Annotated in this window: 827 protein-coding genes, 16 tRNA genes, 2 other RNA genes, 20 pseudogenes and 4 riboswitches (2 of these 869 only partly in view); of the genes and pseudogenes, 332 read left to right on the forward strand and 533 right to left on the reverse strand. The window is 64.6% G+C overall.

Features of this window, described 5'->3' with window-relative positions:
* On the forward strand, window positions 1-1,053 hold the 3' portion of the coding sequence (locus ACQCS0_RS10845; protein WP_354155046.1) for an LCP family protein. Its footprint begins 522 nt before the window's first position; 1,053 of the gene's 1,575 nt are visible here — the last part of the coding sequence; its start codon lies beyond the left edge, outside the window; the stop codon is at window positions 1,051-1,053.
* A gap of 70 nt (window positions 1,054-1,123) precedes the next feature.
* Here ACQCS0_RS10845 and ACQCS0_RS10850 read toward each other — a convergent pair whose 3' ends face one another.
* Complete coding sequence (locus tag ACQCS0_RS10850; RefSeq protein ID WP_354223248.1) at window positions 1,124-3,076, reverse strand: M13-type metalloendopeptidase; 1,953 nt, start codon at window positions 3,074-3,076, stop codon at window positions 1,124-1,126.
* A 255-nt stretch (window positions 3,077-3,331) separates the two neighbouring features.
* Between ACQCS0_RS10850 and leuA the strand changes: the two genes are divergently transcribed.
* The 3 genes from leuA to ACQCS0_RS10865 all read left to right on the forward strand — a co-directional run bounded on the left by leuA (window position 3,332) and on the right by ACQCS0_RS10865 (window position 6,741).
* On the forward strand, window positions 3,332-5,071 hold the full coding sequence (gene leuA, locus ACQCS0_RS10855; protein WP_354155048.1) for a 2-isopropylmalate synthase: 1,740 nt from the start codon (window positions 3,332-3,334) through the stop codon (window positions 5,069-5,071).
* An 84-nt stretch (window positions 5,072-5,155) separates the two neighbouring features.
* Window positions 5,156-5,908, forward strand: a complete 753-nt coding sequence (recO, locus tag ACQCS0_RS10860; RefSeq protein ID WP_282330714.1) for a DNA repair protein RecO — start codon at window positions 5,156-5,158, stop codon at window positions 5,906-5,908.
* Window positions 5,909-5,910: 2 nt separating this feature from the next.
* A complete protein-coding gene (locus tag ACQCS0_RS10865) occupies window positions 5,911-6,741 on the forward strand; it encodes an isoprenyl transferase (RefSeq protein ID WP_354155049.1) in 831 nt (276 codons plus the stop codon).
* Here ACQCS0_RS10865 and ACQCS0_RS10870 read toward each other — a convergent pair.
* A complete protein-coding gene (locus ACQCS0_RS10870; RefSeq protein ID WP_354155050.1) occupies window positions 6,696-7,706 on the reverse strand; it encodes an alpha/beta hydrolase in 1,011 nt (336 codons plus the stop codon). The two genes, ACQCS0_RS10865 and ACQCS0_RS10870, sit on opposite strands and share 46 nt — an antisense overlap.
* A 75-nt stretch (window positions 7,707-7,781) precedes the next feature.
* Between ACQCS0_RS10870 and ACQCS0_RS10875 the strand changes: the two genes are divergently transcribed.
* Window positions 7,782-8,855: a quinone-dependent dihydroorotate dehydrogenase gene (locus ACQCS0_RS10875; protein ID WP_354155051.1), complete on the forward strand. Its 1,074-nt coding sequence runs from the start codon at window positions 7,782-7,784 to the stop codon at window positions 8,853-8,855.
* 86 nt (window positions 8,856-8,941) lie between these two features.
* On the opposite strand, the gene ACQCS0_RS10880 is transcribed toward ACQCS0_RS10875, so the two are convergent.
* Entirely contained in the window at window positions 8,942-9,544 is a 603-nt protein-coding gene (locus tag ACQCS0_RS10880) for a DUF3043 domain-containing protein (protein WP_354155052.1), read from the reverse strand.
* Between the two features lie 54 nt (window positions 9,545-9,598).
* Between ACQCS0_RS10880 and ACQCS0_RS10885 the strand changes: the two genes are divergently transcribed.
* Complete coding sequence (locus ACQCS0_RS10885) at window positions 9,599-11,044, forward strand: dipeptidase (RefSeq protein ID WP_426939770.1); 1,446 nt, start codon at window positions 9,599-9,601, stop codon at window positions 11,042-11,044.
* 89 nt (window positions 11,045-11,133) lie between these two features.
* On the opposite strand, the gene ACQCS0_RS10890 is transcribed toward ACQCS0_RS10885, so the two are convergent.
* Entirely contained in the window at window positions 11,134-12,369 is a 1,236-nt protein-coding gene (locus ACQCS0_RS10890; protein ID WP_354156531.1) for a transposase family protein, read from the reverse strand.
* Between the two features lie 229 nt (window positions 12,370-12,598).
* Here ACQCS0_RS10890 and ACQCS0_RS10895 point away from each other — a divergent pair, with 229 nt between their 5' ends.
* From ACQCS0_RS10895 to ACQCS0_RS10910, 4 genes are all read left to right on the forward strand, one after another.
* Window positions 12,599-12,988 (forward strand): HesB/IscA family protein, encoded by a 390-nt coding sequence (locus ACQCS0_RS10895; RefSeq protein ID WP_056340087.1) that lies wholly within the window; start codon window positions 12,599-12,601, stop codon window positions 12,986-12,988.
* A 187-nt stretch (window positions 12,989-13,175) separates the two neighbouring features.
* The gene (coxB, locus tag ACQCS0_RS10900) at window positions 13,176-14,048 is read left to right on the forward strand and encodes an aa3-type cytochrome oxidase subunit II (RefSeq protein WP_354156438.1); all 873 of its coding nucleotides are present in this window, start codon (window positions 13,176-13,178) and stop codon (window positions 14,046-14,048) included.
* Between the two features lie 10 nt (window positions 14,049-14,058).
* A complete protein-coding gene (gene ctaD, locus ACQCS0_RS10905) occupies window positions 14,059-15,786 on the forward strand; it encodes an aa3-type cytochrome oxidase subunit I (RefSeq protein WP_354156439.1) in 1,728 nt (575 codons plus the stop codon).
* Window positions 15,783-16,184, forward strand: a complete 402-nt coding sequence (locus tag ACQCS0_RS10910) for a cytochrome c oxidase subunit 4 (RefSeq protein ID WP_354156440.1) — start codon at window positions 15,783-15,785, stop codon at window positions 16,182-16,184. The genes ctaD and ACQCS0_RS10910 overlap by 4 nt, the downstream gene beginning before the upstream one ends.
* A gap of 130 nt (window positions 16,185-16,314) precedes the next feature.
* Here ACQCS0_RS10910 and ACQCS0_RS10915 read toward each other — a convergent pair whose 3' ends face one another.
* A complete protein-coding gene (locus ACQCS0_RS10915) occupies window positions 16,315-16,620 on the reverse strand; it encodes an HPr family phosphocarrier protein (protein ID WP_354156441.1) in 306 nt (101 codons plus the stop codon).
* Between the two features lie 173 nt (window positions 16,621-16,793).
* Between ACQCS0_RS10915 and ACQCS0_RS10920 the strand changes: the two genes are divergently transcribed.
* Window positions 16,794-17,582 (forward strand): GntR family transcriptional regulator, encoded by a 789-nt coding sequence (locus ACQCS0_RS10920; protein WP_282331368.1) that lies wholly within the window; start codon window positions 16,794-16,796, stop codon window positions 17,580-17,582.
* 93 nt (window positions 17,583-17,675) lie between these two features.
* Here the strand turns inward: ACQCS0_RS10920 and ACQCS0_RS10925 are convergent, their stop codons facing one another.
* The 4 genes from ACQCS0_RS10925 to ACQCS0_RS10940 all read right to left on the reverse strand — a co-directional run bounded on the left by ACQCS0_RS10925 (window position 17,676) and on the right by ACQCS0_RS10940 (window position 22,050).
* A complete protein-coding gene (locus tag ACQCS0_RS10925; protein WP_354156442.1) occupies window positions 17,676-19,352 on the reverse strand; it encodes a cytochrome bc1 complex cytochrome b subunit in 1,677 nt (558 codons plus the stop codon).
* Window positions 19,330-20,400: a cytochrome bc1 complex Rieske iron-sulfur subunit gene (locus tag ACQCS0_RS10930; RefSeq protein ID WP_282331366.1), complete on the reverse strand. Its 1,071-nt coding sequence runs from the start codon at window positions 20,398-20,400 to the stop codon at window positions 19,330-19,332. The genes ACQCS0_RS10925 and ACQCS0_RS10930 overlap by 23 nt, the downstream gene beginning before the upstream one ends.
* Window positions 20,401-20,499: 99 nt before the next feature.
* Window positions 20,500-21,288 carry a cytochrome bc1 complex diheme cytochrome c subunit gene (locus ACQCS0_RS10935; RefSeq protein ID WP_354156443.1) on the reverse strand — a complete coding sequence of 263 codons (789 nt, stop codon included), beginning with the start codon at window positions 21,286-21,288 and terminating at the stop codon, window positions 20,500-20,502.
* Window positions 21,289-21,375: 87 nt separating this feature from the next.
* Complete coding sequence (locus ACQCS0_RS10940) at window positions 21,376-22,050, reverse strand: cytochrome c oxidase subunit 3 (protein WP_426939771.1); 675 nt, start codon at window positions 22,048-22,050, stop codon at window positions 21,376-21,378.
* Between the two features lie 111 nt (window positions 22,051-22,161).
* Between ACQCS0_RS10940 and trpD the strand changes: the two genes are divergently transcribed.
* On the forward strand, window positions 22,162-23,220 hold the full coding sequence (gene trpD / locus ACQCS0_RS10945; RefSeq protein WP_354156445.1) for an anthranilate phosphoribosyltransferase: 1,059 nt from the start codon (window positions 22,162-22,164) through the stop codon (window positions 23,218-23,220).
* A gap of 64 nt (window positions 23,221-23,284) precedes the next feature.
* Here the strand turns inward: trpD and ACQCS0_RS10950 are convergent, their stop codons facing one another.
* Together ACQCS0_RS10950 and ACQCS0_RS10955 are read right to left on the reverse strand one after the other, a co-directional pair.
* On the reverse strand, window positions 23,285-23,566 hold the full coding sequence (locus ACQCS0_RS10950; RefSeq protein ID WP_056340053.1) for an Lrp/AsnC family transcriptional regulator: 282 nt from the start codon (window positions 23,564-23,566) through the stop codon (window positions 23,285-23,287).
* A 120-nt stretch (window positions 23,567-23,686) separates the two neighbouring features.
* Window positions 23,687-24,082 carry a DUF3054 domain-containing protein gene (locus tag ACQCS0_RS10955; protein ID WP_354156446.1) on the reverse strand — a complete coding sequence of 132 codons (396 nt, stop codon included), beginning with the start codon at window positions 24,080-24,082 and terminating at the stop codon, window positions 23,687-23,689.
* On the opposite strand from ACQCS0_RS10955, the gene ACQCS0_RS10960 reads away from it, so the two are divergent.
* The 4 genes from ACQCS0_RS10960 (at window position 24,081) to ACQCS0_RS10975 (ending at window position 27,954) form a co-directional block, all read left to right on the forward strand.
* Window positions 24,081-24,221, forward strand: a complete 141-nt coding sequence (locus ACQCS0_RS10960) for a hypothetical protein (RefSeq protein ID WP_354223251.1) — start codon at window positions 24,081-24,083, stop codon at window positions 24,219-24,221. The genes ACQCS0_RS10955 and ACQCS0_RS10960 overlap by 2 nt on opposite strands.
* A 711-nt stretch (window positions 24,222-24,932) precedes the next feature.
* Window positions 24,933-26,114 (forward strand): type III polyketide synthase, encoded by a 1,182-nt coding sequence (locus tag ACQCS0_RS10965; protein ID WP_354156447.1) that lies wholly within the window; start codon window positions 24,933-24,935, stop codon window positions 26,112-26,114.
* Between the two features lie 12 nt (window positions 26,115-26,126).
* A complete protein-coding gene (locus tag ACQCS0_RS10970; protein WP_354223253.1) occupies window positions 26,127-26,819 on the forward strand; it encodes a class I SAM-dependent methyltransferase in 693 nt (230 codons plus the stop codon).
* Complete coding sequence (locus ACQCS0_RS10975) at window positions 26,812-27,954, forward strand: NAD(P)/FAD-dependent oxidoreductase (protein WP_354156449.1); 1,143 nt, start codon at window positions 26,812-26,814, stop codon at window positions 27,952-27,954. The genes ACQCS0_RS10970 and ACQCS0_RS10975 overlap by 8 nt, the downstream gene beginning before the upstream one ends.
* Before the next feature lie 39 nt (window positions 27,955-27,993).
* On the opposite strand, the gene ACQCS0_RS10980 is transcribed toward ACQCS0_RS10975, so the two are convergent.
* Complete coding sequence (locus tag ACQCS0_RS10980; protein ID WP_354156450.1) at window positions 27,994-28,413, reverse strand: nuclear transport factor 2 family protein; 420 nt, start codon at window positions 28,411-28,413, stop codon at window positions 27,994-27,996.
* 59 nt (window positions 28,414-28,472) lie between these two features.
* Between ACQCS0_RS10980 and ACQCS0_RS10985 the strand changes: the two genes are divergently transcribed.
* Window positions 28,473-29,138 carry a peptide deformylase gene (locus ACQCS0_RS10985; RefSeq protein ID WP_354156451.1) on the forward strand — a complete coding sequence of 222 codons (666 nt, stop codon included), beginning with the start codon at window positions 28,473-28,475 and terminating at the stop codon, window positions 29,136-29,138.
* Between the two features lie 20 nt (window positions 29,139-29,158).
* Here ACQCS0_RS10985 and ACQCS0_RS10990 read toward each other — a convergent pair whose 3' ends face one another.
* The gene (locus ACQCS0_RS10990; protein ID WP_354156452.1) at window positions 29,159-31,156 is read right to left on the reverse strand and encodes a S9 family peptidase; all 1,998 of its coding nucleotides are present in this window, start codon (window positions 31,154-31,156) and stop codon (window positions 29,159-29,161) included.
* A gap of 100 nt (window positions 31,157-31,256) precedes the next feature.
* Between ACQCS0_RS10990 and ACQCS0_RS10995 the strand changes: the two genes are divergently transcribed.
* The 4 genes from ACQCS0_RS10995 to ACQCS0_RS11010 all read left to right on the forward strand — a co-directional run bounded on the left by ACQCS0_RS10995 (window position 31,257) and on the right by ACQCS0_RS11010 (window position 34,290).
* A complete protein-coding gene (locus ACQCS0_RS10995) occupies window positions 31,257-32,144 on the forward strand; it encodes a putative RNA methyltransferase (RefSeq protein WP_354156453.1) in 888 nt (295 codons plus the stop codon).
* Window positions 32,145-32,246: 102 nt separating this feature from the next.
* Window positions 32,247-32,711, forward strand: coding sequence for an NfeD family protein (locus ACQCS0_RS11000; protein ID WP_354156454.1), 465 nt, complete (start codon window positions 32,247-32,249; stop codon window positions 32,709-32,711).
* 32 nt (window positions 32,712-32,743) lie between these two features.
* Window positions 32,744-33,694 carry an SPFH domain-containing protein gene (locus ACQCS0_RS11005; RefSeq protein WP_354156455.1) on the forward strand — a complete coding sequence of 317 codons (951 nt, stop codon included), beginning with the start codon at window positions 32,744-32,746 and terminating at the stop codon, window positions 33,692-33,694.
* A gap of 248 nt (window positions 33,695-33,942) precedes the next feature.
* Window positions 33,943-34,290: an RNA polymerase-binding protein RbpA gene (locus ACQCS0_RS11010; RefSeq protein ID WP_185260564.1), complete on the forward strand. Its 348-nt coding sequence runs from the start codon at window positions 33,943-33,945 to the stop codon at window positions 34,288-34,290.
* Window positions 34,291-34,432: 142 nt separating this feature from the next.
* Here the strand turns inward: ACQCS0_RS11010 and ACQCS0_RS11015 are convergent, their stop codons facing one another.
* The 18 genes from ACQCS0_RS11015 to ACQCS0_RS11100 all read right to left on the reverse strand — a co-directional run bounded on the left by ACQCS0_RS11015 (window position 34,433) and on the right by ACQCS0_RS11100 (window position 54,909).
* Entirely contained in the window at window positions 34,433-35,176 is a 744-nt protein-coding gene (locus tag ACQCS0_RS11015; RefSeq protein WP_354155706.1) for a polyprenol monophosphomannose synthase, read from the reverse strand.
* Window positions 35,177-35,293: 117 nt separating this feature from the next.
* Entirely contained in the window at window positions 35,294-36,949 is a 1,656-nt protein-coding gene (locus tag ACQCS0_RS11020; RefSeq protein WP_354155707.1) for an amidohydrolase family protein, read from the reverse strand.
* 62 nt (window positions 36,950-37,011) lie between these two features.
* Complete coding sequence (locus ACQCS0_RS11025) at window positions 37,012-39,921, reverse strand: DEAD/DEAH box helicase (RefSeq protein ID WP_354155708.1); 2,910 nt, start codon at window positions 39,919-39,921, stop codon at window positions 37,012-37,014.
* Between the two features lie 24 nt (window positions 39,922-39,945).
* Window positions 39,946-40,740, reverse strand: coding sequence for a twin-arginine translocase subunit TatC (gene tatC, locus ACQCS0_RS11030; RefSeq protein ID WP_354155709.1), 795 nt, complete (start codon window positions 40,738-40,740; stop codon window positions 39,946-39,948).
* A 48-nt stretch (window positions 40,741-40,788) separates the two neighbouring features.
* Window positions 40,789-41,064 carry a Sec-independent protein translocase subunit TatA gene (tatA, locus tag ACQCS0_RS11035; RefSeq protein WP_193342811.1) on the reverse strand — a complete coding sequence of 92 codons (276 nt, stop codon included), beginning with the start codon at window positions 41,062-41,064 and terminating at the stop codon, window positions 40,789-40,791.
* A gap of 32 nt (window positions 41,065-41,096) precedes the next feature.
* Window positions 41,097-41,450, reverse strand: coding sequence for a hypothetical protein (locus ACQCS0_RS11040; protein WP_354155710.1), 354 nt, complete (start codon window positions 41,448-41,450; stop codon window positions 41,097-41,099).
* 10 nt (window positions 41,451-41,460) lie between these two features.
* Complete coding sequence (locus ACQCS0_RS11045; protein WP_354155711.1) at window positions 41,461-43,446, reverse strand: WYL domain-containing protein; 1,986 nt, start codon at window positions 43,444-43,446, stop codon at window positions 41,461-41,463.
* Window positions 43,447-43,551: 105 nt separating this feature from the next.
* Window positions 43,552-43,947: an FKBP-type peptidyl-prolyl cis-trans isomerase gene (locus tag ACQCS0_RS11050; RefSeq protein WP_193342814.1), complete on the reverse strand. Its 396-nt coding sequence runs from the start codon at window positions 43,945-43,947 to the stop codon at window positions 43,552-43,554.
* Between the two features lie 41 nt (window positions 43,948-43,988).
* The gene (locus ACQCS0_RS11055; RefSeq protein ID WP_354155712.1) at window positions 43,989-44,930 is read right to left on the reverse strand and encodes an FKBP-type peptidyl-prolyl cis-trans isomerase; all 942 of its coding nucleotides are present in this window, start codon (window positions 44,928-44,930) and stop codon (window positions 43,989-43,991) included.
* A 110-nt stretch (window positions 44,931-45,040) separates the two neighbouring features.
* A complete protein-coding gene (pafA, locus tag ACQCS0_RS11060; protein ID WP_354155713.1) occupies window positions 45,041-46,405 on the reverse strand; it encodes a Pup--protein ligase in 1,365 nt (454 codons plus the stop codon).
* Window position 46,406: 1 nt separating this feature from the next.
* The gene (gene prcA, locus ACQCS0_RS11065; protein ID WP_354155714.1) at window positions 46,407-47,138 is read right to left on the reverse strand and encodes a proteasome subunit alpha; all 732 of its coding nucleotides are present in this window, start codon (window positions 47,136-47,138) and stop codon (window positions 46,407-46,409) included.
* Between the two features lies 1 nt (window position 47,139).
* Window positions 47,140-47,958, reverse strand: coding sequence for a proteasome subunit beta (prcB, locus tag ACQCS0_RS11070; RefSeq protein ID WP_354155715.1), 819 nt, complete (start codon window positions 47,956-47,958; stop codon window positions 47,140-47,142).
* 82 nt (window positions 47,959-48,040) lie between these two features.
* On the reverse strand, window positions 48,041-48,244 hold the full coding sequence (locus ACQCS0_RS11075) for a ubiquitin-like protein Pup (protein ID WP_354155716.1): 204 nt from the start codon (window positions 48,242-48,244) through the stop codon (window positions 48,041-48,043).
* An 85-nt stretch (window positions 48,245-48,329) separates the two neighbouring features.
* Complete coding sequence (dop, locus tag ACQCS0_RS11080; RefSeq protein ID WP_354155765.1) at window positions 48,330-49,949, reverse strand: depupylase/deamidase Dop; 1,620 nt, start codon at window positions 49,947-49,949, stop codon at window positions 48,330-48,332.
* A gap of 50 nt (window positions 49,950-49,999) precedes the next feature.
* The gene (arc, locus tag ACQCS0_RS11085) at window positions 50,000-51,751 is read right to left on the reverse strand and encodes a proteasome ATPase (protein WP_282331341.1); all 1,752 of its coding nucleotides are present in this window, start codon (window positions 51,749-51,751) and stop codon (window positions 50,000-50,002) included.
* 83 nt (window positions 51,752-51,834) lie between these two features.
* Window positions 51,835-52,896 (reverse strand): tRNA (adenine-N1)-methyltransferase, encoded by a 1,062-nt coding sequence (locus tag ACQCS0_RS11090; protein ID WP_160670965.1) that lies wholly within the window; start codon window positions 52,894-52,896, stop codon window positions 51,835-51,837.
* 112 nt (window positions 52,897-53,008) lie between these two features.
* Window positions 53,009-54,175 (reverse strand): site-2 protease family protein, encoded by a 1,167-nt coding sequence (locus tag ACQCS0_RS11095; protein ID WP_354155717.1) that lies wholly within the window; start codon window positions 54,173-54,175, stop codon window positions 53,009-53,011.
* Window positions 54,172-54,909: an HAD family hydrolase gene (locus ACQCS0_RS11100; RefSeq protein ID WP_354155718.1), complete on the reverse strand. Its 738-nt coding sequence runs from the start codon at window positions 54,907-54,909 to the stop codon at window positions 54,172-54,174. The genes ACQCS0_RS11095 and ACQCS0_RS11100 overlap by 4 nt, the downstream gene beginning before the upstream one ends.
* Before the next feature lie 150 nt (window positions 54,910-55,059).
* Here ACQCS0_RS11100 and ACQCS0_RS11105 point away from each other — a divergent pair, with 150 nt between their 5' ends.
* The gene (locus ACQCS0_RS11105; RefSeq protein ID WP_185260548.1) at window positions 55,060-55,965 is read left to right on the forward strand and encodes a PAC2 family protein; all 906 of its coding nucleotides are present in this window, start codon (window positions 55,060-55,062) and stop codon (window positions 55,963-55,965) included.
* On the opposite strand, the gene mshC is transcribed toward ACQCS0_RS11105, so the two are convergent.
* Entirely contained in the window at window positions 55,962-57,239 is a 1,278-nt protein-coding gene (gene mshC, locus ACQCS0_RS11110) for a cysteine--1-D-myo-inosityl 2-amino-2-deoxy-alpha-D-glucopyranoside ligase (protein ID WP_354155719.1), read from the reverse strand. The two genes, ACQCS0_RS11105 and mshC, sit on opposite strands and share 4 nt — an antisense overlap.
* Before the next feature lie 15 nt (window positions 57,240-57,254).
* A complete protein-coding gene (locus ACQCS0_RS11115) occupies window positions 57,255-58,088 on the reverse strand; it encodes an undecaprenyl-diphosphate phosphatase (RefSeq protein ID WP_354155720.1) in 834 nt (277 codons plus the stop codon).
* A 50-nt stretch (window positions 58,089-58,138) separates the two neighbouring features.
* Between ACQCS0_RS11115 and ACQCS0_RS11120 the strand changes: the two genes are divergently transcribed.
* Window positions 58,139-59,074 carry an aldo/keto reductase gene (locus ACQCS0_RS11120; protein WP_354155721.1) on the forward strand — a complete coding sequence of 312 codons (936 nt, stop codon included), beginning with the start codon at window positions 58,139-58,141 and terminating at the stop codon, window positions 59,072-59,074.
* Window positions 59,075-59,130: 56 nt separating this feature from the next.
* On the opposite strand, the gene ACQCS0_RS11125 is transcribed toward ACQCS0_RS11120, so the two are convergent.
* Window positions 59,131-59,388: a hypothetical protein gene (locus ACQCS0_RS11125; RefSeq protein ID WP_354155722.1), complete on the reverse strand. Its 258-nt coding sequence runs from the start codon at window positions 59,386-59,388 to the stop codon at window positions 59,131-59,133.
* Between the two features lie 39 nt (window positions 59,389-59,427).
* On the opposite strand from ACQCS0_RS11125, the gene ACQCS0_RS11130 reads away from it, so the two are divergent.
* Window positions 59,428-59,661, forward strand: a complete 234-nt coding sequence (locus tag ACQCS0_RS11130; protein ID WP_056339951.1) for a DUF5703 family protein — start codon at window positions 59,428-59,430, stop codon at window positions 59,659-59,661.
* A 3-nt stretch (window positions 59,662-59,664) separates the two neighbouring features.
* Here the strand turns inward: ACQCS0_RS11130 and ACQCS0_RS11135 are convergent, their stop codons facing one another.
* Both ACQCS0_RS11135 and ACQCS0_RS11140 read right to left on the reverse strand, forming a co-directional pair.
* Window positions 59,665-60,846 carry an acyl-CoA dehydrogenase family protein gene (locus tag ACQCS0_RS11135; protein ID WP_354155723.1) on the reverse strand — a complete coding sequence of 394 codons (1,182 nt, stop codon included), beginning with the start codon at window positions 60,844-60,846 and terminating at the stop codon, window positions 59,665-59,667.
* 12 nt (window positions 60,847-60,858) lie between these two features.
* Window positions 60,859-62,163 carry a M20/M25/M40 family metallo-hydrolase gene (locus ACQCS0_RS11140; protein ID WP_354155724.1) on the reverse strand — a complete coding sequence of 435 codons (1,305 nt, stop codon included), beginning with the start codon at window positions 62,161-62,163 and terminating at the stop codon, window positions 60,859-60,861.
* Between the two features lie 172 nt (window positions 62,164-62,335).
* On the opposite strand from ACQCS0_RS11140, the gene ACQCS0_RS11145 reads away from it, so the two are divergent.
* Window positions 62,336-62,418, forward strand: a tRNA-Leu gene (locus ACQCS0_RS11145).
* Window positions 62,419-62,768: 350 nt separating this feature from the next.
* Window positions 62,769-63,071 (forward strand): DUF4193 domain-containing protein, encoded by a 303-nt coding sequence (locus ACQCS0_RS11150; protein WP_056339942.1) that lies wholly within the window; start codon window positions 62,769-62,771, stop codon window positions 63,069-63,071.
* 111 nt (window positions 63,072-63,182) lie between these two features.
* Here ACQCS0_RS11150 and ACQCS0_RS11155 read toward each other — a convergent pair whose 3' ends face one another.
* Window positions 63,183-63,647: a GatB/YqeY domain-containing protein gene (locus tag ACQCS0_RS11155; protein ID WP_354155725.1), complete on the reverse strand. Its 465-nt coding sequence runs from the start codon at window positions 63,645-63,647 to the stop codon at window positions 63,183-63,185.
* A 123-nt stretch (window positions 63,648-63,770) separates the two neighbouring features.
* Between ACQCS0_RS11155 and ACQCS0_RS11160 the strand changes: the two genes are divergently transcribed.
* The 3 genes from ACQCS0_RS11160 to ACQCS0_RS11170 all read left to right on the forward strand — a co-directional run bounded on the left by ACQCS0_RS11160 (window position 63,771) and on the right by ACQCS0_RS11170 (window position 67,069).
* Entirely contained in the window at window positions 63,771-64,508 is a 738-nt protein-coding gene (locus tag ACQCS0_RS11160; protein ID WP_354155726.1) for a M50 family metallopeptidase, read from the forward strand.
* A 10-nt stretch (window positions 64,509-64,518) separates the two neighbouring features.
* The gene (locus tag ACQCS0_RS11165) at window positions 64,519-65,649 is read left to right on the forward strand and encodes a glutathione S-transferase family protein (protein WP_426939772.1); all 1,131 of its coding nucleotides are present in this window, start codon (window positions 64,519-64,521) and stop codon (window positions 65,647-65,649) included.
* Window positions 65,650-65,956: 307 nt separating this feature from the next.
* Entirely contained in the window at window positions 65,957-67,069 is a 1,113-nt protein-coding gene (locus ACQCS0_RS11170; RefSeq protein ID WP_354155727.1) for an FUSC family protein, read from the forward strand.
* Here the strand turns inward: ACQCS0_RS11170 and ACQCS0_RS11175 are convergent.
* The 3 genes from ACQCS0_RS11175 to ACQCS0_RS11185 are packed head-to-tail and all read right to left on the reverse strand — an operon-like array spanning window position 67,066 to window position 70,706.
* Complete coding sequence (locus tag ACQCS0_RS11175; protein ID WP_354155728.1) at window positions 67,066-67,992, reverse strand: MaoC/PaaZ C-terminal domain-containing protein; 927 nt, start codon at window positions 67,990-67,992, stop codon at window positions 67,066-67,068. The genes ACQCS0_RS11170 and ACQCS0_RS11175 overlap by 4 nt on opposite strands.
* Window positions 67,989-69,329, reverse strand: a complete 1,341-nt coding sequence (locus tag ACQCS0_RS11180) for a 3-oxoacyl-ACP reductase (protein ID WP_354155729.1) — start codon at window positions 69,327-69,329, stop codon at window positions 67,989-67,991. The genes ACQCS0_RS11175 and ACQCS0_RS11180 overlap by 4 nt, the downstream gene beginning before the upstream one ends.
* Window positions 69,330-69,338: 9 nt before the next feature.
* Complete coding sequence (locus tag ACQCS0_RS11185) at window positions 69,339-70,706, reverse strand: acetyl-CoA C-acetyltransferase (RefSeq protein ID WP_354155730.1); 1,368 nt, start codon at window positions 70,704-70,706, stop codon at window positions 69,339-69,341.
* Between the two features lie 61 nt (window positions 70,707-70,767).
* Between ACQCS0_RS11185 and ACQCS0_RS11190 the strand changes: the two genes are divergently transcribed.
* Window positions 70,768-71,460 (forward strand): TetR/AcrR family transcriptional regulator, encoded by a 693-nt coding sequence (locus ACQCS0_RS11190; protein WP_426938394.1) that lies wholly within the window; start codon window positions 70,768-70,770, stop codon window positions 71,458-71,460.
* A 53-nt stretch (window positions 71,461-71,513) separates the two neighbouring features.
* Window positions 71,514-73,661, forward strand: coding sequence for an acyl-CoA dehydrogenase (locus ACQCS0_RS11195; protein WP_354155732.1), 2,148 nt, complete (start codon window positions 71,514-71,516; stop codon window positions 73,659-73,661).
* Window positions 73,662-73,762: 101 nt separating this feature from the next.
* On the opposite strand, the gene glgA is transcribed toward ACQCS0_RS11195, so the two are convergent.
* Complete coding sequence (gene glgA / locus ACQCS0_RS11200; RefSeq protein WP_354155733.1) at window positions 73,763-74,971, reverse strand: glycogen synthase; 1,209 nt, start codon at window positions 74,969-74,971, stop codon at window positions 73,763-73,765.
* A gap of 101 nt (window positions 74,972-75,072) precedes the next feature.
* Between glgA and glgC the strand changes: the two genes are divergently transcribed.
* The 3 genes from glgC (at window position 75,073) to ACQCS0_RS11215 (ending at window position 78,573) form a co-directional block, all read left to right on the forward strand.
* On the forward strand, window positions 75,073-76,482 hold the full coding sequence (gene glgC, locus ACQCS0_RS11205) for a glucose-1-phosphate adenylyltransferase (RefSeq protein ID WP_354155734.1): 1,410 nt from the start codon (window positions 75,073-75,075) through the stop codon (window positions 76,480-76,482).
* An 82-nt stretch (window positions 76,483-76,564) separates the two neighbouring features.
* Window positions 76,565-78,016 (forward strand): SDR family NAD(P)-dependent oxidoreductase, encoded by a 1,452-nt coding sequence (locus ACQCS0_RS11210; RefSeq protein WP_426939773.1) that lies wholly within the window; start codon window positions 76,565-76,567, stop codon window positions 78,014-78,016.
* Between the two features lie 44 nt (window positions 78,017-78,060).
* Complete coding sequence (locus ACQCS0_RS11215) at window positions 78,061-78,573, forward strand: pyridoxamine 5'-phosphate oxidase family protein (protein ID WP_354155736.1); 513 nt, start codon at window positions 78,061-78,063, stop codon at window positions 78,571-78,573.
* A gap of 50 nt (window positions 78,574-78,623) precedes the next feature.
* Here ACQCS0_RS11215 and ACQCS0_RS11220 read toward each other — a convergent pair whose 3' ends face one another.
* The 3 genes from ACQCS0_RS11220 to ACQCS0_RS11230 form a co-directional block, all read right to left on the reverse strand.
* A complete protein-coding gene (locus tag ACQCS0_RS11220; protein WP_426939774.1) occupies window positions 78,624-79,475 on the reverse strand; it encodes a transglutaminase family protein in 852 nt (283 codons plus the stop codon).
* Window positions 79,472-80,398 (reverse strand): alpha-E domain-containing protein, encoded by a 927-nt coding sequence (locus tag ACQCS0_RS11225; protein ID WP_056339904.1) that lies wholly within the window; start codon window positions 80,396-80,398, stop codon window positions 79,472-79,474. Before ACQCS0_RS11225 ends, ACQCS0_RS11220 begins: the two co-directional genes overlap by 4 nt.
* Before the next feature lie 75 nt (window positions 80,399-80,473).
* Window positions 80,474-82,030: a circularly permuted type 2 ATP-grasp protein gene (locus tag ACQCS0_RS11230; RefSeq protein WP_354155738.1), complete on the reverse strand. Its 1,557-nt coding sequence runs from the start codon at window positions 82,028-82,030 to the stop codon at window positions 80,474-80,476.
* A 113-nt stretch (window positions 82,031-82,143) separates the two neighbouring features.
* Here ACQCS0_RS11230 and ACQCS0_RS11235 point away from each other — a divergent pair, with 113 nt between their 5' ends.
* A complete protein-coding gene (locus tag ACQCS0_RS11235) occupies window positions 82,144-83,217 on the forward strand; it encodes a YeiH family protein (RefSeq protein WP_426939775.1) in 1,074 nt (357 codons plus the stop codon).
* A gap of 52 nt (window positions 83,218-83,269) precedes the next feature.
* Window positions 83,270-85,885, forward strand: a complete 2,616-nt coding sequence (gene pepN / locus ACQCS0_RS11240) for an aminopeptidase N (RefSeq protein ID WP_354155739.1) — start codon at window positions 83,270-83,272, stop codon at window positions 85,883-85,885.
* 17 nt (window positions 85,886-85,902) lie between these two features.
* Here pepN (ACQCS0_RS11240) and ACQCS0_RS11245 read toward each other — a convergent pair whose 3' ends face one another.
* The 3 genes and pseudogenes from ACQCS0_RS11245 to ACQCS0_RS11255 all read right to left on the reverse strand — a co-directional run.
* Complete coding sequence (locus tag ACQCS0_RS11245; RefSeq protein WP_426939776.1) at window positions 85,903-87,009, reverse strand: lipoate--protein ligase family protein; 1,107 nt, start codon at window positions 87,007-87,009, stop codon at window positions 85,903-85,905.
* A gap of 114 nt (window positions 87,010-87,123) precedes the next feature.
* Window positions 87,124-87,381: a type B 50S ribosomal protein L31 gene (locus ACQCS0_RS11250; protein WP_111909496.1), complete on the reverse strand. Its 258-nt coding sequence runs from the start codon at window positions 87,379-87,381 to the stop codon at window positions 87,124-87,126.
* Between the two features lie 137 nt (window positions 87,382-87,518).
* Window positions 87,519-87,950, reverse strand: a pseudogene (locus ACQCS0_RS11255) (TrmH family RNA methyltransferase); the annotation flags it as partial.
* 494 nt (window positions 87,951-88,444) lie between these two features.
* Between ACQCS0_RS11255 and ACQCS0_RS11260 the strand changes: the two are divergent.
* From ACQCS0_RS11260 to ACQCS0_RS11270, 3 genes and pseudogenes are all read left to right on the forward strand, one after another.
* Entirely contained in the window at window positions 88,445-89,029 is a 585-nt protein-coding gene (locus ACQCS0_RS11260) for an SGNH/GDSL hydrolase family protein (RefSeq protein WP_354155742.1), read from the forward strand.
* A 489-nt stretch (window positions 89,030-89,518) separates the two neighbouring features.
* Window positions 89,519-89,989, forward strand: a complete 471-nt coding sequence (locus ACQCS0_RS11265; RefSeq protein ID WP_354155743.1) for a hypothetical protein — start codon at window positions 89,519-89,521, stop codon at window positions 89,987-89,989.
* Between the two features lie 45 nt (window positions 89,990-90,034).
* Window positions 90,035-90,250: pseudogene (locus ACQCS0_RS11270) on the forward strand (triose-phosphate isomerase); the annotation flags it as partial.
* A 74-nt stretch (window positions 90,251-90,324) separates the two neighbouring features.
* On the opposite strand, the gene ACQCS0_RS11275 reads toward ACQCS0_RS11270, so the two are convergent.
* The 4 genes from ACQCS0_RS11275 to ACQCS0_RS11290 all read right to left on the reverse strand — a co-directional run bounded on the left by ACQCS0_RS11275 (window position 90,325) and on the right by ACQCS0_RS11290 (window position 96,076).
* Complete coding sequence (locus ACQCS0_RS11275; protein WP_354155744.1) at window positions 90,325-92,715, reverse strand: DUF2156 domain-containing protein; 2,391 nt, start codon at window positions 92,713-92,715, stop codon at window positions 90,325-90,327.
* An 870-nt stretch (window positions 92,716-93,585) separates the two neighbouring features.
* The gene (locus ACQCS0_RS11280) at window positions 93,586-94,479 is read right to left on the reverse strand and encodes an RNA methyltransferase (protein ID WP_354155745.1); all 894 of its coding nucleotides are present in this window, start codon (window positions 94,477-94,479) and stop codon (window positions 93,586-93,588) included.
* 7 nt (window positions 94,480-94,486) lie between these two features.
* The gene (locus ACQCS0_RS11285) at window positions 94,487-95,272 is read right to left on the reverse strand and encodes a sulfite exporter TauE/SafE family protein (RefSeq protein ID WP_104061457.1); all 786 of its coding nucleotides are present in this window, start codon (window positions 95,270-95,272) and stop codon (window positions 94,487-94,489) included.
* 18 nt (window positions 95,273-95,290) lie between these two features.
* Window positions 95,291-96,076 carry an ABC transporter ATP-binding protein gene (locus tag ACQCS0_RS11290; protein WP_354155746.1) on the reverse strand — a complete coding sequence of 262 codons (786 nt, stop codon included), beginning with the start codon at window positions 96,074-96,076 and terminating at the stop codon, window positions 95,291-95,293.
* A gap of 159 nt (window positions 96,077-96,235) precedes the next feature.
* On the opposite strand from ACQCS0_RS11290, the gene serB reads away from it, so the two are divergent.
* Entirely contained in the window at window positions 96,236-97,129 is an 894-nt protein-coding gene (gene serB, locus ACQCS0_RS11295; protein WP_354155747.1) for a phosphoserine phosphatase SerB, read from the forward strand.
* A gap of 89 nt (window positions 97,130-97,218) precedes the next feature.
* On the opposite strand, the gene ACQCS0_RS11300 is transcribed toward serB, so the two are convergent.
* A complete protein-coding gene (locus ACQCS0_RS11300; protein WP_354155748.1) occupies window positions 97,219-97,971 on the reverse strand; it encodes an SDR family oxidoreductase in 753 nt (250 codons plus the stop codon).
* Window positions 97,972-98,085: 114 nt separating this feature from the next.
* Complete coding sequence (fabG, locus tag ACQCS0_RS11305; protein WP_354155749.1) at window positions 98,086-98,811, reverse strand: 3-oxoacyl-ACP reductase FabG; 726 nt, start codon at window positions 98,809-98,811, stop codon at window positions 98,086-98,088.
* A 144-nt stretch (window positions 98,812-98,955) separates the two neighbouring features.
* Between fabG and ACQCS0_RS11310 the strand changes: the two genes are divergently transcribed.
* The 3 genes from ACQCS0_RS11310 to ACQCS0_RS11320 are packed head-to-tail and all read left to right on the forward strand — an operon-like array spanning window position 98,956 to window position 100,556.
* Window positions 98,956-99,390, forward strand: a complete 435-nt coding sequence (locus ACQCS0_RS11310; RefSeq protein ID WP_354155750.1) for a DUF3099 domain-containing protein — start codon at window positions 98,956-98,958, stop codon at window positions 99,388-99,390.
* Window positions 99,387-99,662, forward strand: a complete 276-nt coding sequence (locus ACQCS0_RS11315; protein WP_354155751.1) for a hypothetical protein — start codon at window positions 99,387-99,389, stop codon at window positions 99,660-99,662. Before ACQCS0_RS11310 ends, ACQCS0_RS11315 begins: the two co-directional genes overlap by 4 nt.
* Window positions 99,663-100,556 (forward strand): SURF1 family cytochrome oxidase biogenesis protein, encoded by an 894-nt coding sequence (locus ACQCS0_RS11320; RefSeq protein ID WP_354155752.1) that lies wholly within the window; start codon window positions 99,663-99,665, stop codon window positions 100,554-100,556.
* An 81-nt stretch (window positions 100,557-100,637) separates the two neighbouring features.
* On the opposite strand, the gene ACQCS0_RS11325 is transcribed toward ACQCS0_RS11320, so the two are convergent.
* Entirely contained in the window at window positions 100,638-102,236 is a 1,599-nt protein-coding gene (locus ACQCS0_RS11325) for an ABC-F family ATP-binding cassette domain-containing protein (protein ID WP_193342849.1), read from the reverse strand.
* Between the two features lie 282 nt (window positions 102,237-102,518).
* Between ACQCS0_RS11325 and ACQCS0_RS11330 the strand changes: the two genes are divergently transcribed.
* Genes ACQCS0_RS11330 through ACQCS0_RS11340 form a run of 3 tightly spaced genes read left to right on the forward strand, consistent with a single transcriptional unit; the run spans window position 102,519 to window position 104,492 of the window.
* Window positions 102,519-103,148 carry a biotin transporter BioY gene (locus tag ACQCS0_RS11330; RefSeq protein WP_354155753.1) on the forward strand — a complete coding sequence of 210 codons (630 nt, stop codon included), beginning with the start codon at window positions 102,519-102,521 and terminating at the stop codon, window positions 103,146-103,148.
* Window positions 103,149-103,155: 7 nt separating this feature from the next.
* Window positions 103,156-103,872 (forward strand): ABC transporter ATP-binding protein, encoded by a 717-nt coding sequence (locus ACQCS0_RS11335; protein WP_354155754.1) that lies wholly within the window; start codon window positions 103,156-103,158, stop codon window positions 103,870-103,872.
* On the forward strand, window positions 103,869-104,492 hold the full coding sequence (locus ACQCS0_RS11340) for an energy-coupling factor transporter transmembrane component T family protein (protein WP_193342852.1): 624 nt from the start codon (window positions 103,869-103,871) through the stop codon (window positions 104,490-104,492). Before ACQCS0_RS11335 ends, ACQCS0_RS11340 begins: the two co-directional genes overlap by 4 nt.
* A 27-nt stretch (window positions 104,493-104,519) precedes the next feature.
* Here ACQCS0_RS11340 and ACQCS0_RS11345 read toward each other — a convergent pair whose 3' ends face one another.
* Window positions 104,520-105,746: a thiolase family protein gene (locus ACQCS0_RS11345; protein WP_426938396.1), complete on the reverse strand. Its 1,227-nt coding sequence runs from the start codon at window positions 105,744-105,746 to the stop codon at window positions 104,520-104,522.
* A complete protein-coding gene (locus ACQCS0_RS11350) occupies window positions 105,736-107,142 on the reverse strand; it encodes a class I adenylate-forming enzyme family protein (protein WP_426938397.1) in 1,407 nt (468 codons plus the stop codon). The genes ACQCS0_RS11345 and ACQCS0_RS11350 overlap by 11 nt, the downstream gene beginning before the upstream one ends.
* A gap of 61 nt (window positions 107,143-107,203) precedes the next feature.
* On the opposite strand from ACQCS0_RS11350, the gene ypfJ reads away from it, so the two are divergent.
* Complete coding sequence (gene ypfJ, locus ACQCS0_RS11355) at window positions 107,204-108,085, forward strand: KPN_02809 family neutral zinc metallopeptidase (protein ID WP_354155768.1); 882 nt, start codon at window positions 107,204-107,206, stop codon at window positions 108,083-108,085.
* A gap of 97 nt (window positions 108,086-108,182) precedes the next feature.
* Here the strand turns inward: ypfJ and ACQCS0_RS11360 are convergent, their stop codons facing one another.
* The 6 genes from ACQCS0_RS11360 to ACQCS0_RS11385 form a co-directional block, all read right to left on the reverse strand.
* Window positions 108,183-108,515 (reverse strand): metal-sulfur cluster assembly factor, encoded by a 333-nt coding sequence (locus ACQCS0_RS11360; protein ID WP_185260509.1) that lies wholly within the window; start codon window positions 108,513-108,515, stop codon window positions 108,183-108,185.
* Window positions 108,516-108,527: 12 nt separating this feature from the next.
* Complete coding sequence (sufC, locus tag ACQCS0_RS11365; protein WP_282331502.1) at window positions 108,528-109,313, reverse strand: Fe-S cluster assembly ATPase SufC; 786 nt, start codon at window positions 109,311-109,313, stop codon at window positions 108,528-108,530.
* A 114-nt stretch (window positions 109,314-109,427) separates the two neighbouring features.
* Complete coding sequence (locus ACQCS0_RS11370; protein ID WP_354155757.1) at window positions 109,428-109,787, reverse strand: non-heme iron oxygenase ferredoxin subunit; 360 nt, start codon at window positions 109,785-109,787, stop codon at window positions 109,428-109,430.
* 16 nt (window positions 109,788-109,803) lie between these two features.
* Window positions 109,804-111,090 carry a Fe-S cluster assembly protein SufD gene (gene sufD / locus ACQCS0_RS11375; protein ID WP_354155758.1) on the reverse strand — a complete coding sequence of 429 codons (1,287 nt, stop codon included), beginning with the start codon at window positions 111,088-111,090 and terminating at the stop codon, window positions 109,804-109,806.
* 2 nt (window positions 111,091-111,092) lie between these two features.
* Window positions 111,093-112,556 (reverse strand): Fe-S cluster assembly protein SufB, encoded by a 1,464-nt coding sequence (gene sufB / locus ACQCS0_RS11380; RefSeq protein ID WP_185260505.1) that lies wholly within the window; start codon window positions 112,554-112,556, stop codon window positions 111,093-111,095.
* Entirely contained in the window at window positions 112,556-113,398 is an 843-nt protein-coding gene (locus ACQCS0_RS11385) for a MarR family transcriptional regulator (RefSeq protein ID WP_354155759.1), read from the reverse strand. Before ACQCS0_RS11385 ends, sufB begins: the two co-directional genes overlap by 1 nt.
* A gap of 106 nt (window positions 113,399-113,504) precedes the next feature.
* On the opposite strand from ACQCS0_RS11385, the gene ACQCS0_RS11390 reads away from it, so the two are divergent.
* The 3 genes from ACQCS0_RS11390 to ACQCS0_RS11400 are packed head-to-tail and all read left to right on the forward strand — an operon-like array spanning window position 113,505 to window position 116,192.
* Entirely contained in the window at window positions 113,505-114,473 is a 969-nt protein-coding gene (locus tag ACQCS0_RS11390) for an ABC transporter ATP-binding protein (RefSeq protein WP_354155760.1), read from the forward strand.
* Complete coding sequence (locus ACQCS0_RS11395) at window positions 114,470-115,240, forward strand: ABC transporter permease (RefSeq protein WP_354155761.1); 771 nt, start codon at window positions 114,470-114,472, stop codon at window positions 115,238-115,240. The genes ACQCS0_RS11390 and ACQCS0_RS11395 overlap by 4 nt, the downstream gene beginning before the upstream one ends.
* A gap of 7 nt (window positions 115,241-115,247) precedes the next feature.
* Complete coding sequence (locus tag ACQCS0_RS11400) at window positions 115,248-116,192, forward strand: COX15/CtaA family protein (RefSeq protein WP_354155762.1); 945 nt, start codon at window positions 115,248-115,250, stop codon at window positions 116,190-116,192.
* Window positions 116,193-116,298: 106 nt separating this feature from the next.
* Here the strand turns inward: ACQCS0_RS11400 and ACQCS0_RS11405 are convergent, their stop codons facing one another.
* Window positions 116,299-117,261 (reverse strand): heme o synthase, encoded by a 963-nt coding sequence (locus tag ACQCS0_RS11405; RefSeq protein WP_282331509.1) that lies wholly within the window; start codon window positions 117,259-117,261, stop codon window positions 116,299-116,301.
* Between the two features lie 512 nt (window positions 117,262-117,773).
* Between ACQCS0_RS11405 and tkt the strand changes: the two genes are divergently transcribed.
* Genes tkt through pgl form a run of 6 tightly spaced genes read left to right on the forward strand, consistent with a single transcriptional unit; the run spans window position 117,774 to window position 126,005 of the window.
* Complete coding sequence (gene tkt / locus ACQCS0_RS11410; protein WP_354155769.1) at window positions 117,774-119,891, forward strand: transketolase; 2,118 nt, start codon at window positions 117,774-117,776, stop codon at window positions 119,889-119,891.
* A gap of 24 nt (window positions 119,892-119,915) precedes the next feature.
* On the forward strand, window positions 119,916-121,031 hold the full coding sequence (gene tal, locus ACQCS0_RS11415) for a transaldolase (protein WP_354155763.1): 1,116 nt from the start codon (window positions 119,916-119,918) through the stop codon (window positions 121,029-121,031).
* A gap of 6 nt (window positions 121,032-121,037) precedes the next feature.
* On the forward strand, window positions 121,038-122,672 hold the full coding sequence (locus ACQCS0_RS11420; RefSeq protein ID WP_426939777.1) for a glucose-6-phosphate isomerase: 1,635 nt from the start codon (window positions 121,038-121,040) through the stop codon (window positions 122,670-122,672).
* Window positions 122,673-122,687: 15 nt separating this feature from the next.
* Window positions 122,688-124,259, forward strand: a complete 1,572-nt coding sequence (gene zwf, locus ACQCS0_RS11425) for a glucose-6-phosphate dehydrogenase (protein ID WP_426939778.1) — start codon at window positions 122,688-122,690, stop codon at window positions 124,257-124,259.
* Window positions 124,256-125,197 (forward strand): glucose-6-phosphate dehydrogenase assembly protein OpcA, encoded by a 942-nt coding sequence (locus ACQCS0_RS11430; RefSeq protein ID WP_426938401.1) that lies wholly within the window; start codon window positions 124,256-124,258, stop codon window positions 125,195-125,197. Before zwf ends, ACQCS0_RS11430 begins: the two co-directional genes overlap by 4 nt.
* 37 nt (window positions 125,198-125,234) lie before the next feature.
* On the forward strand, window positions 125,235-126,005 hold the full coding sequence (pgl, locus tag ACQCS0_RS11435; protein WP_426939555.1) for a 6-phosphogluconolactonase: 771 nt from the start codon (window positions 125,235-125,237) through the stop codon (window positions 126,003-126,005).
* On the opposite strand, the gene ACQCS0_RS11440 is transcribed toward pgl, so the two are convergent.
* The 17 genes from ACQCS0_RS11440 to ACQCS0_RS11520 all read right to left on the reverse strand — a co-directional run bounded on the left by ACQCS0_RS11440 (window position 125,958) and on the right by ACQCS0_RS11520 (window position 145,254).
* On the reverse strand, window positions 125,958-126,353 hold the full coding sequence (locus ACQCS0_RS11440) for an RNA polymerase-binding protein RbpA (RefSeq protein WP_354155837.1): 396 nt from the start codon (window positions 126,351-126,353) through the stop codon (window positions 125,958-125,960). The genes pgl and ACQCS0_RS11440 overlap by 48 nt on opposite strands.
* 123 nt (window positions 126,354-126,476) lie before the next feature.
* Window positions 126,477-126,734 carry a preprotein translocase subunit SecG gene (gene secG, locus ACQCS0_RS11445; RefSeq protein ID WP_282330728.1) on the reverse strand — a complete coding sequence of 86 codons (258 nt, stop codon included), beginning with the start codon at window positions 126,732-126,734 and terminating at the stop codon, window positions 126,477-126,479.
* 51 nt (window positions 126,735-126,785) lie between these two features.
* Window positions 126,786-127,601, reverse strand: a complete 816-nt coding sequence (gene tpiA, locus ACQCS0_RS11450) for a triose-phosphate isomerase (protein ID WP_354155838.1) — start codon at window positions 127,599-127,601, stop codon at window positions 126,786-126,788.
* Window positions 127,602-127,688: 87 nt separating this feature from the next.
* Window positions 127,689-128,915 carry a phosphoglycerate kinase gene (locus ACQCS0_RS11455; protein ID WP_354155839.1) on the reverse strand — a complete coding sequence of 409 codons (1,227 nt, stop codon included), beginning with the start codon at window positions 128,913-128,915 and terminating at the stop codon, window positions 127,689-127,691.
* A gap of 10 nt (window positions 128,916-128,925) precedes the next feature.
* Complete coding sequence (gap, locus tag ACQCS0_RS11460) at window positions 128,926-129,936, reverse strand: type I glyceraldehyde-3-phosphate dehydrogenase (RefSeq protein ID WP_354155840.1); 1,011 nt, start codon at window positions 129,934-129,936, stop codon at window positions 128,926-128,928.
* A gap of 264 nt (window positions 129,937-130,200) precedes the next feature.
* Window positions 130,201-130,827, reverse strand: a complete 627-nt coding sequence (locus tag ACQCS0_RS11465; RefSeq protein ID WP_185263578.1) for a superoxide dismutase — start codon at window positions 130,825-130,827, stop codon at window positions 130,201-130,203.
* A gap of 111 nt (window positions 130,828-130,938) precedes the next feature.
* Window positions 130,939-131,919, reverse strand: a complete 981-nt coding sequence (whiA, locus tag ACQCS0_RS11470; protein WP_354155841.1) for a DNA-binding protein WhiA — start codon at window positions 131,917-131,919, stop codon at window positions 130,939-130,941.
* A gap of 9 nt (window positions 131,920-131,928) precedes the next feature.
* Complete coding sequence (locus ACQCS0_RS11475) at window positions 131,929-132,948, reverse strand: uridine diphosphate-N-acetylglucosamine-binding protein YvcK (protein ID WP_354155842.1); 1,020 nt, start codon at window positions 132,946-132,948, stop codon at window positions 131,929-131,931.
* Window positions 132,948-133,871, reverse strand: coding sequence for an RNase adapter RapZ (gene rapZ, locus ACQCS0_RS11480; protein ID WP_354155843.1), 924 nt, complete (start codon window positions 133,869-133,871; stop codon window positions 132,948-132,950). The genes ACQCS0_RS11475 and rapZ overlap by 1 nt, the downstream gene beginning before the upstream one ends.
* 72 nt (window positions 133,872-133,943) lie before the next feature.
* Window positions 133,944-135,950, reverse strand: coding sequence for an excinuclease ABC subunit UvrC (uvrC, locus tag ACQCS0_RS11485; RefSeq protein ID WP_354155844.1), 2,007 nt, complete (start codon window positions 135,948-135,950; stop codon window positions 133,944-133,946).
* A 12-nt stretch (window positions 135,951-135,962) separates the two neighbouring features.
* The gene (locus tag ACQCS0_RS11490) at window positions 135,963-136,631 is read right to left on the reverse strand and encodes a lysophospholipid acyltransferase family protein (protein WP_282330735.1); all 669 of its coding nucleotides are present in this window, start codon (window positions 136,629-136,631) and stop codon (window positions 135,963-135,965) included.
* On the reverse strand, window positions 136,618-137,331 hold the full coding sequence (locus ACQCS0_RS11495; RefSeq protein ID WP_354155845.1) for an HAD hydrolase-like protein: 714 nt from the start codon (window positions 137,329-137,331) through the stop codon (window positions 136,618-136,620). Before ACQCS0_RS11495 ends, ACQCS0_RS11490 begins: the two co-directional genes overlap by 14 nt.
* Window positions 137,332-137,409: 78 nt before the next feature.
* Window positions 137,410-140,337 (reverse strand): excinuclease ABC subunit UvrA, encoded by a 2,928-nt coding sequence (gene uvrA / locus ACQCS0_RS11500; RefSeq protein ID WP_354155846.1) that lies wholly within the window; start codon window positions 140,335-140,337, stop codon window positions 137,410-137,412.
* A gap of 47 nt (window positions 140,338-140,384) precedes the next feature.
* Window positions 140,385-140,765: a GntR family transcriptional regulator gene (locus tag ACQCS0_RS11505; protein ID WP_354155847.1), complete on the reverse strand. Its 381-nt coding sequence runs from the start codon at window positions 140,763-140,765 to the stop codon at window positions 140,385-140,387.
* Window positions 140,762-142,576: an ABC transporter ATP-binding protein gene (locus tag ACQCS0_RS11510; protein ID WP_354155848.1), complete on the reverse strand. Its 1,815-nt coding sequence runs from the start codon at window positions 142,574-142,576 to the stop codon at window positions 140,762-140,764. Before ACQCS0_RS11510 ends, ACQCS0_RS11505 begins: the two co-directional genes overlap by 4 nt.
* Window positions 142,573-144,318: an ABC transporter ATP-binding protein gene (locus ACQCS0_RS11515; RefSeq protein ID WP_354224018.1), complete on the reverse strand. Its 1,746-nt coding sequence runs from the start codon at window positions 144,316-144,318 to the stop codon at window positions 142,573-142,575. Before ACQCS0_RS11515 ends, ACQCS0_RS11510 begins: the two co-directional genes overlap by 4 nt.
* Window positions 144,319-144,468: 150 nt before the next feature.
* Complete coding sequence (locus tag ACQCS0_RS11520; RefSeq protein ID WP_426939779.1) at window positions 144,469-145,254, reverse strand: trans-aconitate 2-methyltransferase; 786 nt, start codon at window positions 145,252-145,254, stop codon at window positions 144,469-144,471.
* Between the two features lie 97 nt (window positions 145,255-145,351).
* Between ACQCS0_RS11520 and ACQCS0_RS11525 the strand changes: the two genes are divergently transcribed.
* The 4 genes from ACQCS0_RS11525 to ACQCS0_RS11540 are packed head-to-tail and all read left to right on the forward strand — an operon-like array spanning window position 145,352 to window position 151,209.
* A complete protein-coding gene (locus tag ACQCS0_RS11525) occupies window positions 145,352-147,898 on the forward strand; it encodes a DEAD/DEAH box helicase (RefSeq protein ID WP_426938404.1) in 2,547 nt (848 codons plus the stop codon).
* A gap of 11 nt (window positions 147,899-147,909) precedes the next feature.
* Window positions 147,910-149,280 (forward strand): CoA transferase, encoded by a 1,371-nt coding sequence (locus ACQCS0_RS11530; protein ID WP_354155852.1) that lies wholly within the window; start codon window positions 147,910-147,912, stop codon window positions 149,278-149,280.
* A 44-nt stretch (window positions 149,281-149,324) separates the two neighbouring features.
* Window positions 149,325-149,825: a GNAT family N-acetyltransferase gene (locus tag ACQCS0_RS11535; protein WP_354155854.1), complete on the forward strand. Its 501-nt coding sequence runs from the start codon at window positions 149,325-149,327 to the stop codon at window positions 149,823-149,825.
* A gap of 22 nt (window positions 149,826-149,847) precedes the next feature.
* Window positions 149,848-151,209 (forward strand): alpha/beta fold hydrolase, encoded by a 1,362-nt coding sequence (locus ACQCS0_RS11540; RefSeq protein ID WP_426939556.1) that lies wholly within the window; start codon window positions 149,848-149,850, stop codon window positions 151,207-151,209.
* On the opposite strand, the gene ACQCS0_RS11545 is transcribed toward ACQCS0_RS11540, so the two are convergent.
* The 4 genes from ACQCS0_RS11545 to coaE all read right to left on the reverse strand — a co-directional run bounded on the left by ACQCS0_RS11545 (window position 151,183) and on the right by coaE (window position 157,370).
* Window positions 151,183-152,598: an MFS transporter gene (locus ACQCS0_RS11545; RefSeq protein ID WP_354155855.1), complete on the reverse strand. Its 1,416-nt coding sequence runs from the start codon at window positions 152,596-152,598 to the stop codon at window positions 151,183-151,185. The genes ACQCS0_RS11540 and ACQCS0_RS11545 overlap by 27 nt on opposite strands.
* Before the next feature lie 122 nt (window positions 152,599-152,720).
* Complete coding sequence (locus ACQCS0_RS11550; protein WP_354155856.1) at window positions 152,721-153,749, reverse strand: TerC family protein; 1,029 nt, start codon at window positions 153,747-153,749, stop codon at window positions 152,721-152,723.
* A 227-nt stretch (window positions 153,750-153,976) separates the two neighbouring features.
* A complete protein-coding gene (uvrB, locus tag ACQCS0_RS11555) occupies window positions 153,977-156,076 on the reverse strand; it encodes an excinuclease ABC subunit UvrB (protein WP_354155857.1) in 2,100 nt (699 codons plus the stop codon).
* 79 nt (window positions 156,077-156,155) lie between these two features.
* Window positions 156,156-157,370 (reverse strand): dephospho-CoA kinase, encoded by a 1,215-nt coding sequence (coaE, locus tag ACQCS0_RS11560; protein WP_354155858.1) that lies wholly within the window; start codon window positions 157,368-157,370, stop codon window positions 156,156-156,158.
* Window positions 157,371-157,459: 89 nt separating this feature from the next.
* Here coaE and ACQCS0_RS11565 point away from each other — a divergent pair, with 89 nt between their 5' ends.
* Together ACQCS0_RS11565 and ACQCS0_RS11570 are read left to right on the forward strand one after the other, a co-directional pair.
* The gene (locus ACQCS0_RS11565) at window positions 157,460-158,149 is read left to right on the forward strand and encodes a YigZ family protein (RefSeq protein ID WP_354155859.1); all 690 of its coding nucleotides are present in this window, start codon (window positions 157,460-157,462) and stop codon (window positions 158,147-158,149) included.
* Window positions 158,133-158,657, forward strand: a complete 525-nt coding sequence (locus ACQCS0_RS11570; protein ID WP_354155860.1) for a GNAT family N-acetyltransferase — start codon at window positions 158,133-158,135, stop codon at window positions 158,655-158,657. The genes ACQCS0_RS11565 and ACQCS0_RS11570 overlap by 17 nt, the downstream gene beginning before the upstream one ends.
* 151 nt (window positions 158,658-158,808) lie before the next feature.
* On the opposite strand, the gene rpsA is transcribed toward ACQCS0_RS11570, so the two are convergent.
* The 4 genes from rpsA to polA all read right to left on the reverse strand — a co-directional run bounded on the left by rpsA (window position 158,809) and on the right by polA (window position 165,465).
* Window positions 158,809-160,287, reverse strand: a complete 1,479-nt coding sequence (rpsA, locus tag ACQCS0_RS11575; protein ID WP_185263559.1) for a 30S ribosomal protein S1 — start codon at window positions 160,285-160,287, stop codon at window positions 158,809-158,811.
* A 181-nt stretch (window positions 160,288-160,468) separates the two neighbouring features.
* Window positions 160,469-161,413 (reverse strand): polysaccharide deacetylase family protein, encoded by a 945-nt coding sequence (locus ACQCS0_RS11580; RefSeq protein ID WP_426938405.1) that lies wholly within the window; start codon window positions 161,411-161,413, stop codon window positions 160,469-160,471.
* A gap of 28 nt (window positions 161,414-161,441) precedes the next feature.
* Entirely contained in the window at window positions 161,442-162,731 is a 1,290-nt protein-coding gene (locus tag ACQCS0_RS11585; protein ID WP_354155897.1) for a GNAT family N-acetyltransferase, read from the reverse strand.
* A 91-nt stretch (window positions 162,732-162,822) separates the two neighbouring features.
* Window positions 162,823-165,465, reverse strand: coding sequence for a DNA polymerase I (gene polA, locus ACQCS0_RS11590; protein WP_426940223.1), 2,643 nt, complete (start codon window positions 165,463-165,465; stop codon window positions 162,823-162,825).
* Between the two features lie 193 nt (window positions 165,466-165,658).
* Here polA and ACQCS0_RS11595 point away from each other — a divergent pair, with 193 nt between their 5' ends.
* Complete coding sequence (locus tag ACQCS0_RS11595; protein WP_354155863.1) at window positions 165,659-166,132, forward strand: hotdog fold thioesterase; 474 nt, start codon at window positions 165,659-165,661, stop codon at window positions 166,130-166,132.
* A gap of 21 nt (window positions 166,133-166,153) precedes the next feature.
* Here the strand turns inward: ACQCS0_RS11595 and ACQCS0_RS11600 are convergent, their stop codons facing one another.
* The 6 genes from ACQCS0_RS11600 to ACQCS0_RS11625 form a co-directional block, all read right to left on the reverse strand.
* Window positions 166,154-166,711 (reverse strand): dihydrofolate reductase family protein, encoded by a 558-nt coding sequence (locus ACQCS0_RS11600; RefSeq protein ID WP_354155864.1) that lies wholly within the window; start codon window positions 166,709-166,711, stop codon window positions 166,154-166,156.
* A gap of 39 nt (window positions 166,712-166,750) precedes the next feature.
* The gene (locus ACQCS0_RS11605; RefSeq protein WP_354155865.1) at window positions 166,751-166,972 is read right to left on the reverse strand and encodes a hypothetical protein; all 222 of its coding nucleotides are present in this window, start codon (window positions 166,970-166,972) and stop codon (window positions 166,751-166,753) included.
* Window positions 166,969-168,267 carry an inorganic phosphate transporter gene (locus tag ACQCS0_RS11610; RefSeq protein ID WP_354155866.1) on the reverse strand — a complete coding sequence of 433 codons (1,299 nt, stop codon included), beginning with the start codon at window positions 168,265-168,267 and terminating at the stop codon, window positions 166,969-166,971. Before ACQCS0_RS11610 ends, ACQCS0_RS11605 begins: the two co-directional genes overlap by 4 nt.
* Window positions 168,268-168,420: 153 nt before the next feature.
* Window positions 168,421-168,930, reverse strand: a complete 510-nt coding sequence (locus tag ACQCS0_RS11615) for an HAD domain-containing protein (protein ID WP_354155867.1) — start codon at window positions 168,928-168,930, stop codon at window positions 168,421-168,423.
* A gap of 136 nt (window positions 168,931-169,066) precedes the next feature.
* Window positions 169,067-169,498, reverse strand: coding sequence for a VOC family protein (locus tag ACQCS0_RS11620; RefSeq protein WP_354155868.1), 432 nt, complete (start codon window positions 169,496-169,498; stop codon window positions 169,067-169,069).
* A 361-nt stretch (window positions 169,499-169,859) separates the two neighbouring features.
* Window positions 169,860-170,615 (reverse strand): ZIP family zinc transporter, encoded by a 756-nt coding sequence (locus ACQCS0_RS11625; RefSeq protein WP_354155869.1) that lies wholly within the window; start codon window positions 170,613-170,615, stop codon window positions 169,860-169,862.
* Window positions 170,616-170,757: 142 nt separating this feature from the next.
* Between ACQCS0_RS11625 and ACQCS0_RS11630 the strand changes: the two genes are divergently transcribed.
* Window positions 170,758-171,378, forward strand: a complete 621-nt coding sequence (locus ACQCS0_RS11630) for an L-threonylcarbamoyladenylate synthase (RefSeq protein ID WP_354155870.1) — start codon at window positions 170,758-170,760, stop codon at window positions 171,376-171,378.
* Window positions 171,379-171,395: 17 nt separating this feature from the next.
* Here ACQCS0_RS11630 and ligD read toward each other — a convergent pair whose 3' ends face one another.
* A complete protein-coding gene (ligD, locus tag ACQCS0_RS11635) occupies window positions 171,396-172,418 on the reverse strand; it encodes a non-homologous end-joining DNA ligase (protein WP_354155871.1) in 1,023 nt (340 codons plus the stop codon).
* Window positions 172,419-172,495: 77 nt separating this feature from the next.
* On the opposite strand from ligD, the gene ACQCS0_RS11640 reads away from it, so the two are divergent.
* Complete coding sequence (locus ACQCS0_RS11640) at window positions 172,496-173,173, forward strand: alpha/beta family hydrolase (RefSeq protein ID WP_354155872.1); 678 nt, start codon at window positions 172,496-172,498, stop codon at window positions 173,171-173,173.
* Here the strand turns inward: ACQCS0_RS11640 and ACQCS0_RS11645 are convergent.
* Complete coding sequence (locus ACQCS0_RS11645; protein ID WP_354155873.1) at window positions 173,154-176,096, reverse strand: AAA family ATPase; 2,943 nt, start codon at window positions 176,094-176,096, stop codon at window positions 173,154-173,156. The genes ACQCS0_RS11640 and ACQCS0_RS11645 overlap by 20 nt on opposite strands.
* A 141-nt stretch (window positions 176,097-176,237) precedes the next feature.
* Here ACQCS0_RS11645 and ACQCS0_RS11650 point away from each other — a divergent pair, with 141 nt between their 5' ends.
* Window positions 176,238-176,465 carry a hypothetical protein gene (locus tag ACQCS0_RS11650; RefSeq protein ID WP_354155874.1) on the forward strand — a complete coding sequence of 76 codons (228 nt, stop codon included), beginning with the start codon at window positions 176,238-176,240 and terminating at the stop codon, window positions 176,463-176,465.
* A gap of 24 nt (window positions 176,466-176,489) precedes the next feature.
* Here the strand turns inward: ACQCS0_RS11650 and ACQCS0_RS11655 are convergent, their stop codons facing one another.
* Together ACQCS0_RS11655 and ACQCS0_RS11660 are read right to left on the reverse strand one after the other, a co-directional pair.
* A complete protein-coding gene (locus ACQCS0_RS11655; protein ID WP_354155875.1) occupies window positions 176,490-176,642 on the reverse strand; it encodes a hypothetical protein in 153 nt (50 codons plus the stop codon).
* A 151-nt stretch (window positions 176,643-176,793) separates the two neighbouring features.
* Window positions 176,794-179,619, reverse strand: coding sequence for an ATP-dependent RNA helicase (locus ACQCS0_RS11660; protein WP_426939780.1), 2,826 nt, complete (start codon window positions 179,617-179,619; stop codon window positions 176,794-176,796).
* Window positions 179,620-179,715: 96 nt separating this feature from the next.
* On the opposite strand from ACQCS0_RS11660, the gene ACQCS0_RS11665 reads away from it, so the two are divergent.
* On the forward strand, window positions 179,716-179,976 hold the full coding sequence (locus ACQCS0_RS11665) for a hypothetical protein (protein WP_193342937.1): 261 nt from the start codon (window positions 179,716-179,718) through the stop codon (window positions 179,974-179,976).
* Window positions 179,977-180,018: 42 nt separating this feature from the next.
* Here ACQCS0_RS11665 and ggt read toward each other — a convergent pair whose 3' ends face one another.
* The 3 genes from ggt to ACQCS0_RS11680 all read right to left on the reverse strand — a co-directional run bounded on the left by ggt (window position 180,019) and on the right by ACQCS0_RS11680 (window position 185,430).
* Entirely contained in the window at window positions 180,019-181,866 is a 1,848-nt protein-coding gene (gene ggt, locus ACQCS0_RS11670; protein ID WP_354155876.1) for a gamma-glutamyltransferase, read from the reverse strand.
* 134 nt (window positions 181,867-182,000) lie between these two features.
* Complete coding sequence (locus ACQCS0_RS11675; RefSeq protein WP_354155899.1) at window positions 182,001-183,257, reverse strand: MFS transporter; 1,257 nt, start codon at window positions 183,255-183,257, stop codon at window positions 182,001-182,003.
* 10 nt (window positions 183,258-183,267) lie between these two features.
* A complete protein-coding gene (locus tag ACQCS0_RS11680) occupies window positions 183,268-185,430 on the reverse strand; it encodes an elongation factor G-like protein EF-G2 (RefSeq protein WP_354155877.1) in 2,163 nt (720 codons plus the stop codon).
* Window positions 185,431-185,591: 161 nt separating this feature from the next.
* Between ACQCS0_RS11680 and ACQCS0_RS11685 the strand changes: the two genes are divergently transcribed.
* A complete protein-coding gene (locus ACQCS0_RS11685; RefSeq protein WP_354155878.1) occupies window positions 185,592-186,173 on the forward strand; it encodes a hypothetical protein in 582 nt (193 codons plus the stop codon).
* Between the two features lie 158 nt (window positions 186,174-186,331).
* Complete coding sequence (locus tag ACQCS0_RS11690; protein ID WP_354155879.1) at window positions 186,332-187,837, forward strand: DUF222 domain-containing protein; 1,506 nt, start codon at window positions 186,332-186,334, stop codon at window positions 187,835-187,837.
* Between the two features lie 22 nt (window positions 187,838-187,859).
* Here the strand turns inward: ACQCS0_RS11690 and ACQCS0_RS11695 are convergent, their stop codons facing one another.
* Complete coding sequence (locus tag ACQCS0_RS11695) at window positions 187,860-188,795, reverse strand: 5'-3' exonuclease (RefSeq protein ID WP_354155880.1); 936 nt, start codon at window positions 188,793-188,795, stop codon at window positions 187,860-187,862.
* Between the two features lie 244 nt (window positions 188,796-189,039).
* On the opposite strand from ACQCS0_RS11695, the gene ACQCS0_RS11700 reads away from it, so the two are divergent.
* From ACQCS0_RS11700 to ACQCS0_RS11715, 4 genes are all read left to right on the forward strand, one after another.
* On the forward strand, window positions 189,040-189,624 hold the full coding sequence (locus tag ACQCS0_RS11700) for a histidine phosphatase family protein (protein WP_354155881.1): 585 nt from the start codon (window positions 189,040-189,042) through the stop codon (window positions 189,622-189,624).
* A 446-nt stretch (window positions 189,625-190,070) separates the two neighbouring features.
* The gene (locus tag ACQCS0_RS11705) at window positions 190,071-190,808 is read left to right on the forward strand and encodes a triose-phosphate isomerase (RefSeq protein WP_354155882.1); all 738 of its coding nucleotides are present in this window, start codon (window positions 190,071-190,073) and stop codon (window positions 190,806-190,808) included.
* Window positions 190,738-191,196 carry a sugar phosphate isomerase/epimerase family protein gene (locus tag ACQCS0_RS11710; RefSeq protein ID WP_426938409.1) on the forward strand — a complete coding sequence of 153 codons (459 nt, stop codon included), beginning with the start codon at window positions 190,738-190,740 and terminating at the stop codon, window positions 191,194-191,196. The genes ACQCS0_RS11705 and ACQCS0_RS11710 overlap by 71 nt, the downstream gene beginning before the upstream one ends.
* Before the next feature lie 15 nt (window positions 191,197-191,211).
* Complete coding sequence (locus tag ACQCS0_RS11715; RefSeq protein WP_354155900.1) at window positions 191,212-191,868, forward strand: phosphogluconate dehydrogenase C-terminal domain-containing protein; 657 nt, start codon at window positions 191,212-191,214, stop codon at window positions 191,866-191,868.
* 167 nt (window positions 191,869-192,035) lie between these two features.
* Here ACQCS0_RS11715 and ACQCS0_RS11720 read toward each other — a convergent pair whose 3' ends face one another.
* Entirely contained in the window at window positions 192,036-192,629 is a 594-nt protein-coding gene (locus ACQCS0_RS11720) for an adenylate kinase (RefSeq protein WP_426938410.1), read from the reverse strand.
* A gap of 423 nt (window positions 192,630-193,052) precedes the next feature.
* Here ACQCS0_RS11720 and bioB point away from each other — a divergent pair, with 423 nt between their 5' ends.
* On the forward strand, window positions 193,053-194,078 hold the full coding sequence (bioB, locus tag ACQCS0_RS11725) for a biotin synthase BioB (protein ID WP_354155884.1): 1,026 nt from the start codon (window positions 193,053-193,055) through the stop codon (window positions 194,076-194,078).
* A gap of 274 nt (window positions 194,079-194,352) precedes the next feature.
* Here the strand turns inward: bioB and nagB (ACQCS0_RS11730) are convergent, their stop codons facing one another.
* The 3 genes from nagB (ACQCS0_RS11730) to ACQCS0_RS11740 are packed head-to-tail and all read right to left on the reverse strand — an operon-like array spanning window position 194,353 to window position 197,681.
* The gene (gene nagB, locus ACQCS0_RS11730) at window positions 194,353-195,162 is read right to left on the reverse strand and encodes a glucosamine-6-phosphate deaminase (protein WP_354155885.1); all 810 of its coding nucleotides are present in this window, start codon (window positions 195,160-195,162) and stop codon (window positions 194,353-194,355) included.
* A complete protein-coding gene (locus ACQCS0_RS11735) occupies window positions 195,143-196,438 on the reverse strand; it encodes an amidohydrolase family protein (RefSeq protein ID WP_354155886.1) in 1,296 nt (431 codons plus the stop codon). The genes nagB (ACQCS0_RS11730) and ACQCS0_RS11735 overlap by 20 nt, the downstream gene beginning before the upstream one ends.
* Window positions 196,428-197,681 carry a PTS transporter subunit EIIC gene (locus ACQCS0_RS11740; protein WP_354155887.1) on the reverse strand — a complete coding sequence of 418 codons (1,254 nt, stop codon included), beginning with the start codon at window positions 197,679-197,681 and terminating at the stop codon, window positions 196,428-196,430. The genes ACQCS0_RS11735 and ACQCS0_RS11740 overlap by 11 nt, the downstream gene beginning before the upstream one ends.
* A 186-nt stretch (window positions 197,682-197,867) precedes the next feature.
* Here ACQCS0_RS11740 and ACQCS0_RS11745 point away from each other — a divergent pair, with 186 nt between their 5' ends.
* The 3 genes from ACQCS0_RS11745 to ACQCS0_RS11755 are packed head-to-tail and all read left to right on the forward strand — an operon-like array spanning window position 197,868 to window position 199,335.
* A complete protein-coding gene (locus ACQCS0_RS11745; protein ID WP_354155888.1) occupies window positions 197,868-198,098 on the forward strand; it encodes a PTS glucose/sucrose transporter subunit IIB in 231 nt (76 codons plus the stop codon).
* Entirely contained in the window at window positions 198,095-198,610 is a 516-nt protein-coding gene (locus ACQCS0_RS11750; protein WP_426938411.1) for a PTS sugar transporter subunit IIA, read from the forward strand. Before ACQCS0_RS11745 ends, ACQCS0_RS11750 begins: the two co-directional genes overlap by 4 nt.
* Window positions 198,611-198,615: 5 nt before the next feature.
* Window positions 198,616-199,335 carry a GntR family transcriptional regulator gene (locus ACQCS0_RS11755; protein ID WP_354155890.1) on the forward strand — a complete coding sequence of 240 codons (720 nt, stop codon included), beginning with the start codon at window positions 198,616-198,618 and terminating at the stop codon, window positions 199,333-199,335.
* Window positions 199,336-199,425: 90 nt separating this feature from the next.
* Here the strand turns inward: ACQCS0_RS11755 and ACQCS0_RS11760 are convergent, their stop codons facing one another.
* From ACQCS0_RS11760 to ACQCS0_RS11780, 5 genes and pseudogenes are all read right to left on the reverse strand, one after another.
* Window positions 199,426-200,481, reverse strand: coding sequence for a DNA polymerase IV (locus tag ACQCS0_RS11760; protein WP_354155902.1), 1,056 nt, complete (start codon window positions 200,479-200,481; stop codon window positions 199,426-199,428).
* A gap of 116 nt (window positions 200,482-200,597) precedes the next feature.
* Window positions 200,598-200,753, reverse strand: a pseudogene (locus tag ACQCS0_RS11765) (phage tail protein); the annotation flags it as partial.
* A 124-nt stretch (window positions 200,754-200,877) separates the two neighbouring features.
* Complete coding sequence (locus ACQCS0_RS11770; protein ID WP_354155891.1) at window positions 200,878-201,213, reverse strand: hypothetical protein; 336 nt, start codon at window positions 201,211-201,213, stop codon at window positions 200,878-200,880.
* A gap of 51 nt (window positions 201,214-201,264) precedes the next feature.
* Complete coding sequence (locus tag ACQCS0_RS11775) at window positions 201,265-202,245, reverse strand: TIGR03086 family metal-binding protein (RefSeq protein ID WP_354155892.1); 981 nt, start codon at window positions 202,243-202,245, stop codon at window positions 201,265-201,267.
* 31 nt (window positions 202,246-202,276) lie between these two features.
* Complete coding sequence (locus tag ACQCS0_RS11780) at window positions 202,277-202,612, reverse strand: metalloregulator ArsR/SmtB family transcription factor (protein ID WP_354155893.1); 336 nt, start codon at window positions 202,610-202,612, stop codon at window positions 202,277-202,279.
* A gap of 193 nt (window positions 202,613-202,805) precedes the next feature.
* On the opposite strand from ACQCS0_RS11780, the gene ACQCS0_RS11785 reads away from it, so the two are divergent.
* Window positions 202,806-203,735: an MTAP family purine nucleoside phosphorylase gene (locus ACQCS0_RS11785; RefSeq protein WP_426938412.1), complete on the forward strand. Its 930-nt coding sequence runs from the start codon at window positions 202,806-202,808 to the stop codon at window positions 203,733-203,735.
* Window positions 203,732-204,799: an NAD-dependent epimerase/dehydratase family protein gene (locus ACQCS0_RS11790; RefSeq protein ID WP_426938413.1), complete on the forward strand. Its 1,068-nt coding sequence runs from the start codon at window positions 203,732-203,734 to the stop codon at window positions 204,797-204,799. Before ACQCS0_RS11785 ends, ACQCS0_RS11790 begins: the two co-directional genes overlap by 4 nt.
* On the opposite strand, the gene ACQCS0_RS11795 is transcribed toward ACQCS0_RS11790, so the two are convergent.
* Window positions 204,796-205,935, reverse strand: coding sequence for a HAMP domain-containing sensor histidine kinase (locus ACQCS0_RS11795; RefSeq protein ID WP_354154793.1), 1,140 nt, complete (start codon window positions 205,933-205,935; stop codon window positions 204,796-204,798). The two genes, ACQCS0_RS11790 and ACQCS0_RS11795, sit on opposite strands and share 4 nt — an antisense overlap.
* Complete coding sequence (locus ACQCS0_RS11800; protein WP_354154794.1) at window positions 205,928-206,668, reverse strand: response regulator transcription factor; 741 nt, start codon at window positions 206,666-206,668, stop codon at window positions 205,928-205,930. Before ACQCS0_RS11800 ends, ACQCS0_RS11795 begins: the two co-directional genes overlap by 8 nt.
* A gap of 122 nt (window positions 206,669-206,790) precedes the next feature.
* Between ACQCS0_RS11800 and ACQCS0_RS11805 the strand changes: the two genes are divergently transcribed.
* Genes ACQCS0_RS11805 through ACQCS0_RS11820 form a run of 4 tightly spaced genes read left to right on the forward strand, consistent with a single transcriptional unit; the run spans window position 206,791 to window position 209,039 of the window.
* The gene (locus tag ACQCS0_RS11805; RefSeq protein WP_426939781.1) at window positions 206,791-207,042 is read left to right on the forward strand and encodes a hypothetical protein; all 252 of its coding nucleotides are present in this window, start codon (window positions 206,791-206,793) and stop codon (window positions 207,040-207,042) included.
* Window positions 206,993-207,610, forward strand: a complete 618-nt coding sequence (locus tag ACQCS0_RS11810) for a glycosyltransferase (RefSeq protein ID WP_426939782.1) — start codon at window positions 206,993-206,995, stop codon at window positions 207,608-207,610. Before ACQCS0_RS11805 ends, ACQCS0_RS11810 begins: the two co-directional genes overlap by 50 nt.
* The gene (locus ACQCS0_RS11815) at window positions 207,607-208,305 is read left to right on the forward strand and encodes a TIGR04282 family arsenosugar biosynthesis glycosyltransferase (protein WP_426938414.1); all 699 of its coding nucleotides are present in this window, start codon (window positions 207,607-207,609) and stop codon (window positions 208,303-208,305) included. Before ACQCS0_RS11810 ends, ACQCS0_RS11815 begins: the two co-directional genes overlap by 4 nt.
* Window positions 208,302-209,039, forward strand: coding sequence for a class I SAM-dependent methyltransferase (locus ACQCS0_RS11820; protein ID WP_354154797.1), 738 nt, complete (start codon window positions 208,302-208,304; stop codon window positions 209,037-209,039). Before ACQCS0_RS11815 ends, ACQCS0_RS11820 begins: the two co-directional genes overlap by 4 nt.
* On the opposite strand, the gene ACQCS0_RS11825 is transcribed toward ACQCS0_RS11820, so the two are convergent.
* Both ACQCS0_RS11825 and ACQCS0_RS11830 read right to left on the reverse strand, forming a co-directional pair.
* The gene (locus ACQCS0_RS11825) at window positions 209,000-209,512 is read right to left on the reverse strand and encodes a hypothetical protein (RefSeq protein WP_354224821.1); all 513 of its coding nucleotides are present in this window, start codon (window positions 209,510-209,512) and stop codon (window positions 209,000-209,002) included. The two genes, ACQCS0_RS11820 and ACQCS0_RS11825, sit on opposite strands and share 40 nt — an antisense overlap.
* Window positions 209,512-210,729 (reverse strand): molybdopterin-dependent oxidoreductase, encoded by a 1,218-nt coding sequence (locus ACQCS0_RS11830; protein WP_354154799.1) that lies wholly within the window; start codon window positions 210,727-210,729, stop codon window positions 209,512-209,514. The genes ACQCS0_RS11825 and ACQCS0_RS11830 overlap by 1 nt, the downstream gene beginning before the upstream one ends.
* Window positions 210,730-210,841: 112 nt before the next feature.
* On the opposite strand from ACQCS0_RS11830, the gene ACQCS0_RS11835 reads away from it, so the two are divergent.
* Both ACQCS0_RS11835 and ACQCS0_RS11840 read left to right on the forward strand, forming a co-directional pair.
* Window positions 210,842-211,564: a hypothetical protein gene (locus tag ACQCS0_RS11835; RefSeq protein WP_426938415.1), complete on the forward strand. Its 723-nt coding sequence runs from the start codon at window positions 210,842-210,844 to the stop codon at window positions 211,562-211,564.
* A gap of 6 nt (window positions 211,565-211,570) precedes the next feature.
* The gene (locus ACQCS0_RS11840) at window positions 211,571-211,813 is read left to right on the forward strand and encodes a hypothetical protein (protein WP_426938416.1); all 243 of its coding nucleotides are present in this window, start codon (window positions 211,571-211,573) and stop codon (window positions 211,811-211,813) included.
* Between the two features lie 109 nt (window positions 211,814-211,922).
* On the opposite strand, the gene ACQCS0_RS11845 is transcribed toward ACQCS0_RS11840, so the two are convergent.
* From ACQCS0_RS11845 to ACQCS0_RS11855, 3 genes are read right to left on the reverse strand one after another with little or no spacing between them, the layout of a single operon-like run.
* Window positions 211,923-212,576 carry a hypothetical protein gene (locus ACQCS0_RS11845; RefSeq protein WP_354154802.1) on the reverse strand — a complete coding sequence of 218 codons (654 nt, stop codon included), beginning with the start codon at window positions 212,574-212,576 and terminating at the stop codon, window positions 211,923-211,925.
* Between the two features lie 44 nt (window positions 212,577-212,620).
* Window positions 212,621-213,307 (reverse strand): sortase domain-containing protein, encoded by a 687-nt coding sequence (locus ACQCS0_RS11850; RefSeq protein WP_426938417.1) that lies wholly within the window; start codon window positions 213,305-213,307, stop codon window positions 212,621-212,623.
* Window positions 213,308-213,331: 24 nt separating this feature from the next.
* Complete coding sequence (locus ACQCS0_RS11855; RefSeq protein ID WP_354155277.1) at window positions 213,332-214,102, reverse strand: CHRD domain-containing protein; 771 nt, start codon at window positions 214,100-214,102, stop codon at window positions 213,332-213,334.
* 100 nt (window positions 214,103-214,202) lie between these two features.
* On the opposite strand from ACQCS0_RS11855, the pseudogene ACQCS0_RS11860 reads away from it, so the two are divergent.
* The 3 genes and pseudogenes from ACQCS0_RS11860 to ACQCS0_RS11870 all read left to right on the forward strand — a co-directional run.
* Window positions 214,203-214,539 (forward strand): annotated as a pseudogene (locus tag ACQCS0_RS11860) (Na+/H+ antiporter NhaA); the annotation flags it as partial.
* Window positions 214,540-215,085: 546 nt separating this feature from the next.
* Complete coding sequence (locus ACQCS0_RS11865; protein WP_354154805.1) at window positions 215,086-216,456, forward strand: DUF2254 domain-containing protein; 1,371 nt, start codon at window positions 215,086-215,088, stop codon at window positions 216,454-216,456.
* An 815-nt stretch (window positions 216,457-217,271) separates the two neighbouring features.
* Window positions 217,272-217,373 (forward strand): annotated as a pseudogene (locus tag ACQCS0_RS11870) (four-helix bundle copper-binding protein); the annotation flags it as partial.
* A 610-nt stretch (window positions 217,374-217,983) separates the two neighbouring features.
* Here the strand turns inward: ACQCS0_RS11870 and ACQCS0_RS11875 are convergent.
* The gene (locus ACQCS0_RS11875) at window positions 217,984-218,145 is read right to left on the reverse strand and encodes a hypothetical protein (protein ID WP_354154806.1); all 162 of its coding nucleotides are present in this window, start codon (window positions 218,143-218,145) and stop codon (window positions 217,984-217,986) included.
* 154 nt (window positions 218,146-218,299) lie between these two features.
* Here ACQCS0_RS11875 and ACQCS0_RS11880 point away from each other — a divergent pair, with 154 nt between their 5' ends.
* A complete protein-coding gene (locus tag ACQCS0_RS11880) occupies window positions 218,300-218,983 on the forward strand; it encodes a response regulator transcription factor (protein WP_354154807.1) in 684 nt (227 codons plus the stop codon).
* Window positions 218,984-219,064: 81 nt separating this feature from the next.
* Here ACQCS0_RS11880 and ACQCS0_RS11885 read toward each other — a convergent pair whose 3' ends face one another.
* On the reverse strand, window positions 219,065-219,355 hold the full coding sequence (locus ACQCS0_RS11885) for a hypothetical protein (RefSeq protein WP_354154808.1): 291 nt from the start codon (window positions 219,353-219,355) through the stop codon (window positions 219,065-219,067).
* Between the two features lie 138 nt (window positions 219,356-219,493).
* Window positions 219,494-220,951 carry an ATP-binding protein gene (locus ACQCS0_RS11890; protein WP_354154809.1) on the reverse strand — a complete coding sequence of 486 codons (1,458 nt, stop codon included), beginning with the start codon at window positions 220,949-220,951 and terminating at the stop codon, window positions 219,494-219,496.
* 177 nt (window positions 220,952-221,128) lie between these two features.
* Here ACQCS0_RS11890 and ACQCS0_RS11895 point away from each other — a divergent pair, with 177 nt between their 5' ends.
* From ACQCS0_RS11895 to ACQCS0_RS11925, 7 genes are all read left to right on the forward strand, one after another.
* The gene (locus ACQCS0_RS11895) at window positions 221,129-221,506 is read left to right on the forward strand and encodes a hypothetical protein (protein WP_426938418.1); all 378 of its coding nucleotides are present in this window, start codon (window positions 221,129-221,131) and stop codon (window positions 221,504-221,506) included.
* Window positions 221,507-222,343: 837 nt separating this feature from the next.
* A complete protein-coding gene (locus ACQCS0_RS11900; RefSeq protein WP_426938419.1) occupies window positions 222,344-222,859 on the forward strand; it encodes an alpha/beta hydrolase-fold protein in 516 nt (171 codons plus the stop codon).
* Between the two features lie 68 nt (window positions 222,860-222,927).
* On the forward strand, window positions 222,928-223,665 hold the full coding sequence (locus ACQCS0_RS11905) for an ABC transporter ATP-binding protein (RefSeq protein WP_426938420.1): 738 nt from the start codon (window positions 222,928-222,930) through the stop codon (window positions 223,663-223,665).
* Window positions 223,662-224,564, forward strand: a complete 903-nt coding sequence (locus tag ACQCS0_RS11910) for an ABC transporter permease (protein ID WP_426938421.1) — start codon at window positions 223,662-223,664, stop codon at window positions 224,562-224,564. The genes ACQCS0_RS11905 and ACQCS0_RS11910 overlap by 4 nt, the downstream gene beginning before the upstream one ends.
* Window positions 224,557-225,525, forward strand: coding sequence for an ABC transporter permease subunit (locus ACQCS0_RS11915; protein ID WP_354154814.1), 969 nt, complete (start codon window positions 224,557-224,559; stop codon window positions 225,523-225,525). The genes ACQCS0_RS11910 and ACQCS0_RS11915 overlap by 8 nt, the downstream gene beginning before the upstream one ends.
* Window positions 225,526-225,529: 4 nt before the next feature.
* Window positions 225,530-226,108, forward strand: coding sequence for a hypothetical protein (locus tag ACQCS0_RS11920; protein ID WP_354154815.1), 579 nt, complete (start codon window positions 225,530-225,532; stop codon window positions 226,106-226,108).
* A 184-nt stretch (window positions 226,109-226,292) separates the two neighbouring features.
* A complete protein-coding gene (locus ACQCS0_RS11925) occupies window positions 226,293-226,757 on the forward strand; it encodes a DedA family protein (RefSeq protein ID WP_354154816.1) in 465 nt (154 codons plus the stop codon).
* Between the two features lie 74 nt (window positions 226,758-226,831).
* Here ACQCS0_RS11925 and ACQCS0_RS11930 read toward each other — a convergent pair whose 3' ends face one another.
* Window positions 226,832-227,107 (reverse strand): hypothetical protein, encoded by a 276-nt coding sequence (locus tag ACQCS0_RS11930; protein WP_426938422.1) that lies wholly within the window; start codon window positions 227,105-227,107, stop codon window positions 226,832-226,834.
* A gap of 299 nt (window positions 227,108-227,406) precedes the next feature.
* Window positions 227,407-227,790 carry a MerR family transcriptional regulator gene (locus ACQCS0_RS11935; protein WP_354154818.1) on the reverse strand — a complete coding sequence of 128 codons (384 nt, stop codon included), beginning with the start codon at window positions 227,788-227,790 and terminating at the stop codon, window positions 227,407-227,409.
* 180 nt (window positions 227,791-227,970) lie between these two features.
* Between ACQCS0_RS11935 and ACQCS0_RS11940 the strand changes: the two genes are divergently transcribed.
* Entirely contained in the window at window positions 227,971-229,491 is a 1,521-nt protein-coding gene (locus ACQCS0_RS11940; RefSeq protein WP_354154819.1) for a SulP family inorganic anion transporter, read from the forward strand.
* Between the two features lie 79 nt (window positions 229,492-229,570).
* Here ACQCS0_RS11940 and nhaA read toward each other — a convergent pair whose 3' ends face one another.
* Complete coding sequence (gene nhaA, locus ACQCS0_RS11945; protein ID WP_354154820.1) at window positions 229,571-230,914, reverse strand: Na+/H+ antiporter NhaA; 1,344 nt, start codon at window positions 230,912-230,914, stop codon at window positions 229,571-229,573.
* Between the two features lie 279 nt (window positions 230,915-231,193).
* Here nhaA and ACQCS0_RS11950 point away from each other — a divergent pair, with 279 nt between their 5' ends.
* Complete coding sequence (locus tag ACQCS0_RS11950) at window positions 231,194-232,405, forward strand: IS4 family transposase (RefSeq protein ID WP_354154935.1); 1,212 nt, start codon at window positions 231,194-231,196, stop codon at window positions 232,403-232,405.
* 115 nt (window positions 232,406-232,520) lie between these two features.
* On the opposite strand, the gene ACQCS0_RS11955 is transcribed toward ACQCS0_RS11950, so the two are convergent.
* Together ACQCS0_RS11955 and ACQCS0_RS11960 are read right to left on the reverse strand one after the other, a co-directional pair.
* Entirely contained in the window at window positions 232,521-232,748 is a 228-nt protein-coding gene (locus ACQCS0_RS11955) for a hypothetical protein (RefSeq protein ID WP_354154821.1), read from the reverse strand.
* A 109-nt stretch (window positions 232,749-232,857) separates the two neighbouring features.
* Window positions 232,858-234,186 carry an MFS transporter gene (locus tag ACQCS0_RS11960; protein ID WP_354154822.1) on the reverse strand — a complete coding sequence of 443 codons (1,329 nt, stop codon included), beginning with the start codon at window positions 234,184-234,186 and terminating at the stop codon, window positions 232,858-232,860.
* A gap of 368 nt (window positions 234,187-234,554) precedes the next feature.
* On the opposite strand from ACQCS0_RS11960, the gene ACQCS0_RS11965 reads away from it, so the two are divergent.
* Entirely contained in the window at window positions 234,555-235,454 is a 900-nt protein-coding gene (locus ACQCS0_RS11965; protein ID WP_354154823.1) for a LysR family transcriptional regulator, read from the forward strand.
* Window positions 235,455-235,672: 218 nt separating this feature from the next.
* Window positions 235,673-235,789 (forward strand): annotated as a pseudogene (locus tag ACQCS0_RS11970) (ABC transporter permease); the annotation flags it as partial.
* Between the two features lie 426 nt (window positions 235,790-236,215).
* On the opposite strand, the pseudogene ACQCS0_RS11975 reads toward ACQCS0_RS11970, so the two are convergent.
* From ACQCS0_RS11975 to ACQCS0_RS12020, 10 genes and pseudogenes are all read right to left on the reverse strand, one after another.
* A pseudogene (locus tag ACQCS0_RS11975) lies at window positions 236,216-236,426 on the reverse strand (hypothetical protein); the annotation flags it as partial.
* A gap of 155 nt (window positions 236,427-236,581) precedes the next feature.
* Window positions 236,582-237,016 (reverse strand): DUF302 domain-containing protein, encoded by a 435-nt coding sequence (locus ACQCS0_RS11980; protein ID WP_354154824.1) that lies wholly within the window; start codon window positions 237,014-237,016, stop codon window positions 236,582-236,584.
* Window positions 237,017-237,124: 108 nt separating this feature from the next.
* Window positions 237,125-237,382, reverse strand: a complete 258-nt coding sequence (locus ACQCS0_RS11985) for a metal-sensitive transcriptional regulator (protein ID WP_144662938.1) — start codon at window positions 237,380-237,382, stop codon at window positions 237,125-237,127.
* Between the two features lie 446 nt (window positions 237,383-237,828).
* Entirely contained in the window at window positions 237,829-238,548 is a 720-nt protein-coding gene (locus ACQCS0_RS11990) for an ATP-binding cassette domain-containing protein (RefSeq protein WP_354223945.1), read from the reverse strand.
* A 481-nt stretch (window positions 238,549-239,029) separates the two neighbouring features.
* Window positions 239,030-240,460 (reverse strand): hypothetical protein, encoded by a 1,431-nt coding sequence (locus ACQCS0_RS11995; protein WP_354154827.1) that lies wholly within the window; start codon window positions 240,458-240,460, stop codon window positions 239,030-239,032.
* Window positions 240,461-240,532: 72 nt separating this feature from the next.
* Entirely contained in the window at window positions 240,533-241,081 is a 549-nt protein-coding gene (locus tag ACQCS0_RS12000; RefSeq protein ID WP_354154828.1) for a carboxymuconolactone decarboxylase family protein, read from the reverse strand.
* An 80-nt stretch (window positions 241,082-241,161) separates the two neighbouring features.
* The gene (locus tag ACQCS0_RS12005) at window positions 241,162-241,461 is read right to left on the reverse strand and encodes a DUF427 domain-containing protein (RefSeq protein WP_354154829.1); all 300 of its coding nucleotides are present in this window, start codon (window positions 241,459-241,461) and stop codon (window positions 241,162-241,164) included.
* Window positions 241,458-242,246, reverse strand: a complete 789-nt coding sequence (locus ACQCS0_RS12010; protein WP_354154830.1) for a Crp/Fnr family transcriptional regulator — start codon at window positions 242,244-242,246, stop codon at window positions 241,458-241,460. The genes ACQCS0_RS12005 and ACQCS0_RS12010 overlap by 4 nt, the downstream gene beginning before the upstream one ends.
* Window positions 242,243-242,695: a hypothetical protein gene (locus ACQCS0_RS12015; protein WP_354154831.1), complete on the reverse strand. Its 453-nt coding sequence runs from the start codon at window positions 242,693-242,695 to the stop codon at window positions 242,243-242,245. Before ACQCS0_RS12015 ends, ACQCS0_RS12010 begins: the two co-directional genes overlap by 4 nt.
* 154 nt (window positions 242,696-242,849) lie before the next feature.
* Window positions 242,850-243,578 (reverse strand): class I SAM-dependent methyltransferase, encoded by a 729-nt coding sequence (locus ACQCS0_RS12020; protein WP_354154832.1) that lies wholly within the window; start codon window positions 243,576-243,578, stop codon window positions 242,850-242,852.
* 26 nt (window positions 243,579-243,604) lie between these two features.
* Between ACQCS0_RS12020 and ACQCS0_RS12025 the strand changes: the two genes are divergently transcribed.
* Complete coding sequence (locus ACQCS0_RS12025; RefSeq protein WP_354154833.1) at window positions 243,605-245,044, forward strand: NAD(P)/FAD-dependent oxidoreductase; 1,440 nt, start codon at window positions 243,605-243,607, stop codon at window positions 245,042-245,044.
* Here ACQCS0_RS12025 and ACQCS0_RS12030 read toward each other — a convergent pair.
* The 4 genes from ACQCS0_RS12030 to ACQCS0_RS12045 all read right to left on the reverse strand — a co-directional run bounded on the left by ACQCS0_RS12030 (window position 244,929) and on the right by ACQCS0_RS12045 (window position 248,740).
* Complete coding sequence (locus ACQCS0_RS12030; RefSeq protein WP_354223954.1) at window positions 244,929-245,642, reverse strand: CDP-alcohol phosphatidyltransferase family protein; 714 nt, start codon at window positions 245,640-245,642, stop codon at window positions 244,929-244,931. The genes ACQCS0_RS12025 and ACQCS0_RS12030 overlap by 116 nt on opposite strands.
* Window positions 245,635-246,270, reverse strand: coding sequence for a TVP38/TMEM64 family protein (locus ACQCS0_RS12035; protein ID WP_354154835.1), 636 nt, complete (start codon window positions 246,268-246,270; stop codon window positions 245,635-245,637). Before ACQCS0_RS12035 ends, ACQCS0_RS12030 begins: the two co-directional genes overlap by 8 nt.
* Window positions 246,271-246,302: 32 nt before the next feature.
* The gene (locus ACQCS0_RS12040; RefSeq protein WP_354154836.1) at window positions 246,303-248,150 is read right to left on the reverse strand and encodes a glycoside hydrolase family 15 protein; all 1,848 of its coding nucleotides are present in this window, start codon (window positions 248,148-248,150) and stop codon (window positions 246,303-246,305) included.
* 287 nt (window positions 248,151-248,437) lie between these two features.
* Window positions 248,438-248,740: a DUF427 domain-containing protein gene (locus ACQCS0_RS12045; protein ID WP_354154837.1), complete on the reverse strand. Its 303-nt coding sequence runs from the start codon at window positions 248,738-248,740 to the stop codon at window positions 248,438-248,440.
* A 550-nt stretch (window positions 248,741-249,290) separates the two neighbouring features.
* On the opposite strand from ACQCS0_RS12045, the gene ACQCS0_RS12050 reads away from it, so the two are divergent.
* Window positions 249,291-250,823 carry a BCCT family transporter gene (locus ACQCS0_RS12050; RefSeq protein WP_426939558.1) on the forward strand — a complete coding sequence of 511 codons (1,533 nt, stop codon included), beginning with the start codon at window positions 249,291-249,293 and terminating at the stop codon, window positions 250,821-250,823.
* A 100-nt stretch (window positions 250,824-250,923) separates the two neighbouring features.
* Here ACQCS0_RS12050 and ACQCS0_RS12055 read toward each other — a convergent pair whose 3' ends face one another.
* Window positions 250,924-251,799 carry a LysR family transcriptional regulator gene (locus ACQCS0_RS12055; RefSeq protein WP_354154838.1) on the reverse strand — a complete coding sequence of 292 codons (876 nt, stop codon included), beginning with the start codon at window positions 251,797-251,799 and terminating at the stop codon, window positions 250,924-250,926.
* 129 nt (window positions 251,800-251,928) lie between these two features.
* Here ACQCS0_RS12055 and ACQCS0_RS12060 point away from each other — a divergent pair, with 129 nt between their 5' ends.
* From ACQCS0_RS12060 to ACQCS0_RS12085, 6 genes are all read left to right on the forward strand, one after another.
* On the forward strand, window positions 251,929-253,404 hold the full coding sequence (locus ACQCS0_RS12060; protein WP_354154839.1) for an aldehyde dehydrogenase family protein: 1,476 nt from the start codon (window positions 251,929-251,931) through the stop codon (window positions 253,402-253,404).
* The gene (locus ACQCS0_RS12065; protein ID WP_354223956.1) at window positions 253,401-255,143 is read left to right on the forward strand and encodes a hypothetical protein; all 1,743 of its coding nucleotides are present in this window, start codon (window positions 253,401-253,403) and stop codon (window positions 255,141-255,143) included. The genes ACQCS0_RS12060 and ACQCS0_RS12065 overlap by 4 nt, the downstream gene beginning before the upstream one ends.
* On the forward strand, window positions 255,136-256,212 hold the full coding sequence (locus ACQCS0_RS12070; protein WP_354154841.1) for a membrane dipeptidase: 1,077 nt from the start codon (window positions 255,136-255,138) through the stop codon (window positions 256,210-256,212). Before ACQCS0_RS12065 ends, ACQCS0_RS12070 begins: the two co-directional genes overlap by 8 nt.
* The gene (locus tag ACQCS0_RS12075) at window positions 256,212-256,952 is read left to right on the forward strand and encodes a hypothetical protein (protein WP_354154842.1); all 741 of its coding nucleotides are present in this window, start codon (window positions 256,212-256,214) and stop codon (window positions 256,950-256,952) included. The genes ACQCS0_RS12070 and ACQCS0_RS12075 overlap by 1 nt, the downstream gene beginning before the upstream one ends.
* A complete protein-coding gene (locus ACQCS0_RS12080) occupies window positions 256,949-257,326 on the forward strand; it encodes a RidA family protein (protein ID WP_354154843.1) in 378 nt (125 codons plus the stop codon). The genes ACQCS0_RS12075 and ACQCS0_RS12080 overlap by 4 nt, the downstream gene beginning before the upstream one ends.
* 529 nt (window positions 257,327-257,855) lie before the next feature.
* Window positions 257,856-259,490 carry a KAP family P-loop NTPase fold protein gene (locus ACQCS0_RS12085; RefSeq protein ID WP_426938423.1) on the forward strand — a complete coding sequence of 545 codons (1,635 nt, stop codon included), beginning with the start codon at window positions 257,856-257,858 and terminating at the stop codon, window positions 259,488-259,490.
* A gap of 45 nt (window positions 259,491-259,535) precedes the next feature.
* On the opposite strand, the gene ACQCS0_RS12090 is transcribed toward ACQCS0_RS12085, so the two are convergent.
* Together ACQCS0_RS12090 and ACQCS0_RS12095 are read right to left on the reverse strand one after the other, a co-directional pair.
* Window positions 259,536-261,125 (reverse strand): hypothetical protein, encoded by a 1,590-nt coding sequence (locus ACQCS0_RS12090; protein ID WP_354154845.1) that lies wholly within the window; start codon window positions 261,123-261,125, stop codon window positions 259,536-259,538.
* 603 nt (window positions 261,126-261,728) lie between these two features.
* Window positions 261,729-262,610 (reverse strand): AfsR/SARP family transcriptional regulator, encoded by an 882-nt coding sequence (locus ACQCS0_RS12095; RefSeq protein ID WP_426938425.1) that lies wholly within the window; start codon window positions 262,608-262,610, stop codon window positions 261,729-261,731.
* Between the two features lie 389 nt (window positions 262,611-262,999).
* Here ACQCS0_RS12095 and ACQCS0_RS12100 point away from each other — a divergent pair, with 389 nt between their 5' ends.
* The 3 genes from ACQCS0_RS12100 to ACQCS0_RS12110 all read left to right on the forward strand — a co-directional run bounded on the left by ACQCS0_RS12100 (window position 263,000) and on the right by ACQCS0_RS12110 (window position 265,722).
* Window positions 263,000-264,109, forward strand: a complete 1,110-nt coding sequence (locus tag ACQCS0_RS12100; RefSeq protein ID WP_426938426.1) for a zinc metalloprotease — start codon at window positions 263,000-263,002, stop codon at window positions 264,107-264,109.
* A 36-nt stretch (window positions 264,110-264,145) separates the two neighbouring features.
* Window positions 264,146-264,487: a hypothetical protein gene (locus tag ACQCS0_RS12105; protein ID WP_426938427.1), complete on the forward strand. Its 342-nt coding sequence runs from the start codon at window positions 264,146-264,148 to the stop codon at window positions 264,485-264,487.
* Between the two features lie 131 nt (window positions 264,488-264,618).
* Window positions 264,619-265,722: a hypothetical protein gene (locus tag ACQCS0_RS12110; RefSeq protein WP_426939783.1), complete on the forward strand. Its 1,104-nt coding sequence runs from the start codon at window positions 264,619-264,621 to the stop codon at window positions 265,720-265,722.
* Between the two features lie 6 nt (window positions 265,723-265,728).
* Here ACQCS0_RS12110 and ACQCS0_RS12115 read toward each other — a convergent pair whose 3' ends face one another.
* The 8 genes from ACQCS0_RS12115 to hisD all read right to left on the reverse strand — a co-directional run bounded on the left by ACQCS0_RS12115 (window position 265,729) and on the right by hisD (window position 277,488).
* Window positions 265,729-267,714, reverse strand: coding sequence for a DNA/RNA non-specific endonuclease (locus tag ACQCS0_RS12115; protein WP_426938429.1), 1,986 nt, complete (start codon window positions 267,712-267,714; stop codon window positions 265,729-265,731).
* Window positions 267,711-270,815 (reverse strand): AAA family ATPase, encoded by a 3,105-nt coding sequence (locus ACQCS0_RS12120; protein WP_426938430.1) that lies wholly within the window; start codon window positions 270,813-270,815, stop codon window positions 267,711-267,713. Before ACQCS0_RS12120 ends, ACQCS0_RS12115 begins: the two co-directional genes overlap by 4 nt.
* Window positions 270,812-272,569 carry a trypsin-like serine peptidase gene (locus tag ACQCS0_RS12125; RefSeq protein WP_426938431.1) on the reverse strand — a complete coding sequence of 586 codons (1,758 nt, stop codon included), beginning with the start codon at window positions 272,567-272,569 and terminating at the stop codon, window positions 270,812-270,814. Before ACQCS0_RS12125 ends, ACQCS0_RS12120 begins: the two co-directional genes overlap by 4 nt.
* Window positions 272,476-273,216 (reverse strand): hypothetical protein, encoded by a 741-nt coding sequence (locus tag ACQCS0_RS12130; RefSeq protein ID WP_426938432.1) that lies wholly within the window; start codon window positions 273,214-273,216, stop codon window positions 272,476-272,478. The genes ACQCS0_RS12125 and ACQCS0_RS12130 overlap by 94 nt, the downstream gene beginning before the upstream one ends.
* 545 nt (window positions 273,217-273,761) lie before the next feature.
* On the reverse strand, window positions 273,762-274,598 hold the full coding sequence (locus tag ACQCS0_RS12135) for an amino acid ABC transporter ATP-binding protein (protein WP_426938433.1): 837 nt from the start codon (window positions 274,596-274,598) through the stop codon (window positions 273,762-273,764).
* Window positions 274,591-275,244, reverse strand: coding sequence for an amino acid ABC transporter permease (locus ACQCS0_RS12140; protein ID WP_426938434.1), 654 nt, complete (start codon window positions 275,242-275,244; stop codon window positions 274,591-274,593). Before ACQCS0_RS12140 ends, ACQCS0_RS12135 begins: the two co-directional genes overlap by 8 nt.
* A gap of 86 nt (window positions 275,245-275,330) precedes the next feature.
* Window positions 275,331-276,140: an ABC transporter substrate-binding protein gene (locus tag ACQCS0_RS12145; RefSeq protein ID WP_426938435.1), complete on the reverse strand. Its 810-nt coding sequence runs from the start codon at window positions 276,138-276,140 to the stop codon at window positions 275,331-275,333.
* Between the two features lie 28 nt (window positions 276,141-276,168).
* A complete protein-coding gene (gene hisD / locus ACQCS0_RS12150) occupies window positions 276,169-277,488 on the reverse strand; it encodes a histidinol dehydrogenase (RefSeq protein WP_426938436.1) in 1,320 nt (439 codons plus the stop codon).
* Between the two features lie 170 nt (window positions 277,489-277,658).
* On the opposite strand from hisD, the gene ACQCS0_RS12155 reads away from it, so the two are divergent.
* Together ACQCS0_RS12155 and ACQCS0_RS12160 are read left to right on the forward strand one after the other, a co-directional pair.
* Window positions 277,659-278,591, forward strand: coding sequence for a LysR family transcriptional regulator (locus tag ACQCS0_RS12155; protein WP_426938437.1), 933 nt, complete (start codon window positions 277,659-277,661; stop codon window positions 278,589-278,591).
* A gap of 154 nt (window positions 278,592-278,745) precedes the next feature.
* Complete coding sequence (locus tag ACQCS0_RS12160) at window positions 278,746-279,174, forward strand: ester cyclase (protein WP_426938438.1); 429 nt, start codon at window positions 278,746-278,748, stop codon at window positions 279,172-279,174.
* Between the two features lie 541 nt (window positions 279,175-279,715).
* Here the strand turns inward: ACQCS0_RS12160 and ACQCS0_RS12165 are convergent.
* Complete coding sequence (locus tag ACQCS0_RS12165) at window positions 279,716-279,841, reverse strand: hypothetical protein (protein WP_426938439.1); 126 nt, start codon at window positions 279,839-279,841, stop codon at window positions 279,716-279,718.
* A gap of 101 nt (window positions 279,842-279,942) precedes the next feature.
* Between ACQCS0_RS12165 and ACQCS0_RS12170 the strand changes: the two genes are divergently transcribed.
* Complete coding sequence (locus ACQCS0_RS12170; protein ID WP_426939559.1) at window positions 279,943-280,863, forward strand: aldo/keto reductase; 921 nt, start codon at window positions 279,943-279,945, stop codon at window positions 280,861-280,863.
* On the opposite strand, the gene ACQCS0_RS12175 is transcribed toward ACQCS0_RS12170, so the two are convergent.
* Window positions 280,848-281,897, reverse strand: a complete 1,050-nt coding sequence (locus ACQCS0_RS12175) for a LacI family DNA-binding transcriptional regulator (RefSeq protein WP_426938440.1) — start codon at window positions 281,895-281,897, stop codon at window positions 280,848-280,850. The genes ACQCS0_RS12170 and ACQCS0_RS12175 overlap by 16 nt on opposite strands.
* A gap of 293 nt (window positions 281,898-282,190) precedes the next feature.
* Here ACQCS0_RS12175 and ACQCS0_RS12180 point away from each other — a divergent pair, with 293 nt between their 5' ends.
* From ACQCS0_RS12180 to ACQCS0_RS12190, 3 genes are read left to right on the forward strand one after another with little or no spacing between them, the layout of a single operon-like run.
* Entirely contained in the window at window positions 282,191-283,510 is a 1,320-nt protein-coding gene (locus tag ACQCS0_RS12180) for an extracellular solute-binding protein (protein WP_426938441.1), read from the forward strand.
* Window positions 283,511-283,514: 4 nt separating this feature from the next.
* Window positions 283,515-284,417, forward strand: coding sequence for a carbohydrate ABC transporter permease (locus ACQCS0_RS12185; protein WP_426938442.1), 903 nt, complete (start codon window positions 283,515-283,517; stop codon window positions 284,415-284,417).
* Window positions 284,417-285,226, forward strand: coding sequence for a carbohydrate ABC transporter permease (locus ACQCS0_RS12190; protein WP_426938443.1), 810 nt, complete (start codon window positions 284,417-284,419; stop codon window positions 285,224-285,226). The genes ACQCS0_RS12185 and ACQCS0_RS12190 overlap by 1 nt, the downstream gene beginning before the upstream one ends.
* Here the strand turns inward: ACQCS0_RS12190 and ACQCS0_RS12195 are convergent.
* On the reverse strand, window positions 285,178-286,467 hold the full coding sequence (locus ACQCS0_RS12195) for an ISL3 family transposase (protein ID WP_426938444.1): 1,290 nt from the start codon (window positions 286,465-286,467) through the stop codon (window positions 285,178-285,180). The two genes, ACQCS0_RS12190 and ACQCS0_RS12195, sit on opposite strands and share 49 nt — an antisense overlap.
* A 109-nt stretch (window positions 286,468-286,576) precedes the next feature.
* Here ACQCS0_RS12195 and ACQCS0_RS12200 point away from each other — a divergent pair.
* The 5 genes and pseudogenes from ACQCS0_RS12200 to ACQCS0_RS12220 form a co-directional block, all read left to right on the forward strand.
* Window positions 286,577-286,768 (forward strand): annotated as a pseudogene (locus ACQCS0_RS12200) (carbohydrate ABC transporter permease); the annotation flags it as partial.
* 29 nt (window positions 286,769-286,797) lie between these two features.
* On the forward strand, window positions 286,798-287,976 hold the full coding sequence (locus ACQCS0_RS12205) for a Gfo/Idh/MocA family protein (protein WP_426938445.1): 1,179 nt from the start codon (window positions 286,798-286,800) through the stop codon (window positions 287,974-287,976).
* Window positions 287,977-288,029: 53 nt separating this feature from the next.
* The gene (locus ACQCS0_RS12210) at window positions 288,030-289,034 is read left to right on the forward strand and encodes a sugar phosphate isomerase/epimerase family protein (protein WP_426938446.1); all 1,005 of its coding nucleotides are present in this window, start codon (window positions 288,030-288,032) and stop codon (window positions 289,032-289,034) included.
* Window positions 289,035-289,083: 49 nt separating this feature from the next.
* Complete coding sequence (locus tag ACQCS0_RS12215; RefSeq protein ID WP_426938447.1) at window positions 289,084-289,782, forward strand: ThuA domain-containing protein; 699 nt, start codon at window positions 289,084-289,086, stop codon at window positions 289,780-289,782.
* A complete protein-coding gene (locus ACQCS0_RS12220; protein ID WP_426938448.1) occupies window positions 289,767-290,900 on the forward strand; it encodes a Gfo/Idh/MocA family protein in 1,134 nt (377 codons plus the stop codon). Before ACQCS0_RS12215 ends, ACQCS0_RS12220 begins: the two co-directional genes overlap by 16 nt.
* Before the next feature lie 497 nt (window positions 290,901-291,397).
* On the opposite strand, the gene ACQCS0_RS12225 is transcribed toward ACQCS0_RS12220, so the two are convergent.
* Genes ACQCS0_RS12225 through xylA form a run of 3 tightly spaced genes read right to left on the reverse strand, consistent with a single transcriptional unit; the run spans window position 291,398 to window position 295,164 of the window.
* Window positions 291,398-292,480: a Gfo/Idh/MocA family protein gene (locus ACQCS0_RS12225; RefSeq protein ID WP_426938449.1), complete on the reverse strand. Its 1,083-nt coding sequence runs from the start codon at window positions 292,478-292,480 to the stop codon at window positions 291,398-291,400.
* Window positions 292,464-293,969: a xylulokinase gene (xylB, locus tag ACQCS0_RS12230; RefSeq protein WP_426938450.1), complete on the reverse strand. Its 1,506-nt coding sequence runs from the start codon at window positions 293,967-293,969 to the stop codon at window positions 292,464-292,466. The genes ACQCS0_RS12225 and xylB overlap by 17 nt, the downstream gene beginning before the upstream one ends.
* A 4-nt stretch (window positions 293,970-293,973) precedes the next feature.
* Window positions 293,974-295,164: a xylose isomerase gene (gene xylA, locus ACQCS0_RS12235; RefSeq protein WP_426938451.1), complete on the reverse strand. Its 1,191-nt coding sequence runs from the start codon at window positions 295,162-295,164 to the stop codon at window positions 293,974-293,976.
* 246 nt (window positions 295,165-295,410) lie between these two features.
* Between xylA and ACQCS0_RS12240 the strand changes: the two genes are divergently transcribed.
* Genes ACQCS0_RS12240 through ACQCS0_RS12250 form a run of 3 tightly spaced genes read left to right on the forward strand, consistent with a single transcriptional unit; the run spans window position 295,411 to window position 298,865 of the window.
* The gene (locus tag ACQCS0_RS12240) at window positions 295,411-296,688 is read left to right on the forward strand and encodes an FAD-binding protein (protein ID WP_426938452.1); all 1,278 of its coding nucleotides are present in this window, start codon (window positions 295,411-295,413) and stop codon (window positions 296,686-296,688) included.
* Between the two features lie 10 nt (window positions 296,689-296,698).
* The gene (locus tag ACQCS0_RS12245) at window positions 296,699-297,922 is read left to right on the forward strand and encodes an ROK family transcriptional regulator (RefSeq protein WP_426938453.1); all 1,224 of its coding nucleotides are present in this window, start codon (window positions 296,699-296,701) and stop codon (window positions 297,920-297,922) included.
* Window position 297,923: 1 nt separating this feature from the next.
* On the forward strand, window positions 297,924-298,865 hold the full coding sequence (locus ACQCS0_RS12250) for an aldose 1-epimerase family protein (protein WP_426938454.1): 942 nt from the start codon (window positions 297,924-297,926) through the stop codon (window positions 298,863-298,865).
* Between the two features lie 48 nt (window positions 298,866-298,913).
* Here ACQCS0_RS12250 and ACQCS0_RS12255 read toward each other — a convergent pair whose 3' ends face one another.
* Window positions 298,914-299,678 (reverse strand): alpha/beta fold hydrolase, encoded by a 765-nt coding sequence (locus ACQCS0_RS12255; protein WP_426938455.1) that lies wholly within the window; start codon window positions 299,676-299,678, stop codon window positions 298,914-298,916.
* Between the two features lie 411 nt (window positions 299,679-300,089).
* Between ACQCS0_RS12255 and ACQCS0_RS12260 the strand changes: the two genes are divergently transcribed.
* The gene (locus tag ACQCS0_RS12260) at window positions 300,090-301,478 is read left to right on the forward strand and encodes a phosphomannomutase/phosphoglucomutase (RefSeq protein ID WP_426938456.1); all 1,389 of its coding nucleotides are present in this window, start codon (window positions 300,090-300,092) and stop codon (window positions 301,476-301,478) included.
* Here the strand turns inward: ACQCS0_RS12260 and ACQCS0_RS12265 are convergent.
* The 3 genes from ACQCS0_RS12265 to ACQCS0_RS12275 all read right to left on the reverse strand — a co-directional run bounded on the left by ACQCS0_RS12265 (window position 301,475) and on the right by ACQCS0_RS12275 (window position 304,390).
* Complete coding sequence (locus ACQCS0_RS12265) at window positions 301,475-302,395, reverse strand: 2-hydroxyacid dehydrogenase (RefSeq protein ID WP_426938457.1); 921 nt, start codon at window positions 302,393-302,395, stop codon at window positions 301,475-301,477. The genes ACQCS0_RS12260 and ACQCS0_RS12265 overlap by 4 nt on opposite strands.
* On the reverse strand, window positions 302,392-303,174 hold the full coding sequence (locus ACQCS0_RS12270) for a DeoR/GlpR family DNA-binding transcription regulator (RefSeq protein WP_354154856.1): 783 nt from the start codon (window positions 303,172-303,174) through the stop codon (window positions 302,392-302,394). Before ACQCS0_RS12270 ends, ACQCS0_RS12265 begins: the two co-directional genes overlap by 4 nt.
* Before the next feature lie 73 nt (window positions 303,175-303,247).
* Window positions 303,248-304,390: a Gfo/Idh/MocA family protein gene (locus tag ACQCS0_RS12275; RefSeq protein WP_426938458.1), complete on the reverse strand. Its 1,143-nt coding sequence runs from the start codon at window positions 304,388-304,390 to the stop codon at window positions 303,248-303,250.
* Between the two features lie 135 nt (window positions 304,391-304,525).
* Here ACQCS0_RS12275 and ACQCS0_RS12280 point away from each other — a divergent pair, with 135 nt between their 5' ends.
* The 10 genes and pseudogenes from ACQCS0_RS12280 to ACQCS0_RS12325 all read left to right on the forward strand — a co-directional run.
* Window positions 304,526-305,443: a PfkB family carbohydrate kinase gene (locus tag ACQCS0_RS12280; protein WP_354154858.1), complete on the forward strand. Its 918-nt coding sequence runs from the start codon at window positions 304,526-304,528 to the stop codon at window positions 305,441-305,443.
* A 12-nt stretch (window positions 305,444-305,455) separates the two neighbouring features.
* Window positions 305,456-306,340, forward strand: coding sequence for an aldolase (locus tag ACQCS0_RS12285; RefSeq protein WP_354154859.1), 885 nt, complete (start codon window positions 305,456-305,458; stop codon window positions 306,338-306,340).
* A gap of 89 nt (window positions 306,341-306,429) precedes the next feature.
* Complete coding sequence (locus ACQCS0_RS12290; protein WP_426938459.1) at window positions 306,430-307,716, forward strand: ABC transporter substrate-binding protein; 1,287 nt, start codon at window positions 306,430-306,432, stop codon at window positions 307,714-307,716.
* Complete coding sequence (locus tag ACQCS0_RS12295; RefSeq protein ID WP_426939784.1) at window positions 307,713-308,675, forward strand: carbohydrate ABC transporter permease; 963 nt, start codon at window positions 307,713-307,715, stop codon at window positions 308,673-308,675. Before ACQCS0_RS12290 ends, ACQCS0_RS12295 begins: the two co-directional genes overlap by 4 nt.
* A gap of 4 nt (window positions 308,676-308,679) precedes the next feature.
* Window positions 308,680-309,495 carry a carbohydrate ABC transporter permease gene (locus tag ACQCS0_RS12300; RefSeq protein WP_354154862.1) on the forward strand — a complete coding sequence of 272 codons (816 nt, stop codon included), beginning with the start codon at window positions 308,680-308,682 and terminating at the stop codon, window positions 309,493-309,495.
* Between the two features lie 102 nt (window positions 309,496-309,597).
* Entirely contained in the window at window positions 309,598-311,037 is a 1,440-nt protein-coding gene (locus ACQCS0_RS12305; RefSeq protein ID WP_426938461.1) for an NAD-dependent succinate-semialdehyde dehydrogenase, read from the forward strand.
* A complete protein-coding gene (locus ACQCS0_RS12310) occupies window positions 311,038-311,781 on the forward strand; it encodes a sulfite exporter TauE/SafE family protein (protein ID WP_426938462.1) in 744 nt (247 codons plus the stop codon).
* 54 nt (window positions 311,782-311,835) lie between these two features.
* A complete protein-coding gene (locus ACQCS0_RS12315; protein WP_354154865.1) occupies window positions 311,836-312,021 on the forward strand; it encodes a hypothetical protein in 186 nt (61 codons plus the stop codon).
* 46 nt (window positions 312,022-312,067) lie between these two features.
* The gene (locus tag ACQCS0_RS12320; protein WP_426938463.1) at window positions 312,068-313,318 is read left to right on the forward strand and encodes an AGE family epimerase/isomerase; all 1,251 of its coding nucleotides are present in this window, start codon (window positions 312,068-312,070) and stop codon (window positions 313,316-313,318) included.
* Between the two features lie 153 nt (window positions 313,319-313,471).
* A pseudogene (locus ACQCS0_RS12325) lies at window positions 313,472-313,592 on the forward strand (transposase); the annotation flags it as partial.
* Here ACQCS0_RS12325 and ACQCS0_RS12330 read toward each other — a convergent pair.
* On the reverse strand, window positions 313,576-313,722 hold the full coding sequence (locus ACQCS0_RS12330) for a hypothetical protein (protein WP_354154942.1): 147 nt from the start codon (window positions 313,720-313,722) through the stop codon (window positions 313,576-313,578). The pseudogene ACQCS0_RS12325 and the gene ACQCS0_RS12330 sit on opposite strands and share 17 nt — an antisense overlap.
* A gap of 53 nt (window positions 313,723-313,775) precedes the next feature.
* Between ACQCS0_RS12330 and ACQCS0_RS12335 the strand changes: the two genes are divergently transcribed.
* The gene (locus tag ACQCS0_RS12335) at window positions 313,776-314,228 is read left to right on the forward strand and encodes a hypothetical protein (protein ID WP_354223972.1); all 453 of its coding nucleotides are present in this window, start codon (window positions 313,776-313,778) and stop codon (window positions 314,226-314,228) included.
* Between the two features lie 491 nt (window positions 314,229-314,719).
* Here ACQCS0_RS12335 and ACQCS0_RS12340 read toward each other — a convergent pair whose 3' ends face one another.
* Entirely contained in the window at window positions 314,720-316,705 is a 1,986-nt protein-coding gene (locus ACQCS0_RS12340) for an FAD-binding monooxygenase (protein ID WP_426938464.1), read from the reverse strand.
* A 218-nt stretch (window positions 316,706-316,923) separates the two neighbouring features.
* Between ACQCS0_RS12340 and ACQCS0_RS12345 the strand changes: the two genes are divergently transcribed.
* The 10 genes from ACQCS0_RS12345 (at window position 316,924) to ACQCS0_RS12390 (ending at window position 326,603) form a co-directional block, all read left to right on the forward strand.
* A complete protein-coding gene (locus ACQCS0_RS12345; protein WP_426938465.1) occupies window positions 316,924-318,411 on the forward strand; it encodes a fumarylacetoacetate hydrolase family protein in 1,488 nt (495 codons plus the stop codon).
* Window positions 318,404-319,102 carry a GntR family transcriptional regulator gene (locus tag ACQCS0_RS12350; protein WP_426938466.1) on the forward strand — a complete coding sequence of 233 codons (699 nt, stop codon included), beginning with the start codon at window positions 318,404-318,406 and terminating at the stop codon, window positions 319,100-319,102. The genes ACQCS0_RS12345 and ACQCS0_RS12350 overlap by 8 nt, the downstream gene beginning before the upstream one ends.
* 61 nt (window positions 319,103-319,163) lie before the next feature.
* Window positions 319,164-320,708 carry a 5-carboxymethyl-2-hydroxymuconate semialdehyde dehydrogenase gene (gene hpaE / locus ACQCS0_RS12355; RefSeq protein WP_354154871.1) on the forward strand — a complete coding sequence of 515 codons (1,545 nt, stop codon included), beginning with the start codon at window positions 319,164-319,166 and terminating at the stop codon, window positions 320,706-320,708.
* A 39-nt stretch (window positions 320,709-320,747) separates the two neighbouring features.
* Entirely contained in the window at window positions 320,748-321,827 is a 1,080-nt protein-coding gene (hpaD, locus tag ACQCS0_RS12360) for a 3,4-dihydroxyphenylacetate 2,3-dioxygenase (RefSeq protein WP_426938467.1), read from the forward strand.
* 2 nt (window positions 321,828-321,829) lie between these two features.
* On the forward strand, window positions 321,830-322,615 hold the full coding sequence (gene hpaH, locus ACQCS0_RS12365; protein ID WP_354154873.1) for a 2-oxo-hept-4-ene-1,7-dioate hydratase: 786 nt from the start codon (window positions 321,830-321,832) through the stop codon (window positions 322,613-322,615).
* A complete protein-coding gene (locus ACQCS0_RS12370; protein WP_426938468.1) occupies window positions 322,600-323,403 on the forward strand; it encodes an HpcH/HpaI aldolase family protein in 804 nt (267 codons plus the stop codon). Before hpaH ends, ACQCS0_RS12370 begins: the two co-directional genes overlap by 16 nt.
* Before the next feature lie 21 nt (window positions 323,404-323,424).
* Window positions 323,425-324,930 carry an NAD-dependent succinate-semialdehyde dehydrogenase gene (locus tag ACQCS0_RS12375; protein WP_426938469.1) on the forward strand — a complete coding sequence of 502 codons (1,506 nt, stop codon included), beginning with the start codon at window positions 323,425-323,427 and terminating at the stop codon, window positions 324,928-324,930.
* A gap of 174 nt (window positions 324,931-325,104) precedes the next feature.
* Complete coding sequence (locus ACQCS0_RS12380; RefSeq protein WP_426938470.1) at window positions 325,105-325,503, forward strand: FAD-dependent monooxygenase; 399 nt, start codon at window positions 325,105-325,107, stop codon at window positions 325,501-325,503.
* A gap of 404 nt (window positions 325,504-325,907) precedes the next feature.
* On the forward strand, window positions 325,908-326,402 hold the full coding sequence (locus ACQCS0_RS12385) for a hypothetical protein (RefSeq protein ID WP_426938471.1): 495 nt from the start codon (window positions 325,908-325,910) through the stop codon (window positions 326,400-326,402).
* Window positions 326,403-326,420: 18 nt separating this feature from the next.
* Window positions 326,421-326,603: a hypothetical protein gene (locus ACQCS0_RS12390; RefSeq protein WP_426938472.1), complete on the forward strand. Its 183-nt coding sequence runs from the start codon at window positions 326,421-326,423 to the stop codon at window positions 326,601-326,603.
* 55 nt (window positions 326,604-326,658) lie between these two features.
* On the opposite strand, the gene ACQCS0_RS12395 is transcribed toward ACQCS0_RS12390, so the two are convergent.
* Complete coding sequence (locus ACQCS0_RS12395) at window positions 326,659-327,477, reverse strand: CPBP family intramembrane glutamic endopeptidase (protein WP_426938473.1); 819 nt, start codon at window positions 327,475-327,477, stop codon at window positions 326,659-326,661.
* A gap of 146 nt (window positions 327,478-327,623) precedes the next feature.
* Here ACQCS0_RS12395 and ACQCS0_RS12400 point away from each other — a divergent pair.
* From ACQCS0_RS12400 to ACQCS0_RS12410, 3 genes and pseudogenes are all read left to right on the forward strand, one after another.
* Window positions 327,624-327,950 (forward strand): annotated as a pseudogene (locus tag ACQCS0_RS12400) (DUF4383 domain-containing protein); the annotation flags it as partial.
* Between the two features lie 150 nt (window positions 327,951-328,100).
* Window positions 328,101-329,630: an FAD-dependent oxidoreductase gene (locus ACQCS0_RS12405; protein WP_426938474.1), complete on the forward strand. Its 1,530-nt coding sequence runs from the start codon at window positions 328,101-328,103 to the stop codon at window positions 329,628-329,630.
* A 155-nt stretch (window positions 329,631-329,785) separates the two neighbouring features.
* A complete protein-coding gene (locus tag ACQCS0_RS12410) occupies window positions 329,786-330,373 on the forward strand; it encodes an NADPH-dependent FMN reductase (RefSeq protein WP_426938475.1) in 588 nt (195 codons plus the stop codon).
* Window positions 330,374-330,377: 4 nt separating this feature from the next.
* On the opposite strand, the gene ACQCS0_RS12415 is transcribed toward ACQCS0_RS12410, so the two are convergent.
* The 4 genes from ACQCS0_RS12415 to ACQCS0_RS12430 form a co-directional block, all read right to left on the reverse strand.
* A complete protein-coding gene (locus tag ACQCS0_RS12415; RefSeq protein WP_426938476.1) occupies window positions 330,378-330,824 on the reverse strand; it encodes a CDP-alcohol phosphatidyltransferase family protein in 447 nt (148 codons plus the stop codon).
* Between the two features lie 69 nt (window positions 330,825-330,893).
* Complete coding sequence (locus tag ACQCS0_RS12420) at window positions 330,894-331,298, reverse strand: VOC family protein (protein ID WP_426938477.1); 405 nt, start codon at window positions 331,296-331,298, stop codon at window positions 330,894-330,896.
* Window positions 331,299-331,310: 12 nt separating this feature from the next.
* Window positions 331,311-331,508 (reverse strand): hypothetical protein, encoded by a 198-nt coding sequence (locus tag ACQCS0_RS12425; protein ID WP_426938478.1) that lies wholly within the window; start codon window positions 331,506-331,508, stop codon window positions 331,311-331,313.
* Between the two features lie 21 nt (window positions 331,509-331,529).
* Complete coding sequence (locus tag ACQCS0_RS12430) at window positions 331,530-331,949, reverse strand: hypothetical protein (protein ID WP_354223992.1); 420 nt, start codon at window positions 331,947-331,949, stop codon at window positions 331,530-331,532.
* A gap of 448 nt (window positions 331,950-332,397) precedes the next feature.
* On the opposite strand from ACQCS0_RS12430, the gene ACQCS0_RS12435 reads away from it, so the two are divergent.
* Genes ACQCS0_RS12435 through ACQCS0_RS12445 form a run of 3 tightly spaced genes read left to right on the forward strand, consistent with a single transcriptional unit; the run spans window position 332,398 to window position 334,436 of the window.
* A complete protein-coding gene (locus tag ACQCS0_RS12435; protein WP_354154885.1) occupies window positions 332,398-333,090 on the forward strand; it encodes an MSMEG_4193 family putative phosphomutase in 693 nt (230 codons plus the stop codon).
* A gap of 24 nt (window positions 333,091-333,114) precedes the next feature.
* On the forward strand, window positions 333,115-333,669 hold the full coding sequence (locus tag ACQCS0_RS12440; protein ID WP_426938479.1) for a DUF3090 domain-containing protein: 555 nt from the start codon (window positions 333,115-333,117) through the stop codon (window positions 333,667-333,669).
* Window positions 333,669-334,436 (forward strand): SCO1664 family protein, encoded by a 768-nt coding sequence (locus tag ACQCS0_RS12445; protein WP_426938480.1) that lies wholly within the window; start codon window positions 333,669-333,671, stop codon window positions 334,434-334,436. Before ACQCS0_RS12440 ends, ACQCS0_RS12445 begins: the two co-directional genes overlap by 1 nt.
* 110 nt (window positions 334,437-334,546) lie before the next feature.
* On the opposite strand, the gene ACQCS0_RS12450 is transcribed toward ACQCS0_RS12445, so the two are convergent.
* From ACQCS0_RS12450 to ACQCS0_RS12480, 7 genes and pseudogenes are all read right to left on the reverse strand, one after another.
* On the reverse strand, window positions 334,547-335,335 hold the full coding sequence (locus tag ACQCS0_RS12450) for an EcsC family protein (RefSeq protein WP_426938481.1): 789 nt from the start codon (window positions 335,333-335,335) through the stop codon (window positions 334,547-334,549).
* Window positions 335,336-335,535: pseudogene (locus ACQCS0_RS12455) on the reverse strand (IS110 family transposase); the annotation flags it as partial.
* 168 nt (window positions 335,536-335,703) lie between these two features.
* Window positions 335,704-335,892: a hypothetical protein gene (locus tag ACQCS0_RS12460; RefSeq protein ID WP_426938482.1), complete on the reverse strand. Its 189-nt coding sequence runs from the start codon at window positions 335,890-335,892 to the stop codon at window positions 335,704-335,706.
* A gap of 187 nt (window positions 335,893-336,079) precedes the next feature.
* Complete coding sequence (locus tag ACQCS0_RS12465; RefSeq protein WP_426938483.1) at window positions 336,080-336,358, reverse strand: tyrosine-type recombinase/integrase; 279 nt, start codon at window positions 336,356-336,358, stop codon at window positions 336,080-336,082.
* 102 nt (window positions 336,359-336,460) lie between these two features.
* Entirely contained in the window at window positions 336,461-337,939 is a 1,479-nt protein-coding gene (locus ACQCS0_RS12470) for a sialidase family protein (protein ID WP_426938484.1), read from the reverse strand.
* An 873-nt stretch (window positions 337,940-338,812) separates the two neighbouring features.
* Window positions 338,813-339,175, reverse strand: a complete 363-nt coding sequence (locus ACQCS0_RS12475) for a tetratricopeptide repeat protein (RefSeq protein ID WP_426938485.1) — start codon at window positions 339,173-339,175, stop codon at window positions 338,813-338,815.
* A gap of 182 nt (window positions 339,176-339,357) precedes the next feature.
* Window positions 339,358-339,537, reverse strand: coding sequence for a hypothetical protein (locus ACQCS0_RS12480; RefSeq protein ID WP_426938486.1), 180 nt, complete (start codon window positions 339,535-339,537; stop codon window positions 339,358-339,360).
* A gap of 424 nt (window positions 339,538-339,961) precedes the next feature.
* Between ACQCS0_RS12480 and ACQCS0_RS12485 the strand changes: the two genes are divergently transcribed.
* On the forward strand, window positions 339,962-340,414 hold the full coding sequence (locus ACQCS0_RS12485) for a hypothetical protein (protein ID WP_354162411.1): 453 nt from the start codon (window positions 339,962-339,964) through the stop codon (window positions 340,412-340,414).
* A gap of 300 nt (window positions 340,415-340,714) precedes the next feature.
* Here the strand turns inward: ACQCS0_RS12485 and ACQCS0_RS12490 are convergent.
* The 6 genes and pseudogenes from ACQCS0_RS12490 to ACQCS0_RS12515 form a co-directional block, all read right to left on the reverse strand.
* Window positions 340,715-341,310 (reverse strand): annotated as a pseudogene (locus ACQCS0_RS12490) (amidase family protein); the annotation flags it as partial.
* Between the two features lie 11 nt (window positions 341,311-341,321).
* A pseudogene (locus ACQCS0_RS12495) lies at window positions 341,322-341,648 on the reverse strand (amidase family protein); the annotation flags it as partial.
* A 218-nt stretch (window positions 341,649-341,866) separates the two neighbouring features.
* A pseudogene (locus ACQCS0_RS12500) lies at window positions 341,867-342,507 on the reverse strand (transposase); the annotation flags it as partial.
* A 32-nt stretch (window positions 342,508-342,539) separates the two neighbouring features.
* Window positions 342,540-344,780 carry a putative transposase gene (locus tag ACQCS0_RS12505; protein WP_426938487.1) on the reverse strand — a complete coding sequence of 747 codons (2,241 nt, stop codon included), beginning with the start codon at window positions 344,778-344,780 and terminating at the stop codon, window positions 342,540-342,542.
* Between the two features lie 150 nt (window positions 344,781-344,930).
* Window positions 344,931-345,171: pseudogene (locus ACQCS0_RS12510) on the reverse strand (IS1380 family transposase); the annotation flags it as partial.
* Between the two features lie 300 nt (window positions 345,172-345,471).
* On the reverse strand, window positions 345,472-346,197 hold the full coding sequence (locus ACQCS0_RS12515; protein ID WP_354184104.1) for an endonuclease/exonuclease/phosphatase family protein: 726 nt from the start codon (window positions 346,195-346,197) through the stop codon (window positions 345,472-345,474).
* A gap of 125 nt (window positions 346,198-346,322) precedes the next feature.
* Between ACQCS0_RS12515 and ACQCS0_RS12520 the strand changes: the two genes are divergently transcribed.
* A complete protein-coding gene (locus ACQCS0_RS12520; protein ID WP_426938488.1) occupies window positions 346,323-347,348 on the forward strand; it encodes a restriction endonuclease in 1,026 nt (341 codons plus the stop codon).
* Window positions 347,349-347,406: 58 nt separating this feature from the next.
* Here the strand turns inward: ACQCS0_RS12520 and ACQCS0_RS12525 are convergent, their stop codons facing one another.
* The 6 genes from ACQCS0_RS12525 to ACQCS0_RS12550 form a co-directional block, all read right to left on the reverse strand.
* A complete protein-coding gene (locus ACQCS0_RS12525) occupies window positions 347,407-348,189 on the reverse strand; it encodes a hypothetical protein (RefSeq protein ID WP_426938489.1) in 783 nt (260 codons plus the stop codon).
* 36 nt (window positions 348,190-348,225) lie between these two features.
* Entirely contained in the window at window positions 348,226-348,948 is a 723-nt protein-coding gene (locus ACQCS0_RS12530; RefSeq protein ID WP_354184482.1) for a hypothetical protein, read from the reverse strand.
* Window positions 348,949-349,114: 166 nt separating this feature from the next.
* The gene (locus ACQCS0_RS12535; protein WP_354184483.1) at window positions 349,115-349,507 is read right to left on the reverse strand and encodes a DUF898 family protein; all 393 of its coding nucleotides are present in this window, start codon (window positions 349,505-349,507) and stop codon (window positions 349,115-349,117) included.
* A 91-nt stretch (window positions 349,508-349,598) separates the two neighbouring features.
* Window positions 349,599-349,841, reverse strand: a complete 243-nt coding sequence (locus tag ACQCS0_RS12540; RefSeq protein ID WP_426938490.1) for a hypothetical protein — start codon at window positions 349,839-349,841, stop codon at window positions 349,599-349,601.
* 12 nt (window positions 349,842-349,853) lie between these two features.
* Window positions 349,854-350,255, reverse strand: a complete 402-nt coding sequence (locus ACQCS0_RS12545; RefSeq protein WP_354184448.1) for a hypothetical protein — start codon at window positions 350,253-350,255, stop codon at window positions 349,854-349,856.
* A gap of 47 nt (window positions 350,256-350,302) precedes the next feature.
* Entirely contained in the window at window positions 350,303-350,965 is a 663-nt protein-coding gene (locus tag ACQCS0_RS12550; RefSeq protein ID WP_354184449.1) for a hypothetical protein, read from the reverse strand.
* A 240-nt stretch (window positions 350,966-351,205) separates the two neighbouring features.
* On the opposite strand from ACQCS0_RS12550, the gene ACQCS0_RS12555 reads away from it, so the two are divergent.
* The 5 genes from ACQCS0_RS12555 (at window position 351,206) to ACQCS0_RS12575 (ending at window position 361,130) form a co-directional block, all read left to right on the forward strand.
* Entirely contained in the window at window positions 351,206-353,269 is a 2,064-nt protein-coding gene (locus tag ACQCS0_RS12555) for a hypothetical protein (RefSeq protein ID WP_426938491.1), read from the forward strand.
* Window positions 353,269-354,897: a type I restriction-modification system subunit M gene (locus ACQCS0_RS12560; protein ID WP_426938492.1), complete on the forward strand. Its 1,629-nt coding sequence runs from the start codon at window positions 353,269-353,271 to the stop codon at window positions 354,895-354,897. The genes ACQCS0_RS12555 and ACQCS0_RS12560 overlap by 1 nt, the downstream gene beginning before the upstream one ends.
* Window positions 354,894-356,084, forward strand: coding sequence for a restriction endonuclease subunit S (locus ACQCS0_RS12565; RefSeq protein ID WP_354184451.1), 1,191 nt, complete (start codon window positions 354,894-354,896; stop codon window positions 356,082-356,084). The genes ACQCS0_RS12560 and ACQCS0_RS12565 overlap by 4 nt, the downstream gene beginning before the upstream one ends.
* 88 nt (window positions 356,085-356,172) lie before the next feature.
* A complete protein-coding gene (locus ACQCS0_RS12570; RefSeq protein WP_426938493.1) occupies window positions 356,173-359,367 on the forward strand; it encodes a type I restriction endonuclease subunit R in 3,195 nt (1,064 codons plus the stop codon).
* Between the two features lie 89 nt (window positions 359,368-359,456).
* Window positions 359,457-361,130, forward strand: coding sequence for an AIPR family protein (locus tag ACQCS0_RS12575; protein WP_426939785.1), 1,674 nt, complete (start codon window positions 359,457-359,459; stop codon window positions 361,128-361,130).
* A 190-nt stretch (window positions 361,131-361,320) separates the two neighbouring features.
* On the opposite strand, the gene nrdF is transcribed toward ACQCS0_RS12575, so the two are convergent.
* From nrdF to nrdH, 4 genes are all read right to left on the reverse strand, one after another.
* Window positions 361,321-362,295 (reverse strand): class 1b ribonucleoside-diphosphate reductase subunit beta, encoded by a 975-nt coding sequence (nrdF, locus tag ACQCS0_RS12580; RefSeq protein WP_024368367.1) that lies wholly within the window; start codon window positions 362,293-362,295, stop codon window positions 361,321-361,323.
* Window positions 362,296-362,386: 91 nt separating this feature from the next.
* Window positions 362,387-364,507: a class 1b ribonucleoside-diphosphate reductase subunit alpha gene (nrdE, locus tag ACQCS0_RS12585; protein ID WP_354223568.1), complete on the reverse strand. Its 2,121-nt coding sequence runs from the start codon at window positions 364,505-364,507 to the stop codon at window positions 362,387-362,389.
* A gap of 65 nt (window positions 364,508-364,572) precedes the next feature.
* A complete protein-coding gene (nrdI, locus tag ACQCS0_RS12590) occupies window positions 364,573-365,046 on the reverse strand; it encodes a class Ib ribonucleoside-diphosphate reductase assembly flavoprotein NrdI (RefSeq protein ID WP_354154904.1) in 474 nt (157 codons plus the stop codon).
* 57 nt (window positions 365,047-365,103) lie between these two features.
* Window positions 365,104-365,349 (reverse strand): glutaredoxin-like protein NrdH, encoded by a 246-nt coding sequence (nrdH, locus tag ACQCS0_RS12595; protein WP_009356333.1) that lies wholly within the window; start codon window positions 365,347-365,349, stop codon window positions 365,104-365,106.
* Window positions 365,350-365,753: 404 nt separating this feature from the next.
* On the opposite strand from nrdH, the gene ACQCS0_RS12600 reads away from it, so the two are divergent.
* On the forward strand, window positions 365,754-366,275 hold the full coding sequence (locus ACQCS0_RS12600; protein ID WP_354223555.1) for a TspO/MBR family protein: 522 nt from the start codon (window positions 365,754-365,756) through the stop codon (window positions 366,273-366,275).
* A 9-nt stretch (window positions 366,276-366,284) separates the two neighbouring features.
* Here the strand turns inward: ACQCS0_RS12600 and ACQCS0_RS12605 are convergent, their stop codons facing one another.
* On the reverse strand, window positions 366,285-368,081 hold the full coding sequence (locus ACQCS0_RS12605; protein WP_426939560.1) for a long-chain-fatty-acid--CoA ligase: 1,797 nt from the start codon (window positions 368,079-368,081) through the stop codon (window positions 366,285-366,287).
* Between the two features lie 135 nt (window positions 368,082-368,216).
* Here ACQCS0_RS12605 and ACQCS0_RS12610 point away from each other — a divergent pair, with 135 nt between their 5' ends.
* The gene (locus tag ACQCS0_RS12610; RefSeq protein ID WP_426938497.1) at window positions 368,217-369,701 is read left to right on the forward strand and encodes a DUF222 domain-containing protein; all 1,485 of its coding nucleotides are present in this window, start codon (window positions 368,217-368,219) and stop codon (window positions 369,699-369,701) included.
* 25 nt (window positions 369,702-369,726) lie between these two features.
* On the opposite strand, the gene ACQCS0_RS12615 is transcribed toward ACQCS0_RS12610, so the two are convergent.
* From ACQCS0_RS12615 to ACQCS0_RS12625, 3 genes are read right to left on the reverse strand one after another with little or no spacing between them, the layout of a single operon-like run.
* A complete protein-coding gene (locus ACQCS0_RS12615) occupies window positions 369,727-371,100 on the reverse strand; it encodes a class I SAM-dependent methyltransferase (RefSeq protein ID WP_426938498.1) in 1,374 nt (457 codons plus the stop codon).
* Window positions 371,097-371,828: a DUF1365 domain-containing protein gene (locus ACQCS0_RS12620; protein ID WP_426938499.1), complete on the reverse strand. Its 732-nt coding sequence runs from the start codon at window positions 371,826-371,828 to the stop codon at window positions 371,097-371,099. The genes ACQCS0_RS12615 and ACQCS0_RS12620 overlap by 4 nt, the downstream gene beginning before the upstream one ends.
* On the reverse strand, window positions 371,825-373,201 hold the full coding sequence (locus tag ACQCS0_RS12625) for an FAD-dependent oxidoreductase (protein ID WP_354154910.1): 1,377 nt from the start codon (window positions 373,199-373,201) through the stop codon (window positions 371,825-371,827). The genes ACQCS0_RS12620 and ACQCS0_RS12625 overlap by 4 nt, the downstream gene beginning before the upstream one ends.
* Before the next feature lie 187 nt (window positions 373,202-373,388).
* On the opposite strand from ACQCS0_RS12625, the gene ACQCS0_RS12630 reads away from it, so the two are divergent.
* On the forward strand, window positions 373,389-374,306 hold the full coding sequence (locus tag ACQCS0_RS12630) for a LysR family transcriptional regulator (RefSeq protein ID WP_426938500.1): 918 nt from the start codon (window positions 373,389-373,391) through the stop codon (window positions 374,304-374,306).
* Window positions 374,307-374,351: 45 nt separating this feature from the next.
* A complete protein-coding gene (locus tag ACQCS0_RS12635) occupies window positions 374,352-374,858 on the forward strand; it encodes a DUF2004 domain-containing protein (RefSeq protein WP_282330821.1) in 507 nt (168 codons plus the stop codon).
* 130 nt (window positions 374,859-374,988) lie between these two features.
* On the opposite strand, the gene metE is transcribed toward ACQCS0_RS12635, so the two are convergent.
* The 4 genes and pseudogenes from metE to ACQCS0_RS12655 form a co-directional block, all read right to left on the reverse strand.
* A complete protein-coding gene (gene metE / locus ACQCS0_RS12640) occupies window positions 374,989-377,322 on the reverse strand; it encodes a 5-methyltetrahydropteroyltriglutamate--homocysteine S-methyltransferase (protein WP_354223545.1) in 2,334 nt (777 codons plus the stop codon).
* Window positions 377,323-377,378: 56 nt separating this feature from the next.
* A complete protein-coding gene (locus ACQCS0_RS12645; RefSeq protein ID WP_354154913.1) occupies window positions 377,379-378,344 on the reverse strand; it encodes a methylenetetrahydrofolate reductase in 966 nt (321 codons plus the stop codon).
* A 405-nt stretch (window positions 378,345-378,749) separates the two neighbouring features.
* Window positions 378,750-379,199: a hypothetical protein gene (locus tag ACQCS0_RS12650; RefSeq protein WP_354223543.1), complete on the reverse strand. Its 450-nt coding sequence runs from the start codon at window positions 379,197-379,199 to the stop codon at window positions 378,750-378,752.
* A gap of 289 nt (window positions 379,200-379,488) precedes the next feature.
* A pseudogene (locus ACQCS0_RS12655) lies at window positions 379,489-380,165 on the reverse strand (AAA family ATPase); the annotation flags it as partial.
* 155 nt (window positions 380,166-380,320) lie between these two features.
* Between ACQCS0_RS12655 and ACQCS0_RS12660 the strand changes: the two are divergent.
* On the forward strand, window positions 380,321-380,518 hold the full coding sequence (locus ACQCS0_RS12660; RefSeq protein WP_111909039.1) for a hypothetical protein: 198 nt from the start codon (window positions 380,321-380,323) through the stop codon (window positions 380,516-380,518).
* A gap of 9 nt (window positions 380,519-380,527) precedes the next feature.
* On the opposite strand, the gene ACQCS0_RS12665 is transcribed toward ACQCS0_RS12660, so the two are convergent.
* The 7 genes from ACQCS0_RS12665 to ACQCS0_RS12695 form a co-directional block, all read right to left on the reverse strand.
* A complete protein-coding gene (locus ACQCS0_RS12665; protein ID WP_354223540.1) occupies window positions 380,528-381,412 on the reverse strand; it encodes a carbohydrate ABC transporter permease in 885 nt (294 codons plus the stop codon).
* Window positions 381,409-382,326, reverse strand: a complete 918-nt coding sequence (locus ACQCS0_RS12670; protein ID WP_354223538.1) for a sugar ABC transporter permease — start codon at window positions 382,324-382,326, stop codon at window positions 381,409-381,411. Before ACQCS0_RS12670 ends, ACQCS0_RS12665 begins: the two co-directional genes overlap by 4 nt.
* Window positions 382,327-382,329: 3 nt before the next feature.
* Window positions 382,330-383,679: an extracellular solute-binding protein gene (locus tag ACQCS0_RS12675; protein ID WP_354223536.1), complete on the reverse strand. Its 1,350-nt coding sequence runs from the start codon at window positions 383,677-383,679 to the stop codon at window positions 382,330-382,332.
* Between the two features lie 119 nt (window positions 383,680-383,798).
* Complete coding sequence (locus tag ACQCS0_RS12680; RefSeq protein WP_354154916.1) at window positions 383,799-385,001, reverse strand: ROK family transcriptional regulator; 1,203 nt, start codon at window positions 384,999-385,001, stop codon at window positions 383,799-383,801.
* 178 nt (window positions 385,002-385,179) lie between these two features.
* A complete protein-coding gene (locus tag ACQCS0_RS12685; protein WP_426938501.1) occupies window positions 385,180-386,340 on the reverse strand; it encodes a class I SAM-dependent methyltransferase in 1,161 nt (386 codons plus the stop codon).
* 17 nt (window positions 386,341-386,357) lie between these two features.
* Window positions 386,358-386,630 (reverse strand): hypothetical protein, encoded by a 273-nt coding sequence (locus ACQCS0_RS12690; protein WP_426939786.1) that lies wholly within the window; start codon window positions 386,628-386,630, stop codon window positions 386,358-386,360.
* Between the two features lie 113 nt (window positions 386,631-386,743).
* A complete protein-coding gene (locus tag ACQCS0_RS12695; RefSeq protein WP_354154918.1) occupies window positions 386,744-387,097 on the reverse strand; it encodes a zinc ribbon domain-containing protein YjdM in 354 nt (117 codons plus the stop codon).
* An 84-nt stretch (window positions 387,098-387,181) separates the two neighbouring features.
* On the opposite strand from ACQCS0_RS12695, the gene ACQCS0_RS12700 reads away from it, so the two are divergent.
* Window positions 387,182-388,498: a cyclopropane-fatty-acyl-phospholipid synthase family protein gene (locus ACQCS0_RS12700; RefSeq protein ID WP_354154919.1), complete on the forward strand. Its 1,317-nt coding sequence runs from the start codon at window positions 387,182-387,184 to the stop codon at window positions 388,496-388,498.
* 99 nt (window positions 388,499-388,597) lie between these two features.
* On the opposite strand, the gene ACQCS0_RS12705 is transcribed toward ACQCS0_RS12700, so the two are convergent.
* The 13 genes from ACQCS0_RS12705 to ACQCS0_RS12765 form a co-directional block, all read right to left on the reverse strand.
* Window positions 388,598-388,673 (reverse strand) — tRNA-Ala (locus tag ACQCS0_RS12705).
* Between the two features lie 144 nt (window positions 388,674-388,817).
* A tRNA-Ala gene (locus tag ACQCS0_RS12710) sits at window positions 388,818-388,890 on the reverse strand.
* Window positions 388,891-388,990: 100 nt separating this feature from the next.
* Window positions 388,991-389,392, reverse strand: a complete 402-nt coding sequence (rsfS, locus tag ACQCS0_RS12715; RefSeq protein WP_185260756.1) for a ribosome silencing factor — start codon at window positions 389,390-389,392, stop codon at window positions 388,991-388,993.
* Window positions 389,393-389,440: 48 nt separating this feature from the next.
* Window positions 389,441-390,763: a hypothetical protein gene (locus ACQCS0_RS12720; protein ID WP_426938503.1), complete on the reverse strand. Its 1,323-nt coding sequence runs from the start codon at window positions 390,761-390,763 to the stop codon at window positions 389,441-389,443.
* A gap of 7 nt (window positions 390,764-390,770) precedes the next feature.
* On the reverse strand, window positions 390,771-391,400 hold the full coding sequence (gene nadD / locus ACQCS0_RS12725; protein WP_354154941.1) for a nicotinate-nucleotide adenylyltransferase: 630 nt from the start codon (window positions 391,398-391,400) through the stop codon (window positions 390,771-390,773).
* 40 nt (window positions 391,401-391,440) lie between these two features.
* A complete protein-coding gene (locus ACQCS0_RS12730; protein WP_354154921.1) occupies window positions 391,441-391,671 on the reverse strand; it encodes a hypothetical protein in 231 nt (76 codons plus the stop codon).
* Between the two features lie 75 nt (window positions 391,672-391,746).
* Window positions 391,747-393,099 (reverse strand): glutamate-5-semialdehyde dehydrogenase, encoded by a 1,353-nt coding sequence (locus ACQCS0_RS12735; RefSeq protein ID WP_354154922.1) that lies wholly within the window; start codon window positions 393,097-393,099, stop codon window positions 391,747-391,749.
* 26 nt (window positions 393,100-393,125) lie between these two features.
* Window positions 393,126-394,274 (reverse strand): glutamate 5-kinase, encoded by a 1,149-nt coding sequence (gene proB / locus ACQCS0_RS12740; RefSeq protein ID WP_354154923.1) that lies wholly within the window; start codon window positions 394,272-394,274, stop codon window positions 393,126-393,128.
* A gap of 10 nt (window positions 394,275-394,284) precedes the next feature.
* A complete protein-coding gene (obgE, locus tag ACQCS0_RS12745; RefSeq protein ID WP_426938504.1) occupies window positions 394,285-395,874 on the reverse strand; it encodes a GTPase ObgE in 1,590 nt (529 codons plus the stop codon).
* 115 nt (window positions 395,875-395,989) lie between these two features.
* Window positions 395,990-396,253, reverse strand: a complete 264-nt coding sequence (gene rpmA, locus ACQCS0_RS12750; RefSeq protein WP_056340543.1) for a 50S ribosomal protein L27 — start codon at window positions 396,251-396,253, stop codon at window positions 395,990-395,992.
* 61 nt (window positions 396,254-396,314) lie between these two features.
* Window positions 396,315-396,623 carry a 50S ribosomal protein L21 gene (gene rplU, locus ACQCS0_RS12755; RefSeq protein ID WP_018773353.1) on the reverse strand — a complete coding sequence of 103 codons (309 nt, stop codon included), beginning with the start codon at window positions 396,621-396,623 and terminating at the stop codon, window positions 396,315-396,317.
* A 272-nt stretch (window positions 396,624-396,895) separates the two neighbouring features.
* Entirely contained in the window at window positions 396,896-398,494 is a 1,599-nt protein-coding gene (gene thiD / locus ACQCS0_RS12760) for a bifunctional hydroxymethylpyrimidine kinase/phosphomethylpyrimidine kinase (RefSeq protein ID WP_426938505.1), read from the reverse strand.
* Window positions 398,477-398,574: riboswitch (TPP riboswitch) on the reverse strand. Its footprint overlaps the gene before it by 18 nt.
* A 101-nt stretch (window positions 398,575-398,675) precedes the next feature.
* Window positions 398,676-402,023 (reverse strand): Rne/Rng family ribonuclease, encoded by a 3,348-nt coding sequence (locus ACQCS0_RS12765; RefSeq protein ID WP_426938506.1) that lies wholly within the window; start codon window positions 402,021-402,023, stop codon window positions 398,676-398,678.
* 468 nt (window positions 402,024-402,491) lie between these two features.
* On the opposite strand from ACQCS0_RS12765, the gene ACQCS0_RS12770 reads away from it, so the two are divergent.
* The gene (locus ACQCS0_RS12770; protein WP_426938507.1) at window positions 402,492-403,166 is read left to right on the forward strand and encodes a vitamin K epoxide reductase family protein; all 675 of its coding nucleotides are present in this window, start codon (window positions 402,492-402,494) and stop codon (window positions 403,164-403,166) included.
* A gap of 137 nt (window positions 403,167-403,303) precedes the next feature.
* Here ACQCS0_RS12770 and ndk read toward each other — a convergent pair whose 3' ends face one another.
* Genes ndk through ileS form a run of 4 tightly spaced genes read right to left on the reverse strand, consistent with a single transcriptional unit; the run spans window position 403,304 to window position 408,912 of the window.
* Window positions 403,304-403,723 carry a nucleoside-diphosphate kinase gene (gene ndk / locus ACQCS0_RS12775; protein WP_426938508.1) on the reverse strand — a complete coding sequence of 140 codons (420 nt, stop codon included), beginning with the start codon at window positions 403,721-403,723 and terminating at the stop codon, window positions 403,304-403,306.
* A 39-nt stretch (window positions 403,724-403,762) separates the two neighbouring features.
* Window positions 403,763-404,209, reverse strand: coding sequence for a DUF4233 domain-containing protein (locus ACQCS0_RS12780; RefSeq protein WP_354154928.1), 447 nt, complete (start codon window positions 404,207-404,209; stop codon window positions 403,763-403,765).
* 2 nt (window positions 404,210-404,211) lie between these two features.
* On the reverse strand, window positions 404,212-405,570 hold the full coding sequence (locus ACQCS0_RS12785) for a folylpolyglutamate synthase/dihydrofolate synthase family protein (RefSeq protein ID WP_354154929.1): 1,359 nt from the start codon (window positions 405,568-405,570) through the stop codon (window positions 404,212-404,214).
* A 3-nt stretch (window positions 405,571-405,573) separates the two neighbouring features.
* Window positions 405,574-408,912: an isoleucine--tRNA ligase gene (gene ileS, locus ACQCS0_RS12790; RefSeq protein WP_426938509.1), complete on the reverse strand. Its 3,339-nt coding sequence runs from the start codon at window positions 408,910-408,912 to the stop codon at window positions 405,574-405,576.
* A gap of 385 nt (window positions 408,913-409,297) precedes the next feature.
* On the opposite strand from ileS, the gene ACQCS0_RS12795 reads away from it, so the two are divergent.
* A complete protein-coding gene (locus tag ACQCS0_RS12795; RefSeq protein WP_354154931.1) occupies window positions 409,298-410,311 on the forward strand; it encodes an endonuclease/exonuclease/phosphatase family protein in 1,014 nt (337 codons plus the stop codon).
* 28 nt (window positions 410,312-410,339) lie between these two features.
* Here the strand turns inward: ACQCS0_RS12795 and ACQCS0_RS12800 are convergent, their stop codons facing one another.
* Both ACQCS0_RS12800 and ACQCS0_RS12805 read right to left on the reverse strand, forming a co-directional pair.
* Window positions 410,340-411,098 (reverse strand): SDR family oxidoreductase, encoded by a 759-nt coding sequence (locus ACQCS0_RS12800; protein ID WP_354154932.1) that lies wholly within the window; start codon window positions 411,096-411,098, stop codon window positions 410,340-410,342.
* A gap of 9 nt (window positions 411,099-411,107) precedes the next feature.
* On the reverse strand, window positions 411,108-411,488 hold the full coding sequence (locus ACQCS0_RS12805) for a DUF488 family protein (protein WP_354154933.1): 381 nt from the start codon (window positions 411,486-411,488) through the stop codon (window positions 411,108-411,110).
* 62 nt (window positions 411,489-411,550) lie between these two features.
* Between ACQCS0_RS12805 and valS the strand changes: the two genes are divergently transcribed.
* Window positions 411,551-414,169, forward strand: coding sequence for a valine--tRNA ligase (valS, locus tag ACQCS0_RS12810; protein ID WP_354154934.1), 2,619 nt, complete (start codon window positions 411,551-411,553; stop codon window positions 414,167-414,169).
* Window positions 414,170-414,540: 371 nt separating this feature from the next.
* Here the strand turns inward: valS and ACQCS0_RS12815 are convergent, their stop codons facing one another.
* The 6 genes from ACQCS0_RS12815 to ACQCS0_RS12840 form a co-directional block, all read right to left on the reverse strand.
* The gene (locus ACQCS0_RS12815) at window positions 414,541-415,155 is read right to left on the reverse strand and encodes a disulfide bond formation protein DsbA (protein ID WP_354153764.1); all 615 of its coding nucleotides are present in this window, start codon (window positions 415,153-415,155) and stop codon (window positions 414,541-414,543) included.
* Window positions 415,156-415,224: 69 nt separating this feature from the next.
* On the reverse strand, window positions 415,225-416,505 hold the full coding sequence (gene clpX, locus ACQCS0_RS12820; RefSeq protein ID WP_185260773.1) for an ATP-dependent Clp protease ATP-binding subunit ClpX: 1,281 nt from the start codon (window positions 416,503-416,505) through the stop codon (window positions 415,225-415,227).
* A 179-nt stretch (window positions 416,506-416,684) separates the two neighbouring features.
* On the reverse strand, window positions 416,685-417,344 hold the full coding sequence (locus ACQCS0_RS12825; protein ID WP_141140836.1) for an ATP-dependent Clp protease proteolytic subunit: 660 nt from the start codon (window positions 417,342-417,344) through the stop codon (window positions 416,685-416,687).
* 36 nt (window positions 417,345-417,380) lie between these two features.
* Window positions 417,381-418,004, reverse strand: a complete 624-nt coding sequence (locus ACQCS0_RS12830; RefSeq protein ID WP_282330890.1) for an ATP-dependent Clp protease proteolytic subunit — start codon at window positions 418,002-418,004, stop codon at window positions 417,381-417,383.
* A 224-nt stretch (window positions 418,005-418,228) separates the two neighbouring features.
* Window positions 418,229-419,620 carry a trigger factor gene (tig, locus tag ACQCS0_RS12835; RefSeq protein ID WP_426938510.1) on the reverse strand — a complete coding sequence of 464 codons (1,392 nt, stop codon included), beginning with the start codon at window positions 419,618-419,620 and terminating at the stop codon, window positions 418,229-418,231.
* An 85-nt stretch (window positions 419,621-419,705) separates the two neighbouring features.
* A tRNA-Pro gene (locus ACQCS0_RS12840) sits at window positions 419,706-419,780 on the reverse strand.
* A 148-nt stretch (window positions 419,781-419,928) separates the two neighbouring features.
* Here ACQCS0_RS12840 and ACQCS0_RS12845 point away from each other — a divergent pair.
* Window positions 419,929-420,002 (forward strand) — tRNA-Gly (locus tag ACQCS0_RS12845).
* Between the two features lie 73 nt (window positions 420,003-420,075).
* Here the strand turns inward: ACQCS0_RS12845 and ACQCS0_RS12850 are convergent.
* The 3 genes from ACQCS0_RS12850 to ACQCS0_RS12860 form a co-directional block, all read right to left on the reverse strand.
* Entirely contained in the window at window positions 420,076-421,011 is a 936-nt protein-coding gene (locus ACQCS0_RS12850; RefSeq protein ID WP_426938511.1) for an Fpg/Nei family DNA glycosylase, read from the reverse strand.
* On the reverse strand, window positions 421,011-421,505 hold the full coding sequence (locus tag ACQCS0_RS12855; RefSeq protein ID WP_426938512.1) for a ribose-5-phosphate isomerase: 495 nt from the start codon (window positions 421,503-421,505) through the stop codon (window positions 421,011-421,013). The genes ACQCS0_RS12850 and ACQCS0_RS12855 overlap by 1 nt, the downstream gene beginning before the upstream one ends.
* Before the next feature lie 78 nt (window positions 421,506-421,583).
* Window positions 421,584-422,600, reverse strand: a complete 1,017-nt coding sequence (locus tag ACQCS0_RS12860) for a hypothetical protein (protein WP_354153760.1) — start codon at window positions 422,598-422,600, stop codon at window positions 421,584-421,586.
* A 110-nt stretch (window positions 422,601-422,710) separates the two neighbouring features.
* On the opposite strand from ACQCS0_RS12860, the gene pepN (ACQCS0_RS12865) reads away from it, so the two are divergent.
* The 4 genes from pepN (ACQCS0_RS12865) (at window position 422,711) to ACQCS0_RS12880 (ending at window position 427,204) form a co-directional block, all read left to right on the forward strand.
* Window positions 422,711-425,278 carry an aminopeptidase N gene (pepN, locus tag ACQCS0_RS12865; protein WP_354153759.1) on the forward strand — a complete coding sequence of 856 codons (2,568 nt, stop codon included), beginning with the start codon at window positions 422,711-422,713 and terminating at the stop codon, window positions 425,276-425,278.
* Between the two features lie 9 nt (window positions 425,279-425,287).
* Window positions 425,288-425,761: an OsmC family protein gene (locus tag ACQCS0_RS12870; RefSeq protein ID WP_282330858.1), complete on the forward strand. Its 474-nt coding sequence runs from the start codon at window positions 425,288-425,290 to the stop codon at window positions 425,759-425,761.
* A gap of 293 nt (window positions 425,762-426,054) precedes the next feature.
* Window positions 426,055-426,747, forward strand: coding sequence for a mechanosensitive ion channel domain-containing protein (locus tag ACQCS0_RS12875; RefSeq protein WP_354153758.1), 693 nt, complete (start codon window positions 426,055-426,057; stop codon window positions 426,745-426,747).
* Window positions 426,748-426,751: 4 nt separating this feature from the next.
* On the forward strand, window positions 426,752-427,204 hold the full coding sequence (locus ACQCS0_RS12880) for a globin (protein ID WP_354223512.1): 453 nt from the start codon (window positions 426,752-426,754) through the stop codon (window positions 427,202-427,204).
* A gap of 60 nt (window positions 427,205-427,264) precedes the next feature.
* On the opposite strand, the gene ACQCS0_RS12885 is transcribed toward ACQCS0_RS12880, so the two are convergent.
* A complete protein-coding gene (locus tag ACQCS0_RS12885; protein WP_354153756.1) occupies window positions 427,265-427,921 on the reverse strand; it encodes a hypothetical protein in 657 nt (218 codons plus the stop codon).
* A gap of 63 nt (window positions 427,922-427,984) precedes the next feature.
* On the opposite strand from ACQCS0_RS12885, the gene ACQCS0_RS12890 reads away from it, so the two are divergent.
* Entirely contained in the window at window positions 427,985-428,965 is a 981-nt protein-coding gene (locus tag ACQCS0_RS12890) for an acyl-CoA thioesterase II (protein WP_354153755.1), read from the forward strand.
* Between the two features lie 124 nt (window positions 428,966-429,089).
* Here ACQCS0_RS12890 and ettA read toward each other — a convergent pair whose 3' ends face one another.
* From ettA to ACQCS0_RS12905, 3 genes are all read right to left on the reverse strand, one after another.
* Window positions 429,090-430,772: an energy-dependent translational throttle protein EttA gene (ettA, locus tag ACQCS0_RS12895; RefSeq protein ID WP_354153754.1), complete on the reverse strand. Its 1,683-nt coding sequence runs from the start codon at window positions 430,770-430,772 to the stop codon at window positions 429,090-429,092.
* 46 nt (window positions 430,773-430,818) lie between these two features.
* Window positions 430,819-431,388 (reverse strand): DUF6993 domain-containing protein, encoded by a 570-nt coding sequence (locus ACQCS0_RS12900; protein ID WP_354223510.1) that lies wholly within the window; start codon window positions 431,386-431,388, stop codon window positions 430,819-430,821.
* Between the two features lie 108 nt (window positions 431,389-431,496).
* Window positions 431,497-432,078, reverse strand: coding sequence for a single-stranded DNA-binding protein (locus ACQCS0_RS12905; RefSeq protein WP_354153752.1), 582 nt, complete (start codon window positions 432,076-432,078; stop codon window positions 431,497-431,499).
* Window positions 432,079-432,292: 214 nt separating this feature from the next.
* On the opposite strand from ACQCS0_RS12905, the gene ACQCS0_RS12910 reads away from it, so the two are divergent.
* Window positions 432,293-432,365: transfer RNA gene (locus tag ACQCS0_RS12910), tRNA-Arg, on the forward strand.
* A gap of 111 nt (window positions 432,366-432,476) precedes the next feature.
* On the opposite strand, the gene ACQCS0_RS12915 is transcribed toward ACQCS0_RS12910, so the two are convergent.
* Window positions 432,477-433,259 carry a sugar phosphate isomerase/epimerase family protein gene (locus ACQCS0_RS12915; RefSeq protein ID WP_354153751.1) on the reverse strand — a complete coding sequence of 261 codons (783 nt, stop codon included), beginning with the start codon at window positions 433,257-433,259 and terminating at the stop codon, window positions 432,477-432,479.
* Between the two features lie 35 nt (window positions 433,260-433,294).
* Window positions 433,295-433,761: pseudogene (locus tag ACQCS0_RS12920) on the reverse strand (Gfo/Idh/MocA family protein); the annotation flags it as partial.
* Between the two features lie 167 nt (window positions 433,762-433,928).
* Between ACQCS0_RS12920 and ACQCS0_RS12925 the strand changes: the two are divergent.
* Window positions 433,929-435,014, forward strand: a complete 1,086-nt coding sequence (locus tag ACQCS0_RS12925; RefSeq protein ID WP_354153750.1) for a LacI family DNA-binding transcriptional regulator — start codon at window positions 433,929-433,931, stop codon at window positions 435,012-435,014.
* Between the two features lie 619 nt (window positions 435,015-435,633).
* Here ACQCS0_RS12925 and map read toward each other — a convergent pair.
* Entirely contained in the window at window positions 435,634-436,401 is a 768-nt protein-coding gene (gene map / locus ACQCS0_RS12930) for a type I methionyl aminopeptidase (protein WP_354153749.1), read from the reverse strand.
* A 127-nt stretch (window positions 436,402-436,528) separates the two neighbouring features.
* Here map and ACQCS0_RS12935 point away from each other — a divergent pair, with 127 nt between their 5' ends.
* On the forward strand, window positions 436,529-437,104 hold the full coding sequence (locus tag ACQCS0_RS12935) for a DNA alkylation repair protein (protein ID WP_354153748.1): 576 nt from the start codon (window positions 436,529-436,531) through the stop codon (window positions 437,102-437,104).
* Between the two features lie 15 nt (window positions 437,105-437,119).
* Here ACQCS0_RS12935 and mptB read toward each other — a convergent pair whose 3' ends face one another.
* The gene (gene mptB, locus ACQCS0_RS12940) at window positions 437,120-438,676 is read right to left on the reverse strand and encodes a polyprenol phosphomannose-dependent alpha 1,6 mannosyltransferase MptB (protein ID WP_426938513.1); all 1,557 of its coding nucleotides are present in this window, start codon (window positions 438,674-438,676) and stop codon (window positions 437,120-437,122) included.
* Between the two features lie 162 nt (window positions 438,677-438,838).
* Here mptB and orn point away from each other — a divergent pair, with 162 nt between their 5' ends.
* The 3 genes from orn (at window position 438,839) to def (ending at window position 440,356) form a co-directional block, all read left to right on the forward strand.
* Window positions 438,839-439,468: an oligoribonuclease gene (gene orn / locus ACQCS0_RS12945; RefSeq protein ID WP_354153746.1), complete on the forward strand. Its 630-nt coding sequence runs from the start codon at window positions 438,839-438,841 to the stop codon at window positions 439,466-439,468.
* 127 nt (window positions 439,469-439,595) lie between these two features.
* Window positions 439,596-439,668, forward strand: a tRNA-His gene (locus tag ACQCS0_RS12950).
* Window positions 439,669-439,783: 115 nt separating this feature from the next.
* A complete protein-coding gene (def, locus tag ACQCS0_RS12955) occupies window positions 439,784-440,356 on the forward strand; it encodes a peptide deformylase (protein ID WP_426938514.1) in 573 nt (190 codons plus the stop codon).
* 9 nt (window positions 440,357-440,365) lie between these two features.
* On the opposite strand, the gene ACQCS0_RS12960 is transcribed toward def, so the two are convergent.
* The 4 genes from ACQCS0_RS12960 to rnpB all read right to left on the reverse strand — a co-directional run bounded on the left by ACQCS0_RS12960 (window position 440,366) and on the right by rnpB (window position 443,704).
* Entirely contained in the window at window positions 440,366-441,163 is a 798-nt protein-coding gene (locus tag ACQCS0_RS12960; protein ID WP_354153744.1) for an HNH endonuclease family protein, read from the reverse strand.
* A 125-nt stretch (window positions 441,164-441,288) separates the two neighbouring features.
* Window positions 441,289-441,492: a hypothetical protein gene (locus tag ACQCS0_RS12965; protein WP_185260797.1), complete on the reverse strand. Its 204-nt coding sequence runs from the start codon at window positions 441,490-441,492 to the stop codon at window positions 441,289-441,291.
* A gap of 78 nt (window positions 441,493-441,570) precedes the next feature.
* Window positions 441,571-443,049, reverse strand: coding sequence for a glyceraldehyde-3-phosphate dehydrogenase (locus ACQCS0_RS12970; protein WP_354153743.1), 1,479 nt, complete (start codon window positions 443,047-443,049; stop codon window positions 441,571-441,573).
* A 268-nt stretch (window positions 443,050-443,317) separates the two neighbouring features.
* An RNA gene (gene rnpB, locus ACQCS0_RS12975) (RNase P RNA component class A) lies at window positions 443,318-443,704 on the reverse strand.
* A 57-nt stretch (window positions 443,705-443,761) separates the two neighbouring features.
* Between rnpB and ACQCS0_RS12980 the strand changes: the two genes are divergently transcribed.
* Window positions 443,762-444,568 (forward strand): YaaA family protein, encoded by an 807-nt coding sequence (locus tag ACQCS0_RS12980; RefSeq protein ID WP_426938515.1) that lies wholly within the window; start codon window positions 443,762-443,764, stop codon window positions 444,566-444,568.
* Window positions 444,569-444,586: 18 nt separating this feature from the next.
* Here the strand turns inward: ACQCS0_RS12980 and ACQCS0_RS12985 are convergent, their stop codons facing one another.
* Together ACQCS0_RS12985 and ACQCS0_RS12990 are read right to left on the reverse strand one after the other, a co-directional pair.
* Window positions 444,587-445,342: a DUF7581 domain-containing protein gene (locus tag ACQCS0_RS12985; protein ID WP_354153741.1), complete on the reverse strand. Its 756-nt coding sequence runs from the start codon at window positions 445,340-445,342 to the stop codon at window positions 444,587-444,589.
* Between the two features lie 176 nt (window positions 445,343-445,518).
* Window positions 445,519-446,442 carry a Nif3-like dinuclear metal center hexameric protein gene (locus ACQCS0_RS12990; RefSeq protein ID WP_354153740.1) on the reverse strand — a complete coding sequence of 308 codons (924 nt, stop codon included), beginning with the start codon at window positions 446,440-446,442 and terminating at the stop codon, window positions 445,519-445,521.
* A gap of 99 nt (window positions 446,443-446,541) precedes the next feature.
* On the opposite strand from ACQCS0_RS12990, the gene msrA reads away from it, so the two are divergent.
* The 3 genes from msrA (at window position 446,542) to epsC (ending at window position 448,691) form a co-directional block, all read left to right on the forward strand.
* Complete coding sequence (gene msrA / locus ACQCS0_RS12995; protein ID WP_426938516.1) at window positions 446,542-447,066, forward strand: peptide-methionine (S)-S-oxide reductase MsrA; 525 nt, start codon at window positions 446,542-446,544, stop codon at window positions 447,064-447,066.
* A gap of 65 nt (window positions 447,067-447,131) precedes the next feature.
* Window positions 447,132-448,067: a cysteine synthase A gene (gene cysK, locus ACQCS0_RS13000; protein ID WP_282330879.1), complete on the forward strand. Its 936-nt coding sequence runs from the start codon at window positions 447,132-447,134 to the stop codon at window positions 448,065-448,067.
* Window positions 448,068-448,106: 39 nt separating this feature from the next.
* Window positions 448,107-448,691 carry a serine O-acetyltransferase EpsC gene (gene epsC / locus ACQCS0_RS13005; RefSeq protein WP_354223506.1) on the forward strand — a complete coding sequence of 195 codons (585 nt, stop codon included), beginning with the start codon at window positions 448,107-448,109 and terminating at the stop codon, window positions 448,689-448,691.
* Between the two features lie 15 nt (window positions 448,692-448,706).
* Here the strand turns inward: epsC and ACQCS0_RS13010 are convergent, their stop codons facing one another.
* Window positions 448,707-449,540, reverse strand: coding sequence for an oxidoreductase (locus tag ACQCS0_RS13010; RefSeq protein ID WP_354153737.1), 834 nt, complete (start codon window positions 449,538-449,540; stop codon window positions 448,707-448,709).
* A gap of 121 nt (window positions 449,541-449,661) precedes the next feature.
* Window positions 449,662-451,098 (reverse strand): NADP-dependent phosphogluconate dehydrogenase, encoded by a 1,437-nt coding sequence (gene gndA, locus ACQCS0_RS13015; RefSeq protein WP_354153736.1) that lies wholly within the window; start codon window positions 451,096-451,098, stop codon window positions 449,662-449,664.
* Between the two features lie 172 nt (window positions 451,099-451,270).
* Here gndA and ACQCS0_RS13020 point away from each other — a divergent pair, with 172 nt between their 5' ends.
* The gene (locus ACQCS0_RS13020; RefSeq protein ID WP_056340687.1) at window positions 451,271-451,999 is read left to right on the forward strand and encodes a FadR/GntR family transcriptional regulator; all 729 of its coding nucleotides are present in this window, start codon (window positions 451,271-451,273) and stop codon (window positions 451,997-451,999) included.
* 42 nt (window positions 452,000-452,041) lie between these two features.
* Here the strand turns inward: ACQCS0_RS13020 and ACQCS0_RS13025 are convergent, their stop codons facing one another.
* The 3 genes and pseudogenes from ACQCS0_RS13025 to ACQCS0_RS13035 form a co-directional block, all read right to left on the reverse strand.
* On the reverse strand, window positions 452,042-453,130 hold the full coding sequence (locus tag ACQCS0_RS13025; RefSeq protein ID WP_354153734.1) for an L-idonate 5-dehydrogenase: 1,089 nt from the start codon (window positions 453,128-453,130) through the stop codon (window positions 452,042-452,044).
* On the reverse strand, window positions 453,130-453,900 hold the full coding sequence (locus tag ACQCS0_RS13030) for an SDR family oxidoreductase (RefSeq protein ID WP_354153792.1): 771 nt from the start codon (window positions 453,898-453,900) through the stop codon (window positions 453,130-453,132). The genes ACQCS0_RS13025 and ACQCS0_RS13030 overlap by 1 nt, the downstream gene beginning before the upstream one ends.
* Before the next feature lie 54 nt (window positions 453,901-453,954).
* Window positions 453,955-454,839 (reverse strand): annotated as a pseudogene (locus tag ACQCS0_RS13035) (NAD(P)-dependent oxidoreductase); the annotation flags it as partial.
* Window positions 454,840-454,913: 74 nt separating this feature from the next.
* Between ACQCS0_RS13035 and ACQCS0_RS13040 the strand changes: the two are divergent.
* Window positions 454,914-455,978 carry a D-2-hydroxyacid dehydrogenase gene (locus ACQCS0_RS13040; RefSeq protein ID WP_354153733.1) on the forward strand — a complete coding sequence of 355 codons (1,065 nt, stop codon included), beginning with the start codon at window positions 454,914-454,916 and terminating at the stop codon, window positions 455,976-455,978.
* 237 nt (window positions 455,979-456,215) lie between these two features.
* Here ACQCS0_RS13040 and ACQCS0_RS13045 read toward each other — a convergent pair whose 3' ends face one another.
* From ACQCS0_RS13045 to ACQCS0_RS13075, 7 genes are all read right to left on the reverse strand, one after another.
* Window positions 456,216-457,565, reverse strand: a complete 1,350-nt coding sequence (locus ACQCS0_RS13045) for an MFS transporter (protein ID WP_354153732.1) — start codon at window positions 457,563-457,565, stop codon at window positions 456,216-456,218.
* 181 nt (window positions 457,566-457,746) lie between these two features.
* A complete protein-coding gene (locus ACQCS0_RS13050) occupies window positions 457,747-458,544 on the reverse strand; it encodes an IclR family transcriptional regulator (protein WP_354153731.1) in 798 nt (265 codons plus the stop codon).
* Window positions 458,545-458,809: 265 nt separating this feature from the next.
* Window positions 458,810-459,100 (reverse strand): hypothetical protein, encoded by a 291-nt coding sequence (locus tag ACQCS0_RS13055; RefSeq protein ID WP_185260812.1) that lies wholly within the window; start codon window positions 459,098-459,100, stop codon window positions 458,810-458,812.
* Between the two features lie 129 nt (window positions 459,101-459,229).
* Window positions 459,230-459,305 (reverse strand) — tRNA-Val (locus tag ACQCS0_RS13060).
* Window positions 459,306-459,399: 94 nt separating this feature from the next.
* Window positions 459,400-460,326: an NAD-dependent protein deacetylase gene (locus tag ACQCS0_RS13065; RefSeq protein WP_354153730.1), complete on the reverse strand. Its 927-nt coding sequence runs from the start codon at window positions 460,324-460,326 to the stop codon at window positions 459,400-459,402.
* A 6-nt stretch (window positions 460,327-460,332) separates the two neighbouring features.
* Window positions 460,333-460,827, reverse strand: a complete 495-nt coding sequence (locus tag ACQCS0_RS13070; protein ID WP_354153729.1) for a peroxiredoxin — start codon at window positions 460,825-460,827, stop codon at window positions 460,333-460,335.
* Complete coding sequence (locus tag ACQCS0_RS13075) at window positions 460,824-461,243, reverse strand: DUF3052 domain-containing protein (RefSeq protein WP_282330887.1); 420 nt, start codon at window positions 461,241-461,243, stop codon at window positions 460,824-460,826. The genes ACQCS0_RS13070 and ACQCS0_RS13075 overlap by 4 nt, the downstream gene beginning before the upstream one ends.
* A gap of 398 nt (window positions 461,244-461,641) precedes the next feature.
* On the opposite strand from ACQCS0_RS13075, the gene aceE reads away from it, so the two are divergent.
* The 6 genes from aceE to ACQCS0_RS13105 all read left to right on the forward strand — a co-directional run bounded on the left by aceE (window position 461,642) and on the right by ACQCS0_RS13105 (window position 469,620).
* Entirely contained in the window at window positions 461,642-464,410 is a 2,769-nt protein-coding gene (aceE, locus tag ACQCS0_RS13080; protein ID WP_354223502.1) for a pyruvate dehydrogenase (acetyl-transferring), homodimeric type, read from the forward strand.
* Between the two features lie 174 nt (window positions 464,411-464,584).
* Complete coding sequence (locus tag ACQCS0_RS13085) at window positions 464,585-465,829, forward strand: helix-turn-helix domain-containing protein (protein ID WP_354153727.1); 1,245 nt, start codon at window positions 464,585-464,587, stop codon at window positions 465,827-465,829.
* A gap of 88 nt (window positions 465,830-465,917) precedes the next feature.
* On the forward strand, window positions 465,918-466,847 hold the full coding sequence (locus ACQCS0_RS13090) for an ACP S-malonyltransferase (protein WP_354153726.1): 930 nt from the start codon (window positions 465,918-465,920) through the stop codon (window positions 466,845-466,847).
* Window positions 466,844-467,905, forward strand: coding sequence for a beta-ketoacyl-ACP synthase III (locus tag ACQCS0_RS13095; protein WP_354153725.1), 1,062 nt, complete (start codon window positions 466,844-466,846; stop codon window positions 467,903-467,905). Before ACQCS0_RS13090 ends, ACQCS0_RS13095 begins: the two co-directional genes overlap by 4 nt.
* Window positions 467,906-467,986: 81 nt before the next feature.
* Window positions 467,987-468,232 (forward strand): acyl carrier protein, encoded by a 246-nt coding sequence (locus ACQCS0_RS13100; protein ID WP_354153724.1) that lies wholly within the window; start codon window positions 467,987-467,989, stop codon window positions 468,230-468,232.
* Window positions 468,233-468,384: 152 nt separating this feature from the next.
* The gene (locus ACQCS0_RS13105) at window positions 468,385-469,620 is read left to right on the forward strand and encodes a beta-ketoacyl-[acyl-carrier-protein] synthase II (protein WP_354153723.1); all 1,236 of its coding nucleotides are present in this window, start codon (window positions 468,385-468,387) and stop codon (window positions 469,618-469,620) included.
* 153 nt (window positions 469,621-469,773) lie between these two features.
* Here ACQCS0_RS13105 and ACQCS0_RS13110 read toward each other — a convergent pair whose 3' ends face one another.
* From ACQCS0_RS13110 to ACQCS0_RS13185, 16 genes are all read right to left on the reverse strand, one after another.
* Entirely contained in the window at window positions 469,774-470,277 is a 504-nt protein-coding gene (locus ACQCS0_RS13110) for a DUF3145 domain-containing protein (protein ID WP_354153722.1), read from the reverse strand.
* A gap of 275 nt (window positions 470,278-470,552) precedes the next feature.
* A complete protein-coding gene (locus ACQCS0_RS13115) occupies window positions 470,553-471,479 on the reverse strand; it encodes a tyrosine recombinase XerC (protein ID WP_354153721.1) in 927 nt (308 codons plus the stop codon).
* A gap of 51 nt (window positions 471,480-471,530) precedes the next feature.
* The gene (dprA, locus tag ACQCS0_RS13120) at window positions 471,531-472,715 is read right to left on the reverse strand and encodes a DNA-processing protein DprA (RefSeq protein WP_354153720.1); all 1,185 of its coding nucleotides are present in this window, start codon (window positions 472,713-472,715) and stop codon (window positions 471,531-471,533) included.
* A gap of 14 nt (window positions 472,716-472,729) precedes the next feature.
* Window positions 472,730-474,274 carry a YifB family Mg chelatase-like AAA ATPase gene (locus ACQCS0_RS13125; protein WP_354153719.1) on the reverse strand — a complete coding sequence of 515 codons (1,545 nt, stop codon included), beginning with the start codon at window positions 474,272-474,274 and terminating at the stop codon, window positions 472,730-472,732.
* Window positions 474,275-474,631, reverse strand: coding sequence for a YraN family protein (locus ACQCS0_RS13130; protein ID WP_185260822.1), 357 nt, complete (start codon window positions 474,629-474,631; stop codon window positions 474,275-474,277).
* Window positions 474,632-474,754: 123 nt separating this feature from the next.
* On the reverse strand, window positions 474,755-475,081 hold the full coding sequence (locus ACQCS0_RS13135) for a DUF2469 domain-containing protein (RefSeq protein WP_111909356.1): 327 nt from the start codon (window positions 475,079-475,081) through the stop codon (window positions 474,755-474,757).
* A gap of 93 nt (window positions 475,082-475,174) precedes the next feature.
* A complete protein-coding gene (locus tag ACQCS0_RS13140) occupies window positions 475,175-475,909 on the reverse strand; it encodes a ribonuclease HII (RefSeq protein ID WP_426939561.1) in 735 nt (244 codons plus the stop codon).
* Between the two features lie 23 nt (window positions 475,910-475,932).
* Entirely contained in the window at window positions 475,933-476,829 is an 897-nt protein-coding gene (gene lepB, locus ACQCS0_RS13145; protein ID WP_354153718.1) for a signal peptidase I, read from the reverse strand.
* On the reverse strand, window positions 476,830-477,507 hold the full coding sequence (gene lepB, locus ACQCS0_RS13150) for a signal peptidase I (protein WP_354153717.1): 678 nt from the start codon (window positions 477,505-477,507) through the stop codon (window positions 476,830-476,832).
* 84 nt (window positions 477,508-477,591) lie between these two features.
* Window positions 477,592-477,951 (reverse strand): 50S ribosomal protein L19, encoded by a 360-nt coding sequence (gene rplS / locus ACQCS0_RS13155; RefSeq protein WP_056349088.1) that lies wholly within the window; start codon window positions 477,949-477,951, stop codon window positions 477,592-477,594.
* Between the two features lie 243 nt (window positions 477,952-478,194).
* Complete coding sequence (trmD, locus tag ACQCS0_RS13160; protein WP_354153716.1) at window positions 478,195-479,052, reverse strand: tRNA (guanosine(37)-N1)-methyltransferase TrmD; 858 nt, start codon at window positions 479,050-479,052, stop codon at window positions 478,195-478,197.
* Window positions 479,053-479,598: a ribosome maturation factor RimM gene (gene rimM / locus ACQCS0_RS13165; RefSeq protein ID WP_354153715.1), complete on the reverse strand. Its 546-nt coding sequence runs from the start codon at window positions 479,596-479,598 to the stop codon at window positions 479,053-479,055.
* A gap of 111 nt (window positions 479,599-479,709) precedes the next feature.
* Window positions 479,710-479,952, reverse strand: coding sequence for an RNA-binding protein (locus ACQCS0_RS13170; RefSeq protein WP_160671756.1), 243 nt, complete (start codon window positions 479,950-479,952; stop codon window positions 479,710-479,712).
* Window position 479,953: 1 nt separating this feature from the next.
* A complete protein-coding gene (rpsP, locus tag ACQCS0_RS13175) occupies window positions 479,954-480,370 on the reverse strand; it encodes a 30S ribosomal protein S16 (RefSeq protein ID WP_111909386.1) in 417 nt (138 codons plus the stop codon).
* Between the two features lie 212 nt (window positions 480,371-480,582).
* Window positions 480,583-481,020, reverse strand: a complete 438-nt coding sequence (locus tag ACQCS0_RS13180; RefSeq protein ID WP_354153714.1) for a hypothetical protein — start codon at window positions 481,018-481,020, stop codon at window positions 480,583-480,585.
* Between the two features lie 113 nt (window positions 481,021-481,133).
* Entirely contained in the window at window positions 481,134-482,009 is an 876-nt protein-coding gene (locus ACQCS0_RS13185) for a VOC family protein (RefSeq protein ID WP_354153713.1), read from the reverse strand.
* 154 nt (window positions 482,010-482,163) lie between these two features.
* A riboswitch (TPP riboswitch) is annotated at window positions 482,164-482,271 on the forward strand.
* On the opposite strand from ACQCS0_RS13185, the gene thiC reads away from it, so the two are divergent.
* A complete protein-coding gene (gene thiC / locus ACQCS0_RS13190; RefSeq protein ID WP_354153712.1) occupies window positions 482,266-484,083 on the forward strand; it encodes a phosphomethylpyrimidine synthase ThiC in 1,818 nt (605 codons plus the stop codon). It overlaps the preceding riboswitch by 6 nt.
* Before the next feature lie 4 nt (window positions 484,084-484,087).
* Here the strand turns inward: thiC and ACQCS0_RS13195 are convergent, their stop codons facing one another.
* Entirely contained in the window at window positions 484,088-484,822 is a 735-nt protein-coding gene (locus ACQCS0_RS13195; protein ID WP_354153711.1) for an alpha/beta hydrolase, read from the reverse strand.
* A 103-nt stretch (window positions 484,823-484,925) separates the two neighbouring features.
* Window positions 484,926-486,506 carry a signal recognition particle protein gene (gene ffh / locus ACQCS0_RS13200; protein ID WP_354153710.1) on the reverse strand — a complete coding sequence of 527 codons (1,581 nt, stop codon included), beginning with the start codon at window positions 486,504-486,506 and terminating at the stop codon, window positions 484,926-484,928.
* 88 nt (window positions 486,507-486,594) lie between these two features.
* Between ffh and ACQCS0_RS13205 the strand changes: the two genes are divergently transcribed.
* Window positions 486,595-487,998: a glucose-6-phosphate dehydrogenase gene (locus tag ACQCS0_RS13205; protein WP_354153709.1), complete on the forward strand. Its 1,404-nt coding sequence runs from the start codon at window positions 486,595-486,597 to the stop codon at window positions 487,996-487,998.
* An 81-nt stretch (window positions 487,999-488,079) separates the two neighbouring features.
* On the opposite strand, the gene ACQCS0_RS13210 is transcribed toward ACQCS0_RS13205, so the two are convergent.
* Together ACQCS0_RS13210 and ACQCS0_RS13215 are read right to left on the reverse strand one after the other, a co-directional pair.
* Window positions 488,080-488,418 (reverse strand): P-II family nitrogen regulator, encoded by a 339-nt coding sequence (locus ACQCS0_RS13210; RefSeq protein ID WP_354153708.1) that lies wholly within the window; start codon window positions 488,416-488,418, stop codon window positions 488,080-488,082.
* Window positions 488,415-489,764, reverse strand: a complete 1,350-nt coding sequence (locus tag ACQCS0_RS13215; protein ID WP_354153707.1) for an ammonium transporter — start codon at window positions 489,762-489,764, stop codon at window positions 488,415-488,417. Before ACQCS0_RS13215 ends, ACQCS0_RS13210 begins: the two co-directional genes overlap by 4 nt.
* Before the next feature lie 226 nt (window positions 489,765-489,990).
* Here ACQCS0_RS13215 and ACQCS0_RS13220 point away from each other — a divergent pair, with 226 nt between their 5' ends.
* Window positions 489,991-491,232 carry an MFS transporter gene (locus ACQCS0_RS13220; RefSeq protein ID WP_354153706.1) on the forward strand — a complete coding sequence of 414 codons (1,242 nt, stop codon included), beginning with the start codon at window positions 489,991-489,993 and terminating at the stop codon, window positions 491,230-491,232.
* An 81-nt stretch (window positions 491,233-491,313) separates the two neighbouring features.
* On the opposite strand, the gene ftsY is transcribed toward ACQCS0_RS13220, so the two are convergent.
* The 7 genes from ftsY to coaD form a co-directional block, all read right to left on the reverse strand.
* Entirely contained in the window at window positions 491,314-492,516 is a 1,203-nt protein-coding gene (ftsY, locus tag ACQCS0_RS13225; protein ID WP_426938521.1) for a signal recognition particle-docking protein FtsY, read from the reverse strand.
* A gap of 54 nt (window positions 492,517-492,570) precedes the next feature.
* Entirely contained in the window at window positions 492,571-496,161 is a 3,591-nt protein-coding gene (gene smc, locus ACQCS0_RS13230; protein WP_426938522.1) for a chromosome segregation protein SMC, read from the reverse strand.
* A 140-nt stretch (window positions 496,162-496,301) separates the two neighbouring features.
* Window positions 496,302-497,249, reverse strand: coding sequence for a bifunctional DNA-formamidopyrimidine glycosylase/DNA-(apurinic or apyrimidinic site) lyase (gene mutM / locus ACQCS0_RS13235; protein ID WP_354153703.1), 948 nt, complete (start codon window positions 497,247-497,249; stop codon window positions 496,302-496,304).
* Window positions 497,250-497,257: 8 nt separating this feature from the next.
* On the reverse strand, window positions 497,258-497,998 hold the full coding sequence (gene rnc, locus ACQCS0_RS13240) for a ribonuclease III (protein WP_426939562.1): 741 nt from the start codon (window positions 497,996-497,998) through the stop codon (window positions 497,258-497,260).
* Between the two features lie 21 nt (window positions 497,999-498,019).
* Window positions 498,020-498,223 carry a 50S ribosomal protein L32 gene (rpmF, locus tag ACQCS0_RS13245; protein WP_009356569.1) on the reverse strand — a complete coding sequence of 68 codons (204 nt, stop codon included), beginning with the start codon at window positions 498,221-498,223 and terminating at the stop codon, window positions 498,020-498,022.
* A gap of 36 nt (window positions 498,224-498,259) precedes the next feature.
* Window positions 498,260-498,784, reverse strand: coding sequence for a YceD family protein (locus ACQCS0_RS13250; RefSeq protein ID WP_185260838.1), 525 nt, complete (start codon window positions 498,782-498,784; stop codon window positions 498,260-498,262).
* A 124-nt stretch (window positions 498,785-498,908) separates the two neighbouring features.
* Window positions 498,909-499,409 carry a pantetheine-phosphate adenylyltransferase gene (coaD, locus tag ACQCS0_RS13255; RefSeq protein ID WP_185260839.1) on the reverse strand — a complete coding sequence of 167 codons (501 nt, stop codon included), beginning with the start codon at window positions 499,407-499,409 and terminating at the stop codon, window positions 498,909-498,911.
* 43 nt (window positions 499,410-499,452) lie between these two features.
* On the opposite strand from coaD, the gene ACQCS0_RS13260 reads away from it, so the two are divergent.
* Together ACQCS0_RS13260 and ACQCS0_RS13265 are read left to right on the forward strand one after the other, a co-directional pair.
* On the forward strand, window positions 499,453-500,682 hold the full coding sequence (locus ACQCS0_RS13260) for an aminotransferase class I/II-fold pyridoxal phosphate-dependent enzyme (RefSeq protein WP_426938523.1): 1,230 nt from the start codon (window positions 499,453-499,455) through the stop codon (window positions 500,680-500,682).
* Window positions 500,682-501,470 (forward strand): spermidine synthase, encoded by a 789-nt coding sequence (locus tag ACQCS0_RS13265; protein ID WP_426938524.1) that lies wholly within the window; start codon window positions 500,682-500,684, stop codon window positions 501,468-501,470. Before ACQCS0_RS13260 ends, ACQCS0_RS13265 begins: the two co-directional genes overlap by 1 nt.
* A gap of 3 nt (window positions 501,471-501,473) precedes the next feature.
* Here the strand turns inward: ACQCS0_RS13265 and rsmD are convergent, their stop codons facing one another.
* Genes rsmD through thiL form a run of 4 tightly spaced genes read right to left on the reverse strand, consistent with a single transcriptional unit; the run spans window position 501,474 to window position 506,410 of the window.
* Window positions 501,474-502,055, reverse strand: coding sequence for a 16S rRNA (guanine(966)-N(2))-methyltransferase RsmD (gene rsmD / locus ACQCS0_RS13270; protein WP_426938525.1), 582 nt, complete (start codon window positions 502,053-502,055; stop codon window positions 501,474-501,476).
* 9 nt (window positions 502,056-502,064) lie between these two features.
* The gene (locus tag ACQCS0_RS13275; RefSeq protein ID WP_354153697.1) at window positions 502,065-504,347 is read right to left on the reverse strand and encodes an ATP-dependent DNA helicase RecG; all 2,283 of its coding nucleotides are present in this window, start codon (window positions 504,345-504,347) and stop codon (window positions 502,065-502,067) included.
* Window positions 504,337-505,347 carry a DAK2 domain-containing protein gene (locus ACQCS0_RS13280; RefSeq protein ID WP_354153696.1) on the reverse strand — a complete coding sequence of 337 codons (1,011 nt, stop codon included), beginning with the start codon at window positions 505,345-505,347 and terminating at the stop codon, window positions 504,337-504,339. Before ACQCS0_RS13280 ends, ACQCS0_RS13275 begins: the two co-directional genes overlap by 11 nt.
* Window positions 505,348-505,369: 22 nt before the next feature.
* Window positions 505,370-506,410, reverse strand: a complete 1,041-nt coding sequence (gene thiL, locus ACQCS0_RS13285; protein ID WP_354153695.1) for a thiamine-phosphate kinase — start codon at window positions 506,408-506,410, stop codon at window positions 505,370-505,372.
* 122 nt (window positions 506,411-506,532) lie between these two features.
* On the opposite strand from thiL, the gene ACQCS0_RS13290 reads away from it, so the two are divergent.
* Window positions 506,533-507,036, forward strand: coding sequence for a DUF3515 domain-containing protein (locus ACQCS0_RS13290; RefSeq protein WP_354153694.1), 504 nt, complete (start codon window positions 506,533-506,535; stop codon window positions 507,034-507,036).
* A 73-nt stretch (window positions 507,037-507,109) separates the two neighbouring features.
* Here the strand turns inward: ACQCS0_RS13290 and ACQCS0_RS13295 are convergent, their stop codons facing one another.
* From ACQCS0_RS13295 to leuC, 6 genes are all read right to left on the reverse strand, one after another.
* Window positions 507,110-508,258, reverse strand: coding sequence for a D-alanine--D-alanine ligase family protein (locus ACQCS0_RS13295; RefSeq protein ID WP_354153693.1), 1,149 nt, complete (start codon window positions 508,256-508,258; stop codon window positions 507,110-507,112).
* 2 nt (window positions 508,259-508,260) lie between these two features.
* Window positions 508,261-509,310: an NAD(P)H-dependent glycerol-3-phosphate dehydrogenase gene (locus tag ACQCS0_RS13300; protein WP_354153692.1), complete on the reverse strand. Its 1,050-nt coding sequence runs from the start codon at window positions 509,308-509,310 to the stop codon at window positions 508,261-508,263.
* On the reverse strand, window positions 509,310-510,077 hold the full coding sequence (locus tag ACQCS0_RS13305; protein ID WP_354153691.1) for a lysophospholipid acyltransferase family protein: 768 nt from the start codon (window positions 510,075-510,077) through the stop codon (window positions 509,310-509,312). The genes ACQCS0_RS13300 and ACQCS0_RS13305 overlap by 1 nt, the downstream gene beginning before the upstream one ends.
* Window positions 510,078-510,087: 10 nt before the next feature.
* A complete protein-coding gene (gene murA, locus ACQCS0_RS13310; protein ID WP_354153690.1) occupies window positions 510,088-511,413 on the reverse strand; it encodes a UDP-N-acetylglucosamine 1-carboxyvinyltransferase in 1,326 nt (441 codons plus the stop codon).
* A gap of 215 nt (window positions 511,414-511,628) precedes the next feature.
* Window positions 511,629-512,231: a 3-isopropylmalate dehydratase small subunit gene (gene leuD, locus ACQCS0_RS13315; protein ID WP_354153689.1), complete on the reverse strand. Its 603-nt coding sequence runs from the start codon at window positions 512,229-512,231 to the stop codon at window positions 511,629-511,631.
* A gap of 9 nt (window positions 512,232-512,240) precedes the next feature.
* Window positions 512,241-513,695: a 3-isopropylmalate dehydratase large subunit gene (gene leuC / locus ACQCS0_RS13320; RefSeq protein WP_282329022.1), complete on the reverse strand. Its 1,455-nt coding sequence runs from the start codon at window positions 513,693-513,695 to the stop codon at window positions 512,241-512,243.
* Window positions 513,696-513,808: 113 nt separating this feature from the next.
* On the opposite strand from leuC, the gene ACQCS0_RS13325 reads away from it, so the two are divergent.
* Window positions 513,809-514,528: an IclR family transcriptional regulator gene (locus ACQCS0_RS13325; RefSeq protein ID WP_185260852.1), complete on the forward strand. Its 720-nt coding sequence runs from the start codon at window positions 513,809-513,811 to the stop codon at window positions 514,526-514,528.
* Between the two features lie 67 nt (window positions 514,529-514,595).
* The gene (locus ACQCS0_RS13330; RefSeq protein WP_354153688.1) at window positions 514,596-515,135 is read left to right on the forward strand and encodes a DUF1697 domain-containing protein; all 540 of its coding nucleotides are present in this window, start codon (window positions 514,596-514,598) and stop codon (window positions 515,133-515,135) included.
* A gap of 5 nt (window positions 515,136-515,140) precedes the next feature.
* On the opposite strand, the gene ACQCS0_RS13335 is transcribed toward ACQCS0_RS13330, so the two are convergent.
* The 13 genes from ACQCS0_RS13335 to ACQCS0_RS13395 form a co-directional block, all read right to left on the reverse strand.
* The gene (locus ACQCS0_RS13335; RefSeq protein WP_354153687.1) at window positions 515,141-516,757 is read right to left on the reverse strand and encodes a GTPase; all 1,617 of its coding nucleotides are present in this window, start codon (window positions 516,755-516,757) and stop codon (window positions 515,141-515,143) included.
* The gene (locus ACQCS0_RS13340; RefSeq protein ID WP_426938526.1) at window positions 516,754-518,523 is read right to left on the reverse strand and encodes a dynamin family protein; all 1,770 of its coding nucleotides are present in this window, start codon (window positions 518,521-518,523) and stop codon (window positions 516,754-516,756) included. Before ACQCS0_RS13340 ends, ACQCS0_RS13335 begins: the two co-directional genes overlap by 4 nt.
* Before the next feature lie 160 nt (window positions 518,524-518,683).
* Window positions 518,684-518,759: transfer RNA gene (locus tag ACQCS0_RS13345), tRNA-Glu, on the reverse strand.
* A gap of 143 nt (window positions 518,760-518,902) precedes the next feature.
* Window positions 518,903-518,974, reverse strand: a tRNA-Gln gene (locus ACQCS0_RS13350).
* Between the two features lie 446 nt (window positions 518,975-519,420).
* The gene (locus ACQCS0_RS13355; RefSeq protein WP_354153685.1) at window positions 519,421-520,158 is read right to left on the reverse strand and encodes an HAD family hydrolase; all 738 of its coding nucleotides are present in this window, start codon (window positions 520,156-520,158) and stop codon (window positions 519,421-519,423) included.
* The gene (gene gltX, locus ACQCS0_RS13360) at window positions 520,158-521,672 is read right to left on the reverse strand and encodes a glutamate--tRNA ligase (RefSeq protein WP_354153684.1); all 1,515 of its coding nucleotides are present in this window, start codon (window positions 521,670-521,672) and stop codon (window positions 520,158-520,160) included. The genes ACQCS0_RS13355 and gltX overlap by 1 nt, the downstream gene beginning before the upstream one ends.
* 20 nt (window positions 521,673-521,692) lie before the next feature.
* A complete protein-coding gene (locus ACQCS0_RS13365) occupies window positions 521,693-522,469 on the reverse strand; it encodes a fumarylacetoacetate hydrolase family protein (RefSeq protein WP_058932084.1) in 777 nt (258 codons plus the stop codon).
* A 56-nt stretch (window positions 522,470-522,525) separates the two neighbouring features.
* Entirely contained in the window at window positions 522,526-523,323 is a 798-nt protein-coding gene (locus ACQCS0_RS13370; protein ID WP_354223087.1) for an MBL fold metallo-hydrolase, read from the reverse strand.
* A gap of 178 nt (window positions 523,324-523,501) precedes the next feature.
* Window positions 523,502-524,614, reverse strand: a complete 1,113-nt coding sequence (locus ACQCS0_RS13375) for a branched-chain amino acid aminotransferase (RefSeq protein WP_354153682.1) — start codon at window positions 524,612-524,614, stop codon at window positions 523,502-523,504.
* A 112-nt stretch (window positions 524,615-524,726) separates the two neighbouring features.
* The gene (locus ACQCS0_RS13380; RefSeq protein ID WP_354153681.1) at window positions 524,727-525,779 is read right to left on the reverse strand and encodes a 3-isopropylmalate dehydrogenase; all 1,053 of its coding nucleotides are present in this window, start codon (window positions 525,777-525,779) and stop codon (window positions 524,727-524,729) included.
* Between the two features lie 177 nt (window positions 525,780-525,956).
* Entirely contained in the window at window positions 525,957-527,516 is a 1,560-nt protein-coding gene (metG, locus tag ACQCS0_RS13385) for a methionine--tRNA ligase (protein WP_354223091.1), read from the reverse strand.
* Window positions 527,517-527,550: 34 nt separating this feature from the next.
* Window positions 527,551-528,306, reverse strand: a complete 756-nt coding sequence (locus ACQCS0_RS13390; protein ID WP_282329009.1) for an ABC transporter ATP-binding protein — start codon at window positions 528,304-528,306, stop codon at window positions 527,551-527,553.
* Complete coding sequence (locus ACQCS0_RS13395; protein ID WP_354153679.1) at window positions 528,303-531,098, reverse strand: FtsX-like permease family protein; 2,796 nt, start codon at window positions 531,096-531,098, stop codon at window positions 528,303-528,305. Before ACQCS0_RS13395 ends, ACQCS0_RS13390 begins: the two co-directional genes overlap by 4 nt.
* Here ACQCS0_RS13395 and ACQCS0_RS13400 point away from each other — a divergent pair.
* Window positions 531,028-531,234 carry a hypothetical protein gene (locus tag ACQCS0_RS13400; protein WP_354153794.1) on the forward strand — a complete coding sequence of 69 codons (207 nt, stop codon included), beginning with the start codon at window positions 531,028-531,030 and terminating at the stop codon, window positions 531,232-531,234. The two genes, ACQCS0_RS13395 and ACQCS0_RS13400, sit on opposite strands and share 71 nt — an antisense overlap.
* A 67-nt stretch (window positions 531,235-531,301) precedes the next feature.
* Here the strand turns inward: ACQCS0_RS13400 and serA are convergent, their stop codons facing one another.
* The 5 genes from serA to ilvD all read right to left on the reverse strand — a co-directional run bounded on the left by serA (window position 531,302) and on the right by ilvD (window position 538,670).
* A complete protein-coding gene (gene serA / locus ACQCS0_RS13405; protein WP_426938528.1) occupies window positions 531,302-532,891 on the reverse strand; it encodes a phosphoglycerate dehydrogenase in 1,590 nt (529 codons plus the stop codon).
* Between the two features lie 126 nt (window positions 532,892-533,017).
* On the reverse strand, window positions 533,018-534,043 hold the full coding sequence (ilvC, locus tag ACQCS0_RS13410; protein WP_354153677.1) for a ketol-acid reductoisomerase: 1,026 nt from the start codon (window positions 534,041-534,043) through the stop codon (window positions 533,018-533,020).
* A 98-nt stretch (window positions 534,044-534,141) separates the two neighbouring features.
* Entirely contained in the window at window positions 534,142-534,654 is a 513-nt protein-coding gene (ilvN, locus tag ACQCS0_RS13415; RefSeq protein ID WP_354153676.1) for an acetolactate synthase small subunit, read from the reverse strand.
* 2 nt (window positions 534,655-534,656) lie between these two features.
* Window positions 534,657-536,564 (reverse strand): acetolactate synthase large subunit, encoded by a 1,908-nt coding sequence (locus tag ACQCS0_RS13420; RefSeq protein ID WP_354153675.1) that lies wholly within the window; start codon window positions 536,562-536,564, stop codon window positions 534,657-534,659.
* Window positions 536,565-536,948: 384 nt separating this feature from the next.
* Window positions 536,949-538,670, reverse strand: a complete 1,722-nt coding sequence (gene ilvD / locus ACQCS0_RS13425) for a dihydroxy-acid dehydratase (protein ID WP_354153674.1) — start codon at window positions 538,668-538,670, stop codon at window positions 536,949-536,951.
* A gap of 208 nt (window positions 538,671-538,878) precedes the next feature.
* On the opposite strand from ilvD, the gene ACQCS0_RS13430 reads away from it, so the two are divergent.
* The 3 genes from ACQCS0_RS13430 to ACQCS0_RS13440 all read left to right on the forward strand — a co-directional run bounded on the left by ACQCS0_RS13430 (window position 538,879) and on the right by ACQCS0_RS13440 (window position 541,186).
* Entirely contained in the window at window positions 538,879-539,853 is a 975-nt protein-coding gene (locus tag ACQCS0_RS13430; protein WP_354153673.1) for a hypothetical protein, read from the forward strand.
* On the forward strand, window positions 539,807-540,994 hold the full coding sequence (locus ACQCS0_RS13435; RefSeq protein ID WP_426938529.1) for a PQQ-dependent sugar dehydrogenase: 1,188 nt from the start codon (window positions 539,807-539,809) through the stop codon (window positions 540,992-540,994). Before ACQCS0_RS13430 ends, ACQCS0_RS13435 begins: the two co-directional genes overlap by 47 nt.
* A 116-nt stretch (window positions 540,995-541,110) precedes the next feature.
* A tRNA-Lys gene (locus ACQCS0_RS13440) sits at window positions 541,111-541,186 on the forward strand.
* A 167-nt stretch (window positions 541,187-541,353) separates the two neighbouring features.
* Here ACQCS0_RS13440 and ACQCS0_RS13445 read toward each other — a convergent pair.
* Window positions 541,354-541,809 carry a MarR family transcriptional regulator gene (locus tag ACQCS0_RS13445; RefSeq protein WP_354153790.1) on the reverse strand — a complete coding sequence of 152 codons (456 nt, stop codon included), beginning with the start codon at window positions 541,807-541,809 and terminating at the stop codon, window positions 541,354-541,356.
* Between the two features lie 95 nt (window positions 541,810-541,904).
* On the opposite strand from ACQCS0_RS13445, the gene bcp reads away from it, so the two are divergent.
* From bcp to ACQCS0_RS13485, 8 genes are all read left to right on the forward strand, one after another.
* Window positions 541,905-542,378, forward strand: a complete 474-nt coding sequence (bcp, locus tag ACQCS0_RS13450; RefSeq protein WP_354153671.1) for a thioredoxin-dependent thiol peroxidase — start codon at window positions 541,905-541,907, stop codon at window positions 542,376-542,378.
* A 157-nt stretch (window positions 542,379-542,535) separates the two neighbouring features.
* Window positions 542,536-542,617, forward strand: a tRNA-Leu gene (locus tag ACQCS0_RS13455).
* Between the two features lie 270 nt (window positions 542,618-542,887).
* Window positions 542,888-543,559, forward strand: coding sequence for a fasciclin domain-containing protein (locus ACQCS0_RS13460; RefSeq protein ID WP_354153670.1), 672 nt, complete (start codon window positions 542,888-542,890; stop codon window positions 543,557-543,559).
* A gap of 193 nt (window positions 543,560-543,752) precedes the next feature.
* On the forward strand, window positions 543,753-545,375 hold the full coding sequence (locus ACQCS0_RS13465; protein WP_426939563.1) for an ABC transporter substrate-binding protein: 1,623 nt from the start codon (window positions 543,753-543,755) through the stop codon (window positions 545,373-545,375).
* A gap of 79 nt (window positions 545,376-545,454) precedes the next feature.
* Window positions 545,455-546,957, forward strand: coding sequence for a malate:quinone oxidoreductase (locus tag ACQCS0_RS13470; RefSeq protein WP_354153669.1), 1,503 nt, complete (start codon window positions 545,455-545,457; stop codon window positions 546,955-546,957).
* A gap of 80 nt (window positions 546,958-547,037) precedes the next feature.
* The gene (locus tag ACQCS0_RS13475; RefSeq protein ID WP_426938530.1) at window positions 547,038-550,271 is read left to right on the forward strand and encodes an efflux RND transporter permease subunit; all 3,234 of its coding nucleotides are present in this window, start codon (window positions 547,038-547,040) and stop codon (window positions 550,269-550,271) included.
* Window positions 550,272-550,384: 113 nt separating this feature from the next.
* Complete coding sequence (locus tag ACQCS0_RS13480) at window positions 550,385-551,494, forward strand: LLM class flavin-dependent oxidoreductase (RefSeq protein ID WP_426938531.1); 1,110 nt, start codon at window positions 550,385-550,387, stop codon at window positions 551,492-551,494.
* On the forward strand, window positions 551,494-551,979 hold the full coding sequence (locus ACQCS0_RS13485; protein ID WP_426939564.1) for a MarR family winged helix-turn-helix transcriptional regulator: 486 nt from the start codon (window positions 551,494-551,496) through the stop codon (window positions 551,977-551,979). The genes ACQCS0_RS13480 and ACQCS0_RS13485 overlap by 1 nt, the downstream gene beginning before the upstream one ends.
* 57 nt (window positions 551,980-552,036) lie before the next feature.
* Here the strand turns inward: ACQCS0_RS13485 and ACQCS0_RS13490 are convergent, their stop codons facing one another.
* Together ACQCS0_RS13490 and ACQCS0_RS13495 are read right to left on the reverse strand one after the other, a co-directional pair.
* Complete coding sequence (locus ACQCS0_RS13490) at window positions 552,037-552,843, reverse strand: transglutaminase-like domain-containing protein (RefSeq protein WP_426938532.1); 807 nt, start codon at window positions 552,841-552,843, stop codon at window positions 552,037-552,039.
* Window positions 552,844-552,911: 68 nt separating this feature from the next.
* Window positions 552,912-553,727 (reverse strand): hypothetical protein, encoded by an 816-nt coding sequence (locus tag ACQCS0_RS13495; protein ID WP_426938533.1) that lies wholly within the window; start codon window positions 553,725-553,727, stop codon window positions 552,912-552,914.
* 94 nt (window positions 553,728-553,821) lie between these two features.
* Between ACQCS0_RS13495 and ACQCS0_RS13500 the strand changes: the two genes are divergently transcribed.
* The 3 genes from ACQCS0_RS13500 to ACQCS0_RS13510 all read left to right on the forward strand — a co-directional run bounded on the left by ACQCS0_RS13500 (window position 553,822) and on the right by ACQCS0_RS13510 (window position 555,912).
* A complete protein-coding gene (locus tag ACQCS0_RS13500) occupies window positions 553,822-554,484 on the forward strand; it encodes a DUF1684 domain-containing protein (protein ID WP_426938534.1) in 663 nt (220 codons plus the stop codon).
* Between the two features lie 70 nt (window positions 554,485-554,554).
* Window positions 554,555-555,403, forward strand: coding sequence for a fumarylacetoacetate hydrolase family protein (locus ACQCS0_RS13505; protein ID WP_426938535.1), 849 nt, complete (start codon window positions 554,555-554,557; stop codon window positions 555,401-555,403).
* A 17-nt stretch (window positions 555,404-555,420) separates the two neighbouring features.
* Window positions 555,421-555,912 carry a GtrA family protein gene (locus ACQCS0_RS13510; RefSeq protein ID WP_426938536.1) on the forward strand — a complete coding sequence of 164 codons (492 nt, stop codon included), beginning with the start codon at window positions 555,421-555,423 and terminating at the stop codon, window positions 555,910-555,912.
* Here the strand turns inward: ACQCS0_RS13510 and ACQCS0_RS13515 are convergent.
* Genes ACQCS0_RS13515 through ACQCS0_RS13535 form a run of 5 tightly spaced genes read right to left on the reverse strand, consistent with a single transcriptional unit; the run spans window position 555,909 to window position 561,824 of the window.
* Window positions 555,909-557,063: a cysteine desulfurase family protein gene (locus ACQCS0_RS13515; protein ID WP_354223125.1), complete on the reverse strand. Its 1,155-nt coding sequence runs from the start codon at window positions 557,061-557,063 to the stop codon at window positions 555,909-555,911. The genes ACQCS0_RS13510 and ACQCS0_RS13515 overlap by 4 nt on opposite strands.
* A 7-nt stretch (window positions 557,064-557,070) precedes the next feature.
* Window positions 557,071-557,943: a carboxylating nicotinate-nucleotide diphosphorylase gene (nadC, locus tag ACQCS0_RS13520; RefSeq protein ID WP_426938537.1), complete on the reverse strand. Its 873-nt coding sequence runs from the start codon at window positions 557,941-557,943 to the stop codon at window positions 557,071-557,073.
* Window positions 557,936-559,741: an L-aspartate oxidase gene (locus ACQCS0_RS13525; RefSeq protein WP_426938538.1), complete on the reverse strand. Its 1,806-nt coding sequence runs from the start codon at window positions 559,739-559,741 to the stop codon at window positions 557,936-557,938. The genes nadC and ACQCS0_RS13525 overlap by 8 nt, the downstream gene beginning before the upstream one ends.
* 53 nt (window positions 559,742-559,794) lie before the next feature.
* Window positions 559,795-561,117 carry a quinolinate synthase NadA gene (gene nadA / locus ACQCS0_RS13530; protein ID WP_354153658.1) on the reverse strand — a complete coding sequence of 441 codons (1,323 nt, stop codon included), beginning with the start codon at window positions 561,115-561,117 and terminating at the stop codon, window positions 559,795-559,797.
* Window positions 561,114-561,824, reverse strand: coding sequence for an NrtR DNA-binding winged helix domain-containing protein (locus ACQCS0_RS13535; RefSeq protein ID WP_354153787.1), 711 nt, complete (start codon window positions 561,822-561,824; stop codon window positions 561,114-561,116). Before ACQCS0_RS13535 ends, nadA begins: the two co-directional genes overlap by 4 nt.
* A 477-nt stretch (window positions 561,825-562,301) precedes the next feature.
* Here ACQCS0_RS13535 and ACQCS0_RS13540 point away from each other — a divergent pair, with 477 nt between their 5' ends.
* From ACQCS0_RS13540 to ACQCS0_RS13560, 5 genes are all read left to right on the forward strand, one after another.
* On the forward strand, window positions 562,302-563,681 hold the full coding sequence (locus ACQCS0_RS13540; protein ID WP_426938539.1) for an amino acid permease: 1,380 nt from the start codon (window positions 562,302-562,304) through the stop codon (window positions 563,679-563,681).
* Window positions 563,682-563,714: 33 nt separating this feature from the next.
* Entirely contained in the window at window positions 563,715-564,008 is a 294-nt protein-coding gene (locus ACQCS0_RS13545) for a biotin/lipoyl-containing protein (protein WP_354223133.1), read from the forward strand.
* 14 nt (window positions 564,009-564,022) lie between these two features.
* The gene (locus ACQCS0_RS13550; protein ID WP_354153655.1) at window positions 564,023-564,850 is read left to right on the forward strand and encodes an alpha/beta fold hydrolase; all 828 of its coding nucleotides are present in this window, start codon (window positions 564,023-564,025) and stop codon (window positions 564,848-564,850) included.
* Window positions 564,851-564,933: 83 nt separating this feature from the next.
* On the forward strand, window positions 564,934-565,257 hold the full coding sequence (locus ACQCS0_RS13555; protein WP_354153654.1) for a hypothetical protein: 324 nt from the start codon (window positions 564,934-564,936) through the stop codon (window positions 565,255-565,257).
* A gap of 91 nt (window positions 565,258-565,348) precedes the next feature.
* Window positions 565,349-565,996, forward strand: coding sequence for a phosphoribosyltransferase family protein (locus tag ACQCS0_RS13560; protein WP_354153653.1), 648 nt, complete (start codon window positions 565,349-565,351; stop codon window positions 565,994-565,996).
* Window positions 565,997-566,116: 120 nt separating this feature from the next.
* Here the strand turns inward: ACQCS0_RS13560 and ACQCS0_RS13565 are convergent, their stop codons facing one another.
* Window positions 566,117-567,451, reverse strand: coding sequence for an MFS transporter (locus tag ACQCS0_RS13565; RefSeq protein ID WP_354153652.1), 1,335 nt, complete (start codon window positions 567,449-567,451; stop codon window positions 566,117-566,119).
* A gap of 281 nt (window positions 567,452-567,732) precedes the next feature.
* Between ACQCS0_RS13565 and ACQCS0_RS13570 the strand changes: the two genes are divergently transcribed.
* Entirely contained in the window at window positions 567,733-568,458 is a 726-nt protein-coding gene (locus ACQCS0_RS13570; protein WP_354153651.1) for a helix-turn-helix domain-containing protein, read from the forward strand.
* A gap of 43 nt (window positions 568,459-568,501) precedes the next feature.
* Here ACQCS0_RS13570 and ACQCS0_RS13575 read toward each other — a convergent pair whose 3' ends face one another.
* From ACQCS0_RS13575 to ACQCS0_RS13590, 4 genes are all read right to left on the reverse strand, one after another.
* A complete protein-coding gene (locus ACQCS0_RS13575; protein WP_354223135.1) occupies window positions 568,502-569,821 on the reverse strand; it encodes an MFS transporter in 1,320 nt (439 codons plus the stop codon).
* Window positions 569,822-569,948: 127 nt separating this feature from the next.
* Window positions 569,949-573,026 (reverse strand): AAA family ATPase, encoded by a 3,078-nt coding sequence (locus ACQCS0_RS13580; RefSeq protein WP_426938540.1) that lies wholly within the window; start codon window positions 573,024-573,026, stop codon window positions 569,949-569,951.
* A complete protein-coding gene (locus ACQCS0_RS13585) occupies window positions 573,023-574,204 on the reverse strand; it encodes an exonuclease SbcCD subunit D (RefSeq protein ID WP_354153648.1) in 1,182 nt (393 codons plus the stop codon). Before ACQCS0_RS13585 ends, ACQCS0_RS13580 begins: the two co-directional genes overlap by 4 nt.
* 71 nt (window positions 574,205-574,275) lie before the next feature.
* Window positions 574,276-575,283: an aquaporin gene (locus ACQCS0_RS13590; protein WP_354153647.1), complete on the reverse strand. Its 1,008-nt coding sequence runs from the start codon at window positions 575,281-575,283 to the stop codon at window positions 574,276-574,278.
* A gap of 143 nt (window positions 575,284-575,426) precedes the next feature.
* Here ACQCS0_RS13590 and ACQCS0_RS13595 point away from each other — a divergent pair, with 143 nt between their 5' ends.
* The gene (locus tag ACQCS0_RS13595) at window positions 575,427-576,509 is read left to right on the forward strand and encodes an ADP-ribosylglycohydrolase family protein (RefSeq protein ID WP_354153646.1); all 1,083 of its coding nucleotides are present in this window, start codon (window positions 575,427-575,429) and stop codon (window positions 576,507-576,509) included.
* On the opposite strand, the gene ACQCS0_RS13600 is transcribed toward ACQCS0_RS13595, so the two are convergent.
* Together ACQCS0_RS13600 and ACQCS0_RS13605 are read right to left on the reverse strand one after the other, a co-directional pair.
* Window positions 576,496-577,014: a DUF4395 domain-containing protein gene (locus ACQCS0_RS13600; RefSeq protein ID WP_354153645.1), complete on the reverse strand. Its 519-nt coding sequence runs from the start codon at window positions 577,012-577,014 to the stop codon at window positions 576,496-576,498. The genes ACQCS0_RS13595 and ACQCS0_RS13600 overlap by 14 nt on opposite strands.
* 66 nt (window positions 577,015-577,080) lie before the next feature.
* Window positions 577,081-578,073, reverse strand: a complete 993-nt coding sequence (locus ACQCS0_RS13605; protein ID WP_354153644.1) for an exonuclease domain-containing protein — start codon at window positions 578,071-578,073, stop codon at window positions 577,081-577,083.
* Window positions 578,074-578,251: 178 nt separating this feature from the next.
* Here ACQCS0_RS13605 and ACQCS0_RS13610 point away from each other — a divergent pair, with 178 nt between their 5' ends.
* On the forward strand, window positions 578,252-579,025 hold the full coding sequence (locus ACQCS0_RS13610; protein WP_354153786.1) for a VTT domain-containing protein: 774 nt from the start codon (window positions 578,252-578,254) through the stop codon (window positions 579,023-579,025).
* A 101-nt stretch (window positions 579,026-579,126) separates the two neighbouring features.
* Here the strand turns inward: ACQCS0_RS13610 and rdgB are convergent, their stop codons facing one another.
* The 6 genes from rdgB to clpS all read right to left on the reverse strand — a co-directional run bounded on the left by rdgB (window position 579,127) and on the right by clpS (window position 583,523).
* Window positions 579,127-579,783 carry an RdgB/HAM1 family non-canonical purine NTP pyrophosphatase gene (gene rdgB / locus ACQCS0_RS13615; protein WP_354153643.1) on the reverse strand — a complete coding sequence of 219 codons (657 nt, stop codon included), beginning with the start codon at window positions 579,781-579,783 and terminating at the stop codon, window positions 579,127-579,129.
* 11 nt (window positions 579,784-579,794) lie between these two features.
* The gene (gene rph, locus ACQCS0_RS13620; RefSeq protein WP_056349350.1) at window positions 579,795-580,553 is read right to left on the reverse strand and encodes a ribonuclease PH; all 759 of its coding nucleotides are present in this window, start codon (window positions 580,551-580,553) and stop codon (window positions 579,795-579,797) included.
* Window positions 580,554-580,640: 87 nt separating this feature from the next.
* Window positions 580,641-581,438, reverse strand: a complete 798-nt coding sequence (locus ACQCS0_RS13625; protein WP_282328972.1) for an MBL fold metallo-hydrolase — start codon at window positions 581,436-581,438, stop codon at window positions 580,641-580,643.
* Window positions 581,435-582,502 (reverse strand): glutamate racemase, encoded by a 1,068-nt coding sequence (gene murI, locus ACQCS0_RS13630; protein WP_354153642.1) that lies wholly within the window; start codon window positions 582,500-582,502, stop codon window positions 581,435-581,437. Before murI ends, ACQCS0_RS13625 begins: the two co-directional genes overlap by 4 nt.
* A gap of 69 nt (window positions 582,503-582,571) precedes the next feature.
* A complete protein-coding gene (locus tag ACQCS0_RS13635; protein WP_426938541.1) occupies window positions 582,572-583,138 on the reverse strand; it encodes a DUF2017 domain-containing protein in 567 nt (188 codons plus the stop codon).
* Window positions 583,131-583,523, reverse strand: coding sequence for an ATP-dependent Clp protease adapter ClpS (gene clpS, locus ACQCS0_RS13640; RefSeq protein WP_354153640.1), 393 nt, complete (start codon window positions 583,521-583,523; stop codon window positions 583,131-583,133). The genes ACQCS0_RS13635 and clpS overlap by 8 nt, the downstream gene beginning before the upstream one ends.
* A gap of 111 nt (window positions 583,524-583,634) precedes the next feature.
* On the opposite strand from clpS, the gene ACQCS0_RS13645 reads away from it, so the two are divergent.
* Both ACQCS0_RS13645 and ACQCS0_RS13650 read left to right on the forward strand, forming a co-directional pair.
* The gene (locus ACQCS0_RS13645; protein ID WP_354153639.1) at window positions 583,635-584,963 is read left to right on the forward strand and encodes a nicotinate phosphoribosyltransferase; all 1,329 of its coding nucleotides are present in this window, start codon (window positions 583,635-583,637) and stop codon (window positions 584,961-584,963) included.
* A complete protein-coding gene (locus ACQCS0_RS13650; protein WP_193342345.1) occupies window positions 584,963-585,595 on the forward strand; it encodes an isochorismatase family protein in 633 nt (210 codons plus the stop codon). The genes ACQCS0_RS13645 and ACQCS0_RS13650 overlap by 1 nt, the downstream gene beginning before the upstream one ends.
* Before the next feature lie 86 nt (window positions 585,596-585,681).
* On the opposite strand, the gene ACQCS0_RS13655 is transcribed toward ACQCS0_RS13650, so the two are convergent.
* The 8 genes from ACQCS0_RS13655 to ACQCS0_RS13690 form a co-directional block, all read right to left on the reverse strand.
* On the reverse strand, window positions 585,682-587,466 hold the full coding sequence (locus ACQCS0_RS13655) for a DEAD/DEAH box helicase (RefSeq protein WP_354153638.1): 1,785 nt from the start codon (window positions 587,464-587,466) through the stop codon (window positions 585,682-585,684).
* Entirely contained in the window at window positions 587,466-587,807 is a 342-nt protein-coding gene (locus ACQCS0_RS13660) for a DUF3039 domain-containing protein (protein WP_354153637.1), read from the reverse strand. The genes ACQCS0_RS13655 and ACQCS0_RS13660 overlap by 1 nt, the downstream gene beginning before the upstream one ends.
* Before the next feature lie 122 nt (window positions 587,808-587,929).
* On the reverse strand, window positions 587,930-588,712 hold the full coding sequence (gene nagB / locus ACQCS0_RS13665; RefSeq protein ID WP_354153636.1) for a glucosamine-6-phosphate deaminase: 783 nt from the start codon (window positions 588,710-588,712) through the stop codon (window positions 587,930-587,932).
* Between the two features lie 31 nt (window positions 588,713-588,743).
* Window positions 588,744-590,315, reverse strand: a complete 1,572-nt coding sequence (locus ACQCS0_RS13670) for a transporter (protein ID WP_354153635.1) — start codon at window positions 590,313-590,315, stop codon at window positions 588,744-588,746.
* Window positions 590,297-591,103 carry an ABC transporter ATP-binding protein gene (locus tag ACQCS0_RS13675; protein WP_354153634.1) on the reverse strand — a complete coding sequence of 269 codons (807 nt, stop codon included), beginning with the start codon at window positions 591,101-591,103 and terminating at the stop codon, window positions 590,297-590,299. Before ACQCS0_RS13675 ends, ACQCS0_RS13670 begins: the two co-directional genes overlap by 19 nt.
* Before the next feature lie 72 nt (window positions 591,104-591,175).
* Complete coding sequence (locus tag ACQCS0_RS13680; protein ID WP_354153633.1) at window positions 591,176-592,273, reverse strand: NADH:flavin oxidoreductase/NADH oxidase; 1,098 nt, start codon at window positions 592,271-592,273, stop codon at window positions 591,176-591,178.
* Complete coding sequence (locus tag ACQCS0_RS13685; RefSeq protein WP_354153632.1) at window positions 592,273-593,280, reverse strand: tetratricopeptide repeat protein; 1,008 nt, start codon at window positions 593,278-593,280, stop codon at window positions 592,273-592,275. The genes ACQCS0_RS13680 and ACQCS0_RS13685 overlap by 1 nt, the downstream gene beginning before the upstream one ends.
* A 65-nt stretch (window positions 593,281-593,345) precedes the next feature.
* A complete protein-coding gene (locus ACQCS0_RS13690) occupies window positions 593,346-595,046 on the reverse strand; it encodes a hypothetical protein (protein WP_354153631.1) in 1,701 nt (566 codons plus the stop codon).
* A gap of 216 nt (window positions 595,047-595,262) precedes the next feature.
* Here ACQCS0_RS13690 and ACQCS0_RS13695 point away from each other — a divergent pair, with 216 nt between their 5' ends.
* Window positions 595,263-596,582, forward strand: coding sequence for an AI-2E family transporter (locus ACQCS0_RS13695; RefSeq protein ID WP_354153630.1), 1,320 nt, complete (start codon window positions 595,263-595,265; stop codon window positions 596,580-596,582).
* 24 nt (window positions 596,583-596,606) lie between these two features.
* Here ACQCS0_RS13695 and ACQCS0_RS13700 read toward each other — a convergent pair whose 3' ends face one another.
* Both ACQCS0_RS13700 and ACQCS0_RS13705 read right to left on the reverse strand, forming a co-directional pair.
* Window positions 596,607-597,407 (reverse strand): alpha/beta fold hydrolase, encoded by an 801-nt coding sequence (locus tag ACQCS0_RS13700; protein WP_354153629.1) that lies wholly within the window; start codon window positions 597,405-597,407, stop codon window positions 596,607-596,609.
* A 95-nt stretch (window positions 597,408-597,502) separates the two neighbouring features.
* Window positions 597,503-597,859, reverse strand: a complete 357-nt coding sequence (locus tag ACQCS0_RS13705; protein WP_354153628.1) for an ATP/GTP-binding protein — start codon at window positions 597,857-597,859, stop codon at window positions 597,503-597,505.
* A gap of 37 nt (window positions 597,860-597,896) precedes the next feature.
* On the opposite strand from ACQCS0_RS13705, the gene nucS reads away from it, so the two are divergent.
* Both nucS and ACQCS0_RS13715 read left to right on the forward strand, forming a co-directional pair.
* Complete coding sequence (gene nucS / locus ACQCS0_RS13710; protein WP_282328956.1) at window positions 597,897-598,592, forward strand: endonuclease NucS; 696 nt, start codon at window positions 597,897-597,899, stop codon at window positions 598,590-598,592.
* 315 nt (window positions 598,593-598,907) lie between these two features.
* Entirely contained in the window at window positions 598,908-599,111 is a 204-nt protein-coding gene (locus ACQCS0_RS13715; RefSeq protein WP_011692441.1) for a cold-shock protein, read from the forward strand.
* Window positions 599,112-599,256: 145 nt separating this feature from the next.
* Here ACQCS0_RS13715 and ACQCS0_RS13720 read toward each other — a convergent pair whose 3' ends face one another.
* The 14 genes from ACQCS0_RS13720 to ACQCS0_RS13785 form a co-directional block, all read right to left on the reverse strand.
* Window positions 599,257-601,806 carry a DUF2156 domain-containing protein gene (locus ACQCS0_RS13720; RefSeq protein ID WP_354153627.1) on the reverse strand — a complete coding sequence of 850 codons (2,550 nt, stop codon included), beginning with the start codon at window positions 601,804-601,806 and terminating at the stop codon, window positions 599,257-599,259.
* Window positions 601,803-603,110: an alpha/beta hydrolase-fold protein gene (locus ACQCS0_RS13725; protein WP_354153626.1), complete on the reverse strand. Its 1,308-nt coding sequence runs from the start codon at window positions 603,108-603,110 to the stop codon at window positions 601,803-601,805. Before ACQCS0_RS13725 ends, ACQCS0_RS13720 begins: the two co-directional genes overlap by 4 nt.
* A gap of 4 nt (window positions 603,111-603,114) precedes the next feature.
* A complete protein-coding gene (locus ACQCS0_RS13730) occupies window positions 603,115-603,546 on the reverse strand; it encodes a DUF2550 domain-containing protein (protein ID WP_185260918.1) in 432 nt (143 codons plus the stop codon).
* 10 nt (window positions 603,547-603,556) lie between these two features.
* Complete coding sequence (locus tag ACQCS0_RS13735) at window positions 603,557-603,841, reverse strand: F0F1 ATP synthase subunit epsilon (protein ID WP_056349400.1); 285 nt, start codon at window positions 603,839-603,841, stop codon at window positions 603,557-603,559.
* Between the two features lies 1 nt (window position 603,842).
* Window positions 603,843-605,297 (reverse strand): F0F1 ATP synthase subunit beta, encoded by a 1,455-nt coding sequence (atpD, locus tag ACQCS0_RS13740; protein WP_185260919.1) that lies wholly within the window; start codon window positions 605,295-605,297, stop codon window positions 603,843-603,845.
* Between the two features lie 75 nt (window positions 605,298-605,372).
* Window positions 605,373-606,266: a F0F1 ATP synthase subunit gamma gene (locus ACQCS0_RS13745; protein ID WP_282328949.1), complete on the reverse strand. Its 894-nt coding sequence runs from the start codon at window positions 606,264-606,266 to the stop codon at window positions 605,373-605,375.
* Window positions 606,267-606,341: 75 nt separating this feature from the next.
* Window positions 606,342-607,979, reverse strand: coding sequence for a F0F1 ATP synthase subunit alpha (atpA, locus tag ACQCS0_RS13750; protein ID WP_354153625.1), 1,638 nt, complete (start codon window positions 607,977-607,979; stop codon window positions 606,342-606,344).
* Window positions 607,980-608,062: 83 nt separating this feature from the next.
* Window positions 608,063-608,890, reverse strand: coding sequence for a F0F1 ATP synthase subunit delta (locus tag ACQCS0_RS13755; protein WP_354153624.1), 828 nt, complete (start codon window positions 608,888-608,890; stop codon window positions 608,063-608,065).
* A complete protein-coding gene (locus ACQCS0_RS13760; RefSeq protein WP_354153623.1) occupies window positions 608,890-609,447 on the reverse strand; it encodes a F0F1 ATP synthase subunit B in 558 nt (185 codons plus the stop codon). Before ACQCS0_RS13760 ends, ACQCS0_RS13755 begins: the two co-directional genes overlap by 1 nt.
* A 53-nt stretch (window positions 609,448-609,500) precedes the next feature.
* A complete protein-coding gene (gene atpE / locus ACQCS0_RS13765; protein WP_003804776.1) occupies window positions 609,501-609,719 on the reverse strand; it encodes an ATP synthase F0 subunit C in 219 nt (72 codons plus the stop codon).
* An 80-nt stretch (window positions 609,720-609,799) separates the two neighbouring features.
* Window positions 609,800-610,600 carry a F0F1 ATP synthase subunit A gene (atpB, locus tag ACQCS0_RS13770; RefSeq protein ID WP_354153622.1) on the reverse strand — a complete coding sequence of 267 codons (801 nt, stop codon included), beginning with the start codon at window positions 610,598-610,600 and terminating at the stop codon, window positions 609,800-609,802.
* An 81-nt stretch (window positions 610,601-610,681) separates the two neighbouring features.
* Entirely contained in the window at window positions 610,682-610,957 is a 276-nt protein-coding gene (locus tag ACQCS0_RS13775) for a hypothetical protein (protein ID WP_282329072.1), read from the reverse strand.
* A gap of 55 nt (window positions 610,958-611,012) precedes the next feature.
* A complete protein-coding gene (locus tag ACQCS0_RS13780) occupies window positions 611,013-611,495 on the reverse strand; it encodes a hypothetical protein (protein ID WP_354153621.1) in 483 nt (160 codons plus the stop codon).
* Window positions 611,496-611,588: 93 nt separating this feature from the next.
* On the reverse strand, window positions 611,589-612,701 hold the full coding sequence (locus ACQCS0_RS13785; protein WP_354153620.1) for an MraY family glycosyltransferase: 1,113 nt from the start codon (window positions 612,699-612,701) through the stop codon (window positions 611,589-611,591).
* Window positions 612,702-612,994: 293 nt separating this feature from the next.
* On the opposite strand from ACQCS0_RS13785, the gene ACQCS0_RS13790 reads away from it, so the two are divergent.
* Window positions 612,995-613,891: a glycosyltransferase gene (locus ACQCS0_RS13790; protein WP_354153619.1), complete on the forward strand. Its 897-nt coding sequence runs from the start codon at window positions 612,995-612,997 to the stop codon at window positions 613,889-613,891.
* Here ACQCS0_RS13790 and ACQCS0_RS13795 read toward each other — a convergent pair.
* From ACQCS0_RS13795 to argS, 10 genes are all read right to left on the reverse strand, one after another.
* Window positions 613,888-614,646: a WecB/TagA/CpsF family glycosyltransferase gene (locus tag ACQCS0_RS13795; protein ID WP_354153618.1), complete on the reverse strand. Its 759-nt coding sequence runs from the start codon at window positions 614,644-614,646 to the stop codon at window positions 613,888-613,890. The two genes, ACQCS0_RS13790 and ACQCS0_RS13795, sit on opposite strands and share 4 nt — an antisense overlap.
* A complete protein-coding gene (locus tag ACQCS0_RS13800; RefSeq protein WP_354153617.1) occupies window positions 614,643-615,446 on the reverse strand; it encodes an L-threonylcarbamoyladenylate synthase in 804 nt (267 codons plus the stop codon). Before ACQCS0_RS13800 ends, ACQCS0_RS13795 begins: the two co-directional genes overlap by 4 nt.
* A 15-nt stretch (window positions 615,447-615,461) precedes the next feature.
* On the reverse strand, window positions 615,462-616,331 hold the full coding sequence (gene prmC / locus ACQCS0_RS13805) for a peptide chain release factor N(5)-glutamine methyltransferase (RefSeq protein ID WP_354153616.1): 870 nt from the start codon (window positions 616,329-616,331) through the stop codon (window positions 615,462-615,464).
* Between the two features lie 12 nt (window positions 616,332-616,343).
* A complete protein-coding gene (gene prfA, locus ACQCS0_RS13810; RefSeq protein ID WP_354153615.1) occupies window positions 616,344-617,417 on the reverse strand; it encodes a peptide chain release factor 1 in 1,074 nt (357 codons plus the stop codon).
* 107 nt (window positions 617,418-617,524) lie between these two features.
* Window positions 617,525-619,741, reverse strand: a complete 2,217-nt coding sequence (gene rho, locus ACQCS0_RS13815) for a transcription termination factor Rho (protein ID WP_354153614.1) — start codon at window positions 619,739-619,741, stop codon at window positions 617,525-617,527.
* 298 nt (window positions 619,742-620,039) lie between these two features.
* A complete protein-coding gene (gene thrB / locus ACQCS0_RS13820) occupies window positions 620,040-621,014 on the reverse strand; it encodes a homoserine kinase (protein ID WP_354153613.1) in 975 nt (324 codons plus the stop codon).
* Window positions 621,015-621,016: 2 nt separating this feature from the next.
* Window positions 621,017-622,123, reverse strand: coding sequence for a threonine synthase (gene thrC / locus ACQCS0_RS13825; protein ID WP_056349448.1), 1,107 nt, complete (start codon window positions 622,121-622,123; stop codon window positions 621,017-621,019).
* A complete protein-coding gene (locus ACQCS0_RS13830) occupies window positions 622,124-623,440 on the reverse strand; it encodes a homoserine dehydrogenase (RefSeq protein ID WP_354153612.1) in 1,317 nt (438 codons plus the stop codon).
* Window positions 623,433-624,938: a diaminopimelate decarboxylase gene (gene lysA, locus ACQCS0_RS13835; protein WP_354153611.1), complete on the reverse strand. Its 1,506-nt coding sequence runs from the start codon at window positions 624,936-624,938 to the stop codon at window positions 623,433-623,435. The genes ACQCS0_RS13830 and lysA overlap by 8 nt, the downstream gene beginning before the upstream one ends.
* Window positions 624,939-624,943: 5 nt before the next feature.
* Window positions 624,944-626,593, reverse strand: a complete 1,650-nt coding sequence (gene argS / locus ACQCS0_RS13840; RefSeq protein ID WP_354153610.1) for an arginine--tRNA ligase — start codon at window positions 626,591-626,593, stop codon at window positions 624,944-624,946.
* A 171-nt stretch (window positions 626,594-626,764) separates the two neighbouring features.
* On the opposite strand from argS, the gene ACQCS0_RS13845 reads away from it, so the two are divergent.
* From ACQCS0_RS13845 to ACQCS0_RS13860, 4 genes are all read left to right on the forward strand, one after another.
* Window positions 626,765-627,229, forward strand: a complete 465-nt coding sequence (locus tag ACQCS0_RS13845; RefSeq protein ID WP_354153609.1) for an FMN-binding protein — start codon at window positions 626,765-626,767, stop codon at window positions 627,227-627,229.
* Window positions 627,230-627,232: 3 nt separating this feature from the next.
* A complete protein-coding gene (locus tag ACQCS0_RS13850; RefSeq protein WP_354153608.1) occupies window positions 627,233-628,099 on the forward strand; it encodes an FAD:protein FMN transferase in 867 nt (288 codons plus the stop codon).
* Entirely contained in the window at window positions 628,096-629,655 is a 1,560-nt protein-coding gene (locus ACQCS0_RS13855) for an oxidoreductase (RefSeq protein WP_354223176.1), read from the forward strand. The genes ACQCS0_RS13850 and ACQCS0_RS13855 overlap by 4 nt, the downstream gene beginning before the upstream one ends.
* Before the next feature lie 78 nt (window positions 629,656-629,733).
* Window positions 629,734-629,806: transfer RNA gene (locus ACQCS0_RS13860), tRNA-Arg, on the forward strand.
* Between the two features lie 223 nt (window positions 629,807-630,029).
* Here ACQCS0_RS13860 and ACQCS0_RS13865 read toward each other — a convergent pair.
* Window positions 630,030-631,499, reverse strand: coding sequence for a DUF222 domain-containing protein (locus tag ACQCS0_RS13865; RefSeq protein WP_426939787.1), 1,470 nt, complete (start codon window positions 631,497-631,499; stop codon window positions 630,030-630,032).
* A gap of 275 nt (window positions 631,500-631,774) precedes the next feature.
* Between ACQCS0_RS13865 and ACQCS0_RS13870 the strand changes: the two genes are divergently transcribed.
* Both ACQCS0_RS13870 and ACQCS0_RS13875 read left to right on the forward strand, forming a co-directional pair.
* Window positions 631,775-632,833, forward strand: coding sequence for a M4 family metallopeptidase (locus ACQCS0_RS13870; protein WP_426939788.1), 1,059 nt, complete (start codon window positions 631,775-631,777; stop codon window positions 632,831-632,833).
* Window positions 632,834-632,893: 60 nt separating this feature from the next.
* Window positions 632,894-633,235, forward strand: a complete 342-nt coding sequence (locus ACQCS0_RS13875; protein WP_354153604.1) for a protealysin inhibitor emfourin — start codon at window positions 632,894-632,896, stop codon at window positions 633,233-633,235.
* A gap of 31 nt (window positions 633,236-633,266) precedes the next feature.
* On the opposite strand, the pseudogene ACQCS0_RS13880 reads toward ACQCS0_RS13875, so the two are convergent.
* Window positions 633,267-634,233 (reverse strand): annotated as a pseudogene (locus tag ACQCS0_RS13880) (GlxA family transcriptional regulator).
* 277 nt (window positions 634,234-634,510) lie between these two features.
* Between ACQCS0_RS13880 and hrpA the strand changes: the two are divergent.
* The gene (hrpA, locus tag ACQCS0_RS13885; protein ID WP_426939789.1) at window positions 634,511-638,461 is read left to right on the forward strand and encodes an ATP-dependent RNA helicase HrpA; all 3,951 of its coding nucleotides are present in this window, start codon (window positions 634,511-634,513) and stop codon (window positions 638,459-638,461) included.
* Between the two features lie 19 nt (window positions 638,462-638,480).
* Here the strand turns inward: hrpA and ACQCS0_RS13890 are convergent, their stop codons facing one another.
* The 5 genes from ACQCS0_RS13890 to ACQCS0_RS13910 all read right to left on the reverse strand — a co-directional run bounded on the left by ACQCS0_RS13890 (window position 638,481) and on the right by ACQCS0_RS13910 (window position 641,694).
* Complete coding sequence (locus ACQCS0_RS13890) at window positions 638,481-638,909, reverse strand: HIT family protein (RefSeq protein WP_354153602.1); 429 nt, start codon at window positions 638,907-638,909, stop codon at window positions 638,481-638,483.
* Complete coding sequence (locus tag ACQCS0_RS13895; RefSeq protein ID WP_354153601.1) at window positions 638,906-640,075, reverse strand: NAD(P)-dependent alcohol dehydrogenase; 1,170 nt, start codon at window positions 640,073-640,075, stop codon at window positions 638,906-638,908. The genes ACQCS0_RS13890 and ACQCS0_RS13895 overlap by 4 nt, the downstream gene beginning before the upstream one ends.
* Before the next feature lie 93 nt (window positions 640,076-640,168).
* On the reverse strand, window positions 640,169-640,306 hold the full coding sequence (locus ACQCS0_RS13900; RefSeq protein WP_354153600.1) for a hypothetical protein: 138 nt from the start codon (window positions 640,304-640,306) through the stop codon (window positions 640,169-640,171).
* The gene (locus ACQCS0_RS13905) at window positions 640,306-640,533 is read right to left on the reverse strand and encodes an ATP-binding cassette domain-containing protein (protein WP_426940224.1); all 228 of its coding nucleotides are present in this window, start codon (window positions 640,531-640,533) and stop codon (window positions 640,306-640,308) included. Before ACQCS0_RS13905 ends, ACQCS0_RS13900 begins: the two co-directional genes overlap by 1 nt.
* A gap of 273 nt (window positions 640,534-640,806) precedes the next feature.
* Window positions 640,807-641,694, reverse strand: a complete 888-nt coding sequence (locus ACQCS0_RS13910; protein ID WP_354153599.1) for a sulfurtransferase — start codon at window positions 641,692-641,694, stop codon at window positions 640,807-640,809.
* Between the two features lie 94 nt (window positions 641,695-641,788).
* Between ACQCS0_RS13910 and ACQCS0_RS13915 the strand changes: the two genes are divergently transcribed.
* The gene (locus tag ACQCS0_RS13915; protein ID WP_354153598.1) at window positions 641,789-642,868 is read left to right on the forward strand and encodes a PLP-dependent cysteine synthase family protein; all 1,080 of its coding nucleotides are present in this window, start codon (window positions 641,789-641,791) and stop codon (window positions 642,866-642,868) included.
* Between the two features lie 7 nt (window positions 642,869-642,875).
* On the opposite strand, the gene ACQCS0_RS13920 is transcribed toward ACQCS0_RS13915, so the two are convergent.
* Window positions 642,876-643,532, reverse strand: a complete 657-nt coding sequence (locus tag ACQCS0_RS13920) for an MBL fold metallo-hydrolase (RefSeq protein WP_354153597.1) — start codon at window positions 643,530-643,532, stop codon at window positions 642,876-642,878.
* A gap of 110 nt (window positions 643,533-643,642) precedes the next feature.
* On the opposite strand from ACQCS0_RS13920, the gene ACQCS0_RS13925 reads away from it, so the two are divergent.
* On the forward strand, window positions 643,643-644,125 hold the full coding sequence (locus tag ACQCS0_RS13925; protein WP_354153596.1) for a Fur family transcriptional regulator: 483 nt from the start codon (window positions 643,643-643,645) through the stop codon (window positions 644,123-644,125).
* Between the two features lie 36 nt (window positions 644,126-644,161).
* Here the strand turns inward: ACQCS0_RS13925 and ACQCS0_RS13930 are convergent, their stop codons facing one another.
* From ACQCS0_RS13930 to ACQCS0_RS13950, 5 genes are all read right to left on the reverse strand, one after another.
* Window positions 644,162-645,037: a metal ABC transporter permease gene (locus tag ACQCS0_RS13930; RefSeq protein WP_354153595.1), complete on the reverse strand. Its 876-nt coding sequence runs from the start codon at window positions 645,035-645,037 to the stop codon at window positions 644,162-644,164.
* Window positions 645,037-645,852 (reverse strand): metal ABC transporter ATP-binding protein, encoded by an 816-nt coding sequence (locus tag ACQCS0_RS13935; protein WP_354153594.1) that lies wholly within the window; start codon window positions 645,850-645,852, stop codon window positions 645,037-645,039. The genes ACQCS0_RS13930 and ACQCS0_RS13935 overlap by 1 nt, the downstream gene beginning before the upstream one ends.
* On the reverse strand, window positions 645,849-646,859 hold the full coding sequence (locus ACQCS0_RS13940; protein ID WP_354153593.1) for a metal ABC transporter solute-binding protein, Zn/Mn family: 1,011 nt from the start codon (window positions 646,857-646,859) through the stop codon (window positions 645,849-645,851). Before ACQCS0_RS13940 ends, ACQCS0_RS13935 begins: the two co-directional genes overlap by 4 nt.
* A 115-nt stretch (window positions 646,860-646,974) precedes the next feature.
* Entirely contained in the window at window positions 646,975-648,045 is a 1,071-nt protein-coding gene (locus ACQCS0_RS13945; RefSeq protein ID WP_354153592.1) for a hemolysin family protein, read from the reverse strand.
* Window positions 648,042-649,376, reverse strand: coding sequence for a hemolysin family protein (locus ACQCS0_RS13950; RefSeq protein ID WP_354153591.1), 1,335 nt, complete (start codon window positions 649,374-649,376; stop codon window positions 648,042-648,044). Before ACQCS0_RS13950 ends, ACQCS0_RS13945 begins: the two co-directional genes overlap by 4 nt.
* A gap of 500 nt (window positions 649,377-649,876) precedes the next feature.
* Between ACQCS0_RS13950 and ACQCS0_RS13955 the strand changes: the two genes are divergently transcribed.
* The 5 genes from ACQCS0_RS13955 to ACQCS0_RS13975 all read left to right on the forward strand — a co-directional run bounded on the left by ACQCS0_RS13955 (window position 649,877) and on the right by ACQCS0_RS13975 (window position 656,169).
* Window positions 649,877-653,677 carry a multifunctional oxoglutarate decarboxylase/oxoglutarate dehydrogenase thiamine pyrophosphate-binding subunit/dihydrolipoyllysine-residue succinyltransferase subunit gene (locus tag ACQCS0_RS13955; RefSeq protein WP_354153590.1) on the forward strand — a complete coding sequence of 1,267 codons (3,801 nt, stop codon included), beginning with the start codon at window positions 649,877-649,879 and terminating at the stop codon, window positions 653,675-653,677.
* Window positions 653,678-653,798: 121 nt separating this feature from the next.
* Window positions 653,799-654,398: a GDSL-type esterase/lipase family protein gene (locus ACQCS0_RS13960; protein ID WP_354153589.1), complete on the forward strand. Its 600-nt coding sequence runs from the start codon at window positions 653,799-653,801 to the stop codon at window positions 654,396-654,398.
* A gap of 98 nt (window positions 654,399-654,496) precedes the next feature.
* The gene (locus ACQCS0_RS13965) at window positions 654,497-655,339 is read left to right on the forward strand and encodes a DUF4097 family beta strand repeat-containing protein (RefSeq protein ID WP_354153588.1); all 843 of its coding nucleotides are present in this window, start codon (window positions 654,497-654,499) and stop codon (window positions 655,337-655,339) included.
* A complete protein-coding gene (locus ACQCS0_RS13970) occupies window positions 655,339-655,950 on the forward strand; it encodes a PadR family transcriptional regulator (protein WP_354153587.1) in 612 nt (203 codons plus the stop codon). Before ACQCS0_RS13965 ends, ACQCS0_RS13970 begins: the two co-directional genes overlap by 1 nt.
* Window positions 655,951-656,094: 144 nt before the next feature.
* Window positions 656,095-656,169, forward strand: a complete 75-nt coding sequence (locus ACQCS0_RS13975; RefSeq protein WP_104061284.1) for a 50S ribosomal protein bL37 — start codon at window positions 656,095-656,097, stop codon at window positions 656,167-656,169.
* A gap of 116 nt (window positions 656,170-656,285) precedes the next feature.
* Here ACQCS0_RS13975 and rsrA read toward each other — a convergent pair whose 3' ends face one another.
* On the reverse strand, window positions 656,286-656,546 hold the full coding sequence (gene rsrA, locus ACQCS0_RS13980) for a mycothiol system anti-sigma-R factor (RefSeq protein WP_185260958.1): 261 nt from the start codon (window positions 656,544-656,546) through the stop codon (window positions 656,286-656,288).
* On the reverse strand, window positions 656,543-657,367 hold the full coding sequence (locus tag ACQCS0_RS13985; RefSeq protein WP_354153586.1) for a sigma-70 family RNA polymerase sigma factor: 825 nt from the start codon (window positions 657,365-657,367) through the stop codon (window positions 656,543-656,545). The genes rsrA and ACQCS0_RS13985 overlap by 4 nt, the downstream gene beginning before the upstream one ends.
* Before the next feature lie 316 nt (window positions 657,368-657,683).
* On the opposite strand from ACQCS0_RS13985, the gene ACQCS0_RS13990 reads away from it, so the two are divergent.
* The 11 genes from ACQCS0_RS13990 (at window position 657,684) to ACQCS0_RS14040 (ending at window position 666,379) form a co-directional block, all read left to right on the forward strand.
* Window positions 657,684-658,220, forward strand: coding sequence for a DoxX family protein (locus ACQCS0_RS13990; protein ID WP_354153585.1), 537 nt, complete (start codon window positions 657,684-657,686; stop codon window positions 658,218-658,220).
* 6 nt (window positions 658,221-658,226) lie between these two features.
* Window positions 658,227-659,627, forward strand: coding sequence for a 3-phosphoshikimate 1-carboxyvinyltransferase (gene aroA, locus ACQCS0_RS13995; RefSeq protein WP_354223792.1), 1,401 nt, complete (start codon window positions 658,227-658,229; stop codon window positions 659,625-659,627).
* Window positions 659,611-660,726 (forward strand): ribosome small subunit-dependent GTPase A, encoded by a 1,116-nt coding sequence (locus ACQCS0_RS14000; RefSeq protein WP_354153583.1) that lies wholly within the window; start codon window positions 659,611-659,613, stop codon window positions 660,724-660,726. Before aroA ends, ACQCS0_RS14000 begins: the two co-directional genes overlap by 17 nt.
* Before the next feature lie 54 nt (window positions 660,727-660,780).
* A complete protein-coding gene (gene hisN, locus ACQCS0_RS14005; protein WP_185260962.1) occupies window positions 660,781-661,593 on the forward strand; it encodes a histidinol-phosphatase in 813 nt (270 codons plus the stop codon).
* Window positions 661,594-661,749: 156 nt separating this feature from the next.
* Window positions 661,750-661,863: riboswitch (SAM riboswitch) on the forward strand.
* A 35-nt stretch (window positions 661,864-661,898) separates the two neighbouring features.
* Window positions 661,899-663,323, forward strand: a complete 1,425-nt coding sequence (locus ACQCS0_RS14010; RefSeq protein ID WP_354223790.1) for an aminotransferase class V-fold PLP-dependent enzyme — start codon at window positions 661,899-661,901, stop codon at window positions 663,321-663,323.
* Window positions 663,324-663,430: 107 nt separating this feature from the next.
* Window positions 663,431-664,189 carry a class I SAM-dependent methyltransferase gene (locus tag ACQCS0_RS14015; RefSeq protein WP_354223788.1) on the forward strand — a complete coding sequence of 253 codons (759 nt, stop codon included), beginning with the start codon at window positions 663,431-663,433 and terminating at the stop codon, window positions 664,187-664,189.
* A 31-nt stretch (window positions 664,190-664,220) separates the two neighbouring features.
* Window positions 664,221-664,934 carry a metal-dependent transcriptional regulator gene (locus ACQCS0_RS14020; RefSeq protein WP_354153580.1) on the forward strand — a complete coding sequence of 238 codons (714 nt, stop codon included), beginning with the start codon at window positions 664,221-664,223 and terminating at the stop codon, window positions 664,932-664,934.
* Window positions 664,935-665,354 (forward strand): CrcB family protein, encoded by a 420-nt coding sequence (locus ACQCS0_RS14025; protein ID WP_354223786.1) that lies wholly within the window; start codon window positions 664,935-664,937, stop codon window positions 665,352-665,354.
* The gene (locus tag ACQCS0_RS14030; protein ID WP_354223784.1) at window positions 665,351-665,749 is read left to right on the forward strand and encodes a CrcB family protein; all 399 of its coding nucleotides are present in this window, start codon (window positions 665,351-665,353) and stop codon (window positions 665,747-665,749) included. The genes ACQCS0_RS14025 and ACQCS0_RS14030 overlap by 4 nt, the downstream gene beginning before the upstream one ends.
* A gap of 42 nt (window positions 665,750-665,791) precedes the next feature.
* A complete protein-coding gene (locus ACQCS0_RS14035) occupies window positions 665,792-666,160 on the forward strand; it encodes a hypothetical protein (protein WP_354153577.1) in 369 nt (122 codons plus the stop codon).
* An 81-nt stretch (window positions 666,161-666,241) separates the two neighbouring features.
* Window positions 666,242-666,379, forward strand: coding sequence for a hypothetical protein (locus ACQCS0_RS14040; RefSeq protein WP_185260969.1), 138 nt, complete (start codon window positions 666,242-666,244; stop codon window positions 666,377-666,379).
* 3 nt (window positions 666,380-666,382) lie between these two features.
* On the opposite strand, the gene ACQCS0_RS14045 is transcribed toward ACQCS0_RS14040, so the two are convergent.
* From ACQCS0_RS14045 to ACQCS0_RS14110, 14 genes are all read right to left on the reverse strand, one after another.
* Window positions 666,383-667,363: a trypsin-like peptidase domain-containing protein gene (locus ACQCS0_RS14045; RefSeq protein ID WP_354153576.1), complete on the reverse strand. Its 981-nt coding sequence runs from the start codon at window positions 667,361-667,363 to the stop codon at window positions 666,383-666,385.
* A 204-nt stretch (window positions 667,364-667,567) separates the two neighbouring features.
* Window positions 667,568-667,936: a transfer-messenger RNA gene (gene ssrA / locus ACQCS0_RS14050) on the reverse strand.
* Window positions 667,937-668,023: 87 nt separating this feature from the next.
* Window positions 668,024-668,494 (reverse strand): SsrA-binding protein SmpB, encoded by a 471-nt coding sequence (gene smpB, locus ACQCS0_RS14055; RefSeq protein WP_160672161.1) that lies wholly within the window; start codon window positions 668,492-668,494, stop codon window positions 668,024-668,026.
* A gap of 87 nt (window positions 668,495-668,581) precedes the next feature.
* Window positions 668,582-670,009 (reverse strand): peptidoglycan DD-metalloendopeptidase family protein, encoded by a 1,428-nt coding sequence (locus ACQCS0_RS14060; RefSeq protein WP_354223782.1) that lies wholly within the window; start codon window positions 670,007-670,009, stop codon window positions 668,582-668,584.
* Window positions 670,010-670,036: 27 nt separating this feature from the next.
* A complete protein-coding gene (gene ftsX, locus ACQCS0_RS14065; protein WP_354153574.1) occupies window positions 670,037-670,951 on the reverse strand; it encodes a permease-like cell division protein FtsX in 915 nt (304 codons plus the stop codon).
* Window positions 670,948-671,742, reverse strand: coding sequence for a cell division ATP-binding protein FtsE (gene ftsE / locus ACQCS0_RS14070; RefSeq protein WP_354161265.1), 795 nt, complete (start codon window positions 671,740-671,742; stop codon window positions 670,948-670,950). Before ftsE ends, ftsX begins: the two co-directional genes overlap by 4 nt.
* Window positions 671,743-671,919: 177 nt before the next feature.
* Complete coding sequence (gene prfB / locus ACQCS0_RS14075; RefSeq protein WP_160672173.1) at window positions 671,920-673,035, reverse strand: peptide chain release factor 2; 1,116 nt, start codon at window positions 673,033-673,035, stop codon at window positions 671,920-671,922.
* A 62-nt stretch (window positions 673,036-673,097) separates the two neighbouring features.
* Window positions 673,098-673,568, reverse strand: a complete 471-nt coding sequence (locus ACQCS0_RS14080) for a pilus assembly protein TadG-related protein (protein WP_354161262.1) — start codon at window positions 673,566-673,568, stop codon at window positions 673,098-673,100.
* An 8-nt stretch (window positions 673,569-673,576) separates the two neighbouring features.
* Window positions 673,577-673,969 (reverse strand): hypothetical protein, encoded by a 393-nt coding sequence (locus ACQCS0_RS14085; protein ID WP_354166887.1) that lies wholly within the window; start codon window positions 673,967-673,969, stop codon window positions 673,577-673,579.
* Window positions 673,970-674,042: 73 nt separating this feature from the next.
* Window positions 674,043-674,486: a TadE/TadG family type IV pilus assembly protein gene (locus ACQCS0_RS14090; RefSeq protein ID WP_426939790.1), complete on the reverse strand. Its 444-nt coding sequence runs from the start codon at window positions 674,484-674,486 to the stop codon at window positions 674,043-674,045.
* A gap of 3 nt (window positions 674,487-674,489) precedes the next feature.
* The gene (locus ACQCS0_RS14095; protein WP_426939791.1) at window positions 674,490-674,747 is read right to left on the reverse strand and encodes a hypothetical protein; all 258 of its coding nucleotides are present in this window, start codon (window positions 674,745-674,747) and stop codon (window positions 674,490-674,492) included.
* 91 nt (window positions 674,748-674,838) lie between these two features.
* Window positions 674,839-675,780 carry a type II secretion system F family protein gene (locus ACQCS0_RS14100; protein ID WP_354223776.1) on the reverse strand — a complete coding sequence of 314 codons (942 nt, stop codon included), beginning with the start codon at window positions 675,778-675,780 and terminating at the stop codon, window positions 674,839-674,841.
* Window positions 675,777-676,631, reverse strand: a complete 855-nt coding sequence (locus ACQCS0_RS14105; protein ID WP_426939792.1) for a type II secretion system F family protein — start codon at window positions 676,629-676,631, stop codon at window positions 675,777-675,779. The genes ACQCS0_RS14100 and ACQCS0_RS14105 overlap by 4 nt, the downstream gene beginning before the upstream one ends.
* The gene (locus ACQCS0_RS14110) at window positions 676,631-677,854 is read right to left on the reverse strand and encodes a CpaF family protein (RefSeq protein ID WP_056343673.1); all 1,224 of its coding nucleotides are present in this window, start codon (window positions 677,852-677,854) and stop codon (window positions 676,631-676,633) included. The genes ACQCS0_RS14105 and ACQCS0_RS14110 overlap by 1 nt, the downstream gene beginning before the upstream one ends.
* Before the next feature lie 565 nt (window positions 677,855-678,419).
* Between ACQCS0_RS14110 and ACQCS0_RS14115 the strand changes: the two genes are divergently transcribed.
* The 5 genes from ACQCS0_RS14115 to ACQCS0_RS14135 all read left to right on the forward strand — a co-directional run bounded on the left by ACQCS0_RS14115 (window position 678,420) and on the right by ACQCS0_RS14135 (window position 686,151).
* Window positions 678,420-681,470 carry a GH25 family lysozyme gene (locus ACQCS0_RS14115; RefSeq protein ID WP_426939793.1) on the forward strand — a complete coding sequence of 1,017 codons (3,051 nt, stop codon included), beginning with the start codon at window positions 678,420-678,422 and terminating at the stop codon, window positions 681,468-681,470.
* Between the two features lie 103 nt (window positions 681,471-681,573).
* On the forward strand, window positions 681,574-682,710 hold the full coding sequence (locus ACQCS0_RS14120) for a glycosyltransferase family 4 protein (protein WP_426938593.1): 1,137 nt from the start codon (window positions 681,574-681,576) through the stop codon (window positions 682,708-682,710).
* Between the two features lie 77 nt (window positions 682,711-682,787).
* Entirely contained in the window at window positions 682,788-683,771 is a 984-nt protein-coding gene (locus ACQCS0_RS14125) for a GDP-mannose 4,6-dehydratase (protein WP_426938594.1), read from the forward strand.
* The gene (locus ACQCS0_RS14130) at window positions 683,768-684,790 is read left to right on the forward strand and encodes a GDP-mannose 4,6-dehydratase (RefSeq protein ID WP_426938595.1); all 1,023 of its coding nucleotides are present in this window, start codon (window positions 683,768-683,770) and stop codon (window positions 684,788-684,790) included. The genes ACQCS0_RS14125 and ACQCS0_RS14130 overlap by 4 nt, the downstream gene beginning before the upstream one ends.
* A gap of 581 nt (window positions 684,791-685,371) precedes the next feature.
* Window positions 685,372-686,151, forward strand: a complete 780-nt coding sequence (locus tag ACQCS0_RS14135; protein WP_426938596.1) for a hypothetical protein — start codon at window positions 685,372-685,374, stop codon at window positions 686,149-686,151.
* Window positions 686,152-686,175: 24 nt separating this feature from the next.
* Here ACQCS0_RS14135 and ACQCS0_RS14140 read toward each other — a convergent pair whose 3' ends face one another.
* Both ACQCS0_RS14140 and ACQCS0_RS14145 read right to left on the reverse strand, forming a co-directional pair.
* Window positions 686,176-687,405, reverse strand: coding sequence for a glycosyltransferase family 4 protein (locus ACQCS0_RS14140; protein WP_426939794.1), 1,230 nt, complete (start codon window positions 687,403-687,405; stop codon window positions 686,176-686,178).
* Window positions 687,405-688,430, reverse strand: coding sequence for a polysaccharide biosynthesis protein (locus tag ACQCS0_RS14145; protein ID WP_426938597.1), 1,026 nt, complete (start codon window positions 688,428-688,430; stop codon window positions 687,405-687,407). The genes ACQCS0_RS14140 and ACQCS0_RS14145 overlap by 1 nt, the downstream gene beginning before the upstream one ends.
* Before the next feature lie 152 nt (window positions 688,431-688,582).
* Between ACQCS0_RS14145 and ACQCS0_RS14150 the strand changes: the two genes are divergently transcribed.
* The 4 genes from ACQCS0_RS14150 (at window position 688,583) to ACQCS0_RS14165 (ending at window position 693,487) form a co-directional block, all read left to right on the forward strand.
* On the forward strand, window positions 688,583-689,323 hold the full coding sequence (locus tag ACQCS0_RS14150) for a glycosyltransferase family 2 protein (RefSeq protein ID WP_426939795.1): 741 nt from the start codon (window positions 688,583-688,585) through the stop codon (window positions 689,321-689,323).
* Complete coding sequence (locus ACQCS0_RS14155) at window positions 689,323-689,757, forward strand: DUF2304 domain-containing protein (protein WP_426938598.1); 435 nt, start codon at window positions 689,323-689,325, stop codon at window positions 689,755-689,757. Before ACQCS0_RS14150 ends, ACQCS0_RS14155 begins: the two co-directional genes overlap by 1 nt.
* A 150-nt stretch (window positions 689,758-689,907) precedes the next feature.
* The gene (locus ACQCS0_RS14160) at window positions 689,908-691,929 is read left to right on the forward strand and encodes a hypothetical protein (protein WP_426938599.1); all 2,022 of its coding nucleotides are present in this window, start codon (window positions 689,908-689,910) and stop codon (window positions 691,927-691,929) included.
* A gap of 268 nt (window positions 691,930-692,197) precedes the next feature.
* A complete protein-coding gene (locus ACQCS0_RS14165) occupies window positions 692,198-693,487 on the forward strand; it encodes an ISL3 family transposase (protein ID WP_426938444.1) in 1,290 nt (429 codons plus the stop codon).
* 168 nt (window positions 693,488-693,655) lie between these two features.
* Here ACQCS0_RS14165 and wecB read toward each other — a convergent pair whose 3' ends face one another.
* The 7 genes from wecB to glf form a co-directional block, all read right to left on the reverse strand.
* Window positions 693,656-694,807, reverse strand: a complete 1,152-nt coding sequence (gene wecB, locus ACQCS0_RS14170) for a non-hydrolyzing UDP-N-acetylglucosamine 2-epimerase (RefSeq protein ID WP_426939796.1) — start codon at window positions 694,805-694,807, stop codon at window positions 693,656-693,658.
* Window positions 694,804-695,895: an NAD-dependent epimerase/dehydratase family protein gene (locus ACQCS0_RS14175; RefSeq protein WP_426938601.1), complete on the reverse strand. Its 1,092-nt coding sequence runs from the start codon at window positions 695,893-695,895 to the stop codon at window positions 694,804-694,806. The genes wecB and ACQCS0_RS14175 overlap by 4 nt, the downstream gene beginning before the upstream one ends.
* A gap of 31 nt (window positions 695,896-695,926) precedes the next feature.
* Window positions 695,927-697,870: a DUF6541 family protein gene (locus ACQCS0_RS14180; RefSeq protein ID WP_426940225.1), complete on the reverse strand. Its 1,944-nt coding sequence runs from the start codon at window positions 697,868-697,870 to the stop codon at window positions 695,927-695,929.
* A gap of 221 nt (window positions 697,871-698,091) precedes the next feature.
* Entirely contained in the window at window positions 698,092-698,817 is a 726-nt protein-coding gene (locus tag ACQCS0_RS14185; RefSeq protein ID WP_426938602.1) for an ABC transporter ATP-binding protein, read from the reverse strand.
* Window positions 698,818-699,699, reverse strand: coding sequence for an ABC transporter permease (locus ACQCS0_RS14190; RefSeq protein WP_426938603.1), 882 nt, complete (start codon window positions 699,697-699,699; stop codon window positions 698,818-698,820).
* Window positions 699,696-701,711, reverse strand: coding sequence for a glycosyltransferase (locus ACQCS0_RS14195; RefSeq protein ID WP_426939797.1), 2,016 nt, complete (start codon window positions 701,709-701,711; stop codon window positions 699,696-699,698). Before ACQCS0_RS14195 ends, ACQCS0_RS14190 begins: the two co-directional genes overlap by 4 nt.
* Window positions 701,708-702,895 carry a UDP-galactopyranose mutase gene (gene glf / locus ACQCS0_RS14200; protein WP_426940226.1) on the reverse strand — a complete coding sequence of 396 codons (1,188 nt, stop codon included), beginning with the start codon at window positions 702,893-702,895 and terminating at the stop codon, window positions 701,708-701,710. The genes ACQCS0_RS14195 and glf overlap by 4 nt, the downstream gene beginning before the upstream one ends.
* A 247-nt stretch (window positions 702,896-703,142) precedes the next feature.
* Here glf and ACQCS0_RS14205 point away from each other — a divergent pair, with 247 nt between their 5' ends.
* Window positions 703,143-707,159 (forward strand): FtsK/SpoIIIE domain-containing protein, encoded by a 4,017-nt coding sequence (locus ACQCS0_RS14205; RefSeq protein ID WP_426939798.1) that lies wholly within the window; start codon window positions 703,143-703,145, stop codon window positions 707,157-707,159.
* Window positions 707,160-707,201: 42 nt separating this feature from the next.
* On the opposite strand, the gene ACQCS0_RS14210 is transcribed toward ACQCS0_RS14205, so the two are convergent.
* Window positions 707,202-707,624 (reverse strand): hypothetical protein, encoded by a 423-nt coding sequence (locus ACQCS0_RS14210; protein ID WP_426939799.1) that lies wholly within the window; start codon window positions 707,622-707,624, stop codon window positions 707,202-707,204.
* 246 nt (window positions 707,625-707,870) lie between these two features.
* Here ACQCS0_RS14210 and ACQCS0_RS14215 point away from each other — a divergent pair, with 246 nt between their 5' ends.
* Window positions 707,871-708,119, forward strand: coding sequence for a WhiB family transcriptional regulator (locus tag ACQCS0_RS14215; RefSeq protein ID WP_003804966.1), 249 nt, complete (start codon window positions 707,871-707,873; stop codon window positions 708,117-708,119).
* Between the two features lie 132 nt (window positions 708,120-708,251).
* On the opposite strand, the gene ACQCS0_RS14220 is transcribed toward ACQCS0_RS14215, so the two are convergent.
* The 4 genes from ACQCS0_RS14220 to ACQCS0_RS14235 are packed head-to-tail and all read right to left on the reverse strand — an operon-like array spanning window position 708,252 to window position 716,609.
* Entirely contained in the window at window positions 708,252-709,721 is a 1,470-nt protein-coding gene (locus ACQCS0_RS14220) for a histidine kinase N-terminal domain-containing protein (RefSeq protein WP_354153519.1), read from the reverse strand.
* Between the two features lie 28 nt (window positions 709,722-709,749).
* Complete coding sequence (locus tag ACQCS0_RS14225) at window positions 709,750-714,603, reverse strand: NAD-glutamate dehydrogenase (RefSeq protein WP_426939800.1); 4,854 nt, start codon at window positions 714,601-714,603, stop codon at window positions 709,750-709,752.
* A gap of 57 nt (window positions 714,604-714,660) precedes the next feature.
* On the reverse strand, window positions 714,661-715,968 hold the full coding sequence (locus ACQCS0_RS14230) for a chromosome partitioning protein (protein ID WP_354153517.1): 1,308 nt from the start codon (window positions 715,966-715,968) through the stop codon (window positions 714,661-714,663).
* Window positions 715,965-716,609, reverse strand: a complete 645-nt coding sequence (locus ACQCS0_RS14235) for an SAF domain-containing protein (protein ID WP_354153516.1) — start codon at window positions 716,607-716,609, stop codon at window positions 715,965-715,967. Before ACQCS0_RS14235 ends, ACQCS0_RS14230 begins: the two co-directional genes overlap by 4 nt.
* 152 nt (window positions 716,610-716,761) lie before the next feature.
* Between ACQCS0_RS14235 and ACQCS0_RS14240 the strand changes: the two genes are divergently transcribed.
* The gene (locus ACQCS0_RS14240) at window positions 716,762-716,977 is read left to right on the forward strand and encodes a helix-turn-helix domain-containing protein (protein ID WP_354153515.1); all 216 of its coding nucleotides are present in this window, start codon (window positions 716,762-716,764) and stop codon (window positions 716,975-716,977) included.
* 11 nt (window positions 716,978-716,988) lie between these two features.
* Here ACQCS0_RS14240 and ACQCS0_RS14245 read toward each other — a convergent pair whose 3' ends face one another.
* The gene (locus tag ACQCS0_RS14245; RefSeq protein WP_354153514.1) at window positions 716,989-717,561 is read right to left on the reverse strand and encodes a hypothetical protein; all 573 of its coding nucleotides are present in this window, start codon (window positions 717,559-717,561) and stop codon (window positions 716,989-716,991) included.
* Window positions 717,562-717,710: 149 nt separating this feature from the next.
* Between ACQCS0_RS14245 and ACQCS0_RS14250 the strand changes: the two genes are divergently transcribed.
* Both ACQCS0_RS14250 and ACQCS0_RS14255 read left to right on the forward strand, forming a co-directional pair.
* Window positions 717,711-718,544 carry a hypothetical protein gene (locus ACQCS0_RS14250; protein ID WP_354153513.1) on the forward strand — a complete coding sequence of 278 codons (834 nt, stop codon included), beginning with the start codon at window positions 717,711-717,713 and terminating at the stop codon, window positions 718,542-718,544.
* Window positions 718,545-718,587: 43 nt separating this feature from the next.
* Complete coding sequence (locus ACQCS0_RS14255) at window positions 718,588-719,055, forward strand: Rv3235 family protein (RefSeq protein WP_354153512.1); 468 nt, start codon at window positions 718,588-718,590, stop codon at window positions 719,053-719,055.
* Window positions 719,056-719,184: 129 nt separating this feature from the next.
* On the opposite strand, the gene secA is transcribed toward ACQCS0_RS14255, so the two are convergent.
* The 7 genes from secA to mtrA form a co-directional block, all read right to left on the reverse strand.
* A complete protein-coding gene (gene secA / locus ACQCS0_RS14260) occupies window positions 719,185-721,923 on the reverse strand; it encodes a preprotein translocase subunit SecA (protein ID WP_354153511.1) in 2,739 nt (912 codons plus the stop codon).
* A gap of 47 nt (window positions 721,924-721,970) precedes the next feature.
* A complete protein-coding gene (locus ACQCS0_RS14265; RefSeq protein WP_354153510.1) occupies window positions 721,971-723,236 on the reverse strand; it encodes a DNA glycosylase AlkZ-like family protein in 1,266 nt (421 codons plus the stop codon).
* Window positions 723,237-723,268: 32 nt separating this feature from the next.
* Entirely contained in the window at window positions 723,269-723,994 is a 726-nt protein-coding gene (gene hpf, locus ACQCS0_RS14270) for a ribosome hibernation-promoting factor, HPF/YfiA family (RefSeq protein WP_354153509.1), read from the reverse strand.
* A gap of 145 nt (window positions 723,995-724,139) precedes the next feature.
* On the reverse strand, window positions 724,140-724,994 hold the full coding sequence (locus tag ACQCS0_RS14275) for a ComF family protein (RefSeq protein WP_426939801.1): 855 nt from the start codon (window positions 724,992-724,994) through the stop codon (window positions 724,140-724,142).
* A 216-nt stretch (window positions 724,995-725,210) separates the two neighbouring features.
* Window positions 725,211-726,905: an LpqB family beta-propeller domain-containing protein gene (locus ACQCS0_RS14280; RefSeq protein WP_354153507.1), complete on the reverse strand. Its 1,695-nt coding sequence runs from the start codon at window positions 726,903-726,905 to the stop codon at window positions 725,211-725,213.
* A 20-nt stretch (window positions 726,906-726,925) separates the two neighbouring features.
* Window positions 726,926-728,611: an MtrAB system histidine kinase MtrB gene (gene mtrB, locus ACQCS0_RS14285; RefSeq protein ID WP_426940227.1), complete on the reverse strand. Its 1,686-nt coding sequence runs from the start codon at window positions 728,609-728,611 to the stop codon at window positions 726,926-726,928.
* A gap of 121 nt (window positions 728,612-728,732) precedes the next feature.
* Window positions 728,733-729,407 carry an MtrAB system response regulator MtrA gene (gene mtrA, locus ACQCS0_RS14290; protein WP_282328859.1) on the reverse strand — a complete coding sequence of 225 codons (675 nt, stop codon included), beginning with the start codon at window positions 729,405-729,407 and terminating at the stop codon, window positions 728,733-728,735.
* A gap of 358 nt (window positions 729,408-729,765) precedes the next feature.
* Here mtrA and ACQCS0_RS14295 point away from each other — a divergent pair, with 358 nt between their 5' ends.
* From ACQCS0_RS14295 to ACQCS0_RS14320, 6 genes are read left to right on the forward strand one after another with little or no spacing between them, the layout of a single operon-like run.
* Window positions 729,766-730,848: a hypothetical protein gene (locus ACQCS0_RS14295; protein WP_354153506.1), complete on the forward strand. Its 1,083-nt coding sequence runs from the start codon at window positions 729,766-729,768 to the stop codon at window positions 730,846-730,848.
* Entirely contained in the window at window positions 730,838-731,494 is a 657-nt protein-coding gene (locus tag ACQCS0_RS14300) for a DUF4129 domain-containing protein (protein ID WP_354153505.1), read from the forward strand. The genes ACQCS0_RS14295 and ACQCS0_RS14300 overlap by 11 nt, the downstream gene beginning before the upstream one ends.
* A 14-nt stretch (window positions 731,495-731,508) precedes the next feature.
* Complete coding sequence (locus ACQCS0_RS14305; RefSeq protein WP_354153504.1) at window positions 731,509-732,744, forward strand: DUF4350 domain-containing protein; 1,236 nt, start codon at window positions 731,509-731,511, stop codon at window positions 732,742-732,744.
* Window positions 732,741-733,742, forward strand: coding sequence for a MoxR family ATPase (locus ACQCS0_RS14310; protein ID WP_354153503.1), 1,002 nt, complete (start codon window positions 732,741-732,743; stop codon window positions 733,740-733,742). The genes ACQCS0_RS14305 and ACQCS0_RS14310 overlap by 4 nt, the downstream gene beginning before the upstream one ends.
* 11 nt (window positions 733,743-733,753) lie before the next feature.
* Window positions 733,754-735,046 carry a DUF58 domain-containing protein gene (locus ACQCS0_RS14315; RefSeq protein ID WP_354153502.1) on the forward strand — a complete coding sequence of 431 codons (1,293 nt, stop codon included), beginning with the start codon at window positions 733,754-733,756 and terminating at the stop codon, window positions 735,044-735,046.
* Between the two features lie 41 nt (window positions 735,047-735,087).
* Complete coding sequence (locus ACQCS0_RS14320; RefSeq protein WP_354153501.1) at window positions 735,088-735,801, forward strand: DUF4166 domain-containing protein; 714 nt, start codon at window positions 735,088-735,090, stop codon at window positions 735,799-735,801.
* Window positions 735,802-735,837: 36 nt separating this feature from the next.
* Here ACQCS0_RS14320 and ACQCS0_RS14325 read toward each other — a convergent pair whose 3' ends face one another.
* From ACQCS0_RS14325 to mnmA, 7 genes are all read right to left on the reverse strand, one after another.
* Window positions 735,838-736,848, reverse strand: coding sequence for a hypothetical protein (locus ACQCS0_RS14325; protein ID WP_354153500.1), 1,011 nt, complete (start codon window positions 736,846-736,848; stop codon window positions 735,838-735,840).
* The gene (locus ACQCS0_RS14330; protein ID WP_056343785.1) at window positions 736,839-737,225 is read right to left on the reverse strand and encodes a chorismate mutase; all 387 of its coding nucleotides are present in this window, start codon (window positions 737,223-737,225) and stop codon (window positions 736,839-736,841) included. The genes ACQCS0_RS14325 and ACQCS0_RS14330 overlap by 10 nt, the downstream gene beginning before the upstream one ends.
* Before the next feature lie 135 nt (window positions 737,226-737,360).
* A complete protein-coding gene (locus tag ACQCS0_RS14335; RefSeq protein ID WP_426939802.1) occupies window positions 737,361-739,076 on the reverse strand; it encodes an ABC transporter ATP-binding protein in 1,716 nt (571 codons plus the stop codon).
* Window positions 739,073-740,086 carry an ABC transporter permease gene (locus ACQCS0_RS14340; RefSeq protein WP_354153498.1) on the reverse strand — a complete coding sequence of 338 codons (1,014 nt, stop codon included), beginning with the start codon at window positions 740,084-740,086 and terminating at the stop codon, window positions 739,073-739,075. Before ACQCS0_RS14340 ends, ACQCS0_RS14335 begins: the two co-directional genes overlap by 4 nt.
* The gene (locus ACQCS0_RS14345) at window positions 740,086-741,168 is read right to left on the reverse strand and encodes an ABC transporter permease (protein WP_354153497.1); all 1,083 of its coding nucleotides are present in this window, start codon (window positions 741,166-741,168) and stop codon (window positions 740,086-740,088) included. Before ACQCS0_RS14345 ends, ACQCS0_RS14340 begins: the two co-directional genes overlap by 1 nt.
* Window positions 741,169-741,281: 113 nt before the next feature.
* The gene (locus ACQCS0_RS14350; protein ID WP_354153496.1) at window positions 741,282-742,919 is read right to left on the reverse strand and encodes an ABC transporter substrate-binding protein; all 1,638 of its coding nucleotides are present in this window, start codon (window positions 742,917-742,919) and stop codon (window positions 741,282-741,284) included.
* 174 nt (window positions 742,920-743,093) lie between these two features.
* Window positions 743,094-744,218 (reverse strand): tRNA 2-thiouridine(34) synthase MnmA, encoded by a 1,125-nt coding sequence (gene mnmA, locus ACQCS0_RS14355; protein ID WP_354153495.1) that lies wholly within the window; start codon window positions 744,216-744,218, stop codon window positions 743,094-743,096.
* Between the two features lie 206 nt (window positions 744,219-744,424).
* Here mnmA and ACQCS0_RS14360 point away from each other — a divergent pair, with 206 nt between their 5' ends.
* Entirely contained in the window at window positions 744,425-745,696 is a 1,272-nt protein-coding gene (locus tag ACQCS0_RS14360) for an FAD-dependent oxidoreductase (RefSeq protein WP_354153494.1), read from the forward strand.
* Here the strand turns inward: ACQCS0_RS14360 and ACQCS0_RS14365 are convergent.
* Window positions 745,672-746,904, reverse strand: a complete 1,233-nt coding sequence (locus tag ACQCS0_RS14365; protein ID WP_354153493.1) for a cysteine desulfurase family protein — start codon at window positions 746,902-746,904, stop codon at window positions 745,672-745,674. The two genes, ACQCS0_RS14360 and ACQCS0_RS14365, sit on opposite strands and share 25 nt — an antisense overlap.
* Before the next feature lie 55 nt (window positions 746,905-746,959).
* Window positions 746,960-747,595: a helix-turn-helix transcriptional regulator gene (locus tag ACQCS0_RS14370; RefSeq protein WP_426939803.1), complete on the reverse strand. Its 636-nt coding sequence runs from the start codon at window positions 747,593-747,595 to the stop codon at window positions 746,960-746,962.
* Between the two features lie 117 nt (window positions 747,596-747,712).
* Between ACQCS0_RS14370 and ACQCS0_RS14375 the strand changes: the two genes are divergently transcribed.
* On the forward strand, window positions 747,713-748,141 hold the full coding sequence (locus ACQCS0_RS14375; RefSeq protein ID WP_354153491.1) for a hypothetical protein: 429 nt from the start codon (window positions 747,713-747,715) through the stop codon (window positions 748,139-748,141).
* 9 nt (window positions 748,142-748,150) lie between these two features.
* Here the strand turns inward: ACQCS0_RS14375 and ACQCS0_RS14380 are convergent, their stop codons facing one another.
* The gene (locus tag ACQCS0_RS14380; protein ID WP_354153490.1) at window positions 748,151-748,771 is read right to left on the reverse strand and encodes a hypothetical protein; all 621 of its coding nucleotides are present in this window, start codon (window positions 748,769-748,771) and stop codon (window positions 748,151-748,153) included.
* A gap of 214 nt (window positions 748,772-748,985) precedes the next feature.
* On the opposite strand from ACQCS0_RS14380, the gene ACQCS0_RS14385 reads away from it, so the two are divergent.
* From ACQCS0_RS14385 to ACQCS0_RS14400, 4 genes are all read left to right on the forward strand, one after another.
* Entirely contained in the window at window positions 748,986-749,945 is a 960-nt protein-coding gene (locus tag ACQCS0_RS14385) for a J domain-containing protein (protein WP_354153489.1), read from the forward strand.
* A 15-nt stretch (window positions 749,946-749,960) separates the two neighbouring features.
* Window positions 749,961-750,428: a tRNA (cytidine(34)-2'-O)-methyltransferase gene (locus tag ACQCS0_RS14390; protein WP_354153488.1), complete on the forward strand. Its 468-nt coding sequence runs from the start codon at window positions 749,961-749,963 to the stop codon at window positions 750,426-750,428.
* Window positions 750,429-750,620: 192 nt separating this feature from the next.
* Window positions 750,621-751,229, forward strand: a complete 609-nt coding sequence (gene sigK / locus ACQCS0_RS14395) for an ECF RNA polymerase sigma factor SigK (RefSeq protein WP_354153487.1) — start codon at window positions 750,621-750,623, stop codon at window positions 751,227-751,229.
* Window position 751,230: 1 nt separating this feature from the next.
* A complete protein-coding gene (locus tag ACQCS0_RS14400) occupies window positions 751,231-752,109 on the forward strand; it encodes an anti-sigma factor (protein WP_354153486.1) in 879 nt (292 codons plus the stop codon).
* A gap of 115 nt (window positions 752,110-752,224) precedes the next feature.
* Here ACQCS0_RS14400 and ACQCS0_RS14405 read toward each other — a convergent pair whose 3' ends face one another.
* The 4 genes from ACQCS0_RS14405 to ACQCS0_RS14420 all read right to left on the reverse strand — a co-directional run bounded on the left by ACQCS0_RS14405 (window position 752,225) and on the right by ACQCS0_RS14420 (window position 756,591).
* Complete coding sequence (locus ACQCS0_RS14405; protein ID WP_354153485.1) at window positions 752,225-753,004, reverse strand: PIG-L deacetylase family protein; 780 nt, start codon at window positions 753,002-753,004, stop codon at window positions 752,225-752,227.
* A gap of 2 nt (window positions 753,005-753,006) precedes the next feature.
* On the reverse strand, window positions 753,007-753,960 hold the full coding sequence (locus tag ACQCS0_RS14410; protein WP_354153484.1) for an electron transfer flavoprotein subunit alpha/FixB family protein: 954 nt from the start codon (window positions 753,958-753,960) through the stop codon (window positions 753,007-753,009).
* 14 nt (window positions 753,961-753,974) lie between these two features.
* Window positions 753,975-754,775 (reverse strand): electron transfer flavoprotein subunit beta/FixA family protein, encoded by an 801-nt coding sequence (locus tag ACQCS0_RS14415; protein ID WP_354153781.1) that lies wholly within the window; start codon window positions 754,773-754,775, stop codon window positions 753,975-753,977.
* 268 nt (window positions 754,776-755,043) lie between these two features.
* Complete coding sequence (locus tag ACQCS0_RS14420; RefSeq protein WP_354153483.1) at window positions 755,044-756,591, reverse strand: trypsin-like peptidase domain-containing protein; 1,548 nt, start codon at window positions 756,589-756,591, stop codon at window positions 755,044-755,046.
* Between the two features lie 286 nt (window positions 756,592-756,877).
* Here ACQCS0_RS14420 and ACQCS0_RS14425 point away from each other — a divergent pair, with 286 nt between their 5' ends.
* The 3 genes from ACQCS0_RS14425 (at window position 756,878) to ACQCS0_RS14435 (ending at window position 761,439) form a co-directional block, all read left to right on the forward strand.
* On the forward strand, window positions 756,878-758,923 hold the full coding sequence (locus ACQCS0_RS14425; RefSeq protein ID WP_354153482.1) for a TPM domain-containing protein: 2,046 nt from the start codon (window positions 756,878-756,880) through the stop codon (window positions 758,921-758,923).
* 110 nt (window positions 758,924-759,033) lie between these two features.
* A complete protein-coding gene (locus ACQCS0_RS14430; RefSeq protein ID WP_354153481.1) occupies window positions 759,034-759,819 on the forward strand; it encodes a PspA/IM30 family protein in 786 nt (261 codons plus the stop codon).
* A 144-nt stretch (window positions 759,820-759,963) separates the two neighbouring features.
* On the forward strand, window positions 759,964-761,439 hold the full coding sequence (locus ACQCS0_RS14435; protein ID WP_354153480.1) for a deoxyribodipyrimidine photo-lyase: 1,476 nt from the start codon (window positions 759,964-759,966) through the stop codon (window positions 761,437-761,439).
* On the opposite strand, the gene ACQCS0_RS14440 is transcribed toward ACQCS0_RS14435, so the two are convergent.
* The 5 genes from ACQCS0_RS14440 to ACQCS0_RS14460 all read right to left on the reverse strand — a co-directional run bounded on the left by ACQCS0_RS14440 (window position 761,429) and on the right by ACQCS0_RS14460 (window position 767,209).
* Complete coding sequence (locus ACQCS0_RS14440; RefSeq protein ID WP_354153479.1) at window positions 761,429-762,361, reverse strand: hypothetical protein; 933 nt, start codon at window positions 762,359-762,361, stop codon at window positions 761,429-761,431. The genes ACQCS0_RS14435 and ACQCS0_RS14440 overlap by 11 nt on opposite strands.
* Window positions 762,362-762,491: 130 nt before the next feature.
* Window positions 762,492-762,568: transfer RNA gene (locus ACQCS0_RS14445), tRNA-Met, on the reverse strand.
* A gap of 148 nt (window positions 762,569-762,716) precedes the next feature.
* A tRNA-Met gene (locus tag ACQCS0_RS14450) sits at window positions 762,717-762,790 on the reverse strand.
* A gap of 80 nt (window positions 762,791-762,870) precedes the next feature.
* Window positions 762,871-765,879 carry a UPF0182 family protein gene (locus ACQCS0_RS14455; protein ID WP_354153478.1) on the reverse strand — a complete coding sequence of 1,003 codons (3,009 nt, stop codon included), beginning with the start codon at window positions 765,877-765,879 and terminating at the stop codon, window positions 762,871-762,873.
* Between the two features lie 136 nt (window positions 765,880-766,015).
* The gene (locus ACQCS0_RS14460) at window positions 766,016-767,209 is read right to left on the reverse strand and encodes a S16 family serine protease (protein WP_354153477.1); all 1,194 of its coding nucleotides are present in this window, start codon (window positions 767,207-767,209) and stop codon (window positions 766,016-766,018) included.
* 131 nt (window positions 767,210-767,340) lie between these two features.
* Here ACQCS0_RS14460 and ACQCS0_RS14465 point away from each other — a divergent pair, with 131 nt between their 5' ends.
* Entirely contained in the window at window positions 767,341-768,759 is a 1,419-nt protein-coding gene (locus ACQCS0_RS14465; protein WP_354153476.1) for a zinc-dependent metalloprotease, read from the forward strand.
* Window positions 768,760-768,867: 108 nt separating this feature from the next.
* Here the strand turns inward: ACQCS0_RS14465 and ACQCS0_RS14470 are convergent, their stop codons facing one another.
* The 3 genes from ACQCS0_RS14470 to nudC form a co-directional block, all read right to left on the reverse strand.
* A complete protein-coding gene (locus ACQCS0_RS14470; protein ID WP_354153475.1) occupies window positions 768,868-769,482 on the reverse strand; it encodes a M48 family metallopeptidase in 615 nt (204 codons plus the stop codon).
* Window positions 769,479-771,614 carry an ATP-dependent DNA helicase UvrD2 gene (locus ACQCS0_RS14475; protein ID WP_354153474.1) on the reverse strand — a complete coding sequence of 712 codons (2,136 nt, stop codon included), beginning with the start codon at window positions 771,612-771,614 and terminating at the stop codon, window positions 769,479-769,481. The genes ACQCS0_RS14470 and ACQCS0_RS14475 overlap by 4 nt, the downstream gene beginning before the upstream one ends.
* Window positions 771,615-771,685: 71 nt before the next feature.
* Complete coding sequence (gene nudC / locus ACQCS0_RS14480) at window positions 771,686-772,708, reverse strand: NAD(+) diphosphatase (protein WP_354153473.1); 1,023 nt, start codon at window positions 772,706-772,708, stop codon at window positions 771,686-771,688.
* 169 nt (window positions 772,709-772,877) lie between these two features.
* On the opposite strand from nudC, the gene ACQCS0_RS14485 reads away from it, so the two are divergent.
* Window positions 772,878-774,140 (forward strand): macrolide 2'-phosphotransferase, encoded by a 1,263-nt coding sequence (locus tag ACQCS0_RS14485; RefSeq protein ID WP_426939804.1) that lies wholly within the window; start codon window positions 772,878-772,880, stop codon window positions 774,138-774,140.
* Window positions 774,141-774,178: 38 nt separating this feature from the next.
* On the opposite strand, the gene ACQCS0_RS14490 is transcribed toward ACQCS0_RS14485, so the two are convergent.
* From ACQCS0_RS14490 to ACQCS0_RS14500, 3 genes are all read right to left on the reverse strand, one after another.
* Window positions 774,179-777,706: an ATP-dependent DNA helicase gene (locus ACQCS0_RS14490; protein ID WP_354153471.1), complete on the reverse strand. Its 3,528-nt coding sequence runs from the start codon at window positions 777,704-777,706 to the stop codon at window positions 774,179-774,181.
* Window positions 777,703-781,047, reverse strand: a complete 3,345-nt coding sequence (locus ACQCS0_RS14495; protein WP_354153780.1) for an ATP-dependent DNA helicase — start codon at window positions 781,045-781,047, stop codon at window positions 777,703-777,705. The genes ACQCS0_RS14490 and ACQCS0_RS14495 overlap by 4 nt, the downstream gene beginning before the upstream one ends.
* Window positions 781,048-781,136: 89 nt before the next feature.
* On the reverse strand, window positions 781,137-781,553 hold the full coding sequence (locus ACQCS0_RS14500; RefSeq protein ID WP_354153470.1) for an MGMT family protein: 417 nt from the start codon (window positions 781,551-781,553) through the stop codon (window positions 781,137-781,139).
* Between the two features lie 63 nt (window positions 781,554-781,616).
* Here ACQCS0_RS14500 and ACQCS0_RS14505 point away from each other — a divergent pair, with 63 nt between their 5' ends.
* The 4 genes from ACQCS0_RS14505 to ACQCS0_RS14520 all read left to right on the forward strand — a co-directional run bounded on the left by ACQCS0_RS14505 (window position 781,617) and on the right by ACQCS0_RS14520 (window position 785,111).
* A complete protein-coding gene (locus ACQCS0_RS14505) occupies window positions 781,617-782,324 on the forward strand; it encodes a 3'-5' exonuclease (protein ID WP_354153469.1) in 708 nt (235 codons plus the stop codon).
* Between the two features lie 305 nt (window positions 782,325-782,629).
* Window positions 782,630-783,580 (forward strand): ABC transporter substrate-binding protein, encoded by a 951-nt coding sequence (locus ACQCS0_RS14510; RefSeq protein WP_354153468.1) that lies wholly within the window; start codon window positions 782,630-782,632, stop codon window positions 783,578-783,580.
* A gap of 32 nt (window positions 783,581-783,612) precedes the next feature.
* The gene (locus ACQCS0_RS14515) at window positions 783,613-784,377 is read left to right on the forward strand and encodes an amino acid ABC transporter permease (protein WP_354153467.1); all 765 of its coding nucleotides are present in this window, start codon (window positions 783,613-783,615) and stop codon (window positions 784,375-784,377) included.
* Entirely contained in the window at window positions 784,374-785,111 is a 738-nt protein-coding gene (locus tag ACQCS0_RS14520; protein WP_354153466.1) for an amino acid ABC transporter ATP-binding protein, read from the forward strand. Before ACQCS0_RS14515 ends, ACQCS0_RS14520 begins: the two co-directional genes overlap by 4 nt.
* Before the next feature lie 128 nt (window positions 785,112-785,239).
* Here ACQCS0_RS14520 and hemL read toward each other — a convergent pair whose 3' ends face one another.
* From hemL to hemE, 10 genes are all read right to left on the reverse strand, one after another.
* Window positions 785,240-786,559 carry a glutamate-1-semialdehyde 2,1-aminomutase gene (hemL, locus tag ACQCS0_RS14525; RefSeq protein ID WP_354153465.1) on the reverse strand — a complete coding sequence of 440 codons (1,320 nt, stop codon included), beginning with the start codon at window positions 786,557-786,559 and terminating at the stop codon, window positions 785,240-785,242.
* Window positions 786,560-786,653: 94 nt separating this feature from the next.
* Window positions 786,654-787,772 (reverse strand): LLM class flavin-dependent oxidoreductase, encoded by a 1,119-nt coding sequence (locus ACQCS0_RS14530; protein WP_354153464.1) that lies wholly within the window; start codon window positions 787,770-787,772, stop codon window positions 786,654-786,656.
* Between the two features lie 43 nt (window positions 787,773-787,815).
* Window positions 787,816-788,796, reverse strand: a complete 981-nt coding sequence (gene hemB, locus ACQCS0_RS14535; protein WP_354153463.1) for a porphobilinogen synthase — start codon at window positions 788,794-788,796, stop codon at window positions 787,816-787,818.
* Window positions 788,793-789,668 (reverse strand): uroporphyrinogen-III synthase, encoded by an 876-nt coding sequence (locus tag ACQCS0_RS14540; RefSeq protein ID WP_354153462.1) that lies wholly within the window; start codon window positions 789,666-789,668, stop codon window positions 788,793-788,795. The genes hemB and ACQCS0_RS14540 overlap by 4 nt, the downstream gene beginning before the upstream one ends.
* Window positions 789,655-790,638 carry a hydroxymethylbilane synthase gene (hemC, locus tag ACQCS0_RS14545; protein WP_354153461.1) on the reverse strand — a complete coding sequence of 328 codons (984 nt, stop codon included), beginning with the start codon at window positions 790,636-790,638 and terminating at the stop codon, window positions 789,655-789,657. Before hemC ends, ACQCS0_RS14540 begins: the two co-directional genes overlap by 14 nt.
* On the reverse strand, window positions 790,635-791,900 hold the full coding sequence (locus tag ACQCS0_RS14550) for a ferrochelatase (protein ID WP_282328813.1): 1,266 nt from the start codon (window positions 791,898-791,900) through the stop codon (window positions 790,635-790,637). Before ACQCS0_RS14550 ends, hemC begins: the two co-directional genes overlap by 4 nt.
* Window positions 791,897-792,598 carry a hydrogen peroxide-dependent heme synthase gene (gene hemQ, locus ACQCS0_RS14555; protein WP_354153460.1) on the reverse strand — a complete coding sequence of 234 codons (702 nt, stop codon included), beginning with the start codon at window positions 792,596-792,598 and terminating at the stop codon, window positions 791,897-791,899. Before hemQ ends, ACQCS0_RS14550 begins: the two co-directional genes overlap by 4 nt.
* A gap of 120 nt (window positions 792,599-792,718) precedes the next feature.
* Window positions 792,719-793,531, reverse strand: coding sequence for a hypothetical protein (locus ACQCS0_RS14560; protein ID WP_354153459.1), 813 nt, complete (start codon window positions 793,529-793,531; stop codon window positions 792,719-792,721).
* 101 nt (window positions 793,532-793,632) lie between these two features.
* Window positions 793,633-795,060, reverse strand: coding sequence for an FAD-dependent oxidoreductase (locus ACQCS0_RS14565; RefSeq protein WP_354153458.1), 1,428 nt, complete (start codon window positions 795,058-795,060; stop codon window positions 793,633-793,635).
* Window positions 795,061-795,064: 4 nt separating this feature from the next.
* Window positions 795,065-796,183 carry a uroporphyrinogen decarboxylase gene (hemE, locus tag ACQCS0_RS14570; RefSeq protein WP_354153457.1) on the reverse strand — a complete coding sequence of 373 codons (1,119 nt, stop codon included), beginning with the start codon at window positions 796,181-796,183 and terminating at the stop codon, window positions 795,065-795,067.
* A gap of 157 nt (window positions 796,184-796,340) precedes the next feature.
* Between hemE and ACQCS0_RS14575 the strand changes: the two genes are divergently transcribed.
* On the forward strand, window positions 796,341-797,654 hold the full coding sequence (locus ACQCS0_RS14575) for a glutamyl-tRNA reductase (RefSeq protein WP_354153456.1): 1,314 nt from the start codon (window positions 796,341-796,343) through the stop codon (window positions 797,652-797,654).
* Window positions 797,655-797,729: 75 nt separating this feature from the next.
* Here ACQCS0_RS14575 and moeB read toward each other — a convergent pair whose 3' ends face one another.
* Window positions 797,730-798,929 carry a molybdopterin-synthase adenylyltransferase MoeB gene (moeB, locus tag ACQCS0_RS14580; protein WP_354153455.1) on the reverse strand — a complete coding sequence of 400 codons (1,200 nt, stop codon included), beginning with the start codon at window positions 798,927-798,929 and terminating at the stop codon, window positions 797,730-797,732.
* Between the two features lie 84 nt (window positions 798,930-799,013).
* On the opposite strand from moeB, the gene ACQCS0_RS14585 reads away from it, so the two are divergent.
* The 3 genes from ACQCS0_RS14585 to ACQCS0_RS14595 are packed head-to-tail and all read left to right on the forward strand — an operon-like array spanning window position 799,014 to window position 800,327.
* Window positions 799,014-799,694, forward strand: a complete 681-nt coding sequence (locus ACQCS0_RS14585; RefSeq protein WP_282328806.1) for a TetR/AcrR family transcriptional regulator — start codon at window positions 799,014-799,016, stop codon at window positions 799,692-799,694.
* A 51-nt stretch (window positions 799,695-799,745) separates the two neighbouring features.
* Window positions 799,746-799,970: a DUF3107 domain-containing protein gene (locus ACQCS0_RS14590; protein ID WP_160672408.1), complete on the forward strand. Its 225-nt coding sequence runs from the start codon at window positions 799,746-799,748 to the stop codon at window positions 799,968-799,970.
* A 54-nt stretch (window positions 799,971-800,024) separates the two neighbouring features.
* Window positions 800,025-800,327 (forward strand): hypothetical protein, encoded by a 303-nt coding sequence (locus ACQCS0_RS14595; protein WP_354153454.1) that lies wholly within the window; start codon window positions 800,025-800,027, stop codon window positions 800,325-800,327.
* A 54-nt stretch (window positions 800,328-800,381) separates the two neighbouring features.
* Here the strand turns inward: ACQCS0_RS14595 and ACQCS0_RS14600 are convergent, their stop codons facing one another.
* The 4 genes from ACQCS0_RS14600 to thiO form a co-directional block, all read right to left on the reverse strand.
* Window positions 800,382-800,708 (reverse strand): 4a-hydroxytetrahydrobiopterin dehydratase, encoded by a 327-nt coding sequence (locus ACQCS0_RS14600; RefSeq protein ID WP_354153453.1) that lies wholly within the window; start codon window positions 800,706-800,708, stop codon window positions 800,382-800,384.
* 72 nt (window positions 800,709-800,780) lie between these two features.
* Window positions 800,781-801,596: a thiazole synthase gene (locus ACQCS0_RS14605; RefSeq protein ID WP_354153452.1), complete on the reverse strand. Its 816-nt coding sequence runs from the start codon at window positions 801,594-801,596 to the stop codon at window positions 800,781-800,783.
* A 4-nt stretch (window positions 801,597-801,600) separates the two neighbouring features.
* Window positions 801,601-801,837, reverse strand: a complete 237-nt coding sequence (gene thiS / locus ACQCS0_RS14610; RefSeq protein WP_354153451.1) for a sulfur carrier protein ThiS — start codon at window positions 801,835-801,837, stop codon at window positions 801,601-801,603.
* Window positions 801,834-803,189: a glycine oxidase ThiO gene (gene thiO / locus ACQCS0_RS14615; RefSeq protein WP_354153450.1), complete on the reverse strand. Its 1,356-nt coding sequence runs from the start codon at window positions 803,187-803,189 to the stop codon at window positions 801,834-801,836. Before thiO ends, thiS begins: the two co-directional genes overlap by 4 nt.
* Window positions 803,182-803,301: riboswitch (TPP riboswitch) on the reverse strand. Its footprint overlaps the gene before it by 8 nt.
* Window positions 803,302-803,328: 27 nt before the next feature.
* Between thiO and thiE the strand changes: the two genes are divergently transcribed.
* The 4 genes from thiE (at window position 803,329) to ACQCS0_RS14635 (ending at window position 808,561) form a co-directional block, all read left to right on the forward strand.
* Complete coding sequence (gene thiE, locus ACQCS0_RS14620; protein ID WP_354153449.1) at window positions 803,329-804,105, forward strand: thiamine phosphate synthase; 777 nt, start codon at window positions 803,329-803,331, stop codon at window positions 804,103-804,105.
* A gap of 64 nt (window positions 804,106-804,169) precedes the next feature.
* Entirely contained in the window at window positions 804,170-805,690 is a 1,521-nt protein-coding gene (locus ACQCS0_RS14625; RefSeq protein WP_354153448.1) for an RNB domain-containing ribonuclease, read from the forward strand.
* A gap of 292 nt (window positions 805,691-805,982) precedes the next feature.
* The gene (locus ACQCS0_RS14630; protein ID WP_354153447.1) at window positions 805,983-807,680 is read left to right on the forward strand and encodes a DEAD/DEAH box helicase; all 1,698 of its coding nucleotides are present in this window, start codon (window positions 805,983-805,985) and stop codon (window positions 807,678-807,680) included.
* Between the two features lie 8 nt (window positions 807,681-807,688).
* On the forward strand, window positions 807,689-808,561 hold the full coding sequence (locus ACQCS0_RS14635; RefSeq protein WP_354153446.1) for a DNA methyltransferase: 873 nt from the start codon (window positions 807,689-807,691) through the stop codon (window positions 808,559-808,561).
* A gap of 12 nt (window positions 808,562-808,573) precedes the next feature.
* On the opposite strand, the gene ACQCS0_RS14640 is transcribed toward ACQCS0_RS14635, so the two are convergent.
* From ACQCS0_RS14640 to ACQCS0_RS14665, 6 genes and pseudogenes are all read right to left on the reverse strand, one after another.
* Window positions 808,574-809,140, reverse strand: a complete 567-nt coding sequence (locus ACQCS0_RS14640; RefSeq protein WP_426940236.1) for a hypothetical protein — start codon at window positions 809,138-809,140, stop codon at window positions 808,574-808,576.
* Window positions 809,141-809,279: 139 nt separating this feature from the next.
* Window positions 809,280-809,405, reverse strand: a pseudogene (locus ACQCS0_RS14645) (IS4 family transposase); the annotation flags it as partial.
* A 118-nt stretch (window positions 809,406-809,523) separates the two neighbouring features.
* Window positions 809,524-810,360, reverse strand: coding sequence for an ABC transporter substrate-binding protein (locus ACQCS0_RS14650; protein WP_354153445.1), 837 nt, complete (start codon window positions 810,358-810,360; stop codon window positions 809,524-809,526).
* A gap of 70 nt (window positions 810,361-810,430) precedes the next feature.
* Window positions 810,431-811,087 carry an amino acid ABC transporter permease gene (locus tag ACQCS0_RS14655; RefSeq protein ID WP_282328796.1) on the reverse strand — a complete coding sequence of 219 codons (657 nt, stop codon included), beginning with the start codon at window positions 811,085-811,087 and terminating at the stop codon, window positions 810,431-810,433.
* Complete coding sequence (locus ACQCS0_RS14660) at window positions 811,084-811,728, reverse strand: amino acid ABC transporter permease (RefSeq protein WP_354153444.1); 645 nt, start codon at window positions 811,726-811,728, stop codon at window positions 811,084-811,086. Before ACQCS0_RS14660 ends, ACQCS0_RS14655 begins: the two co-directional genes overlap by 4 nt.
* Window positions 811,728-812,519, reverse strand: a complete 792-nt coding sequence (locus ACQCS0_RS14665; protein ID WP_354153443.1) for an amino acid ABC transporter ATP-binding protein — start codon at window positions 812,517-812,519, stop codon at window positions 811,728-811,730. Before ACQCS0_RS14665 ends, ACQCS0_RS14660 begins: the two co-directional genes overlap by 1 nt.
* 562 nt (window positions 812,520-813,081) lie before the next feature.
* Here ACQCS0_RS14665 and ACQCS0_RS14670 point away from each other — a divergent pair.
* A complete protein-coding gene (locus ACQCS0_RS14670; protein WP_426939805.1) occupies window positions 813,082-813,600 on the forward strand; it encodes a hypothetical protein in 519 nt (172 codons plus the stop codon).
* 40 nt (window positions 813,601-813,640) lie between these two features.
* On the opposite strand, the gene ACQCS0_RS14675 is transcribed toward ACQCS0_RS14670, so the two are convergent.
* Window positions 813,641-814,495, reverse strand: coding sequence for a PHP domain-containing protein (locus tag ACQCS0_RS14675; protein ID WP_354153442.1), 855 nt, complete (start codon window positions 814,493-814,495; stop codon window positions 813,641-813,643).
* 71 nt (window positions 814,496-814,566) lie between these two features.
* Between ACQCS0_RS14675 and ACQCS0_RS14680 the strand changes: the two genes are divergently transcribed.
* Both ACQCS0_RS14680 and ACQCS0_RS14685 read left to right on the forward strand, forming a co-directional pair.
* A complete protein-coding gene (locus ACQCS0_RS14680; protein WP_354153441.1) occupies window positions 814,567-816,165 on the forward strand; it encodes an aminopeptidase P family protein in 1,599 nt (532 codons plus the stop codon).
* A gap of 184 nt (window positions 816,166-816,349) precedes the next feature.
* Window positions 816,350-816,703 carry a hypothetical protein gene (locus ACQCS0_RS14685; protein ID WP_354153440.1) on the forward strand — a complete coding sequence of 118 codons (354 nt, stop codon included), beginning with the start codon at window positions 816,350-816,352 and terminating at the stop codon, window positions 816,701-816,703.
* A gap of 108 nt (window positions 816,704-816,811) precedes the next feature.
* On the opposite strand, the gene ACQCS0_RS14690 is transcribed toward ACQCS0_RS14685, so the two are convergent.
* Window positions 816,812-817,807 (reverse strand): general stress protein, encoded by a 996-nt coding sequence (locus tag ACQCS0_RS14690; RefSeq protein WP_354153439.1) that lies wholly within the window; start codon window positions 817,805-817,807, stop codon window positions 816,812-816,814.
* Between the two features lie 77 nt (window positions 817,808-817,884).
* Between ACQCS0_RS14690 and ACQCS0_RS14695 the strand changes: the two genes are divergently transcribed.
* Genes ACQCS0_RS14695 through ACQCS0_RS14705 form a run of 3 tightly spaced genes read left to right on the forward strand, consistent with a single transcriptional unit; the run spans window position 817,885 to window position 821,055 of the window.
* Entirely contained in the window at window positions 817,885-819,168 is a 1,284-nt protein-coding gene (locus ACQCS0_RS14695; protein ID WP_185261097.1) for a magnesium transporter MgtE N-terminal domain-containing protein, read from the forward strand.
* A complete protein-coding gene (locus tag ACQCS0_RS14700) occupies window positions 819,161-819,916 on the forward strand; it encodes a DUF1003 domain-containing protein (RefSeq protein WP_354153438.1) in 756 nt (251 codons plus the stop codon). The genes ACQCS0_RS14695 and ACQCS0_RS14700 overlap by 8 nt, the downstream gene beginning before the upstream one ends.
* Window positions 819,917-819,927: 11 nt before the next feature.
* A complete protein-coding gene (locus tag ACQCS0_RS14705) occupies window positions 819,928-821,055 on the forward strand; it encodes an Mrp/NBP35 family ATP-binding protein (RefSeq protein ID WP_354153437.1) in 1,128 nt (375 codons plus the stop codon).
* 25 nt (window positions 821,056-821,080) lie between these two features.
* Here the strand turns inward: ACQCS0_RS14705 and ACQCS0_RS14710 are convergent, their stop codons facing one another.
* From ACQCS0_RS14710 to sigE, 3 genes are all read right to left on the reverse strand, one after another.
* On the reverse strand, window positions 821,081-821,491 hold the full coding sequence (locus ACQCS0_RS14710) for a Sec-independent protein translocase TatB (protein WP_354153436.1): 411 nt from the start codon (window positions 821,489-821,491) through the stop codon (window positions 821,081-821,083).
* 69 nt (window positions 821,492-821,560) lie between these two features.
* A complete protein-coding gene (locus tag ACQCS0_RS14715) occupies window positions 821,561-822,442 on the reverse strand; it encodes an anti-sigma factor (RefSeq protein ID WP_354153435.1) in 882 nt (293 codons plus the stop codon).
* Between the two features lie 8 nt (window positions 822,443-822,450).
* Window positions 822,451-823,068 carry an RNA polymerase sigma factor SigE gene (gene sigE, locus ACQCS0_RS14720; protein WP_354153434.1) on the reverse strand — a complete coding sequence of 206 codons (618 nt, stop codon included), beginning with the start codon at window positions 823,066-823,068 and terminating at the stop codon, window positions 822,451-822,453.
* Between the two features lie 227 nt (window positions 823,069-823,295).
* On the opposite strand from sigE, the gene ACQCS0_RS14725 reads away from it, so the two are divergent.
* Window positions 823,296-823,928: an O-methyltransferase gene (locus ACQCS0_RS14725; protein WP_056343985.1), complete on the forward strand. Its 633-nt coding sequence runs from the start codon at window positions 823,296-823,298 to the stop codon at window positions 823,926-823,928.
* 84 nt (window positions 823,929-824,012) lie between these two features.
* Here the strand turns inward: ACQCS0_RS14725 and ACQCS0_RS14730 are convergent, their stop codons facing one another.
* The 4 genes from ACQCS0_RS14730 to ACQCS0_RS14745 all read right to left on the reverse strand — a co-directional run bounded on the left by ACQCS0_RS14730 (window position 824,013) and on the right by ACQCS0_RS14745 (window position 826,864).
* On the reverse strand, window positions 824,013-824,180 hold the full coding sequence (locus ACQCS0_RS14730; protein ID WP_354153433.1) for a DUF3117 domain-containing protein: 168 nt from the start codon (window positions 824,178-824,180) through the stop codon (window positions 824,013-824,015).
* A 235-nt stretch (window positions 824,181-824,415) separates the two neighbouring features.
* The gene (locus ACQCS0_RS14735) at window positions 824,416-825,597 is read right to left on the reverse strand and encodes a hypothetical protein (protein WP_354153779.1); all 1,182 of its coding nucleotides are present in this window, start codon (window positions 825,595-825,597) and stop codon (window positions 824,416-824,418) included.
* 62 nt (window positions 825,598-825,659) lie between these two features.
* The gene (locus ACQCS0_RS14740; protein WP_354153432.1) at window positions 825,660-826,058 is read right to left on the reverse strand and encodes a DivIVA domain-containing protein; all 399 of its coding nucleotides are present in this window, start codon (window positions 826,056-826,058) and stop codon (window positions 825,660-825,662) included.
* A gap of 23 nt (window positions 826,059-826,081) precedes the next feature.
* The gene (locus ACQCS0_RS14745; protein ID WP_354153431.1) at window positions 826,082-826,864 is read right to left on the reverse strand and encodes a TIGR00730 family Rossman fold protein; all 783 of its coding nucleotides are present in this window, start codon (window positions 826,862-826,864) and stop codon (window positions 826,082-826,084) included.
* Window positions 826,865-826,980: 116 nt separating this feature from the next.
* Here ACQCS0_RS14745 and ACQCS0_RS14750 point away from each other — a divergent pair, with 116 nt between their 5' ends.
* The 4 genes from ACQCS0_RS14750 (at window position 826,981) to ACQCS0_RS14765 (ending at window position 830,290) form a co-directional block, all read left to right on the forward strand.
* Window positions 826,981-827,736: an amino acid ABC transporter ATP-binding protein gene (locus ACQCS0_RS14750; protein ID WP_354153430.1), complete on the forward strand. Its 756-nt coding sequence runs from the start codon at window positions 826,981-826,983 to the stop codon at window positions 827,734-827,736.
* 73 nt (window positions 827,737-827,809) lie between these two features.
* Window positions 827,810-828,694, forward strand: a complete 885-nt coding sequence (locus ACQCS0_RS14755; RefSeq protein WP_354153429.1) for a glutamate ABC transporter substrate-binding protein — start codon at window positions 827,810-827,812, stop codon at window positions 828,692-828,694.
* A 91-nt stretch (window positions 828,695-828,785) separates the two neighbouring features.
* A complete protein-coding gene (locus tag ACQCS0_RS14760; protein WP_160672472.1) occupies window positions 828,786-829,436 on the forward strand; it encodes an amino acid ABC transporter permease in 651 nt (216 codons plus the stop codon).
* Window positions 829,433-830,290: an amino acid ABC transporter permease gene (locus ACQCS0_RS14765; protein WP_354153428.1), complete on the forward strand. Its 858-nt coding sequence runs from the start codon at window positions 829,433-829,435 to the stop codon at window positions 830,288-830,290. The genes ACQCS0_RS14760 and ACQCS0_RS14765 overlap by 4 nt, the downstream gene beginning before the upstream one ends.
* 97 nt (window positions 830,291-830,387) lie before the next feature.
* On the opposite strand, the gene dapE is transcribed toward ACQCS0_RS14765, so the two are convergent.
* Entirely contained in the window at window positions 830,388-831,524 is a 1,137-nt protein-coding gene (gene dapE / locus ACQCS0_RS14770) for a succinyl-diaminopimelate desuccinylase (RefSeq protein WP_354153427.1), read from the reverse strand.
* Window positions 831,525-831,572: 48 nt separating this feature from the next.
* Between dapE and dapD the strand changes: the two genes are divergently transcribed.
* Together dapD and ACQCS0_RS14780 are read left to right on the forward strand one after the other, a co-directional pair.
* On the forward strand, window positions 831,573-832,613 hold the full coding sequence (gene dapD, locus ACQCS0_RS14775; RefSeq protein WP_354153426.1) for a 2,3,4,5-tetrahydropyridine-2,6-dicarboxylate N-succinyltransferase: 1,041 nt from the start codon (window positions 831,573-831,575) through the stop codon (window positions 832,611-832,613).
* Window positions 832,614-832,620: 7 nt separating this feature from the next.
* Window positions 832,621-833,478, forward strand: a complete 858-nt coding sequence (locus ACQCS0_RS14780; RefSeq protein ID WP_426939806.1) for a hypothetical protein — start codon at window positions 832,621-832,623, stop codon at window positions 833,476-833,478.
* 39 nt (window positions 833,479-833,517) lie between these two features.
* Here ACQCS0_RS14780 and ACQCS0_RS14785 read toward each other — a convergent pair whose 3' ends face one another.
* Complete coding sequence (locus ACQCS0_RS14785) at window positions 833,518-834,129, reverse strand: hypothetical protein (protein WP_282328775.1); 612 nt, start codon at window positions 834,127-834,129, stop codon at window positions 833,518-833,520.
* Between the two features lie 94 nt (window positions 834,130-834,223).
* Window positions 834,224-834,835: a TetR family transcriptional regulator C-terminal domain-containing protein gene (locus ACQCS0_RS14790; RefSeq protein WP_354153424.1), complete on the reverse strand. Its 612-nt coding sequence runs from the start codon at window positions 834,833-834,835 to the stop codon at window positions 834,224-834,226.
* Between the two features lie 64 nt (window positions 834,836-834,899).
* Here ACQCS0_RS14790 and galE point away from each other — a divergent pair, with 64 nt between their 5' ends.
* Window positions 834,900-835,913: a UDP-glucose 4-epimerase GalE gene (gene galE, locus ACQCS0_RS14795; RefSeq protein ID WP_354153423.1), complete on the forward strand. Its 1,014-nt coding sequence runs from the start codon at window positions 834,900-834,902 to the stop codon at window positions 835,911-835,913.
* An 83-nt stretch (window positions 835,914-835,996) separates the two neighbouring features.
* On the opposite strand, the gene ACQCS0_RS14800 is transcribed toward galE, so the two are convergent.
* The 3 genes from ACQCS0_RS14800 to fdxA form a co-directional block, all read right to left on the reverse strand.
* On the reverse strand, window positions 835,997-837,280 hold the full coding sequence (locus ACQCS0_RS14800) for a citrate synthase (RefSeq protein ID WP_354153422.1): 1,284 nt from the start codon (window positions 837,278-837,280) through the stop codon (window positions 835,997-835,999).
* Window positions 837,281-837,509: 229 nt separating this feature from the next.
* Window positions 837,510-838,658, reverse strand: coding sequence for a succinyldiaminopimelate transaminase (gene dapC, locus ACQCS0_RS14805; RefSeq protein WP_354153421.1), 1,149 nt, complete (start codon window positions 838,656-838,658; stop codon window positions 837,510-837,512).
* 13 nt (window positions 838,659-838,671) lie between these two features.
* Window positions 838,672-838,998, reverse strand: coding sequence for a ferredoxin (gene fdxA / locus ACQCS0_RS14810; protein ID WP_056344030.1), 327 nt, complete (start codon window positions 838,996-838,998; stop codon window positions 838,672-838,674).
* A 134-nt stretch (window positions 838,999-839,132) separates the two neighbouring features.
* On the opposite strand from fdxA, the gene ACQCS0_RS14815 reads away from it, so the two are divergent.
* Complete coding sequence (locus tag ACQCS0_RS14815; protein WP_354153420.1) at window positions 839,133-839,378, forward strand: hypothetical protein; 246 nt, start codon at window positions 839,133-839,135, stop codon at window positions 839,376-839,378.
* 86 nt (window positions 839,379-839,464) lie between these two features.
* On the opposite strand, the gene typA is transcribed toward ACQCS0_RS14815, so the two are convergent.
* On the reverse strand, window positions 839,465-841,393 hold the full coding sequence (typA, locus tag ACQCS0_RS14820; protein WP_354153419.1) for a translational GTPase TypA: 1,929 nt from the start codon (window positions 841,391-841,393) through the stop codon (window positions 839,465-839,467).
* A gap of 268 nt (window positions 841,394-841,661) precedes the next feature.
* On the opposite strand from typA, the gene ACQCS0_RS14825 reads away from it, so the two are divergent.
* A complete protein-coding gene (locus ACQCS0_RS14825) occupies window positions 841,662-842,516 on the forward strand; it encodes an SGNH/GDSL hydrolase family protein (RefSeq protein ID WP_354153418.1) in 855 nt (284 codons plus the stop codon).
* Window positions 842,517-842,592: 76 nt separating this feature from the next.
* Here the strand turns inward: ACQCS0_RS14825 and ACQCS0_RS14830 are convergent, their stop codons facing one another.
* The 5 genes from ACQCS0_RS14830 to ACQCS0_RS14850 form a co-directional block, all read right to left on the reverse strand.
* Window positions 842,593-844,326: an ABC transporter ATP-binding protein gene (locus ACQCS0_RS14830; RefSeq protein ID WP_354153417.1), complete on the reverse strand. Its 1,734-nt coding sequence runs from the start codon at window positions 844,324-844,326 to the stop codon at window positions 842,593-842,595.
* On the reverse strand, window positions 844,323-845,267 hold the full coding sequence (locus ACQCS0_RS14835) for an ABC transporter permease (protein WP_354153416.1): 945 nt from the start codon (window positions 845,265-845,267) through the stop codon (window positions 844,323-844,325). The genes ACQCS0_RS14830 and ACQCS0_RS14835 overlap by 4 nt, the downstream gene beginning before the upstream one ends.
* Entirely contained in the window at window positions 845,257-846,186 is a 930-nt protein-coding gene (locus ACQCS0_RS14840) for an ABC transporter permease (RefSeq protein WP_354153415.1), read from the reverse strand. The genes ACQCS0_RS14835 and ACQCS0_RS14840 overlap by 11 nt, the downstream gene beginning before the upstream one ends.
* A 125-nt stretch (window positions 846,187-846,311) precedes the next feature.
* Entirely contained in the window at window positions 846,312-847,997 is a 1,686-nt protein-coding gene (locus ACQCS0_RS14845; protein WP_354153414.1) for an ABC transporter substrate-binding protein, read from the reverse strand.
* A 278-nt stretch (window positions 847,998-848,275) separates the two neighbouring features.
* Window positions 848,276-850,039, reverse strand: coding sequence for an ABC transporter family substrate-binding protein (locus ACQCS0_RS14850; RefSeq protein WP_354153413.1), 1,764 nt, complete (start codon window positions 850,037-850,039; stop codon window positions 848,276-848,278).
* 100 nt (window positions 850,040-850,139) lie between these two features.
* Here ACQCS0_RS14850 and ACQCS0_RS14855 point away from each other — a divergent pair, with 100 nt between their 5' ends.
* Window positions 850,140-851,180, forward strand: coding sequence for an LLM class flavin-dependent oxidoreductase (locus tag ACQCS0_RS14855; protein ID WP_354153412.1), 1,041 nt, complete (start codon window positions 850,140-850,142; stop codon window positions 851,178-851,180).
* Window positions 851,181-851,222: 42 nt separating this feature from the next.
* Here the strand turns inward: ACQCS0_RS14855 and ACQCS0_RS14860 are convergent, their stop codons facing one another.
* From ACQCS0_RS14860 to ychF, 4 genes are all read right to left on the reverse strand, one after another.
* Entirely contained in the window at window positions 851,223-851,741 is a 519-nt protein-coding gene (locus ACQCS0_RS14860) for a DUF1877 family protein (RefSeq protein ID WP_354153411.1), read from the reverse strand.
* A 288-nt stretch (window positions 851,742-852,029) separates the two neighbouring features.
* Window positions 852,030-852,368, reverse strand: coding sequence for a HepT-like ribonuclease domain-containing protein (locus ACQCS0_RS14865; RefSeq protein WP_354153410.1), 339 nt, complete (start codon window positions 852,366-852,368; stop codon window positions 852,030-852,032).
* Window positions 852,365-852,826: a helix-turn-helix domain-containing protein gene (locus tag ACQCS0_RS14870; protein ID WP_354153409.1), complete on the reverse strand. Its 462-nt coding sequence runs from the start codon at window positions 852,824-852,826 to the stop codon at window positions 852,365-852,367. The genes ACQCS0_RS14865 and ACQCS0_RS14870 overlap by 4 nt, the downstream gene beginning before the upstream one ends.
* Before the next feature lie 236 nt (window positions 852,827-853,062).
* Window positions 853,063-854,148 (reverse strand): redox-regulated ATPase YchF, encoded by a 1,086-nt coding sequence (gene ychF, locus ACQCS0_RS14875; protein ID WP_111908549.1) that lies wholly within the window; start codon window positions 854,146-854,148, stop codon window positions 853,063-853,065.
* 130 nt (window positions 854,149-854,278) lie between these two features.
* On the opposite strand from ychF, the gene ACQCS0_RS14880 reads away from it, so the two are divergent.
* A complete protein-coding gene (locus ACQCS0_RS14880) occupies window positions 854,279-855,487 on the forward strand; it encodes a DNA recombination protein RmuC (protein WP_354153408.1) in 1,209 nt (402 codons plus the stop codon).
* Window positions 855,488-855,503: 16 nt separating this feature from the next.
* On the opposite strand, the gene ACQCS0_RS14885 is transcribed toward ACQCS0_RS14880, so the two are convergent.
* Window positions 855,504-856,583, reverse strand: coding sequence for a 4-hydroxy-3-methylbut-2-enyl diphosphate reductase (locus tag ACQCS0_RS14885; RefSeq protein ID WP_354153407.1), 1,080 nt, complete (start codon window positions 856,581-856,583; stop codon window positions 855,504-855,506).
* A gap of 9 nt (window positions 856,584-856,592) precedes the next feature.
* Window positions 856,593-857,444: a hypothetical protein gene (locus ACQCS0_RS14890; protein WP_354153406.1), complete on the reverse strand. Its 852-nt coding sequence runs from the start codon at window positions 857,442-857,444 to the stop codon at window positions 856,593-856,595.
* 221 nt (window positions 857,445-857,665) lie between these two features.
* On the opposite strand from ACQCS0_RS14890, the gene xseA reads away from it, so the two are divergent.
* Together xseA and ACQCS0_RS14900 are read left to right on the forward strand one after the other, a co-directional pair.
* Window positions 857,666-858,991, forward strand: coding sequence for an exodeoxyribonuclease VII large subunit (gene xseA / locus ACQCS0_RS14895; RefSeq protein WP_354153405.1), 1,326 nt, complete (start codon window positions 857,666-857,668; stop codon window positions 858,989-858,991).
* Window positions 858,972-859,190, forward strand: a complete 219-nt coding sequence (locus ACQCS0_RS14900; RefSeq protein WP_354153404.1) for an exodeoxyribonuclease VII small subunit — start codon at window positions 858,972-858,974, stop codon at window positions 859,188-859,190. Before xseA ends, ACQCS0_RS14900 begins: the two co-directional genes overlap by 20 nt.
* A 58-nt stretch (window positions 859,191-859,248) precedes the next feature.
* Here ACQCS0_RS14900 and ACQCS0_RS14905 read toward each other — a convergent pair whose 3' ends face one another.
* From ACQCS0_RS14905 to ACQCS0_RS14930, 6 genes are all read right to left on the reverse strand, one after another.
* On the reverse strand, window positions 859,249-860,103 hold the full coding sequence (locus ACQCS0_RS14905) for a polyphosphate kinase 2 family protein (RefSeq protein ID WP_354153403.1): 855 nt from the start codon (window positions 860,101-860,103) through the stop codon (window positions 859,249-859,251).
* Between the two features lie 49 nt (window positions 860,104-860,152).
* Window positions 860,153-861,373 (reverse strand): pyridoxal phosphate-dependent aminotransferase, encoded by a 1,221-nt coding sequence (locus ACQCS0_RS14910; RefSeq protein ID WP_354153402.1) that lies wholly within the window; start codon window positions 861,371-861,373, stop codon window positions 860,153-860,155.
* A gap of 136 nt (window positions 861,374-861,509) precedes the next feature.
* Window positions 861,510-862,463 (reverse strand): ABC transporter substrate-binding protein, encoded by a 954-nt coding sequence (locus ACQCS0_RS14915; RefSeq protein ID WP_354153401.1) that lies wholly within the window; start codon window positions 862,461-862,463, stop codon window positions 861,510-861,512.
* A complete protein-coding gene (locus tag ACQCS0_RS14920) occupies window positions 862,460-863,206 on the reverse strand; it encodes an ABC transporter permease (RefSeq protein ID WP_354153400.1) in 747 nt (248 codons plus the stop codon). The genes ACQCS0_RS14915 and ACQCS0_RS14920 overlap by 4 nt, the downstream gene beginning before the upstream one ends.
* Complete coding sequence (locus tag ACQCS0_RS14925; RefSeq protein WP_354153399.1) at window positions 863,203-863,913, reverse strand: ABC transporter permease; 711 nt, start codon at window positions 863,911-863,913, stop codon at window positions 863,203-863,205. The genes ACQCS0_RS14920 and ACQCS0_RS14925 overlap by 4 nt, the downstream gene beginning before the upstream one ends.
* Window positions 863,913-865,013, reverse strand: a complete 1,101-nt coding sequence (locus tag ACQCS0_RS14930) for an ATP-binding cassette domain-containing protein (protein WP_354153398.1) — start codon at window positions 865,011-865,013, stop codon at window positions 863,913-863,915. The genes ACQCS0_RS14925 and ACQCS0_RS14930 overlap by 1 nt, the downstream gene beginning before the upstream one ends.
* Window positions 865,014-865,243: 230 nt before the next feature.
* On the opposite strand from ACQCS0_RS14930, the gene ACQCS0_RS14935 reads away from it, so the two are divergent.
* Complete coding sequence (locus tag ACQCS0_RS14935) at window positions 865,244-866,272, forward strand: pirin family protein (RefSeq protein ID WP_354153397.1); 1,029 nt, start codon at window positions 865,244-865,246, stop codon at window positions 866,270-866,272.
* Here ACQCS0_RS14935 and ACQCS0_RS14940 read toward each other — a convergent pair.
* The gene (locus tag ACQCS0_RS14940) at window positions 866,258-867,199 is read right to left on the reverse strand and encodes a BadF/BadG/BcrA/BcrD ATPase family protein (protein ID WP_354153778.1); all 942 of its coding nucleotides are present in this window, start codon (window positions 867,197-867,199) and stop codon (window positions 866,258-866,260) included. The two genes, ACQCS0_RS14935 and ACQCS0_RS14940, sit on opposite strands and share 15 nt — an antisense overlap.
* A 121-nt stretch (window positions 867,200-867,320) precedes the next feature.
* Window positions 867,321-868,307: a LysR substrate-binding domain-containing protein gene (locus ACQCS0_RS14945; RefSeq protein ID WP_354153396.1), complete on the reverse strand. Its 987-nt coding sequence runs from the start codon at window positions 868,305-868,307 to the stop codon at window positions 867,321-867,323.
* Between the two features lie 92 nt (window positions 868,308-868,399).
* Here ACQCS0_RS14945 and ACQCS0_RS14950 point away from each other — a divergent pair, with 92 nt between their 5' ends.
* Window positions 868,400-869,701 (forward strand): MFS transporter, encoded by a 1,302-nt coding sequence (locus ACQCS0_RS14950; RefSeq protein WP_354153395.1) that lies wholly within the window; start codon window positions 868,400-868,402, stop codon window positions 869,699-869,701.
* Window positions 869,702-869,806: 105 nt separating this feature from the next.
* Complete coding sequence (locus tag ACQCS0_RS14955; RefSeq protein ID WP_056344094.1) at window positions 869,807-870,310, forward strand: Lrp/AsnC family transcriptional regulator; 504 nt, start codon at window positions 869,807-869,809, stop codon at window positions 870,308-870,310.
* Here the strand turns inward: ACQCS0_RS14955 and ACQCS0_RS14960 are convergent.
* Entirely contained in the window at window positions 870,307-871,548 is a 1,242-nt protein-coding gene (locus tag ACQCS0_RS14960; protein ID WP_354153394.1) for an MFS transporter, read from the reverse strand. The two genes, ACQCS0_RS14955 and ACQCS0_RS14960, sit on opposite strands and share 4 nt — an antisense overlap.
* Before the next feature lie 168 nt (window positions 871,549-871,716).
* Between ACQCS0_RS14960 and ACQCS0_RS14965 the strand changes: the two genes are divergently transcribed.
* The 3 genes from ACQCS0_RS14965 to corA are packed head-to-tail and all read left to right on the forward strand — an operon-like array spanning window position 871,717 to window position 873,595.
* Entirely contained in the window at window positions 871,717-872,214 is a 498-nt protein-coding gene (locus ACQCS0_RS14965; protein ID WP_282328744.1) for an Lrp/AsnC family transcriptional regulator, read from the forward strand.
* A 48-nt stretch (window positions 872,215-872,262) separates the two neighbouring features.
* Entirely contained in the window at window positions 872,263-872,598 is a 336-nt protein-coding gene (locus ACQCS0_RS14970; protein WP_354153393.1) for a DUF1761 domain-containing protein, read from the forward strand.
* Between the two features lies 1 nt (window position 872,599).
* Window positions 872,600-873,595: a magnesium/cobalt transporter CorA gene (gene corA / locus ACQCS0_RS14975; RefSeq protein ID WP_354153392.1), complete on the forward strand. Its 996-nt coding sequence runs from the start codon at window positions 872,600-872,602 to the stop codon at window positions 873,593-873,595.
* A gap of 35 nt (window positions 873,596-873,630) precedes the next feature.
* Here corA and ACQCS0_RS14980 read toward each other — a convergent pair whose 3' ends face one another.
* Genes ACQCS0_RS14980 through ACQCS0_RS14990 form a run of 3 tightly spaced genes read right to left on the reverse strand, consistent with a single transcriptional unit; the run spans window position 873,631 to window position 877,536 of the window.
* The gene (locus ACQCS0_RS14980; protein ID WP_354153391.1) at window positions 873,631-875,226 is read right to left on the reverse strand and encodes an ABC-F family ATP-binding cassette domain-containing protein; all 1,596 of its coding nucleotides are present in this window, start codon (window positions 875,224-875,226) and stop codon (window positions 873,631-873,633) included.
* A gap of 55 nt (window positions 875,227-875,281) precedes the next feature.
* Window positions 875,282-876,988, reverse strand: coding sequence for an AarF/UbiB family protein (locus ACQCS0_RS14985; protein WP_354153390.1), 1,707 nt, complete (start codon window positions 876,986-876,988; stop codon window positions 875,282-875,284).
* A 5-nt stretch (window positions 876,989-876,993) separates the two neighbouring features.
* A complete protein-coding gene (locus ACQCS0_RS14990; protein WP_354153777.1) occupies window positions 876,994-877,536 on the reverse strand; it encodes a PadR family transcriptional regulator in 543 nt (180 codons plus the stop codon).
* A gap of 651 nt (window positions 877,537-878,187) precedes the next feature.
* Here ACQCS0_RS14990 and ACQCS0_RS14995 point away from each other — a divergent pair.
* Window positions 878,188-878,955: an integrase catalytic domain-containing protein gene (locus tag ACQCS0_RS14995; RefSeq protein WP_426940211.1), complete on the forward strand. Its 768-nt coding sequence runs from the start codon at window positions 878,188-878,190 to the stop codon at window positions 878,953-878,955.
* Between the two features lie 29 nt (window positions 878,956-878,984).
* Here ACQCS0_RS14995 and ACQCS0_RS15000 read toward each other — a convergent pair whose 3' ends face one another.
* The 5 genes from ACQCS0_RS15000 to galU all read right to left on the reverse strand — a co-directional run bounded on the left by ACQCS0_RS15000 (window position 878,985) and on the right by galU (window position 882,425).
* Window positions 878,985-879,449 carry an MBL fold metallo-hydrolase gene (locus tag ACQCS0_RS15000; RefSeq protein WP_354153389.1) on the reverse strand — a complete coding sequence of 155 codons (465 nt, stop codon included), beginning with the start codon at window positions 879,447-879,449 and terminating at the stop codon, window positions 878,985-878,987.
* 197 nt (window positions 879,450-879,646) lie between these two features.
* A tRNA-Ala gene (locus ACQCS0_RS15005) sits at window positions 879,647-879,719 on the reverse strand.
* A gap of 126 nt (window positions 879,720-879,845) precedes the next feature.
* Window positions 879,846-880,748 carry a hypothetical protein gene (locus ACQCS0_RS15010; RefSeq protein ID WP_354153776.1) on the reverse strand — a complete coding sequence of 301 codons (903 nt, stop codon included), beginning with the start codon at window positions 880,746-880,748 and terminating at the stop codon, window positions 879,846-879,848.
* A gap of 148 nt (window positions 880,749-880,896) precedes the next feature.
* A complete protein-coding gene (locus ACQCS0_RS15015; protein WP_354153388.1) occupies window positions 880,897-881,514 on the reverse strand; it encodes a GNAT family protein in 618 nt (205 codons plus the stop codon).
* A 5-nt stretch (window positions 881,515-881,519) separates the two neighbouring features.
* Window positions 881,520-882,425 carry a UTP--glucose-1-phosphate uridylyltransferase GalU gene (galU, locus tag ACQCS0_RS15020; protein WP_354153387.1) on the reverse strand — a complete coding sequence of 302 codons (906 nt, stop codon included), beginning with the start codon at window positions 882,423-882,425 and terminating at the stop codon, window positions 881,520-881,522.
* A 108-nt stretch (window positions 882,426-882,533) separates the two neighbouring features.
* Here galU and ACQCS0_RS15025 point away from each other — a divergent pair, with 108 nt between their 5' ends.
* The 3 genes from ACQCS0_RS15025 (at window position 882,534) to cpaB (ending at window position 884,375) form a co-directional block, all read left to right on the forward strand.
* A complete protein-coding gene (locus tag ACQCS0_RS15025; RefSeq protein WP_354153386.1) occupies window positions 882,534-883,154 on the forward strand; it encodes a 5-formyltetrahydrofolate cyclo-ligase in 621 nt (206 codons plus the stop codon).
* A 117-nt stretch (window positions 883,155-883,271) separates the two neighbouring features.
* Window positions 883,272-883,529, forward strand: a complete 258-nt coding sequence (locus ACQCS0_RS15030) for an FmdB family zinc ribbon protein (protein ID WP_354153385.1) — start codon at window positions 883,272-883,274, stop codon at window positions 883,527-883,529.
* Between the two features lie 99 nt (window positions 883,530-883,628).
* Window positions 883,629-884,375, forward strand: coding sequence for a Flp pilus assembly protein CpaB (gene cpaB, locus ACQCS0_RS15035; protein WP_354153384.1), 747 nt, complete (start codon window positions 883,629-883,631; stop codon window positions 884,373-884,375).
* 19 nt (window positions 884,376-884,394) lie between these two features.
* On the opposite strand, the gene ACQCS0_RS15040 is transcribed toward cpaB, so the two are convergent.
* From ACQCS0_RS15040 to ACQCS0_RS15090, 11 genes are all read right to left on the reverse strand, one after another.
* Complete coding sequence (locus tag ACQCS0_RS15040) at window positions 884,395-888,501, reverse strand: AAA family ATPase (RefSeq protein WP_354153383.1); 4,107 nt, start codon at window positions 888,499-888,501, stop codon at window positions 884,395-884,397.
* 129 nt (window positions 888,502-888,630) lie between these two features.
* Window positions 888,631-890,220 carry a glutamine-hydrolyzing GMP synthase gene (gene guaA, locus ACQCS0_RS15045; protein WP_354153382.1) on the reverse strand — a complete coding sequence of 530 codons (1,590 nt, stop codon included), beginning with the start codon at window positions 890,218-890,220 and terminating at the stop codon, window positions 888,631-888,633.
* A 100-nt stretch (window positions 890,221-890,320) separates the two neighbouring features.
* Entirely contained in the window at window positions 890,321-890,821 is a 501-nt protein-coding gene (locus ACQCS0_RS15050) for a DUF3817 domain-containing protein (RefSeq protein WP_354153381.1), read from the reverse strand.
* Window positions 890,818-891,669 carry an SURF1 family protein gene (locus tag ACQCS0_RS15055; protein WP_354153380.1) on the reverse strand — a complete coding sequence of 284 codons (852 nt, stop codon included), beginning with the start codon at window positions 891,667-891,669 and terminating at the stop codon, window positions 890,818-890,820. Before ACQCS0_RS15055 ends, ACQCS0_RS15050 begins: the two co-directional genes overlap by 4 nt.
* A gap of 50 nt (window positions 891,670-891,719) precedes the next feature.
* Window positions 891,720-892,208, reverse strand: a complete 489-nt coding sequence (locus tag ACQCS0_RS15060; protein ID WP_354153379.1) for a PTS sugar transporter subunit IIA — start codon at window positions 892,206-892,208, stop codon at window positions 891,720-891,722.
* Window positions 892,209-892,253: 45 nt separating this feature from the next.
* Window positions 892,254-893,993 (reverse strand): glycerol-3-phosphate dehydrogenase/oxidase, encoded by a 1,740-nt coding sequence (locus ACQCS0_RS15065; RefSeq protein WP_282329404.1) that lies wholly within the window; start codon window positions 893,991-893,993, stop codon window positions 892,254-892,256.
* A gap of 137 nt (window positions 893,994-894,130) precedes the next feature.
* The gene (locus ACQCS0_RS15070; protein ID WP_354153378.1) at window positions 894,131-895,267 is read right to left on the reverse strand and encodes a GuaB3 family IMP dehydrogenase-related protein; all 1,137 of its coding nucleotides are present in this window, start codon (window positions 895,265-895,267) and stop codon (window positions 894,131-894,133) included.
* Window positions 895,264-897,126 carry an ABC transporter ATP-binding protein gene (locus tag ACQCS0_RS15075; RefSeq protein ID WP_354153377.1) on the reverse strand — a complete coding sequence of 621 codons (1,863 nt, stop codon included), beginning with the start codon at window positions 897,124-897,126 and terminating at the stop codon, window positions 895,264-895,266. The genes ACQCS0_RS15070 and ACQCS0_RS15075 overlap by 4 nt, the downstream gene beginning before the upstream one ends.
* A 157-nt stretch (window positions 897,127-897,283) precedes the next feature.
* Entirely contained in the window at window positions 897,284-898,795 is a 1,512-nt protein-coding gene (guaB, locus tag ACQCS0_RS15080) for an IMP dehydrogenase (RefSeq protein ID WP_354153376.1), read from the reverse strand.
* 212 nt (window positions 898,796-899,007) lie between these two features.
* A complete protein-coding gene (locus ACQCS0_RS15085) occupies window positions 899,008-901,089 on the reverse strand; it encodes an acyltransferase family protein (RefSeq protein ID WP_426938666.1) in 2,082 nt (693 codons plus the stop codon).
* A 139-nt stretch (window positions 901,090-901,228) separates the two neighbouring features.
* Entirely contained in the window at window positions 901,229-902,752 is a 1,524-nt protein-coding gene (locus ACQCS0_RS15090) for an ATP-dependent DNA ligase (RefSeq protein WP_354153375.1), read from the reverse strand.
* Window positions 902,753-902,815: 63 nt separating this feature from the next.
* Between ACQCS0_RS15090 and ACQCS0_RS15095 the strand changes: the two genes are divergently transcribed.
* The gene (locus ACQCS0_RS15095) at window positions 902,816-903,418 is read left to right on the forward strand and encodes a dihydrofolate reductase family protein (protein WP_354153374.1); all 603 of its coding nucleotides are present in this window, start codon (window positions 902,816-902,818) and stop codon (window positions 903,416-903,418) included.
* Between the two features lie 186 nt (window positions 903,419-903,604).
* On the opposite strand, the gene groL is transcribed toward ACQCS0_RS15095, so the two are convergent.
* The 3 genes from groL to ACQCS0_RS15110 all read right to left on the reverse strand — a co-directional run bounded on the left by groL (window position 903,605) and on the right by ACQCS0_RS15110 (window position 906,181).
* Entirely contained in the window at window positions 903,605-905,215 is a 1,611-nt protein-coding gene (gene groL / locus ACQCS0_RS15100; protein WP_248759662.1) for a chaperonin GroEL, read from the reverse strand.
* A gap of 77 nt (window positions 905,216-905,292) precedes the next feature.
* Window positions 905,293-905,586, reverse strand: a complete 294-nt coding sequence (gene groES, locus ACQCS0_RS15105) for a co-chaperone GroES (protein ID WP_056344177.1) — start codon at window positions 905,584-905,586, stop codon at window positions 905,293-905,295.
* 211 nt (window positions 905,587-905,797) lie between these two features.
* Entirely contained in the window at window positions 905,798-906,181 is a 384-nt protein-coding gene (locus tag ACQCS0_RS15110) for a hypothetical protein (RefSeq protein WP_426938667.1), read from the reverse strand.
* A 54-nt stretch (window positions 906,182-906,235) separates the two neighbouring features.
* Between ACQCS0_RS15110 and ACQCS0_RS15115 the strand changes: the two genes are divergently transcribed.
* Window positions 906,236-907,465, forward strand: a complete 1,230-nt coding sequence (locus ACQCS0_RS15115; RefSeq protein WP_354222993.1) for a class I SAM-dependent methyltransferase — start codon at window positions 906,236-906,238, stop codon at window positions 907,463-907,465.
* A gap of 27 nt (window positions 907,466-907,492) precedes the next feature.
* On the opposite strand, the gene ACQCS0_RS15120 is transcribed toward ACQCS0_RS15115, so the two are convergent.
* Both ACQCS0_RS15120 and ACQCS0_RS15125 read right to left on the reverse strand, forming a co-directional pair.
* Window positions 907,493-908,311, reverse strand: a complete 819-nt coding sequence (locus tag ACQCS0_RS15120; RefSeq protein ID WP_426939807.1) for a shikimate 5-dehydrogenase — start codon at window positions 908,309-908,311, stop codon at window positions 907,493-907,495.
* A 38-nt stretch (window positions 908,312-908,349) separates the two neighbouring features.
* Complete coding sequence (locus ACQCS0_RS15125) at window positions 908,350-909,801, reverse strand: glycoside hydrolase family 3 N-terminal domain-containing protein (protein WP_426940228.1); 1,452 nt, start codon at window positions 909,799-909,801, stop codon at window positions 908,350-908,352.
* Between the two features lie 341 nt (window positions 909,802-910,142).
* On the opposite strand from ACQCS0_RS15125, the gene ACQCS0_RS15130 reads away from it, so the two are divergent.
* Complete coding sequence (locus tag ACQCS0_RS15130) at window positions 910,143-911,294, forward strand: glutamate--cysteine ligase (RefSeq protein ID WP_354153369.1); 1,152 nt, start codon at window positions 910,143-910,145, stop codon at window positions 911,292-911,294.
* Between the two features lie 103 nt (window positions 911,295-911,397).
* Here the strand turns inward: ACQCS0_RS15130 and tsaD are convergent, their stop codons facing one another.
* Genes tsaD through ACQCS0_RS15160 form a run of 6 tightly spaced genes read right to left on the reverse strand, consistent with a single transcriptional unit; the run spans window position 911,398 to window position 916,763 of the window.
* Complete coding sequence (gene tsaD / locus ACQCS0_RS15135) at window positions 911,398-912,546, reverse strand: tRNA (adenosine(37)-N6)-threonylcarbamoyltransferase complex transferase subunit TsaD (RefSeq protein WP_354153368.1); 1,149 nt, start codon at window positions 912,544-912,546, stop codon at window positions 911,398-911,400.
* On the reverse strand, window positions 912,543-913,091 hold the full coding sequence (rimI, locus tag ACQCS0_RS15140; protein ID WP_354153774.1) for a ribosomal protein S18-alanine N-acetyltransferase: 549 nt from the start codon (window positions 913,089-913,091) through the stop codon (window positions 912,543-912,545). Before rimI ends, tsaD begins: the two co-directional genes overlap by 4 nt.
* Before the next feature lie 2 nt (window positions 913,092-913,093).
* The gene (tsaB, locus tag ACQCS0_RS15145) at window positions 913,094-913,765 is read right to left on the reverse strand and encodes a tRNA (adenosine(37)-N6)-threonylcarbamoyltransferase complex dimerization subunit type 1 TsaB (protein ID WP_354153367.1); all 672 of its coding nucleotides are present in this window, start codon (window positions 913,763-913,765) and stop codon (window positions 913,094-913,096) included.
* A complete protein-coding gene (gene tsaE / locus ACQCS0_RS15150) occupies window positions 913,765-914,382 on the reverse strand; it encodes a tRNA (adenosine(37)-N6)-threonylcarbamoyltransferase complex ATPase subunit type 1 TsaE (RefSeq protein ID WP_354153773.1) in 618 nt (205 codons plus the stop codon). Before tsaE ends, tsaB begins: the two co-directional genes overlap by 1 nt.
* A 2-nt stretch (window positions 914,383-914,384) precedes the next feature.
* The gene (gene alr / locus ACQCS0_RS15155) at window positions 914,385-915,623 is read right to left on the reverse strand and encodes an alanine racemase (RefSeq protein ID WP_354153366.1); all 1,239 of its coding nucleotides are present in this window, start codon (window positions 915,621-915,623) and stop codon (window positions 914,385-914,387) included.
* A 48-nt stretch (window positions 915,624-915,671) separates the two neighbouring features.
* The gene (locus tag ACQCS0_RS15160; protein WP_354153365.1) at window positions 915,672-916,763 is read right to left on the reverse strand and encodes a carbohydrate kinase family protein; all 1,092 of its coding nucleotides are present in this window, start codon (window positions 916,761-916,763) and stop codon (window positions 915,672-915,674) included.
* A gap of 70 nt (window positions 916,764-916,833) precedes the next feature.
* Here ACQCS0_RS15160 and ACQCS0_RS15165 point away from each other — a divergent pair, with 70 nt between their 5' ends.
* Window positions 916,834-917,519: the beginning of a 6-phospho-beta-glucosidase gene (locus tag ACQCS0_RS15165; protein WP_354153364.1), read on the forward strand. Its footprint extends 757 nt past the window's final position; 686 of the gene's 1,443 nt are visible here — the first part of the coding sequence; the start codon lies at window positions 916,834-916,836; its stop codon lies beyond the right edge, outside the window.

Raw genomic sequence — 917,519 nt, forward strand, 5'->3', positions numbered from 1 at the left:
GAGGCCATGAATGAAGCAGGAATCGGCTGCGCCGTAGACACGGTCAACAAACTGACTGGCCTGGAGATCGATCACTTCATGATGGCGGACTTTACCGCAGTGAAGGAACTTTCCAACACGGTGGGCGGCGTTGACGTGTGCATCAGTGACGCCGTCTACGATCCGGACTCCCGGCTGCGCCTGCCGAAGGGCACGTCCTCGGTCAAGGGCGAAATGGCCCTTGCCTTCCTGCGGACCAGGCACGCCTTCGCCGACGGCGGCGATCTCGGCCGGATCAGGGCACAGCAGGGATTCCTGTCCTCCCTTACGCGCAAGATCAAGGACGACGGCACACTGTCCGACCCGTCTAAAATGCTGAACATTGCCGATGTTGTGACGAAGAACCTCACCGTGGATGAGGGGCTGGCCTCCGTGCCGTCGCTCGTGAGTATTGGTAGCCGGCTGAAGGACATCGACATCAGCAAGGTGGCGTTTGTGGCCGTGCCCAACACGCCGGCAACCACGGACATCAACCGCCTGCAGATTGCGGAGCCCGCAGGGTCACAGCTGTTTGCAGCGCTCCGCGAGGACGTGGACCTCACGGATCCAACAGCTCCCACCACTCCTACCCCGGCGCCGACAGAAACGACAGCCCCGCCCACAGAAACAGCCCCGGCTGTGCCGCCTTATGACAAGGCGCTGCAGCCAGTCACCGTGGCCAACGGCAGCGGCATCCCGGGACGCGCCCAGGAAATCGTGCAGGCCTTGATCACCGGCGGTTTCACCCAATCCGGGCCACTGCAAGCCGCACCTGTCGCGCAGAGCGTTGTCTACTACGGTCCTGAATTCGCCGACGTCGCAGCCGATGTGGCTGCGCTGCTCGGGATCCCGGCCGTCCAGGTCCAGCCGGCACCCCGCGTCGCCGGAGTCCAGGTCTACCTTGGAACTGACTTCACCGCCGGGGCAACCTACAGCGCCGGTGCGGGCACCGCCCTGCCAGAGGACATCGTCAACCAGACGGCCGGCGATACAGTGTGCCAGCAGGCCAACCCGGTGCTGATCGTCCAGGACTGACGGCAAAACCCAGCAGACACCGGGAGGCGGGGCCTGGATGCCCCGCCTCCCGGTGTCTCTGCCGGGAAGATTACCAGATGCTGACGCGGGCTTCCTGGGGCATCCACATGCCGTCCTGCTCGGTCACGCCAAAGGCCTCGTGGAAGGCGTCGAGGTTCCTGGCGATGGCGTTGGTTCTGAACTCGTTGGGGGAGTGGGGATCCGTAGCGAGCCTCCTGATGGCCTCTTCAGACCGGATCACCTGCCGCCAGCCGGCCGCCCAGGACGCGAAGAACCGCTGCTGCCCCGTCAGCCCGTCCAGCACCTCGGGTTCCCTGCCATCGAGGCTGAGGAGATAAGCCTTGTAGGCGATGGTCAGGCCACCGAGGTCGCCGATGTTTTCCCCGAGGGTTAGCTTGCCGTTGACGTTGTGCCCTGGCGCGGCATACGGCGACAACGCGTCGAACTGTGCCACCAGCTTCGCCGTGAGCTCCTCAAAGGCCGTCCTGTCCTCCTCGGTCCACCAGTTCCGCAGCGCGCCGCCGCCGTCGAACTGCGACCCCTGGTCATCAAAACCGTGGCCGATCTCGTGGCCGATCACCGCTCCGATGCCGCCGTAGTTGACGGCGTCATCGGCGTCGGCCGTGAAGAACGGTGGCTGCAGGATGGCGGCTGGGAAGACAATCTCGTTGAGCATCGGGTGGTAGTACGCATTCACCGTCTGCGGTGTCATAAGCCACTTGTTGAGGTCCACCGGTTTGCCCACCTCATCCAGGTGGCGGTTGACGTCGGCGTTGTGGGCCCGCTCGACGTTGCCCAGCAGGTCCACCGTGTCGATGTCCACAGCGGAGTAATCGATCCACTGGTCGGGGTAGCCGATCTTGGCGCGGAAAGCCTCCAGCTTCCGCAGCGCCTCAGCCTTGGTATCCGCACCCATCCACCCAAGGCCGGTGATGGACTGCCGGTAAGCCTCGATCAGGTTGGCCACCAAGGTCTGCATGCGGGCCTTGTGGGTTTCAGGGAAGTGCTTCGAGACGTAAATCTGCCCAACGGCCTCACCGAGTGCGGCCTCCACGACGGCGACGGCCCGCTTCCAGCGGTCCTTGTTTCGGGGCGTGCCGCTGATGGTTGTTCCGTAGAAGGCAAAGTTGGCGTCCACGAACTCAGACGACAGGTACGGCGCAGCACTGTTGACGACGCGCAAGGCCAGCCACTCCTGCCACACGGAGAGCGGTTCGGAGTCCAGCAGACCCGCGGCCCCGCTGAAGAAATCCGGGGTGCTCACGACGATCTCACCGCGTTTGTCGGCGTCGATCCCGGCAGCTTCGAACCAGGTGTTAAGCAGCGGGAACAGCGTGGCTGCTTCCTCCGCGGACTTGAGGTTGTAGGTCTTCTGCGGGTCCCGCAGGGTGACGTTGTCCCAGTGGTGGGAGGCCAGGCTGGTTTCGAGGGCAACGACGCGTGCGGCCGCAGGTTCCGGATCCGCCACTCCGGCCAGGGTGAACATGGTCCTGACATGCTCGCCGTAGGCCTTGACCATGGGGGTGAACTTCTCTTCCCGGTAGTAGGACTCGTCCGGCAGTCCCAGGCCGCCCTGGCCGGTGTAGAGCAGGATGCGGTCCGGGTTGCCAGCGTCCGGAGCCGGGTAGATGTAGAAGAGCCCGGAAACGTCTGACCGGAACAGGCGCCCGGCCAAGGCCATAAGGTCGGCAACCGTGGTGGTGGCGAACACGTCGGCAAGGCGACCGCGGATGGGCTCCATACCCTTGGCCTCCACGGTGGCTTCGTCCATAAAGCTGTTGTAGAGCTCGCCGACCTTCCGCTCTATCCCGCTGGCGGCCTCACCTTTGGCGGCTGCTTCCTCGATGATGTCCCGGACCGCGATTTCCGCTCCGTCACGCAGTGCGGTGAATGTTCCCTCGAGTGGCCGGTCATCCGGAATTTCCGTGGCCTTGAGCCAGGACCCGTTCACGTGCTGGTACAGGTCGTCCTGCGGCCTGACGGTGTGGTCAATGTTGGACAGATCGATCCCCGAGATGGGCACAAAAGCTCCTTCGTGTGACGTGCCGCGGCCGGCGCTGGCACCGGCGCGGCGTCTGCATTGTGGACGATAAGGACGGTGGCGCCCTCTCATCTTACGCACGCGTGCTACCCTCAAATGGTGCGCGCAGAACTGCTCCTTCTTAGCTGCCGCGGCGAGGCCTCAGACGCGATCTAGCGCAAGGCCCATCCTCGTCGCGGAGTTTGTGTTGCCCGGCCACCCTTTCAGATTTGAACCACAGAAAAGGCCCCGATAGTAATGCGAAACGCACAGAAGCCCTCCGGAATGCCCGTCCACCGCTACACGCCGTTCCAGGATCTGATCACCGTTGAACTGCCTGACCGCACGTGGCCGGACAAGGTCATCACCAAGGCCCCGCGCTGGTGCGCCGTGGACCTGCGTGACGGTAACCAGGCGCTGATCGACCCTATGAGCCCAGCCCGCAAGATGAAGATGTTCGATCTGCTGGTCCGCATGGGCTACAAGGAAATTGAAGTCGGCTTCCCGTCTGCTTCGCAGACCGATTTCGACTTTGTCCGTCAGCTCATCGTCGGAAACCACATCCCGGACGACGTCACCATCCAGGTCCTCACCCAGGCACGCGAGCACCTGATCGAACGGACCTATGAGTCCTTGGTCGGCGCTAAGCAGGCGATCGTCCACCTGTACAACTCAACGTCCGTCCTGCAGCGCCGCGTGGTGTTTAACCAGGATCAGGACGGCATTCTGGACATCGCGCTCCAGGGCGCCCGTCTGTGCAAGAAGTACGAGGAAACCCTGGTGGACACGCACATCACCTATGAATACTCGCCGGAGTCGTTCACCGGAACCGAACTGGACTATGCCGTCCGGGTCTGCAATGCCATCGCCGACGTCTTCGAAGCATCCGCCGACAGCCAGGTCATCATCAACCTGCCCGCCACGGTGGAAATGGCCACTCCGAACGTTTACGCCGATTCCATTGAGTGGATGAGCCGGAACCTGCACCCGCGCGAAGGCATCATCCTGTCCCTGCACCCGCACAACGACCGGGGCACCGGCGTGGCCGCCGCCGAGCTGGGGTACCTGGCTGGCGCGGACCGGATCGAGGGCTGCCTGTTCGGCAACGGCGAGCGGACCGGCAACGTGGACCTCGTCACCCTGGGCCTGAACATGTTCGTGCAGGGTATCGATCCCATGATCGATTTCTCCGACATCGACGAGATCCGGCGCACGGTGGAGTACTGCAACCAGCTCCCCGTCGCCGAGCGTTCCCCCTACGGCGGCGACCTCGTGTTTACCGCGTTCTCAGGCTCGCACCAGGACGCCATCAAGAAGGGCTTCGAGGCGCTGGAGAAGGACGCTGCCGCCGCCGGCACGGACGTCGCGGACTTCACCTGGCAAGTTCCGTACCTGCCCGTTGACCCCAAGGACCTGGGCCGCAGTTACGAGGCCGTCATCCGGGTCAACTCGCAGTCCGGCAAGGGTGGCGTGGCCTACCTGCTCAAGAACGAACACAGCCTGGACCTGCCCCGCCGTGCCCAGATGGAATTTTCCGGCGTCATCCAGAAGAAGACCGATACCGTGGGCGGCGAAGTCAGCGGCGCCCAGTTGTGGCAACATTTCCAGGACGAGTACCTGCCCTCCAGCGAAACGGACGGCCAGTGGGGCCGTTACTCGCTCGGTTCCGTCAGCACCGAAACCGATGACGACGGCGGGATGACACTGCACGCCTCGCTCACCGTTGATGGTGTCCAGGCCCGACGGACGGGCACCGGAAACGGGCCCATCGCCGCGCTGTTGAGCATCCTGCGCGAGGACGGCGTGGATGTCCGGGTGCTGGACTACAGCGAGCATGCCCTTTCGGAAGGCGGCAGCGCCATGGCCGCAGCCTACGTCGAGTGCGCCGTTGGGGAGCGGGTCCTGTGGGGTGTCGGAATCGATGCCAACACCAGCATGTCCTCGCTCAAGGCCGTCATTTCCGCGGTCAACCGGGCCATCCGGGATTCCCGCGCCTGATTCGGAATGCGTTGCGCGCCGGGAATCACGGCGCGCAACGCACCGGCATCGCCGGCTTTCCGGAACTCAGTGCGAAGATTAACCGTGGTCCAACAATCCTTTGCTGCCCGGTCTTACCGGGATGACGCCGTGGTACTTCGTACCCACAAGCTGGGCGAAGCCGACCGCATCATCACCCTGCTGACCAAGCACCACGGCCAGATCCGCGCCGTCGCCAAGGGAGTACGGCGGACCAGCAGCAAGTTTGGGGCGCGGCTGGAGCCCTTTATGGTTGCAGACCTGCAGCTCGTCTCCGGAAAGACACTGGACATCGTCACCCAGGCGGTTGCCAAGGGCGGCTACGGCAGCAACATCGCCGCAGACTATGGCCGTTACACCGTGGCCGCTGCCATGACTGAAACTGCGGAGAAACTGACGGATGTAGACGGCGAAGCCGGCACCGCCCAGTACAACTTGCTGGTGGGTGCGCTGGCATCGCTGAGCCGGGCCGAACATGCGCCCGGACTGATTCTCGATTCCTATCTCCTGCGCGCTCTCGCCACCGGCGGCTGGGCGCCGAGTTTCACCAACTGTGCCCGCTGCGGCCGGCCCGGCCCCCATACGGCGTTTTCAGCTCCCCTCGGCGGCATGGTCTGTGCCGACTGCAGGCCACCGGGTTCGCCTGCGCCGGCGGCGGAGACCGTCGTACTGCTGGGCGCCTTGCTGACGGGGGACTGGACGACGGCGGACGGTTCGCAGGTGCCGCACCGCCGGGAGGCTGCGGGGCTGGTGGCCGTATACCTGCAATGGCACCTTGAACGTGTCCTGAAATCCCTCAAACATGTGGAGCGTGGCTGACAGTGGCCTTGGGAAAGAAGATGAGTCCTTCGCGGCAACGGACCACCCCTGTGGTGGCACCGTATCCGCACCCTTCAGGCGCGGTTGCCCCGGCGATTCCCGCCGAATTCGTCCCCCGCCATGTCGCTATTGTGATGGACGGAAACGGCCGTTGGGCCAACCAGCGGGGCCTGCCGCGGATCGAGGGTCACAAGGCGGGCGAGCCTGCCCTCCTGGATGTCGTGGCGGGCGCCATCGAATTGGGCATCGAGTTCGTGAGCGTCTATGCATTCTCCACCGAAAACTGGCGCCGCTCACCAGAGGAGGTCCGCTTCCTGATGGGTTTTAACAAGGACGTGCTACGAAGGCAGCGAAACCAGCTGGACGAGTGGGGTGTCCGCGTGCGGTGGTCCGGCCGGCGTCCCAGGCTGTGGGGCTCGGTGATCCGCGAACTTGAAGAGGCCGAGGAATTTACCGCGGGCAACAGCACCTGCACGTTGACCATGTGTGTTAATTACGGCGGCCGGGCGGAAATCACTGACGCAGTTTCGGCAATTGCCGCCGAGGTTGCCGCAGGCCGTATCAAGCCCGGTGCCATCACCGAGAAAACCATCCAGAAGTACCTGGACGAGCCGGACCTGCCGGACGTGGACCTGTTCCTGCGGAGCTCGGGGGAGCAGCGGCTCTCCAACTTCCTGCTGTGGCAGTCGGCGTATGCGGAGTTCGTCTTTATGGACACGCTGTGGCCCGATGTCGACAGGCGGACCCTGTGGGACGCCGTCGAAATCTACGCCCAGCGGGACCGGCGCTACGGCGGCGCTGTCGACGCCGCGCCGGGTTCGGCAGTACCGTAACCCCGGAGCCAGCGGGCGAGCCGCGCATAGGCGTCGGCCCGCACTTTGGCAGGGGAGAGGAAGACGTCGTGGAGCGCGCCGTCGATCCGTTCCACCGTGACGCTGCACCCCAGTGTCAGGGCGCGGAGGGCGATGATGTTGACGTCCAGTACCGCGTCGGTGCGCCGCATTTCCTCGGACCAGAACGGCCCGGTGGCGCTGCCCCGGGAAAGCAGCACCAGGATGGGTATGTCGATGTTCAGGCCACGGGCCACCTTGGTGTGACCGGCCAGGATGGCGCTGAGCCAGCCCGCGCGGAGCGGAAACGCCATGGGCGGCCGGAACCTGTCGTCAAGCGGCCACTCGCCGTCGGCTGAACTGCTGATGGTCCGCCAATAAAACCCCCGCTCCGGCAGCCGCAGGACAGCCTCCGGCCGGAACCGCGCCACGGGTCCCACCATCGTGGACGCTGCACGGCGGACCAGCGAGCTGCCGTGCATCTCCAGCCAGGGACTGTTCAACACCAGCTGGGCGGCTGCTCCGGGGTGGTTGCTGACCCAGAGGGCGGCCACCAGGCCGCCGGTGGAGTGGCCCATCAGCGTGAGGGAGGCCTGTGGTTCCTGTCCCGGCGTGTGCGTGTCGGCCCGGATGATGGCGAGGGCCGCTTCGATCTCGGCGTCATAGTCCGCCAGGTTCGCCACGTAGCCGCCCGGCGTTTCCGGGCGCAGGCTGCGGCCGTGGTTGTGCATGTCCAGGGCGTAGAACTCGTAGCCCCGGCCCGTCCAGAACCGGGCGAGGTCCACATTGAAGAAGTAGTCGCTCCAACCATGGAGGAACAGCACGGTCCGTCGCCGGCCGGTGGCCGCCGGTTCGTTCGCCGGACGGAAGCGCACCAGCGTGGCGGTGCGCTGGACGCCGTCGTCGCCCCCGGCCTCGAAGGTGCAGGCTTCGAAGCCAGCACCGAGGATATCTGGCTGCCACCTCATGGCTTTATGCTAGCCGGGGTCGCGTGTATGGCGTCCCGGTTTGGTCTGGACCGTCCGAGACGGAAAACTAGAGCCATGCGCGTATATCCGACATTCTTCAGGCTGGCCTTTTCGTGGATGGACGCGGAACGCGCCCACAAGATCGGATTCAAGGGAATCAAGCTTGCCCATGCTTCCGGCGCAGGACGCCTGCTGCACCGGTTCACGGCGCCCGCGGCCTCACTGCAGACTTCTGCCTTCGGGCTGACCTTCCCGTCCCCGTTCGGCCTCGCAGCCGGGTTCGACAAGGAGGGGTTCGGCATCGAGGCCCTCACCGAACTTGGCTTTGGCCATGTCGAAGTAGGAACCATCACCGGGCAGGCGCAGCCGGGCAACGAGAAGCCGCGCCTTTTCAGGCTGATCGAGGACCGGGCTGTCATTAACCGGATGGGGTTCAACAACGATGGCGCGGCCGCCGTCGAACCGCGCCTCAAAGCGGCACGCGCGGCGCTGCAGCGCCGGCATCCCACAGTGCGCCCCGTGATCGGGGTGAACATTGGCAAGAGCAAGGTGGTGGAACTCGACGACGCCGTGGCCGATTACCTGATCAGTGCAAGGAGCCTGGCGCCGGCCGCGGACTATCTGGTAGTCAATGTCAGCTCACCCAACACGCCCGGGCTGCGCCTCCTGCAGGATGTCCAGACCCTCCGTCCGCTGCTGACCGCAGTGGGGCACGAGGCGGACAAGGCAGCTGGCCGGCATGTCCCGCTGCTGGTGAAGATCGCACCGGATCTCAGTGATGAGGACATCGACGACGTCGCCAAGCTGGCCCTGGACCTTAAGCTGGACGGCATTATTGCCACGAATACGACGATCGGGCGTGAGGGGCTGTCGTCGCCGGCTGCGAAAGTGGAGGAATGTGGTGCCGGGGGCCTGTCCGGGGCACCGCTGAAGCAGCGTTCCTTGGAAGTCCTTCGCCGCCTCAGGGAGGCCACTGGGAGTGCGATCACGCTGGTGGCGGTCGGCGGCGTCGAGACGGCCAAAGACGTCCAGGACCGCCTGGATGCCGGGGCCACGCTGGTCCAGGGCTACACGGCATTCCTGTACGAGGGGCCCTTCTGGGCGTCCCGGATCAACCGCGGCCTGGCGAAAGCCCGACGCAACAGTTAATTAGGCAACAAAACCCCGGCAGTCTGACTGCCGGGGTTTTCGTTGTCTAAGGGAGGAGTGCTGCCGGGTCTGGCCCGGCCTGCACATCAGGACGGGTATTGCCCGCGCTTCACCAGCGGTTTGGGCAGGCGCAGTTTGCGGAACTGCAGGGATCGCATGGAGCCGTACCAGACGGTGCCACGCTCAACCTCGCCGAACTTCCCGGTCAGCTTCTTGCGGAGCTGCCGGGACAGGATGAACACATCCACAAAGACGGCCAGGAACATCACCCAGAAACCGCCCAGGACATAAACCATCTGCTCGCTCGAAGCCGGCACGATCAGGGAAATGATGACAAATACCAAGGCGCCGAACATCAGGTATTCGCCCAGGCTGAAGCGCGCATCCACGTAGTCGCGGGCATAACGCTTTTGCGGTCCCTTGTCGCGCAAGGGCAGGAATTTCTCATCACCCGTATCGAGCGCCCGGCGCATTTTGGTCCGCTGGTCCTGGATGGCCTGGCGCTCAACGGCCTTGGACGCCTTGCGGTCCTCCGGCACCAGGGGCCGTTTGCGGGCGGCCTCCTGGGCTTTGCGTTTGGGCGTGGGCGCACCCTTGCCTAACGCGGCATCCTGCCGGGCTGCCGCTTCGGCGGCCTGCTGGTCTATTGATTGCTGCGCCGTTGGCGCTTCCTTTTTACGTCCGAACACGTGAACAGAATACCTTGCGGCCCAAGGAGATTCGGCGCGGGTATCGTGTTCGCCATGACTCCCACTCCAGCAGCCAACCCGTCAGCCGCCAACATCCCCGGCTCGGGTCACCCTGCGCCGGCCATCGACGCGGACGGACTCAGGCTGTCCGTCGCAGCTTCGTTCGACTCCACCCTCGACCGGCTCAAGGAACTTGTGGCCATTCCCGGCATCGCCTGGCCGAGTTTTGATCCGGCCCCCTTGGAAGCCAGCGCGCATGCCGTTGCGGAACTGTTACGCACTGCCGGCGTGGAGGATGTCCAGGTCCTGCGCAGTAATAAGGACGACGGCGGCCCCGGCGGCCCTGCCGTCGTCGCACGTTGCCAGGCGGCGGCAGGGAAGCCGACTATCCTGCTGTACGCCCACCACGATGTCCAGCCGCCCGGAGATCCGGCGCTGTGGGAAACAGAGCCTTTTGCCGCCGTCGAACGGAACGGCAGGTTGTACGGACGCGGCGCTGCTGACGACAAGGCCGGGATCATGGCCCATGTGGCCGCCTATGCCGCAGCGACCGAGGTGCTGGGCGCGGAATTCGGGCTTGGCGTGACGTTTTTCTTCGAAGGGGAGGAGGAGGCTGGTTCTCCCACCTTCCGTTCGTTCCTGGAAACGCACCGGGAACTACTGAAGGCCGATGTGATCGTGGTGGCCGACTCCAGCAACTGGAAGGTGGGCATTCCCGCCCTTACCACCAGCCTGCGTGGCCTTGTGGACGGAACCATTGAAGTTCAGGTGCTGGAGCATGCTGTCCACTCGGGCATGTTCGGCGGCCCCGTGCTGGACGCGCCAACCCTGCTGTCCCGATTGATTGCCACGCTGCACGACGCAGACGGCAATGTGGCCATCGAAGGCCTGGTATCAAATGACAACGTCGGCGTAGAGCTCACCGAAGCGGAGTACCGTGCCGATTCCTCCGTTCTCGACGGCGTCCGGCTCGCCGGCACGGGCAGCATCGCCGCCCGGCTGTGGACCAAGCCCGCGCTGTCCATCACCGGCTTCGATGCTCCCGCCGTGGACGTGGCCTCAAATACGCTCCTGCCAAGGGCGCGTGCCAAGTTCAGCCTGCGCCTGGCGCCCGGCCAGGCTCCGGCGGCAGCGATGGAAGCCGTTCAGCGCCACGTCCAGACCAATGCACCCTTTGGGGCAAAGGTGGTGTTCACTCCCGGGGAAAGCGGAAAATCGTTCCTCGCGGATACATCTTCAACGGCGGCGAAGTTCGCCATGTGGGCGCTGGGGGAGGCCTGGTGTGTTCCGGCCGTGGAGACTGGAATCGGCGGGTCAATTCCGTTCATCGCGGACCTGATGGATGTTTATCCGGACGTCCAGATCCTCGTGACCGGTGTTGAGGATCCAGATTCCCGTGCCCACAGTGCCAACGAGTCCCTTCACATTGGTGATTTCAAGAATGCTGTGGTTGCCGAGGCGCTGCTGCTTGCCCGGCTGAACACAGAAGGCCTGGCCTGATCCCGGGCCCCGCTGATGCCGGGATTAGTTCACCATTGGGAACAATCAGCGGTCCGGCCTGGTTACGTCAGGAGTCGAAACGACTCATGTCAAGATGCACGCGAAAGTGTCTTGCTTGCCTCATCTAATTGTGCTCGCGTGGATGATGCTTCCAGTGCCCGTGTTTTCGCTGCGGCGAGTGCGATCAGCTGGGTCTGGATCTTGGTGATGCCGCGGGTGAGGTCGGCCGGGTTGGTGATCTCCATCAGCTCGGCGAGTTCCGCGGCTTTAGCTCCGGTCAGGATCCCGGAATCGATCACGCGTTGGTACGGGGTACGCGGTTTGTCATAGATGCGGGCCTTCTTCCCGTGCTTATTGGAGCGCCAGCCGACCGCTTTCGTGGTGGCGGTGAAGAGGTTCAGCCGTACCCGCACGAGGGCGTAGAGGGCGTTGAGCAGCTTCAGCTCCGCGGCGGTATCGTAGCGGTAGTGGAAGGCGTGCCGGCGGACCACGTCGCCGTTTTTCTGCTCGACGTGGGCGTTGTCGTTGGACTTGTACGGCCGGGACCGGGTGAAGTAGATGTCCTTGTCATCGACCCATTTGATCAGGGCGTAGTTGATGAACTCTCCTCCGTTATCGGTATCCAACCCGACCATGGGGAACGGCAGCCGTGCCACGACCTCATCCATTGCCTCCAGCACCCATTTGTGCGCGCCGTTGCGGACCGCGACGTTCTCGGTCCAGCCGGTGAACACGTCCGTGGCGGTGAGGGTCCTGGCGAATTCCCCGGCCAGGGTGGGGCCGCAGTGGACGACCATGTCGGCTTCGATGAAACCGGGAGCCTGTTCGTGTTCATCCCCGGCCTTGCGGACCGTGATTGAGTTGCGCAGCAGGGGCCCGGCCTTGGTCGCGGACAGGCCTTTAGGCCTGCCGGCGTCCTTGGTCGGTTTGAGCAGCCGGTCGATGGTGGCACCGGAGACCTTCAGCAGCTGCGCCCTCACCTCAGGGGTCAGCCTGTCCTTGTCCAGTTCCCCGAAGGCCTCAAGCTTGGGCAGCCACAGGTCCATGGTGGCGGCCAGGTACTTACCCGACGGCATCCCCGCGAACCGCCACACCTCGATCAGGACCTTGAGGGTGCCGTAGCCGTAAGTACGTCCCCGCGGCTTCCGCACAACAGCCTTCGCAGGACCCTTACGCTTACGGGCCGTGGACAGCGCCCGACGGGCATTGGCCCTTGACCAGCCGGTGACGGCCACCAGCTCATCGAGCACCGCCCCCTTGGCCTTCTTGGCTCCTTTCGCATAATCGCGTGCGTACTGCTTCGTGATTTCCCTACGCGTACCCATCGACAGGCCCATCCCTCATCGTCACCGCCGTGCCCGTGGCGGCCCGTGATTTACGCGAGCGTTTCTCAAATGAGGCACGCACCCCATCTCGCGAGCACTATTGATGAGTCTGGTCGGGAGTTAGAGCTACAGGGCTGACCGAAGTAGCATGTAGCTATAGCCCGTACCGTATCCGTAGGGGCAGGCACCGCTGACGCGGGGCCGCCAGGACCGTCCTAAGGTAGGCCAAATGAGCACTGCAACCAACGAGAACATCACCGAGACCACCAGCGCTGCCAGCGATGAACTGGCCGCACACGAGGTCAAACTGACCGACGTCGCAGCAGGCAAGGTGCGCAGCCTCCTGGAGCAGGAAGGCCGGACCGATCTCCGCCTCCGCGTTGCCGTCCAGCCCGGCGGCTGCTCCGGCCTAATTTACCAGCTGTACTTCGACGAGCGCCTCCTCGATGGAGATGCCGTCCGCGACTATGACGGCGTCGAAGTTGTGGTGGACAAGATGAGCGTGCCGTACCTCAGCGGAGCCAGCATCGACTTCGAGGACACAATCTCCAAGCAGGGCTTCACCATCGACAACCCCAATGCCGGTGGCTCCTGCGCCTGTGGTGATTCGTTCCACTGACCCGGTTATTTCGCCCGATGCCGGCGCCTACATTCCGTCCGCCAAAAACGGTACGGAGGCACGGCGCCGACATGTGGGCGAAACGCCCGGCAGAGCGGTAAGCTCTACACCGAGTAGTAAAACTTTTAGTGTGCCCGGCCGGCCCCTTGGGTGGCCGGGCAACAGCAACAAGTAGGAAGGGCCGTCTGTGAGTTCGCAGAACCGAACCGGCAGCCGACGCAAAACGATCACTACGATCTCAGGCTTGGCAGTTGCCGGCGCGTTGGTTTTGACTGGATGTTCGCCAGAGGTAGAGAAGGGGTGGCTGCCCACCGAGCGTGGCACCACCAATCACACTGACCGGATCATGGACCTCTGGGTCAACTCATGGATTGCAGCCCTTGTTGTGGGCATCATCACGTGGGGCTTGATCGTTTGGTGCCTTGTCGCCTACCGCCGCCGCAAGGGCACCACGGGTTTCCCGCGGCAGACCAGCTTTAATCTCCCGCTGGAGGTCTTTTACCTGACCATCCCGCTGTTCATGGTCCTGGTGTTCTTCTACTTCACCGACCGCGACCAGCAGGCCATCGATGACCGCTCCAAGCCCGCCGACGTCGTTGTTGACGTCCGCGGCAAGCAGTGGGCTTGGGACTTCAACTACAAGTCCGGCGATGTCGTCACCGAGGATGTCCACGAGGCAGGTGTCCAAGCACACCTGACCGGTAACACCATCAATAAGGAAGCGCTGCCGACGCTCTACCTGCCGGTTGGAAAGTCTGTGGACCTCGAACTGAACTCCCGCGATGTCATCCACTCTTTCTGGGTTCCCGCCTTCCTCCAGAAGCGCGACATGATACCCGGCAAGACCAACTACATCAGGTTCACACCCACCAAAGAGGGAACTTACGACGGCAAGTGCGCCGAGCTCTGCGGTGAGTACCACTCCGAAATGCTGTTCCGCGTCAAGGTTGTCTCCGAAACCGAATTCCAGGCTCACATGGACAAGCTCAAGGCAGACGGCAACACCGGACTCCTCGGCGAAGAGTATGACCGCAACCCGAACCTGAACGAAATTAAGTAAGGGGAGCGACGTGGCTACTTATACCCAGACCGCACCTGCCGGAACCCTAGAGGCTCCCGTAGTTCCTAAGTCCAAGGGACGCATCGTCGTCAACTGGATCACCTCCACCGACCACAAGACCATCGGGTACATGTACCTGATCGCCTCATTTGTGTTCTTCTGCCTCGGTGGCGTCATGGCTCTGCTCATCCGGGCTGAACTGTTCGAACCCGGCATGCAGATCCTGCAGACCAAGGAGCAGTACAACCAGCTGTTCACGATGCACGGCACCGTCATGCTGCTGATGTTCGCCACCCCGCTTTTCGCCGGCTTCACCAACGTCATCATGCCGCTGCAGATCGGTGCCCCCGATGTCGCGTTCCCACGACTGAACGCCCTGGCCTTCTGGTTCTTCCTCTTCGGCTCCACCATCGCGGTGTCCGGCTTTATCACCCCCCAGGGTGCGGCGTCGTTCGGCTGGTTCGCTTACGCGCCGCTGTCCAACACTACGTTCAGCCCGGGCATCGGAGGTGACCTCTGGGTCTTCGGCCTGGCGCTGTCCGGATTCGGAACCATCCTGGGTGCGGTCAACTTCATCACCACCATCATCTGTATGCGCGCTCCGGGCATGACCATGTGGCGGATGCCCATCTTCACCTGGAACGCCCTGGTGACGTCCATCCTCGTGCTGATGGCCTTCCCGCCGCTGGCTGCCGCACTGTTCGCACTCGGCGCCGACCGCCGCTTCGGTGCACACATCTTCGATCCGGAAAACGGCGGCGCGGTGCTGTGGCAGCACCTGTTCTGGTTCTTCGGACACCCGGAGGTGTACATCATCGCGCTGCCGTTCTTCGGCATTGTGTCCGAGATCTTCCCGGTCTTCAGCCGCAAGCCGATCTTCGGGTACAAGGGCCTGGTCTACGCGACCATCGCCATTGCAGCCCTGTCCGTGACCGTGTGGGCGCACCACATGTACGTGACCGGCTCGGTGCTGCTGCCGTTCTTCGCTTTCATGACCATGCTGATTGCGGTCCCCACCGGCGTGAAGTTCTTCAACTGGATCGGCACCATGTGGCGGGGGTCCATTACATTCGAGACCCCCATGCTGTGGAGCATCGGCTTCCTCATCACCTTCCTTTTCGGCGGCCTGACCGGCATCATCCTGGCGTCCCCGCCGCTGGACTTCCACGTCTCTGACTCCTACTTTGTGGTGGCGCACTTCCACTACGTGGTCTTCGGCACAGTGGTGTTCGCGATGTTCGCAGGCTTCTACTTCTGGTGGCCAAAATTCACCGGCAAGATGCTCAACGAGCGCCTCGGAAAGATCCACTTCTGGATGCTGTTCCTTGGCTTTCACGGCACGTTCCTGATCCAGCACTGGCTGGGGGTCATGGGCATGCCCCGCCGCTACGCCGACTATCTGGTGGAGGACAATTTCGCCTGGATGAACCAGTTCTCCACCATCGGCTCCTTCCTGCTCGGCGCCTCAATGATTCCGTTCTTCTGGAACGTTTACATCACGTCGCGCAGCTCCGAACGCGTTGAGGTTGATGACCCGTGGGGCTTCGGCGCCTCGCTTGAGTGGGCTACCTCCTGCCCGCCGCCGCGGCACAACTTCACCTCGCTGCCCAGGATCCGTTCAGAGCGTCCCGCCCTGGACCTGCACCACCCCGAGCTCTCGCAGGTACATACCGTTGACTCGCCTGCAGCTGCAGCAGCGGTGCTCGGTAACGCCGACCAGAAGGACACCGCCAAGTGAAAATCGAATCATGGATATTTGGAGCCGGAGTCTTCTTCTTCGTACCGGTTTCGCTGGTCTACGGTTTCCTGACCAACTGGCATGAGTGGGTCGGAACCCTCGGAATCCTCCTGGTTGGCGGCCTCTCCGGGATGATCGGCGGCTACCTTGGCTTCACCGGCAAGCGCATCGGCATGCGTCCTGAGGACCGCAACGATGCCGAGGTCCACGAGGGCGCCGGCGAGCAGGGGCACTTCAGCCCCTGGAGTTGGTGGCCGCTGGTTCTGGGCCTCGCCTGCGCCGGTGGATTCCTGGGCCTCGCGGTGGGCTTCTGGATTTTGTTCGTTGCAGCCGGCCTCGCAGTCGTAGCCCTCGTGGGTTGGGTCTTCGAGTACAGCCGCGGGGACCACGCCCATTAGCAGGCGCTGAGCTTCAGCAAAGTTTTCGCACATTACGACGTCGGGCCCCACCGGAAGGTGGGGCCCGACGTCGTTCTTGTCCGTTCGATGTTGTGAGCGGAGCCGCGGCCCAAATGCCCCGCGGGAGGGCCTAGCTGGCCCCCTGTGACGCCAAGAGCTCAGCCAGCATACGGAGAGCCGCTTCTGCGTCACGGTGAGTGACAGAGCCACTGAGGGCACTCTCGGGAACTGAAAGTTCTACCTCGCAGCCGAACGGGAAATCGGCAGTCATCACTTCCAACAGGGATCGGGCGTCGACACCCTGGATACCGGCCTTGCGGATACTGACAGTAAATCCCGTTTCGGTCACTGCCTTAACGAATATTGCGGCGGGACGGGCATGCAAGCCGACTGACGCTGACACAACGGCCTTATGCACTGGCAAAGGGTCTCCCATTTCCTGACGGCCCCCAAACCGTCATCGCTGAATTTCCTGTCCAATATATCCCGCAGGATGGCCGCGCGACCAAACCGGTGAAGTCGGATGCTTCGGCGCTGGAAGTGGTCTAGTCCAGCGGTGTTGCGTGCCTTAAGCTTGGATAGTGAAAACTGAAGCAAGGGCTTTCCTTCGTGGCTGATGCCCGCGGTGTTGCCGGTGAGATAGACCGCGGCAGCGGGATTGCCATCTACATCCAACTCAGAGAGATCCTCCGGGCCTACATCAGCGATTCCTGTCCGTCCGGCTCCGCTCTGCCCTCGGAACGTGACCTTGCACTGCGCTTTGGCCTGGCGCGGATGACCGTCCGGCAGGCCATCGATGCCCTTGTCGGTGAGGAAGTCCTCGAGCGTGTTGTGGGCCTTGGCACGTTCGTACGCAAGCCCAAACTCGACCTTCAGGTAAAACTCACTTCGTACAGCGAGGAGATGCAACGCCGCGGCATGATCCCGGCCGCTAAAGTCCTGAGCTTTGAACAGATCGGCGCCAGTGCCTTCCTGGCCCGTGAACTGCAGGTCGAGGAGGGCACGCCACTGGTCCGTTTCCGTCGGCTGCTGCTGGCGGACGGAGAACCCATGAGCGTGGACGAGAACTTCATCCCGGCGCAGCGGGTTCCGGGGCTCCTCGACGGCGAGCCGCCAACTTCGCTCTACAACGTGCTGAGTGAGCAGTTCGGCCTCGTGATGGAATGGGGGGAGGACATGATCGAGGCGACGGCTGCTTCGCCTTCGACGGCACGGCTGCTCAATGTCGACGTCGGCGCCCCCTTGCTGAAAATCCAGAGGCACGCTTTTGTTGCCCGGGCGATGGTTGATTATTCGGTTTCGTATTACCGTGCCGACCGCTACAAGCTATGGGTACCACTTCAACGGCCAGGTGCGAGGCCTGCCCGCAACCAATCTCTGGGCTACCGAAACCACTAGCAACGGGCTGGCCGCAGCCAACAGCGGCGGCCGCCAGTAACGGGAAAGGCCCGGTCCAAATGGATCGGGCCTTTCCCGTTACTGCTATGAGTGTTAGTGGCTGAGGCTCTTCTTGGTTTCCTCGCCGGCCTCTACCGCAGGGGCGTGGTGGCCGTGGGCGGCCTCCAGCTCTACAGGCGTGGCCGGTGCAACACGGTCCTCGAAGAACCACCTGGACAGGAAAGCACGCTGTTTTTCCTTGCGCGTCACAATGCCGTGGTCGTTCGGGACCGCGGGCAGCGGCGAGGGTGATTCGAAGCCAACGAGCTTGTAGCGCTTGTACTCATCCAGCGGCGCATGCACCTCGATGAATTCGCCGTGCGGAAGGCGGACAATACGTCCTGTTTCCCGGCCGTGGAGCGCGATCTCGCGGTCCTTGCGCTGGAGTGCGAGGGCTACCCGCTTAGCAACGACAAACGCGATGACCGGGCCGACGAAGAACAAGGTGCGGAGCCAGTACGTCACATCGTTCAGGGACACATGGAAGTGTGTTGCGATGAGGTCCGAACCAGCGGCTGCCCACATCACGCAGTACCAGACAAAGCCGGCCACCCCGATGGCGGTGCGGGTGGGAGCGTTCCGCGGACGGTCCAGGACATGGTGTTCGCGGGTGTCCTTGGTGATCCAGCTTTCGATCCACGGGTACATAAACATCACCGTGAACAGAATGCCGGCGGGCACCAGGGCGGGCAGTAGAACATTCAGCGTCAGGGTGTATCCGAAGATGACGTACTCGAAGTGGAAGTCGCCGATGACACCAGGCATAAGCCTCAGCGCGCCGTCAACAAACCCGATGTACCAGTCAGGCTGCGTACCGGCCGATACAGGGGAGGGGTCGTAGGGGCCGTAGTTCCAGATCGGGTTGATGGTGAAGAAGGCGGCCATCAGGGCAATGACACCGAACACGATGAAGAAGAAGCCGCCCGCCTTGGCTGCGTACACGGGACCGAGCGGGTAGCCAACAACGTTGCCGTCGTTGCGGCCCGGGCCGGGGTACTGGGTGTGCTTGTGGACAACCACCATAAAGAGGTGCAGAACGATCATCAAGAGGATCAGCGCAGGGACGAGCAGGATGTGCAGCATGTAGAGGCGGCCGATCACAGCCGTTCCCGGGAATTCCCCGCCGAAGAGGAAGAAGGAAATGTAGGTTCCAACGACGGGGATGGCCTTGATAACACCGTCGATGATCCTCAGTCCGTTGCCGGAGAGCAGGTCATCGGGGAGGGAGTAGCCGGTGAAGCCGGCTGCCATGGCGAGGATCAGCAGCACGCTGCCGACAACCCAGTTCATTTCACGTGGTTTGCGGAAAGCCCCAGTGAAGAAAACTCGCAGCATGTGCACGCCGATCGACGCGACAAAAAGCAGCGCGGCCCAGTGGTGGACCTGGCGCATAAACAGGCCCCCACGAACGTCGAAGGAAATATCCAGTGAGGAACTGTACGCCACGGACATCTCGACATTTTTCAGCGGCAGGTATGAACCGTCGTAGCGGGTCTCCGCCATGGACGGATCAAAGAAGAAGGTGAGGAAGGTGCCCGAAAGCAACAGGATGACGAAGGAATAGAGGGCGACTTCACCGAACATGAATGACCAGTGATCGGGGAACACCTTGCGTCCAAATTCACGCAGCATTCCTGATCCGCCCACGCGCGCGTCAACAAAGTCAGTGATGCGTCCGGCTTTAGTCTTGGCGACGAAGGCGGGGGCTTCAGCTCTTGATGCTCCGCTCATGCTCATCACGCTCCCAGTAACTCGGTCCTACAGGTTCATTGAAGTCGCTGGTTGCGACCAGGTAGCCCTCGGCATCCACTGCAATAGGCAGCTGCGGGAGGGGCCGGCTGGCCGGGCCAAAGATCACTTTGCACTCGTTCGTAAGGTCAAAGGTGGACTGGTGGCACGGGCACAGCAGGTGGTGCGTCTGCTGCTCGTACAGAGCAACGGGGCAACCGACGTGGGTGCAGATCTTGGAATAGGCAACGATTCCGTTGTAGCTCCAGTCTTCGCGGCCCTCGGAGGGGTTCAGCGAAGCGGGGTCAAGGCGCATCAGCAGGACTACTGCCTTGGCTTTTTCGTTCAGTTTGCCTTCGTGCAGTTCGTTAAGGCCCTCGGGAATCACGTGGAAGGCTGAACCGATGGTTACGTCAGAGGCCTTGATAGGCGTGCCGTCGGGATCGCGGGTGAGGCGCTTGAGCTTGCCCTCCTGCGGTGCCCACATCGTGTGGGACAGCGCACGGTCTGGGCGGGGGCCGAGGTCACCGAAAACCGCAATTGCGGGGAGCGGTGCCAGGGCCATAGCTCCGAGCAGCGTGTTGCGGATGAGGGGGCGGCGCTTGATGCCGGTCTCCTCCACGATGTCATCCACGATCCGGACGGCCGCCAGGCGGTCTTCTTCGGTGCGGATGGGATGGCGCTCCTCGGAGACTTCATGGTCCGGCATCAGGGCTTTGGCCCAGTGCACAATACCGGTGCCGATGCCGAGCATCGCAAACGCGGTGCCGACGCCCAACAGGGCGTTCTGCAGCCGGATGGTGGCGATGCTTGTGCCCTCGCCCAAGTCGATGGCGAAGTACGCCACCAGGAAGATCAGGGTGCCGACAACTGACGCGCCGAAGAGTACGGCGACCTGCCGTTCTGCACGCTTTGCGGCCTTCGGGTCCGTGTCGGCCAGGCGCAAACGGTGCGGGGGAATTCCAGGATCCTGGAACTTCTCCACCTCATTCTGACCAGCCGTAGCTACGGTGCCCGAGTGGTTCGGACTGCCGTCACTATGGTTGCCCATAATTCGCCTCATCCTTCTCTCGTCCCGGCGTCTGCCGGGTTAGTTTTCAATTTCAAACTGCTGACTGGGCAGCAGAAGTTCTTAATTTTCCCGTTTCGCCTAAGACGTCCGGGAAGTAAGCCAGATGGTGAACGCGATGATGACACCCAGGCCTGCAATCCAGACAAAGAGTCCTTCAGCCACCGGGCCCAGGGCGCCGAGGTCAGCGCCCCCGGGAGAGCCGTTGGCTTCGATCTGCTTCAGGAACGTGACAATGTCGCGCTTGCCCTCGGGGGTGACGTTTGCGTTATTGAAGACGGGCATGTTCTGCGGTCCGGTGACCATCGCTTCGTAGATGTGTTTGCCGGACACATCGGCAAGGGCGGGAGCGAACTTGCCGCGGGTAAGTGCACCGCCGGCGGCCGCCGCATTGTGGCACATCGCGCAGTTCACACGGAAGAGCTCGCCACCCTTGGCGGCGTCACCCTGCTCATCAAGCAGGTGCTCTTCAGGAATTGCCGGGCCGGCTCCCAGGGAAGCTACGTAGGCTGAAAGCTGGTGGGTCTGGTCATCGTTGAACTGGGCCGGCTTTTTGTAAGCCTGCGGACCGTTCATCTGCATGGGCATCCGGCCGGTACCGACCTGGAAGTCAACCGCCGCAGCACCGACACCCACCAGTGACGGGCCATCCTGGCTGCCGCTCGCGCCCATGCCGTGGCAGGTGGCGCAGTTCGCGGCGAAAAGCTTTTCGCCCTCGGCAGTGTCATTGGCGCTGAAGCTGGTGCTGGATGCCTTGGCCTGGTTGACGGTAGTGGCAACGGCGTACAGCCCACCAGTGATGAGCAGTCCCATCAGTAGCAGCGCGATTACTGCGAGTGGGTGACGCCGCTTTTGCGAGAGAGCCTTCACGTGGTGGTTCCTTTATTCGATCGTGCGCCGGCTCCGTGAGCCGCTTCTTGAAATTCTGCCTCTTGTAGAAAAGGAATCAAAGCTTGACTACTTCAGTACGTAGATGACCAGGAAGAGGCCGATCCAGACAACATCCACAAAATGCCAATAGTAGGACGTGACGATCGCGGAGGTTGCTTCGAAGTGGCCGAACTTCTTTGCTGCGAACGAGCGTCCGATGATGAAGAGGAAGGCTATGAGGCCGCCGATGACGTGCAGGCCGTGGAAGCCGGTGGTCATGTAGAACGCTGAACCGTACGCGTTGGATGAGAGCGAAACGTGTTCTGAAACAAGCATCGCGTATTCAGTTGCCTGGCCGGCGACGAAGAACGCACCCATGATGAAGGTCAGCGTGAACCATTCGTTCATACCCCAGCGGGAGAACTGGAACGGACCGCCTGACTTGCGGGGCTGCAGCCGTTCGGCGGCGAAGACGCCCATCTGGCAAGTAAAGGAACTGGCCACGAGGACGATCGTGTTGACGAGCGCAAAGGGGAAGTTGAGCTTTGCTGTCTCTTCCGCCCACATCTGTCCGCTCGTGGAGCGCAGCGTGAAGTACATGGCGAAGAGACCGGCGAAGAACATCAACTCACTGGACAGCCAGACTACGGTTCCGACAGAAACCATATTGGGGCGGTTCAGCGTGGGGTGCGCCGGGGTACTGGGGGCATGGGTCGCAGATGTCACATAGACATTATGTCCATAAAAGTCCGTAGTTCCCAACGCAAACCGCCTTTTCAATGGACTTTTTCTACAAAGACGCGAAATCACTGCGAAAAGTTCCAGGCGGCCTTCACATTGGTCAGGTCCTAGGTGGCTCGATAGCATCAGATGGTGACTTCTCAGGCAACCGCGCCGGCGGACAGCAACACTTGGCCACGGCTCATATCGGCTCTCATCAACGGTGCTGACCTTACAGCGGGCAATACCGCTTGGGCGATGGACAGAATCATGTCAGGGGAGGCGACCCCTTCGCAGATTGCCGGATTCCTGGTTGCCCTCAGTGCCAAGGGTGAAACCGTGGACGAAATCTCGGGCCTGGTGGACGCAATGCTGCGCCATGCAACACCCATCGACATCCCCGGCGAGAAGCTGGACATCGTTGGTACCGGCGGTGACCAGCTGAACACCGTCAACATTTCCACCATGTCCGCCCTCGTCGCTGCTGGCGCTGGAGCGAAAGTGGTTAAGCACGGCAACCGTGCAGCGTCTTCGTCCTCCGGATCGGCCGATGTACTCGAAGCACTGGGGGTCAGGCTCGACCTCCCGGTGGCTCAGGTGGCCCGCAACGCGGGTGAGGCTGGAATCACTTTCTGTTTCGCCCAGGTGTTCCACCCGTCTTTCCGTCACACAGCCGTGCCCCGCCGGGAGCTCGCCATCCCGACCGCTTTTAATTTCCTGGGACCGCTGACCAACCCTGCGCGGGTGCAGGCGTCAGCCGTGGGCGTGGCGAATGCCCGGATGGCTCCGCTGGTTGCGGGCGTCCTGGCGAAGCGTGGTAGCCGCGGCCTGGTTTTCCGTGGCAATGACGGGCTGGACGAGCTGACGACAACGGGTCCCTCCACCGTTTGGGAAATCCGTGCGGGCGCGGTCGCCGAACTGAATTTTGAACCGGCCGAGCTGGGCATCCGTCCCGCAACTGTGGCGGAACTCCGTGGCGGGGACGCTCAGGCGAACGCCGCCGTCGTACGAGATGTCCTTGCCGGCAAATCCGGTGCAGCACGTGATGCTGTGCTGCTCAACGCAGCCGCTGGACTGGTGGCTTTCGATGAATCGTCCGAGGGCCCGTTTCTGGAGCGTATGCGTTCGGCGCTTGCCCGGGCCGCGGAATCGATTGATACCGGCGCTGCGGCCGCGGTCCTCGATAGGTGGGTTGCACTGACGCAGCCTTGACCCGTTTACAAAAGGCGCGGGCCGGCTGTGATGGGCGGGTCCGCTTCATTTTGGGGAAGTGCTCCTACTGTTCGAAGCCGAGCGCGAATGCTGCGTCGAGATCGTGCTGGGAGTAGGCACGGAACGCAATGTGCGTGGTGGTGTGAACCACCGCGGGTACTTTTGAGAGCTTGTCGGCAATGACGTCAGCCAGATCCTCGTGCCGGGCGACGCGGGCAACGGCGATAAGGTCCCATTCGCCGGTGACGGAATAGACCTCGCTGATGCCTGGGATCGCGGAAATTTCCTCGGCGGTTTCCGGGATGCGGGCGGCGTCGGTCTTGATCAGAACGAATGCGGTGATCACTGTTCAATCCTTCCGGATCTGTTGGCCGTAGCTGTGCCCGGCAAGACTCTATGGTGATGCCAGCCTATTACATGGGCGGTGTCCATCAGGTGCGGCCCGGACGCAGGGCCGGCAGCGGTGTCACGACTTTCGAAGCCTGCGCGCCAGTGCAAGAAGCGCCCGGTAACCCACAAGGAGAAGCCCCAGGCTCAAGAGCGCAACAACCACGAAGGCCAGTACTACGCTTTGTCCCGTCAGCGCCCTCAGGATCATGCCGCCGGCTACGGCGCCAAGCCAAACCATGACGCCGGTTGCCATGGACAGCGGACGCCGCCAGGCCCGGCCCGCAAACCAGGCGATGGCGGCTCCAGCCAGGAACGGCCATGCCGTGAGGAAAACTCCTGTGACGATGTCGCCGCGCTGGTGGGCATCCCTGCCGATCGCCGCGAAAACCAAAATCAGGAAGGCATCCGCCAGGGCGGCGGCAATAATGGCCTGCCGGGGAGCTCGAATGGACAGTTTGGTCTCGGAATTCATGGCTTCGAGCCTAACCCAGCGAGGGGGGGGCAGCCCGGTCCTGATGCTTGGCGTGCGGCTCTTGCTGGAGCGCGGCGCGCCGTCGTCGGTCCTCTATCTGGCGGTGGAGGACGTCCGGGCGATCATCAGCATCCTTTAGGGCAGGGGAGTGGGGGTAATTGCGCTGCTTGATGTGTCTTTCACCATGGCGACGCTGCCCTGGGTCCGGCAGGAACCGATGAATAGATGGCCTTCATCCGCGACTCGGAAGGGAACACAGTGGGTCTGGTCAGCCGGCATCCTCCGGCCGTTGTGCGGGGGAGCGCCCCGGGCTAGGCGCTAGCCGGACGGGAGTAACATGCAAAAGATTTCCACGTGCCTGTGGTTCGCAAAAGATTTCCACGTGCCTGTGGTTCGAAAAAACAGGCCGATGAGGCTGCCGGGTTCTATGTGTCCCGCTTCGGCGATTCCAGGATTCTGGACGTCTCGCGGTTCGACGACGGAGGCCATAAGGCCAGGCGCTGTTCTGCCCGGCGTACCTATACGCTAATCCCTGTAACGGCGTAAACTTCGGCGCTCAAGCTCTCGAAACCTGGGACCGCGCATCACCGGGTCCTAATCTGCAAATTCTGCAATCGGATCACATATAGTTGACATAATGTAGATTATCGGCGCTTAGAGTACCGGAGCAGACGTAGCGGTGTGAACGTGACGAATACAGCGTTTTCGCAGGTCAATCAAACTTTGTTGGATTTCCATAAGTCAGCGCCGGAGCCCATTTTAATGTCCGAAACACCGTGCGGCGGCACAAAAGCCGGTCCCTGAATGCACAGCCATTGTCTAATCCCGCGTGCTCGCCAAGAATGAACCAATGACGGTCTACCTGCGTTCACTTGAAACTGCTGTTCCGCCGACTGTGCTGGTCCAGGCCGAAGCCCGTGAAGTTTTCGCGGCCCAGCCGGGCCTGACCAGGTTGGGTTCGCGGCTGGTGAACACTTGTTTTGATTCAGCCGCCATCGACACCCGCCATACCGCGGTCGATGAAATGACCATGGCTTTCCGCGCGGACGATCCGCAGTTCTTTGATCCCGCCACGGGCCTGCTCCTGAACCCCACCACCAAGGTGCGCAACGAGATCTTCGCCCGGGAGGTCACTAAACTCTTCATCGAGTCCGCCCGAGCTGCCGTGGACGCATGCCCGGACTTGTCCTTACTTGACATAACCCACGTCGTTACCGTTTCCTGCACAGGGTTCTTCAACCCCGGCCCTGACTATAAGATCGTCCGCGCGTTGGGGCTGGACCCGGCTGTCCAGCGTTATCACCTCGGATTCATGGGCTGCTACGCAGCTTTTCCGGCGCTGCGGGCCGCCAAGTCCTTCTGCGAAGCAGATCCGCAGGCCGTTGTCCTGGTGGTCTGTGCCGAGCTGTGCTCCCTGCACGTCCGGACGTCCAACGATCCTGACACCATCATGGGTTCGGCGCTTTTCGCCGACGGGGCGGCGGCAGCCATCATTACGTCCCGGAATAATCCGGATGCTCCTGCGCTGATGCAACTGGACCACTTCGAAACCGTCCTCACGCCTGTGGGCGAAGAATCCATGGCATGGAACATCGGTGACCATGGCTTTGAGATGGTGCTGGGCAACTACGTACCCCACATCATCGACGACCACATCATCGGCGCGCTTACACCGCTGCTGACCCGGGATCCCTCGCTGTGTGGACTCCCCTACCGGGACATCCGCCATTGGGCCATCCATCCCGGCGGCCGGAGCATCCTGGACAAAGTCCAGACGCGCCTCGACCTCACGGACCAGCAACTCGTTCCGGCACGGGATACGCTGCGGGACTACGGCAACATGAGCAGCGCCACCGTGCTGTTTGTCCTCCGGCACATCCTGGAACAGCCACAAGTGGAGGGTGAGGAACGCATCTGCTCCATGGCATTCGGCCCCGGACTCACGGTGGAGACCGGGCTCTTCACGAAACTCCGCCAGGCAGCTACCGGGAAGCGGGCGGTGCAGCCAGAGGCGGCCTCGTCGCTGGTCTGACCGTTGTCCCCGATGCGGCAAAGGGCTGCGGACGCAGTGGAAATGATGGACCTGCCGGACTGTGATCCCACCAAACTGGAGCTCACGTACCGGCAATTCGAACTGGTGAACCGGCTCTTCTCCGGCTGGCGGCAGCTGTACTGCAACGAGCTTCGCCCTCTGCTCTCCCACGACTCTGAAACCACGCTCCTCGACATAGGATGCGGCGGTGGGGACCTGGCACGCCAGCTCGCCCTCTGGTCTGCCCGGGACAAACTGCTGCTCGACGTCACCGGCATTGACCCGGACGCCAGGGCATACAGCTACTCGTCACGCCGCCCCCACCACGTCTCAGTCCGGTTCCGCCAGGCGGACAGTGCCCACCTGGTCCGCGAAGGCCGCCGGTTCGACGTCGTCATCTCGAACCACGTCATCCACCACCTCCAACCAGCGGACCTGGCTCAGCTCCTGGCAGATTCGCAAGCCCTGGCGCGCCGGATTTCCGTGCACAACGACCTCCGCCGGAGCATTGCAGCCTACGCACTTTTCTCCCTGGCGGCCCTCCCGTTCCGCGGCTCGTTCATCCGTAAGGATGGCCTGACGTCAATCAGGCGCAGCTACACCCCGGCAGAACTCATCGCCGCCGCTCCCCCGGGCTGGCACGTGGAGCGCCGCTCCCCTTTCCATCAGGTCCTCCTGCACGATCCGGACCATCCCGATGGCTGACGTGGTGATCGTCGGCGGCGGACCCGTGGGTCTGTATCTCGCCGCCCTGCTGCTTCAGGAAGGCGTCGCGGTGAGGGTCCTTGAACAGCGGCTTCACCGGGAATCCCACTCCCGGGCCATCGGCATCCATCCCCCCGCCCTCGCGGCACTGGACAGGGCAGCGGTGGCCAGCGCCATGGTTGATGCCGGCGTGCAGATCCGCGGCGGTATTGCGGTCAGCGGGGGAAAAACCGTGGGGTCAATGTCCTTCGCATCCGTTTCGGAGCGCTTCCCGTTTGTCCTGTCCCTCCCCCAGGTCACAACGGAATACCTGCTGGAGCGGCGGGTAGACGAATTGGACAGCACCGCCTTGGTCAGGGGTGCCAGGGTGACGGAAATAGCGGACGACGGCGGGCTGGTAACCGTGCACGCTGAGGCCACCAAAGCGGGCGGTGCCGACGTCCGGATCACCTCTCGCCTTGTGGTCGCCGCCGACGGCTCACGGTCCCGGATGCGCGGTCTGCTGGGCATCCGGGCCACGTCCCGAAGTTATCCCGACCACTACGTGATGGGTGACTACGCAGATTCCGGCGCAAATCTGCACGAAGCCGTCCTGTATCTCGAAGGCGAAGGGATAGTGGAATCTTTTCCCCTGCCGGGCGGTCTGCGTCGCTGGGTGGTCAGGATTCACCGGCCCGCCGCGGTCCCGGACGCGGTCGAACTGGTACGGGTGATCCACCGGCGCACGGGGATCCGGCCGGACCCGGCCACCAACATCATGCTCAGCAGCTTCAGCCCCCGGTCCACGGTGGCGCGCCGATCAGTCGCGGGCCGGGCGGTCTTGGTTGGTGATGCGGCCCATGAAATAAGCCCCATCGGCGGCCAAGGCATGAACCTGGGCTGGCTGGACGCGGCGGAACTCGCGCCGATCATCTGTGCTTCCCTGGCGGGGAAACCGGTGGGTCCGCGCCTGCATGCCTATTCCACCCGGCGTCGGAAGGCCGCCTCGGTGGCGCGATGGCAGTCCGAAGTGAATATGACGCTGGGGCGTCCGCTGGCGCCGCCGTTCCTGGCGTTGAGGAACGGCGCAGTCAGCGCGGTGTCCGGGATCCCGCCGGTCAACAGGCTGGTGGCCCGTCGGTTCACCATGCAGTGAGCCCGCACCGGACGAGGCCGCCAGGCAGTGCCCGCCGGTTCAGGAGTGCACAAAATAGCAGTCGTAACTGTCCTGGCTGATGATCAGGCCGTCCCGGACTTCAAAGACCGACGACGTTCGGGCGCGAATGGTCTCGCCGGCATCCCAGTACCGCAGGTCCATCAGCGTCCTCGCCGACCAGTCGGCCTCCACCACCACGCGACCGCCTTCGCAGGTGGTGCGGCGGCTTTCGAACTTCTGGTCCGCCACTACTTCGCCGCTTTGGTCGAGGCCGGCCATCGCCTGGTCCCGCGTCCGCGTGGAGCCTTCAGCCGCAAGCAGATGCGGCGCCTCGACCAGTACGAAGTCCGCGGCGAGGAAAGGCCCGATGGCCCCGCCGTCGCCGCCGGCTTCCAGGGCCCGGATAAATTCCAGGACAACGTCCAGTGCGTTGGTTTGGGGCGCAATCGGTTCAGCCATGGCATCGACATTAGCCGACTCCGCCGACGCCGTGCCGAGTCCGCCGCTAGGCTTTCCGCATGACAGCCGTATCACCGTCCACTTCATTCACTCCTGCGCACCTGAGGGAACGGGTGCAGGAAATCCTGGCCGCGGGATCGCTGCCGCCCATCGTCCAGGCCGGAAATCCCGTACTCCGCCAGCGGGCTGCGGCCTTCGACGGCCAGATCAGCGCCGGCGAGTTGGACCAGTTGATAGTCCTCATGCGCGAAGTGATGCACGATGCCCCTGGCGTGGGGCTGGCCGCCCCGCAACTCGGAATCCCGCTGCAGCTGGCAGTCCTTGAGGACCAGTACGACGTCGACCCGGAGACCGCTGTACTGCGGCACCGTAGCCCGTTGGAGTTCCTCACCATCATCAACCCGCGCTTTACGGCTGTAGGAACGGAAACATCCGCGTTCTTCGAGGGGTGCCTCTCACTGAGCGGCCTGCAGGCAGTGGTGGTCAGGCCTGAACGGGTGTTGCTTCGATTCGACAGCCCCGCCGGCTTGGCGTCGGAACGGGAATTTGAGGGGTGGCAGGCGCGGATTGTGCAGCACGAAACCGATCACCTTCATGGCACCTTGTACGTTGACCGGGCCGAGTTGAGGTCCTTGAGTTCCAACGCCGAGTACGCCGCCAACTGGGCCGAGCCGGGGATCGGAAAGGCCCGTGCCGCCTTGGGATTCCTGCCCGGGAATCCCTGACACATCCACGCGTCACCGCGTCATTCCGGCGGTACGGCTGCCGGATTCGCGTCGGTCGGGAGGAACCGGGCCCACCATCGCAGGATGTGCTCGAATCGCTGCCGCCGGTGCAGTGGCCTGCCTGACCGGGATAGTTCATGATCCTCACCCGGGAATACGAGCAGCTGGGCTTCAACACCGTGCCACTTCAGTGCCGTGAAATATCTCTGGCCCTGCTCCAGCGGACACCTCAGATCGTTTTCGCTGTGGATAACCAGCGTAGGAGTTTGCACTTTGCCTACGTGTTCGATCGGGCTTTGGGCGGCGACCTCCACAGCCGAATTGCCGAGATACTCGCTGCCGAAGTACCAGCCAATGTCGGCGGAGCCCTCGAAGCTGACCGGGTCCAGGAATCCGCGCTCCACGATGGCACCCTTGAACCTGTGGTGGTGCGCTATGGTCCAGGCGGTCAGGTATCCGCCGTACGAGCCGCCCATGATGCCTAGCCGGCCGGCGTCCAGCGCCGGAAATCTGGCCAGGGTGCCGTCCAGGAACGCGAGGACATCCTCCATGTCATCGGTGCCAAAGCGGCCCTTGATGGCCAGTCCGTGTTCCCGGCCATAGCCTGCAGAGCCGCGTGGGTTGCACATCAGTACGGCGTACCCGGCAGCCGCGTAGACCTGGGCTTCGTCGAACAGGGCGACAGTGAACTGGGCGAAGGGCCCGCCATGGATGTTCAACAGAACCGGGTACGGACCCTTGCCTGCAGGCCTGACCAGCCAGCCATGGACGGGATACCCCTCGGACGCTTCGACGGTTACTTCCTGCGGAACCACAATGTCCGCCTGCGTCCTCAGAATGGCCGAAAAGTCTGTCAGCAGCCGCAACTGCGCGTCGTCGAGCACTGCAACGTCCCCATGGGTGGACGGATCGCTGAACACCACGAGCAGCGAACCACCTGCCCAGGCAGCCCCCGTCACCACCTTGTCACCGTGCACCAGCAGGGCATGCCCGCCCGTCGCCCCCAGCTCGAGGAGCTCAACAGTGCCCTGCGCAACGTTCAGTACCAGCGCCCGGTCCGGGCCGCGGAGCTCAATCCGGGCACCCGGGGCTGCCACGTCCATCAGATCAGGGTCGGTCAACGCAACCGGCACGCCGCCGTCGGCTGCGACACAGTACAAAACGGCGTTACGTGCCACAAAATCCCGGCCCGTGCTCCCCAGGTCCCGGGCAATATAGAACAGCCATTTGCCGTCCCGCGACTGCCGGACCTCCGTGACGCTTTGAGGTGCAGCTGCTCCCTGATCCACCGGTACGGGGTTGCCGCCGTTGACCGGCACCCTATAGATCAGGGTGGCCAAGTCGTCATCGTTCTCCGGCGGTGCTGCCACAAAGTAGACGGCCGATCCGTCTGCACTGAAAACCCCGGAGCCGGTGTCCGTGGCGAGCGATGTCAGCTGACGGGTTGCTGGTAGGTGCGGAGCGGCCGGGGTTGTTTGCGGCTCACCGCCAAGTTCCGGGACGTCCACGATGAACAGCTGCTGCGGCTTGTCGCGTGTGTAGCCAACCCCGTTCAGCCTGTACTGGTAGGAGGAGATCAATCGTGGTTCCTCCGCCTCCGCGGTGATGGCCTCGCTGCTGCCGTACCGTCCGGCGTCGGGTTCGCGGGAGCTGAAAACTATCCGGTGCGAGTCTGGAGACCACGCGAAGGACTCCACTCCGAGCAGCCTGCAGGTTACGACCTGGGGTTCGCCGCCGCCGGCCTCCACCACAACGAGCTGCGCTTTCGACGACGGTCCGCCTGTCCGGAGGAAGGCAAGGACCAGCCCGTCAGGAGAGAAGGCAGGGGCGGTATCCCGAAAGCCCCTGGTAATTCGCCGCGGCAGCTGTTCCTGGTTCAGCGGGATGTTCCACAGCTGGCCCACGTAGGAATCAGTGTTGAAATCCGGTCTGGTTACCGACACAACAGCACGGCTGCCGTCCGGGTGGACGGCTGGCGCGGAGACCGAATTGAGCAGCGGGAGGTGTTCTGGCTTCACCCACGTGAGCCTAACGTGCGGCTTTCCTCCAGGCGAACACCCGGCCGGAACGCTGCCGCGGTCGCCGCCGGGGCCCGCTCCCCACCCTAAGATGGTCCGTATGCCATCAAGCCCTCGCCCTCCGCTGCGCTGCCCGTTGTGCGGCGCCGCACTGAATGCCCAGGGCGGCGCAGCTGACGCTGCCCGCAAGGCCCTGGTCTGCGGGTCCGGGCACAGTTTCGATGCGGCGAAGCAGGGCTACTACAACCTGCTGGTGGGCAAGGGGACAGTCTTCGAATCCGATACCGCCGAGATGGTGGCTGCCCGCTACGCCTTCCTCGACGGCGGGCACTACCGTCCTCTGGCAGACGCCGTCGCGGCCGCCGTTGTGTCCGGGCTAACCCCTGGCGAAGCCTACACAGTCCTCGATTCGGGCACGGGGACCGGCCACTACCTCAGGGTGGTGCTGGATGCGGTGCAGCGGACTACGAACAGTTGCACCGCCGTCGCGCTCGACATCTCCAAGTTCGCGCTCCGGCGCGCCGCGCGCCTCAACCCCGAGGCCATCAGCCTCGCCTGCGATGTGTGGCAACCTCTTCCGGTGGCCGACGCCGCCGTCGACGCCATTACGGTGATCTTCGCTCCCCGCAATGCCGCCGAATTCGCCAGAGTCCTCCGCCCCGGCGGGAGACTGGTGGTGGTGACGCCGCGCGCCGGACACCTGGCTGCCATCGCCGTCCAGGCAGGGATGCTGTCCATCGAGGACGACAAGGACACACGGCTGTCAGAATCCCTCTCGCCGCACTTCGTCGCCGAGTCCACCCGGGACCTGGATATCCAGATGATGCTTACGCCCAGCGAGCTGGCTGACCTGGCCTTTATGGGTCCGGCCGGGCACCACCTGGACCGCATGGCCATTGCCGCCAAAATCGGCAGCGGCCACGTGTCCCCACAGGTGGAGGCACGATTCCGGCTCACCGTCTTCGGCCTGGTACCGTCTGCACAGTAACGACTTGAGCACGTTCAAGCGCCGCCCCGGATGCAACCTGCCGTCCTGCTTTCCGGCAGACTAGGATAAATAGACAGGTACCGGAAGGTCAAGGGGCACGGAATGTTTGAATGGCTCGGCGAAAACTGGTGGGCACTGTGGCTCACAGCCTTCCTCGCGTTCGCAGTGATCGAAATGATCACCCTTGACCTGTTCTTCATCATGCTCGGCGGCGGAACACTTGCCGCGCTCGTCGCGGATTTCGCCGGCGCTGACCTGTGGCTGCAGATCGTGGTGTTCTGCGTCGTCTCGCTGCTGATGATCGCCTTCATCCGCCCGGTCGCGCTCAGCCATCTGAAAAAAGGACCCGCGGACCAGCGCACCAACATAGACCGCCTCATTGGCGAGCAGGCCCTGGTGATGGAAGCAGTCAGCTCCACCGGCGGCCTCGTCAAGATCGGGGGCGATGTCTGGAGTGCCAGGTCCTCCGGCGGCGTCCTGCCTGCCGGCCAGAAAGCAGTGGTCTCGGCCATCGACGGCGCCACGGCAGTTGTCGCCGCACCGCCGGAGCAGTCCGCACAGTCATAAATACAGCCTAACAATTGGGGAATGGGAGACGTATGGATAATGCAGGAGGAGCCGCCTTGGCCATTGTGCTGGTGGTCCTGATCGTGTTCGTGATCATTGTTTTGGTCCGCTCAGTGCGGATCATCCCGCAGGCGAGGGCCGGTGTCGTTGAACGGCTCGGTAAATACCAGCGGACCCTCAACCCGGGACTCACCATCCTGATCCCGTTTGTGGACCGGCTCTTGCCGCTCCTGGACCTGAGGGAGCAGGTGGTGTCCTTTCCGCCTCAGCCGGTCATCACCGAAGACAACCTAGTGGTTTCCATCGACACCGTGGTGTATTTTCAGGTCACTGACCCGCGCGCTGCCACGTATGAAATTGCCAACTACATCCAGGCCGTGGAGCAGCTGACCACTACCACCCTGCGTAACGTTGTGGGCGGCCTGAACCTGGAAGAGGCGCTCACATCCCGCGACCAGATCAACGGCCAACTGCGCGGTGTATTGGACGAGGCAACCGGCCGCTGGGGCATCCGCGTCTCGCGCGTGGAGCTCAAGGCCATTGACCCGCCCCACTCCATCCAGGACTCGATGGAGAAGCAGATGCGGGCCGAGCGAGACCGCCGCGCTGCGATCCTCACCGCCGAAGGCACCAAGCAGTCTGCCATCCTGACGGCTGAAGGCCAGCGGCAAGCATCGATCCTCGCGGCAGAGGGCGACGCCAAGGCAGCCATCCTTCGTGCAGACGGTGAGGCGCAGGCCATCCAGAAGGTCTTCGATGCCATCCACAAGGGCAACCCCGACCAGAAGCTGTTGGCTTACCAGTACCTCCAGACGCTTCCGAAGATCGCAGAGGGCTCATCGAACAAGCTCTGGATCATTCCCAGCGAAATTGGTGAGGCACTCAAGGGCATCGGCCAGGCACTGGGGGGCACCAATCCGGACCCGAGCGCCGGCGTCAGCGGGCTGTTCGACGAGGAACCCGCCAAACAGCCTGGGTCCTGACCGGGATCTGCCTCAGACGGGCCGGGAGGGGATCCGCGATTCGTCGCGGGTCCCCTCCCGTTTTGCGGCTTGGCCTCACGCCGGTATAATTGAGTATTTGTCCGGTCGGACCAGATCCGCTGGAACAAGAATGCTTCGCAATGCGTTGAATCATATGATGCAGCACAGTGCACACAGTAGTCCGGGGCGGTTATGCCGGTCCGGCTTGCGTGGAGTCCTGCTCCGCGAACCGACCAGAGGGAGAAAACATGAGCGATCGCAGCCTGCGGGGTATGCGTCTTGGCGCGCAGAGCATGGAGACCGAGTCCGGCGTTGAGCCGGCTCCGCGCCAGCGTGTCGAATACCGGTGCGAGGACGGCGAGCAGGTCTTCGTGACGTTCTCTTCAGAGGCTGAAATTCCTCCTGTGTGGGTTTCCAAGACCGGCAAGGACGCGCTCCTCGTTGACGGAGAGCGTCCGGACACCAGCAACGAAAAGGCTGTCCGAACCCACTGGGATATGCTCCTGGAGCGCCGTTCCCTTCCGGAACTGGAGCAGATCCTCGAGGACCGGCTGACCATCCTGCGCGAACGCCGTGGGGAACGGCGCACGGCCTGACCCCAAGCGGCGGTCAAGGCCCTCGGCAGAGGCCAAGCGTCATGGCCTGACGCGAGCTGAATGATTGAGAAAGGGCCGGCCCGGCAACGTGATCACGTTGCCGGGCCGGCCCTTATCTTTTTGTCCTAGCCGCTGCTGCAGGTCAGCCCTGTGCCGGATCTTTCTTGCCTGTGAGCTTGTTCCAGCGCGCCTGCAGGCCCCACCGGGTGACGTTGACCATGGCCTCAACAACAATGTTGCCGCTCATCTTTGACGCTCCGAGCTCGCGCTCCACGAACGTAATAGGGCGCTCCTCGATTCGGAGGCCCAGCTTGGCTACACGCCACGCCAAGTCAACCTGGAAGCCGTAGCCCACTGAATCGACCAGGTCAAGATTCAATTTTTCCAGCGTGGTCCGCCGGAACGCGCGGTAGCCGCCGGTGACGTCCTTGATCTTCAGGCCCAGCATCAGCCGGGCGTAGGTGCTGCCAACGCGTGAAATCGCCTGCCGGTACAGCGGCCAGTTGACCACGCTGCCACCGGGAACCCAGCGGGATCCCATGGCAAGGTCCGCGCCCTGTTCAACGGCTTCCAGCAGCTGGGGAAGCTGTTCGGGCTGGTGTGAGCCGTCCGCATCCATTTCCACCAGCACGTCATAGCCGGCCTCGAGCCCCCATTTGAACCCGGCAATGTATGCGGCTCCCAGCCCTGCCTTGCCTTTGCGGTGCAGGACGTGGACTTGCGTATCCTCGCCGGCAAAGCCGTCAGCAAGCTGCCCGGTGCCGTCCGGGCTGTTGTCATCCACCACCAGAACGTCGGAAGCCGGAACGGCTGCACGCAGGCGTTGCAGGGTCTTGGGCAGCGATTCCAGCTCGTTGTAAGTAGGAATGATGGTGAGGACGCGCACAAAGGGCCTTCCTGGACGGGAGCGGTCGGAGCGGCTGAACTGCGGCGTAATAGCTGGCGGTCAGGCGCAACTATCTATTATAGGGCGCTTTGTTGGGGCGCTGGCCGTTGTCTGCGGTCAGGACCGCAGTGCGGCACTGGAATACAGCTCAATGCCGTCCCTCACCGTCTGCAGGCACACCGGGTCCGCGCCGGTGTCCATTGCCGGGAGAAGCGGCGTTCGGGCCCGCGGATCCGTGCTCCAGGACTGGACCCGGCCGTCCGCCACCTGGACCATGAGCTCCTCAACTTCCCAGACGGCGAAACTTGCTGGTGCGCCGGGAACCAGTTGCCCGGCCATGGGATTGTGGTACTTAGCTGCCCGCCACCCCGCGCGGGTGTGGCCCAGGAATGCTGCCCGGGCAGAGATCCGTTCAGCGTGGTTGTGGTGGTCCAGGCAGGCGCGGACGCTGGACCACGGGCGGAGCGGTGTCACGGGGCTGTCGCTGCCGAAGCTGATCGGGACTCCGGCAGCGTAGAACGAGGCAAACGGGTTCATGGACCGGCTTCGGCTCCCCAGACGCTGCGCATACATTCCGCCGGCGCTCCCCCAGGCAGCGTCGAAGCCTGGCTGGGCGCTGACGGTGACGGCGTAGCGGCCCAGTTGCTGAACTGCGTCGGCGTCTGCCAGTTCCACGTGCTCGAAACGGTGGCCGGCTGCACGGATCCGCTGCTCCCCTACTTCGGCAGCAGCGATTTCCAGAGCCTCCAGCGCGGCATCAAGTCCAGCGTCGCCGATGACGTGGAAGCCGCCCTGAATGCCCAGCAGCGAACAGGCCGCCAGGTGGGCGCCGGCCTGCTCCGCCGAGACGTACAGGTTGCCCCGCTCCTCCGCCGCGTCGCTGTAGCCGGACCTCAGGGCCGCTGTCCTGGAGCCGATGGAACCGTCAATGTTCAGGTCGCCTGCCAGGCCGCGCACGGATACCCCCAGGTCATCCAGCAGCGCCCTGGCCTGCTCCTCCGAGGTGGCCAGTTCGCCCCAATACGGCAGGATCTCCGGCATGGCCTCGCCGGAGGCTGTGTTCCATGTGGCGGCCAGGCGCAGATCAGAAACTCCGCCGATATGTGGCGCGGCCATCTCCGCCAGTGCCACGTAACCGTTCTCGGCCGCTTCGGTCAGGGCGCGCCGCTGGTAGGCCAGCAGGCTGGCCTCCGGGAGCCGCCGTGCTTCCTGGCGGGCGGCCGTATGGGCGGCCCGTTTCACCTGTGAACCTGTGGTGTAGCCGTCGAGACCGCCAAGCCCGGCGGCGGCAGCCAGCGAGGATGAAACTAACGCCGAATGCGCATCCACCCTGGCCAGGAACACCGGCCTGCCGCCCGCCGCCTGCTCAAGTTCCTCGGCCGCCGGCAGGGCAGGGTCCTCCCACGTGGATTCATCCCAACCGTGACCCAGCAGGGGGCCGTCGCCTTTGGCTGTGGTCACTGCATCGAGCAATTGCCGGGCCGAGCGGATCCCGCTCAGCTGGAGGGAACCCAGTGCGATGCCGGTTTCGGTGAGGTGGACGTGGGAGTCAACAAACCCCGGCGCGACGAGGGCTCCATGGAGGTCGATGATTTCCATGGAGCTGTCGGCAATGGAGGAGGCCGCCTGCTCTGAGCCGACCCAGGCAACGGTGTCGCCATCAACCAGCATGGCAGTGGCGAAGGGGTCCGCTGCCGTGTAGACCGAGCCGTTGCGGTAGAGGACCACCTTCCGCTCGTGCGGTGCGGGCGTGGTGGAACGTTCAGTGGTCATGCGGGCGAAGCTCCTGGGGCTAGTGGGAAGAATTTGGGGTGCCAGTAGATCAGGCGGGTTCATCAAAGTACGGAAGAGTAGGCCACGACGCCGCGGCGGATGAGCGAAATTGCTTCTGCACAAAGCCTGGACACGCGCGGATCCAGGCCGGGAATCTTGGCGAGCTGGTCGAGAAGATCGATGACCTGTTTGACCCAGCGGACAAAGTCGCCCGCCGCCAGGTCTGTGCCGTTCAGTACGTCCTGGAGGTGCCGACCCTTGGCCCATTTGTACATGGGCCAGACCAGACCCAGCTCGGGTTCAGCGGTCAGCGGCAGCTTATTTGCCTCTTCCACGTCCTCCAGGGCCGACCATTCCCGGATCACCACATCCACGGACGATTCAAGCGAGACGCTGGGCATCCGCGGGCGGAGGCCCCTGTCCTCCCGTTTGGCCTGGTAGACCAGGACGCTGGCCAGGGCTGCTACTTCGACGGCGTCGAGGTCGTTGAGTGCGCCCAGCCGCAGTGCTTGCGAAATCAGCAGGTCTTTCTCGCCATAGATCCGGCGGAGCCGCTGGCCGTCCGGGCTGATGGCCAGGCGAGCGTCAGCTCCTGCTTCCAGGTAGCCGTAGGCGGAAAGGACGTCGCAGACACGATCGAATGTTTTGGCAATGGTGTTGGTCCGGCCCTGGATCTGCCGGACCAAGGCATCCGTCTCCCGGCGCAGCTTCCACCACCGCTCGGACCAGCGTGCGTGGTCTTCACGCTCGCTGCAGCCGTGGCAGGGGTGGGCGCGGAGTGCCCTGCGAAGTTCCGTGATGCGTTTTTCCTGATGTGGTAATACGGATCCCAGGCCAAAGTCGGTGCTGCGGCCGGGTGCCGGCGGGCGGTTCTCGCGCAGCGCATTCCGGGCCGACGATGCGAGGTCACGCCGCGACTTGGGGACCTTCGCGTTGAACGACTTCGGGATCCGGATCCGCGTCAACGGCGCGATGGGGCCTTCAAGGTCCTCCGTGCCGATTCGCCTGAGCTGGTTGTCGAGCGTGAGGATGGCGGGCCGTGGTTCCCTGCCGCTGTGGTCCGAGCTCAGCACAATCGCGGGCCCGGGAGCCCGCCCGCCCGGGACATCCACCACGTCGCCGGGCATCAGCCGCGCCAGCGAGTCTTCATTCAGGGACTTGTGGGCGCGGGACTTGCTGCGCGAGGTGACATTTTCGGCGTCGGACAGTTCACGGCGCAACCGGGCATACTCGGTGAAGTCCCCGAGGTGGCAGGTCATGGACTTCGCGTATCCGGCGAGGGACTCTTCGCGGCTGCGCACCTGCTTGGCAAGTCCGACAACGGACCGGTCCGCCTGGAACTGCGCGAACGAGGACTCAAGGATTTCCCGCGCACGGGCGCGGCCAAACTGTGCCAACAGGTTGATGCTCATGTTGTACGTCGGCCGGAAGCTTGAGTTCAGCGGATAGGTACGCCTTGAGGCGAGGCCGGCAACGGCGGCCGGGTCCGTGCCCGGCTGCCAGAGGACTACCGCGTGGCCTTCGACATCGATGCCGCGGCGGCCCGCGCGGCCGGTCAGCTGCGTGTACTCCCCCGCGGTGATGTCCACGTGAGCTTCACCATTGAACTTGTCGAGTTTTTCCAGGACCACGGAGCGGGCAGGCATGTTGACGCCCAGTGCCAGCGTTTCGGTGGCAAACACAGCCTTGACCAGGCCCTCAACGAAAAGCTTCTCGACCACTTCCTTGAAGGTGGGAAGCATACCGGCATGATGGGCCGCGAAACCCCGGAGGAGGCCGTCCCGCCACGTCCAGAAGCCGAGGACGTCCAGGTCATCGGACGGGATGTCCTGCCCGGCCTCGTCAACGCGCATGGCGATGATCTGCTGCTCTTTCTCCGTGGTCAGCCAGAGTCCGGAAGAGACACACTGGGCAACAGCGGCATCGCAGCCTGCCCGCGAGAAGATGAACGTGATGGCTGGCAGGAGGTCCTGCCGGTCCAGGCTCGCGATGACCTGGGGCCGGCTGGCCTTCCGGACAGTGCCGGGCTGGGCGCCTTGCCGGGGGCGCTCCTCTGTCCGTTGCCGGTGCTGCCGGCGCTGGCTCCGGCCGCCGTGGCCGAAGCGTCCGGTGAAACTTTGCTGGCACTCGCTGCGGGCCATCCTGAGCAGGTCAGGATTGACCTCGAACCGCTGGCCGTCGGCGTCTTTGGTGGCTGCGGTGAGCTGTTCCTGGACCGGTATCGGAGCTCCGGTCTCAGCGTCCGCGGGCGGGGCGATCTCGTCGAAGGTGGTTTCGCCGGCGAACAGGTCCACGATGTCGCGGCCCACCATGACGTGCTGCCAGAGGGGAACCGGCCGGTGCTCGGAAACGATGATGTCGGTGTCGCCGCGCACCGTATCCAGCCACGCGCCGAATTCTTCTGCGTTGGACACTGTGGCGCTGAGGGAAGCTACCTGGACTTCACTGGGGAGGTGGATGATGACTTCCTCCCATACGGCACCACGGAAGCGGTCCGCGAGGTAGTGGACTTCGTCCATCACCACAAAGCCGAGGTCATCCAGGGTTTCGGAGTCTGCGTAGAGCATGTTCCGTAGGACTTCCGTGGTCATGACCACAACGGGGGCGTCGCCATTGATGCTCGTGTCCCCGGTCAGGAGGCCGACGTTTTCCGCACCGTACTTTTCGGAAAGCTCCGTGAACTTCTGATTGCTTAGTGCCTTGATCGGCGTTGTGTAGAAAGCCTTAAGGTTTCGTTCCAAAGCCAGGTAGATGGCAAATTCGCCCACGATGGTCTTGCCGGCACCGGTGGGGGCAGCCACCAGCACTCCCTTGCCCTCCTGCAGGGAGCGGCAGGCGAGGCGCTGGAATTCGTCAAGTTCAAAATCGAGGGTGCGGACAAACCCGCCGAGGTAGGTGCCCGCTTCGGCCGTGCGTTCCGCGCTGGCCCGGTAGCTTTCAGAGGGCGAGAGTGGCCCGGAGATAGAGGACATGCCTCAAGCCTAGTGCGCCGGGCGCTACAGGTTCTTCAGTTCGTTGCCGGGCGTAGCGATGTCGGCTGTCGCGTCCGTCTCAGCTGCCTGTTTCGCCTCGCGCTTGTCACGGCGCTTGTCGTTGAAGATGCACAGCCCGATCGCCGCGAAAAAGAGGATCAACAGCGGCGCAGCAAGTAGGAACATGGACAGCGCGTCCGTGCCGGGTGCGGCCAGTGCAGCAAGGACAAAAACCAGGAAGACGATAATCCGCCAGGCTTTGAGGATAGTCCTGCCCCTGACCACGCCAGCCATGTTGATGCCGACGAGGATCACGGGGACCAGGAAAGAGATCCCGAGGATGAGCAACATCTGCGTGGCAAACGTCAGGTAGTCGGTGGCCGAGATGTTGTTGGCACCGGTCGCGGGTGTGAACTGCAGCAGCGCCCTGACCACGGTGGGGAACACGAGCCAGGCGACAAACACACCAGCCAGGAACAGGGGCACAGCGGCCGCCATAAAGCCGAGCGTGTAACCGCGTTCCTTCTTGGTCAGACCCGGCGTGATAAAAGCCCACACCTGATAGATCCAGATAGGACTGGAAATAACCAGCCCTATCTGGATGGCAATCTGGATCTTGAACGCGAAAGGATCTGCGATGGTCGCAAAGTTCAGGACCGCGGTCCGCCCCGTATCCCGGGCAATTGAAACCAGCGGGTCCGACAGGCTGGCGACAACAGGGTCGTAAAGGAACCAGCCACCCACGCCGGCGAGCAGCACGGCAATTGCCGATTTGATCAGCCGGTTCTTGAGCTCCTTGAGGTGGTCCCAAAGAGCCATCCGCCCCTCAGGGTTGGACTTACGGCCCCGCGTCACTGCCACTTCGGGTTAAGCGCGGGTCGACGGCGGAACGTCAGTGCCGTCGGTCGGCTCACCGGGCTTCGCCGGCGGGTGGTTGATGATTTTTCCTTCCACCGGGCCGGAAGCCGTGTCGGTGGTATCGGTTTTGCCGTCGTTCTTCATTTCCTTGACCTCGGACTTGATGATCCGCATTGACTGGCCAAGGCTGCGCGCCATGGCAGGGAGTTTGGGCGCGGCGAAAAGCAGCAGCGCAACGACGATGATAATGACAATTGGCCACGGGCCATCAAAGAGTCTTCCCACGGGAAATCCTTTCCTCTTACAACATCCTACGTCTAACTGAGATTGAGATCGCGAAGTGACTGGGGCTGGCCCCGGTCTCGCCTCCGCTGGATCCGCCTCTGGCGGCGGTCCTCCCGGCGGGATGACTTGGACGCGTCGTAATCATGACGCATCTGCGCCGGTGAGGCAAAAACAGCGGCACCCGGCTGAAACGATTCTGTCGGCCGTAAGCCGTCATCTGCCTTGGTCGCTGCCGGTGCAAGATGTGACACTTTGGTTCCGGCGGCACCCAGATCCTTCATGACCAACATGAACTGGCGGTAGAGCCGGATGCCCAGAAGGACATAAAAGAGCAGGGAGAGCGCAATCAGCGCAATCCAGATCAGGATCCAGGACCACCAAGGCATGCTGACGAGTCTAGCCGCCGTACCGGTCCAGGGCCGCCTCGATCCACTCCAGCGACGCCGCCCCAAGCTCGGAAGGTTCAAGAATCCTGACGGCCCCGCCGTGCTGAGCCACGAACATGGGCAGCCAGGCCGTGCTGCCGAACCGTATCTCGGCAACAAGGCCGCCGCCGGGAAGAGCTGCCACACGTTCGGCGTAATAGTCGTCCGCCAGGCCGGCGCCCTGCCTGGTGAGCTGAACGAGGACCGTGGTGTCGTCGTCATTGGGGGTGAACAGCTTGGCCGGGAAGCTTTCCCCGGCTCGGACCTGAGTGGATGCGGAACGTCCGTTCGGGTGGACCGCCTGGACCCTGTCCAGCCTGAAGTTCCGCAGCCCCTGGGCCGCATGGCAGTAAGCCTCGAAGTACCAGGTGTCATCCAGGGAATACAGGCGGAGCGGATCCACGTCACGTTCTGAAACCTGGTCGCGCTGGGCGGAAAAGTACACGAGCCGCAGCTGCGACCGCTCCTGGATGGCCCCACGGACAACGTCAAGGAGGGCCGAATCAGCGGGCCCAACTTCCGGACCGGCAAGCGAACCTGCCCGGAGCCCTTCTTCGCCGGCCGCTGCCATCAGCTTAAGGGTCACGGACTCCAGTGCGCCGCCCTCGGCAAGTTCGGGAAGCCCGTTGAGCGTCTCAAGCCCGGTCAGCAGCGCACAGGCCTCGTCCACAGTAAACCGGACCGGTCTCTTGAGATCCAGGTCCTGGGTGATGTAAACGTGGCCCTCTTCCCAATGGATGTCCAGGAGGTCGTCCGGGTATCCCTCTGGAAGTCCGGAGCAGATGAGGATCCGCAGGTCGCTTTCCAGCTCCCCGGGCGTAACATCAAAGCGGGCCGCGACATCCTTGATGTGGAGGCCTTGGTTGTGGACCAGGAACGGAACCAGCTGCAGCATGCGTTTGAGCTGGTCCTCAGAGGTTCGTTTGCGGACGGCGCGGCCCCGCGGTGCATGGGCAAACAGATAGACGGGGCCGGGAGCGGCACAGAAGGCGGCCGCGTTGCGCAGCCGGTGCCGCACAGCAGTCACGAGCTCGTCGGGAGCATGTGCCACAGCGTCGGGGCCGTAGGAGGCAAGCTCCTCAGCCAGTACCTCAACGTCCCTGAAATTGACCTCCAGACGTTCGTAGCCGGCGTCGAGCGTTCCCGAACTCCCGGCGGGAACCGGTGTGGTGCGCCGTCGCAGGCCGCGGTGGCGGCCCTCCCGGACATCCACGACGGCGGTCCGGAGCGGCAGTTCCGGAAGCCGGTCCAGTTCTGCGCGGACATTGAAGTTCGGCGGCGCCGAGTAAGATTCCTTCTCCAACACCGTGACGGGGCCCGTGAACCGGGAAAGCCTGAAGTGGCGCGGCGCCTGGCGTGAGCGATCGTAGCCGGTCAGATACCACTGGCCAAAGCGGCTGCCGAGGCCCCACGGCTCCACCACCCGTTGCTCTTCCTTACCGGTGGAACCTGCCAGGTAAGGGAAGCTGACGGGGTGCTGGGCGTGCATGGCCGCCACCACGTCATCAAAAGCCTGGCCCGCCGGCCGGATCCGCGGCTGCACGCCGACGGGAAGTTCAACGTCGGACAACGTGCCGGAGGCCTGGAGCTTGCGCAGGGCGTTGGCGGCGGCGGTTCCCAGGGCGGCACGCTCCCACAGCTGGGACGCCAGCAGGAGGACGGTCCACTCCCCCGGGCTGAGCTGCACATCTGGCAGCCGGTTCGATTCCTTGCCGATGCGGTAGCGGGTGGTGGCCGGGTCATCTTCGCTCCAGCCGTGGTCCGTCACGGTTTCCACATCGAAGCCGAACTGACGGAGGTCATTCTTGTCCCGCTCAAACATCCTGCCGAAGGCCACGTCGTTGCCGGACGTGTCGTGGTAGACCTTAGCCCGCAACTCTGCACGGCGCAGGCCGTATTTTGTGTTCAGGAGGGCGATCAGAAGATTCAGCAGGCGTTCAGTACGGGAGACGGACACGCTGGCTACGATACTAAACTCCTTCGTGGAAAGCAGAAAGCGCGGCAACAACAGGAAAACAGAACCCTGATTGTTACCGCGCTTTCCGGCCCTGCAAGGCTTCGGTCAGCGGACGCCCACGAGGTCCACTACGAAGATCAGCGCTTCGTTGGGGCCAATGGCTCCGCCAGCGCCGCGGGAGCCGTATGCCAGTTCGGACGGAATCTCCAGGCGACGGCGGCCGCCCACCTTCATGCCCAGCAAGCCCTGGTCCCAGCCCTGGATGACCTGGCCCACGCCCACGCGGAAGTCCAGCGGGGCGCCGCGGCCCCAGGAAGCGTCAAATTCTTCGCCGGTGGACCAGGCCACACCGACGTAGTGAGTGGAAACGGTGTCGCCCTTTTTGGCCTCGGCACCGTCACCGTCGATGAGGTCGGTAATGACCAGTTCGGTGGGGACATCGCCTTGCGGGAAGTCAATTTCCGGCTTCTGGCGGTCGAAATCGCGCTGACCAAATGACATGGTTGCTCCTTTGATTATTAGGATGGGTGATGTGTTGATGTTTACTTGACGCCGAGGATGTCCACAACGAAGACAAGGTCGCCCTTGGCTTCGCCCTGGCCGGCATCACCGTATGCGAGGTCCTTGGGGACCACCAGGAGAACCCGGGAGCCCACCGTCTTTCCGGCCAGTCCCTGGGTCCAGCCCGGAATCACGCCGGTCAACGGGAAACTGGCAGGTTCGCCGCGGTCAAAGCTTGAATCAAATTTAGTGCCGCCAACGAGGTTGACGCCAACGTAGTTGACGGTCAGTGTGTCCGTTTCCTTAACCACAGCGCCGGCGCCCCTGATCAGGTCCTGGGACACGAGTGCAGCAGGCGCAGCGATTCCGTCAACGGAGATCTCCGGGACGCCCTGGTCGTTGTCCTTTACGGTGGGCAGGCCGGCCGGCGGGCTGACAGTCTCGCCTTCGGGCTTTGCGAGCGGCGGAACAGACGGCGCGACATCTTTGGTGGAGAGCACCTTGATCAGGAGAAGCTGCGTTGGCTGGGCGGCGGCGGCTTCTGCGGTTGCGGCCGGTCCGGGAATGGCCAAGGCAAGGCTCGAACCGACCTTGGAGCCAACAAACGCGCTGTAGATGACCGGGCTTCCGGTCTTCAGTTCCTCGTTTAGCTCCAGCGGTTCGGGCTCGCCGGGGAAAGTGTCCTCCAGCGTGGATCCGTCAGCACCGCTGACCGCGAGGATGGAGATGTTTGCGATCTGGTTCTCTTTGACCCGGTCGCCGTCGCCTTCGGTGACCACTTTGATGGTGGGTTCGGTGACCTCGAGGGGCTTGGAGAACTCGACACCGGGAGCTTTCTTGTCCCCGTTGTCCGTCAGTTTCAGGGAGTCGAACTTGGCAGTGTCACCGGCAGACTGGCTGGTGGGTTCCGGTGCTGCGGGTGAACCGCCACAAGCGGTAAGCAGCAGCATGCCGGGGATCAGGATTGCTAGGAGTCGGCGCACGTAAGAGAACTTTCGTCGGGGCAGGGTGGACGCGGTGCCGGGATCAGGCGCTCGGCACCGCTTCAAGGCCAAGGAACGGCCCTATCAAGGATAGCCCGTGAACCTGAACGTCAGCCCATAGAGCCCAGAAGCGCATCCACCCGCTCATCGACGCTCCGGAAGGGATCCTTGCACAGGATGGTCTGGTGTGCGCGGTCGTTCAGTTTCAGGTGCACCCAGTCAACCGTGTAATCCCTGCCCAGTTCCTGGGCGCGCCGGACGAAATCGCCCCGCAGCTTGGCCCGGGTGGATTGAGGTGGAACGTCCACCGCGTCTTTGATCAAAGTATCGTCCACGACCCGGCTAACTGCGCCCCTGGACTGCAGGATGTAGTACAGCCCACGACCCCGGGAAATGTCATGGTACGTAAGATCCAGCTGGGCGATCCTGGGTGCATCGAGCCCCAGGCCGTGCCGCTGCCGGTAGTTGTCCATCAGTTTTTTCTTGATGGCCCAGTCGATTTCCGTGTCAATGGTGCTGGTGTCACCACTTTCGATCGCGTTCAAGGTCCGTTGCCAAAGATCGAGGATGAACGGAACGTGCGGATTGTGGGCGCCGTGTTCCTGGACAAAGGCCGTGACCTTGGTGAGGTATTCCTGTTGGATCTCCAGCGCTGTGAGCTGGCGGCCGTTGGCCAGGCGGACCAGTGCCCTTCCACTGAGGTCGTGGGAAATCTCTCGGATGCTGCGGATGGGGTTTTCCATCCTCATGTCGCGCATGATCACCCCCGCCTCGATCATGCGCAGGATGAGGTCCACGGTTCCGACCTTGAGCAAGGCTGTGGTTTCGGACATGTTGGAGTCGCCCACAATGACATGGAGCCGGCGGAAGAACTCGGCGTCGGCGTGCGGTTCGTCTCGGGTGTTGATGATGGGCCGTGAACGGGTGGTGGCCGAGGATACGCCTTCCCAGATGTGGTCTGCCCGTTGGGAAAACGCATACGTGGCCCCGTGCGGAGTCTTCAGGATCTTTCCTGCCCCGGCGATCAGCTGGCGGGTCACCAGGAAGGGGATCAAGATTTCCGCGAGACGGGAGAATTCGCCGCGACGCGGGATCAGGTAATTTTCATGGCTGCCGTAGGAGTTGCCGGCCGAATCGGTGTTGTTCTTGAACAGGTAGACCGTACCGTTGAAACCTTCCGCGGCCAGCCTTGCCTGTGCCTCGTCAACGAGGTCGTCCAGGATCAGCTCTCCAGCGCGGTCGTGCGCGATGAGCTGTGCGAGGTCGTCGCATTCGGCCGTGGCGTACTCAGGGTGTGAGCCGACGTCGAGGTACAGCCGGGAACCGTTGGTCAGGAACACGTTGGATGACCGTCCCCAGCTGACCACCTTGCGGAACAGGTACCGGGCCACCTCTTCCGGGGCCAACGGCCTCGAATCGGGGCTCGAATACGAGATTCCGAACTCGGTCTCGATACCGAAGATCCTCTTGTCCATCTCAGTCCTCCTCTGCAAGCAGCGCCGTGATATCAGCATCGTTGAGCCGCCGGAAGGCCCTGCGGAAGCCCCGGGAGGTCTCCGACTGCCTGTCCAGGACGGCAACTTCCACGGCCTTGGCAGGAAGGATTCCTGCCGGTTCGCCCTGATCAGCAGCCTGGTCGGCGCTGCTGGACAGGCCGCCGGTAGCCAGGCGGACAGCACCGGCGAACCTCAGGGATGGTCGCCAGCCCTCGGCGATGACCGCAGAGACACGCTCCGCCTGGCCGCCCATGACGATGAAGCCGTGCTCGTCAGCGATGGACCCGTCGAATGTGAGCCGGTAGAGGTGGTCCAGTTCCGGTGTGGCGCCAACTTCGGCGACCGCGAGTTCCACTTCAAAGGGTTTCTGTTCGGCGGTGAAAACGGCGCCGAGGCTTTGCGCATAGACGCTGGCGAGGCCCCGCGCTGTGACATCCTCGCGGTCGTAGGAGTAACCACGGACATCCGCGTAGCGCACCCCGGCCTGGCGCAGGCTTTCGAATTCGTTGTACTTGCCAACGGCGGCAAAGGCGATTTTGTCGTAAATCTCGCCGATTTTGTGAAGTGAGGGTGAAGGGTTTTCGGCGACCAGGGCGATGCCGTCCCGGCAGCTGATGACCACCACGGACCTGCCGCGGGCGATGCCCTTCCGTGCGAAGTCCGCACGGTCCTTCATCAGTTGTTCAGGCGAGACATAAAACTGCTGCGTCATCTCAGGCCTCCCGCCGCTCGGCGGACCGGGCTTCGATAATCCTGCCCGCCACTGCGGCGAGCTCGGATTCGGGGATACGCCGTGCGCCATCCCTGTTCACGGTGTACACCACCGGCCATAATTGGCGAACCGGATCCGGCCCGCCTGTGGCGGAGTCGTCGTCGGCCGCGTCGTAAAGGGATTCGACCGCCACGAAAACTGCCTCGGCTTCTGCCAGGTTGGGCCGCCAGAGCTTCTTCAGCGCACCGCGGGCAAACACGGAACCGGAGCCGACAGTGTGATGCTCGCGTTCCTCGTACCGACCGCCGGTTACGTCGTAGGAGAAGAGCCGACCCACGCCGGCAGTCGTGTCGAAGCCGGCGAACAGCGGCACCACGGCGAGTCCCTGCAGGGCCATCGGCAGGTTCCCTCGGATCATGGCACCGAGCCGGTTGGCTTTACCGTCGAGGCTTAGCAGTGTCCCCTCGATCTTTTCGTAGTGCTCCAGCTCCACCTGGAAGAGCCTCGTGAGGTCAATGGCGATGCCGGCTGTGCCGGCGATCCCCAGTACCGAATACCTGTCGGCCGGGAAAACCTTTTCGATGTGCCGGCTGGCTATGACGTTGCCCATGGTGGCCCGCCGGTCACCTGCCATCAGGACGCCGCCGCCGTAACTCATCGCCACGATCGTGGTGGCATGGGGCACCTGCAATGGAGCTGCCCCCGCTGCAACAGGCATGACCCGGTTGTAGGGAAGCAGGTCCGGCCGGTCGCGTTGCAGATGCTCGGTGAATGAGGATGTCGCGTTGCCGGCTACCTGGTTGGCGGTTGTTTCCTGCACTGATGCACTCCTTGTACGTGGTCCCTCAACGTCGGTACAGATTCCGGCCGGACGCGGCTTCCGCCACACACCCGGTTCCGGGTTACTGGCCGCCCTTTTGGACGAAGGCGCGTACGAATTCCTCGGCGTTGGACTCCAGCACGCCGTCGATCTCATCAAGGAGGTCGTCTACGCCCTGCGTGGCAGCCGACGCCTGGGCTTCCGGGGCCGCCGGAGGCGCCTCGGGGATCTCGTCCTCGACCCGGCTGTCGTGTGATTGTGGCTTCTGCTGCTCCTGGCCTGCCATGATGATCTCTCCTCCAAAAATCCTCGGATCCGGGTGGATCTGCTGATACGCCCATATTGCCACGCTGTCCGCCAGACGGCGCAGTTTACGCCGCAGGCGGAGCGGTGTTTTGCCCTAAAAGTTCGGCGAGGAAGGGACCTGCCGTCCGGTGGCGCGCAAACAGCCCACCCGTGAGGTCCTTCGTACCGCGAAGGGGTTCCCGGGTTGGCACGCGTTGGAGCCGGCCGTAGCCCGGCACATCGAAGATGACCGAGTCCCAGCTGGCCCCCACCACGTCTTTGCCGAAGCTACTGATGCACCGTCCGCGGAAGAAAGCCCGCGTGTCCGACGGCGGTTCGGTCATCGCCGCGGCGATGGCCCCGTCGTCGACGATCCGCTGCATGCGGTTCCTGGCCAGGAACCGGTAGTACAGTCCCTTCTCCGGCCTGATGTCTGCCCACTGGAGGTCCACAAGGCCGAGCCTCGCGTCGCCCCAGGCAAGGTTGTCGCGGTTCCGGTACCCGTCCAGGAGGGACAGTTTGGCCAGCCATTCCACGGATGTGGCCGCCGCGTTCCTGTCGGAATCGAGCTGGGTCAGTGTGGCAGCCCAGCGTTCCAGCACCTCATGCGTATGGCCGTCCCCGTCCACGGCATCGGAAACACCGGTGTCCTGAGCCAGTTTCGCCGCCGCCTCGTGGTATATCCACTGCATGTCGAGGGCCGTCACGCGGCGCCCGTCCAACAGCCTGAGTTTTGCTGTCAGCGACGTATCGTGGCTGATAGCCTGCAGGGCCGCGACGGGCTCGTGGACCTCCACCTTGGGCGCCAATCCGGCCTCTATCAGGCTAAGAACCATGGCCGTGGTGCCGAACTTGAGGTAGTTCGAGGATTGGCTGAGGTTGGCGTCGCCGATGATCACATGAAGGCGCCGGTATTTGTCGGCGGTGGCGTGCGGCTCATCCCGGGTGTTGATGATGGGACGCCGGATAGTTGTTTCCAGGCCGACTTCGGCCTCGAAGAAATCCGCCCGCTGGCTGATCTGGTATCCGGGCGTGGAGCTGTCCTGCCCCAGACTCACCCGCCCCGCGCCGCACATGATCTGGCGTGTGACGAAGAACGGTGTCAGCCCCCGCACAATGTCCCCGAAGGGCACCGAGCGCGGCATGAGGTAGTTCTCGTGGGAGCCGTAGGAGACGGACTTGTTGTCCGTGTTGTTTTTGTACAGGTTGATTGGGGGCAGTTCCGGATCCGCGGCCAGACGACGGACGGCTGCCAGCGCTACGAGGTCCCCGGCCGCATCCCAGATCACAGCATCGCGCGGGTTGGTCACCTCGGCACTGGAATACTCCGGATGCGCATGATCCACGTAAAGCCGGGCTCCGTTGCCAAGGACCATGTTCATTAGGAGACTGCCGGACTCGTCGTCGCCGTCCAGTTCCAATTCCTCACGGCCGTAGGCAAGCGCTACCGCTTCCGCGTTGAGGACCGGCGGCTGGTCGGTCAGCTGGCTGGGGTGGGCCGAGGCCCGTTCCAGGGTCCAACCGCGGGCGTCGTGGAGGGGCTCCTCGTCCGTGTAATCCCATCGGGTCTCTGCCCCTCCGGCCGCCCTCTGCCGCGTCACCTGCGCATAAGCCTGAACAACACGGGCGGACATCATGGTGGCGTTTGCTCCTGGCGCCGACGGTGCGTGGATGCCGTATTCCGTTTCCGCCCCCATGACGCGCATGGCCCCACCGGCCGGGAGCCCTCCCCCGCCGGCGCGTTCCGCGGAAGCCGTCACAGGTACTGTCCCGTGTTCGGCATCGTTTCAATGGACTTGCCGGGTTCCTGGCCGGCCTTACCCTGCACGATGGTGCGGATGTAGGTGATCCGCTCGCCCTTCTTGCCTGAGATCCTTGCCCAGTCGTCCGGGTTCGTGGTGTTGGGCATGTCCTCGTGCTCGCGGAACTCGTCCACCACGGCACGCAGCAGGTGCTCGATCCGAAGACCCTTCTGGTGCAAGGTCAGGAGATCCTTGATGGCGTACTTCTTGGCCCGGTCCACGACGTTCTGAACAACGGCACCTGAATTGAAGTCCTTGAAGTAGAGCATTTCGGTATCGCCGTTGGCGTAGGTGACTTCCAGGTACTCGTTGGATTTCTCTGTGGAGTACATGGCTTCAACCGTGCGCTGGACCATAGCGTCCACCGTCGCCTGGACGTCGCCACTGTGTTCGGCGAGGTCGGACTCGTGGAACGGCAGGTCCGTGGTGATGTACTTGTTGAAGATGTCCGCCGCGGCCTCTGCATCGGGGCGCTGGATCTTCACTTTCACGTCCAACCGGCCGGGACGGAGGATGGCGGGGTCGATCATGTCCTCGCGGTTGGATGCACCGATCACTATGACGTTGTCCAGCCGCTCCACGCCGTCGATTTCACTCAACAGCTGCGGGACGATGGTGGTCTCGACGTCAGAGGAGATCCCGGTTCCGCGCGTACGGAACAGCGAATCCATTTCATCAAAGAAAACCACCACTGGACTGCCGTCAGAGGCCTTCTCACGGGCCCGCGCGAAGATCAGCCGGATGTGGCGCTCCGTCTCGCCCACGTACTTGTCCAAAAGCTCCGGACCCTTGATGTTGAGGAAATAGCTTTTCAGGTCCACATTGCCGGACCGCTCCGCCGCACGGGCGGCAAGCGAGTTGGCTACAGCCTTCGCGATCAGGGTCTTGCCGCACCCTGGCGGGCCGTACAACAGAATGCCCTTCGGGGCTTTCAGCCCATGCTCCCGGTAAAGGTCAGGGTGCAGGAACGGCAGTTCCACGGCATCCCGGATCTGCTCGATCTGCGGACCAAGGCCACCGATGTCCTCGTAGGTGATGTCGGGGACTTCTTCGAGGACCAGGTTTTCCACTTCGGAGCGGGGGACTTTTTCGAGTGCGTAGCCAGTACGGGAATCGATGGACAGCGCGTCCCCCACCCTGAGCTTTTCGGTGAGTAGGGCTCCGGAGAGCCTGATGACGCGTTCCTCGTCCGCCCGCCCCACCACCAGCGCGCGGTCCGTTCCGAGCATTTCCTTCAGTGTGGTGAGTTCACCGGCGCGTTCGTAGCCGAGGCCGGCAACAATAAGCAGTGCCTCGTTGAGCAGGACTTCCTGGCCCACCGCCAGCTGGTTGATGTTGACCAGGGGGCTGATGCCCACCCGCATTTTCCGGCCGGCGTTGAAAATATCCACCGATTCCTCGGTGGCAGCCTGGCCGCTGCTGCCCGGTGACGGCAGCCGTCTGGGATTGAGCTGGAGGACTGTACCGAAGCTGTACGGGGGCTGGCCCTCCTGGTCCAGGGCATTTTTCAGCCGCAGAATCTCGGTTTTGGCCGCTTCGAGCATGCTGACCAGCTTGGCGTTGTTCTGCGTGGCGGCCGCCAGCTGCCGGTCAATGTGCCTGAGTTTGTCGCGGAGGACATTGGCCTGCCGTTCCGCAGCCGACAGTTCGTTGGCGGCCGACTGCTCCGCCGGTGTACGTCCGGAGTCCTGATTTGGCGTCTCCATTGTGCATCAGCCCCTTCCTGCTCGTCTTCTTAAGACCTTAGCCCCAAGTTGGCGGGTACTGCTGGAGACTCCCGAAATGTGGACTAGTTCGTGATCTCCGGTTCGTCCTTGACGTTGGTGCCGGCGATGGCATCCCTCGCGGCGCGGCGGAGCTTCTTGTCAGAGACCAGGCGTTCGCCGACGGCACCGGGTGTCCAGGCGTTGACGTCTTCTTCGTTGAACCCGGTCTTCGAGGGGCGGCGCTTGACGGAGATCCCGGTGACGCCGTCGGCAAGCCTGCGGGTGACCAGCAGGAAGCCGGTGTGAGCCACCATGCGGTGGTCCGGACGGACGGCCAGACCCTCAAGGTGCCAGCCGCGGACCATGGATTCCCAGGCGTCGGGTTCGGTGAAGCGGCCGTCAGCCCTGATGGCCTCGGCGGTCCGGGACAGCTGGGTGACCGTGGCCACGTAATTGATCCAGACGCCGCCGGGTGCGAGGACGGTGGCAACGGCGTCGAGGCATTCCCAGGGTGCCAGCATGTCCAGAACTACCCGGTCCACGGACCCCGGCGCCTCGGTGCGGACTACTTCCTCCTGGAAGTCACCGAGGGAAATCTTCCACGCCGGGTGCGGGCCGCCAAAGATGGTTTCCACGTTCCCCCGGGCAATGTCCGCAAATTCCTCACGACGTTCGAAGGAGTGCAGGTAGCCGTTGTCGCCAACGGCCCGGAGCAGCGAGATGGACAGCGCGCCCGAGCCAACGCCGGCTTCAACAACCCTTGCGCCGGGGAAAATATCGGCCATGGTGACGATCTGGCCGGCGTCCTTCGGGTAGACCACTGCGGCGCCACGCGGCATGGAGAGGACAAAATCCGAGAGGAGCGGGCGCAGCGTCTGGTACTGCTGGCCGACGTTGTTAACAACCACCGAGCCGTCAGCTTTTCCGATGATCTCGTCGTGGTTCAGGAAGCCGCGGTGCGTGTGGAAGGCGCCGCCGCTTTCAAGGGAGATGGTGTTCATGCGGCCGCGCTCGTCGGTCAACTGGACCCGTTCCCCTTCACGGAACGGTCCGCGGCGCCGGGCAGCTCCCACCGGCTGGGTGCCATTGGCGGCAACACCGGTGGTGGATGGTGCTGCGGCTTCGGCGACAGATTCGCTGCTCATGGATTTTCCTCGCTCCTGTAAAACTGTGGGGCACGCATCAAAATAGGTCCGCCCGGTTCGGCGCAGGCCTCCGGGCGTCCACGCGGCGGCAATGCACGGCCGGCACGTAACTCTACCGGCTCTGACCCTGCGGATGCCTATTTGACCGGTCAGCCTTGCCGGTGATGGCGGCCACCACCATGTTCTGCGCCAAGAGGCCGGTGACCGCTCCATGATGATCCACCACTGCATATTCGTGACCCTCAAGCTGGGAAAGGTACTGGATCAGCTCCTGCCCCTGGGACGACTCCGGTACGTAGGCCCCTGCAGCGAGGGCATAGGACACTGCCGTGGCAGGCGTAGAGCCGGCCGCTCCGTCAGGAACCGCGGCGAGGGCACCGGCGTCCACAACACCCTGCGGGCGTCCGTCCGGCCCGCAGACCACCACGGCCCGTGAGCCGTCCGGTGACAGCCTGCGGATGTCCGCCACCATGGCGGTGGCTGGAATTCCGACGGCGGGAGCCGCCAGGGCAGCGGCGCTGACCAGGTGCATCCTTCCGCGCAGTGTGCCCTGCTGGATTGACGCGCTTGCACCCATCCAGAGGAAACCGCCGACGAGGATGGTGATCATCAGGAGGCTGAAATCAGGTGTCTCACCGGCCAGCAGCGGCCGGGCAATGAGCCAGAAGCCCAGCGCCACCACGATGACGCGTCCGGCCCAGCCGGCAGCGACGGTGCCTTTGGCCTGGCTTCCGGTTGCTTTCCACACGGCCGATTCCACGATCCTGCCGCCGTCCAGCGGGAGTCCGGGCAGGACATTGAAGATGCCGATGACGAAGTTGGCCCACATAAAGATGTTCGTGAGGATCTCGGCCACGGTGCCCATGCTGGTGGTGGAGATTACCACCCAGGCACCGCCAGCGAGGACCAGGTTGGCCGCCGGGCCTGCCAGGGCCACGATGACCGAGCGTGCCGGCGTTGCCGTGAAATTCTCGAACTGGGTGTGGCCGCCCCAGAGGTTCAACACGATCTTCTGCGTGGGCCAGCCGTAGATCTTGGCCGTGAGGGCGTGCGCCAGTTCGTGGACCAGGACGGAGATCAGGAGCAGTAGGGCGTAGGCAAATGCCATGTAGTACGCGGAGACGCCCAGTGCCGGATTCTGCTCCAGCAGCAGGGGCCCGTAGACAATGACGGTGAAGGCGGCAATCACAAACCACGAGTACGCCAGAATGACCGGGATTCCGGCGATCCGGCCGAGCGGGATTCCTTCCCGGCGGGCGGGGGCCGGCGCAGTACTCATGACGGACTCCCGGGTACAAGTGCGGCCGGTCCTGCCGCCGTGGCGGCCAGGCTGCCCGCCGCAATAGCCTCCAGCTCAGCAACGGTGCGGCCGGCCAGGGATTCCCAGATGGTGTGCCTCGGATCTTCAGGGATCGGGACAATGTGTGGAATGGCCACAGTGGCGACGCCGGATGCAACAGCGGAAGCCACTCCGGGTGCTGAATCCTCGAGTGCGACGCAGTGATCCACGGTCAGGTCCGGGTCCGCCTCCTGTAGCAGCTCCACTGCCTTCAGGTATGCTTCCGGATGCGGCTTTCCCTGGGTGACGGTGTCCCCGGTGACCAGGAATTCGAAGTAGGGCTTGGGCAGGCTTTCCACAATTTCGCGGGCCAACGGCTCCTCTGACATGGTCACCAGCGCACACCGCACGCCGGCGCGGTGCAGGTGATCCAGCAGTTCCCTGGCCCCGGGACGCCAGGGAACCACGCGCTGAACGCTCCTGATGACCTCTGCGGTCAGCGTGTCGATAATCTCCCGGCGCTCCAGCCGGACGCCGGCCGCCTGCAGGATTCCGGCTGAAAACGTCAGTGACTGTCCCACGAGCTGCATGGCCTGCTCATGCGACCAGGTGCCGCCGTGGGCTTCCACAAGGGCGTGCTCGGCAGCAATCCAGTAGCGCTCCGTGTCCACAATGGTGCCGTCCATATCCCAAAGAACGGCTCGGAGCGGGGAAACGGGGGGTACGGGTCGCATGATGCCAGTCTAAGGGGCTCACCTGAACGCCAGCCGGTGGATACGCCCTCGGCGAATATTGGCATTTCCGTCAGGCGCACGCGCGCGCTGGCGCACTTTCTGGCCCTTCATTCGATGCATCCGGCTGGTTCTTGGACGTAGGGTGATGGGATGAATAGCTTCGACGGAGACACCACGGAACCGGGTGCCGCACCTGAACCGGAGCAGTTCCTGCTGCCAGTGGCGGACGGGGAGCGCATTACTGTGATGCTGGCCGCATTTGAAGGCTGGAACGATGCAGGGGAAGCCGCGAGTGACTCGTTGCGCTACCTGAACCGGGTCTGGGGCGGCAAGAAGATCGCGTCCATTGACGCGGACGAATACTACGATTTTCAGTTCACCCGTCCCACGGTCCGCCGGAACGCCTCGGGGGAACGCAAGATCAAGTGGCCGTCGACGCGAATCTACAAAGCCAGTGCGCCGGATTCGAATGTGGACGTCATTTTCGTGCAGGGCATCGAGCCGTCCTACAAGTGGCGCGCGTACACGGCCGAGCTGCTGGTCCACGCAGAGGCACTGAAGGTGGACTACGTGGTCTTGGTGGGCGCCCTTCTGGCAGACGTTCCGCACAGCAGGCCGATTCCTGTCAGCACATCCTCGGACGATGCCGTGTTGCGGGAGCGCCTCAACCTTGAAGCGTCCCAGTATGAGGGTCCCGTCGGCATCGTCGGAGTGCTGTCCGAAGTGTCGCTGCTGGCCGGCCTTCCCACCGTTTCCCTGTGGGCAGCCGTCCCACATTACGTGGCACAGGCCCCGTCACCCAAGGCGCAGCTGGCTCTCCTGCACCGCGTCGAGGAGCTGATCCAGGTCCCGCTGGACACCCACGAACTGGCCGAGGAGGCCGCTGCGTGGGAACGTGGCGTCGATGAGCTGGCTACTGAGGACCCGGAGATCGCCGCCTACGTGCGGCAGCTTGAAGAGGCAAAAGATACTGCCGATCTTCCCGAGGCGAGCGGGGAATCCATCGCGCGCGAGTTTGAGCGCTACCTCAAACGGCGTGGACGGGACAAGCCCTAAAGTACGACCCCGAGCAGGGAGTCAAGCGCGTCACTGACCAGCGCCTGATCATGCTGGTTGCCCGCTGCCGAGGCGGAGTCCGCCGCGACGGCCCAGCGGTCGATAGCTTCCAGGGCGGCCGGTGCGTTCAGGTCGGCGGCAAGGGCGGACCGCATCTCGGTGATCAGACCGGACGCCGATCCTTCCGGCGCGGTGGCAAGTGCGCGGCGCCAAGCAGCCAGCCGGTCCTTCGCTGCCTTAAAGCCGTCCGCGGTCCAGGACCAGTCTGAACGGTAATGGTGGGCCAGGATGGCCAACCGGATGGCGGCCGGATCTTCTCCTGCGGCCCGAAGTTTGGAGACCAGGACCAGGTTGCCCTTGGATTTGCTCATCTTCTCGCCGTCCAGGCCCACCATGCCCGCGTGGGCATAGTGCTGGGCCAGCGGCACTTCGGCGAGGGAATATGCGTGACCGGCACCCATCTCGTGATGGGGGAAGATGAGGTCCGAACCGCCGCCCTGGACAGTGAATGGAGCCGGCAGGTAGCGCTGGGCGATGACGGTGCACTCGATGTGCCAGCCAGGCCTGCCCTGGCCCAGCTCGCCGCCGGGCCAGCTGGGCTCGCCGTCGCGGGCAACGCGCCAGAGCAGGGGGTCCAGCGCCTGCCGCTTGCCAGCCCTGCCTGGGTCGCCGCCGCGTTCGGCGAACAGTTCAAGCATTTCGGCTTCGCCAAGGTGGGAGATCGAGCCCAGGGTCCAGGCGTCGAGGGCGACCGTCTGCTTGCCGGCAGCTTCTACGTCGTAGTAGACGTCGCCGTCGGGCTCCCCGGCGGTTCCGGGCACACGGTAGGCCAGCCCAAGGCGAACCAGCCGTTCGATGGCCGGAACAATCATTTCAACGGACTCAACGGCACCCACGTAGTGGTCCGGCGAGAGGACGTTCAGGGCCTCCATGTCGGTCTGGAAAAGTTCAATCTGGCTCGCGGCCAGGTCCCGCCAGTCCACACCGGTGGCAGTCGCGCGCTCCAGCAGGGGGTCGTCGACGTCGGTGACGTTCTGGACGTAGGAAACCTGCTGGCCGGCGTCACGCCAGGCCCTGTTCAGCAGGTCAAAGGCCACGTAGCTGGCCGCATGGCCCATGTGGGTTGCGTCATAGGGAGTGATCCCGCAGACGTACATGGATTGCTCTCCCGTGGCCCGGAGTGTGACTTCACTCCCCTTTGCCGTGTCGAACAGCCGGATGGCAGGCATGGCGCCGGGCAGCGCAGGGACAGGGCGGGAGGTCCAGGATTTCACAGCCTAAGCCTACGGCTAGGCACTGATGACATTGAAACCGAGCAAAAGATACAGGGCCAGGCCCAGGAAAATCCGGTACCAGACGAAGAGCCGGTAGCTGCGGGTGGAAATAAATTTGAGGAACCAGCCGATGATCACGTAACCCACCACCAGGGCGATGACGGTGGCCAGCGCCGTCTCTGGCAGGCCATACGGGCCGGTGATGCCGTCCTTGGAGACCACTTTGTACAGCTGGTAAAGGCCGCTGCCGAACACCGCCGGGATCGCCAGGAGGAACGAATACCGTGCGGCGGCTTCACGTGTGTAACCCATCAGGAGACCTGCGGTGATGGTACCGCCGGATCGCGACACTCCGGGAATAAGCGCCAGCGCCTGGGCGAAGCCGTACATGATGCCGTGCTTGTAGGTGAGCATGGTGAGCTCGAGGTCCTGCTTTCCGATGGCGTCGGCCACGGCCAGGAAGAGCCCAAAGACGATCAGCATGGTGGCTACCAGCCACAGGCTCCTCAGTACCGACTCAATCTGGTCCTGGAACAGCAGACCAAGCACGATGATGGGGAGGCTGCCCAAAATCACCAGCCAGCCCATGCGGGCGTCCGGGTCCTGGCGTGAGACTTTTCCGGTCAGAGATGCCGTCCACGCCCTGACGATCCGCACGATGTCACGCCAGAAATAGATCACCACCGCCGTTTCAGTACCCAGTTGGGTGATAGCGGTAAACGCGGCCCCGGGATCGGATGCGTTGGGCAGGAACTGTCCCACAATCCGCAGGTGCGCGCTCGATGAAATCGGTAGAAATTCGGTCAGTCCCTGCACTAGGCCCAGCAGGGCCGCCTCAAACCAGTTCACGCTAAGACCCTACGTCATTGACCCCGTTGATTCCCCGTAAGCTTGCAGCTATGCAGCAGCGTTACGTCGGCAACAGTGGATTGCGAGTCTCCGCCCTTTCCCTCGGCACCATGTCCTGGTCCGGCGATACCGACGAACAGGACGCCTCGGAGATATTGCGGACATTTATCGATGGTGGCGGAAAACTCATAGATACAGCGGCGTCATATGCCGATGGCCGTGCAGAGGCGATGATCGGATCCCTCCTCGGCGACGTTGTCTCCCGCACCGAAGTCTGCATTTCAACTAAAGCGGGGATGTCGACGTCGGACGGCCGTCGCACGGTGGACACATCGCGCAATGCGATGCTCTCCGGCCTGGACGCAAGCTTGGCGAGGCTCGGGACTGACTACGTGGATATTTGGTTTGCCCAGGCATGGGACGGCAACGTCCCGCTGGAGGAGACCCTGTCCGCGCTTGAATTCGCGCTCCGGAGCGGACGTGCCCGCTACGCGGGAATCTCGAACTTCAACGGGTGGCAAAGCGCCAAGGCAGCGGCGGTGGCCGGGTTTCCGCTCGTAGCCGCGCAGGCTGAATATTCACTCCTGCAGCGAAAGGCGGAAGCGGAACTGATTCCCGCCGTCGAAGATGCCGGCCTGGGGCTGATGGCCTGGGCGCCGCTGGGACGCGGCGTCCTGACTGGCAAGTACCGCGGCGCCATCCCCGGCGATTCCCGGGCGGCCAGGACAGACTCAGCACCCTACGTGGAGACGTATCTGGAGGCGCAGCCGTCCAGCGTGGTGGAAGCCGTAGCCATGGCGGCCAAGGGCTTGGGCCGGACGCCGTTGGATGTTTCGCTGAGCTGGGTGTTGTCCCAACATGGTGTGGCAACAGCCATCATCGGGCCCCGGACTCCCGTGCAGGCGAAAGAAATCGTGGCCGCGCAACTGACCCGGCTGCCGCCCGAAATCGCCCGCGCCCTTGAGGACGTTTCCCTGCCAAGCTGACACGCCGTTCAGGGCCCCAGTGTTGGGGTGTTGCCCGCCCTGGCGGCGTGGTGTTCTTAGTCCTGGACGATTTCCAGGTCTTCGTCATCGTCGATGCCGGCTTCATCGTCCTCATCTTCGAAGACCTGAAGGGGTGTAACTTCGCTGTAAGCCTCGTAAAGTGCGTCTTCATAGACTTCGAACGCATCCGCGACCGCAAAAAAAGCCGCTTCAACCGAGGGATCGCCATCGCCACGCCGGTTGGATGCTGCTATAAGGTGTTCTTCCAAGGCGGTTGTCAAGGACTGAAGCGCGACACGCGGATCGATGCTCATGACTTCACGTTAGCCGGAAAAGGACGAAAATGGAGAGCAATGAAGGAACATTTTCTCACCAGCTCGGTCCAGCGGGAACGGGACATTCTGAGGCAGTACGAGTACCTCGTGCTGACAGTCAGCCCTGACGATTCACTGCCTGACGCCAGGCGCCGGCTCGTGGAGCATTCCGAGTACGGCAAGTGGGAGCTGGAACGCAGCAAGCTGTATCTGGGCGGTGGCAGGCGCTTCTGGCTGCGCCGCCGGGTGATGCAGGTTCAGCGGACCGTGTAGGGACTAACAGGCCAGCGGCCTGTTCAACTCTTCCAACGGACCCAGCCACGCGGTCGCCACGGTGTTGTGCGCCGACTCATCGTCTGATGGGTGGAACATCCCGGCCAGCACGTCCCGGTACAGGCGCTCAAGCTCCGACCCACGAAAGTAACTGGAGCCGCCACTTACCCTGATGGCCAGGTCCACGACGCGGCGGGCCGTTTCAGTTGCATTGACCTTCAGCCCCACAAGTCTGGGAAACCATTGCGGCCCGTGCTCAACGAGGGCATCCACATCGCGGGTGACGGTCAGCAGTTGGGGGTAGAGGATATCCATGGCCATGGCTGCCTGCGCGATTTTCCAGCGGATATCCGGATTCTGCGCATAGCTGCGGCCAGCATTCTTGAACGACGTCCGGCGCTTAACAGCCTCAACACCCACGTTCAGCGCACGTTCGCCGATTCCGGTGTAGACGGCGGCCAGCAATGACTCGAAGCAGGCGAAAATGGCGAAAATCAGCGGATCGTTATTGGGTCCCACGGGGAGTTTGCGGAAGATCCTCTCCGGCTGGACCTCGACGCCGTCCAGGACTGTGGTGTTTGACTGGCTGGCCCGCATGCCCAGGGTGTTCCAGTCGTCCAAGATGGAGTAGCCCTCGGCCGCCCGAGTGATGAATCCGTGCACCATTTCGCCTTCGCCTCCCCTGGCGAGTGTGTCCTTGCCGAAGATTCCCAGCCGGGTCCAGGCGGGCGAAAGACTCGTGAAGATCTTGGTACCCGTGAAGCTGTAGGCTCCGCCCGGCAGAGGAACGGCTGCCGTTTTTGAATCAAAGAGGACTGAGTCGTTGCCTGCTTCGGAATTGCCGAAGGCGAAGATCTCGCCGTGGGCGGCCTCCTGCAGGACGAAGCCAAGGGAATGGTCCCCCCTTGCGGCCAGGATGTGGGCGACGCCGGTCCAGACCAGATGCATGTTGATGGCCAAAGCGGTGGCTGGGGCAGCCGTAGCCAGCCGCCGCTGGCACTGTGCTGCCGCCTCCAGCCCAAGCCCCAGGCCGCCGTCGGACTCTGGCACAAAGAGCTTGAGGTAGCCGGCGGCGGTCAGCTCTTCGAGGTCTTCAAAGAAGAAGGTGTTGTCCCGGTCGTAGCCCGCAGCACGGTCGCGGATGGCCTCGAGCAAGGGCTCCGGGAGGACTTCCTCGGGAGTCATGTCAGGGCCGGCTCAGTAGTTGGTGAGGAGCGTGTTGAGCACACGGGCGCCGAACTTCAGCGAATCCACCGGGACCCGCTCGTCCACGCCGTGGAACATTCCGGTGAAATCGAGATCGTCGGGCAGCTGAAGCGGAGCGAAGCCGTAGCCGGTGATACCTAGCCGGCTCAATGATTTGTTGTCTGTGCCGCCTGAGAGTGTGTAGGGAAGCACTTTTGCCCCAGGATCCTCGGTGTTGAGGGCATCAATCATGGAATCCACCAGGTTACCGGCGAACGGCACCTCGAGTGAGACGTCGCTGTGTACGTAGCTCACGTCTACACCGGAACCGGCAAGCTCCCGCACGATCTCCAGGACGTGGTCTTGCTGACCCGGGAGCGTCCGGCAGTCCACCAGGGCCTCAGCCGATTCCGGGATGACGTTGTGCTTGTAGCCGCCCTTGAGCAGCGTGGGGTTGGTGGTGTTCTGCAGGGTTGCACCCACAAAGCGGGCCACCGTTCCGAGCTGGTCCAGCAGGCGGTCCGGATTGTCGGGATCGAACTCCACCCCTGTGAGTTCGGTCACGCCGTCCAGGAACTGCCGTGTGGTGGGCGTCAGCTCTATGGGCCACTTGTACTCACCGATCCGGGTAACCGCAGCAGCCAGCCTGGTGACAGCGTTGTCAGTGTTGATCTGGGAGCCGTGGCCTGCCCGGCCGTGCGCCACCAGGCGGAGCCATGAGATGCCCTTCTCGGCCGTCTGCAGGAGGTACGTGCGCTGCCCGCCGATGGTTGCCGAGAAGCCGCCTACCTCCGAGATGGCTTCGGTGGCGCCTTCGAAGAGCTCGGGCCGCTTGTCGACCGCGTAGCGGGCACCGTACTCACCGCCGGCTTCCTCGTCAGCGAAGAAGGCAAAAATTATGTCGCGCTTGGGCTTGCGCCCGGATCTGGCCAAATCCCGCATCACAGCAAGGATCATGGCGTCCATGTCCTTCATGTCCACGGCGCCGCGGCCCCAGATGAGTCCATCCTTGAGTTCTGCACCAAAGGGATCAACTGACCACTGCTCACGCAGGGCGGGAACCACATCAAGGTGCCCGTGAACTACCAGCGCACTGGCGGACGGATCTTCACCGGCCATCCGGGTGACAACATTTGCCCGTCCCGGCGCCGACTCGAAGATCTCAGCGGCGAGGCCCACTTCCTCGATCAGCCCGGCTGTGTACTCGGCGGCCACCCGCTCCCCCGGCCCCGAACCGTCACCGTAGTTCGATGTATCGATCCGGATGAGCTCCTGGCAGATCCGGACAACTTCATCCTCGGCACGGATGTCAGACATAGAAACTCCTAGGGCAGTGGGAAGGCTGCAAACAACCTGCGTTCTCGTGTGCCTTCAGCCTACCCATCAGCCCCGATTCCATGTTTCCGGAAAGTTCGTGTTAGAGTTTTTCTCGCTGCTTCGGAGAAAAGCGAAACGCTGAAAGGCGTGAACGTTGTCCGAATTACCACCTGCGCGGGTGGCGGAATGGCAGACGCGCTAGCTTGAGGTGCTAGTCCTCGAAAGGGGGTGGGGGTTCAAGTCCCCCTCCGCGCACAATGGAAAACCCCTGGAATCTAATGATTCCAGGGGTTTTTTTCTGTTTCGGTCCAGGGCCTGGGCTGGGGCCGTGAAGCCGTCCCCGCCGGCTGGCCCCCTTGAAGTAGCCCTTCACCACGGGCCGGTCGGCTGAAGGGCGATCCTTGCCTGGCCTTGGACGTGGCTACTGGTTTTTTCTATCCGGCGCACCAGGGTGCCCAACGTCACCCGACACCGATCCCAGCTGGTGTCCGCAGGGAAATATACGCTCTGCAGAGAAATTTTCTTGCCAGGCTATTGGGGAATACCCGCCGGATGCTGTAGGTTGCATACGCGACAGACGAACCAAAGAAAAGAGATACACCTAAGTGGCAACCGATTACGACGAACTTCGCTCCGACGTCAAGGAGTCGCAGGACAACTCACTCGAGGCACTGCAGTCCGCCAATGCACCGGACGCCCGCAGTGTCGTCCTCGAGCTCGATGAGGCCGACGGGCTGGATGGCGCCGGCGTTCCCGGGGGCGAGTTCGTTGCTGAGGAATTGGTCGTGCAGGTTATCCCGCAGGCCGAGGACGAATTCACGTGCTACTCCTGCTTCCTGGTACGGCACCGATCCCAGATTGCGCGGCAGAAAGACGGACACAGCTACTGCACTGACTGCGAAGGCTGAGTCAAAAACACCGGATACTATTCCGTGGCGGCAGAGTTCCCGCAGCAGGAAGTTGAGGCACGCCCACGTTCAGTAGGCGTGCCTTTCCCGTTGCCAGGACGGTCTGATGGCTCAGGTGAGACGGCTGCGTACGATCTCGCTGACGACCTTGCCAGCGTAGCGCCCGGCGACTTTGGCTGTGACGGGCTTCATCACGGCCCCCAACTGACGCATCCCGGGCTCCACGCCTTCATTCCGCAGCGCATCGATGGTCGCATCAATAATGGCCTCGACTTCCGCCGCCGTCAGGGGCTGGGGGAGGTAGGCCTCAATAACTTCCGCCTCGGCGATCTCAGCCGCCGCGCGCTCGGATTCGCCGGCGTCTATGTAGATCCTCGCTGTGTCACGTCGTTTTGCAGCCTCTTTCTGTAACAACGAGGTCACCTGGGCGTCGTCCAGGATAATAGGCGCCTTCCCCGACTTCTCCCGTGTTTCGATCTCGCCCAGGATGTTGCGCACGGTTGTCAGTGCGGTTTTGTTGCGCTCCTTCATATGCACCACAACATCGGCGTGCAGGCGTTCCTTCAAAGTGGTCACGGCATTCCTCGATTCGTTGAGCGCCCCAAGCGACAGGGCAGGAGGACGGCGGTGAACAATCCCTCTAGTACCGTAGAGTGCTATGGCTGACAATCACTACTCCCCGCCCGGCGGGGAACGACTTTGATTCCTGATCAAGTGTCGCAGCGGATCATTGAAGCCTTCAGCCGTGCCGCCATCCCCCAGGTCACGGTGGCCGAACTGGCTGTGGTGTTGGCTCTGGCAACGGCACTCTCCATCCCCCGGGCCACCTGGAAGTATTTTGGACTCCTGGCCACCGCTACGCATGAATTGGGCCATGCATTCGCCGCCGTCATGAGCGGCCAACGACTGGGCGGTATCCGGCTCCGCCTGGACCACTCAGGCACAACTACCAGTTACAGCCGCGGCCGGGCCGCGGCCGTCTGGTCGGGATTCTGGGGGTATCCAGTTCCTGCCCTGACCGGCGCCGCCCTGGTCATCTCCGGTTTCGCCGGCTGGGGTTCGGCGGCACTGGCCACAGGAACCCTGATCCTCCTGGTCTCGCTCGTGTTCATCCGAAACGTCGCGGGGCTGCTGATTACGGGCCTCGCCGTCGCAGGAGGCGGGCTGCTGGTTACCGTTGTGCCGAGCCACTTCACCGGCCACATTGCAATCGTTCTTGGCATGGCGTTGCTGGTGGCCGCCGTTCGGGACCTGGCAAAGCTGACCAATGTGCACCTGCGACGCCGTGACAGGCTGGCCAGTTCCGATGCGTATCTGCTGTACCGGGCAACGTCGATCCCATCCGGCGTCTGGATCGCGCTGTTTGTAGCCGTAATTGCAGGGTCGTGGATGGTCGCCTGGCAGCCTATTTCGGTAATCCTGAGCACTGGTAGCTAAGCTGGTCCGCATGAACCAGGAATCGTCGAGAGCGCAACCAGCTGTGATCGCAGCTGTGGCCGACGGCACGGACTCCGGCGCCAGCCACAGCACGCGGGGCGCTTATGTGACCGGCGGTGCGGAGTTCAACCGGGACACGAACTACATCGAGGACCGGATCACCCGCGACGGCCACCCCGGCCTCAACGGCGAGCCGGGGTGGCCTGTCGAAGCCGGGCGGTACCGGCTGATTGCGGCGAGGGCATGCCCCTGGGCGCACCGGACCGTGATTGTGCGGAGGCTCCTCGGGTTGGAGGATGCCCTCTCCCTCGGCCAGCCCGGCCCTACCCACGATGCACGGTCTTGGACCTTTGACCTCGATCCGGGTGGGGTGGACCCGGTCCTAGGCATCGCCCGCATCCAGAGCGCCTATTTTCGGCGCTTTCCGGACTATCCTCGCGGCATTACGGTGCCGGCCATCGTGGATGTTGCCAGTGGCGCGGTGGTCACCAACAACTTCCCCCAGATCACTCTGGACTTCGCCACCGAATGGACCCGCTTCCACAGGGTCGGCGCGCCGGACCTTTACCCCGAACACCTCCGCGCTGAAATTGACGCCGTCAACAAGCGCGTCTTCACCGAGGTTAACAACGGCGTCTACCGCTGCGGGTTTGCAGGCTCGCAGGAGGCCTACGACTCGGCCCATTCCCGGCTGTGGACTGCGCTGGACTGGCTCGAAGAACACCTCACCGGACAGCGGTACCTCGTGGGCGATACCATCACCGAGGCCGACGTGCGGCTCTTCACCACCTTGGCCAGGTTCGATGCCGTGTACCACGGGCATTTTAAGTGCAACCGGCAAAAGTTGACTGAACTACCGGCCCTCTGGGGCTACGCGCGGGACCTCTTCCAGACTCCCGGCTTCGGCGACACAATCGACTTCGTCCAGATCAAGCAGCACTATTACGTCGTCCACGAGGACATCAACCCCACCGGGATCGTACCGCAAGGCCCCGATCTGTCCTGCTGGCTGGGGCCACACGCCAGGCAAGCGCTGGGAGGCCGCCCATTCGGCGACGGCACCCCACCGGGGCCAGTGCGTCCCGGCGAAGAGGTCACTCCCGGCCACGGAGCAGACCAGCATCAGGAAGGCGCATACTAGCCCGTTCGGCTGGCCCGGGAGAGTCCGGCTAGGCGTCCCGGCAACTACTTCGGCTACCACGCCCTCACCATCGCCACCATGATGGAGGACCTCTGCCGGCGGGTTGTCCTCTACGACGTCCATCCCCTGCAGGGGCATGCGCGCTGCGCTGGGGTTCGCCGATCCCGCCTATGGTGTTGGCTTTGGCTACATCCCACTGCGGGCAGAGGACTGACGCACGCAGGGCAAAGCGCATCAGCTGGCTGCGGAGTTCCGGCGGCCGGCGTCGGGATTGTCGGAGCAAACGTCTGCACCTAATGTGGGTCGGATGGGTGACACTCAAGCGCAACACCGGCCCGCCGCTGGATCCCGCCTCCTAAAGAGTTCGCTGGCCGGGCTCTCGTCCGCATTCACGCTACAGCGGCTGCAGTTGGCCGCGAAGGCAGCTCTTGCCGCCGGCCTAGCTTTTGCCATTGCTCCCTTGATGCCAGGATCCGCTGCCGAGTATCCGTATTACGCGCCGCTTGGGGCGCTGGTGTCGATGTACCACAACGTGGCCGGATCATTCCGACAGGGACTCCAGGCGCTGGTGGGCCTTGCTCTCGGTATTGGGCTCGCATTTGCTCTGGTCATTGTTGGTGATCCGTCACCGCTGACTGTAGCGGTGGTTATGGGAATCGGCGTGCTCCTCGGCGGCCTCCCCCGGATTGGCTCCGGAAGCGATTGGATTCCGACGGCGGCGCTGCTGGTTCTACTCGTGGGCGGAAGCAACCGGGACGACTTTTCCTTTGGCTACCTCATCCAGATGGGTGTCGGCGTTGCGGTGGGCATCGCCGTAAACTTCCTGGTCTTTCCTCCTCTGCACTTCAACGCGGCGGCCGCCAGCCTGGGCAAGCTCAGGCTGGCCCTCGGGCGGCAACTGACTGACATGGGAGCGGCTCTGACTGAAAAGTGGCCTCCCGAGCATGAAGCCTGGTCCCGCCGGTCGACAGAGCTGGCCGAGGCAGCCAGTACGGTCCGGCACCTGGTCCAGGAGGCTGACGCGAGCCGCCGCGCCAATCCGCGCCGCCGGTTCCATCCACGCGATGTGGATCTCGACTATCGCAACCTTCGTGATCTGGAGCGCGCTACGTTCCATATCCAGGACATGACAGAAGTCCTGTCTGATGTCATCTGGAGGGACGACGCACCGTACACAGTGCCATTCCAGGACAGTTCATCGCTGGCAGCGGCCATGACTGCCACCGGTGAACTCCTGGCCTCGTTCGACGGCGGGGATGAAGCAGACCAGCGACGGCTCTTCGCTGCCGCGAAGTCAGCAGTGGAGGCCGGCATGGCAACGGTTGCGGAGCGGGCCCAGGAGGATTCGGCCGTGACAGCGTCCGAGTCCATCCTCCTGAGCCTGCACCGTATCCTCAGGGCTGTGCGGCCGGCGTCCTAGAGCGGAGCCACGGAGCCGCTGAAGTGGCGGCGGCCGGAGCGGGGGTTCCACGCCACAAATTCGGCCCGCTGCCAGCCTTCGCCAGGCGTCTGCGCCGTGGTGATATCCAGGGCGTTGATATCCAAGGCAACGCGGGCCGGCAGGAACACTGGAGCCTCGAACGTGACATCCCACGTGAACGTTTCGCCCTTGGCCGGCCCGACATCCGCGAGGGCCCTTGAGGCAAGGTACATCCCGTGCGCGATGGAGCGGCGCATGCCCAGGGCCTTGGCAGACAGAACGCTCAGGTGGATCGGGTTGAAGTCACCGGAAACGGCGGCATACGCTCTTCCCGTGTCCACCCCCAAATGCCAAATCGCGGTGGGGTCCGGAGGCGTGAAATCGGCCTGGCGGTTGTGGGGCGTCGGCTTGTCGATGCCGGGGAGGAACACACCCTTGGCCAGGTAGGAGGAGCGCCCGGTCCACTTGATGTCCGGCGTATCCGCGCCACGGATCTCAGACACAACGTCAAGTTGCGTTCCGGCCCGGTGGCCCCGGAGGTTCTCAACCCTGGCCTGGATGTCCAGGGATTCCGTGAAGAGCACCGGCGACCTCTGCTCCACATGGTTGCTGAGATGGACCATGCCCAGGAGCGGCAGCGGGAAATCGTCGCGGTTCATCACACTCATGGCCAGCGGAAATGCCAGTGCGTGGAGGTAGCCGGCCGGGAGGGTGTCCCTGGCAGACAGCCCGATGAGGTGCTGGTACGCGGTGAGGTTGCCGACGTCGGCCCTTACCCCGCGCACTTCGTGGCTAGTGGCAGGAAGGTTTGATCCGTTGTGCGTGCCCAAGACGCGCCGCCGCGCCGCCTGCGCGGCGGCATTGACGTACAGCTTGGACAGGGAAGGCATCTCCCCGAGGATGACCGGCCCGACTATGCTCATGCCCCCACCAGGTTCTGTCCGCAGACGCGCAGCACGTCGCCGTTAATGCCCCCCGCGGCGTCGCTCGCCAGGAAGGCAACGGCCTCCGCGACGTCGGACGGTTGGCCACCTTGCTGCAGCGAGTTGAGCCGCCGTCCCACTTCGCGGACGGCAAACGGGATCCCTGCTGTCATGTCTGTTTCGATGAATCCGGGTGCCACCGCGTTAATGGACCCGCCGTTCGCCGCCAGAAGGGACGCAGAAGCGCGCACCATACCCATCACGCCGCCCTTGGACGCCGCGTAGTTGGTCTGGCCGCGGTTGCCCGCGATGCCGCTGGTGGATGCCACCGAGACAATCCGTGGTGAATTACGGAAGTGTTCAGAAGCAAGGAGCGCTTCGTTGATCCTGAGCTGGGCGGCGATGTTGATGTTCAGTACGGAGGTCCAGCGGCCGTGGTCCATATTGGCGAGCAGCTTGTCCCGGGTAATTCCTGCGTTGTGGATGACGATGTCCAGACGGCCGTGACGCTGCACGGCGTGGTCGATGATCCGCTGGCCGGCATCTGCGCTGCTGATATCCAGCTGAAGCGCCGTGCCGCGGACTTCGTTGGCAACGGCAGCCAAATGGTCCCCGGCTGCCGGGATATCTACGAGGACCAGGGTGGCCCCGTCCCGGTGGAGGGTCCGGGCAATAGCCGCACCGATGCCGCGGGCGGCGCCGGTGACCACGGCAACCTTGCCGGCGAGCGGCTTCTCGAAATCCGGGGGCAGGTTGCCCTGCTCGCTTGCGACAGTCAGGAACTGGCCGTCCACAAATGCCGACCGGCCGGAGAGAAAGAACCGCAGGGCGGCAAGAGCGCTGGGGCTGGTGCTTTGTACCCCCTCTGCCAGGACGATGCCGTTCGCTGTTGCGCCGGCCCGGAGTTCCTTGGCCAGGGACCTCAGGAAGCCATCCACACCTTGCCGGGCAGCCGACTGTGCAGGGGACCTTGTTTCCGCGGCAGGCCGGGAGATGGTGATAACGCGGGCGCTCGGTCCAAGATCTCGCAGGGAGGACGCCGCGGACAGCACGGGCTTTTCGAGGTCTTCTGGCCGGGACAGCTCATCCAGGACCAGAATGATTGCGCCAAGCTTTTCGCGGGGCACTGCGTGGCGCCGGACGTCCAGGTCCCAGGAAAGCAGCGTGGCGGCCAGTTCGTCGGCACCGGCGGTGTTGCCCTGGACCAGCACGGGGCCAGTGACCAGTGGCTGGCCCGGCTTGAAGCGGCGCAGCAGCGCAGGTTGGGGCAGGCCCAGTCGCCTGGCGATGTTCTTGCCGATGCTCTGGTTGACCAGGGCGGTGTATTTGTCCGTCATCCGGTGCCCCTAGAGTGCTTCGAGAATTGCGACGACGCCCTGGCCGCCGGCGGCGCAGATGGAAATAAGACCACGCGCAGGCCTTCCGTCGACCCTGCCCTTGGCCTCCAGCATCTTGGCCAGCGAGGCCACAATACGTCCGCCGGTGGCCGCGAATGGGTGGCCCGCGGCCAGGGAGGAGCCGTTGACGTTCAGCGTGGTGCGGTCGATGCTGCCGAAGGCGCCCTTAAGTCCCAGCCGGGTGCGGCCGAACTCATCATCTTCCCAGGCGGCCAAGGTGCTCAGGACAGTCCCAGCGAAGGCTTCGTGGATCTCAAAGAAGTCGAAGTCATCCAGCGTCAGTCCGTTGCGGGCCAGCAACCTGGGGACCGCAAACGCTGGGGCCATAAGCAGTCCGTCCTTGCCGTGGACGAAGTCCACGGCGGCAGCTTCACCATCCACGACGGTGGCGAGCTTCGGCAGGTCATGTGCATCAGCCCAGTCTTCGGATGCGAGCAGGACCGTGGAGGCCCCGTCGGTCAGCGGTGTGGAATTTCCCGCCGTCATGGTGGCCTCGGTGCCGAGGCTCTTCCCGAAGACTGGCTTGAGTGTAGCCAGCTTCTCCAATGTGGTGTCCGACCTCAGGTTGGAGTCCTTGGCGAGGCCTCGGTATGGCGTCAGGAGATCATCGAAGAATCCTGCGTCATACGCTGCGGAAAGGTTGCGGTGGCTGTTGAAAGCCAGCTCATCCTGCGCCTCGCGCGAAATGTTCCACTGCGCGGTGGTCAGCGCCTGGTGCTCGCCCATGGACAGCCCAGTGCGTGGCTCCCCCGTACTCGGAGCATCGGGGGCCAGGTCCCTGGGCCGCAGGCGGCTGAGTACCTGCAGGCGCTGGGGCAGTGTCTTAACGCGGTTGAGGTCCAGGAGTATCTCGCGGAGGCCTTCACTGACAGCAATGGGGGCATCCGACGCCGAGTCGACACCACCGGCGATGGCGGAATCGATCTGGCCCAGTTTGATCTTGTTGGCCAGGCCCAGAACCGTTTCGAGGCCGGTGGCGCACGCCTGCTGCAGGTCGTAGGCGGGGGTTTCCGCCGACAACGCCGAACCCAGGACTGCCTCGCGGGTGAGGTTGAAGTCACGGGAATGCTTGAGTACGGCCCCCGCCGCAACCTCGCCGATCCGCTCATCCTGGAGGCCAAACCTGGCGATAAGACCGTCAAGTGCTGCTGTGAGCATGTCCTGGTTGGACGACTTCGTGTAGGCCCCTCCGGACCGGGCAAACGGGATCCGGTTTCCACCCACAATCACGGCCCGGCGGACCGGCCGCGCCGCCCCGGACGTCGTGGGGCTGGCGAATTCGTGGGGTCCGGTGCCGGACTGTCCATTGACGGACATGGGTGACTCCTCTGATCTGCGACGGTTACCGATACCCAGCGTACCTGATACGCTGAGTATCGTGAACAACCTCCACTCAGAAGCCCAGACGCCGGCTGCCGGCGGAAATGCCGACGGCCGCTCGGCCCGCTGGCAGACCCACCGGGAGGAGCGACGCCGGGAGCTCATCAAGTCCGCGCGGCGGGCTGTCCACGCGCTTGGCAGCGATGCCTCCATGGAGGAGATTGCTGCTGCCGCCGGAACATCGAAGTCAGTCTTCTACCGCTATTTCGGTGATAAAGCCGGCCTGCAGCACGCCGTCGGCGAAGTTGTCCTGAGCCAGATGCAACGGAAGATCCGCGAAGCGGCCCAAGGCGCACAGACCCCGCGGGAAGGGCTGTTGGCCATGATCTCGGCCTATCTCCAGATGGCGGAAACCAGCCCCAACGTCTATAGCTTCGTCACCCGCTATGCGCCGGTGGACGCGGACGGCCCCCACGGATCGGCCGCCATTTCGGGAGCCTTGGGCCACTTCTTCGATTCCATCGCGGAGATGATCGCCGCACCGATGCGGACCCACCTCGGCGACGGCAAGGAAGCAGTGATCGGCTACTGGCCCACGGCGGCCATCGGCCTGGTCCGAAATGCCGGCGAGCAATGGCTCAGCACACCGGATTCTGCGGCGAAGCCGGACCAGGAAGCCATGGCCCGACAGATCACGGCCTGGCTATGCGTGGGAATCGCGCCCGAGCTTAGGCTTGCCAGCGCGCCATGATTCCGACTCATCAACCCCAAACCCTCCTGTCAGAACCAACGAAGGATATTGACATGACCGAAGTAGTGGACCGCCGTACCGACCCGGACGCTGACGTAACCAATACAGCCGTGACCACCGCTGCGGCGGAGGGCCCGGCCGCCGGCCACGGTGCGGCAGCGCAGCCCGCCGTCGACGTTGCCGCCCTCGGCGAGCAACTCCTGGGCAAATGGGCGGACTCTCGTCGCCAATCCCGTGCGCTGGCCAGTAACCCTGCATTGCACAAAATTGAAGGACTGACGCACGCCGAACACCGGACGCGAGCCTTCGGCCAGTTGACGTACCTCGTGGACAACAGCGCCGTGCACCGGGCCTTCCCGTCGGCACTGGGCGGTTCCGATGACCACGGCGGCAACATCGCGGCGTTCGAGGAACTGGTCACCGCCGACCCGTCCCTGCAGATTAAGGCTGGTGTCCAGTGGGGCCTCTTCGGCTCGGCCGTAATGCACCTGGGCACGCAGCAGCACCACACAAACTGGCTGCCAGGCATCATGAGCCTGGAGATCCCCGGCTGCTTCGCCATGACGGAGACCGGCCACGGTTCCGATGTGGCCAGCATCGCCACCACCGCGACCTACGACGTCAAAACCCAGGAATTTGTGGTCCACACACCCTTCCGCGCTGCGTGGAAGGACTACATCGGCAATGCAGCCATCGACGGCCTCGCCGCTGTTGTGTTCGCCCAGTTGGTGACCAAGGGCGTTAATCATGGCGTGCATGCCTTCTACGTTGACCTCCGGGACCCCCAGACCAAGGAGTTCCTGCCCGGGATCGGTGGCGAGGACGACGGCGTCAAGGGGGGCCTCAACGGGATCGACAACGGCCGGCTGCATTTCGACAACGTCCGCATCCCCCGCACAAACCTCCTGAACCGGTACGGCGATGTGGCACCGGACGGAACCTACACGTCATCCATTGCCAGCCCCGGCCGCCGCTTTTTCACCATGCTGGGAACCCTCGTCCAGGGCCGCGTGTCCCTCGACGGCGCCGCTGTGGCGGCGTCGAAAGTCGCCCTGACAGCAGCCATCCGCTATGCCACCGAACGGCGCCAGTTCAACGCGTCCTCGCACACTGAAGAAGAGGTCCTCCTGGACTACCAGCGCCACCAGCGGCGCCTGTTTACCAGGCTGGCCACCACGTACGCCGCGGGCTTCGCGCACGAGCAGCTCCTCCAGAAATTCGACGACGTCTTTTCCGGCGCCCACGATACTGACGAGGACCGGCAGGACTTGGAAACCCTCGCCGCAGCCCTGAAGCCGCTGAGCACCTGGCATGCCCTGGACACCCTGCAGGAATGCCGCGAGGCGTGCGGCGGCGCCGGCTTCCTGATTGAAAACCGCTTCGCCTCCCTTCGCGCGGACCTGGACGTCTATGTCACGTTTGAGGGCGACAATACCGTCCTGCTGCAGCTTGTGGCCAAGCGCCTCCTGTCCGACTACGCCAAGGAGTTCAGGAATGTCGATTTCGGCGTGCTGGCGCGCTACGTGGTTTCCCAGGCAACGGGCGTCGCGATCCACCGCACCGGCCTGCGGCAGGTGGCGCAGTTTGTCGCCGATAACGGATCCGTCCAAAGGGCTGCTATCGCGCTCAGGGACGAGGAAGGCCAGCGCGCCCTCCTGACGGACCGCGTCCAGACCATGGTGGCCGACGTCGGGGGCGCCCTGAAGGGCGCCAACAAGCTGCCCGTTGAAAAGGGGGCGGCCCTCTTCAATCAGCACCAGAACGAGCTGATCGACGCCGCCCAGGCCCATGCCGAGCTCCTGCAATGGGAGGCGTTCACGGAGGCGCTGGACGATGTCACGGACCCCGGCACCAGGCGGGTCCTGACCTGGCTGCGTGACCTATTTGGCCTGTCGTTGATCGAAAAGAACCTGTCCTGGTACCTCATGAACGGCCGGCTCTCCATGCAACGGGCACGCACCGTTGGTGATTACATCAACCGTCTCCTGGTCAAGATCAGACCGCACGCACTGGACCTTGTGGACGCCTTCGGGTACGGCGACGAGCACGTGCGCGCCGCCATCGCCACGGGTGCCGAGAAGGCCCGGCAGGACGAGGCCCGCGCGTACGTCAGGGCACAGCGGGCCAGAGGCGACGCCCCCGTCGACGAAAAGGCCCTGCTGGCGCGTACCTCTGCCGGCGGCCGCACCCAGCGGAACTGACTGCCTGCTCCGCGTTACACGCCTGGGTCAACGCACGACGGCGCCGCTCCTCTCGGCGGGGAGCGGCGCCGTCGTGCGTTGTTTGGTCAGTACTGCTGTTGTTACGGCTGTCCGCCAGGAAGCACTGAGCGGTAGACCTCAAGGGTGGTCTCCGTGATGGATTCCCAAGAGAAGTGCTCCTCCGCGCGGCGGCGGCCGGCCAGGCCCATGGCACGCGCCCTTTCTGGATCGGAGACCACCTCCGTGAGTGCGGCGGCAAATTCCGTCACGAACTTCTCCGGATCCAGCGGTGTGCCGGTGCCATCGGTGACCTGCTCAAGATCCACCAAGAGGCCCGTCTGCCCGTGCTGGACCACCTCGGGAATACCACCCGTAGCGCTGGCCACAACGGCGGCACCGCAGGCCATCGCCTCGAGGTTGACGATGCCCAGCGGTTCATAGATGGACGGGCAGGCGAACGCTGTGGCGTGGCTGAGGACCTGGATGAGTTCGTTCCGCGGCAGCATCCGCTCAATCAGGACGACGCCGGTCCGCTGGCTCTGCAATTCCTCAATCAGGCGTGCAGTGTCTGCAGCGAGTTCGGGGGTATCCGCCGCCCCGAGGCACAGCACAAGTTGTACGTTGGCCGGCAGCTTCGCGGCGGCACGCAGGAGGTACGGCACGCCCTTCTGGCGCGTGTTGCGTCCGACAAACACCACGCTCGGCTTATCCGGGTCGATGCCCAGCGCACGGATAGCGTCGTCGTTTTCATCGCGTTGCCACAGTTCAACGTCGATACCGTTGTGGACCACCCTGACCTTGGCGGGGTCGACGTCGGGGTAGCTGCGCAGGATATCCTGCCGCATGCCTTCCGAGACGGCGATGATCGCCGCTGCGGCCTCGTAGGCGGTTTTCTCAACCCACGAGGACAAGGCGTAGCCACCGCCGAGCTGTTCGGCCTTCCACGGCCTCAAGGGCTCCAGGCTGTGGGCGCTCAGTACGTGCGGGATGCCGTGGAGCAGGGAGGCCAGGTGGCCGGCCATGTTCGCGTACCAGGTGTGCGAGTGGACCAGATCGGCCCCTGCCACGTCCGGCACGATGCGCAGGTCCACTCCTAGCGTCTGGACGGCCGCGTTGGCAGACCCCAGGTCTTCGGGAACGGAATAGGAAGTCACCCCGGCACCGTGGTAATCGGCGTCGCGGGGAGCTCCAAAGGCACGAACCTGCAGGTCAACTCGCTTACTCAGCACCCTGCTCAATTCGGCCACGTGGACTCCGGCGCCTCCGTAGATCTCGGGCGGGAACTCTTTAGTCACAATGTCTATTCGCACGTTACCCAAGGTAGTCGTTCCGCACTATCTGTTCTAGTGTGAAGGAGTCCGGGCATGCCGGACTGTTTGGGGAGATACGAAGGCGTACAGGAGCGACCACCATGCCGTTGAACAAAAGAGTCCTGGCCATTGTCCTCGCAGGCGGCGAGGGTAACAGGCTAATGCCACTGACGGCAGACCGGGCCAAACCTGCTGTGCCTTTTGCCGGCAGTTACCGGCTGATTGACTTTGCGCTGTCCAACCTGGTGAATTCACGCTACTTGCAGATTGTGGTGCTGACCCAGTACAAGTCTCACAGCCTTGACCGCCACATTTCCGAGACCTGGCGGATGTCGACGCAGTTGGGCAACTACGTGGCGTCCGTGCCGGCGCAGCAGCGGGTCGGCAAGAGCTGGTTCCTGGGCAGCGCCAACGCCATCTACCAGTCTCTGAACCTGATCTATGACGCCAACCCCGACATCGTCGTCGTCGTTGGCGCCGACCACGTCTACCGCATGGACTTTGCCCAGATGGTGGAACAGCATGTGCTGAGCGGGGCCAAGGCCACTGTGGCCGCCGTGCGCCAACCGTTGAACATGGCAAACCAGTTCGGCGTGATTGAGGTGGACCAGGAGGACCAGCAAAAGATCGCCGCATTCGTGGAGAAACCCGCCACAACTCCCGGATTGGCCGCCGATCCGACCCAGTTCCTGGCGTCCATGGGCAACTACGTCTTTGACGCCGATGCTTTGGTGGATGCCCTCCACGTCGATGCCGAACGGCTCGATACCAAGCACGACATGGGCGGGGACATCATCCCCTACTTCGTCAGCCAGGGAGAGGCTGGAGTGTACGACTTCACGCTCAACGACATCCCCGGTTCCACCGAACGCGACCGGACGTACTGGCGTGACGTGGGCACCATCGATTCGTTCTACGACGCGCACATGGATCTCATCTCCCCGTTGCCTGTGTTCAACCTCTACAACTCTGAATGGCCCATCTACACGCGGCAAAGCATCTCCCCGCCCGCCAAGTTTGTCCGCGGCGAGAATGACACCGTGGGCACCGCCCTGGACTCCATTGTTTCCAGTGGTGTGGTCATCTCCGGCGGCGTGGTGGAGGGTTCCGTCCTTTCCAATGACGTCTTTGTGGGTAACGGCAGCAGAGTCATCGACTCGGTCCTGATGGACAAGGTGAACATCGGCGAAGGTGCCGTCGTCAACCGGGCCATCCTGGACAAATACGTGAAGGTACCGGCCGGCGCCGCGATCGGTCTGGATCCGGAACTGGACCGCGCCCGCGGTTTCAAGGTGACCGAGACCGGTATCACCGTACTCGCCAAGGGACAACAGGTGCCTGAGCCCGGGGAGGCGGAACGGGCGCTTGCAGCCCGGAACCTCCACCTTGTGCCTAATGCCATCCAGGCGGCAACGGCCAACTATCCCGAGATCCGCGAATCGGTGGAACAGGCCGCGGCGGTTCATGCGGAGACGGCATTGCATGCCGCCCAAGGCGCCCACCGCGCGTAGGCCGCAACGGGCAGGCCCGGCAGGACCGCTTGTCGCTGGATCCGGTCGGGGCGGATCTTCGTGAGGCTGTAAAATCGGTACAATGAGCTCCCCAGATCTGACGCCTGAAGAAATCCAGGCCTGCCTCAAGGTTTTGAACACCATCCACGTTTACGACGAGGAACACCCTGACTATGTCACGGTGCGCCGCGCTACCGGGAAGATGTTCAAGGCCGTGAAGCGTCACCGCCGCGTGACCAAGCGGGACTTGATCTCTGAAGCCGACCGGGCCGTCATTGCACAGACCGCTACGGCAGCACCGGACAGGATCGACGACGAGACCCGCGGCAACAAGCTGGAGACGTCAGCGACGGGCAAGGTGGCCGGGCACCTGATCCGTTCCCGCCCCTGCTATGTCTGTAAGAAGCATTACACGCAAGTGGACGCGTTTTACCATCAGCTCTGCCCGGAATGCGCCGCGTTCAGCCACAGCAAAAGGGATGCCCGCACGGATCTGACAGGCCGGCGTGCTCTTCTCACCGGCGGGCGCGCCAAAATCGGCATGTACATTGCCCTGCGCCTGCTCCGGGACGGCGCCCACACCACCATCACCACCCGGTTCCCCAAAGACGCGGCGCGCCGCTTCGCGGCCATGGAAGACAGCGGCGACTGGCTGCACAGGCTCCGGATCGTGGGCATCGACCTTCGCGACCCGTCACAGGTGATGGCCCTGACGGATTCGCTCAACGCCGCGGGCCCCCTGGACATCATCATCAACAACGCTGCCCAGACCGTGCGCCGGTCCGGCAACGCCTATAAGCCCCTGGTGGACGCCGAGGACGAACCGCTGCCCGCCGCATTGGAGCCGGCCAACGGCGGACCGGAACTGGTGACGTTCGGCCACGCCCACGACAAACATCCCCTCGCCCTCGCGAGCAGTGTCACCGATCACCCCGTGCTGGCCGGTGACGAGATCACGTCATTGGCGCTCTCCACCGGCTCGGCCTCTCTGGAGCGGATCGCCGCCGGTACAGCGATCGACGCCGGCGGGCTCGTTCCGGACCTGGCCGGCATCAACAGCTGGACCCAGGTGGTGGACGAGGTTGACACCCTGGAAATGCTGGAAGTGCAGCTCTGCAACGTCACGGCCCCGTTCCTGCTGGTCAGCAGGCTCCGGGATGCCATGAAACGCGCCACCGCACACCGGAAGTACATCGTCAACGTTTCCGCCATGGAAGGCCAGTTCTCGCGGGCCTACAAGGGCCCCGGGCATCCGCACACCAACATGGCCAAAGCGGCCTTGAACATGATGACCCGGACCAGCGCCCAGGAAATGCTGGACGCCGACGGGATCCTGATGACGGCTGTGGACACCGGCTGGATCACCGACGAACGCCCGCACTTCACCAAGGTCCGGCTCATGGAGGAGGGCTTCCACGCACCCCTGGACCTGGTGGACGGCGCAGCCCGCGTCTACGATCCGATCGTGATGGGCGAAAACGGCGAGGACCAGTACGGGGTCTTCCTCAAGGACTACAAGCCCAGCCCCTGGTAGCGGGCCACTGTCATGGCCGTGGTGTTGGGCGTAGGCTCGGCGGCATGAACAGCACAGCAACGTCCAACGGCTCAACGTCCAGCGAGTCCAACTCCAGCGGGTCAACGTCCCAGGTCCAAAACCTGGAACACCACGAATGCTGGGCCCTGTTGCGGACGGTGTCTGTAGGCAGGCTGGCCGTCCTGGTGGACGGCCAGCCTGATATTTTCCCCATCAACTACACGGTGGATGGCGGAACGTTGGTCTTCCGCACCGGCGAAGGAACCAAGCTGGCCGCCGCCTCGGGCGGTGCCGCTGTGGCGTTGGAGGCCGACGGCGTGGATGCCGTCAGTGGCCTGGCCTGGAGCGTGGTGGTCAGGGGACCGGCTAAGGCCATTACAGGAACCGAGGGCATCCTGGACTCCGCGGCCCTGTATCTTTTCCCATGGCAGGCCGGGAAGAAGGACACGTTTGTCCGGGTGAGCCCGGGCACTGTGTCCGGGCGCCGGTTCAAGGTCACCGCGCCCATGACGTGGTGGACCCAGCTCAGCGGAGCAGCCAAGGCAGCTCCCGAGTAACGCAGGGCCAACCCGGCCACGCGCCGAGGTGAAGTCCCCGCCTTAGAGGCCTAAGCCAGCCGGGTGATTTCCACGCTCACGCTGAGCGCCGAGCCTCCACCGCCGGACAGGATGCCCTTCAGTGGCGGCACGTCCCGGTAGTCACGTCCCCTGGCAACAGTGACATGGTAGTCGCCTGCCGGCTTGTGGTTGGTGGGATCCCAGCTGCGCCACTCGCCGTCCCAGAACTCCAGCCACGCATGTGACTGGCCTGCAACAGTCTCGCCGATGGCCGCCGTCGACCTCGGGTGCAGGTAGCCGGAGACGTACCGGGCGGGAATGCCGCAGCTGCGCAGCGCGCCGATGGCGAGGTGCGCGAGGTCCTGGCAGACGCCCTGCCGCTGTCCCCAGGCCTCCTCGGCGTTGGTGGTGACCGCAGTGGAACCGGACATGTATGCCATCTCGCCGCGCATCCATTCGAAGATGGCCATGGCTGCCTGGTGCGGGTTCTTGCCCGCCACGACACCTGGAATGATGCCCAGTACCTCGTCACCGGGACCGCTCAGCTGGGACTGCGGCAGCCAGTCACTGAACGTATTAAACGATTCCTTCGATGCCAGGACGTCCCAGCCGGCGATGTCGGAATCGGCCGGGATTTTTTCCGCCCGGTGCACTTCGACAGTGATATTGGAAACGACCTCCAGGTGGTCGTGCGGCATCTGCATGTCGAAAGCGGTGACCCGCGTGCCCCAGTAGTCCCGGTAGTTGCCCACGGCCGCCTGCGTCGGCGACACCTTGAGCACGGATTCAAGGACCACCTGCTGGGGGTCGGTCAGCGGGGTCATGCGGGCTTCGTTGTAGGAGAGCGTGACGCGCTTGTTGTACTTGTAGGCCGTGGTGTGGATGATGCTCAGCCGGGTCATGAAACTTCTCCCACCCAGGCGAGCTCGTCTGCCTGATTGAAGTATTTTCGGGAAATGGCGTCCGAGGCCTGCGAGACGGCCTTCTGCACGCGTTCCATATGCTCGGGCAGTTCGGACATCAGATCGTCCGTCCGGTGGAACTCGAGGAACGTACGGGCCTGGCCCACGATCCGGCGGGCATCGTTGATGAAGCCCACCCGCTGCGCCGAAGGGTCCAGCTTGGCGAGGCACTCATCAGCGTCGCGCAGGGCGTAGACGATGGACCGCGGGAACAGCCGGTCAAGCAGGAGGAACTCGGCTGCATGCTGGTCCCCGAACGCGGCCCGGCGCGTCCGCAGGAACGACTCATAGGCCCCCGCGCACCGCAGCATGTTGACCCAGGACATACCCGCAGAAAGCACATCCCGGGTGGAAAGCATCCGCGCCGTCATGTCCGCGCGCTCCAGGGACCGGCCCAACACCAGGAACAGCCAGCTTTCGTCATGGCTCACCGTGGTGTCGGCCAGGCCGCTGACCATGGCCGTGCGTTCCAGCGTCCAGTTGCAGAAGCGGTACGTCCCCACGACGTCCTTACGGTGCTGGCTCAGCCCGTAGTAAGTGGTGTTGAGGCTTTCCCACAGGCCCGAGGACACGGTCTCGCGGGCACGGCGGGCATTCTCGCGTGCGGCGCCCAGCGACCCGGCGATGGAGGTTGCGCTGGTTTTGTCATACGCCAGGGCGTGAAGGAGTTCGGGCAGGCCGAAGTCTTCGCTCTGCGGCCGGGCACCCATGACTGCGAGCAGTTCCTGGGCCACCCTGCGGCGTTCGTCCATGGGGAGGTGGTTCAGGCGTTCCAGGTGCACGTCCAGGATGCGGGCGGTGCCGTCGGCCCGCTCCACATAGCGTCCGATCCAAAATAGGGACTCAGCAATACGGCTAAGCATTCGCGGTGACCTCCTGCGCGTCCGAAATCTGTGGGGATGACCCCGTGAACAATTGTGCCGGTTCGATGGCCGGGGTCACTGCTGCTGCTCCGACTGGCGGTCGCGCCAGTTGCTCTCCACTGGCCAGACGGATACCCGTTCGCGGATGGATATGGTGGGCCGCGGAACAGTTTCCACCGGCACCTGGGGTGAGTCTGCCAGCACCCAGGTGTCCTTGGAGCCGCCGCCTTGGCTCGAGTTCACTATCAGGGAGCCTTCCTTGAGCGCCACCCTGGTGAGTCCGCCGGGGAGTACCCAGACGTCGTCGCCGTCGTTGACGGCAAAGGGGCGCAGGTCCACGTGCCGCGGGCCGAACTTGTCCCCGCCCAGGGTGGGCACGGTGGAAAGCTGCAGGACCGGCTGGGCGATCCAGCCCCGCGGGTCAGCGATGACCCGTTTGCGCAGGGCCTCGAGTTCATCGTGGGAGGCGTCCGGCCCGATGACCAGGCCTTTGCCGCCGGAGCCGTCCACGGGCTTCACCACGAGCTCAGCCAGGTTGTCCAGGACATACTCCCGGGATTCCTTCTCCTCGAGCCGGAACGTGTCCACGTTCGCGATGACGGGCTCCTCGCTGAGGTAATAGCGGATGAGGTCCGGAACATAGCTGTAGACAAGTTTGTCGTCGGCCACGCCGTTGCCCACGGCATTGGCGATGGTCACGCCGCCGGCCCTGGCAGCGTTGACCAGTCCCGGGCAGCCGAGCATGGAATCCGAGCGGAACTGCAGAGGGTCCAGGAACTCGTCGTCGATGCGTTTGTAGATCACGTCCACGCGCTGTTCACCGGCCGTGGTTCGCATGTAGACGCGGTTGCCGCGGCAAATGAGGTCGCGGCCTTCGACAAGCTCCACGCCCATCAGGCCGGCCAGCAGGGTGTGTTCAAAGTAGGCGCTGTTGAAGACGCCGGGGGTCAGCACCACTACCGTGGGATCGTCGACGCCGGCGGGCGCCGTTTTGCGCAGGGCGGACAGCAGCCGCCTGGGGTACTCTTCCACGGGCCGGATGAGCTGCTGGCCAAACGCTTCGGGCAGGCCTTTGGCCATGGCCCGCCGGTTTTCCAGCACGTAGCTGACACCGGACGGCACCCGCACATTGTCTTCCAGGACGCGGAAGGTGCCTGCTGCGTCGCGCACCACATCGATGCCCGAGATGTGCACGCGGACCCCGCCTGCTGGCTCGAAGCCGTGCACCTGACGGTGGAAGTGGGCGCTGGTTGTGACGAGCTGGCGCGGGATGACGCCGTCTGCCACCACGTTCATTTTGTCGTAGACGTCGTTGAGGAAGGCTTCCAGGGCCCGGACGCGCTGCGCCACGCCCTTTTCCAGCACGGTCCACTCATCGGCGGGGATTACGCGCGGGACGATGTCGAGCGGAAACGGCCGCTCCTCCCCCGCGAAGTCAAAGGTGACACCGCGGTCCAGGAACGTCCGTGCCATGGAGTCAGCCCGGGCGCTGACGTCAACGAGGGAGAGCTTGCTCAGGGCATCGGCCACCTGACCGTACGACTCCCGCGCTTCCTGGCCGGGGGCGAACATCTCGTCGTAGGCACCCGTGCGCCCGGCGGCCTCGGAGTAATCCTGGAATAGGTCTGACATGTCCTTTAGCCAACCATCTTTTTGTTTCGAATTCATTACTGCCATCCATTGTGGCGTGTTGCCGGGGCAACGCCGGTTCGTTGGATCCGTGTCCTATCCGGCAAGGTTAGTGAGTGCCAGAGACAAGTAATGCCGGGAGCATCGGAGACAGCGGGAACAGCCACAGCGGACTGCGAGCCAGGCTTCGTGGACTGACGATACGTTCCGGCAGGCTCCTGCCCGGCCTCCTGACAGCCACCCCCGCGCTTGGCGTTGCCTTCGCCGTACATGCCATGGTGCCGGCACTGCCGGCCATGACCATCGCGGTTGCGTTGGGCCTGCTTGCCGCCAACCTGCCCGGCACGGCAACGTGGATCGCCGGCCGGGCCAGGCCGGGCCTCGACTTTGCGGGCAAGCACCTTATGCGCGGAGGCATAATCCTGCTGGGCCTCAAAGTGAGCATCATGGACATCCTGGGCCTGGGCTGGCTGGCCATGGTCCTCATCACTGGCGTGGTGCTTCTGAGCTTCGGCGGCACGTACCTGCTGGTGCGGTTGTTCCGGCTTCCGCGTGAGACCGCGCTGCTGGTGGCCACCGGCTTTTCGATCTGCGGGGCGTCCGCCATCGGAGCCATGGCGGCTGTGCGCCGGATCCGGCATGCGGATACCGTTCTGCCGGTGGCGTTGGTGACCTTGTGCGGCACCTTGGCGATCGGCATCCTGCCGCTGCTGATGCATCCCCTGCACTTGAGCCCCCTCGCTTTCGGTGCCTGGACGGGTGCGTCGGTGCACGACGTCGGCCAGGTGGTGGCTACGGCGCAGACTGCCGGCACCGCGGCACTGGGCATCGCCGTCGTCGTTAAGCTCACCCGCGTGCTGCTGCTGGCACCGGTTGTTGCCGTGGCGGGCCTGCACCACCGCAGGAGCACATCGGGCCAACATGCGCTGCCGCCGCTGGTGCCCCTGTTCGTGGTGGGTTTCGTGGCCATGGTTGCCATCCGGTCCACGGGCTGGCTCTCCGACGGCTTGCTCGACGCCGGTTCCGGGCTGCAGGACATTCTCCTGGGAGCGGCCCTGTTCGGGCTCGGGTCCGCTGTCAGGATCCGCACACTGCTGCACACCGGAGCGAAGGCACTGCTCGCAGCGCTGGCGGCATGGCTGCTGATCGCGTTGCTGGGCCTTGCTGCGGCACTGCTGATGACAGCCTAGGCTGCGGCGGGATGGGGCGCGGCAGGCCCGGATCCCGTGATTAGATAGCGGAGTGTCACATGAGAATCTGCAGCGCAATGAAGCCGCTCAACGGTCAGAGCTGATCAGCACCCACAGTTACGACGTTTCCCTGGATGTGCGGCAGGCAGCGGACCCGGACGTGGCGGGCTACACCAGCCGCAGCGTTATCAACTTCTCCGCAGCCGTGCCGGGCCAGGGGCAGGCGGCGGCCACCTTTCTGGATTTCATCGCCGGCGAAGTCCACAGCGTGTTCCTCAACGGCAAAGGGCTCTCCGTGGCCGACGTTGTGGATGGTTCCCGGATCCGCCTGGACAACCTGCAGGCCGAGAACCAGGTCACCGTCACCGGCACCGCCCTGTACAGCCGGTCCGGCGAGGGCATGCACCGCTTTGTGGATCCCGCCGACGGCCGGTGCTACCTCTACACGCAATACGAACCCGCCGACGCACGGCGCGTGTTCGCCAACTTTGAACAGCCCGACCTCAAGGCCGAGTACACGTTTCACGTCATGGCACCGTCCGGCTGGGAGGTGGCCTCAAACGGTATGGAAGCGGCCCGCACGCAGCTGTCGAGCGATCCGGACACCAGCCGCTGGGACTTCGCCACCACCCGCCCCATGTCCACCTACATCACTACCATCCTTGCCGGGCCTTACTTCAAGGCCCAGGACCACTGGAGCGCCGCGCTCAACGACGGCACACCGCTGGAAGTACCACTGTCGCTGTACTGCCGTGCTTCCATGGCGGAATCCTTCGATGCCGCGGAACTCTTCCGCATGACCAAAAATGGGCTGAACTTCTTCAACCGGCTGTTCGACTACCCATACCCCTGGGGGAAATACGACCAGGCCTTCGTCCCGGAATACAACCTGGGCGCGATGGAAAACCCAGGCTTGGTCACCTTTACCGAAAGCTATGTGTTCACGTCCCGCGCCACCGACGCGCAGTACCAGGCCCGGGCGAACACGCTAATGCACGAGATGGCGCACATGTGGTTCGGGAACCTCGTCACGATGCAGTGGTGGGACGATCTGTGGCTGAAAGAGTCCTTCGCGGACTACATGGGCACCCTCGGCGTGGACCGTGCCACCGACTGGGACACCGCGTGGGTGAACTTCGCCAACAAACGCAAGGCCTGGGCCTACGTCCAGGACCAACTGCCCACCACGCACCCGATCGTGGCCGACATCCCCGACCTCGAGGCCGCCAAGCAGAACTTCGACGGCATCACCTACGCCAAGGGCGCGTCCGTGCTCAAGCAGTTGGTGGCGTATGTGGGGTTTGACGCGTTCATCGCCGGCTCACGGCAGTACTTCCGCGACCACGCCTACGGAAACACCACCCTGGCGGAACTGCTGAAGGCCCTCAGCGCTGCTTCCGGCCGGGACCTTACCGGCTGGGCTGCCGCCTGGCTGCAGACCTCCGGCATCTCCACGCTGTCGCTGGAGACTATAACGCACGACGGCGTCCTGGGCGCCGTGACGATCGTCCAGGATGCGGTGGACCCCGTTACCGGACGGGAGGAACTGCGGCCGCACCGGCTGCGTGTGGGCTCGTACAACTTCGACGCCGACGGCGCCCTGGTCCGCATCGGGAGCGTCGAAACCGACGTTGCCGGAGCACGGCCGGAGATCCCGGAACTGGCCGGGCAGCCGCGGCCCGCCCTCCTGCTCGTTAACGATGATGACCTCACCTACGCCAAAGTACGGCTGGACCCGGTGTCCGAGGCGACAGTCCTGGCGTCGCTGGACCGGATCACCGACCCCATGGCCCGCGCCCTCTGCTGGACCGCGCTGTGGAACTCCGCCCGCGACGGGGAAAGCCCCGCCTCGCGCTATGTTGAGGCCGTGACGTCGTTCGGACCGGCCGAAACGGGAGTCGGCGTGCTGCTGAACATCCTCGAGAACGCCTCCACCGCCGTCGAACGCTACACCCCCGTGGCCCAACGCGACGCGGTGCGCGGCTCCCTCCTGGCGGCCGCCGACGCCCAGCTGGGGAAGGCAGCGCCGGGTTCGGACCACCAGCTGGCCTGGGCGCGGACGCTCGCCGCCGCCAGCCGTCACGACGCCGCCCTCCTCCCCCGGCTCAGGGGCCTGCTGGACGGCTCCGTGGTGGTGGACGGCCTGGCCGTGGACGCCGAGCTGCGCTGGAGCCTCTGGCACGCCCTGGCGGCCAACGGGCAGGCCGCCCCCGACGAGCTGGACGCAGAACTTGAACGGGACACCACTGCCTCGGGCCGGGCGGGCCATGCCACGGCGATGGCTTCCCGGCCGGAACCCGGCGTAAAGGCCGCCGCCTGGCAGGAGGCCGTGGAGGGGACGGAGCTGTCGAACCAGCTCCTCAGCGCCAGCATCGCCGGCTTTGCGACCGCTCCCGCTGCCCTGCTGGACCCTTATGTGGAGCCCTACTTTGAGTGCCTCCGCGTCGTCTGGGACCAGCGGAGCATCGAAATCGCCAGCCGGATCGTCCGGGGGCTGTACCCCCTGGCGCAGAACCTGCCGGCGGGGACACCGCCAGCGGAGCACCCCGTGGTGCTCCGCACGGATGCCTGGCTGACGGCCAACACTGACGCGCCCCGGGCGCTGCGCCGGATCATTGTGGAGCAGCGGAGTCACCTGCTCCGCGGGCTCACCGCACAGCTGCAGTAGGCCACTCCGGCACGGGCTTACGGGACCCGGTGCAGCCAATCCTCGGCGCCGAACTTGGTGGTCACCCGGTCCCGGGCGGCACTGAGTTCGGCGGCACTGAGTTCGGCGGCAGTGAGTTCGGACGGGGTGGCTGCGTACCGTTCGCTGAACACTTCCATCATGGCGCCGATGATCTCCGTGCGGGCCAGTCCGGTCTGCCTGCGCAGCGGATCAACCCGTTTCTTGGCGCTGCGCGTGCCCTTGTCCGAGAGCTTCTCCTTGCCGATGCGCAGCACCTCGACCATCTTGTCGGCGTCGATGTCGTAGCTCATCGTGACGTGATGCAGCATCCCCCCGTTGGCGAGGCGCTTCTGGGCAGCACCGCCGATCTTGCCCTGGTCCGTGGCGATGTCGTTCAGGGGCACGTAAAAGGCTGTCACCCCGATTTTTTCGAGGGCGGCCATCACCCAGGCGTCCAGGAATGCGTATGAGTCCGCGAAGCTGATCCCGTCCACCAGCGTCTGCGGCAGGTACAGGGAGTAGGTGATGCAGTTTCCGGCCTCCATGAACATGGCTCCGCCGCCACTGATTCGGCGGACCACACTGATGCCGTGCCGGGCTACGCCATCCGGATCCAGCTCGTTCCGAAAGGACTGGAAACTGCCGATCACCACGGATGGTTCCTCCCAGTCCCAGAACCGCAGGGTGGGGTTGCGACGGCCGGCGCCCACCTCTTCGGTCAGCACCTCATCCAGGGCGACGTTAATATGCGTCGGCAGCACGGCGGGGGCGATGATGTTCCAGTGGTGATCTGTCCAGGCCGTTGCCTTCGCCAGCGCGCGGCGGACCGTGACGGACACGGCGTCGGCCGAAAAGCCGAACAGGACGGCGCCGGGAGGCAGCCAAGCGGTGACGGCCGCGGACAGCTCCGCCGCCGTCGTGCTTTCCGGAAGTCCTGTCAGCGCCCGGTTGATGGCGGGCAGCGCCTCGTCAGGTTCGAGGAAAAAGTCGCCGCTGACGGAGACATCGGCGAGGAGACCGTCCACAACGTCGAAGTCCACCACCACAAGTTTGCCGCCGGGGACTTTGTACTCACCGTGGTGGCTGCGGGGGCGGTCTTCAGCGGCAAATGGCGAGGCGATCATGCCATCCATCCTGCCCCACGATCAGGGCTCCCCGAAACGATAATGCCCAGGACGCAAAAAGCCCGCACCGTTGCCGGTGCGGGCTTTCCAAAGAACCTTGGGGGGTGAAGTGAACTACTTCGCGCCGCCGAAGCCCTTGAAGCGAGCGTTGAAGCGCTCGACGCGGCCTGCAGAGTCCATGATGCGCTGCTTGCCCGTGTAGAACGGGTGGGACTCGGAGGAGATTTCGACGTCGATAACCGGGTAGGTGTTTCCGTCTTCCCACTCGATGGTCTTCTTGGAAGACACTGTGGACTTGGTCAGGAAACTGACGCCGGAAGCCAGGTCGTTGAAAACAACAGCTTCGTACTTCGGGTGGATATCAGACTTCATAATGGGGCCTTTGTTCGCACAACTGGATTTTGCCAGCTGCCAGGTATGAATGGGATGGCTGGTGTCTGCTTCACTGCCGCAAGGCAGAAAGCGCAGGACAGCCAGCTCATAATAATAGCTGATCAACGCGGACCCTGCTAACCGCGGGGCCGGAGTTCCCAGAACGCCACGGCGGAGGCCGCCGCCACGTTGAGGGAGTCCACTCCTGCGCGCATGGGAATCTTCACGGCGAGGTCGGCGGCAGCAAGCGTCCCGGCGCTCATGCCGGCGCCCTCAGTGCTGAGCACCAGGGCCAGCCTGTCCGGATTACGCGCGGCGAGCCCGTCCACATCCACGGCGTCCTCGGTGAGTTCAAGCGCGGCCACCGTGACGCCGGCTTTCTTGAGCAGCGACAGGTCCCCCGGCCAGGACTCAAGCCGCGACCAAGGCACCTGGAAGACCGTTCCCATGCTGACCCGGACACTGCGGCGATAGAGCGGATCGCCGCAGCGCGGCGAAATCAGGACGGCGTCGATGTCCAGTGCCGCGGCCGACCGGAAGATGGCGCCCGCGTTGGTGGGTGTTGCAATGTGCACGGCCACGGAAGGCATGTCCCGGCTCAGCGCCTCATGGCCGGACCAACCCCGGTCTCGGCCTCAACTTCGTCCACGCAACGAACTCCACTGCTCGTAAGACGGAGCGACCTGTCCCCCGCCACAGCCACAGCCTGAGGAAAAGTTTCGTAAGTCAATCGAATCCACGTTCACAGCGGGCGGATCAAAGGTGGGGGTTGCTGCCAACTTGCCATGGCTGCCGTTTGGATATTCCTGCCTGCTTTTCGGGAGGGCGGTAAGATTACACAGATCATTGCTTGCCTTGGTGGATTTTGTCGTTGCTGAAACTGTTGGAGGAGTAGGTGGAACAGTCGTCCCTGCACCGCCTCCCTAAGACCACGGCGGCCGGAGCTGCGATGCTGATTGTTTTGAGCGCATGTGCTCCCGCAGGCGTCCACCCGCAGCCTGTGTTCACACGGCCAGTATCGGCGCCCTCGCCCACGTCCGGCGGCATTTCTAAAACGGTGTCAATGGATCCCGCGGTCACGGTTGTCGTGATTGGAGACTCGCTGAGCACGGGGCTTGGAACGTCACCAAAACAGGCGTGGCCCAAACTCCTGCAGTCGGTACCCCTGCCCGACAATCGGGCGGTTGAAATCATTAATGCTGCCCAGAACGGCAGCGGCTACCTGGCCACCGGTGTCGACGGCGACACATTCCGTATGGAAGTCCAGGCGGCAGTCACACCTGCGACCGACGTGATCTTGTTCTTCGGATCCGACAACGACAAGGGGGCAGATCCGGAGGAGCTCAAGGCGGCGGTCGCGGCAACGTTCGACGCCGCGTCGTCCCTGGCTCCCAAGGCCACTCTCGTCGCGATCGGTCCGCTGTCCGGCAGCGAGGGGCCGGATCAGGTGCTTGCCGACGTGAGCAGCTCTGACGCTTCCGCCGCGCAGGACATGGGTGTGAGATTCGTTGATCCCATAGCCGATCACTGGATCAGCGACCGCGCCGATGTTCTGCTCGGGCCGGACGGTGAACACCCCAGCGCCAGGGGACAAAAATTTCTGCGCGACAAGATGAAGCGGATTCTTAGCGCAGCCCTAGCCAGCTGAAAAGGCCCCCTCTGCTTGGGGATTTCCAAGCTGCAGACTTATAGGATCCAGCTGTGTACTCGATTTCGTTCGTGAGCGGTCCGGTGCCCGTTGTGCGGCTGCTCTGCTGTCGGCAGAAACATGAGCACCGCACGAGGCCGACGCCGGGCGGAAACTGTAGCCAGAGGCCGGGCGCGTAATCTCCGCACAGATTCCGGGAACAGTGAGTAAGCTGCGAACTTCGGAAGCTTACCTGTACCTGCCGCCGGCGTACCAAGTCCAGGACCGCCCGGACCGCCCGGACCTGGTCCTGGTGCACGGACTGCCGGGAAGCAGCCGGGACTGGGTCACATCAGGTCAGATCAACGCCGTAATGGACCAGTACGCTGCAGCCCACAAGGGTCTGGCCCCCGTGGTGGTGATGCCGGATGCCAGCGGCAACCATGCCAGCGACCCCCGCTGTGCCTCGACAGGAAATACGGGAACGCCGCCACCTACCTCGCCAGGGATGTGCCTGCCTGGGCGAAGTCCTCGCTGGTCGCCGGAAGCGGTGGCTCCCGCGACTGGGCCATCGCCGGTTTCTCTTACGGCGGCACGTGCGCAACCCAGTTGGGGGTGAATTATGCCGATCAGTACCCAACCTTTCTGGATATCCCCAGTGAGGACCAACCCACCATCAACGGCGGCAGGAGCGCCTTGGTGCGGAAATACTTGGACGGTGATGAGGCGGCCTTTGCCCGCCAGAACGACGTCGATGTGTTGAAAACAGGCCGGTTCCTGGGCACGGCCGGCGTGGTCACCGTGGGTGCCGATGACTCCTTTTACCGTCCGCAGGGAATCATCGTATACACGGCCGCCAAAGCCGCGGGAATGGAGATGCAGCTTCATCAGGTTCCGGGCGGCCACACATGGCACGCCTGGAGTGCTGGCCTCCAGAATAACCTTGACTGGTTGATGCGCAGATACGGCACCCTGCCCTGACCGGCGGCATCGGATTTGGGCCGGACCCGGTGCACGCCCTTCTTCGGCTCACGGCCGGGGACCACGCCCGCTCAGCTGCGCGGCGCAGTCGAAGGCCTCACCGCCGAATGGGCCGCCGGGCTCGTTGTCGCCTATGAACCGGTATGGGGATTTGGAACCGGCGAAGTTGCAGGTCCGGAAGATGCGCAGGAAATGTGCGTAGCTATCCGTGCGCAACTGGCTCACCTCTTTCACGAAAATATCGCCGTAAACACCCGCGTGGCCGCCCGTAGGTGCAATCGCCCACGGAAGGTTTGACGCGGGTGCCGAGCCGTCAGACCCGGGGATGGACTCGCTCATGGATGGTTTTGACGCCGGATGATGCGGCCCACGAGTTGCAGAGCGTCCCCGAGTGAAATGCTGGGAACGTAGGCGCGTGTGAGCGCCTGGGCGATACCGGGGAGGGCGGCTGAGTCAGGGTAGGTCATGAAGAGGGTCTGGTAGCGGGGGTGGAACTTGCCTTTAAAGGCCAGGAGGGACCGGAATCCGTAAACCGGTTCAAGGGCCGAGCCCAGGGCGTTCAGGATCCGTTCCAGACCGTTGGGCCCTGCATCGTCCCGGATTTGGTCCGGGGTCCCGCTGCCGGGTATCCGGGCCAGGGGCGCTGCAGAGAGGCTGATGAACCCGAGACCTTCCTCGCGCAGGCTGCTGGCCGCCGAGGCGATAAGGAACTCGATGGCGGGTCTGAACCCGTCGCTTCGCCTCCTCATGACATCAAGGGTCCGGCCGGTGATATTCCCGTGCCGGTAAACCGGCAGCCAGGACGTTACAGCGTGTACCCGGCGCTCGCGGTCGACGGCGATCAGGCACTGGACTTCGGGGTCGTCGAGCTCGTCCAGTCCTCCCAGGGTAAAGCCCATTTCCGGCATGTTGCGCTCGGCCACCCACTCTTCGGAGACTTCCTGGATTTGTGACTGAATGACGCGGGAAGCTGCAGGGTAAGTGACCCATTCCGCGTAGATCCCTGCTTTGGCTGCCTTGTTCAGTGCGGTGCGAATGTCCTGGAACTTTTTTCCCTTGAAGGACAAATTTTCCAGGGGAAGAACAGTTTCCTGTCCAACCTCTGCAGCCTCCCAGCCGAGAGCCACGGCCGTGTCCCGGACGTCCTGCGGGACCGAGTACAGGCACGGTGTCCATCCGTTCGCCCTACAATACAGCGAAAATTCCGTGATCAGCTCGGTCATCCGGGTCTTCGGGCCGACCGGTCCGCCGAGCGTCAGGGCCACCGAAGCGATGACCCGGTAAGCGATGAAGCTGTCCCCTAAACGTGAAAACCAGTACCTATTCCCGGACCACAGTGTCATCCATGAGATGGAACTGCCCTCCCCTGCCGTCAGGATGGCGCGGGCTTTGGCTTTGTCATCCCCGGAGTGTGTCGGACGAATCCCGAGGAAGGTTCGCAGCACTAAGGCACCGGTCACGGCCCAGAACACGATACCGACGCCTTCATACAGAACGATGGCCGGAAATGTCTGCGGGAAGAATGCGGGCAGAACGTCGACCGCGAACCCTAGCGGGAGGAACCGGTCCGGGACATCGGCAAGCAGCCCTGCGGGGGTCGGAACCGGGCTGAAATCCTGGGCCAGGACCAGACCGCTGCCGATATAGAGCACAGCCAGGGCGACGGCGAGCACCAGCACTTGGATAGCGAGCCGGGCGTACGTGCCGCGTGGAGCAGCTACCGGAAACAACCGCCGGCACGCCACCAAAACCGTCAGGAGCAGCAGAGGCATCAGCAACGGGACTACTAGGGACAGCGGATGGGCAGGAAAACTGCCTGACAGGTTCGCTGAAACGACCTCACCGGCTACCGAGTCCTGGCCAGTTGATTGAAGCACCTGGATCAGCACCACGAGCGAAAGCGCCGACAGGCAGGATTGGAGAACCAAGACAGCTCCCCAAGCGAACCGCCGGCCACGGCGTAGCCCCTCGGCAAGGAGCAACAACAACACCGACGGGACGATGGCCATGAAGAGGCCACCCGCGCCGGCCCTGAGCTGCAACCGCGCAGCCTCGCATTCCCTGTGCCTGCCGGCGGCGGTGCACAGATCCTGCACTGTCTGGGCGTCAACGGGTTCAATCCCGGTGAACAGCAGGCGCAGCACAGACAGCGGGCCCATAGCGTGCGGAACCAGCCCCGCGATGACCGGCCCGATAGCGGACACTGCGACCAGCACGGCCACGAGGACCCTGCCCTCGTGTCGGCTGCTCACAAAGATTTTCCTCCGGGGGCGCCGACCCAGAAACAACGGCCCCAGCAGGGCACCTGTTGCCCCGGCTATCAGTCGGGCCAGATCGGCGAAACCGCCACTGTAAAGGGCCAGGAGGACCAGCAATGCGAAAATGCCCAGCCGAAGCCGGCGCCTCCACAACGTTCCCATCGCTGCCGTACCTGCAGCAGCCACCCCCCAGGCCAGCAGGCTCGGGCCCGCAAAGTACATCCCGCCCATCAGCCATTCACCCGCAAGCGGGCGAATCAACTGCCAGAACCCCATGGCTGCCAGAACCCCCGTGAACTGTGCCAGCGAGGCCACCGCCACCACTCTTGCGCTGCCGAGACGCCGTTCCACAGGCACGCCAACCACCAGAATCAACACCGTGCCGAGCACATAACCAAACAGGTCCCTGGCCCAGAAAGCCGACGACACCACCGTCCACCACCGACCCGGAACGGTGCGCACCGTCACGGCAACGTTGGAATCCCACCCAGGCGCAGCCGTCGTGATAGCAAACCAAAATGTAAGCCCCAGCACCCAGAAAAGAACAACAAAACCCATAGTCGCTGGAGCACCCCGGAGTGTTGAAAGGAAGCGTCGCCCCAGACGCCGGAGGCGGCCACCCACGGACCCGTACCCCGGAAGAAGACGTGACAAAAGACTTCCCTTCACGAATTTCACAACAGAGCGCGCATGCCGATCCTCAAAATACCACTTGCCCACCGGCATGGCCGCTGCCCTGGACTCTCAGCCCGACATCCCGCAGAGACGCTTGTGTGGCCGGGATCTGCCCCCGCCAGCCACTCCACGACACACTGCCTGCAATCATCAGGGTTGGCAACGCTGCGCCATCGCCCCTGCACCGCTCCCGACGAGTAGGCAGCTGCCCGCCGAAACGGATGTGGGCGAAGGCGACCTTTGTATGAACTTGGCCGGAACACGACGGGAAAGATATGTGATGCGCCCGCCCGCACCGAGGAACGACGGAGAAGTCCACCGGAAATTGTGGCCACGGCCAGCCCGGCCGCCCCTCCAGCCGGTCCGGCGCAACCAGGAACCAAAACGTGGAACACCACCGACAGCGAGGCCGGTCGATGACTCCTGCCCAAAAACACAAACCCGACAAATTCAGGAGTCAGCACGACCCCGAACCGGATCGGTGGGTACTGGCTTAGGCACGCGGCGCGGCAGGGCTGCGACACCCATCCCCTATATTTCGCCTGAGCCCGCTATCAGATGAGTCCAATCGTCGGTCTGTGACTGGCAGCCGACCCGGCTGGGATCATGCCAAACGAAGGCCCCTGATAAGGACGTTATCCGACTTCCTCTCACTGACATTCGTTACCTCGTCGCGTAGAACGCCACAGCCGACGAGGAAGCAACATTCAGTGAATCCACGCCGTTCATCATCGGAATCGTCACTCGGGCATCGAGTAATTGATCGGTCTCGGGCTTCAGCCCGTCGCCTTCGGTACCGAAGATCAACACCAGGTTCTGATGATCCTGGGCCACCAACTCATCAAGAGTGATGGCTCCCTCCCCCAGAGACATGCCGGCTATGTAGTAGCCCGCCTCTTTCAGCTGTTCGATACCAGCTGGCCAAGGGTCAATCCTCGTCCACGGCACCTGGAAAACCGTGCCCATACTGACCCTGATCGAACGCCGGTACAACGGGTCAGCGCATTGCGGCGTGATCAACACAGCGTCGACACCGATCGCCGCTGCCGACCTAAACACGGCTCCGACATTTGTATGATCGGTCAAGTCCTCCAGAATCGCGATCCTTGATCGTCCTCGTGTATGGGCGCGATTTGGCTCTCGTACTTTGGAACCACTGACAATGGTGTGGGCCACTATGTCCTCCAGGACCGCGACCCGGTGCGCGCCAGCCAGCAGCTCGTGGAGGGGCACCGGTTCCGGCCGCTGCATTGCGGCCATGGCGCCGCGGTGCAGGTGGAACCCGGTGATCTCTTCGAGCAGGGCGGCGCTGCCAATGAAGGCGGGAACGTCCGGGTAGGCAGTGAGGAGATCCTGCAGGTTAGCCAGCCATTTCTCCGCCAGGAAGAACGACCTTGGCCGGTGGCCGGCCGCTAATGCCCTGCGTAGGACCCGCGAAGATTCGGCGATGTACATTCCTTCAGCCGGTTCGCGGAGCTTCCGCAGGTGCACGTCCGTCAGCTGCGTGTAGTCGGAGACGCGGGGGTCCCCGGCGGATTCAAGATAATGGATTGTCACCGGCTGATTATTTCAGCAGGTTGGCGATCATAAAGCCCAGCGCCATCAGGCCGAGCGCAAAGATGACGGTCCGCAGCACAGCCGGGGACAGCCGCCGCCCAACTTTGGAGCCCAGAAGGCCGCCGATTGTGGAGCTCACGGCGATCAGGAGCACCACCAGCCAGTTGATCCGGTCAAAGGCGAAAAGCAGGTAGGACACGGCGGCCACGAGGTTGACGCCGAGGACCAGAATGTTCTTCATGGCGTTGGCGTTCTGGATGGTGCCGGTGAGGAATACGCCCAGGATGCCCACCAAAAGGATGCCCTGGGCGGCCACGAAGTATCCCCCATAGACGCCGGCCAGGTACACCAGGACAATCAGGAGAATGCCGTGCCTTTTGTCCTTGATGGCGTGCTCGGGGTTTTCCTCGCGATTGCGGACCCAGGCCTGCAGCCGCGGCTGGAACACCACCATCAGCAGGGCAAGCACCAGGAGCACCGGGGCCACGTAGTGGAAGACCTTCTCCGGCAGGTGCAACAGCAACCATGCCCCGGTGATGCCGCCCAGCAGCGACGCCGGCAGGAGCTTCAACAACTGCAGGCCGCGGCCCTTGAGCTCGCGGCGGTACCCCCACGCACCCGCTGCGGTGCCGGCCACAAGGCCCATAGCGTTGCTCATGGAAGCCACCACGGGAGTGACCCCGAGGGCGATCAGGACCGGGAACGTGACCAGGGTGCCGGAGCCTACAACGGCGTTAATGGTGCCGGCCCACAGGCCGGCAAAAAACACAAAGATGCTACTGAGAAGATCCACGGTTGGCGGCGCTGCGGCCTAGCGGCGGGCGGTGGCGGTGTAGCGGCCAGCGTTGACGGTGACGTCGAGTTCCACGCCAAATGTCTTGCTGAGGTGCTCCGCCGTCAGCACGCCCGCGAGGGGTCCGGCTGCCACCACGTTGGAGTCTCGGAGCAACATCGCGTGGGTGAACCCCGGTGGCACCTCTTCGAGGTGGTGGGTAACCAGGACAATGGCCGGAGCGGACTCATCACCGGCCAGTTCGCTGAGGCGGTGCACCAGGTCCTCGCGCCCACCCAGGTCCAGGCCGGCCGCAGGTTCGTCCAGCAGAAGAAGTTCTGGATCAGTCATGAGGGCGCGGGCAATCTGTACCCGCTTGCGCTCACCCTCGGACAGGGACGCGAAAGCCCGGTTCAGGAACGGACCCATGCCCCAGTCATTCAGCAGCCTGAAGGCCCTGCGTTCGTCAGCCTTTTCATAGCCTTCACGCCAGCGGCCCGTGACACCGTACGCCGCGGTGACAACAACATTGAGGACCGTTTCGTGCCCGGGAATCTGGTTGGCCAGGGCGGCGGAGGACAGGCCGATGCGGGGACGGAGTTCAAACACGTCCACGGAGCCGAGGATTTCCTCCAGGATGCCGGCAATGCCGCTCGTTGGGTGAAGACGGGCCGCGGCAATCTGCAGGAGAGTGGTCTTGCCTGCGCCGTTGGGTCCCAGGATGACCCAGCGTTCGCCCTCTTTAACCTGCCAGTCAACTTTGTTCAGGAGCGTTTTAGCCCCACGGACAACGCTGACGGCGGCCAATTCAAGAACATCACTCATAGGAGTAGACACTAGGACAAAACAGGGGCGGACTGATAACTGATGCTTGGGCAGCGATACGGGTCACAGTCGCCGCACGCCTGCCGGCCCGCAGGGGTTCGCCATCAACCTGGCGCAATCAATTCGGAAGACCCTGCCCCGCTGACTAAGATTGCAGCCATGACTTCGAACGTGACTGCGGTCAGCTATGGCCTAAAACTGACCGCCAGCGGGCTCGATACCGTGCACGACGCCCTGACGGGCAGTGGCGCCACCGTCCAATCACAATCAAGGGGCGGGGACAACCGGTTTGAAGTCCACACTGCCGAGCTCACTATCGCCGACGGCACGGACGACGGTATTTCCGCACTCCGCAGGGCGGTGGCCGAGGCGGCGCAGGCCGGCCTGGACACCGCCATCGTTCCCGCAGGTTTGCGTTCGGCTCCGCGGAAGCTGCTGATCATGGACGTTGATTCGACGCTGATCCAGCAAGAAGTCATTGAGCTCCTGGCGGCCTACGCGGGCAAGCGGGAGGAAGTGGCGGCAGTCACCGAAGCCGCTATGCGCGGTGAACTGGACTTTGCGCAAAGCCTCCACGCGCGGGTGGCCGTGCTCGCAGGATTGCCGGCCGCCGTCGTCGATTCCGTCCGGGCGGAAGTGAAGCTAAGCGACGGTGCCGCTGAGCTGGTTGCGGCATTCAAAGCTGCGGGCCATGTGGTGGCCGTGGTGTCCGGCGGGTTCAACCAGATCCTGCGTCCCATCGCGGAGGATCTGGGCCTGGACTACTGGTTGGCTAACGAGCTTGAAATTGTGGACGGCGCCCTGACCGGCAAAGTAATTGGTGCCGTCATCGATCGTGCGGCGAAGGAAAAGTACCTGCGCGAGTGGGCGGCCGCCGAAGGCATCGCGATGGAACACACCATTGCCGTGGGCGACGGCGCCAACGACCTGGATATGCTCGGAGCCGCCGGAATCGGAGTGGCCTTCAACGCCAAACCTGCGGTCCGGGCCGTCGCGGATTCTGCGATCAACATGCCGTATCTCGACGCGGTGCGCCACATCGCCGGGGTCTGAAGCAACCTCCGCCGATACGCCCAGAAGGCACGTCGCGGCAATGGTCTCAAGGAACAATGCTGCGACGTGCCATCCTGCGTTGGTGAAGTTTAGTTGACGCCCTTGCCGAAGTAGTCGGAGCCGCCGGCGTACTCCGTGTGGCCGGATTCGACGTCGGCCGTAGCCATGCCGGCCACAACTTCAGCGAACTCCTCCACCGAGTACAGCTTTCCGGCCTCAGCGCGGCGGGCTTCGATGGCACCCGGGTTTGAGCGGTCCAGCAGCGTTGCCGTGACGGTGCCTTCGATCATGTCGCCGGACACAACCACCAGCGAGATGCCCTTCTCAGCCAGGTTCGGGAGGAGCTCACGCAGGGCGTCCTCGCCGGCACGCTTGCTCCGGGCCACAGGCTCGTATTCGGGCATGGTGGGCACGGAGTTGATGAAGTGGGCCTGGTGGCTGGTCACGAAGACCACACGGGAGCCTTCCTTCATCAGGGGCACGGCGGCGTTGAGCATATTGACCTGGGCATCGCGGTTGAGCTTAAGGGCGTAGTCGTCTGCCATGCCGGACTCCATGCCGCCGGACGCGTTGAGCACCAGGACATCCAGCGAACCGAAGTTCTCCAGGGCCGCGCTGGCCAGGGCCTGCACGCCTTCCTGGGTGGTGAGGTCCGCACCCACGGCGGTGGCGCGGCCGCCGGCAGCTTCGATTCCTGCTACCACCTTGTTGGCGCGCGGCGCCTTCTGGCGGTAGTTAACGACGACGGCGGCGCCCTCGGCAGCGAGGTTCTTGGCCACTTCGGCGCCGATTCCCCGTGAGGATCCGGTCACGATGGCGGTTTTGTTATCCAGCAGTCCCATATGGGCTCCTTTGTTCGAAACGTCTAAATCCGTTGAGGTCTGGTGTCAATCATGCCAGCGCCCAGTCCACAATCACTTGTGGGACCCCGACAAAGAAGGCAGCTCACCCTCGTTTCAGTGGCCCATGCCGAGTCCGCCGTCGACGGGGATGACGGCACCGGAAATGTAGGCGGCCTCGTCGCTGGAAATCCAGCGGACCACGTTGGCCACTTCCGAAGCCTCGGCAAAGCGGCCGGCTGGTATGCCGGAGAGGTAGTTTTTCTGGGTGGCCTCGGGCAGTTCCGCCGTCATATCCGTGTTGATGAATCCGGGGGCCACCACGTTTGCTGTGATCCCGCGTGAACCCAGCTCACGCGTCAGGGAGCGGGCGATGCCCACCAGGCCGGCCTTGGAAGCGGAGTAGTTTATCTGGCCCGGCGCGCCGTAGAGGCCCGAGACCGAGGAAATGAGGACCACGCGGCCCTTGCGCATCCGAATCATGCCCTTCGAAGCGCGCTTGATGACCCGGAAAGCTCCGGTGAGGTTGGTGTCGATCACCGAGGTGAAGTCGTCTTCGCTCATCCGCATCAGGAGCGTGTCCTTGGTGATTCCCGCGTTTGCCACCAAGACCTCAACGGGACCGTGGGCGGCTTCCACCGCGGCGAAGGCCGCATCGACGGAGGCTTCGTCGGTCACATCGGCCTTTACGCCCAGAATGCCGGCCGGCAGCTCCGAGGGGCTCCGGAAAGTCACGGCCACCTTGTCGCCATTGGCCACAAAAGCCTGCGCGATGGCCAGGCCGATGCCGCGGTTTCCACCGGTGATCAGGACACTGCGGGCCGATGTAGCTGCTTCAGACATTAAACGCTCCGGGATTCTGCGGCACGTGCAGCCGCGGGTAGGACGAGGTGTGATTTTTGCTGCCTCCGATCTTAGCCCGCGTTTGGGCGCCACTGCCGATGGTGAGAGAATTGAGGCAAGCCTTTGGAGCGTGATCAATCAACCGTGACCCTTGAAAACCATGCCGGACAGTCCGTGCCCGGAGAGCCCGAAAGTTTCTCCGGGGATTCCGGGGTCTACAGCATTACGGACGCGGCGGACGCCCACTCGGAGGACATGCGCCGGCGCATGATCAAGTACGCGCTGGCCATGGGAATCCGCATGGTCTGCCTCATCCTTATTTTTGTGGTGGACGGCTGGTTCAAGCTCGTTATGGTCGCTGGCGCCGTCTTCCTCCCGTGGATTGCGGTGGTGATCGCGAACGGCAGCGACCAGGCGGAGATCCACAGCGACTCGCTGCTCGACTCGGCCCCGCTGGCCGAGCTGGAAAGCCAAGCCGGGCTGCCGGAACAGGACGGCACCACGTCCACGGTCATCCAGGGCGAACTCATTGATGACGACGACGAACCCACGCAAGGACAGGAACGGCGCGCCTCATGAACATTCTTGACCTGGCTGCAGGGACTGCTGGTCCACCGCCGGCCATGGCTGCTATGTGCTCCCGCAAGGCGTGCCGTGCGGAAGCGTCCTGGCAACTGCTCTGGAACAACCCCAAGATCCATACGCCGGAACGCCGCAAAACCTGGCTTGCCTGCAACGACCACCGTGACTGGCTCGAAGACTACCTCCAGACCCGCGGCCTTTGGAAGGAAACCCTGGTCCTGGATTCGGGGCATGCCGCCGGCCGGGCGCCGGTAGGGCAGGACGGCTGAATGTACCGCTTTCTCTTCTCCAGCAAATGGCTGGGATACCTCCTGCTGGCCGCCATCTTCGCCGCCGCCTGCGTGTTCCTTGGCCGTTGGCAGATGGACCGCCGCGCAGAGACACTCGCGGAGATCAACCGCGTGGTCACCAACTATTCCGCCACGCCCATCGCCTTCGACGCGGCAAGGGACGAGTTCGCCGCGCTGGACCCGTCGAAGGAATGGACCCAGGTGGAACTCCAAGGCACCTACGCTCCCGACGGTCAGCGCATTGTCCGCAACCGTCCGCTGAACGGGCAGCCCGGGTATGAGGTGGTTGTCCCCTTCAAGCTCGAGACCGGCGAAACTGTGGTGATTGACCGCGGCTGGCTGCCCATCGGCAACAAGAACCCGGGGAGTCCCGATTCCATTCCGGCGCCTCCTGCCGGCCCAGTGACCGCCGTCGTCCGCCTCAAGCACGGGGAGCCCCAACTGGACCGTGGCGCCCCCGAGGGCCAGCTTGCTTCCATCGATCTCCCCACCTATGCGGACCAACTGGGATACCCGGTCCTGACTGGCGCCTACGGACAGCTCGCGTCTGAATCTCCCGCCCCCGCTGACGCGCCCGTCCCGTTCCCGAAGCCGGCCACTGAAGAAGGCACGCACCTGTCCTATTCCCTGCAGTGGTTTGCCTTTGGCGTTCTGATGTTCGTGGGCTTCGGGTACGCCGCACGGCAGCAGGCCAGGAATGCTGCGATCGACGCCGAGGATGAGCTTGAGGGTGAAGACGGGTCGCGGGATTCCGGCAGCCCCGTGCATTCCGCCGCTGCGGCAGCCCGCCGTCGCCCGCCTGTTGCCCGCAAACGCAAGAAGGCGACCGCCGAAGAAGAGGAAGACGCCCTGCTGGACGCGCAGGGCTACTGACGAACGTTCTGTCACGGAACGAGCTAGTTCGCGGCAAATCCCGTGCGGGGCTAAGCGACAGGCGACCGGACGCCGAGAAGGCTAAGCGAGCGTAATCAGGTCCAGGTAGTCTTCGTTCCAGTGGTCCTCGATGCCGTCGGGCAGCAGTACGACGCGTTCGGGGTTCAGTGCTTCGACGGCTCCTTCATCGTGGCTCACGAGGACGACGGCGCCGGTGTAGTTGCTCAGTGCCCCGAGGATTTCGGCGCGGCTGGCCGGGTCGAGGTTGTTGGTGGGCTCGTCGAGGAGAAGCACGTTCGCGCTTGAGGCCACGATGGTGGCCAGAGCCAGCCGGGTCTTCTCGCCGCCGGAGAGCACACCGGCGGGCTTATCGACGTCGTCTCCGGAAAACAGGAACGAGCCCAGGATGTTGCGGACTTCCGCGTCGTTCATGTCCGGGGCGGAGGAGCGCATGTTCTGCAGGACGGTGCGGTCCACGTCGAGCGTCTCGTGCTCCTGGGCGTAGTAACCCACCTTCAGGCCGTGGCCCGCCACGACCTCGCCGGTGTCCGGCTTGTCGACGCCGGCGAGCATCCGCAGCAGGGTGGTCTTGCCGGCGCCGTTGAGGCCCAGGATGACCACCTTGGAACCGCGGTCGATGGCCAGGTCCACGTCGGTGAAGATCTCCAGCGAACCGTAGGACTTGCTGAGTCCGTCCGCGGTCAGCGGAGTCTTGCCGCAGGGTGACGGATCAGGGAAACGCAGGGCTGCCACGCGGTCGGTCGCGCGGACGGCTTCGAGGCCTCCCAGCAGACGTTCGGCACGCTTGGCCATGTTCTGCGCTGCGACCGCTTTGGTGGCCTTGGCGCGCATTTTGTTGGCCTGGTCGATGAGGACCTGGGCTTTCTTCTCCGCGTTTGCGCGCTCACGCTTGCGGGCGCGCTCGTCCGTTTCGCGCTGGAGCAGGTAGCGCTTCCAGTTCATATTGTAGAAGTCGACCTTGGCGCGGTTGGGATCCAGCAGGAACACTTTGTTGACGGTGGCTTCGAGCAGCTCGGTGTCGTGGCTGATCACGATCAGGCCGCCCTGGTGGTTCTTCAGGAACTCGCGGAGCCAGGTGATGGAGTCAGCGTCGAGGTGGTTGGTGGGCTCATCGAGGAGCATCGTTTCGGCGTCCGAGTACAGGATCCGGGCGAGTTCCACTCGACGGCGCTGGCCGCCGGACAAGGTCTTGAGCGGCTGGTTCAGCAGCCGGTCCGGGAGGGCCAAGTTGGAGCAGATCGCAGCGGCCTCGGCCTCGGCCGCGTAGCCGCCGGCGGCCAGGAACTCCGATTCCAGCCGGTCATAGCGGTTCATCGCCTTGCGCTGGACCTCGGTGTCCTCGCTGGCCATGTCCTCATGGGTCTGCTTGAGCTTGTTGACGGCTATGTCCAGGCCGCGGGCGGAGAGGATGCGGTCGCGGGCGAGCTGTTCCATGTCCGGGGTGCGGGGATCCTGCGGCAGGTAGCCGATCTCGCCGCTGCGGGTAACCTTGCCGCCGGCGGGCTGGCCTTCGCCCGCGAGTACCCGGGTCAGGGTGGTCTTGCCTGCGCCGTTACGGCCTACGAGGCCGATCTTGTCGCCCTTGTCGATGCGGAAGCTCACCTGGTCCATGAGGAGCCGGGCGCCGGCGCGCAGTTCAAGATCCTGGACAGTAATCACAGCAGGTAAGGCCTTTCACAACGGGGAAACGCCGCAGCTCATCGGATGACGTCTGGAAGCAGCCGGGCAGAATGGCCGACAGAACGGCCTTTCCAAGTCTACCGGCCTCAGCTTGGCCCCATAACCGCTCCACCGCCGTCGTACGTTGGCTCAACGGTTGTGCCCGGCCGTCAACCCCGGGCATCCCGTTTAGTAGGTCCCCTACAAAATGGCGCCCGACGGCGGCCGGTAACGTCAGGATCACCCCATGCTTCGCTTGTACAACAACGACAGGAACACCCCATGAGCCAGACAGACACCGCCGCCACCGGCACCACTTCCCGCCTCCGGAACCGGTGGAATGCCACCGACCTGGGCCTGATCGCCGTCTTCGCAGCGCTCGTTGCCGGCTCCGCTATGGTGCCTGGCATCGCTGCGAACGTGTTCGGCATCCCCATCACTTTCCAGACCCTTGCGGTGATGCTAACCGGACTGATGCTGGGCCCCGGCCGAGGTTTCGCCGCCGTCGCCCTGTACACACTCCTGGGCCTGGCCGGCCTCCCGATCTTCAGCCAGGGCCGCAGCGGACTGGCCATTCTGGCCGGCCCCTCGGCCGGTTACATCATTGCTTTCCCCATCGCTGCAGCCGTTGTCGGCTGGCTGGCCATCGTGGTGATCCGGCGGACAACACGTTCCCGGGCGCTGTGGTTCTTCGCGTCGGCGATGGTCACCAGCATCGCGTTCGTGCACATGTTCGGAGTCGCCGGGATCGCCCTGAACACCAAAGCTTCACTGGGTGACGCCTTCCTCGCAGACCTGGTCTTCTACCCCGGCGACGTGATCAAGAACATCCTCGCCGCGGTGATCGCAGTGTCACTGCACCGGGCATTTCCCGACGTCCTGGTCCGCCGGGTGAAGCGGATCAGCAACTAGTCCCGCCATGGCAACCATTTCTTTCCGGCAGGCCTCAGTGGCCGTTGCTGTTGACAACCGCCCGGAACCGAAGTCCCTGCTCCGGGACGTCACGCTTGAACTGACGGAACAGCGCATCGGCGTGATCGGGGCCAACGGGTCCGGCAAGTCCACACTGCTGCGGCTGATTAACGGCCTGGTGCAGCCAAGTTCCGGCAGCGTGTCCGTGGACGGCGCCGATACTGTCCGGGCCGTGCGGGCCGTACGCCGGCAGGTGGGGTTCGTCTTTACGGATCCCTTATCTCAGCTGGTCATGCCCACGGGGCGCGAGGACGTGGAGCTTTCGCTGCGCCGCCCGGTCCGCCACGGTGCGGAGCGGCGGAGGCTGGCGGAAGCGGCCCTGGAGCGCCTTGGCCTGCTGCCGCTCGCGGACCAGAGCATCTACGAACTCTCCGGCGGTGAACGCCAGCTGATGGCCCTCGCCGCTGTATTGGCCGTGAGTCCCACTGTCCTGGTGCTGGATGAACCATCCACCCTCCTGGACCTCCGGAACCGCGAACTCCTGCGCCGCACACTTTCCGGCCTCGGCCAGCAGATTGTGATGTCCACACACGACCTCGACCTCGCCCTGGAAATGGACCGCGTGCTGGTGGTTGAGGCGGGACGCGTGATGTTCGACGGCGGCCCCGCCGCGGCCGTCGACGCATACCGGGACCTGGTCACCAACGGCCTGGCCGCGCCATGAGAGGGCACGGCTTCTTGCTGGCCAACTACGTCCCGGGGAATTCGATCATCCACCGGACGCCGCTTGCACTGAAATTTCTGCTGGTGGTGGGCTGCGGCCTGTTGTCTTTCCTGGTGGTCGACTGGTTGGTATCTGCCGCGGTGCTGGCGGCGCTCGGCGTCCTGTTTCTCCTGACGGGTGCCGGCGCCCGCCGGCTGGTCGGTGCTGTCCGTCCGGTTGGCCTTGTGCTGGTGGTCATCGGCCTGTTCCAGTGGTGGCAGCTGGGTGGACCCACGGCCGCCCGGATTGTCCTTAACATCCTGGTCTGCGTGGTGGCGGCGTCCCTGCTGACAGCCACGACCCCTATGCAGCGGATCCTGGACGGTGTTGTATCGCTGGCCACACCGTTCCGCCGCTTCGGCGCCGACCCCGAGCGTTTTGCGCTGACCATCGCCATCATGCTCCGCAGCATCCCGTATATCGCCGGCGCCTTCGCAGACGTCAGGGATTCCGCCCGGGCCCGAGGGCTTGAGCGCAACCCGCGCGCCCTCGTGCTGCCCGTTTTCATCACCACCGTGGCCTTCGCCCGCCAGACCGGCGAAGCACTGGCTGCACGCGGGCTGGGCGACGCGGAAGACTGAGGGGCCGTTAGATGTGCTTTGTTCGGCTCAGGGGTCCTGTCGGCCGGCCAGGAACTCGTAGCGCAGCAGCGCGGCCGTTCCCATGCCGCCGGCAATACTGATCAGAGCCAGGGCCAGGGAGCCATGGTTCCCGGTGCGCCGGGCGTGGGCGAGAAGCCGGGCCATCAGTACTGCCCCGGACGCACCATAGGCGTGGCCCAATGCCAGCGCCCCGCCGTCAAGGTTGGCCCGCTCCGGATCGATGCCCAACTTGTCCAGGCACGCCAGGGTCTGGGACGCGAAGGCTTCGTTGAACTCCACCAGGTCACAACCGTCCGCGGACAGTCCCCTCGCCTTCAGGAGCCGCTCCGCGGCAACCGCTGCGCCGATCCCCAGCACGTCGGGGTCCACGCCGGCAGTGTCCGAGCCCAGCACCAGGAGCCCGTCAACGGCACCGAGTTCCCGGGCCCGCTGCAATGAAGTAACCACGACGGCGGACGCGGCGTCCGCGTCGAAGCATGAGTTCCCGGCGGTGACAGTCCCCCCTGGCACAAAAGCGGGCGGGAAGCGCTTCAGCACGGCAGCAGTCAGTCCGGCCCGGGGGCCGTCGTCGGCACAGATGGGTCCGGCCTGCGTTTCCAGCGTGGTGATTTCGGCGGCGAAATATCCTGCTCCGGCGGCAGCCAGCGCCCGCCGATGGCTGCGCAGCGCCAAGGCATCCTGCCGCTCCCGGCTGACCGCGAACCGGGCCGCTACGTTCTCGGCAGCGACCCCCATATCCGGGTCGCCGAAGCTGTGCGGCACAAACTGGGCCCGGGCAAAAAAGGCGGGCTCGCCGTCGTTGTCCCGGTAAGCCCGCAGCGGAGCCGTGCTGATGCTCTCCACTCCCCCGGCGAGATACACGGGGTTTCCGCCGGCGGCCACCAGCCGGGCGGCCAGGACGATCGCGTCGAGGCCTGACCCGCACTGGCGGTCGACAGTCAGTCCCGGCACGCTGACCGGCAGCCCTGCCTGAAGGAGGGCGAGTCGGGCCACGTTGCCGCCGCCGCCCACGGCGTTGCCGATCACCACATCCGTGACGGTTTCGGCCGGCACCTGGGCATCGGCCAGGAGGTTGACCAGGACCGGCGCCAGAAGCTGGTGGGCACGCAATTCCTTCAGCGCACCGTTGGCGCGCCGGATCGCTGTACGCCGCGCCGCGATGATCACGGGCTGCCGGTCCGCGGGCACAAAGTCACCAGGCGGCAAGCCATGGGGTTGCAGGTCAGCGGTCAAGATGCCGCGCCCTCGGGTCGTGGGAGCCGATCCATTCCAGCAGGATATTCCGGCTGATCTTGCCCCGGTCCGTCGTGGGAAGTTCGGACAGTGCGAAGTACTGGTGGGGCCGTTTGTCCCGCGGCAGGATGTTTTCGAGTCCTGCCTTGAGCTGCAAGGCCGTGATTCCGCCGTGGGACGGAATGACGCCTGCAACCACCCGTTGGCCGCGGAGGTCATCGGGTATTCCAGCGGCAACAGCAGCAGCCACGCCCGGCACGGCCGCCAGGGCGAGTTCCACTTCGTGCGGATAGACGTTCTTTCCCGAGGTCAGGATCATGTCGGCGCGCCGCCCCAGGATGTGCAGTTCGCCGTCGGCGAGGTAGCCCTGGTCCCCCACCGTGAACCAGCCGTTGAAGGAGCGCAGCGCCTGCCCGTCGTCACCCCACAGGTAGCCGTTGCTAACCATGCCGCTGCGGACGCAGATATTGCCGGCTTCGCCGTCCAGGAGTTCGGAACCGTCGTCGTCCAGGATTCTGACATCCACGCCCGGGAACGGATGTCCGATCCCTGTTCCCCCGGCGTCCAGCAGCTCCCCCGCCGCCAGCCCCACACCGGAGACAAAGCTAAGTTCGGACGCGCCGTAGTACTCGAAGATGGTGGCGTTCGGCGCCCAGCGCCGTGCTGCTTCAAGGGTGCGTGCGTCCAGCTTCGAGCCTGCGCAGATGATGCTCCGGATGCCGGAGGCATCAACGCAGCCGGTCAGGCCGCGCTCACTCAGCAGCCGCAGCATGGTGGGCACGAGGATCAGCCGGGTCACGCCGTCGTGCGTAATGGCGGTGTGGACATCACCGACGTCGAACCTCCCCAGCGTCTGGAATTGGGAGCCCGCGTAGAGGCACTCAGCGAGGGCGTAGAGGTTAAGGCTGGCGGCCAGGGGGCCGGGCGCGAGCGTGACGTCGGTCTGGGCGAAGCCGAAGAACTCAACGGACGCGTCAAAGGACTGCCGCCAGGACTGCCTGGACCGGGTAAACGCCTTGGGCACCGAGGTGGTGCCTGAGGTGAGTCCGATCAGGAACGTCGAGTCCGGCGGCCCGTCCGCCAAGGCATCCGCTGCCGAAACTGTGCCCGGTTTGGCTGATTCCGCCAGCCGTTGAACGATCTCATCGTGCAGGGACGTCGGCCAGGTCGGATCCAGGACTGCGCATTGCCGCTCGCCGGCAACGGCTGCGGTGAACTTCACGGCGAAGTCAACGGAGTTGGCCTCCGCCAGGACTGTGACGGCTGCTGTCCCTGGCAGAGCGGCTGCGGCGGCGTCCCGCAGCTCAGCCCAGCGCAGCCGCTGGCCGGCCACCACAACGGCAGTGTCATGGGGGCGTTCTTCGGCCCAGCGCTGGATTTTGTCGAGAAAAGGCATCGAACCAACTTTACCGGGCCGACTCGGCTTCGGTGCAGCGGGTAAAGGCTATTGTGACTTGATGAGCTTCAATGACAACGTCCGGCTGGACCCCTCCCAGGTCCAGGACCGGCGCGGCATGGGCCGCGGTGCCAAAGTCGGCGGCGGGATCGGGGGCGGGATCATCCTGCTCATTGCAGTCCTCCTTGGCGTCAATCCCGCCATGCTGGAAGGCCTGACGGGCGGCACTGGCACGGCTGACCAAAATCAAGGGACGGCGCCGGCCTGCGCCACGGGGGCCGACGCTGACGCCCGGCTGGACTGCCGGATCACCGCCACGGTCAACAGCCTGAACGCGTTCTGGCCAGCCTACCTCCGGGACTACAACGTCCAGTATCCCCAGCCGCAGACGGTAATCTTCGATCGGGCCGTCAACAGCGGTTGCGGGACAGCTTCCAGCGCGGTGGGCCCCTTCTACTGCCCCACGGACAGCACCGCCTATTTCGATCCCGGGTTCTTCCAGGAGCTCGTGAACCGCTTCGGATCCTCGGGAGGTCCTTTGGCGCAGGAGTACGTGGTGGCCCACGAATTCGGCCACCACATCCAGAACGTGCTGGGGGACCTCGACCGTGCGCAGCAGGATCCGCAGGGGCCGGCGTCCGGTGCTGTCAGAACGGAGCTCCAGGCCGACTGCTATGCCGGGCTCTGGGTAAAGCACGCCTCAACCCAGCCCGGACCCGACGGCCAGCCGTTCCTGGAACCGATCACCCAGCAGGACCTCGAGGATGCCCTGTCCGCAGCTTCGGCAGTGGGCGATGACCGGATCCAGGAAGCCGCCACGGGCAGGGTCTCGCCCGAGGCCTGGACGCACGGCTCCAGCGAACAACGGCAGAAATGGTTCTACACCGGCTACACCAGCGGCGACATTAACCAGTGCGACACGTTCTCGTCGCCTAGCCTGTGACAGGATCCGTCGCCGACGGCAGCACGAACTAGAAAAGAACGACGACGGCCGGCTTCCTCCGCTGGGGAGGTAGCCGGCCGCCGTCGTACTTTTCATGTCAGATGTTGAAGCCGAGGGCCCGCATCTGGTCCTTGCCGTCATCGGTGATCCGCTCCGGTCCCCACGGCGGCATCCACACCCAGTTCAGGCGCCAGTCGTCCACGACGCCGTCCAGGGACTTGCCTACCTGCTCCTCGATGACATCGGTGAGCGGGCAAGCTGCCGTGGTGAGCGTCATGTCGATCAGCAGCGCACCGTCCTCGTCGGAGTACTTCAGGCCGTACAGCAGCCCGAGGTCCACGATGTTCACCCCGAGTTCAGGGTCGATGACGTCCTTGAGTGCCTCTTCGACGTCCTCGAGGCCCGTGCGGGCCACATTGATTTCGGTCATGGCAAGTCCTAACTAGGCCTGGGCAGCAGCGATGGTGGCTGCGCCGGCGCCCGTGGCGTAACGGTCGTAGCCTTCGTCTTCAAGGCGGTCTGCCAGCTCCGGGCCGCCCTCTTCGACAACCTGGCCGTCCACGAATACGTGGACAAAGTCAGGCTTGATATAACGCAGGATGCGGGTGTAATGCGTGATGAGCAGCGTGCCCATGTTGCCCGTCTCATGAGCGCGGTTGACGCCTTCGGACACAACCTTCAGGGCGTCAACGTCCAGGCCCGAGTCGGTCTCGTCCAGGATGGCGAACTTCGGCTTGAAGAGTTCCAGCTGGAGGATCTCCACGCGCTTCTTCTCACCGCCGGAGAAGCCCTCGTTGACGTTGCGTTCGGCGAAGTCAGCGTCGATGCGCAGCTGAGCCATGGCCGCCTTGACGTCCTTGGTCCAGGTGCGCAGCTTGGGTGCTTCGCCGTCGATGGCGGTCTTAGCGGTGCGCAGGAAGTTGGTCATGCTCACACCGGGGACCTCCACGGGGTACTGCATGGCCAGGAAGATGCCGGCGCGGGCACGCTGGTCGACGCTCATGGCGAGGACGTCCTCGCCGTCGAGCGTGATGGTTCCGTTGGTGACCTTGTAACGCGGGTGCCCGGCGATGGTGGAAGCCAGGGTGGACTTGCCTGAACCGTTGGGGCCCATGATGGCGTGGGTCTGACCGGTCTTGATGGTCAGGCTGACGCCCTTCAGGATCTCCTTGGTGCCCTGCTCCGTGTCAATGCTGACGTGCAGGTCCTTGATCTCAAGAGTAGACATAGGTCTTGTTCTCCTCTGCACCGCGCCCTCCGGCGGTGGTGCGGTCTGTATCTGGAAGTTTTGGTTCTGTTGCTTGGTATTGCCGCGGGCGGCTGATCTGTCCGGCTGATGCTGCTAGCTGAAGTTCGGGGCTTCCACTCCGTTGAGCACGTTCGTAAAGTCCACGTAGACCTCGTCGCCCACGATCTCGACGGCGAACACCGGGACGGGATCGTAAGCGGGCAGCTGGAGCGGCTCACCGCTGCGCAGATCGAACTGGGAGCCGTGGCCCCAGCATTCGATCATGCACCCTTCCACTTCACCCTCGGACAGCGAGATGTCCGCGTGCGAGCAGGTGTCCCCGATGGCGTGGATGTCTCCCATGGAGTCCTTGACGATGGCTACGGGGTAGTCATCGATCAGAATCCGAAGAGCCTGCTTGAGCTGGATTTCATCCGTTTTGCAGACAAATTCGCCCTTTGGCTGGTCAGTCATCTGTTTTCCGCGCCGTCTAGTTGTTCGTCACGGCGAGTTCGCGCTCAACAGCCTCGGTAAGCCGCTCCTCGAGGGCCGGTACCTTGATCTGCTGGATGATCTCGTGCAGGAAGCCACGGACCACCAGTCGGCGGGCAACATCCTCAGGGATACCGCGGGCCATGAGGTAGAACAGGTGCTCGTCGTCCAGCCGGCCGGTGGCGCTGGCGTGGCCGGCTCCCTTGATCAGGCCGGTTTCGATCTCAAGGTTCGGCACGGAGTCGGCGCGGGCGCCGTCCGTGAGCAGCAGGTTGCGGTTGGCCTCGTAGCTGTCCGTGCCTTCGGCTTCCTTGCGGATCAGGACGTCGCCTACCCACACGGCGTGCGCGTTGCGGCCCTGCAAGGCGCCCTTGTAGAGCACATTGGAGGTGCAGTTCGCCACCGCGTGGTCAACGAAGAGCCGTTGTTCCAGGTGCTGGCCGGCGTCGGCAAAGTACAGGCCGAACATTTCCGCTTCTCCGCCGGGGGCGGTGAAACGGGCAGAGGGCGTGACGCGGACCAGGTCCCCGCCGAGGCTGACCACGACGTGCTTGAACTTGGCGTCGCGACCGATCTTTGCCTGCTGGGAGGAGGCGTGAACGGCGTCGTCGTTCCATTCCTGGAGCGAGACAACAGTGAGGTTGGCGCCGTCTTCAACAACGATTTCGATGTTTTCGGACACAACGGCCGAACCCTGGTGGTTCAGGACCACAACGGCCTTGGAGAACTTCTCCGCTATTATCACCAGGTGCTGGGCAGCTGCCGCCGTCGAGGTACCGTCGATCGCGACAGTGACCTCGGTCTCGGCTTCAAACTCGGCCGGGATGGTGAGGACGGTGGCTTCGCTGAAGTTTTCCCAGGCGTTCGCGGACACGCGATCCTCCGGGATTCCGGCGGAACCGATGCGCTTGTCGCCGCGTGCCACGGTCTCAACCGTGACCTGCTCCGGGCCGCTGACGGTTACGGTCGGAGCCGGTCCCGCAAGGACCTCACTGTGCAGGCCGCGCAGGCGCTTGAGCGGGGTGAAGCGCCAGTCTTCCTCAAGCCCGGTGAGGGGCTTGAAGTCCGCCAGGTTGTACGAGGTCAGCCGGCCAGCGCGTGAGCTGTCCGGAATGCCGACGCCGCCGCCGTGCGAGTGGCGCTTGACGGCTTCCCCGGCCAGGGGGGCCTTGGAAGCGTTCGAGTTGATCGGAGACAGGCTTTCGCCCTCTTCCGTGAAACCGTTGATAAACGGCTGGGCCGAGGGCGCGCCGATGCGCGCCTTTTCAGTAGTGATTTCAGTCATCGTTATCCGACGGACCCTTCCATCTGCAGTTCAATCAGGCGGTTCAGCTCAAGTGCGTACTCCATCGGGAGTTCGCGGGCGATGGGCTCGATGAAGCCACGGACGATCATCGCCATGGCCTCGTCTTCGCGCATGCCGCGGGACATCAGGTAGAAGAGCTGCTCTTCGCTGACCCGGGAAACAGTTGCTTCATGGCCCATCACCACGTCATCCTCGCGGATGTCGATGTACGGGTAGGTGTCCGAACGGCTGATGGTATCCACCAGCAGCGCGTCGCAACGGACGGTGTTCGCTGAGTGCTTGGCACCTTCACGGACCTGGACCAGTCCGCGGTAAGCAGCCCGTCCGCCGCCGCGGGCCACGGACTTGGAGATGATGGAGCTCTTGGTATTCGGCGCGATGTGCACCATCTTCGAGCCGGTGTCCTGGTGCTGACCGGCGCCGGCGAAGGCGATGGACAGAGTCTCGCCCTTTGCGTGCTCGCCTACGAGGTAAACGGCCGGGTACTTCATGGTGACCTTGGAGCCGATGTTGCCGTCAACCCATTCCATGGTGGCGCCTTCTTCGCAGATGGCACGCTTGGTCACCAGGTTGTACACGTTGGTGGACCAGTTCTGGATGGTGGTGTAACGGACGCGGGCGCCCTTCTTCACGATGATTTCCACCACAGCGGAGTGCAGCGAATCCGAGGTGTAGATCGGCGCGGTGCAGCCTTCGATGTAGTGGACGTAGGAGTCCTCGTCGGCGATGATCAGGGTGCGTTCGAACTGGCCCATGTTTTCCGTGTTGATGCGGAAGTATGCCTGCAGCGGAATGTCCACGTGGACGCCCTTGGGGACGTACACAAAGGAACCGCCGGACCAGACGGCCGTGTTCAGCGACGCGAACTTGTTGTCGCCCACGGGGATGATCGTGCCGAAGTACTCCTGGAAGATCTCCGGGTGTTCGCGCAGCGCGGTGTCGGTGTCCAGGAAGATGACGCCCTGCTTTTCGAGGTCCTCACGCAGCTGGTGGTAGACAACCTCGGACTCGTACTGGGCGGCGACGCCGGAAACCAGGCGTTGCTTTTCGGCCTCGGGGATGCCGAGCTTGTCGTACGTGTTCTTAATGTCCTCGGGCAGGTCCTCCCAGCTGGTGGCCTGCTTCTCGGTGGAACGCACAAAGTACTTGATGTTGTCGAAGTCGATGCCCGAGAGGTCTGCACCCCAGGTGGGCATGGGCTTGCGGTCGAAGTACTTCAGGCCCTTGAGACGAAGATCGAGCATCCATTTCGGCTCGCTCTTCTTGGCCGAGATGTCGCGGACGACGTCTTCATTGATACCGCGGCGGGCGTTGGCACCGACATCGTTCTTGTCAGACCAGCCGTACTCATATGTGCCGATGCCGTGGAGCTCGGGATTCTTTTCCAGAATCTCCGAGATCACAGTGTCTTCGGCTACCGCTTTCTCTGATAGTTGGTCCGTCATCACGGCCTTTCTTGCTGATGGTTGGTTACTTCATCCAGGCTGGCGGGGGCTGCCTGCGGGACGTGTGGTCCCCCGGCAGCCAGCCGGCCTGTGGGTATGTGGGTAGTGCAGACGTGTCCGCCGCGCGCCAGCGTGGACAGGCGGCGCACGTCAACGCCGACGAGACGGGAGAACACTTCGGTCTCCACATCGCAGAAGACGGGGAACTGGGCGGCGAGCTGCTGGATGGGGCAATGCCCCTGGCACAGCTGGACGCTGGACAGTGCGGCCGGCAGCGGGGCCCTGGCTTCGATCGAGGCGGCCGACGCCACGAACCCATCCCGGCTCAGCGCCGTGGACAATGCTTGCGCCCTGGCGGTGATGTCCCGTCCGGCCTGTTCTATCTCGGGTGCGTAACGGCGTTCCATGTCGGCAAAACGTTCGACGGCGAACGCGCGGACTGCCTGTTCGCCCGCCACTGCCTGGAGCTGCTTGAGCGCGAGGGCAGCGATGTCGAGGTAATCGTTGCCAAGCGTGGACTGGCCCTGCGAGCTCAGGACATAGCGGCGGGCGGGTCGCCCCGCGCCTGCACCTGCCTTGGCTGCACGCTTGACCTCAATAACCCCACTGCGGGCCAGATGATCAAGATGCCTCCGGACCGCGGCTGGCGTGAAACCGAGCATGTCTCCGAGTTCCGCAGCGCTGATAGGGCCATGCTCGAGCACGGCGCCAAGGACCCGGTCCCGGGTACGCTCGTCGGAGTCCGCTACCGGCACAGCGGCCACGTGGCCGCGATCAGCGGCGGTACGTGGCGCTCTGTGCCCGGCAAACGGCACAGCAGCAGCATTGGTCATGGAATACACAACACAATCATGTCGTAATTTACTCCCCCGTACTAGTAAGGTCAGGCTGACCTGCGGCTGGGGTCACCTGCGGCCCCGCCAGTACTACATCGCGTAGAATGCTTGGGTGCGATCCCCCGAATCCCCGGTTCTGTCCATCAGCGGGTTAATCAAGGATGTTGGTCCGCTGGCCAGCCTGGACGGAAAAATGCTCCGGGTAGTCAACGGCGTATCTTTTGTGGCCGAACGCGGCCAGGTCACCGCCCTCCTGGGCGCCAATGGAGCTGGAAAAACCACCACCATCGAATGCGCCCAAGGCCTGCAGAAACGCAACGGGGGCAGCATCTCGCTGCTCGGCCAGGATCCGGGCCGAGCGGGCGCTGACCTGCGGTCCCGCGTAGGCGTGATGCTTCAGGACGGCGGCCTCCCGCCGTCGGCCCGTCCCATCCCGCTCCTGCGGCACATCGCCGGAATGTACGCGAGGCCCCGCTCCGTCGACGAACTGGTGGAACGACTTGGTATTGACACCTTCGCCAGGACCACCGTCCGCCGGCTCTCCGGTGGGCAGAAACAACGGCTGGCACTCGCCGCAGCCCTGATCGGAAATCCGGAAGTCCTATTCCTGGACGAGCCCAGCGCCGGCCTGGATCCCCAGTCCCGGCAGCTGGTGTTCGAGCTCATCTCGGAACTGCGGGCAACCGGGATGGGCATCATCCTCACAACGCACCTGATGGACGACGCCCAGCGGTTGGCCGACTACGTGTACATCATCGACGCCGGCAGGAACGTCGCCGAGGGAACAGTTCCCCAGCTGCTGCAGCGGGATCCGGCGGTGGAGGCCGGCGCGGACCATGCGCGCACCCTGGTGTTCGAGGCGCCCCCCGGGCTGGATTTCACCGGCGTGCTGCCCGAAGCCATCGCGGTCTCTGAAACGCGGGCCGGAAGCTACGTTGCCATGGGTGCCCTCACACCCCACGATCTCGCGTCGCTGACCGCCTGGTGGGCTGCCCACGACGTTATGCCCGGTTCCATGAGCCTGGCGGCTCGAAGCCTGGAAGATGTCTTCCTCGACATCTCGGGAAAGGACATCCGATGACGGCTCCCGCAGCCAGCGCCACCCAGGGAGCGCCGGCCACGCTGCTGCGCCGCGTCCTGCTGCAGGGCAGGTATGAATCCCTGACCATGCTCAGGAACGGCGAGCAGCTGATCCTCGCCGTGGTCCTGCCCCTTCTTGTGCTGGTGGGCCTCACTGTCACCCCATTCCTTGACGGCTTCGGAGCCAGCCGCATCAATGTGGCGGTCCCAGGCATCCTGGCTTTGTGCGCGATGTCCACGGCATTTACCGGGCAGGGAATCGCCACAGGATTCGATCGGCGGTACGGAGTTCTCCGCTTCCTGTCCACCACACCCCTGGGCCGCGAAGGCCTCATCGCGGGTAAAGTGCTGGCGGTCCTGGCGGTACTCTGCCTCCAAGTTGCAGTTGTGACACTGGTGGCGCTTCCTCTGGGCTGGCAGCCGCCTGCCTCCGGCTGGCTCCCTGGCCTGTTGCTGCTGGCCCTGGGCGGCGTGGCGTTCACCGCGTTGGGACTCCTGGTGGCCGGCACCGTGCGGCCCGAGGCCACCCTCGCCATCACCAACCTGCTGTGGATCCTGCTGGGCGCCCTCGGCGGGATCGTTATTCCCGCGGGGCGGATGCCCGCGCTGGCGCAGCAAGTGGTCCACTATCTACCCTCCGGCGCACTCGGCGAGGCCATGCGCGAAGCATTCCTGCACGGCGCGCTGAACAGCGGCGCCGCGCTTATCCTGCTGCTCTGGACAGTTCTTGCCGGGGCAGCAGCCATCCGTTGGTTCAAGTGGAATTGAGATATCCGTGAGCACGGCTTCACGCCTCCCCCAAATCGCCGGCCGCCTCGTCGCGAGACTGCCCCGTACCGTTGACGCCAGCGTCCGCCGCCTCGCGGTGGCGTCCCTGGTCGGCCAGACGCTGCTGGTGGTGACCGGCGGCGCGGTGCGGCTGACCGCGTCCGGCCTCGGCTGCCCGACGTGGCCCCGCTGCACGGACACCTCTTTGGTGAACACTGCCGAAATGGGGATTCACGGCTTCATTGAGTTCGGCAACCGGCTCCTGACGTTTGCGTTGGCAGCGGTTGCGGTGGCCATGCTTGTGTACTTGTGGAACCTTCGCAAGGAGCGTCGGGACCTCTTCCTGCTGGCGCTCGGCCTGCTGGCCAGCATTCCGGCACAGGCGGTGATCGGTGGTATCACCGTGCTGACCAACCTCAATCCGTGGGTGGTGGGCCTTCACTTCCTCGTGTCCATGGCCCTCGTGGTGATCGCCACACTGCTCGTCAACCGGGCGTACGGAAGGACAGGCCGCCACTCGGCCATCCAGCTCCCCACATTGCCGGGGGTCCTGCGTCCGGTGTCGGCCGCCGTCGCGCTTTTCTCCGCTCTTGCCGTGATGCTCGGCGTTGTGGTGACCGGCTCCGGGCCCCACGCCGGTGACGCCGACGCACCCCGCAATGGCCTTGACTGGGACCTGTTCTCCCACATCCACGCCGTTCCGGCGTACGTGATCACGGCTGGAACACTGTTCGCACTGGTGCTGGTGATTGTCCGCCGGATCCAGGGACCGTTCCGCACATCCGTCCTGCTGCTCCTGGCTGTAACCATGCTGCAGGCAGTCATCGGCTTCACCCAGTACTACAACGGCATCCCTGCGTTGCTGGTGGGCGCCCACATGCTCGGCGCGGCACTGCTGATGAGCGCGGCAACAAACACCGCCGACCTCGCCCGTTCAAGCCCGGTCACGTAAGCGCGCCGCCCGGCAGCTGCCGATTAGTCAAACGCGGGGTCACTTACCGCCCATCCGGAGGTCCGGAACGGGCGGTACGTGACCCCGCGTTGTTTGTTGAGGAGGGCTACTGGCTGATGATCGCTGATCCGACGAACGGATCCACGGCCAAGGCGATGAACAGCAGTGTCAGGTAGCTGATGGAGCCGTGGAAGACCTTCATGGCCCGCTTGTCCGAGATGTCCTCGCGCTGCGCACGGTTGTACAGGGAGTGCGACTCGTTCAGGAACCAGGCACCTGCCAGGACTGCGGTGGCCGTATAGACCCAGCCCGCGCCACCGGCGGGGACCAACAGCAGCGAGCAGGCCACCATGGCCCAGGCATAGAGGACTACCTGGACAGAAACCACCTTGGCGCCGGCGATCGCTCCCAGCATCGGTACGTTGGCGTTGCGGTAGTCCTCGCCGTAGCGCATGGAAAGCGGCCAGTAGTGCGGCGGCGTCCAGAGGAAGATGACCATAAACAAAATGACGGCCGGCCACTCGACGGTGTTGGTCACAGCGGCCCAGGCAATCAGCACCGGGAAGCAGCCGGCGGCTCCACCCCACACAATGTTCTGTGCCGTTCGGCGCTTGAGAATGATGGTGTAGATGACCACATAAAAGAAGATCGCGCCGAGCCCGAGCCACGCTGCCAGCGGGTTGGCCCCGAACCAGAGAATTCCAATTGCCGCCGCGCCGAGCAGCCACGAGAAAACCAGTGCCTCGCGGGGCGTCACCTCGCCGGTGACGAGGGGACGGTTCTCAGTCCGGTGCATCAGTTTGTCGATGTCGCGGTCCAGGTAGCAGTTGAAGGCACCGGCGCTGCCGGCAGCAAACGCGCCGCCTACCAAGGTGGCCAGGATCAGCCCGATCGGCGGGAAGCCGCGCTCGGCGTAGATCATGGTGGGGAGGGTGCTGACCAGCAGCAACTCAATGACACGCGGCTTGGTGAGGGCGAAATACGCCTTGGCCTTACGGGCGAACCCGGCTCCCCCTCTGGTGCGGGAAGCGTTAAGCGGCGTATCTGTTGTGCTCACGGTGGCAGTCACCCGTTCTGGTTGGCAGTTCTGTCTGGCGGTGCAGCTGTGTCTTACGGCCGTTGGCCGGGCTGCCCGCCAATGGTCATCAGAAGTAGGTCCCGGCAACGCCTGGTGTCTGCCGCCGCCCTTATTAGGGCTCGGCTACCGGCGTAGGCCTCCAAGTATCATACCGTGCGCATTTGTAACAGATGCCCCGTGATTAGGCCCTTATGATTGCGCACAGGGTGATTCGAGCAGATTAACTCAACCTCACGAAATGACGATTCACATAAGGGGAAATTGCGTCCAAAAGGTGAGATTTGCGCTGACCGGAGAGTGGAATGGAGCTAAGCTGTCACCAGATCAGCACCCGGCAGAAATACGTTGGAAAACGCGTTCCAACAGCCCCGCTGAATGATAGATCAACGTTTCGATGGTGAACGGCTGGTACACACCGCAGCAGGCACCATAGCGTGCCCCGGAGCGGATCCCGTGTACCGCCCACCATCAGCACAGAGAGGGGCCCGGTTTTCGTGCCACATTTGGAAGAGCAAGAACTGTCATGGACCAGCTTGGACCAGCGCGCCGTAGACACCATCCGCGTCCTGGCTGCGGATGCCGTCGAGAAGGTCGGCAACGGTCACCCCGGCACTGCCATGAGCCTGGCACCCGCCGCATACCTTCTCTTCCAGAAGCTGATGCGCCACGACCCCCGTAACCCGGACTGGCTGGGACGTGACCGTTTCATCCTGTCCCCTGGCCACACGTCGCTCACCCTTTACATTCAGCTGTTCCTGTCCGGCTACGGCCTGGAACTGAAGGACCTTGAGGCGCTTCGCACCTGGGATTCGCTGACCCCGGGCCACCCGGAGTACAAGCACACCGCCGGTGTCGAAATCACCACCGGCCCGCTGGGCCAGGGCCTGGCCTCCTCGGTGGGCTTCGCCTACTCACAGCGGCGGATGCGCGGCCTGTTCGACGCCGACGCTGCCGCCGGCGAAAGCCCCTTCGACCACACCATCTGGGTTATCGCCTCCGACGGGGACCTGCAGGAAGGCGTGACCTCCGAGGCTTCCTCGCTGGCCGGCCACCAGGAACTGGGCAACCTTGTAGTTGTCTACGATGAGAACCATATCTCCATCGAGGACGACACTGACATCTCCTTTACCGAGGATGTCCTCAAGCGCTACGAGGCCTACGGCTGGCACACCCAGCGCGTCGACTGGACCAAGACCGGCGAATACAAAGAGGACGTGCAGGAGCTGTACTCTGCGCTGCTCGCCGCAAAGGCCGAGACGTCCAAGCCGTCCATCATCTCGCTGCGCACTATCATCGGCTACCCGGCGCCCAAGAAGCAGAACACGGGCAAGATCCACGGTTCAGCCCTGGGCGCCGAGGAAGTCGCAGGCCTGAAGTCCGTGCTGGGCTTCGACCCCGCCAAGTCCTTCGACGTTGACCAGGACGTCCTGGCCCACGCCCGCTCGGTGGTTGACCGCGGTGCCGCCGCCAAGAAGGAATGGGAAGAGTCCTTCAACGCCTGGCAGGCCGCCAACCCCGAAGGCGCGGCTCTCCTGCAGCGCATCGAGGCCCGCGAACTGCCCGAAGGCCTGGACGCCGCACTGCCGGTCTTCGAAGCTGGCAAGGATGTCTCCACCCGGGCAGCGTCGGGTAAGGTCCTGAACGCACTCGGACCGGTCATGCCGGAACTCTGGGGCGGTTCGGCTGACCTCGCCGAGTCCAACAACACCACCATCGAAGGCTCCGCCTCCTTCATCCCGGTTTCCCGCTCCACCGATGCATGGAAGGGCAACCCTTACGGCCGCGTCCTGCACTTCGGCATCCGTGAGCACGCCGCGGCGTCGATCGTGAACGGTATCTCGCTGCACGGCCGGACCCGGGCATTCTCCGGTACGTTCCTGATCTTCAGTGACTACCAGCGCCCGGCCATCCGCCTCTCGGCTCTGATGGGTGTCCCGTCCATCTACGTGTGGTCCCATGACTCCATCGGCCTGGGCGAAGACGGTCCCACCCACCAGCCGGTGGAGCAGCTCTCCACGCTGCGCGCCATTGTGGGCCTGGACGTAGTCCGCCCCGGCGACGCCAACGAGGTGGGCATCGCATGGAAGACCATGCTGGAGAACCACGAAAACCCGGCCGGCATCGTCCTGACCCGTCAGAACATCCCCACCTACGCCCGTGGTGAAGGCGTGGCCGACGGCGACACGTTCGGTTCCGTTGACGGCGTCGCCAAGGGCGGCTACGTCCTCGCCGAAGCGGCCAGGGACGGCGCAACCGTTCCGGCCGACGTGCTGCTGATCGCTACCGGCTCCGAGGTCCAGCTGGCCGTCCAGGCCCGCGAAGCCCTCCAGGCCGAAGGCATCGCCGCCCGCGTCATCTCCATGCCGTGCGTCGAATGGTTCAACAAGCAGGACGCGGCCTACCGCGAGTCCGTGCTCCCCGCAGCAGTCAAGGCACGCGTCTCGGTCGAAGCCGGCCTTGCCCTGGGCTGGAGGGAATTCGTTGGCGATGCCGGCCGTTCCATCTCGCTCGAGCACTATGGCGCTTCGGCAGACTACAAGCGCCTGTTCCAGGAGTTCGGCATCACTGCGGAGGCTGTCGCCGCCGCCGCCAAGGACTCCCTCGCTGGCCTGCAGGCCTGAACCCGATTCCAGGAGATACAAAAAATGACTACCCCCACACAGCAGCTCTCCGACGCCGGAGTATCCATCTGGCTCGATGACCTTTCCCGCAGCCGCCTTGAAACAGGCACGCTGCAGAAGCTGATCGAAGAGAAGAACGTCGTTGGTGTGACCACCAACCCGTCCATCTTCCACGCCGCCATCACCGCCGGCACGGACTACGACGCCACAATCGCGGCCCAGGCAGCAGCCGGCGCCAGCGTCGAGGAGACCATCTTCGAAATCACCACCACCGACGTCGCTGACGCCTGCGATCTCTTCGCACCGGTGGCAGCAGCCACCAACGGTGTCGACGGACGCGTTTCCATCGAAGTTGACCCGCGCCTCGCCTGGGACACGGCCGGCACCATCGCCGAAGCCAAGCACCTTTACAAGAAGGTCAACAAGGTCAACGTCCACATCAAGATCCCGGCAACCCTCGAAGGCCTCGAAGCGATCACCGCGACGCTGGCCGAGGGCATCAGCGTCAACGTGACCCTGATCTTCTCCCTCGAGCGCTACCGCGCCGTCATCAACGCGTTCCAGTCCGGCCTGGAGCAGGCTAAGGAAAACGGCCACGACCTGTCCACGATCCACTCGGTGGCCTCGTTCTTCGTCTCCCGCGTGGACTCCGAGATCGACAAGCGCCTCGACGCCATCGGCACCGACGAAGCCAAGGCCCTCAAGGGCAAGGCCGGCGTAGCCAACGCCCGCCTGGCCTACCAGGTCTACGAGCAGCTCTTCGCCACCGAGCGCTGGGCACTGCTGGCCGAAGCCGGCGCCCGTCCGCAGCGTCCGCTGTGGGCGTCCACCGGCGTCAAGGACCCGGCCTACCCCGACACCCTGTACGTCACCGAGCTGGCTGCCCCCGGCGTTGTGAACACGATGCCGGAGAAGACCCTGGCCGCCACGTTCGACCACGGCGTCGTCACCGGGGACACCATCACCGGCACGTACACCGAGGCCAACGCCACACTGGACGCACTGGACGCACTGGGCATCTCCTACAACGAGGTGGTCGCGCTCCTCGAATCCGAAGGCCTCGACAAGTTTGTGGCCAGCTGGAAGGAACTCCTGGGCGACGTCGAAGGTGCCCTTGCCGCTGCACGGAAGGCTTCCTAACCCACTATGAGCACTCTCAGCTACGATGCCACCGGTGCCGCGCAGCAGGCACTCGAACAGCACCTGCCCGCCCTCGTCACGGACCGCATTGCCACCCGGATCTTCGCCAAGGACCATACCTTGTGGGGTCCCGATGCGGAGGCCGAGTCAGCTGTCCGCCTTGGTTGGGTTGAAGCGGCCACCGTCTCACAGGCCCTCGTGCCCAGCATCCTCGAACTCCGGGGCGCCCTCAAGGCTGACGGCGTGACCCGCATTGTGCTTTGCGGCATGGGCGGATCTTCGCTGGCTCCCGAGGTCATCGCCGCCACCGCTGGCGTCGAGCTGACAGTGCTGGACAGCACCGACCCCGACCAGGTCCGGGCTGTCCTCGCGGACCGGCTGGCCGAAACCGCGATTGTGGTTTCGTCTAAGTCCGGTTCAACCCTGGAGACCGACTCCCAGCGCCGGATCTTCGAGCACGCCTTCACCGAAGCCGGCATCGATGCGAAAAGCCGGATCATCATCGTCACCGATCCTGGTTCCCCCCTGGACAAAGCCTCGCGTGAGGCCGGCTACCGTGCCGTCTTCAACGCCGATCCGAACGTGGGGGGCCGCTACTCCGCCCTCACGGCATTCGGGCTGGTCCCCTCGGGCCTTGCCGGTGTGGACATCCAGGCTTTCCTGGATGAGGCCGAGGAAGCCGCTGAGATCCTGAACGAGGACGCCGCCGAGAACATCGGGCTGGCCCTCGGAGCGGCCCTGGGCGGAACCAATCCGCTGCGCAACAAGATTGTCATCGCCGAGGACGGTTCCGGCATTGTGGGCTTCGCTGACTGGGCCGAACAGCTCATTGCCGAATCCACCGGGAAGCTCGGCACCGGCGTCCTGCCGGTGGTGGCCGGACCCACGTCACCGGAGGTCACCTCCGGTGCCCCGGACGTCCTGGTGGTGCGGCTGGTAGCCGCGGATGCCGACGTCGAACTCGGCAACAACGAAGTAGCCATCGCGGGCGGCCTGGCCACCCAGATGATGGTGTGGGAGTTCGCCACTGCGGTGGCCGGGCGCCTGCTCGGCATCAACCCGTTTGACCAGCCGGACGTGGAGGCAGCCAAGGTTGCGGCCCGCGGCCTGCTGGACGCCCAGCCCGAACCGACCCCGGCCGCCTTCGTAGACGGCGTCATTGAAGTCCGCGGTGGAGACTGGCTGGGCGACGCAGCGACTGCAGAAGATGCCGTCAACGCACTGCTGGGAACCCTCGCCGAGGACAGCTACCTTAGTGTCCAGGCCTACCTTGACCGGCTGGCTTTCGCGGAGCTCGAAGGCATCCGCGACCCGCTTGCCGGCGTCAGCCGCCGTCCCGTCACGTTCGGCTGGGGCCCGCGGTTCCTGCACTCGACCGGGCAGTTCCACAAGGGCGGACCCGCCATCGGAGTTTTTCTCCAGATCACGGCCGCTCCTGCCGAAGACCTGGCCATCCCGGACCGTCCATTCACGTTGGGGGAATTGATTTCCGCCCAGGCCGCTGGCGACGCCCAGGTCCTGGCCGGCCATGGCCGTCCCGTCCTGCGACTGCACCTGACCGACCGCGCCGCCGGCGTTGCACAGCTGCAGGAGATCATTGCAGCAGTTGCAGCCCGGTTAGCTTCCGTCACCGAAAACTAAGGCTCAACAGCAAACATGCCAGAAACTGAAAACGGCAGGAATTCCGCGACGCGCTCGGGACGGCCAGGCCGCAACCCGTTGCGGGATCCGCGGGATCGTCGACTGAACCGGATTGCCGGTCCGTCCTCGTTGGTGCTCTTTGGAGTGACCGGTGACCTTGCCCGTAAGAAGCTCATGCCGGCGGTGTATGACCTGGCGAACCGTGGGTTGTTGCCGCCGAGCTTCGCGTTGGTGGGTTTCGGCCGCCGCTCCTGGTCTGATGCGGAGTTCGCGGCCGAGGTGAAGGCTTCGGTTCAGGCGTATTCCCGGACCCCGTTTGATGGGGCGGTGTGGGACCAGCTCGCCGAGGGTATCCGTTTTGTCCAGGGCGAGTTCGACGGCGATGATTCGTTTGAGCGGCTCGGTGAAGTCATTGATGAGCTCGATCAGACTCGGGGAACGCGGGGTAATCACGCGTTTTACCTCTCGATTCCGCCGAAGGCGTTTGAGCAGGTCTGCCGGCAGCTTTCCAAGCATGGGCTCGCGCAGGCCGAGGGTGAGAAGTGGCGGCGGGTGGTGATCGAGAAACCGTTCGGGCATGATCTGGAGTCTGCCCGGGCGCTCAATGAAATTGTGGAGTCGGTGTTCCCGCCGGATGCGGTGTTCCGGATCGATCATTACCTGGGGAAGGAAACGGTCCAGAACATCCTGGCGTTGCGGTTCGCGAACCAGTTGTTCGAGCCGTTGTGGAACGCGAACTACGTGGACCACGTCCAGATCACGATGGCCGAGGACATCGGCACGGGCGGCCGGGCCGGGTATTACGACGGCGTGGGTGCGGCCCGGGACGTGATCCAGAACCATCTGCTGCAGTTGCTGGCGTTGACGGCGATGGAGGAGCCGATTTCCTTTAACGCGGACGATCTGCGGGCGGAGAAGGAAAAGGTCCTTGCCGCGGTGAAACTCCCGGAGGATTTGTCGACGCATTCGGCGCGCGGGCAGTTCGCCGGTGGCTGGCAGGGCGGGGAACAGGTCCAGGGTTATCTGGAGGAAGAGGGTATCCCGGCGGATTCGAAGACCGAGACGTTCGCTGCGATCCGGGTCGATATCCATACCCGCCGCTGGGCCGGTGTGCCGTTCTATTTGCGGGCGGGTAAGCGTTTGGGGAGGCGGGTGACGGAGATCGCGGTGGTGTTCAAACGCGCCCCGAACCTGCTCTTCCGTGACCATGGTGAGGATGACTTCGGCCAGAACGCGGTGGTGATCCGGGTCCAGCCCGATGAGGGTGCGACGATCCGGTTCGGGTCCAAGGTCCCGGGCACGCAGATGGAAGTCCGGGACGTGACCATGGACTTCGGGTACGGGCATTCCTTCACCGAATCGTCTCCGGAAGCGTATGAGCGGCTGATCCTCGATGTGCTCCTGGGCGAGCCGCCGTTGTTCCCGCGGCACGCGGAGGTGGAGCTGTCCTGGAAGATCCTGGATCCTTTTGAAGATTACTGGGCCGGGCTCACTGAACAGCCCGAACCCTACGCCCCGGGGTCCTGGGGACCTGCTTCGGCGGACGAGCTCCTTGCCCGCGACGGACGAACCTGGAGAAGGCCATGATTGTAGATTTGCCGGACACCACCACCTCGAAGATTTCCAAGAAGATCACCTCCTTGCGCGAGCAGGGCGGTGTGATCGCCCTGGGCCGGGTCCTGACCCTGGTGGTCGTGACCCGGTCCGGGCTCGAGGAAGAAGCGATCGAGGCCGCGAACGAGGCCAGCCGTGAACACCCCTGCCGGATCATCGTCCTCGCTGACGCCGGCTCTGAGGCCCCGGACCGGCTCGACGCGCAGATCCGGGTCGGTGGTGACGCCGGCGCCTCGGAGGTCATCGTGCTCCGCGGCTACGGCGAACTCGCCCACGAGTCCGAATCCCTCGTCGCGGCCCTGCTGCTCCCGGACGCCCCGATCGTGGCCTGGTGGCCGCACGGGGCACCGGCGAACGCCTGCGAAACCTCCGTGGGCCGGATCGCGCACCGCCGGATCACCGACTCCGCGAACGAAACAGATCCTCAACTGGCGCTGGAAAACATCCGGGCCACCTACAAGGCCGGGGACACCGACCTCGCCTGGACCCGGCTGACGAACTGGCGGATCCAACTCGCGGCGGTCCTGGACCAGGTGGACTCCTCACCCGTCACCGCCGTGGCCGTCGAAGGCGCTTCCGACTCCCCGTCCACGATCCTGCTCGCGGCCTGGCTGACCCTGGCCCTGGACGCGCCCGTGACCATCGTCGCGGACCCCGCCGGGACCGGCATCCGCCGGGTAAGGCTCACCCGCCACACCGGCGACGTGCAGCTCTTCCGCCCCGGACTCTCCGTCGCGGAACTCACCCAGCCCGGCCAGCCCGCCCAACGCATCTCCCTGCCACGCCGCAGCCTCAAAGACTGCCTCGCCGAAGAACTCCGCCGCCTCGACCCCGACGAAGTATTCGGCGAAGTGATTACTATTGGACTGCCACGTACCAATCTAAGGAGCGTCCGACCCAGTGAGCGTTGAGCCAAGAGTTAGCATCCATCCCGATTCGTCCGTCCTGATGGCCGCGATTGCGGCGCGCCTGATCACCAAGCTAGTGGATGTGCAGGACAAGCACGGTGAGGCCACGGTGGTGCTGACCGGCGGCACAGTAGGCATTGGAACGCTGAAGGCGGTTGCGGATTCTCCGGCGGCGCCCGCCGTCGACTGGTCCAGGGTAAATTTTTGGTGGGGTGACGAGCGGTTCGTCGGTACCGACGATCCCGACCGGAACACCAGGCAGGCGTTTGATGCACTCCTGTCGAGCATTCCGGTTGATCCGGCAAGGATCAACCAGCCGGCCTCCTCGGATGACTTCGACACGCCCGAGGAAGCCGCCGAGGACTATGCTCGCAGGCTCCGCGAAGCAGCCCAGGCCGAACATGCTGCTGACATGTCCGACGACCGTCCGGACCAGCCGGGAGTCCTGCCGCGGCTGGATGTGGTGCTGCTGGGCGTTGGCCCCGACGCGCACGTGGCCTCTCTCTTCCCGGAGCAGGGCGGAATCCGGGAGAAGGAGCTGACAGTAGTCGGCGTCCGGAATTCGCCGAAGCCGCCACTGCAACGCATCTCACTTACGCTTCCCGCCATCAACACTGCGGCCGAAGTCTGGATGGTGGTGGCCGGTGAGGACAAGGCCGGTGCGGTGGGCCTGGCCCTGGCTGGCGCCAACCCGGTGCAGGTTCCGGCGGCAGGCCCGCGGGGGACCTTCCGGACCCTGTGGCTTATCGACGAAAACGCGGCGTCACGTGTCCCGCAGCAACTCGTCCGCAAGGACGCCACCGGCGCGTAGTTTTTCCAGGGCTCCGGCCAGGACAGCCTCGGCGTCCTGGTCGGAGCGCCGTTCTTTAACGTATTCAAGATGGCTTTTAAAGCCTTCGCCCAACGGGTCGGACAGGTCGGCGTCCTTGCCGTCCCGTGATGCCTGAGCCCCGCAGCGCCGGCAGTCCCAGAGGGGGGGAATTTGCTCGTCCGGCAGCCGCAGGAAGACTAGCTGGGTCTCATGCCCCTTGGCGCACCAAAAAGAAACCCGGATACGGGGCACTCTTTCGCCGGAGGCTGCTTCTGACTGGTTCTTGGGACCGGCCCCTTCTGTCACACCCACCCGGGTGCCGCGGAACGCTGACGCACTATGTACCATCTGGACTCCTGGCTGCTTAAACGACGCTGTTTAAACGAAACTGTGGCTGTTGGGAGCCAACAGCCACAGTTTAGTTCGGAGATCCTCATCGCGGCAGTGCCGGGCGACGATCAGTTGCAGAGTCTACGAGTCCCCTGCGCCGCTGAAGCGCATAATCAGGCCGAGGCCAATGATCACGACGCCCCAGGTGACGCCCAGGATCACGGTGAACCTGTTCAGGTTCCGTTCGGCAACCCCGGAGGAGCTGAGGCCGGAACTCATACCACCGCCGAACATGTCCGACAGCCCGCCGCCCCGTCCCTTGTGAAGGAGGATGAGCAGGGTCAGCAGAAGGCTGGTAATGCCCAGGAGAATCTGCAGAATGACATGAAGAACGTCCACGACGGCCTTTCAGAAGATTGGAATTGCGGGAGCCTGGAACTGCGTGACGGACTAGCCCGTCGCCAGGTGACTCTCGAACCTGACAATATTAGCAAACTCCGCGGGATCGAGGCTGGCCCCGCCGACCAAGACACCGTCAACGTCGCGCTCCTTCAGGATCGCGGCGACATTGTTTGCCTTGACCGAGCCGCCGTAGAGCAGCCGGATCTTCGCTGCAACATCGTCGCCGAAGAGGGTGGCCAGTTCCGCGCGGATGGCAGCGCACATCTCCTGAGCGTCCTCCGGGCCGGCCACTTCACCGGTGCCGATGGCCCAGACGGGCTCGTAGGCCACCACAAGCTCTGCCGCCTGCTCGGCAGCCAGACCGGCGACGTTCGCCCGGAGCTGTGTCAGGGTGTGCTCGACATGGGTGCCTGCCTGGCGGATTTTCAGGCCTTCGCCGATGCAAAGGACTGGAGTGACACTGTGCTTGAACGCTGCCTTGACCTTGGCGTTGAGGACGTCGTCGGATTCCAGGTGGATGGTGCGGCGTTCGCTGTGCCCCACCAGGACGTAGCGGCAGCCCAGCTTGTTCAGGAACTGGCCGGAGGTGTCGCCGGTGTAAGCGCCCGAGTCGAACTGGGAGAGGTCCTGCCCGCCGTAGGCAATGTCCAGTTCATCACCCTGGACGAGGGTCTGCACACCGCGAAGGTCGGTGAATGGCGGGAAGACAACCACCTCGACCCGGCTGTAGTCGTGCTTGGCGTCCGACAGGGTCCAAGCCAGCTTCTGCAGGAGGGTGATGCCCTGGACATGGTCCATGTTCATCTTCCAGTTGCCCGCAATGAGAGGCGTACGGTCAAAAGCGCCGTTCGTTGACGTAGTCACGTGTTCTCCAAAAGTTCTTGATATGTGTGCGGCCGGCAGGGTGCCCGCGGGCACCCTGCCGGCCGGAGGACTTGGCAGTCCAGGGTCCTAACGGTCCAGGACGCTGAGTCCCGGGAGTTCCTTGCCTTCGAGATATTCCAGGCTGGCGCCGCCGCCGGTGGAAATGTGCCCGAACTGGTCGTCAGCGAAGCCGAGCGTCCGCACGGCGGCAGCGGAGTCCCCGCCGCCCACCACGGTGAACGCGTCGGCCTCAGTGAGGGCTTTGGCTACGGCGCGGGTTCCGCCGGAGAATGCTTCGAACTCGAAGACGCCCATGGGCCCGTTCCAGAACACCGTTTTGGCGTCCTTGATCCGGTCCGCAAAGGCGGCGGCAGAGTCCGGACCGATGTCAAGGCCGATGCCCTGTGCGCCGAAGCTGCTGCGTTCGATGCCGTCCGCGGGGACGGTCTCGTAGTCTGCGTTGGCCGCGAACTTACTGGCCACGATGACGTCGGTGGGAACGATGAATTCCGTGCCGGCTCCGGCAGCCCGTTTCAGGTAGTCCTGGACAACCGGGATCTGGTCTTCTTCCAGGAGGCTGCCGGCCACGCTGTGGCCTTCTGCCGCCAGGAACGTGAAGAGCATGCCGCCGCCCACCAGGATGGTGTCGGCCTTGCCGATGAGGTTGTCGATGACCGCCAGCTTATCGGAGACCTTGGAGCCGCCGAGTACCACCACGTAGGGCCGCTGCGTGTCAGCCGTCAGCTTCCGCAGGACCTCCACTTCGGTGTGTACGAGATCGCCCTGGTAGGACGGGAGGCGGGTGGCGACGTCGAACACACTGGCATGCTTACGGTGTACGGCACCAAAGGCGTCGTCAACGTAGGCGCCGTTGGGCCCTGTCAGGGCCACCAGTTCGTCCGCGAAGGCGCCGCGTTCGGCGTCGTCCTTGCTGGTCTCCCGGGCGTCGAAACGCACGTTCTCCAGGACGAGGACTTCGCCGTCCTGAAGCGAGGCAGCGAGTTCTTTCGCTGAGCTGCCCACAGTGTCCTGCGCGAGCGAGACCTTGAAGGCGGCGAGTTCGGCGAGCCGCGCTACGGCAGGCTGGAGGGAGTACTTTTCCTCCGGAGCGCCCTTGGGGCGTCCGAGGTGCGCTGTTACCAGCACGCGGGCACCGGCGTCCGTGAGCTTTCCCAGTACTGGCAGAGAGGCCTTAATGCGGCCGTCGTCAGTCACTGTAGAGCCGTCGAGCGGCACATTCAGGTCACTTCTGACAAGAATGTGCCGCCCGCGGACACCTTCAGCGATCAGTTCGTTGAGGGTGTGGAATGTCATGTGTCTAACCCTAGCCCAGCTTCGCTGCGACGAGCTCCGTGAGGTCCACGAGGCGGTTGGAGTAGCCCCATTCGTTGTCATACCAGGAAACAACCTTGACCTGGTTGCCGATGACCTTGGTCAGGCCGGAGTCGAAGATTGACGACGACGGGTCCCCCACAATGTCCGAGGAAACGATCGGAGCGTCGGTGTACGTGAGGATGCCCTGGAACTCTTCGGACTCCGAAGCCTTCTTCAGCGCTGCATTGACTTCCTCGACGGTGGTCTCCCGAGAGACGGTGACCGTGAGGTCAGTGGCCGAGCCGGTGGGGACGGGCACTCGGATGGCGTAGCCGTCCAGCTTGCCCTTAAGCTCAGGCAGGACCAGTCCGATCGCCTTGGCCGCACCCGTGGAGGTGGGGACCATATTGATGGCGGCGGCGCGCGCACGGCGGAGGTCGTTGTGCGGGCCGTCCTGCAGGTTCTGGTCAGCAGTGTAGGCGTGGATGGTGGTCATCAGGCCACGCTCGATGCCGAAGGTGTCGTTGAGGACCTTGGCCAGCGGGCCCAGGCAGTTGGTGGTGCAGGACGCGTTGGAAATGATGTTGTGCGCCGCGTTGTCGTACAGGCCGTCATTGACACCCATCACGATAGTGATGTCCTCATCGGAGGCCGGTGCGGAGATCAGGACCTTCTTGGCGCCTGCATCGATGTGCTTCTGCGCGGCAGCGGCCTTGGTGAAGAAACCGGTGGACTCGATGACGATGTCCACGTCCAGCTCGCCCCAAGGCAGGTTAGCGGGATCGCGTTCGGCGAGAACCTTGATGACGTTGCCGTCGACGACAATGTTGCCGTCCTTGACTTCAACGGTTTCCTTCAGGCGGCCGCCGACGGAGTCGTACTTGAGCAGGTGGGCCAGCGCCTCAGGGCTGGTGAGATCGTTGACGGCAACGATCTCCAGGTCCGCGCCCTGAGCGAGGGCTGCGCGGAAGTAGTTGCGGCCGATGCGGCCGAAGCCGTTGATACCAATACGGGTCGTCACTTGTTCAGTCTCCTTGGTGCCTAAATAAGCACTAACTAGTTGAGCGGGCATTGAAGCCAACTAACAGATCCCGCACGCCATTGGGCAGAGATGATTAACAGATCGGAGGGCGACCAGCCACGTTGCTGAAGGCAGACCGCCTTCCGTGATCCATCTTACGTTTAAGTTGGTCCGCCCCCGCAAGTGCGGGGGCGGACCAACCGCATTCCAGCCGAAATCACGCCGAAATGTGAAGTTTGTTACACGTACATGTACTGCAGGTCACTACGGCAGGGTAATGAGGCCCGTAGCGTTGGTGCGTGCAGCATCGAAGCGTTTGGCGACATCTGCCCAATTGACGATGTTCCAGAATGCCTTGACGTAGTCAGCCTTGACGTTTACGTAGTCCAGGTAGAAGGCGTGCTCCCACATGTCCAGCATCAGCAGCGGCGTGGTGCCGAGTGCTACGTTGCCCTGCTGGTCGTAGAGCTGCTCGATGACCAGGTTGCCACCGATCGGCTCGTAGGCCAGGAATCCCCAGCCCGATCCCTGCAGGCCTAGGGCCGCAGCGGAGAACTGGGCACGGAAGGCGTCAAAGGAACCGAAGGCGTCATCGATGGCAGCTGCCAGCTCACCCTCGGGCTTGTCGCCACCGTCCGGGGACAGGTTGTTCCAGAACACCGAGTGGTTGATGTGGCCGCCGGTGTGGAACGCGAGGTCCTTGGACAGGCGGTTGATGTTGGCGAAGTCGCCCTTTGCGCGTGCCTCTGCCAGCTGGGCAAGGGCATTGTTGGCACCCGCAACGTACGCGGCGTGGTGCTTGCTGTGGTGCAGCTCCATGATGCGCGCCGAAATGTGCGGCTCAAGCGCTGCGTAGTCGTAGCTGAGTTCTGGCAGTACGTACTCGGTCACAAAATCCTCCAATATCGTGGACGGTCTGTCCGGGTTGTAAATCTCGGATTGTGCATCCGGATGACTGGCATCCGGATGATCAGGTTGAACGCTCTGATTCTAGGGGCGCCGCTACTCGTCCAGCATCTCAGGCGTCACATTGGCATCAGTGCCGGGGATCCCCAGATCGATGGCCCGCTTGTCCGCCATGGCCAGAAGCCGGCGGATGCGGCCGGCGATGGCGTCCTTGGTCATCACCGGATCGGCCAGGCGCCCGAGCTCGTCCAGGCTTGCCTGCTTATGGGCCACGCGGAGTGCGCCGGCGTATTTGAGGTGGTCCGGGACGTCGTCGCCCAGGATTTCAAGTGCCCGGTCAACCCGGGCACCGGCGGCCACGGCCGCTTGCGCGGAGCGCCGCAGGTTGGCGTCGTCGAAATTGGCAAGCCGGTTGGCCGTGGCCCTGACTTCCTTGCGCATCCGGCGTTCTTCCCAAACCATCAGAGCGTCGTGGGCGCCCATCCGGATGAGGAGGGCGGCGATGGTGTCGCCGTCGCGGATCACTACCCGGTCCACTCCCCTGACCTCGCGGGCTTTCGCCTGGATGCCGAGACGGCGGGCGGCACCAACGAGGGCAAGCGCGGACTCGGGCCCCGGGCACGTGACTTCCAGCGATGACGAACGGCCCGGCTCGGTGAGCGAACCATGGGCCAGGAAAGCACCACGCCAGACGGCCTCGGCGTCGGCGGCCGAGCCGTTGACCACAGCTGAGGGAAGCCCCCGCACCGGCCGGCCACGGCCGTCCAGCAGACCTGTCTGGCGGGCCAGGGACTCGCCGTCGCGGACTACCCGCACCACGTACCGGCTGCCGCGGCGCAGTCCCCCGCCGGAGACAACGATGATCTCGCTCTGGTGCCCGTAAACCTCCGCGATGGCCGCCCGGAGCCTGCGCGCCGTTGACGCGAGGTCAACCTCGGCTTCGATCACGATCCGGCCCGAGATGATGTGCAGGCCGCCGGCAAAGCGCAGCATGGCCGAAACCTCTGCCTTGCGGACTGAGGATTTCTTGATGTCCAGGCGGGACAGTTCTTCCTTGACCGATGATGTCAGTGCCATGGCACCTTCCTAACTGTTCCCAAAAATGTCGTGGTACGCCGCTGCCAGACGCAGGGGGTCATGGACGGGTCGGCGGCCCGACGCCCCCACTTTACCCAAGACAACCTCGGCGCCGATCATCCCGGCGGCTTTCTCGAACTCCTGCCGGTCCTGCACCGACGCGGGATCCGCCAGGACGACGTCGACGCTGAAGTCTGGCGCATACCGGTGGAGGGCGTACAGGTGGTCCGCCGCAGACATGCCCGTGGTCTCTTTGGTGTCCGTTGCCAGGTTCATGGTGAGGCAGCGTTTTGCCGCCGTGGCACTCAATGCCGCCCGCATTTCGGGGAGCAACAGGTGCGGCAGCACGGACGTGTACCAGGACCCCGGCCCGAGGATGACCCAATCGGCCAGCTCGATGGCTGTCAGGGCTTCAACGCAGGCCGGCGCCTGTTCGGGCAGGAGCCGGATCTGTTCCAGCGAACCCGCAACGGCGCAGCGCGCCTGCCCGCGGATCGTCTGTAGCGCTGACGTGCCGTCAGGTGCGGAGACGCGGATGTCGCCTTCGATGGTCAGCGGCACGGTGGACATCGGAAGCACCTGCCCCCGGGCGCCGAGCAAGGCGCCGGCCCACTTCAGTCCGGCCACGGTGTCGCCCAGAAGCTCCCAGAGGGTGACGATGAGCAGGTTGCCCATTGCGTGCTCGTCCAGCGATCCGCCGCGGCCTTGGCCGGGCCGGAAACGGTGCTGCATCACGTCACGCCACGTGCGGCCCCAGTCTGTGTCGTCGCACAAGGCGGAGAGTGCCATCCGCAGGTCTCCGGGCGGGAGGACACCGTACTCGTCGCGCAGACGCCCGGAAGACCCGCCGTCGTCCGCCACAGTGACAATGGCTGTCAGCTCGGAGGTAAGCAGCCGCAGCGCCGAAAGCGAAGCAGACAGGCCATGCCCGCCGCCCAGCGCCACAACATTGGGGCCCTTGTCCTGCTGGCCGGATGCCGTTCCGCTGGAAATCGGTACCAGCGGGAGGGGCCCGGTGAACATCCCCATTACTCGCGGCCCAGATCCCGATGAGTGGTGGTCACGGTCACGCGGGGATACTGTGCCAGTTTCTTGGAAAGTTCGACGGCGACCGCCACCGACCGGTGCTTGCCACCGGTACAGCCGACGGCAATCGTGGCGTAGTGCTTGTTTTCGCGCCGGTAGCCGTCCAGGACAGGCTCGAGGGCCAGGACATAGCGGTCCACGAAGTTCTTCACGCCTTCCGCCTCGAGGACGTAGTCACTGACATCCTTGTCCAGGCCCGTATGCGGGCGCAGCTGCGGAACCCAGTGCGGATTCGGGATGAACCGGACGTCCGCAACGTAGTTGGAATCCACCGGCAGGCCGTACTTGAAGCCGAAGCTCATGACGTTGAGCCGCAGGGCTACCGGACCGGAATCGCTGAAGAGTTCCGTGACGGCGGTAGCCAGGGCGTGGACGTTGTACGTGGAGGTATCCAGTACGACGTCGGAGCTGTCGCGCAGTTCCTTGAGAACCTCACGTTCGGTGGCAATTCCGTCGAGGATCCGGCCGCCTTCCTGGAGGGGATGGGGCCTGCGGCCCTGCTCGAAGCGGCGGACCAGGACGTCGTCGTTGGCGTCGAGGAAAAGGACCCGGAACTTGACACCGCTGGCGGCGAGGGCGCCCAGGGCTGCTCGGACGTCGAGAAAGAGTCCTTTGCTGCGGACATCCATCACCACGGCCAGCCGCGGAATGGACTGCGGCGCGTGGGACACAATCTCGGCCAGGGTGCCGAGCATCTGGGGCGGCAGGTTTTCCACGACATACCAGCCGTGGTCCTCCAGCGCGTCCGCGGCGGTGCTCCGTCCCGCCCCTGACATACCGGTGACCACCAGCAGTTCCGCTTCGACGGGCTTGACCGGCGTCATGCCGTCCTGCCCTGTCCCGGATTCCGCCGTAGAGTCTGCCATTCGTTCCGCCCCGTTTCTGTCCAGATGAAGGCAGGCAACCGCAATGGCGGAAACCTGCGTTCTTTACCCTACCTAGGTTTCAATAATTTCGCCGGTGGCCATATTCACGGCCGGAACTGCATCGCCGGCCGCATCTGCGCCGCTGAAGTGGGCCACGATGGCGTTGGCAAGGGAAGGTCCAATGCCCTTCGCCGACGTGAGCTCGGCCGCGGTGGCGGCTTTGACACCCTTGACGGACCCGAAGTGGGTGAGCAGTGCCTTGCGTTTGGACTCGCCAAGGCCTGGCACGCCGTCCAGCGCCGAGACGGTCATGGCCTTACCGCGCTTTTGCCGGTGGAAGGTGATGGCGAAGCGGTGGGCTTCGTCACGGATCCGCTGCAGCAGATAGAGTCCCTGCGATGTCCTGGGCAGGATCACGGGGAAGTCGCTGTCCGGCAGCCAGACTTCCTCAAGCCGTTTGGCCAGGCCCACGACGTACACATCCTCTATGCCAAGCTCTGCCAGCGCCCGGGCTGCGGCGTTGACCTGGGGCTGGCCGCCGTCGACCACCACCAGGTTGGGCGGGTACGCGAATTTTGCTCGCGGCGCCGCCGTAGTGGTGTCCAGGACGGCGGCATCGGCGGCTGCTTTCACTGCGGCTTGATGCCCGGGCAGGGCGGACGCCTCGACCTGCGCCGACTTATCCTGCAGGTAATACCGGAAGCGCCGCGTCAGGACATCATGCATGGCGGCGGTGTCGTCCGCAGCGGCGGCCCCGGTGACGGAGAATTTCCGGTAGTCGGACTTCTTGGGCAGCCCGTCCTCGACCACCACCATGGACGCCACGACGTTGGTGCCCTGGACATGGGAGACGTCGTAGCATTCGATCCGCAGGAGCGCCACGGGCAGGTCCAGTGCTTCCTGCAGTTCCTGGAGTGCCTGGGAGCGTACGGTGAGGTCCCCGGCGCGGCGGGTCTTATGCAGTTTGAGCGCGTGTTCGGCGTTTTCACGGACAGTGGACATCAGCTCAGCCTTGTCGCCGCGCTTCGGCACCCTGATATCCACCTTGGCTCCCCGCAGGCCGCCGAGCCATTCTGTCAGTTCCGCCGCGTTGCTGGGCTCTACGGGCACCAGGACTTCGCGGGGCAGCCGCCCATGGCTGTCGCCGTCGTCGCCGTAGACCTGCTGCAGCAGGTGTTCCACCAGATCCGGGGTGGTGGCATCCTCAACTTTTTCCACCACCCAGCCGCGCTGGCCACGGATCCGGCCGCCCCGGACGTGGAAGACCTGGACGGCGGCTTCCAGTTCGTCCTCGTGCAGCGCGAAGACATCGGCGTCGGTGTCGTCGGCGAGCACTACCGCATTACGCTCAAAGACCTTCCGCAACGCGGTGATGTCGTCACGGAGCCTCGCGGCACGCTCGTAGTCGAGAGTGCTGACAGCCTCGGCCATCTGCTTTTCGAGCTTGGTGATGAAGCGTTTAGCCTCACCGCCCATAAACGCGCAGAAGTCCTCCGCCAAGACCCGGTGTTCCTCCGGGGTGACCCGGCCAACACAGGGAGCGGAGCATTTATCGATATAGCCCAGCAGACAAGGCCGGCCGCTTGCCTGGGCCCGTTTGAGAACGCCGGCGCTGCAGCTGCGGACGGGAAAAACCCGTAGCAAAGTGTCCATTGTTTCCCTGATTGCGCCGGCCGTATACGGGCCGAAATACCGGGTGCCTTTGCGGCGGTCCCCCCGCATGACCTGGACCCTAGGGAGCTTCTCGCTCATGGTGAGGGCCAGGTACGGATAGGTTTTGTCGTCGCGGAAGACCACGTTGAACCGGGGCTTGAATTCCTTGATCCAAGTGTATTCCAGCTGCAACGACTCCAGCTCGCTGCCCACCACCGTCCACTCGACGCTGCTGGCCGTGTGGACCATTGCGTGGGTTTTGGGCAGCAGGCCCGCCGGGTTCGCGAAGTAGGAATTCAGGCGCGAGCGAAGGCTTTTAGCCTTGCCGACGTAGATGACCCGGCCGTGTGGATCGCGGAACCGGTACACCCCGGGGTTCGTGGGAATTTCACCCGTCTGGGGCCGGTACGTTGCTGGATCTGCCACTACTTCATTCTACTAATCCGTGCTCTTACTTTGGTTGTAGCTGGTGGAGCGTTCCTGGCCGCTGAGTTCGGCGATTGCATCCATGATGCGGTCCGTCACCTGGCGGCGCGCCGGCAGCGAATGATCCGGTCCGGTCTTGTCGAAATACAGAGGCTCCCCCACCTTCATGGTGAAGTGATGCGGCCTGAAGCCCTTCTCACCGGCCGGCTGCAGATTTTCCGTCCCGATCAGGCCGACCGGGATCACGGGAACTCCGGTTGCCAGTGCAAGCCAACCCACACCGGTGCGGCCGCGGTAGAGAATACCGTCCCGCGACCGTGTGCCTTCCGGGTAAATGCCGATGCCCTTGCCGGACTCCAGGATGTCCAAGAGAGTTTTGAGCGCCTGGACGCTCGCCGCCTGCTCGCCACGCTCCACGGGGATGGAGCCCACAGACTCGAAGAAGGATTTCATGACCTTTCCCTTCACGCCACCCGTGGTGAAATACTCGGCTTTGGCGAAGAAGGCCACCGGCCGCGGCATCAGTGCCTGGACGATGACGCTGTCAAAGAAGGAGAGATGGTTCGGCGCCACAATGAAGGGCCCCTCTTTTGGGACATTTTCAAGGCCGACGACGGTGGGCCGGCAGGTGCCCGCCACGAGCCCGCGAAATGTCCAGCGGACCGCCTCAAACAGCGCCATCGTTGCGCACCTCACTCATCGCGGCGGTGCGGATGGCTTCGAGGCGCCCGATGGCGGCGAGCATGCCCGCGGCGGTGTCCACCACGGTGACGGCCCCGGCTTCCTCGAGTTCGCCGTCGGGGGCGAATCCCCAGCCCACGCCGATGCAGTCTAGCCCGTTGGCGATGGCTCCCGCCACATCCTGGGCGCGGTCACCCACCATAACGGCATGCTGGGTGGACAGGTCGGTCAGTGCGGCGGCGATGATCTCTGCCTTGCCTACCGGACCGTCCGTTGAGAGTTCGTTGTCTGCCGAACCCCGGATGGACTGGAACAGCCCGGCGATGCCGTGGTGGCCCAGCACGATCTGGGCCAGCCCCTCGGGCTTCTGCGTGGCGACGGCCACGGGCCTGCCTTCCGCAGCAAAAGTCTCCAGCACTTCCTTGATCCCGGGGTACAGCAGGCTCTGGGCTATCCCCGTGGCCAGGTAGTACTGCCGGTACGTCCGGATGACTTCATCGAGCATCTCGGCCGGAACCTTGCAGACACTCTGGAGTGCGTCGCTTAGTTTCGGGCCGATCATCGACTGCAGGACGTCCTGGCCGGGAACCGGCAGACCTGCGGCGGCAAGGGCGGCTGCGATTCCGTCGGATATACCGCCGGCCGGATCGACAAGAGTGCCGTCCAGGTCAAAGATCACGGGCACTGTTGTTTGAGTCACCGGCTTAGTTTCTCACGACACCGAGCATGCCCGAAACTCGCATGCCCGACACGGCATACGTCCTTGGAAGCCAACCGCCTAAGTCAGTATCTCCGCGAGGAAGGATGCCGTGTGGCTCTTGGTGGATTTCGCCACCTGCTCGGGAGTGCCGGTGGCCACGATCTGCCCGCCGCCGGAACCGCCGTCCGGTCCAAGATCCACGATCCAGTCGGCGCTCTTGATGACATCCAGGTTGTGTTCGATGGTGATCACCGTGTTGCCCTTGTCCACCAGTCCCTGCAGGACCATCAGTAGCTTGCGGATGTCCTCGAAGTGCAGGCCCGTGGTGGGCTCGTCGAGGACATAGACGCTGCGTCCGTTGGAGCGCTTCTGCAGTTCCGCGGCAAGCTTGACGCGCTGGGCTTCGCCGCCGGAGAGGGTGGTTGCCGGCTGTCCCAGCCGGACGTAGCCGAGGCCCACGTCCACGAGCGTGTTCAGGTGCCGGGCGATCGGCGAGAAGGCTGCGAAGAACTCCGCACCTTCTTCGATGGGCATGTTGAGCACATCCGCGATGGTTTTGCCCTTGTAGTGCACTTCAAGGGTTTCCCGGTTGTAGCGTGCGCCGTGGCACACCTCGCAGGGAACGTAGACGTCCGGCAGGAAGTTCATTTCGATCTTCAGTGTGCCGTCACCGGCGCAAGCTTCGCAGCGCCCGCCCTTGACGTTGAAGGAGAACCGCCCTGGCAGGTAGCCGCGGACTTTGGCCTCGGTGGTTTCGGCGAAGAGCTTTCGGATGTTGTCAAAGACACCGGTATACGTGGCGGGATTCGACCGGGGGGTGCGCCCGATGGGGCTCTGGTCCACGTGCACCACCTTGTCCAGGTGCTCCAGGCCCATGATGCTCTTGTGGCGTCCCGCTACCTGCTTGGCGCCGTTGAGCTTGTTGGCCAGCACTTTGTAGAGGATCTCGTTGACCAGCGTTGACTTGCCGGAGCCGCTGACGCCGGTCACGGCGGTGAACAGGCCCAGGGGGAAGGCCGCATCAACGTTGACCAGGTTGTTTTCACGGGCCCCGACGACCTTCAGCTCACGCTTTTTGTCGTATTTGCGCCGCTTCTTGGGGATGTCGATCTTCTTGCGTCCGGACAGGTAGTCGCCGGTCAGTGACTTGGTGTTGGACAGGAGGTCCTGGTACGAACCGGAGTGGACGACCTGTCCGCCGTGCTCGCCTGCGCCCGGTCCGATGTCAACGATCCAGTCCGCCACCTGGATGGTGTCCTCGTCGTGTTCCACTACGATGAGCGTGTTTCCCATGTCCCGGAGCCGCGTCAGGGTGTCAATGAGCCGGCGGTTGTCGCGCTGGTGGAGGCCGATGGAGGGCTCGTCCAGGACGTAAAGGACGCCCACCAGGCCGGAACCGATCTGGGTGGCGAGGCGGATCCGTTGCGCTTCGCCGCCGGACAAGGTGGCGGAGGGGCGCTCAAGGTTCAGGTATTCCAGCCCGACGTCGAGCAGGAAGGTCAGCCGGGCCTGGATTTCCTTAAGCACCTGGTGGGCGATCTGGGCTTCGCGGCCGGTCAGGACCAGGTTGTTCAGGAAGTCCGCGCACACCCGCATGGGCATGGCCGCTACATCTGCGATGGACTTGCCGTTGATCAGGACGGACAGCGAGGCGGGGTTGAGCCGGGCGCCATTGCACGCGGGGCACGCGATCTGCCGCATGTATTCTTCATAGCGGTCGCGGGCCCACTCGGAGTCCGTCTCACCGTGCTTGCGGTGGACGTACTGGATGGCACCCTCGAAGCCGGTGCTGTATTTGCGTTCCCGTCCGAAGCGGTTCTTGTACTGGACAACCACCTTGTGGTCCTTGCCGTGCAGGACAGTCTGGCGGACGTCCTTGCCCAGCTTCTCCCAGGGTGTGTCCATGGAGAATCCAAGCTCATTTGCCAGCCCTTCGAGCAGGCGGTTCCAATACTCAGTGGTCGCGGTGCCCAGTGACCACGGCGCGATGGCGCCCTCGGACAACGACAGCTCCGGGTTCGGAATAATCAGTTCTTCGTCAACCTCGAGCCGTGTACCGATGCCGCTGCACGTGGAACAGGCGCCGAAGGGATTGTTGAACGAGAAGGAGCGCGGCTCGATTTCATCGATGGCCAGGGGGTGTTCGTTGGGGCAGGCGAGGTTCTCCGAAAATGCCCGCAGCCGTCCCGGCGCGTCTGCGTCCAGATCGACGAACTCGGCCAGTACCCGGCCTTCGGCCAGGCCAAGCGCCGTTTCAACGGAATCCGTAAGGCGCTGGCTGATGCCTTCCTTGACCACCAGGCGGTCCACCACCACTTCAACGGTGTGCTTGAACTGCTTGCCGAGTTTGGGGGGCTCGCTCAGCTGGATCAGCTCGCCGTCCACCCGGGCACGCGAATAACCCTTGGCTGTCAACTCCTTGAAGAGGTCCACGAACTCGCCCTTGCGCCCACGTACCACCGGCGCCAGGACCTGGAATCGTGTGCCCTCCTCAAGCTCAAGCAGCTGGTCCACGATCTGCTGCGGCGTCTGCCGGGCCACAACCTCGCCACAAACGGGGCAATGCGGCCGACCCACGCGTGCCCACAGCAAACGCATGTAGTCATAAATTTCGGTGATGGTGCCAACCGTGGAGCGGGGGTTCTTACTGGTGGACTTCTGGTCAATCGATACCGCAGGCGAGAGGCCTTCGATGAAATCGACATCCGGTTTGTCCACTTGGCCGAGGAACTGGCGGGCATAGGCCGACAGGGACTCAACGTAGCGCCGCTGGCCCTCGGCAAAGATCGTGTCGAATGCCAGCGATGACTTCCCGGAGCCGGATAGCCCGGTGAAAACGATCATGGCATCACGGGGCAGATCCAGGTCCACATTGCGCAGGTTATGCTCCCGCGCGCCCTTAACCACAAGGCGGGAGAGGTCTGGCCGGGCAGGCATGGCTGAGGCCCGGGTAACGGCGACGGGGACGGATTCGACTGCTGTTTCTTCAGCTACGGCTTTAGGCACCCACTAATGCTAATCGAAAACTTCTTCGAATTTCCATGCGGGCCCGGCTAGCCGGCGTCGTACGCTGCTGCCAGTAGCTTGACTGCTTCGGCAAAGGTGGCACCTTGGGCCTTTGCCACCGATGCATAGGAGTTGGCGGCAAGGGACAGCGCATCCTCCCGCTCATCACGCGCGCACACCAGGGTGCCGTTCCTGCCGTTCGTAGCCACCACACCGGCTGCCTCCAGCTCCTTGTACGCCCGCGCAACGGTGTGGGGTGCGACGTCGAGCAGCCCCGCCAACGTACGCACCGCCGGCAGCTTGGTTCCCGGCGGAAGGGCGCCACCGTCCGCCAGACGGATTACGTGCAGGCGCAGCTGTTCAAACAGTGGCACCGTGCTCGACTGATTGGGCTTCCAGGTGCCGGGGAACGGACCGCCTGAGGTCATCGTCCGGCCTCCAACGTGCCGGTGCGGCCGGCACGCCCGGCGAACTGCGCGTTGTACAGCCGCGCATAGCGGCCGTTGGCTGCCAAGAGGCTTCGATGGGTTCCCTGTTCTGCGATGCGTCCGTGTTCCATGACCAGAATTAGATCAGCGTCCCGGACAGTGGACAAACGGTGGGCGATGACAAAGCTTGTTCTTCCGCGGCGCAGCCTCTGAGTAGCCTGGCGGATCAGGGCCTCCGTACGGGAATCCACCGAACTGGTTGCCTCGTCCAGGACCAGCACAGCGCGGTTCGCCAACTGCGCCCGGGCGATGGAGATCAGCTGGCGCTGCCCCTGGCTGAGCGGCTCTCCGCCGTTGCCCAGCACCGTGTCGTATCCGGCGGGCAGCGATCTGATGAGGTGGTCCACATGGCTCGCCTCTGCCGCCGCGGTGACCTCAGCATCTGTGGCCCCAGGCCGGCCGTATTCGATGTTCTCCTTGATGGTGCCGGAAAACAGCCACGCATCCTGGAGCACCACCCCAAAACCTTCACGCAGGACGTCCCTCGGAATATCAGCGATGTTGGTACCGCCGATGGTGATGCTGCCGGCGTCGACCTCATAGAACCGCTGGAGGAGATTAACAATGGTGGTCTTGCCGGCGCCCGTATGGCCGACAATTGCCACAGTCCGGCCCGGTTCCACCGTGAACGAGAGTCCACGGACCACCGGGTCAGCCCGGACATAGCCGAACGTGACATCGCTGAACACAATCCGACCGCCCGGACCGGCTTCGCGGCCATCACCTTCACGCTCAGCAGGTAGCTCCTCAGCATCGAGCAGGTCGAACACGCGGCGCGCCGATGCCACGCAGGACTGGATGACGTTGAGCATGCCGCCGATCTGGCCCACAGGTTGGGTAAAAAGCCGACTGAACTGGATGAACGCCTGGATCCCGCCGATGGTCATGGCCCCCGTGGTGACCTGGAGCGCCCCCACCACCGCCACGGCAATGTAATTCACATTGGCAATGAGGACCATCAACGGCTGTACAAGGCCCGATGAATATTGGGCACGTGCCGATGCCCTGGCAAGGCGGTCGTTGCTTTCCTTAAAGGCTGCAGCCGCCTGGTCCTGGTACCCGAAGGCCTTGATGACCTCGTGCCCGGTGACGAACTCCTCCACGTGGGCGTTCAAGGCACCCGTTTCGGTCCACTGAAGGGCAAAATGTGCTTGGGATTTCCGGGCCACCAGAACGGTGATAAGGGTGGACAGCGGCACGGAAACAAGAGCGATCAGTGCAAGGAGAGGAGAGATCCACAGCATCATGGCCAGGGCACCGCTGAGCATCAGAATGGACATAATCAGCTGCGTGAGGACCTGGCTAAGCGCTTGCGAAATATTGTCGATGTCGTTGGTGACGCGGCTCAGGACGTCTCCCCTGGACTGCGTCTGGAAGTACGTGGAAGGAAGCCGGTGCAGCTTGGCCTGGACGGATGCCCGGAGGCCATACATCAGGCCGTGTACCGCGTTGGCTGTCAACGCTCCCTGGATCCAGTTGAACAGGGAAGCTCCGACGTACATCGCGGCAACGGCGGCCAGCAGGATTCCCAGCCGCTGCCCATCGAGCACTCCGCTGTAGACCCCATCCACCACCACATCGGTGGCATCACCGAGGTAGTTCGGCGCCGCTACGTTGAGGAACACAAAAGCGCAGGTGGCCGCAACGGCACCCAGCATCCGGCCCCGCGACGGGCGCAGCAATGCAAGGACACGTCGTGCAGTGGGCCAGAAGCCGTTGGACGCCGCCCCGGTGCCGGATACAGCCATCATGGCGCGTCGCCCAGTGCCAGTTGGGACCCGGCGATTTCCCGGTAGGTGGCAGATGTCTCCAGCAACTGCAGGTGCGTCCCCTCTGCGACCAACCGGCCGTCGTCGAGTACCAGGATCTGGCCGGCGCCGGCAACGGTGGAGATCCGCTCCGCCACGACAATGACCACTGCGCCGTGAAGTGCCAACTCCAGGGCATCCCGCACTCGGGCCTCGGTGGCAAAGTCCAGCGCGGAAAAGCTGTCGTCAAACAGATAGACGGGAACTCTCCGCAGGAGGGCACGTGCAATGCAGAGGCGCTGCCGCTGGCCGCCCGAGAGGGTGGTTCCCCCCTGCCCGACCTCTGTGTCCATACCCAGTGGCAGCGCACGGACGAAGCCGGCCGCCTGGGCTGTCTCCATGGCTTCCCACAGCTGGCCGTCGGATGCCTGCGGAGCTGCGACGCGCAGGTTATCGGCGATGGTTCCGGAGAAAAGATGCGACCTTTGCGGCACAACCGCCATGGTCCGGCGGAGGACATCCAAGGGCATGGAACAGATGTTCCGGCCGCCGATGCTGACGGTTCCGGCCGTGGAGTCCACGAAACGGGGCACCAGGCTCAAGAGTGTCGATTTTCCGCTGCCCGTGGAACCGACGATTGCAACGATGGTTCCTGGCCGGGCTGTGAAGCTGATGTCTTCAAGTACTGGATTTTCGGCGCCGGGGTAGGAGAAACTCACGTTCCTGAAGGTGACGCTGCCGCCATCCAGTGGGCTCCCATGGCCGGTCCCACGGGACATCTGATGGTACTGGACTGATGGTTTTGCGTTGAGCACGGCACCCAGCCGCTCTGCGCAGGCGGCGGCCCTCGGAGCTGTCATAAACACGTACATGGCCATCATGATTGCCAGCAGGATCTGCAGGATGTAGGCGATGAAGGCCGTGAGGGCGCCGATGTTCATCCCGCCGTCGTAAACCCGATGGCCACCGAACCACACCACGGCCACCGATGACAGGTTGACCACAATCATGATCAGCGGCAGCATGCCGGCAACCAACAGCGACGACTGAAGGTTGTTGCCGGTTAGGCTGCTGTTGGTCTTCGCAAACCGTCGTGTTTCGTGTCCCTGCCGGACGAAGGAACGGATCACATTTGCGCCGATGATCTGCTCGCGAAGGAGTTCACCCGTCCGGTCCAGGAGCTCCTGGCCCTGCCGGTAAAGGGGCACCAGGCGCCGGACGATAAGATACATGATCAGCAGCAGGATGGGCATGATGGCGATTACGACGCTTGAAAGCACTATGTCCTGCTGCCATGCCAGCAGGACGCCCCCAGCCGCCATAACCGGCGCCGCCACCAGCGTGGTGAAAACCAGGACGGTGAACGACTGGATCTGCTGGGTGTCGTTGCTGGCCCTGGTGACGAGGCTTTGTGTGCCGAAGGCCGCCACCTCCTGGGAAGAGAGGGACTGGATCCTGCTGAAGACCTCGGCGCGCAGCTGGTGCCCGATCTTCATAGCCACCACTGCCCCGATGTAGCCCGCGCCGATGGCCGCCGCTGCCTGGACCGCGGCGATCACAGCCATCACAGTGCCCAGGCGGAAGATTTCCGGGGTGTTCCCGGCCACGATGCCGTCGTCGATGATGGCGGCATTAACAGTGGGCAGGAGTAGGTTGCCTGCGGTCTGGACGAGCTGGAGAGCAGCGATCGCGGCCACGGCACCCTTATGGCCAGCCAGAAGCCGGACCATTAAGCCGAAAAGCATCGCACCTCCAGGACGGGATTTGGGAGGCTGGTCAGGGTCCGGCCGTTGTGCCATCCCCAGGAGCCGCATTCGTCATTGTAACCAGCATCACATTCTCTTCTTAGTCACAGGGCATTGCCGACCATGTCGAGAACTTCAAACGAATGGAGTTTATGTGCTGGGCTGCTTTTGCGCTACGGCAAAGATCCTCCGGAAGGGAAACACCGTGCCGTGGACCGTTCCCGGGTACGCGGCACGCAGGGCCGCCGCAAACTCGGCTTCAAAGGCGAGGCTGTCCTCGGCTGAAAGGGCCACCACGACCGGGCGCAACGCCGTGCCCCGAACCCAGTCCAGCACCGGGTCCACCCCTGTGAGGACCTGCAGGTACGTGGTTTCCCAAGCATCCGCCGTGCAGCCCGCGTCCAGCATGATGCGCAGGTAGTCTGTGGGCTCGCCCACGGAGTCCCCACCGCGAAGTACCCCGACGAGCCGGGAAGACCAGCGGGCCGAACCCGCGAGGTCCCGCATCAGGACATGGGACGGGGCGTTGAAATTTCCCGGCACCTGCATGGCGAACCAGGCACCGGGCTTGAGCGCCGCCAGCCAGCCCGCCAACATTTCCTGGTGGCCCGGCACCCACTGAAGGGCGGCGTTGGTGACCACCACGTCGGTGTCAGCCGGGGGCGTCCAGGCCGCGATATCCGCCAGCCTGAAGCTGAGGCCCGCATGGCGGGCTGCCTGCGCGGCAGCCTTGTCCAGCATCTCCCCGGACGAATCCAGCCCCACCACTTTCGCTTCCGGCCATCGCCGGGCGAGGATGGCCGTGAGGTTCCCTGGACCACAGCCCAGATCCACAACGCGCCGTGGACGGTCCGCCTGGATCCGCCCCGTCAGGTCGAAAAAGGGCCGGTCGCGGTAGTCGTCGAACTGGACGTACTTTACGGGGTCCCACTTCACAGTTACCTCCATCGCCTGGTGCTCCATGGCAGTACCGCGAGCCTAATACCGGCCCGCCCGGATATCAGGCACCGGCTGGGCACTAAGCTGGAAATCAATGAAACTCGTTGACCAGCTGCCTGTCCTGCCCGCCCCAAACACCTCCGGCGCAGGCATCGACCCGGACGCCCTGTACACCCAATTCCTGGAGTGGACCGAAAGCCGGGGCCTGGAGCTGTACCCTGCCCAGGACGAGGCCATCATGGAGCTGGCCACCAGTGCCAACGTCATCCTCGCCACGCCCACCGGTTCCGGCAAATCGCTGGTGGCCATCGCGGCGCACTTCCAGGCCATGGCGCGGGGCCAGCGCAGTTACTACACCGCCCCCATCAAGGCGCTGGTCTCCGAGAAGTTCTTTGCCCTGTGCGACATCTTCGGTGCAGAAAACGTTGGCATGATCACCGGTGACTCCGGCGTGAACCAGAACGCGCCGATTATCTGCTGCACGGCAGAAATTCTCGCGAACATCGCCCTCCGTGAAGGGGCCGACGCCGAACTCGGTGCGGTCATCATGGACGAATTCCATTTCTACTCCGACCCCCAGCGTGGTTGGGCCTGGCAGGTCCCGCTGCTGGAACTGCCCCAGGCCCAGTTCCTTCTGATGTCCGCAACCCTGGGTGATGTCAGCCGGTTCGAGGCCGGCATCACCGAGCTCACGGGACGGCCCACCACCACCGTGAGTTCAGCCGAGCGTCCCATTCCGCTGCACTACTACTACCACCAGACGCCGGTCCACGAAACGCTCGAGGAACTCCTCTCCACGCGCCAGGTCCCCGTCTATGTGGTGCACTTCAGCCAGATCGAGGCCATTGACCGGGCCCAGACGCTGATGAGCATCAACGTCTGCACCCGCGAAGAGAAGGACAAGATCGCCGAGCTGATCGCGAATTTCCGTTTCGCCGCAGGCTTCGGCAAGACGCTCAACCGGCTGGTCCGGCACGGTATCGGCGTCCATCACGCCGGCATGCTGCCGAAGTACAGGCGGCTCGTGGAACAGCTTGCCCAGGCGGGCCTGCTTAAGGTGATCTGCGGTACGGACACGCTGGGCGTGGGCATCAATGTGCCCATCCGCACCGTCTTGCTCACCGCACTGAGCAAGTACGACGGCGTACGCACCCGTCCGCTTAACTCCCGGGAGTTCCACCAGATTGCCGGACGGGCCGGCCGCGCGGGGTATGACACCGCCGGGACAGTCGTGGTCCAGGCCCCGGAACACGTGATCGAAAACGTGAAGGCCATGGCCAAGGCCACCGCCAAATTTGGTGACGACCAAAAGAAGCTCCGCCAGGTTGTCAAGAAGAAGCCGCCGGAGGGCTTCGTTTCCTGGGGTGAACCCACTTTCAAGCGCCTTGTGGAATCCGTGCCCGATCCTTTGACCTCAAGTTTCAGCGTGACGCATTCGATGCTGATGAACCTGATGGAACGGCCGGGCGACCCGTTCACGGCGGCTCGCCGGCTGCTGACCGAAAACCACGAGACCCGGTCCTCGCAGCTGCGGCTGATGAAAAAAGCCCTGGGAATCTACCGGGAGCTCCTTGCCGCTGAGGTGGTGGAGCGCATCCCGGCAGAAGAGCAGGGCCACGACGGCAGGACCGTCCGGCTCACCGTCCATCTGCAGGCCAATTTTGCCCTGAACCAGCCGCTCTCGCCGTTTGCACTGGCGGCGCTGGAGCTCCTTGACCCGGATTCGCCGTCGTACGCCCTGGACGTGGTGTCGGTGATCGAGGCGACTCTCGAAAAGCCCCGCCAGATCCTCTCCGCGCAGCAGAAGAAGGCCCGCGGGGAGGCGATTGCCGCGATGAAGGCTGATGGCATCGAGTACGACCAGCGCATGGCCATGCTGGAGGACGTCACCTATCCGCAGCCGCTCGCGGAACTCCTGGGCGAAGCCTTCGAGGTCTACCGCAAGGCCGCGCCCTGGGTGGGCGACTTTGAACTGGCGCCCAAGTCCGTGGTCCGCGACATGTTCGAGCGCGCCATGAACTTCGGCGAGTTCGTCCAGTTCTACGGGCTGGCCCGCTCCGAGGGCATTGTGCTGCGCTACCTCGCCGACTGCTTCAAGGCGCTGCGCCAGACCGTACCGCAGGACATGCTCCGGGAGGACCTTGAGGACCTCATCGCCTGGCTTGGCGAACTGGTGCGGCAGGTGGATTCCAGCCTCCTGGACGAATGGGAGGAGCTGACGTCCGGCGCCATGCCTACCCCGCACGACGCTCCCCCTCCCCCGCCGCCGTCGCTGACGTCCAACATCCGGGCCTTCCGTGTGATGGTCCGCAACGAGATGTTCCGCCGTGTGGAACTGTTCGCGGACGAGAACGCAGCTGCCCTGGGCGAGCTCGACGGCGGCGCAGGCTGGGGTGCCGACCGTTGGGAAGACGTCCTGGACGACTACTTCGACGAACACAACGACATCGGCACCGGCCCGGATGCCCGCGGCCCCGGACTGCTCATGATCACCGAAGAGCCCGGGTTATGGAAGGTCCGGCAGATTTTCGACGATCCGGCGAGCAACCATGACTGGGGCATCTCCGCGGAAGTGGACCTGGCGGCCTCCGACGAAACCGGTACGGCAGTGGTCCGGGTCACCGACGTCAACCGGCTCTAGGCTGTGGCCCCGTGGAATCCGTCCCCGACCTGACCGGCAGCCTTCGGGTTTTGGAAGCCCTTGAGGGCCAGCCCGTGGCGCCCGCCAACGGTCCGCGGCAGTGGTGGAACGGCGCGCTGGACGTCGAGGGGCTGGCCTTGGGGGCGGTCCAGGCAGCAGCGACATCACTGAACGCACTGGTTGGTGTGCCGGGCAGGTATTCGCTGGCATCCGGAGCCACGGCGGCGTCCTTCGATTCGCTCGGACACCTGCGGATCGCAGGCGGGAAACCCCAAGGATTCGCTCCGGCATCCGGCTTTCGGCGCACGTCGGACGGCTGGATCCGCCTGCACGCCAACTATCCCCACCACGCAGCCCGGCTGATGGCGGCACTCTCCGTCAGCACGGCACAGGATGTGGAACGGGCCCTGCGAAGCATGACGTCCCTGGCAGCCGAGGATGCCATTACGGCCAACAAGGGCGTCGCTGCTGCTGTGCGCACGCGGGAGCAGTGGGCCGCCACCCCAATGTATGGGACGGTCAGCGCCGGGCCGTGGATCAGCATCTCCCGGCCATCGACGGACGCCAGTGAGAGTCGTCAGCTCCCCCGGTGGGTTCCAGGGGCAGTTTCGCGCCACCCCTTGCTCGGGCTCAAGGTGCTGGACCTGACCCGCGTCATTGCCGGTCCCGCGGCCACGCGCCTCCTGGGCGCCCTGGGTGCGGACGTGCTGCGCATCGACCCGCCCCAGCTTCCGGAATTGAGCGACGTGTTTGTTGACTCCGGCTTTGACAAGCGCAGCGCGGAGGCGGACTTCCGGGAGCCGGACGTGATGGAAACAGTCAGGGGTCTTATTGAATCTGCCGACGTGGTGGTCACGGGATACCGCGACGGCGGGCTGGACCGTTTCGGACTGGCGCCCGAAGCGCTGCTTCAGGCACGGCCCGACGTCGTGATCGTCACCCTCAGTGCGTGGGGAAGCGGCGGGCCCTGGAAAGGACGGCGCGGTTTCGACAGCCTGGTGCAGGCCGCCTGCGGCATAGCCGGACGGTATGGCCGGACGACCGATGACGGGTGGCGGCCGGGGGCGCTGCCTGTGCAGGCGCTTGACCATGCCACCGGATATGGCCTGGCGGCGGCAGCACTTGCCTTGCTGGCCGAACGGCTGCGCAGCGGACGTGGCGGCGCGGCCCGGCTTTCCCTGGCCCGCACCGCCGAAGAATTGTTCAGGCTCCCCGCCTTGGCTGGCCACGGCGTTTCCCTGCCTGAACCGGACTACCGCGTGATGGAGAGCCCCTACGGCCGGCTACGGTGCGTTGGACCACCCATCATGGCGGACGGTGCGCCGCTTGAATACGGTGAGGGACCAGTCCGCTACGGGACATCCCAGCTTCGCTGGCAATAGCGATCCTGCGGCATAGACCACGGGCCCGCTAGTAAACTCGGACCATGAGTGTAATCCGCCCCGCCACGCGGCAAGACGTCCCCGCCATCCTGCAGATGATCCACGATCTGGCCATCTACGAGGAGGAACCGGACGCAGTCCGCAACACCCCGGAAATGCTGGCGGAGGTCCTGTTCGGCGAGAACCCGCGCGTGTTTGCCACGATGGCCGAGAACAGCGCGGGCGAGGTCCAGGGGTTCGCCCTCTGGTTCCTGAACTACTCCACATGGGAAGGCGTCCACGGGATCTACCTGGAAGACTTCTACGTTAGCCCGGACGCCCGCGGCGAGGGGCACGGCAAGGCGCTGCTGAAGCACCTGGCTGCCACCGCCGTCGAGAACGGCTACGCCCGGGTGGAGTGGAGCGTCCTGGACTGGAACGAGCCGTCCATCAACTTCTACCGCAGCCTCGGCGCCCGTCCCCTGGATGGCTGGTCCACGTTCCGGCTGACCGGCGACGCCCTGGAGAGCTTTGGCACCAGGACGGCGGCGTCCATCCGTGGCTGAGCGCGACGCTTCCGCCGAAATCATGCAGACGCGGACCCCTGTCCCGCATTTTGTGAAGGCCCGGCACGAGTTCCGGGGCATGCGCACCGCCGAGCACTACTTCACCGTTCCCCTGGACCACTTCCCGCCGGAGAGCGGCGACGGCGCCGCTGAGACCATCACCGTTTTCGCCCGTGAGTACGTTTCGTCGGCCCATACCCAGGCTGAAGCCGAAGCGCTTCCCTGGCTGCTGTTCCTCCAGGGCGGCCCGGGCGGCCGCGGCAACCGGCTGGCTTCGCTGAGCGGCTGGAGCAAGGCGGCAGCCCGGGACTTCCGGATCCTGATGCTGGACCAGCGCGGCACCGGGCTTTCGACTCCCCTTGACCGGAACACGCTGCCGGCGCGTGGAACGGCCGAGGCACAGGCTGGGTACCTTGAGCATTTCCGTGCTGATTCCATCGTGGCCGACGCGGAGCTCATCCGGGCGGCGCTCGGCTCCGGCCCCTGGAGCATCTACGGCCAAAGCTATGGCGGATTCTGTGCGCTGACGTACCTGTCCTTTGCCCCGGACGGGCTGAAGGAAGCCCTCATCACGGGCGGGTTGGCGCCGCTCGCCGGCCACGCCGACGACGTCTACCGCGCCACCTTCGACCGCGTTGCGGCCCGCAACACCGAGTACTTCAGCTGGTATCCGGAGGACCGCCAGACAGTGAACGCGATCGCATCGCACCTTCGGCAGACCGAGGAGTTCCTTCCCGACGGCGGCCGGCTCACAGTTGAACGGTTCCAGATGGTGGGCTCCTTCCTGGGCGGAAACACGCGGGTAGACGGCCTGCATTACCTGCTGGAAGACGCCTTCACCGAGACACCACAGGGGAACAGGCTCTCCGATGCCTTCCTGGAGCAGGTCCAGGGCATCGTGTCCCGCCTGGCGAACCCGCTCTATGCCCTGCTGCACGAGTCCATCTACGGGCAGGGACAGGCGACCGACTGGGCTGCCTGGCGTGTGCTGCAGGAAAATCCGGCATTCCACCCGGATGCGGAAGCGCTGCTGCTGACCGGCGAGATGGTGTACCCGTGGTATTTCGAACAGGATCCCGCCTTGGTGCCGCTGCGGCAGGTGGCCCATCTACTGGCCACTAAAACTGACTGGAAGCCGCTGTATGACCCCAAACAGTTGGCCGCGAACAGCGTGCCGGTCGCCGCCGCGGTTTACCAGGACGACATTTACGTGGACCGCAGCCTGTCACTGGAGACGGCGGCTGCCGTGCGCGGACTCCGGGTATGGGAGACGGCCGACTTCCACCATGACGGCATAGCGGACGACGGCGAGGCTATTTTCGGGCGGCTTCTGGGTATGGTGCGCTCGGTTGCCGGCTCAGCCGGCAGCAGAGCCGCCAACTGAACCGGTGGTTGTGCCGGCGGTGGGGTTGCGGCGGCGCGCCACAAAAACAACGACGGCGGCGGTCAGCACTGCAGCCCCCACCAGGCCGCCTGCCATGTTGAGCCCCAGGTAGCCGGCCCAACTGAGGATCAGGGCGGAGGTGGCCCCGCCGACCGCACCGGCGGTGCCCATCAGCATGTCCGAGACACCTTGGACCACCACACGGGACTCCTGGCTAACGCTCTCCGCCAGCAGTGTGGATCCGGAAATCGTTGCCGCAGACCAGCCAATGCCCAGCAGGACAAGTCCCACGGCCACCGCGACGGTGGACGTCTGGCCAAACCCTGCGACGGCGACGGCCGCGATGAGCGTGGCGAAGCCGATCATGATTGTCTCAGTCCTGCCTGCCTTGTCCGTCAGCCAGCCCATGACCGGCGACAACGCGAACATGCCTGCGATATGCAGGGAGATGGTGAAGCCGATGATCACCAGGACATCGCCGAAGGCGGCGTGGCCGGCATGGGAAGCACCAGGCCCGGCCACGAGTTCCTGCAAATGCAGCGGGGTCATGGACATCACGCCCACCATCACGGCGTGCGCTCCGACGACGGCGGCAAGCGCCAGCCAGGAAGCCCTGGACTGGCGGATTGCCCGCAGCCCGCGGACGAGCGATCCCCCGACTGCGTTGCGCGCTGTGGCGCCTTGCTGATTTGCCGTACCTGGCGGCGTGCCCTGCATTTTCCCGCCAGCTGGCTGGGCGGCGGTCTCTTGGGCGGCGATTTCCCGTGCGAACAGGAGCGGATCGGGCCTGAGGCCAGCGAAAAGCAGCACAATCGCCAGCAGCAGTCCGGCCGCGGCGATCACAAACGGTCCGGCGACGGGAGGCAGACCGAGGGCCAGGCCCACAACGGTGCCGGGCTGGATCAGGTTGGGTCCGGCCACTGCGCCGACCGTCACAGCCCACACGACTGCGGAAAGCGCCCTGCCGCGGTGTTCAGCATCCGCAAGGTCGACGGCGGCGAAGCGTGCCTGCAGGCTGGCCGCGGTGCCCACCCCGATGCCCACTCCCCCCAGCACCAGCAGGACGAACAAGCCGGACACGATGGACAGCACTATCAGCGCAGTGCCGGCCAGAGCGGCGGAAAGCCCCGTGACCTGCCCGGCCCGGCGGCCCCGCCGGTCCGCCAGCGAAGCCAGGGGCAGGGCAGTCAGCGCGGCCCCCAAGGTCATCACCGTTGCCACGGCACCCGCCCACACGCTGGAACCTGAAAGTTCCACGGCCAGGATGGAACCAATGGAAACCGTGGCTCCGGTGCCGATGCCGCCGAAAACCTGGGCCGCGCTCAGCAGCACCACGGTGCGCCGTTGCACCTGGCGCACTCCTCTTTCCGTGATCAGGGTGCGGGCCATGGTCCGAGCATAGTCCTCGGGCGGCCAGGTCCTACAGGGGGCAGATTAAGTCACTGATCCCGGCCGCAGTGCGGACGGGATCAGTGGAAATGCAGTTTGCGTCAACGAAACGCGGAGAAAGCCTACTCGGCTTCGCTGAGGCTCTTCTGGGCGTCTTCCTCGAGGCGGGGGTCCAGGTGGGAGGTCTCTGCCTTGGAGCTCAGGAGGCTGGCAATCACGGCAACGATGATGGTGCCCACGATGACGGCCAGGGAGACCAATGTCGGAATCTCCGGGGCCCATTCGATGTGGTGACCGCCGTTGATGAACGGCAGCTCGTTCACGTGCATGGCGTGCAGAACCAGCTTCACACCTATGAACGCCAGGATGAAGGACAGCGCGTGCTTCAGGTAGATCAGACGGTTCATCAGCCCTCCCAACAGGAAGTACAGCTGCCGCAAACCCATCAGCGCGAACAGGTTGGCGGTGAAGACGATGAACGGGCTCTGCGTCAGGCCGAAGATCGCGGGAATCGAGTCCACCGCGAAGAGGAGGTCGGTCAGGCCGATGGTGATGAACACGATCAGCATGGGCGTGAAGACCTTCTTGCCGTCCACCGTGGTGCGCAGCTTGCCGCCGTCGAACTTCTCCGACATGGGGATGACCTTGCGGATCCGGGCGATGAGCGGATTTTCCTTGTCCTCTTCGTCTTCGCCTTCATCCTGGGCCTGCTTCCAGGCTGTCCAGAGCAGGAACGCGCCGAAGATGTAGAACACCCAGCTGAACTGCTCAATCACGATGGCGCCGAGAAGGATGAAGATGCCGCGCAGGATCAGGGCGATGATGATACCCACCATCAGGACTTCCTGCTGGTACTTACGGGGCACGGAGAAGCGGGCCATGATGATGATGAAGACAAACAGGTTGTCGATGCTGAGGCTGTATTCAGTGACCCAGCCGGCCACGAACTGGCCGCCGAATTCGGCGCCGGTAAAGAAGAACATGGCCCCGGCGAACAGCAGGGCCAGGGAGACGTAGAACGCAACCCACAGGCCGGCTTCCTTCATGGAAGGTTCATGGGGACGCCGGACGACCAGCAGAAGGTCAATGAGGAGGATCAAGCCGAGGACGACAAGTGAGCCGACCTCAAACCATACGGGTAATTCGGGCACGGGTAGCCTTTCGCAGGGTACAGAGAATTGGTGTAAGTCTCTCCGGCCAGCCTGTGCACTTGGTGCTGAATTGGCGGCCCGCTACGCCCGGCCAGGCAACTGTGCCTGGCGTGTTGACGATCGTAGCGCTCGGGATACTCCCCTACGTGACGTTAACTGTACAGCAGGCGTCCCCGCACGCGGGAACATGCCCCGAACGCTGCGTGCCCCCGCCGCCCGGGGGTGTCCTAGGCGTGGCCGGCCGCCTGCATCTGGCGGAGCTCTTTCTTGAGGTCACTGACCTCGTCCCGGATCCGCGCGGCCAGCTCGAACTGGAGTTCGGCGGCAGCGCCGTGCATCTGTTCGGTCAGCTGTTCGATGAGGCCCACGAGGTCTTCGGCCGGTGCTGCGGCGAGGCCGTCCTTGCGGACCTGTGCCGCACCCTTTGCCGCGGACTTGCCACGTTTGGCGCCCTTGGCCAGCCGGTTGTTGTTGAGCAGTTCCTGGGTGTCGGCGTCTTCCTTGGCCAGCTGGTCGGTGATGTCGGCAATCTTCTTCCGCAGCGGCTGCGGATCGATGCCCCGTTCCGTGTTGTAGGCCACCTGGATGGCGCGGCGCCGGTTGGTTTCATCGATAGCCTTGGCCATGGAGTCGGTGATGCGGTCCGCGTACATGTGGACCTCGCCGGAGACGTTGCGGGCGGCACGGCCGATGGTCTGGATCAGCGAAGTCGCCGAGCGCAGGAAGCCTTCCTTGTCCGCATCCAGGATGCTTACGAGCGAGACTTCTGGCAGGTCTAGGCCTTCCCGGAGCAGGTTAATGCCCACCAGGACGTCGAAGACACCCATCCGGAGTTCCCGGAGCAGTTCAACCCGTCGCAGGGTGTCCACGTCGGAGTGCAGGTATTCGACCTTGATGCCGTGGCCCAGCAGGTAGTCGGTGAGGTCTTCCGCCATCCGTTTGGTCAGCGTGGTGACCAGGACGCGTTCGTTCTTTGCCGTGCGGGTCTTGATCTCTCCGAGCAGGTCATCGATCTGGCCCTTGGTGGGCTTGACCACCACCTCGGGGTCGATCAGTCCGGTGGGCCGGATGATCTGCTGCACAAAGCCGTCCGCCTTGCCCAGTTCGTACTTGCCGGGAGTGGCCGAGAGGTAGACCGTCTGGCCTACGCGTTGCAGGAATTCGTCCCATTTGAGCGGGCGGTTGTCCATGGCCGACGGCAGGCGGAAACCGAAGTCGACGAGGTTCCGCTTGCGGGACATGTCGCCTTCGTACATGGCGCCGATCTGCGGCACGGTGACGTGGGATTCATCGATCACCAGCAGGAAGTCGTCCGGGAAGTAGTCGATGAGGCAGTGCGGAGCGGTCCCGCGGGCACGGCCGTCGATGTGCGACGAGTAGTTTTCGATGCCGTTGCAGAAGCCCATCTGCTGCATCATTTCGAGGTCGTAGGTGGTGCGCATCCGGAGCCGTTGGGCTTCCACCAGCTTGTTCTGGCCTTCCAGGACGGCCAGGCGTTCGGCGAGTTCGTCCTCGATCCGCTTGATGGCCCTGGCCATCCGTTCGGGCCCGGCCACGTAGTGCGAGGCCGGGAAGACGTACATTTCCTCTTCGTCCCTGATCAGTTCGCCAGTCAGCGGGTGAAGGGTATGGATGTTCTCAATCTCGTCTCCGAAGAATTCGATGCGGATGGCGAGTTCCTCGTACATCGGGATGATTTCCACGGTGTCGCCGCGTACCCGGAACGTGCCGCGGTGGAAGTCCATGTCGTTGCGCGCGTACTGCATCGCGACGAATTTCCGGAGCAGGTCGTCGCGGTTCATCTGCGCCCCCTTGCGGAGCGTGACCATGCCGGCAATGTACTCTTCCGGCGTGCCCAGGCCGTAGATGCAGGACACGGTGGCCACCACAATGACGTCGCGGCGGGTCAGCAGGGCGTTGGTGGCGGAGTGGCGGAGCCGTTCCACTTCCTCGTTGACGGAAGAGTCCTTCTCAATGAAGGTGTCCGTCTGCGCTACGTACGCCTCAGGCTGGTAGTAGTCGTAGTACGAAACGAAGTACTCCACCGCATTGTTGGGCAGGAGTTCCCGGAATTCGTTGGCGAGCTGGGCGGCCAGGGTCTTGTTCTGCACCATGACCAAGGTGGGCCGCTGGACCTGTTCGATGAGCCAGGCCGTGGTTGCGCTCTTGCCGGTACCGGTGGCGCCCAGCAGGACAACGTCCTTTTCGCCGTTCCTGATTCGCTCCGTGAGTTCGGTGATGGCGGCAGGCTGGTCGCCGGCCGGCTGGAACTCGCTGATGACTTCAAACGGAGCGACGACGCGGTTGATCTCCTGGGCAAGGCTCATGCAACTAATCTACAACCGGGGACCGACAGTGACAGCCGGATCAGTTACCGGCGAACAGCCAGCCGCGGGGGCCGGGAGTTCAGGGGGTGTACGACGGCGGCACCCACCCCGTGCGGTCCGCCCAGCTGTCCATTTGCGGCCAGGCGACGTCCGTGAACCACGGCTCCTTCGCCGCCGCGTACGCATGGGTACCTTTGGACCCGGCAAACTGCTCGGACAAAACACGTTTGTGGTCCGCATACAGGCTGACGGCCTCCGGATCGCTCCTGAGCCAGTCGCGGAAGAGCAGCGCGTACCGCCAGCCAGATGACCCGGCAGCCCGTACATGGACGTTCACGGCGCGGCCGGGGTCCGCGTTGGCATGGAAGCGTTTCTTCCATTGCTCCGGATCTGGCTGCGTCGGTTTCGGAGTGTCGAAGGCCACCCCTGGCACGGCAGGGAATCCCGCGTCCGCCAGCAGCGGCGCGATCCGGTCCGCGGTATTGAGATCCGACACCGTGACCTGGAGGTCAATGACGTCCTTGGCTGCCAGGCCAGGCACGGCCGTGGAGCCAATATGGTCGACTGCAAGAATGTCGTCCGCTGCGGCGGCGGCGATCCGGGATCCCAGCCGTGCGGCCTGGTCCGCCCAGTCCTCGCGCGGCGCAAACAACACGGCGGTGCCGATCCGGGCTGCCCTGACGCCGCGGCGGATATTGTCCGCGTACGGGACCAGCCGCTCCGTCCACAGCCGGTCCACCTGCGCGGTCACGTCTGCCAATGACCCGGAGTTGTCCAGGACCACGTCGGCAGCCGCAAGCCGCGCACCACGCGACGCCTGGGCCGCCATCCGCGACCCGGCGTCCTCGGCTGTCATGCCTCGGTGTTCGAGCATCCGGCCGATCCGGACGTCATCGGGTGCATCCACCACCAGGACCAGATGGAAGCCGCTCCCCTGGCCGGTTTCCACGAGCAGTGGAATGTCCTGGACCACAATGGCGCCGGCCGGGGCTGTGGCGATGATCCTGGCCGCGGCGGCCCGGACCAGCGGGTGCACAATGCCGTTCAGGACAGCCAGCTGCGAGGGATTGCCGAACACCACGGAACCCAGCCTGGCCCGATCCAGCCGGCCCCCGGCGTCGAGCATGTCCGGCCCAAAGGATTCCACCACACGGGCCAGTCCCGGCATTCCCGGCTCAACCACGTCCCGGGCCAGCGCATCCGCGTCCACCAGCACGGCACCGAGCCCGGCGAGGCGTGAGGCGACCACTGACTTCCCGGATGCTATGCCACCCGTCAAACCGATCTTGAGCATCCCACCACCCTACTAGTGGGCCCACGCGGCCAGGGTTCCCTGGGCGAGCGCAGCGAATTCAGGGAGGCGGTGGGGAATAGACTTGGGCGGTGCAAGAGCAAGACAGCCGCGCCACGGCCTACACCACCCTCGCCTTGGGCCAGGACTTCCGGCACGAGATCGAGATCAAACGCTCCAGGTTCATTACCGTGCTGGGCCGCGCCGACAATGAGGACACCGCCCGGGACCTGGTGGCCGGACTGCGCCGCGAGTTCCACGACGCCCGCCACCACTGCTCGGCGTTCGTCCTGGGACCGGACCGGGACATCCAGCGCTCCAATGACGACGGCGAACCTTCGGGCACCGCCGGCATCCCGATGCTGGAGGCCATCGTCAAAAGGGAAACAGCACCTGGCGTGACTGACCTCAGCGACTTAAGTGCCGTCGTCGTCCGCTATTTCGGCGGCATCCTGCTGGGCGCCGGCGGACTGGTGCGCGCCTATTCGGAATCGGTGTCCGCCGCCCTGGAACGGGCTCCCCTGGTCCGGCGGAGCCGGCTGCGGCTCTGCTCTGTGTCGGTGCCGCATGCCGCTGCCGGACGGCTGGAGAATGATCTTCGGGCGGCCGGGTTTGTGATGGCGGAAACCAGCTACGGAGCGCAATACACGATCCTGCGCCTGGCAGTACCCGACGAACCTGAGCAAATCACTGCAGCCACCGAACGCGTGCTGTCGCTTACCGCCGGGAGAACCGGGCTCACGCCGGCCGGAACGGAGTGGCTCGATGTCCCGCTCCCCTGAGGTCCGCCTGGCACACGTCGACGAACCCACGCTGGAGCGGCTGCTGGAACTGGCGCAGCGGGACGCGTCCGCGGACGACGCCACGCCGCCCCTTGGCAACGGGACCGGCTGGAACACGGAACGCATCAACTGGTTCCGAAACTTCCACCGGTCTGCGGCCGCCGGATTGGACGGACCAGGCGCGGAAAAGAGCTGGGCTGTTCTCTGCGACGGCAGCCCGGCCGGTTCGGTCAGGCTCAAAATGATTGACGACGGAACGGCACAATCCGGAACTGCTGAGACAGGCATCTGGCTGGGCCGGAACTACCGTGGCCTCGGTGTGGGCGGCGCCGCGCTGATGCTGGTCTTGGCGGAAGCCCGCCGCGCCGGACTGCGGCAGATGCAGGCCCACACCACGGCAGGCAACGTAGGTGCGCAGCGGCTCCTCACCGCTGCCGGCGCGGTATTAACGCACGGCGACGGCGGCGCGGTGAGTGCCGTCGTCGTGCTCTCATCTGGCTCGCAGTAGACGCACCGAAACCCGCGTTTGGGAGCGTTCAGGTTTGGGAGCGTTCAGTGCCGGTCAAGTGGCCGCCTGAACACTGCGGGTTAAGCACAGCGGGCCCCTGCTCTCGCAGGGGCCCGTTGTGCTGGCCCGGGAAGCCCCGGGCCGGTGGCAATTAGTTGCCGGTCAGCTTCTCGCGCAGAGCTGCAAGAGCCTCGTCCGAAGCCAGGGTACCGGCGCCGGTGTTGGACTCGGCAGCAGGCTCGGAGGAGTAGCTGGTGGTGCCTGAATCGCTGTCACCGGACGTTGCAGCTGCAGCGTCGTCGGCAGCGTGCTGGGCAACCTGCTTCTTGTGTGCTTCCCAGCGGGTCTGGGCGTCAGCGTACTGCTGCTCCCAGACGGCGCGCTGGTTCTCGTAGCCTTCAAGCCACTCGTTGGACTCCGGGTCGAAGCCCTCCGGGTACTTGTAGTTGCCCTCTTCGTCGTACTCAGCGGACATGCCGTAGAGAGCCGGATCGAATTCGGTGGACTCGGCGTCAACGCCCTCGTTGGCCTGCTTGAGGGAGAGCGAGATACGGCGGCGCTCGAGGTCGATGTCGATGACCTTGACGAACAGCTCGTCACCAACGGAGACAACCTGCTCAGCCAGCTCCACGTGGCGGACGGCGAGTTCGGAGATGTGCACGAGGCCTTCGATGCCGTCTTCGACGCGGACGAACGCACCGAACGGAACAAGCTTGGTGACCTTACCCGGTACAACCTGCCCGAGGGCGTGGGTGCGGGCGAAGGTCTGCCACGGATCTTCCTGCGTAGCCTTGAGCGACAGGGAAACGCGCTCGCGGTCCAGGTCGACTTCGAGAACTTCGACGGTGACTTCCTGGCCAACTTCGACAACCTCGGACGGGTGGTCGATGTGCTTCCAGGACAGCTCGGAAACGTGCACGAGGCCGTCTACGCCGCCAAGGTCCACGAATGCACCGAAGTTGACGATGGAGGAAACAACGCCGGGACGGACCTGGCCCTTCTCCAGCTTGTTGAGGAACGTGGAGCGAACCTCGGACTGGGTCTGCTCGAGCCATGCACGGCGGGACAGCACAACGTTGTTGCGGTTCTTGTCCAGCTCGATGATTTTGGCTTCGATCTTCTGTCCGATGTACGGAGCGAGGTCGCGCACACGGCGCATCTCGACGAGGGATGCGGGCAGGAAGCCGCGCAGACCGATGTCGAGGATAAGACCACCCTTGACAACCTCGATGACGGTACCGGTAACGACACCGTCTTCTTCCTTGACCTTCTCGATGTCGCCCCAGGCGCGCTCGTACTGAGCACGCTTCTTGGAGAGGATCAGGCGGCCTTCTTTGTCTTCCTTGGTGAGCACCAGGGCTTCGACGAGATCGCCAACGGAGACAACGTCTCCGGGATCAACGTCGTGCTTGATGGACAGCTCGCGGGAGGGGATGACACCTTCGGTCTTGTAACCGATGTCGAGCAGAACTTCATCGCGGTCGACCTTGACGACGGTACCTTCGACGAGGTCTCCGTCGTTGAAGTACTTGATGGTGGCGTCGACTGCTGCGAGGAAGTCCTCAGCGGTACCGATGTCGTTAATGGCGACTACGGGGGTACCGGGCTTCTCGGTGGAGGTGATGGTCATGTAGTAGGGGCTCCGTTGTGGATAGTTAGTTGGTCAGGCAAACCGCCGCGCCCGCGTTATGGAACGCAGGCGCAGGTCTTCGGGCGATCACAAGGATCTTCCGGGTCTTCCTGATTTGTGGATTTTAGAAACGTGCACGTAGTACGCGCCCACTTATTCTAGTCGCAGCGGCCAACGGGGGTCAAAGCGCAGGCAACACGTCGCCCAGTCGGGCGAACGTGGTTCCGCCGCCCTTAAGTTGTGGCAGCGCCTGCCGGAAGCCAGCGGCTGTGCCGCCGCCGGGCTTATTGAAATGCGCTATGACGATGTCGCCAGGACGTGCTGTGGCCACGGCGGAGGCAACCGCCGCCGGCGCCAGCGTGGCGCCGGCGTCGGCGTTGATGCTGAAGTTGACCGGCAACATGCCCAGACGCCGGGACATCGCGGCGGCCACCTCGTCGAAATAGGCTGTTCCGGAGCGGAAGAACCGTGGCTTGTGCCCCGTCACTTCCCGGAAGACATCCGCGCAGCCGGTGAGTTCGTCATATACGTCGGCCACATTCCTGGTGCCTGGGATGCCATAGGCTGATTTGCCGGTCACGGACAACGGCCGGTGCTGCCAGCCATGGTTGGCCAGTTCAAAGAGCGGGTCGTGCGCCAACTCGGCGGCGACCTGCCGGTTTGACTGGATCCACCGGGCATTCACAAAGAGGGTGGCCGGGATGTTCAGCCGCCGGAGCGTAGCGAGCAGCTCCTGGTCGACGCCGGATCCGCCGGGGCCGCCGCAGGCATCGAAGGTGAGCACCGTATGACTGCCTGGCGACCTGGTGACCACGCCGGTGACGCCCAGACCCCACTCGGTCGGCCGGCGGCCGTCGAATTCCGTCACCAGCTGCGCTTTTGACGGAAGCGGGACCGCGGCTGCCGTCGCGGCCGGGACCTGCGACGGTGCCGCCGACGCTTCTGGCCCGTTTGGCACGGGCGGGGCAAGCACCGCGGGGTCCCCGTGTTCATCCGAAAGAGCCACAGGCTCAATCGCGGCCGTGTCCGCCGACGAACAGGTTGTCACCGCAGCAAGAACGCCGGACGCCAGACCGAGCAAAATAGCCCGGCGGCCAGTCCGCCCGGCCACACCAAAATCCCCCATGAATTGTCCTTGAACGAGGCAGGAGCCCCTAGAAATGGGTCAGGCAGTGGGTGGCCCGCTCAACCGCGAACATCCCCCGTGCCCGGAGCGACGCGCCCTGCTTGTGTTCACGGATTCGCCCAGCCGAAGTCAGCGTAACCGGACAGACCGCTCCCAGATAAATTGATGACAGGGCGGAGACATCCAATGTCAGGTCAGCCCCGGCTGTCTCTTCCAGGCGTACGACGGCGGCCTCGCCGCCGCTGACCTCCAGGGCAAACGTTCCAGACGTGAGGCCAAGCAGGTCCTGCACGTCGAGCACAAGCCTGCCATCCTCCGGGTAATGCCGAGCCTCCAGCGCCTGGGCCACGTCCAGGATGCGGAGCCAGAGCATGTCCCGGCTGTCTGAGGAGTCGATGCAGCGCGGATCCGCCAGCGCCCAGGTGAGCGGGTCATCCAGCGGCGCTTCCTCCCACGTGACACGTTCCACCAGGTCGATGGCGCCGAGGAACTGCCAGAGCTCCAGGTACGCCTCGTTCGTGGCGGCCACAAGGTCCACTACCTGCATGGTGTAGGGCTCGGTGTCCCAGCCGAGGAATTTGTAGGAGACGTAGCCGTCCACGGCACCGTCGGGGCCGTAATGCAGGGCCACCTTGACGGCGGGGTCTTCCTTGCCGTCTTGCCCCAGGGACCCGGAAGCCAGTTGCCGGTACCACTCCTGGCGGCTGATCGATCCCGGGGTCAGGCGGTGCACGCGGTCGAAGACCTCCGGCGCAAGGTCCAGCAGCACACGCGGGTCCGCGATGTCCACGTTGCCGGCGGCGTGGAAGTTGAGCTGGAAGCGGGACGTGGTGTCAACCTTCACCGTGCGTTCGAAGCTGGCCACCCCGTAGCCGAACCGTCCGTAGATAGAGCCCTCGGACGCTGTCAGGGCTGCCATTGCAAGGCCATCCTGCTTCGCCATGGCCAGGTCCTCGGACATCATCCGGCGCAGCAGGCCGCGCCGACGGTGTGAGGTCCGGACCGTCACCGCGGTGACAAGCTGGGTTTCCAGCAGCCTGCCGAAGCCGATGTTGAGCGTTTTGCGCAGGGTCCCGAAGGTTGCCACGGGCACGTCCGCGGGGAGGGATCCCGGCGCGATTTCCCGCGTCTGGTAGGCGCCGGTGAAGATCCGCCGGTCAGCTGCGTAGGTCTCCAGGGATTTCGCAACGTGTTCCGGCGTGCGCGTGGGTTCGTGGAAGCCAAAAGCCACCGCCTTTACCCACGATTCGGCGTCGGGGTAACCCGCCTCGCCTTTGGATGCCGCTGTGAAGCGCCGGATTTCATAGTCATCACTCAGTTCAGCCACACCGCCGAGCCTAACCAATGATTCCGGCGCCTGGCCAACAGCAACACGCCGGCCGTTCCCCCAGGCGCCGCGCTCCCGCCTCCTAGTGGCCGGCGTCGTACCAGCTGGGGCCCACGCCGATCTGGACATCCAGCGGGACGCTGAGGTCCGCGGCCGAGCCCATCTGCTCGGTGACGAGCTTCTCCACGGCAACACGTTCGCCGGCGGCGACTTCCAGCACCAGTTCGTCGTGGACCTGCAGGAGCATGCGCGACTTCAGGCCCTGAGCGGCCAGTTCAGCATGCACGCCCAGCATGGCGCGCTTGATGATGTCCGCGGCCGATCCCTGGATGGGTGAGTTCAGGGCGATGCGCTCCGCGTTTTCGCGCAGCTGCCGGTCCGTGCTGGTGAGGTCCGGCAGGTAGCGGCGTCGACCCTCGATGGTGGCCGTGTAGCCGTCCACCCGGGCCTGGTCCACCACGCCGCGAAGGTAGTCGCGGACGGCGCCGAACCGGTCGAAGTAGTCCTTCATCAGGGTGCGGGCCTCGTCCACGGAAATTTCCAGCTGCTTGGACAGGCCGAATGAGGTCAGGCCATAGGCGAGTCCGTAGGACATGGCCTTGACCTTCGAGCGCATGGCGCTGGTGACTTCCTCGGTGGGCACATGGAAGATGTTCGAGCCCACAAACCGGTGGAGGTCTTCGCCGTCCTGGTAGGCCTGGATCAGGCCGGCATCCCCCGAAAGGTGCGCCATGATCCGCATTTCGATCTGCGAGTAGTCCGCGGACAGCAGGCACTCGTAGCCGTCGCTGACCACAAAGATGCCGCGAACGCGACGGCCTTCCTCGCTGCGGATGGGGATGTTCTGCAGGTTCGGGTTGTTCGAGGAGATGCGGCCCGTCGCTGCCACGTTCTGCGCATAGGTGGTGTGGATCCGGCCGTCCTCCGTAACGGACTTCTTGAGTGACTCCAACATCTGGCGCAGCTTTGAAGACTCCCGGTGCGCCATCAGCTGGACCAGGAATTCATGCCCGGTCTTTTCCAGCAGGTTCTTCAGCGACGCGGCATCGGTGGTGTAGCCGGACTTGATCTTCTTGGTTTTCGGCAGTTCGAGTTCGTCAAAGAGCACGGTCTGCAGCTGCTTCGGCGATCCGAGATTAACCTCGTGGCCGATCGCGGCGAAGGCAAGGTCCTGCGCGTTGTCAATCACCTTGGCCAGATCAGCGATCTGCTCGTCCATCCGCGGCAGGTCGATGGCGATGCCCGTGGTTTCCATGTCGGCCAGCACGCGGCTGACCGGCAGCTCGAGGGTGGTCAGCAGGTCCCCGGCCTTGCGTTCGGTGAGTTCTGATTCGAAGTGCAGGCTCAGGGACCGGACCACAGCCGCTACCTGCACCAGGGCACCGGCAGCGGCGGCGTCGTCGCCGTCGAACGCCAGCTCCAGCTGGCCCGCCTTGGAGGCCTCCGACGGGACACTGACGTTGAGGTGATGCTGGGCCAGCTCCGCAAGTTCATACGTGCGGCGGTCCGGCTGGATGAGGTAGCCGGAAATTGAGGTGTCGTCCACCACGCCTTCCAGGCCAAGGCCCCGGCTGGAGAGGGCCTTCAGCGCAGCTTTGTAGCCGTGCATGACCTTCGGGGAGTTTTCATCGCGCAGCCAGTCCGCGAGGACATTTTCGGCAGCGGCGTCCTGTGCAGCGAGATCGACATAGACGGCGGCGTCGTCACGGACGATGGCCAGTGCGGCGGCGTCCTCGCCGATGCGCCCGGGGACCAGGTCGACGGCGACTGCCGAGGTCTTGCCAGCGCCGGCCGCCAGGAAGGCACCCAGCTCAGCTGCCTCGGCAGGGATCACGAAGTCCGGCGTGGCGATGCTTTCGCGCTCCGCGGATTCCACTTCCTCGCTGCCGTACAGGGCAAAGAGGCGGGTACGGATGCTCTTGAATTCGAGCTCGTCGAACAGCGTTTCCAGCGCGGCCTCGTCCGGCCGCGGTTCGGCGAGGTCGTCCAGCGTGAGCGGGAGGTCAAGGTCTGTATGGAGCCTGTTCAGCCGGCGGTTGCGCTTGACGTCCTCGACGTTGGCACGCAGGGAGTCCCCTACTTTTCCACCGATTGCATCCAGGTGCTCAAGAACGCCCTCGAGACCGCCGTATAGATTGATCCACTTTGCCGCGGTCTTGGGACCGACGCCGGGAACACCCGGGAGGTTGTCCGCGGTCTCCCCCACCAACGCGGCAAGGTCCGAATACTGGGCGGGTGTCACAAAATACTTCTCCTGGATGGCGGCCGCGTCCATCCGGGGGATGTCGCTGACGCCCTTCCTCGGGTAGAGCACAAAAACGTTGTCCGTGATCAGCTGGAAGGCGTCGCGGTCGCCCGAGACGAGCAGTACTTCAAAGCCTGCCTTTTCCCCCATGGCGGCGAGGGTTGCCAGGATGTCATCAGCTTCGTAGCCGGGCAGTTTGATGGTCTTGATACCCCAGGCGCCCATGACCTTGTCGATGAGGTCGATCTGGCCGCTCATCTCACGGGGAGTCTCGTTGCGTCCACCCTTGTACTCGCTGTACTCCGCTTTGCGGTGGGTGGTGTCATCCGAGACGTCGAAGGCGACGCAGATGTGGGTGGGCTTCTGTTCCTTGATCAGGTTGATGAGCATGGAGGTGAAACCGTGGATTGCATTGGTGTGCTGTCCGTTGGCGGTGGAGAATTTGTCCGCCGGAAGGGCGAAGAAGGCGCGGAAAGCCATCGAATGGCCGTCAAGCACCAGAAGCCGCGGCTGGCCGGTGCTGGGAACCACTGGGGCTTCCGTAGCGGAGACCCGGCCTCCGACCGGCAGGACGTTGATGTCCTGTAAGGCATCTGCAGCGTCAAGCGCAGTAGTTTCGGTCGGGAAGGGGGCCGGTTTGGTAGTTTCACTCACAGGTGCCAGCCTAGTTGCCATGATGGACAATTTCACGCCCGGGCCCTTCACTGAGGAATTGGTCACAGCAGGCATCCCGGCGGACCTCCACGACTGGCTCGGTCACATGGGCATCGGCGCGCTGGTCGTGAAGATGGCGATCCACTTCCTGGAGATGAGCCCGGAACGGACGGTGGCCACCATGCCGGTGGAAGGGAACACCCAGGTGGCGGGCATCCTGCACGGCGGCGCCCATGTGGTGCTGGCCGAGACGCTGGGATCTTTCGCTGCCGGGATGCACGCCGGCCCGGGCAGGCACGCCCTGGGCATTGAAGTCAGCGCGACACACCACCGTGCGATCGCCGCGGGCACCGTAACAGGCACCTGCACGGCAATCCACCTGGGCCGGACCCTGACAACGCATGAAATTGTGATGACCGACGAAAAAGGCCGCCGCCTCTCCACGGCACGCATCACCAACATGCTTCGGGACAACGAGCCGGCGGAGGCCTGACAGCTTGAGGCAGTCAGGCCGCTAGCGGGTCGGATCCGGGGCTGCCAGGGTGTAACGCAACTCCACGATCCCCCGCCCCATGGTGCGGGACGCCGTCAACTCCAGCGGCGTCGTCGGGCCTTTCAAAGGGAGCAGCCGCTTCCCCTCGCCCAGGACGACCGGGGTGACCGACAGGATGAGTTCGTCCAGCAGCCCGGCATCGGCGAATTGCGCAGCGAGGTTGCCGCCGCCCACCACCCATACGTTCTTCTCACCGGCGTGATCCTTGAAGTCCTGGATGAACTCCTGGACGGGTCCGCGGACGAACGTGATGTCCGTGCCGGCCGGGGCCACGTGTTCGTGCCGGGTAAACACATAGCAGGGTGTGGAAGGGTACGGCCAGTTGTCGGGTTCGTGCTCCATCAGCCAGGCGAATGTCTCGCCGCCCATAACAATGCAGCCGACGGCGGCCATGAAGTTTTCGTAGCTTTCCTTGCCGCCCTCGAAGCCGTCGAATTCGAGGAGCCAAGCCAGGTCATCCTTCGTGGTGGCAATGAAGCCGTCGATGGAGGCCGCGACGAAATACTGGATCCTGGACATGGAACCAGAGTAGCGCTGCGGTGTGGACGGGCTGAAGGGCTACTTGCTGAAGTAAGGAATGATCAGGTAGAGCCCGAAAAGCACAGCCAGGCCGCAGAGGCCAAAGCAGGTGTAGGCGAAGTAGCGCTTGGCGCGGGGTGAGGCCTGCTCGGCGTCGCCGGCGATGGCCGTCAGCCGCACGCCCAGCGAATACAGGACCACCACCGTTACTGCGGACACCAGGGTGGTGCCGGCCACGGTCAAGAGTTCCAACCACTTCATAGCTGCGCATCCTTCTGCTGGTCCGCCTTGGCGGCGTCCTTCTGCTGGTCTGCCTTGGCGGCATCCTTCTGCTGGTCTGCCATGGCGGCATCCTTCTGCCGGCTCGCCTTGGCACGGGCCCGGGCGAGGGCTTTCTTCTGGGCGAAGCGGACGGCGTGGCCCGCTTCTTCGACTTCCACGGCATTGTGGTGGCCCACCGACGACTTGCGGGAGTAGACGAACATAAACAGCACCGCCGCGGTGCCGGCGACGGCGGCAATCGCCACACCCACCACGCCCGTCTTCACGACCAGCGCGGTCAGCGCGCCCACAATACCGGCAGCAGGAAGCGTGAACAGCCAGCCCAGGGCGATCTTGCCCACCATGTTCCAGCGCACCGTGGTTCCTTTGCGGCCCATGCCGGACCCGATCACGGAGCCGGATGCCACCTGCGTGGTGGAGAGGGCGAATCCCAGGTGGGAGGAAGCCAGGATGGCTGAAGCGGTGCTGGTCTCGGCCGCGAAGCCCTGGGCGGGCTTGACCTCGGTGAGCCCGGAGCCCATGGTCCGGATGATGCGCCAGCCGCCTGTGTAGGTGCCAACAGCGATGGCCAGGGCGCACGCGGTGATGACCCAGAACTGCGGGCCCGAGCCCGGGGCCTGGGTGCCGGCGGAAATCAGCACCAGGGTGATAATGCCCATGGTCTTCTGGGCGTCGTTGGTTCCGTGGGCCAGCGCCACGAGGCTGGAAGTGAAGATCTGGCCGGTGCGGAACCCGCCGCGCTTCTGTGTCAGCTTGCTGCCGGTGTCAGGATCGTGCCGGGATGTCAGCGCATAGGCGAGCCGGGTGCAAAGGTACGCCACAAGGCCGGCAATGAGAGGGGCGAAGATCGCCGGCAGGATAACCTTTTGGAGTAACGTTTCCAGGTTCACGGAATTAAAACCGATGCCGGCGATGGCCGCGCCGATCAGCCCGCCGAACAACGCATGGGATGAGCTGGACGGCAGGCCTTTGAGCCAGGTGATCATGTTCCAGAGGATGGCGCCCATAAGCCCGGCGAAAATAATTTCCGGGGTGATCGGGACACCGTCGGAGCCTTCCCGGATGATGCCGCCGGAGACTGTTTTGGCCACTTCCGTTGAAAGGAAGGCACCAACCAGGTTCAGGATTGCGGCGAGGGTCACTGCCGTCTTCGGTTTAATGGCACCGGTGGCGATGGGCGTAGCCATCGCGTTGGCGGTGTCGTGGAAGCCGTTAGTGAAGTCAAAAAATAGTGCCAGTCCGATGACCAGCGCCACCATAAAGGTGATGTCCACCTGTTGCCCAATCTGCAGAGACGACGTTCAGCAGTTCCATTACCCCCGCCTGCCCTGCACAGCGTAGTTCACCTGCAGTTCACGTGGAATGACCTGCGGTGTTAACAGAGCCGGGTTGAAACCTTATCGATCGTACGCGCCCCTGGCATCAGGTCAAAACAGCTGCTTGGTGGCAAACGCGCTGACGGCGGCCAGCTCGGCCGGAGAAATTCCCCGGCGGGGGTCAGGCGACACGGTCAGGATCCGCGGGCCCAGGAAAGCGGCCCAGCCCATTGCTTGCTCTTCATACCGGAGTTGGTCGTCGATCCACACGATGCCATCCGGGTCGCTGGCCGCCAGGTCCTCTTGGAGGGCGGCCAGCTTCCACCAACCCTCCCCCGTTCCGCCGCCCTCCGCCGTCAGGCAGGGCCAGCGGCTGCCGGCCAGACCGATAGCCGGACACAGGTACTCCGCGGCCATGTCCTCCCAGCTGGTGAGCCACACAAAGCGGACTCCCGGCGCGCGGGAAAGTTGGTTCAGCCCGTCAACCAGCTGGCCAGCATAAGCCACTTCGAGCAGACCGGCATTCGCAAGGCGCCAGCCGGTACCCCACGGTGTATCGCCCGTTGCTCCGAACGGGCACACCACGCCGTCGACGTCCAGGTACAGGGTGATGTTCCGCATATCGCACTCCCTTACGCCGGCAGACCGGGCCTGGGCAGTAGCTGGTTGAGGGCTGCACACAGCAATCGTTGCATTGGGTGCAGCCCTCCTAAAGGATTCCTGGACGAAGCGCCTGCAGTCTGGCTTGAAGCAGCACCTACGGCGCGGGAGCTGCCTGCGGGTTGTTGACGTTGACCAGCCAGGCAGTACCGAACCGGTCGGTGCACATGCCGAAGATGTCGCCCCAGGGCGCCCGTTCGAGCGGAACGGTGACAGTGCCGCCGTCGGCGGTCAGCTTGTCCCAGTAGCCGCGCAGTTCAGGTTCGTCGTCGCCGCTGACGGAAACCGAAATGGAGCTGCCGCTCGCTAGGTCCATGCCGTTGGGCGTGTCAGCCCCCATTAGAACCAGGCCGTTGCTGGCCGTCAGAATGCCGTGCATGATCTTGTTGGCTTCCGCCGGATCTTCGCTGGCGTGGAACTCCCCGAACGTGCTGAGGGCCAGGTCACCGCCAAACACTGACTGATAGAAGGTCATCGCCTCCCGGGCGTTCTCGCGGAAGCCAAGGTAGGGGTTGAGCGTCGTTGGCATGGCCGGTTCTCCTTGTGGTGCGGACGTGAAACGGACTCGGAAACAGTCAACATCCTGCCGCACTTCCAACCGCGTTCATAGGGTTATGGGACCCTGATTTCCTGTCGGGTTCAGTGCAAAAACCGGTACCCCTGCTGCTGGGTCACCAACCGCGGAGGGTTCCGGACCAGGAGTTCCAGGATGTTCCATTCGGTCGGCGTCAGCCTGACGACGTTCCCCTCCCTCGTAACCTGCCGCCGAGCCAAGTCCACCGCGAAGGCGAGATTGCTCCCGTGACACGCGAGATCCTGCGCGAAGCCGAACCGGATGTCACCAAGCGGCCGTGGGTGCATGTGGGCTGACCGTTGACGACGCCGGGAGCTCACCCCCCGAGCTGGTGGACTGTGAAGGCCGTCAGGAACCCTACGGAAGCGGTCAGTCCCGTGAGGTTGTGATGCTCCTCGAACGCTTCGGGGATCATGGTGTCGGCGAGCATCGCCAGGATCCCGCCCGCCGCGATCGCGGTAATGAAGGCTACGACGACGTCCGGCGCGTTCTCCAACGCCACGAACCCGATCAGCGAGGCGAGCCCGGACAACACGGCAATGCCTCCCCACACCCCAAAAATGTATCCGGTACTGCGGCCTGCCTTTTTCATCCCCGCAGTACCGGACAGACCCTCGGGAACGTTGGAGATAAACACGGCCACAAGCATGGCCGGGCTGACCGATCCCGCGGTGATGAGTCCGACGCCGAGAACTACCGACTCCGGGATCCCGTCGAGGAGGGCGCCGAAGGCGATGGCCGTGCCGCTGCCGGGGCGCTCCTGTTCCGACGGTTGCTGGCCGCCCGAGCGTTTGCGGTGTTTTGCGCCGGCCCGGTTCAGGAGCATGTTTACTCCGACGTAGACCACGGAGCCGGACAGGAAACCGGTCACCGTTGGCCACAGGCCTCCTCCCTCAACCGCCTCGCCGACGAGCTCGAACGCCAGGGCCGAAATCAGCACGCCCGCCCCAAAGGACATGATCGTGGAGACAAGTTTGGACGGTATGGCCCATTTCCACGACGCGGCCGCCCCCAACACCAGTGCGGCACCGGCCACGGTTCCCCACATCAACGCCTGAAGCCACATCGGCATGCTGCCACCTTTCGTTTTGTCCGCCCGGGACTCACCGGACTGACTGAACCTGTACGCCCTGAACCTATACGCCTTCGGCCTCGTACGCACGGAACCGTGCCTGTCTACTGGCAGGGGCGGCAATTGTCGTAGGCTCAGGGGCATGGCCAGATACTTTGATGTTCACCCCCAGGATCCCCAGCCCCGCGCCATCACGCAGGCCGTGAAAATCGTGCTCGACGGCGGGCTGATCGCCTACCCTACGGACTCCTGTTACGCCCTCGGCGCCCAGCTGGGCAACAAGGATGCGCTGGACCGGATCCGGAATATCCGCAAGCTCGATGACAAGCACCACTTCACGCTGGTATGCAAGGATTTCGCCCAGCTGGGCCAGTTCGTGAACATCGGCAACGATGTCTTCCGCGCCATTAAGGCCGTCACGCCCGGCAGCTACACGTTTATCCTGCCTGCCACAAAGGAAGTGCCGCGCCGGCTGCTGCACCCGAAGAAAAAGACGGTGGGCGTGCGGATCCCGGACAACCGGGTGGTCCAAGCGCTGCTGGCCGAGCTTGGGGAGCCGCTGCTCTCCAGCACCCTGCTGCTCCCGGACGAGGAAGACCCGTTGACCCAGGGCTGGGAAATCAAGGAACGCCTTGAATACGCTGTGGACGCCGTCATCGATTCCGGCGACTGCGGGGCCGAGCCCACCACGGTGATCGACTATTCCAGCGGCGTGGCCGAAGTGGTGCGTCGCGGCACCGGGGACCCGTCCCGGTTCGAGTAGACCGGGCTCAAACAGACTCAGTCCTGCTTGCGCGCCCGGCTCGGCTGTACCCGCATGGGCTCACCAGGCATCTTCGGGTAGTCCGGGGGGAAGGGCAGCTCGCCGAGGCCGGCCTTGAGGTCCCGCTCCCACCAGCCCAACAGCACGTCGATAGTTCCCGGATGCCCGTTCATGCCTGCCCAGGGATCTCCCACGGTCCTTAGCCGCTCGGGGACCGTCAGCATGGTGAAGTTCTTGGGATCCGCGCTGCCCAGTTCGTCCCAGCTGAGCGGGCAGGAGACGGGCGCATGGGCCAGCGCGCGGGGGCTGTACGCGCCGGCGATGGTCCGGTCGCGGTTCGCCTGGTTGAAGTCCAGGAACACCTTCTCGCCGCGTTCCTCCTTCCACCAGGCCGTGGTCACCTTGTCCGGCATCCGCCGCTCCAGCTCGCGGGCCGCGGCAATCACCGCGTGGCGGACGTCCAGGAATTCATGGTTGGGCGCGATGGGAGCGTAGACGTGCAGGCCGCGGTTCCCCGATGTCTTGATGAACGTTTCCAACCCGGCCTCCCCCAGCACGTCCTTCAGCGCCAGGGCGGCCGGGATGGCGTCGTCGAAGTCCGTGCCCGGCTGGGGGTCAAGATCGATCCTGAGCTGGTCAGGGTTGTCGGTGTTTTCTGTATTCGACGGCCACGGATGGAACACCACCGTATTCATCTGGACCGCCCATACAGCCGCGGCGGGTTCGTCCAGGACCAGCATGGGGTGCGAGCGTGCGCTAGGAAACGTCACCTTCACCGACCGGATGAAATCCGGGGTTCCCTTGGGCGGGTTCTTGGAGAAGAACTGGTCCCCCTCGACGTTGTCCGAGTACCTCTGCAGCGCCACGGGTCGGTCACCGTTCGCAGCAATGAACGCCTCCCCCACATCCACCATGTATCGTGCCAGGTCCAGCTTGGTCAGACCGAGCTCCGGCCAGAGCACCCTGCTGGGGCTGGAAACACGCATCTCGCGCTCGCCGTGCGGTCCCGGGACAGTGAGGGTGGTCTGTTCGCTCGCCATGGGGACAACCTACCCTGCGCCGCGCGCGGCGTCTGTACCTCGGCGCGTGGCCGCCGGTGATCCGGCATCATGGACCTATGGCCGTTGCTGAATTCCCTGTCACCTTCCCGGTCGGCGACGTTGAGGTCTCCGGCGTTTACGCCCGCCCGGACAGCCCCTTTGGGACCCTGGTGGTGGCGCACGGGGCCGGGGCGGGCATGGAGCACCCCTTCCTGATCGGGTTCACCCGGACATTGAACGACGACGGCGTTGCCACCTTGCGCTTCAACTTCCCCTACCGCGAGGCCGGCCGGAAATTCCCGGACCGGCCGCCCGCAGCCATCGCCGCCTGGCGCGCTGCCATGCAGGAAGCAACGCGGCGAGGAACCGAGCACGGTGATAGCGGACCGGTGTGGGCTGCCGGTAAGTCGTTTGGTGGCCGGATGGCGTCCATGGCCGTCGCCGAGGGAATGGAAAGTGCCGGACTCGTCTATCTTGGCTATCCCCTCCACCCGCCCGGCAAGCCGGAAAAGCTCCGCGACGAGCACCTTTACGGGCTAACGCTCCCCATGTTGTTCCTGCAGGGCACCCGCGACACCTTCGCGACGACGGAGCTGCTGGACGGTGTGGTCTCCCGGATCGGCTCATCCGCTGTCCTTGACTGGATCGACGGCGGTGACCACTCCTTCGCCGTCGCAGGAAAGAAGCGCGATGCAGCAGAGATCGGAGCGTCTCTGGCGCCGAAGGTAGTCGAGTTCATGCGGAGCCACGGTTGATGCGTCCATGACTGACTGATTTCTCCCCCGATGCCAGCCGCGCAAGGTCCACTCGGTTGGCTGCGCCCGTCTTCCGGAGAAGGTTCGAGATGTGCGAGCTGACGGTTTTCTCGCTGATCATCAACCCCCGGGCAATTTCGCCGTAGGTCCTGCCGGCCATCACATGTTCCAGGATGTCCTGCTCCCTTGGGCTCAGTCCCGGCAGCCTGGCTTCGTGGGGCTGCGGCCCGGGCGTTACCGGCGCCACCGGAATCCTCGCTTGGGCGGCAAGGCGTTCCAGTGCCACCCTGATGGGGGCCGCCTCAAGGTCCGCCGCCAGAGTCAGCCCCCGGCGGAGGAGTTCTGCGGCCTTGGGACTCCGATGGTGCCCTTGCAGCAGCAGCGCTTCCACGGCCCGCCTGCAGGCGTAGGCCTCTTCCCACGGCAGGTGCGCCGTACGAAAGGCATCGGCTGTTTGTGCCCATGCTGCCGCGCTGCCCGGCTGGTTCCGGACCCTGCCCAGTTCGGTGCTGTAAAGGAGTTCGAAAGCCGCCACTTGCCGGAAGTAGAACGCCGATTGGCCCGGGGGTTCGTGAAGGACGCCGGGAAAGCGTTCCTCGAGTTCCTTGGCGGCAACCAGCAGTTCCACAGTGGGGTGGCCCACGTCTCTGGCCAGCTGCGCCTGGTCGGCGAGCGCACGGGCAGCCAGCGGCAGCAGCCACTCGCACATCGTGGGTGGCGGCCCCGGGGCGGTGGCCCCTGCCATTGCCGCTGCGAATGCCAGTTTCGGCCGACCCGCGGCCACAAGTACTTCGGCACGGACGGCGTCATAGTCCAGATTGAGGCGTGCGGAGTTTTCCTGGTTTACGTGGTTCAGCTCGTCAGCCCGGTCGAGGTGGATGCCGGCGTCGACGTTCCTGCCTTGGAGCTGTGCCAGCCGCGCAGCGGTGAGCCGCACGCTCACTTCGCCCATTGGGCCCGGATCAAAGCTTAGTGCGATCCGCAGGGCCGCCCGGCACTGCCGCCATTCGCCGACGGCCAGGTAGCTGGCCGCTTCGTCGGCCGCGATCTTGGCAATGTACGTATGGGGTGCCCCCTGTTCCATCATTACCTGCCGAGCCCGACGCAGGAGGACCGCGTACTCCTCGCTGGTCCAAGGGCCCTGGGCGTTGGCCGTCCAGTATGTGGCATGCACGTACGCCCAGAAATCGCGGGCCTGGACCGCTTCCAGGGCTCCTTCGGCCGCCAGGTTGCGTGACTCGGCGGACCGGCTGGCCAGGTTCGCTACGATGGCCGCCGCGGTCAGCGCGTATGAAAGTGCCAGGTGATTGCCTGCCTCACGGGCAAGGGCGAGCGCCTGCCGTGACTGAGTCTCATGGGCAGGCTCGTCATGCCGCATACTCGCGTGGACCAGTTCGGCTAACGCGAGGGCGTGCTGCCAGCTGTCCGGCGCCGCGGCGGACAGCCGGACTGCTTCCCGGATGTCGGCCATCGGAAGGAAGGTTTGCCCCGTGGAGAACTGGAGATGCATGCGGCGCACCATCAGGTGGGACACTTCCAGCGGTTCGGCCGAGGCGTCGATGCACGCGAGCAACCCCTCGATGGCCTCGAGCTCGGTGAGTAATGCCCCGGATTCCCGGGCTGCGGCACGGAGCCTGTTCCAAAGCTCCCGCGGCCGTTCCATTTCGCTAGGCAAGGCGTCCCGCAGTTGCAGGGATCGCCGCAGGAGCCGCACGGCATCACTGAGTGCACCGTTCGCAGATGCCAGACCTGCCGCCGTAAGCGACCACCGGTAGGCGTCAGCCGTTCTACCCGCCGCATAGTAGTGATCGGCGAGGGATACGACGACGCCGGCCTCGGGCGGTGTGTCGTCGTCGAACTGCCGCTCGTAGAAGGCGGCGAACGCCGAATGCCAGCGCCGCCGTTCACCTGCATCGAGCCCCTGTTCCAGCGCTTCGGCGATGATCGGATGGTGGAACCAGTAGGTCCCGTCCGGAGCAAGGTCCACCAGGCCTGACTCCACTGCCGAGCGCAGCAGCGGCCGCACGCCATCGGCCTCGACGGCGGAACCAGCCACCGCGCTCAGTTCCATCGCGGCGGCCGCCCGGCCGCCAAGCGCCATGATCTGCGTCAACTCGCGGGCGCCGGCCGAGAGCCCACGCCATGAGCGCAGGACCGCCGACTTCAGATCGGGTGGGAAGCCTGGGGGCAAATGCCGGGCCCCGGCCTCCAGCCCCGTGACGAGCAGCAGGTTCAGATAAGGGTTTCCGGCCGAGCGGGTGAAAACCTCGTTGACAAGGGACTGATGCGCGGGAACGCCCAGGAGCCCGCTCAGCTGCGCCTCCGTGTCAGGCCGGTCCAATGGTCCCAGCGGGTGCACGCGGACCCGGGGCAGCCGCCGGATGTCGGTGAGCCACTGGTGAAGTCCCCCTCCCTGGCGGATTTCGTTGCTCCGCACAGTCCCGATCACACCCAGCGGCCGGTCACTCGGACCCGCCAGGACGTACATCAGCACATCGAGGGTGCTCTGGTCCGCCCAGTGGAGATCGTCGATTACCAGGAACACCGGCCTCAAACGGCTTTGCCCCGTGAGCCACTCATCGATCTGGACCAGCAAATCCGGACGCGCATCGCCGGACATGTCAGGCGGCAGCAGTGCCTGGCCGCCGCTGGCTGCCGCACGGAATGCTGATCTCAAGGCGAGGAACGGGACGTCCACGGACGCCAGCGGCAGGGCCCCGCCCATCAGCATGAGCGCTTCTGGCGGAGCGGACGCGCACGCCCGGCTGACCAGCGCGCTCTTCCCGACACCGGCGTCCCCGGCAACGATGAACGTCCTCGCTGTGCCGGCGCAGACACCGCTGATGACATCGGTCAGTTGCGCCAAGTCCGCTTCCCGTCCTACCAACTCCGGGCCGCCGGCATCCCACGGTGTCGCCACCATCCCAGCTTGCACCCCTGCCGCAGGCGCGTACAGATCTGAGGGTACTCCGTGTGCTTTTAAGGGGTCATGCCTGATGTGGTGCGAGGCATGGGCGACGGAAGGTGAAGGTGTCAGACCAAGGATTCTTTGAAAGGATTTGCCATGTACAAGCCCACCAAGCCTTCCCAACGGGCAGGTATTCTGCTCACCCTGGTCCTGCTTGCGCTCGGGCCCGATGCGGGTGCAAGCGCCAGGATGGATTCCGCATCCTCTGATGGGCGTCCCAGCTTCGAAAACTGCCTGCTCACCCGAATCGGCACTCAGCTGCTCCGCTGCGATAACTTCACCGGAGCAGGTGTCCCGGCTCCGTACTGGATCCCCGAACAGTAAGGCGCTCGGGATCAGCTGTGTCGGCTACGCGGCGTCCTCGTGCCACCAGCCTTCCCAGGCGGTGGAAGTCAGCCGGCCGGTGGGGAAATCGGTCTTCCAGATTCCGCCGTTGTGCGGGCGGTTGTCCTCTCCGTGGCCGGCGTCAAACAGGAGGTTCAGGCTACTCAAAAGCAACATATTGCGTCCTCTCGTGTGGTGGGCCGGACTACGTTGTCCACGTAGGAATGAGCCTAACTACGCCATGTTTCAGCGCGTCGACGCAACGTTTCGGCTACGTATCGGACATCTCACCTGTGCACCCAAAAGCAGAACGCTGGACGGGAAGGTGCTACATACGGGCTTTGGTCCGGGCAGTCGGCTGAGCCGTCCAGGGATCCTCCGGCCAGGGGTGCCTGGGATAGCGGCCGCGCATCTCGGACCGCACCTGCGCGTAGGGCCCGGACCAGAACGACGCCAGGTCATCCGTCACAGCCAGCGGCCGCCGCGCGGGTGAGAGCAGGTGGAAGAGGACCGGTACCCTGCCGTCCACCAGCCGCGGCGTCGCAGCCCAGCCGAAGCACTCCTGCAGCTTGACAGCGACAACAGGCCGGCCGCCGTCGTATGCGCCTGCCTGCCCGGGTACCGCGTGCCCGGATCCTGCCATGTCCGGCACGGCACCGACTGACCCGGCACTGCCCGACGCCGCATTGTCCGAAACGTCGGGATAGTCGATCCGCACCATCGATCCGCTCGGCACTTTCAGCGACTCAGGTGCCAGCTCCGCCAGACGGACCGCCTCGGGCCAGGGCAGCAGCCGCCGCAAGGGGTCGGTGAGGTCGATGCTGCTGGTGGCGGCGCCACCTGCCATTGCCGCGAGCTCCGGACCCAGCCAGGAGTCCAGCCGGGCCAGCAGGGCGGGTTCGGAAACATCAGGCCACGGCTCACCCAGTTCGCGGCGCAGAATGGCGAGGCGGCGACGCAACGCATCGGCCGCCGTCGACCATCCGATGGTTCCCAGCCCCTCCTTGGCGAGAGCGCGGGCCACAGCGGCACGGCCGTCCTCGGCGGAGGGGCGTTCGGGGGTGGAGGACAGGCTGATGGCACCCAGCCGGCGTTCCCGCCTGGCCTTCACCCGGCCCTGGCTGAACTGCGCTTCCACCGTGTCGGTCAGGAGCTGCCCGGCGGCCGCCTCGGCGGTATCGGCGCTCAGCGGCGCCGCGGACCGGATCACCGCGCCGGTACCGGCGGCATCCCGGCCGGCGGCGCGCGAAACTTCCGCCACGGCCAGCCACTCCTGCCCGGCCAGCGGACTGCCCGCCGGCAACCCCGCGCGCGTGCCGGAGGACAGCAGGTACCGCGCCGGACCATCCCCCGGGACAAGCCGGGCCACGCGGTCCGGGAACGCCAGCGCGACGACGACGCCCACCGCCTCTGCCGCAGTCACCGGCGCGGTGCGCACCAGGGAGGCGATGGCGGACGGGCCGACGGCGGTGGCCTCCTTCCGCGCAATGGCCTCCAACCGGCGGGCGTCCTCCGCCCAGCGCCGGGCGGCGGGATCCTTCCCGGCGCGAAGTACTGTCAGCAGCCGGGTGAGATCGGCCCCCGGGGCCCGCTGGTCCCCCGCCACCAGGGCCACTGCTTCCGCTGCGGCGCGCTGGCCTACGGCCGCTGAGCCGCCGAGAAGTGCCCGGGCCAGCCGGGGATCGGCGGGGACCCTGGCCAGCGTCCGCCCCAGCTGTGTGGCCTGCCCGTCGCGGGCCACGGCTCCGAGTTCGCGCAGCACCTCTCCAGCCTCGCCCATGGCCGCGGCGGGAGGTGCATCCGGAAGCGCCAGCCCGGCGCCGCCCGGTGATCCCCAGCAAGCCAGGACCAGCGCAGCACCGGTCAGGTCCGCGACCGCAATCTCCGGTGTCACATGCGCCGGGGCGGCACCGTAGGTCCTCTGGTCGTAGCAGCGCACCACCCGGCCCGGACCCTGCCGCGCGGCCCTGCCCGCGCGCTGCTCCGCGGAGGCCCGGGAGCAGGAAACAGTCACCAGTCCGGACATGCCGCGGTTTGCGTCGCGGCGGGGTTCACGGGTCAGCCCGGAGTCGATCACCAGACGCACGCCGGGGACAGTCAGGGAAGACTCGGCCAGGTCCGTGGACACGATGATCCGTGCAGGGCCGCCCGGCCGGCGCCCCGACACTGCCTGGTCCTGCTCGGCTGGGCTGACCTGGCCGTGGAGTTCCAGCACCTCGGTCCCCGGAGCCGCCCGGCCGCGGAGGCGGGCCGCCACATAGGACACCTCCCAGGCGCCCGGGACAAACACCAGCGCATCGGTGCCCGCGTCCTGCGCCACCGCGGCCGAGTGGGCCTGCGCGGCCGTATCGGCAATGTGGTCCAGGAACCCGCGTGTGACCCCGCGGTCGTCCAGCCGCGCCACGGCGGCGGGCAACCACTCCACCTCCAGGGGGTACAGCGCTGAGGGGCAGTCGACGACGGGAGCAGGCCCGCCGCCGTCGTCCGCGGTCCCGGCGTCTTCTGTCAGGGGGTGTCTTGTCCCCGCATTCCCGGCGGCGCCCCCGATCAGGGCGGCGAAGCGGGGCGCGTCCAGTGTGGCGGACATCGCCACCAGGGTGAGGTCGCCGCGCAGCTGCCGCACTTCGGTGAGCATGCCCAGCAGCAGGTCGGTTTCGAGGCCGCGTTCATGGACCTCGTCCAGGATGACCGCGTCGATGCTCTCCAGGCCGGGATCATCGAGCAGGCGCCGCAGCAGGATCCCCGGCGTGACAAATTCCACCAGGGTGGCGGGCCCGGCCTGGCGTTCGCCGCGGACGGTGTACCCCACGCGGTCTCCGATCCGGCTGCCGTCCAAGGCGGCCAGGCGCCGGGCAGCTGCGCGGGCGGCCACGCGCCGGGGCTGGGTGACCACCACGCGCCGGGGCTTTCCTTCGGGTGTGGCAAGGTTGGCCAGCAGCGGCGGGACGAGCGTGGTCTTACCGGTGCCGGGCGGGGCCTGCACCACGGCCGTGCCCGCTGCACCGCCGGCGTGCAGCACGGAGGACAACTCCCCGAGCGATTCAGCAAAGGCCAGACCGGTACCGATGGCCGCCAGATCAAAGGTCCCCGCGGCAGAGGTGCTGGCGGCAGAGGTCTCCGCAGGGACAGCGGCGGAGTTGGTTGGCAATGTCACCCGTCCATTGTCGCCGCAATCCCGCACCGGCGTCAGCGCAGGTGCGCCCTGGATAGGTCAGACTGGAGGTCGTCGACCATGAAAGCAGGATTTCCCTTGATCAATCTCCAGCAGGACTCCGAAGGCTTCATCCGCATGAAGCGGCACTTTCCCGCCAGTGCCACAGTGACTGTCACGTTCAGCGACGGCTCCCAGGAGGAGGTCTCCGGCCGCCGGCTCAACGAGCTCTACGACGACGCCCTGGCCTTATACCGCGCCCAAAACCAGCTTGATGCCAAGGGTTTTTCCCGTGGTCCGCAGAAAAAGGTCCAAACCACCATCGAGTTTGTTCCCGTTCAGCCCGGCATGGGGCAGTAACCCGGGTCACTGCCCCCTCGAAGCTGACGGTGGCAAGCTGGTTCACCGAACGGGTCTGACCACCATCGCCGAACCCCCACCGCGCCGCACGGGCTCGGCAACCGCGGTCACGCGCTTGCCGGGCCCGAACTCGATGGCGGTCGCCGCACCAATCTCGGCTGCCGAGGTGAAGGCGTCACCTGCGGGGACCAACTTGTGACCGTAGGGTGCCAAGGCGTCTCCGTACTGTGTGATGAAGTCCGGTTCGGCGGTGACGTTGGGGGTGTTGCGCTGCGACGCACGCGGGGCCGCCAACGAGTCCAAAATACTCATGTCCAGGTCCACCCTGTTCAGGATGGTCTGCAGCACGGTGGTGATGATCGTCGATCCGCCGGGCGAACCGAGCGCCAGGAACGGCTTTTCGTCCTTGAGGATGATGGTGGGCGACATCGAGGACCGAGGGCGCTTGCCGGGTTCGATCCGGTTCGGGTCGGTGGGGACATAAACGGTAGAGAAGTCGGTGAGCTCGTTGTTGAGCAGGAACCCGCGGCCGGGAACCACCATCCCGGACCCGCCGGTCTGCTCGATCGTGAGGGTGTATTCGACCACGTTGCCCCACCTGTCAGCCACAGTCAGGTTGGTCGTGGAGATGTTTTCGGTGTCTTTCTCGTCCTCCACTGCGGCAGGCGCCAGCTTGCACACTCCGCTGTAGTTTGACGCGTTCCCGGCCGGCACCGGCTTTGTTGCCGCCGTCGTGGGGTCAATGGCGCACGCCCGTTCCTTCCCAAACAGCGGGTCGGTGAGGGCTTTGGTGGGGACGTTGACGAAAGCCGGGTCGCCCAGGTACTTGGCACGGTCCGCGAAAGCGAGTGCGCTCGCTTCAAGGTAGTGATGCAACGCGTCCGGCGCGGTCATCTCACGGAGGTTGAAAGGCGCCAGGATATTCAAGGCTTCGCCGACTGTGGTGCCACCGCTGCTGGACGGCGCCATGCCGTAAACGTCGTAGCCGCGGTACTCAACATGCGTGGGCTCCCGGTCCAGAGTCCGGTATGCGGCGAGATCCGCCGTCGTCAAGTGGCCGGCCGGAACAGGCAGCGTGGTGGTGTCGCTCTTGGGCGGTGACTGGACCGTGGCGGCGATCTCCGCCGCGAGCGGTCCGCCGTAGAAGGCAGCCGTTCCCTCCTTCGCGAGGAGCCGGTACGTCTTAGCGAGGTCCTGGTTGTGGAGAATACTGCCGACGACGGGAGCGTCACCGCCGGGAAGGAACAGACTCGCCGTGGCGGGGAAGGCCGAGAACCGGACCTTATTGTCGAGTGTCTGCTGGCGGAAGGTCTCGTCCACCGCGAATCCACGGTTGGCCACCTTGATGGCGGGCTTGAGGGCGTCGCCAAGGTCCAGCGTTCCCCACCGTTCCAAGGCCCGTTCCCACGTGGCTGGTGTTCCGGGGACGCCTACGGAGACGCCACTGGTCACCAGTTCGGGGGTAAACCGGTATGGGCTGCCGGCCGGGTTCGCAGGCGTGATGGTGGCCGGGTCGATGAACGCGTCCGTCGGCATCGTTGCCGGCGCCGTTTCGCGGCCATCGATGGTTCCCACTTTGCCGGTCTTCGCGTCGTAGAACACGAAGTATCCGCCCCCGCCGATGCCGGCGCTGTAGGGCTCGGTCACACCCAGGGTCGCGGCCGCGGCGACCGCCGCATCTGCGGCATTACCGCCGTTCCGGAGGACCTCGATCGCGGCAGCGGACGCCTCCGGGTCAACGGTGCTCACCGCCCCGCCGTACCCGGTGGCCGAAGGGATCCTGTCCGTCGGACGGGGGTCTGCAAACGCGGGACTGGTCACCGCCCCACCCGTTACGCTCAAGGCCAGGACAGCCGTCACAGCTGCCAATCGACGTCGCACACTAGGCATGATCTCTCCCGGGTCAGGGTGTTGCGCAAGGTGGGTTTGCGCCACGATACTCCGCCGGGTAGGGACTCTCAAAGCTCCATTTTTTTGTGCCAGTGCCAGTGCCAGTGCCAGTGCCATGGGCACGGGCCATGGCTTCAGGCCGGTGTGACGGCTTCGGTGGTTGCTGCGTCGGCCGGCGAGCGCCGCCGCCGGCTGGCCAGCAGGAACGGCACGGCGAACAGTTCAATGACACCGCTGATGGCCAGCGAGGTGGGATAGCCGTACACGTCCGCTGCCCGGCCCATGAGCGGCTGCACCACGATTCCACCGCTGGATCCCATCAGCGAATCGAAGCTGAGCAGTGTTGCCCGCTGTCTTGAGTCGATCATGTCGTTCAAATACGCCTGCCGTACCGGGGTGCCCGCCGCGGAGACGAGCGCCCAGAGCACCAGCAGCAGCAGGGCCACCCAGAACACGCGCGTTATGCCGAGCGCCACCAGGATCAAGGCGCCCATGATGCTGCTCACCACAAGCACGGTGGTGCGTTTGCGGACCAGGCGGCGGACCATCGGTGCCAGCCATCCGCCCACCACCTGCGCCCCGGCCACAATGCCCGCGGCGAGTCCGGCGACGGAGTAGGCGTGCGGGTCGCCGAAGAGCTCCAGCAGGTAGGGCTGCAAGGCGTAGAAAACATAAATCCCGACACCGGCGCTGAACGGCGCGGCCAACATGATGTACCGGACGGGCGGGTTTTTCAGGCCGTTGTCGATGGAGGCAGACAGCACGTCCCGGCTCGCCTTGAGCGGATGGGGAGAACGCTCCGGGGTGAAACCCACATCACGCATCAGCCAGAATGCCACCCCGAACATGGCCAGCAGCACGCCCACACGCAGCAAAAACGGTACGCCCAGATCCGTGGCCTGGGCAATCACGCCGCCGGCCGTCGAACCCACAAGCATCGCGACGCCCGAGACCATCAGTGCCCGCCCGAACACTGCTTCCAGCTCACCGTCGTAGCCGGAGAAGCGCAACGCATCCACCAGCCAGGCCTCCACGGCCCCGGAGAAGAACGTGAAGCCCAGGCCCAGCAGGACGGACACCAACGCCCAGGCCCAGAATGGAGCGGACAACTGCCAGAGCAGGTAGTACAGGTAGGTCGAGGCCGCCAGCGTCACCGTACCGAGCAGGAAGGACACCCGCCGACCCCATCCGTCCGCGATGACCCCGGTGGGCACTTCGAAGAGGACCATGCCGGCCGTGAAGAAGGCGTTGGCCGCGAAGGCTTCGAGGTTGCTCAGCCCGGCATCCAACAGAAAAAGCGTATTGATTCCCCAGATGAAGGAGGCCGCAAGAGTATTGCCCAGCGTTAGGGTGAGATAGATGCGCTGGATCTTCCGCGCGGCGGCGTTCATGACGTGGCGCTCATGAACCGCTGGGTACCGGGTCATGCCGGAGGTACCGGCGACGGAACCGGCCGGTCCCGGCAGTCAGCGCACGAAGTTCCACGGCGTACTTCAGCAGTTCCTGGTCAGGGACTTCCGCGCTGATCTCGGTCAGCTCGCTACCGGACGTGGCCGTACCCGTGAGCCTGCCGCGGCGTGCCGAGAGGTCACTCATCACGGCACCCACGTGCGCCTCGGACACTGTGATACTGACCGAGGAAACCGGCTCGAGCAGCTGGATGCGGCCGGCCGCGGCGGCCTCCCGGAGCGCCAGCGCGCCGGCTGCCTGGAAGGCGGCGTCGGAAGAGTCAACGCTGTGGGCCTTCCCGCCCACCAGGGTGACGCGCAGGTCCACCACGGGGAACCCGGCGGCCAACCCTTTCTGCATCTGCGCCCTTACCCCTTTCTCCACCGAGGAGATAAACGTTCCGGGGATTACCCCACCCACCGTTTTGTCGACGAATTCGAACCCGCCGCCACGGTCCAGCGGCTCCACGTCGATGTCGCAGACGGCATACTGCCCGTGTCCTCCGGATTGTTTGACGTGCCGGCCGTGGCCCGTTGCCGGGGCGGCGAACGTTTCCCGCAGCGGCGTCACCACGCCAACAGTGTGCAGTTTCACGCCCTGGTCGCGCAGCCTGTCCAGCACCACCTCGGCATGCGCCTCCCCCATGCACCAGAGGATCAGCTGGTGTGTTTCCGCGTTCCGCTCCACACTCAGGGTGGGATCGCCGGCGGCAACCTTCGCCAGGCTCCGGGCCAGCGCATCCTCGTCACTGCGAGAGTCCGCCTCGATCGCCACCGGCATCAGCGGCTCCGGCATCTCCCAGGTGACCAGCAGCAGCGGCTGGTCCTTGGCCGAGATGGTGTCCCCGGTTTCGGCGCTCCCCAGTTTCGCCACCGCGCAGATGTCGCCGGCCACACACTGCGCCACAGGACGAAGGTTGGGACCCAGCGGCGAATACAGGTGGGTGAGGCGCTCGTCGGTGTCATGGTCCTGATGGCCGCGGTCCGCGAGCCCGTGCCCGCCGACGTGCACGGGCGTGTCAGCACGCAACGTGCCGGAAAAGACCCGTGTCAGGCAGACCCTGCCGAGGAACGGATCAATGGTGGTGCGGACCACCTCAGCCGCCAGCGGCCCGTCCGGGTCACAGGCCAGGGCCGCCGAGGGAGCGCCCGCCAGGTCAGTCACCGCCGGGAGGCCGCCCTCCACCGGCGACGGGAAGCCCCTGGTCAGGATTTCCAGCACTTCCGCCGTGCCGAGCCCGGTGACAGCCGAGGTTGGCAGGACCGGAAAGAAGGAACCACGGGCGACGGCGGTTTCCAGGTCCGCGATGAGGACATCAGTATCGACGTCCTCACCACCCAGATACCGGTCCATGAGGGTTTCGTCCTCGCTTTCGGCGATAATCCCCTCGATGAGCCGGCCGCGGGCGCCGCCCTCAGAACCCGCGCGCTCGCCGGCGTCAGCGTCCCGGGGACCGGCGTCCGCATCGCCGGCGGAGTAGTCCGAGACCGTGCCCGTCAGCAATCCCAGCAGCCCGGTGGTTTCGCCGCCGGACCTGACGGGGACGTACAGCGGGAGCACCGATTCGCCGAACGCCTGCTGGCAGGCGGCCAGGACGCCGTCGTAATCTGCCCTGGGGTGGTCAAGGCGGGAGATGACCACGGCCCGCGGCGTGCCGAGGCGTTCGCATTCGCCCCAGAGCGCCGTAGTGGTGGCGTCGATACCGTGCACGCCGGAGACAACAAAGAGGGCCGAGTCCGCAGCCCGCAGGCCCGCCCGGAGTTCGCCGATAAAGTCCGGATACCCCGGGGTATCCAGCAGGTTGACCTTAATGCCGTTGATGAGCAGCGGAACCAGGGAGAGCGTGACCGACCGCTGCTGCCGCACTGCTGACGGGTCGGAGTCGCTCACGGTGGTGCCGTCCGCGATGGAGCCTTTGCGCGTAATCATGCCGTGGGCAGCCAGTAACGCTTCGACAAGCAGGGTTTTGCCGGCGCCCGAATGCCCCACCAGCGCCACGTTGCGCACCTGCTTGGAATCCGTTGCCGCGATGCCGTTAGTAGCATCAGCCCGGCGCACTTCCGGCCCTCCACGCCCCGGTGTCCGCGCTGTTTCCTTTGCGCCTTTCACTGACATGGGAACCTCCTGGCATCTTTGCCATGCACCGGGCCGAATCGTGTTCTTTGATTCGACACCCTGGCGGGCGCAAGGGCAAGAGCAACCCCCGGGTCGGGGTGGCCGCAGCGGAGGATAATGGCAGCCAGACCCACGAGTCCGTGCCACTGTGAGAGGGAGCCATGCAGCCTGTTCCGCGCATCACAGTGGAGGTTCCCGTCCTGGCGGTGGGATCAGCCCCCTCCGACTACGAGGCCCTGGGCAGCTATGTCAACGCCCTGCGCAGGCCGCAAGGGCTGCACCTGACGCTGCTGCATATAGGCATCCTGGCGGATTTTGCGCAGGACGTCGCGGACTGGACCAAGGGGATCACCCCGGCCGGTGATGCCGTCCGGCATACAACGGGCTGGTTGCAGGGCCTGCCCGTTCTGGACGGGTTTGCGGGCACCTCGGCACAACTGATTGTGCTGGGTGGCGGCGGCATCTCCGGATTCGAAGTGGACGTACCCGGTCGGGTGCACGACTACCGGGTGTCCTTGGTGCAGGGCCTGCATGACCTCCTGGACCGCCTCCTCGTGGACAATGTGGACGACTTCATCCTTAGCTCACCGTCGCTGGGCTACCGGTACCCGCACTGGGTGCCCCACGTCGCCGTCGGCCGCCCCTTGTCGCGGGAACACGGGCCGCGGACGATTGCCCCGCTGAACGTCGTTTTTGGCCCGTCGCGGATCAGGAACGGCCGGTTCCTCCCGGCCCCTGCCTGAGCAGCAAGCGCGTCGGAGCATGGCGGCGCTGTTCCAGGCCCGCCACCGCATGGCGTATCGGCCCCCAGCCAGCGGGTGGCCGAAGTTCTTTCGCCGGGTTCCTCGGGACAGGTCCGCGGGGACCCTTAAATGTCAGTGCCTCGCAAGATGATGTGAGTATGAAGGGGACAACCGCAGTGGAGGCGTTCGAGGCCATCAAGGCTTCTGTCGCTGCGCTTGCTCTGGTGATCCCTGGCGCAGATCCTAAGGGTCAAGGGGAACCGGATGCGCTGCGGCAGCAGTCTGACGGCTGGTTGGACACGCTCGCGGAGGCTACCCGGCTGCAAGCTGCCACGGCTGCCCTGGTAGTCCACGCCGCCGCCGGGTTCGCTGACACTACGCAGGCGGTGGCCTCCCCGAATGCGCAGCCACAGGGCCTCATCGCGCAGGACATGGCCGTGGTCTCCGAGGTCGCATACGTCCTGACGGTCAGCGAACGGACGGCCGGTGCGCTTCTGTCCGAGGCCCACGAACTGACAACCACCCTCCCGCTGACGCTGGCCGCCCTGCAGGATGGGAACATTTCGTGGCAGCATGCCCGGGCCATGGTCGAGGAAACCGCGAACTTGGACCCCGACGGCGCCGCCGCCTTGGAAGCCCACTTTCTGGACCCCGACGCGAACCCTGCACAGGGCTGCCCCGCCGGGGAACTCGTGCCATCCCGGTTCCGGTACAAAGCCCGGACCTGGCGCGAACGCCACCACCCGGACAGCATCGAAAAACGCCACATCAAAAGCGCCCTGGACCGCCGGCTGGAGTTCGCCCCGGACCGGGACGGCATGGCCTGGCTGAGCGCGTACCTCCCCGCGGACCAGGCGGCCGGGATCTGGGACCGCACCACCACCGCGGCCTGCGCCCTCCAAGGACCCCATGAGGACCGGAACCTGAGCCAAATCCGCGCCGACGTGGCCGCCAAGTGGCTCCTTGGCGGCACGGCGGAGCACGTGCCGCCACCGTCGGCGCAGGTGCTCGTGACCGTGCCGGTGTTCGCCCTCATGGGCCTCACCGACGAACCCGCAATGCTCGATGGGTACGGCCCCATCCCGGCGTCGATGGCCAGTCGTCTGATGGCCGAAAGTTCCTCGTCGTTCCACCGTGTCTTGACTGATCCCCGCAACGGGGCGCCGCTGGAGATCGGACGGACCAGCTACCGCATCCCCGTCAGCATGCGGCACTGGCTCCGTCTGCGGGACGGGAAATGCCCGTTCCCCGGCTGCAGCAACCAGTCTCTGGACAATGAGGCCGACCACCTCCTCGCCTGGGCCGACGGCGGCACCACCGGCATCATTAACCTCGGGCAGCCATGCCCCAAGCATCACAGGCTGAAACACGCCAGCGGCTGGACACCCACTGGGGCGACCACCGACAAGCCACCCGGTTGGATTTCACCGACAGGCCGTCAGTACGCCAGCGAACAACAGGACTGGGAACCACCCGATTGGCCACCCGAAATCCTGAACCAACTATGGCACCGGGAACTTGGCCCGGCCGTGCCCGAAGACATCCTGCCCGGCGAACCTCCGCCTGTGGATCTGTGCCCGGTAGATCCCTTGCCGGAGTGGAGCTGGCTACAGGCACCGGTCGACGAGCCGTGGCCGGAGTGGAGCATCCCCCAGCCGGTCTAGCAGGGCGAATGCGCAGTGACCGTTATTGTCGGTCAAGCGCGTCAAGCAGCCGTTTGACCGAGCCTCCAAGGTTCCATTCGAGGGCGAGACGCTCCAGTTCGGCGCGCGATTCGCCGTCGACCGGGTGCAGCTGTGCTCCCGCTTCCTCGAGGGTGGGAAGATTGAGGTCGCGCACGATTTTCACAACCGTTGGCGCGACCGTAAGGTAGTCGGCGGCAGCGGCCAGCTTGGACTGCACGGACGCGGATACCCCGCCTCCCCCGTCAGCTGCTGCAGCGAGCAAGTTCTCCAGCGTGCCGTACTCGCCCAGGAGCGACGCGGCGGTCTTCTCACCGATGCCGGCAACGCCCGGCAGCCCGTCGGAGGCGTCGCCGCGCAGGGTCGCGTAATCGGCATATTGTTCGGGCAGCACGCGGTACTTCCCGACGACGACCGCGTCCGTCACGACTTCGAGGTTCCTCATGCCCCGCGCCGTGTAGATCACCCGCACCTGACGGTCATCGTTGACGGTCTGGAAAAGATCACGATCCCCGGTGACCACATCGACGGGTAGGTCCGCGTGGCTTGCATAGGTGCCGACGACGTCGTCGGCCTCGTGTTCAGTAGCCCCCACGATGGCGATGCCGGCGAGTTCAAGGACGCGGCGGATCATCGGAAGCTGCGCCTCAAGCGCGTCCGGGACCACCTCAATGTCGGGGGCATCCGTTACACGTTCGGCGACCCGGTGCGACTTGTAGGTTGGGATGAGGTCCACGCGCCACTGTGGACGCCAGTCGTCGTCCCAGCAGGCAATCAGATGCGTGGCCCCGTAATCCGTGGTGAGGCGGGCGATCATGTCCAGGAGGCCGCGAACCGCGTTCACCGGCGTTCCGTCAGCACGGCGGATCGTGTCCGGCAAGCCATAAAAGGCGCGAAAGTACAGGGACGCAGTATCAAGCAGCATCAGGCGGTGTGGCATACCTGATCCTGACACGGAAGCAGCTGCGCGGCTATCGGCAGAGCCCCGTGCAGCATCGCCGTGCAGCCAAGACAGGGCAAGGAACGCGCAACTCCCTCACCGCCGCAGGAGCATCGCGGTGCCTGCACAAACGGTGAGGACCAACACTGCTGACTCCCCACGCCTCCCGACCGTTTGGTCCAGCAAGTTGCTTTTATCCCGACGGCTGCCCGGTCCGTGCCTGCCGTCAGGGAGAATAGTCATCATGACCCTTACGACATTCGCCCTGATCCGTCATGGCCAGACAGACTGGAATGCGCAGCGTCGGCTGCAGGGGGCCACCGACATTCCGCTGAACGACGTCGGTCGTGGCCAGGCGCGCGACGCCGTTGGTGTCCTGTCTGGCTATGAGTGGGACGCGATCGTGTCCTCGCCGCTTAGCCGTGCCGCGGAAACGGCCAAGATGATAGCAGACGGGTTGGGGCTGAGCGTTACCCGGCATATTCCGTCGCTCGCCGAACGCAGCTTCGGACAGGCCGAGGGCCTGCAGGCCGGCCTCGAGCTGGAGGCTGTGCGCATACCCGGCGGTTACCGCGGCGCCGAAACCGAAGATGACGCGGCCGCTCGCGGGTTGGGGGCGCTGGAAGCACTGGCCCATGAATTCTCCGGCCGACGCGTCCTGGTGGTAGCCCACGGCACGCTCCTTCGGGTCAGCCTCAACCTCGCTATCGGCCGCACCCTGCACAGGATCGACAACGCGGTGCTGAATCTGGCCCACCACCATGTCACCGAGGGCTGGCACCTCGAATACTTCAACGGTAAACGCATGGTGGCTGCAGCCCAGGGCTGAGAACCCAGGCGTCCGCCTTAACCTCGCAGGTTTGGGGATCGCCAGAGGTCCTGGACCGACACTACAGCGCTGCCCCGGAGCGCCGCGAGCTCCTTCAGGAGTTCGCCGGCAGGATTGAGCCGGCCACTGAAGTCCGAGATTCTTTTGGCCTGGAGGCATTGATCGGCCTCTACGAAAGCCGAAAGGGTTGTCCAGATTCCGCTCCATGGATTCAAGGTTGGCGCGCATCCGCTCCAAGAGCCGCTTCGGTAATCCTCGTCGCGGCCAGCTGAACGGCCTGCACTTCCAGGCCGCTCCGTAGTGGCCGGCCTTCTCATCCAGCAACACGGCCTTTTCGGCCTCGAGGGCCTGGCGCGTGATGTTCCTCGGCGTGGCACTTCCGGCGATCATCATCGGGATCATCGCCTGGTTCTACCTCGCTGACTCCCCCGCGCCCGGCCAAATGGTTGACTGCCGAGGAAAAGACCTGGCTGACCGGCGCTCTGGAGACCGAAAAGAAGGCGACCACCGCCAGCGACGAGCACGCCAGCGTTCGCACCGGCGAAGTGGGCGGCAAGACCGTGGCCGAGCTCGGCGGACGCTACGCCGAAGTGGGCCATGCCGAACGCCGCCGGATCTTCGGCGAGGATGACACGGTCATCGGGCTGAAGACGGCCGCCGCCTGCCGCAACGGCCTCACGCCCATCCTGTGCGTGGGCGAGCTTCACGCCGGTTCGCCGGGAGAGGCTGTCGCGCAATGCTCCGCGGAAATTGACAGCCGCGTCATCTATGGCGGCAGCGCCGGACCGGGGCTGATCAGCTACGCCTTCTTCTGGCAGCTCTCGGACAAGGTCGCCGAACCGCTCAGCATCCACCAGGCACTGGAGCGGACTGCGGAACTTGGTGTGGACCTGTTCCAGGTCTGCGACTACGCCCCGCTGGAAACCATAACGGACTCCGAGCTCGTTGCCGTCTGGGCCACCGAGGACCGGCTGGGCATCTCCCTGGAGCTCGGCACCAAGGGCATCCGCGTGGAGCACCTGCGGAAATTCCTGCACATGGCCCGGGATCCTGGGCTCGCACCTGCGGACCATGTTCAACGTCCCGGGCCACACCCCGACGGCAGGGGAAGCCGTGGCGATCTTCAAAAAGGTCCCGCCCGATTTCGAAGCCGCCGGGGTAAAGATCGCGGTGGAAACCTATGAACAGATGCCCACCCCCCGGATCCTGGACGTGATCCGCGGCGTGGACAGCCCTTATCTCGGCATCTGCAGCGACCCGACCAACACCGTCGCGGCCCTGGAGATGCCGAGCGAGGTGATTGACGCCGTCGCGCCTTACGTCCTGAACATGCACGTTAAGGACTTCGCGTTCAGCCGCAAGGACGGCTGGGTCGGGTTCACCTATGCCGGCGCACCGCTCGGCGAAGACCTGCTCGACTACGACTACATGGTCACCAAGTTCCAACCCCACCAAAGAAATATCAACCTGGTCATCGAACACTGGCTGCCGTGGCAGGACTCCGAGGCCGATACTATCCGCCTCGAAAACCAGTGGACCAAACACAGCATCGAATTCCTAAGGAGCAAGTGAAATGTGAGCAGCAAAATGGGAATGCGCGTTTCCCGGAACCTCCAGAATAGCGCCCACACCGTCTTCTACAGCGAGAACTCCCGCGCCGGCCAGGAGCGCCTCCGCGCCGAAGGCCGGGACATCACCTCCACTGAGGATGCCGTCAAGAACGCCGACGTGGTCATCCTCGCCGTCCCGGACACCGTCCTCGGCATCGTCTCCAAAGGCGTACTCCCCCAGCTGAAGGCTGGCGCGATACTGCTCACTGTGGACCCCGCCGCCGCCTACGCCGGACTGCTGGCAAAGCGCGACGAAGTTGTCCAGGCGGTTGCGCACCCCTGCCACCCCTCCGTCACCGTGAAGCAGCTCGCCATCCTCGAGCCCACCATGGTTGAGACCGTTGCCTGCATGATCGGCACCCTACTCAACGAGGCGCTGCACGAGACCGTCCACACCGCCGGCGTTCCCGAAGAAGCGGCCAAGGCCATGCTGTTCGGCCACGTGCAGATCACCCTGACCAACGCCCTCCGTGGTTCCAACCCAATCTCTGAGGCGTGCGAAATCGCCGTCCAGTACGGCAAGGACACCATCATCAAGGACGACTGGAAGAAGATCTTCGACGACTCCGAGCTGGACGGCATCAACGCCAAAATGCTCAAGCTGGACGCCGTCAAACGCCAATTCCCCACTTGATAGCCCGGTGCGTGGCAGTTGCCGCGCACCGGGCTATTCGTGTTTGCAGCTGAATCTCCAAGCTGGTAAGGGAATTCATTGACAGAAAGTGATCGATAACTAACAACAGTGCCCACGGGTGAACGACGGCGGGAGAGACCGCCGTCGTTCACCCGCTGTTGCGCCTCCTACAGTCCGCGGGCGGGCGCGCTCAGCACGTCGTCGATCCTGCCCATGACACTGTCCGTGACGTCCTCGATCCCGCCCATCCCGTCCACCTCGGCAAGGATCCCGCGGCCGGCATACCTGGCCACCACGGCCTCCGTCTGCTGGTGGTAAAGGGCCAGCCGGTGACGGATGACGCTCTCGTTGTCATCGCTCCGCCCAGTTTCCCTGGCCCGGCCCAAAAGGCGGGAGACCAGTTCCTCGTCAACCGCGGTCAGCTGCAGGACCACTCCGAGTTTGTGTTCGCCGGCAGCGAGGATTCCGTCGAGGTAGTCCACCTGCGCCACCGTGCGAGGGTAGCCGTCCAGCAGAAATCCCTCCTTGGCGTCGTCCTGGCTGAGCCGGTTGCGCACCATCTCATTCGTGACGCTGTCCGGAACGAAGTCTCCGTTATCCATGTACTTCCGGGCCTCTAAACCCAGCGGCGTTCCGCCTTTGACGTTGGCACGGAAGATATCGCCGGTTGAAATGGCCACAACGCCGAGGCGCTCCGAAATCCGTTCCGCCTGCGTCCCCTTGCCCGAGCCGGGCGGACCCATAATCAGCATTCTCGTCATTCAATACTCCTTGCTGCCTATGTGGACGTCTTCGTCCTGGCCCGATGCTACTGATCCGGAGGTTGCGGCCGGGCTGCATCGGCGCCTGACAGCAGAGTACGACGGTGGAGGAGCCCCGCCGTCGTACTCTGCGTCTATGTGCTTTTACCGGTAGCAGTGGTGCAGCGAGCGGGCCCCGGCCCCGCCTACGGGTGCCCTATCTGATAGCCACTGCCCAGGACCACCCACACGGCCTCGCCAGCCTTAGCGTCGGATATTTCACTTTTTCACAAGCCACCCCCATAAGGTCCGCACTCCAGAATCCGGGGTCCAATTTCAGCGTCATCGCTTTGTCGAAACCCGACAAAATCCCGCTCCGAACTGAGAACTAGCGTTTGTTCCGAGGCAATATCCGCAGCTAAGCACCCCCAAAAAGGACTATTGATGACGATTCAGCCAGACCTCAAGGCCAACCCCGGCACTATCCTCGAAACCGCCAGGACACAGGTCCTGGCAAAGGGAATCGGCCTCTCCGAAAGCCAGCTGGTGGAAATCCTGAGGCTGCCGGACCGGGATCTGCCGGCCGCCCTGCAGCTCGCCCACGAGGTCCGTCTGCGGCACTGCGGGGAGGACGTCGAGGTGGAGGGCATCATTTCCATCAAGACCGGCGGCTGCCCCGAAGACTGCCATTTCTGTAGCCAGTCCGGCCTGTTCGACTCCCCCGTCCGCGGCGTCTGGCTGGACATCCCCGAGCTGGTCAAGGCCGCGAAAGAGACCGCTGCGACGGGAGCCACCGAATTCTGCATCGTCGCCGCCGTCCGCGGTCCGGACATCAAGCTCATGAACCAGATCAAGTTCGCCATCGACAGGATCAACGAAGCAGTGGACATCAACATCGCCTGCTCATTGGGCATGCTGACCCAGCACCAGGTGGACCAGCTCGCCGCATGGGGCGTCCACCGCTACAACCACAACCTGGAAACCGCGCGCAGCTACTTCCCCGAGGTCGTCACCACGCACAGCTACGAGGAGCGCCTGGACACCTGCAACATGGTCAAGGCCGCAGGCATGGAACTGTGCTGCGGCGCCCTGATCGGCATGGGCGAATCCCTGGAACAGCGAGCGGAACTCGCAGCCCAGCTCGCGGCCCTGGAACCCCACGAAGTCCCGCTGAACTTCCTCAATCCCCGTCCCGGAACCCCGCTGGAAGACCAAGGCATCATGGATGGCAAGGACGCCCTCCGCGCCATCGCCGCGTTCCGGCTGGCGATGCCCCGCACCGTGCTCCGCTACGCCGGCGGACGCGAGCTGACCCTCGGCGACCTCGGCACCCGCCAAGGCCTCATGGGCGGCATCAACGCCGTCATCGTCGGCAACTACTTGACCACGCTGGGCCGCCCGGCAGACGCCGACCTGAACCTGCTCGTCGAGCTGAACATGCCCATCAAGGAACTTCAGAAGACATTATGATCCCCAACCGATCCTCAGGCCCGACTGGATCAACCACCGGCTCCACCGCTACGTTCTGTGGGCACTGCGGCGTACCGTCCGACGGCGGCGACAGCCCGGCGTCGGACGTTCACCACCGCTGCGGCGAACGCCTCGCAATGGAACCGCCGCGCTACTGCGCCGCCTGCCGGCGACGCATGAAAGTCCAGGTGACGCCGCTGGGCTGGACCGCCGAATGCTCCCGCCACGGAGTGCTCGCACCATGAGTGGCGAACGCCATCCTCGGCATCCGACTTCAGGTTGAAGAGCTGATCAGCCACGGTCTGGTAGGGGTCTGGCCGAGCTGGTCGTTGAACTCCTGCGCGTCCCGGTAGTACTCGAGCATGGAGAGCCGGGACGCGGCCGCCGGGTCCAGGAGGACCACGGCCCTCCGGTGAAGCTGCAGCACCGACGCCGGACAGTTGGCGCTGACCGGGCCCTCCACCATCGCCTGGACGGCGGCGGCCTTGTTCTCCCCCGTCGCCACGAGGACGGCCAGCTTCGCCTCGCGGATGGTCCCCAGCCCCTGGGTCAGGCACAGCCGCGGTACGCTGCCGTCCGGGAAGAACCGGGCGTTGTCAGTGCGGGTAGCCCCCGCCAGAGTCTTCACCCGGGTCCGCGAGGCAAGTGACGACGTCGGTTCGTTGAACCCGATGTGGCCGTTCGCGCCGATGCCCAGGATCTGGATGTCCACTCCCCCGGCCGCCGCAATCGCTGCATCGTAGCGTTCTGCCTCGGCAACGAGGTCCGCCGCGTCGCCCTGCGGGGTGAAAAGCTGCTCCAGGGGCAGGCCGACCTGGTCTACGAACTCGCGCCGGATGGTGGAGTAGTACGACTGCCCATGTTCCTTTGGCAGTCCTGCGTACTCGTCGAGCGTGAAGCCGGTGACTTGGCCGAAGCTGAGCTGTTCCTCGTGGTGCCGCCGGATGAGCTCCTGGTAGGTGGAACTCGGGGAGCCTCCGGTGGCCAGGCCCAGGACCGCCGGACCCCTCCGCACCCTGGCCTCAATGATGTCTGCCGCCCGGGCTCCTACGTGATCGACGGACTCACACAGAACTATCTGCACGGTCTTTCCTTTCCTGCGTTTGTGATGTGCCGGCACGGTAGGCCTGCACGAGGTCAAGTTTGTCGGTGGCCACCAGTATGTCCGCGCGATATCCCGCGGCGATGGCGCCAACCCTGGTGGGGCCCCGGTCAAGGCCCATCAGCCGGGCCGGCGTGGACGAAGCCCCAGCCACGGCGTCGGCGAGCGGAATCCCCCATTCGACGCAGCGGCGCACGTTTTCCAGCAGGAAACTCGTGGCCCCGGCGATCGCTCCGGTTTCCTCCCCTTCCCCGGATTGGGTCCTGCCCGCCGGCGCCAGCCGCGCCACCCGGTCCTGGACCAGCACGTCCAGGCTGCCGAGGGTGTAGTGCCCATCTGACATTCCGGCCGCCGCCATCGCATCCGTGATGAGGGCAACGGAGCGGGGACCCACGAGGTTGAAAACCATCCGGACGATTTCCGGGTCGAGGTGAACACCGTCGGCAATCAACTCAAGCACCATGTGCCCAGGTGACTGCTCGGCGGCCTGAAGCATCACCGCGACGGGCCCGGCAGCCCGGTGGCCCAGCGAAGGCATCCGGTTGAACAGGTGCGTGGCCGACCACTGGCGGTCACCACCACCAGCACCGCCAGCAGCGCCCAGGACTTCCCGGGTGCGGGATGCCGTAGCGGCGGTGTGCCCAAGGGAAGGCACAACGCCGTGTTCCCGGCAGAGCTGCACCAGCTCAGCAAAGTACGGGGTTTCGGGGGCCAGGGTCAGTGACCGCACGGTCCCGCGCCCCGTTTCAAGCCACTGCTTCAGGACCGCCGGATCGCCGTCGATGATGGCTGCAGGGTCCTGGGCCCCGCACATGCTCTTGGTGATGAACGGCCCTTCCAGGTGCAAGCCGGCCAGGGCGCCGTCTGCCACCACGTCCCGCAGCGCCGCGATCTGCTCCAGCAGCACGTGCGACGGCGCCGAAACGAGCGAGGCGAGTACCGACGTCGTGCCTTCCGAGGCGTGATGGGCGGCGGCCAGCCTGGCCCCGTCAGCGTCCGCGGAAAAGGTGTGCCCCACGGCACCGTGGCAGTGCACGTCCACGAGCCCGGGCAGGATCAGCGGCACCAGCCGGACCTCGGCGTCGAGTCCTGCCGGCAGGTCCGACGTCGGGCCGCACCACTGGATGGATCCCCCGGCCATCACTACGGTGCCGTCGTCAATCTCTGCGTCGCCTGGGTGGCCGGTAACGAGGCGGCCCCGCAGCGCCACCACGCCGTCGTCCCCGCCGCTCCGGGCCGACAAAAGCTCAGCTTGCATCGGCCTTGGCCATGGAGCCGTTCTCGTCGGTTTCATCTTCGCGGCCCATGGTGCGCAGGTTCCAGCGGCGGATCACAAAGCGGAACACCACGTAGTAGATGGCGGCGTAGACCAGCCCGATCGGGATCAGCCAGAGCGGGTTCTGTGCGATGCCGAAGTTCAGGACGTAATCGATGGCCCCGGCGGAGAAGCCAAACCCGTGGTGGATGCCCAGGAAGTTGACCAGCATCATGGACGTTCCGGTCAGGAAGGCGTGCACGATGTACAGCGGCCAGGCCACGAACATAAAGGAGAATTCGAGTGGTTCGGTGATGCCCGTGAGGAAGGCGGTGAGGCCGGTGGAGAGCATCACGCCGCCCACGATCTTCCGCTGCGACGGCTTGGCTTCCTGCCAGATGGCCAGGGCGGCGGCGGGCAGGGCGAACATCATGATGGGGAAGAAGCCGGTCATAAAGACGCCGGCGGTAGGGTCCCCGGCGAAGAACCGGTTCAGGTCACCGTGGGCGCCGTTGTAGTCACCAAGGATGAACCACACGACGGAGTTCAGGATGTGGTGCAGTCCCAGCGGGATCAGCAGCCGGTTGAGGGTGCCGTAGACCCCGCTGCCCACCACGGTGTTGTCCGCCACTGCGTTGCCGACGGCGGTCAGTCCGGTGTTGAAATACGGGTAGATCACGGACAGGAGCACGCCGATCACAATCGCGGCGAAGGACGTCAGGATGGGCACCAGCCGGCGGCCGGCGAAGAAGCCCAGCCAGTCCGGCAGGGTGGTGCGGTGAAAGCGCTGCCAGAGCAGCGCCGTCGTCAGGCCCATCACGATGCCGGCCAGCACACCGTAGTTGATGACGGGATCTTTCCCGCCGTCCGGGGCCGCGCCCATCACCAGAGGCGCCATGACCTTGAAGACGTTGGTCAGGACCAGGTACCCGACGACGGCGGCGAGGGCCGTGGATCCGTCACCCTTCTTGGCGAATCCGAAGGAGATACCGACGGCGAAGAGCAGCGGCAGGTTCTCGAACAGGGCGCCACCGGCGGCACCGATGACCTGGGCGACGGTGGTCAGGGATTCGAACCTGCCCAACAGGTCGTCCTGGCCCAGACGGAGCAGGAGCGCGGCGGCGGGGAGGGCGGCGATGGGCAGCATGAGGCTTCGGCCGAAGCGCTGCATGTTCTGCAGGGCCTTGCCGCTGCCCTTGGCCTTTTCCGGCGCCGCGGCGCCGGCTGTGGGATTTTCCGTGGTCATGATGTTCCTCGTCTCGAAGAGGGTGGTGCTTGTGCGGGGATGCTTGATTCAGTAGAGTCTAGCTAACTGGTTATAACCAGTGACAACCATCACTGTGAAGGGCGCTGGCCACAGTTGTCAACCTCAAGCTCCAAATTGGCTTCCGGAACCACCGCCCCTCACCGCTTACCAACACAGGGAGTAAACATGACCAAAGCAGAAATCATCCTCGCCGCCCTTGGCGGCGCCGGGAACGTCGAAGAGATCGAAGGGTGCATCACCCGCCTGCGCACCGAAGTGGTGGACGCCGGCCGCGTGGACGAGGCCGCCCTCAAGGCCGCCGGCGCCCACGGCGTGATGATGTCCGGCACAGTGGTCCAAGTAGTGGTGGGCCCGGAAGCCGAGAGCCTCGCCGAAGACATTCAGGACCTGATGTGAGCCGTTCTGACGTGACCGCACCTGAATTGAGCACGGAAACAACCGCTCAAATTATCAGCGTGGCCTCGCCGCTGCCTGGCAGGCTCATCCCGCTGAGCGAAGTGCCGGACCCGGTGTTCGCCAAAGGGCTCGTGGGCGGCGGCGCAGCCGTTATCCCTGATGACGACGCCGGCGTGATCACCGCTGTGGCCCCCCTTGACGGCAAGGTGGTCAAGGTCATGCCGCACGCCTACATCGTCCAGCACGCGTCCGGGCCCGCCGTGCTGGTGCACGTCGGAATCGACACCGTACGCCTAAAGGGCGAGGGCTTCACGGTGATCGCGCAGAAGGGCGACCAGGTCCGCGCCGGCGATCCCATGATCACCGTGGACGTTACCCTGGTCCGATCAAAGGACCTGAGCATGTGCAGTCCCGTGGTGATCCTGGACAGCGCGGCGGACGCCATCGAAGCGCCGGCATCCGGCTGGCGCGTGGAAGCGGGCGCGCGCCTGTTCGATCTTCCCGGAAAATAGGAGACATGGATACGGCAGGGGAACTGAAACACGTCTGGCTCAGAAGGCAACTCCAGGACCTGGTGTCCAGCACACTGCGGCCCGGCGATGCCCTGCTGGGCGAACGGCAGCTGGAGGAGCAGTTCGGGGTTTCGCGGATTACAGTCCGCCGGGCCATCACGGATCTGGTCCAGGACGGGGCGCTGGTTCGGATCAAGGGGAAAGGGACCTTCGTTTCGCACGGGCTGGTCCGTTCCACCCTGCACCTGGCTTCCTTCAACGAGGACATGCGGCAGGCAGGCTTCGTGCCCAGTACACGGGTCATCAACGTGTCCACGGCAGTGCCCCCTGCGGCGGCCGCCGAGCACCTGGGGCTGGCTCCGGAACAGCTTGCCTACCGGGTCCGGCGGCTCCGCCTGGCCAACGGCGCACCAGTCAGCGTCGATGAGTCGTGGCTGCCGCCGGACCTGCTGCCGGACCTGCTCTCGTCAGATCTGACGGGGTCCCTGTACCGGGCTTTGGGAGCCGCCGGGCACCCGGTCCAACAGGCAGAGCAGACCGTAGGGGCCGCTGCAGCGTCAGTGGAATCGGCTGCCCTGCTGGACATCGCGCCGGGAGCACCCGTCCTGCTCTTCAAGCGCCGTTCCTTCACCGGGACCGAGGAACCGGGCACTCCCATTGAGTACGCCATCTCCACGTACCGCTCGGACCGGTACCAGGTCTCGATGCGCCTGGCACTGGGCTGACCCGGCGTCACCCTGGGTGATCGTGCAGGTCGGCGCCACCACAGTCATCGAAGTGATTCTTCCGCGCTGGTGAGAACAGGAGCGGCGCCGTCACCAACCGCCACGCGTAGGCGTATGTCCCTTTCGGGCCGCGTCGGGCATAGCCATCTCGGCCCGCAGGCCCAGGAGCCGGATCGGACGGCCCGCTTCGATTCCGGCTGCGAGGTCCAATGCCCGCGCGAGGATTTCGTTCCGGTCGAATGTCTCGGGTATCTTCTTCGCGTGGGTCTTGGTGACGAACGGTGCGTACCGTACCTTCAGGGTCAGCCCCACAACGGGCCGCTCTTCGGCCACAACGTCCTCAAAGACACGCGCTGTAAGCTCCCGCACGGCCTCGTCCACCTGGGCGGGCTCGGTCAGGTCCCGCTGGAAGGTAGTCTCGCGGCTATGCCCGCGGGCAACCCACGGGGTATCGTCCACAACGCTGGCGCCGTCCCCGCGCCCGAGCTCCGCGTACCACGGACCCATCCTGGGGCCGAACTCCGGGACCAGGTCCTGCGGGTCGCACGCGGCGAGCTCGGCAACTGTGTTGATGCCGAGCTTGGCCAGCCGGCCCGACACTTTGGTTCCGACGCCCCACAGGTCCTTGGTGGGCCGGCTACCCATGACGTCGAGCCAGTTCCCGGCGGTAAGACGGAAGACACCGGCCGGCTTGCCGAAACCGGTGGCGACCTTGGCCCGGAGCAACGTGTCGCCAATACCCACGCTGCAATGCAGCTGCGTTCGCTCCAGGACAGCTGCCTGCACCTGCCGGGCGTAGGCTTCCGGATCCTCCGCCTCAGTGCCTACAAAGGCTTCATCCCAACCCAGCACCTGCACGGTGGCGCCGGACAGCGCGCGCAGGGTAGCCATCACCGTTTCAGACGCCGCGAGGTAGGCCTCATGATCGACGGGCAGGATCACAGCGTCGGGCACTTTCCGGGCCGCAACGCGCAAGGGCATCCCGGAACCCACACCGAACGCCCTGGCTTCATAGGATGCAGTCGACACCACCGCCCGTTCCGTGGGATCGCCCCGACCGCCCACAATGATGGGCTTGCCCGCAAGCTCCGGCCGCCGCAGCACTTCGACCGCCGCGATGAACTGGTCAAGATCGACGTGCAGCACCCACCGGATTCCGCTCACGCCACCAGTCTGCCCTAAACATCCCCGGCAGGCATCGACTCTCCATCGAGACGGCGGAAACCGCACTCGGGATGCTGCCGGGCGCGCAAGTCAGCTGATCAGTACTCGCCCTTAATCACGAAGTAGGAACCGCGGATAACGCCTGCCAGCTTTGATTTCTGGCGGGCAAACGTGAAACGTGATGCCAGTTCCTCCGAAATCTCCATGCCTTCAGCCAGTTTGAATCCGACCGCTCGCTTTTCGCCGTCCTCGACCGCGATCGCCCTCGCAACGGTCCTCGCGTTCGTGCAGGCATGGGAATTCCTGACTCAGAGGGTGCCGGGGCCGCCGCCCTGATGGCGCGGCGGCCCCGGCAGGATATGACGAGAAGGTCCGCAGCTACATTCCGGGAATCTGCTGGCCCTCGTGGACCTCGATTTCGCTGCCCGGCATATTCAGGTGCGGGTGTTGCTTGGCGAGTTCCAGGGCTGCCTCGGAAGTCTCGGCTTCGATGAGGCTATATCCGGAGACCTCGAGCTGGCTCGGCGCTGTGGCTCCACCCGGCGAAACGCGGACGCCGTTGGCCAAAGGGGTTCCGAAGTCGATCAGCCCTTCGCCCACTTTGGCACCCCATGCGTTCCACTCCCCCATAGCGGCTTCCATGTCTTCCGGCGCCGGCGGCGCGGCCTCGGCGGGTGTCATCGGAGAGTGATAGATGAAGAGAAACTTGGACATTTTCGTTCCTTCCTTCGTGGTTATTGTTCTTGTTGTTGCGGGGCGAAACGGTCAGACGGCGACAGTCCGGCCGGTAAACGCAATGAGGCGTTCAAGGCTGCCGGCGGTCTCCGCGACAGGCTGGGCCGGCGCAAAACTGCCGCCGGAGCGGACCTGCTCGGAGATAGTCACCAGGGCCAGGCCCTCCACGTAGTCCGTGACGACGTCGGACACGGCCAGGTGCTGGCCGCTTGCCTTCGCGAAGTCCCACGCATGGACCAACAGCTCGAGGTTCAGGATGCTGGCCACCATTGGGGCGGGAAGTTTGGCGAAGCCCATGTCGATGGTGCCATCAAGGCCGCGGCGGGCGAACGCTTCCAGCGTGGGCTGCGCAAGTTCGGCGATGCGGACCTCGGGAGCCGCATCGACGCGGTCCGTGGCGTCCGCACCCAGTGCCGAGGCGATGTTCTTCAGGGAGCCGCCCAGGTGCTCAAGGAGTTCATGGGCAGTGAAGTCCTCGCACGGCGTCGGCTTCTCGCGGTCTTCCGGTGTGAGCTGGCGCAGGACACCCAGGAGGACTGCCAGCGACGCATCGGCGGCGATGAGGTGGTCGATGGGGTCCGGGGCAGCGGACCATTCGTCCGGGCCTGCACCGGCATCCGACGACGTCTCCGCGACCAGACGTCCCAGGTAGTGGTTCCAGCCTTCGGCGTGTGCCGTGGACTGCTCAGGCGTGAGGCCCTCATGCACCAGGCGCAACGACGTGCCGCCGTCGACCGGCTCCAGCGTGATGGTGACCGTGGACGCGCCGGGCGGCAGGTCCGTGCCGGACTCCCAGCCCCAGGTGAACACGATGCGCTTGCCCGGCTCGATTTCCTGGAACGTCCCGGCCGCGTGGTGTCCCGGGATGATGGTCCAGCGGTATTCGCCGCCTACGCGAAGGTCCACACGGGCGGCCACCGTCTTCCAGCGGCGCAGGCGTTCTGGCTGCGTGATCAGGGCGAAAGCTTCGTCGGCGTCGACGGGCAGGTGGATGGTTTTGTCGAAGCTCATAAGAGCGGTCCTTTGTCTTGAAGCGAAGTACCTAGCGGGTTGGTGCAGACTTGCCTGGACCGTGCCGACCTGCTGCCAATGCGGCCGCGTCCGCGGCTAGCAAATCCAGTTCGTCGGTCCAGAACTGCTCGACCACTGCACGGAGCCGGCCCATGCCCTCGGGGTTGAGCCGGTAAAACCTGTTCCGCCCTTCTTTGCGCGCAATTACCAGGCTTGCCTGTTCCAGTAGCAGCAGGTGCTGGGAGACCGCCGAGCGGCTGACCGTGAAGTGGGCGGCCAAATCCCCCACGGACTGTTCCTGGCGGCCCAGGAGACGCAGCAACCGCCGCCGGCTCGGCTCAGCAGCGATCTCCAAGGCATCCAACACACTTAATACGTTAGTTCCGGCTAACGCATTAAGCAAGGCCACGCGATCGAAAATGGCGCGCACTTTTGACGATTACTGGAGCACGTGTACAGCTAGGAGCCAACAACAACAACTGGACTGCGGCGCAGCTCGTTCGGGACTTTTAAGGATTCCACCCGCGTCAACTGCTGCGCGTGGTTGGCATGATGGGGTCATGGACTATCCCTCGGAACCCTTCGCCCGCGTCGGCATTATTGGCGGCACGGGCCTGTACCGGCTGCCCGGCGCTGCCGTGCTGGAGACGCTGGATGCCGCGACGCCTTTTGGCCCGCCGTCCAGCCCCGTCACCGTTGCCCGGCTGCCTGCACGGGACGGTCCCGGAGGTGCGGACGGACCGGTGGTCGTGTTCCTGGGCCGGCACGGCCGCGGACACAGCATTGCCCCGCAGCAGATCAACCACCGTGCCAACTTCTGGGCGCTCAAGAGCATGGGTGTGGAGGCTGTCATTTCGTCCGCGGCAGTGGGCGGACTGGTTCCGAGCCACGGAACCGGGACCTTTGCCGTACCCGACCAGTTTCTGGACAGGACCTGGGGCCGGGCGGACACTTTCTATGACGGCTCGCTGCCCACCGGCGTGCAGCACCTGCCCGCCGCCGAGCCCTACAGTGCCCCGCTGCGCGCCGCACTCCTCGACGCTCTGGAGGTGCAGGGCGAACACTTCGCACCGGCTGCAACCGTGGCTGTCATCAACGGGCCACGCTTTTCCACCAAGGCCGAGTCGGCAGCCCTGGTCCGGGCCGGTGCGCATCTGGTCAGCATGACCCAATACCCCGAGCCGGTGCTGGCGGCGGAGCTGAACATGCATTTCGCGGCGCTGGCGTTCATCACCGACGCCGACACCGGCCACGACGGTTCCGAGCCCGTGACCGCGGAGTTGGTACTCGGCCGCCTGGCGGCCGCGCAGCCGCGGGTTCTGGCCGTGCTATCCGAGGCGGCGAGGAGGGTATCCGCGGGGCTGGCCTGCGTGGAAACGGCGGACGGCGGCGGATTCCCGCGGATGGCCCTTATGCCCGCCGACGCCGTCGCCACTGTGATGGGCGCCGCCAGCCCGGTCAGCCCCGGTACTGGAAGGAGGACGCCGTGAAAATTCTGGTCACCGGCGGAGCCGGTTTCATTGGCGGCCACATCGTCGGGGCCGCCCTGGCCCGCGGCTGGGAGGTCCGGACCCTGGATTCGCTGGATCCGGTGGTGCATCCGGTCAGGCCGGCAGCACATCCCGGCGCGTCTTTGCTGGTGGGCGACGTTGGCGATGCATCCACCGTTGCTGCGGCTTTGGAGGGGATCGACGTCGTTGTCCATCAGAGCGCCAAGGTGGGCCTCGGCGTCGACTTCTCCGATGCGCCGGACTATGTCCGCAACAATGACCTGGCCACGGCCGTACTCCTGGCAGGCATGGCCTCGGCCGGCAGGGACAAGCTGGTGCTGGCCTCCTCCATGGTGGTCTACGGCGAGGGCGCCTACACGGACTCATCCGGCCGGCTGGTGCGGCCCGGCCCACGCCGGGTGGAGGACATGAACCACGGAATCTTTGACCCCCGGGACCCTGTCACCGGCGAGCTCCTGCAGCCCACACTGGTCACCGAAGGCGCGGTGCTGGACCCGCGGAACGTCTATGCTGCCTCCAAACTGGCCCAGGAAAACCTGGCATCGGCGTGGGCCCGTTCAACCGGAGGCACTGCCGCGGCCCTGCGGTACCACAACGTCTATGGCCCCCGGATGCCCAGGGACACACCCTATGCGGGCGTGGCCAGCCTGTTCCGCTCGGCCCTGGCCCGCGGGGAGGCGCCGCGGGTGTTCGAGGACGGCGGCCAGCGCCGCAGCTTCATCCACGTGGCGGACATCGCGGAGGCAAACCTGTGCGCCGTTGAAGCGCTGGCGGCAGGCGGGGTCATGGCGGCAGGCAGTATGAGGGCATACAACGTAGGAGCCTCGGAGGTCCATACCATTGGTCAGATGGCCGGGGTCCTGAGCGCTGTTGGCAGCGGCCCGGTCCCCGTGATCACAGGGGACTTCCGGCTGGGCGACGTCCGGCACATCACCGCGAGCTCTGCACGGGCCAAAGCCGAACTGGGTTGGGCTCCGCGGCGCAGTTTCGAGGACGGCATGCGCGAGTTCGCCACCGCCCCGCTGCGTGGGGAACTGCCCTAGACGGCCGGTCCCAGAGCCTCCTGGCCAGCGGGGATCCGCAACCGAAACCGGCACCCACCCGCAACGTTGGCAACCTCCAGAGCACCACCATGGGCCTGCACGATGCCGTGGACAATGCTTAGGCCAACCCCTGCGCCGCTGTATCGCGATTTGGTGCGACCGGCGTCCTTCTGCCAGCCCGCGGTGAGCATCCGGGGCAGGTCCTCCGCCGGGATCCCGCCGCAGCCGTCCCGTACCTCTACCACCGCCTCGCCGGCGGCGGAGGTCACGGCAATGGACACGGTGCTGCCACGAGCACTGTACAGAATGCCGTTGAGGACCACATTGCGGATGGCCCGGGACAACGACGCGCCATCGGCAGCCACCAACGTGGGGGCCACGGCGTCGCCGTTGATGGCAATGGCCCGGCCGGCCGCGACAGGGGCGAGGTCGGCAATTGCGTCGCTGACGACGTCGTACAGGTCCAAGGGCCGGTGGTCCAGCACCAAGGTTCCAGCCTGGATCTTGGAGAGCTCGAGCAGGTCATTGACCAGCACGGCCATCTGGTCGGTCTGGCCGATTATTCGCTGGTGGTAGCCGGAAACATCCTCGGCAATGCCATCCTCCAGCGCCTCGGCCATGGCGCGCATGCTGGCCAGCGGGGTACGCAGATCGTGGGAAACCCAGGCCACCAGTTCGCGCCGTGCAGCCTCCACTGCCTGTTCCCGTTGTCTGGATTCTTCGAGTTTATGGCTGGTGGCAGCAAGCTCGGCGGCCAACGCGGACAGTTCCGAGGTCATTTTCCGTTGCGGTGCCACGGGCTCTCCGCGGCCGATTCTGGCCGCGTCCCCGGCCAGGCGGTTGGTGTTCCTTGCCAGCCCTACTCCCAAGACCACTGCGACCACCGTGGCAACGACCGAGGCGATCGCCAGGATGAACCACATCACCTGAAGATCCGCCTCCGAGATGAACATGGCGTTGAAGGCGCTCACCATCCCTGCCACCAGGATGGCGATAGTGGCCAGGACCACGAGCAGGATCTGCACCACAATGGAGGTCCTGCCGAGCAGTCGCTGCAGCACCACAGTCACGGCGCCGATGGCCAACGCCCATGACAGCACAACCGTGACAATGATGAACAGATCGCCGCTAGTCATGGCTGGCCGGCTCCGTGCCGTCGTCGAACCTGTACCCCACGCCCCACACCGTTTTCAGCAGCACGGGCGTGGTGGGGTTGGCCTCGATTTTTTCGCGCAGCCGGCGCACGTGCACTGTCACCGTTGACAGATCGCCAAAGTCCCAGCCCCAGACGGCCTTGATGAGTACGTCGCGGCTGAAGACCTGGTTGGGGCGGCGCAAAAAGAACGCCAGAAGGTCAAATTCCCTAGCTGTCAGTATGAGGTTCTTATCGCGGTATCTGACAATGCGCGAGGCCGGGTTGAGGGCAAAGCCGGCCAGCTCCACGGGCGGTTCCGGGGTGAATTCCTTGACGCTGCGGCGCAGGACGGACTTCACCCGAAGCACAAGCTCACGGGGCGAGAAGGGCTTGGTGACGTAGTCATCAGCGCCCATTTCCAGGCCCAGGATGCGGTCGTCTTCGGTGCCCAGCGCGGTGAGCATGATGATGGGCATGGAGTGGGTGAGCCGGATCCGCCGACATACCTCCGCCCCGTCCAAACCAGGCAGCATACGGTCCAGGATGATCAGGTCCGGGTTGTGCGTCCGGGCCAGATGCAGGGCACTAAATCCGTCACCTGCCGTATCAACCTGGAAACCAGCCAGCACCAAATAGTCGTGCACCACCTGGGCGATGGTGGCCTCGTCTTCAACGAGCAGGATGCGCCGGTTGCCAACGTCCCCTGGGTCCGGGTCGGGCTGAACACTATTCACGTACCCAGCATAGGTTCGTGGACGCCACTTTGGGTCTGCATAGGGCTTCCGGAGGGCAAGCGTCCCGGTTCCGTAAGGATTTCCACCTGCCGCGCCGGTCCCGCGGATTCTACGGTCGAAGGGTGGAGAAAAAACAGAGCAGTTCGCACGAAGGAACCGGCACGGTCAGCGCCCCCTGCGCAGCGGATGACAACGCCGGCCGCGCACCCACCGTGCTGGTGGATGTCGTGCTGCCCTGCCTCAACGAGCTTTCGGCCCTCCCCCAGGTACTGGGGGCCCTGCCGCCCGGATACCGGGCAATAGTGGTGGACAACGGCTGTACCGATGGCTCAGGAAAGCTTCGCCGCCAGTCTGGGGGCCGCCGTCGTTCATGAACCGAGGCGCGGCTTTGGTGCGGCAGCCCATGCTGGCCTGGTGGCTGCCACGGCGGAGTTTGTGGCCTTCTGCGATTGCGATGGTTCGCTGGATCCTGCACAACTGGCCCCGATGCTGGAGCTGGTGCGCACCGGGCGTGCCGATCTGGTCCTGGGTGCCCGGCGGCCAGCCCGCGGCGCGTGGCCGGTCCATGCCCGGCTGGCCAACATCGTCCTGAGCAGGCGGCTGCGCCGGTTGACGGGAATCCCCGTCACGGACTTGGGCCCGCTTCGCGTGGCCCGGCGAACTGCGTTGCTCGGGCTGGACCTCACCGACCGGCGCAGCGGTTATCCGCTGGAAATGTTCCTCAAAGCCCACCGCGACGGCTGGCGCGTGGCAGAGGTTCCGGTCGCTTATGCGCCGCGCCTGGGCAAGTCCAAGGTGACCGGCACGGTGCGTGGAACCCTGACAGCACTCAAGGACATGAGGGCGCAACTGGCCGCCGCATCGCGGTGGACGCCAGCTACCGGCGCCGGTAGACCGACCGCGGGCGGACCCCCGGCCGAGTCCCGGGGAGCGACGCCGTGATCCTCACCATCGCGGTCGTCGCCAAAGAATGCATCCCGGGCAAAGTCAAGACGCGCCTCACGCCACCGCTCACGCCTGCGCAGGCAGCAGCCCTGGCCCAGACCAGCCTCAGTCAGACGCTCGAGACTGTGCGGTCCTTCCCCGCGGCCAGGCGGTTGCTGGTGTTTGACGGGGCGCCGCACCGCAGGGACGCTGCGGGTTTTGAAGTGGTTGCCCAGAGTGGTGGGCCGCTGGACGAACGGCTGGCGGTTATCTGTTCGTTGGTCACCGGCCCGCTGCTGATTCTGGGCATGGACACGCCCCAGATTTCCTTTACACCACTCGCAAGGCTGGTGGCGGACTGGTCCGCCCCGACGCGCCGCTACGACGCCTGGATCGGACCGGCAACGGACGGCGGCTTTTGGGCCTTGGGGCTGCACCGGCCCTACGGCAACCTGGTCCGGGGCGTGGAAATGTCCACCCCTCAGACCGGGTCGCACCAGTTGGCCCGCCTGACCGGCGCCGGCCTGACGGTGGGGCTGTTGCCCACATTGACGGACGTTGACCACTTTGCCGATGCCTTGGCCGCCGCCCGCGCTTGTTCCGGCACACCGTTCGCCCGCGCGGTTGACCGCCTGGCCCTGGGGCTGCCGACGGCGAAGGAGCCCGTTCCGGTGCCGACCGGCGCAGCAACCCAAGGGCCGGCCCAGGGATGAGCGCCCAGACAGCGTCCACCAATACCGGCCCCTGGGCAGGCGGCGGATCTGCTGGCGGCAGCATCCCGGTCGCCTCGTTTGGCCAAGGAGGACACGAGCCGTACGCAGGCAGCCTGTCGCTCGGCCTGGGGCACCTGACCCTCCGCCCGGAATCCGCCCGCCCGGAACTAATCGGGCCGGTCCACTTCAGCATGCAAGGCTGGTCCGCCCCGGCCACCGCCTGCGAACGCGAACTGCTGCGCACCCTTCGCGGGCCGGTTCTTGATGTGGGCTGCGGCCCTGGCCGGATGCTTGCCGCCGCCGGTGAACTGGGCTTGGTGGCAATGGGCGTTGACGCGAGCGCTCCCGCGGTGCGGGTGGCCACCAGCCGTGGCGCAGTGGCGATTCATGGCTCCATCTTTGACCCGATCCCGCACGAGGGCGGTTGGGCGTCGGCGCTGCTGCTGGACGGGAACATCGGAATCGGCGGGAACATACGGGTGCTGCTGGAGCGTGTTGCCGCACTGCTGGCACCGGGCGGGCACGCGTTGGCAGAGGCCGAAACCCCCGATTCCCTTGATGTGGCCTATCTGGCCGTGTTGGAGGATTCGGCCGGACGGGCCAGCGCCGCCTTTCCCTGGGCCCGCGCCGGCGCGAAAGCTCTGGCAGCCCATGCAGCCCGGGCGGGGCTGGCCTCCGTCGCCACCCGGACTGTTCAGGGCCGGGTCTTTTTGACGCTGGAACGTCGGTTGTAAAGTCCGACGGCGGCCACGAACCCCGCAGCGGCCACCAACAGAACCAGCCAGAAGATGCCCAAGGCCTGCACATAGTCCCCCTGCAGCACTGTACCGTTGGCCCCGCTTCCCGGGCCGCTTGGCTGGAGCACCTGCTGGGCGCGAATCAGCGGGGCTGCCAGCAAGGTCACCACCGCCCCTACCAGCAGGGCGCCGCGCACTATCGCCTGCTGGACGGGGCGCAGCCCATACGTCAGCCGCGACAGTCCGCCGCCGGCCAACGTCGTCACGGGGACCAGCACGCCGTCGTGCACCACCAGTGCTGCGGCAAGCCAGGCCGCCACGCCGACCAACTGGGCAAGCGGCACATTGGCCAGGAATCCGAAGACGGCATAGCCGAGGGCTGCCACGCCCAGAGCGCCCAGAGCTGCCCGCACCCACCAAAACGGTCCGCTCTCCATCGTCACCGGAGGACCCATCAATGGCAGTCGCATCAGATCACCTCCACTTTGTGCACCCATTTGGTCTGCAGTACCCCCGGCCGGCCGGGGGCGATGATTCGTGCCGGATAACCGTGGTCAAGGTCCAGCGGCGCGCCGTTGAGCTCCAGCGCCAGCAGCGTCTGATCGTCCTGGCTGTACGCGGCGGGCATGAAGGAGCGCCCGTACACGCCGCCCTTCTCCAAGCTGGAAATCTGCAGTCCGGCGTCCGGGGGCGCCCCTACCAAGGCCATCAGGTCCCGAATCCGGACACCACGCCATTGGGCGCCCTGGCTCCACCCCTCCACGCAGGAGATGGGAAGTCCGTAGCTGTGCTGGGGCAGGGCGGCCAGCTGGGACAGCGTCAGCGTCTTCTGCACCGGTCCCGAGGACACGGTCAGTACCCAGTCGGGGGCCAGCGCAGCGACCTCAACACCGGCCTGGGCCGCGGTCCGGTTGACCGGTACCCCCTGCGGCCCCGCGTCCATCCGGCGCGGTGCGAAGAGGTTCAGGCCCTCCAGCCAGGCGAACGACTGGCCCGCAGTCGTCAGAACGACGACGCCGGTACCGGCGGTCATTGCCGCCAAGAACCCCCTGCGGCTCCACCCGGGCCTGGTGGCAGGCGCCATGGCAGCTGGAACGGTTTCGGGCTCCGGCGCTGCTTCAGCAGCCTCACCCGTGATGGCGGAAGCCTCCGACCGGCGGCTCCAGTGCGCCCGGATGAGCGGCAGCTTGACTGCAATGTGCAAGGCCAGCGAGCCAATGATCACCCAGCCCAGCCAGTAGTGGACGTCCTTGAAGGAAAACGGCCAGGGATACCACTGGAAGGTGTTGAGCAATCCGATGGTGACTTCCACCAGAGAGGCGGACACGAAGAGGGCAATCGAGGCCCGCTCCAGGGCGTGCACCACGGATTTCAGCGGCGGCCAACGCAACAGTTCGGGAAATACGGACCAAAGCTTGGCCGCCAGCAGCGGAATGGAAGCTATCCCGGTAGTGACGTGAATGCCCTGCGTAGCCGCGTACACCCACACCGGACGGGTCGGTAATAACATCCAGCCGGGCGGATCCTGCAGGAGGTGGCTGAAGAGTCCGGTCAAGAAGCAGACCGTGAACGCCATGCCAAGCCAGCGGCCCAGCACCACCGCCAGGCGTTTGCTCCGCAATCGGGAGGAAAACCGTCCGTTCACCGCCTCCATCCGCTGCTGGAGGAGGGTGGTCAATCTGTCCATACTCACATCAGACCACCGAGGCCCGCACCCAGTCCCGGGCCAGACCTTACAAAACGCGAACGCTCCTGTGGTTCCATGGCCCACCGTCCTGCACGTGGTGCAGGATCAAGCGGTGAGCGAACGAACACGCCGCCGCGCGCGGGCCGGCCAGGCTCCCGGGCCAGCGGGGGACAGCCCGGCGGCACACGGGACGCCGCGCGCCGGCGCAACCATGGCGGCGCTGGCGCTGGTGGCATTGTTGGCCGGCTCCGTCTGGTGGACCGTCACCACCGATCCGTCAGCGGAGTGGGTGTCCCCCCTTGGCGCGCTGGCGGCATGGGTACTCTTTCTCTTGGCCGCCCTGATGGCGCGCCGGATGCCCGCCCGGCATGCGGCCGCCGTCGTGCTGCTGGGCTCGGTACTGCTGGGCACCGCGGCGATTTCGGCACCGCCAGCCACGAGCAATGACTCCGCCCGCTACGCCTGGGATGGCATCGTCCAGAAGGCGGGAATTAGCTCTTACCGATACGTGCCGGCCGATGAGGCTCTTCGGCAGCTGCGACCGGAATGGCTGTTCCAGGACGCCGGACCGGACGGAACCTGCCACACCAACCCCTTTTCGTCCGGCACGGAGACCACCACCAACATTCCCGGCGGCGGCACCCTGTGCACGGGAATCAACCGGCCCTCCGTGCCCACTGTCTATCCGGCCGTGGCGGAGCTGTATTTCCTCGCCGTCCGGCTCCTCCCCGGCGCAGAGGTTGGGTTCATTGCCTTCCAGCTGGTCGGGCTGCTGCTGAGCCTGGCCGTGTATGTCTGGCGGACCACCAACGCCGCCCGGCCATGGGACGGGTAGGTTGTCATGCTCGGCGGGACGCTGCTGCTCGTCTCGCCCAGCTACCCCTGGTACGCCTTGCTGCTCCTGCCGTTCGTGGTGCTCAGCCGGCGCTGCGAGTTCACCGCCATCGCCCCCGTACTGGCAATGATGTATTTCACCGGCGCCGAACCATACGGCCAACTGGTGGCCCGGCTGGGACTGGGCGCCGCCGCCGCCGCACTAATTCTGGTTGCCGCAGTCGTGAGACAACGGCGTTCCCCGGGCTGAGGTGGCAGCGTCTTCCTGCTTGGATCCAACGGACTCAACATTTTCATCCTGATGCATGACTGTTTCCACCACGATGAGTGATACGGACAGCAACAAAGGATGCGTTATGTCAGGGGTGCTCTACCCAGCAGGCGAGGATGGTGGTGGAGAGCTGGTAGGCCAAGGCGTTTCGGCTGATGCTTTCCGGGCCCACAGTGTTCGGCAGGTCCGAGGCATCGACGTGCAGGACGAAGCTGTCTTTCTGGAACACGGCCGAACCATCAGCGGTTTCAAAGGCCGGGAAGCCCAGGTTTGCCAGGCCTTTGATGGGGGTCGCGTCCTTTGCGAGGGCCTGCATCGCGTCGAAATATTTCCTTGCGGTTACGGGGTCTCCGGCTTCCTGGACGGAAATATCCAGCGCACCTTCCTGCAGGTGGTAGGTGCAGGTGAAGGTGCTGTCCGCCCAGTGGTTGACGGTGTGCGGGTCCTCCTTCAGGTCAAGGATGGAGGTGAGCCTGTCCATCGGCTGGTCCCCGCACACCATCTGGGCGGCGTCGCTGGGTCCGGCCGGAGTTGCGCCGGGCGTTGCCGCGGCGCCGCCATGGTGTCCGCTGGCGTTGCTGCCCGAATGTCCTGCGCTCGGCGTAGGTCCCGTTGAGGCCGGCGCTGAAACGTCCGACGGCGGGGCGGACACCGCGTCCACCGATCCCGCCGCAGTAGCGCAGCCGGAGAGCAGCAGAGAGGCGATGGCCAAGGCGGCCAGTGTGTGGTGTCGGTGTGTCATGTTGTCCGTCCTTGCCTGTTCCCGCTCCGCAGGAGAGGTCCGTTTCAGGCTTTGAGTTTGGCGTAGATGACGTAGTTGTCGTCGAAGAGCCCGGTGGCGGGGTCGTAGCCGTCGCAGGTGATCAGGCGGAGTTCGGCTCCCGGGGTGTTGCCGTAGACCTCGAGGGTGGGGAACTCGTTTTTGCTGTAGAGGGCTCCGCGGTCAACGGTGAACACGGCCGTACTGCCGTCGGTTCGGGAGACGTTGATCTCGGTACCGGGTGTGAGTTTGCGGAGGTCCGCGAAAACACCCTGGTTGCCGCCGAGCGCGTTGACGTGGCCCAGCATCACGGAGGGCCCGCGTTCGCCTGGGGTTGGTGAGCCGTTGTACCAGCTCGCTGGTGCGCCGTTGCCGGTGTCCTGCGGGACTTCCAGGGAGCCGTTCTCCCGCAGGCCCAGGTGGAGCAGGTCGGTCCGGACCCCGATCGAGGCAATGCTCAGGGTGACCGGAGCTGAAGCACCCAACACCGGAAGCTGTTGGGCCGCCGCCGGTGCAGCCGGTGACGGCACGGCGGGTGGGGCCGAGGGCGGGCTGGGCGGCACCGAAGAGGAGGCAGAGGCCGAAGGCACCGCGCCGGCGTCGGGAGTTCCCGCTGTTCCGGCGGCGCAGCCGGTCAGGGCCAGCAGGAGCAGAACCCCGGCCGCCGCGGGGGCCAGGAAGCCCCCGCGGCGGCCGTGGTTCTTGGTTCTCACAGTAGTGATCCGCTCAGCCCGGGCTTAGGCTGCTGCGTTGGCGTTGCGGCGGCGCACAGCGTACGCTCCACCGGCGAGAGCGACCAGGACCAGGCCACCGCCGAGGGCGAGGGCTCCGGCGTCGTTCCCTGTCTCCTGGCTGACGCCGGTGTCAGCACCGCCCGCAGGCATCTTCATCTGCCCGGCCGTCAAGGTACCGCACAGTGCGGGGGACGTCGCGGCCAGCGGCAGGGTCGGCGCGAGGTCTGACTTGGCGGCCTGGCCGGCTGCGCTGAGGGTGGCGGGGTCAAGGCCGTGGACCACAACAACGGCGGTACCGGCTTTCAGGGCGGCCTTGGTTTCGGCGTTCACCTCGAACGTGCGGTCAATGGTGTAGGAGGCACCCTGCCCGGCGACCTTAAGGTCCAAGCCCGCTGCCGGGCTGGTGTCCCCGCTGGTGGAGAGCGTGGTGAGGATTCCGCCGTAGAACGGGGCACCTTCGGTGGTGGAAATGACCTTGTCGCCGTCCTTATCGGCCGACGGTGCCGGACAGGTGCCCTTGGCTCCGCCGTGGATGTGCTGGACGTGCGGGTACGGCGCGTCCATAAAAGTCGAGGCCAGGCCCGAAACATTCAGGACAACGTGAGCCTGATTGCCCGTAACGTCAACAGTGACGGTGCCCGAGCCTGTGCTGCCGTTAATCTGGCCCAGGGTCGACTGGTAGGACTGATCCGCTGCCATCGCGGGGGCACTGGAAAGGGCCAGTGCGGCCAAAGCCAGCGTGGGGACGGCCATAAAGCGAAGTGTCTTATTCATTGAAAAGATCTCCTCATACACGCGAGTGTGATGTTGGTGCCCCCGGACGGGGATACCTGTACTTCGGAACAACTCGCGGACTGGATGGGCGCGGATATTGCAGTTCAGTAAATCCGTGCTGCCCATCGCAGCGGCTGTCGGCGGTGTAGCAGTTCCCGCCGTTATTTATGCGCTGATCGGTCTGGCCAGTCCTGAGACCCTGCAGGGCTGGGCGATCCACGGCAACCGACATTGCTTTCGCCGTTGCTGTGCTGGCGATCATCGGGTCGCACCTGCCCAGTGCGCTGCGGATCTGCCTGCTGACTTTGGCCGTGGTCGATGACCTTCTGGCCATCAGCATCATCGCGGTGTTCTACGCCTCCGATATCCAGGCCGGGCCACTGCTGCCGGCCCTCCTGGCGGCGGCACTGCTGGTTGGGCGGATCCGGCAGTACCGTGCTGTGCAGGCCGAAGAAGGCATCGCTATAGACCGAGACGGCATCCCGGACGTTTACCAGGAAGACCGCCACCCGTGACCTGACCCGACGCGCGTACGTGGACGGTCCCGGCCGGAACACACCGCAGGAAGCTTCGCGGCGAGAAATCGCTGCTGCGCTGGTTGGAAACATTTGGCACGTAGCGCCGCTTCGGGAGCGTACCAGCGGTGCCGTGGCCTGCAGCACCTCGGACCCGCTGAGGCGGTTTCTACGCAGCTGGGCATGCGCCGCCGACCCTTCAAAGACGGCGACGTCGGAACTGAGCAGGATTGTGGCCAAAGTTGATCCGAAGGCGACAGTGCTGTTGCATGGGTACTCGTACGCCATAGGCGGGTTTTGGCTGCATCTTCCGTACAACGGGACGTAGTGGACAGTACGCGTAGTATTTCCGGTTCGGCGAGCTTGGATCCAGCGCCCAGGGGACGGATGACGAGGAAAAGGACTCTCCGGATCTGATCCTCTGATGGGAGTGTAGACAATGACTGATGCACCTGTAAGGCTGGCGGCATGTTCCCGATGACTGGGCGTGGCGCGCAGTGGATGGATGCATTGCGGACACAGCTTTGGCCGCTTCCGGTGTTGGCGGTTGCGCTGGCTGTGGTTCTCGGGACGGCGGTGCCTGCCCTGGATGCTGCAGTTGACGGCAAGCTGCCAGAAAGTGTCACTGTTTTGCTCTTCAGTGGAGGGCCGGAGGCGGCCCGGTCAGTGCTGCAGGCGATCTCGGGTTCCCTGATCACGGTGACGTCCCTGACGTTTTCGCTCACCGTGGTCACGCTGCAGCTGGCCAGCAGCCAATTTTCCCCGCGGCTGCTGCGGACTTTTACCTCGGACCGTTTCGTCCACGGGACGCTGGCCCTCTTCCTGGCTGCCTTCGCTTTCGCGTTGACTGTCCTTCGAAGCGTCCGCGGCGAAGGCAGCGGAACCAGCCCGTTCGTCCCGGAAATTTCCGTCACTGTCGCGTTCGTTCTCGCCATAGGCAGTGTTATCGGGCTGGTGCTCTTCTTGGCGCATCTCACCAGGGAGATCCGGGTGGAAACCATGATGCGCAGGGTCAACGTGGAAACCCAGGAGACCATCAACCGCGTCTTCCCGGAGGACCGCCCCCTGCCGGCGCCGGGACCGGATCCGGTCCCGGCAGAGGGGAAGATCCTCATCAACTCCACCAGTTCCGGATTCCTGACCTCCGTTGACAAGGGCGCACTGAAGCGGGCCGCGGAAGATGCGGGGGCAGTGATACGGATAGACCGGGAACCGGGCAGTTCCCTGGTGGCCGGTGTTCCCTTCGCCACCGTCTGGGCCGTTCAACCGGGAGCAACGCTCACCACTTCAGCCAGAGAAAGGCTGATTGAGGAGGTCAACGCCGCTGTGGCCACCGGGTTTGAACGCACCAACGTCCAGGACGTCGGATTCGGATTCCGCCAGCTGGTCGACGTCGCTGCCCGTGCACTCTCCCCAGGCATCAACGATCCCACCACCGCAGTGCACGTCATCGGGCACCTCTCCGTACTCCTGTGCCGGCTGGCGGAGCGAAACCCTGGCCCTGAGCAGCTCAGGGACGACGGCGGGCGGGTGAGGGTTGTGGTTTCGCTTCCGGAACTCGAAGACCTTCTCAACATGGCGATGAACCAGCCCCGGCAATACGGAGCGGCAGATCCGGCCGTTGCAGGCCGGCTCCTGGGCCTGCTTGAGGAGCTCACCTGGTGCGACCGGAAGGACAAATACCGGGTGGATATCCGAGAGCATCTGGGCCGGATGCGCAACGCCATCGGTGCCGCTGACTATTCGCCGGCAGAACGGCGGAGCCTGCTGGAGCAGGCCGACTCCATAGACCGCATGCAGCCAAAGAACCTGCACCCCGGCAACCCGGCGAGCCCGTGAGATTCCCTGCCCGGAACGGGACAGTCAGTGCCCGGCCGGGGCTTGTGACCTGCGCTTGAGGTTGCCAAGGCGGCGACCATACTCGTCGCAGCCTCTTGCCTGGTGGCCAGGCGCGTACCGCATCGTGGCCTTCCAAACCGACGCCAAAAGTAATGCACGTGTGATGGTTTGAACTGTGGCCGGAGGTTAGCCTGGACAGATGGTGTCCACCAGGAAGTGGGAATGGCCGCGCTGAGTTGGTCTTCAAGAGGAATGCTGCGCTGCCCGGTCCCGGTGCGGGGCGTATTCGCATGGTTCCTTCTGGCCCTCCTCCTCGCGGGGGCAGCCTCCTACACTCACGGCAGCCGGTACGACCTCGTCCCAGGTCACAGTTCCTTCCAGTCAGTCGAGAAAAGAGACGTTGAAGCAATGCCGCCGGACACCGCAGCCAGCCATGCCGGCCCTTCGGCATCGGCATCCCAGCCCGTCAGCGTCGTCCACGAGGCCAACCCGTCCGTGGAGCCTGAGGCTCTGGATCAGGAATGCTGTGAACGGCGTCTGGCTCCCCGGAGCGAACCGGCACCGTTGAGGGATGGGCGCAGTGGACCTGCCGCCCTTGACCCACCAGGAGCCTGGTGGCGGAATTCTTTGTAGCGTTGTGCCTTCGGAACCGGCTTTGCCGGCGCTGACCGTGGTCAAGCTTTCCATCGGCAGGACGTAGAAACGGTTCGCCGTTCCACTTTGTCACGACCCGCTGTTCAGATCCCGAAAGAGAAACCAATGACACATGCACAGTCCATGCTGGACGCCCAACCAGAGGACCTCGGAAGCATTAATGCGGGCAGCATGCGTCGATGCACCGCCACTGCGAGGTGTGCGTCGAAACCTGTCGCCGCTGCGAGCAGGCGTGCGCTGATCTCCTCACCTCGTTGGGCTGAGGGGCGCAATAATGACACATTCACAGATTTCCCGGGCGGATCGTGGTGCCCGGCAGAAGGCACAGCCAAGCAACGCAGCGCGTGACTGGCTCTCAGAGGATCCGCAACTGCGCCGGATGCTGACCACACACATCCACTGCGGTGAGCCCATGCAGCCGGTACCCGTCGACCTGGGCCTGCCTGTCGCGTCCCCAGGAAGGAATGACGGCGGCCTGCTGACGTACAGGTGCGCGTGCGGGTTTAGATTCAATCAACGGCGGGACTGACCGGGCCGGTGTTCAGCGGTCATAGTTGCAGGAGGCTCCTGTCCGGACGCTGGTGGTGAGACGTTCGCGCGGGACCGCCTGCGGGGAAGGAGTCAGGAATTATCCGGCAGGTGTTGGCGGTGCTCCTGCGCTTGGGGTCGGCCCTCTTCAGCCCGCCATATCTGATCATTGGAGGCAGGACATGAAGGCGGTGGTTATCGGGGCAGGCATTATGGGCCCGTTCGTTGCCCGCCAGCTCGGCCTGGCCCCGCAGATCATTATCACCAGCGCCAGGGCACCGGCCGGTCCAAGACCGTAATGAATGGCCTCACTGACCGCAATCAACGCACTGTTCCTCCCATGGCTCAGGAGATGTCCAGGCCCAGCTCCGGGGCCAGTGGTCCGAAGGACTTCGCCGCCATCCCCGCCGCGGCCGTGGTGGCGAATAAGGACGCGGCCACGGTGACCCACCACCAGGACTGCAGCCCCGGAAAGATCGTGGTCCGGCGGGCGGGGGAGGAATCCATGGTGCAGTCCTGACGGTATGAGCGCTGATGCGCCGGGGTGCCACCAGTTTGCGGCACCTGCCCTGAGAAAAAACTGAGAGCCGCTCCGCCGCTTCTCAGGTTCCGCTCAACGGGCGTCCGGGATACTGCAAGTACCAACGAAAGGGGGCCGGGCATGCGGGTGCTGCTGGTCGAGGACGAAAAAATGCTGGCCGAGACGGTCCGGCGCGGACTCACTAATGAGGGCTTCGTGGTCGACATTACCCATGACGGGGTCAGCGGCCTGTGGGCTGCTACGGAGAACCCGTACGACGTGATCCTGCTTGATCTGATGCTTCCGCTCAAAAACGGGTACGACGTTCTCAAGGAACTCCGGGAGCGGCTGATCTGGACCCCTGTTCTGATGCTCACGGCAAAGGACGGGGAATACGACCAGACGGACGCATTCGATCTGGGAGCCGATGACTACCTAACAAAACCCTTCAGTTTCCTCGTGCTCGTCGCCAGGATCCGTGCCCTGATCCGCCGTGGCGCCCCGGAACGGCCCGTCACCCTCACCCTGGGGACGCTGGCACTGAACCCCGGCAGCCGCAACGTCCGCCGGGGCGATTCCCTCATTGAATTGACAGCCCGGGAGTATGGCCTGCTGCACTACCTGATGCGCAGCCATGACCAGGTCGTGTCGAAATCCCAGATTCTCGACAACGTCTGGGACCCGGCGTTCGAAGGCGGCGACAACGTCGTGGAAGTTTACATCGGGTATCTGCGGCGCAAGATCGATAGCCCCTTCGGTCTGCAGACCCTGACCACCGTCCGGGGAATGGGATACATGCTGACCGCTGACCGGCCAACCGGATAAAAAGTGATGTCCGCGCCCGGCTCTCCTGCTCCGGTGCAACGAGCGGCACGTGGTGGGGGGCGGGCCTGGCCGGCCGGGGCTCTAAGCGCTGCCGGTGTGGGACCGCCATAACGTGTGCGGAGCGGCTTCCCCGAATTCGAGTTCCTCTTCGATCATTCGCTCGTCAGTGTGGACTTCTTGGGGGTACCCGGTGAGGATAACCATATCCGGGCCGCCCTGACCTCGGTCCGGCGCGTCCGGACCCGCGGCCCGGGCGGCGTTGGCGGCAGTTCCCGTCGTTTTACCGTGTTCCGCGGCGGAAGCCGAACCCATGCCAAGGGTCAGCGCGACGATGATCGCCAATCCGGTGCTGGTTGCGCTGCGAAGGTTCATACGGAGAACACTTCCGCACTGGAATTGAGGAACCGCTGTGACGTCCCGCGCTCCAAGGCCGCTCCCACATAACCCGATGAAGCCGCAACTGGCCCGTGCCCGGGCTTTCGAATCCTTGCGAAGCCGGTCACAGCGCCTTCATGGAGCTTCGGCGAGCCGCGGGTCCACTGCCAGGTCCGGCCCCTCTGGTTGGCGGGCGGTGGCGGGAGCCGGAGGAAAGCCCAGCTCGAATCGGCAGCCCCCGCCGGGGGTTTCACCGGTGCGGATCCAGCCGTGGTGAGCTGCCATAATTCCGGCCGCGATTGCCAGGCCCAGACCGCTCCCGCCGCTTTCACGGGACCGGCTTTGATCCAGCCGGACAAAACGTTCGAAAATCCGCTCCCGTTCAGCCGCCGGCACCGGCAATCCATCGTTGTCGATGCTAATGAGCGCCCCGTCATTGGTGTTGCGCAGCCGAATGCTGATCCGGGATGCGGCGTGCCGGTCCGCGTTGTCCAGGACGTTGCGCACGACCTGGCCCAGACGCCGCGGGTCCCCGGATACCCTGACGGGTTCGAGGCTGACCTCGATAACGCGGGTGCTGGTGGAACGCAGCCGGCGGATCTCCTCGTTCAGGACATCATCCAGATCCACGTCCGTGCTCTCGAGCCGGAGACCGCCGTCGTTGGTTTTGGCCAGGGTCAGCAAATCCTCCACCAGGTAACGCATCCGGGCTGTTTCCCCCGCTAAAACGGTTTTCATCTGTTCCCACGTCGCGCCGGAATCGTCAGCGGCGGCGATCTCCACTCCGGCGCTGAGTGTCGCAAGCGGGCTTCGCAGTTCGTGGCTGGCGTCCGAGACGAAGCGGCGTTGTTCCTGGTCTGAGGCCTGCAGCCTGCCCAGCATCATGTTCATCGTCTCGGCCAGGGACTGGATCTCATCGGCGGTGGGCGGCACGTCCACGCGCCCGTCCAGGCTCCGTGCGCTGATCCCTGCGACCTGACCACGGATCAGTTCCACTTGCCGCAGCGACCGCCCGACCAGGACCCAGACGGAAATACCGACGACCACCAGCAGCAACGGGGTGGCCCCGAGGATGAACCAGGCCACTGTGGAAACGGTGTCAGCCTGGACCTGGACGGTCGCGGCGACGACCACCGTGTAGAGCCGGTCCCCGACATCGACGCCGGTCGCCACGATCAGGAAATCGTCGTTGTCATGGAGGCTGTCCAATCCGGTCACGTCCTGGGTCAGGGTCTGTCCGGCCCCGGGGCGAAGGGAAGTCAATGGGGCCGCGGCAGCTGCAGGTATCGATGAGGCAAATACTGAACCTCCCGGTGCGAGAATTTGCACGTATTGACCGGTATGGGCGGTCGAGGCAATGTATTGGCCGGCCTCGGCGACGTCCTGTCCGGAGATCTGTGCGATGACGTCGAAGCTTTGCTGCCGCGCCGTCGTTTCCGTTGACGCCACGAGGGAGCTCTGGAGCAAGGCGAGCAGGACGATCCCGCCCACGGCCAGTGCTGCCGCGACGACCAGCACCGCGGTCGCGGTCGCGCGCTTGCGCACACCCCAACGCGCACTGCGCCGGCGCGCCAAACCCTGAGCAGCATCCATGTTCCAAGGATGGGCCCGGCGCAGGGCAGAAAACAAACCCCTCCCCCGGGTCCCGTCTCAGCCGGACCTCAAGCACGCTAAGTCTCCTCTCAGGCGCCACGGGCCACACTTGAACCATCGCCACCCGCACCGGGAGGCACCGGCGGACCCAAGAGCCCGCCACGAAAGGAGCCGGACATGAACGTCAAAGACCTGAAAACCAACACCAAAATCGTCATCGTCAGTGCAGGAGTCCTCGGCATGGCCGGGCTGGGCCTTGGGGCCGCAAACGCTGCAACACCGGCGCCGACCACCACCCAATCCGTGACAGCGGACACGCCCAGCGCGGGCGATACGGCTGACACACCAGGTGCCGTCGACACGCCCACCCCGGGCGATACGGCTGACACACCAGGTGCCGTCGACACGCCCACCCCGGGCGACACGGCCGATGCTCCGGGTGCTGTCGAGGGCACCGAAGCGGCAGACGCACCGGAGGCGCCCGGTGATTCCGGTCCGAACATTGAGCAGACCGGTGACCACACCGATCCCGGGGACGCCCCCGGTTCCCCGTAGCACCGACCCGCGCAGGCGGCCTTGAGGAACGGACCGGCCGAGAGCACAGCACAGCCGGTGTACCGGGACCCGCGAAGCACCCCGCTTCGCGGGTCTTCCGGCGCCTGGGCAACAACACCAGCGTCCGGTATTAACTCCCGGCGTCCGGGAGCACCGGCAGTTCGAAGGACTACGGTATGAACACTCTTTCCGGGTTGGATCTGCTCACCGGGGTCGTTCCGGTCAGTGTCGGGTCCGCGGCAGGGGCGGCGGCGCTGCTCCTCCTGCTCCGCCGCGGGCGGAGTTGGTGGATGAAGATAGCCTCGGCGGTCTCCGCCGCGGCCCTGCTGGCTCTGGGGACAAGCTGGTACTTGGTCCATGTGGCCGCAGTATCAGCCCAGGCACTGCCCTGGCCCGTGACCGGGTGGATCGGTGTCGCGTTCCTGGCTCTCCTGTTGGCGGGTCTGAACATGGCGGGAACCGGCTGGCGGCGCAAAATTACTGCACCGGTGGCCATGGCGGTACTGATTCTGGGCGCCGCGTTGGAAGTAAATGCCTGCTTCGGCACCTACCGGCCCCTCGGTGAGCTGACCGGAGCCAATACCGCAGCGATCCAGTCGCTTCCGTCAGGCTCCCGGCTGGTGCCCCGGACCGCGGACCCGTCAGGACCCGGCCCGAATACGGGCCCGTTGGCGGCCACATGGGTGAAGCCGACGGGTCTCCCTGCGGCCGGGACGATCAACTCGGCGCAGATTCCGGGTACGGCGTCCGGCTTCGCCGCCCGCAGCACACAACGGACTCGCACCCGTCGTAGTCATACCCGATGTCAACGGCTCCGCCACGGCCAGCACAATGTGCATGGATTCGCGCATCGCCAAGGCCGGCAAGTACCTCTCCACCGATGTCCCCGCCTGGATCAAAGCCACCCTGAGAGTGGATCCTGACCCTGTCCGGTGGGCGATCGGCGGTTTCTCTTTTGGCGGGACCTGCGCCCTGCAAATGGCGTCCCTGCACTCCGACATACACCCCTCAGTAATCGACGTCAGCGGCGAAGCGGAACCGGCACTGGGCCCCGACCGGGCCGCGACCATCGCACAGGCGTTCGGCTCAGACACCGCCGCCTTCGACGCGGTCGCGCCCCTGAAAGTCCTGGCCACCCGGCACTACACCCACAGCAGGATCTACCTCGCCGCCGGGGCGCAGGACGGCACGTTCGCCGGCTACCAGGCCCGGATCGCTGACGCAGCAGCTAAAGCCGGCTTTGACGTCAAGACGGCCCTGGTGCCCGGGCTGGGACACTCCTGGGAGGTTACACGGCAGTCCCTGGCTCCGGCCGTGGACTGGCTCGCGCCCGCCCTGGGGCTGTACCCCTGATGTCGGAATCCGAAGGGTTCGGCGCATCCTCAGGGTTCTCTTATCGGCAGCGGCATAAGTTGCTAAGCATGACGGAAATGGCAATCGAAACCAGTGCGCTGGCTAAGACCTACGGATCGAAACAGGCCCTTGAGGCCCTGAGCCTCGAAGTTCCCAGAGGCGAGATCTTCGGCCTGCTCGGACACAACGGGGCGGGCAAGACAACGACCGTGAATATCCTGACCACGCTGCTGCCTGCCTCGTCCGGCACGGCACGGATAGCGGGCCACGACGTCAGCACCGGCGCTGACCGGGTGCGCCGGTCGATCGGTTACCTTCCGGAGAATGTCCAGTTCTACGACAACCTCACGCTGGCGGAGAACCTGATGTTCTTCGCCCGGCTCTCAGGGGTACCGGATCCCGCCGCCCGCATCGAGGCGGCACTGGCTGCCGTGGACTTCACCGGCCACGGCCAGGAACGGATGTCCACGTTCAGCAAAGGGATGCGTCAACGCGCCGGGATCGCACAGGCCATCCTGCACGAACCGAAGGTTCTGTTCCTGGACGAGCCGACCTCCGGGCTGGACCCGCAGGGTGTGGCCAAACTGCGGGAAATCATCATCGGCCTCAACCAGTCCGTGGGAATGACCGTGTTCATGAATACCCACCTGCTGGCAGAAGTGACCAAGACCTGCACCAGCATCGGGATCCTTAGCTCAGGAAGGCTGATCTACCAGAACTCCGTCGCGGCCACCCTGGAGGCTTTCCCGGACCAGGCATCGCTTGAAGATATTTACCTCCACATCGAATCAGACACCCCCTCATGAATCCCTGGTTAGCCACCGTCGGCCACGAACTGCGCAGCGCCGGCCGTGAACGCCTGCCCCAACTGCTGATGATGGTATTCATCGGGATGACCGCCGCCTCGGCATTTATCGGCTCGGCCGCGAAGGCAACCGTCACCGAGGTATACAACTCAGCGGCCGGCCAGGGGCTCACGAGTGCGCCCAATCCGTTCGGGAATGTCCCGCCGCTCTACTATGCCCGCAACACCGTCATTTACATCCTCCTGATCGGGGCCTTGCTGGCCATCGTGATCGGTGTCCAGTCCGCGATGCGGGACCGGCGTGCCCGGACGGTCGATCTGGTCATGACCCGGCGCTTGTCCCCGGCCGGCTACCTGTCCGCGAAAATGGCCGGCATCAGCCTGGGACTCCTCGCCGTCCTGGGGACCTCGGCACTGATCAGCGCAGCCTGCATCAGCGCCGTCACCGGAACCATCCCCGCACCCGATCAGCTGCTCCGACTCACGGCACTTTTTGGCGTGGCATGGCTCTTCCTGCTCTTCTTCGTGGCCCTGGGCATGCTCAGCGGGATCCACGCATCCAGTTACACCTCTGCAATGCTGATCCCCATCGTGATCTGGAGCGTCATTATCTTCGTGTTGCCGCTGCTCGGGACCGCGGTCCACCCCGTCTCTCTGCTGAACCCCGTGACACCGCCTACGGCCCCGCAGACCGGCATCTTTGCGCTCACCGCGGCCCTCACCGGTCCCTTGTCACTCGGGGAGCACTTCAAACACGTCGCCGCAATCCTGCTCCAGGACCCCCAAGCCACCGGCACCATAACCGACGGGATCACGGTGATCCTGGCCTTCCTCTCGGCCGGGATCGGCGCGATCGTCATGACCGGACGGCCCAGCATGCGAAAGGAAATCCATGACTAACCTCATCACGCTGTGCCAGAAGGAACTCCGGGACCTCTCCCGCAACCGTTCCGTAAGGCTGCTCATCCTCTTCCTGGCCGTCGTCGTCGTGCTCTCTGTCCTCGTCGCGGCCGCGGACTTCCGGACCAAAACTGCCGACTACAACACCTATCTCGCGGCCCTTAGAGCCAGCGGTAGTGCCGTGACCGCGCCGCCGCCTGACCTTTTCCCGCTACAGATGCTCCGTGCGGGCATGGAATACCTGGAAATCGTCGGGAGCCTCTTCGCCGTAATCCTCGGCTACGGACTGATCGCCAAGGAGAAGAACAACGGGACCCTGCAACTGCTTTTCACCCGCCCTCTTGGCAGGCACAGCGTCGCCGCCGGGAAAATCCTGGCCGCCTTGATCATCTGGATCGCCGTCACCACTGCCCTGTTCGCCGTCATCACCGCGACTTTGTTCATCGCCGGCAACGCCCCCTTGACGGGAACAGACCTCATCCGGCTGCTCATTGCTGCAGCCCACACCACCATTTACCTCACCCTGTGGTCCCTCGCGGCGCTGGCCCTGGCCGCCCTCACCCGGGCCCCGGCTACCGGGCTGATCCTGGCCCTGGTCCTCTGGCTCGTGGTGGTCCTGATCATCCCGCAAATCGGCGACACCATGGACCCGGACAACCAGATCCCCGGCGGCCTCTTCGCGAGCCTCCAGATCGACAAAGCCCACGAACACGCCGTCATGGCCAACTTCACCGGCTACGAAACAGCCCGCGACCTCATCGAACAAACCTCCCTGACCAAACAATACGAACGCCCCCTCTTCGCCTGGCTCGGCATCAAAAACCAATTCAACCAACAGAGCCCTGCATTTGTGTGGGCAGGGACGTTCAACCACAGCCTCTGGCTCCTCGCCGGATTCTCCGCGGCCGTCACCGCAGCACTCCTGGCCGGCACCCGGGACAAACTCCTCCGAAAGGCCTAGAACCATGAAGACGCTCACCCTCAAGAAAATTCTTCCCCTGGCACTGGTCGTCGTCGCCGCCCTGGCCGCGATCCTGATCTGGCAGGGGACCCTCGGGGCCCCCACACCATCGGCCCAGCCTTCATCAACAGCCCCGGCGGCCACCGTGCTGCCCGTCACCAAAAACCCCATCGCCACCACCGGAACCGCCCCGGGACTCACCATCAGCAAAGCCAAGGCCGAAGACAACACCGACCCGCAAACCAACGCCGCCATTCCGGACCGGATCCAGTTCACTTTGAGCAACTCCACCCCCGCCCCGATCAGCAGTATCGAGGTGTACTACACCATGAGGGATTCAGTCACGGGACAAACGGAGTCCTACTACCAGAAGCTGGACGGACTGACCCTGGCCCCGGACACGTCCGCCACCGTGTATTTCGACAACGGCAACGACCCCGGGCACTACCCGGAAAACAAATACAGCCTCTACCGCACCTCAACCAACGAAGTACAAATCAGCGTTGAGGCCGCCGCGCCCGGACTGGCACCAGCCACCGCCACCGCCACGAAAGCCAAGGGCACCGGCGAAAAACTGGACTGACACAGGCTACTGCCGGGCCACGCGACGGTGCAGGGCCACGCCTCAGGATCCCCTCAGGCGTCATCATCAATGCTGGTAGTACCGATACGAACCCGCAGGAGATCCGCATGAAGAGTCCGAGCCAGAGCCAGACGGCCGCTGGAGGATCAACCCGTCCGGCGGCCCGAGAACAGGACCGCACGTCATGACCTGGATCATCGATGCCATCCGCAACGCCGGGTCCCTGCCCGCCTACCTGATCATTACTGCCCTGGTCTTCGCCGAAGACGCCCTGTTCATCGGATTCATCCTGCCCGGTGAAACCGCAGCAGTCCTCGGCGGGGTCTTGGCCAGCCAGCACCATCTCCAACTCTGGCTCATCCTGCTCCTCGTCATCGCCGCAGCCATCATCGGAGACACCGTCGGATACCAGATCGGCCGCCAATTTGGGTCCCGGATCCTACAGATCCCCCTGCTCCAAAAACGCCGGCCACAGCTGGACCGGGAACGGGACCTGCTCGCCCGCAAGGGAGGATCCGCTGTGTTCCTGGGCCGGTTCACCGCGTTCTTCCGCGCCGTCATGCCCGCCCTCGCCGGGCTATCCCACATGCCCTACCGCCGATTCCTGGCCTTCAACATCGCCGGAGGCACCCTCTGGGGGCCGCGGTAGTCCTTGCCGGATACTTCGCCGGAAACGCCTACCTCACGGCCGCCAAAACCTTCGGACCCACAGTAACCATCGCACTACTGGCCGTCCTCACGGCCGCGGCGGCAGCCTGGTACGTCCGAAAAAGGATCAAAGCCCGAACCAGTCAGTGCCCCGCTGCGCCGCCACTCCAAAGCGAAACTCCCAGCCAGCCGGTGTCCTTGGAAACCAATCAACCCGAAGACCCGCTCCAGCACCATGGCCGGGTCAGCGGGCATGGTGCGGTTGCTGATTTCGCCGGTGGCCGGGTTCAGTGCATAGCCCACGACGTTGACCGCGTGAACATCCAGACCGATGAAAGTATGCTCAAACATAGCCGGGACCTCCCAAACTTCACATGTGGCACTACCATTCCACCCCCGACGAGCCGTCGGGCCAAGGGAGCCGTCAATGGCAACCCACGGACCTCTGTGAAACAGAAGGCCCCGGCCCCCTCACACTTCTCCCTAACGTCACCTGCCGTCCGGGATAAAGGACATCACCGCCGGGGATCAGGCCCCGCAGCGCCGCATTCCTGAGACAGGAAACGGATCACACCAAGCCGGCGCTGAGGGACCGCCCGGCGATAATGGCCGGCCCGGACGGGCAAGTTCAGCACCACACTTCATATTGTCTAGGGCCGTGCGCTGAGCCTCTGGATGAACTCGTCCGCCTGGGCCAGATTGCGGGCCATCTTGGCCCGTTGATAAATCGCTTTTTCCAGGAAATCTGAGAGCCGGGCGTGCGCTTCTTCCGGTGAGTCCGTGGCCCGGCCTAGGGCCAGGAGACCAAGGATTTCGGCCATTTCCTCCAACGAGAACCCCAGCGGCTTCATCTGCTTGATGATCATGAGACGGTCGAAAACATCCTCCGAATACACCCGGAAGCCGCCGTCGGTCCGTGCCGTGGCCGGCAACAGGCCGACGTCGTCGTAGTGGCGAATGGTCCGCAGGGACAGGCCCGTCCGTTCTGCCAGTTCACCGATGTGCATCGTGTTGCTGTTGGTTTTCGCTGTCATCAGGGGACCTCCGTTCTTTATCCGATTCAAACCTTACCATCACGTTAAGTTAGAGTTTATGATGAGCGGTGAGACCTTTATAGGTAATCCCCCTCCTCCCGGCGCGGCGCTGCGCCCCTTCATTCTTCGAAAAAGCGAAGACGCTGCCCTGCGCCTTCCTGACCATGAACGGAGCCAGCAATGGCCGTTAAAACCGCCGGGGACCCCCAGGCCTTCACGCCCGAACAGCTGCAATCCGTGAGGGGCACCCTGATGTCCCCGCGCCGGCTCAAGACCGAAGTCCTCGCCGGACTGGTCGTCGCCCTCGCACTGATCCCTGAAGCGATCGCCTTCTCGATCATCGCCGGCGTCGATCCGCGGATCGGGCTCTTTGCCTCCTTCACCATGGCCGTGACGATTGCCTTCGTCGGCGGCCGTCCGGCCATGATCTCGGCGGCGACCGGTGCGATTGCTTTGGTGATCGCGCCGCTGGTGAAGTCCCACGGCCTGGACTATTTCGTCGCCGCCGTCATCCTGGCCGGAGTCTTCCAAATCGTTCTCGGTCTGTCAGGTGTGACAAAGCTGATGCGCTATATTCCCCGCTCGGTGATGGTGGGCTTCGTCAACGCCCTGGCCATCCTGATCTTCATGTCCCAGGTTCCCGAACTCATAAATGTTCCGTGGTTGGTCTACCCCCTCGTTGTGTTGGCGCTCGTGATCGTGTTCGGCCTGCCGAAGCTGACCAAGGCTGTGCCGGCCCCGCTGGTCGCCATCGTAGTGCTCACACTCATCACGGTTTTCGTCTCCGTGGCTGTCCCGACTGTGGGAGATAAGGGCGAGCTCCCCGAGTCGTTGCCGACCCTGTTCATCCCGAACGTCCCGATCAACCTGGAGACCCTGCAGATCATCTTCCCCTTCGCCCTCGCCATGGCATTCGTGGGTCTGCTCGAATCCCTGATGACCGCCAAACTCGTCGATGACGTCACCGATACCCGCTCGCACAAGACCCGCGAGGCCTGGGGCCAGGGCGTGGCAAACATCGTCACCGGGTTCACCGGCGGCATGGGCGGCTGCGCGATGATCGGCCAGACCATGATCAACGTCAAAGCCTCCGGCGCCCGCACCCGGATTTCCACCTTCCTCGCCGGCGTTTTCCTGCTCATCCTTGTCGTCGCCCTCGGGGATTTCGTCTCCGTGATACCGATGGCCGCCCTCGTCGCGGTCATGATCTTCGTTTCCTGGGCCACCTTCGACTGGCACAGCATCCGCCCCCGGACGCTAAAGATGATGCCCAAGAGCGAAACCCTAGTCATGGTCGCCACTGTCATCGTGGTCGTCGCCACCCACAACCTAGCCATCGGCGTCGGCGTCGGTGTCCTTGTGGCGATGGTGCTGTTCGCCCGCAGGGTCGCACACCTCGTCACAGTCGAACGCACCGTCACCTCCGTTGGCGGGCACGAAACCGCGACCTATGTGGTGGACGGAGAGCTGTTCTTTGCCTCCTCGAACGACCTCTACACCCAGTTCGAATACGCTCTGGACCCGGCACACGTGATCATCGATATGCACGCCTCCCATCTCTGGGACGCGTCCACGATTGCGGCCCTGGACGCGATCACCGAGAAGTACCGCCACCACGCTATTGACGTGAAAATCGTCGGCCTCAACGATGCCAGCATCGTGATGCGTGAACGCCTCGGAGGCAAACTCGGCGGCCACTGACCCCCGCGCCCTCCCTTACGCGGAGGATCCCCTACCGCATAGGCGGCAGGGGACCCTTCAGGTGTGTGGATCGGTCAGGTCACCGGTGGCGGTCTTCCTGGTAAACGTCCGGGATGCCGTCTTGGTCTGTATCGATGGCTTCTTCGGCCTGCACGGCACGGTACTGACGGTTCCGCGTGACCAGTACTGCCGCCGCCAGGAGGGCGGCCAGCAGCGACGCGGCGAGGATTCCGACCTTGGCGTGGTCATCGTGGGCGCTGCCCTGTCCGAAGCTCAGCTCGGCCACGAGGAGTGAAACCGTGAAGCCGATCCCGGCCAAAAGCGAGACTCCGAATACATCAATCCACTTCAGGGACTTGTCCAGAGACGCGCGGGTGGCCTTGGTGAGGAGCCAGGTGGTGCCCAGGATTCCGATTGGTTTGCCCAGCACCAACGCCACGATGATGCCGATGGCTACAGGATCGGTCAGAGCCGAGATCAGACCGTCCCAGCCACCCACGGCGACACCGGCGGCGAAGAAAGCGAAAACCGGGACTGCGATGCCGGCGGAAATAGGCCGGAACCGGTGTTCGAAGATCTCGGAGAGGCCAGGTCCGGCAGCGGGGCCGCCGCTGGCCTGGGACCGGATGACAGGGATGGCGAACCCCAGGAGTACACCGGCGACGGTGGCGTGGATACCGGAGGCATGCACCAACGCCCAGGTGATTACTCCCACGGGGAGAAGGATTACCCACGCCGCGGCGGCTCTGGTGCCAAAGAACCGGCGGTACTTCTGTGCCAGGAACGTGTAAACCGCCAGCGGAAGCAGGGCCAGCAGCAGTGGCCCGGCCTGGATATCGGAGGAGTAGAACACCGCGATGATGCTGATGGCCAGAAGGTCATCGACCACGGCCAAAGTCAGCAGGAAGATCCGCAGCGCACTGGGCAGGTGCGACCCGATGATCGCCAGCACAGCCACTGCGAAAGCAATGTCGGTTGCCGTAGGGATGGCCCAGCCCTGCAGGGTCTCAGGACTGGCCAGATTGATCAGCGCATAAATAACGGCAGGAACTGCTACACCGCCGACAGCCGCTGCGATGGGCACCACGGATTTACTGAACTGGCGAAGGTCTCCGGCCACGAACTCACGTTTGAGTTCCAGCCCCACAAGAAAGAAAAAGATCGCCAACAAACCGTCTGAAGCCCAGGCCCCCAAGCTGAGTTCCAGATGCCAGGGCTGAAAACCGAGGCGGAAGTCCCGCAACGCGAAGTAGCTATCGGAGACCGGGGAATTGGCCCAGATCAGGGCAATGACTGCTGCGGCGACCAGTAAGATCCCGCCAACGGTTTCCTTCCGCAGGATTTCACCGATTCGCAGCACTTCGCCGTAGCTCCCCCGTCCCAAAACGGAGGAACGCGGAGGAGCAGAAGGGTTTTTACTCATGAAGGTGTCCTAAACTTTGGGGCGACAAAGAACGTGCCGACCAGACTTCCCGGCTCACCTCCAGTAAGTCTACACATTTTGCCCCTCCCATTGCCCAACCCGGTACCTGGGGCTGGCAGCCCTCAATGGAGAAGGGAAGGGGCAACTTCCCGCCTGCCTGATCATCGGCACAGTGCCGTATGCAGCCTTGGTGAGCCTGCGGATCCCGGGCAAAGGGCATTGGCTGCGTTGGCGCTGCTCAGAGGACTGCAGACGGTGCGTTCCGGCGATCTTCCCAACGTGGCAAACGCGGTGGCCCCGGAGGGTCCCGAGCGGTTGAGTGACCACGTTTCTCTTGGCGTGTTGACGCGGGTCTTCCCGGCTGATGTGGTCGGCGCGGTGGTCGAGCGTACTGGGGCGTTGGAGCAACGGAATCGGTTATTGCCGTCGCGGTTGATGGTCTATTACGTGATGGCGTTGGCGTTGTTTTCCAATGGTTCGTATGAGGAGGTCATGCGGTCGTTGCTGGCCGGGATGGAGTGGCTGACGGGGCGGTTCCGTGAGTGGACGATGCCGACGAAAGCAGGGATCTACAAGGCGAGGAACCGGTTGGGGTCCGCGGTGATGGTGGCGTTGTTCGCCGAGGTCGCCAAGCCGTTCGCGGTCCCGGGCGGTCCAGGGTTCTACAGGCAATGGCGGCTGATGTCCGTGGACGGGACCACCCTGGATCTGGCCGACACCGCCGCGAACGAGCGCGCGTACGGGCGGCCGGGGACGAAGACGGAGTTCAAGAGCGCGTTCCCGCAGGCACGGGTGCTGGGCCTGGTGGAGTGCGGCACCCATGCGGTCACCTCGTTGGTGGTCTCCGGCTATCACACCTCCGAACACGACATGTATCCGGCTCTCCTCGCGGACCTGGCCGAGGACATGCTGGCCATGGCCGACCGCGGATTCTTCTCCTATACGGCGTGGAAGGACAGTGCCGCGACGGGGGCGGCGTTGTTGTGGCGGATGAAAGCCAACAGCGTGCTGCCCGTGCTTGAGGAGTTCGAGGACGGATCCTACCTGTCGGCCGTGTATCCGTCCACCAAAGACCGGCGCCAGGATACGAACGGGATCCCGGTCCGGGTGATTGAGTACGAGGTCACCACCGGAGAGGAAGTCAGCAAATTCCTGCTGATCACCACGATCCTGGACCCGGCCGCTGCTTCCTCCAAGGACCTGGCCGGCCTCTATGCCCGCCGCTGGGAAATTGAGTCCAGTTTCGACGAACTGAAAACCCACCAGCGCGGCCCCGACATCGTCCTGCGCTCCAAAACACCCGACGGAGTGCTCCAGGAAATCTACGGCTACCTCTGCGCGCACTACGCGATCCGGTCCCTGATCGGCGCCGTCGCCGCAGAATTCGACGAAGACCCCCTCCAGTTCTCCTTCACACGCACCCTCCGGGCCACGCGGCGATCCCTCGCCGGGCGCCCGGCTTTTTCCAGGCGGGGATGGTGTAGCCGGTGATGGGCCGGTCTCGTGGCGTCGTGGACGAGTAAACGGTCTGCAGCCGGGACTGTCGCGCCAGCTTCCCAGTGGCGGATCGGCATTCCTTGTTGGGTTGGTATCCCGGTGGGGTTGCCTATCCGGGGGTGTTGCCGAGCCGTCGTTCCTCGCGTGTTTGACCGTACGGCACGTCGGGGTGGAGGGTGACGGTGAAGTCGTTGTAGGCGTGCTGGGTGACCAGGATTCCGTGACCGCCTACTGCCATGGCCTGGGTGATGGCGGTGTCGACGGCGGCGGTCAGGTTGGTTTGGATCGTGTCGGGGTCTTGGCCGCTGACGTCCAGGGTCAGGGTTGTCGGGCGCATGGTTCTTGCTTTCTTTCGGAGGCGGATGCAGTGGGTTCACCTCGCGCGTGGGCGGGAGCGGCGTGGCCTTGGAAGGACAGCCGCTCCCGCCTCGCTGCGGTTGGTGGGGTCAGTGGTGGAGGGCGGCTGCTTGTTCGAGGTTTTGGCCCTTGGTTTCGGGGGCCATGAAGAAGCTGACGGCTGCGCCGAGTAGTGCGATGCCGGCGGCGATCCACATGGTGCCGGAGAGCCCGAGGTGGGTCAGGGCCAGCGGGGTGGCGAAGGTGCCGATGGCGGCGCCGATGCGGCTGGTGCCGGTGCACAGTCCCACGGCGGTTGCCCGGACTTTGGTGGGGAAGAGCTCGTTGGGGTAGATCCATTCCAGGATCGAGGGGCCACCGTTGAAGATGGCGTAGAAGGCGAAGGCCAGTGCGATCAGGCCCAGGGGTGCGGTGGGGAAGAGCGCCAGGAACAGCAGGCCGACGCCGGAGAGGATGAAGCCCCAGATCAGGACGGGCCGGCGGCCGAGTTTGTCCACGACGAGGAGGGCGACGACGTTGCCGACGAGGAAGAAGAGGTTGATCAGGCCGTAGCCGATGTTGGCTTCGTCGCCGGACTGAAGGTTGAACAGGGCCAGGATCTGGGGTCCGAAGGCGTAGATGGAAAACAGGGTGACGATGGTGCAGGTCCAGAAGATGGAGATGAAGATGACCCGGTGCAGGTAGCCGCCGGTCAGGACCAGTTTGAAGGCCTGGGTGGTGCTGAGCTTGGCCGCGTTGGGGTCGTGTGCGGTGATGCCGTCCAGGGTGGCGCCCTCGCCGATGGTCTTCTTCAGGATCTCCAGTGCCTCCTGATGCCGGCCTTTGCCGACGAGCCAGTGCGGGGACTCGGGGATGGTGGCCCGGGCGATGAGGATCAGCACGGCGGGAACGGCGGAGGAGAGCAGCATCCAGCGCCATCCGTCCTCGACGGAGAGAAGCCAGTAGCCGACGAAAGCGGCGACGGTGGCGCCGACGAACCACATGGCGTTCAGGCCGCCGAGGAGCCGGGCGCGCCAGTTTTTGGGCACGAATTCGGCGACCAGGGACGTCGCGATGGGGTAGTCGGCGCCGACAGCGATGCCGATGAGCAGCCGCAGGACGAACAGTTGCCAGGGGTCCTGGACGAAGAACTGGGCGATAGAGAACACGATGATGGCCATGAGGTCGATCGTGTACATGAGTTTGCGCCCGATTTTGTCGGTGATGTTGCCGAAGATCAGGCCGCCGAGGAAGACTCCGATCAGGGCGGATGCGCCGATGAGTCCGTTCCACCATTCGTTCATTTGCCAGGCCGGGATGATCTGGACCAGGGCGATGCCGATGATGGCCAGGATGTATCCGTCGAGGAACGGGCCTCCTGAGCTGAAGAGGGTGAGGCGTTTGTGGAAGGAGTTCAGCGGTGCTGAATCGATGGTCATCTGAGACGCCGGTGCTGGTGCGTGGGAAAGCATGGAGGTTCCGATCTGGGATGAGGGAAAGCGACGTTGGTAACCCAACAGATCCGTGGGTGTGGTCCGGTCAGGCTGTTACGGCTGCGACCGCATCGATCTCGATGCGTTTTTCGCCTCTGAACCGGGCAACCTGCACGGTGTTCCGGGGAGGCAGGGGGTCCCGTCAGCCCAACTACTGTTGATGAAGCTGCTGGCGGGCTTGGTCATCACGGGCATTCTCGAACCTCTTAGTGGTTGTTGATCTGTGACTGTTCTCACGATCAACGGTAGACCCGAAACGCCGTCTGCTGAAGTATCTATTTGATGAGAATCAATATGCGTTTAGTCTTGTTGGTATGAACCTTCGTCGCCTGGAGCTTTTCGTCGCAGTGGCCGAAGAACTGCACTTTAACCGTGCCGCAGAACGGCTGCATATGGCCCAGCCGCCGCTGAGCCAGCAGATCCGCAAACTCGAAGAGGAATGCAAGGCCCAGCTGTTCGTGCGCAACTCCCGCAACGTGCAGCTCACCACCGACGGCGAGCTGCTCCTGAAACACGCCCGTAAAGTCCTCAGCCAGTACGGGACCATGACAGCGGCACTCCGGCAGGCCCGGGACGGCGAAATCGGGCGTCTGCGTCTCGGTTTTGTCTCATCGGCGGCCATCTCGGCTCTTCCGCCCGTGGTGCGGGAACTCCGATCGCAATGGCCCGGCATCGACCTCGAACTCCGCGAGGAGACCACCGACGCCCAGATTGACCTCATTGCCGCCGGAGCGCTGGATGCCGGAATCGCCCGGGAAGTCCGGACCGTGCCGGGCCTCAGCACCACGCTCCTGCAAAACGAACGCCTCGTGGTGGCGGTCGCGACAGGCCACCCCCTGGCCCGACGGACCTCGGTCGGGCTTGGAGAACTGAAGGGGGAGAGGTTCATTGCCTTCCCGCGGGACCGGATCTCACGGCTTTTCGACCACATCGCTGCACTGCTTCACGCTGCCGACGTCGACTTCGACCTCGCCCAGCAAGCCGTCCAGTTCCCAACCATCCTCGGGCTGGTGGCCGCCCACCTGGGCATCGCAGTTGTCCCGGAATCCCTCCGCGCCTTCGCCATGCCCGGCCTTGCCTACCTGGACATCCAGGACGCCCGCGCCATTTCCCGCGTCAGCCTGATCTACAGCAACGACATGACCGACTCACCCCTCGTCGCCAAAGTCAGGGACGCCTGCCGACAAACAATGGGAGCCCCGGGGCCCGGATAACAGATGGCTGCAACATTAGCGGGCTTAAGCACCACGCCAACGCGTGCTGTTCCTGTCAACAGGACTTCGCCATCTTTTCCCGGCCGTGTACGTCCTCATCCCGGGCGAACAGGTCTGGAGCAGCCCCGTACAGTTGGCGCTTCCGGTCCTGACACTGGTGCTGGCGCGTGGTGATCCTGCGCCATGCCTTGCCGAACGCCATCGGCCCGGTTGTCCAGGTGATTGCATTACAGCTCGCCTGGCCGATCGGAGGGGTGGTGATCGTTGAGTTCCTTTTCCGCTTCCCGGGCGTCGGATTCCAGCTGATAGACGCCGTCACCAACAGGGATCTGCCCGTGGTGCAGGCACTCGTGATCGTTATGGCCCTCTTCTATGCGGTGGTGAACCTGCTTGCTTGCCGCCGACCCGAAAGTAAGGGTCATCTTCACGGAGGACGACGCCGCACCCGCCGGAGCCACCCGCGGCCAGGACGTGCTGGAATTGTCCATGTTGGCCATCCAACAGCAGGCCGCCTCCGCCGTGGACATTTCCTGGGAAAATCCCCGCCGGACCAATAACTCCCGCACCGACGAGGCTGAACGACAGATTTCCATTTGCTGAGGGAAAACTGAGGCCGACCCCTATGGGGCCGGCCTCAGTCCTTTATGCACAGCATCCGCGAAGCTGACTACCTACACCGAGCACCATAAGGTCTTTACCCTCGATCAGCTTCCCGCTGAACCTCTTTTCAGCCGCCTCCCACCGAACCGGAGGTCAATGACCGCCCGGATGCGTTCACCGTTCAGGTCGCATATCTCCGCCCAGGAGTCGAGGAATAGTGGGGCTCCCCTTCGCGGATCACCACCAGCTCAGAAAGGCGGCCCTGGTTGCCCGGCCAGTACTCCGTCTTCCCGGAAAGTTCGGCGATGGATTGCGTGGCACAAGATTCGGCACCTGCGTGCGGAGGATGTTCTCCTCGGCCTGCGCCTTAGCAAACGCAAGTTGTCAGGCTGGCCACTCAAACGAATACCCAAGCCACCTAAGTAAACGGTATTGCCATTAGGCCCGTACCGTAAGATTTCGCAGCCGGTTCGACGTTCAGCGGCGGGTACAGTGATATCCCCGGCGCGGACGGTGTCGGGGCGGTTTTAGAGGGCCGCTGGGCTTGCGTCCGCAGCATCGGTCAGCCTGTGGAGGGCTTCGCGGAGTCTGGCGTCAGCGTCGTCCGCGACGGCGCGGACGACGGGGCTGTCGCTGAGCTGGACCATGGTTTGTGGGTCTATGGCTTCGACGGTGGTTTCGCGCGCGTCCTTGCCTCGCCGGACAACGACATTGCACGGCAGTAATGCTCCGAGCGCCGGATCGGCTGCGAGGGCACGGCTCGCCAGCTTGGGGTTGCAGGCCCCGAGGATTATGTAGTCACCGACGGCATCCCCGGCGTCGATCCCGAGTTTGGTCTCGAAAGTGGAGCGGACATCAATTTCAGTAAGGATGCCAAAGCCCTGTTCGCTGAGCACCGCACGCGTGCGCTGGACTGCGTCCTCCCAGGACAGCGGGACGTTAACGGTATGCGTGTAGCTCATCGGTTTGCTCCTAATGTGTCGTGACATGTTCGGGTCCGGGCCAGTCCGTCGCCATGCCGGGACAGTTTGGGGAAACTCCCCCGGCACCGGGTCTTGGGTCCCTGCCTGTCAGGCGAGGGAGAGGAAGAGCTTTTCCAGTTCTTTTTTGTCCATGGTGGTGTCTTCGCGGACGATGCACTGCTCCAGCCCGCTGGCGATGATCGCGAAGCCGGCCCTGTCCAGGGCCTTCGAAACGGCAGCCAGTTGCGTGACAATGTCCTTGCAGTCCTTCCCCTCCTCCAGCATGCGCGTGACAGCAGCGAGCTGGCCCTGCGCGCGCTTGAGGCGGTTGACCACAGGGGTCAGTTCAGTCGAATCGAGTTGCATGAAGTCTCCAAGAAAGTGGGCATCTTGCCATTCATTATATACCCCCTCGGGTGTTTTGCATACCCGCCGGGGGTATCTATAATACTCAGTGAGGTATACACCAACGACCTCTTCGAGCGGCCCCCAGGTCTTCCCTTTTCCCCTTCGCCGCCATTGGCGCTCTGGCGTCAGGACCTTGCGCAGCCGGGTCGCCGAGCATCAGGACCATGGTCATTGACGTACGCTCTGCCGCTGAGTTCGAGTCGATGCACATCCGGGGAGGGTGAACTTCCCGTTCCCGTCGGACAGGAACCGGCGCCGCAGGCGGCCAGCCCGAGCGTGAGTAGGGTCCCCGCTGCCAGGGCAACGGTCCGTGTCAGACAATGCCTCATGTTCGTGTTCGTTTTCTTACCCCGGCAGTTCAAGGGCGGGATGATGGGTGACGTCGACCGCGGGGCGCCGGTCAGTCACGTTCTGCCGGTGGCCATGACTGCCGCGGCGGTGTCTCCCGTGGTGGGTCCGCCAGTGCCCGGCGGGTCGGCGATGAGGGCCCGCGCGGAGACCGGGATCGTGATTCGAATGGCATCACCGGTGCCCAGCAGCCGACCCCCAGGCGCCTCTGTCTGGAGGGTGACGCCGGACACGTCGACGGTGACCAGCCGGCGGGGTCCCAGCACCCGCATATCCGTCGCGATTGCGGGTACGCCGTGCCCTGCGGGGCCCCTGGCATCGTCCAGGATGCTGATGCTTTCCTGGCGGATGACCATCACGCCGGGGCCGTCGGGCCAGTCGGTGTCCGCGGGCAGGTCAAGGTCGCCCAGGGCCGAGTAGTGGACTCCGCCCCGTACGGTTCCTGTGATTTCGTTTGTGCCGCCCATGAGCCGGTGGACTTCCAGGGACGCGGGCCGGGAGTATAAGAGGTCGACGCGGTCGTCCTGGAGCAGCCCGCATCGGCTGAGGACCGCGATGTGGTCGGCGACGGCGGCCGCTTCGTCGCGGTCATGGCTGACCATGAGGATGGTGGGGGCCAGCCTCTTCCGCAGCTGTGCCAGCAGCTCGTGCATGCTGGAGCGCAGTTCCTGGTCGAGGGCGCTGAACGGCTCGTCCAGGAGCAGGATGGCAGGCCGGGCGGCAAGGGCCCGGCCGATGGCCACCCGCTGGGCTTGCCCGCCGGAGGGGGCCGTCACGAGACGGCGGCCGGGACAGCAGACCGGAGTCCGAGAGCAGCAACCCGACGGACGCGGCCCCTACGATGTGCGGAAAAGGGATCCTAAGGGTACTGACGGCGGCAACGACCCGGCCGCACCAGCGGCCCTGGACGATGAGGCCTGGTCGAAGCCCAGCGGCACCTTGGTGTATCCGCCGGAGACGCTGCAAAGCACCTGCCGGGTGAAGACGGAGTCGGTGAAGTCCGGCGGTGCGGGGGTACCATCCACAGGCGTACGGTCTGGCCCTGGGCAGCTGCGGTGACTTGGTCCCAGCCTGTGAAGTCGGTCTGCGCCCCCGGTGGGGCGGCACAGTCAGCCAGGGCCAGCGCAGCGACCGCGTTCGCGGCCGTACCGGAGAGCATGTTTCTGGCGCGGAGGGTAAAAGTTATGGGCGGTGTGCCGGTCCTGTCGGGGTAGTGATCGTCTACGGCGGGGCCTCTTCGCCGGGTATTGGCTGTTCTCACGGCTGCGGCTCCCCGCCCGCGGCCACCGGTGTGACGGGGCGGAGAGGGAGCATTTTGCGCAGCCCGGCGTTTTCTGCCGCGTCCAGGGTCGAATGCTGGACGCAGGCCGGGACCAGGCGCCCGGTTTCGGGGTGACTCATCGCGTACATGCACGAGCCGAGGCGTTCCTGGGTTTCCCGGATCTTCGGGTCATCGCTGGTCACGCCGCGCTCCATTAGCGCCCAGGCCGGTGCGACATCGGCGGCGTCCATGAAGTTGTGCACCACGAACGTTTTGAACGACAGCCGGCGGCTCCAGGCTGCGGACGCCACCGTACCCAGGCCGCCAGCCCGGCGCACGAGGCGGCGGGCAAAGGACACGACGACGGGAAGGTCGTCCAGATGGGCCAGGAGTGCCCGGAGGATTTTGGTGCCGACGATCCACGCAGGGGTGCCGCCGAAATACATGCCGCCGTGGTGTTTCAGGAGCCTGTCGCGCGCGGCGAGGTCCCGGGGATCGTCCGGGTCCAGCAGTGGAGTGAGTACCGATCCGGTGCTGAGGGCGACGGCGGTCCGGTTGCACCGGGTGTCCCCGAACTGGGTTCCCTGCCAGGGAATGGGTTGCCCGGCACCTGCTTGGATGCGGGACCATACGGCGTCGATGGTGATTTCCTCGAAGTCCGCGGACCATCTCCGGTCGTCCCCTATGTAAGCAGCCGGCTGGAAGGAGAGCATGTCGTACTGCATGCCGAGCACCGCGTGGGTCACCCCGGCGACCTGGTCGATGTTGGCGGGGGTGACGGTCATGTTGTGGGCAATATAGGAGCTGACGCCGTGGTCGTGTTTGAGGGCGACGAACATTTCCGCGAACCGGGCACGGAACGGGTTCAGTTCGGCTTCGTTACGGGGGCGTGCGGCCCCGCGACGTCCCCGCATCAGCGAATCGAAGTGGGCGGCAAAGGACACTTTCCGGAACCGGGGGCTGCCCTCATCGTCCAGGACGACGTTGAGGAGGTAGTCGTAGTCGAAATCGCCGTGCGTCATGGACATGGGTTCGCGGCCGTTAGCGTGCATGGCTTGCAGTGCTGCAGCGTGGTCGTTGGCCGGCAGCAGGCTGACTTCTCCGCCGATCAGCTGGGCATGGGCGCGGGGGCCTCGGACCCGGCGCAGGAACTCCATTTGTTGTGTGACGGCCGTGACGGTGTGTTCGCCGTCGATCCGGACTTTGTTCGCGTCCGCGGAGTGGTAGCACGGTGAGCAGGTCAGATTGCATTTGGGGAACACGCCGTGGGTGCCTTCGCAGCCGACGGCGCTTCGTCCCAGCAGCTGCGCCGGGGTCTTCACGTGTCCGGGGAGCCCGGCCCAGCGCTGATCCATCGCAGCCCTGCTCTCCGGGTGGACCGGGCGTGTGAGGAGCTCGACGCTCCGGAGGAGGGCTGCGATCTTCATGGTCTCCTGCTGTGCTGGTGTGAGGCTAATCGGCGCTTCCTCTGGAAAGGGTGCCGGGAACGGGGCGGTGTCTTAGGCGGTCAGTTCCGGGACGGCCGGCAGGTCCAGTTCGGTTCCGGCGTAGTGGTTGAAATAGTTGGTGAACAGGTTGGCCGCGATGTGGGCGAACGCCTCCGAGAGTTCCTCGGCGCTCCAGCCGGCGTTCAGGGCGGCCTGCCAGGTCGCGTCGGAGACGTTCCCGGTCCTGGCTGCGGCTTCACGGGCAACCGAGGACATCGCTTCGAGTTTGTCGTCGAAGTCCACTTCACCGGCGCGGATCGCGAGGATCTGCTCATCGTCCAGCCCTGCCCGGCGTGCCGAGAGGGTGTGGGCGGCCTGGCAGTAATCGCAGCCGTTCTGGTTTCCGACGGCCAAGGCAATCGCTTCGCGGGTGCGGGCGTCAAAGCTGCCGTGCTCGGCGATAGCGGCGGACATCCCCATATAGGAGGCGATCACGGCCGGCGAGTGGGCCATCCCGGCGTGGATATTGAGCAGCTTGCCCATTTTCTGCTCCAGTTTCCGTGCGTTGCCTTGGGACGCTTCGGGGGCTGTGGCAACGGTGTGGGCGGGAATGCGTGGCATGCGGAAACTCTCATATCTTTTGGGACTGACAGGACAAAACGGTGGGTGGGGAAGAAGCCAACCGACGCGCAGGGGCACGTTCAGGGATGGTCGTCGCTGACGATGACGCCCCCGCCGGGGGCGAAGGCGACGTGGCCTTTGATCATCCGGGCCAGGGGTGTCGGCCGCGGGTAGGACCAGGCGGCGTTCGGTGCCCTGTGGTCCCCGGCGCGGACGTGGTGGTAGCGGGCCACACCCTTCCAGAAGCACAGGGTGCGGACCCAGCTGTTTTCCAGTGTGTCCGGCACCAGCGACTCTGCGGGGAAGTAGTGGTTGCCTTCCAGATACACCGTCTGCCCGGAGCGGGCGATCACCTGGCCGTGGAACGTGGCGGTGATCATGAGGAGCTCCTAGCCAGTTTTTGCAGGACGTCGCGGTCCTGGATGACGATGCGTCCGCGGCCCTGACGGATGGCTTTTTTGGCTGTGAGGTCACCCATGATTTTGCTGGTGGCTTCCCGTGAGGCGCCGAGGAGGCCGGCGAGCTGTTCGTGGGTCAGGTGGATGGTCCGGGCCTGCCCGAAGCGCGGCGGCCCCGCGGCATCGCCGAGTTTGAGCAGGGTGGACGCCACCTGGGCCGAGAGCGGCCGCAATGCCAGGTCGGTGAGGCGTTCTTCGAGCCGGGCGACCTGTTCGCCCAGGAGCCGCGAGATCCGGATCGCGATGCGCGGATCCGAGAGCAGGAACCGTTCCACCTCCTCCACGCTGAGCTGGCAGATCGCCGCGTCTTCGATGGCCTCGGCGTAGTTGTCATACATCCGCTGGCCCACGAGCATCATTTCCCCGAACACCGCGCCCGGCTCCAGGATGGCCATGGTCAGGGCCTTGCCATCCTCGGCCACCCGGAAAACACGCACCCGGCCGGACTTGAGGATGAAAAGGGCCGTGACGGGCTGGCTTTGGCTGAACAACAGCTCGCCGCGGCGGAACAGCCGGGCCGGAGCCATAAGGTCCATGGCCTCGATCTCCTGCGCACTGAGGTCTGCGAACAGATCAACTTCATTCAAACAACTGAACGGGTCAGTGGGTCCTGCCATGAGGGGATCGGCCTCTCGTTGCCGCGGGGCCCACGGTCGCAGGTCTCCGGAGACGGTGGCCCCCACATCGACCCGGCAGGAATCGGTCATGCCCGGCTCTTGAGGACGCGGACCGCCACCACTCCCAGAATAACGCCATAGATCATGTGGCCCATGAGGCTCATCAGCGCGGTGAGATCAACAGTAAAAAGGGGCATGCCCATCATGACCGGCATGATCATCAGCGGGCCCAGGACCCACCAGATGGCCCCGTAGCCGAGTCCGACGAGGGCGCCGCGGCCGTACCCGGTGAGAAACCGGTTGCCTAACAGCACCGTCAGGCCGAGCCCGATCATCACCGAAATCATCAGGTGGACGCCGAACCCGACCACGGCCGAGGCGGAGCCGACAATGGACGCGATGACGGGCAGCATGTCCATCATGGCCATGAGCATGCCGAAGACGATACCGCCGGCAATACCTCCGGCGACCCCGGCGAGGACGCGCCGTCCAATGCCGGTAGCTGACGTGGGGCGGGAAAGAGCTGAAGCAGAAGCCATGACGGCGACCTTCCATGGAAGAGGTTTTGCTGATGTCTTCAAGGTATGACTGGACCGGGACACCCTTCAGTAATCTGCACTACACAGCAGACACTCATGGCGGGCGCGGTGCATTGCGCCCCCGCGAACCGGGCTGTGAACGCGGCGGCTACCCTCATCTGTCGTGCCTCAAGTTCCCGGCCCGGATCTGGAGGTGTCCGCCCCGCGCGGAAGCCCGGACGACGTCGACGCACCGTTCCTCCACGGCCCGCCAAGGGGCGGCGGTGATGTCGGATCCGCCGACCGCGCAGGCCAGCCGCGCCAGTGGAGACAACCAACTCGCCAATCCCTCCGGTTCCTGCAGGTCCACAACACCGACCCGCGCCTGTGTGCCCAGCAGTCTCGTCATGTTCGTCCACGCCTGCTCCCAGTCCCCCATCAGGGACAACGAATAGGTCGCCAGGGCTGCATCAGAAACCTCGGCTCCCCCGCTTTCTTCAATGCGGGCAGCGACGGTCCCGGGATCGAGCAGCACCATGTCGGCCTGGAGCAGGATCACGTTCTGCCAGCCGTGGGCCTGGGCGCGGCGCCGCGCCTGGTGGAGCATTTCGGCGCTGCGGTCGATGCCGACGATGGTCCCGGAGGAACCAACGCGCTCCTGCAGCAGGGGAAAGTTCAACCCGGTTCCGCAGCCGATGTCCAGCACCTGCTGGCCCGTTGTGGGGGCCAGAACGTCAATGCCGAGCACCCTTCCGGCATGATAGACAGGGTATTCGCCCGAGAACAGATCATAAAACGGGGCGAACAGCGTGTATTTATCGCGGATGGTGGTCTCCTTCTGGTTCGATCCGCCGCAGCGGCACGGTCGCGGAAGACCGCACCGCCGGGCGCTTTTGTCCGGCATTTAACATCACTTACGAGGAGTCCATCATGGCAGTCGAGAACCCGATCGTTGACCTGCTGGTCGTGGGCGGGGGAACTGCGGGAATCGTGGGCGCCAAAACGGCGGCCGGGCTCGGAGCGCAAACCCTGCTGGTCGAACAGGCCCGCACCGGCGGTGACTGCCTGTGGACCGGATGTGTGCCGTCCAAGACCCTCCTCTCGGCAGCCGAACACGCCACGACAGCCCGCGCGCTGACCGGCCGACCCGCGGCATTCGCTGATGTACGGAAGCGCATCTTTGCCGCGATCGATACGATCGAGCCCGTCGACTCCCCGGACGCACTCGAAGCCGCCGGAGTTGAAGTCATCAAGGGCGCTCTGACGTTCCGCTCCCCCGGGGTGGCCGAGGTGGACGGCAGGACGATCCGCTTCCGGCAGGCACTGATCGCCACCGGTGGGGCCCCGGTAAGCACCGGCATCCCGGGCCTGGACCCGGAGGTTACCGTGACCTCGGACACGATCTGGGAACTCGCCACGCTTCCGGGGCGGCTGTCGATTGTCGGCGGCGGCCCGATCGCCTGCGAACTCGGACAAGCCTTTGCCCGCCTCGGATCCGAGGTCACCATGATCGTCCGCTCCCGGATCCTCCCTAAGGAAGATCCCGACGCCGTCGACCTCGTCCGGGACAGCCTGGCATCCGACGGTGTCCGCCTCCTGGAAAACACAACCGTCGAGAACGCGGTCGCCACGGGCACCGGATCCCGGCTCCTGCTTCGGGACGCTGCCGCCGTTGACGCCGACACGGTCCTGCTGGCCACCGGGCGCACGCCCCGGACCGCGGGTCTGGGACTGGAGCGGGTCGGGGTAAGCCTGGACAAGGACGGCCAGGTGATCACGGACACCCGGATGATGACCTCCAACCCGCTCATCTGGGCGGCGGGAGATGTGACCGCGAACCCCCAGTTCACCCACCTGGCCGGAGTCCACGCGTCTGTGGCGGCGTCGAACGCGGTGCTCGGGCTTAAACGCCAGGTCAGCGGCACCGTGCCGCGGGTGACGTTCACCTCCCCGGAGGTGGCCGCCGTCGGGCTCACCACCCCCGACGGCGGTCTGCAGCACCGCGCCCGGACTGTCCGCCATACCCATGTCGATCGGGCCGTCACGGAGGACACGACGGGCGGGTTCACCCGGCTGATCGTGGACCGGCGGGGAAAAATCCTGGGCGGCACGATCGTCGGCCCGCGGGCGGGGGAATCCCTCGCTGAACTGACCCTGGCCGTCCAGAAAGGGATGACCACCTCGGACATTGCCGGAACGACCCACCCCTACCCGACCTTTTCGGACGGGGTGTGGATTGCCGCCGTCGCCGACGTCAGGGAGCGTCTGGCGTCGCCAAGCATGCGCGGGGCAATGGCGGGGCTGGTCTGGTTCCGGCGCCGCTGGCTGGACCGGCCCGTACCTCGCCTAGGGACCGGTAGCCGGCGATGATCCGCTGGACGCCGCTGGCGGTCACTAAAAGCGCCCAGACAGCCGCGATTTCCCAGGCGGCACCCGGCAAGACCAGCCACAAGCTGTGTACGGCCACGGTCTCGGCGCCTTCAGTCAGGCCGCCCAGGAACGACAAGGACCGGCCGTCCCGGAGCTGGCGGCCGGTCTTTTCAGCGATGGAGGAGAAGGCCAGGAACGCCGTGCCGTTGATGTAGTAGGCGAAAAGGACCAGCAGGAACGGCAGCCACAGGGCACCGAAGCCCTCTGTCGCGCCGATCCCGACGCCGACCACTGTGGCGCCGTAGACGATGAAATCAGCGCAGATGTCCCAGAATCCGCCCCGCCCGGTGTCTTCAGTCCCCGCGCGGGCGTTCCGGCGCCGGGCCAGGGGGCCGTCGAGGCCGTCGGCCACCCGGCAGAGCAGCCACGCGGCCAGGGCCGGCAGCCACCATTGCACCGCCGCAAGGACCGCGCTGGCAAGGCCAAGAACCAGGTTCAGGCCCGTCAGCCGGTCCGGAGTGATCCACGGCCGGTCCAGCCAGCCGGCGGCCCGCCCCAGAGCTGGCTCCATGACCCGCCGCAACCGGGCATCAAACATCGGTGGCCCTGCCCTTCCGGCGTCGCCGGACCGCGACCGCCAGCCCGGCCACCGTGAGAATGCCGAGTGCCACGAGGGCAAGGTTGAGTTGCCATCCCGGCTGCAGGCCGAACGCACCCAGGGTCACGAAACTCACCGTTCCCGGAAGGATGCCGATGGCGGTCCCGAGGAAGTAGGGCCACCATCGGATGGAGGTCAGCCCGGCGGTATAGTTGATGGCCGTAAACGGCAGCACGGGTACCAGCCGGACACCGATCATGGCCGGCAGGCCGCGGCGCCGTAGCAGCTCATCGACTTTCTCCACCCGTGCCCCGGTGAATTTCTCCACCGCCTCCCGGCCCAGCCAGCGGCCCAGCCAGAACGCGGCGACGGACCCTAGGATCGCGGCGATAAAGACGACGGCGATTCCGCCGGCGAACCCAAAGACCAGCCCCGCGGCTACTGAGAGGACGTTTTTGGGCACCGGCGCCAGCGTCAGCACGGCGTAGCCCAGGATGAAAGCCGCTGGCCCCCACCAACCGGCGGTTCCGAAATAGCTCCGGATGTCCTCGACCGGCGGAAGCGGAACAACCAGCGCCACCACGGCGGCGGCGACGACGAGAACCAGCAGGATTCCGAGCCGAATCACGGCCCTGCGTCTGCTGCGCGGGAGAGAACCCGTCACGGGGCGTTACCCCCGACGGCGGCAGGGGCCCGGGTTTTGTCCTCGGCGGTGCGGATGGCCCAGGCGGCATTGACGAGGCCGATATGGCTGAAGGCCTGCGGAAAGTTGCCGAGCAGCTCGTTGCTGTCCGGGGCAACCTCTTCGGCCAGCAGTCCCAGTTCCGTGGCGAATCCCGCAGCCCGTTCGAAGACGGCCCGGGCGCGCCGGGGCTGTCCGGCCAGGGCCAGGGCATGGGCCAGCCAGAACGTGCACAGCAAGAATGTACCTTCCTCCCCGGCGAGCCCGTCGTCGCCCTGGTACCTGTACACCAGGCCCCGGCTGTCGGTGAGCCGTTCTTCGATGGCATCGATCGTCGCGAGCATCCGGGGATCATCGGCGGGCACGAACCCCACGATGGAGAGCATCAGGACCGACGCGTCGAGGTCTTCGGAGCCGTAGGCCTGAGTGTAGGCGTTGGCTGTTTCGTTCCAGCCGTTCATCCGGATCGAGTCGGCGAGCTGTGCCCGGGTCTGTTCCCAGCGGGGAACCCGGTCTTCGGCGCTCAGGACCCCGGCGAGGCCGATGGCCCGGTCCACGGCCACCCAGCACATCAGCTTTGAGTGAAGGTAGTGCCGGGGAGCGCCGCGGACCTCCCAGATGCCCTGGTCCATGGACTGCCAGCGAGATGCTGCCGCGTCGGCCGCGTCGGCAAGGAACTGCCGCGTCCCGGGGTCCAGATCATTCAGATACTCCGGGAGGGTCGCTGCGGCGTCGAGGAGTTCGCCGTAGACATCGAGCTGGCGCTGGTCCCAAGCGCCGTTGCCCACCCGGACGGGGGCGCTGTCGCGCCAGCCCGGAAGGTGGGCCAGTTCGCGTTCGGACAGGTCGCGTTCCCCGCCGACGCCGTACATGATCTGCAGTTCGTCCCCGCTGCTCAGCCGGCCAGCGGCCGCGGTTGCGAGGAACTGGAAAAACTTTCCGGCCTCATCCGGGCAGGCGGCCACCCACAGGGCCTGCAGGGTCATGCTGGCGTCCCGGATCCAGGTGTACCGGTAGTCCCAGTTCCGGGTGCCGCCGACCACCTCGGGCAGGGAGGTCGTCGGGGCTGCGACGATCGCCCCGGTCGGATAGAAAGTCAGTGCCTGCAGGATTCTGCCGCTGGAAGCGACCAGGTCATGCCAGGGTCCGTCGTAGCTCTGATGCATCCGGGACCAGCTGCCCCAGCCCTCCAGTGTGTCCACAAGCCGGCGCGCAATGTCCGGCTGGCTCCAGAACACCGGCGGTACCGGCCCTGCGTTGCGGTGGTGAAGCGCGAATCCCAGAACGTCTCCGGCCTGGAGAACTGGCTTCGCACGCGCTTGGCCATCATCGAGTTCGAAGGGGACCGGGGTGGAGAAGGCCAGCATGTCGGCCCCGCCGTGGACGAGGATTCCGCCGGCGGTGTCCTCAAGGAGCGGCCGGACGAGGCCGTAGTCCGGCCGCGGCGCGAAGACCACCTCCATCTCGACTTCGCCATCGACACAGTCCACCTGCCGCAGAATCGTGCCTGGAGCCCCGGCGCCGAGTTCGTGGCCCCGGTTCCCGTCTCCCAGCACCAGGGCGTCGGTGACTTTCACGGTCCCGCTTGCTGTGGTGTGGAGTGTTTCCAACACCATCGTCGGCCCGAGGTACCTCCGCTTCGAAGTGTGCGGGCCCGCGGGCCGGATCGCCCAATAACCCGCGTCCTCGCCCAGGATCCGCCCGAACACCGAGGGGCTATCAAAACGGGGGAAACACAGCCAGTCCACGGAACCTGCGGCGCTCACGAGCGCGGCAGAGCGGCAATCGGAAAGCATGGCGTAGTTGGCGATGGGCTCACTGGTCATCGGGACACCTGCCTGATTCACTCGAAACGGTCCAGTGCGTCTTCAATGGCGCGGTGGAAGGTCGGATAAGCGTAGATCATCCGCCGCAGTGTGCAGACCGGAATCCCGGCGTGGACGGCAAGAGCCAGGGCCGAGCACCTCTCCCCCGGCGGGCCTGGCAAATATCGCACCCACCAGAACCCCGTGATCGGCGTCTTCGACGAGTTTGATGAATCCCTGGTTTCCGGACCTGTGGAGCCAGCCGCGGGCGGACGCTGCCAGGTCGGTGAGACCGACAGGCACGTCTGCTATTCGGTGATTTGGATTTCTCTCCAGAAGGCGACGTAGTTGCTGTAATCCCGGCCCACCCGCTCCAGAGACGCGGGATACGGGTCTGGGTAGCTAAAAGCGCGGTCCGGCAGCAGGTTCGCGCCGTCGCTGATACTGAAGTACTGGCACCTCCCTTTCCACCCGCAGGTGTACGGTGTTGCACTGGCAATAAGCAGTGCTGAGTCGACGCTTTTGGGCGGGAAGTACCAGTTTCCCTCTATCTTGATCAGCTCGTCCCGGGGTGCGTCCGCAAGCACGATGCCGTTAAGTACTGCCTTCATGAGGGCGACCCTTTCGTGGTGAAATCGTTGTCCCCACGATTCTAGGTGCGACCCTCGTCCGAGTTCTGCGATCCGGGACACATAAGAGATGATCCGTGCGTTAGCCGGTGGCCTCCGGAATCGGACGTCCGACGGCGGCACCTGGGACCAGCCGATGTCGTGCAGCATGATCGCAGGAAGCACAACGGCGGCAAGTTCCCATATGGCCCGAGCCGTGGAGCACGCGGTCGGTGTTCACGGCGGCGAGCTTGCAGACGTCCCGAGAGCGGAGGCGACATGGTGTTCGCCCGCGTGGGCCGCGGCTCGAGACAGGCCGGTCAGAGTATATAGTTCATCAGGAGCATCTATATCAGTAGGTTATCAATGATGATCAACTAAGTCTTGGGCCCGGTAAATGATGTGAAATTACTCTCAGTTAGACGCATTGCGCGTGATACAGCTAACAGGAGAGTTGTCGATCCCGATGAATACCCGAATCGCCCCACTGAAACATGAAGACGGCGAGCCTCTAATCGCCACGGAACATCCTTAGAGCGCCCCCAAAGAAGGGATCGCGCCCGTCGCAGATCGCAAGGTCACCATTGCGAGCCTCGGGATCTTGGCCATTTTCGTGCTCGCCAGCCTGATATTCCCGAAAGAGTCTTCCGCCGCAATCAACGAGGGCTTCGCCTTCTCCGCCAAGTGGGTCGGCTTCTACTGGCAAGCACTGTTGCTGGCAACCCTTCTGTGCTCCATTGCGCTGGCGTTGACCCCTTACGCGAAGGCCCGGCTTGGGGGACCCGTTTCCCCGGACTACGGTCGCTTCAAGTGGGTTGCCATGATTATGTGCACCCTCCTCGCCGGCGGCGGAGTCTTCTGGGCCGCCGCGGAGCCGATTTCACACTATATCTCCAGTCCGCCGTATTTCGGTGAGCCCAGTGGCGATCCGACCGACGCAGCAAATATCGCGCTGGGGCAGACTTTTGTGCACTGGGGCTTCCTGGCTTGGGCCATTTTGGGTTCGCTCGGTGCCATTGTCATGACCCACGCCGTATCCAAGGGCATGCCGTTGCGGCCGCGCACGCTGCTTTACCCGGTCATGGGGCGCAAGGTGCTCAAAAGCTGGATCGGCACCGTGGCGGACGTGGTGTGCATCATTGCCGTGGTGGCCGGTACTGTCGGTCCGATCGGTTTCCTGGGACTCCAGGTCTCGTACGGACTTTCGCGGCTGTTCGGGGTTCCCAACAACTACGGCACGCAGCTGATCGTCATCGCGGTGCTCACCGGCCTGGCTGCCCTCTCGGTCTCCTCCGGCCTGAGCAAAGGCATCCAGCTGATGAGCCGACTCAATGTCTGGCTGGCACTGGGCCTCATGGCCGCCGTGTTGGTACTGGGCTCGGCCGCCTACATCTTCAAGTCCTTCGTCGGCGGCTTCGGCGTGTACCTGCAGAACTTCGTGGGCACCTCGCTTTATCAGGCGGACCAGGGGTGGGTCTCGGGCTGGACGGTCTTCTTCTTCGCCTGGTTCCTGGGCTATGCACCGCTGATGGCCATCTTCGTGGCCACCATTTCCCGCGGCCGCACAGTCCGTGAACTCATCCTGTTTACGGCGGTCCTGCCACCGATCGTCACTTGCTTCTGGTTCACTGTCCTCGGTGGCACCGGCATTATGTTCGAGCAGCAGAATCCTGGTTCCATTTCCGGGCCGCTGGCCAGCGACGGCCTGCCGGCCGTGGTGATGACCATTGCCGAGCAGTTGCCCTTCTCTGGAATTATTGCGACGGCGTTCCTGGTCCTCACCATCATGTTTGTGGCCACCACGGCGGACTCCATGTCCTTCAGCATTGCCCAATCGTGCACCATTGAGGGCGAGCCATCGACGAAGCTGCGCGCCGCCTGGGCTGTGATCATGGGCGTGGCAGCCGCGGTGCTGATCTCCATAGGCGACGGCGGGATCAGCGCGCTGCAATCCTTCATCGTCATCACCGCAGTTCCCGTGGGCTTCATCATCCTGCCGTCCTTGTTCGCGGCCCCGGTGTTCGTCCAACGCATGGCACTGGAGGAGGGAGTCCTTGACCGGCAGCCACGTGGGGTGCGGCCCTAACTGCGAAACCCGATACGACCTTTCCTGAAGAGCCTGCGATGGGCCCTCGGCATCATGCCGGGGGCCCTTTCGCCGGCCGCCGTCCTGCCGTGTGGCGGTCTTACACACCACCGGCTTCCATGAACCGTTCCACAAGCGCCGAATCCTGTCGGCCCTCGGCGCAAATCAGCGATACGCGTGAATAGGCCGCCTCATCGGACAGGTTCAGATAGGCCACGCCGGGGATCTGCAGCGCACGCAGCGACTCCGGGACAATGGCGATTCCAGTGCGGGCCGCCACGAGGCCCAGGATGGTGGGGAACTGGATGGCTTCCTGGGCGACCCGGATGTGAAACCCGGCCTGGATGCACAGGGCGGAAATCAGGTCGTAAAGCCGCGAGACCTGATGGCGCGGGAAAACCACGAAATCCTGCCCTGCGAGGTCCTTCAATGGGACGCTGGTCCGCTCGGCCAGTGGATGGGATTGCGGCACCGCAACGATCAACGGCTCACGTCTCAGTGCGGTGACGTGAATTCCTTCGATGGGCTCGATTTCCCGAACGATTCCGACATCCAGTTGGCCCTCCAACACCGCCTGAATTTGCCGTTCGGTGGTGTTTTCCTGGAGCTGGAACTGCACCTGCGGCCACTGCTCATGCAAGCGGTTGACCATTCCCGGCAACAGGAAGAGGGCAGCGGAGCTGACAAATCCAACCCGGAGGAGCCCCGTGCTGCCACGGGTGGCCAATTCCACTTGGCTTTCTGCGCGCTCCGCTTCTGAGATGACCCGGCGGGCTGCCTCGAGGAGCACGCGGCCCGTATCGGTGATCTCCACCGATCGGGTAGTGCGGACGAAGAGCTTGGTTTTCAGGCTTCTTTCCAGGCGTTGGATCTGCTGGCTCAGCGCCGGTTGGGCGATGTGAAGGCGGGCGGCTGCCCGGTTGAAATGCATTTCTTCGGCGACTGCGATGAAGTAGCGAAGCTGTCTCAGTTCCATAAACACTAAGTGTCTCTACTTATGAATCAATAGGCAATAAATACTTCTCTATGATAAGCGGCCGACGTATCGTGGATCACAGAGTCGACACACCGCAGCACACCGCAGCTAGAAGGCAGGAACCCCACCGTGAACACCACAACCACCCAAACCCTAGAACTCAAGCAGCTCATCAACGGCCAGTGGGACAGCGCAACAGGAGCCGAAGCCCACAGCTTCAACCCCGCCGACCCCGAAGAATTGGTTGCCCGCTACGCCACAGCCACCCCGCAAACGCTGGACGCAGCCGTCGCATCTGGCCGTGCCGCGCTGGCCGGCTGGGACCGGGTGGGAATCCTGGGCCGCGGACGCGTGCTGCGGCGTGCTGCCCAGCTCCTGGAGGAGCGCGGCGAAGACATTGCTGTGCTGATGACTCGCGAACAGGGCAAGACGCTGGCCGACTCCCGCGGCGAAGTCGGTGCCACCGTGGAGACCCTGTACTACCAGGCCGGCTCGGCCCGCCGCGCCGACGGCGTCACCTACCCGTCGGGCAATGCCGATGAATTGGTCCGTACCATCCGCCGCCCGGTGGGCGTGGTCGGGGTCATCACCCCCTGGAATTTCCCGCTCCAGATTCCGGCCTGGAAGATCGCACCGGCGCTCCTGTGGGGCAACACAGTCGTCTGGAAGCCGGCCAGCGATACCCCCGCCGTCGCCCTGGCCTTCGCCGAGATCCTCGTTGAGGCCGGCGTTCCCGCCGGTGTCCTTAACCTGGTCCTGGGCCCGGGCTCCCTGGGTTCGCGCCTGGTCGAACACGAGGGCATCGCCGCGGTGACCTTTACGGGTTCCGTTCCGGTGGGCCACCAGATCCGCGAACGTGTGGTGCTCCGTGGTGCGAAGCTGCAGATGGAACTTGGCGGGCACAATGCCGCCATCGTTATGCCGGATGCTGATGTTGCCAGTGCGGCGGCCGCCATAGTCGCGGCAGCCATGAGCAGCACCGGCCAGAAGTGCACTGCCACCCGCCGGATTATCGCCGTCGGAGATGTCCACGACCGTCTGGTCGAGGCTCTGGTGCCGCTGGTTAAAGCGCTGGTCTCAGGCCCGGGAACCGAGGCAACATCCGACATGGGCCCGGTGGTCTCAGCCCGTGCCCGACGCGACATTGAAGACGCGCTGTCCCAGGCCCAGGCCGAAGGTGCAACGGTGTTGGCCCAAGGTTCGAAGTCGGACGCTCCGGGGCACTACGTCCTGCCCACGCTGCTCGCCGGAACCGACGCCTTGACCATTACCCACGAAGAAGTGTTCGGCCCGATCGTGACGCTGATGCGCGTTGAGGACCTCGACGAGGCCATCACCTTGGCCAATGCCACCGAGTTCGGCTTGACCGCATCGGTCTTCACCAGCGACGAGCACGCAATCCGCCGCTGCCTCAACGAGGTGGTTGCCGGATTGATCAAGGTCAACGCACCGTCCACCGGTTCCGAGGTCCATGCGCCGTTTGGCGGTCTTCGCGATTCCTCCTTCCCGGCCCCGCGCGAACAAAACAGCGATGTTGCTGCGGACTTCTTCACCGAAACCAAGACAGCCTACGTACGCGTCGCACCGCAGGGACGTGCCTCGTGAGCACGCCTGCACTGACCAAAGGCATTGAGATGACCACGGAATCTGTGTTGCGTCCCTCAAACACCGTGATGGATCCGGTGGACATGGGCGGTGCCCGGGCCTCCCGGCACAGCTTCATTCGTTCGATGATCCGCCGCGCTGTGCGTGCCGGCTGGCAGATCGAACGCACCTACTTTGATGTCGACGCCCAAGGCCGCGGCGACGCAATCTATGAGGTCCGTGCGGAATCCCACCTGTGGAGCTTTGTGGCATTCTCGCAACGACTGAGCGAGTCAGAGCGTACCGACCGGGTGATCGCGAAGGCGTGGGACATCACCGCTGCTCTGGTTGAAGGAAGCGTGGATGCGGATCGCCTGGCCCGGATGCGGGCCCAGGTGCCGCTGCAGGAAGCCGGCCGCGCCGAGCAAGGATCCCTGATCTGGACCCGCGCCAACCGCAGCGAACGATTTTTCGAATACGTCGCGGACCGCTTGGCCGACGGAGAGCAGCCCGAGAGCGAAAAGTTTGGCGGCTCTCCCTACATCATTCGCAGCACGGCGTTCTACAGCAACGGAAAATGCGGACTGGCCGACTACGAAGGTTTCGAGGACGGCCACCCTTTGGCGGTTCCCTACCGGGCACACATGGTCACCGCCTGGCTCATGCGTGAATTCAGCTACGACTTGGTGGAGGCCTGCGCCGCAGCCCGCAACCCCCGGGCCGCAAGGCTCAGCGGGCCCTGGCGCCGCTACCTGGGCATGGGCAACGCCACCGGATTGGGCATGGTGCCCTACGCCATCAACCACCCCGAGGTCATCAACGCCTGGGCGCTGCTGCGGGAGATCCCTTTGGCTTCGGTCATCGCCCGCACCGTTGCACCCACAGAGGCAACAGTGCAGCGCGTCATGGATCTACTGAGCGAGTCAATCGACTATTTGGCCGAGCAGGCAGACATTCAGAGCGCGCCCTTCGCGGCAGGCCCCGAGTTGGCTGTACAGCTCGAAGAACTACTGGGTGAGCTGCGGTCGTGGGCGACCACAGGGCGCTTCACAGGGAAAGAAACCAGCCACATCTGGAAAGAACTGCATGATGCGGCGGCCCTGCGTGGACCGGGTTGCCGGGGCATGGTGGCCTCCGTGCTCACCGAACTCAGCGACGATCTGGATGAGAAAGTCGAAGCGCTGCTCCGCTGCGATGAGTCCCGCCGCATCGCCCCGGGTGACACCTGCGCCCGTCTGGCCCGGGGAATCGATGACGAATACTCCTGGACCGGGGCGTTCGACTTCTCCACTCCGACGGCGCAGCAGCACTTCTGGTTCTCCTCGGTGGACAACGAGGAGCCCCGGCGCGCCCGGCTGGGAGCGGACCCGGGAGAAAATGTTCAACACCCCGTGGATATTGCCCGGGCCGTGGCGAAACTACGCGCGGACTTGGCCGGTACTGATGAAGAGATGAGCGTGGGCGAGTTCCTGCTGTCCCATCCCTGGCATCGTGCGACCGTGGCCCGTGTGCAGAACGTCGGCAAGCTGACCTATGGCGAGGTGCGGGACAACCTGTTGGATGCGGAATTCCTGCCGCTGAATCTCCAGCGATTCCAGCTCGCGGTCTACGGCATGGAGAATTACACCCCGCAGTCCACCGACTGGCTGCGCGTGACCCTGATGGCCGGGGCGCCGCGCATCGCGGACCTGGCGTCCGGGGATGCCGATGATTCGTGGATGTTCACCCTTCGGCCCCGGGAGGCGGCAGATCATGTCTAACTTCCAGGGTCCGGCCACTGTCGTCGACGGGCCACAAATTGAGACGGTCCAGAGCCATTCGGCGTTGGACCCGGGGAACCGACAGGACGCCGCTGGCCTTCATGCCGCGGCCACCATCGTCGACGGCCTGCAAATCAACAATTGGGACCGAGGCGTCCTGGAGGAACTGCGCGCCGGCGGCATCAGCGGAGTCAACGCCACCTGCGCGGTCTGGGAGGGCCCGGCCGATACCCTCAAGGCCATCGGGGACTGGTATCAGCTCGCTGTACAGAATCCCGACCTGATGGTGCTGGCCCAGAATAGCCAGGATATTCGCCAGGCCAAACTGGATGAGCGCGTCGCGGTGCTGCTGGGATTCCAGAACACGAGCTCCTTCGGGGATGACTTCCGCCTGGTGGAGGTCTTCCACAAGCTGGGAGTGAAGATCGCCCAACTGACCTACAACATCCAAAACCTGGTCGGCGGAGCCTGCTATGAGCCCGAGGATTCCGGCCTGACTCGGTTCGGTCGGACCATCGTGTCGGAAATGAACCGCGTGGGCATGCTCATCGACCTCTCACATGTGGGCAACCGGACCTCCCTGGATGCGGTCGAGGCTTCGATTGCCCCGGTGGCCATCACCCACTCGAACCCCACCTGGTTTGTGGAGAATCCGCGCAACAAGCCCGACGAAGTCATCCGTGCGGTCACCGACAAGGGCGGAATGCTGGGCTGCTGCCTTTACCCGCTTGTCATTGGCGGGAAGAAAACGACCCTGGACCAGTTCTGCCAGATGATCGCTCGCCTCGTTGATGAGCTGGGACCCGAGCGGGTTGGTTTGGGCAGTGACTGCACGCGCAACTGGGACGAGAACTATGTTGGCTGGTTGCGCAATGGCCGCTGGCAGCCCCCGGGGGACAACAAGCCCCTTTGGCCCGAATGGCCCGAGTGGTTTGTCGGACCCGAGGATTTTCCCCGATTGACCGATGGGCTGGTCAAGGTGGGACTCGACGAAAAAACTATTCGCGGCGTGCTTGGTGAGAACTGGCTGCGCCTCTTCGACGATGTTTTCCCCGGAAGGAAGATCTGATGACCGTTATGACCGAGAAAGTAGCAACGATGGAAACCAGCGGTTCGGCGCCCGTGGTGCGTCTGGCTATGCGGGAAGTGCGTGAGGCCGCATACCGCGCGCTCATGGCCCGCGGAGCAAGCAATGCCGAGGCACAGGCAGCAGCCCGGCAGGTCCTTTTCGCCGAGGTGCACCATGGCACCGGATTGGCGACCCTGGCCTCGTGGCTGCGGGAGGCATCGTGGGCGTTGGATGCATTGACGTACATCCGCTCGACGACTCCCGCCGGGCAGAGCTTCGCGGTGGACTCCGGTTCGCGCTGCGATGCGCTGGTGCACGGGGTATTGCTGGTTGATGTGGCCAGCACCGGAGTCGGCAGCGAGGTGTTGTGCAACGGCGTCGAACACGATTCGCATCTGCTTGACGAGGCTCTGCTGAATGCCGCCGCGAGCTCAGGCTTCACGGTGGTGCACCGCAGCGCCGGCGATGCGAACCGCACCACGTTCGCCACGCCTGCCGGAGACCTGGGCACTGGTTTCAGCGCGGCGGGCCAAGCCGCACCGCATGATGCCCCTGCGGCGGGACACGGTTCGCGCTTCTATACGGCCGATACCGCCCCTGAGGGGACCTTTGTCGTATCAACAACGGCCGAACGGGACCTGAAGCGAGCCGAGACCGCCCATGCCGGAATACTCGTGAACGCCGAAACCTGGGCCGAAATCCGCACCGTGGCGGCCGGCTACCTGGTGGCTGACGCATGAGCGGGATCCAGCGTCGTTGGCACGAAGACGGAAAACCGCGCCCCTACACGGCATCGGCAACGTTTGGAGGAGTCGTCTGGGCCTGTGGGCAGGTTCCGACCATGGCCGACGGATCCACTCCCAAGTCCCTGCGTGACCAAGTGAATGTAGTGTTCGACAACTTGGAAAGGGTCCTCGCTGATGCCGGGGCCAATCTATCCAGCATCCTGAAGATCACAGTCTTCCTTGCGGATTTGGACGAATTTGATGAATACAACGCAGCTTATCTGGAGCGTTTCGGCGATTGCGTGCTCCCGCCACGCACCACCGTGGAGGTTTCGCGGTTCCGTGGGGAAAAGCGCATTGAAATGGACGCAGTCGCAGCAGCTATTTAACTCACTATTCCGGAACGGTGTCCTTTGAAGCCAAAAGGTGCCACAGCCCGCCGTCGTGATCGACCGGTGGCCGCCAGTGGGACGGCCACCGGCGTCCAGGCATGCGGGACGAAGATCAGTTCGGTCTTGTGACCGCATCGGGAGGACTTGGTCAAATCGCCAGTCCAGCAATCCTCGTTGCCCTGTAACGCGCTGATAACGCTGCGGTAGCAGAATTGAGTCAGCAAACACTGTAGAAAGTAAGCTCAGGAGCCTTCGTCAGTAGGAGAACCGCGGACGTCATGCTCAGGACAACAGCCGCGTCTGGGCCGTCCGGTGCACCGCGCGGCTCCGTCGCTTCAGGCGGGACGTCGCTCTCGCTTCTGGCCCTGGGGGCTATCAACAACGGAGGCTGGACGGCCAACGTGGCAGGACCCCTATCCCAAGGATGGAGTGGCCGGGATCGTGCTGGGGTAGCTGCTATTTCAGAATCGCTGCTGAATTTCGTGGCCCCGGCGATTTCCGCTTCCACTTGACCAATGGAGTCGCGATGACATACGTCGGCCACATCCTCCTCGATGTGCCCGCGAAGAATCCATCCCTCGGATTCACTCAGATTGCGCAGGCACTGTCCCAGATCGTTCAAACCAGTGAGCCTCGTTTCGCCGTTGGCATCTTCGGCGGCTGGGGTTCTGGTAAGAGCACGCTTATGGATGAGATCGAACAGCTCATTGCCCAAGATGAGACTGCGATCATCGTCCGATTTAACGCATGGCGATATGAACGCGAATCGCATCTCATCGTTCCGCTCCTCGACACGATAAGGTCATCTCTCGCTGAATGGGCAACCCAGGTGGAGCACGCAGCGCAGCAAACCAAAATGAGAGAAATTACGCGGCAGATCGGGCAGGTTGTGAGGGCCCTCGTTCGCTCGACAAGAATTGAAATTGGCGTTCCCAGTGGACCCACGTTGTCCCTTGATCCGGGAAAAGCCCTAGACGAGTTCGTGGCTCATCCTGACGATATTGGCGCCACCGCACAGTCCCTCTACTTTGGAGCCTTTCAACAGCTGACGTCGGCTTTTTCTGACGTGCGGGAAGCTGGGCTGTCGCGGATTGTCGTGTTTGTCGATGACCTCGACCGCTGCCTCCCGCAGCAATCACTAACTGTCTTGGAGTCGATGAAGCTATTCTTCGACATGCCAGGCTTCATCTTTGTCGTAGGGCTTGATGAACGCGTGGTCGAATCGGCGGTCAGGACGAAGTTCGCAGGGCAACCTGGAGGACTGAACATTGATCGACAGCTGGAGCGGGACTATCTGAAGAAAATGTTCCAAGTCCCATACACACTTCCCCCGTTGATGGCTGGCCAGCTGGACGACCTTCTGCAATGGCTCATCGTTCACGGCAAGCTGGCTCCTGAGCAACAGATCGACCTCAACGTACGGGTACGCAAATATCTGAGGTATGTAGCCACAGAAGGCCGAATAAATCCCCGAGAAGTCAAGCGCTACATCAATGCCTACACGCTCAACCGAATGGTCCGCCCGGATCTGGAGCCCGACACAATGCTCGCACTTCAGACAATTGACTTCCGCGGCGACTGGGAGCAGATCTATGAAGAGGTGGTACTGGCTGAACCTGACGTATTCGTCGACACGCTGAAGAGGTTCCGATCAGGTGAGGATACCGCTTTCGAAGACATTTGGCGCGACGTCGGAGTATTACCCCATGAATTCTCTAGTTTCCTTCGGTCCAGCGAGGCGCAGACTCTATCGGATACACCCGATTTAGGACGCTACCTGTCGTTGATGGAAACAACCAGGAGTACTGCGCCATGGATTACTGATGCAATGCGCGACGTCGGATTACTAAGGGCGCATGTCAGAGACCTCGACTCTGGCCTGATATTCGGCTCTGCAAGCGCCCGCGATACCGCTGTGCAGGTGAAGGACACTCTTGGGCGGCTGTCGAGCTACACAATGACGCCGGACCGCCGCAGCCGGCCTCTGGACAGGTTGTATGAACTGATCAACATTCTTGCCCCTTCCGGCAGCTCCGATAGTCCACCCCAAGGGACAACATCCCAACAAATCGAAGATTGGCGCAAAGCGGCGGGCGCGGCGATCGACGCCATGCAAACGGAACTCCGCGACATTAGGCAGGCATCGGCTTTTAGCCGCTGACCAACCCCCGGGGTTTTGAACCCGCCACCCACTCAAACCCGCCAGCTACTTTGAGAGGATGAGCTTCCGTGGGGTGACGGTGAGGCGGATGCCTGCGTGGACTCCAAGCAGGGCTTTAGCGAATTCTGGGACGTCGATGCGTCCTTGCCAGCGTTCGGGTGTGCTGTCGGTGTCCTTCAGCTGATCATCGTGGCCGGGGTTCCAGTCACGGAGAGCGGTAGGAATGGTACTGTTCCACGCGGCCCATGCTTTGGGCAGCGGCCGGCCTGCCGATGGCGCTTCGATGTCAACTAACAGGGTGTCCTGCCAGTCCTCGGTCTGTTCCATATGGTCGTCAAAGAAGAAATGTCCTTCCTTTTCGGTGATGGACATCAGCCGAAGTTTGAGCGCATGACGCAACCGGGGCACTTCCCTGCCTCCCACTCGCGGACGGGGTGCTTTCGACGAAAGGAAGGTCGTCAGCAGCGGCACGGGTGAGTCTATGGGGTCCCCTTCTTTCCAGTGCTCGATCTGGACGGGACAGAAGTGGGCGGCGCTTTGCTCATGGACCAGGACGGGTAGACCCCTTATGGCCAGTCCGACGTCGAGCTGGAACTCAACCTCGGGTGGGGCGGCCCTGCCGACAGTAAAGCCCACGAGCTCCACCTGGATTTTGAGGTCCCCGAAGAGGAACCGCTGAAGGTTCTGGTAGCCCTCCTCTGAATTAACGATGCCGTAGCGTCCGCTGTGGCTGCGATGCACCACGGCCAGCGGTGCCCCGCGAACCGCGGCGTTGTCGATCTGGACGAGGCCGTCGCTGCGGGCTCCTACCGCCTTAGAGGACAGACCGAACGCCACGTCGTAGTCCTCTGGATTCGAACCGACCAAGCAGAACAGTTCGTCCACCGGAAACCCGTCATCTGGGAGTTCTGTCGGTTTGAAGTCGTCGCGCGTCCGCGCCCGTCTCAATGCTGCCGGCGTGAGGTAGTCATACATCCGGTCGGGGCCGAAGACGTCTGTCCCCTGGATTCCTGTGGCGTCGCGGATGCGCTCAAAAATCCCGAAACCTATTGCGAAGCGGATTCCCCCATGCGGCGTGGCGTACGTGAACACCCTTGCCACATACCTGTTCCCGGCGGCTGGGTCGATCTCCCCGCCTACGTCGGCGAGGGCTTCCGGGATGACCCGCTGCAGGAGTGAGCGACAGATCAGCCCACCCATGGAGTGCGCAACGAGAAAGACCCTTGGCGCACCCGTCTTCTCCAACACCAGCTTGATCAGGTTGAACAGGCTGCGGGCGGCGTTCTCGAATGAAAAACTCTCCGGCTCTTCCGAAAACGAATCTGCAGATCCATCATAAAAACGATGGATCCACACGGACGCCGAATTTACAGTGCCGGCTTCCACGCTGTTCAGGAAAGTCCACTGATCCCCGTGAACGGGTACCTCATATTTGTGGTCCGTTACCAGCCGCAGCATCGGGGATTCAAACTGGTGGAATTTCGCCCTTCCGTTGCTGTCAGCACGGACATGTACCGATCCCTGGCTGAAGCCATAAAAGGGATCGTCCACGGCGCTGTTTATAGCCGATCCGCTGCCTGCGAAGCCCCGGACATAAATCACTGGGAGCCTGCCGTCGTCGCCCGGGTAGCCCATCTTGTATTCCTTTTCCAAAAACGGATGCACCTGCCAGGAAGCACTGAGGTGCACGGTTATGTGGTGAGTTGATCATGGAGGCGTTACGGCGGCGTTACCGGCAGACCGTGGAGGCAGCGTTAATGAACCGTGAACCCTGGCACAAGACGTGTCTCCAGCTCACGGTCGTAACGCAGCAATAACGAGGTCACGCTGTACTGGGTTCAAATGTGAAACAGCCTGCTGGGAGTCAGTTATGAGGCAGACACTGCACAGCGTGGTGGCAAATTGACACGAGCGGCTCAGCTGAATCTTGAGCCATTATTTCGCAAAGGTAGGCCAACTCCTGATAGTTCTGCAGCAGGTTCGTAACAGCCAGAAGAAGTGGACTACTTTGAACAGGTCAGGCATCTCGCAGGCTGGTAGGGATTGGTTTGGGTGCCTGAAAATCCGGACGCTCCAAATGGATGAGGTTAAAGACGGGGAGTGGATGGCTATCATGATCAAATCATCAGCAAATGGCTTGAGTCCGGTCACACTATGAGTTTCCGGGCGAGAATAACTTACAGACAAACTCCGGGTATTGCCCAAAGCGCGGTGTCCACCGCTGACCCCGACGAGGTCCTACGAGTGGTGCAAGGCTGGCTCGCCGGTCAGCCAGGAAAAGCTGGCCGGTAGGCGCTCCTCCCTTGCCCGGGCTTGGCGGTCAAGGGCGCCAGCTAGGAGACTTTTGACGGAATCGGAAGGCAGGAGACCCATGTCCTCCTCAAGTTTCCCCCGGTACCGTTCGTAGGCGCTAAGCGCCGCGGCGGGATTGCCCTGCCGCATCTCCGCAGCGATGAGAAGCCCCACCGCTTTCTCATATAGCGGCTCAAGCTCCAACGCGGCTTCTGCCGCTGCCCCTGCCACCTCAGAATTACCCCGGGCGAGTGACAGACGCGAAATTGCCGTGAAAGCGCGAAGCCGATCTTGCCGCAGCCTGCTCTGTTCAAAAATCACCCAGTCCTCATACCAGCCCGGAAGCACCTCCGCATCACGCAACTCATGCAACGAGGAGGCAACGTCGTCGTCAAACCCGGCCTGGCCCAGGGCACGGATCCGGGCGCGTATCCGATGCAGGTCCACCTCAACGTGATCGGTCAGGGACAGCATCGCGCCCGCATTGACCATCAAATCGGGCACCTGACGTGAAATTAGGTGAACAGTCACACGCAGACTCTCCAGCGCCCGGGCATCAGGATACTCCGGCCACAACTGGCCAACGAGATAACTGCGGAGGCTCGGACCCCGGATGGCCAGCGCCGCGATAAGGCGCTGCTGACGTGTTGCAACATGAAGGACCACCGCGCCCCGGCGAAGCCGCCACGACCCAAGTAGATCCAATTTCAATTCTCCATAGCCGTCGTCGCCCATGGAACCCTGATTCCGGTTCGGTCTGAAGTGTTTAGAGCAGGTAAAACGAGGATCCCCAAAACGCTGGATAATGTCAATATGCTTGGCTTCCAATTTTTATTGTCGAGAGCTGACTATCCGAAAAAACCATCGTCAAGCCAGTCAACGGAAATGGATGTTGTCCCGCGGTCGCCAAAGGTGTCTAACGGCCGGGAATCCGTTTGGATATATACATCCAATGCCGGCGACGCCTAATCCGCTCACGCAAATAGGTTCGTGAACGCCGGCCGATGCGTTAGCGGACTATTACCGCACCCCCTTGAAAGTCCGACGGCGGATCAGCAGTCCCCCGCGACGGGGCGCCTGAGCCTGCCACTTCGGGAAAGCAGTAACGCCCGGGTAACACGCGATGCTCAAGACTGAGGACGGAGCGGCACTTCGCTGACCGTTCAGACCGGCCTCACATCAATGTTGCTGACCCATCAGGTGAAGGAGAGCCAAAGATGCATGAGATCAACCAACTGAACCTCTCGGAGCCGCGCAGCCGTGAATTGTGCGGGACGATGGAAGTTCACCGCCGGCTGCTGAACGTGAGCGTCACTTACCAGGAACGCCGGGCACTGATTGATAACCGTGCCCTGGCATACGAAGACCAGACACGCGGTGTCGCCCGAAGCGGCGTCCTTGTCATTCCCGCCGTCGTCCACGTGGTGCACAATCCCGCTGTTCCTGCCCAGAACGTGAGTATGGAGCAGATTCAGCGCCAGGTCGAGGTGCTGAACGAGGATTTCCGGGCCAACAACTCCGATGCGTCCGGCGTGCCGCCGGTTTGGGCGGACCGACTGGCCGACTGCAATATTGAGTTCCGGCTCGCATCCCGAGATCCGGGCGGAAATCCGACCGATGGCATTACGCGGACCGCCTCGACGGTGCCGTTTTTCACCACTGAGCTGGACGACGTCAAGTCCAGGGCCACCGGCGGCGCAGACCCCTGGCCCAGTGACGAGTACCTCAACGTGTGGGTGTGCAACGACCTCCGGGACGGGATTGGCCGGGTCATTCTCGGCTACGCTCAATTCCCCGGGGGCCCGCCCACTACCGACGGTGTTGTCATCGCGAATTTCTGCTTCGGCAAGGGTGGAACGGCCCAAACTCCCTTCGACCTCGGCCGGACCGCTACCCACGAGATCGGTCACTGGTTGGACCTGCGGCACATCTGGGGCGACGACCGCGGCTCCTGCAGTGGCAGCGACATGGTGGAGGACACGCCCAACCAGGCCGACGCCACCTTCAATAGTCCGACGTTCCCGCAAATCAGCTGCAGCAACGGACCCAACGGCAACATGTTCATGAACTACATGGACTATACCGACGACGTTGCCATGTTCATGTTCACCAAGGGCCAGTCGAGGCGGATGGACGCATGCCTGGAGGGTGCCCGGGCTTCCTTCCTGGCCGCGGCTGCTTCGCCTACGTCCCACGGGGACGGGGAGTTGCTCCGTCTCCGGCACGAAGTCGAACGGCTCCGCCAAGACAACCACAACGCGATGTTGATGCTGAATGGCATCCGGGACGCGCTCAACAGTGACAGCGTCAACACTACGGGTGGATGATGGGTTGATGATGACTCCAGCCGGGCGGTGAGAGCCATGACCGGTCCCTCAGCTGAAATCACCGGTATCTGGCTGCACTGTCACGAGGAAGACACTCCCTCATCGATGGTCTTCCGCCCCCGAGACTACCCCTTACGCCCGGCTCGTTGGCGGGACGCACTTGAGTTGCGGGCGGACGGCACCTGCATCTGGCATGGAAGCAGCCCTGACGACCGCGGACAGTCCACCCCTGGCCGCTGGGAGGATATCGGAAACGGCCAGGCACAAATTACGATTGCCACGGCTGCGGGCGGTTCCTTCCCCCGCCGGATCCAGTCGTGGGCACCGGACAAGCTGATGGTTGAGAAGTACAACGACGCACCGGCCGCCGGAAACTGAGATGTTGTCCGATCCGTACTGCACAGTGCAGTAACGGCTCCGTAACGCCTCCAGGATCATAATGCGGCCGGAGGCGGATACGATTCAACGCCCTTAAAGATGCGAAGACTCAACCAGGAAGCGGATGGTGCATGATGGCTGGACCACAGGATGGACGCACAGCGGTAGCCAAAGATAGCGCAGCTGACCGCCTCAGCGAGGGCCTCGATCCTAGCACTAACAGGCTGGGCGAGACACTCGAAGCGCTTCCGGACGGGGTGGTGGCTGCCCTTGAAGTCCGGGATGCCTGGCGTCGGGAATTGGCAGAGAACATCGAAGCTCTTGAGTTCATAGTTGCAGATCTGCAGAGGTGGCCGGTGGGATCGGTGGTGCGGGTCGCGTTCCTCGATGGAGACTCCGCACTCCACGCCGATGTGGCAACAGCGACAGAACAAATTTCCGCCGCCATGAATCTCACACTAGATTTCGGGTTCGACGACGGAACGTACAGACGATGGACGCTGAGCGATACCCAGCTGAAGGCTGAGATCAGAGTGAGCTTCGACACGAACGGCTACTGGTCGCTGGTGGGCACCGACAGCACTGACACCACGATAGACCCGTCCGGTGGGCCGATCGGCGGCATGGCGAATCAGCGAAGCCTGAACCTGGGCGGCTATAAGGTGTCCAAGCCCCAGGGTTGGGAGGGAACCGTCCGGCACGAGTTCATGCACGCTCTGGCGTTCAAGCACGAACACCAGAACTTCCGCGGCCCCTGCGAGGCGGACTTCCGCTGGGAAAACGACCCCGGATACGTACCGACGACCGACCCAAGGGGCGTGTTCGTCCCCGATGTTGCAGGAAAAAGGCCAGGTATCTACACCTACCTCGCCGGACCGCCCAACAGGTGGTCGAAGGCCAAGGTGGACCACAACCTTCGCACAACGAATGACCCAAATTCGGTGATGGGCGAATTCGATTCCTCTTCGGTGATGCTCTATCGCTTCGCTCCGTTCTTCTACAAGTCGAGTCCCAGCGCTTGCGCTCCCGCAGGCCCCGGCAATGATCTGTCGACGGGCGACAAACGGGGGCTTCATTTGCTCTACCCGGAGGCCGCCGAAGAGGTAGCCAAGATGGCTGAGCAGTCGCTTCGTGGACTGGAGATCGTCAATTCGGAAAGCCAGCGTAACTCCACCTCCGTGTTCAACGATCGGCTCGTAGAACTCCTTACAGCCCACTCGGCAGTCGCCGACTGAGCAGGGTCACAACACTATTTGGTGGACTGCGTCCAGCGGGAGGTAGCGCGGCTCTATGTGGGCTGCTTCCTCTTGAGCGGTCACCGCTCCTAACGGATCAAACGGCACATACCGGGAGAAGTCGTGTCCGGTCGATTCGGCGAGGTTGGCGATCGCGATTTGGAACGTGCGGTACGCGCCAAGGACGAATCCCTCCACGGCCTCCGTCCGCGCGCGACGTTCGAGCAACTCCCGCATCATTTCTCCTTGGCTGATCACGTAGGCCGTCGCATGCAGCGCGCGCGTCCCGGAGGCCTCCATGACCACTAGCTTCCAGAACTCCCGTGGCGCGATCACGCCCGGTGCGATCTGTTGGTCGTCTTCCCGCATCACCGGCCCCGTGAAGACGCACGCCTTAAAGCCGTGCGTCTTGACGCTCGTCAGGATGTAATTTTCAAGTCCGAGCCAAAGCTGGGAACTGGAATTGAAGTCCCCGTGCTGGACGGCGGCGTTCGTATAGTGGAAAGTGTCGTCGTTGGCCCTCCGGGCGAGCCCGTTCGCTTCCTCCCCGGGGCCGCCTGCCGGCGGTGTATCGTCCCAGTTCGGATCCTCGCGCCGGACCAAGTGACCGCGGTCAATGTCCGGGTGGGCGTAATCCTCCTTGCGAAGCTGGATGGTGAGGGGGATCCGCCCGTCCTGGAACCATCTATCGTCCCCGCGCTTGATAGCAACGTGATGCAGCCCGTCGATGTTGACCGCCGTCATTGCCGGCTGGCGGCGGCTGCGGGAGAACTTCACCCCGAAGTGTGTGTAACGGATCTCGGACGGCTGGCTCGGGAGTTCGTCGCTCGGCGTTGCCAGATCGGCGGCGAGGGTACTCGATACGACCGGCCACGGAGCCGCGAGGTCACCTGTACCCAAAAAATGGGGATCGTAGCCGGCGCGACCGGCAAGGTCTGTTGGGTTATGGATTCCGTCCCGGCGTGCCTCGGCAGTCCCCGCGTCGGCGGCAGTGATCAAAATGGGACGCCTGCCGTCGAGCAGGTCCCGCAGCGTCCCAACCCCCACCGCGCTGTTGAAGCGCCCAAAAATTCCGGAGTAGTGCAGGCCCACCACCTTGCCGTCCACCAGGCGGATCAGCGGCGAACCTGAGTTGCCCCCGAGGCTGGTGCAGTCGTAACGCAAGGCAACCCCGGGCGCCAGGGCCTGCAGGATCTTCCCGGGCGCATATCGCTTAACGTCGTACAGATCGCGGAAATACCTCGCCATGTCAGAGGCGTCATTGCGGTCGTCATACGCAGGGTAGCCAACGAGTGCAACGAGGTCGCCGACGGCGGCATCACTGTCCGCGAGCGCCAACGGTGATGGCAAGTTCTTTCCCGTGATCCGCAGGAACGCCACATCGGGAGACGTTGTGTCGGCGAGGTAGGGGACGTCGACGACAGTGAACGGCGTCGCCTCGCTGGCGATGCTGCCGAACTCCTCGTTGAAGTCGAGCGACGCTCCATAGCGGATCTGGGATGGGTCGCGCATGAAGATCCCCTGCCCGTCGGCCGTGCGCCGCGCCACGAGCGCGGCCACATGACGGTTGGTGACCACGATACGATCCGCGCCTTCCGCCGCAATGACCCAGCCTGTTCCGCCCCAGGCCATGCGGAAATTGGTGAACTCAACCCGGCCGACCGATGGGATGGTCTTCTCGGTGCCGCGGATGCGGGCGTCCGTTCCGGGCGGGAAATCGTCCAGGCTGTCGTCCTGCCCCGCGCCGAGGACCACTTGGTTGTTCTTGATCAGCAGGGGTGGACGGCCCACGCGCTGCACAATCGCTTCGAGGTCGTCCATGGAGCTGACGTTTTCGAGTTGGTCGGCCGTGCTTCTGGCCGGGTGGCTGCCAAGGCCGGTTACCGCGAGGTTAGTGAGCCCCATTCGTGCGAGGAGGCCGCCGGCGACCTGCTTTTCGAGGGCGGCCCTCAGCTTTGGGGATTCCTGCAGCCGCTGTTGCGCCGTTGTCATAGTGACCATTTCCTTTCGAACGAATAGAGAACCGCCATGGGTGGCACGAATGCAGAAGGGACATGGTGCGCAAGCAGAGCCGCCGCGGCATCGTCCGGCGCCGAGCGTCGCGCCTCTCGATCGGCGGCCGGGTAGCGCCGGCGCAGGCGTTGAAACTCTTCCCGCGCTTTCCCAAGGTTCACTGCGCCTGACCAGATCCGGATTTGTTCGAGGCAGGCCTCTTCCGAGTCGAGCTGGGCGATACGGTCCACCATTGTTTCGTCCGGGCGTCGCGTCCAAGACGGAGGGTGGCTGGTCAGCCGTGATGGATAGGCCCATTGGCCCGCTGCCGTACGGCGCCATCGTTCGGAACTTCGAGCGAGCAGCCGGAGGTCTGGACGACGGAGCGCGACGGCGGCTGCCCCTAGCCACTCGGCGAGCAGACCGAGCGCGGCAAGGTTCTGGATTGACCCGCCCGGGGAAGGCGCAGGAGCGATGCTCCAGTCCCCCGCACCGCTGGGCGGCAGGCCGCCGGCCTCGGCCAGCTCAAAGTCCGTGCGCGCGAGATGACGGAGCATGGCATCGCCCGGATCCAGCTGCTGCATCGTCTCTGTGACCGGACCGTAGGGCGTCGCACTGGCGAGGACACGTGCTGCCCCGGCCGGCGTGGCAAGGTCGGGTGCCGTTGGGACCGGCATGTTCGTCTCCCTGACCGTGGTGGTCGGTGAAGTCACGTTCGCCGCGAACCGGCTGGCCTGCACCGCCAGCGAATCGAGCACTTGCGGTGACGGCACGCCGGACACCCACGTCGTCGTCGGCGACCAAACCACGGCCGCGGCATCGACGGGGTCGCTGACACCCCATGAAGAGCGCAGTTGTGGTGCGCCGGTATGCACCAGTGCGAACCCGAGGGCTCCGTTGGCCAACGAACCGTTCAACCCCCGTTCACGCAGCTCGGTGGCGAGTTCAGCCAGCCCCGGGTCCGCCGTGAATGCACTCTCGAGGGCTGCGAATCCCGACTCGGCCCACATCTCGAGGTGGGCAAGGGTAGTAGTCTGCGCCCTCTCGCGAAAGCGGCCATCGAAGTACCGGTGCGGATCGAACCCGTGCAGGGCATCTGACCAGCGGCCCGCGCGCCACAAGAAGGAGCGGGCCACGTCTAAGGCCGGTGAGTGAGGGTCACCAGGGCTTTGGCCGAAGGACCTCCCGTAAACATAGGCGGCTTCCCGGATATCCCCACGCTCAAGGGTCGCTTCGAGTTCGCGGGCGGCACCCTCGTGGTCCACAGAGAGAGCAGATTTCGAGCCGCGTCGGAACTTCGACGTTCGCAGGCCGATGGAGTCCCGTACGAGGTCTTGTGCGGCCGCGGGCAGTTCCGAGACGGATTGGCGGTCAAGCTGTTGAAGTACCTCCGGTGCGATACGAGGAGGCCGTCCGCCCGAGCGCATCGCTTGAAGGCGGTGGTAGGCGGCCTCGAGCTGCGCGAACGGTTCGGGGCGTCGCTCAAACCATCTCGCGGCCCTCAGGTTCAGGCCGACCGTTGCGGAAGGTTCCCCGGCGTTGTACAGCAGTTCGAGCAAGGAGGCCCGCACGTCCGGCCGGTGGCGGACCCAGCCTGGCACGGCGTCAGGCTCAACCAGCCAGCGCTGATTGGCCAGCGCCTCGAAAGCGGCGACTGCATCGGGCGCCTGCATGTCATCCAGCCCTACGTGCGGCGCCAGCACCTCGGCGATGATGTCGGCGTTGATCCTGCGTATCAGGAGGGCGGGCTGCGCGAGTAGGCGCAGGTTCTCATCACCGGTTCGGGACAGCAGGAAGCGGTAGAGATAGACGGCCGCGAGGTCCCCTTGTCCCGAGACGCCCTCTAGCGCCATCGGTCCGGACTGGCGGACAGCCAAGGCAGCCAGCCGGAGCAGGAGCGGGATTCCATCGGATACTTCACGTATGCGCTGGAACATGTCGGACCCCGCGTCGTAGCGGCTGAGCAGGCGGTCGGCGTTCTCGTCGTCGAGTCCGCCCAGCTCGATCCGTTCGCCCACTCGTTCCGGCACACTCTCGAGTGCTGGCCCCCGGCCGGCCGCGATGACCGCCAGCGGGCGCAGCCCTTGTCTGCACAATTCGTCGATAGTCTCGAACAGGCGAAGCGGGTGCGTCTCTCCCCGGCCCCGAAGCACCTCAACCGTGTCGAGGATCAGCAGGACCGGGCGGCCGACGACGAGGACGGTCTCGCCGAGCACCCGCGACAGTTCCTGGGGAATGTGCTGGCGCCCGGAACCCTTGGTGTTTCCGTCCGGAGACGACCCGGCTCCCGCCGCTGCCAAGCGGGCTTGACGAAGCGGCGACGTGGTCGGACCCGACTCAAGCGCGACCTGGCGGCTTATCTCTACAGTGAGACCGACCTGGTCCTGAATGTCCAGTCCCCCACGGTCGAAGTCGAGCCTGACGACCAGCCACGGCGGGGCCTGGATGCCTGCGCGGCGGGCCGTCTCGTCGATGAGCGTCGATTTCCCGATTCCGGGAAGTCCGGTGATGTAAAGGGCGGCTACCGGCCCATCTGTGAACGGTCGGCTGAGCCAGCGTTCAGCCTGCGCAATCTCGGCGTGCCGGCCGTAGAAACCTCGGTCCTGCATCAGCTGCGCACGGGCGTCCGCATCAAAACGCCCCAGCGCAGAGCGGACGGATGCCAGTGCCTGGTGCGCGGCGGCCTGCGGGCCAGCGCGATCAAGGGCCGTGGCCACACGCGCGAGCGAGTCACGGTCCAGCGGTGGCTCCAGCAGGTGTGTGATTCCTGCTCCAGTGTAGGGGGACACCCCCGCGAGGGCGTCGAGTAGTGCCTCGGTAGCGGGATCCCGCGGATATTGGCGCCGCAAACGGATCTCCGAGTCGAGGGTCCCTCCGGATTCCAACGCCGCAAGTTCGCGACGGCGCACGGTGCCGCGCATCAACCACCCGCTCGGTTTGCTCGTGTCACACGCATTGGCCAGGTTGACGGTGACAGCCAGGGCGGCGTCTGGTGAGACATCACCGAGCATGTTCAGCAGCGCTCCCGGGTCGAAGGGACCGGAGAGCGCAGCAAACCTGCGGGCGCGTTCGATGAATGGGCGGGCCTCTTCGATGCTCATCCGCCGCCGCCCGCGATGAGTCGCAGGTCGGCCCTAAGGCGTTCGCTGACGGTAGCGAGCAGTTCCTGAGCGTAGAGACCGTTGACGTGAGGGAGGTCAAACAATGCACGATCGGTCGCGTACGCGACCCGGCCCTCCTCGACGGCGCCGGTCAAATCCATCGATGCGACGGTGAGCAGATCGAGGATGTCGGCGCGGCGGAAGTCTCCGATGAACTCGACGACGAGGCCGGGCGAGCGGTCGGTCTCAGTGGCCGGCAAACCTGCGAATTCGGGTCCTGGAAGGGTAAGCGTCTCGAGTCCTGCGATGACGAGCCGCAGCCGGGGTTTGGTGAGGGAGGCGCCGACGAGGCCTTCGATTGTGACGCGGGCAGCTTCCGTCAATGGCACCGTGGGATTATCGATAAATAACCACACTGTCCTTCCTGCCTTGGCCGCTGCCGCTTCTATTGCTGCAGCAAGATTCTCTGCCCGTTCCCTGGCAGCCGCTTCCGGTGGCGCCTTACCTGCTGCCGCGCTGGCTTGTTCGGCAAGGGGTTCGGGAAGGTCCAGTCCTCCGAGCCGCACTCTGCGGCGGATGTCTGCGATTAGGTCATCCACGATCTGATCCTGCATGATGCGGACCAGGCAATGCTCGGGGCCTTGGCGGACGAGGAGTTGTTGAAGGATGTCGTGGCTGAATCCGAGACCCGTCGAGGTGGATTCGATTACGGCCCGCTTGATCCGCACGCCGCGGACGCGACCGGCGGCGTGGCCGGCCTCGGCGATGGCTTGGAAGAACTGGTTGCGGCCGATGACGAGAGGTCCGCTGACCGTCCCATCCAGCGACCAGAGCGTCGGTGGAGCTACATCGTTACGGACGTGGTCCACAATCGAATTGATGAAGCTCCCGGCGGGGATAAATCGTGCACTGGCGTCGAACTCACCTTGATGTATCCCTATGAACTGGAGGTTTTTGTCAAAGCACGCTCCGCCTGACGAGCCACCTGCCGTAGGGACGTTGTGACGCCATCGGGCTGTGACGTTACTGATCTTGGCCGCGAAGCCGAAGTCGATGACATGATCCGTTCCACCCGGGAAGTGGATCAGGACGACGCGGCCCCTGTTTCTGGGCAGGGGCGGGGGCGACATAAGTCTTATGTGCCCGAGGTGGGTCGCAGCAGGCAGGACCATCTGCAGCAGGGCTACATCGTGGCGGTCATTGACATCCGAGTCCTTGAGGGGTGCGCGGCTCTCATACTCAGCATCGCCGCACTCTGACCGGAATATTGTGGGGACCTTGATGGCGAACTTCATGTTGTCGGCAAGCAAGACCTCCAAGTTCGGTGCGGGTTCCTGCGGTTTCCCCGGTCCAGCGACGGCGATGACATGCCAGGACGTAAGGACCAGGCTCGGTCCAACCAGCACGCCGCTGCCGGCCACACGATTATTCTTAAGTACCCTGCAGCGGAAGGCCTGGGCCTGGGCGAGGAACCGACGCAGCTCCTCAGTGGGTATGACGCCGTCGGGATCGTCCAGCACGCTGTCATCGAGCTGAAGGCCACGGGCGCGAAGGGCACCGACGAATGACGCCACGAGTCCCATGGCCTCAAGTTGTTCCAGCCAGAACTTGGCTGGATCCTTATTCACGCGGGCAGCCACGACATTGATCGCCTCGACAGTCAGCGGGCTGTCTCCGGACTGGACCGCGAGGAGGGCGCCGGCCGCCTCTGCCCCATGATGACGGATGGTGTCCAGGATCGCATCTTCATCCACGTGCGTGACTCCTCAGATATGCGAAGACGTTCCTTCCAATATTGGGTCACCCGGGCCAGTTCCTTTGGCCGTGTCGGACCAGGTCCACGAGCCCTCCCTGGACCGAGATCAGCACGCAGGGCGAATTCAATCTCTTTGCCGGGGCTGTCGTTGTCGATGTCGCGAACACCCATGTCGAGTTCCACCGCGGGCCTGTCACCGTAGGTGCCAGGGTAACCGGAAGAGACGAACCGCTTGTTGTAGTACTCGTCTTCGTTGCCGAACGACGCCGCCCCCATCCACCCCAGAGCCCTGCCCAGCGGGTTGAACAGCTTGCAGATGATGTAGTCGTACCCGGTGACGCTTCCGTTCGTGTTATGGACGATTCCGACAGTGCACATCGGGTACAGCATGGGATTAGGCTCTTCGTGCACCGCAGGCGCGATGAATCGCTGCCCCTCCACCGAGAATGACTCAACAGAAGCCGGGTCGGTGAAGGTAGCCCACGGTGGACAGTACGGCTCCGTCCTTTGCCCTTCATCCGGCGCCGTTTCAGGAGGACCCTGTTCGGTCTGTTCTTGTCCCGGAATCACCCTGAGCAGCATCTTGACGTCCTCGGGAATCTCCGGTCGATCCAGAAGGTTCAGCGTAGGCGCGGTTTCAGTCATTGGATTTCCTGTCTCATTTGCCTGGTTTTCCAACAAAGCCGGCAGCGCTCGGGGCCGACCTCGAGACGGTAAGCAGCCTCGAGCAGCGGGGGCGGAGTGGGTCCGGCCCGGTCCGGGGGTTCGAATCGCCCGGTTCAAGAAGCCGGACGCGCCAAGCGCTCACGCAGGTCATATCGCCTCACTCGGACGGGCTCATGCAGTGTTTCCAGTAGACGCCCATGGCGTTACCGCCGCGTTATTGGGAGGCACGCTATGGAGAGGTGGGTTGCCCTGCGGTGTTACTTTGCCGCAGGGCCAGCCCCGTTCCGCGATTCGTATCCGGTGCTGGATGCGGTTCATACCGGCGAGGCATCGTCATTGGGCGGCCGGGCCGTAGGGGCGCACTCCAACCTGTGCATGTGTGCCTTGAACATGCCGCCGGCCGCGGCCCACACCTACGGGGCGCGGCACGTCTTTAGGCTGACACACTTGACGCTGACGCGCTCGGCTTGTGTCTTCCCCAAAATCTGGTTATCGATTGCCGGCGTCCCGTCTCATCGTGACGCTTACGCAGGCATGATGCCCGAGCGGCGGAGCAGCGCCTGCGTTTTCGGGTGCTTCGGGGACGTGAAAATTTCGCTTGGCGGCCCCTCTTCGACTATGACGCCTTGGTCCATGACGACAATACGGTCCGCTATTTCGCGGGCGAACTGCATCTCGTGGGTGACAATCACCATCGTGGTGCCCTGCTGGGCAATCTTCTGGATCACCGCGAGGACTTCACCCACCAGCTCGGGATCCAGTGCGGAAGTCGGCTCGTCGAAGAGCATCACGGCGGGTTCCATGGCGAGAGCCCGGGCGATGGCGACCCGCTGCTTCTGGCCGCCGGAAAGCTTGCTGGGATAGTTCTCCATCTTGTCGCCCAAGCCCACCATTTCAAGGTTGGGAACGGCTTTGGCACGCGCCTCGGCAGCAGAGAGCTTTTTGACGTCGCGTAGTGGCGCCATAACATTCCCCAGGGCCGTCTTGTTCAGGAACAGGTTGAAGTGCTGGAACACGAAGCCGATATCGGTCCGTTTCTGGGCAGTGATTGACGCCTTTTCCGCGACCAGTTCACCGTTTCGTTCGTCGTAGCCGATCAGGTGTCCATTGACGTAGATCCGGCCGGCGTCGATAGTCTCGAGCTTGTTCATGCAGCGCAACAGGGTGCTCTTGCCGGACCCACTGGACCCCAGGATGGCTATGGTCTCACCGCGATGGACTACCAGGTCGACGCCTTTGAGTACCTCGACCCTTTTCCGTTCGTGGGCCTGGCCTCTGAGCCGCTGCCAAAGGGTCGGCTTCGTGTCGGAGACGAAGGTCTTGTGGACGTCCCGGACGTCAATAATGGTGTTGTCAGCCATTGGCCCGTGCCTTTCGTTCAAGCACTACCACGACGCGCGAAAGTGGAAGGCTGATAATCAGATAGAGAATGGCCGCTGCGGTGTAGATCGCCGTGGTCTGGAAGGTCTGGCTGTTGAGGATATTGGCGGTCTTCAGAATCTCTGTCACGGCGATGACCGAGGTCAGTGCGGTGTCCTTGATCATTGCGATGAAGTAGTTTCCGATCGGCCCCATGGAAACCACGAAGGATTGGGGAATGACCACCTTCCACAAAGTCTTGCTGGGCGTGTAGCCGAGCGACAGCGCTGCCTCCGTTTGGCCGTGTTCCACGGACAATATCGCGGAGCGGAAAACCTCGGAGAGGTAGGCGGCGTAGTTCAGGCCAAGGCCCAGGATACCGGCCGGTATGGGCTCAATACTGATGCCGATGCTCGGAAGCACGAAGAAGATGTAGACCAATTGAACCAGCAGCGGAGTGCCACGTATGACCTCCAGGTAGACCGTTGCAATGCCCCTGAGGATTTTGATCGATGAAATGCGCGCGAGGGCGATGAGCAGCCCCAGAACAAGGGCCAGCACCATGGCACCCAGGGCCAGTTGGATGACAACGGGGACGGCCTGGAGGAGTGCCGGGAAAACGGCGAAAGTGTTGTTGATGAAGTCCACTGGAAATCCCTAAGTAGGGTCGGGCCGGGACCGACCGGCACCGCTTGTGAAGCGGATGCCCGCCGGTCCCTGCGTGATTCTGAAACTTACTTGGACGTGTTCGCTTCGCCGAGGCCGTACTTCTTAAGGATCTCCAGGTACTTGGGGCTCTTCTTGAGTTCTGCCAAGCCGGAGTTCAGGTCTTCCAACAACTGTGTGTCGTCCTTGCGCACGCCGGCGCCGATGAGGCCCGGGTAGAACGGCTCGTACGGGGATACGAGCTTGAGCTTCGGGTTCGGCTTCTGGACCAGGCTGTAGCCGATCACGGCGCTGTCGGTGAAGACGGCGTCAACCTGCTTGTTTTCCACTGCCGCCAGCAGGGCCGCCTGCGAGTCGAAAAGTTTGACCTGGCTGCCGCCCAGGCTATCGACGAGGTCCTTGAAAACGGTGCCAGTCTGGGCGCCGAGGACCTTTCCCTTGACGTCGTCGCGGGAGGCCAGATTTGAATCGGCCGGGACCACCATGGCTTCGCCTTCGGTGTACCAGGGCTCGGTGAAGTTGATCTCCTTCTTGCGGTCATCGGTGATGTACATGGCATCGACGATTACGTCGGCCTTTTTGGCGTTGAGTGCCGCGATCAGTGTGGCGAACTCCGAGGTGAAGACCTTGACCTTCCAGCCCTTGGCCTCTGCGATGGCATTGATCATGTCCCCATCGATGCCTTTGAGCTCACCGGTTGCCTGGTCCGTGAAGGAGAACGGCGCATCGTTGGACGTCGCGATGGTGATGGTCTTCTCTTCGGTGCCACCGCCGCTGGCTGCACCGCCTGTTGCACCGCATGCGGTCAAGGCCAGGGCAACTGCAACACCCATTGGCACGAGCGTAGCGAAACGGGTGCGGAGCATTTTGTTCTTCATCGTTGCGAACCTTTGTTAGAGATTTTGTCTATTGAGTGAAACGGTCGAGACGCAGTGCGGCGGTAGCCTTGTGGGCTGCCATACCTTCGGCGTCGGAAATCGTTGTGACGTAATTGGCCAGACGGGGGGTTGCGTCTTTTTCGACCCGCTGGAAGGTGAGCGGCTTGAGGAAACGGGCCACGGAGAGTCCGGCTGATGACCGGGCACCCCCGCCCGTGGGCAACACGTGGTTTGTGCCGGACGAGCCTTTGTCCGAGTAGGCCACCGTGGACCAGGGCCCCAGGAAGATGGAACCGTAATTTTGCAGGTTCTCGTGATAGTAAGAATCGTCGGAGGTCTGGATCTCCAGGTGCTCCGGCGCCAGCAGGTCCATGATCTGTACCGCCGTTTCACGGTCCTCGGCCACGTAGACCGTGCCGTAGTCCCGCCACGCCGGTCCGGCAATGTCCCGCGTGGCCAGGGTCCGCAGCTGCTTGTCGATGTGCCGAATGACCTCTTCGCCGAGCTTATGCGACGTCGTAACGAGCGCAGCCGGTGACTGCGGACCGTGTTCGGCCTGGCCGAGGAGATCAGCAGCCACAAGTTCGGCGTCGGCGGTTTCGTCCGCAATCACGGCAACTTCGGACGGGCCGGCCAGGAGATCGATTCCGACGCGCCCGAAGAGCTGCCGTTTAGCCTCCGTAACATAGGCGTTTCCTGCCCCCACCAGGATGTCCGCCGGTTGCTCCCCCAGAAGGCCGAAGGCCATGGCGGCCATCGCCTGCACCCCGCCGAGGGCGAAGGCCCGGTCCACACCGGCCAGATAGGCGGCGTACAGCACGGCGGGGTTACCGCCGTCGGGCCCGGAAGGTGGCGTGCAGGCCACAACATTGCGGACGCCAGCGGCTTTGGCGACCCCTACCGTCATAAATGCGCTGGCGAGAATCGGGAACCGGCCTGCCGGGAGATAGGCGCCGACGCGGGCCACCGGGATGTATTTCTGTCCCATGAAGACGCCGGGGAGGAGTTCGGTTTCAAAGTCAAGGAGGCGTTCGCGCTGCTCGACGGCGAATAGCCGGGTCCGCTCGGCACTGGCTATGAGCGCCTCCCGAAGTTCAGGGGATAGCGAGTCGCCGGTCCTGGCCAGGTCGCCCTGACTGATCTCCGGGTTTGACCCCTGCCATCCGTCCAGCTTGTTGGCGTATTTGAGGACGGCGTCCATTCCGTTGGCCTCGATGTCAGCGAGGATCGCCGACACGGTTGACACAACTTCGGGCAGCCGCTGGGCGGGAACGCCGCCAATGGCCGGGCTTTTCAGGGTATGGAAGCTTCCCTGAATGTGCGTTGTGTCACGTGCGGATAGGTGCATGCTCCAAAGCTAATGACTCTCCAGCCATCGCACAACGGGAGCTAAACAAGTGCCACCCACAGGGTTTCCCTATGCGTTGAGTGGTCTGTTTCAGCCATGTAACGGAGCCGTCTCTGTCACAATGAACCCCCAAAAACCCTGATATTCCGGGCTTTGACTAGCATGGGTACATGACCCTCGCGCAACTCCGGGCTTTCCTCGCAGCGTATGAACTGGGTTCCTTCACTGCCGCGGCGCAAAAACTGGAAACAAGTCAGGCCTCCGTGTCCGAGCTCATCGGCCGGCTGGAGCACGAGCTTGAACACAGGCTCTTTACCCGGGGCGGGCGGCGTCTTTTACCCACCACGGCCGCCGTCGAACTGCAGGTGCATGCGCTGCAGTCCGTCACCTCGTTCGACAGCGGCGTGGAGGCTCTGAAATCCATGTCATCACTCGAAGGAGGCGTCTGCACGTTCGGTGTCCTGCGGTACGGCGCCCACTACGACCTGGCCGACCTGGTGCAGCGCTTCCACCGGCGGTATCCCAAGGTAAAGGTGCGCCTCGTCGGGCTGAATTCCTTGGCCGTGGCGGAATCAGTACTGTCGGGAGAAATTGAAGCAGGGCTGATCGTCCTGCCCGTGGCAGAGGCTGGCCTTCAGGTCCGGCCCCTGTTCCGTGACGAAGTTTTTTACGTATCGGCCACCCGGAGTCCAACGCGTGGTCCGGTGACCATCGAGGAACTGACGGAATCAAAGCTGGTCCTGTATGACGCCTTCGCTGGCTGGCAAGACCCGACGAGGCGGCAAGTCCTGGAGCGAGCCCGACTCAAGGGACTTAAAATCGACCCCGCAATCGAGGTCGAACATGTTGATACCGCCTTAGGACTTGCGGCAACCGGAGCGGTCGACACCTTTGTCCCCCAAGCAACCACCAAGGCACCGGGTTTTCCGAAGAACCTTCGTGCTGTTCCTTTTGCCGAGCCGTTGTATGACACGATCGCCCTGATTCAGCGGGAGGGTGCGTATCTCTCCCCCGCGACCCGCAAGATGGCTCAGATGGCCGCCCGGACCCTGCTGGCGAGAGTAACGCCGGAGCAGGACGTCCAGGGTTGGCTCCCGTCCTAAGCCCCAGCCGCACCATCGGTCGGCTAATAGGCAGCATGAGGAATGAGCTCCCCCCTTTGGGCCGCAACAGGCTCCCTTGTCTGCGTCCCGCGCGGCGTCCAAACTAGTTCGTAGCAGCCGTTCTGGCTGCGAGGGCTCCGTTCAAGGAGGAATAATGGGCAACAGTGATGAGCTGCGGCGAGCGTACCGCCAGCTAATAGGGGCCGTCGCAGCCAACGACGAGGATGCGCTGGCCGGAATCGTCAGCTCGGACATCGTGGACCACGGCGCCGGTCCAGGCCAGCCTCCAGGCCTGGCCGGAATTGTCTTCTGGATGCGGGGATTCCATGCCAGCCTGTCCGCCTTTACGGGAAGCGTCGAGGACACTGTTGTGGAAGGGGACAAAGTTGCCGGTCGTGTGACGTGGCGCGGGACACACACCGGGCCTTTCCTTGGTCTGGCAGCTACCGGCAAACCGGTGACGGTGGTCTCCATTCACGTCCTCCGCTTTGAGGACGGCCTCGCCGTCGAATGGTGGGGTGTCCCTGATCTCTATGGTGCGCTCATCATGCTGGGCGCCCGCCTCGAACTCCAATCCGGCTGACCTGCCGGGGATCAGACGCCGGCAACCAGCTGCCCTCAGGGCGAGTGCCTCGTCCAGGACCCTGCGGGAGTTGTTTGGATCGTGCGCAAAGCGGCCCGGAAAAGATCCGGAGACACCATGGAGCGTTGGCAGCGGCCCGGGATTGGCCGAGCCGCCGCATAAAGCTCGTAACTCCCGCACTCCGGTTTGCGCAAAACCGTCCCCGAGGCTGTTGGACTACGTCTGACACATACCCGACGGCGGCGGGTTCCGCATCGCCGACGGGTCCAACGGGTTCATAGGGACAATGAACCGGACGGCCAAGGTCCAGTGGGCGGCAACGGCTGTTTCGATCTGGCCGAATACAAAGTCCGCGGCGTCTGCTGTCGTGCCGCCGTCGGGCTCCCCAACTCATATCATCGGTGCGAGACCGGCAGCAGGGCCGAACCGGCCAGCAGCCTGTCGGCGGGTCCAATGCCGCCTCATCAGCGAAGTCGGCCGGGGTTGTCGAAGATCTGGGTCATGGTTCCTCCTTGGATCCGTGGTGGAGGCTAAACCGTAGTCAGACGTTGGCGAGTTCCGCCGCCGGCTGCTGCCGGCGCTGGGCCTCCTGGCTGCTTGACGTCTGCGAGGACCTGGCGGCTGACGGTACGCCCTGCAGGGCGGCCGCCCCGGGAAGCTGGAGCATGGTTCAGATTCTAAAGAACTGCTCCTCCGGTGGAGGCCGGCGTTCCTATATTAGGCAAGACAGGGCGTACGGTCTCTGTGGTGGGTCTGGGTACCTAGCAGCTGGGAGCCGATTGGGGCAGCGTGGACCAAGCCGAGGCCGGCCGGATCCTGGCAGCCGCGGCGGACGCCGGAGTGTCGTCTTTTGATACCGCAGACGTCTACGGCGACGGGCGGAGCGAGCAGACCATCGGGGCCTACCTCGCCGCGAACCCCGGCCTGGACATCACGGTGGCCACAAAGATGGGCCGGCGCATGGAACAGCAGCCTGAGAACTACACGCTGGCCAATTTCCGACAGTGGGTGGACCGTTCGCGGCGGAACCCGCAGACCGACTGCCCGGACCTGGTGCAGCTGCACTGTCCCCCGACCTCCGTCTACAGCCGCCCGGAAGTCTACGAGGCGTTGGACACTCTGGTCAGCGAAGGCGTCATCAGGAACTACTGCGTCAGCGTCGAACGTACAGACGAAGCGTTGGAAGCTATCAGCCATGACGGTACAGCTACCGTGCAGATCATCCTGAACGCCTTCCGGCTCAAACCGCTGGAGGAGGTCCTCCCGGCGGCGCAGGCCGCTGGTGTCGGGATCATCGCCAGGGTCCCGCTGGCCTCCGGACTGCTGTCCGGAAAGTACTCACGGGACACCTCTTTCGCCGCGAACGACCACCGCAATTACAACCGCAGCGGTGCTGCCTTCGACGTGGGCGAGACGTTCTCCGGCGTCGACTTCGAGCAGGGGCTGGAGGCTGTGGCGGACTTCGGAAAACTCGTTCCTGCCGGGGCAACAACGGCCCAGGCCGCCATTGCCTGGATCGCACCACAGGACGGCGTCAGCACTGTCATCCCCGGGACCAGGAGCCCGGAACAGGCCCGCTCCAACGCCGCAGCGGCAGCGGTGATGGAGTCCATTGGCCGGGACTTCAGCGACGGTGTGCAAGAGATTTACGACAGAAACTTCCGCGGGGCCGTTCACCCGCGCTGGTAGTCCCGGGGCGGGGCGGTGGATTCGCGGACGACGAGATGGGTGGCGAGCTCCACCCTGCTGGAATCCAGCACCTCTCCGCGCATCTGGCGCAGAATAAACCGAAGAGCGGCCCGGCCCATCTCCTGCAGCGGCTGTGTGACCGAAGTGAGTGCGGGCACTGATTCCTCGGCCTGATAGGTGCCATCGAATCCGACCAGGCTCATGTCCTCCGGAACCCGAATATTCTGCCTGCGCGCCTCAGCGAGCACGCCCAGCGCGATGCTATCGCTTGCCGCAAAGATGGCAGTCGGCCGCTTTTCGAGCTGGAGCAGGGTCCTCATGCCGTGGGCGCCATGGTCAGACCGGAAAGGGCCGGACAGGATGTACCGGTCTTCGACGGGGACTCCCTTCGCCCTCAGGGCGGCCATGTATCCGTGCAGCCGGGCCTGGTTACATTCGGCCGCATCGGGGCCCCCGAGGTAGGCGATCCCGCGGTGGCCCAGCTCAAGGAGGTGTGAAGTGGCATCCTTGCCGCCCGCCCAATTGGTTGTTCCGACGCTGACCACATCTGCCGGCGGTGGATTGAGCGGGTCTATGACCACTACGGGAATTCCCCGGCGGTGAAAGGCGTCCAACTGGGCGGCACCGAAGGCCGATGTCACCACGATCATCCCGCACCGACCTTGGTCGATAATCCGCTGTGCCCGCTGCTCCGATGTCAGGGTCGAGGCGCCTTGCTTGCCTGTGACGTTGAGCAGGACTTCGATGTCGGATTCAGCGGCGTACTCCAGGACACCATTGAGCACTTCCACGGCGTATGCCGAATTCAGCGAGTCAAAGACGACCTCCACAGCCTGCCGTCCGGCCATGTTTTTGCGCTGCTGCAGCGGAGATTTGTACCCTGTACGCGCCAGCACGGTCAGCACTTTGGCGCGGGTGTCTGCCGAGACGTCATCTCGCCCATTGATGACCTTTGAGACTGTTGGCGCTGAAACGCCTGCCTCTCGGGCAACCGCCGCCAGCGTCAGCTTCTCCGTCTGTTCAACAGTGGACATCCGACTCCCTTTGCCTTTCGAGAAATTTCGATGCCCTCAGTTTGCCGCTTCGCGCCTATTTGGTCAACCGAAGTCTCCCCAAAGAGTGAATTTGCTCACTAAAAAGGCTTGACGACAGGTTCATCCAGCGCTAACTTTATCTGACAGACCGCAAGTTTTAGCGAAATATTTCGAAACTCGGTTTTGAATAATTTAGACTCAGTTCAACGGCAGTGCTGCCTCATCCGAAGGCCGGACTGCCGAACACAAAGCCGGGCAATCAGTGTCGAGCCCGAAGGATGAATGGAATGCAAATGAATACTCCGAAGCTACGCTCAGCCGCTCTGGCCGTATCCGCAGCCGCCCTGTCGATCACTCTCGCGGCATGCGGATCCAGCGGCCCGGCGGGATCCGCTGTCAGCGCGGACTCGCCCAGCATGTGGGGGCTCACCGGCGGCAACCAGACGGTGACGCAGAAGTCAGTGGATGCCTGGAACACTGCTCATCCAGACGAGACCATCAAGCTCGACTTCTTCGCGAATGATGCTTACAAGACCAAGGTGCGCACGGCCGTCGGCGCCGGACAGGGACCGACCTTCATCTACGGCTGGGGCGGCGGGGTTCTGAAGTCCTACGTGGATGCCGGACAGGTGGCCGACCTCTCCGAATTCGTGAAGCAGAATCCTGATGTCCAGAGCCGTTACCTGCCCTCAGTCCTGAAGAACGGCCAGATTGACGGCAAGACCTACGCGCTGCCCAACAACAACGTCCAGCCCGTGGTCCTGTACTTCAACAAGGACGTGTTTGACAAGATCGGCGCCCAGCCCCCCAAGACCTGGGACGAGTTGATGGCGCTGGTGCCGAAGTTCAAGGCCGCCGGCGTGGCACCGTTTTCATTGGGCGGTCAGTCAAAGTGGCCGGACCTGATGTGGCTTGAGTATCTGGTGGAGCGCATCGGCGGGCCCGATGTCTTCGCCAACATTGCCGCTAACAAGCCGAACGCCTGGTCCGATCCTGCAGTCACCCAGGCCCTGACGAAGATCCAGGAGCTGGTGGACGCCGGCGGATTCGTCAACGGATTTTCCTCGATTGCGGCGGACAGCAACGCCGACCAGGCTCTGCTCTACACGGGTAAAGCGGCCATGGTCCTGCAGGGCGGCTGGATCTACCAGAGCATGAAGAAGGACGCAGCGGACTTCGTCAAGAGCGGCAAACTCGGCTACACCACGTTCCCGTCTGTCTCCGGCGGCAAGGGAGATCCCGCGAACGTTGTGGGCAACCCGTCGAACTTCTGGTCCATCTCTTCCAAGACCACCGACAGCCAGAAGAAGGCAGCGCTGGACTACGTCAAGAGCGGGATGTTCACCGAGGCCGACACCCAGTCCCTGATCGACTCCGGAGCCGTGCCCGTTACCACCGGCATTGAAAGCAAACTGGCAGCGTCCCCCGACAAGGATTTCCTTACCTATGTCTACGGCATGGCGAAAAACGCTCCGAACTTCACGCTTTCGTGGGACCAGGCACTTAGCCCCGCCCAGGGCGACGTCATGCTGTCAAACCTGGACCAGATCTTCCTGAAGAAGATCAGCCCGGATCAGTTCGTCGCAACGATGAACGCAACGATCGGAAAGTAAAACAGTGTCTGTCTCAACCGGATCTTCCCGACGGGCCCTTGCAAAGGGCCCGTCGGGGTGGCTGGCCGCCCCAGCCCTCATCTTCTTCCTTCTCTTCGCGATCATCCCTCTGGTCGGTGTGCTGTTTCTCAGCTTCACGAAATGGGACGGCCTCGGCGAGATCAAGCTTGACGGTTTCTCCAGCTGGACCACGGTCTTGACGGACCCTGTTACCGGCAACGCGCTGCTGGTGACTGCGAAGATTATGTTCTTTTCCTTCGTCGTCCAGGCACCGATCAGCCTGTTGCTGGGCGTCTTCACCGCTGCAGGACAGAAATACCGGGCTGCACTCGCGGTCCTGTACTTCGTCCCGCTGCTGCTCTCCTCGGCCGCTGTCGCCATCGCCTACAAGGCCCTGCTGGATCCGAACTTCGGCCTCGGGCCGGGGCTGGGCCTCCCCTTCCTCACCCAGGACTGGCTCGGTAATTCGGATCTGGTGCTCTTCGTGGTCGTTTTCGTGATCGCGTGGCAGTTTGTTCCGTTCCACACGCTCATCTACCAAGGTGGCGTCCGCCAGATTCCCACGTCGCTGTATGAGGCGGCACAGATCGACGGGGCAGGGCGCATGCAGCAGTTCTTCAGCATCACCCTGCCGCAGCTGAAGTACACGATCATCACGTCCTCGACACTGATGGTCGTTGGCTCGCTCGCATACTTTGATCTCGTGTTCGTCCTGACCGGCGGAGGACCGGGCTATGCCACGCGACTGCTGCCACTTCACATGTACCTGACCGGTTTCAAGGCCAACGATATGGGTGCGGCCAGCTCCCTCGGCGTCATCCTCGTAGTGATCGGCCTTGCATTGGCCCTGATCCTGCAGCGGCTCGGCGGCAAGAACCGAAACGACAGCCAATTGGAAGGTGCCTGATGGCTTCCACAACCCAGCTTCCCTCTCCCCCCGCGACGAGCACAAAGAGCGGCGGCAGTCCGCGCCGGCCGAAGGGGCCCGGACGCCTCCGCCCCAACTTCCTCGGTGGCCTGGGCGGTTGGGCCTGGCTGGCCGTCATCATCGTTCCTATCTACTACGTCGTAGTGACCAGCCTGAAAAACCAGGCCGGCTTCTTCACCTCGAACCCGATGCTGCCGCCAACCGAACCGACCCTGGACAACTACAAGCTCGTCCTGGAAAACGACTTCGTCAAGTACTTCATGAACTCCCTGATCGTCACGATCGGCAGCGTGATCCCGGCCCTCCTGGTGTCCTTCATGGCCGCCTACGCGATCGTCCGGGGCAAGTCCAGGTTCCTGAGCTGGACCAACAGCCTCTTCCTCCTCGGCCTGGCAGTTCCGCTGCACGCCACGATCATCCCGATCTACTGGATGATCACCCGGGCACACCTCTACGACACGCTGCTGGCGCTCATTCTTCCCTCGATCGCGTTCTCCATCCCGATTTCCGTCCTCATACTCTCCAATTTCATGCGGGATGTACCCAACGAACTGTTCGAGTCCATGCGCCTGGACGGCTGCTCCGATTGGGCAATGATGTGGCGGCTGGCGCTGCCCATGACCAGACCCGCCGTCGTGACAGTCGGTATCTACAACGCGCTGGGGGTCTGGAACGGCTTCCTGTTCCCGCTCATCCGGCTCTTCACGGTTCCCGGGGAATGGTCTGCTGAGATGAATGCTCATGCTGCCATTCGGGCCGCACTTCTCAAGAGGATACGCGATTTGTAGTTGTCCGGATTTCGATAGCCGCGCGCGGTTCGCTTGATATGTTTTATTGCCGTGTTGTTGGCTTCTACTTTGGCGGTGGTTGCACCGGTGACGATGAGCACTTCGATCTCGGCCCACCAACGGCACACGGTCCGGTAGAGCCTGTTTGTTTCCGGCATCGCGGCGCGTGCCACGAGGTCAGCAAGCGCGTCCTTGGCCGCACCCGCGTCTTCAAGGGAGCTGGTGTTCAGCAGCGTGCGGAGCTGTTCCTTGACCTGCCAGGCGGCCTCGAGGCTGCCGGTCGGATCATCGGCGGCGAAGAAGCCGGCCAGCCGGTGCCGGGCCCGTTCTGACAGGTTCTCCTCGGCTTTCAGCAGCAGCATCCGGTTCGCCCACGCCGGGTCCGTGGCCCTGCCCCGCCGGCCCCGGACCTGCTGGGAAAGGCCCTGCCGGACGGTGGTGAGCATGTCGTTGGCCAACATCGTCACGTGGAAAAGATCCACCGAGACCGCCGTGCGTGGCAGCCACATCCGCAGCGCCTTCCGGAACGCCGCGGACGGGTCGATTGCGACGACCTGAACCCCGAGCCGCCACTCAAGGGGCCGGGCGAAGAGCCAGTCCCCGACGCCCTTGTGGTCCCGTCCATCCACGATGCCCAGGACCTGCCCGGTGTCCAGATCAACGATCGTGGTCATCCACGGCTCGTACCGGGTCCACGCCTTTGTGGCAGGGTCCTGGAAGAACCGCACGGACCGATACCGGTGCTCATCGATCCCCAGCATCCTCGGCGCCAGGAGGTCCACGTCAGGCAGGCGGAGAGCGGCGTCACCGATGACCTGTTGGACCAGCCACCATGAGATCCCGAACGCCAGGGCTGTCTCGGACACGGCCCGTCCCGAGGTGATGACCGCGTCCACCAGTGTCTCCCGGAGCCGGCGTGTGGAGCGCGCCCGGCGCGGGACCTGGGGTGTCGCCTCACAGAACGATTTCCGCTCACACAGGTACTCGTCACAGAACCAGCGCCGCTTGTCCCACAGGAGCACTACCGCACCGGCGACCGGGATGTCACGCAGCTTCTGGCAGCGGCGCTCCTTGACCCGGGAAGCGATCACTCCGCAGCTCGGGCAGCCCGGCGGGAACGTGGACTCCACGGTGACGTGGCGGATCCCGCCCGGGAGCAGGACGGTGCCGGCGACTCGGTAATCGGGCAGGTTGAAGATCAAGCTGGCAGCGTCATGGCCAGCCCCAGTAGGCTCTAACAAGGCTCGTGGTTCCTGTTCAGGTTGAATGCGTAGTAACACTCATCCCAGCAGGACCACGAGTCCTCTGCTTGCTACAACACGAACCTATTTCCCCGGGAACCGTGAAGAGCCGCTCATCCTGACCCAAAGCCCTTCCACACGGGTGCTGCCGTTGTCACTGTGGACCTTCCAGGGCGAATTCAGCGTCAACATCCCCGCCGTCCTGGCCTCCGTGGTGCTCGCGACCCTGCCGCTTCTGGTGATCTATGTCGTGGCACGCCGCCAACTCCTCAGCGGACTCACAGCAGGGTTCAGCAAGTAACCGGGCCCCAAACCCCGAAAGGAATCACGATGACCACCGCACAGCCCTTAGGGGTCGGAATGGTCGGCTACGCCTTCATGGGCGCCGCCCACTCCCACGCCTGGCGGACCGCGCCCCGGTTCTTTGACCTGCCGCTGGAACCCCAGCTCACCGCAGTCGCCGGCCGCCATGAGGACGGTGTCCGCGCGGCAGCTGCCAAGCTCGGCTGGGCCTCCACGGAAACGGACTGGCGCCGGCTGATCGAACGCGACGACATCGACCTGATCGACATCTGCACCCCAGGCAATACGCACGCGGAGATCGCAATCGCAGCCCTTGAAGCCGGCAAACACGTCCTGTGCGAAAAGCCGCTGGCCAATTCCGTCGCGGAGGCGGAGCGCATGACAGCGGCCGCCGACGCGGCAGCCAGACGCGGTGTGTTCTCGATGTGCGGATTCAGCTATCGCCGCACCCCCGCGCTTGCGCTGGCCCAACGGTTCGTGCAGCAGGGCCGACTGGGGACCGTGCGGCACGTCCGGGCCCAGTACCTGCAGGACTGGCTCAGCGACGAAAACGCCCCCATGACCTGGCGGCTGGACAAGTCCAAATCGGGGTCCGGGTCACTGGGTGACATCGGAGCGCACATCATCGATGCCGCCCAATGGATCACCGGCCAGAAAATCACCGGCGTCTCGGCCCTCCTGGAGACCTTCGTCCAGCAACGGCCGCTTGCCGGTGACATGGTGGGCCTGGGTGGCCACGGCGACGTCGGCGCAGACACGCCGCGCGGGACAGTCACCGTCGACGACGCCGCGATCTTCACCGCACGGTTCGACGGCGGCCCGATCGGCGTGTTCGAAGCCACGCGCTACGCCCTGGGCCGCAAGAATGCCATGCGGATCGAGATCAACGGGACCAAGGGCTCACTGGCCTTCGACTTCGAAGAGATGAACGTCCTGTCCTTTTACGACGCCGCCGAATCTCCCGATGCCGGCTTCCGCCGGATCTTCGTCACCGAACCCGAACACCCCTACGCCGCCAACTGGTGGCCCACCGGCCACGGCCTCGGTTACGAGCACGGCTTCACCCACCAGGTTGTCGACCTGGTGAACGCCCTCGCGGAACAGCGCCAGCCGGAACCGTCGTTTGCCGATGCCCTGCAGGTTCAGCGCGTGCTGGCCGCCGTGGAAACCAGCGCCGCGAACTCCAGCCAATGGCAAAACGCCTGAGACAAATGCCGGAACCCAAAACCAGACCTGTACCCGAAAACGAGGCACGCTCCATGACACGACCTATCACCCTGTTCACCGGCCAATGGGCTGACCTGCCCTTCGAGGAGGTGGCCCGCCTCGCCGGCGAGTGGGGCTTCGAAGGCCTGGAAATCGCCTGCTGGGGCGACCACCTTGACCCCCGGCGCGCCGTCGAAGTCGATCTCTACCTCCAGAGCCGGCTGGACATCCTGGAAAAGAACAACCTCAAGGTCTTTGCCATCGCCAATCACCTCACCGGCCAGGCTGTCTGCGACGACCCCATCGACGAGCGACACCGGGACATCCTCCCGGACGGCGTGTGGGGCGACGGCGACCCGGAGGGCGTCCGCACGCGGGCCGCCGAGGCCATGAAGGACACGGCCCGGGCCGCGGCCCGCCTGGGCGCCACCACCGTCACCGGATTCACCGGGTCCTCCATCTGGAAGGCCGTGGCCATGTTCCCGCCAGCCTCCGCAGCCATGATCGAACGCGGCTACCAGGATTTCGCGGACCGCTGGAACCCCATCATGGACGTCTTCGACGACGCCGGAGTCCGCTTCGCCCTGGAGGTCCACCCCTCCGAAATCGCCTACGACTACTGGACCGCCAAGCGCACCCTGGAGGCACTCGGCCACCGGAAAAACTTCGGCCTGAACTTCGACCCCTCCCACTTCATCTGGCAGGACCTGGACCCGGTCATGTTCCTGCAGGACTTCGCCCCGAAAATCTTCCACGTCCACGTCAAGGAATCCATCCGGCAGCTCGATGGCCGCAACGGCCGGCTGGGATCGCATCTGCCCTGGGCGGATCCACGCCGGGGCTGGGACTTCGTCACGGCCGGTCACGGCGACGTGAAATGGGAACCCATCTTCCGCACCCTCAACGCGATCGGCTACCAGGGACCCACAAGTGTCGAATGGGAAGACGCGGGAATGGACCGGATGATCGGGGCGCCCCAGGCCCTGGCCATGGTCCAGGAACTCGCCCGCATCGCCCCTCCCGGCGCCGCCTTCGACTCCGCCTTCTCGAGCCGCTGAGCACCACAACTTCCGGTCTCCGGACCGCAATCCAAACAAAGGAAATGCCATGACAGAAAACAAGACCGCACTGGTGGTCCGGGGCGGGTGGGACGGCCACCAGCCCCTGGAGGCCACGGAACTCTTCATCCCGTTCCTCAAGGACAAGGGCTACGACGTCCGGGTCGAGGAGTCCACAAAGATCTACGCCGACGCCGAGTACATGGCCGGCGTGGACCTGGTCATGCAGTGCATGACCATGACCACCATCGAAAAAGACGAATTCGAAGGCCTGCGCAGAGCCGTCGAGAACGGCACCGGCATGGCCGGCTGGCACGGCGGGATTGCCGACTCCTACCGGAACACCTCGGACTACCTCCACCTGATCGGCGGCCAGTTCGCCTGCCACCCCGGTAAGCACCCCGACGAGCTCAAGGGCGAGCAGCCGGACAATTACGTTCCCTACACGGTCAACATGCTCCCGGCCGCAGCAGACCACCCGATCACCCGGGGCATCGGCGACTTCGACCTCGTCACCGAACAGTACTGGGTCCTCACCGACGACTACATCGACGTCCTGGCCACCACCACGCAGAAGGTCCGCGAATGGGACCCTTGGCACCGTGAAGTGACCTCGCCCGCCATCTGGACCCGGCAGTGGGGCCGGGGCCGCATTTTTGTCGCCACTCCCGGCCACAACGTCGAAATCCTCCAGGACAGCAACGTCCGAACCATCATCGAAAGGGGCCTGCTGTGGGCAAGCCGTTAAATGTAGGAATCATCGGCTGCGGCGCAATCATCGCCCAGTACCTGGCCAACATCCCCCGCCTCGAGGCACTCAAGCTGGTGGCCGTCGCTGACCTTGACCCGGGCCGCGCCCAGGCTGTGGCCGACGGCTACGACGGCGTCCGGGCCGTCTCCGTCGAGGACCTGCTGGCCGCCGAGGACGTGGACCTGGTCCTGAACCTCACCATTCCGGCCGCGCACGCCGAAGTGGCCCTCAAGGCGATCGCGGCCGGCAAGAGCGTGTACGGAGAAAAGCCGCTGGCGGCTACGACTGCCGAAGCACGCCAGGTGCTGGACTCGGCACGCGAGGCCGGGGTCGCCGTCGGCTGCGCCCCGGACACCGTCCTGGGGACCGGGGTGCAGACGGCCCGCAAAGCCATTGACGACGGCCTGATCGGGGCCCCCATCTCGGCCACAGCCACCATGGTCACCCCCGGCCACGAACGCTGGCACCCCAACCCGGACTTCTACTACCAGCCCGGCGGTGGGCCACTGTTGGATATGGGCCCCTACTATGTCAGCGCCCTCGTCAACATGCTGGGGCCGGTGGTCTCGGTGATCGGTGCCGCCAGCCACACCAGGACCGAGCGCACCATCGGCTCCGGCCCGCGCGAGGGCCAGGTGATTCCGGTCTCCACCGACTCTCACGTCACCGGGATCCTAGTCCACGCCTCGGGGGCACTCTCCACCCTGGTGATGAGCTTCGACGCGGTAAACACCAAATCCTCGAACATCGAGATCCACGGCGAACGCGGGACGCTCGTGGTTCCGGACCCCAACTACTTCGAGGGCGACGTCGAACTCTTCGCCTTGGGCGCCGACGCCTGGGAGACCCTTCCGGTTTCGGCCGGGTACCTGGACTCGGGCCGCGGCTTCGGCATCGCGGACCTGGCCGCGACCCCGGCCGGATCAGAACCGCGGGCCGGCGGGCAGGTGGCCTACCATGCGCTCGAGGTCATGGAATCAGTACTGGAATCAGCGCGCAGCGGATCAGCCGTGGTGATCCAGAGCACCGCGTCCCGGCCGGACCTGGTGGAACTGACGGACCTGCGGGCTACTGCCATGGGCAACCAGGCCCAGGAGGTCACCCTGAAGGCCTGACGGATACACTCCGGACTGGGGTGAACGACGCCGAACCGCGGCGCCGTTCACCCCAGTCCTTTTGTGCCCGGACGCATCCGCCGGGCGGAGAACCTTCCGGTCTCCGGCGCGCGGCTATCCGGAAGATCCTGCGGGGCCTGATGGTGCTGCCCGGCTGTGGGCCAGCGTGAGCCGGTTCCCGGAGGTTTTGGGTCCGTGGCGGACGTTTCCCGCGGCGCTTCCCGGGATGCTCCCGGCGGCGGCGTCGGCGTCGATCGCGTGGGGTTGTTGTTTGCCGCGTGCAGCCTGCCGGAACCGCCGGGCACTTTCAGGCAGGTTCCGGCCGGGCCCCGCCCGGAAACGCCAAAGAGTCCGCCGGGCGGTCACGTCCCTGGACCTAAGACCGCATGGCGGCTCAGATATAGGGGCGGTCACGCCCGGCGGACCCGGAAGCACTCGGCCGACCGGCCTCAGGCCGGCCTCTGCCTATTCAAGATATAAAGGTGGTCTCCGCAGCACTAGTCCCCCGGGTACCGGATTCCCGCTTGGCTCCGCACCTCGTCCAGGAGGGACATGATGGTCAGCGTGTCCGCCAACGGCATGGTCGGGCTCTCGGTCATGCCCTGCTGGATGCAGCGCATCACGTCGCGCAATTGGTATGTGTAGCCGCGGCCGGCAAGAACAAACTTCTCCACGCGGGTCTCGCCCGGACCCGTCGTGATGGTCAGTTCCGTCGGAGCAAACAACGGCGCATTGCACTTGAGCGTCCCCTTGGTCCCTGACAGCGTGGCTGTCTGTGTGGACACTGTGGTCAGGGACGTCATCAACTGCACCTGTGCCCCGGACTCGTAGACGAGGGACATGGCGGTCTCAGTGTCCACCCCGGAACTGTTCAGGGCGGACGTGGCTGTCAGCGACTGGGGCTGGCCCAACGCAATCTGAGCCCAGGTCAGCAGGTAGACACCGAGGTCCAGGAGGGCACCGCCGCCGTCCTCCAGCTTCCACAGCCGGGCTTCCGGGTCGTACGGTGCGGGGAAGCCAAGGTCGGCCTGGATCCAGCGCACCTCCCCCAGTTCGCCCGAGGCGATCATTCCGGCTGCCCGCTGCACGCTGGGCAGGAACCGGGTCCAGACGGCTTCCATGAGAAACAGGCCCTTGTCCCGGGCGACGCTGACGAGGTGCTCCGCCTGCCGCGCGTTCAGGGTCAGCGGTTTCTCGCACAGGACGTGTTTACCGGCGCTCAGGGCCTCCAGCCCCACCTGGTAGTGGTTGGCATGGGGCGTCGCAATGTACACAACATCCACGCTGGGATCCTGGAGCAGCCGCCGGTGGCCGGACAGACCGCCGTCGGACAGGTCGCCGTAAGCACTGACGAAGCCGAACTCGGCGGCAAAAGCGTCGGCGCCGGCCTGCGTCCGGGAGCTCACGGCCTGAAGGACCGCGTCCGGGAGCAAGGCCAGGTCACTGACCACAATGGATGCAATCCGCCCGGTGGCGATAACCCCCCAGCGCAGCGGGCGGCCCGTAGCCGGCAGCGGGTCGTGAAGACCCGCTGCCAGCAGCGGCGTCGCGACAAGGCGCGTTTCAGTTACCGGCGTCACTGTGTGCGGCCATCTTCTTGTAGTTCGCGCTGATGGACGGGTGGAAATCCGGCGCAGGGGTGGCGTCCACGGCAACGGGCCAGGCCGGCCGGTTGCCGGTCAGCGCCCAGGCCGCCTGTACAGCGGCGCCTCGGGCCACATACTCGCCGGGGGTGGGGATCACCACCGGGACGTCGAACACCTGCGCGGCAATCCGCTGCACCGCCGGATTCTGTACCGCCCCGCCGATCAGCAGCAGCCGCCGGGCCGGGTAGCCCAGCTCCAGCAGCGCGTCCAGGCCTCCGGACAACCCGCAGAGCATGCCTTCGATCGCGGCGCGCGCCAGGTTGGCCCGGGTGGTGGACTCGATGCTGAGCCCGTGGAAACTTGCCTTGGCGTGGGGCCGGTTGGGGGTCCGTTCACCCTCGAAATACGGGATCAGGACTACACCGCCGGCGCCTGGTTCGGCATCGAGGGCCAGCCGTGCCAGTTCCGTGAAGTCCACGTCCAGCACCCCGGCAATGGAGCTCAGGACCCGGGCAGCGTTCAGGGTCACAGCAATGGGCAGGTATGCCCCGCCGGCATCAGCGAACCCCGCCACCGTGCCGGTGCTGTCCGAATGCAGTTCCGAGGCGACGGCGAAGACCGTGCCGCTGGTCCCGACCGAAACCACGACGTCGCCCGGCCCGGCGCCGAGCCCGAGCGCGGCACCGGCGTTGTCCCCGGCGCCTGGGCCGAGGATGATGCTGCCGTCTCCGGCTCCGCGCACCACAGTGCCGCTGTCGGCACCGAAGCAATCCGGGTGGACCCGTCCGGCAGAATCCCCGGGGGCCACAACCCGCGGCAGGATGACCGCCGCGGCGTGCTCCCCTGCTGCCCCGGCTTCCCGGGCGTCGCGCCCGGATGCCAGCTTGAACAGGTCCAGGTCGTAGCTGCCGGAGAAAGGACTCCAGTAGCCGGTGCCGCTGGCATCGGAACGGTCAGTGGTCAGCTGTTCCAGGTCCGGGCCCAGCGGGCTGGACCCGGCCGGGCCGTAGCCGCGCAGGCGCCACATGAGCCAGTCGTGCGGCAGTGCGACGGCGGCGACCCGGGCTACGGATTCCGGTTCGTGATCGCGTACCCACCGGACCTTGGTGACGGTGAAGGACGCCACCGGCACCAGCCCGGTCCGCCGCGAGAAGTCCTCGGCGCCGACTTCGGCGGTGAGGTCCGCGGCGGACTGCGCCGAGCGGGTGTCGTTCCAGAGCAGTGCCGGCCGCACCACGTTGCCCTCGGCGTCGAGCAGCACCATGCCGTGCTGCTGCCCGCCGACAGAGAGGGCACTGATGCCGCCCAGCCCGCCGGCGTCGTTGATGGCCTCTGACAAGGCCTGCCACCAGTGGTCGGGGTGGACCTCTGTGCCGTCCGGATGCCCGGCGCGGCCCTCGCGGACCAGGGCGCCGCTCACGGCATCCAGAACGACAATCTTGCAGCTTTGTGTGGATGAGTCCACCCCGGCAACCAGTGTCATGGGTTCAGCGCGCGCCGAGCAGGTGCTCGATGAAGAGCTGCTGCAGCTTCACGAAGCCGAAGCCCTTGCCGCCGAAGTACGCGCCGGAGTCGAAGTCCTCATAGGAGGACCGGTCGGCCCGGAGCTGCTCGTAGCCTTCGCCAGCGTTGAGCGTGGGCTCGTTGATCTGGGCCACCCGGGAGGCCAGCAGGGCTGCCTGGACCTCGGGGTCGGCGCGGAAGGCCTTGGCGCGTTCCTTGAGCAGGAGGTAGGTCTGCATGTTGGCGGCCGCAGAGTCCCAGACGCCGTCGATGTCCTCGGTGCGGCTGGGCTTGTAGTCGAAGTGGCGCGGGCCCTGGTAGGACGGGCCGCCGTCGGGTCCGCCGTTTTCGAGCAGGTCCACCAGCGAGAACGCGTTCTGCAGATCGCCGTGGCCGAACACCAGGTCCTGGTCGAACTTGATGCTGCGCTGGCCGTTGAGGTCGATGTGGAAGAGCTTGCCCTGGTACAGGGCCTGGGCGATGCCGTGGGTGAAGTTCAGCCCGGCCATCTGCTCGTGCCCGGTTTCGGGGTTGACGCCTACCAGTTCCGGGCGTTCCAGGGTCTCGATGAAGGCGAGCGCATGGCCGAGGGTGGGGAGGAGGATGTCGCCGCGGGGTTCGTTCGGCTTGGGCTCAATCGCGAACCGGATGTTGTAGCCCTTGTCCGTGACGTAGTCGCCCAGCAGGTTCACAGCCTCGCGGTAGCGTTCCAGGGCGCCGCGGATGTCCTTGGCCGCGTCGTACTCGCTGCCTTCGCGGCCGCCCCACATCACGAACGTCTCGGCGCCCAGTTCAGCGGCGAGGTCAATGTTGTCCAGCACCTTGCGCAGGGCGAAGCGGCGCACGCCGCGGTCGTTGCTGGTGAAGCCGCCGTCTTTGAACACGGGGTGGCTGAACAGGTTGGTGGTGACCATCGGGACCACCATGCCGGTGGATTTCAGCGCACCGGTGAGGCGGTCGATTTCCCGCTGGCGGTCAGCCGCGGAGCAGCCGAACGGGAAGAGGTCATCGTCGTGGAAGGTGATCCCATAGGCGCCGAGGTCGCTGAGCCGGTTGACGGCCTCAACGGTGTCCAGCGGCGGGCGGGTGGCGGACCCGAACTGGTCCTGGGCCTGCCAGCCCACGGTCCAGAGGCCGAACGAGAACTTGTCTTCACGGGTGGGCTGAATCGCCATTGAAAGCTCCAAAGAGTGTTGTGGTGGATGGTGCCGGTCCGGGCCGTTTGGTAGCGACCCGCATAAATTGTTCTGCAACCAAACATATTCGAAATCGTGGTGATGTCAACCACTTCCGGAAAAATCTTCTGCTGCACCAACCCTCCGCAGAAAAGTCTTTCCACCGAATCCGCCTGCCGGTAGGGTTATGTTTTAGAAAACACCAAATCCGGGCCCCTGAGGCTCAAAGTTAAAGGATGGCCTGTAATGGAGCAGCTCGTGACCGAACGCAACTGGGCCCGGAATCACACGTACCGGGCGCCCCGGATCGCCCACCCGGCCAGCGTGGAGGAGCTGCAGGAACTGGTGGCCGGCGCGGATAGGGTGCGGGCGCTGGGCTCCCGGCATTCGTTCAATGACATTGCGGACACCTCCGGCACCCTGGCAGTCTTGGACCGCCTGGATGCGGTCCGGCCGAATGCCGGGATCAGCGTGGACCCGGCAAGCATGACGGTGACAGTCGGCGCGGGCACCCGCTACGGAAGCCTCGCCGCCGAGCTGCAGCGTCAGGGCTTCGCCCTGCACAACCTGGCGTCCCTGCCGCACATTTCCGTAGCCGGCGCCGTCGCCACGGCCACGCACGGTTCCGGGGATGCCAACGGCAACCTCGCCACCGCCGTCCGGGCACTGGAACTGGTCACCGCCGACGGCACAGTCCTTTCCGCCCGCCGGGGCGACGCCTACTTCGACGGCATGGTGGCGGGACTCGGAGCCCTCGGCATCGTCACCCGCCTTACCCTGGACATCGAACCCAGCTTCGAAGTCAGCCAGCGGGTGTTTGAAAATCTCGACTGGGACCAGGTCCTGGCGAACTTCGACGCCGTAACATCCGCCGCCTACAGCGTGAGCCTCTTCACCGACTGGAGCGGATCAACCATCGGGCAGGCCTGGCTCAAAAGCCGCACCGGCGATCCCGTCCCGGACCAAGCAGGGTTCTTCGGCGGCACCCCCGCCACGGCGGCCCTGCACCCGCTGCCCGCGGCCTCCGGCAGTATCTGCACCCAACAGCTGGGCGTGCCGGGCCCGTGGTCGGACCGGCTGGCCCATTTCCGGATGGAATTCACCCCCAGCAACGGCGATGAGCTGCAGAGCGAATACCTCCTCCCCCGCGAGCACGCCGCGGACGCGCTCCGCACCATGCGCCGGCTCTCGGACGTGGTCACGCCGCTGCTGCTGGTCGGCGAAATCCGCACCGTCGCCGCGGACAGGCTGTGGATGAGTCCCAACTACGGCCGCGACGGCATCGCACTGCACTTCACCTGGCGCCCGGACCAGCCGGCCGTCGAGGCCATCCTGCCGCTGATCGAAGCGGAACTGGCACCGTTCGGGGCCCGCCCGCACTGGGGCAAACTGTTCGACGCCGGCGCCGGCACCCTCGCGCCGCTCTACCCGCGTTTCGGTGACTTCACCGCCCTTGCGGACCGCCTGGATCCGGCCGGGAAGTTCCGGAACAGCTTCCTGGACCGCACTGTGTTCGGCAGCTGATAATCTCGCGATGATGCCCACCTCAATCCCGCGCCCCGCCCCGCCGTCCGCCGAGCCGGATCCGTCACGGCGAAACAACCTGGCGCTGCTCACCTCCCTCATCCACCACCACGGCGTCCTCAGCCGGGCCCAGCTGACCAAGCGGACCGGGCTGAACCGGTCCACGGTGGGAACCCTGATCGGTCAGCTTGTGGCTTGGGGGCTGGTTTATGAGACCGCCCCCACCGGTGAGGCCCAGGTGGGCCGGCCCAGCCCCGAGGTGCACCCGAGCCGGTCCACGGCGGCCCTTGCAGTCAACCCGGAAATCGATGCTGTGACGATCGGGCTGGTGAGCCTCGGCGGGAAAGTCCAGCGGAGGATCCGTTTCGCTACGGAGCGGATCCCCACCGCCCGGGAAGCCGTCAACAGCGCCGCGGCGGTCATCGAGGGGATGCGCTCCGAGCTCGAGGCCTCCTACCGGATCACCGGCATCGGCATTGCCGTTCCGGGACTGGTCAACCGGGCGGACGGCGTCGTCCGGCACGCCCCCCATCTGGGCTGGCGCAACGAACCCGTGGCCCAAATGCTCAGCGACGCAACCGGCTTTGACTGTAGCGCTGCCAACGATGCCTCCCTCGCCGCCGAAGCCGAACTCATCTTCGGCGCCGGCGCCGGCCGGGAAAACCTGGTCTACGTCAACGGCGGCGCGTCCGGCATCGGCGGCGGAGTTATCTGCGACGGCGTGCTGCTACGCGGCGCCTCTGGCTACGCCGGCGAACTGGGCCACACCTTCGTCCGGACGTCCGGATCGACCTGCCACTGCGGCGCCACCGGGTGCCTGGAGACGGAGGTCTCCCAGTCCCGGCTTTTCGACCTTGCCGGGCTCGACGGCGGCGACGCCACCGAGCTGGAACGCGCGCTCCGGAACACCGGCGGCACCGGGGTAACGGAGGAAGTTGACCGGCAGCTGGAGTACCTGGCCATCGCGCTGCGGAACACCGTCAACATGTTCAACCCGGAGGCACTGGTCCTGGACGGCTTCCTGGGCGTCCTGCACGGGCTCTCCCCCGGCACCCTGAAGCGGCTCATCCGGTCCCAGGCCCTGGACGGCCCCGCCGACGAATTTAAAATCCACCGCTCAGCGCTGGGCCCGGACCTCATGATGATCGGCGCCGCCGAGCTCGCCTTCACCCGGTTCCTGGCCGATCCCGCAAGCCTGGGCACCCTGCCCGCGCCCGCCCTCCCGGAAGGCTGACATGCCCGTCCCGAACCCCTCGCCCATGGGCGCATCCTTTGACCTCACGGCCACCATCGGCGGCCGCCACCAGCACGCCGTCGTGACGGAAGTCGCCGCAAGCCTGCGCAGCCTCACCGTGGATGGTGTGGCCCTGATCCAGGAATACCCCGTCGATGCGGAGCCGCCAAATTGCGCCGGGTGGGTGCTCGTCCCGTGGCCAAACCGGGTGGCCGACGGCTGCTGGACCTATAAAGGCGAGAGCCTGCAGCTGGACATAACGGAGCCGGAGAACCACAACGCCATGCATGGGCTCCTCTCACACTCGGCCTATCGCATCGCACGTAGGACCCAGGGCAGCATCACCCTGGCCGCCGACATCTCATCACAACCCGGTTATCCCTTCGAACTGAAAACATCCGTCCATTACGAACTGACAGAGGACGGCATAACCGTCACCCACCTTCTGAAGAACAGCGGTACCCGTCCAGCTCCCGTGGCAGTGGGCGCCCACCCATTCCTCTGTTTGGGAACGGTGGCCACGGATGAGCTGAAACTGTTCATCGATGCCGACACCCACATTGAAGTCGACGACAGGCAAAACCCCACTGGAACTACGACCAGCGTCGCCGGAACCCGGCACGATTTACGGGCCGGACAGACCATCGGGACAGCGAACCTGGACGATGCCTGGGCAGATGTTCGCCGGGACCGCTCCGGCGGTTCCGCCCACTACTTGGAGGCGCCGGACGGACGACAGGTACGTTTGCACATGGACGCCTCATTCGGGTATGTCCAGGCATTCACCACTAAGCGCTTCCCAACGGAGAACGGGATGGTTACCGCGGTCGCGGTGGAACCGATGACCGCTCCCCCCGATGCGTTCAACAGCGGTGAAGGGCTGCGCTGGCTCGGCCCAGCCCAGGCCTGGCAGCTACAGTGGAGCATCCACTTCCGTCACTGACCGAGGGGTTAAACACCGCCCGCGATGGGCAATGACCGTAATTGAGTGTCAGCGGAAGAATTCCAGCAGGACGGGAGCGACGGCGTCGGGCGCCACCGCGTGGGCCTGGCCGTCGATGACGTTCTTCCGCCCGTCCTGCACGGCAGCGGCCACTGCGGTGGCCGCTGCCGCTGCCCAGGAAGCACTGGAGCCACCATGCAGGGCAAGGACGGGGGCGGCGATGCCCGCAAACCGGTCTGCCGGCACACCGCCGTCGGCCGAGAGCGTCAGGTCGTAGGGCAACGTGTGTGCCAGGGACACCAACGCCGGCCACCAGGGCGCCCTGGTCATTCCGGGGTCAAAGCCGGCACCGGCGTGCCGGAAAAATGCCTCGACCGCTTCACTACCGCGGCCGCTGTCCGCCAGGGAACGTACTTTGTCCACAAAAGCCTGCCAGCCATCGCCGCCGCCGGTCAGGTAGGGCGGTTCGTAGACGGCGACCTTCCCGACCCGGATTCCCGCCGCGGCCGCCTCCAGGGACAGAATCCCTCCCGAGGAGTGTCCATACAGATGCACGGGGCCGTCCGCTGCGGCCGCGAGTGCTTGCAGGTCTTCGACTTCGCGGTCGACGGCATAGGGCGGCGTGTTCGTGCTGTCACCGCGCCCGCGGCGATCGTAGCTGACCACTGTGAACGCGTCCGCCAGCAAGGGGACCAGGCTGGCAGCGGAATGCCGGTTGTTCAGCGCCCCGCCCACGAGGATGAGCGCCGGCCCGGACCCCGCCTGCTCATAGGCAATGGTGGTTCCGTCAGCGGACTGGACGGTCTGGATCATGGCGGTTCTCCCCTGCTGTCTTGCGGACCTTGCACGGCGGCTCAGTTGCGTGCCTCAGTCTCCTCTAACCGGCAGCGGCCGGGACCCAAGGAAACCGTCGTCCAACAAGAATAGGTCCCGGGTACCCAGAATTGACGACCTCAAGTGTGCGGTTCAAGGGCCCTGAGCAGGGAAAACACGTGCCCGAGGTGGGACCCGGACTGCATTCCAACCCCTATAGTTACCGGGCAGCCGCGGAGACATGCGGAATCCGGGACAGTCCGGCGGCTGTACAGCCCAGTCAGACGGCAAAATTGTCGCTGAGCCGTTTCCGTGCGACGCGACCTTCACCTGCTAAAGTGGTGTTGAAATTCCAACAATCCATGTCTGCATAGCTACTAATGCGCATGGCCATGACTTCCCGGGAGCAATATGGACCTGACACCGTCCTTTAAGGCCTATGACGTGAGGGGCCTCGTCGGCGTTTCTATCAGCGCGGAAAGCGCCGAAGCCGTGGGCGCCGCGTTTGTGGACGTGCTGGGCCTGTCCGGCCAGACCATCGCCTGCGGAGGGGACATGCGGCCCTCTTCACCCGGCTTCAGCCTTGCCTTTGCAGCCGGCGCTGCCCGGCGCGGTGCGGACGTGAAGTCCCTGGGCCTTATCTCCACTGATGAGCTCTACTACGTGTGCGGCGCCCTGGACATGGCCGGGGCCATTTTCACCGCGAGCCATAACCCCGCGGAATACAACGGGATCAAGATGGCCAAGGCCGGCGCCGTGCCGGTCTCCGCCGAAACCGGGCTCACGGCCATCCGGGACCTGGCCCAGCAGTATGTCGACCACGGGATCCCTGCAGCCGCGGCCCAGGGCACCGTGTCCACGCTTGACGTGCTCGCCGGTTATGCCGCAAAGCTCCGCTCGCTGGTGCCCCTGGATGCAGTCCGGCCACTGAAGGTGGTGGTGGACGCCGGGAACGGCATGGCGGGCCTGACCGTTCCCGCGGTCCTTGGGGACCAGTTCCACCCTGCGTTGCCGCTCACGGTTGTGCCGCTGTACTTTGAGCTCGACGGGACGTTCCCCAACCATCCTGCCAACCCCCTTGAGCCGGAGAACCTCCGCGACCTTCAGGCCGCCGTCATCGCCCACGGCGCCGACATTGGCCTGGCCTTCGACGGCGACGCCGACCGCTGCTTCGTGGTCGACGAGAACGGAAGGCCTGTGACGCCGTCGGCCGTTACGGCATTGATTGCCGTCCGGGAGATCCGCCGCGCCCAGGCCGCCGGGGAAGCCAATCCGGTGATCATCCACAACCTGATCACGTCGCGCGCGGTGCCGGAAATTGTTGCCGCCGCGGGCGGATGGCCGGTCCGGACCCGGGTGGGTCATTCCTATATCAAGGCCCGGATGGCCGAGGAGGGCGCCGTGTTCGGCGGCGAACACTCGGCCCACTACTATTTCCGCGACTTCTACAACGCGGACACGGGTATGCTTGCCGCAATGCACGTCCTGGCCGCCCTCGGCGAACAGGAACTGCCCTTGTCCGAGCTGGCCCGCGAGTTCGACCCGTACGCGGCCAGCGGCGAAATCAACTCATCCGTGGACGGCGTGGACGGCAAGGTAGCGGACGTGCGGGCCAGCTACGCGAATGGTGCCGTGATCGATGAACTCGACGGGCTCAGTGTCAGCAGCGAGGGCGGGGACTGGTGGTTCAACCTGAGGGCCTCCAACACGGAGGAACTGCTGCGGCTTAACGTCGAAGCCGCCGACGCCGCCACCATGGCCCAGGTGCGCGACGCCGTCCTGCAGCAGATCCGGGCCTAGCGGCCCAGCACCACGTTCACCGGTTCCCCGCCCGCCAGCAGCAGCGAGATCTGCTGCCTGACCAGCCGGACCATCCGCGGGAACATCGCCGAGCTTGCCCCGCCCACGTGCGGGGTGATGAGCACGCCGGGAGTAGTCCACAGCGGGTGGCTGGCCGGCAACGGCTCGGGGTCGGTGACGTCCAGGGCGGCCCGCAGCCGCCCGGACGACGTCTCGGCCCGCAGGGCATCCGTGTTCGCCACGGGGCCTCGGGCCACATTCACCAGCAGCGCTCCGTCCGGCATCGCAGCCAGGAACTTCCGGTCCACCAGCTGGTGTGTGCGCTCACTCAGGGGGACGCTGATCACCACGATGTCGTGCAGCGGCAACTGTTCGTAGAGTGCGTCGATCCCGTGGATCCGGCCCCCCTGGTCGTCGCGTTCCCGGCTGGCCATCCGCGTCACGTGGGCTTCGAACGGCAGGAGCCTGGCCTCGATGGCCTTCCCCACTCCCCCGTAGCCCACCAGCAGCACGCGCCGGTCCGCGAGGCTGGGCCGATGGCTGTTGTCCCACGTCCCGGACGCCTGGTTCCGGGCAAAGTCTGGCATCCCACGCTGGCTGGCGATCATCATGCCCAACGCGAGTTCCGCCGTCGACGTCTCATGGACCCCGGCCGCGTTGGCGAAAAGGCAGCCGCCGGGCAGGACTGCAGCCACGCCGTCATACCCGATCGACTGGCTCTGCACCAGCCCCACCTCAACGCAGTCCAGCGCGGCCAGCGCCGCAGGCTTGCCCATGTAGGGCGGCACCAGCAGGTCGAAACGGCCCGACGGCGGCGGGCCGGTGAGGTCCCACAGGACGAGCTCGACGCCGGCAATCGGCTCGAGCTCGTCCAGCATCTTCCGGTCGGGCAGGGCCACCCGGAGCGGCCCGGTCACGCGGCCACCACGATCCTGACGTTGGCGGCACCCAGTGCGTCCTCGATCTCCCGGGGCGGCGGCGCGTCCGTCACCAGCACATCCACGGCATCGAAGGCGGCGAGCCGCGCCAGCGCGTACCGCAGCATTTTCTGGTGCGTTGCCACCACCACCACCTGTTCAGCTGCATCCATAAGGGCGATCTTAGTGGCGCGCTCCACGTCCCGCTCAATGTAGAACGCCTCGTCGTGGAGCCCGCTGACCCCGATAAACGCCGTCTTGGCCCGGAGGCCGGCGGCGGCGCTCACCGTCATGGGACCGTTGAACGCCTGGCTGTCCAGAAGCAGCTCACCGCCGAGGCAGATGGTCCGCGCCGCCGACAGTTGCAGGCAGCGTTGGATCGCGGGCGCGGAGTGCGTGATGATGGTGCCCGCGAACGTCGGCGGCAGCTCCAGAGCAATTTGGTACGTGGTGGTCCCGGCGTCCAAGATGATGGCGTCCCGCTCGCCGATCATGGACACGCAGGCCCGGGCCACCCGCTGCTTGGCGTCAGCATCCGCCCGGACCCTGGCCGCGAAGTCCGCGTTCTGCCCGCTGGCGTTGACGGCGCTGACGCCGCCGTGAACCACCCGCGCCAGCCCCTTTTGGGACAGCACTCGGGTGTCCCGGCGCACCGTCATGTCCGAGACCGCGAACGTTTCGGCGAGGTCCATCGTGGAGATGAAGCCCCGCTGCTCGAGCTGGTCCAGTATGGTGCGCTGGCGGGGCGTCAACGGCGCCTCTTTCGGTGAGCTGCTCATATACCCTTCTCCTGCTTCCCTTAACCGGGCGACTTTGGCCTGCCAGGGTGTTGCAATTCCAACTCAAATCTACTCAGTGGCTGAGCCCGGCACCCGCATTCGTCAGCTCTACGGGGCGTCCTTCGATGATGGAGCGCTCGGCCGCCAGGCCCATGCGCACGGACTGCAGGCCGTCGGCAACCGTAACTTCCACCGGCCCCTCACCGAGGATGGCCCTGCGGTAGCCAAGGTGTTCATAGTAAGTGGAGCCATGATGGGCGCCGGCAGCGAGGACGGCCTCGTCCACAGGAACCTCGTGCATTTCCGGCCCCAGCGGCGAGCGCGGGCTGAATTCCACCGTCGCCTCCGCCTCGTCGCCGTCAATCCAGTGGTTGGCTGCCACCGGGATGAGGGTCTCGATCTTGGCGGCGTCGCCCACAATGGAGATCCGCTCCTGGAACTTGGAACCCTCGGCGAACATGGACAGCTCCAGCATGGCCCGGCGCCCGCCCTTGAAGTCCACAATCACGTACGCGTTGTCGATCATGTCCGACACCCTGCCGCTGTACATCTCATCCATATGGTTGACGTCGTGGCCGCCGCTGGCGTAGACGCGGACGGGCTCGTCCTGCAGGATCAGCCGCATCAGGTCAAAGAAGTGGCAGCACTTCTCCACCAGCGTGCCTCCGGTCCGCTCGGTGAAGCGGTTCCAGGCGTCCACCTTGTGCAGGAAGGGGAAGCGGTGCTCCACGATGGAGAGCATGTACACGTTGCCGAGCCTGCCGCCGTGTGCTGCCTGGATGATCTCCTGCACCGGCGGCATGTAGCGGTACTCCATGGCAACCCACACCGGCGCGGTGTAGTCAGCTGCCAGCGATTCAAGCTCGTCCGCCTGTTCCGCCGTGGTGCACACGGGCTTTTCCACCAGCACGGGCAGGTTAGTGCCCCTCGCGAAGATGTCCTTGAGGATGGCCAGGTGCGTGTCGTTGGGGCTGGCGATCACCAAGGCATCCACCAGCCCGGACGCGAGCAGGTCCTGGTGGCGGGAGAAGGTCTGTACCTCGTAGCCGATTTCCGCAACGGTCTCTGCCAGCGATGACGGCTGTGGATCGGCTACGGCGGCGATGTGGCTTCCCGGGATCAGGGCAAGGTTCCGGACGTGTTCGCGTGCCATATGGCCGGCACCTATAAGGCCGTAACGAATGGTCCGGACCGATTCCGCAGAAGGCAATGACATGAGCTGCTCCGTTTCTCTACGTTGAGTGTGGGACCGCGGCGTTGCATCCCAAACACAACTATACAGAAAGTGTTGTTATTCCAACATAGCGTGTGTATATTTCTTCAGTACAAGCCGACTACAACGAGGTGGAACGTGTCCCAACTATCAACCGGAACCTTACTCTTTATAGGCTCCGCCACCCTGGACTCCATAGCCTTGGTTCAGGATTATCCCGCCGCAGACAGCCGGACCGTTGCCACAGACTTCACGACGGCGGGAGGCGGACCGGCTGCCACCGCGGCCGTTGCTGCCGCCAGGGCAGGCGCGCAGGCCGCTTTCGCCGGAGTCATCGGCACAGACGAGGAAGGCGACCGCATCATCAGCGGTCTGCAAGCTGAAGGCGTGGATACCTCAGCCGTGGTCCGCGATCCCGAAGTCAAAACCGGAGCAAGCGTCATCGTGGTCAGCAAGGCCACCGAAAGCCGCGCCATCGTCACCCGCCCGGTGCCGCCGGTCAACTTCCCTGCCGAGGGGCGCTTCCGGGAACTCCTGGAAGCCTCGGCGTGGGTGCACGTGGACCACCTGGGCTGGAGCGCCGTCGCCAACCTCCCCGGTCTCAACCACGGCAACCTGAACCTCAGCGTGGACGCCGGCAACCCCATCCCCTCCTTCAGTCCGCGCGGCGTCGCCCTGTATGTCCCCACCATCGAACGGCTCCGCGCCGACTACGGTGACCACCACAGTGTTGCGGCGCTGCTCCAGAAGGCCATCGACGACGGCGCCTCCGCCGTCGTCGCGACCGCCGGGTCCGAAGGGGCCTGGGTCAAAACCGGCCACACCGATGCCGTGCACGTGCCCGCGACACCCGCCACCATCGTGTCTACCCTGGGCGCCGGCGATGTCTACCACGGCGCCCTGCTCGCGGCCGTTGCCGCCGGCCTGCCGCTGGTGGACGCGGCAGCCTTCGCCGGCCGCACCGCAGCCGCCTCCTGCGGGCGACTGGACGGCCGCTCCGGCATCCCGCACCAGAGCATCACCCCCGCCATTGCCTCCAACCTCACCCCTAGCTGAAAGAAGCAGCCCATGACCTCCACCGATCTTTCCCCCCTGCAGCGCCCGTCAGGCGCTTTCGCGATGCTCGCCGTCGACCAGCGCGAGGCGATGCGCAACATGATCGCCGAACACCAGGATGCTCCCGTCACGGACCAGGACCTCCAGGACTTCAAGCTCCAGGCAGCCCGAATTCTCACCCCGTACGCCTCCGGCGTCCTGATCGACCGGCAGTTCGCGCTGGACCAGGCCATTGAGGACGACGTGGTGGACCCCGGCTGCGGGCTCATCGCCTCCGCCGACCACTTTGAATCCGCGCACGGCGAACTGGTGGGCGAGGTCACCATCGACCGGCTGGTGGACCCACACAAATACGCCGCACTGGGCGCCAAGGCCCTCAAGCTGCTGGTGCTGTACCGCCCGGACGAGCCCGCCGACGACCGCGTGGCCATGGTGCGCGAATTCGTGGAGATCTGCCGGTCCGCAGGACTCATCAGCATTATTGAGCCAGTTTCCCGCAAACCGCTGTCCGGCGATGACTTCGACTGGAACGCAGGGATCCTCGCCGCCGCGAAGGAACTCGGCAGCCTCGGCGCGGACCTTTACAAGGCCGAGGTCCCCTTCCATGGCCAAGCCCCCGAAGCCGAGGTGCGCGCAGCCTGCGCCGACCTGACCCGGGCCATCGACGGCCCGTGGGTGGTCCTCTCCTCCGGCGTCCCCGAAGATGTTTTCCCCGACGCGGTCCGATGGGCCTGCCTCGAAGGCGCCAGCGGCTTCCTCTCCGGACGCGCCGTCTGGGCGTCCTGCATTGGTGCCCCCGACGTCGTCGAATCCCTCTCCACGGACGCCGTCCAGCGGCTGCAGCGCCTCTGCGCCGTGGTGGACGACGTGGTCTCGACGCAAAAGACCAGTGCATGAGCAGTCCTGACGCACCAAGCGCTTCCTGGTGACAGCCATTCCGTAGGCAACAAGCAAGGCACAGCAACACACTCAACGAGGAGAATATTGTGAGTCAGATTTCACGCAGGCAGGCAATCGCGATTCTCGGAGCCCTGGGCTTCGGAGCAACCGCGGCAGCGTGCGCCGGGCCGGGCGGCAGCACGGCCCCCGGTGGCGCCACCGGACCGGCGGCCCCCTCCACAGGAGCCGTCACGAGAAAGGTCTCCTTCGCCCACTGGCGCGGCGAGGACAAGGTGGTATTCGATGAATTGATCAAGCGCTTCGCGGCGCTGCACGACGGCGTGGAGGTGGCCCAGGACATCTCCACATCCAACGACTACAACGCCCAGGGCCTTCAGAAGGTCCGCGGCGCAGCCATCGGCGACGCGTTCGCTACCTTCCGTGGTGCCCAGTTCAAGAACTTCACCGAGGCCGGGATCTACACCGAACTCAAAGGCAGCAAGGCCGCCGCCAACTACCAGCCTGGCCTGCTGACCGCCGGGCAGTCCGGTGACAGCCAACTGGGCCTGCCATACCAGGTGGTCTTCCCCATGCCCATGGCCAACGGCGACCTGTTCGATAAGGCCGGCGCGGAGATCGCCCCGAAGGACTGGGACGGCTTCCTGGCCATGTGCGAGAAGCTCGCGGCCTCCGGCGTCATTCCCATCTCCTGGCCGGGCGGCGACGTCGGAAATGGCGGCCAGCTGTTCAACTGCATGATCGCCAACAACGCCCCCGTGGACGACATGTGCGCCCAGATCGAGCAGGGCAAGCTCAAGTGCACCGACGACTGGTTCCTGAGAATGCTGGGCCAGTACAAGGAACTGGTCCCGTACCTGCAGCCCAACGCCACAGGCACGGCCGTGGAGCCGGCGCAGAACCTGTTCTCCCAGGGGAAGGCCGCCATGCTGGCCACTGGTTCGTACCACATCGCCGCCGTCCGCGGCCTAGGCGCGACGTTCCCCATCGAGCTGGTGTTCCCCAACACCTCCGACGGCAGCGGCAAGTTCGAAGGCGCCTACAACGCGACGTTCATCCTGGGCGTCAACTCAGCAAGCAAGAACCAGGCCGCCTCCGCGGCGTGGATCGACTTCCTCTCCGAGCCCGCGAACGCCGGCTACTACGCCAACAAAACAGCCCAGCACGTGGCCGTGAACAACGTGGAATACACCAACCCGGACCTAAAGCGCCTCAGCCCCTGGCTGGACAAAAAGACCGCGCTGGCCGCCCGCTTCCAGTTCCAGAACCTCGATGTCCGCAACGCAGTGGAGGCCAGCGCCACGGCCGTCATCTCGGGCATCAGCCCCGAGCAGGCTGCCGAAGCCGCCCAGAAGATCGTTGACGAACGGCTATGAGCACCCACACCAAAATGGCTGACGAACGGAAGGCACCGGACGGCGGGACTGAAACCGGCGCCGCGAAGGGGCGCCGCCGCTCCCCCACACGGGTGAATCCAGCACTGTACCTCTTCCCGCTTCCCGCCGTCGCCATCATTGCGTTCTTCTTGGTGATGCCCACCTTGCAGGCGTTCCAGTACGCCATCACGGATTGGAACGGCTTCTCGGCGGCGTTCAACTACGTGGGGCTGGACAACTTCGTCCGTGCCTTCACCAACGACTCGCTCTTCACCAACGCGCTGACCAACAACCTGAAGTTTGTGCTGTTGGTGGTGATCGCGCAGACCGCCTTTTCGCTAGTGCTGGCCCTGCTCCTGACGAAGAACTCGCGCGGCAGCATCCTGCTCCGGGCCCTGTTCTTCTTCCCCACCATCCTGTCCTCCGTCTCCGTGGCCTTCATCTGGAAGTTCATCTACGACCCCTACTTCGGCCTCGCCAACGCGGTCCTGGGCGGCGTGGGGCTCGAAGCCCTGCAGGGTTCCTACCTCGGCAACAACGCCCAGGCCCTGTACTGGGTGGCCGTGACGCAGGTGTGGTTCCACTCCGGGCAGATGATGGTGGTCTACATCGCCGGCCTGCAGGCCATCCCGCGGGAACTTTACGAAGCAGCCGAGATGGACGGCGCCAGCAGGTGGCAGCAGTTCAAGTCCATCACCTGGCCGTTCGTCGCCCCGGCAACGTCCATCGTGGTGGCCTACACCACCGTCCAGTCCTTCAAGGCCTTCGACCTGATCCTGGGCATCGCGGGCAACCCGCCCAAGCAGTCCCTGGACATCCTCTCCACCCGCATCTACAGCACCTTTGCCAACTCGGAGTTCGGCTACGCCGCCGCCCAGTCGATCATCTTCATGGCGATGATCGCCCTGGTCACCTGGCTGCAGCGCCGGCTGCTCCGCCTCACCCCGAAGGGGGAATGACAGCATGCTCGCCTCAGTCACCCGCCGCGGAATCCTCGCGATCTACGCGGTCATCATCATCGTTCCGCTGACCGTGGTGGGGTTCGGCAGCTTCAAGTCCACGCAGGAACTGTTCGCCGGACCGTTCAGCCTGCCGCAGTCCCTCTCGCCGGCCAACTACGCCGAGGTGATCGGCGGCCAGGACCTGGGCTCGTCTTTTACCAACAGCGTCATTGTCACCGCCATCTCCGTGCCGCTCACCCTGTTGCTGGCCAGCCTCGCCGGGTACGCCATCTCCCGGCTCAAGGGGTTCATGGCCTGGGCCATCTTCGGCTTCCTCGTTTTGGGCATGGCCATCCCCGCGCAGGCCAACATGGTGCCGCTATACGTCCTGTTCGGCCGGCTCGGGCTGCTGGACAGCCTGGCGGGCCTGATCCTGGCCAACGTGGTGTCCACCCTGCCGATCGCCGTCTTCATCCTCGGCGGGTTCATGCGGACGCTACCCAAGGAACTCTACGAAGCATCCTCGATTGACGGCACCGGCCCGTGGCGGACGTACGTGTCGATCGCACTCCCCCTGTCTGCCCCGTCCGTTGCTGCCGCGGCCATCTTCCTGTTCGTGATCCACTGGAACGAGCTGCTCTACCCGCTGCTGTTCATCCAGTCCCCGGGCAACCGGACCCTGCCGCTGGCACTGCTCAGCTTCCAGGGCGAGTTCCAGACCAACTACCCGCTGCTGTTCGCCGGCGTCATCCTGGCCTCCCTGCCCGTAGTGGTGGCCTACGTCTTCCTGCAGCGCTACTTCGTTGCCGGGATCACCGCCGGAGCAAGCAAAGGATGAGGCACCAGCCATGACTGCTCCGTCGACGCCCTCCTGGACGGAGGACGGCTCCGCCCGTCCGGCGGTGCCGGACCTCCACCAGCCCAACGAAAGGCAACATACGTGAACCTCAAATCAGCCCGACACCTGGTGAACGGATCCTGGCACTCCGCCGGCAGTTCCAAGAACGTAACCGACCCCGGAAACGGCAGCACGGTCGGCGAAGTGGCCTGGGGCACCGCCGACGATGCCACTACGGCCGCTGACGCCGCGGCCGACGCCTTCGGTTCCTGGTCCCGGACCACCGCGCGCAACCGGGCAGACCTGCTCCGGAACGCCGCCGACCTGCTGGCCGAACGCCGCGACGAACTGGCCCACACGCTGGCCCTGGAAGCCGGAAAACGGCTCCCGGAAGCCCAGGGTGAGGTGGACTTCTCGGTGGAGTACTTCCGCTGGTTCGCCGAGGAAGCCCGCCGCTCCACCGGCACCGTCAGCCCACCCGAACTCCACGGCCGGCGCCACCTCAGCCTCCGCAAACCCATCGGCGTGGCACTGAGCCTCACCCCCTGGAACTTTCCCGTATCCATCCAGGCCCGCAAGCTCGCCGCAATGCTGGCCGCAGGCTGCACCGTGGTGGGCCGGGTGTCCGAAAAGGCGCCGCTCGCCGCCACCGGCCTGTTCGAGGTCATGCACGACGCCGGGTTCCCCGCCGGCGTCGTCAACCTGGTTCACGGACCCTCGCGCGAAATCACCGCAACCCTGCTCCAGCACCCCGCCGTGCGGGCCGTCAGCTTCACCGGATCCACCGGCGTGGGCCAGCAGATCATGGCCTCCGCCGCAGAACGCGTGGTCCGTCCGCTGCTTGAACTGGGCGGCAACGCACCGTTCATCGTCTTTGCGGACGCGGACCTGGACGCAGCCGTCGACGGCGCAGTCCTGGGCCGGCTCCGCAACACCGGCCAGTCCTGCGTGGCCGCCAACCGGTTCCTGGTCCAGGACAGCATCGCCGAGGAATTTTCACAGAAACTGGCGGCACGGTTCGACGCCATGAGCATCGGCCACGGCGTTCCCGACGACGGTTCGGACGTCCCGGACCTCGGTCCCATGATCGACGCCGATCGGGTGGCCGCCGTCCAGGCTCTGGTGGACGACGCCCTCGCCCGCGGCGCCCGCCGCGTCACGCAGCGGACCGAGGTTCCGGCGCGCGGCGCGTTCATGGCTCCCACACTGCTCACGGACGTCCCCGACGACGCACCCCTGGTGAGCGAAGAAGTGTTCGGCCCGGCGGCCGGCGTCGTGACCTTCACCTCGGACGAGGACGCCATCCGCAAGGCGAACGCCACCGAGATGGGCCTCGCCGCGTACCTCTGGAGCCGCGATCCCAAGCGCGCCTGGGACATCCCCGAACGCCTGGAAGCCGGCATCGTGGGGGTCAACGATCCCCTTCCCTCCGTGGCCTTCGCTCCCATGGGCGGAGTCAAGCAGTCCGGCCTGGGCCGCGAAGGATCAAGCCTTGGGCTCGAGGAGTTCGAGGAGGTCCAGTACGTGGCCTGGAAGCCGTAAATGCTGACCACCGGATTGGTGCTGGGCGCCATCGTCATGGGAGCCGGGATGCAGCGCATCACCGGCATGGGCTTCGCGCTGGTGGCTGCTCCCTTCCTGGTCCTGCTCCTTGGCCCGGTGGAAGGGGTGGTGCTGGTGAATCTCTGCGGGGCCGTGACGGCGGGAGCCATCATCTTCCGGGTGGCGCGGGACATCGACTGGAAGCGGTACGCGGCGTTGGCCGCGTCGGCGCTGCTGGGGATCATCCCGGCAGCCTTCCTGATCCGGCTCATCCCGCCGGCGGTGCTGGAGATCTCCATCGGTGTGCTCCTCGCCGTTGGGCTCACCATTTTGCTTGGCCTCAAGTCCGCCACGCTCACTCCACGCCGCCGCTACCTTTTCACGGCCGGCGGCCTGAGCGGATTTATGAACACGGCAGCCGGGGTGGGCGGGCCTGCCGTCAGCATGTACTCCATCGCCACCCGGTGGCAGCACAAATCCTTCGCTGCCACCATGCAACCGTACTTTTTCACCATCGGCGTGTTCTCCCTGATCTCCAAAGCTCTCACTGCCCCGGAGACGTTCCCCCCGCTGCCATGGGGAATGTGGGTGGCCGTCGCCATGGCCTGCCTCGCAGGCCTGGTGCTGGGCGACGTCGCTGCCCGGTTCGTCCCGGCCCGGACCGCCCAGGTCCTGCTGATCGTCCTGGCGTACCTCGGAGCGGCTGCCACCACCATCCGCGGCGTGCTCGATGTCGTCGGCTAGCAACCGCTGCGGCGCCCATCCCGCCCACACCGAACCACCAACGAAAGGGCGGCTATGCCAGTCGTTTCTCCGCAAGAAAACCTCCTGCGTGTGTCCACCATAAAGGGCGAGACCGTCTCCCTGACGATTGATGCGGGCGCTCCGGTGACCATCCAGCTCGAAGTAGGAGACCGTTGCAACTGCGGGGGCGCTGCCCGTGGCGCAGGCGCCTACACAGATTCCGACTTCGGCACTCGCTAATCAGGCATCATTCTCAATTGCACCCGCACCATAGAGAGGAAATAACATGACGTGGCTGAACAGTGCCGCTCACGCACGATGGCTCGAGGCCGAAACCGATCGGCTGATCAATTTCGCCGCGGGTTCAAAGGTGCCCACAGGATTCGGCTGGCTCGACAACAACGGCGCGGTGTTTACCGACAAGCCGACCCACCTCTGGATTACTGCGCGTATGATCCATAGTTTCGCCGTCGCTGCCCTCATGGGACGCCCTGGTGCTGCGGCACTCGTGGACCACGGCATCACCGCGCTCAGCGGCGTCTTCCACGATGATGAGTTCGGCGGTTGGTATGCCGAGATAGACGGGAATGGACCGGTAAACGACACCAAGTCCGGCTACCAGCACTCCTTCGTTCTGCTCGCTGCTGCCAGCGCCGTTGCCGCCAAGCGCCCGGGCGCCAGGGAATTGCTCGACGAGGCGCTGCGTATCGCTGACACGAAGTTCTGGGACCACGACGCCGGCATGTGCTTCGACTCCTGGAACCGGGAGTTCACGGAAACCGAAGCGTACCGTGGTGGGAACGCGAGCATGCACTCCGTCGAGGCGTACCTCATCGTCGCCGACGTGACCGGGGAGAACCGCTGGCTCGAACGGGCACTCCATATCGCCGAGGTGCTCATCCACGAATTTGCGCGCAACAACAACTACCGGGTTTTCGAGCACTTCGACCCTGAGTGGAACCCCATGCCCGAGTACAACACCGATGACCGGGCCAGCCAGTTCCGCGCGTACGGCGGAACCCCAGGCCACTGGGTTGAGTGGGCACGCCTGCTCCTGCATGTCCGTGCCGGGCTCGAAGCCCGCGGCATGGAGGTTCCGCCCTGGCTGCTGGAGGATGCACGGGGCTTGTTCGACGCCGCCACTCGCGACGCCTGGGAACCGGACGGTCATCCGGGATTCGTTTACACCGTCGACTGGAACGGCAAGCCGGTTGTCACTACCCGCATCCGCTGGGTTCCCGCCGAGGCAATTGGAGGCGCGGCAGCCCTCTACATCGCCACCGGTGACCAGAAGTACGCGGACTGGTACGAGCGAATCTGGGACCACGCCCGCGATTGGTTCATCGACTACGACCACGGGTCCTGGAAACAGGAACTCGACGAGAACGGCAATGTCACCTCGACCGTGTGGTCCGGCAAGGCGGACATCTATCACCTCTGGCACTGCCTGGTGGTCCCGCGACTTCCACTGGCACCAGGGCTTGCTCCAGCAATCGCTGCCGGCTTGCTGGATGCACGTCTTGCTGCGTCCAGATAACACGAGAAACCTGCGGCCCCTCATTTCGTGGGTCATGCGGAAAGCCGGCATTTAGACACCCAGCAACCCAGAATAGGTGATCATATGAGTCACCTATTCTGGGTTGCACTGACGCCTCCTTCGGGGCACTCTCCGACCCGCCGGCCGGGACCTGCGTGGGAGGAGTTCATCCCGTTCCTGGACTACGACGTGGAAATCCGGCGCGTGATCTGCTCGACCAAGACGATCGAATCTCAACGCCCGCTACCGGCGCGCCGTCAAGCTGCGGGGTCATCCAGGGGGACAATAACGGCTACACCGCCCCGGGACTGGCCGCGCTGTTCCCGTTCACGGCCACCGAGATCGCCGCGGAGCTGGAGCTGCGCAAGATCGCCGCCGAGATCGCACGGGTCCACCGGAACCACGCCACACCTTTACAACGCCGGGCGCCGTCTAGACCGCGGCCTAGGGTGAACCTATGCCACCGACATCATCCCCGGGCCCGATCGACGTGTTCGTCCACAACGCCCCCGCGGCCGACTGGCAGGTATGGGCAGCGTTCGCCCCGCTCATAGCAGCCGTCATTGCGGCCCTCATCGCTTTTTTCACGCTGTGGCAGAGACGCCGGGCTGACAACCGCGCCGAATGGTGGCGCCGCGCGCAATGGGCGTTGGACGCTTCCATGTCGGATGAGCCCAAGCGGGCCGAGATGGGACAGCAGGCCATCAACATCCTGGGCCGAAGCAAACTGGCCACGCCAGAGGACGGAATTCTCCTGAAAATTGGCACCGACGATCCGCTCGAAGCGGCAAACGCCGCCCGCCTTGCAGAAGCCGCCGACGCAGTTGCCGTCTCAGATCACGTCGAGGCTCGCCTGACGAGGCTGGACGACCCGGAAGCAAGGCGCGAGAATGAAGAAGACAACAAATGACGGCGCAAGCAGGTAGGAGGTCGACGATGGCCATGGCACACCCGGGAACCCGTCGCAGGCCCACCCAAACAAGTGTGGAATCAGTCCCGCCGTCCCGCCGTCCTGCATCTGTCAGCCCACAAGACCGAAAAGTTCAGATCGCTGCCGCCAGAGCAAGGATCACCTTGGATAAGCTCACTGGCGACGTGACGCCGGACTGGATCATCGCCTTGTCCAAGGAAAAGCCGGAGTAAGGGCACGAAGCCCCGTATTCGAGCGTACTGAATTTTTCATGATGGTTGGGTTGGGTGTCCGGTCCTGGTTTTGATTCTGGCGGTTGGGCGTTGGGTTCCACGTCTCCGATGGGTGGTTCTGGTCGTTGTTGGGCCTGCAGGTGCCGCTCGCTGCTGGCACCTGGCATCGGCATTCCCGCTTCGGTGCACCCGCGTGGTACACCTGTCCGTCCACCTCCGCGGCGTGGATGAACGACTTAGCGAGCTCGGTGTCGCCAATCATTCCGCTGATGTCCGATTGAGGACGAGGCCGGTGCGCGCCCCGGATCCGGCGGATTGCGCTTCGGGTGGAGTTGCTTCTGCGTGCCGGGCCGGCAGGAGGGGCCCAAAGAAGGCGGCCAGTTCGCTCATCGCCTTCAGCGGCAGGACATTTGCCACGTACTGGTCGGGCCGCACGACGACGACGACGCCGCCGCGGTCCAGACCTCGGAGTTCGAAGATGTCCGCCGCGGGCTCGGTGGCGTAGACCTTCTCATAGTCCGCGAGCCGGAACGGTCCTACCTGCGGCTTGAACACCTTGGGCACGGCTCCGATGTCGACGCTGGAGTGGTCCTGCTGGTAAATCACCTTCAGGTCAAACCACGCGTCACGGTCGGCCCCCGCCGGCGTTGCCGCCAGCGGTGAGTCCGGCGCGTTCGCGATCCATTCGGCGAAGTTCGCGACAGCGGAGCCCGTAGCCTGTTCTCCCGTTTGGGGCGCCGCACGGTCGGCGAAGACGTAGATGCGCCACCGGCCGTCCGCCGTGGCGTGGTGGCCGAGCTGGACCGGGTTGGTGTCGCAGACCCGTACCACGGGCGCGGACTTGAAGCGCTTGCCGATCGTAAACCCGGTGGCCAGGTCCTGGTGTGCGGGCGCGCCGATGATCATGGAGGGTGCGTACTGGGTCATGAATCCGGCGGGGAACTCTGCGGTGCGCACGTAGAAGTCCTCAAGCTCGGAGGGGCTATCGAACTCCTCGGGCTTCTTCGCCATCAGCGTTGACCACTCCTTGTCGAAGGCGATGAGGTCCTTTGCGATGACCTGGCGCTCCGCCGAGTAGGTGGCGAGCAGGCTCTCCGGGCTGCGGCCTTCAAGCACGTGTCCGAGCTTCCAGCCGATGTTAAAGCCGTCCTGCATGGAGACGTTCATCCCCTGGCCGGCCTTGGCGCTGTGCGTGTGGCAGGCGTCTCCCGTGATGAACACCCGCGGGGTGCGGGTGGCCCGCTGCTCCGGGAGAACGTCGTCGAACCTGTCGGTCAGGCGGTGACCGACCTCGTACACGCTATGCCAGGCGACGTTGCGGACGTCGAGTGTGTAGGGGTGGAGGATCGCGTTGGCCTTGCCGATGATCTGGTTGATCGTGGTGTTGCGCACCGCGCCGTTATCATTCTCGTTGACCTCGCCGAGGTCAACGTACATCCGGAACAGATGCCCGCCTTCGCGCGGGATCAGCAGGATGCTGCCGCCGGTACCGGACTGGATCGCGCACTTGGTACGGATGTCAGGGAAGTCCGTGACGGCGACGACGTCCATCACGCCCCAGGCATGGTTGGCTTTGTCGCCGGCGAGCGTGCAGCCGATCGACTCCCGGACCTTACTGCGCGCGCCGTCCGCGCCGACGACGTACTTGGCCCGGACGATTCGCTCCCGGCCAGCGTTGGGGCCCTCCGTATGCACCAGCGTCACGGTCACCGGGTACTCCCCCTCGCCCGCGCTGTCGAGGCTGCGGAATTCCAGGCCATAGTCGGGCGCCATGCGCGTGGGCGAGTTCGCCATGAATTCCGCGAAGTAGTCCAGCACGCGGGCCTGGTTGACGATCAGGTGCGGGAACTCACTGACGCCAGCCGGGTCGTCTGCGGCGCGCGCGGTCCGGATGATGCGCGTGGAATCCAACGGGTCCGGCTTCCAGAACGCCATCTCCGTAATGCGGTACGCCTCGGCGATGATCCGCTCGGCGAAGCCAAAGGCCTGGAAGGTTTCGACGCTGCGGGCCTGGATGCCGTCAGCCTGGCCGATGGCGAGCCTCCCGCCCCGGCGCTCCACAATCCTCGTTGTGACGCCCGGGAACTGGGACAGCTGCGCCGCGGCGAGCATGCCGGCAGGCCCGGACCCCACAATGAGCACGTCTACCTCGTCGGGAAGCTCTGCGGGCCGATTGATGCCGACTCCGGCAGCGGGCTGCACCCGCGGATCTCCGGATACGTATCCATGGTGGTGAAACTGCACGGGCTTTCCTCACTTCACTGTGGGTATTGATCACCAAGCCGGTGTTCTATATGCGAATTAGCGATTCTATATTAGAGACGCTGGGGTTGGTCCAACACTGTACGGCAGTGTGATCCGAACAACAAGAGACTCAATCAGCGGTGATACAGGGGCTTGACGAAGCTCTCTTCGTGGGCAATAGTCATCATATACGATTTCGTACTTCATGAGGAGACAATTTGGAGCAGGTCAACGAGGGCACCGTGGCCGCGGCCCGCAAGGTCATTGCGGTGCACATCAATTACCCCAGCCGCGCTTCCCAGCGCGGGCGTACTCCCGCGCAGCCCTCCTACTTCCTCAAACCGTCGTCGTCCTTGGCGCTCGGCTCGTCGGAGACACCTTCAACAGTGGAGCGGCCTGCGGGCTGCGAGCTGCTGGGCTACGAAGGTGAGATTGCCCTGATCATCGGCAGACCCGCCCGCCGCGTAGGCATCCAGGATGCATGGAGCCACGTTGAATGGGTCACCGCGAGCAACGACCTCGGAGTCTACGACCTGCGTTACGCGGACAAGGGCTCCAACCTCCGGTCCAAGGGCGGCGATGGTTTCACCCCGGTTGGCCCGGGACTGATCGCCGCGGACGCCGTTGACCCCGCAGCTTTGCGGATCCGGACCTGGCACAACGGGGACCTCGTCCAGGACGACACCACCGAAGACCTGCTCTTTCCGTTCGCCCGGCTTGTCGCAGACCTGTCCCAGCTGCTGACCCTCGAGGAGGGCGATATCATCCTCACCGGCACACCTGCCGGCGCTTCGGTAGCAAACCCGGGTGACGTCGTCGAGGTTGAGGTCAGCGCTGGTGTACTGAACACCGGGCGCTTGGTCACCCGGGTGCAGGAAGGCACGACGGCGTTCGCTGACTTTGGTGCCCGGCCCAAGGCTGACGACGCACAGCGGGAGGAGGCGTATGGTTCGCGGGAAGCGGCGGGCCTTCCCGCGGTCGAAAGCGCCGCCGTCGGGCATGTCCTGACCCCGGAACTGAAGGCGAAGCTCGAAAGCGTCTGCACCGCCACGCTCTCTTCCCAGCTGCGCAAGCGCGGCCTGAACAACGTGAGCATCGACGGCCTGCAGGCCACCCGTCCGGAGAAGCGGATCGTGGGCCTGGCCCGGACGCTCCGGTATGTACCCAACCGCGAGGACCTGTTCAAGACCCATGGCGGCGGGTTCAACGCCCAGAAGAAGGCCATCGATTCCGTGAACGAGGGCGAGATCCTGGTCATGGAAGCGCGCGGCGAGAAAGGCACCGGCACTATCGGGGACATCCTGGCCCTGCGCGCCCAGGTCAGGGGTGCTGCGGCGATCATCACCGACGGCGGCGTCCGGGACTTCTCCGCGGTGGCCGCGATGGACATGCCCACGTACTATGCCAATCCGCACCCCGCGGTCCTGGGGCGCCGGCACATCCCGTGGGACACGGACATCACCATCGCCTGCGGCGGCACCACCGTGCAGCCCGGGGACATCATCGTGGCTGACGCCGACGGCATCCTGGTGATCCCGCCGGCCCTCGCCGAAGAGCTCGCCGACGACTCCATCAGCCAGGAACGCGAGGAGACGTTCATCGCGGAAATGGTGGCACAGGGCCACAGCGTGGACGGGCTCTACCCGCTGAACGCGGACTGGCGGGCCAAATATGAAGCATGGGAAGCGGGCCAAGCAAATGACTGAGACCCTGATGGCCACAGGCAGCAAATCGGAGCAGGCCTACGCCGCTGTGAAGGCGCGCATCGTCGAAGGCGCCTACTCCCCCGGTTACCGCCTGGTCCTGGCCGCCATCGCCAAGGATCTGGGCGTCAGCGTGGTCCCGGTCCGGGAGGCGATCCGCCGCCTCGAGGCCGAAGGGCTGGTGACGTTCGAGCGGAACGTCGGAGCCACGGTCTCCGGGATCGACCCGACCGAGTACCTCTACACGATGCAGACCCTGAGCATCGTCGAAGGTGCCGCCACCGCGTTGTCCGCACCGCTGATCGATTCCGTGGCGATCGCCCGCGCCCGGGCCGTGAACGAGGACATGCGCGAATGCCTGGAGCACTTCGACCCCGTCCGCTTCACGCAGCTGAACCAGGACTTCCACAGCATCCTGTTTGAGTACTGCCCCAACCCGCACATCCTGGACCTCGTCCACCGGGGCTGGAACCGGCTCGCCTCCCTCCGGTCCTCGACGTTCCGCTTCGTCCCCGGCCGCGCCCACGAGTCCGTGGACGAGCACGAAGCGCTCCTGAAACTCATCGAGACCGGCGCAGACGCGGACGTGATCGAGAAGTCCGCCCGCCTCCACCGCTCCGCCACCCTGGACGCCTACCTCGCCCAGGCTCAACCCCTCCCACAGAGCAACGCGGGGTCACTTAACGCCCATTAATGGCCCCCGCATGGGCCAGAAGTGACCCCGCGTTGCAAGATCAGTTAGTTAGGAAACAACAATGACGTTCACCGCTCCTGTTACCACCACCCACTACGTTCCGCAGGACCTTCCCACGCACATCCAGCACTACATCAACGGCCAGTTCGTTGACTCCGTGGGTGGCAAGACCTTTGATGTCCTGGACCCGGTTTCCAACACGAACTACGCCACGGCCGCGGCCGGCCAGAAGGAAGACATCGACCTTGCCGTCGCCGCCGCCCGTAAAGCGTTCACCAACGGCCCGTGGCCGAAGATGAAACCGCGCGAACGTGCCCGCGTCCTGAACAGGATTGCCGATGCCGTCGAGGCCCAGGAAGCACGGCTCGCGGAACTCGAGACCTTTGACACCGGCCTGCCCATCACCCAGGCCAAGGGCCAGGCCCTGCGCGCTGCGGAGAACTTCCGGTTCTTCGCCGACCTGATCGTGGCCCAGTTCGACGATGCCATGAAGGTCCCCGGCGCCCAGATCAACTACGTCAACCGCAAACCAATCGGCGTCGCCGGCCTCATCACCCCGTGGAACACCCCGTTCATGCTTGAGTCCTGGAAGCTTGCCCCGGCCCTGGCCACCGGCAACACCGTGGTCCTCAAACCCGCCGAATTCACCCCGCTCTCCGCATCACTCTGGGCACAGATCTTCAAAGACGCCGGCCTGCCGGACGGTGTCTTCAACCTGGTCAACGGCCTGGGCGAGGAAGCCGGCGACGCCCTCGTCAAGCACCCGGACGTCCCGCTGATCTCCTTCACCGGCGAGACCACCACCGGGCAGACGATCTTCAGCAACGCCGCCGCCAACCTCAAGGGCCTGTCCATGGAGCTCGGCGGCAAATCCCCGTGCGTGGTGTTCGGCGACGCCGACCTCGACGCCGCGATCGACTCCGCCCTGTTCGGTGTCTTCTCGCTCAACGGCGAACGCTGCACCGCCGGCTCCCGCATCCTCGTAGAACGCGCCATCTACGACGAGTTCTGCGAAAAGTACGCCGCCCGGGCCAAGAAGATCGTGGTCGGGGATCCGCACGACCCCAAAACCGAAGTCGGCGCCCTGGTCCACCCCGAGCACTACGACAAGGTCGCCTCCTACGTGGAAATCGGCAAGTCCGAAGGCCGGCTCCTCGCCGGCGGCGGACGGCCTGACCACCTCCCCGAAGGCAACTACATCGCACCCACCGTATTCGCCGACGTCGCCCCGGACGCGCGGATCTTCCAGGAGGAGATCTTCGGCCCCGTCGTTGCCATCACCCCCTTCGACTCGGACGAGGAAGCCCTGGCCCTGGCGAACAACACCCGCTACGGGCTGGCCGCCTACATCTGGACCCAGAACCTGACCCGCGCGCACAACTTCTCCCAGAACGTCGAAGCCGGCATGGTCTGGCTCAACAGCCACAACGTCCGGGACCTCCGCACCCCCTTCGGCGGCGTCAAAGCCTCGGGCCTGGGCCACGAAGGCGGCTACCGCTCCATCGACTTCTACACCGACCAGCAAGCCGTGCACATCAGCCTCGGCACGGTCCACACGCCAAAATTCGGCAGCATCGACGACGCCGCGGCAGCCGGCGACAGCTAGTCCCCTCCCCCCTTACCTGCTCAAAGAAGAGAGAACACCATGGCCACCTTCGTTCCCACCCCCACCGTTCCGGCCCCGGACATCGTCCGCTGCGCCTACATGGAAATTGTGGTCACCGACCTCGCTAAATCGCGCGAGTTCTACGTCGACGTCCTCGGCTTGCACGTCACCGAGGAAGATGAAAACAACATCTACCTGCGCCCCCTCGAGGAGTTCATCCACCACAACCTGGTGCTCCGCAAGGGACCCATCGCCGCCGTCGCCGTCTTCGCCTACCGGGTGAAGTCGCCCGCCGAAGTGGACGCCGCCGAGGCCTACTACAAGGAACTCGGGTGCCGGGTTGAGCGCCGCAAGGACGGCTTCACTAAGGGCATCGGTGATTCCGTCCGCGTCGAGGACCCGCTGGGCTTCCCCTACGAATTCTTCTACGACGTGGAGCACGTGGAACGCCTCACCCAGCGCTACGACCTCTACTCCGCCGGTGAACTGGTCCGCCTGGACCACTTCAACCAGGTCACCCCCGACGTGCCCCGCGGGCGTGCCTACCTCGAAGACCTCGGCTTCCGCGTCTCCGAAGACATCAAGGACTCCGACGGCGTCACGTACGCTGCGTGGATGCACCGCAAACAGACCGTCCACGACACCGCCCTGACCGGCGGCAACGGCCCGCGCATGCACCACGTCGCCTTCGCCACCCACGAAAAACACAACATCATCCAGATCTGCGACAAAATGGGCGCCCTGCGCATCAGTGACCGGATCGAACGCGGCCCCGGCCGGCACGGCGTCTCGAACGCCTTCTACCTCTACATCCTGGACCCCGACGGGCACCGCATCGAGATCTACACCCAGGACTACTACACCGGTGATCCTGACAACCCCACCGTCACTTGGGACGTCCACGACAACCAGCGCCGCGACTGGTGGGGCAACCCCGTAGTCCCCTCCTGGTACACCGAGGCTTCCCTGGTCCTGGACCTCGACGGCAACCCCCAGCCCGTCATCGAACGCACCGACGCCTCCGAAATGGCCGTCACCGTCGGCGCCGACGGCTTCTCCTACACCCGTAAGGACGCAGAGAGCGCAGCCGAAGGTTTCAAGCTCGGGGCGCAGCTGTAGCCATGCTAGATGCCCAGACCATTGAGGCCATCGCCGACGAATTGCTGGAGGCTGGCCGGTCCCGCACCCCCGTCCCGCGGCTGACTGCGCGGTATCCAGAGATGACGGTGGAGGATTCCTACGCCGTGCAGCAGTTGTGGCGGCGGCGGAACGAGGAAGCCGGACGCACCCTGGTGGGCCGCAAAATCGGCCTCACGTCCAAGGCCATGCAGGCCGCCACCGGCATCACCGAACCGGACTACGGCGCCATCTTCGATGACATGGTCCTTGACACCGGCAGCTCCGTGGAGTGGGACCAGTACACCCATCCGCGCGTGGAAGTTGAACTCGCGTTTGTCCTCAAGAGCGCACTCAAAGGCCCCGGCTGCACCATCTTCGACGTCCTCAACGCCACCGACTACGTGGTTCCGGCCCTGGAGATCCTGGACTCCCGGATTGAAATGGAGGGCCGGACCATCGTGGACACCATCGCCGACAACGCCGCGATGGGCGCCATGGTGATCGGCGGCAACCCCGTCAAGCCCGACGCCGTCGACCTCCGCTGGGTCGCAGCAATCCTCTACAAAAACCAAACCGTGGAGGAAACAGGCGTGGCTGCCGGCGTTCTGGACCACCCCGCCCACGGGGTGCACTGGCTCGCCAACAAAATCGCTGCCCACGGTGACAGCATGAAAGCCGGGGACATCATCCTCGCCGGCTCCTTCACCCGCCCCATGTGGGTCCACAAAGGCGACACCGTCCACGCCGACTACGGACCACTGGGGGTAGTGACATGCCGCTTCGAATAGAACCCACCTTCCGTCACGCCCTCACCGCGGCGGACCGGCCGCTGGCGGGGATGTGGGTCTGCTCCGGCAGCCCGCTGGTCGCCGAGCTTTGTGCCGGATCCGGCCTGGACTGGCTTCTGGTGGACGCCGAGCACAGCCCCAACGGCCTCGAATCCATCCTCGGCCAGCTCCAGGCCATCCACGGCTACCCGGTCCACACTCTCGTCCGCCCGCCGGTCAACGACACCGTGCTCATCAAGCAGTACCTGGACGTCGGCGTGCAGAACCTGCTGATCCCCATGGTGAACTCTGCGGCCGAAGCGGAAGCGGCAGTGGCCGCCACCCGTTACCCACCCCACGGCGTCCGGGGTGTGGGATCCGCGCTGGCCCGCGCCGCCCGCTGGAACCGGGTCCCGGACTACCTCGTGCGCGCCAGCGAGACCATCAGCGTCACCGTGCAAATTGAATCGACGGCGTCAGTTGAGGCCGTCGAGGAGATCCTCGCGGTGGACGGTGTGGACGCCATCTTCCTGGGACCATCCGACCTCGCCGCCTCCATGGGCCTGCTGGGACAGCAGGAACACGAAGAGGTGCGCGCCGCCGTCGAACACTGCCTCGCTGCAGCCAAGAGGGGCGGCAAACCGGCCGGTGTGAATGCCTTCAACCCCGATACCGCCCGCCACTACCTGGCGGCAGGCGCCGCCTTCATCCTGGTGGGCGCCGACGTCGCCCTGCTGGCACGCGGCTCCGAAGCCCTCGCGGCCGAATTCATCACGCCCGACGGCGACGAAACCCCCGCCAGCTACTGACCACTCCAAAGGACTTATTAGATGACAGCTTCTTCAACCCTCTCTCCCGCTGTGTCACCGGAACGTGAATCCGCGCTGCTCGCCTCCGTGCCCACCGGCCTGCTCATCGGCGGGCAGTGGCGGGACGCGTCCGACGGCGGCACGTTCGATGTCCACAACCCCGCCACCGGGGAGGTGCTCGCCACCCTCGCGTCCGCCACGAGCGACGACGCACTCGCCGCACTCGACGCAGCCGATGCAGCCCAGGCATCCTGGGCGCGCATCGCACCCCGTGAACGCGCCGAGATCCTGCGCCGCGCCTTCGACCTGATCACCGAACGCGCTGAAGACTTCGCGTTGCTCATGACCCTGGAAATGGGCAAGCCACTGGCCGAAGCCCGCGGCGAAGTCACCTACGGCGCCGAATTCCTGCGCTGGTTCTCCGAAGAAGCGGTCCGGGACTACGGCCGCTACCTCACCACCCCCGAGGGCAAAAACAAGATCCTCGTCCAGCACAAACCAGTGGGCCCCTGCCTGCTCATCACGCCCTGGAACTTCCCCCTCGCCATGGCCACCCGCAAAGTCGCCCCCGCCGTCGCCGCCGGCTGCACCATGGTCCTCAAACCCGCCAAACTCACACCTCTGACCGCACAGCTGTTCGCCCAGACCATGCTCGACGCCGGCCTACCCGCAGGTGTCCTAAATGTGGTCTCCTCGTCTTCTGCGGCCGGGATCTCCGGGCCGCTGCTCGCCGACCCGCGGCTCCGCAAAATTTCCTTCACCGGATCCACAGCGGTGGGCAAACGCCTGATGGCCGACGCCGCGCAGAACGTGCTCCGCACGTCCATGGAACTCGGCGGGAACGCCCCGTTCATCGTCTTCGAGGACGCCGACCTGGACAAAGCCGTCGAAGGTGCCATGGCAGCGAAAATGCGGAACATGGGCGAAGCCTGCACCGCCGCCAACCGCTTCCTGGTCCAGGAATCCGTGGCCGCCGAGTTCACGAAAAGGTTCGCCGCCGCCATGGGCGCCCTTACCACCGGCCGGGGCACCGACCCCGCCACCCAAGTCGGACCCCTGATCGACGCCAACGCCCGGAATGACGTGCACGCCCTGGTAAGCGCCGCCGTCGACGCCGGTGCCACTGCCATAACCGGAGGAGCCCCCGTAGACGGGCCCGGCTACTTTTACCAGCCCACCGTCCTGGCCAACGTGCCAAATGACGCGGAGATCCTCCGACAGGAAATCTTCGGCCCCGTCGCCCCGGTCACCACCTTTGCCACCGAGGAAGACGCCATCGGCTTGGCTAACGCCAGCGAATACGGCCTCGCCTCCTACGTCTACAGCCGCGACTTCAACCGTCTCCTCCGGGTAGCCGAACAGATCGAGTTCGGCATGGTCGGCTTCAACGCCGGAGTCATCTCCAACGCGGCCGCGCCCTTCGGCGGAGTCAAGCAATCCGGGCTCGGACGCGAAGGCGGCACCGAAGGCATCGCCGAATACACCACCACCCAATACATCGGAATAGCAGACCCATACACTCGCTGACGACGCCTCTGTGGGCGTCCGTCCCGTTGTCGTTCCTGCGACGACAAGGGTCCTATCGAGTAAAAAGAATCCAGTTGCTGTGCCACGTCCACGACGGCCCCGCGCTTTGCAACAGATCTTGACGGACCGCATCTGCCGCAGATATTGAACCATTTCGGGTCTTGCCACCGCGGCGTGCGGGAGCTGATTGACAGGATCGAAGAAGGGGCCATTCTGCATCATGGACTGTTCGAGGCTCCGAATCTGGCGTCGTACACCACAGGAAGGACAGAGTTGGTAGGCGACGCCGCCCACGCAATGGCGCCCTTCCTTGGACGTGGGGCCTGCGAGGCCATCGTTGACGGAACCACGCTGGGTCGGTCCGCGGCACAGGCCCCCTCCGTTGAGGCAGGACTTGCGGCGTTCGACAAGGAACGCCGGGCACGGACTCAGCGGCTGGTGTTGGCCTCACGCCTGATGGGCCGATTCGCCATGCTGGATGCCGGCTCAGGAATCCGCAACGCCGCGGTTGGTGCCGCCGGCCGGCTGGTGAAGCTCCGGCCACAGCGGGATCCCCCGCTCCCCCGCCGCTAAGGGGCGTCAGTCACGCGAGCGGGTGCCCCAGACAGCCTCGTAAACGGCCCGGAGCTGGGCGATCGTTAAGTCCCGCTGAACTTATCCACGAGTCTGGTCAGTCCGATTCACATGTGCTGTGCTGTTGACAACGAAGCAAGGCGTCAGGAGGCGAGGCGATGGCTTCCATGGATGGAACCGTGGCATTGGTGACAGGCGCGGCCGGCGGTTTGGGGAGCGCTGTGGCTACTGGCCTTGCCCGCGAAGGTGCTGTGGTGGTTGTGGTGGGCGCTCAACAACCCGGGCGGAAGAAGCGATGCAAGGCATCCGCCGGCTCGTTCCTGGTGCCCTGCTTGAGCCGCTGGTTTGTGACCTCTCTGTCCAGTCCTCGATCCATACGGCAGCGGGAGACTTCCTGTCCCGCCATGACAGGGGGTAACGCCGGAACCGGGTCCGGACCTGCCGCATCGCAGCGTGTATCCCGCATCGTTAACATCGCGTCCAGATACGGCAATGCCAAGCTGAACTTCTACGACCTCCAGACAGCGAACGGAACGTACACCTATCTTCGCTCGACGCCGCCCACCATGCTCGCCCGTGTTCTCCTCACCCAGGAGTTCGCTGAGCGACTGCGCGGCTCAGGCGTGGTCGCCAATGCCGTTCATCCGGGACCGGTCAAGAACACTTCGCTCCTGATGGATGTTGGAGGGCCTTTCCGCTGGATCACTAACACCTTTGGCGCACCTGCCGGCAACGCAGCGGATACACCGATCTGGCTCGCCACGTCACTCGAAACAGCGGGAGTCTCCGGACAGCTATGGGCCAAGCGCAAGGAGCTTCCGACGCCCGGCATGGGATCGGACCCCGAAGCCCGGAAGCGCTTGTGGGACGCGTGCGCGCACTTGGCCGGGATGCCATGATGTAGCGCTCCCAGCGGGTTGTACTTCCGACGCTGCGTTGCCCGCCTGCCGGCAGCAGGCGAAATCATCGACTGCTCCTATTACAACCGTTCCGGCGTCGAACGCGCCATGGGATTCTGCACGGAGGATCAAGACCACAGCTTCCTCAGCCAGCCCCGGCCTTCGATCAGGTCCTCACCAACGATGGCATCGACGTCGTGAGCTGAACCTGACAGCCTGATTGGTGCCTCCGCCGCACGCATTTTCGAGAGCGGCCTCAATACAGGAAGATCGGCAGCCAGTCGCGGTTGTGCGCGTGCACCAGCGCGAGGAACAGTACGAAGTCGAAGACCAGGTGCACCGTCACCACATAGGTGAACGACTTGGTCAGCTTGAAGGTGTAGCCCTGCAGCAGCGCGAACGGGAACGTCAGCAGCGGACCCCAGGCCATGTACCCGATCTCCCAAAGGAACGACGAGAAGACCACGGCTTGCAGGATATTGGCGAGCCAGTCCGGAAAGTGCCGCCGCAGCAGGGTGAAGGTGGTGCAGATGAAGAACAGCTCGTCCCAAATTCCGACAGCGTTGACGCCAAGAAACAGCCGCCAGAAAATGGTGGGGTCGGACGCGTCCGGCCAGTTCTGATACACGTCCGTGCGGATCAGGTAGACCGGCAGAATCAAGTAACCGAGGGCCACAACAGCGATCAGATACAGCTTCGCTGACAAAGGCCATTTACGGCCCGTGTTCACCGGAAATTTGATGATCTTCTCGCGGTAGACGAAACGGGACACCAGCCACGGCACCACCACGGCCAGCGCAAGGGCACTACCCATCAGCGTCATGTGCGGGATGCTCAAGTCAGCGTTCAGCGGAACCAGGCTGATGATCACCATTCCCGCCGCAACCAGAGCCAGGTGCCGCACGAATTCGCTGTCGATCAGCGCGGCGGTGACCAGGCTCAACGCGAGCACGCTGTAGCCCACGGGCTCATTCTCGACGCCGAATAACAGCACTCCGGACGCTGAGAGGAGCACCGCAGGGACCAGCTTCCAGCTGAGCACAGTGCGGGGTGGCTGTGTCGAGGCTAAGGTCACCCCACCAGCATGTCAGCGACGGTGAGCACTGGAAAAGATGGCCGCGGCAAGCCTTTGCTTTCCAGGGCTCCGGTCACCGACCATCCGAGGCCTCGAAGGCACTGTTTCCCCTGCACACACGGGGTTTCAGGAGTACGATATGGGCGTTCGCGGGACATGAGTCCGGGGCCATGCTCCTTGGCGTCTTCCAAGTGTCAGTGCTGCACAACATCGTGCATTTGCTGTTCGGTGTGGCTGGCATCGTTATGGCCCGGACAAACCCGATGGCCCGCTGGTTCCTGCTCGGCGGCGGCATCGTGTACCTGTTGCTGTGGATCTACGGCCTGGTCATCGACATGAACGCGGCTGCCAACTTCGTCCCGTTCAACACTGCTGACAACTGGCTGCACCTGGTTCTGGGCCTCGGCATGATCGGCTTGGGCCTCTGGCTCGGCAGGGATGCCATGGCGAAGATGAGGGGAAGCACCCCATAGCGCCACGGTTCGTGGAAAACCGACGATGGCGGCCGTCCCCCGGGCGCGAAATCCTCGGGACGGCCCGCCGTCGCCTCCCTCGGCGTCGGCTGCTGCTGACGCAGCCTTAACACAGCCGAGCAGTACACCGGGTGATCCTGAGGTGACGCAGTGAATGACGCATCGAACAGTGGACGGCCTGAAGGTGAATCCCGCTCCCTCTGGGTCGCCACCGCCGGAACCACCGATTATCCGGTCCAGCGCGGGGATCTGGAGGTGGACGTCGCGGTCATCGGGGCCGGCATCGCTGGGCTGACCGCCGCGTTAGCGCTCAAACGCACCGCCCTGACCGTTGCGGTCATCGAGACCGCACGCGTCGGAACCGGCGTCACCGGCCACACCACGGGCAAGGTCACCTCCCTTCACCGCCTGGCGTACACGGACCTTGCACGCCGACACGGCGACGACACCGCCCGCACCTACGGGCAGGCCAACCAGTCCGCAGTCGAATACGTCGCGCAATTAGTGGCCGAGGAAGCCATCGACTGTGACTTCCGCAGAGTTGCCAACTACACCTACGCCGAAACCGACAACGCGCTCGACCTCGTCCGCGTCGAAGCCAACCTGGCAGCGAGGCTCGGCCTGCCCGCCTCCTTCACCACCGAGGTACCGCTGCCCTTCCCGGTCAAGGGTGCTGTCCGCTTCGACGGACAGGCGCAAATCCATGCCGTGAAATACCTCCAGGGGCTCGCCCGCGTGGTTGATGGTGAAGGCAGCTTCGTGTTCGAGCAGACCCGGGCCCAGCGAATCCACGACGGCTCCCCGGCCGTCGTCGATACCGAACAGGGCACCGTCCGGGCCCGCAACATCATCGTCGCCACGAATGTGCCGTTCGGCGGCCAGGGCCTGTTCTACCTGCGGTGTCATCCGCACCGCTCCTACATTGTCGCCGGACGCGTGGACACCCCACCGCTGGACGCCACGTTCATCAGCGTCGACGAACCGATGCGGTCCATTCTGACCGCGAGCGCCAGTGGCACCAGCTATATGCTTACCGGCGGCGAGGGCCACCGCGTATCGGAGTCCGGCGACACAGCCGCGCGGTACCGCAGACTCGCAGCCTTCGCCCACGACCGCCTCGGCGTGGACAAGGTCGCCTACCGCTGGTCAACACAGGACGGCATGCCGCTCGACGGGCTGCCCTACGCCGGCCTTATGTCCCCCACCGCCAAACATGTGTACGTCATCACCGGTCTGCGCAAATGGGGCTTGTCCAACGGAACCGCGGCCGCGCTCATTCTCGCTGACACCCTCAACGGCCGGGAGAACCCTTGGGCCTCGGTGTTCAACAGCAACCGTATTACCCCGCAGGCCAGCGCGAGACGTTTCATGAAGGAGAACGTCAAGACCGTGGCCGCGGTCCTGGCCGGCAAACTCCGCGGCCGGCCCGGCCACACGGAGCTGTCGCCGGGTGAGGGGAAAGTCATGACCGTCAACGGCGAGAGCACTGCCGTCTACAAAGACGCAGACGGGCAGGTCCACGCCGTCTCCGCCACCTGCACACACCTTGGCTGCACCGTCGGCTTCAACACCGCCGACGCCACCTGGGACTGCCCCTGCCACGGCTCCCGATTCACCCCCGAGGGCACCGTCATCCAGGGGCCGGCCGCCAAGAACCTCCCACCCGCACAGATGCCTTGATCGCACAGAGTCCGAGGAAATGGCATCGCTTCTCGCCTACCTCGCCAGCGACGTCGACGCAATGATCACCGGTGCAAACGTCCTCATCGGAAGCTTCCCGGCACCTGGAGTGTTGTTTGGATAGGGGCAGTTTCGTTGACGAAAGGGTTTCTGCCATGATCCGGATTGCAATTGTGCTGGGGAGCACTAGACCCTCACGGCTGGGGAAGGCGGTGGCTGACTGGGTATACTCGCGGGCCCTGGAACGTACCGACGCGAGCTTCGGTTTCCTGGACGTCGCTGACTTCGATCTCCCCCTGCTGGATGAGCCCAGACCGCCGTCACAGGGCCAATACAGCCACATGCACACAAAGTCCTGGTCCCAGGCTGTGGGCCGCTTTGACGGCTACATCTTTGTCACGGGCGAGTATAACCATTCCATTCCGGCGGCCCTGAAGAACGCCCTCGACTATCTCTACCTGGAGTGGAACAACAAGTCAGCGGCCTTCGTAAGTTATGGCAGTGCCGGTGGCGTCCGGGCTGTGGAACATCTGCGTGCGGTGGCAGGTGAGCTGCAACTGGCCGATGTGCGGGCACAAGTGGCCCTGAACCTGGCAACGGAGTTTGAAAATTACCGTATATTCAAGCCCTCGGAGGCGGCAGAGAAAAGATTGCCGGCGGTGTTCGACCAGGTCATCGCCTGGGCAGGGGCCCTGAAAGTGCTTCGTCCCGTTCCGGTAGTTTCCGCCTCCCCCGCCGTATAAGCGGTCAACGGAAAAGGGGACGCCGCACTTTGGCGGCAGGAGATCCGGCCCCGCGGCCGCGCTCCAGCTCGACGACGTCGCAGGTGAAGGAGAACACAAGCAGCGCGAGGGCCCAGGCGAGGGCCGTTGCAGCAAAAGCCGGGGGTACCCCCGGGACAAGCGCCAGAAGCAGTGCGAACGGCTGGAAGGCGCCGATTGCCTTCCGCGCTGCGCTCGCCGGGAGGCTTCCGCGAAGGTGGGGCCGGAAGTAGCCGGCGGCCTGAAAAACGTAGTAGGCGGCTCCGATACAAATGGTCCAGAAGCCGATGGCGGCCGCAGTTACGAACGATAGAACCAGCACCAGAGCGGCATCCGTGCTGGTGTCCAGGCGTGCTCCCGCCGCTGATGCTGTGCCGGTACGCCGGGCGACCGGACCGTCGACGGCGTCGAGAATGAAAGCAGCGCACCCCACGACGACGAGGAGAGGGTCCGCCGGGCGCCCAGTGAACAGCCCCGGTACATGCAAGCCCGGATGCCGGGCCTACCAGGCGGACAGCGCTTCGAATCTGACTGTCAGTGACCCGGCGTCATCCCGGGGTGAGAACGCAGAACTCGTTGCCCTCCGGGTCGGCGAGGCACACCCATGAACCATCGCCTTGGCCGCCGTCGGCGTACGTGGCGCCCAGAGCCCGCAGCCGGGCCACTTCTGCCGCTTCCCCGCATGATCGTCGTTCACCTCGTGCAGGGTCCAATCCGTAGCCTCGCCCCAGAACCGGGCCATGGCCCGCAGGTCCGCGCAGTCGACCACCACAGTGGCGATCGGCCCCGTATCCCGGTAGATCGGTCGCGGCTCCAGCACACAGAACACATGTCCCTCCGGGTCGGCCAGGACCGTCCACGGCACATCACCCTGGCCCACGTCGGCAGGCGTCGCACCGAGTTCCAACAGGCGCGCGACCTACTCCGCCTTATGGGCCGCAGAGGTGGTGGCGAGATCGAGGTGCGCGCAGTACATCACCGTCTCGGGGTCCGGGACGGCGACGACACCTACGCAGAACGCGACCGGCCAGACGAAGACCACGGGCTCAACATTGGTCACTCCGGTTCCTTCGCTGGAAACACCCCCGCCGAGGGCCTCCGGTGCGAACAGGCTCACGATGGCACCCCCTATCGGCACTCACGATCGCGGCCTGGTGTCGGGAAGGAGCCCTCCTATGAGTCCCGCCAGGGCTGCCGGAAGGGCGATAAGACCGGTGATCTGTGGAATCAGAGATGGGGGCGTCATGATCATGGTAGCCATGCCCACCAGCACTGCCGGCGAGGCAACGCAGATCGTCACCCAAAGCGGGTTACCGCGGACCTGCGACCATATTGCTGCTGCAAGCGATATGGCAGACCCGGCGAGCATTAGCAGCCTGCCAACGCGCAACCGCTCTATGAACTCCGGGACCGGCGTGTAGATGAAGAATGCTGTCCGTTCTAGGGCAATCCCTGTGACGACGATGGAGACAACGACCAAAACCGCCCAGGGCAGTGATCTTGCCCTCCACCACCGGCGAACGACGTAGCGTTCGTTGCCGTTCTGCGAACTCGTCACAGGGCGAGCCTAGCGGGCCTCTCAGCTTCACGCAGCACCCAGTGCATTCTCCTCGCCCGCCAGGCCGCCCGCCGGCCACGGGAGTCGACGTGACTCATCTCCAAGAATGCGCCGAGAGGTCGGGTCTGGGGTAGCAATCAGCATGATCGGAACCGAGTAGTCATTGGCCGCCGTCTTTCCGGTTCAATGGTTCGGTGGCGCCCACGATACTCGCGCTGAGACATTGGGGACAAGGGGTGCTCGTTGCCTCCTGAAACGTCGTTCGGTCGGAGTTGTATCGGCCCCCGGTTGTCGCCTCGACCCTCCCACGCGCCCACCGTCGGTCACCCCGTCGTGCGGTCCTTTGAACCTGGGGAGGACCGGTTCTACGAGCACACCACGAGGAAGCTATTCCAATTTCCAAAGTGTGGGCAAACACAGCCATCGAGTGGACGGTTAGGCTGGGTGGATGGCGACAGTTATTCTCGTGCGGCACGGCCGCACCACAGCCAATGCCACTGGACTGCTGGCCGGACGGGCCTCCGGTGTCAGCCTGGACCAGATCGGGCGTGAGCAGGCGGCTTTGACCGGAGAGCGGCTCGCGGCCGTGCCCGTAGTTGGGGTGGTATCGAGCCCTCTCGAGCGTTGTCAGCAGACCGCCCAGCTCATCCTTGATCGCCAGGCTGGCGCTCCGTACGCGCCGTTGGAATCCGATCTTACCGAGTGCGATTACGGCCAGTGGCAGGGCCGCACGCTCAGTGATCTCGCAACCGAAGATCTGTGGTCGGCCGTGCAGTCACAGCCGTCCGCCGTCATCTTTCCCGGCGGTGAATCCATGGCCGCGATGCAGGCTCGGTCGGTGGCAGCGATTCGACGCCACGATGCAGCCTTTGAAGCCGAGTACGGGACGGGGGCCGTGTGGGTGGCGGTGAGTCACGGTGACATCATCAAGTCAATCCTCGCCGACGCGCTCGGCATGCACCTCGACCTGTTCCAGCGTATTAACGTGGGCCCTGCCTCCGTATCGATCGTGCACTACGGCGCGCGCCGGCCGAGCGTCTACGCGACCAACACCGACGCGGGGGATCTGTCATGGCTGTCGAACGGCCTCAACCCTGGCGATGCGCCGGTGGGTGGCGGTGCAGGGCAGAAGGCCACATGAACCTCATGTGCCTAGAATACTCATATGCCTACACGTGTTCACGAGTTTGCCTGGCCTGATCGGGTCGTCGTTGGCACCATTGGCCTTCCGGGGGCGCGAACGTTCTACCTGCAGGTGCGCGCAGGGACCCAGATCACAAGTATTGCCCTGGAGAAGCAGCAGTCGGCTCTGCTCGCAGAGAAGGTCGACGAATTGCTCGACCAGCTTCTCGCCGTCGAGGGCAACCCCCACAGCATTCCCACGAGTACTCCGATCGAACTCGTCGACAATGACCAGCTCGAGGCCGTTACGGAGCAGTTTCGGACCGGCGCCATGAGCCTGGGTTGGGACCCCGCGACGGCGCAGGTCTTAATAGAGGCCTACCCGATCACCGATGTCGACCCTGACAGCAACGACGAGTCGCTTGATAAGGACGACGCTGACGTGCCCGAAATGCTGCTGGTGCGGATGCCGGTTGGCACCGCGCGCGCATTCGCTAAGCGCACGCGTGAGGTTGTGGGCGCCGGGCGTCCCGCATGCCCGCTCTGCGGCTACCCCGTAGACGCCGACGGGCACGTCTGCACCCTGCCCGAGGTCTGATGCCGGCGTCCGACCTGCTGACTGCCGAGCTGACGCTTACCGGCCGTATCACGACGGCGTCGAACGCCACCTTCCTGGGCAGCATCGGCGACACGAAAGTCGTCTATAAGCCGATAGCAGGGGAGAAACCGCTGTGGGATTTTCCCGACGGCTTCCTTGCCCACCGGGAGGTTGCCGCCTACCTGGTTTCGGAGGTCCTCGGCTGGAACGTGGTGCCACGCACCTGGCTGCGCGATGGTCCGTTCGGCGAAGGGATGGTGCAGCTGTGGCAGGAGACAGACTCCGACCAGAACGCGGTGGACCTCGTTGCGTCGGACGACGTACCGGAGATCGGCTGGAAACACGTCCTCGAGGGCCAGGATGAGAACGGCCGGACGGTCGCCCTCATACACGAGGACTCTCCGGCGCTCAGACGCATGGCGGTGTTCGACGTCGTCGTGAACAACGCCGACCGCAAAGGCGATCACATCCTTGCCATGTCAGACGGACACCGGCATGGCGTGGACCATGGGCTCACCTTTCACCGTGACCACAAGCTGCGCACGGTGCTGTGGGGGTGGCTGGGAGACGCCCTGACCGTCGAGGAACTCGAGGGCATCAATCGTGTCAGCGAAGGACTGAACGGTGAGCTGGGCCGAAACCTGGCGAACCTGCTCAGCGCCGAAGAAATTGCGTCGCTTGCCGCGCGCTGCGCCCGGTTGCGCTTGGCGCGTCGGTTCCCAGCTCCGAGCGGTGAGATGTCGGCGGTGCCCTGGCCGCTGTTCTAAGGGAATTACGGCTACGGGCTTCGCAGCATGCTTGAAGGCCGGAACGGTTACTGTCCAGGACTTGCGGGGGATGCCAGCAGGGGAGCTGAGACCGACACAGCTGCCCTTGCCTAAGGGGCCTCCGCGGACGGCTCGCTGTCTGAATGGGTTGCGAGCGCGGCTGGCAGCGGCAACCCATACTTCTCGCACAGGAATCGGGTCTGGCAGTACCGCTGTGCGTCGGCGGCTACATTGCCGAGGACCGCTGAGTTCATACCGGCACCAATGAGGATGCCCACGAACGGCACCACCTTTGCAACGTTCTGAACCGGAACCTTGGAGCCGGCAGGACCAAGGTGCTGCAGTAACTTGTCAAGGGCGGCCAGCAGACGGTGGTCGGCGCGGAGTTTGTCGGACCACCGAACACGTCCATTGATCGCTTCGGCTGCACGGGCGACTTCACGCAGCGGCGCGACCTTGGCTGCTTGCGCCACGAATGACCGGCGTACCAGGCGTTGGATGAAGATCTGCTCATTGGGGTCTTTTGCGTCGTAGCCGTAGGAGTACGCGATCCGCGATGCAATCGATGTGCTCAAGACTTGGATGACAAGAATGTCCGCTGTCATCGCGACAGGGATCCCGGCCACGGGAGTCAGAGCCAGCACACCCATCGTCCCACCTTCCAGCGCGCCAGCTGTCCGCCACGTCAGGGTGTTGAATTTCAGCAGCCGGTCGCAAACCTTGAGGTCGTGCTGCCGCAGTTCGGTAAAACTGTTGAGGTCCAGACCTCGCTTGCGGGCGAGCTTCTCAACGCCCTCAGGGTCGTTGAGCTCCATAGCCCAGTCGTTGACCAGCTCGAGAAGCGCTGCCGCGCCGGCGATTGCGGCGCGGGGAACAGGGCAGGCCGTTCGGGTTGGCATCTATCCGGTTGCCGTGAGGGGCTCGATGGTGACTTTGTAGCCCAGGGCTTCGAGTTGTCCGATCGCGCGAGCCTTGGTTTTCGCGGGTGCGCGCCGGGTGAAGTAATCGGCTCCCGGGGTCATTGTAGAGTTCGCCGGTGGCGAGCATGTGCCAGGCCGGTGAGCATGACGTGTTCGACCGCGACGAGTGCCTTGACGGGTCAGCGACGGAACGCGATGCTCCGGGGTGCGCTGGCGGCGTTGGTCGAAAGGCAAGCTGATCGATTTGGGGCGCGAGCCTAGGGATTTCGACATCGTAGAAACTCCCACGGCCTTCTATGAGGAGCGCAACAAGGAACTCCAAGAAAGGATGGAGCGGCGGCGGCAAGCTACGAGTAAATGATGAACGCCTCGTAAATGATTCTGGGACCCGTCCGGCTGCGTTGGTCCGGCACCACGATAGTGACCACCTGGACGCTCACCTGGCCTGATTCGTAGTTTTTGATGACCCCGTTCACGTGGTCGGTTAGAAACTTGGCCGAATCGACGGGTGGGATGTGTTCCATCTTTGCCGTCATTGCTGGGCTCCTAGCTGGGGTAGTTCCTCCCCATGGTCATATGCTCCAACCCCAACGGTTCAGCGACAACCCTAGGCCGAAGAATTTTCTACACGACAGTGGACGAAATCAATGCCTGATGCAGACAGACTCGACACGGACGAGGCTCACAGGATTCTGCCCCGTCCCGCTTCGAGGGGAGCCGAGCCTACGCCAGCGACCGCGCCACGTAATAGCCGGCCGGCTTCGCCAGCCCGTACAGCGACCGGTCGTACCGGCGGGTGGTGCGCGGATCCGCCTGCCCCAGGCTGTCCTGCAAATCATGCGGGGCCATCCCGTTGTCCAGAGCGATCGTCGCGAAGGTGCGCAGGCTGTGCGGACTGGAAGGGGCCGTCCCTGCGCGATCGAAGAGGATGTGGCACGCCAGACCCGCCCCGAGGTCACCGTCAGGGTCCATCTTGATCTCATAACTGACTCTGGGGTCCACTGGTTCTATGCTGGGCGAGAGCTCGAGGTCGACATCAGGATGACGACCGTGCGGCTTGAGTCCTTAGCCTTGGCCGGTGCCTGCCGTGTGCGGGCGGCTCGCCTACGGCGCGATGACCGTGAACACGGCGTCGGTGCGGTTGGACGTGTTCGCGTCGTTGGCCCGCATGGACAGCGACGCGAACGACGAGCCGACGGGGGCCAGACCGACGTAGTCGCCCACGAAGAACCCGCGGGCCACGGGCGCCGTCATCATGTCGAATGGGCCGTGCACGTGCGTCTCGTCCCCGAGCGCAAGAGTGCCCACTGGGGAGGAGGTGAACCAGTAGTCCGTGGGAAGCGTGCTCGTGTTCCCCACGGTGAGGTTCCGGAAGTCGTAGTATGCGACGCCGACCTTGCCGCCGGCGACGCGGACGCTCGGGGTGAACGCCGGGACGCCCTTCGGCGTGTTGGCCTGCGCTGGCGCGCTCCAGGTCGCGCCGCCGTCAGTCGACGTCGAGATCGCGACCTCATCGTAGTGCCCGCCGTTGAACCGTGAGTCCTGCCACACGACGTAGAGCTGCCCGGTGGCCGGGTCGACAGCTGGCTCTGGGATGATGTCCCCGGTCCGAACGGCCGCACCCGTGTTGGGGTCGGTGACGCCCACGGTGTTGAGCTTCGCGATGACCTGCGGGGCCGTCCAACTGGCGCCCCCGTCCGTGGACTTGGTGTAGGCCACGTTGAGCCCGTGCAGCTTGTCGATACCGTTCTTGCCCGCGCCCAGGATGAGGTCGAAGAAGTTGTACAGCGTCCCGTCCGGGCCGACAACGATCTGGTTGCCGATGGTCTGCTGCTTGTTGCCGGTGTGCACGATGACCGTCGGCGGGCTCCACGTGGCGCCTGAGTCCGTCGTCTTAGAGAAGAGCGTTGGTCCCTTGTAGGCGGACGCATGGGCCGTCGCCCGTGGGTTATCGGTCGGTGAAACGAGCCGGTCCCACACTGCGTAGGCCGTGCCCGGGATCAAGGGGTCAGCAGTGACGGACTCCTTGTCGTTGAAGAACTGTGGAGACCCGAGGTCTTCGATCAGGGTCTTCGGCGCAGTCCATGTTGCTCCGCCGTCGTGAGAGGTCGAGGCGAGAACGGCATTATCGTAGCCGACGCCTTGGAACGAGATGGATACCGAGTATGCTGTGCCGTCCGGTCCTATCGAGACCCACGGGTCCGAGGCACGGTCGTAGCGGGAAGGTCCGCCCGCGGCGCAGGCCGAGAACGGCTGGGCTACCGTGTTCCAGGTCGCGCCCCCGTTCCTCGAGTAACCGGCCACGAGACCGCGCGCGCCGCCGTCGGACCAGCGGTCCTGCTGCCACACGCCGATGATGTTGTTGGAGTAGGCCGGATTGACGGCGACCCACGGCTCGACCTCGGCGTTCGGGTAGTTCACGGCGCCGGGAGCGGAGCCCAACGTGCAGGCCGAGAACGGGCTGGCCCCGCTTGCAACGACCAGGGGGCTGAGCGTCGCGGCGGAGGCTCCGGACATGTTGAGCAGTAGCGCGGCCGGCAGCATTGTGAGAAGTGCGGCTCGGCGCAGGCGTCTGGCGATCATTGGGTTCTCCTATAAGGGTGGGGGTGCTGGGTGCGGGTGCAGGTGCGGGTGCGGGGTCCGCTACTGGCCTGTGCGTTCCGGGAAAGTCCAGCTCACGAGGTCATCGAGCGGCTCGACCTCGAACGCGGAGGGCCGGCCGCGACGGCCTCGGCGAACCCGAGGCTCGCGCTCATAAGTAAATTGCGGCGGTCAAGGAGCCTTTCCTCTCTTGATTCCGCACCGGGCGCTCCGTCCGAGCAGGAATATGGCCCGCGTCACAATGAACTCGGCAACCGAGACTCAGCATGACGGCCGGATCCGTTGACGCCCAGCGCTTTCCGGATTCGGCGCCCCGGCGGTGCGGTATCTATAGCGATTGGGGGATTGCGCACAGACACGGCGTCCTTTTCTTCTGCCAAGTCGCGGGCGTCCCAGCGCCAAACCGTGAAATGATCCGTTATTGAGGAATTTGGGAATTCACGCTAGCAACGGCATGAATTCAGTGCTTCTTAGATTGGCCCGACAGTTGGATGCTGTCAATACGGTACGGTTGCCCCGGCGCATCTCCCTGATCTTCGCGCGCTCCTGATGTCCAGGATCACTTCTGCCAGGCGAGAGAATTCACGGCACTCGCCCAATCATCAGGCGCTCTCGCTCGCTTGATTCTCATTTTCAACAAGTCCTCTAGATTGACCTTTCAGTTGGAAATAGCCATTGCGGCGCGACTTCGCCTTGCCGCACACGTCTGCGTCCTCGGGTGATCGAGGCCCAGCGAGGTATCAAAAACGGCCCGTGCCCGGGCGAAGAGCCCCAGCCCTTCCGTCATGATGCCTTGTTCGCAACGCAGTGCCGCGAAGTTATAGAGCAACTCCCCTATCTCGACGTGGCTTTCGCCTAGACTGCGCTCTTTAATCTGCAAGGCCCGGCAGAAGTTGACGCTGGCGGCGTCTGGGTCACCGGCCTTCTGATGTGGATGCTTGCCAGATTGTAGAGCTGGACTGCGACCTCGTAGTGCTGCGGGCCGCAGAGCGACTCCCACATCCGAAGGGCCGTTTCGAGAGACTGCTTCGCTTCCTCAAACCGCCCTTGGCCAGCCCAGACGGCGCCAAGAACTGACAGGTCGGCCGCGATTCCGACCCTGTCCGGAGGCTGGGCACTTCGGCGGAGCTCCAGAGCGGTATGGATGTCAGGTTCCGCTTTGAGGTGCTGGCCCTGGATGTGCAACAGGCCAGCGAGGTTGTGATGCAAACTCGCCAATTCCAGGGCATCGGTACCGAGCGTGGTCTCTATCAGCAGTCGTGCTTGGGCGTAATGGAAGGCGGCTTGGTGGTAGTTTCCGGTGGCCTTCGCAAGTATCCCCAGCGCATTGTGGACCCCTGCTGTTCGGAGCGGCTCAGCACTTTTCTGCTCCGCGAGTGCGCGGGCATGGAACAGAGCTGTTAGGGCCTCTCAATGCTGAAATTTCGACGGACGGAGTCCTGCCCCTGCACGGATTCCCCGCGGCGTGCCGGCGCTTCGTCAACATTGGCGGCGTCGAAGCAATCCACGGCCGCTTCCAGGTCATGCGCCGACAGGGATGTGATCCACCGTTGCGCCACCGCCTCCGGATCGCTACTCATGCACCCAATCGTGAAGGTTCACGGACAAGTTGGCAACATAACGCGCGGCGCTTTTCAACGGCCGAGCCGCCTGAATATCGGTAATCTGGCCGGAGGAGACAACACCGCTCCCGCAGAGTCATAAGGGCGAGGGTGCCCGCGAAGCCGTTACAGCGCGAGTGCGGTTGCTTCCCGGGTGGTGAACGTGGAGGAAGTCCCGGCGGACCCGGACCTCTTTGGCGAACACCCGGCCCTGCCACCCCGCGGTGGGGCCCGCAGGGCGTCGTGGACACAAAGGTAGCCATAGATTCCTGCAGATCTTGTGCGACATGTCGGGCCCGAGTATAACGGGGAGCCTGAGCAGTAGTTCAGCTGGGACGCATTTTCGCATGGCGCCCTGGGCAGGATTGGATCACAAACTAGGAGGATTACCATGCTTCGCCGCATGCTTGTCGTACTTCTGGCCGCAGCCCTGATGTGGGTCGGAGCACCGGCCTTCGCCGCCGGACCCATAACGCAGACCATCACCGAGAAGGATCTCGTCGAGACCTTCGTTGACGTTGTGCCCAGCTGCGAACCGGGCGGGCCACTCTACACGATCACCACGACCAGCAACTTCGTATCCCACGAAACGATTTTCGCTGACGGCCGGGTTCATGCCACGTTCACCGAGACGGGGACCTTCGTCGCCGTGCCGCTCACGGCGGGCCTCCCGAGCTACACGGGCAAGTTCACGGTCTGGGGCGGCTTCAACGACGTCGGCAAGGTCGTCGAAGGTACGTTCACCTTCAACGTGCGCGGGACGGGATCGGACGGGTCGACATTTACGAACCATGTCGACGACCACTTCAACGTCCGACCGAACGGCACAGTCAACGAATTCTTCCACTGCCACTGAGAGCAACGACACGACCGATGCCCCGCCGGCCCCACATCGGATATCAGCCGGGGCGGGAACATCGCGACTGCCTCCCAAGATCGACTCGCCCCTCATGAGGCTGGCCGGGCGAGCGGAGGGTGACGCACATCCACGGGCACGTCTCGCTGAGTGGTGGAGTTTCTCGACACCGAGCGGATCAGTTATCTGAGTTCGGACAAAATCGCCTCCTCGATGGGTTCGGCGGGGGCCGTGTTGGGGTCTGAGGAGGATGGCCCGCGACGGCTGGAATGAGGCGGTGACGCCGGCCAGAGTCTGCTGGTACAGGGGATCGGTCTGGGACAACAGTGCCGACGGTGAAATTTCCGCGATGGTGGCCCCGGCTGATCTAAGCGCGGCGACCAGCGAGGTCAGCACCTCAACCACGGTTGTGTCGACGGTGCAGTTGGGATCATCGAAAACAACAGCGAGCCGGTGGCCGCCCAATGTCGAGTGGCGCGGCCCAGGCAATTCGAGGCGCCATGCGTGGGCGGACCGTGCGTCGGGACCGGCCAGCACGTCGAGCCCCAGGTTCAGGTCATCGGCGCTTCGGCCGAGCGGTCCCAGGGTGGCGAATTCGGGTTCGGCGAGAATGCCCGGAGTGCCGGGGATATGTCCACGGGTCGCGATGATGCCATGGCTGGGTTTGAGTCCGAAGACGCCGCAGTTGGCCGCCGGAATACGGATGGATCCCCCAGGTCACTGCCGAGCTCGAAGCTTGTGTGTCCGGCCGCGAGAGCGGCGTCCGATCCTCCGGCCGAACCGCCGGGTGTCCGGCTCGCATCCCACGGGTTGGTGGTCCGGCCGAACAGCGGATTGTTCGTCTGGTAGTCCGTTGCGTACGGCGGCGTGTTCGTCTTGCCGAAGATAACCCACAGGCTGCCCGCAGTCGGGCCGCCGCGTCCGCGTCACGAAACGGGATATCCCCGGTCAGCTCCGGGGCGCCGGCGGTGGTGCGCAGGCCGGCTGTCTCGAGGACATCCTTGACTGTCATCGGGAGCCCGCACAGCGGTCCGCTCGGCTCGCCACGCACCAGTGCTTCATCCGCGGCCGCTGCCTGTGCCCGGGCGGAGTCCTCATCGATGGTGATGACGGCGTTAACGGCGCCGCCGTCCTGTTCGGTCCGGTGCAGATAGTGATCCAGCAGCTCGCGGCTCGATACCTCGCGCCGTCTCAGCGCCTGGGTAAGACCGGGCCGACATAGTGCTTGGATAATTCATGGTCACTCCTTAGCCTTGATCCACCGATCGGGTTCGGGTCGTGCTGAATCCTGAATTTTGCCGGGTTTGTGTTTTTGGGCAGGAGTCATCGCCGGACCTCGCTGCCGTTGGTGTTCCACGTTTTGGTTCCTGGTTGCGCCGGACCGGCTGGATGGACGGGTCCTACGCTGTTTGCGGTGGGGGACTCTAGCATTCGGAGCCGGACTCTTCATCCGCTGGAAGCGATCCGGGCGGGGACGTTGATGAGGTTGCGCCGGATGGTCCCGGTCCTTGCCTTGGCAAATGGCCCTGCGGCGAGGATCCCCGCGGTGCGGGTGAGGTTGTAGGCCATGACCGAGGCGACCAGCCAGGCCGAGTTCGCGGCAAAGTTGCCGGAGGCAGGTGGGCCAGGGCACTGTCTTTCAGGTCGGCGTTAACCTGCTCGATCCGGGCGTGTTTGCGATGGGTCTTGTCCGCTGCGACAGTGCCCAGTGTTGCGGCCGGGACGGTGGTGAAGAACGCGTGGAAGCGATGCGTGCCGAACAAGGCTGGCTGGTCCTGGGTGGCTTTGGGGTTCAGCTCGGGGATGCGGCGCACCACCAGCCGCCCGGTAATCCGCTCGCTCTTTTTCCGGGAACTGAACGCGGAAAATTGGATCTCTGCGACTTCCGCCGCAGAGATCCACATTTCGGAGTCCTCGTCGAAGAGGGCGTTGGTGTACTCGATGGCCTCCCATGCACTCTCGGGGATGGCGGCGATAGCCCGTTTGACGGCCGGGTCCATGCGCACCGTCACGGAGACATCAGCACCTCCGGCCAGGGCTGCGGCTACCGCGGCGTGGCCGTAGTAGGCGGAATCAAAACGGCACAACACCTTCCCCGTGGCCCCAGGACTCTGGACATAGCGTTTTAATTGTTGGCTGACGTTTCTTTGTTTTTGATCTCGAATCGCAGAATTCGGTCGGTGCCGGGGTAGCGGGTTTCGGTGGTGTTGAGGTGGGTGCAGAGTTCGCTGATCGCGGTGGTTGCCCGTTGGGTGGGGAGCGGGTCGAGGCGGATTGTGAGGTAGCCGTCGATGCGGGGGTCGATGTCTCCGCTGCCGGTGAGGACCTGACGGATCAGGGTGTGGGCTTCGTCCTCGCCGCGGGCGTAGCCGGTGTTGGTCCGGACCTCCCTCGCCAGCGTTGATGCGGTGTTGAACGCGGCCATCCGGATCGCATGGCTGAGCAGTTTCGTCTCGCTCTCCAGGACCCGCTGGCCCGGGGCGATCTCGCCGAGCGGAACCCGGGCAGGGATCCCCTTGTGGGCTGCCTGCGCGGCCTCGAGGGCGGTTTCGGCGCTGAGCAGGTCCGCGGTGATTTTGTTGTGCATGGTGTTGGTGATCAGGACAGTGTGTGTTCCTGGCGGCGGTGTCCGGGCCGCGAGCATCGCCGCGTCGGTGTCGGCCAGGGTCTTCTCGTACCGGGTCCTGGCGGCGAGGACCTGCTGGTAGGCCTTGCGTTTTGCCGGGTTCGGCACCGAGCGTTCCGGATCATCGTCAGTGGATGTGTAGGCGTCGTGGGAATCGAGGGCGAAGCGGATCCGGGCGTAGCGGAAGTAGTTTTCCTGCCGCCACCTGGCGCCCATCCGGTAGATGATTTCCCCGGCGGTCATCTCGGTGTTGGTGGTGAGGATGTGGATCTGCCGCACCCTGCCGCCGGGGGTGTTGACCTGGCGGGACAGCTGGCGCATCGGAAACACTTCCCCGGTAGTGCCTACCGGCACCTCCACGGCAGTGTCGGCCGCTTCCCAGGCACGGGTTTGTCCGTGCCCGTCGGTGTGAGCGACCTCGGTGAACAGGGATGCCGGAACGTCTTCGGTGGTGCCCTTGCGCCAGGTCAGCACATCAAATTTGTTCTCTGCCATGTGCTTGAACAGGGCCGGGGACCAGCCTCCCCGGTCGAAACCGACCAGGACCCGGCGGTCATCGCCGATGATGGTGCGCAGGGTTGGCAGGAGCCGGCGCAGTTCCCCGGTCAGCGCGGCCCCGGGCTCGGCCATGACCACCAGGACCGGCGCGCCGGCAGCGTCGGCGACCCAGGTCTCCTCGGTCGCCGGGACGGGGAACTTCAACCGGGTCGAATGGACCTTCCCGATCTTCCTGGTGCCCTGGTAGGCGCGGACATGTCCGTCAACGTAGAGCACCGCGGCCAGATCCCCACCTCCTTCGTTGCTGCCGTTGAGGTGCCTGGCAGCCATCGCGGTGAGCAGCTCCCCGGCCTTGCCTCTGCTGGCCAGCGCGGCGGTTTTGCGGCGGAGGGTTTTCACTTCCGGGGCGCGGTCCAGGCCGAGGACCCGGCCCAGGGCTGCCGGGTCGATCCGGGTGATCCCTTCGGCGCGTGGTTCCCCGGCCAGGGCCTGGAACACGGCGCCGGTCAGGATGGTCTCCAACCCGTAAAACCCGTTCGGCAGCGCCCCGAAGGTCTCCTTCGCGCACTCCAAAAGTCCCGTGGTCTGCAGGGCGGGCAGGGCCAGCAACAGCCCGGCCAACGGCACACGGGCCGCGGGGGTGAACACCGGTGCCGCGCACTCCACCAACCCGGCCCGGGCCCAGGCCCGCTCTCCGGACCGGTCCACCGGTGCCGGCAGCACCGGCAACCCGGCTGCCGGTGCTGCTGCTTCAGATGTGGCGAGCGGATCAAGCTTCACCGGTTCCGGACCGGTGGGCACCGGCATGGCCAGTGTCCGTCGCACGCTGAATTCGGAGACGCCCACCTTTGCTCCAATCGCCCGCAGCGACAGTCCGGTCGCCCGCAAGGCACGGATTTCGGACATCTTCGGTTCCGTCAGCCGGCTGGGCCCCTTCGGACCAGGCTTCTCCGGGGCCAGACCCAACACCCCTTCCGCGGCCAGGACCTGACGCCACCGCCACAAGGTGATCGCATCAACACCGAACGCGGCAGCGATCCCGGCGACCGAAGCGGCTTTGATGTCCGCCAGTTTCGCCGCCGCGAACCGGCGGGTCGCGATGTCCTTCTCGTCCCAGGCGTAGGAGAGTTCCCCATGAACGAACACGCGCCCACCCGTGGCATCCTCCAGCAGTGACGCCGCGAGCCCTATCGGCACCGCTCCGGCATACATTGCTTGAGGAAAAGGCAGTTGGGCAGTCATCACGCTCATCATGCCACCCCTCCAAAACCGAACAATCTATTACTTAGATTCTATCGCAAGAGAAGGAGGATTAACAGCCGTACCCATAACAAAAACACCGGAATCCTGCGGAAGTCAGTCGAACACCATCACCCCATGTCCAGAGTCCTGGGCCCCGGTGCGTTTGAGGGCGCCCGGCGCGTCGGTGACGAACCGCTTGGCTCCGCGGGCCGAGTTCGTCCCGCCCTTGCGCAGCCGTTGGCCGACGATCACCGGTGCGGTGTCTTCGGCGGAAGCGGTGGCGATCAGGGCGTTTCAGCCCGCGGACCCCGGAGTACCCGTAGCCGGAGCCCTGCTTCTGGTACCCGTGGACTTCCACGATGGTGTCGTCCACGTCGACGAATATGAAGCCTTCCCCGTGGTCGCGGGCATGGTCGCCGGCGCTGACAGCATTAATGATATGGCGTTGTTGCAATGTAGATGGACAGGCTACTTGGTCCTGGGGACCGTTCTCCTGTCCTCTAATTTCACGGTGGTCTTGGCCTGTTACCGTCTCTCTGTGGACAGCCAAGATGGTCCTTATCTTCACCGGCAGGAACGGCCCGAAGGTTAGTCCAGGCAGGGCTCGTGGGAAGTCTCCACTTGCCGCCGGCAATTCGGTGCAGCGCGCACGAAGGTTGCTGAGCAGGCTTCGGCGCCTTGAAACCGCGTGTTACTGGGCGATGTCCAAGATCAGCGGCATGTGGTCGCTATGCGCCAACCAATCTTCGGAGTCCCCTACGCGAAGATCGGCCGGGATGCCGTCGCTCAGGAATGCGTAGTCGATGTGATGCCCGAAGCGGAGGTTCCGGGTGTGAAAGTACGTTTTCGTCGGCTCCGCCCCTTGCTCGTTCACCGCGGCGCGATGGTACACGCTGCTCAGCCCAAGCCCAGTAAGCTTTTCGACCAGCATGCTGTGGTTCCTACCCGGATGCGCCCTATCCCAGACTGTGTTGCTGTTGAAGTCCCCCATGAGCAAGGCGTTGCCGCCAGTAAGGAATCCAGCGTGGCGATCCACCATTTGATGGGTAACGCGAACATACCTGAGCTCGCGATTCAACTGATGCGCCCAGAGGGCAATGATGTTGAGGCCGTCGATCGAAAAGGGAAGATGCCAGGGCAAATTGGGATCTGCGCGTTCGGAAACTTTGTAGCGGGCGTTGGCGAATCCAATAACTCCGAGACCTTTGTTCAGATTGCTGCCGGTCCATGCTGCGAAGGGTTGCTCAGCCGCGGAAATGTCTTTCTTGGCGACCTCTTGGAGAATGACGACGTCAGGCTGCAGCGCCTCGATCAGGTGGCGTTTTTTGTAGTAGGCCATGGAACAGTTCCACGAGACGATTCGCACTGGGGTCCTTTGTGTTGGGCAAAAGTGCTGTTGGCATCCTACCGGCGCCACTTATGTGAAGGCAGCTTGGACACTTCCGGCGATGCACACGGGCACCGTAGATCGGCCGTCCTCATCGCCGACGATAGGCTGAGCGAGAACAAGTCAGGCAGAGCCGAGGAAAGATAGGGACCGCCGTGGTCGCAGTATGGGGAATCCACAACGATGCATTGTCGAACGAACTGCTCGACGGCGGTTTTGTCAGCATCGGATGGGATGCCATTCCTGACATCCGCAACATCGGGAGCGACCGCGATCTCCTTAAGAAGGCATTGGAGCAGGCCTATCCCGAGGCAAAGGCTGGTGCCATCCCCGTCTGGGCCGGAATTCTCCTCCGCTTCGCTTACGAGATGAAGAAGGGCGACATCGTCATCGCTCCCTACCGCGCCGACAGCACACTGAATTTCGGTGTCATCATTGGCGAGTACGAATTTCTTCACGACGCTCCGGTGCACCCGCACCGTCGGTCTGTCCGTTGGATCAAGACCGGAGTCTCTCGCGGCCTGTTCCCACAGAAGGCCTTGTATGAAATCGGCTCCGCACTGACGTTGTTCAAGGTCAAGAAAAACGTCCAGGTATTCGAACGATTCCTAGAATTCGGAGCCGAGGACATAGCTCAGGAAGAACCCGAGGGGATTGAACCGGAAACCGTCGACGAGTGGATCGAGACCGAGCCAAGTGCTGCCCGTTTGGACCAGTTCACCCGCGACTTCATCCTGAAAACTCTGCTGCAAGATCTCTCCCACGAAGAGTTTGAGCATTTCACAGCCGACCTCCTTCGAGCCATGGGGTACCAAGCACGAGTCACGCCGTATTCATCAGATGGTGGCATCGACGTCGTTGCGCATAGGGACCCCTTGGGACTCGAACCGCCAGTGATCAAGGTCCAGTGCAAACACACCAGTACCCAGCAGTCGCGGCCTGATGTCCAGCGTCTAAGCGGCACCCTGGCGCACGGCGAACTTGCACTCTTCGTCTGTCTAGGCAGCTACAGCAAAGACGCCGTCGGTTATGAGCGCGAACGGCAGAATCTGCGCCTGCTCACTGGTGCAGACGTCGTAGAACTGACACTCACGCATTATGAGAAGCTGGCCCCGCGATGGCAAACACGTATGCCCCTCCGCCAGGTCTACGTGGTTGACCGCGCGAACGAGGGACGCTGAGCCAGCCCTCGTTGGTAGCTAGCCAATCCCCAAACAAGGACACCGCCCGGCCCGACGGTTAGGCGTGCCACTCAATCGACGAGCATATGGACTCCGCGAGTCGGTGGACGGCTGTATTGACGGAGGGGTCCGTCGTCGAGAAGGCAGCGATCTGAGTGCGGATCACGTCCGACAACTCCGGCCAGTTGATCCAACAGAAGACATCAGGGATCCGCTCAACCAGCCCTTCCAAAGCTAGCTGCTCGTTGTTGGCTCGCCGTAGGACGGACTCAAGTTCCGAAGAAATGGCATCTTCGAGCCTCATTCGACCCCTACCCCTGACCAGAACCGGAGGCTTTGCTCCTAACAGCAAGATCAGAGGCGTGCGCGTTCCTGCATGCGCCATCGTTGCCAAATACTCCCTTGCCAACTGCTCTGGCTGGTACGAACTCGCCCTGACACGCTTCGCCTCAACGAGGACAAACGAGCTCGGAGACGTGATGAGGGCGTCTGGCTGCACCACCAGTTGGTCATTTCCCGACCGATTCGGCGCGAGCGCCATGTCCCCGGGCAGGAATCGAAGATCGGCCTCTTCGATCTCACTAATCAGGACGTTCCTAGCCTGTTCGGCACCCTTGGCGGCACGCATTGCCGCACCAAGGAAGTGATCGCGGGGAAGGAAATCCAGGGCCATCATGACTTCTGCGCTCAGTACGTTTTCTCGTCCGCGGCCGCCTTGCCGGTAACTGGTGGCGCGTTCCCACGAGACTTCCTCGAGCAGCTTCCCGACCATTGACATCGCAGTGTCAGGCAAGACTTTCACAAGCATTCCTTCCCCAACCCAAATGAAGTAGTCCTCCACTGCGGCACCCTTGCCTAGCCGCCTATTCAACGCTCCTTAGTTGAGCTCATCCGCCGTGAAGATTTCGCGACCCGATACATGGCGCCAGATCACGTGGTCGAGCCGTCTCGGCTGCGTTGGGTAGTTTTCTGCAACTTGTCCGATCAGCTCGGCCGTCTGCATAGGTGTGATGTCTTTGCCTTCCAAGCCTGCGTGCTCTGTCACGAAGCGGATAACCATTCGGTCAGGCTTCACGGACTGGAACCCGCAAAGAATAAGGAAGTAGTTGAACGTGACGCCAGAGGACTGGCTCGGCAAACACAGCCAATTCTTCTTGAGTTCAGCTAGGGAATTGTCTATGGAGTACGCGGAATGGACGCCTTCCCGAGTCGTGATGTCCAGCTTGTTCTGGAGCGCCTCAGCGGCTCGCTTGACGACCTCGGCTTTCAGCAGAGCGTTTGGCCTAGTATGAGCCGGCTTGTGGTTGTTCACAAGATCTGCCCAGCCAGCACTTCCCCCGACATCCTCGAAAGTAGCCAGTAATTCTTTGGTGCCGTCCTGATCAGCGTCACCACCCTGACCGAGCCGGTACGCCCGATACTCGCTCACGACGTTGATGACACTTTGGTAGTGCGAACCCGTCGAGAAGATGGAATCGATAATGGAAAGAGCCAGGCCGTGGGGATAGCCGCCTGCCGTAATCCAACGCGACTCATCACCGAACAATGACCGGCATTTCTCTGTCAGTGTTGCTGCTTCAGAACTGTATTCATATGTCATATCCGGACTCTAACAGCAGGAGTAGAAATGATTCTCGAAAGATAAGCGCCGCGCCCTTCCGGGAAACCGGGGCTAGGGCCAACGGAGCAGTTTCCCACAATCGCAAGATTCCGGTGCCTGCGCAAGAAAAAGCCCTGCACCCCGAAGGATGCAGTGCCGTTTCTGACTACGCGAAGACGGTCTTTTCGACCTTCCACTGCATCAGCCTCGGATAGACCCAGAAGGTGTAGATGCCAAGCGTGATGATGCTCAGGAGCGCCCATTTGATCCACAGCCCGCAGATGCCCCACCCGGTGCCGACGAACTGAAGCTGCCGGCCCTGGAGGTAGGTATTCTTCGCCCGCCATCGCTCAACGAGGACCAAGGCGAACGGGTAGCAGATCCCAATGGTGCAGATCGTAATCAGGACGCCGAGGATCTGGGTGCCGAACCAGGAAGCAGCCCCGCCACGAAACTGATAGATCTGTGCCGCGGTGACGGCCCCGGGGGCCACCATGCTTCCGGCTTCTGCGACGGGCATCTGCCTATACGCCGAAGCGTGCTCTTTGTTGATGCTCAAGGAATCCCCCAATAGATAACGCGAAAGTGAACAGTTGAACTGTAAGCGGCGCGAGGGAGCCGGGCATCCCGGACACGGCTCCTTAGGCGCCCTACCCCGGAATCTGGATCCGTGCGGCTTCCTGCATCAACGGGGTGGAGATCATCACGGTCGAAGCACCGGGCGCAATGTCGAAGGCAATGAATCCTCGAGTCTTGTCACCCGGCAGAACGTCGCCGGAGCCAAGCTGGTTGTTTGCGAAGAGGTTTAAATCGGCTTTGCGCCCATTAGCGTCCTTGGCCGAGAAGTAGAACGGGTTGGAGCTGGTCTTCCCCGCTTCGGTCTCCCACAACACATCGAGAAGCAGCTAGCTCCCGTTTTTGGCGGGCGTCGCGAAAGCTGTGGTCGTGACCGCGTCAGTTCGTACGGCGGAGACAATAGTGATCCTCGCGATGACGCCGTTGCCCATCTTGACGCTGAAAGGTTTCCCGACGACGGGTCCGGCCGCAACCGTCGGTTGCGGCGCCGGAGCGGCGACCGCCGGAGCAGCAGTAGCAACCGGGGCGGCCGCTCCAGCAGCCGCGGAAGACGGCACCGCCACCGGGCTCACGTCACCAGCCTGTTTGGCGCCGCCGGAGCAGGAGCCCAGGGCGATGCCCAGCACCAGGACGCCGATGGGGATGAGGAAGCGCTTCTTCTTGAAGAACGACCGGGGCTCAGGTGCTGCCATCGCAGCGGGGAAGGGCTGGGAGTAATTCTCATGTGACATGTGGTGCCTCTCTACAGGTGAATGAATGGTGTGAGTGCGTGGGGTTGCTATTGCTTTTCCCATTTGCCGCAGCGGCTGGATTTGAAATCTTGGCCGGCGGACAGTGCAACGGAGGGTCTGCCGCCGCCCGGGAGGTCGTTGTCGAGGATGTTGCTGCCGTTGCTGCCGGTGGCGTAGATGCCCCAGTAGCAGGAGGAGCCGACGTCAGCGGATGCCCGGTAGGTGCCGGGCTCAATGTCGGTACCCACGGTCCAGGTGCCGTCCCCGACGGTGTTGGCCGCTTTGGTCTTTTCCGCTCCAGTGACAGCCTCTTCCCGGGCTTTCACCGCTGCTTCGGCAGTCTTGACTGCGGCGTCGGCCTTGCCCACTTCGGTCTCCCGTGCGGAAACCTTGGATTCCCGGGTTGTGATGCCGCCCTGCAGGCTGTCGTACTTCCCCTTCACAGACGAGTAGCTGGACAGCGCGGCGTCGCGCTCAATCTCGACCGTTGCCTTCTCGTCCGCCAGCGCCGTGTAGGCGTCGCTGGCCTTCGGGTCAGGAAGAACGGTTCCGAAGGCCACTCCGCCGGCCAGAAGTACGACGGCGGCTGTCGCCAGCAGGGTGCCCTTCTTACGGCTGCGTTTCGGCGTCCCAGCTGCCGGCTGAGCCTCCGGCTCCGAATATTCCGCGCCGTCTGGCACCGGCGTGCCGGCGTCGTCAGTGTTCAACATATTCTCTTCCTTTGTTTGTGGATGACCGCTGAACGGCGGCGGGATACTGATCCCCCAATACGCGGTTCCCCGCCGCCGTCGCAGCTCCGGAAGATTGCTTCGTGGCTGCAGAATGAACCTACGGTCGAACCCGAAAGTCACCGCAAGATCGGTCTGATAACCCGGGTTATCAGACCCAAGCCTGAATTGTCTTCGGCCGACACTAAGCTGATGGGACGATCACGACTGAAGGGGGCAGCCATGGAGACAACCACGGAAACATTGCGCATGACGCTCTCCGATGTCGCCTCGCTCGCCCAGGTTCAGCGTCCCGTCGTTTCCATGTGGCGCAAGCGAAGCAGCGGAGGCCCGCTGCCGTTCCCGACGGCAGCCGCCCACGTGAACGGCGTGGAGCTGTTCGACGCCGATGATGTCACCGCCTGGCTCCAGGCCACCGGCCGGGGGAACAACCCGGAGGCTCGGAACGACGTCGCGGTCTTCGCGAGACTCTCGGCCCCTTCCGCGGAAGCACCACGGGACAGCCGCCAGACGTTCGATGGCCTGACCGCACTCCTCGCCCTGAAGGTCATTTCGGGACAGGCCCTGGCACAAAGTTCTGCAGCCGAACTGTTGGACGGCGCAGACGAAGCGGACCCTGACGATGTGTTCCTCTACTCCGAATTGGAGGCCCTCGGTTCGGCGCTCGCTGGTTTGGCCGGCTTCGCCGACAGGTTGGCGGACAGTGCGTTCAGCGCGCCCGCGGCCTTCGAAAAGCTGCTCGCCCACCGGTTCAAAGAGGGACTGCGCGAGCAATCGGACACCGCGCTGACAGGCGACGCACTGAAGCTCGTGGGCGCAACTGCCATGGAACTGGCCTCCACTCTGGACAGCAGGCTGCTCTTCGTCGATTCAACGCCCGGCGGCAGCGACGTGATGCTGAGCATCGTGGAGCAATTCGGAGAATCACGGCCCATCACTCTCCTGGCAGCCGACCACCACGGCAGCGCGTCACGGCTGGCCCGCCGTCGGCTGGCAGTGCATGGCACGGACAGCAGCCCGGTGAAGATTGACGCCAAGGGAGTCTTCGCGGTCAGCGGCCCTGCGGTGCACGTGGCGCAATATCCCGCCCCGGGCAATCCAGCCCTGGACACCACCGGCATCCTGAACAGCATTGAAAACATCGTCCTGCAAATGGACGACAGTCAGCGGGCCGTTGTCATCGCGCCGGCCCGGGTATTGTGCGACGCTCTCACCGGAGAAGCCGGCAACCTGCGCTCAGACCTGTTGCGGTCGGGCAGAGTCCGCGCCATCGTCCGCCTCCAGCCAGGGCTACTTCGTGCCAAGCCCCGGGAGCCGCAGGCCCTCTGGGTGCTGGGACCGTCCTTCGCTGATGTGCCGATTGCGGAACGCTGGACCAGCGTGGCGGACCTGAGCACCACCCCGCTCACCCTGGATGTCAGCCAGGACCTGATCAGTGACGTCGTCGCATCCATGGGCGATCGCGCCACCATCCGCGCGCACTCGTTCAGGTTCACCCGGCTCGTACAGACCCGCGTCCTCCTTGCCGGAAAAGGTTCTCTCGTCAGCGTCCCCACTGCCAGAAGTACGACGGCGGCTGGCAGCGCCGAGAGCGCGCTTCGGGTCGAGGAACTCACGCGTCTCCTGTCGCCACGAAGCTTCACGCCGGCGGCGCTGCCCGGAGTTCAGCCGGCTTGGCCCGGCACCGGTCCCCGGCCCGCTTCAATTCAGGAACTGCTGACCGCCGGAAACCTCAAGTACGTCAAGGGAATCAGGCTTCAAGGGACCGACCTCAACCGAAAGGCCGGAAGCAGGATCCTCTGCCGTGACGAACTCATGGACTCGCACGACGCCAAACCGCGGTTCGTCACGCTCCTCGACTTCGCCGCCAATTACCCGGCCGGGCGCCTCACCGACCCTGGTGACGTTGTCTTCTGTACCAGCCCGCGGCCCGCAGCGATGGTGGACACGGAGGGCGGCGCCGTCGTCGTCTTCCCTGCCCGGATCCTGAGAATCGACCGCGGCGACCCCGGCGGTCTGGTGCCGGACGTGGTTGCAGCCGACATCAACAGCCGACCCGCCGCAGACAAATCCTGGCGGAACTGGCGGTTGCGCCGCGCACCGGAAGTGCAACGCCGGCCGCTCTCCAACGCGTTAGCCAGGCTGCAACACGAGCAGGCCGAAGCCCGCCAACGTCTCGAACGACTGGAAGAACTCGCTACCCTGATTACGGACGGCGTAGCGGGCGGAAGCCTCACCCTGACAGACCCCAAGACCCACGCCGGACCAGAAGAAGGAACTGCATAATGCCTCCGAAATTGAAGGTGGACCTCGCCCCGTCCACCATGAAGGAACTCAAGGACACCCTCTGGAAGGCGGCGGACAAGCTCCGCGGTTCGATGGATGCCTCGCAGTACAAGGATGTGATCTTGGGGCTGGTGTTCCTGAAGTACGTCTCGGACGCGTTCGAGGAGCGCCGGGGGCAGATCCAGGCCGAGCTGGAAGCGGACGGACTCAACGAGGAGCAGATCGCACAGCTGATCGACGACGTGGACGAGTACACCGGCCGCGGCGTGTTCTGGGTGTCACCCCGGGCGCGCTGGACCTACCTGGCGGAGCACGCCAAGGGCCTGGACGCCATCGACGGCGCCGAGCCCAAGTCCATCGGACTGCTCATCGATGAAGCCATGGACCTCATCATGGCCGACAACAAGTCCCTGGCCGCCACCCTCCCCCGGATCTACAACCGGGACAACGTGGACCAGCGCCGCCTCGGCGAACTGCTGGACCTGTTCAACTCCGCACGTTTCACGGGCCAGGGTGCCAGCAAGGCGCGCGACCTGCTCGGCGAGGTGTACGAGTACTTCCTGGAGAAGTTCGCCAAGGCAGAGGGCAAGCGCGGGGGTGAGTTTTACACGCCGGCTGGCGTGGTCCGTGTGCTGGTGGAGGTCCTGGAACCCCACAGCGGCCGCGTCTACGATCCGTGCTGCGGCTCAGGCGGCATGTTTGTCCAGGCCGAGAAGTTTCTGGCGGCCCACCACATGGAGGGCTCGGACATCTCCGTCTACGGCCAGGAGCTCAACGAGCGCACCTGGCGGATGGCCAAGATGAACCTGGCTATCCACGGCCTGAATGCCAACCTGGCCTCGCGCTGGGGCGACACGTTCGCCCGCGACCAGCACCCGGAGCTGAGCGGCACCAACGGCGCGGACTTCATCATGGCCAACCCACCCTTCAACATCAAGGACTGGGCCCGCTCCGAATCCGATCCCCGCTGGAAGTACGGCGTTCCCCCGGTGGGCAACGCCAACTACGCCTGGATCCAGCACATCATCTCCAAGCTGGCCCCCGGCGGCAGCGCCGGCGTTGTCATGGCCAACGGTTCCATGTCCTCCAACTCCGGCGGCGAGGGCGAGATCCGCGCCCAACTGGTCGAAGCGGACCTGATCTCCTGCATGGTGGCGCTGCCCACCCAGCTCTTCCGCAGCACCGGCATCCCGGTGTGCACCTGGTTTTTCGCCAAAGACAAAACCGCCGGATCTCGCGGCTCGGTGGACCGGACCGGGCAGGTGCTCTTAATCGACGCCCGGAACCTGGGCTACATGGTGGACCGCGCCGAGCGAGCCCTGTCCGACGAGGACATCGCCAAGATCGCCAACACCTACCACGCCTGGCGCGGGACTGCTTCGGCGGTTGAGGGAGGGTTGACGTACGACGACGAGGCCGGCTTCTGCCATACGGCTTCACTTGCCGAGGTTAAGGCGGCAGACTACGCACTGACGCCGGGACGGTATGTAGGTGCTGCTGACGTGGAGGATGACGGCGAGCCGATCGAAGACAAGATCGCGCGTTTGTCCAAGGAGCTGTTTGAGCAGTTCGAAGAGTCCGAGCGACTGGCCGCTGTTGTGCGCGAGCAGCTGGGGAGGGTTTCATGAACTCTCCGCATGTTGACTCGTTCGGCAGTGCACCATTGCGGATGATCGACGGAGATCGAGGAAAGAACTATCCCAATGGAACCGATTTTTCGACGGACGGAGACTGCCTTTTTCTTAGCGCCCGAAATGTGACTAAATCCGGATTCATGTTCGGGGAGACTTCTTTCATTTCGGCTGAAAAAGACGCCTCCCTTCGTGCTGGAAAGGTCTGTCGTGGTGACGTCGTCATTACCACAAGGGGAACCGTAGGCAACGTGGCGTACTACGACAATTCCGTTCCCTTCGAAAACGTGCGTATCAACTCCGGAATGCTTATCCTCCGGACGGAGGAGTCGCTCCTCGACTCTCGCTATTTGTACCAATTTGTACGGTCGCGATCCTTTGTGGCGCAGATCGAGTCCCTAACGTCCGGCAGCGCGCAACCACAACTTCCGGTTCGCGATTTAGCCAACGTCATGATTCCGATTCCCAGCATGTCACAGCAACGAGCTGTAGCTGAGGTGTTAGGCGCCCTCGACGAAAAGATCGCCGCCAACACCAAACTCGTTGAATTGGCAGACGAACTGGCTGCTTCGCTTACTCGGTTTGCCGTGGACACCACCGGATCCGTTGCGTTATCCGAAATCGCCGACATAGTCATGGGGTCATCGCCCTCGGGCTCAAGCTTCAACGAGACCGGGGAGGGCACCGTCTTCTACCAGGGAGTCCGAGACTTCGGCGTTCGATTTCCAAGCAACCGGGTTTGGACGACTGCCCCTGTCCGCCTCGCCATGCCTGGCGACACACTTTTGAGTGTCCGAGCCCCCGTCGGCCGTGTGAATCTCGCAACGGAAGAGACGTGCATAGGGCGTGGCGTGGCCTCAGTGCGTTCAACCCATCAACAACCCTTCACCGTTTTTCACCTCCTCAAGGACTCGCACGACGCTTGGGCATCGTTCGAGGCTGAAGGCACAGTGTTTGGATCCATCAACAAGGGCCAACTGGCTTCCCTTCAGGTGCCTCGGCTGAGGCCTGAGCACCAAATACTCCTGGAAACAAGGCTGGCACCATTTGAGCACACCATTGCCTCGGCGCTGTCAGAGAACTCGAACCTCGCCGCGACCCGTGACGCGCTCCTCCCACAGCTCATGTCCGGAAAGCTCCCGGTCAAGGATGCGGAGAAAGCCCTGGAGAACGCCGGGGTGTAAGCGCGCAGCGGGGATGGTAGTGGCAGCTGGGGATAGCCGGCCGAAGCCTGAGTAAGCTGAACAACAAATCGATTTTGGGGGAATCACCGTGACAGCACCAGCAGTAGCCTTTTCCGAAGCGGACTGGGAGGGAGCGGCGAAGGAGAGGCTCGGCGAACTCGACTGGAAACCCGTGGAGGGCCAGTCCATTGCACCGGGTTCCGGGGAACGCGACTCGTGGGCTGAGCTGCTCATCCGGCCACGGCTCCTCGAAGCCCTGCGGCGACTCAACCCGACGGTCCCTGCCCAGTACCTGCAGCAGGCCCTGTCGGAAATCGCGTCACCCGAATCGAACGACGCGGTTGCGGAGAACCAGCGTATCCACGACTGCCTGGTTGACGGCTACCGGCTTTCCTACATCGATTCCGACGGCTACGAAGCCAGCCCCACCATCCGGATCATCAGCCAGGAACCGGACCAGAACGACTGGCTCGCCGTCAGCCAGGTGACGCTGGTGGAAGGCGACTACAAACGCCGCTTCGACATCGTCCTCTACTGCAATGGCATGCCCGTCAGCATCATCGAACTCAAAAAGGCCGGCAACGCCCACGCCGACCTTCCCGGCGCCCACGCCCAGCTTCAGACCTACCTCCGCGAATTCCCCATGGCCTTCCGCTTCTGCGTGTTCACGCTCACCTCGGACGGCATCCAGGCGAAGTACGGAACGCCGTTCACCCCCTTCAACCACTTCTCACCATGGAACGTGGACGACGACGGTGTGCCGGTTCCGCAGGGCCTGATGATCGACGGCGACGCCGTCACCGCGTTGGATACAGCGCTGGACGGTCTCTACAACCAGGAACGCTTCCTGCAGCTGACACGCAACTTCACGGCATTCGACCAGGGCTCTGGCGGGTTGGCCAAACGTATCGCCAAGCCACACCAGTACTATGCGGTCACCAAAGCTGTGGCCAGCACCATTCAGGCGGTGGAGAGCAACGGCAAGGCCGGCGTTGTCTGGCACACCCAGGGTTCGGGCAAGTCCATGGAAATGGAGCTGTACGCCAACATGGTGGCTCGGCAGCCGAAACTGAAGAACCCCACAGTCGTGGTGATCACCGACCGGAATGAGTTGGACGGCCAGCTATTCGAGGGCTTCGACCGGAGCCTGCTGCTCGCAGAGTCGCCGAAGCAGATCAAGAAGCGTTCCGAACTGCGGGATGAGTTGAGTAACCGGACCACCGGCGGCATCTATTTCACCACGCTGCAGAAATTCGGCCGCAGCAAGTCCGAAAAGGACGCCGGCGCGGACCACCCGCTGTTGTCCGACCGACGCAACATCATCGTGGTGGTGGATGAGGCCCACCGCTCGCATTACGACGATCTGGACGGCTACGCACGGCACCTGCGTGATGCCCTGCCGCACGCGACCCTGATCGCGTTCACAGGCACACCCATTTCCTTTGATGACCGCAACACCCAGGATGTCTTTGGCGACTACATCGACATCTACGACCTCTCGCGCGCTGTAGAAGACGGGGCTACGGTGCCGGTGTACTTCGAGCCTCGGCTGATCAAAGTGGGCTTAGCTGAGGATGTCACGGAGAAGATCCTTGACCAGGCCGCCGACGAGGCCACGGTCGGTCTGGACGACACTGAGCGGGCGCGCCTCGAGGCGAGTGTCGCCGTCGTAAACGCCGTCTATGGTGCGCCGCAGCGAATCGCTGCCCTGGCCGAGGACCTCGTGGCGCACTGGGAAAACCGGCGCGAGCGGATGGGGAAGTTCATCGAGGCGCCGGGCAAGGCGATGATCGTGGGCGGGACGCGGGAGATCTGCGCCAAGCTGTACGCGGCGATCGTGGAGCTGCGGCCCGACTGGCATTCGGACGACCTGTCGATGGGCAAAATCAAGGTGGTGTACTCGGGCGACGCGACCGATGTGCCGCCGGTTTCCGACCATGTGCGCCGGGATTCGCTGAATGCCCAGGTGAAGGAGCGGCTCAAGAACGTTGATGACGAGCTGGAGCTGGTGATCGTCAAGGACATGATGCTCACCGGCTACGACTCTCCTCCGCTGCACACGCTGTACCTGGACCGGCCGCTGAAGGGCGCGCTGCTGATGCAGACGCTCGCGCGGGTGAACCGCACGTTTCGCGGCAAGGAAGACGGGCTGCTGGTGGCGTACGCGCCGCTGGCGGAGAACCTGGCGAAGGCGCTGGGCGAGTACACACAGTCGGACCAGGCGAACAAGCCTGTGGGCAAGAATATCGATGAGGCTGTGGCATTGGTCCGCGACCGAGTGGCGGCCTGCCGCAGCCTCTTAGCTGGCTATGACTGGAAAGCTGTGTGGCACAAGGGCGGCCCGAAGGCGTTTCTCAATGCAACTTGGGGCTCCGTAAACTACCTTCGCGATGTAAATACTCCAGGCAACCGCCCGGCTGATGGCGAAGACTCTCTCGCTGCGCAGTACCGACGGGTCTCGAGCCAGCTCGCAAGAGCGTGGGCGCTTTGTTCTTCCTCCGCGGATCTGGAGTCGCTACGCCCTGAGATAGCGGTATACGAGGAGATTCGCGTCTTCATGGCAAAAATGGACGCCGCCGACCGGCAGGCCAGCGGCGAACCTGTACCGGAGGAGATCCAGCGGCTGCTGGGGAACCTGATTGCGTCCGCAACGTCCTCCGGTGAGGTGCTGGACATCTACGACGCCGCCGGCATGCCGAAGCCGTCATTGGATGACCTGACGCCGGAGTTCATTGCCAAGACGCAGAAGGCGCGGAACCCGCAGCTGGCCATCGAGGCGCTGCGGAAGCTGATTGCCGACGAGTCTGCGTCTTCCACCCGGAATAACGTGATCCGGCAGCGGGCTTTCTCGGAGCGGATTACGGAACTGATGAAGAAGTACACCAACCAGCAGCTGACCTCGGCTGAGGTCATTGCCGAACTAGTTGAGCTGGCGCGGGAGGTTGCGGCCGAAGGTAACCGCGGTGCGCACTTCACTCCCCCGCTGAACTCCGACGAACTCGCGTTCTATGACGCCGTGGCCTTGAATGAATCTGCGGTGGAGGTCCAGGGCGAAGGAAAGTTGGCTGAGATCGCGCGGCAGCTCGTGAATGTAATGCGGCGGGACGTGCGGACCGACTGGACGGTACGTGACGATGTCCGGGCCAAACTCCGCTCGTCGATCAAACGGCTGTTGGTCATCAACGGGTACCCGCCGGACAAGCAACCCGAGGCAATCAAGCTAGTCATGGAGCAGATGGAATCCATGGCGCCGCGGTTTGCCGAGGCACGAATTTCTTACTGAACCTACTTATGAAGAATCGATAGAGGAGATCTACTTTGCTACTTGCGGGCCCAATAAATGAGTATAAGCAATCGTTCGAGCTACCCAAGATGGCTGCCCATACGGAGTTTGAGTACTTTGCAACACATGTGGCGTTCGGGCATGAATATTTAACTGACGAAGACATAAGCGACTACATGGCGGGGGACGGAACTATCGGCGTCGATTCTGCCTTGATCGTTATTAATGGTCAGCCGGTAAATAACCTCAGTGATGCCCGGGACCTCATAGGTGCCTCGAAGTCTTTGGATGTTTCCTTTCACTTCCTTCAGGCCAAAACGTCTGTTTCGTACAGCCGTGACCTAGTCCTGGGTTTCATGGATGCCGTTGAGGGTTTCATCGATGGTCGGCAGAGCGTCATTTCGCACCCCTTTTGGGCGAAACTAAGGGAAATCTTTACGGAAATCTACGCTGCTAGCGCAAAGTTCAGGAGTGGTGCACCGGAACTGCGCGTTTACTTTGCATTCCAAGGAACACCGCCCTTCAATGATTCACTCTATCAGGATACTATTAGGACCTTTGAAACGGGCATTGACAATCGAGCAATGTTCCGCTCGGTACACACAAATGTCCTGGGCGCATCACAATTACTCCGACTGTACAATGCGACAGTTAATAAAGTAGAAGCCACGGTCAGCTTTCCTAGACAAACCCCTCTTCCCCGCATCCCCGGTATTGAACAAGCGTACATCGGGGCCATAGCCGGAGCTGAGCTCATAAAAATGCTCGCCACCGACGCTGGCAGTCTCCGAAAATCAGCGTTCTTTGATAACGTGAGGGACTTTCAGCAATGGAACCCCGTCAACGAAGAAATGTATTCAACGCTTGACAGTGATAAAAAGGCACTCTTTGCAGTATTGAACAACGGTGTCACCGTGGTTGCTAAAGAAGTGCGCATAGCTGGCGATGACTTCACTATTGAGGACTACCAAATCGTAAATGGCTGCCAAACGAGCAACGTATTATTTTTTGCGCGAGAACTCGATCTATCGAGCGTATACATTCCTTTACGTCTGATTGTAACGAATGATGCAGACACAACAGCCAAGATAACTCAAGCGACCAATAGTCAGACGCCAATCACAAAAGAAGATCTGATAGCCTCGACGGACTTCCAAAAGGAGCTAGAGACGTTCTACAAGTCCATGGCATCCGCGCGGTCGAAGCAACGCCTCTACTACGAACGACGTTCAGGCCAGTTCGCTGAAGAATCGGTCGAGCAGACAAGAGTTGTCACGAAGCTGATCCAGATGAAAGCCTTTGCGGCGATGTTTCTCAATGTGCCTCATATTTCCAGTCGCTTTCCCGGAGAACTCTACGAACTATCCCCAGAGAAGATCTTCCGATCTGGGCACAAGCTCGAAAGTTACTTCGCTAGCGCACTCTGCTGGTATCGACTCGACGTGTGGCTTCGAACTGGCAGGATAGATTCCTCCCTAAAACCGTCTCGATTCGTCATGATGAACGTATTCAGGCGAGTGGCACTGCCGGATTTGCAGCCGGGGGACCTATCGACAAAGAGTGCCACGACTTACGCAAACAAACTAGTCGAGATATTGAGTGATGATGTTGTGTCGCTTCAGTACTTTGAGAAGGCTGCAGCGATCGTCCGAACGGCTTCCGCGGGGGACCCAAGTCGAGACCGAGTGAAGCGCGAAAAGCTTCTGCAAGATTGCATTGGTCTCATTGAGGCCGAGGAGCGAGAGATGGCGACGGCCGAATAAATTGACTCTCTACACTAGCGCGGAGATGGATCTCTAGTCCGGCAGTAGGGGCTGGAAGTGCTCTTCCGCGCGACAGGTATATGGCTGATGAGTAATACGCTACAAAAATAAAAGACGGGCCCATCTGCTTTAGCAGATGGGCCCGTCTAGTTACAGGAACATCGTTGGTGGTGTGGTGTTGTTGTTGTTGCTAGAAGTCCCAGTCGTCATCCTCAGTATTAACGGCCTTACCGATGACGTACGAGGACCCGGACCCGGAGAAGAAGTCGTGGTTCTCGTCGGCGTTCGGCGACAGCGCCGAGAGGATGGCCGGGTTCACGTCGGTGACGGAGGCCGGGAACATGGCCTCGTAGCCCAGGTTCATCAGCGCCTTGTTGGCGTTGTAGTGCAAGAACTTCTTGACGTCCTCGGCCAGGCCGACGGAGTCGTAAAGGTCATGCGTGTACTGCACCTCGTTCTCGTACAGCTCGAAGAGCAGCTCGAACGTGTAGTCCTTGATCTCCTGCTTGCGCTCCTCGGACAGGCCCTCCAGGCCCTTCTGGAACTTATAGCCGATGTAGTAGCCGTGCACGGCTTCGTCGCGGATGATCAGGCGGATCAGGTCGGCCGTGTTCGTCAGCTTGGCCCGTGAGGACCAGTACATGGGCAGGTAGAAGCCCGAGTAGAACAGGAAGGACTCCAGCAGGGTGGAGGCCACCTTGCGCTTCAGGGGATCGTCACCCTGGTAGTAGTCCATGACAATCTGGGCCTTCTTCTGAAGGTTCACGTTCTCTGTGGACCAGCGAAAGGCCTCGTCGATCTCCTTGGTGGAGGCCAGCGTGGAAAAGATTGAGGAGTAGCTCTTGGCGTGCACGGATTCCATGAACGCAATGTTCGTGTAGACGGCTTCCTCGTGCGGGGTGATCGCGTCAGGAATCAACGAGACGGCGCCGACGGTGCCCTGGATGGTGTCCAGCAGGGTCAGGCCCGTGAACACGCGCATGGTGAGCTGCTGCTCGTCCGGAGTCAGCGTGGCCCACGACTGCACGTCGTTGGAGAGCGGGATCTTCTCGGGCAGCCAGAAGTTGTTGACCAGACGGTTCCAGACGTCTACGTCCTTATCGTCCTGGATGCGGTTCCAGTTGATCGCTTCGACGTGGCTAAGCAGCTTGACCTTCTCGGTCATGTCATCCCCTAAAAGTTGGGTTGTTCTTTGAAGTTAAGCGTACGACGGCGGGCGGGCGCCCGCCGTCGTACTGGCCAGATTTAGTTGAAGATTAAAGCATGCAGCTGACGCAGCCGTCCACCTCAGTTCCCTCCAGCGCGAGCTGGCGGAGACGGATGTAGTAAATGGTCTTGATGCCCTTCTTCCAGGCGTAGATCTGGGCCCGGTTGATGTCGCGCGTGGTGGCCGTGTCCTTGAAGAACAGCGTCAGGGACAGGCCCTGGTCCACATGCTGGGTGGCTGCGGCGTAGGTGTCGATGACCTTCTCGTAGCCGAGCTCGTACGCGTCCTGGTAGTACTCCAGGTTGTCGTTCGTCAGGTACGGGGCCGGATAGTACACGCGGCCCAGCTTGCCTTCCTTGCGGATCTCGATCTTGGACGCCACCGGGTGGATCGAGGAGGTGGAGTTGTTGATGTAGGAGATCGAGCCCGTCGGCGGGACGGCCTGCAGGTTCTGGTTGTAGATGCCGTGCTCCATGACGGAAGCCTTCAGCTCGCGCCAGTCATCCTGGGTGGGGATGTGGATGTTCTTGAACAGTTCCGCAACCTTGGCGGTCTGCGGCACCCACTCCTGCTCCGTGTACTTGTCGAAGAACTCACCCGACGCGTACTTGGACTTCTCGAAGCCGCCGAAGGTCTGCCCGGTCTGGATGGACAGCAGGTTCGAGGCGCGGACCGCGTGGTACACCACCGAGTAGAAGTAGATGTTGGTGAAGTCCAGGCCCTCTTCGGAACCGTAGTGGACCCGCTCGCGGGCCAGGTAGCCGTGCAGGTTCATCTGGCCCAGGCCGATGGCGTGGGACTGGTCGTTACCGCGGGCAATGGACGGCACCGAGGTGATGTTGGACATGTCCGAGACTGCCGAGAGGGACCGGATGGCCGTCTCGATGGTCAGGCCGAAGTCCGGGCTGTCCATGGCCTTCGCAATGTTCAGCGAACCCAGGTTGCAGGAGATGTCCTTGCCGGTCTCGGCGTAGGACAGGTCATCGTTGTACGTGGTGGGCTGGGAAACCTGGAGGATTTCCGAGCACAGGTTGGACATGATGATCTTGCCGTCGATCGGGTTTTCCCGGTTCACGGTGTCCTCGAACATGATGTACGGGTAGCCGGATTCGAACTGGATCTCGGCGAGGGTCTGGAAGAACTCGCGCGCCTTGATCTTGGTCTTCTTGATCCGGGAGTCGTCCACCATCTCGTAGTACTTCTCGGTGACCGAGACGTCGGAGAACGGCATGCCGTAGACGCGTTCGACGTCGTACGGGGAGAACAGGTACATGTCCTCGTCCTTCTTGGCCAGCTCGAACGTGATGTCCGGGATGACAACGCCCAGCGAGAGGGTCTTGATGCGGATCTTCTCATCCGCGTTCTCGCGCTTGGTGTCCAGGAAGCGGTAGATGTCCGGGTGGTGCGCGTGCAGGTACACCGCACCGGCACCCTGGCGGGCACCGAGCTGGTTGGCGTAGGAGAAGCTGTCCTCGAGGAGCTTCATCACGGGGATGACGCCGGAGGACTGGTTCTCGATCTGCTTGATCGGGGCACCCACTTCGCGGATGTTGGTCAGCGCGAACGCCACACCGCCGCCGCGCTTGGACAGCTGCAGCGCCGAGTTGATGGACCGGCCGATCGATTCCATGTTGTCTTCGATGCGCAGCAGGAAGCAGGAGACCAGCTCGCCGCGCTGGCGCTTGCCGGCGTTCAGGAAGGTGGGGGTGGCCGGCTGGAAGCGGCCTTCGATGATCTCGTCCACCATCTGCAGGGCGAGCTTCTCGTCACCGCGGGCCAGGTGCAGGGCCACCATGCAGACGCGGTCCTCGTAGCGCTCCAGGAAGCGGTTGCCGTCGAACGTCTTCAGCGTGTAGGACGTGTAGAACTTGAACGCGCCCAGGAAGGTTTCGAAACGGAACTTCTTCTTGTACGCGCGGTTGTAGAGCTCGCGGATGAAGTTCATCGTGTACTGGTCGAGGGTTTCGCGCTCGTAGTACTGGTTCTTCACCAGGTAGTCGAGCTTCTCTTCCAGGTCATGGAAAAAGACGGTGTTGTTGTTCACGTGCTGCAGGAAGTACTGGTGTGCAGCTTCGCGGTCGGCCTCGAACTGGATCTCTCCGTTGGGGCCGTACAGGTTCAGCATGGCGTTGAGCTCGTGATAGCCCAGCCCCTTATAGGCGGCCGGCATCTCGGGCTTTTCGACGGCGGCACTCCGCTTTTCGGCAGCGGCGGTGCCCTGGCCTTCGGCCCTGGTTACTTCTGTGTCTGCGACAGTCGTGTCCAAAACGTGTCCAATCCATTGTGTACGCGGGCGACGTCTTCTGGCGTGCCCATAAGTTCAAATCTGTAGAGCCTGGGGACGTTGCATTTGGCGGCAATGATGTCCGCGGCCATGCAGTAGTTGTCCCCGAAGTTTGTGTTGCCTGCACCGATAACCCCGCGGATCAGTTGCCTGTTCTGCGGGTCGTTCAGAAAGCGGATCACCTGCTTGGGTACGGAGCCCTCTCCCCCGGTGCCCCCGTAGGTCGGCACTACCAGCACGTAAGGCCGGGTGGCGAGGAGGGGTGCATCCTTTGCATGGAGCGGGATCCGTGCCAGCTCACGTCCGAGCTTCGCGACAAAGCGGCTGGTGTTCTCGGAGGTGGAGGAAAAGTAGATGAGCTGGCTCTGTGTGGTGACAGGCGCCAACGGGGCCACCTGGGCCCTGGCTACTGCCAGTGCTGACACGGGAGTCACCTCATGTGTGCGGATTGAAAGTTGCCGGCTGGCGAAAAGTTTAAGGCCTTAGGCCACGGAGGAAACGGCAGACAGTGCCAGTTCCTCGATCTTGTCCGGGCGGAAGCCTGACCAGTGGTCCTGGTCCGTGACTACAACAGGTGCCTGCATGTAGCCCAGCGCCTTCAGACGCTCGAGGGCATCGGCGTCCTGGGAGATGTCAACGCTCTGGTAAGTGATGCCCTTTTTGTCCAGCGCACGGTAGGTTGCGTTGCACTGTACACACGCAGGTTTGGTGTAAACCGTAACGGTCATTGTCCCTGTCCCCTTTATCGAAATCTTCGCTCGTCTAGTCCTGCCCAAGCTGTACGTCGATACTACATGTAGTGCAGACGGCTCTTCGGAACCCCAAGATGATGTATTACAAGTATGTCATTTAATGCACTTTTAATCCACAGGCAAGCGCCTGCGAAATGTCCGGAATCCCGCCATTTTTGCGGACGAAATCCACACCCTGTGGAGTACTTAGCCACAATTAACCCCCAGCGTGTCGCGTACGGGACGGCGTGTCGCTGCTGGTGGCGAGGCACTGGAAATGAGTGCATGGCCACTACATCTAGTGGCGCCTGACACGCGACGACGGACGCAACGGGCCTACCATCGATTATGGCGGGGCTCCGCCCGGCGCGGGGACAATCGACGGGAACAGAGGATCTGACATGAAGCTGAAGACGTTGGTTTTCACGACGGTCGCCACCGCCGCTTCGGCTGCTGCCGGTGGCGTTGCCACCGATCCGGGCAGCTCCTGGTACCTCCGGCTGCGCAAGCCGGGCTGGCAGCCGCCCGCCATTGCCTTCCCCGTCGTGTGGACGGCCCTGTATGCGGACCTCGCGCTGACTTCGGCCGTCGCCCTGGACAGTGCTGGGGCGGCCGCGGCTCCACTAGCCGGCGGGTCCGACAGACAGCAGGAAATCCGCGCCTATCGTGGCGCCCTGGCCGCAAACCTCATTCTCAATGCTGCATGGAGTTGGCTTTTCTGGCGCTCCCGCCGGCCATGGCTGGCCGCGGCGGAATGCGCTGTGCTGGCGGCCAGCAGCGCGGACCTGGTCCGCAGAACCTACCGGCTCAACCGCACCGCGGGCAGTTCGCTTGCCCCCTACGCCGCGTGGTGCGGCTTCGCCACCGTGCTGTCCAGTGCAATCGCGCGGCTGAACTCCGGAACCGGCGTCCGGCGCAAATAGTCTGCCGGTTCAACCCATAGCTGCGATGCTGTCCCGGATCTCCCGGCGCAGGACTTTGCCGATGAGCGAACGCGGGAGGGAATCGAGCACCACCACCCGGCGGGGCACCTTGTAGGCAGTCAGCTGTGCCCGGGCATAAGCCAGGAGAGCGGCAGGATCGATGGTGGTCCCCGGGATGGGCACCACGGCGGCTACCACGTCCTCGCCCCCGCCGGGCCGGGGCAACCCCACCACGGAGACTTCCGAAATGCCCGGGAAGGTGGCCAACACGTCCTCCACCTCACTGGGCGAAACGTTGAAGCCGCCGGTGATGATCAGTTCCTTGATTCTGTCCCGGATGGTGACGAAGTAGTCATCATCTACCGAGACGATGTCGCCGGTGCGGAACCAGCCGCCGTCGAGCAATGAATCTTCGGTCTCCTCCGGCCGGTTCCAGTAGCCGGAAAATACCTGCGGGCCGCGGATCAGGAGTTCGCCCTCCTCCCCCGGGGCACGGTCCAGGGCCACGTTCTTCGGATCCACCACCCTGATGTCTGTCAGCGGGAACGGCACACCCACGGTGCCGGGCTTCCTGCTCGGTCCGAAGGGGTTCCCAATGGCGATAGGGGAAGTTTCGGTCAGCCCGTAGCCTTCGATGAGGTAACCACCCGTCGCTTTCTCCCAGGTCTCCACCGTCTCTGTGGGCAGGTTCATGGCCCCGGAGATGGAAAACCGGATGCTTTCCAGCCCTATGCCGCGTTGCGCCGCCGCGACCGCAATGCGGTCATAGATCGGCGGTACGGCAGGCAGAAACGTGGCGGGAGACTTCTTGAGCGCCTTCAACACGAGGTCCACGTCGAACTTGGGGAACAGAACCAGCTTCGCGCCGATGCTGAGGGCGAACGTCATGCACAGGGTGAGGCCATAAGCGTGGAACATCGGCAGCACCGCATAGACGGTCTCTTTGCCCTCCTTCAGCCCGGGCACCCACGCACGGCCCTGTGCGGCATTGGCCCGCAGATTGGCGTGGGTGAGCATGGCGCCCTTCGGCAAGCCGGTGGTGCCGGACGTGTACTGGAGGACGGCAAGGTCCCGGGCGCCGGGCCGCGGATGTTTCTTCTTGAGCTCTCCAGCTTCGAGGAGTTGCCTCCAGGGCAGCACCGGGCGCGTGCCGGGCGCCGGGCCGCCCCTGGGTTCGCCCCTGGGTTCGCCCCTGCCGACGGTGAGGGCGGCACGGGCCTTCCGGGCGGCGGGTACCGGAAGCTGCAGCGCCAGGCGCTGCAGCAGCGGCATCGCCGAGATGAGCTCCACCGAGACAATAGTGCGGAGCCCGACGTCGGCCGGCAGCTGGCGGACCCGCTCCACAGCCTTGTCCCAAACGATCGCGACGGCGGACTCATGGTCCTCGAACAGGTGCCGCAGTTCGCGGTCCGTGTAGAGCGGATTGTGCTCGACCACCACGGCGCCGAGGCGCAGCACGGCATGGAAGGCGACCACGTGCTGGGGACAGTTCGGCATCACGAGGGCCACCCTGTCGCCGGATTTGACACCCAGTTTCTTCAGGCCCGCGGCGGCCTGGCTGATCAGTTTTCCGAGCTCACGGTAGGTAGTGCCGGCGCCGAAGAACTCCAAAGCGGTCTTGGACCCGTAGCGCCGCACGGACGTGTCCATGAGGTCCACCAGCGAACCCTCGGGGAGCACCAGATCCGCCGGGACACCCGTCCCATAGGAACTGGTCCATGGACGCCCACTCCATGGCTGACCCGGCTGGGCTTCCGCACACTGCCCCGTATCGCCGCCGGGCGCCTGCCGCGTGGTCTTCTTCATCATCAGTCCTTGCCGCCGGAATTTGCCGAGTGTGCGCGCTGACCTGCACGCCGCAAGAATCCTACCGGGCCGCAGACGGATGAGCGGTCCTTTCGCCGCCGCTTGAATGTCAGACCCCCTTGTCATGATGGATATATGAGGAACCCGGCAGTGGCAAAGGCATATGCGGACATCACCGCAGCCGTTGCTATGCTCACCGGCGTCGTGAACGAACACGGTTCCGGTGGACTTTCAGCGGAGGGCGATCCGTTGCCGGGATTGTCCGAAGATTGCCTCGACATTCTGATTGGGGCTGCGGCAGTGGATGCGCAGATGGCGGCAGTGAAGGCCGGGGCTGCCGTGAAGTACGCAGATATTGCCCGGGCGGTGGCTCCTCCGGATGCTTCGGTCCAGGCGCAGGAGATGGCAGTCACGGCGGAGGTTGGGTGTGCCCTGACTATCGGTGACCGGGCGGCCGATTCGTTCCTGGGGGTCTCCCACGCACTGACCAATACATTGCCGTTGACCATGGCCGCCCTGCAGTCCGGAACCATCTCCTGGCAGCACGCCCGGGTCATGGCGGACGAAGCCGCCACCCTTGACCAGGCCGGTGCCGCCGCGCTTGAGGCCCACTTCCTGGACCCGGACGCTCCGGGCTCGGCCAGTGGGTGTCCCGCCGGCGAAATGCCGGCATTCCGGTTCCGGCACAAGGCCCGTACCTGGCGCGAACGCCACCACGCCGAGAGCATCGAGAAACGCCACGCGAAAGGTGTCCTGGACCGTCGCATCGAGTACGCGCCGGACCAGGACGGGATGGCCTGGCTTTCGGCTTACCTCCCGGCGGACCAGGCGGTCGCAATCTGGAACCGGACCACCGCTGTGGCTCGTGGTTTACAAGGCCCCGACGAGCCCCTGACTCTCACCCAACTCCGGGCGGACGTTTTCGCCGCCGCCCTCCTTGGCAACGGAAACCATGGCAACGGAAACCATGGCAGCAACGGGAGCGCTGAGGGAAGCGAACCCGGACGGGTTCCGCCGCCGCGGGCCGAAGTCTTGGTGACGGTCCCGGTGTTCTCCCTGCTCGGCGCCACCGATGAGCCAGCGATGCTGGACGGCTATGGCCCCATCCCGGCATCGATGGCCCGGGACGTCGTGGCGAACGGTGCCGACTCGTTCTATCGGGTCCTGATTGACCCCAGGGACGGGGCTCCGCTGGAGATCGGGCGGTCCAGTTACCGGCTGAGCAAGGCCATGCGGCAGTGGTTGCGACTGCGGGACGGCAAGTGTCCCTTCCCGGGCTGCAGCAACAACTCACTGGACAACGAGGCCGACCATATCCTCGCCTGGGCCAAGGGCGGCACCACCGGGGTCTCGAATCTGGGACAGCCATGCCCCAAACACCACAAACTCCGGCACAACGGAGGCTGGCAACCCACACCAGCCTCCAAAACCGAACCACCAGGCTGGATTTCCCCCTCGGGCAGGCGCTATACAAGTGAACATCAAGACTGGGAACCACCTCACTGGCCCAACCAACTCAAACCCCAGGAAACTCTCCCGGACGGCTACCCGGACCTTGTCCACATCGGACTTTCGCTTGGGGAAGAGGGATTGGAGAGGCTCTTCCATGTCCGGGCTTAAGAAGGGCCGATCGGCGGGACCGTTGCTACAGCTGGGCCTCCCGGCGATCCAGGACAATCTGCTGCACGTCCAGATAGCCGGACTGGAAACCCGCCCGTGAATAGCACAGATAGAACAGCCACATCCGCTGGAACACCGCGTCAAAGCCGAGCCCGCCGACTTCCGCCGAACGCGCGATGAACTGTTCCTCCCAGAGGCGGAGGGTCGCGGCGTAGTGATCGCCCAGGCCCATCCGCTCCCGCACCCGCAACGTGGTGTGCTGCTGGGTCACGCTTTCAATGGCCCGCACGGACGGCAGGAAGCCCCCGGGGAAGATGTACTTGTGCACCCAGGTGTAGGCGTTGCGCGTGGCCAGCATGCGGCCGTGCGGCATGGTGATGGCCTGGATGGCCACCTTCCCACCCGGGGCCAGCACGCGGTCGATGGTCTGGAAGAAAATGGGCCAGTACTCATAACCAACCGCCTCGATCATCTCCACTGACACAATGGCGTCAAACTCGCCTTCCACGGCCCGGTAGTCCTGCAGCGCCACGGTCACCCGGTCTGCGTAGCCGGCGGCGGCAATGCGTTCCTGCGCCAGCGCCCGCTGTTCACTGGAGAGCGTCACACTGTAGACAGTGGCACCGCGGGCTGCTGCCCGGAGGGCCAATTCACCCCAGCCGGTGCCGATCTCCAGCAGCCGCGTGCCCGATCCGACGCCGGCCTTGTCCAGCAGCCTGTCGATCTTGGCCTGTTGGGCCTCCGCCAACGCGTCCCACGGGACCGAATCCAGTGCACCGTCACTCAGCGGGAAAAGCGCCGAGGAGTAGCTCATGGTGGTGTCCAGGAAGTTGGAGAAGAGCTCGTTGGAGAGGTCGTAGTGCCGCGAGATGTTGCTGCGGGTGTTCTGCTCTTCATTGCGTTCCTGCCGCGGCGTCCGCGGCAGGTACAGGTTCCGCAGCCTCTGCAGCGGTGCGGGGATCAGGGTGTCCACGGACGCGGCGAAGACCTCCAGCACCCCGGCGAGGTCCGACGCTTCCCAATCCCCCGCCATAAATGATTCGCCCAGCCCGATCAGGCCGTTGTCCCCGATCCGCAGATTGAATGCTGCCGGCCTGACCATGGTCATCACCGGCGCGTCCGGGCCGCCGGTGCCCAGCACTGAACCGTCCGGGTAGGCAACGCGCAGAGGCAGCCGTCGGACGGCCGCCTTGAACAGCAGGCCGGCGGCTTTGCCCGCCACCAGCGCTTTAGTTCCCGACGGCGCGTGGGCAACACCGGGCCATACGTCAGGATCAATGGTGTCCGGCGACGCCGGTACCCCGCCAGCAGTCTGCCCTGTCACCAGGTGCCGTGCGTCTGGCTTCGCGGCGGAAACCTCCGCAGTCGCGGCTGTTCCGTTTTCATCGGTCATGGTCATTGGACTGCCTCCTGTGAGGGGTGATGTGGTTTTTTGATGACTGGCAGGCGTCGTGCCCATAGTTTCATGCCCTGAATCCGGATCAGCGCCGAGACCAGCAGCGGCGCGGCCGGGACCGCAACGGCCGCTGCCAGGATGTTCCTGACGGTGGCCGGGCGCCGGTCCCCGTCCATGGTCGCGGCGAACGGCCGCTGCCCTTCCCGCTCCAGGACGATGGAGACGGACAGCCGCTGCTCCGGCGCGGGCAGCTTCATCCTGTACTGCCCGTCAACGTCATTGAACGGTGAAACGTAGAAGGCCTTGGGCACGCTGGCCCGCCCGGAAGGATCCGTTTCCAGGAGGTAGCAGTGGCGTTCGCCGTAGGTGTTGTGGACCTCGGCGATGACGCACTGCAGCTCCCCGGACATCCGATAGCACCAGAAGAGCGTGAGCGGGTTGAAGACGTGGCCGAAAACCCGGGCACTGGTCAGCATCCGGATGGCCCCGCCGTCGGGCTCCATCCCCCGGGTCCGCAGGTACCGTTCAACGTTGCTGCGGATGGTGGCCCCGGGATCGCCCAGGTGGTCGGCGGCCCGGAAGACAGCCAGCGGCCGCATGAACCCGGGCAGAACGGGGAGCCGGTCCACGTCCACAAACCAGCTGTAGCTCCTGTACGTGAACGCGTTCTTCAGCGGGCTCTGGCGCACGTGGGAAATGGACGTGCGGTAGATGGCTGCGGTTGAGCTCATGCGCCCTCCGAGGCGGAAAGCAGCTCAGGCTTGTGCGCCTGAATCCTGGGCGTATCCCAGGTGCGCCCCAGACTCGCTGCGGCACGGACACCGGCCAGGGCGCCATCTTCATGGAAGCCCCAGCCCAAGTAGGCGCCGGCGTAGGCGATGCGGTCATCGCTAAGGGCCGCAATACGCTGCTGTGCCCGCAGTGATTCAGGCGTGTACTGGGGGTGTTCGTAGACCATACGCTCCAGGACGCGGTTCTCCGCGATGAGCTCGGACTCCCCCAGGCTCACCAGGTAAGGCTGGCCATCCGACGGCTCAAGGCGCTGCAGCCGGGTGAGGTCGTAGCTGACCAGTACCTTGTCCGGCCGGGCTTTGCAGTCCGGGAGCCGGTAGTTCCAGGACGCCCTGGCATTCTCCGCGGTGGGCAGGACGGCCGCGTCCCGGTGGAAAACGGTGTGGTTGACGGAGTACGGCATCTGCCCGAGGGCTTCTTTTTCGGCCGGCGAGGCGTCCGCAAGGAAGCCCAGGGCCTGGGCCGGGTGCGTGGCTATGACCACTGCCTCGAAATCTTCAACTCCCTGTTCGGTGGTCAGTTCCACACCGAGCGCGTGGCGCCGGATACCGGTGACAGGACTGTTAAGCCGGATATCCGGCAACGTGGCTGCCAGTTTCTCCACGTACTGCCCCGAACCGCCGGTGACCGTCCGCCACTGCGGCGAACCCTTGACGCCCAGCATCCCGTGGTGTCCCAGGAAGGTGAAAAGGTACCGCGCCGGGTAGGACAGCGCTGTGGTGGGGTCACACGACCAGACCGCACTGACCACCGGCGTCATGAAATGCGAGATGAAGTACTTGCTGAAGCGCTCCTTTGCCAGGAATTCACCGAGGGTGGGCTCCGCGCCGCCCGCACCAGGGCCGGCGTCGGACGTTGGGCCCGCCTCAATCAGCGCCCGGGCCCTGCGGTAGAAGCGCATGACCTCCAGCAGCATCAGCAGGTAGCGTCCGCGCAGGAGACTGGACGGGCGCGCGATGATCCCGCGGCCGCCCCCACGGGCCCCGGCGTACTCCAGACCGCAGCCGTCACAGCGGACGGACATGCTCATTTCCGAATCCTGCGTCTCCACACCCAGCTCCGCGAACAGCCGCAACAGGGTGGGATAGGTCCGCTCGTTGTGGACAATGAAGCCGGTATCGATGCCGAGGGTGGATCCATCCGGCTGCGGAACGTCATGGGTGTGGGCGTGACCGCCCAGCCTGCTGTCCGCCTCAAAGAGGGTGACATTGTCGTGGCGGTTCAGGACATACGCGGCCGTCAGGCCCGCCACTCCACTGCCCACAACGGCAATGCGCCGCCCCTGCGGCTTGAAGGTCGAGTTCCCTGCCAAAAACACTGTTCTACTCCCCTGCTCGGACTTCGTGGTGCACTTGCTCGGTGCAAACTCTCTAGGGGCAGTTCGACGCCGTGGGGCCGGTGGATGACTGAGTTTGAAGTTATTCTTTGTGCCAGAATAAAGCGGGCCTTCCAGAACCGGTACCACACGGTGTTCAGGCGGCCCCGACCGAAGGACTGCCTTGGTAAATCCCGTTCATCTGAAGACTCTCCTCGAAGTTACCCGGTTGGGCTCGTTTGCGGCCGCAGCGGCACGCCTGGGATACACGGCGTCGGCGGTGTCGCAACAGATGTCCGCCCTGGAACGCGAGACGGGTGTGGTCCTGTTCCAGCGTTCGGCCCGCAGTGTGGTCCCCACCGAAGCCGCGGTGGTGATGACCCGGCACGCCGCGAAGGTCCTGACGGACATCGAAGCCCTGATGGCGGCAGCATCGAAGACGCACAGCAGCTCCAGCCAAGAGCTGCGGCTGGGAATCTTTCCCAGCCTGGCCACCTACGTCCTCCCCCGCATCCTTAAGAATCCGGCGTGGAAACACCTGGGCATCGACCTCAAGGTGTCCGTGGCCGAGCCGGCCCAGACCATCCAGGGACTGCGCACCGGCGGGGAGCTGGATGTGGCGTTGGTCTTTCAGGTGGGCCAGTCGGGGCTCGCCTGGCCGCACACCATCAACCGGCAGTGGATCGGCGACGACAACTTCCGCGTGGTGCTGCCCGCGGGCTGGGGGTTCCGCACGGACGCCAAGGTGGCGGCGGACCATTTGTCCGAACTGCCCTGGATCATGCACCACCCCGGGAGCCCCGATGCCGTGGTCATCGAACGGCTCTTTGCCAGCTGCAACCTGCATCCGCGCGTGGTGGCCCATAGCGACGATTTCCATGCCAGCCTCGAAATGGCGGCCGCCGGACTGGGCGCCGCACTGGTGCCCGAGCTCGCATTGCGGCACTGGCCGGCCGGAGTTGTGGTGCTGGACGTTCCAGAGATCCGGCTGGCACGGAACGTGTTTGCCCTGCTCATCAACGAGAAGAAGACCGCCCGGGTGCAGCTGTTTGTGGACCTGCTCGCCGAAACGCTGGCTGGCCTGGGGGCTGCAGGGAATTAGTCCCGAATGCTGGAAAGCGCAGCACTTGGGGTCTATGTTGAAGGTATGAACAGGGTAGCGAGCCAGCACTTTGGAGAAATCGAGCTCAACCACGGCAGGGATCACAACATCGCCGCCAAACATGAGCTGGGTGGCCAGTTACTGGAACTCGACCTGAATATTGACGCACACGACCACTTTGACGAAGCGGCCATGCACAAAGTGGACTACCGGTTGCGGTTCCTTCCCGAACTTGTGGACGAGGTCCGGCAGATGATCGCCGAGGAGCTGGAGCAGGAAGGCACCAGCCCGCAGGAATACCTTCACTTCCACTGCAGCGCGCTGAAGGACGAACACCTGCAGAAAGTCTTTGGCGTTGAAGAGCGCAGCCAGCTCACCAATGATGTGTTCCTCAAGGCCCTCAAGCTTGGCCACGTGGGCATCTTCCCCGGCCAGCCGGAGCGCTACTTTGTCATGGACTTCACCTTGGGCGCCCACTTCACGGACGAGGTGCTGGTGGTAGCCGCTGACGAGGACGGCGTGGTGGACGACGAAATCCTCTGGGAGTCCTAAACACTCTTAACGCACGACGGCGGCCGGTCACCTTTGGTGACCGGCCGCCCGTTCGCTCGCTTCTCAAGGGCCAGCGCGGCAGGCCGCACTAGCCCTTGAGCCTCTTCGAGCTCTCTTAGTGAGACCGTTGTTACTTGGCGGATTCCAGCAGGCCGGCGCGGACCGTCTTGGTGGCCTTGACCAGGTTGCGCAGGGATTCTTCGGTCTCGGCGTAACCGCGGGTCTTCAGGCCGCAGTCCGGGTTGACCCAGAGCTGGCGGGACGGGACGTGCTTGACGGCGGTCGCCAGGAGCTCGGTGACCTCTGCTTCGCCTGGAACCCGCGGCGAGTGGATGTCGTAGACGCCAGGACCAACGCCGCGGCCGAAGCCGTGGGACTCGAGGTCGTGGACAACCTCCATGCGGGACCGTGCCGCTTCGATGGAGGTGACGTCTGCGTCGAGGCCGTCGATGGCGTCGATGATCACGCCGAACTCCGAGTAGCAGAGGTGGGTGTGGATCTGCGTGGCGTCAGCGGCACCGGCGGTGGCCAGGCGGAAAGAATCCACTGACCACTTCAGGTAGGCGGCGTGATCGTCCTTGCGCAGCGGCAGGAGTTCGCGCAGAGCGGGCTCATCCACCTGGATGACCTTGATGCCGGCAGCCTCGAGGTCCGCAATTTCGTCGCGCAAGGCCAGGCCAACCTGGTTGGCGGTCTCGCCGAGCGGCTGGTCATCGCGGACGAAGGACCAGGCAAGGATGGTGACCGGACCCGTAAGCATGCCCTTCATGGGCTTGCTGGTCAGCGACTGGGCGTACTCGGCCCAGGCCACCGTGATGGGGGCGCTGCGGGTGACGTCGCCCCAGAGGATGGACGGGCGCGTGCAGCGTGAGCCGTAGGACTGGACCCAGCCGTGGACCGTGACATCGAAGCCTTCGAGGTTCTCGGCGAAGTACTGGACCATGTCGTTGCGCTCGGGCTCGCCGTGCACAAGGACGTCGTAGCCGAGCTCTTCCTGCAGCTCAACAACGCGCTTAATCTCGTCCTTCATGAGCTGCTCGTACTGCTCGTTGGTGAGGGCGCCCTTGTTGTTGCGGGCTCGTGCCGAGCGGATCTCGGACGTCTGCGGGAAGGAGCCGATGGTGGTGGTGGGCAGCGGCGGAAGGTGCAGGGCCTCTTCCTGGGCAGCTTCCCGGACCGTGTAGGCGGACCGGCTGAAGTCCGCTGCGGTCAGTGCCTCGGTGCGGGCCCGGACGTCGTCGCGGCGGACGCCTTCGGCGATGGCACGGGCTGCGATGATGGCGGACGCCTCGTCGATGGCTGCCTGCGCGGAGGCCGGGTCGGCCAGGTAGGACGCGAGCGTCTTGACCTCTACGGCTTTCTGGTCGGCAAACGCGAGCCAGCTGCGCAGCTCTTCGGAGAGCTGGCCTTCTTCGGTGACGTCGTGCGGGACGTGCTGGGTGGAGGTGGAGGTGCTGACGGCGATCCGGCCGGCAGCAGCCTTCAGTTCGTCCAGCTTGGCGGCGGCGACGGCTAGGTCGTTGCGCCAGATGTTGTGGCCGTCAACGACGCCGGCAACCAGGGTCTTGTTGCCAAGGCCGGCCAGCGCAGCTGCGGACGGGGCTGCACCCTTGAAGGCGTCAATGTGCAGGGCGTCGATGTTCGTGGCGGCAAGTGTGCCCAGCTGTCCGTCGAGGGCACCGTAAGGGGTGGAGACGAGGATCTGGGGGCGCTTGGCTGCCGCGGAGAGAACTTCGTAGGTGCGGGCAACGGCTGCTTCGATTTCTGCGGCCGGGGTGTCCTGGTCAACAACCAGTGCGGGCTCGTCCAGCTGGATCCAGCTGGCGCCTGCTGCGGCGAGCTTCTCGAGCAGCTGTACGTAAACCGGCAGGACGTCTTCGAGGCGGGACAGCGGGGCGAAGCCTGCGGGGGCCTCATCGGATGCCTTGGAGAGCAGCAGGTAAGTGACCGGGCCGACGATGTACGGGCGGGTCTCGATGCCGTTGGCCAGGGCGAACTCGAATTCCTCAACAATGCGGTTGGAGGCGAGGGTGAACTCGGTCTCCGGGCCAATCTCCGGAACGAGGTAGTGGTAGTTCGTGTCGAACCACTTGGTCATTTCCAGCGGCTGCTGGTCCTTGGTGCCACGGGCCAGGGTGAAGTAGCCGTCGATGTCGAGCTGGCCTTCGGCGTTGAGGAGCTTGCCGAAGCGGGCCGGGACAGCGCCGAGGTGGGCGGTGGCGTCCAGGACCTGGTCGTAGTAGGAGAAGGTGCCCGGAACGGCGGCGGCTTCGGTGAGGCCCAGTTCCTGCAGGCGCTTGGCGATAGTCAGCTGGATGCCCTTGGCGGCGGCGTCCAGTGCAGCGGCGTCGATCTTGCCGGCCCAGTAGGCTTCGATGGCCTTCTTGAGCTCGCGGCGGCGGCCGATGCGCGGGTAGCCGAGGAGTGACGCGGCCGGGAACGGGGCGGTGTTCTGTTCAGTCATGGGAGATTCCTTGAGTGTTAGTGGAAACTGTGAATGGTCTGGCGGATGTTGGAAGGTCAGCTGGCGAGCTGGCGCCGGAGGGTGGCGCTGCGGCGGCCACCTGAACGGGACTGGCGCGGAAGTGCCAGCTTGTCCAGCACCTCCAACGCGCTCTGATGTTCGTTGAACGTGTAGATGTGGATACCGGGCGCGCCGGCATCGAGGGCCGCGTTGGCCAGGTCCACCGTGGCCCGGACACCGATCCGGAGGCGTTCGGAATCAGTGTCCGCGGCTGCCAGCCGGGCAAGGAGTTCCGGTGCCGGCTCAACGCCTGTCAGTTCCCCGAGCCGTGTGACCCGGCGCAGGCTGGTGAGCGGCATAACGCCCGGGATGATGGGGATGGTGACCCCGGCCCGGCGTGCTCGGCTTATGAGGTTTGCGTACTGCTCGGTGTGGAAGAAGACCTGGGTGATGGCAAAGTCGGCGCCGGAGCGCTGCTTGGCGAGCAACACCTCGACGTCGTGTGCTTCGCTGGGTGATTCCGGGTGCCGGGTGGGGTAGGCGGCGACGCCCACGGCGATCTTGCCTGCACACAGAAGGGCCGACCGCCGCTGTTCAACCCGCCGGATGAGTTCGATCAAGTCCTGCGCATACCGCAGTGACCCTGCGGCAAGCGGCGCACCGCCCTTGGGCTGGTCGCCCCGGAGGGCCAGGATGCCCCGAACCCCTGTGTCCAGGAGGTCGCCGATGATCTCTGCCAGTTCCTCCGGCGTGTTGCCAACGCAGGTGAGATGGGCCAGCGGTCGGAGCGTGGTTTCCAACAGGAGCCGGTTGATGAGTTCGACCGCGGTGTCCCGGTTCGAGCCACTGGCACCGTACGTGACGGAGACGTAGTCCGGTTCGGTGGTTTCCAGTTCCCGGATGGTGGTCCAGAGTGACTCGGCCGCAGCCGGCGTGCGGGGCGGGAAGAGCTCGTACGAGAGCGCCACGGGGGCGGTCTCGGAGAGATTCGGATGCGTTTCGATAAGGCTTGGCGGTGACATTTGCGTCCTTGGCTTTGGGCCATTGCCGGATACCGGTCAGCAAATGTGACGGTGGTGCCGGGAATGAATTTGAGTTTGGGAACACGAAAAACTCCACAGGGACGCAGCCGCGACTGTTACGCCTGTAATGAAGTTGTCCGTGAGCAAATGTCAGGCCCACATGGGGGCACCCACACCCTCCACAATCGGAGGATCGCTGACACGTTACCTCGGTAACTTGTTTAGAAGTCTAGGAGCCCGCGGGGCACCCTTCAAGTCGGCTACCGAATTAAGACGCAGTTTTACGGCGCGGTTCGTCCTGGTGCAGAATTTTGTTCGCCGTTTTAGTCAAAGAATTCATCGGGGCATACTGCGGGCCCGGCAGCTTTGGCCTGTTACCCGGGCCGGTCGACGCCCGGTCCGAAGTCATCGTCCCGGATCAGCGGGAAGCTCGTCCTGCCCAGGCTGTTCGGACGGTTGCGGACTGGCCTTGTCCGCCGCCGCTGCATCGGCCTTTTGCTGCAGCCGTTCCGCCGCCTGTCCCAGCTTCTCCCCTGCGCCGTTCTCCTCTCCGGCGGTTTCGAAGCAACCCTCCGGCGCAGCCTTGACCACGGCAACACCTTCGGCGAAGAGCCGGGCCGCCGCCGTCGGATCTTCTGCAGTGGCCTGGGCGTCCCCAAGGCGTTCGATGGTGAGCGCCAGGTTGACCCGGACGACGCACTCGTCGGCCGTGCCCGCCAGGGACAGTGCCTCCTCGAAGCGTTGGCGGGCGGCAGCGAAGTCGCCCGCAAGGAACAGCCCGTCACCCTCGGCGAACGGCGCCATCTGCGGTTCGACGAAGTTGGCCATCCGCAGTCCGGCCGCAGCATCCGCCACGGCGCCGGCGTCCCGGCCGCGAAAGACCGGGCAGCAGTGTCGGCGAGTATGCCCACGCTGAGCCGTTTGGCGGACAGGCAAAGGACCAGAAGTGCGGGACGTGCAAGCCACCACAACAGCCGACGACGCCGCTCCGGCCGGTCCCGTGAGTTCACCGGGGCTGCCGGTTTCTGCGGTGTCGGCTTGGGCGGTGCCGGTTTGGGCGCTGGCCGCATCATGTGCGGACTCCCTCTTCCGGCCGGAGCTGCCGCCATTGGCGCAGCACAACGTCGCCATCCGCCGCTGCCCGTTCGAGCACGCCAATGACGGCGTCCAGTGAGGCGGCGGCCGCCGGCTTCTGTTCCGCGCTGAAGACCCCGGCGTCAATCCGGCGGATGATTTCCGTTTCCTCGGCCGGCGTGGGGTAGTCCAGCACGTCTTTGAGCATAAAACGGTCCATCTGCGCCTCAGGCAGCTGGTACGTGCCTTCCTGCTCGATGGGGTTTTGGGTGGCCAGCACCATAATCGGGGACGGCAGCCGGTATTCCTCTCCCCCGATGGAGGTCTGCCGCTCCTGCATGGCCTCCAGCATGGCGCTCTGGGTCTTGGCGCTGGACCGGTTGATCTCATCGAGCAGGACGATGTTGGCGTGCACCGGCCCCAACTGGGTGATGAAGGTGCCCTTGGCGGCGTCGTAGATCTGGGTGCCCACGATGTCGCTGGGGAGCAGGTCGGGCGTGCACTGGATCCGGCGGAACTCTGCGCTCACTGCTTCGGCCACCGTCTGCGCGGCGGTGGTCTTCGCCAGCCCCGGAACGCTTTCCAGCAGGATGTGCCCGCCGGTCATCAGGCCCACCAGGAGGGATCACGCAGCCGCGCCTGGCCCACCACCTTGGCATCGAAACTGCGGGAAATGTTCGCCACCACCTGCTGTGCCCTGGCCAGTTCCGCCGGGTCGATTCGTGCGGGCGCACTGGTCTGAAGCAGTGGATTTCCCCCTGATGGCTGGTGGTCTACGGATGTTGCCCTGGGTGTGCTGCCGTGCGGCTCCACTCCGTCCGCCATCCTATCCAAGCCACCTGCAGGTCAGGCCGCGATGGGGACCCCTCCCCATCGCGGGTCGGCGGGTCTATTCTGGTGGAATGAGCCAGCTACCAGCCAGTTATCAGGAGTATCTCGCAGGAAAAAGCGAGAGTTTCATCAACACCGTTCGGCCCATCCTGATGCAGTCGGCGGCGGATCAGGCCCACGGTGTGCGGGTGCTCAACCTGCCTCACGGACATCAGGCACATCTGGACGATTCCATCCCGTTTGGGACTGTCATCGAGGACATCGACTGAAGCCGGGCGTCAGCCCTTCACCGCACCCGAGAGCGCGAAGGAGCTGCCAGCGCCCCTGGCCACGATGACGTACAGGGCCAGCACCGGGACTGAATACAGGATGGAAAAAGCGGCCAGCTGCCCGTACGCCACTGCGCCGTGCTGTCCGAAGAAGCTGAAGATCGACACCGCCGCCGGCTGACGGGCCTCGGATAGCAGCAGGACGAACGGGACGAAGAAGTTCCCCCAGGCCTGGATGAACACAAAAATGAACACCACACCCAGCCCCTGCCGCATCAGGGGCAGGACGATGGTCCGCAGCGCCGTCAATCCTGACGCACCGTCCACCCAGGCCGCTTCCTCCAAAGACACCGGGACGGCGTCCATAAAGTTCTTGGTCATCCAGATGGCCATGGGCAACGTGGTAGTGGCCATAAAAAAGATCGTGGCAGGCATCGAATCCAGCAGTTGAAGCTGCACAAACAGCCCATACACCGGCACCATGATGGCCGTGATGGGAAGGCAGGTTCCAAACAGGACGGTGTACATAAACGGCTTGTTGAACCTGGACTGGTAGCGGGACAGCGGGTAGGCCGCCAGGACTGCTGCCACGAGGTTCACGGCGGCCGTGCCGGCGGACAGCACCATGCTGTTCCAAATCGGCTGGAACAGCAGCCCCGGTGTCATGATGGCGGCAAAGTTATCCAGGGAGACCCGACCCGGGAGCCTTGCCTCGTGTCCGGCGGAGGCATCAAGGGACGCAAACACCAGCCAGAGCAGCGGCAGGACAAAGCAGGCGCCGATCAGGGCCAGGGACACGTCCGCTGGCAGCCGGGCACGCCGCCGGGCACGGGAAACCGCGCCCGTCCCGGACCGCAGCTGCCCCCGCGCGGAGGTCCCCGCCGTCGTCGTCATGGTTTGCTCTCCCGCAGGAGCCGGACGTAGGCGGCACCGAACACCACGCCAATGAGGATCAGCACCGACGCCACCGCCGTGCCGTAGCCGATGTCGCCGAACTTGAAGGCCTCCAGGTACGCCAGCACCGGCAGCGTAGTGCTGGCGTTGGCGGGACCGCCCGCTGTCATCACCCAGATGAGGGTGAACACCGCCAGCGTCTGCAGGGTGATGAGCATCAGGTTGGTGACGATGCTGCCGCGGATCATGGGGATGGTGATGAAGGCCAGGCGCTGCCAGCCACCGGCGCCGTCCATCAGTGCGGCCTCCGTGACCTCACCGGGGATGTCATTGAGGGCGGCCCGGTACACCAGCATGGAGAACGCCGTGCCACGCCAGGTGTTGGCAAGCAGGACGGCGACCATCGGGAACGAATACAGCCAGTCGGTCTGCCCGAGCCCCAGCCCGCCCAGCAGCTGGTTCAGGGTCCCGTCCCGGCTGAAATAGGCGTAGGCGGCGAAGGCGGCCACGATTTCGGGCAGCACCCACGCAGCCACCACTGCAGTACCGACGACGGCGGCCACCGGTCGGCGCGCCCGCCGCATCAGCACCGCGAGGGTGAGCCCCAGCAGGTTCTGGCCCAGGATGGCAGAGCCGCCCACGAACAGGACCGTCAGGCCCAGCGAGAGCGGCAGCATGGGGTCCGAGAGGAGCCTGGCGTAGTTGTCGAACCCGATCCAACCGGGACTGCGGGCATTGCGGCCGGTCAGGGCTGCATTGGTGAATGACGCGTGGAAGGCCCACAGCACGGGTCCGGCCAAAAAAACCAGCAGGAGAACCGCGGCCGGCAGGACGGGGAGCAGCCGTGCCTGGCGCCGGAGTCCGGTGCGACGCCGCCGGTGGCCGGTCTGCTCACGCGTAAGGAAAACCCCCACAGGCTACTTGGCGACGGTCTTGGCCTCACCCACGATGCCCTTCACCGCCGTGTCATAGTCGGCGGCTGCCTGCTCCGGGGATTTCGCCCCGGTAATCACGGCTTCCGTGGCCTCCTGGACGGCCGCGGAGATCCGGGGGTAGTCGGCAGTTGCGGGACGGTAATGCGTGACGGCCACAAGCTCGGACACGTCCTTCACAAACGGGTTGGCTGCCTGGTAGCCGGCGTCGGCGGCGACGTCCTTCCGCACGGCGATCTGGGAGTTGGCGATGTTAAAGGCCAAGGAATTCTTCTGGTTCAGGGCCGTGGCGAGGAACTCAAACGCGAGGGCCGGGTTTTTGGTCTCCGCCCCTACCGCCAGGGTCCAGCCGCCGGACATACTGACGCCGCCGGGTGCCTGCCCGTTCTGGGTGGGGAACGCCGTCACGCCCATGTCCTGCCCGTACTCGGCCCATTCGTAGCTGCCGCCCTTCTGCCAGAACGACGGCGTGTAGGACCCTTCAACGGTGGCGCCCATCCTGCCCTGCGGCAGCCATTCACCGAAGACCTTCTTCCACACATTCGCGTCGAGGGCCTCCGCCGGGGAGACGGCCAGTTTTTCGTCGTACAGGGTCTTGAGGAACGCCAATGAGTCAGTAAACCCCGGGGAACCGACCACCCACTTCTTGGCGTCGGCGTCGTAGAGTTCGGAATCCGTTCCGTAGAGCAGTTCGTAGAAGCTTTGCATCACCGTGCCTTCGCCCGTGGCCTTGCCGGCGTACATGTTGAACGGCACTACGGTGGGATCGCTGGCCTTGATTTTGCGGGCAGCGTCCAAAATGTCCTGCCAGGTGCGGGGCTCCCACGGGACGCTGACGCCGGCAGCGGTAAGCACCTTTTTGTTGTACCAGATACCGCGGGTGTCGGTGCCGATCGGAACGGCGTATGTGCCGCCGTCGTCCCCCAGGCCGGCCGCTTTGGCGCCGTCATCGAAAGTATCCCAGTCCTCCCAGCCCGCGAGGTGGCTGTCCAGCTTCAGGAGGTAACCGGCGTCAACGTCGGAACGGACCTTGAAGGTGTCCTCATAGAACACGTCCGGGGCCGTGGCGGGCGAACGGAGGGCGAGGGCCAGCTTGGTGCCGTAGTCGTCGTCTTTCGCCTGGATCGGCTCCAGGGCGACCGTGACGCCGTGGTTGGCGGCCTCAAACTCCTGTTTGGCCGCCTGGAAGAGCGTGTCCAGGGCAAGGAACGAATCGGTCTTTTGGTAGACCACCTTAAGCGTTTTGGTTTCCGCGTCGGGGGCGCCAAGGGAACACGCCGTCAGCATTAAGCCCGCCGCAGCGAAAATTAAGGTGATCTTAAGGGCGCAACGCATAATGCTCCATTCAGTCAATGGCTGCCGTCCCCTGTACCTGCGGGCCCCAGCCGCGGCGATATCCACATGCTAGATGGGGCTCCTGCCACTGGCAAGGAGACCCCGGTCAGACGTCCGGTTCAGACTTCCAGGAGAAGCCGCTGGGCCCGGGGCGCCAGCGTATGCTCCAGGACCAGACAGGCTGCTCCAATGGCGCCCACGTCCTCACCGACACCCGTCCCGACTACCTCGATGGTGTGGATCAGGCGGGCCGCGCTGTTGGCGTCAACCAGTGCCGGGATCTTGGCCAGGTAACGGTCAGCGATCCGGCTCCAGAACGGCCCGCCGAACACCACCCGTTCCACATCCAGCGTGTTGGTGACCACGGAGACGGCCCGGGCCACCAACACGGCTGACGTGTCGATGATCGCCAGGGCCTTGGGGTCGCCGGCATCGGCGAGGTCGCACAGCTGAGCAAAGCTCTGCTGCACTTCGGCGCCGCTGGCGTCCTTTCCGGAGCCGTCCAGAATACCGGCGGCCACGGCCTCGGCGACGAGCACCTGCGGGATGGCCGAGGACTTTACGCAGCCGCGGAGGCCGCAGTCGCAGAGCGGGCCATCGGGATCCACCACAATGTGGCCGATCTCGCCCGCATTCCCCGAGGTTCCGCGGACAACTTCATCGTTGAGGACGATGCCGCAGCCGATCCCGGTTCCCATGTACATAAAGATGAAACTGCCCGAGCCGCTGGGCCCGCCGGCCCATGTTTCGGCGACGGCGGCGCTGGTGACGTCCTTATCCACGAGGACGGAATAGCCCGTGGCCTTGGCCAGCGCGTCCCGGAGTTCCACACGGTCCCAGCCCGGCAGCAGCGGCGGATCCACCACGGTGCCATTGTCCAGGTCGATGGGTCCCGGCGCGGCCAGGCCCAGGCCGGCGATCCTGCTGGTGTCCACGCCGGACTCGGCGACCAGCTGTTCGATCTCGGTGGCCATGGTGGACATGACGGCGGCGGGATCATTCCCGCCTGGTGTTTTGATCCGTGAATGCTGTACAACGGCGCCCACAAGATCGAGGACCACGAACGTGGTGACGGCGGGGTCCAGATGGACGCCAATGGCGTACATGCCGCCGGGATTGAGGCGTAACATGGTGCGCGGTTTGCCAGGGCCGCTGCCTTCTTTGCCGGCTTCGACGATCAGGTGCTGGTCCAGCAGGCGGCGGGAGATGTTGGAGATAGTCTGCGGCGAGAGGCCCACAATCTGGGCGAGCTCCACGCGGCTCAGACCTCCGGATGACCGGCGGATGGCATCGAGGATGACCGTGAGGTTAAAGTCCCCCATGCGCGGAAGATTAGTCCCGCGCCGTGGCGCCGAGGACTGGCGGATTTCTGGCACGGTCTCCCCTAGGTCTTCGGCCGCGTGTTCATGATGTCTGAATGGTACGTTACCTCCTGTTCAACGCCCAGAGCCGGAGGTCGGGCCGCGTCGCGGCCGGGGCGCCACGTTGGCATGCCGGCACCTACGGCCGTCGGGTGCTGACCGCCACCGTGAACTTTGGATTGCCGCCCTTCACAGTGGTGGGACCAACCAGCCGCTCCAGCGCCGGGAGGTACTGCAGGTGCCGGTTGAAGACCGTCCACAGCTCCCCGCCCGGGGCCAGGACCCTGGCGGCTGCCTCAAACAGTTTGATGCCCGCACCGGCATGCACACTGGCGCCCAGGTGAAAGGGCGGATTCAACAGGACCAGCTCGGCGCTTCCGGCGGGGAACGTGCTCATCGCGTCATCCTGGAGGGCGGTAATCCGGTCCTCCAGGCTGTTGGCCTGCGCCGTGGCCCTGGCGGAGGCGACTGCGGCTGCGGACCGGTCCGTTGCCGTGACCCTGGACGCCGGGTTCTGGCGGGCGTACATGGCGGCGAGGATACCGGTGCCGCAACCCAGGTCGATGGCGTGCCCGGCCGGAGGCATCTCCGGCAGGAACGTCAGGAGAAACCTGGTCCCGATGTCCAGTTTCGCTCCGGCAAAGACGGCACCGTGCGCAGCAACGTCCAGGTCCAGTTCAGCAAGACGTTCGACGGCGGGACGCCACTGGTGCGTCTCAGCTGGCCGGGCGCCGCTGGCCAGGATCAAGCGCGACTTCTGCCGCGCCAGCTGCGGCTGGACGGTCTCGAAGTGGCGTTCCAGGACTGCGTTCATTCCCAGGGACATGTGCTTGATCCGCCCGCCGGCGAGCAGCACCACGCCGCGGGCGGCATAGCGCGCCACGGCGGCTGCGATTTCTTCAAGCTCTGCCAGCGTCCGCGGCAGTTGAAGCAGCACCAGCTCCGCGCCGGCGAGCAGCTCCTCCCCCAGCGGCAATTGTTCGAACCCCGTGGCGTCAATGGCCCCGGGGGCTGCGGCTTCGAAGCCCAACCCGGCGGCGTTGTTCCGCAGGGCGCGCTCCCCGGTGATGAGATCCTCGTGAACGCGGACCCGCCGGACCCCCAGGGCGCCCAGTGCACCAAGGGTGAGGGCACCGTAGCGGTCCCCGATCACTGCCAGCCGTGCGTCCGGTTCCGTGCGCGCTTCGGCGGCTTCCACCAGGAGCCGGTCTGTGGCGTCCCAGGCCTGGAGGTTCGGGGCTTCGACGTCCGGGTGGCGCCGGAGCGTGCCGAAAATGTCCTCAAGAGCGTTCTGTGCCACGGGTTCCTGCGATCTGGTCAAGTAGTGGTGGTTGATGCGGTTGGTGCAAACGCGGGCAGTTTGAGGATCGCCGTGGCGGCCGCCCGGCCCGCCCTGTTTGCTCCGATGGTGGACGACGCCGGCCCATGACCCACCAGACGGACGCGCCGCTCAATTGCCACCCGGGTCTTTTCCATGGCGATGCCGCCGCCGGGTCCCCTGAGGTGCAGCCGCACCAGGTGTTCGAGCTCGGCACGGAGCAAGCTCCCATCGGGGAGCCGGACGCCGTCGGGCTCTACGGCGGTGAACATGGGCCGCCGGTCCAACGCACCCCGTTGTGCCGCCACCCACAGTGCCGATGACCACTGTGCCGATGACCACAACGTCTGTGGTTCCGTTGTCCATGCTCGTGGCCGCTTTCCTGCTAGACCTTCTTCACCACAGAGGATTTGAGCTGCATCGGTCCCACACCGTCCACTTTGCAGTCGATGTCGTGATCGCCCACACCGTCCATCAGCCTGATGCCCCGGACCTTGGTGCCTACCTTGATGACACCGGAGCTGCCCTTGATTTTCAGGTCCTTGACCACCGTGACGGTGTCGCCGTCGGCGAGGATGTTCCCCACTGCGTCCTTGATGACCCGCGGCCCGGCCTCTGGCGTGGCCTCCGCTGCCTCGGCGGTCCACTCGTGGCCGCATTCCGGGCAGACCAGGAGCGCACCCATTTCGTAGGCGTAGGCACTGGAACATTCGGGGCATGGCGGCAACGTCTCATTCACTCCCCCATGATAATCGCGCCGCTGCGCTGACAGGCGCGCGCCGCCGTCGTACTGTTGGCCCTAGGCAGACGAAAGGCGAGGACCATGACAACGGAAAAAGGGGCAGCGTCGCTGCTGGCCAACGCACTGGGCATCGTGCTGGGCACGGCGGAGATTCCCCTGCGCCTCCGGGCGTGGGACGGTTCCGAGGCGGGGCCGCCCGACGCCCCGGTCCTCGAGTTCAGGTCACGCCGGGCCCTGCGCCGGATCCTGTGGTCACCCGGGCAACTCGGGCTCAGCCGCGCCTACGTCGCCGGGGAGATCGACGCCCCCGGCGACATCTTTGCGGCCTTCACTGCGCTCAGCTCGGTGGGAAAGTTTTCCGAGCCCGGCCCCTTCCGGCCCCTGACTCCGCGTGAACTCGCCACGCTGTTCGGGACGGCTGTCCGGCTTGGCGCGGTGGGCGCCAACCCTGCTCCGCCGCCGGAGGAAGCAAAGGTCACGCGGAAGGGCCGGCTCCACACCCGGCAGCGCGACGCCGCGGCCATCTCGCACCATTACGACGTCGGCAACGACTTTTACGCCCTCGTACTGGGACCGTCGATGGTCTACTCCTGCGCCGTGTGGGCGGACGGACCCGACGGCGGCGTCCCCGCCGGCCGCGGCCTTCCGGCCGGACTGGATGAGGCACAACAGGCCAAGCTGGACCTGGTCTGCCGGAAGCTGGGGCTGCGGCCCGGGATGAGGGTGCTGGATGTGGGCTGCGGCTGGGGCAGCTTCGCGTTGCACGCGGCGCAGCACTACGGCGTCACGGTGGTGGGGGTGACGCTCTCCACGGAGCAGGCCGTGCTCGCACGCAAACGTGCGGCCCACGCCGGTCTGACGGAAAACATCGATATCCGGGTGCAGGATTACCGGGATATCTCCGACGGGCCGTTCGACGCCATCAGCTCCATCGGGATGTCCGAACACGTGGGCCGGGAACAGACACCCCACTACGTCGACGTGCTGCACGGCCTGCTCCGTCCCGGCGGCCGGCTGCTCAACCACGCCATCTCGTGGAACGCCGGGCGTACCAAGCCTGATCCGGATTCTTTCATTCCGCGCTATGTCTTTCCGGACGGCGAGATGATCAGCCTGGCCGAGATGGTCAGCTCGCTGGAGACCGGCGGGTTTGAGGTGCTGGACGTGGAGGCCCTGCGCCAGCACTATGCGCTGACCCTGCGGGCGTGGGTGCGCAGGCTCGAAGCGAACTGGGACGAAGCCGTCCGGCTCACCAGCCTGGGCCAGGCACGCGTGTGGCGGCTCTATATGGCCTCAAGTGCCCTTGGCTTTGAAACCGGGATCACGGGCGTCAACCAGGTACTGGTCCAGCGTGCGGGCGGAGACGGGCCGCCGCTGCGTCGGAGTGAGTGGATCTGAGCTTTCACTACCCGGGTGCCTACCGCTCCGGGCTCGCTCAGGAAACAAAAAGGAGCCACCCGGCCGGGTGGCTCCTTTTTTACGGACCATGGTCCTGTTTGGTGGAGCTGAGGGGACTCGAACCCCTGACCCCCTGCATGCCATGCAGGTGCGCTACCAGCTGCGCCACAGCCCCAAACTTCTGCTCTACAAGCGGTGCAGACCGCCCGAAGCAACCTGATCAGCTTAATAGAATTCTGCGCGGTGCGCCAATCGGTAGGTGAGTTTTCCTGCCATAAAAAAATCCGCCGGAATCTTTCGATTCCGGCGGATTATCCGGTGGAGCTGAGGGGACTCGAACCCCTGACCCCCTGCATGCCATGCAGGTGCGCTACCAGCTGCGCCACAGCCCCGGACCTTCGTTACTCCGCGGTCTCCCCGGAGCAACTCAAATATCTTAGACCAGCTTTTCCGAAAATTCCAAATCGGGCATATTCGGGCCCGCGAGGCCTGCTATTCGGAGTCGGAAGCCGCCGTCGTCTTGGCTGAGGTGTCTTCGCCCAGCTGCAGGTCAACTACAGGGCAGTCCTTCCACAGACGCTCCAGGGCGTAGAAAACGCGGTCCTCTTCATGCTGGACGTGGATGACGATGTCCGAGTAATCCAGCAGCACCCAGCGCCCGCCGGAGCGGCCTTCGCGGCGTACCGGACGGAGGTCCTGCTTGGAAAGTTCTTCTTCGATGCCGTCAACGATGGCGTTGACCTGGCGCTCGCTCGGCGCGGATGCGATGAGGAAAACGTCTGCCAGCGCCAGGCGTTCGCTGACATCGAGGGCCACGATGTCGTGGGCGATCTTGTCCGCGGCGGCCTTGGCGGCTTGGCGGGCAATGGCGATGGATGAATCTGTTGCAGTCATGGGACTCCTTGTAGTTTTCTAAAGCTTCGTAAAAGGGGCGTTACCTTGTCAGCCGGAGATGCCGCTGACAATGAGGATGACGCCGGAAATAAGGGCCACGATCCCAAAAGCCAGAACGAGGACCTGCATGAGCCGGAGCCGTTTCGCGCGGGCCAGGCCTGCCGTTGCCGCATCCAGCGGCTCCAGCCCGTGTGCTGACCGCGCCGGGATGCGCGGCAGGTCAGCGAACAGGTCGTCCGGCTCCCCCACCGGCGTATCAGCCATGACGGGCTGGACGGGGACGATACGTTTCGGCGCCGTGGCCGCTCTGGCAGCAGCTTCCGCCCGGGCGATCACCCTGGAACGGCCCGAAGCGGCTGCCTGCGCAGAACCCGCGGCCGGCGCCGTTGAAGCAGTGGACGGCCGGCGGCCCTTCCCGCCGGCCCGGACCCTCGGTCCGGGCTGGGTCATCAGTGGCACGTAGGAGGTCGCCGGGGGTTTCATCACAGGACGGTCGATGCCGGGTACCCGCACAAATTCCAGCGGCGTCACCATGGCGAGGTTGTCGGCGGTGGCCGGGCCAGTCTGGGGAACGGATTGGGTGGCCTGCGTGGTGGCAGCCTGGGTGGGCGCTGGTACCGGCTGCGCAGGGGCAGCCTGTTCGGCCAGCTTCTGCTTGGCCATTGCCCGGCGGTTGAGCACCGCCGCACGCTCGGCCAAGGCGATCTGTTCCGCAAGGATGTCCGGATCCACGGCTTCGGGGTCCAGCGAGGCGATGTGTTCCATCTTGGCCAGTTGGTTCCTGGCCTGCTCGGCGATGAGGGCGCGGGCCGCGAGAGCCTGTTCCACGCTCATGCCAGCCGGAATACCTGAATCCTTGTTCGGCGCGGAGGGCCCGGCATTTTCTGCGGATACAGCGGTGCCGTGACCCGGCTTCGACGGGCCTGGCTTGGCTTGACCTGGCTTGGCTTGACCCGGTTTGGCCTGGCCCGGTTTGGCCTGCCCTGGCTTAGGTTGGCTCGGCGCAGGTTGGCTTGGCAGGGGCTGCCCCATGGGAGCGGGAATGATGGGATTGGCCGAAGTGACGGCCTGTTCCTTCAGTTGCTGGAGCCGCAGCTGCCTGCGGGTCGGAGGGCCCCCAGCGGAAAGCTGGCCCTCTTTCTCTTCAAGTTCCTTGATGGCACGAAGGGCCGCGCGGTCGCGGGCCCTGATCTGCGAGGACCGCTGCGCCGGGGTCTGCTCGGGGACGGAGTCCACCGGGGTATCAGCCGCGCGCCGTTGTTTTGAGGCAGGCGAAATCTGGCCCGGGCCGTTGGACCCGGGAGCCGTGTTCTCATCTCTGGCCTGTCGCAGTTCGCGGCGGCTGCGGACGGGGGGCTTTTCCTGACTCATTGAGGACTCATTCAGTACTGGCTGGCTCATCTGTTTCGGTAGTTCGGACGTCCACGGGATCTGATCCCTCGGCGTACAGACCATATTTGGCGATGTATTGGACCACTCCGTCCGGCACGAGGTACCAAACGGGGTTGTTCCCGGCTACGCGGACACGGCAGTCCGTGGACGAGATGGCCATGGCGGGCACCTCGAGAAGGCTCACGTCTTTGCGGCCCATGCCATCAAGCACATGTCCTGGCCGTGTCACGCCGACAAAATGCGCCAGGGACCAAAGCTCGTCAATGTCTTTCCAGGACAGGATCTGCGCCAGCGCATCCGCGCCGGTAATGAAGAACAGATCCGCATCCGGACGCTGGGTCCGGAGATCCCTCAAGGTATCAATGGTATAGGTGGGACCGGGCCGATCAACATCCACCCTGCTGACGGTGAACCGGGGGTTTGATGCCGTGGCGATCACCGTCATAAGGTAGCGGTGCTCAGGCTCGCTGACCTGCTTGTGCGACTTCTGCCACGGCTGCCCCGTGGGGACAAAGACCACTTCATCCAGGCCGAACTTGGCGGCCACCTCGCTGGCTGCAACAAGGTGGCCGTGGTGGATAGGATCAAACGTCCCGCCCATCACGCCCAGCCGCAGCCGCCCCTGCGCACCGTCACGGTGCAGAACACGCGAAATGTCAGTGGCCTTGGCCGTGGTCGTGCTTGTTGGGGTGCTGGCGGTGCGGATCAGCGTGCTCGTCCGTTACCGCATGCCGGTTGCCCAGGTTGGAGTAGGACCACGTCACGAACATCAGCACCAGCAGAATGGCGAAAATGGATACGCCGAAGACCCACGGCTCAGCCCAGATCGGAGCGGGGGCGTGTTCCCCACCTTCGGCAACGGTCATGGCAATCTGCTGGAGTAGCATTTTCTCCCCTAAGGCTCAAGGATGTGGCAGCGGATTGTCCCGCCGTTCCGGACTTCTGTCTATATTACCGCGTTGCTACCCGCGGATCTGGCCCTCGCCCTGAACGATCCACTTAGTGGTGGTCAGCTCAGTCAGTCCCATGGGGCCGCGCGCGTGCAGCTTCTGCGTGGAGATGCCAACCTCGGCACCCAGGCCCAGCTCACCGCCGTCAGTAAACCGCGTGGACGCGTTGACGATCACCGCCGCCGAATCAATCTCGGCGATAAACCGTTCCGCGTTAGCGAGGTTGTTAGTAAGGATGGCTTCGGTGTGGCCCGTGGTCCAGGTCCGGATGTGCTTCACGGCATCATCCAGGCTGTCCACCATGGCCACGGCGAGGTCCAGGTCCATGTACTCGGTTGCCCAGTCCTCATCAGTTGCCGGCTCGGACTCAATAGAGGACGGCAGGGCCGCCCGGATGCGCTCGTCGGCATGGAGCGTGACGCCGGCACCGCGCAGCGCGGCGGCCACAGCGGGCAACACAGTGGACTTCGAATGGACCAGCAGGGTCTCCACGGTGTTGCAGACACTGGGCCGCTGGGTCTTGGAGTTCAGGAGGATCTCCACCGCCATGTCCTCGCTGGCGGATTCATCGATGAAGATATGCACATTGCCCTCACCGGTCTCGATGACCGGCACGGCGGCGTTCAGCACCACGGACTGGATCAGGTCCCGGCCGCCGCGCGGAATCAGGACATCAACCCGGCCGCGGGCACGCATCAGCGCATTCGCACCTTCACGGCCGAACTGGTCCACAGTCTGAATGGCGTCCGCCGGCAGCCCGACGGAGTGCAGGGCTTCGCGGAGGATCTGGACCAGTGCTTCGTTGGTGAAAGCGGCCGCAGTACCGCCGCGGAGGATGACGGCGTTCCCGCTCTTGAGGCCAAGTCCGGCAATATCTACCGTAACGTTAGGGCGGGCCTCGTAAATGGCGGCCACCACTCCCAAGGGCACGTTGATCTGGCGCAGGCGCAGCCCATTGGGCAAGGTCTGGCCGCGGACGACGTTTCCTACCGGATCCGGCAGGCTGGCCAGGTTCTCCAGGGAAGCGACGAGCCCGTCGATCCGGGTGTCAGTCAGGGTGAGGCGGTCCAGCAGGGCCGCCGACGTGCCGTTGGCTTTGCCGGCCGCAACATCCTTGGCGTTCGCGGACAGGATCAAGTCCTTCCGCTCCAGCAGTGCAGCACCGATTGCCCGGAGGCCACTGTCCTTCAAGGCGCGGTTGGCTCCGGACATCTGGCGGGCAGCCTGCCGTGAGCGGTCAGCGATGATGTGGACGGCTGCCTCGACCTCCGCCGGAGTGGGGGTACTCCCCCGTTCCGGCCCGGAAGGAACCGCGTTCGAATTGTTGGAAGTGCCAGGGGCTTGGGAAATCAGTGCCTCAGTCATCCTTCAAGTCTAGGCGAGCGGACCGCTCAGACCAGCACCAGGTCGTCGATATGGACAACCTCACGGTCGAAGCCGCGGCCCAGGGACTCGCCCAGTTCCACTGTGGAGCGGCCCAGCATCTGGGGCAACTCTTCGGAAGAGTAATTCACCAAACCGCGCGCGATGACGGTACCGTCGCCGGCCACCATCTCGACGGCGTCGCCGGCTTCGAAGGTGCCGTCCACCGATGAAATTCCGGCGGGGAGCAGCGAGTAGCGATTGTCCCGCACAGCATGCACGGCGCCGTCGTCAAGAAAGAGCCGGCCCTGGACATGCGCCAGATGGGCGAGCCACATCATCCGCACGGACTTCCGGCCGCTGTTGACGGTGAACCAGGTCCCCACGTCTTCACCGGCCAGGGCGGCTGCGGCGTTCGCGGTGGAGGTGACCAGCGCCGGGATGCCGGAATCGGCGGCCATGATGGCAGCCTCGACCTTAGTCTGCATTCCGCCGGTGCCTACGCCTGCCTTGCCCGGCTTCCCGATGGTCACTGCCTCAAGATCTTCGGGGCCGTCCACCTGGGAGATGCGCTTGGCGCCCTTGGCGGGCGGACCATCGTATATCGAGTCGACGTCGGACAGCAGGATCAGGGCGTCAGCACGGACCAGATGGGCCACTAGCGCTGAGAGCCTGTCGTTGTCGCCGAAACGGATCTTGTGCGTGGCAACGGTGTCGTTTTCGTTGACCACCGGCACCACGCCGAGGTTGAGGAGGCGGTTCAGTGCACGGAACGCGTTCGCGTGGTGGCTGCGACGCATGAGGTCATCTGCAGTCAGCAGCACCTGGCTGACGGTGACGCCGTGGGCGCCGAATGCGTGCGTGTAGCGCGCCATGAGCAGGCCCTGGCCCACGCTGGCGGCGGCCTGCTGGGTGGCGAGGTCGCGCGGGCGCTTCACCAGACCGAGGGGGGCAAGCCCTGCGGAAATGGCTCCCGAGGAAACCAGGATAATTTCCGCGCCGGCGTTATGTTTGGCGGCCAAAACATCTGCGAGGGCGGTGAGGGACTCTTCCGAAATGCCGCCCTTGATGCTGGTCAGCGACGACGACCCTACCTTGACAACAATCCGGCGGGCCCGGGCGAGCACACTGCGGTCGTCTTTGGGTTCCTCGATGATTACGGCGGAATTTTCGGTCATTTCAGTGGCCTCACTCGTCATCTTCAACGCCCAGTCCACTTTCAGTGACCGGCTTGGCAGCGCGGCGGCCGCTGACCGATTCGGTCCAGATCCCGGCCTTGCGCTCTGCCTCGAGTTCGGCGCGGGCGGCGGCCTTGGCCTCCCGGCGTTCGACCTGCTCGTCCCGCTTCTGCCCGCGGGTAGGCCTGTCGCCAATGTCGGCGAAGCGGACGTCGGTGCCACGTGGCGCCGCCAGCAGTTCCGCGCCGGCCATCATAGTGGGTTCCCAGTCGAAGACAACGCCGTCGTCCTCGCCGATTACCACAGTGTCGCCCGGAGTGGCGCCCTGCTTGAACAGTTCATTTTCGACGCCGAGCTTAGCCAGCCGGTCGGCGAGGTAACCGATGGCTTCCTCGTTAGTGAAGTCGGTCTGCTTGACCCAGCGGACGGGCTTGTCGCCCAGTACGCGGAAGAGCGGCTCGAGGTTCTTTTCCTCGCGGCGGATCTTGAAACCGGATTCGTTGACAGCCCGGGGCCGCAGAATGGGCGGCTGGACCTTGGGCGGGGCGGCCGCGAGAGCGGCACGGGCGGCCTGGACGATTTCCGCCATGGCGAAGCCCAGCTGGCGGAGACCCTCGTGGCTGGTAGCCGAGATCTCGAAGACCCGGTAGCCGCGTGACTCGAGTTCCGGGCGGACAAATTCAGCCATGTCCTTGCCGTCCGGAAGGTCTACCTTGTTCAAGGCGACCAGGCGCGGGCGGTGGTTCAGCGGAACCACTTCGCCGTCGGCACCCGCGAAGCTCATGTCTACGGAGTACTTTTCCAGCTCGGCCTCGATGATGGCGAGATCCGCCAACGGGTCACGGTCCGATTCAAGCGTGCCGCAGTCCAGTACGTGTACCAAGGCGGCGCAGCGCTCCACGTGGCGCAGGAAGTGGTGGCCAAGACCCTTGCCTTCGCTGGCGCCCTCGATGAGGCCCGGGACGTCGGCAATGGTGAAGCGGACGTCACCGGACTGGACAACACCCAGGTTCGGGATCAGGGTGGTAAAGGGGTAATCAGCGATCTTGGGCCGCGCGGCAGACATGGCCGCGATCAGGCTTGATTTGCCGGCAGAGGGGAAACCCACCAGTGCGATGTCCGCGATGGACTTCAGTTCCAGGACTATGTCACGGGTGTCACCCTCGATGCCCAGCAGGGCGAAGCCTGGGGCACGGCGCTTCTGCGAGGACAGTGAGGCATTGCCAAGGCCGCCCAGACCACCGGCAGCCGCCACGTATTCGGCGCCTTCGCCGACGAGGTCCGCCAGGACGGTGCCGTCCTTGGCCTTGACCACGGTGCCGTCCGGTACGGGCAAGATGAGGGTTTCCCCGCTCTTGCCGCCGCGCCAATCACCCATGCCGGGGCCACCGTTGGTGGCGTGGCGGTGCGGGGCGTGGTGGTAGTCCAGCAGCGTGGTGGTCTGGTGATCAACGCGCAGGATGACGTCACCGCCATCGCCGCCGTTGCCGCCGTCGGGACCGCCCAGGGGCTTGAACTTCTCCCGGTGAACAGAGACACAGCCGTGGCCGCCGGTACCGCCGGATACGTGCAGTACTACCCGGTCTACAAAGCTCGCCACGTGGATCTCCTCAGTGCTGTTTCCGGACGCCCAAGGGCGCCAAGATGATTGTAATGCGGTTAAAAGAATAGTGGAGCGGACCAAATGGCCCGCTCCACCGTTTCAGAACTATTTGTTACTCTGCAGCTGCAGCAGCAACGATGTTGACAACGCGGCGACCGCGGCGTGTGCCGAACTGGACGGCTCCCGGTGCCAGTGCGAACAGTGTGTCGTCGCCGCCACGGCCAACGCCAGCGCCCGGGTGGAAGTGGGTGCCACGCTGGCGGACAATGATCTCGCCTGCGGAAACTACCTGACCACCGAAGCGCTTGACGCCGAGGTACTGGGCGTTGGAGTCACGACCGTTGCGAGTGGAACTCGCGCCTTTTTTATGTGCCATTTGAAATGCCTGCCTTTAAATTCTGGGGAATCTGCTGAAGAACCTGAACAGTAACGAAGAGTTACTTGATACCCGTGATCTTGACCTTGGTCAATTCCTGACGGTGACCCTGGCGCTTCTTGTAACCGGTCTTGTTCTTGAACTTCTGGATGACGATCTTCGGACCACGGAGGTCTTCGAGGATCTCAGCCGTAACCGTTACCTTGGCCAGGTCCGCAGCAGCAGAGGTGACTTTGTCACCGTCTACCAGGAGCAGTGCGGGCAACTCAAAAGTGCTGCCGGCTCCACCGGGGACGCGGTTCAGGGTAACGAAGTCTCCAACGGAAACCTTCTCTTGGCGGCCGCCTGCGCGGACAATCGCGTACACCACTTGGGAACTCACTTCTCTCGACGTTTATTACTAAATTTGCGTGCTGAACCCGATTCAATAATCGGCCGGGTTCTCGCTGTGCCTCAACGCCGTGGGGTCGTAACCCAAGTGTTGGCGTAAGCACCGAAGATCTAGAATACGCTAATTTTGCCTTCGGCCGCAAATGAGGCTGGTTACGGTCGGTTGTCTGTGCTAGGACCCATAAGCAGGTACTGCACTGACAATCCGAAACCGTGCCTGACTATCGTACAGGCCACGCGGGCCCTTGACTGTCAGGAATGAATTCGCGGCGCGTCGAAGAATTCCACTTCGAACCGGCACGACTGCCTGAACGCCACGAGCATCGCCGCACGTTCATCCGCGGAAGCGCTCCGGCCGGCCTCGTCAGCCAAGGCGATGGCGTCGCGGGTGGCCTGCGCGAAGTCCTCGTCAGCGTAGGCCCGCAGCCAGTCGGCATAGGGGTGTTCCTTCGGTGCACCGGCGGCCAGGAACTCCGCGTGGAGGGTCTGTCCCACCTCGGCGTACAACCAGAAGCACGGCAGCACCGCAGCGACGAGGACCGCGTAGCTGCCGGAGGCCGAGGCTGCCAGCAGGTGGTCCACGTAGGACTTGGTGACTGGGCCAAGGGCGGAGTCCACCGTCCTGGTGCTCAGCCACGTGCGGTGCAGCTCGGATTCGACCTCAAGGCATTGCCGGGCAGACTTTGCCCAGAACGTCTGCGCGGCTTCCGTGGGCGCCAGCGCACTGGCCCGGGCCAGGACCCGCGAATAGCCGTTCAGGTAGATGGCGTCCTGCGCAAGGTAGTAGCCGAACTCTTCCTCAGCCAACGTGCCGCCCGCCAGGTCGCGGATGAAATCCAGCCCGTAGATGGCCGCAAGATCCGGCGCCGACGCCCGCTGGAGCGTCTGGGCGAATTCGCCGGCTGCCGGAACCTGTTTCATGTGGTGGAAGTGGTTGATGGGGCCGTGGCCACCGCCCACCTCCAGCTGATCAGCGGCCTGCAGTGCGCCGACCAGCCAAGGCTTCACTTGCCGTAGCGCGGATTCCCAGTTCCCCAGCCTGGCCTGGGCCGTAGCCATAGCCGACGACAACGAGCAGCCGGTGCCGTGGCTGTTGCGGGTTGGGATCCTGTCACCGCTCACTTCCACTACCTCCTGGGCGAGCAGCCCGGCGGCGTTGACCAGGGCATCCGGGCACGCACCGCCGTCGAGATGGCCGCCCTTGACCAGGACCGTGGCACCGGCCGCGGCGGACAACCGCTGCCCCTGTCCGAGCGCATCAGGCCAGTCCCGCGCCTGCGGCTCCCCCACCAGGATGGCCAATTCGGCCAGGTTGGGGGTGATCAGGTCAGCGAGCGGGAGCAGCTCCCGCAGAGCTGCCTCGGCAGACTCCTGCAGCAGCCGGTCACCGCTCGTGGCCACCATCACCGGATCGAGAACGACGACGGCGGGACGCGCCTTTTCCAGCCAGTCCCGGACCACGCCAATCACCGCAGCATCGCCGAGCATGCCGATCTTGACCGCATCGATGGTGATGTCGTCGCTGATGGCGTCCAGCTGCTGGCCCAGGAAGGATGCCGGCGGCACGTGAACCGCCTGCACCCCCTGGGTGTTCTGGACTGTCAGTGCAGTGATGGCCGCCATGCCGTAGCCGCCAAGAGCCGCAATGCTTTTGAGGTCGGCCTGGACGCCCGCGCCGCCTGACGGGTCCGATCCGGCAATGGACAGCACCCGCGGGACGTCACGCAGCACCTGGACGTTGCCAGACCGGCCTGGCGCAGGCCGGACCTCACCCTGGTTTGCTGAGATATCCGGCAGAACCGCCGCGGGCGTTGCAGGAGGAAGGACAGAACTTGAAGCCAAAGGAGACATCCCTTCGCCGGTGCTAGCCGGACAGGTTCAACGGGTGTGGATCTCAGCCGGCTCTCTGCGCGGCACCCCGTGTCAGTCACCAGCCTAGCGTCCCTCGGGATTTAACGCAGGACGCCCGGACGCAGCCTGTGATTCACAGACACGTCCGGGCGCCGTTGTAGAGGCTTGCCCTGCTGCTTCGTTAGAGCTCCGAGGCCGGAACCCCAACACCGAGGATGATAGGCGCGTTGATGGCCGCAGGCTTCTCAGCCACCTTGACGGACTCCGGGGCCTTGGCGGCGTGGGAGTGTCCAGCGGCAGCCGCCGGACCGGCTTCGTGATGCTCCACAGACGTGGCGTTGGCTGCGCCCTGGGCACGGCTGGCGCTCCGGTTCCGCCGGGGACGGCGGGCGAGGGGCGCCTCGGTGTGGTCGGAGTAATCCTCCTCCGCCACTGCCGGCTGGTGCTGACGGGCAGGTTCGCCCGGTTGGCTTGCAGCTGCCTGGACTGCGGACGGCTCGTTTTCCACGACAGGGGCTGGCTCGCCAAGGTGGGCGAAGGCCTCCGCGAGGCGGTCAAGCGTCAGGGCCGGTGCGTGCGGCTGGTCCTCGTGATGGGCCACGAACGGCAGCACCACCTGCTCGCCGCCGAACGTCAGCACAGCGGCCGGACGGCCATTGGAGTCCATCTCGGGCCGCGAAGCCGGCACTGGTGCAGCCGGAGCTTGTCCCGCCGCAGCTGATGCGCGAGCCACTTCGTCGTCGTGCACGTGCGCAGCGTGGGCTGCGGCCGCAATGTTCGCAAGCGCGGCCCGCGTGGCCTCGGCCTTGGCGTGGCGCTCGGCGTCACTGGGTTCCGGGTGGACCGTGTGGATCTGCACCGGCGCTGCCGGTGCCGTTTCCAGTTGCTGGCCGCCACGTCCGCGGCGGCGCTTCCGGTCAGTGCGGCCACCCGGCTGGCTGTCCGAGCGCTGGCTGTCCGGGCGCTGGCTGTCGGTGCGCATGGTGTCAGCGCGCATGCTGTCACCATGCTGATCGTTGATGCGCGGTTCCTGCCGGCTGTCCACCCGCTGCACGTGGTGCACATGGTGCTCAGCGGCTACGGTATTGGCGCGGCGGTGCTCTACGGGGTCGTCGTGGGTGACGATTCCGCGGCCTGCACAGGATTCGCACTGCTCCCCGAAGACTTCCAGGAGTCCGGTACCCATGCGCTTTCGCGTCATCTGCACGAGGCCCAGCGACGTCACTTCTGCAACCTGGTGCTTGGTCCGGTCACGGCCCAGGCACTCCACCATGCGGCGAAGAACCAGGTCCCGGTTGGATTCCAGGACCATGTCTATGAAGTCGATGACGATGATGCCGCCGATGTCCCGTAGCCGGAGCTGCCGGACCACTTCTTCAGCTGCCTCGAGGTTGTTCTTGGTGACGGTTTCTTCGAGGTTGCCACCGCTGCCGGTGAACTTGCCGGTGTTGACGTCCACTACGGTCATGGCTTCGGTGCGGTCAATGACCAGCGAGCCGCCCGAAGGCAGGAAGACCTTACGTTCCAGGGCCTTGTGGATCTGCTCGTCGATCCGCCACGCGGCGAAGATATCCTGGTCCTTGGTCCACTTTTCCAGGCGGCCCACGAGGTCCGGGGCAACGTACGTGACGTAGGCCTCGATGGTGTCCCAGGCCTCTTCACCCGAGACAATAAGCTTGGAGAAGTCCTCGTTGAAGACGTCACGGACCACCTTGATGGTGAGGTCCGGTTCGCCGTAGAGGAGCTCGGGCGCGAGGATCTTGGTCGACGTGGACTGGCTTTCGATGCCCTCCCACTGCGCGCGCAGCCTGTTGATGTCGTGCGTGAGCTCCTCTTCCGAGGCGCCTTCGGCAGCGGTGCGAACAATTACCCCGGCGTGCTCGGGGAGGCGGTCCTTGAGGATGCGCTTGAGCCGGTTGCGCTCGACGTCGGGCAGTTTGCGGGAGATGCCGGTCATGGAGCCGCCGGGCACGTAGACGAGGTAGCGGCCGGGCAGCGAGATCTGGCTGGTCAGGCGTGCACCCTTGTGGCCCACGGGATCCTTGGTGACCTGGACCAGGACGGTGTCGCCGGACTTGAGCGCGTTTTCGATCCGGCGCTGCTTGCCTTCGAGGTTAACGGCTTCCCAGTTCACTTCACCGGCATAAAGGACGGCGTTGCGGCCGCGTCCGATGTCAACAAACGCCGCTTCCATGGACGGCAGCACATTCTGCACCTTGCCGAGGTAGACGTTGCCGATCAGGGAGTCCTGCTGGGTCTTGGAGACAAAGTGCTCGGCCAGCACACCGTCTTCGAGGACGCCGATCTGGATTCTGTCGTCGCGCTGGCGGACAATCATCTGCCGGTCCACTGATTCGCGGCGGGCCAGGAACTCGGCCTCGGTGATGACGGTGCGGCGGCGGCCGGTATCACGGGATTCGCGGCGGCGCTGCTTCTTGGCTTCGAGGCGGGTGGAACCCTTGACGGATGTGACGCGGTTGTTGACCGGCGCTTCCGTGGCTGCACGCGGCGCACGGACGCGGGTCACCGTGTTGGGCGGGTCGTCGCCTTCTCCGCCGGTCAGTTCCAGATCCTGGTCGCCACGGCGGCGACGGCGACGGCGACGGGAGGTCACGCCTTCGTCGGCCTGCCCGGCGGATTCCTCATCAGCTTCTTCGGCTGCGCCGTCTTCACCTTCGTTGTCACTGTCAGCATCACTTTCGCCGGTACGGCTGCGTCCCCGCCGGCCACGGCTGCGGCGCCTGCGGCGGCCGCTGGCGTCGTCCGTTTCACCGTCTTCGGCCTCGTCCTCTTCCGGCTCTTCAGCCACGGCGGCAGCCGGTGCCGGACGGACCGCGCTGCTGAGGTCAGGGGCTTGGAAAAGCACCGACGTGGTTGACGCCGGCTCAAGGAACAGTGAACTGAACGGGCCGGCAGACTCGGCAGCACCCGGTTCTCCAGCCTGCGCGGCGGCAGCGTCGACGGCGGCCGCCTTGACGGGCGCGGCGGCGGCGGTTGCTGCGGGCGCGGCAGCTTCCGCAGCTGCGGCTCCCGCTGCGTCCGGGGCCGGAATTACTGCTGCTTCGGCGGCTGCCTGCTCCGCGGGAGCTGTCAGGTCTACGGCCGTGGGGGCGACGTCGGGGGCCGACGTTTTGCGCGTGGCAACGCGGCGTCGGCGGACGGGCTTGGTCTCCGTTGCAGCCTCTGGGGCTGCAACCTCCGAGGCTGCGGCTTCGGCGGCGGGTTCGACCACAGCAGGCTCTACGCCCGTCTCGGCAACAACGGCGTCAGCTGTCTCCAGAACCTCAGCAGCGAACGCCGGCAACGGTTCGGCGGTGTCCACCTTCTTACGTGCGCGGGTCCGGCGAACCGGCACCTTGGGCTCCGGCGCGGCGTCCGTCGCAGGCTCAGCCTCGACGGCGTCAGTTACGGGCCCTTCCTCCGCAGCCTTCGGCACTGCCTTCCGGCGCGTCCGGGCGACCTTCTTGGGCGCTTCGGTAACTTCGGCAACGGCTTCATCATTAACGGCTGGTGCTTGTTCGTTTTGCATATGTGGCAACACTCCTGCCCCTGACGCACCGCCACATCCGGCACCCGTTGGGGCACATATTGTCAAAACCCGCGGGCGTTGACAGAAGTCAAGTGGATACTCCCAGGTTCGCACCGGCAGAGGGGTGCGGCAGCCCGTGGGAGCCGTCGGCTGTGTCCTGAAACCCGTTGTTCTACACGCCACAACCAGGTGCCGACCAATGGAATTGCGGGAAGCCGGATCAGAGAATCCGAAGCCTGCCCTGCTCATCATTGGCGGTCTTGAAACAAGCCACCGGACCGGAGTCCGCATGTGGGTCGGCCTCCAGCCATCTTCATTCTCTCACACCCGGGCTGAAGGCGGCGGAAGCAAGGGCGACGGAAGCAAGGGCGACGGATCCGTAGGTGATGGCCCCGGTTGAATGCTCCTTCCAGCCGCCGGCGTTACAATCGGGGCAAGGAGCACCCGAAGCAAAGGACGCCACACACCATGCCTAGCATTTCCTCCCACGGCACCGACACGCCGGCTGCCTCCAGTGCGGCAGAGCCGTTGCCCGACTCGCCAGGGACTGTGCCGCCGATGGCACGTAACCGGCCGTTCGGCTGGCTGATGGTCATCACCGGCGCCATTGGCTGGCTGGCCTCAGGATCACTGGTCCTTGAAAAGATCGCCCTCCTGGAGGACCCGAATCACGTAACAGCCTGCGACGTGAATCCGTTTATCTCCTGCGGCCAGGTCATGCAGACGTGGCAGAGCTCGGCGTTCGGGTTCCCCAACATGTTTATGGGCATCGTGGCGTTCGCTGTCATCATCACTGTGGGCATGGCCCTGCTGTCCGGCGCCACGTTCGCCCGCTGGTACTGGGCAGGACTCCAGACCGGCGTCACGCTCGGCTTCGCGTTTGTGGTGTGGCTTTGGTTCCAGGCCCTCTACGACATCCGCATCCTGTGCCCGTTCTGCATGATCGTCTGGGCCGTAATGATACCGCTCTTCGTCTGGGTAACCATCCGTAACGTCGTCCACGGCATCATCCCCGTCCCGTCAGCAGCAGCACGTGTGCTGGGCGAATCAGGCTGGATTATCACGGCGTTGCTGTACGTGGCCGTCATCGCCAGCATCTTCTTCGCGTTCATCCAGGTGTTTGCCGGACCGTCGGGCTTCTAACGCGGGCCCCGGAAGACGCACAAACGGCGCGAACGAACAAGCGCGAACGAACACTTGAGGCCCCGGTTTCCCGGGGCCTCAAGTGTCCGTTCGCGCTGTGGGCCTCAAGTGTCCGTTCGCGCAGCTGGCGGGTGGACTTAGTCCTGGAACCAGATCTTGACTTCGCGCTCGGCCGAGTCCACGGAGTCGGAGCCGTGCACCAGGTTCTGCTGGACCTTCAGGCCCCAGTCGCGGCCGAAGTCGCCACGGATGGTGCCGGGGGCGGCAGTGGTGGGATCGGTGGTGCCGGCCAGGGACCGGAAGCCTTCAATGACGCGGTGGCCTTCGAAGATCGCGGCCACAACCGGTCCGCTGAGCATAAATTCCACGAGGGGCTCGTAGAACGGCTTGCCCACGTGCTCTTCGTAGTGCTGCTCCAATAGTTCCCGGCTGGCGTCGACCTTCTTCAGTTCAGCCAGGGTGTAGCCCTTGGCCTCAATGCGGCCCAGGATGGCGCCGCTGAGGTTGCGGGCAACGCCGTCGGGCTTGATCAGTACCAGGGTGCGCTCAATGGTCATAGCTGCTCCAATGCGTAATGGGTGGGTTTTGGGACAATTCTACGAGGCTTCCGGGGCGTCCCCTTGCGAGGCGCTCCACTCAGCCTGTTCGCGTTCGCGCTTTGCGGCTTCGGAATCAATCCTGATGCCGGTGCGGATTCCATACCACCAGGCCAGGCCGAACAGCGCGCCAACAAGGAACATCATGGGCTCAATAATGCCCGTCAGGATCAGCACAATCTGCAGGATCCAGCCCAGCGCCACGCCCCACGGCCTGGACAGCACAGCGCAGGCAAGGACCATCACGACGCTCAAAGCGATGCCAATCCCCAGGATCAGCGCCGGCGGAAACTCACCGCGCTTGAGTCCGAAGACGGCCAGCGTCGCGAAGAACACCACAAACGCCTCAAGGAGCAGGACGGTGGAGGCAAACATCACCTTGGTGGACCGGCGCTTCCTGGGCATTCCCGGGCGCCATTCTCGCTGGGCTTTGGTCAGCTTGGCCATGCCTAGGCCTCCGTCTTTCCGAGCAGGATCCGGGCTTCCGCCACGAGGGTGATGGACCCCGTGACCAGGACCCCGCCGGAGAGGTCGTCGTTGGCTTCGGCTCGTTCCACGGCCCATTCGATGGCGTCGTCGAGTTTCTCCGCAATGTGGATGTTGTCTTCGCCGAAGCCCATTTCCGCGGCCAGTTCGGCCAGTTCGGCCGCGGGCACTGCTCTCGGCGAGTTGGACTGGGTGAAGCAGTATTCCTGGGCAATGTCGCCCAGGGATTCCTTGAGCTGGCGCAGGATCTCTTCGGCGTCCTTCTCCTTCAGAACTCCGACCACCGGCACCAGCCGGGTGAAAGTGAAGGCCTCCTGGATGGCCTCGGCCGAGACCCTGATGCCGTCCGGGTTGTGGGCCGCGTCCACGATGATGGTGGGCGCCGTACGGACAACCTCAAGGCGGCCCGGGGACGTGACGGATGCGAAGGCTTCCTGGAGCACCTCGGCGTCAAGTTCCTTCTCGCCGCCGAAAAAGGCCTCGAGGGCTGCCACTGCCACTGCGGCGTTCTGGGCTTGGTGCGCGCCGTGCAGCGGCAGCAACAGTTCCGGGTAACGGCCGGCGATGCCCTGGATACTCACCACCTGGCCGCCCACGGCCACTGTCCGGGATTCGACGCCGAACTCCACGCCTTCAAACCGGAACGGGACTGCCACTTCCTTGGCTTTTTCGAGCAGCACCTGAGCAGCATCAACAGGCTGCGAGGCGCTGATGAGGTAACCGCCGGGCTTGATGATGCCGGCCTTCTCGTAGGCAATCTCCTCAGTGGTATCGCCCAGCAGATCGGTGTGGTCCAGTGAGATAGGGGTGACCACGGAAACGAGGCCATCGCCCACGTTGGTGGCATCGGTGATGCCGCCCAGGCCCACCTCGATCACGGCCACGTTGACGGGCTGGTCCGCGAAGATTGCGAAGCCCAGGATGGTCAGGCACTCGAAGTACGTGAGCCGGGGCTCCCCCGCAGCGGTGAGTTCGTCGTCGACGATCTGCAGGTACGGGCGGATCTCGTCCCAGATCCGGACGAACGTTTCGTCAGAGACGGGGTGGCCGTCGATGCTGATCCGTTCGGTGACCTTGGACAGATGCGGGCTGGTATAGCGTCCGGTGCTCAGGCCGTGCGCGCGCAGCCCGGCCTCAATCATCCGGGCCGTGGAGGTCTTGCCGTTGGTGCCGGTCACATGGATGATCGGGAACGCCTTGTTGGGCTCCCCCAGTACATCCATCGCCCGGAACAGCGGCGCAAGACGAGGTTCCATCTTGTTTTCCGGTGCACGCCCCAGCAGCTCGGCGTAGACACTTTCCACGGAGAATTCGTCAGTCATGGCTCAGGCCTCTGCTTTTTCGACGGCAATGCGTGATTCGCCGGACTCAGCCGGAACGGTGGCCAGCTCCAGGGTCAGGGTTTCGGTCTTGACCAGCTCGGCGTTGGCCAGGAGGGCCTCCAACACGGTGGCAACGGCGGTGACGGTGGTCCGAATCCGGTCGCTCACGTTCAGTCCGGCGTCCTTGCGTGCCTGCTGGATGGCGCGGACCATGTCGCGTGCAGTCCCTTCGGCCTCAAGTTCTGGAGTGACTTCGGTGTTCAGGACCACGAAGCCGCCGCCCGGAAGGACAGCTACTGAAGCTGAACCGCCGTCGGACTCCGCCACTACTGTCTCCAGCGTGTATTCCTGGGGTTCCAGCTCCAGGCCGCCGGAAACAACGACTCCGTCGACACCGTCGATTGTTTGGACCGACCAGTCACCGGACTTGGCGCCCTTGATGGCCTGCTGAACGTTCTTGCCCAGGCGCGGTCCTGCGGCCCGGGCGTTGACCACGAGCTTCTGCTCGATGCCGAACTCCTCCGGGGAGGCCCTCTCGGCGTCCAGCAGGCGCACGGAGCGCAGGTTCAGTTCATTGGCGACGACGGCGGCGAAGCCTCCCAGCGCATCCGCGCCGGGAGCCACAACGGTCAGTTCCTGCAGCGGCAGCCGCACGCGCAGGTTCGCGGCCTTGCGCAGCGAGGATCCGGCGGAGCAGATCTGCTGCACGCGGTCCATCGCTTCCACCAGCGAAGCGTTCGCCGGGAACAGGTCCGCGTCGGGCCAATCGGCCAGGTGCACGGAGCGGCCGCCGGTGAGGCCGCGCCAGATCTCCTCGGTGACCAGCGGCAGCAGCGAGGCGGCCACGCGGGACACGGTTTCGAGCGCCGTGTAGAGCGCGTCGAACGCGTCAGCGCTCTCGTCAAAGAAGCGCTGGCGGCTGCGGCGGACGTACCAGTTGGTGAGCATGTCCAGGTAACTGCGCAGTTCGTCGCAGGCACCGGAGATGTCGTAGCTGTCCAGCTGGGCGGTCATGTTCCGGACCAGGTCGCCGGTGTTGGCCAGCAGGTATTGGTCCAGGGTGTCGGCGTACCCGTCGTAGCGGAGCTTCGCGTCGTAGCCCTTACCGCCGTCGGCAGCGTTCGTGTAGAGCGTGAAGAAGCTGTAGACGTTCCACAGCGGCAGGATGACCTGGCGGACGCCGTCGCGGATTCCCTGTTCGGTGACCACCAGGTTGCCGCCGCGCAGGATGGGGCTGGACATCAGGAACCAGCGCATGGCGTCGGAGCCGTCGCGGTCCAGGACCTCGGAGACGTCCGGATAGTTGTGCAGGCTCTTGGACATCTTCTGCCCGTCCGAGCCGAGCACGATGCCGTGGCTGATGACGTTCCGGAAGGCCGGCCGGTCAAACAGTGCGGTGGAGAGGATGTGCAGCATGTAGAACCAGCCGCGGGTCTGTCCGATGTACTCGACGATGAAGTCCGCCGGGTTGTGGGTGTCGAACCAGGCTTCGTTTTGGAACGGGTAGTGCACCTGGCCGTAGGGCATGGAGCCGGAGTCGAACCAGACGTCCAGGACGTCCTCGACGCGTCGCATCACGGACTGTCCCTCTTCGGGGGTCCGGGGGTCGTCCGGGTTGGGGCGGGTCAGTTCGTCGATGAACGGCCGGTGCAGGTCAACCTGGCCGGCCTTGTTGAGCGGCAGGCGGCCGAAGTCGGCTTTGATTTCGGCCAGGGAGCCGTAGACATCGGTGCGCGGGAATTCCGGGTCGGTGGACTGCCACACCGGAATGGGGCTGCCCCAGTAGCGGTTGCGACTGATGGACCAGTCGCGGGCGTTGGCCAGCCACTTGCCGAACTGGCCGTCCTTGACGTTCCCGGGGATCCAGTTGATGTCCTGGTTCAGTTCGGACATCCGGTCCTTGAACTTGGTGACTTCCACGTACCAGGAGGACACGGCGCGGTAGATCAGGGGGTTCCGGCAGCGCCAGCAGTGCGGGTAGCTGTGCTCATAACTGGCCTGGCGGACCAGCCGGCCCTGGGCGCGGAGCACCTGGGTGATGGGCTTGTTGGCCTCGAAGACCTGAAGGCCCACGATGTCGTGCAGGTCGCCGTGGCCGAACAGCGGCAGGAACTTGGCGCCTTCATCCACTGACAGGACCACCGGGATGCCGGCCTCTTCACAGACCTTCTGGTCGTCCTCGCCGTAGGCAGGTGCCTGGTGGACGATGCCCGTGCCGTCGGTTGTGGTGACGTAGTCGGCCACGAGGAAGCGCCAGGCGTTCTGCGTCCCATACTTTTCGTCGTCGCGGAAGTCGTTCCACAGCGGCTCGTAGGACAGGCCGGCAAGTTCGGCACCGGTGTGGGTTGAGGTCACGGCGGCCTCAGCGGAATCCAGATCCTCATAGCCCAGGTCCTTGGCGTAGGCGGCTAGCAGGTCAGCGGCCAGGAGGAAGCTTCCGGTAACCGGCGCGTCCGGCGAGGCGGCCTTGACGCCGTTGGGCCCGGCCGGCAGCACGGCGTAGGTGATGGAGGGCCCGACGGCGAGCGCCAGGTTGGTGGGCAGTGTCCAGGGCGTGGTGGTCCAGGCAAGCGCCTGCACGCCGGCGAGCTGCTTCGACAGCTCCGACTCCCCTGCCGTGATGGGGAATGTCACCGTGACAGTCTGGTCCTGGCGGTTCTTGTAGACGTCGTCGTCCATGCGCAGTTCATGGTTGGACAGCGGCGTTTCGTCCTTCCAGCAGTATGGCAGCACGCGGTAGCCGTTGTAGGTCAGGCCTTTTTCGTGCAGCTGCTTGAACGCCCACAGGACCGATTCCATGTATTCGACGTTGAGGGTCTTGTAGTCGTTGTCGAAGTCCACCCAGCGGGCCTGGCGGGTGACGTAGCTCTTCCACTCGTCCGCGTACTTCATCACCGAGGCGCGGCAGGCGTCGTTGAACTTGTCGATGCCCATGGCCTCGATCTGGGTCTTGTCCGTCATGCCCAGCTGCTTCATGGCTTCCAGCTCGGCCGGCAGTCCGTGGGTGTCCCAGCCGAAACGGCGTTCCACGCGGCGGCCGCGCTGGGTCTGGTAGCGGCCAACCAGGTCCTTGGCGTAACCGGTGAGGAGGTGCCCGTAGTGGGGCAGACCGTTGGCGAAGGGAGGGCCGTCGTAGAAGACGAATTCGTTGCTGCCGGGCTGCCCGCCGGGGGCGTCGGCGCTGCGCTGGTCAATGCTGGCCTGGAAGGTGCCGTCCTGGTCCCAGTACTTCAGGATGCGCTCTTCAATCTCCGGAAACTTCACGGAGTGGGAGACACCGGCGGCAGCACCGCTCGAAACGTCAGCCGAAGGGGAGGCGGAGGCTTTAGGGTAATACGTCATTCTCGACATCCTGGGTTGAGCTGGTGAACCATTCAGCCGCTGCTGACTGGTTCCGTTCAGGATGCGAGGACGGCTCGTGTGCTGTCCTGGGACTGCACGCTTACCGCGGTACCACCTCACTTACCGGCACTCCACCATGCTCCGGGGAAGCTTGTTGGTGCGCCGGCCGCTCATTACTGCTGTGACGGGCTTACCCGTCCGGTTCTACTGACGTCGACGCCAGTCTCCTGGCGGTCAGCGCGTTCTTCCGGAAGCTCACCGGTGATTGCCGGGTCGTAGCCACCTTCGAGTCTACTATCGCTTGGCTCTCCTCCGCCATTCCTGGGCGGCCCGCGCGCACAGCACCAGTGCTCCGGAGCTCAGGGTGGTGCTTAGACTGACGGTCATGACTGCTTCCGGCCACGCCACAGCAAGAACGCGACCCACCACGCTGTTCAGGTGGCTATGGCTCCTGGCCACGGCGCCAGTGCTGGCCTTGTCTGTCTTCCGCGCCATTCCGGCGGAGTGGCCCGTTCTGGTGGTGCAGCTGCTGTCCTTTACACCGTGGCTTGCGGTGCCAGCCGCCGCAGCCCTGCTCCTGGCGTTCCTGGGACGGAGCCGCTGGCGGCAGTCCGTGGCCGCAGTGCTTGTGGCGTGCCATGCCTTCTGGCTTTTCCCTTTGGACGCGGCCCGGCCCGCTCCGGCCGCCGGCCTCCCGGCGGTGCAGCTGAAAGTCATGAACCTCAACTCCGAGTTCGGCCAGGCCGACGCCGGCGAAATCGTTCGCCTTGTCCGGGACAGCGGCGTGGATCTCCTCACGATCCAGGAACACACGAAGGGCCTCCAGGACCGGCTTTCGGCGGAGGGCCTGAACCGGTTACTGCCGAACCGGTTCAGCCAACCCACCAACGACGCCGGCGGCAGCGCCCTGTACTCGCGCTACCCAATGGAGCTGGTGGGCGTTGTCCCGGACACCCCGTTCAGGATGCCCACGGTCCGCGTGACGGCGGAGGCGGGCGGGTCGGTGGCCACGCTGGAAGTGACCAGCGTCCATGTGCTGCCGCCCGTGGATGTCAGGGTTGCCCAGTGGCGAAGTGACCTGGCCGCGGTGGGCAGGGTGGCGGAACAGCCTGGCAACCGGCTGCTCATCGGTGATTTCAACGCCACCTACGACCACGCCGAATTCAGGAGGATCCTGGACATCGGGGGCAGCGCTGCGGACAGGATGGTGGACGTTGGGGCGGCCTCGGGCTCGCGGGTGGTGCCCACCTGGCCCATGGACGGGCAACTGCTTCCCGGCATCACCATCGACCACCTGGTCACCAGCCCCGGACTGGCCAGCTCAGCCTACGAAGTCCACCGCGTGCCGGGAACGGACCACGCAGCCGTTCTGGCAACGTTGGCCATTCCTGCCGGCTGACCGGCTCCTGCTGACCGGTTCTTGGAGATCAGGCCTTGCGGATCAGCTTGTGGGTGGCCGCCTGGGCCACCGGGCGGATCACAATCTGGTCCAGGTTGACGTGATGCGGCGCACTGACGGCGTACCGCACCACGTCGGCGACATCGGCTGCCGTCAGCGGCTTCTCCACGCCCTGGTAGACCTTCGCCGCAGCGTTCGGGTCGCCGAGCCGGTTGAGGGCGAACTCCTCGGTCTGGACCAGCCCGGGGGCCACCTCGATGACGCGGATGTTGTGCTCTGCTTCTTCGAGCCGGAGCGCCCCGGTCAGTGCATGCTGGGCAAATTTGGCGGCGTTGTAGCCAGCGCCGCCCTCGTAGGCCACCAGGCCGGCCGTAGAGGTCAGGTTCAGGACGGTGCCTTCGCCGTTGGCACGCAGCATCGGCAGGAACGCCCGGGTGAGCTTCATGGTGCCGAGAACGTTGACCCGGTACATCCATTCCCAGTCTTCGGTGTTGGCAGCGCCCACCAGGTCAGCGCCCCGGGCACCGCCGGCGATGTTGATGAGTGTTCCCACACCCCCGGCTTCGGTGACGCGGGCCAGCAGCCGGGCGACATCGTCGTCTTCGGTAATGTCGGCGGGAATTCCGACGGCGCCGGTCTCCGCTTCGAGCGCGGCCAGCCGTTCCGCGCGCCTCGCCACTGCGAATACCTTCCAGCCTTCTGCCGTCAGGGCGCGGACCGTTGCCTCGCCGATGCCGGTGCTTGCGCCAGTGACTACTGCTGCCCTGTTCCGTGAATCCTCAGTCATGGCACCACCCTAAAGGCATCGGCGCTCGGGGTGCTCCCGCATGAACTCCAGTAACACCCGGGCGTGGTTGACCTCAGGATCCCGGGCTCCATACAGGAGGGTCACGCGGCTGTGCTCGGTCCCCAACTTCAGGAGGGTGGCAACAGCCGCGTTGCTTTCCAGCTCCTGCCGGTATTTCAGCCGGAAGTCGTCGAAGCGCTCCTTCATGTGCCCGAACTCCTGACGCAGCGGCGGTGACGGCGCGATGTCCTTAAGCCAGAGATCAAGTTGCGCGTCCTCCTTGCTGACCCCGCGGGGCCAGAGCCTGTCCACCAAGACCCGCCAGCCGTCGTCATCCGCCGGCCTGTCATAGATGCGCTTGATCACAAAATTTTCACCGGTTGTGCCCATCTACCGCATGCTACGGCAGGCTCCCGTGCCGCGGGCTGAACAGACCATGAAACAATTGCCAGATGGCTGAAGACACTCAGGGTACAGACACGCCCTCCACTGCCCCTATCAACGTTCCGGACAAGCCCGCCCTTGAGGGGCTCGAAGCTGCCCTCACGCGGCGCTGGCTTGCCGAAGGGACCTACAAGTTCAACCCGGACACCACCCGGGAGCAGGTCTACTCGATCGACACTCCCCCGCCCACAGCGTCCGGTTCCCTGCACGTGGGGCACATGTTCTCCTTTACGCAGACGGACGTGCTGGCCCGCTACCAGCGCATGATCGGCAAGAACGTGTTCTACCCGATGGGTTGGGATGACAACGGCCTGCCCACCGAGCGCCGCGTGCAGAACTACTACGGCGTGCGCTGCGATCCGGCCACCCCGTACGATGCCGGCTACCGTGCTCCGGCCGAGCCCGCCAAGAACCAGCGCGATTTCGACGTCGTTTCGCGCCGGAACTTCATCGAGCTGTGCGAGGAACTGGCCGTGGAGGACGAGAAGGTCTTCGAAAGCCTGTTCCAGCAGCTCGGGCTTTCCGTGGACTGGCAGTTGACGTACCGGACCATTGACGACGCTTCCCGCGAAGTCTCCCAGCGCGCCTTCCTGGCCAACCTGGCAGCCGGCGACGCCTACATGGCCGAGGCGCCAACCCTGTGGGACATCACCTTCCGCACGGCCGTGGCCCAGGCGGAACTCGAAGACCGCGAAGTTGCCGGCGCGTACTACCGCTACCCGTTCTTCACCGAAGACGGCGAAAAGATCTACGTCGAGACCACCCGTCCCGAACTGCTGGCCGCCTGTGCCGCCCTGGTGGCAAACCCCGACGACGAGCGCTACCAGCCGCTGTTCGGCAAGAAGGTCACGTCCCCGGTCTTTGGTGTTGAGGTTGAAGTCAGGGCCCACGCGCTGGCCAAGGCGGACAAAGGCTCCGGCATCGCCATGGTGTGCACCTTCGGTGACCTCACCGACGTCACCTGGTGGCGGGAACTGCAGCTGCCCACCCGCGCCATCGTTGGCCGGGACGGACGGATCATCGGCGAAACACCGGACTGGATCACCACCGACGCCGGCCGCACCGCCTACGAAGCCATTGCGGGCAAGACCGTCTTCAGCGCCAAGGAAGCAGTGGTGGAGCTCCTGGCCGCCGAAGACCTGATCGACGGCGAACCGAAGAAGATCATGCACCCCGTGAACTTCTACGAAAAGGGCGACAAGCCCCTTGAAGTCGTCACCTCACGCCAGTGGTATTACCGCAACGGCGGCCGCGACGAAGAGCGCCGCGCCCGCCTGATCGCGCGCGGCCACGAGATCGACTTCCACCCGGCCTTCATGCGGTCCCGCTTCGAGAACTGGATCTCCGGGCTCAACGGCGACTGGCTCGTCTCCCGGCAGCGTTTCTTCGGTGTGCCCATCCCCGTCTGGTACCCGCTGGACGCTGACGGCAACCCGCAGTACGGCGCCCCGATCGTGCCCCTGGATGAGCAGCTGCCCGTTGACCCCGCAGCCGATGCCGCACCGGGTTACGACGAAGCCCAGCGCGGCGTCCCCGGTGGCTTCGCCGGCGACGCCGACATCCTGGATACGTGGGCGACGTCTTCCCTGACGCCGCAGATTGTGGGCGGCTGGAGCCGGGACGAGGACCTCTTCGCCAAGGTCTTCCCGTTTGACCTGCGCCCCCAGGGCCACGACATCATCCGCACCTGGCTGTTCTCCTCGGTAGTCCAGGCTGATGCGCTGCAGCACGCCGCGCCGTGGAAGCATGCCGCCATCTCCGGCTGGATCCTGGACCCGGACCGGAAGAAGATGTCCAAGTCCAAGGGCAACGTGGTGGTTCCCACCGACGTGCTGGACGAATTCGGCTCCGACGCTGTCCGATACTGGGCCACGTCCGCCAAGCTCGGCGCGGACACGGCCTACGAAATCGCGCAGATGAAGATCGGCCGCCGCCTGGCCATCAAGCTGCTGAACGCCTCAAAGTTCGTCCTGAACCTGGGCGCCACGGAGAATTCAGTGGTCTCCACCGATCTTTCGGTCCTCACGAATCCCTTGGACCGCGCGGTGCTGGCCCAGCTGGCCGAGGTCGTGCGCCAGTCCACCAAGGCGTTCGAGAACTACGACTACGCCCGGGCCCTGCAGATCACCGAGAGCTTCTTCTGGCAGTTCACGGACGATTACGTGGAGCTCATCAAGGACCGCGCCTACGGTGCCGCCGGCGACGCTGAGCAGGCCTCCGTGCTGGCAGCACTTGCCACCAGTCTGGACACACTGCTTCGCCTGTTCGCCCCGTTCCTGCCCTTCGCCACTGAAGAGGTCTGGGGCTGGTGGCGCAACGGCTCCGTACACGTTGCCCAGTGGCCCCTCGCAGTGGATGTGGACGGCGACACCACTCTGCTTGCCACCGTTGGCACGGCCCTGAGCGGTGTCCGCAAGGCGAAGTCCGAAGCCAAAGTCAAGCAGCGGACCGAGGTTCTTTCCGCGACCATCACGGCCTCGGAATCCCTAACCACGCAGCTGAAGGCAGGACTTGGCGACCTGAAGGCAGCCTCGAACGCCCGCGAGCTGACCCTCGTGGCGGGCGACGGCGAACTGACCGTCAGCGACGTCGTGTTGGCGGCGCCGGAGGAACAGCCCAAGGCCTGACCGGATTTAGGTCCCGTTCCGGAGCAGCAGCCCTGTTTTGGGGCCGGCCTGTTTTTGGGCAAAGGGGAAGCCCCATCAGCGTTTTGCCGTTGGTGGGGCTTCGACTTTTCGGCCATCCTCGTGACGTCTTTGATGGTCTGGCAAGATCCTTGGATCTTCAGGTCTTCCTACCTCGTCACTGGTAGCTTGTATCTGACTTTGCCGATGGCTGCGTCGGATACATATCACTGAATCTTTGGTTCCTGCGTCTCACTTCTTTCGAAGTGGGTAAGAACCATTGTTGTCCCGAAGGTTTGGATGCGCAAGAGCCCCGGACGAACTACATCAGAGTAGTTCGTTCGGGGCTCTTTGCCGTCTGCGTCAGCCTGGCGTCAGTCGAATTCAGGGCTTTCGCTGCGGCTGCGCTTAATCTCGAAGAAGTACGGGTAGGAAGCCAGCGTGACGGTGGCGTCCCACAACTGGCCGGCCTGCTCGCCGCGCGGGATCCGGGTCAGCACCGGCCCAAAGAAGGCCGTTCCGTTGAAGGCGACAACCGGCGTGCCGACGTCCTGTCCCACCAACGAGATGCCTTCCTCGTGGCTGGCCCTCAGCTGGGTGTCAAAGGCGTCCATCGTGGCAACGTCTGCCAGGCCGGCCGGGAGTCCGCACTCGGCGAGTGCCTTGCTGATGACAACGCCATAGTCCTTTTCCCCGCCAAGGTGGATCAGTGTGCCCATGGCGTCGTAGAGCGGCTTCACCACGTGGTCGCCGTGCTGCTCCTGGGCCGCGATGATGACCCGAACCGGGCCCCAGGCCTTGTCCATGAGCTCCCGGTAGCCGGCGTCCAGTTCGCGCCCCTCGTTGAGGACGGCCAGGCTCATCACATGCCACACGGTCTCAATGTCGCGGACGGCCTCAACCTCGCCGATCCAGCGTGACGTGATCCAGGCGAATGGGCACAGCGGATCGAACCAGAAGTCGGCCTGGTTGATGGTTGTTTCAGTCATGCGTGAGTCCTCGGGTTCCTGAGCGTGCGGGGATGGACGGGGGCAGGGGCTGGCGGGGCGGCGGACGCGTCAGGCGGACTTACGTCGCTTGGTCACGTGCGGAATGAGGGTGGGCTCGGCCTTGCTGAGGACAACGTCAGCGGTGATGACCACGCTGGCCACGTCTTCGCGGCTGGGGAGGTCGAACATCACCGGAAGCAGCACTTCCTCCATGATGGCGCGGAGGCCGCGGGCACCGGTGCCACGCTCAAGGGCCTGGTCGGCGATGGCGTTGAGGGCGTCCTCATCAAAAACGAGTTCCACGCCGTCGATCTGGAACATCTTCTGGTACTGCTTGACCAGCGCGTTCTTCGGCGTGGAGAGGATCTGGATGAGTGCATCCCGGTCCAGGCTGGAGACCGTGGTGATTACGGGCAGGCGGCCGATGAATTCCGGGATGAGGCCGAATTTCAGCAGGTCCTCGGGCATCACTTCGCCGTAGGAGTCCACCTTGTTGCTGGCGTCGTTAAGCGGGGCGCCGAAGCCGATGCCCTTGCGTCCGGAACGCGAACCGATGATCTCTTCCAGCCCGGCAAAGGCGCCCGCCACGATAAAGAGCACATTGGTGGTGTCGATCTGGATGAATTCCTGGTGGGGGTGCTTGCGTCCGCCCTGGGGCGGAACGGAGGCCACCGTTCCTTCAAGGATCTTCAAAAGGGCCTGCTGCACGCCCTCACCGGAGACGTCCCGGGTAATGGAGGGGTTCTCGCTCTTGCGCGAAATCTTGTCGATTTCGTCAATGTAGATGATGCCCTGTTCGGCCTTCTTGACGTCGTAATCCGCCGACTGGATGAGCTTGAGGAGGATGTTCTCCACGTCCTCACCCACATAGCCGGCCTCGGTGAGCGCTGTGGCATCGGCGACCGCAAACGGAACATTCAGCCGCCGCGCCAGTGTCTGGGCCAGGTAGGTTTTACCGCACCCAGTGGGGCCGATCAGGAGGATGTTGGACTTGGCAATTTCAACATCGTCGTGGTGGCCGCCCTCGGCGAGGCTGCCGCTCTTGGGGGCGTGGCCGGCCTGGATCCGCTTGTAGTGGTTGTAGACGGCGACGGCGAGGGAACGCTTGGCAGGTTCCTGGCCGATGACGTATTCCTGCAGAAAGTCGAAGATCTCGCGGGGCTTGGGCAGTTCGAAGCTGCCCAGATCGGCGACTTCCGCGAGTTCTTCCTCAATGATCTCGTTACAGAGTTCAATGCATTCGTCGCAGATGTAGACACCGGGCCCGGCAATGAGCTTGCGTACCTGCTTCTGGCTCTTTCCGCAGAAAGAACACTTCAGCAGATCCGTGCTCTCGCCAATCCGAGCCATATGTGAACCCCTTTAGTATCTTGCTGCGAGGCAGCTGTGCACCGTTGCTGGAATCGTGGCGGGCCTGGGAGGACCGGCCGTGACATCTTCCACTCTAGGTCACAATTGCGTCCAAGGGTGGAAAGCGAAGGCCGGTGCGGCCCAAATAGCTGGACCGCACCGGCCGCCGAATAGCCGTACTACCTGGTAATTGCCTGTGGCTTGATCTTGCGGGAATCAAGGACCTGGTCGATAAGACCGTAGTCCAGGGCGTCTGCCGCGGTCAGGATCTTGTCGCGCTCGATGTCGTTATTGACCTGCTCGGACGTGCGGCCTGAGTGGTGTGCGAGGGTGTCCTCAAGCCAAGACCGCATCCGCATGACTTCCGCGGCCTGGATTTCGAGGTCCGAAGCCTGGCCACCCTGGCCGCCGGACAATGCCGGCTGGTGGATCAGGACACGCGCGTTGGGCAGCGCTAAACGCTTGCCGGGGGTGCCTGCGGCGAGCAGAACCGCGGCAGCGCTGGCCGCCTGGCCCAGGCAGACAGTCTGGATTTCGGGCCGGATGTACTGCATGGTGTCGTAGATCGCCGTCATGGCCGTGAACGAGCCACCCGGGGAGTTGATATACAGGGTGATGTCACGGTCCGGGTCGGTGGACTCGAGGACCAGCAGCTGGGCCATGACGTCATCGGCAGAGGCGTCATCCACCTGGACGCCGAGGAAGATGATGCGGTCCTCGAACAGCTTGGTGTAGGGGTCCTGGCGCTTGAAGCCATAAGGCGTGCGCTCTTCGAACTGGGGAAGGACGTAGCGGCTGGTCGGAAGGTTACCGGCAGTCGATCCGAAGTTGTAAGTCATTGTTGTTGCTCCTGATCTAAAGGTTCTATTGCCGGGTTACTTCTCGGATGCCGACTCGCCGGAGGGGCCGTTGGCGGTTCCGCCGCCGCCGGCCACGGTGCCGGCGTGGGCAGCGATCTTGTCGAAGAAGCCGTATTCGAGGGCTTCTTTAGCAGTGAACCATTTGTCGCGGTCGTTGTCCTTGAGGATGGTTTCCACCGACTGTCCGGTCTGATCCGCGGTCAGTTCAGCCATGACCTTCTTCATGTGCAGGATGAGCTCGGCCTGGATCTTGATGTCCGAGGCCGTACCGCCGATGCCGCCGGAGGGCTGGTGCATCAGGACGCGGGCGTTGGGGGTGGCGTATCGCTTGCCCTTGGTGCCGGAGGAGAGCAGGAACTGGCCCATGGAGGCTGCCAGGCCGGTGGCGACGGTGACGACGTCGTTCGGGATGAACTGCATGGTGTCATAGATGGCCATGCCTGCGGTCACGGAGCCACCGGGAGAGTTGATGTAGAGGTAGATGTCCTTTTCCGGGTTCTCGGCGGACAGGAGCAGCAACTGCGAGCAGATGGCGTTGGCGTTGTCGTCACGCACCTCGGAGCCCAGCCAGATGATGCGCTCTTTCAGGAGGCGGTTGTAGATGTAGTTGTCCTGGCCGGCCGGATCTACAGTCGCCATCCGGGGCGCCTCTGCGTGCTGTGACATATGTACTTACCTCTCGCTGGTGACGGTGACATCACTGAACTTCACTACTTGGACACTAACCGGTTTGGTGGCCGATTTGTTCGCCGGAATCGCGCTGTTCGCTGACGGCGCACGATCCCTGCAACTGCCCGTAAACCAAGGCAGCCCCCGGACCAGTAGGTCCGGGGGCTGCCTTCAGTCGCACTGCCAGGGGCGTGCTACAACTTCACTGCTGCCGGCTCGTCACCCGGGGTGGCGTCGGTCTCGGCGTTTATGTTTTCAGTGGCCTCAGCCTCAACGGCGGGAGCCTCCTCTTCGCCGCCGGGGCGGACGAAGTCACTGAGGTCAACAGACTTGCCATCGGTGTCGGTGACGGCGGCCTGGCCCAGGACTACGGCCAGTGCCTTCCGGCGGCGGACCTCTGAAACCATCATGGGAACCTGGCCGCTCTGATCGATGATCTGGGCGAACTGGTTCGGGTCCATGCCGTACTGGCTGGCGGCGCTGACGATGTAGTCGATCAGCTCAGCCTGGCTGACGTTGACTTCTTCCTTTTCGGCAATGGCGTCGAGGATGACTTCGTTCTGGAAAGCGCGGGCGGTGTTGGCCTTGACCTCTTCGCGGTGCTCTTCGGTGTCGTGCTCGCCTTCACCGTGGCCGTTGCCCTCCTTGAAATGGGCGTCGACCTGCTCTTCGACCACGGAGTCCGGAACCGGAACCTGGACGAGTTCAACGAGCTTGTCCAGGACCTTGTCGCGGGCCTCTACGCCCTGCTCGACGACCTTGGACTCGGCAGCCTGCTTGGCCAGGTCCTCGCGGAGTTCAGCCAGGGTGTCGAACTCGGAGGCCAGCTGGGCGAAGTCGTCGTTGGCTTCCGGAAGCTCGCGCTCCTTGACGGCCTTGACAACAACCTTCACCTGGGCGGACTCGCCGGCGTGGTCACCGCCCACAAGGGTGGTTTCGAAGATGGCGTCTTCGTCAACGCTGAGGCCGGTGACGGCCTCGTCCAGGCCCTCGAGCATGGTTTCGGTGCCCACCTGGTAGGACAGACCGGACGCGGAATCAACGTCGGCACCGTCAATGGTGGCGGTGATGTCGATGGTCAGGAAGTCGCCATCGGCGGCCGGGCGGTCCACGGACTTCAGCGTGCCGAAGCGGCCTCGCAGCTCATCCAGGGCCTTGTCAACGTCTTCGTCGGAGGATTCCGCTGCGGCTACCTCAACCTTGATGCCGGCGTAATCCGGGAGTTCGATCTCCGGGCGGATATCAACCTCGGCGTGGAACTTCAGTTCCCCGTCCGTGGAGCTGGGGTCCGGAACCTCGGTGATTTCAACCTCGGGACGGCTCAGCGGGCGGATGCCTGATTCCTGGACTGCAGCCTGGTACCAGCCGTTGAGGCCTTCGTTGATGGCCGTCTCCAGCACGTAGCCGCGGCCAACGCGCTGATCGATCAGCTTGGACGGGACCTTGCCCTTACGGAAGCCAGGGACCTGGATCTGCGAAGCAACAGTCTTGTATGCCTCGTCGATGCTGGGCTTCAATTCCTCAAAAGGGACCTCAACATTGAGCTTGACCCGCGTGGGGGTGAGGTTCTCGACAGCGCTCTTCACGGTCTAAGTACTCCTGGGTTTGTGGGATGGGTTTCTGCAAACGCAGTTTTTTGCCCGGGCCGTTTGCACGGCCCGAGCCGCAGAGTCGGGGTGACAGGATTTGAACCTGCGACTTCCTGCTCCCAAAGCAGGTGCTCTAGCCAAGCTGAGCTACACCCCGTAAGTGCACAGGCAAGTCTACGTTCATCCGGGCGGTCTTTGCACATTTGACACGTGGGGCATGAATTAGGTTTAGTTGTATCCGGCTTCAACAGCCGGCCCGAAGAAACGCAATTCAGCCTGATGCAACAGCTGGGCTGTATTTTTCCGGGGACGTAGCTTAGTGGTAAAGCCTCAGTCTTCCAAACTGATGATGCGGGTTCGATTCCCGTCGTCCCCTCCACATCAAGCAGGGCCCCTCGCTGAGGGGCCCTGCTTTTTTGTTTAGCTGACTTGGAAGTTAGCTGCTTTGTTGGCTACTGCTGGCAACCGGGGCACCAGTAGAGCTTGCGGCCCACCATTTCGGTGATGGCCACCGGCACGCCACAGACCCGGCAGGGCTGCCCTTCACGCTTGTATACAAAGTGGGCGTCGCCGGCCGCGGGCGGGACCGCCCGCGGTTGCAGGTGACCCCGCTCCCGGCGGTCCAATTCCCAATACACCGGCGGTGTGGTGATGATCCGGCCGTCGCGGACGCCGTCTGCCATTACTGCGGCTGTGTCGTCCCACAACAGACCGGCGGCCCTGCTGGAAAGTCCAGTACCGGGCAGCCACGGATCCAGCCGCTGCCGGAACAGCACTTCGGCCCGGTAGACGTTCCCGACGCCGGCAATCACCTTCTGATCCATCAGCAGCGCAGCGATGGGCGTCTTGCGGGACAAAAGGCCCGTCACAAAGCGGGTCCTGTCCGCGGGATGATTGTGCAGCGGATCCGGCCCCAGCCGGGCCAGGACGGCCCGCGCTTCTGCCTCGGTGATGGCCGCGCACGTGGTGGCACCGCGCAGGTCAGCCCAGCCATGGCGGCTGGCAAGCCGGACGCGCACGGCACCCCGCGGCTCGGGCGGGCCTGCGTACTCAACGGTCCCGCCGTCGTTGGTACTTTCGGGGTCCCCGAAAACCTCGCGCTCCCCGATCTTCCTTGGCGCGCCGATACTGGAGGCCCCGCTGAACGTGGCGTCGCCGCCGAAGTCCCAGGCACCATAGAGCCCCAGGTGGACGTGCAGCACCACGGCATGGTCAAAATGCAGGAAGAGGTGCTTGCCGTGGGCGCGCGAATCCTTCATGACCTGGCCGTCCAGCAGCGCCGCGCCGGCAGCGAACCGGCCCTGCGGGCTGCTCACGGACAGTGACTCCCCGGTAAATACGTCCCCGAACTGTTGCGCCAGGCGGCGGACTGAATGCCCTTCGGGCACTACTCGATGACCTCGCCGGTGTTTTCATAAGCCGCGATCTTGCCGATGCGGCGGACGTGCCGTTCGTCGTTGCTGAACGGCTCAGCCAGGAAGGCCTCGATCAGTTCGGTTGCTTCCTCGACAGTGTGCTGTCGGCCGCCCACAGCCACCACGTTGGCGTTGTTGTGTTCACGCGCCAAGGTGGCGGTGGAGTGGTTCCAGGCGAGGGCTGCGCGGACCCCCTTGACCTTGTTGGCCGCAATCTGTTCACCGTTGCCCGAGCCGCCCAGGACGATGCCCAGGGCATGGATTCCTGCCTGCTGGTCAGCCACAACGGCGAGCGCCACGTTGATGCAGAAGGACGGGTAGTCGTCCAGGGCATCGTATTCCTTGGGTCCGTGATCCACTACGTCGTAGCCCTTGGCCGTGAGGTGTCTGACCAGATGGGCGCTGAGTTCCATGCCTGCATGGTCGGTGGCGATATGTACCCGCGGGAAGGCAGGGGAAGAAGTCACAGCAGTATCCGTTCGTTTCGGCGCCCGGGGCCAGCAGTGCTGGTTCAGGCCAGGGTCAGATCATCACGGACAAGGTTACTAGGACTCAGACTCCGGGGCACGTTCGCCGGACGCACCCCCGTGCGCCCTCGCTGCCACCCGGGTCAGTATTTCTGCCAGCCGGGCCGCGGATGCCGGGCTGCCGCCGCTGACCGCAAGGTTGCGCCCATCGGTTTGATGCACGACGACGGCGGGGCCGCTGCTGACCAGCATCGCGGCGGTACCGCGGTGGTTGCGGTAGCCCCACCCGCCGTAGTCGGCGGCGCGGACATCCGCGGCACTGGCCGTCGAGATCGCGGCTGCCGGCACTGCCATCACCGGCAGCACGCCGGCCACCAGGACGCGCAGGCCGCGGCGGTCGGCCTTGACCCGGGCGCAGAGGAAAGCAGCGGCCACCAGAGCGAGGGCCACCATCAGGGCCCCGAGCCACGGCAGCGCCACGGCGATCAGCGCAGCCGGGAACAGGCTGGCCACGGCGATCATCACAAACACGGAACTGCGGGCGTGCACCCACATCCGGAAGGTGTCTCCGGCGAGCTCCGGGTCAAGTTCGCGGGCGAGGGCCCGTTGCAGGGCCCGGTCGTCGTCGAGCGACCACCGGGTATCGGCTTTGAAGACGAACCCCATGGTGACGCCCAGCGAGACCGCAGCCCCGCTGCCCAAGGCAAGGACCGTGAGGTCCACCCGGGATTCCCGGGCATCGGCGAGGCCGGTTTGGCCCACCAGCCCGGCGGCCAGGACACTGGTGATGAACAGGCTCAGGAACAGCCCGGTTCCCATCATGATCCGGCGCATCACGGCCGGCCGGGACAAGGGCACCGCCTGGGACAGTACCAACCACCCTGCGGCGATGATGAGCAGCGCCCCACCGGCTGCATAGGCGCCGAACGGGGCAAAGGCCGCACCGCCGTCGGCCGTCCAGCCGATCGCCACGGGGTCCGGAAGATCGGGCCGCAACAAGAATGCGCAGAACACAAAAGCCACCGCCAGGACCACGGGAAAGCCCACTGCAAAGCGCAATGCCTTGGTATCCACCGACTCCCGGAACTTTCCCATGCATTAACGCTACTCCCGCCGGAGGCCGTGACAGAATGACTTCACTGTGCCGATGCAGGCCACCGCCCGCCGGCAACCGCAACCCCTTCTGGAGGCCCCACTTGCCAGGTATGAACCTGACTCGCGCCGAAGCCCGCGAGCGTGCCGAACTCATCACTGTTGACTCCTACGATGTCATCCTGGACCTGACCAAGGGCGAGAAGGTCTTCGGGACCACCACCACGGTGAGGTTCACGGCAGAGCCCGGATCCGCCACATTCATCGATGCCGTCACCCACACCGTGCACAGCGTCACGCTCAACGGGCGCGCCCTCGACCCTGCCGTCGTCTCCGACGGCGTCCGGATCCAGCTCCAGGAACTGGCTGGCTCCAACGAGCTCACGGTGGTGGCCGACGCGCCGTACATGAACACCGGCGAAGGCCTGCACCGCTTCGTCGATCCGGTGGACAACGAGGTGTACCTGTACACGCAGTTCGAGGTTCCCGATTCGCGCCGCATGTTCGCGGTGTTTGAGCAGCCCGACCTCAAGGGGACCTTTAGGTTTACGGTCACGGCGCCCTCGCACTGGGATGTCATCTCCAACTCGCCCACCCCTGCCCCCGTGGAAGCCACGCCAGGGACGGACGGCGGCGCCGGCTCGGTCTGGGCGTTCACCCCCACACCGAGGCTGTCTTCCTATGTCACCGCCCTGATCGCCGGCCCGTACCAGGCTGTCCGGTCCGAGGTCACCAGTTCCGACGGCCGCGTGATCCCGCTGGGTGTTTTTGCCCGGAAATCCCTGATGCAGTACCTCGACGCGGACAACATCTTTGACCTGACCCGCCAAGGCTTCGAATTCTTCGAGGCGCAATTCGGCTTCCCGTACCCCTTCGAGAAATACGATCAGCTGTTCGTGCCGGAGTTCAACGCAGGCGCCATGGAGAATGCCGGCGCGGTGACCATCCTCGAAGGCTACGTTTTCCGGAGCAAGGTGACCGGGGCGCAGATCGAGCGCCGGGCCATCACCGTGCTGCACGAACTCGCGCACATGTGGTTCGGGGACCTGGTGACCATGCGCTGGTGGAACGACCTCTGGCTCAACGAATCCTTTGCCGAATACATGTCCCACCTCGCCGCCGTGGAAAACACGTCATTCACAAGCGCCTGGACCACCTTCGCCTCGGTGGAAAAGTCCTGGGCCTACCGCCAGGACCAGCTGCCCACCACGCACCCGATCTTCGCCGACATCAGCGACCTTCAGGACGTCGAGGTCAACTTCGATGGCATCACGTACGCCAAGGGCGCCTCAGTCCTGCGCCAGCTGGTGGCGTGGGTAGGGCCGGAGCAGTTTATGGCCGGGGTCCGGGAGTACTTCGCCAAGCACGCGTGGCAGAACACCGAACTCAGCGACCTGATGGCGGAGCTGGAGAAGGCCAGCGGCCGCGACCTGGACCAGTGGGGCCGGCTCTGGCTGGAGACCGCCGGCGTCAATACGCTCAAGCCGGAGCTCGCTGTGGACGGCTCCGGGACGCTGACATCCTTCACCATCGTGCAGTCAGCCGTCGAGGACTGGCCCACCATCCGTCCGCACCGGCTTGCCGTCGGTTTCTACACCCTGAACAGCGCGGGCAAGCTGGAGCGCGTGCACCGCGAGGAGCTCGACGTCGACGGCGAGCGCACCGACGTGCCGGCACTGGCGGGCCTGGCCCAGCCTGACCTGATCCTGGTTAACGACGACGATCTCGCCTACGCGAAGGTCCGGCTGGACGAGAAGTCCCTCGCCACGGCAACGGCGCACCTGAAGGACTTCAGCGAGAGCCTGCCGCGTACCCTGGTGTGGAACTCCGCCTGGGACGCTGCCCGCGACGGCGAGTCCCCCGCGCGCCGGTACGTGGAGCTGGTCCTGGCTAACGTGGCCGCAGAATCGGATTCCTCGGTGATCCTGGTGCAGCTGCGCCAGCTGGCCACCACGCTGAACTTCTATGTGGCCGAAGAGCACCGCGCGGCCACCACGGTCACAGCCGTGGACGCGCTGTGGGATCTTGCCAGCGCCGCACTCGGCGGGTCAGACGCCCAGCTGCAGTTTCTGAAGTCGTTTGCCCTGTTGGCCCGCAGCTCAGGCCAGCTGGACACCGTGGCCGGGCTGCTGGACGGCACCGCGACTCTGGAGGGGCTGACCGTGGACCAGGACCTGCGCTGGGAGCTGCTGACGTCTCTGGTGGCCGGTGGCCGGCTGGGCAAGGCTGAGATCGCTGCTGAACTGGAACACGACAACACCGCGAGTGGACAGAACGCCGCGGCCCTGGCCACGGCGGCCATCCCCACCGCCGAAGCCAAGGCCGCCGCCTGGGACTCGATAGTGGTCACGGGAGAACTCTCCAATGCGCTCCAAGGTTCAGCGGTCAATGGCTTTATGCGCGTGCTGGACCGTTCGCTGCTGGAACCGTATGCGGAAAAGTACTTCGAGGCTGTTCCCTCGATAGTGGCAAACCGCACACACGCACTCGCCCAGCAGATCGTCGTCGGGCTTTACCCTGCGCTGCTGACTACGCAGGCAACGGTGGACCGGACGGATGCTTTCCTGGCAGGCCTTCCGGCCGACAGCGCCGCACTGCGGCGCATGATGCTGGAAAACCGCGACGGCGTGGCCCGGGCCCTGCGGGCACGCTCGGCCGACGTGCTGCCTGGCGAAGCCTAGTCTGGCGCCGTGGGCCTGGGCGAGCACCACTATTCCCTGACGGTGCAGTGGACCGGCAACCTGGGTAACGGCACGTCGTCGTACCGGGGCTACTCACGGGACCACGACATCCGGATCCCCGGGCTGCCGGTCCTGCCCGGTTCCGCCGATCCGACGTTCCATGGGGACCGTGACCGCTACAACCCGGAGCAGCTGCTCCTTGCAGCGCTGGCACAGTGCCACATGCTGTCGTTCCTGCATGTGGCGGTGAAGCACGGGGTGGTGGTGACCGGCTATCAGGACGACGCCACCGGTGTGATGCGCCTGAACCGCGACGGCAGCGGACAGTTTGAGTCCGTCACGCTGAACCCGCGGGTCACCGTGGTGGACGCGGCCCATGTGGATCTGGCCGAACGGCTGCACCGCGAAGCCAACGCGGTCTGTTTCATCGCCCGGAGCGTCAACTTCGCCGTGCATCATTCACCCGTGACTGTGGTGGCCTGACAGGAGTTCACCGGCCGTGCCGAGCGAACGGGCCGCGTTGACCCACCGGACACCGTTTGGCGGTTCCGTCGCGGATTCGCCGGCCAGGCATGTAAGTGCGTGACCTGCGGAAACGGCCTGCCGGGCGATTTCAGTGGGGCGAAAGGCAGTTCCACCCAGAATGAGGATGCGTCCGGGGCCGGGCTACGGCGCTAGGGTTGAAAGGGAATAGAGCCTATGCCGCGGGCGAACCTGCGCATTGGGCCGATCTCATCCCCCGGCCGCCGCCGGTGACCCCCAGGAGTTTTGCCTCTATGTTCAGCGCGATGTCGATTACACCCCCGCCTCTCACCGCGCAGCCCGACGGCGTCAGTATCACGGGCATCGCGATCAGCCTTGGCGTCGGAATCGCCGTGTGGCTGGTGGCGACGTTCGTGATTTCGCGGATCAGCAAGCGCGTGGCCGCGGGCAGCAATTTCTTCAAAAAACCGCATTTCAAGTGGGTTGCCCCCGCGCTGCGGGCACTGGACCATGAACGCCGGGTGCAGCGGGCGGAGACCATCGGTTCCCTGCTCAACAGCATCGTGGGCGTGCTGGTGGCCGTGATCACCATCATGTATGTGCTCCAGAACCTGGACATCAACATCGCACCACTGTTGACCAGCGTCGGGATCCTGGGTATCGCCATCGGTTTTGGCGCCCAGCAGCTGATCCGCGACTTCCTTGCCGGCATCTTTATCACCATTGAGGACCAGTACGGGATCGGCGATGTCATCGAAACCAGCGAGGTGGTGGGTGTGGTCGAGTCCATGGGGCTGCGCATTACCCGGGTCCGCTCGGAGGACGGCGCCATCTGGTACCTCCGCAATGGCGAGATCCTTCGCGTCGGCAACCGTTCGCAGGGCAAATACGTGCCGGTGCAGGACTCGCCGGTCGCCGCTCAGGACACTGCCCTGAGTGCGCCTGCCACCGAGGCGAAAAAGACTGAGCAAAAGGCCGGAGAATAGAGACATGACCATACCCGCCGAGCCGCAGCAGCCCCGCCAACTCATGCAGAACGATCCCTTCAGCCAACCCGGCTACACGGAGAACTTCTACGATGCCGTGGGCGGACACGAGACGTTCGTCAAGCTGATCGATGTCTTTTACGACGGCGTCGCCACGGACCCGCTGTTGCGCCCGATGTACCCGGACGAGGACCTTGAGCCGGCCAAGCGGCGGTTCCTGATGTTCCTGGAGCAGTACTGGGGCGGCCCCGCCACGTATGGTGAGGAGCGCGGCCACCCTCGCCTGCGGATGCGCCACATGCCGTTCCGGGTCACGCCTGAAGCCAAGGACCGCTGGCTGTTCCACATGCGGACAGCCGTCGACGCCCTGGTACTGCCCTACTTGTACGAGGGAACACTCTGGGACTACATGGAACGCGCCGCGTTATCCATGGTGAACAGCCCCTCGGACGCCTGACGCCTATACTCCGCATACGGGGCTGGAGTCTTAGCCCGTACGACGACGGCTGGCGGGGTACTAGAGACCGCTGCCGGTTCGTGCCAGGACATGGCCGCGCGGGCCACTGAGGCGGAACCAGCGGCCCGCCCGGTAAAGCTTCTGGTCCGCGTCTGCGAGGAATCCCAGGGTGAGGGCCGCGAACGCGGCTCCTGCCGGGAGGCCGGAGTCATCAAGGGCCCGGCCCCACACAGCGGCGCGCGCGTTGTTGACGATCAGCGCCCCCGGCTGGGCGGGCATGATGCTGGCCACTTCGGTGATGCCGGCCTCAGCCGCGCGCCGGAGTTCGGCATCCGACAACACACCCACCAGCTCCCAGCCGCTGCGGGGCGCGCCGACGCCCGTCCACGATTCGGTGACGGTGGACGGCGGAATCGGCAGCTCGACGCCGTCCTCTCCTGCCCTGGCAAGCCGGTCCAGGACAGCCGAGAGCGGCACCGTCACGTCGATCGCGGAAGGTTCCGCCAGCGCCATGGTGCGCAGGCCCAGGATCGTGGGGGTGGATTCGCCCAGCAGGCGGGGCCGCAGCAGGCACACGTAGGCCGCGAGAACGGAACCTGCGGCCTGAAGCCGGATGGCGCCGTCGTCGACCGTTTTGGCACGGGTGGTGAACGTGCGCAGATCCGCGAGATCACGCGGGTCAGCGAACCGGAAGGACTTCGTTAGTAGGTCAGACACACTAAGAACACTACCGGCTGAAGCCTGGTTGAGCAGCGGCAGGGCGACGTCTAGAGTCAATCCATGACTGAAGCCGAAACCGGACTGCTGGCGCCACCCAGCGGCGACCCCACCGAAACGCTCATCCAGCTCCTTGACCTCGGTGAGCTTGAAGGCGCCCGGACCGATGAGGACATCTTCCTGGGCCCATCGCAGCAGCAGCCCCGGCAGCGCGTTTTCGGAGGGCAGGTTCTGGCCCAGTCGCTGGTCGCTTCCATGAGGACGGTGGACCCGGAACGGTTTGTCCATTCCATGCACGGCTATTTCCTCCGGCCCGGCGACGCCAACAAGCCCATCACGTTTGGTGTCCAGCGCCTGCGTGACGGCCGGTCCTTTTCGGCCAGGCGTGTCCACGCGTACCAGGAGGGCGTCCCCATCCTGTCGATGATCGCCTCCTTCCAGGATCTGGACGAAGGGCTCGACCATGAATCCAAGATGCCCGCCAACATTCCCGATCCTGAGTCGCTGCCGAGCACGGCCGATCTGCTGGGTAAGTTCGACCACCCGATCGCCCAGCACTGGGCTTATGAGCGGCCCTTTGATATCCGACACGTTGACCCGCCGCTGTACGTCTCGGCCAAGGGCAAGAAGGAGGCCAGTAACGCTGTCTGGATGAAGACGTTCGGGCCCATGCCCGATGATTCAAACCTGCACCGGGCCGCCCTGGCCTACGGCAGCGACTACACGCTGCTGGAATCCATCCTGCGCCGCCACGGGCTGAGCTGGATCACGCCCGGTATGAGTGTCGCCAGCCTGGACCACGCCATGTGGTGGCATCGCCCCGCCCGGGTGGACGAATGGCTGCTCTACGTCCAGGAATCGCCCAGCGCCCAGGGAGCCCGCGGCCTCGCCACGGGCAAGATCTTCAACCGGGCCGGGCAGCACGTTGCCTCGGTGGCGCAGGAGGGCATGGTCCGGGTGCCCACGGACCTGAAGAACAAAGTAGTTGGCGCCCTACAGTCCAAAGTCCTGGAGCACCAGATCCGCAAGGCCGGGCGGAACTGACCCGGGGCGGGGCTGGCTGAGCGGGCTGATTGCGGAGGGTCAGCTGGCTTTCGGCAGTCAGATGTCTGGCGGGCAGCAGAAAGACCGGCACCCTTGATGGCGGGGTGCCGGCCTTTCTTTGCGATCAGTCGCGGGTGAGGCGGCGGTGCGTCACGCGGTGCGGCTTGGCCGCATCGGGTCCGAGCCGCTCTACCTTGTTCTCCTCGTAGGATTCGAAGTTTCCCTCGAACCAGTACCATTTGGCGGGGTTTTCCTCGTCGCCTTCGTAGGCCAGGATGTGCGTTGCCACCCGGTCCAGGAACCAGCGGTCGTGCGATACCACGACGGCGCAGCCGGGGAACTCCAGCAGCGCGTTTTCAAGGCTGCTGAGGGTCTCGACGTCGAGGTCGTTAGTAGGTTCGTCAAGGAGCAGCAAGTTACCTCCCTGCTTGAGGGTCAGCGCCAGGTTGAGGCGGTTGCGCTCACCACCGGAGAGCACCCCGGCCTTCTTCTGCTGGTCCGGGCCTTTGAAGCCGAAAGCGGCAACGTAGGCGCGGGACGGCATTTCGACCTGACCCACCTGGATGTAATCCAGGCCGTCGGAAACAACTTCCCACAGGGTCTTATTCGGGTCGATGCCGCCGCGGCTCTGGTCCGCGTAGGAGATCTTGACCGAATCGCCGATCTTGAGCTCGCCGCCGTCGAGCGGCTCCAGGCCAATGATGGTTTTGAACAGCGTGGACTTGCCCACGCCGTTAGGACCGATGACGCCGACGATGCCGTTGCGGGGAAGCGTGAAGGACAGACCGTCGATCAGCGTGCGGTCGTCGAAGCCCTTCTGCAGGTTTTTGGCTTCCAGGACCAGCCCGCCCAGGCGCGGGCCCGGCGGAATCTGGATCTCTTCGAAGTCAAGCTTCCGGGTACGGTCAGCCTCGGCTGCCATTTCCTCGTAGCGGGCCAGACGGGCCTTGGACTTGGTCTGGCGGCCCTTGGCGTTGGAGCGAACCCACTCAAGTTCCTCGGTGAGGCGCTTAGCCTGCTTCGCGTCCTTCTTGCCCTGGACTTCCAGGCGGGCACGCTTCTTCTCCAGGTACGTGGAGTAGTTGCCTTCATAGGGATACAGGTGGCCGCGGTCAACCTCTGCGATCCATTCCGCGACGTGGTCGAGGAAGTAGCGATCGTGGGTGACGGCCAGGACTGCGCCGGCGTAGCTGGAGAGGTGCTGTTCCAGCCACAGCACGCTCTCGGCGTCCAGGTGGTTGGTGGGCTCGTCCAGGAGCAGGAGGTCTGGCTTCTGCAGCAGGAGCTTGCAGAGGGCCACGCGGCGGCGCTCACCGCCGGAGAGCAGTGTCACGTCCGCGTCCGCGGGCGGGCAGCGGAGGGCGTCCATGGCCTGCTCAAGCTGGGAGTCGAGATCCCAGGCCTCCGCGGCGTCAATGGCTTCCTGCAGCTGACCCATTTCTTCGAGCAGCACGTCGAAGTCAGCGTCGGGGCTGGCCATTTCCTCGGAGATTTCGTTGAAGCGCTGGATCTTGCCGTAGATCTCGCCAACACCTTCCTGGACGTTGCCCAGGACAGTCTTTTCCTCGTTCAGTGGCGGTTCCTGCAACAGGATCCCCACGGTGTAGCCGGGGCTGAGCCTGGCCTCACCGTTGGAAGGGATGTCCAGTCCGGCCATGATCTTCAGGATGGTGGACTTACCGGCACCGTTCGGGCCAACAACACCGATTTTGGCGCCCGGGAAGAACGACATGCTTACGTTGTCAAGAATGAGTTTTTCGCCAACTGCCTTGCGGGCATTGGTCATTGTGTAGATAAATTCCGCCATGGTTCCAAATCTAGTGGGTTGGCGGGCTTAACTCACATTCGAGGCGTCAGACAGCCGTACCCACGAAGCACTTACCGCTGGCCAGGACCGGCAGAACGATGACGGTGACGCTGCCGTCACGGACCTGTCCCACCACGCATTTGGTGCCCTGTAACACTGCGGCTTCGATGGCGTCCGCTTCCAGCCCGGTGGGCGTCCGGCTGGCCGACACTTCAAGGGCCGCGACGGCAATCCCGGCACCGGTGAGGGCATCGGTCATCTGGGCCGTGGCTGGCCTTGGTGTCCCCGCCGCCAGCCGGCCCAGCGCATCCGTTACTGTCTGTTTCATGACCGCGATGGCCGGATCCTCCGCCGGGGACGCGGCGGCCTGCCGGGTTCCGGTGGTGGCCGGGTCCGAGGGAGTGGCTACTTCGCTGGCGGTGGCCGCGCCCTGACCGGCCCCCGTTAGCCCGGCCCCTGTTGGGGAGCCGCCAGTGCAGGCTGCAAGCGCGAAAATCATCAGAAGGCTTCCGGCGAGCGCCACGGGCGCCCGTCCGGCACGTGGCGCACGCCGCAGGGAACGGGTAATCCGTCTGGTGATTCTGGTTGCCTGCCGGTTGTCCGTCGCACGATTCATGCCGCCATTCTGTCACGCGGCCATGCATGGGACGGAACGGTCCCGGCGCGGGCGGACTGCCGGCACCGGGTCCGCCCGCTTCCTGTGCGGTATCGAGCGCCAGCACTTTCAGACGGCGGCTCCGGCGAGCTCGCCCGTTTCAGCGTCCACCGGAATGTGGTTGCCGTCTGCGTCCTCGTGGAAGACTCCCAAGGCTGCAGCGTCGTCGTCCGCGTGTTCCCCTTCCTCCGGGTCGCCCCCGTCGTCGTCAGGATCCGCAGGGCCGATGCCGCTGCCGTCCGCTGCGGCTTCCTGGCCTGCCGCGCCGTTGTCTGAGACGAGGTGCAGTCCGGTGTCGCTGGTACGGATGTAGTTGGCCGAACCGCGTTTGAGGTCGTGCCCTACGGAATCGGCATCGATTTCGGCTGAATGGTAGATCCGGCCGTCTTTCTCCCAGCTGCGCAGCTTGAGCCGGCCAACGACGATGACGCACTGGCCTTTCTTGATGCTGCAGGCCATGTTCCCGGCAAGCTGACGATAGCCCTGGACGTTGAACCAGTTGGTGTGGCTATCCACCCAGGTGCTGGTGGCGCGGTCAAAGCGCCGCGCCGTTGAACCGAGGCGGAACGAGGCAGTGCCAACGCCGCCCGGAGTTGTGGAGGTCTTGATATCCGTGGCAACGAAGCCCCGGAACGTTTGGTAGTCAGTCATCATCTTGTCCTGTCTCGAAAGGTAGCGCCTTAGCGGCAAAACCAGCTTCGCGCGGACGGCACCGCGCCGCGAGGGATAAGTTCGCGTATGTGCACAACCCTTCCCGCAACTGCCTTGTTGAGGAGAAGTTCCGGCAGCCCGCCCTGGTGAAGCGACTGCACCGTGGTGCCATGTAAACTTTTGATGCGCCTGATCTCTGGTCGTGGCGCCACGTGCCCCAGTAGCTCAGGGGATAGAGCAGCGGCCTTCTAATCCGCCGGTCGGGGGTTCGATTCCCTCCTGGGGCACAAGATGATGACTTGGCACGTCCTTGACGGATGCGCCGGTCAGCAAAAAACACCCCGGTCAGCAGACCGGGGTGTTTTTTCATTGTGTGGCTGGTGTGAAATTGCCGTTTCTCAGGCGTAAGGCAGCACGAGTTCCGCGGAGCGCTCCTTGACCGTGGAAAGGACGATATTGCCATCGGTGTCCCAGATCTCCTGATTGAAGATTTCGACTTCGATGTCGCCGGTGTACCCGGCGTCGCGGACCCAGGTGCCGATGGTGGCGAAGTCAATGACGCCGTCGCCCATGTATCCGCGCAACAGCAGCGGATCCGCGGCGATGGGCATGTTGAAGTCGCACACCTGGTAGGAGGCGATGCGGTCTTCCCGGCCGGCGCGTTCAATTTGGGCCTTAAGTTCCGGATCCCACCAGACGTGGAAGGTGTCGACGGCGACGCCAACAGCCTTGGTGTCGAACGGGGCGGCGAGATCCAGGGCCTGTCCCAGGGTGGAGATCAGGGCACGGTCAGCCGCGTACATCGGGTGCAGCGGTTCGAGCACCAGCCGGATCCCGTTCTCGGAGGCGAATGGAACAAGGTCGGCGAGGCGGTCGGCGACGCGCTGGCGGGCAGCCACCACGTCCTTCTCCGCCGGCGCCAGTGCGGCGGCCTGGCCTTCGGCGTTGGCCGCTGTCAGGAAACCGCCGCGGCAGAGCGAGGAGACCCGGAGGCCGGCGTCCTTGATCAGCTTGGCGGCCTTGTCCAGCCCTGCTTCCTCAACGCGGTCACGCCATGGGCCGATGGACGGGATGCCGGCGTTGACGCAGGCGTCGACGACCTGTGCGAGGGTCCACTTCTTGGTGGTCGCGCTGTTGATCGAAAGGCGCGAAAAAGGGGACGGTCCTGAATTTAATGTCATACTCCCACTCCGTTGATGCGCAGGTAGTCGGACATCCGGAACACGGCGAGCGCAGGATCCTTCAGCAGCAGCTTGTCGTGCACAACGCCCGCGGTGACGCCGGCTTCCTTGCCGATGCGGGCCAGTTCGATGGCCTCTTCGAGGGTTTCAGCCGTGGGCTTTTCGGTGAAGATGTGCTTGCCGGCCAGCATTGCCTTCTTCAGGGTGGCGGCACGGAGGCTGGTCATGGAGGCATCGAACATGATGTCCACGGAGGGGTCGTTGATCACGGAATCGAGGTCGGTGGTCCGCTCCGCCACCTTGTGCAGTTCCGCCAGTTCGCGGATCTTGGCTTCGTTGCGGCCCACCAGGATCGGCTCCACCTGGACCTTGGTGCCGTCCTCCAGCTAAAGCCTCCGGCATCACGGATGGGGAGGATGGAACGCAACAGGTGCTGGCGGTAACCCATCCGGCCGGTGATGCCGTTCATGGCGATGCGGATCGTCTTTGTTTCGAAGCCCACTTGTCCTCCGCGGTGAGTTACTCAAAATGTCTTGGGAAAGCGCATTCCCACTGAATCCATCATGCACGGGTCACCGCATATTGGCAAGCGCTTTCCCTGCCTACCTTCAAACTGCCATACTGAGGTCGGCGCCTATAGCGCTGAAGTACGTACGAACAGGAGAAGCTGTGGCTGCCAGTACCCTCACCGAGGTGGCCCGTTTGGCGGGCGTTTCGCCGGCCACCGCCTCCCGCGTGCTGAACGGCTCCGCCCGGATACCCGGCAAGGATATTGCCGACCGTGTGCGCCAGGCCGCCGAATCCCTCGGCTACATTCCCAACGCGCAGGCCCAGGGACTGGCGAAGTCCAGCTCCGGACTGATCGGGCTGATTGTGCACGACATCGCCGATCCCTACTTTGCCGCCATAGCCCGCGGCGTCCAGGAAGCCGCGAGGGAACAGCACAAGATGGTGCTGTTGGCCACCACCGAAGGCGCTCCGGAAAGCGAGAAGGAAGCCGTGGGTGCCTTCGCGGCTCGCCGCGCCGATTCCATCGTGATCGCAGGTTCGCGGACTTCCCGCGTCGAGGACCGGGACGGCAACGCTGAACTGGCCGCAGAACTGGACCGTTATTGCCGCAATGGCGGCCACGTGGGCGTGATCGGCCACGGGATTGTGGGCGCCACGGCAGCAGACGGCTACCACGTGGTGAGTGTGCCCAATGAGGAGTTGGCCGCGCAGCTCGCCACCGAGCTGGCGGCGTCGCGGGAAGACTTCGTCATCATTGGCGGCCCGGAAGGGCTGTTTACGTCCGACGACCGGATCCGAGGGTTCCAGCGTGGCCTAGCCGTCGCAGGCCTGCCAGCCGCGGATGTCATCCGCACGGACTTCAACCGTGCCGGCGGTTTCGAGGCCGGCCTGGCCATGGCTGCCCGGATCACAGCGCCCCGGACCGGGGGCAATGCACCAAGGCTCTGCATCTTTGCCGTCAACGATGTCATGGCTATCGGGACCGCCGCTGCGCTGCGCTCCCAGGGACTGCGGATCCCGCTGGATGCCGCCGTCGCCGGTTTCGACGATATTGAAACCCTGCGCGATTTCCGCCCGGCCCTCTCCACAGTGCACCTTCCCTTGGAGGAAATTGGCCGGCAGGCTGCCAGCAGCGCGGCGGGAATGGGCGACCGCGGGGCCGGATCTTCGCCGATAACCGGACAGGTCACTCTGCGGCGCAGCACCGAAGTGGCCCAACCCAGCAGCGCTGAGTCAGTGGCCTGAGGATGCTCCCGGTCTCAATGACTGCCGTGCCTGCCCGCGGCAATGCAGGTCCGCGTCCAGCGGTTCCGGTCCTTCCGGGTGGCGGGTATGCAGGACAGGCCGACCACGGGCGGTGGACAGGACGCGGGTGGGCGTCCTGGGCTTCTCGGCCGGCGGCCACCTCGCGGCAACGCTGTCGACGGCGGTCTCCACCGGAAACGCCTCGCTGGACGTCGAGGCCGCCGTTTCCGGACCTTTCGGTTCTGTGCTATTCGGTCGTATCCTTCACGAACGCGGTCCATCAGGGGTCAGTGGACAACTTAGCGGGCGGGTCGCCGTCGGACGATCTGCTCCGGGCACTGTCTCCAGATCTCCAGGTCACGGCCACTACCCCGCCGGCCTTTGTGTGGCACACTGCCGATGATGCGGCTGTACCCGTCCGCCACAGCGTTTCTTACGCGGGGCGTTGATGCGCGCGGGCGTGCCGGCCAAACTCCACGTTTTTCCGCAGGGCCGCCATGGCCTCGGGCTGGCCCGGGAGCTGCCGGGACCGGATCAATGGACATCGCTGTGTGCGGCCTAGCTGGACAGGATGGGATGGACCACTGAGGACTGAACTGTCGGCCTGAGCCGTCGGCAGTTACGGAAGCGTGAGGATCACCGGGCCATCAGCAGTGATGGCCACCGTGTGCTCGCTGTGGGCAGCCCTGCGGCCGTTTGCTGAACGCAGCGTCCATTCGTCGTCGTCGTGGTAGTAGTCGTCCTTGCGGCCCAGGATCAGCATGGGCTCGATGGCGATGACCAGCCCCTCGGTGAGCTTGATGCCCCGTCCCGGCCTGCCGTCGTTGGGCACAGGCGGTTCGGCGTGCATGGTGCGGCCGATGCCATGGCCGCCGTGATCAGCCAGCAGACCGTAGCCCGCCCGCCGCGCGGCGCCGCCGATCGCGTAGGCAAGATCGCCCATTTTGTTGCCGATCCGGGCGGCCTCAATCCCGCGCGCCAGGGCGGCGTCCGTTGCATCGATGAGGGCCTGATCCACAGGATCGGGTGTTCCCACGATGAAGCTGATGGCCGCATCGCCGCACCAGCCCTGCAGGAATGCCCCGCAATCCACGCTGAGCAGATCACCGTCCTGGAGTGTGTACCCGCCGGGAATCCCGTGAACCACGGCGTCATTCACGCTGGTACAGATCACTCCGGGAAACGGGACTGAGGCCCACCGCGGGTGGTAGTTCAGGAAGGCCGGCGTGGCTCCCGCCGTGGCTATGGTGTCTGCGGCAAGGGTATCGAGCTCACGCAGGGTTACACCCACTCCGGCTGCCGCACGCACAGCCGCGAGAGTGGTTGCCACCACCCGCCCGGCGTCGCGCATGAGGGCAATCTGCTCGGGAGTCTTAATCATGGACATGTAGGGAACCTCCGGCGTCGGGTGGCACGGCCCAAGGGAACGTGCAGTTTGGCTGGTCCCACTCTAGGTCCGTCCAGCCTGGAACGGACCGGCCGGCATGTCACCGGCCCCTCGCTAAAGTTGCACCATGGACGGATTATTGCCGCATGGGGAAACGCTGGACAAGGCACCTTCGGACACGGAGGATCGGGCCACGGAGACTCCGAACCGCGAGTTGGTGGACACTGTCCGCGCGGCGCTGCGGGAGCGGACCGAGCCGGAGCGGGCCGCCGGAGCGCACGCCTACATGAAGTCCGCAGTGCCGTCACTGGGCGTCAGGGTCCCGGAGGTCAGACACCTGGCGAAGGCCGCTGCCGCCGCCCATCCCTTAACCTCGGCGGGCTTCTTCAGGCACTTGCTGCTGACCCGGAGCACCGACCAGGACTTCTGGATCAGGCGGTCGGCCATCACCTCGCAGTTGAAGGCCAAGCCCCGCACGGATCAGGACCTGCTGCGGGCCGTGATCGAGCCGAACCTGGCGGACCTGGAATTTTTCATCCGGAAGGCTATCGGTGGGGTGCTTCGTGAATACGCCAAGTCCGAGCCGGATTGGGTGCGCAATTTCGTGGCGCAGAACGGCACACGCCTGAGTCCGCTGTCCCGGAAGGAAGCAATGCGACACCTGGAAGGGGGCCCGGCGCGGGGAGCCACCGGCGCCGGATGACGGTGCCTGCGGAGACTAGATGACGGGGCGTTCGGTCACTGGCTCGGCCGACTTCCGGAATAGCCGTTTGGTGTCCGGATCCATGAAGATCAGGTACATGGCAAAGAGCAGGCCCGTTATTGCGGCCGCGAAGCGGGCCAGCACGAGGGCAAGTCCCAGATCCTCCGTCTGGAGGTAGGGAAATACCTCCAGCTGGTCGGAAATGGCGTAGATCATGAAGAACGACACGATGAAGTACAGGGCCTTGACCTGCCAGTCGTTGCGGATGCCTGTCACCGCAAACAGCGGGATGAGCCACACCACGTACCATGACTGGATCATCGGGGCCAGCACCACAATGGCCGCAAAGGCCAAGGTGAGGCGGCGGATCAGGCGGTTATGCTCACCCTTGAAGATCTGGAAGGCGACGACGCCTACGGCCAGTAGTTTGCCGGCGTCGAACACCCAGTCTGCGAGCGTCCACCCATGAAGGCCGAAGGCATTTGAAACTGAAGCGACCATCAACCCCACGAGTCCCACCGGCGCGTACCAGATGAAGAGGCTTCCGGGGGCCGATAGCCCGTTGATCCAACCGAAACCGAACCCATTGACCAGGCTCAGGCCATACAGAATGGCCAGGCTAAGCCCTCCCGTCAGTCCCCAGAACATGAATTTCCGCGGCCAGCCGGCGTTCTTGCCTGCCCAGATCAGGCCGATGAACGGCAGGAAAACGATGGTGATGGGCTTGACGGCGATGGAAAGGGTGACCAGGACTATACCCAGCACCACGCGTCTGGTGGCCGCGTAATACAATCCGGCGAGGGCCAATCCGATCATGAGGGCATCGTTGTGGACGCTGGCGATGAAGTTGGTGAGGAACAGCGGGTTGGCGGCGGTGAGCCACACTGCGCGGTGCGGGTTGACGCCGTGAAGCTCGGCCAGCTTGGGCACATAGATAACGCAGAGGACCACGCCGAACAGCGCAACGAGCCTGAAAAGCATCACGCTGGCCTCGGGCTGGACGTTGGTGGACCAGACCACAAACTGCTCAATCCACAGGAATAGCTGGCCGTACGGCACGGGAGCTTCAGTCCACTGTTTGTCGGCGCCAAGCTGGAAATAGTTGGACAGCGCCGAGATGCCGTTTTCGTAGGGGTTGAATCCCTCCACCATCAGCCGGCCCTGACCAATGTAGGCGTACACGTCGCGGCTGAAAAGCGGGACAGTGAACATCAACGGCAGGCCCCATGCTGCGATGGCCTGCAGCGTTGCCTTTCGCGCGGCCGGCCCCCACACGCGGATCCGCTGGCCAAGCCTCAGCCAGGAGCGGACCAGGAGCATGCCGCCCACCGCGACCAGCACGATGGCCAGGGCCACGCCGATGGCCTCCGTGCGCATCCAGATAAAGATCGGTACCCGGCGGAGTTCGGAAACGGGGGCCAGCCATCCGACGCCGAGGGATCCGAGCACCATCAGGACCGAGCCGACAAGACCGGCAAGGATGGGGGACCTTGCGTTATCCACTTCTGCCTCTGCGGGCTTCAGCATCACGCTGGCGGCCATCTCCCCCGTTCCAGGCACAGGCGCCGTCATCTCAGGATCGTCCAATCTCTTTACACTTGGCGCTCCAACCCCGCGGGCGGCAGTGGCAGCCCGGGTCGCGCAGGCACAGCACAGCGGCAAAACCCTCGCCCCCATGTAACCGAAATCCTAGCATCGGACGGTTGCGCCGGAGCCAAACGGTAGGCTGGTCCGGTGCCTATATCTAACGAACGCATCGTCTGGATCGACTGCGAAATGACCGGCCTGGACATCAAGAACGACGCCCTGATCGAGGTGGCGGCGCTGGTGACGGATTCAGAGCTCAACATTCTCGGGGACGGTGTGGATGTGGTGATCAAGCCCGAGGACGCTGCCCTCGCCCAGATGAACGACTTCGTCAGGGACATGCACACCCGGTCCGGGCTGCTGAAGGAACTGCCGCACGGCAAGAGCATGGCCGAGGCCGAAGCCACCGTGATGGAGTACATCGAAAAGTGGGTGCCGGACCCGCGCAAGGCACCGCTGGGCGGCAACTCCGTGGGGACAGACCGCGTCTTCCTCTCCCGCGACATGCCGGCCATCGTGGAGCACCTCCACTACCGCGTGATCGATGTGAGCACCATCAAGGAACTCTCCCGCCGCTGGTTCGCCCGGGCTTACTTCCAATCCCCCGCCAAGAGGGGCGGCCACCGCGCACTGGGGGACATCCAGGATTCCATCGACGAGCTCCGCTACTACCGCGAGGCGGTTTTTGTTCCGGCTCCCGGACCTGACAGCGACTCTGCCCGGAAAGTCGCCCAGCGCATCACTGCCACGCCCGGCACAGGTACCCCAAAAGAGTAATCTGCACCACATTCGGGGGAATTTTCCGTAAAAACCCAAAAAGTGGCACAAGCCGCCTCCGACAGCAGGTAAGCTATTTGAGTTGCCTTTCCAGAGCACCGGATGACCGGGAATCTGCGGGCACATGGTGGGCTTAGCTCAGTTGGCAGAGCGCCTGGTTGTGGTCCAGGAGGTCGCGGGTTCAACCCCCGTAGCTCACCCTCATAGGGCGGCAGTAACTGCCGTTCAGTGGAGGCCGTACCGGATATCCGGTACGGCCTCCACTTTTTTGCATAAACGCCGGCGACACGCCGCACGCACGAAGGGCCGCCTGAGATGACAGTTCTGCCAATCACCGTCTGGGGAGAGCCGGTGCTGCACCACCGCGCCGCTGAGGTGGAGGTGTTCGACGACGGGCTGCGCGCCCTGATCGCGGACATGTTTGAAACCAACGAGGCTGCCAACGGCGTGGGCCTGGCGGCGCCGCAGGTTGGTGTTGGCAAGAGAATTTTTGTTTACAAGTACGCCAATCACGACGGCGCCCCGCCCATCGGAGTCCTGGTTAACCCGGTGCTGACCCTGTCCAAGATCTCTGGCGCACTGCCGGACCCCGAGGAAGAGGAAGAGGGTTGCCTCTCCTTCCCCGGCGGCGCCTACCCGCTCAAGCGTGCGGAGTGGGCGCGGGTGGAAGGCTTTGACGGCTACGGGCAGCCCGTTGAGTTCGAGGCCACGGGATGGTTCGCCCGGGTTCTGCAGCACGAGTACGATCACCTCGACGGAAAGCTTTACGTCAACCGGCTGATGGACCGCTATGCACGGAAGGCCATGAAACTGGCCAGGAAGAGCGGCTGGGGTGTGCCCGGGCTGACCTGGATGCCCGGCGTGGATCCGGACCCGTTCGGCCACTGAGCCGACGCATTACCGGGCGCTGATGGTTGGCTGGTCCGGGCAGGAGTCCAGGACGCGCTTCATTGCATCCTTCTCCGGCTGCGTAACCCACAGTTTGTAGGACGCCTTCACCGAGATCTGGCGGGCAACATAGTGGCAGCGGAAGTTCTTGTTCTTCGGCAGCCAGGTAGCAGCGTCGCTTGCGCTCTTCTGCTGGTTGGCGGGACCGTCCGCGGCGATGAGGTTCAGCGGATCGTTGGCCAGGCTCTGGCGCTGCTGCGGGGTCAGCGCCTGTGCGCCTTTCTGCCACGCGTCTCCGAGCGCCACAACGTGGTCGATCTGGATTTCCTTGCTGCTTTCCGGACCGCGCCGGAATTCCACGGCTTTACCCGTGTACGGCTCCTGGATGGCACCCGACGCTACCCTGCATTTGGACCCCTCTGTGAAGCCCACGGCGGTCAGGTCCCTGCGAAGGATGTCGTTGCGGGTGTCGCAGCCGTTCCGGTCCACGTCCAGCCAGGCCTGCCCGAAGGCCTCCCGCTGGTAGTTGTCCTTGGGAGCCCTGCCCTTGACGGGCAGCCCCTCGAGGGCGTCCCGGGCACTCCCCTGCGGTACAGCATGCACCGGCACCACGGGCTTCATCCAGGTCCCGTCGAAAACGGGCGCCTCGCTGGGCCCTGCGATGGCTGGTTCCGCCGCTGCGAACTGCCCCGCAGTGAAAAACCATCCTGCGGAGCCGACTGCAGCCAGGGCCAGCACAGCCAGCAGGGCCCAGGACTGCCTCGAACGGCGGCGGGCGCTGCGGTAGGCACGCCAGCTGACGGTCATGGGTAACCAGCTCTTCCGGAAATGTAACGCACCAGAAGAGCCTAGGTCACCCCACCGACACCCAAGCAGTTATCCACAACGGGGAGGAGAAGTGGACCGGGCATACCGCCCACTACTGAGACCGGCTACTGCTCCCGGGCTACACGGCGCAGGTCTTCTTCGGCAACCTGGAGGAGCCCTTCGAGCTGCCGCACCCGGTCGTCACCGACATCGCCGGAAGCCCGGGACCCGCGCGCCTGGTCCAGGAGCCTGATGGCTTCTTTGTGGTTGGCCTTGGCGACGTCGAGGGCGTGTTCAAGGGTGGTCTCGTGGAGAGTTTCGTTATCCATGCCACCAGTGTGGTCCCGATTCCCGGCTGATTCCAGCGCATCAGCCGGGAATGTCGGGCAGCCAGCCCGGCGAACGGCCTAGACGGCGATTGCGGCCAAGGCCGCAGCGGCTTCCTTGGCCGGGAACGCCGGCGGGTTGACGCCGGCCATCTCTTCCATGACCCGGACTACCTGGCAGCTGTAACCGAACTCGTTGTCGTACCAGACGTAGAGAATGACGTTTTTGTCGTTGGAGATGGTGGCCAGGCCGTCCACGATGCCGGTGCGGCGTGAGCCAACAAAGTCCGTGGAAACAACCTCGGGCGAATCGATGTAGTCAATCTGCTTGCGGAGGTCAGAATGCAGGGACATCTGGCGCAGGTAGTCGTTCACCTCATCCTTGGTGGTGCCGTTTTCCAGGCTCAGGTTCAGGATGGCCAGCGAGACGTCCGGCGTGGGGACGCGGATTGAGCTGCCGGTGAGCTTGCCCTGGAGTTCGGGGAGGGCCTTCGCCACAGCAGTGGCCGCTCCGGTTTCGGTGATAACCATGTTCAGCGCGGCGGAGCGGCCGCGACGGTCACCGTTGTGGAAGTTGTCGATCAGGTTCTGGTCGTTGGTGAAGGAGTGGACGGTTTCCACGTGGCCGTGGATCACGCCGAATTTGTCGTTGATGGCCTTCAGGACCGGGGTGATGGCGTTGGTGGTGCAGGACGCTGCGGACACGATCCGGTCCGTGTCCTTGATGCTGCCGTGGTTGATCCCGTGCACGATGTTCTTCAGCGCGCCCTTGCCCGGCGCCGTCAGGAGTACCCGTGCAACGCCCTTGCTCTGCAGGTGCTGGGACAGGCCTTCGGCATCGCGCCAGCGGCCGGTGTTGTCCACCACCAGGGCGTTGTGGATGCCGTAGGCGGTGTAGTCGATCGTGGCAGGATTATCCGAGTAGATGACCTGGATCTGGACACCGTTCGCGGTGATGGTGTTGACAGCCTCATCCACCCGGATGGTTCCCTCGAAGGAACCGTGGACCGAGTCGCGGCGCAGGAGGCTGGCGCGCTTGGTGAGGTCCTTGTCCGAGCCGCGGCGCACCACGATGGCGCGCAGTCGCAGGCCGTGGCCACCACCGGCCTTTTCGATCAGGAGGCGCGCCAGGAGCCGGCCGATCCGGCCAAAGCCGTACAGCACGACGTCGGTGCTGGTCCGGTCATCGCCACCGCGCTTGCCCACGACATCGGCAAGCTCGGCACGGAGGAACTCTTCCAGGGTGGCGCCGTCGCCTTCTGCCTTGAACTTCTCCGCCAGGCGGGCGACGTCGATAGCCGCCGCACCCAGCTCCAGCTGAGCCAGGATGTTCAGCAGCGGTGCGGTCTCTTCGAGCAGGAGCTCGGTGTTACTCATGCGGCGGGCAAAACGGTGCGCTTTGAGGATGTTCATGGTGGACTTGTTGATCAGGCTCCGGCCATGAATGCTGGTGACCACGTTGTTTTCGCGGTACAGCCGGCCAATCACCGGAATCATGGCCTCGGCGAGAGCCTCCCGGCCCATCCACGTATCAAGACAAGAATCTGACGTCTGGCTCACAGAACTACCTTCCTCGGTTCAGCCGCATACGTCGTCGTAAGCGGTTGGCGGCCACCTGATGTTGTCCAGGGGCTCTGGCACCGGCAGGATGCGGTCCATCCCGGGTGCCGTGGAGAAGCGTAAAGAAAAGCCACCGGCTGCGAACGCAGACCCGGCGGCAGAACTTCTACGTTCGCTCTCCATTCTAGGCTGGAGCAGACCCGCGGACCGCCGCCACCAGCGTGAAATCACTCACATGCGGGGCGGGTCCGTGCCCGGCGGGAGGTGTTGGATGGGTTGACCGATACGCCGGGTTCTGTGCTCCCGTGCCGTTACCAGCGCGGAAGTAGCGGCCATCCATCTACGGACGCCGTTGCCGACGCCCTCCAGCGGCCTACCCGGACACTCGGGCGGGCAGCCCTCAAACGTGTCCTGTCTGGCCTTGCTCCGGGTGGGGTTTACCTAGCCTTCCCGGTCACCCGGGAAGCTGGTGGTCTCTTACACCACCGTTTCACCCTTACCTGCTGAGCTTCCGTTGCCGGAAGACGCAGGCGGTCTGTTCTCTGTGGCACTGGCCTGCGGGTCACCCCGAGTGGGCGTTACCCACCACCCTGCCCTGCGGAGCCCGGACGTTCCTCGAGCCACTTGCGTGACGCGCGGCCGCCTAGTCAACCCATCCGCAGCCCAGTCTACCGCCGGCAGAAGGCCACGCTGTCGCCGGTAAGATCGTACGGTGCTGATTCTGCTGCCCCCCTCCGAAGGCAAGACCCCCGCAGTCCGCGGGTCCGCCGTCGACTGGCCGTCACTGAGCTTCCCCGAACTCAACACCTATCGGGCAAAAGTCCTGGAGGCGCTGGGGACGGTCAGCGCACATGAGGATGCCCTCGCGCTGCTGGGCGTCGGCGCATCGCTGCAGGACGACGTCGAACGCAACACCCGGCTCCACGCCGAACCGGCCGCCCCGGCACACCAGATCTATTCCGGCGTTCTGTACGACGCCCTCGGCTACAAAACCCTGACGCCGGCGCAGCGGCGGAAGGCCGATGTATCTGTGCTGGTCATCTCGGCGCTGTGGGGCGCCATCCACTTCGCGGACAGTGTGCCCGCCTACCGGCTGTCGATGGGAACGGCACTGCCCGACGTCGGCCGCCTCGCCTCGTTCTGGAAGCCAAAGATTTCGGCGGCCCTCGCGGAGTCGGCGTCCGGGCATCTGCTCGTGGACTGCCGCTCCAGCACCTATGCCGCCGCCTGGGCACCGCCGCCGGCCCAGACGGTGGCCGTCAACGTTTTTACGGAGGTCAGTGGCGTGCGCAAGGTGGTCAGCCACTTCGCCAAACACACCCGCGGCGAGCTGGCGCGGCACCTGCTGGCCCGCCGCGGCAATGCCCCGCTGACCCCGGGGCAGCTGCTGAAGGCCACGCGCGAAAAATGGGACGCCGAGCTGGTGGATGGTTCAGCGCGGAAACCGCATGCCCTGAACATCATCCTGCCCAACCAGGTAGCACAAACAGTCGTTCCGAGCGTTCACGACGGCAGTTAGAGCGCCCTGCATCGGCTGCTAGTTAGCTGGGGCGGGAGTGTTCCACTCGGCAGATCGCACCAGGATGGCACCCGAATCAGGGCAGAACACAATGTCGTCGTCGGAGGCGGCCTTGATCTCGGCGAGGTCCCCGGGACTCAGCTTCATGCCGGAGGCCTCAGAGGTTCCGTGGAACAACCGGGCAGCGCCCACGCCCCGCTTTGCCAGCGTCTTTTCGTAGATAGCCAGCATCCCGGCGTCGAGGCCTTCAGCGAATTCGGCGCGCTTGCCGCGGACTATGGTCGCTTCAGCGGCCACTTCGGCCAGGGCTTCATCGAGTTCGGCGCGGATGCCGCCGAAGGAGCCCTGGACGTTGTCCACGATGAGCTGCTGGGCAGCCTGACGCTCGCGCAGTGAATCCAGGCGTTCCAGGACTTCCAGCTCCACGTCTTCAAGGTCGGAGCGGCGCTTGTTGAGGGAGGCGATGTCCTTCTGCAGGGCCACGAGGTCCTTTGACAGCCCCGTCCCGCTGTTGAGCCGCGCTTCGTCGCGTTCGATGCGGGAGGCAACCTGCTCGACATCGGCCTCGGCGCGCTTCAGCTCGGCTTCGGCGTCATGCACGGCCATCTTGGCGGAGCCGAGTTCACCGTTGGCGACGGACAGGGCCGATTGGAGGTCCTCGATCCGGGGATCGGTTTCCAGGGCACGGCGGCGGTTGGACAGGGACTTGAGTTTTGCGTCCAGCCCTTGCAGTTCGAGCAACTTCAACTGTTCCGCCGGTGCTGCCTTGGCCACTATTTACCTCCGCTAAATCCAATCCGGCCGAAGCCGGGCACCGTATCGGCGCTTTATAGACTCTAGCGCCTGGCGTGCTCCCCTGCCTCGCTAGGTCCCCACCGGCTCCCGCACCTCGCTGCGCTCGGAGTGGGTCCCTCGCCGGTGTGGTCCCAGCACGGATTCGCCGGCCACGCTTAGCCCGGAGTCAGAATGAAGTCCCACGGATCGCTGTTGGTGGTGCTTACCTGGATATCGACGTCGTGGCCCTGATCGGAGAGCACATTGCCCAGCGCCGACGCCGCAGCGGGCAGCCACAGCCATTCGCTGGCAAAGTGCGAAACGTCAATCAGGTAGGGCCGGCCGTTCACTGCCGCTTCACGGGCTTCGGACGCCGGATGGTGGCGGAGGTCGGCGGTGACATAGACGTCGGCGTTGTTGGCCCGCACCTCGTTGAACAACGAATCCCCCGCACCCCCGCACACCGCAATGCGCCGCACCAGCCCGTCCTTGTCCCCGGACACACGGACTCCGCCGGCCACCGCTGGCAGGATGCCGAACACCCGGGCCGCGAAATCGCCCAGGCTCATCACGTCCGCCAGATCACCCACACGTCCAATGCCTTCCTCGGGCAGTCCGTTCGCGGCCACCGTCAGCGGGACAACGCCCTCGAGTCCCAGCGCATCGGCCAGGACGTCGGAAACGCCCCCGACAGCGGAATCACCGTTGGTATGGACGGTCAGCAGCGCGGTTCCGGACTCGATGAGGCGGTGAATAGCCTGCCCTTTGGCAGTGGTGGCCGCCACGGACGTGACGCCTTTGAGGAGCAACGGGTGGTGGGTGATCAGGAGCTCGGCACCCCATTCCACGGCTTCCTCGATTACCGTAAGCGTGGGATCAACGGCGAACATCACCCTTGTCACGGGCGATGACGGGTGCCCGGCCACCAGCCCCACTTCGTCCCAGTTTTCGGCCAGCGACTCGGGCCAGAGTTCCTCGACCGCCAGCAGCACCTGCGCCAGCGTGGGAGCAGCCGGACCAGCCGGACCAGCGCCCGCCCCGGCAAGGGTGCCGTCGTCGAGCTTGTCCGCATCTGTAACGCCGATGTCTGCAGGTTCCATAGTCTCAGTTTTACCCCATGGAGCCATCTGGCTCGCATGTGTCACAGTCTCGTAAGGTGGTCAGGGAATCATCTGGCGCGCTCAACCATTGAAGAGGTCATGAAAACTTTTGTTCTCGGCGGGGGCTGCTTCTGGTGCCTCGACGCCGTCTACCAAATAACCAAAGGCGTCACGTCGGTGATTTCCGGATACACGGGCGGCCATGACCCCCAGCCGGACTACTACTCCGTCTGTGGCGGGACCACTGGCCACGCTGAAGTCGTGGCGGTCACTTTCGACGAATCCGTCATCCCGGCTGAGGTCATCCTGGACATGTTCTTCGCGCTGCACGATCCCACAACGCTCAATCGCCAGGGGTACGATGTGGGCACGCAGTACCGCTCGTCAATGTTCTATGAGACCACCGAAGAAAAAATCCTGTTCGAGGAGGCGATCAACCGGAACCAGGCTCTCTGGTCCCATTCGATCGTTACGGAGGTCAGCAGGCTCCCCCGATTCCATGTCGCGGAGGACTTTCACCAGGACTACTACGCCAAGTATCCCGAGCAGGGATACTGCCAGGTGATCATCAATCCCAAACTCGCCAAGGCCAGGAAATATTACTCTCCGTGGCTTAATGCTTAGCAGCGCCCGCTCAGCCATCGTTAGGCTGACCTCAGCATTCACACTTGAGAGATAGGCATATCTACATGGCACGGATCTATGACGATGTAACGCAGTTGGTCGGCGGCACTCCGCTGGTCCGCCTGAACCGGTTGACCGAGGGACTGGGCGCGACTGTGGCGGTCAAGCTTGAGTTCTACAACCCGGCCAACAGCGTCAAGGACCGCATCGGAGTGGCCATCGTTGACGCCGCCGAGAAGTCGGGCGCCCTCAAGCCCGGCGGCACCATCGTTGAAGGCACCTCCGGCAATACCGGCATCGCCCTTGCCATGGTGGGTGCGGCCCGCGGTTACAAGGTCATCCTGACCATGCCTGAGACCATGTCCACCGAACGCCGCGTTATGCTCCGGGCATTCGGCGCCGAGATTGTCCTGACCCCGGGTTCCGAGGGCATGCGCGGCGCCGTGGAAAAAGCCCAGGAAATCGTGGCCAACACGGAAAACTCCATCTGGGCCCAGCAGTTCGCCAACGAGGCCAACCCTGAGATCCACCGCACCACCACCGCCGAGGAAATCTGGTCCGATACCGATGGCAAGGTGGACATCTTCGTCGCCGGCATCGGCACCGGCGGAACCGTCACCGGCGTCGGCCAGGTCCTGAAGGAGCGCAATCCTGAGGTCCAGATTGTCGCCATCGAACCGAAGGACTCCGCCATCCTGAACGGCGGCGCTCCCGGGCCGCACAAGATCCAGGGCATCGGCGCGAACTTCATCCCGGAAATCCTGGACACAAACGTCTACGACGAAGTCCTGGATGCCACCCTGGAAGACTCCGTCCGGGTCGCCCGTGAACTCGGCGTCAAAGAAGGCATCCTCGGCGGCATCTCCTCCGGCGCCATCGTCTGGGGCGCCCTGGAACTGGCCAAGCGTCCGGAGAATGCCGGCAAGCTGATCGTCGCGATTGTCTGCGACTTCGGTGAGCGTTACATCTCCACAGTGCTCTATGACGACATCCGCGGCTGATCAGCCCGTTGTCGCCCCGTTTCCTGTAGAAAGAACTTTGTGGGCTTTTTCGCAAGACTGAAGGAAGACCTCGACGCCGCCCGGTCACACGACCCGGCGGCTCGAGGCTCTTTTGAGAACTTTTTCGCCTATTCCGGGCTGCATGCCATCTGGATCCACCGGCTGACGCACCATATGTGGCAAACCCCGGAATTTCGGTTCCCGGCGCGGCTGGTGTCGCAGCTGGGCCGCTTCCTGACCGGAATCGAGATCCATCCCGGCGCTACGATCGGCCGGCGCTTCTTCATCGACCACGGCATGGGTGTGGTCATTGGCGAAACCGCCGAAATCGGCGAAGACGTGATGATTTATCACGGCGTCACGCTGGGCGGCCGCTCCCTGGCCAAGGTCAAGCGCCATCCCACCATCGAGGACCGGGTCACTATCGGCGCCGGAGCCAAGGTCCTGGGCCCCATCACCATAGGCCGGGACAGCGCCGTGGGCGCCAACGCCGTGGTGGTCAAGGACGCGCCGCCGGAATCGATTGTGACCGGTGTGCCGGCCAAGTGGCGCCACCGTGATGCCCAGCGCGAAACCAAGCCCGCCGTGGATCCGGCCGAGTACGACATCGAATACCGGATCTGATCCGCCTATGCATCCCTACCGGGCGATACGCTTCAGGACTGCCGTGACCACCGCATCATAGAGCCGGTCCGGCAGGACGCGCCGCAGGCCCAGAATTGCGGCCGCTCCCTTGCCCACCGGGTACCGGGTGCGGGGACGGGTGGCCGTGGCCGCGTGCAGGACAGCTGCCGCTATCACCGCCGGCCGCGTGGACGTTTCTGGCCTGTCCGTGGACGCCAGGACATCCGCCATGTGCCGTGCCTGTACAGCATACGGCCCCTCGCCGCTGCTGGACAGCAGCCCGTCAGCGGAAATCCGGCCCCACTCGCTGAGCGTACTTGCCGGTTCGATGATGGCTACCTCGACGCCGTGCGGCTTGAGTTCGAGCCGCAGTGCATCGCTCATGCCCTCAACGGCGAACTTCGTGGCGTGGTACCAGGCGCCAAGGGGTTCGTAGAATTTTCCGCCGATGGACGAGATGTTGATGATCCTGCCCCGTCCCGCACTCCGCATGGCCGGCAGGACCAGCTGCGTCATCCTGGCGAGGCCAAAGACGTTCACCTCAAATTGGCGCCGGCCCTCGGTCAAGTCCACCTGTTCCAGTGCCCCATAAGACCCGTAGCCGGCGTTATTGACCAGGACATCAATCCGCCCGCGCTCTTCAAGGACACGGGCGACGGCGGCACGCATCGAATCATCGTCCGTCACGTCCAGTGCCAGGACCTGGACGCCCAGCGCCTTCAGCGGCTCCATTCTGCCCACCCGGCGGGCGCCCGCGTAGACGACGAAACCGTGGCTGCTGAGCTTCTTCGCCGCCTCGAAGCCGATACCCGTGGATGCTCCCGTAACTAATGCGACTGGCTTGGGCATTCTGACTCCTTGGATGGAAGGACACCACAACTGCCGGAAACGCCAACGGCCGGCAGCTCCCAGAATATCCGGGAACTGCCGGCCGCAGGGTTCGCAGCTTGATGCAATCAGAGCGTGGTGACTAGTGTGTGTCCACTGCTTCGATTTCGGACTTGTCCTCGCCCCACAGGGTGTGGAACGTGCCCTCGGCGTCGACACGGCCGTAGGTGTGCGCGCCGAAGAGGTCACGCTGGCCCTGGATCACTGCGGCCGGCAGGCGCTTGCGGCGCAGGCCGTCGTAGTAGGCCAGTGACGAGGAGAAGACCGGCACGGGGATGCCGAGCTGGACGGCGGTGGAGACCACACGGCGCCATGCCGGCAGGACATCGGCGATGGCCTTCGTGAACGCCGGGGCGAACAGCAGGTTGGCCGGCTTGTCTTCTGCGGCGTAGGCCTTGGTGATTTCCTTGAGCAGTTCGGCACGGATGATGCAGCCGCCGCGCCACAGCGAAGCGATCTCGTCCAGCTTGAGGTCCCAGCCGTATTCCTTGGCTGCTGAGGTCAGCATGTCCAGGCCTTGGGCGTAGGAAACCAGCTTGGACGCGTAGAGCGCCTGGCGGACGTCCTCAACAAAGGTGTCCGGAACGTCGACGGCGATTTCCTCGCCGGCGAGCAGTTCCTGGGCGATCTTGCGCTGCTCGGTCTGCGATGACAGGGCGCGGGCGAAGACCGACTCGGCGATGCCCGACGTCGGGGAGCCCAGCTCCAGCGCGGAGATGACCGTCCAGCGTCCGGTGCCCTTCTGGCCGGCGGCATCCACCACAACGTCCACAAACGGCTTGCCGGTGCGGGTGTCAACGTGGCCCAGGACCTCGGCGGAGATTTCGATGAGGAAGGAGGCGAGTTCGCCCTTGTTCCATTCTTCGAAGATTTTGGCCTGGTCGGCGGGCTCGAGGCCGGCGCCGGAGCGGAGGAGATCGAAGGCTTCGCCGATGACCTGCATGTCGGCGTATTCGATGCCGTTGTGGACCATCTTGACGAAGTGGCCGGCGCCGTCGGTGCCGATCCAGGCGCAGCAGGGCTTGCCGTCCACGTGCGCGGCGATCTTTTCGAGCAGCGGACCGAGGGCGTCGTAGGACTCCTTGGAACCACCGGGCATGATGGACGGGCCGTTCAGGGCTCCTTCCTCACCGCCGGAGACGCCGATGCCGACGAAGTGCAGGTCCTTCTTCGCCAGCGCGGCTTCGCGGCGGCGGGTGTCCTCGTAGTGGGAGTTTCCGGCGTCGATAATGATGTCGCCGGCTTCCAGGAGAGGTTCAAGCTGCTCGATGACCGAGTCAACCGGTTTGCCGGCCTTGACCATGATCAGGACGCGGCGGGGCTTCTCCAGGGAGTCAACAAGCTCCTGCAGCGTTTCGGTGCGGACGAAGTCGCCGTCCGTGCCGTGCTTTGCGAGCAGCGCGTCAGTCTTTTCGACCGACCTGTTGTGCAGGGCAACGGTGAAGCCGTTGCGGGCCAGGTTGCGGGCCAGGTTGGCGCCCATCACCGCAAGGCCGGTGACACCGATGTGTGCAGACATCAAAACTCCAATTTCGTTGTGCAATGGATGTGCAGATGGCTCCGCGTTCGCTGCGAAGCACGCTGTCACGAACCGATGGATCCTAATAAAGCATATATATTCAATCGGCTTGAGGGAAGTGGTGCCCACTTTGTGGGACGTGGCCAGTCAATCCCAGTTTAGGCTTGAGTCCATGTCGACCAGCCTGCACCACCGTGCCATTGAGAACCTTGGCACCCGGATCATCACGGGCGAGCTGCCGACCGGACACATCATGCTGGCCGAGCACCTTGAGGAAGAGCTGAAGGTTTCGCGGTCCGTGGTCCGCGAAGCCGTGCGGGTTCTGCAGTCCCTGGGCCTCGTGGAAACCACCAAGCGGGTAGGTATCCGCGTGCTGCCCCCGAGCCGCTGGAACCCCTTCGACTCCCAGGTCATCCGCTGGCGGCTGTCCAGCGACGCCCGCGGCGCCCAGCTGCGGTCACTGATCGAACTGCGTTCCGCCGTCGAGCCCGCCGCGGCCGAGCTGGCAGCGAACAATGCCCCGGCGCAGCTGCGGCGGGAACTGGTGGACATCGCCCACGCGCTGCGCGACGCCGGCCACTCCGGGGACGCGCAGAAGTTCCTGGAGCTGGACATCGCTTTTCATTCGGTCCTGCTTTCCGGCTCGGGCAACGAAATGTTTGCCAACCTGATGGGGCAGGTGGCAGAGACCCTGACGGGACGCACAGTCCACGGATTGATGCCGGACCACCCCCACGAGGGGGCGCTCCAGTGGCACGTCGATCTGGCCGAAGCGGTCGCCGCCGGGGACGCCGCCACAGCCCGGGACGCGTCCGAACAGATCATGCGCCGCACCACCTCCCGGCTGTCCGGAACCTGGACGGACCAGCCCCGGGTGTTTATCCCGGTCCGCCGGAACTGACCTCACTCGGAACCAGCCAGAGACCAGCACTTCTACATCGCGCTATTCGGGTTGGAAGTTGAGGAGGACTTTTCCTGATTCGGCGGAGTTCCTGGCGGTTTCGAAAGCTTCGAGTCCTTGGCTGAGGGGGTATTCGTGGGTGATGACGGGGTTGATGTGGAGGGTGCCGTCGGCGAGGGCGGTGATGACGTCGTCGATCTCGTTGTTGAAGCGGAAGGACCCGCGCAGGTCCAGTTCCCGGGTGATGGCCAGGGAAATCAGGACCGGCTGGGGCCCGGTGGGCAGCAGCCCGACCATAACCACGGTCCCGCCGCGCCCCGCGCTCTGGATGGCTGAGGCCAGGCCATGGTGGCTGCCCGAGGACTCAATCACCACATCGGCCTGCACCGCGGCGATCGCGTCCGTGTCCCCGGCCTGCAGGGTCTGATCCGCGCCGACCACGGCGGCGATCTCCAGCGGTTTGGTATGGACGTCGACGGCGGTGATCCGTACCGCGCCGGCACGTTTAAGGACCGCGATGGCCAGCGCACCGATCGGGCCGCACCCGATCACCAGCACACTCTTGCCCGCCACGTCCCCGGCCCTCGCGACGGCGTGCCAGGCCACGGCGGCCGGCTCGATCAGCGCCGCGGTCCGCAGGTCCACGCCCGCCGGGAGCTCCCGCAGCATCCGGGACGGCAGGTTCACATACCGGGCGAACGCACCGTCGGTGTGTGGAAACCGTGCCGCACTGCCCAGATACGTACACCCCGGGGACAGGTTGGGCCGGTCCGCCGGCCACCGCACATCACCCGCACCTGGTCCCGGGGTGGCCGGGTGGACCGCGACCGCGGTCCCCACACCCGGGCCGGTCCCGTCCGCCGCGGCCGCCACCACGGTCCCGGAAATCTCATGCCCGAGCACCATCGGCGCCTTCAGGACCGACTCCCCCGCAGCGCCATGGAGCCAGTAATGCAGATCCGACCCGCAGATCCCGCCATACGCAACCTCCACCACGGCCTCGCCCGGGCCAGGCACAACCAACGGGACCGCCTCGACCCGCAGATCCCCGGCCGCGTACGCCACCACCGCCGGACCCGACACCTGCAGCACTGTTGCTTCGGTCCCCTGAGCCAGCATTCCGGTGCCCATCAGACCACCACCGTCATTCCGCCGTCGATGAAGATCGTCTGCCCGTTCACAAAGTCCGACCCGTCCGAGGCCAGCCACACCGCAGGGCCCGCCAGGTCCTGGACCGTGCCCCACCGGTGCGCCGGGGTCCGGCCCAGGATCCAGGCATTGAACTGCTCATCGTCCACCAGGTTCTGCGTCATCTCGGTATGGATGTAACCCGGAGCGATCCCGTTGATCTGCAGCCCCGAACCCGCCCACTCCGCCGTCATCGCCCGGGTCAGGTTCCGCAACCCGCCCTTTGCCGCCACATACGGGGCAATCGTGGGCCGGGCCAGGTCCGTCTGCACCGAACAGATATTGATGATCTTGCCCCTGCCGCGCGGGATCATGTGCCGCGCCGCCTCACGCCCCACCAGGAACGCGCTCGTCAGATCCGTCCTGATCACCCGCTCCCAATCCGCGACATCGAGCTCCAGCATCGGCACCCGATGCTGGATCCCGGCATTATTCACCAGAATCTGCAACGGCCCCACCTGCTCCTCCACCCACAAAATACCCCGCGCAGCCTCGGCATCACTCGTAACATCAAACGCGACACTACGCACCCGACCCGGGGCAAAATCCGCGGCCATCACAACCTCCGCCGCCTTCAACCGCTCCGCATTAATCCCGTTCAGCACCACCGTCGCCCCGGCCCCAGCCAACGCCCGCGCCAACGCATTACCAATCCCCCTACTCGAACCCGTCACCAAGGCAACCCTCCCCGTCAAATCAAAAAGAGTACTCATGGTGCAGCTCTCCCTTTCGTCAGTCTCCGCAGGTTCCGCGATATTGGTGTTGTCGCTCAGATTCGAAATGGCCTGGCGGACCACGGCAAGGTCCTGCTCGCCAAGGCCCTGGCGCTTGAGTTCGGCGTAGAGTTCGACGCCGGCAGTCGCCATCGGCACGGCAGCGCCGGACGCCCGGGCTGATTCGAGCACAAAGGACAGGTCCTTATGCATGAACTTCGCCGGACCTGTGGGTGTGTAGTCCTTCCGAACCAAACGCGGTCCCACGTTCTCCAGCACGCGACTGCCCGCAAGGCCACCGGACAGGACATCGAAAAGCGCTGCCGGATCCATCCCGGAGCGCTCGGCGAGCTCAGCCGCTTCGGCCAGTGCCGCCGTCGTGGTTCCTACAATGAGCTGGTTGCAGGCGTTGGCGAGCGACCCCGCGCCCAGTGGGCCCATATGCCTGACGGTGGTTCCCATCGCGTTGAAGAAGGGCTCGAGCTTCCGGAAGTCGTCCGCGGCACAGCCGGCCATGATTGCCAGTGTCCCCTCGGTCGCGCCCTTGGTGCCGCCGCTGACCGGGGCGTCCACTACGGTGGCGCGGCCGTGGCTTGCCTGGCGTACCCGGCGCCCGAAGTCCTGGACGTTTGCCGGTGAGACTGAGCTTGTGACCACCACGGCAGTGCCGGGTTGCGGCGGATTTTCGTCCCAACTCGTCAGCAGCCCCGCCGATGCCTCTTCGATGAAGGAAAGGTCCGGGAGCATAAGGGCGATGATTGGCAGGTCCCGCAGGGATGCAACGTCCGGCGCGGAGTAGCCACCCTGCGCCACAAACTCCTGCAGGGGTCCCTCGGATCGGTTCCAGGCGGTGACCGCCCAGCCGGCGCGGACCAGATTGGCCGCCATCGGCAGCCCCATCAGCCCCAGGCCTACAAAGCCCGCTGTTCTGTCTTCCATAAAGAGGCCTCGACTCACATCGTTTGTGTGGTTAATGAAAGGAAATCTGTCCAATATCCTAGCCGCTATTCAGTATGATGAACACTATGACGACTCTAACCACCGTCGCGATCGCCGTCCCGCTCGAAGCAGAGCTGGTGGAGCGCATCCGCGCCGTAGACCCCTCCGTAACCGTACTTTATGAGCCGGACCTGCTTCCGCCGGAGCGTTTTCCGGCCGACCACTCCGGGGATCCGGACTTCAAACGCACGCCTGCGCAGGAGGAGCGGTATTGGGCCATGCTCCAAAAGGCGCAGGTTCTGTATGGCCTGCCCAATGAAAGCCCCGCGGGCCTGGCCCGCATCGCGCGCCAAAATCCACGGTTCCAGTGGGTCCACGCCATGGCCGCTGGCGCCGGCAGCGCCGTTAAGGCATCCGGGCTGGACCAGGAAACCCTCCTCAAATTCAAGGTGACAACCTCAGCCGGCGTCCACGCCCTGCCGCTGGCAGAATTCGCTGCCCTGGGGATCCTCAACGGCTTCAAGCGCAGCGCCGAACTGGCCCAGGACCAGGCCGCCAAGGTGTGGCCCGAGCTTCGGACCCCCACCCGTCTGGTCAGCGGTTCCACACTGGTAGTGACCGGCCTGGGCGAGATCGGCCTGGAGACGGCCCGGATCGCACGCGCCCTGGGCATGACGGTCAGCGGCACTAAGCGAAACCTTGAGCCGATCGAAGGAATCGAGCAGGTCGCCGGCAACAACGGACTGCCCGGGCTGCTCGCCACGGCAGACGCCGTCGTGAACACCCTGCCCGGCACGCCGTACACGGAAACGCTGTTCAACCGTGAGATGTTTGCCGCCATGAAGCCGGGAACGGTGTTTGTGAACGTGGGCCGCGGCACCGTGGTGGACGAGGACGCCCTGTTGGAGGCCCTGGACAGCGGCCAGGTCTCCTACGCCTGCCTCGATGTCTTCGCTGTGGAACCGCTCCCCCGGGACAGCCTGCTCTGGAACCACCCCAAGGTTATGGTGTCGCCGCATACCTCGGCGCTCAGCGCCGCGGAGAACCGGCTGATTGCGGAGCGCTTCTGCAGCAACCTGCGAACGTTCCTCAACGGCGGCGACCTGCCCCACCTCGTAGACCCGGTCCACTTCTATTGAGGGACAGCCGCCGCCCTGAACCAAAGAGCCCCTGCCGTGGATCCTGGAAACGGGAATCCACGGCAGGGGCTCTTTTGTGTCGGCGTCCTGCCCGACGCTTGTGTCGGCCGTTATCTGGGCGTCCAGCAGGGGAACAACCAGCCGGGCGGCACCGGGAAGGCGCACCCGGAGTGCGCGTTAAAGCAGGAAGGCGGCCTCCCCATGCATGGGAGGCCGCCTTTTGCGTCAGCGGAGTGCCTAACCGGCATCCTCCACCAGGAGCAGGTCCCGGCCGTTGGTTTCGGGGGCGAAGAAGGTGGTGCCGAAGGAGATCAGCGCCAGGACCAGGGAGTAGATCGCGGGAACGAGCCAGGAGTGGCCGGTCGCAGCCAGCAGCGCCACACCGATCATGGGCGCGAATCCGCCTGCCAGGACGGCAGAGAGTTCACGGCTCAGCGCTACACCCGTGAAGCGGTGCTGGGAGCCGAAGAGTTCCGGGAGCATGGCACACTGAGGGCCCAGCATTGACTGCACGCCGAGCGAAATGCCCACCACCATGACCACCCAGACGAGGGTGACATTGCCGAGCGTGACCAGGTAAAAGGCCGGCAGGGCGATGACGGCCTGGAAGAGGGCGCCGTAGCGGTACACCGGTACGCGGCCGAAGCGGTCGGACAGGGCGCCGAAGGTGACCACCATGACCGCTGCGAATCCGGCGGCGATGAGGAGGCCGGTGGGGCCGATGAACTTGTCGCCGGCGAAGACTCCGGCGGGCAGGCTGATGAAGGACACCAGGAGGGCGGAGTAGATGGAGGAGTTTCCGTTTTCTCCCATCCGCAGGCCGATGCCGATGAGCACGTTCTTCTTTGAGTGCTTCCAGATCTGCACTACAGGGTTCTTGACCACGGCCTTGTGCTTTTCCAGTTCCTGGAAGACCGGCGTTTCCTTAAGCCGGAGCCGGATAAAGACCGCGATGGCAATCAGGATGACGCTCGCCAGGAACGGAACGCGCCACAGCCAGCCCTGCAGCACCTGTTTGTCGGCCAGTGCCATCAAAGCGAAGGTGCCTGCGCCGAGCAGGGTGCCCAGCTGGATGCCGACGAACGGCAGTGCGGCAAAGAAACCACGGCGCCGGCGCGGGGCCACTTCTGAAATCAGGGTGGTGGCGCCTGCCTGCTCGGCACCGGCACCCAGGCCCTGGAGGATTCGAAGGGCCACCAGAAGCACCGCGCCGACCATGCCGGCCTGTTCAAAGGTGGGCAGGAGGCCGATGGCGAAACTGGCCATGCCCATCAGGCCGATGGTCAGGATCAGGACCATCTTCCGGCCGAACCGGTCGCCGATGTAGCCGAAGACAACGCCGCCGAACGGCCGGGCGGCGAAGCCCACACCGTAGGTGGCGAACGAGGCGATCACGGCGCCGCTTTCCCCCAGCGGTGAGAAGAAGAGCGGTCCAAAGATCAATGCCGAGGCAAGGCCGTAGATGTAGAAGTCATAGTACTCCAGTGCGGAGCCTACAGAACTGGCAAGAGTTGCCCTTCGCAGCTGGTCCGGATCGACGGCGGCGCCGTCCAGGTCAGTCTGCGGTGATTTAGTACGAGATGTCACAAGAACTCCCTCAAAAACACTCCAGGCCCCCGTTGGCCTGGTGGGATAGCGAGGACACCCCATGGCGTCGATCACTATATTGAACTGAGTACAGCAAGCTGAACAAGGAGCAAGTGGTTGACTGACATTTTTGTTCACACCGGTGCTATGGACGTGGAGTAGACCCGTCAGGGCAGAGTACTTAGCCCATGGGGTTGCCCAGGGACCGCGCCAGCTCGTTCAGTTCCTTGACCATCTGAGCACCCTGCTCCGCGGAATATGTGGCCTTAAGGGCCGTGACTGACAACCCAAGGCTCGGGCCGTGGGCGCCGCGCGTAGGCACCGACACAGCCAGGCAGACTACTCCCGTAGTAGATTCCTCGTCCTCGAACGCGTAGCCCTGTTCCCGGATGGTGGTCAGCTGCGCCTTCAACTCGGCTCCGGTGCGGAGGGACTTTGGGGTCAGGACCGGAAGTTCGGCGTCATCGGAAAACATGGCGTCGACGTCGTGGTCGTGAAGGCGGGCAATCAGGGCCTTGCCCACGGCACATAGGGACACCGGCATCTTGTCGCCGATGTTAGACGTCAGGCGGACCGCCGGATGGCCCTCGTAGCGGGCCAGATAGATGACATTAATTCCGTCCAGCATCGCGATGCGTACGGTCTCCCCGGAAAGGGTCGGCGCCTGTTCGCAGAACCGGTAGAACTCCTGCACTTCGTCAAGCCGGCTCAGATATGCCGCGCCGAGTTCCACGAGCTTGCGGCCCAGCGTGAATTCGGCGCCTTGGCGGCTGATCAGCCTGGCTTCTTCCAACGCCAGCAAGAGGTTGGAGGTGGACGACTTGGGGATTCCCAGCTCGCGGGCCAGGTCGCTAAGCGTCAGCCTTCCGGTAACAGAGGCTGCCAACGCGTCCATGACGGCGGCGGCACGCGTGACCGCCGGCGCGGGCGACGTGCTGCCCAAACCCTCGGAGGAGCGGGGGGTGCGGGAATCGGCCATGATTCTCCTTCGATCGGCACGCCAGGGCGCTTCGCATAGATGCGTTCATTCTGGTGAACAGAAACCATCATAGTGGTCTGGCGGCGTTTCAGGGCCCGGCTAAAGGTTGCGTCCGACACGCCAAGAACCACGTTTCGCGTGGCATTTGTTTGTTTCAGGAAGTTCACGGTATATTCATTGCAGACCCTCCACCGCGGCATCCCCCAATAGTCGCGGTGGAGGGTTTTCCAATGCCCAAATGTTCTCTGGGCATCTGCCGCCGGATTCAGGCGACGTCCACCACCGCCTCCCTCAGCCTCCAGCCGCCACCGAGTCCGTCGCGCTCCAGCACCATAGTGGTCAGCGCGGAATGCGGATTGTGGCCCAGCCGCACCTGGACCTGCAACACCTCAACATCCACACGGCCCAGCCCCTTGGGCATACGGCGCTGCGCCTCCCACCAGCTCACACGTTCAAACCATCTCACCGCATCGGCTCCGACGGCCCATTCCCTGCCGTTGCTGACTACCGCCGTCGGGCTGCCGTCCTGGGCCGTCTTCACCACCACGTATTCCATAGCAGGAACACTAGGGACAGCCACCGACAATTAACGCGCACTGCCTGCGGAGCTCAGTACGGAAGACGGCGCAGGGAAACAAAAACCCCGCCGTTCCCGGCCAATCGGGCCAGGAACAACGGGGTTTGATGGTGGGTCCTACCGGGATCGAACCGATGACATCCACGGTGTAAACGTGGCGCTCTACCAGCTGAGCTAAAGACCCGAACGGCCGGTTTTCTCGCCTCAGCGCGTCAACCAACGAACATAAACTCTACCTGACGGGCGGGACGAAAAGCCAATCGACGAACTCGTCCCCGTCATGGGTCAAGATCGGGGAGTTCGGCGGCGAGCCAGGTCAACGCCTCGCTGACGCCTGCGTGGAGCTTGATGGTGGCGTATTGGTCGCCCCGCGTATCGCCCCTGTTGATGATCACTACCGGCTTGCCCTCCTTCGCCGCGTGGCGGACGAACCGCAGTCCGCTCATCACGGTCAGCGATGAGCCGGCAACAAGCAATGCCCCTGCAGCGTCCACCATCGCGTACGCGGCTTCTGCGCGGTCCTTGGGCACGTTCTCGCCGAAGTAGACAAAGTCAGGCTTGAGCATCCCGCCACAGGCGGGGCAGGCAGCGACCACAAAACTGCTGATCAGCGCCGAGTCATCAACTGTGGCGTCGGCGTCGGGCGCCATTTCCACCAGGCCGGACGTGGTGGCGCGTGCCAGGAAGCCGGGATTCAGTTCTTCGAGGACCCCCGCCAGCAGGTGACGCGTGTACGTGTGCTGACACGCAAGACAAACCACCCGGTCATAACGTCCGTGGAGGTCAATGACATTCCGGCTGCCGGCATCTTCATGGAGCCGGTCCACGTTCTGCGTGATCAATCCGGTGAGCAGGCCCCGCCGCTCCAGTTCTGCTGCCGCACGATGTCCGGGGTTTGGTTCCGCGTGCCGCAACTTGGACCAACCGATGTGATTCCGTGCCCAGTAGCGCTGGCGGCTGGCACCCTCGCGTACAAATTCCTGGTAGGTCATGGGCGAACGTGGCACGGCGTCCGGCCCCCGGTAATCCGGAATGCCCGAATCGGTGCTCAGCCCTGCGCCGGTGAGCAGCGCCAGCCGTTTGCCGGACAACAGCTCCCGGACGCGTTCCAGCCCTTGCAGATCCGTGCTGGACAGCGCAGCAGGGTCAGCGGCCGGCAGGCTGGCGAAGCCCGTCAGGCCGATGCCGTGCCGCTGCTGGTCCATGCGGCGTCAGCTCTGTTCCAGGCCTGCCAGAGCATCCTGGTAGTCTGCGAGCTCGCGGGCCTGGCCACGCGGATTCACCACAACGTAGCGGATTGTTCCGGTTGCATCGATGATGAACGTCCCGCGCCCGGCCATGCCGTTCTCCGGGTCGAAGACACCATAGGCGGAGGCGACGGCGCCGTGCGGCCAGAAGTCGGCCAGAAGATCAAAGCCGTAGCTTTCCTTCTCGGCATAGGCCCGCAGGCTGAACTTGCTGTCCACGGACACTGCCAGGACCGTGGCCCGGGCATCCTCGAACGCTGTCAGGTTGTCACGGATTTCACAGAGTTCACCGGTGCAGACACCCGAAAATGCAAACGGATAAAACACCAGAACAACGTTCTGCCCTCGGAAAGAGGACAACCGGACAGGTTCTCCGAACTGGTTCACCAGCTCAAAGTCCGGGGCATGTTCCCCCACCGCCGGAACAGTCTGGCCGGCTACGGCAAGAGTTGACGTCACTTGTTCTTCCGGCTGACCAGGCGGGTGGCGCTCCAGTCCTTCGACACACCTGCAGAGGTGGTGAGGTGCAGACCTGCGGTGGGCGCCGCTTCCTGGATCTCCGCCGGCGACACGTACCCGGCGCGCCCGGACTTTGGCGTCAACACCCAGACAACCCCGTTTTCACTCAGGGTGGTCAGGGAATCCATGAGGGTATCGATCAGATCCCCGTCGCCGTCCCGCCACCAAAAAATGACGGCGTCAACAACGTCGTGGTCGTCCTCGTCCAGGAGTTCGGACCCTGTCAGGTCCTCAATATCGTCACGTAAGTCGAAATCGACGTCGTCGTCGTAACCGAACTCCTGAATCAGATCCCCATTTTTGAAACCCAATTTTTCCGCCACATTTACCGAAGTGGCGGCGTCGGCCTCGCTCACGTGTTCCTCCAATGCCTAATACATGCGATGCGCATAGTGATTTCCATTACTCCCAGCCAACACCCTTTGTGCCCGCGCTTCAAGCTGCCACCACCGCGATCCGCCATATTCTGCATCACATCCGGCGCCGTCAGCCTGCGTTGCAGCGGCTTTCGTCACACAACCAGTATGACGGCGAAATACAACAGGGACGCCACAGACGCGGCTACGCATCGCGCTGAAGTCACAGCTAGAGTGGCTGGTGACAACTATGCCTGCGGGGCGACCGCCTGGAACTCAATGGCAGACATAGGCGTGAAAGGACCCTGCCCGGCGCACATGACCGGGCTGTTGTAACCGATACGTCGCACACGTCGCATTCACTCCGGACAGTCACCCTGCCCGGAGTGAGGGCGCCGATGCATGCGCGCAAAGAGAGGTTGGACGTGGCTGCAGGAGAAGATACCTCCCATATCCTCAGCGGGTTGACTAACCAGCTGCCTGATCGTGATCCGGAAGAGACCGCCGAATGGCTGGAGTCCCTGGATACCCTGATTCAGGAACAGGGCACCGAGCGTGCCCAGTACATAATGCGCAGCCTGCTCCAGCGGGCCGGCGCCCAGAGCGTCGGCGTGCCGATGGTGACCACCACGGACTACGTGAACACGATTCCGGTGGACCAGGAAGCGCCGTTCCCCGGCAACGAGGAGTTCGAACGCCGGTACCGGGCGTACATGCGCTGGAACGCCGCCATCATGGTGCACCGGTCCCAGAGGCCAAACATCGGCGTGGGCGGACACATCTCCACGTACGCCGGCGCCGCCACCCTGTACGAAGTCGGGTTCAACCACTTCTTCCGTGGCAAGGACCACCCCGGCGGCGGCGACCAGGTCTTCTTCCAGGGCCACGCCTCCCCCGGCATGTACGCCCGCGCGTTTATGGAAGGCCGGCTCTCCGAAGAGGACATGGACGGATTCCGGCAGGAAAAGTCCAAAGAAGGCCACGCGCTCTCCTCCTACCCGCACCCGCGCCTCATGCCGAAGTTCTGGGAATTCCCCACCGTGTCCATGGGCATCGGCCCGATGAACGCGATCTACCAGGCCCAGTCCAACCGGTACCTGCACAACCGCGGCCTCAAAGACACCTCCGACCAGCAGGTCTGGGCGTTCCTGGGCGACGGCGAAATGGACGAGCCCGAGTCCCGCGGCCTGCTCCAGCTCGCCGCGAACGAGAACCTGGACAACCTGAACTTCGTGATCAACTGCAACCTCCAGCGCCTCGACGGACCCGTCCGCGGCAACGGCAAGATCATGCAGGAACTCGAAGCGTTCTTCCGCGGCGCGGGCTGGAACGTCATCAAGGTCGTCTGGGGCCGGGAGTGGGATGACCTGCTCACCAAGGACACCGACGGCTCGCTCGTGAAGATCATGAACGAGACCCCGGACGGGGACTACCAGACCTACAAGGCAGAGTCCGGCGGATTCGTCCGCGAGCACTTCTTCGGAAAGACCCCGCAGACCAAGGACATGGTCGCGGACCTGAGCGATGACGACATCTGGAACCTCAAGCGCGGCGGCCACGACTACAACAAGGTCTACGCCGCGTACAAGGCCGCCACCGAATTCAAGGGCAAGCCCACCGTCATCCTGGCCAAGACGGTCAAGGGCTACGGACTCGGACCCCACTTCGAGGGACGCAACGCGACCCACCAGATGAAGAAGCTCACCCTCGATGACCTGAAGAAGTTCCGCGACCACCTGCGGATCCCGGTCACCGACGAGCAGCTGGAGAAGGACCCGTACCAGCCTCCGTATTTCCACCCGGGCACCGATGCGCCGGAGATCCAGTACATGATGGAACGCCGCGCCCAGCTGGGCGGTTCTGTTCCTGAGCGCCGTTCCAAGCACCAGGAGCTCGCCCTCCCCGAAGAAAAAACGTACGAGGTTGCCAAGCGCGGGTCCGGGAAGCAGCAGGCCGCCACCACCATGGCGTTTGTCCGGCTCCTCAAGGACCTCATGCGGGACAAGAACTTCGGCAAGCACATCGCGCCGATCATCCCCGATGAGGCCCGCACGTTCGGCATGGACGCGTTCTTCCCCACGGCGAAGATCTACAACCCCAAGGGGCAGAACTACCTGTCGGTGGACCGGGACCTCGTCCTCGCGTACAAGGAATCGGCCCAGGGCCAGCTGATCCACCCCGGCATCAACGAAGCCGGCGCGGTCGCGGCGTTCACCGCCGCCGGCACGGCCTACGCCACCCACGGTGTACCGCTGATCCCGGTGTACGTGTTCTACTCCATGTTCGGCTTCCAGCGCACCGGCGACGCCTTCTGGGCCGCCGGGGACCAGATGGCCCGAGGCTTCATCATCGGGGCCACCGCCGGCCGGACCACCCTGACCGGTGAAGGCCTCCAGCACGCCGACGGCCACTCCCCGCTGCTGGCCTCCACGAACCCGGCGGTGGTCACCTACGATCCCGCCTACGGGTACGAGATGGGCCACATCATCCGGGACGGCATCGAGCGCATGTACGGACCCGATTCGGCCGACCGGAACTTGATGTACTACATCACGGTGTACAACGAGCCCATCACGCAGCCGGCGGAACCGGAGGACCTCGACGTGGAAGGTGTCCTCAAGGGCATCTACCTCGCGGCTCCGGCGAAGATCGACGGTCCCCGGACCCAGATCCTGGCCTCCGGCGTCTCGGTTCCCTGGGCCATTGAAGCCCAGCGGCTGCTCGCCGAGGACTGGGGCGTTTCCGCCGACGTCTGGTCCGTGACGTCCTGGAACGAACTGCGCCGCGACGGCATGGCTGCCGAGGAAGAAGCGTTCCTGAACCCGGGCAAGCCCGCCCGCGTCCCGTTCGTCACGCAGCAGCTTGCCGGTGCCACAGGGCCCGTAGTTGCGGTCTCGGACTATATGAAGGCCGTTCCGGACCAGATCCGCCAGTTTGTACCGAACGAGTTCGCGTCGCTCGGAGCTGACGGCTTCGGCTTCTCCGACACCCGTGCGGCTGCCCGCCGCTTCTTCAAGAACGACATCCACTCCATCGTGGTCCGTTCCCTGGAACTGCTGGCCCGCCGTGGCGAAGTTGACGCCCAGGCGCCGGCCCAGGCAATCGAGAAGTACAAGCTGCACAACGTCAACGCCGGCTCCACCGGCAACGCGGGCGGCGAGTCCTGATCAACTCCTGCTGACAGCGGAGATGAACGACGACGGCGACCCTCACCGAAAGGCGAGGGTCGCCGTCGTCGTTCCCTGGGTTTCCGTACAGGAGACCGCCTGTGATGCAGGTCCAACAAGGTTGTAGCCTTCGCACAAATGGAGCTTGCCGGGCAGGCACCGTATGCTCGAAGGATGCCAGAGCCAACCACCCCGCCCGTGAAGCGCAAGCCGTCCTCACGCAGCATGACACCGGAGAAATCCGAAACCCTGAAAAAGCTCCGGGCAAGTGTGGGCCAGCTTTCCACCACCACCCTTCGCCAGCTGGAGAAATCGCTGCCGTGGTATTCCCGGCTCAGCTCCGATGAGCGCTCGGCGCTGGGAATGGTGGCGCAGAACGGCATCGCAGCGTTTGTCACCTGGTATGAGCGGCCCAGCTCGCCATCGTGGATCCTCTCCGACGTTTTTGGGACGGCCCCCACGGAGCTGACGCGTTCCATCAGCCTCCAGAAAGCGCTCCAGCTCATCCGGATCGTGGTCGAAGTGGTGGAAGACCAGGTGCCGGTGATCGCCCCCGAAGCTGACCAGCCCTCCCTCCGCGAGGCGGTACTGCGTTACTCACGGGAAGTGGCCTTCGCGGCGGCGGACGTCTACGCGAGGGCAGCAGAATCCCGCGGTTCCTGGGATACGCGGCTGGAAGCGCTGATCGTGGACGCCATCCTCCGTGGCGAAAACACGGACGCGCTGCGTTCCCGGATCGCCGCCCTGGGTTGGAAGGCACAGGAAAGGTTCACCGTGATGGTGGGCAATTCGCCGTCTGAACCCAGTGCCAGCTATGTCAGCGAGCTGCGTCGACTGGCGGGCCGCTACGCCGAGGATGCGCTGGTGGGTATCCAGGGCGACCGGCTGATTCTGATCCTTGGCGGCGTCCAGGACCGGGAGACCGCGTACCTGAAACTCAGCGACATGTTCGCCCCCGGCCCGGTGGTCTACGGCCCGGAAGCCGGTTCCCTGCTGGAGGCCAGCGGATCAGCGCAGTCGGCCTTTGCCGGCCTGACCGCCGCGAGGGCATGGCCCGCCGCTCCCCGGCCCGTGGCCGCCGATGATCTGTTGCCCGAACGCGTCATCTCGGGTGACGAAGCTGCGCGCCGATCCTTGGTGAAGAACATCTACCGTCCGCTGGTCGCGGCCTCCAACGGGCTGGTCGAGACCCTGGGCACGTACCTGGAGTTGGGTCATTCCCTCGAGGCAACTGCCCGTGAATTGTTTGTCCACGCCAACACCGTCAGGTACCGGCTCAAGCGCGTCTGCGACGTCACGGGCTGGGATCCGCTTCTTCCCCGGGAGGCGTTTGTCCTGCAGGCGGCGTTGGTAGTCGGCCGGCTTTCGGCACCGCCAAAAGCCCCGCAAGAGCGTCATCCGGCGCGGAATCAGACATGAGTCGTTGTAGACTTCCTACAATCTGACCCCTTGAGCTTGGTACAGACAAACACCCCTGGATGACTCCGTAATTTGGAAAGCTGGATACGTGCTTGCAATAGTCTGCCCTGGACAGGGCTCACAGACCCCGGGTTTTCTGGCCCCCTGGCTGGAACTGCCTTCGGTGGCAGGCCATTTGGCCACCCTCAGTGAGATCGCAGGCATCGACCTGACCGCCCACGGGACCACCTCTGACGAGGACACCATCAAGGACACCGCCGTCGCGCAACCCCTGATTGTTGCCGCCGGACTGGTCGCCGCAAAGTCGCTGTTCGACGTCGAGCTCGGCGCGCTTCCAGTGATCCTTGCCGGTCACTCCGTTGGTGAAATCACCGCCTCGGCACTCGCCGGCGTGCTCACCGAGCAGGAAGCCATGACGTTCGTCCGTGAACGCGCCAACAGCATGGCCGCCGCCGCTGCCGTCACCCCCACCGGCATGAGTGCCGTGGTGGGCGGGGACCCTGCCGAGGTCCTGGCCGCCATCGAGGCTACCGGCGCGACACCGGCCAATGTCAATGGCGCGGGCCAGACCGTGGCAGCCGGAACCTTCGAACAGCTCAAGGCCCTGGCGGACAACCCGCCGGCCAAGGCACGCGTTATCCCGCTGAAGGTGGCCGGAGCGTTCCACACCTCACACATGTCCCCCGCCGTGAGTGCCCTTGAAGCGCTCAAGCCGGGCCTCAAGCCGCAGAAGCCTCAAGTGCCCCTGCTGTCGAACTTTGACGGCCGGGAAGTGACCGACGGCGGCGCCGCCGTCGAGAGCCTCATCGCGCAGGTCTCCCGGCCGGTCCGTTGGGACCTCTGCATGGAAACCCTTGTGCAGCGCGGCGTGACCGGTGTCATTGAGCTGGCCCCGGCCGGTACGCTGGCTGGGCTCGCAAAGCGCGGCATGCCCGGCGTCAAGACCGTTGCAGTCAAAACCCCGGACGACCTCACGGCCGCACTGGCACTCTTCGCAGAACTGGAGGGAAATGCATGAGCGTTCCCACGCTGAAACAGGTTCCCGTCAACGAATACAGCCGCATCATCGGCCTCGGGGCATTCCGGCCTGACGTCATCGTCACCAACGACGACGTCTGCCAGTGGATTGATTCCTCGGACGAATGGATCCGCCAGCGGACCGGCATCGTGACCCGGCACCGGGCCGCTGCCAACGTCAGCGTCGTCGACATGGCAGAGGGCGCCGCCCGGGAGGCCCTGCAGCAGGCAGGCATCGAAGCGTCCCAGCTTGATGCTGTCATCGTTTCCACCGTCACCCACCCGTACGCCACGCCGTCGGCTGCCGCCGCCCTGGCTGACCGCATCGGTGCGACGCCGGCGCCGGCCTTCGATATCTCTGCCGCCTGCGCCGGATACTGCTACGGCATCGCCCAGGCTGATGCCCTGGTCCGTTCCGGTACCGCCACCTACGTGCTGGTGGTTGGCGCGGAGAAGCTTTCCGACGTCATCGACAACCGGGAACGCACCATCTCATTCCTGCTGGGCGACGGCGCGGGTGCTGTTGTCATCGGCCCCTCGGACACCCCCGGAATCGGACCCTCGGTGTGGGGGTCGGACGGCAGCAAGTGGGACGCGATCGGCATGACCCGTTCCATCCTCGATGTCCGCGACCTCAGCATGGCGGCCCGCCAGTCCGACGAGCCGGGCGACTTTGCCCTCCTTGAAGAAGCGCAGGAACTCTATCCCACACTCCGCCAGGACGGGCAGACGGTCTTCCGCTGGGCGGTCTGGGAAATGGCAAAAATGGCACAGCAGGCCTTGGAGGCCGCTGGCGTCAAGGCTGAAGACCTCGTCGCCTTTATCCCGCACCAGGCAAACATGCGGATCATCGATGAGATGGTCAAGAAACTGAAACTTCCCGAATCCGTCACTGTGGCCCGGGACATCGCAGATGCCGGAAACACCTCGGCAGCCTCCATTCCCCTGGCCACCCACCGCCTGCTCAAGGAAAACCCTGAGCTCAGCGGCGGCCTCGCGCTCCAGATCGGCTTCGGCGCCGGGCTGGTCTTCGGTGCCCAGGTAATCGTCCTTCCTTAGAAACGTCCCACACAGGCCGCATCCGCGGACTGCACCGTTTCCGGCACCCCCTGCCGGCAATAACAAGAAAAGGAGCCATCAATGGCTAGCAACGAAGAGATCCTCAACGGCTTGGCTGAAATCGTCAACGAAGAAACCGGCCTTGCCCCCGAGGCTGTGGAACTGGACAAGTCCTTCACCGAGGACCTGGACATCGACTCCATCTCCATGATGACTATCGTTGTCAACGCCGAAGAGAAGTTCGGCGTGCGTATCCCGGACGAAGAGGTCAAGAACCTCAAGACCGTCGGCGACGCTGTCAGCTTCATCGCCGGCGCACAGGCCTAGTCAAGGATTCAGCCCCTTATGGCTGACTGGGCTGCCGGTCCGTACTCAGGCCGGACCGGCAGCCCACCACATTTTTCGGCAGCCAACTGCCCCACACGCGGGACCCCGCCGGACAACCGGATACGGCCTGCCCACCGACAGAGAGTGATCCAATGACACGCAAAGTAGTCATTACCGGTCTGGGTGCCACGACGCCCATCGGCGGCGACGTACCCACCATGTGGAACAACGCGCTGAAGGGGGTCTCCGGTGCCCGCACGCTGGAAGACGACTGGGTTGCCAAATACGAACTGCCGGTTCACTTCGCCGCGCGCTGCTCCACTCCCGCCCTGGAGGTCCTGAGCCGCGTAGAGGCCAAGCGAATGGACCCCTCCACCCAGTTCGGTGTCATCGCTTCGCGTGAAGCCTGGGCAGATTCCGGCATCACCGAGATTGACCCCGACCGCCTTGCGGTCGCTTTCGCCACCGGCATCGGCGGCGTCTGGACCCTGCTGGACGCGTGGGACACGCTGAAGGAAAAAGGCCCGCGCCGCGTCCTGCCCATGACGGTGCCCATGCTGATGCCCAACGGCGTTGCAGCAGCCGTCAGCCTCGACCTTGGCGCCCGTGCTGGCGCCCACACCCCGGTTTCGGCCTGCGCGTCGGGCACGGAGGCCCTTCATTTGGGCCTGGAGCTGATCCGCTCCGGCAAGGCCGACGTAGTAATGTGCGGCGGGGCCGAGGCAGCCATCCACCCCATGCCCCTGGCCGCGTTCTCGTCCATGCAGGCGCTCTCCCGCCGCAACGACGACCCCCAGGGCGCCTCACGCCCTTACGATCTGGGCCGCGACGGCTTCGTGATGGGCGAAGGCGCCGGCGCGCTGGTGCTCGAAGCTGAAGAACACGCCATTGCCCGCGGCGCCCGCATCTATGGTGAACTGGCCGGCACCTCTGTTACGGCGGACGCCTACCACATCACAGCCCCGGACCCCCAGGGCCTGGGCGCCACCCGCGCGCTGAAGGCGGCCATGTTCGACGGCCGGATCCAGGCCGAGGACGTTGTTCACGTCAACGCGCACGCTACCTCCACTCCCGTAGGTGACAAGCCGGAGTACACGGCCCTCCGCTCGGCGCTGGGGAACCACCTCGACAACGTCGCGGTGTCCGCCACCAAGTCACAGATGGGCCACCTCCTGGGTGCCTCAGGTGCCGTGGAGGCAGTACTCACTGTGCTGGCCGTGTACCACCGCAAGGCCCCGGTCACCATCAACCTTGAGAACCAGGACCCTGAGATCCCGCTCGACGTCGTCACGTCGGCGCGGGATCTGCCGGCGGGTGACATCGCGGCGCTGAGCAACTCGTTCGGCTTCGGCGGCCACAACGCCGTGATCGCTGTCCGCAGCATCTAGCAGCAGCGCGGGAACAGCAAGTACCGCAGACAAAGCAGAGGCCCCGCCACGTGGCGGGGCCTCTGCTGTTGCTATGGAGCGCCGCATTCCGATCCGGCACGCGCTGTGCCGGGAAAGCGGACCGGAGCACGACGCAGTGATGTCCGACGGCGGTCAGCCCACCTGGTGCAGCCAGCGGACCGGTGCGCCCTCGGCTGCGTGGCGGAACGGCTCAAGTTCCTCGTCCCACGCTTCGCCTAAGGCCAGGGAAAGCTCGTGATACACGGCAGAGGGATCTCCGGCGCCCGATTCGTAGGCGTAGCGGATGCGGTCCTCTGAGACCATGATGTTGCCGTGGACATCTGTGGTGGCGTGGAATATCCCCAGCTCGGGGGTATGCGACCAGCGGCCGCCGTCTACGCCCTGGCTCGGCTCTTCAGTGACCTCGTAGCGCAGATGGGCCCAACCGCGAAGTGAGGAAGCAAGCAGCGATCCGGTGCCCGGAGTTCCCGTCCAGGAGAGCTCGGCGCGGAACATTCCGGGCGCGGCGGGTTGAGGGGTCCACTCAAGATCCGTCCGCTTATCCACGACGGATCCAATGGCCCACTCAACGTGCGGGCACAGTGCTTTAGGGGCTGAGTGAACAAACAGCACACCGCGGGTCATTGCAACAGACATTCCATCCTCCATAGCTGTAGGTACGTCTTCCCCAACGACCTCTGCCTGGATGAAACTGCCCGTTGCTGTACGTTCCAGCGGTGGCGTTCCCTGCCTGATTATTAAGCTGTGTCCGGACTTGCGGGTGACGCGCGAAGCGAAAGAGCTTCAAGCGAAACTTGAAAGTTGCCGGACGTGACTCTTATTGTGCCGTACGCCGCGTAATTACGCCAGTGCGATTCGCCACAGTTGACAGGGGCTGGATTTGCCGGTCCCCGGCGGGAATCCGCCGGCGCTCAGGCCCGGGGATGTGCCTGCTGGTAGCTGCTCCGGAGCCGCTCTACGGACACATGGGTGTAGATCTGCGTGGTGGCGAGGCTGCTGTGGCCCAGGATTTCCTGGACCGCACGAAGATCCGCGCCGCCATCGAGCAGGTGCGTTGCCGCAGTATGCCGCAGCGCGTGCGGACCGGTCGCTGAGGTGTCGCCCAAAGCTTCGAAGAGGGCATTCACCACGGTCCTGACCTGACGCTGGTCAACACGGTTTCCTCTGGCGCCCAGGAATAGCGCCGGTCCGCTGGGCCCCGTGGCCAGAAGCGGCCTGGCCCTGCGTAGCCAGTCGTCGACGGCCACGGCTGCCGGGACACCATAGGGCACCGTCCTTTCCTTGTTGCCCTTGCCGACCACCCGCAGAGTCCGGCGGTCCGGGTTGAGGTCGTCCACATCCAATGCGGCCAGCTCCCCCACCCGCAGGCCCGTGGCGTATAGAAGCTCCACCATGGCCCGGTTGCGCACCGGCACCGGTGACCCGTCAGCCGCGGCCTCCGCCAGACTGTTCAGCAGCCTGAGGAGTTGTTGGGACTGCAGCACCCCGGGCAGTGACTTTTCCGCTTTGGGAGCCCTGAGACGGAGGGCAGGATCGGTCGCGATTAGCTCTTCCCGCATGGCCCACGTGGTGAAGGAACGCGCTGTGGCCGATCTCCGCGCAAGGGTGGCCCGGGATATTCCGGCCTGGCTCTGCGCCCCGAGCCAGCGTCGGAGGGTGCCCAGCTCCAGGCCTGCCAGATCCGTGACACCCTCGGAGGCGGCGTATTCCAGGAGGCTTCGAAGGTCGGACAGGTATGCCCGAAGGGTATGCCCGGACCGGGCCCGCTCGGCGGTCAGGTATCTGCCGAAGTCTGCAAGTGCCTGCTCAAACTCCAGGGTCAGTTCCTGATTATCCACTCTTCCACTGTCCCAGAAGTCCGTGGGCAATGCCGTGCCGGACACAGCCAACTACACGGATTCCTTGGCCCGTTTCCAGCCGCCTCTTTCTGAAGCTGCGAGCCCCAGCAGGCCTAGCCTGCCTAACCCGGCCCGCACGGAGTCCGCGCTGAGGCCGGCAACTGCGCAGAGCTTGTCCACAGATGTGGTGGACCGCAGCGGCAGGGCGTCTAGAAGTATCAGGTCCTCCAAGGTCAATCCGTCATGGTCGGCCGCATGCGCGGATCCGGGCTCCGCAAGCCCCAGGCCGCTTGGGGAGGCCAACTCGGCGATCTCCGCGGCGTCAGTCACGCAGACAGCGCCGCCGTCCCGGAGCAGCCGGTGGCAGCCGGCGGAGTTGGCGCTGTGCACCGACCCCGGTACAGCTCCCACCGCCCGTCCAAGGCTCTCCGCGTGGTGGGCCGTATTCAGCGCACCGGACCGCCAGCGGGCTTCCACCACAACCGTCACGGCAGCCAGGGCCGCGATCAGCCTGTTCCGCTGGAGAAAGCGGTAGCGGGTGGGCGCCGATCCCGGCGGCACCTCGGCGAGAACCGCTCCCTGGTTGCAGACCGCCCGCAGAAGATCCTCGTTTCCGGACGGGTAGAACCGGTCCACACCACCAGCCATCACCGCGATCGTAGGCACCGCCGCTGATCCCCCGGCCAGTGCTGCACGGTGCGCGTGCGCGTCGATGCCGTACGCGCCCCCGGAAACCACGGTGAAGCCCCGCTGTGCCAGGGAGTAGGCCAGGTCCCCGGTCACCGACGCGCCGTAGCTGGTGCTGTCGCGGGACCCCACCAGCGCCACGCTCCGGGCGGGACCGGGAAGCTCCTGTTCCAGGCCCCGCCACCACAGACAGATAGGTTCCTGCATCCCAAGGTCGCCGAGCTGGGCAGGCCAGAGGTCGTCAGCCGGGACAATCAGCCGGCCGCCAAGGCGTGCCATGGTGGCCAGGTCACGCTCGGGCGCCAGATCCGGAATGCGGGGCGCCCAGCGTTTGAGGCAGGCAGCCATCCCGGCCCAGCTGGTTCCGGCACCGTTGTCCGCCAGCAATGCGGTGATCTCCCGTTCCAGTGCAGGGCCTGCGGCCGCCTGTCCGGTGGCAATTTGCAAGGCGTCGAGTGCACCGGTGGCCTGCACGAGGGCCAGTCCGGCAGCGTCCTGCGGCTCCATAAGCCGCGACAAGGCGGCCCGGGCGATCCGTTCGTTGTCCATGTGGTTCTCTTCCTTCACACAGCTGCCGAGGCAGCCTGCCGGAGGCCAAGGGCCTGGCCGATATCGTTGGTGTCGGGCATGTCGCGGTGCGACAGGTCCGCCAGAGTCCAGGCCAGCCGCAGGACCCTGTCATAGCCCCTGGCCGTCAGCACGCCCCGCTCCAGTGAGTGGTCCAGGATCCGGGTGGCGCCGGCCGGCAACCGCAGGGCCCCGCGAAGAATCCGGCCGGGCACCTGCGAGTTCGTGTCCATCCCGAGCGGCTGCAGCCGTTCGGCCTGCCGTCGGCGTGCGTCATCGACCCGCCGGGCCACGGCGGCTGTATCTTCTTCGGCGCCTGCCTGGCCAAAGTCGGCCAGCGACACGCGCTCCACCTGCAGCTGGATATCAACCCGGTCCAGCAGCGGACCGGACATCCTGGCCACGTAGCGGCGCCGCATCATCGGCGTGCACGTGCAGTCCAGGCCCTTCCCCGAAGCCTTGCCGCAGGGACAGGGGTTGGCGGCAAGCACCAGCTGGAACCGTGCAGGATAGGCCGCCGTGCCAGCCGAGCGGTGTATGACCAGCTCCCCGCTCTCCAGGGGCTGGCGAAGGGCGTCCAGGACTCGCCGTTCGTATTCCGGGGCCTCGTCCAGGAATAGGACCCCGCGGTGGGCCCGGGATGCCGCACCCGGCCGGGGCAACCCCGATCCTCCGCCGATGATGGCGGCCGCCGTGGCCGAATGATGCGGATTTTCGAACGGCGGCCGCCGCACAAGCTGAACGGCGGATGAGGGAAGACCGCAGAGCGAGTGGATGGCGGTGACTTCCATGGCCTCATTGTCAGCAAGGTCAGGCAGGAGACCGGGAAGTCTTTCGGCCAGCATGGTCTTGCCCGCTCCCGGGGGTCCGGTCAGGAGCAGATGGTGTGCCCCAGCCGCGGCCACCTCGAGTGCACGTCTGGCTTCGCCCTGGCCGGAGACGTCTGCCATGTCAGGTACTGTCTGAGCCCCCGGTTCGGAATAGCAGTGTGCGGCCTCGTCCTCCGGTTCGAAGTCCAGTGCGAGCTCCTGCGGGTCGGCACCGAAATCGAGCGCAAGCCGCGCCAGCGTCCGGTATCCGCGGACGTTGGCTCCGGGAACCAGTGACGCCTCGCCGAGGTTGGCGTGTGCCACCACCACGTCCGGATAGCCGGCCTGCACCGATGCCATCACTGCAGGCAGGATCCCGCGCACCGGCCGCAGCCGGCCATCCAACCCGAGTTCGGCAATGAAGACAGTCTGTCCAGTGGGCTTGATGTCATTCGCGGCCCTCAGGACCGCCATGGTCACGGCAAGGTCGAAGCCGGAACCACGTTTGGGCAGCGACGCCGGGATGAGGTTGGCCGTGATCTTCCGCCGGCTTAACGGAATTCCGGAATTTTTGGCCGCGGAACGTATCCGCTCCTTGGCTTCGTTGAGCGCGGCATCCGGCAGGCCCAGGATCACAAATGCCGGCAAAGTCTGGCCGATGTCGGCTTCCACCTCGACGATGTACCCGTTCAAACCCACCAGCGCCACGGAGTAGGCCCGGCCCAGCGCCATCTACCCCACCCCCTTGAGGTGTTCCACCAGGGGTTCGCCGGCGCCGTCGTCCACCACGGCAATGACGTCCACGCGCCGTAGCGGCATCCGCAGCTCCCGGTCCCGGCACCACGCCGAACCAAGCCGATGCAGCCGGGCGAGTTTGTCCGGCCCCACGGCTTCGAACGGGTGCCCATAGTCCAGGGAACGGCGGGTCTTCACCTCTGCAATCACCAAGGAGTCCCCGTCGAGGGCCACAATGTCTATTTCACCTTCGGTGCAGCGCCAGTTGCGTTCCACCACCAGCATGCCGAGCGATTCAAGATAGCCGGCGGCGAGCTCCTCGCCGCGCCGGCCCAACAGGTCTTTGGATTTCATTTCTACCTCCGCAACCAGCCTGCAATGGCAGGACAGCGGAGGACAGGAGGCTACTGGTGTATGTGCGTAACCTCGGAAAATCGCCCGAATACAGCAGTGCTGTGGAGGAACAGTGGTCCTGCCTCAGTTGCCGAGGTCAACATCCTTCGGCAGGGCGAGTTCCTCGTTGCGGGGCAGTTCTTCGACGTTGACATCCTTGAACGTCAGGACCCGGACAGTCTTGACGAACCGTGCCGAACGGTACACATCCCACACCCAGGCATCCTGCAAAGTCAGATCGAAGTAGACTTCGCCGTCGGCGCTTCGGGCCTGCAGGTCAACGTGGTTTGCGAGGTAAAAGCGGCGTTCGGTCTCGACAACGTAGCTGAAGAGCCCGACAACATCGCGGTATTCACGGTAGAGCTGCAGCTCCATGTCGGTTTCATAGTTTTCAAGATCCTCAGCACTCATGCTTCCATCTTGCACTATCCGGGGCGCCGCACTCGCAGCGTCCGCACCCCATCAGCCGTACACCAGTGCGGTAGGCACCAGTACGGCAAGGAATCAGAATTCGCCGCCCAGGAGGTTCCAACTGACCCGGTGGTACGGCGTGGCGCCAGCAGCGCGGAGCGCGTCCCGGTGAATTGCGGTGGCGTAGCCCTTGTTGACGTCCCAGCCAAACTCTGGGTACTCACTGTGCAGGCCGCGCATCTGCTCGTCGCGTTCCACCTTCGCAATCACGCTGGCGGCGGCCACGCTCAGGCACTGCACGTCCGCCTTGATCTTGGTGTGGACGGGGGCAGTGCATGCGAAGTCCACCGGTGGCTCGTCAAACAGGGAAGGCTGCCCGGCGGGCGAGAGCCAGTTGTGACTGCCATCGAGGAGCACCACATCCGGGCTGATGCCAGCCGCAAGGATGTCCTGCCAGGCGCGCGTACCGGCCAGCCGCAACGCAGCAATGATGCCCAACGCGTCGATCTCACGCGCGGAAGCGTGCCCGACGGCGGACGCAACACTCCAGCGTCGGACCAGGGGTTCCAGCCTCTCTCGTTCGGCGGGGCTGAGCAGCTTGCTGTCCCGCACACCGGCCAAGGACTTCTGGGTGTGGAGGTCCACGACGGCGATCCCGACGCTTACAGGTCCTGCCAGCGCTCCGCGTCCCACTTCGTCCACGCCCGCCAGGTAGCGGGCGCCTTGCGCTTTGAAGGTCCGCTCGTGCCGCAGTGTCGGTGCTTTGGAGCGGACCCTGGACGTAAGGCGGGCCGGAGCCGTGGCTGAGGCCGTGGCCGGAGCCGGAATGGCCGGCGTCACTGCGGACACTGCTAGCCTCCCGCAGGCACGTTCCGGAAGACGGCCGGATAGTTGTCAAGGACCGTGATCCGGTTCAGCGGCCACGCGATGACGGCGGCTTTGCCTTCCACGTCCACGAGGTCGACGAATCCGCCATTGGACTCCATGTGCGAACGGGAATCCGCGGAGTGGTTCCGGTTGTCGCCCATGACCCAGACCTTTCCTTCCGGAACAACGACGTCGAAGGCACGGATCTGCGGCACTTCAGCCCCGTTGACATAGGCTTCATCAAGAGGGGATCCGTTGATGGTCAGTTTACCTCCGTCGTCGCAGCAGATCACCTCGTCACCGGGCAGCCCGATCACTCGTTTGACGAGGTGCTGCTCGGAGTTGTCCGGGAGCAGTCCCACAAATGTCAGGCCGTCCTGGACCCAGGTGAATGGCCCCTTCGCTTCATCCGGCACGGTGCTCAGCCAGCCCTTGGTGTCGCGGAACACCACAACGTCTCCGCGAGAGAGGGAAAACGGCTCCGGAACAAGCAGGTTCACGAAGATGCGGTCGTTGACGTCCAGGGTGCTGACCATGGATTCAGACGGAATATAGAACGCGCGGAACAGGAAGGTCTTGATCAGGAAGGACAGCACCACGGCGATCACCACCACCGTGGCGACCTCCTTCAGCCAGACAAAGAGCTGGCTGTGCGCGGCGGGCTCTGTAGTCGGAGCCGCGGATCGCCTGCCGGACAATGGCGCCGACGGTCTGCCGACCGCCACGTCGTCTGAGTCGCCGCGGTTGTCAATAACGTTTTCGGCAATCACACCGTCGGAGGTCCTGCCGCCGGAAATCGTATTGGCGGACATACCGTCGGCGTTGGCACCAGGGGCGCCGTCGCGAGGCGGCTCGGGTGTCCGGGCATTGTTCTCGGGCATTTACTGTGCGTCCTCTGTCGTTGATCCTGCCGCTGGCGGCCGTAGTACTGCAGCAAATCTATCAAGTGGCCAGACGATCTGGACCGGCCTGCCGATGACACGGTCGATCGGCACCATGCCACCGCCGGGCGCACCGAGCAGGCTGCGCGAATCAGCAGATGCCGAGCGATGGTCACCGAGCAGCCACAGTCTCCCGTCCGGCACCACCGCGATGAAGTTCTGCTTGCTTGGGCTGTCTCCGTCGAACAGGTACGGCTCATCGAGTGCCTCACCGTTGACGGTGATCTTTCCGCCTGCATCGCAGCAGACCACGGTCTCCCCCGGCAGGCCAATAACTCGCTTCACGTACGTGGTGTCACTGCCGGCCAGGCCTAGCCACTGACCAGCCGCGGCCACGGAATCCAGAAGGGGGCCCTCCCCACTGTTCAGGGGAGCGAACGATCCCCTGCCATCGAAGACCACAATGTCGCCTCGCCGGATGGGTTCGGTGTGGAAGTCTGTCCTTGAGACCAGGATACGGTCCCCGTCCGCAAGGACCGGCTCCATGGATTCGGACGGAATGTAGTAGACATCCAGCAACAGGGAACGAACCAGGCCGCTGACAGCCACGGCCAGGAGAACCGCCAGAAACACAAAACGCCAGCCCATTCTTCTGGGCTGGCGTTTTGTCTGGTCCATGATCCGTATTCCTGGGGCGCTGTTGCGAAGGGCTCCGGCGCTGGCCTGGGCCGGCTGGGGCCTGCGTTGTAGGTCCCTGGGGACTTACTTCTTGGGCTGGAAGTCGCGCTTTTCCTTGATCTTTGCAGCCTTGCCGCGCAGATCGCGCATGTAGTACAGCTTTGCGCGACGCACGTCACCCTTGGAGACGACCTCGATCTTGTCGATGATCGGGGAGTGTACCGGGAAGGTACGCTCCACACCGACGCCGAAGGAGACCTTGCGGATGGTGAAGGTTTCGCGCAGACCGTCGCCGTGGCGGCCCAGGACGAAGCCCTGGAATACCTGGACACGGGAGTTCTTGCCTTCGATGATGTTCACGTGAACCTTGAGGGTGTCACCCGCGCGGAAGACGGGAACATCGGTGCGCAGCGAGGCTGCATCTACGGAATCGAGAATATGCATGATTGCACTCCTGGTGAACGCCACTGGTCATTCACTTTGGGTCACGGCGGGCAGGCCCGGAAGCCCCGGGAGTTACCGCCGAAAGTTAAGTGGGTCCGGTTCCTTCACTGATTGAAGGTCCCGGGGTGTCCAGCTGTTGGTGGCGCTCCCCCTGTGGCAGGTGCGGACCCAGCAGACACAAAGACTAATTTTGCCACACTCACAGGCCTACAGCCAACCGCCGCCGACCGCTGCCGCGCCGGTTCAGGCTGACGGGTCGGTTCCGGCGTCGTGGTTGGTCCCGGCCTGCCGCCGCGCCCGGAGGTGACCGTCGACGACGTCGTACCCGAGGTCGCCAAAAGCCGTCCGGTCCGCACGTGGCAGCTTCCCGGCGTCGAACGTTTCCAGCAGGTCCGGGCGGCGTTTCGCCGTCCGCCGGTACTGCTCGTGGCGGCGCCACTGAGCGATCTTCCCGTGGTTGCCGCTCAGCAGAACGGCAGGGACCTCCCTGCCCCGCCAACTGGAGGGCTTGGTGTATACGGGGTATTCCAGCAGCCCGTCCGAATGTGACTCTTCCACCAACGAATCAGGGTTGCCCACCACGCCCGGCAGCAGCCTGCCGATGGCTTCGACCATCGCCAGAACGGCCACTTCGCCGCCGTTCAGGACATAGTCGCCAAGGCTCATGGGGCGAACTCTGAAGTACTCTTCCGCCCACTCGGTGACACGCTCGTCGATGCCCTCATAGCGACCGCAGGCGAAAACCAGCTGGTCCTCTTCGGCGAGCTCATACGCCAGGGCCTGGCTGAAGCGCTCCCCAGCCGGCGAAGGGACGATCAGTACCGGCCTGGCGGGCTTTCCCCCCGCGGCCTCGGCGCCTGCTTCGGCTTGACCGGCGCCGGCGACAGCAGCCAACGCCTGCGCCCACGGCTCGGGCTTCATCACCATGCCGGCACCGCCGCCGTACGGAGTGTCGTCCACTGAACGGTGCTTGTCCGTGGTGAAATCACGCAAATCATGGACTCGCAGGTCCAGCAGGCCGTCCTGGCGGGCCTTGCCGATGAGCGAGAGTTCCAGGGGCGCCAGGTACTCCGGGAAGATACTGACGACGTCAATTCTCATCTACGCGTTTTCCTCCGGGGCGCCGGTAGCGGCTTCACCGTCGTTGACCTCAAAGAGTCCGTCCGGCGGAGTCAGCAGGACGAAACCGCCGACCACATTGACCTCGGGAACGATCTGCTCCACGAACGGGACCAGGATTTCCTTGCCGTCCGGTGTTTCAACCACGAGCAGGTCCTGGACAGGCAACGTGTGCAGGGCGGCGACCTTGCCGACTACCCGCGAACCCACGCGGGCTTCGAGCCCCACGAGCTCGTGCTCGTACCAGCCTTCGTCGTCGTCCTCGTCCAGCTCTTCGGTTTCGATGAAGAGCTTGGCGCCACGCAGGGTCTCTGCCTGGTTGCGGGTTTCGATTCCCTCGAACGCGAGCAGCAGGATGTCCTTATTCCACCGCGCACTCTCAACAATGAGGGGGCCGGCGGATGCAGGCTCCACCACAAACTCCGTACCGGGAACGAACCGGTCCCCGGGAGCGTCGGTCAGCACCTGGACCGTCACTTCGCCGCGAATTCCATGCGGTTTTCCGATTCGTGCCACCTGAAGCTGCATCTGTTCCTCTGTCTGTGATCGTGCCCGGATTAGGCGATGTGGTGAAAGCACTCCGGCCCCTCCACCGTTGCTGGTGGAAGGGCCGGAGCAAAAACTGATGTTGCTGAGCGCTTAACGGCGGCGGTCGGTATCGACGACGTCGACCCTGACCGGTTCGCCGTCTGCCAGTGCTGCCACAACGGTGCGCAATGCCCGTGCGGTACGGCCCTGGCGGCCGATCACCCGTCCCAGGTCATCCTGATGAACACGAACCTCGAGGGTGTCCCCGCGGCGGTTGTTCTTCGAGCTGACCTTGACATCGTCAGGCGAATCAACGATTCCCCGGACAAGGTGTTCGAGCGCTTCTGCCAGCAATCTACTCAGCCTCGGTGGTCTCTGCTTCGGCCGGGGCCTCGGCTGCGTCAGACTGCTTTGACTTCTTGGTGATGGCTTCCGGGATAATCACGGAACCCTTCTCCGGGGCAACAAAGGCAACCTTCGGAGCTTTGGTCTTCAGGGTGCCTTCCTGGCCCGGGAGGCCCTTGAACTTCTGCCAGTCACCGGTGATCTTGAGGATCGCGGCAACCTGCTCGGACGGCTGCGCGCCGACGCCGAGCCAGTACTGGGCACGGTCCGTGTCAACCTCGATGTATGAGGGCTCTTCGGTGGGGTGGTACTTGCCGATCTCTTCGATGGCACGGCCGTCACGCTTGGAGCGTGCGTCCATGACGACGATGCGGTAGTACGGTGCGCGCATCTTGCCAAAGCGCTTAAGGCGAATCTTTACGGCCACTTTTGTGGTCACTCCTGTTTCAGAAAAGGGGTAAACCGACGTTCTGCACCCGTGGGGCGGGCCATACTTGAGGGTTCAAAGGACAGGATCCGGACGCGGAGAGAGGGGCCACGCAGATCGAGTACCTGTTTATTGTGCCAGATCAGCGGCCGGATTTCGACTTGACACGTCGGGATGGGGCAGCCGGTCGGACCCGGCGGGCCACGGCCGGCCTACGACGACCAGACGTAGACACCGGTGCGCGCGGCGTCATCGATCGAGTTCGCCAGCTCGGCGACCTTCTTGACGTACGTCCGGGCCTCGGCCACGCCGAAGGGCATGTCATCCTGGGCGGCCCACTTTTCAGCGACGTCATCCAGGACATTACCCTCCCCCTCAGTCTCATAACTGAGCAGGTCGGCCAGCGCACGCACCATGGCCGGCGGAACCCCGAGAAGGGAATCACTCGCCACGTCCACCATGGCCAGTTCATAGTCCGCGCCGCCGGCGTGCACCGCAGCACCGGCAAGATCGCCGAGCTGCTCGATTTCGAAATCGCTGATTCCGGGAATCCGCAGACCCTCGCCCGCCGGGGAGCCGCCCGCATCCAGGACGACGGCCCGCTTCAGCGCGGCATCGTGAGTGGAAACAAAAATTTCAGTGAAGCCCATGGGAACAGCCCTTATTCCGTCGACGGTGCGGCCCGGAAGGGCTGCATCAGGTGCCGCCCCGTCCGTTCAGAATCAGCCTAGTACAAGGCAGGCCGCTCTTTTGGCATCCGCACTCAGCGGACGGCGACACGGATATTGTTGCGCCACGGGTCCTCGAAGCGAAGCACGGCGCCCGTGTGGTGCGAGGCTACACCGGCGACCATCAGGCGGTCGGCGAGCGCTCCGACGTCATCCCCGGAAGGGACCTCGATGAGCACTTCGCCCAGGCCCAGGGTGTCCCTGCGGGGACCGGCTCCGCGGCTGTTCCAGACGTTCATGGCCATGTGGTGGTGATACCCGCCCGCCGAGACAAACAGCGCCTGCCCGTGCCAGCCGGCGGTCTTTTCGAAGCCCAGCGTGCCCACGTAGAAATCGTGCGCTGACTGGACGTCGCCCACCTGGAGGTGGACGTGGCCCACGCCGGCTTCGCTAGCCCGCTGGCCGGCCACGGATTCCTGGGTCAGGTGCTGCTCGAGGTAGCGCTGCGGCGGCAGTGCCCGGCTGTCCATCACTACAGCCTTCCCATTCCAGGACCAGTTTTCGCGGGGTCTGTCCCAGTACAGTTCGATGCCGTTGCCTTCGGGGTCATTGAAGTAGAAGGCCTCGCTGACGAGGTGGTCGGCGCTGCCGGTGAAAGACCGGGGTTCGTATTGGGCCGCAGAGGCCACCGTGGCAGCCAGCGATGCCTGGTTGTCAAAGAGCAGCGCGGTGTGGAACAGCCCGGCCTCTCCCCTGCCAGGAAGGATCAGCGAAGGGGCGGCCGCGAGATGGACGAGCGGGCGTTGAAGGCGGCCAAGGTAGACGCCGCCGTCCTCTTCGGCCACAACCTCCAGGCCGAGTGCGCGCTGGTAATAGTCGGTCATCAGCTTCATGTCGCCCACCTTGAGCATGACGGTGCCCATGGAGAGGTCGGCGGGAAGGAGATCCCGGCTGGTGGCTTCTGCAGTCATTGAACGCTCCCGGTCCGTTGGCCTTCGGGGCGAAGGCGGCCATGCCACTAATTTACTTGAAGCTTCAATTTAATTCAAGTGGTTGGAGGGGCAGATTGCGACCCCGGTCCCGTGATTGCCGTCACCTGGCCGCCCTCGGCCTGTGGTAGTTTCGAGTTGACCACACGGGAGCCCTTGTAAGGGCTGAGATCGGGCTGACGCTGCCTGCGACCGTTGAACCTGTCCGGGTAATGCCGGCGAAGGAAGTGAGTATTCATTGAATACACAAGAAACACAGCTGATCCCTGCCCAAACTGACGCCGACCAGGATCAAACGTTCCAGCCTGAAACCCAGTCACTGAAGTCCCACTCACTGGCGTTCATCACTGATGACGCCACCGGAATCCGGGTTCCCGTGACCGAGATCGCACTGGAACCGTCGCCGAACGGCTCGGCGAACGGGCCTTTCCGGACCTACCGCACGGCCGGGCCGGGCAGCGATCCGGTGGTGGGCCTTAACCCGTTCCGCTCGGAGTGGATCACCGCCCGCGGCGACACCGAGCCCTACAGCGGACGGGAACGGAACCTGCTCGACGACGGCAAGTCGGCCGTGCGGCGCGGCGCAGCCTCTGCGGAGTGGAAGGGGGCACAGCCGGTGCCCCGCCGCGCCGTCGACGGCCGGAACGTCACCCAGATGCACTACGCACGGCAGGGTGTGGTGACCACGGAGATGCAGTTCGTTGCCCTTCGCGAGAACTGCGACGTGGAGCTTGTCCGAAGCGAAGTCGCTGCCGGCCGCGCCATCATCCCCAACAACATCAACCACCCGGAATCCGAACCGATGATTATCGGCAAGGCGTTCCTGGTCAAGATCAACGCAAATATCGGCAACTCCGCGGTGACCAGCTCCATTGCCGAGGAAGTGGACAAACTCCAGTGGGCCACCCAGTGGGGCGCCGATACGGTGATGGACCTCTCCACCGGCGATGACATCCACACCACGCGGGAATGGCTCATCCGCAACTCCCCCGTGCCCATCGGCACGGTGCCCATCTACCAGGCCTTGGAGAAGGTCAATGGCGAGGCCAACGCACTGACGTGGGAAATCTTCCGGGACACCGTCATTGAGCAGTGCGAGCAGGGCGTGGACTACATGACTATCCACGCCGGTGTGCTGCTGCGTTACGTGCCGCTGACGGCCAACCGCGTCACCGGCATCGTCTCAAGGGGCGGTGCGATCATGGCGGGCTGGTGCCTGGCCCACCACCAGGAAAACTTCCTCTACACGCACTTCGACGAGCTGTGCGAGATCTTCGCCAAGTACGACGTCGCGTTCTCCCTGGGCGACGGACTGCGCCCGGGAGCCACCGCGGACGCCAACGATGCCGCCCAGTTTGCGGAGCTGGACACGCTCGCGGAGCTTACGCAGCGGGCGTGGGAATTCGATGTGCAGGTCATGGTGGAGGGTCCCGGGCATGTCCCGTTCCACCTGGTGCGCGAGAACGTGGAACGCCAGCAGGAGCTCTGCAAGGGCGCCCCGTTCTACACACTGGGGCCGCTGGTCACGGACATTGCCCCGGGCTACGACCACATCACGTCCGCCATCGGCGCCACCGAAATCGCCCGGTACGGCACCGCCATGCTTTGTTACGTCACGCCCAAGGAGCACCTTGGCCTGCCGAACAAGGACGACGTGAAGACCGGGGTGATCACCTACAAGATCGCCGCCCATGCAGCCGACCTCGCCAAGGGCCACCCCGGCGCCCATGAACGGGACGACGCCCTGTCCAAGGCCCGGTTCGAGTTCCGCTGGCGCGACCAGTTCGCGCTGTCCCTGGACCCCGTCACGGCGGAGGCCTTCCATGACGAGACTCTGCCCGCCGAACCGGCCAAAACCGCACACTTCTGTTCCATGTGCGGCCCGAAGTTCTGCTCCATGAAGATCAGCCAGGACATCAGGGACGAATACGGTTCCGCAGATTCGCAGGCGGCCATCGCCGAGGCCTACAGCGGGATGCGCGAAAAGAGTGCGGAGTTCCTGGCCGCCGGCGGGAAGGTCTACCTCCCGGAGCTTCGGATTCCGGCCGGGAGCTGACGGCTCAGGAAGCCTGAACCGAGCGTGACCTGCCTACGGCGGCGATGAACGACCGGATGGCACGGTCACCTTCGACAGAGTCCTGGGGCCGGTGTCCTCCCGCAGCAATGCGGTGCAGGGCACCGGTTTCCTGCAGATATCCGGCGATCTCCTCGTAGAGCGGTTCCCAGCCGCCCGTCAGGACCATGGTGGGGACGCCCGGAACAATATGCAGCGGGGCCTCCCAGGACGGCGCCTGCAACCGGAGCCGGCGCGCCGACCGTTTTTCCTCCGGCGTGGCGGGCTCCTGCAGGTCTGCCGCGAACATTCTCCGCACGAACTCACGCTGGAAATCATCATCACTGAGTTGGTGCCGGGCATCGAACAGCGGTTGCATCAGCGCCCTGTGAGCAGACGTGGCCGGCTGTTCGGCGGTCAGAGACAAGCACGCCGGTTCAATCAGCGTCAGGGAAAACACCAGATCGGGGCGATCGACGGCGGCCATCATGGCCGCAATGGCACCCTCGGCGTGGGCCACAACATGGCCGCCGGCGGCACCGCGGCCGTCATCGGCCAGAGAGCTCAGGATGATGGCGGTGTCTTCGGCGAACGAGGACTCCAGGGGCTCAGCAACGGGGTCAAAGCCGTGCCGCCGCAGGAACAGGGCGTCGTACGTCAGCGCCATCCCGTGCTGACGCGTCCACGCCGCCGCACCGAAAGGTCCGGCGCCGTGCACGAACACTACCCGCTGTTTGAACATGACCCAACCCTATTCCACGGCGCCGACATCCCGATTGGGCAGCAGTATGTGTCGGCGTGAGTGCTCAACACAACACCTGCAGCTACCCGGCCCGGCGGGGTGGTTACTTGCCGAGGAACTTGTCGAATCCCTTGGGCAGGTTCAACTGCGAAGGGTCGAAGTCGCCACCCTGCTGGCCGAACGACGCCCCCGTGGGGAGAGCTTTCGCCGCGCCGGCCCGACGGGCTTCGGCGTCCTTGAGCTCCTGGGCAGCCTTGGCAGGGTTGCCTGAGCGGGCCTTCTTCTTCGGGGCGTTCTTGCCGCCCTTCCGCGCGCTGCCGGGGCCGCCCATGCCGGGCATCCCCGGCATTCCGGGCATACCGCCGCCCTGGGCCATCTTCTTCATCATCTTCTGGGCCTGGCCGAAGCGCTCCAGCAGGCCGTTGACCTCGGACACGTGCACGCCTGAACCGCGGGCGATGCGTGCCCGGCGGGAGCCGTTGATGATCTTCGGGGCGACTCGTTCGTGCGGCGTCATGGATCGCACGATCGCTTCGACCCGGTCAATCTCGCGCTCGTCAAAGTTCTCCAGCTGCTCGCGGATGTTCTGCGCACCGGGCATCATCATGAGCATCTTCTTCATGGAGCCCATGTTGCGGATCTGCTGCATCTGGGAGAGGAAGTCATCCAGGGTGAAGTCTTCCTGGTCGGCGAATTTCTTCGCCATCCGGGCGGCTTCGTCCTTGTCCCAGTTCTTCTCGGCCTGCTCAATCAGAGTGAGGACGTCACCCATGTCCAGGATGCGGGAGGCCATGCGGTCCGGGTGGAACAGCTCGAAGTCATCCACGCCTTCGCCGGTGGAGGCGAACATGACCGGCTTACCGGTGACCGACGCGACCGACAATGCGGCACCACCGCGGGCGTCGCCGTCGAGCTTTGACAGCACGATTCCGGTGAAGTTCACACCCTCGTCAAACGCGACAGCCGTGTTCACGGCGTCCTGTCCGATCATGGCGTCAATCACGAACAGCACTTCATTGGGGACGATGGCGCGGCGGATCTGGCTCGCCTGCTCCATCATCTCGGCGTCAACGCCAAGGCGCCCGGCGGTATCAACAATCACGACGTCGTGCAGCTTCTGGCGCGCTTCGTCGACGCCGGCGCGGGCGACGGCGACCGGGTCACCGGCGGGGTGCTCCAGTTCCGAAGTGGCTCCGGGGTGCGGCGCGAAAACGGGCACGCCGGCACGCTGGCCCACAACCTGGAGCTGAGTGACGGCATTGGGCCGCTGAAGGTCACATGCCACCAGGAGGGGGCTGTGACCTTGAGCCTTGAGCCATTTGGAGAGCTTGCCCGCGAGGGTGGTCTTACCGGCACCTTGGAGGCCAGCCAGCATGATGATGGTGGGTCCGGACTTGGCCAGGCGGATGCGGCGGGTCTCGCCGCCGAGGATCTCAACGAGCTCCTCATTGACGATCTTGACGATCTGCTGGCTGGGGTTCAGCGCCCCCGAAACCTCTGCCCCGAGGGCACGCTCGCGGATGCGGGCCGTAAATTCACGCACCACGGAAACGGCGACGTCGGCATCCAGGAGGGCGCGGCGGATTTCCCGGACTGTGGCATCAACGTCGGCCTCAGTGAGGCGGCCCTTGCCACGGAGATTCTTGAAGGTTGCTGTCAACCGGTCAGAGAGTGAATTGAACACGCGCCGCGCACTTCTTTCAGTGGATTTACAGGGGGGACTCGACTATCTAGGGTACCAAGTCGGGCTTGCCGGATGGCATGCTGGCAGGGTGACGAGCCAAACAAGTGTAAAAACCCTGCTCATTCTCGGCGCCTCAGGCGATCTGACCGGCCGCCTCCTGCTGCCGGGACTGGCCCGGTTGGTGGCTACCGGCCGGACTGATGGCCTGACCCTGGTGGGCGCCGGATCCGACGCCTGGACGCCGGAACAGTGGCGTACCCGGGTCCACGAGGCCTTCGCCCCAGCTGCGGAGGCCGCCAACACGGTTGGAAAAAAGGCGCTCACCGCCTTGGCTAAGGCCACCGCTTACCACCAGCTTGATGTTACGGCGGAAGGAGCCCTGGCGGGACTGTTGGCCGGGCTGGACGGCCCCACCGCGATCTATTTTGCGTTGCCTCCCCATGTCAGCCAGCTGGCCTGCGAGTCGCTGCACCGTGACCAGGTTCCGGCCGGAACACGGCTGGTCATGGAGAAGCCTTTCGGCTCCAGTGAAGCCTCCGCCCGTTCCCTTAACCGCACACTCGCTGCGCTGGTGCCGGAGGACCACATCCACCGGGTGGACCATTTTCTGGGGAAAGCCACGGTGCTGAACATCCTGGGCCTGCGCTTTGCGAATAATTTCCTGGAACCCGTATGGAACCGCGAGCATGTGGAAAAGGTCGAGATCATCTTCGACGAGGACCTGGCGCTGGAGGGCAGGGCGCGGTACTACGACAATGCCGGCGCCCTGCGCGACATGATCCAGAGCCACTTGCTGCAGATCATGGCGCTCATGGCCATTGAGCCGCCGGCCACCCTCGGGGAGCGGGACCTCCGGGACGCCATCGCGGCCGTGCTCCGCGCCAGCAGCATCAGCGCCCCTTACGCAAAATCCACGCGCCGGGCCACGTATACGGCGGGTTCGATTGCCGGCAGGAAGGTCCCGGACTATGTGCGGGAAGAAGGCGTGGACGCATCCCGTGGGACGGAGACCCTGGCGGAAGTCCGCGTGGACATCGATAACTGGCGATGGAAGGGGGTCCCTTTCATTCTGCGTTCGGGCAAGGCCCTCGGTGTGCAACGGAAGGAGGCCGTGGTCACCTTCCGGCCCGTGCCGCACCTTCCGGCGGGCTTCACCGGCGTGGACTCCCCTAACCGGCTGCGGATCGGGTTCGGGCCGGATACGCTGGCCTTCGACGTCGACGTCAACGGTCCCGGCAGCATGTTCAGCCTGAGCCGCGCAACGCTGAATGCGGAGCTGAGCGCTTCTGAGCTGCTGCCCTATGGCGAAGTGCTCGAGGGCGTCCTGAGCGGTGATCCGCTGCTCTCGGTGCGCGGTGACACAGCGGAGGACTGCTGGCGGATTCTTGAGCCGGTGCTGAAGGCCTGGCAGCGGGGCACGGTGCCGCTGGAAAAGTACGACGCCGGTTCGGCCGGTCCCGCCGGATGGCCAGGTTCCGCGGCGGTTGAGTAGGCCAGAACAAACAGAGCGGGCAGGGAACCTTGGAGGTTCCCTGCCCGCTCTTTCGCCTGGATCAATGGACTTCCGGAACAGCTAGATGGCGGCGACGCCGCGTTCGCCGGTCCGGACCCTGACGGCTTCGAAGACGTCCACGGTCCAGACTTTGCCGTCGCCCGCCCGGCCGGTGTTGGAGCTGGCGATGATGACGTCCAGGATGTCATCAGCCTGTTCCTCCGTGGCGAGGACTTCAACCCGGATCTTGGGCAGGAGGTCCACGTTGTATTCCGCTCCGCGGTAGACCTCCGTGTAGCCGCGCTGGCGGCCGTAGCCGCTGGCTGCGCTGACCGTCAGCCCCTGGACACCGTATGACTCCAGGCCTTCCCGGATGGCTTCGAGCTTCTCCGGGCGGACGATCGCTGTGATCAGTTTCATGCTTCCACGCTTTCCTTGCCCGCTGCCGGATCGGACTTCTTTGCGCCGGCAACTTCGCCGTCAGCGGCAGAGCCCTTGCCCGTGATCAGCTCGTGAAACGGCTGGAAGCTCCCGCCGTGGCCGCCCACTCCGAACTCGTACGCCGTTTCGGCGTGCAGGCTGAGGTCAACGCCAACAGCTTCCTGTTCCTGGGATACCCGGAAGCCCATGGTCTTGTGGATGGCGAAGGCGATGATCGCCGTGAGGGTCGCCGAGTAGGCGATGACGATGCCTGCCGCTGCGAGCTGGGCCCAAAGCTGGGCCGCGCCGCCGCCGTAGAAGAGGCCGCCGCCCACACCGTCGGCGGGGAGTGCGATGAAGCCCAGGGCAACCGTTCCGATGATGCCGGAGACCAAGTGAACGCCCACAACATCCAGGGAGTCATCGAAGCCCCAGCGAAACTTGAGGCCGACGGCCAGGGCCGAGGCGACACCGGCGACGACACCGAGACCGAGCGCGCCCACCGGGCTGACGTTGGCACAGGCAGGGGTGATGGCAACCAGGCCGGCAACCACACCGGAGGCTGCCCCAAGGGAGGTGGGGTGTCCGTCGCGGATGCGCTCTGTGACGAGCCAGCCGAGCATTGCCGCGGCAGGGGCTGCGAGGGTGTTGACCCAGATCAGGCCGCCCTGCTCAGCAGTGGTGGCCGCGCCGCCGTTGAAGCCGAACCAGCCGAACCACAGGATGGCTGCACCGAGCATCACGAACGGGATGTTGTGCGGGCGGTGGTTGGGGTCTTTGCCGAATCCGCGGCGGTTGCCGATGATCAGGACGAGTACGAGGGCTGCCACACCGGCATTAATGTGGACCACGGTGCCGCCGGCGAAGTCGATGGCCGGGCCGAGGGCCTGGCCAATGGCGCCTTCGGAGCCGAAGAGGCCGCCGCCCCAGACCATGTAGGCCAGGGGGCAGTAGACGAGGGTGACCCAGACGGGGACGAAGACGGTCCAGGCGCCAAACTTGGCGCGGTCAGCGATCGCGCCACTGATGAGGGCGACGGTGATGATGGCGAAGGTGGCGGCATAGCCGACCTTGATGAGCCCGTCAGGGCTGGTGATGCCTTCAAGGCCGAAGGTGGCGAACGGATTCCCGACGATCTGCAGGAACCCCTCGCCGGAGCTCATCGAAGCGCCCCAGAGCACCCAGACTACGCCGACCATGCCGATGGAGATGAAGCTCATCATCATCATGTTCAGTGCAGCTTTGGCGCGCGTCATGCCGCCGTAGAAAAATGCCAGACCTGGTGTCATGAACAGCACGAGTGCTGCTGCCACCATGAGCCATACGTGACCTGCGGTAAGTTCCATGGTGCACGTCCTCCCTGTGATCGATGCTGCGGAATACTCCGCCTTACTAACGCCTTTTGCGTCCTGCATCGAGTCTGTCGCTGCGGTGTTTCGGCCGCAGAGGATTTTCATTGCTGGCTTGTTACAACAACCTCCCGGAAGTAAATGGTGCATATCTGGCTTGTTACGGTTATGTTTCACCACTGCCGCCGACCCTCGGCTGCCTACCTTGCAAGGAAACCGCCCCATGACGGCACCATCACGCGTGAGCCGCGCCACAACGCGGATTTTGTCAGTTGTCCGCCCGCAGAGGCCCACGCTTCCGCGCGACATCAAGGTGATGCTCGCTGCGGCGTTCCTGATTGCCCTCGGCTTTGGGCTGGTGGCGCCGGTTCTGCCCCAGTTCGCCACCACTTTCGACGTCGGGGCGACGGCCGCCGCCGTGATCGTGAGCATCTTCGCCTTCATGCGGCTGGTGTTCGCGCCGGCGGGCGGGGCCTTGATAGCCCGTTGGGGTGAGCGGCCGGTCTATGTGGCGGGGCTGCTGATTGTTGCGGTTTCAACCGCGGCATGCGCCTTTGCCCAGGACTATTGGCAGCTCCTGGTCTTCCGGGGGCTTGGCGGTGTGGGCTCAGTGATGTTCACGGTGGCTTCCATGGCCCTTGTGGTGCGACTGGCACCGCCGCAAAGCCGGGGCAGGATATCCGGCGCCTACGCATCCGCGTTTCTGATCGGCAGCGTCCTGGGCCCGGTGGTGGGCGGGCTGCTGGCTGGATTCGGCTTGCGGGTCCCGTTCCTTTGCTACGCGGCCGCGCTGATCCTTGCTGCCGCTGTGGTGCAGACCCAGCTCAGCCACGCGCCGTCGGCGGACCGGTCCACGGTGGGCCGCGCCCCTGACATGCCGTTCATCGAGGCCTGGCAAGTTGGTGCGTACCGCTCGGCACTGATGTCCAGCTTCGCCAACGGCTGGGCCACGTTCGGTGTGCGGATGGCCATCGTCCCGCTGTTTGCGGTTGCTGCGCTCGGCGCCGGTCCGGAGGCTGCCGGGCTGGCGCTGGCCGTTTTTGCTGCCGGCAATGCCGCCGCGCTGACATTCTCCGGCCGGCTGGCGGACAGCCTGGGCAGGCGGCCGTTGATGGTCGTCGGGCTCCTGGTCGCCGGGCTCGCCACGGCCGCCATCGGCTTCACGTCCCACCTGGGGTGGTTCCTGGCCGCCTCGGTTGTAGCCGGGGTGGGGTCCGGTCTGCTGGGACCTGCCCAGCAGGCAGCCGTCGCTGATGTCATCGGCAATGAGCGCTCCGGCGGGCGCGTCCTGGCCGCCTACCAGATGACCTCGGACGTCGGCGCCATTGCCGGACCGGTCCTGGTGGGAGTTCTGGCAGACCGGCTGGGCTACGGCTGGGCATTCGGGGTCACCGGCGGTGTGCTGGTGCTCGCGGCGGCCTGCTGGGCTGTGACGCGAGAGCCGCTTAAACGAATTGAGGGGTGAGTTCCCGCCACTGAAGCTTCGGCTTAGCGGCGGGGACTCACCCCTCGTTTGCTTAACCCGGTGTTTGGGTAAACCCGGTTCCTAGTTCAGCAGGGCGTCGACGAAGCTCTCGGCTTCGAACGGGGCCAGGTCATCGGCGCCTTCGCCGAGTCCGATCAGCTTGACCGGCACGCCGAGTGATTTCTGGATGGCCACCACGATGCCGCCCTTCGCGGTCCCGTCCAGTTTGGTCAGGACAATGCCGGTGATGTTCACTACCTCGGCGAAGACGCGGGCCTGGTTCAGGCCGTTCTGGCCGGTGGTGGCGTCCAGAACCAGCAGGACCTCATCCACCTCGGCCAGCTTTTCGATGACACGCTTGACCTTGCCGAGTTCATCCATGAGGCCGGTCTTGTTCTGCAAGCGGCCGGCGGTGTCGATCATGACAACATCGACTTCCTGGTCAATGCCGGCCTTAACCGCCTCATAGGCGACGGACGCTGGGTCTGCGCCGTCGACGTCGGACTTCACGGTGGGTACACCCACACGCTGGCCCCACGTGGCCAGCTGCTCGGCGGCTGCGGCGCGGAAGGTGTCCGCCGCGCCCAGCAGGACGTCCTTGTCCTCGGCAACAAGCACGCGGGCGAGCTTGCCCACGGTGGTGGTTTTGCCCACGCCGTTGACGCCGACCACCAGCACGATGGCCGGCTTGTCCGCGTGCCTGTCGGTGCGCAGTGCGCGGTCCATGGTGGGGTCCACCAGCTTGATCAGTTCCTCGCGGAGCAGAGCCTTGACCTGGTCGGGTGTCCTGGTGCCGAGTATTTTCACGCGCTCCCGGAGGGCGTCGACCAGCTGCATGGTGGGTTCGGTGCCGAGGTCGGCCAGCAGGAGGGTCTCCTCCACTTCATCCCAGACGTTCTCGTCGATTTTGTCGCTGGAGAGCAACGCAAGCAGGCTCTTGCCGAGGATGTTGTTCGACCGGACCAGACGCTCGCGGAGCCGGGTCAGGCGGCCGGCAACGGGGAGGGGGGTCTCAACCTGGATGGTTTCCAGGCCTGCCACGTCATCAGGAACGTCGGTGACTTCAAGGACTTCGAGGTCGACGCCGGCGGGAGCGTTGCGCTCGGCCGGAACCACGGGCGCGTCCTCGAGCAGTGTTCCCCCGCCGGCGACGGGATCATTGGCGTCACGGGTCCCGGGGTACTGGGTGATGTTCTTCCGCGTCTTCAACAGGACCGGGATCAGCCCGCCAATAACCGCCAGGGCAGCAACAATGGACAGAATAATGGGGAGGATGTCATTCACTCCCCTAGCTTCTCACAAACGTGGCAGGGGATCGGGTGGCCACCTGCGCGGACTCTATACGTCGGCGCCCAGCCGCTGGCTGATGACGGTGGACACGCCGTCGCCGCGCATGGTGACGCCGTACAGGGCATCAGCCACTTCCATGGTCCGTTTCTGGTGCGTGATCACGATCAGCTGGCTGGACTCCCGCAGCTCTTCGAAGATGGTGATGAGCCGGCCGAGGTTGGTGTCATCAAGGGCCGCTTCAACCTCGTCCATAACATAGAACGGCGAGGGGCGGGCTTTGAAGATAGCAACCAAAAGGGCGACGGCGGTGAGGGACCGTTCTCCTCCAGACAACAGTGAGAGGCGCTTGATTTTCTTGCCGGCAGGTCGCGCTTCGACCTCGATTCCGGTGGTGAGCATGTCCGAAGGATCCGTCAGCACCAACCGGCCTTCGCCGCCGGGAAAGAGGCGTTCAAAGACGTGGACGAACTGGTCCCGGGTGTCCTCAAAGGCCTCGGTAAAGACACGCTGGACCCGGTCATCCACTTCCTTGATGATGTCCAGCAGGTCCTTGCGGCTGGATTTCAGGTCCTCCAGCTGGGTGCTGAGGAACTGGTGCCGTTCCTCCAGGGCGGCGAACTCCTCGAGCGCCAGCGGGTTGACCTTGCCCAGGGCTGACAGGTCCCTTTCGGCTTTCCGGAGGCGCTTCTCCTGCTCCTCGCGGACAAAGGGCTTGCCGTCGGGGACCGGTGTGCCGTCGTCGTCCACCGGGGTCCGCAGGGCCGCCCATTTGTCGCCACTTTCCGCTGCGGGGACGGGCACGGGAACGTCCGGGCCGAAGTCCGCCACCAGGACGTCCGGCGTGATCCCGAGTTCTTCGATGGAACGTGTTTCCAGGGCTCCAATCCGCGCCCGCTGCTGGGCGCGGGCCAGTTCGTCCCGGTGAACCGAGTCAGTTAGTTCCGCCAGCTCGCGGGCCAGGATGTCATTGGTTGTCCGGGTCTCCAGCAGCGCACGGTCCCCTTCTTCCCGGTTCTCTTCGGCGAGGTCGCGTTCATGCCGGGCCAGCGCCACAGACACGTCGATGAACCGGAGTGCCAGCTCCACCGCAGCGGAGACAGCAGCCGCCCGTTGGGCCTGGATCCGACGGCGGCGCGCCCGTTCGGCGGCCTCTTCGCGTGCCCGGCGTTCAGTGGCCGCTGCCCGTTCCAGCGACAGAGCCCGGTTGCTCGTGGCGGTCAACTGCTCTTCCGTGCTGCGCAGCGAAAGCCTCGCGTCCATCTCCGCAGACCTGGCCAACGACGCCGCCAAAGCGAGGGCATCACGTTGTTCGGTGGAGGGTTCCTTTTCAGCCGGCGCCTCCTGCGCCGCAGCAAGGCGCGCGGTAACGGCGGCGAGCGCCTGCTCCTCTGTCACAACATTCGCCTCCGCCCTGGCCAGCGAAGTGGCCAGCCTGTCGCTTTCACCGACGGCGCTGCGCAGGATGGAGTTCAGGTGGCCGAGCCTTTCGGCCACGGCCGCGAGCCGGGCGTCGGAATCGTGCAGGCGGTCCAGGGCAGCCTCCGCTCTCGTCCGGGCCTCGGCGCGCCGGGCCTCGGCGCCGGCCAGGGCGAATCGGTTCCGTTCCAGATCCGCGGTGACAACGGCCAGCCGGGCCTCGGCGTCGTCCACGGCGGCCTGCACCTCGAGCAGGGACGGCGCATTTGCCGAGCCTCCGGTCACCGTCAGGGCGGTGAACACATCCCCGGCCCGGGTCACGGCTGTCAGGTCCGGCCGTTCGGCAACGAGCAGCCCCGCACCATCCAGGTCTTCAACAACTGCCACCCCGGTCAGGAGCGCGGCCACCGTAAGGGCGGCCCCGCCCTCGGCGGATGCCAAGTCCACAGCCCAGCGTGCGCCTGCCGGCAGGAGCTCGCCCGTGCCGGAAGTTGCGTCCCGCACGGGCACAGCAGACGCCAGCAGCAGGGAAGCACGCCCCGCATCGTCGTCTTTAAGAAGTTGAACCACGACGGCGGCCACGTCAGGATCCAGGACCACGATCGCTTCGGAGGCCCCGCCCAGCGCCGCGGCAATCGCAGCCTCATAACCCGGTTGAATAGTCAGGCTCGAGGCAAGCGCCCCCGCAACGCCATCCAGCCCGGAGTTGAGGGCGTGCGCCGCGCCGTCTTTTCGGTTGAGGCCAAGCTGCAGTGCGTCCCTGCGGGCCAAGAGGGCGTCACGTTCGCGGACAGCTTCCCGCCCCACGGACGTAAGCTCGGCAATCTCCTGGACGACGGCGTCGAGCTCTGCGCTGGCGTCCTCGTAGTCGGCGTCGAGGCTTTCCTCCCCCTCCTCCGCCCCCGCCACCTGGGTTTCCAAGGCGGTGAACTCGGACTGGGCCCGGTAGCGGCGTTCCTGTCCGGCGGCGAGTGACTCCCGTAGACGGCCCAGCTCGGCCTGCGCGGATTCAACCCGCGATCGTGCGGCACCAACCTGTCCGGCAAGCTTCGCAAGGCCCTCGCGGCGGTCCGCTGCGGCCCGGAGGACGGCAGTCAGCCTTTTCTCCTCGGCAGACGCCTCGAGTTCGGCCGCGTTCTTCGCCGCCGTCGCCGAGTCCAGCGCGCTGCGCCGGTCAAGGATGTGGCGCTCCAGCTCCATCAACTCATCCCGGACCCGGACGGCTTGCCGTTCCAGCTGCTCAGGATCCCTGCCCGAGTACGGTTCGGCATCAACGGCACCCAGCAGGCGGCCGCGTTCCTGGGCCAGTGAGCCCAGGGAACGAAGCCGTTCCCTGGAAGCGGAGAGCCGGTACCACGTATCCCGGGCGGCGTTGAGCTTTGGTGTTGCCTCGGCTGCGAGCTGTTCCACGGCTGCCTGTTGCCGGCGGCCCGCCTCCAGCTGCTGCTCCACCACCGCGCGGCGGGCCTTCAGCGCCGTTTCGTCGGCCACGTCCTGCTCAAGTGAACTCTGTTCCTGGACGAGGTCGTCGGCCAACAGCCGCGCGCGTGCGTCGCGGACGTCGAACTGGACCCGTTGGGCGCGGCGTGCCACATCGGCCTGCTTGCCGAGTGGCGTGAGCTGGCGCCTGATCTCCCCGGTCAGATCGCTCAGCCGCTGCAGGTTCGCCTGCATGGCTTCAAGCTTGCGGACCGTTTTTTCCTTGCGGCGGCGGTGCTTGAGGATCCCGGCCGCCTCCTCGATGAAGCCGCGGCGGTCCTCCGGCGTGGCGTGCAGGACCTTGTCCAGCTGGCCCTGGCCCACAATGACATGCATTTCCCGCCCCATACCGGAATCCGAGAGCAGCTCCTGGATGTCGAGGAGGCGGCAGCTGGCACCGTTAACGGCGTATTCTGAGCCGCCGGTGCGGAAGAGAGTCCGCGAGATGGTGACTTCGCTGTATTCGATGGGCAGGGCACCGTCGGTGTTGTCGATGGTCAGGGAGACGTGGGCCCGGCCAAGCGGCGGGCGCCCGGAGGTCCCCGCAAAAATGACATCCTCCATTTTGCCGCCGCGGAGCGTTTTAGCTCCCTGCTCCCCCATCACCCAGGAGAGGGCGTCCACCACGTTGGACTTGCCGGAGCCGTTCGGCCCCACGACTGCCGTGATGCCAGGCTCAAAATCGAAGGTTGTGGCCGATGCAAACGACTTGAACCCACGGACGGTAAGGCTTTTGAGGTGCAAGGTGTTTCTGGTCTCCTGAGTGGCTGAAGCGGCTGCTTTGCTGCCCCAAATCTACTGTGTTATAGCGGAAAGCCGCGGATTTCCGGGCGTCTGTCCCTGCACCGGACAGCGCCCGATCATGCCCGGCAGGGCGCGGCGCGCTACCAGCGTCCGTTGCGCGGGCGCGGCTGACAGACCGGGCAGGAGTATGAGGACCGATTCATGAACTGCTCGCGGCGGATCGTGGAGTTCATTCCGACGGCGGCACAACGGCTGCAGGGTTTGCCTTCCCGCCCGTAGGCGTTCAGGGAGCGGTCGAAATAACCAGAGGCGCCGTTGACGTTGACGTACAACGCATCGAAACTGGTGCCCCCTGCCGCCAGAGCGTCCAGCATGACCTCGCGGGAGCTGGTGATAAGCCGTTCCGCGTCGCCGCGGCGCAGCGTGTCGGTGGGCCTGGCGTAGTGCAGCTTTGCCCGCCACAGGGCCTCATCGGCATAGATGTTGCCGATTCCTGAGACGAGTCCCTGGTCCAACAACGCGCGTTTAAGGCCCGTCCTGCGCTTGCGCAGCCTGCCGTAAAAAAGGTCAAAGGAAAACGCCGGGTCCAGCGGGTCCCGGGCGATGTGGGAAGCTTCCTCAGCGATCAGCGCAACGGGAGATTCGGACTGGCCGCCAGGGCCGCCGTCGTCCGTGGGAATCATGCCGGTGACGAACAGCCCGCCGAAAATCCGCTGGTCAACAAACCTGAGTTGTTCAGGCATTCCGGCCACGGGGCTCAGCCGCAGCCTGACCTTGAGGTGTTTCTCGTCCGGCACTTCGCCGTCCTGCATCAGGAGCTGGCCGCTCATCCCGAGGTGGGCCATCAGGGCAACAGGCGGTGCGCCAGCGGACTCCGCAGCCGCGCTCAGCGGCATCCACAGGAATTTTCCGCGGCGCACAATGTCCACAACCTTGGTGCCCTGGAGGTTGCCCCTGAAGTCTTCAGGGCCCATTGCATGCCGGCGGAGGGAGCGCGGGTCCAGCACGTCTACCCCTGTGATGGTTCGGCCGCGGACCCAGCTCACCAGTCCGCGGCGGACCACTTCAACTTCAGGCAGTTCGGGCACGGCTCAGCCTAGACGCTGCGGGAAGACTCTGGTGATGCGCCCTCCGCTGCAGGGGCAGCGGCGGCTCCGGGAGTTCCGGAGAGCTGACGCCAGGCGTCCGCGGCAGCTTCCTGTTCCGCTTCCTTCTTCGAGTGGCCTGATCCGTTGCCGTACGGTTTGCCACCAATATTCAGGACCGCTGTAAAGGTCCGGGCGTGGTCCGGCCCCGCCCCCTCAACGGCGTAGTAGATAGTGCCCATCTGCCTGCTGGCTGACAGTTCCTGGATGCTGGTTTTCCAGTCGGTGCCGGCGCCGAGGGCGGCAGCATCCTTCAGGAGCGGGCCAATCAGGCGCATAACCAGCTGACGGGCAGTCTCGATGTCGTTGGACACGTAGGTGGCACCAATGAGTGCTTCCATGGTGTCCGCCAGGATGGAAGCCTTGTTCTTGCCCGCGGTGAGCTTTTCGCCCTGCCCCAGGTAGATGTAATCCCCGATGCCGAGGCTTCGGCCGATGCCGGCGAGGGCGCGCGTGCTGACCACCGCAGAGCGGCGTTTGGCAAGGTCGCCCTCTGGCAGGGTGGGATTGTCCCGGTACAGGGCATCGGTCACGGAGAAGCCCAGGATGGAGTCGCCCAGGAATTCGAGCCGCTCGTTAGTGGGGATGCCGCCGTTTTCGTAGGCGTAGGAACGGTGTGTGAGAGCAAGACGAAGCGTCCCGGCGTCAATGGAGACACCGAGACGCTTCAGAAGCTCTTCAGTTGAAGACATCATGTCAGCCCAAGCGGCCGATTAGACGTCTGCGACCTTGCGGCCCTTGTACTCAAGGAACAACGCAGTGCCAGCCGAGTCGGTAACGACCTTCGCCTGGTGCGGCAGGCTGTAAGTAACCTGGCCGTTCTCTACGGTCTTCACCAGGTGGGGGGCAGTTGCCTTCCACTGGGAGCGGCGGGCGCGGGTATTCGAGCGAGACATTTTCCGCTTCGGGACAGCCACGGCTAACTCATTTCTCTCTAGAAAAACACTTACAAATCAGTTTTGCCGGTCAGGCTTAGCCAAGTCAGCTAGGGCAGCCCAGCGAGGATCTACGACCTCGTGGTGGTGCCCCGGCTCGTCTTCCAGGCGTACTCCGCATTCGGAGCAAAGGCCCTGGCAGTCTTCCCGGCACACCGGCTGGAACGGCAGCATGGTTACAACTGCGTCCCGCAACACCGGCTCAAGATCGATTAGATCGTACTCGATTCGATATTGCTCTTCTTCGTCTTCTCCGTCGGAGAACTGAGCGCCCTCGTAGAAGAAAAGTTCTTGCACATTGACCTCAAGGTCATACGCAAGGGGATCCAGGCATCGGCCGCACTCGCCTTTTACTTCGGCGACCGCGGTTCCTGATACCAGAATTCCTTCGTGTACGGCCTCAAGCCTCAGATCCAGCTCGATGTCCGAGCCTTCCTGAACGCCAATGAGTGCCACACCAAGGTCACTTGGTGCGGGTACATGTTCTTTCAGTGTCCGCATGCTTCCCGGGCTGCGCCCGATGTCCTTGACGTCGAACGCCAAGGGCGAACTAGCATCTCGTTTAATGAGAACTCCTGTTGAACATATGACCGACGTACCATCCTAGCCTGAAGAACCGCAGGGACTCAAACCAGGCGACGGACGGCCGTCGAAGTACCGGACTAGCCTACCCTCTTGGCGGCTGATCGGAGGCAGACCCGCCCGCGAGCAACCTTTTATGTACCGACCGGGGCACATAGTCGGACACGCTGCCACCCAGACCGGCCACTTCTTTGATCAGGGTGGATGACAAATGCAGGTAGTGCGCCTCGGCCGGCAGGAACACCGTTTCGACGCCGCTGAGCTGGCGGTTCATCGTGGCCATCGGAAGTTCGTAGTCGAAGTCTGAGGACGAGCGGAGACCTTTGACGATCGCGGAGACCCCTCGCTGGCGGCAGTACTCGGCCAAAAGACCGTCGCCCACCGGTTCCACCACAATGCCTTTGAGTGACGCCAGGGTTTCGCGCGCCATATCCAGGCGGTCCCCCAGACTGAACATGTACTTCTTCGCATAATTGGTCGACACCGCCACGATCACCTCATCGAAGAGGCCCGCGGCACGGGCGATGACCTCGAGATGGCCGTTGTGAATGGGGTCAAAGGATCCGGGGCAGACAGCGCGTCTCATCCACCGAACCTACCGCATGGGACGGCCGGGATACCATGACTGGATGCATCCACCACGGGACCTTTCCATGTCCACAGTGCCTGCCCCGTGGCAGCGCACCGCCTCAGGCGCCAACCTGTTGGGACCCGCCGGCCAACTGGGCGTCACCATCTTCGAGGAGATGACCACGCTGGCGGGGCAGACCGGCGCCATCAACCTCGGGCAGGGTTTTCCTGACGAGGACGGACCGCTGGAAATCAAGGCGGCCGCGGTGGCCGCCATCGAAGCCGGAGCCAACCAGTACGCACCCGGTAAGGGCATCCTGGAACTGCGTGAGGCCGTGGCCGCACACCAGGAGCGTTTCTACGGGCTGACCCCGGACCCGTTGACCGAGGTCATCATCAGCACCGGCGCCACCGAAGGGATCGCCGCAACGTTGCTGGCGTTCGTCGGCCCCGGTGATGAGGTGCTGACGTTTGAACCCTTTTATGACGCGTATGGCGCCGTAATCGGCCTGTCCGGCGCCACCCACGTCACGGCCCCGCTGCTGGCTCCGGACTTTTACCCGGACATGACGGCGCTGGAAGCGGCCTTCACCGACCGCACCAGGGTGGTGCTGTTGAATAATCCGCACAACCCCACCGGTACCGTCTTCCCCCGGCATGTCCTGCAGCGCGTCGTCGAGCTTGCCACAAAGCATGACTGCCTCATCGTCACCGACGAGGTGTACGAGCACCTCACCTTCGGGGTCAGGCACATTCCCGTCGCCTCGCTGCCGGGTGCCGCTGAGCGGACCATCACCATCTCGTCCGCCGGAAAGACCTTCTCCTTCACCGGCTGGAAGATCGGCTGGCTGACCGGCCCGGAACACCTGGTGGCGGCTGTCCGCACGGTCAAGCAGTTCCTGACCTACAGCTCCGGTACACCGTTCCAGTCGGCCATTGCGACCGGCCTCGCGCTGCCGGACGAGTTTTACCGGGGCGTTTCGGCAAGTCTCCAGAAGAAGCGGGACATCCTCAGCGAGGGCCTCCGCGCCGCAGGATTCGACGTTTACACGCCGCAGGGAACGTATTTCGTCACCGTGGACATATCACCCCTTGGCATCAGCGACTCCGTGGATTTGGCACGAAGGCTACCCGGACTGGTGGGAGTGGCCGCCATCCCCGTCCCCGTCTTCTGTCACCCGGAGGGCGCGGAACGGACACGGAGCCTGCTCAGGTTCGCGTTCTGCAAGAAAGTTGAGCTCCTCGAGGAGGCCGCCGCCAGGCTGGCAACCCTCAGCGGAAAGCTCTGATGGCGGAGCCGGGCGGCACACGATCCACGCGGTTCCTGCGGACCACTGGACAGCACGCCTCCATCGAGCCCGATGCCTTCACCGACGGCGGCTACGTGCTGAGCATCGGCGGGGCCGAGCAGTCCCACGTTAATCTGGCGCATCCTGAGGAGATCTTCTACGAGTACCTGCGACGGATCGGCCACATGGTGGACCTCGCCGCTCCCGAAGGCCGGCCAATCACCGCGCTCCATCTTGGTGCCGGAGCCCTGACCCTTGCGCGCTACATCCAGGCGACGAGGCCTGGATCCGTCCAGTATGCGGTGGAGCTGGAACGCGAGCTCCTCGACTTTGTCCTGCAGCACCTCCCCCTTCCTGACGGAACCGACCTGCATTCCGTGATCGGCGATGCCCGCGACGCCCTGGCGGAGCTGGACCCTGAACTTCACTTCGACGTCGTGATCCTGGACATTTTCTCTGGTCCGGAAGCCCCGGCCCACATCGCCTGCCAAGAGTTCTACCAGGAGGTCCGGGCACGCCTCGCAACGGAAGGCTTGCTGATCGTGAACGTGGGCGACGAACCCGGGCTGACCCTGGTGCGGAGTCAGGCTGCCGCCATGCGCAGCGCCATGGCGGACGTTGCCGCCTTCGCCGAAACCGGGATGTTCGCGGGCCGCTACCCCGGCAACATCATCCTCGCCGGAACGCAGACTCCGTGGCCCGAAGCCTGGACAGCCGAATTGACGGAACGAGGCCCGCACCCCGCGAAGGTTCTCGCCGGCGTGGACCTGGATGGGCTCGCCGGCTGAATCTCAGTCCTCCGGAAGCACCGAAGGCTCGGCAAACCAGAGCCGCGTTTCGCCGTACTTCTTCTCCGCGAACTGTTCCAGGCCGGCCGGCCAGAACGGCTCCGGTGAACGCGTGGACCGCTCCACCACCACCACGGCAGCAGGGGCCAGGTGATGCGCTAATTTGCCCAGCACCGCCGACAGGGCCGGATCATCCAGCGGATACGGCGGGTCCAGGAACACCAGGTCCCAGCTGGACGGCTCCGCCGCGCGCTCCAGGAAGGACTCCACCTTGGACCGGTGGACCGTCACGGCCTTGCGGCCCAGTACACCGTTGATCAGGTCCGCGTTGCGCTGGCACACGGAACTGGCCTTGGCATCGAATTCCACCAGGTCAACGGTGTCAGCGCCCCTGCTGCCGCTCTCCACGCCCAACGAGCCGGACCCTGCGTACAGGTCCAGGACCCGGGCACCGGCAATGATCCCAAAGGCGTCGAGCCGGGAGAACAGCGCCTCCTTAACGCGGTCGGTGGTGGGCCTGGTGAGGGAGCCGGGGACGCTGACCAGAGGTGTCCCGCCTGCGGCGCCCGCGATGATGCGGCTCATGGCCGCCTCCTATCCGCGCTCAAGGAACGCCTCCTTCTCGGGGTTCAAGTATTCGTCGATGGCCTCCGCCAGCCGCGGATGCCGCGCCAGGGCAGGATCTGCGCCCACAATTTCCTGGGCGTCCTGGCGCGCCTGCGCAATGATGTCCTCGTGCTCCAGCACGCGCAGCAGTTTCAGTGTGGAGCGGCCGCCGGACTGCGAAGCGCCCAGGATGTCGCCCTCGCGGCGCAGCTTCAAGTCCTCCTGCGACAACTCGAAGCCGTCGGTGGTTGCCGCGACGGCGTCCAGCCGGCGGCGGCTCGGGTGCCCGCGTTCCAGGGTGGTGACCAGCAGGCACGTCCCGGGAAGCCCGCCGCGGCCCACCCTGCCGCGCAGCTGGTGCAGCTGGGAAATGCCGAAGCGGTCGGCGTCGAGGATCACCATCAGCGTTGCGTTATGGACGTCGACGCCGACTTCGATAACGGTGGTGGAGACCAGGAGCTTGGTCCGGTTGGCGGTGAAGTCGGCCATCGCGGCGGTCTTCACTGCGGCGTCCAAACGGCCGTGCATCGGCCCAAGGGGCACACCGGCCAGGGCCGGCTCCTGCTGGAGATGTTCGACGACGGCAGTCACCGACGCGAGCTCGCGCGCAGCGCCGTCCCCTGCCACGTCAGCCACGGAAGGTTCCGCTTCCCCGGGAGTGAAATCGCCGTCGTCGTCCGTTCCGATCCTGGGGCACACCACATATACCTGGTGCCCGGCGTCGATTTCCTCACGGGATCGGGACCAGATGCGGTCGGCCCAGCCGGGATTCTCGGCCAGGCCCACCACATGCGTGGAAATCGGCGCCCGGCCGGCGGGGAGTTCGTCCAGGACGGAGGTTTCGAGGTCGCCGAAGACCGTCATGGCCACGGTTCGTGGAATGGGCGTGGCCGTCATGACCAGCAGATGCGGCGGCTTGTTCGCCTTTGACCGCAGGACGTCCCGCTGCTCCACGCCGAACCGGTGCTGTTCGTCCACCACGATCAGGCCAAGGTCGTAGAACGCGACGTTGTCGCTGAGCAGCGCATGCGTGCCGATCACGATCCCTGCCGCGCCGGATGCGGCGTCCAGCATGGCCCGTTTCCGGGCGGCGGTCGGCATGGAGCCGGTGAGGAGAGTGACCTGCACGGCCCCTTCGGCCAGGCTGCCCAGCAGCCCGTCAGGGGACAGCATGGGGTCGCGGGACAGGGAGCCCAGGGTCCGCCGGATGGAATCGAAGTGCTGGGCGGCGAGGACCTCCGTTGGCGCCAGAAGCGCAGCCTGCCCGCCGGCATCCACCACCTGCAGCATGGCCCGCAGCGCGACGATGGTCTTGCCCGAGCCGACCTCGCCCTGCAGCAGCCGGTTCATGGGGCTGTCCTGCGCCAGTTCTGCCGCAAGCTTTTTTCCGACGGCGTCCTGCCCGGCGGTGAGGGTGAAGGGAAGCTGCTTGTCGAACGCCGTCAGGAGCCCGTTGGTGGCCGGGCGCCGCGCCGTGGCTTCTTCGGCCGCAAGCTGGGCCCGGCGTCGTGCCAATGCCGCCTGCAGGACCAGGGCCTCCTGGTAGCGCAATCGCTCCTGGGCCTTCTTCCAGTCTGCGTGCGATTCCGGCTTGTGGATGAGTCGGTAGGCCTCAGCCACAGGCAGGAAATCCTCCCGCGCGGCGACCGCCTCCGGCAGCGGATCCGGCAGGGCGTCCAGATCCACTGTTTCCAACAGCGTGGAAATGACTTTCTGAATCGACCAGCTGGTGAGTTTTGCGGTGGCCGGATACACCGGGATGGGCATGGCGGCGAGCTTTTCGGGGTCTGTGGCCGGCATGTCCGGGTCCTCGTCCAGGAGGTGGAAGTCCGGGTTGGTCAGCCCCAGTGAGGGGCCGTACCTGGTCACCTTGCCGGAGAACATCACGCGGCGGCCGGGCAGGAGCTGGGCTTGGGCCCGGTAGCCGCTGAAGAAGGTGATCTTGAGCGTGCCGTGCCCGCTGCCGGGGCCCACGGCGGCAAGGCGCGGACGTCCGTGGGAGGCGGCGTCGTCAGTAATCACGACGTCGGTGATGGAACCGCGGCGGGTATGCATCTTGCGCGTGCTGTTGGAGAGCACCCGCGCAATGAGCGTGACCTCCTCGTCCACGGGAAGCTCGCTGATGGGTGTCAGTTCGCCGCGGTTCAGGTAGCGGCGGGGGAAGTAATTCAGCAGGCCGCCCACTGTGGCGATGCCCAGGTGCTTCTCAATAGCCTGCGCTGACCGCTTTCCGATCAGGCGTTCCAGGCCAAGGCCGAGTTCAGCGCTCATGCCCACTGGAGTTCACCGGAGCTGGTTCGGGATCCCGGGCCATGGCGAGTTCGCTGACCGAAATGTCACTGGGTTCACCAAGGGATCGGATCAGGGCGACCGCGGGTGCGGAGTCCGGGACGTGGACGTGGACCCGCCACCGGTAGCTGCCCTCAGCATCGGCCAGGCTGTCCACCTGGCTCATGATGACGGACTCGCCGATTTCGTCGAGCCGCTGGCGCAGGGTGGCCGCGCTGAGAGGCGAAAGGCTGATGGTGCACATGACCTCAACGCCGTCGTCAACCGGCATGTCAGCATGGATGTGGGGGTCCTGCACGTCATAGCCGTGGAGCCCGTCGAGGAGTTCGCCCTGCAGCCCTTCGCCCAGGACGGCTGAACGGAGGCAGTCAAGGATGAGCAGCATGCCAACGCCCCCGGCATCGACCACATGGGCGGCTTCAAGGGCGGCCAGCTGGCTCTCGGTGCTGACGACGGCTTCTAATGCACCGTTGACGGCAGCGTCGAGGGCTTTGCCCAGGGCTTGATTGCTGTCGTCGCCGTTGTGCCCGGCGTCCACCGCCGCGGCGGCCCGGGCGGCGGCTTCCATGACCGAGAGCATGGTGCCTGGGACGGGATCGCTCAACGCGGACCAGGCCCGGATCTGGGCACGGTTCAATGCGGCGGCCAGGAGGGTGGACGTCAGGCGGGTGTGACCGGCCAGGGGCTCAGCCGCGGCGCAGAGGAAGACCGCGAAGAGGGTTCCGGAGTTACCGCGGGCCTGCTCCATCGCGGCCCGGCCGGCGCGCGCCAGCACTGCCCCGACATCCGACTGGCCAGCATCAGCAGGGACTGCCTCGTCCTGCCCTGCAGGGTCTCTGTGCAGGGCACGGGCGGCTGCCCGCACGGTGAGGTAAAGGTTTGTGCCGGTGTCACCATCCGCCACGGGGAAGATGTTGATGGCATTCAGGCGGTCGCTGTGGTTGGCCACGGCGGTTTCAGCGTTGTCCAACCACCGCTTCATCGCTAGCGCGTTGGCCGCAACCTTAGTCTGCAAAGTGATCCCATCCCCCGGTGCCAGCGGCGTGACCCGCAATTGTGACGCCCGGTGGTGTGGAGCTTTCCGGGGCATGTACTGAGCCTATCGCAGTGAATCCGGCAGGCAGCTGAACGCCGGCAGGGAACGTGGCCAGCAGCCCGTGGTCCTCTCCCCCGCCAAGTACCCAGGCCATGGGGTCAGCGTGGAGAAGGTCCGACGCCGGACGCAGGGCTTCTGCGAGAGGTTTCAGTGCTGCGGGGTCAAGGTCCAGGGCGACGCCGCTGGCGGCGGCGAGGCGGCCGCCGTCGCGCACCAGTCCGTCAGAGATGTCCAGCATGGCGGTTGCACCGGCGGCCATGGCCAGCGGCCCGGCCGTCAGTGGCGGCCGCGGTCTGCACTGGAGTTCCACGAGCATCCGCTGCGCCGGTGGCAGTGACTGCACCGCGTTCTCCGATTCCAGGAGCGCCAGACCGGCTGCGGCCCGGCCCACGGTCCCGGCCAAGGCCACGACGTCCCCGGCCCGGGCCCCTGACCGCAGCACGGCCTTGCCGCCAGCCAAAGAACCCAGCACGGCGACCGTCACAGAGATTTCCCTGCCGCGGCCCAGATCACCCCCGGCCACCGAGCAGTCGGTGGCCCCGAGTTCCCTGATACCCGCGGTCAGGCCGTCCGCCAGGTCCGCCACCCAGCTGACAGGAGTTGCGGGCGGCAACGTCAGGCTCACCACGAGCGACGTGGCCACGGCGCCCATGGCGTTGATGTCGCTCAGGTTCTGGGCCGCCGCCTTCCAGCCGACGTCGAAGCCTGTGGTCCGGTAGCCGTTGTTCCACTCGAGGCGGAAATCCTGGTCCTGGGTCTGGGTGTCGATGCTGATTACCGTCCTGCCGTCCGGAGCGGCGACAATGGCGGCATCGTCTCCAGGGCCGAGCAGGGTTGCCGAACCGTGATTTCCACCCATTTCCAGCCGCGGGAAGATCCGGGCCAGCAATTCGGTTTCGGACAGCGCGGCGACAGTCAGCGTTTCTTCAGTCAACGGGATTTCAGGCACGCCCCTACGCTACAGCGCGGCACCGACATTGTTGATCGGCCAGTCGCTGGCCAGTTGCTCTAGAGGGCCGCACGGTCCATTGGGCGTCCCGCAGCACACGGCAGCGACGATAGGCTGGATGGATGCGCAATCCCCGTTTTCCCCTGCCTATCCGCGTGTCCGGAATCCTGCTGACTGCGTCCGTCGCAGGAGCTCTTCTGTCCGCCTGCGCCCCGACCGTGGATGTCACCGCCGCCGGCGATGCGGCGAACCCGGCCTGCGCACCGATGATGGTTGCCCTTCCGGACGCCATCGGCGATGCTGCCCTGCGGAAAACCAACAGCCAGGCCACTGCGGCGTGGGGGGACCCGTCCCAGGTGATCCTGCGCTGCGGCGTTAATGTTCCGGGCCCGACGACAGACCGGTGCGTGAGTGTCAACGGCATCGACTGGGTCATCAAGGAAGGCGATCCAGTGTGGACGCTGACTACCTTCGGCCGCGAACCCGCCACGGAAATCCTGATGGATCCGGAGAAGATCAGCTCCGCGACCGTCCTGGCGGATCTTTCCGCGTCAGTCGGAAAGGTCCCGGCCAGCCGGAACTGCGTGGGCCAGGCAGATCTGCAGAACCTGCCCACCACCCGGTAGAAGGGCAGGTGGTGGGCCCACGCCGGTAGGGTTCCCTGGCCGAAGCGGAGCGAGGTTAGGGTACCGGTGGGGACTACCGAAGACCGGTCTTCCGGTTTAAGGCCAGGTAAATCAGCTCATCAATCAGGGCCGCATAGTCCAGGCCTGACGCTGCCCACATCTGCGGGTACATGCTCTTGGGCGTAAACCCGGGCATGGTGTTGATCTCGTTGATGATCAGGTCACCGTCGGGCGTATAGAAGAAGTCCACGCGGCTCAGGCCCTCGGCCCCCACCGCGTCAAAGGCGGCCGCCGCGAGTTCCCGGACGCGCACGATGGCTTCCTCGGGAATGTCGGCGGGGCAGCTCAGCGAGGCGGCGTCGTCTTCAACATACTTGGCGTTGAAATCGTAAAATTCGTGCGTTCCGGCGGCGACGGAAATTTCACCCGGCATGGACGTCCGGGGGGAATCGGTCCCGCGTCCTTCCAGGACGGCACATTCAATTTCCCGCCCTACGATGCCGGCCTCGATGACCAGCTTGAGGTCGTGGCGTCGGGCTTCCTCGACGGCGGCGTCGAGTTCCTCAAGCGAGTCCACTTTGGAGATTCCCATGGACGAACCCGCCCGCGCCGGCTTGACGAACACCGGGAAGCCGAGCTGGTCCACCTTTTTGCGGACGGCCTCCGCGTCCTTGACCCACTGCCGGTCCGTGACGGCAATGTAGGGCCCCACGTGCAGCCCGGCGGCCTCGAACACAACCTTCATGTAGTGCTTGTCCATGCCTACAGCCGACGCCAGCACGCCGGCGCCGACGTAGCGGGTGTCGGACAGTTCCAGGAGCCCCTGGATGGTGCCGTCCTCGCCAAAGGGACCATGGAGAAGGGGAAACACAACGTCCACCGTGCCGAGTTCCTGCGCGACCTGGTTCGGCGAGGCGACGATCAGCTGGTGCTCGCCGCCGATCTCGGCCAGTGTCACGGTTTGTGCTGACGGAGCTACCTCCGGCAGCGACGACGCGGATAGCGACCACTGGGTGGTATCCCCCGAGGCCAGCACCCACTGCCCCGATTTGGCGATGCCGATGGGGATGACTTCGTACTTGTCTTTGCTGATGGCGCCCAGCACGCCGGCGGCGGTCACGCAGCTCACGGCATGCTCGCTGGACCGGCCACCAAAAAGCACCGCGACGCGGGGTTTGGCCCGGGGGGCTGAGTCCGCTGCGGTCAGGTTATCGTCGGACATCGTCAGTAATCGCCTTCGGGTTTCAGGTCCCGGGCCAGCAGCAGCGGCCCCAGTTGGTCAACGGACAGTTTGCCGGCCAGGACGGCTACGACGGCGGCAGTAATGGGCATTTCAACACCCAGCTTCCCGGCAAGTTCGTGGACAGCCTGGCCGGACTTTATACCTTCGGCTGTTTGGGTCATCTGCTGGGCCAGTTGCTCGAGGGTGAGTCCCTGGCCCAGCATCCGGCCAGCCGTATGGTTTCGTGACAGCGGCGAGGAACACGTTGCCACCAAGTCCCCCAGACCGGCCAGCCCTGCCATGGTCCGGGCGTCGCCACCAAGGGCAAGCGCGAGCCTTGACGTTTCGGCCAAGCCCCGCGTGATCACGGAGGCCTTGGTATTGTCCCCCATCTGTTTACCTTCACAGATGCCCACGGCCAACGCGATGACGTTCTTGACGACTCCGCCGATTTCCACGCCGACCACGTCCGCTGTGGTGTATGGACGGAAGTATGGCGCTGTGCAGCTCCTCGCGATCCAGCCTGCGGCGGCCGCATCGGTACAGGCCACCACTGAGGCCGTGGGTTCCTCACGGGCGATCTCCATGGCCAGGTTGGGGCCGGAAACCACTGCGATGCGTTCCGCGGGAATCCCCAGTTCATCGCTGATGACCTCGCTCATCCGAGCGTCGGTGCCGAGCTCCAGGCCCTTCATCAGTGACACCACCATGGCGTCAGAAGCAATCAGCGGCTTCCATTCACGTAGCTGGAGGCGCAGTGACTGGGCCGGAACAGCGAGGACCACCAGGTCCGCGCCCGCCAGCACGGCACGGACGTCCGTGGACGCTGAGATGCAGGGCGGCAGTTCGGTGTCCTTCAGGTACTGGACGTTGCGGTGCGTGCTGTTTATTTGCTCCACCACTTCGCTGCGCCGGCCCCAGATTCGGATGCTACGTTCTTCCCCCGCTACGCCGGCCGCGTCGGCGAGAATCTTGGCGAATGTGGTACCCCAGGAACCGGCGCCCAGGACAGCGACAGACCGGGCGGAACCCTGACGGCTTCCGTCAGCCATCAGGTGGCATCCGCAGCGTCGTCAGGATTTTCCCGCACAACGAAGCGACCGTGCGTGGCTTGATTGTGCTTGGAAGGGTCCCAGCGTTCAGCGGGCGGCTCCTCCCCGCGGATGTCGGCCAGCAAACCGGTCACGGCATCCATGATCTTCTCGGTAGCCGCGGTCAGCGTTGCCTTGTCCAGTGGCCGGCCCATGAACTGGCTGAGGTCAACGGGCTTGCCCACCATCACCCTGGACGTCCTGCGCGGGAAAAGGTGGAACCGCTTCGCATAACGCGGGAACACCTCATGGGCCCCCCAGTGAGCGATCGGAACCACAGGAATGCCGCCTTCCAAGGCAAGACGGGCAGCGCCGGTGTGGCCCTTCATCGGCCACATGGCGGGATCGCGCGTGAGCGTACCTTCGGGGTAAATGATGATGGCACCGCCGTCCGCCACAATCTCCTGGGCAAGCTGCAGCGAGCGGTTCGCTCCCGCCGTCGAGCGTTCCACCGGGATTTGCCGGGTGGCACGCAGGACCGCGCCCAGCACCGGAACCTTGAACAGTCCGGCCTTGGCCAGGAAGTGCGGGGCGCGCTTCTGGTTGTAGAGAATATGCCCCACGATCAGCGGATCGATTTCCGTGCAGTGGTTGGGCGCAGCAATAAATCCGCCGGCGGGGAGGTTCTCGAGGCCTTCCCACTTCTTGTTCATCATTGCGTTCAGCACCGGTCGCACTATAGCTGCGACCACAACGAATGTGGCCTGGCTCTTGGCCGTTTCCTTCACGTACCCACCGCTACTTTGTCGAGCTGATGTCGAAGTCGGCGCCGAGGCCGGACAGCTTTTCGGTGAAACGCTCGTAGCCGCGGTTGATGATATCGATCCCGGTCACCCGCGACGTGCCGGAAGCGGCCAGCGCCGCGATCAGGTGGCTGAAGCCGCCCCGCAGGTCCGGTACGTCGATGTCGGTGCCCTTAAGCTGGGTGGGGCCGGAGATGACGGCGGAGTGGAGGAAGTTGCGCTGGCCGAAGCGGCACGGCACGCTCCCCAGGCACTCGCGGTGAACCTGGATGCTGGCGCCCATCCGGATAAGCGCATCGGTGAAGCCAAACCTGTTTTCGTAGACGGTTTCATGGACGATTGATACGCCTTCGGCCTGGGTCAGCGCCACCACGAGCGGCTGCTGCCAGTCGGTCATAAAGCCGGGGTGCACGTCGGTTTCCAGAACCAGCGGGTTGAGCTTGCCGCCCCGGTGGTAGAAGCGGATGCCGTCCTCGCCGATGTCCATGCCGCCGCCCACCTTCCGGTAGGTGTTCAGGAACGTCATCATGTCCCGCTGTGAGGCGCCTTCAACGAAAATGTCACCGCGGGTCACCAGCGCCGCGGAGGCCCACGACGCCGATTCGTTGCGGTCCGAAAGGGCGCGGTGGTTATAGCCGCCCAGGTCACGGACGCCTTCAATGCGGATGGTCCGGTCTGTCTGGACGCTGATGATGGCGCCCATCTTCTGCAGCACGGCAATGAGGTCGATGATCTCAGGCTCGGTGGCGGCGCCGGAAAGCTCGGTGATCCCTTCGGCGCGGGTGGCGCTGAGCAGCACCTGTTCCGTGGCGCCGACCGAGGGATACGGCAGATTGATCTTGGCGCCGTGCAGGCCCTTGGGCGCGGAGATATGGATGCCGCCCGGGCGCTTCTCCACCACGGCGCCGAACTGGCGGAGCACGTTGAGGTGGTAGTCGATGGGCCGGTCACCGATCTTGCAGCCGCCAAGGTCCGGAATGAAAGCCTCACCGATCGCATGGATCAGGGGTCCGCAGAGCAGGATGGGGATCCGTGAATCACCGGCGTGGGCATCGATCGCAGTGCTCGGGGCGGTTTTTGCCGCCTTCGGATCCAGGGTGAGGTCGCCGCTGACGGGATCCTTGACCACTGTGACTCCGTGCAACTGCAGGAGCGAGGTGACAACCTCCACATCCTTGATCTCCGGAACGTTCCGCAACACCGACGGCTCGTTGCCCAGCAATGCTGCCACCATTGCCTTCGGAACAAGGTTTTTGGCCCCCCGGACGCTGACGCGGCCTGTAAGCGGGACTCCGCCGCGGATTGTCAGAACACTACTCATATACCGGTTTCCTTACGATTACTCGCCCCAAAATCCATGCAAAGGCTCCAGCTAAGCATAGGAGGTTGCGTTACCGAACCGAAATACGGCGTGCGCAGCGCCGTCGTGACTTCCCAACGTCGCCACCGCCAGGAGAGATGCAACGCGGGGTCATTTACGGCCCGTCCTGGGACCTGACATGGGCCGCAAGTGACCCCGCGTTGCCCCAGCGGTACTCAGGAAAGGCGGGCCGGAAGCGTTGTGGGCATAAAGGCCGGACGGGTGGTCTCGAAGGCGGTGATGTCCTCTTCGTGCTGGAGGGTCAGGCCAATATCGTCCAGGCCCTCCAGAAGGCGCCAGCGGGTATAATCGTCGATCTCAAAGGGTGCCACGATACTGCCGCAGCTGACGGTCTTGGACGGCAGGTCAACGGTGACTTCGGTGCCCGGGGCGTTTTCCAGTTCCTTCCAGATCAGTTCGATGTCGTCCTGGGCGAGCTCGGCGGCCAGCAGTCCCTGCTTGCCGGAGTTGCCGCGGAAAATATCGGCGAACCGGGAGGAGAGGACGGTCTTGAAGCCGTAGTCCTTCAGGGCCCAGACGGCGTGTTCACGGGATGAACCGGTGCCGAAATCCGGGCCCGCCACCAGGACGGAGCCGGCGTTGAACGGCGCCTGGTTCAGGATGAAGGCCGGGTCCTTGCGCCAGGCCGAGAACAGGGCATCCTCGAAGCCGGTACGGGTGATCCGCTTGAGGTAGACCGCGGGGATGATCTGGTCCGTATCAACGTTGCTCTGCCGCAGCGGGACGCCGATGCCGGTGTGGGTGGTGAACTTTTCCATGGCGGCCTCCTAGGCTGCGTTGGTGCGGATGGCGGCGGACTCGGGAGCAGGATCGAGGTCCGACGGCGAACTCAGGGTGCCACGGATGGCCGTGGCCGCTGCCACCACCGGAGAAACCAGGTGGGTGCGGCCGCCCTTGCCCTGACGCCCTTCAAAGTTGCGGTTTGAGGTCGAGGCGCAGCGCTCCCCCACCTCCAGCTGGTCCGGATTCATGCCCAGGCACATTGAGCAGCCCGCGAAGCGCCACTCGGCACCAAAGTCCTTAAAGACCTTGTCCAGGCCTTCTGCCTCTGCTTCGAGCCGCACGCGCGCCGAACCGGGTACCACCAGCATCCGGATGTTGGGGTCCTTCTGGCGGCCGCGGATGATGTCCGCGGCCGCGCGAAGGTCCTCCATGCGTGAGTTGGTGCAGGAGCCCAGGAAGACCGTGTCCACCCGGATCTCCTTCATGGGTGTACCGGCGGTCAGTCCCATGTACTGCAGGGCGCGTTCGGCGGCAGCCTTGGCGTTCTCGTCGCCGAAGTCCTCCGGGGACGGCACCTTGGAAGACAGCGAAACGCCTTGGCCCGGGTTAGTGCCCCAGGTGACAAACGGCTCCAGCGTGTCGGCATCCAGGTCCACCTCGACATCGAACGCCGCGTCGTCGTCGGTCCTTAGCGTGTTCCAGTACGCGACGGCGGCATCCCAGTCCGAACCCTGTGGCGCATGCGGGCGGCCAAACATGTAGTCGTAGGTGATTTGGTCCGGGGCCACCAGGCCGGCGCGGGCACCGGCTTCGATGGACATGTTGCAGATGGTCATCCGGGCATCCATGGACAGCGCTCGGATGGCGGAACCGCGGTATTCCAGGACGTAGCCCTGGCCTCCGCCGGTACCGATCTTGGCAATCACGGCCAGGATGATGTCCTTGGCGGTGACGCCCGGGCGCAGGGTGCCTTCAACGTTGATGGCCATGGTCTTGAACGGCTTCAGGGACAGCGTCTGGGTGGCCATGACGTGCTCCACCTCGGACGTGCCGATGCCCATCGCCAAGGCACCGAACGCGCCATGGGTGGACGTGTGGGAGTCACCGCAGACAACGGTCATGCCAGGCTGGGTGAGGCCCAGTTGCGGGCCAACAACGTGCACAATGCCCTGTTCCGCGTCGCCGAGCGAGTGCAGGCGGACACCGAACTCCGCGCAGTTGTTGCGCAGCGTCTGAATCTGCGTGCGGCTGGTGAGATCGGCGATGGGTTTGTGGATGTCCAGCGTGGGAGTGTTGTGGTCCTCCGTGGCGATGGTGAGATCCGGGCGGCGCAGCTTGCGGCCGGCCAGGCGCAGGCCCTCGAAAGCCTGCGGAGAAGTCACCTCATGGACAAGGTGAAGGTCAATGAAGAGGAGGTCGGGCTGGGCATTGGCTCCTTCGCCCTCGCCTTTGCGCACCACATGTGCGTCCCAGACTTTCTCGGCCAGTGTCTTTGCCACGGCCATCTCCCTTCACTGCTGTTTGGCTGTTTGGTTCCACTGAACCAGCAGGGCTGCATTTTGTGCCAGCCCAAAGATTTGCATCTCAGATAATGAGACGTCAATATCATTACATGGACAATTCTAGTGGAGTCGGTGTCATTGATAAAGCAGCCCATGTGCTTGATGCATTGGAGGCCGGACCCACCACGCTGGCACAGCTGGTGGCCGCCACTGGCCTGGCCCGGCCCACCGTGCACAGGCTTGCCCTGGCCCTGATCCACCACCGGCTGGTGAGCCGCGATATCCAGGGCCGGTTTGTCCTCGGCAGCCGCCTGGTGGAGCTCGCCTCCGCCGCCGGCGAGGACCGCCTCATCGCTTCCGCAGGCCCGGTCCTGATGCAGCTGCGCGACGCCACCGGCGAAAGTTCCCAGATCTTCCGCCGCCAGGGCGAATGGCGTATTTGCGTCGCCTCCGCGGAACGCCCCATCGGCCTGCGCGACACCATCCCCGTGGGCACGAAACTCTCCATGAAGGCCGGCTCCGCCGCGCAGGTGCTGCTCGCCTGGGAAGACCACGACCGGCTTCTTGAGGGCCTTCAGGCCGCGCGCTTCACGCCCACCGTGCTGGCAGGCGTACGACGGCGGGGCTGGGGCCAGAGCCTCGGCGAACGCGAGCCCGGGGTCGCCTCGGTCTCGGCCCCCGTCCGGGGACCGTCCGGACGCGTGATCGCCGCCGTCTCGATCTCCGGCCCCATCGAGCGGCTCACCCGCCAGCCGGGCCGGCTCCACGCCGAGGTGGTCTGCAACGCCGCCCGGCTACTCACCGAGGCCCTGCGCAAGAGCACCGATTGAGGTCCCGCCTCCGTCCAGGCCTGGCTGCCCGCGGCTAGGCTGTGCGCATGGCGGCTAGGCTGTGCGCATGAACAGCTACGCAGTCTTCCTCCGCGGGATCAACGTCGGCGGGATCAACATCAAGATGGCGGACCTCAAGAACGCCCTTGCATCGCGGGGCTTCGCGGACGTCAAGACGCTGCTGGCCAGCGGCAACGTGGTGCTTGCAAGCGACGAGGATCCTGCTGCCGTCAAACGGACCTTTGAGAAGTGCCTGCGTGACGCGTTCGGCTACGACGCCTGGGTGGTGGTTTTGACCGCCCAGCGGGTCTCCGAACTTGTGGCGGCCTGCCCGTACCCGGCGGACGATAAGGCAACGCACACCTACATCACGCTGGCATCGGACACCGCCATGCTCGACGAGCTGGACGCCGCCGGAGCGGCCCTTGAAGGTACGCAGCAGAAACGCCTCGGCCCGGAGGCATTGGCCTGGCTGGCTCCGGCCGGGGGGACGTTGGACAGCCCGTTCGGCAAGATTTCGTCCAAGGCCAGGTTCAAGGCAACCACTACCACGCGGAACCTGCGGACGCTGATCAAGGTCAGGGACGCCGCAACCGCACTGGCGTAACTACCTTAGTTTCCGCCCGCGACCTTCAGTGCGGCGTTGAATGACGCGAGCCTGCTGACCTCAATTTCAACCGGCTCCACCACGAAGTCCCGGGCAACCCCGCTCACCGCTGCCCGCAGCCGTTTCCTGGCCCTGGCTGCGCGCGCCCTCGCGGCTCCTGACCCAATGAATTTTCCAGTCAGCGCCAGGAAGATCCCCAGCACCACACCGCCGGCAATCAACAGCGTGGGCACCGGCCAGCCCTCCATCTTCGGAACCTGCGGCACGGGCAGCTGGAGATAGCCGAGCCCGGCCAGCACACCCAGCCAGCCCAGTCCGCCCAGGACTGTCAGCAGCGCAAGCCACTGGACGACGTTGAACACGCCCCACCACCAGGACTTCCGGGACGCCATCAGGTCCGTGCCTGCGATGGCCTGGTCCAAGGCATCCGGCAACGCCTCCCGCCCTTGCCGGGCAGCACCCCTGATGGCGGCACGCCACGGTCCGGGTGCGCCCGCACTGGCCGCGTCCGCAAACTCACGGACAGCAGCATCCGTCCGGGCACGTTCCGGGGCGCCCGCGGCCGGGAGCGAGGTCCGGTTAAGTCGGGACGGAGAAGAACTTCTCAGATTGAGCCGGCGGAGCGGATCAGGCCGGAACCGCACCAGCCACCGCGTCACCGGCCACCCCGTGCGGCGCGTCGACTCGATGCGGTAGGACCGCGCAACTGCGTCCACCACCACGGGCACGTTGGCGGCCGTTGCCAGCTCATCGGTGAGCCGGGATCTCGACGCCGGCCTGACACCGACGGCTTCCCCGGCGCCGGCGGCTTTCCGGAGTTGCCCTGAGGCCCGCGAAACGTCCGCGGCCAGCCGCTGCGAAAGTGCTTGGCGCTGCACCACCACACCGCGGATGGCACTCCGGACCTTGTCCACGCCGGTGCCCTTCAGGGCGGATGCGCCCAGGACCTGAACCTTTCCCAGCCCGTCGCGGGCAAGGATCCCTTTCAAGGACTCCAGCACAGGCTGCACGTCCCGTTCGGGCAAGCGGTCCACCTGGTTGAGGACCACCAGGGTCACGGCGCCATGCGCGGACAGGGGCGCCAGGAAATCGTTGTGTACCGCCGCATCGGCGTACTTTTGCGGATCCAGGACCCAGACCAGGACATCAACCAGGCCAACCATGCGCTCCACGATCTCGCGGTTCGCGGCCCTGGTGGAATCGAAGTCCGGCAGGTCCAGCAGGATCAGCCCCGTGCCCTCGTCCGCGAAGCCTGCCACGGGCTCCGCATGGTGGCGGTTGCCCACCTCAAGCCAGTCCAGCAGCGGCTCGCTGCCGTCCGCTCCCCAGACACCAGCCAAAGGTTCCGACGTTGTGGGCCGGCGGGCGGCCGCCGTCGCGATTTCAGCGCCGCTGACCGCGTTGAAGAGTGACGATTTTCCGCTACCGGTGGCACCGAAGAACCCTACAACGGTGTGATCAGCCGACAGTGACCGCCGGGAGCTCGCACGTTCCAGGAGCCGGAACAACCCCTCAAGTGCGGCATCCGGCAGGACGCCTTCGGCGAGTTCGCGGGCATCATTGAGGGCTTGGAGCCTGCGGTCCAGCTGCGACGCTTCACGGGCGACGCTGTGGCGGCTCATGCTTGGGCCGCCAGCCGGGCCAGTGCAGCGGCATGGTCCGTCAGGATCCGGCCGGTGTCCGCGCCGCCCTCCGGCAGGCGTTGGAGGAACTTCTGCTGCTCTGCCTGCAGCAGCCGCTGGCAACGGGCGTGGAGGTCATCCCGCGCCGTCTGCGCAAGCCGGCGCACCGCGTCTTCGCCGAACACCGCCTCCAGAAGTCGTTGGCCGACGACGGCTGTACCGCCCGCCACACCGATCTCCAGCCCGGTGAGGCCGGCGGTCATGGAAAACACCACGATCATCAGGGCGGCACCCAGCCCGTTGATGCCAAAGGAAAGCCACCTCGCCTGCGTGCGCTTACCTTGGCCTTCAGTGCGGATCAGTTCCATCAGGGCGGCCTGCCAGGCCCGGATCTCCGCTGCGGCCACCTCGGCGAAACCTGGGCTGGTGCCGGACAGATCGACAGTGCCCAGAAGCTCGCGGCCGGCCGGGTCCGAGCGCCAGCGCTGGTCAGTTTCCTCGCCGGCGTTGGCGGCCTCGTCCAGGATGACGGCCTGCAACCCCGTTTCGATGGCGGCTTCAACCCGGACGGCCGGCGTCGGCTCCCCCCGGAAGAAGGCTCCCACCCGGTCCCGCAGCCGTCCGATGTTCTGTTCCAGCGCCCGGAAGAATTCCCCGGTTCCAACGAAATCCTGCCAGCGCGCCAGTACTTCCCCGCGGAGGAGGGCGCCGTCCTTTGTTGCGTCGAGGATCCGGGTTCCGGCATTGCGATAGGCGGCCTCAGCGTCTGCCCGGAGCGTGGCCGCGGCCCGCTCCTGCCCCTGGACCGCGTGCGCCACGGTTCCGACCCGCCCGGCCAGCGCCTTCACCGTTCCGTTGAGCGTACGGCGGGCAATGCCGGACCGTCCCGCGGCGTCGGCTGCAAGATCCTGCAGCCAGCGCCGCAGCGGCTCCACGGCGTGTGTTGGCAGCATGCCGAGATGGTCCAGGTCCGTCTCCGGCACAATGAACAGTCCGGCATCGCCGAGCCCTTCTTTCTGCAGCAACGCACGGAGATCGGCGCTGACTTCGGCTTCCGCCTCGGCCGGCACACGGTCCAGGACCACGGCCACCATGATGTCCCGCAAGGACGCGTCCAGCAGCAGCTTCCACGGGACCGCGTCTGCGTAGCGGTTGGCAGTGGTCACAAAAACCCAGAGGTCCGCGGCGGCCAGCAGCTGTCCGGCCAGTCTGCGGTTGTCGTCGGAAATGGAGTCGACGTCGGGAGCATCAAGCAGCGCGATCCCCTGCGGAACAGCCCGGTCCGATACCAGTACCAGAGAGGAAATGGCCTCCACATCGGGTGTTGCGCCGGCCCGGCTGGCCGGGACGGGTTCCGTGGAAACAGTCCCCCGGATACGGTTGAGGGTGGGCAGCACACGGTGGCCTTCGAACCAGCCGGCATCAGCCGGGTGGTGCAGCAGAATGGGCTGCCGGGTGGTGGGCCTGATGGCGCCGGAGCGGGTGACCGCGTGCCCCACCAGGGCGTTCACCAGCGTTGACTTGCCGGCGCCCGTGGAACCCCCGACGACGGCAAGCAGCGGTGCGTCCAAGCTGCGGTATCGCGGCAGGATGTAGTCATCCAGCTGGGCAACGGCGTTCCGCGTGTCCTGGCGCGCCTGTTCGACGTCCGCAAGGGCAAGCGGCAACAGCACCGCGGAAAGGTCCTCACGTACCGCCTCGAGCAAGGCCACGGCCGGATCAGGCGTCGGGTTGGGCGGGCCAGCCTGCGTTTTCGGTGCGCGCATAGGCTGCGGAGGCTGCGTGGGACGAAGCCCGTCTGAGGAGGTCACAGGATCATCATGCCAGTTGCGCCGCTTTTCCACCGGCCCCCGGTTTTGTCCTGTTTCCGCCGGAGCGGAGTCCACAACGAAAAACGGCCCCGGGCTGAGGCCCGGGACCGTTTCATGGTGACCCCAGCGGGATTCGAACCCGCGTTACCGCCGTGAGAGGGCAGCGTACTAGGCCGCTATACGATGGGGCCGCGTACTTCCAGGAAGTTTTCACTTCCAACCGGCGCCAGGCCGGTTTGCTAAGTGAGTATTTCATACACTCAGCGCGCGTTTCAAATCGGCGAACCGATCTGAAACCACTGATTTGCCGCGGTTAGCCTGCGACCAAACAGAGCTGGGATACCAGGACTCGAACCTAGAATGACGGTACCAGAAACCGTAGTGTTGCCAATTACACCATATCCCAATGATACTTTCGGGCCGGAGTTTCGGGCTTCAAGCCGCGCTCCGTGCGCCTCAGCACGAGAAATTACTTTACCCGAGACTTTGGGCTGGCACAAATCGGCGCTGACGGCTTGGGTGCCGAAGCCCTTGCCATATCCCCGGAATAATTTGCTCTCGGTAAGTTACTAATGAATAACCATCGTCCTGCCCTTGCCCCAGGTCCTCCGGATGTCCTTTGTCGTCCGGGCTACCGCTTGGTTCAGGTGGGTGGCCCCGGCAGGCTCGATCAAGGGGCGTCACCATTGCACGGAGCAACAGGGCGCCTGACAGACGGCTTCGCCGCGCCGGGTGGAAAGCTCAACAGCCGTGCCCCCTCGGACTGGTTGCTGGGCTTGTGTTCGGATCCGCAAGCAGCTACGTCGTTCTATGGAACAGGCGAAGGCTGCAGGCTGCAGAGTAAAAGGCCGCTCAGCCCAGCAGCTGCGACAGCGACGTGACCTCGTGACCGGCGAAATCCGGCGCAGGCTCCCCCACCCTGTTGAGCCAGACGCCGATCAGGCCCGCCGCCGTCGAACCTTCAGCATCCAGCATCCTGTTGTCCCCCACATAGAGGGTTTCCTCCGGTGCGGTCCCCAGCAGCCGGACTCCTTCGAGGTAGATGGCCGGCTGGGGCTTGGCCACCCCTACGGTGTCCGTGCCAACCAGGCGCATGACGCGTTCCAGGCCGGCACTGTCGAGCTTTGCCCGCTGGTAGTCGTGCACGTTGTTGCTGACGGCACCGTAGGGGATGCCGGCCGCGTCCAGCACGTCCAGGAGCGGCAGCACGTCCTCAAAGGCCCGCACATAGCTGGGCTGCAGCCGGCTGTAGGCCGAGAGCCACCCGTGCGATTCTTCGCCCTCGGCAAGTTCCACCCCGAAGTGCCCCAGGGCGGCGCGCCCCCGCAGGAGGCGCTGGTCATTGAAGGTCAGCTCCCCCGCCAGGTACCTGTCGTAGTAGTGCGTGGTCTCGTGCGTGAAGATCCTGCCGAAACGCTCCCACGAGGTCTGGTCCAGACCGGGCAGGAGGTGCTCGCTGACCTCGCGCAGGGCTGTGGTCATGGCGTATTCGAGGTCCACCAGGGTGTCGTCGATGTCGAACAGGACGCCCCGGATGGTCCCGAAGCGCGTCTGCAGAACTCCGTCAGCGGTGGTGCCGGTGGCGGACATCAGCCGCGGAAGGCGCGGAGCCGGCTCAGGGACGAGTCCTTGCCCAGGATCACCATGGATTCGAAGAGCGGCGGGGAGATCCGGCGCCCGGAGACGGCTGTGCGCACAGGACCGAAGGCCAGCCGCGGCTTCAGCCCGAGGTCCTCCACGAGCGCCTGCTTCAGGGCCGCCTGGATCTCCTCCGGGTTCCAGTCCTGAACAGGCTCAAGGGCCGCCAGTGCGGCGTCAAGTACTTCGGTCAGGTTGGCTGGCAGGCCCTTGCGGGCGTCGTCTGCGACGTCGATCGCGTCGTCGGCCTTGAACAGGAAGGCGAGCATCTCCGGGGCCTCCCCCAGCAAGGTGATCCGCTCCTGGACGAGGGGTGCGGCCTCGGTGAGGATCTCTTCCTCCCGGTCGGTGAGGATCTCCCCTACCAGGTCCGCGGCCCGGAGGTACGGCACCAGGCGGGCACGGAAATCGGCGGCCTCAAGCAGCCGGACGTGCGTACCGTTGATGGCCTCTGCCTTCTTCAGGTCAAAACGTGCCGGGTTTGCCAGCACATCGTGGATGTCGAAATGCTCCACGAGCTGCTTGACGGTGAAGATGTCCTCGTCGGCGCTCAGCGACCAGCCCAGGAGGGACAGGTAGTTCAGCAGGCCCTCGGGGATAAAGCCGCGTTCGCGGTGCAGGAACAGGCTGGATTCGGGGTCGCGCTTGGAGAGCTTCTTGTTGCCCTGGCCCATGACGTAGGGAAGGTGGCCGAACTCGGGCATGTACTCGGCCACGCCGATGGCGTAGAGGGCACGGTACAGGGCGATCTGGCGGGGCGTGGAGCTGAGCAGGTCTTCGCCGCGCAGCACGTGGGTGATGCCCATCAGGGCATCGTCCACCGGGTTCACCAGCGTGTACAACGGCGCGCCGTTGGCACGGACCACCGCGAAGTCCGGCACGGAGCCTGCCTTGAACGTGATCTCGCCGCGGACGAGGTCCTTGAAGGTGAGGTCCTCGTCCGGCATCCGCAGGCGCAGCACGGCCTGGCGGCCTTCGGCCTTGTACTGGGCCAGCTGTTCCTCGGTGATGTGCCGGTCAAACCCGTCATACCCCAGCTTGGGGTCACGGGACGCGGCACGGTGGCGGGCTTCGATTTCAGCCGGCGTGGAGTAGGACTCGTAAATGTGGCCGCCGGCCTTCAGACGATCGATGACATCCTGGTAGATGTCGCTGCGCTGGGACTGGCGGTACGGCTCGTGCGGGCCGCCCACCTCGACACCTTCGTCCCACGTGATGCCCAACCACTTCAGCGCGTCCAGCAGCTGGTGGTAGCTTTCCTCGCTGTCCCGCGCGGAGTCCGTGTCCTCGATGCGGAAAACCAGGGTGCCCTTGGTGTGCCGTGCATAGGCCCAGTTGAACAGCGCCGTGCGGATCAGGCCGACGTGCGGGGTGCCCGTGGGTGACGGGCAGAACCGCACCCGGACCGGGGTTTCGGCAGTGACGGACGGGATGGCGGCAGGGTTCAGCGCGGAGGCAGTAGTCATAGTGGTTCCAACTTTACCCGTCAGCGGCGGACCACCGGGTTGGACAGGCGGCCGATACCCTCGATCTCGACGTCATAACGGTCCCCCGCGGTGACGAGGTCGACGCCGGCCGGGGTGCCTGTCATGATGACGTCACCGGGGAGCAGTGTGAAGGCCTGGGACACGATGGAGACGATTTCCCGGACACCGCGGATCATCTGGCTGGTGCTGCCGTCCTGGCGCAGTTCGCCGTTGAGCCAGCCCTTGATGGCCAGGTCTTCGGTGTCCAGCTCGGTCTCGATCCAGGGTCCGAGGGGTGCCGAGGTATCGAAGCCCTTGGCCCTGGCCCACTGCAGGTCCGTTTTCTGGACATCGCGGGCGGTGAGGTCGTTGCCGCAGGTGTAGCCGAAGATGACGTCGTCGACCCGGTCTTCGGGGACGTCCTTGCAGATCCGGCCGATGACCACACACAGCTCGGCTTCGAACGAAACTTCGTCTGAAAATTCCGGCAGCACTATGGGGTCGCCGGGGCCGATGACGGAGGTGTTCGGCTTCAGGAACAGCAGCGGCTGCTGCGGCACTTCGTTGCCCAGTTCGGCGGCGTGCTCGGCGAAGTTGCGGCCCACGCCGATCACCTTGCTGCGGGGAATGATCGGCGCCAGGAGCCGGACGTCTTCGAGCTTGTGCTTGACGTGGGTGCGCTCCACCCCGTTGAAGAAGGGGTCGCCGTTGATGACAGTGATTTCCTCACTGCCGGGTTCACCTTCAACAACGCCGTAGAGGGGATCGGAATCGACTACAAACCTGGCAATACGCATGGTCTCCAGCCTACCGTCTTGAGCGGCGGCACCTGCCTTTGCGTCAGGCCCTATGGTCAGGTGCCGGGCAGCCCACGGAGGTAATCGAGTTGCGCGGCAACCGACATTTCGGCCGCCCGCCGGACGGAAGGGTCAACGTCGGCGTACACGGCGTCTGCCACGTCCGCCACCGTGGCGTCCCGGCCCAGCCGGGCCAGCGCTGCGCGGATCTGTTCCAGCCGCTCCTGCCGGTGCTCGCGGTAGGCGCGGGTGATGGCCTCCAGGGAGGGCAGCACCGGGCCGTGGGCCGGCAGGACGGCGGCCTGACCAAGGGCTTCGAGCCGGTCCAGGGACCGGAGGTAGTCCCGCAGCCTGCCGTCCGGGTAGTCCAGCATGGTGGTGCCCCTGCCCAGGATAGTGTCGCCGGTCAGCACTGAACCGTGGGGGCCGTCGTGGGGAAGATGGAAGCAGACTGAATCGGAGGTATGGCCCGGCGTGGCCAGGACCTGGACCCTCACTCCCGCCGCCTGGATGGTTTCACGGTCCTGAAGGGGTTCGCCGCCGCCGTGGCAGTGCCGGGGATCGGCGGCGCGGACCGGGGCGCCGGTGAGCTCATGGAGCCGCAGGGAGCCCGCGGTGTGGTCTGCATGCCGGTGCGTGACAAGAATGAGTTCCACGGGGCCCGCGTCCGCGAGTCGGCGGAGGTGGCCGTCATCCGCGGGGCCCGGATCCACCACCACGGATGCGCCGGCCCCGGGGGCGGCGATGACGTACGAATTGGTGCCGTCGAGGCTCATAGGCCCGGGGTTGGGCGCCAGGATGAAAGCCGTCAGCGGGCTGCAGGTGTGGAGGGAGCCGCTCGAAGTGGAGTTCACTGCACCATCTTCGCATCCGGCCGGCACGGAATAGCCGCACCCCCCAGGGCTGGTGAGCCCAACGACTGGGAGGGAACTGCGCGCAGTTAAAGGACAACGCGGGGTCACATAGCGCCCGTCCCGATGCGGTTAATGGGCGTTAAGTGACCCCGCGTTGTACTGGCCAGGGTTGGGGAGGTCAGGCCAGGCGGGTCAGCCAGCCGTGGGTATCCGGCGCGGTTCCGGTCTGGATGCCCAGGAGCTGTTCGCGGATGGCCATGGTGGTTTCCCCCGCCGCCGCGTCCTCGGAGCCGATGAATTCGGCGGTGTCCTTCAGGACCCCGATCGGCGTGATCACCGCTGCGGTGCCGCAGGCAAAGACCTCGGTGATCTCGCCGGAGGCCACGCCGTCGCGCCATTCATCAAGGGTGATCTTGCGCTCCGTCACTTCACGGCCCATGTCCCTGGCCACCTGCATGACGGACATGCGGGTCACGCCTTCCAGAATGGTGCCGCTCAAAGCCGGAGTGACCAGTGAGCCGTCCTTCATTACGAAGAATACGTTCATACCCCCGAGCTCTTCCACGGCGTCATCGTTAAAGTGGTCCAGGAACAGCACCTGCTTGCAGCCGTTGGCCTCGGCTTCCTGCTGCGCGATCAGGGAGGCGGCGTAGTTGCCACCGCACTTGGCCGCACCGGTGCCGCCGCGGCCTGCGCGGGCGTACTCGCGGGAGATCCAGATGGACACAGGCTTGAGCTCGCCGCCGAAGTAGTTGCCGGCAGGAGAGGCGATCACCCGGAAGGACACCTCACGCGCTGCCCGGACACCCAGAAACGCCTCGGTGGCGATCATGAAGGGGCGCAGGTACAGGGCCTCGCCGTCACCGGCGGGAACCCATTCCTTGTCCGCCTGCACAAGTTCCCGGATGGCGCCCAGGAAGTATTCCTCGGGCAGTTCCGGCAGCGCCAGGCGTCGGGCCGACTTGTTCAGGCGGGCCGCATTCGCCTCCGGGCGGAAGGTCCAGATTGATCCGTCAGCGTGGCGGTATGCCTTGAGGCCTTCGAAGATTTCCTGGCCGTAGTGCAGCACCGCCGCAGACGGGTCCAGGGAGATGGGTCCGTAGGCCTCAACGCGTGCTGTGTGCCAGCCACCTTCGCCTTGCTCGTTGACGCTGTAGTCGACGACGGCGGTGTGGTCGGTGAAGTAGTTGCCAAATCCCGGGTTCGCCAGGATGACTGCACGCTCTTCAGCTGACTTCGGGGTTGCCGAGAGTTGCTGGTTAAATTCGACGCCATGGGCGGTCTGAGTCATGGTTCCTCCACAATCGGCTGCCTTCTGGATGTGGTTCAGCACTGAACCGCAGGGCAGCATTTGGTGATTCGAAACTAGCTTACGCCGGTTAACCGAGTCTCATGAGCACGGTCTACAGCGCGGCAGCGATCGCATCCCCGACCGCGCTGGTACTGCGGGTACCACCGTCGCGGGTTTCGACGTCGTCGATCACCGCAGCTTCGATCCGGCGGGCCGCGGCGGCGTAGCCGAGGTGGTCCAGCAGGAGCACCGCGGACAGGATGGCCGCGGTGGGATCTGCCTTCTGCTGGCCGGCGATGTCCGGGGCCGAGCCGTGGACCGGTTCAAACATGGACGGAGCAGTACGGTCCATGTTGATGTTGCCGGAGGCCGCCAGCCCGATGCCGCCGGTGATGGCTGCCGCGAGATCGGTGAGGATGTCGCCGAAGAGGTTGTCGGTGACAATGACATCGAAGCGGGACGGGTGGGTGACCATAAAGATGGTGGCCGCATCGACGTGCAGGTAATCGTGGGTGACCTCGGGGAATTCCTGGGCCACCGCCTCGACGGTGCGCTTCCACAGGTGGCCGGCGTAGACCAGGACGTTGTGCTTGTGGACCAGGGTCACATGCCTGCGTTCGCGGGCACTGGCGCGGCGGAAAGCGTCGCGGACAACGCGCTCAACGCCATATGCCGTGTTCAGCGAAACCTCGGTGGCCACCTCGTGGGGCGTGCCGGTGCGAAGGGAGCCGCCGTTCCCCACGTAGGGCCCCTCGGTTCCCTCCCGGACGACGATAAAATCGATGATGCCGGGATTCGCCAGCGGGCTGCCTACCGTTCCGTACAGCCGCGACGGCCGCAGGTTGACGTAGTGGTCCAGGCTGAAGCGGAGCTTGAGCAGCATCTCCCGCTCGATGATGCCGGACGGAATCCGGGTGTCACCGGGGGCGGCGCCTACCGCTCCGAAGAGGATCGCGTCCCGCGTGCGCAGATCGGCAAGGACCTCGTCCGGAAGGGTCTCGCCCGTGGCCAGCCAGTGCTCGGCGCCGAGCTTGTAATGGGTCTGCTCGAGGACCACGCCTTCAGCGGCGACAGCCTTTTCGAGGACTTTCAGTGCCTCGGCAATGACCTCTGGGCCAATGCCGTCACCGGGAATGACAGCGAGATTGATCGTGGATGCGCTCATGCTCCAAGAATATTAAGATCATCCGCATGCCGGACAATCAGTCTCATTTATTGAGACGAAGGGCTGGGTCCTCCGGTGAGGTCACCTGGTCCACACTGCCTTCCATGGCGGACCCTAGCCTCCGGCCCCGGAAACGTACTCAGACCGCGTACCAGCAGGTGGCCGACCGGGGAATACCTAGGCTTCGGCTGGCTCCTCGTACTTCGGGAAGACGGGCGCCGGAGCCGGCAGGGGCGTTCCGGCGACAATCGGCGTAGTAAGCGCGGCGAACTGGCGGGATCCGCCGTCGGGCTGTCCCAAGGTGTCCAATAGCGAGGCCGTGGCCGTGGGCATCACGGGTTGGGCCAGGATCGCCACCATGCGCAGCACTTCCAGCGTCACGTACAGGACGGTGTTCATGCGTTCGACGTCGGTCTTCCGCAGCACCCAGGGGGCCTGCTCGGCAAAGTAGGCGTTGGTGTCCCCCAGGACCCCCCAGATGGCCTCGAGGGCGCGGCTGAATTCCTGCTTTTCGAACGCGGCGCGGGAAGTCTCCAGGAGGCCGTTGGCCTGCGCCAGGATCGCGGTGTCTTCAGGGGTAAAGGCACCCGGAACCGGGACCCGGCCCTCGCAGTTCTTGGCCACCATGGACAGCGAACGCTGCGCCAGGTTGCCGAAGTTGTTGGCCAGGTCCGAGTTCATCCGGCCCACGATGGCCTCATGGTTGTAGCTGCCGTCGGCGCCGAACGGGACCTCGCGGAGGAAGAAGAACCGTACCTGGTCCAGGCCGTACTGCGCCACGAAGTCTGCCGGCGCCACCACGTTGCCGAGCGACTTGGACATCTTCACGCCGTTGTTGTGCAGGAAGCCGTGGATCATCACGCGTTTGGGCAGCTCGATGCCGGCACTCATCAGGAACGCCGGCCAATAGATGGCGTGGAACCGCGAGATGTCCTTGCCGATCACGTGCACGTCGGCGGGCCAGAACTTCTTGAATGATTCCGACTCCACGTCCGGGTAGCCGACGCCGGTCAGGTAGTTGGTGAGCGCGTCCACCCAGACATACATCACGTGCTTGTCGTTGCCGGGGACGGGGACGCCCCAGTCGAAGGTGGTGCGGCTGATCGACAGGTCTTCGAGGCCGCGCTTGACGAAGCTGATGACCTCGTTGAAGCGGGACTGCGGTGCGCCGAACTCCGGCTGGGCCTCGTACAGCGCCAGCAGGCGGTCCTGGTAGGAGGACAGCCGGAAGAAGTAGCTCTCCTCAGCCGTCCACGTCACTTCGGTGTCCGTCTCCTTTGAGTACCGCACGCCGTCGTCCTTGACTACGGTGTCGTCCTCGACGTAGAAGGCCTCGTCCCGGACGGAGTACCAGCCTTCGTACTTGGACAGGTAGATGTCGCCGTTGGCTTCCATCTTCTTCCAGATGGCCTGCGACGCGGCGTAGTGGTCAGCGTCAGTGGTCCGGATGAAGCGGTCGTAGGTGATGCCCAGGGCGGCGTGGGCAGACTTGTAGACTTCCGCGTTGCGGTCCACCAGCGCCTTGGGCGTAAGGCCTTCCTTCTCGGCCGCCTGCGCAATCTTCATGCCGTGCTCATCAGTGCCCGTCAGGAACATCACGTCGAAGCCATCAAGCCGCTTGAAGCGCGCCATGGCGTCGGTGGCGATGTACTCGTAGGCGTGCCCGATGTGCGGAACACCGTTCGGGTAGGTGATGGCCGTGGTGATGTAGAACGGGGTTTTGACTGTTGCGTTCACGTGCGGACGTTACCTTTAGTGCGAAGGGGTAGGGCTAGATCAGTTCAGTCAGCGTATCGCTCAGGCGGACCAGTTCGTGGTCGTGTGAAGCGACCAGTACTGCGATTCCGTCCGAGGTGGTGTCCTTCAGGATGCTGATGATGCGGTTGGCGGAGGCCCGGTCCAGGCTGGCCGTGGGCTCATCAACCACCAGCACACGCGTGCCCAGGATCAGTGCGCGGGCGATCGCCACTCGCTGGCGTTCGCCACCGGACAACTGGGCCGGACGGTGCCGCATCCGACGGCCCAGGCCCACCAGGTCCAGGAGGTCCTTGGCCATGTCGCGGCGCTGGTCCACCTCGCCGTCAGGCACTGCCGGCAGGAGGACGTTTTCGAGGGCGCTCATGCCGTCGATCAGGGCACCGCCCTGGTCGACGTAACCGATCAGGGCCCGACGGCGGTCGGCGATTTCGTCGTCGCCCATGGTTTCGAGGGAATCCCCTTCCCAGAAGACACGGCCCGACGTCGGCAGGGTCAGACCCGCGCCGACGGTCAGGATGCTGGTCTTGCCGGATCCGCTTCGGCCGGCCACGCAGTGCATCTCGCCGGCGTGCAGCGTGAGGTCGAAGCCCTCCACGACACTGACTGCTTCGGCACCGCCCTTGCCGCCGCCGTAGCGGATGGTGATGCCGCTCAGTTCCAGCGGGGTCCCGTGGTCCGCGGCCTTGACGATGGTGTTGGCACGGGTCTGCAGGGGCGCCTCAGCCAGGCCGGACCTCCGGCTCCGGTGAACATTCGTCTCGTTTGTCATTGGACCACTTTCGTTGCAATCGGTATCCAGCAAAGTACAGCCACCAGGCCAGCGACGCCGGCCCACAGTGCGGCATACGGGGCAAGAAGCAGCCCGATGCCCAGCGCGCCCAGGACGCCCAGGGGCAGGGCCACCGTGCCTACCAGCGCGTTTTCGAAGAGCCGGACCTGACGCAGCATGTCCGGGTTCCAGCCCATGGCCTCAAGGATGCCCAGGTATTGGCGTTTGGCGTTCAGCTCAAACCTGCCGGTCACCAACGTCAGGGTAAGGCCCACGACGACGCCGGCGAAAGCAAGGACCATGCTGGGCAGCGCGACGCTTGCTGCGGCCAGTCCGCTGAGCGCACTCGCGCCTGCTGCACGGGGGATGTCGATGAGCAAGGCAACCAGCCCGCCCACCGCGGCGCCAAACACGCCCACTGCGACAGCCAGGGACAGGGTGTTGAACTTGTTCGTACTGAGCTGCCGGTTGGCAAACGTCAGCGGAGAGTCGACCGGGATCAGCCGCTCGTCGTGCTGCGGTTCCTGGTCCACCTCATCGCGGTGGCGCAGCTGTTGCGCGGCGAAGAAAGCTGCTGCCGCATACAGGACCAGAACGGAGGCCGAGACGATGGCTGTGGTCACGCTCCAGCTCACCAGGCTCAGGACAATCCCGGCTACTGCAAGCAGCGCAGCGCCGACGGCGAATTCCTCGAGCACCCACTTCCTGATGCGCAGCTGGGTCCAGCCCATGGCGCGGAGGGTGCCGGCTTCGCGTTTGCGTTTCCGGATGTAGCTGACGGTGGAGGCGCCGGTCAGCAGGGCGGCTCCGCAGAGGGTGAGGAAAAGAAGTGTGACGTTGGACCCGGACAGCGAGCCGGAGACGGCGTCGGCAGCGTTCTGCCGGACCCAGGACTGCTGGACTGTGCCCAGCGCTGACTCCTTGCCGGCGTCGTCCTTTGAGTAGCCGGGGACAAAAATGCTGGCGTCTTCACGCGCGGAACCGGCCACGACAGTAGCCTCGAGACCCATCTCGCGGATCTCGCTGGCGAGCTTTTCGACGTCCGGCTGGGCTTCCTTCCAGCTGCCGGGGGCCTTGGCCCGGACACGCACCGCATCGATCACAGAGGCGTTGTCCTTGTAGCCGCGGGCCGCGGCCAGGCCGTAGAAGTCGGTGATGGCGCCAGCGGACTGGCTTGCCAGTCCGGTGGCACTGAGTGAAGGCTTGAGGCCGGCAGCGGTGACCGGCTTGCCGTCGGCGTCCTTGGTGAGGGTAAACGGGGTGGGGTCATAGCCACCCAGCGGGAGGCGGTTGACGTCGCCGGCCGCCTTTTCGACGGCCGAGGGGTCAAAGGTCCCATAGACCATAGCCAGAGGAGCCGCGAGCTTCTCCCCCGTTGCCAGGTCTTCCCGGTAGGAACGTTCATCCACGGGCTCACGCTGCGTCTGGTCCACCGGGGCGCCGTTCGCACCCTTCTCCGGGAGCCGGTTAACGGTGACCCAGTCGCTGGGCACGGCGGTCTTCTGGACTGCGCCATTGGCTGCGGCTTCGCCGTCGGTGTACTTCGGCGCGGCTGCGAAGTCATTGCTCCACGTAGCCGGGGTATAGAGTCCCTGGTTGAAGTTGCCGGCGCTGCCAAAGAGGCCGGAGTGATCGGTGGAACCGGGCCAGGACAACGCGAAGGGGTCCTTGGACACGAAAGGCAGGTAGTCCTTGCCGAGGGAGCGCGTGGCGGTGCCGACTTCCTTGACCACCTTGCCCGCGGCGTCGATCTCCTCGATCTTTACGTTGTATTTCAGGTCCAGGGAGGTGCCGGAACGGACAATCAGGGGAATCGCCTGCGAGTCCGCGGTCAGCTGTCCGCTGCGCTTGGCCTGCTGGTACTGCGTCATCAGCGGTGCCCAGTATTTGAGTTTGACGCCGAGGAAATCGGGGCCTTCGTTGAGCTCTTGCGTGCTGATGCCATTGGTGAAGAGGCTTTCGAAGTGCCGGCCAATCGCACCGGCGTTGCGCGCATCAGCAGGCGGAGCTTTCTCCAACGGGGCAAGGAAGTCGCCGGCCGAGCCAAGCAAGGCGCGCTCGGAAACGGGATCGACGGCCACCACGGACTCGGTCACTTCGGGAGACAGCGGCAGGGATACAGAAAGGTTGAACAGGTTGTGTTCGGAGCCGCCGGCAGGAGCGGGGAACTTGATGCCCGTCTCGCCTGCGGGAGGTGCGATCCGGATGCTGGTGCCCCCGGCCGTCTTCTCTTCGACCAGGCGGGCCTTTCCCAGGCGGCCCTCGGCGGTGGACTTGAACAGGGTCTGCTCTGAGACACCGTCGGAGCTGACGGCGCTGGCGGTCAGGCGGTAGTTCTTGGCGGCGTCGCCGAGAACTGACTCGGCGGCGGGCCATTTGCTGGGCTCTGTGGCGCCGGCGGCCTGGTCTGTGGTGGCCGTGCCTGCCAATCCGGAGTTATAGCCCAGGTAGTCCATGGCGTCGAGCCGCGGAGCCTCCAGGTTCTGTGTCACACGGGACACCAGGCTGATGGGGGCCGCCACGGAGGTTCCGGAAAGCTTCCGGATGTTCTCGAGCTGGTCAAAGCTGATGCCGCCGCCGCCGTTGGCGATCTCCGGCTGCATCAGCGCCGCGGAGCCTGCCTTGGCCTGCACGAGGACATCGTAGAGGCCCCGTGAGTTCTCATCCACCGTTCGGTTTAGCGCGGCCTGAGACTGGCCTTGGACGAGGACCGACAAGCACATGGCTGCGATCAAGATGGCCGCGGTCAGCAGCAGCACTTTGCTTCTGATGAATCGCTGGACGGCGTTCATGGGGCTCCCTGAAACCTGGATTGCGTGCGCACACCGGGATCCGCAGGCGGCGGACATGGAGGATTTCCTGACTGGTGTGCAAAAAGTATTGGCCGGTCTGCCGGCCTGGTCCCGAAACGGGACTCAGCCATTGTAAGCAGACCGGCCAATCATACGTGGCCGAGGTTAAGCTTCGGTCACGCGAGTTCATGGCGGTGCAGTTCTTAGTCCTCGAGGTCCACTTCGCGGACCATCTCGGCGCCGATGCCTGCCTTGATGGCGTCAAGCACCTGCTGCGGAACGGAGCTGTCGATGGTAAGCAATGCCAGTACCTGGCCACCTTCCGCCTGACGTGCGACCTGCATGCCGGCAATGTTGATGTTGTTCATGCCCAGGATGTGTCCGATGGTTCCGATCACACCGGGCCGGTCGGCGTAGGCAACCACCACGAGGTGCTCGCTGATAGGGATCTCCACGTCGTAGCCGTTGACGCCGACGAGCTTCTGGATCTGCTTCGGGCCAGTGAGCGTACCTGCCACTGAGATCTGGCTGCCGTCACTCAAAGCACCCCGGATGGTCAGGACATTGCGGTAGTCCTCCGCTTCCGCCGACGTGATGAGGCGGACGTTGATGCCGCGCTGTTCGGCTATGACCGGGGCATTGACGTAGGAAACCTGTTCGGTCACCACATCGGCGAAGATACCCTTGAGCGCGGCAAGTTCCAGGACCTTGACGTCAAGGGCCGCGATCTCGCCGGCCACCTCGACGTCGATCTGGGTCAGGGAGGCGTGGGTCAGGGCTGTGAAAATCCGGCCCAGCTTTTCGATCAGCGGGATGCCCGGACGGACGTCGGGGGCGATCACGCCGCCGGCCACGTTCACGGCATCCGGTACGAGTTCGCCGGCCAGCGCCAAACGCACGGACTTGGCTACGGAGACGCCAGCCTTTTCCTGGGCTTCGTCGGTGGATGCACCCAGGTGCGGGGTGACCACTACATTGTCCAGGGCGAAGAACGGCAGGTCCGTGCTGGGTTCCTTGACGAAGACGTCCACGGCTGCGCCGGCGATCTGGCGGTCCTGCAGGGCGGCGTAGAGTGCCTCTTCGTCCACGAGGCCGCCACGGGCCACGTTGATGACGTAGGCGGTGGACTTCATCTTGGTGAACGCATCGGCGCCGAGCATACCGACGGTTTCCGGCGTCTTGGGCATGTGGATGGTGACGAAGTCAGCCTGGCCCAGCAGTTCGTCGAGGGTCACGAGCTTGACGCCGAGCTGCGCGGCGCGTGCAGAGGTGATGTATGGATCATAGGCAAGGATTTCGGTGTCGAAACCCTGGAGGCGGGCAGCAACGAGGGCGCCGATGCGGCCCAGGCCGATGATGCCGACCTTCTTCTCGAACAGTTCGATGCCGGTGTACTTGGAGCGCTTCCATTCACCGTTTTTCAGCGCAGAGCTGGCCTGCGGGATGTGGCGTGCGAGGCTCAGGATGTGGCCCACCGTCAGTTCCGCTGCCGAAATGATGTTTGACGTCGGGGCGTTGACCACCATCACGCCGGCTTGTGTGGCGGCTTTGATGTCAACGTTGTCCAGGCCAACACCGGCGCGGGCGATGACCTTGAGGTTCTTGGCGGCGGCAATGGCTTCGGCGTCCACCTGTGTGGCGGAGCGGACCAGGATGGCGTCCACGTCAGCGATGGCGGCGAGCAGCTGGGCCCGGTCTGCGCCGTCGGTGTGGCGGATCTCGAAGTCCGGGCCGAGGGCCTCGATGGTGGCGGGCGAAAGTTCTTCGGCGAGCAGTACTACGGGTTTTGACACGGCTGATCCTCTGCGTTGCAGTCCTGGGGATGGGAACAAGTCTAGGCTGACAGAAAGGCCGGGCTCACATTGTTAAGTGTGAGCCCGGCCTCACGGTTGCACGGTGATGGCGCCGGAAGGGCAGACTTAGCGGGCTGCGGAGCCGTCTACGTAGTCCTCGTCCGTCTGCTGCCAGGCGAACAGGGAGCGCAGCTCGCGGCCGACGCCCTCGATCGGGTGCTGCTCAGCCTTGGCACGAAGGGCCATGAACTCGGCGCCGCCGTTGTCCTGGTCGTCAATGAAGCGCTTGGCGAAGGCACCACTCTGGATGTCGTTGAGGACGGCCTGCATGTTTTCCTTCACCGCGGGGGTGATGACGCGCGGGCCGGAGACGTAGTCGCCGTACTCTGCGGTGTCGGATACGCTCCAGCGCTGCTTGGCGATGCCGCCTTCCCACATGAGGTCAACGATGAGCTTGAGCTCGTGAAGCACCTCGAAGTAGGCGATCTCGGGCTGGTAGCCGGCCTCGGTCAGGGTCTCGAAGCCGTACTGGACCAGCTGGGACACGCCGCCGCACAGGACAGCCTGCTCGCCAAAGAGGTCGGTTTCGGTCTCTTCGGTGAAGGTGGTCTTGATGACGCCGGCGCGGGTGCCGCCGATGGCTTTTGCGTAAGACTTGGCCAGGTCCCAGGCTGCCCCGGAGGCGTCCTGCTCCACGGCGATGATGTCCGGGATGCCACGGCCGGCTTCGAATTCGCGGCGCACGGTGTGGCCCGGAGCCTTCGGGGCGATCAGGATGACGTCAACGCCCTCAGGCGCTTCGATGTAGCCAAAGCGGATGTTGAAGCCGTGGGCGAAGGCCAGTGCCTTGCCGGGGGTCAGCTTATCCTTGATGGATTCGTTGTAGATGGAGCGCTGGTGCTGGTCCGGTGCCAGGATCATGATGACGTCGGCCCATTCGGCGGCGTCGGCAACGGTCAGGGCCTTGAAGCCGGCTTCTTCGGCCTTGGCGATCGACTTCGAGCCCGCCTTGAGGGCAATGACAACCTCGACGCCGGAATCGCGCAGGTTCAGCGCATGGGCGTGTCCCTGGGAGCCATAGCCAACGATGGCAACCTTGCGACCCTGGATGATCGACAGGTCAGCGTCGTCGTCGTAGAACATTTCAGTCACTTGGGTAACTCCTCTTGAGTGTTTTTGCTGGGTAAATAGTCTGGGGTGTTGCGGTACTGCACGGGCAATGCGCCGCAGGTGGGACGTGCCCCGCCTGACTAAGCGCTGCGCAAAGCCCTGTCACTCATGGAGCGGGATCCCCGTCCAACGGCCACGGTGCCGGACTGCACAATTTCGCGGATGCCGAAGGGCTCGAGCACTGAGAGCAGCGCCGTGAGCTTTTCGGGGTGGCCTGTTGCTTCAATGACCACGGAGTCTGTGGAGACGTCAACCACTGAAGCACGGAACAGGTCTGCAGCCTGGGTCACCTGCAGACGAGTTGCGGCATCCGCACGTACCTTGACCAGGATGTGGTCTCGCTGTACGGAAGATTCGGAGGTCAGCTCAACAATCTTGATCACGTTGACCAATTTGTTGAGCTGCTTGGTGACCTGTTCAATAAGGTCACCGTCGGCGTCGACGACGACGGTCATCCGGGACATGCCCGGAACTTCCGTCGGGCCGACGGCCAGGGAGTTGATGTTAAAGGCGCGTCGGGCAAAGAGGCTCGCGACGCGGGTCAGTACACCGGGCTTGTCTTCGACCAGCACGGACAATGTGTGGCGGGTCATGTTCAGTCCTCCTCTTCCCATTCCGGGGTCATGTTGCGGGCAACCTGGATCTGGTCGTTGCTCACGCCGGCGGGCACCATTGGCCACACCATGGAGTCGGGGCTCACCACGAAGTCGATGACCACGGGTCGGTCATTGATTTCAAGAGCCTTCTGGATGGTGGCATCAATGTCCTCGTCCCGCTCGCAGCGGAAGGAAGCGCAGCCGTAGGCCTCCCCCAGCTTGACGAAGTCCGGGATCCGGACCGTCTCGTGGCCGGTGTTGAGGTCCGTGTTGGAGTAGCGGCCCTCGTAGAACAGGGTCTGCCACTGGCGGACCATGCCCAGCGAGGAGTTGTTGATGATGGCTACCTTGATGGGGATCTTGTTAATGGCGCAGGTGGCCAGTTCCTGGTTGGTCATCTGGAAGCAGCCGTCACCGTCGATGGCCCAGACCACACGGTCCGGATCCCCCACCTTGGCACCCATGGCAGCCGGGACGGCATAGCCCATGGTGCCGGCGCCGCCTGAGTTCAGCCAGGCATGCGGACGCTCGTACTTGATGAACTGTGCGGCCCACATCTGGTGCTGGCCGACGCCGGCAACGTAGATGCCTTCCGGTCCTGTCAACGCGCCGATACGTTCGATGACGCGCTGTGGGGCGCTGAGCCCGTCCTCCGGCTCGGTCCAGCCCAACGGATACGTTTCCTTAAGGTTGTTAAGGAAAGCCCACCAGGTGGTGAGTTCCGGCGTGCCGGCGGACTCGAATTGTGTGCGGACCGCCTCGGTGAGTTCGGGGATGATTTCCTTGACGGATCCCACGATCGGTACGTCGGCGGTCCGGTTCTTGGAGATTTCGGCGGGATCAATATCCGCGTGGATCACCTTGGCGTTGGGCGCAAATGACTTCAGGATGCCCGTCACCCGGTCATCGAAGCGGGCTCCGAGGGTGATGAGCAGATCGGACTGCTGCAGCGCCGTGACGGCGGAAACGGTGCCGTGCATGCCTGGCATGCCCACGTGCTGCGGGTGGGAGTCGGGGAAGGCGCCGCGTGCTGTCAGAGTGGTGACCACAGGCGCGCCTGTCAGTTCGGCCAGCTCGCGGAGCTCAGCAGCGGCGTGCGCCTTGACCACGCCGCCGCCGACGTACAGGACGGGCTTGCTAGCTGCGGCAATGAGTTTGGCGGCTTCGCGGACCTGCTTGTTGTGGCCGCGCGTCACCGGGCGGTAGCCTGGAAGGTCGATTTTCGGCGGCCAGGAGAACGTCATCTGTCCCTGCTGGGCATCCTTGGCGATATCCACCAGCACCGGGCCGGGGCGGCCCGTGGACGCGAGGTGGAAGGCCTCGGCCATGACATGCGGAATATCCTGCGGGTTGGTGACCAGGAAGGAGTGCTTCGTGATCGGCATGGTGATGCCCACGATGTCTGCTTCCTGGAACGCATCGGTGCCGATCACGGCGCTGGATACCTGGCCGGTGATGGCCACCAGCGGCACGGAATCCATGTGGGCATCCATGATGGCGGTAACGAGGTTGGTGGCACCGGGGCCCGAGGTGGCGATACAGACGCCAACCCGTCCGGTAACCATGGCATAGCCTTGCGCGGCGTGGCCGGCTCCCTGTTCGTGACGGACCAGGATGTGATTCATCTTGGAAGCCATCAAGGGGTCATAGGTAGGCAGGATCGCGCCACCGGGCAAACCAAAAATATCGTCGACGCCGAGTTCTTCGAGCGATCGGACAATAGCTTGTGAGCCGGTCATCACCGTTGGGGGTACAACGTTGTTCGGCCCAAGGACAGGAGAGACGGCGGCAAGATCAGCGACGACGGCGGCCTGGTCAGCCGTTCGGTCGGCGCGTTCCGGAGCCTTGGGGGCTCCAGCGGACTTAGTAGCCATCAGCGAGGGGCTGATCGGCGATCCTTTGCTCATCGGACTCTTCCTTGTGGATCATCTGTGTACTTGGAAAATGCGGAAATAAAAAAACCCCTCAGCCAGGTGGCCTTCGAGGGGTTGCGCGTGACGGTTCGTTACCAGTCGGGCTAGTCAGCCACGCGCTTGGTAAGGACGACGGATACACCCAAAGCGGCGCCGACTGTAACGAATGCGATCATGCGTTCAGTTTTCCCTCTGCGTGAGATGCCTGTCAACGAGGACTGTGCGCATCTCACAGTGTGGACTCCATTGTCCACGGACTGATCCTACCCCGCATCTCCGGCGCAAGCGCCGTCCGCCCGGGGACCCTGGATCAGCCCTTATTAAGCCCTGCCGCCTCCGGCAGCCGCGTCGCCACCGGAGGCTTGAGGTACTTGGGTATCACCCGCAGTATGCACCCGTGCTCGCGCTGTGCACCAGCTTGGCGTACTTGGCGAGCACGCCCTTGGTGAACTTGGCGGGGAGGGGCTCCCAGCCAATCCTGCGGGATTCGAGGTCGGCCTCGCCGACCAGCAGGTCGAAGCTTCGGGCGGCGATGTCCACCCGGATCCGGTCTCCGTCCTGGACGAAGGCGATGGGGCCGCCGTCGGCTGCTTCCGGTGCCACGTGGCCGATGCACAGGCCTGTGGTTCCACCGGAAAAGCGGCCGTCGGTGAGGAGCAGTACGTCCTTGCCCAGTCCGGCGCCCTTGATGGCGCCGGTGATGGCGAGCATCTCGCGCATGCCCGGCCCACCCTTGGGGCCCTCGTAACGGATGACCACAACGTCGCCGGCCTTGATCAGGCCCTGGTCCAGTGCGGCCAGGGCGCCCTGCTCACGCTCAAACACACGGGCCGTGCCTTCGAAGACGTCGGCGTCGAAACCGGCGCTCTTCACTACCGCACCTTCAGGCGCCATGGAGCCGTGCAGGATGGTGATGCCGCCGGTCTTGTGGATCGGGTTGTCCATGGCACGGAGGATCTTGCCGTCCAGGTCCGGCGGGTTGATCGCGGCGAGGTTCTCGGCAACGGTCTTGCCGGTGACGGTGAGGCAGTCGCCGTGCAGCAGCCCGGCATCGAGCAGTGCGCGCATGATGACCGGAACACCGCCGATCTTGTCAACGTCAGTCATGACGTAGCGGCCGAACGGCTTAAGGTCACCGAGGTGCGGAATCTTGTCGCCGATGCGGTTGAAGTCCTCCAGGTTCAGCTCGACCTCTGCTTCACGGGCGATGGCCAGCAGGTGCAGGACGGCGTTAGTGGAGCCACCGAAGGCCATGGTGACGGCGATGGCGTTTTCGAAGGCCTTCTTGGTCATGATGTCCCGGGCGGTGATGCCGAGGCGGAGCAGGTTCACCACGGCTTCGCCGGACTTGCGGGCAAATTCATCACGACGGCGGTCTGCCGAGGGCGGGGCGGCCGAGCCGGGGAGGGACATGCCCAGGGCTTCGCCGATGCAGGCCATGGTGTTGGCGGTGTACATACCGCCGCAGGCGCCTTCGCCGGGACAGATGGCCTTTTCGATGCGGGTCAGGTCTTCGAGGCTCATCTTGCCGGCGGCGCAGGCGCCGACGGCTTCGAAGGCGTCAATGAGGGTGACTTCTTTTTCGGAGCCGTCCTCAAGCTTGACCCAGCCAGGCATGATGGAGCCCGCGTACAGGAAGACGCTGGCGAGGTCCAGGCGGGCGGCAGCCATGAGCATGCCCGGCAGGGACTTGTCACAGCCGGCGAGCAGGACGGAGCCGTCGATTCGCTCGGCCTGCATAACGGTTTCCACGGAGTCGGCAATGACTTCACGGGAAACGAGCGAGAAGTGCATGCCTTCGTGGCCCATGGAGATGCCGTCGGAGACGGAGATGGTGCCGAACTGCATTGGGAAACCGCCGCCCGCGTGGACGCCTTCCTTGGCGCCCTGGGCCAGCCGGTTCAGGGAGAGGTTGCAGGGAGTGATTTCATTCCAGGAACTGGCAACGCCGATCTGGGGCTTGGCGAAGTCGTCGTCGCCCATGCCGACTGCGCGGAACATGCCGCGCGCGGGGGCGGCATGGATCCCGTCGGTAACGACCCGGCTTCGGGGCTTGATGTCGATCTTGTTCTCGGTTGCTGTTTGGGTGTCCTCACTCATGGGTCAAAGTCTATGGCTCCGATCGGGACGCCAACGACTCGAACAGCACGGTTGGCCCATTTTCAGGAATATTTCGATCAAATAGTGGACTCTCGTCTCAAATTCTGAGACGGACTCTTATGGGCCTGGCGGAACCTAGACAGCCCCGTTCGCGCCGACGTACCGTCAGGGAACGGCAACCGTGCCATCCGGACTGAAGGGCCCTGCTATGGATTTTGTCTTCTGGATTATCCTCATCGTGCTGATCGTGGGCGTTGTGTGGTGGCTGCTGAACCGCAGCAACTCCTCGAGCACCGGCGACTCCACGCCGATCCGGACGGACGGCGGGCTCGCTGGCGGAAGCGCAGCTGCCTCGGCGGAAGCCGCCGGCACAACGGGCATTCCCAGCGCTGCGGGCTTCGGCGCTGCTGAGCCGGCACCACCAATGACGGCCGATGATGCGCCCGAGCACGACAGCATGGCAGAACTCCAGGATCCCGCCGCCGTGCATCAAACCGGCCTTGAAGAAGTCGACGTTGAAAAGGATCCCAGCGATGGGCTGGACGCCGGTCTTGAACCCGTCGCTGCCGGTTCCACGGACGCTGACGCGGAGGATCCGGTCCGCCCGGAGGACGTATCAACGCAGCAACCTGGAATCCAAGAAGCCGGCAGCCAGGAGAGTGTGAGCCGGCAGGCAGACGAATCTGAGTGGGAAACCCAGTGGTCAGAGGCAAGTGCGCCAACCCAACCCGCGGCCAGCCACAGGCCATCAGACGACTCAGCCACCATGATGGCAGATATCCCGCTGTCCGAACTGCCAGCGACCCAGGGCACCGGGCCTGAGCATCACCCGGAGTACACGGAGCCCCACGCGCCCACGCTGCCCGGCGCCGAAACGGCCGCTGCCGAAGCAGTTGAAACGGAATCCGCGGCCATGGAGCCCGCAGCGGTGGCGGACTCCGACGCTGCGCCGGAACCAACCGGGCATCTGGCCGCGGATCAGCCCTATGGCGCCGGTTCCGCGTCGCCCGGCCCGGACGGCAGCGGCCCGGCGGATTTCGAGGTCAAGGCCAACGCCGGAACCATGGTCTATTACGAGGAGGGGCATCCTGACTATGAGCAGACGACAGCCGACGTCTGGTTTGAGTCAGCGGCCCATGCCGAAGCTGCAGGTTTCCGGGCTCCCCGACGCACCCGAATCTGACCGGACGGGAACGCGCTTTCATAGGTTCGCGGCGGCCACGCCTCCTGCGGGCGCCTTCGCAGTGATCCTGGCCCTGCTGCTGTCGGGCTGCACTGGGGACGCCACCGTTGCCCCCACCGCCAGCATTTCGGGAAGAGTGAGCGGACCCGGCACGGAAATTGGACCGGTCCCGGGAAGCACGACGCCGCCCGAGATTGTGGCGCGGCTCGATCTTCAGCTCGACATCCCCTGGGCCGCGGTATTCCTGCCGAACGGAACTGCCGTCATCTCCGAGCGTGACTCTGCGCTGCTGAAAGCTGTCCGTGATGGCAAGTCCATCACCCTCGGCCAGGTCCCCGGCGTTGCTCCAGGCGGTGAGGGAGGACTTTTGGGCCTCGCCCTCTCCCCCAATTTTCCGGCCGACAGCTACCTTTACCTGTACTTCACGTCCGCGGAGGACAACCGGATCGCCCGGTTGAAACTGACTGAACAGCCTGACGGAGCCCTGGACCTCGGCGAGCCTGAGGTGGTCTTTTCCGGAATCCCGAATGCGTCCACGCACAACGGCGGCCGGATCCGGTTCGGCCCGGATGGGTTCCTGTACGTGGGTACTGGAGACTCCCAGCGCCGGGAACAGCCGCAGGACCCGAATGCCCTGGGCGGGAAGATCCTGCGGCTGACGCCGGAGGGAGACCCCGCCCCCGGCAACCCTTTTGGCAATGCCGTCTACAGCCTGGGGCACCGAAACGTCCAGGGTCTGGCGTGGGACAGTTCCGGCCGGCTCTGGGCCAGCGAGTTCGGCCCGGACGTCAACGACGAACTCAACCTCATTGAACCGGGCGCCAACTACGGGTGGCCCGCAGTGACCGGGGCGCCGCATCGGGAGGAGTACCGCGACGCAAAGGTGGTGTGGCCTTCGACGGCGGACTCCTCACCCAGCGGCCTGGAAATTGTCGGGTCGACCGCATACCTCGGCGCCCTGCGCGGCCAACGCCTCTGGACTGTGGCACTGTCCGGCGCAGAAGCAGGAGCACCTGTGGCTTATTTCACAGGCGAATACGGCAGGATCCGTGACGTCACCCAAACCCCCGACGGCGGTCTATGGCTGCTCACCAACAACAGAAACCCTGATTTTGTACTGGTTCTGGCCCCTCCCGGGTGAGCCTGCTGGCCCCAGCAGCTTCGATTTCACATGGCCCGAAAGTTCGTGTAGAGTTTCATGTCGTTGCGGAGATCAACCGGGAAAGAAAAAGCCCGGAAGGTCATCACATGAGAGATGCACCTCTAGCTCAATTGGCAGAGCAATTGACTCTTAATCAATGGGTTCCGGGTTCAAGTCCCGGGGGGTGCACCAAGGAAAAAACAGCTCCTGGCACGCGGAAACGCTGGCCAGGAGCTGTTTTGTTAGTGGCGGAAGATCAGCTTGTGCTGACAGGACTACAGCGGCAAAAACCGGCGCCACCACTGCAACACTTCGCAGCGGCCATACCGGCGGGGTCTTTTTCCGAACTCCGGGGATTGCTAGCCTAGCGGGGAACCGTCAATCAGGGCGCGCGTTGACGGCGAGGCGAACTGGCTGGCTAATTCCCGGACCACGGCCTGGAGTTCCTGCCGCAGGGAGTCGGGATCAATGGTTGCCGCGGCGAGTACGGAGCGTTCCATCTCAACTGCCGCGGCCGCAGCTTCCCGTCCGCTGTCGGTGAGGGACACCACCTGGCTGCGGCGGTCCGAAGTGCTGCGGACGCGGACAATGTGGCCGTGGGACTCCAACCGACTCAACGTCTTACCCATGGTCTGGGCCTGAACGCGCACATATTGGGCGAGTTGGGCCTGCGTCATCGGCCCTTGTGCTGAGAGAACTTCGATAGCGATCACGCCGGCATGCGTCAGTCCGATGGCGCTTAGCTTTTCGTTCCAGGAGTGTTCAACGAGGCGTGCCGCAGTGGACAATAGGCGCCCAGTGGGCCAGCGATCCATGTCAGGCATACGAGCAAGTATAGCTAAGGCTGGTTAGTACCGGCCCTGAATGCTTACTAAAATGGTGTGTTCCGCCTGCAACGAGGAGATTAATAGTGGCTGACAGACTCTTGACCGGGGATTTAGCGCCCGGCTTCACCCTGAAGGACTCGTCCGGCAAGGACGTCAGTCTTGCTTCGCGTCACGGCGGCAGCACCATCGTCTATTTCTACCCCGCCGCCGCGACACCGGGATGCACCAAGCAGGCCTGCGATTTCCGCGACAGCCTCGCGTCGTTCACATCGTCCGGCTATCGGGTCCTGGGCGTCTCCCCCGATTCTGTGAATAAGCTTGCTGCCTTTGCCGCCAAAGAGGACCTGAGCTTTCCGTTGCTTTCGGACGAGGACCACGCCGTCGCCGAGGCCTATGGCGCCTGGGGCGAGAAGAAGAACTACGGACGGACCTATGAGGGACTGATCCGCAGCACCGTGGTGATCGACCCCGACGGCAAGGTGGCATTAGCCCAGTACAACGTCCGGGCCACCGGACACGTGGCGAAACTGCGCCGCGACCTCAAACTGGACTCCTAACGCATTGCGCCTTACGGGGCGCCGGTTCCGGCGTGGAGGATCCGACTGACCCGAACCGCGCTTGCCCGCAGCTACAATGGAAACTGGCATCCGCCGTCGTACGTTTTATCCCGTTGGTCAGATGGCCAAGGTCAAGACGAATGGCGGCAACCGCCAAGCGCGAGTGGTGAAATTGGCAGACACGCAGGATTTAGGTTCCTGTGCCTTCGGGCGTGGGGGTTCAAGTCCCCCCTTGCGCACACATACACAGAGATCCCAGGCCCGGAGGCCTGGGGTCTCTGTCGTTTAACTGCCCCCAGACACCGTGTTCTAGTGGGCTTTTTCTCCGGGCTGGCGACAAAACTAAAAAACTCTTGGCAGTCCACCCATCCGCTTCCGCGCTTCGACCGAATACCCATTGAGACACCAGCCAAGGGCAGGTGCCCAACAGTCGGAAAAGGCCACGCAGCAGGCACAACGCCTGCGGCAGGCAAGAACTCGGCAGAAACCACAAAACAAGGAGAACCGAAATGCAGTCATTCAAGCGCACATCCTTCACCGTCGCAGGCGTTGCAGCTGCAGCCCTGTTGAGCCTCACCGCCTGCGGTGGAGCCGCGACAACAACCCCGAGCTCCTCGGCTCCGGCCGCCGCACCGTCAGCAACGAAGGCGGCTCCGTCCCCCTCCGCCAGTGCTAAGGCCATGGATCCGGCCGCAAACCTCGTTGGCGCAGGCTGCGCCGGCTACGCGGAGAAGGTCCCCACCGGTGCAGGCTCGGTTGCCGGGATGGCCCTGGACCCGGTAGCGGTCGCGGCATCCAACAACCCCATCCTGACCACCCTGACAGCTGCTGTTTCCGGCAAGCTGAACCCCAAGGTTAACCTGGTTGACACCCTTAACGGCGGCGAGTTCACGGTCTTCGCTCCGGTAGACTCCGCCTTCGCCAAGATCGATGCGGCCACCATCGAAAAGCTCAAGACCGACGACGCCCTGCTGAGCAAGATCCTGACCTACCACGTGGTCCCCGGCCAGATCACCCCGGACAAGATCGCCGGCACACACGCCACGGTCGAGGGCGGATCAGTCACCGTGACCGGCAGCAAGGATGCCCTCATGGTTGACGGCGCCAGCGTAATCTGCGGCGGGGTCCAGACCAAGAACGCCACCGTATACCTGATCGACTCGGTGCTGATGCCCAAGTAGTCCGCTCTAAAACCCAGAGGCCTGTTCCCGCCGGAACAGGCCTCTGGCGTGTGCCCAGGGAGCACGGAGGTCTGTCAACTAGACTGTGTCCTTGGCCCGCAGTAGGCGGCGCCCGCCAAAAGCAGCCAGAGGTGATAGACGAGTGCCCAGCAGTACTTCGCGGCGAACGGTCATCAAGACCGGGGCCGTTTTTATGGCGTTAGGCCTGACATCCTGTACCGGCATCCCGTCGCCGTCAGCAACACCCACATCACCTTCAACGGCTCCCGCCGGCATTGAGCCCACCGAAACCTTTACTTTCGGCACGGCGTCCCGGCCCCTTGGCCTCGACCCTGCGCTCTCAAGCGATGTGGAAAGCTACCGGATCACGCGGCAGATTCTCGAAGGCCTGGTGGGCGTGGACCAGACCACCGGGAAACCCACGCCGCTGCTGGCGACGGACTGGTCCGAAGACGACGAAGGCCGCTCCTACACGTTCAAACTCCGCAGCGGCGTCTCGTTCCAGGACGGCACGCCCTTCAATGCCGACGCCGTATGCGCCAACTTCAACCGCTGGTTCGCCTTCTCCCCGGATTTGCGGCGGCAGGCGCCGGGAAGCTCGTTCAAGAGCGTGTTCAAGGCACATTCCGACGACGCTGCGCTGTCCATTTTCAAGAGCTGCACGGCCCTCTCCGCTGACACTGTCCGGATCGACCTGACCCAGCGCTTCACCGCTTTCCTCCAAGCGCTCACCCTGCCGGCATTCGCTATCGCGTCCCCGGCCGCCCTGGCCGCGGGCACGGCGGATGTCCTGGACCAGACCCGTGGCGGAAACCCGATCTCCAGGTTCGCCACCAACCCTGTGGGAACCGGGCCGTTCAGCCTGGCCGCCTGGGACGAGGCGAGTGTCCGGCTCGTCAGCCACAAAAACTACTGGGGTGACCGCGGGCAGATCTCCACCATCAATTTCGTCACGTACGACCACCCCCAGACGAGGCTTCAGGCCCTCCTGGCCGGCAAGATCGACGGCTACGACGCCGTCACCGTGGGCAATTTCGATCAGCTGGTCAAACGGGGCATGCAGATCGTCCAGCGGGATCCGTTCTCGGTGATGTACCTGGGCATTAACCAGGAAATTCCGGTGCTGCAGAACGAAAAGGTCCGGCAGGCCATTGAGCTGGCCATCGACAAGGAAACCCTGATCCGCAAGTTCTTCATCGACAACACGGCCAAGGCATCACAGTTCGTTCCACCCAAGATCAGCGGTTTCAATAACGACGCCCCCGCGCTGGGCCACGATCCGGTCAAAGCCAAGGCCTACCTGGCCGAGGCCGGCTACATCGGGGAAGAGATCAGGTTCTACTACCCGCTCAATGCCACCCGCCCCTATCTGCCGACGCCGGAGAAAATCTACGCCGAAATCAGCCGGCAACTGACCGCCGTCGGGCTCAACATCAAACCTGTCCCGGTGGACTGGTCCGCGGGCTATCTCCAGAAAGTGCAGTCACCCGGGGACCACGGGCTCCACCTGCTGGGCTGGAACGGCGCGTACGCTGACGCCGATAACTTTGTGGGCCCGCTGTTCGGCGAAAAGAACGGCGAATTCGGCTACCAAGACCCGCAGGTCTTTTCCAAGATCAACCGCGCCCGCGGCCTACCTGCGGGCAAGGAACGCGACGAGCTATACCACACCATCAACGCCCAGATCGCGGCCACAGTGCCGGCCGTTCCCATCGCCTTCCCCATCTCGGCTCTGGCACTCTCGGACCGCGTCAGCATCTACCCGGCGTCCCCGGTCCTGAATGAAGTTTTCACAAAAGTAGAGCTAAAGGCTTGACGGTCCGGCCCAATTTCAGTATGCGGGCCGCCCGGGGATATTCTTTGACAGCCAGAGCCGCTGCTATCGGAGACTGATTGTGACCTTCATATCCAAGACCCAACATGCCGACGTCGTACTGATTGGCGGCGGCATCATGAGCGCCACACTCGGGGCGTTCATCAAGCAGCTTGAACCTAACTGGACCATCTCCCTGTTCGAACGCCTGGATCAGCCCGGGCTGGAAAGCTCCGACCCCTGGAACAACGCCGGAACCGGCCATGCCGCCCTGTGCGAACTCAACTACTCCCCCGCAGCCAAAGACGGCTCGGTGGACCCTGCCAAGGCACTGCTCATCAACGAACAGTTCCAGCTGTCCCGCCAGTTCTGGTCCCATTTTGTGGACGAATCCCTGATCGGTTCGCCCAAGGGCTTTATCAACACCGTCCCGCACATGAGCTTTGTGATCGGCGAGAACAACGCCAAGTTCCTCAAGACCCGCTACGAGGCACTCAAGCCCCACACGCTGTTCCGCAGCATGGAGTACTCCGAGGACCACGCTCAGATCGCTAAATGGGCGCCGCTGATCGTCAAGGGCCGGGACCCTAAGCAGAACATCGCCGCCACGCGCGCAGCCGAGGGGACCGACGTTGACTTCGGGGCACTGACCCGCGAGCTCACCACCTATCTCGGGAACAACGGCGTCGAAATCAATTACGGCCATGACGTCAGTGGCATCTCCAAAGCGGCCGACGGCGGCTGGGACCTTTCGATCAAGCACCCGGCTTCCGGGGAACACGGCAAGATCCACGCCAAGTTTGTGTTCGTGGGCGCAGGCGGCGGCGCACTGCACCTTCTCCAGGCCTCCGGCATCCCGGAGAGCAAGGGCTTCGGCGGTTTCCCCGTGTCCGGCCAGTTCTTCCGCTGTACCGACGAGAAACTCTCCGCCCAGCACAGCGCCAAGGTCTACGGCCAGGCTTCGGTGGGTGCCCCGCCCATGTCAGTCCCGCACCTGGACACCCGCTACGTGGACGGGAAGCGTTCACTACTGTTCGGCCCTTACGCCGGTTTCTCCACGAACTTCCTGAAAAACGGCTCGTACCTTGACCTGCCGCTGTCCATCCGGCCCAGCAACATCATCCCGATGCTTGCTGTGGCCAAGGACAACATGGACCTCACGGCCTACCTCGTTAAGGAGGTGGCCAAGCGCCACGGCGACAAGGTCGAGGCACTGCGTGAGTACTACCCCGAGGCCAAGGACGGCGACTGGGAGCTGATCACCGCAGGCCAGCGCGTACAGATCATCAAGAAGGACCCGAAGCGGGGCGGCGTGCTGCAGTTCGGTACCGAGGTCATCGCCGGCCGCGACGGCACCATCGGCGCGCTGCTGGGCGCATCGCCCGGCGCCTCCACGGCCGTGCCCATCATGATTGAACTGCTGCAGAAATCCTTCCCCAAGAACTTCAAGGCCTGGCAAGGCAAGCTCAAGGACATGATGCCGGGCTACGGTGTGAAGCTGGATGAGAATCCGGATCTGGCCGCAGAGCTCGAGGCGGCAACGGCCAAGGCATTGCAGCTCGAGAGCGTTTCCGCCAATCACTGATTCGGGCTGTCCGGCAGGCGTGAAGAACCGGCTGGACGGTCTGGTCCGCAGGAGTCCGTCAACCCCAGGAGAGACCCGCGATGTTCCGGCTGGCACAACTTTCATTGGCAAACCGGGCGCTGATCGCGCTGATCACCGTCTTCGCGACGGTGTTCGGCGTAATCACCATGTCATCGCTGAAACAGGAACTCATCCCCTCCATTGAGTTCCCGCAGATAACCGTCCTCTCCGCGATGCCCGGCGCGTCACCCGAAGTGGTGGACAAGCAGGTCAGCGCACCGCTGGAAACCGCCTTGAACGGCGTGGAGGGCCTGGAGTCCACGTCCTCGACGTCGCGCAACGGCGTCTCGCAGATCTCAATGGTGTTCACCTATGGGACAAACCTCGACCGCGCCCGCAACCAGATCGACCGGGCCATCTCAAACGCCAAGCGTTCCCTGCCTGAGGAGGTGCAGCCACAGGCCATCGCGGGCAGCATCAGCGACTTCCCCATTGTGTTCCTGGCCGTGTCTTCGGACAAGCCGCTGAGCGAACTGAACGCTGACCTGGCGCGCCTGACCGTTCCACGGCTCCAGAAGATCGACGGCGTCCGCGGAGCCGACGTGACCGGCGGCGCCACCCAGCACATCGAGATCCTCCCCCGGCCCAAGGAAATGGCCGCCAAAGGCGCCACGATCGAGTCCATCCGGAACGCCCTCTCCAACAACGGTGCGCTGATCCCGGCCGGGACCATCCAGGAGCAGGGTAAAACGCTCTCCCTCCAGATCGGCAGCCCGGTGGATTCCCTGGACGCCATCAAGGCATTGCCCCTGGGCGGGGCCAAGGATGCCGCAACGATCGGCACGGTGGCCGACGTCAGCCTGGAGGACAACGAACGGACGTCCATCACCCGGACCAACGGCCAGGAAACGCTGGCAGTCTCTGTGACCAAGAAGCCCGAGGGAGACACCGTGGGAATCTCCCACGCAGTGAATGAGTCGCTTGCGGCCCTCGAGGCCGAACTGGGGTCCAATGCAAAGTTCACTGCAGTGTTTGACCAGGCCCCGTTCATCGAGAAGTCCATCAAGGACCTCACCACCGAAGGCCTGCTCGGGCTGGGCTTCGCCGTCGCCGTCATCCTTCTCTTCCTGATGTCAGCCCGATCCACCCTTGTTACCGCGGTGTCGATTCCGCTGTCGCTGCTGATCACTTTCATTGGCCTGTCCGCGACGGGCTATTCGCTGAACATCCTGACCCTGGGCGCACTCACCATTGCGATCGGCCGGGTGGTGGACGACTCGATTGTGGTGATCGAAAACATCAAACGCCACCTCAGCTACGGGGAGGAGAAAGTCTCGGCGATCCTCACCGCCATCCGGGAGGTGGCCGGCGCCATCACCGCCTCCACGTTGACCACTGTGGCGGTCTTCCTGCCCATTGCATTCGTGGGTGAGCTCGCCGGCGAACTCTTCCGGCCCTTCGCACTGACCGTCACCATGGCGCTGCTGGCATCGCTGCTGGTATCACTGACGATCGTTCCGGTCCTGGCCTACTGGTTCCTTAAGAGCCCCGCCGGTTCGGCAACAGGTTCGCCGGCTGCCCGCGAAGATGCTGCCCGTGCTGCCGACGCCGCCCGTGCCCACGCCCAGGAGGCGGAACAAAAGAGCCGGCTGCAGCGCGCGTACCTGCCCGTCCTCAGCAAGACCCAGAAGCATCCGGTGGTGACGCTGGTAGCCGCCGTCCTAGTCCTCGGCGCCACTGCTGCCATGACGCCGCTGCTTTCCACCAACCTCCTCGGCGAATCCGGCCAGAACAGCATGACGGTCCGCCAGGTGATGCCCGCCGGGACAAGCCTGGCCGACACCAGCGCAGCCGCGGCCAAGGTCGAGGACGTCCTTCGGGGCATCGAGGGTGTCAGGAATGTGCAGGTCACCACAGGCAACGCCCAGGCCGGTTTCGCCGCCCTGACATCCTCCGGATCCGCCAACTCCACTTTCACCGTGGTGACGGATGAGAAGGCGAATCAGGCAAAGCTGCAGGAAACCGTCCGGACTGAGGTAAGCAAGGTGGCCGGTTCCGGGAAGATTACGGTCGGCTCACAGCAGGGTGGTTTCGGGACGTCCTCCACGGTGGACATCACCATCAAGGCTGCAACATCCGAGGATCTCCGCACAGCCAGCGAGGCCATGGTGGATGCAATGACCGGCGTGCCGGAAACCAGCGAGGTGGCAACCAACCTGGCGGCCAACCAGCCGGTGGTCCAGGTCAAGGTTGACCGGGCCAAGACCGCGGCAGCCGGACTGAACGAGCAACAGGTAGCCGGCGTCCTGGCTGCCACGATCAGCCCGATCCCTGCAGGCACGGTCCGGATCGACACCAACGATTTTCCGGTCCAGATCGGCAAGGGCACCCGGTTCACCAGCGTTGACGCCGTGCGCAACATCGCGCTCCCCGCCGGGGGCGCACCGGTGACCCTGGGCAGCATCGCTTCCGTGGAACAGGTGGACGTGCCGGTCTCTATTACCGCCAGCAACGGCCAGCGGACCGCCAAAGTGTCAGTCACGCCGTCGGGCTCCAACCTTGGCGCCGTGAACGCGGAGGTGCAGAAGCGCCTCACGGACGTCAGCCTGCCCGCCGGCGTCACCGCCGAACTCGGCGGCGCCACCACCCAGCAGGCCGAGTCCTTCCGGCAGCTTGGCCTCGCGCTCCTGGCGGCGATCGCAATTGTCTACGTCATCATGGTGGCCACTTTCAAGTCCCTGATCCAGCCGCTGATCCTGCTGGTTTCCGTCCCCTTTGCCGCCACCGGAGCCGTCGCCCTGCTCCTGGCCACGGGCGTTCCGCTGGGCCTGCCGTCGCTGATCGGCATGCTGATGCTGGTGGGCATTGTGGTCACCAACGCCATCGTGCTCATCGACCTCATCAACCAGTACCGGCGGCCACGGGACGGCCGCGCCGGGATGAGCGTGGCGGACGCAATCACCCATGGCGCGAGGCAGCGCCTCCGGCCCATCCTGATGACCGCACTGGCCACCGTTTTCGCCCTGACACCCATGGCGCTTGGCCTGACCGGGGGTGGCGGCTTCATTTCCCAACCGCTGGCCGTAGTTGTGATCGGTGGCCTGGTTTCTTCCACAATGCTGACCCTGGTGCTGGTTCCGGTACTGTACCGGCTGGTGGAGGGACGGCGGGAAACCAAAGCACTGCTTCTTGCCATGCAGCAACGTCCGGAGTTTGCGGCAGCGGACGACGTCGATGCCGAGTTCCGGGACTGGACCACCGGTAAGGTGCCCCGCGTCAGTGGCCGCCGAGCCGCTCCGGGCGACCCCGAGTAAATCCTGGAATATTCTCGCCGCGGCGGCGTTATACCGGTCGATACATGCAAATGCATGCAAATCGCGTATAGTGGAAGCAAGCCCAGAGAAGTCCAGGAAACGGAAGGCACACCATGCAGATCGGCGTATTCAGCGTCAGTGACATCACCACTGACCCCACCACCGGCCGGACGCCCACGGAGAACGAGCGCATCAAGGCGGCCGTGGCGATCGCCAAAAAAGTCGAGGACATCGGCATGGATGTCTTCGCCCTCGGCGAGCACCACAACCGCCCGTTCTTCTCCTCCTCGCCCACCACCACCCTCGCCTACATCGCCGCGCAGACCGAGCGGATCACGCTCTCCACTGCCACGACGCTGATCACTACCAACGATCCGGTCAAGATCGCCGAAGACTTCGCCATGCTGCAGCACCTCGCGGACGGCCGCGTGGACCTGGTCCTTGGCCGCGGCAACACCGCTCCGGTGTACCCGTGGTTCGGCAAGAACATCCAGGACGGCGTGGAACTGGCCGTAGAGAACTACAGCCTGCTGCGCCGGCTGTGGGACGAGGACACGGTCAACTGGTCCGGCAAGTTCCGTACGCCGCTGCAGAACTTCACGTCCACTCCTCGCCCGCTCGACGGCGTGGCCCCGTTTGTGTGGCACGGCTCCATCCGTACACCGCAGATCGCCGAGGTGGCTGCCTACTACGGCGACGGGTTCTTCGCGAACAACATCTTCTGGCCCAAGGAGCACTATCAGCAGCTGATCAGCCTCTACCGTGAGCGCTACGAGCACTACGGCCACGGCAAGGCGGATCAGGCCATCGTGGGCCTCGGCGGCCAGTTCTTTATGCGGAAGAACTCCCAGGACGCCGTGAAGGAATTCCGGCCCTACTTCGATAACGCGCCCGTTTACGGCCACGGCCCGTCGCTGGAGGACTTCACTTCCCAGACGCCGCTGACAGTCGGCAGCCCGCAGGAAGTGATCGAAAAGACCCTGACGTTCCGCGAGTACTTCGGCGACTACCAGCGCCAGCTATTCCTGATCGACCACGCGGGCCTGCCCTTGAAGACGGTGCTGGAGCAGCTTGACCTGTTTGGCGAGGAAGTACTCCCGGTCCTCCGCAAGGAATACGCGGCCCTCAAGCCCGCGCACGTCCCGGACCCGCCTACGCACGCCGGCCGCGTCGCCGCGCTGATGGCCTCGCAGGCGTCTGACACTGCCCCTTCGGAGGCATGATGGCTGCCGGCGGCAATGAATCACCCATTCGTTTGGCAGCGGAAACCTGGGAATCCCTGTTCCGGGCGCAGGTTGCCGTTATGCGGAAGCTCCAGGCCGGTCCCGCTTTCCGGAAAGTGGCACTGAACGAATACGACGTGCTGTTCACGCTGTCCCGGTGTCCGTCCGGCTGGCTCCGGCTCAATGAACTCAACGACCATGTCCTGCTGAGCCAGTCAAGCCTCAGCAGGCTGGTTGAAAGGCTGGAGAAGCGCGGGCTCGTGGTCCGGATGGCGGCCCCCGACGACGGCCGCGGCGTGCTGCTGAAGCTCACCGAGGAGGGATCCGCCCTCCAGAAGGAGATCGGCCGGGAACATGTGAGGGACATCGCCACCCTGGTGGGGCCGGCCCTGACGGCAGCCGAGCAGCGGGAACTTCAGCGGCTGACCGAGAAACTCCGGCATTCCGTGGGAACGCGGCCGGCAAAGCAGCCGCCCGGGAACTGACTTGCCGGGAACTCACCGCCCGGCACCGGCCGGGAGGTGTCGTTCCGAGCCGGGAAACTAGCCCAGCATGACCAGCCTGGCCGGATCTTCGGCCGGCAACTGCCCGTTGACCACAGCGCTGACACGCAGCTCGGTCAGCGTCAGGCGCCCGCCCACTGTGGACAGGAACGCGGTGTCGGACGAGTCGCGGCCTGCCGTGATCCGCAGCATCGACTCCCGTGGGGCCAGCCCTGTGGGGTCGATGACGTGCCAGGCGCCGTTGACATGCGCCTCGGCTACCGCGTGGAAATCCATGGGACTCAGCCCTGGCGCGTACACGGCGGTGAGCCTTGCCGGGACGTCCTTGGAACGCAGCAGGGCGATGGCCAGGTGCGCAAAGTCCCTGCACACTCCCCTGCGGTGCAGCAGGGTTTCGACGGCGCCGTCAGTGCCCCTGGAGGAACCGCTGATGTACCGCAATTCCCCGAAGACCCAGCTGCGCACGGCCTGGAGCAGTTCGGCACCGTGCAGGCCGCCAAATTCGGCGTAGGCCGTGGGCAGCAGCCTGTCCGACTCCGCATAGCGGCTTGGCCGCACGTAGCGGATGAGCTCAGCGAGGGTGGCTTCTTCCGCGATGGCCTGCCCTGCAACCGTGGCCGAGTACTCCACGGTGACCTCGGTGGGTTCAACGAATTCCAAATAGTGCAGGCGGCCGCCATGGTTGTCCGCGAGTTCCTGGAACGGAACCGGCTGCCCGTCGGCCGTGACAGTCAGGGACTCATCAAACGAGGTATAGCCGGGATTCCTGGCCACAGCGATGGCGAGGGCTGCCTTCGTGTCGGCGATGGTCCTGAAAACCATACGTGCTGAAACGGTGCGTTCCATGTATCTCCGGGTGTGAGGTAGTGGCAGAACTTCCCGCTCAGCCCGGGGATGAGAAGGCAAGAGCGGGACTAGTTTTTGATCTCCAGAGACATTAGCATCCGCTGGACGTTCGCGAATTCCGGGCTCCCGTCCACGTACTTTTCGGCCTGAGCCAGGGTGTCGAACGCCTTGGCCGGTGCCACCTGCTCATCCGGGGCAAAGGCCTTCAGGACGCCGAGGTCGCCGAAGGAGTAGTCGCCCTTTCCCCCCGGGCCACGGACCACGTTACGCAATTGGCAGGCTTGGCCGCCGGCCCCGCCCACAATGTTGGTAATGCCGTAGGAACCGAAATAGCGGTAACCCTGGATGACGCGGAACACCACGTGCGGCACGATCAGCCCTTCCCCCGTCAAACCGGGAAGCTCTACCGGCACGCTGCTGATCACCACATAGGGTTTGCGGGCAGCTTCGGCGCACTCAGACGAGGACGGCGGCAGTCCTGTCCGCAGGGCAGCCACCACCGTGCCGTCCTGCTTCTTAACCTCGATCCTCAAGGCACCCGGCAGCGTACCGTCCTCGGGCGTGCCGGACTGGGCGATCCATTCCTCCGGCAGGTCGAAGCTGATGGTCTTCGCCGGGTCAGTGAAGGTCTTCCAGGCAGTTGCCGTTGCGGCCGGGCCGGGTGAGGCGGACGTCGAGGCGCCATCTGTGACAGAAGGATCCGCCGACGGGGACCCTGTAGCGCCGGCGGTTGAGCCCGTGCCGGCGACAGGGCTGGCCGACGTTTCCGGCTGGGCCGTCCACGCTGAATCGCTGCTACCAGGAGCGCTGCACCCGACTGCCAGCGTCCCTGCCATCAGCAGCGCGGCCGTCCGCGTTCCCCACATTGCCGCCTTATGAGTCATGCAGCCAGCCTAGTGGCGGACGGCGGCGGCCAAGAGCCGCACCCTCGTGTCGCCGTCGGACATTCCCCGCGTGCAAGGGACTAGGCTGGTGCCTATGGCGGATGAGCATTATGGCGCGGACCTTGAGAGCCTGGCGGACATCTCTGCCATCGACATTGCGGACTGGCGGCTGCGGACTTTTGCCCTGTACGACGCTGTGCGGAAGGTTGCCGCCGAAGATCCGGCGGAGGCCCATTCCCTCTGGCGGCATGAACGCGACCGTATGTTCGCAACGCATCCGGCCTCAGCGCTCAGCGCAAACGACAAATCGCAGTTCTCCGGCCTGAAGACGGCTGACTACGATCCCATCTACCGCTTTTATGTTCCCCTGACCCTTGAGGGCGCCGGCCGGGAAGTGACCGTGGAAACCGCCACTGACGGTGTTGTCCGTTTTGTCCGGCTGGGCACATTCGACCTTCCCGAACTGGGCCAGCTGGGTGTGTGGAAGCTGCAGGGTTACGGCGGCGGGATTTTCGTGCCGTTCCGGGATGCCACCGCCGGTCAGCCCGGCGGAACGTACGGCGCTGGCCGGTACCTAATGGATACTATTAAGGGCGCATTCCACGGGGTCCACGGCTCCGGGGCGGGAGCCGAGTTCGTCTTGGATTTCAACTTTGCTTACAACCCGTCCTGCGCCTACAACGAGGCCTGGGCCTGCCCGCTGCCCGGCCCGTCCAACCGCCTGGCTGTGGAGATCCCGGTGGGAGAGCTGTACTGAGCCGACCAACCCGGTGATTGGGCCTGTGAAGATCCGGGTACGGCTCGCCCGGAGGACGTAGGATGTCATCATGACTGCCAGCGCCCCCCACCGCCTTGCCCGTGTCCGCCCACTGTCTTCCACTGTTGCCGACGAACATTTCTTCGTGGCCAATGACGCCCACGACTTCGGCTCCGACGCAGGCCGGTCCTGGACAGTTGTTGATTCCCCCTTCGAGGCGTCCCGCGCAAACGCCAACCACCCGGCCCGGCCGGGGTGGGAGACCGGCACCGTAGTGGACCAGGAGTCCTTCACTTTCCTGGCCCCGTCCGTCCCCGCCAATGTCTTCGGCATGGCGCATAACACTGGCCAGGCCGGCCGGAACCTCCCGCCGCAGGCCTTCCACAAGGCGGCATCCAGCGTGATCGGCCCCGGCGACGCCATTGAACTGAGCTCAACGGTGGGCTACGTGGACCCGGAAGCGGAACTGACCGTCGTCGTCGGGCGCACCGTCCGCGGCCTGACGCTGGAGACCGCCCAGAGCGCTATCCTGGGCTTCACCATCGGCAACGATGTCTCGGCACGCGATCTGCAGAAGTCGGACGAACTGTGGATCAGCGCCAAGAGCCAGGACACCTTCACTCCCGTGGGCCCCTGGATTGTGACGGACCTCGACGATTCGGACCTGGCCATCAGCATGGTGCACAATGGCGCCGAGCTGAAGGCCGCCAGCAGCGCAGACCTCGGCTGGAAGGTGGACGAAATCCTCGTGTACCTCAGCTCGTTTATGACCCTGCACGCCGGCGATCTGGTCCTCACGGGCTTCCCGGCGGAGTGTGCACGCATCCAGCCCGGAGACACTGTTCTGTGCCGTGTGGAGGGCATTGGCGAGCTCCGCAACCCGGTCAAGGCTGCGTCCTGGGAGGAAACTCCCGCCTGATATGTCAGGCTTAGGCCATGGAATCTCCTGCTGCGCCCAGTGCCCAGCTGACGCAGCAGCCCACCCGTGGAGCGGCTGCCACCAGACACTACCGTGGAATCTTCAGGTTTCCACTGGTCCGGCAGCTCCTCCGCTTCACCGGCGTCGGCATTATCTGCACCGCCACGTCACTGGCTTTGTATGCGTTGCTGCGCCCCTGGCTGGGACCGCAGCTGGCCAATGCGGCCGCCCTGGTGCTTACGTCCTTGATGAACACGGCACTGAACCGCAGGCTGACGTTCAAGATCTCCGGGCAGCGCCGGATGGCCCGTGACCACCTGAACGGCATAATCGTCATTGCCGTTGCGCTGGTCATCACCGGCGGCAGCCTGGGCGTGCTGCATTGGCTGCACCCGGACGCCAGCGTGTCCGATGAGCTGTGGACCACCACGTTGTCAGGCTTCGTAGCCACCGCCGTGCGGTTCACGATGCTACGGCATTGGATTTTCCGCCGCGCCCGCCATATCTAGCGGCCGAGGGTCCTGACGCGTCCGACGGCGGTGCCCACCGCTGCCGCCGCCTGCTCCAGTTCGTCCGCGGTCACGTCTGAGGTGAAACTGAACCGCACGGCCGTCTGCGCCACTTCGGCGTCATAACCCAGCGCGGTCAGCACCGGCGACGGCGCATCCGAGCCGGCGGCACAGGCCGAACCGCTCGAGCACACCACACCCTGCCGCTCCAGCTCCAACAGCACGGATTCGCCGCTGGTGCCGGGGAAACAGAACGATGCCACGGACGGCAGCCGTTCCGTCCGGTGCCCGGTGAGCAGGGCGCCGGGAACGGTGTCCAGGATAGTGGCGATGTAGCGTTCGCGGAGAAGAGCCACACTGGCGGCGAGTTCCGGCAGCTCGGCGTGGGCGAGCGTCAGGGCCTTAGCCAGCGCCACGGCACCGGCAACGTTTTCGGTCCCGGACCGGCGGCCGCGTTCCTGGCCGCCGCCGTGCACCAGGGGCTCAACGCGGGTCCGGCCGCGGACGTACAACACGCCGCACCCCTTGGGCGCGCCGAGCTTATGGCCGGAAATGCTCAGGGCGTCCACGCCCAAGGCCTTGACGTCCAAGGGCAGCCACCCAGCGGCCTGGACGGCGTCGGTGTGGAACGGGATGCCCCGCCTGGTGGCGACGGTGGCCAGTTCGGCGACCGGCTGGATGGTGCCCACCTCATTGTTCGCATACATGACGCTGACCAGGGCAGTTTCCGGCCGGAGCACGGCGGCGAGCGCCTCCGGCGTCACCCGGCCGGTCCCGTCCACCGGAACCACGTCCGCGGTGAACCCGTGAAACCGTTCCAGGAAGCGCGCGGACTCCTCCACGGCTGGATGTTCGACGGCGCTGATCACCACGCGGTTGAGGGCCGGGTCCGCAGCCTGCCGGGCCAGGGCAACGCCCTTGACGGCGAGGTTGTCCGCCTCCGTGCCTCCCGAGGTGAAGGTGACCTCGCCCGGACGGCAGCCGAGCACCTTGGCCACGGCCGCACGGGCGCCTGCGAGCGCGGACGCCGCAGCCTCGCCCAAGGTGTGGCGGCTGGAGGGGTTGCCGAACTCGCCGCTCAGGTAGGGCCACATGGCCTCGAGGACCTCGCGGCGGATCGGGGTGGTGGCGGCGGCGTCGAGGAAGATCATGGGCGTTTCACCCGACGCTTAGTTCGACGTCCAGGCCCAGGTCCAGGGCAGCCACGCTGTGGGTGAGACCGCCGATGGAGATGACGTCCACGCCGGCCGCGGCGATGTCGGCGACGGTGCCGACGTTGACGTTGCCGCTGGCTTCCACAATGGCGCGTCCGTCCACCTGCTTAACACCGGAGCGGAGCTCGTCGAGGGTGAAGTTGTCCAGCATGATGGTGTCCACACCGGCAGCAAGGACAGGTTCAATCTGCTCGGCGCTGTCCACCTCCACTTCGAAGTGCGTGGTGTGCCCCAGCTGGGCCTTGGCCGCGGCGAGCAGGGCGGTGAGCTTCGCGGAGTCTCCGCCTGTGATGACGGCCAGGTGGTTGTCCTTGGCCAGCACGGCGTCGGAAAGGCTGTAGCGGTGGTTGGCTCCCCCGCCGCAGCGGACGGCATAGCGCTCCAGCACTCGCAGGCCGGGCGTGGTTTTTCGGGTGTCCGTGATGCGCGCCTTGGTGCCTTCGACGAGCCGGACGAATTCCGCGGTCTTGGTTGCGATGGCACTCATCCGCTGCACAAGGTTCAGCCCGACCCGTTCGGCGAGCAGCACCGAGCGCGCGTTGCCGGTGACGCGCGCGAGGTGCGTGCCGGCGTCGAACACTGCCCCCTCAGCGAGCAGCAGTTCCACGTCGGTGTCCGGGTCCACAAGCTTCATGGCGTCGCGGAACACCGTTCCACCGCTGAAGACGCCGGGCACCCGCGCGTTCAGAACCGCGGTGGCGCGGGCGTCGGCCGGGATCAGCAGCTGCGAGGTGATGTCACCGTTGGGCGCGTCCTCGGCAAAAGCCCGCTCCAGTATGTCCCGGACGGGTCCTGCGGGGAGGGTCAGGCTAGTCATTGACGAGGCTCGCTTTCCGGCTCATGGTGTAACGCTTATCAAAATGTTCGACGGCGGCATTCACGGACACACTGTCGCTGCGGTAATGCGCCCCCAAGGATTCCCGCCGCTCGCGTGAGGCATGCACCAGCAGCTGCGCAGCCAAAAGGAGATTGGCATCCTCATGATCGCGAGGATCGAAAGAGTCAGGAACGGTAACCGGATCGTCAGCGGAGGCCCAGGCCCCAAGCAAGCCCGAAGCCTCCCTAAGCAACACGCCATGACGCAAAACCCCAGCGTTGGCAGTCATCAAGCGCCGAAGAGCCACCCGGGAAAACGGCCCCGCCGCAGCGAAGGAAGTTTCACGAGGACCAGGTGGCGGGACTGTTTCAAACTGCCAAGGAGTGGACGCGGATGCCTCGTTGAAACGTGATCCAGAAGGGTGCGCATCCTCCACGAAGTCGTGGGACAGCGGTGCGGAAGCGTGCGTCAAGGGGAGGCCGCTCGCGGCCGAGACAGCACGCGGAGCATCGGTGTCCCGCGACGGACCGGAAGCCAGGAACCCCTCAACAGCCCGGCGCCCGAAGACCAGACCCTCAAGCAAAGAATTGCTGGCAAGCCGGTTGGCACCTTGGACGCCGGTGCAGGCAACCTCGCCGGCAGCCAGCAACCCGGGTACAGAGGTCCGCCCGTAACGGTCGGCAACAACGCCGCCCATCCAGTAGTGCGCTGCCGGTGCCACGGGGACGAGTTCCCGGGTCCAGTCGACACCGGCTTGGCGGGTGCGGGTGCTGATGGTCGGGAATCGCTTTTCGAGGTACCCCTTGCCGTGCAGGGCCTCGACCACCATGGCGTCAAGGAACACGTGCCCGTTGGGATCCCCAAGGGTGGCGAGGTGCAGGGCGATGCTGCGGGAGACGACGTCGCGCGGGGCAAGTTCTGCGTCAGGGTGGTAGGCGGGCATAAAGCGTTCGCCGTGGGCGTCCAGCAGGATGGCGCCTTCGCCGCGTACGGCTTCGGAAATCAGGAGCGGTTCAGCCCCGTTGCCGGCTGCCTCAAGGGCATCGGCCGGGAGCACCATGCAGGTGGGGTGGAACTGGAAGAACTCCAGGTCCGCCACTGCGGCTCCAGCCCGCCAGGCGAGCGCCAGCCCGTCGGCAGTTGCCACGGCGGGGTTGGTAGTCTGGGCGAACAGCCTTCCAGCTCCCCCGGTGGCCAGGAGCACGGCATCGCCGCGGATGGCGAGTTCCCGCCCGTCGTGGAGGAAATTCACTCCGTCCACGCGTCCTTCGCTCTGGGACAGGGACGTCACCTGGGCGTGCCCGATAACCTGGATCCGGCCAGCTGCCTGCGCATCCAGGACGGTCTTGATGAGCGCCCTGGCCACCCCGGCACCGGTTGCGTCGCCGCCGGTGTGCAGGATCCGCGGCGCGGAATGGGCGGCTTCGAGACCCAGTGAGGGGTCGCCGTCGTCGTCCATATCGAAACGCACGCCGAAGCGTTCCAAGCCGGCGATATCCAGACGGGCCTCCGTGCAGAGCACGCGGACTGCCTCTTCGTCGCAATGCCCGGCCCCGGCCTTCAGCGTGTCTGCGATGTGCGCGGCCACAGTATCTCCGGGCGCGGGTTCGTCGAGCACGGCGGAGATGCCACCCTGGGCGTAGTAGGTGTTGCTGTCCGCGAGCGCGCCCTTGGTCAGCAGCACCACTGCGGCGCCGGCGTCGGCGGCAAGCAACGCGGAGTACAGTCCCGCAATGCCGCTCCCGACGACGATCAGCCGCCGGGGTACCGGACCACCGGCTGGGCTCGCTGCGCTCATGTGGGGCTCGTTTCGGTTTCCAGGGTTACAGCGGGCGGGACTGCAGCGGCGGGCTACAGGGGACGCGCGGCGAGCATACGCTCGAGCGCGGTTTTGGCGTTGTCCTGGACGGAGTGGTCCACGCTGATGCGGTTGACGATGCGACCTTCGACGAGTTCCTCCAGGACCCAGGCGAGGTAGCCGGGGTGGATGCGGTACATCGTGGAGCAGGGGCAGATCACCGGATCTAGGCAGAAGATGGTGTGCTGCGGGTACTCGGCAGCGAGCCTGTTAACCATGTTGACTTCCGTGCCGATTGCGAAGGTGGTCGGTTCGGTGGCGGCCGCGATGGCCTTCTTGATGAAGTCGGTGGAGCCGGCGGAGTCGGCAGCGTCCACCACCTCCATGGGGCACTCGGGGTGCACAATCACGTTGACGCCGGGGAACTCGGCGCGGGCCTTTTCGATCTGGCCGACGTTGAAGCGCTTGTGGACCGAGCAGAAGCCGTGCCAGAGGATCACGCGGGAATCGAGCAGGGCCTGTTCATCGTTGCCGCCCAGTTCCTTGCGCGGGTTCCACATGGGCATCTGCTCCAGCGGCACACCCATGGCCTTGGCGGTGTTGCGGCCCAGGTGCTGGTCGGGGAAGAACAGGACCCGCTGGCCGCGTTCGAACGCCCATTCCAGGACCACCTTGGCGTTGGAGGAGGTGCAGACAATGCCGCCGTTGCGGCCGCAGAAAGCCTTCAGGGCGGCGGAGGAATTCATGTAGGTGACCGGAATGACCGGAACCCGACCCTCTGCGTCGGCCTCGGTGCCGAAGATTTCTTCGAGCTGTTCCCAGCACTCCTCCACGGAGTCGATGTCCGCCATGTCTGCCATGGAGCAGCCCGCGGCGAGGTTGGGCAGGATGACGGCCTGTTCCGGGGTGGAGAGGATGTCCGCGGTTTCGGCCATGAAGTGCACGCCGCAGAAAATGATGGCCTCGGCGTCAGGCCGGGTGAGCGCGGCGTTGGCCAGCTGGAAGGAGTCCCCCACGAAGTCGGCGTACTGGATGACTTCGTCGCGCTGGTAGAAGTGGCCCAGGACCACTGCCCGGTCGCCCAGCTTTTCTTTCGCCGCACGGATGCGGACGTCCAGCTCGGCATCGCCGGCGCGTTTGTATTCCTCCGGAAGCTGGCCTTGACGGGGGGTGGCGGCCGGCGCAACGTCAGCACTGGAGGCGCCGGGACCATAAGCCGGGGCACCGGCGAGCGCCCCTGCGAGGTCGTATTCCCACGGCCCCTTGGCGAGCGCCGGGCTGCAGGTGGCTGCTGTTTTGCCTGCAGCCGCGCTCCGGGACGCGCTTTCGGCCTGTTCGCGCGTGATCAGCTGGATGGCTGTGTTGACGCTGCTCATGGTGTGCTCCTGTTGTCGGGATCAAGGCCGGGGCGGCCGGTGAAGCGGTAGAGACGTGGCGGGCGGTGCTTGCCGCCCTGGAGGTACTCGCCGGTTTCTTCGATCTCCGGCGTGGATTTGAGCTGGCGGCGGAAGTTGGCCGGGTCCAGCCGGGTGTCCAGGACTGCTTCGTAGACTTCGCGGACCTGGGCGAGGGTGAAGTACTCACCCAGGAAGTGGTAGGCCACCGAGCCGTAGGCCAGTTTGTTCCGCAGGCGCCGGAGCGCGTACTCAACAATGGCGTTGTGGTCGAAGGCCAGGTCCCCCACCTTGTCTGCCCTGAACCACTTCACGTTCTCCGATTCGTCGGCCAGGGCGGCTTCGGTGGGCTGGACCAGGGCCCAGTAGACGATGGACACAACGCGCTGCGTGGGTGAGCGGTGCAGCCCGCCGAACGCATAGAGCTGTTCCAGGTAGCTCGGGGTGAGTCCGGTGGTTTCCCGGAGGTTTCGGGACGCAGCATCCTGCAGGGATTCAACATGCGTCAGCGGTCCGCCGGGAAGTGCCCAAAGGTCTTTGTACGGCTCACGGATCCTGCGGACCAGGGGTAGCCACAGCGTAGGCCGGCCCGAGGTTTCGCTGGGCCGCAGGGCGAAGATGACGGTGGAGATGGCAAGCGAGGGTGCAGCGGTGGCCCGCTCGGAGACGTTCGCTGAACTGCTGTACACGGTCACTCACCCGCTCCCTGCTTTTGGGCTTCACTGCCATCACCTAGTTATAGTCAATATGACTAGAACTGATTCTACGGCCACATTCCCCTGATTCAAAATGTTTCGCCGCACAATGCAACCGGATGAAGGCCCCTGTGGCTGGTCCGCCAGACCGGGTGGCGATCATCGCATCCAAAACGCGCCGCAGGTCCGGACTGCCGGAAACGGTGTGAACCTCGATCAGTTCCGGGATCGCAGCCAGCACCCCGGACTGTCGGTAAAACGTCGAACAATTTTGGCATCCAAGGCCTCGACGTTTAGACAACCGCCTTCGCTAGCACCTTGGGGTAAGCAACTTGCCAGCCAATAGTCATCCAAATGATTCAAAGTGCCGGCATCGTTGCAGACCGGTTGCCCGCGAGCCAGCGACTTAGGCGGTAAATTCAAATGGTCCCCTTAGTGGCACCCACCCCAACCCCAAGAAGGTTCTCAGGCATGACATCGACGTCCACGGCAGTGCGGCCGGCATCCCACCTCGGCCACACCATGAAATCCCGGCAGCTCACCATGATGGGACTGGGCAGCGCCATCGGCGCCGGCCTGTTCCTGGGTTCAGGGGCCGGCATCCAGGCCGCCGGGCCTGCCGTGCTGATCTCCTATCTTGTCGCCGGGACGCTCATCATCCTGGTGATGTGGGCGCTGGGCGAGATGGCCGCTGCGAATCCCACGAGCGGCGCCTTCTCCGTGTACGCCGAACGGGCGCTGGGAAAAACCGCCGGCGCTACGGTGGGCTGGCTGTGGTGGCTCCAGCTGGTGGTGGTCATCGCTGCGGAAGCCCTGGGCGCAGCGGGCCTCCTGTTTTCCGTCTGGCCGGTTATCCCCGTCTGGGCCCTGGCCCTGATCTTTATGTTTGTGTTTACGGCCATCAACCTGACGGGTGTGAAGAACTTCGGCGAGTTCGAATTCTGGTTCGCCATCCTGAAGGTCGCCGCCATTGTGGCGTTCCTGGCCGTGGGGGCCGCCCTGCTGCTGGGCCTCCTGCCCGAAGTAGCTTCGCCCGGACTCGCCAACATCACCACCGATTTTGCTCCTGCCGGGCTTGGCGGAATCGCCACGGCATTGTTCGTAGTGATCTTTGCCTTTGGCGGAACCGAGATCGTTGCCGTGGCCGCCGCGGAAACGGAGGACCCGGAGCACAGCGTGGGCAAGGCGATCCGCACAGTGCTGTGGCGCATCCTGGTCTTCTACATCGGCTCGGTATTTGTCATCGCTGCAGTCCTGCCGGTCTCCTCCAAAGGACTCGCCTCGCCCTTTGCCGGCGTGCTCGACGCGGCCCGGATCCCGGGCGCCGGGACGGCGATCACCCTGGTTGCCGTCGTCGCGCTTCTCTCCGCACTTAGCGCCAACCTCTACGGCGCGTCCCGCATGGTGTACTCGCTCGCCGAACGGGGCGAGGCTCCCCGGTTCCTGGCCAGGCTCAGCGGCGCCAGCGTGCCCATGGTGGCAGTGGGCGTGTCGGTGGCGTTCGGCTTCTTCGCCACGGTCCTGGAGCTGCTGTTCCCGGACCGGATCCTGCCGGCACTGTTCCAGCTGGTCGGATCCACGTGCCTGGTGGTCTGGGGCACGGCCCTTGTCTCGCAGCTGATCCTCCGGCACCGCGCGGACCGGGATGGTGCCGCGCTTCCGCTGCGGATGCACGGATTCCCGGGCCTGACCATCTTCGGACTCGTCCTCCTGGGACTGATTTTCGCTGTGGGCTTCAGCGCGGAAAGCACCCGCGGCCAGCTGCTGAGCACCTTTGTTCTGGTTGCCTGCCTCGCCGCAGCCTGCTGGCTGGGCGCCCGGCCGGGCACCCGCGATCGCCAACCCAAGTAAGTAGCAGGAAACGGTCCCGTCCTCTTCTAAGCCATGACCTACCGCTATATGGCCAGCGCCGATACTGCCGGCTGCTCCAACACGCTCAAGGCGCCGGTGGAACGGAACCGGCCGCTGGCGGAGGTGGAAACCAGCGAATCCGCTGTTGAACTGCCCGGTCCGAAGGCAGGTAAAGTGGTGCGTACCTTCGGTGGTGCAGGCGACAGGATCAAGGCCGGCGAACCCCTGATCGTGTTCGAGGTACCGGACAACACTGCCGGAATCGTGGGCACGGTCCCGAAGGACGAGGCACCGACGCGCCCGGGTCCGCCTGAGCGCCGTACTTGATGAGGAATGACACCATGAGCGGCAGGCACACCGGCGAGATGCATTCCCACACCGTTGAGGGCACGGACCCCCAGCTGTACGTGGAGGTGCTCGATCCCCAGGACGACGCCGGACTGCGCCCCGTGCTGCTGCTACACGGCTTCTCCTCTTCCAGCAAACTCAACTGGCATGACACCGGCTGGGTGGCGGCCCTGCTGGAGGCAGGCCGCCGCGTCATCACCGTGGACCTGCCCGGCCATGGCCGCAGCGGCGCTCCCGAAGACATGGACTCCTACTCCCCCAGCCGGATCCGCGCGGACCTGCTGCAGATAGCGTTCGACGCCGGCGTGCGGCCATTGCGCAATGGTGACCCCACGAGCGGGGTTGACGTGGTGGGCTATTCCTTGGGCGCGCGGCTTGCCTGGGAATTCGGCGCCACCCAGCCCGAGATCGTCCACCGCCTGGTCCTGGGCGGACCGAACATCGCCGATCCGCTGGCAGCCTTTGACCTCATCGCCGCCCAGAACTACCTCGCCGACGGAACCCCCATCGCGGACCCGTCCACGTCCGGCCTGCTCAAGATGGCCATGCTCCTGCCGAGCAACAACATCTTCGCGCTGCTGTCCCTGGTGGATGCCATCAAGGCCGAACCCTTCGATCCAGCCGAAGCCGTTCCCCACATGCCGATGCTTCTTGTGGCCGGCGACCAGGATGAACGTGCGGCCACCATGCCGAAGCTCGCCGAACTTGGAATCCGGGCAGGGTCCATGGCTGAACAGCTGACGTTGCCTGGCCGCAGCCACACCAACGCCATCACCAGCCGGGCCTTCAAACAAGGCGCCATCGCTTTCCTGGGAGTCTGAGCACAGCGCGGCTGACCCCTGGCGGCTGATTCCTGACAGGGATTTCATGGCTCCCGCATAGGTTCCGCTGCTTGGATCCTCAGATGCAGCATCCTTCAAAAATCCTGACTGCCACGGCCTACTCCCACCTGGTGGAGGAAGGTTCGGCGTCCCTCGATGATCCGCTGGGCGCGTTCACCTCGGAGTTCCAGCTCCAGGCGATGGTCCAGGACAGCAACAACGAATCGCGGAGCCTGCTGATGGCCGCTGTGCGCCTTTCCGACCTCCACGACGCCGCCATCCTCTCCATGTCCGCCGGCAGCTTCGTGCTGGTGGTTTTCACAAAGCGTGCCGACCTCAGCGACGTCCCCGAACGGACGGCGCCGATCCAGGACATCACCAAGACCGTTTCCGCCGCGCTCGCTTGACTCAGCTGCGGCGGGAGGCCGTATCCCCGCTTCCCGCTGCGGCGGCAGAAGGTAGGCTGGAATCGGGCGGAGACAGCCGGAGAGGGAGCAAATGAGCACGCGTTTTGAAGACCGCACCCATGCCGGTGAACGGCTGGCGGCGGTGCTCACCCAGTTCCGGGAACGCCCCGACACCATCGTCCTGGGGCTGGCCCGCGGCGGTATCCCCGTCGCCGCCGCGGCCGCGAAGGCCCTGTACCTGCCGCTCGGCGCCGTTCTGGTCCGTAAACTCGGCATCCCCGGCCACGACGAAACAGCGTTCGGCGCACTGGCCTGGTCCGGAGGCCGGATAGTGCGCCTGCTCAACCGTCCCCTGATCACCCGCATTCTGGATCACGGAGTCCGCCAGGAATGGCTGGATGAAGTGGAGAAACGCGAGCGGGCCGAGCTGCTCCGCCGGGCCGGGACCTACCCGGGGATCAGCAACAACCTCACCGGCAAAACAATCCTCCTTCTCGACGACGGCCTGGCCACCGGAGCCACCATGCGCGCCGCCGTCGAGGCCGCCCGTTCGGGTGGCGCGGCACTCGTCGTCGCCGCAGCCCCGGTGGGTTCGGTGGAGGCCTACGCGGCAGTGTCCAGGGTGTGCGATGCCGTGCTGTGCCTGCATCTGCCGGGCAAGTTCCGCGCCGTGGGTAGCTTCTACCGGCACTTCGAGCAACTTGCCGATGAGGACGCCATCAGACTTCTGAACCAGTAGGCGCCCCGCAGCAGCCCAGCCCTCAGGGCGCCACCGGGCTCACGGCAACCGGCGGGCTCACGGCAACCGGCGGGCCCAAGCCAGATGGCCGGAACCCGCCGTTGTGCGATGCGGACTACCCTAGTGGTGACTGCTGACGCCGAGCGGGTTGCCCTTCGTCTCCTTGGCGAGCAGAACCCCGGCTGCTGAAATCACGCACAGGATCATGATGTAGATGCCGATGGATCCGGTCCATTTGGTGCTCAGCAGCAGAGTCTCGGCAATGGTTGCAGCGAAAGCACCACCGAGGATGGCGCCGAAGGCGTACCCGATGGAGATGCCCGAGTAGCGGACATTGGGCGGGAACATCTCGGCGTACATTGCCGACATGGGGCCGTAGGAGAGGCCGAGGCCGATGGTCAGGACGAAGAGCGCCACAGCGTAAAGCCAGATGTTCCTGGTGTCGATCAGGGCAAACATCGGGATCATCCACATGAAGATGATTGCATAACCGATCAGGAACGTCTTGACCCGGCCGATCCGGTCCGAGAGCCAGCCGCCTGCGAGCGTGAAGATCAGCCAGCCGAAGGAGGCAAGGGTGGTGGCCAGCAGGATTTCCGGGACCGGCATCTTCAACGTCCTGGTGGCGTAGGAGATGAAGAAGGCAATCAACAGGTAGCCAGCGGCGTTGTTGCCAATGAAGATCATGGTCGAGTAGAGCACGGGCCTCTTATGGTTACGAATGAGCTCGCTAAGGGGAGCCCCGCTTTCGGCCTTTCGGGCCGCCATCTCCTGGAAGACGGGGCTCTCGGCCACAGCCCGGCGGATCAGGTATCCCACCACAATCAGCACTATGGACAGCAGGAACGGCACCCGCCAGCCCCAGGCCGCGAAGTCTTCCTTTGACATGTTCGAGTTGAGAACGAAGAGCAGGCCGGTGGCCAGGATCATGCCGACCGGGACCCCGATCTGCGGGTACGCACCGAACACACCGCGGCGGCTCTTGGGCGCGTGCTCTACGGCCATCAGCGCAGCACCGCCCCATTCACCGCCGGCGGAGAAGCCCTGGACAACGCGGAGGAGGATCAGCAGGATGGGAGCCCAGACGCCGATCTGCGCATAGGTCGGGAGCATGCCGATCAGCGACGTGGCTGCGCCCATCATCAGGAGGGTGAAGACCAGCATTGCCTTGCGGCCGAGCCGGTCGCCGAGGTGGCCAGCGACAACTGCACCAAGCGGGCGGAACAGGAAGCTGATGCCGATGAGCGCGAAGGACAGGATCTGGGCCAGGCCCGGGTTGGATTCGTTCAGCGGGGCCAGGAACAGCGGGGACAGCAGCGTGCCCGTCAGTTGCGCGAAGATGAAGAAGTCGTACCACTCGATGGTGGTGCCGACCAGGGTTGCAGCGAGAACCTTGCGTTCCTCGTGCTTGCTGCTCGGGCCCACCTCGGAATCGACGCGTGAAGTTTCGGTCATTGGCACTCCGTGGCTTGGGGGCAGCCTGGTGAGGGATTCCGGCTGCCGGGGTGGATTCAGGTCGTTCGATTTACTGATCGAACGGTCAGTAAGTACGACGTTACGCCAAGATGTGACGAAACGCACGACTTTTCTTGAATCTTCGTGCGGATCAATTCCATAGTTGAACTTCTATTCGGAATCAACACACAGCTTTTTTGAGAATCAGCACACCTACCGGGGTGCGCGAAGCGCCGTCACGGTGCACGCGCAGCTCCTGCACAGCCGCCTAGGATGAATCCATGACGCCCACCGCAGTCCCCTCCGGAGCAGCTCAGGCTTCCCCTTCCCAGACCCTGTCGCGCGGAATCCGGGCACTGGAAATCCTGGCCGCGGCGCAGGCGCCGTTGACCATTGCGGAGCTTGCCGACGCCATGGGAGTCCACCGTTCCGTGGCCTACCGGATCCTGCGGACCCTGGAGGATCATTCCTTGCTGGTGCGCGATGACGCCGGCAGAGTCCAGCCAGGGCCCGGGCTCGCCGTCCTGGCGCGGGGCGTGGCCCGCGATCTCCAAACGGCGGCCTTGCCGGAGCTGACCCAACTCGCCAACGCCCTGACCATGAGTGCCTTTGTGGCCGTCTGGGACCGCGACGACTGTGTCACCATCGTCACTGTGGACCCGCGGCATACCGGCGCCGCGATTGTCCAGCACCCTGGCTCCCGGCATCCAATCAGCGCCGGTGCCCCCGGAATTGCGATCCAGTCAGCGTATTCAGAAGCTGACTGGCATGCGGCCGCGCCCGGAATCCCCTACCGGCCCGAGGCGGGAACCGCGCGGCAACTGGGCTTTGCCGCCAGCCACGATGAAGTCCTCGCCGGCGTCTCCTCCGTAGCAGTTCCGGTCCGGGTCGCTGGCGGCCGGCCGGCCGCGCTGGCCGTCGTTTACATCCGGGCAACCCAGAATCCGGACGAAATCGCCGCGGCGCTAGTGGCGGGCGCCGGGCGCATTGAGGCCCAGCTGGGCTGACCGCGGCATACCCCGACTGGCCGTGACCACCGCCCGGCGCCGATCAGTGGCGTTTGCGGAGAATGACTGCGGCCGCAGCACCCAGCACCAGCAGGCCGCCAGCAGCAACCACAGGCACAACGAATGCCGTGTGGTAGCCGTGGGCCTGCGCGAACTGGCCACCAACCGCGGCACCCAGCGCGGTGCCGGCCACGATACCGCTGGCCAAAGCCGTCATCACGGTCCCCAGCCGTTCCACCGGCGCCACCAGGCTTCCGATCGCGAAGACCGTGACCATCACGGGACCCACCGGCAGTCCCAGGACCAGCAGCACCACCACCATGCCGCCCAACGATCCCGGCACCAGAAGCAGCAACGCAAGCACCGTCATCAGTGCCGCGCTGACCAGCCACCGGGCCGCCGGCGTGAAGCGCTGGGGCCAGTACGCCACGGACAGGGCTGCGGCGGCAGAACTCAATCCCATGACCGCATACAGCAGTCCGGCGATTTCAGAGGAGGCGAAACTCGCAGAGAACGAGCTCAAGGACGTCTGGGCGGACCCAAAGAAGGTGCCCATGGCCACCATCGCCAGGACGGGCAGTGCGACGACGGCGGGAATCCTGGCTGCCTTGCGCGAGGCAGCGGAGACCCGGTTTACGGGAACCGCCTTGTGGGTGGAGTGCATGGCAAAGGCGGGAACCAGCGTGATGGTCATGGCTGCAGCAAGGGCCAACGGCAGCCAAGGGGCCACCAGGCTGGCCAAAATTCCCACTAGGGCCGGTCCCAGGACAAACGTCAGTTCATCGGCGGTGCCCTCGTAGGACAGGGCCGTATCAAGGTCCCTCCGGTCCTTCGCTTCCTTGCCCCGCGAGGTGAGCGCCATCCAGCGCACCCTGGCCAACGGCCCTACCTGCGGGCAGCTGGCACCGGCGAGGAACGCTGCAGTGATTACGGCGACGGGAAAGGACCCGGCGTCGGGCGCGGCCCAGGCCGTACCGATCAGCCCCAGGACGGCCAAGGCATTGAGCACCGCCGCAACCAGGAGGACGGGCCGCTGCCCCCTGCGGTCTGCGAGGGCACCAAAGAAGGGGGCGCCGAGAGCCGAGCCGATCCCCACGGCACCGGCGGCCGTACCGCCCAGCGCGTAGGAGCCGGTCACGGACGTGACGAGGGTCAGTGCACCGACGGTCAGCATGGCCAGGGGCAGCCGGGCGAACAGGCCCAGGGGGATAAAGCTGCGGCCGGCGAGGTGCGGGAGCCTGGCGAACCGACCCGTGGGCGGAGCCAGCGCAACGGACGCCGGCGCATTGTCGGGATGGACAGTGTCGGGAGCGTCGGCGCCGGCAGAGACCGGCGCCTCCAGGGAAGCGGACAGGGAGGACATCGCTGAAGATTTCAAGGTAACGGGCTCGTTCAGTAATGCGCATCGTCCCTCCTCCCGATGCGCGCGACCCGGTAACTGTTCAATCATATAGGCCGGTTTGGCCCAGTCCAGTCCGGCATGGCCGCAGTCACACCAGCGCCTCGGCGGCGTCGGAAATGCGGAGCGTGGAACCGTTCCGACCCTTGAGGATCTGGAGTTGGGTTCCGATGCGCTGTTTCATCTCCCCCACATGGCTGACCAGACCCACAACGCGGCCGCCGTCACGAAGGCCTTCGAGGGCATCCATGACCTGTTCTAGAGATTGTTCGTCCAGGCTGCCGAAACCCTCGTCGACAAAAAGCGTCTCGATCTGGATGCCACCGGATTCCTGCTGCACAACGTCTGCCAGCCCCAGGGCGAGGGACAGGGACGCCATAAAGGATTCGCCACCGGAAAGCGTAGAGGTATCCCGGCGGTGACCGGTCCACTGGTCCACCACTTCCAGCCCCAACCCGGATTTTGCGCCGCGCGCGGCCTTGGCGTCTGAATGCTGGAGCAGGTAGCGGCCATCGCTCATGGCGACCAGCCGTTCGGAAGCAGCCAAGGCCACCTGTTCGAGCCGTGCCGCGAGGACGTAGGTGTTCAGGCTCATACGGTAGGTGTTGTCTCCACGGCCGGCCGCGGTATCAGCCAGGGCTGTCAGGAGCTGGGCGCGTTCCCTGGGAACGCGCCCGGAACCGGCCAGCTGTTGGTAATCGTTGCGGACAGCGGCTAGCGCCTCCACACAGCGCGCGGCCATGGCGGCGGCAACATCGGCAGCCCGTGCTTCCTGTCCGGCCTTCTCCGCGGCGTCCTGCAGGTCAGCGAGGAGGGCTTCGTCCACCACGGGATGGGCGGCCTCTTCAGTCAGTGCCAGCAGCAGATCCTCGGATGCGAACAGCTCGGCAATCCGCGCCTGTTCGTCCTGGCCGGCCCGGACCTCGGCCTGCAAGGCAGCAGCATCAGCAGATGACAGCAGCTGTGCCCGGGCTTCAAGGTCAGAACTGAAACCAGCCTCCGGCAACGCCAGGTCAAGCTGGTTCCGTGCTTCCTCGGCCCTGGCCTTGGCTCGGCTGAGCAATGCCTGGGCCTCCACGGCCTTCTCCAACGTGGCGGCGGCATCCTGCAGCGCCCGCAGCCGCTGCGTGAGTCTGCGGTGACCGCCGCGCAGCGCAGAGAGTGCGCTGTCAAGGGACGCCAGCTGGTCCACCAGTCCTGACAATTCAGCGGTGACCTGTGCGAGTTCGGATGCCGCGCCGTGCCTGGCGGAATCCGCTGCCGCAATTCGGGCCTCCGCGGCCTCAAGCTGCTGCCGGAGGTCCGCGAGGTTTTTCACCGCCAGCTGCGACTCGCCGGCGGCATTGCGGGCGGACTCGAAAGCCGCAAGCGCATCCGTTTCGGGCATGTCCCCGCCCTGGCTTTCAAGGACAGCCACCAACTGGTTCGCGTCGCCCAACTCACGGGCCCGCGCTGCCAGCTTTGTCTCTGCGGCCTCATGGTCCTGCTGGGCAGCTTCCTCGGCCTGGCTGAGGCCCAGCGCTGACGCCGCAGCCTCCGCAGGAGCCGGGTGGTCCGCACTGCCGCAAACGGGGCAGGCCTCGCCTTCGGCCAGCTGGGCAGCGAGTTCGGCGGCGGCGTTGGCGAGTCTTTCCTCGCGCAGGTCCAGCCAACGGAGTTTCTTCTCGAGCTGGATCTCCCGGGACGCCGAGTGACGCTCCGTGGCGAGCGCCTGCGCGGCGCGTGCAGCCGCACAGCGCCGGACGGCGTCAAGAAGCTCCCCGGCCGCAGCGGCTTCCTTCTCATGGAGCGTGGCGGCTGAGGCCAGTTCCGTCAGTGGCTCCAGGCCTGCCGTCAGGGTTTCCTGCTCCGCGCGGAGACCCTGCAGCGAAACGCCAAGGTCAATGTCCTTTTGGGTGAGTTCCTGCTGCTTCGTGGTGAGCGAGGCGCGCCTGGCAACCAGTGATTGAAGGCGTTCCTCATCCGGCAACCTGGCTTCCACAACGGCCAACAGTGACCTGAGGCGGCTGAGCTCACCCACAACGTCAAGTGCCGCGGCGGCGGAAAGCCCGGCATCGCCGTGGTCTGCATCCAAGGCACCGAGGTCCAGCTGGCCCAGTTCGGGGTCTTCATCCGCGGCCATCCGCAGCAGTGTGATGGCGGATTCCATGGCTCCCGCGGCGTGCCGGACCTGGGTCTGGCTGGACTGGACAGCCTGCAGCTGACCGGTGAGCACCTCGGCGCGGCGGTGTTGTTCGAGCCGGGCGCCATGGAGCTGCAGGGATGGCAGGATTGCCTCAGCGGCGGCCTTCCGGGCCTCGGCGGCTGCCAGCTTGCGGTGGCGCTCCCGCCGCGCGGATTCGTTCTCCAGCCGGTCTGACGCTTGCCTGCTGACGGCCGCTGCGGCGTCCGCCGCCGCAGCCAGTTCGACTGCGCGGTGGGCCACGGTTTCCTGCAGCCATTCGATCCGGTCCGCCGGCTCCTCCTGGGCAGGTGCCGCAGAATCATCAATGGCCAGCGCCTCGGCCTCGGCTTCGGCCCGCGCCGCCAGCAGCTCAAGCTCTGCGTTCAGCCGGGCAACATCGCTCCGCGCGGCCTGGGCCTGCGCCGACAGCTCCTGTTCCAGGGCTTCGAACCGCTGGGTGCCAAAGAGTTTCTGCAGCAGTTCCAGGCGATCGGCTGCCTTGGACCGCAGGAAGGCGGCAAAATCGCCCTGCGGCAGCATCACCACTCGGGTGAACTGTTCCCGGTCCATTCCGAGCAGTGCGATGATTTCAGCGCCGGCTTCATCATTGCGTCCGGATCGCTCCGTCCACGTTCCGCTGAGGCGTTCCCGGAGGAGCGTTTTGGCCTGCTGTGTGGTGAAGCCGTTCTTTCCCCGGGCACTGGGTTTATCCCAAGCCGGCGACCTGGTGACTTCGAAATGCCGGCCCTGGGCGGAAAACTCGCAGGTGACCGCAGGCTCCAGCGAAAGCTCGGCATGATCGCTGCGCAGGCGCTTGCCGTCCTGGCGCGCCCCCGGCACGGATCCGTACAGCGCAAAGCAGACAGCGTCCAGCACGCTGGTCTTCCCTGCTCCGGTAGGTCCGTTGAGGAGGAAGAGTCCGTGGGCACTCAACCTGTCGAAGTCGATTTCCTCGGTGCCCGCAAAGGGCCCGAAGGCGGAGATGACAAGGCGGTGGATCCTCATAGCGATGCCTCCCTGAGGCGGACGTTATCCAGCGCCGCGGCGATAGCCGACTGCTCGTGGTCGTCCGCGTCCCGCCCCCGCACGTGATCGAGGAATCCGCAGCAGAGCGAGAGATCATCCTGGGCTTCGGCGAGCCGGCTGCTGTAGCTTTTGGACGCCTTGACGGCGCCGCCCTGCGGATCAAACCCGAGGACCAGCGTGTCCGGAAAACGGGCCCGCAGCCGCTCCATGGCCTGCGCGGGCCGCTGCTCATCCGTGAGCGTGATCTGGCAGTACGCCCCTTCGGCCCAGGAATGCTCTGCGGACTCCAGGAGTTCCGAGATTCCGCCGCGGAGCACGGCCAGCTTCCGCGGGGCTTCCCAGATCAGTTCCGATACGCCGGCCACACCGTCCGGGCTGACGTCGATCAGCCAGCTTCCCTTGTCGTGCTTGGCTTCGGAGAACGAGTAGGCCAGGGGCGATCCCGAGTACCTGACCTGCGGCGACAGCGTCTGCCGGCCGTGCAGGTGCCCCAGCGCGGTGTAGCTGAATCCGTCGAACAGGTCCAGGGGCACGGCTCCGACTCCCCCGATGCTGAGATCCCGCTCACTGTCGGAGCTGATCCCGCCGCTGGCGAACGTGTGGGCGAGGACCACCGAATGGACCGTTCCCGCTGCGTTGCGCTGCGCGAGGTCCGCCCGGATGCGGTCAGTGGCGGCGCGCGTGACTTCGAAGTGGCTGGCGGTTTCCGCGCCGAGTTGTTCGGCGACGAGGCGCGGTTCCAGCCAGGGGATTCCATAGATGGCCAGGACGGTCCCAGGCGTCGCACCGTCACCCGGGCCCAGCGGCAGGACAACTGGCTGGTCCAGGTCCGCCAGCCTGGTCCGCAGGTGGACGCCGCCACGTTCCAGCAGCCTGGACGCGAAGCCCAGCCGGATGGCGGAGTCGTGGTTACCGGATGTCAGCACCACCGTGGCACCGGCATCCGTGAGCCGCACCAGGGCATCGTCCAACAGCCCTACCACGTCGACGCCGGGCAGGGCGCGGTCGTAGACGTCGCCGGCAATCAGGACAACATCGACCGCGTTTTCGGTGACGGCGCTGACGAGCTGATCAACAAATGACCGTTGGGCGTCCAGCATCCCGACGCCATGGAAGGACCTGCCCAAGTGCCAGTCCGATGTGTGCAATAACCGCATATTCTTACGCTAGCGGCTGCCACCGACAGTTTAGGACACCGCCGCAACAGGCCGTGGCCCAGTCAGGCCAGCTAGCTGCGCTTTCCGTCGAAGAAATCCTGGGCCTCGTCGCGGCTGTCCGGCTGGTCCGCGGTGGAATGAACCGGTGCGGCCTTCACCGGGGCAGCTGCCGTTGCAGGCACCGTAGCGGCCTCGTCGGCGACGTCGGCATCGTTGGTATCGACGTCAACATCCTCGTCGTCAAAATCCTCAACATCGTCGGCGTCGCTGTCGTCAGGCACTGACCCGCCAGCGGCCGAAGCAGTTACGGAAACAACCGGCTCAGCGAACCCGCGGAAGACCAGCCCGGCGATGGCCGCGCCCGCCAAGGGAGCAACCCAGAACAGCCACAGCTGCTCTAGGGACCAGCTGGAGCTGAAGAGGGCCGAGGCAGTGGCACGGGCGGGGTTGAACGGTGCGTTGCCCACGGAGAGGCCCAGCTGCAGCAGGACGGCGACGGAGAGGCCCACGGCTACGGCGGCTGCCGTCTTGCTGACGTTGTTGCGCGCAGTGGTGCCCAGGAAGACTGCAACCAGGATGGCGGCCCCAAGTACTTCCAGCAGGAGCACGCCGGCGAGGGGCGCCTGGATGATGGAATGTTCGCCGAATCCGGCGGTCACGGTGTCGAACGCCGTGCGGCTGTCCTGGATGCCCGGCAGTGTGCGCAGGATGCCGAAGAGGGCGAGGGCGCCCAGGAGCCCGCCCACCAGCTGCGCGCCGATGTAAGCAGCGGCGTCACCGAGCCGGATCCGGCCGGCAACGGCGTGGCCAACGGTCACCGCCGGGTTGAAGTGTCCGCCGGAAACGTAGCCGAAGGCCAGCATCGCCGCAGTCACTGCCAGGCCTGCTGCGAGGGCGGCGGGCAGCGGGCTGGACTGCGGGATGGAGAACAGCGGCACGCCCAGGCCTGCCACCACGATGAAAAGGCTGCCAAAGGCTTCCGCAGACAGCCTGGACACCAGCCCGTGCCGGATTTCGGCACCGCTGCCGGCAGTCAGCCCGGGGGCGGGGTCACGGTGGACGGGCACAGGCGTGGTCATGGTGGGGCAATCCTTAACGTTGGGGTGTGGTGCCTTTGCATTCTGCCAAGGGATTCTGGGCGTTGGCTGAGTCCGAGCTTAGTGGACGGACGGTGTGGCACCTCCGGCGCGTTGCACCACCGCCCCACGGTAAATTTACTGTCATGAGCATTGAACCGGGCGCCGTTCCCGCACCCCCGCTGAAGTCACGCATCCACGGCTGCCTCCTGGGCGGCGCCTTAGGAGACTCGCTGGGCTACGCGGTGGAGTCCGACTCGATCGAGGCCATCCGCCAGCGCTTCGGCCCGGCGGGCCTGACGGACCTGGCAGGGCTCGACGGCGGCAGCCACTTTTCGGACGACACGCAGATGACGCTGTACACCGTGGACGGACTGGTGGAGGTGCTCGAATGGGCCAATGACGGCGTGGGCGCCGATGCGAACGCCTGCGTGTGGCTGGCTTATCTCCGCTGGTTGGACACCCAGGGTGAGTCTGTACCACCGCAGGCCCCGGCGCAGCCGCCGCGGTGGATCGACGGCAACGAGGTGCTGAGGCGCCGCCGCGCCCCGGAAAAGACATGCATCAGCGGACTGGCTACCGGTGAAATGGGTACGGTCTACCGGCCGGTGAACCCTGAGTCGAAAGGCCGCGGAACGGTGATGCGGTCCGCGCCGTTCGGCCTGATTCCCTACATAGCGTCCGACGCCGTCTATAAGTTAAGTGCCGACGCCGCCTCCCTGACGCACGGCCATCCGTCCGCACGGCAAAGTGCCGGCAGCTTCAGCCTGCTGATCCACCGCCTGGTGGCCGGTGACACCCTGCCGGACGCGGCGGCAGCGGTCCTGGCCGAAGTCCGTGGCCTGAAGGATGTGGCGGCGGAACTTCCCGAGCGGTTTGAAGCGGCCATCCGCTGTGCGGGAACAGGCGTCCTGTCGCCGGAGGAACTGGTTCGGCAGCTCGGCGGGGGCTGGGTCTCGGAGGAGGCGTTCGCCGTCGGGCTTTACGCTGTCCTGGCCACAGCGCCGGATGCGGACTCCACCCTGTCGCCGGAAGACCATTTCCGGGCAGCCGTGGCGCTCGCCGTCAACCACAGCGGCGCCAGCGATACCACGGGATCCATCGCCGGAAACATCCTGGGCGCCTACTACGGCGAAGAGTGCCTGCCCCCGGAATGGCTCAACGCATTCGAAGGGCTGGACGTCATCCGCGGCATGGCCGACCTTCTGGTGGGCGTTACGACCGCTTGAGCGCGACGTTGTTGCAGGCCTCGCAGATGTCCTCCGGGATCAGGCCCCGGCGCTGGAGCACTCCGAAGATAACGCAGCCCAGGCAGAATCCGGCGAAGGCTTCCAGCGAGGCAGCCGCGATGAGTACCGCGAGCACAATCCACGCTGCCGGGGCGGCGCCGGCAAGGAACAGGATCAGCGCCGTGGTGGAGACTACAGTCCCCATGCCCTGGGCAAAACGCTTGGGCGGTCCGGGAACCAGGCGAACGCGGCCCAGCCGGGGTGCCAGGACCTTGACGGAGAGCAGGGCCAGCGGCGAAATCCGTGGGCCGAAGAGCACCCGCAGCCAGAAGCCCGCGGCGATGAGCACGAGTCCCCACACGGACCCGCTCAGCAGCGTGGCGCCCGCGAGGAGCACCACCAGGCCGGCCGTGATCCTGGCCGCGTATTCATTGACGGGGTTGGGAAAGGCGAACACGGCGGACCAGTTGATTCCGGTTGTTTGGCCGTCCGTTAGTTTGCTCATCCTGCAAGGCTAGGAGCCGGGCACGCCGCAGGGAAGATTTGTTGCGCCGGATGAACGCAGTGCGGCTCAGCCGCCCACCATCTGCAGGAACTCGCCTTCGGAGAGTACTTCAATGGGCTGGCCGCGGTCATGGAGCTCCAGGACGCGCCGGGCCTTGCCGGTCAGCCTGCCGGACCGCAGGTCCGCGGCCACAAAGCCGTCACCCACCACCAGCACCGTGGTGCGGGCGGTTACCCGGCTTTCCGGCCGGGCACCCAGCTCGGCGGAACGCACCTTCGCTTCCGGCCGGGCCATGGAGAGCTCGCCGGTGAAGACAACGGTCTGGCCGTACAGCGGGTGGGAGGGTTCGGCGTCGGCATTGGGCACGGGGTTGTCGCCCTCCTCCGGCCACCCGGACACGAACGGGCGGACCAGCGCTGCGCTGCCTCCGCCAGCGGCACCGGCAAGTGCAGTAAGGCTGGCTTTGGACAGGACATCGTGCGCCGGGTCAAAAGCCGCCTGATGCGGCAGGACCAGACCCAGCGACAGGTAGAGCTCGGCAATGCTGTTGGCGTTGTTCCGCGCAGCGATATCGATCAGGATGCCGGCGCAGGCCCGGGCGTCTTCTGCGGCGTCGTGATGGTTAACCAGCGGCACGCCGGCTTCCTCCGCGGCGAACGGCAAGGAATTGGAGACCAGGGAGTAGCAGCGCCGGGCCAGCATCACCGTGCAGACGTAGTCGTAGGCAGGCCCGGGCAGGCCGGAGACCTCAAGCCCGGACCGGATCACGCCCAGGTCAAAGGCCGCGTTATGCGCCGCCAGGATGTCGTCCCCGATGAAGGCACCAATCTCCGGGAACAGCTCACCGAAGCGGGGACGGCCGGCCACGTCCGTAGCCTTGATGCCGTGGACCCTGACGTTGTGGTACTCGAAGTGGTCGTGGTTGACCGGCGGACGCATCAGCCACGACGCCTCATCCACCACGCGCCCGCCCCGGACCTTCGTCAGGCCAACAGCGCACGGTGAACCCCGGAAGCCATTGGCCGTCTCGAAGTCGATCGCCGTAAAGTCCAAACCCACGGCCCATACTTTACCGCCGGACACGGCCGCTCCGTGTCACCGGGGCGGCCCTGTCGCGCAGATCACGCGTCCGACGCCGGGTGGCGGGGTTGCGGAACCGCCCGCCGCAGCGTGAGGTGCTGATGCAACAGGGACGCCCAGGTGCGTCAAGTACCCTGAGGAGGTGAACTTTCTTGCGATCAGCGACCTTGCCCCGCCCATGCTGGGTGGTGCAGGACCGGTCCAGCCGCAGCTGGCCTCCTTCCTGCCCGACTGGCTGAACCCCCAGATTTTCCTGGCCGATCCCGCACTCGCGCCCTGGGTGGTGCTGCTGGTCTGCGGAATTGTCTTCGCGGAGACGGGCCTGCTGGTGGGATTCTTTCTTCCCGGGGACTCGATGCTGTTCACGGCAGGGCTGCTGGTGGCAACGGACACCATCCAGTTCAATGTCTGGCTCCTGGCGCTCCTGATCACTATTTCCGCCATCATCGGCAACCAGACCGGCTACCTGATCGGCTCCAAGGCCGGCCCCGCCATCTTCAACAAGCAGAACTCCCGCCTCTTTAAGCGCGAAAACGTTGAGAACGCCCACGCTTTCTTCGAAAAGCACGGCGGCAAGGCCCTGATCCTGGCCCGCTTCGTGCCGATCATCAGGACCTTCGTGCCTGTGATCGTCGGCGTGGCCCAGATGGACAAGAAAAAGTTCTTCCTGTTCAACGTGATCGGCGCGGTCCTGTGGGGCAGCGGCGTCACATTGTTGGGCTACCTGCTCGGTGACAGGGTCCCGTGGGTACGTGAGAACCTGGACATCATCTTTATCGCAATTGTGCTGGTCTCCGTGATTCCCATCGGCATCGAAGTACTCCGCGGCATTTCCGCCAAGCGCCAGGCGGCTAAGTTCGGCACCGACGCCGTCGACGAATTCATCGAGGAACAGGCTCCCCACGAAGAGCGCAAGACTAACCTGGACTAGCTCCCTGCAGCGCTGCTGGGCGGCGCTGCAGCCAAGGCAAAGCGAAGGGAGCCCCACCATGGTGGGGCTCCCTTCGCTGTTAAGGCGTTTCCGGAACGGCCTTACTGCCGCGCCAGCGCGTCGACAATGGCCGGCACCAGCGCACGGAAGGCCTGCCCGCGGTGGCTGATGGCGTTCTTTTCCGCCGCTGACAATTCAGCGCAGCTGCGGTCCCCGCCGGCGGGCTGCAGCACGGGATCGTAGCCGAAGCCACCCTCACCACGGGGTTCGCGCAGGAGGGTCCCCTCAAGCTGGCCGTACTCCACCACTTCGCGGCTCCCGGCACCGGGCCCCGGGACCGCCAGGGCCGCAGCGCAGACAAATGCGGCCCCCCGGTGCCCGTCCGGGACATCGGCGAGCTGGTCAAGCAGGAGCCTCAGGTTGGCGGCGTCGTCACCGTGCCGGCCGGACCAGCGCGCGGAAAAGATACCCGGCGCCCCGCCGAGCACGTCCACGGCGAGCCCCGAATCGTCGGCAATGGCCACCAGGCCCGTGGCTTCGGCCACGGCCCGCGCCTTCAACAGCGCATTCTCGGCGAACGTGACACCGGTTTCGACGACGTCGGGCGCACCTGCCGCCGCGGCGTCCACTACCTGGGTGTCGACGTCGAGCCCGGGGACCTGTCCGCGCAGCAGCTCGCGGAGCTCCTTGAGCTTGCCCTTGTTGTGCGTGGCCAGGACGAGGCGAAGCACAGGCGCGCTAGCGGATTCAGCGTTCACGGCGTTCGGGTTCACAGTGCGTCTGCGAGGGTTTCGCGCTGGATCGCCGCCAGCGCGGTGGTGCCCATGAGGGCCAGGTCCAGCAGCTGGTTGAGCTCGTCACGGTCGAAGGGAGCGCCCTCGGCGGTGCCCTGGACTTCCACGAACTTCCCGGAGCCGGTGACCACCACGTTCATGTCGGTTTCGGCGCGGACGTCCTCAACGTAGGGCAGGTCCAGCATGGGCACACCGTCGATGATGCCCACCGAAACGGCTGCGATCGTGTCGATCAGGGGCTGGGCGTTCTTGGCGATCAGTTTGTTGTCGCGGGCGAACCGGATGGCGTCCGCGAGTGCCACGTAGGCACCGGTGATGGCCGCGGTGCGGGTTCCGCCGTCGGCCTGGAGGACGTCGCAGTCCAGGACGATCGTGTTTTCGCCCAAGGCCTTGGTGTCAATGATGGAACGCAGGGAGCGTCCGATCAGCCGGGAAATTTCGTGGGTCCGCCCGCCGATTTTGCCCTTGACCGACTCGCGGTCGGAGCGGGTGTTGGTTGCCCTGGGAAGCATGGCGTATTCCGCCGTGACCCAGCCGCGGCCTTCGCCCTTGAGCCAGCGCGGCACCCCGGCCGTCAGGGACGCCGTGCACAGGACCCTGGTGTTGCCGAACTCGATGAGGGCCGATCCCTCGGCCTGCTTGGACCATCCGCGGGTGATGCTGATGGGGCGGAGCTGGTCGGGGGCGCGGCCATCGGCGCGCACTACGGGCACTGCGGTTGCTTCAGAAGTCATGCCTTTAGCTTATCGACTCGCGGCGAGCAGTCCCGCCGCAGCCGGGGCAGCCAACCACGCAGGGCGGCGGACCCGGCAAGCATGGGATCAGACGGTGTAGTGCACACCGGCCACGGCAACGGCCACATCGCCGCCGAATACGGGGCGCGCTTCGGCCATAACAGTGGTGGGCGATGTCCAGACGGGGATGTGCGTGAGCAGCAGCCGGCGTGCGCCTGCGCTCTCAGCAGCCTGACCGGCGCGCTTTCCGGTCAGGTGGACGTCCTTGATGTCGTCGTCCCGGCCTTCTTCAAACGCGGCCTCGCACAGGAACAGGTCAGCGTCCTTTGCCGCTTCCTCCAGCCCGGCACAGGAATCGGTGTCCCCGGAATACGTCAGGACCCGGCTGACCAGGTTGCCCTGCTTGTCCGGTTCGGTCACTTCCACCCGCAGGGCGTAGGCCTCCTCCACGGGATGGTTCACCGCAAAGGGCGTCACCGTGAACGGCCCCACCGTGACGGACTCCCGTTCGGTCCAGTTCGTAAAGTCGAATTCCTCGTGCATCCCCGGATCCAGCTCCAGGCCGTAGGCGGTGGCCATCCGGTCCGCCGTCGCGGCCGGCCCCCAGACCGGAATCCTGCCGCGTCCCCAGCCGCCGGGCTTCCAGCGGACCGCCACGTGCAGCCCGCACAGGTCCATGCAGTGGTCCGGGTGCAGGTGGGTGAGGAAGATCGCGTCGATGTCTTCAAGGTCTGTGTAGCGCTGGATGGCGCCCAGCGCTCCGCTGCCCAGGTCCATCACGATCTTCCAGGTCCGCTCGCCGTCGTTGGCGGTCAGGAGGTAACAGGACGCCGGCGAGCCGGGGCCGGGAAAGGAGCCGGTGCAGCCGACGATGGTGAGCTTCACAGGAGAGGACCTCCGGCCCGGTGGGCGCCTACAAAGTTCGAAATCCTGGGTCCCGACGACGACTGCCGGGCGCTGGTGGCCTGCGCGGCGGCGATCATCTCGGGGGTGATCCTCGCCAGGCTGCCGGTGGGGTACTGGGCCGCCACGTGGTCCACGTGCCGGACGGACAGGACCTCCGGACCCAGGAACCGGCGGGCCAGCGTTTCGAACTGGCCGGCGTCACCGGTGGCGATGAAGTGGTGTTCCGGGGGGGACGCGGCGGTGCGCTGAAGATCGTGGGTGGCAAGGGCCCGGTACACGTCCTTGGCCGTTTCCTCGGCGCTGGACACCAAGGTGACGGCGTCGCCCATCACGAAGGAAATGACGCCGGTCAGCAGCGGATAGTGTGTGCAGCCCAGCACCACCGTGTCCACGCCGGCCGCCTTCAACGGCGCCAGGTATTCTTCGGCGATGGCCAGCAGGGCGGGTCCGGTGGTGATCCCGGCCTCCACGTAGCTCACGAACTCCGGGCAGGCCACGGAGGTGATCGCCAGATCCGGCGCGGCGGCAAACGTGTCTTCGTAAGCCCGCGAACCAACGGTGGCGGAAGTACCGATGACGCCGATACGCCCGCTCCTGGTAGCGGCGACAGCCCGCCGGACGGCCGGCTGGATCACCTCGATGACGGGAATGCCATATTTTGCGGTGTACCGCTCGCGGGCGTCCCGCAGGACAGCGGCCGACGCCGAGTTGCAGGCAATGGTCAGCAGCTTGACGCCGGAGTCCACCAGTTCGTCCATCACGCCGAGTGCGTTCGCACGGACTTCGGCGATGGGCAACGGCCCATAGGGCCCGTGGGCGGTATCCCCCACATAGAGGATGGACTCGTTGGGGAGCTGGTCGATGATGGAACGGGCCACCGTCAGTCCGCCGACACCGGAATCAAAGACGCCGATGGGGCGCGACCCCACCTGGCCGGTGGTGCTGCTGGCTGCGGAGTCCGATGCGACTGCGGCTGACGGATCCATGCTCGAGGCTGTAGTCATGATTATTCGAGGATAGGTCTTCCCCGGGGCCGCAGCCATCACATTGTGGCGCCCGACTCATGTCAAATTTGTCACATTGGGGGTAGTATTCCGGAACGTGACAGCAGGTCAGGCCCGGGAATCCAGGGACTGGAGCATGGCCTGGACCAGGGATTCCTGCAGCCACGTGGTGAAGTTGTATACCAGGGCGAGGTAGCTTTCCACGTCCTCGGCCTGGGACCAGTCCTGCATCAGGTGCACGTGTTGGGCGTCCTCTTCATCCCGGATGTCCAGGCGCTCCGCCAGCACCAGGCGCACGTCATTCAATGCCATGGACCAGAGCCTGGCTCCTTCTGCGGTGAGGACCACCTCGTCCTTGTCCAGGTCCAGCGCGGTAGCGCGCAGCGCGCCGATCTTGGTTTCCCGCAAGGAGCGCTCGGTGAGCTGGCGGAACTCCAGGGACGCGCCGTCGTCGTTCTTCATCACGTTGGGCAGCAACCGCTTAACCGCACGGTCCGTCGGTTCCTGGACATCCATGTCCAGTCCGATCAGGGCGGCCAGCGGATCCTGGCTGGCGTGTTCGACCGGCTGGAGCATGGAGATGACATCATCAATCAGGCTCCGGAGCAGTTCCCGTTCGGCGGGCTCCAGGAACCCGGTGATGCCCTTGAGCCCGTACTTGAATGCCTTAGCCACGTTTCCCCTTGCCCTGCCCGGACCCGCCGGATTTTCCTGTGTTTCTGGAACTTCCACCATTCCCGCCGGTGGCCTTCTCCACGGTCGCCCAGAGGCCGAAGCCGTGCATGGCCACGGCATGCCGCTCAACCTGTTCCTTGCTGCCGTGGGCAACAATGGACCGGCCCTTTTTATGGACTTCCATCATCAGCTTGTTGGCTTTGGACTCGGAGTAGCCGAAATAGCTTTGGAAAACATAGCTGACATAGCTCATCAGGTTGACGGGATCGTTCCAGATCACCAGGTTCCACGGGATGTCCGGGGCAGTCAGGGAGTCGGTGGACGCCTCTGTCCCGGTCCGGGTGCCCTCCTGTGTATCAGGGCCGAGCGCAACGCTTAAGGTCATCTGTCCATTCTATGGGGAGTATGGGCCCACGCCGGCTGGGCCCACGCTGGCGAGGGCCCCGCGGCGAAGCGAAGCGAGACGGGGGAGCCGGTGGGGACTAGAGTGAATTTCGTGAGTACCTCCGCCGGCTGGGACCATCCCCGCACGTCCTTTTACACAGACCACTACGAGCTGACCATGCTGCAGGCATCGCTGCATTCAGGCGCCGCGCACCGCCGGTCGGTCTTCGAGGCCTTTGCCCGGCGCCTGCCCGACGGCCGGCGGTACGGGATTGTGGCGGGAACGGGCCGCCTGCTGGAAGGCATCGCCGACTTCCGGTTCGGCGAAGCGGAACTGGAGTTCCTGGCCCGGACCGGCGTGGTCAACCAGGACACCCTGGACTATCTGGCGACCTACCGCTTTTCCGGTGACATCTGGGGCTACCCGGAGGGCGAGGCATACTTCCCCAACTCCCCCATCCTGATTGTCGAATCAACGTTTGCCGAAGCCTGCATGCTGGAGACGTACCTGCTTTCGGTCCTGAACCATGACAGTGCCATCGCCTCCGCCGCATCCCGCATGATCACCGCGGCCGGCAACCGGCCCTGCATCGAGATGGGGTCTCGCCGCACGCACGAGGAATCCGCAGCCGCGGCCGCCCGCGCCGCCGTCATCGCCGGCTTCGACAGCACCTCCAACCTTGAGGCCGGCATCCGCTACGGCATCAAGACGGTTGGCACCGCCGCGCACTCCTTCACACTCCTGCATGACACCGAGCGGGACGCCTTTGAGGCGCAGATCGCCTCCCTCGGTCCCGGCACCTCGCTGCTCGTGGACACGTACGACGTCGAAGCGGCGGTGCGTGCCGCTGTCGAGTTGGCGGGGCCCAAACTGGGCGGCGTCCGGCTGGACTCCGGGGACCTCGTGGCGCAGGCCCAGTGGGTCCGGCAACTGTTGGACGAGCTCGGCAATGTGAACACCAAGATTGTGGTTACCTCGGACCTGGACGAGTTCGCCATCGCCGCACTGCAGTCGGCGCCGGTGGATTCATACGGGGTGGGCACATCCCTGGTTACCGGCTCGGGGGCACCCACAGCGAGCATGGTCTACAAGCTCGTCAGCCGGACCGACGACGCGGGCAACTTCGTCTCCGTGGCGAAGGCGGCCAAGAACAAAACCAGCAAGGGCGGACGGAAGTACGCACTGCGCAAGCTCAACGAGCGGGGGGTGGCTACCCAGGAAATTGTGGGCATCGGCCACCGTCCCGAAGACGACGGCAACGACCGTCCGCTGCTTCAGCAGTTTATGAAGAACGGCGAACTGCTGCCGGGCTGGACCGGACACGAGGGTGTGGTCCGCGCCCGCCAGCGGCACGCGGACACCATGGCCGAACTGCCCGGCGTCGTCAACCGCCTGCAGCGCGGCGAGCCTGCCATCCCCACCATCTACGAGGAGAACTGATGTCCCGCGCCCTGATCATCGTTGACGTGCAGAACGACTTCTGCGAGGGCGGCTCCCTGGCCGTGGCCGGCGGTGCCGATACTGCCGGGGCCATCAGCGAGTACGTGGACGCCCACCACAACGAGTTCGACCACATTGTTGCCACCCAGGACTGGCACATCGATCCCGGGGCGCATTTTTCCGACACGCCCGACCTCAAGGACAGCTGGCCCCGGCACTGTGTCGCCGGCACGCGCGGAGCCGAACTCCATCCGGACCTGGACACCGAATACATTCAGGCCTATTTCCAGAAGGGCCAGTTCACCGCGGCGTATTCCGGCTTTGAGGGCCTGCTGGCCCCTGAGGACGCCGTCCCCACCGGGGAACGCCAGCCTGGTGCCATGCCCGCTGACGCAGCTGCCTACGCGCCGGCGGAGAACGCCATCGGGCTGGACGACTGGCTGCAAAGCCACGATGTGGAGGACGTTGTCGTCGTGGGGATTGCCACCGACTACTGCGTGATGGCGACCTCGCTGGACGCGGTCCAAGCCGGCTACTCCGTCACGGTCATCCGCTCACTGACCGCCGGCATCGCCGAGGACCTGGAGGATGCCGTTGCGGAGATGGAGCTCGGCGGCGTCGAAGTCTCCTGACGCCTGGCACCAGCCGCCTGATACAGGACCTATAACAAGCATGGCCCAGGATGCAGAGCACCGGGCCACTGCTGTTTCCTGGGCCGCTATTTACGGCCGATGAACCAGTCCTGGAGCTTGCGCAGCCTGGACTGGAGCTGCTCCTCGTTCGCCTGCGCCACCGGCGGGCCGCCACAAACCGTCCGCAGCTTCGTGTGCACCACACCGTGCGGGGTTCCGGTCCGCGCCGACCAGGCCGCCACGTTTTTGGCCAGCTCGTTGCGCAGGTCCATCAGCATCCGGTGGTCCGGTATGGCCGGAGCCGCGGCGGCCGGCTCGGCTGCCGGTGCGCGCCTGTTTTTGCGGTTGAGCTGTTCGTGTTGGCGCTGCCGCAGCAGCGTCCCCACCTGTTCGGCGTCCAGCAGCCCGGGGATGCCCAGGAAGTCCAGTTCATCCTCCGAGCCCACCTCACCCCCGGTGCCGAACTCGCCGCCGTCGAACAACACCCGGTCGAAGGACGCCTGCGAGTCGAGGGCCTCGAACGTGCCCTTGGTGAGGCTGTCGGACGCCTTGTCCTCCCGGTTGGCCTCTTCCATCAGCGAGTCCTCGGGATTGAACAGGCCGTCGCTGTCCTCTTTCTCGGGTCGGTCCAGCGCGTGGTCGCGTTCGGCCTCCATCGAGTTGGCCAGGGCCATCAGCGTCGGCACGGACGGCAGGAAGACCGAAGCGGTTTCGCCGCGTTTCCGGGCACGCACAAAGCGGCCCACCGCCTGGGCAAAGAACAGCGGTGTGGAAGTGGATGTCGCATAGACGCCGACGGACAGCCGGGGCACGTCCACACCTTCTGACACCATCCGGACGGCTACCATCCACCGCTTCTCGCTCACGGTGAATTCCTCGATCTTGCTGGAGGCCTTGGCATCGTCGGAAAGAATCACGGTGGGCGATTCGCCGGTGATCCGTTTCAGCTGCCCGGCATAGGCCCTGGCGTCGTCGTGGTCCGTGGCGATGACCAGCCCGCCGGCGTCCGGAACCGTGCGGCGCACTTCGCTGAGCCGTTTGTCCGCCCCCGCCAGGACCGCCGGAATCCATTCCCCGGCCGGGTTCAGAGCCGTGCGCCACGCCTGCGATGTGATGTCCTTGGTGACCGCGGCCTCGCCGAGGGAAGCCGCCATTTCCTCGCCGGCACTGGTGCGCCACCGCATCTGGCCCGAGTAGGCCATGAACATGACCGGGCGCACCACGTGGTCACGCAGGGCGTTGCCGTAGCCGTAAGTGTAGTCAGCTTTCGAGCGCCGGATGCCGTCCTTGTCCTGGGCGTATTCAACAAACGGGATGGGCGAGGTGTCGGAGCGGAACGGCGTCCCGGTCAGGGAGAGCCGCCGTGCCGCAGGGTCAAACGCTTCGCGGAGGCCATCGCCCCAGGACAGTGCTTCGCCTCCGTGGTGGATTTCGTCAAGGATCACCAGCGTCCGGGCGGCCTCGGTCTTGGCCCGGTGCAGCATGGGCTTGCTCGCCACCTGGGCGTAGGTGACAGCCACGCCAACAAATCCGCGGCCGTGTTGGCCGTCGGAGTTCTTGAAGTTGGGGTCGATGGCGATGCCCACCTTGGCCGCGGCGTCGGCCCACTGCCGTTTCAGGTGGTCCGTAGGCGCCACAATGGTGACCCGGTTGACCGCCCCGGATTCGATGAGCATGGAGGCCACGCGCAACGCGAAGGTAGTTTTACCGGCGCCGGGAGTTGCTACGGCCAGGAAGTCGCGGGGATCGGTCCTGAAGTAGAGGTCAAGGGCTTGCTGCTGCCAGGCACGGAGTTTTTGGGCGGTTCCCCAGGCTGCGCGTTCCGGATAAGCCGGTGGCAGGGTGGGGCCGCCAAAGAGCGTCTCCGTCACTATTTGTTGTTGCCCGAGTCCCCTCCGGGACCCTTGCCGCCGTCATTACCCGGGCGGAGGCCGTCATAAACCTCTTTACACATGGGACAGACCGGGAACTTCTGCGGATCCCGGCCCGGCGTCCACACTTTGCCGCAGAGGGCAATGACAGGATCACCCGACAGCGCGGATTCCATGATCTTTTCCTTGCGCACATAGTGCGAGAAGCGTTCCCGGTCACCGGGCTCCACTTCCTGGCGCAACTCTTCGCGCTCGATGGTTGCCGTGGACGTTCCAGCCCCGGAAAGCTCGCGCATCGGGTCGTTCTCGAGAGGGTCCGTCATGCTAGTCATGGCATCCATCTTAGCGTCCCGGGAGGGCGGACGTTCGACGGCGGGAGGACCGTTTTGCACTCACCGCACCGTCCGTCGTCGCCGGTTCCCCGCAACGCCGGTTCCCGCCCGCCCGCAGTGTGTGGCCGGAATTACAGCTCCTGCCAGTCAGGTTTGTGATCGTACGTGTGCCGGTAGAAGTCGGCGAGCTTAAGCGACGACGCCGCGGCCTCATCCACCAGGATAGTGGCGTGCGGATGGAACTGGAGGACCGAAGCCGGGCAGATGGCGGCAACGGGTCCTTCCACGAAGTCGCGGACCGCAGGCGCCTTCTGCGCCCCGGTAGCGATGAGGACAACGTGCCGTGCCTCGAGGATGGTGCCCAGACCCTGGGCCACCACGTGGTGCGGCACCTCTGCCAGGCTGGTGAAGAACCGGGCGTTGTCGCGGCGGGTCTGCTCGATCAGCGTTTTGATGCGGGTCCGGGATGCGAACGAGGACCCGGGCTCGTTGAATCCGATGTGGCAATCCGTACCTACGCCCAGGAGCTGCAGGTCCACCCCGCCCGCTGCCCGCATGGCATCTTCGTAGGCTCGGCAGGCGGCGGCCAGATCCCCGGCCGCCCCGTCGGGAGTATGGACGTTACCTTCGTCGATGTTGACCCGGCTGGTGAATTCCCGCCGTATGACTTCCCGGTAGGACTCCGGATGCCCGTGGGCCAGCCCCACGTATTCGTCCAGGGCAAAGGCGTGGGCCTTGCTGAAGTCCAGCCCGTCACGCTGGTGCCTAGCCGCCAACTCGTCGTAGACGGGCAGCGGAGATGACCCCGTGGCCAGGCCCAGTACTGCGGCGGGCTTGCGCCGGACCAGGGCCTCGATCGCGTCAGCGGCCAGCATGCCGATCTGTTTGCTGCCTGGAAGGATGACGACTTCCATGTCCGGCCGCCTTTCTGGTGCTATACGGAAATCAGCGGTTGATGGTCAGCTGGGCCAGCAGTTCAGGCCCACGGGCGTCAAGCCATTTTCCGCCCAACCTTACTCCGGCCACAAAAAGGCCAAGCCCCAGGAACAGGCCCACTGCAAGGTTGGCCCATCCGAAGAGGAGATTCCCGGTAACACGCTGGGCTATCAGCAAGACGATCTCCGGCAGGACCAGCAGTCCCAGGATGCCCATGCCGGCAAACTGCACGGCCATGGTCTGGCCCACGTTGCCCGGAGGCTTCTTGAACGGGCTGTCGCCGGGCAACGGGACCGTGACGGTGTAGCGGGCCGACACCACGGACGACAGCCCCAGGCCCGTAAACAGGATGCCCAGGCTCAGGCCCAGCTGGCCCGGCAGTTCTGCCCAGCCGCCGGTAAAGAAACATTGGCCCACCGCAAAGACCAGCACCACAGGCAACGCCAGTGCCAGGCAGGCCAGCGCCCGCCCCAACCGGTCAGCCACACCGCGGACGCCAATGGCCACATGCAGGGCAAAGGCCGTGTTGTCGTAGGAGACGTCCGCCGAAATGGACCAGGCCAGCAGGAACGCTGCCAAGGGTGCCGCGAACGCCAGTGACCCGTAATCACCTGACCTGCTGCCCTGGAACACCAGCAGGATGGGCAGCAGCGGGACCACCACCAGGGAACCGGCGTAACGGGGATCGCGCAGCCAGTACGTAAGCGACCTCGCCGTCACGGCCCCGGCCGGAGTGGCTGGGAACAGGGCGAACAGGCCCAGTTTCCCTCCCTTACGGCTCCCACTGCCGGCGTAGGGCGGCGTAACCAGGGCCTGTTCCAGCAGGATCTTCCAGCACCAGGCAAGAGCACCGAGTGTGGCCACCGCGATGAGGAATTTCAGGACAGCCTCCGCCGGGCGTCCGGACCCAACATCGCCGCCGAGGGACCACGCCGCGCCCAGGGGCGTCCAGGACAGGGTGGCTGCCAGATCCGGCAGGAAGCCCGCTGATGCCACAACTCCCCGGCCGATTCCGGCCACGATGGGGCCCATCAGGACCAGCGGGATCATGAACGCAATGGAGCTGACATCCTTGAACCTGCGGGACGATGCAAGGCTGGCGGTTCCAGTGGTGACCACCTTGGACACTACAACGCAGGTCAGGACGCCAACAGAAGCACCCGCCAGGGCCGCACCGGCGGCGAACGGGCCGTGCGAGAAGGTCCAAACGGTAACGAGGGACACTAGCAGCGTGGCGAACCCGGGAATGCCTATCAGGCCGCCAAGGGCCAGTCCGGTCAGCAGCTGGCGCATTGGCACCGCGAAGGTGCTGAAACGTGCAGGATCCAGGGTCATGTCCACGGCGGAGACTGCGACCGGGATGAGCGCCCAGCCCAGGACTGCTGCCGACCCGCCCAGCACCACCGCCGTGTGGGCCAGTTCCGGATCGGCCCGGCGCAGCAGTACCAGCGCCATCACCAGAGCACCTACGATTCCGAGCGCGTAGAGGCCGCCGATGGCCAGGCCCACAAGCTGCCATGGACTGCGGCGAAGGCCATTGCGCAGCAGGGTCAGCTTCAGCCTTAGAAGGTGCGCAACCATTCCAGGCCTTCCGTGTGGTTGCGTCCGCCGACAAGCTGGACAAATCTTTCTTCCAGCGTTGCCCCGGAACGTACTTCGTCCACGGTCCCGGCAGCGAGGAGCCGTCCGGCCGCCACCACGGCGACGTGGTCGCACATGCGCTGGACCAGGTCCATAGCGTGGCTCGAGACGATCACCGTCCCGCGGGACGCTACATAACTGTCCAGGATGGACCGGATGTTGGCCGCCGAGACAGGATCCACGAACTCGAAGGGTTCATCGAGCACCAGCAGCCGCGGCGCATGGATCAGGGCCGAGGCCAGGGCGATCTTTTTGGTCATGCCGGCGGAATAGTCCACCACGAGGGTCCCGGCGTCCTGCGCCAGGTCAAGGGCCTCCAGCAGCTCACCCACCCGGGCTGCGACCACATCCTTGTCCATCCCCCGCAGGAGCCCGGCATAGGTGACCAGCTGTTCGCCGGTGAGCCGGTCAAAGAGGCGCACGCCGTCAGGGAGGATGCCCATCAGCTTCTTTGCCTCTAATGGACGCGACCAGACGTCCACCCCGTGCACAACGGCTGTGCCGAAATCCGGACGCAGGAGGCCGGTGGCCATCGACAGCGTGGTGGTCTTGCCGGCACCATTGGGCCCTACAATGCCAAAAAACGAACCCGCCGTAACGTCCAGGCTGATGCCGTCGACGGCGATTTTTTCACCGAAGCGCTTGGCGAGCCCGCGGATGGACAGGGCAGGCACGGGCCCGGTGTGCGCCACCGGATCAGAGTGGGGACCAGGATGCGGAGCAGTCATAACGCCAGCCTAGACCCAGGACCCTGTCGACCGGGTCCACCCGCAGGAGTAGGGCCAAAGGCGTAGGCGAGCCTAGAACGAATGCCGCGGCAGGGCCCGTTCGTACTGTGGCGCCCAGGGGAGGTCATGCCCAAGTTCAAAAGCCGCCCGGAGCCACCAGTGCGGGTCCCGGAGCGCGGCCCGGGCAATAAACACGCCGTCAGCCTGCCCTGTGGCCACGGCATGCTCCGCCTGGCCCGCGGAGGTCAGCAGGCCCACGGTGCCCGTGGGGACGCCGGCCTCCCGGCGGATGCGCGCGGAGAACTCCGTTTGATAACCCGGACCCGGATCGATGTCCTGGTGGGCAACTGCCCCTCCGCTGGAGACATCGATGAGGTCCACCCCGCGCTCCGCCGCCTGCGCGGCCAGCCGGACCGAAGCCTGGGCATCGACGCCGCCCGGCGCCCAGTCCGTGGCTGAAATCCGCAGCAGCAGGGGCATGGATTCAGGGATGATGCTGCGCACGGCGTCAACGACGGCGAGCACCAGCCTGTTGCGGCCAGCCTCGTTCCTGCCCCAGGAATCCGTCCGGGTATTGATCAGCGGGCTTTGGAACTGGTGCAGGAGGTAGCCGTGCGCACCATGGATTTCCACAGTATCGAAGCCGGCGTCAACCGCCCGCACGGCGGCCGCCGCGAAATCGGCAATAACGTCCTGGATCTGCGCCTCGGTCATTGCGGCGGGTTCGGCATAGCCGTCGAAAGCGAGCCCTGACGGACCCACTGTGGGCCAGCCGCCGTCGGATTCCGGCACGCTCCCCCGCTGCCCGGCGAACGGCCAGTAGGTGGACGCTTTCCGGCCTGCATGGGCAAGCTGGGCACCGATCTTCGCTTCCGCCGCGCCATGCCGGTGCACGAACGACGTGATCCGCTGCCAGGCCTCGGCCTGCTCGTCGTTGTACAGCCCGGCGTCCCGGGGGCTGATCCTGCCGGCTGCATTCACGGCTGCCGCTTCGGTGAGGATCAACGCGGCGCCGCCCGCGGCGAAGGAGCCCAGATGCATCAGGTGCCAGTCGTTCGGAACCCCCGGGGCGCCGTCGGGCCCGCAGCTGTACTGGCACATCGGGGAGACCCAGCCGCGGTGCGTGAGCTCCAGGGAACGGAGCCTGAGCGGCTGGAACAGGGCCGGCACTAGAAAAGCACCCTGGCGAGTCCTTGGCGTGCCTTGGCAACCCGGGGGTCGGAGGTACCCACCACGTCAAAGAGTTCCAGGAGTCGTACCCGGGCGGTCTCCCGTTCCGGGCCGAAGTTCCGGCCGATGAAGCTGACCACGCGGTTCAGCGCGTCCTCCACGTGGCCGCCGGACACATCAAGGTCCGCCACGCCCAGCTGGGCAGCCAGGTTGTCAGGCTCGTTGGCGCCGACGGTACGCAACGCTTCCGAGTCCTCGGCGGAGAGCAACTGGAGCCGGGCCATCAACTCCACCTGAGCGAGGCCTGCCTTGGCCTCGGCGTCGGCGGGCATTTCCAGCAGGGCCTGGCGGTAGGCTACGGCTGCTGCCTCGTAGTCGCCTGCCTCAATGGCGTCGAAGGCGGCCTGGTGCAGCGGCGGAAGGGGCGCGGGTTCGGTTTCCGGCGGCGTACCGCCCCCGCCGAGGCTGCCCGTGACACCGTTGGCGGCCGCCACTTTGAGCAGTTCATCCAGGAGTGGCCGGATCTGGGCTTCATCGGCGCCACCCTGGAAGAGCGGTACGGGCTGGCCCTTGAGCACGGCGACGGCGGTGGGCACGGCCTGGACCTGGAAGGCCTGTGCAAGCTGCGGGAAGGCTTCGATGTCCGCCGCCCCCAATACGAGGCGGCCACCGTAGCTGTTGATGACCCGCTCCAGCGCATCGAGCATCGCGGCGGATTCCGGCGAGTACGCCGCCCACAGCGCGAAGACCACCGGCACCTGGGCGGAAAGCTCCACGAGTTCCTGGAAATTGCCCTCGGTGACAGTGACCCGCAACGGCGCCGCGCCGTCGTCGGGCGCTGCGGAACCTGCCTCCGGGCTTGCACCTGTGTCCCCTGAAACCGGCGGATTGCCGGCAGCCGCAGCAGGTGCCTGGCGCTGTTTCAGGGCTGAAAGGTCGACGGCGCCACGCAGGTTAAGCAGGCTGGCAGCGGCTGGAGGGACTGGGCGGGAAGCTGGCGAACTCATGCTTTCCACTCTAGCCACTCCGGCCGCTGCCGGGGGTACTGCTTCAGGGACTGGACCCTGCGTGCCTATTTGAAGCTGGCGCCTACCAGCCCTCGCGTTGCGGCCACCAGCTTGATGGGATCCGTCGAACCTGCCGGCGGGACGTAGACCGCCATTGATTCTGCAAAGTTCAGCACCATGCCGGTGGTGGTCTCCTTGCCGCCGGCGAGCGCCGCGGCGTCGTCGCCGATGGTCAACTTGTCACCGGAGGCTTTGGGCGTGCCATCAAAGCCGAAGTTGATCCGGCCCAGCACCAGCGCCCCGCCGTCAGCCGTCCTGAACACCACGGTGCTTTCCGGCACTACCTTGTGGGTGAAGGAGAAGTTCCCGTTTTCGCCCGACTTGACCACCTCGGCCTGGTACGAGAGCGTGTCGGCGATGTACGGCGAGGATGCGCCCTCCACCAGTTTGTCCTTGAAGCTCGACTCTGAATTGGTCAGGCGGTCGGCCAGCCCGGCCAAGGCCTCTTCACCGCTGTACAGCAGACCCGATTTGTCGTTGGCGGCGAGCGTGTCGGTGCCGTTTCGGACGATGGCGGGGAAGGTGGTTCCCGGCTGCAGCGGGGTGGTCTCGGTCAGCTTGTAGTTCTCCCGCGGGGAGGGCTGGACGAGGGTGAGCAGCTGCGGGACGACGTTGCCGTCACCCTGCGTAACTGCGAGAACCGAACGGGGCCAGGTCCGGTCGCTGGTGACCACCGTGGTGAGGAGCTTTGTGGAACGGACGGGCATCCGGGCTTCATAGGTGCCCACCTGGGAACGGATCTTGTAGTTCTGGGTACGGACCTCAAGCTCCGTCCCGGCGACCCGCTCTGCAAGCTTGGCTGCGTCCTTCGCGGCGTCGCCGGCGTCGGTGGCGCTGGAGACCTGCTCCAGGATTCTGCGGAACTGGGCGTCCAGAAGGACCGGCGCGGCCGTCTGGGCGGCCTCCGGTGCCGCAGATCCGGTGGCGGGCGCCGGGGCGGGTGTGGTGGCCGCGTTCGCAGCAACACCCGTTCCGGCCACAACAAGGGCGGTCACTGCGGCGGTGACCATGCCGCCGGAAACCATGCCGAGCCGTGCGGAGGACTTTGCCTCAGCCTTGGCCTGGGCACGCCGGGCGAACAGGCTGCCCTTGCCGTCACCGTCACCGTCGCGCTTGCGGGCGGACATGACCAGCAGGGCGACGCCGGCCAGGATCAGCAGGCCGCCAATCACCATGAGCGGGACGGCCCACGGGGTGGAGGTGTCGTTCGGGAACGTCATTGAGATCGACGAGGGTGCGGGCTTGGTGCCATCGGACGCCAGCAGCAGTGACCATTCGCCGTCGGCCGGCGGCGTCCACGAGTACTCCAGCTCACCGCTCGAGTTCTCAGTGGAAACCCAGAGATCGGATCTGGACGGATTTGGCGCTGTTGCGTCGCCATCGGTGTGCTCAACCTGCAGGGATTTGTTGTCCTCGGAAACCCCCGTGATGGTGTTGTGGGCCGTCGGGCCCACCCAGGCATCCACGTCGTCAGGCCGGCCGACGGCGAGCAGGAAGTTGCCGTCGCCCTCGATTTTGATCTTCACCGTTCCGCCCTGCGCGGTGCGCAGGTTCTGGTCGATGACGGCCAGTGGAGCCTCCGCGGCATCTGCCGGGACGGAAGCCGTGAAGGTATCGGAGGGAGCCCAGATTGTCTTTTGGCCGATTCCGGCCAGAAGTGTCAGGAGGCCGAGCAGCACGAGTGCAACTGCAGTCTTGAAGCGCAAAGGAAACACCTATCATTCGCGGGGGTTTACTTTCAATAGTAACCGTTTTGTTACCAGAACCCCCGTTTGGGCGCCGGAGGAGTCCGGAAACAGGCCAGCCCGGGCGGCCCGGCGGGCGCCCTCGCTCCTGTTGACAAGGCTGCTGATAGTGTTTGCGATGATCATCACACCGGCCCGCATACGCGGCGCCACGCACGGAACAGGCCCCATTAACCAGTGACTGACAAGACGGAAGAGTCCTCCACGGGACACGAAAATCAACCGGCCGCTGACGCATTGGAATCCTCGCCGGACGTCCCTGCCACCGCGAAGCGACGAGGGCCCGCCGCTGTGGCCTTTGGGCAGCTGGCGCGGCGCCTGCGCCAGCCGCTGCCGGGCGCCCAGCCCAGGCGCCGGTTTGAGTTCCCGCCGGAATACAACGACACGGAAGAATCTGCCGCCACCGACGTCGACGAGTCCGCCGGGACGCCCGAGCAGTTCGGCCCTCCGGGTCCCCAGATGTCGATGCAACATCCCCTCTATATGGGCTTCATGGGAACCGTCGGCGTCGGCCTTGCCCTGCTGGTCTACTGGATTGGCTCCAACACCACGCAGCTGCTGCTGTGGATCGTGGCTGCCCTGTTCATTGCCCTCGGCCTGGAACCTGTGGTCGGCTGGCTGGAGAACCGCCGGATTCCCCGCCCGGCCGGCATTCTACTGGCCGTACTGGTCCTGGTGATGGCCGTGGGCGGGTTCTTCGCCACCCTCATCCCCACCATCGTGGAACAGGTCACCCAAATCGTGGTGCAGGCACCCACCTGGGTACGGGACTTCATCGACTCTGAATTTTTCCGCACCGTGGACGACCAGTTCGGTGTGCGAGACCGCATCAACGAGGAACTCGACAAGTTCGTCAAAAACCCCGATGCGATGGGCGGGATCTTCGGCGGCGTGGTGGGCTTCGGTTCCACCCTGGCCAACGGCCTCTTCGGCACGTTGATCGTCCTGGTCCTGAGCCTGTATTTCCTGGCAGCCCTTCCGGCCATGAAGAAGTGGGGCTACCGGCTTGCCCCACGGTCACGCCGGGCCCGGGTGGAAGCCCTTTCCGAAGAAATCACCCGCTCCGTAGGCAACTACGTGATCGGGCAGGCCTGCGTGGCATTGCTCAATGCCACGTTTGCGTTCATCGTGATGTCCATCGTGGGTGTTCCGTTCGCCCTCTTGCTGGCCTTCGTAGTGGCCCTGCTGGCCTTTATCCCCCTGGTGGGGGGCATGATCGCCGGCGTCGTCGTTGTGCTGATCGCCGTGACGGTCGGGTGGCAGACGGCCGCCGTCTACGGCATCTGCTACTTCGCCTACCTCCAGTTCGAGGCCTACTTCATCTCGCCCCGCATCATGCAGAAAGCCGTGGCCGTACCTGGTGCCGTTGCCGTCATCTCCGTGATTGCCGGCGGCAGCCTTTTGGGGGTCCTGGGCGCACTCATCGCCATCCCGACGGCGGCCGCCATCCTGCTCCTGATCAAGGAGATCTACATCGTCCGCCAGGACAAACACTGACAGACAGAAACCCTTGCGGGCGTGCTAGGCAGCTGAGGTAGCCAATGGGCCGTTCCACACCTGCGGCAGGCCCTCGGGACCGGAACCTGCTTCCGTCACATCATCAACGATTTCATTGAGCACGCGGGAAGCGTACTTCTCCCCTACCCAAAGGTGCTTGGCGCCATCCACCCCCACCACTCTGGCCAGCGGCACCAGTCTGAAGCGTTCAGCGGCGGCCTCGGGCTGCAGGTAGTCGTCATGCTCCGGAACGAGCACTGTGAGCGGCTTCGCGGAGTCTGCCCAGAGGCGCAGGTGGGCGTCGGTGGCACGGTGCAGCGGCGGCGACAGCAGCACGGCACCTTCAATTTGGCTGGCAACCGGCTCAACGGCACCGTACATCAACGCCAGTTCGGTACCGAAGGACCAGCCCACCAGCCACCGGTTGGGCAGTTGGCGTTCGACTGCGAAACGCACCGCCGCCTCTACGTCCTGCCGCTCGCCGATCCCCTCTTCGAAGGAACCCGCGCTGGTTCCCCGCGGCGAACCGGTCCCGCGCGTGTTGAACCGAAGCACGGCGACGCCGGCGAGGGCAGGAAGCCGGTACGACGCCTTGCGGTACACGTGCGAGTCCATAAAACCGCCGTGCGTTGGAAGCGGATGCAGGGTGATCAGCGTCGCAGTGATCGGGCCGGACTCGGGCAGCGCCAGTTCCCCGACCAGAATGTGGCCATCCTCGGTGCGTAGCTCGATGTTCTCCCGCCGGGCCGGCAGCACCGTTGACGCGCGGATGGGTACGGGCCCTGATGGCTGGCTGAATTCATACGACGCCGGATCAAAAGTCATGCCTGCCAGCTTAGCGACTTCCGGAGTCCCCCAGTCGCGGTGCCCCGGATCGTAGCGCGGCTTTACGGGGCGCCGTTCGCCCGGGCTATTCAAAGTCAGCGGTAACGGTAGGTCCGGGACAGCCAACAGTTTGTGTGCCAGTGCCGGCGCTCGGCCAGCCCTGCCGCGGCACCGAAAATATGATCATCTTTCCACACCACCAGGTGGGCGATGCCGGGGACAACAGCGGTGGAGCATCCAGGGCAAACGTACGTCTTTTCCGCGTTTCTGGCGGTCATCGTCCTGACCATCCACTCGCCGTCGGGCGCGCTTTCCCGCCGGGCGATTCCAGCCCGCGCCCGCTCCAAATCCAGCTCAGGAACGTCGCTGTTGCCCTTCTTGCCGGCCGGCTTTCCGGCAGCTATGCCCGGCCTTCCGGAGGCAGGTCGGCGGGGGCGGTTGGAACGGGGCATGCCTCTATTCTGCCCCAGCCCCGGTAGTGTGTACGGCGTGCGACTTGTCATAGCCCGATGTTCAGTTGATTACGTTGGCCGGCTCAAAGCCCATCTCCCCCTAGCCACCAGGCTCCTGCTGGTCAAGGCCGACGGCTCGGTGCTGGTTCATTCCGACGGCGGCTCGTATAAGCCACTGAACTGGATGAGCCCGCCCGCCACCCTGCGGGTGTCCTCGCCGGAGGACATTGACCTTGAGCTTGGCGTCACGGAACAGTGGACCGTCCAGTCGGCCAAGACCGATGACCGCCTGATCATCAATATCCACGAGCAGTTGCACGAGTCCTCCCACGACCTTGGGCTGGATCCCGGTCTGATCAAGGACGGCGTCGAAGCTGACCTCCAGCGCCTGCTCGCCGATCAGATTGAGACCCTCGGCTCAGGCTTTTCACTCATCCGGCGCGAATACTTCACGGCCATCGGCCCCGTGGACATCCTGGCCCGCGACGCCAGCGGGGCCACCGTGGCCATTGAGCTGAAGCGGCGCGGCGACATCGACGGCGTGGAACAGCTCACCCGCTACCTTGAACTCCTGAACCGGGACCCGCTGCTGGCCCCGGTTCGTGGCATCTTCGCTGCCCAGCAAATCAAGCCGCAGGCCAAGGTGTTGGCAAACGACCGCGGCATCGACTGCATCACGCTGGACTACGATGCAATGCGCGGTGTGGACGACAGCGATTCCCGGCTTTTCTGAGGCCCGCAAACCGCTTTTCTGGAGCCGGGTGTCCGCACCGGCGCCGGCATTCGGCCCTGACAAGGGGATTCATCCGTTTTATCGGCTAAATTTGCGGTATTGACCGTTCAGAAGCGTTGACCTGACGGAATCGGCGTGAAATTCTTAGACCAGTCTTTGTGTAGGTGTTTTTCATGCTCGCAAGACATGTTGCGAGCGCGAAGCTCCTGCAGCGCATGTTCCCAGGAACGGCATTGAAGGATTCTTCTCGCGGAGTGACCGAGTCCTGCACGAGGTGTGCCGGACTTAGACAAGTCCCATAATGAGGAGAAATAAATGGCACAGGGAACCGTCAAGTGGTTCAACGCTGAAAAGGGCTTCGGCTTCATCACCCCGGATGACTCCGATGGCGATGTCTTCGTTCACTACTCGGAAATCCAGACCGGTGGCTTCAAGACCCTCGACGAGAACCAGCGCGTTCAGTTCGAAATCGGTCAGGGTGCCAAGGGCCCCCAGGCTACCGGCGTAACGCTGGTCTAGTCCCCCGCCCAGCGGCCACCATCTGCGCGGCCTCCACCGAAGAGAAGCTCCCCGGCACCCGCGCCGGGGATCTTTTCTTTGTCCACCGGCGCTCTTTTATCCACTGTGACTGTCCAGTCGCAAATCGTTCGGGCCGCTGCGGGGATCAGCTTCCCTGGCCCACCAGGCCCCGAATCAGCCGTGCCCCCTGCTGCAGCGAAAGGCCGGGCAAATAGGCCCGGGTGAGCGCCCGTCCGATCGCCGGCAGCTGCAAAGGATCCTGATAATACAAGTAAAGCGCCCGGTATTCAGGTTTGAAGCGTGATTTGAAAGCGGCCAGGGACCGGAACCCGTAGACCGGTTCGAGGGCGTGGCCCACAACATCGAGGATCCGGACGAGGTTCTCTGCCTGCACCGGCTCCCCCGGTGTTTCGTCGCCGGGCCGGCTGGCGAGCGGTGACCCGGAGAGCGAGATCACCTCCACGGATTCGCGCAACTCCAGGACTGCCGAAGCGATCAGGAACTCCATCACCCCGGGAAACCCGTCGGCACCCCGGCGCATGACGTCCAGCGTGCGGCTGACCAGCGTCCCGCCGTCGTAAACGGGCAACCAGCTCGTTACGCCGTGCACGTGGCCCTCGCCGTCCACGGCGAGGCAGCAGAGCACTTCGTCGTCCATCAGCTCATCCATGCCGCCGAGCGTGAATCCCATTTCCGGAACTGATTTGCCCGCCGCCCATTCCTCCGACACTTCGCTGAGCCGGGCACGGAGGGCGGAGGGAAGCCCGTGGTAGGTACCCCAAACGGCTTTGACGCCCATCTTGGCGGCGCGGTTGCGCGCAGTCCTGACGTTCTGCCATTCTTTGCCGGAAAATTCGAGGTGCCGGACGGACAGCCTGGTCTCCTGCGCCACGGACACTCGCTGGAACCCCCGGTCCTGCAGGAGTGGCCACAGCGTGTCATCGCACGAGTAGAACGCCGGGCTGAGCGCCCGGTTGCCGCAATACGAGAGAAACCCTTCTGCGGTCTGCTGGCGGGCATCCGCCGCGCCGAAGGGGCCCGCCAGCGTCAGGGCAACACTGCCGTGCAGCTGGTAGGCCACCGCACCGCATCCGTCCGGGCTAAACCAGTACCGGTTGGGTTCCCAGAGAGCCATCCACGACAGCGACTCGCCGCCCTCGTGCAACAGCGTCCGCGCTGCCGCCCTGTCATCGTGGCCCGAATCACTGCCATGGTGCCGTCCTAGGAGCACGGACCAGACTCCGGCCAACGCAACAAGCCAGAAGACCGGTCCGGAGTAGGCAAAAATCAGGGCCTCGAGGCCGTCCCGATCAGCAAAAACCCGGTGGTAGAGATTCGGCAGTGGAACCGGCAGATACTGCCTGGAAAGTTCAGCAAGCAAGCCCAGCAGGCCGCCGTCGCGCGTCATTCCCCCCGCGGCAAACCAGGCCACTGCATAGCTCCCGGCCAGCAGGAGCCAGACGCCGCCCACCACCCCTAGGAGCCGACGGCGGGCGGCCGGGATTGTCTCGACGCGAAACTGCAGGCGGTTGGCCCAGAGCAGGATTGCCAGCAGCAGTGGGACGATCACCAAAGGCAGGATGTGAACAAAACCCGAACCCATGGCGGCAGTATGAGGACGCGCGGGATAGAGCGGGATCAGCGCAAACAATGCCAGGTAGACGGCCGCCATCGCCGTGACCGCTACTTGGAGCGCCAACGTGATGTGCAGGGCCATGCGGCGGCCCCGGCGCATTCCGTCAGCACAAATGAGGAGCAGAACCACCGGTACCACAGCCAGCGCGAGGCCGAAGGGGCCGGCAAAGCCCGTCCGCCCCATCTCGAGGCAGGATGCCTCCACTGTTGCTCCACAGTTGGCTTCGAGCTGGCCGAGTGTGGGCATGGGGTTCAGCACCACGTCCCGGAGCAGCGCCAGGGGGCCGGTGGGCGTCCGGGCAACGGCGGTCAGGATAGGTCCCACAGCGAACACGGCCACCGTGAGGGCGAGGAGGTTCCTGGTTTCCCTGCCGCTCGAACGCGGCGGGTGAAGCTGGCCGTGGTCGCCCTGGTTCCACCAGCTGGCGGCGAGACCCACCACGGCCCCTACCAGGCCGATGACGGTCTCGGCATGCCCCACATACAGAACCAGCAGGAGCGACACCGAGAGCAGCGCCGTCCGCAGCCGGCGCCGCCACAGGACAGGAATCCTGCCGCTCGCGGCCAGGGACGCTGCCAGCACAGCGGCGTAGGGCCCGATCAGGCTGTAGTCCGCCATCAGCCCCAGCCAGCCGTCTCCCGCATACCTCGCCAACTGGGTCAGGAGCAGAAAGACCGTAACAGCAGCAAACTGGCCGCCAAGGAAAAACGCTGCAGTCTGAAGCAGCCCAAGGGTCCTCTCGGCCAGGCCCAACAGCAGCAGGATCATCAGGGACGCCACCAGATAGGCCAGCGGGTTCGTGGCAAAGAACAGCGACGTCATAAGGGCCCACCAGTTGCCCGCCTTCAGGCCAGGGGCGCTGACGCCTGCGACGGAAAGAAGCTCCTCAGGCGGTCCGCTGAGGAAGCTGCCGGTTACCGCCCCGACCAACAGGAAAATGCCGAGGATGCTGAGCGTCAGCGGCACCGACCGCAGGTAATCCCCCAGCCGTCGGCAAGCCGGAAGCAGGACCGTTGACCAGAGCAAACCCGGCGCACGGGATTCGCCTGCTTCCCTCATTTCGCCCACCCCCCGTGTGCAGCCAGCAGCTCAAGCCCGTTGCCCATGCCGGGAGTCAGCACGTCCCATGAGTGGCCAGTGTGAGCCACGACGTCCGAGCCGACGGTGAAACCTGCCCCTGAAGACGCCGCCTCAAGGGTCCGCATATTTAGCACAAACTCCGGGTCGGTGGCCCCGGCCGCGAAATACGCCACGCTGCCAGGATACTGGCGCTCCTTCAACAGGGTCAGCGGTACCTGGGCGTCAAACGCGGCGGTGTCGCCGTGGAAAGCTGCGTCAACCGTTTTCTGGCGTTCCTTGGCCAGGGCTGGCTCAATCTCGCTGGAGAAGGCCAGAACGCCCGTGTACACCTCCGGGTGGCGGGTGCCCATCTGAACTGCACACGTGGCACCAAAGCTGAAACCGCCGATGGCCCATTGCCGGTGATCGGCGTCCACGTCCAACATTGCTGAAATCCATGCGGGCACGTCAACGGAGAGGTACGTGTCCGCCTTGGCGATGGCGCTGTCCATGCAGAGGTTGTTCGCTGACTGGCTGCCGTTGGGATCAACCACCACAACAACCGGCGCCACTCCCCCGTGCCGGGCGGCGAAAGTGTCCATGCGTGCCCTGAGCGACCCGCCGGTCAGCCAGTCGGCGGGGCCGCCGGGCTGGCCGGGCACCAGAACCAGCACCGGAAGGCTGGGACGGTTCGAAGCAAAGTAGGCCGGTGGAAAGTAGATGTAGGAGTCGCGGGCCTGGAGGCCCGAGGCGGTTCCTGGAATGGATGCGGTGCGGAGAACGCCATCGGCGGGGAGCTCAGTGGCCGGTTTCCATCCGTCCAGAGATGTTGCCGGGCCGTTCGGCTGGCGCATTAACTCCTGTTCCAGGGCCGGGATGCGGCTCAGCGCCGTTCCCGTCAGGTCCGCAACTGTCCGGTTGAGGCCGAAATAGGCGTTGATCTGCACCGCGGCAAGCAGCACCACTGCCAAGAGGGCAAGCACATCCAGCGCACGGCGGCACCAAGACGCCGTGCGAAGCCGGAGCATCACCAGCAGGAGTGCGGCCACAGCGGGAAACACCCACGCCAGGACGTCGAACGGTAGTTCTTCGGGGAACGTTGAGGCCCAATAGATGAGGACCCAATGGACCAGGAGCACTGCGACGGCTGCGGCAGCCACTGAGGCGGCAACACTGAGGAACCAGCGGCGGCGGCGAAGGGCGCGCGGGCGCCAGATCAGGGACAGTGCGGCGGCGGCACCAAGGACCCAGGCGGCCCAGTACACCGGTCCGTCGGTCAACCGGATATCAGCAATCCAATCCACGTGGCTAGCGCCAGGTACCCACGCCGATGACCGGCCCGGCTTCCAGCCAGGAGGACAGTCCCGTGTAGGCATCGAATTTCATGGCCAGCCGCAGATCCTGGCCTTCGTATCGCAACTCGACAATAACGACGTCCGGCTGGACCTTCACAGCCTCGGCCTCGGTGGGTTTGCGACGGCCCAGCAGCTCCAGGGAGCTGCGCTTGAACTTGTGTTTGGGGCGCACGCTCAAGGAAAGCAGCCGGAACCACTCAAGGTCGTTGTCCTGGTAACGACAAACCCCCATCTGCCAACTGTTTCCAGCGATGCAAATGGAGGCGTCCACCGTGCCCAGGGCGCGCCGCAGATTGAAGCGGCGCACCCCCGAAAGGCACAGTGCGAAAATCAGCAATCCGAAAACGATTGCCAAGGCGATGAACGTAAAAGTGGGCGCGTCCATCAGGGTCGTGCTAGCGGATCCCAGCAGTAGCCGCGTCACCCAGTTGGGCGTTGTCAGCAACAATCACCACGCGGTTGTTGTCGACGGAGAAAAATCCGCCGTCAACAGCCACGGCAATGCGGTTCCCGGAAACCGGCTCAATGGCCAGTTCCCCTTCGGCCAGGATCGCCAGCAGGGGCGAGTGGCCGGGCAGGATTCCGATCTCACCATCACTGGTGCGGGCCTTGACCATCTTGGCCGCTCCGGACCACACGAAGTGGTCCGCTGCGACAATCTCAACCTCAAGCTCAGCCATATTACTTGGTCTGTTCCTGGATCTTGGCCCACTGGCGCTCAACATCGTCCAGGCCGCCGACGTTGAAGAACGCCTGCTCTGCAATGTGGTCAAGCTCGCCGTCGCAGATGGCAGTGAAGCCTTCAACCGTGTCCTTGATGGTGACGGTAGAGCCCTCGACGCCGGTGAACTGCTTGGCGGTGTAGGTGTTCTGGGAGAGGAACTGCTGGATACGGCGTGCACGCGACACAACGATCTTGTCCTCTTCCGACAGTTCGTCAACGCCAAGGATGGCGATGATGTCCTGGAGTTCCTTGTTCTTCTGCAGGATCTGCTTCACGCGGACAGCCGTGTTGTAGTGGTCCTGACCGATGTACTGCGGGTCCAGGATACGGGACGTCGACGTCAGCGGGTCAACGGCCGGGTACAGACCACGGGAAGCAATTTCACGGGAAAGTTCCGTGGTTGCGTCGAGGTGTGCGAAGGTCGTGGCCGGGGCCGGGTCGGTGTAGTCATCTGCGGGAACGTAGATGGCCTGCATCGAGGTGATCGAGTGGCCCTTGGTGGACGTGATGCGCTCCTGGAGGAGGCCCATCTCGTCAGCCAGGTTGGGCTGGTAGCCCACGGCCGACGGCATGCGGCCGAGGAGGGTGGAAACCTCGGAGCCTGCCTGGGTGAAGCGGAAGATGTTGTCGATGAAGAGCAGCACGTCCTGGTTCTGCACATCGCGGAAATACTCCGCCATGGTCAGGGCAGACAGTGCAACTCGAAGACGCGTTCCCGGCGGCTCATCCATCTGGCCGAATACAAGGGCGGTGTCCTTGAGGACGCCTGCCTCTTCCATTTCGACCCAGAGGTCGTTACCTTCACGGGTACGCTCGCCAACACCGGCGAATACAGAGGTACCACCGAAGTTACGGGCCACACGGGTGATCATTTCCTGGATCAGAACCGTCTTGCCCACGCCGGCGCCGCCGAACAGGCCGATCTTTCCACCCTTGATGTACGGGGTGAGAAGGTCAATGACCTTGATGCCGGTTTCCATCATCTCCGTGGAACCCTCAAGCGTCGCAAAGGCCGGGGCCTTGCGGTGAATGGGCCAGCGCTCGGTGATCTCGAGTTCGGCCTCCGTCACGTCAAGCGGCTGTCCGAGGACATTGAAGATGTGCCCCTTGACGACGTCGCCGACGGGCACGGAGATGGGGGCACCGGTATCCACCACAGCGGTACCGCGGACCAGTCCGTCGGTTGCCTGCAGGGAGATGGCGCGAATCACGTTGTCGCCGAGGTGCAGGGCAACCTCGAACGTGATGGTCTTGGTCTCACCGTTGAGGGTAATCTCGGTGGTGAGTGCGTTGTAAATCGAGGGGATTGCGTCAGCCGGGAATTCGACGTCGACAACCGGGCCAATAACACGTGCAATACGGCCGGTAGCACCGGTCGTCGCGGCTACGTGTTCGGTAGCAGTGGCAGTCATCTCTCTCACTTCACTCAGTAGATGGCGTGGGGTTAAGTTTGTTCTTTAGTGCAGGTACAGCTGGACCGGACCGGGCTAGGACGCGTTCAAGGCGTCGGCACCGGCAACGATTTCAGAAAGCTCCTGCGTAATTTCAGCCTGTCGGGCTGTGTTGCGCAGACGCGTGTACTTCTTGATAAGGTCCGTGGCGTTGTCGCCGGCAGACTTCATCGCCCGCTGACGGGCTGCAAGCTCGGAAGCTGCGGCCTGCAACATGGCGGCAAAAATGCGTGACTCGATGTAGCGCGGCAGCAGGGCATCAAGGACCTGTTCCGCCTCCGGCTCGAATTCGTAGAGCGGCAGGAGGTCCGACTCGGACGCCGCCTGCTCTTCAACAACCTCGAGCGGAAGCAGCCGGATAACCGTCGGCTCCTGCATCACCATGGACTTGAAGCGGGTGTAAACGACATGGATCTCGTCCACGCCACCCTCTTCATAGTCTGTCGCGAAGGCTTCGAGCAGTGCCGCGCCGACTTCACGTGCAGTTCCAAACTCGGGCGCATCCGTGTTGCCGGTCCACACCCGCTCGTAAGGAAGGGTGCGGAAGTCAAAGTACGCCTGCGCCTTGCGGCCCATCACATACGTCTTGACTTCTTTGCCCTCTCCGCGGAGCAGTTCGTTGAGGCCAACCGCCTGCTTAAGCACACTTGCCGAATAGGAACCGGCAAGGCCGCGGTCAGCACTGATGACCAGGACGGCGGCCCGGCGGATCTGCTCCGGTTCGGTGACCAACGGGTGGTCGATTTCGCTCTGGCTCGCGACAGCAGAAACGGCACGCGTAATCGCGTTTGCGTAAGGCAGTGAAGCCGCTACGCGTGCGCGGGCCTTGCCAATGCGCGAGGTAGCGATCAGTTCCATCGCCTTGAAGATCTTGCGCATCGACGTGGTCGAGCTGATCTTCTGGCGGTAGACCCGAATCTGGGCTCCCATACTTTTCCTTTCCTAAGATCCCGATGGCCGGGACTGCCGGAACCTCAAAGGTCCCGGCAGTCCCTGCCAGCGAAACTAGCGCTTCTGCTTGACGATTTTTTCCTGGTCAACGGCACCCTCGGAGATAGCGTCGTGCTCCTCGTGGCCGGCGCCTACCAGGCGGTTGTCACCTTCACCGAAGAAGCCCTTTTTGAAGGCCACGATTGCAGTCTTCAGTGCTTCGGCAGTGTCATCGTCCATAACGTTGGTCTGCGCCAGCGTGGTGAGGATGGAGGACTTGTGCTTGAGGTGCTCCAGGAATTCGGTCTCAAAGCGGTTGATGTCCTCAACCGGAACCTCGTCGAGGTAGCCGTTGGTACCGGCCCAGATGGACACAACCTGGTTCTCGATCGGGAACGGAGAGTACTGGCCCTGCTTGAGCAGCTCCATCAGGCGGGCACCACGGGTCAGCTGCTGGCGCGATGCGGCATCAAGGTCCGAAGCGAACATGGCGAAAGCCTGCATGTCGCGGTACTGGGCCAATTCCAGCTTCAAAGTACCGGAGACCTTCTTCATGGACTTGACCTGGGCAGCACCACCAACGCGGGACACAGAGACACCCACGTCGACAGCCGGACGCTGGTTAGCGTTGAAGAGGTCCGACTGCAGGAAGATCTGGCCATCGGTAATGGAGATCACGTTGGTCGGGATGTAGGCAGAGACGTCGTTTGCCTTGGTCTCGATGAGTGGCAGGCCGGTCATCGAACCGGCACCGAGCTCGTCAGAGAGCTTGGCACAACGCTCCAGCAGGCGGGAGTGCAAGTAGAAGACGTCGCCCGGGTAAGCTTCGCGTCCCGGCGGGCGGCGCAGCAGCAGTGACACTGCACGGTACGCCTCGGCCTGCTTGGAGAGGTCATCAAACACGATGAGGACGTGTTTGCCGCCGTACATCCAGTGCTGGCCGATGGCCGAACCGGCGTACGGTGCCAGGTACTTGAAGCCTGCGGGGTCAGACGCCGGGGAAGCCACAATGGTGGTGTATTCCAGAGCGCCGTTGTCCTCAAGGGTCTGACGGACAGCCGCAATGGTGGATGCCTTCTGACCGATTGCCACGTAGATGCAACGCACCTGCTTGGTCACGTCGCCGGAAGCCCAGTTGGCCTTCTGGTTGATGATGGTGTCGATAGCGATTGCCGACTTGCCGGTCTGGCGGTCACCGATGATCAGCTGACGCTGGCCGCGGCCGATCGGGATCATGGCGTCGATAGCCTTCAGACCGGTCTGCATCGGCTCGTGGACCGACTTACGCTGGGTCACGCCGGGCGCCTGGAGTTCCAGAGCACGGGTGGTTTCGGCCTTGATCTCGCCGAGGTCGTCGATGGGCTGGCCCAAGGGGTCAACCACACGGCCGAGGAAGGCGTCGCCTACCGGTACGGACAGAACCTGACCCGTGCGGTGGACTTCCTGGCCCTCTTCGATTCCGGTGAAGTCACCGAGTACGATGACACCGATCTCGCGGACGTCAAGGTTCTGGGCCAGGCCCAGGGTGCCGTCTTCAAAGCGAAGCAGCTCGTTCGCCATGACCGAGGGAAGGCCCTCAACACGGGCGATGCCGTCACCTGCGGTTGTTACACGGCCAACCTCTACGCGCTCTGCGTTTCCGGGTTCGTAGGACGCCGCGAACTCGTTCAACGCATTACGGACGTCGTCGGCGTTGATGGTCAATTCGGCCATCTGCAGTCCCTGCTCTCCTGTTTTCGTGATCATCGTTGCTCACGATGACCGGGGTTTCGTTTCGTTAAGTTGTGCTTGTCCGGCTAACCGGCCAGTTGGCGGTGAAGCTGACCCAGCCGGGTTATAACCGAAGCGTCAAGCACTTCGTCACCCACCTGGACGCGGATTCCACCGATCAGTTCAGGATCAACGGTGAGGTTGATCTTGAGCTCGCGAGCGTACAGGGAATTAAGCCCTGACTGGAGGCGGGCGAACTGCGTTTCCGTCAAAGGACGGGTGACACTGACCGTTGCAATCCAGCGCTGCTGCCGCTTGGCTGCCAGCTCGGCGAACCGGGCTAGCAGCATGGTCGGCTTGATGCCGCGGGGCTGGGAAACCGCCTGCGCAATGAGGACGTTTGCTGCCTCGCCTGCGCCGGGATGCAACTTCTGCGCCAACCCGGTCTTCGCTGCAGCACTGGCCTGCGGCTCAGACAGAGCACGTTGTACCTCGTGGTTGGAGGCAACGGCCTGGTTGAAGGAGAACAGATCGTTCTCCAGCTCTTCCAGCCCAGAGATTCCGGAGGCAGAAACGGCCGACTTGTTTTCAGCAACGGCGATAACCACCGTTGCGGCAAGCGTCTCGAGTGCATCGCCGATATCTCGGGCCGATGCCCAGCGTGAACTGGCCAGTCCGCCCGCGATGTCCGCAGCCTCAGCGGAGACTTTTCCGCCAACCAGCTGCCTGACAAGCGCCGACTTTTCGTCACCGGTGCGGGACGGGTCAGTCAGGGCGCGGCGCAAGCCAGCCGAGCTGTCCACCGTTCCCAGGATTCCGAAGAGTTCCTTAGCCAACTGCAGCGAGGCCAACGGAAGCTTTGCTTCCAGTTGGGTCAGCGCCTTGGTCAGCGATTCGCTCGATACACCTGACATTACTTAGCTGCACCTGCGTTCTGGTTCTCCAGATCTGCCAGGAAGCGGTCAACCACACGGGCAGAACGCTCGTCATCGTTGAGTGCTTCGCCAACGATGCGGCCTGCCAGCGTGGTGGCCAGCGTGCCCACCTCGGAGCGCAGGGACACAACTGCGGCCTGGCGCTCCGATTCGATCTGCACGTGTGCCTGTGCCGTGATGCGGGCAGACTCAGCGGCAGCCTTTTCCTTCAGATCTGCAAGAATCTGGGCGCCTTCAGCACGGGCTTCCTCGCGGATGCGGTTAGCTTCCGCGCGGCCTTCCGTGAGCTGCTGCTTGTACTCTTCGAGTGCTGCAGAAGCCTCTGCCTGCGCCTTTTCTGCCTTGGCAATGCCACCTTCAATGGCCTCGGCACGCTCTGCAAACGTCTTCTCGAACATCGGGACAACGAACTTGACCACGATGAACATGAGGACAGCAAAGCCGACGAGGACAACGCCCATTTCCCAGACGTTGGGAACGAGCGGGTTGGTCGCCTCGGCGCCTTCCACGGCGGCTGAGATGATCGTTTGATACATAATTCACCCGTCCTTATCTACTCGGTTCTGGATGTTCGCTTGGTTCTGAAGGTTTACTTGAGAACGAAGGCGAAGACCAGGCCGAGGATGGCGAGGGCTTCAGTCAGGGCCAGGCCGAGGAATGCGATCGGCTGCAGGACGCGCTGGGCCTCCGGCTGACGTGCTACGCCGTTGATGTAAGCGGCGAACACGAGACCCACACCGATACCACCACCGATGGCGGAGAGGCCGTAGCCGATGAGGTTGAGGGAGCCGTTGATGGAGCCTTCCATTTTTCTTCCTTTCAAGATGCCACCCATGTGGCAGGTTGTTTGGGTTGCTTCATCCCCGTGAGGGGAAGATTGTGGGTGCCTTAGTGGCTGTCCGCGTGCAGCGCGCCTTCGATATAGATGGCAGTCAGCAGCGTGAAGACGTACGCCTGGAGGGCCATGATGAGCGCCTCGAGCATGTACATGGCGATGGAACCGGCCAGGACGAGTACCGAGGCTCCCTTGAGAAGGACGCTCTCCTGCATGATGAGGAACTCAATGCCGGAACCGGCGATCATGACGATCAGGTGGCCGGCCAGCATGGTGGCAAACAGACGGAGGCTGTGCGTGACGGGCCGGACCAGGAAGTTCGAGATGATCTCGATCGGGATGATGAGAGGGAGAATATAGACCGGTACACCGGAGGGTACCGTGGCCAGCTTGAAGTACTTCAGGCCGTTCTTCTTGATGCCAATGCCAATCCACGTGACGTACACAATGCCCGCCAGGACATAGGCGCCGCCGACGTGCGAGAAGCTCGGCAGCTGAATCACGGGAATGGCGCCGTAAATGTTGTTTACGAGGATAAAGAAGAAGAGGCTGAACAACAGCGGCACATACTTCATAAAGTCTTTGCCACCGATAATGTCCTTGGCGATGCTGTTACGCACAAAGCCATAGGCCATTTCACCAGCGAACTGGAGCTTGCCGGGAACAAGCTGCTGCTTCCGCGCAGCTAGCAGAAAGAATGTGGCGATAATGACGACCGACAGGATTACGAGCAGCATCTGCTTGGAGAATCCGTCAGCCACCCCCCACGGCAGGATTGCCGGCAGGTGCATTTCTTCAATTCCAGGAGGATTAAACTCTCCTGAATCTTGGGCCGGGAGCGCAAGCGCGATCAACGCGTTTCCTCTCTGCAGTGTCCATCATTGGGCGTTGGTCGAGGACCCGCGGATTTGTGCTCCGCAGCTCCCCCTGTGAAATTATTTGGCATTTGTGTTTCCGTCCGCGGACGGGCCGCTGTCTGCTCTGCTCTTACCGGCCGTGGTTCTGGAACTGGTAAGGCCATGCATGTGGGAAAGATAGAAACCCCCGAGAGCTCCAAGCAGAGCGCCTGCGAGCACGATCCAGCGGGTTCCCCACAGATTATCCAGACCCCACCCTATCAAACTCCAGACGATGATTCCGCCAATAATGTAGCTAAAGACGGCCATTCCGGCGTTGTATCCGCCGTCGTTGTTTTCGGCCGACACCCCCATCGTGGGAGCAGCGTTCTTGGGCGCGGAAGAGCCGTTTTCGGCTGGTCGTTTCCGATCAGACATCGTTCGGCTCCTTGGGCTCGGGGTCGTTGTAAATCTGCAGGCGTGCCGTGCTGAAGCCATAGATTTCGGCGGCCTGCCAGAAGACAACAGTGGCAACGGCACCAATCAGGAACCATTGCGCGTGAAGCCAGGCAGGCGCTCCGATCACAAACAGGACAACTGCGAAACCCACGACCTTGACAAAATATGTGGCCACGAACATTCCGATGGCACCTGAGGGGTTGTTGCGCCCCATGAAGTGGCCCACAAGGAGACTGACGGCGAAGAAGAGCATCACCAGGAGGCCGCCCAAAGTACTGGACAGAAGGCCGCTGGGGCCGTTCAGGATCACCGCCGGGATGCCCACCAGGATCAGCGCGCCTGCACCGGCAGCTGAACTGAGCGCGAGGAGGCGAAGCCACAAAGACCGCGTGGGACCGGAAACACCAACGGGTCCGCTGCCGGACGCATGTCCGGATTCGGCGTTGGAGGTCACAAGATCCCAATCGTCGGCGCCCTGGGGCTGGGGTGGAGGGCAGCTTTGGCTGCACCTGAATTCTACACGAGATAGAAATAAATCCGAACGCGGTTACGCGGTGAACTCGTCGCTCCCCCGGCGCAGGTACGGCCAGGCCGTGACCAAGCCCATCACCAACGTTGCGAAGATGTCCACCGCCAGCACCACCTGCCACGGGAACACGGCAAAAGCCAGGCCGCCGAACGACAGCACCGCTGTCCACAAGTAGAGCAGGATCACGGCGGTCCGGTGCGAGTACCCGATGTCCAGCAGCTTGTGATGGAGGTGTCCCCGGTCGGCGGACCAGGGTGATCGCCCTCGGGCTGTCCTGCGCACTACGGCGAGGCCCAGGTCAAGCAACGGCAGGAAGAGTACGGCGAAGGGCAGCAGGATGGGTATGACGGTGGAGATACCGTTTGCCCGGTCATACAGCCCGGACGTGATCTGGCCGGTGGAGACAATACCGGCGGAGGCCATCAGCAGCCCAATCAACATGGCACCGGAGTCACCCATGAAGATTTTCGACGGAAACCAGTTGTGCGGCACAAAGCCAATGCAACCGCCCACCACGACCGCGGTCAGGAGCGTCGCGAGATCGGATTTGTCTAGCACATCTGAGTTCCGGTGCACCCAATAGGCCGTCAGGAAGAACGCGGTTCCGCCGATGATCGCCACGCCGGCGGCCAGCCCGTCGAGGCCGTCAATGAAGTTGAAGGCGTTCATGGTGGTGACGATGAGCCCGGCTGTCAGCACCACTCGAAGCATCTCGTTCTCAAGGAAGATCGGCTCCGGAACCCACGGCACAATCGTCATCTGGACTCCCCAGGTCGCCACCACCAGGGCTGCAGCGCTCTGGCCGATGAGTTTCATCCACCAACGGATGTCCAGGAGGTCGTCCGCGATCCCCACGAGCACGATCAGCGCCGCGCCCGCCAATACGCCCCACGGCGAGAAGTTGTTCCGGTAGATGTCCTTGACGAAGAAGGACTGGCTGGCCACGAGGAGGGCCACCAGTACGCCGAGGAAGATGGCAACCCCGCCCAGCCGGGACACCGGCGTCGTATGCATGTCACGGCTGCGGATGGGAGCGTGGAGTTCAAGCCGGTGCCCGATGACACGGGCACCCCAAGTGGCTCCGTAGGACACGACGGCAGCCGTCAGCCCCATAAGCAGGTACATAATCATGCGATAGCGGCCGTTTCGTCGGTGTTCGGCGCAACCCTGCGGGTGCGCTCAGGCATGGACAGCGGCCCGAACAGGTGGTCCTCGATCGATGGGCTCACTGGCGGGGAATCTGACTTTCGATAAATGAAACTTCTCCGTCGCCGGGCGCGCAGTAGGCAGTGCTTGGTGCCTTACAGGGCTGTATTACAGTGGACTCTAGTCAAGATACTAGCGCCAACGGCTCCATGGCTTCGCGCCACACTGGCGCATTGCGAGCGGGGAATCCCCTGAAGGCCATGCTGAAAGGAATCCCCATGACCGTCCGGGTTGCAGTTGCCGCCGTGACATTTAACCGTCATAAGGAGCTGTCCGTCCTGCTGGACGCCATTAATGCGCAGTCCGCGGCAGTGGACACCATCTGCCTTGTCGACAGCGGCACGGACCCCGCACGCGATGTTGCCGTGCGGCACACAAATGTTGACTACGTCCGTTCCGAAGCGAACCTCGGCGGCGCAGGCGGCTTTGCCCTCGCCGCGCTGAAGGCGGTGGCCAGCGGTGCCAAATGGGTCTGGATGATGGACGACGACGCCGAGCCGACAGATCCCGAATGCCTCGCCACGCTGCTGCGTGAAGCCGAGGCCCGCGACCTTGAAGCCGTGGTCCCGCTGGTGGTTGCCCCGGGCCATCCCGACCGGCTGTCCTTTTTCTTCCGGCTGGATGGGAAAGTCAGCCACGACCGGGCCGAACTGGAAAAAGTAGGTTTCCTGCCCAACGACGGACACTTCTTTAACGGTGCCCTGATCAGGTCCGACGTGTTTTTCAAGGTGGGCCTGCCGGACATGCGCCTCTTTATCCGCGGCGACGAAGTGGACTTCACCATCCGCCTCCGCAAGGCTGGTATCAGGTTCGGCACAGTGACCACCACCGCCATCACCCACCCGCATGCGTTTTCCGAGACGCAGCATGTATTTGGTGCACGCTGGCATGTGATTGTGCCGGATTCGGCGTTCAAGCGTTACTACTACTACCGCAACCGCGGGTACCTGATCCGCCGCTATTTCCGGGTCAAGTCGCTGGTGGCCGACGTCGGCGGCTATCTTGGCTATTTTGCGAAGCGCCGTGACCTGCCTGGACTGCTCGCCTGGGCACGGTCCTTTACGAAAGGACTGCGTGCTAAAGGCTTCGCGCCGCTTGAGGACCAGGAGTTCTAGGATACGCGGCGCAGCCGGCGCCGGACCAGGAGCCAGAGGAGTACCCACGGCTCGCCGAAAACGCGGTACGCAACCCTGCGCGGATGCAGCAGCAGGCGCCACGCCCACTCCAGCCCGAGCCTTCCCAGCCAGCGCGGTGCCAGTTTTTGCACGCCCGCCAGCTGCTCGATGGCGCCGCCCACCGTGCAGTAGATGGCCGGCGGGAGCATATCCAGGCGACGCTGCAGCACTGATTCCTGGAGTGGCATGCCCAGCCCGAGCAGGACGAGCTGGGGTTGCTGCTCCACGAGCCAGCCCACCGCGGCGGTTTCGACGTCGTCGTTCCAGCCTTCGCCAGGGAACCCTGTCACGCTGGCGGCCGGGGCAATGCCCTGGAGCCGTGTGACCGCTTTGGCGTTGGCTTCCGTGCCGGCACCGACCACGGCGATCCGTTCAAGGCCGTCCACCAGGCCCAGGGACGGCAGCCAGTCGGTCGACCCCAGCCGGTAATCCATCAGCGAGCTGACAGCGTTTCCCGTCCTGCCCCACAACCACAGCACCGGTGCACCGTCCAGGAGCACCACGTCGCTGTTCTCGTACAGAGAGCGGAATCCTGCGCCGGAATGGGTCAGCGTCACGCTGTGCAGGTTATGTCCGACGACGGTGCGTCGGGTCCCGTCGTCGACAAACCCGGAGAGCACCTCAACCAGTCCGTCCACCGTCAGCGGAGTGGCATCGACGCCGAGGAAAGGGATGTTCTGGCGTGCCAGGCTCACCCGTCAGTCTCCCGGACCGGTGCGGCCGGCCCGTCGACAGTTTTTTCAGCGGCAGGTCCATCAGATGCGTCCCATTCGGCGTCTGATTCGGCCGGAAGAGCGACTTCCTCAGATTCTTCCTCGGGCTCAGCCATCGGAATTTCGCCCAGGCCCAATACTCCCGGAACGTGCTCGCGGAGTTGTTCCAGGGACACGGCGCCGTTGCGCACCACCCGCAGGAGCGGACCGGTGGCGTCCACAATCGTGGAAGGAACGGCGTCGGTTCCTTCCACCGGCCGGAAACCGCCTTCGAGGTAGACCTCCACGGACTCCGCGAGCTGGGCCCGCGCCTCAGCGGCGGTCTGCGCCGGCGGCTGGCCGGTCCGGTTGGCGGAGGACACAGCCAGCGGACCCGTCAAGGTCAGTAGTTCCTGGGCCACTTCGTCGGCGGGCATACGCAGGGCCACGGTTCCCTGGGTCTCGCCCAGGTCCCAGTCCAGTGACGGCTGGGCGTGCAGGATCAGGGTCAGTCCCCCCGGCCAGAACGCCTCGGCGAGCTTGCGGGCATCAGCGGAAACATCTGTGGCCAGGCCGTCCAGCGCGTTGATCCGGGGAATCAGTACGGGCGGCGGCATGGTGCGGCTGCGCCCTTTGGAGGCCAACAGCATGGTGACGGCCTGCGGCGAAAAGGCGTCGGCGGCAATTCCGTAAACCGTGTCCGTGGGGAACACCACGCACTTCTTTTCGCTGATGGCACGCTGGGCATGCTCCAGGCCAAGGGCGCGCTGATCCGCTGACGTGCAGTTGTAGGTTGTGGTCACTGGCCTATTCTTTCATCACTCGTGGTGCGGACCGGCAAGGACGGCGCTGGTGGCGCGTTCCTTGCCGTTGAGGTCCAGGTGTGTGGTGATCTCCCGCCAGGCACCCGTCCGTTGCATCATGCCGGCGATCCAGCCGGCCTGGACTTCCGCGTGTTCCATCACGAAGTAGCCGCCGGGAACCAGCAGCCGGGCAGCCGAGGCGGCCGCCGCCGTCGGAAGTTCCATGCCGTCCGCTCCCCCGCCGTACAGGGCTTCGGGAGGATCGTGCAGGGCAACTTCGGGTTCATTCGGGATGGCTTCGGCGGGAATATAGGGCGGGTTGGAAATTACGACGTCGAAGGTTCCGTTAAGTTCCGGCAGCGCGTCGCGGAGGTCCCCCAGCACCAGCTTGACGCCCAACGGCGCCAGGTTCCTGGCCGCCCACGCGTGCGCGAACGGACTGTATTCCACGGCGTGGACTTCCGCGCCGGGCACCTCGTGGGCAATGGAGCCGGCGATCGCGCCCGACCCCGTTCCCAGGTCCACAATCCGCGGGTGTGCCATGCCCTTGACGTGGTCGATGACCAGTTGGACAACGGACTCTGTTTCCGGCCGGGGGATAAAGACCCCGGGCCCGACGGCAAGCTCCAGGTACCTGAAATGCGCCACCCCGGTGATGTGCTGCAGCGGGATCCGTTGGGCCCGTTCAGCAACAAGTTCGGCGTAGCCAACAGGTGCGGGGGTGTCCCCCAGCATCATCGCCCGGAGCCTGCCCAGCCCCACACTGAGCAGGTGGTCCGCCAGGAGTTCCGCGTCGACGCGGGGGCTGGGGACCCCGGCGTCCCGGAGGATCGCCGTGGCCTCGCTAACGGCAGCCGCGAGGGACTGCCCGGACCCGAGTGTCATGAGTGCCGGCGGCTAGTCGCCGATGGCGTCCAGGCGTGCCTGTTCGTCCATCTCGATGGCGGACTGGATGACCGGTTCCAGGTCACCGTTCATGACCTGGTCCAGGTTGTATGCCTTGTAGCCGGTGCGGTGGTCCGCGATCCGGTTTTCCGGGTAGTTGTACGTGCGGATGCGCTCGGAACGGTCCATGGTGCGGATCTGGGACTTGCGCTGGGCCGAGTTCTCGGCGTCGATGATTTCCTGCTGGTGCGCAAGGATTCGGGCACGAAGGACGCGCATGCCTGCTTCGCGGTTCTGCAGCTGGGATTTCTCGTTCTGCATGGCCACCACGATGCCGGTGGGAAGGTGCGTGATACGGACAGCGGAGTCCGTGGTGTTCACGGACTGGCCACCGGGACCAGAGGAGCGGTAGACGTCGATCTTAAGATCGTTCTGGTTGATGTCCAGCTCTTCGGGCTCATCGACCTCGGGAAGGACCAGGACGCCGGCGGCAGAGGTATGGATGCGGCCCTGCGATTCGGTGACGGGCACACGCTGCACGCGGTGGACGCCGCCTTCGAACTTGAGCCGAGCGTAAACGCCTTCGGCAGGATCGTTCGAGTTGCCCTTGACGGCCATCTGGACGTCCTTGTAGCCACCAAGATCGGACTCGTTGGCTGAGATGAGTTCAGTCTTCCAGCCGCGGGATTCCGCGTACCGGGTGTACATGCGCAGGAGGTCGCCGGCGAACAGTGCGGCTTCGTCGCCACCTTCGCCACCCTTGACCTCGAGGATCACGTTCCGGGCGTCGTCAGGGTCCCGCGGAATGAGGAGCCTGCGCAGCTTCGCGGAAGCCTGCTCCAGCGCTGCCTCCAGCACGGGAACCTCGGCAGCAAACTCAGGGTCCTCCGCGGCCATTTCCTTGGCCGCGGCGAGGTCGTCCTCCAGGGCATGCCACTTGTTGTATGCCTCCACGATGCCATTGAGCTGCGCGGACCGCCGCCCCAGCTTCCGGGCCAGCCGCTGGTCAGCATAAACAGCAGGGTCACCAAGCTGCGACTGGATAGCATCATGCTCATCAAGCAGGCCCTGTACGGACTCAAACATTTCAAAACCTCTTTCGACTCTTGCAAGTCTAGTTTCATGGGACTTAACGACGAACCGCCCAAAATATGCCGGCCATCAGGCCGGCATATTTTGAGCGGTGAGCGCCGCTACTTGTCGTTATCCGACTTCGCACCAAGCGTTGTCTTCTGGACCTGCATGAGGAACTCGACGTTGCTCCCGGTCTCCCGGATCTTGTTGGTCAGCAGCTCAAGGCTCTGCTGCGTTTCGAGTCCGGAAAGGACACGGCGCAGCTTCCACATGATCTTGACTTCCTCGGGGGAAAGCAGGTTCTCTTCGCGGCGGGTGCCGGACGCGTTGACATCCACAGCCGGGAAGATGCGCTTGTCCGCCAGCTGGCGGGACAGGCGGAGCTCCATGTTGCCGGTGCCCTTAAACTCTTCGAAGATGACCTCGTCCATCTTGGAACCGGTCTCGACGAGCGCGGTTGCCAGGATGGTCAGCGAGCCGCCGTTTTCGATGTTGCGGGCTGCACCGAAGAAACGCTTCGGCGGGTACAGCGCGGCGGAGTCGACACCACCGGACAGGATTCGGCCGGAGGCCGGTGCTGCCAGGTTGTAGGCGCGGCCCAGACGGGTCATGGAGTCCAGGAGGACCACCACGTCCATGCCCATTTCCACGAGGCGCTTGGCGCGTTCGATGGAGAGCTCGGCAACGGTGGTGTGGTCATCGGCAGGACGGTCGAAGGTAGAAGCAATGACCTCACCCTTGACCGTGCGCTGCATGTCCGTGACTTCTTCGGGACGCTCGTCAACGAGCACCATCATGAGGTGGACTTCAGGATTATTGATGGTGATGGCGTTGGCGATGGACTGCAGGATGAGCGTCTTGCCGGCCTTCGGCGGGGAGACGATCAGGCCGCGCTGGCCCTTGCCGATCGGGGCAACCAGGTCAATGACACGGGGGCCGATCTTCTTGGGATCCGTCTCGAGGCGCAGGCGCTCGGACGGGTACAGCGGAACCAGCTTGGCGAATTCGACGCGGTCCTTGAGCTCTTCCGGCGTCTTTCCGTTGACGGACGTGACACGGACCAGGGCGTTGAACTTCTGGCGTGCAGTCTGCTGGCTGCGGTCTTCGCCTTCACGCGGTGCACGGATGGCACCGACGCAGGCATCGCCCTTGCGCAGGTTGTACTTCTTGACCTGGGCGAGAGAGACGTAGACGTCGTTCGGGCCCGGCAGGTAGCCGGAGGTGCGGATGAACGCGTAGTTCTCCAGCACGTCCAGGATGCCGGCGACGGGCAGCAGGACGTCGTCCTCGGTGACCTCGACGTCGTCGACGTCCGGTCCCTGGGTGCGTCCCCGACGGCGGTCGTTCCGGTCGCGGAAACGGTCGTTACGGTCGTTGCGGGAGTTGTCCCGGCTATCCTGGCCGCCACCGGAGCGGTCATTGCGATCGTTCCGGTCCCTGCGGTTGCGGCGGTTCCGGCGGCTTCCGCCGTCAGCATCGTCGTTGTCGCGGTTGTCATCGCGGCGGGCACCATCACGCTGGCCGGCGTCGCGGCTGCCTGCGTTGTCGCGGCCACCATCGGTGGTCTCGCGGGCGCTGGTGTCTCGAGACGTGCTCTCGCGGGCAGGGGTTTCACGGGCGGTGGTGTCCCGGGCTGCGGTGTCGCGGGCGCCACGGGTGCGCCCGCTCTCACGGCGCTCAGCACGCTGGCTGTCGCCTGCTTCGGCGGCCTGGGAATCGGAACGCTGCGTTTCGGTGCGGTCAGCCTGGCGCTGTTCAGCGGCGGGCTGCTCGGCCGGAGCCTCAATTTCTTCTGGCTGCGTTGACGTGGCTGCCGCATCGCCGCGGCGGCGGTTGCGGGTACGCGGCTGGCGGCGTTCCCCTTCAGCGGCGGCCTCAACGGGCGCCGACGCCGGAGCCTCAGCGGGTGCAGCGGCCGGAGCTTCGGCGGCAGTTGCCGCGGCGGGTGCCGTAACTACTCCGTCGCTGACAGCGCGGCGGCTGCGTCCACGGCCGCGTGCACGGGTCCCCTCAGCGGCCGGAGCCTCCGAGGTTTCGCTTGCGGCAGCCACGGGTGCGGCAGCAGCCGGCGCCACGTGGTTTTCGGTCGCCTTTTCGGCAGCCTTGGCCGGAGCCTTGCTGACTGACGTACCTGCACGATGGGCGGAAATGGCGGTCACCAGATCCCCCTTACGCATACGGGATCCGCCGGAAATCCCCAGCTGGCTGGCAAGTGCCTGCAACTGGGCGAGCTTAAGGCCAGCGAGGCCACTGCTCTTGGCGGGTGCGGCCGTTGACGATCCGGCAGCAGAAGTTGATGGTTCCACAGCTGAAGACAGCTCAGTGGTTTCGGTCACGAAGGATCCTTCCCCCTCGACGGCGTCCAGACTGGGAGCTGGACGCGATGATTTTGATCTGGGCTGCAGTTCAGATCTGCAGCCGACATTTTCGGTCTTGCCGGTTGGATTTCGGCCAGCAGGGCCGGATATTGATTCACCTCACGCACCGATTAATGGCGGGGCGCCGGACTGACGGTTCAGGGGCAGACAATTCAGCTGCAGATTCCTGCGACAGACCAAGCAGGCGGCACCGGAGAATATTTCGCAGTAGGAGATCACTAACAACTGAATGCAGCTGCCGATCAGATAGGCGGGATTACCGCCGGTGCAAGTCCACCTTAGCACCTTCGACGTCCACTGCCAGCTTCAGGACGCGCCAGCCGATACCCGGGGTGTTCGCCTCAGTAAAGGACTCAATAAACCCAAGCACCTCGGCGGCTTCGGCCTCGCCGTTCGCGAGAACCAGAACTGTCGGCCCGGCCCCTGAAACCACTGCCGCGTGGCCGGCGTTGCGCAGTGCCCTGATCAGGGCCGCACTGGGGCGCATTGCCTCGGCCCGGTAGCTCTGGTGAAGGTAGTCCTCGGTACCGGCGACCAGGAACTCCGGCTTCCGGGTCAGCGCGTGGATGAGGAGCGCAGCCCGGCCGGAGTTCATCGCCGCGGCGTGGTGGCCCACGGACGCCGGCAGCAGCGCGCGGGCCGCTTCGGTGGACAGTTCAAAGTCAGGAACTGCGACGATGGGAATGACCGAACCAACAACGGTGGCGCAGGTGCTGCTGTACTGGTCACTGTCCTGCCATGATAGCGCCAATCCGCCGAAAATCGCCGGTGCGACGTTGTCCGGGTGGCCTTCCATCTCGCTGGTGAGCTGCAGGATCCAGTCCCGCCCTCGCTGCCCCGCCGCCGGCACCATGGCGTTGGCGGCGGATACTGCGGCCACCACCGCCGAGGCTGACGACCCCAGGCCACGGCCGTGCGGATTGACGTTCGTCGCCGTAATTTTTAGCCCGCCGTGACGGTAGCCCAGCCGCGAGAAAGCGGCCTCCATGGCCTGGACCACGAGGTGGCTCCCGTCGCGCGGCAGGCTGTCCGCCCCCTCGCCGCTGAGCTCGAACAGGAGCTCATCAGTTTTAAGGCTTTCCACTGTCAGGGTGTCGTGCAGTGCCAGGGCGAGGCCCAGGCTGTCGTAACCCGGTCCGAGGTTGGCGCTGGTGGCCGGGACTCTGACGGTGACGCGCTGTCCTGCCTCGATGACGGGCAGGTCAACGGCGGTGGTCGAGGTGGTTTCCAAGGCTACTTTTCTTCCAGTCCCAGTTCAGCTGCGACTGTCACGACGTCGTTGGAGACCTTGACGGGCTGCACTTCACTGCCGTCCTCGGTCCGGAGGGCCCACTGGGGGTCCTTGAGTCCGTGGCCGGTAACGGTGATGACGATCGTTTTGCCGGTAGGAACTTCACCGGCTGCATGCTTCTTGAGCAGGCCGGCCACACCGGCGGCGGACCCGGGCTCCACAAAAACGCCTTCGCGGGCGGACAGCCAGCGGTGGGCATCGAGGATCTGCTCGTCAGTCACGGCATCGATGAATCCGCCGGACTCGTCGCGGGCCGCGATGGCACCGTCCCAGGATGCCGGGTTGCCGATCCGGATGGCAGTGGCGATGGTGTCCGGCTCCGTGATCGGGTGCCCCGCGACGAACGGTGCCGCGCCGGCTGCCTGGAAGCCCCACATCTGGGGGGTTTTGGTGGACACGGCGGGCAGGGTTCCGGCTGTTTCGGATTCGAACGGCGCCGAGTATTCCTTGTAGCCCTTCCAGTACGCGGTGATGTTACCGGCGTTGCCGACGGGAAGGACGTGGATGTCCGGAGCATCGCCGAGCGAATCGACAATCTCAAACGCGCCCGTCTTCTGGCCCTGGATGCGGGCCGGGTTCACGGAGTTGACCAGGAACACCGGGTAGGACTCCCCCAGCTTCCGTGCAATGTCCAGGCAGTTATCGAAGTTGCCGTCCACCTGGAGCAGCGTGGCGCCGTGCGCGATGGCCTGGCTCAGCTTACCCATGGAGATCTTGCCCTCGGGGACCAGCACCGCACATTTCAGTCCCGCTGCCGTGGCGTACGCCGCGGCGGAAGCTGAGGTGTTGCCGGTGGACGCGCACACGACTGCCTTTGCACCGGACGCAACAGCGGCCGTCATGGCCATGGTCATGCCGCGGTCCTTGAAGGAACCGGTGGGGTTCATCCCCTCGACCTTCAGGTACACGGTGGAACCCGTGAGCTCGGAGAGCTTCTGCGCGTGGACCAGCGGAGTGCCGCCCTCGCCCAGCGTGATGACCCGGGTGGACTCCGTGACAGGCAGACGGTCAGCGTATTCGCGGATAACGCCGCGCCATTGGTGAGCCACTTAGACTCCTTCTACCCGCAGAACGGATGTTACTGAATTGATGACGTCCAGGCCTTTGACGGCCTCGACGGTGGCTGCGAGGGCAGCCTCTGATGCGCGGTGCGTAACGATCCGCAGTTCGGCCGACTCCACGTTGGACTCTGCGTCCCGGTGGATGGTCTGCCGCATGATTTCGATGGACACGCCTTGCTCCGCAAAGAGCTGGGCGATCCGGGCCAGCACGCCGGGCTGGTCAGCCACATCCAGGCCGATGTAGTAGCTGGTCATGACCGCGTCGATGGGCAGCGCCGGGACGTGGCCCGTGGTGGTCTCCGTGCGACCGGGACCACCCAGCACAATGCGGCGGGCGGCCGAAACGAGGTCACCCAGCACGGCCGATGCCGTCGGAGTTCCGCCGGCACCCCGTCCGTAGAACATCAGCTCGCCGGCGTTTTCCGCCTCAATAAAGACCGCGTTGAACGCGCCGCGAACGGCGGCCAGCGGGTGCTCTTGCGGCAGCAGCGTGGGGTGCACGCGCACGGAGACGCCTTCTCCGCCGTCGGCATCGGTGAGCTTTTCGGCGATGGCCAGCAGTTTGATGACAAAGCCGGCGTCTTTGGCCGCGGCGATGTCCGCGGCGCTAACGGAGGTGATGCCCTCGCAGTGGACGTTCTCCAGGGCGAAGCGGGTGTGGAAAGACAGCGAGGCCAGGATGGCGGCCTTGGCTGCGGCATCGTGGCCTTCGACGTCGGCGGTGGGGTCAGCCTCCGCGTAACCGAGGCGCTGGGCTTCGGCGAGGGCGTCCGCGAACTGGGCGCCGGTGGAGTCCATCTGGTCCAGGATGAAGTTGGTGGTGCCGTTGACGATGCCCAGCACACGGGTGATGCGGTCGCCGGCCAGGCTGTCCCGGATGGGGCGCAGGATGGGGATGGCACCGGCTACGGCGGCTTCGTAGGACAGCTGCACGCCGGCCTTGTCCGCCTCTTCGTAGAGGGTGGGGCCGTCCTGGGCGAGCAGGGCCTTGTTGCCGGTGACAACACAGGCGCCGTTGCGCAGGGCGGAGAGGATCAGCGTGCGGGCAGGCTCGATCCCGCCCATAAGCTCGATCACCAGGTCCGCGTCCTTGACCAGGGTGTCGGCGTCGGTGGTGAAGAGGTCCTGCGGCAGGTCCACATCCCGCTTGGCATTGACGTTGCGCACCGCGATGCCGCTGAGCTGCAGGCGCGCCCCGGTACGGGCGGCAAGGGCGTCGGCGTCTTCAATGAGAATCCGCGCAACCTGGGCCCCAACGTTGCCACAGCCCAGCAGGGCTACTTTCAGGGTTCGCAATTCAGTCATTCGGCACTCCCATGTCGCGGTTAAGCAGATCTTCTTCGGTTTCCCCGCGGACAATCAGCCGGGCAGATCCGCCGCGCACCGCGACAACGCCCGGCCGGGCCAGATAGTTGTAGTTGCTTGACAGGGCCCAGCAGTAGGCGCCGGTCCCCGGTACAGCAAGCAGATCACCGGCTGCCACGTCCTCGGGCAGATATACATCTCTAACAACTATGTCGCCGCTCTCGCAATGTTTGCCCACCACGCGGGACAGTCGCGGAGCCGCGGCCGACGTGCGCGAGGCCAGAATCGCCGAATAATCCGCGTCGTAGAGCACCGGGCGGGCGTTATCGCTCATACCGCCGTCCACTGACACATACCGGCGGGGATGCGTAACGTTCTCCTGCCCTGCGTCGCCGGCCGGGACATCCACCCGCACGGTTTTCAGGGTGCCCACCTCGTACAACGTAAAGGTTGTGCTGCCAACAATCGCACGTCCGGGTTCGATGGAAATTCGGGGTGACGTGATCCCCAGCTCGGCGCAGGTGGAACGCACGACGGCGGCCATCGCCTGCGCGATCTCGGCTGCGGGGCGGGGGGTGTCCGCCGGGGTGTAGGCAATGCCGTAGCCGCCGCCAAGGTCCAGCTCGGGCATAACGATGGCGTACTTTTCCTGCATGGCCGCGTGGAAACGCAGGAGCTTCTGCGCCGCGAGCTCGAAGCCGTCCGGCTCGAAGATCTGCGAGCCGATGTGGCAGTGCAGGCCCAGCAGTTCGATGCTGGCGTAGCCCGTGGCTGCCGCCACGGCTTCCTCCGCTGCTGACAGTCCGGCCTGCTCCGTGGAATCGCCGGCCATGGAGAGGCCGAACTTCTGGTCCTCGTGGGCGGTGGCGATGAACTCGTGGGTGTGCGCGTGCACGCCCGGCGTCAGGCGCAGCATAACGTTGGCAATTTCGCCGCGGCCCGAGGCGATCTTCGCAACCCGATCCAGCTCGTCGAGGCTGTCCACCACGATGCGGCCCAGCTTCATATCCAGCGCACGGTTGATCTCGGCGTCGGATTTGTTGTTGCCGTGCAGGCCCAGGTTCTCGCCCTTGATGCCGGCCCGGGCGGCTACAGCGAGCTCGCCGCCGGAACAGGTGTCCAGCCGGAGTCCCTCGTCCGCCACCCAGGCAGCTACTGCGGTGCACAGGAAGGACTTGCCCGCGTAGTAGACGTCCACTCCTCCGCAGATGTCAGCAAACGCGGCGTCAAAGGCGTCCTTGAAGGAGCGGGCGCGGGCCCGGAAATCGGTCTCACTCATCACAAAGAGCGGCGTGCCGAATTGTGCCTTGAGCTCGCTGACAGCGATGCCATCGATGGCGAGCTCACCGACGTCGTTCTTCTGCACATCCTGCGCCCACATTGGTTCGTGGAGCGCATTCAGGTCCGCGGGAACGGCGAGCCATTCGGGCCCCAGCGGGGATGCGGGGTTGGTGTCCTGCGCTGGCTTGCCCTGTGCTGAAATTTCCTCTGCAGGCATGGGTCTTACATCCGTTCCGGCGCGGATACGCCCAGCAGGTCCAAACCGTTGGCCAGCACCTGGCTGGTGGCGTCGTTCAGCCACAGGCGCGTCCGGTTAACGTCGGTCACCGGTTCGTCACCCATGGGTGCGATGCGGCAGGCGTCGTACCAGCGGTGGTACGCGCCGGCGATGACCTCAAGATGGCGGGCCACGCGGTGCGGCTCACGCAATTCTGCGGCCTTGGCCACGATGGACGGGTAGCTGCCGAGGTAGGAGAGCAGTTCGTTTTCCGTGGCATGGTCCAGCAGCGAGGCCTCGAAGGCGCTCCGGTCCACGCCTGCAGCCACGGCGTTGCGGGCCGCGCCGCGGGTACGCGCATGGGCGTACTGGACGTAGAAGACCGGGTTCTCGTTGCTGTGCTTCTTCAGCAGGTCAGGATCCAGGGTGAGTGGGGAATCCGCAGGGAAACGGGCCAGGGAGTACCGCACGGCGTCCTTGCCCAGCCAGTCGATGAGATCCTTGAGCTCGATGATGTTACCGGCCCGTTTGGACAGCTTGGCGCCATTGACAGAGACCAGCTGGCCGATCAGCACCTCGATGTTGACGTCGGGATCATCGCCGGCACAGGCAGCGATGGACTTAAGCCGGTTGATGTAGCCGTGGTGGTCGGCGCCGAGGAGGTAGATTTTCTCGGTGAAGCCACGGTCCTTTTTGGACAAGTAGTAAGCGGCGTCCGCGGCGAAATAGGTGGGTTCGCCGTTCGCGCGGATCATCACCCGGTCCTTGTCGTCGCCGAAGTCGGTGGTACGCAACCAGACCGCACCGCCGTCGTCGAACACGTGGCCCTGCTCGCGAAGGCGGGCCACGGCACTTTCGATCGCGCCGGCGTCGTGCAGTTCCTGCTCCGAGAAGTAGACGTCGAAGGCAACGCCAAAATCGGCGAGCGTGTCCTTGATGTCCTTCAGCTGGGCCTTGTAGGCGGCAGCGCGGATGACGGGGAGGGCGGCGACTTCGGTGAGCTCGCGGATATCGGGGTGCGCGCTCAGAACGTCGTGGCCGAGGTCTGCAATGTACTGGCCCGGGTAGCCGCCCTCCGGCACCGGAAGTCCGTGCAGCCTGGAATAAACAGAGTTCGCGAACACATTCATCTGCGAACCGGCGTCGTTGATGTAGTACTCGGCGGTGACCTCCGCGCCTGAAGCACGCAGAACGCGGGCGATGGCGTCGCCCAAGGCGGCCCAGCGGGTGTGGCCGATGTGCAGCGGACCGGTGGGGTTCGCCGACACAAATTCCATGTTCACCACGTGGCCAGCGAGCGTGGTGGTGGTGCCGTAGTCCCGGCCGGCTTCCACAATGGCCTTCGCCAGGGCACCCGCTGCGGCGGCGTCCACCGTGATGTTCAGGAAACCGGGGCCAGCGATATCGACGGCAGAGACGCCGTCGATGGACTTCAACCGGGCGCTGAGGATGGTGGCGAATTCACGCGGGTTGGTGCCGGCCTGCTTGGAAAGCTGGAGGGCTATATTGGTGGCCCAGTCTCCGTGCTCCCGGTTCTTCGGTCGCTCCACGCGCACCTCATCAGGGACAGCTGATGCAGAAAGCGCGATTTCGCCAGCGGCGACGGCGTCTTTCAGGCAGGCGGATATGGCGAGGGAGAGTTCTTCGGGAGTCACCCCTCTAGCCTACCGGCGGCTGCCACATGGACGAATTTCGGCATGGTGCATGACTGTTTCCGGACAACTTTTCCACACAGCGGACGCACTGCTAATACGCAGGGTGAACCAATACGATGAATCAGACGTTGAGTACACCGTAAGCACCCAGCCCACGAAGCGAGCCCCAATATGAGTCCGTCAGTCCGCAAGAGTGTTTTCGTCGGCATCGCCGGCCTGTCCCTCGCCGGAACAGTGGCGGGCTGCGCGCCGTCTGCCACACCCGCCTCAACATCCGAGAACACCTCCGGGGCATCCACCGCCCCTTCCGGCACAGCATCAACGACGGGCAGCAGCGGCTCGTCCTATGTAGACGGCACCTACAGTGCCGACGGCACCTATGTGTCCCCCAATGGCACCGAAACCGTCGGGGTTGAGCTGACGCTCGCCTCCGGCACGGTCACGGCCGTGAACATCACCCAGCACCCTTCGAGCCCGAACACGCGGAAATTCCAGGGCGAGTTCGCCGGCGGGATCGCGGCGCAGGTTGTGGGCAAGAGCATCGATGAACTCAAGGTCTCCAAGGTGGCCGGGTCCTCGCTCACCAGCGGCGGCTTCAACCAGGCGCTGGACAAGATCAAGGCCGAGGCCCAGTAGGCCGTGCCGGGCCCGGAGGACTTCCGCTTCGACGGCATCGGTACCCGGTGGGAAATCTCCACGCCCCGTCCGCTCGATGCCGGTGTCCGGGCCCGACTGCTCACCTTGGTGGAGCGGTACGACGGCGACTGGTCCCGTTTTAGGTCCGATTCGACAGTCAGTGCCATGGCCCGCGAGCCAGGGCGGTATGAGCTGCCGGCGGAAGCCGCCGACCTTGGCTGGCTGTACCGCTCGCTGTATGACATCACCGGCGGAGCGATGACGCCCCTGGTCGGCGGCAGCCTGGAGCGCCTCGGGTACGACGCCGCATATTCCCTCCGGCCTGAAGGGTCCGCACTTCCGGCACCCCGCTGGGAGGACGTCCTGACGTGGAACGGCCAGGTTCTGACCACCTTCGCCCCCCTGGTTCTGGATATCGGTGCTGTTGGGAAAGGACAGCTGGTGGACCTTCTCGCCGTTGAGTTACGCTCCTGTGGCGTGGATTCCTTCCTGATTGACGCCAGCGGCGACCTGCTTCACCGCGGGCCTGATCCGGTGTCCGTGGCATTGGAGCACCCGTACGATCCGGCGAGGGCCATCGGCACTGTGTCGCTGGCAGGCAACGCCTTGTGCGCGTCAGCCTCAAACCGACGGGCATGGGGCGACGGCCTGCACCATGTGCTCGATGGCACCACAGGGCTGCCCGTCAGCACCGCGGTGGGCACGTGGACCATAGCGGAAAGCACCATGGTTGCCGATGCTTTGGCCACGGCCCTGTTCTTTGTCCCCGGCAGCGAACTGGAACAGACATTCGATTTTTCCTGGCTCACGGTTTTTTCTGATGGCAGTGCTGCCTACTCAGCCGGATTTGAAGGGACACTGTTCTCATGAGCCCCGTTGACGCCCCCAAGGCAACTGCCGTATTCACCGCCGTCCGGCTGGACGCCCTGTTGGGCAAGTACACGATGTACCGGCTGATCCTGCTGGTACTGGCTGCTCTTGCCGCGTACAGCCTTCTGCTGAACGCCCTTGGCTGGCTGACGTTCGGCATCCCGCAGATGCTGGTCCACCTGGCGCTGTGTCTTGGCCTAACCTATGTGTCCAACCGCGGGCTGGCCGCCCTTTTCCACGTCCGCCCGCATTCCGAGTCGTCGCTGATCACCGGCCTGCTGCTGTTTTTCCTGTTCTGGCCCTCCTTTACGCCCCTGGATATGGCGGGGGTGGCCCTGGCTTGTGTGCTGGCCTCCGCCTCCAAATACGCGTTGGCCTGGCGTGGCCGGCACATCTTCAACCCCGCCGCTGCCGGAGCGTTCGTGACCGGGCTGACCGGGCTGAACATAGCGACATGGTGGGCGGCGACCCCCGCCATGCTCTGGCTGCTGATCCCGGGGATCCTCCTGGTCCTGTACAGGACACGGAAGTTGCTGATGGCGACCTTGTTCCTTGTGGTTGCCACGGCAATTGTGAGCGCTGAGCTGATGCAGGCAGGGCTCACCTTGGGCAGCGCACTCTGGCAGGCACTCGCCCAACGACCCTTGCTGTTCTTCGTCGGCTTTATGCTGACAGAGCCTCTCACCCTCGCGCCACGCCGCTGGCAACAGCTCGCACTCGCTGCCTTCGTTGGCGCGCTCTTCGCACTCCCTTACAACTTCGGCTTCATCGCCAACTCTCCGGAACTGGCACTGCTGACCGGCAACTTGCTGGCGTTTCTCGTGGGCCAGCGGGGCGGGCTCAGGCTCCGGTTCACTGGCTCCCGTCCTCTGACGCCGAGCACCACGGAGTTTGCCTTTGAACCGTCCCGGCCCATCCGCTTTGTGCCGGGACAGTATATGGAACTGGATCTGCCGCATGCGAAGTCAGACGGTAAAGGCCGACGTCGGGTGTTCAGTTTGACCAGTGCCCCCGGTTCGGAGACGGTGACGTTTGGCGTCCGGACGGCGGAGCCCCTGTCCGCGGCGAAGAAAGTCCTGCTGGACCTGAAGCCTGGTGATGAAGTGTCAGCCACGTCCGTGGGCGGAGATTTTGTCCTGCCCCGCGATGCCCGGGCCCCCGTCCTTCTGATCGCGGCGGGCATCGGCATCACGCCTTTTCTTGCCCATCTGTCTTCCGGCGCGGCCCAGGACCGGGACGTGGTGCTGCTTCTGCTGGCACGCAATCCTGCGGAAATTGCCTATGCGCCCGAGTTGCAGGCGTCCGGGGCGCGCATCCTGGCTCGCCTCGCAGACGGTTCCGTCCCGCCGTCGTTCATCACCGATGCCGGGACGCCGGAGTCCGGGGGTGCCGCCGCTGGACGGCTGGACGGAGATTCCCTGAAAGTCCTGGTGCCCGACATTGCCGACCGCGCTGTCTACATCTCCGGGTCCCCTGCGAGCGTCGCTTCGCTGCGCCGTGCAGCCCGGAAAGCCGGCGCTCGGCGGGTGCATGTTGACTCGTTTTCCGGCTACTGAAGCGGGCCGTTTTTCCTTGCAGGCACCTTCCTGCTAAGCTCTAGGACGTCCCGCTGGCAACGGCAGGATCCCTGAATTGCCCTCGTAGCTCAGGGGATAGAGCGTCTGCCTCCGGAGCAGAAGGTCGTTGGTTCGATTCCAATCGAGGGCACAGAGAAAAACCCCCGCCGCTTGCAAAAGCGGCGGGGGTTTTCTGCGTTCCACCCCGGACGCGCGCAAACACTTGGGGCCCTAGCGCCCAACACCAAGGGACACTGGACGCCGTAGCGAAGTCGTACGTGCGGATAGCGGCCACCGTGTTGAGCCGCAGGCCGGCTCGTCAGACTCCTCGCCTGACCGTGGGCCTGGATTCAAGACCCGCGATGCTGCCCGAGCTACGGCGGTGTGGCGCTCGATGCACCTGTCGTCAGCATCGCTGGCCAGTGGGGTGGTTCCCAGTCGGGGTGTTCGCTGGTGTAGTGGCGTCCGGTGGGTGATGTCCAGCCGGGTGGTTTGTTCTTGGTGGCCGTAGTGGGTGTCCAGGCTGTGGTGTGGCGGAGCCTGTGGTGCTTGTGGCACGGCTGGCCGAGATTGCTGATCCCGGTGGTGCCGCCGTAGGCCCAGGGGAGGAGGTGGTCGGCTTCGTTGTCGAGGGAGTGGTTGCTGCAGCCGGGAAACGGGCATTTGCCGTCCCGCAGTCTGAGCCGTTGGCGTTGCGCTTTCGTGAGCCGGTAGCTGGTCCGCCCGATCTCCAGCGGAGCACCGTCCCGCGGATCGATCAGGACGCGGTGAAAGGACTCCGCACCTTCCGCCACGAGTTGGCGGGCCATGGACGGTGGGATCGGTCCGTATCCGTCGAGCATGGCCGGTTCATCCGTGAGGCCCAGCAGCGCAAACACCGGCACGGTGATGAGCACCTGTGCCCGGGGCGAGGGAACACCGTCGCTCACGGCGATGCCCCCGGTCTCTTGGTGGCTCGTTTCACCGGTCGTGCTGCCGCTGTTTTCCCTACCCTCATCACCGGTTCCGGCCCCGGCGCTCGCGCTGGTGTCGGTCAGGAGCCAGGTCGCGACGGTGTCTGCGCGGAGCTGGCTGAGGGTCCGGCCCTCATGAGGCCCCTGGAGGGCCCGGGCGGCGGCGGTGGTCCGGTCCCAGATCCCCGCGGCCTGATCGGCGGGCAGGTACGCGGAGAGCCAGGCCATCCCGTCCCGGTCCGGGGCGTACTCCACCCGCCGGTCCTGGATACCGCGTAGGTGGCGTTGTTCGATGCTGACCGGATGATGGCGTTCCCGCCAGGTGCGGGCCTTGTGCCGGAACCGGCCGGGGATGAGCTCACCGGCGAAGCCACGGGCCGGATTCGCGACGTCCGGGTCCAGGAAATGCGCTTCGAGGGCCGCCGCGGCCGCCCTGTCGAGGTTAGTGGTTTCATCGACCATGATCCGGGCGTGCTGCCACGAAATGACCCCGGCCTGCAACGCCGAGAACGTCAGCGGCAGGGCCGTGGTCAGCGCGCGCGCCTCCGCGAGCAGCGCACTGGCGGCGCGTTCACTGACCGCCAGCACGCACGCGACCTCAGCGATCACGGCCATCTCCTGCCCGCTATGGTCCTGCGGCGACTCAGCAGGGCCCGCCAGGGCCTCGGCAGCGGCGCTGTAACCGGCAGCCAGCCAGACCTTCAGGGCAGCACTTTTCGCGTCCAACCGTGAGATCTCCGCCAGCCCGTCCAGGAATCCATCCGCCACCCGGCGCAACGGATCAGCATCCCGGAAACCGGCGGCTTCCGGCCCGCCCCGGAGCACAGCAGCGAGCTCCGCGAAAGACACCGAAAGGGCCTCCGCCGCCGCCACAGCTGCTCTGCTATCCATACACAAATCATCCCGTGAGGGTCCGACAATAACGCCGAGGCCCAATGGCTATGTGCATAACTCCGCGGCTCGGAGAACATCGACGCGACTTTCGATGCCTTCAATCGCGCCGCGCACTTCAGAGCCTCCAGCGTCCCCTTGCGCCGGGTGGGGCTTAAATGACCCTTCGCGCGTGGTCGTCGCCACAGCTGTCCGTTCGCGCTGGATTGCGTGCGCCTTCATCAGATTGTCGGTGGTCCCTCGTAGGCTGATTCAACGAACTCGAGGGGTAGGCCATGCACGTTCCAGCCACATTCTGTTCCATCATTCCGCCTTATTTGTTGCGGCGGTTGGCTCGCTTGGAAGAGCCACAATTTTCTGCGGCTGCGCGGGCGGCCAAGGAAGCACTGAGCCACGTCCGGTCCGTCCTGTCGGCCCGTACCCTGCCGGTCCCGGCCGTTCCCCCGGCACTGCGGCAGGTCCGCACCGGCGCGCCCAACAGGAGCATCTACGATGCCGGCGGTTCCGAGAACCTGCCGGGAAAGCTGGTGCGCAAGGAAGGCGAACCGGCTTTCGGCGATCAGTCTGCTGATGAGGCCTACGACGGCCTTGGGCACACACACCGCCTGTTTGCCGACATCTTCGGCCGCAAATCCATCGACGGGGAAGGCCTGCCGCTCGATGCCACAGTGCACTTTGGCAGGCTCTATGACAATGCTTTCTGGGACGGCCGGCAGATGGTCTTCGGCGACGGGGACGGCGAAGTTTTCGAGCGATTCACGCGGTCGCTGAGCGTCATCGGGCACGAACTGACGCACGGCGTCACCCAGTACTCGGCGGGGCTGGCTTACCGCAACCAGGCAGGTGCACTCAACGAATCCATGTCCGATGTTTTCGGCGCGCTCGTGGAACAGTACCTGAATAGCCAGGCCGTGACCGATGCCAGCTGGCTCATCGGTGAGGGACTCTTCACACCTCAGGTTGAGGGATCGGCTCTCCGCTCCCTGAAGGCGCCGGGTACAGCGTACGACGACGACGTGCTGGGCAAGGATCCGCAGCCAGATTCGATGGACTCGTATGTGCGCACCAGCGCCGACAACGGCGGCGTCCACATCAATTCCGGCATCCCCAACCGGGCCTTCTACCTCACGGCGGAGTCACTTGGCGGCAACGCCTGGGAGGCACCGGGACGGATCTGGTACGACGCACTGACCGGCGGCTCGCTGCCTGCCACCGCCACTTTCCGCGTATTCGCCAAGGCAACGGCGGTATCCGCCATGGACCTCTTCGGCAGCGATTCGCCAGAGCATGACGCCGTGCGGCAGGCGTGGGAAACTGTGAAGGTCAAGCTTTAGTTGAACGCCTGCCCGCCGCGAGCCAGCGGCCAGGCTGCAGGGAAGCCCAGGACCGAGGCCATGAAGATCAGCGTGGAGCGCAGCGGCGGCATCGCGGCCGTGACCCGAGTTTGGACAGTGCACGCCCAGACCGATAGCGCCAAAAGTCAGTGGCAACCAATTGTGGAAGCATGCCCTTGGGACGCGGTACCCAAGACCGTCAGGGCCGCGGCCGCCGAGGTGCACGGCAACCAACCAGACCGATTCATCTATTCGATCCGGGCCGGCCAGCGCCGCGCGGCGCTGCCCGAGCAGGCAGTCACAGGACCGTGGCGTGTGCTGGTGGACAGCACCCGGGCGGCCTCCGAGGACAGGCCCGGACGGGGGGACACCGCTGGTCCGCAAGTGCCTGCCTCGGCTTAAAGGCTCCGCCAAGGCTTAGCAGCCTCTCCAGTCAGCCTGCCGCTACCAGGTGCCCCCGAAACGCCCGGCGATAGGACTGCGGGCGGGTGTCCAGCACCTTGGCAAAGTGATGCCGGAGCAGGACGGGCTGGCCAAAGCCCGATTCCCGGGCAACTTCGTCGATGTTCAGGTCCGTGGATTCCAGCAGCTCCTGCGCCCGGAGCACCCGCTGCGAGTTCAGCCAGGCAGCGGGCGTGGCCTCGGTTTCGGACCGGAAGCGGCGGGCGAAGGTCCTGGCTGACATGTGCACGCGCGACGCCAACTCAACGACTGTGTGCTCCTGCTCCAGGTTCTGCACCATCCACCGCGGCAGCTCTTCCATCGGTGCCGATCCACAGGCAGGCACGGGCCGGTCGATGAACTGCGCCTGGCCGCCGTCGCGGCGGCGGCACCACCATGTCCCGCGCAATAGAGGCCGCCACATTGGCGCCCAGCTCAACGCGCACCAGATGGAGGCAGGCATCAATTCCCGCCGCGGTACCGGCACTGGTGATCAGGTTGCCTTGCTGTACATAGAGCACGTTTTCATCGACCTGCACTTCCGGGTACCGGCTTGCGAGCTCATGGGAATAGTGCCAATGGGTGGTGCACCGCCGGCCATTCAGAAGACCGGCGCTGGCCAGGGCGAAGGCTCCGGAGCAGCTCGACATCACCCAGGCGCCCCGGGCGTCCGCGGCGCCCAGTGCCTCCAAGACCGATTCCGGCACGTCCTCGTTCCGGCCGAACGGCGTCATGATCACGAGGTCCGCGTCCGCAGTAGCGTCCAATCCCAGCGATACATTCATGGAGAGTCCCGATTTCATCCGGACATCACCGGGCTGCGGTGTGCAGACACGGAAGTCGAAGGCGAGGACGTTACTGCCGCGCTCCGATCTGTCGATGCCGAACACCTCGCACGCCGTGGCGAACTCGAAGATCGAGAAGTTCCGAACCACTATGACTGCCACTGATTTCAGCATGCCTCACCTCCAACCAGGCCTGGTCCGCCCCGGACATCCCTAGACCAACTACACACTGCGCATCTTCTAACCCGCAGGCATGCCTCAAGCTGCCCATATTTACCCATCAGCACTAACACAACGGGACCCGGCGCATAAGAGCCGGGTCCTGTCCTCATATCCTGGGTGGGCGGAGTCCGCGAGTCCGGGGCAAGGCGGGATCAGCGTCCGGGGCGACGGCGGGGTTGCCAGCAGCAAGAGCGGGAAACAGGCGCGGCCCAGTAGACTGGCTGCAGCCATGACATTTCATATCTCCTACCCTGCTGAGCTGCCCGTTTCCGAGCGCCGCGAGGACCTGAAGGCTGCCATTGCAGCGAACCAGGTGACCATCATCGCCGGCGAGACCGGCTCCGGCAAGACCACCCAGATCCCCAAGATGTGCCTCGAGCTGGGCCTGGGCGACAACGGCCTGATCGGGCACACTCAGCCACGGCGGCTAGCAGCCCGCACGGTCGCTGAGCGCATTGCCGAGGAACTAGGTGTGGAGATCGGCCAGGAAGTCGGGTTCCAGGTGCGGTTCACCGGGGAAGTCAGCCGCGCCACCAAGGTCAAGCTCATGACTGACGGCATCCTGCTCGCAGAGATCCAGCGCGACAAGCTGCTGCGCAAATACAACGCCATCATCATTGATGAAGCACATGAGCGCAGCCTCAACATCGACTTCATCCTGGGTTACCTCAAGCGCATCCTACCGCAGCGGCCGGACCTGAAAATCATCATCACCTCGGCCACGATCGATCCGGAGCGTTTTGCCAAGCACTTCGGCTCCGATGACGAGCCCTCCCCCATCATCGAGGTGTCCGGGCGCACGTTCCCGGTGGAGATCCGGTACAGGCCTCTGTCCCAGCCAGCCGGCGGACCCGCCGGTTTCGAAGATGCAGACGCCTCCGACGACGAACTCGAAGAGGACCGCGATCCACTCGACGCGGTCTGCGACGCCGTCGACGAGCTCGCCACCGAGGCCCCCGGCGACATCCTCATCTTCTTTTCCGGCGAGCGCGAAATCCGCGACGCCGCAGAGGCCCTGAACGCCAGGATCCAGTCCAACCGGCGCCTGGCCGGCACCGAAGTGCTCCCGCTATTCGCCCGCTTGAGCCTGCAGGAACAGCACAAGGTGTTCCACCCGGGCCGAAACCGCCGGATTGTGCTGGCCACCAACGTGGCCGAGACATCTCTGACCGTCCCCGGCATCAAGTACGTCATCGACACCGGCACGGCCCGCATCTCCCGCTACTCGCACCGCACCAAGGTACAGCGGCTGCCCATCGAGCGTGTGTCGCAGGCTTCGGCGAACCAGCGCTCGGGCCGGTGCGGCCGGGTGTCGGACGGTATAGCCATCCGGCTCTATTCGGAAGAGGACTTTGAGTCCCGGCCGCTGTTCACGGATCCGGAAATCCTGCGCACCAACCTGGCGGCAGTCATCCTGCAGATGACCGCCATGGGTGTGGCCCGCGGGCCCAAGGATGTGGAAAACTTCCCGTTTGTCGAGCCGCCGGACTCGCGGGCAATCAACGACGGCGTGACGCTCCTGCGCGAGCTCGGAGCCTTGAATGCCGTCAGGCCAGGTGACGCCAAGAGCGGCGGGCTGACCGCCGTCGGACAACAGCTTGCCCAGCTCCCGGTAGATCCCCGCCTCGGCAGGATGATTGTGGAGGCCGGCAAGCGCGGCTGCGTCCGCGAGGTGATGATTCTGGCCGCGGCACTAACCATCCAGGACCCCAGGGAACGCCCGACGGACAAGCAGCAGCTCGCCGCGGAGAAGCACGCGCGGTTCCGGGATGAGAACTCGGACTTCACCGGCTTCCTGAACCTGTGGAACTACCTGCAGGAGAAACAGCTGGAACTCTCATCCACCCAGTTCCGCCGCCTGTGCCGGACCGAGTTCATTAACTACCTTCGGGTCAGGGAATGGCAGGATCTCTTCGCCCAGCTCCGCCAGATGGCCCGCCCGCTGGGGATCAGCCTGGACAACAAGCGCCTGGCCGATCCCGTGGGCAACCACGAGGGCATCCACATGAGCCTGCTGTCCGGCCTGCTAAGCCACATCGGCATCCTGGACGAGCGCAAGCGCGAGTACGCGGGCGCCCGCGGCAGCCGCTTCGCCATCTTCCCCGGCTCGTCCCTCTTCAAGAAGTCCCCGACGTTTGTGATGGCTGCCGAACTAGTGGAAACGAGCCGCCTCTGGGCCAGGGTCGCAGCAAAGTTCGATCCCGCCTGGGCAGAACAGGTGGCACCGGACCTCGTCAAACGCAGCTACAGCGAGCCGCACTGGTCCACCAAAATGGGCGCGGTCATGGCGTACGAGAAGGTCACCCTATACGGCGTGCCCATCATCCCGCAGCGCCGGGTCAACTACAGCCGCGTGGATCCCGTGCTGGCCCGCGAGCTGTTCATCCGGCACGCCCTGGTGGAAGGCGACTGGAAAACGCACCACAAGTTCTTCCACCGCAACCGCGCCCTCCTCCTTGAGGTCGAGGAACTTGAGGCCAGGATGCGCCGCCGCGACCTGCTGGTGGACGACGAAACGCTGTTTGAGTTCTACGACGCCAGGATCGGCCCCGACGTTGTGTCCGAACGACACTTCGACAAATGGTGGAAGGAGGCCCGGCAGCAGAGTCCGGACCTCCTGGACTACGACAAGTCACTGCTGCTCTACGACGCCGACGACCTGGACGAGGCCGCTTATCCTAAGTTCCTCATGCACAAGGGCTTCGAGCTGCCGCTCAGCTACGAGTTCCACCCGGTGGCGCCAGGGTCACCGCCCAACCCGTCCGACGGTGTCACGGCCGAAGTCCCGGTGCTCTTCCTGAACCAGCTCGATGATGCCGCCTTCCGCTGGCTGATCCCCGGCCAGCGCGCGGAACTCGTGGCTGCCCTGATCAAGTCACTCCCCAAGCAGGTCCGCAAAAACTTTGTCCCCGCCCCGGATGTGGCCCGGCAAGCCGTCGCTGCCCTGGAATCTGACTTCGATCCGGCGCATGACGAGCTGGAAGCTTCACTGGAGCTGGCCCTGCGCCGGATCCGCGGCCACGTCATCCCCGCAGGTTCATGGAACTGGGACGCTGTGCCGCCCCACCTGCGGGTGAGTTTCAAGGTTGTCGATACCCAGGGCAAGGCGCTGGATGAGGGCAAGGACCTCGCGGCCCTGCAGGAGCGGCTGGCCCCGGCAACACGCCGCGCCATTGCGGAATCACTGGGGGCGACGCCCGGAACCACCGCGCCGAAGTCCCGTGGAAATTCGAAGTCACAGGGAAAGTCCGGCGGGAATGTACCCGCGTCATCGGCAGGCGGAAATTCGGCGGGCACAAGCACAGGCTTCCATGAACAGGCCGGCCTGACCGAATGGGCCTTCGGCACGTTGCAGCGGCAGGTCAGCAACACCGTTAAGGGCCACACCGTCACCGGCTACCCGGCGTTGGTGGATGAAGGAACGTCGGTGGCGCTGCGCGTCTTCCAGACCTCCTCGGAGCAGCTCGAGGCCATGCGCGGCGGTGTGATCCGGCTGCTCGCCCTCAGGGTGCCGGCACCGGACCGCTACGTCCTGGAGCACCTGAACAACACGGAGAAGCTGACGTTCAGCCAGAATCCGCACGGTTCGGTGTCAGCCCTCATTGCCGATTGTGCCCTTGCTGCCGTGGACAAACTGACCCCGGCGGAACTTCCGTGGGACCGGGCGTCCTTCGACTCCCTCTATGAACAGGTCCGCGCGGAACTGATCGATACCGTCTTTAGTGTGACGGCCGTGGTGGAGCGCATCCTGGCCAGCACCCGGCTGATCGAGAAACAGCTGAAGGGCACCACCAGCCTGGCGCTCATCAGCGCCCTGAACGATGTCAGGAGCCAGCTTGAGCAGCTCGTGTACCCGGGATTTGTGGCCCGCACCGGCTACAGGCAGCTGAGCCAGCTCCCCCGCTACCTCGCCGCCATCGAGAAACGCATCGAAAAGCTCCCCGGCAACGTCCAGCGGGATGGGCTAATCATGGCCGCGGTCCAGCGGCTGGAAGACGATTACGACGACGCTGTGTCGGCCTTGCTGCCGGGACGGCGGGTGGGTGCCGAACTGATCCAGGTCCGCTGGATGATCGAAGAGCTGCGGGTGAGCCTGTTCGCCGTCGAGCTCGGAACTGCCTATTCCGTCTCCGAAAAGCGGATCAGGGCTGTCCTGAACAAGGCGCTCGCGCCGACCTAAACCGGCGCGAGCATCAGGCTCAGCCTGCGGGAACGAACTCCGCGTAGCCAGCGGCCCGGAGCCCGGAGCGCAGCTTCTCGGCGTTGGCGTCCAGCACCGCGGGGTCCGGGTTCTGGTCCGCCGAGGCGAAATCGAAGTCAGCCATGGTCCTGGAGGGCCACACGTGGACGTGCAGGTGGTTGATCTCGTAGCCGGCCACGATCAGACCCGCGCGGGCGGCGCCGAAGAGGTCGACCTGGACGGCGCCGATCTTGCGTGCCACCTCCATGACCCGGGCCAGCAGCTCGGGAGAGGCATCGGTCCAGCGGTCGACTTCCTCGGTGGGCACCACCAGGGTATGGCCGTCGGCCAGCGGACCCGTCGTCAGGAACGCGACCACATCGTCCTCCCGCCACACGAACCGGCCGGGGATTTCACCGTTGATGATCCGGGTGAAGATGGTGCTCATGCGTCAGCGCTTCCGGAGGGGGCGTGCAGGGTGCTCACGTCCAGGACGAACCGGTACTTGACGTCGCCGGCAACCATCCGGTTGTACGCCTCGTTCAGCTCCTCGGCCGTCACCATTTCGATGTCGGAGACCACCCCGTGCTCGGCGCAGAAGTCCAGCATTTCCTGGGTCTCGGCGATTCCGCCGATCAGCGATCCGGCGTAGGCGATGCGGCGGCTGATGAGGGCACCGGGGTTGACGGGCGGCATCGCCTCGGAGGGCAGCCCCAGCTGGAACAGCGCGCCGTCCTGGCGGAGCGTGCGGAAGTACGGGTTGAGGTCGTGCGGGGCGGCGACGGTGTCGATGATGACATCGATGCTGCGGTCCGCGGCGGCCATCGCGGCCGCGTCCTTGGAGAGGATGACGTCGTCTGCCCCGAGTTCACGGGCGGCGGCGAACTTCTTCTCCGAGGTCGTGAAGACCTTCACCTCCGCACCCATGGCCTTGGCGATCTTGACGGCCATGTGGCCGAGTCCGCCGAGGCCAACGACACCAACGACGTCGCCCTCTTCGACCTCAAAGTGGTTCAGCGGCGAGTAGGTCGTCACGCCAGCGCAGAGCAGCGGCGCCGCGGCGGCCGGGTCCAGACCCTCCGGGATGGTCAGAACATAATTGCGGTCCACCACGATGGAGGTGGAATAGCCGCCCTGGGTGACGGCGTCGGCGTTGCGCGGGTCTTGGGCGCCGTAGGTGCCGATCATGCCGTTTTCGCAGTACTGCTGGAGGCCGTCGAGGCAGGCCTCACATTCGCGGCAGGAATCGACCATGCAGCCGACGCCGACGCGGTCACCGACCGCGAAGTCGTCGACGTCGGAGCCGACACGGCTGACACGGCCGACGATTTCGTGGCCCGGGACGAGCGGGTACTTGTCGCCGCCCCATTCACCGCGGGTGGCGTGGACATCGGAGTGGCACAGGCCGACGAAGTCGATGGAAATCTCGACGTCGTCGGCCTTGGGTGCACGGCGTGCAACGGTCAGCGGAACCAGGCCGCTGTCAGGGGCCGTGGCGCCGTAGGCTGCAACGAGGGTGCTGCCGTCAGCCTGGACGTTATCGTTCAGCTGGACGTCACCCAGCTCGGGAAGGGGCGTGGCGAGGGGCGGGGGTACGGGGCGTCCTGGAGTCATAATCTGACGTTACGCCCGTTGCCGTACCGTTATCTAATTCGTCCGCTCACAGCGATACCGGCCAGTAGCTTTCCCCGGAACCGGGGCGCAGCCTCAGGCCGCCGTCAGCACGGGGGCAGTGAGGTGACCGTCGCGCATGGTGGCCACCGCGTCGGACAGCGGGACGAATTCGGTGTCGTGCGTGACCATAACGGTGGCAACCATAAAGTCGTCGGTGACGCGGCGCAGCATCAGACGATGGAGTCGCTGCGTTCGTGGTCCAGAGCTGCCGTGGGTTCGTCGACAAGCAGGATTCTGGGGTCTCCCATCCGGGCGTGGGTGATGTTGACCCGTTGGCGCTGTCCGCCGGAGAGCTGGTGCGGGCGTTTGTCCGCGCAGGATGAGAGTCCCACGATGCCGAGGAGCTCCGCTGCCCTGGCCCGGCGCCTGATCAGGGCTCCGGGGTTGACCGGCGGCATGGCGTCGGACGGCAAGCCCAGCTGGAACAGCGCACCGTCCGCGCGCAGGGTACGGAAGAACGGATTCAGGTCGTGCGGCGCGGCCACGGTGTCAATGATGAGGTCGATCTGAGGGAAAGGTCCGTAGCCGCCCTGGGTGATGGCGTCGCCGTTGCGTGGATCCTTGGCGCCGTAGGTCCCGGTCAGCCCGCTTTCCCAGTACTGTTCCAGGCCGTCCAGGCAGCTCTCGCACAACGGGGTGGTCAAGGGGCTGCGGTACGGGGCGTCCCGGGGTCATCCTTCGACGATACCCCCGCGGGCGGCCGCATGGCCGCTCGGGCCGCTTCCCGTGGCCACCGGCCGGGCCGGGTTGTTGGACCATTCCGAGAAGGATCCCGGATAGAGCGCGGCCTGGAACCCGGCGATTTCGAGGGCGGCCACCTCATGGGCGGCGGTCACGCCCGAGCCGCAGTAGACGGCCACGGGGACGCCGTCGCGGACGCCTAGGTGCTCGAACCGGCGCCGCAGCAGGTCGGCCGGCAGGAAGAGGCCGGCTCCGTCCACGTTCTCCGTTGTTGGAGCGCTGCGGGCGCCCGGAATGTGGCCGGCGCGGGGGTCAACGGGTTCAAAGTCGCCCCGGTACCTTTCGCCGGCCCGGGCATCCAGGAGGACGCCTGTTGAGGGCCAGTCCGCCGCTCCGGCCGCGTCGATGCTGGGCATCCTGCCTCCAGCGGGGGAAACATCAAAGGAAACACGCCCGACGGCGGCGTCCACCGGTCCGGTGTCCAGCGGCAGTCCGGCGTCCCGCCAGGCTGCCAGGCCGCCGTCGAGCAGGTATACGCCCTGGAACCCGGCGTTCCGGAGCATCCACCAGAGGCGGGCGGCAGCCATGTTGCCGCTGTTGTCGTAGGCCACCACGACGTCGCCGTTGTTGATCCCCCAGCGCCTGGCAGTTTCCTGGAACTCGTCGTGGGTGGGCAACGGGTGCCTGCCGAGGGCCGGAGTGGCCGGCGTCGCCAACTCGGTGGAAAGGTCCACAAAAATTGCGCCCGGGAGGTGCCCTTCAAGGTAGTGTTCCCGGCTGTGCGGGTCTCCCAGCGCCCAGCGGACGTCCAGCACCACGGTTCGCAGGCCGGCGTCGAAACGCGCCGCCAAAGCCGGGACATCCATTAGTGGACCCATCGTTCTCCTTGGCAATTGCGGGGTGTGCAGTTCCTGATCCAACTCTAGCTCCGGCAAAGCGGCCGGCAGGGAGGGCCGCCGGTAGGCTGGTTGGGTGAAGAACGCGAGCGCGGACCGGGCCTGGGCTGATGAGGCCATCCGAAAAGTAAATGCAGAAAACAACCGGTCCGCCGATACCCACCTCTATTCGGTACCGCTCCCGGAGCACTGGGGTGTCCAGCTTTACCTCAAGGACGAATCCACGCACCGTTCGGGGAGCCTCAAGCACCGGCTGGCCCGCTCGCTGTTCCTCTTTGGCCTGGTTAACGGCTGGATCCGCGAAGGTACCACCATCGTAGAGGCTTCCAGCGGCAGCACCGCGGTCTCGGAGGCATATTTCGCGCAGCTCCTGGGGCTGCCGTTCGTGGCAGTCATGACCCGTACAACGAGCCCGGAGAAGATCGCGCTGATCGAACAGTTCGGCGGCTCGTGTCTGTTGGTTGAGCATGCCTCAGAGGTCTACGCCGCGGCTGCGGACGTCGCTGCCACGTCCAACGGCCACTACATGGACCAGTTCACCTACGCGGAGCGGGCCACGGACTGGCGCGGCAACAACAACATTGCGGAGTCCATCTTCGGGCAGCTGGCGTTGGAGAAACACCCCGTTCCGCACTGGATCGTGGTGGGCGCGGGGACCGGCGGCACAAGCGCGACAATCGGCCGCTACCTGCGCTACCGCGGCCACAACACGCGCCTTGCGGTTGTGGACCCGGAGAATTCCGCATTTTATCCCGGCTGGGTGAACGGTGCGGGCGGGACCAGCACCGGCCTGCCCTCACGGATCGAAGGCATCGGCCGCCCGCGGATGGAACCGAGCTTTGTGCCCGCCGTCATCGACCACATGATCCAGGTTCCGGATGCCGCGTCCATCGCAGCCATGCGGCACCTGCGCACGGTCGCCGACCTGCATGCCGGACCGTCCACCGGTACCAACCTGTGGGGTGTCTGGCAACTCATGGCGGAAATGGTCGCCGCGGGACAGCGCGGCAGCATTGTGTCGTTGATGTGCGACGGCGGCGACCGCTATGCCGGCAACTACTACAATCCGGCGTGGCTGTCCGGCCAGGGCCTGGACCCCGAGCCGCATGAGGCCGTCATCCGCCGGTTCTTCGAGACCGGCGTCTGGAGCGCGTAGCTGCTGTTCAGACCTCCACCGATTCCCGCGGGGAAAGGCGGGTGTACTCGGTACCGTATTTCCGGCCCAGCCGGGCCACGTGGGATTCTGCGACCTTCAGGCCGGTTTCGTTCAGCAGCCCGTCGTGGATCTGGAAGGCACGGGGGGCCCGGACGGCGATGACAAAATCCACCACCTCGCTGACTTTGCTCCACGGTGCGTGGATCGGAACCAGCAGCGTCTGCACGCTGAGGCCGTCCGGGATGATGAAAGAGTCCCCCGGGTGGTACACGTTGCCGTCAACCAGGTAGCCGATGTTGGCCACGATGGGAACCTGCGGATGGATCAGTGCGTGCTGTCCGCCGAAGCTGCGCACGTTGAAGCCGGCCGCGTCAAAAGTCGAGCCGGGTTCAACGGTGTGGATCCGGGCTGCCACCTGGGGTGCCTCTTCCCGCAAGTGGTCGGCCACTCCGGCCGGCGCGAAGACCGCCACCCCGTCCGTGCCCTGCAGGGCACGGACCATGGCCGGCACGTCCACGTGGTCGGCGTGCTCGTGGGTGATGAGCACGGCCTGCGCCCCGGCCAGGGCTTCGGCGGTCTCGGAGTATGTTCCCGGATCCAGCACCAGCACCCGGCCGTCCTGCTCAAGCCGGACGCACGCGTGGGTGTATTTTGTCAGCTTCATAGCGCCAGCCTAGGGTCCGGCCCCAGGCCTGTCCACGGCACGTCCGGCGGCGCGCTCCCGGCTGGTAATCTTGATGATTGCCACCGTCCCTCAGGGAAGCGAGTACGTTCATGCCGTTCGGCACCAAAACTGACGCGACGCCGTCGAACGCTGCATCCGGCGCAGGAACCGTCAGCGCGCCCGGCAAGGAGCAGCGCGTCACCAAGCAGCGTGTAGCCGTCAGCGCTGCCCTGGACGAGCTGGATGACTTCGTCAGCACGCAGGAGCTCTACCGCATCCTGCAGAACAAGGGCGTCTCAGTTTCACTGGCAACGGCGTACCGGATCCTGCAGTCCCTCGCGGACGACGGCCTCGTGGACGTCCTGCGCAACGGCGAGGGCGAAGCCGTCTACCGGCGCTGCGCTGTTACCGGGCATCACCACCATCTGCTGTGCCGCAGCTGCGGGAAAGCCGTGGAAGTAGAGGCTCCGGCGGTGGAAACCTGGGCGGCCCGGATCGCCACGGAACACGGCTACACAGAGGTGGCTCACACCGTGGAGATCTTCGGCCTGTGCCCGGACTGCACCGCCCTCAGGGCCGCCAGCAAGCTCTGACAGCCGGCGCTGCCTGGTTCATCACGGTTGACCGTGTCAACGGGCGTGCACCAGACGGCCGTTGATGCCCTTCTTGGCCCGGACACCGCCAACGATGCGGCACACCACGTAGATCAGGAACGACAGCGTGGTGACATAGGGGCTGATGGGGATCCGCCCACCCAGAGCCAGCAGGATTCCGCCCACCGTGGCCGTGACGGCAAAAACAACGCTGAGCGCCACCACGGCCACCGGAGCGGAGGTCACGCGGAGCGCCGCGGCTGCCGGGGTGATCAGCAATGCGAGTACCAGCAGCGCCCCCACCACCTGGATGGACAGCGCTACGCTGACTCCCAACAAGACCATAAAGATCAGCGCGAGCGTCCGCACGGGCACCCCGCGGGCTTCGGCCAGTTCGGGATCAACGCTGGCAAAGTTCAGCGGGCGCCAGATGGCCGCCAGGGCTGCGATGACCAGCACGGCGGCGCCGGCGAGGACCTGGAGCTGGACGGTGTCCACGGAGACGATCTGCCCCGTAAGCAGCCCGAATTTGTTGGCGGCACGGCCTTGGTAGAGCGCCAGGAACAGGATGCCGAGCCCAAGCCCGAAGGGCATGATCACCCCGATGATGGAGTTTTTGTCCCGGGCCCGGACGCCCATCAGGCCTAGGAGCAGCGCCGCCGCCACCGAGCCGATCAGCGAGCCGAACACGATGTCCGCGCCGATCAGGAGCGCAAAGGCCGCCCCGGCGAAAGAGAGTTCTGAGATGCCGTGGACGGCGAACGCCAGGTCCCGTTTCATCACGAAGGTGCCCACCAGCCCGCCCAGCAGGCCCAGGACGGCCCCGGCCCAGAGGGAGTTCTGGACCAGCACCAGCAGCTCGCCGTAGTTCTCGAAGCTGAAGATCGCTCCGATGATGCTGTCCGCATCCATCAGGCCACCTCCCCCACCGTTGCGTGGACATCGGCATGGTGGTGCGTGGTTGCGTCGGGCAGGCCGACGACGACGATGCGCCCGTTCGCGTGGATGACTTCCACGTGGCTGCCGTACAGCTCTGACAGGACCTCGGTGGTCATGACCTCTTCCGGCGTACCCACCCGAAACCGCCCGCCGGCCAGGTACAGCACCCGGTCAACGTAATCGATGATGGGATTGATTTCGTGGGTGACAAAAACCACCGCGCTGTTCTGGGCGTGGCACTGCTTGTTGATCAGCGCGCTGACGGCCTGCTGGTGGTGCAGGTCCAGGGACAGCAACGGTTCGTCGCAGAGAAGGACCTTAGGGTCCGTGGCCAGCGCCTGGGCCACCCGGAGGCGCTGCTGCTCGCCGCCGGAGAGCTGGCCCACCGGGACTTTGGCGTAGTCACTGGCGCCCACCAGTTCCAGCAGCTCATCGATCCTGCGGTTTGCCCGGGACATGCCCAGCCGCAGCCCCCAGCGGTGGCCGTCCACGCCGAGCCCCACCAGGTCCCGGGCACGCATGGGGGTATCCGGAGCAAAGGATTTCTGCTGCGGAATGTAGCCAATCAGGTTACTGCCCCGCTCCACGGGACGGTCGCCAAGCGTGGCAGTGCCGGACTGCAGTTCCTGCAGGCCCAGGAGAACCTTGAGGAAACTGGTCTTTCCGCTGCCGTTGGGGCCCAGGACGGCGAAAAACTCACCGGGCCTGATATCCAGGTCGAGATCCTCCCACAGCAAGCGTTTGCCGAACTGCAGGGACGCCCCGCGGAGGCTGACCACCGGTTTCAACTATTTTTCTCCAAAACTTTGCTGACGTTGTCAACATTGTCCGTCATCCATTGCAGGTACGTCTTGCCTTCGGGCAGTGTTTCGCTGAAGTCAATAACGGGAACGCCGGCTGCTTCGGCTGCCTTTTTCAGCGCCTGCGTCTGGGGTCCCTCTGTCTGCGCGTTGTAGGCCAGGAACCTGATGCCCTTGGATCCCGCCAGGTCCGTGGCTGCCTTCAGCGCCGAGGGCGGAACGTCCGAGCCTTCCTCGATCGCGGCGGTGTAGTCGGCCGGAGTCTTGTTCTCCAGCCCGGCTGCCTCGAGCAGGTACAACGGGACAGGTTCGGTCACGGCCACGGCTGCGCCTGTTCCGTTGGCCTTCAGTGCGGCGAGCTTGCCGGCCAGGGCGTCCACCCCGGCTTTGAAGGTTGCGGCATTGGATGTGAACAGAGCTGCAGAGCCCGGTTCGAGTTCGCCCAGTTTGGCCGCCAGCGAATCAGCCAGCTTACCCATGGCATCCAGGCTGTACCAGGCGTGTTCGTTGAATGCACCGGGCTCGTGCGCGTGTTCGTCGGCTGATTCGCTAACCGACGGCGACGGCGACGAATCGGCGTGCGCTTCCTCCGGCGCCAGCGCCAGGCCGCCTACCTCCACGGCCGTGACGATATTGCTGTGCGGGATGTTGCTGTCGTCGGCCATCTTGTGGAGGAAGGCGTCGTAGCCGCCGCCGTTCTCGATCACCAGTTCCGCTTTGGACACCAGCAGCCGGTCCTGCGCGGTGGCCTCGTACGAATGCGGGTCCTGGCTGGTCTTGGTGATTATGGCGGTGACGTTGACTTTGTCCCCGCCGATGATCGCGGCGATGTCCCCGTACACGTTGGTAGAGGCCACAACGTCGACGACGCCGGCAGATGAGTCGGCGCCGGACGTCGCCGACGTTGCACCGCCTCCGGAGCCGCAGGCGGTGAGCAGCAGGCTCACCCCGGCGAGGGCTGCGAGGGACGTTCGGATGGCGGCGGGGTGGCCCACGGAAACCTCAGTTCAGTACAGGGATGGACTTTTGCGTCTCCAAAAAGCTTACCCCTAAATGTGAATGATTCCTATTTAGGATAGCCGGGCCGGTCCCCTGCGGACCCGGGCGCGCTCAGTCACCGTTCGGCTCGCCCAGCCTCCTGATGCCGGTGGCCTGCGTGGCGTCCCGGATCTCTCCCACCAACTGCTCGATCACGTCTTCCAGGAAGAGGACGCCGTGGGTCTGCCCGTCAGCACCTATCACGCGGGCCAGGTGTGAGCCCGTGCGCTGCATGACGGACATGGCCGTTTCAACTTCGTCGTCCAGCGCGAGGTTCGCCAGGGAGCGGATCCTGCTCTCGGCGATGGGGTGCTGGTAATCCGACTCGGGAATGGACAGCACGTCCTTCACGTGGAGGTAGCCGGACAACATGCCGTCATCGTCGAGCATCGGGAACCGTGAGAACCCGGTCCGGCTGACGGCTTTTTCAAATTCCACCGGGGTGGTGGCCGCCTTCAGCATGACCAGATCGTTCAGCGGAACCATGATGTGCGACGCCGTGTATTCGGAGAATTCCAGGGCGCCGGTGATCAGGCCCGCATCATCGTCCACCAGCCCGTGACGGGTGGATTCCTGCACGATCGACTGGACTTCCTCGAGCGTGAAGGACGAGTTCACCTCATCCTTGGGCTCAATCCGCAGAAGCTTGAGGATGTGGTTGGCGGACCAGTTCAGCGCGACGATGGCCGGGTTGACCAGCTTCGCAACAAACATCAGCGGCGGGGCCAGCAGCAAGGCAGCCTTGTCCGCCACCGATACCGAGATGTTCTTAGGCACCATCTCGCCGAACGTCACGTGGAGAAAGGTCACCACCATCAAGGCGATGGCGAACGCTGCGACGTCGGCAACTTCCACCGGCAGCCCAACAGCTTCCAGCGGCGCCGCCATCAGGTGGTGGATGGCCGGTTCGGCGACCTGCAGGATCAACAGCGAGCACACGGTGATGCCCAATTGCGCGCAGGCCAGCATCAAGGAGACGTTTTCCATGGCGCGCAACGTGGTCTGCGCCCGCTTGGAACCGGCTTCGGCGAGAGGTTCGATCTGGCTGCGCCTGGCAGACATCACGGCGAACTCGGCGCCGACAAAAAACGCGTTCCCCAGCAGGAGGACAACCAGCCAGGCAATTCCGGCCCAGTCACTCATCGTTCCCTCCTGTCGGCCGGAGCAGGCTCCACTACGGGCGCGGCCGGATGGAAGGAGATCCGCTCGATCCTTCGGCCGTCCATCCTGGTCACTCTCAGCGTGCCGCCGCTGACCTCGACGGTGTCCCCCACTGCGGCGATCCGTCCCAGCTCACTCATGACGTACCCGCCCACCGTTTCGTAGGCGGCTTCGTCCGGAACGGTCAGCCCCGGAATCTGTTCGGAAAGCTCGTCAGGGCGCAGCAGCCCGGGGAAGTACCAGTCGCCGGAGGCGCTCTGGAGCAGTCCCGGGCGTACCTTGTCGTGCTCGTCGGACACTTCTCCGACGATTTCCTCCACCAGGTCCTCAAGGGTGGTGATGCCGGCGGTTCCGCCGTATTCATCCAGGACGATCGCGAGTTGGAGGTTTCCCTCCCGCAGCTCGGCCAGGAGCGCATCGAGGTGGATGGTCTCCGGCACGCGGAGGACATCGGTCATGATGGCTCCGGCCTCCAGGTTGGCCCGCCGGTCCCACGGCACCGCAACGGCCTTCTTGACGTGGACCAGGCCCTTGATGTCGTCGGAGGATTCCCCGATGACGGGGAAACGGGAGTACCCGGTGCGCCGGGCGGCGTCAAGGATGTCCGATACAGGCTGGTCGGCATCGATGGTCTCCATCCGGATCCGCGGCGTCATAACGTCGGCAGCCGTCCGGGCTGAGAAGTTAAGGGTCCGCGCCACAAAGTTGGCCGTCCCGGCGTCGAGCGTTCCCATGGCGGCGGAGCGCCGCACCAGGGAGGCGAGCTCGGCCGGCGTCCGGGCACCGGAAATCTCTTCCTTGGCCTCCAGGCCAAAGACATTCAGTACCTTGTTGGAAAAACCGTTGAGCACCACGATGGCGGGCTTGAAGATGGCCGTGAAGACCAACTGGGGCCGTGCCAATGCTTTGCCAACCTGGAACGACAGCGCAATCGCCATGTTCTTGGGCACCAGTTCGCCCAGCAGCATGGACAGCAGCGTGGCCAGCACCATGGCGATAACCAGGGAAACGGATGCCGCAGCCACTTCGGGAATTCCGACGGCGGCCAGCGGGCCCTCGAGGAGGCGGCCCACCGACGGTTCCATCACGTAGCCGGTCAGAAGCGTGGTGAGCGTAATGCCGAGCTGACAGCTGGAAAGCTGGGTTGAGAGGGATTTCAGGCACTTGAGCAGCGGGACGGCACCCGTGTCACCGTTATCGATGGCACGTTGGACCGTGGCCTGGTCAAGGGCAATCAGGGAAAATTCGACGGCGACGAAAAAGCCGGTGCCGGCAATCAGCAGGAGGCCTGCCGCGAGGAGGAACCACTCCATTCAGCATCCCGCCCGAAGGCCGGAGGCAATGGTGCGAGGCCGGGGGAAACGGCCCGGCGGAGGATGATCGGCCGAAGCCGATGCTGTTTCCATAGGGGCTCCGCCGGGGTGGGCTGACGGAGAGTGATGGGCGCGTGTTCGGGGTTTGCCGGCTCTGCGGGTGGACTGCGCGGTGCTGTATTTCATGCTCCGCTGACAGCCCCCAGGCCGGCACCTAGATTTACTGTCCATAAGAATTTCAGTCTACAGGAGCAGATTGCGCCTTTCGGCTGGGCGCTGGGAGGTCGCGTCGCGCCCGCACCGGGAAAGCTTCCGGACGCCACAATCCGTGATCTCCGCGTCATTGCCATGATTTGGGTCACCGATATTGGCAGTTAACACAGAATGCTCATTAGACTGGCATCGGTCCGGGTTCAGGACGCAGAGACTGGTTCGAATGTTGTGCTGCGGCACCGTGGCGGCCAGAGAGAAATCAAACTCATGGAAGAGGCGTATTTCAAGTGCCAGAGCAGCCTAGCCACCGTCTACCAGAGGAATTTGGCGGAAACGAGTGGCTCGTTGACGAACTGTACGAGCAGTATCAGAAAGACAAGAACACAGTGGATACCAAATGGTGGCCCCTTTTCGAGTCCTTCGATTCAGGCAGCGGTTCTTCTTCCAACGGAAGCACGGCGGTAGCCGTGGCCCACCCAGCAACCCGCGAAATGCCGGCTGTGCCGTCGGCACCTCCGGCTTCTGCAACTGCTGCACCGGCAACGTCGCCGGCCGCACAGCCGGCGGCGCCGGCCACCGCCCCCGCGGCGGCAAAGAAAGCTCCCGCTACGGTCGCCCGCGATGGCGCGAAGAAGACCGAGCCCGGAAGCGGGGCCCAGCCGATTCCGGCCCAGCTTCCCAAGAACGTCAAGGCACCCACGGCCCCGGAAGAAGACGTGGTCTCCGTTCTTCGCGGCCCGGCCAAGGCCATTGCCACCAACATGGTAACCAGCCTTGAAGTGCCCACGGCCACCAGCGTCCGGGCTATTCCGGCCAAGCTGCTGATCGATAACCGCGTGGTCATCAACTCCAACCTCGCCCGTGCACGCGGCGGCAAGGTTTCCTTCACGCACCTCATCGGCTACGCCGTGATCCGGGCACTGGCCCAGTTCCCTTCGATGAACGTCTACTACGACGAAATCGACGGCAAGCCCAGCGCTGTCCAGCCGGCCCACGTCAACTTCGGCATCGCCATTGACATGCCCAAGCCGGATGGCACCCGCCTGCTCATGGTGCCTAATATCAAGAAGGCGGAGACCCTCAACTTCTCCGAGTTCTGGCACACCTATGAAGACCTCATCAAGCGTGCCCGTGCAGGTAAGCTGACCGCTGATGACCACTCCGGCACCACCGTGTCCCTGACCAACCCCGGCGGCATCGGCACCGTTCACTCCGTGCCGCGTCTGTCCAAGGGACAGGCTGCCATCATCGGCGTCGGCGCCCTGGACTACCCAGCCGAATTCCAGGGTTCCAGCGAAAAGATCATTGCGCAGAACGCCATCAGCAAGGTCCTGACGCTGACGTCCACGTATGACCACCGCGTCATCCAGGGAGCCGGCAGCGGCGAGTTCCTGAAGCTTGTGCACCAACTGCTGCTCGGTGCCCAGAACTTCTACGACGACATCTTCGAATCCCTCCGGATCCCGTACGAGCCCGTGCGCTGGAGCCCGGACCTGCAGGTAGACCCGGCCGACGAGATCAACAAGGTTGCCCGGATCCAGCAGCTGATCCATTCCTACCGCGTGCGCGGCCACCTGATGGCAGACACCGATCCACTTGAGTACGTCCAGCGCAAGCACCCGGACCTTGACGTTCTCACCTATGGGCTGACCCTGTGGGATCTGGACCGCGAGTGGCCCACCGGCGGGTTCGGCGGCAAGCCGATGCTCAAGTTCCGCGACATCCTCGGTGTCCTCCGTGACGCCTACTGCCGCACCACCGGCATCGAGTACATGCACATCCAGGAGCCGGAAGAGCGCAAGTGGTTCCAGGACCAGCTGGAACACGCGTACTCGAAGCCGAGCCGCGAAGAGCAGCTGCGCATCGTGTCCCGGCTCAACGCCGCTGAAGCATTTGAAACCTTCCTGCAGACCAAGTTCGTCGGCCAGAAGCGCTTCTCCTTGGAAGGCGGCGAATCCCTGATTCCGCTGCTGGACGCCATCATTTCCGATGCCGCTGACGACGGACTGGACGAGGTTGCGATCGGCATGGCCCACCGCGGCCGCCTGAACGTCCTCACCAACATCGCCGGCAAGACCTACGCCCAGGTGTTCCGCGAATTCGAAGGCACGCAGGATCCCCGCTCCGTGCAGGGCTCCGGCGACGTGAAGTACCACCTCGGTACCGAAGGCACGTTCACCTCGGAAAACGGCAACGAGACCAAGGTCTACCTCGCCGCCAACCCGTCCCACCTCGAGGCGGTCGACTCCGTGCTCGAAGGCATCGTCCGCGCCAAGCAGGACCGCCTGGACCAGGGCGAGGCCTTCCCGGTGCTGCCCCTGATGGTCCACGGCGATGCTGCCTTCGCAGGCCAGGGCGTGGTTGCCGAGACGCTGAACCTGTCCCAGCTCCGCGGCTACCGGACCGGCGGCACCATCCACGTGGTGGTCAACAACCAGGTGGGCTTCACCACGGCGCCGTCGTCGTCACGCTCGTCCACGTACTCCACGGACGTCGCCAAAATGATCCAGGCGCCTGTGTTCCATGTGAACGGTGACGATCCCGAGGCAGTGGTGCGCATCGCGCAGCTCGCCTACGCGTTCCGCCAGCGGTTCCACAAGGACGTTGTGATCGACATGGTGTGCTACCGCCGCCGTGGCCACAACGAGGGTGACGACCCCTCGATGACCCAGCCCATGATGTACAACCTGATCGAAGCCAAGCGCTCCGTCCGCAAGCTGTACACCGAGGCACTCATCGGCCGTGGCGATATCACCGAGGAAGAAGCCGAGCAGCTGCTCCGCGACTACCAAGAACGTCTGGAACGGGTCTTCGCCGAAACACACGCGGCGCAGACCTCGCCCATCCCGATCATCACCGCCGACTCCGCCGCAGTCTCCGACATTGAGCGTCCCATCGCCCAGCAGGCTGACTTCGGCGCCAATGCCCCGGCCTCCACTGCCATTTCGCCGGAGACCCTGGCGCACATCGGCAAGGCTCACGTCCAGATCCCCGAGGGCTTCACCGTCCACGCCAAGCTCAAGCAGCTCCTTGAGAAGCGCGAGCAGATGTCCCGCGAAGGCGGCATCGACTGGGGCTTTGGCGAGATCGCGGCCTTCGGATCGCTGATCATGGAAGGCGTTCCCGTCCGGCTTGCCGGCCAGGACTCGCGCCGCGGCACGTTTGTGCAGCGCCACGCAGTGTTCCACGACCGCGCCAATGGCGGCGAGTGGCTGCCCCTGGGCCACCTCTCCGATGACCAGGCCAAGCTGTGGATCTACGACTCCCTGCTGTCCGAATACGCGGCCATGGGCTTCGAATACGGCTACTCGGTGGAACGCCCGGATGCCCTGGTGCTGTGGGAAGCGCAGTTCGGTGACTTCGTCAACGGCGCGCAGACCATCATCGATGAGTTCATCTCCTCGGCCGAGCAGAAGTGGGGTCAGCGCTCCTCCCTGGTCCTGATGCTGCCGCACGGCTACGAAGGCCAGGGCCCGGACCACTCCTCGGCACGCATCGAACGCTTCCTGCTGATGTGCGCCGAAGAGAACATGATCGTCGCCAATCCCACCACGGCGGCCTCGCACTTCCACCTACTGCGCCGCCAGGCGTACAGCAGGCCGCGCAAGCCGCTGATCATCTTCACGCCGAAGCAGCTGCTGCGGCTGAAGGCAGCCGCGTCGTCCGTCGAGGACTTCACCACGGGCGCCTTCCGCCCCGTCATCGGCGACCACGAGCAGTTGGCGGCAGACGCCGTCGAACGCGTATTGCTGGTCTCCGGCCGCCTGTACTACGATCTCCTGTCCACCCGGCAGAAGACCGATGACAAGACCACCGCGATTGTCCGCGTGGAGCAGCTTTACCCGCTGCCGCACGAAGAAATCGCAGCGGAACTGGCCAAGTACCCGAACGCCGAGGTTGTCTGGGCACAGGACGAGCCCGCAAACCAGGGGCCGTGGCCGTTCATGGGACTGAACCTCCCGGAGGCGCTGGACCGGCGCGTCCGCCTGGTGTCGCGTCCCGCGTCGGCCTCCACTGCGGCGGGCTCCATGAAGCGGCACGCTGCCGAGCAGGATACGCTCCTCAAGCAGGCATTTGCACGGAAGTAGTACCAGTGGCTGCCCGGCCGGACGTCGAAATACCAGACTCCGGCCGGGCAGTTCTGTTTAATGAAGATGGATCATAGCCACGCCGGTTGGCCACAACCGGCACGGACGTTAAGAGGGACTTGTGGAAGACAGGAAGCTGCGGATCGCAGCTGTTGGAGATGAACTGCTTGCCGGGCTGGGCGACCCCAGGGCCCTCGGCTGGCTGGGCCGCGTATTGGCCCGCACTCCGCAGGACGGAATGGTCATGGAAGCGTACGCCCTCCCCTGTCCCCAGGAAGGAACGGAAGGGCTGGCTGCCCGCTGGCAGGAAGAGGCCGGCCGGCGGTTCGGCGACCACCACGAAAACCGCCTGGTGATCGGCCTCTCGGGCCGGGACATCGAGTTCGGCCTTTCCACCGCCCGCAGCCGCCTGAACCTGGCCAATATCCTGGATACGGCCACGCAGAACCGGATCGAGGTCTTTGTCGTTGGCCCGCCGCCCACGCTGGACCCGGTACAGAACCGCCGGCTCGCCGATCTCAACACCGCTTTCGCTGACGTCACCACCAGGCGCAAGCACCTCTATGTGGACACGTTCTCCCCACTGCTGAACCACGAGCAGTGGCGCCAGGACCTTGCGGCCAACACTGGCACGCCGGGGCAGGCGGGCTATGGCCTGATGGCCTGGCTGGTCCTCCACCGCGGCTGGTTCCAATGGCTGGGCATGGACGCCCCCGAGTAGGTTTCCAGCCCCCTCAGTCGCGATATATCTTGACCGGCTCCGCTGGCCCGTTGTATCTTGGGGTATCAGTCACGATATATCGCGGTTTTGGAGGATTCATGACAGAGGACAGCTGGACCGTCACAGGTCCGCAAACCATCGATGTTGGCCCCGTCAGGTCGCTGAAGCTGGGCATGGTCCGCGGCAGGTTCGACGTCGTAACCCACCCGGAGGCCGTTGTTCGCGTGGAGATCAACGAGGTCCAGGGCGATCCTGTGTCGGTGACGCTGACCGACGGCAGGCTTGAGGTCCGCCATCAGCTGCACGGCCCCCAGGGCTGGTTCAAGAACCTGATGGGCACGGTCAACCACAACAGCAACAACTCAGCGGTTATCAGCATTGCCCTGCCGGCCGGCGTGGAGGTGGAGGCCGGCACGGTCAGCGGCGATGGCCTCGTCTCAGGAACCAGCGGGCACACCCGGCTCAATACCGTCTCGGGTTCAGTGATGGCGGACGGCACCACCGGGGAACTTCATGTCAACACGGTAAGCGGCGAGGTCATCGCGAGAAACCACGACGGCGTCCTGACCGCCAAGAGCGTTTCTGGCGAGGTCACCGCCTCCGGCCGGTTCAGCAACATCCGGGCGCACACGGTCAGCGGCGACATGAGTTTTGACTTGCTCGGATTCACCCACGATTTCGGTGCCAATTCAGTCTCCGGTGACCTCACCATCAGGCTTCCCCACGACGTCGGGGTGGACATCGTGGCGAAGTCCGCCAGCGGCGTTGTGGTGATTGATGACCAGCAGTACTCCCAGCAAGGCGGCAAGGTGGAAACCATTGCCGGACCGGACGGCAAGCTGATGCTGGTCCGGACCAACTCAGTGTCCGGCAAGACGTCCATCTTCCATGGCCAGCCGGCCCGCAGCGACGACGCAAGAAGCCCGGAAGCGGGGCACTGATGCCCCCGGTGTTCGCCCATGGTGCACTCCGGCTGTACCTGCTCGCGCTGCTGGAGTCAGGCCCCAAACACGGCTATGAACTGATCAAAGCCCTCAGCGAACGGTTCGGCGGCACTTACTCCCCCAGCGCGGGGACCATCTATCCACGGCTGGGGAAACTCGAAGAAGAGGGACTCGTCGACACCGAGTCTGTCGGCCGCCGCACCAACTACCGCATCACTACGGCTGGACTTGCTGAACTCAACAAGCGCCGGGAGGAACTCGCCGGCGTCGAGAACGACATTTCCGCTTCCGTCCGCCGCCTGGCGGACAACCTGCGGGCGGATATCCGCGCCAACATGCGCGGGTTGCGGGCAGACCTGGCGGCCACGGCAGAGGCGGCCCGCTCCACGGCGCGGGCCGCCGACTTCAGGAAGGCCGGCCGCCAGTCGTCCGAAGGGTTCCGGGAGCTGAAGGAAGCGGAAATGCTGCTGCAGGCGTTCCGGGACGACCTGCGGGTGGAGCTGCGGCTGCAGGCCACCCGGCAACCGCTCAGCGCGCTCACGCTGGAAACCGTCAGGACCGTGCTGGACCAGGCGCGCATCTCCATCCGCAACTCACTGCCTGGCTGAGCCGACGGGCTGAGCAAGCCGCCGGACGGCGCCGCCGCTCAGTATTGGCCCCGGCCACACCCCGTTTCGGTTTCGCGGCGTGTCCCATGGTGTGGGAGACTTGAGGGCAGCTCTTTTGAGTACCAACATTTAAGGAGGCCAGCTATGAGCAAGCGTGCACGTAAACGTCGTGACCGTAAGCGTGGCGGCGCGAACCACGGGAAGCGCCCCAACGCCTAAGCTAGAGCTTGGAAAACGGTTTAAGCAAAGGACCCCGGAAGCCACTCGGCTTCCGGGGTCCTTCGTCTTTGCGCTGTTCTTTACGACGGCACTACTGCAGACGGCTGCCGCTTGTGTCAGGCGTCCACCGGGCGGATGGAGTGGATCCGGTCCAAAATGGCGTTCTTCAGGTTTTCCGGAGCGGCCTCGGTGCACGAGCGCTTCACCATGGTGCGTATCACGCACTCGAGGTCGTACTGCTCGGTGCACTCAGGGCACTCATCGAGGTGGGTCTTGATTTCCGTGATGTCCTCGCGGGTCAACGCCCCGTCGAGGTATTCGTAGATGCGTTGCATCCGGGCGTCATCGCAATCGCCCAATCCCTGGCAGTCGCTCATTTCCTGTTCTCCTGTTTTGTGGTCGCGGCCGTGTCCTGTGATTCGACGGCGCCTTTGAATCCTCGTTCGGCGGCATAATCCGCCAGCATGTCCCGCAACATTTTCCGGCCGCGGTGGAGCCGGGACATCACCGTCCCGATAGGCGTGTTCATAATGTCTGAAATTTCCTTGTACGCGAAGCCCTCCACGTCAGCGAAGTACACCGCCAGCCGGAACTCCTCGGGGATCGACTGGAGCGCCCGCTTGACGTCCGAGTCCGGCAGGTGGTCCAGCGCCTCAGCCTCGGCTGAACGCAGGCCGCGGGACGTGTGCGACTCAGCCCTGGCAAGCTGCCAGTCCTCGATGGTGTCCGAGTTCGACTGCAGCGGTTCGCGCTGCCGCTTGCGGTACAGGTTGATGTACGTGTTGGTCAGGATGCGGTACAGCCAGGCCTTGAGGTTGGTACCGGGCTTGTACTGGTGGAACGCTGAGAACGCCTTGGTGTAGGCCTCCTGGACGAGGTCTTCCGCGTCGGCAGGGTTCCTGGCCATGCGCATGGCGGCCGAGTACAGCTGATCCACGTACTGCATGGCATCACGCTCAAAACGGACCCGGCGTTCTTCCGCCGATTCGGTGGCCACGTCCACGGGTTGCTCAGCGGACACAGGCTCGGCACTCACAGGCTCAGCGGACACAGCCTCAACGGTCGCAGGGACTTCCGCTTCAGGCTGTGGGCCGCTCCCTGCTGGCGCATCGCTGCTGGCAGTGGCGTCGCTGCTTGATTTGGCTTCGCGTTCGGATGCCTCATACATGGCCTCGAGGGCCGGATCCAGGGTGCTCATTGCGTTCAAGTCTACTGTGACGGCCCTGGCACGTGGTGTTCCGTACTCCGGAAGATCGGATTCCAGAGCCTGCAGCGCCACGGGCCCGGTGGGCTCCGTCCCGTCCTTCAGTAACCTCAAGGGCAACTCCACTCTGTCTCAGGCCAGGGCGTTCCAGGCAAATATCTGCCCGGCAATCCGTGGTGTGTCAATTCGTCCGGTGTTCGGCGGACCCGCAATTCATAACCGCTGGCGGCAGGCAAATATTCCTCAAAAGTGCAAGACTAGAACGGACTCCGCCGCATTCGGTGCGGTTCGTCCAGCCAGGAGGAAATCCATGTCCTTTGTCCGTACTCTCGCCCGCCCCATGCTGGCTTCCAGTTTCGTCGTCGCCGGACTGGACAAGCTGAAAAACGCCGATGACACCGCCACCCAGCTCTCGCCGCTCCTGCAGAAGGCGGCCGCGTCGCTGCCGTTCCAGGCCGACGAGAAAATGCTGGCACGCGTGATCGGCGGAACGCAGGTGGGTGCCGGCGTACTGTTCGGCCTGGGCAAGTTCAGCCGCCTCTCGGCATCACTGCTGACCGTCATCTCCCTCCTTAATACCTTTGTGGAGTGGCGCAGCGCGGACATCAGCACCAAGGAAGGCCGCCAGGCCCGCCGGAACCAGCTGCTCAAGAACGTCTCCCTCAGCGGCGGCGCCCTGCTCGCCTCAGTGGACACCGCCGGCAAGCCCGGCCTGGCCTGGCGTGCCGAGCATCTCGCCGCAGACGCACGGAAGTCTGCTGCAGGTGCGCGGAAGACCACCGGCCAAAAGTTCCACAAGGCGGACAAGGCCGTGCGCCGCGCCGTGGATCACGCAACGGGGGCGTAAGGACGGATGACCGGTTCCACCCCGCCCGCAGCCACGGACCCCCGCATCAGCACCGACACCGTTCCGTTCTGGCCGGCTCCCTTCGCCAGCAGGCCCATCAACGCCACCGTCACGGTGCCTGGTTCCAAGTCCCTGACCAACAGGTTCCTGGTCCTGGCTGCGCTGGCTGACGGGCCGTCCCGTCTCCGCGCACCCCTGCATTCCCGGGACTCCGCCCTGATGATCGAGGCTTTGCGCCAGCTGGGGGCCACCATTACGGAGGTGCCCGGCGACGGAGCATTCGGGCCGGACCTTGAGGTCACGCCGCTGAGCCAGGAGGCGCCGTCGTCAAGCACGCACATTGACTGCGGCCTCGCCGGAACAGTGATGCGTTTTGTTCCGCCGCTCGCGGCGCTGCGCACCGGCGTGAGCGTGTTCGACGGCGACCCCCACGCCAGGAAGCGCCCCATGGGCACCATCATCGAGGCCCTGAGAGCCCTCGGAGTGGCGCTGACCGCGGACGACGGCGGGACCCCCTCGTCACTGCCGTTCACCGTTGAAGGTACCGGGCAAGTCCAAGGCGGCCATCTGGTGATCGACGCCAGCGCGTCATCCCAGTTCGTCTCCGCCCTCCTGCTGGTCGGCGCCAGGTTCACTGACGGACTCCACCTGGAGCACGTGGGCAAGCCGGTGCCCAGCCTGGACCACATCAACATGACGGTTGCCGTACTTCGCGGCGTCGGCGTGACCGTGGACGATTCCGTGCCGAACCACTGGGTGGTGGCCCCGGGCCCCATCCGCGCTTTTGATCAGCGCATCGAGCAGGACCTCTCCAACGCCGGCCCGTTCCTGGCCGCAGCATTGGCCTCCGCCGGCACCGTCCGCATCCCGGACTGGCCCACCGGCACCACCCAGGTGGGCGATCTCTGGCGCAGCATCCTGGCGGATATGGGCGCGGACGTCATCCTGGCTGACGGCGTCCTGACCGTCACCGGCGGGCCAGAGATCAAGGGCGCGGATTTTCACGAAACCAGCGAGCTCGCCCCCACCGTGGCGGCCCTCTGCGCCCTGGCCACCGGACCTTCACAGCTGACCGGCATCGCGCACCTGCGCGGCCACGAGACGGACCGGCTGGCCGCGCTCGTCACCGAAATCAACCGCCTCGGCGGCGACGCGGAAGAGACCAGCGACGGCCTCGTGATCCGCCCGGCAAAGCTGCACGCCGGCGTCGTCCACAGTTATGCGGATCATAGGATGGCCACTGCCGGCGCCATCCTCGGCCTCGCAGTACCGGGCATCGAGGTCCAGGACATCGCCACCACGGCCAAGACCATGCCGGAATTCCCGCAGATGTGGGCGGACATGCTCACCCAGGGCGCGGCCGCCGGCGACGCCACGGAAGGTTCCGCTGGTGGCACGCAGCACTGATTCCTGGGACGAGTCCGACGTCCGGATCCGGCCCAGCAAAAAGGGCTCCCGGCCGCGCACGAAGGACCGCCCCAGCCACGACGACGCCGTCACGGGCCGCATCATCACCGTGGACCGCGGCCGGTACACCGCCGTCGTCGGTGAGGACTCGGGCGACGAACGGATCATCATCGCCGCGAGGGCCCGCGAACTGCGCCGCTCCCCCGTGGTGGCCGGCGACTTCGTCTCCCTTGTCGGCGATGTGTCCGGGGAGCCCGACACGCTGGCCCGGCTGGTCCGGATCCAGGAACGCCGGACCTTGCTGCGCCGCAGCGCCGATGACACTGATCCGATCGAGCGTGCGGTGGTGGCCAACGCCGATCAGCTGGTGGTGGTGGTGGCCGCCGCAAACCCGGAGCCACGCACCGGCTTCATTGACCGTGCCCTGGTGGCCGCGTACGACGCCGGCATCGAGCCGCTGCTGCTCGTCACCAAGGCGGATGTCAGGGATCCCGCGGAACTGTTGTCCAACTACGAACACCTGGACTTCCCGGTGATCATCAGCCGTACGTCGGACTCCGAGGCCTCAGGTATTGATGCCCGCTCCGATGACGGCCTCTCTGCCCGCCTGGACGGAGACGCGGTTTCGCAGCTCCGCGCGTACCTCGAGGGCAAGGTCTCGGTGATGCTGGGCCATTCCGGCGTGGGCAAGTCCACCATGGTCAATGCGCTCACCGGGGCCGAACGGGCCACCGGTGGTGTGAACGCGGTGACCGGCCGCGGCCGCCACACGTCGTCGTCGGCCCTTGCCCTGAAGCTGACGGGAGCTCCCGCCGGAAGCTGGATCATCGATACCCCTGGCATCCGTTCGTTCGGTCTGGCCCATGTGGACCCTGACCGGATCCTGCGGTCCTTCCCGGACCTGGAACCGGGCACGGATGCCTGCGAGCGTGGTTGCAAGCACAACACCGCGGCTGTCAACTGCGGTGTGGATTCCTGGGTGGCGGCCGGTCAAGCGGGCCCCACTGGCCCGGCCCGGCTAGCATCCCTGCGGCGGCTGCTCGGCACTGATCCGCGCCTGGTTGGCCAGGAAACCAAGGAACTGGGCAGCATAGGCTAGCGGCCAAAAGCCGACGTCCCCAACCCCACGGCCCGGAGACGGTAGTTTGTAACCATGATCCAACCCGCTTCGAGCTACAACGATGACCTGCGCCTTGCCCATGTGCTGGCAGATTCCGTGGATGACCAGACCATGAGCCGCTTCAAGGCACTGGACCTCCGCATCGAGACCAAGCCGGACCTGACGCCGGTCACGGACGCGGACAAGTCCGCGGAGGAAGCCATCCGCGGCCAGCTGTCCCGCTCGCGTCCCCGCGACGCCGTGCTGGGCGAGGAATTCGGCAGTTCGGGCCATGGCTCCCGCCGCTGGATCATTGATCCCATCGACGGCACCAAGAACTTTGTCCGCGGCGTCCCGGTGTGGGCCACCCTGATAGCCCTCGTGGACGAAGGCGAACCCGTGGTGGGAGTGGTCAGTGCACCCGCGCTGGGCAAGCGCTGGTGGGCCGCCAAGGGTTCCGGCGCCTACATGGGCAAGTCCCTCGCGGCCGCAACGCGGCTCCGGGTCTCGGACGTCTCCAAGCTCTCGGATGCCTCCCTGTCTTATTCCAGCCTGGGCGGCTGGAAGGAACGCGGCAACCTGGATGAATTCCTGGGACTGACCGAAGACGTGTGGCGAACACGCGCCTATGGCGATTTCTGGTCCTACTGCATGGTGGCCGAAGGTGCCGTTGACATCGCCTGCGAACCGGAACTGAATCTGTACGACATGGCCGCACTGGTGCCCATCGTGGTCGAAGCCGGCGGCCGCTTCACCTCCCTGGAGGGCCAGGACGGACCGTTCGGCGGCAACGCCCTGGCCACGAATTCCATCCTGCACTCCGAAGTCCTCAAGCGGCTGAACCCGGATCTGGACGACCTTCTTTAGGTCGTTTTACGAATTATCGACGGCGGACGCCCCCTGATTGGGGCGTCCGCCGTCGTATCTTCGACAAATATTCCATTCCTCAAACGTGCGTAACAAAGCCCTTAACATTGGGGCGGGCTTCCTTCTCGCCCCGGCACATGTTCTACGCTCTTAACAGGTCACGAGTGCCAGCGCTAAACCCCGGTTTGCTGGCCGGCAACCCTCCATTCGCGGTGGGGTGCCCCGGGTGACGACCAGGCCGGTCCGGAATGGACACGGCAAGCGCGGATTCCCGGTACCGGGAGTCCTTTTAGAGTGAGGTCTCCTTGACAACTGCCACCGTCTCCCCCGCCAGTTTTTCCCCCAACAACGCCGCTGCGCTGATCCACGATGCCGCTACGGTCTCCGGACGCCCCCTATCCGCCGTCACCGGCGCGGAAATCCAGGCACCGTTGATCCAGGGCGGCCATGTCCGCTACGCAAACCTGGACTACGGCGCATCCGCTCCTGCCCTCTCCGTGGTGTCCGCCTACCTCAACGAGATCCTGCCGTTCTACGCCAGCGTCCACCGCGGCGCGGGCTTTGCGTCGCAGATCAGCACCTCTGTCTACGAGAACGCCCGGAACATCGTGCGCGATTTTGTGGGCGGACGCCCGGACGACTCCGTCATCTTCACCCGGAACACCACCGACTCGCTGAACCTGCTCGCAGGTTGCCTGCCAGCGACGGATGGCCGGCCGGATGGAGATGTCCTCTACCTGGACATCGAGCACCACGCCAACCTCCTGCCGTGGCAGGGCGTCCCGCACCGCAGCGTCGTCGCCGCGGACACCATCGTGGGGACCCTTGAGGTCCTGCGCGCCGAACTTGAGCAGGGCAACGTCAGTCTCCTCGCGGTCACGGGCGCCTCCAACGTCACCGGCGAGATCCTGCCGGTCAAGGCCCTGGCCGCCCTCGCCCATGAGTACGGGGCGCGGATCGTGGTGGACGCCGCGCAGTTGGCGCCGCACCGACGCATCAATATCAGCACCGACGACGTCGACTACCTTGCCTTCTCCGGCCACAAGCTCTACGCGCCCTTCGGCTCCGGGGTCCTGGTGGGCCGCACGGACTGGCTCGACGCCGGTACTCCCCATCTGGCCGGCGGCGGCGCCGTCCGCGAGGCCAAGCTCGACGGCGTCAGCTGGGCCACCGGCCCGGCCCGGCACGAGGGAGGCTCCCCCAACGTCCTGGGTGCGGCTACCCTGGCACGGGCCACCCAGGTCATCGCATCCTTGGACCAGGACCGCTGGCACGCCCACGAAGCGGCCATCCGGTCATTCCTGGTTGACGGGCTCGGGAAGATCGACGGCGTCACCGTGCACCAGATCTTCTCGGATACGGACGCCGACACCGGCACCATCGGCGTGGTGAACTTCTCCGTGGCAGGATACGACGCCGGACTCGTGGCCGCGTACCTGTCGGCCGAGCACGGAGTTGGCCTCCGGGACGGCCGCTTTTGCGCGCACCCACTCCTCAAGCGCCTCGGCCTTCCCTCCGGTTCGCTGCGGGCCAGCTTCGGCGTGGGCTCCCGGCTGGAGGATGCCCAGCGGCTCCTTGCAGGCCTGGAGCAACTCCGCCGGACCGGCCTGGGCTGGGACTACGTGGTGGACGCGGGCCGCTGGGTTCCGGCTAACGACACCCGCACCTACCCGCACTGGGCGCCCAACACGCCGGGTACGGCCGGCGCGGCTCCGTGCCTTGACGACTGACTGAGCCTTTCGTCCTGTACCTCCTGATCTGACGGCCACCCACCGGGTGGAGGCCTATACGGTAAATTCGACGGATACGGCATTGGCAGAGTTGAAGGAGGCCGGACGTGGCACGGGGTGGCCCCAGGCTTGAGCACGGACGCCGCCTGGAACTCGGGCAGAGTTTCCAGGACGGCGGCGAACATTACCAGCGCGTACGCCCTGGCTACCCCGCCGAATCAGCGGACTGGCTGATCCCTTCCGGAGCCAAAGACGCAGTGGACGTGGGCGCCGGGACCGGCAAGTTCACCGCCCTGCTGATGGAACGCGGCCTGGCGGTTTCCGCCGTGGACCCGTCCCCGGACATGCTGGACCAGCTGCGGGCACACTACCCGGGGGTTTACGCGACCCCGGGGACCGCAGAGGCCACCGGCCTCCCTGAGTCCTCGTTCGACGTCGTGAGCGTTGCGCAGGCCTGGCACTGGTGCGATCCGCTTCCAGCGAGCACCGAACTGGCGCGGATCCTGCGGCCCGGCGGAACCATGGCCCTGATCTGGAACCAGCTGGACACGTCCGTGCCGTGGGTCCACCGGTTGTCCCGCATCATGCACGCAGGCGACGTCTACAAGCCCGGCTTCCGACCGGTGGTGGGCCCGGAGTTTGAAGGCCTCCAAAGCCATGTGGCGGGGTGGGAGGACAGCCTCAGCACGGCGGACATCATGGAACTAACGAAGTCCCGCAGCTACTACCTGAGCGCTGGCGAAGCCACCCGCAGCAAGGTCCTGGCCAATCTGGACTGGTATCTGCACACGCATCTGGGGCACGCCGTGGAAGGGGACATCAGCCTGCCGTACCTGACGCTGACGTGGCGGGCAGCGAAGGCGTGACGGGCGCAGACCACCGGGTAGGCTTGGAGGCGTGAAGACCAGCGCGCCCTCCTCCTCGATCGAGGACTACGTCAAGGTCATCTACGGCTTCACGGAGTGGCAGGATAAACCAATTACGTCCTCCCAGCTCGCGCAGCGCCTGGGGGTGGCCAATTCTTCGGTCTCAGAGATGGTCCGCAAGCTCAAGGACCAGGGCCTGGTGGACCACAAGCCCTACAGCGCCATCACCCTCACGGACTCCGGTGTCCGGCTGGCACTGTCCATGGTGCGCCGGCACCGGCTTATTGAGACCTACCTCGTCCAGGAGTTCGGCTACAGCTGGGACGAAGTCCACGACGAAGCCGAATTGCTGGAGCATGCGGTGTCGGACACGTTTATCGAGCGCATGGCGACGAAACTCGGCAACCCGCAACGCGACCCGCACGGCGACCCGATCCCCGCCGCGGACGGCACGGTGCTGCTGCCGAAGGCCCATCTGCTCGGCGAACTCGATCTCGGACACACCGGCCGGATCACCCGCATCAGCGACGAGAACCCGGATCTGCTCCGGTATCTTTCCGCCGAGGAAATCGATCTCGATGCCGAGGTGGAGGTCGTGGGCCGCAAGCCGTTCGGCGGCGCGCTGGTGGTGCGGATCAGCAGCCCCGGCAGGAAGCGGGATTATGATCTCGCGGATGAAGTCACCGCTGCGCTCTGGGTCCACAGCGACCACCCCCACACCGGCTGCACCCTCAGTGGCACCTGAATGACGAACACCCGCGCGCCGGCATGGCAGGCCTGGGTGGCCGTGGCGACGGGCGGCCTGGCCGGAACCGAACTCCGGTACGGCCTGGGACTCGCGTTTCCGGAAGCCGCGGGGACAATTCCCTTGACCACCCTGGGAATCAATGTGGCTGGCAGCTTTGTGCTGGCCGGCCTCACCACGGTTTGGATCGCCCGGCCGCGGACTGCATTCTGGCTACGCGCCGGCCTCGGGCCAGGACTTCTGGGCTCGTTCACCACGTTCTCAGCCGTAATGTTCTCGATTGACCAGCTGGCCACGGCTGGTGAATATCCGGTGTGGATGGCTTACCTGGGGCTGTCCCTGGTTTTGGGTCTGGGCGCCGCGGCCGGTGGCTGGCGGACCGGGCGGCTGCTCACCGACCGGCTGGAGGCAGCATCATGATGGGCGCGGTCCTGGTGGGAGTGTTCGGCATGGCGGGCGCCCTGCTGCGCTTCGCCGTCGACAGCTGGTTCGCCCACCGTTCGGGGCTCCGTGGCGCCGTGGGCTCCAGCGGGACGCCGCGGCACTGGCCGTGGGCCACGCTGACAGTCAACGTCACCGGGTGCCTGATCATAGGGCTGTCCATCGGCATCACCAAACAGCTGGGCCTCGCTCCCGAGTGGCAGACCGCCGTCGCCACCGGTTTTGCCGGCGGCCTCACCACGTTCAGCTCCTGGACCACCGCGACGGTGCGGCTGCTCAGTGAGTCGCGGTTCGGGGCCGCAGCCTTGAACGTCGGCGCCAACCTGGCCGCCGGTTTCGCCGCGGCGGCTGTGGGCATCGCCCTGGCGTCGTAGGAAGCTCCTTCGGTTTGGCCCCGTCCCGTATCGTTGACTCTGATGATTAGCAGACGTGACGCGGCAATTGCCCTTGATGTACCGATGGAAATGGCCCAGCGCCATGGCATCCCCAAACGAATGACCGAGGCGGAGCTGGGCGAAATCCTGGACAACCCGCCGGCATGGCTGATCCAGTCGAGGGCCAACCGGACCGGCAAGCGTCCGGTCTGGGTGCACCTGGAATGCGCCGTCTGCGGCTATGAAGAAGCGGCCCGGCCTAAGAAATGGTGGCCGGAATTCACGTATGTGGTGTGCGAGCACCATTCCCCGGACGAGGTGCCCCCGCTGCGGGCTGGCCTTATCAGGAGCGAGTTCGACGGCGTCGGGACCCGTTTTGTGGGCATTGCGGACGTTGCAGTTCCGGACTGATCCGGGGCATTACATTCGGGGCTGAACAGGCGTATTTTACGAAGTGGGACGCAGCCCGTCCCCCACTGTAAGGAGCACGCCATGCCGGATAAGTCACCACATCAGCAGCTGCACAAGAAACCGGTTAAAACCATCAAGGAAAAACGCGCGGAGAAGAAGGCCAAGAGCCCGATTGAAGGCCCGCAGGACCCGGTAGCCCACCTGAAGAAGCGCCGGTAGCGGTTACCCGTTCCCGGCCATCTCTTCGGGCACTGCCACAATGTCCACTTCCTGGCCGTCCCTCAGCACCCGAATCGGCAGCGGCTGGCCGATCGCATCGACGAACAGCAGCTTCTGCAAGCTCTCGGCGTTGCTGACGGGGCGGCTTCCGGCTGTCAGGATGACGTCACCCGCCCGCAGGCCCCCGCGATCTGCAGGCGAACCGGCCAGAATCTCCACCACGCGCAGCCCGTCCCGTTGTCCCGTCCTGATCACCGCGCTGGCATTGAGCCGGAACGGCGTGCTGACCACGCCGAGATAAGCCCGCCTGACACGGCCGTCCTTCAGCAGCGCCGAGATGATGCGCCGCGTAGTGGTATTGATGGGCACGGCCAGGCCCAGCCCCGCGCCGGCCACTGCGGTGTTAATTCCTACGATGCGGCCGTGAGTATCGGCCAGGGCTCCGCCGGAACTGCCGGCATTGAGTGCCGCGTCAGTCTGGATGACGTCCTCGATCACGCGCCGGTTGCCGCTGGACCACACCGGAATGGCGCGCCCCAGGCCGCTGACCACGCCAGCTGTGACTGATCCGGCCAGGCCCAGCGGATTTCCCACCGCAATGACCAGCTGGCCCACCCGGAGCGTCTCGGCATCGCCGAACTGCGCTGGGGCCACTTTCGGCGCCCGGCCGTGGACCACCGCGAGGTCAGACAAAGGATCCGCCCCCACCAGTTCAAGATCGGTCCTGCTGCCGTCGGCAAACGCGGCATGGCCTTGGTGCGTGCCGGCTACCACGTGTGAATTGGTCAGCAGGTAACCGTCTTCCGTGAACAGCACTGCCGAGCCGGCACCCATCCGGAAACGGCCGTTGCGTCGGTTTCCGGTCATTTCAATGGCCGCAACATGCGGGGTAACCGTCTCGGCCACGCGCATGACGGTCTCCGAATACGAGTCCAGCGGACCGTCGTCGTACTCTTCCGCACGGGATTCACTGGCCGGGTCCATGGCGCACCTCCTGGCTGGCGTGGCTGCCTCCGGTTTCCAGACCTTGTGCTGCGCCGGAGCCTATTGGCGACAACCACGCGGTGGCCTCCGGTAGTCCCGGAACGGCTACGCCGTGGGTGAACAAGGGCGCAGACACGGCACTTAAATGCCAGAAGACCCGGACGCTGGGTCCGGGTCTTCTGGCAATGTCTTGCGACATTCAAAATGTGGAGATGGGGGGAATTGAACCCCCGTCCGATGTCGTGTTAACAGGTCTTCTCCGGGCGCAGTTTGCGTCGGATTTTCTCGGCCCCAGCCCTCCTGCAAACAGGTGGCTGATCCGGGCCCAGTCATCTAAGAGTCCCGTTTGCCCCGATGACGGAGGCAAGCAGCAGTGGCTATCTAAATGACGCCAGGATCCGGGGCAATAGCAACCTCGGGCTGACGGACTGTCTTACTGCTTAGGCAGCGAGAGCGAAGTCAGTGCGGTTTGATTTGGCACTTATTGGTTTGCAGACAGCGTTTACGAGATAATTCTGCATCCTCGGCCCGCTTCACCTGTCGCGACTAACATCGTCGAAACCGATCATCCCCGTATTTTGTTTTCAAACCGGCCGGGCTGTGCAGGCACAAATCCCTGCCGGACTATTTATCCTAACGCATGTCCGGCGGAAAACATTCCTACCGGCGGTTGCGTTCCCGGACCTCGCGAAGGGCTTCGCGGTTATCCTGCTGTTCACGCAGGGTCTGTCGTTTGTCGTACTCGCGCTTACCGCGGGCGATCGCGATTTCCACCTTGGCCCGGCCGTCGAGGAAGTACAGCTGCAGCGGGACCACGGTGAAGCCGGACTCGCGGATCTTCACGGAGATCTTGTTGAGCTCCTCACGGTGCAGCAGCAGCTTGCGACGGCGGCGTGCGGAATGGTTGGTCCAGCTCCCCTGGTTGTACTCGGGGATATGGATGCCCTCCATCCACAGCTCATCGTTATAGAACGTGCAGAAGCCGTCCACCATGGAGGCATGGCCTTCGCGCAGGGACTTGACCTCGGTCCCCATCAGGGCGATGCCTGCCTCGTAGGTGTCCAGCACAAGGTAGTCATGCCGGGCCTTACGGTTGGTGGCCACTACTTTACGGCCACTTTCTTTGGGCACGGTGGAACTCCTCAGTTCTTGGATCCTGGTTGGCTCCGGCCGTTCCGGCGCGGAGTCATACCAGTGTACGGCAGGCGCGGACCGGCGTTACAGCAGGCGCATCGGGTCAACTGCGGTGCCGTTGAGCCAGGTTTCAAAGTGTGCGTGGCAGCCCGTTGAGTTGCCGGTGCTGCCCGAGTAGGCGATGAGCTGTCCCTGCGATACCTGCTGGCCGTTGGAGACCACGATGCTGCTGTTGTGATAATAAATGGTGGTCAATGAGTTGCCCTGCACCACTCCGTGGGAGAGCTTCACGCGCCAGCCGCCGCCGTCGGCGGAGTTCCAGCCTGAGGAGAAGACCTCGCCGGCTGCCGCTGCGTAGACCGGTGTGCCGCAGGCGGCGCCGAAGTCGATGCCGGTGTGGAGGTAACCGCCGGTGCCGTAGAAGTCGATGGTTCCCGGCGGCGTGGCACGCCAGCCGAAGCCGGACGTGATGGGCACGTCACCGGAGAAGGGGTGCCGCAGGCCAAAGGCCGACGGCGATCCGGTCACCGGAACGTACGGCGCTTGTGCTGGCGGAGCTTGGCCCTGGGCGGCCGCCCGGGCTGCCGCCGCTGCAGCGGCAGCCTCGGCGAGGCGGCGCTGCTCGGCTTCCCAGGCCTCGCGGAGCCTTCGGTCACGTTCGGCGATTTCGTTGGCGACGGAGTTCTGGCTTGCTGCAACCGCCGCAATTTGGGACTGGATGCCTGGCTTGGCCGCCTGGAGTTCAGCGTCAAGTCTGGTTGTGTCGGCGATCAACTGATCAACTTGGGCCTTCTGGGCAGCGGCCTCGTCACGGGCAGCCTTTTCCCTTTCCAGTGCGGCATCGGCCTTGGCCTTGAGGTCCCTGATCTCAGCCTCGACGGCTTCAAGCCGGGCCTGGGAGTTTACGTTGGTGGCGCTTTGCTGGGACAGCTTGTCCATGGCGGCGTTCTGGCTGCGCATGGCCTGGTCCGCGAGGTCCATGGTGTCGGTCAGGCTGCCGCCGTTGTTGGCCCCGAAGAAGAGGGTCAGGTTCGACGGAACGCCACCGGATTTGTAGGCCTGGGTGGCGATCTGGCCGATCAGCTTTTTGGTGTCGGCGATTTTCTGCTTATCAGCCTCAAGCTGCTGCGTGATTTTGGCCTTGTTCTGCTGCGCAAGGTCAACTCGCGCCGTCAGCGCTTCGACTTCCTTGACCGCACTGGCCACGCGCCCCTGGGCCTCCAGGAGGGCCTGCTGGGCGCCTGGCAGCTGGCCCTGGTAGATCACCAGGTCGCCGGCGGCCTTAGCGATGCGCGAATCCACGAATTCCAAGGACTGCTGGACCCGGGCCGCCTCAGCTTCAAGGGCGGCACGCTTGTCATCGAGCTCATCAGCATGCGCCACCGGGGCTGAGGCACCCATGCTGGCGGCGAGCAGCAGTGCCAGGACGCCGCTGATCAGGCCAGCGCGGCGGCCTGAAGGTCGCGTGCGTTCGGCCCGGTGCCGGGGCACAGTTCGGTGCAATTCGTTCATCAGGATTCCTTGTTCGGTTTGCACAGCCTAAACCTTCAAATATCTGCGTAAGGTCAAGAGGGACGAAATTCCTGCCAAAGATCCGCCAAGGATCAGCAAGGCAGGCGCAAGAATGAGCGTCTGCCCCGGTGAAATGAACGCCGTGTCTGGATACTGCTTGGACAGGTACTCGCCCAGGAAGAAGTGCGCCACCGCCCACAATGTGCCGGACGCCAGGGCTGCGCCGATCACAGCCGCTATCACGCCTTCCAGGATGAACGGGAGCTGGATGACGATCTTGGACGCACCCACCAGGCGCATAATCCCGGTCTCTCGGCGGCGGCTAAAGGCCGAGAGCCTGATGGTGGTGGCGATCAGGAGGATGGCGCACACGATCATCACGCCAGCAATGCTGACGGCCACCAGGGAGGCGGCATTCATGGCAGAGAACAGCCGCTCGAGCAGCTGGCGCTGGTCAATGACCGTTTCGACGCCCGGCTGCGAGGAGAACGTCTCGCTGATGATCTGGTATTTTTCCGGATCCTTCATGTTGATCCGGAAGGATGAAGGGAGCTGGTCCGGCGTGACGGAGTCGACGATCGGAGAATTGGAGAACTGGTCCTTGAAGTGCTTGTAGGCCTCGTCCTTGGATTCGTGCTGGAAGTCGTTGACGTACTGGGCCACTGCAGGAGAGGCCAGCAGGGTCTTCAGGTTCTCCTGCTGCTCCGCGGTGACCGGCCCGGTGGCGCAACCGGCCGCCGTCGAACCGTCACTGCAGAGGAAGATGGCAACCTGGACTTTGTCGTACCAGTAGCCCTTCATCTGGTTGATCTGGAGCTGCAGCATGCCTGCGGCGCCGACGAATGTCAGCGAAACAAAGGTGACCAGGATGACCGAAACCACCATAGTGATGTTGCGCCGCAGTCCGCTGCCGATCTCACCGAGGATAAAGGCGAGCCTCATCGCTGCTCCTCCCCTGAGCCGGGATTCCGTTCCCCGGGTGCGGGGGGCTGGGCTTCGTCCCGGCCACTGGCGTCCCTGAGCCGGCGGGATTGGCCTACTACGGGGATCATGGAGGTATACAAAGCCCTGGCCTCATCGCGGATCACGATGCCGTTCCTGAGCTCGACAACGCGCTTGCGCATCTCGTTGACGATGTCGTCGTCGTGTGTGGCCATGACCACGGTGGTGCCGTTCTGGTTGATCTTGTCCAGCACGCCCATGATGCCCATCGAAGTGGTGGGGTCCAGGTTGCCGGTGGGTTCGTCGGCAAGAAGGATGCCGGGGCGGTTGACTACCGCGCGGGCAATCGCCACACGCTGCTGCTCGCCGCCGGAAAGTTCATGGGGAAGGCGGTTTTCCTTGCCTTCCAGGCCCACGGTCTTGAGGACTTCGGGGACGGTGTCGCGGATAACGCTGCGGCTCTTGCCGATGACCTGCATCGCGAAGGCAACGTTGGCGAACACGCTCTTTTGCGGAAGGAGCCGGAAGTCCTGGAAGACCACGCCGATGCCACGGCGGAGCCTGGGCACGCGCCAGCTGGAGATCTTGGCGACGTTTTGCCCGGCCACGTAGACGGCGCCGGAGGATGCCCGGTCTTCCTTCAGCACCAGCCGCAGGAAGGTGGACTTTCCGGATCCGGAAGCGCCGACGAGGAAGGCAAATTCACCACGGTCAATCTCAAGGCTGACATCGTCCAGCGCAGGCCGGGCCGTCTGGTCGTAGACCTTGGTGACATTTTCGAATCGGATCATGGCCCTAAGTACCCTGCAGGCACGGCTGATACAGCCCAGATCTGCAGCCGGTGCGCGGGCATTCGTTTGGGGGAAGAAGAGCCCCGGCTCCTCGACTATACGCAGCCTCTTGGCCGGATTTCGGGGGCTACGGGGGTGTGTCGCGCGATCGGGCCTAGCCGGTAGGCACGGCAGGTGCTACTTCGCGGCGTTGCGGTTGTCGGTGCGCCAGCGGATCCCTGCGTCGATGAAGTCGTCAATTTCGCCGTCGAACACTGCGGAGGTGTTGCCCACCTCGTGTTCGGTGCGGAGGTCCTTGACCATCTGGTACGGGTTCAGGACGTAGGAACGCATCTGGTCGCCCCAGGATGCCTTGACATCGCCGGCGAAGGCTTTCTTTTCGGCGTCCTCCTGTTCCTTCTTCAGCAGAAGGAGCCGGGACTGCAAAACGCGCAGGGCAGCTGCCCGGTTCTGGAGCTGCGACTTTTCGTTCTGCATGGACACCACGGTGCCGGTGGGGATGTGGGTGAGGCGGACGGCGGAGTCTGTGGTGTTAACCGACTGCCCGCCGGGACCGGAGGACCTGAACACGTCAACGCGGATCTCGTTGTCCGGGATGTCGATGGAGTCCGTGGATTCGATGAGCGGAATGACCTCGACGGCGGCGAAGGACGTCTGGCGGCGGCCCTGGTTGTCGAACGGGCTGATTCTTACCAGGCGGTGGGTTCCGGCTTCGACGCTGAGTGTGCCGAACGCGTACGGTGCTTTGACTTCGAACGTTGCGGACTTCAGTCCGGCCTCTTCGGCGTAGGACGTGTCCATCACGGTGGTGGGGTAACCATGGCGTTCGGCCCAGCGCAGGTACATACGCATCAGCATTTCGGCGAAGTCCGCGGCGTCAACGCCGCCTGCCCCTGCCCTGATGGACACCACGGCTTCGCGTTCGTCGTATTCTCCGGAAAGAAGGGTCACCACTTCGAGGTCTTTCAGGGATTTCCGGATGGACTCCAGCTCGGCAGCGGCTTCGCCCATGGAATCGGCGTCGTCCTCGTCCTGTCCGAGCTCCACCAGCACTTCGAGATCATCAATCCGCGACACCAGCTTGTTCAGCCGCTCCAGCTCGGACTGGCGGTGCGACAGGCGTGAGGTGATCTTCTGGGCCGCGGCGGGGTCATCCCACAGGTTGGGCTCGCCGGCGCGTTCGCTCAGTTCGGCGATGTCTTCCTTCAGGGCCTCAACATCGCTGACTTGTTCGATGGAGGTGTAGGTGGCGCGAAGAGCGCGGATCTCTGCGGAAAAATCAATAGTGGCCATGGTTGTTTAAGCCTACGCTATTAGGCCGAAGTGCCGGACTTCCCTGACTTCTCCGCGTCCAGTCAGCGCGTGAGCCGGGAACGCGCCATGGAGGCCGCTTCGATTCTGATTCCATCAGGCACCAGGAAGTTCACCATCGGCGGGTGGACAACAGCGCTGAGAACCACGACGGCGGTGGATCCGTCAGGGCTGCCGGTCCCCGCTGAAACGGCTAACCCGTCGAACCGGACCGACGACGGGCTCCGGGCGACAAAGTCGGCCGCAACGCTGCGGACGCGGCCGGAACCCAATATGGCTGAGGGGTTCCCGCCCTCTCCCCCGACCTCGCCCAAGGTGTAGCTGTCGGCGGCAGCCAGCGAGGCGCCGTCGGCCAGTGACAGCAACCTTTTGTGTTCAAGGTAGACGCTGGAAATGCCGGTGACCACCGTAACCACCAGCAGGGCCACCGCGACGTAGCCAATGATCATCACGATCATCTGGCCGTCCTCGCCTGAGTCGCTGGGTTTGGCTTCGGGGATCGCTTTGTGCGTCATCTTTGGGGTCACCTGAACCTGCCCACAAGTTGGGTGGACGAGGCCTCAACTTCGCTGGCCTTGAGCCTGAAGTCCTCGTTGAACGGCACGAAGGGCAGCGGCACAGTGAGGTTGACCGTGACGGTGACGGCCGTGCCGGCGGCCTGGCAGTCGGCAGGGACGCACCGGGTAGATACGCGTGCCTGCCCGGCATCGTGGCCGAAGTCCGCGAGGGCGATGAGGGCTGCCTGTTCGGCGGCGGCCTGCGCCGATGGTGCATCCGGCTGGGCCACGAACACCTTGGCGGCCTGGTCAGCGGCGCCGACTACGGCAAATGACCCGCCCTGGATCTGGCCTACGGTGATGATGAAGTAGACCAGCGGGACCATCAGGAGCAGGGCGAGGAACGTGAATTCGACCACCGCGCTCCCTTCTTCCCTTGATCCCTCGCCAAGTGCCTCCCGGAATCTCTGGTGGAGACGGGTTCGCAGGCTTTCAGGGTTGGATGGCTGCATGCCCTTTTACCTCCAGCAGGTCCCGCGGGCCGATAAGCCCGATGACGGGCATGGGAGCCTTGATGGTTACTTCCAGGGTCCGCAGGCCCTGGAACGTCATTTCCGTGGTGCTGATGTCCTGCGCGAAGTCAGTGTTGAGCGCGGTCACAATCAACATCGCCGCCCGTTCTTCGGCGTCTGACGCTCCCCGGTCTGCGAGCGTTCCGTAGCGCGCCCCGGAGGCGGCGGCGTCGATCAGTGTGTTGTGGACGTGCAGGACCAGGGTCAGCTGGATGATCGCCAGGAAGAACATGGTGAGCAGGCCGCCAACCATGACGAAGTCCACTACTGCTGAGCCGCGTTCATCCGCGCGCCAGCCCGGCTCGGCGCCGTCCCTGGACCGGCGCGGTAGCCTGCTGGACGAGCACTGGCTGGCGCCCAGCATGTTTTACTTGCCGACCTTGTCCATGGCCTGATTGAACATCGTTTCGAGAGCCGGGCCGGCGAGAGCCAGCAAGGCAGCCACCAGGACCGCAGACATTAAAGTGATCATCACCCAACCAGGCACGTCGCCACGCTCCGGGTGGTCGTGGACAGAGGCCTCGCCGCCATGCCGGACGTCTGTTCTGCCCGACGCGGTACCACTGGCCCATGCCCAAAGGCCGGCAAGCAACGCAAGGAGCAACACGCTGCTCGAGATTCCCATGTTTTTCATTTCCGTCCCATTCATTGTGTAAGTGACGCTGTGTAATTGACGTGGCGGCTAAGGGATATGAGCGCAGAAGTGATGGTCATGGCTACAATCCGAGGCTGATGGCCGCGATGCCGGGGAAAACTGCGAAGACCACCGTTAAGGGAAGGACACCAAAAACCAAGGGAACCATCATGGCAATTTCCTTTTTGCCCGCCGACTCCATCAGATCCCGTTTTGCCGTGTCCCGGACGTCCTGGGCCTGAGCCCTCAACACATCGGCCAACGGGGTACCCCGCTCGACCGCAACGATGATGCCGTCAACAAATCTGACGAGCGGCCCCAGATCTGTATGGGCGGAAAACTCCTGGAGCGCTTCCACCAGCGGTTTCCCAGCCCTGGTCTCAGCAAGAATCTTGGAAAACTCCTTGGCCAGTTCTCCTCTCGCACTGCGACAGACGCGGTCCAGCGCACCCGTGGCACTTTCACCGGCACCGACCGCCAGCGCCATAAGCTCGGCGAGGCTGGGGAATTCTGCCATCATTCGGGATTCCCGCCTGCTGATCTGGACGCCGAGCCAGAAGTCCCGGAACAGAAAACCGCCGAGCGCGCTTCCGAGGACGGCCACAACCGCGAGGAAGGGACTGAAGCGGCCGGACACCGCGCCCAGTACCACCGCCGCCAGGGCGGCGGCGAATCCCGCGGCGGCCCAGAGAAGCTGCTCGGCCCGGAAATCGACAGGTGCTTTGCTGATCCCCGCTTGAGCAAGCCTTCGGGTCAGCGCCTTTGACCCGAGGTTTAACTTCCCAAGGGCGGCGAGTCCGTCGTGAAGCAGTGGACGCACGATCCGTTCCAATGGCCCGAATGGAGTGGCGTTCTGCCCGCTTGCCCGCAGCAACCGCGATTCAAGGTTTTGCGATTTCAGCTGTGGCTCGATGCGCTCGACGAACGTGAGCGGGCGCATAATGGGCAGCCGGACGAAGATCAGCCAGAGGCCCGTTCCGAGTACGATGCCGCAAACAAACGCGGCCGCCGAGATCCCATTCATCGCAGCACCCGTTCGTCCTGCGGAAGGGCGCCAATGCGCAGCATGATGGAGTAACAGACCAGCGACACTACGAGCCCGCCGAGGAGGACACCGGCTCCCACGGGGGTGTTGTAGGCGTAGACGGCCTCCGGCCTGGTGGCCAGGAGGAGCATAACGATCCATGGAGCGGCCACCGCGAGCCTGGCGGCGTTAACCGTCCAGGACTGCCGGGCCTCAAGCTCACTGCGGGTCCGCGCATTTTCCCGGAGGAACTCCGCGAGGGTGCCCAGCAGTTTCCCCAGGTCCGAACCGCCCACTTCACGGGTCAGCCGGAGTGCCTCGACAATCCGGTCCGCCACAGGGTCCGCCAGCCGGTCCTTGAGTTGGTTAAGAGAGGCATCGAACTGCCCGCCGGCACGGTAGTCGGCTCCGAAATCCCGGAAAACATGCCGAAGCTCCTCGGGGCCCTTCTCCCCCAGCTGGATCAGGGCCTCCGGCAGTGAAAGCCCGGCGCGGATGGCCGAGCGCAGGTGGTCTACAACGTCCGGCCAGAGCTGGCGTAGGACGGCGGTTCTCCTGTTTGCCCGCCACCGGACAATGCTGACGGGCAGCCAGGCGCCGAACAGTCCGAAGCAGACAGAGATCGGCCATGACCGGCTGACCACAAAGAAGATGAGAGCCACAAAAATGCCTAAGCCCAGGCAGGAGGCGACAAGGCCCGGCCCGGTGACCCTTTCGATTCCGGCCGAGGCCAGCAGGTCCTCGAGGCGGCTGACCCTCGGGCGGCGCTTCAGCGCGGCCGGTTTCTCCCAGAACGACCACCAGATCAGGAAGAGCCCGGCGCCTGCAAGCACCCCTAACAGAGGCGCCATCAGCGCGGCTCCAGCAGCGCCGCGACGTCGTACCCTGCTCGGGAAAACTTCTCCGCCGCGGGCATGGAGTTGGCCCGCGGCTGCAGCTGGCCATCCTCCATCGCGAAAACCATGGAGGATTCGATGATGCCGTTTTCCACCCGCCGGCCGAGGGAAAGGATCTCGGTTACTTGGCGGCGGCCGTTGGCGTGGCGGCTGCAGTGAACCACGAGGTCGATGCAGGACGCGACGGTAGGGACCACGAAGGCAGACGAGATATTTTCACCGGCGAGCAACGGAAGGGTACAGATCTTGGTCACCGCGTCATGGGCTGAGTTTGCATGGACGGTGCACATGCCTGGTAAGCCACTATTTAAGGCGATGAGCATGTCGAGGCTTTCCGCTTCCCGTACCTCTCCAACGACCAAGCGGTCCGGGCGCATCCGGAGGGCTTCCTTGACAAGCCTGCGCAGAGGGATTTCGCCCTCGCCTTCGAGGTTGGGCTGCCTGCATTGGAGTCCGACGACATCCCGGAGGGGGAACTGGAGCTCAAAGATTTCCTCGACCGTAATGACGCGCTCACGGCTGCCGATACTCGCTGCCAGGCAGTTGAGCATGGTGGTTTTGCCCGCCTGGGTGGAGCCTGACACAAGGATGTTCAGTCCGCTGGATACGGCTGCACCGAGGAACCGGGCCGACTGGGGCGTCAGCGTGCCCAGCTCGACGAGGTGTTCAAGGCGGCTGGCCTTCACCACGAACTTGCGGATATTTACGGCCCAGTGCCTGCGGGTGACATCCGGGATGACCACATGCAGCCTGGAACCATCGGGGAGTGCGGCGTCGACAAAGGGCGATGACATGTCCAGGCGCCGGCCGGAACTCTTCAGCATGCGCTCCACGAGATCGCGAACTTGTTGGTCAGTGAGGCTGAGCGAGGTCAGTTCCGACTCGCCGTTCCTGGCCACGTAGATTTCGTTGGGCGCGTTGATCCAGACTTCCTCGATGGTGGGATCGTCCAGCAGCGGCTGAAGGACACCGAACCCGGCCACAGCGTCAAAGACAAATCTGCGAGCGGCTTCCAACGGACCAATCGGAGGCAGTGGCCCCATCAGTGCGCGTTCGTCGTAATCGCTGACAGCCGCCTCTACGAGACGACGGACCTCGCCCGCCTGCCGCAGCGGATCCAGACCGCGACGGCGGATCAGCTCGCGGACTTCGTCTTCCACGATTCGCACAGCGTCCATGTAGTTCCCCAATACAACTGCCGCCCCCGGCGGAGGCAGTTCAACTGGGATACAGCCTAGGGAGCGTAGCGCACGCCGCCAAGTCATATGGGACAGGGTGTGGATAACAGTGGCGCATCATTCACATTGGCAACAATCGAAACTCTGGTTACAGCAGTCACTGCGGTGTTAGGGTAGGCGCATTCAGTCTCGATTTCCAGTTCAGCGTCTCCCCCTGAACTGCAACCCACTAGTGTCGCGCTCAAGTTGGCGCCTCATTTTCTCCGGAGCCAAAATGAAGCGGACCCAGTCCAACAGTCACCGTCCCCTGCTGCATGTCCTGGGGACAGCAGTCTTGGCTGCCGCTCTCGTGGCGGGACCCGGATTGGCCGGGGTGGCCTTCGCCGTTGAGCCCGGCCCGACTCCGACGCCTTCAATATCCGGGCCCGCGCCCACTCCTGCAGTTTCTTCGCCAGTGCCGGTCACTGCTCCGACCGGATCTTCTTCGCAAGCTGCACCGCCGCCCGTCGTCACGCCGACTCCGACAGCGACGCCCTCTCCTGATCCAGCCAGCATCAACGAGTCCATGGCGGACGCCATTGGCGTTGGCGGTGCGGAAATGGGCCAACGCTCCGCACGAGTGGCTGCATCATCGTCAAGCTCCAGCTTCAAAAAGCTCAGCGCTGAGTCGCTCGGAACAGAAGGCACCTGGATGCCGACGTTTGGAGTGCAGGGACTGGACGTAAGCGGCCATCAGCCGAGCATCGATTGGCAGCAGCAGTGGAACATGGGTGCCCGATTTGCCTATGTCAAGGCAAGTGAGGGCAATTACTACACCAACCTGTCGTACAGCTCGCAATATCAGGGTTCTCGGAACGTAGGCATGATTCGTGGCGCTTACCACTTCGCTATCCCCAACTGGTCTTCAGGCGCGGACCAGGCACGCTACTTCGTACAGAATGGCGGAGGCTGGTCCGCGGACGGTTACACGCTGCCACCGGTACTGGACTTTGAGTTCAACCCGTACGAGGGCAGGACCGTAAATGGTTTCTATTTCGGCAACACCTGCTACGGAATGTCGCCAGCGCAGCTGACTTCCTGGGTCCGCGACTTCGGCAACACCATGCAGTCTTTGACGGGACGCCTTCCTGTTATCTACACCAACACAAACTGGTGGAACCAGTGCCTCGGCAATCCTTCCGGCTTCGGTGACTACCCGCTGTGGGTTGCGGCGTACCCTGGCTCACCGACGAACAACGCAGGCTCGGTTCCCACAGGGAGTTGGAGCAACTACAGCATCTGGCAGTATAGCAGCACCGGGCCACTCGCTGGCGACTCGAACGTTTGGAACGGCACCTATGACGAGCTGAGTGCCTTCGCGAGGGCCGGTATTCCTAGTGCGGCGTTCAAGGCGATCACCGAGTTGGCTGCCTCATCCCCGGAACTAGGCAAGGCCGTTAGCAACGTGAGAATTGGTCCGAAGGGAGGGGTTTCCCAAGGCTACGAAAACGGTGCCATCTACTGGACCGCCCCCAGCGGAGCACACATCTCAGCCGGCGTGATCCGCGACGCCTGGGCCGCCCAAGGCTGGGAATCCGGTCCCCTCGGCTACCCCACCACCGACGTCAGAACCGCACCAAACGGAGCCAAATCCCAAGGCTACGAAAACGGTGCCATCTACTGGACCGCCACCACCGGCGCACACATCTCAGCCGGCGTGATCCGCGACGCCTGGGCCGCCCAAGGCTGGGAATCCGGTCCCCTCGGCTACCCCACCACCGACATCAGAACCGCACCAAACGGAGCCAAATCCCAAGGCTACGAAAACGGTGCCATCTACTGGACCGCCACCACCGGCGCACACATCTCAGCCGGCGTGATCCGCGACGCCTGGGCGGCCCAAGGCTGGGAATCCGGTCCCCTCGGCTACCCCACCACCGACATCAAGGCTGGCCCGAAAGCCGGCCTGTCGCAGACATTCCAAAACGGTTCCATCTACTGGACCGCCACCACCGGCGCACACACCTCAGCCGGCGTGATCCGCGACGCCTGGGCCGCCCAAGGCTCGGAATCCGGTCCCCTCGGCTACCCCACCACCGACGTCAGAACCGCACCAAACGGAGCCAAATCCCAAGGCTACGAAAACGGTGCCATCTACTGGACCGCCACCACCGGCGCACACATCTCAGCCGGCGTGATCCGCGACGCCTGGGCCGCCCAAGGCTGGGAATCCGGTCCCCTCGGCTACCCCACCACCGACATCAAGGCTGGCCCGAAAGCCGGCCTGTCGCAGACATTCCAAAACGGTTCCATCTACTGGACCGCCACCACCGGCGCACACACCTCAGCCGGCGTGATCCGCGACGCCTGGGCCGCCCAAGGCTCGGAATCCGGTCCCCTCGGCTACCCCACCACCGACGTCAGAACCGCACCAAACGGAGCCAAATCCCAAGGCTACGAAAACGGTGCCATCTACTGGACCGCCACCACCGGCGCACACATCTCAGCCGGCGTGATCCGCGACGCCTGGGCCGCCCAAGGCTGGGAATCCGGTCCCCTCGGCTACCCCACCACCGACATCAAGGCTGGCCCGAAAGCCGGCCTGTCGCAGACATTCCAAAACGGTTCCATCTACTGGACCGCCACCACCGGCGCACACACCTCAGCCGGCGTGATCCGCGACGCCTGGGCCGCCCAAGGCTCGGAATCCGGTCCCCTCGGCTACCCCACCACCGACATCAAGGCTGGCCCGAAAGCCGGCCTGTCGCAGACATTCCAAAACGGTTCCATCTACTGGACCGCCACCACCGGCGCACACACCTCAGCCGGCGTGATCCGCGACGCCTGGGCCGCCCAAGGCTCGGAATCCGGTCCCCTCGGCTACCCCACCACCGACGTCAGAACCGCACCAAACGGAGCCAAATCCCAAGGCTACGAAAACGGTGCCATCTACTGGACCGCCACCACCGGCGCACACATCTCAGCCGGCGTGATCCGCGACGCCTGGGCCGCCCAAGGCTGGGAATCCGGTCCCCTCGGCTACCCCACCACCGACGTCAGAACCGCACCAAACGGAGCCAAATCCCAAGGCTACGAAAACGGTGCCATCTACTGGACCGCCACCACCGGCGCACACATCTCAGCCGGCGTGATCCGCGACGCCTGGGCCGCCCAAGGCTGGGAATCCGGTCCCCTCGGCTACCCCACCACCGACGTCAGAACCGCACCAAACGGAGCCAAATCCCAAGGCTACGAAAACGGTGCCATCTACTGGACCGCCACCACCGGCGCACACATCTCAGCCGGCGTGATCCGCGACGCCTGGGCCGCCCAAGGCTGGGAATCCGGTCCCCTCGGCTACCCCACCACCGACATCAGAACCGCACCAAACGGAGCCAAATCCCAAGGCTACGAAAACGGTGCCATCTACTGGACCGCCACCACCGGCGCGCAGCTCAGCCCCAACGGACCAATTCGCAGTGCTTGGGCCGCCCAAGCCTGGGAATCCGGCCCCCTCGGCTACCCCACCACCGGCGTATATTCAACTGTTGGTGGTGGTAACGCCCAGAACTTCCAAGGCGGCCGAATCGATTGGTCTCCAACCAGTGGCACAAGAATCAGCAACGTGGCGCGTTAGATGTCCCGGCTCGGTGAGCTTGGCTAGGTGAGGGTAGTGTCGGCTTGCCGCTTCAGGAGGGAAGTCGCGGCCAGGAGCTTGAAGCGCAGGATAGGCTGAATCAATGCGAGAAGAATCCTTACCTAACGCGGCGGCTGCTGACACCCGGCCGCTAAGAATCGCGGTCGCCATGCTGACCTTAGTGCCCGGCGGGATGGGCGGTGGGGAAACTTACGCCCGCGGGTTACTCCGCGGACTGGCATCGCGTAGGGACATAACTGCGACGACATATGTGAGCCAAACGGGCGCGGGCTTTTCCGGACGGATCCCCGAGGTGGTTTGCCCGGAGATATCTGGCGGAGGTTCTTCGAAGGACCGCATTCTTGCCCTCGTTACAGGGCTGATCAGGCGCAAGGCTCTCCTAACCCGTATGGAGGGCAATGACGTTTTTCATGTGCCGTTCGCAGTAAATGTTCCAGTCCCTCGCCGGTCGATGCCTTCGGTACAGACCCTCTGCGACGTACAACACCGCGACCTACCCCATCTATTCAGCCGCGTCGAGCGTCTGTATCGAAGAGTTTTCTATGAGCGCGCGGCTCGTAAAGCGGATGCTGTGGTCACCATCAGCCAATTTGCCAAGCAAACAATTGTGGAGCACCTGAAGATCGACGCTGACAAGGTTTTCATCGCCCCATTGGCTGTCGACGCCGACGAGTTCACACCAAACATTGGTGAGCGAGAGAACTTCATCTTCTATCCAGCACGTGGATGGGCTCACAAGAACCACGCCACACTGTTTGCAGCCATGCGCATTCTGCAAAGCGAGCAGCCGGATTTGCGGCTGGTCCTCACGGGCGGCGGCCTTGAGGGACTCACCCATGTACCCGAGAATGTGGATGTGAAAGGCCTAGTGCCGTTCGCCGAACTACTTGAGCTCTACCGACGCGCGAAGTGTTTGGTCTTCCCAAGCCTCTACGAAGGATTCGGGTTGCCGCCTTTGGAAGCCATGGCCTCCGGCTGTCCAGTGGCCTCGTCTACAGCCGGCTCCTTGCCCGAAGTATGTGGTGACGCCGCGGTTATGTTCGATCCCAATTCGCCGCGTGCGATTGCAGACGGAATAATGGAAGCAATCGACCGTACGGCTGAGCTTCAAGCTAAGGGATTTCTGCAGGTCAAGAAGTTCACGTGGGAAAGCTGTGCAGAGGCTCACGAAGTCGCCTACCGCTACGCCGCGAACTGCCACGCGCAGCCAGACATCTAACTCCAATACGCCCGTACTGACGGAACACTATATAGTGGCTCTGCTTGACTATTCGAACTAAAAGGACATCACCCCCTATGCCTCGTGCGCTTATAACCGGCATCACCGGTCAGGACGGCCTTTACCTTGCAGAGCTGCTGCTCTCAAAGGGTTACGAAGTCTTTGGCCTTATCAGAGGCCAAAACAACCCCAAGTTTGAGCTAGTACAGAGAACGGTTCCGGGCGTGCAGCTGCTCACGGGAGACCTCACCGACGTTTCCTCGCTTGTACGCGTGCTGGCCATTGCCCAACCCGACGAGGTCTACAACCTTGGGGCGATTTCCTTCGTTGCTTACTCTTGGGAAAACGCATCCATGACATCCGATGTCACGGGCAAGGGAGTGTTGAACATTCTCGAAGCTACCAGGCTCTATGCCGGGGAAGACTTGAGTAAAGTGCGCTTCTACCAGGCATCCTCTTCGGAGATGTTTGGCAAGGTTCAACAAGTACCGCAACGGGAAGAGACGCTTCTGTGGCCGCGCTCCCCCTATGGGGTGGCTAAGGTCTTCGGTCATTACATGACTATCAACTACCGCGAGTCCTACGGAATGCACGCCTCAAGCGGAGTCCTTTTCAACCACGAGTCACCCCGCCGCGGCCCAGAGTTCGTTACGCGGAAAGTCTCTCAGGCCGTGGCCAGGATCAAGCTTGGTCTCCAGGACGAGATCGTGCTGGGTAATTTGGACGCCAAACGCGACTGGGGCTTTGCAGGTGACTACGTAGAGGCTATGTGGCTGATGCTTCAGCAGCCCGAGGCCGACGACTACGTGATCTCCACGGGTGTGACTCACTCCATTGAGGAACTTCTGGTGGTGGCCTTCGAAGCCGCAGGACTCGAAGATTGGCGCCGCTATGTCCGCCAGGACCCTAAGTTCATGCGGCCAGCCGAGGTGGATCTCCTCATTGGCGATTCTTCCAAGGCCCATAGCGCCCTGGGATGGAAGCCGAAGGTTTCCTTCAAGGAACTCATAGCCATGATGGTCGAAAACGACTTGATGGAGCAGCGGTTGCTGTCCAAATGACGATCGTGGCCCCGGTACAAGATGAGGCAGCCGTTACCCGAACCGCATTCATAACCGGTGTCTCTGGTCAAGACGGTTATTATCTCGCGCAGCACTTGGTCAACGCCTGCTGGCAGGTGCATGGGATGACCCGATCGGGGGATGCTCCCCAGCAACTGCCTGAGCCGGTAACCGTACACATCGGGGATCTGGCGAACCCGGCGCGGCTCGGCGCCTTGATTGAAGAAGTCCAACCGGACACGATCTTCAATCTCGGCGGCACTAGTTCAGTAGCCGCATCTTGGCGGCAACCGTACGAAACCTCCATCAGCACTGGCGCCGCATCGATCGCACTGCTCGAAGCCGCTTGGCAGTTGCAGGAGCAAAGCGGACGTGACGTAAAGTTTCTGCAGGCGTCCAGCGCTGAGATCTTCGGTAATGCGACTCAAGTCCCGCAGGATGAGCTCACTCCCGTTCGGCCAATCACGCCCTACGGCTCGGCCAAGGCATTCGCGCATCATGCGGTGGGCACCTATAGGGCACGCGGCCTGTTCGCATCCTCAGCAATTCTGTATAACCATGAGTCGCTTCGACGACCGCCGAGTTTCGTAACTCGACGGATCACCCTCGGAGTGGCTGCCATCGCTTTGGGTCTGAAGGATCGCCTGAGTTTAGGCAACCTGGACTCGATCAGAGATTTCGGCTGGGCACCTGATTATGTCGAGGCCCTAGCACGGATTGCCGCAGCGGATCAGGCTGATGACTTCGTTGTCGCGACCGGCGTCTCCCACAGTGTGAAGGAATTTGCGGAAAGCGCATTCGCCGCCGCCGGAATTGGTGACGGGTTGGAGCGGGTCGACCTAGACTCCAGATTCCGTCGACCAGTGGACGCGGCCGAGATGCGTGGCGACTCGAGTAAGATCGCGGCGAAACTGGGCTGGACCGCCACCACCACATTCAAACGCATTGTGCAGACAATGGTTGAGCATGACATCGAGTTTGTCCGCGAACACGGCCTTGCTGCCTTGCCAGCGGACTAGGTTATGCATCGCGGCACAATAGCCGGTGCCCACAAAGTGAAAGTGCCGAATTGACCGATATCTCCCAATCGTCCGAGTTTCTTCCCGAACAGCCAACGGGGCGGGGTGCGAGCATCTCGGGCAAGTCCGCGGCGGGCGTCGGGGGCGCCTCCGTCCTTGCGGCCGCCGCGGGCATCTTGATCCTCTTCGTCACCAGCCACGCTTTATCCCCGGCCGATAACGCTGAGTTTCTATCCTTCTGGGCGGCTCTCTTTTTTGTGTGCGGCGTTCTGGGAGGCATTCAGGCAGAGTCAACAAGGGCGGTCGGCGCTGCCAGGGCGGCGCACGGTTCAGATACTGCCAAAGGCGCCCCCGTTCTCACCTCAGGGCTCATTGTCGGCGCGTCAGCTGCATTGATTGTTCTTCTCCTCTCCCCCCTTCTGGGCACTTATCTGTTCCCGACGGACACAGTGGCGATCGTCGGGGTTCTGGTTGTCACGGCCATCCTGTTCTCATGCCATGCGACCTTAGCGGGCGCTGCACAGGGAAAAGACCAGTGGTCCCTGTTTGCAGGGATGGTTTCACTGGAGGCGGTCCTTCGCTTGACCGCCATTGCGGCTGCCGCCGCCTTAGCCGCACCCCTTGTCGGACTCGAGCTTGCGTGCCTCGCGGCCCTCACGGCCTGGATCGTGGTGGCACTCATCTCGCCGGCTGCCCGGAGTTCTCTCAGATCCCGAGCGGATGTAGGCCTCTGGAGGCTCCTCCAGAACACCGGACATGCACTTCTTTCAGCAGCCTCCTCCGCTTCCCTGATTGTTGCCTTTCCCATCCTGCTGAAGCTCACGACTCCGCAGGCGGACTACGCATTGTCTGCGCCAATCCTCTTGGCCATTTCGCTGACGAGAGCTCCGATCATGGTCCCGCTTCAGGCGTTCCAGGGCGTGGCTTTGGCCGAGATCGTGCGTGATCCTCAGAACGGCTGGCGGGGGCTTAAGAAGCCGCTGGTTGCGCTCGTGGGGGTTGGTGTCCTCGGTGCCGCGGCCGCGTGGTTGGTCGGACCGCTCCTGATGCTCTTCTTCGGTCCCGCTTACAAGGTGGAAGGCTGGGCATTGGCCGCACTGACACTTGCTGCCGTGCTCATGGCGGTTCTAACGTTGCTCGGCACCGTCGTCATCGGTTTGGGCAATCATCGTGCGTACTCCGCAGGCTGGCTGTCCGCGACGGCAGTCGCAATCGGACTGCTCCTGCTGCCAGCGGGCGTCGAGATCCGCAGCATCCTCAGCTTGGGGCTGGGACCTCTCGCCGGCATTGCCGTTCACGCTATGGCAATCGCCGCAATCGTTCGTAACCGTCGGGGATCCGCAGTCCAGCCCGATCACTGAGCCGGCAAGAGGTTATGTCCAGCCTTAGCCCAAAACGAATTCCCTAAGGCGACCGAGCACGATGCTTCTCTCGAGGTTAGCGAAATGGTACGTCTTGCCTCGAGCGCCCAGTTCCTCGCGCTCCTCCCGCGTCATGCGGTAGAACGCCTTAACATTTTCTGCCAAAGCCGTCGAATCGCCTGCAGGCCCAACGAGCCCACACTGGGCAGCATCCTCGACCAGTGAACGAACCTCGCCGTCCATAGCAAGGGCGAGCGGCCGGCCCGAAGCGATGTACGACATGACCTTTGCCGGTATCGTCGCTTCAAGCAGTTCGCTTCGGACCAGGCAACCGACCAGCACGTCAGCCAGAGTCGTATATTTGGGGATGTCGGTGACGGGATGGTGGCCTTCGAAGCGGAACACGTCTTCCAAGCCGCGCCGTGCGACTTCAAGTTCCACCTGGCGTCGACTCATGCCATCGCCGACGATCACCCATGTTATGGCCAGTCCCTCAGACTTGAGCCGTTCAGCAGCATCGATAATAGTATTAAATGACTGTGCCGGACTGATATTTCCGGTGAATACAGCCTTGAAGCCAGCACCTAAATGCTCGGCTAGGTCAGTGTCGAGAATTTCCTCTTCGTATAGGCTTTCACAGGCTTGAGGCACAACAGTAATTCGATCGTCGGAAATACCGGTGATTCCTCTAATCTTCGAGCGCATTTGCTCGGAAAGAACAATAATTTTGTCAGGCTGACGATAATGCCAGTGCGAGACCTTTTCGGCCAGACGTCGCAGCGTCTTGTTTTTTAAGTCCAAAACCGAAAATAAATTCTCCGGCCACAAGTCGAGCACATACATCGTCGACTCTATTCCGCGAATCTTCGAAAGTAGGATTCCGGCAATTGACATCATTACTGGTGACAGCTGGTACAGAAATATCTTGTCGTACTTACCAAAAAGAAGACGCGGCAGATGCAGAAGGCTGCCCAGCGGAAAAGAAACATAATTCAGGAAAATTCGCATACTGGAATTGTTGCCGCGAGGTATCTCGAGCGCGCGGTAGACCTTGATTCCATTATGATCTTGTCGGAACGGACCACGGAACGAGTAGCCTGGAAAGAGTTCGCCGCGCGGATAATTAGGAAGTCCACAAAGAACCTCAACGTCTAAATCGTTTTCGACAAAATAATCACATATGTCGTTTATGCGGAAACCCTCTGGCCAGAAGTGCTGACCGACCACCAATATCTTAGGTTTTTGTTGCCCCACTACGATGCCGACGAAATTGAGGGAAGCAACGACTTCAGGTAGTCGGTGGTTTTGATCTTCTCGATGATCTGGTCCACTGTGAGCTGGTGCGTGTTATGCGATGTGTACTCCTCGAGGGACTCACTAACGACGTCACCGGACTCGACAAATTTTTCGTAGTTGAGGTCGCGCGTATCCGCAGGAACGCGGAAGTAACCGCCCAAATCTTCGGACTTAGCCCGTTCCTCGCGGGTTAGAAGCGTCTCGTGCGCCTTTTCGCCATGCCGCGTACCAATCACATTTACCTCGGCATCGGACTGGAACAGGTGCTTCATCGCTAAAGCCAAGTCCCCCACCGTCGATGCATCAGCTTTTTGCACGAACAAGTCGCCTTGGTTGGCGTTCTCAAAAGCAAACAGAACTAGATCGACGGCCTCGTCCAGATTCATCAGAAAACGAGTCATGTGGGGGTCCGTGACAGTAAGCGGCTTGCCCTCACGTATCTGGTCTGCGAACAGAGGGATAACAGAACCTCGTGAAGCCATGACGTTACCGTACCGGGTGCAAGAAATCAGGGTGTCAGAAGCATCGACATTACGCGACTTCGCGATTACGACTTTTTCCATCATGGCCTTCGACGTACCCATGGCGTTGATGGGATAAGCCGCTTTGTCTGTAGAAAGACAGACGACTTTCTTGACCTTGGCGTCAATTGCAGCGGTCAGGACATTGTCGGTTCCCAGGACGTTAGTCCGGACTGCCTCCATAGGAAAGAATTCACACGATGGCACCTGCTTGAGGGCCGCTGCGTGAAATATGTAGTCCACTCCGCGGACCGCTTCACGTACACTCTCAATATTGCGCACATCACCTATATAGAATTTTAGTTTCTCGTTGCTGTACTGCTTCCTCATGTCATCCTGCTTCTTCTCATCCCTCGAGAAGATTCTGATCTCCTTTATGTCGGTATGGAGGAAGTGCTTCAGGACAGCATTCCCGAACGACCCTGTGCCTCCGGTAATCAAAAGTGTCTTGTTCTTGAACAATTCGTCTCCTAGGTAAGCGGGTGGTTACGGCTTCGAACACGGCTGCAACCGTTAGATGATATCAGCGAGTCCCTAGGCGGCCACATGGCGGACCGTCGACCAACCTGCGGGCTGAATTCGGATTGGAAGTGTTTCGGCGTAGAATCTCAAGCATGCTTAGCCCACAATCCCGCCGAGTTCTAGTGATCATGCCCGCCTGGAACGAGGGGGAAACAGTCGGTGACACGGTTGCTGAGGTCCACCGTCTCAACGAAGGATACGACGTCCTGGTCGTCGACGATGGGTCGAAGGACGCGACAGCGGCGGTGGCAGCAACTGCCGGTGCCACGGTACTTCGATTGCCGTTTAATATGGGTGTCGGCGGGGCGATGCGCGCCGGCTTTAAGTACGCCGACCGCCACAGCTACGACGCCGTCATTCAAGTTGACGCCGACGGCCAGCACGACCCCCGTGAAATTGCCTCCGTTTTGGCCGGCCTTGATACCGCCGATATATCCATCGGTGCACGGTTTGCAGCCAAAGGTGACTACAAGGTCTCAGGTCCGCGCCAATGGGCGATGGTTTTCCTTGCCGCCGTCATCTCGCGGCTAGCGCGGACCAAGCTCACGGATGTCACTTCGGGGTTCCGCGCTGGGAACAGGCGGGCGATTGCGCAATATCTTGATCACTATCCGGCGGAGTACCTCGGCGACACGATCGACTCACTGGTAGTTGCTGTCAAGTCTGGCTGCAAGGTCACCCAAATTCCGGTTGCGATGCGCCCTCGCCAAGGCGGCACCCCGAGCCACAATCCAGTGAAGTCAGCGGTCTATCTGTTGCGGTCCGTCTTTGCCCTGCTCTTTGCGGTGACTAGAAGCCGCTCCAGAATTGTTGTCCAGGAAGGTACGGTCTGATGGGGAACACGCTCGCTGCCTTTGTTTTCGCTGCGGTCATGGTGGGCATAGTTCTGGAGCTCGTCCGCCGGAAGATTTTTCGTGAAAAGTACGCCGCACTGTGGCTGATCATCGGCGCCAGCGCCTTGGTCCTTGCAGGCTGGCCGGACCTCCTCAACAGTGTCAGCAAGCTCCTTGGGATACAGGTCGCGTCCAATCTTCTGTTTGCGATGTGTATCGTTCTAATACTCGGAGTCTGTCTGCATCTTTCCTGGGAACTCTCCGTGGTTGAAGACGAGAATCGAACGTTGGCTGAAGAAGTCGCAATCCTGCGCGCATCCGTTGAACGGTTGGAAGTAGACTTCCAGCGCGTTCCCCGCCTCGCCCGGCAGACGGGAGAGCCCACATCCGTCGGGCTCGAAGGGCCATCCGCGCCGTGTCCCTCCGACGAATGAGCTGACCGCCCGCAGTTGCCGGGTAGAGGCCTCAGCGTAGAATTAGGTGTCCAACTTGTTTCACCACGTAACCCTGCGCAGTTTCGGGCCGTGGAATGACGAAGTCGTGAACTTCAGGGAAAGCCGGCTGACCACGACCACTAAGGAATCATGCTCAGCCCTGAAATACATGCTATTGACACAGTCGCAGCCGACAACGTCTCGACCTGGCGTCGGCGGCGCCAACCGAAGCGTTCGGGCGCAACGGTTCCGGTATACCTAGGAACCGTCCTGGCCGCCGCGCTAATCGCGGCTGTCGTCATTACCCGGAACGCTGGGGGATTAACTGGTTGGGGGTTCGGCCCGGTCCTTGGCCTGGTGTTGATAATGATCCCGATCTCTCGAAGCTTGTCCCTGCGCATAGTCTTTTCTGTGGTGGTACTGGCTGGAACGGCGCCGATCATGTGGTGGTTATCGGGCCCGGTTCCGGGGCTAGACCGCGGCACAGTCGTACTGGCCCTCGCAGCGGCCGCTCTGACGGCCACTGCCAGCTATTGGCTGCTGACACGGCGACCAGTTCGAGCGTTCCTTCCGCAACTGCATGCAGTCGACGGACTTCCGGTCCTCTCGGCGGTCGCTTCCCTGTGGGTGGTGCAGGGCTTCGTCACTGTCCGCTCGGTCGAGCAAGCACTGCACTTGCTCACCCAGTCCTGGGATTTCGCTCCGCACTTCAATATGTACAACATGATTCGCAACCATGGTGCTGTCTTAGCAGTGCTCCCAGCATCGCCCGACGGCGGACCTTGGTCTGCAGCAACGTATCCTCAGGGATTCCACGCTTTAGTCGCCACGCTGGCTGAAGTGGTCGCCGGAGGTCGGGCTGGGGACGTGGGGCAGGAAGTTGTGCTTTTCTGTCGGTTAGTCGGAGTTGTCACCGTTCTCGGGACTGTCTTGGTTGTTGCAGGCCTGACGGCTTTACCGGTGTTTCGCCGGAACTTTTTTGTAACACTGCCGCTGGTTGCCATTGTGGCTACCGCATGGGTTGTAGGCCCCGGCGCCATCCCTGTCTTCGGTGCGTTTCCCAATTTTGGCCTTGGGATAGCACTTTGCATCGCTTGCATAGCCATCGTTCAGCTTAGGCGTGTCATCCACCCGGCGCTCGGATCCTCCATACTGATGCTCGCGTTGGTCGGTGTAGCCCACGGATGGATTCTCCTCCTCTTGCTTTGCCTTCCTAGTGTTGTTGTCTATTGCTGGCACTTATTTTTGCATCGGAAGCAGATCGGACGCGGCGTCTGGCTTTTCCACGCCGTGTTGGTCTCGCTTGGGGGTGCAGCCTTTATTGCTGCGATCTGGCAGGTGCGAAGTATGTCAGCGGGGGAAGTCCTCACGACGACGGGCGGCATAGCCCTGGCGGACACGGGAGTGGCCGTACTCTGCGTCGTCGCTAACGCCCTCGTGGCCTTGGCGTTTTACTCCCGAAGAAAGGTCGGCTCAGCTGAAGCCCGGCACGGAACCCTGACTTCCCTGCATGTTCTAGCCACTCCCCTCTTCGCCGCGGCACTGCTGTTATGTCTGGCCGTCTTCCAACTCACGCAGGCAGGTGCCTTAACCTACTATTTTCACAAATCTTTCCTCGCCGTCGAGATTCTCGCCATCGTCTGTACCGTCATCGGTGCTGCCGAACTCTGGTCTCCGCTCCTTGTGGCAAGGATTCGCAGGAAGGCTTTTGTTGCAGCCTCACTGCTCACATCCCTGGGTGCCACACACTTCTTTGGCCTGCCCTTTACGGGCCTGAGCGAGCAAGGCCTGAAGCCGACCGCGCACGGGTCGAGTGCTCTGTTACAGCAGAGCGCGTCGCTTGCCGGCCCAACTCCTCCGTTGGTCTCGAAACTTGCGCAGGTGGCCCGGATCAAACAGGAGCGGACCTTCATATATGTGGGCTTCAACGACTACTTTGATCCGATGTTGGCGGCCCAGTGGTCGCTGACTTTGCAAGGTAAATGGACGAATAAGGTCGAACCCGCGATTCCCCTGGTCCGGCCTATGTACCAGGGCCCTTCGAAAGTTCCCGAGGCCATCAGCGGAATCCTCGACACCATGCCTGACTTGGACGTCGTAGTTGATCAGGGTCTAGTCCCCGAGTTGCGTGCTGCATTTCCGCAACATGCTTCCAGGATCATCACCTACTAGTTGCAGCACATGCGGCCAGGTGGCAGACACACTTTGCAGCGAACTTTCAACTCGTCACATCACGTCAACAGCGGGCTCGCAGAGCCCGACGTGCAACGCGTGACCAGATCCTAGGGCAGTCTCCCACTGGTGGCTGCTTGGAGCACAGCGACAACGTGGCTCTTCACGGTTCCCGGGGAAATAGGTTCGTGTTGTAGCAAGCAGAGGACTCGTGGTCCTGCTGGGATGAGTGTTACTACGCATTCAACCTGAACAGGAACCACGAGCCTTGTTAGAGCCTACTGGGGCTGGCCATGACGCTGCCAGCTTGATCTTCAACCTGCCCGATTACCGAGTCGCCGGCACCGTCCTGCTCCCGGGCGGGATCCGCCACGTCACCGTGGAGTCCACGTTCCCGCCGGGCTGCCCGAGCTGCGGAGTGATCGCTTCCCGGGTCAAGGAGCGCCGCTGCCAGAAGCTGCGTGACATCCCGGTCGCCGGTGCGGTAGTGCTCCTGTGGGACAAGCGGCGCTGGTTCTGTGACGAGTACCTGTGTGAGCGGAAATCGTTCTGTGAGGCGACACCCCAGGTCCCGCGCCGGGCGCGCTCCACACGCCGGCTCCGGGAGACACTGGTGGACGCGGTCATCACCTCGGGACGGGCCGTGTCCGAGACAGCCCTGGCGTTCGGGATCTCGTGGTGGCTGGTCCAACAGGTCATCGGTGACGCCGCTCTCCGCCTGCCTGACGTGGACCTCCTGGCGCCGAGGATGCTGGGGATCGATGAGCACCGGTATCGGTCCGTGCGGTTCTTCCAGGACCCTGCCACAAAGGCGTGGACCCGGTACGAGCCGTGGATGACCACGATCGTTGATCTGGACACCGGGCAGGTCCTGGGCATCGTGGATGGACGGGACCACAAGGGCGTCGGGGACTGGCTCTTCGCCCGGCCCCTTGAGTGGCGGCTCGGGGTTCAGGTCGTCGCAATCGACCCGTCCGCGGCGTTCCGGAAGGCGCTGCGGATGTGGCTGCCACGCACGGCGGTCTCGGTGGATCTTTTCCACGTGACGATGTTGGCCAACGACATGCTCACCACCGTCCGGCAGGGCCTTTCCCAGCAGGTCCGGGGCCGGCGGGGCAGGGCCACGGACCCGGCGTGGGCGAACCGGATGCTGCTGCTGAAAGCCGAGGAGAACCTGTCAGAACGGGCCCGGCACCGGCTGGCCGGCTTCTTCGCCGCCGATGATCCGACCGGCAGCCTCGAGGCCGCCTGGCAGGTCAAGGAACAGCTCCGCACGCTGCTGAACACCAGCTCCCTTGAAGACGCGGGTGCGGCCAAGGACGCGCTTGCTGACCTCGTGGCACGCGCCGCGATGCCGGAAACAAACAGGCTCTACCGGACCGTGTGCCGTTGGTGGGCCGAGATCGAAGTGCTCATCGTCACCGGTGCAACCACCGCCAAAGTAGAAGCCAACAACACGGCAATAAAACATATCAAGCGAACCGCGCGCGGCTATCGAAATCCGGACAACTACAAATCGCGTATCCTCTTGAGAAGTGCGGCCCGAATGGCAGCATGAGCATTCATCTCAGCAGACCATTCCCCGGGAACCGTGAAGAGCCGACAACGTCGACGGCTGTCGCAAACACGACTAGACGGAAACAGGACTGCCTGTTGCCTCACGTCAACCGCCGCAACACAAAAACCGCTCCGGATAGCCGGAGCGGCTTTGCGTTGCAGCAAGTGGTCACCTAGCGATGTTGACGAAAATTCCTGTGCGCTGATGATGGGTGTGGGCTGTGGAACGTATGAAGTTCACTGCCCTCCTCGACGTATCACTGATCTGGTAGTCGACCGGGATACCAGGCCGGCCATCCGTCTCGTACTGATCCAGAACCATATCGATGGCGTCGACTATGGCTTCTGCCTTCACTCCTGTAGTGATTATGGCGGCCGTGTCCAAAGATTCAGGACGCTCGATTGCATCCCTCAACGTCACTGCCGGGAAGCCCAGCAACGAAGATTCTTCGCTGATGGTTCCGCTGTCCGAAAGCACCAGTTTGGCCTCCTGCTGGAGCCGTATGTAGTCGTTGAAGCCGAACGGCGGGTGGAAACGCAAGCCGCGCTTGAGTTCTTCGGGCTGATCCTCCAACCGTTTGCGGGTCCGAGGATGGGTTGAGACGAGGACAGGAAGATCATGCCGTTCGCTGACCGTTTGAAGCGCCTTGAGAATCTCCGTCAATCGCTCCGGACTGTCGACGTTTTCTTCACGGTGCACGCTCACCATGAAGTAACCGCCAGAAGTTAGATCCTGCTTCTGAAGGATTTCGCTGGCCGCGATGGCGTCGGCATTTCCGGATAACACCTCCTTCATCGGCGACCCAGTGAGCAGAATCCTTGACGGATGAAGCCCCTCGGCGAGCAGATTCCGTCGAGCATGCTCGGTGTACACGAGGTTATAATCTGCTACGTGATCGACCAACCGACGGTTCGTCTCTTCGGGAACATTTTCGTCGAAACACCGGTTACCCGCTTCCATGTGGTACACGGGGATGCGAAGGCGTTTAGCCATCAGCGCCGAAATACAGCTATTGGTGTCGCCCAAAACAACCATGGCATCCGGCTTCTCGGCCAATAGCACCTGCTCAGTCTTGGCGAGGATGGACCCTAGGACGGCACCCAACGACGTTGTGTCCGCTTCCAAGAAGTGATCCGGCCTCCTGAGACCCAGATCCTCAAAAAAGACCTCATTCAACTCATAGTCGTAATTTTGGCCCGTGTGGACGAGGATGTGATCGGTGCTACGGTCAAGCCGTCGAATTGTAGCCGCCAAACGAATAATCTCTGGCCTAGTGCCTACAATGGTCAGTACTTTTAGCCTGCGGCCAGCGTCGGTCATACTTCCTCCGGGAAGGTATCGGGAGAGCTTGGGTCAAATATCTCGTTGATCCAGAACATAGTGTAGAGCTCATCGGGTCCTGTATTTGTGATCTTATGTGACCACATCGTTGGCATATCGAGGGCTACAGGATTTGTGCCCCCTACCGGAAACGTCAATACGTCATCGGAAAAAAGCTTCCGCATGGAAATTTCGGCCGTTCCTGAGAGGACCGTAAACCGTTCGATTTTGCGGCGATGATAGTGCTGCCCTCTGGTCACGCCGGGCACAGTGGTCGAAAATGACGACTGTCCTTCACCACCTGCGCTTCTGACTACCTCAAAAAACGCGCCGCGCGCATCTTCTTTCCTATTCAAGGGAATGGGAAGACGATCGCCAATGAGGAATGACCGGTAGGTATTGAACAAATCGCGCTCAAACGAATTGGAGATATCCGGAATAGTACCTGTGGAGTAAGTGCCAGCCATCTCCTGAATGAGCGCAGCGATCTCGCTCACTCGCCGACTTGTGGCGAGTCGAATTGAATCCTCAGGCTCGTGGAGGCCCAGAAGCACCTCGGCCGCGACCTGCGCGTGGAGCAGCAACAGGTCTTTGTCATCCTGGACCTCCAGTTGGCTCCCCTGGGCGGCTAGCTGGCAGAAAGTGGCCACCACCGAGTTGTAGAAAGGAACGCCGTGCTCGCCGAAAAGGTTCGGCAGCCTGACATCGACGAAACGGGCACCGGCCTGCTCGGCTGCCTGCCGTAAAATGTCCTCGGCTTCTTGCTTGCCCTTGCCGTACGGACTGTCGTTACCCGCCTGAATAGAGTTGGCGTAAACCACCGTGGGTGGCTTCGTTGATGCCTGCCCCAATGCGGTGGCCAGCTGCTCAGCGAACCGAACGTTCCCCTGTCTGACATCATCGTCCGAGCCACGGTTCACTCCCGCTACGTGCACCAGCATGCTCGCACTGCCCAGAGCGGCAACCGCGGAGTCGACATCAAATTTGTCGCCTAGCGCCAACGCCTCAGTCTGCTTGCCAAGGCTCTCCGCCAGTACCCGTATGTGCCATCCGAGGAAACCGCTGCTTCCCGTTAGGACGATCGTCATTCCTGCCTCCCTTTCACCCTTAAACAACTCATTACCCACACGCAGTCAATTTGTAAATTTTCGCTGCCCCTTCGGAATCGATAAGCGTCGCAACTCCTGCCTCCGCAAGGTTGTCCAAGCCCCTGAAACCGTTGTCGCCGCCGTGTACTTCTCGATGACCAAAATCGAGCACATAGGTCAGCTTAAGCCGCTCAACAATCGGGCAGACTGATGGATCCGTTGCAGCGGTATTCAAGGAGGTATACAGCTTCTCTGAGCCAGGGCGCAATTCGCTGAGTATATGGAATTGGATGACTTGACGCCCCGTAAAGGCATATGCCAACGCGCTTCCATTCCACGGATTGCCGATAAGTATCGCGTCTTTCGGGATCTCATTATTAATCCTCGTAAGTAACGACATCTCATCGGCAGAAATCAAAGGCGAGTCTTTCGTCAACTGGTATCCGCCGGCTGCCGAACTGGTGGCTTCACGGACATTTGCCTGCTGAGTGCCCAGCACCAAAAGACTTGCAAATACCAGCCCCGCAACCACGACTACGTAGGGTGGCCTTTTACTGGATCTCACCAGGGACGATTTAGTAGCAAACGGGAATGCGGCAAATGTTGGAACGACAAATCTATCCCAGCCACGGACCGCTCCTACAACACCAAGCGGCAGGATAACCCCTGGCAGCAGCGATGCAAGACGTGGTGGATCGTTGTACCACACACCAGTGAAGAACGTCCGCATCTCACCAAACGGGAAGGACGCAACGATGACAAAGAGACCCGAAGTAATTACGTACATTCCAACGAGCCAGATGTGGCTGCGCCGCCGGATCAGAGAGATGAGTCCAGCCACGGCCAGGACCATCACAACCCACGAAACAGACCGACCAATTGTGGCACTAGCAATTACTTCCCCGAACGCCCTGGCGGTCGTTTCGACCGGGGGCCAGAACGCCGCTATCTCGGGCGGCCTGATCGTCTTCCAAAGGACAGCAATCATGCCCAGGCCGACCAGGAGCAACAAGATCATCCCTGGCACCATCAAAGGAGATCTGTCGGCCCGCCGCGCCACGGCCAATGTATACCTGGAACAGAGGATCAACAATGGCGCCAGTGACATCGCCACCAGCGCCATAATGCTGCTGGGATGCGCAAGTGCGATACCTGGGAGAACGGAAAGCAACAGGAGCCATGCCACTGGCTTGGATTCAACTGCGCCGTTCGCCAACCCCATCGCCCGAATGGCGAGCCCCACGGCCACTGGCAAGAGTGCGTTGCCTAGGAAGTTCGGGTAAAGGACACCGAAGTCCAAGAGTAGCAAGGGAAATGCACCGAATCCTGCAGACAAGATGCCGGCCGTAACGCTGACGACGACCCGGCTGCCAAGAACCTGGTGAGCCAGGAAAATGCAGCCAAGCGGCCACACCAATGCGCCGATGCCGATGTTAACGACGTTCACTGAGACCGGGATTTCGGAGCCCGTTATGGAGGCAACGAGCGCGACGAGGTCGTGCCAGGCTGCCGGATAAAATCCGCCGCCTGTCATTGAACTCACTGTAATGGAGGAGCCAGATCCAGTGTCGAGAATATAGCGGACTGCGTTCAGGTGAAAGACGTTGTCAAACGTCTGTGAGAACCCCTCCGGGCGGCCGAAGGCCGCAACTAGCCGTCGCCCGATGAGAAATGCGGCGGCAAGCAGCGCAAGCGCATGACCCACACCTACCCACCAATTGATGGAATGGAATCGATAGTCGGGAGCGTGGAACGAGCCGCTGAAACGGGACGCTATGAGCAAAGCAATGGCTGCAATCACCGCGGTTAGCAGCAGAACAGGCAGAAGTGACCATTTCATGTTTGCCAGCGGCGCGAGCAGCGCCGAGACTGCGACAATCGACACCGTGATCGCCGGGGCAATGGCGACCAGCGCCATCCCACGGACTCGACTTGCCCAAGCGACGAGCGCCCCAGGCACAAATAACAACCCCATCGCCACCACGACAAGCGGGCTTACAGACCACCACGACAAGGGAATCCTCCAACTGATCTTAATATGCGAGTGCAACCGACAAGTCACGTCGGTGTCATAGCCGCCCACCGAATCATACGCGACGCTTATAAACCAAGCCTGCGCGCAGGCGCCTGGGCCGCTTTCTTGGCGCCTCCAAAATGCCCCGTCTGACGACCTGGCGTGATGGCGTACGTAACCGCTCAGGCGCGCAGGAGGGCTACAGCCTCGTCAATCGGTCCGTCGAACATCAGGTTTCCGTGCTCCAGCAGAATTCCTCGGGCACAGATGCGGGAAACCAGGTCGAGATCATGGCTGACCACCACGAGTGTCTTGCCGTTCCGTGCCAGGTCCCGGATCTTATCGATGCATTTCCGTTGGAAAGGCTCGTCGCCGACGGCCAAGATCTCGTCGATGAGGAACACCTCCGGGTCGGTGTGGACCGCGACGGAGAATGCCAGCCTCAGATACATGCCAGAGGAGTAGAACTTGACCTCGGTGTCGATAAACTGGCCGATCTCAGAAAACTCGACAATATCGTCGAATCGGTCATTGACCTGTCGCTCAGTCATCCCCAAGATGGCGCCGTTGAGGTACACATTGTCGCGCCCGGAAAGATCGGGGTGGAAACCAGCACCCACCTCAATAAGTCCAGCTACCCGGCCCCGCGTCCTGACCGTACCTGAGTCCGGCAGCATCACTCCTGAGATGTGTTTCAGCAGTGTGGATTTACCGGAGCCGTTCAGTCCCAAGAGCGCGACCGTCTCGCCCGTCTCCACCTCCACCGATACGTTCTTCAGGGCGTGGAATTTCTCGGACAGGTCGCCTTTTCGTCCCTTAGCAAGCCAGACGACGGCTTCCTTGATGGACCGGGTATGCCTCAGCACGAATTGCTTGCTGACGTCAGAGACTTCGATTGCGTTGACCACTCACAACTCCTGCGCGAAGCGGCCCTCGAGCCGCCGAAAAGTGAATTGGCCCAGAACCAGGACCAACAGTGCAATTGCCAGTCCCACAGGTGTCCAGAGGCTGAACAGATTGGGAGGCATGGCAGCGGATCCATCCGTCGTCGGGAACCAGAAGGCATAGTGGAAGAGCTCGACGCCGATCGTCACCGGATTTGCCTGGTAGACGGCGAACGCAGTTGTGCCGAGTTTCTGCTCAACCATGGTCCACGCGTACATCACGGGTGAGGCCCAAGTCGCTACCATCAGCAACATGTCCACGAGGTTTTCAGAGTCGCGGAAGTAGACGTTGGCGGCGCCGAATAACAACCCCAGACCGGTTGCAAGCAAGCCAACAATCGCAAAGCCGGCAACGGCCGCAAGAAGCTGGAAGACGTCTGGGTGCCACCCAGCAAATAAGCAGCCTGCCACCAGCACCACCAGCTGAGGGAAGAAGTGGACAGCCGAGACCCATACGGACGCAACTGGGAATAGCTCGCGCGGAAGATAGATCTTCTTGATCAGGTTGCCGTTGTTGACTATCGACCTGGCCGCATTGCCCAACGCCTCCGAGAAAAAATTGATCAGGACGATGCCTGAAAACAGGTAAACGGCGTAGTTGGACAGCCCCTCAGGGTTCCTCGGACTGCGTTCCAGCCCGAGGAACACACCAAGTGCCACATAGAAAACAATGAACTGCACACCGGGCTTAACGTAGGACCACAGGAGCCCAAGAACGGAACCGCGGTAGCGGACCTTGAGTTCCTTCCGCACCAAAAGTTTCAGCAGAAAGCTGGACTGGCGTAGGTCGCGCAGGCCGCCGCCCAGTCCGGGCGTGGTTAATTCCCCGGGACTTATCCCGCTCACTTGACCTCGTTCTGAGTGTGTCGCTCGAACGTCTTCCTCCAGGATTCAATCGACGTGAGGTCGTTCATTGCTGCCTTGTATTTCCGGCTGAGTTGCGGCCAGTCCTTGAGGAGCTCTGCGTGCAGGCGTGCGCTTTCGGCCAGCATCTTCCGAAGCTGCTTCGGATCCCGCCGGTACCAGGAGGCGCCGGTACCCTCGGCGTTGGACACCACTGCGCTGTCGTACTGGGCCATCCGCCACCAGCGGTTGTCCTGGTGGGCAACAGTCGCCTGCGGCCGCTCGGCGTTCGATCCGCTGACTGGGGACGCGAGCTGCCGGATCATGGTCTTGGCTGCCCATGGCAGGAGCGAGAAGTTGGACGGCTGTGAGATCCCGTGTCCCCTTCGTGGAGGCTTGTCCATTTTCGGGGCGGGGAACTCGTCCGGGTCGGGGCAGAACACAGAATCAGAGTACCCTGACATCATTTCCCGGATCTGGGGCAGCTTGGACGGGAGCAGGTCCCGGAGCGCCTCCGGACCCTTCAGGATGTCCTCAAGGGCCCATCCACGGCCGTGCGCGGTGGCGTACTGCATCGACACCAGGTGCTTGACATCGATGTACTGGGATTCCCGGACAACGCGTCCACCATGTTCATAGGGGCTGTGCAGCAGCGCTGCAACTACCCGGTTACGGGCGTGGAAGTAAGCCTGCCAACCAACCAGATCGTCTTTGTCGATCCAAGACACATGCCAGACGGCTGAACCGGGCAGAGAGACCGTGGGGACGCCATGAGCCTTCGCTCGAAGTCCGTATTCTGAATCGTCCCATTTGATGAATAGCGGAAGGGAGAGCCCGATTTCGCGAATCACCTTCGTCGGAATCAGGCACATCCACCAGCCGTTGTAATCCACATCGCAGCGACGGTGCAGCCAGGACGTCTGGCGGAGGTTTGAGGACATGAAGTCGTGTCCAAGAATCATCTCTTCGTTGGGCAGCGCCGGTTGAAACCGGTATGGGTTCACGACTTCGCCGAACGTATGAAGGACTGTCCGGTTGTACAGGTCGAACATGTGTCCGCCGACAATCGTAGGAGTCTTGCAGCGGTCCGCGAACGTCAGCAGCCTTATGATGCTTTCAGGCTCGACGACGACGTCGTCGTCCATCAGCAGTACGTAGTCGCTGCCATTCTCTACAGCTTCGAACATCCCCCGGGCAAAACCTCCGGAGCCTCCGAGGTTGGACTGGTTGATAATCCGCAGTTTCCCCTGCAGGGAATCCCGGACCTCCCCAAAGCCTTCCGCATCCGCAACCTTCTGGGATCCCTGGTCGACGATCAGGATTTCGTGGACGTGTTCCAGCGCCTCGCCGCTCTCAGCGAGAAGCCGCAAGTTGTTGAGGCAGAAGTCCGTCTTGTTAAGCGTCGTGATCTGCAGCGTCACCGAACCAGGCTGGCTTTCGGCCGCCGGGCCCTGCCATTCCGCGTCCAGCATGACGAGCGGTTCCGAGCCGGCCACGAGATCGAACCAGTACCACCCGCCGTCGCCGAACGGTGCTAGAGACAGTTCGAAGAAATTCTCCGAAATGCCCTCCACCCTGCGGGTGTCCACGCGCTGCAGCGAACCGCGCGCATTCGACTTATAGACGATGACGGATCCGGTCCCTTGCGTGCGCACATGCAGGCGGATCTTCTCAACGCTGGTCCACCGGCGCCAATAGCTAGCAGGAAAAGCGTTGAAGTAGCTACCGAAAGAGACGCGCTCCCCGGACCGGACGGACGTCGAGAAGCGAGACAAAAAGTCCTCAACGTGAGCTTCTTTCGTCGGGCTGCTGAAGGCCTGGGGCTTGCTGGCTTTTCCGTCGCGGTCGCCGACGGTGGGCAGTTGGATACCCGTGGCAGTGCCCATGTCCATGTAGAGGGGCACCGTATCCATCTGGCTGGCACTCGGCAGAATAACCCGCTGGAGCGTATCCCAGCGTTCTTCGTTGGCCTGTGAGCTTTCGGTGCCGTTCGTGCTTTCAGTTGAGACACTCATACGTCTACGCCTCCGCTTTCAAGCTCTGCTCCGCCTTCAAAATGCGGCCGAATCTGGTTGTCAAACATGGTCAGGGCCGAGCCGATGGCCATGTGCATGTCGAGGTACTTGTACGTGCCGAGCCGTCCGCCGAAGAGGACGTCCTTCTCCGCAGCAGCGAGGTCACGGTACTTGAGCAGCCGTTCCCGGTCCGCGGCAGTGTTGATCGGGTAGTAAGGCTCGTCGCCCTTTTCGGCGGCACGCGAGAATTCGCGCATGATGACGGTCTTTTCCGTCTGGTACTCGCGCTCGGGGTGGAAGTGACGGGGCTCAATGATCCGTGTGTAGTCCACCTCGGCGTCGTTGTAGTTGACCACCGACGTTCCCTGGAAATCGCCGACGTCGAGCACTTCCTTCTCGAAGTCGATGGTGCGCCAGGAAAGGTCGCCCTCGGCGAAATCGAAGTAACGGTCAACCGGACCCGTGTAAATCACAGGGATGTTCCCGACAACTTTGTTCTTGCTGTACTCGTGCGATTCGTCGAAGAAGTCGGTGTTCAGCCGGACTTCGATGTTCGGGTGTTCCGCCATCTTTTCGATCCACGCCGTGTAACCGTTCGTGGGCAGGCCCTCGTACTTGTCGTTGAAGTACCGGTTGTCGTAGTTGTAGCGCACCGGGAGGCGGGAGATGATGCCCGCGGGCAGGTCCTTGGGATCGGTCTGCCACTGTTTACCGGTGTAGTGCTTGATGAATGCTTCGTAAAGCGGCCGCCCGATGAGCTGGATACCTTTGTCGTTCAGGTTCTGCGGATCGGTCCCGGCGAGTTCGCCAGCCTGTTCCTGGATCAGGGCCTGTGCCTGTCCCGGCGTCAGGTTGGCCCGGAAGAACTGATTGATGGTGGCCAGGTTGATGGGCAGGGAGTAGACCTCGCCCTTGTGCACGCCATAGACCTTGTGGACGTAGTTGGTGAACGTGGTAAACCGGTTCACGTACTCCCACACACGCTCGTTGGAGGTGTGGAACAAGTGCGCGCCGTAGCGGTGCACTTCGATCCCAGTCTGCTCTTCCTTTTCGCTGTACGCGTTCCCACCGATGTGGTGGCGGCGGTCGAGGACGACCACCTTCAAGCCGAGCTCAGTGGCGGCCTGTTCTGCGATTGTCAGGCCGAAAAAGCCAGACCCTACGATGACGAGGTCAGCGGTCACAAAATCTCCTGGTTCGAATGCGGGCAGCGCAATGTTGCGCATTGTCTGCTGCACCAGCCTACCCGAGACCCCATCGTGACCTACTAATCCAGAGAGCCAGCCGCTATCCACATACGGCCATCCCCCCGCGACGCACTCCAGCCCGACGGCTAGCTTGAAGAAAGAAGCCGACCGTTAGGACTTACACATCATGCCGCTGCACTGCACGCTCGTTCGGAGTCCGGGCGCAACTCTCCAGGAACCTCCCGTGGAGCTGACCATCACGGGTCCGGACGGGGCTGCCGGTGCGGAACTGCAGGCCGCGCTGACGGCAAATTTCGGGACCGGGATTGTGTCTGTCGACAGCCACAACGTCGCTGAGCTCAGGCTCGGACAGCCTCCGCTTGTCAACGGAGCCACGCTCGTCGATGAAGCGGACCTCACGGCGCGCAGGTCACGGCAGCGCACCTCCGAGCCTCCGGCGTCACTGGCCTTGGCGGTCCACAGCGGTGCCGGCGCGGGGAGGGTTGTGCCGCTGCGGCGTGGCACCTACACCATTGGCCGCAGCAATGCCGACATTCTCATCCCCGACGCCGACCTTTCGCGCGCCCACGCACGCCTGGTGGTCACCGAGACTGCCATCACGATTGTTGACCTGGACAGTGCCAACGGCACCGAGGTGGACGGCGAGCGCGTGCAAAATGCCGTGATTTCGACCGGCTCCACCATTCGTTGCGGCAACTCCACAATGTCGTTGGTGTTCCTTGAGCGGTCGCGTGACGGCTTGGCCGACGCGGGGACGGATGTCCACGAGCCGTTGGTTGTCAACCGCCGAGACGATCCCACGAACCGCGCGGCCCTGCTCCTGACGGCTGTGCTACCGGTAGTCATCGGCGTGGGCCTTGCCGTCATGACCGGGATGTGGATGTTCCTGGCCTTCACGGCCGTCTCCGCAATCTCCATCCTGGTGCCGGTGATCGGCGGGCGCCGGCAACGCCGCGAACTCGCTGCCGGGGTCAGGGCCGGTGTCACTCAGGACCAGGAACGACGACGGCGGGCCGCGCCGCCGCTTTCGGACCTGACCATCGGGGGCACAACCGTGGAGGACCCGGCCGGGCCGGTCGCCAACGAGGGCATCTGGCTGAGGCTGGGCCAGGCCATTCAGCCGGCTAATCTCCGGTTTGAGCCCACGGATCCGGGCCGCGCTGTCCCTTCAGCCGGCATGCTGCCACTAACGTTGAGTCCGGCCAGGCCCCTCACCACACTCCGCGGGCCACACGCCGCAATCGACGGGCTGGTGCGCTCACTACTGATGCAGCTCGCTGGCTATCCGCTGGGCCGGAATACCCGGGTGATTATCCATGGCAAGTCGGAGCATCTCCCCCTCGCCGCACGCTTTCTGGACGGCGTCACGCTTTCCTGTCAGTCCAGTACCGTCGGCACACTGCTCGAAGAAGGCTTAGGGCCTGCACCAGGACACGGGCTGCTCCTTCTCTTGGACGGGACGGAGTCCGCGGCCAAGATCACCGCCACCGCCTTGGAGCACGGGTGGCAGGTTATTCATGCCCGCGAAGGCACCGCCGTACCGACAACAGCCGACGTGGAACTCGGTGAACGCTCGTCCGTGTTCAACGGTGCTGACGAAAGCATCAGATTCGCCGCTGATCTGGCGCCCATTGACGTCTTCAACAGATTTTGCCGCGGCCTGGCGCGGGATGAGAACCGGTCCGGCGGCGCAGGACGGACCATCCCCACAGCCTGCCGGCTGGCAGAGCTGCTCCCCCACGCCACGGCTGAAATATCCAGGCGATGGTCCGCGAACAGCAGCCGGCCTGGGCTAGCCGTTCCCATCGGGCGCGGACTTGAGGGTGTCCGTACCCTCGACCTCCAAAACGACGGACCCCACCTGCTGGTCGCCGGCACCACCGGCTCAGGCAAATCCGAACTCTTGCGCAGCCTGACTGTGGCCCTCGCCCTCAGCTACCCACCGGACCGTATCAACTTCCTTTTTGTGGACTTCAAGGGCGGCTCGGGACTCGGACCCCTGATCGGACTCCCTCACTGTGTAGGAATGCTCACCGACCTGAGCAGCCCCGAGCTCGAACGCGCGCTGCATTCGCTCCGCGCCGAGATCAGATTCCGGGAAGTGCGCCTGGCTGCAGTTCAGGCACCGGACCTGACGTCATTCCGGGCGACGGCGGCAGGCCGGGCCTCGCCGCTCCCCCACCTCGTGATTGTCATCGACGAATTCCGAATGCTGGTGGAGGAGGCACCCGAATCGCTCCGGGAGCTCATGAGAATCGCCGCCATTGGCCGTTCCCTGGGCATTCACCTGATCATGGCCACGCAACGGCCCCAGGGGGCGCTGACGGCTGACATTCGTGCCAACGTCACCACCAGTATCGCGTTGCGGGTCCAGTCCGAGATGGAATCGGTGGACATCATCAATTCCAAAGCCGCGGCAGGCATAAGTGTGGATACGCCGGGCCGGGCATATCTGGCCCGCGGAACGGAGGCACCTATGGAGTTCCAGGCCGGATCGCTGACAGCCGGAGCCATCCGGTCTGAACCGGCCGGAGTCTCCGTATGGTTGGCCTCCGAGTACATCGATACCCGCGGCGTACCGGAGGTTTCCGGATCTCCCGGCAGTGATCCGACTCCTGCCGAAGCGACCGCCCCGTTGATAGCTTCCATGACCGGATTGTGGGAGGCCATGAACGGTTCAGCCATCCGGAAGCCGATTGCTGCACCACTCCCCGGGCTCCTCGCCGAACCTGCAGGCTCGCCTACTCGCGAGCCCGCTGATGACAACCACGAAGCTGACCACGACAGTGCACGGGACAACGCCAAGGCCGACGCCGGTGCCACCAGCTGGTCCGTGACGTTCGGCCTGATGGACCTGCCCGCCGAACAGCAGACGGCCCCTTTGACCTGGGAACCTGCCGGCCATGGACACCTGGCGTTTGTCGGCGGACCGGACTCAGGAGTGTCTGAGGCCATCCGGCTGGCAGTCCTCGGTTTGGCATCCCACGCCCGGGAATCCCACTTGTATGCGCTGGACCCGGACAGTTCGTTCGTGGGGTTGGCTTCCCACTGCCGGGTGGGCGCCACGGCAGGACTGCACGAGCTCCGCCGTGCCGTCCGCATCCTGGAGCGTCTGGCCCGGGAGCAATCACTCCGACTGGGACGTCCCGCCGCTGACGACGACACACCGCTCGTGCTGGTGATCGCTGGCTGGGGATCCTGGCTCTCGGCCTTCCGTGCGGGGCCGTTGGCGTGGGCCGAGGACATTCTCCATGACCTTGTCCGGGATGGAAACCGGGCCGGTATCACGGTGATTATCTCGGGACAGCGGGAACTGGTCACTTCCAGATTCTTTGCAGCCGTTCCGAACCGCGTGTATTTCCCGACCGGATCCAGCGACGACAGCCGGATTGCCTGGCCGAAACTGCCTCCGACAGCCCCCGTGGTAGGGAGGGGCGTCGCTGTGGGCGCGCTGTCAGGTGGACGAACTGCAGTCTGCCAGTTCTACACGGCTGCCGGCGCTGAGGCCGCAGATCCTGGGGTAGCCCACGCGCCGGAGCCTTCCCTGCGGCGTCGACCGTTCCGAGTGGAGCCGCTGCCGGCCGTGGTTCCGGCGGCCCGGATCCACGACCGGTCGGCCATTCAGATCCCGGCTGGACTGAAAGGCAGGATCCCACTGGGGCAGCGCGTCCTCCGCATCGGCGTGGGCGGCGACGAACTTGAACCAGTATCCGTCCGGGCGTTTGCGGGTGGAGTGCTGGGCGTGCTGGGCGGCCCTTCGTCTGGCAAGTCGTCTTTTCTCCGGCTCCTGCCAAAGGTCAACCCTGAAGCAGGACCGTGGCTAATGCCGGAGCAGGACGCCGAGCCGGGGGCCTACTGGTCCGGGGTACTGCGCCAAGCCACCACGGGCGGTCTGGAACGGAACTCGGTGGCTTTGGTTGACGATGCGGACCTGTTGCCGCAGGAAGTCAACCGCGACCTTGCCGACCTCAACACGCTCGGAATCACGGTGGTGATGACTGCTGGGTACAGTCCGATACTCGCCCAGCGGCTTCCCCTGGCGCTGCAGGCGCGCAATCTGGGCTGCGGCATCCTGATCGCGCCCCGGACCTTTATGGACGGCGACCTCTTTGGGGTCCGCTTCGAGGCGGATCCCAACCCGCCACCGGGACGGAGCGTTCTCATCCAGAACGGCCGGGCCACTGCCGTCCAGCTGGGCTGGGTACCCCCGGACGGGCTGCTGGGCCGGTTGGCGGCGTAGGAGGTGACCGCTTACGACACCGGCCACTCAACGACAGCCCGCTTACAGCGCCGGGGGCAAACCGCCGGCCCGGGAAGCGTAGCTGATGACGCGTTTGTCGAACAGGAGGACTATGGCCGCAAGTGCCGGCACCACCATGGCGATCCCCGCCCAAATGACCCCGCCGGAAAGGGTCGGGACGCCGATGGTAAGGACAAACAACTGGGCCACCAGCGCCGCTGCCCGCGTCCACCGGCGCCCTCGGACGAGGAAGTGCCCCACCGAATAGAGCCAGGCCGAGAAAGCGAGCAAGAGGACCAGAGTAAACACGGCTCCCCAGAAAGACAGGACCGGCGCACCGGTCAGGAGCTCGTAGGCATACCAGCCAGAGGCAACCAACAGCGCGGTGGCCTCGGCGGCAACAACCAGAGCTATCGCCACAATGCCGCGCGGGCGCGTGGATGGCGACGGATCTGCAGGGTTCATGGGGGGTCTTGACACACTGGCACCCTACCGGAGATAGTCGGACAGTGGCGGGGGTCGGCAATGCCCGTGTGATGTATCGCTCAGCTATCCGGGGATTTCAAGCTGTATTACCCCTTGTTTACACAGCGTTAACATGACAGGGTTGACTGAGATGACCAAGGGGGCCCCTCAGGGCCCTTTTCCTTTGTAGCTACTAGTGAATTATTTCACAAACGGCTTATCCCAGAATTGGAGCAACTGATCAGCATGGATTGGCGTAACCGCGCGGCGTGCCTCGACAAGGACCCGGAACTGTTTTTCCCCGTAGGAAACACAGGGCCTGCGCTCCTCCAGATTGAGGAAGCCAAAAGCGTATGCCGCCGCTGCCCTGTCGTTGACACGTGCCTCCAGTGGGCTCTCGAGTCCGGCCAGGACGCCGGCGTCTGGGGCGGCATGAGCGAAGACGAACGCCGTGCCCTTAAGCGCCGCGCCGCACGCGCCCGCCGCGCCTCCTAGGTTCGGTCCAACCCGGTTCGGTCCCACCGGGCCCAAGCACCAACAGGCTCACACGCCGATGGCCGCAACCCTTCCGGGTTGCGGCCATCGGTTGTTAAGTCAGTGACGGTCAAGTCACGGGCAAGGCCCCGGCTACCTGGGCGCCAGGCTGAGCCGGATCTGGACAGCCGTTCCGCCGCCGTCGCGCGGGTGCCACGCGATGGTGCCGCCCAGCTCACTGGTGACCAGCGTGCGGACAATCTGCAGCCCCAGTCCCTCGACGTGCGGCGTATCCGGGAGTCCCACACCGTCGTCGGCAATGGTGACGGTCAGGAGTTCCTCGCCGTCCTCCTCTTCGGAACGGTCGGCGATGAGCCACACCGTGCCAGTGCGTCCTTCGAGGCCATGCTCGACGGCGTTGGTCACCAGTTCATTGATGACCAGTGCCAGCGGGGTGGCGAAGTCGCTGGGCAGTTCCCCAAACAGTCCGGCGCGCTCGGTCTTGACCTGCTGCGACGGCGAAGCGACCTCCGCGGACAGCCTGAACTGGCGGCCGATCAGTTCATCGAAGTCAACGCTCTGCGCCAGTCCCTGTGACAGTGTCTCGTGGACCAGCGCGATGGTGGCGACGCGCCGCATCGCCTGCTCGAGGCCCTGCTTGGCCTCGTCGCTGACCATCCGGCGGGACTGCATACGCAGCAGGGCTGCAACGGTCTGCAGGTTGTTTTTCACGCGGTGGTGGATCTCGCGGATGGTTGCGTCCTTGGTCACGAGTTCCATCTCCCGGCGCCGCAGCTCCGAGACGTCCCGGCACAGCACCAGCGCACCAAAACGCTGCTGCTCATCCCGCAGCGGGATGGCCCGCAGTGACAGGCTTACACCACGGGATTCAACCTCACTGCGCCACGGCATCCGCCCGGTCACCACCAGCGGCAGCGTCTCGTCCACGAGCCGCCGGTCCTTCAGCAGGCCGGCGGTCACCTCGGCCAGGGAACGGCCTTCCAGCGACTCGCCGTCGCCCAGCCGCCGGAAAGCCGACACCCCGTTGGGGCTTGCGTACTGCACAATGCCTTCGGCATCGAGCCGGATCAGGCCGTCCCCCACACGAGGCGCGCCGCGGCGCGAACCGGTGGGCGAGGCAAAGTCGGGCCACAGGCCCAGCGTTCCCATCCGGAGGAGATCGTAGGCGCACTGCCGGTACGTCAGCTCCAGGCGGGAAGGCATCCGGGAACTGGTCAGGTCCATGTGAGTGGTCACCACAGCCAGGGTCCGGCCGTTGCGGACCATCGGAACAGCCTCCACCCGCAACGCCATGTCAGTGCTCCAGTTGGTCTCGCTGGACCGTTCGATGGCACGGCTGCTCCAAGCCTTGTCCACCAGCGGCTGCAAGTCCTGCCGGATGGGCTCGCCCACAAAGTCGCCGTGGAACACGGTGTGCGTGGTGGACGGCCTGACGTGCGCCAGCGCCACATAGCCGTGATCCGGGTGCGGGAACCACAACGCCAGGTCAGCGAACGCCAGGTCAGCGACCATCTGCCAGTCGCCCACCAGGAGGTGCAGCCATTCGGCATCGCCCGGCCCGAAATCAGCGTGTTCCCTGATGGGGTCCGTAAAGATTGCCACTGCACCTCCAGTTACGACGCCGGGATTCCTAGCGTCGGACGATTGACCTCAAGAGCCTCAATGCTACCGACAGTGACGCCATATCGTCGGCTTCGAGCGAGTTGACCTCGTCAAACATGCTCTTCGCCCTGCCCAGCTGCTCGGCATTCTGGCGTTCCCAGTCCTTCAGCCTGTCCTCCGCAGAGTCCCCGGACGCTGTTGACTCGAGTACCGCCGTCGTCATGTCCGAGACGGTGGAATAGAGGTCATCCCGGAGTGCGGCCCTGGCAAGCGCCTGCCACCTGTCCTGGCGCGGCAGGCTGCTGATCCGTTCCAGCAGCGAGTCAGCGTGGAAGCGGTTGAACACGGTGTAGTAAACGGCCGCAATCTCTTCCACCGGCTCCTTACGGGCATGCACGATCTTGGCGATGTCCAGCAGGGCAAAGCTCTCGAAGAGCTCCGCCCACCTAAAGGCAAGCCCCTCCGGAAGGTCCCACCCGCGCGCAGTCTCCAGCCAGTTGTCAACGCGGTCACGGTCATCGCCGCGGAGATAATCCAGCAGCCGCGCGCGCATCGGGTCCAGGAGCGGCTTGAATTCGGCCACGGTCTCCGCGATGGGCCGGGACGTGCCGCCCTGAGCCAGCAGCCACCGGACGGCGCGGTCCAGCAGGCGGCGGATGTCCAGGTGGACGGTGCTCCAGTGCTCGGTGGGGAACGACGCCGGCAGGCTGTTCAGCTCCGCCACCATAGTGGTCAGGTCGAAGATCTCGCGGAGCGCCACGAAGGACTTGGCCACGGCCACCTCCGTGGCCGAGGTTTCCTCCATGGTGCGGAAGGCGAAGGTGATGCCGCCCATGTTGATCATGTCGTTGGCCACCACCGTGGCAATGATCTCGCGCCGCAGCGGATGGGTGTCCAGTTCGGCGTCGAACCGTTCCCGCAGCTGCTGCGGGAAGTACGCGCGCAGCGTTGCTCGGAACCACGGATCGTCGGCGAGGTCGCTGTCACGCAGTGCCGATGCCAGTTCGATCTTCGCGTAAGCGGCCAGCACCGAGAGCTCCGGTGACGTCAGCCCCTGACCCTGGCTCAGGCGTTCCCGCAGCGTTTCGGTGCTGGGCAGCGCTTCAAGGTCACGCTTCAGGTCAGCCGACTTTTCCAGCCAGTCCATCAGGCGCTCATAGCTGGGGCTCCACTCGGCCACGCGCATCCTGTCGTTCAGAAGCAGGATGTTCTGGTCCACGTTGTCTTCAAGGACCAGCCGCCCCACTTCGTCCGTCATGGAGGCGAGGAAGCCTGCCCGCTCTTCCAGAGTCAGCTTGGCCGCAACGACCATCCGGTCAACGAAGATCTTGATGTTCACTTCGTGGTCGGAGCAGTCAACGCCGGCCGAGTTGTCGATCGCGTCGGTGTTCAGGATGACGCCCTGCAGGGCGGCTTCTATGCGGCCGCGCTGCGTCATGCCCAGGTTTCCGCCTTCGCCCACCACCTTTACCCGAAGGTCCTGGCCGTCCACGCGGATGGCGTCGTTGGCCTTGTCACCTACGGACGCGTTGGACTCTGTGCTGGCCTTGACGTACGTTCCGATCCCGCCGTTGTACAGCAGATCGGCGGGGGCGAGCAGGATGGCGCGGAGAAGTTCCGGCGGGCTCAGCTCGGTGGTCGCCTCCGGCAGACCCAGCGCCGCCCGGACCTGCGGCGAGACCGGAATGGATTTGGCTTGGCGGGCGAACACGCCGCCGCCTTCGCTGATGAGGGATTTGTCGTAGTCATCCCATGAGGACCGCGGCAGTTCAAACAGCCTCCGCCGTTCCACGAACGACGATTCCGTTTCCGGGGCGGGGTCCAGGAAGATGTGCCGGTGGTCGAAGGCCGCCAGCAGCCGGATGCGCGGGGACAGGAGCATCCCGTTGCCAAACACGTCACCGGACATGTCGCCCACGCCCACCACGCTGAACGGCTGGGTCTGGGTGTCCACGTCGAGCTCGCTGAAGTGGCGTTTTACCGACTCCCAGGCGCCACGGGCCGTGATGCCCATGGCCTTGTGGTCATACCCCACCGAACCTCCGGAGGCGAACGCGTCACCAAGCCAGAACCCGTATTCAGCCGCAAGCCCGTTGGCGATGTCGGAGAACGTGGCCGTGCCCTTGTCCGCCGCCACCACGAGGTAGGAATCGTCGTCGTCGTGCCTTACAACGTCCGACGGCGGCACTACAGTTTCGCCCTCAGCTCCCGCGACAAGGTTGTCAGTGAGGTCCAACAGGCCCCGGATGAACGTCTTGTAGCTCGCAATACCCTCAGCCATCCAGGCCGCACGGTCAGCTGCGGGGTCGGGCAGCCGTTTGGCGAAGAAACCGCCCTTGGCGCCGGTGGGAACGATGACCGCGTTCTTGACGGTCTGCGCCTTCACCAGGCCAAGGATCTCCGTCCGGAAATCCTCGCGCCGGTCAGACCAGCGCAAGCCGCCCCGGGCCACCTTGCCAAAGCGGAGGTGGACGCCCTCGACCCGTGGGGAATAAACCCAGATTTCGAACATCGGCCGCGGGAAGGGCAGCCCCTCAATCCGGGCAGGATCAAGCTTGAAGCTCAGGTGCGTCTTGTACTGGTAGTAGTTGGTGCGCAGGGTCGCCTCGATCAGGTTCGCCAAGGTCCGCAGCACACGGTCGGCGTCGAGCGTTGCCACCTCGTCAATGGCAGCTGACAGCTCACCGCGGACCTTCTCCTGCGCCGCAAGGCGCTCGTTCCCACTCAGGGCGGGGTCGAACCGGGCCGCGAAAAGAGCCGTGAGGGCCTTGGTGACACCGGGATTGGCGAGCAAAGTGTCCGCCATGAAACCCACCGAGTTGGTGTTCCCCATTTGCCGCATGTACCGGGCGTAGGCCCGCAGGACCGTGATCTGGCGCCACTGCATCCCCTCACGCAGAACCAGCCGGTCAAAGCTGTCCGACTCAACGGCGCCGGATACGGCGGCACCGAACGAGTCGGCCAGCAGCTGTCCGGTGGCCAGCGGATCAATGCCGGCGGGGTATTTCAGCCCGAGGTCATAGAGGAAGAAGTCCCGCTGGTCAGCTGTCTCGATCTCAAAGGGCCGCTCATCCAGCACCTCGAGTCCAAGATTGTGGAAGAACGGGAGGATCTGGCTCAGGCTCTTGGGCTCCAACATGTACAGCTTGACGCGGGCATCTTCTTCGAGGACTTCACCGGCACCCTTGGGCAAGTACACGTGGACGCCCGGCCGTTCCTGCCTTGCACCGGCTGTGCGCTCGGCTTCAGCCCCGTATTTCTCGAAACGGGCGATGTCCTCCAGCGCGTCTTCGACTTCGTAATCCACTCGGTAGCCGGCCGGAAAAGCCTCCGACCAGATGGCTGCGAGCTCCTTCGCCTGCTCATTGGCGCCGCGTTCCCGCAGGACTTCAGCGATGCCCTCACTCCACGAACGGGCCGCCCGGACCAGCCGCGCTTCAAGCTCATCGGCGTTGAAGTGGCTGATCTCGCTGCCCTTGGGCAGGCGGATCCGGAAGAACAGGCGGGCGAGGGCCGATTCGGTCATCCGCGCCTCGTAGTCGATGGACTCCGCCTGGAACGTGGTCCGCAGTTCCTCCTCGATGCGGAGGCGGACATTGGTGGTGTACCGGTCACGCGGAAGGTAGACCAACGCGGACATAAAACGGCCGTAGATGTCCGGCCGGAGGAACAGGCGGGTCCGCCGCCGCTCCTGCAATCTCTGGATGCCGGTTGCTGTGGCCGCCAGGTCCTCGGTCTCGATCTGGAACAGCTCGTCGCGGGGGTACGTCTCCAGGATCCCCAAAAGGTCCTTGCCGGAGTGTGAGTCCGGCGGGAAGCCCGCATTGCCCAGCACGGCGTCCACTTTTTCGCGCACGATGGGGATGTTCCGCACGGAGCCGGCGTAGGCGCTGGTCGCGAACAGGCCGATGAAGCGGCGCTCGCCGTTGACGTTCCCTGCCGTGTCAAAACTCTTCACGCCGATGTAGTCAAGGTACGCGGGGCGATGGACGGTAGACCGTGAGTTTGCCTTGGTGATTACGAGTGCTCGCTTTTCGCGGGCCTTTTTTCGGCCGGCGTCGGTGAGGTGCTGCATGTGCGGAGCGCCCGGCTTCGCCCGGAGCAGTCCGAGACCGCTGTCTTCACGCAGTTCCAGTACATCTTCACCGTCAACGGTAACGAGGTCGTACTCACGGTATCCGAGGAAGGTGAAGTTGCCGTCGTCGAGCCAGCGTAAAAGTTCCTGCGCCTGCCGCAGCTCGGCAATTTGAGCCGGGTGGGACACCTGGTCCAGGCTCGCGGCAATCTGTTGGGCCTTGTTGCGCATCTTGGGCCAGTCCTCGACAGCCGCGCGCACGTCTCCCAGGATGCGGTCCAGCCCGTCCAGCAACGAGACCTTTGCCTCGTCGGAGACGCGGTTGATTTCCACAGCGATCCACGACTCCATGTGGGAGGCGTTTTCGCCCTGCGCGATGAGGTGCGAGAGCATGGGCATCGCCGCCGTATCACCGCTGGAGAGACCGATGTGGGACGGGACGCGGTCAACTTTTACCAGCTGTCCCGTTTCCCGGTTCCGGGTGACCACAAACAGTGGATGCAGTACAAGCCCGATGGCGGCGTTCTGGCGCACCAGCTCGGCATTAACCGAGTCAACAAGGAAAGGCATATCGTCCGTGACGACATAGACGACGCTGCTGTCCTGCTCGTTGACGATGGAAACCTGCGCTTGGCCCGGCAGCCGGTTCTCGGCGACACCGCGGTGCGTTTCCGCCCGGCTGGCCAGCACCTCCGGGGAATACGTCCGGGCATCCTCTTCGGCTAGATGCTGGTAATAATCCGCCAGGAAGCCCTCCCGGTCACCAATAGCCAAGGCTTGATCCTCCACGCTGGATCCAGACGACATCAACAAACGCCTCCATCACAAGTTTGATGCTGCACCGTTGCAGCTCCTACGGTGAGCCTAGCCCTTTCGCTGAAGCCTCGGTGTGGAAGAAAATACAGAGGATCGGGAAGATCGCTGGACAGGTGCACAAACCAATTTGGCGATTGCCTGCCTGAGCTTGGAATCCGGCGCCGTTTCGAGCAACAGCGAGCCGCCCAGCAGCGCCGCATCGGCTGCGGCGCTGTCAGCCGGAAGGAAGGCCGCGATCTTCGATGATGGGCCATACCGCCCCCAGGCATCCTTCAGCTGGCGTTCCGGGGATCTCCCCACCGCCGCCGCCCGGACCTTGTTCATCACCACAACAGGCGAAACATTTGGTACGGCCAGCGCGAGCTCCGCAAGTCCCCGGACCAGCCGGGGAACACCCACCGGATCGGCTGCCCCAATGGCATAGACGGTGTCCGCCAGTTCCAGGCTCCGCAGGGTCGCGGCATTCCGGCGCGGAGCCATCGTGTCGAAGCTAAGTTCCTCGTCCGCCTCCAGGCAGAAGCCTGTGTCCACAACGACGACGTCGGCAACCTCCTTCGCGCGTTCCAACACCAGCGACAGGGCGGCCGCCCGCAATTCCGTCCACCTGTCCGCCCGCGTAATGCCGGTCAGGACCCGGAAAGTACCAAGCTTGGTGGTGACAGGGTTGGCGACCTTCAGCAGCGCATCGGCGTCGAGCAGTCCCTGGTCCGCAAGCCGGCAGGCCTGTGCGATCCCGGCAGATTCATCCAGCAGGCCCAGGACTGCCGCCATGCTGGCCCCGTAACTGTCGGCGTCGACGAGGAGCACGGATTTGCCATCCGCCGCCAACTCCCCCGCGATGTTGGCCGCAACGAAAGTCCGGCCCGGCGAACCGGCGGGACCCCACACGGCAATGATTTTGCCCGCCCCGGAGGCCGGAGGCACGTCCGCCGGGTCGGCTTGCCGCTGGCGCAGCGCGGCGCTGGTGTCCCCCAGCCCACTCCCGAACGTCGCGTCCTTGGCGGCGCCGGTCAGTTGGGAAACCGCCTCGGCAATCCTGCCGGCCAGCGCGGCAGACTCCACTCCGGTCAGTGCGGACGCCACGCCGATCCCCCGCAGCCTGGCGGCCTCGTCGGCGTCATCCGTGAGGGCGATGATCGCCACGCCCACGGCGCCGAGGCGGTCAACGAGCGACGCAGTCAGGCTCTCGCAACCGTCGGCCACAACCGCAGCCCGTGCCAGGCCGCTCTGGCAGGCTGCCAGCAGTTCTGTCAGTTCGGCGCAGCGACGGACCACCGTGACGGGACCGTGGAGCCGCTCCAACCCGCCCACCACATCCTCGCGGGACTGGCCCACCGTGACAACGGGGATGCTCATGAGGCCCCGCCGCCCGGGTTCCACACCACTGAAATCTTGGCCTGGTTCGCCTGCGCGCCGAGGATGGCCGGCATCTGGCTGTCGGCAACCAGCACCATCAGCACCGTGTTGCGGGAGGACCCTAAGGCCGTAGAGCCAGCCGTCACCTGGGCAATTTCCGCGCCAGGCAGCAGGAGCTTTGGCTCACTGAATCCGTTGCGCGCATCCGGCAAGGCAACCCAGACATCCACCCGGGTCCCGGCCACCGCCTGGGGTGGCAGCGCTTCATCAATGGTGACGGCCACGGGCTTGCGGTCCAACGCATCCACAGTGGCCAGACTTTCCTTCGGCACCAACTGGTTCTTGCCGATTCTCTGGACTGCCACCTGCCCGTCCGGCAGCCCTGCTTCAACGGTGACGTACTGTTGTTCAGTCTCACCCAGGCGGACCTTGGCCCGGACCACATTGTCCGCGGTCAGCTTCTCCCCCACCGCAATGGAGTCCCGGGCGGCATAAACCTCGGTGGTCTGGTCAGCGCTGCCAACCAGGGAGATCACTCCCACCACCGATGCCAGGACCAGCAATACGCCAACCAGCAGGCGGGGATCCTTCCACGACGGCGGTCTCAACCTGGCACCCGTAGTAGCTGCATCGTGACTCATGCTTTTCTCCCCCTTGCTCCGGCCCAGTCGGTTGGCTGCGCCCGGACACCTCATTGTTACGGCATGGGCCCTGGAACAAAAGTCAAACGACCAAACAACATCAAATTGTGGATAACCGCACTAGATGGCACCTTCAATGGCAAAATGGAACTATGCCCAGATTCCTCACTCTTGCCGATGTGGCTGAACAACTGCAGATCAACTCGCCGGCGGCCTATGCCCTGGTACGCAGCGGAGAACTGAAAGCCATCCAGGTCGGTGGCCGAGGGCAGTGGCGCGTCGAGGAAAAGATGCTGGAGCAATACATCGAAGAGCGTTACGCCGAGGCCGGCCGCATGATCCAGGAAGCAAAAGCCAAGCAAGGCTGACCCAGGCCCGGCTAGAGTTCCCCTGCACTCCATGACCGGAGCGCCCCCAGCGCCGCAAACGGAATCGTGGCAATCTGCCGGACCTGCGATGCCCGCCGGGACTCCCCGGGGGTAACCAGCGCGAGGTCCAAAAAGTCACTGCCTACCCTGTCAATGACTCCCGCCAGCCCAGAGCCGCTTTCCGGCATGTGACGCAGAGTAACTCCCAGTTCGGCCCGGTCCCGCGCGAGGCCCCGCAGCGCATGTGCCAATCCGATCCGGCGCCGTACCTGCGACGACTCGGCCACAGAGACCAGCCCCAGGCCAGCGTAGCTCGCCACCGCGCCATACGGGATCAGCACCTGGTGACGCATCTCGTTCAGGACCAGGGCGTCGGCACCGGCATGACTCAAGGTTCCTTCGAAGACGCGTCCGCACACCAGGTGCACTGCCACGTGACTCTCCAGGGAACCCCGCAAGCGGTCAGTCAGGGCTACGGAGGCTGTTTCCGCTCTCGCCCGTTCAGAGATCTCAGCATCAAGGGCCAACCGCTCGCCCTCGGCGAACTGTGCCTCCATGTCACTGAACAGAGCATCCCAACGCATGGGGCCAAGCGTAGGGCGCGGCTTCATCCGAGGTCAATTCACCGAAGACTTCACTCCAGTCTCTGGACAAACCCACTAAAATTGCGTCAAACTGGTCCTATATTTATCAAACAACATCAAACTGCACCAAACCTTAGATAGGAACCACCATGGCGGCCGGTACAACACGCGAGCTTCGCGCAGACGCCGTTATGGCGGCGTCCATCCTCCTGTTGGGATTCTTCCTCTGCGTCGCCGGCGAGGGCATGGTGGATCGGTGGCAAGTAGCAACAGCCCGCCGGCAAGGCCCCGACCTCGATAACCTACTTGGTGCTGTGGCCGTTGCCGCAGGACTGGCCATCGTGGCGTGGTGGGTCCTCACGATGATGATGGCGGCAACGGCTGCCGTGCTTGGCAAGTGCGGCAGGCGGCGGGCCGCCGCCAGGGCAGGCAAGTGCTGCCCGGCATTTATGCGTCGGCTTGCCGTGGCCGTACTGTCGGTGCAGCTGCTGACGGCACCGCTGGCTCACGCTGCCGCATCACCGGCCGGACCTGCCTGGGTACCTACCCAGGAAGTGGCCGTCCAGGACGTACCGGTCCACGGCGTCGCCATCCAGGCGCAGTGGTCCCCCACCAGCGGCCACCCGCAGATCCCGGAAGCAGAGGGCACTGCTCCCGGGGACCCAGGAGACCGTACCAGCCAAACTCCTGCAGCTGCGATCCGGCCCGACTGGCGTCCCAGCCCGCCGGTTCTGGACCCCGGCCTGATGGCTGCCCAGCCCGTCCGGGCGGAGCAGACCACACTGCCGGCGTTGACTGAGGTCACGGTGCTGGCCGGCGACACACTGTGGGACATCGCCTCCGGCCACTTGGGCCCGGCTGCGTCGGATGTGGACGTCGCCCTGCACTGGCCCCGCTGGTATGAGGCCAACAAATCCCAGATCGGCCAGAGCCCGCACGTCCTGCTGCCCGGGCAGATATTGAAAGCACCTTCCGCGGCCTGACCGACGTTCCGACATTCATCAACTCACGACTAAGGGGAATCACATGTACGCAGTTACGCCAATCCGCTCCGCCCAGGTTAACCCGGGCAGCGCGGCAGCAGTCCGCCAGGCACCTCCGCGCACCACTTCCGCGCCGGTCGCGCCCCTGCATGCTGCAGACGAGATCTCAGAAATCCTGGCAATCACCCGCAGCACCGTCCAGGCGGCCATGGAAGTCCTCGCCGGCATCCGGCCGATCCACCAGCTCGCGCGGCGCCTGGACCCGCGCTGCCTCGCCGTTCTGCAGCACCGCTCGGCCCTGATCCGCCGCGAACAGGGCCGGTCCCCCTCGCCATCCCTGGCCCGGCTGCACAGAAACTCCATCGTGCGCTCGGTCCGCGCCTGCGAGGTCGCCCCGGGCATTTATGAGGCAAGCGCCGTGGTGGTCGACGATGTCCGGGCCCGGGCGGTGGCGGTCCGCCTTGAACGCAGCAAGCAGGTCTGGCGCGTGACCGAGTTTATGGTCGGCTGACCGTTTGCCCACAATTGGCAGCCACGCGCCGGTCACAGACGAAGAAGTGCCCGGAGCTAAATTGCTCCGGGCACTTCTTGTCGCCCGCTACGGCCTACAGGTTGTTTTTGCCTGGAAACCGTGACTGGATCAGCGGCGCTTTTTCTTGGCCGGACGCTTGGTGGCGTCCTGCGCTGCAGCTTTGGCCGGGTTGCCGGACTTGGACGAGGAGCGGGCTTCCACCCGGGTCTCGGATGCGCCGTCTTCACCGGGAGCCGTGTACCGCAGCTGGACAGGCTTCTCCGGCGCTTCCAGGCCGGCGGCGTGGATCTGCGGCTCAACGTGCTCCGTGTGGCCGCCGGCTGCGTCCGGAACCACCACATCCTGGGCCGGAGTCACCTCAACTTCAAGGTTGAACAGGAAGCCGACGCTTTCCTCGCGGATGGCCTCCATCATGCTCTGGAACATGGTGAAGCCCTCGCGCTGGTATTCCACCAGCGGGTCACGCTGTGCCATGGCACGCAGGCCGATGCCTTCCTTGAGGTAGTCCATCTCGTAGAGGTGTTCCTGCCACTTACGCCCGATGACTGAGAGCACCACGCGGCGTTCCAGCTCGCGCATGCTTTCGGAACCGATGGTCTCTTCACGGGTCTGGTAGACCACGCGGGCATCGGAGAGCAATTCTTCCTTGAGGAATTCAACAGTGAGCTTGGACTTGCCACCGGCTTCCTCAATGATCTCCTCCGCTGTGACGCTGACGGGGTAGAGCGTCTTGAGATTGGTCCAGAGCTGGGTGTAGTCCCAGTCGTCGCCATTGCCTTCGGCCGTGGCGGATTCGATCAGGGCGGTGATGGTGTCCTCGACGAAGAACTGGACCTTCTCGTGCAGGTCGTCACCTTCGAGGATCCGGCGGCGGTCACCGTAGATGGCTTCGCGCTGGCGGTTCAGGACGTCGTCGTACTTCAGGACATTCTTGCGCTGCTCGGCGTTGCGGCCTTCAACCTGGCCCTGCGCCGACGCGATGGCCCGGGAAACGAGTTTCGACTCCAAAGCCACATCATCCGGAACGGAACTGTTCATCAACCGCTCGGCTGCGCCGGAGTTGAACAGCCGCATCAGGTCATCGGTCAGGGAGAGGTAGAAGCGTGATTCGCCCGGGTCGCCTTGGCGGCCGGAACGGCCACGGAGCTGGTTGTCGATGCGGCGGGACTCGTGCCGCTCAGTTCCCAGGACATACAGCCCGCCGAGGTTCAAGACTTCCTCGTGTTCGTCCTTAACGGACTGATTGGCCGCCTCCAGGGCAGCGGGCCAGGCGGTTTCGTACTCTTCCGAATTCTCTTCCGGGTCCAGCCCGCGCTTGGCGAGATCGGCCACCGCGGTGAATTCGGCGTTGCCGCCCAGCATGATGTCCGTGCCTCGGCCTGCCATGTTGGTGGCCACCGTGACAGCACCCTTGCGTCCGGCCTGCGCAACTATGGCCGCCTCACGGGCGTGGTTCTTGGCGTTCAGGACTTCGTGCCTGATGCCCTCCTTGGCGAGCAGCCCGGAGAGGTATTCGCTCTTTTCGACACTTGTGGTGCCCACAAGGATGGGCTGGCCCGCCTCGTGACGCTCGGCAATGTCCTTTACGACGGCGTCGAACTTCACCTTTTCGTTCTTGAACACGAGGTCTGACTGGTCGAGGCGCTGCATGTCCCGGTTGGTGGGGATGGCCACCACGCCGAGCTTGTACGTACCCATGAACTCGGCGGCCTCAGTCTCGGCCGTGCCGGTCATGCCTGCCAGCTTGGAGTACATCCGGAAGTAGTTCTGGAGCGTCACCGTGGCCAGCGTCTGGTTTTCGGCTTTGATCTCCACGGCTTCCTTGGCCTCGATGGCCTGGTGCATGCCCTCGTTGTAGCGGCGCCCGGCCAGGATGCGGCCAGTGTGTTCGTCAACGATCAGCACTTCGCCGTCGAGGATGACGTAGTCCTTGTCCCGCTTGAACAGTTCCTTGGCCTTGATGGCGTTGTTCAGAAAGCCGATGAGCGGAGTGTTGGCGGATTCGTAGAGGTTCTGGATGCCCAGGTAGTCCTCCACCTTTTCGATGCCGCTTTCCAGGACGCCGACGGTGCGCTTCTTCTCATCCGCCTCGTAGTCCTCACCGGCCTTCAGCCGCTGCACTACCTTGGCAAATTCGCTGTACCACCGGTTGGTGTCGCCCTGCGCCGGGCCGGAAATGATGAGTGGTGTGCGGGCTTCGTCGATGAGGATGGAGTCGACCTCATCAACAATGGCGAAGTTGTGGCCGCGCTGGACGAGTTCTGACTGGTCCCAGGCCATGTTGTCGCGCAGGTAGTCAAAACCGAATTCGTTGTTTGTGCCGTAGGTGATGTCCGCGGCGTACTGCTGCCGGCGCACCGCGGGATCCTGGTTGGACAGGATGCAACCGCTCGTCAGGCCAAGGAACCGGTAGACCCGGCCCATGAGGTCTGACTGGTATTCGGCAAGGTAGTCGTTCACCGTGATGACGTGGACACCATTGCCGGTGAGGGCGTTGAGGTAGGCGGGCGCGGTGGCCACGAGCGTCTTACCTTCGCCGGTCTTCATTTCGGCGATGTTGCCGAGGTGGAGGGCGGCGCCACCCATGAGCTGGACGTCAAAGTGACGCATGCCCAGGGTCCTGAACGAGGCCTCGCGCACCGCGGCGAAAGCCTCCGGCAGGAGATCGTCCAGTTGCGCGCCGTCCTGGTGGCGGGCGCGGAGTTGGTCAGTTTCCTCGCGGAGCTCAGCATCCGTGAAGGTTTTAAACGAGTCTTCGAGCGCATTAATGGAGTCGGCATAGTTCCGCAGTTGCCGCAGGGTTTTTTTGTCACCCGTGCGGAGAAGTTTTTCGATAAGTGATGCCACGTGAAGATACTCCCAGTCTTATGCTGCCGAATTCTGGCGTTTTTAGTCTACGGGAGAGACACAGGCCACGCGGCCGCTTTTCCCTGAGAGCGGAGCGGCCCCGCACGGTGGCGCAGGGCCCCCGCGAGAGACTCCGCCAAGTCGCCGACCGGGTTGACCACAATATCGTCCAGCTCCAGCCATCCGGCCATCAGCTCCAGCTCGGCGGCGAGTTCGACGGTGGTCCCTGGCGGTGCGTCCGGCTCACCGTACGCGGACCTGACCAGCAGTTTTCCTGCCGCACGGTCCGCCTTAAGGTCTACCCGCGCCACGATCGTATCGCCCAGCAGGAAGGGCAGGACGTAGTACCCGAAGCGCCGGAGATGCGACGGCGTGTAAATCTCGATCCGGTAGTGGAACCCGAAGAGCTCCTCCAGCCGGCGCCGTTCGAAGACTAGGGAGTCAAAGGGACTGAGCAGGGCCCGCCCAGTTGCCCGCCGCGGCCTGGCTGCGTCGGCATGGAGATATACCTTCCGGTCCCAGCCCGCGACAGCCACCGGCTCCAGCCTCCCCATGCTGACCAGATGGTCCACCGAAGCAGCTGCCGCTTTGACGGGCGTCCGGAAGTAATCCGCGAAACACTTCACGGTTCCGATGCCATGGGCCTGCGCGGCGGCGTCGATCAGCCGATGCATGGCCTCAACAGGGTCCGGCGTCGCTTCGAGGGCAAGCCGGCGCGGCAGTACCTTGGCCGTCAGCGTGTACTTTCGCTCGAATTGTTCGGTTCTGGACGCGGCGGAGATGGTGCCGGCTTCGAACAGGTCTTCAAGCACGCGTTTAACGGCGTTCCAGTTCCATCCCCAGTTGTCCTCCCGCCGGTCCTCCACATGCCCGATGTTCGCCGTCAGTTCCCCGGCTGTCAGGGGCCGCCCGCTGGCGAGGGCGCCGAGGATCTTTCCGGCCACGGCGTCGCGCAGTTCCGGGTCCATGGCTGATGCCCCCACCCACGTGCGTTTCTGCCACAAGCGGAGGTCCTGGAAGTGCTCGGGCCGGATGAAGCTGGCCTCGTGCGCCCAGTACTCCATCATTCGTCTGGGAGGCGAGCTGGCCATCCGCTGAAGTATGTTGCGGTCGTAGTTGCCGAGCCTTGAAAAGAAGGTCAGAAAGTGACTGCGGGACAACACGTTGACGGAATCGATCTGGACAAGCTGGATCCGGGCAAAGGTACGGCCCACCGTCCGTAAGGTCACGGGGCCGGCGGGCCGTCCTTTGTCGAGTCGCTGAGCTGCCAAGGCGATCCGCCGGGCCTGGTTAAGGCTCAGCGTCGCTGGCACATCGGTCCCTTCATTGAGAGGCGTAAAGCGACCTAGATCTTTGCAGCCTCGTCATCGGAGCGGTAGGCGAGGATTTTTTCTTCGACGGCCGTTTCCCCCGGCTCGCATTCGTGGTCCAGGGTAATCACTCCATACGTCCAGCCACGGCGACGGTAGACCACCGAGGGCGTGTTGGTGGCTTTATCCACAAACAGGTAGAAATCGTGGCCCACGAGCTCCATGTTGTCCACAGCATCGTCAAGGGTGAGGGAGGCCGCAGGGAAGACTTTGCGCCGGATCAGTACGGGAGAGTCCCCTGCCGGGATGTCGTTCTCGACCTCGTAGGGCGAGCGTTCAACTGGTGCTGCCTGGGGTTCGCTGCGATGGCTCGCCTCGACGTAAATGGGCTCGCTGGTACTTGCGGGTTCCAGTGAGGCGGTGGCCTCACGTACTGCCTTGGGTGTGTGACGCCCGTGGTGGACCTTTTTGCGGTCCTTGGCGCGGCGGAGACGTTCAAGGAGCTTGGTGTAGGCGAGATCGAACGCAGCGAATTTGTCTGCGGCGCTGGCTTCGGCACGGATTACGGGTCCCCGGCCCAGAACCGTCACTTCAACGGTGAGCTGGTCGCCGGTCTGGCGGGCATTCGTTTCCTTGGAAACCTTCGCATCCACCCGCTGGACCTTGTCGCCAAGTGCCTCGATCTTCGAGATCTTTTCACCGGCGTATTCGCGGAATCGGTCTGAGACCGTGAGATTTCGTCCGCTGATCATAAACTCCATGGTGCCCTCCAAATGACTTCGGTGACACGACGGCGACACTTCCCATGGGCCGATCTGCTTGACAGTCGAGACCCTTTCCGAGCCGCCATCGAAAGGTACAACTTGTTCTTGGTACCCACAACCGACGTTAGTTCATGGCCACCTGTTATTCATCCTTTCTTCGTTTATTTTTTTCTAAGACTGGCCGCTTTCCGCCAGCTCCCGGGCCGGGCGATTCGCCGCCAGCTGAATCCGGCGGGCGTGTCGCGGCGAGGACCACAGCCCCCACCACTAAGGCGCCGCTGACGTGGAGTGCGCGGGCTGCTTCCGCCAATGTGGCTCCTGTGGTGAGCACGTCGTCGACAATGATGCACAGGCGGCCGGACACTCGTGCGCCCTGGCGTCCCGGGACTTTCAGGGACCCCCTGACCCGGCTCGCCCGGGCACCACGGCCCAGTCCCTTTTGGCCTCCAGGCAGTTGTTCCAGCGCGTCGCGGCGCCTTGATTTCCGGATCACGTCAACGACCGGCACCCCCGGAAGGGTGGTCCCCCGCAACTCTGCAAGCAGGAGGTGGACCGGGCTGAAGCCCCTCTTGACGTATCCGGCCGTACTGCTGGGCACCGGAACCAGGCAGACGCCGTCGACTCCGGCCACAGCGGCGGCAATACCCCGCCCCAGACCCCGCGCCAGGACAGACGTGAGCTGGAGCTGGCCATGGCTCTTGAACGAAAGAACGGCTTGCGCCAACTCCTCGCGGTACACCCCCGCCGCCACCACGGGAAGGATCAGGCCGCCGTCGACCTTCATCAGGGCCGGCGCCTGTTCCTCTGCCCGGAACGGGTGACTGGTCAGCAGGCGCACCTGGCGTTCGCACATCACGCACAAGGCCAGGTCCTCCGCGCCACAGCAGACGCAGTCCACAGGGATGGCAAGTGCCAGCAACTCCGTGGCGGCGGCTCCCATCTGTTCGGCGGCCCGCAACCAACGGCGGCTGTAGCCGCCGCGATGCTTGGCGTGCACCACAGGGGGCAGAAGGTCCGGATCCAGGCTTGCAGCACTTCTGGCAGGGCTGTCCTCGGCGCGACAGGCAGCACGGCCCTCGGAGCTGGGCGCAGGAGAGCGCAGGACAGGAAGGTGCCGAGCGGGAAGACGTGCGGGCTGAGCTTCGGTCACACCCCATGGTGGACTCTCGGCCGCGGCCCCGGAACCCCCAGGCCGCGCTATGTGGACAGCACGCTAGCCGGGGAATGATGGGTCGATGGGACCCTTAAGCTGGGGCGACCAGCCGTTGCCCAGACGCTGGAAAATGCCCTCGGCCGACTGGCCGTAGATTTCCTCCGGCCCGTTGCCGGCGCTGAGCCACACGAGGCCAGGCCAGGGCGCCAGCTGCTGGGGTTGCCCGGAGGTGAGGGACAGCAACTCCGGCGTAACGTTCGAGCCTGCCGATGCCTTCATCACGGCAACCGTGGTGTCGTTCACCCAGACGCCCTGGTCCGGGTCGCCGGAAGCCACCAAGGTGATCGGGGCAGTCAGTTCCCGGGGAGTCCCGTCGGCATTCCGGATGATCCCGGCAATCTGAACCTTCGTTTTGCCGTTCTGTTCCGAAATGACCAGCGCCCGGACACCCTCACGGGAAATCCTCAACTCCTTGACAATTCGTCCGGCCAGCCAGGGCGGCGTGAGTGTAACGGTGGGAACAGCGGCGCCCTCGGCCACCCCGATGGGCCGATAGGCGACCACCTCAGTGTCCCCGGTGGCTCCCGGCCCTGCGGCCCACACCCAGTCATAAAGACTGAAGGAAGGGTGGGTGATGGTGGCGCGGGTTGTCAGCGCCCGGGCCGGCTGTCCCGGCACCATGCTGTAGAGCGTCGTCCGGCTGTCGTTAAGGAAGGCCACGGTCTGGGACACCGGGGATTCCGCTGGGTAGCGCGGACCGAGCGAGGACACCGGCTGCATACCCGGCAGCGGGGACACCCTGTTGTTCTCGTAGCGAACCAGCTCATTGCCGCTGACGGCGATCTCGCGGACCGGCACGTTTTTGTCCCGCACCGGGGGCAGCACGGAGCCGTTGTCCTCGACCCGGACCAGGTCCTGGTTGGCGTGCAGCTCCACATTCACGACGTCGGGCTGGCTGCGGAATGTGAGTGCAAGCTGTGTCTGCATCCGGAGCCTGTCCTCCGTGGACGCCTCCGTGAGTTCCTTGGCGGTGAGGTCCACCTGCGCGGCTCCGGACACCACCGGAACCGATTCGCGGGCAAGCTTGATGCCGGACGGGAAGGCGCTCACCACGGCACCGCGAAGGTACGGTGCGGGTCCGGCAAGCAGGGCGCTGGTCATGGCCTTGACGGTCTTGTTCTTGATGAACCAGCGGACGTCGGGCACGGCATATGTGAAGCTGGGATCGTAGAAGTAGATGGGGTAGGCCCCGTAGATGACCTTGAAGGTTTCCTCCGGGATAGCGGTTCCGTCCGGGATGGCTGAGATCCGCCATTCGCCGTCCACCTGGGTGAGCGTGGCCGGGATGTTCTCGATGGTGCCTTCGGGCATCTGGGTGGCGATGCCGTCAACATCTACGCTGTAGGACACGTCCAGTTGGTAGTTGTAAACGTTGTCGACGCCGGTGCCTACCACTTTCGCCTCGCGGTAGACCAGTGAGCGCTGGTCCGGTTTCCAGGACACGGACGCTGCCTGCGTCAGGTATTCGCGCGCTACCGCGTAGTCACCCTCGTAACCGGTACCGGCACGGTAGAAGTAATCAATGATGTTTTCCGGAGTAGCGCCGGCCTGGGGCGCGGCCGGGAGGAATACCGGTGCATTGACGTTTCCGGCGCTGCCTTCCGCACTCTTTCCCACCGGCCCGGCAGTGGGAATGCGCGCGCACGAAGCCAGCAGCAGCACAACAACGAGCAGCACAACGCTCCTCTTCAGCATTATGCGAACTCCTCGTCCCATCATGAAGACTCCTTCGGCGTTCCTTGCCCCAGTGCCAGCACGTTCTTGGCGTGAGGAAGCTTGGGGAGGATGACGTCCTCCGGCTCAAGCTGCACGGGTGAGCGGTCGATCTCCTCGCCCTGGCGCAACGGAATGGTCAGCCGGAAGTTGGCCCCTCTACCCTTGTTTCCCCATGCCTGCAGCCAGCCGTTATGGAGTTTGGTGTCCTCCATGGCGATGGACAGGCCCAGTCCGCTGCCCCCGGTGGTGCGGGCCCGCGCCGGATCCGCACGCCAGAACCGGTCAAAGACACGGGCGGCCTCGGCAGGAGTCATGCCTATCCCCTGGTCCCGGACAGCTACCCCCACCGCTGACTGGTTGGCCGCAACAGTCACGGTAACCGGCCTGCCTTCGCCATGCTCCACAGCATTCAGGATGAGGTTCCGCAGGATCCTGTCGATCCTCCTGGCGTCCATTTCCGCGACAATTCCCTCGGCGGGCGCCCGGAGGATGATCTCAGAGCCGTATTCGGCCGCGACGGGCGCCGCCCCGTCGATGACGTGGGCAATCACCTGCAGGATGTCCTCGGGCTCGGCGTCGAGCATCGCCACGCCGGCGTCGAAGCGGGAGATCTCGAGAAGATCGGCCAGCAGGGATTGGAATCTCTCCACCTGGTTGTACAGGAGTTCGGCGGAGCGCTTGTTGATGGGGTCGAAGTCGTGGCGGGCGTCGTACAACACCTCCGCGGCCATCCGGACGGTGGTCAGGGGCGTGCGGAGTTCATGCGAGACGTCGGAAACAAACCGCTGCTGCATCTGGGAGAGCATGGCCAGTTGGGTGATCTGCTCCTGGAGACTGGCGGCCATGTGGTTGAACGACGCCCCGAGGCGTGCCACCTCGTCCTCGCCCTTTACCACCATCCGCTCCTGCAACTGGCCGGCCGCGAGCTTCTCCGACACCAGGGCAGCGTGGCTGACCGGGCTCACCACGTTGCGGGTGACGTACCAGGCGATGGCCCCGATCATCAGCACCAGCACCGCGGCGCCGGCCAGGAGGACACCCTGGATTTCGTCGAGCGTCTGCTGAGCCGTGTTGACGTCATAGATCAGGTACAGCTCATACACAGTCCCGTTGAATGTCACCAGGTTGCCCACAGCAATGCCCGGCCTGTCCTCGGTACCTACCGGAATCACGGTGGAAGCCCAGTACTGGTCCTTGCCTGATGCCTGGACTGCCGTACGGAGTCCAGGCGGGATGACGCTGACTGTCAGCTGGTCCGAGGCCCGCGACTCCACCCAGCGGTTCCTGGGCTTGGTCTGCTCGGGCTTGGCTTCGAAAACGTAGCGTCGCTGGATGACGGAGCCGCGGCCCTCCACGGCGTTCAGGGTGTCATAGACCAGGGTGATGACGCTGGACTGGTCCGTGACCTGGGCGCCGTCGAACGTCTCCTGGACCTGCTTGACGTAGTAACGGGTTTCGGATTCTGCCTGAGTCAAGCGCTCCTGGAAAAGGTTGTTGGCGATCTGGTTGGACAGGTAGGCGCCCACGGCACCAAAGGATGTCACAGCCAGCAGCAGGGTGGTGAGGACGGTCCGGAACTGCAGGGACCGGCGCCAGCGCCGACGCATGGACCGCCCGATAAAACGGACAGCAGGGAAGAAACGGGCCACGCCGATCTGGACTAGGCGGCCCACCCGCAGCCCCACGATGACTCCGCGGCGCCGCCAGATCCGTGCCCGGAACGGCAGGGTTGCCAGCTCGGCCGGCAGCGCATCCGTATGCTCCGGGCCCTTCGCGGCGGGAAGGTGCGCTTCTGGTCCTGAGGGCTCAGGAACCTGCTTTGTAGCCGACACCACGAACCGTCAATACAACTTCGGGAGCTTCCGGATCCCGTTCAATTTTTGACCGGAGGCGCTGGACGTGGACGTTGACCAGCCGGGTGTCCGCCGCATGGCGGTAGCCCCAGACCTGCTCCAGAAGAAGCTCGCGGGTGAAAACCTGCCATGGCTTGCGGGCCAGGGCTACGAGGAGGTCAAACTCCAGGGGCGTCAGCGAGATCCGCTCATCCGCACGCTTCACGGTGTGGCCGGCCACGTCGATGGTGATGTCAGCGATCCGCAGCGTTTCAGGCGCTTTCTGGTCGCCGGGGCGCAGGCGGGCACGCACCCGTGCCACCAGTTCGGCGGGTTTGAAAGGCTTGGGCACGTAGTCGTCTGCGCCCGACTCAAGGCCGCGGACGACGTCGGACGTATCCGCCTTGGCGGTGAGCATCACGATGGGCACGTCCGATTCGGAACGGATCTGCCGGCAGACCTCAATGCCGTCCACGCCGGGAAGCATCAGGTCAAGCAGCACGAGGTCAGGCTTCGATGAGCGGAAAATATCCAGCGCCTGGCTGCCGTCGGCGCAAAAGACCGGCTCAAAGCCGTCATTGCGCAGAACAATCCCAATCATTTCGGCCAGCGCTTCGTCATCGTCAACTACCAGAATGCGTGCCTTCATAGTTATATGTTCCCCTATTGAACAGGGTTTGTCCTGTTCAACGGCCCCACGGCATGGCGCCACGCTATGACGTCCGACGGCGGAACTATAGGCTGGCAATACGCGGACAGTCCAGCACGGGGGAAGGAACAGGGTGCCCAACCAGGATCCGAACATGCAGCAGCCGAATCCTGCCGGCGAGGCTGGGAGGAGCCAGCCGCCGGGAAGCCTGCCTCCGTGGGGTCCCCAGCCAGGTCCGGCACAGCATTCTTGGGGCGGTCAGCCGGTATGGGGCTCAACCCCGGGTGGCCCGCCGGCTCGGGACACGCCTCAGCACAACCCGTACGGCGGCCCGCCGCCGTACCAACAGCCCCGCTACGTGGCCCCGCCCAAACCCGGCATCGTTCCGCTGCGCCCGCTGATGTTCGGCGAGATCCTGGACGGCTCCTTCCAGTCGATCCGGCGCAATGCCAAGGCTATGCTGGGCGCCGCGCTGCTGGCGCAGACACTCGCCGCAGTGCTGACTGCAGTTCTGACGGCATCTTCCGCCACGTCGGCGGCGTCGCTGGAGACCTGGGCGGAGGGACTGACTGAGCAGGACCTGGTGCCGGTGGTGCTCACCTTCGCGTCCGGCGTCGTGCTGGTCTCGGTGCTGACCGTTTTCCTATCGGCGGTCCTGCAGGGCGCCATGGTGGTCCCGGTCGCCAGGTCCGTCCTCAACCGCCCCACTGGCTTCAGGCAGATGTGGGCATTGGCGCGGTCCCGCGCGTGGGCACTGATCCGCCTCGCGGCGTTTCTGGTCGGCGCCGGGCTCCTCGTAGCGCTGCTGTTTGCGGCGCTGGCAGTGCTGCTGGTCAGCACGGTGGGTGGAATGGGCGCCCTGATCCTGATCCCGCTGGGTCTCGTGTGCTTTGTGCTGTACGTGTGGGTCTACATCAAGCTGATGGTGGCTCCCGCTGCCGTGGTGGTGGAGGAGCTCGGGGCGGTGGCCGGCATACGCCGCTCCTGGGAACTCACACGAAACAGCTGGTGGCGGCTCCTGGGCATCACGTTGGTGGTGGGCATCATGGTGGGGGTTATCGCCCAGATCGTCACCATTCCGGTCTCTCTTCTCTCCGGCTTTTACACCGGCGTGGTCTCACCGCATGGTGGTGCCGAGCAGGCTATGACGGCGGCCGTGGTGGCGGGCGTTGCCACCGCGGTCGTTGGTGCGATGGTGGGAGCGGTGGGGTTCGCTTTTCAGACCTCCGTCATGGCGCTGCTCTACCTTGACCTCAGGATGCGCCGGGATGGACTGGATATCGCCCTGCTCCGGTTGCTGGAATCGGGCGCGGATCCCGACGGCGTCCCGGGCCGCGGCGTCGCGGTCTACAGGGAGGGACCCGGCCAAACTCCGCGGCCGCCCTACGGGGGACCGCCAAACGGAACGCCACCGTTCGGGGCATGGCCCGATGGCCGCTGAACCACCGGTCCTGCCCGGCCGCGACGAGGCCCGCCGCTGGGCCGAAGAAGAACTTGCCAAGCCGGAATACCGCGACGCGGCCCCCGGCTGGCTGGACAGCGTCTGGGCAGACATCCTGGATTGGCTGCGGTCCCTGGACGGCGGCTCCGGCCCGGACAGCACCGTCGCGGCGCCTTGGATCGGCGTGGCCATCGCCGTGCTGATCGGCGCGACGGTCATCCTGGCCCGCCCGCGCCTCAACGCCAAAGCCAAGCGTGCCAGAGACGTGTTCGACGCCGACGCAACAGTCAGTGCCACGGCCTACCGCCAGCGTGCGGAAGCCGCGGCCGCAGCCGGCGCCTGGAGTGCCGCCGTCGTGGACTGTTTCCGTGCGCTGGTGCGCACGGCAGAGGACAGAACGGTTCTCGACGCGCGGCCCGGCCGGACCGCCGACGAGGTGGCACACGAACTGGCCACGCCGTTTCCGTCAGAGGCCGGCCACCTGACGGAAACTGCGCGTACGTTCGACGGGATCCGCTACGGCAATGAAGACGCCGACCAGGCTGACTATGCCGCCGTGCGCAGGCTGGACGTCACCCTGCAGTCCCTCACGCCGGCGAGCGCGGCCCTGCCCGCTGAACGTGACGAACCGGCGGTTCAGCGATGACGCAGGGTCCCACAATGCAGAACCCTTCGCTGGATCGCCTGACGCCCAAACTTCTGACGCAGAGTGCACCGGAGGCACAGCCGGGTTTCGCCCCTGCACTCCGATCGGATTCCGGGTCCGGTGCCGGTTCCTGGCTCCGGCGGCACCGCGGCGGGGCAGCGATCGGCGCGGCGGCCGCCGTCGGACTGGCGGTGGTCATTTCCTCCCAACTCGCGTCAAAGGGCGATTCGCTGCCGTTGTCCGTTCACAACGCCGGCCCGGCCGGTGCCAGGGCGGTCAGCGAGATACTTGGCCGCCACGGAGTCGAGGTCCAGGATGTTGAATCCTTTGACGCGGCCACCACGGCACTCGCGGACCGGCCAGGTGCCACCCTGCTCCTGTACGACCGGAGCGGATTCCTGGACCAATCCCGGCTGGAACAACTGACGGCAGGTGCGGGACGCGTGGTGCTGGTGACGCCGCGGCTCGGCACGCTGAAGGCCCTCAATACCGGCATCAGCCAGGCGGGCGTGGTGCCGGAGTCAACGGCGCTCCTGACACCGGGCTGCGATCTCAGCGATCCCGCTGCGGCAGGTGCTGTGTCCGGAACCGGCGGTTTCCTGTACGACGGCGGCACGGTGTGTTTCAGCCCGCCGGGAAGCAGCGCCGGGCTGCTTGCCCGCACGGACGACGGCGGCCTGACCGTCCTGGGCAGCACCGCCCTCCTCAACAACGGCGGGCTTGCCGACCCTGGCCATGCCGCACTGGCCCTCCGGACCCTGGGCAGCTCAGAGGACCTCGTCTGGTACCTGCCCGGGCTGGGCGACGCGGCCGCTGCGGAGTCAACGCAGACACTTGATGACCTTGCCCCTGGCTGGGTGGCTTTCCTGGGGCCGTGGTTGGTCTTCGTGGCCGTGCTCGCCGTCGTATGGCGGGGGCGCCGACTGGGCCCGCTCGTCTTTGAACCGCTGCCTGTGGTGGTCAAGGCCGTGGAGACCGCCGAAGGCCGGGCGCGCCTTTATCAGGATTCCCACGCGCTGGACCGGGCGCGGGACAACCTTCGGGCCGGCACCCTGGTTCGTCTGGCACACGCCCTTCGGGTTGGATCCGAGGCCACTGCCGACGACGTCGTGCAGGCAGCGGCCCGGCACCTGGGCCGGCCGGTCACCGATATCAGCGGCATGATCCAGGAATGCCCCGGTACCGCAGCCAGGCTGGTGCAATGGTCTCAGGAACTGGACAAACTAGAGAACGAGGTCAGGACCCGATGAGCGAACCGTACGGCGCCCCACAGATCATGGATTCTTCCCCGCAGACGCTCGATCCCGCCCGGCAGGCACTGCTGGATGTCCGCCACGAGGTGGCCAAGGCCGTGGTGGGCCAGGATGCCACCGTCACGGGACTCCTGATCGCGCTGCTTTCCCAGGGTCATGTGCTCCTCGAAGGCGTGCCCGGGGTGGCCAAAACACTCCTGGTGCGGGCACTGTCCGCCGCGCTGAGCCTGGACACCAAACGCGTACAGTTCACCCCTGACCTGATGCCCGGCGACATTACCGGTTCCCTGGTCTATGACTCGCACACCTCGGAATTCAGTTTCCGCGAGGGGCCGGTCTTCACCAACATCCTGCTGGCCGACGAAATTAACCGGACGCCGCCGAAGACGCAGGCCTCCCTGCTGGAGGCCATGGAGGAGCGGCAGGTCTCGGTTGACGGCGTGTCCCGGCAGCTGCCGGGGAACTTCCTGGTGGCGGCAACCCAGAACCCCGTGGAGTACGAGGGAACCTATCCCCTCCCCGAAGCCCAGCTGGACCGGTTCCTGCTCAAGCTCACAATGCCGCTGCCCGGCCGGACCGACGAGGTGGAGGTGATCCGGCGGCACGCCGCCGGCTTCAATCCTCGCGACCTTGCTGCGGCCGGTGTCCGTGCGGTGGCCGGGGCCGAGGACCTCGAACGGGCACGGCAGGGTGTAGCCACCGTTGCCGTCGAACCGGAACTCATCGGCTACATCGTGGACCTGGTGCGCGCAACGCGGCAGGCGCCGTCGTTCCAGCTGGGCGTTTCGCCCCGCGGCGCGACTGCGCTGCTGAACACCTCCCGTGCCTGGGCGTGGCTGTCCGGCCGCAGCTTCGTCACCCCCGATGATGTCAAAGCACTGGCGCTGCCGTGTCTGCGCCACCGGGTGGCCCTGCAGCCTGATGCCCAGATGGACGGGGTCCGCGTGGACGATGTCCTGGGCAGCATCCTGGCGTCCGTCCCCGTCCCCCGCTGATCCGCTCGCACATGGCACTCTCCGGACGGTTCGTATTGCTGGCACTGCTGGGCCTGGTGCCGGTATTGCTGTTCCCCAGCGGGGGAACAGTCCTGGGCGTGGTCGGGGCGCTCGCTGCCCTCCTTGGCCTGGACCTTGTCCTGGCCGCGTCCCTGCGGGCCATCATCGTCACGCGCGCCGATCCGGGCAACGTAGCCCTGCACGGCGTGGCTTCTTCGGTCCTCACCCTGCGCAACGGTGGCCGACGACGGCTGCGGGCCACCGTCCGGGACGCGTGGCAGCCGTCTGCCGGGGCCGTGAATCCGATCCAGGACCTGGACATCCCCGCCCTGGAAAGCCGCCGGATGACCGTCCGGTTGCAGCCGGTCCGCCGTGGCGACATGGCCGCCCGGCACGTCACTGTCCGCTCCCATGGACCCCTTCAGCTTGCGGCACGCCAGCGCACGTTCGACTGCAGCGGCCTCCTCCGGGTCCTGCCGCCGTTCCATTCCCGCAGGCACCTGCCGTCGAAGCTCAGGAAACTCCGCGAACTCGACGGCAAGGCCGCCGTGCAGATCCGTGGTGCCGGCACCGAATTCGACTCATTGCGGGACTACGTCCGCGGCGACGACGTCCGCTCCATCGACTGGCGCGCAACCGCCCGCCGGTCCGCCGTCGTCGTCCGCACCTGGCGCCCGGAACGCGACCGGCGCGTGGTGATCATGCTGGATACCTCGCGTACGTCAGCCGCGAGGATCGAGGACGAACCCCGGCTGGATACCGGCATCGAAGCGGCACTCCTGCTGGCGGTGCTGGCCGAGCGTGGCGGTGACAGAGTGGATTTCCTGGCCTACGACCGCCGTCCGCGCGCCCGGGCCGGCTCCGCCACCACCGGCAACCTCCTGGGGCAACTGGTGCAGGCGATGGCGCCCCTGGAGTCCGAACTGATTGAGCTTGACTGGTCCAGTCTTCCGGGCCAGATCCGGGCGGTCTCCGCACACCGGTCCCTGGTGGTGCTGCTGACGGCCCTGGACGGCGGAGCACCGGAGGAAGGGCTCATTCCCGTAGCCGCGCAGCTCGCGCAGCAGCACGTTGTGGTGGTGGCCGCTGTCCGTGATCCCAGGCTTGGGCAGATGCTGCATGAGCGTGAGAACGCCGCCGGCGTATTCCGGGCGGCGGCGGCTGAACGCGTACTCCTGGAACGGGCCGCGGTCAGCGCCGAGCTCCGGCACCACGGGGTGGAAGTGGTGGACGCGGAGCCACACCACCTGCCGCCGCAGCTAGCCGACATGTACATCCGGCTCAAGGCGGCGGGTAGATTGTGAATCACCGCAGCGCCGCTGACGGTACCGGCCAGGAGGTCACCATGAACGTCCCTATTTACCGGCAGGCCCTGGGCGAGGACTACTACCGGCTGCAGCCTGAGCTGCAGGAGTACTTTTCCCTGGCGCCCGGCTCGGGGCATTATGGCGTCGGAGAGGGCGTGTTCGATGTTGTGGGCTGCCGGCAGGCCTGGCTGCGGCCTCTCCTCAAGCTCACCTCCGGCGAAGACGCGTTTTTCCCGGACTACGGCGAAGGGATCCCCTTCCGGATTGAAAACCATGCGCACCAGGATCCATTCGGCCGTTCCAGCCTGACTGCCCGGCGGGAAATCCGTTTCCCAGGGCACATGCGGATTTTCCAGGACACCACCAGCCTCGTGGATTCCGGCGGCAGCCCGCGGCTGGTGGACTACCTGGGCCGTTTCCGGCGCATGGTGACCGACCTCAAGCTCAGTGTGACGGAGGAGGGCAGGCTGCGCGGCGTTTCCGACGCCTCCCGGCTGTTTTTGGGACCCCTCCGACTTCCGCTGCCGGCCACGGTTGACGCCAAGGCCTACGCCGAACAGTGGTGGGACGGCGATGCCGGCGAGCACGGTAAGCACCGGATCCAGGTCAAGGTCATCCAGCCACAGATCGGGCTGGTCCTGGTCTATGCGGGCGGCTTCGACTACCGCCTGCGTCCTTACATTGGCGGCAGTTCGGCGCAGAGTTTCCTGCCCCGCTACGCCCGGCCTGACCGTTGGGAAAACCGGACGTAGCTGTTGGCCGTACGCGCGTTCAAACGGTGGGCCCGCTCAGCCGTGTGCGCGTTGGTTCAGCCCGTCGGCCACCTGGGTGAGCCGGCCCAGCACCGCTGTGGCGGTGACCGGCGTATGGCCGGAAAGTCCCGCCGAGGGGGTGACCCGGATACTGCCGAGGGACGACGCCGGGAGCCCCAGCTCGTGCCACGGCCGCCAGACGGACTCCACCACGTCGGCCACCCTGGGCAGCGTGCCGCGGCTGACGTCCAGGGCGCCGGCCCAGATCCGTTTGCTTGCCTCCACCGCCGTGGCCAGCTGCTCCCACTGCCGTGTGGTCAAAGCCCTCAGCGGCACGGCCACGCCGTCGGCACCGGCGGCAATGATCCGGTCGATGGGGGCCTCAATTTCAGGCACGGAGATAACGATTTCGGCGGCCCCCGCGGCGCGCAGTGCCTCGATCACCATCTGCCAGGACTCGGTGATCTCCTGGCCACCCACCGCCCGCAGCGTGCGGTAACCGCTCGACGTGGGAATAGTGCCGGCCAGTACGGCGGCGATATCAGGCTCATCGACCTGTACCACCAGCCGCGCGCCCGGAACCGCGCTGGAGATCCGGGACAGGTAACCACCAACCCCTGCGGCAAGTGAGTCGGCAATGTCCCGGCGTGCGCCGTAGTCGATCAGTGCCCGTTCACCGTTGTGCAGGTGCAGCCCGGCGGCTAGACCCAGCGGGCCCAGCAGTTGAACCTTTAGTTCAGGGGCCGTGGCGTCCTCGGCGCCCGCAACGTCGGCAAGGACATTAATGTCCGTGGACAGTGCCGACGCGGCCCGGCGGAAATCCTTGCCGGGACGGTCCACCAGCCGCCAGCCGTACGGCTGGACATCCACGGCCATTTCAACCAGGAGTGCGGCCGTCCGCCCCAGGGCGTCGGAGCCGACTCCACGGTCCGGAAGCTCAGCCAGGAATGGCAGGTGCGGGCTGCCGAGCTCGCCGCGGATAATGCGGGCAGCCTCCACGGGGTCCTCCCCCGGCCAGGGCCCAAGCCCGGTGGCAGTTACTTCCACTCTGCAGCGGCCTGGTGGTCCTCGGCGATGGCTTCATGATGGCGGATGACCTCGCCGATGATGAAGTTCAGGAACTTCTCCGCAAAGGCGGGATCGAGGTGTGCATCCTCTGCCAGCCGCCGGAGACGGGCGATCTGGGCGGATTCCCGGCCGGGGTCCCCTGCGGGGAGCCGGTGCGCGGCCTTGAGGAAGCCCACTTTCTGGGTGGCCTTGAACCGTTCGGCCAGAAGGTAGACCAGGGTCGCGTCGATGTTGTCGATGCTGGAGCGGATGGACAGCAGTTCCGCCATCACCGAGTTGTCCACCTGGCCTGCCAGCGAACTCGCGGCGGCATCGTAGGTGTCGGTGTCGGGAACATCGTGGTTTTGCTGCGTCATGGTCCAAGTCTATGGGGCGGCCGCGGAAATCCTTCCGGCGTTAAGCGGCGGACGGACACCCCGCCTGGTGGGGCGGGATGTCCGTCTGGTGGTTCCGCGGCTGTGGGGTCGCCGCTGTGGCGTCGCCCGGAGCGCCTACTGCGCCAACAGCGCCCGGTGTGCTTCCCGGCGTCGGGCCTGTTCGTCCGGATCAGGAACCGGCAGCGAGGCAATCAGCCGTTTGGTGTAGTCGTGCTGCGGCGCGCCCATCACCTGGCTGCCGATGCCCTGCTCCACGAGTTTGCCCTTGTAGAGGACACCCACCCACTGCGACAGGATGTCCACCACCGCGAGGTCGTGGCTGATGAACAGGGCCGCAAACCCGAACTCGGCCTGGATTTCCTTGAAGAGTTCCAGGACTTTTGCCTGCACGGAAACGTCCAGGGCCGACGTCGGCTCGTCAGCGATGAGCAACCGCGGGTTCAGGATCAGCGCCCGCGCCAGGGACGCCCGCTGGCGCTGCCCGCCGGACAGCTCGTGCGGGTACCGTTCAGCGTACGACGCCGGCAGCTGCACCGATTCGAGCAGTTCAGCCACGCGTTTGCGCGCCTGCGCCGGGCTCGGGTCGGTGTGGATGATCATGGGTTCCGCTACGCAGTCACCGATGGTCAGCTGCGGGTTGAAGGACGCGGCCGGATCCTGGAACACAAAGCCAATATCCTTCCGGAGGGGTTTGAACGTCCGCTCCTTGAGGTTCAGCATCTCGTAGCCGAGTACCTTCAGGCTGCCGCCCGTGGTCCGGTTCAGGCCCGCGATGGCCCGGCCGATGGTGGTTTTCCCGGAGCCCGATTCGCCCACCAGTCCAAAGACTTCGCCCTGGGACACGGTGAAGCTGACCCCGTCCACGGCCTTGAAGGCCGGTGTTCCCAGCCTGCCGGGGTACTCGATGGTCAGGTCGGTTGCCTCCACCAGCACGGGCGAGCCCTGGTGGGCGCGTTCCAACAGGCCCTCCGACGCCGAGTTCCGGCCCAGGTGGGGCACGGCGGCCAGCAGCTTCTTGGTGTAGTCCTCTTTGGGTTCGGCAAACAGCACCCGCACCGGCGCTTCCTCCACCACGTCACCCTGATACATCACCACCACGCGATCCGCGAGATCGGCCACCACGCCCATGTTGTGGGTGATCAGCACGATCGAGGTGCCGTACGTGTCCCGAAGATCCCGAAGCAGCTCCAAGATTTCGGCCTGGACCGTGACATCCAGGGCCGTGGTGGGTTCATCGGCCACAATCAGTCCCGGGTTCAGGGCCAGCGCGGCGGCGATCACCACGCGCTGCTTCTGGCCGCCGGAGAACTGGTGCGGATAATAGTTGACCCGGTGCTCCGGATCCGGGATCCCCACTTTACGCAGCGCCTCAATGGCACGGGTCTTGGCATCCTTGGCCGAGACCCGTTTCCCGCCGGCGCTGCCGGCGTGGGCACGGATGCCCTCGGCAATCTGCCAGCCGACGGTGAACACGGGGTTCAGGGCTGTGGACGGTTCCTGGAACACCATGGCCACATCGCGGCCGCGGATCTGCCTCAGCTTCGCGGCGCTGACGCTGATCACGTTGTTCCCGTTAATCAGGACGGCGCCCCCGCTGGTGGCGGTCTCGGGCAGCAGCCCAAAGATGGTTTTCGCGGTCACGGTTTTCCCTGATCCGGATTCGCCCACGATGGCCAGGACCTCGCCGGAGCGGACGTCCAGGCTCACATCCTTCACGGCGTAGACGTCCCCGCCGTCGGTGGCGAAGGTGACTTTGAGGTGGTCGATGGCAAGGACCGGCTGGTCCGCCTGCCTGGACTGGTCAGATACCGAATCAATATTGATGGTCAAAATCCCCTCACATCCGCTGAGATGGCGGCCTGCGCGGCCGCGGTTGATGGTCCAGGGGCGCCCTTGGCGCCTGCAGCCTTGCGTCCGCGCAGTCGCGGATCGTTCAGGTCATTGATGCTTTCTCCCACGAGGGTGAGGCCAACCACGGTCAATACGATGGCGATGCCTGGGAACACTCCGGTCCACCAAATGCCGGAGGAGGCATCGGACATGGCCTTGTTCAGGTCAAAACCCCATTCGGCGGCGGAGCTTGGCTCAATACCGAAACCGAGGAAGCCCAGGCCTGCCAGTGTGAGGATGGCTTCGGAGGCGTTAAGCGTGAAAATCAGCGGCAGGGTCCGGGTCGCGTTGGAAAAGATGTGCCGCCTTATTATCCTGGCGCTGGAGGCGCCAACAACCTGCGCTGATTCCACAAAAGGCTCGGCCTTGAGCCGGATGGTTTCCGCCCGTATCACCCGGAAGTACTGCGGGACAAACACTGCTGTGATGGCGAACCCGCAGGCGAAGATGCCGCCCCAGAATCCTGACTGTCCTTTGTTGATGGCAATCGACATCACGATGGCGACGAGGAGTGTCGGGAAGGCGTAGATTGCGTCAGCAATCACCACCAGCACACGGTCCAACCAGCCACCGAAGTAGCCGCTCACCAGCCCGAGGAACACGCCCAGGAAAATGGACATCAGCACGGCAGCAACAATCACTGCCAAAGCTGTCTGCGATCCCCAGATCACCCGGGACAGGACGTCGTAGCCACCCACTGTCGTTCCCAGCAGATGCTTGCCACCGGGTTCGGCCTGCGCCGGGAACGAACCGGCATCGTCGGAAATCTGGGAATACCCGTACGGTGCCAACAGCGGCGCGAATATCGCAGCCACCACAAAAACAGTGCAAAGCACGACGCCGATGAGCAGCATTGTGCGTTGCAGCCCAACGCTTTGGCGGATGTGGGATGAGACAGGTAGCCGGTCCAGCAAGGACTTCTTTGTCGGTTCCATTGATGTGGTGGCCATCAGTACCTCACCCGCGGATCAATCAGGGCAGCGGCAATATCCACCACGAAATTGGTGATCGCCACAACGACGGCCAGCAGCATAACGATGCCCTGGACGGCAACAAAGTCACGTGCAGTCAGGTACTGCGCCAGCTGATAGCCCAGGCCCTTCCACTCGAACGTGGTTTCCGTCAGCACCGCACCGCCGAGCAGCAAGGCAATCTGCAGACCCATCACCGTGATGATGGGAATCAGTGCCGGCTTGTAGGCATGCTTGGTCACCAGGCGGTATTCGCTGACTCCGCGGGACCGGCCTGCCTCAACATAGTCCTTACCCAGTGTGCCGATCACGTTGGTGCGGACCAGGCGGAGGAAAACGCCGGCCGTCAGAAGGCCCAGCGCGACGGCGGGAAGCACTGCATGGTGGACAACGTCGCCAAAGGCTGCCACGTTGCCGCTGCGTAGGGCGTCCAGCCAGTAGACACCGGTGGGCGCCGCCAGCCTGCCCATCGCCAATTCGGTTGTGGTGGAAGCGCGGCCGGCCACCGGGAACCAGCCCAGACCCACCGAGAAAGTCAGCTTCAACAGCAAGCCGGCAAAGAAGACAGGGGTGGCGTAACAAAGGATGGCGAACATGCGCAGGAAAGCGTCCGGAACCTTGTCGCGTTTGTGGGCGGCGAACATCCCCAGCGGTATCCCTACGAGCAATGCCACCACCACGGCGTTGATGCTCAGTTCCAAGGTGGCGGCACCAAATTTGGCGAGCATCTCAATGACGGGCCGGCCATCTGAAATGGTCCGGCCGAAGTTGCCGGTGGCGATGTTGCCAAGGTACTCGATGTACTGGATGAAGAGGTTCCGGTCGTAGCCTGCCTGGTGTACCAAGGCGTCAATTTGCTCTTGCGGAAGGCGTCCGCCCTGGGCCGCCGTAATGGGATCGCCGGTGATCCGCATCAGAAAGAAGACCAGGGTAACGAGGATGAAAATTGTCGGGAAAATGAGCAGGAAGCGAATCAGGATGTACTTCCCGAGGCCACCTCCCGCAGATTTGGAGGTGGGGGCCGCAACCGTAGGCGGCGGCGCATCAATTAATGTGGCCATGCTGTCCCTGCTTGGTTTGATCTAGAAATTGTGGAGCCAACGCGTAGGAGGCAGGGCCATCCGGCCCCACCTCCTCACGCGGGTTTGTTCGGTATTGCCCGGAATCCAGGTCGCTACTTGGAAACGGTGCCGAGCCGGAACTTGAACGATGCATCCAGGGTGGAATCCACACCCTTCACGTTGGTCCCTGAAACGGCCACTTGGGCGCCCTGCAGCAACGGCAGAGTGGAGATGTCCTTGGCCAGCAGGTTCTGGACCTCCTGGATTGTCTTCTCACGCTCGGCCTTGTCGGCGGTGACCAACTGCTTGGCGACCAGCATTTCGACCTCAGGGTTTGAGTAGTGGTTGTTCATGAACCCACCGCCCACAAAGAAGGGTGTCAGGTAGTTGTCCGCGTCGCTGAAGTCCGGGAACCAGCCCAGCTGGAAGACGGGGTAGCTGTCCTTCTTCGACGCTGAGTTATAGGTGACCCACTCGGTGGACTGAAGATCCACCGTGAACAGTCCGCTCTTCTCCAACTGGTCCTTGACCATAGCGTATTCGTCACCGGATGACTTGCCGTAGTGGTCGGGGTTGTACTGCAGCTTGATAGTCACGGGGCCTGTGATGCCGGCGTCGGCCATGACCTTCTTGGCCTTGTCCAGGCTGGGTTTGCCGGAGCCGTCCCCGTACGCATGCTTGAACGATTCGTTGGCCCCCACGAACCCGGAGGGGACGTTGGACCACATTGGCAAGTAGGTGCCCTTGTAGACCTGGTCCGAGATGGCCTGGCGGTCGATGAGGTTCGCAGCGGCCTGCCGGACGGCAAGCGCCTTCTTCGGGTCAGCGTCCGGAGCCTTTGCGCCGTACGGCATGGTGTCGAAGTTGAAGACGACGTACCGCATCTCGCCGCCGGGGCCAACGTGGACCGTGACGTTCGAGTCCTTCTTGAGGTCATCGATGTCCGTGGCGCTCAGGGTGCGGTTGGCAACATCGATCTGGCCGCCCTTGACCTCCAACTTCATGTTGGTCTGGTCGGTGTAGTACTTGATGGTCGCCCCGGCGTTGGCCGGCTTGCCAAGAACGCCCTTGTAATCGGGCCACGCCGTCAGGCTGACCAGCGTGTTCTTGTTGTAGGAGTCGATGACGTACTGGCCGTGGAACGCCTTGGCCTTGACAATTTCGTCGTCGGCAACCAGTTTGTCCGCCGGGAAGACTTCATCGTCAACGATCACGGCGGCCGGGCTGGTCAAAATCTGCGGGAACGTTTGGTCGTTGGCCTGCTTCAGCGTGAAAACCACGGTGCTGGCATCAGGCGTGGCGATGGACTCAATATTGGTCAGCAGTGATGCCGGGCCATTGGGATCGTTGATTTTTTTCTGGCGATCAAACGAGAACTTGACGTCTTTGGAATCCAGCACGTGTCCATTGGCCCATTTGAGGTCGCTCTTCAGCTTGACCGTGAATTCGGTGGGCTTGGTGAATGATGACGATTCGGCAAGGTCCGGCACGGGATCGGCGCCTCCGGGCTTGGAATTCAGCAAGAAGGAGTAAACCTGGTTGATCATCATGAACGAACCGTTGTCGTACGAGCCTGCCGGGTCCAGTGCTACGACCTTGTCCGTAGTGCCGTACGCAATGACGCTGCTTGCATTCTCCGAGGCTGTGCTGCCACCGCCACCATCTGTGGGGCCGGTGCAGGCCGTTAATGCGAAGGCGGAAACGCCTGCGAGCGCGATAACGCTCCGCAAGGCTTTGGTGCTCTTGGTCATCTGTGAACTTTCTGTTCGATGAGTACGCGCTCGCCGCCCGCAAATGGGTGTCTTGGCTTGAGCGGGCAGCGCGCTGTCCTGATGCCTAGATTCAACCAGACGCCGGACTCATCAACCGGCATTTTTGTGAGTTGAGACACAAAATTTACCTGACCAGGGTGAATTTGCTCCGTCTCAGAGCTCCGCGCGCTGCAAAGACCGGGCAGCATCGATGGTGGCCTGCCCCAGGACGCGGCTGCCCTGGTACAGGACCACCGTCTGGCCGGGCGCCACACCGCGCAACGGTTCGGTCAGGGTTACCAGCAGATGAGGTGCATCCTCGCCGGGCAGCACACGCGCGGTTGCCGGCACGGGGTCCCCATGGGCGCGGACCTGCGCGTAGCAGTCAAACTCGGCGCCGGTTTCGATTTCCGCGATGGGCAGGCCGGCCCAGGACACCTTGATGCCGCGGATCTCGTCAATGGCCAGCAGCGCCTGGGGCCCCACCACCACTTTGTTTTCCTTAGGCCGGATCTCCAGGACGAACCTGGGCTTGCCGTCCGCTGCGGGCGTACCAAGCTTCAGGCCGCGGCGCTGGCCCACGGTGAACGCGTTGGCCCCCGGGTGCTCCCCCACCTTTGTGCCGGTCTCGTCCACGATGTCGCCGGTGCTCATGTCGATCTTCTCGGCGAGCCAGCCCGCGGTGTCGCCGTCGGGAATGAAGCAAATGTCGTGGCTGTCGGGCTTGTTGGCCACCGACAACCCCCTGCGCTCAGCCTCGGCCCGAACTTCAGCCTTGGAAGGTGTGTCCGCCAGCGGGAACATGGAGTGTTTGAGCTGCTCGTGGGTCAGGACACCCAGGACGTAGCTCTGGTCCTTGGCCCAGTCAGCGGCGCGGTGCAGCTCCGGATTACCGTCAGCGTCCTGGATGACCTTGGCATAGTGGCCGGTGCAGACGGCATCGAACCCCAGGGCAATAGCCTTCTCCAGCAAGGCTGCGAACTTGATCCGCTCGTTGCAGCGCATGCAGGGATTGGGCGTCCGCCCAGCCGCGTACTCATCGATGAAGTCCTGGACCACGTCTTCCTTGAAGCGTTCCGAGAAATCCCAGACGTAGTAGGGAATGCCCAGCACATCGCAAGCCCGCCACGCATCGCGGGAGTCCTCGATGGTGCAGCAGCCGCGGCTGCCCGTCCGCAGGGTGCCGGGCATCCTGGACAGCGCAAGGTGAACGCCGACGACGTCGTGCCCGGCTTCGACGGCACGTGCCGCGGCAACGGCGGAGTCGACTCCACCGCTCATGGCTGCTAGAACTCGCATGCTGGCTTTCTTTAGGGTTCGGGGGATGCAGGCAGAGGCGGCTGCCGATCAACCGGTGGCCGCAGAAATAGCACAATGCCTGCCTCACCAGTCTATCGCCACGCCGAATCCTCCCCAAAAGACCCTTGACCCGGCAGGCCTTCACTTCTAAAGTCAGAATATACAGTTTTAGAATTCGAGCACGCACCAGCAGGAATCGGGCGGACATGGCTGAAGACATTGAGACCGCGGGGGGCATTGTGATTGCCGGCGGCGGACTCGCCGGGGCCACCGCGGCCAAGACCCTGCGGGCGGAAGGGTTCGACGGCCCGGTGACCATCATCGGCGCCGAGAGCCATCATCCCTACCTGCGTCCGCCCTTATCCAAGGAGTATCTTCTTGGGAAGGCCGGCGAGGAGGCCGTCCCGGTGGTGCCGCCAGGCTGGTACGCGGAGAACGACGTCGGCCTCCGCCTGGGTGCCCGTGTCACGGGCATCCGGCCGGACGCCAGGACGGTGGAACTGGACGACGGAAGCAAACTGGCATACGGTTCCCTGCTGCTCGCCACCGGAGCGACGCCCCGCACCCTGCGCCTACCGGGAAGCGACCTTGCCGGCGTGTCCACGTTCCGCACCCTCGATGACAGCCGACGGCTACGCAGCAGCCTCGCGACGGGCGGCCTGAACGTGGTGATGATCGGCTCCGGCTGGATTGGCATGGAACTTGCTGCGGCTGCCGCCACGTACGGCAACAACGTCACCCTCCTCGGTCTGGAAGAGATCCCCCTGGCCGGGGCTATCGGTCCCGACCTCGGAAGGTTCTTCCGCGTACTCCACGAAGCCAACGGCGTGAGCTTCCGGCTTCCTGCCTCAGCGCGGGAAATCACCGGCGACGGCGGCGCAGTCACCGGGGTGATCACCGATACCGGAGAGGTGATCCCGGCGGACCTCGTAGTCATCGCCGTCGGCGTGGTTCCGGAGACCGGCCTCGCCCAGGCGGCCGGCCTGAGCCTGGACAACGGGATCCTCACAGACGCCTCCCTGCGGACCAGCGCGCCCGGCATTTTTGCCGCCGGCGACATCGCAAACGCCCTGCACCCCTTCACCGGCCAGCACCACCGCAGCGAGCACTGGTCCAACGCCCTGAACGGCGGAAAGGTGGCCGCCAGGGCCATGCTCGGCCAGGACGCGGTCCTGAGCACGATTCCCTATTTCTACACCGACCAGTACGACGTCAGCATGGAGTACTCCGGCTTCCCGGCCCTGGCTGCCGGCACTGAGCCGGTGATCCGGGGATCGCTGGCGGACAAGGAGTTCATCGCGTTCTGGCAGCAGGATTCCAGGGTGGTGGCCGGGATGAGCGTCAACTGGCCGCGGAAGCCGCAGCCTGGCGCGCAGAGAACCATCAAGGCCCTCATCTCGGCCAGGAAGCCCGTCTCGGCAGAGCATCTGGCCGACAACTCCGTTGGGCTTGATCAGCTCCTGCCGGAGGACGCCTGACGCGCTACCGTTCCCGCAGTCTGGATCGAGGATTCATGCCCGGCCATCCCAGCCTGGCGGGCACGCTGGTACGCGCCGGGGAGCGCCGTCAACAAGGCATCCACGTCCGTTTCGGCGGAGGCGTGCCCCAGCGTGAAGCGCTGCGCACCGCGGGCCGTCGCCTCGTCCAGCCCCATGGCCAGCAGCACGTGGGACGGTCGTGGGACACCGGCGGTGCAGGCTGATCCCGTGGAGGATTCCACCCCCGCCAGATCCAGCAGGAACAGCAGGGAATCCCCCTCGCAGCCAGGGAACGTAAAGTGTGCGTTGCCTGGCAGCCGCCCCTCCCCCGGTGCGCCACGGAGCACAGCTTCGGGCACCAGCTCAAGAACGCCGTCGATGAGCCTGTCCCGCAGGGCAGCAATCCTCGCAGACTCCGCGGCGAGCTGTGCGGCGGCGGTTTGGGCGGCCGCAGCGAAGGCGGCGATGGACGCCGTGTCCAGCGTCCCGGAGCGCACGTCGCGTTCCTGGCCGCCACCGTGCTGCACCGGGGTCAGCTTGACGGCCCGTCCCAACAAGAGTGCGCCGACTCCCACCGGTCCGCCGATCTTGTGCCCGGAAACCGACATGGCGTCCAGTCCGGAGGCCTTGAAACCCACCGGCAGCGAGCCGAAGGCCTGCACGGCATCCGAATGAACCGGCACCCCGGCGGCATGCGCCAGCTCCACAATCCTGTGGACCGGCTGGATGGTGCCCACCTCGTTGTTGGCCCACATCACCGTCACGAGCGCAATGGTCCCAGGGTCCCGGGCCAGCTCGGCGGCGAGGAGATCCAGGTCCACCACGCCTTCGCTGTCGACCGGAAGCCAGGTGACACTGGCGCCCTCGTGCCGCTCCAGCCATTCAACGGTGTCCAGCACGGCGTGATGCTCGACGGCGGAGCAAAGGATGCGCCGCCGTGCCGGGTCCTCGCCGGAACGGGCCCAGTACAGGCCCTTGACGGCGAGGTTGTCCGATTCAGTGCCTCCGGACGTAAAGATGACCTCGGAGGGATGGGCGCCTGCCGCCGTCGCGATGGCTTCCCTGGCGTCCTCAACGGAGCGGCGGGCCCGGCGGCCCGAGCCGTGCAGGGACGAAGGATTGCCAGTGCGGGAAAGTTCCCGGGTCAGGGCCGCCAGCGCCGCGGCAGAAAGTGGCGTGGTGGCTGCATGATCGAGGTAGACGGGCACGCCTCAATTCTAGCGGCGCCCATGGCGCACATCCGCGGCCCTGGCCGATCAGGCGTCAGGGCGGGGTGATTCTGGCACAGCACTGGCCCGGCTCACTGTTCGGCGCCACCCGCTCCTCCTGCTCCCCACACGCCACTGCCGCGCCTTGCAGAAACGACCCGTTCATGGCGCAGACCACGTCCGGGTGCCCGTCCGCCAGCCGATGGAACGGGCAGTTCATTAGGACGAAACCGCCCGCGCCGTCAGGCCGTGGCCCGTAGCCTTCTCCTTCGAGGAAGTCCGTCAGGCTGGCTGCACCGGAGGCCATTGCCTGACCCTTGCCGAACGACGCGGCCAGCAGAGAACCGCTCACCGGGCCGCCGGTCGCTGTGGAATGCTCGATCGCCGCGACCAACAGCTCAGCGGCGAGATCATAGTTGCGGTCCGGCACGGAGGCACCAACCTCGCTCGTTGCCTGCCGGTACATTTTCGCCGGCCGTCCGGAACCGGGACCAGACTTCCCGGCAGCCTTATGGAATTCCACCGCCAGCAGTCCGTCCTGGACCAGCCTGTCGAGGTGGAAGGATGCCGTGCTCCTCGGCAGCCCAAGGGCCAGCGCTGCGTCATCGCGCCCGACTGCGGCATCCGAGGCGGCGATCAGCTCAAAAATCTGCCGGCGCTTCTCGTCGCCCAATGATGCGACAGCCGCCATGCGGCGGCCCCACGGAAGTCTGCGCACGCTGTACCCCTCACTCTAAAAACAACATCCATTGCTTAATCCAACCCATGTTTCTAAAATAATGATACCTACTTTTAGAAGGAGTCCACCATGACAACCAACGCGAAAATCAACGCAGGCGGCCAGCTTCAGTCGATGGCACCGGACCGGCAGGCGTTCTTCCTGCTGCGCACCGTCTTCACCGTCGCGCCGATTCTCTTCGGTCTGGACAAGTTCACCAACATCCTGACGGACTGGGCCATCTACCTGGCACCGGTTGCCACCGCTGTGGTGCCCGTGTCGGCGCAGACCTTTATGTACCTCGTCGGCGTCGTGGAGATTATCGCCGGCATTGCGGTGGCGGTCCGTCCACGCTTCGGCTCCGTGCTGATTGCCGTCTGGCTGCTGGGCATCATCATCAACCTGCTGGTCCTGGGCAGCTTCTACAACGTTGCCTTGAGGGACTTCGGCCTGCTCGTGGCCGCGCTCGCCCTGAACCGCCTGTCACCTGCCGGGTCCTGGCGCAGGCACGGCAAGTAACCGGCACGGCTAATTCGACGGCGGTACCAAAAGGAGGCGTCCTGCGACGTCGGCCCGGGCGGCTGCCAGTGTGGCGTCGTCCGGGCAGGCCACGCAAATGTAGACCGACGATGCGGCGGCACCGAACACCCTGGCCATCACCGCCGTCGACCTGACGCCTGGTTGGCCGGGCTTCTCCAGCACCAGCACCTCGGCCGCTGGCCCCGGCTCGCCACCCTCACCGCCCCACCGCATTGACTGGGTCTTCAGGTAACCGGGCAGGATGCTCGGATCAAGGTACGTGAAGAGGCCAATGGTTGACTCCTTATCGTCCTGGCGCGCCAGCGGCACCTGGTTGGTACGGACCTTGGCCGCCACCAGACAGCCATCAGCCTTCAAATACTGGCTCTCGCCAGCCACGTCCTCCTTGACCTGCTGCCAGCCGGGCATTTCCTTCAGGCCGTCCGAGATCCCCACGGGGACTCCGGCGGCCAGGGAACCGCCAGCGGAGAACGGCATGTCCTTTGCGGCCACCGCTTCTGCGTCATGGCCAGGGGTAATGCTAGGGGTGGCCAGGGCGGTGCCGGTGGGCTCCACTTTTGGGGCGGCCGGATCGGGCACGCCAACACTGCAGCCTCCCAGTGCTGTCACGCCAAGCAGCGCCCCCCACGAGTGCAGCCGCCTGTGCCTTCACGTCCACCCCAACATGTTCGCCCGGACGGCCAGCCTGCCGCCACCCTCAAAGAGTCTAGACGCCGGCCGCGGGAACTGCTGGCGCTGGCGCAGACGTTGTGTGGGCAGGCCATAAACTGGGCGCACCGGGCTGCCCGCGGTGGACTGGCCAGACGAAGAAGAGGATGAGTGTTTGACCGAGAGCAGCAGCTCCTACTACGAGGTGCTCCGAGTCGCCGTGACAGCCACCGACAAGGAGATCAAAGTGGCCTACCGCCGGGCCGCACGAAAGGCCCATCCTGACCATGGCGGAGATGCCGCAGCCTTCCGGCAGGTGACGGCAGCATACGAAACCCTGATGGACCCCACGCGCCGGAAGGCCTACGACCGCTCCTATGCTGCAAGGACTTCCCGCGACATCGATGATTCGGCCGGACCGCATTTTGATGCGCCGGCGGCGGGCACCCATGTCTCGGCCACCGTGCACAGGACCACCACGCCCCGCAATACCGCGGGTGACCCGCCCGTTTACTTCCCTTCCTACGATGCTGCGGCTTTCGAGGCGTCCGGCACGGTGCCGCTGATCCCGTTCGCCCAAGCCAGCCAGCAGGTACACGGGACGCCACGGAAACGGGGCATTTTTGGCGCTGAGGCCAGAATCCAGCGCGAACTGCGCACCGTGCAGCTCATCACCCGCCAGGTCCTGCCCGCGGTCCCTGCGGCCCGGCTGGTGAACGGCCTGCAGTCGCCGGCCGACAACAGCCACATCGACCACGCGCTCCTGTCCGGCTACCGGCTGGCGCTGATCGGGTCCATGCTGCTGCCAAAGGGGGCCTACGCCTGGGACGGACAGACGCTGAAGCACGGCGGACGCTCCATCGCGCCGCCGCAGCTTGCCCATGTTGTCCGGGCCATGCAGGACATCTTCCCGGAGCTGAACGTCACGGGCTGGACGGTCATCCACAGCGCCGACGGCAACCTCCACGAACCCGTCATTGACCGCCACCGGCGAACAGCCAACACCTCCGAAGCCATTCAGGTGGTCAACGCAGCGGGCCTGGTCCGCGGCCTCAAACAATTTCTCTCCGCCGGCCCCACGCCCAACACAGTCAATGTGTCCGTGCTCGCCAGGCTGCTTCGCGGGATGCACTGAGACTAGGATTGGACGGTGTTCCGAATCCTCTTCCATGCCCCCGAAATCCCCGGCAACACCGGCAACGCAATAAGGCTGGCTGCCATTACCGGCGCCCAACTGCACCTGGTGGAACCCCTCGGCTTTGATTTCTCGGACGCCAAGCTACGCCGCGCCGGGCTGGACTACCATGACCTCGCCGTCGTCACCGTCCACAAAAACATCGAGGATGCCTGGCGCGAACTGCAGCCGGAGCGTGTGTACGCCTTCACTTCGGACGGCACCGCCAGCTATGCGGACATCGCCTACTGCCCGGGCGACGTGCTGATGTTCGGCCAGGAATCAGTTGGCCTGCCTGAAAACCTCAAGAGCGATCCGCATGTCACGGCCACCGTGCGACTCCCCATGCTGCCGTCCCTGCGTTCCCTGAACCTGGCTAACGCGGCGTCCATTGCGGTCTACGAGGCCTGGCGGCAACAGGGATTTTCCGGCGCCCAGATTTGAGCGCCCTCGGCCCATCCCCCGGGCCGCCGGCACCGAATTACTCCTGACAGCAATTCCGGGGCGAGGAGGAAGGAGCGGTAGGTGACACTGTTGGAGACGAGGCGGGCTAAGCCGCCGGCTTTCCCCTTTCCCTGGGGCAGCACCGGACGGAATGCTCAGGTTTTACCGCCGGGCGACCTATGCTGGGTAGTGATGGAAACTCCGAATAGGCCAAACTACGAGGCCCCGGCCGCAGTAACAGACACACCGGCGGATCTCAGCAAGCGCTTGGCCGGGCTGCTGGCACGCATAGCCGGCGGCGACCAGGCCGCGTTTGCCGAGTTCTACCAATTGACATCCCGCCGGGTTTTCGGCATGGCCCGGCGAGTGCTCATCGATCCCGAACTCAGCGAAGACAGCACGCAGGAGGTTTTCCTCCAAGTATGGCAAAACGCCGCGAAGTTCAACCCGGAAGCAGGCAGTCCGCTCTCCTGGCTGATGACCATTTCGCACCGCCGGGCCGTGGACAAGGTCCGTTCCTCGCAGTCGGCCACCGACCGCGAGGCGAAGTACGGTGCCAGCAGCCAGGACGTGGACCACGACTCCGTCTCCGCCGAGGTGGACAGCAGGCTCGAGGCCGAGGCAGTGGTCCGGTGCCTGGAAACGCTGACCGATACACAACAGGAATCCGTGCGGCTTGCCTACTACGGCGGCCTCACCTACCGCGAAGTCGCGGAAAAGCTAAACGCAGCAGTACCCACCATCAAGTCCCGCATCCGCGACGGACTGATCCGCTTGAAAACCTGTCTGGGGGTGAGTTGAGATGACAGAAATGAATAGTCAGGGAGGCCCCCGCCGTCCAAGCTCTTTCGGAACTGAGATCGCTGCCGACCTCGAATCCGGGCGGGCCGTGGATCTCGCCGAGCTCTATGCTCTGGACGCGATCACCGATACCGAACGCGCCGCTATTGAGCGCTATATCTCGGCCTCGCCCGACGCCGAGCGCAGCGCCTTCTTTGAGCGTGTCCGCCAGGCCCGGGAGACTCTCGCGACGTCCTTCACGGCTGAGGCCGAGCCTCCCGCTGACCTTTTCGCCCGCATCGTGTCGCAGTTGCCGTCGCTCGCGCAGCTGCCAGCCGATGGGCCCGCCGCAGTCACAGCGGCCCCTGCCGCCACGGCCACGCCGGCAACACAGTCGCCGGCAGATGGCTCGGATGAGCTCGCTGCGGCCCGGGTCCGCCGGGAAGAACGACGCCGGCCCGCCGGCGCCCGCCGCTGGCTCACCGCTGTGGCAGCCGCCGGCGTGATCGCCCTCGGTGGCGTGGGAGTGGGTGCGTACATGGCAGACCAGAACGACCCCCTGAACCAGGTGGTCCGGGCCGGCGACGTCCGCGAAGCATCCGTACCCGTCTCCGCCGGCGGCACTGCCACCGTGCTGATTTCTTCATCGAAGGATGCCGTGGTGGTCAAGATGAACGGTGTACCCGCGCCGCCGGCCGGCAAGGTCTACCAGATGTGGCTGATCCCGAAGGACGGCTCGGCACCGGTTTCCCAGGGCCTGATGGACGAAGCTGCCCTGTCGAAGCCTGCTGTGGTGAAAGGCATTGCGTCCGCTGCAGCGCTCGGCATCACCGTGGAGCCTGTGGGTGGCTCGGCCACCCCGACATTCCCCACCGTGGCTGCCGCACCTCTGGGCGCCTGAGCAAACCCTTCGAGTTTTTGTCCAGATAATGTGCCTCAGACGGCGTTTAGGGCACGTTATCTGGACAAAAACTCAGGGGCTGCGCCAAAGGCCAGCCGCGCCACCACCGGAAATCCTAGAACCCGGCGATCGTCCCTGGGCCGTTGACGGCAACCACGTGGAATGCTTCGGCGCTGCGGCCCTCGACAAAGCCCGCACGCCGGGCATTCGCGTGCATGCCGCTGCGCACCGCTGATTCCATGGCCGCGACGTCGGGATGCTGGCTCACGTGCACGTGGATTGCCTCAAGCTTGGCGTCCACATGGTCGGTAACGTCCACAACATGGTTCTCGCGCTCCTCCGGCCCGGCGTAGAGCCACAGCCACGGCAGCTTATAAGCCTCAAGGCCGGCCTCAGCCAGCTCGGGATAGGCGAACGGGTTTTCCACTGCAGGATAGACGGCCCGGGTCACCGCCTCCCCCACAGCGAGGTGGTCCGGGTGGCTCTTCTGCAGACGGTTCCAGTTCCGTTCCGGATGCATGGAAAGCACGACGTCGGGACGGATTTGCCGGATCAGCTTGACCACACCCTTCATCACCTCATGCGTCGGTTCCAGGTAGCCGTCGCGCTCATGGAGGTAGTGGATTTCGGTTACACCCACGAGTGCGGCGGCCCGGCGCTGCTCGGCCGCCCGTAGCGCGATGATCTCCACCCGCTGCGCAGGGTCGAAGCCGCCCGCGTCGCCGTCGGTCATGATGCAGTAGCTGACCTGGATCCCCGCGGCCGTCCAGGCGGCGATGGTGCCGGCCGCACCGAAGTCGATGTCGTCCGGATGGGCGGCGAAACAGAGCACCCGCCCAATCCGGTGGATGTCCGGGTCGAACGGGCTCTGTGCTGAGGCAGCGGCGTGGGCCAAGGTCAGCCTTTTCGCTTCTTGATTTCTTCGGTGGCCTGCGGAAGGACGTCGAAGAGGTCCCCGATGATGCCAAAATCAGCGATTTCGAAGATCGGCGAATCGGCGTCTTTGTTCACGGCCACGATGACCTTCGCTGTCTGCATCCCGGCTTTCTGCTGGATGGCTCCGGAAATGCCGGCGGAGATGTACAGCTGGGGCGACACGGTCTTGCCAGTCTGGCCAACCTGGGCGTCGTGGCTGATCCAGCCGGCGTCCGTGGCTGCACGGGAGGCGCCGACGGCAGCACCGAGGGCGTCCGCAAGCTGCTCCACGGGACCGAAGTCGCCGTCCACGCCGCGTCCGCCGGCCACCACGATGCGGGCGTCCGAAAGATCAGGGCGGCCGCTGGCCACCTTCAGCTCGCGGGCGGTGATGCGGGCCGCCGTGGTGGTGGCATCCGCCGGCACTTCGATGGTGGACGTCTCCGGAGCGGAAACCACGGATGCTGGCTCGGGCGTGACGTTGTTGGCCTTCACCGTCAGGACGGAAACCGCCGTGGTGGCCCTGGCAGCGGTGGTGTAGGAACCCGCGAGGACCGACTTGTGCGCCGTACCATCGGCGTCAACCGCCACAACGTCAGTGATGACGCCGGCGTTGAGCCGGATGCCGAGCCGCGCTGCGATCTCTTTGCCTTCGGGCGAGTTGTCCAGGAGGACCGTGTCCGCACCGGCTGCGCTGGCGGCAGCACCGAGATAGGCTGCCTTCGCCGAGACAAGGTAGTCATCCAGGTCCTGGGCGGAGGGCCGGAAAACGGCGCTGACGCCGTATTCGGCGAACGTGGCCGAAACACCTTGATGCAGTTCGCCGTTCAGGGCAACAGCGGTCTCGCCGAGGGAGCGTCCCAGGGTAAGCAGTTCGAGGGTGCTCTTCTTCAGGGCGTCGCCGGGGTTGTCAATGAATACGAGTACGTTTGCCATGTCTGTGATCCCTCTTAGAGCAGCTTCTGGGCGGCCAGGAAGTCGACGAGCCTGACTCCGGCGTCGCCTTCGTCGGTGATGATGGTTCCAGCCGTGCGCGGCGGGCGTTCCTCGGCAGCTGTTACCGTGGTCCAGGATCCGGCGTGCCCCACGTGCGCGGGATCAACTCCTATGTCGGCCAGGGACAGGGTAGTGATGCTCCTGCGCTTGGCCGCGATGATGCCCTTGAAGTTAGGGTAGCGCGGCTCGTTGATCTGGTCCGTCACGGAGACCACCGCGGGCAGCGAAGCTTCGACGGTCTCCGAGTAGGTGTCAGCGTCGCGGCGCGCGGTGAGCCGCCCGCCGTCGACCGTTAGCGAAGACGCGAAGGTGACCTGAGGCAGGCCCAGTCGCTCGGCGAGCTGGGCCGGCACCAATGACGTCTCGCCGTCGGTGGACGCCATGCCGGTGAGGACAAGGTCCACCGGGGCGCCGGTTCCCAGGTGGCGGATGGCGGCCGCGAGCGCCAGCGACGTGGCGGCGGCATCTGAACCTGCCAGCCCACTATCGGTGAGGTGCACACCTTCGGTGGCGCCCATCTGGAGTGCCTTCTTCACCGCGTTCACCGCACCGGACGCGCCCATGCTCAGCGCAATGACCTGGTTGCCGGCCTTGGCGCCACCGCGGGCCTCAGCCAGCTGCAAAGCGGCCTCAAGAGCGTACTCGTCCAGCTCGGAAAGGATGCTTTCGTCACGGTCCGTCGTGTAGCCCTCGCCGGTGAGGTGACGGTCAAACTGTGCGTCCGGTACATGCTTGACCAGGACGATGATCTTCAATGTCTCTTCCACTGTATTTACAGCAGCCTTCCATGCTTGTGGACAGCCAGCCGGATAGGGTCATGGCCTCGGAACGCCCGGGGTACGGGTAGATCCTAGCTAACCATATAGCCGTCCCCCGTTGCCGTCCCGTTAACGCCTGTGTCACGGCCCTGCCCTGCGCGCACTGGGAACACGGGGAACACGAACGACGGCGGCGGCGATCACCTTGGTGAGCCCCGCCGTCGTCCGCTGTTTATGGTTGGCCGTTCGTCCTGCTGCCCAGTCCCTACTGGTCCGCTGCGGTGCCAAGCGTGACGTCGAACGTCTGTTCCTGACCGTTGCGCAGGACCGTGAGCTTGACGGTGGAGCCGCCGGCCTGCTCGCGGACGGCCGCGGTCAGCTGGTTGGGCTCGCTGATGACCAGGTCATTGAACTTGGTCACCACATCGCCCACCTTGATGCCTGCCTTGGCTGCCGCTGAGTTTGCCTCTACCGTGGCCACGTCAGCGCCGACGGAGAACCCTGAGGTGGTCCCGCTGGATGACTTGTCCCGAACGCTGACACCCAACTGGCCGTGGGATGCCTTGCCGGTGTCGATAATCTCCTGCGCCACCCGTTTGGCGTTGTTGATGGGGATGCTGAAGCCCACACCGATGTTGCCGCTCGACGCGGAATCGGAGCCAGCGGACGCGATGGCCACGTTAACGCCGATGATCTCGCCCTTGCTGTTGACCAGGGCACCACCGGAGTTGCCGGGGTTGATGGCGGCATCCGTCTGGATCACATTGATGGAGATGGACCCCTGGTTTGCGGTGCTTTGGCCTTGGCCACCGTTTGGCGGCGCGAACTGGAAGCCCTGATCGCCGCCCTGCGAGCTGCTGTCACCGTTCTTGGGTGCCGCCGACGAGGCAACGCTGATGGTCCGGTTCAGCGTTGAGACGATACCGTCGGTAACGGTGCCGGTCAGGCCAAGCGGGGAGCCGATCGCGATGGCCGTGTCACCCACATTGAGCTTGCCGGAATCTCCGAGGGTCGCAGGGGTGAGGCCGGACGCGTTATCCACCTTGATGACCGCCAGGTCAGACAGCGGGTCGGTGCCCACGAGCGTGGCCTTGAGGACCTTGCCCGCACTGGTGCGGACCTCAAGGGCCGCGTTGGCGCTCTGGCCATCCAGGGTCACCACGTGCGTGTTGGTCAGAATGTGGCCCTGGTCGTCCAGGACGATGCCCGAGCCGGTCCCGCCGGAGCTGCCGCTGGAAGCGCTGATGGTCACCACGCTGGGGGAAGCCTTCAGCGCTGCTGCCGTGATGGCGTTGACGTCGTCCCTGTTGTTCACGATGACGGTGTCAGGCTGGCTGCTGCTGCTCGCCGCCGACGAGGATCCGCTGTTGAAGAGGTTGCCCGAACCCACTGTGGCTACGCCGCCACCCACGAGGCCGGCGGCCAGGATGCTTGCCACCAGGGTGCCGACGCCGAACGAGGCTTTTCGGCGGGGCGCGTCGGCCGGGTTCGGGGCAGCGTTGTACGGGCCCGCGTTATATGGGACTGCGTTGTACGGGCCCGGACCGTTGTGGCCCGGGTTGTGCTGACCTGGGTTGTGCTGGCTCGGTGTCTGTTGGCCATGGAAGGGCTCGCGGGGAGGATAACCCGGACCGGCCGCACCCGGCAGCGGCTGGGTGGGGTTATCGGGTGCACCGGATCTGTCCAGCTGTTCGGTCGGATTAGCCTGACCGGTAGCGTCACTGCGGACCTCCGCAGGGCTCTGGTCCGCATTCCGGTTCTCATCCGGTTTGCGGTTCTCCGGCGCTGCACCCTGGGTTGGGTTCTCAGTCATTGGACTTCCTTTCATCCTCGTCTGCATTAACTATGTACCGTCTGGCTGGAACTGGGGCGAACGTTGGCTGGGAGGTTGCTGGGAGGCCGAATTCCGCTGCCAACAGGCTCTTCCGGGGGTTTCGCTGGTGGCATATTCGCCGCTGTGGACGCACCAGGAGGTGCACCATAGAATCAAAAGGAAATGCCACAGCGACCTGCGGCTTTGCACCACGCGTGGGGGCGCTGCTGCATTCTGAGACGCTCATTCGTCCCGAATCGGTGTCAGTCGTGCTGAAGGGTTGCACATGCGGTCAAAGTTCAAACGTATCCTCGCCGTGATCGGCCTGACCGGGCTGCTCGCGGTTCCTGCCGGGGCGGCCTGGGCTGAACCGCCCGTGACGCTGGATCCGGCGACCAAGATTGTGGACTCTGCCGGCGTTCTCGGTTCGAAGAAGGCTGATGTACAGGAAGCAATCAAGAAGCTGGGGACCGATCACGCCACCGTTCTCCATGTTGTCACGGTCAAGAAGTTCGAAAACCCAACCGACCGCGAAGCGTGGACGGACGAAGTAGCCAAAAAGGCCAACCTCGGACCTAACGCATTGATTTTTGCGGTGGCTACCGAGACCAGGCAGTACATCCTGAATAAACCCGGTGGCAGCAAGATCACCACCGCCCAAATTGAAAACATCAAGAGCAAAGCCATCGGCCCGCAGCTGGCCAATGACGACTACGCCCAAGCGGCAATTAACGCCGCTGCAGCCATCGGCGATGCCGCAGGCGGTGGCAACGGCAACGTCCCAGGTGACGGGGCCGGCGCTGGGGTCCTCGTCGGCGTAGGCGTCGTAGCCGCCGGTGGGGCTGGCGCCTATCTGTACCTCCGCAACCGGCGCAAGAAGGCCGCTCTGTCGTCCAGCGCCAGCTACGGTCCCCAGGGTGCCGAGCTCGATCCGCTGGCCTCGCTCAGCATCGAGGAACTCCGGCGTAAGGGCGGCTCGCTGATCATCGAGGCCGACGACGCCATCAAGTCCAGCGAACAGGAACTCGGATTCGCGGAGGCCCAGTACGGCGATGCCGCGGTGGGGAACTTCACCAAGGCCCTGGCCGAAGCCAAAGCCCACATGTCCGAATCCTTCAAGCTCCAGCAGCAGCTTGACGACCACATTCCGGACACGGAAGAACAGCAGCGCAGCTGGCTCGGCGAAATCATCCGCCGCTCAGAGGCAGCGCTTAGCTCGCTTCAGGAACAGAAGGCCGACTTCGATTCGCTCCGCGAGCTCGAGAAGAACGCCCCGCAGGCACTGGCGGCCATCAGCGCCGGAGCCCACGAAGCCGACGCCAAGATCGCCAGCGCCGAACAGTCACTGACGGCTTTGCGTGCCAAGTATGCAGACAGTGCGCTGGTGCAGGTCGCTGACAACATCACCCAAGCCAAGGAACGGCTGGCCTTTGTGCAAAATGCCACGGCCACCGCCCAGGAGAAGCTCACCGCAGGCGAGGGCAGCCTCGCCGCGGTCGCCGTGCGGGCCTCTGAAGAGAGCCTGCACCAGACCAACGTGCTGCTGAACGCCATCGCCAAGGTTTCTGCCAGCCTTGATGAAGCCCGTACCGGCCTGGAGGCGGCCGTCGTTGAGACCTCCCAGGACCTCGCGCAGGCGAAGGCCATGATTCAGTCCGGCGAACACCCCGAACTGGCCGGCCCGGTGGCCGGCGTTGAAGCCGCGCTGGGCCAGGTCAAGGCCGAAATCCAGGGCGGGAAGATCGATCCCATCGCCACCCTGCGGCGGGTTGAGACGGCGCACCAGGCGCTGGACCAGTCCCTCACCGGCATCCGGAACCAGCAGGACCAGGCCCGCCGCGCCCAGGCGTCACTGCAGCAGACCATCATGTCGGCCCAGGCCCAGATCGGCGCCACGTCGGACTACATCACTGCCCGTCGTGGCGGCGTAGGCACGGAAGCCCGTACCCGGCTCGCCGAGTCCCAGCGCAACCTCGACTACGCGCTGTCCATCTCCCGCAACGATCCCGTTACTGCCCTCACGTACGCCCAGCAGGCCCACGCCCTCGCGGCCCAGGCAGCGCAGCTCGCCCAGGCCGACGTCGACAACTTTGGTGGCTACGCCAACCAGGGCTTCGGCGGCGGGGGCATGTTCGGCGGTCGCGGCGGAGGCGGTGGCGGCCTCGGTGGCGCCATCCTTGGCGGTATCCTCATCAACTCCATCCTCAATGGCGGCAGCGGCGGAGGCTGGGGCGGTGGCCACAGTGACGGCGGCGGCTGGGGCGGTGACTCCGGCGGCGGCGATATGGGCGGCGGCTGGGGCGGCGATTCCGGCGGCGGCGGGGACTTCTGACCCATCACAGGCTAGGCGCCGGACGGGATCACCCTGCCGGCGAAACAAGCGGTACAACAACTGTTCACTGATCTCAGTGGCCACCATTGAGCAGGACGAAAGGTAACACCATGGTTAAGCAGTCCATTTTCGGCCGGATCGCACAGCTGGCAAAGGCAAACATCAACACTTTGCTGGACAATGCTGAGGATCCGCAGAAAATGCTGGACCAGATGGTCCGGGACTACACCAACAACATTGCGGAGGCTGAATCCGCAGTCGCCCAGACCATCGGCAACCTCCGTATGCTCCAGGATGACTACCGCGAGGACATCAAGAACGCCCAGGACTGGGGCAACAAGGCCCTCGCCGCATCTCGCAAGGCTGACGAATACCGCAGCGCCGGCGACAGCGTAGACGCCGAGAAGTTCGACAACCTCGCCAAGGTAGCCCTGCAGCGCCAGATGTCCGCGGAAAGCGAAGCCAAGGGTGCTGAGCCGAGCATCGCCTCGCAGACCGAGGTAGTGGACAAGCTCAAGTCGGGCCTGGACCAGATGAAGGGCAAGCTCAACGAGCTGACCAGCAAGCGTAACGAGCTGGTTGCCCGCTCCAAGACGGCCGCGGCACAGTCCCAGGTGCACGATGCCATCAAGAGCATCGACTTCATGGATCCCACCAGCGAAGTTGGCCGTTTCGAAGAGAAAATCCGCCGCGAAGAGGCGAAGGTCCGCGGCCAGCAGGAGCTTGCCGCGTCGAGCCTGGACGCCCAGTTCAATCAGCTGGAAGATCTTGGCGAGCAGGTGGAAATCGAGGCACGCCTGGCAGCGCTGAAATCCGGCGGTGCCAAACCGGCCATCGGCGCTTCCGGCGCGAGGTCCGAGTCCACAGTCGACGAAGCCGGCTTCGACAAGCTGTAGCCAGCCGCGTCCGCCGCTGAGCGGGCCAGCCGGGGCCGGGGTTCATCATGAACCCCGGCCCTTGCTATGCCCGGACAGCACCTCCCACCGGTAGTGCAACCGGCCCCGGTGCGGCCGTGGTCGCGGATGTGTAGCGTGGAGGCCATGGCTTCCCTCGTCTCATCCTCCCTAGTTTGGCTCCGTGACGACCTTCGGCTGGACGATAACCCCGCACTGTCCCACGCCGTCAAACTCGGCCTCCCGCTCACGGTGGTCTACATCCTCGACGAGGAATCCCCCGGAATCCGTCCATTGGGAGCCGCGGCCCGCTGGTGGCTACACCACTCGCTGACGTCCCTGGCAGCGGCGCTTGCCGAGTCCGGGTCCGCACTCACCCTCCGGCGCGGACCTGCCCGCCGAGTGATCCGGGACCTCATAGCCGAAACCGGCGCGCGGCATGTGCTCTGGAACCGGCGCTACGGCGGTCCCGAGCGGTCCCTGGACGCCGATATAAAGGCCTGGGCAACCGCGAATGACATCGAAGCCGCCAGCTTCCAGGCCAACCTGCTCTTCGAGCCGTGGACCATCACCACCGGAACAGGCGGCCCCTACAAGGTGTTTACGCCCTACTGGCGGGCCTGCACAGCGTCCGGCGAGCCCCGAGGGCCACTGGATGCACCGGCCGGCCTGCCCTCCCCTGCCGCTGCCGGGTCGAAGACGCAGGCCGGCAGCGACGCACTGGCGGAGTGGTCACTGCTGCCCGTCTCGCCGGACTGGAGCGGCGGACTGGCTGCGACCTGGGAACCAGGGGAGGCCGGAGCACACAGCAGGCTTGAGGACTTCCTGGACGGGCCCGCACAGGATTACGGCACCGGGCGCGACATACCCGGGGTGGACGGCACCTCCAGGCTGTCCCCCCACCTCCGATTTGGTGAAATCAGTCCGTTTCGCGTCTGGCACGAGCTCCGCCGCCACTTCCCCCGCGAGACGACGCCCGACGTCGGGATCTTCCGTTCCGAGCTGGGCTGGCGGGAGTTCTGCTGGCAGCTGCTCTATGCCAACCCCCAGCTGGCTACCCGAAACTATCGGCCGGACTTCGACCGGTTCGAGTGGCAGCAACCCACCGCGGCGGAACTGGGCGCCTGGCAGCAGGGCCGAACCGGCTATCCGCTGGTGGACGCGGGGATGCGGCAGCTGTGGCAGACGGGCTGGATGCACAACCGGGTCCGGATGGCCGCGGCGTCCTTCCTCGTCAAGAACCTCCTGGCCGACTGGCGCCTGGGCGAGGCGTGGTTCTGGGACACCCTGGTGGATGCCGATGCGGCGAGCAACCCCGCTAACTGGCAGTGGGTGGCAGGCTCAGGCGCCGACGCATCCCCGTACTTCCGGATCTTCAATCCGGTAACGCAGAGCAAGAAGTTCGACGCCGAGGGCCGGTACCTTCGCGCGTTCCTTCCGGAGCTCGCGCAGATGGACCGCAAGGCCATCCACGAACCGTGGAAGCATCCCGATGCCCAGGGCTACCCTGCGCCCGTGGTGGGTCTCCCCGAGTCCAGGGAGCGTGCGCTGGCGACCTATCAGAAGCTTCGGGAGGACCAGCCAGGCCGGGACGGGCCCACCGGCCCGGAAATCAGCGGCTGACTTTGCCCATCAGGGAAGCAATGGGGCGCAGGAAGATGGGCCGGGCGAGGAACCATGCCGCCACCATCACGGCCACGGATACAAGGAAGATCCAGAAGCCGAGCCAGCCGTCGCCGTCGGACACTGCGTACATGTGGTTCAGGTTCCGCAGGGCCCCGGTGGCGAACACCAGCAAGACATGCACAACGATGAATGCCACGAAGTAAATCATGACGGGGAAATGGATGGCCCGCGCCAGCTCGATCGGGTACGCCTTGTTCAGCGCGGCAGCCTTCTTGGGCCAGGCGGAGGACGTCCGGATGCCCGAGATGAAGGCAAGCGGCGCAGCGATGAAGACGGTAAGGAAGTAGGTCAGCAGTTGCAGGGCGTTGTAGTTGACCCAGCCGTTTTCGGTGGGCCAGTTCAGGGATGCATACTGCAAGGCTGCGGACAGCGCGTTGGGAAAGACATCCCAGCTGGTGGGGACGATCCTGGTCCACTGTCCTGTCGCGAACAGGAGGACGGCAAACACCAGTCCGTTGAGGATCCACAGTGCGTCCAGCGTCAGGTGGAACCAAAGCTCCAACGTGATCTTGGTGGGCGCGTTCCTGGTCTTGAGCAGGCCCTTGTTGTTGCGCGTCCAGTGGCCGGTGGGGCGGTTGGTGGTCCGCACCTGCCAGCCGGTCCTGATGATGAGCAGCAGGAAGAAACCATTCAGGAAATGCTGCCAGGCCAGCCACGTCGGGAATCCGACAGGCGCGCCCTCAGGGAGTTCCGAATGCCCCGGATAGTCCGCCAGGAACGAGGCCACCGCAGGAAGGCCCGTCATCCATTTCGCCAGCAGCACCACCAGCACCAGCACTACGAGCGCGGCAGGAACACCCCAGTAGAGCCCGGACCGCTTGCCTGTCGAGGAGCCGGGCTTCTTCGTGGGTGTGGACATCGAACAACATTCCTCTCGAGAATGACTGACCAGGTGCTCAAAGGGCTTTGCGAACGAGAATACTAGGAACCACGTGTAATCGGGCAAAAGAAGACCCCGACCGGCGTCATGCCGGTCGGGGTCTTCTCCATGGTTGCGGGGACAGGATTTGAACCTGTGACCTCTGGGTTATGAGCCCAGCGAGCTACCGAACTGCTCCACCCCGCGTCGCAAGAACAACACTACCGTACTTTGGAGTAGGTAAAAACCAATCGTGATTAAGGGTCACTTCAACACCGAGGTTGCCTGCCTGAGACGGGTCCGGTTAAACCAAAAAGTCCGGATTCTGTTTCCAGAATCCGGACTTTTCCGCCAGTTGCGGGGACAGGATTTGAACCTGTGACCTCTGGGTTATGAGCCCAGCGAGCTACCGAACTGCTCCACCCCGCGTCGCAAGATCAACTCTACCGTTCGGTGAACGGGAGGCCAAATCCTGGTGGCGTGATGTGCGTCTCGCTGGGTCAAACCCCCTAGTTGCTGGCTGCAGGCGAGGGCGTCGCCGTTGATTTAGCTTCCGGCGATGGGGTCGCCCCGGGCGACGGCGTGGCTTCGGGGGCCGGCGCCGGGATCTTGCCCTCGGAGTCAATCGCCTTCTGCAGGGCCGCAGCCAGCTTCTTCTGTGCTTCCCCATAAGCTGCAAAGTCGCCGGCTGCCAAGGCTGCCTGGCCGGCCTTGATGGCAGCGTTCGCCTCATCCAGCGCGGCCTTCAGGTCAGCCTGGGCACCTGCGCTCACCGGCGGTGTGGTCCCCGTAGGGGGCGGGGTCTGGCCGTTATTGGCCGAATCGCCGGCAGAGGCGCCCGAATCTCCGTTGAACAGCTGCTTCAACGCTTCATCCAGGGTCGGCGCAAAACCGACCTTGTCACCGAAGGCCACCAGCACACGCTGCAAGGTGGGGTAGGACGTCTCGCCGGTTGACTTCAGGTAGACCGGCTGCACGTACAGGATGCCGCCGCCCACAGGCAGCGTCAGCAGGTTACCGTTGAGCACTTCGGAGGCACCCTGCCGCAGAAGGTTCAGAGCCTGGGACACCGTGGGATCCGAGTTGAACTTGTTCTGGGCCTGTCCCGGGCCCGGAACCTGCGTTGCGGGGGGAATCTGAAGCAATCGCAACTGCCCATAGGTGTCAGCCTTGACGCCCATTTGGTTGCCGGCGTCAGAGTCCGCCGCCAGGAAGCCATAGAGGACGTTCCTGGCAGTGCCGTTCACGATCTGCGGAATGAAGGAGGACGTGAGCTGGAAGGCCGGTTGCTTCTGGTCGGGCATCTGCAGTGACATGTAGAACGGAGGCTGCTTGACGTCGGTCTTTACGGTGGGGTCGTTCGGAACGCTCCACACTTCGTCGCTCTTGTAGAAGCTCACGGGATCAGTGACGTGATACCGGCCCAGGAGCTCGCGCTGCACCTTGAACAGGTCCTCCGGGTAGCGGACATGGCTCATCACATCCCCGGACATCTCTGAGTACGGCTTAAGCGATGTGGGGAAGACTTTCTGCCACGCCTTCAGTATCGGGTCCTGGTCGTCCCACGCATAGAGGGTGACCGAGCCGTCGTAGGCATCAACCGTGGCTTTCACTGAATTCCTGATGTAGTTCACCGAACTGTTGGGAAGAGCAACGGTCCGGCCTGAGGTGGTCTGGGAGTCCGTGGTGGCAGCGGAGAGCTGCTCCTGCTGCGAGTAAGGGTAGTACTGGCTGGTGGTGTAGCCGTCCACGATCCACTTGACGCGGCCGTCAACAACGGCCGGGTAGGCGTTGCCGTCCACCGTCAGGTACGGCGCGACTTTCTCGACCCGGGCACGCGGGCTGCGGTCGTACAGGATCTGGGATTCAGCGTTGACCCCGTCTGAGAGGAGGAGATCCGAGGACTGGAACTTGATCGAGTACAGGACCTTGTTGAAGAAGCTGCCCACATTGGGACCGCCGTTGCCGGTGAAGGTGTACTGGGTTTCCGCGTCCCCTTCCTTGCCGGAGGGCCTGTCCTGTTCGCGCTGAGGGGATCCCGCCGGCGCGCCGACAATGGAGTACTCTGGGGAATTTTCGCCGAAGTAGATCCGTGGCTCGTAGGTGGAGTCATTGCCAAGGACTCCGGTTGATGGAATTCCCGACTGCAGGAACTCCGGCTTGCCGTCAACGGTGAACTTGTTTCCCTTGGCCGCCACCACGCCGTAGCCGTGCGTGTAGACGACGTGCTGGTTGAGCCAACCCTGCTGGTTTGTGGCGATGTTCGCCGGGTTCAGCTCGCGCACGGCGATGACGGTGTCCTGGATCTTGCCGTCCACCTCGTAGCGGTCCACGTTAAGTGCATCTGGGAACTGGTAGTACGGGCGGTACTGCTCCAGCTGGGAAAACGCGTCGGAAATCAGGTTGGGGTCCAGGAGCCGGATGTTGGCTGTGGTCTGTGCATCAGGAGCCAGCGCACCGGTGCTGGCGGTGTTCGTAGCGTCGTAGCGGTTCACTTGGATCTTGTCCAGGCCATAGGCGGCCCGGGTCATTTCGATGTTGCGGCCGATGAAGTCCTTCTCATACGTCTGCTCGGAAGGACGGACCTGGAACTGCTGGATGACCCACGGGTACACACCGCCGGCAAGGATTGAGGTGATGATGAGCATTGCCGTGCCGATAACGGGCAGGCGCCAGCGGCCAATGACTGCAGCGATGATGAAGAGGATGGCCACCAGGCCTGCAGCCACAGCGAGGATCGCTTTGGTGGGGATCACGGCGTTCACGTCCGTGTACAGTGCGCCAGCCCAACGCCCGCCGCTGTTCTGCAAGGCGGCGTAGCGGTCCAGCCAGAAGTTGGTGCCGAGCAGGAGCAGGAAGGCTGCACCGGTTACGGCGAGGTGGATCTGCGCCGCGCGGCTGGTGAACACGCCGCGTTCCATCAGCCGGATGCTGCCATAAAGGTAGTGGGTGAGGATTCCGGCGATGCCGGCCACCACCACCACGCTGATCAGGAACCCTGTGACGAATCCCAGGAACGGAAGAGTCATGAGGTAGAAGCTGATGTCCAGGCCGAACTCAGGATCGCTCTGGCCGAACGGCTCCTGGTTGAAGAACAGCAGCACTTTCTGCCATTGGCTGGCCGCAGCGCTGCCCGCGAACAGTCCGAACAGGATGGGCAGGCCCACCATAACGACGCGGCGGACCGGTTCAAGCTGGGCCTGGTAGCGGTTCAGGTTGTCACGCATCTCGGAGTCGGGTGCGTACACCGGCCGTGCGTGGTAGGCAACCCGGATGGCAAAAAAGACGGCCGCAAACATAAGCGCGAAGCCGGCGAGGAAGATCCCGATCCGGGCGAGGTTTTCCGTCACAAACACTTCGAAGTAGCCGAGCTGCCGGTACCAGAGGACGTCAGTCCAGACGTTGGCGAAGAAGATGAAGCCCACCACTACGATGGCAACAACGATCAGCGTGGGCGTTAGGGCCCCGCGTCGCGAGGGGGGTCTTCCGGGCGGGATGGGGCTGGTAGGACGGGACAAACTCGGTACCTCATAGCTGGTCGTCAGGTTTACATGAGAAGCGTGCGTGCGGTTGACGTCCGGCACCGGTCAAGCGTGTGGCAACGTCCGTCACATCTGCCACGAGTGGCGGTAAAGCTTAGTTCCTGGCCTCAGTCTAGTTGCTGGCGCAGACCGGCAAAGCGCCCGTGTCCTGCCCGGATCCGGCGAGTTCGACGGCGTGGCGCGCCTCTGCGATGTTCTCCACTTTGAGCACCTGCAGTCCCTCCGGCACATGGCCCACAACTTCGTCGCAGTTTTCTGCCGGGGCGAGGAATACGGTGGCTCCCCCGGCACGCGCGCCCAGCATCTTCTGCCGGATGCCGCCGATGGGACCTACGGTGCCGTCGGGGGTGATGGTCCCCGTTCCGGCGACATGTTTGCCGCCGGTCAAGTCCCCCGGTGTCACCGTGTCGATAATGCCCAGCGAAAACATCAGCCCAGCGCTGGGCCCGCCCACCTTGTCCAGGGAAATTTTCACGTCGAACGGAAACGTGAACAAGTACTTGAGCATGACGCCGAGAATGTAGCGGCCCGCACCGTTGTTCATGGGGGTGATGGTCTGTGTGACGGATTTCCCTGCGCGCTGCACCACCAGGGTGGCCGGCGCTCCGTTGCCGGCGGCAAGTTCCTCCTGCACAACAGCAAGCGAAGTGATGGGTTTGCCGTTGATCGATTCAAAGATGTCCCCGTCCTCAACCTTGCCGGCCGACGGCGAACCATCAGGCAGCCCCGCAGCCTGGAGCTGCTGGCCGAAGGGAATGCCAAGCTCCTTGAGCGCCGAGGCCACAGCGTTCTCCTGCGACGAGGTCATGGCCACGGAGCTCTGTTCGTCGGCCTGCTCCTTCGTGGTGCCGCTGGGGTACAGCAGTTCCAAAGGGTGAACGGACTTGGACCCGTCCAGCCAGGCGGCGAAGGCACCCAGAACGCTCACCGGGCCGTTGGGGCCGCCGTCAACATAAACGGTGGTCAGGTCCAGGTTTCCCTGGGCGGGATAGGTTTCGTGGCCCCTCACGCTGATGACAGGACTGCCCTGGCTCTGGCCGATTGTGTTGAAGGTGGGTCCGGGTGACTCCACAACATAGGGCACCGGGACGGTTACGGCCGCGATCCCCAGACCCAGCGCCAGGACGCCGGAAAGCATCATCACGGACACCCGCCGGTCCTCTGGCGGGGAGCTGCGTGGGGCATATTGCCCGGTCGGCGGGATGCCGGCAAGGCCCGTTCCGGGTGCTGCGGCACTCGCTGTGGTGCCGGCGTCGAACTCTGGATCGTGGTCCTCATGCGGATGATCGCCGCGGGTTGTAGTCACTGAATCAACAGTACGCGGTGCCGCCTCCGGCCGGCTCTTTGCCTACAGCGAACGTGACGCCTGTCCGGCAGACAGCCGCTCCGGCCCGGGGTACCGTGAAGTGAACAGTCACACCGACGATCGGCGGGATCATGACCTCCAACCCACTCAATCCATCCAACGGCGACGATACGCCGAAGGATCCGTTGACCGAGATGCTGCAGAACCTGATGGGCGGCAAGGGCATGGAAAACTTCGACCCTGCCGAACTCGCAAAGGCAGCCGGCCTGCCGAACGACCCCAATCTCCTGGCCCAGATGTTCTCCCAGGTCCAGGCCATGATGAGCGCCCCGTCCGAGGGGCCCGTCAACTGGCAGCTCGCGCACGAGAACGCCCGCCGGGTTGCCGCCAGCAGCGCCGACCCGTCCGTCACATCCCTGCAGACCCGCGAAGTCGACGAGGCCCTGCGGCTGGCTGAACTGTGGCTGGATCCCGTGACCGACCTGCCTGCCACCGGCCTGATCGGCCGCGCGTGGTCCCGCGCTGAGTGGGTCGAAGCCACCCTGGGAACGTGGAAGCGGCTGACCGAGCCCGTAGCCAACAGCATCGCCAACGCTCTTTCCAGCGCCATGACCGAACAGATGCCCGAAGAGATGAAGTCCATGATGGGCGGGGCCTCGTCCATGCTGCAGAACATGGGCGGCGCGATCTTCGGGATGCAGCTCGGGCAGGCCATCGGCGCACTGTCCGCCGAGGTTGTCAGCTCCACCGACATCGGCGTTCCCCTGGCCGACCTGGAAATGGCGCTCCTGCCGGCCAACGTGACCAAGTTCGGCGAGGGCCTGAGCCTCCCCGAGAACGACATCCGGCTGTTCCTGGCCGTCCGCGAGGCCGCCCACACACGGCTGTTTGTCCAGGTGCCCTGGCTGCGCGGCCACCTGCTCGGCGCCATCGAGGCCTACGCCCGCGGCATCCACATCGACACATCCAGGATTGAAGAGCTGGCCCGCGACCTGGACCCCAGCAACCCTGAAGGCATCCAGGAAGCACTCTCCCAGGGTGTCTTTATGCCGCAGCGGACCCCTGCACAGGAGCAGGCGCTGGAAAAACTGGAAACCGCCCTGGCCCTCGTTGAAGGCTGGGTGGACGAACTCACCGCTGCGGCCACGGAGAAACTGCTGCCCTCCGCCGGCGCGCTCCGGGAAACAGTCCGGCGCCGCCGTGCCACCGGCGGTCCGGCGGAGCACGCGTTCTCTTCCCTCGTGGGACTGGAACTTCGTCCCCGCCGCCTGCGCGAGGCGGCCACGTTGTGGGCCGCGCTTAGGGACGAGCGCGGTATTGCCGGACGCGATGCCATCTGGCAGCACCCGGACCTCCTCCCCACCGCCGAGGACCTCGATGACCCGCAGGGCTTCAGCGGCCGCCGCAAGCTGGCCGAGGCCAGCGACACCGAAGTGGACGATGCCCTGCAGAAGCTGCTGAGCGGCGGCTTCGACGACGCGCCGCAGGATGATTCCGACGCTGGCGACGGGGAACAGCCCACTGGCGACGGTGACCAGCCCAAGGCTTAGCCGGACCGCGGGTTCGTTCCTGATGATGTCGGTGTCATTGGCCGGATTCTCCGAGGCGGCCGGCCGCGACATCTGCTGGCCCCTGGTGGATGACGAACCCCTCCGCCACTAGAACGGGCAGTCCGGACCCTCTGAATCATTGCTGCCAGCGGTCAGGCCCCGGGAGGTGGCGAAGGAAACACCTTCCAGGAATGCCTTGGCCCGCATCGTGTCAGGGTAGGCCTCCAAGAGCTTCCAGAACGCGGCATTGTGCCCGGCCACCAGCAGGTGGGCGAGTTCGTGCAACAGAACATAATCGATGACCCACTGCGGCATGGGCCTGAGCTTGTCGGAGAGCCGGATGGAACCTTCCGACGGCGTCGCGGAGCCCCAGCGCGAGTTCTGGTTGCTGACCCAGCGGACCGACGTCGGGATTGCCCTGCCGCCGAAGTACCGGGCCGAAAGGGCTGCGGCGTGGGCGGCCAACGCAGTATCTGTGGCTGGCTGCTTACTTCCTATGAGGGAGCGCCGCTCCCCCTGGCGGTGCAGTTTCTCCAGCATGCGGTGCACCCATTCAGACTCCTGCGCCGCGGTGAAACGGGCCGGAATGGCCACCACTGCCGTGCCGTTCTCCCAGAAGGCGGCCACGGTCCTGGTCCGGCGCGCCGACCGCCGCACTTCAACGCGTGCCCCGTCTGCGGTGGTGAGGGGAAGGGTGTCCTGTCCTGCCGGCCGCCGGGTCACAGGGTGGTGCTTTCGACGAGCACCCGCAGCACGTCCTCGCCGTAGCGTTCCAGTTTGGACGGACCCACGCCTGCCAGCGCCGCCAGTTCCTCCAGTGTGGACGGTTTGGCCTCTGCGATGGCGGTCAGCGTGGCATCCGTGAAGACCACGAACGCCGGCACCTCCGCGGCCAATGCAATTTCCTTCCGCCACTGCCGAAGGGCATCGAAGGTCTGTTCTTCGTAGCTGGGAGGACAGTCGTTACAGCGGCCCACCTTCCGTTCGGCGCCACTCGCCAGCATGCTTCCACAGATCCTGCAGGTGGCGGGGGCCGCCGATTTCCGGCGCGGTGCCGGCCCTTTTCCGCGGGCGCTGGAACTGGCAACCGAGTTGGGCCGGAGCCCGTCGAGGAAGCGTGAGGGTTTGCGGTTGGCCCGGCCGCCCGGCGTGCGTGCCGTGGACCAGGAAAGTGACAGGTGCTCGCGGGCCCGCGTGATGCCCACGTAGAGCAGCCGGCGCTCCTCATCCACGGCTTCGGGTGTGTCCGCGAAGGAAATGGGCATCAGGCCTTCGCAGAGGCCCACCAGGAACACGGCGTCCCATTCGAGACCCTTGGCGGCGTGCAGCGAAGCCAGCGTCACACCCTGGACAGTGGGCGCATGCTGGGCGAGGGACCGCTCCTGGAGTTCATTAACAAAGTCACCGAGACTGAACTGCTCGCCCCGGACGTGGACAAGCTCGTCCGCAAGAGCCACTAGCGCGGCCAGGGACTCCCAGCGTTCGCGCAGCGCGCCGCCGTTATGGGGTGGAGCCTCCGTGTAACCCAGCGAGGCCACGATATCGCGGACCAGTTGGCCGAGAGGTTCCGGTGTCGCGGTTTCAGCGACGGCCCTGGTGGCCGCGCGCAGCTGAAGGATGGCGTCGCGCACTTCCTTGCGGGCGAAGAAACGCTCACCTCCACGGAGCTGGTAGCTGATTCCGGCCGCCGCGAGCGCCTGTTCGTAGGCTTGGGACTGTCCGTTGGTGCGGAAAAGGACAGCCACCTGGCTGGCGGGAGTGCCGGCGTCGAGCAGTTCCTGAATCTTGATGGCCACGGTGGCGGCTTCGGCTTCATCGTCGCTGCATTCGGTGAACTGCGGGACGGGCCCGGCCGGCCGCTGGGCCACCAGCTGCAGCGGAGCCGCCCAGGCAGCATCAGCCACCGGCCCGCCGCCGCGACGGGCGGCAAGGAGGTCGTTGGCCAGCTTGACCACCTGCGGCGTGGAACGGTAATCCCGGATCAGTTTGACCACATTGGCCTCGGGGTACTGGGCCTTGAATCCCAGCAGGTGTTTGGGCGAAGCGCCGGTGAACGAGTAGATCGTCTGGCTCGCATCGCCCACTACGCACAGCTCGTCCCGCCCACCAAGCCACAGTTCCAGGAGTCGCTGCTGCAGCGGCGAAACGTCCTGGTACTCATCCACCACAAAATGCCTGTACTGCTCGCGGACGGTGGCTGCGACTTTCTGGTCCTCCTGCAGGATCCCGACTGTGATCAGGAGTACGTCCTCGAAGTCGATGACGTTGCGGTCGGTCTTGACGTCCTCATAGGACTGGAAGACCCGGGCGACGGCGGTGAGATCGAACCCGCCCGGAGTTCCCCTGCCCTGCGCGTTCTCCAGGTAGTTGGCAGGGGTCAGCATGGAGACCTTGGCCCACTCGATTTCGGAGGCGAGGTCCCGGATGGACGCGCGGTCAGTGCTGAGCCGCAGGCGGCGGGACGCTTCAGCGATCATCTGGGCCTTGTGGTCCAGCAGGTTGGGCAGCGTGCCGCCGACCGCCTGCGGCCAAAAAAACTGCAGTTGCCGCAGGGCGGCGGCGTGGAAGGTGCGCGCCTGGACACTGCCCACGCCGAGGTCCCGCAGCCTGCTACGCATTTCCGCGGCGGCCCGGGCGGTGAACGTCACGGCGAGGAGCCGCTGGGGACTGTACACCCCTGAGTGCACGCCATAGGCAATCCGGTGCGTAATGGCCCGGGTCTTGCCGGTGCCGGCACCTGCAAGGACGCACAGCGGCCCATTCAGCGTGCTGGCGACCTCGCGCTGTTCAGCGTCAAGTCCCCCAAGGATTCGTTCCTCAAGGGACTCGGCACTGTCAAAATTCTCTGTGGTCACTTCTGCTGCTCTGTTGTTGTCGCGACTGCCACGTGCTGGCGTCTGGCCAAGGGTGATGCCTGGTCCGGGTCTTAGGTGTCCGGGCGGTCCATGATCCGGCCGCCATACCAGTGCTCAATCAGCGAGCGTGCAATGGACAGCCGGCTGGAGATGGTGATTTCACCTGTAAGCACGGCGTCCTGGAGTTCTGCCCGGCTGAACCAGCGCGCACGGGTTACCTCCACGCCGTCGGGCTTTGCCACGGCGTCTTCGGTGATGGCGGTAAATCCAAGCATAAGGGAGGCCGGGAACGGCCACGACTGCGAGCCCAAGTACTGGCATCCCGTGACCCGGACGCCCACTTCTTCGTGGATTTCCCTGACGACAGCCTGTTCCAGGGATTCGCCTGGTTCGACGAATCCGGCCAGCGTGGAGTAGTTCTTGGCGTCAACCGGCCCGCCGCCACCTAGCAGCAGCCGTCCGTCCGGCCCTACAACTGTGACGATGATGGCCGGATCCGTGCGGGGGTAGTGTTCCGAGCTGTCCACGGGGCAGCGGCGGACCCAGCCGCCGGCCTCCACTGCGGTACGGGCCCCGCAACGGGGGCAATGCGTATGGCCGGCATGCCAGTTGGCGATGGCGCTGGCTTCCACGAACAACGCCGTGTCAGTGGGGTTTAGGACGGCAGCGATGTCGCGGAAGCCAGCCCACTGCGCATCATCCGGGATTCCCGCAGCACCGGGCTCGGCAGGTGCGGAAAGGATAACGAGGACCACTTCGGTGCCGGCGGCAAGATCCGAGCCGTCCAACGCTGCGCCGAGATAGATGACCTGCTCCGGGGCTGAGCCGCGGTCCCGCAGGTCAGCGAGCAATTGGGCGGCTGCGGGCAGCAAGAGCTGGTTGCCTTGTACCAGGGCCTGCCGCCCGGCCAGGACCACTGCCCGAGTATGCTCGCTGTCCAGCAATTCCTCAACCATGCCTGGCCGGACGCGGTCAGCGGAGCCTCGGTCAACGGCAGCAGGGAGGACCGGCAGCACGGTATCGAACAGGTGGTTGGCCGGCAGCTGGACTGACTGCGGCTGGTAGGCCGGTATAGCGGACTCCGCATGACTCATGTGTCCACCGTACTGACTCGGGCTGACAATTTACATTCGGCGGGGCCATTCGGCAAGGACATGTGCTGTGGGCCTCCACGCGGTGCGCCGAGACCGACTTTTGCAGCATATCTGGAGACTCGCCGCCGCACATCGTTGTCTTGGACGCCACTCAATCTACCGTGGAACGGTGAGAAGAAAACCGATCGAACTGGCAGCCGTGGCAACCGCGGCAGTCCCCGGGCTGACCCCTACCGCCGTTAGCTCCGCTGCGGACGATCCCGCGGATTTCGACTCCGCGCTGCTGCTGGATTCGGAGGGCAAGCAGTGGCGGGTAAGGTCCCCGCGGCATGCGGAAGCAAGCGCCAGGCTCGAAACGGAGTTCCTCGTCCTCCGGGCATTCGTACCGGCCATCCGGGCAGAGTTGCCCTTCCTAATGCCCACGGTGGCCGGTGGCGTCCGGCTGGGCAGCCTCAGCACCTTTGTCTACTCCCATCTGGCCGGCAGCACGCAAAGTGTTGAGGAACTCACCGCGGGTCCCGCCACGCTGGCCCGGGAAATCGGGACAGCCCTGGCGGCCATCCATGATCTTCCGCACTCCCTGGTCAGCAACGCGGACCTGCCCAGCTATACGGCCAACGAATTCCGCCAGCGCCGGCTCAACGAGCTTGACCAGGCAGCCACTACCGGAAAAATTCCGGCGTCGCTGCTGCTCCGCTGGGAGCATGCCCTCGAAGACGTTTCGCTATGGCGGTTCAACCCGTGCGTTGTCCACGGCGACCTGCACGAGGACAACCTGCTCGTGGAAAGCGGCCGCGTCACGGCCGTTGCGGGTTGGACGGACCTTCGTATCGGGGATCCCGCCGACGACTTTGCCTGGCTGGTTGCCTCGAATGAACAGGATTTCGTGGACGCCGTTCTGGCAAGTTACACCGGCAGCCGCCGCGACGCCCCGGACCCGCATCTGATCCGGCGGGCCGCCTTGTCTGCCGAGTTCGCGTTGGCCCAATACCTGGTCAAGGGCATAGCGGCCGGCGACGACGGGATGGTTGCCGAAGCCGAAGGCATGCTGGAAACGCTCGCGGCCGATGTCGAAGAGCACGGCGGTCAGGCCATCAGTGTCGAACCGCTCCGCGCACCGAATGCCCCGGCCGACGACGCCGCCCAGTCCCCTGCTGCCCACACCGCGGCAGCGGGCAGGTCCCAGCAGGTCGGTCAGGCCGCTGCTCCGGCCGTGACCGTCGCCCCTGTGCCCGTCCTGTCAGCGGTGCCGGTTCCCGCAACGCCCGTTTCAGTGGCGCCCGCAGTGGAAGTCAGCCGAATCCCCGCCGAGCCCATCCCGTCCGACAAAGCAGCGGCCCACGACGAGCCTGACGACAAACCGGCAGCACGTCCGCTTGCCGAGGACACGTCCACCGCGGCCATCAGCATCGTCGAAGTCAGGAAGCACTGACACCCGGAAGCTCTTCGTGAATTCAGGGAGCACCGGCGTCAGGGCACGCTGACATCCAGGGCGGCGGTCACGATTCGTTCAAGCTCCTCGGCAGTGCCCAGATCGTGCAGCCGAACCACTTGGTTGTCCGCAACGTAGAAGAAGGCGGCCCTGACGTCCTCCACCTCCACGCCCTTGAGCCGGGACCAAGCCAGCCGGTACGCGGCGAGCTGCACCGATTTGGCCCTCAGCTGGGCGGCAGAGGGCCGGCGTCCGGTTTTCCAGTCCACCAGGTCCCACCTCCCGTCCCCGTCCTGGAAGACAGCATCTATGCGTCCACGGACCACAACGTCGCCAACACGGGTTTCCACCGGCACTTCGACAAATGCCGGCGACCGGTCGGCCCATTCCGAGGCTTTGAAGGTGGCCACCATGGTGTCGAGGCCGTACGCGGCGTCAATGTGATCGTCCGAGCCGGGGGCCTCACCAAGATCCAGCATGCCGGCTGCGCCGAAGTACTCTTCAACCCAGGCATGGAATGCCGTCCCCTTCCGCGCGGACATGCCGGGCTCACGCGGAACAGGCCTTCGCAGACGGCCCACTACCCCCGCCGGGTCCTCGCCAAGATCCACCAGCGTGGACGCAGAGATGTGGCCGGGCAGGTGAACGTCCTGCCCGGAAGCGCGCCGCGAACGCCGTTCCAGCAGCAAGGCCGCTTCCCTCGCCCAGCCAGCCGCATTGCCCCGAAGTCCTGACCCTGACTCCGTGGCGGATGCATGTTCCAGAATTGGCGCTGGGTCCCCGGGAATCAAGGCCTCCAGAGCGTCCCGGACACGCGCTGCGGCGTTCTCCATGGCCTGCCGCCTGCCGGGAACAACCCGCAGTCGCTCCCCGGTCCGCGCGTCCACCGGGCCTTCGAGGGGGTCATAGGGCCATCCGGCGACCTCAGTTTCGGTAGTCAGCGGGCTCTTCTCCGGCAGGGAGCCCTCGTCCACTGACGCCGGGTGCACCACGGCAGGGTTCGTTTCCGTGTCCCTTCCCGGAGCGCTGTCAGGCCCGGAGCCGACAAGCTGTTCCAGTTCAGCGAGGAACGGTGACATCTCGGCACGCCCTGCCCTGGAGCCCACCCATGCTGCGCTGGAGACCCAGAGGACGTGCTTTGCCCTGGTGTAGGCCACATAGGCAAGGCGGCGTTCCTCACCCTCACCGTGGACCTGGACCGCTGATTTGAAGTCCTTTTCGGCGTCCACCCAGCCCTTCTGGTCCGGCTGGTCGGTATCCCATTGGGGCAGGTCCGTTCGGTCCCCGCGCAGCGGCCACGGCAGTGCCGCCGCGCCGCTGCTCCAGCGGGAATCCTTGTTGCTGGGGAAGGCACCGGCGTTGAGGCCCGGAACAAAAACGACATCCCATTCCAGCCCCTTTGACGCATGGACAGTCAGCAGCTGCACAGCCTCGCGGTTGATATCCGGCGGCGGAGCCTCTAGGCCGTTTTCCTCGGCCGCGGCGGCTTCAAGCCAGGCCAGGAACGCCAGGATGTCCACGCGGTGCGAGGTTCGCAGGAAGCCGGCTGCCGCGTCCTGAAAGGCATCCAGGTTTCGGCGGGCCTGGTGGATGCTGGTTCCCGGCCGCGCTGCCACTTCGATGTCGAGCAACATGGCTCGTTCCACCTCACCGAGCAGCGTGGTGAGGTCGTCCCCGAGATAGCCGCGCAGCTGCCTGAGTTCCGTAGAGAGCCTGCCGAGGCGGTCGCGGGCCTGGTCCGTCAACGACCGTCCGTGGGAAGAGGTCCAGTCTTCTCGTGGCAGCCAGTCCAGCGCTTCGACCAGGCTGGCGCCGTCAATAAGGTCGCTTTCGATAACGGTTTCCTCGGACGCGTCTGCGGGCCCGTCCTCCGGTGTGGCAGCGCCGGCCGGGCGGCCGCGGCGGCGTGCGAGCTGGCTGGACCAGTCTTGGAAGGCCAGCAGGTCTGCCGGCCCGATCCGCCAGCGCGCGCCAGCCAGGAGGCGCATCAGAGAGTCCGAGCGTCCGGGATCGGCCAGCACCCGGAGCGTGGCCACCAGGTCAACGATTTCAGGGGTATCGAGCAGCCCGCCAAGCCCCACGATTTCGTAGGCAATCCCCCGCGCCTCGAACTCCCGACGGAGGGTTTCCATCTGGGCACGTCGCCGGCACAAGACGGCGAGTGCCGGTGGTACCGGCGTGCCGTCAGGCTCCCGCTCAAAGTCCGTGATCCGGTACTTCAGGACGTCCCCGGCAAGGACTGCGGCTTCGTCGAGGTCTGTGCCGAAGCGGCCCAGTACCACCCGCCCCTCCACCGCGAAAGGGCTGGGCTGCAGGGGCGGCACATTCGCTGCAGCGTCAGCCGTGCCCGACGGAATGGTGCTGTCCGCAGCGCTGCCGGCAGGGGCCTTCTGGGCCTCGGCGCGCCCTAAGGCCTCGGACATGATGTTGGCGGCGGACAAAATGGCCCGGCCGTTGCGCCACGCCGTTGTGAGGTAGGACGTAGGTGCGGGCACGAAGCGTCCCGGCCCGTCGTTCCCGTCCACGCGGACCGGGAACTCACGGACAAAGTGGAAGAGCTGACCTGCCGAAGCACCACGGAAGCCGTAAATCGACTGGTTGGGGTCTCCCACAGCGGTGACCGCGTGGCCCTCGCCGAAAAGCCGCGAAAAAAGAACCAGCTGGGCATACGATGTGTCCTGGAACTCGTCCAGGAGCACCACCTTGTAGCGCTGGCGTTCCATGTCCGCTGCAAGGGGGACCTCACGGGCAACACGGGCCGCAAGTGCCACCAGGTCGCCGAAGTCCAAAGCTCCCCGTGACTTCTTAGCGATGGCGTAGCGGCCCACCATGTCAGCCACGCTGGCCCTCGTGCGCAGCATCGCAGCGAGTTCACCGGCTGCCTGGGGGGCGTTCTTTTTCGCTCCGGCCACATAGGGACGTTCTTCGAACTCGGCGAGCCGCGCCAGAAGCCAGGCCTCGACGTCGGCCGGTTCCTGCAGGTGCTCTGCGCACTCCCCCGCGAGCTGGATGACAGCCTTGACCAGTGTGGACTTGGCGGCCTTAAAGTGGCTGTAATCGCCGTCGAACGCTTCCACCACTTCGCTGGCGAGCTGCCAGGCCTGGGCCCCGCCAAGCAGCACAACGTCGCGTTCCACGCCCAGCCGCAGCCCATAGTCAGAAACGATGCCGCTGGCAAATGAGTGATAGGTGGACACTTTGGGCTCAAGGGCATCGCTGCTGAGCAGCCCGTCGGGGAACACTTCATGCCGTGTGTCCTGGGCAGCGATCCGCTGCAGTGCCGCCAGCTTAGCCCGGATCCGAGTGGCCAGCTCGCCTGCTGCTTTCCTGGTGAAGGTCACGCCCAAGACTTCCTCTGGCCTGACCCAGCCGTTGGCGACGAGCCAGACCACGCGGTCGGCCATCGTGGCGGTCTTGCCGGAGCCCGCTCCCGCGATCACCAGCCGGGGGGCCAGGGGTGAGGAAATGATGGCGGACTGTTCGGGCGTCGGCGTATTCTTTTCGCCCAGCAGCCTGGAGAGCTGCTCCGGGGTAAACAGTGGCGTTGGCACCTGGGGCTGGCTCATTCAGTGACCTGCTTTCCACGGATACAGAGCGGACAGACCTCAGGTAGCCTGCAGCCGTGCCCCCCGTGGCTGCTCTTTGCCGGGTCGTGCCTGGCTTCGAAGCTGCTGCCGGACATGACGGCGGCCGCATCCGTGACCATGTCCAGCGCCCAGTTATCCTGGGCCTCCAGGGGATCCTGTTGCTGGACGCCGGGGCTCTTGGTGCTTGTTCCGAGCTGCGCCAGCACGGCGCCGCCCGGCACCGGGGAGCCCTGTGATGAGTCCGGCACTAGCGTGTCGGGTTCGGCTGGGCCGGGCAGACCGTGGACATCCGCGAAACCGCCCGCAAGGACCGCTGCCTGGTAGGCCCCCAACTGTGGATGGCGAGCCAACTCTGTCTTGCCAGGCTGCCTTTTACCAGTTTTGAGGTCCACAATGACCAGCCTTCCTTCGCCGTCCATCTCCAGACGGTCAACCTGGCCGCGGAGCACGGCGGCGCGGGGAAGGCCGGTCCCGACGGCCAAATCTTCGACGGACCGGGCATCGTGCTGCCCGGCGTCCGCCGGGGGAACGTCGGGCAGCCGGACCGCAAAGTCCTGCTCGACGCCCAGCAGGCTCCGGCCCTCGCTCCGCATCACCAGAACGTACTGGGCGAGCTTGCGCACCATTGTTTCGGCACGTTGGAAGTCGAGTTTGCCTTCCCAGTTGTCCTTCATGCCCAGGGTTGGCCACCGGCGGATGAGCTCGGCGACGTACTCGCCGCCGGAGGCCTCCGGCAGGTCCTGCGCGATAGCGTGCACCAGCGTGCCCAGACTCCGGGCGAAGTCGGTGGCGGCTTCTCCCCCCGCCGCCTGCACAAACCAGTCGAGCGGTGATTTCTGCACGGATTCCACCTTCGACGGCGAGACGTAAACCGTCCCTCCGGGCGGGACAACCGGCTCCGACGTCGTCAGGGGCGGCAGGCCCCACCAGCTGTCCGGATGCGCTCCGGGGACGGCCGGTTCCACGGCGGCAAGTCCGGCCAGGACCCTTGCGGCTTCGGCGGCCTCGGGCTCATACCTTCCATCCAGCTGAGCGTATTGGCGCAGTTCTGCCACCAGGGCGCGAAGAGTCATGGGCCGTTCCACCGGGGTGAACCCCCGGCCCTCGGCGCCAGGCTCAAGCGGCGCCACATAGTCAAGGAAAGACGACGGCTGGTCATCCTCGGACGAAACTGCGGTGCAGATCAGGATCTCGCACGCCCTGGAAACGGCCGTGGAGAAGCTTCGGAGTTCGTCGTAACGAATTTCCCGCAGCCGGCTCAGCGGGTCCAGCTGCAATGCATAGCTGACCCCGTGCTCGACGGCGTCAGCGTACAGGCTGCTGCCCAGCAGCTCACCGCGGAGCCGGGTATTGGGCCAGACGCCTTCCTGCAGCCCCGCCACGATGACCACGGGCCACTGCCGCCCGGCAGCACTGGCCGGGGTCATCAGCTCGACGGCGTCGTCCACCTGCGCCCGGGCGGCCAGGGTATCCATCGGCAGCTCCTGGTTCAGGAGGTACTCAAGGAACTGCTCCGGCCCGGCGCCGGGCATCTGGTCCACGTAGCGCTCGGCTGTGTGGAAAAGCGCCATCATGGCATCGAGGTCCCGGTCGGCGCGGGCGCCGTGGGAACCGCCGGTGAGGGCGGATTCGGTCCACGCGTTGGCCAGTCCGGTGGAGTGCCACAGGGCCCAGAGAACGGTCTCGGCGTTGGCTCCAGGCTCGGCCGCGGCGCTCCGCCCGGCCTGGATCATGCGGGCGGTCCGGCGCGCGGAACGGCCTTCCAGGCCCAGTGTCCCCAAGGCCCCGGGTTCCGATAATGCTTCAACCAGCAGTGCGTCGCTGGTCCGTCCGCCGCCGCCCAGCAGTTCTTCGCGCCTGAGCGACTGGCGTAGCCGGCGCAATTCAATTGATGTGGCGCCCCCGATCCGTGACGTCAGCAGCGCGACGGCGGCTTCCGGGGTCAGCAGTTCCGGATCCAGCGCAATGGCGTAGGCGTCCAACAGCGGGCGCACGGCCACCTCATCGCGGACCGCGGACTCGGCTACCGGAACGCGTACCGGGATCCCCTGGCCCGTGAGGTATCGCTGCAGCTCACTGAGCTGGCCGCCGTTACGCACGATCACGGCGATCTCGGCCAGGTCGCGGCCATGGTTGACGTGCTGGTCCAGGATGCGCTGGGCAACGTACCGCAGTTCGTGGACCGGGGACGGCACCAGGTGTGCTTCCACCGTGCCGGCGGACTGCGGGTGGGGTTCGACGACGGCGGTGGGCCCGTGCGCGGTTCCGGCTAGGCGTTCGGGCTGCTTGAGCCGCCTTGCCAGCTGGCCGCCCGCACGCTGTGAGATCCGGCCCGCGACGCCGAGCCAGGCTTCGGCGATGGCGGGGGCGTGCCGATAGGTGTGCCACAGCGGCCGCTCGATGACGCCGGCTGCCGTCGAAAGCAGGCGCGGCAGCTCAGCGACCAGGTCGGGCCTGGCCCCGCGGAAACCCTGCACGACGGTATCCGGGGAGAAGGCGATATAGCAGTCCTTGCCGGCGGCGATGTCGGCGAGCAGTTCGAAAACGGCAGGGTTTGCCTCCTGCACATCGTCCACCAGCACCAGCTGGAGACGATCGCGTTCCGCGGCAAGGAAGTCAGGCGCATCCTGGAAGATCTGCCTTGCCGTTGTGATGATGCCGGCGGGGTCGAAGGCCTCCGGCATGCGCAGGTCCAGGACGTCCCGGTACTCGGCGTATAGTGCCGCCGCGGCGATCCAGTCCGGCCGGCCGCACCGGCGGCCCAGCTCCTCCAGGTCACCGGCGGTCCGGCCGGATTCGATGATCCGGTCGAAGAGTTGGCGTACCTCGTGGCGGAAGCCCCGCGTCTCTAGTGCCGCTTCCAGGTCGGCAGGCCACGGAAGTTCCAGGCCGGGCATCCGGTGGCCCTCCAAGAGTTCGCGGATGATGAGGTCCTGTTCCGGGCCGGACAGGAGGCGCGGCGCGCGCGGTAGCGGAAGGATTCCCTCAGCCTTTGCCCGCCGGATCAGGTCAAACGCATAGGCTGCCCAGGTCCGGGCCGGCGTGGTGCTGAGGCTCCTGTCCAGCCGTGCGGTGAACCGGTCGCGGAGTGAATCGGCGGCTAGGCGTCCGGGTGCCAGAATGAGGATCCGTTCCGGATCAACGCCGTCATGCAGGGCACGACGGACCGCGGCTTCGATCAGGACGGTTGATTTTCCGGTTCCTGGTGCACCGGGAACCAGGACCGGCCCGGAGCCGTGAGGCACGTCGACGGCATCACGCTGGTCCGAAGACAACGCCGGAACGTCGGCGTGCAGCTGCCGCGGAGGCAGCAGACGCAGGCCCGTACCGTTGGCACGCCCGGCCGCGGAAGCGGGCCTGGCAGATGTGCGTGTGGACTTGGTGGGGTCAACTACGGGGATTGTTACGCTCACACAGTCATTTCATCATCAGCCACCGACAATCTATGCAGCCGCCGCTCCAGCTGCTCCGCCATGGCGTCGATCCGGTCGAAGTCATCCTCACCCGGGGCCCAGCGTGCTGCAGTCAGGTCCACCCGCCAATTGCCTTCGCCGGTACGCAGGAAGGCATCGTAGTTGCCGAGCAGCGGCGTTCCCTCCTGCAGGTACCGGCGGAGCGCTTCGGCCTCGTGGCCTTCCGGACCCTGGCCGCTTGCTTTGAGAATGCGCCACCACGCGACCTGGCTGCCGTAGTGGCTCATGGCGTGGCCCACCTGCCGGGGACCGCCGGATCCCAGCAGCTCGGCCACATCACCATAGGCCAGTGCTGTTCCGGCTGGAACCAGCTCGACAAGCGAGAGCACCGTCTCGATGAACTCTGTCCGCATACACCAAGGGTACCGGCAGTGGCGCTGGCGGATCCTGTCGGTGCTGGCCGGTAGCGTTGAAGCATGACCTCCTGGAACACCCTTCCCCGCGCAGCCTTCGATCTCGAAACCACCGGACGGAATTCGCGTGCCGCGCGCATCGTCACGGCGTCGGTCACCGTGGTGGACCACAAGGGGGACGTCATCACCGAACACGAATGGCTGGCCGATCCCGGCGTCGAAATCCCTGCCGAGGCCAGCGATGTCCACGGCATCACCACGGAGCAGGCCCGGCGTGAGGGGCGCCCGGCCCAGGAGGTCACCGGAGAGCTCGCCATCGTACTGCAAGACCTCTTCGACGCCGGGATTCCTGTCATTGCCTTCAACGCCAGCTACGACTTCACCGTCCTGGCCGCGGAGTCCGCCCGCTACGGCGTCCGGCAGTTGAGCCGCTTCCCCGTCCTGGACCCGTTCATCATGAACAAACAGGTGGACCGTTACCGCAAGGGTAAGCGCACGTTGACTGCTTTGTGTGAGGAATACGGCATCACGCTGGACAACGCCCACACGTCGGCCGCGGATGCTTTGGCCACGCTCCGGATGCTGGATGCCATGGCCATCAAGTTCCCTAAGCTCAAGATGCCGGCCAGCCAGCTTCACGAACTGCAAAAGGACTGGGCTGTCAGCCAAGCCGCAGACTTCCAGAACTACCTGCGCAAGACCAAGCCCGCTGCGGTGATTGAAGGCGAATGGCCTGTCCTTCCCCCGGAAGACGCCAGCGGTGACTTTTAGCTGAGAGCTAACTCACAATTAGGCGGGAACCGCGGACAGCCCTCATGGGAATCCTTGGATTCGGCTACGAGGGCATCATTCATTCATCAGATGTTTAGAAACAAATACATTCGTTCGTATATTCGGCCAACAGCGCCTTCAAGCATGATTTTATTCTCCTGAAAGCGCCGAAAGCCTAAAATGAGAAGATTAAGTTCAGTGGTAATCCCGCCCCGGCCGGCCACCAGATGGGAACAAGGCGCCCGGCGCCACACGCGCAGCCTTAGGCCCGGTTGAACTTATGACTCTGATGAAAGTGACTTTCCATGAAGACCAATGCCATGAAATGGCTGACCAGCATTCCCGTCGCGATTGCCCTTGCTGTCTCGCTGGCCGCCTGCGGCTCGGGGACAGCGCAGCCAAGCGGCACGCCAACCGACGCCCTCGCCGGCAGCGACCAGCAGACGCTGGACAAGTACACCACCGCCGACGTCACGCCGTTGGACAAGATCGACAAGACCAAGCTGGGCCTTGTCACCGACGGGACCTTGCGCGTAGGCACGCTTTCTGACGCTCCGCCCAACATCTTTATTGACCCGTCGGGCAACTTCACCGGTTACGACAACGAACTCCTGCGTGCAATGGGCGAAAAGCTGGGGCTCAAGGTCGAGTTTGCCTCCACGAAGTTCCAAGCGCTTCTCAGCCAGGTCAAGAACAAACAGTTTGATGTTGGGTCCTCGTCGATTTCCACCACGGACGCCCGCCGCGAAAGCGTTGCTTTCACTAACGGTTACGACTTCGGCTACATGGCTCTGGTGACCAAAGAAGACGCCAAGGCCCAGACGTTTGCCGATCTCAAGAGCGGGCTGCGCATTGGCGTCGTCAGCGGCAGTGTGCAGGAAGACTACGTCAAGAACACCCTGAACCTTGAGCCGGTTGCATTCCCCGACTACAACACTGTCTTTGCCAGTCTGAAGAGTGGCCAGGTGGATGCCTGGGTGGCTCCCTCGCAGCAGGCCACAGGCCAGGTCAAGGAAGGTGACGGCACGAAGATCGCCGAGAAGAAGCTCAACACGCAAAACTTCACTGCCTACGCGGTCGCCAAAGACAACCCGGCCCTCCTCGAAGCACTGAACTCTGCCCTGGACGCGATCGTTGCCGATGGCACCTGGACCAAGCAGACTTCCCAGTGGTACACGGACCGCAAGACCGCTGCCGAGCAGACCCCCGAGGGATGGAAGCCGGGTAGCAAGGCCGTCCAGGTCGCTGCGAACTAGAAACCGGCAACCCAGAGAAGATAGCGACGCCAATGGATTACCTGACACGACTCGGAGAAACCTTCCTCGACTGGGGGCAGATCGCCGAAGTTCTGCCCAGCATGTTCACCGTGGGCCTGCCCAATACGCTGCTGCTGGCGATCACCTCAGGACTGATCGGGGCATTCTTCGGCCTGGTCCTGGCCCTCATGGGGATCTCCCGGAATCCTGTGGCGCGGTGGGCCGCCAGGGCCTACACGGACGTGTTCCGTGGGCTGCCCGCGGTCCTCACTATCTTGGTCATTGGGCTTGGATTCGGGCCTATTTACCGCGAAATCACGGGGAGTAACAGCCCGTACCCGATGGGCATTGCTGCGCTTTCCCTGATGGCAGCCGCGTACGCAGGCGAGATCTTCCGCTCCGGTATCCAGAGCGTGGAGAAGGGGCAGTTGGAAGCTTCCAGGGCCCTGGGCTTCGGCTACGGCCCCTCGATGAGGCTCGTGGTGGTACCGCAAGGAATTCGCCGGGTGCTTCCGGCACTCATGAACCAGTTCATTGCCCTGATCAAGGACTCTTCACTGGTCTTCACCTTGGGCTTGTTGGCCACTGAACGCGAGCTGTTCCAGATCGGCCAGGACGCTGCCGCGCGCAGCGGCAACCTGTCCCCCTATGTAGCTGCGGGCATCTTCTATCTGGCCATGACCATTCCGCTCACGCACCTGGTGAACTACATCGATAACAGACTGCGGACCGGCAAACCGGAAAAGCGTGAACCGGACGAGCTGGCGGCACCTATCGGCAAGGGGGCACAGGCATGACGGAATTTACTTCCGGCACCCTGACCGGCAAGAACCTGCACCTTTCGTTCGGGCATAACCATGTGCTCCGCGGCATCGACCTCCACGTTGAGAAGGGCACCACGGCCTCGGTCATTGGCCCGTCCGGCTCCGGAAAGTCAACGCTCCTGCGGGTCATGAACCGTCTCATCGAACCGGACCAGGGAGACATCCTGCTGGATGGCCGTTCGGTACTGAAGGACAACCCGGACGAGCTGCGCCAGCGGATCGGCATGGTGTTCCAGCAGTTCAACCTGTTCCCACACAAGACCGTGCTGGACAACGTCTCGCTCGCGCTGCGCAAGCTCCGGAAGCTCTCCAACGAGCAGGCGCGCGCCGACGCCCTGGAGCAGCTGGACCTGGTGGGCCTCAAGCACAAAGCTGACGCCCGCCCGGCCAACCTCTCCGGCGGCCAGCAGCAGCGTGTCGCGATCGCCCGTGCGTTGGCCATGAAGCCTGAGGTGATGTTCTTTGACGAGGCCACCTCCGCGCTGGACCCCGAGCTCGTGAAGGGCGTCCTGGCGCTGATGGCCGACCTCGCCAAAGGCGGCATGACCATGGTGGTGGTGACCCACGAAATGGGCTTCTCCCGCAACGTCTCAGACACCGTCACGTTTATGGACGCCGGCGTGGTGGTCGAATCGGGTCCGCCCGAGCAGATCTTCACCTCGCCCGCAACGGACCGGCTGAAGGGCTTCCTTTCGGACGTGCTCTAGTCGCACCAACGGCAAATCCCCGCCTCCCAGACATTTTCCCCCCCCACGCATGGTGCGGGGATTTGCCCGGGAGACGGGGATTTCTTGCTTAAGCCGTGGACTGCATATGAGGGCGCCCGACGCCGGGACTAACCTTTGGCGGCAGCGGCGGCCCTTGCGGCGGCCGGGAGAGCGTCAAAGATCCGGTTCATCGCGGCGTCGTCGTGGGCGGCCGAGAGGAACCAGGCCTCGAAGACCGACGGCGGCAGGTAAACTCCGGATTCCAGCATGGAGTGGAAGAACGGCGCGTACCGGAAGGTTTCCTGCGCCTGGGCGTCAGCGTAGTTGTGGACCCCGTTGGCGGACGTGCCGAACGCCACCGAGAACAGGTTTCCGGCGAACTGGATCGAGTGGTCCACGCCGGCACCATCCAGGGCCTCGGACAGTGCAGAAGCGAGTTCCAACGAGCGGGCGTCCACAAACGAATACACGTCGCGGGTGGCGTGCGTCAGGGTGGCCACGCCGGCTGCCATGGCCACCGGGTTCCCGGAGAGCGTGCCCGCCTGGTACACCGGGCCCAGGGGCGCGAGGTAGTCCATGACGTCGGCACGCCCGCCGAGGGCCGCCGTCGGCATTCCGCCGCCGATGACCTTTCCGAAGGTGAGCAGATCCGGGGTCCACGGGTCCGTTGCGTCAGGAGCGCCGCCGGTGAGCCCCCAATAGCCGGAGTAGCCGGTGCGGAAGCCGGTGAGTACTTCGTCCACGATCAGCAGGGCGCCGTGCTCGCGGGTGATGCGTGACAGCCCCAGGTTGAAGCCCTCCCCCGGGGTCACCACGCCCATGTTGGCGGGGGCGGCTTCGGTAATGACGGCCGCGATGCTCGGCCCGTGCGCGGCAAACGCTGCTTCGACGGCGGCGAGGTCGTTATAGGGCAGAACCAGCGTTTCTGCGGCAGTGGCTTCGGTGACGCCAGCCGATCCCGGCAACGCCAGGGTGGCAACGCCCGATCCTGCAGCGGCAAGCAGTCCGTCCAGGTGGCCGTGGTAGCAGCCGGCGAACTTGATGATGAGGTTCCGGCCGGTGAAGCCTCGGGCCAGCCGGACTGCCGTCATGGTGGCCTCCGTGCCGGTGGAGACCATACGGACGCGTTCGGCGGCCGGCACGCGCTCCTGGAGGATGGCAGCCAGATTGGCCTCGTCCGGGGTGGACGCGCCGAAGGAGAGGCCGCGGTCAACGGCCGCATGGACGGCCTCCAGGACGCCAGGGTGGGCGTGTCCCAGCAGCGCCGGCCCCCAGGAGCAGACCAGGTCGACATATTCTTTGCCGTCGGCATCAGTCAGGTACGGGCCTTTGGCCGACACCATAAACCGCGGGGTTCCACCCACCGAGCCAAAGGCCCGGACGGGTGAGTTGACGCCACCAGGCATCAGGGTTTGGGCACGGGCAAAGAGGTCTTCGGAGCGAGTCATGCCCCTATTCTTCCATCCCGTGCGGTGGCATGCGGCGCCACCGCCACCTGCTGGCGCTGGATACAGTGGCCGCCCGATGAAGAAGCGGCCTGCATCAGCGATCCGCGAACATGTCCGCAAGCATATCTGCAACGAGAGGCGCCACCCTGGAACCGAACAGCTCGATGGAACGCATCATCTGCTCGTGGGGCAGCGTGCCACTGCTGTACTTCATCTCGAAGCGGTCCGCACCGAGGGTGCCCTTGAGCCGGGCGACCTTCGCCGCCACTGTTTCCGGCGAACCAATAAACAGGGCACCATCCTCGTCGGCCGCGGCTTCGTACTCGCCGCGCCCGGCCGGTCCCCAGCCTCGCTCCGCCCCGATCTTGTTCCGGGTGGCGAGCCAATGCGGGTAGTACTCCTCAAGGGCCTGCTCGTCAGTCTCGGCCACATAGCCGGGCGAGTGCACGGAGAGTGCCTGCGGTTCCTTACCGGCTTCGGCAAGGGTGCGGCGGTACAGATCGGCGTAGGGACGGAAGCGCTCGGGCTCGCCGCCGATGATGGCCAGGACCATCGGGTAGCCGTAGGTTGCCGTGCGGACCACGGACTGGGGTGAGCCGCCCACCCCGATCCAGGTGGGAAGCAGTCGGCCCTCCACGTGCGGATAGACCATCTGGCCCCGAAGCGACGCCCGCGTCCGGCCGTCCCAGTTCACCGGATTCTGGGACCGTACCCGGTCATAGATTTCCAGCTTCTCCTCGAACAGGGCGTCGTAGTCGCCAAGGTCGTAGCCAAAGAGCGGGAAGGACTCGGTAAACGAACCCCTGCCGAGGATCACTTCGGCGCGGCCGTTGGAGAGGGCGTCGAGTGTGGCGAAGCGCTGGAAGACGCGGATGGGATCGTCCGAGCTCAGGACCGTGACCGCACTGCCAAGCCGGATGTTTTCCGTGACCGTGGCGATGGCTGCGAGCACCACGTCCGGCGCGCTGACGGCGAAGTCCTTGCGGTGGTGCTCCCCCACGCCGAAGGAGTGGAGTCCGACGGCGTCGGCCACCTTGGCCTGTTCCACCACCTGGCGCAGCACCTCGGCGTGGTGCTTGGGTGCTCCGTCGGCAGCCAGGTCGACGTCGCCGAAAGTGCTGACGCCAAGCAGGATGGAGTATGCAGGGACGGGGGCCGTGGGGTTGCCCGGGGCTGACGGAGTGTTTACGGAAGGCTCGCTATTTTCATGCATACGCATACAAACCGCGGAGCATCCGGAAACATTCCCCGCCGGGTCAGGATTCCTTCAGCCAGCCGGCAACTTCGGCGGCCCAGTAGGTCAGCACTGTGTTGGCACCGGCCCGTTTGATGCCCAGGATGGATTCCGTGATGGCACCGCGCCGGTCGATCCAGCCGTTGGCTGCGGCAGCCTCGATCATCGCGTATTCACCAGAGATCTGGTATGCCGAGACAGGCACGGGGCTCATGGCGGCGACGTCGGCCAGGATATCCAGGTAGCTCATGGCCGGCTTCACCATGACCATGTCTGCGCCTTCCTCCAGGTCCAGTTCCACTTCGAGGAGGGCTTCGCGGCGGTTGGCAGCGTCCATCTGGTAGGTGCGGCGGTCGCCCTTAAGCTGCGAATCCACGGCTTCCCGGAAGGGGCCGTAGAAGGCGGAAGCGTACTTGGCCGCGTAGGCCAGGATGACGGTGTTTATGTGGCCGGATTCCTCGAGTGCCTGGCGGATGACGGCGATCTGGCCATCCATCATGCCGGAGGGTCCCAGCACGTGGGCGCCGGCGTCGGCCTGGGCAACGGCCATCTGGCCGTAGATTTCCAGCGTGGCATCGTTGTCCACGTAGCCGTCGGCGTCCAGGACGCCGCAGTGGCCGTGGTCAGTGAATTCGTCCAGGCAGACATCGCCCATGATCACCAGGTCGTCGCCCACCTCGGCTCGGACATCCCGGATGGCCTTATTGAGCACGCCGTCCGGGTCAAGGGAAGCGGTGCCGCGGGCATCGCGCACGGCGGGGACGCCAAACAGCATGATGCCGCCCACGCCCAGTTCCACGGCTTCCGCTGCGGCGCGCTTGAGCGAATCGGTGGTGTGCTGCACAACACCGGGCATGGAGGAAATGGGCAACGGCTCGCTGAGCCCTTCGCGGATGAACGCCGGCAGAATCAGGTCCGCCGGAGCCAGCCGGTATTCAGCGGTAAGCCGGCGCATGGCGGGCGTGGTGCGGAGGCGGCGCGGGCGGTGGTTCGGAAAGCTCATCGGGTGTTCCCTTCGTTGGCGAATACGGTGCCCAGCGCGGCCACTATGCCGTCCGGGGTGGGGACTTGGGCGGTGGCGGCCACCGGGATGCCAAGGGCGGCAGCCTCCGCCGCCGTCGGGCGTCCGATGGCTACGAAACGGCAGCGGCCCAGCGGCAGGAGGGTCGCGGCGATGCGGCGGGCAGCGCTCGGCGAGGCGGCCACGACGGCGTCGAGCGTCCCGGCGTCGAGCTCACTGCGGGTCTGCGACTGGCTGAGCTCACGGGGAGCCCCAGGGTGGGAGACCCCGACGGCGGACGGCAGTTCCGCCTCCAAGCGGACTTCCGGACGGGCCGGGTAGTCCACGGTGTGATAGGCCACAACAGCAGTGACGTCTGCCCCCTGGGCTGCCAGTCCATCCCGCAGGGCAGGCGCAGCTATGTCCGCCTGTGGCAACAGCACGCGCGCCGGGGCGGCGGTCCAGAGGTCCACGAGCCCTTCGGCGGACTGGATGTTCACCGGGGCGAGGGCCACGGGGATGCCGGCGGCTTCAAGGATCCGTCGGGAGGACGGGCCGATCGTGGCCACCCGCGTTCCCGCCGGCACCAGGCCAGCTGGCGTGGTCCCACGCTCGGCCGCTTTTTCCACGAGCATCCGCACCGTGGTGATGCTGCTGACCACCAGCCAGTCGAAGCCACCGGCGGCCAGGGTATCCAGGGCGGCATCGAGAGCCGGCTGGTCCGCGGCCTGTTCAAAGTCGATGAGCGGCAGGACCAGCGGTTCGGCCCCCAGGCTGCCGAGCAGCGCGGCCAGAGGGCCGGCACGGTCTGCGCTCCGGGTGATCAGGACGCGTCGGCCGCCGAAGGCGCCTGTAGGTGCATCAGGATGCGGCAAGGTCCGCGATCTCCGCGGCGCCGGCAGCGAGCAGGAGCTCGGCCACCTCGATGCCGAGCAGCGTGGCCCCGACTTCGGTGAGGCCGTCCGTTGCCTTCTTCTCGCGCACAGAGCTGGTGCCGTCCACGGCACACACCGCGGCTTCGAGGTACAGCACGCTGCCCTTGCGGTAGGCAAAGGCACCCACGGGGGCAGCGCAGCCGGCCTCGAGGCGGGCCAGCACGGCACGCTCGGCGGTCACGGCGAGGCGGGTGTCCTCGTCGTTGAGCGCGGCAAGGGCTTGCGCCAGAACACTTTGCGAGCCTTCGGTGGAGCCTGCCTTGCGGGGGGCGTCGGCACTCCGGCATTCGATGGCCAGCGAACCCTGCCCTGGCGCCGGCAGCATCACGTCCAGCTCGAAGAATTCGCTGATGGTGTCCAGGCGGCCGATGCGTTCCAGACCTGCGGCGGCCAGCACGACGGCGTCGAGGTCCCCTGGTGCGCCTGCCGCGTTGCCGGGCAGCCCGGGCACGCGGCCCAGTCGGGTATCCACGTTGCCGCGGATGTCCTGCACGTCCAGGTCAGGGCGGGCGGCCCGCAGCTGGGCAGCGCGGCGGGGCGAGCCTGTGCCCACCTTTGCGCCCTGCGGGAGATCTGCCAGCTTGAGGCCATCGCGTGCGCACAGAGCGTCCCGCACGTCGGCACGTTTGGGTGTTGCGGCGATGGTTAGGCCCAGCGCAGCGCCCGTGGGGAGGTCCTTGAGTGAGTGCACAGCGACATCGCAGGTGTCGTGCAGCAGTGCATCGCGCAGCGCTGCTACAAACACCCCGGTGCCGCCCATCTGGGACAGTGATCCTGTCTTGACGTCGCCTTCGGTGGTGATGTGCACCAGCTCTACCGGGAAGCCTCCGACGGCGGCCAGCTGGTCCGCCGTCTGCTGCGTCTGGGTAAGTGCCAGCTTGCTGGCCCTGGTTCCGATCCGTACTGTCACTGCGTTCCTACTCCCCCGGCAGCGCCCGCGGACGCGGCCGGATATGCGTCATGTCCGGTGCCGACGGTGGTGTCGGCTCCGGCGATGGTGGGCTTCTCGCCGCGGAAATTGGCGCAGCAGCCCGGCCGGCAGACGTCATACCAAGGGCCCAGGCCGGTCACGGAGGGCCGGTCGCCAATGTTGTTGGCGAGCGTCCGTTCGGAGATGAGGTCAACCAGGCCGTTCACAAACTTCCGGTGCGTGCCCGGGGTAGGCACACGCGTGGCAGCCAGGCCGAGGGTGCGGCAGGTCTCCAGGGCTTCGGTGTCGAGATCCCAGACAACTTCCATGTGGTCGCTGACGAAGCCCAGCGGGACGATGACGATGCCTTTGATGCCCTGGCCCGCCAGGTCTGCGATGGCGTCATTGATGTCAGGTTCAAGCCACGGGACGTGGGGCGCGCCCGAGCGGGACTGGTACACGAGGGACCAGGGGGCGGTCAGGCCTGATTCGGCCTGCACCCGGCTGATGACGGCTGCGCCGGTGGCCAGGTGCTGGGCAACGTATGCGGATCCTTCTTCGAACTCGCGAGGCTCGTCCCCGGACCGTCCGGCGGCCTCGGCATCCCGGGTCGGTATGGAGTGGGTGGCAAACAGGATGTGCACAGGGGCGTCCGGCGTTCCCGCAGCCGCGAGCTGCGCCCGCACGTCCGCGAGTCCGGCGGTGGTGCCTTCCACGAAGGGCTCCACAAAGCCCGGGTGGTCGAAGTACTGCCGGACTTTGTCCACCTCAATCCGGCCGTCCAGCCCCGACTCCGCCAGGGCGATGCCGATGTCCTCGCGGTACTGGCGGCAGCTGGAGTAACAGGAGTAGGCACTCGTGGTGACCATCAGCAGTTTGCGGTGGCCGGCGTCGTACGCGTCCTGCAGAGTCTGCGGAATGTAGGGGTCCCAGTTGCGGTTGCCCCACAGCACCGGAAGCTCAATGCCGCGGGCCGAGAGCTCCACTTCGAGGGCAGCCTTGAGTTCGCGGTTTTGCTGGTTGATGGGGCTGATGCCGCCGTTGGCCCGATAGTGGTGGGAAACCTCTTCGAGCCGCTCGTCCGGGATGCCGCGGCCGCGGGTGACGTTGCGCAGGAACGGGATGACGTCGTCCTGGCCCTCTGGCCCACCAAAGGAGGCCAGCAGGACGCCGTCATAGTTTTTGGGCGCCATCCGGCCGGCCTCGGTGACCGGGTTGATTCCGGTGAGTTCGGCGCCCGCAGCGGGCTCGGGCCGGGTCATGCGAGGACCTCAGCGACTTCTGCGGCGGTGATGCGGCGGCCCGTGTAGAACGGGATTTCCTCCCGCACGTGGTTGCGTGCTTCGGTAGCGCGGAGGTGGCGCATCAGGTCCACGAGGTCCACCAGTTCGGGAGCTTCCAGGCCCAGGATCCACTCCCAGTCGCCCAAGGCGAAGGAGGATACCGTGTTGGAGATGACCTGGGGGAATTCCCGGCCCAGCAAGCCGTGGTCGCGGAGCATCTTGCCGCGTTCGTCGTCGGGGAGGATGTACCACTCATAGGAGCGCACGAACGGGTAGACGCAGAGCCATTCGGCCGGGGCCACACCTCGTGAGTAGGCCGGGGTGTGGTTCTTGGCGAATTCGGCTTCCCGGTGGACGCCCATGGCGGACCAGACAATCTCCGTTCCGGCGAAGAGCGTGCTGCGGCGGATGTCGCGGATGGCCTGCTGCAGCGCTTCGGGCTTCGAGCCGTGGAGCCAGACCATCACATCGGCGTCGGCGCGCATTGCGGAGACGTCGTAGCTGCCGCGGTGCGTCACTCCAGCCTCGGCCAGGCGGAACAGCAGGGCTTCGAAATCGGCGGCAGCGTCAGCGCTGCGCACGAGTTCCTCGGACCGCTTGAAAACAGTCCAGAGAGTGAAGAACTGCTCGGCTGATTCTTCGGTTTTAGTGACAGATTCGGCAGAAGTGTGGCTCATGGTTACCAGTTTGCCCCTTCCCAACCGCCAAGTCGAAACCGGCGACTTCTACAAGACGTAGAAGTGCTTAATGTCACAGCTTCGGCCAAGTGCGGGTTTTGAGCCGATCCGCCATAGTGGTCAGATCTTGCGGATCCGGGTAAAAAGTAGTCCAGCGGCCCCGGCAGACCCCACCAGCCCCACACCAAGCCAGACCTTCGCAGGTTCGGCCGCCGCAGCTGCCGCAGTGGCCGAGGCCATGTTGTCCCGGCTGGCGGGTGCGTTTCCGTGGCGCCCCGGTCCCGAAACAGGCGTGGCGTTGGCGCCGTGGGCGCCCGTGGGCTGGTCCGCAGCGGGATCGTCGACCTGCCCGGGATCCTGGGTCCCGTCAGCTGGGGCGCCGGGTTGGCCGTCCGGCTGCGTGCCCGCCGGAAAGCCGGTGGCATGCGGAGACGTGCTCAGCGGCACCGGAACGCTCGACGGCGATCCTGGGCTCTGGGGCGTCGTGACCTGCGGAGTCGTGCCCTGCGGAGTCGTGCCCTGCGGAGTCGTGCCGTGGGGCGCTGGGCTGGCAGACGCCGATGGAGCGGACGTAGGCGCAGGTGAGGTCGGCGTCGTGGACGTAGGGGCGGGAGACGCTGTAGCCGTGGCCGTGGCCGTCGGAGCCGGAGTGGGAGAGGCTGAGGGCGCGGAAGTCGGTTGGGGCGAGGCTTTGGTCTGTCCGCCGGAACCGCCCAGGAGGCCATTCAGCAGGCCAGTGACCCTGGAAAAGTCTCCATCCGCTGCTACCTCGGCGGAGGCGGTGGGATCAGTACTGCCATCGGCCGCCTGGGATGCCGGCACGCCGGCGGACAGGACCAGTACCGCTCCGACAGCAGCCACGGCAGCGCCACGCCGGAGTCCCCCATGGATACTGGTCTGGGAACGGGAAAAGTCGGACCTGTAAATAACCATAGTTATCGACCCTAGCCACGTCAGGGGGTGGACGGAAAACCGAAACCTGCACCCCGGGGCGGCCTTTTCAAGGCCCGTATTCCGCTGAACAGGGGCGATGGTCAGCTGAGCAGGCTGCGAATTTCTTTTCGGGTATCGGCCACCACGGCGGCAAGTCCGTTGCCGGCCACCCATCCGCCCACTATGCCAAGACCAGCCTCTGCGGCGCAGAGTTTCCTGACCTCGGCCACACGCGCCTTGTGTCCCACGGCCGCGAACGGCAGGGCCCCTTGCCACCTGACAACATCCCAGCCGACGACGTCGGTCTCCTGCACCGGGACGTCCAGCAGTGCCGAAGCGTCATGCAAGGCAGCTGCCAGGAAGTCGGGGGCAATGGCGGGGGCCCCGGTCGAGTGTTCCGAGGCTTCCAGGCGGCCGTACGACAGCCGCAGGACGTGCGTCCCGGGACCTGCCGCAGCGGCCAGCCAATCCCATTTCGCGGTTGCATGCGTCAGGGCTTTCGCCCGGATGCCCGGAGTCTGGGGCGCCACCAGGATCCCGGTGCCCCGGGGCCTGCGGTCAAGTTCGGGCAGGTCCACCACCAGCGTGACCAACCTGACGTCCGGCCCGCTTTCCGGGCTCCTGCCAGCGAGCCCGGGTACGGCCGCCTGAAGCAGCCCCACTGCTGCCGGGCCGGGCAGCGCCACCACCAGCAGGCCGCCGTCGTACGTTGCGTCACCGGCGGTGACCCGCCACCCGTCCGCCGTCCGTTCGACGGCGCCCGCTGCTGTTCCACTCATCAGGGTGACCCCACGGCTGCGGAGATCGCTGAGCAGGGCCACAACCAGGGTGTGCATCCCGCCTTCCAGGCCCGCAACGGCGGAACCCGCCTTCGCGGCGGATGGCTGGGTGGAACCGCGCCGCTGGGCGGCCACCGCGGCGGCAAGGGAGCCGTGCTCTCGGACTCCTGACCGGAGGCCGGGGGCCACCATGTCCACGTCGAGGAGACCGGGGTCCGCGGAGTGCACGCCGCCCACCACCGGGGCCACGAGGCGCTCCAATACCCGGCGGCCCATCCGTGCCCGCACCAGCGCTGCGACGCTGGTGACCGAGGCAGACGCGCCGATCGAAGCCGGCAAGTACTTGTCCAGGGATGCCCGGAGCGAACCCACAAATCCCAGCGATCGCCTGACCTCCGGGTCCCAGGGGTTGGCGGGAATGCCCAGGACTCCGGTTTTGGGCAGTTCGCGCGGGCCGTCCGGAAGCTGCACCCAGGCGCCGCCCGGACGCGGCGCCACAACGTTGCCGCCGAGTCCAAGCTCAGCAGCAAGCTCAGCCACGGCGGAGGAGCGCGTGGCGTAAGACTCTGCTCCGCTGTCCAGGGTGAGGCCAGCCACCACATGACTGCCCACGCAGCCGCCCCAGGATGCGGCCGCTTCCAGGACGGTCACCGTATGTCCGGCAGCTGCCAACTCCCGCGCTGCCAGCAGGCCGGAGATGCCGCCGCCCAGGACGAGGGCGGCCTGGTCCGGCGTCAAGGAGCTGCTCATGGTCCTACTCCGTGGAAATGGAGTGGATGAGTTCTACAACCCGGGTCAGGACCGTAGGGTCGGTTTCAGGCGGCACGCCGTGGCCTAGGTTGAGCACGTGGCCGGGCGCGTAGGCGCCGGCCGCAATGACCGCACGGACGTGGGCTTCGAGTACGTCCCAGGGCGCGGAGAGCAGCGCGGGGTCGATGTTGCCCTGCAGCGGCACCGTTCCGCCCAGGCGCCGGTTGGCCTCATCCAGCGGCAGGCGGTAGTCCACGCCAACCACGTCCACGCCGACATCCCGCATGGCGACAAGGAGTTCGGAGGTTCCGGTACCAAAGTGGATCAGCGGCGCGCCGAGGTGGCGGACGTGGTCCAGCGCCCGGGCCGAGGCGGGTGCCACAAACTTGGTGTAGTCGGCCAGGCCCAGCGATCCCGCCCAGGAATCAAACAGCTGTCCCGCGGACGCGCCGGCTTCCAGCTGGGCGCGGAGGAACAACCCCGAGGCGTCGGCGGCCCAGTTGGCCAGCGCAGTCCAAGTTTCCGGGTCCGCGTGCATCATGGTGCGCGGGCCCAGGTGGTCACGGGAAGGTTTGCCCTCAACCATGTAGGCAGCGAGGGTGAACGGGGCACCGGCAAAGCCGATCAGCGGTGTTTTGCCCAGCTCGGCGACGGTCAGCCGTATGGCTTCGCGGATCGGTTCCAGCGCTTCCCAGGTCAGCTGCGGCAGGGCGGCAACGTCTGCAGCCGTGCGCACCGGCTTGTCCAGCACGGGCCCCACGCCCGGCACGATGTCCACGCGCACGCCCGCGAGCTTGAGCGGAATGACAATGTCGGAGAAAAATATGGCAGCGTCGACGTCATGGCGCCGGACGGGCTGCAGTGTGATTTCGGCCGCGAGCTCGGGCCGCAGGCAGGAATCCAGCATGGCCACGCCTTCGCGTACCTTCAAGTATTCCGGCAGCGAGCGCCCTGCCTGGCGCATGAACCACACCGGCCGCCGCGATGGCTTGCCGCCACGGTAGGCAGTGATGAGCGGCGAATCTGCGGTGCGGCCGTCCATCAGCGGATGGCCGGCAGAAAGGGCACTGTTGTTAGACAGGACACTAGACGCGGACTTGGACACGGCGGAGCTGGAAGTCATGCCTTTGATTGTGCCCAAAATTGGTCCTAAAAGATAACGACAGCCTGTCACCTGCAGCCGCCCGGCCGCGCCGTGGCATGAATCACGGTCCTCCAACGCCCGTGCATTTTGGTTGGGTTGTTTTACCGGGCAACGAAAAAGCTATGATTGGTCTGCTGTGGTTCTTTTTTCATTGGTGGCTACACACGCCGACATCGACCTTGAGACCGTTGCTCACCTGAGCAACGGTGCTTCCGGTATCGCAACATCCGCACTCTCCGGATCGCCGGCAGTGACGGGTGCGATTGTGCTTGCCACCTGCAACCGGTACGAAATCTACGGCGAAGCGCCCCACGCTGACGATGTTGAGGCCGCCCGTGCGGCCCTCGTGTCCGAGATCAGCGGACTCAGCGGGCTCAGCGAACAGCTTGTGTCCCGCTCCTTCAGCACACGTACCGGCCCCGAAGTCAGCCAGCACCTTTTCGCCGTCAGCGCCGGGCTGGACTCCGCCGTGGTGGGTGAACGCGAAATCGCCGGCCAGGTCCGCCGCGCACTCATCACTGCCCAGCACGAGCGCACGGCCAGCTCGGGCCTGGTCCGCCTCTTCCAGGCCGCCTCCAAGACGGCCAAGGACGTCGGGGCGCAGACCGCCCTCGGTTCCCGGGGCCTGTCCATCGTTTCCGTGGCACTGGATCTGGCCACCGACCTTTCCGAGAGCCCCGACTGGTCAGCGAAAAAGGTGGTGGTGTTCGGCACCGGAGCCTACGCCGGCGCCACCATGGCGCTGCTCCGCGAAAGGGGCTGCACCGACATCTCCGTGTTCTCCTCGTCGGGACGCGCCGAAGCGTTTGTCGCCACCCGCGGCGGAACATCGCTGGACAGCGGTTCCCTGCCGGTAGCCGTGGCGGCGGCCGACGTCATGATCGGCTGCAGCGGCTCCGACACCCGGGTCGAGGCCGGTGAACTTGCCGAGATCCGCGTGGACTCCGTCCAGCCGTTGATCGCGATCGACCTCGCCCTCACCCATGATTTTGACCCTGAGGTTGGCCAGCTCGACGGCGTCGAGCTGCTCACGCTGGAATCCGTGCGTTTGGCGGCACCCCAGGAACAGGCCGAGTCTCTTACCCAGGCCAGCGGCATTGTGTCCGGCGCGGCTCAGGCCTTCGAGCAGGAACGGGAAGCCCGCTCGGTGGATTCCGCCATCGTGGCGCTCCGCCGGCACACCATGAACGTCCTGGACGCGGAAATGGAGCGCGTGCGTGCCCGCCACGGCTGCACGGCCGCCGCCGAGGAAGTGGAATTCGCCCTCCGCCGGATGGTCAAGCAGCTGCTGCACGTGCCCACCGTCCGTGCCCGTGAGCTGGCGGCCAACGGCCAGCAGGACGACTACGTGTCGGCGCTCGAAACGCTCTACGGCATCACCGTGGAGCAGCCCGCTACGGCAGCGCAGGCAGAGTGCCCCGTGGACCACCTAGGCTTCGAAACCGCCTGACCTGCCCGCCCATTGCTCTATCAGTTTTGGCTCTCAACCGAACGTTTTAGGGACCAAAAGTGATAGAGCAACCGGCTAGTAGACCGGCTTTTGCGGCTCCACGTCGCGCACCCAGGCCAGGATTCCGCCGTCAAGATGGCTGACCCGCTGGTAGCCTGCCTTTCGCGCAGCTTCCAGCACGTTGGCTGACCGTGTGCCCGCCTTGCAGTGGAACACAATGTCCTTGTCCTGCGGGAGTTCCGCCCAAGCCTCCCCCGCGAGGATCCTGCCCTGCGGGATCAGCACCGAGCCGTCGATGCTCACAATGTCATGTTCGCCGGTTTCCCTGACGTCCACCAGCTCGAAGTCCTTCAGGCCTGCCTTCCGGGACGCGAGCATGGTGGCCAGCTGCGTCGCCGTCACCGTGTGCTCGGTGTCTGCGGAAGCGGCAGGGGTGATGCCGCAGAAGGCTTCGTAGTCCGTCAGTTCCGTAATGGGGGCCGCTGCCGGGTCCTTGGACACGCGGATCTCGCGCCAGCTGCCGCCCAGGGCATCAAACAGTGCCACCCGGCCCAGGAGTGAACGCCCGACGCCGGTGATCAGCTTGACTGCCTCGGTCACCATGAGTGATCCCACGGCAGCGCAGAGCATGCCGAAGACGCCGCCCTCGCCGCAGGAGGGCACAGACCCGGCCGGCGGGGCCTCTGGGTAAAGGTCCCGGTAGGTGGGTCCGTGCTTTTCCCAGAACACGCTGACCTGGCCGTCGAAGCGGAAGATCGATCCCCACACGTAGGGCTTGCCGAGGATGGCGGCGGCATCGTTGACCAGGTAGCGGGTTGCGAAGTTGTCCGCCCCGTCCAGGATCAGGTCGTAGTCTGCGAACAGTTCCAGTGCGTTGGAGGCATCCAGCCTGACGTTGTGCAGCCGGACCTCCACGAGCGGGTTCAGTGCGGCGACGGCGTCCCGTGCGGACTCGATCTTGGGCCGTCCAACGTCGGCCACACCGTGGATCACCTGGCGCTGGAGGTTGCTCAGGTCAACGTGGTCGTCGTCGACGATTCCCAGGGTTCCCACACCCGCCGCCGCCAGGTAGAGCAGCGCCGGCGAACCCAGCCCCCCGGCACCAATGACCAGCACCTTGGCGTTCTTCAGCCGCCGCTGCCCCACCGCTCCGATTTCGGGAATGATGAGGTGCCGCGAGTAGCGTTCCACCTCGGCCGGCGTCAGTTCACCGGCGGGCTCCACGAGCGGTTTAAACGAGACAGGGGAATCATTTGCGGTCAAAGTCGAAGCCATACCCCAATGTATGCCCCGAGATGCCGCCAGGTCATATTACCGCGCAGTATTGTGTAGGTAACGGCAAGCGAAAGTAGGGCAACTGTGGTCCATGAAGCACGGGCTGACCGGGCGTCCGGCGGCGAACCGGCCGCCCCCGAACCGGCCGCACCTCAACGGACCGCCGGCCAGCGGTCCGCCCGGCTTCCCCGGGATGAGCGCCGGGCACAGCTTCTCGCGGCGGCCCAGGAGGTTTTTGTCGCCAACGGCTACCACGGCGCGGCCATGGATGAGATCGCCGAGACGGCGCATGTCAGCAAACCGGTGCTCTACCAGCACTTCCCGTCCAAACGCGAGCTGTATCTTGCACTGCTGGACAGCCATCTCGCGTCGCTGACGGATCTGATGCTCGGGGCCCTGAGTTCCACCGATGACAACGACGAACGCGTGCAGGCCGTGATGCGTGCTTACTACCGCTTCATCGCCAGCGATGACCAAGCGCACCGCCTGGTCTTCGAATCGGACCTCATCAACGATCCCGATGTCAGTTCACGCCTCGAGACATTCAACAAGACGTTCGCGGATGCTGTGGCCCGCGTGATCGCCGAGGACACCAAACTGCCGCACTTGGAAGCACAGCTCCTGGGGCGCGGCCTGGCCGGAATGGCCCAGGTCAGCGCACGGTATTGGCTTGAAACGGATGGGAACCTGGACCTCGATGTGGCCAGCGACCTCATTTACCGTTTAGCTTGGCGCGGAATCTCTCGCTTCCCCAAAGAGTCCTAGACTACAAATAAGAGAACCCAAAGAAACTTTGATTGGCTGGGAGGCCCCCTGTTGGAAATTAAGATCGGCATTCAGAACATTGGCCGCGAAATCGTCCTGGAATCGGCTCAGGATGCAGACACTGTAGCCACGGTTGTTGAAGAAGCCATCACCAAAGGCACCGAACTCCGCCTCAAGGACGACAAGGGCCGCATCATCATCATTCCCGGCAACGCCCTGGGCTACGTGGAAATCGGCGCCGAAGAGGCCCGCAAGGTCGGTTTCGGCCAGTTCTAGCAGATCCGCAGCTGGCCGCCTTGGCGGTTGGCCGCTGCTTTCCGAGGAGATTAGATGCTTTCGCTGACCATCGTTGTCCTGGTCGCAGCGGCCGCAGGTTTTATTGTCTGGGCCAATGACAAGCGCCACACCCGGTATGGGACGGGGTTGCCCGCAGGGGTTGCCGTTGCGGTGGGTGCGGTCAGCTGGATCATATTTATCGCGGCAGGATTCGGCTACCAGCCGGGCCTGACGTGGATTCCCTGGGTCCTGCCCATGGCGCTGGGCACCGTCGCTGCCATCGGGACGGTCATCTACCTCGGGCGGATCCGCGAAGGCCACGATACTCAGCGGCTGACGCAGGCGCTCAAATTGTAGGCAATTTCTTATAGAACGGTGACCACCACCCAGCAGGGTGGTGGTCACCGTCCTTTAAGCCACCGGCTGGGCAGTAGCACCGAGCCGGGCGGCAGCAGCACTCACGGCCGCCGCCGCAGTGGCATCCCGCTCAGTGGCCTCGCCGCCGGCGTCGTGGGACGTATAGCGGAGATGGACCTTGTTGTAGCGCCAGTCAAGGTCCGGGTGGTGGTTCTGGTCTTCGGCCAGGCGTCCGACGGCGGCAATCAGCTCGAGTGCAGCGGCCGCCGTCGGCGTCTTATAGACAGCAACGAGCCCGCCCTGCCGGTACTGCCAGCCAGGCAGCGCGGCGAGGACGGCCTCGACCCGCTCGCGTGTGAGTGTGTCATGCTTGCCGGCCATGGCGGCCTCCTTGGCTCGTCTGGTGAGCCCGCCGCGGCCTTTGCCGACGGCGCCCGGCCTGGAGGAGAAGGCCTAGAGAAACTCTGCCCGGCCTTCCATGGCCGATGACGCCAAAGCGTGCTCGCGGCGCGGAATCCTGCCGGCCGCTTTCGCCAGCCTACCGGCGATGACGGCGTGTTTGAAGGCCTCCCCCATGAGTGCCGGGTTCTGCGCACGCGTGACCGCGGTCGCCAGCAGCACGGCGTCACAGCCAAGTTCCATGGCCAGTGCGGCGTCGGATGCCGTGCCGATGCCTGCGTCCAGCACCACGGGCACCGAGGCGCGCGAGACGATCAGTTCGATGTTGTGTGGATTCAGGATTCCCAGGCCGGTGCCGATGGGCGCTCCGAGCGGCATAACCGCGGTAGCACCCAGATTTTCCAGCCGCAGGGCCAGGACCGGGTCATCGTTGGTGTAGGCAAACACTTTGAAGCCGCGGTTTACAAGCTGTTCCGTGGCGTCCACCAGCTCCACGGCGTCCGGCAGCAGAGTCTGTTCATCGGCGATGACTTCCAGCTTGAGCCAGTCGGTTTCCAGCGCTTCGCGGGCGAGTTCCGCCGTCATAACCGCGTCCCGGGCGGTGAAGCAGCCTGCAGTGTTGGGCAGGATCCGGATCCCGTGGTCCACCAGGAGCTGGAAAAGGGACCCCGATTCGGCCGGCGAATAGCGCCTCATGGCCACGGTGGTCAGTTCGGTTCCGGACGCCAGCAGGGCAGCGCCCAGCCCGTCGAGGCTCGGGGCTCCCCCGGTGCCCATGATGAGGCGGGAGCCGAGCTCGACGCCGTCGATCATCAGCCCGTCAGCGGCTTCGGGCAGGTTCTGTGAGCTGATGTTGCTGGTTACTGTCATGGTGTCAGCCTCCCTGGACTGCTGTGACCAGTTCGACGTCGTCACCTTCGGCGAGCGCCGTGACGAACCACTGGCTGCGGGGTACTACTTCGGAGTTATGGGCGACGGCGACGCCGAGTTTCTGCCCGTCTGTCGCCTGACCGTTGGCTGCGAGGGGGCGGCCTGTGATCTGACTGATAAGGGTGGTGATGGAGGCTTCGTCCGCCACGGAATGGCGCGAGCCGTTGAGGGTGATGTTCATGCTGATTCCTTCTGAGGGTCGAGGTCCTTCATGTTGCTGATGTCCTTGGGTGTGGACTGTGTGCCGGTTGTGCGGTGCTGTCTTGAAAAGCGGGCCGGGTTGAGCGCCCCCCAACGAGGATCCGTCCGGCCGTCGAGCAATTCCCGGCAGATCGCTGCCGCCGCCGGAGCAAGGAGCACTCCGTGACGGAAGAACCCGGTGGCAATAATCAGTCCGGCAATGTTCTCCATGCTCTCCTGGTTTCCTGTTCCTGGTGCGGAAACCGGTACGCGGCCCAGGAGCGGCGCGTTGTCCGGGGTCGCCGGCCTTGCCCGTGCCGTGCATTCCAGGAGTTCAAGCTCCGAGACGGCCGGCACCAGGACCTGGGCGTCACGCAGCAACTGGTAGACGCCGCCGGCCGAGACAGCACCATCGCCTGTCCCGGCGAGCGCGTCCTCCCGTTGCGTCGCCCCGATCACCACCGTGCCGTCCCCTCTGGGAACGATGTAGACCGGCACACCATGGACTATTCCGCGGACTGTCGAGGTGAGGAGCGGACGCAGGTGCTCCGGAACAGCAAGGCGCAGGATGTCACCGTAGACGGGTCGCAGGGGCAGGTGCAGCCCAGCAGGCAGGCCTTCCAGCGACCCCGCCGCCAATCCGTTGGCCACAATCGTCTCCCCGGCGTGGACAGTTCCGCCGTCAGCGAGCACCACGCCGCAGATGCGTCCGTCCTCCCAAAGAACGGCGGCGGCCCGCTGGTCAACGGCGAATCCCCCGCGGGCACCGGCCACGGCGGTTTCTGCTCCCGGTTCGTGGACGGCCAGGACTTCCTGGAGGCACGCCACCAGCTTCCGTGGATCCACCTGGTGGTCTGCGGGGATGTCCAGGGCACAGGAGATGGCCGGGCTGAGCAGGGATTCCCAGGACCTGGCCTCACGGACAGTCAGGGGTTCCACCACCAGGCCGCTGGCCTGCTGTACGGCCCGGAGGTCCATCAGCGCCCTGCGGTCCGCGGCGTCCGCGCCGATGGCGAGGGTCGGCGTCGTCAGGTATCCGGTCTCGCCAGCCCCTGCCAGGGCGAGGTCTGCCGCGAAACCGGGCCACAGGCCGGAGGATGCAAGCATCAGCTCCAGGAGGTCTTCCTCCTGATAGTGGAGTTCGCTTACAGGTGCCAGCATGCCGGCGGCTGCCCAGCTGGCGCCTCTCCCGGGCGCGTCATCGATCAGCACAACGGAACGGCCGGACCGCCGGGCCTCCCAGGCTATGGCGTGGCCGATGACTCCACCGCCGATGACCGCCACGTCGGCGTGCAGCACCGGGTCCGGTCGGAATGATGCAGTCTCAGGCGGGCTGCTTATTGCGGGGGGCATATGGTTCCTTCCCTACGCCGGTACTAGCCGGATCAGGTCAAGCGGTCGGCTCTGACGCCCTCTCAGCCCGGCCGCTTTGTGACGGCTGCAACGGGCTCCCGCAGTACCTGCCCAGTTTAGGGGAATTAGGCTGGTTTCCATGAACTCGCAATCCTTCGCCGCTGCAGGCACGCCCTCAGCCAGCTCTTCCACACCCGAATCCTTGATCTCAACAGATCCCACCGGCGGCATAGGCCCGGGCCTCCCGCACAGCGCCCGGCTGTACCTCTGCACCGACTCACGCCGTGACCGCGGCGACTTTGGCGAGTTTGTGGACGCGGCTTTTGCCGGCGGCGTCGACATCATCCAGCTCCGCGACAAGGCGATCGAGGCGGCGGAGGAGCTGGAGCTGCTGGCCGTGCTTCAGGCCGCGGCCGAACGCCACGCAAAGTTATGGGCCGTCAATGACCGTGCAGATGTCGCTATGCTGTCCGGCGCCCCCGTCTTCCACATCGGGCAACAAGACCTGCCGGTCGCTTCCGCCCGCGCCCTGCTTGGGGCACCCACAGCGGTCGGGCTGTCCACGCACACCGCCGAACAGATCGAAGGCGCCATCCGGCTGTCCGGCGGGCTAACGTCCGAACGCGGCCTGGACTACTTCTGCGTCGGACCGGTCTGGGCCACTCCCACCAAGCCCGGCCGGGCCGGTGTCGGCCTTGAGCTGGTGCGGTACGCTGCCGAAGCAGTCCGCGCTGCCGGCGGCGCCCAGGCCACCTTGCCCTGGTTTGCCATCGGAGGCATCGATCTTGGCAACGTGGAGCAGGTAGTGGAGGCCGGTGCCGGCAGGATTGTGGTGGTGCGTGCCATCACCGAAGCCCCCGATCCCGCAGCGGCGGCTGCAGCACTCGTGGCGGCCCTGGACGCAGGCGCATCCTGACAATTCCCCGCGTGGCGGACCGTGGGCGTGCACGATCCATGCAAATCGGGCTAACCTGATTTTCGTGTCACATCATCGGTTGGCCCCCAATGTCCACGAGCAGACCAACGAGCTCGCGGCGGCACTGAGCGCCCTGCGGACCGAGCTGGAACTTCCCGGAACCTACCCGGCGGAGGCGGTCCGGGACGCGGAAGCGGCGGTGGCCGCACACGAGTTGCCGGGCGCTGACCTGACAGAGGTGGACTTCCTCACCATCGATCCGGCGTCCTCCACTGACCTGGACCAGGCGCTGTACATCGAGCGCGCGGACGCTGGCTACCGCGTGCTCTATGCCATCGCTGATGTGCCGTCCTTTGTCCGCCCCGGCGGCGTGCTGGATGCAGAGACCCGGCGCCGCGGCCAAACGTTCTACGCCCCGGACGGCCGGATCCCGCTGCACCCTGAGGTCATCAGCGAAGGAGCGGGCAGCCTCCTGGCCGGGCAGCTTTGTTCCGCCTACGTGTGGGAATTCGGGCTGGACAACACCGCACAGGTCTCCACGGTGAGTATCCGCAGGGCCACCATCCGCAGCAGGGCCAAGCTGAGCTACAAGGGAGTCCAGGCCGAACTCGACGCCGGGACGCCCGGTCCCGTGCTGCAGCTCCTGAAGGAAGTGGGGCTCAAACGGGTTGAACTGGAGCGGCAGCGTGGCGGCGCCAGCCTGAACATGCCCGAGCAGGAAATCGTGCAACTGCCCGACGGCGGCTACCGGATTGCCGCGGCACCGCAGCTTCCGGTGGAGGACTGGAACGCCCAGATTTCCCTGATGACCGGAATGTCGGCGGCGAACCTCATGTTGGCGGGAAAAGTTGGCATCCTGCGCACCATGCCGGCGCCGGACGAGCGCTCCCTGCGCCACTTCCGCCTCCAGACCGAGGCCTTGGGCAAGCCGTGGGACGGCAAAATCAGCTACGGCGAATACCTCCGCAGCCTTGATCCGACAGTGCCCCGGCAACTGGCCATCCTGCACTCCGCTGGCATGCTGTTCCGCGGTGCCAGCTACACGGCGTTTGACGGCACCGTCCCGGACGACGCCGTCCAGTCCGCCATCGGCGCCGCCTATGCCCACACCACAGCACCGCTCCGGCGCCTTATCGACCGCTTTGTCCTGGTAATCTGCGAAGCCTTGAGCAACGGCAAGCCGGTACCGGACTGGGCGCGGGAAGCCCTGCCGTCCCTGCCGGAGATCATGGCCGGATCCGACCAGTTGGCATCGCGGATGGAACGCATGGCGCTGGACACGGTGGAGGCCGCGCTGTTGGTCAACCATGTGGGCCAGGAATTCGAAGCGATCGTGATTTCCGGCTCCAAGCCACAAAAGGACAACGGAAACGGTAACGGGAAAAACGGCAACGGAGCCAGGAACGGCGCTGCGAAAAACGGGGCTGCGAAAAACGGGAACGGCCCCTCGGGGATCATCCAGATCGCCGAACCCGCCGTGACGGCACGCTGCGCCGGCGACCTGCAATCGGGCACAAAGGTGCGGGTCCGCCTGATCTCCTCCGATATTGCCGCGCGCGAGGTCCACTTTGAGCTGCTGGCCTGAACCATCAGTGCCCGGCCTGATCGGCCCAAAGCCGGGATTCCCGGTCCTTGCGGCTAGACTGAAGAAGTAGATATGGATGCCCGGTCGTTGATTTCCTTGATTTTGAATTCAACAAGCCCGCCCCTACGCGATCTTGAGATGCACCCGTTGGTCACCAGTGCCAGCATTTTGATAGCCCGCGATCGGCTTCCACTGGATTTGCTTGCGCGCCAGAGCGTGCTCCGGAACGGCCACGTTGGCCGGCCCGTTGAGCAGGCAGCGCCAATGCCCAAATGAATAAGGAAACTCCCCTGTGAGTGAATTGCATACCCACCAGATCCTGACTGACGACTCCGGCATCGAGACGATCGAACCCGAAGAAACCATCATCTCGGACGAGAAGCCGCACGAGATTGAGGAAAAATCCTTCGCTGACTTCAACGTCCGCGCCGACATCGTGGAATCCCTGGCCGACGCCGGTATCACCCACCCCTTCCCCATCCAGGCCATGACACTGCCCGTGGCGCTTTCGGGCCACGACATCATCGGTCAGGCCAAGACCGGCACCGGCAAGACCCTCGGCTTCGGCATCCCCGCCCTGCAGCGCGTGGTGGGACCGGACGACGCCGGCTATGACAAGCTCGCCGTTCCCGGCGCACCGCAGGCCCTGGTCATCGTGCCCACCCGCGAACTGGCCGTCCAGGTGGCCAACGATCTCCAGAACGCCTCCCGCAAGCGCAACGCCCGCATTACCACCATCTACGGCGGCCGTGCCTACGAGCCCCAGGTGGAGGCCCTGCAGAGCGGCGTCGAGGTGGTCGTCGGTACTCCCGGCCGCCTCATTGACCTTTACAAGCAGAAGCACCTCGTCCTGAAGAACGTCAAGATGGTCATCCTTGACGAGGCCGACGAAATGCTGGACCTCGGCTTCCTCCCGGACGTGGAAACGCTGATCGCCGGTACCCCCGCGGTTCGGCAAACGCTGCTGTTCTCCGCCACCATGCCCGGCCCGGTCATCGCCATGGCCCGCCGCTACATGACGCAGCCCACGCACATCCGGGCCGCTGATCCGGACGACGAGGGCCTGACCAAACGCGACATCCGCCAGCTCATCTACCGTGCCCACAGCATGGACAAGATCGAAGTTGTGGCCCGCATCCTGCAGGCCCGCGGCCGCGGCCGCACCATCATCTTCACCAAAACCAAACGCACCGCCGCGAAGGTTGCCGAGGAGCTGGTGGACCGCGGCTTCGCCGCCGCCGCCATCCACGGTGACCTGGGCCAAGGCGCCCGCGAGCAGGCCCTGCGCGCCTTCCGCAACAACAAGGTGGACGTCCTGGTGGCCACCGACGTCGCCGCCCGCGGCATCGACGTCGACGACGTAACGCACGTCATCAACTACCAGTGCGTCGAAGACGAGAAAATCTACCTGCACCGCGTAGGCCGCACGGGCCGCGCCGGCAACAAGGGCACGGCCGTGACCTTCGTTGACTGGGACGACATGCCGCGGTGGGGCCTGATCAACAAGGCCCTGGGACTCAGCGTCCCGGAGCCGGTGGAAACGTACTCCTCCTCACCGCACCTCTACGAAGAGCTGGACATTCCGCAGGGCACCAAGGGCCGTCTGCCCCGCAACAAGCGCGTGCTGGCCGGCGTCGACGCCGAGGTCCTCGAGGACCTGGGAGAGACCGGCAAGAAGAACACCCGCCCCAGCGGTGGCCGCGATGGCGGACGCGACAGCAGCAGCCACGATGCCGGCCGCACCGGTGGACGCGACAGCAGCAGCCGCCGCACCGGCGAGCCCGGCGGACGCTCCGGTGACCGCCGTCGTCGTACCTCTGATGCGGCGACGGCCGGCACCAGCCCCGCCCCGGAACCGGCCGCTGCGGCTCCAGCCGACGCCGAAGTGGACCCCCGTGCCCGCCGCAGCCGGACCCGCACCCGGCGCCGCAACGGCGAAGTAGTGGCTGGCGCCAACAACGGCCCGCAGCAGCGCAGCACCGAGGCATAACAGCGTCGATGACTGACACCGTCTGGGCGCCGGACGGCAGCAACCTGGTGGTTCACGCGGACAACGCGGAGTTCCTCCCCTCGCTGCCGGACGGCGCCTTCACCTTGATATACGTTGACCCGCCGTTCAACACCGGCAGGGTTCAAAAGCGCCAGGAAACGCGGATGGTGCTGAAGACCGACGGGGATGGCGACCGCGTGGGCTTCAAGGGGCGTTCCTACGACACCATCAAGGGCGCCCTGCACCGTTACGATGACGCCTTCAGTGACTACTGGTCGTTCCTGGAACCCCGGCTCGTGGAAGCCTGGCGGCTGCTGGCAGACGACGGCACGCTCTACCTCCACCTGGACTACCGGGAAGTCCACTACGCGAAGGTAATGCTGGACGCCATCTTCGGCCGCGAGTGCTTCCTCAACGAGATCATTTGGGCCTACGACTACGGTGCCCGCGCCAAGTACCGCTGGCCCACCAAGCACGACAACATCCTCGTGTACGTCAAGAACCCGGCGAAATACCACTTCGACAACGCAGAGGTGGACCGCGAGCCCTATATGGCCCCAGGCCTGGTGACTCCGGCGAAGCGGGAGCTCGGGAAACTGCCCACCGACGTCTGGTGGCACACCATCGTCTCCCCCACGGGCAAGGAAAAGACCGGCTACCCCACGCAGAAGCCCGAGGGCCTCATCCGCCGTGTGGTGTCGGCGTCAAGCCGGCCCGGGGACTGGTGCCTGGACTTCTTCGCCGGTTCCGGGACCCTTGGCGCCGTGGCGGCCAAACTTGACCGGAGGTTCGTGTGCGTGGACCAGAACCAGCCGGCCATCGATGTGATGGCCAAGCGGCTGGGTACCAAGGCAACGTTTACATCGTTCCCGTCCATCTAGGCTCTGGCCCGTTTACTTAGGTTTTCTTGGTAGTCTTTTCAGCGGCCAATTGGGCATCTTCCGTTTGATGACGCGTGGGTTGGTGCGTTGCCGGCGCGAGGGTAATAGTTCGTTCAGGATTTCCTGGCAGAATGCGGTGAAGGCTTCGGCCAGGCGTTTAGGGGGAAAAGGCCGATCCAGGGCCCGGGGTCTGTAGTTGTTCCGCCTGGCCTTCGGGGTCGGGTAGACCGCGGAAAGGTAGGAACCGTCCTCGACTTCCTCGAGTACGGGCAGCACGGCATTGGCCCTGACCCGCCACAACAGGGCCGCCCCGATTCCGGCTCTGTCCTTCCCAGCCGTGTACGAGAAGAACCCGCGGTCTGCCATCGCCAGCATGTCCTCCTCCAGCCTGTGGAGGAGGCCCGGATACAGGTCGTGCCCGCTGGCGGAGGAACCGGAGACCACGGCGCCGGTCACCGCGTGTGTGCCGCATTCGACCAGACCGAGGACCCTCGCCTGCGGGTAGGAGCTCTTGAGGTCCGTGGCCGTTCCGGGCCGGCCGTACGCGTGCTCGTTGGCGGGTGTGTCGGCCAGGTCCAAGCAGGTCCCTTCCACGGACTGCGCGCCACCCCTTGTAGAAGCCAGGCCCGCCCGGTCCCGCCAACGGCTTGGCGGTCTCGGCGAACAACTCCGCCATCGCGGCCGAACCGAGCCTGGTCCGGGCCTTGAAAATCGCGGCCTTCGTCGGGATCTGCCAGTGGCGGAAACCGGCCCGTGATCCATTCCATCCCGGAGGGCAGGGACCTCTCACTTCCTCGTACGAGCCTGCGGACAACAACGCCAACGCCATCACGTAATAGAGCATCAAGCGCGAGGGAAGTACCGGCTGCGCTGCTCACCGGAAAACCCGTCCGAGATCACCTATCCACTACGCGCCATCCCGAAACATTAACACACCCTGAGCTAAGTAAACGGCATTGGGGCTAGAGCAGGTTGGGTTCTCCCGGCTCCGCGGCGTCGGGCTTGAATCCGAAGGACACGAGGATCTTTTCCAGCTTTCCGCTCTTCCTCAACTCCGCGACGTCGGCATTGAAGGCGGCGACCAGACCTGGGTTGTCAAGGTTGACGGGGAAGTTGATTTGACCCGGCTTCACGGTTGAGAGGATTGCGGGATCAGCGGGCGGCACCTCAAACTTCAAACCGTCGATCGGGCTCTTCTCCAAGGTCGACTTCGCGGATGGGTAGGTGTCGATCACGACATCGATCCGGCCGGCTGCAAGGTCGGCGTACATAGCCTGCGCGGTTTCATACAGCTTTACACTGTCACCGAGGTACGTTTGGAGGTCGTCATTCCACAGGAATCCGAGAATGGAGCCCACCTTGTGACCTTTAAGGTCGGGTACCGTGGCCACGCCCTTCTGGGAAACGATGATCAGCCGGTCGGCGAAAACGGGGTCGCTGAGCAGCACAACCTTTGCTCGTTCGGCGGTACGGTACCAGCTTCCCGCCGTGGTGTCGGCGCGCTTGGACGTGATTGAGGGGATCATTGCTGCGCCCGCACCGGGGATGGCTTTGACCTTCAGGCACTCCATCGCTGCGATCTCGGTGAGAATCGCGCCTTCAGCGCCGCCGACACCAGCTCCCTCTGGGTATGCGAACGGAGGATACTGATAGGCCGCAACCGTCAGGAAGCCGGTCTCGACTGTGGTCACATTGTGCTTCGGCGTGCAATCGGAGGGTGCCGCACCCTCGTTCGCGCAGCTCGTGAGGACAAGAGATAGTCCGACAGCTGCGGTGAGGATGGCAAGTTTCTTCTTCATTGAAGTTTCATCGCTTTCTGAATTGTGGCTGGGCAACAAATTTGACTTCTGGAGTTGACGGGTTCGCGTGCTACAGATGTTTGGCTAGGTGACGCTCCAATCGCGAGACGAGCATTGTCGCGGGGATCGTGATCACTGCGTAGAGGAACGCGGCGGCGAGGAACACGGAGAAGTAGTCGAAAGTGACGGTTGCCTGAAAATAGGCTGCCTGCATAATTTCGGGAACCGTGATGACATAGGCCAGTGACGTGAACTGGAAGAACTGGATTGCGATATTCATCAGTGGCGGAATTCCCACGCGGATTGCCTGCGGCGCGATGATGAATCGGAACGAATCGAGACGGTTCATGCCGACCGCGATCGCGGCTTCGCTCTGACCATTGGGCACCGCATCAATGCTGGTTCGGATGACCTCTGCAGAGTAGGCGCCCGCCGACCAGGTGAACGCGATCACCGCCGACGCGAATGCTGTCGGAGTCAGCTGCAATTGAGGCAGGCCCTGGTAAACGATGTAGAGCAGCACGAGCAGAGGAACTCCGCGTCCGACCTCGACGATGACGAGTGCGACGATCTTAATCACCTGGAGCTTGCTCACGCTCGCATAGGCGAGTATGAGTCCCAAAAGGTATCCGAGAACGATCACGATCCCGGTCATGGAGAGAGCGACACCGACACCCTTGGAGAGGGCCGGCAAGTACTGTGTCCAGGACAGCAAGTTCTCGATCATGCGACTGAGAACCTTGCGCGCAGCCGGCTATCGACCTGCCGGGACACAATGGCGAGGGGAAGGCTTAAGATCAAGTAGATGATCCCGACGATGGCGAAAACAGTTAGCCCCTGACCTGTCTGTTGCGCCTGGGAGGCGGCACGGAACGTGAGTTCCACGACGCCGATGGTGGATGCCAGAGCTGAATCTTTCAGAAGACCAATTCCGTAGCTGGCCATCATCGGGCCGACAACCCGAAACACCTGAGGAACCACAATGAAGCGGTAGCTGTCGACGGTGCTCAGCCCGAGTGCCGCGCTGGCCTCTTCTTGGCCCCGACTGAGGGCGGCCAGCCCGGCCCGATAGATCTCCGCGAAGTAACTCATGGCGATGAAACTAAAAGTGGCGATCGCCGCCATCAGCGGAGACATCCGCAACCCCAGTTCGGCGAAGCCGAAGAACACGAGAAAGAGCCACACGAGCGGTGGCACCGCGCGCACCAGGTTGACCACTCCTCGCACAAGAATCCGGAGAAAAGCGAATCGCGATCGCTGCGCGAGAGCAAGCGGTATGGCGAGAATCCCGCCGATGGTGAAAGCTGATGCCGTGATCAACAGCGTGGCACCGATTCCGAGCGCGATGTACCCGACGACTCCTAACATCAACGCCCCACAACTGCGCTGAGGAACTGGCGGGTGCGTTCATGGGACGGCGCACTCATAATAGCGTGCGGATCCCCTTCCTCAACCACCGAGCCGTCGACCATGACCACCATGCGGTCGGAGACGTCCCGCGCAAAGGACATTTCGTGGGTGACCACGATCGCGGTCATTCCTTCATCGGCGAGTTCACGCATTACCGCCAGAACTTCCGCACCCACCTCAGGGTCAAGGGCGGAAGTTGGTTCGTCGAACAACATGACCAGAGGGTCGAGTGCGAGGGCTCGCGCAATGGCGATGCGTTGCTGCTGCCCGCCGGAGCATTGACCGGGATAGGCCTTCGCTTTTTTATCGAGCCCGACACGCTTCAGAAGCTGATAGGACTTCTCGTCGGCCTCTTCGCCGGAGCGCCCCAGCACGCGCTCCTGGGCAAGTGAGATGTTCCGCAGCGCAGTGAGGTGAGGAAACAAATTAAACGACTGGAACACCATACCTACGCTTCGCCGAATCGCGGCGAGCTCTGCCCTCGAAGGCAGTCGAGAGTCGGTCCGGACCGCAACAGATTCCTTGCCGATCGACACCGTGCCCTCGGTCGGCATTTCAAGGAAGTTGATGCACCTCAGAAAGGTACTCTTCCCCGCTCCACTCGGGCCGATGATCGACACTACTTCACCTTGATCGATTTCGAGCGTGACATTGTCCACTGCTCGGTGTTCCTTGTATTTCTTGGTGATTCCGCTGGCTCGCAGAAACATTGGCGCAGACTCTTCAGTATTGTTCACGGGATGATTCATGATTGTTTTCCTTCATTGGAAGAACTCGCGGCACCGTGCGCCGCAATCGCGCTGATTTCAAATCGTTTGTCTCCACGAAATCCCGCCACTTGCACGGTCGTTCGGGGCGCTAGCGGGTATCCGGAGAAACGTTTGAGATACGCCAGGGTGTAGGCGTCGAAATCCGTGAAATCAGCCAGGTACACCGTGAGTTACAGAACGCTGCAAGGTTCGAACCGGCTGCAAGAAGTGTCCGCTCAGGATGGTGATCACGACCGTTACTTTGACAGTAATCTCGCTAGGCGCGGAGCCGTGGGCCCGGGCCGGAATCTGCCCGCAGGGAGAGACGAGGCCACCATAGAGTCTCGCCGCCCCATACGTGCGCTCGACACAAATCGTGGTTGCCTCAGAGGTTCGGCGGGAGGACTGGCTCGGATCACTTGTACTCCTTGATTAACATCGTTGTTAGTGGGCTTAATCATAGGAATCAATTTGTGAAAAAAAAAGTATCAAAACGCTATCAATTCATCTTCAGTTACTATGAATAAATGGTTGATCTTTCGGCGTGGTGCGTAGTGGATGTGTGACACACGAGGGTCCTGAGCGGTTGAGTCATCATGTCTCGATCAGCGTTTTGACGGGGGTTTTTCCGCCGGATGTGGTGGAAAAGGTGCTGGCGTTGGTGTCCGCAGGCTTGTACGAGGAAGTGAGAGATCCCTGGTCTCCGGGATGGAATGGATCACGGGCCGGCGGGTTGAGTGAAGGTGGGCATGCCGAGTTGGGTCGTGTTGCGGCGCTCGGTGATTTGGTCCATTTCGGCAAGTTTGGCGCGGGCCCCTGCGAGGCTGACTTTGAGGCCTTCGGCTTCTCCGAGCCAGCGGTGGGACTCGGCTTTGGCGATGCGCTCAATGAGGTTATCGCGGATCTGTGCCAGACGGGGTCTGGCCGTGGGATCGGGCCGCAGCAGCGGGCAGCGCAGGCAGCTGTGCTCGTGGATGCAGTGCGTGTCGTAGGAGCGGCCGCAATCACCGATGGAAACTCGTTGGGCACTGCTTACGACGAGACACGCAATGGGCCTTCGCCGCTCCCCAGTAAGCGCTAGAGTACTCAGCGTTGACTAATGGTCAATGCGCGCTCCTTAGCTACAGATCCGCGCGCACAACTGCGGTTCCCGTACCCAATTCCTCTATCCTTGCGAGGACCTCCGGTGCAGTGAGATTCTCCCCGAAAAGATTGGGTTTTCCGGTCCCGTGGTAATCCGAGGAACCCGTGATCAGCAGTCCGTGCTTGGCGGCAAGGCTCCTGAGGAATTCCCGCCCCTCCTCCGGGTTGTCGCGGTGATCGATCTCCAGCCCTGCCAGGCCGGCGTCGATCATGTCGCGGTAGGTGCGCTCCCCCACGATCCGGCCCCGGCCGGACGCCACAGGGTGGGCGAACACGGGAACGCCACCTGCGGCACGGACCAGTTCGACGGCGGTGGCCGGATCGGGTGCGTAGTGTTGGACAAAGTAGCGCGAATGGGACGTCAGGATGGACGTGAACGCCTCCGAGCGGTCCGAAACCACACCGGCCGCCACCAAGGCATCAGCGATGTGCGGCCGCCCCAGGGTGGCCCCTGGAGCCACATGGTGGATAACGTCGTCCCACGTCAGCGGGTAGTCTTCGGCCAGCAAGGTCACCATACGTTCCGCCCTGGTGAGGCGCGCGTCCTTGGCCTTGGTGATCTCTTCAAGCAGCCCCGGATGGGCAGGATCGTGCAGATAACTCAACAGATGCACACTGATGCCCTGCCCGGTCCGGCAGGAAACCTCCATGCCGGGAACCATTGCCATCCCGTTTTCCCGTGCGGCGATGGACGCTTCAGCCCAGCCATCGGTGGAGTCGTGATCGGTCAGTGCCACCACGTCCAGGCCCGCCCGGGCAGCCGAAGCCATCACTTGGGCGGGGGTTTCGGTGCCGTCCGAAACATTCGAGTGGGCATGCAGGTCAATCCTCACCTGCCCAGCCTAGTTGACCGCGCCGGCGCGGGTATTGGCCCTGGTCTCGGTGCTGGTGAGACGATGGTGCCGTGAACGATGCCGAAAATACCCTGAACTCTGCTTCCCAGCCCCTCGATGAGCGCGTCAACAACCGCTCTCAGCGGCCCAGTTCCGCTGCATTCAAGGCCTTTATGGCCAGCAATTGGGCGCCTTCCGAGCAACAACTTCCGGCGCTCGACGCCGTGGCCCACTACGCCGCGGCCCGGCGTAAGGCCATCTCGGAGAAGTTCAAAGGCGAACGCCTGGTCATCCCGGCCGGTCCGCTGAAGGTCCGCTCCAACGACTGCGACTACAGGTTCCGTCCTCATTCCGGCTTTGCGCATCTCACCGGGCTGGGCCTGGACCACGAGCCGGACGCTGTCCTCATTCTGGAGCCTGCCGGTGAAGGAAAGGGCGACGGCGGCAGCCACCACCGTGCCACACTGTACTTCCGTCCGCTGGCCGGCCGGGATACAGAACAGTTCTACGCTGACTCCCGTTCCGGCGAGTTCTGGATCGGTGCACGGCCCACACTGGCCGAGTTCGAAGGACGCCTGGGCCTGGCTACGGCCCACATCGATGGACTTGAATCAGCGATCACCAAGAACGTGGGCGCGCCCGAAATCGGCGGCATCTCCATCAGGCTGGTCCGTAAGGTGGACGAGAACATCGATGCCTTGGTGGATACTGCCCGGTACAACACTGCCAAGGACCCGGACAACCTGGACCTGGCTGTCCTGGATGCACTGGATGAAAAACTTTCCGAAGCGCTGTCCGAACTCCGCCTGCTGAAGGATGAGTGGGAAATCGAACAGATGATGACCGCAGTAGCTGCGACTGTCGAGGGCTTCATGGAGGTAGTCAAGGCCCTGCCCCGCGCCCTGACCCATGCCCGCGGCGAGCGCGTCGTGGAAGGCGCGTTCTTTGCCCGTGCCCGCGAGGCAGGCAACGAACTGGGCTACGACACCATCGCCGCCGCCGGAAACAATGCCACCGTCCTGCACTGGACTCGGAACACCGGCCGGATCAACGCCGGCGAACTGCTGCTGCTCGATGCCGGTGTGGAAGCGGACTCGCTCTACACCGCCGATATCACCCGGACGCTGCCGGCCAACGGTACGTTCACTGATGTTCAGCGCAAGGTCTACGAGGCAGTCCTGGATGCTGCCGACGCCGGCTTCGCCGCTGCCCGGCCGGGTGCGAGGTTCCGTGACATCCACACCGCCGCAACCACCGTGTTGGCGGAACGCCTCGCCGAGTGGGGGCTGCTCCCAGTGAGCGTCGAGGAAGCCGTCAGCCCCGAAGGCCAGCAGCACAGACGTTGGATGCCCCATGGCACCAGTCACCACCTAGGCTTGGATGTCCACGACTGTGCCCAGGCAAAGCGGGAGCTGTACCTGGACGGCATCCTTACGCCGGGCATGGTCTTCACTATCGAACCGGGCCTGTATTTCAAGAACGAGGACCTGGCCATCCCGGCTGAGTACCGCGGCATCGGAGTGCGGATCGAGGACGACATCCTGATGACCGCCGATGGTCCGGTGAACCTCAGCGCCGCGCTGCCCCGCAAGGCCGATGACATCCAGTCCTGGATGGCAGGCATCTATCAGGAGCTGGACGGCGGGTTGCCAACCGGCGATAACGGCTAGAGAACGTACGTCCAGCGCATCTCCGCACGGATGCGCTGGACAGTCATAGGCCCCGGTGAAACTCTCATAACAGTTTTTGGCAATCGCTTGCCAAAAGTTGGCGTTGATGATTACTCGTCTCGATGACCCCATCGCCAAGAAGCCTACGAGACGTACTTCGGCTGGGTGACCAAGGACAAGGTGATTGGACCCGTCCTCTGTTTGGTGGGCAAATCCGAAGGCCCTGGCCGCCTTCGCGGCCGGCAAGGCAGCCTACTTCCCCATGGCGTCGCCGCTGTCCATCCCCGCACTGGACGCCTCAGCCGTCAAAGGCAAGTACAAGTACGCCCTAATGCCCACTCGTCCCCCGGGCGAGACCTCCAACCCTTTACGGCTGCAGGTCTTCGCGTCCGCGGTCGAGGGTGGCGCAATCCCCGTGTACTCGCAGCTGATGGCGGCCTCGCTGGTTTGCGCCGTCCCTGTCGTGGTGCTGTACTTCATGTTCCAGAAGTACCTCATTGGTGGACTGACAGCTGGCAGCGTCAAGAAGGACAGCTAAACAAACAACTCCGCCCGGTGCAGCAGTTGCTGCACCGGGCGGAGTTGTTTGCTTACTGCCGGCATCGCTCCTCGGGCCATGTATATAACCAGGCCTCCGGGGCGCTGCCTAGTGCGTGGATTCGCCGGAGTCCTTGGTGGTGTCAGGCAGGGACTGCGTCTGGGACTGTTCTGTGGTCTGCTGGCCTGTGCCTTGCTGTTCTGAGCCAGGCTGGCCGGTAGTGGCCTGGTCTGTGACACGGACTCCGTACTGGGGCCGGCCGTCAGGGAGGTCCGGGTAGCGGACGGCGGCCGCGGGAGCCTTCGCCGGCTGGGCCGCTGCCTCCGGCTGCGCGCCCTGCTCTGGGCCGGCGGCGTGGCCCGCATTTTGGACTGTCCCCTGTCCTGGGGTACCAGCACCCTGCTGTCCGTAGGGGTCATTCCAGCTGGCAGGGCGCGCGGGGGCCGGACCTGGCTGACTGCCCGGCTGGCCCTGTTGACTGCCCGGCTGGCCTTGTTGACTGCCCGGCTGGCCCTGTTGACTGCCCGGCTGGCCTTGTTGGCCGTACTCCTGGTTCTGGTAGCCCTGCGGATTGTAAGGCGCAGCGGCTGCGTCCGACCGGTTCATGGGCAGTTGCTGGAGCAGCCGGCGCGCATCATGGGCGGCTTCGACTGACACGACAACGTCGTAGTTGGTGGCCACCACCTGGCTGGTGGAGGTGAAGTCCCGCTTTCCGCGCTGCATGGCATACGTGACAATCCCGAACAGCATAAAGAAGGCAGCGCCCATCAGCACAGACGCCAGGATCGAGAAGTAGCCGGGCGATGGTGCGAAGAACGAAAGCATGACGCCAACGAAAAGGCCGAACCACATACCGCTGAGCGCCCCGGAGAGAGCCACCCGCGGGTAGCTGAGGCGGCCGGTCACCCGCTCAACCATCTTCAGTTCGTTGCCCACGATCGAAACCATGTGGACCGGGAACTGCTGGTCGGCGAGGTAGTCCACCGCCTTCTGGGCATCCAAGTAGGAGGTGTACGAGCCCACGGTGTCGCCGGTAGGCACCGTCCGGGCGTCGTCGGGCCCACTGGGGCCACCGGCCTTGGGAGCACCAAAAATGTTTGACATACACCCATTCTTGCCCATCAGCATGTAAGCCGCCTGTAAATTCAGCTAAAAGAGAGCAGACTCGGTAGCCTGTAGACGTGAGCACAAATCTTTCGCGCGTCTTCGTGGCCCGCCTGCTGGGTCTTGACGTCTTCGACCCTTTGGGCGACCGCCTGGGCAGGTTGCGCGATGTGGTGGTGCTCTCACGTGGCAGCCGCGGTGCCCCGCACGTGGTGGGTATCGTCGTCGAAGTTCCCGGCAAAAAGCGGGTCTTCGTGCCGATGACACGCATTACCTCCATCGACCAGACGCAGATCATCTGCACGGGACTGGTCAACCTCCGGCGCTTTGAACAGCGCGGCGCGGAGACGCTGGTGGTCGCGGAAATGTTCGACCGGCGCGTCACTCTCCGGGACGGCAGCGGCGACGCCACCATCGAGGACATCGCCATGGACCAGCACCGGTCCCGCGACTGGTTCGTAAGCAAGCTGTTCGTCCGCCGGGGCCACTCGCTGTCCCCGCTCAGCCGGCTGCGCCGGAACGAGACCATGATCATCGACTGGGCCGACGCCCTCCAGGGTGCCCGCACTGAACCGCAGGCAGCCACGCAGTTCGTCGCCAACCACGAGGACCTCAAACCCGCAGACTTCGCCGAGGCACTGCAGGAAATGAGCGACAAACGCCGGTTCGAAGTGGCCAGCGAACTCCAGGATGAGAGGTTGGCTGACGTCCTGCAGGAGCTGCCCGAAGACGACCAGGTGGAAATCCTGTCCGCCCTTGACGTCCAGCGCGCAGCCGACGTCCTGGAGGAAATGGATCCCGACGACGCCGCCGATCTCCTCGGCGAACTGCCGACAGCACAGGCAGAAGAACTGCTTCAGCTCATGGAACCCGAAGGCGCCGACGACGTCAGGCGGCTCCTCGAATACGACGAGGACACCGCAGGTGGCCTGATGACGCCGGTTCCGGTGATCCTTCCCCCGGAGGCGACTGTCGCCGAAGCACTGGCCCACGTCCGCCGCGAGGAACTCTCCCCCGCCCTGGCCTCGTCCATCTTCATCACCCGGCCTCCGCTGGAAACCCCCACTGGACGCTTCCTGGGTGTGGTCCACATCCAGCAGCTCCTGCGGTTCCCGCCCTTCGAGCCCTTGGGCAACCTGGTGGACAAGAATCTTGAGCCGTTGTCCGATCAAGCCCACATCAGCGAAGTGGCCCGCACCCTGGCAACGTACAACCTGAACTCCCTTCCGGTGGTCAACGACGCCGGCCGGCTTGTGGGGGCGGTGACTGTTGATGACGTCTTGGATCATCTGTTACCCGATGACTGGCGCGCCTATGATGGCGAAGCCCCGATAAGAAAACTGGGAGGCCGCATTGGCTGACACCGGCGCCCCCAAGAATCCCAACAAGAAGGCGGCAGCCAAGGGCGGGCTCGACACACCTTTAAGCGGCCGCCAGCGCATCCTGCCAAAATTCTCGCCGGATCCGGACGCGTTCGGCCACGCCACGGAAGGCTTCGCCCGGTTCATGGGCACGCCACAGTTCCTGGTCTACATGACCGTCTTCGTTGTCATCTGGCTGGTCTGGAACACGTGGGCACCGGAGGCGTGGCAGTTCGATTCGCGCCTCCTGGGCTACACGCTCCTAACGCTGATGCTTTCGCTGCAGGCCTCGTACGCTGCCCCGCTGCTGCTGCTTGCCCAGAACCGGCAGGATGACCGCGACCGCGTTTCGCTACAGCAGGACAGGCAGCGCGCCGAACGCAACCTGTCCGACACCGAGTACCTCACCCGGGAACTGGCGTCCCTGAGGATCGCGCTGCGCGAGGTTGCCACCCGCGACTACGTCCGGGCCGAGCTGCGCACGCTCCTTGAGGACATGCTGGAAGCGCAGGAGGAACTGCGGACACACGATCACGCCGGAGCCGGCAGCCACGAGTCACCGCGCGAGAAGATCAAGGACAGGCTCAAGGAAAAACGCGATAAACAGCGGAACCCCCGCACGCAACAGATTCCCAAGGTCAAAGCCAGCCATGCCGCCAAAGAGCAGGCAGCTAAGGACCAGGCCGAGAAGGAGCCATCCGTTCAGGAACAGGCCGTCCCGGAGCACAACCCGACCACCGAAAGCTGAGCCCTCCCCGCATGAGCCACCCTCTGGAGCAGGCTGTCAACGCTGCACTGGCCACCGTGATCGATCCTGAGCTCCGCCGTCCCATCACGGAACTGGGCATGGTGGAGTCCGTGGACATCTCTGCGGACGGCCATGTCAGGCTAGCCGTCCTGCTGACCATAGCGGGCTGCCCCCTGCGCGGGACCATTACTGCCGACTCCGAAAAGGCGCTCTCCTCAGTTCCAGGCGTGACCGCCGTCGACGTTGAACTGAAGGTGATGAACCAGGCCCAGCGGGACGCCCTGAAGGAACAGCTCCGCGGCGCCTCCGGCCAGCGCGGGATTCCGTTCAACGAGCCGGGGTCGCTGACCAAGGTGTTTGCTGTGGCCAGCGGAAAGGGCGGCGTGGGCAAATCATCGCTGACGGTCAACCTGGCCTGCGCCCTGGCCGCCCAAGGCCTCAGGGTGGGCATCGTGGACGCCGATGTGCATGGATTCTCGGTTCCCGCCCTGATGGGCATCACGCAGGCGCCCACCCGCGTGGACGACATGATCCTGCCGCCGGTGGCCTACGGTGTGAAAGTAATTTCCATCGGCATGTTCGTGGCCGGAAACCAGCCGGTTGCCTGGCGTGGGCCGATGCTCCACCGGGCCCTGGAACAGTTCCTGACCGACGTCTACTTCGGCGACCTCGACGCCCTCTTCCTCGACCTGCCGCCCGGCACCGGTGACATCGCGATTTCGGTGGCCCAGTTGCTGCCGAAGGCGGAGATCCTGGTGGTCACCACGCCGCAGGCCGCAGCTGCCGACGTCGCCGAGCGCGCCGGTGCCATCGCCACCCAGACAGGTCAGACGGTGGCCGGCGTCATCGAGAACATGTCATACCTGGAAATGCCCGACGGCGGAAGGATGGAGCTGTTTGGCAGCGGCGGCGGGGCGGTCCTCGCCGAAAGACTCACGACGACGGTGGGAACCGATGTTCCGCTTTTGGGACAGATTCCGTTGGACATCCTGCTGCGGGAAGGCGGCGATGCGGGCGCGCCGATCGTGCTGGGCCGGCCCGAGACCCCGGCGGCCATTGCCCTGATCGAGATTGCGGGAAAACTTGCTGCCAGGCCCCGAGGCCTCACTGGGATGAGCCTGGGCCTGCAGCCGCGCTAGCGCAGCCCATCAGGGGCGACTGCGCCTAGGTTGCTTCGGTATCGAACGGGGCTGGTTCGCCCGGGGGCAGTGACTGGACCACGCGTTCCGGACGGGACGAAGCCGTCCCGCCTGTGGCAGCGGCCCCTGCTCCGGCGACGGCAGCTACCGCGGCCGGCGCGCCGGCACTGACGGGTTTGGCGTCGTCGTCCAGGAGGGCTTCCTTGATGATGCGCCGCGGATCATACTGGCGGGGATCATATTTCTTCCAGTCGACATCATCAATGTCGATGCCGACTTCTTCCTTGATCTGCTCCCGCGCACCGGAGGCCATCCGGCGGACTTCCTTCACCAGATTCGCAAGTTTCTGGGTGTATTCGGGCAAGCGCTGGGGACCGATCACCAGGATGCCGATGAGCAGCAGGATGAAGAACTCCGGGCCGTTGATTCCAAACACTTTAGGAAGATTACCCTCTCCGGAGCCCGGCTGACGATTTTTGCCCGCCAGCGTCGCAAAGTGCCTGTATCATGGAGCCAGTATCTCCCCGAGTTTGCGGATTCCCCGTTCCAACCGCGCCACGGGGGAGTCGTCCGCTGCAACCGTCGGGTAGGCGCCGGCCTCCGAGCTGGCAGCCGTGTTAATGCCTTTAACGGCGAGGACGCTGAGCCGCTCCAGCAGCGGAACGGCGTCGTCGGCCTGTTCCGCCGGGAGGTCGGACTCAACCGTAAAAGTGCCGGCCGTGGTCTCAATAACGGCCGTCCAGGGGGCCGTGTTGCTGACGATCAGCTTCTCATGCGACTGGTATGTGCTCAGGCCTGCGTCCTGACCGGACTCCTGCCGGACGTCCGCAGGATGCTGTTCGACGATCGTGGCGTAGTGGCTTCCATCGGACAGGCGCAGCTCCACCGCCGGCCGCCCGTTAAGTGTTATCGCATTTGCCATCCGGACGTGGAACCCAAGTTGCTCCAGTTCCGGGCAGACCCAGCCTTCCGAGCGAAGGGCGAGCAGTTGCGGGGCACCGAGCTCCCTGCCGTCGGCCGGCAGTTGGGCCGTATGCTGCGCCAGGCTCCCCTTGATAGCCGTTTGGGGGACGGACGTGCTGTCCCCTGCCAGCGCAAACGCACTGACGGCAAGAATTCCTGCGGCTGCGGCTGTACCGCCGGCAGTGAGTGCAAGGACTTTCACGGCCTGGTACGGGCGCTGGGCTGGCTCGGCCGCAGCCGCCAGCAACTGCGTCCTCGCCAGCAGCCGGGCGGTCAGGTCATCGCTGGCACGTGGCACGGCCGCGTCACGGAGACGCTCGATGTACTGGCGTTCACGCTTCTGCGCGGCTGCACATTCTGAGCAGTCCTGCACATGCTCGGCGCCGCGGGGATGCCGGCGGCCGAAGGGGTTCTGGGGCGTCATGGTACCGATCAGAGGATGCTGGCGATGCGCGGCAGCGAAAGCTTCGGCTTGCGTCCCTGCTGAGGCCGGGGATCACGGTGGGCCAGCTTTTCGCGCAGCATGGTCCTGCCCCGGTGGATACGGGAACGGACAGTACCCAGTTTGACGCCGAGCGCAGCGGCCACTTCGTCGTAGGACAGGCCTTCGAGGTCGCAAAGAACGACGGCGGCGCGGAAGTCTGGGGGCAGTTCCTCCAAGGCGGCCTGGACGTCAAGGTCCAGGTTGTTCAGTTCGAAGCTTAGCTCCGGCCCGGGCTCCCGCCCTGGAATCCTGGATTCGGCGTCATCGGCCAGCGCGTCAAAGCGGATGCGGGTCTTCCGTCGCGCCTGGTCCAGGAACAGGTTTGTGGTGATCCGGTGCAGCCAGCCATCGAGTGTCCCTGGCTTGAAATTCTCCAGTGACCGGAAGACGCGGACGAACACTTCCTGGGTGAGATCCTCGGCGTCGAACTTGTTCCCGGTCAGGCGGTACGCCAGCCGGTAGACCTTGGCGGAGTGGTTGGCCACCACTTCCTCCCAGGTGGGCCTGACCCACACAGCGGCGGAAACTTGCGTTGCAAGGACAGGTGCCATACCTGATGCTGACATCGTCCACTCCCATCGTGGATTGCTATCGCCTGGATACTTTTGACATCTCTGGTTCGGCGCCGGTCACCTCACGGATGACCGGACATCCATTATTTCAAATTTGGCTGGGAATTTCCTGACCAAGGCGGTTATTCGGCCAGAGGCACAACGATTCCCTTCTCCGGCCGGCACCCCCGCACACAGTAGGCTGTACTAAACACTCCCCTGCCGCCCAGAAAGCGAATCACATGAGCGCCGACAAATCCACGAGCTGGTCCTATGCAGAAGATCTGCCCGCAGAGGATGAGGTTATGCTTCGTGCCAGGGAGCGCTCCTTCGAACTGGGAGTGACCCCCATCGGCGCAGGTGTTGGTGCGGTGCTGACGGTGTTGGCTGCGGGCTCGAAGGCCCAGACCGCCGTCGAAATCGGCACAGGCGCAGGTGTCTCGGGGGTTTGCATCCTGCGGGGGCTCGGACCGCAGGCCGTGCTGACCACCATCGACGTGGACGTGGAACATCTCAAGGCTGCACGTGAAGCTTTTTCCGAGGCCGGCAGCCCGGCCAACCGCACGCGTACCATTTCCGGCCGCGCCGGTGATGTCCTGCCGCGCCTGACCGACTCCGCTTATGACCTGGTGTTTGTTGACGCGGACAAGCCCGGCCTGCCCGGCTACGTGGAACAGGCCGTCCGGCTCCTGAAGGCCGGCGGACTGCTCATCATCAATGACGCCCTGGACAAGGACCGCGTGGCCAACCCGGCTGTCCGGGAGTCCAACACTGTGGTGCTCCGCCAGGTGGGGAAGGCAATCCGCGATGACGACCGCCTGGCGTCCGCTATGCTTCCCACCGGCGACGGCCTGCTGGTCGCGGTCAAGAAGTAGCTCCACCGAAAATAAGCCAGGGTCCGCAGCCGGTTGGCTGCGGACCCTGGCCCTGCGGGATTATTCGGCAATGCCGAACAGGATTTATTCAGTCACGCCGACGAGGCATTCCTTAAGGTTGACCGCCTCCGCAGCGTTCAGTTCCACCACAAGCCGTCCGCCGCCTTCGAGCGGTACGCGCATGATCAGGCTGCGGCCCTCTTTGGTGACTTCCATAGGGCCGTCGCCGGTGCGTGGTTTCATAGCCGCCATGAGGAATTTCCCCTCCATTTAGTCCCAGGACATATCAGCCCGGATGGGCTGTGTCCGCATGGTCAAATCAAGCCGCTATGGCGGCCCGTACTGATGCCGCCACGGCTGAACATTTCTGAATGCTTTTTGTCCCTGCTTACTTACTATTATCCCGTAATGACCCGCACGTAGCTAATCGATGGACATTTACGGCCGCGTCGGATTCCCCAATCCGCCGGCCAGGCGCCGCCCGCGATCACGGCGGATAATCTCCGCCGCCCGGAAGCTGCGCCCATGCCCACAGCCAGACGATCCACACGATCTGGAGCAGGATAAACATTGTCAGGACCGTGCCGCGGTACGCCTTGGACCGGGACAACAGCGCGGCTGCCAGTGCCAACGGGAACAGCGGGAGCAACATCCGGAAGGTACTGGTCTGGGGGTGGAGGAACACCAGGAGGTAGCCCATGTAGCAGGCGCACCAAAGGCGCATCTCCACACCAAGCCGGACCACCGGCGGGGAGAACAGCAGGAGCACAAAAAGGCCTGCAAAGACGAATGGCGCCACGATCCCCAGGACGGGGCCAAAGAGGTCGACGCCGGCGTCGAACCAGGGCTTGAAGGGCACCAGGTCACGGCCGCGCCACACTGTCTCGGTTTTGGTATACGCCTCAATATCTCCGGTGGCGGCCCAGGCCGCCGCCGGCCACAGCAGTGCCGAGGCCCCGCACACCACGGTTAGGCCCGCCAGTGAGACCAGCTCCCCGAGGCTGTGGGTGCCCGGCCGCTCCTCGCGCCCCCGTTCGACCAGTCGCCAGAGGAAGAGAAGCCCCACCATGGCGGCAAAGGGAACGCCCACAGGTCGGGAGAGGCACAGCAGCAGGACCACCGGCATGGCAACGAAATAATGACGCCTGATGACGAGCAGCAGGGCGGTGGCCAGCAGGAAAACGGTCAGCGGCTCCGCATACGGGACCTGGAGAATGGCGGACACCGGAAAGGTCGCGAAAAATGCCACCCCCCAAAGCGCCGCAGTGTGCGAAGCCTTGTGCCTGAACAAGCAATACAAAACCAGCGCCGCGCCCAAGCCCGCCAGCATAGCGACGCCCGTCAGCGCCGCGGCAGGGCTGATTCCGGTCAGGCCCGCGAGCGCACGGCCCAGGGCCGGGAAGAGCGGATAGAAGGCCCACGCATTTTCCTGCACGTTGCCAGCGGCATCCGTTGGAAGCGGTGAGGGATACCCGTCGGTGATGATCCGGCCGTACCAACGCGCATCCCAGATATTGATGAAGTTCCAGTAGTCAGGGACGGCCGGAAACCACGGATTGGGCCCTTGGTGCAGGGCTGCTGCCATAAAGATGCAGGCGCTGACCATCCGGGCAGTGGCGTAGAGGGCGGCAACCTGCAGCCACCAGGGCCAGCGTTGGACCGCCCCCATGGCGCGGGCGCCGAATGCGGTGATCAACGCAGGCGGGCCCGTCCGGTCCCCTGTGTCAGTGCTCAAGCTCCGGCCTCCGGGTGCGCCGCCCGTTCCGAGTCCAGCAGCCGTGCCCGGAGCCTGCCCACTTCTTCGTCTTTGGCCGCGATCTGGTCCCGCAGTTCGTCGAGGACCTGGTCCACCTGGTCCATCCGGTACCCACGCAGGCCGAGGGAAAAGCGGACCCGGTCGACGTCGGCAGGTGCAGCGTCCGCGGGCAGTAGCACCGGCGGAAGGTTGGCGGGCGGCTGCCCGAACCCCGGGTAGAGAATCGGATTCTCCGGGACCTCGGCGCCTGTGGCCGGTTCACTGCCCCGGCGGAGGCTGCGCAGAATGCCGCGGCGGCCACCGGCGCCTGCCCACAGGGTGGCGGCGATCAGCACGATGGCGAAGTAGACCAGGAAAAAACTCACAGCACCCATCGTGCCAGATTCGCGCAGGCGGCCTATTCGGGCCGTTGCTCGCCATTGGCGGGAACGGGGGGCGTCGCGTGCAGCACCAGCTGCACCGCTTCTGCGGGATCGTCCACCACCTGGATGAGGTCCAGGTCCTTTGCGGAGACCATTCCTTCGGCCACGAGGGTGCCCTTGATCCATTCGATCATCGGCCCCCAGAAGTCGACGCCCAGGAGCACGATCGGGAAGGAGGTCACCTTCCGGGTCTGGACTAGGACCATGGCTTCGAAGAGTTCATCCAATGTCCCCAGTCCGCCCGGAAGAACGATGAAGCCCTGGGCATATTTGACGAACATGGTTTTCCGGGCGAAGAAGTACCGGAAGTTAATGCCGAGGTCCACCCACTGGTTCAGGCCCTGCTCGAACGGCAATTCAATGCCCAGCCCGACGGAGACGCCGTTGCCTTCCACGGTGCCGCGGTTGGCGGCCTCCATGGAGCCCGGACCGCCGCCGGTGATGACGGCCACGCCTGCCGCTGCCAGCTTCCGGCCTACTTCCATGCCCATTTCGTAGTACGGGCTGCCAGGCTTGGTACGGGCCGAGCCGAAGACACTGACGGCGGGCCCCAGATCGGCAAGCGCGCCGAACCCTTCGACGAACTCGCTCTGGATCCGGAGGACACGCCACGGGTCTGAATGGACGAACTGTCCGGCGCCCTTGGTATCAAGCAGATGCTGGTCCGACATTTCCACAGCTGCCTGCTTGCGGCGGAGTTCAAGGGGCCCCTTACGGCGCGGCTGGGAAGTTTTGGCCGGATCTGCGTTGATGCTCATCCTCCAAGGCTAATGCCAAGGCGGGCGTGCCCGTGGCAGGTATCTCTTGAATCACGATCCGCGCGAACTTGGCGTGATTCGCCTCATATCCAGCCAATGTTCGCTAGATTCTTCTTATGACTACTCATGTGCCCGGCGATGCGCTCGTCTCCCTGAATGGTGTGAATAAGCATTACGGTCAGCTGCACGTATTGAAGGACATCAATCTCCACGTCCGCAAGGGCGAAGTGGTGGTGGTCATTGGACCGTCAGGCTCAGGAAAGTCCACGTTGTGCCGTGCCATCAACCGTCTCGAAACCATCGAAGGCGGCACCATCAGCATTGATGGAAAGGTGTTGCCGGCGGAGGGGAAAGAACTGGCGCAGCTCCGCGCCGACGTCGGCATGGTCTTTCAGTCCTTCAACCTTTTCGCGCACAAGACCATCCTTGAGAACGTGACGCTTGGTCCCATCAAGGTCAAAGGCATTGCCAAGGCCCAGGCCGACAAGGAAGCCATGGCGTTGCTTGAGCGCGTGGGCGTGGGTCATCAGGCCCCCAAACTCCCGGCGCAGCTCTCCGGCGGCCAGCAGCAGCGTGTGGCCATCGCCCGCGCCCTGGCCATGAAGCCCAAGGTCATGCTCTTTGATGAGCCCACCTCTGCGCTTGACCCGGAGATGATCAACGAAGTTCTCGATGTCATGATCCAGCTGGCCAAGGAAGGCATGACCATGGTTGTGGTCACCCACGAAATGGGCTTTGCTCGTAAGGCCGCCGACCGCGTGGTTTTTATGGCTGACGGTCAGATCATCGAAGACGCCACACCGGAAGAATTCTTTACCAATCCGCAGACTGACCGCGCGAAGGACTTCCTGTCCAAGCTGCTCACGCACTGATTTCCCAACACCGAACACACACTGCAGTTCGCACCCAGGCCGTGACCCACGGCCGATCAATGAAAGGAATGTCATGAAGGCATTTATGACCCGCCGGAAGTCGTTCTTCGTGGCGGCCACCGCTGCCCTGGCTTTGTCCCTTAGCGCTTGTGGCGGCACCACCCCCGGCACCAGTAATCCCACCGTTGCCGACAAGCCGACGTTTGCCGCCGGCACAACCATGGCCAAGCTGTCCGCCGCAGGCACCATCAAGATCGGCACCAAGTACGATCAGCCGCTCTTCGGCCAGGTGGGCCTGGACGGCAAGCCGGTGGGCTTCGACGTCGAGATGGGCAAGCTGATCGCAGCCAAGCTGGGCATCGCTGCGGACAAGATCGAATGGTCAGAGACTGTCTCAGCCAACCGCGAACCCTTCATCGAGCAGGGCAAGGTGGACATTGTTATTGCCACGTACACCATCAATGACAAGCGCAAGCAGGTTGTCAGCTTTGCGGGCCCGTACTACGAGGCCGGTCAGGCGCTGATGGTGAACAAGGACAACACGTCCATCACCAAGCCTGAGGACGTCGCAGGCAAGAAGGTCTGCTCCGTGACCGGTTCCACCCCTGCCGCGACGATCGTGGACAAGTACAAGGCCGAGCTCGTGCCGGCAGCCACTTACTCCGCTTGCCTTGAGCCGCTGCGCAACAAGCAGGTCGAAGCGATCACCACGGACAACGTGATCCTGGCCGGCTTTGTGGACAAGGAACCGGATGCCTTCAAGCTGGCGTCGGATCAAACCTTCACCAAAGAGCCGTACGGCATTGGCCTGAAGAAGGACGACACCGAGTTCCGCAACTGGATCAATGACCAGCTCGAGGCGTTTGGCAAGGACGGGTCCTACAAGAAGGCCTGGGAAGCAACTGCAGGTTCGGTCATCAAGACCGCCCCTGAACTTCCCGCCATCAAACGCTACTAGGTAGCCACGGCGGCTTCCGGGGATTTGCTGCACGCGTTCCCCGGAAGCCGCCAGCCTGCTTTGACCCCCTACGCCAGAGCCGAAGGATCCTATGGAAGTCATCATTGAAAACCTCCCCCTTTATTGGGAAGGCCTTCTCCGCACCCTTTTCCTGTCCGTCGTCTCCGGGATCATCGCCCTCATTCTCGGAACACTCCTGGCAGCAGCCCGCGTTTCGCCCGTTGCGGCCCTCCGGGGATTCAGCACCGTCTACGTGGAGATTCTCCGGAACACTCCGCTGACCATTGCCTTCTTTTTCGCGGCGATCGTCCTGCCCCGCCTCGGCGTAACATTCCAGCAGTTCGAGGTCGCAGCGATCATCGCCCTCAGCGCCTACACAGCGGCCTTCATCGCCGAAGCAGTCCGCTCAGGCGTTAATAGCGTCCCTCTTGGCCAGGCGGAGGCCGCCCGCAGTATCGGCATGAATTTCGGCCAGGTCCTGAACCTCATCATTCTTCCCCAGGCGTTGCGGACTGTGATCCCGCCGCTGATCAACATCCTGATCGCCCTCGTCAAGAACTCCTCCGTCGCCGGCGCGTTCTTTGTCCTGGAACTGTTCGGCTACGGCCGCCAAATGGCCAACGCCAACGGTGACCAGGTCATGGCAGTTCTGCTGGGCGTTGCGTTCTTCTATCTGCTCCTCACCATTCCGCTGGGCGTCCTTGCCAGCACGGTGGAACGAAAGGTGGCGATTGCCCGATGACTTCAGTGCTCTACGACGTTCCCGGCCCCAAAGCGCGCCGGGTCTCGCTGATCGGTTCCGTGGTTGGAACCGTGCTGATCCTGGGACTTCTGGCATGGATCGTCATGACCCTCGCCCAGCAAGGCATTTTTGAAGGCCGCCGCTGGGCGATCTTCACCCGGGGCGACGTCTGGATGCTGCTCGGCAATGGCCTCGGTGCCACGCTCAGCGCCGCCGCCCTCGCCGCAGTGATCGCTTTCCCCCTCGGCCTGTTGTTCTGCCTGCTGCGCATCTCGCTGGTCGCCTGGATCCGGATTCCGGCCCGCGTGGTCCTGGAGTTCCTGCGCGGCATGCCGGTTGTCCTGATGATGCTCTTCGTCCTGCTGGTATTCGGGACGAGTTCCTTCGTCGCGGTGGTGACGGGGCTCGTCCTCTACAACACCGCTATCTTCGCGGAGATCATCCGGGCCGGCATCCAGTCACTGCCGAGGGGACAGCGGGAGGCGGGCCTGACCATCGGCCTGACCAGTTTCCAGTCCCGGTTGCTCATCGAGCTGCCGCAGGCGGTCCGGCGCATGATGCCGTCGCTGGTTGCCCAACTGGTGGTGCTCCTGAAGGACACCTCGCTGGGCTACATCGTGGCGTACGGCGAACTTCTGCGCGCGGTGCAGGTCATGGCGGACTTCCTAGGTAACGCGTTCCTGTTCCCCATCTTCTTCGTAGCTGCCGCGATCTACATTGTGATCAACATCTGCGTTTCCCGGCTCGCAATCTGGATCGAGCGCCGGGGTTCGACGAAAACGGCAGGCGGTGTTGCGCCGGCGCCAACCGCAGTGGTCGCACCTGAACTACCGGACGTATCGGAACGCAAATAGCAGCACGCGCGCACACGCAAAAGGTCCGGAACCCTCCAGGGGTTTCCGGACCTTTTGTGTGGAGCCTGTTGTTGGTGCTTTTGCCTTTCGGGAGGAGCTACGCCGCCAGCCAGCTCCGCAACGCCCGCAGGCACTCCCGGATGGCGTCGGCATCAACGTGCTCGTTGTCCTTGTGGGCCAGCAGCGGATCACCGGGCCCGAAGTTCACTGCCGGGATCCCCAGTTCGCTGAAACGCGCGACGTCGGTCCAGCCGTATTTTGGTTTCGGTTCGGCTCCCACCGCGGCCACGAAAGACGCGGCGGCAGGGTGGTTCAGTCCCGGGCGGGCGCCGGCGGCTGCGTCCGTGCGGACCACAGCGAAGCCCTCCAACAGTTCCCGGACATGCGCCTCCGCCTGGTCCGGCGTCTTGTCCGGGGCGAAGCGGTAGTTGATCTCCACCACGCACCGGTCCGGAATGACGTTACCCGCCGTGCCGCCGTTGATCTTCACAGCGTTGAGGCTCTCCCGGTAGTCCAGTCCGTCCACGTTGATGGTCTGGGGTTCATAAGCCGCCAGCCTGGCAAGGATGGTTGCCGCCGCGTGAATGGCGTTGCTGCCCATCCACGCCCGCGCGGAGTGCGCGGCCTCGCCCACCGTAGTGGCCTCAAAACGGCTGGTGCCGTTGCAGCCACCCTCGACGGTGCCATGGGTCGGCTCCAGGAGGATGGCAAAGTCCCCGCCCAGGAGGCTGCCGTGGTTGCGGACCAGGCGACCCAGCCCGCTCTTGACCGCTTCCACTTCCTCGTGGTCGTAGAACACAAAGGTGACGTCCCGCTTAGGTTCCGCGCCGCCGTCGAACATTGTGGCCGCCAGCGCAAGCTGCACGGCGACGCCGCCTTTCATGTCCGTGGCTCCTCGTCCGTAGAGCACGCCCTCCCCCGGGACACCGGATTCCCAGGTGGACGGAACGGTACCGCGCGCTCCTTCGGTCACGGGCAACGGCACTGTGTCCAGGTGTCCGGCGAGGATGACGCGTTCCGCCCTGTCCAGTTCGGTGCGGGCGATGATGGAGTCACCGTCGCGGACCACGTGGAGTTCGGGGATGGCCCGCAGCGCCACCTCGACGGCGTCAGCCAGGTCCGTCTCGTTCCCGGACACACTGTTGATGTCCATCAGGGCGGCTGTCAGCACGGAGACATCCTGACGGAGGTCCAAAGGCACGGTGATCGATTCAGGAGCGGTTTCGGCAGTCACGTTGCCAGTCTAGTTCGAACCCGGCGCCTGCCTCGATAGACTGGGGCCATGACTGAGACTGCTACTTCCGCCGCGCCCGAGAACCAAAACGCAACTTCCGAAGCCCGCTCCGCCTACGGCTTCGGCTTGGCAACCATCGCTACTGCCACCGGTGGGGAAAATTCTGAAGCCACCGTCCTCGACGTCTGGTTCCCCGCGCCTGCACTGGGTGTTGCGGCCGATAACCTGCGCGCCGTGGAGAATGCGGACGAAACCCTGGTCCAGCTCGCCGAAAGCGGCTCCGACGCGGACCGAGGGACCGAGCAGAAGGTGGTCTTCGTCCAGATCAACCTCGATGAAGCTCCGGCCGACACCGCCGATGCATACCTCCGCCTGCACCTCCTCTCCCACCGGCTGGTCCGGCCCAACACTATCAACCTGGATGGCGTCTTCGGCAAGCTCCCCAACGTGGTGTGGACCAACTTCGGTCCCGCCGCTGTGGAAGGCTTCGAGCTGACCCGCGCCAAGCTTCGCCGCCGTGGTGCCGTCACCGTCTACGGCGTGGACAAGTTCCCGCGCATGGTGGACTACGTGGTGCCTTCCGGTGTCCGGATCGCCGACGCCGACCGCGTCCGCCTCGGTGCCCACCTCGCCGAAGGCACCACCGTGATGCACGAAGGCTTTGTGAACTTCAACGCCGGCACCCTGGGCGCCTCCATGGTGGAAGGCCGCATCTCGGCCGGCGTCGTGGCCGGCGACGGCAGCGACGTGGGAGGCGGCGCGTCGATCATGGGCACCCTCTCCGGGGGCGGCAAGGAAAAAATCGTCATCGGTGAGCGCGTCCTGCTGGGCGCCAACTCCGGCGTCGGCATCAGCGTGGGCGATGACTCCGTGGTGGAGGCAGGCCTCTACGTCACCGCTGGAACCCGAGTGCTTGTTCCCGGGCCCAAGGACGAGGACGGCGAAGACACCGCCACGATCGTGAAGGCAGCCGAGCTGTCCGGCGTCCCCAACCTCCTCTTCCGGCGCAACTCCACCACCGGCGCCGTAGAGGTGCTGCCGCGCAAGGGCCAGACGGTGGAACTCAACCACGCCCTCCACGCCAACTGACCTGTCGGTGGCACGTGGTCGCAGTTTCGTTCGCCCCAGCGTGCTGCTGCTTACCCTGGCGCTGGCGGGCGCCGGAATCTACACTGCGGCCTCCTTCCTGCAGCGCTCCGAAACCCTGGTCACGGAGCGCTGCACGGCCGAGGTCGGAACCCAGAGCGCGGAGCTTGCAACGGACCAGGCAGTTAACGCCGCACTGATCACAGCGGTGGCAGTGCAGCGTGGGCTGCCTGCCCGGGCAGCCAGCATCGCTCTTGCCACCGCCATGCAGGAATCCAAGCTGCGCAATATCGGCCATGGCGACCATGCTGGCCCTGACTCCCGCGGACTCTTCCAGCAACGCCCCTCTCAGGGGTGGGGCACCGAGGCCCAGATCATGGACCCGTACTACGCTGCCAATGCGTTCTACGATGCACTGGTCAAGATTCCCGGCTATGAGTCCTTGGAGATCACCGATGCCGCACAGCGCGTCCAGCGCTCGGCATACCCCCTCGCCTACGCAGAACACGAAGATATGGGCCGCTTCTTCGCGTCCGGCCTGACCGGCCAGACGCCCGCCTCCGTGCTGTGCACTTTGCGCGCGCCGCAGGAGCCGGGCATCCCCGCCGCCGTCGAGTCCGAGCTCGCCCTGGCGTTCGGGCCGCTTGCGATCACCACGGAAATTGAGTCCCTCGTGGTGGAAGCTGACGGCACCCAGGCATGGTCCGTGGCGCATTGGGCAGTTGCCAACGCGAAGGGCCTGGCGGTAACGCGTGTGGACGTTGCCGGCCGCAGCTGGGACCGTGAGGATCAGGGCGGCTGGCGGGAATCTGACGCTCCGGCCGGCCAGGTCAGCATTACTGTGGCACCGGCCGGCACCGGCCGCTGACTGCCCGTTTACTGAGGCCAGCGTGGTGACCGCGGAACCTCAGACCAGGATGTCCACCACGGGCTGGACGTAGCTGCGGAAGAGCTCCGGCGCGGACATGAGGTTATGGCTCATGATGATCTTGTCCGGCTCCAAATACCACGCCCGTTGTTCGTTCAGAGGCAGTTCGATGATGGTCAGGGTGAAGTCCCGTGACCCCCGGCCGACCTCCAGCAGGCGGTCATCCACCATGTCGCCCAACAGCTGGTCCGAACCGCTGGCCACCCGTTCGGCTTCCAGCCTGGCGTACTCGCTGCGGCGCTCCCGTGCCCAGGTCAGGGCGGACCCGAAATGCGCCTGCAGGACGCGCTGGAGGGCCGGGGAATTTCCGAATTCCCCAAAATCCGGCGGGGACAGCTCAGGTGACGTCTGGGGATGCGCCTTCAGCAGCTGCTCCCACCAGGCTTCCCATTCGGTCTTGAGGGCGCTCAGCCCGCCGACGTCGGAGGTGAGATGCGAGTGGTCGGCAGGGCGGATCTTCGGCGCGGTATTCGACAACGCGGGGTGGCCTGCGCCGTCGAGTCCTGCCGCATCGCGGACAAAGAGCGCGATCATCAGAGGCCCGGACGTATCCGTAGTAATCTGCCAGCCGGAACCACCTGTGTGATGCATCCCTACTCCTCCTGTGGCCTGCCTGTACCGGCCTGACCAGCCGGTTCCGCTCCCCCGGCTCCCAGTCTATTCCCGATGCCACCGGACGGTAACGTCAGGCGGCCAGGCTCTTCAGGTGCCGGTCCAGGACGTCATGGCACATCTGTGCCGTCATCCAGGCGGGCTGCAGGAGGGCGTGCATGCACAGCCCGTCCAGCGTAGCCAGCAGCCTCTCCGCCTCGACCGCCAGCGACTGCTGCCCGTCGCCGTCGTCCGGTACCAGTGCGGTGATGACCTGCCCGACCACGGCGGCCACCTCCCGGTGGCTCCGATCGGCCTCGGCTGCGAGGAAGGGGCGGATCCTGGCCGCGTTCTTGAAGGCCATCCACACACAGGCGTCCACCGCCCGTTCCTCGTCTAGCGGCAGAAATTCACTCAACAGGGTTAAAACCGCTTCACGATGCGGGCCGGTCCCGGGTACGCTGGCGGCCATCGCCGGCAATGCCGCTGTGAGGCGGACCATGATCCGATCCACAACCGCGGCAAAGGAATGGCTGAGCAGCTCTTCGCTGCCGGCAAAGTAGTGCCGGACGGAGCCCACGGCGAGGCCGGCTTCGTCGGCCACCTCCCGCAGGGACGCACGCTCGAGGCCGTCGCCGGCGATGATCCTGAAGACCGCTTGAACGATTTCTGCGCGCCGGGCTTCGGCATCAACAAGTTTAGGCACCTTTAGTATTTAGCACACCCGTGCTTAAATCCACTCATCGCCGGAACTGGGATAGCGTAGAGGCATGAAAATTCTGGTCACAGGTGGCACCGGGTACATCGGTTCGCACACAGTCTTGTCCCTGCAGGAAGCCGGCCACGACGTGGTGGTGATCGATAACCTGGTGAACTCCAGCGAGGAGTCCCTGCGCCGGGTTGCCGAACTCAGCGGCAAGACCGCGGAATTCCACAACGTGGACCTGGTGGACGAAGCCGCCGTCGAAGGCGTCTTTGCCGTCCACACAATCGACGCCGTGATCCACTTCGCCGGGCTCAAGGCCGTGGGCGAGTCGGTCCGCGAACCCCTCAAGTACTACTACAACAACCTCGTGGGAACCCTGAACCTGATCCGGGTCATGGACCGCCACGATGTCCGCTCCATCGTCTTCAGTTCATCCGCCACCGTGTACGGGGAGCACAATCCCATCCCCTACGTGGAAAAGATGGAGATCGGCGCCAACAACCCGTACGGCCGCACCAAGGAACAGATCGAGGACATCCTCGCCGATCTGGGCGCCGCTGACAGCCGCTGGCACATAGCCCTCCTGCGCTACTTCAATCCGGTGGGCGCACACCCGTCAGGCCGCATCGGCGAGGATCCCCAGGGCATCCCCAACAACCTGGTGCCCTTCATCGCCCAGGTGGCCGTGGGTCGCCGTGACAAGCTCATGGTTTTCGGCGGCGACTACGACACACCTGACGGCACCTGCCTGCGGGACTACATCCACGTCGTCGACCTCGCCGAAGGCCACGTCGCCGCCCTCAACCACGTTGCCGACCGCCCAGGCGTCTACCGCTGGAACCTGGGCTCTGGAAAGGGGTCCTCGGTCCTGGAGGTCCTGCGGTCCTTCGAGAAGGCCGTGGGCCAGCCCATCGCCTACGAGGTCACCGGACGCCGCGCCGGCGACCTCCCGGCCTTCTGGGCCGATGCCACCTCCGCCCTCGCCGACCTGAGCTGGTCCACCACCAAGACCGTGGACCAGATGTGCGAGGACCACTGGCGCTGGCAGAAGAACAACCCCCAAGGCTACTCCGCTTAAGCAGCAACGCGGGGTCACTTACGGCCCGTCCCGAAGCTCGGGATGGGCCGTAAGTGACCCCGCGTTGTTCTGTAGCGGAGCTCTTAGCGGACCGGGTAGTCGCGCTCGGGCTCGCCGATGTACAGCTGGCGCGGGCGGCCGATCTTGGTGTTCGGGTCGCTGATCATTTCACGCCACTGGGCGATCCAGCCCGGCAGGCGGCCGATCGCGAACAGCACGGTGAACATCTTCTCGGGGAAGCCCATGGCCTTGTAAATCAGGCCGGTGTAGAAGTCCACGTTCGGGTAGAGCTTGCGCTGGATGAAGTAGTCATCGTTCAGCGCCTTTTCTTCCAGGCGCATGGCGATCTCAAGCAGTTCATCGTTGCCGCCGAGCTTGCTGAGGATCTCGTGGGCCGTGGCCTTGACGATCTTGGCACGCGGATCGTAATTCTTGTAGACGCGGTGTCCGAAGCCCATAAGGCGGACGCCGTCTTCCTTGTTCTTGACCTTCTCCATGTAATCCTCCGGCTTGGTGCCGTCGGCCTGGATCTGGCGCAGCATCTTCAGCACTGCCTCGTTGGCGCCGCCATGTGCGGGACCAAAGAGGGCATTGATGCCGGCCGACACCGAGGCGAAGAGGTTGGCGTTTGAGGAGCCCACCAGGCGCACCGTGGACGTCGAACAGTTCTGTTCGTGGTCGGCGTGCAGGATCAGGAGAAGGTCCAGCGCCTTGGCGATGACCGGGTCCACTTCGTACTGCTCGGCGGGAAGGCCGAAGCTGAGGCGGAGGAAGTTCTCCACGAGGTTGTGGGAGTTGTCGGGGTACAGCATGGGCTGGCCGATGCTCTTCTTGAGGGCGTAGGCGGCGATGACCGGCATCTTGGCCAGCAGCCGGTACGTGGAGACCTCTACCTGCTCAGCGTTGAACGGATCCAGCGAGTCCTGGTAGAACGTGGACAGTGCCGACACGGCCGAAGAGAGCACAGGCATCGGGTGAGCATCACGGGGAAAGCCGCTGAAGAAGCCCTTGAGCTCTTCGTGCAGCAGCGTGTGGTGACGGATCCGCTGGTCGAAGGCGTCCAGTTCCGTGGCGGTCGGCAGGTTGCCGTAGATCAGCAGGTAGGACACCTCGAGGAAGCTGGAGTGCTGCGCCAGCTGTTCGATGGGGTACCCGCGGTAACGCAGGATGCCGGCATCGCCGTCGATGTAGGTAATAGCGGACGTGGTTGCTGCGGTGTTCATGAAGCCGGGGTCAAAGGTGACTGCGCCCGTCTGCTTGAGCAGCTTGGAAACGTCGTAGCCTTCGTTTCCTTCAACAACCTGGATGCGCGGGAGCTTGAGCTCGCCTCCTGCATGGTGCAGTGTTGCACTGTTGGTCTCAGTCATGGAGTCCCCTTCATGAGGCGCGTAGGCCTCTGTCGAAAGCTTGATCCAACATCCGGTGAGCCGCGGCACTGACCCTGTTCTTCCAGGAATCCAACACCCGGGCTGCCTTCTTGTAGAAAGCCACCATTGATAGTCACTTAAAAAGTACCGCCCGATTGCGGGTGTCACTAATCGGAGGCGCGGAAAACCCCCGTAAAATGCCGTCTTTGTGGCGCGAGTCACATGATTGTTACGGCGTCGTGGCCAGTCTGGCCACGGCCGCGTCAATCCGCTCATCCGTGCCGGTCAGGGCGACACGCACAAACCCGTTTCCGGCCTCGCCGTAAAAGACGCCTGGACCCACCACGATGCCCCGCTCAGCCAGCCGCGCCACCGTGTCCCAGGTGCTATCTCCGGCGGTGGACCAAAGGTACAGTCCGGCGTCGGAATCCTTGATCTCTAGCCCGAAACCCTGCAGTGCCGGCATCAGGCGCTCCCGGCGTCCGCGGTACAGGTCCTTCTGGGCCTGGACGTGGGTGTCATCGCCCAGCGCAACCCGCATTGCTTCCTGCACCGGGTAGGGGACGATCATGCCCGCATGCTTGCGGCTGTTGACGAGGCTAGCCATGATGGCCGGGTCACCGGCCACGAACGCTGCGCGGTAGCCTGCCACGTTGGACTGCTTACTCAACGAGTACACGGCCAGGAGACCCTCGTGAGACCCGCCGGAAACGCGATGATCCAGGATGCTGGGAACTGGCTCGCCGCCTCGCTGTGCGTCCCACGCGCCCCACCCGAGTTCGGCGTAGCACTCGTCCGACGCCACCACAGCGCCCAGTTCGCGGGCTTGCGCCACAATGGCTTGAAGTGACTCAACGCCCCTAACGCTTCCGGTGGGGTTGCCCGGCGAGTTCACCCAGATCAGCCGCACGCGGGAGCGCGTGGAGTGGTCCAACTCGTCAAGGTTGTCGGTAGCCACAGAGGTAACGCCGGCGAACGTAGCCCCGATGTCATAGGTGGGGTAAGCAACCTTGGGACGGACGACGACGTCGCCCGGCTTCAGCCCGAGCAGGAGCGGCAGCCAGGCCACCAGTTCCTTGGAGCCGACGGTGGGCATGACGTTCTTAGGGTCCAGGCCGGGGACGCCGCGGCGCCGCTCAAACCACGCCGCAATGGCTTCCCGCAAGGGAAGGATGCCGTGAACGGTAGGGTATCCCGGCGCGTCCGCGGCGGCCTTGAGGGCAGCCTGGATCAGTGCGGGAGTAGGGTCGACGGGAGTGCCGATCGATAGGTTCACGGCCCCGCCGTGGTGCTCAGCTGCTTTGGCCAGGTACGGAGCCATGGCCTCCCAGGGGTAGTCGGGCAGGCTCAGGCCGAAGCTGTTCACGGCTGCTGTCAACGCGCTGCCCGGCTCAGTGGTCTTGGTTCTGGAGCGGCAGGGCGGCGATCATCGGGTGGTCCTTGCCCGTGTTGCCCACCTTCGCGGCGCCGCCGGGCGAGCCCAGGTCATCGAAGAATTCGACGTTGGCCTTATAGTAGTCAGCCCACTCTTCAGGAGTGTCATCCTCGTAATAGATGGCCTCCACGGGGCAGACCGGCTCACAGGCACCACAGTCGACACACTCGTCGGGGTGGATGTACAAGGAACGCTCACCCTCATAGATGCAGTCAACGGGGCACTCCTCAATACATGCCTTGTCCTTGACATCTACACACGGCTGCGCGATTACGTACGTCACGTCCCTTGCCTCTCCACGATATTTCCCGGCAATGGCCGGCACTTGAATCCGGCACCGGCCGGACTGTTGACTTCTGAGCCTATTATCTCCCAGCCCATCCACGCGAACCTAGCCGGCCGCCTTAGTATGAACTGGTGAGTCCCGCCCAGCCTACGCCCCGAGAATTTCTGGCCAGCGCCCCGCCCGGAACACGGGTTGTAGTCCGCTACCGGATCGACGGCGGCCTGACCGATGCACTGGGGTACTTGGTGGCAACTGACGACGGCGGCTCCACGGTCCGCACGCGGAAGGCCGACGTCGTGATCCCCTTGGACCTTGTGGTGGCTGCGAAGGAAGTGCCGCCAGCACCGGAGCGGCGCCCCGCCCGCGTCCGCAACTGACGCTCTCCTGACACAAAAAAGCTGCCGGCACGACGGCGGGAATCCCGCCCGCCGTACCGGCAGCTTCGGTGACGTGCGATTTAGGACTACGCCTTGGCGCGGGCGCGGGTGGCCTTGGCGCGTTCGCTGGCGTCCAGGATGAGCTTCCGGATACGGATGGACTCCGGGGTCACCTCAACGCACTCGTCTTCGCGGGCGAATTCCAAGGATTCTTCCAGAGTCAGGTTGCGCGGCGGGGTCATGTTCTCGAAGGTGTCCGAGGACGCTGCGCGCATGTTGGTGAGCTGCTTTTCCCTGGTGATGTTCACGTCCATGTCATCGGCGCGTGAGTTCTCGCCAACGATCATGCCTTCGTAGACCTCGGAGGTGGGCTGCACGAAGAATGACATGCGTTCCTGGAGCTTGATCATCGCGAACGGGGTGACCACGCCAGAGCGGTCAGCCACGATCGAACCGTTGGTGCGGTACTCGATGGGGCCGGCCCACGGCTCGTAGCCCTCGGCGATGGAGGAAGCAATGCCGGCACCACGGGTGTCGGTGAGGAACTTGGTGCGGAAGCCGATCAGGCCACGGGCCGGAACGATGAACTCCATGCGGCACCAGCCGGTGCCGTGGTTGGCCATGTTGGTCATGCGGCCCTTGCGGGCGGCCATCAGCTGGGTGACGGCGCCGAGGTACTCTTCCGGAACGTCGATGGTCATGTGTTCCATCGGCTCGTGGATCTTGCCGTCGACGGTCTTGGTGACAACCTGCGGCTTGCCGACAGTCAGTTCGAAGCCTTCACGGCGCATCTGCTCAACCAGGATGGCAAGGGCCAGCTCGCCACGGCCCTGGACTTCCCAGGCGTCGGGACGCTCGGTGGGGAGAACCTTGATGGAGACGTTACCGATCAGTTCCTTGTCCAGGCGGTCTTTTACCTGGCGGGCCGTGACCTTGGCGCCCTTGACCCGGCCGGCCAGCGGCGAGGTGTTGATACCGATGGTCATGGAGATCGCGGGATCATCCACGGTGATCAGCGGCAGCGGCTGCGGGTTGTCGACGTCAGTCAGGGTCTCACCAATGGTGATTTCCTCGATACCGGCAACGGCGACAATTTCGCCCGGGCCTGCAGACTCGGTGGGAACACGGTCCAGTGCCTTGGTGGCCAGCAGCTCGGTGATCTTGACGTTCTTGAGCTCGCCGTTGGCGCGGGCCCAGGCAACGGTCTGGCCCTTGCGCAGGGTGCCGTTGTAGATACGAAGCAGGGCAAGGCGGCCCAGGAACGGAGAGGCATCCAAGTTGGTCACGTGTGCCTGGAGGACGCCGTTCGGGTTGTACGTCGGGGCCGGGATGTGCTCGATGATGGTCTTGAACAGCGGCTCAAGGTCTTCGTTGTCCGGAGCGGAGCCGTCGGCGGGCTGGTCCAGGGAGGCGCGGCCCACCCTCGCTGCTGCGTAGACAACCGGAACTTCAAGGATCTTGTCGAGGTCCAGGTCCGGAACTTCGTCAGCGAGGTCCGAGGCGAGGCCCAGGAGGAGGTCCATGGATTCGTGGACAACTTCCTCGATGCGGGCGTCGGGGCGGTCCGTCTTGTTGACGAGGAGGATGACAGGCAGGTGCGCGGCCAGGGCCTTGCGCAGCACGAAGCGGGTCTGGGGCAGCGGGCCCTCGGATGCGTCAACGAGGAGCACAACGCCGTCCACCATGGACAGGCCGCGCTCCACTTCGCCGCCGAAGTCGGCGTGGCCGGGGGTGTCGATGACGTTGATGGTGATGGTTTCACCGTTGGAGGACGGTCCGTTGTAGGCCACGGTGGTGTTCTTGGCCAGGATGGTGATGCCCTTTTCGCGCTCCAGGTCGCCGGAGTCCATCACGCGGTCTTCGAGGTGGTTGTGTTCGGCAAAAGAGTTGGTCTGCTTGAGCATGGCGTCGACCAGTGTGGTCTTGCCGTGGTCAACGTGGGCCACGATCGCGACGTTGCGGAGGTCACTGCGTGAGGCAGTGGCTACCGCGGTGTTGGTGGTGGTTTCAGACATGCGTAAGTGCTCGATTCAGTGGTGAAGTCAGCTGTTGTATCGCGACATTTCCAACCGGAACGCACGACGGATTAGCCCAATAACACAGGGCTCCTTACCTCATTCTAGACGCTGGGCCTATTTTGGCCTAAAAATTTCGGATCGGTCCAGTTCGTCCGGTGGGCAATTTCGGCGCGCCATGCCTCAAAGAGTGATCAAGCTCACTGGATTTTTGTGACTTGATGGCCGATCATTGCTGTGATAACACAGCAAGCCCGGAGAATCCCTGATGCGAAAAGCCTCGGCTCTTACCCGCTTTGTCGCATCTGGAATCGCGATAGCCGCGCTCCTGGGCGGCTGCGGAAAGGCCCCAGCAGCCACACCGGATTCCGGCGTGCCATTCCCGGTTCGGGAAGCCGCGGCCGGCGGATACCAAGCCGGCGGCAGGGAATCGATCGGCTTGCCTGACGGCTTTGTGTACCGCAATCTGGCCAGCGGACGTGATGAGGTTGTAGTGCCGGACATGCGCCACACCGCCCTCCTGATCGGCGACTCCCAATCCGAGCCCGCCGACGGCTGGCCGCGGCTTGGCCTTGCAGCCATCGGTTACAAGGTCCATTTCTGCGGGCTCGGCGGGACGGGATTCGTGGCGTCCAACGGCAAGACGGGGAACTACATCGACGCTTTGCAGCGCGGTGACTGGAAGCTGCCTTACGGGACGCCCGCGCTGATCGTCATCCAGGGCGGCGGCAACGATGCCGCGCGGGGGGCCACGGATGCCCAGATTGTGGCCAACGCCGACCGTCTGATCGCTGCGCTGAAGGACCGCTATCCACGCGCCAGGATGGCCATGATCGGCACCCTGGCCCGCGGCGCCAACTACGGCGGCGGGCGCAGGACGCAAGTGGACGCGCTTCTCGGCACTGTGGCGGCCAGGCACGGCCTTCCGTTTGTGGGCGTGGGCGACTGGCTGTCGAAATACAACCTCGCGAAGAACCTGGCAGATGCCGTCCACATGGATGCCGCTGGCCGCAGGTCACTGGGCGGGCTGCTTGAAATCAGGCTCCGGCAGCTGGGGCTCGAAGGCCCGGCGCTGGACGGCACGGTCCCGGCAACAGCCTCCGCACTCACCTCGGCGGACTGAACAGAATCTTAAATGGCGATGGAGCCGGTGCCCTGAGGCACCGGCTCCATCCTTAACTCGGGATACTGCGGCCCGATCAGGCCACTTCGGGCGGAAGCATCAGCTTCGCACCGGGAATGGCGTTGAGCAGTGCCTTCGTGTATTCCTGCTGAGGGGACTCGAAGACGTTATCCGTGGAACCGGTCTCCACCAGCTTGCCCTTTTCCATCACACAGACGTGGTCGGCAATCTGCCGCACCACGGCCAGGTCGTGGGTGATAAAGAGGTAGGTGAGTCCGAGGTTCGCCTGCAGGTCCGCGAGCAGGTTCAGTACCTGTGCCTGGACCAGGACGTCCAGCGCGGATACGGCCTCGTCGCAGATGATCACCTCGGGATCCAGCGCAAGGGCACGGGCAATGGCAACACGCTGCCGCTGGCCGCCTGACAGCTCGTTCGGGTACCGCTGCATGCTGGACTGCGGCAGGGCCACCTGGTCAAGCAGTTCGCGGACCTTCTTCTCCCGGCTGGCTTTGCCGCCGATTTTGTGGACCCGCAACGGCTCCTCGATGGTCCGGAAGATGTTGTACATCGGGTCCAGCGAACCATAGGGGTCCTGAAAAATCGGCTGCACCCGCCGCCGGAACTTGAAAAGCTCCGCGGGCTTCAGCACCGACGTATCAACACCGTCGAACAGGATAGTGCCCGCGGTGGGCTTCTCCAGCTGCAGGACCATCTTGGCAACAGTGGACTTTCCGGAGCCGGACTCCCCCACAATCGCAGTGGTGGTTCCGCGTTTGACGCTGAAGGACACGTTATCCACGGCAGTGAAGTCCGTGGCCTTGATAACCCCGGAGCGCAGTTTGTAGACCTTGGTGAGGTCCCGGACCTGCAGGAATTCCGCATCGGCTGGGGCCGGTTGAACTACCGCCTCGCTTGGGGCGAGCAGCTCATCCGTTCCCACGCCGAGTTCCTTGGCAACCTGGATCCGCCGTGATGCAAGGGACGGTGCCGAAGCAACCAGCCGCCGGGTGTACGGGTGCTGCGGATTCCGGAGAAGTTCCAGCGACGGACCCGCCTCAACAACGTTGCCCCGGTACATGACCACTACCTTGTCCGCACGCTCGGCTGCGAGTCCCAAATCATGGGTAATGAGCAGGACCGACGTACCCAGCCCCTGGGTCATGGTCTGAAGGTGGTCCAGGATCTGCCGCTGGACGGTCACGTCCAGGGCGGACGTCGGCTCGTCAGCGATCAGCAGCCGCGGCCGGCAGGACAGGCCGATGGCAATCAGCGCACGCTGCCGCATGCCGCCGGAAAACTCGTGCGGGTACTGGTTGGCGCGCCGGCGGGCATCCGGGAGGCCCGCCTCGGCCAGAACCTTGGCAACATCATCCGGACCGCTGGGACGCCCATTTGCCCTCAGCGTCTCCCTGACCTGGTAACCGATCTTCCAGACGGGGTTCAGGTTGGACATCGGATCCTGCGGAACCATGCCAATGGTGTTGCCGCGCAGCTCAATCATCCGCTTTTCGCTTGCGTGGGCGATGTCCTCGCCATCGAGCAGGATCTGTCCGCCGGACACCTTCCCGTTCGTGGGCAGGAGTCCGATTGCGGCAAGTGCCGTGGTGGATTTTCCGGACCCAGACTCGCCTACGATGGCTACGGTTTCACCCGGCATGATGGTCAGGTGCGCGTTGCGGACCGCTTGGACATCGCCGCTGCCGGTTTTGAAGGTGATGGCGAGGTCGAGGATTTCGAGCAGGGGCGTGGTTCCTGAAGATCCGGCCTCGGCGACGTGAATGTCAGGACTTGTCAACTTCTTATCTCTCATCGCTGCCGGCTCTTCGGGTCTAGGGCATCACGCACGGCATCGCCAAGCATGATGAAACTCAGGACGGTGATGGACAGGGCCGCCGCCGGATACAGCATGATTTCCGGCTTGGTCCGAATTGAGGACTGCGCTGCGGCGATGTCGTGCCCCCAGGACATAACACCTTCCGGCAGCCCGATCCCCAGGAATGACAGCGTGGCCTCGGCCACAATGAACACGCCGAGTTCCAATGTGGCGAGCACAATGACGGGTGCCAACGCGTTCGGCAGGACGTGCCGGACCAAAACACCGAACCTGGAGACCCCCAAAGCCCGGGCAGCGGTGACAAAGTCCGCATTGCGCACCTCCAGGACTGCACCGCGCGTAATGCGCGCCATCTGCGGCCATGAAAGCAGCGCAATGACCATCACGACGGTCCATACGCTCTTGTTGGTCCGGAACGCCGGCAATTGAGTAATAACGAGCGCGCCAAGGATCAAGGGCAACGCGAAGAAGATGTCACCGAGACGGGCGAGAACGGTATCAAGCCAGCCGCCGTAGAATCCGGCGAGTGCGCCGAAAGTGACACCGACAATCAGGACGCATATCACGGAGAGGACACCGACGGAGAGTGAGGCCTGAGTCCCGTGGACAACCCGCGAGTAGATGTCGCAACCCTGGAACGTGAAACCGAAAGGATGCCCCGCAGCGGGACCGGCTTCAGAATTGGCCAGCTCGCAGCCGTCGTTTGGTGCCACCGTCGAAAGAAGGCCCGGGAAGAGTGCAATTACCGTCAATGCCACGATGAGCAGGCTGGAAATGATGAACAGGGGCCTGCGGCGAAGTTTCCGCCAGGCATCGGCCCACAGGCTCAGCGGCGCCTGATCGGTTTTCAGGTCATCCGTGGCCAGCAGGGGTGTTTCTTCCATGGGTGCCACAAAATGGCTGTTTTTACTGATCATAACGAATCCTCGGGTCGAGCCAGGCGTACAGAAGATCAACGAGCAGGTTAGCCACCACAAAGACCAGCACAAGCACGCTGACGATGGAAACGATGGTGGGGCCCTCAGTCCGCAAGACGGCCTGGTAGAGCTTATTACCTACGCCCGGAACGTTGAAGATGCCTTCAGTGACAATGGCGCCGCCCATCAGTCCGCCAAGGTTCGCCCCCAAGTAGGTCACCACAGGGATCAGCGAGTTGCGCAGGATGTGGGCCAACACCACTCGGGGACGCGAGAGGCCCTTGGCCGTGGCGGTCCGGACGTAGTCGGCGTTCATGCTCTCACTGACCGACGCGCGCGTCAGGCGCAGTACGTAAGCAAACGACACCAGTCCCAGAACCACTGCAGGAAGCAGCAGGTTGCCCCAGTCCGCGCTTGCGCCGACGGTCGGTTTCGCCCATCCGAGCCGGACTCCGAATATCAGTTGGAAAACGAAGCCAAGAACGAAAGTGGGAACCGCGATGACAACCAGCGACGCCACCAGCACGGTGGAGTCAAACCACTGGCCGCGGCGGAGTCCTGCGAATACTCCGAAGGCCACCCCGAACACGGCCTGGATGATGAGCGCCTCCACAGCGAGCATTGCGGTCACCGGGAAGACCCGGGCCAGGGTGGCTGCAATTGGCTGGCCTGTGAAGTCGTTGCCCAGGTTAAAGGTGAAAAGGTTCTTGAGGAAGATTCCGTACTGGACCCAGAACGGTTCGTCCAGATGGTACTGGCTGCGCAGAGTATCGATGACGGCCTGGGGTGGCTGCCGGTCGCCAAAGAGTGCAGCAATGGGATCACCCGGCAAGGCGAACACCATGTAATAGACCAAGAGGGTGGTGCCAATGAAGACCGGGATCACCTGAAGGAGTCGTCGCAGAATAAAGCGGACCACTGGATCACCGGCCTTCCGGGAGGGACGTGCTGAGTTTCATTCGTGCCTTCCTGCCGTACAGGACAATGGGGGCCCGGCTGTTGACCGGACCCCCATACGCCTGGCGGCAAGTTAGATCCTGGAGACTACTTGGCCGTGATGTTGTAGTAGAGGATTCCGCCGTTCCAGCCGGTCTCGGCGCTCAAGACGTTGTTGCTCCACACAATCGGCCTTGCATAATCCCAGAGCGGCAGTCCGGGAAGGTCCTGGAAGAGAATCTCCTGCGCCTTGTTGAACTTGGCGTTAGCCTCGTCGGTAGTCTTGGCAGCAAGGCCCTCCTTGAGCAGCTTGTCGAACTCGGGGTTCGAGTACTTCTCGTAGTTTGACGATGCGCCCGTTGCCCAGACCGGTCCGAGGAAGTTGTAGAGCGATGGGTAGTCACCCTGCCAGCCGGAGCGGGCCAGACCTGGGAGGGACTGGGACTTGCGCAGGTTGAGGACTTCAGCAAACTTGGCGAAGGGCTGGATTTCAGCCTGGATACCGAGGTTGTTCTTGAAGCCGTTGGCCACGGCGTCAATCCATTCCTTGTGTCCTCCGTCAGTGTTGGAGGCTATCTGGAGCGGCTTCGAGCCGTCGTACGGCTTGATCTTCTCGGCCTGGGCCCAGAGGTCCTTGGCCTTGGCGGGATCAAACTTCAGGACTTCGTTGCCCGGGATGTTGGCCGTGTAACCGTCGATCACCGGCGGGGCGAACCCGGTGGCCGGCGTTTTTGTTCCGTTGAAGACCACCTTCGTGATTTCCTCGCGGTTGATGGCGTAGGACAGAGCCTGACGGCGCAGCTTTCCGGCTTCACCCTGGAAGTTCACGTTGTACCCCGGGATGTCCAGCGTGGCGTCGCTGGCAACGGGCTTGGTGGCGTTGCGGCCAGAGAAGTCCGTGACGTAGGTCTTCGTGGCGTTGGAGGGCAGCACGTCAGTGATGTCCAGGTTATCGGCCTGCAGGTCCGTGTAAGCGGGGCTGGGATCGGTGTAGATCTTAAACGTGACGCCACCGTTTTTGGCCTCCCGCGGACCCTTGTAGTCGGCGTTCTTTACCAGGGAAATCGACTGGTCATGGACCCAGGCTCCCTGCTTTTCAAACTTGTAGGGGCCGTTGCCAACGGGGTTTTCGCCGAACGTCTTAGGGTCCTTCAACGCAGCGGAGGGCAGCGGGTAGAAGGCCGAGTAGCCAAGACGCAGGGACCAGTCAGCCTCAGGCTGGGCCAGCTTGACCGTGATGGTGGAATCGTCGGTTGCTGCCAAGCCGGACATGGTGTCGGCCTTCGGGGCGGGCGTGGTGGTGGTCTTGCCGTCCGCGGACTTTTCAGTGGTCACGGCCGAGACGTCGTCGTAACCGGCGATGGACTCGAAGAAGAATCCGTTGTTCTGCAGGTTCTTGGAGTTGGCGGCGAAGTTCCAAGAGTCAACGAAGGTTTTCGCCGTGATGGCTTCACCGTTGGTGAACTTCTGGTCCTTTTTGATCTTGATGGTCCAGTTTTGAGCGTCAGGTGAGTCAATGGAATCAGCAACGGCGTTGATCGGCTTGCCGTCGGCGTCGTAGCTGCGAAGGCCTTCGAACAGCAGCTCTACCACGTGCCCACCACTCGTTTCGTTGGTGTTTGCCGGTAGCAATGGGTGTTGGGGTTCGCCGTTGTAAGCGGTGATGACCTTATTGGGGTCACCGGCAGATTGGCTGGCACCGTCAGTGCTGCCGCCTCCAGCGCCGCAGCCGGTCAAGGCAAGGGCGGCGATTGCCACGATGCCGAGTGCTTTGGAAGTGCGCGTAAAACGCATTCCGCCTCCTATGAGTTGTGGGAGAAATTCAGGGGAAATCTTGTGCTCCCCGGCAGGCCAAACACAGGTTCTCACTGTGACGTGGCATACATATACGAGTAGCCTAACCGCACAAAGTCCAAATACTGGTACTCCGTTGCCAAACCGTAACCAGTTAATCGTCAATAACTAGCCGGTACCCGTAAGTTGCGCAAGTCACATGCTACTCGCTGGTAAGGGATGCTGCGAATCGAGGCCGGGGACGGACTCCCACAACGTCGACGAGCCCCCAGGACGGCCTATTTCAGGCGCCACTCCCACACATTCCACCAGACGCCCAAAGGGCCGGAACTGGGCTTGACACCCGTCACGCGGCTGCTGAGGGCGACAGTTCCCGTGGTCTGGTACAGCGGCAGGCCGTAGGCGCTTTCCCAGACGCGTTTGTCGATGTCAGCCAGCAGTTCGTCCTGCTTCGCCAGGTCCGTGGTGCCAGCCAGTTGCTCCATGGCTTTGTCCGCGTCGCGGTCGGAAAATCCGTTGAAGTTGCTGCCGCCACCGGTCTTGAAGATCTGCGGGACACGACTGACGCCGACCCCGGGTCCGATGAAGCCGAAGATGGCGGCGTCGTAGCTGCCGCCGCCGAGCGCTTTCGCCCAATCCGAACTGCCGAGGCCCGCGTCTTCAACGCTGAATCCGGCCAAGCGCGCGGATTCGCGGATCAGGGAAAAGGCCCGCACCCGGTTGGGGTTGTCCTTGTTGTACAGGACCCGGATGGTAGGAGCAGCATCCCGCAATTTCGACCTAGCGCCTTTGATATCCACGTCGGAGTAGTTGGCCGAACCGTTGCCCTTCACGGCGTCCCGATATTTGGGCTGGGCTGGCAGGAAGACCTGTGAGTCCAGCGGTTTCGCGTCGGCTACAAATCCGCCCACGACGTCATCCACGATCTTCTGCCGCGGTACGGTCTTCAGAAACGCTTCCCGGACGTCCTTGTCCGCGAACGGTCCCGAAAAGTTGAGATCGAGGTGGTCGTAACCGGACTGGCTGAAGCGCTGGATGGTATTGCCCTGCTCCGCCAGCCCGTCGAAGAGGCTTTCGGTACCGGCAGAAGGCTGCGGGGCGATGATGTCCGCCTGTCCGTTCCGGAGGGCGGCAATGGCTGTGGAGGCGGCCCCGGTGAACCGCACGGTGATGTCATCCAGATAGGGCTCCGGCCCCCACACATAGTCCCTGTTCCGGACCAGCCGCATCGAAGAGCCAGGAACGATGTCGCGAACAATGTACGGGCCGCTGGAGAGATACATGGCAGGGTCATCAGGAAGCGTTTTTGTGTCGAAACCCGAGTTCCAAAAATCGCTGACCCGCTTCAGCGGAGCATTGATTACGGGCTCTTTGGTGTCGCCCCGGGGCGAGCCCTTGATCAGGTCTATGAGGTCCGCTTCGTCGTTCAGTCCGCTCTTGGCGGCTACAACATGGGCGGGGAGCCCGACGTCGAACGCCACTTCCCAGTCGGCGTACGGTGAGGCGTACTCGAGGGTGATCGAACGGCCGTCACTGCCGACCTCGGGGAGGGCGGTGGCCGCAAGGCCGCTTTTGTCAGCGGCGGCAGAAAAGTAGGTAGTGCCGGTCCGGGCTTGGGGGTCAGCGTTGTCGAAGTAGCCGGATCCGGCGGCCCACGACAGAAGGAGGTCGCCGGCGTCGACGGGTGCGCCGTCGGACCATTTCACACCCTCATTGACGGTGTACTTCACCTTCAGTGGCTTGTCGGAAATCTTTTCGAACCGGCCGAACTTCTCCTTCCGAACCACCTTTTCGGTGTCGTCCACATAGAAGAACCCTGAATGGGTGATGTGGCCGATCTTGGTGTTGATGTCCGTGTTTCCGGCGGCACTGAACGGGTTGAAGGACGTGAAGGCATTCACCTCGGCCACGGTGGCGCTGCCGCCGCGGTTCGTCTCGCCGACCACCACCGGGGGCGCTCCCCCGGACGCGGAGCACCCCGAGATAACCAGCGCCGCACCGACGGCCCCGGTAATGACCTGAATCAGATGCCTCAGGGGCATGCCGCCTCCTTTGTTTTCCTTGAATTCTAGTGGTTCAGGGCGTGACCCAATGTCGGCTTACCATGAGGATCAGCCGTACACCAATCCTTGAAGGAAGCCCATGCCCCACTCTTCACGACCGTTACGCAAGCTTGGATTCCTTACTATTGGCCTCTTCGATCCGGCGGATCCGGGCGCGGGGCACGAATCGACGTTGCAGGTCATCGAACTGGGCGAGCGGCTTGGGTTCGACAGCGCCTGGCTGCGCCACCGCCATCTGCAGTTCGGAATCTCTGCCCCCATTGCGATCATGGCCGCGGCCAGCCAGCGAACCTCCCGGATTGAGCTTGGAACCGCAGTGACCCCGATGGGCTGGGAAAACCCATTGCGCCTGGCCGAGGACCTGGCCACCGTGGACCTGCTCGCGGGCGGACGCATCAATCCGGGCCTGAGCGTAGGCGAACCTATGAACTATGGCACGGTGAAGCACGAGCTGTATCCGGATTCAGCCGAGCTGGAGGACTTCAGCTACGCCCGCGTGGATCGGTTTGCCCGATTGATCGCAGGGGAACCGGTCCGGGAATTTTCCGGCAGGCAGGGTGTGGTCGAGGAATTCTCCAACCGCGTCGAGCCCCACTCTCCCGGGCTGCGTCAACGACTTTGGTATGGGGCGGCAAGCAGGAAATCGGCTATCTGGGCCGGCGCAAACGGATTCAACCTGCTCTCCAGCAGTGTGATGTTCCCGGAGGCTGACCAAGAACCGTCATTCGCCGACATCCAGCAATCGCAGATCCGCGCCTACCGTGAAGCAGCCGCGACATCGTCCGACGCGCGAGGACAAGCCCGGGTCTCGCAGGGACTGGTGGTGATCCCGACCGATTCGGCTTCGGCGAAACAGCGGGAAAAGTACCAGCGTTACGTCGACGAACGAACTCCCCGCACCCGTGCGCCGCAGGGGCCGAAGCGAATGCTGTTCGCCCAGGATCTCATCGGCACCAGCGATCAGATTGCGGAACAGCTGTACGCACACGCGGGCTTCCAAGAGGTCGACGAAGTGGCGTTCGCGCTGCCCTTCAGCTTCGGCCACGAGGACTACATCCAGATCCTCACCGACATCGCCACCAAGTTGGGTCCAGCCCTGGGATGGTCCCGGGCAGGTTAGACGTTGACTGCCTGCCGGCTGAACAATGACACCGGATGGGCATCATCCGATCATGTAGACCATGCCGCGTCCCTCAGAAGCAAGGTTCACCGCAAACGTCCGCGCCTGCCGAAGGTAGCTCACGACATAGTCGAACTCACCTTCAAAGTCCCGACTGAAGCAATGCGATTCCCGCAGCCGCAACTCCACGTCTTCGTCGGAAACATCTTCCAGGTCCCTTGCGACGGCCAAAACCTCCGGTGGGGTCAACGTCCGCACCCAAGCCTCCCAGCCTATGCCGTTCATGGCCACGTCGCCCTCGAACATCCGATAGGCAGGACGGGCGATCCGGTCTGGTTCCGCTGGTGCAGTGAGGCACTGCACTTGCCGCCATACTTTGTCGAGGTACAGCATGTCCCGTTCAGGCACCGCTTGCTCAAACGTCGGGGTGCTGATCATGGCACCGTGTTCGAATCCCCATGCATCGGCGAGCGGATCATCGGAGAGAACGCTGAGAGGATCGGCAAGCGCTTGATCGGTAACGTTGTCGTCGAAGGCGTACGCGTAGTATCTGATTCCCATTCGCCAAGCATCGCCGGACAGCCGGCTGCACGTAACCGCCACATTCGGGTATGTGGATAACCCTGTGGTTCCTTGGCAGTAAGGGCCAGCGCCCTCCTGCTGGCATGGACTCTATCCCTTACTGCCAAAGCACCGGGTGCTGATGCATCCACTCCACAAGGGTTCGAATCGAGATCAACCTTCGTAATCCCCGAGTCAGACGTTGAAGCGGAACTCGACTACACGTTAAACCGGAACTCCACCACGTTCTGTAGCCGAGCAATCTTTCCCCCGATTGGCCTCGCGGTCTCACTCTGCTGAGAGCGACTGGATGTATCTGCTGATCGCCGGCAGGTCGACGATCATCGTGTCCCAGACCGCACCGTAGTCAGTTACCTCGAAGTGATGCGCCAGGCGGTCCCGCATCCCCTTGATCAATGTCCATGGCACTTCGGGATGCCGGTCGGTCGTGGCGTCGCTCAGACGAGCCACATTCTCGCCAATCTTGATGATCAGTGACTCTGACGCCAGGCCCGGAACGTTGTCGGGGTCCCCGAGGTACCACTCGTCGCCGCGTGCCACGAGATTCGCGCCGACGCCACACAGTCGGATGATCTCCGTCAGAGCTGCATCATCCCGCTTGTTCATACCGCGACAGCCGTCGCCATGATCTCATGATCGGCACGCAGACCGCCGTCGGTCACCACATCGACCTCGACACCGAGCAACTCGCTCGCATCAGCAGCGAACGCCGCGACCGTAAGCAACCCGGTGCCGGGCGATCGGGTGACCAAGATGTCCAGATCGCTGCTGGAACTGTCTGTGCCGCGAGCCGCCGAGCCGAAGACACGGACATTGTCGAAGCCATACCGGCCCGCTAGGCTCAGAAGCTCGGCACGGCGCGCAGCGAGCGCATCATGAGGCAGTGGCCGCGCGGCCGTCCGCAGGCGCTCGAGCATCTTGACCGAGACGCTGCGCCGCCCTGCCTCATAGGCGGCAACATTCGGCTGAGCAATCCCGGATCGTCGGGCAAGCTCTGCTTGGCTCAGGCCGGCGGCCTCTCGAAGCGCTCGAACTGGATTCACCATGGTCGAATTATATCGCATGATATGACTCTAGCGACAGCTAGACCGATTTGGACGCAACCGGTCACCTGAGCGCAGCCATCACCCTGAGAGTCACGAACAAGCAGTGCGGTCCGGCTACCTCACTCGTTCGGTCGGGCCCATCATGGCTCTCGCCCGCCACGAGATTGATCTACATCCCGTCCCCGAGCTCCACGCGTCACCATTGCTTGCAGCGTCGGAAAGTCCACTTGGCTTAGACAGTTACCCGGAATCAATTAGACATTAAATCTAAATTCCACTACATCGCCGTCAGCCATCACGTATTCTTTTCCTTCAATCCGGACCTTGCCACGGGACTTCGCTTCAGCCATGGACCCGGCCTCGATGAGGTCATGGAAGGACACCACTTCGGCCTTGATGAAGCCGCGCTGGAAGTCGCTGTGGATGACGCCAGCGGCCTGCGGCGCGGTGTCGCCCTGGTGGATGGTCCAGGCGCGTGTTTCCTTCGGACCGGCCGTGAGGTAGGTCTGGAGCCCCAGGGTGTGGAAGCCGACGCGCGCCAACTGGTCGAGGCCGGACTCGTCCTGGCCGTTCATTTCCAGCATTTCGCGCGCCTCCTCCTCGTCCAGCTCCACGAGGTCGGATTCGAGCTTCGCGTCCAGGAAGATGGCGTCCGCGGGGGCCACCAGGGCCCGCAGCTCGTCCTGCTTCTCCGGGCTGCCCAGGATGCCTTCGTCGGCGTTGAAGACGTAGATGAACGGCTTGGCGGTCAGGAGGCTGAGCTCCTTGAGGTGCTCCATCTCCAGCTTGTCGCTCTTGATCGAGGAGAAGATGGTGTCGCCGCGTTCCAGGACCGACTGCGCGGCCTTGATGGCTGCCAGCTCAGCGGCTTCCCGCTTCTTGATCTTGACTTCTTTTTCGATCCGGGGAATCGCATTTTCGATGGTTTGGAGGTCAGCCAGGATCAGCTCGGTGTTGATGGTTTCCATATCCGAACGGGGATCCACCTTGCCGTCCACATGGATTACGTCGGGATCATCAAACACCCGGACCACCTGGACGATAGCCTCGGCCTCACGGATGTTGGCAAGGAACTTGTTGCCCAGGCCTTCGCCCTCCGATGCGCCCTTCACGATTCCGGCTATGTCGACGAAGGACACCGGGGCGGGAAGGAGCCGCTGCGAGCCGAAGATGTCCGCCAGCTGCTGGAGCCGGGGATCCGGCAGGTTCACGACGCCGACATTGGGTTCGATGGTAGCGAACGGATAGTTCGCGGCCAGCACCTGATTCCGGGTCAGTGCGTTGAAAAGAGTTGATTTGCCGACGTTGGGCAGTCCGACGATGCCAATAGTAAGAGCCACGAGCATTGATTCTACCGGTTGCCGGAGACATGGGCCCCAGCCGGTCCCCCGCGCTGCAACACCGTGGTGGAACGGGTGGCCGAATATGTCGCTTCCGTAAATTGTCACAGGGTCATGCAACAGTGAGGATATGGATGCTTTAGCCCTGATTCTCGCCCTGTTGATGCTGCTGGTGGGTGCCGTCGCCGGCGCCGCCACCGCCTACTTTTTCCTGCGCCGGCACAGTCGTGCCCTGGAGGAAGACTTCGACGCCGTCTCGTCGCGCCTTTCCGAGGTCAGCGCCCAGTTCGCCGCCGCAGACGCGGAAAGCCGCCTCCTTTCCCTGCAGAACCGGGAGCTCGGCGAGTCCCGCAACCAGGACGGGAGCGTCCTCCGCGCACTGGCCCCGGTGGCGGAAAAGCTGACCGCCGTGCAGCAGCAGGTGGCCCTGCTGGAACGCGACCGCCTTGAACAGTACGGCCAGCTGGCCCAGCAACTGCAGGAGGCCAGGCTCTCTGATGCCCAGCTGATCCGCTCCACGCACGCCCTCGAGTCCGCCCTGCGCTCCAACAGTGCGCGTGGACAGTGGGGCGAAGTTCAATTGCGCCGTGTGGTTGAAGCGTCAGGGATGCTCAAGCACGTGGATTTCCTGGAGCAGGTCCACAGCGCCGGAACAGATTCAGCGGTCCGCCCCGACCTCGTAGTCCAGCTTCCGGGCCAGAAGCAGCTGGTGGTGGACGCCAAGGTGCCGTTGTCCTCCTATCTGGAAGCCCAGGAGTTGGGTGCGCGTCAGGATTCGGGCACAGCTGCGAACCCCGGCAGCCAGCAATCCCTGCTGGCTGCCCATGCCAAGGCGCTGCGGGCCCACGTGGACTCGCTGAGTAACAAGAAGTATTGGGACATCCCCGGGAACTCCCCTGAGCTGGTGATCTGCTTCCTGCCGGCGGAATCCATCCTGGCTGCCGCCCTGACAGCCGACGCGACGCTGTTGGACCACGCGCTCTCCAGGAATGTGGTGCTCGCCTCTCCAAGCACGCTGCTCGCCGTACTCAAATCGGTGGCCTTCACGTGGCGCCAGGATGTGCTGACGGACAGTGCACGCGAACTCTTCGAGCTCGCCCGTCAGCTGTACGAACGCATGGGAACACTCGGGGACAACGTGGGCAAGCTAGGTTCGTCACTCAAGTCTTCAGTGGACCGGTACAACGCCATGATCGGCACCCTGGAAGCGCGGATCCTGCCCACCGCACGGAAACTCAATGCCATGGATGAATCAGGGCTGCTCACCCCGCCGGCGCTCGAGGTTACGCCGCGCACGCTGGCGGCGCCGGAGTTTCAGCAGGACGAGGCCGCAGCCTGACGTTGCCGGAGACTGGTCAGTCGCGGGAGCGGCGTCCGCCGAGCGCCCGGCTGACGTCCCCGGCTTCCTTCAGAGTTGCTCGGAGTTCCTTGGGCAACGAGAAAAGGAGGTCCTCTTCGGCCGTGACAACTTCTTCTACGGAGCCGTAGCCGTAGTCGGCCAGCAGGCGAAGGACGTCCGTGACCAGGATCTCCGGCACTGAAGCCCCTGACGTGACTCCGACCGTTGCCACGCCTTCAAACCACGCTTCATCCACTTCATTGGCGAAGTCCACCCGGTAGGAGGCCTTGGCCCCATACTCCAGGGCGACTTCCACCAGGCGGACCGAGTTGGAGGAGTTAGCCGATCCCACCACAATGACCAGGTCGGCCTGGGGCGAGATCTTCTTGATGGCCACCTGACGGTTAGTGGTGGCGTAGCAGATATCGTCGCTGGGCGGATCCTGCAGGGTAGGGAACCGCTCCTTCAGCAGGCGGACGGTTTCCATGGTCTCGTCCACGCTGAGGGTGGTCTGGGACAGCCAGATGACCTTTTCGGGATCCCTGACGGTTACCTTGTCCACTTCGTGGGGACCGTTAATGATCTGGATGTGCTCCGGGGCCTCGCCGGCGGTCCCTTCCACTTCTTCGTGACCGTCGTGGCCGATCAGCAGGATGTCGAAGTCGTCCTTGGCGAACCTCACGGCTTCCTTATGAACCTTCGTCACCAGCGGGCAGGTGGCGTCAATGGTGCGCAGCCCGCGGTCCTCGGCGGACTGGACGACGGCCGGCGATACCCCGTGGGCGGAAAATATCACCAGGGCGCCTTCCGGGACCTCGTCCGTCTCGTCGACGAAGAAGGCGCCCTGTGCCTCCAGCGAGCTCACCACGTGGACGTTGTGCACGATCTGCTTCCGGACATACACCGGCGGACCGTAGTGTTCCAAGGCCTTCTCGACGGCGATCACGGCCCTGTCCACACCGGCGCAATAACCGCGGGGCGCAGCCAGGAGTACCTTTTTGGGACCGGTCACCGGAGCCGCCGCGGCTACCTCCTCAGGCGAGCGCCGCCTGCGCGGGACAGTTGGCATCGAGAGGGACACAGCAGAGGAAGTCATCTCTCCATGCTACCGGGTTGGGGGCCGCTGCCCCGGCGAGGCGATCCGGATCACAAGGGCCGCCGCGACCAGCACACCGCCGGTTATCGCGGCACCGCCGACCCATGATTGGAAGCTGCTGGAAGCGGCCGCCACAAACGCATCCGTGAACATGTCTGCAAGACCGTTGCCGCTCGCTGTCCCCACTACAGCGTCCCTGGCGAATTGCGAGCCGGCGGTCCACAGGCCGGCCAGCGCAAGCGCCGCAAGTCCCACCGCGAAAAGCACTGACCAGCGACGGCGGGCGGAAACCAGGGCAAGCGCAAAGGCGATACCAGCCCCGATGGCCAAAGAGTAACCGAGCGGCGCGTAGGCGGACACCCTCTCGACCAGCTGGCGCTGCTCCGGTTCTCCAACGTTGATTAGCGTCTGCTCCGGCGCAGTCAGCGGCAGTCCCGTGGTGCGCGCGAGTTCCTCCGTCGCCAGCGCTACCAGTGGCGCCAAGTCCAAAGTGAGCGACGACGGGGAGTCCGGGCTGGCAGGAGCTGCTGCCGGTGCGGCTAGGTTGAGCCGGTGGCTCTTCCGCAGTGTCTCCTCCCAGGCCGCCTGGTAGCCCGGTAACGCAGTGAGGGAACCGGCCGCCGCCTCAAGCACTGGCCTCACCAGACCTGCCAGAGCGTCCGGGATGGTCCCAGTGTCAATGGTGCCAACAGCGGCGCTGGCCAGCCGCTGCTGAAATTCTGCGTCCTTCCCCAGCGGACCGGCCAGCGCCACAAAGCCATCCTCCTGAACCACGTTGCGGTCAAGCCAGATGGCGGGAACGGCCAATGCGGACAGCAAAACGCCCAGGACGACGGCGATGGCTGAAACGAAGGTGCGCAAAACGGGTCCTCACGGGTTGGCGGCAGCACAGCCATCATAGGGCTGGTGTCTGGACAAAGAATGTCAGTCTAGGGTGCTACAGCTTATGGATAAGGTTGAATGGCATCCGCCAGCCCGCTGACAGCAGCCAGTTGACTGACCGCCGCCATTCAAACACGAACCGCCACCTCCCGAACAAAGGACCGCAATGCCGCCACCCACAGCTTCCCGGGGCGGCGGACATGTCTGACCCGGCCGCCCGGCCAGGCACTGCTGCCACTACGGTGCCTGCCACAGCCGCTGAGACCAGCCCGGACAATCCCTGGCCGCTGCAACTGCTGTCCCAGAAACTCAAGGCCCATATCGACCGCACACCCTCGGCGTGGGTGGAGGGTCAGGTCATAGAGATGAACCGCCGGGGCGGCAACGCGTACCTCACCCTCCGGGATGTGGACGCGGAAGTTTCCCTGCCGGCGTCGGTCTGGACGAAGGTCCTGGACCGGCAGAACATGCCCCTGGAGCGTGGCTCCCGCGTGGTGGCCTTGCTCAAGCCGGAGTTCTGGCTGAAGACCGGGCGGCTCAACATGCAGGTAAGGGACATCAGGCCTGTCGGGCTTGGCGATCTGCTGGCGCGGATCGAACGGTTGCGGCATGCCCTGTCAGCCGAGGGGCTGTTTGCCGATTCACGGAAGAAACCATTGCCGCTGCTCCCCCACCGCATCGGCCTGATTACCGGACGGGACTCCGACGCCAAAAAGGACGTGGTCCAGAACGCCGCACTGCGCTGGCCCGCCGTCGAATTCGAGATCCGGGAGGTGGCAGTCCAGGGCAACACCGCGGTCTCGCAGATCATCCGAGCCCTGCAGGAGTTGGACGGCCGCCCCGACGTTGACGTCATTGTCATCGCCCGGGGCGGCGGAGCGTTGGAGGACCTGCTGCCTTTCAACAGCGAGGAACTGATCCGTGCCGTCGCGGCCACGGCCACCCCTGTGGTCAGCGCCATCGGACATGAAGCGGACCGCCCCCTCCTCGACGACGTGGCGGACCTCCGCGCGTCCACGCCCACTGATGCCGCCAAGCGGATTGTGCCTGACGTTGCCGAGGAACTGGCCGGTGTGCGCCAGGCACGCGAGCACCTGCGCAGGAGCATCGGCAGGCTCGTGGACCGGGAGTCGGACCGGTTGTCCGCACTCCATTCCCGGCCGGTCCTGGCCACGCCCGAAGCAATGGTCACCGGACGCGCGGAGGAAATCGAACGCCTCCTGAGGAGATCATCGGCCGCCGTCAGCTCAACAGTGGTCCGGGCGGCTGACCAGCTGGTTCACCTGCAGGCACAGGTCCGTGCGCTGTCACCGCAAAAGACGCTGGACCGCGGCTACGCCGTGGTCGAACTGGCCAACGGACGGCCGGCCCACGCCGCTGAAGCCGCCGGCCACGCTGTGGTCCGCGACCCTTCGGAGGCGCCGTCGGGAACTGCGTTGTCCGTACGCGTGGCCCAGGGCCTGTTCGGCGCCACATCCACTGGGGAACTACAACAAGGAGAAGCACATGCCCGAGACAAAGCCTGACCCGGAAATCGAAGCACTGAGCTACGAGGAAGCCCGCGAACAGCTGGTACACGTGGTGGGGAGGCTTGAGGCGGGCGGCGCCAGCCTTGAGGAATCCCTGGCACTGTGGGAACGCGGCGAAGACCTGGCTAAGCGCTGCGAGGAGTGGCTGGAAGGCGCCCGCAAGCGGCTCGCTGCCGCCCGCGACCAGCCGCTCTGACGAGCCCTCTGACTACCCAGTGCGGGTCCTGCCCTCGGAACAAGCGGCCCCAAACAAGTCAGGACCGATCGACCAGTTCCCGTTCGATAGCGACGTCGAACTCAGCTTTCGGCCAGTCCAGCTTCATATCAGACAGCGCACCCAACACCAGCTGCTGTACGGCGATCCTGGCATACCATTTTTTGTTGGCCGGAACCACATGCCAGGGTGCCGCTTCCGTGTTGGTCTCGTCGAACGCAGCCTGGTAGGCGCCCATGTAGTCGCCCCAGAACGCCCGTTCCTTGAGGTCATTGCTGCTGTATTTCCAGTGCTTGGCGGGGTTGTCCAGTCGGGCAAGGAGCCGGGTCTTCTGTTCATCCTTGCTGATATTGAGCATCACCTTGATGATTTTTGTTCCGGCATCAGTCTGGCGCGCCTCGAACTCATTGATGGCCCGGTAGCGGCGCTTAAGTTCGTCAGGCGAAGCCCAGTTATGGACCCGGTGGATCAGGACGTCCTCATAGTGCGAGCGGTCGAAGATGCCCACCATGCCCGCTCCGGGAACCTCCCTCTCGATCCGCCAGAGAAAGTCATAGGACTTCTCCTCCTCGGTGGGTGCCTTGAAAGCCTTGAACTGGACGCCCTGCGGATCCATTGAAGCCATCACATGGTTGACGATTCCGCCCTTGCCCGCAGTGTCCATGGCTTGCAGGATCAGCAGAAGCCGTTTTTTCCCGCCGAAGCGCGACTCCGCGAACAGCTTTTCCTGAAGTTCGGCCAACGCGCCGTCCAATTCAGCCAGAATTGTCTGGCCATCGGCTTTGTTGCCCTTGTAACCGGGCGTCGCGTCAGGGTCGGCCTCGGCCAGCGAGAAGCCTTTCCCCACCCTCAGCGTATCGACGGGGTGCTTCTTGAACTCAACCAAGTCGGCCATTGGGGTCCTTTGTCCGCAGTGTCCGCGCCATCTGGCGCATCCCCACAGGCTAGTTCCCTTTGTACCTGCTCAGGAAGTCCCCCATACGGTTGATGGCCTCCTCGAGGTCCTTCACCAGCGGGAGGGTAACCATCCGGAAGTGGTCGGGGCGGACCCAGTTGAAGGCCCGGCCGTGGGAGACCAGGATTTTCTGCTCGCGCAGCAGGTCCAAAACGAACTTCTCGTCGTCGCGGATATGGAATACCTCGGGATCGAGTTTCGGGAAGAGGTACATGGCGCCACGGGCCTGCTGCGTGCTCACACCGGGGATGGCGTTGAGCATGTCGTAGGCCTTGTTCCGCTGTTCCAGCAGCCTGCCGCCGGGCAGAATGAGGTCGTTGATGCTCTGGTAGCCGCCGAGTGCGGTCTGGATGGCATGCTGGGCAGGCACATTGGCGCAGAGGCGCATGTTGGCCAGGAGGCTAATGCCTTCCAGGTAGTCCGAGGCATCCTTCTTCGGGCCCGAGATGGCCATCCAGCCGGCACGGTAACCGCAGACGCGGTAGGCCTTGGACAGTCCACTGAAGGTGAGGCACAGGACGTTGTCGCCCGTGAGCGCGGCCATGTTGATGTGCACGGCGTCCTCGTACAGGATCTTTTCGTAGATTTCATCGGCGAAAAGGATCAGTCCGTGCCTTTCGGCCAGGGCCACGATCTTCTTCAGCGTCTCTTCTGGATAGACCGCGCCCGTGGGGTTGTTGGGGTTGATCACCACAATGCCTTTAGTGCGCGGCGTGATCTTGGCTTCAAGATCCTCAATGTCAGGCTGCCAGCCTGATTCCTCATCGCAGAGGTAGTGCACGGGCTTCCCGCCCGCCAGGGCAACGGAAGCTGTCCACAGCGGGTAATCCGGTGTGGGGATCAGCACTTCATCGCCGTCGTTGAGCAGCGCCATGAGGGACATGGTGATCAGTTCGCTGACGCCATTGCCCAGGTAGATGTCGTCCACATGGATGTTCTGGATTCCGCGGGTCTGGTAGTACTGGGAGACGGCGGTCCGGGCCGAGAAGATGCCCCGGGAGTCGCTGTAGCCCTGGGCATGGGGCAGGTGGCGGATCATGTCCACCAGGATGGCGTCCGGGGCTTCAAATCCAAACGGCGCGGGGTTTCCGATGTTCAGTTTGAGGATCCGGTGACCCTCCGCCTCCATCTGTTGGGCGGCCTGAAGGATCGGTCCACGGATGTCGTATAGGACGTTGTGAAGCTTGGTGGACTGCTTGAATTCTGCCATCCATCAAATATGCCATATGACGGATGTACTTCCCGTTGAGACCTCAGACACAGAAGCGCAGAGAGCAGACGACGGCGGCTGCCGGCCCGTGTGGGTCCGGCAGCCGCCGTCGTGATTTGCGTTGTGGAGTCAGGTGTTACTTGACGATGCCCTTGTCCTTGAGCCAGGTTGCGGCGGCGTCTTTGGCATTCTGCTTCTGGCTGCCGCTGACTGCACGGTTGAGGCTGACCAGATCCTCAGTGGTCAGGATCTTCGATACGGCATTGAGCGCATCCTTTGCCTTGTCGGTCATTTTTGCCTTGTTGTAGAGCGGCAGGACCTGCTGGGCCTTGAAGTTGTTCTTCGGATCCTCCAGCACCACAAGGTCGTTGTCCGCGATGGACGGGGTAGTGGTGTAGATGTCGGCTACCTGGACGTCATCAGTGAGGAGGGCCTGCAGGGTCAGGTTTCCGCCGCCGTCACTGAACGGCTTGAGCGCCTTGAGTTCACAGCCGTACTTGTCCTTAAGCCCCGGAAGGCCGTATTGGCGGGTCTCGAACGTCGCCGGCGCACCGATAGTGAGGTCCTTGCAGACCTTGGCCAGGTCCTCGATGGACTTGAGCTGGTACTTCTCGGCTGTGGCCTTGGTGACCACCATGGCGTCTTTATCCTCTGCCTTGGATGCCTCCAGGATGGCCAGCCCGTCGGGAAGTTTTCCAGGCAGGGCTTTGACGATGTCGTCGGCAGAGACCTCCGACGCCGACGTATTAACGAACGACAGCAGGTTGCCTGAGTAGTCGGGCACCAGGTCCACGGAGCCGTCCTGGACGGCCTTGAAGTAGATCTCGCGGGAACCGATATTCGGCTTGGTGGTTGCCGTGACCCCTGCAGCAGTCAGTGCCCCGGCATAGATCTCTGCCACAATCTGGCTCTCCGGGAAATCAGCAGAGCCGACCACCAATGATCCGCCGCCGGCGCTCCCGGCACTGGTGCTGGGGGTTGCCAACGGGTCGCTCCCGCCGCAGGCTGTCAGCGCAACGGCAAGGCCGACGCCAGCAGCCATGCCGGCCAGTCCCCGGCGGGTAAGGATTGTCCTGATGTTGTCTTTCATGGGGTACCTCCTTGAACGGCAGCTGACGCAGGCGCGGCAGCTGGGAGATCAGCGGCGGCCTGCTGGCCACCGTGCAGATCGGATGTGAGGCCAGGCGAAAGAAGGACTCTTTGCGCCGCGGCAAGGATGAGGTCAACGATGATGGCCAGCCCTGCAATCAACAAGGACCCGGCAAGCATCCGCGGGAAGTCCTGCAGCGCCAAGCCATCAAAAAGATAGCGGCCCAAGCCGCCCAAGGGGAGGTACGCAACCACGGAAACCGTCGCGATGACCTGCAGAACTGCCGTTCGGACGCCGCCGAACATAACCAGCAGCCCGTTGGGCAGCTCAACCCGGAACAGGATCTGCAGCTCGGTCATCCCCATGGCCCGGGCAGCATCCACCATGGTCCTGTCCACACTCGAAATGCCGGCGTACGTTCCGGCAAGGAGCGGCGGCACGGTCAGGATGACCAGCGCCCACACCGGCGGCATCAGGCTGCTCCCGGCCAGGAGCGCGAAAAGGACCAACAGGCCCAGGGTAGGCAGCGCCCGCAGCGCACCTGCCACCGCTACTGCCACCACGCGCCCACGGCCCGTGTGTCCGATGTAGAGCCCGGCCGGAACGGCGATGGCCGTGGCAATCAGAAAGACAAGCCCGCTGTACTGGAGGTGCTCCAAGAGCCGGACGGGGATGCCGGAACTGCCGGTCCAGTGCAGGGGATCAGCAATCCAGGCGAGGGTGTCCACAAAAATATTGCTCATGGTGAGGCCCCGGCGTGGACGTTGGCATCGGCCAGATAGCCGGCGGCCGAAGTCGCCGGCGGGCCAGAGGTCTTAGCGGCGCGGGTCCACGGCGTCAGCAGCCTTTCCAGGACGACCAGCACGGCATCCATCAGCAGTGCGAGGACGAGGATGGCAATGATTCCCACCACCACTTCCGTGACGAAGTTCCGTTGCAGTCCATCCGTAAACAGCATGCCCAGGTTCCCCACGCCCAGGAGTGCCGCGACGCTCACCAAAGAGATGTTGCTGACGGAAACCACCCGCAGTCCCGCGAACATCACCGGCAGAGAGAGCGGCAGGTCAATCTGGACAAAGCGGGGCCACGGCGTGTACCCCATGGCCATAGCAGCCTGCCGGAGATCCTCCCCTACGGAGTCAAAAGCATCCAGGGCGGCCCGGACCAGCAGCGCCACCGCATAGATGGTCAGGGCAACAATGACGTTGAGCGGGTCCAGGATCCGGGTTCCGAGAATCGAGGGCAGGATGATGAACAGCGCCAGCGAGGGGACGGTGTACAACAATGAACTTGCCGTGACTACCACCGACCGAAGTGCCGGGTGGGTCCGCGCCAACTGCGCCAACGGAATGGAAATAACCAGCCCCAGCACCATCGGAATGAGGGCCAAGACCAGGTGCTGGCCGGCCAATCCCATGACCATGCCACCGTTTGCCAGGAACCAATCCATCAGAGCGCCGCCTGCCGGACCTGGCGGGCCTCTTCAATCACGCCGAGGACTTCCTGAGCCTTCACGGTTCCCAGGACCTTGCCGTCGCCATCCACCGCCACACCTTGGCCGGACGGGGACGATAGGGCCGAGTCCAGTGCCCTCCGCAGGGTCTCACCTGGGCGGAAGAGTGACCCGCCGGGGATGAGCTCAGAGTCCGTCCCCGGCTTTGCCCAGCCCAGGGGGCGCAGGTCCGGATCCACCACGAGCTGCCAGTCGGTCACCGCGGCGGGATCGCCGGCAAACTGGCCGGCACTCATCACAAGCGTGGGCACCGGGTGGATGGTGACGGCGTCGGACGTGGTGAACCCCAAATGGCGGAAGCCACGGTCCCGCCCCACAAAGGAAGCCACAAAATCATTCGCCGGTGCCCGAAGGATTTCCTCAGGGGTGGCGTACTGGGCCAGCCGGCCGCCGACAGCGAAAACGGCCACCTTGTCGCCAAGAATGGTTGCCTCGTCGATATCGTGCGTGACGAAAACGATGGTTTTTGCGAGGTCCTTCTGCAGCCTCAGGAGTTCCTGCTGTAATTCGTCACGCACCACGGGGTCAACGGCGCTGAACGGTTCGTCCATCAGCAGGACGGGTGGATCGGCTGCGAGCGCCCGGGCTACACCGACTCGCTGCTGCTGGCCGCCGGAGAGCTGGGACGGGTAACGCTTCCCGAGCGCGGAAGCCAGCCCGACGACGTCGAGCAGGTCCGTTGCGCGTTTGCGGGCTTCAGCCTTGGTAACGCCGTTGAGCCGGGGCACGGTGGCGATGTTGTCCAGCACCGAACGGTGCGGCATCAGCCCGGAAGACTGCATGACGTAGCCCATGGACCGTCTCAGTTCCGCGGCAGGCACCGAGGTCACGTCCCGCCCGTCCACGGTGATCGCACCGGACGTCGGTTCCACCATGCGGTTGATCATCCGCAGCGACGTGGTCTTGCCGCAGCCGGATGGCCCCACAAATACGGTGATTGAGCCCTTGTCGATGGACATGGTGAGCTGGTCCACAGCAGGCTGCCCGCCCTGATACTGCTTGGTGACGCTCTGGAACTCAATCATGGCTGGGTCCATTCCCGGACTTACCTGTTCTGTTGGACGGCATCGGACAGTGTTGGGTCATAAGTTCACTGATATTTACGGTAACGCAATCCGTGATCAGCGTAACTGGATCTGCGGGCAATCCGGGCAAGAGAATCCCTACTGTAATCATTCGTTGCACAACCCCGCGTGGATGGGTCCCCCCGATCACCCCGTGCCGGGATGCGCTTACGCCCGGCCCTGCCCGCGCCTAGAGTTGGACCGTGACCAACTTGGAAGTAGCTCCCCAACAGGAACTTTGTCCGCCCGCCGGCCCTGAAGGGACGTCCGAACCCTGCCTCCAGATCTGGCCCGAACGGGAGGTTCCGCTGGGTGGCGTGCGGGCCATGACCGTCCGGCGCACGCTGCCGCAGCGGGGTTTACCCACCATCGGCGCCTGGTGTTTCCTGGACAGTTTCGGCCCGGACCGCACCGCCCTGGCCGTTCTCCCGCACCCGCACACCGGGCTGCAGACGGTCACCTGGCCACTTGCCGGGAACATCCGGCACCGGGACAGCGTGGGCAGCGATGTTGTGGTCCGTCCGGGTGAGCTGAACATCATGACCGCCGGGCACGGGGTGTCCCACTCGGAGTTCGCCGTCCGGCTGGATCCCGACGCCGCCGCGCAGTTGCCCGTGCAGCGCGGCCTGCAGCTCTGGGTAGCGTTGCCGGAGGCTGAACGCCACCGCGAACCCGCGTTCGAGCAGCACCGGGAACTGCCCTCGGTGACGGGGCCGGGTTTCACTGCGACTGTGATGGTGGGCGAATTCGCCGGGGCGGTGTCACCGGCCACGATGTACTCCCCCATCGTCGGAGCAGACATCTCCTGCGCGGGGCCGGCCGTACTGCCACTGAACGCACATTTTGAGCATGCCGTGCTGGTGCTCGACGGCGGGCTGACGCTGGACGGACAGGAGGTCCCGCCCGGTCCGCTGGGCTACCTGGGCGCGGGACGCCCGTCACTGGAGTTCCAGGCCCTGCCCGGAACCCGGTTCCTCCTGATCGGCGGGGAGCCGTTTCAAGAGGAGCTGCTGATGTGGTGGAACTTCGTGGGCCGCACGCACGACGAAGTGGAGCAGGCGCGTCAGGACTGGGAAGCGCAGGCGGCACTGGCCGACGATGCCGCGCGTGGGGCACGCTACGGGCTGGTTGAGGGGCACGGCCCGGACGCAGGCGCCGAAACCGGACGCATCCCCGCCCCCATCATGCCGGCCGTCAGGCTGACACCACGGAAGCGGTCAGTGGGCCCCTGACCCTTCCGAGACCAGCTTCAGGACGCCAAACACGGGATCCTGGTCCAGGACACGGACATCGGTGACGCCGACGGCAGCCAGATGGCTCCGGAAAGAGTCCTGCAGCGGGACCACGTTCATGCCCAGTCCGCTGCCGAGAATAACCGGTCCGTCGATGCCAAGCTTCTGCAATGCCTGGGCAGCCAGGCCGGCAAGGTCTTTGCCGGCCTGGTCCAGCAGCTCCAGGCACGCCGGGTGGCCAGCCGCTGCCGCGTCCACCACCAGGCGTGCCTGCTGGGCCCAGAACCGGCGGCCGGTATCCGGGGAATGAAAGAGCGCAATCAGCCGGTTGGGGTGGTCCACTCCGCACGAGGCAAGCAGAGCCTCGGTCAGCTGGTCCGCCGGGAGTCCCTGGTTCATCCGGCGCAGGCTGTGCCGGACCGCCTCACGGCCCAGCCAGTAGCCGCTGCCTTCGTCACCAAGCAGGTAGCCCCAGCCGCCGGCCCGGGCCTCGTCGCCGGCGGCGTTCCGTCCCCAGGCTGCGGAGCCGGTTCCTGCGATCACGGCAACACCGGTGCTGGCTCCGCCCGCGGCCAGCAGCAGCCGCGAATCGTGGACCACCGTGACTTTGGCTCCCGGAACATGGGGTTCTATCAGCGCGGCCAGGGCGGCGGCGTCGTCGTCGGTATCAATGCCCCCGGCCCCCGCATACACGTGGGCCACCTGGCCGCCGCCGATCCGGGAGAAGAGATCCGCGAGGTTCAGTGCCGCCTGTTTGCGGCTGACGTTCTGGACGTTGGAACTGCCGGCGGACTCGTCGGCGACGGCTACTCCGTCCTCAAACCTGACGCCGCGGGTCTTTGTACCGCCGATGTCCAGGCCGATGATGACCCCCGCGAGGGGACCCGGGGCGGACGCGGCGCCGCCCGCCTGGTGGTTTCCGGGCAATGCGGTCTGGGGGTGCTCGCTGTCAGTCACGCACCCAGCCTACTGAAATGCTGCCGGCGAATCGCGGCCGGGCCGCGGGCCGCCGTCGTGTCTCAACACGTTGTGCCTCAACATCCCGCGCTTATCCCGTCCCTGAGCGGGCGGCCACCAGGCCCGCCAGCAGGTGGGGCCCCTCCTGCAGGACCATCTCCCGGAAGAAGCGGACAGGATAGGGCTCGGCATCGGGACCGGGCTTCCGGCGCCGCCAGCCCAACCCGATCTCGCGGTAGGCCAGGCCGGACTCCAAGGCAAGCTCGACCCAGCCCAGATTGCCCGTTTCCGGGCTGACATGGCGCCCCGGCGCATTGCCGCCGGGCGGGAGGATGCTGACACCAAGGCCCGCGGCGACCAGACCACGGACTGTGTGGGAGTCCTGGCTTTCGAACGCGATCCGCGGCCGGAATCCTGCCTCGCGGAACAGCGCATCGGTCAATGACCGCATGCCGTACCCCGGCTCCAGCGCCACGAAAGGGTCCCGGCGGATGTCCTGCACACTGACGCTGCCCCGGCCGGCCAGCGGATGGCCGTGGTGAACCACCAGGCGAAGGGGCTCACGGTAGAGCGACTCCGAGGAGATGATGCTGCTTGCGGACGGAACCGGTGCTGTCAGTGACAGATCCACCTGGCCCGAGGCGAGTTCCGCGAGGCAGGCGTCCCGCGCCCCCTGTCGGAGGATGAAGCCGGCCTCCGGATGGCGGCTGCGGAAGGCGCTGATGAGCAACGGCAGGGTGGCCTCGCCGAACGTGTGCTGAAAGGAGAGCGCCACTTTTCCCCGCACCACGTCCGACTCGTGCCGGACCAGGTCCAGCCCGGCCTGGAATTCGGTCAGGGCCGACTCGATGTATGGGAGCAGCGTCCGGGCGGCCGCCGTGAGGCGGATGCCCCGTCCGTCACGGATCAGCAGTTCGGTTCCGACGACGGCGCTGGCCCGGGACAGTGCCCGGCTCACCGTGGACTGGGGTACTCCAAGGAACTCGGCCGTTTCCGTGACGTGCTGGGTCCGGCCCAGCTCAGCCAGGATAGGCAGCAGCGGCAGGAGCTTCACCAACTGCTTGTGGTCGGCGTGCATTGGCCCCACCTCTCCAAACGTTCCACTATTGACATGAATTGCGTCTTAAAGATGCATTGGAAGCATACATTGCGGAAGCCTACCCTTGGGCTATGCCACAAAATACCGCGGCCCCGGGACCATTCGCTCCACCGCAGGGCGGCTGGGCGGGACATCCCAAAGGCTCCGCTGCCTACAACAAGATCTTGGCCGGCCTGGCCTTCGCGGGCGTGGCCACATTCGCCCAGCTCTACTCCACCCAGGCAGTACTGCCGCTCCTGGCCGCAGACCTGAAAGTGACCGCGGCAGAGGCGGCGTTGACTATATCGCTGGCCACTGTGGGCCTGGCCATCACCGTCATTCCCTGGTCCTTCCTCGCGGACAGGATCGGCCGGGTCAAGGCCATGGCCTGGGGCATCTCCGCCGCCACCGTCCTGGGCCTGCTGGTACCCCTCGCCCCCACGTTCGGCGCGCTGCTTGCTTTGCGGCTGTTTGAAGGAATGGCGCTGGGCGGGATCCCGGCCATCGCCATCGCCTACCTGAACGAGGAAGTGAACAGGGCCCATGCGGCCATGGCCGCAGGCAGCTATGTTGCCGGCACCACGCTGGGCGGACTGGCCGGCCGGCTGGTGGCAGGGCCGGCAGGTGAGCTCTGGGGCTGGCGCACAGCCGCTTTGGCCGTTTCCCTGCTGGCAACAGTGGCCGCGGCACTCTTCCTCGTTCTGGTACCGCAGGCCAAGGGATTCACAGCCGCCAAAGCCTCCGGGGTCCGGGGTGCCATGGCGAGGCTCGGCGGACATGTGCGCAATCCCCGGCTTCTGGCGCTCTACATCCAGGCCTTCCTCATGATGGGCGGGTTTGTAGCCGTCTACAACTACCTTGGCTTCCGCCTGTCCGCTGAGCCTTACACGCTGCCGGCCACCTTCATCAGCCTGATCTTCCTGGCCTACCTTTCGGGAACGATTTCGTCGCGCTGGGCCGGCGGGCTGACAGCGAGGTTTGGCCGCAGAAATGTGCTGCTTGCGGGCATCACCCTGATGGTGGTTGGGCTGGCACTGACGCTGATGCCGGTGCTCGCCCTGATCCTTGCCGGCCTGGTGATCTTCACCGGCGGCTTCTTCGCTGCCCACAGCATCGGTGCAGGCTGGACCGGAAGCATCGCCACCACCGGCCGTGCCCAGGCGTCGTCGCTCTACAATCTGGCCTATTACCTGGGCTCGAGCTTCATCGGCTGGGCGGGCGGACTGGTGTTCCAGTCCCTGGGCTGGACGGCGCTTGCCGTGGCGATCATGGTCCTGGCGTGCATCACGGCGGTGACAGTCGCCGTCGTACATCCCCGGGGGAACGACGAAACCGCACGGCCGCCACACAAGGGCGGGCGGAAGCCGCGCGGCCGTAGAACTATCCGCCATTAAATGGCAAGTGTGTCTGGCGATTGTTCGGCAGGGATGGTTGCGTTCCGGGGTGATCAACAGGAATCCGGCGTCTAGGATGAACTGACGGACATTCAAGGAGATTCCATGAGCAGCAACCCAAAAAGCATCCGGCCGGCCAGCCACTTTGAGCCGCTGGATGCCATCGATGAACGGCTTCTGGCCGCCTTGGTGGACGATGCACGGATCTCCAACAAGCAGTTGGCAGAACTCGTGGGCATTGCACCGTCCACCGCGCTCATGCGGACCCGCGCATTATCCGAACGTGGCATTGTCCAGGGATTTGAGGCGAAGCTCAGCCTCTCGGCCATCGGCAGGTCCGTCCAAGCGCTCGTGGCCGTCCGGTTGCGGGCCCACGACAGGGACCAGATCGACCGCTTCACGGCCCGCGTTCCGCACCTGCCCGCAGTCCTCTCCACCTTCCACACGTCAGGCTCCGTGGACTACCTGCTGCACATCGCCGTTGCCAGCACCGAGGACCTGCGGGACTGGGTCCTCGACAACCTGGCCACCGATCCTGTGGTGGGCCACACCGAGACCACCCTCGTCTTTGAGCACATCCAGGGAAACCATGGTCCCCTGCCGGATTAGCCTCCGTGCGGCAGCGCTTTCCGAAACGTGACCGCGGACAGCGCCAGTGCGGCGGCGCTGCATAGCACTACGAAGCCCGTGACCGCCGTCGGCAGCCCGAACACCGCTGTAGCCCAGCCCAGTCCAATGACCGGCACGGCGCTGCCCAGGTACGTGATGACATAAACGGTGCTGATGACCTGGGCGTGCTGTGACGATTCCACCTTGGCGGCCACATCATTGAAGACCGTGCGGAAGGCGACCCCCTGGCCCAGCCCCGCGCAGACGCTGGCGGCGGCCAGCAGCAGCGGACTGCTCCAGGCGGCCGCTGCGGCCAGGAGCAGCACCGAGGCTCCCAAGACTGCCAGCCCCGCGGGCACCACAAAGCGTCCCCGCACGGACAGTACCTGGCTCAGCGCCGAGGCCGCGAGCGTCATCCCGGCCAGGGCGCCGATCAACGGCCGTGAATCGGTCTGAATGATCGGGGCGAAATAGGCCGGTGCCAGCGACAGGCAAAATCCAAAGACGGAGAAGCTGAGGAATCCGACGGCGGCCGCGAGCCAGAACGCGCCCCGCGCTTCAGTGGATACCGCGGGCCGGCGGGGCGCCAGGACCATGACGGGGCGCGGGCCAGCCGGAGGCTTGATGGCCGGCCGGGCCTGAAGCAGGTAGAGCGGCACCAGCATTGCCGCCAGGACCAGCGAGTGAACGTAGTACGGGGCGGTGGTGGGCCCCGGCAGCAGCGACAACAGGCCGCCGATGACGGGACCGGCCGCCACTCCACCCGCCGTAGCCAACAGGGTGAAGCGTGTGGCCCATTCCGGCCGGGACGGGAGCAATTCCCGCAGCGCGGCGGCACTGGCACCGGTGGCCAGGGCAACGGCCACGCCCTGAAGGGCCCGTCCGGCCGAAAGCGCCACCAGGTTTCCGGCCTGTGAGAAGACCCAACTGCCCGCCAGCCCGGCCAGTACAGCCAGGATGAGCGCCGCCCGCCGGCCGATGTGGTCCGACCAGTGGCCGGCCAGCATCAATGTGGCCACCAGCGCCAGGACATAGCTGGCAAAGGCCGCCGTGACCCCAAGTGCCGAGAGGCCAAGGTTTGCCTGGAGCAGCGGATACAGGGGCGTGGCCAGGTTTGCTCCGACCAGCAAGGTGAAGATGACGGCACCTGCCATCACCAGCCGTGCCGTGGTGGATGCATCCCAGCCCTGACGCCCGGCTGTGGCCGGACGCATACGGAGTTCATTAAAGACTGTCATTGCTGCTGCCTTGGCGTCGACCGGGGCGGGAGGTCCTTGTGGGAAGCCGCCCCGGATGGGAATTGATACCTACAGAATGCTCCAGGGCTGACTGATTGGGCGTTAGTTCGTGGAATAATTGAGCAAAGTACGCAATTCTTGGTTCCTCCAATAACTGAAAGTGACGCTTTGCCTACCCTTGATCCCACGGATCTGAAGATCCTCGTGGAACTCATCCGCGATCCCCGCATCCAGATCGGCGAGTTGGCCGAGGCGCTGGGGATTGCGCGCAACACAGCGCAGTCGCGTGTCCGGCGCCTGCTCCGCGCCGGGGTGCTCCACGACGGCGGCCGCGAGATCGACCTTGAGTCGGTGGGGTACGACGTCGTCGCCTTCGTCACGATCGAAGTGACGCACCGGGAACTGGACGGAGTTGTGGGCGCCCTCCGGCTGCTCCCCCAGGTCCTGGAGGTCCATGAGATCTCGGGGCGAGGTGACGTGTGGTGCCGGGTGGTGGCCACCGATACGCACAATCTGCAGTCCGCCCTCCGCCAGATCCTCCGCATCAAGGGCGTCATCCGGACCGAGACTGTACTGGCTCTCCACACGCACATTCCGTACCGGACCGAACCCCTCATCAGCCGCCTCGCACAGGCCGTGCCCGGCACCCCAACACGGCCCAAGTAATTGTCCGGGCGCGGCGGCGGCTCGCCTGATGGCAGTTAGGATTCGAGCATGGATTGGCTTTCACATATTTCACAGATCAACTGGCTCGCCGTGGCACTGGCCTTCGTCTCGAGCATGGCGATCGGCTTCATCTGGTACATGCCGGCAGTGCTGGGCAAGCGGTGGATGGCCGCCATCGGAAAGACTGAAGAGGACCTGAAGAACATTGGCGGCGGCGCAGGGATCTGGGTTCCCATGATGGTTGCGGCCGCCGTGACTGCCACCCTGCTGGCGGTCCTGACCAGCACGCTGGGCCTGGATAGCGCAGCGGCGGGCGGCGGGTTCGCCCTGGTGCTAGCGCTGGTGTTCCGCGCTGGCGGGCATGTCATCGGGACCATGCCCTGACGTGACCATCATCGACAATGCCGTCTACGTGGACGGCGTCCGCAGCGCAGAGCCGCAGAGCCTGGAACAGACCTTCGAAACCCTCTCCGAGCACGGAGGCATGGCCTGGATCGGGCTGTACCGGCCCACGGCGGCGGAAATGACGGCTGTGGCCACAGAATTCGGGCTGCACGCCCTGGCGGTGGAGGACGCCATTTCGGCGCACCAGCGGCCCAAGCTTGAACGCTACGAGGACAATCTTTTTACCGTGCTGCGCCCGGCGCGGTACCTGGACGCCACCGAGACCGTGGAGTTCGGCGAACTGCACATCTTCACCGGCCGGAATTTCGTGGTCACCATCCGCCATGCCGAAATGGCCGGCGTTGCCCGGGTCAGGCGGCGCCTTGAAGGCCGCCCCGACCTGCTCCGGCACGGCCCGGAAGCCGTTCTCTACGCCCTGCTGGACCTTGTGGTGGACGACTACGCACCGGTGGTGGCCGGGCTGGAAAACGACATAGACGAGATCGAGGACCAGCTCTTCAGCGGGGACACCACCGTCTCCCGCCGCATCTATGAACTGGCCCGCGAAGTCATCCAGTTCCAGCGCGCCATCCATCCCCTGCCGGACATGATGCAGCAGCTCAAGCGTGGCTTTGAAAAGTACGGCGTGGACTCTGAACTGCAGCACAGCCTGCGGGACGTCGAGGACCACGTGGAGCGGGTCATCTCCCGCGCGGATTCATTTCGCGACCTGTTGCAGAACGCCCTCACGCTGGACGGAACGCTGACCGCCAACCGGCAGAACGAGGCCAGCGCGGAACAGAACGAACAGGTCAAGAAGATCTCCTCGTGGGCGGCGATCTTCTTCGCACCTTCCTTCGTGGCCGGCGTCTACGGCATGAACTTCGACCACATGCCGGAACTTCACTGGGCTCTGGGCTACCCTATGGCCATCGCGCTGATGGCCGGCACCGCCGCCCTGATGTACACCATTTTCAAAAGGAAAGGCTGGCTGTAGGGCCGGAGGCTGCGAGCCCCGGGGCTCGCCGAGCCTCAGGCGACGTGGAGTTCCACGCTCCCGTGGCCTGAGTCTGCAGCGCTGAAAACCAGACGCCGGTTGGCAATTTTCTCCGTAAAGAAACGGTCGTGGCTGACCACCACCACCGCACCTGGGAAATGCAGCAGGGCACGCTCCATGACCTGGGTGCTGGAGAGGTCCAGGTGGTTGGTGGGCTCATCCAGCAGCAGGACCGAAGCACCCGAGAGCAGGCACTGGGCCATAGCCACTCGGGCGCGTTGGCCGCCTGAGAGGTTGCCAATCTTTTGCTTGAGATCAGCTTCCGAGAACTGGAACATAGCAAGAAACCTGTTCACCGACTTCTTCGTCGCCGTCAGGGCCAGGCTGTCAGGCATCGCGTTGACCGCGTGGCTGACGGTGTCGTCGTCGTCGAGTTCTTCCAGCACCTGGTTGTAGGAGACCATCCCGGCGCCCTTGGCCCAGGCCACGCTGCCTGAATCGGCTGGCTCTTCGCCGGTGAGCGCCCGGAGCAGCGTGGTCTTGCCGCTGCCGTTGGACCCGATGACGGCGATCCGGTTACCGCGCCCGATCTCGAAAGTGAGGCCGCTGAACAACGTCCTGCCACCGTAGGCCTTGCTCAGGGATTCCACCCGGCACAGGACATCCTTGACGTACAGACCGCCGTAAATCTCCGTGATGATCTGGTCCACGGGCCGGGGCGCACGGGACTTCTTGATCCTGGCCAACTGGTTTGCGAGTCCCTTGCCTGCCGCCTTGGCGGCTTCCCGCCGGTCCGAGATGCCTTCGGCTTCGAAGGCCAGCAGCTCGGACTCGTGGACAAACTGGCTCTCCAGGCTCTTGAGCTTGAACTGCTTGGCCACCACGTATTCGGCGAAGTTGCCCGGGTATTCGTGGAGGTGGAAGTTCTCCACCTCGATAATCCGGGTGACCACGGAGTCCAGGAACTTGCGGTCGTGCGAGACGATGATCGCAGCGCCCTTGAAAGTCCGGAACCAGCCTTCGAGCCATTCGACGCCGGCCACGTCAAGGTAGTTGGTGGGTTCATCAAGCAGGAGGACGTCCGGGGCTTCCAACAGGATCTTTGCCAGTGCGGCCCGGTTCCGCCAGCCGCCGGAGAGTTCGTCGATGGCGCAGGTGCGGTGGTGGTCGCTGAAGCCGAGGGTGGTGAGTACTTTATCGATGCTGCGCTGATAGTCCCAGCCATCCAGCCGGTCCATCGCCTCAAAGAGTTCAGACTGGCGGTGGATGAGTTCATCCAGCCGTGCTGCGTCCGAGGAATCGGCGGCGATGGCCGCATCGATGCCGGCCAGCTCGACTTCGATCTCTTTCACGTGGGCGAAGAGCCCGTCCAGGACCTCCGCAATAGTGAATTCGCCGTTCAGCTCGGAGAACTGGGAGAAGTAGGCGGCCTTGGTTCCGAGCTCGACGGCGACGGTCCCGGAATCGGGAGCCACCTGGCCCTGGATCAGCTTCAGGATAGTGGACTTGCCCGAGCCGTTCTTGCCGATCAGGCCAACCCTGTCCCCGGCTTCAAGCTTGAAAAAGGTTTCGCGGAGAACCTGGGTTTTGTCAAAGCTCACGTTGACGTCGTTCAGCCGGATCAAACTCATTGATGGTGTCCAATCCAGTGCTAGTAACTTCTGATCCCCGATGGACAAGTTTACGTTAGAGTCGCCCCACCCAAAGCCCATGGAGCAACGGAAGCACCGACCCGATCATCAGCACGTTGCCGAGCACTGTGTCGTCCGCCCGGACCACTGAACCCGCGATCAGCAGTGCGCCGAATATCAGCACCGATACTGCTCGCTGTGCCGTGCGGCTAAGCCGTGCCAGCTGCCTTTCGAGGCGCGGGTTGGCCACCTTCAGTGAATCGTCCTCGACTCGGGTGAGAAGCCCATCCAGGCGTTTCGGGAGACGCAAGGCCACCCCTGCGGCATCCAGCGCCTGAGCGGCCAAATCCTGAACGATATTGCTGCGCTCGTCTCGCAGCAGCTGCGCTGCATATGGCTCCACCGAATCCCACAGATTGAACTTTGCGTCCAGCGAACTGCAAACACCCGAGGTCAGGGACATCGCACGGATGATGAGCAGGAAGTTCTCCGGCAGTTGGAACGGCAGCGAGCGGACGACGTCGCCGAACTCCAGCCCAAAATCACGGAACTCCCGCGGGTCCACCTCGCGAAGCTCGGAAAAACCCATCCCGCCGAACCGGGCGAAGAGGTGCGTCATGGCCCGCTCAAGCCCGGCGGTGTCAGCCGACGGCACCAGCACACCGACGTCGCTGATCGCCGCCACCAAACCCTTCCCGTCACGCGAGGCTGCCGCGATCAGCAGCTTCCGCAGGCCGCTGCGCGTCTTGGGTTGAACCTCGCCCATCATGCCGAAGTCGATGAACGTCAGCTTCCATGGATGCTCTTCCCATGAATCTTTGATCGGAGTGACAAAGATATTGCCCGGGTGCGGATCGGCATGGAAGAAGCCATTCGTGAACAACTGGTCGAACATGACCGACGCGAATACCGGGGCAACCTGTGCCGGGTCGATACCCGCCGCAAAAAGCGCCTCCGCGTCCGTGATCTTGATCGCCGTGACATCTTCGAGGGTGAGCACGCGGCGGGTGGTCCGCTCCCAAACGACGCCGGGCACAGTGACCCTCACATCGTCGGCGAAATCAGCGGCAAAGCGTTCTGCGTTCGCCGCCTCGTTCAAATAGTCGATCTCCTCGAGGCTGGTCTTCGCGAACTCCTCGACCAGCGCAGGCACGTTGGCACGGTTGGACACGAAGCGCACATGGCTGAGCCAGCCTCCCACTTTGCGCAGGGCGGCCAGATCGACGTCGACAATCGTGTGGATGCCAGGCCGCTGCACCTTCAACACCACATTGTCGAGCCCGGTGTCTGCGGCATTTCCAGGAAGAAGCCGCGCCCCGTGCGCCTGCCCGAGGGATGCGGCGGCGATGGGCACCTCCTCGACTGAGGCGAACACGGCATTCAGCGGCGCACCCAGTTCTGCCTCGGCAAGGCCACGGATTGCAGGGAACGTAGCGGGCGGTACCTCGTCCTGAAGCCCTTCCAGTTCAGCGGTGATTTCCGGAGGGAGCACATCGAGCCTCGACGACAGGAACTGACCCACTTTGATCATTAGACCGCCAAGCTCCATCGCGAGCACATGGAAGCGCTGCGCGAAGCGACGCATCCTTCGCGTTCGGGTGCGTTCAGCAATCCTGACTAGCCCGATTCGAGGTAGGAACAGCTCAAACCACCAGGTCACCGCAAGATGCCACGCGGCGAAGCCCAAGATGCGACGGTAACGGGCTCGGGTATCCCCAGTGCCGGGTATCGGATTTTCCCGGTTCCGGCGAACTGAGGTCACTAGGCTCAGCCCTGGGAGAGGATCGAGTACAGCCGGCGGCGAGCGTCCTGGAGCACTGTCACAGCCTCTTGTACCTGCTTCGACGATCCGGTGCGCCCCACTTGGGCCGCGGCCTGGGCAAGCTCCACCCCCGCCTTGGGCAGCGCCGCGAACCCGGTCCCCGACGCCTGACCCATGGAGTCCCAGGGCGCAGACGTTTCGGTACTCGCGACGTCCTCCCGGCCGGCTTCTGTCAACGAGTAGATTTTGCGGCCGTTGGATTCCTCAGCGCTTACGAACCCCTCATCGGCGAGCAGTTGCAGTGTTGGGTAGACAGATCCGGCACTGGGTATCCAAGTGCCGCCGCTGCGTTCCTCGATCTCACGCATGATCTGGTATCCGTGCATGGGACGCTCCGCGAGCAGTGCCAGCACTGCCGACCGCAACTCCCCTCGACCCGCACGGGTGCCGGAGCGCTTCTCGAACCGCGAGCGAAACTCCTCAACGGCCTGCCACATGCCGTCCAGGTTGTTGCCCATAAATCCGCCTGCAGGAAATGAATTATGCATCATGCCCTCCCTAGTAGATCGCGAACGATACTAAACGATAGCTAACGATATGCCCTGAGGCTAGAGGGCGACCAGACTCATCAATAGTGCTCGCGAGATGGGGTGCGTGCCTCATTTGAGAAACGCTCGCGTAAATCACGGGCCGCCACGGGCACGGCGGTGACGATGAGGGATGGGCCTGTCGATGGGTACGCGTAGGGAAATCACGAAGCAGTACGCACGCGATTATGCGAAAGGAGCCAAGAAGGCCAAGGGGGCGGTGCTCGATGAGCTGGTGGCCGTCACCGGCTGGTCAAGGGCCAATGCCCGTCGGGCGCTGTCCACGGCCCGTAAGCGTAAGGGTCCTGCGAAGGCTGTTGTGCGGAAGCCGCGGGGACGTACTTACGGCTACGGCACCCTCAAGGTCCTGATCGAGGTGTGGCGGTTCGCGGGGATGCCGTCGGGTAAGTACCTGGCCGCCACCATGGACCTGTGGCTGCCCAAGCTTGAGGCCTTCGGGGAACTGGACAAGGACAGGCTGACCCCTGAGGTGAGGGCGCAGCTGCTGAAGGTCTCCGGTGCCACCATCGACCGGCTGCTCAAACCGACCAAGGACGCCGGCAGGCCTAAAGGCCTGTCCGCGACCAAGGCCGGGCCCTGCTGCGCAACTCAATCACGGTCCGCAAGGCCGGGGATGAACACGAACAGGCTCCCGGTTTCATCGAAGCCGACATGGTCGTCCACTGCGGCCCCACCCTGGCCGGGGAATTCGCCAGGACCCTCACCGCCACGGACGTGTTCACCGGCTGGACCGAGAACGTCGCGGTCCGCAACGGCGCGCACAAATGGGTGCTGGAGGCAATGGATGAGGTCGTGGCACGGCTGCCGTTCCCCATGGTCGGGTTGGATACCGATAACGGAGGAGAGTTCATCAACTACGCCCTGATCAAATGGGTCGATGACAAGGACATCTACTTCACCCGGTCCCGGCCGTACAAGTCCAACGACAACGCCCACGTCGAGCAGAAAAACGGCGACGTGGTCCGCCGGCACGCCTTCCACTACCGCTACGATACCGCCGCGGAGCTGAAGCTGCTCAACGCCCTCTACGCCCTCGTGCGGGTACGGCTGAACCTCTTCACCGCCACCACGAAAGCGGTCGGCTGGCGCTCCAATAAGCACGGGAAGAAGGCCCGCATCTATGACAAACCGCGTACCCCGTACCAACGCGTGATCGATTCCGGGATCCTGACCGGAGCTAAAGCCGCGGAACTCGCCGAGCTGATGGAGATCACCAACCCGGCCGACCTCACCCGCGGCATCACCAAGATCCAGACCCAGCTGATCGCACTCGCCGCAGCGAAAACACGGGCACTGGAAGCATCATCCACGCGAGCACAATTAGATGAGGCAAGCAAGACACTTTCGCGTGCATCTTGACATGAGTCGTTTCGGAGGGCCGGTGCGGTTCAAGGCCACCTCCGCACGGCTGCGGCCGGCACGCCCCACGAGGTCAGGCCCACGCGGTCGGCGCGGAGGACAAGGTCCAGGTCAGCGGAGGCGGTGAGCCGCCGCACTTCCCGGTCGCTGAGAGCCACCCAGGCCCCGGACGCCGTCCGCAGGCGGCCGGCCATACCCAGATGGTCCGAGTGGAAATGAGTAACCACAATGCCCGTCAGATCGGTGAGGCCAAGGCCCGCCTGCCGTAGACCGGCGGCCAGATGGTCCAGACCGGCGTCACTGTCCCAGCCCAGATCGATCAGGACGGCGTCGCCGTCGCCCAAGAGCATGTAGCTCAGGGTATAGCGCATGGGGTTGTCGGGGAACAGGATGGGCCACACGTCACGGCCGAGTTGCTCCACGGGCGGCAGCACCTTGTTCAGCCACGCTTCCTTCTGGGCGTGACGGGTGATGGTAGTCGACCGCAGGCTCATCAGTTCCTCTCGCGGCGGTTAAGAATGGGTGCGGCGGACCTCTTACGGATTCGGATGAGTCGGGTTATTCTGCATCATTCCATGTCGTGAAGCTGGAATCGGCCCAACTGCGTGTGGTTTCCGTATGCTTGAGCGATCGCAAGGCAAGAGAAAAGCCCTTCAACCCAGCGTTTCCGCAGGTCAAATGGCTTTATTTGTGGAGCTAAGGAGATTCGAACTCCTGACCTCTTCGATGCGAACGAAGCGCTCTACCAACTGAGCTATAGCCCCGGAACAGTCCACCTTCCCTGATGAACGGCGGTACCGGTGACCTTAGGCTACAAATTTTCGTCCCGCATTGCGAATTGACACTCCACACCCGGACTGGCAAACGGTCTGGGCTGCCCTGGCAAGCTATCAGGCGCGGCGGCGCTGCAGGACGTCGTCGAGGTTGCTCAGGGCGCTCTGCGCCTTGGTGAGGGGCTTCGCGGCGGGCGCGGCGGGCGTGGCTCCGGTGACGCCCTGTTTCAGGGACGGCCTGCCGACGGCTTTGGGCGCCTCGGGAAGGTCAAGCGGCTGGGGCGCCGGGCGCTCGGCCTTGGCGGCCTCAACGTACACCGGCCTTGGCACGTCCACCGGTTCCCAGGTTGTGTCGGCCGGCGCCAAAGCAGCGGCGGCGCTGGCATCTCCGGCGGCAACGGCCACAGCCAGTGCCGCTTCCCGGAGTTCCATTGCAGTCAGGGGCTCGGGCTTCGGCTTGGGCTGATGGGCCTCGGCGTCAAAGAGCCGGCTTTCCGGCCGGGCGGCGGGGCGGGCCGCTGCATTCGTGGCGACAGATCCTGAACGCTGCACGGGGGCACTCATCGCTGAGCGAAACGCGGCGTTCACCTTCGCTTTGCGGTCCCGGACAGCCAAGGTCCGGAGCACCGACACAGCTGCGCCGGTGGTGGCCAGACCGGCTACCGGCAGCAGCGCGCTTCCGATTCCGAACGGCAGAAGAACACCCGAAACAAAGGCGCTCAGCAACGCTGTGACACCAACGAGGGCGATCCCTGCCCTGCCATAGCGGATCCGGAACGCGCCGCGCGTCGTCGCGTTGCCGGACGTTTCCGTGGCGGTTTCGGGGCTCTTCCTGATCTCCATGGCTTTCTCCTGCGGGGCGGCGATGTTCATTACCGTCCCGGCTCTCGGGTCCGATGATTCAATGGCTGGTACGTCCGCCAGGAAGTCGCCAGCGGCCTGGACCTGGTGCTGGCGGTTCCGCAGAACGTAGGGCGCAACCCACACGATCCAGAGCACAACGGCAACCACAAGGATCACTGAGCTGCTTAGGGGGAAGTCCACAATCAAAACCGTATGAGCATTAGGGCAGCCGCCCCCGCATTAGCCACGGTGTGTCGCCGGCAACGTGGCAATTCATTGGATTTATGACCTTGGAAGTACCCATGGGCGGTTCAGGTCCGGCGGGTCAGGACCGGGACGCGAGCCACCGCGCGAGCAGCCCCTCTGGGACCTCGTCAGCGGTCAGCGCAAAGGACCGGTGGTCCGCCCACTCCCCGTTGATGTGAAGGAAGCGTGGACGGTGGCCTTCGTCGCGGAAGCCCAGCTTCTCAACCACGCGCAGGCTGGGGCCATTCTCGGGCCGGATGTTGATCTCCATCCGGTGCAGGCCCATTGCCTGGAAACAATGGTCCGTGGCCATGGCCACCGCCGTGGGCGCGATGCCGTGACCGGCGCGCGCCTGGTCAACCCAGTACCCCAGCGTGGCCATCATGGCCGAACCCCACACAATCGAGGACACAGTCAGCTGGCCAACGATGACCGGGCCGGCCAACCTGGGCGTGCGCTCAGTGATCAGGAACGGCAAAGCCGTCCCCTGGGCAGCCTGGATTTTCAAGGACCGCACCATCTGCCGGTAGTCAGGCAGCGCACCGCCGGGTGCCGGGTTGGATGCTTCCCAGGGCGCTAGCCACTCGCTGTTGCGCCCACGGACCTGGGTCCATTCCTTCTTATCCCGATACCGGATGGGGCGCAGGATCAGGTCGCCACATTCGAGTGTTACGGGCCAGATGGGTCCGGGGCGCACGGCAGTTATTTAGCGAGGCCGGCTGCGAAGCCCGGCAGCCATTCCCGCAGGCCTGGGCCGAGGTCTTCGCTGTCGATGGCGAGCTGGACGCAGGCCTTGAGGTAGCTGAGCTTGTCGCCGGTGTCGTAGCGGCGGCCGCGGAAGACCACGCCGTAAACTCCGTGGCCCTCGCCTTCGCCGGCAGCCAGTTCCTGTAGGGCGTCCGTCAGCTGGATTTCCCCGCCCCGGCCCGGGCCGGTGCGCTCGAGCACGTCAAATACTGCCGGGTGGAGGACGTAGCGGCCAATGACGGCCAGGTTGGAGGGCGCCTCCTCCACACTGGGCTTTTCAACGAGCTTGTTGATCCTGACATAGCCTTCACCGTCGATCTCCTGCACGTCGGCACAACCGTAGGCACTGATCTGGGAGGGGTCCACCTCGATGAGGGCCACCACAGATCCGCCGGTCTTGGACTGGACGTCGATCATGGTGCTGAGAAGTTCGTCCCGGGCATCGATCAGGTCATCGCCGAGGAGGACGGCAAATGGTTCATTGCCAACGTGCTGCTTTGCACGCAACACTGCGTGGCCGAGGCCGTTGGGGTCACCCTGCCGGACGTAATGGATGTCACCGAGGTTGCTTGCTGCCTGGATGGACTCAAGTTTGGCGAGGTCGCCTTTGGCTTCCAAGGTGTCCTCCAGCGAAGGAACCCTGTCGAAGTGGTCCTCCAGGGCACGCTTGTTGCGTCCCGTGATCATCAGGATGTCGTTCAGGCCAACGCTGACGGCTTCTTCAACCACATACTGGATGGCCGGCTTGTCCACCACCGGGAGCATTTCCTTGGGCATGGCTTTGGTGGCCGGCAGGAACCTGGTGCCCAGTCCGGCAGCGGGAATAACGGCCTTGCGTACTGTCTGCTGAGTGGTAGTCACTGGACTAATCTAACGGAGGGGCTGATCATTCAGTAATTATTGGTGGCTCCAGCGCCAACGGACCGCAGCGACTGCAACGTCCACAGGGAACGGCAACCAAGGAGCGGCATGTCCGAAGACAGCAGCGCAGCCAAGGCGGACATCCGCGCACGCCATCGTGCGCGCCGTGCCGCGACGGATCCCACTCACCGCGACACCACCGGTGCCGCCCTGGCCGTCCACGGCGTTGCCTGGGCTGAACAGCTCACCGGTGGGACGCCGTCGACCTTTTGCGCATACCTGGGCGTAGAACCCGAACCGCCCACACTGCCCCTGATCATCGAACTCCATCGGCATGGCCACACAGTCCTGCTCCCTGTCTGTGAGCCCGGACGCCGGCTGAGCTGGACGCAGTGGACCCCCGGCGTCGAGTTTGTCCGCAGCCGTTATGCACCGGTGCTGGAACCGGCCGGACCTCGCCTTGGCCTCGGCATCATGACGTCTGTTGCCGCACTCTTCATCCCCGCCACGGCCGTGGACAGGGACGGCAACCGCGTAGGCCAGGGCGGCGGCTACTACGACGTCCTGCTGGGCTCCCTTGGCCGAGACGGACTTGAGATCCCGTTAGCGGCCGTTGTCTTCGATGCCGAACTGCTTCCGGCCGGAAGCATTCCCGCCGAAGACTTTGACCGGAGGGTGCCGGCTGCCCTGACGCCGTCAGGTTTGATCCGGCTACCGGACAAAGCCTGACGGAGGGCTACTTTCCGGGGGTGATAGAATTGGCACTCAGGCCCTGCGACTGCTAATGGACGGTTTTCGTTCAGCGCGGCACAGGACCTCTCGTTTGCCCCCGAGGAGGATCACCCAGTGCCCACTTATGCTTACGCCTGCAAGGATTGCGGCCACGCCTTCGACGTTTTCCAGTCGTTTACCGACAGCACCCTGACGTCATGCCCGGAGTGCCAGGGCGCCTTGCGCAAGAAGTTCAACAGCGTGGGCGTGGTCTTCAAGGGCTCCGGTTTCTACCGGACTGACTCCCGGGATACCAAGGGAAGCACCGTTTCGGCTGCCCCTGCCGCCCCCGTGGCCGCGCCGGCGCCTGCCACGGCCGCTGCCGCCAGCTGACCTCCCCTCTAACAAGACGTACGACGCCGGCGGCTCGGTTTTCCACATAGGCACCTTCGCTTCTGTCGGACTCCGTTGCCGGTACGTAGCGTGGTTTGCATGCCCGCTACTCTCTTTCGTTCCAGCCGCGGATCCGCCCCGCCGGGACGCCAGGTCCGCCGTCCGCTCCCGTTAGCACGCCCCCGCGCCGTGCGTGGCCATAGGCTGTTAGCCTGGCTGGGCCGGAACCGGCGCCTTGCGATAGCGCTCCTGCTGTGCCTTGCAGCGGGGATCACGGTCCATCAGCTCACTCCCCCGCCCGCCGATACTGTCCCGGTGTTGGCTGCGGCGCGGGACCTCCCCGCAGGCACGGCCTTGTCGGCCACGGACATGACGGCAACGAAGATCCCGCCGGGGATGCTGACCGCCGGGGCCATATCCCACACCGGTGAAGCCGCGGGAAAACAACTGGCAGCCCCCTTGCGGAAGGGCCAGCTTGTGACCGACTCCCTGCTGCTGGGACCCGGCCTGCTGACCGGAACGCCGCCGGGCTCCGCAGCCGTGCCCTTGAGGATGGCCGATCCTTCCTCCATCCAGCTCGTATCGCCCGGGCAACTGGTCAACGTGGTACTAACCGGGGCGAACGGCTACGATCAGCAGTCCCCCTCAGAAGTGCTGGCAACGTCCGTTCCCGTCCTGTGGACATCAGGACAGGGCGGCAGGACGGGTCAGTGGCTAAGCACCGGCGAAACCGACGGGCTGATTGTCGTGGCGGCAGCTCCGGAGCAGGCTGCGCGGCTTGCCGGGGCCTCCGCCCAGGGCAAACTGTTTTTCGTCCTGGTGGGACCGGAAGGCATCGCGCGGTGAAGCCGTTGCAGCTTGGAGGTCAGCCCCAGTGCGGCGGCTTGTTTTCCTTCAGCCACGCGTCGTGATCGTTGTCCGGGCCGTCGCCCCAGCGCTTCGGGTCATCCTCCGCAGCCTTGTTGGGCAAGATGCCTGCTGCCCCTGGCACCTTGCGGTCCGGCGCAGCGGCCGTCCCGTCAACTGCCTCATCCGGCTGGTCGTCACCTTGCGTCTCGGCTTGATCGGCATTCCGTGACGTCACAACAACCGCCTCCTCACTGGCCAGGCGTCCGGCCTGGTCTTCGTTCCTGTTGTTTCCAATATTTCCCAGCGCGAGCGCGTCCATGTCCTCGTCAAAGAATCCGCCGGAGGCAGTGCCGCGTCCGGGCGGCAGAACATTCTCGAGGCCCAGGTAACCCGCGATCCGGTCCGCGCAGGCGGACGGGTCCGTGAAGACTTCGATGGTCCAGAGCGGCATGTACCGCCAGCCCATCCGTTCCAGCAGCTGAGGGCGGAGCCGGCTCCGCTCTCGGACACTCATGGTGCGGTATTGCTCCGTGCCGTCCGACTCGATGGCCACCGGCCGCGGAATATCGGCGTCGTCCTGGCCCATGGTGCTGAGCGGGTCTGCTGCGGCCACTACGTCAATCACGCCGTCGTACTGGTGCCAGACTCGGGCGCCGCGGGCACGCAGCCGGTCGCCAAGATCGGCCACGAGGGGATCGGCCCCAAGCGCCTGCTCGCTGGCAGCGGCGCGCGAGGCCGGGGTACCGAGATCGGTCTTTCCGGCAATTTCACGGTTAAGGAGCTCGTAGAAGTCCACCGCACCATAGGACAGCCGCGTGTGGTCAAGGTCTTCGGGCTGGAAACACGTCAGGACGTGGAGCGATCGGCGGGCACGCGTCATGGCCAAAGCGAACTTTTCCCGCCCGCCCTCAGCCGACAGGGGTCCGAAATTGTGCAGCGCCCGGCCATGCGGAGTGCGGCCGAAACCGGGTGAGAAGATCACGTGGTCACGGACCAGGCCCTGGGCACGCTCAAGGTCAACCACCCGGAATGACTCGGATCCTGCGCTGAAGAAACTGGCCAGTCCCGGGTGGTTCGGGAGCTGAAGACGGATTGACTCACCAATCCGGGCAGCATGGCGCAGGCTGGCGGTGACCACTGCCAGCGACGTGCGCGGCCGCGTCCGGGCGTGCTCAAAGACCAGCTGGACCACGCGGTTAACCTCGGCCACCACGGATTCCACGCCTTCGTGGTCGGCGCTGGGCAGCCCTGTGCCGTCGGGCAGGTACTCGACCAGGAGCGCCCTGTCCAGTCCTGTGGCCGACTGCCCCTCCGGGAGCCTGCGGAGCGCGCCGTCGTAGGAGTTCTTGCTCAGCTGCAGGACCAGGTCCTCGTCAACCGCGCGGTAGACAAAATTCAACCGCCAGACAGGCAGGACCGCAGACAGCGCCGAATACGCGCTTTCGACGCGATGGTGGGCCGCCTCACCGGCGGCCAGCCGCTCAACACCAACAGTGAAAGTCCGGGGGCTGGCAATCTTGGCATCACCGAAGGCAATGACCTGCCCGGCTCGGGCGATGGCAGGCAGGACGGCCTGCAGCGACGTCGCTTCGGCGTCCAGGATGACCACGGCGTCGAAGTGCTGTTCGGCCGGCAAGAGCCCGGTCATGAGGTACGGGCTGACCGACCAGACCGGCACCAGCATGGGAACCAGCTCGGCGGCCTGGGCCGTCAGCGCCGCGAGGGTAACCCTGCCGTCCTTGAGCAGGCTCCTGAGCAGCTGGGCCTGGCGCGGGTGTTCCGCAAGCGCGGCCCCCCACCGTTCGGACAGTTCCCAGCGCAGGCGCGCGGCTCCGCTGGCAATGTGAGCGTTGTCCGCGAGCCGGTACTCGGCCTCAAGCTGCCGGAGCGCGTCCCCGTCAGACATGGCGAGGTAATCGTCGCCGCTGATCATCGCTTCCAGCGCGGACTGCCACCAGGCCAGTTCAAGCTCTGCTCCGACGGAACCTGCGGGAACCTCCCGGTCCGCAAGATCGGCCAGGAGCTCCCCCAGGCCGTGCTCGCGCATGTTTTCCACGAGCAGCGTGCGCTCGGGAAGCGTTTTGAGCGTGTGGGTGTCGGCCACGAGCCGCTCCAGCCGCTTCATGAGTTCCTCATAGCGGGCCGTTGCCAGCGAGCCACCGGACTGTGTGTGCCGGAGGGCCTCGCCCAGCTGGGTCAGTTCCCGGTCCAGCGACCGGTACATCACATTCATTTCGGCAAGGCCCGAGGGGACGGCCGGGTGGCGCTGTGAGGTGGCGTACCCGGACCAGAGTGCACGCTGCTCCTGCACCAGCACCAGCGAGCTGTGGAGATCACTGATGTGGACGCCCGGACGGACGTACTCTTTCGCGACCCGGCGCAGGCGGGAACGCTGCATGGAGGCCATGTCGACGTTCCGCTCCCGGCGCCAGGCGGAGGACGCCGTGGCGGAAATGAGATCGTTGACCGGCCTGTCGAAGATGTCCGGTGTGAACTTATCGAGGCTTTCGCGGACAGCCATGAGGAGTTCGAGCTGCTTCCCCCACTCCGAGAAGGACTCGCCAAGCCGGATTTCGGCATGTTCGGCCACGCTGTTCATCCGGTCACGCAGAATAGGCAGGTTCTTCGCCACTGACCGGGCGAGCTCCTGGGCTTCCTCGGTCTCCTTGCGGGTGAGCAGCCGGGCGCCGTGCCACGGGCTGGCGGTGGACGCGCGGCTGAAGCTGCCAAGCTCGGCGGCGCGGCGGAGCCGGCCGGCGAGCTCATTGCGGTCGCGGATGCTGTCCAGCACACTGCGTTTGAGACGCACGGTGGTGGCGGGAGCCGGATGGATGGAAGTCAGCTCGGCCAGTGACTGCATGGCCTGATACGGCGAACAGCCCCAGCGCTGGCGCACGTTATGCAGGGACGCCACGTGATCCATCAGCGCGTGCCGGTGCTCAGTTAGGGTCCGGTGGAGGTTCCCCAGCTGCGGCTCAAGTGATTTTTCGTTCCGCACGATGGCCCGCACCAGCTGGGCCTTGAGCTGCTGGGGGGTGGCTGTGCCGGAGAGCTGGAACAGGATGGATTCAAGTCCAAGCGATTCCAGTTGTGCGGATACTTCGTTCAGGCTGGCCCGGCGGTCGCCTACCACCAGGACAGACTTGCCCGCATCCACCAGGGCACCGATGGTGTTGATGGCCGTCTGGGTCTGTCCTGTTCCCGGCGGGCTGCTGACCACCAGGGAGTCTCCAGCACGGGCGGCATCTATAACGAATTGCTGGGCCGGATCGGCGTCGAGGAGGAGCAGTTCGTCGTCCGGGTGGCGAGTGTCCACGCTCGGGAAGCGGGAGGGGTCCGGCACGGGTACGTCAATGACCCCACCGCCGGCCGCCTTGGCCAGGGCTGCGACCAGCGGGTTGCCCTCGTTGATCCAGGGATCGTCCAGGTTTCCGGAAAGGTCCGCGAAAGTGGACACCAGCAAATTGTGCTGGGCTTCGGCGCCGTGGATGGGCCGGATAAGCGTTGCGAGCCTGTCCAGGACAGGCTGGGGATCGAAGCGCGCGGTGCTGTAAGCGAGGCGGGTCACGGCGTTAACGTCAAACACAATGCCGTGGACAGTCTTCAGGTGCCGGACCAGGGCCGGGTTGATGTTGGCCTGCTCGGTGAGCTGCAGTTCGTAGTCGTCCTCACCTGGCCGGACCGTGAGCGAGATTGCGGTGAGCATCACCGGCGCGGAGATGCGCTGGGGTTTGCCGCCGACGGCGGAGGTCCACACGACGGTGCCTGCGGATAGGTAACCGGCATCAATGCCACGGTCATTTCCGAGTTCGAAGATTTTGGAGCGGATGTTCCGCGATGCCCGGGCCGCGACGACGTACTGCTGGTGGTCCCGGATGAGTGTGGACAGCCGTGTGCGGCGGCCGGCCATCAGCTGGGCCAGGCCGGACGGGTGCGCATGGGTCAGGTCAATGGAACCTTCGGGGGTCTTGGTGAAACGCAGCATGGTGTCTGCCCCGGTGACGGGTTTAAGCCCGGACAGCCATTTTCCAAGCTCCTCAGAACCCTCCGGGTGGCCTTGACCAACTGACACTACTGCCTTCTTTTCTGCGTTTGCACGTGACGCCCTGGACCATACCGGCATACTTTCGAGCGTAGCCGCAATGAAGCCGGGATGAGAGACCGCAACACTGGATCAGGCCAAATTGCCGTGGATTTCAACGGATGACAACAATGGCCGGCCTCCGCTGACGGAGACCGGCCACTCACACTGCTATTCCCACTCGATGGTTCCCGGCGGCTTGCTGGTCACGTCCAGCACCACCCGGTTGACGCCTTCCACCTCGTTGGTGATCCGGTTCGAAATCCGGGCCAGGAGATCGTACGGCAGGCGGGACCAGTCCGCCGTCATGGCGTCCTCGGACGAAACGGGACGCAGCACAATCGGGTGGCCGTACGTGCGGCCGTCACCCATGACGCCGACACTGCGCACGTCGGCCAGGAGGACTACCGGCATCTGCCACACCTCGTTGTCCAGCCCGGCTGCGGTCAGCTCGGCACGCGCGATGGCGTCTGCCTTGCGTAGCAGGTCCAGGCGCTCCTGGGTGATGTCGCCGACGATGCGGATTCCCAGTCCGGGGCCGGGGAACGGCTGGCGCCCGACGATTTCCTGGGGCAGGCCCAGCTGGGCGCCCACGGCGCGGACCTCGTCCTTGAACAGTGCGCGGAGCGGTTCAACCAGTTCGAACTGCAGGTCCTCGGGAAGGCCACCGACGTTGTGGTGACTCTTGATGTTCGCAGCACCTTCGCCGCCGCCGGATTCGACGACGTCCGGGTACAGCGTGCCCTGGACCAGGAACTTGATCTTCTCGCCGTGGGCCGCGGCCTCGGCGATGATGGCCAGCTCGGCCTCTTCGAACGCGCGGATGAACTCGCGGCCGATGATCTTACGCTTGGTTTCCGGATCGCTGACGCCGGCCAGGGCCGACAGGAAGCGCTCTTGCTCGTTGGCTACGTACAGCTTGACGCCGGTGGCGGCAACGAAGTCGCGTTCCACCTGCTCGGCTTCGCCTTCGCGCAACAGGCCGTGGTCAACGAACACACAGGTCAGCTGGTCGCCAACGGCCCGCTGGACGAGCGCCGCCGCAACGGCAGAGTCAACGCCGCCGGAGAGCCCGCAGATAACCCGGGCGTCACCGATCTGCTCACGGATCCGGTCCACCTGCTCCTCGAGGATGTTCCCCGTGGTCCAGTTGGGCTCCAGCTTTGCGCCCTTGAACAGGAAGTTTTCCAGCACCTGCTGGCCATAGGCCGAGTGCTTGACCTCGGGGTGCCACTGCACGCCGTAGAGGGCCTTCTCTTCGTTGGCGAAGGCAGCCACTTCAGCGCCGGCCGTCGTCGCCAGCACTTCGAAGCCTTCGGGGGCCTCGTGCACAGAGTCGCCGTGGCTCATCCAGGTGTTCTGGTGCTGCGGCATCCCTTCGAGGACGGAGCGGCCCTCACCGAGGATGGTGGTTTCGGTGGAGCCGTATTCGCGCAGGCCGGTCTTGTCGACCTTCCCGCCCAAGGCATTGGCCATGGCTTGGAAGCCATAGCAGATGCCGAAGACCGGAATGCCGGCCTCAAACAGGTCGGCGCCGACGGCGGGTGCACCGTCCGCGTAAACGCTGGAGGGACCACCGGAAAGGATGATGGCGGCGGGGTTCTTGGCCAGGAGCTGCTCGGTGGTGAAGGTATGCGGAACCACTTCCGAATACACATTCGCTTCCCGGACGCGGCGGGCAATCAGCTGCGCGTACTGGGCACCATAGTCAACAACCAGCACCGGCTTCTGGGAAGTCTGGGATGCAGTGGGAGTAGTCACCTCACTAGCCTACTTTGCGGCATCGCCCTGCCGCACATTCAGGACCGTGGGTGTGACGCAGTGAACGTCCGACGGCGGGACTTCCCCACCGCTGCAGCGTTCAGTAGCGCTGTGTGGCCTGGGGGTGCGCGGCCAGTTCGGCTTCCACCTCGGCGTGGAACTTCTTCTCCACGATAAAGGACAGGAAAGGCACCACGCCGCCCAGTGCCAGGAGGATCAGCTTCATAAAAGGCCACCGCATCAGCGACCACAGGCGGAAGTTGGAGATCAGGTACACCACGTACATCCAGCCGTGGAGGATCAGCACGGCGACGGAGATGTTCGCGCCGCCCTCCACGCCCTTGGGCTCGGCGTCGGCGAAACCCAGGCCGAACGGCTGGCCCGTGACGGCGCTGGTGCCGCCGGCAAAAAGGTACTGGCCAAAGGCGTAACGTGCGATGAGCTCGGCGCAGAGCAGCAGCAGCATGGCGCCGGTGAGGTACGCCAGCACCTTGTAGAACTTCAGCGCGGACCGGATCTGCCGCTCGGTACCGCCGAAGCGGCGCTTCTTGCCTTTGCCCTGCGCAGGACCCTGCTGGATGGCCGGTTTCGGTTCGATCATGGCTTTACCTTTTGTTGGAGCTGTTCAGAAGTTGCTTCGGCGGGCGGAGCATCATGGTGAGGATTGTCGTCGAGTTCCTCTTCGAGGTCCCGCCGGTAGTCGTCCTTCACGAGGCGCCACCAGATAAACAGGGCGAAGCCGGCGAACACTACCCATTCGAGCGAGTAGAAGAGATTGAGCCAGTTGACTTGCTGGGCAGGCGGCTGGGGACCGATTTCCAGGGGCTTCAGGGCTCCGTCAACGGCCGCCGCGGACAGGTCGGACCCGGCGGCCAGTTCCGAGGTCGCGGCCACAAATCCCGGGTACATGCTGACGTCCCAGTAGTTGATGAGTTCGGCAACCGACACGGCGGTGGCGCGTCCGGCGTCCGGCGCGGTGGAAGGCAGCGGCGATTCAGACGGCAGCAGCCGTCCGGTCAGGTTCACAATGCCCGACGGCGGTGCGCCGGCGTCGTCGGGATCTGCCACCCAACCGCGGGCTACGGGAATCCAGGTCTGCGGGGAAGCAGCGACACCGGTGACCGCAGGCGCTCCGGTCACGGCGAAGGCGGAAACCACCCAGTAGCCGCTCTCGCCATTCTTCAGGCGCTCTGGCACCAGAACCTGTTTGGCGGGGTCGTAGGTTCCTTCGGCGGCGACCATCTGGTCTGACACTGACCCGGGGAAGAATGATCCGGGGACAAGCGTTTCCGTCAGCACCCTCACGTCCTCGGTGCCGGGATTCACCGCAACCTCGGGCTGCGTGGAGCGCCCGAACTGCCACTGGCTGAGCAAGACAAACACCCCGGAGACGGCGATCGCGAAGACCAGGCCTGCGATCCATCGGGGCTTAAGGGCTGTTTTCCACACGTCTTAACCGTACTTCGTTCCTCTGTAGAACAACTAATAGCCCCCGATCGCTAGTGGTCGAAGAACACGAGGCTGGAGTTGATAAGTTCAGCGATGACTTCGGCATCGTAGGCCCGGCGCAGCGACTCCCGAAAGGATTCCTTGGACAGGGAGCGTGCCAGCGTGGCCAGGACTTCGAGGTGATCGGAAAACGAGCTTGCCGGGGTAGCGATCAGCAGGATGACGGTGGCCGGACCGTCAGCGGCACCGAAGTCCAGGGAGTGGCCGTACTTGGTGATGCCTACGGCGATGGACGTCCGCGAAACGAATTCGCTGCGGGCGTGCGGGAGCCCGATCCCGCCCGGCAGGCCGGTGGCGAGCTGGTGTTCGCGGGCGTTGACGTGCTCCATGAACCGCGGCAGGTCTGTGACGCGCCCGGCGGCGAAGAGGCGCTCTGCGAGTTGCGCCGCGGCGTCCGACTTGCCCGTTGCTTCCAACTCCAGAATCACCAGATCGGAGGTGGTGAGATCGGCATCGTACCGGTCAAGTGGTTCCGCCAAGGCGTATCCCTTCAGTCAGGAGAAGTGCTGGTATGCGGTGCCGCCTCAGCGCAAAGGGACAATGTCCTCCACACCCAGCCGTGCGGCGTCGGCCGATTCGTCGTCCGGCTGCTGCTGGCTCAGCCGTTCAGCTTCAACGCGTGCTATGTAGTGCTTTATTTCGCTTTCGCGTTGTACATCGCTCCAGCCAAGGACTTCGCCCATAAGTTTAGCGACAACCGGCACCGCCGATACACCACGGTCCCAGGCTTCGATGGAAATGCGTGTCCGCCGGGTCAGGACGTCATGGACATGCCGGGCGCCTTCGTGGGTAGCGGCGTATACGGCTTCGGCCTGCAGGTAATCGTCAGCACCGGGCAACGGCTCAGCCAATTCGGGATTCCGGGCGATGATGTCCAGTACCTCCGGAGTCATGGACCCGTAACGGTTCAGCAGATGCTCCACCCGGGCCACGTGTACGCCGGACTCGTCGGCGGTCCTGCTCCTGCGGTTCCAGGCTGCCTTGAATCCGCCGGCACCGAGCAGCGGGATGGTTTCGGTGCAGCTCGCCGGGACCCGCTCATCCATGGTGCGGGTGGCCTCGTCCACTGCGTCCTTGGCCATAACCCGGTAGGTGGTCCATTTGCCGCCGGCCACCACCACCAGGCCCGGTACGGGGTGGGCCACGATGTGTTCACGCGACAGTTTCGCCGTGGAATCATTCTCCCCAGCCAGGAGGGGGCGCAGTCCGGCGTAGACGCCTTCAACGTCCTCCCTGGTCAGCGGGCGTTTGAGGACCCGGTTGACGTGCTCGAGGATGTAGTCGATGTCCTTGCTGGAGGCTGCAGGGTGGGCCTTGTCGAGGTTCCACTCAGTGTCCGTGGTGCCGATGATCCAGTGCCTGCCCCACGGAATAACGAAGAGCACGGACTTTTCGGTGCGCAGGATCAGCCCCACCGTGGACTGGAACCGGTCTCGGGGCACTACCAGGTGGATGCCCTTGGACGCCCGGACCTTGAGCTGCCCCCGGTCCGTGACCATCGCCTGGGTTTCGTCAGTCCATACACCGGTGGCGTTGATGACCTGCTTGGCTTTGACGTTGAAGTGCGTACCGTCTTCGTGGTTGACCACTTTGGCCCCCACCACGCGTTCACCTTCCCGCAGGAAGTCCACCACCGCCATCTGGTTCACCGCATGGGCGCCGTAGTGTGCGGCCGTCCGGACAAGGTTTGCCACGTACTTGGCGTCATCCACCTGGCCGTCGTAATAGCGGATGGAGCCCACAAAGGCGTCTTTTTTCAGGCTGGGGGCGGCTCTGAGGGTGCCCCGCCTACTGAGGTGCTTGTGGAACGGCACGCCGCGGCTGTGCCCGCCGGTAATGGACATGGCGTCATAGAGTGCGATCCCGGCGCCCACATAGGGCCGCTCGAGGAACGGTTTGGTCAGCGGATACAGGAACGGCACGGGCCGGGCCAGGTGCGGTGCCAGAACCGAAAGAATCAGGCCACGTTCGTGCAGCGCTTCCTTCACCAGCCCGAAATCCAGCATCTCCAGGTAGCGCAGGCCGCCGTGGATCAGCTTGGAGGAACGCGACGACGTGCCGGCCGCCCAGTCGCTGGCTTCCACAATCGCCACACTGAGGCCTCGGGTCACGGCGTCCAGCGCCGCTCCGGCGCCCACGATGCCGCCGCCGACAATCAGGATGTCCAGTTCGTTGCCGGGTTCCGAGGTAGCCCTGAGCCTGGCGATCGATGCTTCCCTGGCCGCGGGACCAAGAACCCCGCCTTCGTTTGGAACGTTGTTCACTGAACGCCTCCCTTGCCGCTGCTGCCGGTAGTTAATCAACACTACTTCTTTGCCGCCCGGTTGGGCAGGGCAGGGTCCACCGAGGGAGGAGCTCCAGATGGAATCGGGGGCGGCGGCCGTTAATCAGTGAGCGGGCGTCAGTTACCGGTGTAAGGAGAAACTACGACGTCGACGCGCTGGAACTCCTTGAGGTCCGAATAGCCGGTGGTCGCCATCGAACGGCGGAGTGCGCCGATCAGGTTGGACGTGCCGTTAGTGTGGTGGCCGGGCCCGAAGAGCACCTCTTCGAGCGGTCCGACGGTGCCGACGTTGGCGCGGTCCCCGCGGGGAAGCTCCAGGTGGTGGGCTTCCTGGCCCCAGTGCCAGCCCTTGCCGGGGGCTTCTTCGGCGCGGGCGAGGGCGCTGCCCAGCATCACGGCGTCGGCGCCCATGGCAATTGCCTTGACGATGTCACCTGAGGTGCCCATGCCGCCGTCGGCAATGACATGGACGTACCGTCCGCCGGACTCGTCCATGTAGTCACGGCGGGCGGCCGCAACGTCGGAGATGGCGGAAGCCATGGGCGAGTGGATGCCCAGGGCGCGCCGGGTGGTTGCGGTGGCTCCGCCGCCGAAGCCGACCAGGACGCCGGCGGCGCCGGTGCGCATCAGGTGCAGGGCGGGCGTGTAGCCGGCCGCCCCGCCCACAATCACGGGGACGTCCAGTTCGTAGATGAACTGCTTGAGGTTCAGGGGTTCGTGGTCTTTCGAGACGTGCTCGGCCGAGACCGTGGTCCCGCGGATCACGAAGATGTCGACGCCGGCGGCCACCACGGTCTTGTAGTGTTCCTGGGTGCGTTGCGGGGTGAGAGAGCCCGCCACGGTGACGCCCGCGGCGCGGATCTCGGCGAGGCGGGACGTGATCAGTTCCGGCTGGATGGGAGCGCGGTACAGCTCCTGCATCCGGCCGGTCACGGCAGGGCTGTTAACCTCGTCCTGGAGGGCGCTTATTTCGTCGAGGATGGACTGCGGGTGCTCGTACCGGGTCCAGAGGCCTTCGAGGTCCAACACGCCGAGTCCGCCCAGCCTGCCCAGGGCGATGGCCGTCTCCGGGGACATGGCCGAATCCATCGGGGCAGCAATCACGGGCATGTCGAACTTGTAGGCATCGATCTGCCAGGAAACGGAAACGTCCTTGGGGTCGCGGGTACGACGGTTGGGGATAATCGCAATGTCATCCAGGGAGTAGGCACGACGCCCACGCTTGCCACGGCCGATCTCGATCTCGTAAGTCACTGCTCTAGGTTATCCTCCACGGCCGTCAACTGCGATTCGAACATCCTGAAGTAGCGGCCGCGCAAGGCCACCAGCTCCTTGTGCGTCCCCTGTTCCACAATCTGACCGTCTTCGAGCATGTAGACAATGTCGGCCTTCTCAATGGTGGCGAGCCGGTGGCTGATGGCAATGATGGTGCTGCTGCGGTCCGCGAACAGCCGGGTGAAGATCCGGTGCTCGGCCAGCGCGTCAATGGCAGACGTCGGCTCGTCCATCACCATGAAGGTGGCGTTACGGTAGAAGTTCCGGGCCATCGCGAGCCGCTGCCACTGGCCGCCCGAGAGCCCGCTCCCCTTCCGGCCGCGCGGATCCTCCATCCAGTTGCTGACGTAGTTGTCCAGGCCGTTGGGCAGCTTATTGATGAACTCCAGCGCTTCGGCGTCGCTGGCCGCCCGGCGGATCCGTTCATCATCACGGGGCGACTCGACGTCGCCAAAGCGGATGTTGTCGGCGGCAGTGGCGAACTCGTACTTCAGGAACTCCTGGCTCAGCACCGCCAGGTGGCGGTGCCAGGACTTCACGTCGACGGCGGCGAGATCGACGCCGTCGAGCATTACCTGCCCTGAGTCCGGCCGGTAGAGCCCGGCGAGGATTCGGATCAGGGTGGACTTTCCGGCACCGTTCTCACCTACGACGGCGATGTGCTGGCCCTCGCGGATGGTCATGTTGATGCCGCGGATCACCTCGGTGTCGCTGCCTGTGTAGGTGAAGTGGATGTCCCGCAGCTCCACTGTTTTGGGTCCCTGCAGCAACGGCGGCGAGTGGTCCGAATGCACGCGCATGGCCATGAACAGCTCGTAGTCCTTGAGATTGGCAAGGTCCTCGTCAATCGAACTGAGGGAGGAGACCAGGCTGTTGGCTGTGGACAATGCGCGGCTGACGATCTGCTGGACATAGAGGAACTGGCCAACGGGCTGGGCGCGGGCGATGATCTGGCCCACCACCCAGATCAGGGAGATCACCTCGGCGCCGTACTGCAGGGCATCGGCGGCGAGTTGCTTGGGAATGTAGCGCTTCTGGAAGTCCAGGCGGCGCCGCTCATCAGCGTCGCGCAGCCGGGAGCGGAGATCCATCAGGTAGCCCACAATCCCGTAGAGCCGCATCTCGGCGATGTGCTGCGGGCGGAGCAGGTTGGTCTCGATCATCCGCCGCTGCCGGCGGGAGTCCACCTGCGTGTTCCAGTGCGCGATCTGTTCGCGCGAGAGCTTGAACTGCAGGTAGACGCTGGGCACGATGGCCACCAGGACAATCACCGCGATCCACCAGCTGACCAGCAGCAGGGCCCCCACGGCCAGGATTACCGAGACCAGCTGGGTGAAGATGGCCGCGATCCGGTCCAGCACGCGCGCATAGGAATCAGAGAACCGCTTGGCCCGGTCGTAGAGGTCGACCGTTACTTTGTCGTCGTACCGCCAGAACTCCAGGGCCAGGAACCGCTCATACATCTGGTCGCCCACAATCGCGCCCACCCTGAAGCTCATGAGCTGCTGGATGTAGCGGTCCACGCTGCTGAAGCCGCCCCAGAAGAGCCCCAGGGCAGCCGTGATGATGACGTACACAATGGCCTGCTGGCCTGCTGCGGAATCACCGGAATAAGCGGCAGCCAGCGCCGTGGTGGTCAGCGCTGCGAAGTAGGTGGTCACCAATGGCAGCGTCGCCGAAATGAGCGAACCGATTACTTTCATCACGACGGCGGCCGGCGAGGCCTGGAAGCTGACCCGCAGCACCTGCGCCACAGCCCTGGCGTAAGGCCTCAGGGCCAACCGCGGCTGGGGGTCCCTTTTTGGGTTCAGATCGGCGGGATGGCGTGGTTGGGACATGGCTCCAGCCTAGTTCCGCCCGGAGGGAGGCGCCGGGTGGGCCCACGGCGCCCGGGTTCCCTGGCCGAAGCGCAGCGAGGTCAGGGAGGCGCCGGGTGGGCCCACGGCGCCCGGGTTCCCTGGCCGAAGCGCAGCGAGGTCAGGGAGGCGCCGGGGATTAGCGCGAACCGTAGTTCGGGGCCTCCACGGTCATTTGGATGTCGTGCGGGTGCGATTCCTTGAGGCCGGCCGGGGTGATGCGGACGAACTTGCCGCGGGCCTTGAGCTCCGGGATGGTTGGCGCGCCGGTGTAGAACATGGTCTGGCGGAGGCCGCCCACCAGCTGGTACGCCACTGAGGCGAGCGGGCCGCGGTAAGCAACGCGGCCTTCGATGCCCTCGGGGATGAGCTTGTCATCACCGGAGACGTCGGCCTGGAAGTAGCGGTCCTTGGAGTAGGACGTGTTCTTGCCGCGGGACTGCATGGCGCCCAGCGAGCCCATGCCGCGGTAGCTCTTGAACTGCTTGCCGTTGACGAAGATGAGCTCGCCCGGGGACTCATCGCACCCGGCCAGGAGGGAACCAAGCATGACGGTGTCGGCGCCGGCAACCAGCGCCTTGCCGATGTCGCCCGAATACTGCAGGCCGCCGTCGGCGATCAACGGTACGCCGGCAGGGATGGCTGCCTTGGCGGATTCGTAAATGGCGGTGATCTGCGGGACACCCACGCCGGCCACCACTCGGGTGGTGCAGATGGAGCCGGGCCCCACGCCCACCTTAATGCCGTCGGCACCGGCGTCGATCAGGGCCTGGGCACCTTCGCGGGTGGCAGCCTGGCCGCCGATGATGTCCACGTGCGCCGTGACGGGATCGGACTTCAGGCGGCGGATCATGTCCAGCACGCCCTGGGAGTGGCCGTTGGCCGTGTCAACGAATAATGCGTCCACGCCGGCGTCGACAAGTGCCATGGCGCGCTCCCAGCCGTCACCGAAGAAGCCGATGGCGGCACCGACGCGGAGCCGGCCCTCGTCATCCTTCGTGGCCAGCGGGTACTGCTCGGCCTTGGTGAAGTCCTTGGTGGTGATGAGGCCCTTGAGCCGGCCCTGCTCGTCAACAAGCGGAAGCTTTTCGATCTTGTTCGTGGCCAGCTTGTGGGAGGCCTCCTCACGGCTGATGCCAACATGCCCGGTGATCAGCGGCATCTTGGTCATGACGTCGCTGACCAGCCGCAGCGGGAAGTCGGCTTCGGGCACAAAGCGGGTGTCGCGGTTGGTGACAATGCCGAGGAGCCGCAAGCCCTCGTCCACAACGGGGAGCCCGGACACCCGGTACTGCGAACAGATCTCATCAAGTTCCGCCAGCGTTGCCTCAGGGCCGATGGTCAGCGGGTTGGTGATCATGCCGGACTCGCTGCGTTTCACGCGGTCCACCTGGTCGGCCTGGTCCTGGATGGACAGGTTGCGGTGGATAACACCCAGGCCGCCCTGGCGCGCCATGGCAATCGCCATCCGGGATTCGGTGACCGTGTCCATAGCGGCGGACAGCAGCGGCGTGTGGACGGTGATCCGCTTCGAAATCCGCGATGACGTATCAGCCTCGGACGGGATGACATCCGTGTGGCCCGGGAGGAGCAGGACGTCGTCGTAGGTCAGGCCGATGAAGCCGAAAGGATTGTGCTCGGGCTGGGTCATGAGTGCGCCTCTTACCTTGGTTATGGGTTCACGGGTAGGGGTTGCAGCTAATGACCAGCCCGTCATTACGGGACTGGTCCGTGCAGGGCCTTGGTACATGCGGTGCCTCATGCGCGGACACCGTGCAGAAAGCTTTGAATAAATATTAGAACCTCCACGCCGATCCCCCTATTCCGGAAGCCCATTGTGAGCAACGGCACTCAGGGCGCGTGTCAGTTCCAGCCCGTCGCCGCCAGCATCCGCTCCTCAAACATGGGAATCATGCTTTCCACATACGTCCTGCTGAGATGGTTGTCGTCCTTGTACACGTAGACGTTGCCTACCACGGCCGGGCAGATACCGCCGGCGCAAATGAAGTCGCTAAGGTCCATCAGGTACAGCCCGTCCACCTTCCCGCGGTAACTCTCCAGCGGGGACGGCTCCACCAGGGACTCGTTCAGCGGCGGGTTGCAGGCCGGGGCGTCCGCGCCGTGGCGCTGGACGCACTCGGGCATGTTGATGGTGAAGCGCGGGTTGTCCCGGATGCCGACGATCTCGATGCCGGCGTCCGCAATGGGCTGGATGCCATCGAGGTACGCCGGCACCTCGGTCTCGAACGGTGCTTCCTCGTGGGTCTGGGTGGCCACGGTAAAGACGGCATCCGGCCGGTGTTCCAGCACGTACGCTGCGCTGGCGCGGTTGTAGGCGTTGCACTCGGCACTTCGCGTCTCAAATTCAGCCCCGAAACGGCATGCCGGCATCAGCAGGGTGACCAGCTCCCAGCCGCGGGCTTCCGCGGTGGGAGCCAGGGCGGCCAGATACTGCTGGGCATGGGAGTCACCCAGCACAACGATTCGTTTGGTGGCTTCACCTTCGGGGGCGGCCTGCCGGCACCCTTCAAGGACAGTGTCCTCCGCGGCATTGGGACCGACACACGGCGCATTGATTCCGGCCCAGTCGTTATCCAGCGCGGTGGGCCCGGGAATGATCCTCCCCTGCGGAGCGGACGCCCCGGCGTTGCCCGGGGCCAGCAGGGCGGCTCCCGGCGTCAGCTCGCGGGGCTGGGCGGCAGTGGCGGCTTCCTCCGCGGTGAGGCTCGTCTGCCAGACCGCCACCGGTCCGGCCAGAAGGGCACAGCAGGCAACCACGACGACGGCGGTGCGCCAGGTGCGCACCTGCGGCCAGCGCCACTCCCGGAGGGGTTTTTCCACAAAGTTGGTGGTGAGGACGGCCAGGACCACCGAGGCGGCGATGATCGCCGCGCCTTGGATGAAGGTGGGAGCCTCGATGCCGGTAGCTGCCAGGGCAAGCACCAGGACCGGCCAGTGCCACAGGTAGAGGGCGTAGGAGTTGTCGCCCAGAGAGACCAGCGGTTTCCAGCTCAGGAGGCGGTCCACGCCGTACCGGCTCCCGCATTGTCCAGCCACGATGATCGCTGCGGCAGCCAGCGTGGGCCACAGCGCCACGAAACCGGGAAACGCGCGGTCCACTGTCAGCAAGAGACCGCAGGAGACCATGGCCACCAGGCCGGCCCAGCCGAGCACCACACGCAGGAGTTTCCCCGGTTTCAGGTGCGGCAGGCCAAGCGCCAGCAGCGATCCAAGCGCGAATTCCCAGAGCCGGGTCCGGGTGTCGAAGTAGGCGTACGCCTGGTTCGTGGCCGTCTGGTCAATCGAGAACGCGAGCGAGGCGACGAGGATCCCGGCGAACGCGGCTGCCACTACGGCCCGATAGCTGACGTTGTACCGGTGCCGGAGGAGCCGCCACGCTCCAGCGGAGGCGGCAAAGACGAGCGGCCACAGGATAAAGACCTGCCCTTGGATGGACAGGGACCAGAAGTGCTGCAGGGGGCTCGCCGAGGCGTGGTCCTGGGCGTAGTAGTCCACGGCGGTGTCCGCCAGCAGCCAGTTCTGCCGGTACAGCAGCGCTGCCCAGGCCTGGTCCAGGATGACGGGCCAGCGGCCTTGCGGGAGGATGAGCCAGGTGCCTGCCAGGACCCCGAGGATCACCACGACGGCAGCGGGCAGCAGCCGTTTGAAGAGGTGCAGCCAGTGCCGGAGGAGATTGAGGGAGGTACCGGCTTCCACCTTCCGGACGAAGGACAGCGTCAGCAGGAAGGCCGAGATCAGGAGGAAGACATCCACACCGCCGGACACCCGGCCAAGCCACACATGGTAGGTCACCACCATCAGAACGGCGAGCGCGCGGAGGCCCTGGACTTCGGGACGGAACGTCGGTTTCCGGGCGGGCGTCCGCGTGACGGTCTTTGCGTCCAGCGCAGGGCGCGGGGCAGCCTCGGCTGGTGCACTGGACACAGAGACCTCTCCAAGCGGGTAAGCAAAGCATCAAGCCTACGGAGCCGCTGTGCCGATGGCCAATCAGGATCCGGTCGCGTGGGGCACCTTAGGTGGCCGTGCGTGTGGATTCGCGGTGGGCCGGGACAGGGATCCGCCCCTACGAACGCAGCAGCCCGCGGAGCGTCTGAATGGTGTCGGCCTCCGCTGCCGTCTTGTCGTCGCGGTAGCGCTTGACTCGTGCGAACCTCATCGCGATTCCGCCCGGATACCGCGAGGATTGCTGCACGCCGTCGATCGCGATCTCAACCACCGTGATGGGCTCAACCCAGACGGTCCCCGCCGTGCGGCGCACCTCGAGCTCCTGGAACCTCTCGGTCTGCCAGCGCAGCAGGGCGTCGGTGAGGCCTTTGAATGTCTTGCCCACCATCACATAGCCACCGGGTTCGCCGAACTCCCCAGTCGGGTCGAGGGCTCCCAGGTGCAGGTTCGACAGCAGCCCGGTGCGCCGCCCTGACCCCCACTCGCAGGCGAGCACTACCAGGTCATAGGTGAGCACCGGCTTCACCTTGATCCAGTTGGACCCACGCCGACCGGCCGCGTAGGCCGATCGGACCGCCTTCACCACCACGCCTTCATGGCCCGCGGCGAGCGCATCGCGCGACACTCTCTCAGCAACGGCCGCATCCGCCGTGATCTCCCCCGGGATCCGGTATTCGGGGGCGATGCGCTCGAGCACACCGAGGCGCGTTGACAGCGGCTCGTCGAGCAGGTCGCGCCCGTCCACGTGCAGCACGTCAAAAAACCACGGGTGCAGCACCGTGGTGCGCGCCGCGTCCGCCCCGAACCGCGACATGGTCTCCTGGAACGGTCGGGGGCGGCCGTCCTCGTCGAGGGTGAGGGTCTCGCCGTCGAGGATCACATCGCGTACCGGCAGTCCGCGCACCACCTCCACCACCTCGGGCAGCCGGTGGGTCACCTCGGCCAGGGTGCGTGTGTAGATGCGAACATCGTAGCCGGCGCGATGCACCTGGATGCGCGCCCCGTCGAGCTTGTATTCCACGGATGCCTCCCCCGTGGCCTCCAGCGCCGCGCTGGCACTGGCCGCGGTTGCGGCGAGCATGGGCCGCACGGGACGGCCGACGACGAGGCCCACGTCGTCAAGCTGGTCCGCCGTGCCTTTAATCGCCAGCAAGGCCGTCTCGCCGAGATTGCCGGAGAGCATCGCGGCGCGGCGTACGGCGTCGACAGGCCGATCTGCAGCGCGGGCAACGGCGTCCGTCAGCACCGCTTCGAGGGCGCCGGTACGCAGTTCACCGAGCAGCACGCCGGCGATGAAGGCCTGCTCGCGCTCGGTGGCCGCCGCCGTGAGCAACCGGAGAGTCGCGGCGCGCTCCGCGGCTGATCCAGCGCCTGCGGTGGCAAGCAGCCCGTCCAGCGCAGCGTCGACGTCGGCCAGCGTCAGACTCGGCTCAGCGGCCGGCTCCCCCATGGCCGCCGTCATGCCGCGCCAGCCGATGCCGACGCGGCCCTGCCGCGGCTGGGCGATAAGCAAGCCGACGGCCGTCGCGATGTCCACTGGCTCGAGCCGGCGCAGGAGATCGGCCAGTGCGTCGACCTTCGCGAGCCGGGAGCGGGTGGACGCGACGGCATCCGAGGTTTTCACGAGCTCATCGAGCAGCATGGCATCAGTCTGCCACGGCCGCCGACTCTGGACAGTGCCGGAACGCAGTTCCAGAATGAACGCATGGGAGTCATCGTCGCGAACCTGTTCATCACCCTCGACGGCGTCTACCAGGCACCCGGCGGTCGCGAGGAGGACACCGAGGGCGACTTCCCTTTCGGTGGCTGGCAAGCGCCGGTGTCCGATGACGAGGCCGGCGCGGCCATCGGCGCCGAGATCGACCGCATCGACGCCCTGCTCCTTGGCCGGAAGACCTACGACATCTTCGCGGCCTACTGGCCGCACCAGTCCAACGATATCGGCGGCACGCTCAACCGGGTGCCCAAGTTCGTTGTCTCCAGCACCCTGACTGCTCCGAGCTGGGCGGGCACTACGGTACTGGCGGATACCGCGGCCGCGGGTCGGCTACGCGAGGAGTACGACCAAGTGCACATGTTCGGCAGCGGCGTCCTCATCCGTTCATTGCTCGCGGCAGACGTGATCGACCGCCTCCACCTGTGGCTCTATCCGATCACCCTAGGGCAGGGCAAGCGCCTCTTCGACGCCGGGACTATCCCCGCCTCATTCCGCCTCGCGGAGCCGGCACGCACTTTCCCGAAGGGGGCGGTGTCTCTGGTCTACGAGCGTGCGGGCGACGTTGAAACGCAGGAAATGTCGGCCACGTAGGGGCGACAAAAAACCGGCCCAGCCGAAGCTGGACCGGTTCTTTGTGCGATGACTTGATGCAGAGGCACTGGGCCCACACCGGCGAGGGACCCAAGTCGAGCGAAGCGAGACTTGGGAGCCGGTGGGTGGGCCCACACCGGCGAGGGACCCAAGTCGAGCGAAGCGAGACTTGGGAGCCGGTGGGGACTAGTGGCTGTGGCCTGCGTGCTCGTCTTCGTTTGCGGGCTTCTCCACTACGAGGGTCTCGGTGGTGAGAACCAGCGCAGCGATGGATGCCGCGTTGCGCAGGGCTGCACGGGTGACCTTGACCGGGTCGATGACACCGGCTGCGATCAGGTCCTCATACTCACCCGTCTTGGCGTTGAAGCCGTTGTTGGTTTCGAGCTCGGCAACCTTGGCGGTGACAACGTAGCCGTCGAAACCGGCGTTCTGGGCGATCCAGCGAAGCGGCTGCACCAGCGCGCGGCGGACGATGCCCACAGCAGCGGCGGCGTCGCCTTCGAGTGCCTTGACTGCAGGATCCTCGTCGAGGGCCTTCAGGGCGTGGATCAGAGCGGAACCGCCACCGGCAACGATGCCCTCTTCGAGGGCGGCGCGGGTGGAGGACACTGCATCTTCGATGCGGTGCTTCTTTTCCTTCAGCTCAACTTCGGTGGCTGCGCCGACCTTGATGACACCGATACCGCCGGCCAGCTTGGCCAGGCGTTCCTGGAGCTTTTCCTTGTCCCAGTCGGAGTCGGTGCGGGTGAGCTCGGCGCGCAGCTGGGAAACCCGGGCTGCGACGTCTTCTGCGGAACCGGCGCCGTCAACGATGGTGGTGTTGTCCTTGGTGACCGTGATGCGGCGGGCGGTACCCAGCACCTCAAGGCCAACCGAATCCAGGCTGAGGCCCAGTTCCGCGGAGATGACCTGCGCACCGGTGAGGGTTGCAATGTCCTGCAGCATGGCCTTGCGGCGATCGCCGAAGCCCGGAGCCTTGACGGCAACAACGTTCAGGGTGCCGCGGATGCGGTTGACGATCAGCGTGGACAGGGCCTCGCCCTCAACGTCTTCGGCAATGATGAAGAGCGGCTTGGAGCTCGCCAGCGCCTTCTCCAGCAGCGGCAGGAAGTCCTGCACGGAGGAGATCTTGCCCTGGTTGATCAGGATAAGGGCGTCTTCGAGAACGGCTTCCTGGCGTTCGGAGTCGGTCACGAAGTACGGGGACAGGTAGCCCTTGTCGAACTGCATGCCTTCGGTGAGGACCAGCTCGGTCTGCGTGGTGGAGGACTCCTCGATGGTGATCACACCATCCTTGCCGACCTTGCCAAATGCCTCGGCGAGGAGCTCGCCGATTTCGTCGCTCTGGGCCGAGATAGCTGCCACGCTGGCAACCTGGGTGCCTTCAACCGGGCGTGCGTTCTCGAGCAGGCGGGCTGCAATGGCTTCTACGGAAACCTCGATGCCGCGCTTGATCTGGCCCGGAGCGGCGCCCGCCGCAACGTTGCGCAGGCCTTCCTTGACCAGGGCCTGGGCGAGCACGGTAGCCGTGGTTGTGCCGTCGCCGGCAACATCGTTGGTCTTCGTGGCGACTTCCTTGGCCAGCTGCGCGCCAAGGTTCTCGTACGGGTCATCAAGCTCAATTTCACGCGCGATGGTGACGCCATCGTTGGTGATGGTGGGTGCCCCCCACTTTTTGTCGAGGACAACGTTGCGGCCGCGGGGGCCGAGCGTCACCTTGACAGTGTTGGCGAGCTTATCGATGCCGGCTTCAAGCGACCGGCGGGCAGCGTCGTTAAACGCAAGCTGCTTTGCCATGGTTTTGTCCTTTCAAGACAGAACCCCGCACAGCTGACCAGCGGAATGCATGATCAGCGGCACGGGGATCCAAAGAGTTACTTTACGACGATCGCCAGAACGTCGCGGGCGGACAGCACGAGGTACTCGTTGCCACCGGTCTTGACTTCGGTTCCACCGTACTTGGAGTAGATGACAACGTCGCCAACGGCTACGTCGACAGGCACGCGGTTGCCGTCTTCGAAGCGGCCGGGGCCTACTGCAACAACTTCACCCTCCTGCGGCTTCTCCTGTGCGGAGTCCGGGATAACCAGGCCGGAAGCCGTGGTCTGCTCGGCTTCGAGCGGGCGGACAACAATACGATCCTCAAGAGGCTTAATAGAGACCGACACTCGGACCTCTCCTTCTACGTCAGCGAAATTTGTGGACAGTTGAGCTGTTTCGCCGTGGCTGGCAAACCGTCGTCGCGGTGCCGGCAGCAGCCTGGCTGGCAGCTCGTCATGTGTTAGCACCCTCCTAGGGAGAGTGCTAATGATGACTCTATGTTTTGGTTAGCACTCGGTCAAGGCGAGTGCCAGAATTATGTCTCCGGCGAACAGCCTTTTACCGGCCGGTGAGGTCCTCAAGGTCGACGTCCTCGTCGCCGTCGTCCCCTTCTTCGACTATGCCCCGCTGCAGATACAGAACCACGGCGCCGCCCACGGCAGCCAGCAGCGAGACCACCAGCATGATGATGCCGCCTACGCGTGCTCCGGCGTATAGGCCGCGAATCTCCCCTGCCTCATCCGTGGCGTCCTGGATGTTCTTGCCGCCCACGGAGTAGACAGTGGCGTTGAACGTGTCCAGGAAGAAGATGATCACGAGCAGCGCGACGCAGACAACGGCCACTGCGGATCCTGCAATCAGCGCGGGGCGGGCGAACTTCACCAGGTCCGGCTTACTGGCTTGCGGTGGTCCGGACGGCTGGGTGCCTGCACTGTCTTCCATGCCTTCAACCCTAGCCGGATCTGGCCACCGGCCCCCTCCACTAGGCTTGAACCCATGGCTCAAGCACCGCAGGACCAGATCGCCCCACTGCTCACGAGCGAAGGCTGGGAGCTCCTGGCGTCCCTGGGCCCGTACCGCGAGGACAAGGCGTTCGAACTCAACGCGGCCCTACGCAAGGCCGGTCACTCCCCCGCATTGGTCTCCGCCGTCCTCACCCAGTCCCGGCTCCGCACCAAGGCCGAGCTGAAGTTCGGCGAGTTCGCCCGGAGCATGCTCTTCACGCAGGCCGGGCTGGAACAGGCCACGCGTCTCACGGTCGCGGCAAGGCATGCCGAGCGCTTTGCGCAGGCCGGCGTCCGCCATGTGGCTGACCTCGGGTGTGGCCTTGCCGCGGATTCCCTGGCCTTGGCATCAATGGACATCACGGTCACGGCCGTGGAGATGGACGAAACCACCGCCGCCTGCGCCACGGTCAACCTGATCCCCTTCCCCAACGCCACGGTGGTGCATTCGGACGCCACCACCGTCCCTTTGGACGGGGTCGACGGCGTCTGGCTGGATCCCGCACGCCGCGTCACCTCCACGTCGGGTACCAAGCGGATCTGGGATCCTGAGGCATTTTCACCGCCCCTGTCCTTTGTGGAATCGCTCGCGGCCACCGGGCGCGCCGTTGGCGTAAAAATGGGCCCCGGCATGCCGCACGAGTCTGTTCCCGCTGGCTGCGAGGCGCAGTGGATATCGGTGGGCGGCGACGTCACCGAGGTGGCCCTGTGGTTCAACTCCGTGCGCCGGCCCGGAATCCGCCGCGCCGCGCTGCTGCTTGGTGCGCAAGGTGCCGCCGAGCTGACCAGCGCTGACGACTTCGACGGCGGTCCCGCGGCGCCGGTGGGTCCGGCAGAGAGCTACCTGTATGAGCCCGATGGTGCGGTGATCCGTGCCGGCCTGGTGGCCGACGTCGCGCTTCAATTGGGCGGGCACCTGCTGGACGAGCACATCGCCTATATCTGCGCTCCGGAACTGGTGGACACGCCCTTCGCCCGGGCGTACAAGGTCCTGGAAGTGATGCCGTACAACGTCAAGGCGCTCAAGGCCTGGGTGAAGCAGAACGGCATCACGGTGTTGGACATCAAAAAGCGCGGCACATCGGTAACCCCGGAGGAACTGCGCAAGCAGCTGTTCGCCGGCAACAAAGGTGCAGGCAAGAAGGCCGGACAAAAAACAGCCACCCTGGTCCTGACCCGTATTGGGGAGGACCGGGTGGCCATCTCGGTGGAACCGGTCTGAGACCGCGAACGCTCCCGAGACCGGGCCCTACTGGGCGCGCATAAAGTCCTCGGCGGCCCGGACCTGCTCGTCGGTGGGCCGCACGCCGGTATAGAGCACAAACTGCTCGAGCGCCTGGATGGTCGCCACCTCGGCGCCCGTGATCACCTGTCTCCCGGCGGCCCGGGCCGTCTTGATCAACGGCGTCTCGGCCGGCAGCGCCACAACGTCGAACACCACTTTGGCTGCCGCGATGGCATGTTCCGGGAAGGACAAGGAGTTCACTTCCGGGCCGCACGCCATACCAATGGGCGTGACGTTGATGATCAGGTCCGCCGTCCCTCCGTCGAGCGTTGCCCGCCACTGGAACCCGTACTGCTCAGCGAGCGCCCGGCCGGCGTCTTCGTTCCGGGCGATGACCGTGACGTCCGTGAAGCCTGCGTCGCGCAGGGCCGCGACGGTGGCCTTGGCCATGCCGCCGGCACCCTGGACCAGCACCGAGTAATCCGTGGGCACGGCGTTGCCGGCAAGGAGCTGCTCGATGGCGGTGTAGTCGGTGTTGTAGGCCAACAGATGCCCGTCGGTGTTCACGATGGTGTTGACCGAATCGATGGCCTTGGCGGAGGGATCCAACTCATCCACGAGGGCCATCACGTCCTCCTTGTACGGCATGGACACAGCGCAGCCGCGGATGCCCAGGCCCCTAACGCCGGCGATCGCCTGGGCCAGGTCGGTGGGGGCAAAGGCCTTGTAGATCCAGTTCAGGCCCAGCTGGTCGTAGAGGTGGTTGTGGAACCGGGTCCCGTTGTTGCTGGGCCGGGCCGACAGCGAAATACAAAAGGTCATGTCTTTATTCAGAATGGGCACCCGACCATTAAACCGCCGTTGAGCGATTCGGCGATGTGTTACGGGCAACCCGTCCCGGCCGGATAGCTTCCGACGGCGGCGGGCAGCTTTCCCGGTGCAGTCGCCTTGCCTGCCAGGACGGCAACCAGTGCGTCGAACGCACCCGGGGTCCGGCCGTACAGCGCAATTTTCACCGGCGCGCTGGAATCCTGTAGCGGCCACGGCGCATCCAGGGCGACGGCGATATCGCCCCCGACCGGCCGCCCGGCGTAACCGATAAGGCTGACCAGCGGGCCCGCCCCGGTGCCAAGCCCGGCCTTCGCCGCGGCCGCCTCAAACCGTGCCCGGTCCTGCGCTGATCCGCCGGCGATCCGGAGGCTGCCCTGGACGATTGGGGTGCCGCAGTGGCCGGAGAGCACGGTGACTGCAGCCGCGGAGACCCGCGCCGAGATGTCGCCGCCGCTGCCGGGGGCTGCGCTGGCAGGGGCCGAGCCGGCGGGCGGCGAGGTGACGCGGCCGCGCCAAATCATCATGGTAGCCACCCGGATGGCTGCTTCGTCCAGGCGCGCCGCGGGCAGGGTTCCGGCCGCCACGGCGCTGACGATGGCCGCATGGGACTGCCCCACGTCCGTGGGCATCAGCAGCAGGTCCGCGCCGGCAGCCAGCGCCGCCGTTGATGCAGAGCCGCCCGGGTATTGCTTTTGGACTGCCCTCATATTGAGGGCATCGGTCACGGCCACACCCTTAAAACCCATGCCGCGCAACGCAGCGTAGGTGGGGCCGGACAACGACGCCGGGACGCCGGGTTCCAGGGCCGGTACGGCGATGTGCCCGGTCATGACCATAGGCACACCGGCGGATATGGCTGCCCGGAAGGGCTTCCAGTCCCGAGCCTCGAGCTCTGCGATGCCCGCGGGCTGCACCGGAAGGTCCTGGTGCGAGTCAACCGTCACGGAGCCATGTCCCGGGAAGTGTTTGAGGGCGGGCAGGACGCCGGCCTCCTGCATGCCCTGTGAGAACCCCACAGCCAGCGCTCCCGCTGCGTCCGGGTTGCCGGACATGGACCGGGCACCGATGGTTGGATCTGCGGGCCCGATGGTCACATCCGCCACAGGCGCGAAGTCCACGGTGAAGCCCAGCGACCCGAGCTCCGCGGACAGGGCGCGGCCTGCATCCTTGGCGAGCGGCACATTTCCGGCGGCTCCGTAGCTCAGGGCTGTTGGCCATTCGGTCAGGGGCGCACCGAGCCGCGCCACGATCCCGCCCTCCTGGTCCACGCCGATGAGCCCGGGCCAGGGCCTGCCGTCAGCTTTTGTGGCCTGGGCCAGCCGGGCGTTGACCGTCGCCATGGCAGCCGGATCCGCCTGGCCGCGGGCGTCGAGCGGGACGTTGTCGCCCATGATGATGGACCCGGCCAGATGGAGGCGTTCAATGGTTGCGGCCTGGGCTTCGGCGTCGGTACCGGCATACAGCGGAATCAGCACCTGACCGGCTTTTTGCTCCACCGACATCGCCGTCACGGCGGCAGCGGCGGCATCCTGGTCCCGCTGTTCGGGGCCCCAGCCCAGCGGCAGCAGCCCGGGGTCAGGTGAGGGGGAATCGGACGGAGGTGCCGTCGTCGGACGCTCTGACCCCGGGGTCAACGCCGGCGCGGGGCTGGAGGTCACCGGGGTGGTTGTGGGAACCGCCGTGCAGGCCGTCATCGCGGCCACGGCGGCGGCCGCGAAAAAGAGGGTGGATTTGTGAATACACTCACGGCTCCATATGAACAAGGCCATCATGACGATGCTACCCCTGCACTAGACTTGAACGCGGCGCGTGCCCAGTGCTATCCGAACAGTTAGGGGAACGCATGAAGATTGATTTCGCTTCATCGAAGCAATCAACTCTTGGTGTGGAGTGGGAGCTGGCACTGGTGAACGGCGAGACCGGCGAACTGGCATCGGTCGCCAACGAAGTGCTCAGCGGCGTGGTTGCCAAGCACCCCGAACTCAACGAAGACGACGAACACCCGCACATCAAGCAGGAACTCCTGCTCAACACCGTGGAGCTGGTCACCGGCATCTGCGAAACTGCCGCCGAAGCCAAGGAAGACCTCAGCCGCTCGCTGGCCGCTGTCCGCGAAATCACCGACCCCATGGGCGTGGAGGTCTTCTGCGCCGGCAGCCACCCGTTCAGCCCGCCGCAGCTGCAGCCCGTGACGGACAAGGCCCGGTATGCCAAGCTGATCGACCGGACCCAGTGGTGGGGCCGGCAGATGGTCATCTATGGTGTGCACGTCCATGTGGGCCTGGACCGGCGCGAAAAGGCACTCCCCGTGCTGGATGGGCTGGTCAACTACTTCCCGCACTTCCAGGTGCTCTCTGCGTCGAGCCCGTTCTGGGGCGGCGAGGACACCGGCTACGCGTCGCACCGCGCCCTGATGTTCCAGCAGCTGCCGACCGCTGGCCTGCCCTTCCAGTTCCCCTCCTGGGGCGAATACGAGTCCTACGTCCAGGACATGTTCACCACCGGTGTGATCGACACCCTGTCCGAGATCCGCTGGGACATCCGGCCCGTTCCCAACCTCGGCACCATCGAAATGCGCATCTGCGACGGCTTGGCCACCCTGGAGGAAGTGGGCGCGATTGCAGCCCTCACCCAGTGCCTGGTCGATGAATTCTCCACCACCTTGGACAACGGCGGCACTATCCCCACCATGCCGCCGTGGCATATCCAGGAGAACAAGTGGCGCGCCGCCCGCTACGGCATGGAGGCCATCATCATCCTCGACGCCGCCGGCAACGAACGGCTGGTCACCGACCACCTCCTGGAGACCCTGAACCGGCTTGAGCCGGTGGCCGCGAAGCTCGGCTGCCCCGACGAACTGGCCGACGTCGAAAAGATCATCCGCCGCGGCGCGGGGTACCAGCGGCAGCGCCGCGTCGCTGCCGAGCACGGCGGCGACCTGCAGGCCGTGGTGCTGGACCTGGTCAAGCAGATGCGGAACGGGCCCACTGGATAACCCCACCCGTTTGCGCTATCAGTTGCGGTCCCTAACCCGGCGGTTTGGGGACCACAGCTGATAGAGCAAGTTGGGTGTTCGGCGAGCAGGTCAGGCAGGCAGGTCAGGCGGGGAGTGACACCGCGGTGACCGGCATCGAGGAGTCGGGGGCGAAGCGGATGCCGCTGGGCCCGATCCCGGCCATCACCAGCTGGGCACCGAGGGCCGCCACCATGGCGCCGTTGTCCGTGCACAGCTCCAGCGGCGGCACATGAAGCTTGATTCCGGCGGACGCACAGCGCTGACCGGTGAGTTCCCGCAGCCTGGAGTTGGCTGCCACTCCCCCGCCCAAGAGAACGTCTTTGATGCCATGCTCGCGGCAGGCCAGGACGGCCTTGGACGTGATGACGTCCACCACCGCTTCCTGGAAGGCGGCGGCGACGTCGGCCACCGGCACCTCTTCGCCGCGGGCCTCGAACTGCTCGACGCACCGCGCCACTGCCGTCTTCAGGCCGCTGAAGGACCAGTCGTAGCGGTGTTTTCCCGGCGCCTCGGCGGTGCCCATGTACTTGGGCTGGCTGAGGCCGCGCGGGAACCGGATGGCTTTGGGGTTGCCGGTGCGGGCGAGCTTGTCGATGGCCGGGCCGCCCGGGTAGCCGAGGCCCAGGATGCGGGCCACCTTGTCGTAGGCTTCGCCGGCGGCGTCGTCGATGGTGGAGCCGAGGAGCCGGACGTCGCTGGTGATGCTGTTGATCTTCAGGATCTCGGTGTGCCCGCCGGAGACCAGCAGGGCACCCAGGTTCTCCGGGAGACGGCCGGCCTGACCGAGCCCAACCGCGAGGCTGGCGGGACGGCCGGCCCTGCTGCCGGCGGCAGCACCGCCGTCGGGGTTTACATCCAGCAGCCCGACGCCGACATGCGCCACCAAATGATTGATGGCATACAGCGGCTTGCCGGTGGACACGGCCAACGCCTTCGCGGCGCAGACCCCCACCATCAGGGCGCCTGCCAGCCCGGGGCCGGAGGTGACGGCAATCGCGTCCACGTCCGCCAGGGTCACGTCGGCGTCGGCGAGGGCCTGCCGCAGGGTGGGCACAAAGGCATCAAGGTGTGCGCGGGAGGCGATCTCGGGGATCACGCCGCCGAAGCGGACGTGCTCGTCCATCGAGGAGGACACCGTGTTGGTGAGAAGCGTGGTGCCGCGGACGATGCCCACGCCGGTTTCGTCGCAGGAGGATTCGATGCCCAGCACCAGGGGCTGCGAGCTGTTCATGCCTTGCCTGCTTCTGTTGTGGGGTCCGGGGCTGGTGCCGGGTCGGCTGGTGCGGGGGCTGTGCCTTCGGGGACCAGTTGCAGCCGCATGATGAGGGCGTCAACCCCGTCGCGGTAATACCCGCGGCGGACGTGGATCTGCTCGAAGCAGAACCGCACGTACAGCTGCTGCGCCCGGGGATTGTCCGCACGGACCTCCAGGAGGACGTCCGCGGCCCCTCGGAGCCGGGCTTCATCGATCAGCCGGGTCAGGAGCCTTGCGCCAATGCCCCGGCCTTCACATTCAGGCACGACGGCGATGGTCTGGACATCCGCGATCGGCTCGATGCACATCAGGCCGGCGTAGCCCACAATGTCCCCGCCACTTTCCGCCACGAGGTAGCGGCGCGTTTCGTGCTGGGACAGTTCGGACAGGAACATGTGCAACGGCCATGCGTCCGCCGGGAACAGGCGCTGCTCTAGAGCGTCCACTGCGGGCACGTCTTCCAGGGTCATATCCCGGAACACCACGCCGTCGACGCTGGAACTGTCTGCGCTGGTAGGCATGCTCACAGGGCCCGCTTCCGTGGGCCCGGGACCTGGGCGTCCGACTCGCGGAGGTACAGGGGCGTGGAGTCGAGCAGTTGCTTGCCGGAGGCGAGCCGGGCCAGGGCGAACTGTCCGAGGTAGAGAGCGTCGGGCTGCTCATTACTGAAACCCGGTTCGGCGCGCAGCACGTCACTGTAGAGTCCGGCGCCGGCGCCGTAGGCCGGGAGGTCCGGGAGGTCGGCGGCGAAGCTGACGTGCGGGCCGTCCTCAAGCTGCGGCAATTGGCCGTCGGCGAGACTGTACCGTGCCCAGTAAACCTCTTTGCGCCGGGCGTCCGTGACCACCAGGAATTCGGCCGCGGCCTCGGTGGACTCTGCCACTTCCAGCGCCACGGCGTCCAGGCTCATCAGCCCGTACAGCGGTTTGTCCCAGACGAAGGCGAGCGTCCTGGCGGTTGCGATCCCCGAGCGCAGTCCGGTGAACGGGCCTGGGCCCACGCCTGTCACGATCGCGTCGATGTCCCGGCCGGTGACGCCGGCAGAGGCAAGCAGGTCCTCGATGCCGGGGGCCAGAACTTCGGCGTGGCTGCGGGTGTCCTCGGTGGAGAAACTGGCCACAACGCCTTCGAGGGCGTCGTCCGAGACCAGCGCAGCACTGGCCACGGCGGAGGTGTCGATGGCAAGAATAAGCATCAGGGTGTCCCTTCGAAGGCCCCGCCCAGGGCAGGCTTGGTGCTCCAGCGGGGACCGAAGCCGCGCAGCACGATGGTGCGGGGCTCGTCGAGGTCCTCGGTGTCGAAGTCCAGGATTTCGGTGTGGGCGGGGTTGGGTTTCCGTTCCGCCGGATCCGTCTCCCCGTCCAGCCCGACCGGTTCCAGCCCGATCGCCCGGTGCAGGTCCACTTCCAGCCGGCTCTCGCTCAGGTGCTCCACCCGGCCGCGTCCCCACTCCACCACGGTCACGGCCGAGTCCAGCGTATTTTCCAGGTCAATGTCGTCGATTTCCGACGCCGATCCCAGCCGGTACGCGTCCACGTGCACCAGGTCGGGGCCACCGGGCCGCGGGCCGTCGGGCAGGTTGGGGTGGATACGGACCAGCACAAAAGTGGGCGAGATGATGCCCGCACGCACACCGAGGCCTTCGCCGAGGCCCTGCGTGAAGGTGGTTTTCCCGGCACCCAGCTCGCCGGTCAGTACCACCAGGTCCCCGGCCTGCAGCTCCGCACCCAATGCGGCGGCGAGCGCGTGGGTCTGGTCCGCCGTTGTGACCCTCAGCGTCTCTTCCCAGTGGGGCATCACTGCCGGGGCCATGCTCACGGTGTTGCCTGCCCGGCGTCGGGATTTCCCACGGCAGGATGGCCGACGGCGGGACTTTCGTTAATGACCCGGCGTGGCACCCGCGGGCTGATCCGGGTCACGATCTCGTAGTTGTTGGTGCCGGCGGCGACCGCCCAGTCGTCCGCCGTGGGACCGCCGTCGTCCCCGTTACCGAACAGCACCGCTTCGGCGCCGAAGAGGTCCGCGCCGGCGGGGCCGATGTTGCCGAGGTCGATGACCATCTGGTCCATGGCGATCCGGCCCACCACGGGGTAGGTCCGGCCGGCCACCCGGACGGGACCGCCGGTGGCAATGCGGGGCACGCCGTCCGCGTAGCCCAGCGGGATCAGCGCCAGGGTGCTGGGGCCGCTGGTGCGGTAGCGCAGGCCGTAGGAAACGCCCTGCCCATCCGGGACCTGCTTGCACTGGGACACCAGGGTGCGCAGCGTCATCGCGGGACGGAGACCCAAATCGGCGGAGGTCTGGCCTTCAAAAGGCGAGAGGCCGTATATGCCCAGGCCCACGCGGACCATGTCAAAGTGGGTATCGGGGCGCGACAGCGTGGCCGGGGTGTTGGCCAGGTGGCGGACTTCGGGGTCCACACCGGCGTCCTCAGCCACGGCCAGCACCTCGCGGAAGGCCGCCAGCTGATCGTCGGTTTCCGGCCGCTCGGGTTCATCCGCCACGGACAGGTGGGAGAAGATGCCCACCACGCGCAGGAGGCCCTGGTCCTGGTACTCCATGGCCTCGCCCAGCAGCTGGTCCCAGGCATCGAGCGCTACGCCGTTCCGGCCCAGGCCCGTGTCCACTTTCAGGTGGATCCGTGCGGGACGTTCCTGGTCACGCGCGGCGGCCACAATCCGGTTCAGTTCCCAGCCGGAGCAGCCGATGTCCACGCCGGCAGCCACCGCTGCGGCGAAGTTGCTTTCCGCCGTGTGCAGCCAGGCCAGCAGGGGGGCGTCGATGCCCGCGGCCCGCAGTGCCAGCGCCTCGGAGATATGTGCGACCCCCAGCCAGGATGCGCCGGCTTCGAGGGCGGCCCTGGCTACAGGAACCGCGCCGTGTCCGTACGCGTCAGCCTTCACCACGGCCATGACCTTGGCGGGCAAGGCGGCGTCCGCCAGCCGCCGCACGTTGTGGCGGATTGCGTCCAGGTCTATAACGGCGGACCGCTCGTACCGAGGATCGGGTCCTGAGGCCGCGCGGAAGTCACCTGTTGTTACGGGATAAGTCACGCTAGTGATTCTAGTGCGGGCGCTCAGGGCGGGATAATCGCGGCGCCCTCAGGCATCGGACAGGTGCGCGATCGTGGCGGTGGCCCGGCGCTGGGCCGCGAGCGGTATGTCGTGGAGAATGTCGGCCAGGAAGCCGAAGCGGCGGAGCCACTGGCTGCTCTGGCGTTCCGGCCTGGAGTTGGCCCGCTGCCACCAGTCTGCGATGTCTCCCCAGCCGGGTGCCGCCAACGAACCGCCCACTTCCTGCACGGCGAGGGAGGCGCAGAGGTTTGCGAAGCGAAGCCTGTTGCCCAGCGGCCAGCCTGCCAGGCTGCCCACGATGAAGGCCGCGTCGAAGCAGTCCCCGGCGCCGGTGGGATCCAAAGCAATGACCGGCGGCGACGGTACCCACTCCTCCTCCCCCGTCTCCGAGTCCACGGCCATGGCACCCTGCGCGCCGAGCGTCACCACGGCCACGGGCACGCGATCGGCGAGGGCGTACAGCGCGGACCACGGATTGTCCTTCCCGGTGAACGCCATGGCCTCGCGCTGATTGGGCAAGAATGCATGGAAGTACTGCAGGTTGTCCAGCCGGACCCGTGACCATTCACCGCTGGGATCCCACCCCACATCCCCAAACAACTTCACGCCTCCCTTCTGCGCGGCCACGGCCCAGGGTTCGATCTCGACGCCCAGCTCGGCAATGCCGGCGAGCGCCCGGGGCGGTGAACCAATCAGTTCGGACGACGTCACGGGGGCCGGGTGGCCGTGGGTCACCAGCGACCGGTCCTTCGCCACGCAGAGCGAGACGGTGACCGGCGAATGCCACCCCTCGACTTTGCGCGACATACTCAGGTCCACGTGCTCTTGCCGGGCCAATATCTTCCAGTTGTAGTCCCCGTAACCGTCGTCCCCGAACGCGGCGGCCAATCCGGTGCGCAGTCCCAGCCTCGCCGCCGCAATGGCCTGGTTCGCGACGCCGCCGGGGCAGCTGCCCATGCCATCGCTCCAGATTTCCGTGCCGGGCTCGGGCGCGTGGGGCAGGCCGGTGAAGATGATGTCCTGGAAGACCGTGCCGGCGAGGATCAGGTCGAACCCGCCGCCAGACTGCGCGCGGACGGTTGCGAGCGGATCGAAGCGGCGGTCCGGGATGGCGTCCATGTCCGGCAGACTACGCCCTGCCGCGGCCCCACGGTAGGGGCGCGCCTGGCGGAGGCCTACACTGCTGACTATGCGGCTTATGATTGCCGGCGGCGGCGGATTCCGCGTGCCGCTTGTCTACCGAGCGCTGGCGTCCGGCGCGTTCGCGGGGCTGGTCAGCGAGCTGGTGCTGTTCGACGTCGATCCCGCCCGCCTGCGAGCCATCAACGCGGTTCTGCATGCCATGCCGGAGTCCGACGGCCGCCCCGCCGGCGGCCCCACCGCTGGCCCTCGCTCCGGTGTCCGGCCGCCCGCCGTGCGTTCCACCACGTCCCTGCCCGGGGCCCTGGCGGGGACAGACCTGGTGTTCGCGGCGATCCGCCCCGGCGGCACGGCCGGCCGGATCCACGACGAACGGGTGGCCCAGGACCTCGGCCTTCTTGGCCAGGAAACCACCGGCGCGGGCGGCATCTCCTATGCGCTGCGCACCATCCCGGAAATGCTGGACCTGGCACGGCAGATGCGGGAGTTCTGCCCGGACGCCTGGCTGATCAACTTCACCAACCCGGCGGGCATGGTCACCGAGGCCCTGCTGCCTGTCCTGGGCCGGAAGGTCATTGGGATCTGCGATTCCGCGGGCGGCTTGGTGCACCGTGCGGCCCGCGCGGCCGGCCTGCCGCTGCCGGACGGAAGGCTCGACGGCGTGGGCTACTTCGGACTGAACCACCTGGGCTGGCTCTACCGGCTGGAGTCCGGCAGCCAGGATCTGCTGCCCGG

The sequence above is a fragment of the Pseudarthrobacter sp. S6 genome (assembly GCF_050156575.1).
GTDB lineage: Bacteria > Actinomycetota > Actinomycetes > Actinomycetales > Micrococcaceae > Arthrobacter.

Bases quoted from the DNA above. Each gene is read 5' to 3' on its own strand.
- leuA (WP_354155048.1), top strand. From the start codon at position 3,332: ATGCGAAACGCACAGAAGCCCTCCGGAATGCCCGTCCACCGCTACACG.
- ACQCS0_RS10870 (WP_354155050.1), bottom strand. From the start codon at position 7,706: ATGAGGTGGCAGCCAGATATCCTCGGTGCTGGCTTCGAAGCCTGCACC.
- ACQCS0_RS10875 (WP_354155051.1), top strand. From the start codon at position 7,782: ATGCGCGTATATCCGACATTCTTCAGGCTGGCCTTTTCGTGGATGGAC.
- ACQCS0_RS10885 (WP_426939770.1), top strand. From the start codon at position 9,599: ATGACTCCCACTCCAGCAGCCAACCCGTCAGCCGCCAACATCCCCGGC.
- ACQCS0_RS10890 (WP_354156531.1), bottom strand. From the start codon at position 12,369: ATGGGTACGCGTAGGGAAATCACGAAGCAGTACGCACGCGATTATGCG.
- ACQCS0_RS10895 (WP_056340087.1), top strand. From the start codon at position 12,599: ATGAGCACTGCAACCAACGAGAACATCACCGAGACCACCAGCGCTGCC.
- ACQCS0_RS10915 (WP_354156441.1), bottom strand. From the start codon at position 16,620: ATGGGAGACCCTTTGCCAGTGCATAAGGCCGTTGTGTCAGCGTCAGTC.
- ACQCS0_RS10925 (WP_354156442.1), bottom strand. From the start codon at position 19,352: ATGAGCGGAGCATCAAGAGCTGAAGCCCCCGCCTTCGTCGCCAAGACT.
- ACQCS0_RS10930 (WP_282331366.1), bottom strand. From the start codon at position 20,400: ATGGGCAACCATAGTGACGGCAGTCCGAACCACTCGGGCACCGTAGCT.
- ACQCS0_RS10960 (WP_354223251.1), top strand. From the start codon at position 24,081: ATGGCTTCGAGCCTAACCCAGCGAGGGGGGGGCAGCCCGGTCCTGATG.
- ACQCS0_RS10955 (WP_354156446.1), bottom strand. From the start codon at position 24,082: ATGAATTCCGAGACCAAACTGTCCATTCGAGCTCCCCGGCAGGCCATT.
- ACQCS0_RS10965 (WP_354156447.1), top strand. From the start codon at position 24,933: ATGACGGTCTACCTGCGTTCACTTGAAACTGCTGTTCCGCCGACTGTG.
- ACQCS0_RS10970 (WP_354223253.1), top strand. From the start codon at position 26,127: ATGCGGCAAAGGGCTGCGGACGCAGTGGAAATGATGGACCTGCCGGAC.
- ACQCS0_RS10975 (WP_354156449.1), top strand. From the start codon at position 26,812: ATGGCTGACGTGGTGATCGTCGGCGGCGGACCCGTGGGTCTGTATCTC.
- ACQCS0_RS10980 (WP_354156450.1), bottom strand. From the start codon at position 28,413: ATGGCTGAACCGATTGCGCCCCAAACCAACGCACTGGACGTTGTCCTG.
- ACQCS0_RS10985 (WP_354156451.1), top strand. From the start codon at position 28,473: ATGACAGCCGTATCACCGTCCACTTCATTCACTCCTGCGCACCTGAGG.
- ACQCS0_RS10995 (WP_354156453.1), top strand. From the start codon at position 31,257: ATGCCATCAAGCCCTCGCCCTCCGCTGCGCTGCCCGTTGTGCGGCGCC.
- ACQCS0_RS11000 (WP_354156454.1), top strand. From the start codon at position 32,247: ATGTTTGAATGGCTCGGCGAAAACTGGTGGGCACTGTGGCTCACAGCC.
- ACQCS0_RS11005 (WP_354156455.1), top strand. From the start codon at position 32,744: ATGGATAATGCAGGAGGAGCCGCCTTGGCCATTGTGCTGGTGGTCCTG.
- ACQCS0_RS11010 (WP_185260564.1), top strand. From the start codon at position 33,943: ATGAGCGATCGCAGCCTGCGGGGTATGCGTCTTGGCGCGCAGAGCATG.
- ACQCS0_RS11020 (WP_354155707.1), bottom strand. From the start codon at position 36,949: ATGACCACTGAACGTTCCACCACGCCCGCACCGCACGAGCGGAAGGTG.
- ACQCS0_RS11025 (WP_354155708.1), bottom strand. From the start codon at position 39,921: ATGTCCTCTATCTCCGGGCCACTCTCGCCCTCTGAAAGCTACCGGGCC.
- tatC (WP_354155709.1), bottom strand. From the start codon at position 40,740: ATGGCTCTTTGGGACCACCTCAAGGAGCTCAAGAACCGGCTGATCAAA.
- ACQCS0_RS11040 (WP_354155710.1), bottom strand. From the start codon at position 41,450: ATGCCTTGGTGGTCCTGGATCCTGATCTGGATTGCGCTGATTGCGCTC.
- ACQCS0_RS11050 (WP_193342814.1), bottom strand. From the start codon at position 43,947: ATGTCATTTGGTCAGCGCGATTTCGACCGCCAGAAGCCGGAAATTGAC.
- pafA (WP_354155713.1), bottom strand. From the start codon at position 46,405: ATGGACAAGAGGATCTTCGGTATCGAGACCGAGTTCGGAATCTCGTAT.
- prcA (WP_354155714.1), bottom strand. From the start codon at position 47,138: ATGACGCAGCAGTTTTATGTCTCGCCTGAACAACTGATGAAGGACCGT.
- ACQCS0_RS11075 (WP_354155716.1), bottom strand. From the start codon at position 48,244: ATGGCAGGCCAGGAGCAGCAGAAGCCACAATCACACGACAGCCGGGTC.
- dop (WP_354155765.1), bottom strand. From the start codon at position 49,949: ATGCGCGTCATGGGGGCGGAAACGGAATACGGCATCCACGCACCGTCG.
- arc (WP_282331341.1), bottom strand. From the start codon at position 51,751: ATGGAGACGCCAAATCAGGACTCCGGACGTACACCGGCGGAGCAGTCG.
- ACQCS0_RS11090 (WP_160670965.1), bottom strand. From the start codon at position 52,896: ATGAGCAGCGAATCTGTCGCCGAAGCCGCAGCACCATCCACCACCGGT.
- ACQCS0_RS11095 (WP_354155717.1), bottom strand. From the start codon at position 54,175: ATGAGTACTGCGCCGGCCCCCGCCCGCCGGGAAGGAATCCCGCTCGGC.
- ACQCS0_RS11100 (WP_354155718.1), bottom strand. From the start codon at position 54,909: ATGCGACCCGTACCCCCCGTTTCCCCGCTCCGAGCCGTTCTTTGGGAT.
- ACQCS0_RS11105 (WP_185260548.1), top strand. From the start codon at position 55,060: ATGAATAGCTTCGACGGAGACACCACGGAACCGGGTGCCGCACCTGAA.
- ACQCS0_RS11120 (WP_354155721.1), top strand. From the start codon at position 58,139: ATGCAGCAGCGTTACGTCGGCAACAGTGGATTGCGAGTCTCCGCCCTT.
- ACQCS0_RS11125 (WP_354155722.1), bottom strand. From the start codon at position 59,388: ATGAGCATCGATCCGCGTGTCGCGCTTCAGTCCTTGACAACCGCCTTG.
- ACQCS0_RS11130 (WP_056339951.1), top strand. From the start codon at position 59,428: ATGAAGGAACATTTTCTCACCAGCTCGGTCCAGCGGGAACGGGACATT.
- ACQCS0_RS11135 (WP_354155723.1), bottom strand. From the start codon at position 60,846: ATGACTCCCGAGGAAGTCCTCCCGGAGCCCTTGCTCGAGGCCATCCGC.
- ACQCS0_RS11140 (WP_354155724.1), bottom strand. From the start codon at position 62,163: ATGTCTGACATCCGTGCCGAGGATGAAGTTGTCCGGATCTGCCAGGAG.
- ACQCS0_RS11165 (WP_426939772.1), top strand. From the start codon at position 64,519: ATGAACCAGGAATCGTCGAGAGCGCAACCAGCTGTGATCGCAGCTGTG.
- ACQCS0_RS11170 (WP_354155727.1), top strand. From the start codon at position 65,957: ATGGGTGACACTCAAGCGCAACACCGGCCCGCCGCTGGATCCCGCCTC.
- ACQCS0_RS11175 (WP_354155728.1), bottom strand. From the start codon at position 67,992: ATGAGCATAGTCGGGCCGGTCATCCTCGGGGAGATGCCTTCCCTGTCC.
- ACQCS0_RS11180 (WP_354155729.1), bottom strand. From the start codon at position 69,329: ATGACGGACAAATACACCGCCCTGGTCAACCAGAGCATCGGCAAGAAC.
- ACQCS0_RS11185 (WP_354155730.1), bottom strand. From the start codon at position 70,706: ATGTCCGTCAATGGACAGTCCGGCACCGGACCCCACGAATTCGCCAGC.
- ACQCS0_RS11195 (WP_354155732.1), top strand. From the start codon at position 71,514: ATGACCGAAGTAGTGGACCGCCGTACCGACCCGGACGCTGACGTAACC.
- glgC (WP_354155734.1), top strand. From the start codon at position 75,073: ATGCCGTTGAACAAAAGAGTCCTGGCCATTGTCCTCGCAGGCGGCGAG.
- ACQCS0_RS11210 (WP_426939773.1), top strand. From the start codon at position 76,565: ATGAGCTCCCCAGATCTGACGCCTGAAGAAATCCAGGCCTGCCTCAAG.
- ACQCS0_RS11215 (WP_354155736.1), top strand. From the start codon at position 78,061: ATGAACAGCACAGCAACGTCCAACGGCTCAACGTCCAGCGAGTCCAAC.
- ACQCS0_RS11220 (WP_426939774.1), bottom strand. From the start codon at position 79,475: ATGACCCGGCTGAGCATCATCCACACCACGGCCTACAAGTACAACAAG.
- ACQCS0_RS11225 (WP_056339904.1), bottom strand. From the start codon at position 80,398: ATGCTTAGCCGTATTGCTGAGTCCCTATTTTGGATCGGACGCTATGTG.
- ACQCS0_RS11230 (WP_354155738.1), bottom strand. From the start codon at position 82,030: ATGTCAGACCTATTCCAGGATTACTCCGAGGCCGCCGGGCGCACGGGT.
- ACQCS0_RS11245 (WP_426939776.1), bottom strand. From the start codon at position 87,009: ATGATCGCCTCGCCATTTGCCGCTGAAGACCGCCCCCGCAGCCACCAC.
- ACQCS0_RS11250 (WP_111909496.1), bottom strand. From the start codon at position 87,381: ATGAAGTCTGATATCCACCCGAAGTACGAAGCTGTTGTTTTCAACGAC.
- ACQCS0_RS11260 (WP_354155742.1), top strand. From the start codon at position 88,445: ATGGATCCCGCGGTCACGGTTGTCGTGATTGGAGACTCGCTGAGCACG.
- ACQCS0_RS11290 (WP_354155746.1), bottom strand. From the start codon at position 96,076: ATGAGTGATGTTCTTGAATTGGCCGCCGTCAGCGTTGTCCGTGGGGCT.
- serB (WP_354155747.1), top strand. From the start codon at position 96,236: ATGACTTCGAACGTGACTGCGGTCAGCTATGGCCTAAAACTGACCGCC.
- ACQCS0_RS11300 (WP_354155748.1), bottom strand. From the start codon at position 97,971: ATGGGACTGCTGGATAACAAAACCGCCATCGTGACCGGATCCTCACGG.
- fabG (WP_354155749.1), bottom strand. From the start codon at position 98,811: ATGTCTGAAGCAGCTACATCGGCCCGCAGTGTCCTGATCACCGGTGGA.
- ACQCS0_RS11315 (WP_354155751.1), top strand. From the start codon at position 99,387: ATGAACATTCTTGACCTGGCTGCAGGGACTGCTGGTCCACCGCCGGCC.
- ACQCS0_RS11320 (WP_354155752.1), top strand. From the start codon at position 99,663: ATGTACCGCTTTCTCTTCTCCAGCAAATGGCTGGGATACCTCCTGCTG.
- ACQCS0_RS11330 (WP_354155753.1), top strand. From the start codon at position 102,519: ATGAGCCAGACAGACACCGCCGCCACCGGCACCACTTCCCGCCTCCGG.
- ACQCS0_RS11335 (WP_354155754.1), top strand. From the start codon at position 103,156: ATGGCAACCATTTCTTTCCGGCAGGCCTCAGTGGCCGTTGCTGTTGAC.
- ACQCS0_RS11340 (WP_193342852.1), top strand. From the start codon at position 103,869: ATGAGAGGGCACGGCTTCTTGCTGGCCAACTACGTCCCGGGGAATTCG.
- ACQCS0_RS11350 (WP_426938397.1), bottom strand. From the start codon at position 107,142: ATGCCTTTTCTCGACAAAATCCAGCGCTGGGCCGAAGAACGCCCCCAT.
- ypfJ (WP_354155768.1), top strand. From the start codon at position 107,204: ATGAGCTTCAATGACAACGTCCGGCTGGACCCCTCCCAGGTCCAGGAC.
- ACQCS0_RS11360 (WP_185260509.1), bottom strand. From the start codon at position 108,515: ATGACCGAAATCAATGTGGCCCGCACGGGCCTCGAGGACGTCGAAGAG.
- sufC (WP_282331502.1), bottom strand. From the start codon at position 109,313: ATGTCTACTCTTGAGATCAAGGACCTGCACGTCAGCATTGACACGGAG.
- ACQCS0_RS11370 (WP_354155757.1), bottom strand. From the start codon at position 109,787: ATGACTGACCAGCCAAAGGGCGAATTTGTCTGCAAAACGGATGAAATC.
- sufD (WP_354155758.1), bottom strand. From the start codon at position 111,090: ATGACTGAAATCACTACTGAAAAGGCGCGCATCGGCGCGCCCTCGGCC.
- sufB (WP_185260505.1), bottom strand. From the start codon at position 112,556: ATGACGGACCAACTATCAGAGAAAGCGGTAGCCGAAGACACTGTGATC.
- ACQCS0_RS11395 (WP_354155761.1), top strand. From the start codon at position 114,470: ATGACGGCTCCCGCAGCCAGCGCCACCCAGGGAGCGCCGGCCACGCTG.
- tal (WP_354155763.1), top strand. From the start codon at position 119,916: ATGACTACCCCCACACAGCAGCTCTCCGACGCCGGAGTATCCATCTGG.
- ACQCS0_RS11420 (WP_426939777.1), top strand. From the start codon at position 121,038: ATGAGCACTCTCAGCTACGATGCCACCGGTGCCGCGCAGCAGGCACTC.
- zwf (WP_426939778.1), top strand. From the start codon at position 122,688: ATGCCAGAAACTGAAAACGGCAGGAATTCCGCGACGCGCTCGGGACGG.
- ACQCS0_RS11430 (WP_426938401.1), top strand. From the start codon at position 124,256: ATGATTGTAGATTTGCCGGACACCACCACCTCGAAGATTTCCAAGAAG.
- pgl (WP_426939555.1), top strand. From the start codon at position 125,235: ATGGCCGCGATTGCGGCGCGCCTGATCACCAAGCTAGTGGATGTGCAG.
- ACQCS0_RS11440 (WP_354155837.1), bottom strand. From the start codon at position 126,353: ATGGTACATAGTGCGTCAGCGTTCCGCGGCACCCGGGTGGGTGTGACA.
- ACQCS0_RS11455 (WP_354155839.1), bottom strand. From the start codon at position 128,915: ATGACATTCCACACCCTCAACGAACTGATCGCTGAAGGTGTCCGCGGG.
- whiA (WP_354155841.1), bottom strand. From the start codon at position 131,919: ATGGCACTGACATCATCGGTCAAGGAAGAACTGTCCCGCCTGGACATC.
- ACQCS0_RS11475 (WP_354155842.1), bottom strand. From the start codon at position 132,948: ATGGGGATGTTCACCGGGCCCCTCCCGCTGGTACCGATTTCCAGCGGA.
- rapZ (WP_354155843.1), bottom strand. From the start codon at position 133,871: ATGGCAGACTCTACGGCGGAATCCGGGACAGGGCAGGACGGCATGACG.
- ACQCS0_RS11490 (WP_282330735.1), bottom strand. From the start codon at position 136,631: ATGGCGCTGTTTGAGGCGGTCCGCTGGACATTTCGCGGGCTCGTGGCG.
- ACQCS0_RS11505 (WP_354155847.1), bottom strand. From the start codon at position 140,765: ATGACCTCAGGCGGTCCGTTCCCCGGCACCTGGAAGCCCAATCAGTCG.
- ACQCS0_RS11510 (WP_354155848.1), bottom strand. From the start codon at position 142,576: ATGATGGCTGTATCCGGCACCGGGGCGGCGTCCAACGGCTTCTGGCCC.
- ACQCS0_RS11515 (WP_354224018.1), bottom strand. From the start codon at position 144,318: ATGCTTTTCGGCTTAATGGTCCGGCTTCTGGCTGGCCATAAGGGTGCC.
- ACQCS0_RS11525 (WP_426938404.1), top strand. From the start codon at position 145,352: ATGAAACTCGTTGACCAGCTGCCTGTCCTGCCCGCCCCAAACACCTCC.
- ACQCS0_RS11535 (WP_354155854.1), top strand. From the start codon at position 149,325: ATGAGTGTAATCCGCCCCGCCACGCGGCAAGACGTCCCCGCCATCCTG.
- ACQCS0_RS11540 (WP_426939556.1), top strand. From the start codon at position 149,848: ATGCAGACGCGGACCCCTGTCCCGCATTTTGTGAAGGCCCGGCACGAG.
- ACQCS0_RS11545 (WP_354155855.1), bottom strand. From the start codon at position 152,598: ATGGCCCGCACCCTGATCACGGAAAGAGGAGTGCGCCAGGTGCAACGG.
- uvrB (WP_354155857.1), bottom strand. From the start codon at position 156,076: ATGAGCCTTGCCCAGGAGATCAACCGCGTCGTCGCTCCGTTTGAAGTC.
- coaE (WP_354155858.1), bottom strand. From the start codon at position 157,370: ATGCTCAAGATCGGTTTGACGGGTGGCATAGCATCCGGGAAGTCAGTG.
- ACQCS0_RS11570 (WP_354155860.1), top strand. From the start codon at position 158,133: ATGTCCCGCTCCCCTGAGGTCCGCCTGGCACACGTCGACGAACCCACG.
- rpsA (WP_185263559.1), bottom strand. From the start codon at position 160,287: ATGACCATCACCTCCACCGAGAAGCCCGGTACCCCCGTAGTCGCCATT.
- ACQCS0_RS11580 (WP_426938405.1), bottom strand. From the start codon at position 161,413: ATGGGGGATTTTGGTGTGGCCGGGCGGACTGGCCGCCGGGCTATTTTG.
- polA (WP_426940223.1), bottom strand. From the start codon at position 165,465: ATGGCTTTCCGCGCCTTCTTCGCCCTTCCGGCGGACAAATTCTCCACC.
- ACQCS0_RS11595 (WP_354155863.1), top strand. From the start codon at position 165,659: ATGATGGACAATTTCACGCCCGGGCCCTTCACTGAGGAATTGGTCACA.
- ACQCS0_RS11600 (WP_354155864.1), bottom strand. From the start codon at position 166,711: ATGTCCAGGATCCAGTATTTCGTCGCGGCCTCCATCGACGGCTTCATT.
- ACQCS0_RS11605 (WP_354155865.1), bottom strand. From the start codon at position 166,972: ATGAAGTGGTTGGAACTCTTGACCGTGGCCGGCACCACCCTGGTGTCC.
- ACQCS0_RS11615 (WP_354155867.1), bottom strand. From the start codon at position 168,930: ATGCGGAACATCACCCTGTACCTGGACGTCGACGGCGTGGTGTGCCCG.
- ACQCS0_RS11620 (WP_354155868.1), bottom strand. From the start codon at position 169,498: ATGCCAACGACGCTCAACCCCTACCTTGGCTTCCGCGAGAACGCCCGG.
- ACQCS0_RS11625 (WP_354155869.1), bottom strand. From the start codon at position 170,615: ATGCCGATGTGGCTTCAGGCGTTGATGTGGGGAACCGTGGCCGGTGCC.
- ACQCS0_RS11630 (WP_354155870.1), top strand. From the start codon at position 170,758: ATGGCCAGATACTTTGATGTTCACCCCCAGGATCCCCAGCCCCGCGCC.
- ligD (WP_354155871.1), bottom strand. From the start codon at position 172,418: ATGGCGAGCGAACAGACCACCCTCACTGTCCCGGGACCGCACGGCGAG.
- ACQCS0_RS11640 (WP_354155872.1), top strand. From the start codon at position 172,496: ATGGCCGTTGCTGAATTCCCTGTCACCTTCCCGGTCGGCGACGTTGAG.
- ACQCS0_RS11645 (WP_354155873.1), bottom strand. From the start codon at position 176,096: ATGGTGGCGACACCGTGGGATGCCGGCGGCCCGGAGTTGGTAGGACGG.
- ACQCS0_RS11650 (WP_354155874.1), top strand. From the start codon at position 176,238: ATGTACAAGCCCACCAAGCCTTCCCAACGGGCAGGTATTCTGCTCACC.
- ACQCS0_RS11655 (WP_354155875.1), bottom strand. From the start codon at position 176,642: ATGTTGCTTTTGAGTAGCCTGAACCTCCTGTTTGACGCCGGCCACGGA.
- ggt (WP_354155876.1), bottom strand. From the start codon at position 181,866: ATGCCTAGTGTGCGACGTCGATTGGCAGCTGTGACGGCTGTCCTGGCC.
- ACQCS0_RS11675 (WP_354155899.1), bottom strand. From the start codon at position 183,257: ATGAACGCCGCCGCGCGGAAGATCCAGCGCATCTATCTCACCCTAACG.
- ACQCS0_RS11680 (WP_354155877.1), bottom strand. From the start codon at position 185,430: ATGTCAGTGAAAGGCGCAAAGGAAACAGCGCGGACACCGGGGCGTGGA.
- ACQCS0_RS11685 (WP_354155878.1), top strand. From the start codon at position 185,592: ATGCAGCCTGTTCCGCGCATCACAGTGGAGGTTCCCGTCCTGGCGGTG.
- ACQCS0_RS11690 (WP_354155879.1), top strand. From the start codon at position 186,332: ATGAAGGGGACAACCGCAGTGGAGGCGTTCGAGGCCATCAAGGCTTCT.
- ACQCS0_RS11695 (WP_354155880.1), bottom strand. From the start codon at position 188,795: ATGCCACACCGCCTGATGCTGCTTGATACTGCGTCCCTGTACTTTCGC.
- ACQCS0_RS11700 (WP_354155881.1), top strand. From the start codon at position 189,040: ATGACCCTTACGACATTCGCCCTGATCCGTCATGGCCAGACAGACTGG.
- ACQCS0_RS11715 (WP_354155900.1), top strand. From the start codon at position 191,212: ATGGGAATGCGCGTTTCCCGGAACCTCCAGAATAGCGCCCACACCGTC.
- ACQCS0_RS11720 (WP_426938410.1), bottom strand. From the start codon at position 192,629: ATGACGAGAATGCTGATTATGGGTCCGCCCGGCTCGGGCAAGGGGACG.
- bioB (WP_354155884.1), top strand. From the start codon at position 193,053: ATGACGATTCAGCCAGACCTCAAGGCCAACCCCGGCACTATCCTCGAA.
- ACQCS0_RS11735 (WP_354155886.1), bottom strand. From the start codon at position 196,438: ATGCAAGCTGAGCTTTTGTCGGCCCGGAGCGGCGGGGACGACGGCGTG.
- ACQCS0_RS11740 (WP_354155887.1), bottom strand. From the start codon at position 197,681: ATGACCACGGAAAATCCCACAGCCGGCGCCGCGGCGCCGGAAAAGGCC.
- ACQCS0_RS11745 (WP_354155888.1), top strand. From the start codon at position 197,868: ATGACCAAAGCAGAAATCATCCTCGCCGCCCTTGGCGGCGCCGGGAAC.
- ACQCS0_RS11755 (WP_354155890.1), top strand. From the start codon at position 198,616: ATGGATACGGCAGGGGAACTGAAACACGTCTGGCTCAGAAGGCAACTC.
- ACQCS0_RS11770 (WP_354155891.1), bottom strand. From the start codon at position 201,213: ATGTCCAAGTTTCTCTTCATCTATCACTCTCCGATGACACCCGCCGAG.
- ACQCS0_RS11775 (WP_354155892.1), bottom strand. From the start codon at position 202,245: ATGAGCTTCGACAAAACCATCCACCTGCCCGTCGACGCCGACGAAGCT.
- ACQCS0_RS11785 (WP_426938412.1), top strand. From the start codon at position 202,806: ATGGACTATCCCTCGGAACCCTTCGCCCGCGTCGGCATTATTGGCGGC.
- ACQCS0_RS11795 (WP_354154793.1), bottom strand. From the start codon at position 205,935: ATGACTAGCGGCGATCTGTTCATCATTGTCACGGTTGTGCTGTCATGG.
- ACQCS0_RS11810 (WP_426939782.1), top strand. From the start codon at position 206,993: ATGGCTCAGGAAAGCTTCGCCGCCAGTCTGGGGGCCGCCGTCGTTCAT.
- ACQCS0_RS11820 (WP_354154797.1), top strand. From the start codon at position 208,302: ATGAGCGCCCAGACAGCGTCCACCAATACCGGCCCCTGGGCAGGCGGC.
- ACQCS0_RS11825 (WP_354224821.1), bottom strand. From the start codon at position 209,512: ATGCGACTGCCATTGATGGGTCCTCCGGTGACGATGGAGAGCGGACCG.
- ACQCS0_RS11830 (WP_354154799.1), bottom strand. From the start codon at position 210,729: ATGGACAGATTGACCACCCTCCTCCAGCAGCGGATGGAGGCGGTGAAC.
- ACQCS0_RS11840 (WP_426938416.1), top strand. From the start codon at position 211,571: ATGCTCGGCGGGACGCTGCTGCTCGTCTCGCCCAGCTACCCCTGGTAC.
- ACQCS0_RS11845 (WP_354154802.1), bottom strand. From the start codon at position 212,576: ATGACACACCGACACCACACACTGGCCGCCTTGGCCATCGCCTCTCTG.
- ACQCS0_RS11855 (WP_354155277.1), bottom strand. From the start codon at position 214,102: ATGAATAAGACACTTCGCTTTATGGCCGTCCCCACGCTGGCTTTGGCC.
- ACQCS0_RS11865 (WP_354154805.1), top strand. From the start codon at position 215,086: ATGTTCCCGATGACTGGGCGTGGCGCGCAGTGGATGGATGCATTGCGG.
- ACQCS0_RS11875 (WP_354154806.1), bottom strand. From the start codon at position 218,145: ATGGATTCCTCCCCCGCCCGCCGGACCACGATCTTTCCGGGGCTGCAG.
- ACQCS0_RS11880 (WP_354154807.1), top strand. From the start codon at position 218,300: ATGCGGGTGCTGCTGGTCGAGGACGAAAAAATGCTGGCCGAGACGGTC.
- ACQCS0_RS11885 (WP_354154808.1), bottom strand. From the start codon at position 219,355: ATGAACCTTCGCAGCGCAACCAGCACCGGATTGGCGATCATCGTCGCG.
- ACQCS0_RS11890 (WP_354154809.1), bottom strand. From the start codon at position 220,951: ATGGATGCTGCTCAGGGTTTGGCGCGCCGGCGCAGTGCGCGTTGGGGT.
- ACQCS0_RS11895 (WP_426938418.1), top strand. From the start codon at position 221,129: ATGAACGTCAAAGACCTGAAAACCAACACCAAAATCGTCATCGTCAGT.
- ACQCS0_RS11900 (WP_426938419.1), top strand. From the start codon at position 222,344: ATGGATTCGCGCATCGCCAAGGCCGGCAAGTACCTCTCCACCGATGTC.
- ACQCS0_RS11905 (WP_426938420.1), top strand. From the start codon at position 222,928: ATGACGGAAATGGCAATCGAAACCAGTGCGCTGGCTAAGACCTACGGA.
- ACQCS0_RS11910 (WP_426938421.1), top strand. From the start codon at position 223,662: ATGAATCCCTGGTTAGCCACCGTCGGCCACGAACTGCGCAGCGCCGGC.
- ACQCS0_RS11915 (WP_354154814.1), top strand. From the start codon at position 224,557: ATGACTAACCTCATCACGCTGTGCCAGAAGGAACTCCGGGACCTCTCC.
- ACQCS0_RS11920 (WP_354154815.1), top strand. From the start codon at position 225,530: ATGAAGACGCTCACCCTCAAGAAAATTCTTCCCCTGGCACTGGTCGTC.
- ACQCS0_RS11925 (WP_354154816.1), top strand. From the start codon at position 226,293: ATGACCTGGATCATCGATGCCATCCGCAACGCCGGGTCCCTGCCCGCC.
- ACQCS0_RS11930 (WP_426938422.1), bottom strand. From the start codon at position 227,107: ATGTTTGAGCATACTTTCATCGGTCTGGATGTTCACGCGGTCAACGTC.
- ACQCS0_RS11935 (WP_354154818.1), bottom strand. From the start codon at position 227,790: ATGACAGCGAAAACCAACAGCAACACGATGCACATCGGTGAACTGGCA.
- ACQCS0_RS11940 (WP_354154819.1), top strand. From the start codon at position 227,971: ATGGCCGTTAAAACCGCCGGGGACCCCCAGGCCTTCACGCCCGAACAG.
- nhaA (WP_354154820.1), bottom strand. From the start codon at position 230,914: ATGAGTAAAAACCCTTCTGCTCCTCCGCGTTCCTCCGTTTTGGGACGG.
- ACQCS0_RS11955 (WP_354154821.1), bottom strand. From the start codon at position 232,748: ATGCGCCCGACAACCCTGACCCTGGACGTCAGCGGCCAAGACCCCGAC.
- ACQCS0_RS11960 (WP_354154822.1), bottom strand. From the start codon at position 234,186: ATGACCATCGATTCAGCACCGCTGAACTCCTTCCACAAACGCCTCACC.
- ACQCS0_RS11965 (WP_354154823.1), top strand. From the start codon at position 234,555: ATGAACCTTCGTCGCCTGGAGCTTTTCGTCGCAGTGGCCGAAGAACTG.
- ACQCS0_RS11980 (WP_354154824.1), bottom strand. From the start codon at position 237,016: ATGAGCTACACGCATACCGTTAACGTCCCGCTGTCCTGGGAGGACGCA.
- ACQCS0_RS11985 (WP_144662938.1), bottom strand. From the start codon at position 237,382: ATGCAACTCGATTCGACTGAACTGACCCCTGTGGTCAACCGCCTCAAG.
- ACQCS0_RS11995 (WP_354154827.1), bottom strand. From the start codon at position 240,460: ATGAAGATCGCAGCCCTCCTCCGGAGCGTCGAGCTCCTCACACGCCCG.
- ACQCS0_RS12000 (WP_354154828.1), bottom strand. From the start codon at position 241,081: ATGCCACGCATTCCCGCCCACACCGTTGCCACAGCCCCCGAAGCGTCC.
- ACQCS0_RS12005 (WP_354154829.1), bottom strand. From the start codon at position 241,461: ATGATCACCGCCACGTTCCACGGCCAGGTGATCGCCCGCTCCGGGCAG.
- ACQCS0_RS12010 (WP_354154830.1), bottom strand. From the start codon at position 242,246: ATGACCGATTCCTGCCGGGTCGATGTGGGGGCCACCGTCTCCGGAGAC.
- ACQCS0_RS12015 (WP_354154831.1), bottom strand. From the start codon at position 242,695: ATGGCTTCTGCTTCAGCTCTTTCCCGCCCCACGTCAGCTACCGGCATT.
- ACQCS0_RS12020 (WP_354154832.1), bottom strand. From the start codon at position 243,578: ATGCCGGACAAAAGCGCCCGGCGGTGCGGTCTTCCGCGACCGTGCCGC.
- ACQCS0_RS12025 (WP_354154833.1), top strand. From the start codon at position 243,605: ATGGCAGTCGAGAACCCGATCGTTGACCTGCTGGTCGTGGGCGGGGGA.
- ACQCS0_RS12030 (WP_354223954.1), bottom strand. From the start codon at position 245,642: ATGTTTGATGCCCGGTTGCGGCGGGTCATGGAGCCAGCTCTGGGGCGG.
- ACQCS0_RS12040 (WP_354154836.1), bottom strand. From the start codon at position 248,150: ATGACCAGTGAGCCCATCGCCAACTACGCCATGCTTTCCGATTGCCGC.
- ACQCS0_RS12045 (WP_354154837.1), bottom strand. From the start codon at position 248,740: ATGAAGGCAGTACTTAACGGCATCGTGCTTGCGGACGCACCCCGGGAC.
- ACQCS0_RS12055 (WP_354154838.1), bottom strand. From the start codon at position 251,799: ATGGAACTGAGACAGCTTCGCTACTTCATCGCAGTCGCCGAAGAAATG.
- ACQCS0_RS12070 (WP_354154841.1), top strand. From the start codon at position 255,136: ATGTCTAACTTCCAGGGTCCGGCCACTGTCGTCGACGGGCCACAAATT.
- ACQCS0_RS12075 (WP_354154842.1), top strand. From the start codon at position 256,212: ATGACCGTTATGACCGAGAAAGTAGCAACGATGGAAACCAGCGGTTCG.
- ACQCS0_RS12080 (WP_354154843.1), top strand. From the start codon at position 256,949: ATGAGCGGGATCCAGCGTCGTTGGCACGAAGACGGAAAACCGCGCCCC.
- ACQCS0_RS12085 (WP_426938423.1), top strand. From the start codon at position 257,856: ATGACATACGTCGGCCACATCCTCCTCGATGTGCCCGCGAAGAATCCA.
- ACQCS0_RS12090 (WP_354154845.1), bottom strand. From the start codon at position 261,125: ATGGGCTACCCGGGCGACGACGGCAGGCTCCCAGTGATTTATGTCCGG.
- ACQCS0_RS12100 (WP_426938426.1), top strand. From the start codon at position 263,000: ATGCATGAGATCAACCAACTGAACCTCTCGGAGCCGCGCAGCCGTGAA.
- ACQCS0_RS12105 (WP_426938427.1), top strand. From the start codon at position 264,146: ATGACCGGTCCCTCAGCTGAAATCACCGGTATCTGGCTGCACTGTCAC.
- ACQCS0_RS12110 (WP_426939783.1), top strand. From the start codon at position 264,619: ATGATGGCTGGACCACAGGATGGACGCACAGCGGTAGCCAAAGATAGC.
- ACQCS0_RS12115 (WP_426938429.1), bottom strand. From the start codon at position 267,714: ATGACAACGGCGCAACAGCGGCTGCAGGAATCCCCAAAGCTGAGGGCC.
- ACQCS0_RS12120 (WP_426938430.1), bottom strand. From the start codon at position 270,815: ATGAGCATCGAAGAGGCCCGCCCATTCATCGAACGCGCCCGCAGGTTT.
- ACQCS0_RS12130 (WP_426938432.1), bottom strand. From the start codon at position 273,216: ATGACTGAAACCGCGCCTACGCTGAACCTTCTGGATCGACCGGAGATT.
- ACQCS0_RS12135 (WP_426938433.1), bottom strand. From the start codon at position 274,598: ATGGCTGACAACACCATTATTGACGTCCGGGACGTCCACAAGACCTTC.
- ACQCS0_RS12145 (WP_426938435.1), bottom strand. From the start codon at position 276,140: ATGAAGAACAAAATGCTCCGCACCCGTTTCGCTACGCTCGTGCCAATG.
- hisD (WP_426938436.1), bottom strand. From the start codon at position 277,488: ATGCACCTATCCGCACGTGACACAACGCACATTCAGGGAAGCTTCCAT.
- ACQCS0_RS12155 (WP_426938437.1), top strand. From the start codon at position 277,659: ATGACCCTCGCGCAACTCCGGGCTTTCCTCGCAGCGTATGAACTGGGT.
- ACQCS0_RS12160 (WP_426938438.1), top strand. From the start codon at position 278,746: ATGGGCAACAGTGATGAGCTGCGGCGAGCGTACCGCCAGCTAATAGGG.
- ACQCS0_RS12165 (WP_426938439.1), bottom strand. From the start codon at position 279,841: ATGCTCCAGCTTCCCGGGGCGGCCGCCCTGCAGGGCGTACCGTCAGCC.
- ACQCS0_RS12175 (WP_426938440.1), bottom strand. From the start codon at position 281,897: ATGTCCACTGTTGAACAGACGGAGAAGCTGACGCTGGCGGCGGTTGCC.
- ACQCS0_RS12180 (WP_426938441.1), top strand. From the start codon at position 282,191: ATGAATACTCCGAAGCTACGCTCAGCCGCTCTGGCCGTATCCGCAGCC.
- ACQCS0_RS12190 (WP_426938443.1), top strand. From the start codon at position 284,417: ATGGCTTCCACAACCCAGCTTCCCTCTCCCCCCGCGACGAGCACAAAG.
- ACQCS0_RS12205 (WP_426938445.1), top strand. From the start codon at position 286,798: ATGACCACCGCACAGCCCTTAGGGGTCGGAATGGTCGGCTACGCCTTC.
- ACQCS0_RS12210 (WP_426938446.1), top strand. From the start codon at position 288,030: ATGACACGACCTATCACCCTGTTCACCGGCCAATGGGCTGACCTGCCC.
- ACQCS0_RS12215 (WP_426938447.1), top strand. From the start codon at position 289,084: ATGACAGAAAACAAGACCGCACTGGTGGTCCGGGGCGGGTGGGACGGC.
- xylB (WP_426938450.1), bottom strand. From the start codon at position 293,969: ATGACACTGGTTGCCGGGGTGGACTCATCCACACAAAGCTGCAAGATT.
- xylA (WP_426938451.1), bottom strand. From the start codon at position 295,164: ATGGCGATTCAGCCCACCCGTGAAGACAAGTTCTCGTTCGGCCTCTGG.
- ACQCS0_RS12240 (WP_426938452.1), top strand. From the start codon at position 295,411: ATGGAGCAGCTCGTGACCGAACGCAACTGGGCCCGGAATCACACGTAC.
- ACQCS0_RS12245 (WP_426938453.1), top strand. From the start codon at position 296,699: ATGATGCCCACCTCAATCCCGCGCCCCGCCCCGCCGTCCGCCGAGCCG.
- ACQCS0_RS12250 (WP_426938454.1), top strand. From the start codon at position 297,924: ATGCCCGTCCCGAACCCCTCGCCCATGGGCGCATCCTTTGACCTCACG.
- ACQCS0_RS12255 (WP_426938455.1), bottom strand. From the start codon at position 299,678: ATGATCCAGACCGTCCAGTCCGCTGACGGAACCACCATTGCCTATGAG.
- ACQCS0_RS12260 (WP_426938456.1), top strand. From the start codon at position 300,090: ATGGACCTGACACCGTCCTTTAAGGCCTATGACGTGAGGGGCCTCGTC.
- ACQCS0_RS12270 (WP_354154856.1), bottom strand. From the start codon at position 303,174: ATGAGCAGCTCACCGAAAGAGGCGCCGTTGACGCCCCGCCAGCGCACC.
- ACQCS0_RS12275 (WP_426938458.1), bottom strand. From the start codon at position 304,390: ATGTCATTGCCTTCTGCGGAATCGGTCCGGACCATTCGTTACGGCCTT.
- ACQCS0_RS12285 (WP_354154859.1), top strand. From the start codon at position 305,456: ATGACCTCCACCGATCTTTCCCCCCTGCAGCGCCCGTCAGGCGCTTTC.
- ACQCS0_RS12295 (WP_426939784.1), top strand. From the start codon at position 307,713: ATGAGCACCCACACCAAAATGGCTGACGAACGGAAGGCACCGGACGGC.
- ACQCS0_RS12300 (WP_354154862.1), top strand. From the start codon at position 308,680: ATGCTCGCCTCAGTCACCCGCCGCGGAATCCTCGCGATCTACGCGGTC.
- ACQCS0_RS12310 (WP_426938462.1), top strand. From the start codon at position 311,038: ATGCTGACCACCGGATTGGTGCTGGGCGCCATCGTCATGGGAGCCGGG.
- ACQCS0_RS12315 (WP_354154865.1), top strand. From the start codon at position 311,836: ATGCCAGTCGTTTCTCCGCAAGAAAACCTCCTGCGTGTGTCCACCATA.
- ACQCS0_RS12320 (WP_426938463.1), top strand. From the start codon at position 312,068: ATGACGTGGCTGAACAGTGCCGCTCACGCACGATGGCTCGAGGCCGAA.
- ACQCS0_RS12335 (WP_354223972.1), top strand. From the start codon at position 313,776: ATGCCACCGACATCATCCCCGGGCCCGATCGACGTGTTCGTCCACAAC.
- ACQCS0_RS12350 (WP_426938466.1), top strand. From the start codon at position 318,404: ATGACTGAGACCCTGATGGCCACAGGCAGCAAATCGGAGCAGGCCTAC.
- hpaE (WP_354154871.1), top strand. From the start codon at position 319,164: ATGACGTTCACCGCTCCTGTTACCACCACCCACTACGTTCCGCAGGAC.
- hpaD (WP_426938467.1), top strand. From the start codon at position 320,748: ATGGCCACCTTCGTTCCCACCCCCACCGTTCCGGCCCCGGACATCGTC.
- hpaH (WP_354154873.1), top strand. From the start codon at position 321,830: ATGCTAGATGCCCAGACCATTGAGGCCATCGCCGACGAATTGCTGGAG.
- ACQCS0_RS12370 (WP_426938468.1), top strand. From the start codon at position 322,600: ATGCCGCTTCGAATAGAACCCACCTTCCGTCACGCCCTCACCGCGGCG.
- ACQCS0_RS12375 (WP_426938469.1), top strand. From the start codon at position 323,425: ATGACAGCTTCTTCAACCCTCTCTCCCGCTGTGTCACCGGAACGTGAA.
- ACQCS0_RS12385 (WP_426938471.1), top strand. From the start codon at position 325,908: ATGACAGGGGGTAACGCCGGAACCGGGTCCGGACCTGCCGCATCGCAG.
- ACQCS0_RS12410 (WP_426938475.1), top strand. From the start codon at position 329,786: ATGATCCGGATTGCAATTGTGCTGGGGAGCACTAGACCCTCACGGCTG.
- ACQCS0_RS12435 (WP_354154885.1), top strand. From the start codon at position 332,398: ATGGCGACAGTTATTCTCGTGCGGCACGGCCGCACCACAGCCAATGCC.
- ACQCS0_RS12440 (WP_426938479.1), top strand. From the start codon at position 333,115: ATGCCTACACGTGTTCACGAGTTTGCCTGGCCTGATCGGGTCGTCGTT.
- ACQCS0_RS12445 (WP_426938480.1), top strand. From the start codon at position 333,669: ATGCCGGCGTCCGACCTGCTGACTGCCGAGCTGACGCTTACCGGCCGT.
- ACQCS0_RS12450 (WP_426938481.1), bottom strand. From the start codon at position 335,335: ATGCCAACCCGAACGGCCTGCCCTGTTCCCCGCGCCGCAATCGCCGGC.
- ACQCS0_RS12460 (WP_426938482.1), bottom strand. From the start codon at position 335,892: ATGACGGCAAAGATGGAACACATCCCACCCGTCGATTCGGCCAAGTTT.
- ACQCS0_RS12470 (WP_426938484.1), bottom strand. From the start codon at position 337,939: ATGATCGCCAGACGCCTGCGCCGAGCCGCACTTCTCACAATGCTGCCG.
- ACQCS0_RS12480 (WP_426938486.1), bottom strand. From the start codon at position 339,537: ATGAGTAGCGATCCGGAGGCGGTGGCGCAACGGTGGATCACATCCCTG.
- ACQCS0_RS12485 (WP_354162411.1), top strand. From the start codon at position 339,962: ATGCTTGTCGTACTTCTGGCCGCAGCCCTGATGTGGGTCGGAGCACCG.
- ACQCS0_RS12505 (WP_426938487.1), bottom strand. From the start codon at position 344,780: ATGACTGCCCAACTGCCTTTTCCTCAAGCAATGTATGCCGGAGCGGTG.
- ACQCS0_RS12530 (WP_354184482.1), bottom strand. From the start codon at position 348,948: ATGACATATGAATACAGTTCTGAAGCAGCAACACTGACAGAGAAATGC.
- ACQCS0_RS12545 (WP_354184448.1), bottom strand. From the start codon at position 350,255: ATGTCACATGAGAATTACTCCCAGCCCTTCCCCGCTGCGATGGCAGCA.
- ACQCS0_RS12550 (WP_354184449.1), bottom strand. From the start codon at position 350,965: ATGTTGAACACTGACGACGCCGGCACGCCGGTGCCAGACGGCGCGGAA.
- ACQCS0_RS12555 (WP_426938491.1), top strand. From the start codon at position 351,206: ATGGAGACAACCACGGAAACATTGCGCATGACGCTCTCCGATGTCGCC.
- ACQCS0_RS12560 (WP_426938492.1), top strand. From the start codon at position 353,269: ATGCCTCCGAAATTGAAGGTGGACCTCGCCCCGTCCACCATGAAGGAA.
- ACQCS0_RS12565 (WP_354184451.1), top strand. From the start codon at position 354,894: ATGAACTCTCCGCATGTTGACTCGTTCGGCAGTGCACCATTGCGGATG.
- ACQCS0_RS12575 (WP_426939785.1), top strand. From the start codon at position 359,457: ATGGCTGCCCATACGGAGTTTGAGTACTTTGCAACACATGTGGCGTTC.
- nrdF (WP_024368367.1), bottom strand. From the start codon at position 362,295: ATGACCGAGAAGGTCAAGCTGCTTAGCCACGTCGAAGCGATCAACTGG.
- nrdE (WP_354223568.1), bottom strand. From the start codon at position 364,507: ATGCCGGCCGCCTATAAGGGGCTGGGCTATCACGAGCTCAACGCCATG.
- nrdH (WP_009356333.1), bottom strand. From the start codon at position 365,349: ATGACCGTTACGGTTTACACCAAACCTGCGTGTGTACAGTGCAACGCA.
- ACQCS0_RS12600 (WP_354223555.1), top strand. From the start codon at position 365,754: ATGAAGCTGAAGACGTTGGTTTTCACGACGGTCGCCACCGCCGCTTCG.
- ACQCS0_RS12605 (WP_426939560.1), bottom strand. From the start codon at position 368,081: ATGAAGAAGACCACGCGGCAGGCGCCCGGCGGCGATACGGGGCAGTGT.
- ACQCS0_RS12610 (WP_426938497.1), top strand. From the start codon at position 368,217: ATGAGGAACCCGGCAGTGGCAAAGGCATATGCGGACATCACCGCAGCC.
- ACQCS0_RS12615 (WP_426938498.1), bottom strand. From the start codon at position 371,100: ATGACCATGACCGATGAAAACGGAACAGCCGCGACTGCGGAGGTTTCC.
- ACQCS0_RS12620 (WP_426938499.1), bottom strand. From the start codon at position 371,828: ATGAGCTCAACCGCAGCCATCTACCGCACGTCCATTTCCCACGTGCGC.
- ACQCS0_RS12635 (WP_282330821.1), top strand. From the start codon at position 374,352: ATGAACAGGGTAGCGAGCCAGCACTTTGGAGAAATCGAGCTCAACCAC.
- metE (WP_354223545.1), bottom strand. From the start codon at position 377,322: ATGACTGAACAGAACACCGCCCCGTTCCCGGCCGCGTCACTCCTCGGC.
- ACQCS0_RS12645 (WP_354154913.1), bottom strand. From the start codon at position 378,344: ATGTCACCGCCAAGCCTTATCGAAACGCATCCGAATCTCTCCGAGACC.
- ACQCS0_RS12660 (WP_111909039.1), top strand. From the start codon at position 380,321: ATGAGCCAGCTACCAGCCAGTTATCAGGAGTATCTCGCAGGAAAAAGC.
- ACQCS0_RS12665 (WP_354223540.1), bottom strand. From the start codon at position 381,412: ATGACGACGACGGCGGGGACCTCCGCGCGGGGGCAGCTGCGGTCCGGG.
- ACQCS0_RS12675 (WP_354223536.1), bottom strand. From the start codon at position 383,679: ATGCGTTGCGCCCTTAAGATCACCTTAATTTTCGCTGCGGCGGGCTTA.
- ACQCS0_RS12680 (WP_354154916.1), bottom strand. From the start codon at position 385,001: ATGGGGGACTTTAACCTCACGGTCATCCTCGATGCCATCCGCCGGTCA.
- ACQCS0_RS12690 (WP_426939786.1), bottom strand. From the start codon at position 386,630: ATGTTCACCGCCGTAGAGCCCGACGGCGTCCGGCTCCCCGATGGGAGC.
- ACQCS0_RS12700 (WP_354154919.1), top strand. From the start codon at position 387,182: ATGACAACGGAAAAAGGGGCAGCGTCGCTGCTGGCCAACGCACTGGGC.
- rsfS (WP_185260756.1), bottom strand. From the start codon at position 389,392: ATGACTGCAACAGATTCATCCATCGCCATTGCCCGCCAAGCCGCCAAG.
- ACQCS0_RS12720 (WP_426938503.1), bottom strand. From the start codon at position 390,763: ATGAGTCAGGAAAAGCCCCCCGTCCGCAGCCGCCGCGAACTGCGACAG.
- ACQCS0_RS12730 (WP_354154921.1), bottom strand. From the start codon at position 391,671: ATGCTACTCCAGCAGATTGCCATGACCGTTGCCGAAGGTGGGGAACAC.
- ACQCS0_RS12735 (WP_354154922.1), bottom strand. From the start codon at position 393,099: ATGACTGAGGCACTGATTTCCCAAGCCCCTGGCACTTCCAACAATTCG.
- proB (WP_354154923.1), bottom strand. From the start codon at position 394,274: ATGACCGAAAATTCCGCCGTAATCATCGAGGAACCCAAAGACGACCGC.
- rpmA (WP_056340543.1), bottom strand. From the start codon at position 396,253: ATGGCACATAAAAAAGGCGCGAGTTCCACTCGCAACGGTCGTGACTCC.
- thiD (WP_426938505.1), bottom strand. From the start codon at position 398,494: ATGTCTCCTTTGGCTTCAAGTTCTGTCCTTCCTCCTGCAACGCCCGCG.
- ACQCS0_RS12765 (WP_426938506.1), bottom strand. From the start codon at position 402,023: ATGCAAAACGAACAAGCACCAGCCGTTAATGATGAAGCCGTTGCCGAA.
- ACQCS0_RS12770 (WP_426938507.1), top strand. From the start codon at position 402,492: ATGCCTAGCATTTCCTCCCACGGCACCGACACGCCGGCTGCCTCCAGT.
- ndk (WP_426938508.1), bottom strand. From the start codon at position 403,723: ATGACCATTGAGCGCACCCTGGTACTGATCAAGCCCGACGGCGTTGCC.
- ACQCS0_RS12780 (WP_354154928.1), bottom strand. From the start codon at position 404,209: ATGGCCAAGCTGACCAAAGCCCAGCGAGAATGGCGCCCGGGAATGCCC.
- ACQCS0_RS12785 (WP_354154929.1), bottom strand. From the start codon at position 405,570: ATGACTGACGAATTCTCCGTGGAAAGTGTCTACGCCGAGCTGCTGGGG.
- ileS (WP_426938509.1), bottom strand. From the start codon at position 408,912: ATGACGTATTACCCTAAAGCCTCCGCCTCCCCTTCGGCTGACGTTTCG.
- ACQCS0_RS12795 (WP_354154931.1), top strand. From the start codon at position 409,298: ATGACTGCTTCCGGCCACGCCACAGCAAGAACGCGACCCACCACGCTG.
- ACQCS0_RS12800 (WP_354154932.1), bottom strand. From the start codon at position 411,098: ATGACTGAGGATTCACGGAACAGGGCAGCAGTAGTCACTGGCGCAAGC.
- ACQCS0_RS12805 (WP_354154933.1), bottom strand. From the start codon at position 411,488: ATGGGCACAACCGGTGAAAATTTTGTGATCAAGCGCATCTATGACAGG.
- valS (WP_354154934.1), top strand. From the start codon at position 411,551: ATGGCTGAAGACACTCAGGGTACAGACACGCCCTCCACTGCCCCTATC.
- ACQCS0_RS12815 (WP_354153764.1), bottom strand. From the start codon at position 415,155: ATGACTGAAACAACCATCAACCAGGCCGACTTCTGGTTCGATCCGCTG.
- clpX (WP_185260773.1), bottom strand. From the start codon at position 416,505: ATGGCTCGGATTGGCGAGAGCACGGATCTGCTGAAGTGTTCTTTCTGC.
- ACQCS0_RS12825 (WP_141140836.1), bottom strand. From the start codon at position 417,344: ATGACTTACAACTTCGGATCGACTGCCGGTAACCTTCCGACCAGCCGC.
- ACQCS0_RS12830 (WP_282330890.1), bottom strand. From the start codon at position 418,004: ATGGCGACTGTAGATCCGGCCGGCCAGGACAACTACATCTACAACCGC.
- ACQCS0_RS12860 (WP_354153760.1), bottom strand. From the start codon at position 422,600: ATGGGAAAGTTCCGGGAGTCGGTGGATACCAAGGCATTGCGCTTTGCA.
- pepN (WP_354153759.1), top strand. From the start codon at position 422,711: ATGAACCTGACTCGCGCCGAAGCCCGCGAGCGTGCCGAACTCATCACT.
- ACQCS0_RS12875 (WP_354153758.1), top strand. From the start codon at position 426,055: ATGTTCAGCGCGATGTCGATTACACCCCCGCCTCTCACCGCGCAGCCC.
- ACQCS0_RS12880 (WP_354223512.1), top strand. From the start codon at position 426,752: ATGACCATACCCGCCGAGCCGCAGCAGCCCCGCCAACTCATGCAGAAC.
- ACQCS0_RS12890 (WP_354153755.1), top strand. From the start codon at position 427,985: ATGACTGAAGCCGAAACCGGACTGCTGGCGCCACCCAGCGGCGACCCC.
- ettA (WP_354153754.1), bottom strand. From the start codon at position 430,772: ATGGCGGAATTTATCTACACAATGACCAATGCCCGCAAGGCAGTTGGC.
- ACQCS0_RS12900 (WP_354223510.1), bottom strand. From the start codon at position 431,388: ATGAATCGTGCGACGGACAACCGGCAGGCAACCAGAATCACCAGACGG.
- ACQCS0_RS12905 (WP_354153752.1), bottom strand. From the start codon at position 432,078: ATGACTGACTACCAAACGTTCCGGGGCTTCGTTGCCACGGATATCAAG.
- ACQCS0_RS12915 (WP_354153751.1), bottom strand. From the start codon at position 433,259: ATGACATTAAATTCAGGACCGTCCCCTTTTTCGCGCCTTTCGATCAAC.
- map (WP_354153749.1), bottom strand. From the start codon at position 436,401: ATGTCCATGATTAAGACTCCCGAGCAGATTGCCCTCATGCGCGACGCC.
- ACQCS0_RS12935 (WP_354153748.1), top strand. From the start codon at position 436,529: ATGGACGGATTATTGCCGCATGGGGAAACGCTGGACAAGGCACCTTCG.
- mptB (WP_426938513.1), bottom strand. From the start codon at position 438,676: ATGACGGCGCCTGTGCCTGGAACGGGGGAGATGGCCGCCAGCGTGATG.
- def (WP_426938514.1), top strand. From the start codon at position 439,784: ATGACAGTTCTGCCAATCACCGTCTGGGGAGAGCCGGTGCTGCACCAC.
- ACQCS0_RS12960 (WP_354153744.1), bottom strand. From the start codon at position 441,163: ATGACCGTCAGCTGGCGTGCCTACCGCAGCGCCCGCCGCCGTTCGAGG.
- ACQCS0_RS12965 (WP_185260797.1), bottom strand. From the start codon at position 441,492: ATGGATAACGAAACTCTCCACGAGACCACCCTTGAACACGCCCTCGAC.
- ACQCS0_RS12990 (WP_354153740.1), bottom strand. From the start codon at position 446,442: ATGGAACCTGCAGACATCGGCGTTACAGATGCGGACAAGCTCGACGAC.
- msrA (WP_426938516.1), top strand. From the start codon at position 446,542: ATGAAAACTTTTGTTCTCGGCGGGGGCTGCTTCTGGTGCCTCGACGCC.
- cysK (WP_282330879.1), top strand. From the start codon at position 447,132: ATGGCACGGATCTATGACGATGTAACGCAGTTGGTCGGCGGCACTCCG.
- ACQCS0_RS13010 (WP_354153737.1), bottom strand. From the start codon at position 449,540: ATGCCCAAGCCAGTCGCATTAGTTACGGGAGCATCCACGGGTATCGGC.
- gndA (WP_354153736.1), bottom strand. From the start codon at position 451,098: ATGTCTGCACACATCGGTGTCACCGGCCTTGCGGTGATGGGCGCCAAC.
- ACQCS0_RS13020 (WP_056340687.1), top strand. From the start codon at position 451,271: ATGTCGACCAGCCTGCACCACCGTGCCATTGAGAACCTTGGCACCCGG.
- ACQCS0_RS13025 (WP_354153734.1), bottom strand. From the start codon at position 453,130: ATGGGCACCGGAATGCTGGCTCAGGGGACCGAAGCAACAGTGCTGCAG.
- ACQCS0_RS13030 (WP_354153792.1), bottom strand. From the start codon at position 453,900: ATGAGTACTCTTTTTGATTTGACGGGGAGGGTTGCCTTGGTGACGGGT.
- ACQCS0_RS13040 (WP_354153733.1), top strand. From the start codon at position 454,914: ATGATGAACACTATGACGACTCTAACCACCGTCGCGATCGCCGTCCCG.
- ACQCS0_RS13050 (WP_354153731.1), bottom strand. From the start codon at position 458,544: ATGGCCGATTCCCGCACCCCCCGCTCCTCCGAGGGTTTGGGCAGCACG.
- ACQCS0_RS13055 (WP_185260812.1), bottom strand. From the start codon at position 459,100: ATGGAATACGTGGTGGTGAAGACGGCCCAGGACGGCAGCCCGACGGCG.
- ACQCS0_RS13065 (WP_354153730.1), bottom strand. From the start codon at position 460,326: ATGGACCAGCAGCGGCACGGCATCGGCCTGACGGGCTTCGCCAGCCTG.
- aceE (WP_354223502.1), top strand. From the start codon at position 461,642: ATGCATGCGCGCAAAGAGAGGTTGGACGTGGCTGCAGGAGAAGATACC.
- ACQCS0_RS13085 (WP_354153727.1), top strand. From the start codon at position 464,585: ATGCCAGAGCCAACCACCCCGCCCGTGAAGCGCAAGCCGTCCTCACGC.
- ACQCS0_RS13095 (WP_354153725.1), top strand. From the start codon at position 466,844: ATGAGCGTTCCCACGCTGAAACAGGTTCCCGTCAACGAATACAGCCGC.
- ACQCS0_RS13100 (WP_354153724.1), top strand. From the start codon at position 467,987: ATGGCTAGCAACGAAGAGATCCTCAACGGCTTGGCTGAAATCGTCAAC.
- ACQCS0_RS13105 (WP_354153723.1), top strand. From the start codon at position 468,385: ATGACACGCAAAGTAGTCATTACCGGTCTGGGTGCCACGACGCCCATC.
- ACQCS0_RS13110 (WP_354153722.1), bottom strand. From the start codon at position 470,277: ATGTCTGTTGCAATGACCCGCGGTGTGCTGTTTGTTCACTCAGCCCCT.
- dprA (WP_354153720.1), bottom strand. From the start codon at position 472,715: ATGGACAACGAACGGATCGCCCGGGCCGCCTTGTCGCGGCTTATGGAG.
- ACQCS0_RS13125 (WP_354153719.1), bottom strand. From the start codon at position 474,274: ATGGCGCTGGGCCGGGCCTACTCCGTGGCGCTGGTGGGTTTGAACGGG.
- ACQCS0_RS13130 (WP_185260822.1), bottom strand. From the start codon at position 474,631: ATGAAATCCAAAGACCTGTTGGGCCGGCGCGGCGAGGAGCTCGCCGCC.
- ACQCS0_RS13135 (WP_111909356.1), bottom strand. From the start codon at position 475,081: ATGAGTGCTGAGGATCTTGAAAACTATGAAACCGACATGGAGCTGCAG.
- lepB (WP_354153718.1), bottom strand. From the start codon at position 476,829: ATGCCCGAGAACAATGCCCGGACACCCGAGCCGCCTCGCGACGGCGCC.
- lepB (WP_354153717.1), bottom strand. From the start codon at position 477,507: ATGGACCAGACAAAACGCCAGCCCAGAAGAATGGGCTGGCGTTTTGTG.
- rplS (WP_056349088.1), bottom strand. From the start codon at position 477,951: ATGCATATTCTCGATTCCGTAGATGCAGCCTCGCTGCGCACCGATGTT.
- trmD (WP_354153716.1), bottom strand. From the start codon at position 479,052: ATGAGAATTGACGTCGTCAGTATCTTCCCGGAGTACCTGGCGCCCCTG.
- rimM (WP_354153715.1), bottom strand. From the start codon at position 479,598: ATGCAGCTTCAGGTGGCACGAATCGGAAAACCGCATGGAATTCGCGGC.
- ACQCS0_RS13180 (WP_354153714.1), bottom strand. From the start codon at position 481,020: ATGGGCTTCACTGAAATTTTTGTTTCCACTCACGATGCCGCGCTGAAG.
- ACQCS0_RS13185 (WP_354153713.1), bottom strand. From the start codon at position 482,009: ATGACTGCAGAAGCCACCAGCCGGGATCTCCTTCCCGCCGACCTCTCC.
- ACQCS0_RS13195 (WP_354153711.1), bottom strand. From the start codon at position 484,822: ATGTTCAAACAGCGGGTAGTGTTCGTGCACGGCGCCGGACCTTTCGGT.
- ACQCS0_RS13210 (WP_354153708.1), bottom strand. From the start codon at position 488,418: ATGAAACTGATCACAGCGATCGTCCGCCCGGAGAAGCTCGAAGCCATC.
- ACQCS0_RS13215 (WP_354153707.1), bottom strand. From the start codon at position 489,764: ATGGAACTTACCGCAGGTCACGTATGGCTCATGGTGGCAGCAGCACTC.
- ACQCS0_RS13220 (WP_354153706.1), top strand. From the start codon at position 489,991: ATGACGGCACCATCACGCGTGAGCCGCGCCACAACGCGGATTTTGTCA.
- rnc (WP_426939562.1), bottom strand. From the start codon at position 497,998: ATGTCTTCAACTGAAGAGCTTCTGAAGCGTCTCGGTGTCTCCATTGAC.
- coaD (WP_185260839.1), bottom strand. From the start codon at position 499,409: ATGAGACGCGCTGTCTGCCCCGGATCCTTTGACCCCATTCACAACGGC.
- ACQCS0_RS13260 (WP_426938523.1), top strand. From the start codon at position 499,453: ATGCATCCACCACGGGACCTTTCCATGTCCACAGTGCCTGCCCCGTGG.
- ACQCS0_RS13265 (WP_426938524.1), top strand. From the start codon at position 500,682: ATGGCGGAGCCGGGCGGCACACGATCCACGCGGTTCCTGCGGACCACT.
- rsmD (WP_426938525.1), bottom strand. From the start codon at position 502,055: ATGAGCCGCATCATCGCGGGCGCCGCAGGCGGGACACCTCTGGTCAGC.
- ACQCS0_RS13275 (WP_354153697.1), bottom strand. From the start codon at position 504,347: ATGAGCGCTGAACTCGGCCTTGGCCTGGAACGCCTGATCGGAAAGCGG.
- ACQCS0_RS13280 (WP_354153696.1), bottom strand. From the start codon at position 505,347: ATGAAGCGGTGGTTGGACAACGCTGAAACCGCCGTGGCCAACCACAGC.
- ACQCS0_RS13290 (WP_354153694.1), top strand. From the start codon at position 506,533: ATGCGCAATCCCCGTTTTCCCCTGCCTATCCGCGTGTCCGGAATCCTG.
- ACQCS0_RS13295 (WP_354153693.1), bottom strand. From the start codon at position 508,258: ATGTCCGACGATAACCTGACCGCAGCGGACTCAGCCCCCCGGGCCAAA.
- ACQCS0_RS13300 (WP_354153692.1), bottom strand. From the start codon at position 509,310: ATGGCTGACGGAAGCCGTCAGGGTTCCGCCCGGTCTGTCGCTGTCCTG.
- murA (WP_354153690.1), bottom strand. From the start codon at position 511,413: ATGAGTAGTGTTCTGACAATCCGCGGCGGAGTCCCGCTTACAGGCCGC.
- leuD (WP_354153689.1), bottom strand. From the start codon at position 512,231: ATGGAAAAGTTCACCACCCACACCGGCATCGGCGTCCCGCTGCGGCAG.
- ACQCS0_RS13325 (WP_185260852.1), top strand. From the start codon at position 513,809: ATGGACAATTCTAGTGGAGTCGGTGTCATTGATAAAGCAGCCCATGTG.
- ACQCS0_RS13330 (WP_354153688.1), top strand. From the start codon at position 514,596: ATGAACAGCTACGCAGTCTTCCTCCGCGGGATCAACGTCGGCGGGATC.
- ACQCS0_RS13335 (WP_354153687.1), bottom strand. From the start codon at position 516,757: ATGAGCCGCCACAGCGTCGCCCGTGAAGCGTCGCAGCTGGACCGCAGG.
- ACQCS0_RS13340 (WP_426938526.1), bottom strand. From the start codon at position 518,523: ATGCGCGCACCGAAAACGCAGGCTGGCCCGCCCAACCCGACGCCTGAT.
- ACQCS0_RS13355 (WP_354153685.1), bottom strand. From the start codon at position 520,158: ATGTCCGCCACCGGCACCACCGCTGACGGAGTTCTGCAGACGCGCTTC.
- gltX (WP_354153684.1), bottom strand. From the start codon at position 521,672: ATGACTACTGCCTCCGCGCTGAACCCTGCCGCCATCCCGTCCGTCACT.
- ACQCS0_RS13365 (WP_058932084.1), bottom strand. From the start codon at position 522,469: ATGCGTATTGCCAGGTTTGTAGTCGATTCCGATCCCCTCTACGGCGTT.
- ACQCS0_RS13375 (WP_354153682.1), bottom strand. From the start codon at position 524,614: ATGACTCAGACCGCCCATGGCGTCGAATTTAACCAGCAACTCTCGGCA.
- ACQCS0_RS13380 (WP_354153681.1), bottom strand. From the start codon at position 525,779: ATGAGCGCATCCACGATCAATCTCGCTGTCATTCCCGGTGACGGCATT.
- ACQCS0_RS13390 (WP_282329009.1), bottom strand. From the start codon at position 528,306: ATGACAAACGAGACGAATGTTCACCGGAGCCGGAGGTCCGGCCTGGCT.
- ACQCS0_RS13400 (WP_354153794.1), top strand. From the start codon at position 531,028: ATGGCTGCGATCAAGATGGCCGCGGTCAGCAGCAGCACTTTGCTTCTG.
- ACQCS0_RS13395 (WP_354153679.1), bottom strand. From the start codon at position 531,098: ATGAACGCCGTCCAGCGATTCATCAGAAGCAAAGTGCTGCTGCTGACC.
- ilvN (WP_354153676.1), bottom strand. From the start codon at position 534,654: ATGACCCGCCACACATTGTCCGTGCTGGTCGAAGACAAGCCCGGTGTA.
- ACQCS0_RS13420 (WP_354153675.1), bottom strand. From the start codon at position 536,564: ATGAGCAAAGGATCGCCGATCAGCCCCTCGCTGATGGCTACTAAGTCC.
- ilvD (WP_354153674.1), bottom strand. From the start codon at position 538,670: ATGAGTGAGGACACCCAAACAGCAACCGAGAACAAGATCGACATCAAG.
- ACQCS0_RS13430 (WP_354153673.1), top strand. From the start codon at position 538,879: ATGGATTTTGTCTTCTGGATTATCCTCATCGTGCTGATCGTGGGCGTT.
- ACQCS0_RS13435 (WP_426938529.1), top strand. From the start codon at position 539,807: ATGCCGAAGCTGCAGGTTTCCGGGCTCCCCGACGCACCCGAATCTGAC.
- ACQCS0_RS13445 (WP_354153790.1), bottom strand. From the start codon at position 541,809: ATGGATCGCTGGCCCACTGGGCGCCTATTGTCCACTGCGGCACGCCTC.
- ACQCS0_RS13460 (WP_354153670.1), top strand. From the start codon at position 542,888: ATGCAGTCATTCAAGCGCACATCCTTCACCGTCGCAGGCGTTGCAGCT.
- ACQCS0_RS13465 (WP_426939563.1), top strand. From the start codon at position 543,753: ATGGCGTTAGGCCTGACATCCTGTACCGGCATCCCGTCGCCGTCAGCA.
- ACQCS0_RS13475 (WP_426938530.1), top strand. From the start codon at position 547,038: ATGTTCCGGCTGGCACAACTTTCATTGGCAAACCGGGCGCTGATCGCG.
- ACQCS0_RS13480 (WP_426938531.1), top strand. From the start codon at position 550,385: ATGCAGATCGGCGTATTCAGCGTCAGTGACATCACCACTGACCCCACC.
- ACQCS0_RS13485 (WP_426939564.1), top strand. From the start codon at position 551,494: ATGGCTGCCGGCGGCAATGAATCACCCATTCGTTTGGCAGCGGAAACC.
- ACQCS0_RS13490 (WP_426938532.1), bottom strand. From the start codon at position 552,843: ATGGAACGCACCGTTTCAGCACGTATGGTTTTCAGGACCATCGCCGAC.
- ACQCS0_RS13495 (WP_426938533.1), bottom strand. From the start codon at position 553,727: ATGACTCATAAGGCGGCAATGTGGGGAACGCGGACGGCCGCGCTGCTG.
- ACQCS0_RS13500 (WP_426938534.1), top strand. From the start codon at position 553,822: ATGGCGGATGAGCATTATGGCGCGGACCTTGAGAGCCTGGCGGACATC.
- ACQCS0_RS13505 (WP_426938535.1), top strand. From the start codon at position 554,555: ATGACTGCCAGCGCCCCCCACCGCCTTGCCCGTGTCCGCCCACTGTCT.
- ACQCS0_RS13510 (WP_426938536.1), top strand. From the start codon at position 555,421: ATGGAATCTCCTGCTGCGCCCAGTGCCCAGCTGACGCAGCAGCCCACC.
- ACQCS0_RS13515 (WP_354223125.1), bottom strand. From the start codon at position 557,063: ATGATCTTCCTCGACGCCGCCGCCACCACCCCGATCCGCCGCGAGGTC.
- nadC (WP_426938537.1), bottom strand. From the start codon at position 557,943: ATGACTAGCCTGACCCTCCCCGCAGGACCCGTCCGGGACATACTGGAG.
- ACQCS0_RS13525 (WP_426938538.1), bottom strand. From the start codon at position 559,741: ATGAGCGCAGCGAGCCCAGCCGGTGGTCCGGTACCCCGGCGGCTGATC.
- nadA (WP_354153658.1), bottom strand. From the start codon at position 561,117: ATGAGCAGCGTCAACACAGCCATCCAGCTGATCACGCGCGAACAGGCC.
- ACQCS0_RS13540 (WP_426938539.1), top strand. From the start codon at position 562,302: ATGACATCGACGTCCACGGCAGTGCGGCCGGCATCCCACCTCGGCCAC.
- ACQCS0_RS13545 (WP_354223133.1), top strand. From the start codon at position 563,715: ATGACCTACCGCTATATGGCCAGCGCCGATACTGCCGGCTGCTCCAAC.
- ACQCS0_RS13550 (WP_354153655.1), top strand. From the start codon at position 564,023: ATGAGCGGCAGGCACACCGGCGAGATGCATTCCCACACCGTTGAGGGC.
- ACQCS0_RS13555 (WP_354153654.1), top strand. From the start codon at position 564,934: ATGCAGCATCCTTCAAAAATCCTGACTGCCACGGCCTACTCCCACCTG.
- ACQCS0_RS13560 (WP_354153653.1), top strand. From the start codon at position 565,349: ATGAGCACGCGTTTTGAAGACCGCACCCATGCCGGTGAACGGCTGGCG.
- ACQCS0_RS13565 (WP_354153652.1), bottom strand. From the start codon at position 567,451: ATGACCGAAACTTCACGCGTCGATTCCGAGGTGGGCCCGAGCAGCAAG.
- ACQCS0_RS13570 (WP_354153651.1), top strand. From the start codon at position 567,733: ATGACGCCCACCGCAGTCCCCTCCGGAGCAGCTCAGGCTTCCCCTTCC.
- ACQCS0_RS13575 (WP_354223135.1), bottom strand. From the start codon at position 569,821: ATGTCCTCCCTGTCCGCTTCCCTGGAGGCGCCGGTCTCTGCCGGCGCC.
- ACQCS0_RS13580 (WP_426938540.1), bottom strand. From the start codon at position 573,026: ATGAGGATCCACCGCCTTGTCATCTCCGCCTTCGGGCCCTTTGCGGGC.
- ACQCS0_RS13585 (WP_354153648.1), bottom strand. From the start codon at position 574,204: ATGCGGTTATTGCACACATCGGACTGGCACTTGGGCAGGTCCTTCCAT.
- ACQCS0_RS13590 (WP_354153647.1), bottom strand. From the start codon at position 575,283: ATGACCACGCCTGTGCCCGTCCACCGTGACCCCGCCCCCGGGCTGACT.
- ACQCS0_RS13595 (WP_354153646.1), top strand. From the start codon at position 575,427: ATGAGCATTGAACCGGGCGCCGTTCCCGCACCCCCGCTGAAGTCACGC.
- ACQCS0_RS13600 (WP_354153645.1), bottom strand. From the start codon at position 577,014: ATGAGCAAACTAACGGACGGCCAAACAACCGGAATCAACTGGTCCGCC.
- rph (WP_056349350.1), bottom strand. From the start codon at position 580,553: ATGACTTCTGAAGCAACCGCAGTGCCCGTAGTGCGCGCCGATGGCCGC.
- murI (WP_354153642.1), bottom strand. From the start codon at position 582,502: ATGGCTGCGGCCCCGGGGAAGACCTATCCTCGAATAATCATGACTACA.
- clpS (WP_354153640.1), bottom strand. From the start codon at position 583,523: ATGACCTTAAGCGTTGCGCTCGGCCCTGATACACAGGAGGGCACCCGG.
- ACQCS0_RS13650 (WP_193342345.1), top strand. From the start codon at position 584,963: ATGTCCCGCGCCCTGATCATCGTTGACGTGCAGAACGACTTCTGCGAG.
- ACQCS0_RS13660 (WP_354153637.1), bottom strand. From the start codon at position 587,807: ATGGATGCCATGACTAGCATGACGGACCCTCTCGAGAACGACCCGATG.
- nagB (WP_354153636.1), bottom strand. From the start codon at position 588,712: ATGGAAGTCGTCATCCTTCCAGGCAGCAAACAGATCGGCATGCTGGCC.
- ACQCS0_RS13670 (WP_354153635.1), bottom strand. From the start codon at position 590,315: ATGGTTGCGCACCTTCTAAGGCTGAAGCTGACCCTGCTGCGCAATGGC.
- ACQCS0_RS13675 (WP_354153634.1), bottom strand. From the start codon at position 591,103: ATGACTGCTCCGCATCCTGGTCCCCACTCTGATCCGGTGGCGCACACC.
- ACQCS0_RS13685 (WP_354153632.1), bottom strand. From the start codon at position 593,280: ATGAGTTCGCCAGCTTCCCGCCCAGTCCCTCCAGCCGCTGCCAGCCTG.
- ACQCS0_RS13700 (WP_354153629.1), bottom strand. From the start codon at position 597,407: ATGACTTTTGATCCGGCGTCGTATGAATTCAGCCAGCCATCAGGGCCC.
- ACQCS0_RS13705 (WP_354153628.1), bottom strand. From the start codon at position 597,859: ATGCCCCGTTCCAACCGCCCCCGCCGACCTGCCTCCGGAAGGCCGGGC.
- ACQCS0_RS13715 (WP_011692441.1), top strand. From the start codon at position 598,908: ATGGCACAGGGAACCGTCAAGTGGTTCAACGCTGAAAAGGGCTTCGGC.
- ACQCS0_RS13720 (WP_354153627.1), bottom strand. From the start codon at position 601,806: ATGAGGGAAGCAGGCGAATCCCGTGCGCCGGGTTTGCTCTGGTCAACG.
- ACQCS0_RS13730 (WP_185260918.1), bottom strand. From the start codon at position 603,546: ATGGACGCGCCCACTTTTACGTTCATCGCCTTGGCAATCGTTTTCGGA.
- ACQCS0_RS13735 (WP_056349400.1), bottom strand. From the start codon at position 603,841: ATGGCTGAGCTTGAGGTTGAGATTGTCGCAGCGGACCACTTCGTGTGG.
- atpD (WP_185260919.1), bottom strand. From the start codon at position 605,297: ATGACTGCCACTGCTACCGAACACGTAGCCGCGACGACCGGTGCTACC.
- ACQCS0_RS13745 (WP_282328949.1), bottom strand. From the start codon at position 606,266: ATGGGAGCCCAGATTCGGGTCTACCGCCAGAAGATCAGCTCGACCACG.
- atpA (WP_354153625.1), bottom strand. From the start codon at position 607,979: ATGGCCGAATTGACCATCAACGCCGACGACGTCCGTAATGCGTTGAAC.
- ACQCS0_RS13755 (WP_354153624.1), bottom strand. From the start codon at position 608,890: ATGTCAGGTGTATCGAGCGAATCGCTGACCAAGGCGCTGACCCAACTG.
- ACQCS0_RS13760 (WP_354153623.1), bottom strand. From the start codon at position 609,447: ATGTATCAAACGATCATCTCAGCCGCCGTGGAAGGCGCCGAGGCGACC.
- atpE (WP_003804776.1), bottom strand. From the start codon at position 609,719: ATGGAAGGCTCCATCAACGGCTCCCTCAACCTCATCGGCTACGGCCTC.
- ACQCS0_RS13775 (WP_282329072.1), bottom strand. From the start codon at position 610,957: ATGGGGGTGTCGGCCGAAAACAACGACGGCGGATACAACGCCGGAATG.
- ACQCS0_RS13785 (WP_354153620.1), bottom strand. From the start codon at position 612,701: ATGATTATGTACCTGCTTATGGGGCTGACGGCTGCCGTCGTGTCCTAC.
- ACQCS0_RS13790 (WP_354153619.1), top strand. From the start codon at position 612,995: ATGACCGTCCGGGTTGCAGTTGCCGCCGTGACATTTAACCGTCATAAG.
- prmC (WP_354153616.1), bottom strand. From the start codon at position 616,331: ATGACACTCGGGTCCGGGCAGTCCCTCGCGGCTGCCGTTAGCGAGGCC.
- prfA (WP_354153615.1), bottom strand. From the start codon at position 617,417: ATGTTTGAGTCCGTACAGGGCCTGCTTGATGAGCATGATGCTATCCAG.
- ACQCS0_RS13830 (WP_354153612.1), bottom strand. From the start codon at position 623,440: ATGACTGAATTGCGAACCCTGAAAGTAGCCCTGCTGGGCTGTGGCAAC.
- lysA (WP_354153611.1), bottom strand. From the start codon at position 624,938: ATGCCTGCAGAGGAAATTTCAGCACAGGGCAAGCCAGCGCAGGACACC.
- ACQCS0_RS13845 (WP_354153609.1), top strand. From the start codon at position 626,765: ATGAGTCCGTCAGTCCGCAAGAGTGTTTTCGTCGGCATCGCCGGCCTG.
- ACQCS0_RS13855 (WP_354223176.1), top strand. From the start codon at position 628,096: ATGAGCCCCGTTGACGCCCCCAAGGCAACTGCCGTATTCACCGCCGTC.
- ACQCS0_RS13865 (WP_426939787.1), bottom strand. From the start codon at position 631,499: ATGGATAGCAGAGCAGCTGTGGCGGCGGCGGAGGCCCTTTCGGTGTCT.
- ACQCS0_RS13870 (WP_426939788.1), top strand. From the start codon at position 631,775: ATGCACGTTCCAGCCACATTCTGTTCCATCATTCCGCCTTATTTGTTG.
- ACQCS0_RS13875 (WP_354153604.1), top strand. From the start codon at position 632,894: ATGAAGATCAGCGTGGAGCGCAGCGGCGGCATCGCGGCCGTGACCCGA.
- hrpA (WP_426939789.1), top strand. From the start codon at position 634,511: ATGACATTTCATATCTCCTACCCTGCTGAGCTGCCCGTTTCCGAGCGC.
- ACQCS0_RS13890 (WP_354153602.1), bottom strand. From the start codon at position 638,909: ATGAGCACCATCTTCACCCGGATCATCAACGGTGAAATCCCCGGCCGG.
- ACQCS0_RS13895 (WP_354153601.1), bottom strand. From the start codon at position 640,075: ATGACTCCAGGACGCCCCGTACCCCCGCCCCTCGCCACGCCCCTTCCC.
- ACQCS0_RS13900 (WP_354153600.1), bottom strand. From the start codon at position 640,306: ATGCTGCGCCGCGTCACCGACGACTTTATGGTTGCCACCGTTATGGTC.
- ACQCS0_RS13905 (WP_426940224.1), bottom strand. From the start codon at position 640,533: ATGCCGCCGGTCAACCCCGGAGCCCTGATCAGGCGCCGGGCCAGGGCA.
- ACQCS0_RS13910 (WP_354153599.1), bottom strand. From the start codon at position 641,694: ATGGGTCCACTAATGGATGTCCCGGCTTTGGCGGCGCGTTTCGACGCC.
- ACQCS0_RS13920 (WP_354153597.1), bottom strand. From the start codon at position 643,532: ATGAAGCTGACAAAATACACCCACGCGTGCGTCCGGCTTGAGCAGGAC.
- ACQCS0_RS13925 (WP_354153596.1), top strand. From the start codon at position 643,643: ATGCCGTTCGGCACCAAAACTGACGCGACGCCGTCGAACGCTGCATCC.
- ACQCS0_RS13930 (WP_354153595.1), bottom strand. From the start codon at position 645,037: ATGGATGCGGACAGCATCATCGGAGCGATCTTCAGCTTCGAGAACTAC.
- ACQCS0_RS13945 (WP_354153592.1), bottom strand. From the start codon at position 648,045: ATGAGTGACTGGGCCGGAATTGCCTGGCTGGTTGTCCTCCTGCTGGGG.
- ACQCS0_RS13950 (WP_354153591.1), bottom strand. From the start codon at position 649,376: ATGGAGTGGTTCCTCCTCGCGGCAGGCCTCCTGCTGATTGCCGGCACC.
- ACQCS0_RS13965 (WP_354153588.1), top strand. From the start codon at position 654,497: ATGACAGAGGACAGCTGGACCGTCACAGGTCCGCAAACCATCGATGTT.
- ACQCS0_RS13970 (WP_354153587.1), top strand. From the start codon at position 655,339: ATGCCCCCGGTGTTCGCCCATGGTGCACTCCGGCTGTACCTGCTCGCG.
- rsrA (WP_185260958.1), bottom strand. From the start codon at position 656,546: ATGAGCGACTGCCAGGGATTGGGCGATTGCGATGACGCCCGGATGCAA.
- ACQCS0_RS13985 (WP_354153586.1), bottom strand. From the start codon at position 657,367: ATGAGCACCCTGGATCCGGCCCTCGAGGCCATGTATGAGGCATCCGAA.
- ACQCS0_RS13990 (WP_354153585.1), top strand. From the start codon at position 657,684: ATGTCCTTTGTCCGTACTCTCGCCCGCCCCATGCTGGCTTCCAGTTTC.
- aroA (WP_354223792.1), top strand. From the start codon at position 658,227: ATGACCGGTTCCACCCCGCCCGCAGCCACGGACCCCCGCATCAGCACC.
- hisN (WP_185260962.1), top strand. From the start codon at position 660,781: ATGATCCAACCCGCTTCGAGCTACAACGATGACCTGCGCCTTGCCCAT.
- ACQCS0_RS14025 (WP_354223786.1), top strand. From the start codon at position 664,935: ATGACGAACACCCGCGCGCCGGCATGGCAGGCCTGGGTGGCCGTGGCG.
- ACQCS0_RS14030 (WP_354223784.1), top strand. From the start codon at position 665,351: ATGATGGGCGCGGTCCTGGTGGGAGTGTTCGGCATGGCGGGCGCCCTG.
- ACQCS0_RS14035 (WP_354153577.1), top strand. From the start codon at position 665,792: ATGATTAGCAGACGTGACGCGGCAATTGCCCTTGATGTACCGATGGAA.
- ACQCS0_RS14040 (WP_185260969.1), top strand. From the start codon at position 666,242: ATGCCGGATAAGTCACCACATCAGCAGCTGCACAAGAAACCGGTTAAA.
- ACQCS0_RS14045 (WP_354153576.1), bottom strand. From the start codon at position 667,363: ATGGACCCGGCCAGTGAATCCCGTGCGGAAGAGTACGACGACGGTCCG.
- ACQCS0_RS14060 (WP_354223782.1), bottom strand. From the start codon at position 670,009: ATGAACGAATTGCACCGAACTGTGCCCCGGCACCGGGCCGAACGCACG.
- ftsX (WP_354153574.1), bottom strand. From the start codon at position 670,951: ATGAGGCTCGCCTTTATCCTCGGTGAGATCGGCAGCGGACTGCGGCGC.
- ftsE (WP_354161265.1), bottom strand. From the start codon at position 671,742: ATGATCCGATTCGAAAATGTCACCAAGGTCTACGACCAGACGGCCCGG.
- prfB (WP_160672173.1), bottom strand. From the start codon at position 673,035: ATGGCCACTATTGATTTTTCCGCAGAGATCCGCGCTCTTCGCGCCACC.
- ACQCS0_RS14080 (WP_354161262.1), bottom strand. From the start codon at position 673,568: ATGACGCACAAAGCGATCCCCGAAGCCAAACCCAGCGACTCAGGCGAG.
- ACQCS0_RS14090 (WP_426939790.1), bottom strand. From the start codon at position 674,486: ATGCTGGGCGCCAGCCAGTGCTCGTCCAGCAGGCTACCGCGCCGGTCC.
- ACQCS0_RS14095 (WP_426939791.1), bottom strand. From the start codon at position 674,747: ATGGGAATCTCGAGCAGCGTGTTGCTCCTTGCGTTGCTTGCCGGCCTT.
- ACQCS0_RS14100 (WP_354223776.1), bottom strand. From the start codon at position 675,780: ATGAATGGGATCTCGGCGGCCGCGTTTGTTTGCGGCATCGTACTCGGA.
- ACQCS0_RS14105 (WP_426939792.1), bottom strand. From the start codon at position 676,631: ATGGCGCCTCTGTTAGGGGTGCTTGCAGGCGCCGGGCTCTTCCTGATC.
- ACQCS0_RS14110 (WP_056343673.1), bottom strand. From the start codon at position 677,854: ATGGACGCTGTGCGAATCGTGGAAGACGAAGTCCGCGAGCTGATCCGC.
- ACQCS0_RS14115 (WP_426939793.1), top strand. From the start codon at position 678,420: ATGGCGGACGCCATTGGCGTTGGCGGTGCGGAAATGGGCCAACGCTCC.
- ACQCS0_RS14120 (WP_426938593.1), top strand. From the start codon at position 681,574: ATGCGAGAAGAATCCTTACCTAACGCGGCGGCTGCTGACACCCGGCCG.
- ACQCS0_RS14125 (WP_426938594.1), top strand. From the start codon at position 682,788: ATGCCTCGTGCGCTTATAACCGGCATCACCGGTCAGGACGGCCTTTAC.
- ACQCS0_RS14130 (WP_426938595.1), top strand. From the start codon at position 683,768: ATGACGATCGTGGCCCCGGTACAAGATGAGGCAGCCGTTACCCGAACC.
- ACQCS0_RS14150 (WP_426939795.1), top strand. From the start codon at position 688,583: ATGCTTAGCCCACAATCCCGCCGAGTTCTAGTGATCATGCCCGCCTGG.
- ACQCS0_RS14155 (WP_426938598.1), top strand. From the start codon at position 689,323: ATGGGGAACACGCTCGCTGCCTTTGTTTTCGCTGCGGTCATGGTGGGC.
- ACQCS0_RS14160 (WP_426938599.1), top strand. From the start codon at position 689,908: ATGCTCAGCCCTGAAATACATGCTATTGACACAGTCGCAGCCGACAAC.
- wecB (WP_426939796.1), bottom strand. From the start codon at position 694,807: ATGACCGACGCTGGCCGCAGGCTAAAAGTACTGACCATTGTAGGCACT.
- ACQCS0_RS14175 (WP_426938601.1), bottom strand. From the start codon at position 695,895: ATGACGATCGTCCTAACGGGAAGCAGCGGTTTCCTCGGATGGCACATA.
- ACQCS0_RS14180 (WP_426940225.1), bottom strand. From the start codon at position 697,870: ATGGGGTTGTTATTTGTGCCTGGGGCGCTCGTCGCTTGGGCAAGTCGA.
- ACQCS0_RS14195 (WP_426939797.1), bottom strand. From the start codon at position 701,711: ATGAGTGTCTCAACTGAAAGCACGAACGGCACCGAAAGCTCACAGGCC.
- ACQCS0_RS14210 (WP_426939799.1), bottom strand. From the start codon at position 707,624: ATGAACCCTGCAGATCCGTCGCCATCCACGCGCCCGCGCGGCATTGTG.
- ACQCS0_RS14215 (WP_003804966.1), top strand. From the start codon at position 707,871: ATGGATTGGCGTAACCGCGCGGCGTGCCTCGACAAGGACCCGGAACTG.
- ACQCS0_RS14225 (WP_426939800.1), bottom strand. From the start codon at position 714,603: ATGTCGTCTGGATCCAGCGTGGAGGATCAAGCCTTGGCTATTGGTGAC.
- ACQCS0_RS14230 (WP_354153517.1), bottom strand. From the start codon at position 715,968: ATGAGCATCCCCGTTGTCACGGTGGGCCAGTCCCGCGAGGATGTGGTG.
- ACQCS0_RS14235 (WP_354153516.1), bottom strand. From the start codon at position 716,609: ATGAGTCACGATGCAGCTACTACGGGTGCCAGGTTGAGACCGCCGTCG.
- ACQCS0_RS14240 (WP_354153515.1), top strand. From the start codon at position 716,762: ATGCCCAGATTCCTCACTCTTGCCGATGTGGCTGAACAACTGCAGATC.
- ACQCS0_RS14245 (WP_354153514.1), bottom strand. From the start codon at position 717,561: ATGCGTTGGGATGCTCTGTTCAGTGACATGGAGGCACAGTTCGCCGAG.
- ACQCS0_RS14250 (WP_354153513.1), top strand. From the start codon at position 717,711: ATGGCGGCCGGTACAACACGCGAGCTTCGCGCAGACGCCGTTATGGCG.
- ACQCS0_RS14255 (WP_354153512.1), top strand. From the start codon at position 718,588: ATGTACGCAGTTACGCCAATCCGCTCCGCCCAGGTTAACCCGGGCAGC.
- hpf (WP_354153509.1), bottom strand. From the start codon at position 723,994: ATGGAGTTTATGATCAGCGGACGAAATCTCACGGTCTCAGACCGATTC.
- ACQCS0_RS14280 (WP_354153507.1), bottom strand. From the start codon at position 726,905: ATGCTGAAGAGGAGCGTTGTGCTGCTCGTTGTTGTGCTGCTGCTGGCT.
- mtrA (WP_282328859.1), bottom strand. From the start codon at position 729,407: ATGAAGGCACGCATTCTGGTAGTTGACGATGACGAAGCGCTGGCCGAA.
- ACQCS0_RS14300 (WP_354153505.1), top strand. From the start codon at position 730,838: ATGGCCGCTGAACCACCGGTCCTGCCCGGCCGCGACGAGGCCCGCCGC.
- ACQCS0_RS14305 (WP_354153504.1), top strand. From the start codon at position 731,509: ATGCAGAACCCTTCGCTGGATCGCCTGACGCCCAAACTTCTGACGCAG.
- ACQCS0_RS14310 (WP_354153503.1), top strand. From the start codon at position 732,741: ATGAGCGAACCGTACGGCGCCCCACAGATCATGGATTCTTCCCCGCAG.
- ACQCS0_RS14315 (WP_354153502.1), top strand. From the start codon at position 733,754: ATGGCACTCTCCGGACGGTTCGTATTGCTGGCACTGCTGGGCCTGGTG.
- ACQCS0_RS14320 (WP_354153501.1), top strand. From the start codon at position 735,088: ATGAACGTCCCTATTTACCGGCAGGCCCTGGGCGAGGACTACTACCGG.
- ACQCS0_RS14330 (WP_056343785.1), bottom strand. From the start codon at position 737,225: ATGACGCAGCAAAACCACGATGTTCCCGACACCGACACCTACGATGCC.
- ACQCS0_RS14340 (WP_354153498.1), bottom strand. From the start codon at position 740,086: ATGGCCACCACATCAATGGAACCGACAAAGAAGTCCTTGCTGGACCGG.
- ACQCS0_RS14345 (WP_354153497.1), bottom strand. From the start codon at position 741,168: ATGGCCACATTAATTGATGCGCCGCCGCCTACGGTTGCGGCCCCCACC.
- ACQCS0_RS14350 (WP_354153496.1), bottom strand. From the start codon at position 742,919: ATGACCAAGAGCACCAAAGCCTTGCGGAGCGTTATCGCGCTCGCAGGC.
- mnmA (WP_354153495.1), bottom strand. From the start codon at position 744,218: ATGCGAGTTCTAGCAGCCATGAGCGGTGGAGTCGACTCCGCCGTTGCC.
- ACQCS0_RS14360 (WP_354153494.1), top strand. From the start codon at position 744,425: ATGGCTGAAGACATTGAGACCGCGGGGGGCATTGTGATTGCCGGCGGC.
- ACQCS0_RS14370 (WP_426939803.1), bottom strand. From the start codon at position 747,595: ATGGCGGCTGTCGCATCATTGGGCGACGAGAAGCGCCGGCAGATTTTT.
- ACQCS0_RS14375 (WP_354153491.1), top strand. From the start codon at position 747,713: ATGACAACCAACGCGAAAATCAACGCAGGCGGCCAGCTTCAGTCGATG.
- sigK (WP_354153487.1), top strand. From the start codon at position 750,621: ATGGAAACTCCGAATAGGCCAAACTACGAGGCCCCGGCCGCAGTAACA.
- ACQCS0_RS14400 (WP_354153486.1), top strand. From the start codon at position 751,231: ATGACAGAAATGAATAGTCAGGGAGGCCCCCGCCGTCCAAGCTCTTTC.
- ACQCS0_RS14410 (WP_354153484.1), bottom strand. From the start codon at position 753,960: ATGGCAAACGTACTCGTATTCATTGACAACCCCGGCGACGCCCTGAAG.
- ACQCS0_RS14420 (WP_354153483.1), bottom strand. From the start codon at position 756,591: ATGACTGAGAACCCAACCCAGGGTGCAGCGCCGGAGAACCGCAAACCG.
- ACQCS0_RS14425 (WP_354153482.1), top strand. From the start codon at position 756,878: ATGCGGTCAAAGTTCAAACGTATCCTCGCCGTGATCGGCCTGACCGGG.
- ACQCS0_RS14430 (WP_354153481.1), top strand. From the start codon at position 759,034: ATGGTTAAGCAGTCCATTTTCGGCCGGATCGCACAGCTGGCAAAGGCA.
- ACQCS0_RS14435 (WP_354153480.1), top strand. From the start codon at position 759,964: ATGGCTTCCCTCGTCTCATCCTCCCTAGTTTGGCTCCGTGACGACCTT.
- ACQCS0_RS14440 (WP_354153479.1), bottom strand. From the start codon at position 762,361: ATGTCCACACCCACGAAGAAGCCCGGCTCCTCGACAGGCAAGCGGTCC.
- ACQCS0_RS14465 (WP_354153476.1), top strand. From the start codon at position 767,341: ATGACCTCCAACCCACTCAATCCATCCAACGGCGACGATACGCCGAAG.
- nudC (WP_354153473.1), bottom strand. From the start codon at position 772,708: ATGAGTCATGCGGAGTCCGCTATACCGGCCTACCAGCCGCAGTCAGTC.
- ACQCS0_RS14490 (WP_354153471.1), bottom strand. From the start codon at position 777,706: ATGAGCCAGCCCCAGGTGCCAACGCCACTGTTTACCCCGGAGCAGCTC.
- ACQCS0_RS14500 (WP_354153470.1), bottom strand. From the start codon at position 781,553: ATGCGGACAGAGTTCATCGAGACGGTGCTCTCGCTTGTCGAGCTGGTT.
- ACQCS0_RS14505 (WP_354153469.1), top strand. From the start codon at position 781,617: ATGACCTCCTGGAACACCCTTCCCCGCGCAGCCTTCGATCTCGAAACC.
- ACQCS0_RS14510 (WP_354153468.1), top strand. From the start codon at position 782,630: ATGAAGACCAATGCCATGAAATGGCTGACCAGCATTCCCGTCGCGATT.
- ACQCS0_RS14515 (WP_354153467.1), top strand. From the start codon at position 783,613: ATGGATTACCTGACACGACTCGGAGAAACCTTCCTCGACTGGGGGCAG.
- ACQCS0_RS14520 (WP_354153466.1), top strand. From the start codon at position 784,374: ATGACGGAATTTACTTCCGGCACCCTGACCGGCAAGAACCTGCACCTT.
- hemL (WP_354153465.1), bottom strand. From the start codon at position 786,559: ATGACTCGCTCCGAAGACCTCTTTGCCCGTGCCCAAACCCTGATGCCT.
- ACQCS0_RS14530 (WP_354153464.1), bottom strand. From the start codon at position 787,772: ATGCATGAAAATAGCGAGCCTTCCGTAAACACTCCGTCAGCCCCGGGC.
- hemB (WP_354153463.1), bottom strand. From the start codon at position 788,796: ATGAGCTTTCCGAACCACCGCCCGCGCCGCCTCCGCACCACGCCCGCC.
- ACQCS0_RS14550 (WP_282328813.1), bottom strand. From the start codon at position 791,900: ATGACCCGGCCCGAGCCCGCTGCGGGCGCCGAACTCACCGGAATCAAC.
- hemQ (WP_354153460.1), bottom strand. From the start codon at position 792,598: ATGAGCCACACTTCTGCCGAATCTGTCACTAAAACCGAAGAATCAGCC.
- ACQCS0_RS14560 (WP_354153459.1), bottom strand. From the start codon at position 793,531: ATGGTTATTTACAGGTCCGACTTTTCCCGTTCCCAGACCAGTATCCAT.
- ACQCS0_RS14565 (WP_354153458.1), bottom strand. From the start codon at position 795,060: ATGAGCAGCTCCTTGACGCCGGACCAGGCCGCCCTCGTCCTGGGCGGC.
- hemE (WP_354153457.1), bottom strand. From the start codon at position 796,183: ATGACTTCCAGCTCCGCCGTGTCCAAGTCCGCGTCTAGTGTCCTGTCT.
- moeB (WP_354153455.1), bottom strand. From the start codon at position 798,929: ATGGCTTCGACTTTGACCGCAAATGATTCCCCTGTCTCGTTTAAACCG.
- ACQCS0_RS14595 (WP_354153454.1), top strand. From the start codon at position 800,025: ATGCTTTCGCTGACCATCGTTGTCCTGGTCGCAGCGGCCGCAGGTTTT.
- ACQCS0_RS14600 (WP_354153453.1), bottom strand. From the start codon at position 800,708: ATGGCCGGCAAGCATGACACACTCACACGCGAGCGGGTCGAGGCCGTC.
- ACQCS0_RS14605 (WP_354153452.1), bottom strand. From the start codon at position 801,596: ATGACAGTAACCAGCAACATCAGCTCACAGAACCTGCCCGAAGCCGCT.
- thiS (WP_354153451.1), bottom strand. From the start codon at position 801,837: ATGAACATCACCCTCAACGGCTCGCGCCATTCCGTGGCGGACGAAGCC.
- thiO (WP_354153450.1), bottom strand. From the start codon at position 803,189: ATGCCCCCCGCAATAAGCAGCCCGCCTGAGACTGCATCATTCCGACCG.
- thiE (WP_354153449.1), top strand. From the start codon at position 803,329: ATGAACTCGCAATCCTTCGCCGCTGCAGGCACGCCCTCAGCCAGCTCT.
- ACQCS0_RS14635 (WP_354153446.1), top strand. From the start codon at position 807,689: ATGACTGACACCGTCTGGGCGCCGGACGGCAGCAACCTGGTGGTTCAC.
- ACQCS0_RS14650 (WP_354153445.1), bottom strand. From the start codon at position 810,360: ATGAAGAAGAAACTTGCCATCCTCACCGCAGCTGTCGGACTATCTCTT.
- ACQCS0_RS14655 (WP_282328796.1), bottom strand. From the start codon at position 811,087: ATGATCGAGAACTTGCTGTCCTGGACACAGTACTTGCCGGCCCTCTCC.
- ACQCS0_RS14660 (WP_354153444.1), bottom strand. From the start codon at position 811,728: ATGTTAGGAGTCGTCGGGTACATCGCGCTCGGAATCGGTGCCACGCTG.
- ACQCS0_RS14665 (WP_354153443.1), bottom strand. From the start codon at position 812,519: ATGAATCATCCCGTGAACAATACTGAAGAGTCTGCGCCAATGTTTCTG.
- ACQCS0_RS14690 (WP_354153439.1), bottom strand. From the start codon at position 817,807: ATGTCAAACATTTTTGGTGCTCCCAAGGCCGGTGGCCCCAGTGGGCCC.
- ACQCS0_RS14705 (WP_354153437.1), top strand. From the start codon at position 819,928: ATGAGCCACCCTCTGGAGCAGGCTGTCAACGCTGCACTGGCCACCGTG.
- ACQCS0_RS14715 (WP_354153435.1), bottom strand. From the start codon at position 822,442: ATGACGCCCCAGAACCCCTTCGGCCGCCGGCATCCCCGCGGCGCCGAG.
- sigE (WP_354153434.1), bottom strand. From the start codon at position 823,068: ATGTCAGCATCAGGTATGGCACCTGTCCTTGCAACGCAAGTTTCCGCC.
- ACQCS0_RS14725 (WP_056343985.1), top strand. From the start codon at position 823,296: ATGAGCGCCGACAAATCCACGAGCTGGTCCTATGCAGAAGATCTGCCC.
- ACQCS0_RS14730 (WP_354153433.1), bottom strand. From the start codon at position 824,180: ATGGCGGCTATGAAACCACGCACCGGCGACGGCCCTATGGAAGTCACC.
- ACQCS0_RS14735 (WP_354153779.1), bottom strand. From the start codon at position 825,597: ATGGGGGCGGTCCAACGCTGGCCCTGGTGGCTGCAGGTTGCCGCCCTC.
- ACQCS0_RS14740 (WP_354153432.1), bottom strand. From the start codon at position 826,058: ATGGGTGCTGTGAGTTTTTTCCTGGTCTACTTCGCCATCGTGCTGATC.
- ACQCS0_RS14745 (WP_354153431.1), bottom strand. From the start codon at position 826,864: ATGAGCATCAACGCAGATCCGGCCAAAACTTCCCAGCCGCGCCGTAAG.
- ACQCS0_RS14750 (WP_354153430.1), top strand. From the start codon at position 826,981: ATGACTACTCATGTGCCCGGCGATGCGCTCGTCTCCCTGAATGGTGTG.
- ACQCS0_RS14755 (WP_354153429.1), top strand. From the start codon at position 827,810: ATGAAGGCATTTATGACCCGCCGGAAGTCGTTCTTCGTGGCGGCCACC.
- ACQCS0_RS14760 (WP_160672472.1), top strand. From the start codon at position 828,786: ATGGAAGTCATCATTGAAAACCTCCCCCTTTATTGGGAAGGCCTTCTC.
- ACQCS0_RS14765 (WP_354153428.1), top strand. From the start codon at position 829,433: ATGACTTCAGTGCTCTACGACGTTCCCGGCCCCAAAGCGCGCCGGGTC.
- dapD (WP_354153426.1), top strand. From the start codon at position 831,573: ATGACTGAGACTGCTACTTCCGCCGCGCCCGAGAACCAAAACGCAACT.
- ACQCS0_RS14785 (WP_282328775.1), bottom strand. From the start codon at position 834,129: ATGCATCACACAGGTGGTTCCGGCTGGCAGATTACTACGGATACGTCC.
- galE (WP_354153423.1), top strand. From the start codon at position 834,900: ATGAAAATTCTGGTCACAGGTGGCACCGGGTACATCGGTTCGCACACA.
- ACQCS0_RS14800 (WP_354153422.1), bottom strand. From the start codon at position 837,280: ATGACTGAGACCAACAGTGCAACACTGCACCATGCAGGAGGCGAGCTC.
- typA (WP_354153419.1), bottom strand. From the start codon at position 841,393: ATGTCTGAAACCACCACCAACACCGCGGTAGCCACTGCCTCACGCAGT.
- ACQCS0_RS14825 (WP_354153418.1), top strand. From the start codon at position 841,662: ATGCGAAAAGCCTCGGCTCTTACCCGCTTTGTCGCATCTGGAATCGCG.
- ACQCS0_RS14830 (WP_354153417.1), bottom strand. From the start codon at position 844,326: ATGAGAGATAAGAAGTTGACAAGTCCTGACATTCACGTCGCCGAGGCC.
- ACQCS0_RS14835 (WP_354153416.1), bottom strand. From the start codon at position 845,267: ATGATCAGTAAAAACAGCCATTTTGTGGCACCCATGGAAGAAACACCC.
- ACQCS0_RS14845 (WP_354153414.1), bottom strand. From the start codon at position 847,997: ATGCGTTTTACGCGCACTTCCAAAGCACTCGGCATCGTGGCAATCGCC.
- ACQCS0_RS14850 (WP_354153413.1), bottom strand. From the start codon at position 850,039: ATGCCCCTGAGGCATCTGATTCAGGTCATTACCGGGGCCGTCGGTGCG.
- ACQCS0_RS14855 (WP_354153412.1), top strand. From the start codon at position 850,140: ATGCCCCACTCTTCACGACCGTTACGCAAGCTTGGATTCCTTACTATT.
- ACQCS0_RS14860 (WP_354153411.1), bottom strand. From the start codon at position 851,741: ATGGGAATCAGATACTACGCGTACGCCTTCGACGACAACGTTACCGAT.
- ACQCS0_RS14865 (WP_354153410.1), bottom strand. From the start codon at position 852,368: ATGAACAAGCGGGATGATGCAGCTCTGACGGAGATCATCCGACTGTGT.
- ACQCS0_RS14870 (WP_354153409.1), bottom strand. From the start codon at position 852,826: ATGCGATATAATTCGACCATGGTGAATCCAGTTCGAGCGCTTCGAGAG.
- ACQCS0_RS14880 (WP_354153408.1), top strand. From the start codon at position 854,279: ATGGATGCTTTAGCCCTGATTCTCGCCCTGTTGATGCTGCTGGTGGGT.
- ACQCS0_RS14885 (WP_354153407.1), bottom strand. From the start codon at position 856,583: ATGACTTCCTCTGCTGTGTCCCTCTCGATGCCAACTGTCCCGCGCAGG.
- xseA (WP_354153405.1), top strand. From the start codon at position 857,666: ATGTCTGACCCGGCCGCCCGGCCAGGCACTGCTGCCACTACGGTGCCT.
- ACQCS0_RS14900 (WP_354153404.1), top strand. From the start codon at position 858,972: ATGCCCGAGACAAAGCCTGACCCGGAAATCGAAGCACTGAGCTACGAG.
- ACQCS0_RS14905 (WP_354153403.1), bottom strand. From the start codon at position 860,103: ATGGCCGACTTGGTTGAGTTCAAGAAGCACCCCGTCGATACGCTGAGG.
- ACQCS0_RS14910 (WP_354153402.1), bottom strand. From the start codon at position 861,373: ATGGCAGAATTCAAGCAGTCCACCAAGCTTCACAACGTCCTATACGAC.
- ACQCS0_RS14915 (WP_354153401.1), bottom strand. From the start codon at position 862,463: ATGAAAGACAACATCAGGACAATCCTTACCCGCCGGGGACTGGCCGGC.
- ACQCS0_RS14920 (WP_354153400.1), bottom strand. From the start codon at position 863,206: ATGAGCAATATTTTTGTGGACACCCTCGCCTGGATTGCTGATCCCCTG.
- ACQCS0_RS14925 (WP_354153399.1), bottom strand. From the start codon at position 863,913: ATGGATTGGTTCCTGGCAAACGGTGGCATGGTCATGGGATTGGCCGGC.
- ACQCS0_RS14930 (WP_354153398.1), bottom strand. From the start codon at position 865,013: ATGGACCCAGCCATGATTGAGTTCCAGAGCGTCACCAAGCAGTATCAG.
- ACQCS0_RS14945 (WP_354153396.1), bottom strand. From the start codon at position 868,307: ATGCACGCCGACCACAAGCAGTTGGTGAAGCTCCTGCCGCTGCTGCCT.
- ACQCS0_RS14950 (WP_354153395.1), top strand. From the start codon at position 868,400: ATGCCACAAAATACCGCGGCCCCGGGACCATTCGCTCCACCGCAGGGC.
- ACQCS0_RS14955 (WP_056344094.1), top strand. From the start codon at position 869,807: ATGAGCAGCAACCCAAAAAGCATCCGGCCGGCCAGCCACTTTGAGCCG.
- ACQCS0_RS14960 (WP_354153394.1), bottom strand. From the start codon at position 871,548: ATGACAGTCTTTAATGAACTCCGTATGCGTCCGGCCACAGCCGGGCGT.
- ACQCS0_RS14970 (WP_354153393.1), top strand. From the start codon at position 872,263: ATGGATTGGCTTTCACATATTTCACAGATCAACTGGCTCGCCGTGGCA.
- ACQCS0_RS14980 (WP_354153391.1), bottom strand. From the start codon at position 875,226: ATGAGTTTGATCCGGCTGAACGACGTCAACGTGAGCTTTGACAAAACC.
- ACQCS0_RS14990 (WP_354153777.1), bottom strand. From the start codon at position 877,536: ATGCATAATTCATTTCCTGCAGGCGGATTTATGGGCAACAACCTGGAC.
- ACQCS0_RS15000 (WP_354153389.1), bottom strand. From the start codon at position 879,449: ATGAGCCTGCGGTCGACTACCATCACCCGTCACGCCCAGAAGGAAGCG.
- ACQCS0_RS15025 (WP_354153386.1), top strand. From the start codon at position 882,534: ATGTCCGAAGACAGCAGCGCAGCCAAGGCGGACATCCGCGCACGCCAT.
- cpaB (WP_354153384.1), top strand. From the start codon at position 883,629: ATGCCCGCTACTCTCTTTCGTTCCAGCCGCGGATCCGCCCCGCCGGGA.
- ACQCS0_RS15040 (WP_354153383.1), bottom strand. From the start codon at position 888,501: ATGCCGGTATGGTCCAGGGCGTCACGTGCAAACGCAGAAAAGAAGGCA.
- ACQCS0_RS15050 (WP_354153381.1), bottom strand. From the start codon at position 890,821: ATGATCGAACCGAAACCGGCCATCCAGCAGGGTCCTGCGCAGGGCAAA.
- ACQCS0_RS15075 (WP_354153377.1), bottom strand. From the start codon at position 897,126: ATGTCCCAACCACGCCATCCCGCCGATCTGAACCCAAAAAGGGACCCC.
- guaB (WP_354153376.1), bottom strand. From the start codon at position 898,795: ATGACCCAGCCCGAGCACAATCCTTTCGGCTTCATCGGCCTGACCTAC.
- ACQCS0_RS15090 (WP_354153375.1), bottom strand. From the start codon at position 902,752: ATGCTGCTCGATGAGCTCGTGAAAACCTCGGATGCCGTCGCGTCCACC.
- ACQCS0_RS15095 (WP_354153374.1), top strand. From the start codon at position 902,816: ATGGGAGTCATCGTCGCGAACCTGTTCATCACCCTCGACGGCGTCTAC.
- groL (WP_248759662.1), bottom strand. From the start codon at position 905,215: ATGGCAAAGCAGCTTGCGTTTAACGACGCTGCCCGCCGGTCGCTTGAA.
- ACQCS0_RS15110 (WP_426938667.1), bottom strand. From the start codon at position 906,181: ATGGAAGACAGTGCAGGCACCCAGCCGTCCGGACCACCGCAAGCCAGT.
- ACQCS0_RS15115 (WP_354222993.1), top strand. From the start codon at position 906,236: ATGGCTCAAGCACCGCAGGACCAGATCGCCCCACTGCTCACGAGCGAA.
- ACQCS0_RS15125 (WP_426940228.1), bottom strand. From the start codon at position 909,801: ATGTCGGTGGAGCAAAAAGCCGGTCAGGTGCTGATTCCGCTGTATGCC.
- ACQCS0_RS15130 (WP_354153369.1), top strand. From the start codon at position 910,143: ATGAAGATTGATTTCGCTTCATCGAAGCAATCAACTCTTGGTGTGGAG.
- tsaD (WP_354153368.1), bottom strand. From the start codon at position 912,546: ATGAACAGCTCGCAGCCCCTGGTGCTGGGCATCGAATCCTCCTGCGAC.
- rimI (WP_354153774.1), bottom strand. From the start codon at position 913,091: ATGCCTACCAGCGCAGACAGTTCCAGCGTCGACGGCGTGGTGTTCCGG.
- tsaB (WP_354153367.1), bottom strand. From the start codon at position 913,765: ATGCTTATTCTTGCCATCGACACCTCCGCCGTGGCCAGTGCTGCGCTG.
- tsaE (WP_354153773.1), bottom strand. From the start codon at position 914,382: ATGGCCCCGGCAGTGATGCCCCACTGGGAAGAGACGCTGAGGGTCACA.
- ACQCS0_RS15160 (WP_354153365.1), bottom strand. From the start codon at position 916,763: ATGGACGCCATCCCGGACCGCCGCTTCGATCCGCTCGCAACCGTCCGC.